Genomic DNA, 922,746 nt, shown 5'->3' on the forward strand with positions numbered 1-922,746 from the left:
ACAACAATTATGCGATCCGCCTATAAAAATATGGTTTTTGAAGCTCAGAATAGTTCTGCAGAGGCATTGAGAACACTTTTATTGGCGCGGTTATACACGGTAAAGTTTATTGAGTCCAATAATCAAGATGATATGGAGCGTGTTCAGGCTGAATTTGCTAAGTTGACAAACCAACTTGACCTATTGATGTCCGACATTTCATCCCCAAATGGTTTAAGTGCGCTGGGAAAATTGAAAGATGTTATTTCAGTTTATACTCAAGCAGTAGACAACCTATATGCAACAGTTAATCAAAGCAATGCAATAGAGAATAATTTACATATTTTGGGTCCTGAAATGGCCAGCGAATCGGCTGAAATTCAATCCCTTTCCAAAGCGAAGCAGGATCAGTTAGGTCCACAGATTCAATCGAACAATGAAAATATTTTGATGATGGTGCTGGTTGTTTCGGCAATCATTATTTTATTTGGTTTAATTGTGGCGATTATTATCCCTCGTTTGATTTCATCAGGAATTCAATCTATCCAAAATACTTTGCGAGAAATTGAGGAAACAGGGCGATTTGATATTAAAGCTGATGAGTCGCGTGATGATGAAATTGGCGAGATGGCACGGGTGTTAAATGAGACTCTGACAACGATTGGTCACGCATTAAATGAGGCTAATGGAGTGGTGTCAGCTTTAGCAGCCGGTGATTTCAGTAAACGAATTTCAATCAATGTGCATGGTGATTTGGATACCTTGAAACAAGGGATTAATAATTCTGTGCATTCCATTGAAGAAACGATGAAAGAAATCGAAATCGTGATGGATGCTATGAGTAATGGCTACTTTGATGTCGATACCAATGCCAATGTAAAAGGGCAATTCAAACGTATCATGGAAAATACAGCCTTTACCATGAACGGTCTTAATCTAATTATTAACGACATTACAGATTCAATGCATAAAATGCAAAATGGTGATTTTACAGCACGTGTGAACGCAGATGCTAAGGGTCAGTTGGAAGAGTTAAAAACGAATGTAAATCTATCAATGGAGGCATTGGAGCTTGCGATTGAAGATATTACCGAAATGGTTGTAGCGCAATCTAAGGGTGATTTAACAAACCAAATTACCAATGATTATCGAGGCCAGTTGGATACCCTTAAAAACGCAATTAACAGCTCTGTAAGTCGTTTGGCAAATGTGGTCTCTCAAGCGTTGAATGCAACGCAGGTGGTTGCAGGTGCGGCGGATGAGGTTTCTAAAGGTTCACTTGACTTAAGTGATCGAGTACAGCAACAAGCTTCAGCATTGGAGCAAACCTCGGCAACAATGGATGAAATGAATTCCGCTGTTCAGGGGAATAGCAAGAATGCCCAGCAAGCGAGTCAAGTAGCTCTTGAGGTGCAAAATCGTGCGAATGATGGTGCTAAGGTCATGCAAGAAACTATTGGAGCAATGAGCGCAATTCAGGAGTCAAGTCATAAGATTGCCGACATTGTTAATTTGATTGATGGTATTGCCTTCCAGACCAATTTATTAGCCTTAAATGCTGCGGTAGAGGCTGCTCGAGCTGGTGAACATGGACGAGGTTTTGCAGTGGTTGCGGGTGAAGTTCGTTCTTTAGCTCAAAAGTCTGCTGAAGCTGCAAAAGATATTAAGTCATTAATTGAGGAGAGTGTGAGTCGAATTGATCAAGGCAGTCAGCTTGCCACTCAATCAGGAGATATGCTCACTGAAATTAATCATGAGATTGAATCATTCACGAAAATGATTGGTGATATTGCACAAGCATCAGAAGAGCAAGCAGAAGGGGTGAACCAGGTTCATGCTGCTATCGGTCAAATTGATTCGGTAACTCAACAGAATGCTGCGTTAGTTGAAGAAACTTCGGCTGCGGCAGCAAGCATGACTGAGCAGTCTGAAATTCTCAAGGAAGATATGAGCTTCTTTAAGATTGATGCCAGTAGAACACAGCGTGTTGCAGAGGGACAGCGTTTAGTTGATTCTTCGTCAAAATCGAAAGGGTCTGTTCCACAAATAGAAAAACCTGCTCCAACTAAGGTGGCAGCGGTTAAGCATGAGGTTAGAAAAGTTGCATCCAAACCTGAAGTGAAGCAGTCCAAAAATGAAGGGTTGAAGACTTTTAATAAGGCCACGGAAAGTAATTCTGCTAACCAAGATGAGCAGTGGGATGAGTTTTAAATAGGATGATTCAGGAATAAGGTCGAATGACCGGCCGTATTTTTCAAAAAAACCAAGGTTGAAAACCTTGGTTTTTTTGTTTTTAACTATGAAAAGTATAGCTTTAATTAATAATAAGAATTAAGAATGAGCATTCATAAGAAAAGAATGCTTGGAAAATATGGGTAAATTGTTACAATCCAAAACCCGAGTTCGTTGATTAATAAATTTAAGAACTCCCAAATACCTAATATTTCGAACATTTTTGAGGGTCGGTTAAGTTTTTGAAACTCAAAATGAAAAACTTTTTCGTTCGTAATAAAAAGTTACAGGTGTTTATGAAATCGCTTATTTGTGATTACCACTTATAAAAAGGCTATTTAAACACAAGATAGTGTTGTTATAAGTAGATACTAATAAATGCATTCATAGAGACCTATAGAGAATATTCAATCTTGAGCATTGTTTCTTTCAATTAGTCATATATGAGAAGCATCTCTATAATCCTGATTGAATTTTTATTCAACTCCAACCATAAAGGGAGCATTTAACTATGGCACAAACATTTGATGCTGGTGTACAAGATTACCAGTTGACTTATTGGACTCCAGATTATGTACCTTTAGACACAGACCTTTTGGCTTGTTTCAAAATCGTCGGTCAAGAAGGTGTTCCTCGTGAAGAGGTTGCAGCTGCTGTTGCTGCTGAGTCATCAACTGGTACTTGGACAACTGTATGGACTGATCTTCTTACAGATATGGACTTCTACAAAGGTCGTGCATACCGTATTGAAGACGTACCTGGTGATAAAAACGCATTCTACGCGTTCATCGCTTACCCGCTAGACCTTTTCGAAGAAGGTTCAGTAGTAAACGTTCTAACTTCACTTGTTGGTAACGTATTCGGTTTCAAAGCTCTACGTTCTCTACGTCTAGAAGATATCCGTTTCCCAATCGCATACATCAAAACTTGTATGGGACCACCAAATGGTATCCAAGTTGAGCGTGATCGCATGAATAAATACGGTCGTCCTCTACTAGGTTGTACTATCAAGCCTAAGCTTGGTTTGTCTGGTAAAAACTACGGTCGTGCAGTTTATGAGTGTCTACGTGGCGGTCTAGACTTCACAAAAGATGATGAAAACATCAACTCTCAACCGTTCATGCGTTGGCAGAACCGTTTCGAATTCGTTGCTGAAGCTGTAACTAAAGCTCAAGAAGTAACGGGTGAGAAAAAAGGTCACTACCTAAACGTAACAGCTGCTACTCCTGAAGCTATGTACGAGCGTGCTGAATTTGCTAAAGACCTAGGTCAGCCAATCATCATGCACGATTTCATCACTGGTGGTTTCACAGCTAACACTGGTCTTGCGGCTTGGTGTCGTAAAAACGGTATCCTATTACACATTCACCGTGCAATGCACGCGGTAATTGACCGTAACCCACTACACGGTATTCACTTCCGTGTTCTAGCGAAATGTCTACGTCTATCTGGTGGTGACCAACTTCACACTGGTACTGTTGTAGGTAAGCTTGAAGGTGACCGTGCGTCAACTCTAGGTTTTGTTGATCAACTACGTGAAGCATTCGTTCCAGAAGATCGTTCACGCGGTGTATTCTTCGACCAAGATTGGGGTTCAATGCCTGGTGTATTCGCAGTTGCTTCTGGTGGTATCCACGTATGGCACATGCCAGCTCTTGTAACTATCTTCGGTGATGACTCAGTTCTTCAGTTCGGTGGTGGTACTCAAGGTCACCCAGGTGGTAACGCTGCTGGTGCGGCTGCTAACCGTGTTGCACTTGAAGCTTGTGTTAAAGCTCGTAACGAAGGTCGTGATGTTGAGCGTGAAGGTGCTGACATCCTACGTGACGCTGCACGTCACTCTCCTGAGCTTGCAGTTGCTCTTGAGACTTGGAAAGAAATCAAGTTCGAATTCGACACAGTTGATAAGCTAGACGCTTAATCGTCGCTTTTCATAGAATTTGAATAGATCCGTTAATAAGGAGTTTAAAAGATGTCTTTTAACACAACTGATTACCGCACTAAGTTCACTATGGAAACTTTTGGTTTTCTTCCAGAGCTTACTGCTGATGAAATTTACGACCAAATCGTATACCTAATCAACCAAGGTTGGGCACCATCTATCGAGCATGATACTGTTGCTAACATCCAGTCTACTTACTGGGATATGTGGAAACTACCATTCTTCGGGATGCGTGATCCACAAGCTGTTTTGGCGGAAATCGAAGAATGTCGTCGTGAGTATCCTGATCACTTGATCCGTGTTGTTGGTTATGACAACTACACTCAGTGTAAAGGTCATGAGTTTGTAGTTTACAAGCCACGTGGCGTGTAATTGAATCAAACTAAACTAACGAACGAATCAAGGGAGGCCAGACAATGAGTCAATCTCAAAGTGGTCGCGCAGCAGCGCAAGCCCGCCGTCAAGCACAGCTTGGCGGTGCAGCTAACTCCCCGACAGCGTCTAAAAGCCCGAGCCAACGCAAGGCGGCTCAAGCTTCTGCTCCTGCACCAATTCCAACGCGTGCACAGCAGAAAGCTACGGCTTCAGCACCTGCTCCGGTAGCACCAGCACCAGTATCGGCTCCTCGTGACCGTGCTCCAGTTGGTCGTCCGGTAGTAATTGCTGAGGGACGTGAAGCAGCGCTTAAGCGTCGCCAAGCTCAATTACGTGGTAATCGTGGTGCTCAGCACAAAACAAGCGAAAACCCGCATCCTAAAGCAAAGGCTATGCAGAAACGTGCTGAAGCTGCTCAAGCAGCTCCAGTTCAGCAAGAACAGCCAGCTCAGGTTGCAGTAGCTGCAGCGAAGCCGTTGACTACAAATCGTGGAAATGACCGTCGTAATGCTGTGAAAACAGAGGTTTCGAAGGCTAAAAATCCAGGACGCGATATGTCTCGTGCTTATCGTAAAGCTCGTACTATGGGTAAAACTGGCGAGACTGCCTACAAAACACGTGGCAGTCAATCTGGTGCAGTTGCTCGTATGAGTGATCCAGAAGCTTCAAGTCGTGATATTGCGCGTAAAGTAAGAAGCGAACGTTGTTCACGAGGTAAAACTTGTGGTACGGGTAGCTCTGCATCACGTACTCGTAAGAGTCGTGAGCGTAATGCTCCTGAAAAGGTGGGACATTCCACAACCCTTAATGGTCAAGGTATTTCAGGAACGCAAGTCGGACAAGGTAGTATGACAGGTGCTGAATTTGGTGCATGTCAAACAGTTAGCGGTACAGAGTATTTTAGTTCTGAAGAATTTAACACCCATTGTGAAAGTGCACCAACTGCGGGAAAGCCTAAGGTGACCCGTACGCAAACGACTAAAGGTGAAACCATTAGTGGTACAGCTGTAGGTAATGCACAAGCAGTTACGGGTGACCGTGCAGGTCAATGTTCAGTAATTACTGGAACAGATTATCTGCCGGCCGATCAGAGTGAACTATTTTGTGGCACCAATGCTCCAGCTCAACCTAAAAAGGTAACGGGCTTTAGTGTTGATAACAGCCAATTAAACAACAACGGTGCTTCCAATGTAACAGGTGGTGATGGCTACAAGTCTCAGTCGGTTACTATCCGTCCTTCAGCGCCAGCAGAAATTCCTGAAAAGGTTGTTTCTTCTGTGACGCCAGCGGGTAATGCTACGACTGGTACTCAAGTAGGTCGCATTGAAGATGTTACAGGTGATGAAAAGGGTTACTGTCATTCAGTAACGGGTACGAACTACCAAGGTTTAGAAGAGACAGAAACTTTCTGTGATTCTACTCCTCCTGCATTACCAGCTAAGATTACTGTTTCTAACACGACACGTGGTCAATCGATCACGGGTGATCGTGCAGGTCAAACGACAGGCATGACGGGTGCAGAAGCAGGAACTTGCAAGGCCGTAACAGGAACTCCATATATGTCATTTGAACATGTTTCAAGCTGTGGAATGGAAGCGAAAGCGGAAATTCAAAATCGTATGATGGGATCTGTTATGCCGGGAAAGCACCCACTGACCGGCGTTCAACCGGGGCCTAATGGTCTAACAGGTGCTCAAAAAGGCGCTTGTGAATTAGTATCAGGTACACCGTATCAAGGTGCAGATCAAACTGCAGCTTTCTGTGGTGGTCAATCATCAGCGTCAAATCCTGGTGAGTCAGACTTTCCACAGTTAATGAATGCGAATGTAGCTGCTGCGCCGGTCAGTACACCAAATATGATGATGCAAGCTCCAGCAGTAGGAATGCCACAAGCAATGCCTGCAGCTGCTGAAGTAGAAGTGCCTAAACAAGGTGCTGCACGTATCACTGGTGATGGTTGGGATCGTGGAACGAAAGTAACTGGTACCGAAGGGGACTGGGCAACAAGTCGTAACACATCATTGAAAAATAGTCAGGAACCTGCACACGTTATGGGTGCACATGGTTACCGACCTAATTCAATGCCAGAAGTTCCAATCAGCAAAATTACAGGTTCTTCAGGGAATGCAGATACTGGTGCGAAAGTGACTTTATCTGGTGGCGCTCGCGCTTAACTGAAAAGTTTGTAAAGAAGTAAAGAGTTATGAATGCTAGAGGTGGTACTCGCAGACAACGTAAATCGGAATTATTGAAGCCAATTCCTTATTCAAGAGATTTGGCTACAAAACGTCCTTCTACAATTGTAACCGCTGAGAAACATCCACTAGTAGATTCAGTGTCAAATAAACGTCTTCGCGATTACGAGGATGTTTCAAAAACACGTTTTGATCAAATTTGGTCAGTGTTATTGGAGCTTGAAAGTAATTACGGATGTCGAGATTTTGTTCATTGGGCAAATCGTACTCTAGAAGCAAAACTCGGATTTAAATTGCCAGTTGAATTCCTAGAACAGGCTTCGATTGGTAGCTTAAATTTGAGTGCGCTTTACTCTGAATGCGTTTTTCAACAATTCCTAGAATTTTCTAAGGAGTTTTTTGAAAAAGACCCGCTTAAAGGTCAACAAAAAACTAATTTACAAAAGATGTTTCTGGAAATGGGATATCACGCGATAGGCATTGCACCTTGTGCAGATGGTCGATTAGCACATTTTGTAAGTTATATTTTGCGACTACCTTATAGTATGGTTCGTCGAAAATCCCATGCTGGCGCCTTATTTGATGTCAGTGAAAGTGTAAGGAACTGGGTCTTTACAGAGCACTTAAGATTTAGAGAATCTAAGCCAAATCCGGCAGATGATGATACACGTTACCTTAAAATAGCGTCCTATCATTTCTCAAAATCTGATCCTCATCATCAAGGATGTGCTGCGCACGGAAGCGATGATGCTAAAGCGGCTCAAGCAGCTTTGGACAAACTTAACGAATTTAAACAAGCGATTGAAAATCGTTTTGATTGTGGGGCAACAGTAGATGTCATTCTGTTAGGTGTGAATACAGATGACGACAGTCTAAGAGTTCATGTACCGGATGAATTTGGTCGCGTGGATTTACAAAGTTATGTGGATACTCACAAGCTTTATCATCACACAATGAATTTAACAGCTGAGCAAGCACGAACTGAAATTTTAAATGCTCTGACGGTTAGCCGAAAACGCTGCCGATTAGATCAGGCCTTGAGATTAAGAAAAGTACTTGCTTGGTTGATTGAGCAGAATCTTTCACAAATTGATTATGTTCATCAGTATGAGTCAGGGTGCTATAGCGACCTTGGTCACGCTGAGAGATTTATAGGGATTGGAAGTGGGTTCGAAGAAGTTCAGCTTCGTAACCTGACTTATTACAGTTTTCTTGAGACTCTGGAAGAAGGTTTATCTGACGTAAAAGTTGGGATAAAAATATTCAAGAAGTTAAATGTCTGTAAAATGCGACCAATTCCAATCATTATTGGTTTTGAATATGATGCGAGAGTTCCAGGTTCAAAATTGAGAGTGATAAAAAAATCAAAACGAATTGAACAATTGGTTCATGAGAAGTTTTCAGAACTTTCTCAATCTGGGATGTTGCACACTATGTGTACTCTCAGAGATTACACAGGATTTCATCCGGCTTACCGGTTAGATGATTGAAAAGGGTCTTAAATGAAAATTTGGAAAGTAACTGGTACTGTTGTTTCAACCAATCGCATAGCGATGATGGATCACATGCCTCTAAAGCTGCTTGAAGACAAGAAGAATGGTAGCCCAACGGTTGCTGTTGACCCGATAGGTTGTAAGGAAGGTGATTACGTTCTTTGTTGTGGTAGCTCGGCAGCTCGTGATGCTACAGGAACCAAGGGTTATCCAAGTGATTTGACCATTGTCGGGATTCTTGATAAATGGGATGGTTGGGAGTAATTCAAAATGCAAGTCCATATAGTCGGCAAGCAGATTGTTTTAACCAGTCGTTTAAATGATTTGGGGCACTTACCCTTAAAAGTTTTACACACGCTGGGCGGGGGTGTTCTAGTTGGAATGGACCCGATTGGCACAAAAGAAGGCGATTTGGTTTTTACCATCGCAAACTCTGCTGCACGTGATGCAGCAGGTATGAAACGCTATCTTACTGATTTAACGATATCCGGCATTATTGATAATCGAACGGATATCATCAAACCAGATGACAATGATTAAACTCGAAAGGAGAAACCGATGAGTGAATATGGTATTGCTTTAGGCATGATCGAAACACGTGGTCTAGTTCCAGCTATTGAAGCTGCAGATGCGATGACTAAAGCAGCTGAAGTACGTCTAGTAAGCCGTGAATTTGTTGGTGGCGGTTACGTTACTGTTTTAGTTCGTGGTGAAACTGGTGCGGTTAACGCTGCAGTTCGTGCAGGTGCTGACGCTTGTGAACGTGTTGGTGACGGCCTTGTTGCTGCACACATCATCGCACGTCCACACAAAGAAGTTGAGCCAGTTCTATCTGCTGATAAAGCTTAATTTAACAGTTTATTAATAAAACACTTGTATTCAAGGAGAAAATCATGAGTGATTACGGTATTGCATTAGGTATGATTGAAACTCGCGGTCTTGTACCAGCGATTGAAGCTGCAGATGCTATGACAAAAGCTGCTGAAGTTCGTCTAGTTTCACGTGAATTTGTTGGTGGCGGTTACGTTACTGTTATGGTTCGTGGTGAAACTGGTGCAGTTAACGCTGCAGTTCGTGCAGGTGCGGATGCTTGTGAACGCGTTGGTGACGGTCTTGTTGCTGCTCACATCATTGCTCGCCCTCACAAAGAAGTTGAGCCAGTTCTAGCTAAAGCTGAGTAATCAGTTAGTTTAAGACTTATTTTAGGAGTCAATCCATGAGTGAATATGGTATTGCACTAGGCATGATCGAGACACGTGGTCTTGTTCCAGCAATTGAAGCTGCGGATGCGATGACAAAATCTGCGGAAGTACGCCTAGTAAGCCGCGAATTCGTTGGCGGTGGTTACGTTACGGTTATGGTACGTGGTGAGACTGGTGCGGTTAATGCAGCAGTTCGCGCTGGTGCTGATGCTTGTGAACGTGTTGGTGACGGCCTTGTTGCTGCTCACATCATTGCACGTCCTCACAAAGAAGTTGAGCCGGCTCTAGAAACAGGTAATACTGGTTCTGCGAAACGTCTATAAGTTTAAGGGCTTCGGCCCTTTTCTGAGCCAAGGAGATAATGATGCGTTATCAACCTAATATGCAAGGCAATGTTATGCCAGGTGCAGCAGCTTATCCTCAATTTGAACAACCTCAGACAGCTCCAAATACTCAAATTTTGGGCTATCTTGGTCGTGCATTGAGTTTAGAGTTCTCTGCTGGACAACATTATCTGGCTCAGGCTTCTTTATCTAAGTTCCGTAATGAAATGCAATTTGCTGAAAGTTTTGTGACTTTAGCAAATGAAGAATTTCAACATGCGAACCTCATTACAGACCGTATGGTGTCACAAGGCGCTTTACCGGCCGGTAGCATTCTTAGTCCTGCTACACCAGCAAACAATGTCATTGAAGCCTTACGAACTTGTGAAGCTCGTGAACTTGCGCTTATCCAACTTTATGGTGAAGCTAGCAATTACACAATGAATGTTGGTGCAACAGAAGACCATGCTCTGTTTTCTCGTCTTCTTGAAGAAGAACAGTCTCAATTAGTACGAGTACAAGGCTGGTTAGAAGAGTACTACCAAAACCTTGCGAATAATCCGGTACCTCAGCGGAGTTTCGTATGAGCCCTGCTTGGAAGCAAAAGGATAAACAAGGAACTCTAGAGGCCAAATTTTTATTTGACTCTTATGATGTTCTACGTGATTTTTTGGATGATGTTGCAGATGTCGCTGAAGAGGTCGGACATCACCCAAACCTTAGCTTTGGACGTGAACACGTCTCTGTAATTATTTATGCACAAGGTGAATCGCTTGGCGATACTGATTTTGCATTAGCAAATGGTATTGATGAAGCATTCGAAAAAGTGAATGAGGGGACTTCCGCATGAGTGAAAATTCATCGGCAAACGGTCAAATTCCAGATGCTTTAAAAGCAGACTCTGCTTCGGCAAAGCCTGCTGTTAAAAAAACACCTGCTCGTAAGCCGGCGGCGAAAAAGCCTCAGGTTTCGACAGTTGCTAAAAAAGCAGCTGAGAAAGAGACACACATTGCGGACAAGATTAAGGCGTTACCAAGACGTCGAGTCTGGCCAGATTAATTCAGGCTTAGTAACTGAATTTTTATAAAGGGGGATATGTTTTACATATTCCCTTTTTTTTAATCGACAGATTAACTTTATGGGTATATTTTTGTATTTATAAAATTAATCTGTGTATCAAATCAATGGCCATCTATAAATAAATAGAAACTGTCTATGGGTTTGAGTTGTTTTATCAATTTCACATTTGGTAACAAAGTGAATAGGATAGCGCGCTATTAATTTAAATCTAAAGTGACTGTCTTAAGAGCAGAGCAGCCACTTTGTTGATGTGTTTAGCCACAAGCTGGATAACAGAAACGTAATTTGCTCTCAGGTTAAGCCTATTCCTGAGTCAACATGACTAAGAAGCAATTCAAATGAATTGCCATTACGAAGGTGTAATAAAACTATGGCACAAGAAAATACAAATACATCAAACTCAGAAATGACTGATTCAGGTTCTGCTGCATTCCGCTCAGAATATGCAGTCAGAGATGTTCAGGCTGGTGTAATTACTGCAACTATGGCAATTCCTCTTTCTATTGGTATTGCTATGATGTCTGATTATCCAATTCAGGTAGGTCTTGCAACGGTTGCATTCGCCTCTTTTATTGGTTTCTTATTTGCATGGTTCCGTCCAGGAAACTTTATTGGTGCACCGGGTATAGCAGCAGGTCTTGCTCCTATTCTAGCAATGGGTGTTGCCACATTTGGTATCGAAAATATGGCGTTCATAATTTTTATGACCGCAACGTTTCAAGCCTTAATATGGAAATTTAATTGGCAAAGATATTTGCTCATGGCTGTACCTGGATACCTAGTTGAAGGTCTTTTGGCTGGTATTGGTTTAAAAATTGCACTTAAGTTCCTACCGTTTTTGTGGATGCTTCCAGTTGGTGTTGCTGCAGGGGAAGAGTTTTGGTCAGACGGACGTGTTCACGTTGTGATCTTATCGGTGATTGGTGCGGCAATGTTTTTAATACTGTTTAAAAAATTTAAAGACACAAAACCTGCACTACCGTACTTTGCATTGATTGTTTTTGGAATCATTGCTGCAATGTTTATTGATGTCAAAATGCTGAAAGTTGATGATGTGGATTTTAATATTGGTTTACCAATTCCAAGCTTTGATTCAGCATGGCTATGGATTTATGCCATCTTCTTCTCATTGATGTTAGCGGTGGTTGATGTCATTGAGCAGGTGATGTCGAATGCAGCAATTGAAAAAATTGATCCATTGAAGCGTCCGTGTAATTCGAATAATTCACTTCTTTCGATTTGGGTTTCAAACATGGGGTCATCTTTCTTTGGGGGTATGACAAACCTTGATGGACTTGCCAAGTCGTCAACGAACCGTTTGGCGGGTGCTTACACTAAGTTATCTGTGTTGGTAATCGGTCTACTGATCACATTCTTTGTGTTCAATGTTCAGTATCTGGATCATCTGCCATACTTTGCGTTGGCGATTATTATGACATTTGTTGGTATTAAGATGGTGCTTGGTGTATTACACACCGCAAAACACGGTCCTTATGCAATGTTACTGGCAACTCTTTGTGGATTGTTAGTATTTAAAGTCGGTATTTTTGAAGGGTTGATTATTACTTTAGTTATTCATGCAGTAATTTATTACGTAATCTTTAAGAATGTCGAGAGTATGCAAACAGGAACCATTGTTCGTCAATATTTCCAAAAGTTCAAAGAAGACGAAAAAGAAATCAACTGAGTGTCGTTTTCTTTTAGAATAACCGGCCGGTAAATGTGTGCATGAAACAATTTACCGGCCGGTAAACTCTGTATTTTTTAAATAGGTTTTAAATATTTCATGGATTCAATTGTTGTTGCAACAGGAAACCCGCATAAGATAAAAGAGCTTATGCCTTTGCTTTCGCCTCTGGCAAAGCAGTTTCATTTGCAAACCGATTTTTTCTGCGACGAAGCTGTTGAAGACGGTGAAACCTATTTGGAAAATGCATTAAAAAAAGCTCGATTTGCGAGTGCTAAAACAGGATTGCCTGCGATTGCGGATGACTCTGGTTTATCGATTGATTATTTAATGGGTGAACCTGGTATTTATTCTGCGCGTTTTGCAGATAAAGCTGGTAACGCGAAACCAAGTGAAGCGGAAAACCGTCAAAAAGTGTTACAAGCTTTACAGGGAGTTCCTTACTCGCATCGAAAAGCACACTATTACTGTGCAATCGTATTAGTTCGTCACCCTAAAGATCCTGCGCCGATTGTCGGTTATGGTCGATGGGATGGCGAAATCTTAATGGAAGAACGCACGACTTACGGAATTGGTTATGATTCCCTGTTTTGGGATAGAGATCGGTTCCGAGTCGCTGCGGACATTCCACTTGAAGTCAAAAATAAAATTAGTGCTCGCGCACAAGCTGCCAACGCTGTTGTTGAGCAGTGGTTAGCGGAAAAGGCAAGAAAGGCATGATTGAATTACGTACCTGGGTATTTATTGATTCCCTACAACCGCAGTTAGCATCCTATATGGGGACTGCGTCTTTAGGGTTTCTTCCTGTACCTGGTGATTCCTGTTTATGGGTCGAAGTTGCCCCAGGTATGGCTGTACATCGTCTATCGGATATTGCCCTTAAAGCATCGAATGTTCACTTGGGCCAGCAGATTGTAGAGCGTTCATATGGTTCTATTTTTGTTCATCATCGTGTTCAAAGTGATGTGCTTGAATCAGGTGATCATATGCTACGTTATATGAATACAGAACATTCAACGCGTCAGCCATGTAAATTGATGTGGCATGAAATCATTCGTTCTATTACTCCTGATCATGCAACTTTGATTAACCGTGATAACCGTCGAGGCTCAATGATGCTTCCTGGCCAATCCATGTTGATTATGGAAACTGAACCGGCCGGTTATATTATTTTGGCGGCAAACGAAGCGGAAAAAGCTGCCAACATTACTTTGATTGAAGCGCGTGCGGTAGGTGCTTATGGTCGTTTGATTATGGCAGGTAAGGAAGCGGATGTTGAAGAAGCCGCTCGTGCAGCGACTGCAGCGCTTACACGGTTGAATGGTAATGGCGGTGGTTGCCAAGACATAATGTAAATTTAGCTAAGTTTTGCCGGCCGGTAGAATCTGAGCTTAGTTTTTAATGAGTTAATTGGTTTCTCTATTTGAACTATTTCAATTAGAGATTAAAATCTATAATTCATATTGATTACAACTAAGTGATTACTTAGACAAGGAGCGACCTATGAGTCGACTACCGGATGGAAATTCTAATAGCCATTTTCTTCTGCGCCATGCCTCTTTAAGACAGATTCAAATTTTTGAAGCAGTTTCACGGCATCTGAGTTTTACCAGAGCTGCACAAGAATTGTTTCTGACACAGCCAACGGTTTCAGCTCAGGTCAAAAGTTTTGCCGAAGCGATAGATTTACCCCTATATGAGCAAGTTGGGCGTAATATTTATTTGACTGAGGTCGGTGAGAAGGTCGCTGCTAGCTGTCGTGAAATTATCGACCGTCTATCCAACCTTGAAATTATGTTGGATGATTACAAAGGTCTTAAACGGGGCCGCTTGAGAGTTGCGGTTGTGACGACTGCGAAATATTTCACGCCAAAAGCCTTAGGTGAGTTTTCGAAGCGACACGAAGATATAGACTTAAACTTGAAGATTACAAATCGTGAAAACCTGTTTAAGCGAATCGAGCAAAACTTGGATGACCTTTATATTATTGGTCAGGTTCCGCGAAATAGTTCGGATTTGGAAGTTGTCCCGTTTCTTCCTAATCCATTGGTGATTATTGCCAATCATACCCATGAGCTAGCGGGTCAAAAAGTGAGCCTTCAGCGTTTGGCAAAAGAACCTTTTATCATGCGTGAAGAAGGTTCGGGGATTCGTTCCGCGGTTGAATCGGTATTTTCTGAGCAGGGCTTAAGTATCAATGAGCGTTTGACAATGGAAACCAATGAAGCGATTAAACATTGTGTGATTGGTGATTTGGGCGTTGCATGTGTCTCGCAGTTGGCGCTGTCAAAGGAAGAACGACTAAACGGTCCGATTATAGAATTAGATGTAGAAGGTTTTCCGGTGCAAAAGCAATGGAATATCGTCTATCCAAAAGGTAAAGAGTTATCAGTCTTAGCCAATGAATTTTTAGAGTTCTTGAAAGGCTGTGGTGAAAGCTATGTTCATGGTTATTAAGATTAGTTGAGTATTCAGCTGTAGTGAACACAAAATTTAAAATTGAGAAAGAGAAGTACAATGAAAAACGGTCGTACAATCAGTGGAACAGTTGGAATTGAATGGGATGTTAACCCACGAGTAAGTGTTGGCAGCAGTCTAGGAAATCGTGGTTTAAAGGAAACACCGGTTACGGTTCGTAACCATGGAGCGCCAATCGACACTCCTACTGCAAACGAATCTTGTGCCTGTGCACCTTCTTCTGAGCGTTTAGCGCAAGAACTTTTTGAACGTTGGAACATGGCGTTGCAAACGGGTGACCAAAATGCCGTTGCCCAATTGTATTGGGAAGATGCTGTGCTGTTACCAACGGTTTCAAACGTTCCTCGTGTTAACCACGAAGAAATCGCTGATTACTTTCACCATTTCCTACAATCAAAACCTTATGGAAAGGTGGTTTCTCGTAACTTGAAACAAGGCTGCAACAAATTGACTGATGCCGGTGTTTATGAATTTAAGGTTGTAAAAGATGGCAAGCCTCAAGTGGTTCCAGCTCGTTACACCTTTGTATATGAATTCCGTAATGGCGAATGGAAAATCTCTCATCACCACTCGTCAATGATGCCTGAAAAATAATTCAAAATTATCATCATAATGAAAACGGCTTCTAAGTTTGTCTTAAGAAGCCGTTTTTGTATTCAGGATGTATTGGATAAGATTACGAGCTTTCAATCGCTCGAGAGTTTGTTCTGAGCATGTTGGATTCCGTTGCAGCATTAATCAGTGCTAGGTTATGCAAAAACTGTTCACAAGCTGAATCCCATGTGAATTGTGGAATTGTTCGTTCCAAATGAGTGCCCTTCAATAGTAAGGCTCGATGAATAGCCTTTTCTAAATCGTTATCCAGTGCACCATTTAACCCTTCGGTTATGATATCTTTCGGCCCTGTGACAGGGTAGGCGGCTACCGGTGTTCCACAGGCAATCGCTTCAATGTTTACCACGCCAAATGTGTCCGTCAGAGAAGGAAAAACCATCACGTCCGCAGATGCATAAAAACTTGCTAATTCTTTACCGGTTTTTGCTCCAACAAACTCTACTTCAGGGTAGCTCTTTTTTAGCGCTTCCAGCTCAGGGCCTTTGCCCACAATGACTTTTGAACCTTTGAGTGGTATGTCTAGAAAAGCACGTATGTTTTTTTCTGCAGCGATGCGACCAACATATAAATATATTGGTTTAGCAAATCTCATAGGCTGTGCTTGGTTTGGGTTAAAAGTTTCTCGGTTGACCCCGCGGGACATCACTGTTAATTCTTGAAAACCTTTATCCTCGAGTTCTTGTTTAATGGAAGGTGCGGGTACAAATGTTTTTGTTGCCGGCCGGTGAAATCTTTTTAGGAGGTTATAACCCCAGGATTCTGGAATCCATTTGGCTCTTTTATGGACATACTCTGGAAACTTTGTGTGATAACCAGTGGTGAACGGCCAATTAAACTTTTGAGCAAGTTGTCTGACACGCCAACCTAGAGGGCCTTCTGTTGCGATATGAATCGCATCTGGTTGGAAATTTAAGAGACGCTCTTCTAGGTGTGGCGCACGCCAGACTAACGATATTTCTTTATAAAAAGGCATGGGAATTGTCGAATAATTTTGGGGTTGAATAACATCCACTTCAATGCCTTGATGGCGTGCTAAGTCCACCAAGTGAGTAAGTGTCGTCACAACCCCGTTGACTTGCGGGTGCCAAGCATCCGTTACCAGTACTAGTCGAGAAATCTTTGCCATATCTTATACCGATAATAAGTAAAAGAACTTATTTTATTCTGTCTTTATGAAGGAGAGTTGAAAGCTATATGACTTTTCAGGGGTTAAAAGGACTTGGAAGTGTCAACAAAGTGTCATAAATCGCTCGTATTCACTTTTTAAACTTGGTAAAAAATTTATAAGTGATTACAACTATGTCGAAGACTTCTAATGTGAATGCATTACCCTCTGATTCCTCATTCTTTCCTGACTGGATGAATAATCTGACTGAAGATGAGTTTATTCTTGCTGAGAATAATCAAACGATTAATCAATATCGGACGATCTTTATTTCGGATACTCATCTTGGATCGAAAGGAGCGAAAGCAGATCATTTATCGCATTTTTTAAAGTTTAATGATTGTGAAAAGTTATATTTAGTAGGCGATATTATTGATGGTTGGCGTTTGAAAAAGCGAATGTTTTGGCCACAAGCACACACCAATGTGATTCGTCGTATTTTGACAAAATCGAAACGCGGCACGGATGTGGTTTACGTGACAGGAAATCACGATGATTTTCTTCGCCGCTATTCAGGCATTGAGTTTGGCAATATTGATTTATGTGATGAGGCTGAATTTGTTGGGCTTAATGGCCAGAAGTTGTTAGTGGTTCATGGTGATAAATATGACAGTGTGATTCAAACACAAAAATGGCTTGCGGTGTTAGGTGACTGGAGTTACGAAACCTTGGTGATTTTGAATCGTTACTATAATTGGGTGCGTAAAAAGTTGGGGATGAACTATTGGTCGTTGTCTTCTTTTCTCAAGCAGAAGGTGAAATCCGCGGTTTCCTTTATCACCGCTTATGAAGAAGCTGTGGTCAAAGACTGCCGAAAACAAGGTTATCAAGGGGTCATTTGTGGCCATATCCATCATCCTGAAATTCGTGAAATCGAAGGTGTTGATTACTTCAATTGTGGTGACTGGGTGGAGTCTTGTACCGCCATTGTTGAAACTTTGGAGGGGGAAATTAAGCTTCTGAAATGGGTAGAGATAGATCACGAAAATAATAGATAATGCTCCTGAACTGATAGGAGATGAGTTATGTGTATTTTTATTGCCGCTTTAATGTTGATTGTTTTGTATGCGTTTATGGGGCAGGTGGATAGTTTGCAATTGGTTGAAGTTGCCGGAAATGATTCTTTGGTGATTGCCCAAGGCTGGGAGATGGTTTCCCCATTATGGGCATTGCTGGCATTTGTATTTTTGGCAGGCGCTTTAACGGTTTTATTGGTAATGAAACTAATACCGGCCGGTCAAGAATCGAATTCACAGGAGTAAATGGGGGTCTCAGTCCATTTCTCTAAGTCTTTAGCAAAACCAAAGCTGTCTTGGTTGACTTGATTGACTACAATCGCGTGTAATTTTAATCCTGCACTTTCAATTGCTTCGATACTAAGTAAAGCATGATTCAAGCAGCCGAGCTTGTCAGCAACGATTAAAATCACCGGCAGGTTTAAAGCTGTTGCCAAATCTCGATTTTGACCGTCTGTACAAAGCGGTGATAAGAATCCACCGGCCCCTTCAACCAAAGCAAAGTTTTGATTAGGTGTTTGGCAGGCAGCAAACAAGTCTTTTATCGTAACCACCACATTCGCCATTTCCAAAGCACTTTGTGGTGAGAGTGCCGGTTCAAATTGGTAGGGGCAAATAACTTCTAAGCTCTCTTGTGATTGTGCACCTTTTTGCAATTGCAAAGCGTCCTCACTTAATAAGCTTCCATCGGTTTGCACGATGCAACCAGAGGCAATTGGTTTACGAGGAGAAATTTTTAAGCCATGTGCAGTGAATTGTTGTGCAATTTTGGCTGCGACAAAGGTTTTTCCCACATCCGTATCGGTTCCGGTTACAAAAAAACCGGTATGAGGACCGGCTTTTAATTCGCTAATTGGATGGTGCATTAGAGATTTTCCGTCAAGCGCGCTTGCGCTTCTTGGTATTTCTGCAGTGTATTGCTTACCACTTCTTCAGGCAGTTCAGGTGCATTGTTAGGGTTGCGATCCCAGTCTAAGCTGTCCAGATAATCACGAATATATTGTTTATCAAAACTTGGTGGATTCGCTCCAACTTCATACTGCGATGCTGGCCAAAAACGAGAGCTGTCTGGCGTTAATGCTTCGTCAATCAGATAAATTGTTCCGTTTTCATCTTCACCGAATTCAAACTTCGTGTCGGCAATAATAATGCCGCGTTTCGCTGCGAACTCAGCCGCGAACTGATAAAGTTTTAAGGCTAAATCACGAACTTTTTCAGACTTTTCTTGCCCCATAATATCAACTAACTTTTCAAAGCTGATGTTTTCGTCATGGTCGCCTTGTTCTGCTTTGGTTGACGGGGTAAATAACGGTTCAGGTAGTTTTGCGGCTTGTTCTAGACCGGCCGGTAAAGAAATTCCGCAGACGCTTTGAGATGATTGATACTCTTTCCAACCCGAACCGACTAAGTAACCGCGAACAATCGCTTCCACTGGAAGGGGGTTAAGTTTTCGAACAATCATGCCGCGACCATCAAGTTGCATTAACTCTTCAGGGGTTAAGTAATCAGCGAGTGTTTGGTCGGTCACCAATTGATTCGGCAAAATGTTTTGGGTTTTATTCATCCAGAACTGAGCAGTTTCCGTCAAAATACGACCTTTGCCAGGAATGGGGGTTGGCAATATAGCGTCATAAGCAGAGATTCGGTCTGTGGTGACAATTAACATATGTTTGTCATCAATGTCGTAGATATCTCTGACTTTTCCTTTGCCAATTAACGGCAGGCTGGTTAGGGTTGACTCATATAGTGCTTGCATACTCAGTCCTAAATCATTTGAAAGTAATTAGTCATCTTTACGACGGTTCATAATATATGGGAAGCGCATGTGTCCAAAGCGCAAAATTAACACCGCAAAAGATAGTAAGGTAATGGTGCCTGCAATCGCAATCATTTCCCACTCGGTTAGAGCTTTTAAGTCCAAAATGAGCAATCGAGCAAGCGCTACAATTGCAATATAAATTGGAAAACGGATGGGAAGTTTACCCGATTTCAAGTAAATCGCCACCATCGCGAGCACTTCGAGGTACAGGAACAGCAATAACAGGTCGCCGAGCGTGACAACGCCAGCCCCGATCATATGTAATACTTCGCGACCACCGGCAAAAACGGTTGCCACAGCAATCACGAATAGACCGATGTATTCAAAAATGTGAATCGCTTGGGCTAATAGACGGTCGTGCAGTGGACGTTGGTGTGAAGTGCGTTGGCCTTTAAAGTCAGTTGTATAGTTTTTCTCAGTTTCAGTGTTCTGAGAATCTATTTCGGGCATCGGTGAGCTCCTTGAATCGTGCACTAGGGTGCGGTTCTTTCTATTGAAAGATTTTTTGCCATTTTAATGGATACTGTTAAAATGCACGAATTATTTTTTTGACAATTTTATCGAGGATTTAACTGATGGCTAAAAAAGAAAACTGGATTGCTCCGTCGATTCTTTCTGCGGATTTCGCGACACTAGGAAACGATGTTAAGGATGTGATTGCTGCCGGTGCAGATGTGGTTCACTTTGATGTAATGGATAACCACTATGTTCCTAACCTAACTATCGGGCCATTAGTTTGTGAATCTTTGAAAAACTTTATGGATCGTGAAGGCGTTAAAGCGCCGATTGATGTTCACCTAATGGTGAAACCTGTTGACCGCATTATTCCTGATTTCATTAATGCTGGTGCGGACTATGTGACTTTTCACCCGGAAGCGTCTGAACACATTGACCGTTCATTGGCGATGATTAAAGAGATGGGTGCTAAAGCAGGATTGGTATTCAACCCTCATACACCACTTCACTACCTAGAACACGTTATGGATAAAATCGACATGATTTTGATTATGTCAGTTAACCCAGGTTTTGGTGGTCAGTCTTTTATTCCTCAGGCGCTTGAGAAGTTGAAAGCGGCTCGTAAAATGATTGATGAATCAGGTCGTGATATCCGTTTGGAAATCGATGGTGGCGTTAAGGTTGAAAACATCGCTGAAGTAGCGGCCGCTGGGTGTGATACATTCGTTTCTGGTTCGGGCATTTTCGGTAAAGCGAATGCGTCAGATGCAAACCGTTACGACACAGTTATTCAGCAAATGCGTGATGAATTAGCAAAAGCTTAATTCGTTACACAGAGCTTTTGTTGTCGCGCCAGCGTTTTCACTAGTAGTGAGCGCTGGCGTTGTTATTTCAAGATGAGAGAAAAAATGGAAAAGTTACAACCAAGTTTCGTATTGATTGATTTGGATGGCACCTTAGTCGACTCGGTTCCCGATTTAACCTATTGTGTTGATGAAATGATGAAGCAACTGGATATGCCGGTTCGTGGTGAAGCATCAGTTCGTCAATGGGTAGGAAATGGTGTTGAGCGTCTCGTTGAGCGTGCATTGATTAATTCTGTGGACGGTGAACCAGAACCAGAACTGTTTGCCAAAGCGATTCCTATTTTTAAAGAACTTTATGCGGTGAATAACTCCCAGCGTAGCTGTGTTTATGATGGCGTGGTCGAAGGCATTGAATGGATGCAAGCGCAAGGCTATCGTGTAGCTTGTGTGACGAATAAAGCGGAGGCGTTTACGATTCCTCTGTTAAAAGACAAAGGTCTATTTGATTACTTTGAAGTGATTGTATCGGGCGATACTTGCGAAAAGAAAAAGCCAGATCCCATGCCTTTACATCATGCCGCAAAACTTTTGGGTGAGTCGGCAGAAAATGCATTGATGATTGGTGACTCTAAATCGGATGTGAAAGCCGCGCGAGCAGCAGGATTTCATATTTTTGCGATGACCTACGGTTACAATCATGGAGAAGATATCCGCGATTATAATCCTGATGTTATTATGGACTCTTTTACAGAATTACCGAATTATTTGGTAGCAAAAGCTTAACAGGCAGTTGATGGAGATTTCTATGCCGAAAATTTTGTTATTTGTATGGCGATTATTGCAACAATTGACTAAGCCCTTCTGGTGTTCAGTGCTTGGTATTTGGCGTTGGTGGCAATTCCAACGTTGGCAATCGCAAGAAACTAAACTTGCCCATACAAACAGACAAATAACCGTAAAGGCAGAAGAGAAATGACCACAAAAAATACTGCAGAAAATATTGAAACGTTGATAAAGCAAGGCTATAAGCGAGTGCCAGTCATGCGCACAGTTCTTGCTGATTTTGACACACCACTTAGTGTTTACCATAAGCTTGCGAATGGCAATTATTCCTACCTTTTTGAATCGGTTCAAGGGGGCGAAAAATGGGGGCGTTACTCCATTATTGGCTTGCCTTGTGAACGACGAATTGAAGTTCATGGGCGACAGGTTCGAGAGTATCAGGGAGATGAGGTTTTACAGCATCAGGTTGCTGATGACCCTCTCGCTTGGATTGAAGCCTATCAAAATAGCTTTAAGGTTTTTGAAGATGAAAACCTGCCGGCTTTCAGTGGTGGCCTAGTCGGTTATTTCGGTTATGACACGGTTCGTTACATTGAACCGCGTTTAGTTGAATCGGTTCCAGAAAAAGATGACATCGGTGCGCCGGATATTCAACTGTTGGTTTCGGAAGAGTTAGTCGTATTTGATAACTTATCCGGTCAAGTTCATGTGATTGTACATGCGGATTTGAGCTTAGAGAATGCCTATGAACGAGCGGAGCAGCGTTTACAGGAACTGACTCAAAAATTATCAAAGGCTGTGAATTTACCGGCCGATATACAAAGCGTACGTCAAATTGATGAGCCGGATTTCGTTTCTAGCTTCGGTGAAGAGCCTTTCAAAGCTGCGGTCGCCAAAATTCAAGAGTATGTGTTGGCCGGTGATGCGATGCAAGTTGTGATTTCACAACAGATGTCTGTCGACTTTGAAGAAGACCCGATGGACTTGTATCGTGCATTACGTCATTTAAATCCATCGCCCTACATGTTTTATTTGAATTTGGGAGGTACCTACATTGTTGGTTCTTCCCCAGAAATCTTAGTGCGCTTAGAAGATGATACAGTCACCGTTCGTCCAATTGCTGGAACTCGCCGTCGTGGTGTCGACGAAACCGCAGATTTGGCATTAGAACAAGATTTGTTAAATGATCCGAAAGAAATTGCGGAACATCTTATGTTGATTGATCTTGGGCGTAATGATGTTGGACGTATTGCAAAAATTGGTGAAGTTGAACTGACCGAAAAAATGCTTGTCGAACGCTATTCACATGTAATGCATATTGTTTCGAATGTGGAAGGCAAAATTAAAGATGACATGAGTGCAATGGATGTCCTTCGAGCAACTTTCCCGGCCGGTACCTTATCTGGAGCGCCGAAAATTCGAGCCATGGAAATTATTGATGAGCTTGAACCGGTTAAGCGTGGCATTTACGGTGGTGCTGTCGGGTATTTAGGTTGGAATGGCAATATGGATACCGCGATTGCTATTCGTACAGCAGTAATTCAGGATAATAAGCTTTTTGTCCAAGCAGGAGCGGGTGTGGTTGCTGATTCTAATCCTCAAGCAGAGTGGGATGAGACGATGAATAAAGGGCGTGCGATTTTCCGAGCAGCGCAATTTGTGACCCAAGGCCTGCAAACTGAACCATCGAAATAAGACAGTAAGTTAGAGAAAAAAACTATGTTATTAATGATTGATAATTACGATTCATTTACCTACAACTTGGTGCAGTATTTCGGTGAATTAGGCCAAGAGGTTGTGGTACACCGCAATGACCAAATTGATTTAGAAACTATCCAAAGCTTAGAACCTGAATACTTAGTGATTTCACCGGGACCATGTACACCCACCGAAGCGGGTATTTCGGTTGAAGCGATTAAGCATTTCGCTGGAAAAATTCCCATTATGGGTGTGTGTCTTGGACACCAAGCGATTGGACAGGCATTTGGTGGGAAGATTGTTCGAGCGAAACAAGTGATGCATGGAAAAACTTCCCCTGTTTTCCATAAAGATTCTGGCATGTTTGCTCATTTACCGAACCCTGTAGAGGTTACTCGTTATCACTCACTGGTGATTGAACAGGATTCTTTGCCAGACTGTTTAGAGGTGACTGCTTGGACTCAGGATGAGAAGGACGGTTTAGATGAGATTATGGGTGTACGTCATAAAGAATTGCCTATTGAAGGTGTTCAGTTTCACCCAGAGTCTATATTGACCGAACAAGGTCATCAAATGTTGCGTAATTTTTTGGAACAACACACCCGCTAGTCTTAAATCTTCACCGTTTCTCTGTATGAAAAGACGCCATAAACCCATCCTTGGGAGCTCGGCTCAGGCCATCCAGGCCTTCAACGTTTTTCTTACAGAGAACCGTTGAGATTGCTAGCATCACCTTAATGTGATATCTACCGGCCGGTAAATGTTTAAAAGCCCTCATGCTTTCAAGGACACAAATAATGGAACTAAAAATCGCTTTAGAAAAACTTTTGAATCGTCAAGATTTGACCTCCGACGAGATGGAATCAGTGATGCGTCAATTGATGACAGGTGAGGCATCTGATGCACAGATTGGTGCGGTTTTGGCAGCGTTGCGCATGAAAAGTGAAACCGTTGATGAAATCGCAGCGGCGGTCAGGGTAATGCGTTCATTAGCGACGGCAGTACATGTTAATGACAAAACCCATTTAGTTGATACTTGTGGTACTGGTGGTGATGGCGCTAAAACGTTTAATATTTCTACCGCATCAGCGTTTGTTGTTTCAGCCGCAGGCGCGACGGTCGCCAAACATGGCAATCGTTCGTTTTCTAGTAACTCGGGGAGTGCGGATGTTTTAGAGGCCGCCGGTGTAAATTTGAATCTGACGGCCAATCAAGTCGCGCATTGTGTCAATGAGCTGAACCTTGGTTTTATGTTTGCTCCGGCACATCATTCCGCAATGAAGCATGTCATTAACGCACGTAAAACTATGGGGGTTCGCACCATATTTAACATTCTTGGGCCGCTTACTAACCCTGCGGCTGCGCCTGCTCAGGTAATTGGTGTGTTTAATAAGGATTTGGGACCGGTATTTGCTGAAGTGCTCAAACGTTTAGGTTCAAAGCATGTCATGGTAGTTGCCGCCGAAGATGGTTTAGATGAAATTTCTGTAGCCAGTAAGTCTTTTGTCACAGAGCTCAAAAATGGTGAGATTACTCAATGGGAAATCGATCCAAGTGATTATGATATGGATCATGTAGATTTAAGTTCATTATCGGTGGATTCGGCTCAGGAAAGTTTGAATATCATTCAGTCTGTTTTCTCAAATACCGATGGTGCTGCACACGATATTGTTTGCCTAAATGCCGGTGCTTCTATCTATGTTTCTGGTGTTGCAGAAAGCTTTGCCGAAGGTGTTCAACTCGCTCGTAAAGTGATTGCAGAAGGCTCAGCTCGTAAAAAACTGAATGATTTTATTGAAATGAGTCAGTCGTTTTAATTGTCTTAATCAACTAGGTTTTTCTACCCGTTTGGGCACAAATACCGGCCGGTAGAGAATATTTCTAAAATATTCCAACGAAATTTCAGTGATTCATATCAGAATGATTTTCGGTTTGAGGCACTGGAATAACCTTCTCCTATAAGCACGCTGGCTATATATTTTCTTTCCTCTTCTTAATCTCAACCACACAAGATTTATCTCGTGGCTAGACCATTCCGATTTGCATTTATCCTTATAAGAGCTAGTGCTGGCCTGAATTTTGTTGGTACAACGCAGATTTAGATGATTTGTCGATACGCCTGCACCGAATTGGAACATTTACGTTTTAGCTTCAGCTCAATAAGGGTGAAAGGTAAAGTTCGCACTCTCTACACTTGTATTCATGTTTTTACGTAAGTAAAGTGGTAAAAGGCTTTTAGGAAACTCTGATTCAATCATAGTTTCCTTAGCAGCAATCGTTTTGAATGGTTTGGTTTTTATTGTCTTTAAGTGGAGTTCTATGAATAAACAGCGGTGTGATATTTCTATTGCCTTAATCAGTGTCCACGGCCTTATTCGTGGGAAAGATTTGGAGTTGGGGCGAGATGCGGATACCGGTGGTCAAACACTTTACGTGGTTGAATTGGCTCAGGCTTTGGCGGAAAACCCAGAAGTTAGCCGAGTTGAGCTTTTTACTCGTTTGGTCAGAGACGATTGCGTGGATGATGATTACCGTCAGCCAATTGAAAAGATTAGCGATAAGTTATCGATTGTGCGCATTGAAGCTGGGCCAGATGAATATATTTTTAAAGAACAGCTTTGGGATCACCTTGATACTTTTTCCGATAATATGAAAGATTATTTTCGGCAACAGAACCACTTTCCGGATATTCTTCATAGCCATTATGCTGATGCAGGCTACGTTGGCAGTTTGCTGGCTAATCAAATGTCGATTCCTTTGATTCATACCGGCCACTCTCTAGGTCGAGTCAAGCGTGCACGTTTAATTGCTAGGGGCTTATCCTCTGAAGAAATTGAGTCGAAATATAATATGATTCGGCGGATTAATGCTGAAGAGTATGTACTGGCGACCGCTGAAAGGGTGATTACCAGTACTCATCAGGAGATTGAGGAGCAGTATGAGATTTACGACTTTTATCAACCTGAACAGATGCGAGTATTGCCGCCTGGAACCGATTTAAAACACTTTAAACCACCAATTGGTGGTGAGTTGGAAACACCTCTTCAACAACGATTGGTGTATTCTCTAAAAAATCCTGATAAGCCTATTATTCTCGCTCTTTCCCGTCCAGATCCTCGCAAAAATATTGCCGCTTTAATTGAAGCTTATGGATTGTCTGAAAGATTACAGGAAACCGCCAATTTGGTGATTGTGGCAGGTAATCGTGATGATGTAGAAGATTTGGAATCAGGAGCTCAGCAAGTATTTCAAGATATTTGGTCAATGATTGACCGCTACGATTTATATGGCAAGGTGGCTTTGCCGAAACACCATAGTCGGGATGAAGTTGAATTGATTTATCGGATTGCAGCTGCATCTGGAGGCGTATTTGTCAATCCGGCATTAACCGAGCCTTTTGGGTTAACGCTGATTGAAGCGGCTGCTTCTGGATTACCGCTGGTTGCAACTGAAGATGGTGGTCCTAGAGATATTATGGGCAACTGCCAAAATGGTCTTTTGATTGATCCATTGGAGCCACAAACCATTACAGATGCATTATTACAAATGTTTGATAATCCTTCGCAAACCCGTCGAATGGTCAAAAATGGCTTGAAAGGTGTAGAAGCGCACTATGCGTGGCCGGCACATGCTCAGCGTTACCTGCAATTAATTTGTCCGCTGATCGAAAAAGCAGAGCAGCTTGAGCATCGCCCAACAACACGACGTTCTGCTGTTTACAAAGATAGAGCTCTGGTAACTTGCCTCGATCAGAATTTGATGGGGAAACCTGACTCCTTAAAATCGCTTCTCTCTCTACTAAAACAGAATCGAAAATCGACATTGTTTATTGTCGCCACTGGTCGTCGATTGGATTCGGCCTTGCGTCTCCTTAAGCAATATCGGATTTCCGAACCGGATATTTTGATTACCAGTGGAGGTACTGAGATTAATTATGCACCGAAACTGACAACCGACAAGGCATGGATGAATCATATTGATTACCATTGGCCGCGACATAAAATTAAAAGTTTATTGGACACGCACCCCGGTTTGACCTGTCAGCCTAAATCTGAGCAGACGCCTTTTAAAATCAGCTATTACATGAATAATGAAGTCACTGATGTCGAACATATTAAAGGGTTATTACATCAGGAAGATTACTCGGTAAATGTACAGTTTTCTTTTGGCAAGTATCTGGATGTTTTGCCAATGCGTGCTTCTAAAGGTATGGCGTTACGTTATGTCGCTGACCGTTGGCAGATTCCGTTGAATCGTATCTTGGTAGCCGGAGGTTCGGGTGCTGACGAAGATATGATGCGAGGCAATACATTGGCTGCAGTGGTCGCAAACCGGCATGATGAAGAATTATCGCAATTGCACGAAATTGAACGAATTTATTATGCGAGAAACTCTTATGAAGAGGGGATTATAGAGGCAATCGAGCATTATGACTTCTTTGGTAAATGTCGACCGCCTGAAAGAGGTGATGTCACAGGAGAGGTTGAAGAATGAAGCTTTTGCTTTGTACAGATATGGATCGCACTGTGATTCCTAATGGACATCAACTAGAAGCCCCTGAAGCACGGCAAAATTTCAGACAGTTTTGTGCCGACCCTTCTGTAACTTTGGTGTATGTAACGGGGCGCCATCGGCAATTAGTGCAGGATGCCATCGAGGAGTTTGAATTGCCTTGGCCGGATTATGCGATTACGGATGTTGGTACGCGAATTTATCAGATTCGTGATGACCAACAATGGCAATCAATGCGAGATTGGGAAGTTGAAATTGATCAGGATTGGATAAACCTTGAGCCTCAGTCAGTTCTGGATTTGTTGAGTGGAATCCATGGAATCCGTTTGCAAGAAGAGAGTAAACAAAATCCGCATAAAATCAGCTTCTATATTGATCTTGAAAAGCTGAATGAAGCAACTTGTTTAGCGCGAGTCTCTGAACGTCTTGAAAGTCTGAAATGTGCAGTAAATAAGATTTGGAGTATCGATGAAACCAGTCAGACAGGTTTGCTGGATATTTTGCCATCCAGAGCCAATAAGTTGCATGCGATAGAGTTTTTGCAAGCGCATTTGAATTATGCCGCTGATGAAGTGATATTTGCCGGAGATAGTGGTAATGATTTGGAGGTATTAATCAGTAAAGTGCCATCGGTATTAGTTGCCAATGCGACGGATGATCTTAAGCAGCAGACTCTGAAAATCGTCCAATCTAAAGGTACTGAAAAGCAGTTTTATCTGGCCGAAAATTTGGAAGGTTACAGTGGCCATTATAGTGCTGGAGTTTTGCAGGGCGTGTTTCATTATCGACCGGAATTTGAACAACGGTATCTTAAGGGGCTTTAAAAAATAATGGATTCTCAGAATAAACCGATTACGATTTTTGGAGAAGTCTTGTTTGATTGTTTTAGTCAGGGGAGTCATCTAGAGAGAAATCAAGAGCAGGTATTGGGAGGGGCGCCTTTTAATATCTGCTGGCATTTACAGGCTTTGGGTGATAGTCCGGTGTTTATCTCCAAGGTTGGTAAGGATCGACTGGGTGAACAGATTTTGCGACAGGCACAGAACTGGGGGATTAGCGTAAACAATATTCAGGTCGATAGGAAGCATTCCACTGGGCAGGTACAGGTAACGCTTATTGACCAAGAGCCTCATTACGATATTAAGGCAGAGTGTGCTTATGATTTTATCGAACAAACTGAGCTTCAGCTGGATCATTTGAAAGGGATTCTTTATCACGGCTCGTTAGCATTGAGAAGTGACTATGCTAAACAACAGTTTCAACAGCTTTGTGAAAGTGGTCAGTGGGAAATTTTTCTGGATGTCAATTTAAGAGCGCCTTGGTGGAATAAAGAGTCTCTGTTTGAATGGATTCAGCAAGCGAAATGGGTCAAACTCAATATTGATGAGCTAAGAGAACTGGGATTTGATCATCCAGATCTTCATTTGGCTATGAAAACATTTAAAGAATACTTTGGTTGCGAGCAAGTTATTGTGACCCAAGGGGCAGAGGGCGTAACAGTGTTAAGTTCAAATGGATTTGTCAGGCAAACGCCTGAAAACATCGCAGATTTTGTCGATACCGTGGGAGCCGGAGATGCCTTTACTGCCATTTATATTCACGGACTAGTTAGAGACTGGTCGCTTGAAAAGACGATAAGTATCGCACAAAAGTTTGCTTCTAAGGTGATTGGAATACGTGGCGCGATACCGAATGATCAGAGCTTTTATCAGTCAGTTGATAATTGATTAACTGTATTAGCGCGCATACCGATGAATCACACAGATCATGACTGAGTTCAATGTTCTCCAAAACCCAATTTACTTTTTTACATTTGAGAATCACAAAACACTATGTACGAGCAAATATCCCATTCATTGTTAAATGATATCCTTAACCGGATTAAACCTGATATTTATCAAAAAGATTTGCGCCATTTTTACACGCGTCTAGGGGCGAATTTTTATGCTATCCATGGTCTTTTCGCTAAGTTGTACGGTAATCGAGAGGATTTTGACTTACAAGCACAGAGACTGGTTGAAACCATGGCCAGACAATATATTAAGCGTGAAGATGAACTAAAACAGCTGGATATTGAACGTGAGCGTGATTACAACTGGTTTTTGAATCAAAAGTGGGTTGGTATGGCGCTTTATGCCAATGGGTTTGCAGATGATCTTAAGGATATGCAATCTCATTTAAGTTATTTTCAAGAGCTTGGCGTCAATATGGTACATATTATGCCGATCATGGAATGTCCTGAAGGCCAAAGCGACGGTGGTTATGCTGTCAGTAATTTCCGCGAAATCGACAATCGAGTTGGGTCGTTGGAAGATTTACGCAGCCTCTCCAAAGAGATGCGCTCTCGCGATATGCTGTTGGCGATGGATGTTGTGCTAAATCACACATCCGATGAACATGAATGGGCTGAGAAAGCGCGAACTGGCGATTCGACTTATCTTGAGTATTACTACACTTTTGAGTCGCGCAATATTCCTGATATGTTTGAGCAAAGCATGCTTGAAGTCTTCCCTGAAACCGCTCCTGGGAATTTTACTTGGGACGAAAAAATGCAACGCTGGGTGATGACAGTATTCAATAACTATCAGTGGGATTTGAATTACAACAATCCGGCCGTTTTTATTGAAATGCTTGACGTGATTCTCTACTGGGCAAATCAGGGCGCGGATATACTGCGTCTTGATGCCGTTGCTTTTCTTTGGAAGAAGTTGGGTAGTACTTGTCAGAACGAGCATGAAGCGCATTTGATTTTACAGTTATTGAAAGACTGTTGTCAGGTAACAGCACCGGGCGTGTTGTTTATCGCTGAAGCGATTGTTGCCCCGTCGGAAGTTACCAAATATTTTGGTGAAGATGCAGTCATTGCCAAAGAATGTGAAATCGCTTACAACGCGACTTTTATGGCGCTTTTATGGGATGCGGTCGCAACCAAAAATGCAAACCTGTTGAATCAAGGGATAAAAAGTCTGCCGAATAAACTGGAGCGTGCTACTTGGCTCAACTACGTTCGTTGTCATGATGATATAGGACTGGGGTTTGACGATAAAGATATTATCCAGTCCGGATATGAACCACAATCGCATCGACGTTTCTTAATTGATTATCTTACCGGCCGGTTTGAGAACTCTTTTGCCAGAGGATTGCCTTTTGCCGAAAATATTAAAACCGGCGATTCAAGGATTTCAGGCTCACTTGCCTCGTTGGTCGGCTTGCAGTATGCAATCGAAACCGGTGATGTTGATGCGCAGAAAAACTCCGTAAAATTGATATTGTTGCTTCATAGCATGATATTGTCGTTTGGCGGTATCCCATTGTTGTATTACGGCGACGAAATTGGCACTCTTAATGACGATACCTATCTTGATGATCCCGATAAAATGGATGACAATCGCTGGGTACATCGCCCGAATATTGATTGGGTAAAAGCGGAAAAACGTCATACGCCCTGTACTGTTGAATACGATATTTTTAACGGTCTTAAAAAGATGATTACCATTCGCAAGGAGATTAATGTCTTCTCCGATTTTAATAATCGCGAACTGGTTGATGTCGGCAATCCAAATTTATTTGTTTTTAATCGTTTTAACCCACAAAAATTTCATGATAGGGTTTTGGTGGTCGCCAATTTTAATGACCAACCGCAAAAGCTTGATCTTGAAGATGTTGCTAGCTGGGGAACTTATAAGCAAGGTCAGCTGTTTGATTTGCATACACGTCAGAAGCCGGAAATTTTTAATAACACATTGGTGATTCCAAGTTTCAGTTTCTATTGGCTTAGAGAAATGTAGACTCTTGAGCATTCTATACCGGCCGGTAGAGTTAATAGCTCCGTTTTTTGTCGCTTTTTTCAGCTGTTGGATTGGTCATATTCATGGACGTCAGTCAACTTCGTGCTTAGGGTAAAAAGTGCTAAACTAATGCGCTGATTTTTACACAGGTTTTTTAAGATGAATACGCCGACAATTTTAAAGAAGATTATTCTGCGCAAACTCGAAGAGATTCAAGAGGGTTGTGACAAGATTTCATTGCGTGAAATGAAACAAAAAGCACTGATGATGGCAACCTCGCCGACTAAGGGGTTTGCTGAAGCACTTCAAGCCAAGTTGGATGATGGCAAATCAGGCGTGATTGCTGAAATCAAAAAAGCTTCGCCGTCGAAAGGTGTTTTGCGTGAGAATTTTGATCCTGTTGAAATTGCCAAGAGTTATCAGGAACATGGTGCAGCTTGCTTATCGGTTTTGACGGATAAAGATTTTTTCCAAGGCTCCAATGAGTATCTACAACAGGTGCGTGCTGCGGTCGATTTGCCAATTATCCGTAAAGACTTCATTGTCGACGATTACCAAGTTTATGAAGCGCGTGTGATTGGTGCGGATTGCATTCTATTAATCGCAGCGGCAATTGGCGATGCACAAATGTACGAGTTAACCCAAACTGCTATGCAGTTAGGCATGGATGTGTTGATTGAAGTGCATAACGAAGAAGAATTAGACCGCGCTCTTCAATTGCCTTTGCCAATGATTGGGATTAATAATCGTGATTTACATACCTTTGATGTTTCTTTGCAAACGACTTTAAATATGTTGGACAAGATTCCTGAAGATCGTATTGTTGTGACTGAATCCGGGATCCACTCCCCAGAAGATGTGGCCTTAATGCGTGAGCATCATGTAAATACTTTTTTAGTAGGCGAGGCATTTATGCGCGCGGATAATCCTGGGGAAAAGCTAGCGGAGCTTTTCCGCTAAGACATTTCTAATAAGTTTCATTGCCTCATAAAATTTCGTAATGTTTATTTTGCTAAATAAACATTACGCATTCACTAAGTATTTGAGATGATAGCCATTCTAAGTCGAGTATTGAGGCATAGTAAATGGAATTGTCGCTGCAAGAAAAAGCCAGTAATGCAAAAAATATTTTTAAGGGGCAATCCCTTCCGATGATTCCACAAGAGGTTCTGCTTCTTAAAGAAGAGTTGACAAAGAAATATCCCAATACCGTCACTATCGCTAACCTGATTAGTAAAAATCCTGAAAATCTCTCTCTTTTTTTAAAAATTGCCAACAGTAATGTGGTCAATCAAGATACGCAAATTAAAGATGCTAAGGCTGCGGTGAATTTGATTGGTCTGGGTGATCTGTTTAATCTATTTTTAAGCTCCGTTTTGAGTCGATTATTGGTCACAGAGCCGAGTGATCAAGAAATTATGAAAGAGGGAGTTCAAACTGGAATTGTCGCTGCTGAACTCAGTTATTGGGTGTATGACGTCAGTCGTTCCGAAGCCTTTATGCTGGGGCTTTTGCAAAATATAGGTTATCTATTTATGAGACGGTATGATCCAAACTATGATGATTGGATTGCGAAATTGAAAACGAATCCTTTCACCATGGCAGAGAGTGAATCGCAGTATTATCAAACCGATCATGCTGTTTTAAGTAGTGTGCTAGGACGAAAATGGGATATGCCTGATAAAATTGTGAAACCTGTTATGTTTCATCATGATAAAAAATTTGTGGCAAAACTTAAAAACCATGACGGCTATGCTCAAATGGTTGCGCTAATTATGGTCTCTAGTTACATTGTTTACAGTAGTAGCGACGAGCAATACCTCACCCAAGAGTTAAAGGACTATCGTGATTTAGGTAAAGAGTTTTTGGGTTTGCCTGATAAAGCGTTAAAAGCTGGCAGAGCCGCTTTGGAAAAATGGGGTGGATCTGGAAATTTAATTTCAGGTAGTCATTAATTAGAATCTAGTTAGTCAGGATCAAGGTTTTCGGCATAGGTGTAAATCTAAACAAACGCCTAACCGAAAACCGAAGCAAGTTTTATGAACTGGATTTGAAGCGAGTAAATGTTTCGATTAGTGAATTCAAGTGCTTCTTTTGTTCTGAATCCGGAGCATGACCCATGACAAAAATTGCTGTATCAATAACTTTTCGCCAGCGTGGATTGTTTGGAATCGTTTCTCGACTCAGGTATTTATCCAAGGTACGTGTTTTAGCGGTGCTGCCATCAATTGTTACTCGCCAAAGCTGGCTTTTTTCAGCAAGTTTTATCCTCCCTTTACCAGTGTGAGTTTGCCACATTATTAGAGATAAGTTCATGATTTCTGCTAATCGGGTTTTTTCATCAAAGTCTTGTTCTTGCTTGTTGTTAATGTTTTGTTTATCTAATGCTTGAACTGTATTTTTTTGCTTATCCTCAATAGTTTTAGCATCTTTTTTCACCTGCTCAAAGTCAACTTCATCGAGAAATTCTGTTACATCGATTGCCATGCAAATCATTTGTCCTAAGAGAGGTTCACCATAACGAGAATTGGTCCAATTACAGTTAATGAGTTCCCCTGATTTGGTCGTATTTTCATTAATGGTTTGAATACGGTTACCTGATTCTCGAATTTCCTCAAATAGCTGTGCAATTGCCTCACGGTTATTTTTGCCGACTAAAAAGTCCAAAATATTTTTGCCAATAACTTCGTTCGCTTGCCAGCCAAATGTTTTTTCGGCTTGTCGGTTCCAGTGCTGTACGTGATTGGTTTTATCGATAATCAAAATTGAAATTGGTGCTTCTTGTACTAAGGTTTGGTATTGTTTTTTCTGCTTGTGGAAACGACGGGAAATATAAATTAATGCCAGTAATAGAAGCAGAGTAAAAGAGATGACTACGACTGCCCAGATTAATTTTTGATAGATTTCGGCAACCTTTGTTTCTGATTGGTAGATGAAATTATCCAAATTAGGTACAGAATCGATAAATCCGACGGACATATAAGTTTTAGCAATACGCTCCCAGTGATATTTGGTCATATTGCCGGGGTAGATTCGATCTGTTTGCATTAGTTCTTCCATGACGTTGGCTTCGAACTGTAGCTGTTCATAGGTGCGGTCGGTCACATAAGTGCTTAATATATGACGAATGGTCTCTTCTTTGTTGGTCATAGCATATTGCCAACCACGAAAGCTTGCTTGTCTAAATGCTTCTACAACCTCTAAATGGTTTTCAACCATGTCTTGAGTTGTAAATAAATTATCTCCATAAAAATCAATGCCTGAGCTAATTGGATAAAAAGCTTGATAGTCAATATTTTTGGATTCTAGAGCCGGAATCTCAGTGGTTTTATAAATGCTTGAAACATCAACTTTTTGTGAAATTAAATCAGACAGCGATAATTTGTGCTTATGTAAAATATAATCGCTTTCCTTCAACCCTTTCGCTTCAAGAAATGCAAACAGCTCTGCCGAGTTTTCTTCGATCATTATTTTTTTACCGCGTAAATCCTCAACAGATTTAATATCTGGTCGTGTGGTCACTAAACCAATCGGTGAGTGTTGCAGAATCACGCCCAGAACAACAACAGGTTCCCCGTTCACATACTTTTTAATTAAATCTGTCGTGCCAACACCGAATTCTGCTTCTCCTCGCAGAACTCGTTTGATTGGATTAATGGATGCATCCGCTTCTAAAAAGTCAACAGCAAGCCCAGCTTGGCGATAATAACCAAGCTCTTTTGCCATGTAATAGCCTGCAAATTGGAACTGGTGTGTCCATTTCAAACTCAGTTTCACGTGAGTTAAATCACTATTTTTTGTCATTGCATAGGGTGAATTTAGTGGCAAAAACAGTAAAAATAGGGAAAACGAATAAAAAAAGATACTTTTTACGTTTAGAAATTTTAAGGAATTCATCTTACTTATACATTTTCATTGGCTGATTTAACTTTAAGGAGTGTGCATCAAATTATCTGGAAAAGCCTCTAAATTTAAGCCCGATGCCTAAAATAGTTTTTCCGAGAGATTACCGGCCGGTGGATTATGAGAGTTGGGTTTGACTATATCAAGCAATTCCCTTAATAATCACATTAGAATTCAAACAAATGTTTATTTTTTCCTTTTCAATGAACGTTTTTTCCTATTTTTTCAAATAAATTAGGTATCTTAACCAAAGATTTAAAATAGATTTATTTTGGAAATGGGTCAGAAGACAGAAAAATTACTCAATTAAATTAACTCAAAGGTTAATTCTTTTTATGAAAAATACATACGTTCGATTTGCTTGCGCTTTGTCACTTCTTGGAGTTATCGGAACATCGCAAGCGATGACACTTGAAGAGACTGTTCAGGATGCCATTATCAACAATCCTGAATTTAGAGCTGAAGTTAAGCGTTACCACTCGTTTCAATCCGATGTCAGAGGTGCGGAAAGTGGCTACTACCCGAAAATTGATTTGAATGCCGGAATTGGTTATGAGGAAGTCGATAATCAAACCATCGACAATACTGGAGATGGCCTAACCCGTAAAGAAGCTTCCATTACGGTGACGCAAAATCTATTTAATGGTTTTGGTGACAAAAACGAAATCAAGCGCCAAGAGTACCGAGCGAATGCGCAAGCGCATTCAGTGATTTCAACGGCAAATGATGTTGGTCTTGCGATGGTGCAAGCTTATATTGATATGCTAAAAGAGCAAGAGCTGTCGCAGCTTGCGAAAGACAATATGCGAACGCATCAAAAAATTCTGGATCAGATTATTCAAAGAAATAACGCTGGGATTGGTAACCAGGTTGAAGTTGACCAAGCGCGAGCTCGACTCGCATTAGCAGAATCGAATTATGCAGCGGCAGAAAACAATTTCTATGATGCTCAAGCACGTTTTCGACGTACATTAGGCCGAAATCCAGACAATATGTTAGTTAAGCCTGTTTTCAAGTTTGAGTTGCCTACAACGTTAGAAGAAGCGACCGACATTGCCTTAAAAGAGCATCCAACTGCAAAAGAAGCGAATAGTGATGTCGCTGAAACAAAATTCCAATTTAAGGCTGCTGATCGTTTTCATTTACCTAGGGTTGACCTAGAAGTCGAACGAACCTTTGATGAAAACTTGGCAGGAGTAAAAGGGAAAAACGAATACTTTCAAGCCATGTTGCGTGTGCGTTATAACCTTTACAACGGAGGGCGCGATTCAGCAGGCATTGATCGTACTCATCATGAATATCAAGCGGCAGTTGAAGTCCGCGATAATACGCGCCGTCAGATCATTGAAAATCTTCGATTTGCATGGAACGCACGAACGTATGTTGAAAAGCAGTTAGATTTTATCGAACAGCACATCAAGCTTACCTACGACACCTTAACTGGCTATCGTAAACAATTTACTCTTGGCAGAAGAACGCTTCTTGACTTGTTGAATACCGAAAATGAATATTACAGTGCGACGAAAAACTTGATAACGAGTGAATTTGAGCTATTGAATGCCGAATATCGTGTGTTAGCAGGTATGGGGCATTTATTGCCAAGCTTAAATATCAACTACGATTTCATTGAAACGAAAACTGTCGAAGCGCTAAATAAGTAACTGGTGAGAATATTCATGAAAAACAAAGTTAACCCAATTTTATTCGGCTTTATGTTGGCCAGTAGTGGTGCATTATTGACTGCTTGTAGCGGAACTAATACGAAAACTGATTCTGAAACACCAACGGCTGTTGCTCAACAATCGTCTGAAATCAGTTTGCAGGCTGCCTACGAGCAAAGTTTATTAGCACATCGAAACAGCGGTGTGATTGCTGTAGATAGTTTTGAAAGTAAAGTGCGACAAGTGGTTCGTAGTGAATTGAATTTAGACATGAGTGATTTAGAGTCTGCTGTGAATGGCTCTGAAACTCAGGGTGCTAGTCTTCTTCAAAGGCTGAATGAACTTGATCAAAAGCTTGAAGCATACAAACATGCAAGTTTTAAAGGGAGTGAGTTTGAGCAACTTTGGTCATTGATCCCTGCGCTTCCGGTGCTTGAAGAGCGTAAAGCACTGAAGTTGGCAGTCGAGGCGGATAGTCAACAACCGGTTGTGCTAAAAAATGATCGAATGGCTGAGTTAATCGATTTGCAACTGAACAGTCTGTTTAATAGTTTTGTTATCAGTGTTGATGCTTTAACTCCCGAAACGCAAGTGTTTGAGTCGCAACTTAAAACCCAGCTAAAAGCAGAAGGATTAAATGTTTCTGCACGTCGTCCATCATTAATTTTGCAATATTTTGTGGAAGCTTATGAAGTTGAAGGTGGTTTAGAAGTTATTGGTGACTTTGAATTCAAAGATCGTGATTCAAAACTTTTTAAAGCTTTTAGTACGCAAGTCAATATTGAAAATGCAGGACAAAAAGATGTCAGACAAGCTGCGTTTGAGAGAATTGCAAAGCAATTGTCAGATTTGATGTTAGAACAAGCAAACAAACGTATCACTGACGTCAATAACGCTAAACAATGATTTTTGCCCAAAAAGCAGACAAAAAAGATAAAAGGTTTTTCCATGAAATACATCTGGTTACCAATGACCGCGGCCTTAATGACAAGCTTTACCGTTTCCGCGCAAGAAACTTCCAGTCCACAGCTAAGCAGCGAACAAGTCATCGCTGATAAAGAAATGTCACATGATGATGTCACTCAGCTTTATAAAGACTTGGATTATGACCAAGTTAAAACGGCTAGCGATCAATGCCATAACTCCAACCGAAAACAAGGTGTGAACTCAATAGGGTGCGAGCTGGATACGGACAGAGATGGCGTGTTTGATCACAATGATCAATGTCCGGATACGCCAAGTAACCGGCCGGTAAACTTTCTTGGTTGTGCAGCGGATAGCGATGATGATGGTGTTATTGATCCAAATGATAAATGTCCATTAACGCCGCTTGGCACATTAGTCGATGCGCAAGGTTGTAAAATTGATAATGATTTGGATAAAGACGGTGTGATGAATTCAGATGACCAATGCCCAAACACACCGGCCGGTAGCAAAGTGAACCATAATGGCTGTATTCCTGAAGCTATTGCTCTAGCGAATATTGTTTTTGATACTGGCTCTTATGAAATCCGTGATGATCAAGTTGATTTTCTGCAACAAGATATTAAAGCTCTCAAAGATTTAGAAACTGAAGAAGTGTTACTGATTACCGGTCATACAGATGCTATTGGTAAAGAATCAGACAATATGACTTTATCTTGGAATCGAGCGTCTAGCGTTAAAAAGTATTTAGTTTCAGAGTCACCACTATTTGAAGCAAGTCGCATTTACCTTCTAGGAGCAGGAGAATCACAGCCTATCGCAAGCAACACCTCTGCGAATGGTCGACAACAAAATCGCCGAATTCATTTAGAAGTTATGCCAAGCAATCAACTTCCAGAAAACGCCCAACTTGTATTACCATAGGTGAAAGGTTTTGATTGCTGAGTAGTCTGTTAAAAGCATGAATGGGTTTGGAATTTTAAAATGGCTGGTATTCTGCGTCTTTTTGGCGTTTCCAGCCTATAGCGCAGTACCAACTCAAGTGGTTTCCGATACTGAAATTGGTAAAGCCAGAACTCAATATGGTGAGCTTGCCGCACGCAGGCTTTCTGCGTTGAAAGAGTTAATCGAGACTAACCAAAGCCGTCCAGAACGCCTCAAACTTAACTTGGTGAATGATTTTTTCAGTAAGGTGACCTTTACTGAAGACTCAGTAGCTTGGAAAAAGAAAGATTTTTGGGCAACCCCAGCGGAGTTCTTGGCAAAAGATAAAGGGGATGCGGAAGATTTCGCCATTGCCAAATATTTCAGTCTCATTGCATTAGGTGTCGATGAGAAAAAAATCTATTTCTCGTATGTTACTTCAACACGTCTTAAAAAATCACACATTGTATTAACTTACTTTCGCTCGCCCAAATCAGAACCGCTCATTCTGGATAGCCTGACAGATCGAATTTTGAAAGCCAGCGCGCGCAGTGATTTGATTCCTATCTACAGTTTCAGTGGTCGAGATTTGAATAGCGGATCGCAAAGTGCTTCCAAAAAAGACTTTGCAAGTTCAATGCATCAATGGAGTCAGATGCTTAACCGAATGCAGAAAGGCATAGTGAAATAACTGGTCTCAACCCAGTTACAAAGGATGGTTTCATGAGTTTTAAGTCAAAAATTTTAGGGTTTCTCAGTCTGATGCTGATGGTATTGCTGGTCGGAACTTTTAGCTTGAATATGTCGAATACGCAGGCCTTTCTTGAAAAGCAACTGCAATCCCATGCAAACGATACTGCGACTTCGCTCGGGTTGTCTTTGAGTTCCGTGGCCAATTTGGAAGAACCATCCAGTATTCATGCCATGATTGATGCGGTTTTTGATCGAGGTCACTTTGAGCGAATAGAATTGATTGATATGGATGGAAAGTCCATCTATCAACGCGTCAATAATGAGCTAAACGAGGATATTCCTTCCTGGTTTGTCAATGCGATTGAGCTGCATATTCCAACGGCGAGCGCGGTGGTTCAATCGGGCTGGATGCCAATCGGAAACCTTGAAGTCAAAGGGCATGAAGGTTATGCCTATATTGAACTTTGGGTGTCATTTAAAGAAATTCTGCAATATTTTTTAATCGCGGCAATTGTTTTTCTAATCAGTGCTTATCTTGCCATTAAAGTGTTACTCAGACCTTTGCAAAAAGTTGAGCAGCAGGCGAAAGCGATTGTCATCAAAGAGTACATCTTGCAAGAAGAGATTCCTGACACCACGGAGTTCAAAAACTTGGTGATTGCCATGAATGACATGGTTTCCAAATTAGAGAAAGTGTTTGAGCGTGAAGCGCAAGTCGCTGAGAAATTACGTTTGATGGCCTACCAAGATACGGTAACGGGTCTGAATAATCGCCATTACTTCGACATGATTTTTAACCGGCTGGTGGATGAGAATGAGCGCACAGCTGAAGGTTCAATGTGCTTACTCAAACTCAACGGTTTAAAAGAGCTGAATGATCGTTACGGTTATCAATTGGGTAACGATTTTATCAAACATATTGCCAAGCATTTTTCTGAACAATTGGACTCGCAGGACAGTATTTTTGTGCGCTTAAATGGTATTGAGTTACTGGCAGTGATTCCCAATCAGAAACCAAACAGCATTCGAGATAAAGCATTAGGCTTAATCGAATTGCCGCAACAAGCTGCGACGGCCCTTAATTTAGAAGAGCTACCGGTAGACATCAGTGTTGCCATGATTGAATTCAGCCCAAAACAGTCGCGGGCTGAGCTGTTTACCCAAATGGATGTCTTAATTAAACAAGCAGATGAGGATCATCACCGGCCGGTAAGAATCCAAAGCGATCAAAAACAGGCTGCGGAGTCGGACGCAAGTTGGGAAACTCGTCTGGATAAAGCGATTGAAGATGATCGTTTTCATTTATTCAAGCAATCTTCGTTTGACCATAAACAACAGATTCATGACAGTGAATTGTTGATTCGAATGCAAGATGAACAGGGGAATATGAAGTCTGCGGCTTTCTTTATGCCAGCAGTGGAGCAATTAAATCGCCAGATTGAAATAGACCAGTTGGTTTTAAAGCTTGTGATTGCCAGCCTAACTGACCGGCCGGTAGATATTACTTACTCGATCAATCTGAGTCGCGTTATTCTGGATGACCCAAAATTATTTGATTCTTTGAGACCGATCCTACAGCAGGCCAAAGGTTTAAACTTAGCGTTTGAGTTCCCTGAAAATGCCGTTCAATCACACCTGAAAGCCAGCGGAGTGATTTTCAAAGAATTAAAACAGTTAGGTTTTGAAGTGGGGATTGATCGCATCGGGATGCATGCTTCGAATATGCATTTTTTGAAAATACTTCGTCCCAATTACATTAAACTCGATGGCGCCTTTAGTGAACGTATTGAATCGGATGTTCAAACGCAGTCATATGTCGCTAGTATTTGCGAAATGGCAACAAGCTTGGATATTGAAGTTCTGGCAATGTCCATTGAAAATGCTGAACAGATGGAAGCTTTCCGTAAATCTGGAATTAAGTTTTTCCAAGGGTATTTCTTTGGAACGCCGATGCCAATATGAATGAACAGCAAATAACGGAAATATCCGATAAAGACTCTGAACATATTGAAATTCAAGATGCCTTGCTTGAATGCCTTGTTATTTACACCAAGCAGACACAGCATCCTTATTCAAAAGATGCGTTAGTCGCCGGCTTGCCGATTGAATCGGGACGTTTAACTCCGGATTTGTTTATTCGGGCGGCGCGTCGTGCACAGCTGAATGCCAGTTTTAAAAAACGAACATTGGATGAAATTCCCTCTTTGGTGTTGCCTTGTATTTTGACGCTAAAAGACCAAAAGGCATGTTTATTACAGTCCGTTGACTACGAAAGATCCGAAGCTTTGGTGATTTTTAGTGATGCTCCCGATGGCTGGAAAAAGGTCTCACTGCATAGTCTGAAAGAAGATTATCTAGGGTATGCGATTTATTTGACTCATAGCCATCAGCGAATCCACAAACAAGAAACTCTGATTGATTCAAACAATGGTCATTGGTTTTGGTCAACCGTATGGCTCAGTCGACCGATTTATCGCGACGTGCTGATTGCTTCCTTTGTCATCAATCTGTTTGTTCTCGCGAACCCTTTGTTTGTGATGAATGTCTATGACCGGATTGTCCCGAATAATGCCATGGAATCTCTCTGGGTGCTGGTCATTGGCATTAGTGTAGTCTACCTGTTTGATATTTTGCTCAAATACTTACGCAGTTATTTTTTAGAAATTGCCGCTAAAAAAAGTGATGTACTGATTTCGGCCAAGCTGTTTGAACAGACACTTGGGTTAACGTCTTCCAACCGAACAGGGACCATTGGTGCTTTTGCTAATAACCTCAAAGAATTCGACAGCATCAGAAGCTTTCTGACCTCAAGTACGATTGCGGCTTTGGTGGATTTACCCTTTGTGATTATTTTCCTGACGGTGATTTTCTATATCGCCGGTCAAATTGTTTGGGTGCCTATTCTGATTATCTTGGTGATGGTGATATACAGTCTCGCCTTAAAAGGGCCAATTCAAAAGAGTATCGAAGCGACATTTGAGGCACAAAACCAAAAAAACAGTGTACTGATTGAAACGCTCAGCGCCATGCCGACGATTAAAGCGCTCGGCGTTGAATCACGTATGCAATGGAAATGGGAACAGGCCGTTGGCGAGATTGCGCGCACCAGTCTAAAGTCCAAAATGCTGCAAAGTTCCGTCTCACGAATGACAGGGTATATGCAGCAGATGAGCACCGTACTCGTAGTGCTTGCTGGGGTCTATTTAATTCAAGATGGGGCTTTAACCATGGGCGGTTTAATTGCGGCCGTCATTTTGAGTCAAAGAGCGATTTCACCGATGGGACAAGTGGCCAGTTTATTGGGCGCTTATCAACAAACCAAAACCGCTTTTGAGTCGCTTGATGCTTTAATGGCCAAGGAAATTGAACGTCCAAACGATAAGCGGTTTATCGAGCATCCTGTTTTTGAAGGCGCGATTGAATTTGTCAATGTGACCTTTACTTACCCCGGTGAATCTAAGCCGACCCTCAATAATGTCACGTTTAAAATCAAACCGCGTGAGCGAGTGGGCATTATTGGGAGGATTGGTTCAGGGAAATCAACCATTGAAAAACTAATCCTTGGTTTCTATCCAGTCGATTCTGGAAGTATCTTAATTGACGGCATCGATATTAATCAGCTCGATCCGGCTGAGCTACGTCGTAACATGAATTATGTGCCGCAAGATGTGGTTTTGTTCCGAGGAGATATCCGAGAAAACATTGTTTATCGTGCACCTTTTGTTGAAGACGATGTGTTGCTGAAGGCCTCAAAATTAGCCGGGGTGGATGATTTCGTGCGCAGACATCCGTCTGGATATGCTTTGGCGGTCAATGAAGGAGGAAGTAATCTCTCCGGGGGACAACGACAGAGTATTGGGATTGCCAGAGCTTTATTACTTGATGCGCCATTTTTAATGATGGATGAGCCAACCAATGCCATGGATGGAAAGACCGAACAGAAGTTGATTCAGCGGTTACAAAAGGTGCAATCAGAGGCCACAACGCTGTTGGTGACGCATAAAATGAGCTTGTTGGTTTTGGTAGATCGTTTATTGGTGCTAGAAGATGGAAGACTCCTTTCTGATGGCCCGAAAGACGAAGTGCTAAAAAGCTTAAATGTGAAGATGGTTTCAAAAGGAGCGTCAAAATGAGCTCGCCGATAAAGCCACCCAAAATTGACAAGGCAGACATAGAGTATATTTCCAGTCTCAGTCAGGCGGCCTTGGAAAAACCGACACGCAAATCGGTCTGGATGGTGTGGGTGATTTTGTTGGTGGTCATCTGGCTGATTGTCTGGGCGAATATGGCGGAACTCGATAAGATTGTCCGCGGTGAAGGGAAGGTGGTGCCATCCAGTAAAGTCCAGTTAGTGCAGAACTTGGAAGGCGGGATTATTGATCAAATCCTTGTGAAGTCGGGCGACTCGGTGCAGCAAGGACAGGTTTTGATTCAGTTGGATAACACCCAGTTTGCCAGCTCATTTAGTGAAAAGCTGTTTGAGGTTCAAGCCTTGAAGGCCAAATCGGAGCGTTTGCAAGCTGAAGCCACCGGCCAGAAATTTGTGACCCCAAAATCGTTTGAATCAGACTTTGAGCGTGAGCTTTATCAACGTGAACTCAGCTTGTTTAATGAGCGTCAAAAACAGACCGATATTTCCATTCGCATAATTCAACAACAAGTCATTCAGCACCAAACCGAATTGGATAATGCCTATGATCAAGAGAAACAACTCAATAATTCCTTAACACTGCTTGATCAAGAAATTGAAATGATGAGTCCCTTAGTCCGTCAAGGCTTTGCTTCTGAAGTTGACTTGTTGAAAACCAAGCGAGAACGAAACGATACCTTTGGAAAACTGAACTCGGTTCAGCAGTCCGTCCCGAAATATCGCTCATTGATTAATGAAACCCAGCAAAAAATTGCTGAGATTAAACAAAAAAGTCGCAATGAAGCCCAAGAAGCCCTCAATGAAACTTTGGCCAAAATCTCACAATTAGAGAGTGCAAATGTGGCCTTGGAAGATAAGGTACAACGAACTCAAATTCGCTCACCTGTCAGTGGTGTAATTTCCGAGTTATTAGTTAATACGCTAAGTGAGGTGGTGCAACCAGGAAGCAATCTGGCGAAGATTGTACCGGTTGACGACTCGCTAGTATTGGAAACACGAATTCAACCTTCCGATATCGGTTTTATCTATGCCGGTTTGAAGGCTAAAGTGAAATTCACGGCTTATGATTTCGCCATTTATGGTGGTCTCGATGGTGAAGTCGAACAAGTGTCCGCCGATACCATTACCGATGAAGAGGGCAATAGTTATTACCTCGCACGCATTCGAACCAACAAAAACTTTTTGGGTTCACAAGACAAACCGCTTTATTTGATGCCCGGCATGATGGCGAGTGTCGATGTGATTGTCGGCAAGCAGACAATTCTTGATTATCTGTTAAAACCGATTTTAAAGACCAAAGATTTGGCGTTGAGAGAGTCCTAATGCTTACACAGGAGAAGTTACAGTCCATTCTGCTGTTAAGCCATCAACGAACACGCTTTGCTAGTTGGTTAACGGCGATTCCAGACCTGAAATTACAGCATCTTGATTGTGATGCATCGGTGGAGACTTTCCAGTGCCCGTCGCGCAGTGTTGTTTTTATTCATTGGCATGTGAATCATCCGATTGAGTCTTGGATTACGCTTTGTCAGGATCAACAGTCAGATGTGGTTATAGTTTCTGATCACCCCTCACCGGATGAAGGTTTAAGATTTTTTAAACTCGGTGTTAAGGGTTATATTGCCAGCGATACACATCCCAAGAATGTGTGCCAAGTGATTGATGTTGTTCAGCAAGGAAATGTCTGGTTAGGCCATTCTGTTATGTCGGCATTTATAGAAAATGTTCAACAGGAAAAGCAGGGGAGTGATGAATGGAAACAAGGACTCACGGCGCGTGAAATTGAAACTGCTGAGGCGATTTTGCAAGGCAAAACCAATAAAGAAATTGCGGAGTTGTTTTTTGTTACTGAGCGCACGGTAAAATCGCATGTTCACAATTTACTGGAGAAACTCCAAGTAAAAGATCGTTTAGCGCTGGTGCTTAAAATTCAATCGATTCGACACCCTGAATAGAATCGTTGCAGAAAAAGCTCATAAAAAACGCCTATTTCTTACCGGCCGGTAAAAAATAGGCGTTTCGCTTTTTATAAACTCAAAGGGAAGCTTATAAAAGCCTCCCCGATTCCTTTTATTAGAAGTCTGTTTGCGATTCTTCAATCACAATAGCCTCTTTCTCTTGAATTACTACTGAGTCATCTCCGCTAGTTGCATCATTGTCAGCAGGTGCAGGTGTTACCTCTTCCGTTGGTTCTTCTGCGCCTTCTGAATTAGGAAGTGGTATTTGGTCTTCACCCGTATCGAATAGTTCAGAGGTCTCAGGCATATCCGCTTCTGGCTCATCAGATTCCGAATCTGTTTCGGTTTCTTCTTCGATAGAATCTTCGATGATTAATTCCTCTTCAATTAATAGAGTACCGTCTGAATCATTATCAATGCTGGTACCGTTTTCTTCATCTGCTGTCTCTTCTGAAGATTCTGCTGCGACATCGTTTTCAGGAGTTTCTGGCGTTGAAGTTTCTGTATGGTCATCAATTGACTCATGAGCGGATTCGGTATCTAAGCTATTTTCATCAGTGGTCTCTTCAGGAACAGTTTCGTCTATGTCAGAATTTTCCTCAGTACCTTCGTTTGCGATAACTTTCTCTAGAGTTTCTTCTTCGATGACTTCATCTTGTAATTCAAACGGTACAAAGTCGTCTTCATCCAGATCAGTATTCGCAACCAACATGTCCATGACGTGATCCATGGCTGTTTCAATATCCACTGGGGTATAGCCGTGCGCAACTAACAAATCATTCATTTGCGCTAACGACATGGAACTCAAGTTCAATGACTCATCTGCAAAAGCTTGGTGAGCTGAATCGCTGATTTGAATTCCACCTGCGGTATTACCTTCGCTATCGAGAGTTTGCAGGAAGACCGCCATCACTTGCACATAATCGTCTTCCAAATCGGTACGGTCAGTATTTGCTAAATCTTGTAGGAAGACTTTACCGGCCGCTAAATCTCCAGCATCGGCAGTACCAATGACAATGCTGCCAATGCTAAAGGTTACTGTATCGCCATTATTGAACTTAAAACTACCAGTGGCATCAGTTGTTCCTGTAATACCCGATGACGTTTTGTAGGACATGCCCTCAATAATACCGTCAATAATCACCCCGTCGCTGGCCTCATCCACGCCTGCCGTATTTGGATCATCAACATCTAAGGTACTGAATTGCACTGGTGTTGTTAAACTGGATGCATCGCCGGTAATCACATAATCATCATTATCGGCGGTGATCGTGTCATTACCAGCTCCAGCAATAATTAGGTATTGCCCTGAACCTGATACATCAATGGTATCAACGCCGGTGGTACCAATTTCTAAAGTATAGATTGTGCCATTGAAGTTTAGTTTCTCAATACTGGTTAAGGTATCTGTTCCTTCTGCACCCTCAATGGTTAAGGTTGAAGTGCCGAAGTTATATGAGAATTGATAATCCGTAATCGCTCCCGAATACACAGCTGTGTCGATCCCCGCGCTACCATCTATGGAGTCATTACCCGAACCACCGGTAATGGAGTCGTTTCCAGCTCCAGAATCGACGGTTACCCCAGTATCTCCGGCCACAATGACATTATCTTCGTCTCCCGTGATAATCGATGTTGATCCCTCAAGACGTAAGTTAAAGGAGTCTTGTGAATCATTGGCATCATTTAAGGTGTCGGTTGGTAGTCCACTAGCGGTATCCACGGTTTTGACGACGACATCAATATCATCTTCGTATTGATGATAGAGCATTTCTAAGTTGCCGATTTCATCGTATGCAATCCCAGAAATTGTCCAAGTACCACTGTTAAATGTTGCTTGCGAGCCATCAAGAACGATGCCATTTAATCTGAATAGTGCTGTATCATCCAAGGCTTCAGAACCGGAGGCGGCTGTAAAGCTAGCCGTCAGGGTTTCTGAACCATCTGTATCTTTAACATTCGCATTTAGATTCATCGCCACCCAGGTGTATTCATCACCAAAAGTTTTGGTGGCGGTCATGTTTAACAGTGAATCAGCTACAGGGTTGAAATTGACATCAATGGTACCGCTGAAAAGCGTTCCCGCATTGCCTGATTCGCCGCCTGTAATGACAAGCGAAACCCCTTCAAGCGTTCCACTAAAGTTTTCAACACCTACTCGTTGAATGCCAACCGTTTCTAATTCTGCAATGGACGAGACATTCAGGCTGTAGTCATACAGATAGTTACCTTCTGCATCTTGTCCGGAAATCTGACCAGTTTGTTTGACACCGTTAATGTAAACCTCATAACCAAATGGCACGTCTTGCAAACTTGCACCGGTAATGGATTCACTACTGTCAGATAGAGTGCCACCATTTAAGCTTAATAGGGCAATTTCGTCTTCATTACCCGACATGCTTGGCGTACCAGCAAAGCCATCATTTACAGGCGTTACCGTGTGAGAAACAGTTCCTGAGGTAAGCCAAGTCATCGTCGAGTAGCTGGATGATTCAGGATCTTCCTGAGTTAACGCGTAGGAGGTAATGGAAATTTCATTACCGTATTGATCCGCAGGTGGTGTGTATTTGATTTGTAGTGCGGAGTCAAAATCAAATCCAGCCAATACATTACTATCAATTACATAATAGTTACCGGCCGGTAAACTATTGCCTTGATCGTCTTGAATGACATTGGCATTAATCGTTGTCAAATTTGGCAAACTAAAGCCAACGCCTTCAAAGGTTCCTGAATTTCCAGCACCATTTTCTGTCACGCCATTATCCGTTAACTGAATATACAGCTTCCCATCAACCAGAATATTACGGTCCTCATCAGCAAGGTTACTCAAATCAACGTTAAAGGTTGTGGCGGTATCTTCTGTAATTCCTCCACCAGTAATTGAAATAGTTGATTCATCCGTGACTGGTGCAATCGGCAAAGACACATCATTAATTGGATAGCTGTTATGCTCATTGACACCATAGGTGGTAATCACTAGGTCAAACTGAACGTCTACCGGTGTATTGATATTGTCATTACTATCTGGCGTCAGGGTAATGCTTTGCAATGAAGCAATAACAGCATTGACGTCGCCAGTGCCGGTTAAGGAGTAGAAACCACCTTCATCGTTCATGCCGGAAATGGAGGCGCCCGACAGATTGGTAATAGTAATCGCGTATTTACTCGAATCATTGATCGAACCAGCATCATCTGCGACGGAAACTAAGTTATCCAACGTTTTGTCGGTATCTTCGATAAAGTCTTCTGGTGTGAAGTTGACGACCAAATCCATTGGTTGGTCAATTGTCCCGCCAGTTCCACCGAAATTATTGCCATCAATGACTAAAGTAAAGGTTTCTGTATTGCTTAGAACGGTGGAGCCGTTATCCTGATGGAAAATCTCTAGCGTAATTTCTTGGTTAATATCCGCGTAAGAAGTTCGTCCTACTTCAAATTGAATGAGATTGGTTTCGCCATTCGCATCATCAATGATTAAATCCTCATCAATTTCAACACGCCAGCGGCCAGTTTCTGTTGTATTGCCATTGGCATCCGTAATATCACCAAGATAAGTACCGCCAACAATATCGATTCCTTTCGGGACACCGGAGACTTCAACAAACTGGTGAATTGTTTCAGAACCGTCCGTGTCTTGGCCATTTGAACCTTCTGATGTCATATCGTCCGCGGTCAAGATAATTGGGACTTCGAAAACGGTATTGTCGGTCACTGTGACAGTTTTTGTTCCGGAATCGTAACTGACATCTGCATTGCCATCGCCATCTATATCGGTAATTGTGCCTAAAGAGGATGTGGTGGTATCCGTGACGGCATTAACCGTGACGGTGTAGGTATCGGTTATCCAATTCGCATTGGTATCGTCGTAATCATTTCCTATTGATTCGACATCGGTAAACTTCGAACTATCGTTGGTGGTATCTGATGTTTGATATTGGAAGTCGAAAGTGTAATCGGTATCTAAATCGGCTGGGATGCTAGCCGTAATCACGTCACTTGTTGGATCAACGTCTACCAAGCCTGTGTCGGTAATTTCAGTGCCATTTTTAAAAAGCTTAACACCAGCTAAAGAAATTGAATTCGTATCAATTTGCAGTGCTGTGAGACTTTCGGTTGCATCACCTTTATTGTCGAAGTTAAAGGTGAGTGTTTGAACCGTATCTTCATCTTGAGAGGCAGAGTTGCTTAAAGTACCTTCGGTTTCAGGTGTGACTAAAATCGATAGATTGACTGTTTCAATGTCTGAGTCACCAATGGTATTACCGCTGGCATCATCGTCTTCGACTGTTTGAAGGGTCAAATTAAAGTCAACTTCGCCACTGTAATTCGCAGGGATATTAATTTTCGCATTGGCAAAATCATCACTGTTTAGTAGCCATGTAGTCGCATTTAATTGCGAAATTCCTGCACCACTAATAGAGAAACCATCGTCGACTTGTGTCTGAGTCAAATTGATTTTGATAAAGAAACTTTCCGAACCATCGCCGCCGGCAATATCCGCAGAACTAAAGTTTGGTGTACCGTTAACAAAGAGAGTGGCTAAAGTCACACTGTCAGTGTCTTCATGAACAATAGCATTATAAGTTTGTTGCTGATTATCGGTATCATCAATTGTGACGGAGATTGTGCCATCATTAGTCGGTGTATCAGCGACTCCTTGAATCTTGACGTTAATATCAAGATTGGTGATTTGTGCGCCGCTCTGTGCGCCATCTACCGAGTTCGCGGCCAGTTTTAAATTTACATTGGAATTGTCGTTATACACCGGAATGTAATTGAAGGTCGCATTGTTATCAAACTCGGCTATTTCTAACGACCAAGTACCGCCAGCATCATTTGTTGCTGAGATATTGGCATTGACTACACCATCATCAGGATTAATTAAAGTACCGTCATAGTAAATGCTTGCACCGTCCGGAATCTCGCTTAATACGATTGTATAAGTTTCCGAACCATCGGTGTCGTCTGTGGTGATTTTCACATTCAATGGGATGCTATTAGCACCATCGGTTGCATCTCCATTACTATCTCGTCCGGCATCTTCTTTACCGAAAGACTGTTTAATTGCAACGGTGACGTCATCGGCAACAGGATCTACCGTAAAGTATAGATAAGATGCGCCACTAATTTCTGTGTCAGTTTGTGAAACATTGTCTTCATCATGATCGACGGTTTTCGCTTCCACCAAGATTTTGAAGTCACCCGATAACTGGTCTGGTGTAATAATTTGTAAGGTATCTAAATACTGAGCAGGAATTTCGACTTGGCCGTTGGTATCGATAATGGCTGATGTGTAGGTGTTACCACCGTCTTCACTGTAACGATATTGAGAGCCTGCAATTGGGTTATCATTTGTATCCATAAACGTTAACAAAGCGAAGGTTTCTTCTGAATCCGTCTGCGTCACATTGCTTGAATCGTAATCCAAATCGGTGTTGTCTTGGTTTAACCAACCTGTTTCTAAATTAAACCCACCGTCAGTGCCAAGGTTGAACCATTCCATTGCTCCGTTATTACCATCTTCTTTAGCATTGGATGAATAGGTATGATCTGGATTAATTTCTAGGTCGGCATTCGTGTCACCATCTGTGTCCGTTGATAAATCATTGGCACCTGAATTATTAGGCGTTGTCACTTCGGCTACTGGAGTGACTTTAATGTTTAAGGTGTGGTTAAACGTATCCGTATCCGTTTGCAGAACACTGTTTACTGTTTGCACATCTTGAACCGTGACATCCACAGACAAATCAATATCCGCACTGCTGTGTGCAGGAGGAGTGACGGAATAGTTCTGGACATTTGCCAAGCCAACATTTGCCACATCAATCGTTGCGTCATCGGTTCCGTTACCGGTTATCAGAGTTACGCCATTGTGATCTTTTAAAACCCAACCGGCCGGTAAATCATTAATCACAATTTGAGTAATGCTTTCAGTCCCTGCGGTTGTATCGGTTGTATTCAAGCCAGCAAACAATTTAACAGCAGTATCTTCAGTCGTTTCAACATTTGGCAGAGTGACGTCATCCGCAATTGGGTTAACAAAAACATCCAATGTAATGACATCACTGGTTTCTGTTTCGGTGACCGTTGAATCGGTATCGTTATCTAAAGCAATTAATTTGATGGAAATCGTGCTTAAATCGCCTGAAAAGTTTTCAGGCGGGTCGAGGCGAATGTATGGATCATCGCTGCTGAAATCAAAAATTTGAGGAGTTGTTGAAATGGTTTTCGTCCCAACCCCTTCAACGGTAATTTTTACACCATCATTGGCAAGACTCGAAATTTCAAATTTAAAGTTTTCAGAACCATCAATATCCCCGTAACGTTCCAAGATGATGTCTTTTAAATTGACATAAGAGCGGCCGTCATTGGTGTCTTCGTTAATGGTCAAATTAATGTGGTCGTTATGCCCATCAGAGCCTGCTGAACCATCTGCTAATTGCTTATCTTCCAAGGTTACGCTGGTATCGACTGTATTCACAACTGCTAGATCAATTGTGACGGGATCAGTCATTGCTTGTAGATCCACCGTTACGTTTTGTGTGCTAGTTGTGGAAATGACGTCTGGCGATAGCAAAGCGCCCGCATCGGTGACTTCATGTGATTCTGTGGTAACCGTAAAGTCGACATTGTGATGCGAGTCTTCAATGGGTGAAATGGCTAGTTGAGCATACTCGGCTTGAGTTAATTGGATTGCATCGGTGTTATCTAAATCCGTTGGATGGAAGTCGCCATCGGTAATATATATGCTAAATGAATTACCGTCATTCCCAGTTCCTAAGGTGAATAAGGTGGTATCTAAAGTGCCATTCCCATCCGTATCCAAACCGACTAAATACCCATCATTGGTTCCATCGGCATTATCAAACACAAAGTCCAACAAACCTTGGCGTTCAATTGAATCATAAGTTGTGGTGCCGGTTGTTGTTTCATCGGATGCATCAACAACTGTTGATAGAGTTAAACCTAGACCTATCGCGAAGTTTGTCTGAGTGTGTGTTGGGCTATCATTCGTGTTGCTGTTGTCTTCAACCGCAACAATCGCATCGTTACCTGTTTTATCGGCTTGCATGGTAACGCCATCAGCAACCGGTAACACATTAACGGTCACAGTTGCTGAAGCTGTATCGTTATCGCGGTCAGAGACCGAATAATCAAAAGAAGCTTGACCGCTAAAATGTGTTTCGGGAGTGAAGGTCACTGTTCCATTGCCATGGTTGGTGACAGAACCGATTAAATCATTGCCATCCGCATCATAAATATCAATGCTGTTACCACTGGCAACTGTTGATGGACCATCTTTGTTGTTGTCAATTTCTATTTCACCATTGGCGAAAGGTTCAGCACTGATCACAATTAATTTGTCGTTATCTTCATTGACACTGACTGTTTGATTGCTACCGGCCGGTAGAGAATCATTGACTGTTACTGTGAAATTTTGCACGGCACTTTCGTTGGTATTGCCATTGGTACCAGTGACTTTATAACCAAAGGTCAAGCTAAGTGTGTCGTCACTGGTTGCTGGGTCATTTGCATTATCGGCAATTGGATGGTCAATATTCTGATATTGCGTATAGGTGTAGCCATCATCTGAACCATCATCATTGGTATTCTTTGAAAGAACAATATCAAAGACTTTGTCGGCATCTGTTCTGCCAGCGCCCTTATAGGCGGTAAAAGTACTGCCATTAGTCACATATTGAAGTGCAACACCGCCCGATGAAAGTTCGTTTATTCCACCGGCCGGAATCGAAAGGTTGGAATCATTTTCTGAATTGAGAACCAATGAGTCTTCAAAAGTAAATGTGTATTCATTGTTTTCAAACCCAGTGGAAATGTTGAGTAATGTTGGATTGCCACTTGAGCTATTGCCGTCTGGATCAGCGACTCCACCATTGTCATGAAGGGTTCCCGTCAAAGAACTATCTGCATCCGTGGCATCAAAATTGTCTTCATCAACATAAGCACTGTCAGGCGTTCCGATCGTCATGCCATTGGTAATGGTACCTGTGACCGACATTGGATTACCTTCATAAGGTGTGTTGCCATCTTTTGCGGTCACAATATTTTCAAAGGTGCCATTTGCCTGAGTAATGGTATCGATGGTAATCGTATACGATTCATCGTTTTCATTTAGGAAATCGATGATTGAATCATTTGTGAAGGTGACTTCAGAGTTGTTGCCATTTCCGATTAGTTGAACTGAGGTTGTCGCAGTGTAGTCTTCGTGATCCCCATTATCATTTTGATTTAAAGCACCATTATTTTGAGCTGGGGTATAAGTCAAGGTAACCGTAATCGTTTCACCGGCCGGTACATTAACAGGGGTACCGTCTTTGTCGACTAGCTGTAGTCGATGAGAGAGGCTATCACCTTCTTGCTCGGTATCATCGTCAAGAATTTTTACATATACCGTATCCTCAGGGCCGTATACCGGAGTAGGGTCTGGCGTGTCGTTTGGATCTTCTGGGTCGTCTGGAATGGTTGGTTCTTCAGGCGTATTCGGGTTCTCAGTATCTTGAGCAGGGTTGTCTGTAATCGTACCGGTGACAGAATTGTTTGCAGTATCTATAGCGAGATTTTCATAGGTGCCTTGGTCTTGTGTCGCAGCACTAATGGTAACGGTATATTGCTCATCGTTTTCAGCTAAGTAATCATCTAAAGCTTCATTATAGAAGGTGGTCTCACTCGTACCGCCCACAATCGTGACTTCGGTTGTCGCAACATAATCATTGTCTTCAGCATGGTCTGTTCCGCTACCAGCATAACTCAGTGAGACGGTAATGGTTTCACCGGCTTCAACGATGACTGGGTCGCCATTTGCATCCACCAATTGCACGGTATGAGAAAGGAAATTACTTTCAGCTTGGGTGTCGTTGTGAATGATTTTTACATAGACACTGTCTTCTGAACCATAGACTGGATTTGGTTCTTCAGAGTCATTTGGATCGTTTGGATCATCAGGGTCTGTTGGTTCAATCGGAGTGTCAGGGTTTTCGGTATCCTGTGAAGGATTATCATTAATGGTGCCTGTGACTTCTAGTAGGTCTCCATTTTCATCAACTTCAGGTTCAATATTCTCAAAGCTTCCTGCTTGCTGGATGACGGATGCAATGGTGATGGTGTAGCTTTCAGCACCTTCGGCAAAGTAGTCTTCCAGTGATTCATTGGTAAATGTTGTTTCGGAGGTTCCGCCAATAATTGTCACAATTTCGGTGGCTACATAGTCTGCATTTGTCACGCCATCGCCTTGTTTCAAAGCGCCAGCAACATCTGGCTTGTTGTATGTCAAAGCAACAGTAATGATTTCACCAGCAGGTACTTCGACTGGATTACCATTTTGATCAACAAGTTGTACTCTGTGAGATAACCACTCGCTTTCTGCAACCGAGTCATTATCTAAAATTCTGACATAGACTGTATCTTCAGGGCCAAATCTAGGTGTGTTATCGACAGAGTCTTCTTCATTTGGCGTGTCAGGATCGGTTGGCTCCGTCGGCTCTGGATTGCTCGGCTGTCCAGGTTCTTGGCCTTCTTCAGGGGGAGATAGATTATTACGAGCCTCATTGTCGGTAATCGTTCCGGTGACACTGATTGCATCGCTTTGTGCGCCATTAGCTAATGTATGTAGTGCGACATTTTCATAGGTATTATTCGCCTGAGAAACTGCATCAATGGTGACAGTGTATTGCTCGTCATTTTCGGCAAGATAATCATCCAAAGCTTCGTTATAGAAAGTGGTTTCGCTTGTCCCGCCAACGATTGTGACTTCGGTATCGGCTACATAATCATTGGCTTCGGCAGGGTCATCACCACTACCTGCGTAGCTCAAGGTAACGGTAATAGTTTCGCCATTTGCAACCGTTATTGGATTTCCTTCAGCATCGACTAATTGCAATGTATGGGATAAGAAATTGCTCTCAGCCTGAGTGTCATTATTAGTGATTTTGACAAAGACATTTTGCTCATTATCCAGAATGGTTGTGGTGACTGGCGCTTGGTCAATGACAACATCCTCATAGCCAGTAGTCGGTGTTGGTCGAGTGTAAGAACCTTGGTCAATTGTGACTTTATAAGTTTCTTCATTGTCGCGGATAATATCGGGAAAACTTGCTGTAGAAATCACGCTTCCGAGATTTATCGAGATTTGTGGAGAGTTATCATAATCTTCAGAGCCATCAGAAACAGTTTGCTCTTCTGCTCCTGTTGCAGAATCGCCATCAGCACCGAATGTAATATTAATGGTGCCCAGTTGACTATCTAGTTTAGTATCTGGGCTGAAAACGGTTTCGCCGGGGGTAAATGCCAATGCCATATACTTAGCATCACTGCCCTCATTTACTTGGTTCGCAAAGGTATATTCGCCTGTTTGCGGGTCTAAAATCGGCTCGCCATTTCCGTCTAGTGCAATCAACTTAATAACGACAGGTTCTGCATTTGTCTGTTCATTCGGATTATTTGGCTCGCCACCATCATTCAGGTCATTTGGATCATTGGGCGTTTCTGATTCGTTATCGATACTATTATCGGTTATGGTGGTTTCAACACCTTCTTCGCGCACTGTCACCGATGCATAGGCAGCTGGAGATGGAGATTGGTAGTTTGAAATGGTGACGTTGAAAAATTCACCGTTATCGGAAATATAATCATCCAGTGCATCGGCTGACACGCGAGTATTTAATTCAATACCTTCCAGTGTTGCTTGTTGCAGATAGTCATTTGAACCTTCGGCAGGCTCTTGATCTGAATTTCTGGTGGCTGAATTGTCTTTGAATGCAAAATCAACCGTACCCGCTTGAGTTTCAAGACGGGTATCGTCATTAAATAGAATGCTGTTTGGTGCGAAAGCCAAAGCGATATAATAAGCTGAATCGCCTTCTGGAGCCGAATTGACTTCAAGATAATTTCCTTCCTGATCTTTCAGAGGTTCACCTTGCACATTCGCTGCAACCACTTTGATGATGGTTCTTGGCGGAGGAGGTGGTTCAGTAGGTTCGGGCGTTGGCACTTCCGTAGGTGGCTCTGTTGGTTCAGGCGTTGGCTCTTCGGTTGGCACTTCCGTAGGTGGCTCTGTTGGTTCAGGCGTTGGCTCTTCGGTTGGCACTTCCGTAGGTGGCTCTGTTGGTTCAGGCGTTGGCTCTTCGGTTGGCGCTTCCGTAGGCGGTTCTGTTGGTTCAGGCGTTGGCTCTTCGGTTGGTGCCTCTGTAGGCGGTTCAGTCGGCTCAGGGGTTGGTTCGGGTGTAGGAATGACTAATTCTTCCGTTGCACGGTCTGCTTGTTCAACGTTTTCTTCAAAGTCAATTTCACGAGTATCGGTTACATAACCTGCTGTGACTTCACCCGTTTCAGCGTTACGTTCATCTTCAACCCCTTGTTGATTCGATGAACTTAATTCTTCGTCAGTGTTGTTGGATTGGTTAATGGCTTCGGCTTGTGTTTGGAAAGCGGCTTGTTGTTCAGAAGGTATTTGAATTTCAGTCCCGTCTACAGATTCAAAACGCCCCTCGACAATAGCACGTTGCAGTGAATCGAAATTTCCGACAAGTTGCTCAGGAAGTTCTTGGAAAGCTTCAACAGGAACCACATCATTGTCGATAACAAACTGAGAGTCACTACCGATTGATAGAGTATTTCCATCAACGGTTTCAATGGCGACTGTTGCGCCTTCTTGAGTAAGAACCACTTCATTCAAAAACAGTTCAGAGCCTTCGGATAGTACTCGAACCTCTTGTGTTTCCGTATCTAGAACGAGTACTTCACCTTTGATTCCGACTACTTTACCAACAACAATTGACATTTTGACCACTCCAGATAAATAAATTTGGAGGTTTATCATAACAACCAATGTCATTGAGGCTACTGTACTCAAGGACGGTTTTTAATACATAAAAGTTTAGGGTAAAGTGAATAGGTATGCTTTATAGGTTGTAATTAAATATTTTTAGCGGTTGAATTTTTAGCCAATTAAGAATTAATGAAGCCATCTATATTGCCGGAATATCTTCATTTGGATAGAGAAGTTTGGATTCATCTTGCATCTCTTCTTGAAACTCATCTACCTTTTCTTCCACCATGTCGCTACGTGCAAAACGAGCAATGTGATATAGGGCTTCCCCCTCATTAACCAACGGTAAACGCATTTGACCGATAATGATTCCACTATAGGGTGAATAAACTTCCACTTCACTCTCACCGAATGGATCAGAAATCACGCCAATTAAGGTTTTTTTCGCTTCCACGCGAACACCATCTTCGGCAAGAGATCGGAAAATTCCGCTATGAGGGGCTCGAATCCAGAAGCTACTGCGTGCAATGACAGGTTTACGAGTGGAAGTGTTTTGTCGACGTGAGGCCGGTAACATTTCTAAATGGCGCATAACATTGATAATGCCGTTGACCCCTGCTCGAATTGAGAACTCATCAAAGCGTAAAGCTTCACCGGCTTCGTAGAGTAAAATCGGAATGCCCATTTTAACCGCAGCGGCGCGTAAAGAACCGTCACGCAGGTCTGAGTTGAGCATCACCGGTGCACCAAAAGATTCCGCCATGGCTTTGACTTCTGGTGTGTTTAAGTCGGCACGAATTTGTGGGAGATTGGTTCGATTGATTGCACCGGTATGTAAATCGATACCATGCGTGGATTTTTTAACAATTTCATTCAAGAAAGTGTGTGCTAACCGGCCGGCAATACTTCCCGTTCTAGATCCCGGAAAGCTACGGTTTAAATCACGACGATCAGGAAGATAGCGTGAATGGTTAATAAAACCGTGTAAATTGACAATCGGTACCGTAATTAAGGTGCCTTTGAGTCGTTTCAAGGATTTTACCTTGAGCAGTCGGCGAATTATTTCAACACCGTTAAGCTCATCTCCGTGAATTGCAGCACTGATAAAGAGGGTTGGGCCTGCTTGACGTCCGCACCACACCTGAACTGGCATAGTAAGCTCACTATGGGTGTAGAGTTTACCAATTTGCACATTTATTGTTTTGCGCTCGCCGGGTTGGACAATTTTATCGGCAATAGTAATCGGTTGATTTTTGGTACGTTGCGTCATTTTTTACAGTCTTAGCCTTTACCACGAGTCCGTGATTGATTGCGTTTTTTGCCGACATTATTTTCAATGAATTCAATGATCATGCCGGCAATGTCTTTCGCCGTGGCGTTTTCAATGCCCTCTAAGCCTGGAGAGGAATTGACTTCCATTACCACAGGCCCATGGTTAGAACGAAGCAAGTCCACACCGCATACATTCAACCCCATGGCTTTAGCGGCATTTACCGCGGTGGCTCTTTCCGCAGCGGTGATTTTAATCAGGTTGGCTGTTCCACCTTGATGCAGGTTGGAACGGAACTCACCTTCTTTTCCTTGTCGCTTCATGGCAGCAATCACTTTGCCCCCCACCACGAAACAACGTATGTCTGCTCCTTTGGCTTCAGAGATGAACTCTTGCACCAAAATGTCGGCTTTTAGACCATTAAAGGCTTGGATAACTGAGGTTGCCGCGGATTGGGTTTCTGCAAGCACAACACCAACACCTTGTGTTCCTTCGAGTAATTTGATTACGACAGGAGCACCTCCAACGGTTTTTAGCAAGTCTTCGATATCGTCCGGTGAGTGGGCAATTCCTGTTACGGGCAACCCAATGCCTTTTCTTGATAATAATTGCATACTGCGCAGCTTATCACGAGAACGACTAATGGCAACCGACTCGTTCAGAGGGAAAACGTTCATCATTTCAAATTGGCGTAATACCGCTGTTCCATAAAACGTAACAGACGCACCAATACGTGGAATCACGGCATCAAATCCCTGTAAAACTTCACCTTTATAGTGAATTTCAGGGTTCACAGAGTTGATGTTCATATAGCAGCGCAGTGCATCAATTACTTTGACTTCATGGCCTCGGTTTTCGGCCGCTTCAACCAAGCGTTGTGTTGAGTAGAGTTCAGGGCCTCGAGATAAAATTGCGATTTTCATAATAGTCACTCTCCTTGAAAACGATATTATGGATTATAGTACGTAAACTTATTTAGCAGGGTTGGCAATTTGTCCGGTTGAACTATTGCAGCGAAACCAACCTGCAATGCTGGCTCTAGGAAGTTTGGTGGGTAAAACTTCGTGAGGAATCTGTTCGCTCAGAAAAACAACCAGTTTGCCAATAGAAGGCGTTACTGTCGTTTGAATGATTTCCTCGTTTTCATTGTATAGTACAAGTTCACCACCATTTTTTGCATCCCAGTCAGGATTTAAATAAAGAACCGTACTGACCATTCGATTGGCTTGCCCTTTAAAACTATCCAAGTGGGTTTTGTAAAAATCACCCGTTTTATAAAGTGCATAGTGCGCTTCGTATTCGAACAGACCCATAAATAGTGCGCGATTTAGCGCCTGTTGTAAGTTGGTCATTATCGCTAAAAACTCAATTTGAGAGGGTGTTTCACCTGTTAGCCAACGAATTTGATCGCGACGGATGTTATTATTAATTTGTCGCTCATCACTGCGTCCAATGCCTGCTTTTTTTAACCGGCCGGTCTCTTCAGCCTCCAGTAATTCATTTAATAACGCCAAGCATAAGCTTTCAGAGATGGCACTTGGCCATTCGTACCAACCTTTTTCGACCAACTGGTCAAGCATGGTTTCAATGGCAATTGGATCTAATTTCACAGGCGTAATCTCAAATATCTTTTACAAAATAGCGCCAATCGCAGCCAAATTTTTTTGGTGAGACTGGTGGTTTGTGCATCGGTAAAAGAAAAAAATAGAAGGGTATTTTCGACAGGCGAAAAAAGTTCGCGGATTATCCTGCCAAACGATGGTTTTGGCAATAAAAAAATTGCAATTTAAATCAATTATTTTTGCAGGAATATCAAGAGGATAGGGGAGGTTAAATTTTTCTTGATTTTTTTGGAAAAAACCGAATAATACCGTCTTCCTTTTTCACACAGAAACCTTCCTCCTTGAAGGCAACAGAAAGAAAAATGGTTAACACCTCACACTTTTGTTTCCGCAAAAGAATTGGGGTCACAGCAAAGCAGCAATTGAGCGATTCTATGAGCATAGTTAACTATGTGATTAGAAGAGCGATTGCCGCGAACAGACCTGTGACTTTAATTAGGAAGCGGTGTGGCTGGGGTTGTTGCTACTAGCCTTTGTAGTGATAACTAATAATTAATCATTCATCCATTTATTATTTATCAAATTAATGTTTCAAGCTTTAGGTTAAGTCTGCGGCACTTTAGGTGTTGGTGGTTGCCTCCTCGCTGAAAATGGGTGTTTAAATAAAGGTATTCTATTCATGTCTCCACATGCTGAAAATATTTTGGTCACCAGTAATGACCATTTTGAAGTCATCGAAAAAACCACGGTCATCGATGATACTTGGCCAACCCATGACCAAGCGGTTGAAGATGCCACCCTTGACCATTTTATCTGTCGCGATGGCAAACAGTTTGCCGGCACTCATTTGATTATCGATCTTTGGGGTGCGAGTCATCTAGATAATCTAGAAGTGATGGAAAATGCTCTTCGTGAAGCAGTTGAAAAGGCTAAAGCGACTTTGTTACATATTCACTTGCACCATTTTACGCCAAACGGTGGGATTTCTGGGGTAGCGGTGTTAGCGGAATCTCATATTTCGGTTCACTCATGGCCAGAGCGAAACTATGCGGCGTTTGATGTATTTATGTGCGGTGATTCTGAGCCGGAAAAAGCAATTGAAGTCCTAAAAGCAGCGTTTAGTCCCACTGATGTTAAAGTCGATACGATTCTTCGTGGTGAAGTGGCTCAGGAGCAGTAATGGCAGACAAGAAAACCTATTTAGAAACTCTTTATCCTACTTGGGGACAAAATTTCGTCATGGATGAAGTATTGTTTGAAGTTGAAACCGAGCACCAGCATTTGGTTATTTTCAATAATGCACAGTGGGGCACGGTGATGGCACTGGATGGTGTTATTCAAACGACCGAAAAAGACGAGTTTGTCTATCATGAAATGATGACTCATGTCCCGATGTTAGCGCACGGTAATCCCAAGAAGGTGTTGATTATTGGCGGTGGTGATGGTGGTATTTTGCGAGAGGTCTTAAAACATCAGAATGTTGAGTTGGTCACCCAAGTGGAAATCGATCAACAGGTGATTGATATGTGCGTGAAGTATTTGCCGAATCACTCTCAAGGAGCTTACGACAACCCGAAAGCGAATATTGTGATTGCCGATGGAGTGGATTTTGTTAATGAATGCACGGAAAAGTTTGATCTGATTATTTCCGATTCAACCGATCCAATGGGGCCGGGGGAAGTACTGTTTACTTCGCGTTTTTATCAAGGTATTCAAAATTGTTTGAATGACGGTGGCGTGTTTGTGGCGCAAAATGGCGTGAGCTTTATGCAGACGGACGAAGTCACCACGACGTATAAACGTTTGAGTCCACTGTTTGCGCAAGCGAGTTTTTATTCTGGTGCTGTACCGACTTATGTGGGAGGGATTATGACTTTCGCATGGGCAACCGATAACTTAGAGTTAAAAGAGGTTTCATTAGAAACCTTGCAAGTACGCTTTAAGCAGTCTGGAATCAAAACGCGCTTCTATACTCCAGAAGTGCACAAGGGCGCATTTGCGTTACCGCAATATGTGTTAGATGCTATCGCTTAGGCAGTTGCGTGGAAGATTAGTTTTGTTGTAGAGATTTGCTGGAGTGTCACTTTTAAAAGCCTCATTGTCTAGGATGGACAATGCGGAGTTCCCATGGATGGGTTTATAACGTCTTTTAAAAGTGACACAGCAGTGAATTGATAAGCCATTGCTAAGCTTCCAATGAAAGCCTTGTTTTGAGGTGAAAAGAGTTATGGACTCTCAAGATATAATTCAGCATTTTGCTGAACAAACTCATCCAGATGAACTGGAACAATTTGACCGTGCATCGATTAAAGAGTTAATCGAGCAACACGACACTCCGTTTATGGTGTTGGATTTGGAAGAGGTTGATTACCAGTACAAATCTTTGCAGGCGGCTTTGCCAAATGTAAAACTTTTTTATGCCATAAAATCCTTGGCGCACCCGCAATTAATAAAGCGTTTGAAATCTTTAGGCAGCTATTTTGATTTAGCAACCATCGGAGAGGTGGAGCTAGTGGAATCGCTAGGCGTAAAGGGTGAACAATGTATTCATACACACCCGATTAAAAAAGACAAAGAGATTCAACGCGCTTTGGATTTTGGTTGTACACGCTTTGTGGTGGATAACGAAGAAGAGGTCAAAAAATTCTATAAATACGCCGGTCAGGTGGAGCTGATTATTCGGGTCAGCTTTCGCTCACAACAAGCGGTGGTCGATCTTTCTCGAAAATTTGGTTGTACCTTGGAAGAATTGCCTGTTTTGGTCTCGATGGCCCAAGAAAACGGTGTCACCGTTTCGGGTTTATCATTCCATGTCGGTTCACAATCGCTTTCCCCAATGACGCAAGTCAATGCGATCCGTTCGTCGATTGCCGCGATGAAGGTGATGAACCACGTCAACTGGAAATTTTTAGATATTGGAGGAAGTTTTCCAGTGCATTACCAAGAAGCGGTGTTACCGATTGTGGATTTTTGCGCACCTTTGAATGAGGCGCTTGCAGAGTTACCGGCCGGTATTGAAGTGTTTGCCGAGCCGGGACGTTTTATCTCCGGCCCTTCAATGATTGAAGTGGTTTCGATTGTTGGAAAGGCAAAACGCGGTGCGAGGACTTGGTATTATTTGGATGATGGCGTTTATGGTGGCTTCAGTGGCCAGATTTATGATCATGCCCAGTACCCCATTGTCCCATTGAAGCCAATTGACCCAACAGGAGAGTTTTTTCCTTCGGTCTTGGCTGGACCGACGTGTGACTCGATTGATGTGGTGGCTGAAGATATTGAATTGCCAGACATGAAAGTTGGTGATATTTTAATCGGCAAACAGATGGGCGCCTATACCATTGCTTCGGCAACAGAGTTTAATTTCTATCCAAAACCGAAAGTAGTGGTGGTTGAAGATATCTTTGATCCGGAAACTGACGCCTTGAAATAATCGTTGATTCAGAAAACATTCGCGTAAAGGAAGAGACAATGACAACAGTTGTAAAATGGAATGGTTCGGGCATGGCATTTGATGCCACCGCCAGTACAGGGCATACAGTTCGTATGGATGCGGCTCCTGAAGTCGGTGGTGAAAACACTGGCCCACGTCCAATGGAAATGGTGTTAATGGGGCTAGGCGGTTGTACCGGAATTGATGTGGTGATGATGCTACAAAAGATGGGTCAAGACATCAAAGATGTTCAGATTGAAATTGAATCCGAACGTGCTGAGGATATTCCAAAGGTCTACACCAAAATCCATGTAAACTTTAAAGTCATTGGAACGGACTTGAATGAGAAAAAGGTCAAACGAGCGGTGGATTTATCTGCCGAAAAATACTGCTCGGTGTCCAAAATGCTCGAAGCCACAGTTGAAATGTCTCACGGTTTTGAAGTCTTAGACGCTTAATTCTTCTTGCGACTTTGACGTTGCAGAGAAGGTCATAAAACCCACAATGCATTCAGCATTCGTGGGTTTCTTTTTATCTGGATTTCGCCTAAATTAATTTTAAGAGAGCTTTGCACGAGATAATAATTAACCAAAATTGGCTAAAACCCTGCTGAGCTTTGTTAAAAACCTTGAGAATAGCTAGCTATTCCCTGCACTTTTTGCCTAGCTCAACAGATTTTTTTCTCAATTTATGCTTTAACTCATACTCATGCAAAGCTCTCTCTAAATGAATTTAATTTTTCTGGAGTTTCAATGCAATACACAACCTTAGGACAAAGCGATATCTCAGTTAGCCGAATTTGTTTGGGCACGATGACTTGGGGTGAGCAGAATACTCAAGCACAAGGATTTGAACAGATGGAGTATGCATTAGAACAGGGGGTGAACTTCTGGGATACCGCAGAACTCTATTCAGTACCACCAAAAGCGGAAACCTATGGCTCAACCGAGACGATTATCGGTAACTGGTTTGCAAAAACAGGGCGGCGAGAGGAAGTAGTGTTGGCTTCAAAAATTGCTGGTCCTGCTGAGTTTGTCGAACATATTCGAGGGGGCAAAACTCGGTTTAATGCAATGGTTATTCAAAAAGCATTAGATGCGTCTTTGCAGAGACTGCAAACCGATTATTTAGATCTTTACCAATTGCACTGGCCAGAACGTCAGACCAATTTCTTTGGTCAGCTTGGATTTGAATACCCCAAAAATGAGCCAACGGATTTAACACCGATGGCGGAAACCTTAGAAGCGCTTTCTGACCAAGTTAAGGCAGGGAAAATTCGCACGATTGGTTTATCAAATGAAACCGCTTGGGGAGCTATGCAGTTTTTGAACTTAGCAAAAAGTATGGGGCTAGAAAAAATCGTTTCTGTGCAAAATCCTTATAACCTGCTTAACCGAAGTTATGAAGTAGGTTTAGCGGAAGTTGCATATCAAGAAAGTGTTGGTTTACTGGCTTATTCACCATTGGCATTTGGTGTCTTGGCAGGGAAATATTTAAATAATCAATTTCCAGAACAAGCGCGTATTACCTTATTCCCAAGATTTGACCGCTATTTAAACCCTCAAGCGACGGCAGCCACTCAGGCATATGTTGATTTAGCAAAAGCATATGACTTATCGCCAGTACAAATGGCGCTTGCTTATGTCAATCAGCGCCCCTTTATCACGTCTAATATTATTGGCGCGACCACCATGCAACAACTCAAAGAAAATATTGATTCAATTCATGTGACGTTGAGTGGAGAACTGTTAACTGAAATTGAAGCTATTCATCAGCGCTACACTTATCCATCACCGTGATTATAGCAATTTGATTCTTATCAATTTTTTACGTATTCTGTTTTTTTACGGAGGGGTTTCTAAATGAATGGTTTGGTTAAATTGACGGCAGTGGGTTTATTGGTGGTGTCTCAAACGGTGTTGGCGCAAGATTGGTTTGCGCCTAAATTACCCTTTAAAAATGCGGTGGTAGAGTATCAAGTGACAGGGATGTCTGCAGGAACGAAAACTACTTATATTCGAGATTATGGCCGTGAGTCTGCGGAATATACTAACTTATCTATGAAAATGATGGGGATGGTACAAACTCAACAGGAGATTGATATTACCACCCGAGATTGGGTTTATAGCGTTGATATGAATAGTCGAACAGCGACTAAGATGATGAATCCAGAAAAAGTTTATCGACAAGAGCTTGAAAAGTACAGTTCGACAGAGCAAGACAAAATTGCAACGAATGCGGAAAAATTTGGCATGAATAGTCTTCAGGGAATGGGCGGTACTTTGACCAAAAATGCGGCAAAGTTACAGGGCTATTCATGTGACTTAACGGAGATGTCGGGAATAAAGGTCTATTCAATTTCCGAGACAGGGTTTCCGCTCAAGGTTGAGACCAATATGATGGGCATGAAATCGACAGAAGAAGCCGTTTCTATTAAAAAAGTCTCGCCACCTGCAGACAGATTTTCTTTACCGGCCGGTGTCACTGTGGAGCATGACCAAATGGCAGAAAATATGATGCGTAATCATATTCGTCAGACACTAAGCAGTTTGTTAGCTGGTGAGATGCCAAAACTTGAGTCAGAAGGTTATGAGGCGGAGGAACCTGCTCTATCACCTGAGTCAATGCAACAATTACAACAAATGATGCAACAATTTGGACAGTAAATTTCAGCACGCCTGGTAGAGCTTCCAAAAGAGTCTAATCATTCAAGTGGTTAGACTCTAATTCCAATAGTTGGGACTTTAGTCTTGTTCCGTAAGCATAACCACCTAAGTTGCCGTTTTTAGGTGTGACTCTATGGCAAGGAATAATAATTGGAATTGGGTTTTTGTTATTCGCATTTCCTACCGGCCGGTAACTTTTCGGCTTGCCGATTTGTTCGGCAATTTGTTGATAAGTCACAGTTTTACCGTAAGGAATAGTCTGCAAAGCCTGCCAAACATTCTTTTGAAATTGAGTGCCTTGTGGGTTTAGCGGCACATCAAAGCTTTCTAAATCGCCTTTGGCATAGGCAATCAACTGCTGTTGTACATTTCTAAAAAAATCAGGGTTTCTGTGCCAATGGTTTTCGGTTTTGAATGGTTCGTTTTCTTTGAGCAGTTTTAAGGCTTGAAGACCATGTTTATCACCAACTAGCGCAAGTGTTGTAAAGCCGCAGAATGGGCTTTGAAAAGTATCGAACCAGATCATAAATTTTGATTTCCAAACGTTAGTTTCTATGTCATTATCGCGTTTTTACAGGTGTTTTTCCAAGGGAGTTGCATGCAATGGACAATGGTTTGATTTTCGCTTTGCTGTTGGATGGTCAAGGAGGCGCTAAATCGCTTAATTGGCTGCAAGTGCAAGCTTGGAGCCCTGAGCAGGGCGAGTTGTGGCTGCACTTGGATTACAGTGTATTTCAAACCAAAGAGTGGTTGTTCAATGATTCCGGTTTGGATTTGGCGGTGGCGGAAACCTTAATGAGTAGCGAGTCACGACCTCGTTTTTCTCCCATGGAAACCGGCACTTTAATGGCATGGCGTGGCGTAAATTTAAATGCAAAAGAAGACCCTGAAGATATGGTGGCGCTACGTTTGTGGCGAGATGACCATCGCTTAATCACCACGATTCGCCGAGAGCTAAAATCGGTTTCTGAATTGGCATACAATTTTGAAAAAAGTCGCGGCCCGAATTCTCTGAGTGAACTGATGGTTGAATTAGGTGATCGCATGATTAGCCGAATTGGTGAAATGGTGTCGGAATTCGAAGAGCAGATGGGGGTGCTGGAAGATCAAGTCATTGAGGACAGTAGTGCCAAACTTCGTTCCGAACTGTCACAACTTCGGCGTAAGGTGATTGGGATTCGACGTTACATGGCGCCACAAAAAGAAGCTTTGATGCGTTTTTCGTTGGAACGTTTGACATGGATGCAACAAACGGACCGTTCGGAACTTCGAGAAGTGGTCGATCGCATGACTCGTGAGTTGGAAGATTTGGAAGCGTTGCGAGAACGTGCGGTGGTCGCACAAGAAGAGTTGCAAAACCGGTTGTCTGAGCAGCTGAATAGTCGCATGTATGTTCTATCGATTATTACAGCTATTTTTCTACCGCTTGGTTTTTTGACCGGAATGTTTGGAATCAACATTGGTGGTATGCCGGGTGTGGAAAACCCACAAGCATTTCGTTATTTTGCTTGGCTCATCGTGATCTTGATTGTGGTGCAAGTGGTTATTTTTAAATGGCGTAAGTGGTTTTAAACTGGTCGGGTTATGACAGTGACAAGAAGAAATCACCTTTTGGTCTCAATCGTTAATGGATTCTTGTGTGTGAAGGTGGTAGGTCTTTGCCACTGTTAATGCTCGATCGTGAGAAATGCTTATTGGTAGTAAACACCGGCGCGTTCAGGTTGATAGACTATATCGGTAATTTTGACTTTTATACAGCCACCTCCTGGCTTTGGCCATTCAATTTCATCATTGATTGCCAGCCCAAGTAATGCACTGCCAACCGGTGCAAGTATCGAAATGGTTGTACCATCCTCTTGCATATTTTTCGGATAAACTAACTTGAGTTCAAACTCTTTGTTATCCGATTCAATGACAAATTTGACAGTTGAGTTCATGGTCACAATATGTGGGGGGACGTCTTCTGGAGCAACGACATTCGCGCGCTCCAACTCGTACTCAAGCTCAGTAATTCCCACTAATCCATTGTTAGGTAATGACTCAATTAATTTATAGAGCCTATCGTAATCTAATGAAGAAATCGTGATTTCAGGTCTTGTTTTCATTTCTATACTCAATCTACTTTCCGTTGCATGCGAAGGTTGAAAAGTTCAGCTATGGCATGCGAATTTGATAGGTAAAATTTTTTAAAATCGAATAGCAGTGATTTTCTACGTGACTTTCTCGTTAATTCGATTTTATTCAGTATCTATTATCGCCTTTATTGTTTGCAATAACAGGAATTTAAAGATTGACCAAGCAACTCAGCAGAACGCCGCCTTGGTTGAAGAGACATCTTCAACCACTGAATATATGCGGCATTCCGAGGAGTCTTTGCCAAAAGCAGTGCAGACATTAAAAACGAGGTAAGATTTTTACAATCGCTTGGCAGCCTCTAGGTTTTCAACTGCTCCTAGTTTTATTAAGAGTTTGAGAAATGCAATTGTGCTGTCGATTGAAGCGGTTTCATCCATTGTGTGGTAACCAGTGGTTGGGATCTGTATGGTGGTGCCGTGAACAAGCCCGAGTGATTTATCAGTAATACGTCCAAGCTCTGTACGGCCAAGACTGAGTTTTGGCTTGTCTGAGTTAAGGCTAGACAGATTTTGCTTGGTAATATAGTGGTCTTTGAAACTGTATGAAATGCCGAGTTTTTCACAGGTTTGAGCTAGCTTTTGTGTGGTTTCAATATTAAATTCTGCAAATTCATCCCGGTTCCGCAAAACGATTTGCTGTTTGTCGGCTTCGTCACGATTTTTGTATGGGCTGGTATCGACCACATATAATTCGTTGGTTGAACCTCCAAAACGCCGGAACCATTCCAATAAATATCGCCAGCTACCACCAGATTCTTCTTCGGCAGTAAAGAATGCTGTTCCTTGATATCCCAAGCTGAATAGGTGCACTAAGGCCGCAGCTGTCAGAACGTTGTCCAGCTGTCCCGAAAGCAAACCGTTATCAATTTTCAGTTTATCCAAAAAGCCAACAGGTGTTCCTGCAACTAAGTGTTCAAGCTTCTCTACCTCAAAGATCAGGTTGTTTCGATATTCACAAATGTAAGCGTTGTTGATTAAGCCTCTGCCACGGTATGCACCTGACCAAGGCTCATAGGCAATAACTGGGGTGTTTTCAAAGCGATTCATAAGTGTCAGCATCAATTCTTCACTGACTGATTTACCGAGTAGGTCACTCATCTGTCCAGAGACAAATGCCGCAAACTGGAATTCATTGGGGCCAGTGCAGATTAAACCGTGGCGATCGATGTGACTGGAAAACATGCAACGATTTGGCTCATTGCCATGGGCGACGAGTAATCCCTCGTACCAAGTGACTTGCGCACCGCGTTCCTCAAGTTCACGTTGTAGTACGCGAAAAAATGCGTGTTCGGCACCGACAACGGAGGGTTCTCTAATTAAGGACTTCAGTAGGTCGATAAATTCCGAAAAATGAAGAAAGTTATTGTCGGTTTCAAATTCAGAAGTGCTCATGGCAGAAGCTCCACAAGAAGGCTTTGGGCGTATCGACGCTTTGGCAGGCTAAAAATTAAATTTTAGCGGTAAATTCAAAAGCCGCTGATTTTATTTTCAAAATTTTTGTTGTGAAGGATTCAATCAGAGGTTCCTTAAATAACTGTTGAGAGTTTCCGCAAAAACGTTCATAGGCTAGTTCATTACGCCAAAAGCATGTTAATAGGCTGGCTTTTATTATCATCAAACGATTGTCAAACCTGTAGAGCAAAACGAAACCTTACCGGCCGGTTATTTTTAATCGAAAAATCCACGAGTGTGTTTGCCTGAATTATCAACTACCGGTTTTAATTTGGCGATTACTCGATAAAAAAGCCCAAAAACAACGTTACTGTTTTTGGGCTTAGGAGATTAGTCAATCAGATTCTGTGAATGGATTTAAAAGTCAGACCATTCTTCAGACTCTTTTTCCTTTTTAGGCTGATGTGGCTTAGTTGTTACTGACGCTTGCGTTTTCGGTTTATTTACCTTTGGTTTTTCTGGTGTTGGTAAACTTGGTGCAGTTGATTTTTTAACAACTTGTTTGGGCGCACTATGCGTGTGGCCGCTATCACTGGTCTTAAAAAAGGACATACGGTCAGTTAGCGTGTCGGACTGTTCACGCATGCTTTCAGCCGCCGCAGTGGTTTCCTCAACCAGAGCGGCATTTTGTTGGATACCCTGGTCGAGCTGACTGATTGCGGCTTGGAGTTGTTTAACTCCTTCTGACTGTTCACTGGAGGCTTGGGAGATTTCCAATGACATTTTGGCAGCTTGCTCGATAGATTCAGTGATTTCGTTAATGACCTCACCTGATTCACTGGCGAGTTTCGTTCCTTGATCGATGCGATTAACGCTTTCGTTAATTAACCCCGTAATCTCCTTAGCAGCATCAGCGGATTTTTGGGCAAGTGCGCGGACTTCTCCGGCGACCACGGCAAAGCCTCGGCCATGCTCTCCAGCACGTGCTGCTTCCACCGCAGCATTCAATGCAAGCAGATTTGTTTGGAAAGCGATGCCATCTATCAAAGTGACAATGTCTGATATTTTATGGCTGGATTCTTGAATGGCGCTCATCGCTTCAATGGTTTGACGCATGACATCTGAGGCTTGTTTGGCTTTTTCCTCAACTTTATGTTCGACATCGGTGGCATCTGCAGCATTTTGAGCATTATTCTGTACCGCTGCACTGAATTCCTCCATGGTGGCAGAACTTTGTTCTACCGCAGCCGCTTGGTTTTGGACTCGATCACTTAAATCCAGTGATCCTTGCGCCACTTCTGCGGCGGCAAGGTTGACCGCATTCGCAGCGTTCATCGAGACGGAAACGATTTCATTCAGTGTAGTAGAGGATTTGTTAATCGCGTTTTTCAGGATTAATAATTGACCTTCATAGTTATTGGTAATGGTTTGGGTTAAATCGCCTTCCGATTGCGCGACTACCACGTTTGAAATATCGTCAATCGCCATAGCCAGAGCATCCATGGAATTGTTAATCATGGTTTTCAGAGTTTGCAGGTCACCGGCAACTTGGACTTGAACACGTTGGTTAAACTGACCTTTCTCCATGGCTTCCATGACATTGATGGCATCACCAATCGCTTTATTCAAGGCATCGACTGATTCGGCTGCGTCATGCATGATGGCACCAAAGTCACCAGGAAGATTGCTATCAATCTTGACACTGAACTCTCCTTTTTTGAGTGAGGTCATCACTTTGGAGAGTTGTTGCATGGTGACATTTATAGAGTCCGCACTGTCATTCACACCTTCTTGTAGTTCTGCCAAATCACCAACGTAATGGCCTTGAATACGCTGACTAAAATCGCCTTCTGAAAGGCCATGTACCACTTGGTTAGTGTTGTTTAGGGCTTTTTTGAGGTTAATCATCATATTGTTCAGTGCGCGAGCTGAATCCCCAACTTCATCTTTGGCATCATGGTCAACGGTGAGTGAGAAATCACCCGTCTGGTCGATTTTGCGAAGTACATCTACCATTCGGTTTAGCGGATTGGTAATCGCTCGAACCATTAAGAAACCAATGACAATGGCTAGGACAATCGCAATCGCCAAAATAATCCCCATGCCGACCCCTTTGCTTGTAGCTGTTTTTGCGGCTTCATAGGCTTGTTCACTGGAGACCTTGACATTGTGTTTGGTGTAGTCGGTGAAGGTCTTTCCCATGGTGTTTGAGATGGGAATCATTCTTTGGACGGCATTTTCATATTGCGTCATTGCCGTGCTGTAATCGGCCTGTGTATTGGCTTGAATTAATTTTTGAATCAACCCGTCCAACTCCACATAAATTGTTCGCCAATCTTGGTATTCTTTTTTAAGATTACGATAAAAGGTTTGTCCTTTTTCGGAGCGTTTTGGAATGTCTGCGAAGCGGTTCCAGCTTTCGTCAACGGCTTTCCAAGAAGCATTGCGTTCATTCACAATTGATTGCAGAGAGGCCCGGTTAGCGTTGTTGACTGAATCGTATTGTAAAACACTGACGGTTTGGGCACGAATCGCCATGCGTTCCGTATTTAGGTTTCCTAAAGCGACTGCGCCAGGCAAACGCTCTTCTGCAAATTTTGTCATCCCTTCCGACCACAATGAGAAGCCTCTGATGGCATTGAATCCGCTAATCGCTAGTGCGGCAAGCATCAGAATGATAAATAAGATGAGCTTGTTACGAATTTTTAGATTATTAAACCACGTCATTTCTGTTCCTTCATGCAACTGCATTTTCATGGTGTAAATTGGCAATATATCTCAATGCGGGTTGAATCACTGAGTCGTGTTTTATAAGAATGTCTAATTAACTCGAATAGTAAACATTTTTAGTGCCAATTGATATGCATTAGTTAATGCTAATTGATTTAAGGTAATTTGAAACCATCAAAAAGCCCGTGAGGCGCATGGCCTGACGAGCTGATTTCTAAAAAAATGATTATGTAGATGAATTAGCGCATGACATGTAAGAAATGCATGTGCTTATGGTAATGGTCAATAATGTCATTGATCATGGCATTTTTTGACCAACCCATCACATCATAATCCTGACCACCTTCCATCAAATGAACTTCTGCACGGTAGTAGTGTGCTTTTTCATCCAGTTGGTCTTCAGGGAGTTCTTCCGTGGTATAGGCCGGCTTTAGATGTGAGCGACTGCGCACTTCATAGAGGAAGTCGGTTTCATCTCCATGTTCAACTTTTAATTGCACACGATCTTTATCTGTGAGGTTTTCAACAACGACTTTGACATCCAGTTTCTCCAATTCTTTGGCGACATCTTGGAACGCCTTTAAAACAGTGTTTTGAATGTAGCGATTTACCTTGTCTTGGCTTGGGTAGTCGACGATGTTTTGTAAACGATCTTGCCAGTTTTGGTCACTATCATTACTGAGAGTTGGCGAAATATTGGTCTGTAGCGTTTCACGCTTGGTAATGTCCACGCGTAACGCTTTGATTAGCCCGTAGGTTGCAATCAACAAGACAGCAGAGAATGGTAAGGCACTGGCAATAGTCATAGTTTGTAAAGCGCCTAGACCACCGGCTAAAAGAAGGATGACCGCGATAAGTCCAATACCAATTACCCAATAAAGTCTTTGCCATAATGGCGTATTGTCTTCACCATTTGAGCAAAGCATATTGACTACCATAGCACCAGAATCAGCAGAGGTGACGAAGAAGATGATGACCATTATGATTGCTAAAAATGACAGGAACTCTCCGAGAGGGAGCTGCTCTAAAAAGGCAAATAATGCGATGGCGACATCGTTGGAGACGGCTTTGCCAAGAGATTCAACGCCTTGATTTAAAATCATGTCGATGGCTGAGTTCCCAAAGAACGTAAACCACATCATACTGAAACCCACCGGCACAAAAAGAACACCTGCAGCGAACTCTCGAATGGTTCGGCCTCTAGAGACGCGAGCGATGAATAATCCTACAAAAGGAGCCCATGCTAACCACCAAGCCCAGTAGAAAATTGTCCAACCACCAATCCAATCAGTTTTTTCGTAAGCAAAGAGGTTGAAGGTAACACGCACTATATCCGATATATAGGTTCCAGCATTTTGAATCAATGCTTGAAGTAAGAAGACGGTGGAACCTAGAGACAGAACCAATATCAGAAGAATCACCGCCAAGCTCATGTTTAGTTCTGATAAGCGACGGATTCCTTTATCCAAACCAGTTGCAACTGAGACTGCTGCTAAGGTCGTTACAGCGATAATCAAGATGATTTGTGTGACCACTCCGACTGGTACATCGAACAACACATTTAATCCGGAGTTCATTTGTAAAACGCCGTAACCTAAAGAAGTGGCTATTCCAAAAATTGTTCCGATCACGGCAAAGATATCGACTGCATGCCCAATTGGACCGTAGACTCTTTCTCCAATAATAGGATAAAGTGCAGATCGGAGCGTTAAAGGCAGTCCGTGACGATAGCTAAAAAAAGCGAGTATCAAGGCAACGATGGCATAAATTGCCCAAGCATGAAGACCCCAGTGAAAGAATGTGATTTTCATCGCTTCGCGCGCGGCTTCGACAGTTTGCGCTTCAGCAACCGGCGGCGCTAAAAAGTGCATCACAGGTTCTGCGACACCGAAAAACATTAAACCAATCCCCATTCCCGCAGAAAATAGCATCGAAAACCAAGTGAGATTAGTGTAATCAGGAGATGCATGGTCAGGCCCTAATTTAATATCGCCATATTGAGAGAGACCTAGGAATGTGACTGTAATGAGCAAAATCGCTGCAGTCAAAATATAGAACCAGCCGCCATTTTCAATGATGACAGCTTGCAGACTACTAAAAGTATTTTCAGCATGTTCGGGCATAGCTGCCGCATAAATCAGTAATAAAATGACGAGAATAGATGAGGTGAAAAATACCGGCGGGTGCAGTTTGCCTTGAATCGCAGGTTCGTCTGACATGGGCTCTCCTTAGGGTTAAAAACTTTGGGGTCGGCTCCAAGCAATTGTCTTAAAAAACAGACTTCCCACAAAATCCTCAAAAAGAAGCAGATTTTTGCGAGAAGTTTAATGAAAAAAACATCACTCGAAAAATATAGACTTTTTAAAGTAACACAGTTTTTTGCCGGCTGTAAATTAAAGACCTAGAATGTATATTTTATGTAATAAATTCATTGAATTTATGGGTCTTGGTGGCTAAGGGTGTCATTTCAAAGTGTTATAGCCAGCAAGTTTGGATGCGAATTTGATGTGCTACTTCACTGAGTTTATTTTCAAGGTGTTGGCGTAAAGTCTCTAAGTCCGTTTTTGAAATATCGACTTGAAATTCGAAGCCGGCTTGAAACCCTGAGACTTTTTCTTGCGCTGTATTAAGCGTTTGCCAATGGAGATTCAAAGGTTGAGCGGCGAATTCTAGGTTTTGGTGAGGGTAGGCTAGAAGCCATTCGGTGACACGATCATAGTGTGACTCATGAACACGAATGGATAGTGTGAAATGTTCGGTTAAATTCTGCATGGCTGATAAAGCTCCAGATCTGATACTTCCCCAAATCGTGTTACCAATTCGGGAAAGAATAAAGCGTTAATTTTGTGACTTGCTCATGAATTTTTGATAAACCATGGGCATTAATAACAAGGTCAAAATGGTGGAGGTAATTAAGCCTCCAATGACAACGATTGCCAAAGGTCGCTGAACTTCAGAGCCCGGCCCAGTAGCAAAAACTAATGGAATTAATCCAAGTGCGGCAATTGAGGCGGTCATTAGTACAGGTCTGAGTCGGCGCATTGCACCTTGTAGAACGACTTCCTTGATTTCTAACCCTTGTGATCGAAGTTGGTTGAAGTAGCTGATCAAGACCACACCATTTAGGACAGCAATCCCGAGCAGAGCGATAAACCCAACGGAGGCTGGAACAGATAGATATTCATTGGTTGCCCAGAGCGCAAATACGCCTCCGATCAATGCAAAGGGAACATTTCCCATGACCATCAGAGCTTGTTTAACTGAGCCGAAGGTGCTGAATAGAATAATGAAAATTAACCCTAATGCCACCGGAATGACTACGGATAAGCGTTCAGCAGCACGTTGTTGGTTTTCAAACTCTCCACCCCATTCAAAATAGTAACCGGCCGGTAAATTTAAATGTTTTGCAAGTTCCTTAGCCTCTTCAACGAAGCCAACTAAATCACGTCCTTCAACATTGACTGAAACCACGGCAAAGCGTTTACTTTGTTCGCGCTGAACCATAACTGGGCCAGTGACTTCGGCAATTGAAACCAATTGCTTTAAGTAGACGGTTTTTAGGCCTTTAGATGTTTGCAGTGAAACCGGCTGATCAAGCATGGCATCAATTGACGACTTTGTTTCCAGTGAGCCGCGGATCATTAAAGGAATTTGTCGAATGCCTTGGTAGAGGGTGCCAACTTCCAAACCATTGATTTGTACACGCAATAACTGTTGTACATCTTGAATCGATACGCCTAAACGTGCAGCTTGATCGCGTTTGATCTCGACTTGCAAATAGCGCAAGCCATCATTGGTTGCGGTAAAGACATCACGAGAACCTTCGATGTCTTCTGCCATTTTGGCCACAGCTTGTGCAACTTCGGAAAGTTCTAGAGGGTTATCACCAAAAATATTGATAACGACATCTCCACGTGCGCCCGAAAGCATTTCTTCTGTTCGCATCTGAATCGGTTGTGTAAAGGCGTAGCCGATCCCTGGAAAGAATTTTTCAAGCGTGCTACGGATTTCATCTACCAGTGCTTCTTTTGAGTCCATGCGCCACTGATCTTTGGGATGGAGTACCAAAAAACTGTCGGTGTCATTTAAGCTCATGGGATCAAGCCCCAGTTCATCGGAACCCAAGCGAGCCACAATACGTTTGATTTCTGGAATCTCACGCATTAGAGCAGTTTGAATACGCTGATCAAGCTGAATTGAGGTTTCTAAACTAATCGATGGCGTTTTTTCAATTTGTAAAATCAGGTCGCCTTCGTCCATTTGCGGCATAAACGTTTTACCAACTTGCGTAAATAAAACACCTGCAATGACAAAGGCTGCCAGTGCCAAGCCAATCACGATTTTTGCATGTTGCAAGCTCCAAATGAGTAGCGGTTGATACACTTTAGAAATTTGTCGAATCAGCCAAGGCTCTTCATGTTTAGGCGTTCCGAGAATGAAGGAAGACAGAGTTGGAATGACGGTCAAAGAGAGTAGCAGTGAACTGGCAAGCGCCATAATAATTGTGACAGCAACGGGGGTGAATAGTTTACCTTCAATCCCTTCTAGGGTTAGAAGTGGCAGGAATACGACAATAATAATCAGGATCCCTGAAATGACAGGAATAGCGACTTCTTTAAGGGCTCGAAAAATGACATGTAAACGAGTCATGCGAGGTTGATTGAGTGCACGTTCTTGTTGGGCAACAATGTTTTCAACCACGACTACTGCAGCATCTACCAAAATACCAATCGCTATCGCCAAGCCGCCTAATGACATGAGATTGGCCGATAAGTCAAACCAGCGCATGAGAATAAAGGTCAGCAATGCCGCCAAAGGAAGGATGACCGCGACAGCGAGAGCCGCACGAATATTGCCTAAGAATAATAATAGAACGATTAAGACCAGAGCGACGGCTTCCAGCAGTGCTTTGGAAACACTGCCTATTGCAGTATTAATCAAGTCGCTTCGGTTGTAGAACACACTGATTTCGGTACCTTTAGGAAGTGCGACCGAAAGATCATCAATACGTGTTTCAACATCCATAATTAGTTGTCGGGCATTCGCACCTTTGAGAGCGACAATAATGCCTTGTACTGCTTCGCTGTTGCCGTTCTGCGTGACAGCACCATTGCGATAAATTTCTTGGATTTTAACCCGTGCAATTTGTCCGAGTGTGACGGTAATGTCATTATGAACTTTCACGACAAGTTGTTGGATATCTTGAATCGTTTCCAAAGCCCCGATTGAGCGCACCAATAGAACTTCTTCAGCCATATTTAACCGGCCGGCACCATCATTCTGGTTGTTTTTCTCTAGAGTTGAGACCAGTTCATCCATCGTGATACCCAGACTTGCCATCTGTTCAAAATCGGGTTCCACCACAAAGGTTCTGGCTAAGCCTCCTAAGGCATTGACATCTGCAACCCCTTTGACAGAACGGAGTGCAGGGCGAATGACCCAGTCAAGGAGATCCCGTTTTTCCATGTTGTTCAGGTTGTCACTTTCGATGGTGAACATAAACACTTCACTCAAAGGTGTTGACATTGGTGCCATGCCACCTGTGACACCGGCCGGTAAATCTATACTGTTTAAGCGCTCGGCAACTTGTTGACGAGCCCAATAGATATCTGTGCCTTCACGGAAGTCGAGTGTAATATCTGCAATGCTGTATTTTGCAAGGGAGCGTAACACTTCTTGATTGGGAAGACCCAATAGCTCCATTTCCAGTGGTGCAAGCACGCGTTGCTCGACTTCAGTGGGTGTCATTCCCGGCGCTTTGAAAATCATTTTTACCTGCGTCGGAGAGACTTCTGGGAACGCATCAATAGGGAGGTTTTTAAATGCTTGCCAGCCGCCGACTGCTAAAGCAGCAATCAGCAATAAAACAAACATTCGTTGGACTAAAAAGAATTGTAAAAAACGTTCTAACACGAATTACTCCTCTTCAGCGCCAAGCGCTAATTTGAGTGCAGTCGTGCCTTGAGAAACGACTTTCTTTAGTGGCTCGGTTTTCAAGGTTTGGAAATACATACTGTTTTGTTCGATGGTCACGACATTTATATCGATCATTTCATATTTTCCCGGTTTCACTTCGGCGAATACGATGTCTTGACCATCTGCTTGCGTTAGGCTTTTTAGTGGGGCTCTATAAAGAGTCTTTGATGTTGTTTGTTCAAACTGAACTTTGACTCGTTGGTTTAAATTCAAATTTAAGTTTTCAATGTTGTCCGAAAATTGCAGTTGAACTTCTTGTGTTTGCGTTAAGACATCAAGGTGATGCGGAATAAAAAATACGAGAGCATTTAGGGTTTGATTGCCAATCTTAACGGTTGCCATGTCGCCGATTTTTAGTCCAGCTGTTTGGTTGATTGGAACAGGTACCTTAACCATTAAATTTTCATGGTTGATTAATGTCATGAGAGGTTGATATTCATCCATGTTTTGCCCAGGGATAACGGTCACATCATGAATCTCAGCTTCTACGGCTGATTTTATGGTGACCAGTGACGCTTGAAGTTTGCCTGTTTGTTTGAGCTGTTGAAGTGCAGAATTTGCAAAACCGTAATTCAAGAGGCTTTGTTCCATTTCCGATTGTGTTGCTTGCAAGCTGGCGACTTCCGCTTTTGTTGTTTGATAATCTTTGGTCGAGGCACTGCCGCTTCTGCTTAATCCTTGCAGGCGAGTTAGGTCTTTATAAGCCGCCGTTAGCTTTGCGATGGTCGTAAGCAGTTCACTTTGCAGTCCAGCGACTTTAGGACTAATCATATCGATTAAGGGTTCATTGGGCATGACATGCCCTGAATGTTTATAAATTTTGCTAATTTTTCCTGTCAGTGGAGAGCTAATGGTTTGTTCTGCTTGGTTCAACACGTCTAAATGACCAAGAAACCATTGGCTTGGAAAAGTGTTTGGGCGTTCGACTGTAGCGGTTTGGATAGAAGTCGCTTGCTGCTGTTCTTCAGTAAATTGAATGTTCTGAGCGTTCGCACTGTGAAAGCTAACTAAACAGTAAACAACGATGAATGGCGTTTGCCATGCTTGACGTAACATTTTCATGTTCAAAGACCTTATGGAATCGAATGTAGCTCAAATCTTACGAGGTGAAGCTGAAATGAACCTGAAAACTCTGAAAATTTTTTATTAATGGTGAAAAAATGATTGGGTTAATTAAAATGAACAACCACTTTAAGTCCACCCTGGTCTGAAGCGCTGAGTTGCCAATCCCAACCATAAGCTTCAATCAACCGTTTTACAATCGATAGACCGATTCCATGCCCGGGTTGAGATTCATCCAGTCGATAGCCTCTTTGGCCAAGTTTTTGTCGTTCTTCAGCAGGAGGTGCTTGTCCATTGTCTTCAATGATTAGTTGCTGCGATGACAGGGTTAAGTGAACTTCAGAACGGCACCATTTACAAGCGTTGTCGAGCAGGTTGCCAAGAAGTTCATAGGCGTCTTCTTGTTCAATTGAAAGCTTAAGATTTGGTTCGATATTTATTTTGAACTCGATGGCTTTGGCTTGATGGATTTGTTGCAAACCTTGCACAATATTTTCGACCACTGATTGCATTGGTAGCTGTTCTTTGATTGATTGCTGCTGTGCGAAGCGTTCGACTTTGAGCTCGTATTCGATCTTTTGCAGAATTTTTTCTGCTTCATCAGCAATTGATTGTTTGAGTTGTGGATGTTGTTGGAGCTCTGCTGAATTTAACAGTTGGAAAATCAGATTTAACGGGGTCTTTAAACTGTGCGATAAATCGCTATTGCGGGCACGAGTTTGCTCAAATTGTTGTTTGGATGTTTTTAAGGCTAAATTCAAACTGTTAACTAAATTGCGCACTTCTATAGGGTAATCGTGCGGATCAAACTGTACATTGTGTCCCAGTTGAAAAGCTTGAAGCTTTGTTTCTAAAGGTTTTAAACGATTGAAAGTGCGACGCAGGATTTGTGCTTGTAATAGGTAAACACTGAAAATTGCCATCAGAGTGAGTAGCGCGTATTGCGTGTCGAATTCGACAATGACTTCTTGGATGGGGTCATGATTTTCCGCAACATAGACTGTAATCGGCTGGCCAAAAATTTCACGATGTTGCACGAGCATTAATAATTTATTTTCTACTGGCCCCTTCATTTCGAACACTTGTTTGGATTCGCTTAATACAGGAAGATTTAAATCAGAGTGATTTAATGAGGCTGAGTAAATGGTTTGTTGGGGTGTTTGAATTGCATAGTAGTGGCCGCTGTATGGTGCTAGATAGATTGGCCCAAGACTGGATTGGTCTAAGGTAATCCGATCACTTGTTTGAATTAAATGGTCAACAATTAAATCAATATCGTGCTCCAATCGGGTGAGAACATATTTTTCACTTAAATTATGGAGTGCGGTTTGCGAGAGCCACCAAAATAGAGCGAATACCAGAGCAATGCCGCTGACTAACCCTACCAAAAGTTGTGATTTTAAAGATTTAAAACGACTTTTCATGTGAAATCCTAAGGTTGGGTTAATAGTTTGAATAACTCAAAACTCCGGCCGGTAAAGTTATTTTGTAGAGTGCCTATGAATCTGTATTGCAGGTCATTTTATAACCTAATCCACGATGGGTTTCGATCAAGTGACGGCCTATTTTTTTCCGCAGTTTACGAATATAAACTTCAATCACATTGCTTTCATGATTTTGGTTGTGATCGCTGATACGCTCAATTAATTGGTTTTTAGACAATATCTTATTTGGGTGGCGCATAAAGTATTCCAGTAAGCGAAATTCCGTTTTAGTTAGGCTGTGTTCTTGATTGTGAATAGTGACGCTTTTTGTTTCTAAGCTCAAAGTTAGATTGCAAAAACTTAGCTCCATGGATTGATGAGGTTGGGGGGTTGAACGACGAAATAATGCGAGAAGACGGGCATTAAGTTCCTCAAACTCAAACGGTTTTCCTAAATAGTCATCTGCACCAGCTTGCAATCCTTGAACACGTTCTTGCCAACTATTACGGGCACTCAGAATTAAAATTGGGGTGGATTGGTTGAGGCCACTTGCTCGAACTCTTTTAAGTACCTCAATGCCAGGTAGTTGTGGTAAACCTAAATCTAAAATGACCACGTCATATTTTACTTGAGTCAAGGAAATCAATGCTTGTTCGCCATTGGTTGCACAGTCGACTAAAGCGCCCAAGTCCTGAAAACTTTGATTCAGAATATCGAGCAATTTTTGTTCATCTTCGACAATCAGTAGCTTCACATTGGCCTCTTTCGTTTGGATAGCTGTGCTGACTTCCCATTATGTGGAACGCCAGCCGCCTGCAGTTGAAAACTCTTTAAATAGTCGACTAAATATCGGTAGTCACAAAAATAGTAGCTCTTTTTAAGTGTTTACGACAAATAGAAAGTCAAATATGCTTGAAAAATGTCTGAATTTTTTAGACAAAAAAAGTTTTAACAAATTCTGAAGGTCTCTTTTTTCAGTAAAGAAAATAAGAATTGTTATTGTTTACAGTTGGTTTTCGGTTTATTATTTGCCATAAATTATCATTTAGACCATTCAAAATCATATGGGGGAGTTTATGAAATTTGTAAAATGGCAATGGTTAACCACTTCTTTAATGGCGTTGGCAGTCGCAATGCCAATGCATGCAAGTGCTCAAGAAGAGTTAAATGTATACTCAGCTCGCAAAGCGCAATTAATCGCACCTTTGTTGGAAGACTTCTCAAAACAAACGGGGATTCAAGTCAACTTAATTACCAGTAAAGCCGATGCTTTGCTAAAACGTCTTGAATCGGAAGGACGTCGTTCACCGGCGGATGTATTAATTACAACCGATGCGGGTCGATTACATCGTGCGAAAGAAGCGGGAGTTTTGCAAGCGAGTATTTCTCCAGAGCTTTTGAAAAAAGTGCCTGCAAGTTTGCAGGATAAAGACGGTCTGTGGTTGGGGTTAACGACGCGTGCACGTGTCATTGTCTATGCGAAAGATCGCGTGAATCCTCAGGATTTGTCGACTTATGAATCACTCACTGATTCAAAATGGAAGAATAAAATCTGCATCCGCTCTTCTGGCAATATTTACAACCAATCTCTGGTTGCATCAATGATTTCGCACAAAGGTGAGGAAGCCACTGCTGAATGGGCGAAAGGTCTGGTTGCTAATATGGCACGTAAGCCGAAAGGGGGGGATCGCGATCAAGTGATGGCCGTTGCTGCGGGACAATGCGATTTAGCGGTCGTGAATACCTATTATCTTGGACAAATGTTGAACGGTTCTGATGAAGCGCAACAAGAAGCAGCGAATCAAGTGGCTGTGTTCTGGCCAAATCAGAAGGATCGCGGAACCCATATTAATGTGAGTGGGATTGCGATTACCAAGTCAGCCAAAAACATTGAAAGTGCCAATAAATTGATTGAGTTTATGTTGTCGAAACCTGCGCAGGAATGGTACGCGAAAACGAACAACGAATATCCGGTGATGGATGGCGTTGAACCAAGCGATACCCTCAAATCTTGGGGAGAGTTTCATAGCGATCATTTAAACTTGTCAAAGTTGGGTGAGCTGAATCCACAAGCGGTTAAAATTATGGATCGTGCGAACTGGCGTTAATTTTTAGTTTGCATTGCTGTTGCTGCTTGGACATTCGCCAAGTAAAAATTGTAGATTTATGCGTATGCCCCGTTTATTCGGGGCTTTGCTGTTTTTGAGAGCTGTATGACAAAATCACCAAAGTTTTGGTTACTAAGCACTTTGCTGTTGGCATTCGTGTTAACGATTCCAATTTGGGTGTTAGCCTCTTTTGTTTTCCAGTTTGGAAATGATAATTGGCAACACTTATTAGACACCTTGTTGCCGGAATACATTATCAACTCTTTGGTTTTGATGTTTGGCGTGGCGTTTGGCACTTTGCTTTTAGGGGTGCCGGCGGCTTGGTTGATTAGTCATTACCAATTTACTGGAAGCCGTTGGCTCCATTGGGCGTTACTTTTGCCGCTGGCAATGCCCGCATACATTAGTGCATACACCTATACCGGTTTGTTGGAATTTGAGGGGCCGGTGCAAAGCGCTTTGAGAGAAGTATTCGGTTTTGGTGTTTCTCAATGGTTCCCTGAGGTTCGGTCACTGGGTGGTGCAGTACTACTGTTTTCACTTGTTCTTTATCCGTATGTTTATTTGCTAAGCCGCAGTGCTTTTGGTTCAAGTAGCCAAAAAGCTTTGGAGGTCAGTCGGACACTTGGAGCCGGACCGGTAAAAAGTTTTTTTCAAGTCGCTTTGCCGATGGCGCGTCCAGCGATTATTGCCGGTGTAACGCTCGCCTTAATGGAGACCTTGGCGGATTTTGGCGCGGTACAACATTTTGGTGTGGATACCTTTACTACAGGGATTTACCGAACTTGGTCAGGCTTGGATGACACCAATACCGCGATGCAGTTATCCCTCGTTTTGTTGTCATTTGTCGGTATTCTAATTCTGGTTGAACGTTGGTCTCGTCAGCAGCAGCGCTATTATGTAGGGGATGTGAAAACCGATGCTTCTGATTATGTACAGCTGACAGGCAAAAAAAATGTATTCGCTTTTGCAGTGTGCTTTTTACCGATTTTGTTGGGTTTTTTGGTGCCAAGTGGACAGTTGTTGTACTGGTCATTGACCACTGCAGAGACAAACTTAAATAGTGATTTTTTTGAACTGACGTGGAATAGTTTCTCATTAGCTCTGATTACTGCAGTGGCCACGGTTGCGGTCGCCGTGTTTTTAGCCTACGCCAAGCGAATGAGTAACCTGTCTCGTGTTAAGCAGTTTGTGCAGGTGGCGCATTTGGGTTACGCGGTTCCAGGAACAGTTTTGGCGATTGCGATTATTATTCCTTTGGCATGGTTTGATAAGACCGTCGATGATTTTTTCTATGAAAACTATGAGATATCAACCGGTTTGATTTTGTCGGGCACGTTGTTTGCACTGGTATTTGCCTATATGGTACGTTTTCTATCGGTAGCATTGCAGTCTGTAGAATCTGGGCTTGCGAGAATTAAACCTTCCATGGATGACTCGGCGCGTACCTTGGGCGCTTCTTCTTGGACAATTATGGGGCGCATTCATTTGCCCTTAATGCATACCAGTCTGATTACCGCATTGATTTTAGTCTTTGTCGAGGTGCTCAAAGAGTTACCTACGACGTTGATTTTAAGACCGTTTAATTTTGATACCCTATCAATTAAAGCTTATGAGATGGCTGCTGATGAGCGTCTTGCAGATGCCGGATTGCCAGCATTGTTGATTGTACTCACCAGTCTGATTCCGGTGATTATTTTAAGTAAGTTAATGGATAAACGAAGTGGATAGTGTCTATGCCTGAGTTGTTGTTGCAAAAAATTCGAGCCAGTCATAAATCACATCTTGCGGTGGATCGGGTTGATTTGCGTTTGGCCAATGGTGAAATTGGCTGTTTGCTTGGGCCAAGTGGTTGTGGAAAAACCACCTTGTTACGAACTATTGCAGGGCTTCACCCCATTGAAGGGGGGGAGATTTCGATTGCCGGTGAATTAATGTCGACCCCAAAAAAAATGGTGTCGACCGAAGAACGTCATATTGGCATGGTGTTTCAAGATTATGCGCTGTTTCCACATATGACGATTTATGACAATATCGCGTTTGGTCTGGATGGAAAAACTCAGCAAGAAAAAAAGCAACGTATTGAGCAGTTGTTATCGCTGATTGGGTTGCCGGAGGTTGGTAAGCGTTATCCACACCAGCTTTCTGGCGGTCAGCAACAGCGAGTTGCGCTTGCCAGAGCTTTGGCTCCTAAGCCCAAAATTCTGTTAATGGATGAGCCGTTTTCAGGGTTGGATGTTGAATTGCGTGAGTCTCTGGCGCGTGAAGTTCGCGACATTTTGAAAACCGAAGGGATTAGTGCTTTGATGGTCACACACAATCAAAATGAAGCCTTTGCCATGGCGGATTCGGTTGGCGTTTTAAAAGATGGTAAATTGCTGCAATGGGACACGCCATACAACCTCTACCACCAGCCGCATCACCCGTTTATTGCCGACTTTATTGGTCAAGGCTCTTTGATTAGCGGCAGTGTTTGCGACTGTCGTGCGGTGCATACGGAATTAGGATTATTAAAAACCCATCTGCCGACCGGAACGGCCTCTGGCGAAGAGGTGATGGTTTTAGTGCGGCCTGATGATATTATCCACGATGATGAGAGTGACTGGCAGTTAGAGGTGGTGAATCGAGCCTTCCGAGGATCGCATTTTTTGTTTACGCTAAAACTACCAAGTGGTGAGAAAGTCATGTGTATGAGTCAGTCCCATCATGATCATCCCGTTGGCTCAAAAATCGGCATTCAATTGGAAATGGATCACGCAATTGTCTTTGCTAAAAATTTAGTAGAGTAGTTTTAACGAAGTCTTATAACGATTCTTCTAGCACGGTTTTGACCGCTTGCTTCACTGCGTCTGTCAGTTGTAATAATTCACCGGCCGGTATATTAAACGCCGGCATGGTGTAAATCAGTTTTCCAAACGGGCGAATCCATGCGCCGTTTTCTAGGCAGGCGGCTTGGATTTGTGGGCCTAAGTCGTTCCTTTCCAGTTCAATTACGCCAATTGCGCCTAAAACGCGCACGTCTTTTACGCCTTCCAACTCGGACAATGGTGAGAGTTCGGTTTTGAGGTGTTGTTCGATATTGGCGATATTGTCCTGCCATGGGCTGTTTATTAGCACATCAATGCTGGCAATGGCAGTGGCGCAGGCGAGTGGATTGGCCATAAAGGTTGGCCCGTGCATGAGAACTCCGGGTTCGCCTTGGCAGATGGTGTTGCTAATTTCATCGGTACAGAGCATGGCCGCCATGGTTAAGTTGCCACCGGTGAGTGCTTTACCAATCGTCATAATATCAGGCGTAATTTCTGCCCATTCGCAAGCGAAGAGTTTTCCGGTGCGGCCAAATCCGGTGGCGATTTCATCGGCAATCATCAGGACATCGTACTTTGTGCAGAGTTCACGAACGGCTTGTAAATAAGCCGGCCGGTAAAAACGCATGCCGCCTGCGCCTTGAACAATCGGCTCTAAAGTCAGAGCCGCGATTTCGTGATGATGGTCTTTTAAAATCGCCTCAAGTTCTTCAATATCAGAATTGTCGGATTGAATATCAAAACCCATCTGCGGTGCGGGGGCGAAAATGCTTTTGCGAAGCACGTCGTTAAACAGGTGGTGCATGCCGTTGACTGGATCGCATACTGCCATAGTTGCAAAGGTGTCACCGTGATAACCATTACGAATCGAAAGCATCTTATTTTTCACCGGCCGGTCTTTGCTGATCCAATATTGCAAAGCAATCTTAATGGCAACTTCCATTGAAACCGAACCCGAATCAGCAAAGAAAACTTTATCTAAACCGGCCGGTGTCAATTTGATTAATCGCTTGGCAAGTTCTATTGCTGGTTCGTGAGTCAGGCCGCCGAACATAATATGCGGCATTTGGTCGATTTGGTCTTTCATTGCTTGCATCACCGTAGGGTGATTGTAGCCATGAATTGCCGCCCACCACGAACTCATGCCATCAACCACTTCTTGATTGTCTGCTAGGGTGATGAGTGAGCCTTGGGTCTTTTTGACACCAATCGGCGGAATGGGATTGGGTGAAGAAGAATAAGGGTGCCAAATGTGCTGTTGGTCAAAGTCGATTAGGAATTGCCAGTGGTCGGAGTTGTTCATAATTAAGCTTTCGGTTGGCGCTGTGTCGGTTACTACTCCAAAAAGTCGCTGTAAAATCATCCAAGATCGCTCGGCTCAGGCCATCTTTGGCTTTATGCCCGAATGGGTACTTCGACGCTTTTTGGTAGCACGAACCAACACACCGCAATAAGGTGAAGTTAAGGGTTTTGATAATGATTCAACATCGCACAGTCTAAATTGAGTGCGGTGAGTGTTTCAACAAAATCATTTTGTAGCGGGACTTGAATGGTAATGCTTTCATTCGTTGAAGGGTGCTTAAAGGTCAATGAGGTTGCGGCTAAATATAGGCGGTGATAACCACGCCAATCATTAAATAGGTGATTGTGATGGCGGTCGCCATATTTTACATCGCCAATAATAGGGTGGGCAATGCCGTTCAGATGACGTCGGATTTGGTGCTTTCGTCCGGTTTTAGGGCGCAATTCCAATAACGAATAACGTTGTTGTTCAAATTTCCCCAAAGTTTTGTCGAGAGTGGTTTGTCCAAGACAAGTATATTCTGTTAAGGCATCTTGCGGTTCAGTTGGTTGCTGTTTGTCTTTGTCACCGTATTTGTCTTTTTTGTAAAGCAGTGGTTTGTCAATGTTACCGGCCGGTAAACTCCAGCCACGTGTTAAGGCTAGATAGGTTTTTTGTAGACTGTGGTTTTGGAATTGTTCACCTAAACATCTTGCTGAATCAGAATCTAAAGCAAACAATAATAATCCTGAAGTTGCCTTGTCTAAACGGTGTACAGGAAATACCGGCCGGTTGATTTCATCACGAGTGAGTTGCACCGCAAATTGCGTTTCGTGTTTGTCTATTGGTGAGCGGTGAACGAGTAAACCGGCTGGTTTATGTATCGCGACTAAGCAATCGTCTTGGTAAAGTATTTTGAAACTTTGTAAATAGCAATGCGTTTGCATTTGTTTTTCCTGTGCTTAAACTTTGTGCGTATTTTAAATCTTTAATTTGGGAAAGCCTGTGGAATTTACGACGATTGAGTGGGTGCTAATTGCACTGATTTTTGTTTGGACTGGATTTGTTCGTACTGGGCTAGGGTTTGGTGGGGCTGCACTGGGTTTGCCATTCATGTTAATGATTGAGGACAATCTGCTTTATTGGTTGCCAATTATTGGCGTGCATTTACTTTTTTTCTCAAGTCTGACATTGAGTAAGGCACTAAAGCAAGTCGATTGGGATTATTTGAAACGCAGTTTGGGTTGGATTTTGCCGCCAACTTTGTTGGGGGTGTTTGGTTTAGTGAGTTTGCCAACGAGTTGGTTAGTCATTTTTGTCTATAGTATTACCATTTTTTACGCCTTGATGTGGATGCTAGATAAGGCCATTCATTCGGAAAATTCGTGGGTAGATAGAACCTTGCTAGTTTTAGGTGGGTATGTCGCTGGCACGAGTCTGACAGGGGCGCCATTAATGGTTGCGGTGTTTGCACGTCATGTTGCAGCAAATTTATTGCGAAATACGTTATTTGTTTTGTGGTTTATTTTGGTGACTATCAAGATGAGTACGTTTGTTATCTTGGATGTGACGATAGAGTTTCAAACGGCATTAATGTTGATTCCGGTGGCGGCAATAGGCCATATTGTTGGACTGAAGGCGCATGAATTTATCTTGCATAACAACAGTTTATTTAAGCGTGTAATGGGTGGTATGTTGCTGGTGGTTAGCTCAATTGGCTTAATTGTGACCTTGTTAAATGGCAGTTTTTAAATTTTTTTTAAAAAAAGACTTGTCATTTGTAAAGAAAGCCCTAAAATACGCACCCAGTTGAAGAGGCCAAGTCAGACATCTGATGCACTTTGACTCGTTTCTAAGGAATTTGTTGACACTCAGTTAAAAAACTTTAGAATACGCACAACAATTTGGAGGGTTTCCCGAGCGGCCAAAGGGGGCAGACTGTAAATCTGCTGGCTATGCCTTCGATGGTTCGAATCCATCACCCTCCACCATGCGGGTATCGTATAATGGCTATTACCTCGGCCTTCCAAGCCGATGATGGGGGTTCGATTCCGCCTACCCGCTCCAGTTTTTAGAAAGCTCTCTTGTGACTTGTTGTCTAGGAGGGCTTTTTTAATAAATACCGCTTCCATAGCTCAGTCGGTAGAGCGCATCCATGGTAAGGATGAGGTCGCCAGTTCGATCCTGGCTGGAAGCTCCATTTATCTTTTGATTTTTCACAAAAGCCGACGATTTCTGCCGAAAGGTTGGGTCGCAGCTAACATGGAGTTTGCAATCATGGCAAAAGAAAAGTTTGAACGTTCCAAGCCGCACGTTAACGTAGGTACTATCGGTCACGTTGACCATGGTAAAACGACTCTAACTGCGGCACTAACTATCGTACAGGGTGCGAAATTTGGTGGTGATGTAAAAGATTACGCAAACATCGATAACGCTCCAGAAGAGCGTGAGCGTGGTATCACAATCTCAACAGCACACGTTGAGTATGAATCAGAAACACGTCACTATGCACACGTAGACTGCCCAGGGCACGCTGACTATGTTAAAAACATGATCACTGGTGCTGCACAGATGGACGGTGCGATTCTAGTATGTTCAGCAGCAGATGGCCCGATGCCACAAACTCGTGAGCACATCCTGCTTTCACGTCAGGTTGGTGTTCCTTACATCGTCGTATTCCTAAACAAAGCGGATATGGTTGACGATGAAGAGCTACTAGAACTAGTAGAAATGGAAGTTCGTGAGCTACTAGACGAGTACGAATTCCCAGGTGACGATACGCCAGTAATCATCGGTTCAGCTCTAAAAGCAATCGAAGGTGATGCAGCATACGTTGAGAAGATCGGTGAACTAGTTGAAGCTCTAGATACTTACATTCCAGAGCCAACTCGTGAAACTGACAAGCCATTCCTAATGCCTGTAGAAGATATCTTCTCAATCCAAGGTCGTGGAACGGTAGCAACAGGACGTGTTGAGACAGGTGTTGTTAAGGTTGGTGAAGAGATCGAGATCGTTGGTATCCGTGATACTCAAACAACTACAGTAACGGGTGTTGAAATGTTCCGTAAACTGCTTGATCAAGGTGAAGCAGGTGATAACGTAGGTATCCTGCTACGTGGTACGAAGCGTGAAGACATTGAGCGTGGTCAAGTACTAGCGCACAAAGGTACAGTTACTCCACACACTAAGTTTGAAGCTGAAGTATACGTACTATCAAAAGACGAAGGTGGACGTCACACTCCATTCTTCAACGGTTACCGTCCACAGTTCTACTTCCGTACAACGGATGTAACGGGTGCGTGTGAACTACCAGCAGGAACAGAAATGGTAATGCCTGGTGATAACGTACAAATGACTGTAGAGTTGATCAACCCAATCGCAATGGCAGACGGTCTACGTTTCGCTATCCGTGAAGGTGGTCGTACAGTTGGTGCGGGTGTTGTTGCGAAAATTATCGACTAATTAACATTGCACTAGTAAAAAAAGCGCTGTATAATGCGCTTTTTTTATGAAAGCCCTACAGGGGTATAGCTCCAATTGGTAGAGCACCGGATTCCAAATCCGGGTGTTGGGGGTTCGAATCCCTCTACCCCTGCCATACATATAACGACTCGTATTTCTTTGAAGAGATACGGGTCGTTTTTTTAGTTTAAGCTGAAGATTTATGAGTAAAGAAGTCGAAAGTTCGAAAGGTAATTCCCTGGATACCATTAAATTATTAGCATCTATTGGTGTTTTAGTTGCAACTTTGATTGGTTATTACACTTATGATCAAGCGCATGCTGTTGTTCGTGTTCTTGGACTGGTTGCAGGTGTATTGGTGTCACTGTTTATTCTTTATCAAACAGCAAAAGGGAAAAGCTGGTTTCAGTACTTAAATCTAGCTAAGCGAGAAGTGCGTCAAGTAGTTTGGCCAACGCGTCCTGAGACAGTGCAAATGACTTTGATTGTCTTTGTGGTAGTTATTTTGATGGGTATCTTTCTATGGTTGATTGACATGTTCTTTTTATGGGCAGTCAAGCTATTAACAGGACAGGGATAACAAATGGCACAAAGATGGTATGTAGTTCACGCTTATTCTGGTTATGAGAATAAAGTCAAAGAAGGTTTGCGCGAATATGCTGAGCGTGCTGAGCTGGACAAAATGTTCGGTGAAATTTTAGTTCCTTCGGAAGAAGTTGTTGAGATTCGCGACGGAAAGAAGCGTACTTCTGAGCGTAAATTCTTTCCGGGTTATGTTTTAGTTCAGATGGAAATGAATGAAGATACTTGGCATCTGGTGAAAAGTGTTCCAAATGTCATGGGCTTTATCGGTGGAACGTCTGATCGTCCAGCACCGATTTCACAGGCTGAAGCAGATCGAATTCTGCAGCGTGTGAATACGAAGGATGAGAAACCTCGTCCTAAGGTTATTTACGAACCAGGTGAGATGGTTCGTGTTATCGATGGTCCCTTCAAAGATTTTGAGGCGGTTGTTGAAGGTGTGGATTACGAGAAAAATAAATTACAGGTTTCTGTTTTGATTTTTGGTCGTTCTACACCAGTTGAGCTTGAGTTTACGCAAGTAGAGAAAAGCTAAAATTTTTAATCGGGAAGTGAAAAGTATCAAACGATACTGAGTAATGTTTGACCCAAAACGGAGAAAGCTAAAATGGCTAAGAAAATTGATGGTTACATCAAGCTTCAAATCGGAGCTGGTAATGCAAACCCTAGTCCACCGGTTGGTCCTGCGCTAGGTCAACACGGTGTTAACATCATGGAGTTCTGTAAGGCGTTCAATGCGCAAACTCAGAGCATGGAAAAAGGACTTCCAATTCCTGTTGTTATCACTGTATTTAGTGATAAATCATTCACGTTTGTTACCAAGACTCCTCCAGCGTCAGTTCTTTTGAAAAAAGCGGCTGGTATTAAGTCAGGTTCTGCAGTTCCTAATATGGATAAAGTTGGTACGGTAACTCGTGCGCAACTTGAAGAAATTGCAAACACTAAAATGGCTGATTTGAACGCAAACGATCTAGATACTGCGGTTAAAATTATCGCTGGTTCTGCTCGTTCTATGGGTCTAAATGTAGAGGGTTAATAGAATGGCAAAACTAACTAAAAAACAAAAGCTAATCGCTGAAAAAGTAGATGCAACTAAATCATATGATGTAGTTGAAGGTTTCGACTTGGTAAAAGAGCTTGCAACAGCAAAATTCACTGAATCTGTTGATGTTGCAATTCGTCTAGGTATCGATCCACGTAAATCTGACCAGGTTGTGCGTGGCGCAACGGTTATGCCTAACGGTACTGGTAAAGATGTTCGTGTAGCAGTTTTTACTGGTGAAGCGAATGAAGCAGCGGCTAAAGAAGCAGGTGCTGACTTTGTTGGTATGGATGAGCTAGCAGCTGAAATTAAAGGCGGCATGATGGATTTTGATGTGGTAATCGCATCTCCAGATGCTATGCGTGTTGTCGGTATGCTAGGTCAGGTTCTAGGTCCTCGTGGTCTTATGCCTAACCCTAAGACTGGTACGGTAACTCCTGATGTTGTTGGAGCAATCCAAAAAGCGAAAGCCGGTCAGGTTCGTTTCCGTGCAGATAAGTCTGGTATCGTTCACGCGTCTATCGGTACAGTTGCATTTGATGCTGATAAGCTGAAAGAAAACTTAAATGCCTTAATGGATGACCTTAACAAAGCAAAACCAGCTTCTGCTAAAGGTACATACGTTAAGAAAGTGACTGTTTCTTCAACTATGGGTCCAGGCCTAACAGTTGATCAGTCATCACTATAATGATGGTTGCGCCTAATAAATTAGGTGCAGGCATTATTTGCGAATTGGGTCTCCAATCTAATTTGATTTGTGAGTGCCCATCGCAGACCGTAGGTGAGTGTAAAGCACACTCTTAATCTTATTAAGCCTACGTAGATGGTCCGGTTTGATAGGCCACTATCAAACTTTAATGGAGGTTATATGGCACTCAATATCGAAGATAAAAAGCTTATTGTTGAAGAAGTGTCTGCAGTTGCTGCAGAAGCTGGTTCAATGGTTGCAGCTGAATATCGTGGTTTGACTGTAGAGCAATTAACCAACCTTCGTGCTGCAGCTCGTGAAGCGAATGTGCAAATTCGTGTTGTTAAAAACACGCTTGCACGTCGTGCGATTCAAGGTACGAAATTTGAAGACATGGCTGATTCTTTTACGGGTCCGCTTATCTATGCATTCTCTGGTGAAGAGCTAGGTAATGCTGCGCGTGTTTTCAAAAACTTCGCAAAAGACAATGATGCTCTTGTTGTGCGTTCACTATCGATTGGTGAAGGTTGCATGGGTCCAGAGTCACTAGCGCAAGTTGCTGCTCTACCTACTTACGATGAAGCAGTTGCGAAACTTCTATTTGTTATGAAAGAGCCTGTTGCAAAACTTGCTCGCGCACTTACTGCGATCAAAGAACAAAAAGAAGCGGCTTAATTACCCTTTTTATAGTTTTTATATTAATCAGATTTAATTTTTGGAGATTACAATGTCTGTATCAAAAGATGATATTTTAAATGCAGTAGCTGAAATGTCTGTAATGGAAGTTGTTGAACTAGTTGAAGCAATGGAAGAAAAGTTCGGCGTTTCTGCTGCAGCAATGGTTGCAGCTGGTCCTGCAGCTGGTGGTGAAGCAGCTGAAGAGAAAACAGAATTCGACGTTATCCTAACTGGCGCTGGTGACAACAAAGTTGCTGCGATCAAAGCGGTACGTGGTGCAACTGGTCTTGGTCTTAAAGAAGCGAAAGCAGCTGTTGAAGGTGCTCCATTCACGCTTAAAGAAGCAGTGTCTAAGGAAGAAGCTGAAGCTATGGCTAACGACCTTAAAGAAGCTGGTATCGAAGTCGAAATCAAGTAATTTTGGTTCGATAGCTGATAAACAGCATGAATTGGCTGGCGTTTTTGACGCCGGCCTTTTCTCGTTTTAACAGTGTGTAAAAGTGTGTTAGTAATCTGTTTATAAGTTGTGCATAACTTTCGGAGCTACTACAGTTTTATGCATTCCCAATAACAAAATGTTAATTAAGATTGTTGCGAAGAGTGCTAAACACATCCAAGACAATCTACTTCGTTGAGGTAAGTGATGACCTATTCTTTAACTGAAAAGAAACGCGTCCGTAAGAATTTTGCGGAACGCCCATCAATTCTTGAAGTTCCTTATTTGCTGTCTTTGCAAAAGGGTTCTTATCATGATTTTTTACAATTGGATAAGAAACCAGCAAACCTACAGTCAATCGGTTTGCATGCGGCATTCCAATCTGTATTTCCAATAAACGGTGTAGCCGGTACCGCAGACCTTGAGTATGTGAATTACTATATTGGTCAACCTGAATTTGATGTCAAAGAATGTAAGCAGCGTGGTGTAACTTATGCTGCACCTTTACGTGTGAAAATGCGTTTGGTGTTGTTTGATAAAGATGCACCGGCCGGTAAACGTCCTGTTAAAGATGTTAAAGAGCAAGAAGTTTATTTGGGTGATATTCCATTAATGACGGATAACGGAACGTTTGTTATCAACGGTACTGAGCGTGTTATCGTGACTCAGCTACACCGTTCTCCAGGTGTCATCTTTGACAGTGATAAAGGTAAGTCACACTCATCTGGTAAGTTGCTTTTTAATGCCCGTATTATTCCTTATCGTGGTTCTTGGTTGGATTTCGAATTTGACCATAATGATTGTCTATTTACTCGTATTGACCGTCGCCGTAAGTTGCCTGTAACTGTGTTGCTTCGCGCAATGGGTTATAACAACGAAGAAATTCTTGAGCAGTTCTTTGTTTCAAATAAAGTGGAAGTGGGAGCGTCTTCATTTATTCTGAATCTTGAATATGACCAACTTAAAGGTCAAACAGCTGGTTTTGATGTTGAACACGATGGTAAGAAGATTGTTGAGACAGGTAAGAAAATCACTGCCCGTACCATCAAACAGTTAAAAGAAGCCAATATCACTAAGGCAGATGTAACGCCTGAATTCCTATTAGGTAAAGTCTTAGCGTCTGGTGTTATGGACCAATCAACTGGTGAGCTAGTTGCCCGTACGAATGAAGTTCTAACTGCGGAAACAATTCAAAAAATTTCAGGCATTAAAGGTGCGGAAATTCGAATTCTGTTTATCGATGAGTTGGAAAATGGTTCTTATATTTCAGATACATTGAACTTGGATACAACGACTTCTCAGTTAGAAGCTCAAACTGAAATTTATCGTATGATGCGCCCAGGTGAACCACCGACAAAAGAATCATCAGAAGCATTGTTCTCTAGCTTGTTCTTTGACGAGGCTCGCTATGATCTTTCTTCTGTGGGTCGTATGAAATTAAACCGTCGTTTAGGGCGTAAAAATAATGATGGTTCATTAGTTCTTGAAAAAGATGATATTACTGATGTTGTCCGTGAGTTGATTAATATTCGTAATGGTCTAAGCACAATTGATGATATTGATACTCTTGGTAACCGCCGTATTCGTGCTGTAGGTGAAATGGCAGAAAACGCTTTCCGAGTTGGTTTGGTCCGTGTAGAGCGTGCGGTTAAAGAGCGACTGAATCAGGCAGAATCTGATGGTCTTATGCCACAAGATTTAATTAATGCTAAACCTGTTTCTGCAGCGATTAAAGAGTTTTTCGGTTCATCGCAGTTGTCACAATTTATGGACCAAGTTAACCCGCTTTCTGAGGTCACTCACAAGCGACGTGTTTCCGCACTTGGGCCAGGTGGTCTAACTCGTGAACGTGCAGGGTTTGAGGTTCGAGATGTTCATCCGACGCACTATGGTCGCGTTTGCCCAATCGAAACGCCTGAAGGGCCAAACATCGGTTTGATCAATACACTGGCTATTTATGCGAAAACTAATGAATACGGTTTCTTGGAAACTCCATACCGTAAGGTAGTCGATGGCGTTGTAACGGATGAAATTGAATACGTTTCAGCAATTGATGAAGCGCAGTTTGTTATCGCTCAGGCATCAGCAAATCTAGATGCTGATGGAAAGTTTATTGATAATCTTATTTCTGCTCGTCATCAAAATGAATTTACTTTGGCTGCGTCATCCGATATCAACTATATGGATGTTTCACCTAAGCAGATTGTTTCGGTTGCAGCGGCATTGATTCCGTTCCTTGAGCATGATGATGCTAACCGTGCCTTAATGGGTGCAAACATGCAGCGTCAAGCGGTTCCATGTCTGCGTGCAGATAAACCGCTTGTTGGTACAGGTATCGAGAAAACGGTAGCGATTGACTCGGGTGTTACGGTTGTTGCAGATCGTGGCGGTGAGGTTCTGTCCTCGGATGCTTCACGTATTGTTGTTCGTGTAAGTAATGACGAGGTTCAAGAGGGTGAGTCGGGTGTTGATATCTATAACCTTGTTAAGTATCAGCGTTCAAACCAAAACACTTGTATTAATCAGAAGCCAATTGTAAAAGCGGGCGATATGATTTCTCGCGGTGATGTACTTGCTGATGGCCCATCTACTGATCTAGGTGAATTAGCACTTGGGCAAAACATGCGTATCGCGTTTATGCCTTGGAATGGTTACAACTTCGAGGATTCAATCCTAGTTTCAGAGCGTGTCGTGCAAGAAGATCGCTACACAACGATTCATATTGAAGAATTGACGTGTTTAGCTCGTGATACCAAACTTGGGCCTGAAGAAATCACTGCAGATATTCCAAACGTTTCTGAATCAGCACTAGGCCGTCTTGATGAGTGCGGTATCGTTCAAATCGGTGCTGAAGTTAAGCAAGGCGATATTCTGGTTGGTAAGGTCACTCCAAAAGGTGAAACTCAGCTAACGCCTGAAGAAAAGTTACTACGTGCAATCTTTGGTGAAAAAGCTTCAGATGTTAAAGATACTTCTTTACGTGTAACTAAGGGGGTTGAAGGGACTGTTATCGATGTTCAGGTCTTTACTCGTGAAGGCGTAGAGAAAGATGCGCGTGCGATTGAAATTCAAGATGAAGAGCTTGCGAAAATTCGTAAAGATATCAATGAGCAGTACCATATTCTTGAAGAAGATACTTATGCACGTGTTCGCCAAGTAATCAGTGGTAAGAACTTGGTTGATGGTACGAAAATTGATGATGCATTCCTTGAAAGTGTTCCGACAAATCGTTGGTTTGGTTTAAACATTGATGATGCTGATGCAATGCAATATATAGAAGCGACTGAAGCAGCGCTTAAAGCTAAACGTAAGTCATTTGATGAAGCTTATGAAGAGAAGCGTAAGAAGCTGACTCAGGGTGATGAGCTAGCTCCTGGTGTTTCGAAAATGGTTAAGGTTTACGTCGCGATCAAGCGTCGTATCCAGCCAGGTGACAAGATGGCCGGTCGTCACGGTAACAAAGGTGTTATCTCGCGTATCGCGCCAGTAGAAGATATGCCATACGATGAAACGGGTCGTCCAGTTGATATCTGTCTAAACCCTCTAGGTGTACCGTCACGTATGAACGTTGGTCAGATTTTGGAAGTTCACTTGGGCTTGGCTGCTGAAGGCCTTGGTCAGAAAATCAATACTATGATTCAAGAGCAGAAAGATCTAGCGGAAATGCGTACTTTCCTTGGCAAGATTTATAACGAGACTCAAGGACAAAGTGTTGATCTAGATAGCTTCTCTGACGATGAAGTGATTGAGCTTGCAGGAAATTTACGTAAAGGTGTTCCGTTGGCTTCACCTGTATTTGATGGTGCTTCTGAAGGTCAGATTAAGGCGCTATTACGTCTGGCCGATCTGCCAGAGTCTGGTCAAATGACATTGTATGATGGTCTGACGGGTGAGAAATTTGACCGACCGGTAACAGTTGGGTACATGTACTACTTGAAGTTGAACCATTTGGTTGACGATAAAATGCACGCGCGTTCAACAGGTCCTTACTCGCTGGTTACTCAGCAACCGTTGGGTGGTAAAGCTCAGTTTGGTGGTCAGCGTTTCGGTGAGATGGAGGTATGGGCACTTGAAGCTTATGGTGCAGCCTTTACTCTTCAAGAGATGTTGACAGTTAAGTCAGATGACTTGAATGGTCGTACTCGTATGTATAAGAACATTGTCGATGGTAACGAATATATGGAGCCTGGTATGCCTGAATCATTCAGCGTACTTCGTAAAGAGATTCGTGCACTAGGTATTGATATTGAGTTGGAGCAAGATTAATGAAAGATTTAATTGGTTTTCTAAAGAAACAAAACGTAAGTAGTGATTTTGATGCAATTAAAGTATCACTTGCTTCACCTGAAAAAATTCGTTCTTGGTCATATGGCGAAGTTAAAAAGCCTGAGACGATTAACTATCGTACATTCAAGCCTGAGCGTGACGGTCTATTCTGTGCCAAGATTTTTGGGCCAATCCGTGACTTTGAATGTTTGTGTGGTAAATACAAGCGTCTGAAACACCGTGGTGTCATCTGTGAAAAATGTGGGGTTGAGGTCACTCAATCAAAAGTACGTCGTGAGCGTATGGGTCACATTGATCTTGCAACGTCTGTTGCACACATTTGGTTCTTGAAATCATTACCGTCTCGTATCGGCTTGATGCTAGACATGACTTTGAAAGAAATTGAAGCGGTTCTTTATTTTGAAGCGTTCATGGTGACTGATCCTGGTTTAACTCCACTTGAGCCTTGGCAGTTGCTTTCTGAAGAAGAGTATCTGGATGCATTAGATGAGCATGGTGATGAGTTTGAAGCACAAATGGGTGCAGAAGCCATCAAGAAAATGCTGCAAGGTATTGATCTTGCCTATGAAGCTGAGCAGCTTCGTACAGAGATGGAAAATACCAACTCGGAAACGAAACAGAAAAAGCTCTCTAAGCGTTTAAAGTTGATTGATGCATTCTTACAATCTGGTAACAAGCCAGAGTGGATGGTATTGGATGTACTTCCAGTATTGCCACCAGAGTTGCGTCCATTAGTGCCGCTGGATGGTGGCCGCTTTGCAACTTCTGATTTGAATGATCTATATCGTCGTGTTATCAACCGTAACAATCGTTTGAAGCGTCTATTAGACTTGATGGCGCCAGATATTATCTGTCGTAATGAAAAGCGTATGCTTCAAGAGTCTGTTGACTCATTACTAGATAATGGCCGTCGTGGTCGTGCAGTAACCGGTACCAACAAGCGTCAGTTGAAATCACTGGCTGACATGATCAAAGGTAAGCAGGGTCGATTCCGTCAAAACCTTCTTGGTAAGCGTGTTGACTATTCAGGTCGTTCGGTCATCGTTGTTGGACCAACATTGCGTCTTCACCAATGTGGTCTACCGAAGAAAATGGCATTGGAACTGTTTAAGCCATTTATCTTCTCAAAGCTACAAAAACGCGGTATGGCGCCAACTATCAAGTCAGCTAAGAAAATGGTTGAGCTTGGTTTGCCGGAAGTATGGGATGTATTAGATGAAGTTATCCGTGAGCATCCAGTTCTTCTAAACCGTGCACCAACACTTCACCGTTTGGGTATTCAAGCGTTTGAACCAGTGTTGATTGAAGGTAAGGCGATTAACTTACACCCATTGGTGTGTTCAGCATTTAACGCTGACTTCGATGGTGATCAGATGGCGGTTCACGTTCCGTTGTCATTAGAAGCGCAGCTTGAAGCGCGTACTTTGATGATGTCGACCAACAACCTACTTTCACCTGCTAATGGTGATCCAATTATCGTTCCTTCTCAGGATGTTGTATTGGGTCTTTACTATATTTCGCGTGAAGCGGTAAATATGCAGGGTGAAGGCATGGCTTTCTCCAGCTGGGCTGAAGTTGAGCGTGCATTGACAGCAAATATTGTTCATTTGCATACGCGAATCAAGTTGAAACATAAAGAAGTTTCAATTGATGATGAAGGGAATGCAACTGAGTCAACTCGTGTCGTAGACACTACTGCTGGCCGTGCAATCTTGTCACGAATCTTGCCTGAAGGATTGAGTTACGATTTAATCAATACGAATTTGACGAAGAAGAATATTTCTAAGTTGTTGAACGAGTGTTACCGTAACTTAGGCCCTAAAGAAACAGTTATTTTTGCTGATCAGCTGATGTATGCCGGTTTTAAATGGTCAACACTTGCTGGTTTATCTTTCTGTTCAGACGATATGTTGATTCCAGATGAAAAAGCGGAATTGATTGCGCAAGCAGACGAAAAAGTCGCTGAAATCCAAAATCAATTCTCACAAGGTTTGGTTACTGAAGGTGAGCGTTACAACAAGGTTGTAGATATTTGGTCGCATACTAATGAGCTGGTTACTAAGTCGATGATGGCCGAGCTTCAAACTGAAACGGTTCAGGATAAAGAGGGTAAAGATGTTGAGCAAACGTCTTTTAACTCGGTTTATATGATGGCCGATTCTGGAGCTCGTGGTAGCGTAGCTCAGATGCGTCAGTTAGGTGGTATGCGTGGGCTTATGGCAAAACCGGATGGTTCGATTATCGAAACTCCGATTACTGCAAACTTCCGTGAAGGTCTGAACGTACTTCAGTACTTCATCTCAACTCACGGTGCTCGTAAAGGTCTAGCGGATACAGCTCTGAAAACGGCAAACTCTGGTTACTTAACCCGTCGATTAGTGGATGTTGCTCAAGACGTTGTTGTGACAGAAGAAGATTGTGGAACAGATGCGGGTGTACGTATGACCGCTCATGTTGAGGGTGGTGATATCGTTGAAACCCTTAAAGATCGTGTTTTAGGTCGTGTTACAAACCGTGATGTTGTTAAGGCTGATGGTACACTTTTAATACCGGCCGGTGCATTAATTGATGAGAACTTGGCTGAAATGATTGATAACAACGGTATTGATCATGTGTTCGTTCGTTCTCCAATGACATGTGATACTCGATTTGGTATCTGTAAGAAGTGTTATGGTCGTGATCTAGCGCGTGGTCACCTTGTTAATATGGGTGAGGCAGTTGGTGTTATGGCAGCTCAGTCGATTGGTGAGCCTGGTACTCAGCTGACCATGCGTACCTTCCATATCGGTGGTACAGCTTCTGGTTCTGCGGCACAGTCACAAATTGAAGTGAAGCACGATGGTTCGGTCAAATACTACAATGTGAAAACTCTAACGAATTCTGAGGGTGGCATCGTTGTCTCGTCACGTTCGGGTGAAATTTCAGTTATGGATGCAGATGGTCGCGAACAAGAACGTTACAAAATTGGTTATGGTTCCGTTTTGAATGTTGCAGATGGTGGCTCAATTGCAGCCGGAGGTATTTTGGCATCTTGGGATCCTCATACGCATCCAATCATTACAGAAGCGGAAGGTATTGTTCGTTTCGGTAACTTTGAAGGTACGGTTGAAGAACGTACGGATGAGATGACTGGTTTGAGCAGTTATGTTGTTAAAGATGCAAAAGAACGTACTTCAACTTCTAAAGAAGTTCGTCCATATATCGAACTTGTTGATGCATCGGGTGAAGCAGTTTGTTTCCCTGGTACTCAGACGCCAGCAATGTACTACTTGCCAGAAAACTCAATTGTTGACGTTCAAGCGAATGTACAAATTGGTCGAGGTGATACCTTAGCGCGTATTCCTCAAGCTTCATCGAAGAACAAAGATATTACCGGGGGTCTACCTCGTGTTGCTGATCTATTCGAAGCTCGTCAGCCAAAAGAGCCTTCTATTATGGCTGAAGTAACAGGTGTTATCGGATTCGGTAAAGAGACTAAAGGTAAGCAGCGTCTGATGATTACTCAGGATTCAGGTGAAGTCTATGAAGCGTTGATTCCGAAATGGCGTACAGTTAGCGTTTTTGAAGGTGAGCGTGTTGAAAAGGGTGATATCGTTGTTGAAGGTAGCCCAAATCCACATGACATTTTGCGTCTACAAGGTATTGAGAAGCTTGCAGAGTACATCGTTGACGAAGTACAGGATGTATATCGTTTGCAAGGTGTTAAGATCAACGATAAGCACATTGAAACAATTGTTCGTCAAATGTTGCGCAAAGTTGAAATTAAGAATGCTGGAGATACTGGGCTTATTCGAGGTGAGCAAGCAGAATATTCAACTGTCTTAACTCTGAATGAGAAGATGGAAGAAGAAGGTAAGATGCAAGCAACTTATGAGCGCGTATTATTGGGTATCACTAAAGCATCGCTTGCAACTGAATCATTTATTTCAGCGGCTTCTTTCCAAGAAACCACTCGTGTACTTACTGAAGCTGCGGTTTCAGGTAAGCGTGATACATTAGTTGGTCTGAAAGAAAATGTTATTGTCGGTCGTTTAATACCGGCCGGTACAGGTTTTGCCTACCATAAAGCGCGTCGTGAAGCGCAGGAAAGAACGCAGGTTGAATTGCAGGCGTTCATGAATCCTGATGCGGAAATGGAGCGTGCCGAAGAAAATGCTGAAGAAGTAATTTCTGAGGAATTGGTAGAGGTGATGGAATCGGCACCTGAAGGTGATATGTAATTTTTAGGGATTTCAAGTAGTTAGTGCTTGACATACTAAATTCACATCTTTAAAATCCGATTTCCTTATGCGTAGGTCAGCTATTTTTGGCCTACAACTTCGTTTATGTGTAAGAGTTAATCTCAAATTTGGAGAAATTTAATGGCTACTATTAACCAGTTGGTGCGTAAGCCGCGTAAAGATAAGCGTAAAGTTTCTAACGTTGCAGCGCTTCAGGCATGTCCTCAGCGTCGTGGTGTTTGTACGCGTGTTTATACAACAACCCCTAAAAAGCCAAACTCTGCTCTGCGTAAAGTTGCGCGTGTACGTTTAACGAATGGTTACGAAGTGGCTTCCTACATTGGTGGTGAAGGTCACAACCTACAAGAGCACTCGGTTATTCTTATCCGTGGTGGTCGTGTTAAAGATTTACCTGGTGTGCGATATCACACAGTTCGCGGTGCACTTGACTGTGCCGGTGTTGCTGATCGTAAACAAGGTCGTTCTAAGTACGGTGCGAAGCGTCCTAAGTAATTGTTATAAACCAGTTGGTTTAACAATCCCTTAACATACGCTCGCAATTTTAGTGTTACATTTATACCGGAAGAGTTAAGAATGGCAAGAAGAAGAGAAATTCCAAAACGTCAGGTGCTACCTGATCCGAAGTTTGGAGATACAACGTTAACAAAGTTCGTTAACATGATCATGGTCAGCGGTAAGAAAGCCGTGGCTGAAAAAATTGTTTACGATGCACTAGATATTCTAGTTGACCGTAAAAAAGGTGGCGAACACGCTGCATTGCTTCGCGAAGCATTGGAAGCAGTTGGTCCAATGGTTGAGGTTAAATCTCGCCGTGTTGGTGGTGCCACTTACCAAGTACCAGTTGAAGTTCGTGCAGAGCGTAAAATTGCTCTAGCGATGCGTTGGGTTGTTGATGCAGCTCGTAAGCGTAGCGAAAAAGGCATGATGCTTCGTCTAGCGGGTGAGCTTGGTGATGCACTTGAAGGTCGCGGTGCGGCTATCAAGAAGAAAGAAGATACCCACAGAATGGCAGAAGCAAACAAAGCCTTCTCTCATTTCCGTTGGTAATCATCTACTAATGGAGGCCCTTTTACAGGGCCTTTATTTTTGGCTTAAACTTAAAGGTTATTTAAAGTGGCACGTAAAACCCCTCTAAATAGATACCGCAACATTGGGATTATGGCCCACATTGATGCGGGTAAAACAACCACCACTGAACGAATCCTGTACTACACAGGTGTTTCTCATAAGGTCGGTGAAACACATGACGGTGGCGCTACCATGGACTGGATGGAGCAAGAGCAGGAGCGTGGTATTACCATTACTTCCGCTGCGACAACCTGTTTCTGGTCTGGTATGGCTCGTCAATTCCCTGAGCACCGTATCAATATCATCGACACTCCGGGACACGTTGACTTCACAATCGAGGTAGAGCGTTCTCTACGTGTTCTTGATGGTGCTGTGACTTGTTTCTGTTCTGTATCTGGTGTTGAGCCTCAGTCTGAGACTGTATGGCGTCAAGCAGATAAGTACGGCGTACCTCGTATGGGTTACGTCAACAAAATGGACCGTGCAGGTGCAAACTTCCTAAATGTTTGTCAGATGGTTAAAGATCGCCTTGCTGCAAATGCAGTTCCTATGCAACTTCCAATCGGTGCTGAAGAGACTTTTCGTGGTGTTGTTGATCTGGTTAAGATGAAAGCGATCTACTGGGAAGAAGAAAACATGGGTATGGCTTATACCTATGAAGATATCCCAGCTGAAATGATGGATGAGTGTCAAGAATGGCGTGAAAACCTAGTTGAAACTGCTGCTGAAGCTTCTGAAGAGTTGATGGATAAGTACCTAGAAGAAGATGATTTGTCTGAAGAAGATATTAAAGCAGGTATCCGTCAGCGTTGTATCGATGTTGAAATCGTACCAATGTTCTGCGGTTCATCTTTCAAAAACAAAGGTGTTCAGACGCTTCTAGATGGTGTTATTGAGCTTATGCCAGCACCGACTGATGTTCCTGCAATCAAGGGTGAACTTGATGACGGTACGGCTGTTGAGCGTCACTCTACAGATGATGAACCATTTGCGGCTCTAGCATTTAAAGTAATGACTGACCCATATGTTGGTACTTTAACATTCTTCCGTGTTTATTCAGGTGTTCTAGAAGCTGGTTCTCCAGTTATGAATACTGTTAAGCAGAAGCGTGAGCGTGTTGGTCGTATTCTTCAAATGCACTCGAACTCTCGTGAAGAAATCAAAGAAGTTCGTGCTGGTGATATCGCTTGTGCGGTTGGACTTAAAGATACAACAACCGGTGATACTCTATGTGATATGGATAATCCAGTTATCCTTGAGCGTATGGAATTCCCAGAGCCAGTTATCTCGATTGCAATCGAACCTAAGACAAAAGCTGACCAAGAGAAAATGGGTATTGCACTAGGTAAACTAGCAGCAGAAGATCCATCTTTCCGTGTTCACACTGATGAAGAAACAAACCAAACAATCATCTCTGGTATGGGTGAGCTTCACCTTGATATCCTAGTTGATCGTATGAAGCGTGAATTCAAAGTGGAAGCGAATATTGGTGCACCTCAGGTTTCTTACCGTGAAACAATTCGTCAAGAAGTTGAGTGTCAAGGTAAGTTTGTACGTCAGTCTGGTGGTCGTGGTCAGTATGGTCACGTTGTATTCAAGATTCGTCCACTTCCTGAAGATTCAGAGAAAGATAATTTCAATTTCATCAACTCGATTGTGGGTGGTGCGGTTCCTCGCGAATACATCGGTGCAGTTGAGAAGGGTGCTAAACAACAGCTTGAAGCTGGTGTTATCGCTGGCTTCCCAATGGTTGATGTTGAAGTTGAGCTAATTGATGGTTCTTACCACGATGTTGACTCAAACGAGATGGCTTTCCAAGTTGCTGCTGGAATGGGTATCAAGAACGGTACGGCGGAAGCCGGAGCGGTTCTTCTTGAGCCAATGATGAAAGTAGAGGTTGTTACTCCAGAAGAGTACATGGGTGATATCATCGGTGACCTTAACCGTCGTCGTGGTATTGTCAACGCAATGGATGATATTCCTACTGGTAAATCTGTTAAGGCTGAAGTACCACTTTCAGAAATGTTTGGTTATTCAAACCAAATGCGTTCTTTGACTCAAGGTCGTGCTTCTTACAGTATGGAATTCTTGAAATACGCTGAAGCACCTAAGAATGTTTCTGATGAAATCATCGCTGCTTCGAAGAAAGGCGAATAATTTAATTTAACTTTTTAACTTTAATTGGGCGCCTTGCGCCCACTAGCAAAGGTATTGAAAATGGCTAAGGAAAAGTTTGAACGTTCCAAACCACACGTTAACGTAGGTACTATCGGTCACGTTGACCATGGTAAAACGACTCTAACTGCGGCACTAACTATCGTACAGGGTGCGAAATTTGGTGGTGATGTAAAAGATTACGCAAACATCGATAACGCTCCAGAAGAGCGTGAGCGTGGTATCACAATCTCAACAGCACACGTTGAGTATGAATCAGAAACACGTCACTATGCACACGTAGACTGCCCAGGGCACGCTGACTATGTTAAAAACATGATCACAGGTGCTGCACAGATGGACGGTGCGATTCTAGTATGTTCAGCAGCAGATGGCCCGATGCCACAGACTCGTGAGCACATCCTACTTTCACGTCAGGTTGGTGTTCCTTACATCGTCGTATTCCTAAACAAAGCGGATATGGTTGACGATGAAGAGCTACTAGAACTAGTAGAAATGGAAGTTCGTGAGCTACTAGACGAGTACGAATTCCCAGGTGACGATACGCCAGTAATCATCGGTTCAGCTCTAAAAGCAATCGAAGGTGACGCAGCATACGTTGAGAAGATCGGTGAACTAGTTGAAGCTCTAGATACTTACATTCCAGAGCCAACTCGTGAAACTGACAAGCCATTCCTAATGCCTGTAGAAGATATCTTCTCAATCCAAGGTCGTGGAACGGTAGCAACAGGTCGTGTTGAAACAGGTGTTGTTAAGGTTGGTGAAGAGATCGAGATCGTTGGTATCCGTGATACTCAAACAACAACAGTAACGGGTGTTGAAATGTTCCGTAAACTGCTTGATCAAGGTGAAGCAGGTGATAACGTAGGAATCCTACTACGTGGTACGAAGCGTGAAGACATTGAGCGTGGTCAAGTACTAGCGCACAAAGGTACAGTTACTCCACACACTAAGTTTGAAGCTGAAGTATACGTACTATCAAAAGATGAAGGTGGACGTCACACTCCATTCTTCAACGGTTACCGTCCACAGTTCTACTTCCGTACAACGGATGTAACTGGTGCGTGTGAACTACCAGCAGGAACAGAAATGGTAATGCCTGGTGATAACGTACAAATGACTGTAGAGTTGATCAACCCAATCGCAATGGCAGACGGTCTACGTTTCGCTATCCGTGAAGGTGGTCGTACAGTTGGTGCGGGTGTTGTTGCGAAAATTATCGACTAATCTCGAAAATTTAAACAGCTACTAGAAAAAGGGAGTCAAGCATTTAGTTTGGCTCCCTTTTTTGTTTTTACCGGCCGGTAAATAAGGTGTTGTTTTAAAAAGAAAAGGTTGGTATAATCCGCAACCTTGGTTTGTACCCCTTAATTTATCTTGTTGATTTCGGGGTGTTTTTCTTGCTTTTAACCTAAGAGAAATGATTATGGCGACTCAAAATATTCGTATTCGCTTAAAGGCGTTCGATCACCGATTGATTGATCAGTCTGCACGTGAAATTACGGAAACTGCTAAGCGTACTGGTGCACAGGTTCGTGGTCCGATCCCTATGCCAACACGCAAAGAGCGTTTCACAGTTTTGATCTCTCCACACGTCAATAAAGATGCTCGTGATCAGTATGAAATTCGTACTCACAAGCGTCTACTAGATATCGTTGATCCAACTGATAAGACAGTTGATGCATTAATGAAGCTAGATTTGGCAGCTGGTGTAGATGTTCAATTAGAATTGCGTTAAGCAATTTTGTGGCTCAATCATCAATCGTAATGATGAGCAATTTATAATAATGAGGTAATGATATGTCTATTGGTATCATTGGTAAAAAAATCGGAATGACTCGTGTTTTCAACGATGACGGTGTTTCTACTCCAGTAACAGTGGTAGAAGTCGAGCCGAATTTGATTACTCAAATCAAAACAGTTGACACTGATGGTTATTCTGCTATTCAAGTTACCACAGGTAAAGTTCACGCTGGGCGTGTAAGCAAGCCTGCAGCTGGTCACTTCGCTAAAGCGGGTGTTGAAGCAGGTCGTGGTCTTTGGGAATTCCGTGCTGAAGAAGCGGATCTTGAAGGTCTAGAAGTAGGTTCAGAAATTTCTGTGGAGCGTTTTAACGATATCACAGTGGTTGATGTAACTGGAACTACAAAAGGTAAAGGTTTCCAGGGTGGTATTAAGCGTCACAATTTCAGTATGCAAGATGCTACACACGGTAACTCTATCTCTCACCGTTCGAACGGTTCAATTGGTCAAAACCAAACTCCTGGTCGCGTTTTCAAAGGTAAGAAAATGTCCGGTCACATGGGTAACGTTCGTCAAACAACACAGAACTTAGATTTAGTAAAAGTTGATGCAGAAAACGGACTATTGTTGATCCGTGGTGCAGTTCCTGGCGCTAAAAACAGTACTGTCATTGTTCGTAAAGCTGTGAAGTAAGGTGGGCGAGATGGATTTAAAATTAATCGAATTAGCCACTGGTAAAGAATCTGGAAACGTTTCAGTTTCTGATGATTTATTTAGTGTGGAATTTAATCAGTCTTTGGTTCACCAAGTTGTGACTGCATACATGAATGCTGGTCGTGCTGGTACTAAAGGTCAAAAGAACCGTTCAGCTGTGAGCGGTGGTGGTGCTAAACCATGGCGCCAAAAAGGGACTGGCCGTGCTCGTGCCGGAACGACTCGTAGCCCAATATGGGTTGGTGGTGGTCGTGCATTCCCTGGCCATAATCGTGATTTTTCACAAAAAGTTAACAAGAAAATGTACCGTGGTGCGATGCGTTCAATTATCGCAGAACTAAACCGTTCTGGTCGTTTAGTTGTTGTTGATGACTTTAAAGTTGAAGCACCAAAGACAAAAGAATTCAAATCAAAACTAGCACAATTGAATGTTGCTGATGCACTGGTTGTAACGGAAAGTTTTGATGAGTATTTATACTTGTCAGCACGTAACCTGTACAACGCTGATGTATGTGATGTTGCATCACTAGATCCAGTTAGTTTAATTGGTTTCCAGAACGTTGTAATGACTCAAGGTGCTGTTAAGCAACTAGAGGAGCAATTAGCATGAATCAAGAAAGAGTTCTAAGTGTATTGCTTGCACCACACGTTTCTGAAAAAGCAGCAATTATGGCTGATGCATCAGAGCAGTATGTGTTCAAGGTTGTACCTACTGCTACTAAAGCAGAGGTTAAAGCTGCAGTTGAGTCTTTATTTGATGTAAAGGTTCAATCTGTAAACATGATTAACATTAAAGGTAAGCGCAAAGTATTCAAAGGCCGTCAAGGTACTCGTAACGGTGTTCGCAAAGCGATCGTTCGTCTAGTATCTGGTCAAGAAATCGATTTTGCGGCTGCTGAGTAAGGAGTTTAATAATGGCAATTATTAGAAAGTCCAAACCAACTTCTGCTGGTCGTCGCTTTGTTGTAAGCGTTGTTGAGCCTAAGCTTCATAAAGGTAAGCCACACGCTGCACTACTAGAAAAGAAATCTAAATCTGGTGGTCGTAACAACAATGGTCGTATTACAGTGCGTCATACCGGTGGTGGTCATAAACAGCATTATCGTCTAGTTGATTTCAAACGTAACAAAACTGGCGTTCCAGCAACTGTAGAACGTTTGGAATATGATCCAAACCGTACAGCACACATCGCTTTGTTGAAATATGCCGATGGTGAACGCGCTTATATCCTTGCTCCAAAGGGTATTGAAGCAGGTGCTGTTGTTGAATCAGGTGATCATGTATCGATTAAAGTGGGTAACACTTTACCGTTACGCAACATTCCGGTAGGTACTATTGTCCATAATGTAGAAATGCGTCCTGGTAAAGGTGGACAAATTGCTCGTTCTGCAGGTGCATCAGTTTCTATTGCTGGGCGTGATGGTCAATACGTACTAGTTAAGCTTCGTTCTGGTGAGATGCGTAAAATCCTTGCTGAATGTAAAGCAACTATCGGTGAAGTTGGTAACTCAGAGCATAGTCTTCGTAAGCTAGGTAAAGCTGGTGCTACACGTTGGCGTGGTATTCGTCCTACTGTTCGCGGTGTCGCTATGAACCCGGTAGATCACCCACACGGTGGTGGTGAAGGACGTACTTCTGGTGGTCGTAACCCTGTTACGCCATGGGGTGTTCCGACGAAAGGTAAGAAGACTCGCAGTAATAAGCGTACGGACAATATGATTGTTCGTCACCGTAACAAGAAATAAGGAAGGACACTGATGCCACGTTCAGTTAAAAAAGGCCCTTTTGTTGACCTTCACTTGATCAAAAAAGTGGAAGAGGCACAAGAATCTGGTAACAAACGTCCAATTAAAACATGGTCAAGACGTTCTATGATCTTGCCTGAAATGATTGGATTAACAATCGCTGTTCATAATGGTAAAGAGCATATTCCAGTTTACGTTACTGAGAATATGGTTGGCCATAAACTAGGCGAATTTTCAATGACTCGTACTTATCGCGGCCATGCCGCGGATAAGAAAGCTAAACGTTAATAGGAGTTAGATATGCAAGTTAGTGCAACTCATAAATTTGCTCGTATCTCTCCACAGAAAGCACGTTTAGTTGCTGATCTTATTCGTGGGAAAGATGTTGAGCAAGCTGTAAATATTTTGCAGTTCAGCGATAAAAAAGCTGCCGCTTTGATTAAGAAAATTCTTAACTCTGCGATTGCTAATGCTGAAAACAACAACGGTATGGACATTGATGAGCTACAGGTAACTGCAGCTTTCGTAAATGAAGGACCAATCATGAAGCGCATGCGTGCTCGTGCAAAAGGTCGCGGTAACCGTATCTTAAAACGCACCAGTCACATTACCGTGACTGTTGGCGAAAAGTAAGGAGAGTCAGGATGGGTCAAAAAGTCAATCCTATTGGGATTCGTCTAGGTATCACTAGAGACTGGAATGCTCGTTGGTATGCAGATAGCAAAAACTATTCTGATTTCCTAATCAGCGACATCCAAATTCGTGAAGAATTAAATAAAAAGTTGGCACATGCTTCTGTTTCGAATATCAAAATCGAACGTGTTGCTAACGGTATTCGTATCACCATTCATACTGCACGCCCTGGTGTTGTAATCGGTAAGAAAGGTGAAGATATTGAAAAGCTAAAAGCACAACTTTCAGCTATGACTGGTATGCCAGTTAACATCAATATTGAAGAAATTAAAAAACCTGAGCTAGATGCTAAGTTGGTTGGTGAATCAATTGCTCAACAGCTAGAGAAGCGTATCCAATTCCGTCGTGCTATGAAGCGTGCGGTAGGTAACGCAATGCGTCTTGGTGCTGAAGGTATCAAGGTTACGGTTTCTGGTCGTTTGAATGGTGCGGATATCGCACGTGCAGAATGGTATCGTGAAGGTCGTGTACCTCTACATACTTTCCGTGCTGACATTGATTATGCAACTTATGAAGCTGATACTACTTACGGTAAGATCGGTGTTAAGGTTTGGATTTTCAAAGGCGAGAAGCTAGGAAAGCTTGCACTAGAAAATAACAATGATTCTAAGGGCAAGAAAGGCCGTAAATAAAAGGATAACTAACTATGTTAATGCCTAAGCGTACAAAATTTAGAAAAGTACAAAAAGGTCGTAACCGTGGTCTAGCGCAAGTTGGAAACAAAGTTAGCTTTGGTGATTACGGTCTTAAAGCCTTAGAGCGTGGTCGTATGACTTCACGCCAAATCGAAGCTGGTCGTCGTGTTATGACTCGTCATGTAAAGCGTGGAGCTAAAATCTGGATTCGCGTATTTCCTGACAAACCAATTACTAATAAACCACTTGAAGTTCGTATGGGTAAAGGTAAAGGTTCAGTTGAGTACTGGGTTGCTCAAATCCAACCTGGCCGTATCCTATTTGAAATGCAAGGTGTTGATGAAAAGCTAGCACGAGAAGCCTTTGAGCTTGCTGCTGCTAAGCTTCCTTTCAAAACACAAGTTGTAACTAGAACGGTGATGTAAATGACAGCGAAAGAATTAAATGAAAAGTCAGTAGATGAATTGCGTGAAGAGTTAATCAATCTTCGCAAAGAGCAGTTTAATCTTAGAATGCAAAATGCGACTGGCCAGTTGTCTAACTCTGCGCAAATTAAAAAGGTACGTCGTACTATTGCGCGAGTAAAGACCATCATTCGTCAAAAGGTGAGTAAATAATCATGACGGATCAAGCAAAAAAAGCACGTACTATGCAGGGTGAAGTTGTTTCAAACAAAATGAATGACTCAATTGTTGTTCGCATCAATCGTTTCATCAAACACCCTAAATATAAAAAATTCGTTAAGAAGTCAACGAAGATCATGGCTCATGATGCGGGTAATACTGCTGGAATTGGAGATACGGTTACTATTCAAGAAACTACTCCAATGTCTAAATCAAAATCATGGACTTTGATTAATATCGACGAAAAAGCGAAGATTTAAGTTTTATAGCTTTTATTCTGTAAATTATCTGGTATAATTTGCGGAAATTTAAAAGCCACCTTTAAGATGTAAGCCACATATTAATGTGGGACTGCTCTTTCAGGTGGTTTTTGTGCTGTAAGTAATTTTTAGTTTATGGATGGAGTCCCACCATGATTCAGATGCAAACAGTGCTTGATGTTGCAGACAACAGCGGAGCACGCCGCGTCCAATGTATTAAAGTATTAGGCGGATCTCACCGTCGTTATGCTGCCATTGGCGATGTAATTAAAGTGAGTGTCAAAGAAGCGGCACCACGCGGCAAAGTGAAGAAAGGTGATGTTTACAATGCGGTAGTCGTTCGTACTGCTAAAGGTGTAAGACGTCAAGATGGTTCATTGATTAAGTTTGATGGCAATGCTGCAGTTATTCTTAACGCAAAGCATGAACCTATTGGTACACGTATCTTCGGCCCAGTAACTCGTGAGCTTCGTAACGATAAATTTATGAAAATCGTTTCACTAGCTCCTGAAGTACTATAAGGAAGAACCAATGAATCGTTTAAGAAAAGGTGACGAGGTTATCGTTATTACCGGTAAGGACAAAGGAAAGCGTGGATCGATTTCTTCTGTTCAAGCAAATGGTAAAGTTTTAGTCGATGGTATTAACCTAGTTAAGAAACACACACGCCCAAACCCTATGACAGGTGCACAAGGTGGAATCGTTTCTAAAGAAATGCCTATTGATGCCTCTAATGTGGCGCTAGTTAATCCTGAAACAAATAAAGCTGACAAAGTTGGTTTTAAAGTTGATGGTGATACTAAGATTCGCGTTTTTAAATCTACTGGTAAAGCGATTGACGCTTAATAAGGGTAGAGAGAAATGGCAAGATTACAAAAATATTATAAAGATCAAGTTATCCAAAAGCTTGTGGATCAATTTGGTTATAAGTCTTCAATGCAGGCTCCAAAGATTACCAAGATCACTGTGAATATGGGTGTTGGTGATGCAATCGCAGACAAGAAAGTTCTTGATAATGCTGTTGCAGATATGGAAGCAATTACTGGTCAAAAAGCAGTAAAAACACTTGCTCGTAAATCAGTAGCTAGCTTTAAGGTTCGAGATGGTTATCCATTGGGCTGTAAAGTAACTCTACGTGGCGAGAAAATGTATGAGTTTCTAGACCGTCTAATTAACATTGCATTACCACGTGTTCGTGACTTCCAAGGTGTAAACCCGAAGGCATTTGATGGACGTGGTAACTACAATTTGGGCCTTAAAGAGCAAATCATCTTCCCTGAGATTGAGTTTGAGAAGGTTGATAAAATCCGAGGTATGGATATCAACTTTGCTACAACTGCTCAGACGAATGATGAAGCAAAAGCTCTTTTAGAAGCCTTTAATTTCCCATTTAAGAAATAAGAGGATTTTCTAATGGCTAAGTTATCAATGATTGCACGTGATAAAAAACGTGCAAAAACAGTAGCAAAGTTTGCTGAAAAACGTAAAGCGTTAAAAGCAGCCTCAGTTGATATGAGCTTGTCTTTTGAAGAGCGCATGGAAGCGATGGAAAAGTTACAAAAACTTCCACGTAACGCTTCTCCAGTACGTCAACAACGTCGTTGTCGTGTTACTGGGCGTCCTCATGCAGTATACAGAAAGTTTGGTCTGTCACGTAACATGCTTCGTCAAGCGGCGATGAATGGTGATGTTCCAGGATTAAGAAAAGCAAGTTGGTAAGGATAAATATCTATGAGCATGTCTGATCCAATCGCTGATATGTTAACGCGTATTCGTAACGGCCAAATGGCTGGACATACGAATGTTGTAATGCCATCTTCAAAAATGAAAGCAGCAGTTGCTCAAGTTTTGAATGATGAAGGTTATATCGCTGCATACAGTGTAAATGACAATAATGGCAAGGCTGAATTATCAGTAGATCTAAAATACTTTGATGGAAAGCCTGTTATTGAAATGGTTAAACGTGTAAGTCGTCCAGGCCTACGTGTTTATAAGAATAAAGATGAACTACCGAATGTAATTGGTGGTTTAGGTATTGCAGTAATTTCAACTTCAAAAGGTGTAATGACTGATCGTCAAGCGCGTGACGCTGGCATCGGTGGTGAAGTTGTTTGTTACGTTGCATAAGGAGTTATTAAATGTCACGTATTGGTAAGGCTCCTGTGAATGTACCAGCTGGCGTTGAAGTCAGTGTTAACGGTTCAGATGTAACTGTTAAAGGTTCAAAAGCCACAATCACAAAAAGCTTCAACTCTGGAGTTGAAGTAACTGTTGCTGACAACCAAGTAACTTGTGCACCTAAAGAAGGTGTTGCAAATGGTTGGGCACAAACAGGTACTGTTCGTTCTATTATCAATAATATGGTAGTTGGCGTAACAGATGGTTTTGAAAAACGCTTACAACTAGTAGGTGTTGGTTATCGTGCGGCAGCTCAAGGTAAAGTATTGAACCTAACTTTAGGTTTCTCACACCCTGTTGAGCATGCTATTCCTGAAGGGATTACGATTGAAACACCAACACAGACTGAGATTGTTGTGAAAGGTGCTGATAAGCAAGTAGTTGGTCAAGTTGCTGCGGAAATCCGTGGTTACCGCCCTCCTGAACCTTATAAAGGTAAAGGTGTTAAGTATGCTGATGAGCGCATTTTACGTAAAGAAGCTAAGAAGAAATAAGGCTGGAAGTAAGTATGGATAAGAAATCAGCCCGTCTTCGTAGAGCTAAGAAAACTCGTTCAAAAATTGCAGAATTAAAAATGCCACGTTTGAGTGTACACCGTACTGCTCAACATATTTACGCACAATTAATTTCAGCAGAAAATGGCAGTGTTATCGCTTCTAGCTCTACTGTACAAGCGGATGTAAAAAAAGAAATTAATAACGGTTCTAATAAGTCAGCAGCAGCAGCTGTTGGTAAAGCAATTGCTGAAAAAGCAAAAGCAGCCGGTATTACTTCAGTAGCTTTCGATCGTTCAGGTTTTAAATACCACGGTCGTATTCAACAACTAGCTGAATCAGCCCGTGAAAACGGTCTTGAATTTTAAAAGAAGGATAAATTATGTCTTCACGTGAATTACAAGACGGACAAGATGGTTTAATTGAAAAGCTAGTAAACGTTCGCCGTGTTGCAAAAGTTGTAAAAGGTGGTCGTGTATTCGGTTTTTCAGCACTAGCAGTTGTTGGTGACGGTGAAGGAAAAGTTGGCTACGGTAGTGGTAAAGCTTCTGAAGTTCCTGTTGCTATCAAAAAAGCTATGGAACAAGCCCGTCGCAATATGAAAACTGTTCCTCTTACAGAGGGAACGATTCAATACCCAATTAACTTCAAGCAAGGTGCTGCTAACATCGTTATGCTACCTGCTTCTGAAGGTACGGGTGTAATCGCTGGTGGTGCAATGCGTGCAGTTTTAGAAGCTGCAGGTGTTAAAAACGTATTGTCTAAATGTATCGGTACTACTCGTCCTGTTAACGTTGTTCGTTCTACAGTAAACGCATTAACTGGTATGAATAGTCCTGAAATGATTGCTGCAAAACGTGGTAAATCAGTTGAAGAAATTTTAGGTGAATAAGATGTCAGATCAAAAACAACTTAAAGTGACTCTGGTAAAAAGCACAATTGGCCGCTTACCAGCACACAAAGCTTGTGTATCTGGTCTTGGTCTGAGAAAGATGCACCAAACAAAAACTGTTATTGATACTCCTGAAAATCGCGGGATGATCAATAAAGTTTCCTATTTGCTAAAAGTAGAGGAAGCATAAGATGCAACTAAATACTTTAAGTCCAGCAGAAGGTTCTAAATCTGCTCGTAAGCGTGTAGGGCGTGGTCAAGGTTCTGGATGGGGTAAGATGGGTGGCCGTGGTCACAAGGGTCAAAAATCTCGTTCAGGCGGTATGCCGAAAATTGGTTTTGAAGGTGGTCAAATGCCTTTGCAACGTCGTTTACCAAAAATTGGTTTTACGTCACGTATTGCAGCTTACAAAACAGAAATTCGTCTAGACACACTATGTAATATTGATGCAGATGTTATTGATCTTGCTGCTTTGAAAGCTGCTGATGTAATCGGCGAAAAAATCAAAGAAGTTAAAATCATCAACTCTGGTGAAGTTAATAAAGCGATTAAGACCTCTGGTTTGAAAGCGACTGCTGGCGCTAAATCAGCGATTGAAGCCGCTGGTGGTACAGTAGAAGCTTAATTATGAATAGTTCAATTGCATCTAGTGGTTTGGGTGACTTAAAGAATAAGATTCTTTTTGTTTTGGGTGCCATTATCGTTTATCGATTAGGGACTCATATTCCTGTGCCGTCTATTGATCCAGTTGCTTTAGCTGCGATGTTTGAGCAGCAGAAAGGTACTATCCTTGACATGTTTAACATGTTCTCGGGTGGTGCACTTGAACGTCTTTCTATATTTGCTTTAGGTATTATGCCGTATATCTCAGCTGCAATTATTATGCAGCTTTTGACGGTTGTATCACCAACATTAGAGCAACTTAAGAAAGATGGTGAAGCGGGTCGTAGAAAAATAACTCAGTACACTCGACAAGGTACAGTGCTACTAGCCACTTTCCAAGGTCTGGGTGTAGCCGTTGCACTTGAATCTCAGAATATTAATGGGATGCCTGTGGTTATTGATCCAGGTTTCCTATTTAAACTAACAGCTGTTGTCACTCTTGTGAGTGGAACCATTTTCTTAATGTGGTTAGGTGAGCAAATTACAGAACGTGGTATTGGTAATGGTATTTCGATCATTATCTTTGCAGGTATCGTTGCTGGTTTACCTTCTGCTTTGGGTGGTACTTTCGAGCAAGTCAATACTGGATCGCTTCATGCAATCACAGTATTTATACTTCTTGCTTTAGTTGCGGCAGTTATTGCATTTGTCGTTTTTGTTGAAAGAGGACAAAGACGAATCCCAGTTCATTATGCGCAACGTATGCGCGGCCGAAAGATGTATGGTGGACAAGAATCCCACTTGCCTCTAAAGCTTAATATGGCTGGTGTAATCCCTCCTATCTTTGCATCAAGTATCATTTTATTCCCAGCAACGCTTGGTGGATGGTTTGGTACTGCTGAAGGTATGGGGTGGCTTAAAGACATCGCAACGACTCTGTCTCCAGGACAGCCCTTGTATATCATGCTGTATGCAATGGCCATTATATTTTTCTGTTTCTTTTATACAGCGATTGTTTTCAATCCAAATGAAACAGCTGAAAATTTAAGAAAATCTGGTGCTTATCTTCCAGGTATTCGTCCAGGTGCGCAAACAGCTCGTCACATTGATAGTATTCTCGGTCGTTTGACTTTAGCAGGTGCTATTTACATTACTGCAGTTTGTTTGTTACCAGAGTTTTTGATTTTGTACTGGAATGTACCATTCTATTTTGGTGGAACATCTTTATTGATCATTGTCATTGTTGTTATGGATTTCATGACCTCTGTACAAGCTCAGATGATGTCGACCCAGTACGAAGGAATGATGAAAAAATCTAAATTGAAAGGTAAATAACATAAGTTATTTATTTTCCTAGAATTTATAGTGGAAGGTGTGTATAATCGCACGCTTTTCAGTAGGTGGAATTAAAGGGAGCGTCAAAATGGCTCGTATTGCCGGCGTAAACATTCCAGTAAACAAGCATATTGTTATTGGTCTGACTTCGATCTACGGGATTGGTTCAACTTCAGCAAAGCAAATTTGTGAAGCAACTAAAATTGAACCTTCTACCAAAGTTCGTGAACTAACTGAAGAACAGTTAGAAGCACTTCGTAATGAAGTAACAAATTTTAAAATTGAAGGTGATCTTCGTCGTGAAGTATCTATGAACATCAAACGTTTGATGGACATGGGTTGTTACCGAGGAATTCGTCACCGTCGTAGTCTACCATTGCGTGGACAACGTACAAAAACAAATGCACGTACTCGTAAAGGTCCTGTAAGACCTATTAAACGATAACGCATAATTGCGAGATGAGATATGGCAAAAGCAAATTCGCGTGTTAAAAAGAAAGTAAAACAGGTTGTTAATGATGGTATCGCTCACGTTCACGCGAGCTTTAACAACACAATCATTACAATTACTGATCGTCAAGGTAACGCACTATGCTGGGCAACTTCTGGTGGTAGCGGATTCCGTGGTTCTCGTAAGAGTACTCCATTCGCTGCGCAGGTTGCTGCAGAACGAGCTGGTCAAATGGCTCACGACTACGGTGTTAAGAACTTAGAAGTTATGGTTAAAGGTCCAGGGCCTGGCCGTGATTCAGCAGTTCGTGGTTTAAACAGTGCAGGTTTCAAGATTACAGCGATTAACGATGTAACTCCGATTCCTCACAACGGTTGCCGTCCACCTAAGAAACGTCGCGTTTAATATTTGAGGTAAACATGGCTAGATATATTGGTCCAAAGTGTAAACTTGCTCGTCGTGAAGGTACCGATCTATTTTTGAAAAGCGGTGTTCGTAGCATCGAATCAAAATGTAAGATTGACCAGCTACCAGGTGTACACGGTGCAGGTCGTAAGCGTGTAACCGAGTATGGTTTACAGCTTCGTGAAAAGCAAAAAGTTCGTCGTATGTACGGCGTTCTAGAAAAGAAATTCCGTCTTTATTATAAAGAAGCAGATCGTCGTAAAGGTTCTACTGGTGTAAACCTTCTTCAGATTCTTGAAAGCCGCCTAGATAACGTTGTTTATCGTATGGGCTTCGCTTCTACTCGTGCTGAAGCGCGTCAATTGGTTTCACACAAAGCTATCTTAGTAAATGGAGAAGTTGTAAACGTTCCATCTTATGAGATTGCTGCTGGTGATGTTGTTTCTATTCGTGAGAAAGCACGTAACCAAAGCCGTATCGCTACTGCTCTAGAACTTAGCGGTCAGCGTGGTGCGGTTAATTGGGTTGAAGTAAACACGTCTAACTTTGAAGGAACTTTTAAAAATGTTCCTGATCGTTCTGACTTGTCTGCGGACATTCAAGAAAACTTGATTGTAGAGCTTTATTCTAAGTAATAGAAACGGAGATCACCTCTAATGCAAGAGATGTTAGAACAGTTGTTAACACCACGTATGGTTGACATTCAACGTACTAGCGCCTTCCGCAGCCGTGTGACTTTAGAGCCACTAGAACGTGGTTTTGGTCACACGCTTGGGAATGCGTTGCGTCGTATCCTTTTGTCATCAATGCCTGGTGCTGCGATTACAGAAGCCCAAATTGATGGTGTTTTACATGAATACTCATCGATTGAAGGTGTAAGAGAAGATGTTCTTGAAATTCTTCTTAACCTTAAAGAGGTGGCGGTCAAATTAAATGCTTCAGATAAAGCTGAATTGACTCTAAACAAAAAAGGTCCTGCAGTTGTTCGTGCTTCTGATATTCAGTTAAGTCACGATGTTGAAATTGCCAACCCTGATCTTGTGATTGCACATGTTTCAGAGGGTGCGGAACTAAACATGACTCTTCGTGTTGAGAAGGGTATGGGTTACCGTGCTTCAAATACTGACAATGATTCTCACGTTGGTATTTTACGTTTAGATGCAAGTTTCAGTCCTGTTCATACAATTAGTTATGAAGTTCAGAACGCTCGTGTTGAACAGCGTACTGACCTTGATAAATTGATCATTGACATTGTCACTGATGGTACTTTGGATCCTGAAGATGCCATCAAACAAGCAGCAACTGTTCTGCACTATCAACTAAATGCGTTTGTTGATCTTAAGCATAAAGAAGTTGCCGCTCCGGAAGAAGAAGAGAATGAGTTTGATCCTATCTTCTTACAACCGGTTGATGATCTAGAACTAACGGTTCGTTCAGCAAACTGTCTGAAAGCAGAACAAATTTACTACATTGGTGATTTGGTACAGCGTGCAGAGCCACACTTATTGAAAACACCAAACTTAGGTAAAAAATCTCTACAAGAAATCAAAGATGTTCTTGCGCAAAGAGGTCTTAGCCTAGGTACCAAACTTGAAAACTGGCCACCAGCTAGTCTGGTAAGTAAAGATCCAGCTTAATATAAGGAAGCTATCATGCGTCATGGTAAATCAGGTCGTAAGTTAAATCGTAACAGTGCGCACCGTAAGGCAATGTTTAAAAACATGTCTGCTTCACTTATCGAACATGAAGTAATCCGTACTACGGTTGCTAAGGCTAAAGAACTTCGTACAGTTGCTGAGCCTTTGATTACGCTTGCTAAAAAAGACAGCGTACACAACCGCCGTACTGCCTTTGCTCGTTTAGGTGATAAAGCAGCAGTAGGTAAGTTATTCTCTGAGATTGGTCCTCGTTACGAATCTCGTCCAGGTGGTTATATCCGCATTCTAAAATGTGGTTTCCGTCCTGGTGATAACGCTCCTATGGCAATCGTTGAGTTAGTTGACCGTCCAGTTGCGGACAACGCTGACGATTCAGCTGAGTAATCAGCAAAAAGAACCGGCCAAGCGCCGGTTTTTTTATATCTAAAATTTTATGATTGATACCCACGCCCATATTTTAGATTCCCAAAAAGATTATCCTTTTTACCGGCCGGTAAATAGTTATCCAATACTCTCAATGTCAACAGGCCCTGAACAATGGCCTTCTAATCAGCGTTTATCAAGTTATTATCCTGAAGTTTATTATGCGGTTGGTGTTCATCCTTGGTTTGTTTCTCAAACAAGTTTATCTACCTTGGATTCGATGGAGCTTTTCTTTGCTGACAATAAATGTCTCGCAGTAGGCGAAATTGGTCTAGATTTTTCACCCAAATTTAAATCCAGCCAAGCATTACAACGAGAATTTTTTTATCACCAATGCTGTATTGCAGAAAAATTTAACCGGCCGGTATCAATTCATGCTGTTAAGTGTCATAACGAGATGTTTAAAATCCTAAAAGCATTTAACCTTAGTGGTGTTGTGCATGGTCTAAGTGCTTCCAAAGAAGTTTGTCATCAGTATTTGAGATTAGGTTTTAAGATTGGCATAAACGCCTCTGTATGTCGTCCTATGTCCAAGCGCATAATTGAAATGGTCACCGACTTTCCTCTTAGCTCTTTTGTTGTTGAAACAGATTTTCCGAATATTTCTGACTCTTTAGACATGAATCCTATTATCAATGAAATTTCACAACTAAGTTGCCGCTCTAAAGATGAGGTCATTGAGAAAACCACTTATAATGCAGAGCAAATTTTTAAGTTTGGGGTTAAGTGATGGATGCATTGTTTGAACGGAGTCTTTTGGTTTTTGGTGAAGCAGGAATTACCAACCTACAAAATTGTCATGTGTTAATTGCCGGTGTCGGTGGTGTGGGTGGTTTTGTTGCTGAATCACTCGCTCGAGCAGGAGTTGGCACTCTAACGTTGATCGACCATGACACAGTAAATGCATCTAATAAAAACCGCCAAATTATTGCTCTAGACTCTACTACCGGCCGGTATAAAGTCGATGTGATGCAAGAGCGTATTAGTGATATAAACCCCAATTGTAAGGTCATTACTTCGAAAGAGTTTATTCGTCCAGAAGACATGCAGGATTTGCTATCACAGCCTTTTGATTATGTTGTTGATGCCATTGATAGTTTAAACTGCAAGGTTTCCTTAGTGGCAACAGCAAAAAAACTTAACCGGCCGGTGGTTTCCAGTATGGGCGCAGGTCGTAGAATTGATCCTTCAAAAATCAAACTTGCCGATATTTCCAAAACCCATGGTTGTGCCTTGGCTCGCAATATGCGCCAACGTTTGAAAAAGCAGGGCATTTCAAAAGGTGTGATGACAGTTTTTTCTGAAGAAATCCCAATGCCGCCAGGCCCAATGGAAGAAATTGAGGGTGCGAGAGGCCGTGTCGTCAATGGGACAGCGAGCTATATGCCGGGTATTTTCGGTCTAATGCTAGCAGGTTTTGTTATTAAACAGATAGCTGCAGCAACAAAATGAAAGCGTCGTTGATTAACGTACTTTTGTTTGTAATGACTGTTTTTATTCACAATGTAGGTCATGCACAAAGTACATCTCATCATCAAATTCCCCAGTTTGAAGTCTATATTGATCAAAGCAAGTCACTAGCTATTCAAGACATTACTCAATTGAATGATGATGCCTTTAGGCCAGTTGCAAAAGCTGGCTATGTTGGCGGCTATAACAGATTTCATCACTGGTTAAAATTTACTATTCAGCCCTCAAATGATCCAAATACGCCTTTAATGATGCGGGTTAGCCCAACTTATTTAGATGCGGTGAGTTTGTATTTACCCAATGCGGAAGGCGGTTTTAGAGTTTTGCGTTCTGGCGATACGATTGAAACACAGGTAACTCAGTCTGATCGTGCACTGTTATTTGAGCTAGGTGTGATGAGCGAACCGACAACCGCCTATATTGAGTTTCATACCATTAACACTCACACCTTAGTCGCGGATATTTATTCTCCTGACAATTATCGTCATGCCTTGCTTGTCGATTATGCTTTGTCAGGGATTTTTATCGGTTTGCTCGTCGCACTGATTTTTATCAATCTTGGCTATGGACAGTGGAGATCGGATGCAAGTTTCCGTAACTATCTATTATTTATTTTTGCGTCGTTATTGGTATTCATTGCCGTACATGGTTGGGTGCAGTACTTCCTGCCCGACTCATGGCGAGGCTGGGCTAATTATCTACCACAACTGACGACCTTGATTTATCTTTGGGTATTAAATTCGGTACACCGCGCTCTTTTTGAATTTGATCGACAGGCAACCCCAATGTATTTTTGGGTTTCTAAACTTTACCAAGTCACTATTGTGATTGGCTTGCTTTCATTGATGTTTGATTTCTATATTGAGTATATGCCAATCTTTATGAAAATCACTTTGGTGTATTTGTTGTTGATTGTATTTTATGCGTTTTATCTAACACTAAGAAAAATAGAAGAAGGTGGATGGTTATTTTTAGCCTCTATTTTTGGATTAACGGGGATTTTTGGCACGGTATTATCATTGAGCGGACTCGTGTCCGGTGGTGCGATTTTAATGTATTCCTACACGGCTGGGACTTTAGGAAGTATTATCGTTTTTCAAACCATTATGAGTCGACGGATTCGTAAAATCGAACAAGATCGAGTGACCGCTGTGCTGGATAAAGAGCACGCACAAATGCTTGCAGAAAAAGAAAAGACCGATAAAGAACAAAAAGCGCAATTTCTCAGTATGCTGTCACATGAGTTAAAAACCCCGTTATCAGTGATCAGTATGGGATTACATCGCCCGACTATGTCAGATCGTTCTCGACAGCACTTACTACAAGCCGTAAGTGATATGAGCATGGTGATTGATCGCTGTGCGGTGTTAGAAAAAGTGGATGATCAAATTCATTCAGAATCAAAACCCGTTGAAATCGTGTCTTTGCTCAAGCAGGTGATGGAAAGTTTTCAATCACAGCGTATTGAATTTGTTGAGTGTGACGGTCAACTTGTCATTAATTCTGATGAAGATTGGTTAAGAGTGATTTTTATCAACCTCATCGACAATGCCTTAAAATACAGCCCGAAAGATCAAACCATTCAAGTTATGCTGTCTACAACTGATGATAAAGATAAAGTCTGTGTTCAAGTGACCAATCCAACGCAAGAAGCCTTGCCTGAAGCCGATGAGATTTTTACAAAGTACTACCGTGCGAAAACCGCCCATAAACAAACCGGTTCAGGTTTGGGGTTGTATATAGTCAAACGTTTGACTGACCAATTGCAGGCGCAGATTTCTTACCGGCCGGTCGAAAAGTACACGGCAGGTGATGACTACGACCTAGTAGAAATGCGATTATGTCTGAAAAAAGTTTAAATCTACTCTTGGTGGAAGATCATTTGGCGTTGCGCGAAGTGCTCGCAGAGTCATTGGTGGACTTTGGCTATCAGGTTAGAGCCTTTGAGTCCGCAGAAGACGCCTTGGTTGATGAGCTGGCTGAGTCTTGCCACATTGCGATTTTAGATGTGAATTTACCGGGTGAAGATGGCCTGTATCTAGCCAATCAGTTGCGTTTGAAAAACCCAAGAATCGGCATTATTTTTCTCACCGTCCGAAATCAAGTCGCCGATCGATTATCCGGCTATGAAGCCGGAGCGGACCTTTACCTACCCAAACCGATTTCGCCAGACGAACTCCATGCAGCGATAAAGGCTTTGTCTCGACGTTTGCCGATTGATGCAAACATCGATGTCTTCTTTAATCTCTTTTCATCTGAGCTGAGTAACGCGCAAAACGATTCAGTGATCTTATCCGATGAGGAAAGCCGGTTGTTGATTGCACTTTCACAAGCCGCAAAGCAACAACTGGAGTTTTGGGAGTTGGCAGAAAGTCTTGGACTTGACGTAGAGAATATTAATTTACGCACTACCCTCGAAAAACGCATCTCACGACTGCGTAAAAAATTAACTCAAATCAACCAATCTTCAACTTCGATAAAATCCATTCGTGGCGTGGGTTATCAACTCACCCTTTCAATCAAACTCCAATAACACGACATAAAAAGATTTTTCTTAAAAATCAATAAGGTAGATTGTTTTTGGTCTTGATTGAATGATTTTATAGACTTTTATATAAGTCAGCATCGGTCAGGGTTCTCAATCGCTCTTCATTATTATAGCTTCTGATAAAACTATTTCCGGCAACTTGCTAATCTATGCCGCTATCAGGAGTTTACCTATGTCCGACTTAACGACTACCAGTCTATCTTCCACCCGCCAAGAAGTGGCGTTTATTGACACATCGGTTGCCGATTACCAAACCCTAGTGGAAGGTTTACCGGCCGGTATCGAAGTAGTTCTCATCGACGCTAACCAAGACGGGATACAACAAATCGCCGATTGGGCGGCGAATAACTCTGGCTACGATGCGATTCATATCCTTTCCCACGGTAGTGATGGTCAAGTGCAACTTGGCACCGCCAATCTGAATAACGATACCCTTGCAAGCTATTCAAATGCCTTAGCCCAAATCGGCCAAAGCCTCACCGAAGACGGCGATATTTTGCTTTACGGCTGTAATGTTGCCGCAAGTGAAACCGGTGTGGAGTTTATTGGCAAACTCGCACAAGCGACTAGCGCGGATATTGCTGCTTCAGATGACTTAACAGGTTCCACAAAGAAAGGCGGGGATTGGGTGTTGGAAGTGGAGGCAGGAAGTATTGAGTCAGAAATACTGATGGCGATAAACTACAAGGGAGCTCTTCCTGAACGGGAGCTGATTACTGACTTTGAGGGATTAATAACTGAAAACAATTTTGGATATGTTGTGTCAACCAACGGATCTGTCTCGGCAAGTAATATTTTAGACACTGGCTGGAATGTTTCTGCTCAAGGAGATACAGACTCCAGTACATTAATCCAGCTTTGGAATGACTTTGATTTTGTTGGAGATGCAATATCCTTCCAAGATAACGGCACTTCGAACAAATTAAATAATATTTCTTGGTCCTTAAGCGACGGTTCAAGTTTTGCATTAGCGTCTCTTGATATTCGACAGAATGAATTATCTTCTTTTACAATCATCGGTAAGCGTGATGGGGATGCGGTTGCATCAAAAACATTCACGAATTCCTTTAGTGGCGCAACCTTAAGTTTTAATGACGACGCGGATTTTTTGGAAATTGATGAATTTGTTTTTACCGTTCCTGTCGAAACAGATTTTACTGCTTTAATGATAGGTAAGATTGATACAACGCCTTTCACTCCGCCAAATGATGTCCCTGTTCTTGGTGACACACCATTAGATGCATCTGTTACAGAAGATGTCACAACTGCCATTGATTTATCGGCTTATAATATTTCCGATGCTGATGGCGATACAATAACTTTAAGGCTGGCAGTTGATCGCGGAATTGTTACTAGCACGGATGGGAATGGAACAACGGCTGGGATAACCATTGCGAATTCAGGCTCAACCTCTATGACTTTGCAAGGCACCGCTGATGCGTTAAATACCTATCTGAATGACCCTTCAAAAATCACTTATACCACAGCCGCTAATGACACCACTGCGGCGACTTTGACTGTCACGCCAAATGACGGCACAGAAGATGGCACCTCTGATACAGTTACGATTAACGTAACCCCCGTTAATGATGCGCCAACCTATACCGCAACAGGACTGAATCCAACTTTCACTGAAGGCACTGACAGTACACCCAACTGGCCTGGCTTGCCGTTGCTATTCAGCAATAACAGCTTTGACACGATTGAAGCGGGTCAAGAAATTACACAAGTCACAGTGACCATCACCAATGTCACCGATACGCAAGAGTTTATAGGCTTGCGAACAGGAGCTGACAGCTCGATTAATATGGCGCTGGTGGACGGTACAAACGAAACCATAAATCTGCCAGGTTTGAGCTTCAATTACCAAGTCAGCATGAGCGGAACCACTGCTACCCTTATTATTACCAGCAGTGATAGCGCCGCAGTTTGGAATGGTTATGGTGCTCAGTTGTTTTATCACAATACATCTGATACCCCGACCGAAGGCGAGCGTGTGGTCACGGTCACCGCGGTTAAAGACGATGGCGGTAAGGAAAATAATGGTGAAGACACCACCACCGGTTTAACCGTGTCCTCGACGGTGACTGTGGTGTCGGCAAATGATGCGCCTATTTTGGATACTACCGCGTCTCCCTCATTGACCACTGTTTTAGAAGACAGTGCAGCGCCAACCAATGGCTCAACCACCAATGCCACTTTAGTCAGTGATTTATTGACAGGTGCGAGTGATCCTGATGGCGATACTCCACTAGGTATGGCTGTAACAGGGGTTAGTTCTGATGGAACGCTTTATTACTCAACCGATGCTGGTACAAATTGGACAGCCTTAGGCGCTGTTTCAGCAACGTCTGCATTGATCCTATCTGGTGATGCTAATACCTATGTCTACTTTAAACCGGATGCCAATTACAGCGGTACGCTTGAAGATGCCATTACCTTTAAAGCTTGGGATGGCACAGGTGGTTATACCAATGGGGAAACAGGTGTGTCACTAGGGGCAAGTATTATTGGTAGCTATGATGTCTCAGGATCGGTTTCAGATGTTGTTGTGGTTGGGGATTATGCCTATCTTGCTAACTCGACGACCGGTCTGGATGTTATTGACATCAGTAATCCAGCTAACCCTACTAAAGTTGGTAATTACGCAAATGCTATAGATTATGAATTAGGTGTCGAGATTGGTGGCAATTATGCCTATGTATTGACCGATGAATCGATTGATATTGTCAGCATTTCTGATCCAAGTTCACCCCAATATCTGACAAAAATTTCAATTACCGATGCATCTGATATTCAAGTTGTTGGCAATTACCTTTATGTAGGTGATAAAACTGGCGATACCTTTCAAATCTATGATGTTTCACAACCAGATGCACCGAGTTTAAAGAGTTCTGTCGATCTAAACAGTCAATTTACCTTTTTAGAGCGAATTTTTGTTGATGGAAATACCGCCTATATTGCGGCGGGAACTAATGGCTTAAAAATCGTTGAAATTAGTCCAGAGCAGACACTTTCCTTAGATGCTGTTAAAAATACCATTGCATTAGGCAATGCAAATGATGTAGTGGTAAGCGGAAACTATGCTTATGTTGCCGATTCAAATGGTAACGTTAAAGTGGTTGATCTTTCTTGGGGGGTAGAGGCGGCTTCTGTCGCAGGGACTCTTGCGGTTGGTGGAGCACCACAAGGCCTTGATATCGATGGTGATACTCTCTATTTAGCCAATGGTTTTGGCGACGTATTAGTTATCGATATCAGTTCACCAACTTCACCTGAAGTCGTTCAAACCATTGCAACGGCTGATTTGTCAATTAAGCCCGATAAAGCTGGAGATTTTCTCTATGTTGCCAATCGCAATGAAGGTCTTCAGATTATTGATATATCCGAAAATACGGCTTTTTCTTCTGCCAGCGATACCGTTAGCATTGAGGTAACCGCAATTAATGATGCACCTACTGCAAATATTGGTACACAAAACCGAGACTATGCAGAAAATGATGCGGCAGTAACGGTCTTTGCCTCTTATTCCAGTGTGACCTCCGGTGTTGGTGAAACTGATACGTTTGATGGATTAACCTTAACGGTTAGCAATGTTTCTGATGGTACGGCTGAAGTGGTCAATATTGATGGCACAGCTATCAGTCTTATAGACGCTACAGGGACAACCACCACTAGTGGCTTTGACTATTCTGTCGTTATGAGTGAAGGAACTGCGACAATCACCTTAACCAATGGCGATTTGTCAGCCTCGGACATGGGAACTCTGATTAAAGCGATTTCCTACGAACATACTTCAGATAATCCATCGGAAGGCGCTCGCGAAATCACTTTAACATCGATTACCGATAATGGCGGGATTGAAAATGGTGGTGTTGACACCAAAACACTTACTGCCAAATCAACCATCACTGTCAGTGCAGTCAATGATGCACCGGTTTTAGATGCGAATCAATCCCCCGTTTTAGGTGCAATCGTTGTGGGGCTTACTGCTCCAACCAATGGCTCAACCGATCATTCAACGTTAGTGAGCGATTTATTAATCGGTGCTAGTGATGCGGAAAGTGCAACTTTGGGTATGGCGATTACTGGAATCAATGAAAACGGTACGCTTTACTACACCATTGATGGCGGTACAACTTGGACAGAATTTACCGGCACGGCTTCGGAGACTTCCGCATTAGTGTTGACTGGAGATGCTAATACACGCCTGTATTTTGCGCCAGATGAAAATTACAGCGGTACGCTAAACGATGCCATTACCTTTAAGGCTTGGGATGGCACGGGTGGTTATACCAATGGACAAACGGGGGTATCTTTGGCAGGAAGCTTCGTAGAATCTGATAGTGACAATTGGAATGAAGGCGCGCTTTTTGTTGAAGTGCTGGGGGATTTTGCCTATGTGTCAAATGCAGCTAATGGTGAAATTACTGGCTACAATATTTCAGATCCGTCCAATAATATCCAATTCGATGGGTATAGTTTATCAGGTGGTTTAGGTTTGTCCATTGCTAATGATCGTGCTTATGTCACGAAAGGCAGCACTCTTAGCGTTGTCGATATTCAAAACCCAGATGAAGATATGTATCCAACACTTGGCAGCATCAATCTTGGGTTTGAGGCTGGAGATTTAACCGTTGTTGCTGATAAAGCTTATATTGTAGACCAGGTTGGAAAGGCTGTAAGAAGCGTTACGATCAGTGACCCTGAAAATATAAGTATGGATGATAGTATTAATTACCCGACTGTGGGTAACAGTTTCCCAAATAATGCCGAAATTAGTGGTACCAATTTGTTTGTTGCTTCTCCTGATTTAGGCATTTTAATATATGATATTTCTACTTTTGGTACAGTAGTCACTTCCTCTTCTGTCTATTATACATCCCAGGCCTACGCGATTAAGGTGATGGGTGATTACGCTTACGTTGCTGATGGTGTGGCAGGCTTAAAAGTTCTTGATATCTCTAACCTTGGCAATATTACCGAGGTGGGAAGTGTCGATACCGACGGTACCGCGATTATGCTCAAAGTGGTTGATAATACCGTTTATCTAGCAGATTCAGAAGCCGGTGTTCAGATTATTGATGTCTCAGACCCAACCAATCCAACGATTACTCAAACCATTCTGCCTGAGCGTGGAGAAGAAGGTTCTACACAAGATGTCGCTTATGCCAATGGCACAGTCTTTATTGCGGACTACGGCAATGCCTTCTTGTCCTACACGCAGACCGAGAACACAGCCTTCTCAACGGCCAGTGATACGGTGAGTTTGACTGTTAACGAAAATTCATTGCCAACCGGTGAAGTGCAAGTTGAAGGGACGGTTCAACAAGGCCAAACTCTTACGGCCAGCAATACTCTTGCGGATGAAGACGGCCTAGGTGACATCTCTTATCAATGGTTGCGTGATGGTCAACCAATTGCAGATGCCATGGGCGAAACCTATACCTTAACGTCAGCGGATGTAGGTGCGGAAATTTCTGTTTCCGCAAGCTACACGGATGGTCAAGGAACGGATGAGATTGTGACAAGTGCAGCCACAAGCATTGTGAGTGCCTTGCCAACTCCTCCGCCTCCTGTCCCAACCGAAGCGCCGACACCCGAGCCTACTGAGCCTCCAACGGAAGCGCCGACGGAAGCGCCAACACCAGAACCGACTGTTGATACAGTGGATGGCGTCACAGTAGAAACCCAAGAAGAAAGCGACGAAAACGGTAACCAAACCACAACCATCAATGTTGCACCGACAACGGATGAACGTGATGAAGACGAGGAAACTGAACACGGCAATCTAGCGGACATTCCAATCGCTTCAGATGAACAAGGCAACCCAGTGGTTCAAGTCTCGATACCAACCGGGGTTGGTTTTACCGCACAAGCGGTCACGCCTGCCACCAATGAGAATGGCGATTTGGCGACGACTTTACGTGAACTGTTGATCTCCGTCTCTGAGCCTCGTACAGAATCCGAAGAAGATCTCAACGAGATTATCCAGGAAGGCATTGATGCTTATGTGCCAACAGTTAATGACGAAGCGCAAGTCACTGTTCGCACGGTCACTTTAAGCACCGCTGAAGGTCGTGATGGTCCTGTTCCAAGTGAACCGATTATTGTCACTGGTGCAATGGGAACCGGTGAAGACGATTTGGACAATCCAGATCGTCAAGAAGCCTTGGTAATTGATGTCCGAGATTTACCTTCGGGCACAGTACTGCAGCTCGACAATGTTGAATTCGCCATTGTTATTGGCGCGACCTCCATTAATGGCGGTGAAGGTCGAAACATTGTCAGTGGAGACGGCTCCTCGCAATTTATTGTGCTAGGCGAAGCCGATGACATTCTCAAAGGCGGCGCAGGTAACGATACCATCGGAAGCCGAGGTGGCGACGACGAACTTTACGGCGGCAGTGGCGATGACATTCTCTTCGGTGGAACCGATGACGACCTAATCGATGGCGGTGTCGGAACGGACATTGCCGTGTTCGCCTATGACTATGCCGAATACAGCATTACACAACTGGAAAATACCGAAGACGGCACGCCACAATGGCAAGTCAGTCATGCGACAGAAGGTACGGATACGCTGGTGAATATTGAATATCTGGAATTCGCGGATGTGACCATTACCTTAACAGGCGAAAGTCAGATCAATGATTTTGCCACCTCTGGTCTGTTGTTCTTCTAACATCCAGCAACGCATAACAAACACCGGCCGGTAGAAACCTTACCGGCCGGTCAACTTTGAATGAGACAGAATTTTATGAAAACAACCTCAAATAACTCAAACAACCTAAACCGACTAAATAAACTCAACCTAGCCCTGTTACTAGCGCTAAGCACATCGTTAGTGGGCTGTGGCGGAGGCGGCGGAAGCTCGAATCCAGACACCCCAATTGAACAACCGGATCCAGATACCGATCCAGGCACAGATCCAGAACCAACCACGCCGGAAGCACTGGAACTCACCGCCAGCGATGCGCTAGATTACGGTGTCGCCTTCCAACGAGCCATGTACGTGTTCACAGAAACCCTACAACCCTATGCCAACGGGGATCAACCACAAGAAGTGGTTAAAGCACTGTTTTACTACCCACAAGCCGCCAAACTCGCGTATGACAATGTGATTCAACCCAATGCGGCCTGTGACAGCGGCTCGGCCACGCCACAAATGGTCGACCTCAACAGTGATGGACAAGTCACCCTTGAAGGTGAATCCATGAGCTACACCTTTAACCAATGTCAAATCACCACAGACAGTGGAACTATGCTCTTAGACGGAACCCTGCAATACGCTTACCAAGCCACTCAAACCGTCACAGAACACCAAGCACTGCTGACCTACACCCATTTAACGGTACAAACCCAAGCCGCAACCTTTGCACTGGATGGGAATCGATTATTAGAGATCAATACCAATGGTGGCCTTGTCTTAACCAGTACCGTACAAAATGGCTTAACGCAAACGGCCACCGCTGGCGATCAAAGCTCGGGGAATGCACTACAAGATGGCTACACTCAAAGCTATCAGCGCCAAGGCAATGAATGGCAATTATCCGTGACAGGGCAAAGTGTCCTGACCCAAGGCAATCAACAAGCTGTCTTAACCACCTCACAAAGCGAAGCCTTCCGAGGATTGGTGAATGGCAATCAAGACCATGAACCTTATCAAGGACAGTATCAGATCCTGTGGAACACCGGAGATATGGCACTGATGGATAAAGCGTTACAGTTCCAGAGTGTTGCGTCGACACAGGTCACTGAAGACTACCAAGTACAAATCAACTTCTTGGACGATGCAGGCAGTGACACAATCAGTGACAGCTTTACGATTAACTGGGCAGGAACGAACCCGAATGATTAAGTACGACTGAGAAAAGTCGCACAGTGACATAGTTGACTCTTTGAAAGTCAATCCAAGACAACGGGGCATAAAGCCTCGTTTTGTGTTCTACCGGCCGGTATTGTTTTTCCAGTCTCGGACATAAAAATAGAGCTCGCACTTTGGGCATAAAAAATGATGATAGAAAGGTTTTTACCTTCTAGAAATACATTCAAATTTACTTCTCTTATTTTTCACTGTAATCTCTACATAACCTTATGTTTTATCTTGAAATTCAAATAAAACAGAAATATACACATATACAAATAATAAAAATTTAATGCTTTAGAGGTTTTTTATGACTGCTCTCCAATCGCCACGGCAAATTGCTGTTATTGACCAAACCGTCCAAGACTATCAAACACTGGTTGAAGGTGCGAAAGCACAAGGCTTGGAAGTTATTTTAATTTCTGCTGAGGGCGATGGTTTTGAGCAACTGGCGGAAAAGCTTACCGGCCGGTCAGATATTGAAGCATTGCATATTCTTTCGCATGGCGCGGACGGTCAAGTCTTTTTAGGTGGTGAAGTCTTAAATTCCGACACGCTTGCAAACTACAGTGACGAGCTGGCAGTCATTCAACAGAGCCTGAGCGAAAACGGTGATATTTTACTTTACGGCTGTAATGTTGCCGCCACGGAAATCGGTGTGGAATTTATTGGCAAACTCGCGCAAGCCACTGGCGCGGACATTGCCGCTTCGGATGATTTAACCGGTGCCTCTGATAAAGGTGGGGATTGGATATTAGAACAGTCTACTGGCAATATAGAATCCACAAGCATAGCCAGCATAAGTTTTTCAAACGTTTTAGCATCACAATTCACTCAAGTTTCAGATCCATTGGCAGCTGCAGGCGCTCAAACTGCATATAGTGGAAATCGAATGTTTATAGACATCGATTATGACTCGGACGGTGATAGAGATTTTATCGCTTATGACGGTTCAGCTTATAAGCTCTATATCAATGATGGCAGTGGCGGATTTACACAGACAAATCCAAACGTGCCATTCAATCTAATCAATGCGACCGACTACCTTGTTGCTGATTTTGATAATGACGGTGATGAAGACGTCATGACGGCTGATACTGGCGCAAATACCTCCACCTATTATCGAAATGATGGCGGGAGCTTTACTACTGTCGCAGACCCACTTGCAGCTGCAGGCGCTCAAACTGCATACAGTGGAAATCGAATGTTTATAGACATCGATTATGACTCGGACGGTGATAGAGATTTTATCGCTTATGACGGTTCAGCTTATAAGCTCTATATCAATGATGGCAGTGGCGGATTTACACAGACAAATCCAAACGTGCCATTCAATCTAATCAATGCGACCGACTACCTTGTTGCTGATTTTGATAATGACGGTGATGAAGACGTCATGACGGCTGATACTGGCGCAAATACCTCCACCTATTATCGAAATGATGGCGGGAGCTTTACTACTGTCGCAGACCCACTTGCAGCTGCAGGCGCTCAAACTGCATACAGTGGAAATCGAATGTTTATAGACATCGATTATGACTCGGACGGTGATAGAGATTTTATCGCTTATGACGGTTCAGCTTATAAGCTCTATATCAATGATGGCAGTGGCGGATTTACACAGACAAATCCAAACGTGCCATTCAATCTAATCAATGCGACCGACTACCTTGTTGCTGATTTTGATAATGACGGTGATGAAGACGTCATGACGGCTGATACTGGCGCAAATACCTCCACCTATTATCGTCAAGATGGTACCGTTGGCGGCACCGATAATAAGCCCCCCGTTATCTCTTCTAGCACTCCGACTGATAACTCCACTGGCATTGATCCTACAGCAAACATTAGCCTAACGTTTGATGAAGTTATCTCGTCAACGGGAACCGGCACAATTAAGATTTATAAGGCTTCAGATAATTCTTTAGTTGAATCGATTCCAGGCAATGATGGTCGAGTTACCGGCTCAGGAACCACTACCATTTCAATCAACCCGACAACCGATTTAACGGCAAGCACTGAATACTACATTCTGATTGAGAAGCAAGCTTTTTTCGATGCAGACGGCATGACCTTTATGGGCATTGATGATGTAACTACTTTGAGTTTTACAACGGGATCATCCAATGCTACGCCAACGCTCGGCGGAGCACCGGCCGACGCCACAGTCAATGAAGAAGTGACCACTGCGATTGATTTATCTGCCTACAATATTGGCGACACAGATGGCGATACGGTGACTTTGACCCTAGCGGTTACTTCAGGGGCGATTGCCACAACGGATGGCGACGGAACTTCTGGCGGTGTGACCATTGCCAATTCGGTTTCAGCGTCTATGACCTTACAAGGTGCTGTTGGAGACCTAGAAACCTATCTGAATGACACCTCCAAAATAACCTATACCTCCGCAAGCATCAATGCGGATAGTAGTGCGATCTTAACCGTCACCCCAAACGATGGCACCACAGATGGTTCTGCAGATACCGTGACTCTTAACATTACCGATGTCACTTCTGCCACCTCAACTGGCGCTGGCTTTAATACCTCGAATAGTACGAATTTGACGCCCTATATCACGACAGATTCAAGTGACGAGACCATTATTATCAGCACTCAAGGTCATGAAGTTGGCTCCATTGCCGATGGGCAAGGTGGCACGGATACCCTAAGTGTGATCACAGGCGTTAATCTTAGCAACATGACCACGCTACAGAACTTTGAAAATCTGACATTAGCCAATGATGCAACAGTGACCATTGCTGCGAGTCAGCTAGCCCAATTCACCGGCACAATTACTGCAGCCGGTACTGAAACGATGAATGTAAATGGTGATGGTGACTTTACCACGCTTGCCAATATTGAAAATTTTGTTGTTGGTGATGATGTATCTACAGACAACCGAACTATCACCATAGTGTCAAACTCAAACGTGAGTGCAATCTCAGACACAGATTTCGTCACATTTGATATTGGAAGTTTAAATTACACGGGAACTCTTCAAGGTGATTCTGATCAGTATCAAGACACTTTGAAAATGGGCGATGGTGCTGATATTACAGGAGCCACCTTATCTGGTATTGACGATTTACAACTGTCATCTGGCGCCTCTGTTTCTATGACAGCAGCGCAGCATTCTGATTTTTATTTGAACGCAAATATAGTAATAGCATCAGGAGCCGAGCAAATTACAATCAGCGATGCATCAAGTGAGGTTATCGCTTTAACCCCTATTGAAAGGTACGTTTTAAACGCTGCGAATACCATTACGCTCAGCGACAGTGGACAGTCTGTAACAGGAAGCATCGGTGATGATACGGTGAATGTTGGCTCCTTAGCGGCAACGGGGACTCTTGATGCAGGCAACGGAACCGATACGATGATACTGTCCGATGGTGCAAATATTTCTGGTGCGACGGTCTCGAACTTTGAAAATTTAACGCTGGATACGGGTGCCAGTGTCACTATGACCGAAGCCCAGCATGATGCCTTTACAGGAGCCATTACCGCAGCGGGTACAGAGCAGATAACGATTAGTGCTGCGACGGATGGTTTTACAGGAAACGCTGCGATTGAAACTTATGTATTGGGTGCTGCGAATACGGTCACGCTAGGTTCAGTGATTCAAAATGTTACCGGTAGCATTGGGAATGACACGGTCATTGTCGGTTCATTTTCGACAGTAGGCGACCTAAATGGAGCTGATAATACGGATACACTTTGGCTAAAAGATGGCGCAAATGTCTCTGGTGCAACGTTATCAAATTTTGAAATGCTTCAGCTTGACAATAATGCATCAGTCACCCTTGCAGCTCATCAATTAGCGCAATTTACGGCCGGTATTATCGCTGCTGGCACTGAAACGATAAATATCCGCGGTGATAATGATTTTACCACCCTTGCTAATATTGAAAATTTTGTTGTTGGAGACGACGAATCGGACTTTAGCCGAACCATTACAGTCGCACAATCTAATACAAATGTGACAACAATAAGTTGGACAGATGCAGTTACTTTTGATGTTGGCAACCTTAATTACTCTGGCACACTGACAGGTGAAGGTACAGTCAATGACACTTTGAAAATGGCTGATGGCAGCTCTGTCTCGGGTGCAACGCTTGCAAATATTGAAAACTTAACGCTTGATACGGGTGCCAGTGTCACTATGACCGAAGACCAGCATGATGGTTTTACTGGTACGCTTACCGCAGCAGGTACAGAGCAGATAACCATTAGTGCAGCGACGGATGGTTTTACAGCAAAGGCAAGTATTGAAACCTATGTATTGGGTGCTGCAAATACGGTCACACTTGGCGCTGTCGGGCAAAATATTACGGGTAGTACAGGTAATGATACGGTGAATGTTGGTGCTTTAACGGCAACCGGCACTCTTAACGCTGACACTGGAACTGATACGCTGACATTATCCAATGCAGCAAATATTTCTGGGGCGACGGTATCGAATTTTGAAAATCTGACATTAGCCAATGATGCAACGGTGACCATTGCTGCGAGTCAGTTAGCCCAATTCACCGGCATAATTACTGCAGCCGGCACTGAAACGATAAATGTGAATGGTGATGGTAACTTTACCACGCTTGCTAATATTGAAAACTTTGTCGTTGGTGATGCATCTACAGATAACCGAACCATTACTATAGTGTCAAATTCAAATGTGAGTGCGACTTCAGTAAATGATTTTGTCATATTTGATATTGGTAGTTTAAATTACACGGGAACTCTTCAAGGTGATTCTGATTTGTATCAGGACACATTGAAAATGGGTGATGGTGCCGATATTACAGGGGCTACCTTATCCGGTATTGACGATTTACAACTGTCATCTGGTGCGTCTGTTTCAATGACAGCAGCTCAGCATTCTGATTTTTATTTGAACGCAAATATAGTAATAGCACCAGGAGCTCAACAGATTACGATCAGCGATGCGTCGAGTGAGGTTATAGCTTTAGCTCCTGTTGAGAGCTATGTCTTAAACGCGGCCAATACCATTACGCTCAGCGACAGCGGGCATTCTGTCACGGGTAGCACCGGCGGCGACACCATAGTGGTTGGCGCAGGAACCGATTTACTGACCGGAGGAACCGGCGCCGATACGTTTAAAGGTTCCGCGAGCAATTTAAATGGCGACACCATTGCCGACTTAGAGATAGGCGATAAGCTCCTCATTACCGGTATTAACGGGCTAACAACTTCTAATGTACGTTTTTCAGATGCCAACACTCTGCAAGTCGATACTAATGCGACTGATTTTGCATCCCCTGAAATTGCAATGACTTTAACTAACGCAGCGGGTGCTAATCTAGCCTATACGGTTGAAGACAGCGGTCCGGATACCCTGATTACTTTCCAATCACTCAACGATGCCCCCGTGTTTGCGGATTTAAATGGCGGCGCCACCTTTATTGAAGATGGTTCAGCCGTGGTGATTGACAGCGACGTAACCGTTTCCGATACCGAGCAGGATGCACTGAATGGTGGGAATGGTAACTTTGATGGCGCATCGATTACGATTGCACGTAATGGCGGTGCCAACGCAGAAGATGTATTCAGTCATAATGGACAGCTTGGCACTTTAACCCAAGGACAAGACTTTACTTACAACAGTGTCACCGTCGGAACCGTGACAACGAATGCTTCAGGAACATTAGTCTTAACGTTTAACAGCAGTGCAACCAGTGCCATTGTGAACAGTGTTTTGCAAAACATTGCCTACTCAAATACCTCTGATACACCGCCTGCAACCGTCACTCTGGACTATACCTTCAATGATGGCACCAGTGATTCCACTGGAACAAATCAAGCAACGGTCACGATTACCCCCACCAATGATGCGCCTACGGTGAATCTGAATGGCGTGACCGATGTGACCGTTACAGAAGACACTGCTTCGAATGTTGATTTATCCTCTGTCGAGTTTGCCGATCCAGAGAGTAATAACATCACTGTGACCTTAACCGCATCGGCCGGTAGCTTCGCAACTCCGGCGGATGGCGCAGCTACTGGCTCAGGCGTAACAGAGACGTTGGTCAATGCTCAAACCATTACCCTTGAAGGAACGGCTGCGGATATTAACACCTACTTAGACACCGCGAGCAATATTCAATATACCGGTGATTTAGATGTGTCGGGTGATGACTCAGCAACTCTCACCATAAGTGCTGTCGATGCAATCGGTGCTGCGCTTTCGCCGAATCCGACCGTCAATATTGATATTACGGCCGTCAACGATGCGCCGACCATTGCCACCAACAGTGGTCCAAATGTGCAAACGAATAACACGGTCACCATTAATAATACACACCTAAACGAAGGTGACCCAGACGATGATGGTGCCGAGCTCACCTACACATTGGATACACTCCCAACCAGTGGAACCTTACTGCTTAATAATGTCGCTTTAACACAGGGGCAAACCTTTACCCAAGCCGACATTGATAATGATTTATTAACCTTTGAAGCGGCAGGAACAACGGGGGCAGTCACCTTTGACATCACACTTGCCGATGGCGGAGAGGATGGTGCAGGAACAGCCAGTGATACCGTGACAATCAATGTCACGTCACCACCACCGCCTCCAACACCAGAACCAACGGAGCCTCCGACCGAAGCACCTACTGAGGCTCCCACAGAGGCCCCAACAAATATAATTGATGGGGTGACGGTCGAGCAAGACGAAGTCACCGAAAACGGTCAGACTGTGAATAAAATCATTATTAACCCTATACCGGCCGGCCGACAGAACACCGACGAGAGTAGTGATCTGGCCGACATCCCATTACACTTTGATGCCGATAACAATCCAGTCACCACCCTAAGGCTTCCAGAAGGAATTGGTGTGACGGCACGCAGTAATGAGACCGCGGTTGATCAAACCAGCTTCCGAGATGCATTGTATTTACTGAGAGATTCAGCGCCCGAATCTGATTGGTTTTCAATGATTAATGGACTCGACCAATGGTTGAATGGTAAGGGTGCCGGCTGGTTGAATCAAGTGACGTTTAGTTCATCAAGCGATGAAGCGCCATCACAACCGATTCAAGTCAGTGGTGTCGAAGGGAATGACAAAACCGAAGTCATGGTGATTGATGCGAGTCAACTACCGGCTGGCACAGTGCTTGATCTCGATAATATTGAATTTGCCATTATTGTCGGAGATGTCCAAGTTCGTGGAGGAGAAGGCAGTAACATCGTCTTTGCCGGCGGCAGTGGTCAGAATATTGTCCTAGGTGCCGAAGACGATGAGCTACATGCGGGTGATGGGAATGATACTGTTGGCAGTCGCGGAGGTGATGACCAGCTCTATGGCGATGCAGGTGACGATATACTCTTCGGCGGTACCGGAAACGACCTCATTGACGGCGGTGTCGGAACGGACATTGCCGTGTTCGCCTATGACTATGCCGAATACAGCATTACACAACTGGAAAATACCGAAGACGGCACGCCCCAATGGCAAGTCAGTCATGCGACAGAAGGCACCGACACGCTGGTGAATATTGAATATCTGGAATTCGCGGATGTGACCATTACCTTAACAGGCGAAAGTCAGATCAATGATTTTGCCACCTCTGGTCTGTTGTTCTTCTAACATCCAGCAACACATAACAAACACCGGCCGGTAGAAACCTTACCGGCCGGTTCAAATCTATTAATATTCTTTACTGATGTTCACAGGTTTATTCAATAAAGGTGATGACCATCGCTAAGATGTCATTTTGGTAACCATCATTCACTTTGTATTCTCGATAGCCTTCTGAAAGTTTATATCCCACAATGCATTTTTTGCCTTCATATTGCCACTCAATAGCTCCAGATTTTCCATTTGGTAACTCTTTTAAAGAGCTTGGCAATACTAATTGTTGTCCGACAGAGAATCTGTCGCTTGAAGAAGAGATAATTTCACCGGCCGGTGTGGTAAATAAGCAGTGGGTGGCTTCATTGATTTCTTTATTGAGGTACTTCGGTTCTGTCTCTTGCAACATTGCTTGGAATTCTGGTTCGCTGTCGAACACCAATGCAATCCCACCGACGTTTTTGTTTGGTTGTTCCCAGTGTTTGACAGGCGCGTGATAGACATAGGTGTGACGGTCTGAATATAAATCGGTCTGTTCAAATTTTGAAACCGTATATTTCTGTGTCGAATCTAATTTTAGACAGTCAGTGATGACACTTTGCTGTGGCAGTTGTGTGCCGACTAAATAACTTTCGTCAGGGTTCGAGACGGCAAGAATTTTACCGCGCGCATCATAAAGCATGATATTCGTATAAACCGTGTAGAGGTCATTGATGTACTTTAAGATTTTGTGCAGTTCGTCTGTTTCTTGAACCTGAAGAGTGGTTGACTCTGCATGCTTTGTTAATAACTCACGGAAAGTGCTATTTAAGGCCCACCAACGACAATCATTTGCACGTTCATAAAGATTACGATCCATGACTTCGACGGCTAAACTCGCACTGAACTCAACTTTGGTAATAATCGTTTTGACTAGGACTTGATGAATGTGATGAATAAAATCATCAAAGATTTCTTGAATATTTTGGCTAATATCCTGAAAACTGTCCAATACCGGAAGAAAGGCTTTAACGTCGCGTTTTAAAGAAGTGATTTTTCCATTCAAAATAACAATCAACAGCAGGGTGCTAACCTTAAGATTCATCTCTTCAAGGTCATGCAGGTAAATGGATGAGTCGTGATTAATTTCAACTTCTATTGAAGCTTCTTCCTTGCCTTTTTGAAATGCCGTTTGGTAGCCTGCTTTTGCATAACCATACCATTTCAAACCTTTGAAACCTTGGTAGCCATGAGTTAAGGTGCAAAACTCTAATCCTTGTGCGCTCATTTTGGGGGCTGTGTCCTGACGTGGTTCAGTGACTTGTTTCCCTAAAGAGCTTTGTGTTTCGGAGTTGGCCGCAATCACTTTTCCCGATTCATCTAGCAGCATAAGCTCGTAGCCAGGAGTCTCCTTAATCAAGGTGTTAAAAATCCCTTCCATTTCTTCCGAAAACTCAAAACTCATGCATAACACGCCGACGGCTTGACCTTGGTTTTCAATACGCTTAGCGTAAATCAGGCTTTGCGTTTTATTCGGAAAGATGTCTGAGTGTCGATAGATTTCGATGTAGGCTTCTTGAGTGCGCAGTGCTTGTTGAATAAGAGGGTCGCTTGATATTGTTACTGGATTATTTTCATTCAGCTTGGCGCGAACTTCGCCTTGAGGGTTGAGCAGAACGATATCGTCATAAACACTGTACTTCGCAACGTATTCTTGAATGCGATGTTCAATAAATGTCTGTTCTTGCTCGGTCACTTGTTCTTTGGTTAAGAATTCAACCAAATCATCATCGGTTGCAAGAAAACCGACATCCGCAGTTCGCTCAAACAGATTGCGGATAATCATGTCAATTGAAGCCTGTGCATTGAGTGTCATTTCACTACTTGCTTGATTCAGGTAGCGATTCACTAATGACTGCATCATGATGTCACGAAGATTTTGGAATTCTTTTTGAGTCTCAACCACTGAAACTAACAGCTGAGGGTCAATGTTTTCATTATTGATTTTTCCGACCATTGCGACAGTGGTCCACCAAAGATCTTGGTGTTCAAGTGCGTCTAAATAGCTTTTGACGCCAGGTAAATATTCATTAAATTGTTTGATTTGTTGATTGGAGAATTCTTTCATAATGTAGGGTAGTTTTGTTCCATAAATTGGTGTTAGTACAGAAGGCTGTGTGCCAACTTAATGATTATTTTTATAAAACAATAGCATAGAAAGTTTGATGGGTAGAATTCTGTTGGAAGGGAGGTAATACAAAAGTGGTAATTGTTTGCTTTTGGTGCAACTTTGGTTGTACTTCTTTAGTCGTACCTCTTTATGATAAAGCCTCACCATAGTAGTTATCCTTTTTGCCAAAAGGATAAACTCATTCTGTTCCATTGAATGAGAGAACAGGACGTGCCATTAAATGGAATAATGTTCACTTAAGAATAAAGATTGCTTCACTGCGTTCGCAATGACGGTCATTGCGAGGCCTTTGGGGCGTGGCAATCTTCTCTTTTAATAAAGAAATCCACTCAGCGAACCGCGTTATCTCATTGACTGGAAATTTTCAGTTGTTATGTGTTTCGTGTTTATTTTTCCAGTAGTGGTTTTAAATACCGGCCGGTATGAGATTCTGGGTGTTCAGCAATTTGTTCTGGTGTTCCTGTTGCGACAATGCTTCCACCACCTGAACCACCTTCAGGCCCTAAATCTACCACCCAGTCAGCGGTTTTTACGACATCTAGGTTGTGTTCAATAATGACAATCGTATTGCCGTGGTCACGTAATTGATTGATCACTTTTAACAGCAATTCAATGTCATGGAAATGCAGCCCAGTGGTGGGTTCATCCAAAATATACAAGGTATTGCCGGTATCGCGTTTGGCCAGTTCTTTGGCGAGTTTTACCCGTTGCGCTTCACCACCGGAAAGAGTGGTGGCGCTTTGACCGAGCTTGATGTAGCCTAACCCAACATCCATCAGCGTTTTAAGTTTTCGAGCAATGACTGGAATAGCATCAAAGAACGCCAATGCATCTTCCACGTTCATGTCTAGAATTTCGTGGATGTTTTTGCCTTTATAGTGCACTTGAAGAGTTTCACGATTGTAGCGTTGCCCTTGGCAGACATCACACGGTACATAAACGTCTGGTAAGAAGTGCATCTCTACTTTTAAAACACCATCTCCCTGACAAGCTTCGCAGCGTCCGCCTTTAACATTGAAACTAAACCGGCCGGGATTATAGCCTCGCGTTCTGGCTTCCGGTGTTGCGGCTAATAACTCTCGAATGGGCGTGAATAAGCCGGTGTAGGTCGCTGGGTTGGAGCGGGGAGTTCGGCCAATGGCGCTTTGGTCAATGTTGACCGATTTATCAAAATGCTCCATGCCAAATAATGCATTGTAAGGCGCGACTTGATGTTGGGCTTTGTTGAGTTTGTTGGCCGCCAATTTCGACAGTGTACCGTTGATGAGCGTGGATTTCCCTGAGCCGGAAACACCGGTCACGCAGGTTAATAAACCGGCCGGTATCTCTAAGGTGACGTCTTTGAGGTTATTGCCAGAAGCCCCCTCTATTTTTAACCAATTGTCACCGGCCGGTAAACGTTTCGCAGGAATTTCGATTTTGCGTGTACCGACTAAGAATTGTCCTGTTAGAGATTGTGCGTTGCCCATAATTTCTTGTGGTGTGCCTTGCGCCATAATGCGCCCGCCATGAATGCCTGCTCCCGGGCCAATATCGAGAACATAATCTGCCGCGCGAATCGCGTCTTCATCGTGTTCCACCACAATCACAGTATTCCCCAAATCACGAAGATGATTCAAAGTTGCCAGCAGGCGATCATTGTCACGTTGATGAAGACCGATTGAGGGTTCGTCCAAAACATACATGACACCTACTAAACCGGCACCAATTTGTGATGCCAGACGAATTCGTTGCGCTTCACCTCCCGATAGAGTGTCGGCGCTTCGGTTGAGCGTGAGGTAATTCAAACCGACATTGACTAGAAAGGTTAAGCGGTCTGAAATCTCTTTAACGATTTTATCGGCGATTTTTCCCTTCGCACCTTCGAGCGAGAGTGTTTGGAAAATTTCATGCAATTCGCCCACCGGCAATTCCGTCAGGCTCGGCAAGGTGTAATTTTTTACAAAAACATGACGTGCCACTTCATTTAAGCGTGCGCCACCACAAGAGGTGCAGGTTTGAGTGACCATGTATTTTTCAAGCTCTTCACGTACCGATCGGCTCTCGGTTTCCGCAAAACGGCGTTCCATATTGGGAAGAACCCCTTCAAAACGTCGGGTATCGGAATATTTGCCATGCGGTAATGGAATCTTTTTGCGGCCAGAACCATAAAGCACCACTTTTTGTTGCTCAGGTGTTAACTGATTCCATGGTGTTTCGACATCAAACTCGTAGTAGTCGGCGACGGCTTTTAATAGATCGTAATAGTATTTATGTCGGCGATCCCAGCCTCGAATCACGCCGCCGGCGAGTGATAGATCAGGGTGAGTAATAATCAAATCGGGCTCAAAACGCTCTTTTACGCCTAAACCATCACAGGTTGGACAAGCGCCATGAGGGTTATTGAAGGAGAAAATTCGAGGTTCGAGTTCCGTGATTGCGTAGCCACAATGCGGACAGGCGAATTTTTCGGAAAACAGTAACTCAAAATCATCCTCGTCACTCATTGGTACAACTTTACAAACGCCATCGGCCAGCCGAAGCGCGGTTTCAAAGGATTCTGCCAAGCGTTGTTTCATATCGTCGCGCACTTTGAAACGGTCAATCACGACTTCAATGGTGTGTTTTTTGTTTTTGTCCAATTCTTCGATTTGATCGAGTTCGACAATTTCTCCATTAATAATCGCGCGGATATAACCTTGCGCCTGTAATTCACCTAGCAAGGTTTCGTGAAGCCCTTTTTTTCCACGGACGACGGGTGAGAGCAACATGCATTTGGTGCCTTCTGGCAGTTCTAAAGTATGGTCGACCATCTGGCTAACGGTCTGTGCTTCCAAATCACAGTCATGGGTCGGACAGCGGGGGGTGCCAACACGTGCAAACAACAGACGGAGATAGTCATAGATTTCGGTGACGGTTCCAACTGTGGAGCGTGGATTGTGAGAGGTGGATTTTTGCTCAATTGAAATGGCTGGTGATAAACCTTCAATGTGGTCGACATCGGGTTTTTCCATCACCGATAAAAACTGACGGGCATAGGCAGAGAGCGATTCGACATAACGTCTTTGACCCTCTGCATAAATCGTATCAAACGCCAGTGAAGATTTACCCGAACCCGATAGTCCGGTAATCACAATTAACTTATCACGGGGTAGAGTGACATCAATGTCTTTTAGGTTGTGCGTTCGCGCACCGCGCACCACGATTTCTGTCAACATTATCAGGCTTCCCACTTTTTGAGCAAACGGCCATTATACCAATTCAGTTTGAGAATCAGAGTCGGCTTTTCTCTGGGCATTCCGTTTTACCAATGCCTTAATGGTTCGATAAACAATTCTGTCGTTACAATTTACCGGCCGGTTGATGATAATATTTGCTTAAGTAAGTAGTCGACTAAGTACTCTCCTATAGAGTAATCAACGCCATCTTAGGTGTTGTTAGAAGTCATTGGCGAACAAGGAGAACGCAAGAGTAAAAGCGTTTCTTACTTTAAAACGAATGTTGTTTGGTCAGGTGCTATTATCACAGCCAATCTTTGCTGGCCGGTGAATGAGTCGATGGAAATTAAACGTTTTGCACTAGGGTCTGTTGACAATTCATAATTAGGCTCTGCTCAAACCATTTTTCGTTCCAGCAAGGCTGAAAGAGCGCGGAATAGTTATTCTATTTGAGCGAATTTCTAACACTGCTGGGGCAAAAATGGCTTGAGCCCTACGGGTTGCGCTTAAAAATGTCGCACTCTTTGTTGCTCATCGCTTATTTGGAATAACCAAACTGCGCTCTGAGCGTCGCGATTGCTGCATTTTTAAGCAGCAACAGAGTCAAGTCTGAATTGTCAACAGACCCTAAAGAGATTTGATCAATGAACGAACGAATACATGGTTGTTGAAGAAATATTAATATGGCTTTTATCAAGTTTTCAACTCTAGACTTTCCGCTCAAAGAACGCATTGAAGCAGCACAAGATATCTACGCCGCCATTGCCAACATTGAATTGCGTACACTTGATAAATGCGTTCCCATGATTGAAACGCGACTTCGATTGCTGCCCGGTGTTTCCATTGGATGGGCGAAAACGTCTCCCATCGTTGTCAATCGCAGAGAAAAACATATCCAAGACGGCAATGACGATTTCTCTTTGTTATTAAATCCCTTAGGGCATTCTGCGTGGAACGCATCCATTGAAAAAAAGGGGGAATTCATTTGTTCACCGGGGATGGGGTGTTTTAGTTATAACGATCGTCCTGGAAGTATTACTTTCCAGGGTGCGCAAACTCATATGTTAAACATAACCTTTTCTCGTGCATTATTCGAGCCTTTGATTTCCCGTGTCGCTATGGATGGGTATGCACGTTTAGATGTAGAGATTCTTCCTCTGCTAACACAATCAGCGCTAGAGCTGATGGTTGAAAATCCAACAACTCCCATTAATCCGCTAGAACAGGTGAACCAATTGATAGACTTGGCTTCTTTGGCGGTAGGTGTTCATTCGGATTATGGAGTACATGCTCGTCAACATGGTTTGAAGCAGGCCAGAATGAAAGCTGTTAAAGCAGATATTTTGATTCACTTCTATTGTGGGGACTTGTCTCTTGATTGGTTAGCCAAACGGCATGGAGTTTCTGCTAGTTACATTCGCTCAATGTTTGAACAAGAAGAAACGAGTTTTACCGACTACTTACTGGAAATCCGATTGCAAAAAGCGTTTGATAGCCTCACTAACCCTGATTATGCCTCAATAAACATTACAGATATTGCCTACAATGTCGGGTTTAACAATCCTTCTTGGTTTTATCGTGCCTTTAAGAGACGCTTTGGCTTTGTGCCAAGTGACGTCCGCTAATAATTTTCTGCACACACTCTCAGAATCCAATTTTTGCTCAGTGTAGCGCTGAGTGGAGGCGGATAATTTTTCCATGTTTATAATTCGAATCAAAATTCATTAAAGTATTTGTTTTGTTAACTTGGCAAATATACGTATCTGGAGCGTTTAATATGATCAAATCTACGATTTATTTTTCTGTACTTGCCTCGGTAGCGTTCATAGGTAATTCTGTTTTGGCTAGTGAAGAGCCGTTGCCCTATGTCTTTAGTTCTGGGACTCCTGCGAAAGCGGAAGAAGTTAATGAGAATTTTACTCATTTAGATCAGCGTATTAAAAGTCTTGAAGCAACTGAAGACAGTGGATGGGTGAGTGGTTTCCAAGCACCTTTAACGGGCACTGTATCCATTTTTAATAATCCATTTGAATCCAATGCCGTTTATGGCACGAACACACTCTTTTTAACAGAGTTGGCTGTGGGTGATGCGATTCGCATAGAAGATAGGGTCTTTCAGGTGAAAAGCATCGAGAGTGATACACAGTTAACCTTGAACGGCTACTTTAGTGCTTCGGTTTCCGATGTGCCAGCTTATGCAACCGATACGAGGTTGTCGGTCAAACTGAATGATAGAGACAAACTTTCTGTTAATGGCGGCGGCTATCTGATTCGCCAGATTCAGCGAGTGACCGGTAATAATGATGAATGGGGTGCTTTTGATTACGTTTCCAACAGAAAACTAGACTTCTATAAAGCATATCGATCTAGCACGATTCGGATTACTTATACTGACCGAGTAGATACATCTAGCATCACTCCTTGTTATTACGAAATTCAAGTCAATCGACAATCTTGTGCAAGCCCTCGACCGATTCGCTTCTTTAAACCCTCGGATGAAGGGCAGAGCTTTAGTGATGTTTTGTATTGCAAAGGCATTGATGCAGGAATGAATACCATTGAGGTTTTTGCTTACGATGGATGTGATTCTTTTGGGCACGAGGATTTTATTGATGGTACAAGTGTAGACTCTTTTTGGTCATTAGAAGCCGAGGAAGTGTATTAAGTTCACGCGATGGCGTGTGTTGATGAAAATATTATTTAGTTACTTTAAGTGTTGAAAAGTAACGCAATGTAAATACGGTTGAACTTATGCGCTTAAAAAGAAAATTTCAATATCTCGTTCTTGCGGGAGTGCTTCCTCTGTTTACCGCCTGTGGAGGAGGTTCAGCAAGTGAAGAGACGGCTTCGGAAAAAGACACCATCACGCTCAATGGGCAAGTCGCAGATGGTTACCTTGCTTACGCAAGGGTCTGCTTAGATTTGAATTCCGATAGAGTATGTGGAGTAGATGAGCCGACAACGCAGACCGATAGTTCAGGGAGCTTTTCTCTAACAGTGATACCAGAAGAGGCTAGTGCTGTTGTTTTGGTTGAAGTGATTCAAGGACAAACAATTGACCTAGATGATGGCCGAACAGTTTCGAAGTCATATTCTTTAACCGCTCCAGCAGGCTCTACATTTGTTAGCCCTCTGACTACTTTAGTGCAGCAGCAAATGGAAGCTAATCCCAGCTTGAGCTATGAACAAGTCAAAAAACGGGTTGATGATATTTTAGGGGTTGATGCCTCAGTGGACTATATTGAGGCTAAAGCCATTGATGCTACGGGCGTTTACAATCAAGCTCATAAAATTGCACAAGTTATTGCAGAGATACTGGCTGACAATGTAGGTGAAAAAACTGAGCCGGAAACCTTGCTGGCTGTTGCAATCAAAATATTTGATAACCTGAAGCAAATTAAAGGTGATGTTGAAGCTTTGGGTGATGATTTTAACGCTGATCAATATGCCCAAGAAAACAAAAATGAATACTCAGTGTTACCTTCGGAGCCAGTTGATAGGACGGCGCCTACTATTACATTGTTAGGGAAGGCCTTCGTCACAGTAGAACTGGGTAAAGCTTATACCGATGCTGGTGCGACCGCTTCTGACAATAAAGATGGTAACATCACGGCTCAAATTGTTACGGTAAACCCTGTGAATACCGGAACGATTGGTGTTTACACCGTGACTTACAATGTAAGTGATATGGCAGGAAATAGCGCAGCTCAAGTCACTCGAACGGTTCATGTTGTTGAGCCTGCGGATACCACTGCACCAGTTATTACCTTGTTAGGAGAGCCTTCAGTGACCTTAGAATTAGGTCAAGCTTATACCGATGCTGGTGCGACTGCTTCTGACAATAAAGATGGTAATATCACGGCTCAAATTGTTACGGTAAACCCTGTGAATACCGGAACGATTGGTGTTTACACCGTGACTTACAATGTAAGTGATATGGCAGGAAATAGCGCAGCTCAAGTCACTCGAACGGTTCATGTTGTTGAGCCTGCGGATACCACTGCACCAGTTATTACCTTGTTAGGAGAGCCTTCAGTGACCTTAGAATTAGGTCAAGCTTATACCGATGCTGGTGCGACCGCTTCTGACAATAAAGATGGTAACATCACGGCTCAAATTGTTACGGTAAACCCTGTGAATACCGGAACGATTGGTGTTTACACCGTGACTTACAATGTAAGTGATATGGCAGGAAATAGCGCAGCTCAAGTCACTCGAACGGTTCATGTTGTTGAGCCTGCGGATACCACTGCACCAGTTATTACCTTGTTAGGAGAGCCTTCAGTGACCTTAGAATTAGGTCAAGCTTATACCGATGCTGGTGCGACCGCTTCTGACAACAAGGATGGCGATATTACAGGTCAGATGACAGTAGTCAATCCAGTGGATATTAATACGGTTGGACGCTATGAAGTAACATACGACGTTCGCGATGCGGCAGGTAACCTTGCGGAACAAGTATCAAGAATCGTGAATGTTATTGAGGCCACTAAGCCAGAAAATTGGGGCAGCAATTGGGATGAAATGCACTGGAGTTAATGGTAAAAGTTTATTGGTTGCGTTTTCTTTTTGAAGCGTTAAGCGTAAAAGTTTCTACCGGCCGGTAAGTTTATTGCGTTGAGAGAAGCGCTTTAAGTTTATGCCAAAAAGTAGATCAATTTTCTGTATGAAAATAAATTTTAGCCCAACTTTGCGAAGGCTGAAGGCAAGCAATAAATTGTTTAAGCGCCGAGAGTGATTGTTGGACTAAATCAAGTGAGCTTGGCTATTTTTTCTTGGCTTTTTGCCAAGCTCTGAGCTTAATGCTAAAGCCATAAATCAAAATCTAGCTTTACCCATTACATCTCTGCCCGTCCAAATTTATGGACTTAAAAGTAGGCTTCCTGTTATGCGAACACGTACGTCACTGTTACCTTGTTCTTGGTAAGGTGCCGAGCTTGAGGCGACACGTGCTTCCATGACCATTGGTGTTTTGTAACGAACAACTGGTGCGCTTGCATGTGGTTGGATGTCTGTCTTGATTAAGCGATAGTTTTGATGTCCAAACCCTTTTGCAATTACTGAAGCTTTTGCCTGATAACCCTCGATCACTGTTTTTAACAGAGTGGCTTCTGCCTTTTGGCGTTTCTCATTACTTAATGTGAAGCTCATTGATTGAAAGGCTAAAGGTTGTTGTAACTGAGTTAATACTTTGTCCAAGTTTGCATCCGTTTTAGCGGACAGTGTGAGTGTTTGTTGACCCCGCCAATGAGAGATTACCCGGTTTTTGCCATAGACCGGTGATACCTGATAATTACCCGTCTGCAAAGATTCGACATCGGCATTCTGCAAAATGGTTTTGGCTTTTTGCATCATTTTGTTGATTTTAAGGCTGACATCAGCGGAACTTTCACCTTCTGCAATGGCAGCGAATTGTAACTCCATCAAATCGTTTTCCAGTTGCATGACTTCTTCATACGAAAAATTCACTTGATGACCGGCCGGCAAACTTTCGTTAGCGATAACTGGTGTACTCAAAGTGCCAATAAGTAGTGCGACAAATAAGTGGTTTGTCACTTTGAGCTTTTGTAAATGGGGTTTGATGAATTGAAATTGCATACCCGTTCCTCATTAATCAAAATATTAATTTTCAGTATACGTTAATAGACGCATTTAAAAGTGAGTTAACGTGAATTTTATGGGGTGAATTTTTAATAGAGCGTGACTTTCTATTCGATGGCTTTTTCTCCTTTGAATTCTATTCGTTATAATAGCGGCCTTAATTTTCGAATGTTCGGATAAACCGAGCGTAAAACACCATAGGCAACTTATATGTCCATTCCTCAACCCGATTCAATGACTCCAGTCGAGCGTCGAGCTGCTTTTTCTATTGCGGGCATTTTCTCGACTCGAATGCTTGGCCTTTTTATGGTTTTTCCGGTCTTTGCACTCTTTGCAGAGAAAGAGTTTGAAAATATTACTGGTACGCAAATCGGGATTGCTATTGGGGTTTACGGCTTAACTCAGGCTTTGTTACAAGTGCCATTTGGTATGTTGTCCGATAAGTTTGGCCGCAAACCTTTGATTATGGTCGGCATGATAATTTTCATGATTGGATCTCTGATTTGTGCGGTGGCTGATTCAATCGAAATGATGATTATTGGTCGGGCGCTTCAGGGAATGGGCGCTGTTGCGGCGGTATTAATGGCCTCTGTAGCGGATTTGGTTCGCGAACAATATCGCCTTCGAGCTATGTCGATTGTTGGTATGACCATTGGTTTGTCATTTACCTTGTCATTGGTTGCTGGGCCATTGTTGGATGCGTGGATTGGTGTGCGTGGTATTTTTTGGGTGATTGCAGGCCTCTCGATTCTTGGTATGGTGCTCGTGTGGTTTGCACTGCCTAAAATCGAAAATCAGTCTTTCCAGCGTGAAGCACAAACCGATGTGACGCAGTTTTCTGATGTATTAAAACATCCGCAATTACTTCGATTGGATTTGGGAGTGTTTGTTCTACACGCAATTTTGACGGCCATGTTTGTTGTTATGCCGTTAATTTTGCGTGATTCAGCAGAGTTACCTTCAGTTGAACATTGGTATATCTATTTACCAGTCATGTTGTTGTCGTTCGTGTTAATGGTACCGTTTATTATTCAAGCAGAAAGCAAAGGTCGTATGAAACCAGTGTTTTTGGGCGCGATTGCGGCAATTATGTTGATGCAATTGGCATTTATTGGTGTTGACTTAAATTTCTGGAGCTTGTTTGTTTTATTGCTGATTTTCTTCACTGCGTTTAATTTGCTTGAGGCGAGTTTGCCTTCTTTGGTGGTGAAATTGTCACCGGCCGATAAGAAAGGTACGGCCAGTGGTGTTTATTCAACCAGTCAGTTTATTGGTGCAGCGATCGGTGGTGCGCTAGGGGGTTATCTGTACCAGCATTATGGTTATAATGGGGTGTTTGCATTAACCGCGATTTTGGGAATGGTTTGGCTGTTGGCTGCTAGTTCAATGGAAAAGCCTATGCCATTGAGTATTGCGTCTGTTCCGCTTGGTCATGTGGAGTGTGATGAGATTGAAGCGTTGGAAAAACGCTTGTTAGAGTTTGATGGAATTTATGAGGCGGTGATTTTGGTTGAGGAGAATCGAGCTTATTTCAAAATCGACCGCAAAAAATTGGATGAGGTCACTCTAATCGATTATATTGAAAAGAGTAATGAGTCTTTAGTACGGAGAGAAGGTCAGTTATGCGAGGCATAAACAAAGTAATTTTAGTAGGTACATTAGGTGCAGATCCTGATGTGAAATATGCGGCTAATGGAAATGCCATCGCCAATTTAAGCGTTGCAACTTCGGAAGAGTGGAATGACAAAAATACCGGGCAGAAACAGCAAAAGACTGAATGGCACCGTGTTTCCATGTTTGGTAAATTGGCTGAAATCGCTGGACAATATCTTCGTAAAGGGTCTCAAGTATATCTAGAAGGTAAATTGCAAACACGAAAGTGGCAAGATCAGAATGGTCAAGACCGCTACACGACCGAAGTGGTGATTTCTGGTTTTGACGGTACTATGCAGATGCTAGGTGGTGGTAACCGCGGCGGTGATGCGCCTTATGACAATAACCAAGGGTTTGGTCAGCAGCAAGGAATGAACAACCAACCGATGGGTGGTGGGATGAATCAGGCTCCTCAGCAATCAATGGGTAATCAGGGCAACCAAGGTGGTCAACAAATGCCTCCGCAGGGTGGTTTTCCTCCACAAAATCAAGGTATGGGGCAAACACAACCTATGCAGCCAAGCCCAGCGCCGGCTATCAATGATTTTGAAGATGATAATGTTCCATTTTAACCATCACAATAATTATTATTTTTGATAAAGATGCTAAGAACCCCGTAATTACGGGGTTTTTTGTGTCTGTAGAAAACCTATGCAGGAAGTAGGGTTCAGTAAAATATTTAAGAAATAACGGCAAGATAGGGCTCAGTTATGGTGTTAGGCAGCTTTAGCTTATGACAAATAAAAACTTTATATTTGTTATTCCTACAGATTTGTATAGGGTGTTTCTTAGGTTGCTGTAAAAAATTGTTTTTTAAGGATATTTAAGTATTGCATAGTTAGGGTTTGTGTACTGAAAAATAAGTTAGATAGGTTTGTTTATATTAAAAAAGTATTCGGTTTTTAGATTAGTAAAATTCAATTTATTTATCTATAGATTTAAGTAATCAATTTAGGCGGCGATTTAACTTAAACTTCTAAAAAAATATTGGAAGTATTCGATATGAAAAATAAGTCTCTTAAAACAAAAATTATCGTGATTGCATCGGCAATTGGTGGGTTAGTTGCGGTTATCATCGCAATAACGCTTTATCTTAATAACGTGGTGCCACTAAAAGAAAAAGTCTCAAAAGAGCTTATTTCAAATATGGAGTCTTTTGTAGAAACGCAAATTTTTCAAAAAGTCCAAGGTGGCATTATGGGAGCCACTGCGGTGGCGATTGACCCTCGGGTTGCTGAAGCTCTTGCTATAGAAGAAAGAGGGGATTTATTAAAGCGGTTTGCAAAGATTCGAGATCAATATAAAGGGCAAACGAATTATAAAAATATTCAAACGCAGTTAATCACCGCTGATGGACGTTCCTTAATCAAGTCGTGGGAACTTGATAGTTATGGTCAAAACCTTGCAAACAGCCCACTTGTTCAGAAGTTGATAAATGAAAAGCAAGCCTTTGGTTCCCTTGCAGTTGGCGCTTTAGGGGTATCAATTATTGCAATGTCTCCGGTGCTTGAAGGCGATGAGTTTTTAGGTGGAATTGCCATGATTCAGGGACTGGCCTCCGTTCGAAAAAACTTTACAGCACAAACCGGTGGAGAGTGGCTTCTGCTTGTTGACCGTGAATATATAAGCGACAAATATGGAGAAATGCCTGTCATTGAGAAAAACACCTCTTTTAATGAACGATTTATTGTTGCGAATGATCGGTGGTTTAAAGAAGACGTCATAAACTTGGTCAAAAGTAATTATCAACAAACAACGGGAATCAATCAAAATATCTATTTTCATCATCAAAAAATCATAATTGATTTACCTGCCATGGATGAGACAAACCAACCATTTGGTCGCCATATCTTTGTCATGGATGAAAAAGAGTACTATGGTCCAATTAATGAAGCTATGAATTCAGCTTTGATTGCCATTATAGGTATCGTGCTAGGTATTTTCCTCTTAACGACCGTGCTGGTGGTTGTTTTTAGTAAGATTGTCATCAATCCTTTGATCAATATGCAAAGTTCTATTAAAAAGATTGTTTCGACTGGAAATTTTGATATCAGAAATTCGGTTGAATCGGAAGATGAAATTGGTCAGACTTCTGAAGCTTTGAATTCATTACTCCATCAGATAAGCATCATCATTAAAGATTCAAACATAGCCGTCAAGGCAATTTCTGAAGGTGATTTTTCGAAAATAATCGATGGAACCTATGCAGGTAACTTGGCTGAACTTCAAGAAGGGATTAATTCAAGTGTAACGAATATCGATTCTGTCATACAGCAAATTTCTAAAGTCATTCATGCAATGAAAGTAGCTGATTTCAATATTTCAATTGAAAACAATACAAAAGGTCAGTTCTTCGAAATCTTGAAAGATTCGGAACAAGCGATTAATTCCACCAATAACATTATTTCTGAGATTAATCTTGTGATGGAAAGTATGCAGAAAGGTGATTTCTCATTAAGAGTATCAATTGACGCGAGCGGAGAATTAAATACGCTAAAAGAGCATATAAATCAGTCAATGGATTCACTAAACAGTGCGATTCAAGAAATTTCTTCAGTTGCCTCTTCTATGAGTCAAGGAGATTTAACTCGTACTGTCAATAATGAATATCATGGAGAACTTAGTGCTCTCAAAGAGGCGATGAATCTATCTCTTGAAAAACTGGGTGAAAGTATTGGTTTGGCAATCAGTTCGGCAAATATTGTGACCAGTGAGGCTGAAAAGGTCTCTTTGGGTGCGGATAATTTAAATACTCGTTTACAGCAGCAAGCGTCTGCTGTAGAGCAAACTTCTGCAACGATGGAACAAATGAACTCAGCGGTTCAGAATAACACCGAAACGACTGATAGCGTTGCAAAAGTCATGCAAAAAGTTCAAGGCCAAGCGAATGAAGCGGCTCAAATTATGAAGTCGACAATTGATTCGATGGATAGTATCCAAGAGTCTAGTCAGCAAATCTCTGAAATTGTCACCTTGATTGATAGCATCTCTTTCCAGACAAATTTATTGGCTTTAAATGCTGCTGTGGAAGCTGCAAGAGCAGGAGAGCATGGTAGAGGTTTTGCTGTGGTGGCGAGTGAAGTAAGAAGTTTGGCTCAAAAGTCAGCAGATGCAGCGAAAGATATCAAAAATTTAATTGATTCGAGTGTGCAGAGAGTGAGTCAAGGAAGCGTATTAGCTAGTCAGTCAGGTGATGCTATTAAGCAAATCACGGCTTCAATTGAAGAGGTGAGTAATATGATTTACCAAGTAAATACTGCCTCTCATGAGCAAGCTCAGGGTATTGGTCAGGTACACAATGCAATCAATGAAATTGATTCCGCAACACAAGAGAATGCTGCGCTTGTTGAGCAAACCTCAAGCTCAACATCTCATATGACGCAACAGGCCGTAGAACTCAAACAGAATATGGAGTTATTTAAAACCGTTTCTTCATTGCCAGACAGAACAACTACCCAAAAAGCTTTAGTGACGAACAAGGATAAAATGCTTAAGCTTGAGAAACCATCTGATTCGTGGTCAGATTTTTAAATGAACGCAAGCTAAGGCAGTTGAGTGAACGAAGTTTGCTTGAAAGTACTTTAACGACCTTGGCTGTGCTTTTCAGACCAAGCCGTTTAAGTGAACTTTTTAAAAAGTACTTAACAAGAGGCTCTTGCTTTAATGGAATTTACCGGCCGGTAGAATTTTGATTGTTTCTCAACTCACAAGACACTATTGCTAGTTTGTTTGTGAAATAGATGGATTGCTTCAATCCCAGAACTGACCCCCATTTTTTTATAGAGTCGATTGCGGTGAGTTTTAATGGTATTTTCGGCAATAAAAAGTTTTTCGGCCATTTGGTTAATAGAATAGCCGTTTACCAGATAATGCAATATCTGCTTTTCGCGGATCGTCAATTCAAACTCGCGGCTTAATTGGGTTAAATCAGCGCCTTTGCGCATTTGAGTGATAATCTCAAACTGTTCACGCGAGAACCAAAAAGAGCCTTGGTCTATTTTTTCAATCCCTTGTTGCACTAATCCATTTGACATTTCTTTGGTGAATACGCCTTTGACAATAAACCGTTTGATTAATTGGCTGATGTCTGTCTCGGGTTCTATAAACAAGGCGACGTGTGCATCATTTAATCGAATCTGCAATTCATCGATAATTTTCGTGCTGTTTTTGACTTCTCCAGCCGGTACTTCAAAAATAATTAGATCGTCATCATTAAATTTTAGGCTTCGGTCATAGGTCGAGAAGATGACCGGCGTTTCAAAGCTCAATTTGAGTGTGTTTAAAAAGTTTTGTGCCGCTGGTGTAAGGTCGGATAGAAAATAGATGCGTGAAAAACTTTGTAGAGTGGTTTGTTGAACCTGAAACATCAATCAGTTCTCGTTTTACTGTGAATTATGCGAGCAATTATAACAAAGTATCATAATATTTAATGACTTCGATAAGGGTGTTACAGTGCTTTCAAAATTCACTAAACTTTGGCTGAAATTTGCCGCTATAAGTGACAGAGGTATGAATTTATGGCAAAGAAAATCAGTAAAAAAATTGAGGTCACACCCGCACTCAAGTACTTTTTTGCAAAGTTAGAGAAAGAAAATAGTCGGTACGAAAGTGAGCTTGAGCGTATTGAAGAAGAGAGCCTCTTGCCAATTGATGAGATTGAGGCATTTGTTCGTGCGCTAAAAACTCAAAATATCTTTATTCATACTGTTGGGTTATCTGGAAAACGCGAGTCAACCATCTTAAGTAAAGCAATTTTCAGCTTAAATAAAATCATTAAAATTTATTACAGTACGAGTTTTGATGAGCATGACACCGGTTTTATTCGTGTGCGATCTGACTTGGAAGAACGAACAATTGTGGTTGAGCGTTTACACGGTTTTCGACCAAAAGCAGAAACCATGTATCAGAGTTCTGATCAATGTCATGTCATTCGCTATTTAACGAAATGGTTAATTCAACGGATTGACTGGACGAAAACGAAGCTGTCTACGCTGGAAATTTACTCGATCTATCAAGCGGTGATAGAGGAGGAACGTCAAGAAGAGTTGTTTGAAGAAGACAATTGGATGGAACACGAAAACGTGCACTAAGTTTGTAAAATGCTTTGATTTTATAAGAAGATTTACCGGCCGGTAGAGATTTACCGGCCGGTAGAGATTTAGCGGCCAGTTTTTGTTTGTAGCAAGTTGATATCGGATAGAGCTTTAGTGAGTGCGATGAACCGCGAGGTCCGCTAAGCTTTTAAGAGCTTCTTTAAGTTCTGATGCCTCTAGAGAAGCTAAAGCAGATTTGGCTTTTTCTGCTTCACTTTGTGCCAATTTCTGCGTGTAGGCAATGGCACCACTATTTTTGATGATGGCAGTGACTTCTTCTAAACGTTCAGCGCCGTCTTTTTCAATGGCTTCACGAATGATTTGTTTCTCATTGTCGTTGCCATTTTGCAACACATAAATTAGCGGTAGCGTAGGTTTGCCTTCCGCCAAATCATCGCCAACGTTTTTACCAAGTTCTTCCTCATCTGCCAAATAATCCAACGCATCATCGATTAATTGGAAAGCTGCTCCAAGATGACGACCGTATAAAACAAACGCTTCTTCTAAATCTGTCCGGCCGGTAAGGATTGGGCCCATTTGAGTTGCGGCCTCAAACAGTTTTGCGGTTTTACGGTGAATGACCTCCATGTAGCGTTCTTCGGTCGTGTCTGCATCATGAATGTTCAGTAGTTGTAGCACTTCGCCTTCAGCAATGACGTTCGTTGCCTCCGACATGACTTGCATAATACGCATAATCCCCGGTTCAACCATCATTTCAAAAGAGCGAGAGTACAGGAAGTCACCGACTAAAACGCTGGCAGCATTCCCCCATACCTCGTTGGCCGTTTGATTGCCTCGGCGCGTATCGGATTCATCGACAACATCATCGTGTAATAACGTCGAGGTGTGGATAAATTCAATGACTGCAGCCATGGTAAGATGGTCGGTGCCTTGATAACCACAGGCGCGAGCGCTGAGTAAGACCAGTAGAGGTCGCAAACGTTTGCCACCACTATTAATAATGTAGTGACCAATTTGATTAATCAGAACAACATCTGATGAAAGACGGTTTAAAATTAGTTGGTCAACCGCGTCAATATCGTCTGCAATCAGTGCGCGAATTTCTTTTAGGGTCATAAGACTTGTCATAAGACTCTTTTAGCTTGTGGCGAATTTATTCAAAATAAGGGTCACTATTTTAGACTGAAACCCTGATTCTGACCAGTTGGATATGCGATTCATTCAAAGCCGTATTTTGACCGGCCGGTAATCCTTGCCTGAAGCTCGCAAGTGTTTGAAAACTATTTGAATTTATTTTGTTTTTGGCGTTGACCTTGTATATGGAAATCTATATAATCCGGCTTTCGCTAAATTTAGCGGCTTATTAAAAAGATATAGATATCCGGGAGATAATCAATGTACGCAGTAATTAAAACCGGTGGTAAGCAGTATCGAGTTCGTGAAGGTGATGTGATTCGTGTTGAGTCATTGAATGCAGAAGCCGGTGACGCGATTGAATTCGACCAAGTATTGATGGCAGGTGAAGGCGCAGACGTTAAAGTTGGTGCACCACTTCTTGAAGGTGCTAGGGTTGCAGCCACTGTTGAAGCAAACGGTCGTGGTCAAAAAGTGACCATCATCAAGTTCCGTCGTCGTAAGAACCGCTCGAAAACGAAACAAGGCCACCGTCAAAACTTCACAGAAGTTAAAATTGGTAAAATCACTGCTTAATTCTGTTTGCCAGAAATTAGGTATGTTTGTTTAGAAAGATTAATTAAAACAGCGGCTGGCTCTGAGTAGGGGACGGCTCTGTGAACAAAAGGACATTGCTATGGCTCACAAAAAAGCAGCAGGTAGTACTAAAAACGGTCGCGATTCTAATGCCAAACGATTGGGTGTGAAAGCATTCGGTGGTCAAGCGGTTTCTGCGGGAAGCATCATTGTTCGTCAACGTGGTACTAAGTTCCACGCGGGTGATAACGTTGGTCGTGGTAAAGATGATACTCTTTTTGCAAAAGCAGACGGTCAAGTTGCTTTCGTATCAAAAGGTAAGCCTGTACGTACTTTCGTAACAGTTGTTGCTGAATAATCAAAACTGATTATTTTTGCAAATGAAAAGCGCCCTACCGATATTTTCGGTGGGGCGTTTTTGTTTGTGGAAGATGATTGGTGTTTTCAAGCTTTGCTAGCGATGAATATTCCAAAAAGTTTCACAGGGCAAGGATGTCCTGTGAGAGTCCTCAGAGATGAGCTCGAAACGTCTTTTTGAAATATTCATCGGTAGCGAAGTTTTACGCCTTTTGAAACACAATTTTCTAACATTTCTCGTGGCATGCCTCTGGTAAAATAATGTCACTTTTTATCCCCCATCACTTTTAAAGCCTAAGGAAAAAACTATGCAATTTGTTGATGAAGCCAGTATTCGAGTCTTTGCCGGCCGAGGTGGTAATGGTGTGGTCAGTTTTCGCCGTGAAAAATATATTCCGTTTGGTGGACCAAATGGTGGTGATGGCGGTGATGGCGGTAGTGTTTATTTGCAAGCCGATCGTAATCTGAATACATTAGTTGATTTCCGTTATAACCGTGATTACCGTGCACAAAACGGGCAGTCAGGAATGGGGCAGCAAAAAACAGGTTCAGCCGGTGATGACTTGGTTGTTTTGGTTCCAGTTGGGACAACCGTTGTTGACGTAGACGCTGACGAGGTCATGGGGGATTTAACCGAACATGGTCAAAAGCTCCTTGTCGCAGAAGGCGGTCGTCACGGCCTAGGAAATGTACACTTTAAAAGTTCTCGTAACCGGACACCTCGTCAATGCACACCGGGTGAACCGGGTGAAGAGCGTCAGCTTGCTTTAGAGATGAAAGTTTTGGCAGATGTCGGGTTGCTTGGCTTGCCGAATGCGGGTAAATCCAGCCTGATTTCTTCGGTCTCGGCAGCACGCCCAAAAGTAGCCAATTATCCTTTTACCACGCTTTACCCTAATTTAGGCGTGGTAGCGGTCTCTCCGGAAACCAGTTTTGTTATGGCCGATATTCCTGGTTTGATTGAAGGTGCAGCAGAAGGTGCTGGGCTAGGTATCCAATTCCTGAAGCATTTGGCGCGAACCGGTTTATTGTTGCACGTTGTGGATATTGCACCGGTTGATGACTCAGATCCTGTAGAAAATATTCGAGTGATTCAACAAGAGCTTGAAAAATACAGCGATGAATTGGTCGATAAACCTCGTTGGTTGGTGCTAAACAAAACCGATTTAATGTTGCCAGAAGAGGCGGAAGAGGTTTGTCAGCGCATTGTGGAAGAGATTGAATGGCAAGGCCCTACGTATCGCATCTCAGCAATCACGCGTGAGGGCACGCAACAGCTTGTCAATGACATTGCACAAGCCTTGGTTGAAAATCGTCGTGATGCCTTTGAACAAGAAGATTTACAAGCGGCTCAAGCACAGCAGCAAGCTGAAGAAAAGGGCTATCGACAAGTTGAAGAAGATTTTGATTTCTAGAGTCGAATTTAAATTTAGATATTAGGTTTGGATGAAACATTAGTATGCAGCGGTCTGAATTAAAAAATACCAAACGTTGGGTGATTAAAATTGGCAGTGCTTTACTGACCGATGATGGTAAGGGCTTAAATAAACAAGCGCTTGGCCAGTGGGTTGAGCAGATGGTTGAGCTTAAGCGTCAAGGCATTGAAGTGGTGATTGTTTCTTCTGGATCTGTTGCAGAAGGTATGAAACGTTTGGGATGGCAGACACGACCGAAACAGTTGAATGAGTTGCAAGCGGCGGCTTCTGTTGGCCAAATGGGGTTGATTCAGGCATATGAGTCAAAGTTCATGAGGTTTGACATTCACACTGCACAAATTCTAATGACGCACGATGATTTGTCGAACCGCAAGCGTTATCTGAATGTTAAAAACACGGTTGAAACCTTATTGGAATATGGTGTTGTTCCCATTATTAATGAAAATGACGCGGTAGTGACCGATGAAATTCGCTTTGGGGATAATGATACTTTAGGTGCTCTAACAGCAAATTTGATGGGAGCCGATGTGTTGGTCATTATGACCGATCAGCAAGGTTTGTATGATGACAATCCCCGTACCAACCCTGACGCAAAATTGATTGAAGAAGCGCAGGTTAGCCGCAAAGATATTGAAGCCATGGCTTCCCCGGAGGGCGGAGCATTAGGCAAAGGTGGTATGTATACCAAAGTCATGGCTGCCAAGCGTGCTGCTCGCTCAGGGACAGCAACCATTATTGCTGCTGGGCGCGAACCCAATATTTTGACGCGTTTACTGGCTGGTGAAAATAAAGGTACGCTGCTAATTCCTGATTTAGAGCCTTTATCTGCACGCCAACAATGGTTAGCTGGGCATTTGCAAGCCAAAGGTCGATTGATATTAGATAAGGGTGCTGTAAAGGTTCTGCGAGATTCTGGCAAGAGTTTACTTCCCATCGGTGTCAGAGCACAGCAGGGTGATTTCCAGAGAGGTGAAATGGTCGTGTGTGTGGATGAATCTGGACAAGAAGTGGCTCGTGGTTTAATTAATTACCCAGCCAATGAATCAGCAAAAATTTTGGGTCAAGCATCTCACCAAATTGAGTCCATCCTTGGTTATACCGAAGATGAATCCCTTATCCACCGAGATAATCTGGTCCTGATTGATTCATAACGATATTTGGCGAAGGATGCAGAATTAGCTAGTGGTATTAGTTCATCGTAACGCAGTTACGACCTTGTTGCTTGGAAGCATAAAGTCTTGAATCTGCTCTTTTAAACATTTCATCAAAACCTCCTTCAAAACTACAATCTGCGCCAATGGACATTCCTACTTTTATTGGTACCTCGATTTTTTCAAGATTGAAAGAGTGGCTTAACAAGTCTTCCAATAATCGTTGCAATATATTTTTAGCGCTCTCACAATCAGTATTTTGCAAAATTACGGCAAATTCATCTCCACCAATGCGTGCAAAATAATCGCTTGATTTTAGAGAGTGTTCAACGAATTTTGCAAAGGCTTTTAGTAAAGAATCACCTATGTCATGGCCGTATTTATCATTAACAGGTTTAAAACCGTCTAAATCTAGAACTGCAAGAGTCATTGGTTGCTTGGCTTTTTGATGATCGTCAAAAAATTTTTTACCACTTTCTACATAATCTCTGCGGTTAGGCAAACCTGTTAGAACATCGGTTCGAGCAGCGTCGTTCGCTTCGATATAACTGTTGTAATGGATAATATTTGCCAAGGCTAAAGAGATTTTTGAAATATAGAGATCCAGTAAGAATTTATCTTGTTCAGAGAGCTCAGGCACCCCATACAAAATTGCAACCGCAGGCTGGCTTGTTTTTGAGCCGACGTATAAAGCGGTTAGGCCGTGTTCAAAAATGGTTTCTTGTTCTATGAATGCAGCTTTTGCCAGAGTAATCGAGTTTTTAATAAGTTCAGGGTGTTGGCTGCCAGCAATATCGACTTCCAAGCGAAGTGCACCCATTGAGCCAATCACTTGGATTTCGCCATCAACCTTTACAGAATGGTCGACTTCCAGTTTCGATTGAAAATTATTATTGAGGGGTTGTAGGCACATTAACCCTGACGGTTCGGTAGAAAGAAAGCTAGCCAGTTGGTAGAGCACGCCGGTGGCAAATTTTTCAATTGAAGCAAATTCAAATAATGAATCTGTACTATCAAGAATCATTTCTAGCCCTTGTCGGCTTAATTCAAGGTTTTTCAAGCTACGATAAGCTCTGAGTGCCGAGATAACTGAGGTGACAAGCTTGCGAGCGGTGAGTTCATTCTTTGATTTATAGTCATTGATGTCATAGTTAAAGATAACTTGTGATTCTGGTGCTTGACCAGGGTGGCCCGTGCGGAGAATGATGCGGATGCTACTGTTATCTAGATCATGACGAATAAACTCGACTAAGTCTAGTCCAGCAGACTCGGTTTCCATGACAACATCAAGTAAGACTAAAGCGATATTATTGTGTTTGGTGAGCATTTCTTTTGCTTGATCACCGCTGTAAGCATTGAGCAACTCAACAGAGTGGCCTTCAAACTTTAAATCTTTCAGAATCAATCGACTAATTGTGTGGACTTCGCTCTCATCATCCACAACTAATACTTTCCATGAAGAGTTCAGACGCTCGAATTTTTCAGCGATTGGCTCTCTATGACGAAGCTTTAATGCTCTTGCTGTATTGCTGCTCATTATTGTCTCCCGCCTGATTCAAGTGGCTTTCTCGCAACTTTATTAGGATCTATTTTAGGTTGCTTAAGATCTGATAATAATGCATCTTGTGAATCGGTGTTTTGTCTTTTTTCTATTTTTTGAGGCAGTATTATAAATACATCCGTCCCGTGATCCGGTTCACTTTCAACACGAATATCTCCTTGTAGAAGCTGTGTTACTAGATTGTACACAATATTTAATCCTAAGCCACTACCTCCATTTGATCGAGCAGTGGTGTAGAAAGGTTCAAAAATATGCTTTTGAACCTCTGCCGACATGCCACAACCGTTGTCGCTGATACGGAGAATAACTTGGTTTTGAGGAAGGTCGACGAGAGTTTGTAAGGTGATAACATTTGTACTGTGGCTTTCAAATGCGTGGTTTACCGCATTCATTACTAAGTTGTTGATGATTTGAGAGAGTGCGCCAGGATAACTTAGCATGGCTGTGTCTGAGTCACAGTCAAATCGTACTTGAATTGATTTGTGTTTGAAACTAGGTTTTAAGCTCGTTAAAGTGTCATCGATATATGCACATAATTGAAATTCACGAAATTCAGTTTGAGTCTGATCAATGGCGACTTGCTTGAAGTTATTAATCAAATTAGCAGCTTGTTCGAGGTTGCGAGTGATTAATTGAGCAGTTTCGAGCTGGCCATTTAGGTGTTCTTCCAGTTGCTCAAACGTTAGATTATCGTTAACAAAATCAGATTTAGTATTCTGGAGTTGATCTGACATGTGGGTAATCGCTGTCAAGCTAACGCCTAAGGGGGTATTTATTTCATGAGAAACGCCTGCTACAAGTGTTCCTAAGGCGGCCATTTTTTCTGATTCTGCAAGGTGATGGGTAATGTGCTGAAGTTTTTGCATACTAGCGGCGAGTTCGCGGCTACTTTCTCTTAGTTTTTCCCGGTCTTCAAGTTCTTTTGAAACATCACGTATTGAGGCAATAATTAAAATATCCTCATGATCTTGCCAGCAGCTTAGTTGAACCTGAACGGAAGATGTTTGCTCATTGGCAAGCTTTATTTTAATCGGATGGCCTTCATTGATTAGCCCATCTGGAAGATCTTTAGGATCCATTGAGTTCGAGAGATTATCCAAGATCGGGCGAATGAAATTATCCCCCAGAAGATATTTGATATTCATTTGTAACAGTTGTTGTTTACTGAATCCAAAGTAATCCAACGCTTTATTGTTAATTCGAACAATATTTCCTGTTACATCAATGAAAAGTGTTGGATCGGGTGTTGTATTGAATAGTTGAGTTAATTTTGTATTCGATTGGTGGGCTTGTTCAATTAATGATTGTGATTTTTTGAACATGTATAAGATGTAAAACATCATACCTACAATTGGTAGCATCAAAATATAATTCAGTACCGATAAGGAAAGGCTTTTATCGAGTTGAGCCTGGTTATTTTCTTGAGCGGCTTTAAGGCGGCGCTTTATGCTTTCGTTCAGCATTTCTAGTGCGAGAGTTGCTGTGGGTTCATTTATTTTTACCAGCCGGTCAATGGTTTGGACGGGGGTATTCTTTGCAATCAGGCGCTCCATTTCATCGACATAGCCAACATAACGGCCAAAAATATAGTTGAGCTGATCCAATGCGACCAATTCATCAGGGTGGTTTAACAATTGTTCGAGATTTCTCAGTGCATTCTTGACATTTCGAATATCGAGGCGCAGTTGCGCAAGATCACCGGGTGTTTGCCGGATTAGATAATTTTTGTAGTGATGAATAAACCCTTCATAGCCGAGAGTCTGGTGCAGGGTATTAAGAGACTCTGTAATTTTGAGTTCATTTTCAGAGTATTGTTTCCAAGATTGAACACTTTGCTGTTGAAGCTTTAGGGAACTGTGGTTGAGCCAAATTAGAATGCATATCAAGAGAGTAGAAAGGAATAAAACAGAAAAGGCATAGAACTTTTGTTTTTTTATGAATTCCATTCTTAATTCCCTAGTAGAACCGTAAACATTACCGGCCGGTAATGTTTACGTGAATGATGCGATGCTTGCGCATGGATGTATTTCAGTCTAGCGAAAAACACACCGAAAAACTAGCATCGACCTCAACTCCGAGAGTTTCTACTCGTTTGAAGGGAGGCTTTTTTTCTCTGATTTTAAAATTCTGTTTAAACGCTGTGTCGTATATTGTGGTGTGTGGGTATGCTTCGCAATCAGAGCGTATAGTGCGGGGATTAAAAACAGGCTTAATAAGGTTGAAAAAGCGACTCCCCAAATCAATATATACCCTAAGATTTGACGCGTTTCCGCACCGGCACCTGATGAAAAGATCAACGGTACAGCGCCTGCACAAGTGGTAATAGTGGTCATTAAAATAGGGCGTAATCGCTGTTGAGTTGCCTGAATCAAAGCGTGATAGAGACTTTTGCCTTTGTCCCGTAATTGGTTGGCAAATTCGACAATCAAAATTCCGTTTTTAGTCGCTAATCCGAGCAGGAGTATCAAGGCAATTTGACTAAAGATATTGAGGCTGATTTCATGCACGAGCATTGCAATTAAACCACCTGCAAGCGCTAAAGGTACGCCAAGCATAATCACTAGTGGAGACTTGAAGCTTTCAAATTGTGCCGCCAACACCAAGAAAATCACGCTTAATGCAAACATAAAAGTAAACGTCATGTTGCTACTTGATTCCTGAAATTCTAAAGACTGGCCTTTGTAACTGATAATCGCGTGACTTGGAAGCTCTTGCTTTACGAGCATTTCTAAATGCTCTAGCGCTTGTGCTAGCGGTAAACCTTCATCGAGATTGGCTGAATAAGTAATCGAGCGCATTCGGTTGTAGCGGTTCAGTGTTGAGGGAGCCGCAAATTGTTCAAACGAAACAATCTGTCCAAGTGAAATCATATCGCCACTGTCGGATTGCAAATAAATATTATTTAAGTCATGAGGTGCTTGTAATTCTTTGTGTTCAGCCTCAAGTAAAATATCGATTTCTTCTCCTTTAAAGGGAAAGGTCGTGACGGTTTTTGAACCTAACAATACTTGAAGAGTTTCGCTCAGCGTTTTCTGGTCAATACCGAGTACATCGGCTTGATCATAATCAATATGTATTTTGAGTTGTGGTTTACTTGGGTCGTAGTCCCAATCACCGCCTAGCAAGCCTGGGTTGTTCTCGGCCAGCGCTTTATCCATAATTTGTTGCCACTGTGCAAGCTCTTCGTAACTATTGCCGCTAACGACAAATTGAACCGGTTTTGAGATTCTGCCACCGATGCCTGATCGCATGATAGGAAAGGCTTTAACACCGGTTAAGTCTTTAAGCCGTTCGCGTACGTCGGCCATCATCTTGTAGGCGTTAGGGCGTTTACTCCAGTCTTCAAGTACGATGATTGCAAAGCCTGTGTTAAAGACTTGACTGTTGCCAAACGAACGAGGGGTGCGAATCAGTAAACGTTTGACATATCCTTGTTCAATCCAAGGACTAAGACGACGTTCAATTTCTTCCATATATTGATTCATATATTCGAAACTCGCTCCTTCAGGTCCTTTCACCGATACAAAGAAGGCGCCTCGATCTTCTTTAGGTACTAGCTCTTGTGGTACTTTTGGTGCTTGCCAAACCAGAGCTGCGATTAAGGCCACTAAAATACTAAAAATAATCCAAGGATAACGAAGGTTGGTTTTCAAAAGCTTTCCAAAGATTCGTTTTAATCCACGGTTGGAGTGAGAAGAGCGTTGCTTCGTTTGATTGCTAGAGAGAATTTTTGATGCCAGCGCAGGTGAAAGTGTTAGCGCTACCCAGCTTGATAGAATTACTGCGACGGATAGCGTGACGGCAAATTCGGTAAATAAGCGTCCGATATTCCCTTCTAAAAAACCAATCGGCATAAAGACTGAAATCAATACTAAAGTGGTTGCAATAACCGCAAAGCCGACTTGGCGCGCACCTAAATAAGCAGAGCTCAGAGGGTGATGACCGTGTTCAATGTGTCGTTGAATATTTTCTAGCACGACAATTGCGTCGTCTACGACTAAACCGATCGCTAAAACCAGAGCTAACAGGGTCAGCAGGTTGATTGTGAAGCCAAACTGATAGAGCAGCCAGAAAGTGGCTAGGATGGATATGGGTAGTGTCACGAGTGGAATGATTGCGGCCTTAAGGCTTCGTAAAAACACGAGCATGACCAGTGCGACCAGTGCCAAAGCGATAAATAGAGTTTTGTAGACTTCATTGACCGCGCTAGCAACGAATATCGAAGCATCATAACTGTCTTCCAAAGACATACCGGCCGGTAACATTCGATTAACCTGTTCTTTTTTTACTTTGGCTAATTTGGCAACGGTTAAGGTATTGGCCGTGGATTGTTTAATAATCCCGACACCGACCATTGGCACACCGTTTCCACGGAATGCACGGCGAGTTTCAATTGCGCCTAATTGGACTCGAGCGATTTCTTTTAAGCGAATTTGAGAGGTGTTTTGTGAGTCAATGACAAGGTTTTCAATTTGCTCCACGGTGGAGAAAGGTTTTTGTACCTGAACGGTTAACATGGTGTTTTTGCCCTGAAGATTACCGGCCGGTAATTCAACATTGGCTTCACGCAAGCGAGATTCGACATTGGTCGTAGTGATACCGTAACTGGCCATTTTTAATGGGTCGAGCCAGATGCGTAGTGCATAGGATTGCCCCCCACCAACACGCACTCGTGCCACGCCATCCAGCACAGAAAACTGATCGACTACATAGCGCTCAGCATAGTCAGTCAGTTCAGTGACATCTAGGCGGTCGCTGGCAAGGTTAAACCACATGATGACGCTTTCATCGCCATCGGCTTTTTCCACTTCAGGTGGATCTGCTTGTTCAGGTAAGTTGTCCAATACTTTGGAAACTCGGTCGCGCAGGTCATTAGCCGCTGCATCAATATCTCGTTCCAATGAGAATTCTACGGTGATTTTAGAGCGTCCATCCTCAGAGGTTGAGGAGATGTATTTAATACCATTGACCCCTGAAATCCGGTTTTCAATCAGCTTGGTAATGCGGTTTTCCACCACCGTTGCCGAGGCTCCGAGGTATTTGGTATCAATGGTAACAATGGGAGGGTCGATATTTGGATATTCCCGCAAACTCATGCGTTCAAAAGAAATTAAACCAAAAGCGAGTAATAAGGTTGAAACCACAAACGCTAAAATAGGGCGTTTGACCGAAGTATCAGACAAGATCATATCGGCTACTCCGCAGTTTTAGAAGAATCAGGTTGTGTTTCAGTCTGAGTCAGTAATTTATCGTCGGGTGTTTGTCCCTCAATTGCTTTAATACTGACCTGACTTTTTGGCGACATACGAATCACCCCTTGACTGACCAAAATATCGCCTTCTGTAAGGCCTTGCATGATTTCGGTGAATTGATGTAAGCGCTGGCCAATTTGAACTTCGACTTTTTCCACGCCATAGGAGTGAGATGAGACCGCAAGATTTGCGTCTTTCAAACGGTACACATATTTACGTTCACCGACCATTAAAATGGCACTGTTGGGAATCCAGAGTTTGGCTTTCGGTGTGAGCTTGATTTGGCTTTTGATAATCATGCCACTTTTTAAGTCTTTTGGCTTTTTAATCAGTGCACGGACTTGTAATAATCGAGTTTGAGGGTTGAGCCGTGGGCTAATGGCGATGATTTCAGCAAAAACTTCTTTGCTTTCGGTTTGATAAGCACTATCCAGCGTTGCTGGGCTAGGACCATAGACTTTAATTGCTTGTCCAATCTTCAAGTCATTTCGATATTGGCTAGGGATATCCATATCTAAAAAAAGATTTGAACTGTCATCAAGCGTGGTTAAGGTGGTGTCACTGGAGACTAAATCCCCAACACTGACATCGATTAGACCAATTGTGCCATTAAAAGGGGCTTTGATAAGGCGTTCATCGATTTGAGTCTGAATAATATTGATTTCGGATTCTGCCGTTTTCCAGATGGCCTTTAGCTCATCAATTGTTGCTTCGGTAATGTTGCCTTGACCACGTAACTTGCGAGCGCGCTCGAATTGACGTTTTGCTTCAGCGGCGACAATTTTCGCTTTAGCCAGTGTTGCCAATTCTTCTTGATCACTGAGTTCAAATAGCAGTTGCCCTTTTGTGACAGTTTGACCATCTCGAATAAAAATCTTATCAAGGCGTTCGCTAACATTCGCCCTAAGCTCAATGGATTGTTTTGCTCTGAGAGTGCCCAAAACTTCTAATGGCTGAGTCTTACTTTCAAAGATTACAGGGGCGACAACAACAGGAAAAGTTTTGGTGTTATTTGCAAGTGTCGGTGATGGTACGCTTGTAAATAAAACCATAACGACGAATAACGTGTGAAAAAAAGATGTGTGATGCCCCAAAAAAAACGACCGAATCATGCGATTTGCCTCTAAAAAGATTTCTTATATTTTTGTGAAGATAAACTATGCGCGAAGTGTCGCACAGATGCAATCAGATACGTTCGGGATACATATTTTTTTCATATTTGTAGAGAGAAGGGAACCTCACTGAAATAACTCGGATTACTTCAGTGAGGTTTTGAACGTGCGTCGCGGAGCAATAGGGGGTGAACGCAGTCGTTGAAAATGAATTCTAATCGACTCAAAGCGCCTAAACAGAGAGTCACAACAATGGATTGTCGGAATTCATTTTTTGATTTACCGTTATTCCCTGGAGAATATAACGAATGAGGGAATTTAATCATCTATGTTTTTTGAATGCAAGCGATTCTCAATAAATTCACCATAAAATTTTCTTGGGAAATTTAAGTCTTGGGTCTTGAGGACTTTAAAAACACAAAATGTGGATAAAGCAGAAAACGGTTGGATGGTATTTGGGCAAACAAGCTGTTTTAACAGAACAATAAATTATGATTGTCGCAAAAAAGTTTTTTTTAACATACTTAAATGCAGTTAAATCGATTGGTTACCGGTGTGTGACTCGTGAATTGACCATCTGGTTGATGAAACAAGATAGGGTGTAAAAGTTGTGGATAAGTTTGTGGGTTATGTACTGTTTTGGTGTTGAATGAAGTTAGTAAAGGTTACCGGCCGGTAACGTTTTGAAGAAGTTTACCGGCCGGTTAGAAATGCTAAAGGAAGAACCTTCGTTTATTTCAAGGCGTTTATGATTTCTTTTTCTACAGAATCAATGGACTGTGTTCCATCAACTTTAATGTATTTTAGGTTGTCGTCGTCTTTTGACGCGGCAGTATAGTAGTTAACCAGAGGCGCTGTTTGGTCATGATACACTTTCAAACGATCGAGCACGACGTCTGGCTTATCATCGTCACGTTGAACAAGGTCTTCACCAGTGACATCGTCTTTCCCTTCGTTTTTCGGTGGGTTGTAAACAATGTGATAAGTTCGACCAGACGCCAAATGCGCACGGCGGCCTGACATACGCTCAACAATGACTTCATCCGGTACGTCGATTTCAATAATCGCATCAATCGCAACACCTGCGTCTTTTAGCGCATCTGCTTGAGGAACCGTGCGAGGGAAGCCGTCAAGCAAAAAGCCGTTTTTGCAATCATCCAGTGCAATACGTTCTTTTACCATGCCGATAATAATTTCATCAGTGACCAGTTTTCCTTCGTCGATAAACGCTTTTGCTTGTTTACCCAAATCTGTACCGGCTTTGATTGCTGCGCGTAACATGTCGCCTGTTGAGATTTGCGGAATATCAAACTCTTTGGTTAAGAATTGAGCTTGTGTACCTTTACCAGCGCCTGGTGCGCCCAGAAGAATAAATTTCATGGTCGGAGTCCTTGAAAGGGTCATTAAAAAATTAGCCGTTATTATACGGTCTTTGCCAATGAGGGCAAATTTACTACTCTAAATTCTGCTCAGTAAAAACGAATAAAAGAAAAAGATGTTTGATTAGGGTCTGTTGACAATTCAGACTTGACTCTGTTGCTGCTTAAAAATGCAGCAATCACGACGCTCAAAGCGCAGTTTGGTTATTCCAAATAAGCGATGAGCAACAAAGAGTGCGACATTTTTAAGCGCAACCCGTAGGGCTCAAGCCATTTTTGCCCCAGCAGTGTTAGAAATTCGCTCAAATAGAATAACTATTCCACGCTCTTTCTGCCTTGCTGGAACGAAAAATGGTTTGAGCAGAGCCTAATTATGAATTTTCAACAGACCCTAGGCGTTGGCTTGGCGAATTAAATTTTCAATGGTGTTTGTGGCTTGATGGGCGTAATGGCCGCCAAACAGGTTGAAGTGGTTCAATATGTGATAGAGGTTGTAGAGTTCTCGTCGTTGTTGATAGCCTTTGTTGAGAGGAAACACTTCGTTATAGCCACGATAAAAATCGGATGAATAGCCACCGAATAGTTCGGTCATGGCTAGATCGGTTTCGCGATCACCGAAATAACTCGCAGGATCAAAAATAAAGGGAGAGCCATCCACGAGAAAAGCGCTGTTGCCAGCCCATAAATCACCGTGCAATAAAGACGCTACAGGTTGGTAGTCTTCAAACCAAAAATCAAGGTGTTCAATCAATTCGTTTCCGAGGTCGAACAGGCGTTGTGAACCTGCATTTAATCGGCTTAATTCTAGCTGAGGACGAAGCCGTTGCTCACCATAAAAGCGAACCCAGTTGTTCTGCCAGGTATTTTTTTGCAGAGTTTTGCCAATGAAGTTGTCGTTGAACCAGCCAAAAGGCGAGGGCTCTTTACGAATTTGTTGGTGCATTTCAGCTAAAGCACGTCCGCGTTGAGCATCATCTCCATGAGAGGTCAATTGATGAAATGGCATGACGAGCCAACACTGGTTGTTAAACTCACCCGTTGCAAGAGGCTTGGGGCAGGTCAAAGTGTTTGTGTTGGCTATCCAATCAAGGCTTACAGCCTCTGCTTGCATCATCGGCAAAAAGTGCGATTGATTAAGTTTGATAAACAAATCACCGAGGCTTGTTTGCAGTCGATAGGCTTGGTTAATGTCTCCGCCATGGACTGCCGACGCACTTTGAATGTCGATTGGTTTTCCAAGATGGGAACTTAACGTTCTTGCAAAATCTTGCCAATTCATTTTTTACCCCATTTAAAGTATACCGGCCGGTAGCTTTATATTTGTTAATCAAACAAATCCTCGACAATCGTTTCTAATTGCTGCTGGGAGATTTTGGGAACTTCCGGCGCATTTTCCTCGCGGAAAATTTCATATAAGGCATCGGCTGAATCCGCAGACACGGCTTGTCCGGTTTCTTTATTCACAGGGACGGTGACAATGCCTTCTGGCATGCTTGGTTCTTCGTTGGGGTAAGCCTGTAATGCCAACTCCATATATTCCATCCAAATAGGGAGAGCTGCTCTACCGCCAACTTCGTAGCGTCCCAAAGTAGAGGGTTCATCAAAGCCAACCCAGACGGTGGTGGTGATATAAGGGTTGAAACCTGAAAACCATGCATCTTTTTGATCGTTGGTGGTTCCGGTTTTACCGGCAATGTCTTCACGTTTTAATGCTCTGGCTTTTCGTCCAGAGCCGTAGGTTACGACATCTTTCATAATGCTTTTCATTATGTAGGCATTACGCGCTTCAATAATTCTAGGCGCGTATTGTGGATCGTTTTCAGGACAATAACCGGTTTGACAGACGGTTCGAGGTTCAGAGCGATAAATAGTGGTGCCTTCGAAGTCTCTAACTTCCTCAATAAAGTATGGGTCAATCAAATGGCCACCATTTGAAAAAGCGGCATAAGCACGAGCGACTTCAAGAGGAGAAAACTGGACGCTTCCCAAAGACAGCGAAAGGTTTTTACTCCGGTTGAGTTCTTCCGTAGGAAAGCCAAAGCGTTGGAAATAATCGATGCCGGTTTGAACGCCCAATTGCTGTAATAAACGGATTGAAACTAGGTTTCGAGAGAGGGCTAGAGCTTTTCTTAATCGGGTTGGCCCATAGAACTTCCCTGAATAGTTTTCAGGACGCCAGTGTTCTTCCAAATTACGATCATAAAAGGTCACCGGCGCGTCATTTACTGTCGTAGCAGCGGTCATACCGTTTTCTAAGGCAGCAGAATAGAGGAAAGGTTTAATGTTTGATCCCACTTGGCGCTTACCTTGAATTGCACGGTTAAATTTTGAACGGAAGTAATCAAAACCACCAACCAATGCTTGAATTTGGCCATTCGCAGAGTTTAGAGAAACCAAAGCGGATTCTGTCTTTGGATCTTGTGCCAGTTGCCACTGGTTGTTTAGCATTTGGATATAAATGACATCGCCGATTTTTAGAACGTCTTGAGGTGTTTTAGGCGATTTACCTTTTCGGTTGACGGAAATGTAAGGTGCTGCCCATTCCATTGTTTTGAAGTCTAAGCGCTGAGTTTCACCTTCTTGTGAAAAGACTATGGTTTGATTTTTCTCAAAGCCCGTGACAACTGCAACTTTTAAATCACCGAAGTTGCGAATCGATTTGAGTGTTTTAAGCAGAGTTTCTTGGTCGTTTAACTGGTCAGCGTCAAGTGTTTGAATCGGGCCACGATAGCCATGACGGCGCTCGTATTCTTGAAGACCGTGGCGAAGAGCTCGGTTGGCTTGTTGTTGCAAGTCACTTTGCAACGTAGTGACAATCGTTAAACCGTTTTGAAGGGCTTCTTCGCCAAAGTTTTCCAACGCAAAGCTTCGAGCCATTTCCGCAATATAGTCGGCTTCAACTTCAATAATAGGGCCATGTTTCTCAGCGTGTACTTCAACGGCTAATGCTTGAGCGAGTTCTTCGTCATTAATGTAGTTCAGCTCATGCATACGGCGTAGAACATAATCACGGCGTAATTTGGCGCGTTCAGGGTTGATAATCGGATTATAGGCAGAAGGGGCTTTAGGTAGCCCTGCAATCATTGCATATTCATCAAGCGATAACTCTCGAATCGGACGTCCATAGTATGTGTTCGCAGCTGCTGCGACACCATAAGAGCGATACCCTAAAAAAATCTTGTTGAGATAGAGTGCAAGGATTTCTTCTTTTGATAGTTCGTTTTCAATTTTATAGGCAAGTATGATTTCATTGAGTTTACGAAGGTAGCTTTTTTCTCGTGTTAAGAAAAAGTTACGGGCAACTTGCATGGTAATGGTTGAGCCACCTGATTTCTTTTCACCGGTTGTCACAAGTTGATAGACTGCACGAGCAAGACCTTTATAGTCCACTCCGCTATGAGCAAAGAAATTTTCATCTTCTGCGGAAATAATGGCTTGAGTCATACGTTCAGGAATTTCTGGGTATTCCAATGGAATTCGACGCTTGGTACCAATTTCAGTAATTAATTTGTTGTCTTGCGTAACAATTTTTAGAGGCACTTGATAGGTGACTTCTTTAAGCTCTTTTGGGTCAGGAAGCGTTGGATAAATGGTGAGGAAATAAAACAGTATCGCAGCGACAGGAATCATAATGAAGCTGCTGGCAAAGCTTAACCAAAATAGCACTTTCCAAATGCGACGTTTTGTTTTTTCAGGTCTGTTCGGCTTCTTGGGATGGTTCGAGTCTGCAGTGTCAGAATATTGAGTTTGCCCTGTAGAAGATAATTCTGCGTCTTTATTTGCGCGACCAAAAAGTGGTAGGGAGTCTTTTGCTGTTGATCCATTTGATGGGGTTTGCGGTGTTTCAGTCATAGAGTGCTCTTTGTTGATACGGCGGTCGCGAGTGATGAAATTTGGTAACTATTATAACGTTTCAATCTAGAAACAGTAGAGAGCAAACTTATCTAAGGAATCTCTGATTCAATTAGAGGTTTCCTAAGAGATATGTTTTAGCTGAAGATTGCCTTTAATACAAAAAAACCCCGCGTGAGCGGGGTTTATGTTCAGGCTTTAGCTCTTTTTCAAGAGTTAAATTCTAAGACTTTTTCGAGTAACGACCTGATTTGATGTCACCCCACATTAACATTAGGTTGCCCCCAACGATGAATGCGATAGCGGCAATTACACCAAATAGACCGATTGCCACTTGAAGCTCTTGTGGAAGAATGTCTGCCCAAATCCCTAGAAGGATGGCCAAAGGCACGACAACTGAAACCACAATCGTTAATAGCATTTTTGTTAAATTACTCATATTTGCCCCTCATATTTTGTAGTCGCATATAAGCAGATGATGACTATACTCGGCTTGATTGCAAAATTCAATCTCCACTCTTGATTTGACTCAAGCAATTTATGGATAACCGTTTGAAATATAAGTCATATCATAGTTTTTATAAAAAAGCACTGAAATTGATTTGGTTTCAGTGCTGTTGGGATGATTTAGTGAGGTTTTTGTAATTGTCGAGAAGCTGACATCTTAATGGCGGCAATTTCTGCTTGGGTTAAGGCCTCAATCACCGCTTCACTTAATTCATTCATTGTTGCAAACAAGGTTTCCACAACCTCGTCTTTGCCTTGTTCATGGGCTTCGATAATTTGTTTGATTATGGCATGCAGTTCGGCGTGGACTTTTTCAACATGCTGCATTTCTGGCAAATGCGCATAGTTTTGGCCGTCGCCTTCATAGTGCCATTTACCAAGAGCGCATTGAGTATGGTCTGTTGCAGCATTGTGATTGAAATCAATATTCATACCTTCAATGTAAGCATGAATTACGCCTCTCCATTGGCGGTGAGCACGTCTTGCGTGGGCAAAGTTAAAGATACCGCTCTGCATCGCATTTTGGAAACCGATTTGGTTGATGTCAATGTTGAAAGATTTTGTGACACCGATAACCTCATTTGCTAGATTTCCCATTGCCTGCGTTTGCTGAGCAGTATGCTCAACCAGCGCAGAGTTTTTCTGTGTGACCTGATCAATTTGGGTAATTGCAATATTGATTTGATCAACGCCCTTCGCTTGTTCATTTGAGGTTTCAGAAATTTCACTCATAAATTGGCTAATACGATTAATCGAGTTGTTAATCGTATCTAAAGCTTTTCCTGAGTCTTCGGCAAGTTTTGAACCTTGTTGCACTTTTTCGAGCGTATCGTCAATTAAGTCTCGAATCTCTTTCGCTGCTTCAGCAGACTTACTGGCAAGTGAACGGACTTCTCCTGCAACGACTGCAAAACCTCGTCCATGTTCGCCTGCTCGTGCAGCCTCAACAGCGGCATTTAGCGCAAGCAAGTTGGTTTGGAATGCAATGCTGTCAATAAGGGAAGTGATTTCTGAAATTTTACTACTTGCCGCACTGATTTCATTAATCGATTTAATGGTGTTGTGCACCACGACGCTGGCTTGACTCGCTTCTTGCAACGATTGATTGGCTACTTGGTTAGCCTGTTCTGCATTTTGAGCAGTTGATTTGATAGTTGAAGTGATCTCCTCCATACTCGCAGCGGTCTCTTCCAATGACGCGGCTTGTTCTTGTGTTCGAGCGGCTAAATCTTGAATGCCTATCGAAATATCTTTTGCACCATTTGCGAGTTTCAGCAGAGAGTAATTAGATTGAGAAATCAAGCTACCGGTGTTGCTAACCGAATTGTTAATCCCGTCTTTAAGAATCGCCAGTGTCCCTGCGTAGTCTGTCTCAATACGACGTGTTAAGTCGCCGCTACCTTGCGCAATCATCACTTCTGTACTTTCTGAAACCGCTCTGTTGAGTTGATCAAGTGAGTCATTAATGTTGTCAACAAGGGCTCTGACTTCACCCTGGGCCTCTACGTCCAGGCGATGGGAAAAGTAACCACGAGAGACTTCATTCATTAAATGGTTAATTTTCGTGAAAGTCTGTTTTAAGCCATCCAGAAATTGCAGAGTGTTATCCATACTAAGTTGGAAGTTACCTTGCAGTTTGTGTTGGGGTTGGTATTCAAAGATCCCTTTCTGGATGTTGTCCAGAACGTTTTCTAACTCTGAGAATGAATTACTGATACTGACGATAGTTTTGGTAATGTTTTCACGAATTGCTGCAAAATCCCCTTGCATCGGAAGGGTTGATTCGGTATCGAAGCGACCATGGGCAACATCATTAATTAACCGGCCGGCTTCTCCCATTGTAATGGCTACGCTTTGCATTTGTTCGTTGTAAGCAGTGGCTAATTGCGCAATCTCATCTTTGCCATCCGATTTTAGGCGAACGCTCAAATCACCTTTGTCTACAGCGCTTTTAATATGTTTAGCCATTCGAGTGATTGGGTTAACAATATTGATTTTGGCTAAAAGAATAAAGGCAATCATCAGTAATATCATTGCACCAACAACAATCATCATTGTTGAGAAGACATTCTCTAAAGAGGTATCGTTGAGTGCAATCAGAGAATCTGCTGGTTCAGCGATTAAGTGATAACCAATTAATTCATCTCGGGCATCATAAATAGGGTAAGTATTAAAGAAATGCCCAGACTTAAGGATGAACCCTTGATTAATGAGAGTATCTAGTTGAATTTCTTGCATCCACTTATCAAAAGTGGCATCCAACCCCTTTGAATTGGCAATGGTATAGCTTCCAGCTTTTGGATTATTGGTTGCGGAAGTTGCAATATTTAATGCTTCGGCATTTAAAAGTGTTGCGTAGTAAGAGTTTGAGTTGTTAAAGAAAGCCTCGATTTCTGATAGTTTTGTCATGACTTCTAGCGAACCAAGATAGTTGCCAGGTTGTTTCACTTCATCAAAAATAGGAACGATGCTTCGCATAGAAAGACCTGCACGGCCAAGCTCAAAGACAAAGCGAGCTTTTTTGTCTTGACTGGTTTTATTAATGGCAAAGCGAAAACTGGTTAAATCATCACCTGATTTTTCAGTCCAACTACGAACAAATGAACGCACATCAGGTGTGTGGATATGAACTGTAGGTGCAAAACCATTTATTTTTTTGTAACTTTCTAAACGCGCATTCAAAATTTTACTGGTTAGTTTTTTATTACCACTTAAGATCGTTTGATGAATTTCGGGTGAGGCGCTGAGAATTGTTGCGGTATTAATCCCTTGTCGACCAAATGCCGTCAACTGTTGGTCTAAGGTGTGTTTGATGCTGGCATGTCGACTACTTTCGTTTAATTCGACAGCATTCAAGTAAGTTTGTTGAGTAATCAAGCCGGTAAGCAAGGTACCTACAATCACTAATAACAAACCTAAAAAATTTATTTTTCCTAGAAGCCCAAGCTTTTGAAAAGGGTTAATGGCTTGCAGCGCTTTTTGTTTTGACGTAATAACATTAGCGTTTTGAACAAATAGCTTGCCGGCATTAATGGCTTTATAAGCTTCACTGGCTTTGTTAGCGAGTTCCGGCGAGATCGGTTTGCGAATTGAAATGTAGCCAATTATTTGCCCGTTCTCTTTAAGAGGAGAAACGTTCGCCAGAACCCAATAACTTCGACCATCTTTGGTGCGATTTTTGACAATTTGAGTCCATGCTTTGCCGGATTGAATGGTCTCCCACATATCTTTAAAGACCGCTTTGGGAACATCTGGGTTTCGCAAAATATTGTGCGGTTGACCAATTAATTCGTCTTCAGAATAACCGCTAATTTCGACAAACTCTGAATTCGCTTCAACAATGGTGCCGTGTTTATCGGTACGAGAAATAAGACGGTAGTGATCGGGAATGTCAACCACACTAGGGTCTTGAAAAGTAGCCATAATAGTCTCCAAAGGCAAACGTTTGATACTCACCAATGATGCCTGTTTTTACGTAGCAAATCTAAGTAATTTGCTATGGAGTTCTTATTTTTTTAAGAAAAGTTGATAGGGCGCAATGAGTATCGCAATTGGTTTCAAATTATTTCCTTAGGGTTATTCAATATTTTGTACCTGTTCGCGCATCTGTTCGATTAAAACCTTTAACTCGACACTGGCTTGGCTTGTACGAGCGTCAATCGATTTAGAACCCAGCGTATTGGCTTCTCGGTTGAGTTCTTGCATTAAAAAATCTAGTCGGCGGCCTTTCGGTTGGTCTGTTTTTAAGATGTGACGAATTTCAATCAGATGTGTTTGCAGTCGCTGTAATTCCTCATCAATATCGATTTTTTGTGCCAGAATTGCGGCTTCCTGATGCAACCTCTGATGATCTAGGTTTTCGCTCAGATGGCCTATTCTCTGTTCAAGTTTTTGTAAATGTTGTTGGCGGATTTCTGGAATCAAAGGTGTAATAATTTCCAGTTGAGTTTGAATTTGATTGCAACGGTCTAACAAAACTTGCCCTAATGCTTGGCCTTCTCGTAAACGATGAGATTTAAGTTGTTCTAGAGCGGTTTCAAGTTCGGTAAGGATTTGGTTTTCAATTGCCTCATCAAGTTGTGCTTCCTGTGTGTCGAGGATGCCCGGCCATTTTAAAACTTCCAAGGGGTCGACTGGTATTGTTGTTTCAAAGCGGTCGCAAGTTTTATCAATCGCAGATTTTAGTTGTGCGAGCATTGAATGGTTTAGGCTAAACGCTTGTGTCTGCTGTTGCAGGAATAAAGAACAATTTACGTCAATTTTTCCGCGAGAAACATGTGCTTTCATGAGTTCTCGAATGTTGGGTTCGAGATGTTTTAGCGCATCCGGTAATTTGAAATGAAGTTCTAGATAGCGTTGGTTAACCGAGCGTAGTTCCCAAGTGAATTGCCCTGAAACTTTTTGATTGGCAAAATCGGCTTGATGGCGGGCATAAGCCGTCATGCTGTAAATAGGATAGTCCATATTTTCTCTCGTTTTTAGGGCAATACAATCGTTTATAATCTGCGCATAGTTTAAAACACCCTGTAGATTGAATGGAGCTCAAAATGAAAAAAGTGGTTTTAGCAACCGGCAACGTGGGTAAATTGCAGGAAATGAATGCCATTCTTCAACCATTGGCTTGGCAGGTGGTTTCTCAGAAAGAACTGTTCTCGGAAGAAGCAGAAGAAAATGGCAAAAGTTTTATCGAAAACGCGATTTTGAAGGCGCGTTTTGCGGCAGAAAAAACCGGACTACCAGCAATTGCCGATGATTCAGGTATTGAGGTGAGCGCATTAAAAGGACTGCCGGGAATTTATTCTGCACGTTTTGCTGAGGAGTTAATGCCGGCCGGAAAATCTCCGAGTGATGAAGATAATTTACAAAAACTACTTTTAGACATGCAAACTATACCGGCCGGTCAGCGTCAGGCCAGTTATTATTGTGCAATGGTGTATGTCGAACATGAAAATGATCCAACTCCTATTATTGGTTTGGGTCGTTGGTATGGTGAAATTCTGCATGAAAAACGTGGCGATGGTGGTTTCGGCTATGATCCGATTTTTTGGATTGACGAGCTTGGAAAGTCTTCTGCTGAGTTGGATAAATCTCAGAAGAACCAAATCAGTCATCGTGCACAAGCGCTAAATGCTCTAGTCATGCAGTTACGTCGTGGGGCTTAGCTTAAGTCCAGTCCATAGAGCAGCCTATCACCGTGTTTAAAACCGTATTGACAGATCTTAAAAAATGACTCAATTGAACTTCTCACACCCGCTGCCTCTTAGTTTGTATGTGCACTATCCGTGGTGCATTCAAAAATGCCCGTACTGTGATTTTAATTCTCACAACGCCAAAGATTCCGACAACGAAAAAGCTTACGTAGATGCGATGCTACTCCAGCTTGAGAAAACCTTGCCTCTAATTTGGGGACGTCCGATTCGCAGTATATTTTTTGGGGGAGGAACGCCAAGCTTATTTTCCGAGAAAGAATTCAAACGATTTATGTCGCAAGCACGAGCTTTATTGGGTTTCTCGGGTCAAATTGAAGTCACGCTTGAAGCAAACCCTGGAACGGTGGATTATGAGAAATTTGCAATGTTTTTCGATAATGGCGTGAATCGATTGTCGATGGGAATTCAAAGTTTTGATAATGAAAAACTGGAAGCTTTGGGGCGTATTCATTCATCGCAAGACGCTAAGCGAGCCATTGACGCAGCAAGAAGTGCAGGTTTTAAAAATTTTAATTTGGATTTGATGTTTGCCTTGCCGAACCAAACGCTTGAACAGGCGGTTGCGGATGTTGAGCAAGTGCTGGAGTTTGAGTCGCCACATCTATCGCATTACCAGTTGACGCTTGAACCCAATACACCATTTTATCGCCAGCCGCCGGTTTTACCAGACGATGATTTAGCGTGGGATATGCAGCTTGCTTGCCAAGAACTTATTGCCAGTGCAGGTTATGATCATTACGAAGTTTCAGCTTATGCACAACCGGCTCAGCGTTGTTTGCACAATTTAAATTATTGGCAGTTTGGGGATTATTTGGGGATTGGAGCCGGTGCGCATGGCAAGATTACACATGCGCCCAATGGCGAGATTTTTCGCACACAAATGCCGGCTTCTCCGGGTGGTTATATTGAGACAATGCTTGCAGAAAAAAACGGTCGCTTGACAACGATTGACCATAGAGAATTACCGTTTGAGTTTATGCTGAATACGTTGCGCTTACAGCAAGGTTTTGCATTGAGTCTATTTGAAGAACGAACAGGTTTAAAACTTGAAACGATTCGGGAAAAGCTCAGCGAATTAGAAGGCCTGAAACTTATTGAGTGTGACCAAGATTACTTGAGACTGACGGATAAAGGAAAAACGTATTTAAATGATGTGATGTCAGCCTTTTTATCGATGACGGAATAAATCCACACGATTTATTACCGGCCGGTAAGTATTTGAATGTGATAAAGATAGCGAACAGTGGCGAGTCGTTCTGATAGCGATTGGGAAAGTTTTGAAATTTGTATTAAATAAAGAGTTTAGCGAATGAGGAAATTGAAAAAAAGCGTAAGAATTGGCTTGTATGTGCTCATTATTTTGCCGGTATTAGTGTTTTTAGGCTTTGCTGGAGCGGTGAGTTTTATTGATTTTAATCGTTATAAACCTCAAATAGAGGCACAAGTAAAAAACCTCACACAACGCGATTTTAAAATTGAAGGGGCTGTGGATGTTTCGGTGATTCCATTTGCGATGAGCATTGGAAAATCAACGTTAAGCAACTCTCAGGCATTTTCAGAGTCGGGGCCTCAATTAGAATTTAAAGAGCTGCGGGCTGAGTTGTCATTGTCTCAGTTGTTCTTAAATAAACGCTTAGATGTGCAAAGTTTGCAATGGATTGATCCGAAAATTGTTTTTTCGAGTGATGAGCAAGGACGAAATAATTGGCAGGATTTGCCTAATATCGAAGCCTTGATTGCAAGTTTTTTGGAATCTAATCAAGTGGCTGAAACGAGTAAGGAGGAGTCTGTTGCGCATACTTGGCAATTGAGTAGTTTGGTGATTCAAGATGGCCAGATTGCATATCAATCTGCTAATGCAGATAAGAGCTGGACAATGGAAAATATCTCAGTTGTGGCTAATCAATTGGCGATGGATGCTCAGTTTCCAGTGCACATTATGTTTGACTGGAAAAAGCCTGGCGCTCAACGTTCACTGGATGTCAGAATGAATAGTGAACTTTTGTTACCGGCCGGTTGGAAATCGATCGAAATGCGCTCATGGCAAGGTGTGATGAATTCTCAACTGTTGGAGCAGGAAATTTATCCAGTGGTGAACCTAACTCAAAAAGGAAAAGGACTGCGTTATCAGTGGGATAAAAAATTGGTGCAACTGGAATCTTGGGAAATCCAAGGTTTAAATGGAAAATTACAAGTGAGTGCCAATGGACAGTTGGACGAAGAGGTGATTGGTCAAGCAACGACGGTCAATGTCGATTATCAAACTTGGTCAAATCAGCTGAATATTGCTCTGCCAGAGCGTGAACAGAGCAAACTTCAGCAGGCAGATGCATTGATTGAGTGGCGTTATAAAAATCATGCCTTGACGTTAGAAAATATCACTTTGCAAGGCAAAGCAAAAATTCAAACGCCAACGGCAGAATAGCTTGTTGAGTTTTTACATCAACGTCGAAAAGAGGTATTTCTTAGTCGACTACTTAACTTTTTCGAAAATCAAATCCCAAACGCCATGACCGAGGCGGTGGCCTCGTTGTTCGAATTTCGTTAACGGCCGGTAGTCAGGTCGTGGCGTATATTGATTTGTACCACTGGTGTTTTGATAGTTAGGTGCGGCACTCATGACTTCCATCATATGCTCTGCGTAGTTTTCCCAGTCGGTTGCCATGTGAAAATGCCCTCCAACTTTGAGATGTTTAGCGATGGTTGCCGCAAATTCAGGTTGAACAATTCGGCGTTTGTGGTGACGTTTTTTATGCCAAGGGTCAGGAAAGAATAAATACAGACCGCTTAAGCTGTTGGGTGGAATGCAGTTGGCGAGCACTTCAATTGCGTCATCATTAAACACACGTACATTTTCCAGTTGTTCATCGGCCACTAGTTTTAACAAAGCACCCACACCAGGCTTATGAACTTCGATACCAATATAGTTGTTTTGCGGATTTGCTTTGGCCATTTCTGCCAAACTTTTTCCCATGCCAAAACCGATTTCAATGATAGTTGGTGCTTCTCGTCCAAATACCTCGTTGAAATCTAAAGCGCCTTGAGAAATTTCCAAACCGAATGTCTGCCAGTGTTCGTCTAAAGCTTTTTGTTGTGATTTGGTTAATCGACCTTGACGCAGCACAAAGCTTTTAATGCGTCTTTGACTTTCATCAATCGTTTCTTTGGTGTCTGTTTCGGTATGTTCACCGGCCGGTAAAGTTTCGGAATTGACGGTAGAATTTTCAGTTTTTGTATCGGTCATGCTGGCTATCTTTACGAATTGAATCTTTAAAAATGAGCGTTATTATAGCCCGAAAACTAAATTGCACAGAAATAGGATGACTCAATTGAGAATGCAAGCAGATCAATTTTCTCAAGCTTTATTAACTTGGTTTGATGATTATGGACGACATGATCTACCTTGGCAGCGAAATAAAACACCTTATCGGGTGTGGGTGTCAGAAATCATGTTGCAACAAACGCAGGTTAAAACGGTGATTCCCTATTATGAACGTTTTATGCAGCGCTTCCCAAATGTGAATGCTTTGGCGGCGGCTGAGCAAGATGAGGTGTTAAGTTTCTGGGCGGGGTTGGGCTATTATGCGCGAGGACGGAATTTGCATAAAGCCGCGCAAATCATTGTTCATGAGTTTGCAGGAGAGTTTCCCACAAAGTTTGAGGAAATCGTTGCGTTGCCTGGAATTGGCCGATCAACTGCTGGGGCGATTTTAGCGATTGCGATTGGCAAGCGTTATCCGATTCTTGATGGGAATGTGAAACGGGTTTTGTCGCGTGTGGATGGTGTGGCAACTTGGCCGGGCGAGAGAGAAACGGAGAAAATGCTTTGGCAAAGGGCGGATTCATTCACCCCGGCTGAAAGGTTTAGTGATTACACTCAGGCAATTATGGATTTAGGCGCCACTCTGTGTACGCGTTCCAAACCAAAGTGTGAGGATTGTCCGATGCAATCTGATTGCCAAGCCTATCTGCAAAATAAAGTGGCGGAATTGCCGGTCAAAAAACCGAAAAAAGAGAAACCTGTTCGTCAAGCCCATTTGTTGATTGTTCAAAATAATAACGGAGACGTTTGGCTGGAGCAACGACCTCAAAAAGGGATTTGGGGAGGGCTCTGGTCATTCCCTCAATTGGATTCGTGGCAGGAATGTCAAACAATGCTGGAATCGCAATTTTGTTCCGCGTCAAGTTTGTTAAAATGGGAAGAATTTAGACACACTTTTTCGCATTATCACTTGGATATTACGCCAGTTTTTGCTGAGCTGAATTCTGTCGATAGACTGGTTAAAGAACCTTCCGAAGAGTATCAAAATAACCGGCCGGTAAAGAGTGGTCTTGGAAAGTGGGTGAGTCGAGAAGCACTGATTAAGAACGAATTAGGCTTGCCAGCACCCGTTCAAAAGCTGGTTCAAAGTTTGCATAACTATTAAAGAATTAATAAAAGGGAAGCACTATGTCACGTAAAGTTCAATGTGTAAAACTAGGTGAAGAGTTGGATGGTTTGGATTTCGCACCATTCCCAGGGCCTTTGGGTGAGAAAATTTTCAATAGCGTCTCGAAAGAAGCTTGGAAACAGTGGTTGAGCCAACAAACAATTTTGATTAATGAATACCGTTTGTCGAGTTTGGATCCAAAGGCAAAGACGTTTTTGCAGGAAGAGATGCAAAAGTTTTTGTTTAATGATGAAGACATCGACATGCCGGATGAGTTTAAAGCGGTCTAACAACTATTAATATATAGACAGTCATTACCAAACAAAATGTTTTTCTGCCTAAATTTTTAGGCGATTTCTTTGCTAACTACGAATATTTTCGATAGGAAAGGGAGCTCTAGTGAGTCAATTGTTAGACATCTATGTTGCCCGTCAACCAATCTTTAAACGAGATTTAACGGTGTTTGGGTATGAGTTGTTGTTTCGAGCCAATAACCAGGAGAATCAGGCGGTTATTCTAGGGGGAGACGAAGCTTCTGCACAAGTCATGATGGGCGCTTTCGGCGATATGGGTATCTCGGACGTGGTTGGCGAAGATAAAGCCTTTGTGAATTTCACAGAAGGACTTCTGTTAAGAGAAAATCAACCCTTCTTTCCTCGCCGACAAGTGGTGATTGAGATTTTGGAAGATGTAAAAGTTACGCCAAAATTGATTCAGGCGGTACGCCAATTAAAAGAGAAAGGCTATACGATTGCCTTGGATGACTACGTTTTTAATCCTGATTTTGTCCCTCTTGAAGCGTTTGCGGATATTCTCAAAATTGATATTTTATCGGTTGGCCCTAAAAAGTTGATTGAGCATGCTACACGATTGAAAAATCATGACTTAAAGCTGTTGGCTGAAAAAGTTGAAACGCGCGAGCAATTTGAGTTCTGTGTCAAACTCGGGTTTGACTATTTTCAAGGCTATTTCTTTTCTAAGCCGAAAATTGTTGCTGGAAAGCGTCTTCCTAATAATAAATTACTGTTACTTGAACTTTTATCGAATGTTTATGATCCCGATGTAGATATGCATAAGCTGTCCGAAATCATTGGACGAGATGTTGGATTGAGCCAGAAGCTATTAAGATTCGTCGCAGAAGGGTATCCCAAATATCAACCGATGTCATCGATTCATGATGCGGTGCTGCGTTTTGGCCTTGACCGCTTAAAAAGTTGGACCAGTATGTTGGTGTTATCGGGTGTCGATGACAAGCCTTTAGAGCTGTTTCAAACCTCGTTGATTCGAGCAAAATGTTGCGAATTAATCGGGCAAAAAGTAGGTCATCACAGTAAAGACAGTTATTTTACCGTCGGACTTTTTTCGACCTTGGATGCGGTTATGGAAGCGCCATTAGAAGGGTTGCTTGAAAAGCTAAAGTTAGAATCGCATGTGGAACAAGCGCTTTTGAACTATGACGGCCTTATGGGAGAAACGTTAGAGTTGGTGGTTGGCTTAGAAAGAGGTCGCACAGATATGAAAGTTCCTCCTTCTATTTCAATTGGTGAGGCTTCCCATTGTTATTTGCAAGCGATGCAATTTGCGAAGAGTGTCAATTTAGCCTAGTCAGTTATTAGTTATTCAGAGTCGACTATATATGCAAATGTGTTCTTGATAAACGTTACCGGCCGGTAGCGTTTTTCTTTTTCTTAAATTTCTTCAACGCTGAATTCTCACGCGGTTTCAACGCGTATTCATTGCATTTTGGTTTTTTAAGCAAAAAACTCAAATTTTTTTACTTTCTTCCCTTGAATAAATTTATATCGGCACCAATAAACACAACGTTGTGAAACGTTTGAGCATTTCAGTGGAAGTGTTAGAGAAATGATCAGACGAAAAACGACCCAAATTTTTACCATTTAAATTTTAATCGTGATTATTTTTAGGAGAAACCTATGAACATTAAGCCTTTACAAGACCGCGTTGTGGTTCGCCGTGTTGAAGAGAAAAAAGAAACTGCTAGCGGTATTCTGCTGCCAGGTTCTGCGCAAGAAAAAGAAAACATGGGTGAAATCGTTGCAGTGGGTCCAGGTAAAGCCTCTGATTCAGGGACTATTATCGCTATGACGGTGAAAGTGGGCGATAAAGTGATGTTTGGTCAGTATTCAGGTCAAGAAGTCAAAGATGACAACGGTGAACCGCTAATGATTATGCGCGAAGATGACATCATCGCAATCATCGACTAATTAGATTGAACACATTTCATAGAAATTTCTGAAAAATTTACAAAAATAAGGATTTAAAAAATGGCTAAAGACGTACGTTTTGGTTTAGACGCTCGTGAAAAAATGGTTGAAGGGATCAATGTTCTAGCAGATGCAGTGAAAGTTACGCTAGGTCCTAAAGGTCGTAATGTTGTTTTAGAAAAATCGTTTGGTGCGCCAACTGTCACAAAAGATGGTGTCTCGGTTGCTCGTGAAATCGAACTTGAAGATAAGTTCATGAACATGGGTGCGCAAATGGTGAAGCAAGTTTCTTCACAAACCAATGATGTTGCGGGTGATGGTACAACGACTGCAACGGTTCTTGCTCAATCTATCGTTCGTGAAGGGATGAAATCTGTTGCTGCGGGCATGAACCCAATGGATCTAAATCGTGGTATTCACAAAGCGGTTGAAGCGGTTGTTGAAGAAATCAAAAAGATGTCTAACCCTTGCGATACAAAAGATTCTTGGGCGCAAGTTGGAACGATCTCTGCAAACTCAGATGCAAAAGTCGGTCAAATGATTGCTGATGCGATGGAGCGTGTAACAACTCAAGGTGTTATCACTGTAGAAGAAGGTTCTTCTCTGGATGACGAGCTTGTTGTGGTTGAAGGTATGGAATTTGACCGTGGTTACCTATCGCCATATTTCGTCACAAACCAAGACAAAATGGTTGCAGAATTGGAAAACCCATTCATCTTGTTGTTCGATAAGAAAATCTCGAACATGCGTGATCTACTTCCTACTTTGGAAGCGGTTGCAAAAACAAGTCGTCCACTATTAATCATTGCAGAAGATGTTGATGGTGAAGCGCTAGCAACATTAGTCATCAATAACATGCGTGGTATTGTTAAAGTTGCAGCGGTTAAGGCGCCTGGTTTTGGTGAGCGTCGTAAAGCGATGTTACAAGATATGGCTGTGCTAACTGGCGGTACGATTGTTTCTGAAGAAGTTGGACTATCGCTTGAAACGGTTGAACTTGAGCACCTTGGTCAAACTAAGTCAGTTGTGATTGGTAAGGATACGACTAAGATCATCGATGGTGCTGGTTCAAAAGCAGACATTGATGCACGTGTTGCGCAAATTAAATCAATGATTGAAAATTCAACCTCTGACTACGACAAAGAAAAACTTCAAGAGCGTCTGGCGAAATTGGCCGGTGGTGTTGCGGTCATCAAGCTTGGTGCGGCAACTGAAGTTGAAATGAAAGAGAAAAAAGATCGTGTTGACGATGCACTTCACGCAACTCGTGCAGCAGTTGAAGAAGGGATTGTTGCCGGTGGTGGTGTTGCCCTTGTTCGTGCGTTGGCAAATGTTACGGTTGAAGGTGAGAACGATGATCAAAACGTTGGTATCCAAATTGCCATGCGTGCAATGCAAGAGCCAATGCGTCAAATTGCAACCAACTGCGGTCTAGAAGGTTCAGTTATTGTGAACAAAGTAATGGAAGGTGAAGGTAACTTCGGTTTCGATGCGTCAAAAGAAGAATACGTTGACATGCTAGAAGCTGGTATTATCGATCCTGCTAAAGTAACACGTTCTGCACTGCAAAATGCAGCATCTGTTGCGGGTCTTGTTCTAACGACTGGTGCAGCAATTGCGGATCTTCCAAGCAAAGATGGTGATAACAATGCAGCGGCTGCAGCAGGAATGGGAGGTATGGGTGGCATGATGTAGTGCGACGAGAGTCGCCTGCGAGACACCTTGACATAGCAAATAGGCTTTGTTAAGGTGATTGCCGAATCAGGAGGTGTTGAGCCTTACTGATTCATCCCGCACAGGACTAAGTTATGCGGGAAAACCAATGCGTTGGTTACCAGTCCACTCAAAAACTGCGTTCATATATACGATGAACATTCATAGCATTGACTAGTTTTGTCATGCTAGGTAGCTTCCTTACCATCACCCGACGGGATGGTGGTAAGAAGCTATTCCCATCCGTCTCTTATGACACTTATAGAATTTTCCCGTTATGGCGAAATATTCTAGTCACTCGTTTACCATGTAAACACGCAAACTTTTTTTTACTTCGTTGAAGTAATAAAAGTTACCTCTTGTTTGTTAAATCGACTTTTGCGACGCAAACAAAAACGGCTTCATTGCAATCTATAATGCAAGGATGCTTTTCACTTCGGCTTGTACGGCCAACCAATAAACTCGCAGCGGCATAAGCTGTGACGATGTCTGTTCGATACGCTAGAAATAGTGTGTAGTGAACCTATTGTTCAGCCAATAGTAGCCTAGGAATAGTGCGACCTTAGTAATGAGGTGGTGCGAAGCTTTCTGACAATGCAACCCCTTTTATAGGTGAATGAATACCGTGAGGATTCATTCAGATTCTGCAAGTGGAAATGCGGATGAGGTGCTAGGCTCGAAGGTATGGTTAACGTAAGTGAACTGCTGATAAATACCGTCAACCGCGAAAAGCCAAATCCACTGATAGGCTTTAACCAAAAGGTGTGTAGTTGGTTATCTCTTTTACATCTGGGGATACGCTGATACTCAAACTACCGGTAGATAGGCAGAACCTAACCCTTCAGTGGCATCGTCACGGAACTCGACAACCCCGTATATTCGCCTTCGTGGCAGGTAATCCGTAAGGAGAGCTGTTGAATATGCGGGAGCAGGAGGATGGAAAAAGCGAATGCTTGGCTGTAATGGTCAAGATAGGGATTCAAACTTTGTCCCATGCGAAAGCAGGCAGACGTCCATCTGGTCTTTACTTGCGTGAATGCATGTAAAGCTCTCTAACTAAGTACGGTCTTACCGTTTATTTACAACAGCCCTGTGGGGAGTATTCCCCATAGGGGAGTTCTCTCTTCGGGCTATTCAATTGAGGATAGCAAGATGAGTGCTAATGATTTAACACCTGCATTCTCGCACCGTGCCACAAGTTGGCATTCGATTAACTGGGAAACCTGTCATCGAAAGGTGAGAGAGCTACAAGTACGTATCGCAAAGGCAACTGCTCACAACGATTGGCGAAGGGTCAAGAAGCTCCAGCGTATGCTGGTGCATTCTTTCTCTGCGAAAGCCATTGCTGTGAGACGGGTCACTGAAAACAGAGGTCGTAATACGGCTGGCGTTGACGGTGAAAAATGGGATACACCAATAACCAAGTGGTTTGCTATTTTTCGGCTTTCACGAAAAGGCTACAAACCACAACCTCTTCGCAGAGTTTACATACCTAAGGCCAACGGTTCCCGGAGACCTTTGGGTATTCCAACGATGCTGGACAGAGCAATGCAGGCACTTTACCTGTTAGGGCTTGAACCAGTGTCGGAAACGACTGCGGATCGGAACTCCTACGGATTTCGCCCAATGCGTTCAACAGCAGATGCGATTGAACAATTGTTTGTCAATCTCAGTCGCAAGTCCTCTGCTAAATGGGTGTTGGAAGGTGACATCAAAGGATGTTTCGATAACATCAGCCATGATTGGCTAATTAGTCGTGTTCCAATGGATTCGCGAGTGCTGCGTAAGTGGTTACAAGCTGGATTCATGGAGCAAGGCGTATTACATCCGACTGGTTCAGGTACTCCACAGGGAGGTATCATTTCGCCTGTTCTGGCTAATCTTGCGTTAGATGGATTGGAAGACGTGTTGGAATCTCATTTTGGGAAGAAAAACACAAAAGCCAGTTACAAAACCAAGGTGAACTATGTGAGATATGCTGATGATTTTGTTATCACAGGTATCTCTAAAGATCTTCTGGAAAATGAAGTTAAGCCTATTGTTGAAGACTTTATGTATCAGCGAGGGTTAGCTTTATCACCAGAAAAGACTTTAGTAACTCACATAGAGGATGGGTTTGACTTTTTGGGGCAAAATTTGAGGTCTTACAAGGGCAAGATGTTTATCAAGCCTTCGGCTAAGAATCTCAAATCAGTTCTGTTTAAAATTCGTCAAATCGTCAAGCAATATGCGGCGTTACCAGCATGGATGTTGATACAAAGACTAAACCCGATTATTCGGGGGTGGGCTAACTATCACCGCCATGTGGTGGCAAAGCAAACGTTTAATTACTTGGATTACAGGGTTTGGAAATTACTCTGGCAGTGGTCCAAGAGAAGGCATTTAGGGCGTAAAAAGCGTTGGATTAAAGATAAGTATTTTCCTGTTTTTGGGAACCGAAAATGGTGCTTTTCTGCGGTCGATGCTGATGGAAATAGACTCTATCTCCAATATGCTATGGATGTTCCAATTAAGCGTAAAGTCAAAATCAAAGCAATGGCTAATCCATACCTGCCTGATTGGGACCAATATTTTGAGAGACGTCTTGAATATATTTGGAAAGATTCAATGCAAGGTAGGAAGCGTCTATACTCGCTTTGGCGGAGACAAAAAGGTTGTTGTCCAATTTGTTCACAACCCATAACCAAAGAGACAGGATGGAATGTTCATCATATAGTCTTTAGGTCTAATGGAGGCACTGATAAATTGGGTAATTTGGTGTTATTACATCCCACCTGTCATCGGCAACTTCATTCGCGTTTAGCGAAAGAAGAAACCGATACTTTGCCGGCTTCGTCGCCATGACGTGGCTTGTAAAGGCTTGAGCCGTATGCGGGGAAACTCGCACGTACGGTTCTTAGGGGGCGGGAGGGCAGTAATGCACTCTTGCTACCCGACATTTTCTGCTAGAGCGTTTAAATTTTTGCGCTAACGGCGTTAAATTTGAACTTCCGGTGCTCACGTACTTTAATGTACGCTGCGCTCCGGTTTCAAAATTTACCTTGTTATCATCAAAGATTTATACCGCCTAGCTAGAAAATTGAGTGCTAATCAGTTCTCTGAAAAGACCGGCATTTTTAATGCCGGTTTTTTGTGGGCAGAATATCGAGCTTCTGTTGCGACTGTTCTATTTGTACATTCCACTTCGGGTCAAATTCTCGCCTTGAAGCTAGCATAAAACTGCAACCTCTAATCCCCTAAATTGGCCACTAAGCCTTTTGTTTAAAACCAGCCTTGTGCTGGTTTTTTTATGCCCAAAGTGCGAGCTCTATTTTTATGTCCGAGACTGGAAAAACAATACCGGCCGGTAGAAAGTAAAAACGAGGCTTTATGCCCCGTTGTCTTGGATTGACTTTCAAAGAGTCAACTATGTCACTGTGCGACTTTTCTCAGTCGTACTTAATCATTCGGGTTCGTTCCTGCCCAGTTAATCGTAAAGCTGTCACTGATTGTGTCACTGCCTGCATCGTCCAAGAAGTTGATTTGTACTTGGTAGTCTTCAGTGACCTGTGTCGACGCAACACTCTGGAACTGTAACGCTTTATCCATCAGTGCCATATCTCCGGTGTTCCACAGGATCTGATACTGTCCTTGATAAGGTTCATGGTCTTGATTGCCATTCACCAATCCTCGGAAGGCTTCGCTTTGTGAGGTGGTTAAGACAGCTTGTTGATTGCCTTGGGTCAGGACACTTTGCCCTGTCACGGATAATTGCCATTCATTGCCTTGGCGCTGATAGCTTTGAGTGTAGCCATCTTGTAGTGCATTCCCCGAGCTTTGATCGCCAGCGGTGGCCGTTTGCGTTAAGCCATTTTGTACGGTACTGGTTAAGACAAGGCCACCATTGGTATTGATCTCTAATAATCGATTCCCATCCAGTGCAAAGGTTGCGGCTTGGGTTTGTACCGTTAAATGGGTGTAGGTCAGCAGTGCTTGGTGTTCTGTGACGGTTTGAGTGGCTTGGTAAGCGTATTGCAGGGTTCCGTCTAAGAGCATAGTTCCACTGTCTGTGGTGATTTGACATTGGTTAAAGGTGTAGCTCATGGATTCACCTTCAAGGGTGACTTGTCCATCACTGTTGAGGTCGACCATTTGTGGCGTGGCCGAGCCGCTGTCACAGGCCGCATTGGGTTGAATCACATTGTCATACGCGAGTTTGGCGGCTTGTGGGTAGTAAAACAGTGCTTTAACCACTTCTTGTGGTTGATCCCCGTTGGCATAGGGTTGTAGGGTTTCTGTGAACACGTACATGGCTCGTTGGAAGGCGACACCGTAATCTAGCGCATCGCTGGCGGTGAGTTCCAGTGCTTCCGGCGTGGTTGGTTCTGGATCTGTGCCTGGATCGGTATCTGGATCCGGTTGTTCAATTGGGGTGTCTGGATTCGAGCTTCCGCCGCCTCCGCCACAGCCCACTAACGATGTGCTTAGCGCTAGTAACAGAGCTAGGTTGAGTTTATTTAGTCGGTTTAGGTTGTTTGAGTTATTTGAGGTTGTTTTCATAAAATTCTGTCTCATTCAAAGTTGACCGGCCGGTAAGGTTTCTACCGGCCGGTGTTTGTTATGTGTTGCTGGATGTTAGAAGAACAACAGACCAGAGGTGGCAAAATCATTGATCTGACTTTCGCCTGTTAAGGTAATGGTCACATCCGCGAATTCCAGATATTCAATATTCACCAGCGTGTCGGTGCCTTCTGTCGCATGACTGACTTGCCATTGGGGCGTGCCGTCTTCGGTATTTTCCAGTTGTGTAATGCTGTATTCGGCATAGTCATAGGCGAACACGGCAATGTCCGTTCCGACACCGCCGTCAATGAGGTCGTTTCCGGTACCGCCGAAGAGTATATCGTCACCTGCATCGCCATAGAGCTGGTCATCACCTCCGCGACTGCCAACAGTATCATTCCCATCACCCGCATGTAGCTCATCGTCTTCGGCACCTAGGACAATATTCTGACCACTGCCGCCGGCAAAGACGATGTTACTGCCTTCTCCTCCACGAACTTGGACATCTCCGACAATAATGGCAAATTCAATATTATCGAGATCAAGCACTGTGCCAGCCGGTAGTTGACTCGCATCAATCACCATGACTTCGGTTTTGTCATTCCCTTCGACACCACTGACTTGAATCGGTTGTGATGGCGCTTCATCGCTTGATGAACTAAACGTCACTTGATTCAACCAGCCGGCACCCTTACCATTCAACCATTGGTCGAGTCCATTAATCATTGAAAACCAATCAGATTCGGGCGCTGAATCTCTCAGTAAATACAATGCATCTCGGAAGCTGGTTTGATCAACCGCGGTCTCATTACTGCGTGCCGTCACACCAATTCCTTCTGGAAGCCTTAGGGTGGTGACTGGATTGTTATCGGCATCAAAGTGTAATGGGATGTCGGCCAGATCACTACTCTCGTCGGTGTTCTGTCGGCCGGCCGGTATAGGGTTAATAATGATTTTATTCACAGTCTGACCGTTTTCGGTGACTTCGTCTTGCTCGACCGTCACCCCATCAATTATATTTGTTGGGGCCTCTGTGGGAGCCTCAGTAGGTGCTTCGGTCGGAGGCTCCGTTGGTTCTGGTGTTGGAGGCGGTGGTGGTGACGTGACATTGATTGTCACGGTATCACTGGCTGTTCCTGCACCATCCTCTCCGCCATCGGCAAGTGTGATGTCAAAGGTGACTGCCCCCGTTGTTCCTGCCGCTTCAAAGGTTAATAAATCATTATCAATGTCGGCTTGGGTAAAGGTTTGCCCCTGTGTTAAAGCGACATTATTAAGCAGTAAGGTTCCACTGGTTGGGAGTGTATCCAATGTGTAGGTGAGCTCGGCACCATCATCGTCTGGGTCACCTTCGTTTAGGTGTGTATTATTAATGGTGACCGTGTTATTCGTTTGCACATTTGGACCACTGTTGGTGGCAATGGTCGGCGCATCGTTGACGGCCGTAATATCAATATTGACGGTCGGATTCGGCGAAAGCGCAGCACCGATTGCATCGACAGCACTTATGGTGAGAGTTGCTGAGTCATCACCCGACACATCTAAATCACCGGTATATTGAATATTGCTCGCGGTGTCTAAGTAGGTGTTAATATCCGCAGCCGTTCCTTCAAGGGTAATGGTTTGAGCATTGACCAACGTCTCTGTTACGCCTGAGCCAGTAGCTGCGCCATCCGCCGGAGTTGCGAAGCTACCGGCCGATGCGGTTAAGGTCACAGTGATGTTATTACTCTCTGGATCGGCAAACTCGACAGAGGATAAATCAACATTCGAAGCAGTGTCTTCTGTAACGGTCACATCGGTCACGCCATTCAGATTCACCGTAGGCGCATCATTGGTGGGGGTAATCGTGACCGTTGCTTGATTTGTTCCAGTGGAATCACTGGTGCCATCATTGAAGGTATAGTCCAGAGTGACGGTTGCAGGCGGTGTATCAGAGGTATTTGAGTAGGCAATGTTTTGCAAAACACTGTTCACAATGGCACTGGTTGCACTGCTGTTAAACGTTAAGACTAATGTTCCTGAAGCATTCGTTGTCACGGTTCCGACGGTGACACTGTTGTAAGTAAAGTCTTGTCCTTGGGTTAAAGTGCCAAGCTGTCCATTATGACTGAATACATCTTCTGCGTTGGCACCGCCATTACGTGCAATCGTAATCGATGCGCCATCAAAGTTACCATTCCCACCATTCAGTGCATCCTGCTCGGTATCGGAAACGGTTACGTCGCTGTCAATCACCACGGCTGAACCATCTTCAATAAAGGTGGCGCCGCCATTTAAATCCGCAAACACTGGTGCATCGTTGGGTGATTGGAAAGTAATCAGGGTATCCGGACCGCTGTCTTCAACCGTATAGGCTAGGTTAGCGCCAGCACCATTGGTTAAAGCCATTGACATTTCAGGGGTTGCAAATGTCGTGGCGTCGGCGTCGGTATCAATTTCTAAGACACTGGTTCCATTAAAGCGGACATTGGTGGTTGTGAGTCCAGTAATACCGGTAATGAGAAGCTTATCGCCTATCTCTAAGTCGGAAATGGTATCGCCATTTAAACTACTTACAGAACCTTTAAACGTATCGGCGCCATCGCCACCGGTTAAGGTATCTGCACTTGATCCAACGACCATTGTGTCATCGCCGGTGCTACCCGTGACAGAATGCCCACTGTCGCTGAGCGTAATGGTATTGGCCGCGTTTAAGACATAATTTTCCACATCACTGTGCGCATTGACCCCGCCGGTAGAATTACTAATAGTAATCTGATTGGTGCCGGTTGCTGTAATGGTGCCGTTAACGGAATTGTTTTGCGCTTCGGTCATGGTGACGCTGGCACCGGAGTCGAGAGTGAGGTTGGTGATTCCTGTTAACATTGCTGAGGCAATGGAGCTACCGTCGCCCATTTGTAAGGTATCATCACCATTATTACCCATTAAAGTGCCGGTGAAATTTAACGCACCAATATTAATTGTATCGGAATCACCATTACTGCCCACATTGACTATGGTAGTCGCTTCTGTCACGGTAATGGTACGACTATTCGTCGAATCATCACCTACCAGATAGTATTCAATATTTGCAAGCGTCGTAAAATCGCCATCGCCTGAAACGTGAATCAATTCATTACCTGCAGCCGAAACGCTACTAAATTGCGCTAGTTGTGTCGCTGCGAGTTCTACGTTTGCATCGTTGTCTAATGTCAGATTTTCAAAGTTCGATACGGTTGCACCTGAAATATCTGCCCCTGTTTTTAGCCACAATCTATCGGTTCCAGAACCTCCATTTAAGGTTCCTGTTGCGGTTAATGCGCCTACAATCACCGTATCACTACCAGAGCTCCCGGTAACATTTTGTCCAGCTGCACCAAGAGTGAAGGTCGTGTCTTGGTTTAAAACATAGGTTTCAATTGCAGCCTTTCCCGTCATGGTTGTGAGGGAGGAACTAATGGTAATTTGCTCATTACCTGCCGCAGTGATTGCTGAAAAATCATTATGTTGCGCAGCCGTCATAGTGACACTGGCACCCGTATCTAGCGTTAAGTTTTCAATATTTGCAAGTGTTGCACCCGAAATTGAGCTACCATCGCCCATTTTTAGGGTGTCATTGAAGGTACCTTCACCACTCAGTGTTCCGGAGTAATTAAGGTTGCCAATGTCAAACGTCACCGCATCCGTCGAACTTGTTGCGGTCACATTGGTATTCGATTGTGCGACCGTAATGGTTCGGCTATTGGTTGAATCATCGCCTGCGACAAAATTTTCAATATTAGCAAGCGTGGTAAAGTCACCATCACCATTTACATTCATCGTCTCAGTACCGGCTGCAGTGATTGTTCCAGTGAATTGCGCTAGCTGACTCGCAGCAATGGTCACTGTTGCATCATTGGCTAATGTCAGATTTTCAAAGTTCTGTAGCGTGGTCATGTTGCTAAGATTAACGCCTGTGACCACACTTAGGGTATCCGTGCCACCTTGCCCATCGGCAATGGAGCCAACTTCATGACCTTGAGTGCTGATAATAATGGTCTCGTCACTTGAATCTGTCGTGATATAGGGCGTTAAATTCGTTCCATTCGAGGTATTAAACCCAGCACCAGTTGAGGTCGCAGAAGTGACATCGGTAATGTTAAGGGTCACTGTATCCGCAGTGCCGTTAACGGTGCCGTCATTTGGCGTGACGGTTAAGGTCGCACTACTATCCGCATTGGTGCTTGCGGAGGTATAGGTGATCTTGGAAGTATCATTCAGATAGGCATTCAGATCACCAAGAGTTCCTTGTAAGGTCATCGAAGCAGAGCCTGAATTGGCAATGGTTACATTGCTAAAAGTGCCGTTGCCATCTATCGAAGCCACTGTTCCAGAGCTAACCGCTAGAGTCAGAGTGACCGTGTCACCATCTGTATCGCCAATATTATAGGCAGATAAATCAACCGCTGTCGTTACCTCTTCATTGACCGTTGTATCAACTGGTGCTCCGCCGAGCGTTGGCGTAGCATTGGATGATCCCGTTGTAAAACTCAAAGCGGTTTTATCATCAATTCCCATAAAGGTCATGCCGTCTGCATCGAAAAAGGCTTGCTTCTCAATCAGAATGTAGTATTCGGTGCTTGCCGTTAAACCGGTTGTCGGGTTGATTGAAATGGTAGTGGTTCCAGAACCTGTAACTCGACCATCATTGCCTGGAATCGATTCAACTAAAGAATTATCTGAAGCCTTATAAATCTTAATTGTACCGGTGCCCGTTGAAGAGATAACTTCATCAAACGTTAGGCTAATGTTTGCTGTAGGGTCAATACCTGTCGAGTTGTCTGTGGGAGTACTGGAAGAAATAACGGGAGGCTTATTGTCAGTTCCACCAACGGTACCATCTTGACGATAATAAGTCGAAGTATTAGCGCCAATATCAGCCGCCATGACATCTTCGTCACCGTCATTGTCAAAATCGGCAACAAGATATTCCCTCGCATTTGTCAGATTGAATGTTACGTTTGGAACTGTCTCTGTAAAACCGCCACTGCCATTATTAACATAGAGCTTATAAGCGGAACCATCATAAGCGATAAAGTCTCTATCACCATCCGAGTCATAATCTATGTCGATAACTACTCGAACACCACCTGCGGTAGTTTGCGCACCAGCCGCTTCCAATGGGTCAGCGACAGTGGTAAAGCTGCCACCATCATTTCGATAATAAGTCGAAGTATTAGCGCCAATATCAGCCGCCATGACATCTTCGTCACCGTCATTGTCAAAATCAGCAACAAGATATTCTCTCGCATTTGTCAGATTGAATGTTACGTTTGGAACTGTCTCTGTAAAACCGCCACTGCCATTATTAACATAGAGCTTATAAGCGGAACCATCATAAGCGATAAAGTCTCTATCACCATCCGAGTCATAATCTATGTCGATAACTTTTCGATCACCATTAGCGGCAGTTTGCGCACCAGCCGCTTCCAATGGGTCAGCGACAGTGGTAAAGCTGCCACCATCATTTCGATAATAAGTCGAAGTGTTAGCGCCAATATCAGCCGCCATGACATCTTCATCACCATCATTGTCAAAATCAGCAACAAGATATTCACTCGCATTTGACAGATTGAATGTTACGTTTGGAACTGTCTCTGTAAAACCGCCACTGCCATTATTAACATAGAGCTTATAAGCGGAACCATCATAAGCGATAAAGTCTCTATCACCATCCGAGTCATAATCTATGTCGATAACTTTTCGATCACCATTAGCGGTAGTTTGCGCACCAGCCGCTACCAATGGATCTGAAACTTCAGTAAATTGTGATGCTAAAACGTTTGAAAAACTTATGCTGGCTATACTTGTGGATTCTATGTTGCCAGAAGACTGTTCTAAAACCCAATCTCCCCCTTTATCAATAGCGCCTGTCAAATCATCCGAGGCCGCAATATCCGCGCTAGTGGCTTGTGCCAGTTTGCCAATAAAGTCTACGCCGGTTTCAGTGGCGGCGACATTACAGCCGTACAGCAAAATATCGCCATTTTCAGTCAGACTCTGCTGAATCACTGCCAGCTCGTCACTGTAGTTTGCAAGCGTGTCGGAATTTAAGACTTCACCACCTAAAAAGACTTGACCGTCCGCGCCATGCGAAAGAATATGCAATGCTTCAATATCTGACCGGCCGGTCAGCTTTTCCGCCAGTTGCTCAAAACCATCGCCCTCAGCAGAAATTAAAATAACTTCCAAGCCTTGTGCTTTCGCACCTTCAACCAGTGTTTGATAGTCTTGGACGGTTTGGTCAATAACAGCAATTTGCCGTGGCGATTGGAGAGCAGTCATAAAAAACCTCTAAAGCATTAAATTTTTATTATTTGTATATGTGTATATTTCTGTTTTATTTGAATTTTCAGGTAAAACATAAGGTTATGTAGAGATTACAGTGAAAAATAAGAGAAGTAAATTGAATACAATAAAATATTATGCGTATTAGATACCGAAATCATTTGAATTCAGCTCTAGAGTGGAGCGGGCGCTGTCTAGTTCTTTTTTAACTAGACAGCGCGAGTTTTATTTTCGTGGCCGAGTGAATGGAGAAACGATACCGGCCGGTGAGAAATGGGCGTTTGTGAAGGGCTTTTGTCTATTCTTTGGTTGTCTCATCAAAACTAGAGTCGTATTTTTTAAGCAAAGCAATGAACTTCGGTTCGTCTTTGATATTATCAAAATGTGGGTCACTAAGAATACTGCCTGCAACACCTTCTGCATCTTGAAGTGAGGCTTGCAAGAACTGCAGGGCTTTATCATTTGCGCCTAGCAATGAATAAGCGCTAGCTAGTTGGTAAAGTGCGTGGGAATTATTACTGTCTACTCGTAAGGCTTGCTGGCAAAGAGAGATTGCCCAGTAAGGTTCGTCCATATCCAAAACCACGTCAGCTTTATAGGTCAATGCTTCGGCGTTTTCAGGATCTAGTTCTAGTATTTGGTCGTAAATTTCTACTTTGTTGCTCAATATTTGCTCTTGTCCGGCTTTTAACCACAGGCTGTAAATGTCTTGATGTTGTGAAAGACGTTTTTGTGCGCTGGTAATCCCTCGTGATTTGCGATGGAGTTCCTCTTCTAATTTTTCAAGACGTTCTTCATACTCGCTGACCACTTCTTCAATTTTCGAGTTGGCAAGTGTGTGAACTTTGTCTTTCACGTCTCGAATCGAGTTCCAGCCGACGAGTACTAAGACCGAGCTGACACCTGCAATCAGATAAAAGAAATAGGTGATGGTGTCGGTTGCATAACTTACTGCGCGTGTTGTCGCTGCCAATTCTCGGTTGGTGATCTCTTTGGTCACTTCCACATGTAGGTCATTCATGTCAGTACGAAGTTGTTTGAGTTCGTCAATCACATAACGCTCGATGAATGGATTGTATAAAGGTTCTTCAAGAGTATTCACATCTTGCGTGCTTTTATCATGCAGTTGAGCGGCGTGAGTCATCGGACTGATAAGCATTAGAAGACTAAGAAAGGCGAAAGTTTTCAAAATTGAAAAGGACATAGAAATTTCCTGAGCAGGGTATTTAAACTGCGTTCGAATTGGGTGTGTGAATTTAGTGAATCCTATCCTAACAAAATTGGGTGGGCTTTTGACAGGGATGGTTTTTGTTGAGTGGTTTGTATTGAAGTGGTTGGCAAGGGCATGCGAACAAATTTAGCTTATCAGAATATAAGAAAGCTCTTCTGTGTTTTATTGATAAAAGCTTTTAATATCAGTGCATCCAATTTTCAATGTAACGAAATGTACTTTGAAAAAAATAGAATTCGAATGTGAAACGTAAGCCATAGGAAAAAGGAAGAAGGGTGCGACAAATTACTTCAAACAACTCAATGCGTATGTACTTGAAAGTGAGCGTGATAATGGCGTTGTTGATTGTGCCTTTGACTCTGATGCAGCAGTACATTGTTGAGAAACAACTCGAAATTAGCTTTTGGGCGATTCCAACTTTGGTGATTGTTTTGATGGTGGTGGTTGGCGGCCAATTGCTGAAAGTTTTAGAGTGGCAAAAATCTGAAAGCCAACTCTTTAAAGCTCTGACCGATTTCTCGTTGGAGTTTACTTATATCCGTTCGGTGGAAGGTGAATATCAATATGTTTCGCCAGCCGCTGAAGATATCACTGGCTACAGCGAACAGTATTTTTATGATAAGCCGAATTTTATGGACAGTTTAATTGTGGAAGAGGATCTGGAAGCTTGGCAATGCCATGTTCATCTTATGAATGAAGACAGTGCACCTGAGCGAGTTGAGTTCCGCATTCGTGATAAAAAAGGTGAGATTCGTTGGATTGAGCATTTATGCGGTCCGGTGCACGATAAACACGGAAATTTAGTCGCTGTGCGTTCGGTCAATGTCGATATTACTGAACAGAAACAGGCCATGTCAAAATTGGAGCGAATGGGCTTTTATGACCCTTTAACTAACTTGCCCAATAGACGGTATCTTAATCAACACCTTAAGAAACTTATTCATAAAATTGAACAGGAAGACTCCGACAAAAAATTTGCGGTCATTTTTATTGATCTGGTGAATTTTAAATATGTGAACGATGCTCACGGGCATTCGATTGGTGATCGCTTGTTGCAGATGGTTGCTAAGCGTTTTAACAATTCTTGCTTAGACTGCGAGCAAGCAATAATTTCACGTTTTGGAGGGGATGAGTTTGTATTGGTCAATCAAATGTCAACAACCACCGAATCGATTCAGAGCTGTGTTAAACGAATTAACCAATTACTCGAAAAGCCATTTAAGGTACACGGCTACCGTGTCAATATTGGAGCGAGTTGTGGTGTGTCCATGTATCCAGATGACGGTTTAACGCCAGAACTTCTGATTAAAAATGCGGATGCTGCAATGTTCCAAGCAAAAAGCCAGTCGCTTAATATGGCGTTTTTTAGCCCGGAAATGGCGACGCATGCCACTGAAATGGTGACGATTCAGGCTAAGCTTCGAAAAGCAATTCAGCGAGGAGAAATTCAACCGTATTATCAGCCTTTAATAGATTTGCAAAGTGGCAAGATTATGGGCGTTGAGGTTTTAGCCCGCTGGATTGATATGAATGGAGAACCTTCGCCATCGCCTGCGGTGTTTATTCCCATCTCTGAGGAAACCGGGTTAATTTGGGCGTTGAGTGAAACCATGATTGAACAAGCCGGCCAGCAAATTCTAAAGTGGCAATCGCAAGGGTTGAAATTAAGTTACTCCATCAATGTTTCGGCACGTCAATTTTCCGATGAAAACTTTTGTGATAATGCGATTGCGCAGTTTAAGCAAATGGGAATTGATCCAACTCATGTACAAATTGAATTAACTGAAAGTGTGTTGATGGATAACATTCATCGTAGTATTGATAAAATTGAATATCTTCGTTCGCAAGGTTTCAAAATTGCATTGGATGATTTTGGAACCGGTTTTGCCTCTCTGCAATACCTAACGATGTATCCATTAGATACTTTGAAAATCGATCGCACTTTTGTCATGGATATGTTGGAAGATTCCCGTAAGTTGGCGATTGCTAAATCGATTATCAATTTAGCAAAAGATTTAAATTTGAAAGTTGTGGCGGAAGGTATTGAAACAGATGAGCAAAAATCTGTATTGATGGAGTTGGGTTGCGATATTGGTCAGGGCTTTCTTTTCAGCCGGCCGGTCTGCAAAGAAAACTTGACGGAACTTATGGAGTTACAAGAGGCTGCTTAGTTTTGTTAAGTTGATGTCGTCGTTCTAAAGAGCGTTGGTTGGATTTTAATCTTCTTTGAAATCCGCCGAATCAATGACATAAAACTGATTGCCGCCCATGGCCTTTGCTCCTTTTTTCGCCTTGGTTGCCAAGGACGAAAGCTTCTGTCTGTGTGAAAACAGCCCAGGTTCCACGCATAGCACGCCCAGCGATAAGCTCATCATTGGAAAGAATTTTTGTTCACCATCGCGCCCAATCGCAGAAATACCGCCTTTGAGTTTATCTTCCTCGTGATAAAAATCATCAATTAGAATCGAGAATTCTTCCAATATTCGCTCGCAAATCGGTTGGTAGTCATCTGGAGTCAGAATCACAAAATCATCCCCTCCAATATGACCGATAAAGCTGTCACTGCCTAATGTTGCAGACTTTAAAACGCTGGCAATTGTGGTAATCACCTGATCACCTTGTTCAAAGCTATAAAAGTCGTTGTAAGGTTTAAAGTTATCGACATCGACATAAATCACATTAAAACGAAGCTGTTGGTCAAGATTGTCTTGCAATGTTGTTTGAATAGGAACATTGCCCGGCAGTCCTGAAAGAGGGTTGGCGTATTTCGCACTTTGTACTTTTAAGTCGGTAATGGTTTCCAGCAATTGGACCAGTGTGGCAACACCTACAAATTTTCCTTGTCGAGTAATCAAGAAAGCAGAGTTGAAACTGCTTTCATGTGAAGTGATTTCACGACTCACATTGACTAGAGATTCACTGAAATCAAAAACTTTCGGAGGGCGATTCATAAAGTGAGAAACCGGCTTTTTCAAATGCAAATCTCGACCATATTGACTTGCCAGTAAGCTTAGAAGTTCATCTCGCCAAACAATACCGGCCGGTATTTGATTGTCTAAAACAGGTAAGAAATTCACGTTTGAATTTTTCAGAAAAAATTCCGAGGCATCTTTCACTCGGGCTTTAACATCCAGAACTGGATGCGGCTTTGAAATGGAACCAATTGACTCATTTTGTGAGAATCGATTTTCCGTTGTTTGTGGCCATTCATAGTCTAGTTTTAAACTGGGAAGTGGGGAAGGGCGTTTGAACAAAAAACCTTGGACATAATCGATTCCAATTTTTTGGAGTGCTTTGAGTTCATTTTCGGTTTCGACGCCTTCTGCAATCACTTTGGCATTAGAACCTTTCGCTAAGGTGTTAATGGTTTCTAAAAAACGGTATTTATCTGCATTAATATCTACATTATGCACAAAATGTTTATCGATTTTGACGTAATCCGGTTTGAGTTCCGACCAAAGTTTTAAGCCGTTATAGCCTGCGCCTAAATCGTCCAATGCGACTTGAAATCCGAGAGAACGGTAATGATTAATAGCTTTTAAAAATGGCTGAATATCGTCAATTGGGTGGGATTCGGTGATTTCAATCACAATCTGGTTTAAATTCATGTCATTTTCGGTCAAAAAGTTCAGCGTTTGGCCTGATTGGTGTGCAGCACTCATTAAGGATTGTGCTGATACATTGATGAATAATTTGGCACAGTTGTTGTGGATTGAACGAGTGTTTGCAAAATTTTTAATGGCGGTTTTACGTGCTAAAACATCCATCTCCAGCAAGCACTGATGTTTTTCAGCGGTATAAAAAAGGTTTAATGGCGAGTAGAGTTTTGAGCTTTCAGGGCCTCGCGTTAATGCCTCAAATGCAAAGGTTGAGCGGCTTTTTAGTTCAACAATCGATTGGAAGTGGGTTGATAGGTTTTCAGTCGCAAAAATTGCACACAACTCCTGACCTGAAGAGGTTTGTAATAATTCGACTTTTTTTGAGTTTGAAAGCTCCTGCGAAAACATACCACTATTCCTATATTGCGTTGAAAACGACGAAATGGTAAGGGCTTGAGGAGTGTGTTTTATGACATTTTTGTTAAGGAACCTCTGATTGAAACAGAGCTTCTTTAGGTAAAAGAGTTTGAAACGGGTGCTTAAGTAGTATTGCTTAAGTTGTTTTAGTTTGTAGAGGATGGAAAGTTTACCGGCCGGTAAAAGTTGAGCGGTTTGGCGAATGTATAGTTGTCTTTAGATTGTGTAATAAAAAGAGAGCTTTCCACGAGATGATAAATAACCAAAATTGGCTAAAACAGTACTGAACGTTGTTAAAAATTTTGCGAATAGCCAGCTATTCCCTGCAATTTTCGTCTAGTTCAGCTCAGTTTTTTCTCAATTTATGCTTTATCTCTAACTCATGCAAAGCTCTCAAAATGATAATATCGGTTTTGAACTTCAGTCAATGTAACCGTTTGTCAGAATAAGGGAAGAGTAAACGTTGAAAGTGAAAAACTTATTGAACAATTTATCTCAAGGCTTGGAAAACTTTGCAAACTCCGGTGTGGATTCTCTGGAGAGCTTGTTGAGCCGACAGACTCATAATGTCATTATTACGGGGCTTAGCCGAAGCGGTAAATCAATGTTTTTTACGACCTTAATGACTTTGTTTGGTCAGAGAGCTAATTCAGCTAATGGAACCTCTGACCATTTACCTCTGCTTTCTAGCTTGCCGTTAGACTTGGTTGAATCGTTTGAATTACGTCCAATCTCTGGGGAAGAGAGCTTTCCGATCGATGATTGTCTAGCAAAATTGCAAAATCAACAATGGCCTGCTTCAACGGATCAAGTTTACGGGTTTGAGTTGGTGTTAACACTCAGGCAAACGCGAGTATTGAAGCGATTGATTAATAAAACAAACAAGGTCGTTTTTCGTTTTTATGATTATCCTGGGGAGTGGTTAACGGATTTACCGATGCTACACAAAGAATTTGTGCATTGGTCAGATTCTGCTTGGTCGCAGCAGTCCAATCCTCCACAAAAATTCTATGCCCAAGGCTGGCAAGCATTTGTTGAGCAGTTTGATTTTGATTTGTCACCTGAAAGTGCCAGAGTTGAAGAGTACATTCAAAATTTTCGGCATTATTTACAAACTGCGAAAGACAATGGCATCACTCTCTTACAACCGGGTTCTATGCTAATGGAGGCTCAGACTTTTAATTGGACAGTGAATGGATTTGCTCCATTGCCCAGTTCAGTGAGTAGTGATCCTGAACATCCGTGGACTCGACTGTTTAATGAGAATTTTGAGCTGTTTAAAAAGCTCTGGCTAAAACCGTTGCAGGAAAACTACTTTTTAAAAGCGGATAAGCAGATCATTATGCTGGATTTGCATGAAGGTTTGAGTCACAGTCGAGCGCATTTGAATCAACTCAAAGAAACAATCAGTAATCTTGCCAATAGTTTCGTTTATGGTGCGAATAAATGGTACAAACCCAAAATTTTGTTTGGCGATCAAATCTCTAAAGTGGCCTTTGTGGCAACAAAATCTGATTTGATACCACACGCTCAACAAGGCAATTTTTTAAAGTTGCTGCAAGAAATTACTAGTGGTGTGCGCGCTCATCTAAAGGATCATGATGTTGATTTCCAACACTTTCTGATCTCTGCCATTCAGGTGACAGATCCAGGTGAGTGTGAAAATTGTTTACGCTTTACGGACACTCATAACGATTATCAAGAATGGGAACTTGAACCGTTGCCATGTTCTTTGAAAGAGCTTGAACCGAATCAGACTTATCCGGTGATGCCTGCCGCAGTTCCCAAGGATGTTATGAACCGAATGTACCATGCGCAAGGCATTGATCGTTTAATAGAATATCTAATCAAAACTTAAGGAGCGCAAAATGAACGCGCCGGACTACCAAGAACGTGTAAAAAAACGAGTGCTTTCTCAAAGACAGCCTGAAATACAAGCTTATGAAGTGACTGAAGACACGGAAAATCACCGTGAACTTGAAAATATAGAATCGAGTTTGAGTAGATGGGTTTGGGTTGTTGGTATTCTGCTAATGGCAGTGATTGGCTTTTCGATGGTAGAGGCTTACTTAACGGTAGTAAATCTTTTTCAAACAAATGTTGTTTTAGGCGGTTTTTTATCGTTTTTGCTGATAGTTGCAATGTTCGCTTTTAGTTACTTGATTGGTCGGGAATGGTTGGGCATTAAACAACTGAAAAGCATCTCGTCATCTTCTTTATCGCTGGATGAATTAAAAGATAAAGGCGATCGTGAGACGACCATGAAAGCGATTAATGTTAGAGCCCGAAGCCTTGCTTCGATGACACCCGCTTATGCATTGCATCGAACATTTTTTCAAACGATTAAACCTCACCATACAAATGATGAAGTTTTACAGATTTATGGTGAGAAAGTACAAAAGCCATTGTTGGAAAAAGCGAGAAAAGTCCTCAAACAGGAATCTATCGGTGCAGGTGCAGTGGCATTTATCAGCCCGAATTCCTTACTGCAGACTTTCGGCATTCTTTGGATCAGCATGAGAACGCTTAAAAAAATCGCTTATGTTTATGGTATTCGTCCAAGCCTTATAGGGAACCTGAAACTTTTTCGTGTTGCTTTAGAAAACCTTGCCGCGAGTTCATTCACTGATTTAGTCACTGATGAGCTTGCAAATCAGTTGGGTGGAACCATTGGCGATAAGGTCATTGCAAATTCTGCGGATGCAATTACGGCGGCCAGCCTGAATCAGAGATTAGGTCGGGCACTCATAAAAGAATTAACAAATTCTTCAACTAAGGTTGAATGATCTCTGTGATGTTTACTGGTTAAAAACTTCTGGTGTAAAAAAAGTTTAGTACTGAAGGCTGGGAAAAAAGAATGGCGCACCCGAGAGGAGTCGAACCCCCGGCCTTCCCCTCCGGAGGGGGACGCTCTATCCAGCTGAGCTACGGATGCGCGATAGAAGCCGAGTATTATAAGGGTTTTGACCGGCCGGTAAAATTTTTTTAGTTGAAACTATTTCAAGTTCCTTTCATTTTCAAGATGATTGATTCCCCATTCGACTTTAGGGGTCGTTACGTTTTAAGTCATTATCAATTTTGATTAATGGCTTTTTTATCTAGTAGATGGTTTCTGCCCATCGCAATTGCTTCTTTGGCAATAAAATTCTGATTCTCTTGAACAATCTTTGGTTGCTTCCGCTTCATTGAACGTTATTCCAATCCGCTGATATACATTCCTTATTCGTTTCTGCCATTGCAGAGAGAGGCCTCTTATGAACTTAAGAAGGTGAGTCTAAGAAGGTAATTTTCTGTTCTGTTTTATGTGATGTTTTGCATGAAAGCTTCATTTTGTCTGCAAGAAATAAAAAAAGTTACCAAAAGTAAAAAAAAGTTCTTGATGTGAATTTTATTTTTCATTAGTATATGAATCAAAGTTTCTTGATAGGAATAACCAAAAGGCAAATGACATGGACAAGAACTCATATGTATTAACAATCTCGTGCCCAGATCGTGTGGGAATCGTGGCAAAGGTATCGGCTTTTCTGGCTGAAAATGACTGCATGATTTCAGAGGCTAACCACCATGCTGATGCACACAACGGCATGTTCTTCATGCGCAATGAAATTTCTAATATTCAAATTTCTGATGAGGAATTTCGTAAAGGTTTTTCAAAAATTGCTGAAGAGTTTGAAATGCAGTGGCAGTTGAATTCGACCTGCGTCAAAAAGCGTGTGCTGTTGATGTGCAGTAAACAGGATCACTGCATGACAGATTTACTTTATCGCTGGAGCAGCGGTGAATTGGAATGTGATATTCCTTGCGTGATTTCAAACCACTTGGATATGAAAGATTTGGTTGAGTGGCATGGTATTCCTTTTATCCATATTCCTGTTACACCAGATAACAAACCTCAGGCGTTTTCTGAAGTCGTTAAGTGGGTGGATCATTATCAGGCTGACACGATCGTTTTAGCTCGCTATATGCAGATTATCCCGCCGGCGCTTTGTGAGAAGTATCCAGGGCAAATTATCAATATTCACCACAGTTTCTTACCGTCATTTATCGGTGCAAAGCCTTATCACCAAGCGTATGTCCGAGGTGTCAAGCTAATTGGTGCCACTTGCCACTATGTTACGGAAGATTTGGATGCAGGTCCGATTATTGAACAGGATGTCACTCGTGTTTCGCACAGTGAATCAGCAGATCAAATGGTTGTGCTTGGAAAAGATGTTGAAAAGAACGTTTTGGCACGAGGTTTGAAGTATCACTTGGAAGATCGTGTATTGGTGCATGGCAATAAGACCGTTGTGTTTGCTTAGGAGACTGAAATGCCGCTTAGATTACTTAAATATGCATGGAAAAAGTCCGAGGACGAACCTCGATTTTTTCCCGATGAAACGCCGCTAAAAAAAGCTTATGACGTAGTAATCATTGGTGGTGGAGGTCACGGAATGGCCTGTGCTTACTACCTTGCTAAAGAGCACGGTATCACTAATGTTGCGGTACTTGAACAAGGTTATATCGGTGGGGGAAATACCGGGCGTAATACGACAATCGTACGCTCAAATTACCTGACATCTGAAGGCGTAAAGTTTTATGACGAGAGTCTGAAATTGTTTGAGGATCTGAGCGATGACTTCGATTTGAATATCTTTTATTCAACTCGTGGCCACTTCACATTGGCGCACACAGATAGTGCAATGCGCACCATGAGGTGGCGAGCTGAGGTGAATAAGCATCATGGTATAGACAGTGAAGTGGTTGATGTCGAAACCATTAAAAAAGAAGTGCCTTATATGGATATGAGCTGTAACGGACAGCATCCAGTAATGGGTGCGCTCTATCACGCTCCAGGATCGGTTGCTCGCCATGATGCTGTCGCTTGGGGTTATGCTCGAGGCGCGCAGCAACGAGGGGTTGAGATTCACCAAAAAACAAAAGTGACAGATATTAAGACCAAGAGTGGAAAAGTGGTGGGTGTTGAAACTGATCGCGGATTTGTCGAGGCGAAAAAAGTGATTTCTATGGTGGCGGGATCGACACCAAGAATTACTGAGATGCTAGAGATTGAAACTCCGATTGAGATTTTCCCATTACAAGCTTGTGTAACTGAGCCTGTGAAGCCGTTTATGGACACGATTGTAGTTTCTGGAAGTTTACATGTTTATGTGAGTCAGTCTTCACGTGGAGAGTTGGTTATGGGGGCTTCAGTTGATCCTGCAGAACTTCACTCTACCCGTTCGTCCTTGGATTTTGTTGAAGGTCTGACTGACCAGATGATGGACTTATTTCCTTTTACCAGCCGTTTGAAGATTATGCGCCAGTGGGCAGGTATGAGCGATATTACGCCGGATTTTGCTCCGATTATGGGGAAGACTGATGTGGAAGGCTTTTATCTTGATGCAGGTTGGGGAACATGGGGGTTCAAGGCGACACCTGTTAGTGGGAAAACCATGGCTTACACGGTTGCTAACGATCGCACACATGAATTGATTAAGCCCTTTAGTTTGTCGCGTTACGAAGATTTCAAGTTGGTTGGCGAAAAAGGTGCGGCTTCGGTCGGACACTAAGCAGGACACAGGAGAAGAGTTATGAAATTTGTCACTTGTCCGAGTTTAGGACGAAGAGCGCTCAGCGAATTCACCTATGGTGGCCGACTGGAAAAAGAACCTGATCAAGAAACAGTCTCGGAAAAAGAATGGACGGACTACGTTTTTTATCAAAACGGTGCCCCACAAACTTTGAAAGAGTGGTGGTACCACCGTCCGACAGGTATTTGGTTTCTGTTTGAGCGTAATACTTTGACCGACCGCATTACACAGGTCGAATTTGCGAAAAGGGGAGTCCAAAATGAAGCTTAGACTTGAACCGCAACCATTGGAATGGATTGATCGAAAATCCAGTGTTTCGTTTACTTTTGAAGGGCAAGAAATATCCGGCTTTAAAGGGGATGTAATTAGTAGTGCATTATGGGCTCAGGAGGCGAAAGTCGTTGGTAGAAGCTTTAAATACCATCGTCGCCGAGGCCTGCTTAGCATGGCCAATCATGATATTAATGCCTTATTTCAGGCTAGTGATCGACCAAATGTTCGTGGTGATGTCGTTGAAGCCGAAAATGGTATGGCTTTGAGTGCTGTTAATACCTTTGGCTCTTTAGCAAATGATAAAGGCGCATTGGTCGAGTGGATTGGAAAGTTTTTACCAGTCGGATTCTACTATCGAGCGTTCTATTCACCAAAATTTCTATTCCCTAAGTGGGAGCGACTGATTCGTGAAATGGCAGGGCTTGGAAAGGTTGATACTAACTGGACCGAAGAGCGTAAGCCTAAACGTTATCGTCATTGTGATGTTGCGGTAATTGGTGCTGGACCTTCAGGGATGGCAGCAGCGATTGCGGCAGCTAAAAAAGGTGTGGATGTCTGTCTGATTGATGAGAATCCGCATATTGGTGGTTCACTTGATTATCAGTACGTCAATGAAGATGCACAAAAACTTAACCGCCAATTTTTAAAAGAAACGATTGAATTCATGCCGAATATCGAGGTGATTACATCGGCTTATGTAGCAGGTTATTACGGAGATAATTGGTTAGGAATTAACACTTTAGACGGTTTGATTAAGCTTTCGTCACAGTCAGTTGTTGTGGCAACCGGTGTATTCGAACAGCCTGCAGTTTTCCGAAATAATGACTTGCCCGGTGTTATGAATGCCTCGGCGGCTCAAAGATTGATGTCTCGTTATGCTGTGGCTCCTTGTAAAGATGCTGTTGTACTCACTGCCAATCCAGAAGGATATCGTGCTGCATTAGATCTGCATAAAAATGGCCTAGCTGTTAAAGCGATTCTGGATACTGGAAAAACCGACTGTGAGTGGGCTGCTCAAGCAAAGAGTGCCGGTATTCCGGTGTTTGAAAACGCCAAAATTATTGAAGCCATGGGACGTAAGCAACTCGAAGGAGTGAGTTTTTCGGTTGCCGGTATGGAAAAAAATCTTACATGTGATGGTTTATTGATGAGTGTTGGTTGGGCTCCAGCAGGCGCTCCTTTATATCAAGCCGGTGCAAAATTTAGCTATAACCCTATTGTTGAACAGCTACTACCGGTTGCATTGCCTGATGGTGTTTTTGCTTGCGGTCGTATTAACGGGGTATTTGATATTGATGATCGAATTAAAGACGGGGAACAAGTCGGTGAAGCCGCAGCACAATTTATGCTAGGTGAGCCAGCTCCCGTTAATAAAGATTATATTGCTAAATATGCTCATTCTCACCCTTACCCAATCTGGCAACACCCGAAAGGTAAAGAGTTTGTCGACTTCGATGAAGATATTCAGATTAAGGACTTAAAGGGAGCAATTGCACAAGGGTTTGACAATATTGAATTAATGAAGCGTTTTTCGACCATTGGGATGGGGCCTAGTCAAGGTAAACACAGCAATATGAACGGAATCCGTATGCTGGCGAATCTTACTGGTAAAACCATTGATCAAACGGGTTCAACGACTGCTAGACCAATGTTTCATCCAACGCAGGTTTCTCATCTAGGTGGTATGCGTTTCCGTCCAGAGCGTTTGACTGCAATTCATAGTTTCCATCAGGAAAACAATGCGTGTTTTATGGAAGCTGGGAATTGGCTAAGACCCGAGTTCTACCCAACTCAAGGAAGTCGTGAAGAGTCGATTGCAGCTGAGGTGTCAGCTGTGAGGAATTCCGTTGGTTTGATTGACGTGTCTACGCTTGGAAAGTTGGAAGTGTTTGGACGCGATGCCGGTAAATTGATGGATCGCCTTTATACCATGCGCATGTCGAATATGAATATAGGCGCTAGTCGCTACGCTTTGATGGTTGATGATTCAGGGGTAGTAATTGACGATGGTGTCGCGGTTCGTTATTCGGATGAACATTTTTATGTCACTACTACGACTTCAACCTCTGATTCTGCTTATCGATTGATTCAAAAAAAGGCGATTGAATGGGGGCTCAAAGTCACCGTGCTTAACCGAACAGGGCAAATTGGGGCGATGAATTTAGCGGGGCCAAACAGTCGTCAGATTTTGTCTCAATTGACCGACTTGGATCTGTCTAACGATGGCTTTCCTTACTTAGCGATGCGTCAAACAAAAATTCTGGGCATTGAAGCAACCTTGATTCGTGTCGGCTTTGTCGGAGAGTTGGGTTATGAGATTCATACTGATTCAGGTTCTGCATTGAGAATTTGGGAAGCAATTATGGATGCCGGTAAAGGATATGACATCAGACCGTTTGGTGTTGAAGCTCAACGACTTCTTCGTCTTGAAAAAGGCCACATTATTGTTGGTCAAGACACCGACGGTTTGACGAATCCATTTGAAGCGAATATGCCTTGGGCTGTGCATTTCAAGAAGCCGTATTTCCTTGGTAAGCCAAGTTTGGCCAAGTTGAAAACCATGCAGAGTCGAACATTAGTGGGCCTTGAATTACTTTCAAGCGAGAAACGTGATATGCCTCTTGAATCGAATCTGGTAATCGAAAACGGCGAAATGATTGGTCGAATCACCAGTATCGGTCGCAGTGCAACTCTTAGCAAGGTGATAGGTCTAGCGATGATTGATCTACCTTTCTCCAAAGAAAATCAGAAGTTGAAAGTTAAATTGACTGATGGCCGTTTTGTCGATGCAAAAGTCGTAAAAACCCCATTTTACGATCCGGAGGGATTAATGCAAAAACCCGATGAGTCAGAGGAAGGAGATGCAGCATGATCAATAATCAACCTTTACAACTGATCTCGAAAGACTTGTCGAATTTAATGCACCTTCGAGGTGAAGGGATGCAAGAGGTTCTAGCTTCGCTTGGAGCAGAAAACCTAGAGATTTTTCAATATCGTTCGGTGGCGAAAGATCAGTTTGTTGCAAATTTAGGAGATGAAGAGCTGTATGTTTGCGTAGAGCAACCTGTGCAGGTCTCACTAGAAAAGAATCAATATGCATTTCCACGAGGGGATGCTGTATTTGAATTGTTGGGAAATTGGAAAGCTTTGCTGTCAGAAGTCTGTATTTACGACTTTCGTCAATGCCGGCCGGGGGATTTCCTGATGGTATCGGTTGCAGGTATATCAGCCTGGTTACTGATTCCGGAAACCGATGAACCACTTATTTTAGGTTGTGATCCCACTTTAGGGCACTACTTTCAGGAAACTTTAACAAGGCAAATAGAAGAGTCGCCTTTTCTAAAAAACGGAGTTCGAAAATGACGATTGAAGAAGCAAAGAAATTTCTCGAAGAGAATCAAATTAAATATATTCTCGCACAATTTGTAGATATTCATGGCGTGGCAAAAACCAAATCGGTGCCAGCTAGCTGTTTGGAAGCGATTGTAGAAGATGGTGCAGGGTTTGCAGGGTTTGCTGTCTGGGGTTTGGGCATGGAGCCTCATGATGGTGATTATATGGCTAAGGCTGATTTAAGCACTTTAAGCCTTGTTCCATGGCAACCGGGTTATGCGCGTATCGCCTGTACGGGTCATGTTCATGACCAACCTTATGAGTTTGATACACGTCATATCATGTTGAAACAAATTGAGCGTTTATCTGAAAAAGGCTGGACTTTGAACACAGGGATTGAACCTGAATTCAGCCTACTGCGTCGTGATGAAAAGGGTCATCTGGTGCCGTTTGATGAAAGTGATACACTGGATAAGCCATGTTATGACTATAAAGGGTTATCTCGTTCTCGTGTATTTCTTGAGAAGTTTGTAGATTCTTTACAGCAAGTCGGATTTGATGTTTACCAAATTGATCATGAGGATGCTAACGGGCAATTTGAGATTAACTATACTTATTCGGATGCAAAAACCTCTGCAGATCGCATCACTTTTGTGCGAATGGCAGGAAGCGAAATTGCAAACGAACTAGGAATGATTTGTTCGTTTATGCCAAAACCAAATGCCAATCGAACAGGGAATGGTTTCCACTATCATTTATCGATTACCGATGACCAAGGAAATAACTTATTCAAGGATGATAGTGATACCAATAACATGGGACTTTCAAAACTTGCCTACCACTTCCTTGGAGGGTTGATGCATCATGCGAAAGCACTATGTGCATTTGCTGCGCCAACCGTGAACTCTTATAAACGTCTTGTTGTTGGACGCTCGCTTTCCGGAGCAACTTGGGCACCAGCATTTATTAGCTATGGTGATAATAACCGCTCGGCAATGGTTCGTGTGCCATACGGGCGTTTAGAGTTCCGCTTACCTGATACAGGATCGAATGCTTACCTTGTAACAGCTGCGATTATTGCTGCTGGTCTGGATGGTGTAGCGAACAAGCTTGATCCGGGTGAACCTCACAACATCAATCACTATGCATTGTCACTAGAAGAAATTAAAGAGCGAGGAATTGATACCTTGCCTCAATCTTTGTCAGAAGCCTTGGATGAGTTGGAAGAAGATTCGTTATTCGTCGAACAGTTCGGAGAGGGCTTTATGAAAGAATTTATTGATATCAAACGTATGGAATGGGTTGAATACCAACGCCATGTGTCTGATTGGGAGTTAAACCGTTATGCAGAGTATTTTTAAAGGAGAAGGCTCATGTGTGGAATTGTAGGGTTGTATTTAAAAAATAGCGCGCTGGAAAGTCAGCTTGGAAAGCTATTTGAGCCAATGCTTATCGCGATGACTGGCCGTGGGCCTGACAGTGCAGGATTCGCCATTTATGGTGATGAAGTGCCTGATGACATGATTAAGTTGACGCTTCAGCATGAAGATGAACATTATCCTTGGCACAGTTTGGCAGAAAAACTTGAAGAAGTTTGTAAAACAGATGTTTCTGTCATGCACAACGCTAACGCGGCAGTACTTAAGTTGAAAGCAGATGAAAGTTCTGTGCGTGAAATAATCGCTGAGTTTGATACAAGTATTCGGATTATGAGTGTTGGACGTTCAATTGAAATTCTAAAAGAAGTGGGCTTGCCTGAACAGATTGCGGAGCGTTTTACTTTGTCAGGTATGAAAGGTTCGCACATTGTTGGACATACTCGTATGGCGACAGAGAGTGGTGTCACTATGGAAGGTTCTCATCCTTTCTCGACTGGAATGGATCTGTGTTTGGTTCATAACGGTTCACTTTCAAATCATAACCGTTTGCGTGAAGAACTAGAGAAAGAAGGTATCCAATTTGAGACTGAAAACGATTCAGAAGTCGCTGCTGGTTACCTTACTTGGCGTCTGCGTCAAGGTGCAAGTGTGAAAGAAGCTTTGGAAGGTGCGATTGAAGACCTTGATGGTTTCTTTACCTTTACTGTTGGAACAAAAGACGGTTTCGCAGTCGTTCGTGATCCGATTGCTTGTAAACCTGCTGTTATGGCTGAAACAGAGGATTATGTGGCAATGGCTTCTGAATATCATGCGTTGTCAACTCTCCCTGGTATTGAAAATGCCAAGTTATGGGAGCCGACTCCTGGAAAAGTATATTTCTGGGGTAAAGGTTAATTAGTGAAAGACACAGCAAGACAATAAGAAAGGATTTGCCATGAAATTTGATTTAAAAACACAAACGGTGCGTGAGGTAAATCAGGCTTTGCACGATTTACCAAAAGATAAAGAAGCAGAAGTTGAAGTCAGCGGTATTAGCGGTGATCACAATTTGGCTGTCGGAATGGATCAACCCGTAAAAATTACTTTAAATGGTCATGCTGGTTACTACTGTGCCGGTATGAATAAAACTGCTGAGATTGTGGTCAATGGAAATGTTGGACAAGGCGTTGCTGAAAACATGATGTCCGGTAAGGTGCATGTTAAAGGTAATGCAAGCCAATCAGCTGCTGCAACAGCTCACGGTGGACTATTGATCGTTGACGGTGATGCTGCAGCTCGTTGCGGTATCTCTATGAAAGGTGTCAATATTGTTGTTAAAGGTTCAGTCGGTCATATGAGTGCCTTTATGGGGCAGTCAGGTTGTCTGGTTGTTTGTGGCGATGCAGGTGAAGCACTTGGTGATTCGCTTTACGAGGCTCATCTTTATGTAAAAGGGAAGGTTGAATCTCTTGGTGCAGACTGTGTGAAAAAAGAGATGCGCGCAGAGCATATTGAAGAGTTATCTGCTTTGTTGAAAGAAGCAGGTTGTGATGATAACCCTGAAGACTTTACTCGTTACGGTTCTGGAAGACAGCTGTATACCTTTAAAGTTGACAACACCTCAGCTTACTAATTTAGCCGATCAAGAATAAGGAGTCTGTTATGACAATGGAGAAACCAGGATTAATCGAGTCGGCTACTTTTAGTCGTGATGTAATCAATGAAATTCAACGTGCAGCGGATACAGGGATTTATGATATCCGTGGTTTTGGTGCCAAGCGAAAAGTACCGCATTTTGATGACCTGCTCTTTTTAGGAGCGAGTATGTCACGTTATCCGCTGGAAGGGTATCGTGAAAAATGTGGAACTGATGTCACTTTGGGAACCCGTTTTGCTAAAAAGCCAATTAAATTAGATACAGTTGTCACCATTGCTGGTATGAGTTTTGGGGCGCTTTCGGCAAATGCTAAAGAAGCTTTAGGTCGCGGAGCGAACATTGCCGGCACTTCTACGACTACTGGTGACGGTGGTATGACACCAGAAGAGCGTCAGAACTCTAAAACTTTGGTGTATCAATATTTACCTTCTCGTTACGGAATGAATCCTGATGATTTGCGTAAAGCGGATGCAATTGAAGTTGTTCTAGGACAGGGCGCTAAGCCAGGCGGCGGCGGAATGCTACTTGGACAGAAAATCACTGACCGTGTTGCAAAGATGCGTACGCTACCAAAAGGCATTGACCAGCGTAGTGCTTGTCGTCACCCTGATTGGACAGGTCCTGATGATCTAGCAATTAAAATTCAAGAATTGCGTGAAATTACGGATTGGCAAGTTCCGATTTATATCAAAGTAGGTGCTACGCGTACTTATTACGATGTGAAGCTAGCTGTTAAATCAGGTGCAGATGTTATCGTAGTTGATGGTATGCAAGGTGGTACTGCGGCGACTCAAGATGTCTTTATTGAGCACGTAGGTATTCCAACTATGGCTGCTATTCCACAAGCTGTTCGCGCTCTTCAGGAAATGGGGATGCACCGTAAGGTTCAGTTAATTGTTTCCGGTGGTATCCGTAGTGGTGCTGATGTTGCAAAATGTATGGCTCTTGGTGCAGATGCGGTAGCAATTGGTACTGCTGCTTTAGTTGCTTTGGGTTGTAACCATCCGAAGTGGGATGATGAATATCAGAAGATTGGTTCTGCTGCTGGTTTCTATGATGATTATCATGAAGGAAAGTGCCCGGCCGGTATTTCGACTCAAGATCCTGATTTATCATCTCGTCTAGATCCGGTTGATGCGGGTCGTCGTTTGGCAAACTATCTGAACGTACTGACGCTTGAAGCGCAGACGTTGGCTCGAGCTTGTGGTAAGTCGCATCTACACAATCTAGAACCTGAGGATCTTGTGGCGTTAAATGTTGAAGCGGCTGCAATGGCAGGTGTTCCTTTAGCGGGAACAAGTTGGGTTCCTGGTAAGGAGTTCTAAGCTGTCATGAGTGCGCAAATCATTGATGGTAAGGCGGTCTCAAAGACCGTCCGCCAGAAGATTAAAACCAAGGTAGATGAACGCTTGTCGCAAGGCCTTCGTGCACCTGGTTTAGCGGTGATTCTAATTGGTGATGATCCGGCATCTTCTGTCTATGTCAATAACAAAAAACGTGCTTGCGAAGAAGTGGGCTTTGTATCAAAGTCTTGGCATTTACCTGAATCGACGACACAGAGTGATTTACTGGCTTTGATTAAGGAGCTGAATGAAGACCATTCAATGGATGGGATTTTAGTTCAGCTTCCTTTGCCGGATCACATTGAAGATGAAACAGTGATTGAATCGATCCATCCCGACAAGGATGTTGACGGTTTTCATCCCTATAATATCGGTCGTTTGACAGTCAGAATGCCGACTTTGCGCCCTTGTACACCATACGGTTGTATGACTTTGCTTAATCATTATGGGCTTTCGGCTAAAGGAAAACATGCAGTGATTGTCGGTGCGTCGAATATTGTCGGTCGCCCTATGTCTCTCGAGTTGCTTTTGGCCGGTGCGACGACGACTGTTTGTCATCGGTTTACCGAAGATTTACAGACCCATGTCGCAATGGCTGATATTTTGGTTGTAGCGGTCGGTAAGGCGAATTTTATTCCAGCAGATTGGTTGAAGCCGGGGTGTATCGTGATAGATGTAGGTATTAACCGTTTGGAAGATGGTTCCTTGACGGGAGATGTTGAAAACAAAGCTGATGAGATCGCTTCGTTTATCACACCTGTGCCTGGTGGCGTGGGTCCTATGACTATTGCAACGCTACTGGAAAATACACTGATTGCCTGTGAAAGGCATCAGCAAAGCCCATATTTTTCTACCTAGTATTATTTTTTAGTAGACCGTTTACTTCTTTTGCCATGTTGATCGTTAAGACGCATGGCTTTTTTGGTTCTGGAGATTTAATTTTATGAATGTTGTGGTGTTAATCCATGCGCCTTTTGAAAGGCTCGGGCAGATTCAGTTGTGGCTCGAGCAACGTGCTGCCGTAATTCATGAAGTATGTGTTTATCAACAAGACGCTGTTTATCCTCCATTGGATGAAATAGACCTAGTCATCGTACTTGGCGGTCCGATGAGTGTAAATGAGGAGGATAAGTATCCTTGGCTAGTTGGTGAGAAGGTGTATATACGAGAGATTATTGAGGCAAATATCCCATTGTTGGGTATCTGTCTAGGAGGACAATTGATTGCCACAGCTTTAGGCTCTAAAGTGACCTTGAATCCTGAAATGGAGATTGGTTGGCATCTGGTTGAGCGTACTTCGAATTCTGTTGATGTTTTCCAGTTTCCGAAAAGTTTAGAGGTTTTTAATTGGCATGGTGAAACCTTTGAATTGCCAAAGGGAGCAAAACGTTTACTGAGAAGTAAAGTTTGTGAGAATCAAGGGTTTCAGATTGGTAGGCGTGTAATCGGTCTGCAATGTCATCCAGAAGTTCGCAAACAGGAAATTTCGGAATGGATTTCTGAAATTGGTGGTCAGATGGAGCAAGGAGACTATGTGCAAAGACCCGAAGAAATGCTAAATGACGCTGACCGTAAAATGCTTGCTGTAAGGCCGGTATTGTTTGAACTTTTGGAGTACTTGACTGCTCCAACTTAAGTAGTCGATTCTGAATAACTCGTTTAATTTATGGCAAAGCCCCTTCGGGTGGGCGTTTAAGCAGATATTCTCGTTGTTGTGAACCTCAATAATGGAATAACTATTATCTTCAATCCACGCCTAGAGCCTATCTACTTAAACATCCCACATAAATCTAAACCAGTTATTCAGAGTCGACTAAGTATGTCCGGTGTGAGAAGTGGTCGTTCGGTCTGAGTCTGTCCGAATGATTACTTTGGCAAATGAATGGTTCAAACCAATTTAGAAAAAACTCCGAGTCGAGTATTTAAAAAGTCCTGACTCTGATAAAACTCTATTGCTGAATGATTGTCTAGGTCATAGACCAATTGAATTCGATTACATCCATTTTTTACACACCATTTTTGTAGTTCTGCCATCATCGATTTTCCAATTCCCTTCTTTCGAAAATCCGAGTGAATAACAACATCTTCAACCCATGCGGATTTACCACCGGTTGCTGTCGAATAAACCCATTGTGCTGTACACATTCCAATAATCTTGTCGCCGGAACATGCCACAAGTGCATATCTATTATCGTCGTTAATAATTTCTTTTAAGCCTTGAGCAGTGTTTATTGAGCTGAAGTTGAAGTCGGCTTCTATGGAAAATAGCAATTTCAGCAAATTTACCATGTCTGCAATATCGTTTGTTTCAGCGGGTCGAATCTTAATGTTCATAGGTTTATTCCGTTTTAACGTAAAACGGCCGCATAGGCGGCCGTTATCTTAACAATTAATAATAATTTATTGTTTGTGGTCAAATTCTGGATAAGCTTCCATTCCACATTCTTTCATATCCATACCTTCAAGCTCTTCCTCTTGAGAAGGACGTAGTCCCATGATCTTGTCGATAATGAATAAAACAATCAGAGATGCGATGAACATCCATGCGAAAGTTGCGACAGTACCAATTAACTGCCCCATAAATGTCGCATCGCTGTTACTGAACATAACTGCAAAGATCCCCCAGATACCCGCGGTACCATGAACTGAAATCGCACCAACAGGGTCATCAATACGGATTTTGTCCATAAACATTACTGAGAAGAAAACGACGGCACCACCAACTGCACCAACAAACACTGCCAATTCTGGTGACGGAGCTAACGGTTCTGCAGTGATGGCAACCAAACCAGCTAGAGCGCCATTAAGTACCATTGTTAAATCTGTTTTGCCAAACTTAATTTTGCTCAAAAGTGCAGCAACAATCATCCCAGCAGCGGCAGCGGCATTGGTGTTCACAAAGATTCTGGCAACAGCATTCGCTTCGTCAACGTTTGCAATTTTTAGCTCAGAACCACCGTTGAATCCGAACCAGCCCATCCAGAGAATGAACATACCTAATGTTGCCATTGGTAAATTTGCACCTGGGATGGCGCGTACTTCACCATTTGGTCCATAACGTCCCAGACGCGGACCAATCATAATTACAGCGGCTAAAGCAGCAGCTGCACCAGCCATATGAACAACGACTGAACCTGCAAAATCTTGGAATCCAAGCTGATCTAACCAGCCTCCACCCCATTTCCAATAACCTTCTACTGGATAGATTACAGCTGTCATAACCACGGCAAATACCAAGAATGGCCATAGTTTCATACGTTCTGCAATAGCGCCCGATACGATTGACATAGTCGCAGCTGCGAAAACCGCTTGGAAGATGAAATCAGACATCGCTGAATAGTAAGGTGCGCCATCACCGCCAGCAACTACAGCTTCAACACTATTATCCGCGCCTAATAAAAAGCTTAGGTTAGGCAGAAATGAGCTGATTGGATCGCCTGGATACATGACGTTGTAACCGACAAATAAGTATGTGGTACAGGCAACACTGTATAACAGCGCATTCTTCGATAAGATTTCAACGGTGTTCTTGCTACGAACAAGACCTGCTTCCAGCATTGCAAAGCCTGCAGCCATCCACATAACAAACACTGTACTGACTAGAAAATAGAAAGTATCAAGTGCATAAGATAATTGTAAAAAATTTTCCATAAATTTTTACCTCAAAGTATTTCCTCATTAATTCTGTTGTGAAGTTATAACGCTTCTTCGTCAGACTCTCCGGTACGGATCCGGAGGACTTTTTCTATTGGTGTAACAAAAATTTTCCCATCGCCAATTTTTCCAGATTTGGAACTATTCATAATTAGATTTAGAGTTTCATCAAGTACGTCATCTGAAACGACGATTTCAAGCATAATCTTGGGTACAAAGTGGATTTCGTATTCGGCTCCACGGTAAATTTCTGTTTGTCCTTTCTGACGACCATAACCCTTCACTTCCGTTACAGTAAGTCCACTGATACCTATGTTTATCAGGGCTTCACGAACATCATCAAGTTTATAAGGGTTTATAATCGCTTTGATTTGTTTCATAAGCGACCTCCATGAGGAAAATTAGTAATTCATTGATAGAAGAGGGCAAAAGATATGCCCCCTAGATAGTGGTATGGAACAAATATACCGAGGACAACATAGATAGAATCTTGCCATTGATATAAAGTTTATGTTTATCAATGAGTTACTGTATTTTTTGGCTAAATGATTCCTGGTAGGAAACATTTTTTCGCACCTGTTTGGTGCTGTGGCATTGGTTTGGTGCTAAATTTCGAGCAAGGGGCTTTTGAGGAATTCGCCCCTATGGTTTAGAGGAAGGGTAGATAATGATATTTAGAAATTTAATTGGCACTTGAATCAGTTCTTCAGGCCCATGAGAAATGGAGGCATCATAGGTCAGAGAGTCGCCAGGTTTCATGTGGTATTTTGACTTGCCATGACGGTAAATTAACTCACCCTCGAGCAAAAACATGAATACTTTACCTTCGTGTGTAAACGATGGAAATATCTCACTTTTATTGTCTAATGAAATAAGAAACGGTTCGAAAGTTTTATTGGGACCAGAATCATAGGCAAGTAAGTGATAAGTATGGCCTACTTTGGTGCCACGTCGGACAACTTCAAGTCGTTCGTCAGTGGTTACTAACTGCGCAGCTTCGCCGCCATTGTCAAACTCTTTAAAAAAAGCAGAGATGGGAACACCGAGCGCTGTAGAAATTCGTAGGAGTGAATCCAAACTTGGTGAGACTTGACCATTTTCGATTTTGCTGAGCATACCTCGACTGATGGTTGATTGCTCTGATACTTCAGCAATCGTCAACCCTTGTTTTTTTCGGAATTCATTTATGACTCGACCAATATAGGAGTCTAGAGAGTTTTGCTTATCCATTGAAATTTTTGATGTATTGAATTGTAAATGCTTTATAGCATTCTAATAGAAAGGCCTGAACAATTCTAAACAATTCACTATATTTCGTATAAAACTAGCATTAATAGGAAAGTGATGCGGTTGGATAATTGTCGGTGATAACGACTTGTCGTCGGATTTGTTACCGGCCGGTAACAAATCATGGTGACAGAATAGTTATTTTGAACGAGAGTGTAGCGTTACTTTAGTTCTGAAATTATTCTGAAAGCTTTGGTGTCATGCCGTCTGAGCATTAGGCAAGCACCCAAGTGCCTTTTCCGCGCTTTTTGGCTGAGTACATTGCGGAGTCAGCCTCTTTCAGTAATTCTTCAACTCCAATAGAACAGTTTGGTTCAAAGAGTTTTAAGCCAATTGAGCTATCGACACCGATCGTTTGGCCTTGTGTTGTTGTGATTGGCTGACGAATCGATTTCATTAACTGTTCGGTAATATGCGCAGCCTGATTTTCACTGACAATATTTTCAATCAAAATAACAAATTCATCTCCCCCAAAGCGAGCGGCTGTATCTTCTTGATGAATCATTGCTTGTATTCGCTGGGCAACCACCTTCAATATTTCATCGCCGGCATCGTGGCCGTAGGTATCATTGGCTTTTTTAAAGCCATCTAAATCGATAAACAGTAGGCCATGCAGAAAAGGTAAGTCATCAGCATGCGCTAATAGGCGTTCAATTTCGGTAAATAAGATGTTGCGCTTGGCTAAACCGGTTAATTGGTCATAGTTTGCTCGATAGGCGGCTTCATCAATAAGTCGTTGATTTTCATCTGTCAGTTGATTGAATGCACGGGTTACGTTGTTATAAAACTCTGCAATCAAAGCGGCTTCAGAATAAGGCTCGACTGAAATGCGTTGAGTAAAATCTTTTGAATTTGCTTGCAGGTTCATCATTTGCACCAAATCGTGCATGGAATTTGAGGCTTTGTGCTCGCTTATATTCATACCGATAATTTCATTTGCTTCACTGGCTCTCAAAGGCATAAAGTGATTGGCTATTTTTAAGAAAAGATAGGTGACAGTAAACGCATAAAGGCCAACGACACAAATACCGATAAGCTGAATTTGTAACTGTTCGAGAAACGGCACATTCGGTACAAAGAAGGCGACTGCTAAAGTGCCTGAAATACCGGCAAAAAGATGAACTGGAATGGCGTCAATTGCATCGTCAATTTTCCAGTGGATGAGGAGCACTCGACCGATTTCATAGGAAAAAAAGCCTAAACTGCCAATGGCGACAGCTTCAAGAGTGCTTGTTAAGTTTGCTGAAGCGGTAATGCAGACTAAGCCTGCTAAAATTCCATGCATAATGCTATCCACTTCATAAAAGCCATGTTTGTATCGGCTGTAAATTAATCCGCTAAGACCTCCCATAGAACCGGCTATTAAGGTGTTTAGTATGACCTTTCCTGTTTCGTGGTTGAGCGCTAAAACACTGCCACCATTGAATCCAATCCATCCTAACCAAATCAAGAAAATTCCCAGTGCACTCATAGCCAAATTGGATTTTTCAAAGTTTTGAGTACGGTTAAATCGTCCAAGCCTTGGGCCGATAATCATGATAGCCGCTAGAGCCGCCCAGCCGCCGACAGAGTGAACGACGGTTGAACCGGCAAAGTCGATAAATCCGAGTTGCGCCAACCAACCATCCTGATTCCATGACCAATGTGCTTGAATGGGATAAATAAACAGGGAAATGAGTACTGCGATTAGCAAATAGGTTGGGTATCGAGTTCGTTCAGCAATTGAGCCTGAAATAATAGTCACGGCCGTGGATGCAAACATTGCCTGAAACAGAATAAAGACAATCTCTGAAAAGTTATCTTCATAGAAAAAAAGACTGTCCCAGCCAACCCAACCATTGAGCGAATTTCCAAGCATTAAGCTTGCACCAATGGTGACAAAGATCATCAAGGCAATCAAAAAGTCGGAGATATTTTTTATGGCTGTGGAGATGGAGTTTTTAGCTCGAGTTTGACCTGCCTCTAATGCCGTAAATCCTGGTTGCATTAAGGCGACGAGGACTGCACTTATTAAGATCCATAACGTATCGATTAACCCCAAATCCATAACGACCCCATCAAATTTTGTTTGAGAATAAGGTGGGTTAAGCAAATATTAGACCTTAATAAGAAATAACTAATATATTGATTGAATTATGATTTTTAAAAATGTGGTGTGATAGGTTGTGTGTTTTGAGTAGCACTAAAAGTGTGCAAATTGAGAATATCTGCTCTCGACATCAGTAATGCGTTTTATCATCTTTGTTTTGCCATAACTCAAATGCAGTTTTGGCTTGCTGTTCGAGAAGCCGTTGAGTCGGAATTTTTCGGTTTTCAACCGGCCGGCAAACTTCTTGATATAGAAATTCATCATCAAAACCAATTTGAGCGGCATCCTGTCGACTATTGGCATAGTAGATTTTATCCAGTCGAGCCCAGTAAATTGCGCTCAGGCACATAGGGCAAGGTTCACAACTGCTGTAAATTTCACAGCCAGATAAATCAAAGGTGTTTAACCGATCGCAAGCTTTGCGAATCGCGACGATTTCGGCGTGAGCAGTGGGATCATGTGTGCCTGTGACTTGATTAAAGCCCTCGGCAATAATTTCTCCATTGCGAGTAATGACAGCCCCAAATGGCCCTCCACTGTCTTTGTCGAGGTGATGGCATGACAGTTCTATTGCGCGTTGCATGAAATCTTCATGGGCATGTTCACAAGATATTGAGGAGGTTTTATTTGATTGGTTCATATTGATTCAGTTATTCAGAGTCGACTACTTAAAGGTATTTTCAATCATTGGGATTTCTTTAAGCGCTTCTTCAATCGGTTTGGGTTTTGACAGCAGATACCCTTGGATTTGGTCGCAGCCAAGCTGCTTGAGAATCTCTCTTTGCTTTTCATTCTCAATGCCTTCGGCAATAATTTTTTTCTCAAGACCGTGCAGTGCACTAATCATGGCTTCAACTAGAATCACATCGCGAGGGTCGTTATCCATTTGACGGATAAATTCTTGGTCAATTTTGATGACATCAAAAGGCAGGTTCTTGAGTTCGCTGAACGATGAATATCCCGATCCAAAGTCATCCATGTGTACTTCCAATCCTGCACTTTGCAATTCTAAAATCATTTGACGTGTATGAATCATGTTGCTGATAAACACGCTTTCAGTCACTTCTAAAGCAAGCCATTGGGGTGAAATTGAAGATTTCTGAATTCGCTCCAGAACGTATTGCACAAAGTTTTGTTCATAGAGTTGTATTGGTGAAACGTTAATGGAGATTTTATACAGTGGCTGATGAGTCTTTTGCCAATGCTCTAAAAGCTCGATGACCGTATCAAATATCCAATGACCGACTTCAATGATCAGTCCTGTTTGCTCCAGAATTGGGATGAATTGGTCAGGGGGGATTAGCCCTTTTTCAGGATGTTTCCAGCGGATTAGAGCCTCAAACGAGTTGATTTTACTGGTGTGAAGGTTTTGTTGAGGTTGGAAAAAAAGGCAAAATTCCCGGTTTTCAAGAGCTTCAAAAATGCGCCCCTTTTGAGTTGCTTTTTGAGTGGTTAAATTCAACATGGAAGCATCAAAAAAGGAAAAAGGTTTATACCCACTTTTTTTCGCATGATACATTGCAATATCCGCTTGGCTTAGAAGCATGTCGGGCGTTGTCGCAGAATCGGGATAAAGTGAAATACCAATGCTGGGCTGAGTATGAATCTGGTGGTCGCCAATTTGAATGTTTTTCTTAAAGCTATTGGTGATTTTTAAACAGAGGTTTTTAATGTCTGCTAGGTTCGTAGTCCCCTCAACAATTGCGGTAAACTCATCACCGCCAATCCGTGCCACTAAATCTTCTTCTCGAAAAGCATTTCGTAAACGCTCACTGACTTGATGAAGCAATAGATCACCTGAGGCATGGCCATAAGAGTCATTGATGGATTTAAAGTCATTCAAATCCATAAACAGTAATGCAAAGCCGCCACCATGACGTTCATAACGATAAATAGTTTTTTCCAGCATTCGCATGAAAAAGGCTCGATTTGGCAGTTTAGTTAAGTCATCAAAATAAGCCATTTCTTCGATGCGTTTTTTTGCTTCGTGCAAATCGGTAATGTCATGAATAATGATGAGATTTGCCGGTTCTTCACGCCAAACCGTGGTAATCGTCGAGACCTCTGCTCGCCCTGGAGCTTGTCCAGGGCGAAGAAAATCAATTTCAAATTTTTCCGTGCTTTGCATTGGTTGAATAAAGCCAAACGGGATACCAATCAAATTATCTTTGTCGTAGTACATTAAATCCGCTGCAGCTTGATTGGCAAAAAGAATGATGCCATTGTGATCGGTGATTAAGATTCCGTTTAGGTTATGCTCAATGAGCGTTTCAAAATTGGTTTGTGCTTCATAGAGTTCTTCAATAGTGGTTAGGGTATCGCTTAAATCTTTTGCAGAACCGATATAGCTTTCATTGAATTTTGAGAGTTGGATGGCCATTTCATAATCTTGACCGGCCGGTAAAGACCAATGCATTGTGAATTGCAGATGATTGACGTCCGAATGAGCGAATTTTTGTAATCGGCTTTGGATAAACATCTGTTCATCGACATGTCGAGTGAGCAGGTTAAAAGACCTGCCTAAAAGTGTTTCACATTGCATGTTGAGTTTATCGGTTGCAAACCGGTTTAATGAGATAAGCTTAAAAGAGGCGTCGAGCGAGAACAGCACTTCCTGAGCAACATCAACGTAAGTTTGCATCAGGTATTTCAGTTCATGATGGCTATTCTGTGTTTCCTGCTCAGACATAAGCTTATGTTCACCTCTAAATTATTTTAGGGTAGATTTTTAGTCGCGTTTAAACGGTTCAAATTCGAAAAAAATGAATGTTTCATTGTAATGAAAATTACTCTCTTGCATAAATATTTGTGGACATAGTTGCTTAATTTGCATCAATTAAGCTGCTTAACAGGGGATGGTTAAAAATTAGGAAGCAAAATTTTGAAGCAATAGCCAATCATTCTTTCCCCAATGATTTAAAACCTAATTATTTTTGGGCCCAAGTCTGAAAGCTCAGTTGTTTTGAATAAAGAGATAGTGAATTTTTAATTTTCCTTCAAACCAATAATGATTTTGAATGCGTGTGTTATCCGAATGTAACGCCATTTTTGGAAACGGTTCTTGGTTCGAAACTGTTAAGAGTTGTTGATTGGCGAGGGTGCTGTTTGATCGGCCTTTATTGGTGAACAATGAAATAAACTGCTGTTTTGATTCATCTAATACACGGGTCTTTTGCCAATTGATGTTTACACCTGACCATTGGATGGTTTCTTGAACATGCATTGGGTAGTAGCCATCGAGAAACTTTCGCATGTAGGGGCCTCGTGCCAGTTGCCAGTGTTGCTGTTTCTGATCAAATGTAAGCGTTTTCGTTTTGCCGGAGATACAAATTTTCGCATCTTTTTGCACATTCCTAAGCGCAATGCTTGCGGCTTTTGTCACAGTGCTTCCTATGCCTTTACTAGAGAGAACAGTCAAGTTTTCAGTGGTTTTGGCATTGTAGACAATTTCAATTGCATGAATGGCATCCAAGTTGTTATGACATTGAGTGAAGTCAACAAAGCCAGTACTCAGAGAGTCATGGTCAATTGTAATGTCATTTTGCAGCCAATATTTGCCTTGAGTTTTGTTTGGTTCAACCCACTTAAGTGGAGAATCCTGCACATCAAGTGTTTTAAAAAAAGAATCATCTTCTAAAAATGCCCGTTCTTGAGGGCTTAAATCGGATAAGTCATTTTCGGTTGCAGCAGTCGTAGTAATAGGCAAACTCATCATATTGAAAACGACAATTAGACCAGCGATTCGTTTCGAATTAGAGTGCAATTTAGGCATATTTATTCTCACAATTAATACGATTAATGACATCGTTTTTTGGTAATCGGACGATTGTATGATTTTAGATTTTAAAACTTATGCAATTGTTATACAATTTGTTTTTATGTTGTATAGGTGTGGTCTGGTTCATTGATGTCATCTGTGATTGAAGTTGTCTGGTTTAAACGTGATTTGAGAATAGAAGATCATGCGCCACTAGTCGAAGCTTGTAAAAGAGCGGAGTATAACGGGACAGCGGTGTTAGCGCTCTATGTGATTGAACCTGAAATTTGGCTGGCGGCCGATGCATCTTGGCGTCAATGGCAATTTGTTGAAGATTGCATTCAAGAGCTAGAAGTGCTTTTGAACAAGATTGGAATTCCATTTTTAAAGGCCTTTGGTCATGCTGAAAACGTGTTGGCCTTGTTGGCTCAACGTTTTTCCATTGCCAATGTTTGGAGTCATCAAGAAACTGGCAACGCTATAACGTTTAAGCGGGATTTGAGCATAAAAAAGTTCTGTAAAGCGCATGCGATTCCATGGATTGAGAGCCTTCAACATCCTGTGCAACGTGCAGGGATTAATCGAGATCATTATCACGAATTTAGCCAAGCGTTTTTTGACCGGCCGGTAGAAAAACCTCCAGTGATATCGGGGGAATTATGGCAACGGCAAAAAGCCTTCTTTCAAGCGTGTGATGCAAGTTTAAGTGAGGCGCTTGAAGCCATCGCACCCATGCCGATGCAAGAATTTTGGCAACAGCTTCGGGCGAGAGCTTACCCGAGAGAATCAACCCAGCGTGGTGGGCGTGAGAGAGGTTTACGTTGTTTACACCGAATTTTAAACAATCATGGGAAGGGGTATTTAGCCACTTTGGCAAAACCGTTTGAAGGTGCAACAGGTTCTTCTCGTTTGAGTCCGCATTTGGCTTGGGGCAGTTTGTCGATTCGAGAGGTTATTCATGCAACTTTGACGCAGATCCAGTCAATTAGCGAGTTAAGTTCCGCGGTCGACGGGCAAAAAGCCAGCACGCGTGATTTGCGGGCATTGCTATCACGATTGTTTTGGCAAAGTCATTTCATGCAAAAACTCGAAGCGGAAGCAGATATGGAATTTCATGCACTGCATCCGTTATATAAGGATTTGCGGCCTTGGAATGCGCAAGATGAACGTCAGCAAATGGTATTGTGGGCTTGGCAAAATGCTCAAACTGGCATGCCGATGGTGGACGCATGCATGCGTTGTCTTCAGCAAACTGGTTGGTTGCCGTTTCGGATGCGAGCAATGGTTGTCAGTTATGCCGCTTATCAATTGTGGTTGCCATGGCAGAAATTTGCGCCTTTTTTAGGGGCTTTGTTCACGGATTATGAACCGGGGATTCATTATTCCCAAGTACAGATGCAATCCGGCACAACCGGCATTAACCAAATGCGAGTTTACAATCCGGTGAAGCAGGCAAAAGATCATGATTCACACGGGCGTTTTATTGCCAAATGGATTCCAGCTTTGGCCTCATTACCATTGGAATTTCGATTTGAGCCGTGGCGATTGTCGCCGGAGCAACAAGAGCGTTTTGATTGCGTGTTGGGGCGAGATTATCCATGGCCGATTGTGGATCATGAAGAAGCCGCCAAAGTAGCCAAAAAACGATTGGCAGAGGTTCGTAAAGACCCAAATGCAAAACGGCTCAGCCAAGCGGTGTTTTTGAAACATGGCAGTCGTTTGAGTAAAGAACAGCGTCGATGGACGCGAACTGGTAAGAAAACTTCGAAACCAAGCTCGCGTAAAAAGTCACCGGCCGGTACTTGTGCCCGAATGGGTACTTGTGCCCGAATGGGTACTTGTGCCCGTATGGGTAAGAATGCTGTGCCGGATGCACAAATGTCGTTGTTTTAAGACACGCAGTCGACTATGTGGTTTGCATTGGCAACTTTCAAATAATTTTTGACTGTTAAAGAGGTTTTGATGGCACACAAAAAATTGCAACTTCCTGAGAAAATTTGCGAAGTTTGTCAAAAATCGTTTGCATGGCGAAAGAAATGGGCGCGAGACTGGGAGCAGGTGAAATATTGTTCTGAACGCTGTCGTCGAAATACGAAAAAAACAACGAATGAGCGGTTTTGATGACTGATGACAATCTCTATCGAAGACAGTAAGCACTTAATGAATGCAACGATTCATGGCTTTCCAGAATCCATGGTTTTGCTCGATGTCGAGACAACTGGCGGTAAAGCAACTCGTGACCGCATTATTGAAATTGGCCTGCTGGTGGTAGAAAAGGGCGTTGTGGTGAAAACCTGGCAGACGTTTGTCAACCCTCAAACGCCTGTGCCTCCTTGGATTCAAAAGTTGACAGCTATTCGTACAGAAATGCTGCAAGATGCCCCAAGCTTTGACGAGATAGCTCCTATGATTCAGGGCGTTTGTGAGGGGCGTGTGTTGGTCGCACACAATGCTCGTTTTGATTACGGCTTTTTGAAAAATGAATTTAAGCGTTTGAATCAATCTTTTCAGGTGAAAACTTTGTGCTCGGTCAAATTGTTACGACGCTTTTATGCGCAATATGCTCGGCATGGTTTAGACCAAGTGATTCAGCGGTTAGGCGTGACTGTGGAAAATCGTCACCGAGCGCTAGACGATGCCAAGGTGATTTGGCAATTGTTTGTGCAGATATCGAAAAATTTTGAGGCGGATGATATTGCGGCGGTTTGTCAGGGGTTTCTGCAAAAGCCAGCGGTGCCGGCGAATTTGGAAGCGATACAAATCAGCCGTTTACCTAACCGGCCGGGAATTTATCGATTTTGGCAAGAGGATAAATTGCTGTACGTGGGAAAATCGGTGCGAATTCGTGATCGTGTGATGAGCCACTTTACGCAAGATCATGCCGTGGCGAAAGATTTGCAAATGAGCAGCAAAATCACTGACATTGATTTTGAAGAAACACCGAGTGATTTTGGCGCGCAATTATTGGAAAACTATTTGGTTAAAACTCAGCGCCCCATGCATAACCAACGGCTTAAAAAGCTGACCAAGCTTTATCAAGTGCGTTTGAATTTGGATGAACAGGGGTATTTGCGCTGCGAATTAAATGTTGCACAGCAGCAATTATTTGATGAAGACCGCGCTTCTATGCAAAGTGCTTGCAGTGAATCAGCGAATGAGTCTAATCAAGCTGTGTTTGGGTTGTTTCGTTCTCGTCGTCAAGCCCAGCAATGGATGGAAAAGGCGTGTAGCCGTTTTCAACTTTGTCCGCGTTTGACGGGGTTGGAAAATAAAAAATCAGGGCCTTGTTTTGCGATGCAGTTGAAGAAATGTTTGGGCGCTTGCTGCCAAAAAGAACCTACGGCTTCCTACAATTTTCGGGTTGAACAGGCATTCGACAAACTTAAACAGCAAGTCTGGCCTTGGCCGGAGCCGGTCGTGGTGGTTGAGCAAGCCACACCCATCCGAGTGATGAGTAAAGAAGCCAGGCGAGACATCCGTGTCAGTCAGGTTTCATGCGAAGAAAATCAAAATTGGTATCACTTTCATGTATTGGATCAATGGCGGTATTTACAGAGGTTTACCGATGAGCAAGCGCTACAGGATTGGTTGGTCGATTTTCAAGGTACTCAATTGGAGGAGTGGCATTCGCCGATACGTTCAGTGAATCACTTGGATAAATCAGAGCCTCTCGGAGCATCTCTTGGGGCATCGGCCAATTTGGCCAACGGAGAATGTTTTGATTTGGATGCGTATTTGATTCTGATTCGATTTTTAATGAAATCACCCCTGCCGGAAGCCTTGAAAGTGATTCCGGTGTCAGATTTTTTGGCTAAGGCTATACATAATTAAGGTTTTTAAACGATTACCATGTTTATTGTTCAATTAAACAATTCAACCGAACCGACACCACAAGCGCTTTTGCAACAGCCCATTCAGCAGAGTTTTGCTTGTCAGGGGTTTCTTGAAGTGACTCAATCAGGTGACGATTTTTCAGGTAGTAGCCGTGACAAACAAACTTTACCGGCCGGTAAAGAGTTGGTCTCAATTGAAAAGCGTTTTGCAACCATGGCTTTGCAGCTTGCGCCTAGTCGTCGAAGCGCGATTGAGCGATTGCAAGCATTGGATGTCAAAGCTTATGCCAACACTCGCAATCACCTGGATGGGGCCATCACAAAATTGTCCGCGTTTATTGAAAATGGATTAATTTCCGAGCAAGAAATTATTGGTTTTTTGCAAGATCGCTTAGGGCAAAGTTGGTCAACGGCTTATCGATTTGTACAGCAGTTGAGTTGGCGAGAATTCTTTCAGCAAAAATGGCATCGAGATTACATGTCGCCCATGCTCGCGCAACAGGCTTATAAAACCGGTTGGCAAGAAGAGGATTATCAACGGCAGATGCCGAGCTTTATTATGCAAGCAGAAACCGATTCAGCATTCATCAATCAGTTGATTCAGGAATTGCAAAGCACCGGTTTTTTACACAATCATGGACGTTTGTATTTGGCTAGCTATATTGTGCACTGGTGCCAAGTTCATTGGAAAACGGGTGCTCAGTGGATGTTGCAGTATTTGGTGGATGGGAACTTGGCCAGCAATCACTTTTCATGGCAGTGGGTGGCCAGCACCAACAGTCCAAAGCCTTACATTTTTAATTTGGAAAATGCCCAGAGGTTTTGTGGCGAGCGCTATGACACTGCAGTGGCCAGCAACCCGAGTTTGGCGGCCAGTTATGAAGAACTCCATGAGCGGCTGTTTCCTAACTTGGAGAGCAGTCAAAAATGAATAAGCAGGTGACAGTGAACAGTGAGCTTTGTTTGCAGGATTGGTTTCTAGGAAAATCCAATGTTCTTTGGTTACAACCGGATGCTTTGTACAAAGCGTTTGCGATGGTAGACAAAGATGAGGCCGGCTTGCAGAAGGTTACAAGTTTACCGGCCGGTATAGATGGGGCTATTTTTATCTGGGACGGCGCTTTTTTTAGTCAGAGCAAAATTGGCGAGAATCGGCAGTTGTTTTTGTGGCAAGCGTTAGAAGCGTTTGCACAAGAGTTAGGTGAACGATTGTTGGTGATTCAAGCGCCTATGCAAATGACGGTGACGGCGTTGATGATGCAATCGATGACTGTGCATACTCATCGTTCCGTATTAACAGAACCTTTATTTCAGATGGTTCAAAGCCTGCAACAACTGCCTTTTTATCCGGCGCAAGTGAAATGGGTAAAATCGGAACATTGGATCGATTACCCCAAAGCTTTACCGGCCGGTTTCTTTAAGTTTTGGAAAACGGCTGAAAAACAGTTATTCCCTAGCGCTGATGCTTCACCGAGCACCTCGCAGAAACAGCGTCCACATAAATAGTCGACTAAATAGGTGCTGAGAAAAATGCTGCCAAATTGGAAATTCGACTTTAAGTTTGACCGGCCGGTAAGAAAGCTGGGTTTGATTTTGGGTGATCAATTAAATCAGCAATTAGTCTCGCGGTTGAATCCTTCTCAAGACGCAATTTTGATGTTGGAAGTGTTGAGTGAATCTCGGCAACCTACGTCAAGTTGGCAAAGAACCACTCTGTTTTTGTCGGCAATGCGCCATTTTGCCGACGATTTAAAACAGACTTGGTCAGAAAGTGCCATGCATTACGTGACAATTTCACATGGTTGTCCAGATTTTGAGCAAGGTCTTCAGGCGTTTTTTCAATCGTATCAAATGGCTTTTCCCAATGAGTCTTTACCGGCATTGGAATGTGTACTTGCTGGGGATGATTCGATTAAGCAGTCAATCGACACGTTTGCGCACTCGAATGGGGTGGCGTTGCAATGGTTGGCAGATGAGCACTTTATTAGCGAACCCGGGCAATTTCAACGTTGGCTGTCTGGGCGAAAACAACCGAGAATGGAATATTACTATCGATTGCTGCGTCAGCAAACCGGTTATTTGATGCAAGGAGTTGAGGGGCAGCAATCGTCCAAATCGCAACCTGTCGGTGGCCAATGGAACTACGACAAGGATAACCGCAAAAGTTTTGGAAAATCCGGGCCTGAGAACGTGCCCGAAGTTCGTCTGTTTGAACTCGATGAAGTGACTGGTTCAGTCGTGGAGACGCTTGTCGAACTGGTGGATAAAAAGGTTTTGTCTTTGGCTGGTGAGCCTTTAAAACTTGAAAATTTGACACAAAAGGGGTGGTTTTGGCCTCTCACTCGAGCGCAGGCTTTACTGGTGTTAGAGGATTTTGTTGGCCACCGCTTAGCGCAGTTTGGTGATTTTCAAGATGCCATGTGGCAAGACCAACCGTGGTTGTTTCATTCTCGGGTTTCTTCGGCTTTGAATATGAAGTTACTTGATCCACGCGAAGTGATCGAAGCCGCGATTGAGGCCTTCGAAAAAAATGAGGCGCCCCTGAACGCGGTGGAGGGATTTGTGCGCCAGATTTTGGGGTGGCGAGAGTATATTCGTGGACTTTATTGGAGCTATCGCAAAGATTGGTTTCAGGCGAATCACTTGAATGCGCAACGCGATTTGCCCAGTTTTTTCTGGACAGGAAAAACTCAGATGAACTGTCAATCTCAGGCGGTTTCTCAGGTTTTGCAGACCGGCTATGGACACCATATTCAACGCTTAATGGTTACAGGTCTGTTTTCACTGCTTTATGGCGTTAAGCCTCAACAGATTCACGAATGGTACTTAGGCTTATTTGTCGATGCGATTGCTTGGGTGGAAATTCCAAATACCATCGGCATGAGTCAATTTGCTGATGGTGGGATTGTGGGCTCAAAACCTTATATTGCCAGTGGTGCTTACATTCAGAAAATGTCGAACTATTGCCAGAAGTGCATTTACAATCCAAAATTACCGGCCGGTGAAAAAGCCTGTCCGATTAGCACGTTATATTGGGAATTTATTGCTCGTCATCAATCTTTACTGGACGGTCATCCGCGATTGGGAATGCAGTGGCGAAATTGGCAAAACAAAAGCGATGAACAGCAATTTGCGATTCGAAATCGTGCACGATGGTTGTTTGAAAATATAGACGTTGTTTAAGGAATCTCCGGTTGAACCAGAGGTTCCTTAAGTGCTCTTTAGGGATTGAACGATCTTTAGAATATTACTCAATACTAAGCCTGTTTGAAGGAGAGAAAAATGGCATTAACAGTGAATGATTTTCGGTTGATTGAATCGGATTATGGCTATGCCAAAAAGGTACGTTACACTTTGGGACATCTTTTTGGATTGCGTACGCCCAGCTGTTTGCCTGAGTTGCTGTTACAAGGTTCTCCTGATGAGGTGGATGTGGTGATGCGATTGTTGCAGGCCTTTGCCGAAACAAAAACGCAAAATCATCGCTTGCGAGAGATTGCTGAAAAAGGGCTGAGAGAATTTGAGTTAGAACAGGCGTTTGAAGAGGGACGACAGTATGCGATTAAGCAACCGATGCAAATGTTGAAAGATCACGGTCTGAATTGGCGTTACAGTAAAAATCCTTACCAAACAGGCAAAGTCGCAACCGATCAGGAAAAGTTTGAGGCGTGGAGCAATGGATTTAAAGCGCATTTTGATGTCGCTTGCTGTGAGGCTTGGTAAGTAAACCTCACAGGTTTTCTGGGAGGTTTAGGAGAGAGGGTACTTAACTTGAATTCCGCTAAGACCACAGTAACCTTCAGGGTTTTTTTCTAAGTAGCGCTGGTGCTCTTCTTCAGCGCGATTGTAGTTTTTTAGTGGTTCGATTTCTGTGGTGATTTTGCCATATTTGTTTTCGGTTAACGCTCGCTGGTAGGTTTGCAAACTTTTCTCTGCCACTTCTCTTTGCTGTTCTGTGGTGTAGTAGATACCGCTGCGATAATTGCTACCAATATCATTCCCCTGGCGATCACCTTGTGTTGGGTTATGTCCTTCCCAAAAAACTTTCAGCAATGACTCTAAGCTGACTTTTTTCGGGTCAAACGTAACCCTGACCACTTCTGCATGGTTACGAATTTTACTTAAACCTGCGGTAATTGCGCGCTCTGTGGCAAGTACCGACTTGTAATTGGTACGCAGCATTTCACCGTTAGCATAGCCCACTTCGACCGATTCGACGCCAAAGTGACGGCGAACTCGTCTTTCGGCTCCCCAGAAACATCCCATGCCAAAGGCAATTTCTTCTAAATGATTCGCTAAATTTTGTGGATTTGCATGAGTAGGGTGTTGGTGTTTCATAATTCATCAATCCTATGAATGATCCGATTTCCAGTTCGATTGAGCCTTTTTCAAATCGTTTAAAACGTCTAAAACATGGGTGTCTGGATCCACATTTCGGTAAGTATGCGTAATTATACCCTTTGGATTGATAATAAAACTATGTCGTTTCGCTAAACGTACTATTCCTAAATTGAGCATGGCATCATAACGCGCGGCAGCAATTGCACCAGGGTCTGCGAGCAATTGAAATGGTAATCGATGCTTTTTTGCAAATTCTTGATGGCTTTCAACGTTATCGATGCTGATGCCTAAAATGGTGGCTTGCTGCTCAATCAGTTTATTAATGTTGTCGCGAAAACTACAGGCCTCGGTGGTACAACCTGGGGTGTTATTTTTAGGGTAAAAATACAGTACGATCCATTTTCCTTTCAATTCAGATAGGGTGACGGCTTGGTTGTTTTGGTCGGTGAGAGTGAAGTCGGGTGCAGCGTCTCCTGCTTTGAGTTCTGCATGCGCTTGCCAGCTTAACAGTGAAGCAATGGTAAACACTAAAATGGTGAATAGTTTTTTCATAAAAACCTCTCTTAACTAAAGGGTTACGGCGACAAGCGATGGCGGACCCAAGATGGCGCATCGTCTGTGGTCTTGTTTTGGGTATCTAGGGTATATTCCAAGCGGTCATGTAAGCGGTTTTCACCGCCTTGCCAAAATTCAAAACGCTCGGGAACGACTCGATAGCCTCCCCAGAAATCCGGTAGAGGAACGTCGCCGTGTTTGAATTTTTCTTTCATTTTTTCAAATTGCGCAAGTAGCAGGCTTTTATTGGAGATGATTTGACTCTGTTGACTGACCCAAGCGCCAATCTGACTGCCTTTTGGCCGACTTAAGAAATAGCTTAAAGATTCTTTGGTTGAAAGCTTTTCTGCCCGGCCGGTAATCATGACTTGACGTTCCAAAGGTAGCCACAAAAACTGTAGGGCAATATTGGGATTGTTTTCTAAATGTTGGGCTTTTCGGCTGTGAAAGTTGGTATAAAACACAAAACCGTTTTCATCAAACCCTTTTAACAAAACGGTTCGTGTCATTGGGCAGTTATTTTCATCAATGGTCGCCACAATCATTGCATTGGGCTCAAGCAGTTGAGCTTCCCTAGCTTGTGAGAACCATTTTTCGAATTGTGCAAACGGACTGACATCTGCTGTGGTTTCATCAAGGCTGTCAGAATTGTAGTTGCGGCGCATGGCCTGAATTTCTTCATTGGAGTGCACGGGTGGCTCCTTAACTTAACACTAATTTATTTCACTATTTTATAAGCTTTATCAAACTTTAACATTTAAGACGTGGTGAATTTAGTCATACCCATTCAGGTCTGCGAAGCTTGAAACGTTAATTTTCTAATAAGTAGTCGATTCTGAATAACTCGTTGTTGTGAACCTCAATAATGGAATAACCATTATCTTCAATCCATGCCTAGAGCCTATCTACTTAAACATCCCACATAAATCTAAACCAGTTATTCAGAGTCGACTATGTATTTGATGGCTTGCTCAAAGGCTTTTGGTTGTTCAACCCATGGAAAATGACTGCATTTGTCCAGCACAATGATTTTTCTTAAAACTTGATTATTTTCTAAAGCTTGCAAGTTTTCAGGCATGAGCGAGTCTTGTCGGCAATCTAAAAAATCAACGGGTAGGCGCCAATTGCGAATTTGCTCATAAGTGATAGGGTTTGCATCATACGCTTTCCAAGCCTGAACATTTAATTCAATATCAAAGTCCGTGTGATTAAACATTTTTGCGTAGCTTTGGCCTTGCTGGTAGTCATAAAAATATGTTGGCAAAACTTGCGTAATTTGTCGTTCGGTGATTTCTCTTGCCTGCAGTTCTGAGGCAAGTTCGGAAACTTCATTGTTCCAAGCCTTTTCATCGTCCCAAGTGATTTGTTGAGCTTGCAGGTTTTTTTGATGAACGTTTTCAGTAAGATCTCGCATGGCATGTTTTTCTGGATCCACAGGGTTGAGTAGTAGGAGCTGAGAAATATGGTCTGGATATTGTTGTGTGTAGAGCATTGCCATTAAAGCTCCCCAAGAATGACCGATCAAAATGGGTTTTTGCGATGATGTCGCAGGGAGTTGCTGGATTAAGCTGTCAATGTCTTCTACCCAAAGTTGCGTGATGGTTTTTTGAAGTCTGTGAGTCGCTAGGTTTGAGTTTTCCCCGATGCCTCGCATATCCATTAAATAAGTACTGTGCCCAAAACTATGTAAAAGCGTTTGGATCGGTTCTAGATTCCAGCTACTAAATCCAGGCCCTCCTCCTAACAGAATGATGGCTGGTTTTGGTTTGTCTAGTTGGTTAGCGGCTTTCAATTCGTGATAGACAAGAGTTTCATTATGAGCCGTGGTAAGTGTTTGTGATGGTGATGTAAAAGCGGCATTCGCAATAGACGAAACGCTATACAGGCACGCCGCCGCCAATAAGCAAGCGCTTTGAAAAAACTTGGCTATCGTGTTTTTCAAGAGGTGGTTGTACATCGTTCTTTCTCAATTGGTTTTGTATAAGTTTAAATTTATTTTGTATAGGTATTGTATATTTATTTTAAATACTTATACTAGTCCTTAGAGCTAAGGAAGTCTTGAGATTTTATTTCTTGGTTTCATTAGTTCAGTTGTGACAAAACCATAGAATTTACACCTCTATGGCGTGAAAATGCCTACAACATTTTCAACGCAACGTTGTAACGACTACTCCACTTTTCATTTTTGGGCGCCATTGGCGCCTATTTTTTTGCGTGAAATTCTAAATGTGCAAGCGTGGCTTGATTAGGTCGGAACTGACAGCTTTTGTCGAACTTTTTTGACGAGCCAGCTCAGTAGGGGGACTTTTTCATAAACGACTTCGGTCGGATCCCAATAATCAATATGGCTGGAAATTAACCCCTGTCGATTAAATGTCACTTTGCTCATTCCGTCAAAACAGTGCATTTTTTTGGAGTTTTGGGTGGAAAATTCAAATTGCCAATAAAGCATTCCTATGAATTCGGTTTGATTTATTCGGTGTGCTTTGCGTGCGCGTTGCAAACAGGCATGTGTGACCGTGAACTTGGGGGATTGGAGCGTGGAGAACATGTGCGCAAAAATATTTAATGTGGCTTCTTTCCCTGTGACTTTATTGAATGGATCTTGAAAAAACACTTGCTCGCAAAACAGAGGTTCAAGAGTGATTCGATAGTTTTCCGAAGATAGGTTTTCAAAAGCCGATGCATAGGCTTCCAAATTAATTTTAAGATTTTCTTGTTTTAAAAGGATGTTGGTAATCTGAGAGTTCATAGTGTTTTTTGAGTCGCTTGTTGCTAGTGATGTTTGAGTGTTTTGCTAGAGAGTTTGAGTGCCCATGATTTGGGTAAACGTTTTAATAGGCTCAGTATACTTGCCAAACTCCACGGAAAACGAGTTTCAAACCGGCCGGTAGCGTTTATGGCTTGTAAGATTTTGTCTGCGGCTGCGTGAGGTTCCATTAATCCTAACATTGGAAAGTCATTTTTGGCAGTGAGTCGGGTGTTAACAAAGCCATGATTCACGACTTTTAGTTGAATTTTGTGATGTTGAAGCTCAGGTTGGAGTGATTCGGCCAAATTCATTAAAGCGGCTTTGGGTGCAGAGTATGCACCGGCATAGGGTAAACCAAAATCACTCGACAGACTGATATTCCATAACCATTCCCCAGATGCTTGTTCTAAAAAGTAGGGTTTAAGAGCAATCATCATGCGTACCGCTCCCAGATAATTGGTCTGGTTCATTTGAATAAATAACTCTTCATCCCATTGATCAATGCTTAAAGGTTCATAGGAACCGGCGTTGTAAATCCAACAATCAATGCCTTCAAAGCACTCCCATGCAGAGGCACAAGCATGTGTAATCGTGTCAGGTTTCGTCACGTCAATATTGAGCAATTGAAGTGAATGTTGATAGCTTTTTTGAAGCTCTAAAAGTTGTGTGGAAGATTCTGCATTTCTTGAAGAAGCAATTACTTTATCACCTTGCTGTAGAAGTTTTTCACATAGTGCCAAACCAATGCCAGCAGATGCGCCGACTAGCCAAAATTTTCTTGAAGGATGCGTTGTCAAAGGTTGAGTTTGATTGGCATGAGTCATTACGGCCTCCGACATTTAATCTTGTGAATTTATTAATTTCGTATCGTTATTGTAAAACTTTTGTCGGAATTTATCTTGTGTTTATGTATAAGTTTTGTATAGAATGTTGGTGAAGTTATACAGAAAGTTTGTTTTGCTAGTTGAATGCATAATTTAAACCGGCTTTCGGGGCTTATTTAAGTTTTGAGAGCGTGTGACGTGTCTCTGATTGTGAGAATCGAGTGGCTGTTTGCGCAATGCGAGTTATGAAAATGGAGATAAATAAAATGTCGAAAATCTTATCGGAAGTCTCTCAAGATTGCTTAAACGGCGAGTCTGAATCTTTCAAAGTCGCGGTAATTGGCAGTGGAATCAGCGGCATGGCAGCGGCATGGTTTTTAAGCCAAAAACATCATGTGACCTTATTCGAAAAAAACGACAAATTAGGTGGGCACACGAATACTTTGGAAGTGGACTTACCCGAAGGTCGTCAAGCTGTTGATACCGGTTTTATCGTTTTCAATCGTCCAAATTACCCCAATCTTACTGCGATGTTTGAATACCTTGCTGTGGAAACTCAAGAAACCGAGATGAGTTTTGCGGTTTCGATGAATCAGGGACAGCTGGAGTATTCGGGGAGTAATTTGAATACCTTGTTCGCCCAACGAAGTAATTTGTTTTCTTGGCAACATTGGCAAATGCTCAAAGAAATTACCCATTTCAATAAACAAGCGAAGCAGGATTTAGCTGCCAACGAATCCGAAGAAGGGTTTGTTGCAGGTTTTTATACCGGCCGGTTAGCTTTGCCACTGGGTACTTATTTGAATCGGTTGGGTATCAGTGAACATATGAAAAATTCGTACTTGTTACCCATGGCGGCTGCAATTTGGTCATGTCCAGTGGACACCATGATGAAGTTCCCGGCCGGTAGCTTTTTGCGGTTTTTTGAAAATCATGGACTGTTGAATGTTTCAGATCGCCCTCAATGGGAAACGGTAAAAGGTGGGTCTCAACGTTACATTGATAAGTTGCTGGAAAAAGCTAAGTTTTTTGCTCAAACGTCTTGCGGTGTGGAGCGCGTGGAAAAAATGCCTTCTGGAAAACTACGAGTCATTAGTCAGCAACAATCAGAAGAATATGATCACGTGATTTTTGCTTCTCATGGCGATCAGACTTTTCAAATGTTAAGTCCGCAATTGCAACATGAATTTGGTTTTCTGAAAAATTTCAGTTATCAACAAAACATTGCTTACTTACATTGGGATGAGTCATTGATGCCAAGACGTAAGCTGGCTTGGTCGAGTTGGAACTATTTGCGTGATACAAGTCAAAAAGAAAGTGCGGTTGCGGTGACGTATTGGATGAATGGGTTGCAAGCTATCCAAAGTAAGCGCCCAGTTTTAGTGACCTTGAATCCAATCAAGCCGCCAAGCTCAGACAAAACTTGGCAACAGATTGTCTATGAGCACCCTGTTTTTGATTTGAAAGCGATGGCGGCGCAGGTAGAGGTACAGAAAGCTCAAGGCAGAGGTAATGTCTGGTTTTGCGGTGCATACAACGGGTACGGTTTCCATGAAGATGGCTTGAGAAGTGCCGTTGATATCGCTCGTGCATGGGGAATCGCTCTTCCTTGGGAACAAGCTGAATCCATCTCAAGTCATCAGTCTTCTGTGGCGTCCATGGCCGCGGTTACACCCGTTACAGCAAAAGATGAGTTATCTAATTCGTTTGACAAGGATATTGAGGGGGTAGCGTGAGCTCTAACCTAAATGAAGAACTTGTGTCACCCAATATCCCATCGGAGGAACAAGGATCTTGCTTTTATTTTGGTCAAGTCATGCATGAACGATTTTTTCCGATGACGTATAAATTTCGTTACAGCGTGATGAGCTTGAAAGTCGACGTTGATCGAATTGAAGAGGAAGCGCAGAGCGTTAAAGGGTTTTCAGTGAACCGTTTCAATTGGTTGTCGGTACATTTTAAAGATTACGGTGCACGCGATGGGTCTAATTGGCGGCAATGGTTAGAAAGCTTGCTAAAGCAATATGGCGTTCAGCAAAAGCCTGAAAAAATAGAACTGGTTTGTTTCCCAAGAGTATTGGGCTGGGCGTTTAACCCGCTGGCAATGTGGTACGCCTATGATGAAAAAAATCGTTTGATTGCGGTCGTGGGGGAAGTGAGTAATACCTTTGGTCACTGGCATCACTATGTGTTGACCAATAATGGGCGCCCCATAGAACAAAAGACGAATGGCAAACTCAGTGCGAAAGCGACCAAAGTTTTTCATGTGTCGCCTTTTATTGGGATGAAGTGTGAATACCGCTTTCGATTACAAAAACCGGCAGAACACTACCAGATTGGTATTTATCAATCTGAAGAGGAAAGTCCTGTTTTGGTGGCTGTTCAGTCTGGAAAGCGCCAACCTTTGACAACAAGGGATTTAGCCAAAGCGGTGTTTCAATACCCGTTTAACACTTTGAAAGTGGTTGGAATGATTCACTGGTGGGCATTGAAAATCTGGGTCAAGGGCGGCAAGTTCCGATCAACGCCAAAACCTCAGCTAGAGGAACCTTATGGAAACACGGAGATGACAAAATGTTAAAAGGTGTGAGTTCAAAAAGAGGCTTGTTATCACTTTTTGCTGAAAAGCTTATCCATCCAAATTGGATACGTTCAGCGGTCATGCGTTTGCCCTTTGACAAGATTCGACGAGGAAGTTTAAACCTAAATTATCAAGGTGAGACTTATCGATTTGTCGGCGAAGAGTCCGGCGTGCATGCAGAATTGGTGATCGTGCATCCATTTCGTGCCTACTGGTTAATGAAAACTCAGGGCGTGTTGGGTTTTGCTCAGGCTTACTATGAAGGCGCGGTTGACACCAATTCGCTCGAAAACATTCTTCGTATTGGCATGGATAACGAGAAAGAGTGGGCGGAGCTCACAGAAAATGGCTTTGGTTCTTGGAAAGACTTGATTTTGCACCGTAAACGCCATAATTCTGTGAAAAACAGCAAAGACAATATTTCTTATCATTACGATTTGGGCAATCGCTTTTACCAAAGCTGGTTAGACCCTTCAATGACATATTCCAGTGGTCTGTTTTTAAATGACTCAATGAGTCTACAACAGGCTCAGCAAGCTAAATACCAACGCATTTTGAGTGAACTGGACTTATGTGCTGGTCAAAATGTGTTGGAAATTGGCTGTGGCTGGGGTGGATTTATGGAAGAAGCTTGCAAAATTGGTGCAAGGGTCAAAGGATTGACCTTATCTTCTGAACAGCAGTGTTATGCCATTAGTCGTTTGAAGTCGACGCCTTTTTTGTCGCAAGACAGTTATGTGGTGGCGCTTCAGGATTACCGACATGAAAAGCAACAATATGACGCCATTGTCAGTATTGAAATGTTTGAAGCGGTCGGTAAATCGTATTGGGATAGCTACTTTGAAGTTTTGCAGCGCTGCTTGAGACCGGGGGGCAAAGCAGTGTTGCAAATTATTACCATTGATGATGACTACGCGGAGTCTTATCAGAACCAAGTGGATTTTATTCAAAAATATATTTTCCCAGGAGGTCTTTTACCAAGTGAGTCACAATTAAAAAGCTTAGCGAATCAGCACGGTTTTGAATGGTTAAACAAACATGATTTTGGAAAGGATTATGCGCGTACTTGCCAACTTTGGAAGAGAGATTTTAATCACAAATCTTCAGTCCTAGAAGAGATGGGGTATGACAAAGCTTTTCAAAGATTGTGGAATTATTACTTGGATTATTGCCATGTCGGATTTGATGTCGGACGTATTTCAGTGGTGCAAATCACCTTGCAAAAGCCAATCAACCTATAGAGGGCTTTACATGTGTTGCTTAGCCAAATGAGATCAAAAAACTATGAGAGGTCAAAAAAACATGCATCGTAAATCTGTTTTATTGACTATTTTGTTGATGCTGACTTTATCGGGGTGTTCCGTGCCAAAGGTTCAAGACTATACTCATTTCGAGCCTAAATTTGATTTGTTTGATTATTTTGCAGGTGAAACCTATGCTTGGGGACAGTTTCAAGATCGTTCCGGCAAAGTGATAAGACGTTTTCAGGTAAAAATTCAGGGAACAGTTTCTAATCAGTCAGGAGTACCGACTTTAGTTTTGGATGAACGCTTTTTGTATGACGATGGTGAACGTCAAACGCGCGTTTGGACGATTGAACGTTTGCCTAAATCCCATCCAAAGTTTGAAGAAGGGCTTGATGCTCTTTATCGAGGAACTGCAGAGGATGTGATTGGCGAGGCGATTGGGAAAGTCGCTGGTAATGCGTTGAATTGGAAGTATGTTTTGAATATGCCTTATAAAGATAGCACGATACAACTCAACTTTAATGATTGGATGTTTTTACAACAAGATGGCGTCTTAATGAACCGAGCAAATGTCACCAAGTGGGGATTTGATGTGGGGGAAGTGACCTTGTTTTTTACAAAATCTTTACCCGAATGGGCACAAGTACCCGTACGGGCACAAGTACCGGCCGGTAGCGATTGGCCAGACATCAAGTGAATGCGAACTTTAACATGTTCTTTAATGGGCACTAGGATTTGGATATGAAAGAGAAAACCACACTGGTTTGGTGTCAAAGAGAATTGCGACTCCAGCATTTTCCTGCGTTGCAAAGTGCACTTCAATCATCGGACAAGGTTATTGTTGCGTATTTTCATGATCCAGAGATGGCCATCGGTGAGGCTAATTCTGCTTGGCTGGCAAAAAGTTTGCTGGCTTTGCAAACCTCTTTGCGTGAGCAAGGCGGTGAATTAATCATGCTAGAGGGTAAGTTTGCAGACTGCCTTAAAGAGGCGTTGGAGTTTTATCGTCCGCAACAGGTATTTTACAGTTTTGAAGTTGGCACGCCTTTTTTTGGGCAACAAAACCAAGCATTGGATTTTTGCCAATCGCGCAAGATTGCCTTGCAACCGTTTTTTTCTGAATTCTGGTTCGATCCCGGCACAATCGTAAATCAGCAGAATAAACCCTATGTGGTGTTTACGCCATTTTATAAGGCGGCACAAAAGAAACTTTCCATGTTGCAACCCTTACAAGCCGAGCCGTCTAATCAAATTGGCGACTTAGGTAAAACCAAAGTTGCTGGCAAATTCGACTCATGGACAAAATTACCACCAAACTTGCAAGAAATTTTGGATAAGCCTTGGGCGCAAAAAATCCTTAAACACTGGAATGTCGGTGAGACGGGTGCCTGGTCACGATTGCATCATTTCATTGAAAATCATTTAAATGATTATGATGAAGATCGGGATTTTCCAGCGCTCGAAGCCACCAGTTTATTGTCACCTCATCTGCATTTTGGGGAAATTTCCAGTCGTGCAATTTACTTTGAGTTGCAAGCGTTAAAAGAACAAGACCCGAGCTTGAATATTGATCCTTGGGTCAGGCAACTGGTTTGGCGAGAATTTGCCCGATTGTTGATGTGGTATTTCCCAAATACGGAACATTCGCCATTCCAAACCAAATTTGAGCAGATGGCTTGGGATGTTGGACCTCAAGACTTGTCGGTGTGGCAAAAAGGTCAAACGGGTATTCCGATTGTGGATGCAGGAATGCGTCAACTTTGGGAAACGGGTTTTATGCATAACCGAGTGCGAATGATTGTCGCTTCATTACTGACTAAAAATTTGAACCAATGCTGGTTAGAGGGCAAGCACTGGTTTGATGACACTTTGGTTGATGCAGATCCTAGTAATAATGTCATGGGGTGGCAGTGGGTTGCTGGTTGCGGTGTGGATGCTGCGCCTTATTACCGTTTGTTCAATCCATTGCGCCAAAGCGAACGTTTTGACCCTGACGGTGAGTATATTCGCCAATGGGTGCCTGAAATTAAAGCGCTTTCAGCCAAGGCAATTCATGCCCCTTGGGAAAATTTAAAAGAGTGTCACATTAAGGGAATCGCTTTAGGCAAAGATTACCCAAGACCGATTGTTGATCTAAGCGAAAGTCGCAAGGAGCATTTGGAGAGAGTTGAATCTTTAAAGCAGGTGGTATAATTGCGCCTGCATCAGTTTTTGTCTAAGATATGCACAGTTTTTCGAATTTGCAAGATTAGGCAAAATACTCGCTTATTCTCTCTCCAGCACTCAAGGTCTAATGTCTAAGTAAAGTCTATGGATACAAATCAACCACTCTACCCCATTCGTGAAGTTTCGCGTATTACGGGTGTTAATTCGATTACTTTGCGCGCATGGGAGCGTCGTTATGGGTTGATTGAACCTGTTCGCACGCCAAGTGGTCACCGACTTTATACTGATGAGCATATTCAACAAATTCAAACGGCGGTTTCTTTAAATCAGCAAGGCATTCCGATCAGTCGTGTCAAAACGTTATTAGAAAAACCGGCTGAAATAGATTCGACAGAAACAAATGTTGATGCATCGACTACGCCACAGCTTTCTGAAGGTGGCTCTGCATTTCTCATAGAGCCATTACAGGCTCTGAATATCATGGGTCTTGAACAAGCGTTTGACCAATTGCTTGCTGATTTTCCTGATAAGAAGGCTTACCAAATTTTGGTTCAAGCAAATTTACAGTTCTCGGAATGGACTTTAGCTCAACAGTTGTTATGGCAAAGTTTGTTATCCATACGTTTAAAAACACGTTTGCGCCATCAGTTGCGGCTGTTTCCAAAACACCGTGCTAATCGTGTGTTGTTGGTCAATGCATCACAACAAATGAACAGAGTCAGTTTAGATTTGTTGCGTTTGTACTATGCCATGAACGGTTGTTTGACTATTGAAGTGCAGCGTGATGAGTTGGGTGCAGATTTGAGTGTTTTGGCGAACCTCCTGAAGACTTTTGAGGCGCAAACCTTATCGTTGTTGACAGAGCAAGCGATGCCGGATGAACCTTTATGGGTAGATTGGAGCGAGCGTTATTCAGCGCTTGAGATGCATATTTGGTGGCAGGCTAATGAACCAGTTGAGTTAGCGGCTTTTGTGCAAAATCAGAGTTATGCTTTGGATACATTATTTACCGGCCGGTAAATAATGTACTGAAATCACCGTTTAAGTCTTTTCTAACGCTTAGGGAGCGATATCGAAAACAACGAGATACAGTTTGCAAATTATCTGTGAGTCTCGTCATTTTTTTGAACGTTATTTGGAACAGTGAAAACCTGTTCTACGAGTTACTTTCCAGTTCAGCAATTCTTTTTTGTGCCGCTTCTAAAGCATTACGTAGCTCGACTTCCTCGGTTACATCTTTCTGAATGCCAATGTAGTAGGTGATTTCATCTAGTTCATCATAAAAAGGCGTCACGCTTAATTCGTTCCAAAAAACCGAACCATCTTTGCGGTAGTTTTTCAAAATAGTTCGAATTGGAGCTTGGTCGTCAATCGCACTTCGGATCAATTTAATCGATTCTTGTTGAGTGTCTTCTCCCTGCAAAAAACGACAGTCTTGGTAAAGAATTTCATCTGCACGGTAACCGGTTAGTTTCTCAAAAGCCGGGTTTACATAAATTAAAATGGTATCGCGACCTTCTTTTTCGGCCACAACAATTCCATCCTGTGCATTTTCGACCAGTTGCAAAAGCAATGCATTTCGCAGTTTGCCGTCTTTCATAATGATTCCCTAATTCGTTTAGTCACACCTTATTATGAGGCAAAACTTGTGGTCAATGGTGTGCTCAACTTAACGCGCATAAATCGACTTGTCCACAAGGTTTGGTTTGAGGTTTGATTGTAAACAACTTTCAGGTGAAAGTGGCACTCAATTTAGGCGGTAAACGTCTGTGAACTTCGATTTATGATATTCTTAAAAATCGACTAAATAATTATACTTATATGATTCTTGATTGTTGCAAGCGGCCATTGTTAAGCGTTTTGCGAAATGAAACTGTTTATAGGGCGTTTTTAACGCGCTTTGGGAGGCTTATGAGGAGTCTTACGAGTTCACCGGCAATAATAAAAAGAGTACCGGCCGGTAAGAAAATGACAGGGTTAGGCGTGCTATTTTTATTGGTGTTTTCAGCCTTCTTGGCGGGGTGTACTGAGTCTCAAGATCCCTTGCCATTAAAGGCCGCGTTTGCCAGTCAGCCCGATAATGCTCTGAATTTTATCGCGTATGAAAAAGGTTACTTTAAAAAACACGGGCTAGATATTCAAGTTGATTTTTTTCCTTCTGGGAAACGGGCTATCCATGATGGTTTTCTAAAACACGACTATGATATTGCGACAACTGCTGAAGTCCCTTTTGTATTTGCCTTAGATGAAAATCCTGATTTACGAATTTTTGCGAGTCTTTATGGCGCTGACAATGTGAACCGCATTGTGACCCGGTGGGGGGTCGGTTTTAATTCGATTGACCAGATTGCAGGGAAAGTCATCGGCACACAAAAAAGCTCGGCAGTGCATTATTTTTTCCATCGAATTTACAATGCTTTTGAGATACCCCGTTCGGATTTTACGTTGAAATTTTATCCAGCAGAAGAGCTACCGCAAGCCTTAGCAAATGGTGAAATTGATGCGTTTAGCATGCGTGAGCCTTATGTCTCTCAAGCAGAGGCCTTGCTGGATGGCGAAGTGAATATTTTTTCCATGCCGGGAATTTATCATCAGTTTGGAGTGGCCATTACCCGAGAGGAAACGTTGCAACAGAAAAATGTTCAACTCGAACGTTATCTTCAAGCTTTGTTTGAGGCGAGAAATTTTGCGATTACAAACCCTCAGGAATCCATCGAAATTTTGGCGGAATATCTTTCGATATCAATTCCTGAAGCTCGCGCGCTTTGGCGACCAAGCAATTTGCAACTGGGGTTACATCAAGGGTTAATCAATACGATTGAATCAGAGATTCAATGGCGGAATTTTTTAACGGATTTAGGGTTAGATGATCGTAAAGTCGACTTGGAGGTATTTGATTTATCAGATTATGTTCATGTAGATGTGATGTCCAAAGTGAACCCTTATGCAGTGATGGTGGTCTATGAACGGCAGAAGTCTGAATAGTATTTTTCGGTTTTGGGTGTTGTTGATTAGTTTGGTAACGGTTGCGTTAGGTTTTGTAACCATCGCACTGTATCAGCAAACTCAAAAACTTTATCAGATGAATGAGTTTAATTTGAATTTGAGTCAGGATACGACGGCGTTGATTTTACTGGCCAATGAACGCTTAGTTAACGATACAGGACGGTTTCAAAAGCAACTTGAAGATGCGGCTAGCAATCTAAAGCAAACGTTATATCAATCACGGTTTGCCATCTCTGAAGCGGACAGTGATCTTTTGCTGGTGTATTTATCGGATATTCGGTTTTTATTAAAACGCTATCACATTTTTAATAACCATCTATCGAAGCAAAACATTCAGCGTTCGTCCTATGATGGAGTGATGGCAAAGATTTATGGCATGGATGCCGAAGTGAATCGAATTACTGGACAAGCACAACAAGAGTTTAAAGATAGTGCTCAGTTATTTATGATTGTTTTAGGTTTTTTCTTATTGGTGATGTTGGTGCTGCCACTAATGACTCTCAAAAAATTACGTTGGCAACTAATTGGTGCATTGCAGCAAGTTTCAGATTCTGCTCGCAGAATGATTGATCATAAATTTAAAAAATCCATTGAAGAAACGCCTTTATTGGAAATCAATCAACTGGTCTCGACCCTGAATAATTTACGTACCCGATTATTAAAAGAGATGGCAAGCAGAGAAGACTTGGAAGTGGAAATTGAAGCTAGAATCCATGCCGAGACCGAAGCGCGAAAATTGTTGCAAGATTTACAACGAAATCAAGCACAAATGGTCCAAATGGAAAAGCTTTCTGCAATGGGAACGATGGTCGGTGGTGTGGCACATGAATTGAATAACCCTTTGATGGGAATCATGAATTACATTCAATATTCGCAAAAACGCTGCGAGGATGAGAAAGCGAAGAAAATGCTCTTAAGAGCGCAAGATGAAGTCAGCCGAGTCCAGAGTTTGGTGAAAAACATGTTGATTTTTTCGCGAAGCAAGCAAGATGTTGAAATGAGAGTCATTGAGTTATTGCCAATTATTGAGCAGGTTATTGAATTATTTGAAGGCTCTTTTAAGAAACTAGGCATTCATATCGACCTTCAGGTGCCAGACAAGCTCCGAGTTCGAGCAAATGAAGATTTACTGAAGCAAGTGCTGGTCAACTTGCTTGGGAATGCTCGAGATGCGATACAAAGTGAGGAAAAACCTGTTTTGAGTGTTGTCTGGCTTCATGAGAAGGAGCAAGAAGGATTGTGCATCATTGATAATGGTGGTGGCATTCCTAAGAAGGTTCAGGAACAAATCTTCGATCCGTTTTTTACCACCAAACCGGTTGGCCAGGGAACGGGGTTGGGGTTGAGTATTTCCAAAGAAATGGCAACTACCATGAATGCTGAGCTAAAGCTTTTATCGACCTCGGAATCTGGAACGAAATTTATATTAGGGTTACAAAAAGTTGATGAGGGGTAGCTGATGACTAAGCATGTATTTACCATTGATGATGAGCGCTCAATTCGAGATTCATTTGTTTTAGCGTTAGAAGATTTTGACCATCTTGAGGTTTATGAAGCGGAAAATGGCCTTGAGGGCGTGAAACTAGCCGAACAAATCAAACCCGATTTGGTGTTTATTGACTTAAATATGCCTGTCATGAATGGTGTTGATGCCATTAAAGCCATTCGTGAACTCCATCCAGAAGTTCCCATCTACGTGGTGACGGCGTTTGCCAAGATGTTTTTTGAGCAGTTACACGCGCTTCAAGAGGAAAACATTGCTTTTGAAGTAGCCGCTAAACCCATGTCTATGGATCAAATTCAAACGATTGTTTCGACAATTTTACCGGCCGGTTAAAAATAAAAAGACACTCGATGAGTTGTTTCGTTTAAACACCTGTTGAAAAGAGAAAGAATTATGAGTAAGAAAATAGAATTAAAATTATTTGTGGTGAACCCCAAACAGCATGAGCAATTGATTCAAGAATTCGAGAAAAGTCTGGCTGATAATTTTGAAAAAGACTATGTTTTTGAAGTGATTGATGTTTTGTCAACGCCAGAAAAAGCGATGGAAAATCAAGTGTTTGCAACACCAATGCTTATGCGTGAGTTTCCTGAGCCCGTGCAAAAAATTTTAGTGGATATTGCTAAATTACATGATGTGTTTTTGACCATTAGTAATGCGAATGGTGCTGAAATCATTTAGACGCTTGAATTGAGTGTGAATGGGATAAAAGTAAGGTTTATGGAGCAGCAAAGAGTTTCCAGTAACAAATCGTCAGTATGGCCGCTATTAACCGTTTGGTTAATGAGCCTATGGTTGCTAGCGGGCGCAGTTCAAGGGGCACCTATGCAAGTTGCTGAGTCTGATGCCACTTCGCAAATGTCTACTCCAACTGCTAAGGCTGTTCAAGTTCAGACGATTTCGGAGGCAAAAACCATGCCTTACGTCATTGGGGTGTTGGCATTGAATTCCATTGAGGAGGCACAAGAACAGTGGCAACCCTTAGCGGATTATCTGAATGTGCAGATGCCTAACTTCGGGTTTGAAGTGAAGCCGTTGGATTTTGATGAAATCTTGCCGGCTATTGAAAACGCCAAAATTGATTTTCTCATTGCAAACCCCGCTTTCTATGCTATTTCAGAACAAAAATACCAAACCTATGCGATTGCCACTTTGGTAAAGCATACCTTGCACGCCGATGTGTCAAAGTTTGGTGGAGTAGTCTTTAGCCAATTTGGTGTTGATGTTGAAGATACAATCAAACTTCATCAAGAAGAAGTGGCTGCAGTTGCTCCCTTTTCGTTAGGTGGTTACTTAGTTCAGAAAAAGTTCTTTAAAGATCGTTTTAATATTGATTTGAATGACCGAAGGATTACTTTCTATCATTCGCATCGAGATGTTGTAAATGCCGTATTGGCCGGTGAAAAAAAAGTTGGCATGGTTCGAACCGGCATTCTGGAATCAATGCAAAAAGAATCGATGGTTGAAACTTTTCGTCTCCCGGATACTCCAAATTACCAGTTATTACTGACGACGAAACTATATCCAGAATGGCCTTTTGCCGCTTTAAAACATATTCCAGTTATCGAAGCAGAAAAAGTGCTTATCGAACTTTTGGCATGGAAAAGTGGCGTTGTTGGTCGAGACAGCTTTGCAAAAGTTGACGACCGTTTTAGCTGGTCGATTTCGCAGACTTATCAGCCAATAATGACATTATTGAAACAATTTAACGTCACGCCTTACAACACCGAAACCGAGATAAGTTTCAAGGTTTGGTTAGAACAATATCAAGAATGGGCTTTATTTTTTATTGCGCTCTTACTGGGTGTGATTTTAATGGCAAGCCTTTTAAATCGAAATGCTCTAATGGGAACGACCAAGCAGCGTAAACTCCATGATGAAATTGCTAGGCGGGATGATGTGATTGCAGAGTTGGAATTGGCAAATCAAACTCTTACTTATCAACAGGAGCGCTTTCAAATATTAAGTGATGCCTCGAACGATGGTGTAGTAATTTTTTCTTTTTCAGGGCATATCGAGTATATCAACCCTCATGCCTTACGGTTTTGGGGTAAAGAGTATTCAACAGTTGATCGGTTGAATGCGTACCATTTGTTTAGCGATGTAAAGGATCGTAATCGCATTCATCAAATGATGGATACTTTGAATGAAGCGACCCAAAGTCCCATTTTTTTGGATGAGTTTTCTGCGAAATTGGTTGCTGCAGATAGCAGCATCAAAAGCGCTTCTCTTCGTCTAAGTGCTTTGCAGCGCAAAGGCAAGTGGCTGATAGCTATGAATTTCAATGATCAGTCGGAAAAAAAATTACTTGAAAAGTCTTATCATCAAGCGATATTCCTCGCGCAGACCTACATTGAACAGAGTGATCAAGCGGTATTTACGTTTGATACAGAATTTAAGTTGCAAACCGTGAATTCCAAAAGTTGCGCTTTGCTGACAAAAGGGGAGGAGTATAAAGGTCTATGTGGCGCAGAAAATGTTGAAAAATTACCGCTTGAAGACATTAGTGCGCATCAGATTGAATGGCTGAAACTCTGTTTTGCAGAAGATGAACGGACAGAATTGGTTTTGGAATTGAATGAGTTGATGCGAGAGGACCGGCCGTCACATTTTGATTATCGGGTTTCACCTATGCATCAAGGGCCTTTTGAAAATTATCATTTTCATTTTTCTTATGTCGAAAATGTGCTTTTAAATGAAGCGTTTTTTCTGTGTGTCGCACAAAATGTTTCTGTCCTTGAAGGCGCGCAACCATTCTTCAACGGAACGCGTCAATATTTGGAAAGTGTTTTGAACCAGAATCAGTCAGGGGTACTGATTTTGGATTCTCATGGTTTGGTGCAGTATTGTAACCATGCTGTTGAAAGTCTTATGAATGTGTCAAGTAAAGAACTCGTGGGCAGTGAGTTTGGCGTACCATCTAGTTTGAGTGAGACAAAGCACCATGAATTTGAAATTCTCACGGCTGATGGTTCCTCAGGGGTTGCTGAATTAATCTATACAGAAACCGTGTGGCAAGGTGAAAAAGCGTTTATGGTGCTGATGAATGATGTCAGTGACATTAAAGCCGCTCAGGCAGAAATGAGCTATCAAGCGTTGCACGACTCGTTGACAGGCCTTCCGAATCGACGCTTGTTGATACAACAATTAGACAATTTGATTGAGGCCAACCGCTTTAGTCATTCGCCGTTTACTTTGGTATTTGTCGATGTCGATCGCTTTAAGCAACTTAATGATACGTTCGGTTTCAGAATGGGGGATGAATTGTTGGTGCAAATTGCGCACAAGCTTAAAGAAACCGTGCGCAGTTCTGATTCAGTGACTCGATTAGCAGGGGATGTTTTCGCGCTGATTTTGCCGGGTGTAGAAAATCAGGAAATGCTGAATTCATTGGTTCAAAAAATCTTCCATGCATTTGAAGATAAATTACTGTTTAGCAGTGGTTCTGTGAGTGTTTTTTTAAGTATGGGAGCGGTGATTCATCCAAATTATGGGCACAGTTCTACTGATCTTCTGAAAATGGCTGACATTGCAAAACACTATGCTAAACGATCCGATAGTATTAATTGTAGGCTTTTCAATGACCGAGAAATGGGCGCTTCACTGAATACTTACAGCTTGGAAAATGAGTTAAATCGCGCGGTGTTGGATAACGAATTTTGTCTGTATTATCAGCCGCAAGTACTTGCTAAAACAGGCGAACTCATCGGAGTGGAGGCTTTGTTAAGATGGAACCATCCAACTCGAGGAGTATTGGCGCCAGAGCTGTTTTTGTCGACGTTGGAGAATAATGGGAAAATTGATGAGCTTGGAACATGGGTGATTGAGCAGTGTTTGCTTAAGCTTAAGGATTGGAAGTTTGCCGGCACCCAAAAACGCTTGGCCATTAATGTGTCTGCAAGACAGCTGTTGAGGCCGAATTTTAGTGAGTTTTTTGCCGATAAATTAGCTGAGTATGAGGTGGCAGCAGAGCAAATAGCCATCGAAATTATTGAAAATACACTGTTGAATGACCCTCACCAAGTAGCTTTAGTGCTTCAAAGTCTTCATGCAATGGGGGTTGAGATTCATCTGGATAATCTCGGTGCAGAGTTCAGTACTTTGACTCGTCTGAAAAACATGCCAATTGACTGGGTAAAAATTGAACGCCATTTGATGGCGTTACTAGTTGATGATGAAAAACCAGATTTAATGGTGAAAGCACTGATTGAATCGTTGCAGTCCTTAGGTATGCAGGTGATTGCATTGGGTGTTGAAACCCAAGCGCAAAAGCAGGCTTTATTGACTCTTGGATGCGATATTCATCAAGGGTATTTGTACTCTGAACCAATGGATGAAAAAGCATTTGAAAAACGCTATATTTAAAAATTAATCAGACTGTTCAATCCAATATTTCGGGGTGTATAAACTTTACCGGCCGGGGTCTTTTTATTGAAATTTTCTATTTGTAAATAAGTGGTATTTGTTACGGTTTTTTCATATTGGGTGATATATTTAAGAAAAAATTAATCGCTTTCTTATCGCAATCACCGCCGGTGAACAAAGGGGGGTGTATCAAGGAAACAGAATTTATGCCTTCAACACCTCAGGTAAAAAATCAGAAAACTTATTCGAAATTTAAGCGTTTTTGGTCTGATTTTTTGCCGACATCTTTAAAGTCTCCCCATTCTTTATCATCGAAGAATGACAATAGTCATCGGAATTTTTCGATTCATGAAGCGCCAAAGCTTTCAGTCAGTATTCTTGTGATTTGCGGAATTTTATTATTGGGTGTGTTGTGGAATGCCCAAAATTCGGTGACGCAAATCAAACTTCATGCACAAAAAGCTTATCAGTCAAAATTAAAATCGGAAATTGACAACCTTGTCACAGAAAAGCGCCAAATATTTATGGGTTTGGCACATGCCCTGTCTAAAACGTCTGATGTTCAAAACCTTTTATGTAAAGAATGCCCGAAACGCCGTGTTGATTTAAAACCATTGATTGCAAGCCTTAGTGTATCGATTAATTATCCAGACTTATGGGTGCAAGTTTTAGATTCGAATGGTGTAAGCCGTTATCGAAGTTGGACAGAGGTCAAAAATGATAATTTGTTAAAAGTCCGTCGAGATTTACGCGATTTTTATGAGGATTTGCAGCCAGCGAGTTCCGTATCGGTTGGAAAATTTACTCTATCGATGAAATCAACTGTGCCTATTTATGATGATCAAGGTGCATTTATCGGCGCTTTGGAAGTGATAGCGCCTTTTGACCCAATGGCCAAATTGCTACCAAATGAAAACAGTCAGGTTTATTTATTTGCGGATAAGTCTTTAAGAAGTAAACTCGTTAGGGCGGACGCAGAAGGATTTATTAACGGTTATTATTTGTTGAATCGAGATATAGAGCCACAGCAACAACGATTTCTGAGCTTGAATATAGAGTCTCTCGTAAAAGCAGAGGAGCAGTCTTTTAATGGTGAGGATCAGTGGCTGAGTCAACCGATTACTAATGACTTCAATCGTGTGCTGGGTTTCTGGCTAGTTCATTATGATCAGAGTGTTTTATTTACGGATGAGATTAATACGTTATTGAAACAAACTGTCTACAACGCAGGGGCTTTGTTGTTCATGCTGTTAATGTTTCTCATGGTGTATGGTTTTAAGTTTCGAGCTGAAAAAAGGCATTATTACTATCGTCAAATTTTTAATTCAGCTTCGGATATTTTATTCGTGACGGATGGTGAAACAGTTTTTGAAGCGAATAATCATTTTTTTGGATTTTTTAAAGATATTCGCACGCTTGATGAGTTTAACCGTTCGCATCGTTCGATTTACACTCAGTTTGTTCCAGAGCCTGATGTATTGCATTTTGAAAAAGAAGGGCAGTTTTGGTTGGACTATATTGAAAACCACCCTGATGAGCAGCACAAAGTGAAAATTATGAAGGATGATAGCGAGTGCTATTTTTCTGTCAGGGCGGTACGTATAAATCAAAAGGAGCCTTTATATGTGGTTGCCTTGCAAGATATTAGTAAGCAAATTGAATATCAGAATGAAATAATAAAAGTTGCCAATACTGACGCTTTGACAGGGATAGGAAATCGTTTGTCTTTTGATAGACAACTAAAGTCAGAGGTAAAGCGAGCACACCGTTATGAAGCGCCACTGAGTTTGATTGTATTTGATATTGATGCTTTTAAAGACGTTAACATCGAATATGGTCACGGTGCTGCAGATGACGTTTTGCGTTGGATGAGCCAATCAGTGGGAGCAATGCTTCGTGAATCCGACGTTTTGTGTCGCTGTGGAGGGGAAGAATTCGCTTTGATTATGCCAGAGACCGAATTGGATAATGCCGCAAAAAAAGCGGAGAAAATCCGTATTATGATTCGTTCTCAGTTTTCACCGGTTGAAGGTTTGCATATGACTGTAAGTTTCGGTGTGGCTGAGTTGTCGATTTGGGATAATCCTGATACCTTGCTGACACGCGCAGATAACGCTTTGTATAAAGCGAAACAAGATGGTCGAGATCAGGTTGTAAAAGGTTATCATGAGATGTTGCAAAACTCGCAGACTCTAAAAGAGAATTTTTCTCGTTATCTCAGTTCTTAATTTACCCTGCCTCTTAATTCGTTATATTTCAGAATAAAATTGAAATGTGATTTGTCCGGATGCGAGTGAATAAAAGCTACGGTTTTTCCATATCAATCATGTTATGATTTTGCAAAATTTACCGGCCGGTAAATTATGAACATTTCACCAAGCAGGCGAAAATAGTCATGACTCAGCCAACTAGAATCAGGAGACCAGTATGAGTGTATTACCAAGCCATTTAAAATATGCTGAAACGCACGAGTGGGTGTACATTGATGAAGACGGTAATGCGGTCGTTGGCATTACCGACTTTGCGCAAGAGTCGTTAGGCGAATTAATGAGTGTGACGTTTTCTGAACTGCTAGGTGATGATTTGGTTCAAGGTGATGAGGTCATGTCAGTCGAATCGGTAAAATCGGCTTCCGATATTTTTGCACCGATTAGTGGTGAATTGATTGAATTTAATGAAGCCTTAGAAGATGAGCCTGAATTGGTGAATGAAGAACCCTATGATGGCGGTTGGTTATTTAAAATTGCGCCGCACGATGTCGATGAGCTTGAAAACTTATTGAGTGATGAGGAATATCAAGCGCAAATTGACGGCTAGAGTTTAGGGTCTATTCAACAGACCAGAGCCTTATTTTTTTAAAAGATGAGTCGGTAAAGGACTGCCACTCATCTTTTTTGTTTTTAGCGAGAGAGAAAATGCTACCCAGTTTACGTTTAAAGAAAAATGAAGAGCGACGTATTAAGCAAGGGCATCTTTGGGTGTTCAGCAATGAAGTCGATAATTCAGTCACGCCGCTTAAAGAGTTTGAAGCCGGTCAAGAAGTAGTGATTGAAGCGAGTAACGGTAAACCTCTGGGAATGGGGTATGTGAACCCAAATAGTTTGATTTGTGCGCGAATTTTGTCGCGAAGTGCGAAAGTGCAGTTTAATCAAAAATTCCTGAAACGACGCATCCAAGAAGCGCAACAGTTACGTGAATTAAGCTACCAAAAACCGTACTACCGTCTGATTTTTGGCGAAGCCGATGGCTTGCCAGGGTTGGTTGTTGACCGTTTTGGTGATGTGTTTTCAGTTCAAATCAGTACGGCAGGTATGGAAGTTAAAAAAGCCGATATTCTACAGGTGCTGGAAAATCTTTATCATCCACAAGCGATTGTCATGAAAAACGATCTGTCGAGCCGACAACTTGAAGGTTTAGAGCTGTATGAAGAAGTGGCCACAGGCGAATTACCAGAGCAAATTCTGATTGAAGAAAACCAAACTAAATTTGTCATTCCTGTGGTTGAAGGGCAAAAAACTGGTTGGTTTTACGATCACCGAGATTCTCGTGGTTACTTGCAAAACTTGGTCAAAGGCAAGCGAGTTTTGGATGTTTTCAGTTATCTTGGTGGCTGGGGGGTTGCTGCCTTAACCGCAGGCGCTGAGGAAGTTACCTGTGTGGATGCATCCGAAACAGCGTTGGATGGTGTGGATACCAATGCGCAGGCAAATGGCTTGGCAGAGAAGTGCATCACTATTCAAGGTAATGCGTTTGAAGTGTTAAAGGCTTTAAAAAACGAGGCGCATAAATATGATGTGGTTATAGTTGATCCACCGGCGTTTATTAAGCGTAAAAAAGACTTCAAAAAAGGTTTTGAAGCCTATCAGCGTATTAATCAGTTAGCGATGCGCGTTTTGGAAAAGGATGGCATTTTAGTTTCAGCATCTTGTTCACATCACTTGTCTCGCGACCAGTTAATGCAATCGGTACAGACAGCCGCGCGTCATATTGACCGTCAAGCACAGTGTTTTGCACAAGGGCATCAAGCCGCAGACCATCCGGTACACCCAGCAATCCCAGAAACTGAATACATTAAAACGTTATTTTTTAAAGTCGGTGCCAGCTGGTAACCGGCCGGTAAGGTTGATTGGTTTTCGATTCTATGGTCTTTTCAGCACATTCCACTCCACCACAGTCCGTTGAGTTTGTTATTGCGCCAACAGTGAGTGATGCCAAACAAAAAACATTGGCAAAATTCTGTTTTTGGGAAGCATACGATCAAGTTCTGTGGGTGGATGCGCGTAAGATATTCCCCGAAATTGGGGTTTTGAAATTACCTGCCTGGGATTTAATGTTGATGGATCATGAATTAATTCCTGATTATCCGGAATTTCTCAAACCATTGGATTGGCCAAGAATTGCCCAAACGAATGATTGGTTACGCCAGATTCCCAGTTGGGTAGCAGATTCTTGTCGACTATTTCCAAGCCATCAGTTGACTCTGTTGCATTATGTGGGTAAATATCCTCAACTGTTAGAGTTACTGGATCATGCTCCGTATCTGGCTTGGCGTTTGGTGACCTCTAAACTTCAAGAACCCGAAATGGTGGCTTTATTAAGCGGTAAACGTCAACAGATTGTCGAGCAACTCGGTTGGCCGGGTTTGGATGAGACGCTGAAATTCTTGAAAAACCTGCGTCTTCGACAAGTGACACCAATGATTATTGAACAGGTCGAAACCTGCGCTCTAGATCCTAAGCGGTTAAGTGCTTTACAACATTTGCCTAGAATTAACTCTATGGCTTTAACCTTAGCATCACGCTTTCCTGAACTGATTGGATGCCCGCTACATTTATCTTTGGCAAAACAACCTTGTCAGCCAATGCAGTGCCAAAGTATGGTGGCATTGTTGGAGGATGTTTTTCGCTTCATTAGTCAATTAGATTTAGGCGATTCAGCCGTCGAAAAAGTCAAGCAGTGCTTATATCTCTCTCAAGTCCATCATCTGTATTTACAATGGATGCTTCAAGCTATGCCCAATGCTCCTTTAGCTAAGACATTGGCGGAAAGCTTGAACAGTGAAAGCTCGGATTTTCAATTGCAATGGAGTGCTCAGGTGCAACGAGTTTTGCAAAAGCAAATTGATGCATGGCAATTGAGCACGCAACCTAAACCTTTAGTTGGGGTGCAGAATTGGCAGATACTAAGCCTTCTGCAAGAGCATGCTTGGTGGTTAGAAGCAAGTGAAGAGAAAGTGTTGTACGTTTGGTTGGAAGATTCAAAGTCATCTAGCTCTTCAGGCAAGCAAATAAACGATGAAGGACTGTCGTTATGGGGGGCTTTAGTGAATATTCACTCAATCTCTCCTGATGTGCCTGTAAATATTTATCGAGTGAGGGGAATGCAAAGCCGATTACCGCAATCTAGGCAATTATCGGATTTGCATATTTTTTTGGCAGGTTCATTGCCCAAGAAGGTTTAGTTTTTGGGCTTAACTCATCGAATTAAATTAAATCAATTTGATGAGCGGCGCATTTCTATCCCAAAGTTTCTTGAAAAAACGTCAACTAATTAGCTTTTCTGAACCCATAAGATCTTCATAAGTTTCTCTCGGACGAATTTCCCAAACCTTATCGTCTTGAACCATGATTTCAGCGGCTCTTGGACGAGTGTTGTAGTTAGAGGCCATAGTGAAACCGTAAGCACCCGCTGACATAACAGCTAATAAATCGCCCGCTTGTAAGTTTAATTCACGATCCTTTCCTAGAAAATCACCCGTTTCACAGACAGGGCCAACAATATCCCATTTGGCTTTGGTACCGTCACTGTGAAGTTTTACCGGCTCAATTCGCTGATAAGCTTGATACAAGGCTGGACGAATCAAGTCATTCATTGCGGCATCAATAATCGCGAAATTTTTATGATCTGTTGGTTTTAGATACTCTACTTCAGTGACTAAAATTCCAGCATTGCCTGCAATCGCACGCCCCGGTTCAATAATTACCTCAACCGATGAATCATCAAGTTTTTTCAGTAAAGCTTGAATATAAGATGCCACTTCCGGCGGTGTTTCATCTGTGTAGGTAATTCCAAGTCCACCACCTAAATCTAAGTGGTGAATCTCAATACCATTGTCTGCTAAATGTTGTTTAAGTTTAAGAACTCGCTCTAAAGCATCAACAAATGGTGCGATTTGCGTTAACTGAGAACCGATATGACAATCAATTCCAATGGGATTGATATGACTGTAATTCGCAGCTGTTTGATAAAGCTCAGGCGCTTTTTCAATATCAACACCAAACTTGTTGTCTTTGAGACCTGTCGAAATGTACGGATGTGTTTGTGCATCGACATCTGGGTTCACCCGAATTGAAACTGGGGCGACAATATCCATTTGTTTGGCCACGGTTTGAATTCGGTCTAGTTCGGCGAATGACTCGATATTAAAACAACGAATGCCAACTTCTAGTGCGCGTTGAATTTCAACGGACTGTTTGGCGACACCTGAAAAAACCACTTTTTTAGGATCGCCACCGGCACGCAGTACTCGTTCAAGTTCCCCTCTGGAAACAATGTCAAATCCTGAACCAAGTTTTGCAAGCACATTCAAAATAGCAATATTTGAATTTGTTTTGACGGCATAGCAAACTAGATGGGGTTGGTCAGCGAAGGCTTCATCAAACATTTTCCACCGTTGTTCAAATTCGGTTTTTGAATAAACATAAAGTGGTGTTCCGTATGTTTGTGCAAGTTGGCTCACGCAAACGTTTTCAGCGAATAATGTTTGATTTTGATAATTAAACTGTGACATCTGGTTTTCCTGATAATTAAGGCGTGACTTTATAGTGATAATTCACTGTTTTGCGATGCAACGAGAGAACTTTCGGGTAAGCTTAGAGGGCTTTTTTTGCCGCAACCGCTTAAACCGATGCCGGTAATTGCCACCACAATGATGGCCATAATTGTTGCTTTCCACATTTTCATCATGCCAAGCCTTAATATTTTTGAATGGGATTAGGGATTTGCTATGCGTTTTCAATTGCCCCTAAAGTTTCGGGTATTTTAGCAGAAGCTTGAATAGAATGCGGCGCATGATACTTGCTTTGAAGTCGAAGTTTTTAGAGCGATTATCAACATGAATGTTGAGTTTTTGCGATAATGTAAAACTCTTAATCAATGCCTATTCATACTTGATTTTTAAATTTGATATGCCGAATTCTTCGAAAACAACTATAGAACCTATTTTGATTGAATCACCAAGTTTACCGGCCGATGCAGCAGTCATTTGGTTGCACGGTCTTGGTGCTGATGGCCATGACTTTGAGCCAATCGTTTCCGAATTGGGTTTATCTGAGAATCATTCGATTCGTTTTATTTTCCCTCATGCGCCGATTCAGTCCGTTACGATTAATGGTGGTATGGAAATGCGATCTTGGTACGATATTCGCTCATTGGATTTATTAAATGATTTTGATGTTTCCGGTGTTGCTCGCTCAGCACAAATGGTTGCTTCGTTGATAGACCAGCAGATTCAATCAGGAATATTGCCAGATCGAATTGTCTTGGCAGGTTTTTCCCAAGGTGGGTTAATTGCTTTGCATGCTGGGCTGACTTATCCGCAACCATTGGCTGGTATTATGGCTTTGTCTACCTATTGTCCAACTGGTGAATCGTTTCAAGAGCGCAGTGAAATGCCGATTTTAATGATGCATGGTCAACAAGATTCTGTGATTCCCATAGAGGTGGCTGAATGGTCCAAACAGATGCTTTTGCAAAATGGATATTCGGTTGAATGGCATACGTATTCCATGCAGCATCAGGTAATTCCAAGTCAAATTCAACGAATAGGTCAGTGGTTGAAGGCACGGTTAATCCGTTGAATTTAAAAATCTTGTTTTGAATACTCAATAGGTCCTAGGTGAATTTTAATTTTTTAGGAGCTATTTTTTTAGGAGCTAGTGCGTGCTTAAAAATGTAAGACGTTATTTTCGTTATGATTTGCAAATGTCATGCAAGATTTTGCCGGTACAGGATTTTGTCGAGGTGAATGAGCGTTTGCAAGTTATTCTGGAACCGTCTTTTTCAACGATTCAAAATCAACGCAACCTAGAACAGCTAATCGGAAAGTTGAAGACTGCTCAGAGTAAATCCTTGCCCATCTTTACAACACTAGAGCAGAGACTTGAGTTTATCGCGTGGATGTTGAAGCATTTTGCTGAGGGCAAAAATCCAAAGTTACAGTCCGGCTTTGCACAAAAATACAAGTTGGATAAAGCACAAAAGCGTCCAAATTTATCTGAAAGCTCTCATATTGCGCCTTTGATTTTAGGGTTGTATGACCAAATTGATTGGGTGATTTCGGAGCTGTTGGATGTGATTCGAAATACGCTTCGCGATACTATTTTTTTCTTCCCTGTCTCGCAGCTAGAAAATTTTTTCTCGACAAAATATATTACCAACCTTTCAAGTTTAGCCGGCCGGGAAATTCTACCGGCTCAAATCTTGGAGTCTTTAATCGCTCACTTTAATGTTCAAATTGAGTCGATGAACTTATTGATTGAAGAGCATAAAGAGGTCTCAGATATCCGCTTGTGGCCAAACGACAAAATTAATCTGAGTGCTGGTGGTATTGCTTTCAATACTCGTAATCATTTCGAAAAGTTTAGCTTGGTGGATTGTTTACTTAACATGGATGGCAAAATATTGCTGATGCGAGGCAAGGTGCTCAATCAGATTGAGCAAAGAATGGGAACTTTCAAAACAGTGGTGGATTTTGTTTTGCCAACTGAAGTTGAGCAAAGCCAAATCCATCTTTTTATCCAAAAAGCTGAATTAATCGAAACTATGGAGTGGCAAAAGTCACAGTCAGATACATAGCGGTGCTGAGAAAGAAGGGGGGGGGCAAACAAATCATTAGCTGAGCATTGTTGATTTTGAATTCACGGGGTAAATTGTAAAATCATTACCGGCCGGTTGTTTTCTGTTTGTACAATTGATTTTGCCGTTTGACGGCATCAATTTGTGTTAACCAGTCTGCGAATACAGGGTGTTCTCTTTGAACAATTAAGGCTAAGTTCTGTGCATCAATATTTGGAAATCCCAGACAAAACCCTGCAATCTCCACCAGTCGGTCTAGATAAATGGTTGGAAACCCAAAGCGAACTTTAAAGTAGCTCAATTTGGTCAGAATGACCGCATCAAAGACCTCTGTCCATTGTTCTTTTTTTAGAGAGTAACGTCTTTCTAGGACTTCATCTGGTCCTTCAAGACGCATTTCTAGCATCTGTTTCAGGCTTGCAAAGTTGAAAATTTCCATTGCTGCATTTCGATGCGCCAAGGGTAAATTATCAAAAAAAGAAGTGGCTAGACTGTCTTGTTCACTAAACATTCCGTTCTCGTCTTTTAAACTTCATTAAAAAGGGAGTTTTATTGCAAGGGTCTCTTCGACTTCATGCTGATAAATGAGTTGTTGAAGCTCATCTTGAAGCGAAGATTCCGGTAGCTCAAAGTTGATGGCAATGCGTTCACTATCGCGTTCTTTATCCACTTTGACAACAGAACCATCAAAATTCAACACAATATCTTGGTTTTCAAAATATAGATGAACGCTTACCCTTGAAAATAACTCGAAACTTTTGGGGCTTTTTAAGGCAATTCCTCCAATGCTGACATTGACATCGCGCATTGGCCAGAGTTTTGGATAATCTTTCAGAAAATGATCATTATAGAAGTTTGTGAAAACTTCAATATATAAATCCATAAGATGGTTCAAATGGATAATGGATTGCGCTAAAGCCACACGGTGGTATTGTGGTTGGTTTAACGTCTCGCAAAGTTGGTCAATTTTGAAATCCAGTTTTGGCAAAGGTTGAGGTGCAGAAAAGTGATTAATATTCGAACGTTCAATCGAATTTACCAGAATTGCGACAAATGTACTGAATTTCTTGGTAATTTGCTTTAAATACTGGTAAGTCTTGGGTGAGTTGGTCGATAGTCCCTCAATTTCTTGAATACCTTGAGTTGTTTTGACAAGGCTATGCCAATGAATTGATTGTTGTCGTGGGTCTTTGCCTTGGGAGGCATCAATAACTGCATCCAAAAAAATCTCAAAATAGTGCTCAATCGCAGAGAAAACCTGCTGTACGATTTTTTTGTTTTCTGAAGGTAGATGAGCAAGCCGGTTTTCTAATTCGATTTTTTGTTTTTTAATTCTATGCTGTGTGGAAACAGGGTAGTAGTCGATGCCCAATGCAAAAATTTGACGTTGATAGATTGGTTCTTTGGGCGTGATAAAACATTGTACTGGCAAGTTGACGCGGTGAAAACGCCGACTGTTGCCTTTATTAAACCATGTTTGAAGATTCACGCTTGCTTACCTATTTGACTCATTTATCTGTTTAGTGATTGTAAGAGATTTGACGGTGTGCTGTCACTGCCTCAAGGGATTAAATGTACCGGCCGGTAAATTACTTAGTCGACTACTTATCATTCACTTTCCAATCAAATAAGCAAAACCTATACCTTTTTCAGAGGTGTTGCTTGCCGGCAGATAATTTTCATCTATAGCGTTAAAGAAAATTTAGTGGTGAAGCAGATTGATTTTTAATACATAGACTTTAAGCTAACAACTGTTAGTTCAAATTTATTAGGAATCGCCTATGTTTAAATATCATTTTCACCATTTATGGTTTCGAGATAAATCAGAAGACATCGTTTTTATTAATCGACATGCTGTTCAATTACGTGCCGGTTTAATGTTACTGATTCCGGTTTATATGGTGATTATCCTGTTTACCACGGTATTGGCTCCGACTTGGACGGTGTTACCGAATACGTTGGTCGAGGAAACGTTTGATATGACCCAAGAGTGGCGAACCATTTATAACGTTCAAGCCTTTAGAACGGTGTTTGAATACAGTATTCCAAGCATGGTGTTGTTTTATGGATTGTTTGAAATGTTCGCAGGGATGTTTGTGCGAACCGCGTATTTGTCGCCAACGATACATATAGCCACTTTTTTGACTCGTAACCGACGTCCGCAGTGGGAGCCCTTAAAACCCAAACGTTTTGCCTGGATGATTGGCGCAACTTTAATCATATTGTGTTTGATTTTCTTTAACCCTGACAGTTTTGCGCGTTTTGTGAATGCAGTCTTCAGCGGTGAAATTTTGCCGACGGATACTAACTATATGCCAGACTATATTCCACTATTTGTGTTTGTCTGTTTCTCTTTGATGTGGTTGGAAGCGGTTTTTGGTTTTTGTTTAGGATGTAAAATGCATTGGCTGCTCGCAAAAATCGGAATTTTCAAAGAACATTGCTACGATTGTATGAATGTTGATTTTGAACAGCGTGCTTGGATAGAAGAACGGAAAGCACAAGAGAAGGCATTGTCTGAATCTTAGTGTTATCAATTTAAACTCGGCAAGGAATATTTCTTTTGCCGAGTTTTTATGGGAAAGCAGCAATAAGTTTTACGTGCTCTTTTTTTGAATTTTATAAAGTGCGATTTCGCCTAACCAATTTGGCGCAAGACGCATTCCAATTGAGGAGCGATGATCTCGATTCACCACCGTACGTGCTACGACCTCAATGCCTTTTTGTTCACAGAGGCTTTCGAAGTCTTGGAAAGTGCACATATGGATATTAGGAGTGTCGTACCAGTGATAGGGCAGTGTTTCTGTTTCTGGCATAGTGCCTTGAAACATTAACTGAGCACGATTTCTCCAGTGACCAAAGTTCGGGAAAGTGATAATACTCTGCTTACCGATACGAAGCATTTCATCCAGCAATTCATCAGGACGACGAACGACTTGTAAAGCTTGCGTCATAATGACAAAATCAAAAGAGTCTTCATCAAAATAACGGTTCAATTCATGTTTATTCAAATCGCTTTGAATCACATTTAGACCTTTTTGAACGGATTCGACAATATGTTCAGGATTGAGTTCCATCCCGTAGCCATTCACTTGATGGCGTGAAATCAAGTGCGCAAGCAAAGTACCATCGCCACAACCTAAGTCTAGCACTCGGCTTTTAGGTGTAATCCAATCAGAAATCAATTTAAATTCTGGCGTTATTGTTTTCATTTCTTTATTCCTTAATCGCCATTCACTTGAGCATCTTGCGCAACGCGCTGCATGTAATTTCGAAAGACACCTTCGTAATGAGCATTAGGTAATAAGAAAGCGTCGTGACCATGCTCAGATTGGATTTCGGCATAGCTGACATCGGCATCATTATCAAGTAATGCTTTAACGATTTCATGTGAGCGTTCTGGAGAGAAGCGCCAGTCAGAGGTAAATGAAACCACCAAAAATTTAGCTTGGGCTTGTGCCAATGCCTTACTTAGGTCATCCTCAAACTCAGAAGCCGGGTCAAAATAATCGAGTGCTTTGGTCATGAGTAGGTATGTATTTGCATCAAAGTTCATTTTAGTGGCAAATTTTTCACCTTGATAGCGCAGGTAGCTTTCAACCTGAAACTCTACACCGAAGTTGTACTGAAGTTTGCCTTCTCGAAGTTCTCGGCCAAATTTAATGCCCATCATGTCATCGGATAAATAAGTTAAGTGCCCCAACATTCGAGCTAAAGCCAAACCACCTTTTGGTGTGGTGTTGTGCTCAATAAAACGGCCTTCGTGAAATTCTGGATCCGACATAATTGCTCGGCGAGCAACTTCGTTAAATGCGATGTTCTGTGCAGATAATTTGGGTGCGGCAGCAATCACAATCGCATGCTTTAGTTTTTCAGGGTAATCAATGGCCCACTGTAAAACTTGCATGCCACCCATTGAACCGCCAACTAATGCAACCCATTGTTCAATGCCCAGATGTTCGCGTAAAGCATTTTGGCTTTGTACCCAATCTCTGCAGGTCATGATGGGGAAGTCTGGACCATAGACTTTACCTGTTTCTGGGTTAATGCTGGTCGGGCCGGTTGAGCCGCGACAGCCTCCAAGATTGTTTGAACAGACGACAAAGAATTCATTAGTGTCAATGGCTTTACCAGGGCCAATGTAGCCATTCCACCAGCCAGGCTTGCCATCAGAATCCACACCAGACACATGGTGGTCACCACTTAAAGCATGGCAAACCAGTATTGCATTCGAGGCGTCGGCATTCAATTCGCCATAGGTTTCGTAGATTAAGTCATAGCGTGGCAATTGATTCCCGCTGGCAAGTTCCAGAGGGGTTTCGACAGAGAATATTTCTGCTTGCGTTGGTTGGATTTGTTCACTCATTGATTAACCTGCAATACCTGAAAGTGGTTGTGCAAATTGCACTATTGAACCCACAATAACAATTTGAGCCAATTTAATGGCTAGAATTGCAAATATTGGCGATAAATCCATTCCTCCGACAGGAGGAATTAAGCGACGGAATGGTGCCAGAATCGGCTCAGTGATTTGAATAAAAATCGCTGTATTAGGATTGTATTGTGGAGAAACCCAACTGAGTATAACCTGAATAATAATCAGCCAGAACATCATGTCTAGTAACTGATTGGCAACTTCGGTGAGTGAGGCAATCACAATAAAGACTGCACCAAACTCTTTGCCGGTCATCCAGCCAATAAATAATACAAATAAGGCTTGAATAATAAATGCAGTGATAAGCGCGGCAATATCCCAGCGCCCTTTGGCTGGCAAAATCTTGTTAACTGGAAAGCAGATTGGGTTAGTGACCTTTGCGGTGAAGTTAACAATTGGGTGGCGCCAATCAGCGTGCGTTGCTCGGAGTAGAAAGCGTAGCATCAGAATGAAAATCACCATGCCAATCAAAAATTGGATTAAAAATAAACCACCGTCGGTCAGTGGAGTTCCTGTTCCCATTAATCTTCTCCTAACTCTTCTGCAAGTTCAGCAGCACGTAATTGAGCTTGTTTCATTGCAGTCTCAATAGTTCCTCGCATGTCGGCAGACTCAAACGATTGAATTGCTTTTTCAGTTGTTCCATTCGGTGAGGTGACGTTTTTCCGAAGGGTTGCACAATCCTGTCGGCTTTCCATGACCATTTTGGCTGCACCTAAAGCGGTTTGCATGGTTAGCAAATGCGCACTTTTTTCATCTAAACCCATTTTGACAGCCGCTTGTTCCATAGCTTCCATAAACAAGAAATAATAAGCTGGACCACTTCCAGAAAGTGCGGTGACGACATCTAACTGCGCTTCGTCATTGACCCAGAGAGTGACCCCCGCTGCACGCATAATATGCTCAGATTGGCTTTTTTGCTCATCGTCTACTTTGTCATTCGCAAATAAACCTGTCGCCCCCGTTTGAATCAATGCAGGGGTGTTTGGCATGGTGCGAACAATGGAAAGGTCTCCTCCTAACCAACGCTCAATGGCCTCACATTTGATACCGGCCGCAACAGACAAAATTAATGGTTTTTGAGCTTGAATCGATTCGGCAATGTTCTGACAAACATTTTGAAGAATCTGAGGTTTGACGGCCAAAACGACAATGTCGGATTGTGCAATGGCTTGATGATTATCACTAATACAATCAATACCGAACTGTTCAATGATGATTTTCTGAATATCGGCATTAGGATCTGTGGCCATTAATTTGTCTTTTGGGTAATCACTGGCAATTAACCCACCGATGAGGCTTTGAGCCATGTTTCCTGCACCAATAAAACAAATTTTCGTCTGCATAAAGTCTTCTCCTCACAAATTTAGGGGTGTTCATCCGTAAAACAACCCTAACCTTAGTGTTCATAGATTTCAATGAGGAAATATTATATGCGAAATTCAGCGAATCCCCGACCTCTTGCAGCATAAAAAAACAACAGTTTTTTTATTTATGCTTTTTTAATTTAAAAATAAAATGACTTAAAAATCCTTAAGTTTATGAATTTACAGCCGTTATTAAAATTATGTTAAAGAGTCTTGGTGTTTAGGTTATCATCAGGCAATGCAGATTTTGGGAGAGAAACGATGGCAACGACAATTAATCCAAATTCAATGATTGACCGTCTTGTAGGCGGTACGAATTCCAATAAGGACAAGGCTCATGCGGCGACGGATGATAAAATTAGTTCTTTGCTTAATTCCAATGCACAATCCCCAAATTCTGTGCCCCAAGATACGTCTTCAATCAGTGCGGCCATGATTCGTCAAGCAGAGCAAGCTTATGGCTATAGTCAAACTATGAGTTTGCAACTGACCACCAAAGAAGGTGATCAGGTTTCAGTTGATTTTCGTCAGCTTTATACACAATACCAATCGTATAAAGAAGCTGTAGCTGGACAGCAGAATCCTTCGGGAGTTCGATATTTCGAGAGTCGTGAAGCGCTTGAAATGACCGCATTTGAAGAACGTTTTGCCTTCAGTGTCGAAGGGGATTTAAATGAAGATGAGTTAAAAGCAGTGTTTGATGTGTTTGAGCAGGTCGATAAACTCTCTGACCAATTCTATGGTGGAAATATTGAACAAGCACTGCAAGAAGCGATGAATATGGAAATCGATTTTGGCCAGTTGCAGGGAATGCAGCTGAGCATGACTCAAACGCAAGTTGCTATGAGTCGTCAGCAGCAAGCCGCCGCTGCGGAGTATGAAGCGACTCCTGACAAAGCGACAGTGGCTGAGCTGCCTGAATATTTACAAAAGTGGCAAGAGGCGATCGAATCGCTAGATCAGTGGTTTGAAGATGCGCAAGGTGCATGGAATGAATTGATGGCAGGCGTAACATCGCAACGCTTTCCAGAACAAGATTCTCCAAAAGGTTGGTTTGAACGTGTACAAGAGTTTCATGGAAAATTGTCAGAAATGGCAAATTTACGAAATGAAACATTGAATTCTCAAGATGAACCCGTCGTTGAAGAACCTGTTCAGACGGATGATGTGGTGAATGAAAGTGCGAATAAGCCGGTGAATGAAACCGAACAAACATCTTAAAGAAACTGAATAAATTCACCTAAAGGTTTTAACCGGCCGGTCGTTCTATTCATTAGAGAGGTGGCAAGTGATTAAGAATTAAACCTTAACAGACCACCTCCGGTATTTGAATTGTCGCGATTCAAATTCAAAAAGGAGATAAAGCCCGAGTAGTCAATTACTTGGGCTTTTTTATGTGTTGAATTTATGGCGAGCTTTTCAGGTTAAGAATAATTTCGAGCGCCAAAAATATCGGTGCCGATGCGCACGATGGTCGCACCTTCGGCAATGGCTGCTTCTAAATCGCCAGACATGCCCATAGATAAGGTGTCGAGTTGTGCGTTTGGAAATTTTTTCTGTAGGTGTTCAAGCAATTGGTGCATTTGTGCAAAAGCATGATGTTGTTTTTCGACGTTATCGGTGGCTTGTGGAATTGCCATGAGTCCTCTAAGTTCAAGATTTGGCAATGCCAAGACTTTTTCGCAAATATCTTGCGCTTCATCTGGGTGAAACCCTGATTTAGACGCTTCGTTATCAATGTTCACCTCTAATAACACATGAAGTGGGGGTAACTCTTTTGGCCTTTGGCGACTCAAACGCTCAGCGATTTTCAAACGATCAATACTGTGCACCCATGCAAAATTCTCAGCAATGGATTTGGTCTTGTTCGATTGAATCGGGCCAATGAAATGCCAAGTCAAATCAGGGCGTTCAGTGATTTTTTGTAAGGACTCTTGCAGATAGTTTTCGCCAAAATCAGTTTGCCCGAGCTTTGCAATGGCATTTACGGCATCGATAGGTTTGGTTTTACTCACCGCCAACAACTGCACACTTTCAACCGGCCGGTTAGCTTTCTCACAAGCTTGCATAATTCGCCGTTGAACGTTTTCAAAGTTTTGTGAAAGCTGTTCGACATCTGGCATAAGCGTCGTTTCCTTTTTGTTGATTATAGTTAGAGGGGAGAGAACGAATTGGAATATTCTAACGACTTAAGGGCCAGTCTGTGGAGAATTCATAATTAAGCGCTTTACTCAGTTATATTCCTTCTAACAAGGTTGCGTCGGAGTTGAATATGAATTTTCAACAGGCTCTAAACATGAAACAAACGACAGTTTAATTTTGCCTATAAAGTCTGGACAGTATGCTTATCTGTTATCAATTTTTGACGCGATTTTAATGTTTAGGTGCAAGAAACTACCGGCCGGTAACTTTTGTTCTTTTTCTAGAGGTTTATACTAAATGGAGACAATATTTTATTAGATTCCATTTATTCGTTCAGTGTTTCAAGTCGAACGAAGGTTCTTCCATTCAAGTGAGAAAGTTTTATGAAAAAAGTCATTTCCAGTGAAAATAATTACCCATACAGCGAAAAAATCCGTCGAGCAGATTATGAAGAACAAAAGCGTCTGTTACAGATTGAATTGCTAAAGTTGCAAAAATGGGTGAAAGAAAATGACGAACGAATTGTGATGTTGTTTGAAGGCCGGGATGCTGCGGGTAAAGGGGGAACCATTAAACGAATTATGGAACATCTTAACCCTCGTGGTGCTCGCGTTGTGGCTTTGGATAAACCTTCAGAAACCGAAAAAGGGCAGTGGTATTTTCAGCGTTACATCAGTCATTTGCCGACCAAAGGTGAAATTGTGCTCTTTGACCGTTCTTGGTATAACCGGGCCGGTGTTGAGCGAGTGATGGGGTTTTGTTCGCCTCCTGAGTATAATCAATTTATGCATCAAGCGCCTGAGTTTGAAAGAATGGTCACTGCAGACGGTGTGCGTCTGTTTAAGTTTTGGTTTTCAGTGGGACGTAAAGAACAGCTACGTCGTTTTAATGCGCGCAAAACCGACCCTCTAAAGCAGTGGAAGTTAAGTCCAATGGATTTGGCTTCACTTGATCGTTGGGATGACTACACCAAAGCGAAAGAAGATATGTTTTTTTACACCAATACTAACCATGCGCCTTGGACAGTGATTAAATCAAATGACAAAAAACGTGCACGATTGGAAGCCATGCGCTTTATTTTGTCGCAGATTCCTTATCACGGTAAAGATGAGAACATTGTCAACGGTTTTGATGAGTTGATTGTCAGTTCTGGTGAAGATATTTTTGAAGACGCTTAACAGAGCTGAAAATTAGGGATAAGAGGAGATTAACAATGAATGTACAAAAACGTGCTTATGATGTGGTCAACGGTTTCAAGGCGAGTCTTGAGCCTGAACAATTAGCTATATTGACCGATGAGAACTTTGAAGAGTTACAGATTCTAGTGGAAGCATCGATTGGCGCCAATGCGGCCACGATTTTGCATGATATGGCAAAACAGCTAGAAGCATTATCCAGTAAAACTCGTCACCGTGCTGCGGAAATCGAAGACGATACCTGAGACTAAAGGTTCAGTGAGCGAGGTACTGTATTTCTAAGAGCACTGTTCAAGCGTTTCTAGAAGTTTGTCAAACTCTTCACGAGTTTGAAGTCCGTCAAAGGTCAGCCATTGCTGGCCTTTTTTATTGCCATAAAATACCCAAACTTGCCAAGGCGATGAAGATGTGTGGTGGGCAAAAAACGTTTTCACCCAACTTGAGGTAAGCGCCACAATATCACCTTCCATAGCACCGACTAGTCCATTCGTTACCGCTAAACGATTCGGAATTTTCCAATCTTCCAATAAGCCACAGGCACCAATTGCCTCTGGAGCATCCAGGTCGACCATAAACCGGGCAGGCTTGATTCGAAAGCCAAAACCATTCACTGAACTCAATAAAGCAAGCTGGGCATTTGATGAATTCTTTCTCGGCTGGTTTCGTAGCTGTTTGGCTAATGCAAAAACAGGTGAGCCGGCCGGTAAAGTTTGTGAATCGATTCCAATTAACAGCTGGTTTTGCTCAGAGTCGAAGGCTAGGTGACCCTTTTCAGGTGAATCGTAATGTAAGTTTGCTGTCAAATTGGTTTGATTTTGGAGTGCCGAAAGCTGGTGTTCAAACACCAAAAATTGCAGAGAGTGGTTTGACGTGATTTGAAATAGAGCAAGGTCAATTGACCTCGGCTCCGCTGGTTGTTGGGTTGGCTGGTTAAGCTGAAGTGAATATCGTCCATGAATTGCAAATTGTTCGCTGTGTTTTTGGACAAGCTGTAACTCGAGCAATGCAACCCCATTTTCTTGGGGTTGTAATTGCCAACTGTTGATGTCAATTATCGGCATAGTTTTAACAATTGCTTAGGCTTCGCGTTTATAAACACTTCGGCCTTGGAAAATGGTTTGTTCCACTTGACCGACAAATTCCCAGCCGCTGAAAGGGGTATTTTTTCCAGCACTGTGCATCTGTTTGGATGACAGTGTCCAAATGGCTTCTGGGTCAACAATCACTAAATCTGCCGGCCGGTTACTTTGGAAGGTTCCTGTTGGGATATTTAAAATTTTCGATGGATTGTGTGTCACGCTTGCCACCGCAGTCATTAAATCGAGCCCTTGTTCTTGAACCAGTTTTAATAGTAATGCTAGCAGGCTTTCTAAACCACTGATGCCAGGCTGGCTTTCACCAAAGGGCAGTAATTTTTCATCTCGGCCTAATGGCGAATGGTCACTGACCACCGCATCAATCACCCCTGATTTTAGCCCCATCAATAGCGCTTCTTTATCTTGATGGCTACGTAGCGGAGGGTCAACATGGAAAAGGCCGTTAAAATCCAATAAATCCATTTCGGTTAAGTGGAGTTGATGAATCGCAACATCACAGCTAACCGGCAAACCTCGCTTTTTGGCATCGGCAATCAACTCAACCGAACGCGCACAAGATATCTGAGAAAAGTGTGCTCTGACGCCACTTTCTTCAACCAAAATCAAGTCGCGAGCAATCATTGAAGTTTCAGCTGAAGGAGGAATGGGAGGTAAACCAAGACGCGAGCTAACTGCGCCACTGTGTGCCACACCATTGTTCGTGAGCTTTTCATCTTTACCGCGCAACATGACCACTGTATCTAAAGTACTGCAATATTCGAACGCATTTTTCAGTGTCAGCGCATTTTGAATCGGCCGGTTTGCTTGTGCAAAGGCAACACACCCACCTTCAATCAGAGAATAAATTCCGCTGAGAAGTTCGCCATCTAAGTTTTGAGTCAGGGCGCCAATAGGCATGACGTAAGCATTTGCCGCTTGGCGTGCACGACGTTGAATGAGTTCGGTAACCGCTTGCGAATCATTCACAGGTTTTGTGTCAGGGGGGTAACAAAGGGTGGTAATACCACCGGCTACTGCCGCTCGGGTTTCCGATTCAATAGACCCAGCATACAGACTGCTGGGTTCGCCTAAGCGGGCTTGTAAATCAACGAGTCCTGGTAAGACCCATTTCCCTGTGGCATCAATTGTTTGGTCGGCAGAAAAGCCTTCAGGTGCTTGAAGACCAATGCCCGCAATACGTCCTCGGCTGAGATAAATATTTGTCACTTGGTCGAGTTGCTGACTTGGGTCAATGACGCGTGCATTTTCAATGGCTAGTCTCATTTTTGGCTCTCCAAATCTTGCAGTTCGTTTTCAGGTGTTTCTTGCGTGGACTGCTCGGTATTTTCAGTTTCAGCTCGATGTTGTGCCAATTGCGCGGCATTGCTCATAATAATCGCCATAACCGCCATACGCACGGCAATTCCGTAGGTGACTTGTTCCAAAATGACGGATTGCGGCCCATCGGCCACGGCAGAATCAATTTCAACACCGCGATTAATTGGACCGGGATGCATGACAATGGCATCCGGTTTAGCCAGTGCTAAACGTTTTTCCGTGAGGCCATAACGCTTAAAAAATTCTTTTTCACTTGGAATCAGTGCAGATTTCATGCGCTCATTTTGTAGTCGAACCATAATAATGACATCGACACCTTTCAAGCCTTCATCCATGTCGTGATAGACATGAACGCCCATAGCTTCAGGGTGAGTGGGTAGTAATGTTTTGGGGCCTATGACGCGAATTTCACGTGCTTCCAAAATACTCAGAGCTTGTATTTGAGAGCGAACCACGCGTGAGTGCAAAATGTCACCAACAATAGCGACTTTCAAATCGAAAATATCACCTTTATGTTTGCGTATGGTAAACATATCCAACATCGCTTGAGTTGGGTGTGCATGTTGGCCATCACCGGCATTTAAAACATGAACACCTTCGGCGACGTGCTTGGCAAAAAAACTTGCAGCGCCACTTTCGGCATGACGAATGACAAACATGTCGGCTTGCATCGCTTGCAGATTCCACATGGTATCGAGTAAAGATTCCCCTTTTTTGGTTGCCGAAGTTTGAATGTCGAGGTTTTCAATATCAGCTGACAAACGTTTTTCGGCAATTTCGAAGGTGGTCCGTGTTCGAGTGCTCGGCTCGAAAAACAGATTCATAATGCTTTTACCGCGCAGTAGAGGGATTTTCTTAATCTCTTTTGTCTTTGGGTTGATGAATGTTTCGGCCGTGTCCAGAATCTCAACTAAATGCTGTTGCTTGAGTCCTTCCAGAGTAATGAAATGCTTGAGCTTTCCGAGCTCGTTGAGTTGTGGATTACCTTGAGTCAGTTTATTCATGCTTATTCCTCTGGGTGATCTTCAAACGTAACTTTCAGCGGATCAGGGCCACTGAGTTTAAGGGTTTGGTGGCAGTCCATTTGCATACCGACAACATCGGCTTGAAATGGAAGTTCGCGACAACCTCTACGGTCAAACAAGCTTACTAAGGTCACGCTGGCTGGACGTCCAAAGTCGAAAATCTCATTGAGTGCGGCTCGAGTCGTGCGCCCCGTGTAAAGAACATCATCTACCAAAATAATGTGTTGGTCATTTACATCCCATGGAATATCCGAAGGTTCGACACTTGGGTTTAAACCCACTTTTGAAAAGTCGTCGCGATAAAAAGAAATGTTGAGTACGCCAAGTTCATCCGGTAATTGCAGAGATTTATGCAGAGACTGTGCCACCCAGACACCACCGGTACGAATACCAATCATTTTTGGTGATTTTTGATAAATGTCGAGTTGTTGGATTTTGCCACTCATTTCATGGAGTAGGGTTTGGACATCGATATTTAATTCTGTCATTTTGTGAGTGCCTTATTTCAATTCAGCGTTGTTTGCCTGATTGGCGATCAATTCTGGCCATTGTGTTTGCAACCAGTTTTCTAAAATAATCTGCGCTGCGTGATCATCAATTTTCTGGTTTTTTTGACGGCTTTTTTGTTGTTTTTGTCTATTTTCAGCTTCAATCGAGCTGAGTTGTTCTTCAATAAAATAAACCGGCCGGTGATAACGCCCAGACAACCGCTGTCCAAACTTTCTTGCTGGCTGAGTTAATGCTTGCTCGCTACCGTCTAGTCTCATAGGCAAACCAACAATGATTGCATTAGGTTGCCATTGTTCAAATAGTAGGGTGATGTGCTCCCAGTCTGGCACGCCATCTCGGCTGTTGACTATCGCTTCGGGGGTGGCGGTTTGCGTTAAGGTTTGGCCGATGGCAACGCCAATGCGTTTTAACCCAAAGTCAAAACCAATCATCACGCCTTCAGGAGTTATCTTAGCCATAATCAGGCATTCCCTGCATGAGTGCTGAGCATGCTTGGATGAATGCCTAAAGTCGCTAAAGCCACTTCCCAGCGTTTTTCAACCGGTGTTTCAAACAGCAGACTTTCATTGTAAGGGATGGTAATCCAACTATTTTCTTGCAGCTCTTGAGCCAATTGATCAGGCTCCCAGCCGGCAAACCCTAAACACACCAAAAAGTTATCGGGAGCTTGCTGTTCACTAACAGCTTCCAGGAAATCTTCTGATACGGTCATGGCTAACCCATCTTGCAGAGGCATTGAGCTTTTCCATTGACCTTGCGGTGTATGTAAAATAAATCCGCGTTCATTGTCTACCGGCCCACCAATGAGAACTTGGCGTGTTAACTCTTCCGATTCGTCATGGATGGGCAAATGGAAGTGTTCTAACAAGTCTTTGACAGTTAAACGATTCGGTGAATTAATCACTAACCCCATACTGCCGTATTCGTTGTCTTCCACGATATATATCACGGTTTTTTCAAACCAACCATCATCCAATGAAGGAGTGGCGATTAAAAAGCTGTGTTCTAAAGAGTGCATATGTTTCATAGGCGCAATTATAGCAGGGGGCTAGGGTCTGTTGACAATTCATATTTAATTCTGTTGCTGCTGAAAATTTCAACAGTCAAGGCTCTTAGAGTGCAATGTGGTCACTCCACATAAGCGATGAGCAACACAGAATGATGGAATTTTCAGCGCAACCCGAAGGGCGCACACCATTTTTACTTCAGCGTTGTTAGAAATTCGCTTAAATAGAGCGACTATTTGACGCTTTTTCTGCCTATCTGAAGCCAAAAATCGCGTGTGCAGTACCTAATTATGAATTGTCAGCAGACCCTAGTGTTGTCCGGTGAGGAAAATGGAGGTGAAATGCATTCAGTTTTAGGTATTTGGGTTGAGAATCCGTTCAGCAATTTTACCAAAGTGATAATGTTTGCCTTGTGCATCGATGGCTAATGCGTGTTGGATTTGCATTTGTTGGGCAACCGTTTGCCAGTCGTCAGGCCCTGCTATCAATAGTGCGCTTGCAGCGGAGTCTGCACGAGTCGCATCAGGATGAATCACTGTGACGGAAACAAAGCTATCGGTTGCGGAGACTGGCCACCCTGTATTCGGGTTAAGCAGGTGAGAGTAGGTGACGCCCTGCCATTCAAAAAAACGCTGATAGGTGCCAGAGGTGACTAAACTCTCATTGGAAAATAATTCCACTGTTGCAACGGCATCTGATGGATTGCTTGGGTTTTGAATGCCGATTTGCCAAGCTTGATTAACCGGTTTGAGTCCAAGCGCTTTCATATCGCCCCCAATACTGACCAAGGCCGAATGAATGCCGGATTCTTGCAAGCTAGAAATCGCCATATCCAAGGCTAAGCCTTTGGCATTACCTCCGAAGTCGAGTTGAACGAGACGGTTTTTGCTGAACAATTGACTGTCTTCAAAGTAAATATCAGCGATAGATGGACGTGCGTTTAACCAGTTTTGAATCTTTTGATTGTCAGGCGGGGGGCCTTGCCAATGTTCGGAATGGAACCCCCAAAGCGCTACCAATTGGCCAATTGCAGGGTCAAACAGATAATTGCTTTGTTTGCTGAGTTGTTGTGAATATTCAATAAAATTTTGAACCGATTTTGCAATTGTTACCGGCCGGTTATCTTTAATAGCATCGTTGATTTTGCTTAGAATTCCACCTTTTTCCCAAGCATGCCATTCGTGGTGAAATTGCTGGAAATCCTCGTTAATTTTTCCTATCGCACTTTGAATTGTTGCTTTATCCGGATGGTAAATCAGTATATCGACTTGTGTGCCAAACACGAAAATTTGCGAACGGTAGGGCGTTGCAGAGTTTGAGCAGGCACTGAGGAAGGTGGGGGCAAAACTCACTGCAAAACTGTTTTTTAGAAATTGGCGGCGAGATAAAGGCATGAGGCTAACAAGAAGTCATTTCGTTAGTTAAAGTCACTGCCGGTAAATGCTCTAAAAAGACGCTATAAATTCGTCCTTGAAGGCTCGGCGTAGCACGTCGTGTGCTACGCCGCTTTTTAGTAGCATTTATCGACATTGGCTAAAAGCTTGCATGAGGAAGCTGTGTTTCCAAATGGTCAAACAAAACACCGGCAATATTTAAATTAAATTGTGCGTCCAGCTCGCGAATACAGGTTGGACTGGTGACATTGATTTCGGTAATGTAATCGCCAATGACATCAAGACCGACGAAGTGTAAACCTTTGGCTTGCAAGGTCGGTTTGATTTGCTCACACAACCAACGTTCACGTTGCGTAATTTCCATGCCGACTCCTGTGCCACCTGCGGCAATGTTGCCCCGAGTTTCACCGGCCGGTGGAATTCTGGCTAAGGTAAAGTCAATCGGCTCGCCATTAATTAACAAAATACGTTTGTCGCCTTGTTTAATTTCTGGCAAATACTGCTGTGCCATAATGTGGTGCTTGCCATGATCGGTCATGGTTTCAATAATCACGCTTAGATTAGGGTCGCCTGCTTTGACGCGAAAAATCGATGCACCGCCCATTGCATCCAAAGGCTTAAAAATTGTATCTTTTTGTTCAGTAACAAAGTCTTTTAAACGTTGTGGATTTGCTGAGACCAGAGTGGTTGGAATGCACTCAGGAAACCAACTGGCAAACAATTTTTCATTAGCATCACGTAAGCTTTGCGGTTTGTTGACCACCAACACTCCTTCGGCTTCTGCCTGCTCAAGAATATGTGTGCAATACAGGTAGTCGTTGTCAAACGGCGGGTCTTGACGAATCAGGATAATATCCAGCTCTTTTAGCTCCAGAGTGCTGGTTTCCCCGAAGCCATAAAATTGCTCGTCGATTCCTCGGTCCCAAACTTTTAGCAAGGTGGTCTCGGAAAATGCGGAACCATTATCCAGATATAAGTCTTCAGGTTGCATGTAATGCAGCTCATAACCTCGACGCTGGGCTTCCAAAAGCATGGCAAAGGAGCTGTCCTTGTAAGGTTTAATGTTGGCAATCGGGTCCATTACTATTCCAAGACGAATCGGACGAATCATTTGAGCTTCCTTATTCCATTTCTAAAGTGCAAGTTTGCCTTTTGCTTCAGCGATTTCTCTAGCAGCCGCTAAGAGAGCAAGACGGGCAATGACCCCATAGGCGTAAAAACGGTTTGGGCTTGCATCAGGTTGCAGGTTTTCATCGGGTAAGACTCCAGAATCTGCAAATGAGAGCGGCTCAAAGTGCATACCGGGCGAGTTTAAGTTATCGGTAGCGTTTTTGCCGGTGTGAACGCGATAAAACCCTCCGACGACCTGGCTACCAATCATGTAAACCACTGGTTCCGCAACGGCATTTTCTATCTCTTCGTGTGTATAAACGCCTTCTTGAACCAGCATCTGTTCAACTTGAAGACCTTCTTTCACCGAAGACATTTTGTTCCGCTGTTTACGATTTAGGCTTAATACATCTTCAGCACTTTGAACGGACATGATCGCCATTCCATACGTGCCGCTATCAGATTTGATAATGGCAAAAGGTTTGCAATTAATGTCGTGGGTATCATAGTAATTTTGAGTATCTTCAAGCATTCGGTTAACCGTTTCGGCCAATTTATCTAGGCCTGAGCGCTCTTTGAAGTTTACCGGCCCACATGGCACAGAGGTTGGTGTGATTAACCAAGGATCAATGTCGATAATTTTTGAAAAGGCCTCAGTGACTTCTGAATAATGCTGGAAATGGTGCGTTTTGTATCGGCTTGCCCAGCCAAGATCCAGAGGTGGTAGCAGAGTTTGTTCGATGTTCTCAAGGATTTCCGGGCGTCCACCTGATAGATCATTATTGAGTAAAACGGCACATGGGAAAAATTCTTCGACCCCAACACGGTTTTCTTTACGTTCTAAAGGTTTCAATGTCAGCACATTCCCTGAAGGCAGTTCAATGAGCATCGGTGCGTTTAAATCGGGTAATAGAGAACCAATATGAACTTCGTAACCTGCTGTTTCTAAAATGGTTTTTAGTGTAAACAGATTTTCAAGGTAAAAGGTGTTACGTGTATGGTTTTCGGGGATGATCAGTACGCCATCAGCTTGTGGACAGACCTGGGTGACTGCAGTTTGCGCCGCATGGACAGCGAGTGAACGTAAGTCTGTGTGCAAGTTATTAAAGCCGGCCGGGAATAAATTGGTATCGACTGGAGCAAGTTTATAGCCCGCGTTACGAAGATCAACTGAGGCGTAAAATGGCGCTGGCGTCTCTTTAAATTCACGACGAAACCAAGCTTCAATTTCATTTCGGTGATTTAAAAGGTGTTCTTCGAGTTCCAGAAGAGGGCCTTTTAGAGCCGTTTGCAAATGAGGGACTGGAATGGACGCTGGCATAATTATCGGATTCCTTTTGCTGGAAAATCTAAGGAACCTCTGATCGAATCAGATTAATTTCTCGGCTCTTCGCCGAGTTCTTTGTTGTTGTGACCTTTGACCTTAGAGTGACTAAGGTCGGCCACGACTAAAATAATCGAGCCAGAAGTCTCGCAGAATTTCAATTTGATTCGATCAGAGGTTCCCTAGCGAAGGTTCTAATTGATGCCCTTAAGTTAGGGCTTAAAAATGAATTTGGCTATTATAACGGTTTCTATGAGTAGCGTCCCAAGCAAAATAAGGATTTAACTTTAAAGAGAGATGTTATTTTCAGGATTTTTTAACGTTTGAAACTTAGCGCAACTCTTGGCAGGTTAGCACGCATAAAATGACTAAGCCATGACGACACGGTTACGCCCATTTTGTTTGGCACGATATAAAGCATGGTCAACGTGTTCTAGCACTTGTTCGGCATTTTGCCCTTTTATAAATTCACTGATACCAATACTAACGGTTTGGTTTATCGATTTCGGAAAGCTTTGCAATTGCACTTCAGAACAGATTTTTTCTGCTAAATGATAGGCTTGATCATTGGTGGTGTTCGGGCAAATGATTAAAAATTCTTCTCCGCCCCAACGACCAAAGGTATCACTGGAGCGGATGACTGTATTGACCCAAGCGGAAAACGTAATTAATACTTCATCGCCAATTAAATGGCCGTGAGTGTCATTGACCTGTTTGAAGTAATCCAAGTCCATTAGAATGATTGAAAACTTTTGGCCGTAACGATGAGCTCGTTCAATTTCTTGTGTAATGACTTTATCCAGATGCTTGCGATTATAGACGCCCGTTAAATGGTCCGTAACAGAAAGACCGGACAAGGAGCGATTGGTTTCTTCAAGTTGCTGCTGGGTTTCTTTGAGATCTCTGTTAATACGTTTCAAGCGAAGATTGTAGTAACTGGTCAATAAAACAATAAAAAGAATTGGTGCGATAATCCAAGTAATGGTTTTCCAGTTAATCATGCTTGGATAGGCGATTTTTAGCCAAGGATCGGTAATGTCATTACGGACGGCATGAGGCATATTTTCAATGACTTTATTAATAATGGACTGTAGCTCGGGCCAATTTTTACGAACTGCCATGTGTATACCTGATCGAAAAGGGGTTTCTCCAGATATTTGTAAATGGGTATAGTGATGTTTATTGATGTAATAAGTGATGATGGCCGCATTATCAATATAACCAAAGGCTTCTCCACTCGAAACCAGTTTTAATCCTTCTTCGGGAGAGGAGACGAGTTTCAGAGGGATGTCAGGAAAGTGCTGCTGCATATTTGCTTGCGAGGCGTAATCTTTAACGACGGCGATGGTTTTGTTTTGCAGTTGATTTAGGTTGCTGATAAACCCCTCGTTGCGTTGCGTGGCAATGACCATGGGGAGTTCAAGATAAGGGTCTGTGTATAGACTGTATTCGCTTCTTTCATCGGTATAAAAAACGGCTGAATACATGTCAAGTTTCCCAGATTCCATTTGGGTGACTGATTCGCTCCAACTGAGTTGAGTGAAAGGGATAAATTCGATACCGGTTTTATGGCTGATGTAATCTAAAAATTTAGGGGCTATGCCAACAAATTGTCCTTGTTCATTTATGAATTCGAGAGGAGCCCAGTGTGCATCCACCGCAACTTGAACTTGCTTATGGTTTTGCATCCATTCAATTTCTTTGGAAGTGAATTGTTTTGATGCCATTCGGCTTGTTTGCTGAGAGTTTTCAATAGTTTTTGGGTTGTGAATAAAACCATGTTGACGTAATAAGTTTTGAGCGTATTGCAACCGGCCGGTATCAAAATGTCCGAGAGGGAAGTTGACCAAATCAATAGAGTTGCGAACGGCTTCAGCTTCTTTTCGAAGCCCTTCAAAAGTTAAATTAGGGTTTAGGTAACTTTGGATATAGTGGATGACTTTCGTTGGGTGTTCTAATGCATACTCCCACCCTTTTAAGCTTGCTCGTTTAAATGCTTGAACTTGTGCTGGATTGGACTGAATTTTGAGATTGCTGGTCAGTAGCATGTCGCCGTATAAATCGACACCATAATGTTGTGGTAAAAAGCGATTTAGCTGCAAGCGCTGTTTTTTGTGGCGCTGAAATTGCTGATGAATAAGAGAGCTTAAGCTTCCACCGAATGCCGGTGATTGAGTCTTATTGATTTGTGAAATATCAAGAGAATGGCGATTGCGGATCAAATTTGGTTTGATTTTTAGTTCTTTAAACATTAACAGTAAAGTCAAAGCGTTTGGCTCTTCGGAAAAAAGCGCCACTTTTTTGTAATTTAATTGGTAAATACTGTCTAGATCTTGGTGCTTTAAGGAAAACAGCGCCTGATGCGAATGTTGAAAAATCGGTGCGACAATATTGATGAGCTTTTGTCGATTCGGGTCTAAGAGCAGAGAAATGTCTGAAATCGCAAAGTCTGCCTGACCTTCAATAATTGTCTGAGTGGCGTTTTGAGATCCACTATTGGGAATGATTTCTACGTTAAGGCCTTCTTGTTCATAAAAGCCTTTAATTTGAGCTGCGTAGTAGCCGGCAAATTGAAAACGATGTTCCGCAGATAATTGTAATTTGACTCTCTCAAGAGGGGAGTCGGCTTGAGGTTCTGAAAGGCTGGGTGTACTGGCAAAGCTTGCATTGAGAGGAAATATTAATCCGAAGAAGAACGATCCGACGAACAGTAGCAGCGAGAGAGCCCCTAAGAAAAATCTTTTTTTGAGTAAGGGTTGCTGTGAAGTGATTAGCGGCATTGCGAGTTCTCTAAATTACAAAAATGATTTTAGCAAACAAAGACTTAATCACAAGGTGTTATTCAAAAACTACCGGTCAAGAAGGGGATTGGATATAGAATAAAAGCTTGTAAGGTTAATGACAGAAAATGTTAAAAATCCCCCCAAAGGGCTTGAGCAATCGTTAGCATTGCCGGGCCGGCAGTTTCAGTGCGTAAAATACGTGGGCCTAGACGCACGGTTGAAAAGCCATTTTGCTCGGCTTTCATTACTTCCTTTTCACTCAGACCGCCTTCTGGGCCGACAAGAATTGTTACCGGCCGGTCAAGGTTAGGTGGCGGCAAGCTTGCAATCGTATGCTCTGCATAAGGATCACAAACAATTCCAAACTCAACGGTGTTATTGGCCAAATATTCTTCGAGAGAAATCAAAGGAAGTATTTCCGGTACAAACGCTCGTCCAGATTGTTCACAGGCATTAATTGCAATGCTTTGCCATTGTGCTCGGCGTTTTTCAAGTTTATCGCCTTGTAATTTGACATCTACCCGTTCGGTAAACAGTGGTTGAATTGAACCGACTCCAAGCTCGACGGCTTTTTGAATCGAGTAATCCATGCGATCGCCTTTCGAAATGCCTTGTAGCAAAACGGTTTTTAGAGGGGATTCATTTACAGCGGTTTGAACTTCTTCCAGAACAACATTTGCACTGCGACGACTAGTGTGTTGAATGACGGCCGAAGCAAAATGGCCTTTACCATCAAAGACCTCTATTTGGTGTCCGTCTTTCAGGCGTAACACGGTTAAGGCGTAATGCGCTTGTTCTTTAGATAATTCAAGTGAGGAGCCAGAAACGTAGCGCTCTGGCAGATAAAAGCGGGAGATTCTCATAAGCGAATGGAAGACGTATTTACTTTAATGTTAAAGCTTTAGCAATCTCTAAAGTCGGTTCAGTTTTATTCATTGAATAGAAATGAATCCCTGGTGCACCGGCATCTAACAGTTTTTGCGAAAGCTCAGTTACGACATCTTTTCCAAACTCTATTAAGCCAGCTTGATCATCTTCAAAGGATTCCAAGCGACACCTTAACCAGCGAGGAACTTCAGCCCCGCAGCCTTGTGAAAAACGAATTAGGTTTTCGTAGTTGGTGATGGGCATAATGCCAGGAATAATCGGCAAATCAATGCCGTTTTTTTCGCAGTTATCGATAAAGTAGCGGTAGCTATCAAAGTTATAAAAATATTGCGTAATTGCTGCATCTGCACCTTGTTCGACCTTGTGTTTAAACCATTTGATGCCGATATCGCAGTTACGCGCTTGAGGATGAGTTTCTGGATAGGCTGCGACTTCAATTTTAAAAGTGTTGCCTTTTTGTTCTTTAATAAAAGCGACCAAATCGCTTGCGTATTTGAATTCACCCGGATCCATCATTCCTGAGGGTAAATCTCCACGTAGGGCAACAATGCGCTTGACTCCCATCGCTTCGTATTCGTTTAGCAACGATAAGATGCTTTCATGGGTTGCACCGATACAGGTTAGGTGTGGTGCAGAATTAAAATCGGTTTGTGTTTGGATGTAACGAACCGTTTCCATGGTTTTTTCTTGCGTAGTCCCGCCCGCGCCATAAGTGACGGACATATAGAAGGGGTCAATTGCGCCAAGCTCTTGAGCCACTGTTTTCAGGTTTTCCATGCCTTTGTCTGTGCGGGGTGGGAAAAACTCCAAGCTTAATTGTTGTCTATGTTTTTGTTGAGATTGCATAGAAAGTCGTCCTTCGCCTTAAAAATGTTCAGTGTTGAATTTTAAATGTTGAATGACATTTATCATCCAACACTTTGCATTAAAAATTTACAGTCCAGCGTCAGCGCGCAGGTCGTCTGCTTTATCGGTTTTTTCCCATGTAAACTCCGGTAATTCACGACCAAAGTGACCGTAAGAGGCGGTTTTCTGGTAGATCGGTCGATATAGGTCAAGCATGGAAATCAGGCCTTTGGGGCGTAAATCGAAGTGTTCGCGAACGAGTTCCTCAATACGTTTAATCGAGATTTTTTCAGTGCCGAACGTTTCAATACTGATTGAGGTTGGTTCAGCAACACCGATTGCGTAAGAGACTTGGATTTCGCATTTGTCAGCGAGACCGGCGGCAACAATGTTTTTTGCAACATAACGACCTGCGTAAGCGGCAGAACGATCTACTTTAGAAGGGTCTTTCCCTGAGAAAGCGCCGCCACCGTGGCGGGCCATACCGCCATAGGTGTCAACAATGATTTTACGACCAGTCAGTCCCGCGTCCCCGACTGGACCACCAATAACAAAACGGCCGGTTGGGTTAATGTGATACTGGGTCTCTGCGTGTAACCATTCTGAAGGTAAAACCGGTTTAATGATTTCTTCCATCACCGCTTCACGCAATTGCGCATTTTCAATTTCTGGATTGTGTTGAGTGGATAGAACCACTGCATCAATTGCCACAGGAATACCGTCTTCATAGCGCAAAGTGACTTGAGATTTGGCATCTGGACGCAACCAATCGAGTTGTCCAGATTTACGGATTTCCGCCTGCTTTTCCATTAAACGGTGTGCGTAGTAAATCGGTGCAGGCATCAAAACATCCGTTTCATTCGATGCATATCCAAACATTAAGCCTTGATCGCCTGCGCCTTGTTCGTGCTCTTCCGAGTCATCAACGCCCATAGCAATTTCTGGTGACTGCTTACCAATTGAAGACAATACTGCGCAAGTTTCACCATCGAAACCTAAATCTCCATGGTTATAGCCGATATCAGTGACGACTTTTCGGACCAGTTCTTCCTGGTCAACCCAAGCTTCGGTTGTGATTTCACCGCCAAGGATGACCATGCCGGTTTTGACAAAGGTTTCACAAGCCACTCGTGCACGAGGGTCTTGTTCTAGAATAGCGTCTAGCATTGCATCGGATATTTGGTCAGCGATTTTATCCGGATGACCTTCGGAAACGGATTCAGAAGTGAATACAGTAGTTTTAGACATAACAGTTCCTCGAGAACAGAAGATTTTATATTTGAAAACGAGGTACGGAAAATCGACGGGAAAACCTGAAAGATGGGTTCCTCGCTTTAGCCGTACTTATAAATGCGCCCGCAAGCTGATTATCAAATCGGCGCTTAACTTGGTGTTTGTTGAACATCCCTTCGCTTAAACGTATTTCTGTTTCGCTATTAAATTCCAACAAATCTGTACTATTTTATGAAAAAAGTCACCGGCCGGTCAAGTTTGTTTCGAATCAAACTCAATTTCATCTAGCGCTTCTGGTTTGGAGAAATGATAACCTTGTGCATAATCAATCCCTGTTTCAATCAACCAGTTTGCAATTTCTTGACTTTCAACAAACTCAGCAATGGTCTGGATTGACATGTTATCCCCGATTTCTTTAATGGCTCGAACCATTGCTGCATCAATAGGATTGGCAATTACATCGCGAATAAAGCTTCCATCTATTTTGACATAGTCGACTGGTAAGTTTTTTAGCCAACTGAAGCTTGAGAAACCTGAACCAAAATCATCCAAAGCCAGTTTGCAACCAAAGCTTTTAATTCGATTCAAAAAGTCAATGGTGTCAGCGATTTGGGTGATAGCGACGGTCTCGGTGATTTCAAAACAGATTTTATGGTTAAACGCATGATTGAGTTCAAGGCGTTGGATCAATTGTTCATTGAAAATCGGATCGGCCAGAGATTGGCCTGAAATATTGATATTCATCAAGCCGACTTTTCGGTGATTGTCTTTGAGCCATTCAAGACTTTGTTTGATGACATAAGTGTCGACTTGCGGCATTAAGTTAAAACGTTCAGCAGCCGGTAGAAATAGTCCAGGGGGGATAATTTCACCGTGTTTACTGAGCATGCGAACAAGGACTTCTAAGTGGCTAAGTTCATCTTGATTTTGCAAAGGTTCCAGTGTTTGACCAAATAGAACTAAACGTTGTTCGTTTAAAGCTTCTTTAAGTTCACTTAGACGGTCTAAGATCTGTTGCCCAGATTCATGGTTGTCATCATTTTCAATATAGGCTTGAATACGGTTTCGCCCTTTATCCTTCGCCAAATAACAGGCAATATCCGCTCTGGATAAAACAGCAGTTTTATTTAAGCTTCCATGAATTTCTGCAATACCCATGGATGCCCCGATGTCGAATGCTTTACTTTCCCAGAAAAAACGTTGAGAAGTGATATTGTTAAGCAGGGTTGTCGCTATTTTTTCTGCTTGTTGCATGCTGTGGTTTTGTAGCAGAATGGCGAACTCATCGCCACCGATGCGAGCCAAAAATGCATCTGGAGTTAACCCTTTTTTGATCACTTGAGAAATCTGGCGTAACAATTGATCACCGGCTGTATGCCCGACAGTATCATTTACGACCTTAAATTGGTCTAGGTCAATGTAGACTAAGCAATTTTTGCTTTGAGGCGTTTTACCACTTATTGCAATTAACTCATCAAGGTGAGTTTCAAAGGCTTGTCGATTGTGTAGCTGAGTTAAGCTATCGTGAGTCGCCTGCCATTCCAGTTGTTTTTGCAAAGCACGCTGCTTGGTCGCATCATGAAACACGACAACGGCTCCTACGATGTTTCCGTTTTTATCGATAATCGGTGCTGCAGAGTCTTCAATGGAGTAACTGTCTCCGTGGCGGTTAATTAAAGTGGACTGGCTAAGTAAATTAATGGGTTGGCCGTTTTGCAAAGCTAGAAAAACAGGGTTTTGAAGTGGGGTTTTGTCGATGTCGCTGAATAAATGCATGATTTCATCAATGTGCATATTATGTGCTCGATGACGAGACCAGCCTGTCAAGACTTCTGCGACAGGATTCATGTAACTGATCTTTCCATCCGGCTTGATAACAATAACTGCATCGCCAATTGATTTAAGCGTTATTTCCGCTTCTTCTTTCGCGTTGAATAACATGGTTTCAGAGGTTTCTAGAACATTGAGCATGTCTTCAAAATTGTTTGCTAAATCCTGTAATTCATCTTGTGCGCCTAAATTAATCGAAAGGTTTCGTTCTCCCAGTCGAATTTTCTTTGTGATATGAATAAGTTGGTGAATACGTTTTGTTAAGCGATGCCCCATCAACCAAGCGAAAAAACCACCGACGATAATGGCTAAACTTGCGTATAAAATCCCTTCTAAAGTAATGATCTGAATGCTTTTGTATATGTTTTCGCGGCTTATCTGGACGCGTGCCCAGCCGAGTTGATTTTGGTTAAGCATGATGGGTGTGCTGATATCAATCACATCTAAATTATCGATATTAACCGCCATTTCTGGACTGGGGCTAAAAGGGTCAGTTTGAGGCACTTCGATAAAATGACCAACTTTGTTCTTCTTTTTAGGGTTTCGATGGTAATAAGCCAGTACCTCACCAGAGGTGTTGGTTAATATCGCAAAATTTAAATAAATTTGTTGGGATTGAGATTGAATAATTTCTTCCAATCCCGCAAGGTCATTAGAAAGCACCCAAGGTGTGGCATTGATTGCGAGGGTTTCTGCAAGTGCTTGCGTACTTTGAAAAGATTCCCCTAGTAAGAATTCTTTTTGACGCTCGGTCAAGTCGATAATGAATACTGTCATTAGAATTGCATGAATCAGCGCAATACTTAAAATCAGTTTGTTTTTAATCGTCAGTAGCTTTGAAAAGGCGTGCATTAGTTATTCTTCTTTAGAAGGTCGACGAACAGATTGGCTGAATGTTTGAATGAATTTAGAAACCGGTTCGTAAGTTGAATCATTGGCCGATTCAAATTTTGAAAGCTTCATGGGCTGCAAGATTTTCTGACCTTTGCTATGAAGGTGTAAATTTACCAAAATAGTCTGTACTTGTTTAATCAATTTTTCTGGAATTTCTTGTTTGGCGATAAGGCCATTATTTGGCAAAGAATCGGTTTGCCAAATTACCTTCAGTTCGCGTTGCAATTCCGGTTTTTGTGAAGAGAGCGCTTCCCATGGCGGTGGCCAAGTGGCTGCGGCATCCGTAAGTTTGTGATACACATTCATAATAGAGGATTCTTGAGAGCCGACATAATGATTTTCCAGTTGGTCTAATTTGACGCCATTTTCATACAAGAAGTATTGCGGCAACATTGTAGCGGCTAGCGCTGTAGGTGCTGGGTAACTGATCTTGTGGCCAATTAAGTCTTTTGGGGTCTTAAAAGAGCTGTCTTTTCGCACCAGAATAATGCCTCGAAAGCGCTCATCATCCCCCATTTTGGCAAAAACCTTATAACCATGTTTGAGAGACTCAATGGTTTGATAGGGGTTTGGTAGAGCAAAATCGACGGATCGGTTAACGAGCTTGCGGTCAAAAGAAGGGTAGTCGCGCGATGCTTCAAGGACAAAATGCGCGCCACTAATGTGATGGTTTAAATGGTCAATGAGTGGCTGAAAGACTTCAAATAGACGCGTTGGGTTATGCAAAGGATGAATGGCGAAGCTGTATTCAGTTTTTTGGATAGCTTTTGGTTCAATAAAAACGGGGTCATAGTTTTGTTGAGAGTCCTCGTTTTTAGAGCAGCCTGTCATTGCAATGATTGTAACGGTTAGTAGTAAAACGCTGAAGCTTCGCCAAAATGCTTGGGGTGAATCTTGAATTTCGAATATCGAAGAGGCTGAATTTACAAGCATTTTATTGATTTTTTTGACCATTAAATTTCTGTTTAATCTTTAGGAAATCTCTGATTGAATCAGGTTAATTTCTCGGCTCTTCGCCGAGTTCTTCGCTTCTGGCTAAGCCCATAGGGCGTGGCTTCAATCCCACTTCTTTGTTGTTGAAACCCTTGGCCTTAGAATTACTAATGACGGCGTGCCACGCTTAAAATAAGCAGGTTTGAAGTCTCGCAGAATTTCAATCTGATTCAATCAGGGCTTCCTTAGCTGATTATAAATACTCGCACTGGCTTTTCCTTTGTTTTTGCCTAAAAATTTCATGTTAAGTTGTTTTTACGCAATTCTTTTTACGTTGTCATGCTTGTGAGGATTAAAAGGAAATCTACCGGCCGGTAGAAAGTGTTCTAATGTCAAAGAATTTGCAAGTGTTTGAGTTTTTTACAAAAATCATTATAATTTGCGCCTTTTTTCATTTCAGGGAATATTGAAAATGGACAGTAAACAGCCTTTAGTTGGAGTCATTATGGGGTCGAAAAGCGATTGGCCGACCATGATTCATGCGGTTGATATGTTGGAACAGTTTGGTGTGCCGCACGAAGTCAAGGTTGTTTCTGCCCATCGCACGCCTGATTTAATGTTCGAATATGCACAGACGGCGCAAGAGCGTGGTCTGCAAGTGATTATCGCTGGAGCAGGCGGTGCTGCACATTTGCCAGGAATGGTTGCGGCTAAAACGGTTGTGCCTGTTTTAGGGGTTCCGATTAAGTCTCGCGCATTGAACGGCAATGATTCATTACTTTCTATCGTACAGATGCCAGGTGGTATTCCGGTTGGAACGCTTGCGATTGGTGATGCTGGTGCAAAGAACGCTGGGATTCTAGCCGCTCAGATTGTGGGCAATCATATGCCAGAAATTCAACAAGCGGTCATAGAATTCCGTCAGCAACAGACGCATTCGGTTTTGGAAAACCCGGATCCACGCGCGGATTAATCAATCTAAAAACTCTGTAATCTGACAAAACCGTAGTGGTTGGCATTTGATAGAATGCGCACTACGGTTTTTTATTTGGAGAAAACAATGACTCCCATTTCTAAGAAAGTTGGTGTACTCGGTGCAGGTCAGCTTGGTCGCATGTTAGCTTTAGCAGGTTATCCACTGGGACAAAAATTCGGTTTTTACGGTATGAGCGATGATGAGCCATCGGCATTATTGGGGCAAATGCATCTTCACAATGATGATGCTGACACTCTGCAGGAATTAGTAAAGTTTGCAGATGTCATGACCTATGAAAGTGAAAATACAGATTTAGAGCTTATTGAAGAAATCTCCAGAACGACCCCTGTTTATCCGTCTGCGAGATCTTTAAAAGTATGTCAGCATCGCGGTTTGGAAAAAGAGACATTTAAGCGTTTGGGTATTCCTTGCGCACCTTTTGAGATTGTGACGTCTTTGGAAGAGTTACAGGCGGCGGTCGATATTCTAGGTGTACCGAGTGTCTTGAAAACCACCACAGAAGGTTATGATGGCAAAGGTCAATTTATTCTGAAAGATGAGGATGACATTGAGGAGGCCTGGAAAACACTTGGTGACCGAGAGTTGATTCTGGAACGCTTTGTCGATTTTCATCGTGAACTGTCAATTATCGCTGTACGTAATGCGAACAATGAACATGTGTTTTATCCATTGGTTCAAAATGTTCATCATAAAGGGATTCTGCGTTATACCATCGCACCTGCTCAAGAAATCCCAGAGATGGTTCAAAAAGCAGCCGAGACTTTTATGCAAGTCTTGTTAGATGAGTTAGATCATGTTGGCGTTTTGACATTGGAGCTTTTTGAAACTGATTCTGGGTTGATGGCAAATGAAATGGCACCGCGAGTTCATAACTCCGGTCACTGGACCATCGAAGGTGCACAAACCAGTCAGTTTGAAAATCATGTGCGTGCGATTTGTGGTTTGCCTTTGGGATCGACAGAGCCGAGACAGCCGATTGCTGCTATGGTGAATATTATTGGTGAAACTGGGCCGGTAGAAAAAGTTCTTAAAAAATCCAACGCATTTTTACACTTGTACGATAAAAGTCAGAGAGCAGGTCGTAAGTTAGGCCACTTTACATTGTTGAGTGATTCGCAAGATGCGCTGTTTAAAGACATCAAAGACTTAAACGATTTTTTGCCAATTTAGAACTTTAGTATGAGAACTAAAAGTATTCGTTTCTAAGTTTTAATCTATTCTTTGAGGTGTGTTTTTTCGGGTTTTCTGAAGTTTTTAAGCTATCTTTTAAAATGAAATCAACTGGTTATCGCTTGTTTTTTAAAGTGTTTTGACGGTTGATAGTACTGTGCTAGTGTTTCAACATGTTAGGTAACACCGATTGGTTTCCACCTTATTTTCCATAAGCCCCATGATGTTTTTTGAAAACGTCTTACATTAGATTTTGAATACAATATATAGATGAACCAAACATTTTTATCAGACGCTTCCGATTGGACAATGCTTTTTGAACGCCTTCCTCTTCCGGCCTTGATTCTTAGTTTTGAACAGTGCGTGCAAAAGCTCACTGTTCGAATGTCGAACAGTGCCTTTAAAAAAGAGTTGGGTTATTGTGCAGAGGCGAGTGCAAGTTGGGAAAAGCTTTTAAAGCAAGCATTTCCAGAGCAGCACTATCGACAATGGGCTCAAAAAGTTCTTCAGTCCGAATTGTTTGACATCCATCAAACCCGTATCACTTCAAATCAAGTTTTGTCATTAAGATTAATCTGTGCTGATGGGTCTGAACAATGGTTCCAGTTTTCAGCGGCCTCTTTTGACTGCAAGTGGCCGAATGCATTTCTGTGTGTGCTCACCCCCATCAAAGCAGCAGATGAAGTTGTTCAAAGCTTAGTCGAAAAAAATGCTCAGTTGGTAAAGCAACAAAGTGAGCTTCAATATAGTGAAACTCAATTGCGCCAAGCTCAGGAAATCGCCAATATTGGAAGTTGGGAGTTGGATTTGCAATCAGAGCAAATTCAGTGGTCTGAGCAGATGTATAAAATCTACCGTGAAGACCCAGATAGTTTTCAACCCAATCTAGAGTCTTTTTGGGAAAAAACACCGGCCGAAGAAAAATTAAAGCTGCAAAACCTGTTTCAACAAATGTTGGTAGACGGTCAACAAAAACGAGTGATGACTAAGCATTTACGAAGTGATGGTTCAACAGCGGTGATTGATATTGTTGGTAAGCCGCTTCTTGATGAATTGGGAAAACCACTCAAAGTTGTCGGTGCGACAATGGATGTGACGCACTTGATTGAATTGCAAAAGCAAAATGAAGAGCTTGCTCATATTGTTCAGGTGGCAAGGCAAGAAATCTATGTTGTAGATAATCAAAGTAACAAGATACTTTACGCTAACAGCAAGGCACAAGAACAACTTGGTTTGTCAGAATCAACACTTTGTTCGATGCGTATTTCACAAATTAATCTGGATTTAACTCCCAAAACTCTTCAGTCATTAAAATCTGAAATCAGAGATAAGCATAAGGCAGTTCTTATTTCGACGCATCAAAAAGCCGATGGTTCAACCTATCGAGTGAAAGCAATCTTTCAGTTTATTCAATATCAAGGCCAGCAAGCACTGGTTATATTTAGTTCAGATTTTACCGCAATCGAGAAGGCGCAAAAGGCTCAGTTACAACGCTACCGACTATTGGAAAATATTCTGGAGCATGTGCCGGTCCGTATTTTTTGGAAAGATAAAGATGGCCGATATCAAGGAGGGAACCAGTTACTGCTTGAGGATGCTGGTCTTAGTTGTGTTGAGGAGTTAATTGGTAAAACTGATTTTGATCTTTCTTGGGGGCGCGAAGATGCTAAGAAATATCGAGAGATTGATTTAGAGGTGATGAAGACTGGCCGGCCCAATCTTCAGTTTGAAGACTATGTCCGTGCAAAGGATGGTTTGCAAAGCATTTTATCTTTGTCTACTGTTCCTTTGTATGGTGAGCAAGGCGAGGTTATTGGTGTTTTAGGATCTTATGATGATATTACCGAATGGCGTGATATGGAGCATAAGATTTTACAACAACAAGAGAGTTTGTTTCATCAGGCTAATCACGATTCATTAACGCAGCTTCCCAATCGCAACCTTTTAGAAGATCGGCTTGAGCATGCGCTTGATAAAGCCCAGAGTAATGATTCTTGTTTTGGTCTATTTCTAATCGATTTAGATCAGTTTAAGAAAGTCAATGATTCCTATGGCCATGATTTTGGTGATGAGATTCTTAAGCAATTTGCATTGCGTTTGAAACGCATCTTGCAGCCTGAGGACACTTTAACTCGTTTCGGTGGCGATGAGTTTGCGATTTTGTTGGAATCGATGAATTCTGAAAATGATGCGACTGTGTTCTCGCAAGCTTTGCTGGATGCGGCAAAAGAGCCATTTAAAGTTAAAGGGTCGACTTTTTATTTGACTTCAAGTGTGGGGGTTAGCCTTTATCCAAAAGATGCTCAAAATAAACTTAACTTACTTAAGTGTGCTGATGCTGCGGTCTATCGCGCCAAGGATGAAGGACGAGATAACTTCCAATTCTATACAAATGATTTGACTCTTAAGGCTTTTGAGCACCTAGCAATGCAAACCAATTTACGTCATGCATTAATTAACAACGAGTTGGAAGTGTATTTCCAACCACAGGTGAATGCTCAAGAAAATCGTTTGATTGGTATGGAAGCCTTGGTTCGTTGGAATCACCCTCAAATGGGGGTTATTGGTCCGAATCGATTTATTCCGATTGCTGAAGAAAACGGAATGATCATTGAGTTGGACCGTCTTACGATGCGTAATGCCATACAGCAGTGGGTGAAGTGGTATAAGCAAGATTTTACTCCGGGTATTCTGTCTCTGAATTTGGCGGTAAAAAATATTCAGCAGCCGGATTTTGTTGAGTTTGTGAATGAGACGCTTCAAGAGATGGACTGTCGACCATCTTGGGTTGAGTTAGAAGTGACCGAAAGCGACATTATGAAAGACTTGGATTTAATGCAGAAGCGGCTGAATGAAATTAAGTCTTTGGGTGTGAAGGTTTCGATTGATGATTTTGGTACAGGTCACTCTTCTCTTGCCTACTTAAAAAGGCTTCCAGTGTCCAAGTTGAAAATCGATCAGTCCTTTATTCGAGACTTGCCAGATGACGAAGAAGATTCTGTGATTACTAAAACAGTTATTGCGATGGCAAAAAGTTTGGGATTAGAAGTCATTGCTGAGGGTGTTGAAACGCCTGAGCAGCGTGATTTTCTAGTTTTCCATGGTTGTAACCTTATTCAGGGGTACCTTTATAGCCGTCCGAAGGCAGCTGACGAGATTGAACAGTGGGTGCGTGAAAGTTTCTAACGTTTTAAGTTTCCAAGCTCTTTAAGCCCTTTTCCTAAGGAATTTCCAGCAGCTTTGAATAGTACTTGGGTATTTTTGACGGTATGACGGCTGTCAGGCCTTCAATTTTCGCAATATTATCGGCTGCGATAGCATGTAAGTTCACGCCAAGACAAGCCGCATCAAATAAGTCCATTCCTTGGGCGAGTAGGCTGGTAATGGTTCCTGTTAAGACGTCTCCCATCCCTCCTTTTGCCATGCCAGGGTTGCCGTATCGGCATAATTCCATTTGTTGGCCATCATAAATGAGCGTGCCATTGCCTTTTAAGACAATTACTCCGCCAAATTTCCGCTGTAGCTTTTTGATGGCTGTTAAACGATCTCTTTGGATTTCGAGAGTGCTGCAATTCAGCAAACGAGCGGCTTCTGCTGGGTGAGGGGTTAATATCCATTGAGACTGTTGATAGTGTTCAGTCACCATTGTGCCGTTATGATTGGTTGTTTTTGCAAGCAGGTTTAAAGCATCTGCATCCACAACGGATACCGGCCGGTTAAGTGTCGATAAAAATGCCTGCCACAGCTTTTCTGCCCATTTATCTTGGCCAAGACCTGGACCAATTCCAATTGCGGAGCTTTGCGTAAATAGGTTCTTCCAATTTTTATGACTGAAGCACATTATTTCAGGATGCAAGCTGCTAAGTGAGGCATGGTGAGATTTTCGAGTGATTACCTTGGTCAAACCACAACCTGTATGCAAAGCGGCCGAGGCTGAAAGTTGCAAAGCACCAGTCATTGAGTGATTGCCACCAATGAGTAAGCTTGTTCCAGTGTTACCTTTATGAAAGGTTTTTAATTGTTTCGGCTTTTTGGCAAGCCAAAATGCTAAGTTGTGGCTGTGTGCGATAGGGGTTACGGAATTTAGTGCTTGCGGAGCCTCTAAGGAGATGTTTAGGTCATTAAAGAGAATCTCTCCACATGTATCAGGGCCTTTGGCAGTGTAAAACCCAAATTTGTGTGTCAGAAAGGAAATTGTCATGTCTGCATTCAGCGCTGAGCCTAGAATCGTGCCTGTTGCGATATTTAGTCCACTAGGTGTATCCAATGCGATTTTAAACAGATTAGAATTCGTTTGATTCAAATGATGGAATATTTCTGCTAATTCACCATCAATTGAACGACTGAGTCCTGTGCCGAATAATGCATCAATGAGTAATAATTGTTTTGAGGATTTGTTACCGGCCGGTAAATAGTTGAGTGTTTCATTTGATGGTAAGAGAGCGTTTTGCAGTTTGGCTATGAAGAGATTAATGCAGAGTTTGAAGGTAGGCACTTTGAGTGCGTTTAATTCGGCATGAGCTTTTTGTGCATCGTTTTGTAAGTTGCAGGTTTCACCTAATGTCCAAACTCGCACATTTTTTCCTGCAAGCTTGGCATATTGAGCAAGCATAAAACCATCGCCACCATTATTTCCTGGGCCGCATAAAATCCAAACCTCATCAACCTCAAAGGGAAGGTTTTGAATCGTTTGCCATGCGAACCAAGCCGCGCGTTTCATTAATAAAAAACTTGGAATTTTACCTTGCTGAATGGCGAATTGATCAATGGCCTGACTTTGCTGTGCATCAAACAGAGGTAAGTTTTCGGTGGTGTCTAAAGCTGAAGACTCTAGCATAACAATGACTCCAATCATTGGGTGTTGAAGGTTATTGTATGTTGCTAAACAGTGAAGAGGAAATTAAATGAACAGATAAATCAACAGAATACCGAGTGCAAAACGATACCAGACAAATGGTTGCATACCGATACGATTAATCCATTTTAAGAATAGTGCTATGACAATGTACGCACTTACAAAAGACAACAGAAAACCGGCCAGCATTGCTTCCCACTGAACTGGAGAGGTGCTTTCTAGTAAATCTTTGGTTTTTAGCACGCCGGCTCCCAGAATAATAGGGATAGACAGTAGGAAAGAAAACTTGGCAGCGGCTGAACGTGTGAGACCTAGCATGAGTGCCGCAGTGATTGTAATTCCTGAACGAGACGTTCCAGGGATAAGAGAGAGGGCTTGCGCTAAGCCAATAATCATAATGTCTCTAAAACTAAGGCTGTATTCATCCCTTACTTGTTTGCCTGTGAAATCCGACCACCAAAGCAGTGCCCCAAAGCCAATGGTGGTTGCAGCAATTATTAATGGGTTACGGAGGCTCTCTTCAAGGCCATTGTTTATCACAAGACCAAATGCGATAGCAGGGATGGAAGCAAATATAATCCACCAAGCTAAACGGCTGTTTGATGTAGGTTGACGGGTAACTAGAGAAGCTACCCAGTCATGACTCATTAGCCAAACATCTTGTCGGAAATAAAGAATCACCGCAAGTAAGGTCCCCACATGGACTGCTACATCAAACGCGAGTCCTTGATCTGGCCAGCCAAATAGGTGTGGGGCTAAAACCAAATGACCAGAGCTGGAGATGGGTAAGAACTCTGTGATTCCTTGAATCAGAGCAAGAACAGTGATTTGTAGCCAATCTAACATAGAATCCATGAGTCTTTATCTTTTGGGAAATTGTATTGCTAAAGTTGATGTCTTAAATCTCTTACCTGAAAGCCGCTGAGTAATTGTTCATGATTTTTGCTCAAGGCAATCGCTTTAAAGCTTTCGCCCATTTCATCCGGCATGGTTAAGGTTTTTATTTGTTGGGCAATTTTGATTTGAGTACTTATGTCAGCGTTTGAGTCAACCGACATTTCCATTAAGCCCGTGCCCATTAAAAAGTTTGCTTGGGTGGTATAACCGGCAATTTTAAACCCTTCATCAAATGCGCTTTCCGCCACCGCCGTAAAATCAACATGAGCGGTAATATCTTGCAAACCGGGATAAAAAAATGGATTTTGGTGTGCTCTATGTTGGTAGTGGCAGCGCAAAGTTCCCATGACACGAGCCGGTTGATAAAACTCTTCTCGCGTGTAGCCATAGTCAATTAAAATAACAATACCTTCATTCAAGATTTGATAAAGGGATTTAAGCCAAGGACGAATATTTAGGTTGATTTCCGTCTCGTATCCCAGATCTGAAACTTTGCCAATGTGTTTGATGAGTTGATTCGCAAATTTTTGCAGGGTTGAGCTGGTAATGTTTTGGTAATCCCATTCGAATTGTTGCGTTGATTCATTAAAACTGACAAACCCTTGTAATGCCCGGTCTGGTTCAATTCGAAGTCTCTCAACTGGCATGGCATCTAAAACCTCATTAGCAAGAATGACAGCATTAATGGGGGTAGATGGAAGTTTCTCGAGCCAATGTACCCGAGCAAAAATTTCTTCGGGTAGGTTTTCTTTTAAACGTTGTTGTTGGCGCACTTGCAGATCTGCGCTGATTTCAATAATGTAGTAGCGTTCCGGTAATTGCTCAGTGGCAGCTAATTCGAGCATGATTCCTTCTGCCATGGCTCCACTACCTGCGCCAAATTCAATTATGCTTGCATTGTCGAGTGTTCTTAAAACCTGAGCTGCTTGGCGAGCCAGACAACGAGAGAAAATTGGTGAAATTTCCGGTGCTGTCACAAAATCTCCCAACCGCCCAAATTTTGGCAAGCCTGCACTGTAATAACCTTGATTGGGGGAGTAGAGTGCCATCTCCATATATTTAGAAAAAGGCAGAGACTTGTGTCGTTTTAAGTAAGTGTGAATTTTTTGAGTCAGTCGTTGACTGAAAATTTTGGCATCTTCGGGCGGTTCGGGAAGTTTTTTGTGTTGAGGCATAGTGCTAGTGTAGTGTCCTTAATCGACTCAAATTAATTTGTTAGTTATTATGCCGAAAAATGATTTGTGGTGTGGGTAATTAGTCGACTACTTAGCAGAGTACTTTGATGGCTTGTTGAGATGTTTGTCCTAAAAATTGATTTAGTCACCGTTGTATGGCTGCGATTCTTTAGGTATTTGGCAATTAATTTGCTATGCTTTTGGTCATTAAACCTAAGTTTGAGAGAAGATTATGGAAGTAGGTCTGCAAAAATTGCATGAAAACGAATGGTTGGTGCATATTGGCTGCGCCAAAATGAAGATGGATCGCTTTTCAGTCGCACTTTTACAAATTACTCTAGAGCACTTAATTGCCTCAGAAAAAGGCGAAAAACATTCCACTTTGCAAGGCTATGTGCGGCTAGGCCTGAGAATGAAAAAACTAAGTGATTTACATTTGCAGAAGCTGCTGCGTAAGTTAAAAAATGAAGATTTATTGGTGTTATTGAAAATTGCCAAAGACTCTGAGTTTGATGCGAAAATTTTAGCGAATGTTGGGGCTATTATGGCTAAACAGTTAGAAAGCGACTTGAGCAATGATCAATTGCCGTCCGAGCCTGAGGCGAAATCATCCATTCGTCGATTGGTTGAAACTATGTTTGAAATGGAAGCACAAGGCGATATTGAATTTATCGATGATACAGTGCGTTTTATATAAACAGATTGGCTAGTTTGTAACGAAAAGAACCAGGGATTTCAGAGGTTATTAGGTTGTATTATGGAAATATCAGCTCAACATTTAGACAGTGGAGAATATCAATTAGAAATTGGTCCAGTCATGTTTACTTTGAATAATGATGCGATTTTAGGTCTTCATCATGTCATGAAAAAACGACTTGAAAGTGGCGTGAAACAAGATCAGCAAGTAATTCAAAAGAAATTAAAGGCGTATCGAGCACTCGCAACGAAGATGGGATCGGTTGATGACAAGGTCGTTCAAAAAATTGTGGTTCGGATTCGCGCTGAACAATTGGTCACAATGGTACGTTTAGCCGAAGGTAAGGTGCTTTATAATAAAGTTTTGCGTAATTTATCTACCCAAAATCGCCGTCAGTTTGAAGAAGATTTTCAAGTGATGAATAAAATCACTGAACATCAAGCGATTATTTATATGGAGCAAATTGTGCCGATTTTGAAACAAGCGGCACAAGAACAAAAGAAAATTCAACAAGAGTCCGTGACGTAGTTTTCTTTAGTTGTTCGATGATTGATTTCTAAGGAACCTCTGATTGAATCAAATTGAAATTCTGCGAGAATTCTAGTCCTATTATTTTAGGCGTGGCACGCCGGCCTTAGTTATTCTAAGGTCAAGGGTCACAACAACAAAGAATCGGACTAGAAGCCTCGCCTGTAGGGGCTTAGCCAAATTTATCATTTCTGCGTTGCGAAGTTTTGCAAGGTCTAGACATTCCTGCAACTTAACGCCTTGACCTGAAAAATTTGGCGTTGCCAGAAATTAATCTGATTCAATCAGAGGTTCCCTAATTAATGCGCTGACGGTTGATAATTAGCCCGACCGTTTCCGCATTTGGCACGGCTTGAGGTTTAGAAATCGCTAAACGGATTTCGCTGACTGCTCGTTGTTTCTCAAAAATCATTGTGCAAAGCTGTTCGGCTAATGTTTCCAGCAATTCTACTCGCGACGCTTCAACAAAATTTGTCACATCTTCGGAGACTTCTGCATAGTCCACCGTATCCGCAATATCGTCGCTTTTTGCCGCTTTGATTAAATCAGTTTGCATTTCAATATCAAATACCAACGGTTGAGGTTCTTCTCGTTCCCAATCATAAATTCCAATAATTGCGTTGGTCTGTAATCCCTGAATAAATATCGTATCCATATAATTTCCTTTTGGTTTTTTACCGGCCGGTAAAGTTTTGCCGAAAGTGTAAGACTTTTCTGTAAAATCGCCAACCATAATAAACGTAAAAACATAGAGGCGTCTTGTGTTTGAAATAACCGAATTTTCTTCGATTGGGTTGACTGTAATTGTCGGTGCTTATTTATTGGGCTCTATCTCAGCAGCAATTGTGGTCTGTCAATTAATGGGGTTGGAAGATCCTCGCAAAGATGGTTCAGGAAACCCAGGGGCGACCAATGTTAAGCGTTTGTACGGCAATAAACCGGCCGCTTTGACACTCGTTGGCGATATGCTGAAAGGTGTATTGCCGGTGGTTTTAGCGCATTATTTGGGATTGAGTGCACTTGAAGTTATCCTCGTCGGTTTTGCTGCCTTTATCGGTCATCTTTATCCGGTATTTTTTGGATTTAAAGGCGGCAAAGGGGTGGCGACCATGCTGGGGGTGATGTTTGGATTATCGCTGCCCATCGGTCTGGCGGTGGCTGGAACTTGGCTGTTTGTGGCCAAGGTGTTAAAGATTTCATCACTTTCTGCTCTAGTTGCGACCGCGCTGGCACCGGTTTACATTTACTTTTTATCCGGTGAAATGAGTTGGGTATGGTTAACTTCTGTGATGACGGTGATTTTATTCTGGCGCCATAAAAGCAATATTCAGCGGATTTTGAGTGGCGAAGAGGATGCAATTAAGAAAAAATGATGACTGATAGTTTAGTTGTCTTAAGTTTGTGATTTCAGATTATGGCGTGTTATGAGCTAGCACTAAATCCCCCCATTCGAAGTAAGTTATTGACCAACTTAGAGAAGGTTTCTGAAAAAGAGATGAGCTTGTTTGAGCGTTAGTTGGATAGAACGAAATGAGAAGGTTGTTTTCTCTCGTTTATTTCTTTGTCAGGACAAAGAAATGAACGAAGAGTTGACTTCGATAAGCTTAAAAGAAATTAACGGAAAGCAAAATTTTATTAAATGGCTTCCAACTCTTCCAGTGACCATCTTGGCTTCGCTGCAAAACTCAATTCTTCCGCTTTACCTGCTAATAATCGTTGAGTTCCAGCATAGGCAATCATGGCACCATTGTCGGTGCAGAATTCGAGTCGTGGATAAAAAGCTTTACCTTTGCGTTTTGCCATTAACGCATCGAGTTTGGCGCGTACTTCACGGTTGGCGCTCACACCACCGGAGACGACAAGAGTGTTAATGCTCTCTTGTTCCAAGGCGCGTTTGCATTTAATCGTAAGTGTTTCAGCGACCGCCAGTTCAAACGCACGACAAATATCGGCTTTGGTTTGTTCGGTTGCATCATTTTCTTTAACGGCTTTTTGCCAAGTGTTTAGCGTAAAGGTTTTCAGGCCGCTAAAGCTCATATCTAAGCCTGGACGATCCGTCATTGGACGAGGGAATTTATACCGGCCGGTAACGCCTTCTAATGCCAAATTTGAAACTTTTGGTCCACCTGGGTAACCCAGATCTAGCAGTTTTGCAGTTTTATCAAATGCTTCACCAGCCGCATCATCGAGAGTGTCGCCTAGCAATTTATACTGACCAATGCCGTCTACACGAATAATCATTGAGTGACCACCGGAAATCAGCAAACAGATAAAAGGAAATTCCGGTTTTTTTTCTTCCAGCATTGGTGCGAGTAAATGACCTTCCATGTGATGTACACCAATCGCAGGAATATTTAATGCAAAAGCTAGAGAGCGAGCGACCGATGAACCCGTTAAAAGCGCGCCCATTAATCCCGGTCCTTTGGTATAGGCAATGCCATCAATTTGATTGAGTTCAATGTTTGCTTGTTTGCAGGTGGCACGAATCAGCGGAATGACGCGTTGGATATGGTCACGTGAAGCGAGCTCTGGAACGACACCGCCATAAAGAGCATGTAATTCAACTTGAGAATGCAGTTGATGGGCGAGCAACCCTTTTTCGCTGTCGTAGAGAGCAATTCCCGTTTCATCGCAAGAGCTTTCAATTCCTAAAACAAGCATAATTTCCCCAAGTTTATATGATAAGAAAAAGTGTTTTCAGGCAGCAGAGTTTGTTTTCGAATACGCCGAAAAATCATTTAAGATCAATTGATTCAAGCGACACCTTAGCCTTCGGTGTTTCGAGAACAAAGCTCTGTTGCTTTTGAATGAGTGATTTCATTTTCGCCGGTTGAAAATTAGATTTGCCTCAAAAGTGGCTGAATTTTAACAAAAATTTGGCTTTAAACGCTTGGAAAAATTTGCAATCTGCCTACGACGAATTTATAATTCTGCGTTTTCTGCTATTTCCCACTCTTGCGAGGGAAAGAAAGGGCGTCTCGAGTTGAATGTAGAGATATGCGCAAGTCCGCAGCCCTGAGCAACAGATTTAAAGAATTTTAAAAGGTAACTATTATGCCAAGCGTAAAAATCCGTGATACAGAACCATTTGACGTAGCTCTACGTCGTTTCAAGCGTGCTTGTGAAAAAGCAGGTGTTTTAACTGAAACGCGTAAGCGTGAATTCTATGAGAAGCCAACTTGGGCGCGTAAGCGTATGAAGGCAGCGGCAGTTAAGCGTCTTGCTAAGCGTCTTTCTCGTGAAAACCGTCGTACAACACGTATGTACTAAATCTGAGTCATTAGGAAACTTCCCGTGTCAGAAACTTTAAAAGAACGATTAAGCGCTGAAATGAAGCGTTGCATGAAAGCGAAAGAAAAAGAGCGTTTAGCTGTGGTTCGTTCGCTACAGGCAGCGATTAAGCAAGTTGAAATTGACAGTCAAAAAACTTTGGAAGATGAAGCTGAAGTTCTTGCGATTTTAGATAAAGCAATGAAACAGCGTAAAGACTCGCATCAACAATATATTGATGCTGATCGTCCAGATCTTGCTGAGCAAGAAGCGTTTGAAATGAGTGTCATTCAAGACTTTATGCCACAGCCGCTGAGCGAAGATGAAATCAATGCATTGATTGATCAAGCAATGGCTGACACAGGCGCCAGCTCTATGCAGGAAATGGGGAAGGTCATGGGCCTTCTTAAGCCGCAAATGCAAGGTCGCGCTGACATGGGTGAAGTGAGTAAATTAATTAAAGCTAAATTAAGCTAATTAATTTCTTTGACTTCGGTAAAAAAACCCACAAGTAGAAATGCTTGTGGGTTTTTTTGTTTGTAGAATAAGCTTTCCACCGGCCGGTGGTTAAAATTGTTCTCAAGGACAGACGAGAGTTGCTAGAAGGTTGATTTATTAGCCTCAATGTTTTCTTTAAAGGTGATTCATGGCGAAAGGTTCGATTCCAAGACCGTTTATTGATGATTTATTGAATCGCGCAGACATTGCTGAAGTGATTAATGCACGTGTGCCTTTAAAAAAAGCCGGTTCAACCTATAAAGCGTGTTGCCCGTTTCATGACGAGAAAACGCCTTCATTTAATGTCAATCCGCAACAGCAGTTTTACCATTGTTTTGGCTGCGGTGCCTCCGGTGATGCGCTTAAGTTTTTAATGGAATATGATGGCTTGAGTTTTGTTGAAGCGGTGGAAAGTTTGGCTTCGCAGTACGGCATGCAAGTGCCTTATGAAGTGAAATCTCCGCAAGCTCAAAAAGCACAGCAAGAGCGGCAACAGCAGCAAGCAAATTTGTATGATGTGATGTTGTTGACCGCGAAATTCTATCGATTCCAACTGCGTGACCACCCACAATCTGAAGTGGCGAAACAATACCTTCGAGATCGTGGTTTGAGTTCTCAAGTGGCGAAAGATTTCTATATCGGTTTTGCACCGGCCGGTTGGGATAATCTCATTAAAGGTTTGTCACAAGCCAATACTCAGATTACAAATTTAAAGCCGCTGTTGGTCGAGTCCGGAATGGTGGTTGAGAAACCGGAACAAAACAAAGCCTATGATCGTTTTCGTGAGCGAATTATGTTTCCGATTCGTGATGGTCGTGGGCGAGTGATTGCTTTTGGTGGACGTGTTCTGACCAAAGAACAGCAACCGAAATATTTAAATTCACCTGAAACGCCTATTTTTCATAAAAGTCAGACGCTTTATGGATTGTACGAAATGCGGCAAAGCCGCGAAAAATTCGAGCATATTCTAGTGGTTGAAGGCTATATGGATGTTGTCGCTCTCGCGCAATTTGGCATTCGCAACGCGGTGGCGACACTGGGAACAGCGGTAACGGCCGAACACTTGCAGATTTTGTTTAAGCAAGTCAGTGAGGTTGTTGTCTGTTTTGATGGTGATGCAGCCGGCATGAAGGCCGCCTGGAAGGCATTAGAGCTCGCTTTGCCTATGATGGAAGATAAACGCTCGGTGAAGTTTTTGTTTTTGGATCAAGGTGAAGATCCTGATTCCACAGTGCGTCAAGAAGGCGTCACCGGCTTTAATGAACGAATTGATAGAGCTATGTCTTTGTCACAATTTTTGATACAGGGTCTAGAGGCCAAATTGGGTTATGCGCCCAGCACGATTGAAGGGCGACAGCAGTTGGTTTCTTTGGCGACCCCGTTTATCAAACTGGCAACGGGGTTGTATCAATATTTGTTAATTGAAGGCTTAGCTGAAAAAGTGGATTTGCCGACTTGGCGCCTAGAAAAACAGATGCAAATATTCACTGGTTTTGCTAAATCACCTCGAGATGCTCGAAAGGCGTCCCAAGAAAATTTACAATCGGGTGGTATGTATGGCGGTAAGGTGTTTAGTGTGCCTTTAAAAATTGCACGAATCTTATTTGAAACTCCGGTTTGGTCCACTGTGTTTTATGCCGAATTGTTGACGGATTTACGCCATGCATCGGATCCTGATTGTCAAGCATTGGTGATGTTTGTTCAATCATTGCAAACAGTTGATTGGACACAAGTTGAAGAAAGCGCGCAAAAAACAATGATTCGCAATTGGCTATTGCAAAACGGCCATAAAGAATTTCTCGATTCTGTTGAAGCGTTAAATTTACCGCCAGCTGATGCTCGATATGAAGAATTCGACTCCTTGTTGCATCGCTTGATTGGATTGCTGGATGAACAAAAGTTGGGTTCTCAAGGATGGACGGATGACGAATTGAAGCGTTTAACGGAGATGAAAGGTGGAAAGTCTTCAAAGGAGACATAATCCGACTTAGAGCTGAAAGAAATCCTTGATACTGCATAAAAAATCCAAAAAAACAAGCATCTAACACAAATTTTGCCTATAATACTCTGTCCTAATTTTTATGGCTTAGGTGCAACCGAGCCAGAACGGCACTTTTTCAAACTCAACCAGCAAGATAGCACGCTTGCTGACCAAATCGGGATAAAAAATGACCAAAGTCGAAAGAAAACAGCAGTTAATTGATCTGATTGAACGCGCAAAAGAACTTGGCTACTTGACGTTTGCCGATGTTAACGATGTTTTGCCAGATGATATCGAAGAGGATCAGTTGGGTCAGGTGCTAACGATTCTGAAAGACTTTGGTATCCAGATGTTTGAAAGTGCGCCAGATGAAGATGAGCTGATGGCGCAAGAAGGTGGAGCCTTTGACGATGCCGCTGCGGAAGCCGCCTTGGCAGCACTTGCAGAAGTTGACAGTGAGTTTGGTCGTACGACTGATCCTGTGCGTATGTATATGCGTGAAATGGGGTCTGTAGAGTTGCTTGACCGAGCTGGTGAGATTGATATTGCGAAACGAATTGAATGGGGCATCCGCGACATGATGGATGCGCTAGCGAAATATCCAAATTTCGCACGCGATATTTTGGTTGCATTCGACAGAATGGAACACGGTGAAGGGAAAGTTGCCGATGTGGTTCAAGGCTTTATTCGTCCAGAAGACTTAATTGATATTCCTGTTGAGGAGTTGTCACCGGATAGTGACAACCAAGAGCCAAAAGAAGATGGTATCAACGAAGAAGAACTTAAAGCATTCTTGGATAAGTTACGCGAACTGCAAAATGCAGCGTTAGACGTTGAGAAAGAATTCGGTCATGCGGCTCCTGAAGCAGAAGAGAAGCGTGCGGAAGTCGTTAGCCATCTTCAAGGTATTAAAATCACTCCGATTTTTACCAATAAGAAAATTCGCCATATTAAAGATCGTGTGACACAAATTCGTGAGCAAGAAGGAATTGTTGTTAATCTGGTTCAACGTCGCGTAAAAGTCCCTCGTCCACTATTTTTGGAAACGTTTATTGGTTCCGAAACTGATTACGACTTGGTTGCAAAATTACAAGCTGCTTGTCCTGATTTAGCATCAAAACTCGAAACGGTTGCTGTGGATGTTAAACGCGCACAAAAACGTCTTGGAATGATTGAAAAACAAGAGCGTATGGCGATTAGCGCTTTCAAGAGTACCTATAAAGAGCTCAGTAAAGCTGAAACCAATGCGCGTGCTGCGAAGCGCGAAATGATTGAGGCTAACCTTCGATTGGTTATCTCGATTGCGAAGAAGTATACCAACCGTGGGTTGCAGTTCTTGGATTTGATTCAAGAAGGGAATATCGGTTTGATGAAAGCGGTTGAGAAATTTGAGTACCGTCGTGGTTACAAATTCTCGACCTATGCGACTTGGTGGATTCGTCAGGCAATCACGCGTTCTATTGCTGACCAAGCGCGTACGATTCGTATTCCTGTGCATATGATTGAAACGATTAACAAGTTGAATCGTATTCAGCGTCAACTTTTGCAAAAAATGGGTCGTGAACCGACACCAGAAGAGTTGGCTGAAGAGATGGAAATGCCGGAAGATAAGATTCGCAAAGTGATGAAAATTGCTAAAGAGCCTATCTCAATGGAAACGCCAATTGGTGATGATGAAGATTCGTCATTGGGTGACTTTATTGAGGATTCCAACATCTTGTCACCGCAAGATGCGGCCGATTCGGAAGGGCGCTTGGAAACCGTTCGCGAAATGTTGAATACCCTTACGCCTCGTGAAGCGAAAGTGCTTCGTATGCGTTTTGGTTTGAGCATGAATACGGACCATACTTTAGAAGAGGTTGGAAAGCAATTTGATGTCACGCGTGAGCGTATTCGTCAGATTGAAGCGAAAGCGTTGCGTAAGTTACGTCACCCAAGTCGCGCCGAGCGTTTGAAAAGCTTCTTAGATTAAGGCATTCAATTTGTTCGAGCAAAAAGAAACCGGCCGGTAAATAATTTTTACCGGCCGGTTTTTTTATGCCAATGATTTGTATCAAGAGAGTTATGAAATTAGCTTGGTATTCGTTCCCACCTTAAAATGTGAAACCGCTTGTTTTAAGTCCGAGCTTTGTTTCGTCAAAGATTCGGCCGCCGCAGTGGTTTCTTCAACCAAAGCAGCATTTTGTTGCGTACCATTGTCAATATCAGCGATGGCATGATTAATTTGCGTTACGCCTTGCTGTTGTTCTTGTGAAGCGGCAGAAATCTCTGCAACACGTTCAGCGACTTTGATGATTGAATGATTGATTTGTTCGAGCGATTGCCCTGTTGCTGTTATTTTTTGCGTTCCATGCTCTATGCTACTGACGGTGTTTTCGATGAGTGTTTTAATCTCTTTTGCTGCATCGGCAGATTTTCCAGCAAGCGTTCTAACTTCACCGGCAACGACTGCAAATCCTCGTCCATGCTCACCGGCTCTAGCGGCTTCAACTGCGGCATTGAGGGCGAGTAAATTAGTTTGGAAGGCGATAGAGTCAATCAGACCAGTAATTTCCTCAATTTGTTTACTGGAATGATGAATGTCAGTAATTGCTTGTTCAGTTTCCTGCATAATTTTTTGACCTTCTTCGGTCTGGTGCATAGCTTCTTTGGCAAGCTGATCTGCGTTGAGTGAATTACTGGTGTTATTGCTGATTGTGGATGTCAGTTCTTCCATTGCAGCGGCGGTCTCTTCCAATGAGGCGGCTTGAGATTGGGTGCGCTGATTTAAGTCGTTATTGCCTGCGCTTACCTCTAGACTTGCTTGGTTAACGGTATTCGCGGTTGAGATAACGCTGCTGACAACTTGATTTAAGTTCGATGAGCTTTCATTCAGTGCTTGTTTGAGTTTATTTAAATCACCATGCATTTCTTGGTGAATTTGTACGGTTAAATCGCCTTGGCTTTGTGCGATGACGGCATCAACGATATGGTCAAAAGCAATTTCAAGTCGATCAATCGAGTTATTGGTGTGTTGTTTGAGTTCGTGTAAATCGCCTTCAAGCTCACCGGTGACACGCTGATCTAAATTTCCTTCGCTCAGTGCATGGATGACTTCACCAACTTCCTGAATAGCTTGTTCCATCGTAGAGAGTGCCTTGTTCACACTGTCCTTGAATTCACCTTTGACTTCATTTCCAAGGCGCATAGAGAAGTCACCATGGCGAATTGCTTCCATGGCCTTTGTCAAATGTTGCATAGTGTTTTGCACACTATCAGCAGAGGCGTTGACGTTTTCTTTCAAAAGCTTTAAATCGCCTTGAAGGTCAGCAGTAATTCGATGTTCAAATTTACCTGCCGAGATTTGTTTCATGGTTGAATTTACCGATTGAAGCGCCGATTCGGTTGAGTCGAGCAAATCATTAAAGGCCTGAGCAGCTTGTCCAATTTCATCTTTGGAATGAATTTGGCAGCGTTTGCTAAAATGGAAATCTTTTTTGACTTGTGCCATTAAGTTAGCCAGTGACAATATCGGGCGGCTGATGGTGTTGGCAAGTAATTTACCAAATACTAAGATAACTATCGCCATCACAAGGACTAATATCATTGCATAGTTTTGAACTTGATTTGCAGCGGCGAGTGCTTCGCCAGTTTGCATCTCTGCAAGGAGTACCCATTTAAGACCGTTTTCCTCAATAGGCGTAAAGGCTGAAAAATAAGGGGTGCCGTTGCGTGAAATTTCAATTTCTCCAGTATTTCCCTCTGATGCTTGAATAACACTCTTGCTTTGATTTCGAGTCGTTTCAGGGTTGCGATACGAGTGAATAACTGTGTAATGGTCTGATCTGAGTATTGAGTTAGAACGCATTAGTCCATCTGTACCGACCAAATAGGTTTCCCCTGTTTCCCCAAGACCATTGCGCTGTTCCATGATGGCACTGATTCGATCTAATGGCATTTGAAAAACAAGGGTTCCAATTCGACTGATTTTTCCACGACGACTGGTTTTAAAAATAGGGGTTGCGCCGAACCCGGCCGGTGCATTGTAAGAAGGTGTATATAAAGAGAGGTCTGTGAAAGTTGACTCGCCTAGCTGTAATTCTTTAGCTTGGTTGTAGACTTCGGCTAATCCGGAATCTTTCCAAGGGCCTGTATCTAGGTTGGTTGCAAAATCTAATTCTTTGAAAACGCTATAGACAACATTGCCTGAATTGTCGATTAGGAAAATGTCATAGAACCCAAAGCGCTGTAAGTAATCATTTAGCCAAGCGTGCACAATATGGTGGTATTTGTTGTAGCCATATCGACCCTCGTCTTCCAATTCATTTAATAGGTTTTTTTGGCCTAGCGGATTTGGATTTTTTGCGATAAATGCGGCTTGAAGAGCATAGGCCGTATTGTTCATTTGACCAAGCATTGCGTCATAGTCGGGAGTATTCAAATCAGGATTCTGTTTTTTGTACTCAGGGCCGAATTGAGTTTTCCAGTACTCAGTCACAAGTTTTTTATTCTCTTCTAGAGCACCAGGATCTCCCTCATCCATACCGTCTTCTGATCCTCCAAAGGATGGAAAATCAATGGCAAAGTTATCCATGGTTTCAATAATCGTTTGGTTGGTTGCGAGATTGGTCAGCTGATTGTTAATGTCTTTAAGATAATTCGATAAGGCGGTGGCTTTGATATCTCGAACCGCTTCCAATTGGTGAAGTGTTTGCTGTTTCAGTGCTTCTTTGCTACTTGAGTTGGCTATCCAAGCGGTGATAATCATTGGGACAATTCCAACAACTAAAAGCGCTGCTAAAATTTTGGTGCTGATTTTTTGTAATGCCATAGGCGTTCCTTTAAGTAATGCAAACGTATTAGGATTAACGCTTTATCCAGAATTAAAGTTAGATGAATTATAGCAATCTGGTTTATAAGCTTTAAATCAGTAAGACTTATGAGGTTTTTGTTTGGCTATTAATAGAGGCACAAAGAAAGGGATGTGCATACAAAAAAGCCCCGCTAAAGCGAGGCTTTTAGAGAAAGAACATTGGCTAAAAATTACCCAAAAGTATCTGCTGTGATGTTTGCGAACCAAGAGTGCGCATATAGAACTTCACGTTTACGAAGCTCTGCATCATAAGCGCCTGTTAAGCCACCAGAGCCCTTAACTTTAACAATCTTACCACCTTCATAGGCATAGACCATCGCAACAGAAATACCATCAACTTTAGGTGCGATAACTGAGTAGCAAGTGTTAACCCATGAAGGTTCAACCATTTCAACACCATTCAGAAGTGAAGCAACAGCTGCGGCACAAACTTTTGCTTGTGAGTTAGCTGAGTATCCTGATTTAGGCATTGGAGATGCAATTGAAGAATCACCAATAACGTGGATGTTTTTGTGAATCTTTGACTCAAAAGTTTTGTGTTCAACAGGGCACCAATCGCCTTCTGTTAGGCCAGCATCAAAAGCAATTTTTCCAGCTTTTTGTGGTGGAATGATGTTAAGAACATCCGCTTTATAAGTGTCACCTGAGTCTGTTGTAACCGTTTTCGTTGCCGCATCAACTTTAACAACTTTACCGCCTTCATCGGCTTTCACCCATTTGATGATTGAAGCATCAGTGCCATAACCATAGTGACGTTTCCAGCCATCCATGAATAGACCAAATTTAGAGAACTTGTTTTTTGGATCAAGTGCAATGATTTTTGACTTAGGCTTGTTTTCTTTTAGATAAGCGGCAATTTGTGAAATACGCTCATAAGGTCCAGGAGGACAACGGAATGGATTTGGTGGGCAAGCAATAACTACTGTGCCGCCATCTTTCATTTCTTCTAGTTGCTTACGAAGCAATTTTGTTTGAGGACCTGCTTTCCAAGCGTGAGGTGCAGTGTTCGCTGCAACATCCGCATTGTAACCTTCAATGGCTTCCCATTTGTAATCAACACCAGGAGAAACGATACAACGATCGTAGGCAACAGATTGGCCACCTTTGGTCTGAACAGTTTGAGCTTTTGCATCAATACCTGTTACGGTGTCAAAAATTACGTTAACACCTTTAGCTTTTAGCTTTTCATAGGTGAAATGGATAGATTCGATATCACGGTTACCACCGATGACTTCGTTTGACATGAAGCACGTGTAGTAATCTTTGTTATATTCAATGATAGTAACATCAATTGAAGAATCCATTTTCTTTAGGTAGTTTGCAGCAGTTGCACCACCGATACCACCACCGACAATGACTACTTTCTTGCCAGCGGCTGAAGCGATAGAAGATTGAGAAGCGGCAGCGACACCGACGGCTGTCGCTGCAGTTGCTTTAATTAAGTTACGTCTAGATAGGTTTGTCATGCTTTCAACTCCTGCTTACTTGGTCGCGTAGAATTCAACAAGGGCATCAATCCCTTCTTGACCGTATTTGTCATAAAGCGCGTTTAGCTTTTTAGCCATTTTCTTTGGCATTTCACGGTTTCCAGAAGTGAAATCATGCAGGTTATAGTGAAGGTATGGTTTCCATTGACCTGCAAGAATACCTGACTCATCTTCAGCTAAAGAACCTGCTTCTGTGTGACATTTTTCACAGAATTTGTCATGCAGTTTCTCACCTGCTTTGGCAAGTTTATCGTTAGCAGTTTGTTCTGCAGAAATGTATTTCTGTTTTGAGAAGTATTCACCCATTGCTTGGAAATCTTCAGTTGAATAACCTTTTGCAATACGTGTCATGATGGTTGAAGGGCGGTCACCAGACTTGTAGGCTTCCATTGATTCAACAAAATATTCAACACCCATACCAGCGATAGTAGGGGTGGCAGGGCCGTGACTTACGCCCATAGGACCGTGACAACCTGCACAAGTGTTGGCAAGTAGTTCACCGCGGTCGAGTGCATAGGCACTGTTTGAAACCAGCATGGTGCTGGCAAGGATTGCTCCTGCAATCAAGCTTGAGTTAGCTTTTTTCATGTAAACTCCTCCTCAAGAGTCTAGGTTTGTTCCAGTAATAAACTGGTAAAAGTTGGCCAAGGCCTTTAGGGTGGAGTAACGAGTAATCCACCCTAAAATATGATTATTTTTTAGGCAAAATGTGATCTGCTGCGTCAGCGGAAAGATCTAAATCTAATTCTAGGTTTGGATCTTCAGGCTCTGTATGAGCAATACCTTTATGGCAATCGATACAAGTTTTGCCGTCTTCCATTGCACGAGGGTGTTTGCGAGCCGCTGATTTACCTTGCTCGTCAAAATCCATCGCTGCAAAAGAGTGGCAAGTTTTACACTCACGCGAATCTGATGCACGCATTTTGTCCCATACGGCATTTGCCATATCCCAGCGATGTTCGTTGTAGTGCTCTAAGTAAGCTTCTGGATCGTTCTTTAACTCGTCGCTCACCGCAAAATCTCCTAGAAATTCGTGGTAAACGTCTTTTGCTGCAATAATTTTAGCTTTTAGCTTAGGAAGGAACTCTTTTGGTACGTGGCAATCTGCACATTCAGCGCGGACACCAGATGCGCTTTTGTAGTGAATAGTGTCTTGGTATTCAACCAAGTTTACTTTCATGCTGTGACAAGATGTGCAGAATTCAGTGGTATTTGTGTAGGAAAAAAAGGCATTCATTGCACCGAATGATGCAAAGCCGAGAGCAAAAATTGCTAGGAATAGTCCAGTTTTTTTATTAAACATGTGGTTTTTTCTTTTGTTAATCATTCGCAATGCGGATGTTGCGAATAAAAGTTGCATAGAGTTAATTTGTTAGGGGATAAAAATCCCTCTGTTTCAATGTAGCTCGTATGGTAATAAAGAAAAAATTTAGTCACAAGAAAGTAAATTTAATGACTAATAGGGAAAACTTATTCCAGTAAATATTAATATTAAGGTTTTATGATGAATTTAGCGGCTTCTCCAGCGTTTACAGTCTGTTCCTGTTTTTGAATAACGGTGGATTGGTCAACTTTATTACTGGATGAGATACGATAGCCAAGAATCAGGCGATGAAAGGATTTTAGCTCTATTTCAGGTAGTAAAATGTCTTTTTCTGTTAAGTAAAGTGTATTTTTACCGGCCGGTAAGCTTTGTAAGGAATGCTGAATTGCGGCAATCGGCATCGGCATTCCACCCGAGTGCTGTTTGGCATACAAAAACATAATTGCAGTAGGGTATTTCTGCTTGAATGCCTCGGAAATTTCCAACGTAAATTGCGCTTCATCAAAATGTTTGATGGTTGCTTGGCTATTAAAATTCATATTTTGCGCTGGCAATTCTTGTTTTTCAGCTTCAGTAGATGTGGCACTCTTAATTGGCTTTGACGGAGTTTCTTGTTTGGAGATGGCTGAAAAGTCGTGCATACCAGGAATATAACCGACAGACGACAGAAGTCCTAAAACGGTTGTACGATCCGCATGATCTTTGGGAAGTATGTCATATAAACTTAACCAGTAATCGGTCGCCTGTTGAGGATTGTTCCGCTGTTTCTCGGCCATACCGAGTAGCCATAATGTCATGGCGTTTTTTGAATCGACTTCATAGGCGGTTTGTAATAATTGATAGGCTTGATCATTGAGTTTACCTTTTTCCTGAATTGCTAAAGCATCTGCAAGTGGCAGAAGTACCCGCAGGTCTTTAGGTGCTAGTTTTAGTGCTTTTTCGTAAGCTTGGATCGCTTTCGGGAGATTTTCTTCGACCATATAAGATCGCCCTAAAAGTAACCAACCAGTAAGGTCTTTAGGATCTTGTTGTAAACGCAATTCAAGTTTATCGACTAAAGTGACTACTTCAGGCTGAATCTGACTTTTTGAAATATCAGCAAATTGTGGTGTGCCGAGTGTGAAGTACATTGCCATGGTAAAAACTGGTACAAACAATCCGATTCCTAAGAGGACTTTTGAGTGTTTACGAGTGAGAGTGCCTTGTGTATTGTCTGCGGATTGGAGTTGATTGTTTTTAAGTAATGGCCACAAGAGCAGAGCCAAAGCAATGACCAATAAAACAGAGAACCAAATGGCGAGCGTTGTCATAACTGAATTTCCTTTTTAGCCTCGGCTTAAGTTAATTTTTAAGATTAGGGTCGAGAGGTTCATCCGGTGCGTTTTTTTGGGCGTTGATAAAACGCAATAGGGCAATTAAACCAATAACTAAAAATAGTAAAGGCCCTGCCCAGAGTAATAGCGTGTGGCTTTCAACTGGTGGTTTATAGAGCACAAACTCACCATAGCGAGCGACCATGTAATCAATCACGTCCTGTTTACTCGCCTTGTCTTCGACCAATAGTTTGTGAACTTGTTCTCGAAGATCTTTAGCTAGCCCCGCATTGGAATCAGCTAAATTTTGGTTTTGACAGACCAAGCAACGCAGTTCAAAAATCAGTTCTTTATAGTCTGCCTCTTGTTGAGGATTATCAAATTGATAAGTTTCAATTGAAGCGTGTGACAATGTCAAAAAGAAGCTTGCCAAAAGGTAGGTGATGACAAAAAAATGTTTGATTGTCGCGTGCATTATAGGGTTTGCTCTTGTTTAATTTGTTCAAGCAGGGGAACCAATGTGGTTTCGATTAATTCCTTTGTGACCGGGCCGGTAAATTTATGCCGAATCACCCCTAGATGATCAATAACAAAGGTTTCTGGTACACCGTAAACGCCCCAATCAATTCCAGATTTTCCTTCTGGATCATGCAAAACCAATTTATACGGGTTGCCGAGTTCTTTCAGCCACTGTTTTGCATAATCTTCTTGGTCTTTGAAGTTTAAGCCGACTAATGTCACGGGGTATTGTTTAGCGAGTTGATTGAATAGTTTATGCTCTTGGCGGCATGAGGTACACCAAGATGCCCAAATATTCAAAACCCAAGGCTCGCCTAATAAATCATGTGTGTTAAATGATTTGTTGAATTTAAGTTGTTGTAATTCGAGTATTGGAGCCTGTTTGCCAATTAAAGGTGATGGCACGTCTTTGGGGTTTAGGGTTAATCCTATGCCTAAGAAGGCAATGAGAATGGCAAAAATTCCCAGTGGAATCAACTGCTTTTTCATGCCGTCTCCGTCAATTTTTTACCGGCCGGTAAAGATTCTTTTCTCTTGGTTGATTGGGGGGATGTATTCGAAGTTTTCATTCGAGATTGCCAAATTGCCAGGAATGCTCCGAGAGCCATAAGAATCGCACCTAACCAAATCCATCGAATAAACGGCTTGTATTGCACACGCATTGACCAAGCGGTATCGGTCAGTTGTTCGCCTAACGCGACAAATAGATCACGGCTTAAGCCAGCATCAATCCCTGCTTCTGTCATCGGCATAGTTTGGCTTAAATACAAACGTTTTTCAGGATAGAGTGTGTTGATAAGCTGGCCGTTTTCGTACACCTTAACTTCACCCTTCGAAGTTAGGTAGTTGGCAACTTCTTGCTGTTTTACGCCCAAAAATTCAAATCGATAATCGTCTACGCTGTAACTTTCGCCGATTTCCATACGAATGTCTTTTTCAATGCTGTAAATCGAGGTCATGGTGATCCCCGTAATAGTCACGGCAAATCCTATATGCGCCAAACTCGCCCCAAAGGTTTGCATGGAGTTTGGAAGTGATTGAGGGCGAGCGCGAATCAGCCACATTAGCGCAGTACTTGCAATCCATGCAGCCATAAATAGCCCGATGATTGCCCAGCCTTCAACACTTGGTAACAGTAAAAGTGGAATCAGTAATGCGATCAGCGCACTGATCACGAGCGGTAGCCACAAACGTTGTAGCAGGCTTTGGGGTTGGTCTTCAATCCAGTTTGCCGCAAACCCTAAACCCATTGCTAGAGCAAGAGGAATCGTCAAAGGCACAATCACGGTATTGAAATAAGGTGCGCCGACCGAAAGCTTGGCAATGCCGAGAGCATCTAAGATTAACGGGTAAATTGTGCCAAGAAGCACGGTTGCCATCATGGCGACTAACACCACGTTATTCAGTAATAACAAACTTTCTTTGGAAACCATTACAAAGCGTTTACGTTGGTGAACCTCCGCTGCTTTGATGGAATAAAGCCACAGAGAAAGACCTACGGCAACCACCAGAAAAATCAGAATAAAAACTCCGCGAGATGGATCGGATGCAAATGCATGCACGGAAGTCAAAACACCTGAACGAACTAAAAAAGCGCCGAGCAAACTTAAACCAAATGCAAGAATGGCTAATAGAATCGTCCAAGATTGGAAAATCCCACGTTTCGCCGTTACACCCAAAGAGTGAATGAGGGCTGTGGCAATAATCCATGGGAGTAAGGAGGCGTTTTCAACCGGATCCCAGAACCACCAGCCACCCCAGCCAAGCTCGTAATAGGCCCACCAACTTCCAAGGGCGATTCCAAGAGTTAGAAATGCCCAAGCCACCAAGGTAAATTGTTTTGCCCAATGCGCCCAAGCCATTTTAAATTCGCCATGCAGTAATACCGCAACCGCAAAGGCAAAAGAGACTGCCATGCCCACGTAGCCCAAATATAGCATTGGTGGGTGAATTGCTAAGCCTATGTCTTGCAAAAGAGGGTTTAAGCTTCGACCTTGTTCAGGAATTTCGCTCATGCGCTCAAATGGGTTTGAGGTAATCAATAGGAAAAGAGTGAAGCCAATCGCAACCATTCCTAGCACACTGAGCATTGTGGCTCGAAGGTTCTCAGGGAGTGGTTTGCTTAAAAAGGCGGCCGCCAGCGTCCAGCCAGCCAACACCCATCCCCAAAGCAGTAGAGAGCCTTCATGTGCTCCCCACGTTGCCGAAATCTTGTAGATGATTGGGAGTTCGGTATTTGAGTTCGCCGCCACATAGCTCACCGAAAAGTCGTCCATTAAAAAGGAATAAATTAAGCAAGCAAAGGCAAGCCCCATAAAACCAAATTGACCGATTGCAGCCGTTTTAGCTATTTGCATGAAAGGTTGATGATTTTGACGCACGCCATAAAGTGGCACCGATGCCAACACAAAAGCAAAACTTAAAGAGAGAATGAGGGCGAAGTGACCGACTTCAGGGATTGCCAATGTGGCAAAAAGTCCGGTGTTTTCAGAGGGCATCATTGTATTTTCGCCTGTTCTAATTGTGTTTGTGTATTTTGAACTAACTGTTCACGATGCTGGTGTGCCTTATCAATTGAATCTTGAACTTCAGGAGGCATATAGTTTTCATCATGTTTTGCGAGGACTTCTTTAGCGACAAACACTCCGTTCTGATTCAATTGGCCTTTAGCAATAATTCCTTGTCCTTCGCGGAAAAGGTCGGGGAGAATGCCAGTATATTCAACGGTCACAGGTGTTTGGCTGTCTGTCAGTTCAAAACTGACCAGTAATGAATCTTGTGCACGTTTCACCGTGCCATTGACCACTAAGCCGCCGATACGAAAGTCGCGGTCAACCGGAGCGGTACCGTTTTTGACTTCCGTCGTTGAGTAGAAAAACATCATGTTTTGATTAAATGCTTGGATAATCAAAAAGGTCGCAATGGATACGGCTGATAGTAGCAACACAACCATGTATAAACGTTTCTTTTTTACCGGACTCATAAAGTTTTTCTCTGTTTTTATATCGTTGTCTTGAAACAATTTGGTGTAGTTTGTAAGTGTTTAGAAACCATACAAAGGTGTTAATTTTATTATTTAAAGAGACTCTTCACTATAAAAGTCATCAGCCTCACGCAGTGCTTGTCGATGTTGTAGGATTGGTTGAAGCACATTCATCACTAAAACGATTGCGGTAATGCCGAATGAGCCCCAAACATAGAAGCCATATCCGCCCATATTGAAAAACTCAGCCATTATTTTTGCTCCAATTTACCTTGTTTCTGCCAGATAATTTTTTTGACCCAGCCGTTTGCGACATCTTGCTCTAATAAGTTTGCACGCATTTTAAGCATCAATACCCACAAAAACAAAAATTGGAACGCGGCCGCCATAATCAATAGAGGAATCAGCATATCAACGTGAATGGATGGTGTATCAAATTTGCTGACGGTTGCCGCTTGGTGAAGTGTATTCCACCAAATCACTGAATAATGAATGATTGGTAAATTTACCACCCCGACGAGTGTTAACAGGCTCATAGCTCGACCAGCGGTTCGTTTGTCTTCAATCGCGTTATAGAGCGCAAAAATGCCTAAATAAATGAACAGTAAAATGAGTTCAGAGGTGAGGCGAGCGTCCCAAACCCACCAAGCTCCCCACATAGGTTTACCCCATAAAGCCCCCGTTGCTAGGGCGATGAGTGTGAAACTGGCACCAATTGGAATACTGGAAATAATCATAATCTCAGCCATTCGCACTCTCCACACCAGTGCAATGACTGCCGCAACAGCCATTGCGGCATAGACAAACATCGACATCCACGCAGCCGGCACATGGACATAAATAATGCGGAAACTATCGCCTTGCTGGTAATCGGCTGGAGCAGTGATCAACCCCATGTAGAGTCCAGGGAGCAACAACAAGAAAAACCCCGTTGCAAACCAAGGCGCTAATTTTCCGGCTAAAGGATAAAAGTAATTCGGTGCACCGAGTCGGTAATACCATTTTAAAAATGCATTCATAAGATTTTTTGTTGGTTAAAAATTATCTATTTACAAAGCCGTTGATTGATTTTTTCAAAAGACGCCATGAATCCATCCGTGGAGGCTCGGCGAAGACCGTCCTTGCTCTTCGTCGCTTTTGCAAAATCAATGAACGCTTATCAATTAATTACGCTTTGCTTATTGAGACAAACTCATTTTTAAGGCGCTGGCTACGGCAAAGGGAGCAAGTGCTATCGCAAGTACAAACAGGGCTGCTAAAACATAAAGTTGACCGGCCGGTGAAAAACCGCTGGCACTGACTTCGACCGCGCTAGCACCAAAAATCAGCACCGGAATATAAAATGGCAACACTAATAATGGTAATAGCAAACTACTTTTATTTAAGCCGGTGGTCAGAGCAACGCCAATGCCTCCGACAAATACTAAGAGTGGGGTGCCTAATAATAAACTGAGTTCCAAGACCCAAATGCTACCGGCCGGTAAGTTTAACGAAATCGCTAAAACTGGAGCTAATAGAATTAAAGGTACGGCAGAGATTATCCAGTGAGAAACCAGTCTACCCCAAGCAAAGCTGAGCAAACCTGCTTCACTTAATGCCCATTGCTCCAAAGTACCGTCCTGAAAATCTTCTTTGAACAGTGTTTCTAGCGCCAACATGGTTGATAGTAACGCAGCAATCCAGATTAATCCGGGCGCGATTTCACGCAATAAGTTTTCTGAGGCGCTAATGCCGATTGGAAACAGCAGAACGACCAAGGCAAAGAAAATGACGGCTTGAGAAAACTCTCCGCGGCGGCGAAGTGCCAAACGTAAATCTCTTTGGATTAAATGCCAAACTGCTCGGAATGACGAACTCATCCAATAGTTCCTAGGTTTAGGTTCTGGATCAATTGTTTTTCAATTCCAACCGAATGATGAGAGGTCATGATAATCATGCCATCATTCTTAAGATGCTGATGCGCCATTTTCTCAAATAGAGCAATTCCATGCTTGTCGAGTGCAGTTTGTGGCTCGTCAAGAATCCATAAAGGCGTTTGCTTTATTAATAACATTGCTAAAGCTAATCTGCGTTGCATGCCGGCAGAAAAGGTTTTGACCGCTTTATGTTTGACTTTTCCTAGGCCAACTTGGATTAGAGCTTCTTCGAGTCTAACGTCTTTTGTGTGTCCTAAACTGCTGAGTGTTTGTAAGTTTTCCATTGCAGTTTGTTCTGCTTTCAAGGGGTTTTGATGCCCCAGCCAAGAAAGGTTTTTCGCAAACCGAACCCGGTCACTGTGTATGGACTGGTTCTGCCAGAGAATGTCGCCATGATCTGCCATACGCAAACCACAAAGAATTCGCAATAAACTGGTTTTTCCTGCCCCATTCTTGCCTTCAATGAGTAAGAGATTTCCAGGCTTTAATTCAAAGCTTAAATGCTTAAATAGAGGGCGATTCGCTCGAATACAGCTTAAATTTTGGGCATTAAATGTCATGAGCGCGATGGCGGAGTTCCACTGAAAAATCAATTGGAGAAGTCTAGCAAAAAAACTTGGAAGTCCACATAACAGACAGTTGAACTTTCCCTTGTTTTTCTTATGTGGGTATAAGTTAATATGGGTGCAAATGCAGTAAACAGGAGCTTTTAGGCTTGCTTGCCAAGCCTTTTATCGTTTTAGGGAAAATGGGGTTAAACGAAAATCAATCAAACTTGAAAGATATTGGGATTAGTCTTCGTTTTCAGAGCGACTTTCTAAATCGGGTGTTTGCGTTTCTTGGAACTTTAGCATTTTTTTGTAGGCTTTCTTGCAAGCTTTCGCAACGTTTTTCTCGGTTTCCAAGTATTGCTCTGGGGTCATGAAGAATGACATATCAATGTCATAGCGAATATAACGAGGTTCAAGGCGGTTCAGAGCGATACACGCCATGTCGGCCAGTTCTTCAGAGTCCAGTAAGTCAGTGTAATTTTCACGGATTTCGTTAAATACCAAACGCTCGTAGTAATTGTGGACGCTATCTAAAGCCATGTTTCGTCTCCCGTTTCAGCCAAGGTTACCGGCCGGTTAAATAGTTTGATCAAGTCACTATAACTGTTTTTAAATGATAAAAAAAGCGCCGACTTGACCGTTAATAAAAGGCTTGGCAAGGAATTGCTGAAAACTTAAAACAAATTAAGATTTTGAAGAGGTTATTGCGCTCATTGAGTGTGTAAAACGGAGTCTTTACACAATTTCGTTTAGTAAGTATTTGCAAAATTTATCAAGGTATACTTTAGCATATACTTTTAGTTATGGAGAAGGTGACTCTATGTATCGTTTAATAATGGGTACTTTAATAAGTGTGTGTTTTTCTGCTTTTGCACAGGCTGAGAGTTTCTCGCTTGCCGTGCCTGAGTTGAATGAAGAAGTGACGGTCTCTGTGTATTCATCGACATTTGCGAATAATGAAGTATTTGACAATCAGGTTCAAAAGGAGGATTCGAATCAAGTATCCAACTCACCTATTCTGATTTGGTTTACCGAGGGCTATGCCGAGCGAAGCACATTTCGAGGCTTGATCCAGATGCTCAATGACACTGGTTTTGATGTTTGGCAGGTTGATTTACTTGAATCGTATTTTATTGAACGGACGCCAAGCAATGTCCGTCAACTAAGCGGTCACGGGGTTTCAGCCGTGTTTTCTGCGGCGCAAGAAACCGGTAGACCGTTTGTACCCATTTCTACCGGCCGTATGAATTTGATTCTATTACGCGGAGCACGACTTTGGCAATTAGCGGATAAGCCTGAAAATGGGATTGGTCACCTTTTAACGACGGTTTTATTTTTCCCGAACCTTTATGATGCGGCTAAAAAAGCGGGTGATGCCCCACAGTTTTTTCCAATTGTCTCTGCTACCAGTTTGCCGATTACCATTGTGCAACCCAGTGAAGGAACTTTTCGTTGGAAGCTTCCCGAGTTACAAGCGGCTCTAGAAAATAAAGGAAGCTTGGTATCGATTGCCGCTATTGCAGGCATGCGTGATTGGTATTTTTTAAGACGACAATTGGATGAACCGACTCGAATTGCAAGGGATGACATTCCCAATCAGCTTCAGAATTGGCTAACTTTGAGTTCGTCGATGAAACCTTTGCTTTATAAGCCTTCTAAGCAATTAGAAGAGTTTGCAGTCACGCAACGAATTAAAGGTTTGGTGGAAATTTCTGAGCGAGAAGCGCCTCGTTTTGAACTGCAGAGCGCAAAAGGGCAGTCGCTTAATCTATCGGATAAACGAGGAAAAGTTGTACTGCTTAATTTTTGGGCGAGTTGGTGTCCGCCTTGTGTGAAAGAAATTCCATCAATGAATCGTTTAGCTCAGTCGTTTGATGCCAATCAGTTTGAGATTGTCTCGATAAATTTTAAAGAGTCGCCGGAGGTCATTACAGAGTTTATGAGTCAGGTTCAGGTCGATTTTCCGGTGTTGATGGATTTAGATGGAAAGGTTTCAGCGGAATATGAAATTTTCTCGTTTCCAAGCTCCTTTTTGATCGATGCCAATGGTCAATTGCGTTATTCGGTGAATGCAGCGATTGAATGGGACGAAGAAACCGTTAAACAAATCATTCAAGAGCTGATAACTCACCCTTAGAGAGAAAAAGCGAAAACTAAAGAGAATCAAAAGAAAAAAGCGCCAAAGGGTAATTCCATTGGCGCTTTTCTCAGAGTTGTTGAAAGCGAATTTTCGTTATTCAGCTTCGCGTTTCACCGCACGATGACCAATATCGGTACGATAGTAAACTTTCTCCCAGTTGACTTTTGCTACACCTTCATAGGCACGTTTTTGTGCTGCGGTCACATTTTCGCCCAGTGCTGTCACACACAATACTCGACCACCGTTTGTCGTAACATCGCCGTTTTCATTGCTTGAAGTACCAGCATGGAACACTTTAGTATCGTCTGAGTTGGCATCTTCAATGCCGGTAATCACATCACCTTTTGGATAGGCATCTGGATAACCACCGGCCGCCATGACAACACCTAAAGCCGCGCGAGAATCCCATTTCGCTTCAGCAGTATCAAGTTTGCCCTCTAACGCATCTAGACAGTGTTGAACTAAATCAGATTGCAAACGCATCATAATAGGCTGGGTTTCAGGGTCACCAAAACGGCAGTTAAACTCCAAAACTTTTGGTGCACCGTTCGCATCAATCATTAAACCTGCATATAAAAAGCCGGTATAAGGCAGACCATCTTTTGCCATGCCTTCAATGGTTGGCATAATCACTTCTTTCATTGCACGATCATGGATCTCAGGAGTGACCACAGGAGCCGGTGTGTAAGCGCCCATGCCACCTGTATTTGGCCCTGTATCACCGTTATCACGTGCCTTATGATCTTGTGATGTTGCCATTGGCAGAACATTCACACCATCTGCCATAACAATGAAACTTGCCTCTTCACCAACCAAAAATTCTTCAACCACCACGCGCGCACCGGCATCGCCGAACTTGTTGCCTTCAAGCATATCTTCAACTGCGGCAATCGCTTCATCAATGGTATCGGCCAAAATAACGCCTTTACCAGCCGCTAGCCCATCGGCCTTGATAACAATCGGGGCGCCCATTTCTTTAATGTAATCGACAGCCGGAGCGATTTCCGTGAACACTTGATACGCAGCAGTAGGAATATTGTGTTTGGCTAAGAAATCTTTTGAGAATGCCTTTGACCCTTCAAGTTGCGCAGCGCCTTTGGTTGGACCAAAACATTTCAAACCAGCGGCCTCAAATGCATCAACCACGCCCAAAACCAATGGAACCTCAGGGCCAACAATCGCTAAGCCGATGTCGTTGTTTTTTGCAAACTCAACCAAACCGTCTAAATCTTCCACGCCAATTGCCACATTGGTTAAATTCGGCTCAAGGTCCGTTCCTGTATTACCCGGTGCAACAAAAACCTGCTCTGCCAGTGGCGACTGTGCCGCTTTCCATGCCAAAGCGTGCTCACGCCCACCACTACCGATTACCAAAATATTCATGATTCTTATCCTGTTTTGCACTTCAATAAATTTGCGCTAATTATGAAGGATTTGGGCAAACACTGCAAAAAAATGCGGCTAACTCAGCTTAAACAGTGTTTAAGTGTTTCAAATAAATAATCCAAAGTTTTATTGTTTTGAATATTTTCAATACAAAGCTTACGCATTTCAGATCGACTCAAGCCGTCTGCTGCGGCTTTCATCGCAGCAGGCATAATCACGCCATCTTTAATAATATCTGCAACATCAAACACCATTGCCCCACGCCGAGTATAGCCATGGTTAACCGCCATTTGGAAAGGAAGCCCATAAGTCCAAAGCACGACAGAAGCTAATCCATAAGCGAGGTAATTCCCATTATCTAAATAAGAATTAAATCGGTCATTTTCGTCTTTTTGACCAGGTTTGCGAGCGAATTCGCAACCGAGTAATTGGGCATTGAGTTGATAAAGTGAGGAGGCAAATTTGCCTTCGGCTTCCATGATTTGCTGATTCGTATTTGCTAAGGTTATTTTCTGCTTAAAGGTGTCACTGATTTTATTGAGTGAGTCGAAACGATAGCCAAACTTCTTCCAAGCTTGGAGTACAAAATCGGCGCGATAGATTTGGAAAACTTTCGCCATTTCAAGACGTTTTTCCTCATCTTGCCAAATTTTTAGATAGCTAAAAAAGTATTCATTGGGACGGTACTCAGACATAGAACCCATAAAAAGCGGTGAACCATCTCCGCCAGTAAATCCAATCATAACGCCAGAATCTCCGAGTTGGCGAACAGCGGCTTGAGTAATGCTAGTTCCACTGCCGAGTAAAATCACGGAAGTGTTTTTGACTGGAATGCTAAAAAATTGCACGACTTTCTTTTGTGATTTGGAATACACAATATGTTCATCCACCTGTGAAACACGGCAATGTTCCAGAAAATACAAGCCCTGACGTTTGGATGGAAGAATATCGATAGGCATAAAAAGGCTCCTAAAGAAGTTGAGAAAAGGAAGGTTAGATGTTGTGGTTTATTGTTTCGATAAAGGTTAATCACTTTTAAATTAATAGGGTATTTTGATACGTTTGACTGATTTTTACCGGCCGGTATCTTTTTAGATCACCTGTGTGGTGATGAACGTTGGTGGTCGGAACAAAAGCGAAAAGCCGCCTTTCTAAATCACCTGTGTGGTGATGAACCGATGGGACAACTTTTAATTTAGTTGATGGTTTTTCTAAATCACCTGTGTGGTGATGAACATTAACGGTGGCATGAATCTTTTCGCCAAATATTTCTAAATCACCTGTGTGGTGATGAACAATATTACGTCGAAGCATTCGGCGGCTCTGCATTTCTAAATCACCTGTGTGGTGATGAACTTGAATTTACGCCTGAAGAAGCTGAACGACTATTTCTAAATCACCTGTGTGGTGATGAACATTAACAGAGCTACAACAATTGCAGAAGTGGATTTCTAAATCACCTGTGTGGTGATGAACCAAAAGCCGCAATGATATTAATTGCTTTATGTTTTCTAAATCACCTGTGTGGTGATGAACAACACTTTGCACAAAGACTACATTGCCTTTGCTTTCTAAATCACCTGTGTGGTGATGAACGGTAGCCTGCACCACCAGCTTTGTTTATCATTTTTCTAAATCACCTGTGTGGTGATGAACTCTTCAGGATACTCTAAACCTCCAAAGTCAATTTTCTAAATCACCTGTGTGGTGATGAACCGCAACTCGAAAAAGAATGTCAGTGAGTTTTCTTTCTAAATCACCTGTGTGGTGATGAACTAGCGAACTACTTTCAAGCCGGTATGGGCGGCTTTCTAAATCACCTGTGTGGTGATGAACATTTATTTGTTTCTGAGTTGTCGGCCACGGGTTTTCTAAATCACCTGTGTGGTGATGAACTCAATCAAATTGTTGATGCGAATAAATCGGTTTTTCTAAATCACCTGTGTGGTGATGAACACGAGCTATTGGGTGCGAAACATGGCCACAAATTTCTAAATCACCTGTGTGGTGATGAACAGTAGATTCAAGTTTTGCACGATCGATATCATTTTCTAAATCACCTGTGTGGTGATGAACAAAAATCCACTTACATCCATGCTTGGATATATTTTCTAAATCACCTGTGTGGTGATGAACACAGCAGACGGCACTGCAGGGGCGATTTATACTTTCTAAATCACCTGTGTGGTGATGAACAAGACCAGATTGATTTAGCAAAAAAGCTACTTTTTCTAAATCACCTGTGTGGTGATGAACTGTGCCAGGTAAACCAAGAAATTTCAGCATAATTTCTAAATCACCTGTGTGGTGATGAACCGCAACAAAAAAGCAAAATTCAACGCGGCTCATTTCTAAATCACCTGTGTGGTGATGAACCGTTGCCGTAACCTTGTTGGGGTTGTTGCTGTTTTCTAAATCACCTGTGTGGTGATGAACTCCTCTCCCTGTTTGACCCGCAAAACGCACAATTTCTAAATCACCTGTGTGGTGATGAACCCTTAAATGACAAAACCCTTTAACATAGTCACTTTCTAAATCACCTGTGTGGTGATGAACCTTGGGGAATTCGTCAGTTTCAATTTTTGGGTTTTCTAAATCACCTGTGTGGTGATGAACGCAAACCCATCTCCAGACACTTGAACCGGAGCTTTCTAAATCACCTGTGTGGTGATGAACGAACAGATACGATTTTAGGGGCTTTGTCTTTTTTTCTAAATCACCTGTGTGGTGATGAACGGTTAATCGTCTGCAATATGGTCAAGCATTATTTTCTAAATCACCTGTGTGGTGATGAACATCCGGCCTGCGGCTTCGGCAATGGCGGCATTTTTCTAAATCACCTGTGTGGTGATGAACGTTCTGGCAACCATTGACCCAAACACTCATGCTTTCTAAATCACCTGTGTGGTGATGAACAATTGCTGAATGGTTTTCCAAGAATTTCATTATTTCTAAATCACCTGTGTGGTGATGAACGTTCTTATTTAAACTTGCCGACCATTGTAGAATTTCTAAATCACCTGTGTGGTGATGAACCGAGTACCGCATCGCCATTTTCATCAACAAGCTTTCTAAATCACCTGTGTGGTGATGAACTATTGATAAAAGTACCAACACCTGATGTTGATTTTCTAAATCACCTGTGTGGTGATGAACATCAAAGCGACATGGATAGCGCCTATCAAGACTTTCTAAATCACCTGTGTGGTGATGAACAATGCAACAATCAATGCGCAAGGCGTGCAAGTTTTCTAAATCACCTGTGTGGTGATGAACGCCACCCGATTGTCTGGCCAAAACCGACTCATTTTCTAAATCACCTGTGTGGTGATGAACTGGCAGATGCGCTCATGCGCACGCTGGATTTATTTCTAAATCACCTGTGTGGTGATGAACGTTGTAACCGCCGCCATAGTGTTTCACTAGATTTTCTAAATCACCTGTGTGGTGATGAACGTGAATCATTAGAAACGTGTTTTCCGGCATACTTTCTAAATCACCTGTGTGGTGATGAACCGCACCGGTTAAGTTACGGCCAATAAATTCTTTTTCTAAATCACCTGTGTGGTGATGAACGCTGCCATCGCTAACAGTTGGCGGCGTGCAAATTTCTAAATCACCTGTGTGGTGATGAACCAGCACCTAAAAAAAATCAAAATGCAGTCAAATTTCTAAATCACCTGTGTGGTGATGAACTATAGAAACGTCAAAGATTATCGTTTTGATTCAAACGATTATCAATTTTTTCGTTAAAAACGAATGGTTTTTCCAAATTGTTAAAGAGCTTATAAAAATCAATAGCTTAGAGTTTTTTCGATTTTTGATTGTATTTTCTGTTTTAGAGTGATGCGTATTCTTTTATAAGCATCCTAAGTATTCATTGTATTGATTGCCTTCTTTGTCGCGATATCTAAGGATGCGCATTTGCTCAAAATAATGCTCGGTTTGTCCTTGATAGTAAAAATCAATAATGTCTAACAATGGTTTGGCGATGAGTAAATAATCTGTGTGTTTCGGTTCTTGTTGGTCGAATGTGATATTAAGTGCCTCAGCAGATAAATGATTTTCAAGCGGTTGAAGGCTGAGCTGTCCCAGCGAATAGGTTAGTTGTACTTCCGCGTTTTGAGGGTCGCTTTCTCGAAACGGTAGGGCTTTTTCTTGTGTGGCTGAATAGGTGACTTCGGAATCCTGTAGAAAGCCTTTTTTAAAGCCATCGTCATGTTGAATAATTTCGTTGAAACTTTTGATTTCAATTCCCTTGGCAAGGTTTTTGGATTCATCATCGAGAATAATGCCGGCATTGATAAAGTCATCTTCGTCGAATTCAAATAATTCAGTAAATGTTTGTTCATTGTAATGAGCTGCCTTTTGTCCCAAGCCATCACAAAATCCAGGGTATTGATAGGGATTGCTTTGATTTTCAATGTCAAAACATTTCAGGCTTCTTTCAAGCACATAGCAGCCATTGTGTTTGGGGGTTTTTCGGTGGCGGTATTGGCGACCAAAGGTTTGAATAATACTTCGGTGGTCGCGTGGTTCGTTAATAATCCAATCAAAATCAAAATCTCGTCCCGTTTCAATAATCGGAGAAGCGATGACTAGCACAAAAATATGGGTTTTATTTTTCTGTTTGGCTTCTTGTTTTAATTGTTGGAAGCAGTCGGTCTCTTTTAAAAGAGGTTTTGTATCTTTACGAGTAAGTAGCTGTGCGAGTTGATGTTCTTGATAGGCTTTTTTAATTTCAAGATTTTTTGAGTGATAAATTTCAACTTTAAACAGCGCATTTTCTGGGATTAAATGGTTAAAGCTTCCGTCTAAAATCATAGCGCCCAATTCACGTATATATTGAACGTTGGCAAGTTTGATTAATCCTGTGCTAAACGATGTTTTTTCAATGGGTGTGGCAAATCTATCAAATAGTTCAAAGGTTTTTTCCAGCACATTTTCATAGACCTGTTCTAATGTGAAGTCCTGTTCAAGCGGTAATATTTTTAAGCGGCGTTTGCGGTCATTGTGTTGAATGAGTTGTTTAAACTCTTCAAAAAATGCATCGATAATTGTTGAGTTGGCAGCGTTTTCATCCAACAAGACGGTTTGATTAAGATCGGGTTCGTGAGTGTAGAAGCCTTGATAAATTCGACAAGGAATTTGTTTAATTTGGCAGTGTAGTTGGTAGCCTGTTTGATAGGCATGATTAAGTTCTTTTGCCAACCGGTTTGAAATGGTTGCAGAACTGATTAGGACTTTGCGACCATAGAAACCGCTGAGATAGATCAAACGTAAGATACTGGGGAGTTGCTGAGGTTGGTAGTTGTCGATTTCATCAATAATTAAATCTGAACTCATAATTCTTAACAGATATTTTGAGGCATTCGACTTGGTGCTGTTGATGCCTGAAATTAAGTAATCAATGGTGCAACTTAAAACCGGTGCATCGAGAATTTTTGCCAGTTTTGGTTGAAATTTATTGTCTGCAAATTGCAGAAATTTGGGCAAGTCTTCTGAGAGCTTTTGTTCGTAAATTAACTCGGTTTGTTGTTCTTCCTCTTGCGCGTCTTCTAATACACTTTGTTCAGAATTCTTTACCGGCCGGTTTAGTTTTTGATGGGTTTGGTTTTGTTCAAAAAGCTCTCGGCTATGAGTGGAACCAATAATCCCGGCGATTGCTTCAGGGTCAATTTTGAGAAACTCTTGATATTCTTGATAGGTTTGTAAGGTTAAGCTTTTTAAACCAAGTAAGCAGCTAAAACGCAAATCTTGATTTTGATTGATTGCGCTCATGATTTTTGGGGCGGCAATGGTTTTTCCAGCGCCTGTTTTCGCCATTAGGCAGCCAATAAAGCCGTAATACATTTCATTTTGGCTGTTTGGGTTGATGGTTTTTGTAATGGAATCTACAGCATTGTTTTGCCAGCCAAAGTTGTGTTGCAGTGCTAGTGGTACCCGTTTTAGCAGTTTTTTAGGCGCATAGGCTAAGTGCGAAAAGGCCGGTTCTTGCGAGCCAAAAGCGAGTTGAAACAAGTAGCGTGTGGTTTGATTGGCGGTTTTGCTGACGCCCAATAAATGTTCTTCAAGGGTTTGATTGTAGTATTGGTTGTCTTGATGAGTGTAAAGATTGGCATAAGGTGTTTGATGTTGATTCCAACGTTCTTGCTGCATGTTTTGAGAAGAAAAATGTTGGTCTGCCAAAATAAACGCTGGGCGTAGTAGGTATTGCGTCAGTTTATCTAAAGTGCTGTTCTCGGCTAAAATACTTTCTAAATAGGATTGATGTTGTGAGTCTTGATAAATTTCCAGCAATTTCTGAAAACTATTTTGTAACTTCTCTCGATAGGTTGCATCGTTGATTAAAAGTGACTGCTGTTGATAAGCTTCAATCAGTTTTGTGTGTTGTTTTGCATCATAGGCTCGACCATAGGTTTCGTTTGCACCGTAAATATTCCAAATTAGGCGATGATGGGACAAGGTGATTTGCAAAATGGCTTCAAAGAGCCCTCGGTTTGTTTGAAGTTCTTTACTGACCTTATAGCAGGCAAGAAAATCAAAGTTAGCAATTTGTTCAATAATTGTTTGAATTTGTTCTTCAAAAGGCTTTTTAGAGTGACCTTTGAACAAAGGACTGAATAAATCATACGAGAGTTTTTCATGCCGAATCGGGTCGGCATTGTGCAAGGCTTTTTTTAAGTTTGGGTCGTCTGGATTTAGTGAGAGCTTATTTTGAAAATAGTAAAAACCCTTTCCAATATCATGCACTAAGCCTGTGATGACATTCAGTTGTGTTAAGAATTTTTTTAGATCATTCAGGTGTTCGGGAATGGCGAAAGATTCAAATTTTTTGCTGGTATAACGAAATATAAATTCGCCATTTTCACTGTAATTCTCAGCACTGCCTACAATCCATTCCAATTCAATTCGAGAACGCGTTGTAATTTTATAGCACGCGACTGTCGTATTCTTGCTCGCTACAGAATTCAGCTCGGCTTTGAGCGCTTGCAACCCTTTTTCAGTGATAGCGCCCGAATAAACATTTTTGCCAATATTAGGAAGATATTGTGCAAGGATTCTGCGGCTTAGGCTCAATGCTTTCTTTTTACTTTCATTGATTAAAATGATGTTCATTTTTTCAATTCTTTTGTGTATCTATATATGATTAATTATGTATTAAATTTGTGCATATTAATAAATAGGTATGCTAGGAAATAAGTTGACTTTTGTTTTTTAAAAGCTAGTTTATTAAAAATGAATTTAATTGTATGAGGTTTTTATGCAAATAAGTATTGATGAAATATCAACAGGTGTCTTAATTGATCAGTTGAATTTTAAGCAGGAGCTAAAAGACAAAATCCTTAAAGATTTGCAAAAATCTCAACAGTGCCTGTTTAAGGCAAAAAAAATTGAGGATGTCGTTAAGCCGTTATATCGGGAAGGGGTAGAGTGTTCTCCCGATAATGTCAAAGGTTTTATCTATCTGAGTAATTTTGAAAAATTGCAGGATCCTGTTTTAACCATTTTTGAAAGTCATTGGGTGCTTGAATTTAATGAAATAAAAAATCACCAAACCGTTTTCCCTGAAAAAACTCGAGGTTGTCATAACTTTACCAATCGCGGGTTTATTAACACTGAAGATTCTAGCTTGTTTAAGCCTAATGCCAGAGCAAGTTTAAAGGGGATTAGTTCGTTTACTTTAGGAGTTAATCAACGAACTTTTGCGCCTTACGATGGTTCGCAAAGTGGTGTTTATAAGCATTTAAATTTGGTATTAAATAATCAGAGTCTTTATGTGCATTTGGCGAATCATTCGGAATTAGAAGCTGAAATTTTAATGAGTCTGCAAGCGATTTATGGCAAACCTTATGTGCAATCCTTGCAAGATTATTTAAGTCATCCAGCGCCTGAAATAACTGAGGTTGATGGATATTCAAAACAAATTACAGTGCCTTTTAATAATGGCTATGTTTTGGTATCGCCAGTGTTTAATCACCATAATTTGCAAGTGTTTAGTCGATTGCGCTATGAGAAAGGTAAGTTAATAGATTTGAACGAAAAGTTTTTGGGCGGTACTAAGCCTGGCAACGTTTCTTATACGAATTTATTGGGAGGGGGAGCTTTAAACCAATTTAAGATGCCGTTTCCAAAAGAGAGTGCTGCTAATCAACGTGCTTTATATGTGTTGGCAACTAAAGGACATTTAGTTTTATCTGAGCTACGTGGGCTTTTGAATCAAGCTGCAAAAGTTATGAGTAATTCTGAGATACCTAAATTGCAACGCGAAAAAATGGCACAACAATCCTCTTGGTTGCTTTTGCAATTTGCTGTTTCTCAAGTAGAGATGTTGTGGTTGAATCAAGAAAATTTCCCCATAAAGCCGGCATTGTTGCAGATTTTTCAGGGGATTTTTGCTCCAAAATCCAAAGGATTAGGAAAAGCCGACGTGATGGCATTTTGGCAGGAATTAATTTTGCAATCGATGCGAAATCAAGACTATGCCAAAGCGTGTTTAACCGAGCAGTTTGTTACAGCGTTAAAAGAAGAGGTGACTCGCTATGCCTAAGTTATTTTTTGTGATGAAAGACGTACAAGTTGAAGGGGCTAATGCAACTACCAGTTATTTAACGAATGCTTATCCAACTTCGTCCATTTTAGGTATGGCAGAAGCCTTTGCCTTTCAGCTAAAACAGTCTGATTTAGCGGATGAATTGCTTGAAGAACCTGTTCAGGCCTTGTCGATTATCAAGCACTTTGAGTTTCAAGCGGGTAAAAAAGCTTTTCCAGCATTTCATAAATCTGGAGGGGCTGCTCATAAAAGTATGAGTCCGAGTGAGATTACATTGAGTGAATCCTTATGTAATTTTACAGCCACTTTGGTATTTGCGATTTCGTTTCACCGAGGTGTAGACGTTGAGGATGAGTTATTGCCGAAGTGGCAGACATTTTTGCAAAGAGCGCGTGTTGCTGGTGGAAAAATCACCAATCTAGAGAAGGTGCAAATGGATTTAGTTTTTCGTTCTGTCAGTAGTTTAGAAGAGGCATTAACTTATGAAAAAGGTTGGGTGGTTGAAGATGCCAGCGATGAGTTCGAGACAGTGGTTGAAGAGTTTGATGTGACCGAAGCGGTTCGTCAGTTTACTTTTACCTACATCGCAGAAGAGACAGTTAATGGTGTAAAGCAGAAACATTACTCTAAAAAACAAAAAGGATGGTATTTCTTAGATTTACTGGGTTACCAGTTTCTTGAAGAGCCAAGAAAACGAAATGGTACGCGATTTGATCAGCCTCATGTGTTTGCAGAGCCGGTCGTGACCGCGAAAAAGTTGTCTTACTTTCGTCTAAACCGTTTAGATGAATTATTTTGGCAATGGCATAACGCAAAGGAGAGTGTCTGGTTAACACAAGTTGAATTGTAGGCAATTGAGTAAGAGGTTTCACCGTAAAGGTGGTTTGTATATGTATTTGATGATTTCGTCCTTTGTCAAACATCGCTTTGATAATGGACGCTTTAATAGGATTTATAGAAATGGCGAAAAAATTACCGACATTACTTTCTTTAACGGGCGCAATTGATCCTTCGCACGCCTTAATGTTTGGCTCATCTGGATTCGATGGGGAATTAATACCGTTGGAGATTCAACAGCGTTCGGTTTTAGGAACGCTTGGCGCACATGCTGAGTTAAAAAAAATCGAAGAAAAAACTAAAAAGGGAGACCCTGTCAGTCCAGATGGGAACCCGCAAACTGTGGATGGCTGTTTTTTGGATTACGAACAAGATACCTTGCATGTAAAAGGTACGATTCGAATCGTGAATATGATTGATGCTATTAATTGTAACGATGGAGAGGTATTGGCATTGCTTAAGAGTTATTACCTTGCTGATGAACAAACACCTTATTTTGAGGAAATTGCCAAGCGTACTTTAATTCAGTTTGTAAAAGGGGCGCCTCTTCACCGCAATGGACGAGCAAAGAATATTCAATTGAGTCTGAAGACAGAAACGCTTTCAATGGATTTGGCTGTGAATCCACGTTTAGATTTTTCAGCGGATTTAGCTGAATTACACGCTCAATTACCAGTGCTTTCTGAGACCTTAGTTCAGGCTTTGCAAGGTGGTGTGGAAGAGATCGTTTTATTGAAGTATCACTATCGAATCGAGTTAGGAGAAGGACAGGAGGTTTATCCTTCGGAAGAGTTTGTGGACGGCTCAAGCGATAAAACGTTGTTTAGAGTTCGGGGTAATCAGGCAGGAATGCACACCCAAAAAATCGGCAATGGTTTAAGAACCATTGACACTTGGTATGAAGATAATGCGATGCATGCAATTCCAGTTGATCCTTACGGACCTGACAAGCGTTTTGGCTGCCTTAGACGTGCTAAAAACCATGTATTCGATGCTTTATCAAAGCTGATCAATGAAAAACCTATGGATAGCAACGAACAACATTATTTAATTGCCTCGATGATTCGTGGCGGTGTTTACAGCGCGAAGTAATCTCACCGGAACGATTCTATTTTTTAGGGTTCAGCGAGGCTGAGCCTCTACTTTTATAGGTGTATTATGAAAAAATTAATTTTAAGCTCGGTCTTTCCCGAAGACGACGGTATGTTTTTTCACAATAAGGTGTTTCGTATTTTGCATCGTTTTTTGCGAGAAACAGAGCAGTCTATTCTCTTAGGTATGGCAAAAAATGAATTTGGTAAAGTCGATCACGGTGCTCTGTTTTTTTATGCGGACAAAAAAGTATTGGATCAGTTTTGTGCTGTACCTGACATGGTAAAGATTCTAGAGCGCAATATTTATGATCAATGTATTGAGGATGTGGCGGAGCAAGAGCCGGTATTAATGCGTGTTTCGAATTATAACCCTGTCAAAAAAGCGAAAGCTAGGCATCAGTATTGGATACAAAAATTTGGTGAAATTGATCCAGCTATTGCTAAGCAAAAAGCCAATTTACAGACTTTAATTCAATATTATCGAAACAAGCAAAGTGCGGAACGTGAGGTCTATTTTTTAGCTCACAAAAATGGCAAGCAGCTTGGAATTCACGCTCAAGCACAGTTGGCAAACCCTCGTGAATTAACCAGTAATTCCTATGGGTTATCGCAGCGGTTTTGAATCGTGAGAGGGTACGATTAGATAAATCGTACCCTACAGAGGAGTCATCGGACTATTAATTTAGTGCTTAAAGTGACGCATGCCTGTAAAGACCATGGCGATACCGTGTTCATTTGCGGCATCAATGACTTCTTGATCACGCATTGAACCACCTGGGTGAATCACTGCGGTGATGCCTGCTTCGGCTGCGGCATCAATACCGTCGCGGAATGGGAAGAAAGCATCGGATGCCATAACAGAACCTGGAACTTCTAAACCTTCGTCTGCCGCTTTAATGCCAGCAATTTTAGCTGAATATACACGGCTCATTTGACCGGCACCGACACCAATTGTCATGCCGTCTTTAACATAAACAATTGCGTTAGATTTAACGAATTTTGCTACTTTCCAAGCAAACATTAAGTCAGTCATTTCTTTATCTGTTGGGGCACGTTTAGTGACGATTTTTAAATCGTCGGCAGCAACTGTGCCTAAATCACGATCTTGAACCAATAACCCGCCGGTAACTTTTTTGTAGTCGTACGCTTTGTGCTGACCATTAAATTCACCACACTCTAATAGGCGTACATTTTTCTTTTCAGCAATGGCTGCTTTCGCCGCGTTTGAAACGGTAGGTGCAATAATGACTTCAACAAACTGACGATCCACAATCGCTTTGGCTGTTTCTTCATCGAGTTCAGTGTTGAAAGCGATAATGCCACCAAATGCGGAGGTTGGGTCGGTTTTAAAAGCACGATCATAGGCTTCAAACTGAGTTGTTCCAATTGACACACCACAAGGGTTGGCGTGCTTGACGATTACACAAGCTGTTTCGTCAAAGGTTTTTACCAGTTCAAGAGCTGCATCGGTATCAGCGATATTGTTGAAAGATAGCTCTTTTCCTTGGATTTGGGTTGCCGTTGAAATCGATGCTTCTTGTGGGTTGCGTTCAGTGTAGAAAGCCGCTTCTTGGTGAGGGTTTTCGCCGTAACGCATGGTTTGCTTTTTCACATACTGAGTATTGTAGGTACGTGAGAAGTTATCGCCTTCTTCTGCAAACATTTTGCCGAAGTAGTTTGAAATCGCGCCATCGTAACGTGAAGTTTGCTCGAATGTTTTAATCGCTAGATCAAAACGAGTGGCGTGAGATAGTTGACCGTCGTTGTCAGACATCTCTGCAAGAATACGACCATAGTCAGCAGGATCGGTGACAACAGCAACGTCATTGTGATTTTTCGCCGCGGAACGCAACATGGTTGGACCACCGATATCGATGTTTTCAATTGCATCTTCTAGTGAACAATCCGTCTTCGCGACTGTTGCTTCAAATGGGTAAAGGTTCACCACCACCATATCAATGGCATCAATTCCATGCTCAGCCATCACTGCATCGTCTTTGCCACGACGACCTAAAAGCCCACCGTGAATTTTTGGGTGCAACGTTTTTACACGACCGTCCATCATCTCTGGAAAACCTGTGTATTCAGATACTTCTGTCACCGGTAAGCCCGCTTCAGAAAGTACTTTGTAAGTACCGCCGGTTGAAAGAATGGCAACGCCCATGTCGCTAAGAGATTTGGCAAATTCAAGAATGCCGTTTTTGTCAGACACGCTGATTAAAGCACGACGAACTGGTTTCATGGTTTTTCTCCAAAAAGTTTAAAAGTAATTAGGTGTTTGATGTATTCATAAATCAGGGTTGTGATTGGCTTAAACTGCCACGCAGAATAAGGGGTGATTGCGTCGAACGACCATGACGGTGAACATTACTTTTTAATCTATCACCGGTCGGATATGATCACTTTCCATAACCTCTAAGATTCGATTAGCTGATATTTGAGCATTTTTTTACGCAAAGTATTACGGTTAATTCCAAGCATTTTTGCGGTTTGGCTTTGATTGAAGTCGTTCTGTTTCAACACGGCCTCAAGTAAAGGTTTTTCCACTTGTGCGATGACAGTTTCATATAAATCACACGTATTTTGGTCTTGTAAATTCTGAAAGTAGGTTTCCAGTGTTGCGGTTACCTGAGCACTTAAAGAAATTGAATGATGTGTTTTGCCCATAATTTTCGAATGCTTATTTCGATTGCTTTGAGCCCTCTGCGTTAGCGAGGGGCAAAAAGTTGCTTAATTAAATCAAGTTGTGTTTGTGCTTGATCAAGTTGGTTAAATTGGCGGCGAATTGCTTGATGATTTTCGATACCGGCCGGTGAGTTTTGCAGATACCAGCCGAAATGTTTTCGTGCAATTCGAGGGCCAAGAATGTCGCCATACAGAGAATGTAGTCCCTGAATATGTTTGAGTAAGGTGCTGAAAAATTCTAACTCTGTTGGGCCTGCAAGCATCTCGCCTGTCGTTAGGTAATGATTTGTTTCACGAAACAACCACGGATTGCCTTGGGTTGCTCGTCCAATCATCAGGCCGTCAGCACCGGTGTATTTTAATACAAATTCTGCTTGCTCGGGGCTGCAAATATCACCATTTGCAATCACAGGAATCGATACGGTTTGTTTTACTTTTTTTATGGTGTCGTATTCAGCATTTCCTTGAAATTTTTCTGCTCGGGTTCTGCCATGAATTGTGATGGCATCAAGCTCACATGCTTCAGCAATTTGTGCAATATCAACGGCATTTTTGTGTTCAGAGTCCAAGCCTGTTCGGATTTTGACGGTAACAGGAACATCGACCATGTTTTTAACTTGCGTGAAAATTTCTTGTACTTTATCTGGATGACCCATTAAGACTGAACCTGCGGCAACGGAGCAGACCTTTTTGGCCGGACAGCCCATATTGAGATCAATAATTTGCGCACCATTTTCAACTTGCCAAGCAGCGGCCTCAGCGAGTTCTTCAGGATTTGTCCCTAAAAGTTGAATCGCACGCGGTTCTGGATCATTGAGATTGACATGGCGAGTCGAGGATTTTTTCGATTCCCAAAGTTCTTTTTTTGACGCAACCATTTCGGCAAGGGTATAAGCTGCGCCATTTTGCCGACAAATTTCTCGAAAAACGGCATCGGTAATCCCAGCCATTGGCGCGAGTACAAGAGGATTGTCAAATTGATAAGGGCCGATTTTTAGCATATTTACCGATGTTGAATATTAGAAAGTCTTGTAAAGTTTTCTGGAAAAGGGATGCAGTACAAAGAGAATTTTCCCGCACAGATTCGGGTATAAAAGCGATCTTAGGTGAGCTTGTGATGTCTTTTCCAAAAAACCTTTCAGGTCTAAACCAAATTAGGGTTAAACCTTATGTCCACTTAGTCTAGCCCATTCGTCCGTTGTGGCAAGTTCACTAAGTTCAAAGCCAAATTTTTTATAGTGTTCAATCAATTCATCTGCCTGAGTGGTCAATAAGCCTGAAAGCACTAACTCACCACCGGATTTTACTAAGCGTTCAAATTCGCTTGCCAGCTCTTTTAATGGGCCAGAAAGAATGTTCGCGATGAGTAGATCGACCGGCTCGGAATTAAAATTTTGAACCAATGCAAAATCAATGGAGGCATGGTTTCGTTCAGCGTTTTGTTCTGACGCTTGAATGGCTTGCGGATCAATATCTGTTCCTGAGACCTTGGTGGCTCCAAGCTTTTGAGCGGCTAATGCTAAAATTCCAGAGCCACAACCGTAATCAATCACGGTTTTACCGGCCGGGGGATTTGTGTCTAACCATTCTAAACACATCGCGGTGGTTGGGTGAGTGCCTGTGCCGAACGCCATGCCGGGATCCAACATGAGGTTAATAGCTTGGGCGTTGGGTGCTTTGTGCCAGCTTGGCACAATCCAGAGATTTTGACCAAATTGCATCGGTTGAAATTGATCCATCCACTCCCTAACCCAGTCTTTGTCTTCAATTGCTTCAACTTTAAAGTAATGGTCTTTAAGGTCTGGCATATTCGCTTGAATGGTTTCAACAATAAGTTTGGCATTGGTCTCAGCATCAAACAGTGACATAACTTTTGTGAGTGACCAGATGGGGGTTGTGCCAAGTTCTGGTTCGTAAATCGGTTCGTCTTGTGCATCCATAAATGTGACAGATACCGCTCCGATTTCCGTCATCATATCGGATAAAGGTTCTGCAACGGGTTCAGCTACGTCTGTGGTGATTTGAATCCATGCCATGATTTTGCCTCCAACAAGGAAATATAGTTACCGGCCGGTAATGTTTAAGGTCGTTTTGAATGAATGAGAGATAGAGTGCTTTTAAGAAAAAACCACAAGGTTTGACGCCTGTGGTTTTTTGTAAAAATCTAGTTTTTACAGTCTAGACTAGGTGTTCAAGACGGTTTTCAAGGTAGTGGATGTTTTGACCACCTTCGACAAAACCTCCATCATTCATGATTTCACGCTGCATGTTAATGTTGGTCTCAATCCCTTGAATAATCATTTCTGAAAGAGCGGTGTTCATTCGAGCTATCGCTGTTGAACGGTCGCTACCAAAACTAATTAATTTGCCAATCATTGAGTCATAAGTGGATGGAACCGTATATCCGGTGTAAATGTGAGAATCCCAGCGAACCCCTAAACCACCGGCTAAATGCAAACGTTCGATTTTACCCGGTGAAGGCATAAAGTTTTTTGAAGGGTTTTCAGCATTCACTCGACATTCAATTGCATGGCCGGTGAGTTTAATGTCTTCTTGTTTTAGAGTCAGAGGTTTGCCCATTGCAATTTCAATTTGCGCTTTAACCAAGTCAATGCCGGTGACCATTTCTGTAACACAGTGTTCGACTTGCAGACGGGTGTTCATCTCAATGAAATAGAACTCACCATTTTCATATAGGAATTCAAAGGTTCCAGCTCCGCGGTAATTAATATCTAAACAGGCTTTAACGCATGCAGAACCGATTCTTTCACGTTGTTCTGGTGTTACACCCGGTGCAGGGGCTTCTTCAACGACCTTTTGGTGGCGGCGCTGCATTGAACAATCACGTTCACCAAGATGAATTGCATTGCCTTGACCATCCGCCAAGATTTGGATTTCTACGTGACGTGGGTTCTCTAAGAACTTTTCCATGTAAACTTCTGGGTTTCCGAAAAAGTTATTGGCTTCGGTACTGGTTAAAACCACGGATTTCAATAAGTTGGCTTCTGTATGAACGACGCGCATGCCGCGGCCACCACCACCACCGGCTGCTTTAATGATGACTGGATAACCAATTTCTTTGGCAATTCTTAGATTTTCTGCATCATTTTTGGGGTCTAGTGGGCCGCCAGAACCTGGAACTGTCGGTACGCCAGCGGCTTTCATTGCTTTGATTGCTGCAACTTTGTCGCCCATCATGCGAATGGTGTCTGCTTTAGGGCCGATAAAAGCAAAACCTGATTCTTCAACTCGTTCGGCAAAGTCGGCATTTTCTGACAAAAAGCCATAGCCAGGGTGAATAGCTTCTGCATCGGTCACTTCTGCCGCAGCAATTAAGGCTGGAACATTTAAGTAACTTTGAGCGGAAGGGCCGGGGCCAATGCAAACGGTTTCGTCGGCCAGTAAAACATGTTTTAGGTTGGCATCTTCAGTGGAGTGGACAGCAACTGTTTTAATGCCAAGTTCTTTACAGGCACGCAATACACGCAAGGCGATCTCACCGCGGTTAGCAATTAGAATTTTTTCAATCATTTGGAACCTCTTAAATGGCAATATGTGGCTTATTCAATAACAAACAGCACTTGGCCATATTCAACTGGTTCACCATTGACTCCCAAGATTTGTTTAATGGTTCCAGCTGTATCTGCTTCAATTGGGTTCATGATTTTCATTGCTTCAAGAATACATAGAGTGTCACCGACAGAAACCGTATCACCTACTTTTACAAATGGGTCGGAATCTGGAGACGGTGCTTCATAGAAAGTTCCAACCATTGGTGAGGTGATTTTGTGTCCTGATATTTCCGCAGGTGCTGCGTCAGTTGAAGCCGGAGATGCTGGCGTCGGATCCATTGCCGGTGTTTGTGGCGCAGCGGCTGCCATAGGAGCGGCCATTGGGGCTTGGATGTAGGTTGGTTCTTGAGAGCGTGTAATACGGATATTGTGTTCGCCTTCTTTAATTTCGATTTCAGCAATATCTGATTGTTCGACAATTTCAATCAATTTGCGAATAGAGCGAATGTCCATATGAGTATCCTTTCTTGGTTTTGTTATCTGACCGATACCGGCCGGTAAATAATTTTTACTTATCGTTTTTGTAACGTTTTACAGTGTCTTTTCGACCGCATATTGCAAAGCTAGTTCATAGCCTTTTGTGCCTAATCCGGCAATCACGCCTTGGGCTAAATCCGAAAAATACGAATGTGCGCGGAAAGCTTCGCGTTGATGGATATTACTAATGTGAACTTCAATAAACGGAATAGCAACCGTTGCCAGTGCATCTCGAATCGCGATGCTTGTATGCGTGAAAGCGGCTGGATTAATGATAATAAAATCCGTGCCGTCATCCATTGCGAGATGGATACGTTCAATGAGTTCAAACTCGGCATTACTTTGGAAGTGTGAGAGGTCCACGTCAAATTCGTCGGCGAGAACTTCCAAGTTTTCGATGATATCTTCCAGCGTGTCGGAACCATAAATTCCAGGTTCACGTCTGCCAAGCATATTCAGATTTGGGCCATTTAAGACAAGAATAGAAGCCATAGGCGGTGGCAATTCCTTTAGTGAGGCGTTGAAAACAGTCGAAAGAGTGAATTGTTAATCCCTTATTTTCATGAGGATTAAACAAAATGTGACGAAATTATAAACGATAGGGACAGTTAAAACTATTTATAAAATCGGTAAATTTCATGAAAAGTATTGAATTGCGGTAAAAGTCCGTGAAAACTCATAAAATCGTGGTGAGTAGATGTTTAATCTGTTTATGAGGACAAGTAGTGAGTACACCCCATGAATTTGATCATCATGAGGTGTTTGAGAAGTTTTTTACTTTTGGAATGCGTTTGTAATGATTTGTGTAAAGTCTTCGGCATTTTTAAAGCCAACAACACGTTGCGCTTTTTGTTCCGAACCATTCTCGAAAAACAGGATGGCTGGAGGCCCAACGATTCCAAAACGTTTCATCAATTCCTTGTCGATCTCATCATTTGCGGTCACGTCGGCTTTTAGCAAGGTTACGCCTGAAAGTGCAGCTTGAACTTGTGCGTCTGAAAAGGTGAATTGTTCCATCTCTTTACAACTGATACACCAATCTGCATAGAAATCGAGCATGATTGGTTGTCCGGTTGCAACGATTTTGTCTAAATCTTCAGAACTCTTAATTTTTTGGAAAGCGAGTTTTTGCTCAGTCGCAGCAGCGTTTCCACCACCTTGAAGAACTTTTAATGGTTGCAAGGTGTCTTTAGAACCGGCCAGCATACCAATGAATAATGCTAAACCGTAAATAAACATAACGAGTCCAAAACCTTTGAAGAGTTTGAACCAGCCTGATTTATCAGCAACTGAGTTGAAGGCTCCGATATAGACAGCAGAGGTAATCAGCAGCAATGCCCAAAGTGTCATGGTAATTTCAGCTGGCATAATGCGGCTTGCCATCCAGATGGCGACACCAATTAGCATGACGCCGAATACTGCTTTCACATTGTCCATCCATGCACCGGCTCGTGGGAGAAGTTTGCCGGCCGATGTTCCCAAGAGTAATAAAGGAACGCCCATACCAATACTCATTGCAAATAGAGCGGTTCCGCCCAGAAGCGCATCACCGGTTTGCCCTATATAAATCAGTGCACCAGCCAAAGGAGGCGCGACGCAAGGTCCGACAATTAAGGCAGATAAGAAGCCCATAATAGCAACGCCAGTGAGTTTTCCGCCTTCTTGTTTGTTGGAGATATTGGTTAGTTTAGATTGAACTGAGCTAGGTAGTTGTAACTCATAGAAACCAAACATGGACAGTGCTAGCAGAACAAAGATCACACTGAATGAGCCAATGATCCAAGGATTTTGGAAAGCCGCTTGTAGGTTTTCACCGAATAGACCGGCTAAAACACCGGCAACGGTGTAAGTAATGGACATGGCCAAAACGTAAACCAGTGACATGGTAAAGGCACGGCGAGTGGTGATTTGGTCACCTTGCCCAGCAATAATGCTCGACAGGATTGGAATCATTGGGAATACGCAAGGCGTCAGTGACAGTAATAAACCGAACACAAAGAAGGTCAGGATCACAATCCATACACTGCTGTTTTTGAGTGTGTCGGCAATTTGATCTGTTTCAGAAAGTTCACCGGCCGGTTGCGTTTGTGCCGTTGCGAGAACCGGTGTTGCAGATGTGTTTTCTGTGATTTGATCTGCACTGACAGTAAATGTTTTTCTCTCGGGTGGATAACAAACCCCTGCGTCTGCAGAACAACCTTGATATTCAACTTCAACATTCACTGTGCCGGTTAGGCTTGAAAAAGGCAGAGTGGCTTGTAACTGATTATGGAAAACGTTCGTTCTGCCGAAAACGGGATCATCTATTTCGATCGCTTCTGGAAGCTGTAAGGCACCGAGTTGTGCGTCACCTTCGATAATTTTGGTTTTAATTTTATCTCTGTAAAGGTGATAGCCTTGTGCAATGTTCCAGCTAAGGACGACTTGGCCGTTTTCGATGGTTTGCAAGAATTGGAAAGCCTTATCGGCCGGTAAAAGTTCGTTCGAAGCGTTACCACTTTGTAATAGATTGTTTAGTTCACCCAGTGAAGAAAAGCTTGAAGGGTTACCGGCCGGTGATGTTTGTGCAGTTTTTTCGGGTAAATCGACAAAGAATTTACGAGTTTGCGGAGGGTAACATACGCCTAATTTATCCGCACAACCTTGGTATTTAATGGTGAGTTCAGTACGTGTTACATCACCGTCATAGGCTATTTTGGCAATGGCTTTTTGATTGAATACTTCGGTTTTACCAAAAATTGGATCATCGACGCTTTTAGTTTTTGAAAAACTTGCCGGTTGTAGAGTGATATTGGTGGCCGTAAAAGACATTTTGTCTTTATAGAGTTTATAGTCATCGGCAATTTTCCATTCAACCTTGATTTTACCGTCTTCAACGGAAGGCTCAAGCAGTTCAAAAGCTTCATCTACTTGCAGCAAGTCAGCTTGAGATGTGGCCGGTAAAAAAATGATCAGAGCCATCATTAAGCCAGCAAACCACATATTTATTGCAGTATATAAGTTAGAACGAACAGCAGAATCTGCCATAGTCGTTTTGTGTTGTAAATAAGAATTTGCTTCAGCCATAAGAGTACCCGTTAAATAAGGATTTAATTTTTTTGTGTAGCGCATTTTATACCACTAACAAGCGTTCGAAAAAGTGAATCATTTTGGATTAATACATAAAATTTATTAACATGCTCTAAAAGAAATTTATGGTTTGTGGAATAATAATCTGTCAAATTGAATTGCAAAGTTCAAAAGAGGCAAGTAAGCACAAAAGGTGAGTCCTATGAAATTTTTATTGTTTTTTATTGTCATTCCTCTGATTGAGTTATATGTATTGATTCAGGTCGGTTCAGAGTGGGGTGCCTTAAATGTGGTTTTATGGACGGTTGTCGGTGCGATTCTGGGGTTGGTTTTAATGCGTCAGCAAGGTTTGGCGACTATGCAAGAGGCGCAATTGGCAATGGTCAAAGGAGAGCCAGTGCAAGGTGCACTCATGAATGGTGTCTTTGTATTTTTAGGAGGATTACTGCTGTTTTTGCCAGGCTTGATTTCGGATGTGATTGGATTGATTCTGTTAGTACCGTTTATTCGAAGTGCAATGATTTCTCAAGCTGTCAAAGGTATGAATCAGCGTGGAAAAAATCGCGCTCATAGAGGTCAAAGTAATGTCTATGATGGTGATTGGCAAGAGAAGCAGCCTGAGTCACCAAAGGTTTTGGAAGGTGAAGTGGTTTCTAATTCAAAGGATTCTAAAAAAGACTAGAGCCGTAGTTTGTCGAAAATTGACCAGAGGGTCGAATGTCTGTTCGACTCTCTGGGAAGTATTAGAAACCAAGAGGTTATTCAAAGGTTTCGTTTTCTATTAAATCTGTATATCCCAACCGATAGTTCGGAAATTTAAATTCATAACCACTTTCTAAAAGACGTGCGTTAGAAATTTTCTTATTACTACGCATTAGACGAGAATTCTCGGTGGGTTCCATATGTTCGATTTCTGGAACTGACAATTGCTCTGCCAACCAGCTATAAACTTCGCATGATAAGCTAGGTTCACAGTCCACACCTAAGTAAATATTTTCCAGTTTAGCGCCAGAAACGTCTAGGTTCAGCAGGTGTGCTAAAACCCCAACACAATCATCTGAGTGGATACGATTGCTCCATACATCTTCCATGCAGTGAGCTTTGCCTTCTCTTACCAAATCAATTAAATGTGTTCGTCCAGGACCATAGATGCCACCTAAACGAATAATTGTGGTTGGAGTAGAGCTACTAAGTGCTAGTTCTTCACCTTCAAGAATGCGTTTGGTAGAAAAACTGTGTGGATCTGTCGGACTTTCTTCATTCACGACTTCTCCGTCATTTTGTGAAAAAACCGATGTGCTGGAGATAAAGAACAAACGCTTGATGTTTTTATCTTGCAAACCATTTAAGAGATTTTTCAGGTTTAGAACATACGCATTGTAGTAGGCGCTGTCTTTGTATTTCCCAGCGGTAGGCATAAAAAATGCGTAATCGATTTCATCTGGTAATTGTTCGATTTTGTGATTTAAGTCAGCTTCAATCGCATGCAAATTGTCGGGCACATATTCGGTAGTGCGGCGCAAACCGTAAACGGTGTGCTCTTGAGCGAGCTGTTGTCCTAATTGACAGCCTATACTGCCACATCCTGCGATTAGAATGGATGCCATAATCAAATCCTTTTAATTGAGAGACGGTCGATGAAACAGTCTCTATTTAAAGCGACAATTTTTGAAGATTCAAGGGATTTCTCGGTTGAATTATATAGTCAGTGTTTTGCTTAAGGATTAGGTATTCGTAACTCATTGGTTTTGAGGTTGCAATTTAAGAGCCGCTTGACGAATGCGCATTAACACTGCTTGTCTGACTTCATTGGGTACAGTAAAAATATCATTAAAAGTGCCCATTTGTTCGTTGATTTTCTTTTGTTGGTAGTTTTGGATTGCGCTGTCGGGAACTTTGAAGCTTGAATCGCAATATCCATCGGTAATTTCCGCTAATATTTCTGGGCGTTTTTGCATCATGCGTTCGATGTCACCTATGAACGCCTCGGTGTTAAAAATTATCCGACTTTTGGTGGCTAGGGTAACGGATGCATATTCGTTGGCTTTGAAATCTTTATGGTTGATGATTCTGGCGACAATAGATTTTTGGTCATCAGGCACAAAAGGTTCAATGGCACGCATGAATTCACGCTTTTCCAAGCGCATCATTTGTTGTATGGCTTTGTGCTTGGCTTCTTTGATTTGGTTTTGAAAAATAAGTGCATAAACAATGCCGGCTAAAATGGTGCAAGAAAAGGTAATTGCGAGTAAAACTAAGGCTGATGCCTCTAATACGATTAACCAGATGACAGCTAGAATAGCGAGAAGAACAAGCCAAGAGAGTCCGTTGATTAAAATTCCTTTTGTGTGCATATACCAAGGATAGTAGCGTTCTGGATTCAGAATGTTAGTGTCCATCTCCATTAAATAATTGATGGCTTCAAGATAATCAAACTTTTTCATAGGCAGGCTTTTTAAAATTTTTATTGATTTTAAGCGATTTTCACGGGGAATGTATTCTTTAACGGCTAGGCAGAATAGATGCAAATTTTATGCCGGCCGGTAAGAAAGTAAGTGACTTCTGGATGAAAATTTAAATTTTATATCGTTTTGGGGTTAGAAAAAGAACGCTGAAAAACTTCTAAGTTATTGATAAAATGGAAGTATAGAGAGGAAAGTCTAGCTTGGGTTCCTAATTTTTGACAGCTCCTCTAGAGGGGGAAAGATGTTAGACATCGGTGGTTTATCAAATTTTGCAACGATTAGTCGTCAGCAACCTGCTGGAATGGTTGAGGCTGAAAGAATTGTTCGTGAGCAAGAAAAAGCCAGCATTGTCTCTAATAACTCTCAATCAAGTAGCTCTATTCCGGTTAAAGATAATCAAGACCTTAATACCTCACCAAGTCAGCGCATTAATGATACAAGTGGAGTCAATGCGCAATCTCGGATGAATGCCCAAGATGACGAGCAATCCTCCCAAGAGCAACAAATGAAAATTGACCAAGTGGTTTCACAGCTGAAAGCACGTGATCGGGAAGTTCGTGCGCATGAACAAGCGCATTTAGCGGTCGCTGGTCAATATGCAACAGGTTTGAGCTACACTTATCAATCTGGACCCGATGGAAAACGTTATGCCATTGGTGGAGAGGTGGGGATTGATACTTCTGCCGTATCAGGAGACCCAGAAGCGACCATTCAGAAAATGATGGTGGTACAAAGTGCAGCAATGGCGCCTGCCCAGCCCTCTGCGCAAGATTATCGAGTGGCTTCATCTGCTAGACAAGCGATGGCTGAGGCTCGTGCAGAGCTCTCTGCACAGCAAATGGAAGCCTCCCAAAGCAGTAGCAATGTCAGTAATTCAGAGAAAGAGGTTGTTGACAATGAAGAGACTCAGCAACCAGGGATGATTGCTGATAGAGCCGCATTTGAGACGAGATTACAAATGCCGACTGGACATGAAATGGTGGCAGATTTAGTTAATCCAAGTTAATCACAGGTCATTGATTTGACAGAACGTTTGTTGCATAGTGTCCATCAGGTTTAAAATTTTCGGGTCTCGGATTTTGCACAAAATTTTGCTTCCTTCTCGACGTGACGTAATGATTTCCTTTTCTCGCAAGATGTCGATGTGTTGAGAAATATTACTTTGTGTTGTGCCGACTTGTTTCACAATATCCATTACAGGTAATTCCTGACCGCCGATGACGCAAAGAATTTTTAGTCTCAATGGATGTCCCATCGCTTTGAGCGCCTTCGATGCTTTGCTAATGTTTTCTTCTTTCATTTCAAATGGCGATTCTGATTGAGTGCTCATAAATCCTATCACTATATAACTGTATTATTGTTTAAGTATATTCTTACTTAGTTATTCAGCATCTATTCTAGAAAAAGCCTGGCAAACTGTCACTTAAACTTAATTTATACTGCACAAGAAATTTTTTGCTTTAATAAATCAAATCGCCAAGTCACGTGATAAGAATTGAACTTTGGAAAGTAACAATCATTTCGTGCATAATGACTTTTCATTGTCAAAATAATAAAAGCAAATACGCAAAAAACCAAAAAAATGTCCTAGGAGAAACTGTGGCAACTTCCAAATTTACAAAAACCTTGTTAGTCGGCTCTGGTGTGGTGCTCGGAGCCTTGATTGCGGTGGGCACAAATGTCATGGCAAATAAGCAGGTGGATTCTGAGGCGCAGAGCCCTGGTATTCCTCTGGAGGATCTTCAGGCATTTGCGGAAGTCTATGAACGTATTTCAACCGACTATGTGGACGTAATTGATGATAAAAGTCTGATTGAAGGCGCGATTAGCGGCATGTTGTCCAGTTTGGATCCGCATTCTGCTTATTTGCCACCTGTTGATGCGAAAGAGATGGAAGAGCATACCAGGGGTGAGTTTGGCGGCTTAGGTATGGAAGTCGGTATGGAAGATGGCTTTGTCAAAGTTGTTTCGCCTATTGATGACACACCAGCTCAGAGAGCCGGAATCATGGCGGGTGATTTAATTGTCAAATTAGGCAATGAACCGGTTAAAGGAAAAAGTCTAAGCGAAGCGGTTGATATTATGCGTGGCAAGCCAGGCACCCAGCTAGAGTTGACCATTGTCCGAAAAGGGGAAGATAAGCCTTTAAAAATTGAGCTGACACGGGCTATTATTAAGGTACGAAGTGTTCGTCAGCGTATGTTACCTGAAGGGATTGGCTATGTTCGAATCTCTCAGTTTCAAATGCGAACAGGGCCGGATTTAATCAAAGCCATTGATACGTTGGAAGAAGAGAATAAAGGTGAATTAAGTGGCCTGGTTTTGGATTTGCGTAATAATCCAGGGGGCGTTTTAAATGCTGCGATTCAAGTATCGGATGCATTTTTGAATGATGGTTTAATTGTCTATACTGAAGGTCGCATCCGTAATTCACAAATGCGCTTTGAAGCCGAAGAAGGGGATGTCATGGATGGCAAACCTGTCGTTATTATTGTGAATGAAGGTTCTGCCTCAGCGTCTGAAATCGTTTCAGGAGCACTTCAAGATCAGAAGCGTGCAATTGTTGTGGGTCGTGATACCTTTGGTAAGGGGTCTGTGCAAACCTTGTTACAGTTAAATAATAATGCTGCGATTAAGCTGACGACTGCGAGATATTTTACGCCCAATGGACGTTCTATCCAGGCTGAAGGTATTAAACCAGATGTTGAAATTGAACGAGTTAAGGTAGAAAAGGTCGAAGAATCTGCGATTGGAAATATAAAAGAAAAAGATTTAGCTGGTCACCTTGAAAGTGAACAAGAGGCGACTGAAGAGAAAAGTGAAGAATCAGCAGAAAACAAAGCGATGAAAGAGACTCAAGAGCTTTTGGATAAAGATTTTGAATTAAATGAAGCGCTTCGTGTTGCTAAGACAATGATTCTTGCGCAGAAAATGCAAAAATAAGATCGCAATAAATCAATATGGCCCGCTTATGCGGGCTTTTTTGACTGTGTAGAATATTTAGAATCTGTATTTTTCTTATGGAGAAAGTGATGCCTAAAGTTTTAGTTCCCTTGGCGCAAGGGTGTGAAGAGTTAGAAGCGGTTACTATTACCGATATTTTAGTGCGAGCAGATATTGAGGTGGTGACCGCTAGCTTGGACAATGAAAAAGTGATTCAGGCGAGTCGAGGAATGCAGTTGATTGCTAAGACGACGCTGGCTGACGTAGAAAATGAAGTGTTTGATTTGATTGTGTTGCCAGGTGGTTTGCCAGGGGCTGACCATTTGCAGAATGATGTGCGATTGCAAAAAATGCTCCAAAAAAATATCCAGCAACAACGTTATGTGGCTGCGATTTGTGCAGCGCCTAAGGCGCTTGTTGCGGCTGGATTGTTGGATGGAAAACAAGCCACCAGTTTTCCAGGCGTGATTGATGAAAACCCGGCACCGAATATGCAATACCTCGAACAAGCTGTGGTTCAAGATGGTCAAGTGATTACGTCTCGTGGCCCCGGCACTGCTATGGATTTTGCATTGCACTTAGTTGAGTTATTGCAAGGAAAGGCTGTGAGAGATTCAGTTGAATCCGTTTTGCAAAGAGTTTAAGTATGCAAAAAATCTTTATTTCTGTTGCTTCATTTGTGGATCCTTATTTGCCGTTTACGGTTCAAAATGCGTGTGAGTCGGCAAAGCATCCTGAAAACTTGGTGTTTGGAGTGGTAGATCAAGCGCCAGATAATCGTAGAAAAACATTGCAAGCATTGGAGTTGTCAGCTGAGATTCGATATATCCATATTGATCCGGTGGAAAGTCGCGGAGTTTGTTGGGCTCGTTCATTGGTCCAGTCGCTTTATCAGAATGAAGCCTATTATCTGCAAATCGATTCTCATACCTATTTCGAAAAAGATTGGGACATTCGGCTGATTGAGCAATTGAACTCATTAAATGATATGCACGCAAAGCCGATTTTGTCGATCTATCCATATGGATTTGAGTTTGAAGAAGACCGGCCGGTGGTAAAGGTTCGAGTAGGTGGCCTGACAACTTTGGTGTTAAGAGTGAAGCCTAATGAAGCTCTTGAGGAAAAAAATCCTGTTTTGCATTTTAGGGCTGAACATCAGAAAATCAGGGAACCTGTGTTGGGATTCCATTTAGCTGGCGGGTTTATTTTTACCTTTGGTCAGTTTGTTAATGAGGTGCCTTATGATCCAAGGCTGTATTTTCATGGTGAAGAACAGAGTTTGGCCGTTAGAGCTTATACACACGGTTGGGATATTTTTCATCCGCCAGAAATTCCGCTTTATCATCTTTATAAGCAACCTGAAAACGCTTACATAACGCATCATTGGCATAAGGATTGGGATCAACAACGGGATTATGCTTGGCATGAATTGCGTGCCAGCGCAGTGGAGCGTTTAATTAAATTACTCTATCAGCAGCAAGATCTTGGCGCGTATGGGGTCGGCTCTGAGCGAACTTTGCAACAGTTTGCTGAATTTTCAGGCATTGATTATTTACGGCAAACGATGAATTTTGAGCATTTACCGAAAACTTTATAAGTAATAGTCATTCGCTTGTTGGTAAAAACGGTTGGCTAGCTCGGATAAGTTGCGAAAATTTTTTGTTTCTTAAACCAACCGTCCCAAAGCACATTATTCTGTGTCAGCGCTGCCAAATCCACCACCACCGGGTGTTTGCATAATTAAAGTGTCGCCAGCTTCAAAGCTTTCGCTGAATGTGCTTGGCAGCCATTTGATTGAAGTCTTACCGGCCGGTAGCTTTCCATGTTTGCTGGTTTTACCAGATTCTCCCCCTTGCATTCCATAGGGAGGAATTTGCCGGTGATTACTCAATACGGATACCATCATGGGTTGTAAAAATTCGATATGACGTTCGCAGCCGTTTCCACCTGAGTATTTTCCTTTTCCGCCACTATTTTTACGAATCGCAAATTTTTTTAAACGAACTGGGTAGCGTTGTTCAAATATTTCTGGGTCGGTAAGTCGAGAATTGGTCATGTGGCTATGCACTGCATCTTCCCCCTTGTAATTTTTTCCAGCGCCTGTGCCTCCGCACAATGTTTCATAGTATTGCCAAGTCTTATCACCAAAGGTGAGATTGTTCATGGTGCCTTGTGAGGCCGCCTGAATTTGCAAGGCACCATAAAGGGCATCAGTGACCACTTGTGATGTTTCAACGTTTCCAGCCACGACAGCGGCAGGATAGTTAGGATGTAAAATGCTTCCGGTCGGTACAATTAATTCGATAGGACGTAAGAAACCATCATTGAGTGAAATATCCTGATTGATTAATGTTCGCAAGACATACAGTGTCGCTGCGCGAGTGATGGCAAAAGGGGCGTTGAAGTTGTTATTTTGCTGTTCACTGCTGCCAGAGAAATCAATGGTGGCGGTCTGAGAGGTTTGATTTATTCTGACCTCGACACATACTTGTGAACCTTGATCTGTCTGATAACAAAATTCACCTGATGAGAGTTGTGGCAAGAGTGCTTTGACCTGTGCTTCAGAGTGTTCTAAAACAAAGTTCATGTAGGCTTTTACTTCTTGCAGACTGGTTTGGCGACAAAGTTGTTGGAGTCCATTGATCCCTGCTTGATTTGCGGCAATTTGAGCCTGTAAATCATTCCAATTTTGTTGCCAGTTTCTGGCTGGGTATTGGGCTTGTAAAAATCTGGTTTTCAGAGTGCTAGATTGTTCTTTTCCAGCCAATAGGACAGGAACGCAATCCAGTAATACTCCTTCGTGTTCAATATGTGTGCTGTCAGCTGGCATGGAGCCAGGTGTGAGCCCTCCTACATCCGCATGATGCCCGCGTGAGGCGACATAAAACGCGCACTTGTCATCAATAAAAACGGGTGAAATCACCGTAATATCTGGCAGATGCGTTCCTCCGGCGTAAGGATTGTTGAGCGCGTAGGCATCACCGGATTGTAATTGATTGCCATGTCGCTGAATCAGTGTTTTGACGGATTCGCCCATTGAGCCAAGGTGCACGGGAACGTGTGGGGCATTGGCAATTAATTGACCTGACTGATCGAAGAGTGCACAACTAAAATCGAGGCGTTCTTTGATATTTACCGAATGCGCGGTTTTAGCGAGAATTGCACCCATTTGCTCGGCAATTGACATAAAACGATGATTATAAAGTCCAAGTTTAATCGGATCAGGTTTAAATATTTTTTTGTTATTTTGCGAAATTTGAGCACTTTTTGTAGAATTTAACTCTGGTTTTACAGCATTTTGTGTCAGCTGTAGTTGTCCGTCAGCAAGCAGTTTTGTATTCCAACCGGCCGGTAAATAAATGGTTCCTGTCGTTTCTAGGATTAATGCGGGACCTCTAAGCGTTTGTGACTGTGTGATTGCGTTGCGTTGATACACAAGAGTGTCCTGCCAAGCACCGTTCGCATAAGTTTGAACAGTTTCAATTGGCTTGGCGCTGTGGGGGCTAGTGTTTGGCAAACTGTCGGCTTGGTGCGCTTGATTAAGTACTTCAATAGTAATGCTGTGAACCACAATATCTGCATCGAGTTGAAAGCCAAAGCGTTGCTGGTGTTGTTCTGAAAACAACATGGCGTAGTCCGTTTGCCAGTCAATAAATTGGATGTCCAGACTGGTATCGTTGCCTTGATAGTGCAGATGCAAAGTCATTTTTTCTTCAGCGACTTCTGAGTTTTGCGCTTGCAGTTCTTTGATAGCCGTTTGGCGTTGTGTTTGGATCAGTGGTTTAAGTTGAGGTAGTTCGGTGATATGAATCGAATAGGATTGAGTATTCATAACCGAGTTTTGTGCCAACCCCATACCATAGGCTGAAAGTACGCCTGAGTAGGGGTGCAATAACACGGATTGAATTCCCAGTTTTTCTGCGACTAAGCAGGCATGTTGACCGCCAGCACCGCCAAAACTTACAAGTGTGTAGTCGTGCAAATCATAACCACGTTGTGTGGAAATTGTTTTGACCGCATTGGCCATATTTTCAATCGCAATATCCAGTGCGCCTTGCGCCAAATTTTCAGGTTCCATTGATAAGGCGTTGGCCATTTCCGCAAACTTGTTACGCACAGCAATCATATCCAGTGCTTGATCGGCGTTTTCACCGAATACACTAGGAAAGTGACTTGGTTGAATTCTGCCGAGCAAGACATTGGCATCGGTGACCGTTAAAGGGCCACCTCGACGATAGGCTGTTGGGCCGGGATTCGCTCCGGCGGATTCTGGTCCAACTCGCACTTCACCTTGTTGTAAAGTGATAATGGATCCGCCACCAGCGGCAACAGTGTGAATGTCCAGCATTGGCACGCGCATTTGTACACCTGCGACTTCGTTGTCAAAGTTGCGTTGCAATTGACCGGCATAATGAGAGACATCGGTTGATGTTCCACCCATATCAAATCCGATGATTTTGTCGATTCCTGCATGTTGTGAGGTTTTGACTGCGCCGATAATGCCACCGGCTGGTCCTGAAAGAATGGCATCTTTTCCTTGAAAAGTCTTGGCTTGACATAAGCCACCGTGTGATTGCATAAATTGCAAATCAACATTTGGGAGTTGTTTGGCCACTTGTTGCACATAACGATGAAGTACGGGGCTTAAATACGCATCAACCACCGTGGTTCGACCACGAGATACATATTTAACGAGCGCGGACGTTGCAGAGGAAGTGGAAATTTGAGAAAAGCCGATTTCTTTGGCCCAAATTGCAATCTGTTTTTCGTGTTCTGGATTCAAATAACTGTGCAGTAAAACTATGGCAAGGGCGTTGAAGCCTTGCTGCTTTAAGCTCTTGAGGCCTTGTTTGATTGCTGCTTCAGCTAGGGGCTGAATTTCTTCCCCTTCTGCATTTAACCGGCCGGTTACTTCTAAGATTTGTTGATAAAGCGGTTTTGGGGTTCTGACATTCAGCGCAAAAATGTCTGGACGGTTTTGGTAGCCAATTTTAAGTGCATCCGCAAAACCCTGATTTGTGATTAGGGCAACTGGTTCGCCTTTTCTTTCCAATAGTGCATTGGTGGCCACTGTGGTTCCCATTTTGACCGATTTAATGTTTTCAACCGGAATGGAATGGTCTGTGGGCACTTTTAGAAAATGGCGGATCCCTGCGATGGCAGCATCTTGATAGTGCTCGGGGTTTTCTGACAAAAGTTTGTGGGTCAACAAATTCCCTTCGGGCGTTTTGGCAACAACGTCGGTAAAGGTGCCGCCACGATCAATCCAAAATTGCCATTGTTTTTTGTTCATTGCATTCCCACTTTCAAATCTTGTCTGATGTTTGCGGTATTATAGGCAGTTGAATGAAAAACTTAAAACTGACCGGCTTGCAAACCTTTCTTATCTTTAGTGAGATTGGTAATGACCTAAAAACCTTAAACATCCACCTTAAACATCAAATGTTGCTTTGACTATGACTGATTCCCCAAACTTACCAAGCACTTCTGCTTTAAAAATTATTGGCCATTGGCGTTTTTGGTTACGTTGCGCAGTGCGTTTTAAAAATCAAAAAGGCACGGACGCCGTTGCGATTTTAGCCTACACCTCTCTGGTTGGTATTGTGCCTATGCTCGCTGTGATGTTAGCGTTGTTTTCGGTGTCGAGTTATTTTGAAGCCTTTGAGAGTTTGGTGATGGATCAAGTGGTTACCAACTTAATGCCGAGTTCTCAGCCTGTGATTCAGGAATATCTCTTGGCGTTTTCGGTGCAGGCAACCAACTTAAAAGGCCCTGGTTTAGTGGTGATGTTCTTAACAACTCTAATGCTTCTATGGAAAGTGGATCAAAAGCTGAATGATTTATGGCCTCAAAGTCGAAAGCGTCGCTGGTGGGTGAGTATCCTGCATTACATGGGTGTCAGTCTTTTAGGTCCAATTTTATTGGGGTTGAGCTTGGTGGTGAGTTCAGCAATTTTGGCTTTGCCTATGGTGAGTGATACGACGCCGTTAATTGAAAAACTTCTCTTTGGTTTGAAAATCTTACCTGTGTTATTGGCTTGGCTGGGTTTTAGCCTGCTATTTAAGTTTGTGCCAGCTTGTAAAGTTTCGACCAAAGCGGCATTTGTCGGTGGCTTTTTGGCTATGGTGCAGATGGAAATTTTGAAAATAGGGTTTGCAACTTACGTAAAACTTTTCCCAACCTATGATTTGATTTATGGGGCTTTTGCTGCAGTGCCATTATTTCTTCTTTGGCTCTATTCGGTTTGGTTTATTGTCATTTGGAATGGAGCCGTCGTTGCCACCTTAAGTGATCATCTGACTTTAGGAAAACAGACAAAACAACGCAAAGAGAAGGTCGAAGTAAAAGACGCGAATGGTTCTGAATTTGAAAGTTCAAGAAGCTCAAAACTTGATACTGAAGTGAAGGAGCATTTTTCGGCTGAACATAAATCTCGCACAGAACTCGATAAACTCTAATGCATTCGGCCGATTCTAATACAAAGTCATTGCAGTTAAGTACTTCAAGCAATTTCCCTAAGCGTCATTTTGGTGTTTTGCTGTTGCTTTGCATTCCAGCAGTGTTTATTCATCTGGTAGTGGGGTATGAAGGGTTTGGATACCAAGCATTTAGTCTAGGGTTGCAACAGGGGTTTTCTGAATCTCAGTTATTTGTTTTGTATGAATTACGTCTGCCACGAACGGTGATTGCCATGATTGTGGGCGCAGGGTTAGCGGTGGCAGGTGTTGCGCTTCAAGCGTTGTTTCGAAACCCACTTGCCGAACCGGGATTGATTGGCGTTTCAAGCAGTGCTGCATTTGGCGCGGTGATGATAATGGTCATTGGTGGTGCGCTTTGGAGTCAGGTCTCGCACTGGCAAGTCGCAATGTCAGCGTTTGTGTTTGGGATTGCTTCAACACTGTTAATTTATCGTTTAGCGGAGCGTTCTGGGCAGACAGATGTCGCCTTAATGCTGTTAGCCGGCGTCGCTGTGAATGCTTTAATGGGTGCTGGCACTCAAATGATGATGAGTATTGCGGATTTAATTGAACTGCGAAATGTCACTTTTTGGTTAATGGGGTCTTTAGCCAACTTATCTTGGTCTTCTGTTGCTTGGGTTTCTGTTGTGGTAGCCGTTTCGACTATTTTTCTATGGCGAATGGTACGAGATATGAATGCTTTTGTGCTGGGTGAAAGTAGCGCACGTTTTATGGGGTATAACACTCAAAGGTTTAAATGGCAGGTGATTTTTTTCAGTGCTTTGATGGTGAGTTCAGCAGTCGCTTTTGTCGGAGTGATTGGCTTTGTCGGTTTAGTTGTGCCTCATATCGTTCGCTTGTGGGTGGGTGCAGATCATCGTTGGGTTTTGCCTTTAAGCGCTCTGGCGGGTGCGTTGTTGTTGGTACTAGCTGATTGGTTTGCAAGGGTTTTGATTTATCCTTTGGAGTTGCCTATTGGTCTACTTATGGCTTTTTTAGGGGCTCCTTTCTTTTTATGGATGCTATTAAAACGTCGTCATGGTAGGTTTTCAGCATGAGCATTCGTTGTGAAAATTTAAGTTACGTGGTGAGTGATAAAAACGCGCAACGGATGCTTTTAGCGCAAATAGATTCTGAATTTCAGGGAGGCAAAATTCATGTCATTCTTGGTCAGAATGGGGCCGGTAAATCAACATTATTGAAAGTGTTATCCAGAGAAATTGAAGGTTTCCAAGGAAATGTTTTATGGAATGGAAAGCCTTTGGAACAAAAGAGTCTTCAATCTTTGGCTATTGAACGAGCGGTTGTTGAACAGAAGTCTTCTCTGGCATTTGATTTCACTGTGTGCCAGTTTGTCAGTTTAGGGCTTGAAGTTCAGTTTAGTAGTGAGTTATTGGATACGTATCACCGGCCGGTAGACTTTGAACAACGTTTGCGGCAAATTTTACGAACCTGCGACTTACTGTCGTTTGCAGAGCGTTCGGTGTTAAGTCTGTCGGGTGGTGAATTCCAACGTGTGCAAATCGCCCGAGCAATTGCTCAGATTTGGCCGCTTGAGTTCGATGAGCAGTCAACTCCTGATTTTTCAGGGCGCTGGTTGTTTTTGGATGAATGGAATTCGGGTTTAGATATTGCCCATCAGCAGTGCTTTGCATCGCTTTTGCGTACATGGGCTGAAGCAGGGCTGGGTGTCATTATGGTTGTGCATGAACTCCCTTTAGCAATGCAGTTGGCGGATGAGGTGATGTTATTAAAAAACGGAGAGGTTTTTGCTCAGGGTAGACCTGATGATGTTTTCACTGACTCGGTCCTGGGAGAGGGATTGCAAATGCAACTGCAGCAACTGACCACTGAAACTGGGCAAAAGGTTTTTTTGCCCAAGTATATTTGAAAAGTTATTTAGAGTGTTTCAATGGCTTGCAAAACTAATTGCTTGGCTTTTGAAAAATCAACCTTACCATTGAGCTCCAACACCGGAACTTTGGAAAGATACTTTAGATAATCGCTTTCCGTTGGAATAACGCCGTTTTTTAGGAAGTTGCCATGTGCATCACTGTAAAACGGCCCCGGACTTTTCATTAGCGCCGGTAATAAGTAAGGTGATTCCGTCAGTGACGTTATTTTTAACTGGGTAGGTTCCTTAGTAACGGGTTTCCAATTCAAGATAATCATTGCATCTAAAGTCGTTTCCGGCTGGTAGCAATTTTCCCAAAAAATTTCATCAACAGGGGCATCAAATTTGTGTTCAAGTGCACGCAGCTCTTCAGTAGGAAGTGCTAAAAACACTTGGCGTTGTGCATCACTCATTAACGAATGAAGTCTTGGATTATGAACAATGGTTCCTGGATTGATACGGGGTTGTTTGGGAATCCCTCGCAAAGTTAACCGGCCGGTTATATTGGGACTAATCAAAACCCGGTCGTTACTAATAAAGTGCTGCCCAGATTCCAGTAGATGTAACATTAAGGTTGACTTGCCACCACCAGATAGCCCTGCGACTGCAATTCCTTTGTTATTGATTTGAAGTGCGGCCGCGTGTCCTAACAACCAATTTTGACGTAAGTGCTGATTTAGGTACTGGGTCAAAATAAAGTTGATGATTTGATTTGGATGCGACTCGGCTGGGCCAAAGGCCATTGCAGGTGGTTGATGATCGTTTGTTTTGCCAATTGCAGGTTGCACAAAGAGCATGTCGGTTTTGACTTTGTGTAACAGACGAACAGTTTGTCCTTGGTAGTCCAAATCAAAAATTGCATCTTTGCGACCACTCTTTCCCGCTTCTCGAGTCCAGTCTACCCAAGGTATTTGTTCAATTAATTCTAATTGCTGTTGGGTTTCATTCAGTTCAAATGTCTGATGAACTCTGTTTGTAGGTGTTTGTGTGACAAGCTTGCCAAAATAGCGGGCAAGTTCAGCCATCAGTGCTTCACTGTTAGTTTTTAGATGATAACAAGCATTTGGTAACTCAAAATAAAGGCTCTGAGTTGCAGAGCCTTTTGTTTCACAGATAAGTTTGGTCAGTTTTTTTTGTATGTTTGGGTTTGAGGTCATCCAGTCGTTATTCCACAATGTTTTTAGTCGTTTGAAGATCTTGGATAACATGGTCTACGTAGGCCTTGGCCATGTCAATGCCAAGACCTTCTTTTGCACCTTTAAAACCACCAAATGCCGACACTTCAAAACAGACAGGCCCTAGTTCTGTTTCGGCAATATCAACAGTCGTGTAGGTCAAATCAAATTGAGCTTGGGCTCTGTGCGCCATTTGAATGATTTCATCACTGGGTTCAACTTTAGCGTATTTTCCACCCGAATTAATGGTGGTGTTCCAACTTTCACCATTGCCAACACGGGCATAAGTTCCCTGGTATTCGCCATTTAAAAATACGACACCCATATCGTGACCAGGAAGTTTTAGTTTTTGCTGAATATAGAAGAACTGATGGGTGTCGTAGAATTCTTGTAAAGCTTGACGAATTTTTTTATCGTTTTGATCCGAACTTATCACCTGCATGCCTCGTGCTTTGGTGGAGAAGAGTGGTTTTAAAACCACTTCGCCAAAGGCTTTCACTGCTGAAATAGCGGCATCCATATCTTCTGTAATCAGAGTTTTAGGCATTGGGATTTTGGCTTTTGCCAAAGATACGGTACAACTCATGCGGTCAACTAGCCGAATGATTTCAGAGGGTTTGGAATAGATTTTGACACCGCAAGATTCTACAAAACGTAGAATTTCCAAACGGTCGATTACCATGGGACTGTAAGTTTGAGAAATTTTTTTAATGATAATAGCATCGAGTTTGCAGAGACATTCGTCTTCAAAGGTGACTGCCGGAGTTGATAAATCGGCAACAACCTTTTCAATGTCTATGACGCATCGAAAACCGGTTTTCGCCTCGATTTCATCGGCTAATACTTCGGTTGACCATTTTCCAGGTATACCGACAACGCCTATTTTTAAACTAGTCACTTAAAAGTTCCTTTGGTAGCTGATAGTGTTTTTGTTGCTCTTCTGTAAGATTAATCAGTTGTTCCAGCAAATATCGCCCTTTAAAAAGCATCGACTTGGCGTGTTTTTTATCTAGTACAAAGCGTGTTGAGCTTATGAAGGAGCGTGAAAGTCCGAGTGCCATGCGTTTGGCATAGTCATGGTCTTGATGTTGTTCTGCGTAATGTGCCCCAAAGTCATAGATGGCTTCCATGGAAAGTTGAATGCTTTTACGGATTTTCGGGTCGTAGATTTTCAAACGATAGAAAGAAACCATTAATACTGATAAATCTTGGGTGAAATCGTGATATTCCGAGCGGTGTAAATCAATAAAGCTGATGTCGTTTTTTTCAATGTCATACAAAATGTTGTCGACATTAAAATCGCCATGTATGTAAACGGCATTTGCAGGTTTGATCTTTTTCTCTAGCTGAGCCGCTTTTTTTATGAGTGTTTCAAGCGAAGCTTGTTGAGCTGATCCAATTCGAAGACCTTTGCCAGAAAGGTTAAATTCAGGATGTACCGCATAAACGCTTTTCAAGCGTTTTTGAAGCTGCGGCATAAAACTGGTGGGAATTCCTTGAGTCTGTTCTGTTGTTTGCCAAATATCAGTTAAGGTCTCAAATAGTCGATTAAGACCATTTTTGAGGGTTTTTCGGTCTTCGAGCAGCAGTTTTTCAAATGTTTTTCCTGTTAAATATTCGAATAATAGCGCCGCTTTATCGCCTTGTTTTTGGTATGAATACACCTCGGGTGCAATGCCAGGAAATTTCTCATGCCAGCTTTCAATACCGATTTTTTCTTCTAGAAGCTTGTCCTTTTGACCCTCTTTGAAAATTGCCAAGATTTCTTCTTGAGCTTCGCTGGCTGAAGTGACTCCAGAAATTGTACAGCCGGATTTGGTCTCGCCCATGGAGTGAATGGTAATGGCGGGGTCTTCGAGGTCATAATCGATTTTTGACAGGCTTTCGCTCAGAGTGTGGTAACGATCAATTTGGATAAATTGACCGAGTTTGCCCGATAAAATGCCTTCGCCGACTTTCAGGAGTGTTTCGGCCATGGCCTCAATATCTTTTACAATAAAACTACTCTGCATTAGGGCTTGGCTATTTTGTCCTGTTTTTAAGCGATCTTGATAACGTTTAATTTGTTGATCGCAAAGTTTTTCAATGCGGCTTTGGAATTTGCATAAATCAATCGATAAAGATAATTCATCACTTTCAATGGCTGGTTCAATCAAGGATAAACCATTATTTAGCAGCTCCAATGCTGTCAAGATTCGTTTTTTTTGAATGAGTTTAATTGAACGACATTTTTTTAAGCCATAGCTCAATCCTTCCAATTGGCTGGAAAGGTTCTTCAAACTGTAGGAAATGTGTTCATAGCCTTGAATTTGCGGCTGAAAGCTTGGCTCTAACTCTCGACCAGCACTAAAACAGCGGTTGAGTATATTGACGTGAGCATTCTCAATATAGTCAATTCTCTGTTGGCTTTTTTCAAATAATGAAAGGTCTGATTCTTGGATGCCGTCCGTAATCGCCTGCAACTGTTTTTGCAGATCGATGAGTAAGAAGCGCAAGCTTTCATAGATGGCAGAAATTTGGTGCATGAATGTGACCTGTGAATGAAAGAGTAACGATCAAATAAAACGTTGCAAATTTTGACGTTATTTTTTGGTTTTTTTCTTGGAAGTATTTTTGGCTTTCTTCGCTTTAATAAACAGAGGTGCATTATCAGCGTCCTCGTCATTTTTTTGTTTCCATTCAAGCTTTAAACGAAGTGATTGCTCATTTTTGCCTTTTTTGGCACGAATACTCATTAACGTTAGGTTTTGAGGGTTTAAAATTTGCGTGTCTTCTTCATCAGAGATTAAAATTTCACCCTTTACAATACCTTCGGATAAAGCGTTCAAATAATTCACAACGGATTCTTTATCCTGCAAGGATTCGTGCTCAAAATATTCTGTTTTCTTGGCCATATTACTCTCCCAGAACCCTATTCAGGCAGACTGAACACTCGGGCGAAATTGCTTAGGGGCCGGCAAGTCGTTACAAAGGGCGTTTACCGAGCCATCAAGAGAAAATATAGTAACAGATTCGCCAAAAGTGTTAAGTCCTCTTTTTGCTCGACAGTTTTGGTTGAGTTCGGTGTCACATTCGAAGTTCAAAATGCCTTCTCGAAGATACAGTTTTTGGCCATCAGTATGACTTCGATGTCCATTTACAATGGCATAAATCCCTTGTTCTTTGAGTGCTTTGGCACCTTTGCGAGTAAAGGCAAAATTTTTGTCACGGTATTTAGTGCGGACAACGTTGCCATAAGAGCTATAGTAAATTTCAAAAATCTTACCTGCCATTAAGGTTTGCTGAAAAACATTATTTAATTCATCGCATGGATCACGTAATTCGCTGAATAATTCTGCGATTTCATCATCCAATCCTGCATGACAGAAAAGATAGTTTCCGCTTCGATGGAGTAGTTTCAGTTCTTGAAAAAACCAAGCAAATTCACCGGCCGGTTCAATAAACAGTTGTTGTGCGAATTTAATTGCTTGATATAGGTGTTTAGGCTCCATATCAAGCTCGAAGCAGGCATCAAAAATATCACGTTGTTTTTTGCGAATCTGTTTGAATTCTTTTGCTAATTGTTTCTCATTCAAAGTGTTTTTTGAGAACTCTGCAAATGAATCAAACCACTGTTGTGGTGGCGTTAGTTTTTCAATCGCTTGAGCATTTGTAACAGGGCAGGGGTGTAGGTTCAGTTGGTAATAATCAAAGACTTCTTTAAAGAAAGCGACGGTTTTGCGACCCATGCGCACAATAAAATGCACTTGGCGCATATCATCTGTATGTTCCAGTGCAATCATCCCTGCTAATACTCGGATATCATGATTCCCTGCTAATAGCACCAAATCGATTCCTGTTTCACGCAATTTGGCTAACAATTGGAATAGTTTAAGATTGCTTGGGCCTTTGTCAAAGCAGTCACCACCAATAATAATTTGCGATTTCTTAGCGTTTTCGGTGAGTGTAATGTTCTGCAAATCACTTTGCGCATGGATTAACTGGCTCAATTTCAGGGAGCGTAAAAACGCGTTTGCATCAGCATGTAAGTCGCAAAAAAAATAGGCTTTTTTATTGGGCTTGATTAGATGTTCAAGTTCAAAATCTTGAGTCGATTCAGGAATCCAGTTTTGGAAATTTTCAATGTTTGCATCGTTTTGTAATGTGTGAGTTGTCATGAAAAACTCCTTAATCTAACCATTGCATGATTTCTGAGGTCAGCTGTGTTTCACTGATACTGCGGTGGACGGTGAAGTCTGCCGTTTCGGGGGTGAAATGAGGGCGGATTTTCCAATTGCCGGCCATATGCAGAAACTTCTGTTGCGCTGCATCCCATTTAAAAAACATCGGTGAGGCATAATGCATTGAGTATTGCTTGATTTGCTCAAATTCTAAAATGCCCATTAAATGTGCTGCATGGCGAAAACTTGCGCCATGACCGATAAAAATTTGAAGTTGGCTGTGGTTAGCGGGCTTGCTGAGCTGCTGTTGGATGAAGTTAGCAACTCTTTCTCCTGCGTCCATGAGCGACTCAGCACCATCAAAAGGCAGTCGATAATATGAGTCGGATTTCCAAGTAAAACCTGGGTGTTCAAATCGTGGGTCCGAATGTAGGATTTCATCGATTTCTTTCACACTTAGGTTTGCCAATGCTCCAACTGAGCGTTCGTTAAGTGCTGAGTCCGATTCAATATTTGGGGGTGTCGAGAAGTTTTCGGCTAAGACTCGAGCGGTTTCCCATGCGCGTAGTAGATTTGAGCAGAAGATTTTTTCAGGTAAATTGAGTGCATGATTGTTTGCAAATTCAATAATCTTTTGAGCTGCTAACTGACTTTGTTCAATGCCATGAATATCTAATGCATAAGGTTGCCATGCACTAGGTACATTCGGTTTTTGATGGTAACTGCCGTGACGCAGAAAGGCGAAAATGTAATCTTGGTTCATTTGTCCATTTTAAAAACTACCGGCCGGTAGGAAATGAACGTTTTTTAATGCTTTAATGACAGTAATATGAAAATGGATCGAGTGGTAGCTTAGCCCGATCTTAGGCTAAGCAAGTAAAACGTGTTTGCTAGGACTTGGTCTTTAAGCCTAATGGATTTGATTATAAATCAAAGTCGCTAAAGTCTGAGCTATCGACTTTGGAGTCGACTTGACCAACCAAATAAGATGAGATTTCTGATTCTTGTGGTGCGACTTGAACATTATCTGAAACCAACCAGTTATTCATCCAAGGCAATGGATTACTTCTATTTTCGAAAATAGGGTCAAGGCGAACCGCTTTCATGCGTACATTGGTGATGTACTCAACATAGTCTTTCAAAATTGAAGCATTTAGGCCAATCATTGAACCGTCTTTAAACAGATAATCTGCCCACTGCTTTTCTTGTTCCGCTGCTTGGCGGAAAATTTCAATGGTCGCTTCTTTTTGTTCTTTGACAATAATCGCCATTTCTGGATCATCTTTGCCGTCCGCCATAAGATTCATCATGTTTTGTGTGCCTGACAGGTGAAGCGCTTCATCGCGAGCAATCAATTTAATGACTTTTGCGTTACCTTCCATCAGAGAGCGTTCGGCAAAACTAAATGAGCAAGCAAATGAGACATAGAATCGAATGGCTTCTAATACATTGACCGAAACCAGTGTGAGATAGAGCTGAGTTTTGATTTGTTTACGGAACGCATCATTTTTTTGCAAATCAATTGCTTCAGCATACATTTTATTGGTCAATGCAATCAATTCGTCATAGTGCGAGGTTACCGCCAATGCGCGTTTGGTAATTTCTTCGTTATCGACGATATCATCAAATACTTCAGAAGGGTTGGTGAAGATATTGCGGATAATATGTGTGTATGAACGCGAGTGAATTGTCTCGGAAAATGCCCAAGTCTCAATCCAGGTTTCAAGCTCTGGCAGAGAAACTAACGGCAATAGAGCGACGTTAGGAGAACGGCCTTGAACCGAATCCAAGAGGGTTTGGTATTTTAGGTTTGAGACAAACACGTGTTGTTCGTTGTCAGGAAGTTGTTGGTATTGGGCACGATCGGTTGAAATATCAACTTCTTCAGGGCGCCAAAAAAATGAAAGCTGTTTCTCGATTAATTTTTCAAAGAATGGAAATTTCTGCTGATCATAGCGAGCAACATTGACGTTTTGACCAAAAAACATTGGTTCTTTCATTGCATCGTTATGCCCTTGGCAAAAAGTTGAGTAGGTATTTTTTTCTTGGCAACTCATATCCGTTTTCCTTGAATCTGTTCCATCGAAATGACCCGCTATTTTACTCACAAATGAGAGGCATTGTCATTTAAATTCATCTTGTCAGTTCGGAGTCATTTTTTACTCAGGATTTACCGGCCGGTATTTTCTGTTCTGGCATTTGTCTGAGTCGTGTCATGAGAGTCAAGGTTTTCTTGTTCTTGCGCGGTGATTTCTGCCTCATCAAGATTGGAAAAAAGTTTGAAATTATCCTCAAAGTTATCAAGACCGTATCTTGCTAACGTTTTGAGGGGTTGGAATTGCAGTTCACTTAAATAGATAGCCTTGTTATGTTGATTCGCTAAACTTGCGAAGCGACGCAGAGCTGCGAGCCCTCCGGAGTCGAGAATAGTAACGGAGTCCATTTGCAAAATAATCCCTTTTTTGTCGGTTAGATCACCAGCTAGCTCGTCGAAAATCCGTTCCGCAGCGGCAAAGAATAAAGGTCCTTGAATGCGATACATTCCCCAATCTTCAGGCAGCAACTCGCTGTGATAACGTTTGCTGAGATGGATGTCTTGTACTTTGGTCATTTCAGCGATTTCTTTGACGAATAAAATTGAGGCTAATACCATTCCGGCAATTACAGCAGTCACCACATCAAACAGTAAAATCATCGCGAAACAGCTTAGATAAACCCAGGTGTCGCTGTCGATGTTTTTCATTAATCCTAGCGCTCGGGAGAAGTTGCTCATTTTCCATGCAACTAATATCAAAAGTGCCGACATAGCTGGCATAGGTAAATGCACCAGTAAATCCGCTAAGAAGAAAATGGCAAATAGGACAACCACCGAGTGAAACATGGAGGCAATAGGTGAAACTGCGCCGGCCTTGAGGTTGGTGATAGAGCGAGCGATTCCTCCTGTAGAACCGAAACCTCCAAACAGAGAGGAAAATATATTGCCTAATCCTTGCCCGAAAAGCTCACTGTTCGGTGAGTGACGATTACCAGATTCGTTGTCAAGTACAACTGCGCTAAAGAGAGATTCCATTGCACCCAGTAGAGCTAATACAAAGGCCATAGGTAAGAGTATTTTGAGCATTTCCCAAAGTTCTGGGTAGCTCATGATTAATAGGTTTTCTGTAAGCCAGTCGCCTTTAAAGTTTGGTAAAACATGTGGAATTTCACCAAACAAATCGCCAACTGTCAGAATTTGCGCCCCTTGCTGATTCCAGTAATAGGTAAGGATACTGGCTAAGATTAATCCTGGAAGGTGTCCAGGGAAACGCCATTTCATCTGTGCCCAAACAATCATGAAGATGGCGGTTCCAAAACCGATCGTAGCGGTTTGCCAGTGAGCATCCGTAAGGTTTTGTGCCATTATTAAAAGTCGTTCCCAAAAATTACTGGGGAGTTGGTCAAGTGGAAGGCCAAAAAAGTCTTTCATCTGTAACAGAATAATTAATGTGGCAATGCCGGTGGTAAAACCCAAGGTAATGGGTTGCGGTATGTATTCAATCCAGCGTCCAAAACGGAAATAGGCAATGAGCAATAATAATAGGCCTCCGATGAATGAGACAAAGACCACGCCAAACAGACCGTAAGCCTCGGCAGCAGGAATCAGTAAAATGACAAAAGAGGATGTCGGCCCAGCAACACTGTAGCGAGAACCGCCAAACAGGGCGGTAAAAAAACCTGCAACAATTGCGGTGTATAGTCCGTAAATTGGAGAAATACCAATACCCGTGGCTAAGGCCATAGAAATCGGAATCGCCATAATCCCGACTGTAAAGCCGGCTATTAAGTCTTTGCTTAACGCTTGTCGGTCATACCCCTCTTTTTGCAAATAGTCGCGAAGAGCATAGCCGATTTTTAAATTTGTCGATTGAGTGGACTGTGGCATAACATTACATTTAGGTGGCGGCGTTTATAAATTTTGAAAAATAAGTTTTGGGAAGAATTGTTTTTAAGTAATGCTTGAAATTATGCCAGAGTTAACGGGTTATTTGCTTGCCTTAAAACAATTACCGGCCGGTAACCATTGATGAATTTGCTGTTGAGTTTCTGGAAGTACAAAATATTCTCCAAAGCAAGGGGGACAGTTGACGGAAATTTCTTGATGGTTCCAATCAAATTCCAATGCAAAAGCGTGTAGATAGCCACGATCAAACTCACTAGCCTGTTTGGCTTCTTGATAGCGCTTATCCCCTAGAATAGGTGAGCCTAAACTTTTCAATGCTACTCGCAATTGATGGGTTCTTCCAGTGTGCGGTTTAAGAAGAAATAACCGTAGTTTTGGGCGAATTGAGGTAGAAATAAATTGTGTCACTGCAGGGTTATGCTTGGTTGGCAATAATTTATAGTTTCCACGACGCGCAGCCTCCATGTCTCCTTTTATCCATCCCTGTTTTTTTTTCGGTTTTTGGTTGGCAAGTGCTAAATAATATTTCTGGATTTGGTGGTTTTGAAATAGTTCACTGAATTTCGCAGCCGCTTCAGAACTTTTTGCAAAAATTAACAAACCAGAGGTCATTTTGTCGAGTCGATGCACCGACCATAGTTTTTCAATATTGAGAGCTTTTGCTGCCCAATCAGCGACGCCTAAAATATAACCGTTTTGGGTTTGCTTGCCATGAAAATTCATACCGGCCGGTTTATTGATAATTACAAAATCCGGATGATCATAAACTAAGTTGTTTGGTTCAAAATGAGGGAGTTGCATTGTCATGCTCCAAAAGAAGAAAAAGCGACTTGGAAAAGCCCAAGTCGCTTTTTTAAGCGTCGATAAAAATCATTTTATCTTAGGGTCTGTTAAAGGTAACTGAGCCTAATGTTTGGCAATTGCGTTGCCATGATTATGCACTTCAATTAAAGTTTCATGCAGGGCTTTGACAGCGGTGGGGTAGCAATCGGCATCAACAAAAATCTGCATTTCAACCTGACGCGTATTTTGGTGCATCGCTTCAATATTGATACCTTTATCTGCCAAGCTGCTTGTTGCTTGAGCCAATAATCCTTGAACACGCATATTTGAACCCATTGCGGATACCATGCAGAGTTTGCTAGTAGTAATTTGTGCTGATGGAAAAGCTTCTTTTAGTTGGCTAGTTGCACGACTTACTTTTTTCAAAGAACCATCAATGTATAAAGTGATGGTATTGGCATTGAAGTCTTTGGAAACCACTTGGCACTGAAGGCGTTTGGTAATTTTTAGAATATGCATTTCATAGTCATTGACCTGATTCACCATTTCTTGGTCAAAAATCTCGACGGCGATCAAGCGCTCCATGCCGGCGATGATTTCAACCATTGGCTGTTCTGATTTATAGTCTGCGGTAATCAGTGTTCCGTGGTGGTCAGGCTCGAATGTATTCATAATGCGCAGTGGAATATTTGCTTGACGCAAGCCTTTACCAGCACGAGGGTGAATAGCTTCCATGCCTAAGTTTGCCAGTTGGTCGGCAATGTCATAGCTCGTTTTCCCAATTGGCACTGCGCTATCTTCACCGACTAGACGAGGGTCTGCTGATGATAGGTGAAATTCTTTGTGAATTACGGCTTCGGCTGCCTTTAACATCACGGCAATACGGCTAAAGGTCATTTCAGAATAACCGCGATCAAAAGTCGAGATTAAGTTTTCTGAACAGTGGGCATAACCGGTGACAATTGGCAAAGTCGTTGTGAAATCAATATCTGCAAAGGCTTTTAAAATGTGTTCATCGAGTGGCATTTTTTCGTTATTATCCCAGCCCGATAGGTCGATAAAGGCGGTATCAACCCCATGATTTTTAAGTAGTTCGGCTAAATTGTAGGCTGAATGAGCCTCTCCTATTGACGCTAAAAGTTCACGTACAGTGAGCAAGTGTTCACTCAGTTCAAAGTGGCCGTGGCTACAAATATCATGCAGATTGATTAGTACTTCGCGGGTATCAGTGATACGCTCGTCAATAAATGCATTGGCGTGCTTAAGTTGCTCGGAGTTTGAGAATAACTCTGAGTTAATTTTAAGTAGTTCCGCTCGAAGAGTTTCAAGTGACTCTTGCCAGGCGCTGTTATTGTCACCACGCGCAAATAAACCGTAAACACCTGGTTCGCCAGTTTTTTTGTGTTCAAGTAAAAGGTTGGTGACGCCGCCATAAGCCGATACAACAAATGCTCGGTTATATGGAGTTTCTGGGTACAAAATAATATTGTCACGCACCGCTTCATAGGCACTCATTGAGGTACCACCGATTTTTTCAACACTTAAGTTAGCTGGTGCGGAGTTTTCTGAATTTGACATGATTTGTACAGTCTCGTAAATAATTGTTTAAAAAGGGAATCTCATTGAATGAGCACCCATTAAAAAATGGGCGCTATTTTACCGATTGTCAGCAATCTTGTGAATGCTTAGTTTCATTAATTTTCACAAAACCTATTGTTGTGATGGCGTGCAAAATCAATTAAAAAGAAGCTATGCCCAAAAGAGTTTTGAGCTTAATACAGCTATACAAACATCGGTTCAGTGCAATCTGTCATGAATGGTTTATCAGTCATTTTGAGATTTAAGGTGAGGGGCGTGTCTGCTTAAATGCGTAGCGAGTCTTTCAAACTAAGGACAGAGTGAATAGCCTTAGTTCAAAAGCAACGGTGAAAATATTGTCGGGAGTATTACGACTCGGCTGGCAGATTGTAAGAGCCATCTTTGTCATGCGTCTCACGACCTGTTACCGGTGGATTGAAAACACAAACCATCCGCATTTGCACACCTTTGTTGGCACTTAGAATGTGTTGGTCATGTTGATCCAGTGCGTAAACCGTACCTTCTTTAATTTCGTGGGTAATGCCGGTGGCTTTGTCGTAAATCTGACCTTCACCCTCAATGCAGTACACTGCTTCTAAGTGGTTTTTATACCAAAGATGTAAATCTTCACCGGCTTTGATCAGGGTATCGTGTAGAGAAAATCCCATACCGTCTTTGGCTAGTAATAAGCGGCGGCTAGTCCACTGTTTTGAATCTACGTCTGAGTCTGTGCCAATAATGTCGTCGTATAAATTTCTTACAATCATTTTTCGTCCTAAAGTTTTTAAATCATCTTCTTAAACGGGTAAATTGGATAAAACAATTTCATACTGTGATTCATAAAGGCTTTATGGCAAGCCTTTATGAGGTTGTGTATCGATTTGTTTGTTCAGTGTTTTTTGTGAGACTGCTTAGTAGTCTGCTTTATTACTGCAAGTTTCAATGGCATTTTTCAAAATATCAAAACCTTCGTGAATCAGCTCTTCGGTGATGACGAGAGGGCCTAAGAATTTAATGACATTACTTTCCGAACCTGCGGTTTCAATAACAAGACCGTTTTCAAAGCACTCAGAGCAGATATTTCCACAAAGCTCAGCATCGCGGAATTCTATTCCCCAGATAAAACCAAGACCGCGCACATCCTTAGTAAGATGTGGGAACGTTAAAGCCAAATCTTGCATACGCTCTTCGATAATTTTCGATTTTGCTTTGACTTCATTTGAGAAACTATCATCAGACCAATATTCATTGATGGCTGTCGTTGATGCCACAAAGGCAAGGTTATTTCCACGGAAAGTCCCAGAGTGTTCACCCGGAGACCATTTATCCAACTCTGGTTTCATAAGCACTAAAGACATCGGGTGACCACCGCCAATCGATTTAGATAGCGTTACGATATCTGGTTGAATGCCTGCACGTTCAAAGCTAAAGAAGTCACCTGAACGGCCATTACCAACCTGAATGTCATCGGCAATCATTAAGATGTCAAAGTCATCACAGATTTTGCGTAGTTTTTTCAACCATTCAGCATCCGCTACGTTAATGCCACCTTCTGCTTGGATGGTCTCTAATACGATTGCTGCTGGCAATTCTGTTCCCGAAGAGTTGTCTTCTAGAATTTTGCGAAGATACGCAATTGTATCGACTTTATCGCCAAGGTAATTATGGAAAGGCACTTGATAGGTGTAGCCAGGAACGCCATAGCTGTCATCATGGTAATACTGGTTCCCAGTAATACTCAGAGACCCCATAGACATGCCATGGAAACCATTGGTGAAACTCATTACCTGTTTACGACCTTTGACTTTACGCGCAATTTTTAAAGCGGTTTCAATGGCATTGGTTCCCGTTGGGCCAACAAACTGCAGCTTGTAGTTTAAGTGACGAGGCTGCAAAATTTTGGTGACAAAGCTTTCAATAAAGTCTTTTTTCGCCACTGTTCCCATGTCTAAAGCGTGACCGATACCATCGTTTTGCAGATAATTAATTACGGCTGAGTTAATGTGTTCGTTGTTGTGGCCATAGTTTAGCGCTCCAGCACCAGCGAAAAAGTCGATATAGCGTTTTCCTTCGGTGTCCCAAATTTCCGCATTTTTCGATTTTTCAAAGACGGTTGGAAAAGAGCGAATGTAACCACGAACTTCGGATTCATAAGTGTTAAATATTTCTAAAGGCATAGTGTCCTCGTTTGTAAATGTAGTGTTTTTATTATTGTTAAACGTAATAAAAATAGTTGTAATTCTTATTACGATTTTATGAATTTAGTTGTGTGACTTGTCTTAAATTAAGTCATAAGTTTGTCGTGTAAAAAGTCGTTTAAAGTTTCACCGGCCGGTGCAAAAAGCTTGTATTCATCTTCCGCTTCGTGGTCGCTGCCAACAAAGTGTTCTTCGGTCAGGAATTTTGAGACTTCAAGCTGTAAACCAAAATATTTGCCCAAACTTTTAAAGACGCCTTGAGATGCAAGGTTGCTTGGACTAATGGTGCAACTTATGGTTAATAGCTTTGACTGACGTTGCCTTTGTAGCTCTATTGCTTGTGTAATCTGTTGGCGAACCAGTGCCTTAGCAACGCCTTGCCCACGACCGTTTTCGCCGACCACTAGCTGCCAAACAAACAGTTCGGTTGGTGCGTCGGGGCGCATGTACCCTGAGACAAAGCCTAGAATTTCTCCATCTCTTTCTGCGACTACACACGTGTCTGCAAAGTGTGAGCTTTGCAAGAAATAGAGGTAGCTGGAATTCAAATCCAGTGGAGGAGAATTCTTGATCAATTGGTGAATGTGAATGCCATCTGCAAGTGTGGGACGGCGATAAATAATCGTTAAGTTATCGGTATCAGACTCCATAATAATCACAATCTAAGGTTAAAGATGAATCTTTGACCAATCGCATTTGGGTCGTAAACTGACCTCGAACAAAATAAGTTTTGAAAAATACAAAAGACGTATAGAACTCATTGGTATCCATGAAATCGATCATGGCATGAGTCTTTCGATTGATCCTGAGCAATGCCCTAGGGAATAGACTTGACCGATTTTGACGGTCTAAAAATGTGCGTCTAAACGCAGAAGACAGCAATGTAATTGCAGTTGAATAAAAGATAATAAATCTTTGGGGTAGTTAAAAACGTCCCTTATGTTAACAAACTCAGAGATTATGTCAACTGTCAATAGTTTTAGGTGGTGTGTCTTGGCATTGATAAAATTTATTGAGTGGACATTATTTTTTGTTGTCGTAATATCCTTAAAAAATTTACCGGTTTATAAAAAACTGTTACTTTCAGTAGGGTGAAGGTATTGGGTTGATGAGTAACTATTCAATTCTGGAAAAACCATCGTTAAAAATGAGAAGTGTTAGGGGTCGTTGAAAACTAATTTGACAGACTTCTAGGGGGTGGGGTGTGAATGATCTGATTAGTACGAATTTTGTTAAGTCTTTTTTGTTATCAAGTTTTTTCGTCTTGTTTTTGTCTATCAGCACTGTGCAAGCTGAGACTGTGACTAATGTGATTCCTTCTCTAGGTTTGATGGCACAAGCGGAGTATAAAAAAGGCGATTCGCGCAAGCCGGTTGCTTTGATTGTCCATGGTTTTTTGACTACAAATCAATTCCATACGGTGAAAGCAATGAGTCAAGCCTTAAATGATGTGGGCGTGGCCACGCTAAGCCCTACTTTGACTTTGGGAATTGAGCAGCGAAAAGAGTCGGTAAAATGCCAGGCAATCCACACTCATACTCTAGAGGAGGACGTTGCTGAACTTGATGCGTGGGTGCAATGGTTGAAGAAACAAGGTCATGAAAAGATTATCTTGGTTGGGCATTCAAGTGGTAGCTTAGACGTTCTAGAATATTTTAATCGTTACTCTGATAAATCTGTGGTGTCTGGTATATTCACAAGTATGTTTTATTTGAGTGGTCCTGAATTGGGAACATCAAGTGATGAGATGACATTTGCTAAAAATGCAGTTGCTTCGAACCAAAAAAAATTACGCAAATATCATCTGAAATTTTGCCAAGGGGATTATTTGTCGACACCTGAATCGTATTTGTCTTATGTGCGTTTGACACGTGATTATGTCATTGAGTCAATGAAGAATCTTGGCATTCCGACGACGACAATAATGGGTGGTAAAGATAAGCGTTATCAAAGTGTTGGCCAAAATTGGCTCGATGACTTGAGAAGTACACCAACCCAGTTGGTAATCGTAGCAGGCGCTAATCATTTTTTTTCAAGTGAATATGAATTTGATCTTCAAGATCGACTGGTTGAGTCAATTCATAAACTCATTGATCAATGATCCATTAAGTAATTTCTGAAGTGAAGGAACTACGTTGAAAATTCCAGAAGGACTCATTCGACCGATTCGATTTTATTTTGCTGTTTTTTTAACCTTGTCAATTTTGGGACTCTTGATTATTAATTTTAAACTCTATAATCAAGGTGAGCAAATTCGAAAGGCTGTGGTGGAAAAAAACCAGGAGCAGGCGGCTCTTGAAATGCAGCGAGTTTTAACCTTTTCATTGAATGACTTGCAGAGTAAGCTTCGCAAAATTTCTGAATGGGATGAGGTTTTCCAGCAGTTGCGAGACCCAAGTTATTATTTTTTCTGGCATGACGAACGAATGCAAGAGAGTCGTTATTTTCATCCGTCTTTTTCTAATCTTGAACTTTATAACGCTGAAAAAACTTTGTTAATGCCAGCATCACCTTCCAAAGGTTATGACAGCTCACTTCCCCAGACAATTGACAATTTGCAATCCATGGTTGTCTTTCGGGATTACAACCCTCCGCATTTGAATATTTATGAACCTATTTATCAACGTGGAAGCCGAAACGTGATTGGTTATGTCGGTGTGTCGGTTGATATTGTCGACTATCTCCTCCGAGAGAACACGTTCTATCATATTGAAAAGACTTCGATACGTCTTCATGGTTCTGGATCGGTTTCAAGTCGCGAAATTCAGGAACTTATCCAATTTAAGCCTGTACAAAACCCTGTAAGTGATGAGCTTTGGGAGCTAATTAAAAGTTTTATGATGGACATGTTTGTGTTTTTATCCATGGCCACGATTTTGATGTACTTTATTTTCAATTTGGCGTTTTACTCTCCTATTCAAATGTTGTCGCTCTATATTGAACGTCTGCAAAAACGAAGTGGAGAGATCAAGCCTCCAGAAGAGCGATTCCTTTTAAAAGAATTTGAACAGCTCAAGCAATCAATCTATTTGTATCATCAAAACTTAAATAGAGCTCAAGCTAAGCTTGATGAGCAAAATCAAATCGTCTGGGATCAGGCACGTCGTGATGTCTTAACAAACATATATAATCGCCGCGCATTTGATGAAGCTTGGAATGGGGTTCTTTATCAGTATGCAAAAGATCCGATTTCTACGACATTTATTTTGTTCGACTGCGATTTCTTTAAAGCATTAAATGATACATATGGTCATGAAGTTGGGGATGAAGTCATTCGATTGACGGCCAAAACGATTCAAGATCATCTGCCACTGGAGTCGCCAGCCTATCGTATTGGTGGGGATGAATTTGCAGTGATTATTCAGAATAAATCAGCGCAAGAAATTCAGCAGATTGCGCAGGTTTGCTTAACCGCTTTGGCAAATGCAAATTTCGCCCAGCTAGGGGTTAAAGAGATGGTGACTTTTAGTGTGGGTATCAGCCAAGCGGTTCCCGAGGAAAATAATGATGTCGCTAGTTTGCCAAGACAAGCTGATATTGCGATGTATAAGGCAAAGCAGTCGCCACAAAATAAGATTCAGGTTTACCATCAACTGCTTGATCGAGAAGCTCAAAGTTTAGTGTCAAATCAAGTCGTTACCACCGTAATGAAGGCGGTAGAATCAGGTGTTGGAATTGCGATGCATTATCAACCAATTGTTAATATGCAGACGTCTGGTATGTATTATGAAAGCTTGGTACGTTTGCAGGATGAAGATGGCAGCATGGTTTTTCCAAACGATATTTTTAGTGTCGTTAACCGCCGCCGTTTAGAGGTGGACTTTGACCAACAGGTTATTAAAAAGGTCGTCGAAGATTTGCAAAATGGTGTGATTCCCAAAAACACAGGGGTTTCTGTCAATGTATCCGCAAAGACTTTGTTACAGCCCGCGTTCGTCTCACTGTTTGATTCTATGGAGGCTTATTTAAACGACTATAAACTGGTGATTGAGGTGACCGAAAATTCGCTTGTTGATCATATGGAGTATGCAAAAGATGTGTTGAATGAGTTACGAGAAAAAGGCTTTAAAATCGCTTTAGATGACTTTGGTAGTGGCTATTCATCTATTCGTTATTTAGCACACATGCCGGTTGATATTATCAAGTTCGATAGAAGTTTGGTGTTGGCGTTATGTGAAGGAGATTCAAAAACTCGTAAGATTGTACAATCGACGGCGAGCATGATTCTTGAGGCAAATTACCAACTGGTTATGGAAGGGATTGAAGATGAAGCGATGCAAGCCACTTCGCTTGAAGCGGGCGCGACGCATATCCAGGGGTATCTGCTTGGTAAGCCTTCAAGAGAGCCACAGTCGGTATCGTTGTAGCGTTTCTTGCTACTTAGCAACTTCTTGTTGCGTGTTTTGGTTTGCTTGGGAAATCGCCACCTCAATGGCTAAGACTTGGATCTTAATTAAGTCTTTTTTACGAGATTCAAAAACTTGTTTAATGATTTGAAAACGGCTCATGATTACTTTCCTATTGAATTTTTCATATTTGGTTTATTCAGGATTTAGCATAAGCCGTGCCAAATTTAAGTGTCGTATTTTTGGCAGATTCTAACTGACGAATTTTACTCGTCAAATTCTCTGTTTTAGCTTTATTCAAGCATTGATTCCAGTTCTTCCCAACGTTCAAATGCGGCTTCTAACTCATTCTCTTTGGCTTGCAATTCTGCCAACTTTGCTTGCACAGTTTCTTGATCTTTTGAATAGAAGTCCGGTTGAGTCATTTCTTCATTGAGAGTTTCAATTTCGGCCTCCAAATCTTCCAATAACTTAGGCAAAGCATCATATTCGCGTTGGTCTTTGTAGCTGAGTTTTTTCTTTGGCTTGTGAGTGCTGGTTGCTGGTTTTTGTGCCGTAGACGGTTTACCTCCGGCCGGTGAAGGTTTACTGTTGGATGAATTAGCGGGTTTATCCGCTTTTGCGGTTTCAAGATAACGGACTGGGCGTTGACGAAGCCAGTCGTCATAGCCTCCGACGTATTCATTGACATCACCTGGCGCATCAAACACTAGGGAGCTTGTACACACATTGTTCAGAAACTCACGGTCGTGACTGACAATTAACACGGTACCAGGGTAGTTCATGAGCAACTCTTCTAAGAGTTCAAGTGTTTCGACATCCAAGTCGTTGGTCGGTTCATCGAGAATTAACAGGTTGGAGGGTTTGGCAAATACCCGAGCCAATAATAGGCGATTTCTTTCTCCTCCTGAAAGGGCTTTTACCGGCTGGCGAGCGCGATCAGGTGAAAATAAGAAATCTCCTAAATAGCCCATAACGTGTTTACGTTGGCCATTGATTTCAACATGGTCGCTTTCTTCCAAGACACTTTCAACCACTGGCAAGTTTTCATCAAGTTGTGCGCGGTGTTGGTCAAAATAGGCAATTTTTAGATTGGTGCCCAATTTGATTTTGCCAGCTTGCGGCTCAAGTTTGCCAAGTAGTAGGTTTAAGAGAGTTGATTTACCGCAGCCGTTTTGGCCAATGATTCCAACTTTATCACCGCGCATAATCACGCTTGTAAGGTCGCTCACAATTGGCTTGTTCGGGAAGTTAAATGTCAATCCGGTAATTTCAATGACTTGTTTTCCAGAGGTTGCAGCGGTGTTAGTTTGTAAGTTGGCTTTACCTTGTTGACTGCGACGGGCTTTATGTTCCTCACGCAGTTTTTCTAATGCCCGAACACGACCTTCATTACGCGTTCTGCGGGCTTTGATTCCTTGGCGAATCCAAGTCTCTTCTTGCGCCAGTTTTTTGTCAAACTCGGCATTTTGCTTTGCCTCAGCCTCGAGCCATTCTGTTTTTCGTTGCAGATAAGTTTGGTAGTCACATTCCCAGTTAGAAAGATTGCCTCGATCCAATTCGACAATGCGGTTTGCTATGGCTTGTAAAAATGAACGGTCATGCGTGATAAATACCAAAGCGCATCGAATTGAAGTTAAGAAACCTTCCATCCATTGAATTGATGGAATATCCAAGTGGTTTGTTGGCTCATCCAGCAGTAAGATATCCGGTTCTTGGACAAGCGCTTTTGCAAGTAACACTCGACGTTTCATACCGCCGGAAAGGGTTGAAAATTCGACATCAGCCGCTAATCCGAGTTTGGAGATGACTGTGTCGACTTTTTGATTCAACTCCCAGCCATTTTTTGCCTCGACTTCTTGCTGAATTTGTGTGAAGTGGTTGAGCGTCTCTTCGGAGGTGTCGGATTGAAGCTTCAGGCTTAATTTGTGGAATTTATCCAGCAAGGGTGCAATCTCTCCCAAGCCTTGCGCAATAATGTGGAACACTGACCCGTGAGTGTCATGTGGCACTTCCTGTTGTAGTTTTGCAATGCGCAAGCCATCTTGCAAAATGCGGCTGCCATCATCGGCTTGAATGGCTCCTTCGATGACTTTGAGAAGGGTTGATTTGCCTTCACCATTTCGCCCGACAATACAGACTCGATCATTGGGTTCAATTTGCAAACTGATTTTGTTGAGCAGTGGAGCTGCACCAAAACTGAGTTGAATGTCGCGAAGGTGAAGCAATGCCATAAATTAAGTCCTTAAATTATTTAGTCGACTATATACCGGCCGGTAAAAATAAATTTTTGCAGATTATAAACGATAGGATTTATAAAGGGTTAAAACGGGTCAAAACAGCTCGAAGCAACGTAAAAACGTATCGGCATTGCATAATCTTTGCAACTTTACCGGCCGGTAATCATTTATGATGAAATTGGTCGTTTGAGTGGGTGAGTTGAGCTTGGTGCATTATGGGTATTCGAACAAAAGTTATTCTGTTTTTATTGGGGTTTGGATTTGTCATTTTGGCAACATTGCTCTGGAGTAATCAATTTGTTTTGCACAAAACCATGTTGCACTATGTTGATCAGAGGGACCAGCAACGTTTAGAACGTTTGCAAACTAACTTCCAGATTTTTCTTCAATATGAACCTTTCAGTAAAGCCATTGAGGTACCAGAGCCGCAGTGGCGAAAAATCCTACATCTTTCGCACCGTATTGATTTAAAGCAGATGCCGAGCATGATTCCTTTAGTGCTTCGTGAACCCCGTAGACGTTCGCCGCCTCCGGACGAGTTTGAGCGTCGAGTGAGCTTGTTGACGCCAGAGGGGCAAGTTGTTTATGGGCCACAAATCGATAAAGCTTGTCATAAGTTACCGGTCTATCTCGGCGATCAACCGATTGCTTTGATTGCTTATGCTCCATTACAAGAACTTATTCAGCAGGCAGACATTGAATATGCTCAATCACAATTGCGAGTTTTGACGATTGGTGCGATTTTGATTACTGGGTTGGCATTGATTTTACTGTGGCCTTTAGCCAACCACTTTTTAACGCCAATCCGCCAATTGAATAAAGCCATGCATCGCTTAGCCAGTGGAGATTTGACCGGCCGGTTAAATGTTCAGCGTAAAGATGAGTTTGGAACTTTGCAAAGGGATTTCAATTACTTAGCTAAAACGTTGGAAGCTGCACAACAGAGTCGAAACCAATGGGTGGCAGATATTTCGCATGAATTGCGTACGCCTTTAACCGTTTTAAATGGCTCGATTGAAGCTATGAGTGATGGTATCCGGCCAATGAATGCCGAAAATCTCCAAAAATTGAAGCAAGAAGTTTCGGTGTTGCAACGACTTATTGAGGATCTTTATCACTTAAGCTTAAGTGATGTTGGTGCTTTGCAGTATTCTATGGAGAAGCTCGACTGGAATGGTTTGATTGCTCAAGTTGTGACCTCTATGCAAGATAAAGCGCGGCATAAAGGTTTGAAAATTCAAACGAATATAGCATCGAATGCGTGGGTCTTTGGTGACCGCAATCGTTTAAATCAGATGCTAAGTAATCTTCTGAAAAACTCTATGGATTACACAGACTCCTTGCAGCAAAACGGGAAGCCAGGTGTCATTGAAGTGAAGCTTATGGAAAACCCTGAGGAATCGGAATGGATTTTAGAAATTAACGATAGTGCTCCAAGCGTCGATGAGGCAGAATTAAAGAATTTAACACAGCGGTTTTATCGCACAGAGCCTTCTCGAAATCGTCGCACAGGTGGCGCGGGGCTTGGCTTGGCGATGGTGAGCCAAATTGTCCAAGCACATTCAGGAAGCATGCATTTAAGTCAATCAAAATTGGGTGGCTTAAGTGTGAAAATTCAATTTCCAAATTTAATTGATTAGAAGGTGTAAGTTTAATGGCGGATCTGAGTCATTCCTCCGCAGTCTCTCCAGTACTGCGTGAGAAAATTTTATTGGTAGAAGATGAACCTGAAATTGCACAGCTTCTGATTGATTATTTGGAGTCTTATGGCTACCAAACGCAGCATTTTTTGTCTGGTGAAGGTGTTCATGATTGGTTAGCTGAAAACCAAGCTGATTGTGTGTTGTTAGATATTATGTTGCCAAATGCGGATAAATTTGGCGATGGTTTGCAGTTATGTCGTGAAATTCGTCAAACAAGTCAAGTGCCGATTATGATGTTAACCGCTAAAGTGGAGGAGATTGATCGAATTCTTGGGTTGGAATTAGGCGCGGATGATTATGTGTGTAAGCCGTTTAGCCCCCGTGAGGTCATTGCCAGAGTGAAAGCCTTGCTTCGCCGCAGTCACTTGTCTAAAACGAAAAGTGGTCCCCCAAGTGAATGGCATTTGGATGAGGCAACTTATCAAGTTCATTATCATCAAAACCACGTTGAATTATCAGCCGTTGAATTTGCAATTATGCGAACCCTCTCGTCGGCAGAAGGAACGATTTTTTCGCGCTCTCAGTTGATTGATTCCATTTATAACGATCATCGAGTGGTATCTGACCGAACGATTGACAGCCATATTAAAAAGTTACGTCAAAAATTAGCGGCAACCTTTGGCGAAAATGAATGGATACAGTCGGTATATGGTGTGGGTTATAAGTTTGTTATGGTGGATTAGTGCTTGAATATTTCTCTATAGTCAGGCTTTTTGAGCATGAAAATAAAACTCAATCATTGACCTAATAGGTTGCACAAATAAACAATTTCCTTGCATAAAGTTTGCACTTTGTTTTTTCACAATAGAAATCAAGCGGAAAGGCATGTTGGCCTATCGCGGGTGTTGAAACAAGGAGAAGTAAAATGAATAAATTTACAAAAGTTGCAGGAATTATCGCTCTAGCCTCTGTGACAGGTTTAGCGGTTGCAGGTGGTTATGGCTGTGGCATGAAAGGTGAGCAATTTAGTCAAAAAGCAGAATATTGCCAAATGATGAAAGGTGAGCGACAAGGGTTTCACCATAAAATGCATCATGGTAAATCATGTGATGCCAAATTTGGCCATCAAAAAAATATGACGGCTGAAAAACGAGAAGCGTTAATGCAGTTAAAAGTCGAAAACAAGTTAGAGCGAATGACTCGACATCTTGATTTGACGGAGGAACAGCAATCGGAGATTCGTTCGATTATGCAAACTACGCAACAGAAAAAGTTTGAGTTAAAACAGCAAGTGCGTGAACAAATTGATAAAGTGTTAACCGACGAACAAAAACAACAACGTGAAGCGTTTCGTCAATCTCATAGAAAATCATAAGATAGAACAAAATTAAAAAATCACCGCCGTTTGGTTTCGCTGGCCATTCGGCGGTTTGTTATGGAACCTCTGATTGAATCAGATTAATTTCTGGCAACGCCAAATTTTTCAGGTCAAGGCGTGAAGTTGCAGGAATGTCTAGACCTTGCAAAACTTCGCAATGCAGAAATGATAAATTTGGCTAAGCCCCTATGGGCGAGGACTTCTAGTCCGATTCTTTGTTGTTGTGACCCTTGATCTTAGAATAACTAAGGTCGGCGTGCCACGCCTAAAATAATCGGACTAGAAGTCTCGCAGAATTTCAATTTGATTCAATCAGAGATTCCTTATGGAGGAGAGAAACATGGATACACCAACAGCATTGAGCAAACAAACTATTGTTTTGCACTGGATTGTCGCGATAGGGATGATTGTTATGTTAGCGGTCGGAGTTTACATGGAAGAAAATAAAGCGTATGAGCTTTATCCATTGCATAAATCGTTTGGCGTGTTAATTGTGGTGTTTGTTTTATGGCGAATCTATTGGCGTGCCAAAAATGGTTGGCCTACGCCTGTTCGTCAATACCGGCCGGTAGAAATTAAACTCTCCAAAATCGTTCATTGGTTATTGATTATCGGAACGATTCTAATGCCAATTTCGGGCATGATGATGTCTGGTTTAGGTGGGCATGGGATTCCGTTATTTGGGTTGGAATTGGTAGCAAGAAATCCTGATCCAGCTGATCCATCAAAAGTTATTGCATTGAATGAGACGCTGGCTCAAGCAGGTAAAGCGATGCATGGTTTAGGTGGCAATGTTTTGATTGCCGCAGTGCTGTTGCATATTGCTGGCGCGCTTAAACATCACATGATTGATAAAGATAATACGCTTAAGCGAATGATTGGGAAATAGAAACTATTAGAGAGCTTTGCACGAGATAATAATTAACCAAAATTGGCTAAAATCCTGCCGAGCTTTGTTAAAAATCTTGCGAATAGCTAGCTATTCCCTGCACTTTTTGCCTAGCTCAACAGAATCTTTTCTCAATTTATGCTTTAACTCTTACTCGTGCAAAGCTCTCTATTAGCATGATTGAATTATCAGTATGCGTTTTTAAAAGACGCTGCAAGTTCGTCCAAGAACGCTCTTGTTCGCCATCCATGGCTTACAAAGCTTTTAAAAACGCATTCTGATAATTTTGAACGGTTTCAATTTTGGCTCTGTAAATTTTCTGATGGTTATGTGACTTTGTTCACACTCTAAAAACCGACAATAATCAGATTTCTCTAATAGTTTTTCCGTCGCTGATTCAAGTTATAACAGGAATTAAAGAAAAGGGCGGTTAAATGCTGAGCGTTTTCCCTTTCGCAGAGATTGGTTAAATTCACTTAGCGTACGCATGCCGCTTTATGACAAACTTGTTCGATGCTTGCTTGCAAGCAAGTTGTGAGGCATAGGCGTGCCAGCTTAGTGAATTACCAAGAACGAAGAGGTGTGCCCTTTCTTTCGCCTATTTCTTTGGGCACGCAAAGAAATAGGCAATGTAAAAAATTTATAGAACTTATTTCTTGTTAATGAACTTAAGTTAATTTTTATCGTCTTCAGTGATTTATTTCTGTCTGCGATCTAGACAATAAATCAAATTGGCCGTTGAGCGCATGAGATAGGCGTTTTGTTTTTTAGCAAAACGTTTTTGGTTTTCCCAGTAATTTCGAATTTGTGCGGTTTCTTCGGTGGGCTCCATTATTCGATTTTGATCAAACCGATTCCACAAGTTAAAAATCAACCGGCCGGTAGGTTTTAAACACGGTTGTAGGTTTTGATGGAAATCAACATTGCATAGCTCAGAAGGAATCCCTTGGCTATCAAATAGGTCAACCATAATACAATCATAGGCAAACTCTACATTGTCTTCACATTGCTGAGCCAGTTCATCGATAAAAGCTATGGCATCGGCTTGAACGGATTCGATTTCTGGTACATCTGGAAGTTGAAAATATTTGTAAGCCGCATCAATCACAATCTGGCGAAGTTCAACAATGGTCATCTGTAAATTTGGCAAACTGTGATAAAGATGATGTGCCATTGTGCCGCCGCCCATGCCAAGCATTAATACTCGATAGTTTTTGGGATGTTTTAAATCAAGATAGTGGTCATTGACAAGCGCCACCATTTTTTGCTGATATTCAAAGTTTAGCGTCATTGGCGCGTTGCGATAGATGCAGCTTTGCTCAACAGGGGAGTCGAAATGCATCTTTCGAACTGTGCGAGTCTCAATCACACTGAGCTCTCCAAATTCATCACGTGCTTTATGAATGACTGTTCCACCATATTTCACGGTGTCACCTCTTGGGTTGTTGGAGCTGAATTAGTGAGGCTAGACCACCAAAGTCGTAGACGTAGCCCAAGCTCGGAACTAAAACCGACTTCAATGAATTCAATTTCACCTTTTGCATTGACAATGAAATCTGCTGGGACGGCTCTTGCACCAAAAGCTTGCATCCATTTGCCATCAAAGTCATTGACGATGAAGTTGGGTGTGAGTTGGTTTTGTTCTGCATAATCTAGTATGGCTTGATTGTCGCCTGATTGTGTCGCGATACTAATCACCGTGTAGTCATTTGCAATGGATTCAACATTGTCACTGGTGAATTTACAGATGGGACACCAAGTCGCCCAAATATGAATCAAAACCGGTTCTCCTTGTGCGTTGATTGCTTGTAAGTCAATACTTTCGCCAGTGATGCTTTCTAAACGCATCTCAGGTGCTTTGCCTTCGATCACATCTCCCTGAAAAAATGGGCGCAAAGCTAAATAAATGGCAAAAAACACCATGACGGTCAGCAGGTTTTTGCCCCAACTCTTTTGCCAAAAGGAGGGAGGCGAAGGTTTTGATTCCGGTGTGTTTTGCGAATCGGACATAGGTGTTCACCACTTGGTAGAAATTTAATAAACGGGAAGCTATTATAAGGCCCAAACTATATTTAGGAGCAGACAATGCAAGCAGATTTTTGGCATGAGATGTGGGAAAGCGGCGTGGTCGGTTTTCATCAGAAAGAGATTAATCAGTTTCTTCAAGATTTTTGGCCAAAGCTTGAATTGCAAGGCAACGAAGAAATTTTAGTTCCTCTTTGCGGTAAGTCGTTAGATATGCTTTGGCTTAAACAACAAGGGCATAAAGTACTCGGTGTGGAGTTGTCGCAAAAGGCTTTGGATGAATTTTTAGAAGAAAATAATTTGCCAGAACAGCCAACCAATCATCCGGCATTTTGTGGGTATGAGTTGCCGGAAATGCGTTTATTGTGTGGAGACTTTTTCCATTTGTCGGCTGAAGATTGTCAAGATGTGAAAGCAATCTATGACCGAGCTGCGATTGTGGCTTTGCCACCTAAAATGCGCAAGGATTATGCAGCGCACCTTCAAGAAATCCTACCGGCCGGTACAAAAATTTTAATGGTGATTATGGAGTATGATCAAAGCCAAATGGCTGGCCCGCCGTTTTCAGTCAAAGAGACTGAGATTGCAGCCTTATTTGCGGATTATCAAATTGAGCATTTGACAGAAATTGAGTTCCAGCGCAAAGGATGTCCGGTGAATGAAAAAGTGTTGCTTTTATCGCCCAAAATTTAAATCAATAGGGCTTTAATTGCTGACGGTTTGGTTTCGGCCGCCTTGTTTGGCTTTGTAAAGACGCTCATCTACACGTTTGTAAAGCGATTCTTCGGTATCTCCAGATCGAGCCATACCGACACCGAGGCTGATTGTGAGTGACTGTTGGTTTTCGATTTTAATGTTGTCTTCCACATAGATGCGTATTTTCTCGGCAAAATGAATAGCAGATTCTAGGTTGGTGTTACAGAGTAAAATAGCGAATTCTTCTCCCCCCATCCGGTAACAAAGATCGGTTTGGCGCATCATTTTTTGCAGAGAACTGCCCAGCTTAATTAAAACCTGATCACCGGCATAGTGACCAAATTGGTCATTAATAGATTTGAAACGGTCGATATCGAACATAACTAAGGCAAATGGTGTGTCATAACGATTAAAGAGTGCGAACAGTTCTTGAACTTTCTCATAATACGCTTTTCGATTCTGTAACTGCGTTAATGGGTCGGTGATACTTTGATGATTGAGTTTCTGTATCAACTCATAGTACTCGCTGACATCTTGTGAAGTTAATAGCAGTTGTTTTCCATTCGGCATCAGTGAAATTGACGAGCGAACTCTGACCCAGTGACCATCTTTATGGTGACAGAAGCGTTCAAAGTTTTCATAGTGACCGGTTTCTTTTACTTGTTTCTTTACCTCTAATAAGGTCTGATGAGCATCTTCTCTGGTCAAATCTGAGCAGCTAAGCGTTTTAAACTCCTCTTCAGTGTAACCAAGCATGCGCGAATATTGGGGGTTGGTGTAGGTAAATTTGGTGTCTAAATCCGTTAGAGCAATGCTTTCTAATGAGTTTTGCAGAATAGCTTCTAGCTCTTGTTTCTGTTCGGTAATTAAACGTTGGATGTGTTTTTGTTCACTGATGTCGCGTTGCGAGGCAAATAAGTAGGCTTTACCATCCATTTCAATTCGACTAGTCGAAAGTTGTACATCGATAATTTCGCCGTTTTTGCGTGTATGTTGCGTTTCAAAAACACCAGGGTTACGAATGAAATTAGCAATGACTTCGGGTATTTTTGAGTTGGGCAAGAATTTATCCCAAAGAGAAATGTGTTGGTGTGCCAATTCTTTTTTGGTGTAGCCTAAATTTTCGGCAAAGGATTGATTAAATAAAACTAAATTGCCGTTTGCATCGACCAAGTGAATTCCATCAGAAATATTTTCTAAAAGGTATTCAAACTTTTGACGTTCAGCTTTCAGGCTATTTTCATGGGCTTTTTGTTCTGATAAATCACGAGCTGAAGCATAGAAAAACGTTTGATTATCAATTTCAATTGTTTTGACACTGACATGAACAGGAAAGGTCGAACCATCTTTACGCTTGAATTTGCTTTCAAATTGGTAGGTTTGATCTTTGGATGTGATTAATTTATCCATGCGAGGCTGGGTGGGTTGCAAATCCCAATCGCTAATTGTTAATTTCTCTAGTTCTTCTCTTGAATAACCAATCATCTTCACAAAAGCATCGCTGACATTAACGATTTTGCCTTGATCGTCGACAACATGAAGTCCATCAGTCGCCGAATTAAGTAAAAGTTCATAGTGGTTTTTTTGACCGCGTAATTTAGTCGTCAAGGATTCTAGGCTTTGGTTTTGAGCAAGCAGTTTTTTGTGGATTTTATTGAGTTTCAAGTTTTGCAGCCATGCGATAAGGATAACTAAACTAAGCGGGATAAAAATGCTTAGAAAGCCTTTCCAATCTAGCTGAGTAGAGTAGTCGACCTGAAAATGTTTGCGTTGCATAGTTTGCAGGGTTGCATTTGGAATGGTTTCAATGGTCTTTTTTAGAATACTTTGTAGGATTGGCAAATCAGGGTGAACCGCCATGGCAATATTTTGTGTATAAGGAAGTTTCGCGCCAATGACAAGATTGACATAACCTTGTTCTCGAATGGTGTGACCAATGACGGCTAAGTTATCGATATAGCCATCGGCTTGCCCTTCGGCAACTAATTTCAGTCCTTCAACAGGTGTGTTGACGAAAAACAATTCTGAGTCTGGATAGGCATTCGAAATATAATCGTGTGATGCGTAGGATTTAACGACAGCAATGCGTTTGTGGTTTAACTGATCTAGTCTTCGAATTTCATGACCTTTGCGAGTCGCTACTACGCCTGGAAGCGTTAAGTAACCATCCGTAAACAGAAACTTTTTTTCACGTTCGGTCGTAATAGTCATTGCTGAAAGCACATCGATTTTTCCGGCTGAAAATTCTTCGAGTGTTTCTGCCCAACTTTTTTCAGGGTCATACAAAAATTTTACGCCTAGGCGTTTTTCCAAATAGTGAATGAGTTCTCCCGAAACACCATCTAGTTTAGATTGCGAATTGACGAATTCAACAGGAAGCCAGTATGGGTCAATTCCTAGCTTGAGAACTGGGTTGGCATCCAACCAACGCCTTTCTTGTAGGCTTAAATGCAAATCATGGCGATCATAGTTATAAAGCGCGTGTTCAATATTTGGGGTTTTTTCAAGAAGTCCTTGGTTGGCAAGAAGTTTTTGAATGTATTCAAATCGTCCAGCATCTAAGGTACCAATAGGCGTTTGCTCTGGGTCAATCATCTTTTCGATGGTATGAGCTTCAAGTAACAGCTGGTTTAAAGTTTTACCGGCCGGTTGATAAGTGTCTAGAATCCATTGTGCAACTTCTTCTTTATGGTTTAAGGCATATTCCCAACCTTTAAGGACTGCTGTGCGCATCGCCTGAAGCCGTTTGGGATGGTTTTGTTTTTCGGAGAGCGTTGTAAATAACATGTCACCGTAAAGGTCTATGCCATACTGAGCGGGGTTAATAACGTGTGTCTCGATACTTTTAGACTGGTAGTAATAACCTTCATTGGTCAGGTAGCCTGCATAGGCATCGATATCGTCTCTTAGAATCAAATTGGGATTGTTTTTGGGTTTGATACGAACTAGTTCTGCTTGAATATTAAAATGATTAAGCAATGCTAGGATGGATATCCCATCGGTATCTTTTTGATAAAAACCAATGCGTTTGTTTTCTAAGTCTCGCGCCGTACGAATATTGGAATCTTTAAGAGTGAATAGTACTTGGGGAGAGTTCTGGAAAATGGGTGCAACGATATAGATCGGGCTTTGATTCGCAAGATATTGCAACAAAACCGTATCGGCAATTCCATATTCGGCTTCGCCATCTAATACTTGTTGAATGTTGTTTTTAAATAAATCACGTGGTTTTAGAGTGACATCGAGTCCCTGTTCAGTAAAAAAACCTTTGTACAGCGCGGCGTAGTAACCGGCAAATTGAAATTGATGTTGCCATTTGAGCTGAATCGAGACTTTTTCTGTATGGGGTAATGAAGGGTTCGTTTGATCGTTTGCTTGGACGATTCCCGACAGACAGATGAAGAGAGAAATTAACGTTGTAGTGATAGTTCTGAAATAAGCGAGTTGGATATTGGACAAGGCTTTCAGCAAGATTCAATCACCAGATTTTGTAAACAAAAAATACATTTTTAAGAGTAAGCGAATACTTAAGAAATTATATGCCAATAAATCTCGTAGGTGTATTTTTATTGATTGGTTCTTTGTTTAGAGTCTGGTTTTTTAACTGAGTGTAAGCTTTTCCTACTGTGCTCGACTTCTATAGTTCTGAACTCTTTCTGTCACGGCATAATTTCAGAGTATTTATGAAATGCTGGAAAACCTTGCGGATCGATTTTACTGAGCTTTGGACTCACGTAGGTCGCGCACATGGGAATAGCAATTCCATATTGCTGAGCAGTTTGCAGGGCTTTGATATTGTCGTCAATTAGCATGGTTCTTGCAGGGTTGTAAGAGTGAATATGTTGAATCTCAGACCAAATGCGAATGTCTTCCTTAGGAATACCTATGTCATGTGCCGAGATCATAGTATCAAAGTAACGTCCGATAGCTGTCATTTCTAGTTTTAGAGCCAAACTATCTCGGTGAGCATTCGTCACCATGACGACATCTTTTCGATGGGCGCGTAATGCCGCTAGGAATTCTAAAACTTCTGGATGGACTTTGATTTGGTGTTTAAACTCTTTTTTAAGTTCGGCAATATTGATGCCTAACTTTTCTGTCCAAAAGTCCAAGCAATACCAGTTTAGCGTGCCTGAATGGGAATTAATCTCTTTATGAATTTTGGCTTTTGCTGAACGAATTGAAATATGTTTTTTATAAGCGTAAGCCTCGGGAAGGGCTTCCATCCAAAAATGGTAATCAAAATGGAGGTCAAGCAAAGTACCATCCATATCAAGCAAAACCGTGTCGATTTGATTCCAGTCTAACTGAGCGTCCATTGGCAAGCCTTAATCCTTCGCGTATGATATTTTTTCAAAAGTGTGCTGAGTGTATCGAATTGAGGGGATATGAGTCAAAAATTACCGAGTATTTTGGCGGAAAAAATCGCGGCAAAGTCGAAAGTTTTTACCGTACAGGCGCAACACATTGAGTTTTCAAACGGAACATCAGTGCATTATGAGCGCTTATTGGGTTCGGCGAATGGTGCGGTTTTGATTGTCCCCATCACAGAAAATGATGAATTTATGCTTATCCGTGAATACGGTGCAGGTGTTGGACGCTATGAGTTAGGGTTTCCAAAAGGCAAGATAGATCCTGGCGAAACTTGGAAAGAGGCAACGATTCGTGAAAGCCAAGAAGAAATTGGTTACCGGCCGGTAAACATTGAACTGTTAGAAAGTGTGAGTTTAGCCTCTGGGTACATGACTCACTTTACACATATTGTTTTGGCTAAAGGGTTAAGTCCTGCTTTCGCAGAAGGTGACGAACCAGAGCCGCTGGAAGTGCTTACGTGGCCAATAGATGACTGGCAAAATCTGATTGTCGAACCGGAGTTTTCAGAAGGGCGAGCCTATGCCGCGATTTTATTAGTTCTTAAACGTTTAGGAAAAATTTAATGCAAGAATCTATTCCTCATTCTCAATTACAGCTTTGGCTACCACAGGTTGCCCAGATTGCTTTACAGGCCGGTCGTTTGATTTCGCAAATGTATCGAGAGAATCAGCAGCAAGCATTTCTAGATGTTGAAAAGAAAAAAGACGGCACACCTGTGACCGAGGCCGACCTGCAGGCTGACCGGTTAATTTCTCAGGCACTTAAGGTTTTGACGCCAAACATCCCTTTGGTGACCGAAGAAAGTGTCGCTAAGGTGCCTTATGAACAACGCCAAAACTGGTCAACGTTTTGGTTGGTTGATCCTATGGATGGCACCAAAGAGTTTATTGAAGGCACTGGTGAGTTCAGTGTGAATATTGCACTTGTGGTTAATCACCGGCCGGTATTAGGCGTGGTGTATGGTCCAGAAGTGGGGCGCTTGTACTGTGCGATTGAAGGTGCGCAGTCCATTGCCACTGATGCCGATGTGTATCAATTGGATATAGACAATTTGGATATGTTGCGGTTTTTGCAGGCAGCTGAAATGATTCAAACAGCACCACTGAACCCCAAACACCCAACTAAAGTGGCCGTTAGTCGCCGACACGGCGGGCGAACGGAATTGTTTATGTCGGAGTTAAATAAACCACAAACGGTCAAGATGGGGTCGGCTTTAAAGAGTTGTTTGGTAGCGGAGGGAAAAGCGCATGTGTATCCTCGTTTCGGTCCAACCTCTCTTTGGGATACCGCTGCGTCGCAAGTGATTGTACAGCAAGCAGGAGGCGCAATTATTAACGCCGCAGGACACGCTTTGGAATATGTGCAAACACCAAACCTACTCAACCCGTTCTTTCTGGTTATTTGCGACCCTCAAGCGCAATGGCCGAAAATCCCGGAAATTATGTAAAATCAGAGGTTGTAGAGTTGTTTTTGGAAAAACAGGAGTTGAATTAGTTATTATTTTGTGTGTGCTTGTGTTTTATAAAACTGCCTGAAACCAAGTTCAGAAAGAATTATCCTTTCAATTAACAACTCCCAATCTTGACTCAATTTAAACAACTTTGAATTATCCATGTCATCTCCATGGGCAATTTCATTTCGTAGATTAATTAACTCTTTGATTGGTTTTAAATCAGAAATTGGAATACCAAGTTTTTGAATCCCTTTTGCTTTTTCTGCATCTTTTTTTATTAAATTTTGATGTTTTAAAACTTTCTCTAGCAATGAGTTCCATAAAATAATATTTGTATTTACTGAGTACTCAAGGCCAGAAATATAAGCTAAGCAAAGTTCAGATTTATATTGAATATCATCAACAGTTGCGTTTCGAAGAATTACTTCAAAAGCTTCGGGGAAAACATAAGGCTCGACAAGAGGGAAATCGTTTTTGGCAGAATAGAGTACTTGGCGAGTATTAAAAATTTCATAATAGTTTTCATTGCTAATAAAATTGGCTTGGTGCCAATTTATTTTTTTCCGCTCTAAGAATGAAACGACCGAAAATATGAATCGTGCGATAGGTTTTATTTGCCTATTGAAACCTAACACAGTATTCACTTTTTTTTTGGTGGTAAGCTCTAGGACAAATGTTTCATCACTGTTAGTGTATTTATCTGTCCTAATCGACTCAATCCCCAAATTACTCAGAGTTTTGACTTCGATATCATGAGAATACAACCTCTTTAGTTCACCATTGTAATGAGCCATTGTTGAAATATGAGAGTTTAGCAATTTACTAGGAGTGTAAAACAGTGTGAAAGCTTGTTCTTCTAGATACTGTTCGGGGTCAGTTTTTTGTTTAGATATAGCATGGGATGGCCAACGATATTTAAAAAATCCTTCTTCCCAGTTTTCTGCGTAAATTTTCACTCTGCTATGTGAAAATTGAAGCTTCTTGAACAAGTAGAAACCATAAGGGATGGGATCTTCAAGAGTTGTTCTGGGAATTGTTAAATTGATTGATTTATCATTTTGGGGGACTAGGTAATGTTCAAGCCTTTTATATTCAGCAAGTTCTCTGGCCAAAATAAAAACGTGCGGCTCCTCTTGCTCAAAGCTTTTTGGAAACCAAACTAAACAGCGAATAGTAAATTTCGGATTACCGTCTAGATAACCATTAAAATGCTTGTATTCTTCTATTGGTTTTTCAAGAAAATTCACTAAACATCTACTTTTTAAAATATTTCAGCTTTTGTAGCACTTCCGAAAATGCATTAATCAAAATATCTGATACTTAATTTTGCAATTGTTCTATTTTTGAGCATTCTTTATAGTTATGCACGAGTACATGGAGTTGAGGATTTCTGGAACATCGCCAAACGGCATTTATAGAAATTAATGGGCTGCTGCTACTTATCTAGAACAGCCTAATAGTCTTTCCTACAGCTTACAAGCCCCACCAGCACAACCATCGTCTTCTTGGTTGTCGTCCGCACCGTCTCTCGTGTTGTGATAATACAGTGTTTTTAGTCCCATTTTGTAAGCATAAAGCAAGTCTTGTAGAATCAGTTTGATTGGAACTTTATCTTCATTAAAGCGGGCAGGATCGTAATTCGTGTTGGACGAAATTGCTTGATCGACAAATTTCTGCATAATCCCAACCAATTGCAAATATCCCTGGTTATTCGGAATATGCCATAGCAATTCATAATCATCACGATGCTCTTTAAAGCCTGGAACCACTTGTTTCAGAATCCCGTCTTTTGATGCTTTAACCGATACATAACCGCGAGGAGGTTCAATTCCATTGGTTGAATTAGTGATTTGCGAAGACGTTTCACACGGCATTAATGCGGTTAATGTTGAATTACGAAGCCCGTGAGACTTAATTTCTTCTCGTAAAGTCTCCCAGTCTAAGTGCAGCGGTTCATTGCAAATCGTATCGACATCTTTCTTATAGGTATCAATCGGTAATACGCCTTGCGCATAAGTTGTCTCTGCAAAGTAATCGCAAGGTTTCGTCTCTTTTGCAAGGTTATTTGACGCTTTCAATAGATAGTATTGAATCGCTTCAAAAGTTCGGTGAACTAAACCATTAGCGGAGCCGTCAGAATATTTGGTTTGGTTTTTGGCCAAATAATACGCCAAATTGGTTACGCCCACACCCAACGTTCGACGTCCCATACTGGCGTGTTTGGCAGCAGGTACAGGGTAGTCTTGGTAATCCAATAGACTATCCAACGCTCGAACAATTAAATCGGATAGTTTTTCCAATTCATTTAGATTTTCCAGTGCTCCCAAGTTGAAGGCGGAAAGCGTACAAAGTGCGATTTCACCATTAGGATCTTCCACGGAATTCAATGGCTTGGTCGGTAGAGCGATTTCCAGACATAGATTCGATTGATGAACTGGCGCGACTTTCGCATCAAACGGACTGTGTGTGTTGCAGTGATCAACGTTTTGAATGTAAATACGACCCGTTTGCGCACGCTCTTGTGCCACTTGAGTAAATAACTCAATCGCTTTAATTTGTTTCTTGCGAATATTCGGATCGGCTTCGTAAAGTACATAAAGGCGTTCAAACTCTTCTTGATCTGCAAAGAAAGCTTCATAAAGACCGGGGACATCCGATGGGCTGAACAGAGTGATCATGCCGCCTTGTAACATGCGTTGGTACATAAGCTTGTTGATTTGCACACCGTAGTCTAAATGGCGCGCGCGGTTTTCTTCAACCCCGCGGTTATTTTTCAGCACTACTAAAGATTCGACTTCTAAGTGCCAAATAGGGTAGAACAAGGTCGCGGCACCGCCACGAACACCACCTTGAGAACAGGACTTTACGGCAGTTTGGAAGTGTTTAATAAACGGAATCATACCCGTGTGGTAGGCTTCACCACCACGGATTTCAGAGCCGAGCGCACGAATACGACCAACGTTCACACCAATCCCTGCGCGTTGTGACACATATTTCACAATCGACGATGACGTAGCATTAATGGAATCCAGTGAGTCACCACATTCAATTAATACACAAGAGCTGAACTGACGTGTTGGCGTACGCACCCCAGACATAATTGGTGTTGGTAAAGAAAGTTTAAACAGCGACGCAGCATCGTAGAAATCTTTCACATATTGCATACGAGCATCTTTTGGATAGTGACCAAATAGACACATCGGAATCAGCATATAAATAAACTGCGGGCTTTCGTAGATTTGCTTGGTGACACGGTTTTGCACCAGGTATTTCCCTTCAAGCTGTTTCACAGCCGCGTAACTGAAGTTCATGTCGCGGCTATGGTCCATATAGTCGTTCAGTTCTGTAAATTCGTCATCACTGTAATCGGCTAAAATCTGTTTGTCGTAAACACCTTTATCGGTCATTGTTTTGACGTGGTCTTGTAGGTGCGGCGGTTCAAAACGGCCAAACGCTTTTTTGCGCAAATGGAAAATGGCAAGGCGTGCGGCTAAGTGCTGATAGTCTGGTGCGGTTTCAGAGATCAAGTCGGCTGCTGACTTAATAATTGTCTCGTGAATGTCTGCAGTTTTAATGCCTTCGTAGAACTGAATGTGAGAGCGAAGTTCTACCTCTGACACGGATACATCTTCAAGGTCTTTTGCTGCCCAAGAAATAACTCGGTGGATTTTCTCAAGATCGATGGGTTCTTGACTGCCGTTGCGCTTGGTTACAAGTATGTTTGATTGGCTCATAATTTACCTGTGTATAAAAAATATCCGTGTGGAAAAGGCCGAATGATAAAAAATTAAAAATATCAGTCGCTTAGCGTCGTAAAACAAACTGGAAGCTAAGTTTAAACAGTAACTTCTGGTGTTTTACTACCTTGGAAATTACTAGATATAGTTTTCAATTGCTTTGAGTCCACAGAATATAGTGGAATTTCCAAACTCTTGCAACTAGGATTTTTTCACAGATTATTCACAGCCCAGAAAGGAAAAATTTGTGGAAATGGTCGCTAAGTCTTTTATTTCCAAGGAAAGCACCTTCGAAAAACCTGTGGATAACTTTGTTAATAGTTATTTTTTTGTGAGATAAAATTTTTTACTGAATTCTTAAAAAAAATTGTTGAAATCTCAATGGGTTTAGGGTTGATTTTGGCGTGAAATTTGAACAGCTGTAAACTGGTTGTAAAAAGAGTCTTACAGCTTCGAACTGTCTCAAACTACATGATTTGTCCGTTATGGCTTTTTCGGTCGGTTTAAAATGAGTGGATACATGATTTAACTACGCCCCAAATGACCATTTCACTATTTTCTGTTACAGGGATTGGAGGGTAATTTGGATTTTCTGGGGCTAAAAATGTCCCTTTATCATTCACGACAAGGCGTTTTACAGTGAGTTCACCATCGAGTGCTGCAATGACAATTTTGCCTGGCGTAGGATTTTCACTGCGATCAACAATCAAAATGTCACCTTCGTAAATGCCTATATCTTGCATAGAGTCGCCTTGAACACGAAGCAAAAAAGTAGCTTCTTTGTTGCGAACTAGCTTTTCATTTAAATCGAGATAGGTTTCGATGTAATCGTCTGCCGGAGAGGGAAAGCCTGCGACCACTTTATGAGAATAAAGCGGTAGCTGATAAGATTCATATTCTCCGTCGTTTGAAGGCTCTTCGATTTGCGGCACAATCAGTTGCAAGTGTTGCGAAAGTTTGCCGTCTTTCAAAGCACTCTTAAACGATTTTAGATAATGTTCGATGGTAGTAACTTGTGACTGAGGAATACGCATGACTTTCGTTGCTTCCCCAAACGCACCGCTTCCTTGTTTTCTACCGGCACCTTGGCGTTTGCCACCATGTTGTGGGTTTGTTTTTGTGTTGGATATCGAGGCTTTGCTGGTTTTATTGGTCATTGAATCCCGCCTATTCTTAATTTTGAAAATTGTAACAAAATTTATCGATGTATGATTTAATTTAAAAATAAATGTTACAAAAATCAAGTCTGATTGAAAGAAATGAGTAAAGGTGGTTTAGCAAGCTTGCTAACTATCTTTACCGGCCGGTATTTGGAGGGTGTGGTGGATAAAATTGCGTTAGTAGATGGAAATTCATTTTATGCTTCTTGTCAGATAGCGTTTGATCCCAGTTTGCAAAACCGGCCGGTGGTCGTTTTATCGAATAATGATGGGTGTGTGGTTGCAGCGAATGCTGAGGCGAAGTCTTTGAATCAATTACTGTTGAAAAAGCAACAAGGTAGTTTTGGTAAAGGTGGCTACTCTTCCGCTGTGCCTGAAAGTATGATGTTTCAGCCCTTCTTTAAGGTTCGTTCGGTATTGGAGGCGCATAACACAGCAGTTTTTAGTTCGAATTATGAGCTGTACGGTGATATGTCGAAACGGATGCATACGATTATTGGGCGCTTTGCCGATGAGCAGGAAATTTATTCCATTGATGAGTCATTTTTGCGACTCAAAACGCCTCTTGAGATGGATTGTCGGCTTTGGGGTGAGCAGCTCAAAAAAACGGTTCAACAGGAGATTGGGGTTCCGGTTGCTGTGGGAATTGCTATGAATAAGACCTTGGCAAAGCTGGCGAATCATTTGGCCAAAATGGAGACAGAGTTTGGCAATGTTTTTGAAATAGCCTCACCGAGTTCGCATGAGGTTCAGGTCTATTTTAAAAAGCTATCCATTGATAAGGTCTGGGGGTTAGGTAAGCGATTGTCGCACCATCTGCGTTCTCAAGGTTATGATACAGTTGCGAAATTTCAAAAAGCACCGGCCGGTGAGATTCGTAAACGATATGGGGTAATGGTGGAAAGAATCTTGCGAGAACTTAATGGAGAGGTCTGTTTTGATTTGCAAGAAACGCCGGAGCCAAAAAAGCAGATTATTGCATCCCGTTCGTTTGGTGGCGTTGTGTATGATTTACCTACCTTGGAGAGGGCGCTGATTTCCCATTTATCGCGTGCTCTGGAAAAGTTACGCGCTCAGCAGAGCCTTTGTCAGAATGTGTCGATTTTTATTCGCAATAATCGTTTTTCGCCAAACGAGCCGTTTATGAATCGGCAGAAAAGTCTTGTGCTGGTTGAACCGACCGATAATCTGATGTTTTTATCAAAATTGGTGAGAAAAATATTGGCGAGCTTATATCAAGAGCAAATCGCATGGCATAAAGCAGGTGTGGTTTTGAGTGCGATTGTTCCAAGACAGGGGTATCAACCTGATCTGTTTTTGCAAGAGAAATTTGTAAAGGATGAAGAGCAAGGGGCGTTGCAGGTGAGTCACGAGCAACAAGCTTTAATGACTGTGGTTGATCAACTGAACCGGCGCTTTGGAAGACATTCATTATTTGTGGCTTCGGCGGGTTCTAATAAACACAACGATTGGCAGATGTTGCGTAATTCGATGTCGCCACGTTATACCACTCAGTGGCATGAATTACCGATTGCTTATGCAAAGTAAAATAAAGAGTCGACTCAATACGCTGTCATCTTATCGTCAAATAAAGGGCTTATAGTCGCACAAGAAACGAAGGGAATCTGTTTGCTTCAGAAGCATGGAGCTTCCTTTAAACTTGCTGGAGTGTGATGTGAAGAACTTGATTGAAAAACTGCTCAAAAAAATCGATAAATACGAACGTTTGGAGCAATCCAAGTCTCAGGTTGAACTGCTACATAAAATTCGAGTGAACTCTCGAAAATTGGTCGCGTTGAGCCCGCCGGAAAGTTACAGTGCGCAAGTTTTGAAACGTTTGATTCAGTCGAGCAATGCGTTGCGTGACTTGGATGTTTTGCAGAACGAAACCCTTAAAGATTTACCGGAAAAATGGCAGAAAGAGCTAAGGCCGATTTATCAATATTTAGCTGAACGTCGTCACGAAATGGATGCGCAGTTTAAGTTGTTATTGCAGATGGAATTGCGAGATGAAATTCAAGGGTTGGTGGACGATTTTGACCAGCTACAGAAAAAGAGCAGTAGTTCCGCCGAGCGCCATAAACTTTCATTGTCGGAAATTGAAAGACGCTTAAAACTCCAGTTGAAAATCTTGCGAGCCGTGGATATTGAGGATAAACAGGTTCATAAGGTGCGTTTAAAAATAAAACGACTGCGTTATCAGCTGGAGCATTTTTATGTGAACCAAGAGCAAGCATTGGAGTTAACGACCTATCTGCAAGATGAGTTGGGTAAATTTCAAGATTTGTGTCAAGGAATGAAATGGCTGAAGAAATACTTGGACTCGGATAAAACGCGATTAAAGTCTATTCAGGAATTGCTGCAAAGCCGTAAAGATAGCATTCTGCAATCAGTGCGCAAAACGTTGCACAAAGACTATCGAAGAGTTTCTTTACGTTAAGGCTGTGTCGTCTTTGAAAGTTTTTTGAAAGGTTACCGGCCGGTAAAGAATTGTAAGTTATACTGGCCGGTGCAAAATGATTAATCTGAGATTAAATTTGTGCAGTTCATAGCTTAAATGAATCAACCATTTTGTCTAGGGAGGCACTGGCTTGCGAGATATCGCGAATTTTTTGAACGGTGTTTTCAATATGTTGACCGTTTTGTGAGCTGATGGATTTGGCATCATTCACAGAGTGCGAAATATCTTGCGAAGCTTGGCTTTGCGCATGGCTTGCCTGAACAATTTCGCTGACAGAGCTTTCGAGATCGGTGACTTTGGTTTGAATGTCTTCTAGTGAAGTTTTTACCGAATCGACCAAGTCCACACCGGCTTGCACTTTTTCATTTGAGGTGGAAATTAGTTCTGAAATTTCCTTGGCTGCATCCGCAGATTTTCCAGCAAGCGTGCGAACTTCGCCAGCCACGACGGCAAAACCTCGACCTTGCTCACCTGCTCGAGCTGCTTCAACAGCGGCATTCAATGCCAAAAGGTTGGTTTGGAATGCAATTGAATCAATCAAATTGATAATGTCGTCAATTTGTGAAGAGGATTGTTTGATTTCATCCATTGCTACGACCATCTGTTGCATCACTTCAAGACCTGTCGATAAACTTTGGGCTTGTTGGCGCGTAATTTCATTTGCATGTTGCGTGCTTTGAGTTGTGGTTTGAATCATTTCTACGGTATTGGATACCGTAGAAATGGTAGCGTCCAAGGTTGATAATTGCTGACTAGAACCTTTTGCCATATGGTTGGAAATATCCATAACCGATGAAATTTCTTGTTCAATGATGTCTGATGCAGAAGCAACTTGGCGAATCAGATTTGAAAGGTTGCTCAAAGAAGCGTTCAAAGCATTTTGAACTTGAGCCAATTCACCTTCATAGTGTCCTTTCATCTGCGTAGATAAGTCACCTTGAGCCAAGCTTTCTGAAACATAGCTCATTTCTTGGATATAGGCTTGGAGTTTGTCGAGCGTGCTGTGAACCGAGTCTTTCAAGGTTGCCAATTCGCCTTGGAAATCTTGGTCGTTCAAACGATGACCAAATTCACCGTGTGCAACGGCTTCCATTAAAACTTCCATACTGTGAATCGCAGTTTGCAGTTTTTGGGTGTTTTCGGCAGATTGTTTTTGTTGAGCGGCAATTTCTTGTTGTGCAATTTCTGCTTCTGTGACTTTTTCGTCCGCAATGCGTTTTTGTTCATCCAGCTCAGAAAGCTTGACTTCTAAATCCTGGTTGGCCAAAGCGGTAGCTTTGGTTGAGCGGCGAACTTGAATCATGAGAGTAATAACTAGCCCTAACATTAATAGTACAAGCGCAATCAGGGTGTTGGTGAGTGTCAGAATCAGTTCGTTTGTAGTTGTGTAAATATCGTTATAGGTTTGTTTTGATGCTTTAATGCTTTGTTCAATCGCGGATTGACTAATTTGATCAAGAATCTGGTTGACCTGTTGATGATATTCCAAAATTAAATTGACATGAGTTTCAAGAATGTTGAAATCGGCTTGACTGACATGTTGCTTAAGTTTATTGAGCGTTGAAAGGACTAGCAAAATGTCTTTCGGCTTAGTTTTGGTGTTACCAATTAAAAAAGACTGCATTTGCGTTTCAAGGTAATTGAAGAGCTGTTTCATCTGCATGGTTTTTTCGGCAATTTTGTATTCGCGAACCAATTCAGGGAAGTAGCTTTTCGAGTTGTTTAGCAGAGAGTTTACACGCGTGAACTCAATGACTTGGCTGTCTAGCATTTGTGTGTCTAAAGTTAATTGTTCAAGTTTTGTGTGAAGGGCCGTTTGCTGTTCTTCATCCAAGTAGCTTGGCATGTATTGCATGGCTTCAACTTGACGATTCAGTTGCACTAAATTCGATTGAACAAAGTCGTAGTGGCCAACACCTCCTTGACCGGCTTTATAGGCATTTTCAGCGGTTCGTAGGAAGAGGATCTCAATTTTAGAAAAACCGTTAATGTATTTGTCGTGGTGCACCGCATTAATGTTTGGTTTGACGAAGATAATTGTCAATACCGCTGCAATCACTAACGTAATCAAGCCAACAAGAATATTATTGAATGTATTTTTCATTGAATGATTACTCCGCTGGTGGGGCTAAAGGGGTCACATCCAGTTGACCGGATAGACTGGTTAAAAACTCTTTAATATACAAACGATCTTTGTCAGGGATTTGTCGACCTAACTGATTGAGCCCCATGATATTGATGGCTTGATCGAGTGTTTGTGCACTGGCATCGTGAAAGTAGGGTGCAGTATGTTCAACATTGCGTAATGTTGGCACTTTAAATACATTGCGATGATTCTCATTTTGTGTGCGGTTGAATAAACCTCTATCAACGTTGCGTTCGTTATTTTGTTCATCGTAGTAGGATTTGAGTGCTCCGAATTTTTGCATCATGTTCGATCCGAAGTTCACTCCTTGATGGCAAGCGACACAACCGTAGCTTTGAAATAGCTCATAGCCTCTTTTCTGGTTTGCGGTGATTGCATTGTCATCTCCTTTGAGATAAGCATCAAAAGGAGCTGGAGTAATTAGGCTACGTTCAAATTCGGCAATTGCATCGGTGACTGTAAACTTGGTAATGCCTTGTCCTGGATAAATTTCAGAAAACATTTTTTGGTAGCTATTTACTTCTTGAAGGCGAGCCAAAACGTTTTCCCACTTAGCGCCCATTTCAATTGGGTTTTCTACCGGCCCCTCTGCCTGTTCGCGAAGGTGTTTAGCGCGACCATCCCAAAATTGTTTGAAGTTAAATCCGCTGTTTAGTGTTGTTGGAGCGTTGATCTCACCTTTTTGCGCATCAATCCCAATTGATACGGGCATATTGTCATCACCGCCAATGGCTAGGACATGACATGAAGCACAGGTCAGTTGGCCATTTCCTGATAGTCGGGTGTCATGATATAGGTGATTGCCTAAATTAACCTTGGCTTCATCTAGATTTAACTTAGAGGCATCCGGCAAAGGTTGGTTGTATTTTGTTCGAGATGTATTGTCGGCAAACGATAGTATTGTTGGTTCATCGGCAATATTGTTGTATTGGGTAAGTTGAGTATCACTATTTTGACAGGCGCTGAGCGTTAAAATAGTGATAAATAGTGCGGTGAGTCGAATCATGAATGAGCCTCTTCAAACGTATTATTGTTATGTGCTAAGTACCAGTCACTTTGTTTCAAAGTATTTCCTGACTGATGACTATCAGTTTCTTCAAATTGAACAAAAGCAATTCAAAGGCCAACAGGCCCAGATGAAAAGTTTGCATAATCTTCTCAATTCGTGGCGCTGGGAGAGGTGATTTAAATCAAGCACTTGCTCATTTGTGGTAAAAACCTCTTTTTACCGAGTATTTGAATCTGAGCTAATAGAGGAAAGCTTCTTGAAGCAGGAGAGTTTATCTGGTGTAAGTGAGTTTACACTGATCATTGTTTTGAGAGTGCCGAGTCTATAATGGCTTGGTTTAGCGAGTTTTGGATTGTGTCTAAAGCTGCGTTGCAAAGGTGTTATTTCTAATGTACTTCGAGTTTTAGAAGTTTTAGGTTGGATTTAGAATACTATATGTATCTATTGTATTTAGATATGTATAAGAAAAATATAGGTGCTAATGATTATTAAGCAATAAAAATTGGTACGACCGAGTGGATTCGAACCACCGACCCCCACCATGTCAAGGTGGTGCTCTAACCAACTGAGCTACGGTCGTACAATATGCAAATAACTGAGTTATTTGTAGGAAATGGTACCAGAGGTCGGACTCGAACCGACACGCCATTGCTGGCAAGGGATTTTGAATCCCTCATGTCTACCAATTTCATCACTCTGGCAAAGTTGTGAAAACCATGACATTTTCACAGATATTAAAGTTTAACAACTTTAAGGAATAAAAAAGCTAAGCAAAATGCTTAGCTTTTAAATATGGCTCCCCAACCTGGACTCGAACCAGGGACATACGGATTAACAGTCCGGTGTTCTACCAACTGAACTATTGGGGAATAGTTTTTCTCTAAGTTGAGAAAGGTAAAGTCATAAATAAACTTTACCTGAAATATGGCTCCCCAACCTGGACTCGAACCAGGGACATACGGATTAACAGTCCGGTGTTCTACCAACTGAACTATTGGGGAAAAATAATTCAAAACATCTGTCTCAAATCATTGGTGCGTATTATATTGAGGCATATCTTCAATGCAAGTATTTTTTTGAAAAAGTTTGTGTTTATCAGTTTATGACTGTTTTGTCTGTTGTTCTAGAGGCTGAAGACTTCATTTATCAATAATCTTTGAGATTGGTTTAAAGAGGATCCAGAAAAACGTTTTACTTTTATGCTTATGCTAAACTCGTTGGATAGGGGGCTTTTTTCAAAGATTGAGTTATGTTTCTAACTAAGAATATTGGTTATGCAATTACAAAGCACACTGCAACAGCAGGTTAAGTCTGCATTGAAGGCTTTTCATAGCCAAAATTACGATTTAGCGGAGCAACGCTTTAAGGCTATTGAGAAAGAACATCCACATCTTGTCATATTGCCAATTTATTTAGCGCAAATTTCGTTGGTTCGAGGCAATGCCACAACATGGATTACTCCGCTTGAAGGTCTTCTGCAAACTAACCCCTATCTTACTGATGCTTATTTTGTTTTAGCACAGTGTTATCAAAAGGATAAGCAATTACTGAAAGCTAGTCAGCTTTATCATCAAGCACTGAGCTATTTGTCGTTATCCACTCTTGCAGATAAACCACAACTCGATCCTCAGTTTAATATGGCTGGAAGTAGTGAGTGGAATTTAGAAAAGGCAACGCAAACCCTTTGGCAAACCTTAGCCTTGTTGGCGCAAGCAAATATCCCGGCTTTTCCTACCTCAGGAACGCTACTGGGGTTAGAGAGAGAAGGGCAGTTGCTTCAGAATGATAAAGACCTTGATATTGGCCTTGACTGGTTGCTTATGGAACAAGCGATTTCAGAGCTTCGGCGACATGGTTGGAGAGAGGTTCAAGGTTCTTATGGTTTAATGAATCCGCGGTGTATGCAAAGCTCCAACGGTATTGTTGTTGATCTATGTGGCTTTGCGACTGAGGAGGCTACCGGTCAAACCGTGTCAGGTTTATGGATTAAAGAGGTTCCTTTTGAGTGGAATCGAATTACTTATTATCCAAAAATTGAACTTCAGCCCAAAAGTCTACCGGCCGGTGAGGTTTGGTACTTAAAAAATGCGCACGATTTTTTAACTGCGCTCTATGGTAAAGATTGGCAGACACCTGACCCCGATTTTGACACGATTATTTGTGCAAAAAACTTAAAAGATTTTTCGCCTTTAATGCAATGCTATGCCTATTCTAGATTGTATAAACATCTAGAGCAAAATCGTCCTCACAAAGCGCAGAGGTTGATACAAGAAATCCTCAATCATCACCCACAAGACGGTTTAATGAATAAATTATCGGATCAGCTAAAAAACAATGATCAAAACCCAACTATTACTTCTATTAGAGTGCTGGCAATGGGCTGTTTTGATTTGCTGCACGTAGGACACTTAAACTATTTGAATTTTGCAAAGCAACAAGGCGATGAATTAATTGTTGGACTTGCTTCGGATAATTTCTGTCAAGAGAGCAAAGGTCAACGCCCATATATTGATCAAAAGCAGCGACAAGCGCTCGTTAATTCTTTGAAAATGGTGGACGAAACGCATATTCTGCCAATGCCTATGGCGAATACTATAAAAGCCGGCGAATGGATGCAGCAGTTGGGTATTCAAAAAGTCATCTGTGGACAAGAGTGGCAAGGGTCTGAAAAATGGCAGGCGTTGCAAACCTCTTTGGCAGACAAAGGTGTTGAGGTTATTTACGCGCCGCATACTCAAGGGATCTCCAGTACGCTGATCAAACAGCAGGCTATTAAACCATAGACCCTCTAACGCCTATTTAACGGACCCAAATCTCCAATAAGGTTGCCAAATAAATAAGTTATAAAAGGAGGCATAAAGCCTTATTTTTAAGCAATTTAACTTGTTAATGAAGCTTATGTTTTTTTATTTGTTTCTTTGTTTCTTTATTTTGTAAAGTGACCGTAAACATTGCACCGCCTTTAATATTTTTTGCCAAGATCTTGCCATGAAGCTTAGGAAGTAAAAACTCTTTTGCCAAATACAAGCCAATCCCTGTTGATGAAGATGCAGAATGGCTTTTTTCAAAAATAGCATCCACATTTTCTTCAGCAATTCCTCCTGCATTGTCCATGATTTGAATATAAAACTTCGTTCCGGAGGCAAAGATTGAAAGCGTTAATTCAGGATTTTTTACCTGTCTTAACTTAAAGACATCAATTGCGTTTTCAAAAAGAATCATCATTAAATTCGTAAAATGGTTTTTCTGTAATCGGAGCTCTATGTCCTTTGGCCCTTCAATCGTAATTTTTAGGTTAATCTTTTCAAGTTCTAATTTAAGCAATTGCGCAACGGATAGGATTTCATCATGAATATTGACGTGGGTGGCGGGTTTGTCGATCTCTTTATAATGCGCTAGGTAATTTGAGGCGGTCTCTTTCAAGTACTGAGTATTGTTTTTAATTTGTAGTAAATTTTCATCAATGATTTTGTCTAGATTCTGGTCACGAAACTCTTTGGCCACTTCAATATGGTTGATTGAGTTGTAGATATTATTCACCGGTGCTTTCCACTGGTGGTAGATATTGATCACTGTTTGACCTAAAAATGACAATTTTGAGTAGTCTTCTAACATGCTTTTTTGTTTTGCATTTTCTTGCATAACCAAGCGCGTCTTATAAGCCAAGGCAAATGAAAAAAGAATGATTTCAGCAAACGAACCGGCAAGATTAAGGTATCTTGTGAAATAGTTGTACTCAATCACTCCGCTATACAGCAACCCAAAGATGATGATTCCTGATGCAAAAAAACTTTGCGCGATGATATAAAAAATCGCTATTTTATTTTTTCTTCGGTACAGCATGATCGCAATGAGCAAGGTTACAAATGGCAAGAGAATCATGAGGATCGACACGATAGCGATAGGGATTGCCAACTCATACAGTCCGATAAATCCGAGTAGTAATAAGAACCCTCCCATGATTACTAGGAAAGTCCCTGCTTTCGGGTAGTATTGTTTAATGTTTAATAGCTTGACGCTGAACAGGGTATGAAAAGCAAGCCATAAAATATGACTGATGGCAAAGTTACGAGATTCTTCAACCGAAGCAAAACTGTCTAAGGGATAAAGGGCATTATGCTCAAGTTGGGCTATGGCATAAAAAAAGACGAAGCCGATATAGAGCAAATAATGACTGTCTCGTATCGAGAAGTACAGAAACAAATTGTAAAGAAGTAATGCAGCAATCGCACCGAAATAGAGATGAAGCAAGCTGGTTTTAATACTTTTATATTTCTCTAATTTTTTTTCAGTAAAAAACACCGCTTTAAATACATGTTGATAGGGCGTGTGGACTTTTATATAAATGTCCTGAGTTTGATTAGCGGCTAAGGTAATGTCGAGTTCAGGATGGTCTCTTGTGGTTGAACCATTTTTGATAACTGACAAGCCATTGTGAAGGTTGTTCACCAATTTATTATTTTCGACAACAAAAACTTCAACCTCCCAAAGATTGGGTTCGGTGATAAAAAAGGTTCGAGTTTGTGTTTCTTGACTGTTGTTTTGAATGGATGTGCGATACCAGATATTGCCGATTTTGGCTCCTAAAGCCACGCTATTGGTTATTGGGATGAACGCTTTAATATCTTGTATCTGCTCAAGGCTGAGCTTACCGGTTTTATCTTGGAAATACCCCATTTCAAAATTTTCATAAGAGCTGTTGCTGTCATGAATCACCACTGTCGCCTTTGAGACGGATGTGAACAGCAAAAGAGCAAAGAGAATAATCAGTTTCATGACGTAAAACACTACCTGTGAGTGGTGAGGAGCTACCCAAAAAACTAGAAAGTCGCGTTTAGAAAATTTCACACACCGTCTTTGCGTCACGGACTCTAGAGGAGTGAGCATTTAGTTTTGAGTGATCTAAGGTGCTTTTTGGCTGTATAGATAGCCAAAATCTTTCACATTTTGAATAATGTCGATACCGAGTTTCTTTTTCAGTTTATGTACTTGGTTCACCAAAGATTTATGGGTGCAATCATCGCCAATCAAATCCATTAAGTTCTCATAGCAAACCAGTCTATTTTCATTATTGAGCAACATTTCTAATATTTTAAACTCACTGGGCGCCAAAGTGATGATAGCACCTTTATTGATTAGTTTTTTAGTGCTGTAGCTATAAACCAACTCATCACTCAACCGCTTTTCTAAGCCGCCTTTATCTTCAATCCAGTCCAACACTTTATGAAACAATGATTTTAATTGGTCTAGAGAGTAAGGTTTCACTAAATAATTAACCAGTTGCAGTTCAATCGCATTAAACAGTTTTTCTTTATCGTCGTAAGAACTAATGATGACCGCAGGAATTTGTGAGTTCACCTTCCTAACTTCCTTCAAAAAATCGGCTCCATTCATAATGGGCATATCGTAATCCACCAACAATACATGACATTTGCCTTGTTGAAAAATATCCATGGCATCACTCGCACTGGTTGCGGTATAAACTGCGCCGAAATAATACCTTAGAATCTTGCCAAGCTTTTCACAGGCCTGAGGATCGTCGTCCACATAAAGTACGTTCAAGTTTTTCAATTGAGTTAAATCTTTCATTACTTCTTTGTATCACATCAAAACCACTAAAAAACCACCAAGCCTGGTTATTTTTAAAGTTGTTTTTAATAAAAGCATTTTTTTCAATTATTTTGCCCATGGTGGTTTGTTGGTGGTTTTAGTTTTTTATGATTCTCAATAGAAAACCTTTAAGGGGTATTTTCGGTATTATCAGAGGAACGATGAAATGACTCAAGCTCACCAATTAAGCCAACCAAGTAAATCAAGCCAAGTCGCCATTATTGATCAATCCATTAAGGACTATCAAACCCTTGTTGCCAGTGCAACTGCCCAAGGCCTAGAAGTGAAGCTTATCACCCCACAGAGGGATGGCTTTGAACAGTTGGCTGAAACCTTAACCGGCCGGTCAGATATTGACGCACTGCATATTATCTGCCACGGCCGCCCCGGCCAACTGCTTCTGGGCGAGACGGGGATCGATACCGATGACTTGATTCATCATGCCGACAGCTTGCGCCAGATCGCCAGCACACTCGCGGACAATGCCGACTGTCTGATTTATGCCTGTGAGCTGGGGCAAGGTGTGGAAGGTGCGGTGTTTCTGAATACCCTGCAGGACTATATCGGTTGTTCGGTCGCCGCCGCCAGCCACAAGGTCGGCCATGCTGATTTGGGCGGTGCTTGGGCGCTGGATATGACTTTGGGAGCGGTGCAAACCCCGATGATCAAGAGCACCGAGTGGCGAGGGGTGTTGGTCGGTGCGCCCACCTTATTGACGGCTGAGTCAACACCGGCTGACGGCGGCACTATGAGCGATGGCTCGGCTAATATTGTGCTTAAATTTAGTGAGGCGATGACTTTTCCCTCAGACTTTAGTATCAAACCTTTCACTATATTTTTATATAAAGGTGGTCAGCAGCTTTATTGGTTTCTACCTAAACACAACGATGATTTAAATCTAGAAGTTTACGATCCAAATGAAGATATGAGTGAATTTTTGGACGGTGGCTACATAGATTCCACTGATCAAAGCTTGATGGTTCTAAATCCGCCTGCAAATCTGGAACCGGGAGAATACTACATCAGAATAGATAACCAAGATGCTCCAAATGCCTTAGTCGGTCAGACCAGTGGTCTAGCACTGGCGGATATCAATATTACCGACCCAAACCCCTTTAACTTCACCGTCGGCACCGCGAACGACGCACCAACCATCACCGGCGCACCCACCGATGTCACCGTCACCGAAGACACCCTATCAGACATCGATTTATCGGCGATTGAATTTGCCGATACCGATGGCGATCAACTCACCGTCACCATTACCGCATCGGACGGAACCTTTGCAGCACCGGCGGATGGAGCCAATATTGGTTCGGGAGTGACCGAAAGCTTGAATGACGGCTCCGGCAGCAATGTGATTACGCTGGTAGGATCAGCAGCGGATATTAACACCTATCTGGATACCGCTTCTAATATCCAATACACCGGCGCAGAAAATGCCAGCGGCGACAATGCGGCTACGATCACGATTGCCGCCGATGACGGCAATGGCGGAAATTTAGCATCCAACCCAACGGTGAATATTGATATTACCGAAGTCAATGATGCACCGACTTTAACGGCGACGGCAAGCAATCCAACCTTTACCGAAGAAGGTAGTTCAGCAAGTCTATTCAGTGCCGCGGCGGCGGATTCTATTGAAACCGGACAAACCTTTACTGAGCTGACCCTGACAGTCACCAATGTGTCCGACACCACCGAAAGCCTCACTCTGGATGGCAGTACGGTCAACCTGACCAATGGTGCGACCGGCAACACAGAAACTAACAATCTGAGCTATAACGTGTCAATCAGCGAAGGCACTGCGACGGTTTCACTGACTAACGGCAGTTTAACCGCCGAACAACTGCAAACCCTAATCAACGCCATCGCGTACAGTAACAGTGATCAAAACCCGACCACCGATCAAAATCGTGTGGTGACCATTACCCAGCTCAAAGACAACGGCGGCACCGAAAATGAGGGGGTTGATACCGCCAGCTTAAGCCTTGCCAGTACCGTCACTGTGGAAGCAGTCAATGATGCACCGGTTTTGGATGCGAATGAATCACCCGCGTTTTCTGATCTGCTTGAAAATGCCGCCGCTCCTGTGAATGGCTCAACCTCCAAAGCCGTGCTGGTCAGTGATCTGCTGACAGGAGCCAGTGATGCCGATGGTAATTCACTGGGCATGGCGATTACCGGTGTTAACGAAAACGGCAGCTTGTATTACACCACCGATGGCGGCGCAACCTGGACAGAACTCACCGCAAGTGTTTCAGAAACATCTGCACTGGTTTTGGCAGGCGATGCCAATAGCTATCTCTATTTCCAACCTAATGCCGATTACAGCGGCGAGCTCAACGATGCTATCAGCTTTAAAGCTTGGGATGGCACAGATGGCTCCACCGCTGGCCAGCTCGTGAATACTCAGGGTGGCGCATTTGAGGCAAAGGATTTTAGCGAAGATTCGCAGGCACTTTTTGTTGAGACACTGGGCAACTTTGCGTATATCTCTGTTGAATATAACGGTGGCGCGATTGTTGGCTACGATGTCAGTAATCCAAATCTTTTTCAGTTTGACGGGTTTGAAATACTCGGTGGTGCAGGCTTGGCGATTGCGAATAATCTAGCTTATGTCACCTCAGGAACAAAGCTTAGTGTGGTTGATATCAACCGAAAGATAGATGGTAATGCCTATTTCCCTTTGGGTGATAGTCTAGATCTTGGCTTTACCGCAAGCAGTTTGGTGATTGGCGATGTCGAGTCGATGCCGGCTGATCCCACCGGTGATCCCAATGCTCAGAATGAGATTATTACTAAAGCATTTGTAGTCGATCCAACTGGCAAAAAAGTCACGGCGATTCAGGTAACCAGCGACAAAGATAACCCTGTCACTATGACAACGACGGGCGCAGTTAACTACACTGTCAGCGGTACGCCAAATCATGCCGATCTATCCGCTACACATTTGTTTGTGGCTGATGGCAATGGCATTGCCGTGTTTGTTACAACTCCCAGTGGTTTTGAAGTTTCACCTTTACAAACCTTTACCACCACAGGAATAGCCCATGCCGTCAAAGTGGTGGGTAACTATGCTTATGTGGCAGATGGTGCGGAAGGTCTGAAAATTCTGAATATTGCTGACCTTGATAATATTTCCGAAGTCGGCAGTGTCGATACCAACGGCACCGCAGTGATGCTTAAAGTGGTTGAAAACACCGTCTATCTGGCGGATGCCGATGCCGGAGTACAAATTATTGATGTCTCCGATCCGACTAACCCAACCATCAGCCACACGATTGACACGACAGGAAGCGTTAAAGATGTGGCATTTGCCAACGGTACTCTTTTTGTTGCCGACTACGGCAATGCCTTCCTGTCCTATACCCAAGGGGAAAATACCGCTTTTTCAAGCGACAGTGATATGGTCAGCTTAACGGTGTTTGAAAATAGCCTTCCAACTGGTGAAGTGCAAGTTGAAGGGACGGTTCAACAAGGCCAAACGCTTACGGCCAGCAATACTCTTGCGGATGAAGACGGCCTAGGTGACATCTCTTATCAATGGTTGCGTGATGGTCAACCAATTGCAGATGCCATGGGCGAAACCTATGCCTTAACGTCAGCGGATGTAGGTGCGGAAATTTCTGTTTCCGCAAGCTACACGGATGGTCAAGGAACGGATGAGATTGTGACAAGTGCAGCCACAAGCATTGTGAGTGCCTTGCCAACTCCTCCGCCTCCTGTCCCAACCGAAGCGCCGACACCCGAGCCTACTGAGCCTCCAACGGAAGCGCCGACGGAAGCGCCAACACCAGAACCGACTGTTGATACAGTGGATGGCGTCACAGTAGAAACCCAAGAAGAAAGCGACGAAAACGGTAACCAAACCACAACCATCAATGTTGCACCGACAACGGATGAACGTGATGAAGACGAGGAAACTGAACACGGCAATCTAGCGGACATTCCAATCGCTTCAGATGAACAAGGCAACCCAGTGGTTCAAGTCTCGATACCAACCGGGGTTGGTTTTACCGCACAAGCGGTCACGCCTGCCACCAATGAGAATGGCGATTTGGCGACGACTTTACGTGAACTGTTGATCTCCGTCTCTGAGCCTCGTACAGAATCCGAAGAAGATCTCAACGAGATTATCCAGGAAGGCATTGATGCTTATGTGCCAACAGTTAATGACGAAGCGCAAGTCACTGTTCGCACGGTCACTTTAAGCACCGCTGAAGGTCGTGATGGTCCTGTTCCAAGTGAACCGATTATTGTCACTGGTGCAATGGGAACCGGTGAAGACGATTTGGACAATCCAGATCGTCAAGAAGCCTTGGTAATTGATGTCCGAGATTTACCTTCGGGCACAGTACTGCAGCTCGACAATGTTGAATTCGCCATTGTTATTGGCGCGACCTCCATTAATGGCGGTGAAGGTCGAAACATTGTCAGTGGAGACGGCTCCTCGCAATTTATTGTGCTAGGCGAAGCCGATGACATTCTCAAAGGCGGCGCAGGTAACGATACCATCGGAAGCCGAGGTGGCGACGACGAACTTTACGGCGGCAGTGGCGATGACATTCTCTTCGGTGGAACCGATGACGACCTAATCGATGGCGGTGTCGGAACGGACATTGCCGTGTTCGCCTATGACTATGCCGAATACAGCATTACACAACTGGAAAATACCGAAGACGGCACGCCACAATGGCAAGTCAGTCATGCGACAGAAGGTACGGATACGCTGGTGAATATTGAATATCTGGAATTCGCGGATGTGACCATTACCTTAACAGGCGAAAGTCAGATCAATGATTTTGCCACCTCTGGTCTGTTGTTCTTCTAACATCCAGCAACGCATAACAAACACCGGCCGGTAGAAACCTTACCGGCCGGTCAACTTTGAATGAGACAGAATTTTATGAAAACAACCTCAAATAACTCAAACAACCTAAACCGACTAAATAAACTCAACCTAGCCCTGTTACTAGCGCTAAGCACATCGTTAGTGGGCTGTGGCGGAGGCGGCGGAAGCTCGAATCCAGACACCCCAATTGAACAACCGGATCCAGATACCGATCCAGGCACAGATCCAGAACCAACCACGCCGGAAGCACTGGAACTCACCGCCAGCGATGCGCTAGATTACGGTGTCGCCTTCCAACGAGCCATGTACGTGTTCACAGAAACCCTACAACCCTATGCCAACGGGGATCAACCACAAGAAGTGGTTAAAGCACTGTTTTACTACCCACAAGCCGCCAAACTCGCGTATGACAATGTGATTCAACCCAATGCGGCCTGTGACAGCGGCTCGGCCACGCCACAAATGGTCGACCTCAACAGTGATGGACAAGTCACCCTTGAAGGTGAATCCATGAGCTACACCTTTAACCAATGTCAAATCACCACAGACAGTGGAACTATGCTCTTAGACGGAACCCTGCAATACGCTTACCAAGCCACTCAAACCGTCACAGAACACCAAGCACTGCTGACCTACACCCATTTAACGGTACAAACCCAAGCCGCAACCTTTGCACTGGATGGGAATCGATTATTAGAGATCAATACCAATGGTGGCCTTGTCTTAACCAGTACCGTACAAAATGGCTTAACGCAAACGGCCACCGCTGGCGATCAAAGCTCGGGGAATGCACTACAAGATGGCTACACTCAAAGCTATCAGCGCCAAGGCAATGAATGGCAATTATCCGTGACAGGGCAAAGTGTCCTGACCCAAGGCAATCAACAAGCTGTCTTAACCACCTCACAAAGCGAAGCCTTCCGAGGATTGGTGAATGGCAACCAAGACCATGAACCTTATCAAGGACAGTATCAGATCCTGTGGAACACCGGAGATATGGCACTGATGGATAAAGCGTTACAGTTCCAGAGTGTTGCGTCGACACAAGTCACCGAAGACTACCAAGTACAAATCAACTTCTTGGACGATGCAGGCAGTGACACAATCAGTGACAGCTTTACGATTAACTGGGCAGGCACCGATCCGAATGACTAAGTACGATTGAGAAAAGTCACACAGTGACATAGTTGACTCTTTGAAAGTCAATCCAAGACAACGGGGCATAAAGCCTCGTTTTGTGTTCTACCGGCCGGTAGATTATATCTAAGTGCTTGAATTGATTGTACGATTCAGCGAGAATAGCCGGTTTTGTGATTCGAGCAGAGATAAGTGAAACGCCAAGATTTCTTTTTTGATTTACCTGAGAGTTTAATTGCTCAGCAACCGGCCAAGCAGCGTCGCGATAGCCGTTTGTTGGTCATGAACCCGGATGGAACAACGTCTGATCAGTCTTTTCCTAATATCTTAGACTATATTCAACCGAACGATTTATTGGTGTTCAATAACACGCGCGTTATTCCAGCGCGTTTGTTTGGCAAAAAAGCCAGCGGTGGAAAACTCGAGTTTTTGATTGAGCGTGTTTTGGATGATAAAACACTTTTAACGCATATTAAATCAAGTCGTTCACCAAAAGAAGGCGCCAGACTTACTGTCGAGAATAGCTTTGATGTTGAGGTGGTTGGACGTCAAGATGCGCTATATGTCGTGAAAGTGGTTGATAATGATTTAAGTGCTTTGGCTTTAGTTGAAAAATTTGGTCATATGCCATTGCCACCCTATATTGAACGCGATCAAGAAGGAAAAGACGATAGAGCGGAAGATAAGGAACGCTATCAAACTGTCTATAGTGAAAAACCGGGGGCGGTCGCTGCACCTACCGCTGGTTTGCACTTTGATGAAGCGTTATTAAAAGGGATTCAAGATAAGGGCGCTCAAATTGGTTTTGTGACTTTGCATGTTGGGGCTGGAACTTTTAAGCCTGTTCAGGTTGATGATATTAAAGAGCATGTAATGCACTCTGAATATTTAGAAGTGGATGAGAAGGTTATTGAGCAAATTCATCAGACTAAAGTGAAAGGTGGCCGTGTTTTTGCCATTGGCACGACTTCGGTTCGTTCTTTAGAGAGTGCTGCGAAATATTCACCGGCCGGTGAATTAAAACCGTATCGAGGTGAAACGGACATTTTCATTACACCTGGTTATGAGTTTCAAGTTGTGGATGTTTTGCAAACCAATTTTCACTTGCCGGAATCAACATTGATTATGTTAGTGTCCGCTCTCGCTGGTTACGAGAGAACCATGCATGCTTATAAACATGCAGTGGAGCAAGCGTACCGATTTTTTAGTTATGGAGATGCGATGCTGGTGTTTCCACAGGAACAGAAGAAATAATTATGGAATTTGAATTAGATAATACCGATGGTCGTGCACGTCGCGGACGTTTAAAATTTTCTCGTGGAATTGTGGAAACGCCTGCGTTTATGCCGGTTGGAACTTATGGTTCAGTGAAAGGAATGACGCCTGAAGAGATTGAAACCACCGGTGCGCAGATTATTCTGGGTAATACCTTTCATTTAGCGTTACGGCCTGGGACTGATATTATTGAAATGCATGGTGATTTGCATGATTTCACGCATTGGGAAGGGCCAATTTTGACCGATTCTGGTGGGTTTCAGGTATTTAGTCTAGGAAAAATGCGCAAAATCAAAGAAGAGGGTGTAACGTTTAATAGCCCCGTGAATGGTGCCAAAATTTTTATGGGACCTGAAGAGTCAATGGAAGTTCAACGCAAGTTGGGTTCTGATATTGTGATGATTTTTGATGAATGTACGCCTTATCCTGCAAGTCATGAGGTGGCAAAAGAGTCAATGGAGCTTTCTTTGCGTTGGGCAAAGCGCTCAAAAGATGCGCATGGAGATAATCCTTCAGCACTGTTTGGGATTGTGCAAGGTGGCATGTATGAAGATTTACGAGTGGTTTCGGCAGAAGGTCTGAAAGAGATTGGGTTTGATGGTTACGCGATTGGCGGTTTGTCTGTGGGTGAGCCAAAAGATGAAATGATGGCAACGTTGGATTACACGGAGCCTCATCTACCAAAAGACAAGCCACGCTATCTGATGGGAGTAGGTAAACCGGAGGATATCGTTGAAGCGGTTCGACGTGGTATTGATATGTTTGATTGTGTGATGCCAACTCGAAATGCCCGTAATGGCTTTTTGTTTACTCGCGAAGGTGTGGTGAAGATTCGTAATGCGAAACATAAGACGAGTCTTGAGCCTTTGGATAAAGAATGCTCGTGTTACACCTGCCAAAATTATTCGCGCGCGTATCTACACCATTTGGATAAGTGTAAAGAAATTCAAGGTGCACGATTGAATACTATTCATAATTTGACTTACTATCAGGATTTGATGAAAGGGCTGCGAGAGGCAATTAGTGAAAATCGACTGGATGCCTTCGTACAGGAGTTTTATGAAGGGATTGGTCAGCCTATACCGCCTTTGGATTGATAATTAACAAACCTGTGAAAACCTCTTCAATTAATTCATGGATTCGCTTTCAATTCAGTTGTTCACGAATTATTAGGAAAATTTATCAAGCTGTGCCAAAATACAGCGGTTAAAAATTTAGCGATATTGTTAGGAGAAAACTATGAGCTTTTTTATTAGTGATGCAATGGCAGAAGGAACGGCAGCGGCACAAGGAAGCGGCTGGGAAGGTCTCATCCCATTAGTACTACTTTTTGTGGTGTTTTATTTCTTGTTGATTCGTCCTCAACAAAAGAAAGTAAAAGAACATAAAGCATTAGTTGAAGCGATTAAAAAAGGTGATGAAGTCGCTACTTATGGTGGTCTTCTTGGAAAAATTCGTGATTTGAATGACAGTTTTTGTGATTTGGAAATCGCGGATAATGTCATTGTGAAAATCGAACGCTCTAATATTGCTCGCCTGTTACCTAAAGGTACTTTAAAAGGCGAATAAGTTGGAATTCACGAAGAAAGGGGCATTTGCCCCTTTTGTCTTTTACAGACCTAATTATTAGGCCTGAGTCACAGTCTCTTTGAGAGCTTGCTCTCATTGTTCTTGGAATTGAAAGTTTATGTTTCAAAACCCTCAAAAAGTCATTAGTAATCAATACCCAGCTTGGAAATATTTGCTATTGGTTGTGATAACTGTCGTAGGTTTACTTTATGCCATGCCGAATATTTTTGGTGATGACCCTGCAGTGCAAGTTTCTCCTGTAAAGTCTGTTCAATTTGATGAGACAACGGTTTCACAGGTGAACAGAGTTCTTGAAGATGCAGGTTTAGCTGTGAAATCCAGTGTTTTTGAAAACGGAAAGTTTCTGATTCGTTTTAAAAACACGGATGATCAACTAAAAGCTAAATCGTTGTTGAAAGAATCAATGGGGCGTACCGCCGTTGTTGCTTTAAACTTAGCACCAGCGACACCTGAATGGTTGAGTGCAATGGGCGGTCAGCCAATGTATCTTGGTTTGGATTTGCGTGGTGGGGTCCACTTTTTGATGGATGTTGATATGGATGCGGCCATTGCCAAAGGCTATGAACGTTCCATTGATGAAGTGAAATCGACATTGCGAGATGTGAAAATTCGCTACCGAAAAGTGGAGGTTGAGAATAATCAACTGGAAGCGACTTTTCGTTCGATTGACGATTTGACTGCAGCGCAAACTGCGCTGCAAGAAGCTTACGGTGAGCGTTATTCATTGACTGAAAACACCGAATCAGCCGCTCCGAAAATTGTCATGGTCATGACCGAAAAAGCGCAAGCGGAAACGAAAAAATATGCGTTGCAGCAAAATATCACAACACTTCGTAATCGTATTAATGAGTTAGGTGTTGCAGAACCGGTGATTCAGCAACAGGGTGACCGCCGTATTGTGGTGCAGTTACCAGGGGTTCAGGATACCGCTCGAGCAAAAGAGATTTTGGGTGCGACGGCAACGTTAGAATTCCGCTTAGTGGACGAAAAAGGCGATCCAGAACGTGCTGAGAAGTTAGGGTTTTCACCGAGTGGCTCACAGCTTTATCATTTTCGTGATGGACGACCAATTCTTTTAAAACGTCAAATTATTGTTTCCGGTGAAAGTGTCATTAATGCTCAGTCGAGTATTGATCCTCAGCAAGGCTCTCCGATGGTGAGCGTGAATTTGGATGGTGCAGGTGGTCGTAAAATGTTGGCGACCACCAAGGAAAACATCAACAAACGTATGGCGGTTCTGTTTATTGAAAATCGCGTGGAATCCGTTGAAGTTGATGGTAAGAAAATTAAAAAACGCATTAAAACACACGATGTTATCAATGCTGCGGTAATTCGAGGGCAGTTTGCAGATCGTTTCCAAATTACGGGGTTAGATTCTTCTCAAGAAGCACAAGATTTAGCGCTATTGCTTCGTGCCGGTGCGTTGGCAGCACCTATGGAAATTGTCGAGGAGCGTACTGTTGGGCCAAGTTTGGGTCAAGACAATATCAACCAAGGTTTTATGTCGGTGGTTGTCGGCTTTGTTTTGGTTCTGATTTTCATGGTTTGGCGTTATAAGATTTTCGGGTTGGTGGCAAATGTCGCTTTGACGTTGAATTTGGTGATAATTTTTGCTGTGCTGTCAATGCTTCAAGCAACGTTGACCTTGCCAGGAATTGCAGGGATTGTCTTAACCGTTGGTATGGCCGTGGATGCCAATGTTTTGATATTTGAACGTATTCGTGAAGAACTGCGAAACGGTTCCATTCAAAATGCGATCTATTCTGGTTATGAAAAAGCCTTTGTGACGATTGCGGATGCCAATATTACAACCTTATTGGCAGCGATTGTTCTGTTTAGTTTTGGTACAGGGCCGATTAAAGGATTTGCGATTACATTATCAATCGGAATTATCACTTCAATGTTTACCGCCATTTTAGGCACGCGCGCAATCATCAATTTGATGTATGGCAATAAGCGTGTTGAGAAGTTGTCAATCTAGGAGCGGTCATGGCACAAGAATATAAAACACCCAATATTAATTTTATGGGGCAGCGTTATTTAGCGTTGCTATTGTCTGCGGCTTTGATGTTGGCATCGTTTGCAGGGCTTTGGATGAAAGGGCTCAACTTCGGTATAGACTTTACCGGCGGAACCTTAATTGAAGTTTCTTATCAAGGTCCGGTGGAATTGCCGAAAATGCGCCAAGACCTAGCAAACGCAGGTTTTGGTGACGCAGTTGCACAACACTTTGGATCGGCAGAAGATGTATTGATTCGCATTGCGCCTCGTGAAGGTATGAACTCGGCCCAATTGAGTAATCAGGTGATGGATGCACTGCGTGCAACTGCTGATGAAACCATTGATTTACGCCGTGTTGAATTTGTCGGGCCTCAAGTGGGAGATGAGTTGACTGAAGATGGTGCGCTTGCCGTGCTTTATGCATTGTTTGGTGTATTGATTTATGTCGCACTTCGCTTTGAATGGCGTTTTTCTGTCGGTTCGGTAGCAGCTTTGATACACGATGTGGTTTTGACACTTGGGGTATTTGCATGGACACAAATGCAGTTCGATTTAACCGTCGTTGCTGCGATCTTGGCAGTCATCGGTTATTCCTTGAACGATACCATTGTTGTGTTTGACCGAGTGCGTGAAAATTTCCGCACTATGCGAGAAGGCTCTCCAGTTGAAGTGACCAATACGGCTGTGAACCAAATGTTAGCGCGTACTATCGTGACCTCTTTGACAACATTGCTTGTGTTGTTGGCGCTGTTCTTCCTTGGTGGAGAGGTGATTCATGGCTTTGCAGCGGCATTATTGGTCGGTGTCATTGTGGGGACTTACTCTTCGACTTACATTGCAGCCGCAGTTGCCTTAGCATTAGGTGTTTCGAAAGAAGACCTAATGAAGGCACCAAAAGAAGAAGTCGACAAAGAAGCCGAAGAAGCCGAATTACAGCGTATCTTCTTAGAGCAAGAAGCGGCTCGTGAAGCCAGAGAGGCTGCGAAGAATTCATAATCCACGCTATGTTTGTTGTTGTGAGTGTTTGTTATAAAAAGAAAACCCTTTTTGGAGGCGTTCGTTAACTTCCTGCCTAGGTTACTCTTTAATTAGAGTTTTATATTTGTAACAAACACGCAGAGTTATTCAACTTTTGAATGAAAAGCTTTTGAATTAAAAGGCTTTGCATGTTTTTTCTAAATACCTTCCTATTTTCTTACCGGCCGGTAAATATTGCATTTAGGCACGCCATAAAATCTGTTATACGTTGTAATCTCTTGGAATTGAGGCTTATAAGTTTATTTTTATAAATAAAACCTCCTGAACGTTGAAACCAAAGTTCTAGACTTGCTGGAGCTTGGTTTTGCGTTAAATTCCAACCACTTGTATAATACCGCCTTTATTTTTCCAGCCTCAAGGCGATTGCTTCATGTCTTTACATTTAGAAACCACAAAACGTCGCACTTTTGCGATTATTTCTCACCCGGACGCCGGTAAAACGACTGTGACGGAAAAACTACTTTTATACGGTGGTGCGATTCAGATGGCCGGTGCGGTTAAAAGTCGTAAAACTGACCGTGGGGCAACGTCAGACTGGATGAAAATGGAGCAGGAACGTGGGATTTCTGTCGCTTCGTCGGTGATGCAGTTCCCTTATAAGTCAGCCGTCATGAACCTGTTGGATACTCCAGGGCACGAGGATTTCTCTGAAGATACTTATCGTGTTCTGACTGCGGTGGATTCCGCTTTGATGGTTATTGATGTGGCCAAAGGGGTTGAGGATCGAACCATCAAATTGATGGAAGTCTGTCGCTTGCGTACCACGCCAATTCTGACCTTTATCAACAAGCTTGACCGCGAAGGGAAAGAGCCAATTGATTTGTTAGACGAAGTCGAAGATGTTCTCAATATTGCTTGTGCTCCTATGACGTGGCCAATTGGAATGGGGAAACGTTTCAAAGGGATTTACCACCTTTATAACGATACGGTTCGAATTTTTGCACAAGCAGATGGTCAAAGTGCTTCCGAAGGCGAATTGATTGAAGGATTAGATAATCCTCGTTTAGATGAGTTGTTGGGTCTGCAAGCTGAAGAGTTGCGTGATGAAGTTGAGCTGGTTCGAGGTGCAAGTCATGAGTTTGATTTAGAGTTGTTCTTAGCCGGTGAAATCACGCCAGTTTTCTTTGGTTCGGCGGTGAATAACTTTGGGTTGCAGGAGCTTTTGGATGGTTTTGAAAAGTATGCTCCAGCACCAAAAGGCCGTGAAACTGAAGATCGTTTTGTCGAAGCTGAAGAAGAAAAACTCAGTGGTTTTGTATTTAAGATTCAGGCGAATATGGATCCTAAACACCGTGACCGTGTGGCTTTTATGCGTATTGTTTCGGGGAAATACGAAGCCGGTATGTCAATGAAACATGTGCGCATTGGCAAGAATGTGAAGGTTTCTAAAGCGATTACTTTCTTGGCTAATCGTCGAGACCATGCTGAGGTGGCTTATCCAGGTGATATTATTGGTTTGCATAATCACGGAACCATCAAGATTGGTGATACCTTTTCTCAAGGGGAAGACTTGAAATTTACCGGCATTCCAAACTTTGCTCCGGAACTTTTCCGTCGTGCTCAGCTAAAAGATCCGATGAAAATGAAGGCATTGCAAAAAGGTCTTCAGCAATTGTCGGAAGAAGGGGCGACGCAATTATTCCGGCCGGTAAATAATAATGATTTGATTCTGGGCGCGGTGGGTGTTCTTCAGTTTGAAGTGGTGGCTCAACGTTTGAAAGATGAATACAACGTGACTTGTATCTTTGAGCCAGTGAATGTGAATACCGCTCGTTGGGTGATTGGGTCAAAAGCCGAAATTGAGAAGTTCACTAAAAAGGTTACGGACAATGTCGCGTATGATGCAGCGGACCAGTTGGTCTATATTGCACCGACTCGTGTCAACTTGAGTTTGATTGAGGAGCGCTGGCCAGAGTTGCAGTTTGTGGCAACACGTGAACACTGATTTGATTTAAGTGCAAAAACTCGAAAGCCAGTGATGGAAAATCCATCACTGGCTTTTTTCTTTAAGCTGACCCGTCCTAAATAAGATTGACACTTTTTCTGAACCGAAAAGGAAAAAGTAATGTCTTCAAACACTAAGCGCACACAGCGCGATTATTCCCTCGCTTTTAAATTGTCCGTTGTAGACCAAGTCGAAAAAGGCGAAATGACTTATAAACAAGCGCAAGCACATTATGGTATCCAAGGACGATCTACCGTTTTAGTTTGGCTTAGAAAGCATGGTAAGTTAAATTGGTCTGACGCCAACGCCATTAACCGACATCTTCGAGGAATCATTATGCCGACGACTAAAGCTGAAAAGACGCCAGAGCAGCGCATTAAAGAGCTTGAACAAGAACTCGCCGAAGAAAAACTCAAAGCCCAATTCTTTGAAGGCGTCGTCAAAGTCATGAAAGAGGACTTTGGAGTTAGCTTGACAAAAAAGCGGTTAGCCGAGTTATCGATCAAAAACAGATCCAAGGGCTCAACATAAGCAATGCTTGTCGATTCTTACAGATAAGCCGTCAGGCTTACTACCAAGGATTACAAAGGCAGCGGCTCAAAGAAAAGCAATACCGGATGATTCTGGATTTTGTACAAGCGATACGTATCAGCCAGCCGCGGATTGGTACCCGAAAGCTACACAACTTGCTATTAGCTAAAGCCCAAGAAGGATTGAAGATTGGACGAGACAAGTTGTTTGACTTGTTACGTTGGCAGCGTTTATTAGTGCCTAATAAGCGAGCCTATCATAAAACCACGCACAGTCATCATCGGTTTTATAAGCACCCCAATCTCATCAAAGAGCAGGGGCAAAGGCGTTTAGCCAAAGCGCCAGAGAAACTCTGGGTTGCAGACATTACCTATTTACCAGTACAACACGGCCAGGCCTATCTCAGCTTAGTCACCGATGCCTGTTCTCGTAAGATCGTTGGCTACCATGTGCACGACACTTTGCATGCTCAACCAGTCCTTCAGGCATTAAAGAACGCAGTGAAAAATAGATTAGGAAAAGGGGCACTCATTCATCACTCGGATAGAGGGATTCAGTACTGTTCAAAACCTTATCAAGTGTTCCATGAAAAACATGGCATTATCTGTTCGATGACGGATGGTTATGATTGCTATCAAAACGCTTTGGCGGAGAGAGTGAACGGGATTCTGAAGAATGAGTTTTTATTAACCAAGCCAAAGGATGTTGATCAGGCTCGACAAATGGTGAAAGAGTCGATTGAAATCTACAATACTCAACGTCCACACTTGGCGTTAAAATACAAAACGCCCGATGAAGTTCATCGAGCGTTTTTTACCTGAAAAAAGTGTCAACTTATTTCAGGACGGGACAGTGATAGGTAAACTTTTCATTATGACTAATCTATGAATAATTCACCGGCCGGTAGATTTAATCATTTAAATCTCACTAATTAAAAAAGTCACTCTACGGTTGAGGCGTTTACCTTCTGCCGTGTTGTTACTGGCAATTGGGCGTTCTTCACCATAGCCATAAGTAATGATTCGATCGCGACTAATGCCATTGTCCATTAGATAGAATGCAACGGTTTTGGCTCGGTTTTCGGAGAGTTGTTGGTTGTATTGATGAGTGCCATCTGAGTCAGTGTGACCTTCGACATACACTCGAGTGTTTGGGTAACGGCTCAATGCATTTAGGACAGGTTGTAAGCGCTGAAGTTCATAAGGGTCTAGCTGTGCTGAACCAGAATGAAAGTTAACGTCTTTTACTTGAACTCGAATAAATTCTTGCTCGCCTATTTCTACTGGGTGAACATCTGTATTTGGGTCATCTGCGGTTTCTCGATTGACTTCATCATAAATATGTCTTGCAGTAACACCAGAGATGGCACCGACTAAGATTTTTCCGCCAGTACTGTCCATTCCCATCGCGTTGGCTAATAAAGCGCCACCGATTGCAGCAACTCCTGTGACGACATTTTTTTCAGTCTCACGCTCATCTTTAGTCATTTGACGGTTTTGGCTACAACCTGAAAGTGCAATGGCGCTAATTAATAATGAACCGAGTAATATTTTTGGTTGCGTCTTCATAGGCGTCTCCTTGGGGCTTATGCTTATAAAGTAAATTTAATGATTCCGCTTGTGGTATGCAATCTAAGCTGGAGTGATTTCATAAAGTTTCCATAATGAGTTTTAAGTCTTACAAAAGTACGACGGTAGCTAAACCTAGGAAAACGAAAAAACCAACCGAGTCGGTAACGGTTGTTAGCATGAGACCTGATGCCAGAGCAGGATCGATTTTCATTCGTTGTAAAATCAGCGGAATCATTGCGCCTGCAAAAGCTGCCGCGAGCAGATTGATGAGAATGGCAGTTGAGAAAATCGCACTTAATTGCCAGTCATGGAAGATTGCAAATACCGCAGCACCAGTGAGTGTTGCCCAAATGAGCCCGTTGAGTAGTCCAACAGTGGTTTCTTTAATTAATAGCGAACGACTGTTACTTTTCGCGAGTTTTCCCGTCGCAAGGGCTCGAATGACTATTGTGGCGGTTTGTGTGCCGGCAATACCGCCCATACTGGCGATGATGGGCATCAGAATGGCAAGTGCGACGACTTTTTCAATGGCAGCGTCAAATAAACCAATGACCATTGAAGCGAAAATAGCGGTTAATAAATTAATCCCTAGCCAAAAGGTTCGTCGTTTAGCGGATTTTTGTGCGGGTGCAAAGATATCGTCATCTTCATCTAGACCGGCACTGGCCATTTGAGCGTGTTCTGCCTCATCTCGGATGATATCGACTACATCATCGATGGTAATTCGGCCAATTATTTGATTTTGGTCATTAACCACCGGTGCGGAAATCAAATCGTTTTTCTCGAATGTATGCGCAACTTCTTTGGCAGAAGTGTAGACATTAATACCTTGGATGTCGGTTTTAATCAGTTCCTCAACTAGAACGTCTTCATCATGAGTCAGTAAAGCGGTTAAGGACAGAGTTCCAATCAAGTGCTCTTCACGATCCCAAATAAAAAGCGAAGAGGTTGAGTGAGGTAAGTTTCCTCTTTGCCGTAAATAACGAAGTACAACACCTAAACTTAAATCTGCACGAACCGCAATAAAGTTCGAGCTCATAAGTCCGCCAGCAGTATCTTCGTCATAGGCTAGCGCGACTTCAACAGCGGTTCGATTTTCTTCTGGAAGTGCTTCAATAAATTCCTGTTGGTCTTGATCAGGAAGCGCTTGAGCGATATCGACAATATCATCGGTTTCAAGTTCTTCGGTAATCTCGATAATTTCATGGGTTTCGAGTTTATCAAGGAGCTCTGAGCGAACAGAATCATTGGTATGTGTTAGGACTTCACCCTGTTTATCGGTATCGATCGCATCCCAGAGTAGTCCACGTTGAAGTGGAGGGGTCGCTTCTAAAAGTTCTGCAAGTTCTTCAGGAACTAGGTAGTTGGCAAGCTCTGAGGCTTTCTCAAACTGCTCATTTTGTAAGGCATTTAATAACTGTTCGGAGACAGCACCTTTATCAATGGTTGAACTATTCTGACTCATACGGCGATTCCATTCACAATTTCATCAATAAGAGCTAATGGCGGGTTAAGCAAAGACTAAAATTCATTTTAGCATTAAGGTGGCGTGAGTAGCTGTTTTAGCTGGTATTTGACATAAAATTGTCAAATTTAATTGAGTAGATTGTTTGGTAGGGAATAAATGGCTAGATACAAAAACACCCCTGTTAAGGGGTGTTTTCCGAAAACCGATTTAGGCTGTCTAAGCTTATGCTTGTTCTACATTCATGCTTTTGACGCCACCAGATTTTTTATTGTGGCTACCTAGCTTTTCTTTGTACTTGATAATTTGACGATCTAATTTATCAACAAGCCCGTCAATTGACGCGTACATATCTTCACTTTCGTGTTGAGCAAATAAGTCAGAGCCTGATACATGTACCGTTGCTTCAGCTTTTTGAGCTTGTTTTTCAACAGTTAGAATCACATGAACATTTGTTACATGATCAAAATGACGTTCAAGTTTAGCAAGTTTTTCAGTGACTTTAGTACGGAGGGCATCGGTTACATCGATATGGTGACCAGTAATGTTGATTTGCATAGTATCGCTCCTTTAGTTTTTGGTTTTTATTGCGATCTGTCGATAAGGATTAAAGCGACTTGGGAGGCTTTAGCTTGTGTTCTTATCTTCTTCAATTTCAGTATACCACTGTCTTTTGGAATTCATAGCGTGTGAATTTCTTGCGACGATGGATAAGGAAAACGAATTCTGAACAAGAGCGTTATTTGAACATATTTTTGAAAACTTTTCTTGTTAAAAATCATCGGTTTGTTTGAAAACTCAAAAAGTTTATTGGGAAAGTGTGTTGTTAAAAAAAATTTAAATTTTTTTTACATTGTATTCAGCGATTATTATTTGAAATCGTCGCCTAAGTAAACGCGGCGAACATCTTGATGTTGCAGAATGGCCTCTGGCGGTCCCCAAGCTAGGATCGTCCCTGCATGAAGAATATAAGCTTTATCACAAACTCCTAGGGTTTCCCGAACGTTGTGGTCGGTAATTAAGACGCCGATATTTCGCTCTTTAAGATGTAGGATAATGGATTGAATATCTTTGACCGAGATTGGATCTACACCTGCGAAAGGTTCATCAAGTAGAATAAACTTAGGTTCCATGGCTAGAGCGCGTGCAATTTCGACACGACGTCTTTCACCACCAGATAGGGCTTGTCCAAATTGCTCAAGGATATGGCCAATTTGTAAATCATCAATGAGTTGCTCAAAAATGGCGTGTCTTCGGTCTCGTGTGAGTTCGGTACGCATTTCTAAGATGGCTTTAATATTATCTTGGACAGTGAGTTTTCGAAATACAGAGGCTTCTTGAGGAAGGTAGCCTAAACCAAGCTTAGCGCGTTCATGAATAGCTAGATGAGTGATTTCTTTGTCATCTAAATAAATTCTTCCGTGGTCATTGCTTACTAACCCAGTCATCATGTAAAAAGTTGTGGTTTTCCCTGCTCCGTTTGGGCCAAGTAAGCCAATGACTTGGCCGCTTTCAACATCAATGTCGACATTGGTCACAACGTGTCGTTTTTTGTAGCTTTTAGCAAGATTGCGTGCGTAAAAACGGGCCATTATTAGTTACTCTTTGAGCCGCTGTTGGTAGTTTGGTTCGGTTGCAAAATGACTTCAATTCGTTGTTTTTCAGAGCCTGATCCTTGCAGTGTTTGTAAGGTCATATCGTAAATTAAACTATTCCCTTTAATTTGATGTTTGTTTTCTTGTTGAACAGCCGCGTTACCGGTTAATTTAACGGTTTTTTTTGCGGCGTTATAAAAAATCTCATCTGCTTGACCATTAATCCATGCGTTTTCTTGGGCATTGAATTGCTTAAAGGTTGCCGGTTTGCCTGTGGCAAAGATGTTTTCGAGTTGATTGTCTGGGTGAGATATTTTGACTTTATTTCCAGTGAGTTTAAAGCTCCCTTGGGTAATTTGAACGTCACCTTGATATTCGCTGACTCCCAGTTTTTCATTGGAGACTAATTTGTTTGCGGTAATTTCAACCGGCTGTTGAGTATCGTTGGTATTGGCAAGGGTGCTGGATGACGAAAAGCAGAAAAATAGGCTGATGGCATAGAGTGAAAAAACGCTACGACGTAATTTGAGACTTGGGAATAAAAGTTGGATAGGCTTAATCACAATAATTTTACAATGAATCAATGAAATTTAAATTGAGCATCAATGCTAACGTTAATCGTTTTTTTTGCAAGTAAAAATCTTGATCAATTGTGATTGAAAGTGTCGCGAGTAGAAACTACCGGCCGGTAAAGCTTAAGGTTTGCTTTTTGTGATTTGTTCAGAGGGGGTGTAGATTGAATGAACAGCGTTTTGAAGTTCAAGGATTCCTGTTTCAGAGTTAAGTTGCATACCTGTTGCTGTTGTTGTGATTTCTGATTGCAGTATTTTTACCACTAAGTCAGTTTGGGCTGAGCCATTATTTAAGTCTATATCAAGTTTTTGGGTGTTTATTTTTAGAGGTTGTGGCTGTTTTTGTTCAAGGGTAACGTCGCCAACAAGAGAGAGGAGTTGGGAGTCAATTAATATACCTTGGTCCGCATTGCCATAGCTGATTTGACTGTTGTGAAAATGGGTGACGGAAAGTTTAGTTAATTCAATGAGAGAGGATTTTTGCTCAGATTGTATATTGGTGGCATTAAGCAGAGTTTGTTTGCCACCTGTTTGAATTGACCAAAGCGTTGTCTTTTCTGCTTTCCACTCCAACCCTTGTAAATTGGACTCTTGATTGTTTGTTTCTGAATCATTGTCTGTTGTGAGCCAAGTACTTGCCCATAGGGCAATACTCGCAAAGAGTAATGGTAATAAAATACCTTTGAATGAACGATTGGAGATAGACAGGTGCATAACGATGAATGCTATTTCAAAATTTCTATGGATTATAAATCACGTAGATAAAAATCCATATGTTGTTGCCATGTATCCTGTGATTTCATAATCATTTCACAGATTTCACGAACAACGCCATTGCCGCCTTTATGGGGTGATACATAATCGACTCGCGATTTTACCTCTTCTTCACCATCAGCAGGTGTAATGCTAAGACCCACACGCATTAAAATTGGTAAATCCAAAATATCATCGCCAATATAGGCGACTTCATCAGAAGAGATCGCTAGTTTGGCCATTAGTTTTTGAAAGCTTGGTAATTTGTCGGGAACTCCTTGATAGAGATGTGCAATTTTCAAGTCTTGTGCCCGTTTGGCAACTAATTCAGACTTTCGGCCAGTAATGATTGCCATATCTACACCACTTTTACGAAGCATTACCATCCCATGGCCATCACGAGTGTAAAAGGTCTTTTGCTCATTTCCATCGTTGCTGTAGTAAAGACGATTATCGGTTAATACGCCATCAACATCGAGGATTAATAACTTAATTTTTGATGCTTTTTGTATGAGTTTTTCCGAATAGACCATTGCCAAACCTTTTGCATGATTGAACCAGCGGTCAATTATTGCACACTTCTAAAATAGAGTAGAACCAAATAGCTGATGAAACCCACTGTTAAAATAAAACCTTTAGGACGGTTGATTACAGCTTTACCAAACAGAGGCAAGGCAAGTAGAAGCATCGCAATCGTAAACCCGAGCATGATAGGGTAGTCGAATGGCATTACGTCGACATCAAGAACACTTGGCGCCAATAGTGCAGGAACAGCTAAAACGGCTAAAATATTGAATAAATTTGAGCCCACAATATTACCGATCATCAGGTCGGCTTCATTTTTTCGTGCTGCGGAAATAGCTGCTGCTAGTTCTGGTAAGCTGGTGCCAATTGCAATAATTGTCAAACCAATCACAACCTCTGGAACTTCAAAAAAATGAGCGATTTCAACCGCACCATTGACCATCATTTTTGCACTAATCATGAGCACAATTAGGCCGCCAATAAGATAAAAATAAGATTTTTGTAGGCTTAGCGCTTGAATTTCTTCGATTTCGTGTTCGGTTTCGGTTGCAATTGGGTCTGTTGGATCAATGCTTTTGTTGGCTTTAATCATCCAGTACATGGTGGCAAAGAGAAGAGTGACTAAAATTCCCCCATCTATTCGGGAGAGTTCGTTATCTAAAATTAAAAGGTAAACACCGAAGGAAATAGCAAGTAGAAGTGAAAGTTCGCGTTTGAGAATGGATGATTTAACGAGAATTGGAGTGATTAGTGCGGTGACGCCTAAGACCAAGCCGATATTGGCAATATTGGAACCTATGGCATTTCCAACGGCAAGTCCTGGGCTATTGTCGAGTGAGGCAAGGGCTGCGACTACGACTTCCGGCATTGAGGTTCCAAAACCAAGCACAACTACTCCTATGACTAAGGGTGATATGCTTAAATGTTTCGCGACACTGGCGGCACCGTCAATGAAGATATCTGAACTCCAGACGAGAAGTGCCAATCCGATTATAAGCAATAGACTGGGTAACAGTAGTGTGGTCATATTGATAAGTCTTTCAATAAAGTTTCATAAATTCGCGTGGATTATAACTTAAAGGGTTGGTATAAATAAAATTTATTAAACTTGGGTAAGTTCAAATGATGAAATGTCATGATCGATGTTCGCTATTAGTTTAGATTGTGCGTAAAATACGAGCTCCAAAAAATTTAATTCTTTTGACGTTTTCAAGAAATCTTTTAAGGGCTAGGGTAATTGCCCTTAGCGCTCATTTGGTTGGAAGCGTGTTAACGGTATTTTTATACATCTGGTTCAGGTCTTTATGTCAAAACCAATTTTTGAAAATTTAGTTGTGGGGACTGCCGGCTGGCAAACGCCTGAGGTTAGCCAAAGCTTTTACCCTGAAGATTTACCTTGCGAATGGCAACTGGATTATTACAGTAATTTCTCGAATTTAGTCGTGGTTCCGCAGAGTTTTTGGTTGTCCCAGTTATCACTTGAAGATGAGGGCGCGCAAGAGTCTCGAGAAGAGTTTGTTGATGCATTGCTTGATGAAAGTCAGGTGTTTTTGGTGTTGGATTGTACTGAAAACTTGGATGTTTTCCAGAAGACCTATGCAAAATTATGCCAAATGCTAGACTCGTTTGCGGATGAGTTATCGATTGCCGGCGTTATTTTTAAGTTTGAACAGCGTTTGAGCGAACAAAGTTTTGCTGAAATATTGAGTGTGTTTGATGGCTTGTATAAAAACTACACAAATAGTTATCTTTCGCTTATTTTACCGGCCGGTATTGATTTGACTCTTTATCAAGATCAGTTGGAGAAAATGGGGTTAGATTACCTGCAAGAGTCTGAAAGTGTCTGTGTAGGAGATCCCCTGTTATGGATTAACGCGCTTTCAGCGGATGGGAAGCAGCAGGCACAGGTGTTGAAAACATTTGTAGAAAATCTACCGGCCGGTAAAGAAGGTGCACCGGTTGTGGTGGCAGGTTCAGAAAATCATAAAAGTATTCAAATGAGTGCTGTACAAAACGTGAAAGTCGTGTCTGAATTGATGGGGTATTAACCCATCGCTTACGCGAGTTTTTGCACAAAGAACTCCGAGGAATTAGGAACTAATATGTCCGAAGATAATGGCTATATTGAACTCAAAAATGTCCACTTTGCTCGTGGTGATCGAGAGATTTTTTCCGGAATTGATATGCAAATTCCAAAGGGAAAAATAACAGCCATTATGGGCCCGAGCGGAACAGGGAAAACGACCTTGTTGAAGTTGATTGCCGGCCAAATTCGTCCCGAGCAAGGTGAAATTGTTGTTGATGGGCAAAATGTTGGAAAGCTTTCTCGCAGAGCGCTATACCAAATGCGTCAGAAAATGGGAATGCTGTTTCAAAGCGGTGCTCTGCTCAATGATTTGAATGTTTTTGATAATGTGGCTTTTCCATTACGTGAACACACCGAGCTTCCAGAGTCGATGGTTTCTACGTTGGTTTTGATGAAGTTGCAGGCAGTTGGTTTGCAAGGAGCAAAAGATTTAATGCCTTCAGAACTTTCGGGAGGTATGGCACGACGAGTTGCTCTGGCTCGAGCCATTGCGATGGAGCCAGAAATGATTTTTTATGACGAGCCGTTTGTTGGGCAAGACCCGATTACGATGGGTGTGCTCATTGAGTTAATTAAAAAACTAAACCAGAGTTTGGGTTTGACAAGTGTTGTGGTTTCTCATGATGTGGACGAGGTTCTGTCGATTGCGGATTACGTTTGCGTGATTTCGGGTGGAAAAATTATTGCGCAGGGAGATAAGCAGCAAATTTTGGAGAGCGAAAATGCCTTTGTTCACCAATTTGTAAAAGGTTTGGCTGATGGCCCTGTGCCGTTTCATTATGGTGAAACCGACTATCAAGTAAGCCTTGCGTCCATGACAGTTTCCAATAGGGTCTAAATTGATGACAAACTTTCTCTCTTTTTTACAGAAACTCGGGCATTCAAGTCTGAATTACTTTGCTTCTGTTGGACGAAGTGCTTTATTTGTTTTATCCATTTTGCCAGCGATTCCTTATGTACTTCGTCGTTTTGATTTATGGGTAAAACAACTATATATTGCTGGCGTTTTATCGTTGCCGATTATTTTGACGGCCGGTCTATTTGTTGGAATGGTACTGAGCTTGCAAGGTTACAATGTTTTGGTGGATTACAACTCCGAAGAAGCTGTTGGAACTATGACCGCGCTCTCATTGCTTCGTGAGTTGGGGCCTGTGGTAGCAGCGTTGTTGTTTGCAGGTAGAGCAGGGTCAGCCTTGACGGCTGAAATTGGCTTGATGCGCTCAACAGAACAAACATCCGCATTGGAAATGATGGCGGTTGACCCGATTCGTTACGTTTATGCACCACGTTTTTTTGCTGCGATTTTAGCGCTTCCTATGCTAGCGCTGCTATTTATAGCGATGGGGATTGCAGGTGGTTATCTGGTTGCTGTGGGTTGGTTAGGTGTTGATGAAGGTTCTTTTTGGGGACAGATGACTGCCTCGGTAGATTGGCGAGATGATGTTATGAACGGTGTGATTAAATCCGTTGCATTTGCAGTATTGATTGCCATTATTTCGCTTTATCAAGGCGTGAATGCAAGACCGACTTCAGAGGGTGTGAGCGGTGCGACTACTAGAACGGTTGTTCACTCATCTTTAGGGGTATTAGGATTAGATTTTGTTTTAACAGCTTTGATGTTTGATTAGGTTTTGTTTAGAAAAATCCTCTTCAGAAATATTGAAATGTAATCGTTTTGGGAGAAGGCATGAATCGCCAAAAGAAATTTGAAATCGGAGTGGGTGTTTTAGTTTTAATGACAATCGTCGCACTCTTTTTTATTGCATTGAAAGTCAGTAATTTTACGGCGCTTCAAGATCGGCCGACTTATCAAATTACGGCATTATTTGAGAATATTGGTGGTCTAAAAAAACGCGCGCCGGTGAAAATGAGCGGTGTTGTCATTGGACGCGTGTCGCACATTGTGATTGATCCGGTGACTTATAAAGCTAAAGTGTTTATGGAAATCGATCAAGAATTCGATAATCTTCCGCTTGATACCTCGGGTGCCATTTTGACATCGGGCTTACTGGGTGATCAATATATTGGTGTTACGCCAGGAGCCGATATGGAGTTCCTTCAGTCAGGCGACCAATTGGAATTTACTCAATCAGCGTTGGTGCTTGAAGAGTTGATTGGTCAGTTTTTAGTTAAAATGAGTGAAAGTTAAAGGGAAGAGGGTGAGAAGATGAAGCTAAGCTTTTCAAAGTTTTTATGGGTTTTGTGTGCTTTGATGGTGCCGTTTATGGCAAATGCTGTTGAACAAAAAAACATTTCGCAAGATAACCCAACTCTGCTTGTCACTGAGCTGTCCGATTTTGTGGTCAAGACCTTAAACGACCACCGTTCGCAGTTTGAACAAGATAATCAACAAGTGGTTGATTTTGCTTATGCGAATGTGTTGCCTTATGTTGATACAGACCGTATGGCGCGTTATGCGCTTGGCAAAAATTGGCGTTCAGCGACTGAACAACAGCAAAAAGCGTTTACGAAAGCTTTTACTGAGAATTTAATCCGTTCGTATTCTCAAAGCTTCTTAAACTTGAAAATTGAGAGTGTAACTGTGAGCCCGGCGGTGATTGAAAAACCTGGTAGGGCTTCTGTGAGTTCGACTGTTGTTCAGCAAGAAGGTAAGCCGGCCGAAGTGCTTTATCGTGTTTATCAGGATAAGCAGAGTAAAAAATGGTTTTTGTATGATGTCGTCATTGAGAATGTCAGTATGTTGTTGAGTTATCGCAGCGTCTATAGCAATGCTGTGGCAACTCAAGGACTTGATGCGGTGATTAAAGAGCTGCAAGATAAAAACCAGCAAGTTTTGGCGAACTAAAGCGTTTTGCATATGTCACAAGATTCTTTGCAAGATGTATTGGTCATTCCAGCCGAAGCAACTCTGTTGGAACTTTCGGCTTGGTTAAAGAAAGAGCAGGTTTTGGTGAAAAACAGTAATGTGCTCGATTTTAGCCAAATGCGTAAAGGCGATAGCAGTATTTTAGCTCTAATGTTGTATTTACAAAGTCAGTTACCGGCCGGTCAAAAACTCCTTGCACGCCATTTTCCTGAGCAGCTAAAGACTCTGCTAGAGCTCTATGACCTCGAAAACACGTTTGAACTTGAATAGTTCATTCATTCTCTCATGTTTTACACACGAATCTAAGTTGGACCGATTTTTATGAAGGCAGTTGAATTTCAAGCCGTAGAGAAATATTACGACTCATTTCAGGCATTAAAAGGTGTTAGCTTTGATGTTGAAGAAGGTGAGTTCTTTGGTCTGTTAGGCCCAAACGGTGCAGGTAAATCGACGCTAATCAATTCGATGTCGGGTTTGGTTACTCCTTCGTCAGGTTCGATTTCTGTTTTAGGGAATGATGTGATTGCCGATTACAGAAAAACTCGCCGAGCATTGGGTTTGGTTCCGCAAGAGCTGATTGCTGATCCATTTTTTAATATTCGAGAGTTGCTTGAACTGCAGTCCGGCTATTTCGGAATTAAAGGGCCTCAGCAACAAAAATGGATTGATGAGTTGCTCGAACGATTAGCTCTTAGTGAAAAAGCGAAATCCTTGACGCATCAGTTGTCTGGTGGAATGAAGCGCCGAGCTTTGATTGCGATGGCTTTGGTTCATAAGCCAAAAGTATTGGTGTTAGATGAACCGACTGCGGGTGTCGATGTTGATTTGCGTCGGACGCTTTGGGAATTTACCAAGGAGCTTCATGCTCAGGGCCATACGATTATTTTGACAACCCATTATCTTGAAGAGGCAGAAGCTTTGTGCAATCGTGTCGCGATTATGCAAGAAGGACAAATTAAGGCTTTAGATAAGACGTCGGCTTTACTGAGTCGTCATGCCTATCGCTATCTAAGAGTGGTTACTCCGCATTCCAAAAAGGATTTGGTTCCCGAGTTGCAAAGCCGCTTAGAGGAAAGTGATGGTAATGGGATTTTGCTCAAGGTGAAAAAAGAGGAGTGCATGTCATCGGTTTTAGGTTGGTTGCATCAAAGTGGGATTGCTATCGAGGATATTAGTTCAAGAGATGCTTCCCTTGAGGAAGTGTTTCTGGATTTAACGTCAGGCAAAGCGCAGGAGACAAAAAATGTTTAATTTTGCGGGTTGTTGGGCGCTTTTTATCAAAGAAGTTCGTCGTTTTTATTCCGTTGTTGTACAAACGGTTTTTGCACCTGTGGTTGCAACTTTGCTCTATCTATTGGTTTTTGGGCAAATTATTGATTCGCAAACCGAAGTGTTTAATGGGGTTGGCTACAGTGAGTTTCTTATTCCAGGGTTGGTCATGATGTCCATTTTGCAAAATGCTTTTGCAAATACCTCGTCGAGTCTCATTCAATCAAAAATGCATGGCAACTTAACGTTTGTATTGCTGAGCCCAATTTCGTCTTTGGAAATGTATATTGCGTTTATTGCGGCTTCTGTGGTTCGCGGCTTAGCGGTTGGGGTTGGAATTTTACTCGTTGGCTGGATTGGCTTTGATATTCGTTTTGATTCACCATTGTGGATTCTTGTGTTTGCTGTATTGAGTGCGGCAATGATGGGTGGGCTAGGCATGCTGGCTGGAATTGTTTCGGATAAATATGACCATTTAGCCGCTTTCCAGAATTTCATTATTATGCCGTTGACTTTTTTAAGTGGGGTGTTTTATTCAATACATGCGCTGCCTGGTTTCTGGCAACAGTTGTCCCATTTCAATCCATTTTTCTATATGGTTGATGGTTTTCGTTACGGGTTTTACTCGCAGTCTGATGTATCGATTTATTTGAGCTTGGGAGTGACGATTATTTTCCTTTTGGCCGTTTCGACGATAAATCTGATTTTATTGGCTAAAGGCGTTAAAATACGCCATTAAAATTTTTTTCGACGAATTGAGTTTGTCCGAAAAGTCCATAAAAGACAGTGAGAGAACTTAGAGAGAGAGTCAAATGTCACCAGAAACCATTCGATCAATGATCCAAGATAAAATTGCCGATAGCCAAGTAGAAACAAGTGGTGCGGATTGTAACTTTGCTGTAGTGGTGACCAGTCCTGAATTTGAAGGTAAATCACCAATTCAGCGTCATCGAATGGTGAATGAGGTCTTTAAAGAGCAGTTGGCAAATGGTGAGTTACATGCTCTATCAATTAAGACTCAAACGCCATAACAGAATCACTTTCTGTTTCGATGAATTTATAGAATAAGCGACCTTCAATGGATAAATTGCTCATTAAGGGACAGAATCAGCTTTCTGGCTCTGTCGATATTTCTGGTTCCAAAAATGCGGCTTTACCGATTCTTGCTGCATGCTTGCTAGCAGATTCAACGGTAAAAGTTTCCAATATTCCGCATTTACGAGATGTAACCACTACTATTCGCTTGTTAGCAGCGATGGGTGCTGAGGTTTTGATTGATGAACAGCGCACGGTTGAAATCAATAGCTCAACGTTGAAGTCTTGCGAAGCCCCTTATGAATTGGTTAAAACCATGCGTGCATCGATTTTGGTTTTAGGGCCTTTGTTGGCAAAGTATGGAGAAGCCAAAGTCTCGTTGCCCGGTGGTTGCGCAATCGGTTCCCGGCCGGTGAATATTCATATTCACGGTATGGAAAAAATGGGAGCCAAAATCTTGGTCGAAGATGGATATATTCATGCCACCGTTGATGGACGCTTGAAAGGTGCCCAGATTGACATGGAGCCGGTGACGGTGACTGGGACTGAGAATTTATTGATGGCTGCTGTTTTAGCTGAAGGTACAACGGTGTTGCGTAATGCGGCCCGTGAACCAGAGGTAACAGATTTAGCTCAATTCTTGGTCAAGATGGGTGCAAAAATTACCGGTATTGGAACGGATGTTCTAACGATTCAGGGCGTAAAATCCTTAAAGGGCGTATCTTATGATGTGATTCCTGATCGAATTGAAGCGGGTACTTATCTCGCAGCAGCAGCGGTTACTCAAAGTAAAGTGACTGTTAAGAATGTGACTCCTGAGCATTTATTTGCGGTACTTGAGAAGTTTAAAGAGGCGGGTGCGGAAGTTACCACCACTGCAAATTCGATTACGTTGGATATGATTGGTAGAACGCTTAAACCAGTGAATATCAAAACAGAGCCATTTCCTGATTTTCCAACGGATATGCAGGCACAATTTGTCGTTATGAACGCGATCGCAGAAGGCGATTCAATTGTTGAAGAAACAATCTTTGAAAATCGGTTTATGCATGTAAGTGAGCTGACACGTATGGGTGCCAGTATTCAGGTGCACGGAAACATTGCACATATTACAGGTGTTGAATCCTTAACGGGGGCAGAGGTAATGGCAACCGATTTACGTGCTTCGGCGTGTTTGATTCTAGCCGCGCTGGTTGCAAAAGGGCAGACAGTGGTTGATCGAGTGTATCACCTTGACCGAGGTTACGAGATCGTTGAAGAGAAATTCCATAAATTAGGCGCCGATATTATTCGACTTTCTGAATAAGAAATCGTTTATTACCGGCCGGTACAGTTTTTAAAATTTAAATATTTGATGTGTTATGAGTGAACAACTAACAATTGCCCTATCGAAAGGGCGTATATATAAAGATACTTTACCGCTTTTAGAAGCGGCAAATATCATTCCCCAAGAAGATCCGAGCAAAAGTCGAAAACTGATTATTCCAACGAATCATGATAATGTTCGTTTGTTGATCGTTCGTGCAACGGATGCTCCGACATATGTTGCTCATGGTGCGGCAGATATCGGGGTTGCCGGAAAAGATGTATTGATGGAAGCTCCAACGGACAATATCTATGAGTTATTGGATTTACATATCGCAAAATGTAAATTAATGGTTGCTGGCCCTGAAGTGGAAAAGCCTCACGGACATCGATTAAAGATTGCAACCAAGTACATCAAGTCTGCTCGTGAATATTATGCTCAGAAAGGGCAACAGGTTGATTTGATTAAGCTTTATGGTTCTATGGAAATAGCTCCGTTAATCGACTTGGCAGATCGTATTGTAGATTTGGTAGACACTGGAAACACTTTAAAGGCAAATGGCTTGGTGCCTATGGAGCATATTGCAGACATCAGCTCACGCATGATTGTCAATCAGCATGCTTATAAAACCAAGTTCAATCAGATTAATGAAATTGTTCAACAATTTAAATCGGTGATCGAGAAGTAAGATGTTAAATATTCGACGTTTATCTGCTAACAAAGCAGGCTTTAGAGAAGAGTTAGACCAACTATTAGCGTGGGAAACGGTATCGAACCAATCGGTCAATGATATCGTTAACGAAGTGTGTGCTCGTGTTCGTTCGGAAGGGGATGCGGCCTTGCTTGAATATACGGCTAAATTTGACCGTATGAGTTTGGAGAAAGGTGCAGATCTAGAAATCCCTAAGGCTCGTCTTCAGAAGGCACTTGAAAACATTCCTGCAGATCAGCGTGAAGCTCTGGAGATTTCTGCTAAGCGTGTTCGTGACTATCACGAGCGTCAAGTTCAGGAGTCTTGGAGTTATGAAGAAGCTGATGGAACTATGTTGGGTCAGCAGGTTACGCCGCTTGATTCAGTCGGCCTTTATGTGCCTGGTGGTAAAGCGGCTTATCCTTCATCAGTTATTATGAATGCGATTCCTGCCAAAGTTGCAGGGGTTGAAAAATTGATTATGGTTGTGCCAACTCCTGATGGCGAAGTCAATGAAATGGTATTGGCCGCGGCAGCAATCTGTGACGTTGATTCGGTATTCACTTTAGGCGGTGCGCAAGCCGTTGCAGCTTTGGCTTATGGAACGGAGACCGTTCCGGCAGTGGATAAAATCGTCGGACCAGGGAATATTTTTGTTGCGACTGCTAAACGTTTGGTATTCGGAACGGTTGGTATCGATATGATTGCTGGTCCTTCTGAGATTTTGGTGTACTGCGATGGAAAAACTGACCCAGATTGGATTGCGGTAGATTTGTTTTCGCAAGCGGAACATGATGAAGATGCGCAATCGATTTTGGTGACTCAGGATGCAGACTTCGCTGACAAGGTGTATGAGAGCATGAATAAGCTATTGCCAACTATGCCTCGTAAAGAAATTATCCAAAAAGCGTTAGATGATCGCGGAGCAATCATTGTGGTTGACAATGAAGAACAAGCGATTGAAATGATTAATGTTATTGCGCCTGAACACTTGGAGTTGTCTGTTGATGATCCTAAAGCGTTATTGCCAAAAATCCGCCATGCGGGTGCGATTTTCATGGGTCGTTATACGGCAGAGGCTTTAGGTGACTACTGTGCGGGACCTAACCATGTTCTTCCAACGTCACGCACAGCCCGTTTCTCTTCACCTCTAGGTGTTTATGACTTTCAGAAACGTTCAAGCTTGATTATGTGTTCTGCAGAGGGCGCAAATACGTTAGGAAAAGTTGCTGGAGTTTTAGCAGATGGTGAAGGGCTTCAAGCTCACGCAGCCTCTGCTCGTTACCGTGTAAAAGGTTAATTTAATCTTTACCGGCCGGTATCTATACCTTCGGGTGAACTTTAAGAAAGCCACTAGAGAAATCAGTGGCTTTTTTTATGGTGTTTTAAAAGATAATCTTGAAGATATTTCTACTGCCTTTAGGCTTAAATAGTCGACTCTGAATAACTGGGTGATGGGCTCCAAGGTAAGTGAAAAACGTTTTTAATTAATAGCGTTTACGATTGTTTATGTTTAGGAATATACAATTTCAAGTGAGTTTGAGTTATTAGGAATAAGCTTATGCAAAGAGATGAATTAATTGCTTATATTGATACTTTATTGGAAGTGGATGCCTATAAAGACTATGCACCGAATGGTTTGCAAGTTGAGGGTCGCGCTGAGATAAAAAAAATAGTTACCGGTGTGACTGCGTGTCAGGCATTGATTGACGCTGCTATAGAAAAACAGGCAGATGCGATTCTAGTTCATCATGGGTATTTTTGGAAAAGTGAGCCGCAACAAATCATTGGCTTTAAACAGAAACGCATCAAAAGCTTACTGCAAAATGACATTAATTTATTAGGATACCACTTACCTCTCGATGGTCATCCTGAGTTAGGTAATAATGCTCAGCTTGGAAAGCTCTGGGAAATCGAGGTGATTGAGCAAGATGGCCTGTTATTTACTGGCAAGTTTAAAGTTCCCGTTGCTGTTGAAGAATTCTACGCAAAGGTAGCATCCACTTTGAAGCGTGAGCCTTTATGGTTAAAGGGTGGGGCTGAAATGATTTCACAGATTTCGTGGTGTTCCGGTGGAGCTCAAGGTTATATCGATAGGGCAATTGATAAAGGATCTGACCTGTATATCAGTGGTGAAGTTTCTGAGCAGACTACACACTTGGCAAGAGAGTGCAGAATCCATTATTTCGCCGCAGGACACCATGCAACCGAGACACATGGAGTTTATGTCTTAGGAGAGCACCTAAAAGAAAAGTTTGCTCTAGATGTGGAATTTATTGATATTCCAAATCCTGTTTAAAGGGATGTAACTTATTTATTTTATTTATGAAATTAAATAGATAAAATTGATTTAATGAGACTATAAGTAAATACTTATTTCAGTTTTTTGGGGGCTTATGTAGAATAAGTCCCCGATTTTGCTTGTGTACAACTAGGGAAAAGCCTATGTCTAAAGAAGAAAATAACAAGACGAGTGTAAACCTTCAGCGTCGCCGGCTGTTGACTGGGGCGACTGGAGTGGTTGGTGCCGCTGGTGCAACCTTTTTGGCTGTGCCCTTTGTTAGCTCTTGGCAACCTAGTGAAAAAGCTAAGGCAGCTGGAGCGCCAGTGGATGCGGATATTACCAAACTGCAGCCCGGTCAAATGTTAACGGTTGCATGGCGTGGTAAGCCTGTTTGGGTGGTTAGACGCACGCCAGATATGTTGGAAAACCTTCCAAAAATGGATGGTGATTTAAGTGACCCTGAATCAAACGAATCCATTCAGCCTGACTATTGTAAAAATGAGAGTCGTGCGATTAAAGATGAATTTTTGGTCGTGGTAGGGGTTTGTACTCATTTAGGGTGTGCGCCACTTTATCGTCCAGCAATTGGTTCTCCGGATATGGATGAAGGCTGGCAAGGTGGTTTCTTCTGTCCATGTCACGGTTCTAAGTTTGATTTGGCAGGGCGTGTTTATAGATCGGTTCCTGCACCTACGAACCTTGAAATTCCACCTTATCACTTCAAAGCTGACAATGTTATTCGCATTGGGGAAAGCGAAGGGGAGACGGCTTAATGTCAGATATGAATCATGAAAAATTGCAAGCAAAGCGTGGGACGGTTCTAGGTTGGTTTGATCGCCGTTACCCATTAGTAAGTACTTGGAATGAGCATGTTGGTGAATACTATGCGCCAAAGAATTTTAACTTCTGGTATTTCTTTGGCTCACTTGCACTGCTCGTATTAGTTAATCAGTTTGTGACTGGTATTTGGTTAACGATGAGTTATAAGCCATCGGCAGCAGAAGCGTTTAATTCCGTTGAATACATTATGCGTGATGTTGAATGGGGTTGGTTGATTCGCTATATGCACTCCACAGGTGCTTCAGCATTTTTTATTGTTGTTTACCTGCATATGATGCGTGGGCTGATGTATGGTTCCTATAAAGAGCCACGTGAGCTGGTTTGGATTATCGGTATGTTGATATTCCTTGTGCTTATGGCTGAGGCCTTTATGGGATATTTATTGCCTTGGGGGCAAATGTCTTATTGGGGAGCTCAGGTAATTATTTCACTATTTGGTGCAATCCCAGTTATTGGGCCTGATTTAGCGACTTGGGTGCGTGGTGATTTCATCATCTCGGATGCAACTTTGAACCGTTTCTTTGCATTGCACGTGATTGCATTGCCGCTGGTATTAATTATTCTGGTGTTTATGCATATTGTCGCTCTTCACCGTGTGGGTTCAAATAACCCTGACGGTATTGAAATTAAAAAGTATAAAAATGCACAAGGACTTCCACGTGATGGAATTCCATTCCACCCTTATTATTCGGTTAAGGATTCCATGGGGGCTGTGTTCTTTGCCATCTTGTTTGCTGTCGTCGTATTCTATATGCCAGAAGGTGGTGGATACTTTATTGAGCCACCTAACTTTGAACCTGCGAATCCGTTGAAAACGCCTGAGCACATTGCACCTGTTTGGTATTTCACACCGTTCTATGCAATTTTGCGTGCAGTTCCTGATAAGTTTTTAGGGGTTGTTGCGATGGGTGCTGCGATTATGTTCTTATTTGCAATGCCTTGGTTGGATCGTTGTAAGGTGAAATCAATTCGTTATCGTGGAATGTCATTCAAGTTATTGTTAGCAATGTTTGTGATTTCATTCCTAATTTTGGGTTGGTTGGGAACACAGCCTGCGACAGCAACATTGACGCTATTGGCACAAATTTTCACAGCAACCTATTTCTTGTTTTTCTTGATATTGCCCTATACTTCGGCGAGAGAGAAAACGAAGCCGGTTCCTGAGGAGGTCAGATAAATGAAAAAGTTATTTTTATTGATTAGTTTATCTGTGATGGCTGTTTTGCCTCAAGCGAACGCAGCAGGCCCTTCAATTGAATTGGATAAAGCAGAAAATAATCTGCGTGATCAAGATTCCTTACAGCGTGGTGCACAGTTGTTTACCAACTATTGCATGGCATGTCACTCAATTAAATATATGCGTTATAACCGAATTGCTCGTGATATCGGTTGGACGGATGAAGAAGTGATTGCCAAAATGTCTTTCAACCAAGCAAAAGTGGTGGATGATGTTCTAACACGGATGGAGCCAGGTGTGGGTACTGAAGTTCTTGGTACCGAGCCGCCTGATTTGTCTTTGATGGCTCGCTTGAAAGGAACGGATTACATTTATACCTTCTTACGCTCTTATCAGATGGATGAAGAAGGTAATTGGGATAATAGCGTGCTAAAAGGTACTTCAATGCCGCACGTACTTGAAGGCGTTCAGCGCTATTCTTCACAAGAGGAATATGATCAAGCCGCTCGTGATATTTCTAACTTCTTAGAGTATGTTGGAGAGCCTGCGAAGCTTGAACGTCATGATTTAGGTTGGAAAGTCATTGCTTTCTTGTTATTCCTATTGCTACTGACTTGGTTGTTGAAAAAAGAGTACTGGCGCGATATTAAACACTAATCGTTTGTTACCGGCCGGTATCTTTACAAGCCCTGTAATGGTTTTCCGTTACAGGGTTTTTTATTGGGTTAAAATCTAGCAAATCTAATTACTTAAATACAAGGTTGTTGAATGGCAAAAAGTAAGGTCGCCTATGTCTGCACGGAATGCGGAGCCGAATATGCACAATGGCAAGGGCAGTGCACGGCTTGTAAAGCTTGGAACACGCTGAAAGAGATTAAGCTTGGGAGCGCTAAATCCTCTGCGGCAAAAAAAGCGGCAAAAGGTTATGCCGGTGAAGCGGACAATCAAGTCAAATCGATTCATGATGTCGATTTAAGTGAAACACCTAGAGTTTCATCAGGCATGACAGAGTTGGATCGTGTTTTGGGCGGCGGCGTTGTTCCAGGGTCGGTGGTATTAATCGGTGGCGATCCAGGTGTTGGTAAATCCTCTATTTTGTTACAAGTCATGTGTTATTTGAGTACACAAATGAATGCGCTTTATGTGACCGGTGAAGAATCTTTACAACAGGTTGCGGCGCGAGCAAAGCGTATGGGCTTGCCTGATGAAAAGCTTCGGCTGTTGACAGAAACCGATGTAGAAGCGATTACCATTGCTGCGCAAAAAGAGCAGCCAAAAGTCATGGTGGTGGATTCTATTCAAACCATGCAGCTTGCTGAGGTAAACACTGCCGCTGGTGGCGTATCGCAGGTTAGAGAAAGTGCAGCTTTCTTAACCCGATTTGCAAAACAACATAATATTGCTGTGTTTTTAGTGGGTCATGTCACGAAATCCGGTGAAGTTGCCGGGCCGCGAGTGTTAGAGCATATTGTTGATTCGGTTCTATTTTTAGAAGGCCAGTCGGATAGTCGTTTTAGGACATTGCGCGCGATGAAAAACCGTTTCGGCGCGGTGAATGAGTTAGGTGTCTTTGCTATGACTGAAAAAGGCATGAAGCAGATTAAAAATCCGTCTGCGATTTTTTTGAGTCGAGGAGATGAACCTGCACCTGGATCGGTTGTGATGGTGATTTGGGAGGGATCTCGACCTTTACTCGTTGAGATCCAAGCGTTGGTTGATGACTCCCCATATGGGGCGCCCAAGCGTGTTGCAGTCGGGTTGGATCAAACTCGAATTGCGATGCTATTGGCTGTCATGCATCGTCATGGAGGCATTCAAGCTGGCGACCAAGATGTTTATGCGAATGTTGTTGGCGGTGTCAAGGTTTCTGAAACCAGTGCCGATTTAGCTTTACTGTGTGCCATTCTCTCAAGTATGCGTAATCAAGCAATTGATAGCTCTACGATTATATTTGGAGAAGTCGGACTTGCAGGAGAAATTCGCCCAGTGCCGAGTGGTCAAGAAAGATTGTTTGAAGCAGTGAAACATGGATTTACACGAGCAATTGTTCCGATTGCGAATGTACCCAAAGGTGGGATTCCAAATGTACAAATTACTGGCGTTAAAACTTTGCAACAAGCTTTAGATGCAATCTGATTTGCATGTTTTTGTGGTGTAATCAATTTTTCGCGATTTATAAAAAGTAGTAAAAGTTTATCTATTAGAATGAATTTGGGGTCAAAATGCATCTTAAACAGATCCTAACCAATATCAAAAGTAATGCTAAGAAAATAGCAAGGTTCGCTCATGAAATTAAAAAATCAATGGTTTGAGGCTCTCCTTGGAGGGTGTTTTGTATTAAGTTTTCTACCGACGGCATTGCAAGCGTCAGGGTTTGCATTGATTGAGCAGAGCGCTAGCGCTCAAGGGTTATCTTACGCAGGGGCGGCAGCAAACCCTGAAGATGTGAGTATTATGTGGTTTAACCCAGCTGGGTTAACACAGTTTGAAAATAATCAAATGATTCTTGCAGGACATATTGTTAAGCCGGTGGCGGATTTCACAAATCAAGATTCAAGAATTGATGGGATTGGAGAACTTTACGGTAAAGGTGGGAATGGTGCTAAAACCAGTTTTGTTCCTAATTTCTATTGGAAAACTCGGTACCAAAATCTTGACTTTGGACTGGGAGTGAACGTGCCTTTTGGTTCAACCGTTGAATATGATGATGATTGGGTTGGACGCTATCATGCAGTTTATACTTCCACGAAAACCATCAATATTAACCCTGCGGTAGCCTTTAAATTAAATGATGCAGTGTCTTTTGGTGTTGGTTTGAATGTTCAATACATTGATGTCAATCTTACTCAAAAGGTGGACTTTGGATTGGCTGTTGGTCAGGCGCAACAATTTGATGGTTATGCTGATTTACAAGCAGATGGCATTGGTTATGGTGTGAATTTAGGTTTTTTATATGAGCTTGAAAATGATGGTTTTATTGGTTTGAGTTACCGGTCTCAAGTCTCTCATACTGCAAAAGGTAAGGCTGATTTTATGACTCCGGCTTTTGTGGCGAGCACTGAATATGCTGACCAAAACATTTCTGCCAAGGTTTCATTGCCTGCGTCAGTTTCACTAAGTGGTCTTTATCCAATTAATCAAAAAATCAATTTGCTTGCTGATATTACCTGGACCGGCTGGTCAAGTTTTGATGAGTTAAGGATTTCCTTTGATAACAAGCCCGATTCTGTTCAACCTGAAGAGTGGGAGGATGTAATACGCTACTCTTTAGGAGTGACCTATCAGTATTCTCCAAAATGGATTGTACGTTCAGGTATTGCATTGGATTCAACACCGATACCCAGTGATGAATTGAGAACTCCGAGAATTCCTGATAGTAATCGAAAGTGGCTATCGTTTGGTGCTAGTTATCAAATGAAAGAAAATATGCGTATTGATATGGCTTATAGTCATTTGAGGGGAGGGACAGAGACGATTTATGCTCGACATGCTGACACGCCTACGCATATTTTACATGGAGAGGTTGAAACTAAAGTTGATATTCTCAGTGCTCAGCTGGTTTGGAATTATTAAGGAGGTTATTGATGAACGCTACTTTTAAAGGTACCCATAGGTTTGCCCTTGGAGGTTTACTTGTGGCCGCGGTGTTCGGTTTAACCGGGTGTGGCAGTGACTCTCCGGATGTATCGCTTGAAACAGTCGGACCCCCTGCGGAAAATGGCTGGGTTGTCATGGATTTTGAAAATGGGGATATTCCATTTCCGCATGATGCTTTATTTTCCGGTTCAGCAGATGGGACATTAAATATTCCCGTCGTAGATCCTACAGATTATTCTGATCCGAAAGTTGCGATGAACGCCGTTGATGGTTTTTCTACATCCGCACCAATCAGTTTTTCCGTGACTAAACAATTAGATTTAACGGATCTTAATGCAAATACGATTGCGGATACCTTAGAGCGTGGCATTAGTCTTTATAAGGTCAGTGTCGACCCCTTGACGAGAGCGGTAACGAAAATTGTCTCTCGATTAACGCTTGGAGTTGATTTTGCCCTTGCTGTCAGTGATTCTGAATCAACAGCTAAACAGGTTGCTATTATTCCTTTAAAGCCTCTATCTCCAAAAACAACCTATATTGTCGTGATAGATTCTGATCTTCGAGATAGTTCAGAAGTCGCTTTTAATAAAGGGGCTATTTACGCAGCTTTATCTCAAGATGATCGAACCTTGAAAGAAACCGCTTTTGATGCCTTAGAGCCGCTTCGTCAATTAACCTTAGCTCAGCTTTCAGCACTTCAACGTTTTGGTGTCAGTACTGATGAAGTGATTGCCTCTTGGGCATTTACAACTCAGTCGACTTCAGATGTATTAGAGAATATGCTTGTGAATGTTTCAAATCAAAGTTTGTTGATTTCAGGGACAACTTTAGACACATCTACATTTGGTGGGCAAGGGCTTGCAGATGTGTATTCTGGTACTTTGACGGTACCGTATTATGGAGGGAGGCCTTCAGTTGAAAACCCTACTGCACCGTTGAATACAATTTGGTCCGGTGCTCAGGATTCTATGCTCAGTCAGTTTAATCCGACCCCTGTACAGCGTCATGCAGCAACTATTCCCGTTTTGATGACTCTACCCAAAGGAGATACTCCGGCGTCTGGTTGGCCAATTGTGATTTTCCAGCATGGGATTACACAAAACCGCTCAAGTGTATTAGCTGTTGCGGATTCTTTGGCTCATGCTGGTTTTGCTGCAATTGCAATTGATATGCCTTTACATGGGATTACTGAGAACAGTGCATTAGCGAGTTTACGAATAGCAGGCGTTTCGGAGCGGACTTTTGATGTAGACTATGTTACCCAAGATGCGCAAGGTACGGTTCTTATTCCTCAGTCAGATGGGGTTCAAGATAGCTCTGGAAGACATTTTATTAACCTTTCTCACTTGGTAGTCACTCGAGATAATTTGCGGCAGGCAGTTTCAGACTTAATGCATTTACAAGCAAGCCTGACAAGTTCGAGTGTTGCTAACTTACTTGATGCAAGTAAGGTTAGTTTTGTGGGGCATTCATTGGGCGCAATGGTAGGTGGCGTTTTTCAAGCGCTTTCCCCGGCGGATTCTGCTGTTTTTGCTATGCCAGGCCAACAAGCGGCTTATCTTTTAGCAGGTTCAGCCTCTTTCGGTCCAGAAATTGTTGCAGGTCTTGCGGCTCAGGGTATTTCTGCCGATAGCGCAGAATTTCAACAGTTTCTGCTAGCTGCTCAAACGGTTGTGGATTCTGCAGATCCAGTTAATTATTCAAGTACGATTCAAGCACCTAGCTTAATGTTTGAAGTTGTCGGGATTGACGCTCAAAGCCAAGATCAAGTGATTCCAAATAGTGTCTCTAATGCACCCTTGGCAGGTACAGAGCCTTGGATTTGGTCTCAAGGTTTAAGTCGTGTTTCAGCCTCTGGTGCGTTGAAAGATGGAAAAGGCGTAATTAGGTTTACTCAAGGGAATCATGCTTCTTTACTTTCAACGCAGTCCTCTGCGTTGGTTACGCAAACCATGCAAGAAGCCATGGTTAGCTTTATTGCTTCGAAAGGGAATGCTATTCTGATTTCTGACGAATCGACCGTTCAATAAAATCAACGAATGTTAAGCCTCTGTGGAGAATTAGAACTTGTATCAATCTACCCAATATCTTCAAAGCTTAGAAACCCTTTATGGGCAATCGTCCATGGGGGTTTTACTGTTTCAGTTGGATGAGCAAGTTCACTGGACCCTAGTTTGGAGTAATCAGACTGCTTCAACTCAGTTAAATATTGAGTCGCTTACTTCTGATCCTCAAATTCTCTTGGAACTTTTTAGTGCGTCCAAAGAGGATCAGCCAACGAAATATATTTATAGCGACTATGAGCTGAATTTAATTCCTCTTCAGGATTCCCTTTCTTCAAGTATCTTGGTTCATATTAATGAGAAAAGTGAGCAACTTAAATCTATTTCGTCATCGCACACTGATAGCTGGGTATTTCCAGACGAAGCACATTTGCAATTAAAGCCATCTGACTCAATTCCTGAACAGAGTGCAGCTTCTATGGCAAATCCTGAGCGTTTGTTTTCTATTGAACAAATGGATAAACAAAGCTTCTATCAAAATATTGTCAATAAAGCTGGACTCGCAAGCTTTTTAGCACCTTTTAATGAAAAATATCTGTTTTGGGATAGGCAGGCTCTTGGCTTTTTGGATTTGCCGAAAAACCTTTTTAAAAAAGAGACTCATGATTTTTATAGTGGAAGTTTTGAACTATTTTTATCGTTTGTGCATGACAGTGATAAAGAAAAAGTCATTGAGGCATTTGAAGAGTTATGGGAACACCAATGGTCAATTAAATCTCAATTTAGAATTAAATCTAAAGATTCTAGCTATCAGTGGTTTCAGCTTTCGGTCCAAGTTCAAACAGAGTTTTTTGTTGGTTATCTAGAAAATATTAATGAGCAGATTGGTTTCCAGCGTCAATTGGGTGCTCGAGAAAAGCTTATTGAGCAGTTAATTGATGGTTTGCCGATTGGCATAGTAGTGAAAGACGCCCAGTCTTGTTACCGATTTGTGAATCATCAAATTGAAAAAGATTTTCAATTAAGTCGTGCCGAAATTATTGGTAAAACCGATTATGAATTATTCCAGTCTCCTGCGATATTACAACAAGTGCTTGCAGCGAAAAATGATGGTGTAGTCGGTCAGCTGCAAATAGAAGAAAAGTCCATTACGTTATTGAATCATACTGAATGGTTTATGGTTGGACACTTATTAATGCAGGTGGAAAATTTAAAAGGATCGATTGAAGTTTGGTCAATGGGCTTCTATTTGAATATTACGGAACGTAAACTGATTGAAGAAGAATTAAAAGAAGCAAACCAAGCTGCGCTTTTAGCTGCTCAAGCAAAAAGTGATTTTCTTTCAATTATGAGTCATGAAATTCGAACGCCGCTCAATTCAGTGATTGGGAATGCCACTTTGTTGCACGATTATCATTTGGAATCAGATGTTAAAACTCATATCACCATGATTCAACAGTCCGCGGAGCATTTACTCTATTTGATTAATGATATTCTCGACTTTAATAAACTAGAAGCTGGCAAAGTTGAGTTGGAGCATAAGCCTTTGGATTTAGCCGAGCAGCTTAATGCATGTATGCAAATGTCTGAAAGTCCTGCTAAGCATAAGAATGTGACTTTAAAGACTGACTTGCGAAATAGTATTCCTCAGTGGGTTAAAGGAGATGCAGGGCGTCTGCGTCAGATTGTCTTGAACCTTGTCGGGAATGCAATTAAATTTTCGGAAAATGGTGAGGTCTATCTGATTGCTTCTTCAATTATTGATGATTTAAATCTGGATGAAGATTTGGTTTACAAATTGACGAATAATCTGAGCGCGAATTCAAAATGCGAACGAGTCTATTTTGTCGTACGTGATACAGGTATTGGAATCGATAAAGAGTCGATCCCTAAGTTATTTCAGGAATTTAGTCAGGCCAATGCGGGAACTTCCCGAAAATTTGGTGGAACAGGCTTGGGCCTAGCAATCTGTAAGAAGTTAGTTGAAGCGATGGATGGCGCAATTGGAATTGCAAGCCAAGTGAATAAAGGCAGTGATTTTGCTTTTGCCATTCCTTTTGAGCCAACTACTTCATCTAGCGTAGAATACTCCGCTAACTCAGGGGGGCTGTCTGTGGAAGAGCTGGCCTCTCAAAGACCGTTGAATATCCTAGTGGCTGAAGATAATCAGCCAAACCAATTCCTTATTCGTGCAATTCTTAAAAAGTTTGGTCATGAAGTGAACATTGTTAATAATGGTCAAGAAGCGGTTGATGCGGTCGTTTCTTCGAATAATGCTCAGCAAGCGTTTGATGTGGTATTAATGGATCTTTCAATGCCTGAAATGGATGGCTTTACAGCGAGTAAGACCATTCGCCTGCTACAGACTCAAGGGGACTTGCCTGTCTATAAAAATGGATTACCAATCGTGGCGTTGACTGCCAATGCGTTGGATGAGCAAAAAGAAGATGTTGAAGCCGCACAGATGGATGGCTTTCTTACAAAGCCGATTAATATTGACCGGCTCAAAGAAGTGTTGTTCGAACTGACAAAGTAAATACTGTTTGCAGGGTTAATGCGTCATTTACTCTACCGGCCGGTAAAGAATTATAGGGCACGTAGAGTTTGCCCTATTGTGCAGCTGTGATTCTTTAAATCTCTAAGAAATCAATCCACTGTTTGAATAAAGTGGGCGTTGTTGCACAAACTGCAGAACGCTTGACGACTTCTGCAACCATGACTTCTTCCCCTTCTAAGGTACAAGACTGGCCTCCTGCTTCATCTAATATTAGATAACCTGCAGCATAATCCCAAAGATTTTGAGAGCCATGTAAATAGATATGTCCTCTTCCAGCAGCAATCCAGCACCAGTCTAAAGCAACCGATCCAAAGCTGCGTTGCGAAGCATAGGGGGTCTTCTCAATGATGTGCATCGCCATTTTGGGAGAAAGGCGTTTAAAGTCAATAATGCCACTGGTTTGCTTGAGCTGAGTTTTAGCGGTTTGTGCCACCAGTTTTTCTCCATTCAACTCTGCTCCCATTCCTAAACGAGCGGCAAACATTTCATCGCGGTCAGGATCATAGACCAATCCCGCAACAATTTGACCTTCAATTGCTAACGCCAATGAAACCGAGTAAAAAGGGATGCCACTGGCAAAGTTACTGGTGCCGTCAACTGGATCTAAAATCCAGCATCCTTTTGAACTTTCCAATGCTTGAACCTGCTCATCATGGCTGGCTTCTTCGCCTAAAAATGCAAACTCTGGCCACTGTTTCTGTAAAAAAGCTTTGGTATGTTTCTGCATTTGAGTATCTGCTTCAGTGAGCAGGGAGCCATCTTGTTTCTCTTCAAAAGAAACTTGACGAAAGCGTTGCAGAATTTCTGTCTGTGCCAAAGAGCGAATGCCGCTTAAAAGCGTTTGCCATTCTTCTTGGTTATGAAAAGGGTGGTTGTTGTGTGAGCTAATCATGAAAAAAGTTTTCTTTTCGGTTTTTTAATAATGTGAAGTTTAACTTTGTCGACGGCACTATCGGTTGTCGCAACTACTTCGATTGCGTATTCATTGATGCGAATACAGGTTTGTGCATTTGGAAGTGTTTCAAGCTCTTCTTGAATCAAGCCATTAAAGGTTTTTGGCCCATCGGTTGGAAGGTCAAGACTATACTCTTTATTCACATCTCGAATAAATTCTTGTGCGTCAATCGTCATAGAGCCATCTTTATGGACGATCACCGAATTGTTATCCGGTTTCGACTTGGCATCTGTTGAGAGCTTACCGACGATTTCTTCAAGTAAATCTTCCATTGTTAACAAACCTTGCAGATCGCCATATTCATCCACAATTAAAGCCATTCGACGTTTGTTCTCATTGAATTTGCTTAATTGAGTACTTAGGGAAGTTGTTTCCGGAACAAAGTAAGCAGGGCGTGTAATTCGAATAATATCTTTAAGACTGACATCTTCGCGCATCAAAATTGGTAACGCGCGTCTAAGGTTTAAAATGCCGACTAAATCATCATCAAGTGAACCTCGGTAGAGTGGAATGCGCGTGTATGGCGACTTTTGAATGGTTTTAAGAATTTGTTCAATCGGCTGTTCAACATCCACCGCGTATATATCTTGTTTGGGAATCATAACGTCTTCCACGGTAACGCTTTCTAGCTGAAGAACGCTGCTTAACATGGAGCGATAGTTTTCAGGCAGGCGACTGGTCGCTTCATTAATCAATGTTTGCAACTCTTCATGACTTAGTGAATGTTGGTCGTCTTTGTCGTGAACCTTTACGCCTAAAACACGCAAAAAACCATTGGCAAAGAAATTAACCATCCAGACTAGCGGCGACATGACTTTTAATAGCGGCGTCAAAATGTAGGCCGCAGGGTAAGCGATTTTTTCAGGGCTTAATGCCGCTAGCGTTTTTGGGGCAACCTCTGCAAAGACTAGAATAACTAATGTAAGCAACCCTGCTGCAATCGCTATTCCTGCTTCTCCCATTAGTTTCATGGCGATAATGGTGGCAATGGACGATGCGAAGATATTAACGAAGTTGTTACCTAGGAGAATAACGCCTAACAATCGGTCAGGTGAATCCAGTAGTTTTGAAGCGAGCTTAGCTCCTTTATGACCGGATTTAACTTGGTGTTTTAAGCGGTAACGGTTGAGTGCCATCATACTCGTTTCAGAGCTAGAGAATAGCGCAGAAAGTATGATGAGAAAAATAAGTATCCCGAAAAGGATGGAAACGTCTAGAGAGTTCAAGGCAGTTTAACGGGTAGTGAATGAATTTGTAATTATACGTGCTTGAGTTGGACAGACCAAATAGTATCTGCCCAATTTGTTAAGAATTTTGGCTGGTTTTATGGTGTTTAAAAGTTTGATTCTCGATAAAGAGGTTTTATCGATTCAGAGCTTTATGGCATATCCAATAAGCACTGCAAGACAAGTTCTGTACCGACAAAACTCACTACAAGCAACCCATAAGCCCAAATGGTATATTTAACCGCCTTTTGGCCTCGCCAACCATATTGGAACCGGCCGGTTAATAATACTCCGTACAAAATCCAAGCGATGACCGCAAAAAACGTTTTGTGGACAAGGTGTTGGGCAAAAATGTCCTCGACAAAGAATGCACCACTTAATAAAGAAAAGCTTAAGAACACAAAACCGATAATTAACAGTTTAAACATTAGCTCTTCCATAATTTGTAGTGGCGGTAGAGCACGCATTAAATTGGAAAGTTGGCGGTTGTGGAAGCGTTTTTCTTGAATGGAATAAAGTATCGCCTGAGCTGTCGCAAGTCCAAGCAGACTGTAAGCTGCAATGGAAATGAATACATGGCTACCAATTTCTAGTGGCAAAGGTGTGTATTCAGGGAAACCAATAGGGAGCATGGTCGTTAAGGCGGCGACTGGAAAAATAAAAATTCCAAGTGTTTCTGCTTGGTACTGGCGATTCAAGCCTAATAAAATAATTGCAGCTAACAGTGTGATTAGCGACAAAGTATTGCTTAAGTTAAATGCAAAATACTGGTCGGGGTGCCAGATAGTCGAGCTCAAGGTAACCACGTGCAAGATCGCTGCTATAACAGCAAATACAATGATTTTTTTACGTTGTGCACGAAGGTTGACTCGGTCGAATAGTTTGATTTTCTGCCAAATCAATAAGCTGGCGAAGACGTAAAGTAAACTTGCGCTTAAGGCAAAGAAGCCACTGAAAACCATGCAATATCCTTAATTTAATTTGCGTCTATTCTGACCGGCCGGTAAGCAGTCGACTCGAAATAACGGTTCGAAATTGTTACCAACTCGAGTCTAAGACTCAAATAACAAGTGAATTCGTTATAATAGCCGAATTATTTTTTGATTAGAAGTATGCCGCGTAGTCCGTATCGTGATTAAACGTGTTAACCGCAGGGTTTTTCCTTGTGCTGCGACGGCTGGAGAGAGAAATGTTTGATAATTTATCCGAACGCTTAAACAAAACCCTCAAAACACTCAAAGGGCAAGGGCGTCTAACCGAATCGAATATTAAGGATGCATTACGCGATGTGCGCCGTGCATTGCTTGAAGCAGATGTTGCCCTGCCGGTTGTCAAATCATTTATCACCAAGGTGCAAGAACGTGCGATTGGTCAAGAGGTCTCGGCGAGTTTGAACCCCGGCCAGGCATTTATCAAGATCGTTAAGGATGAATTAACCGCGATCATGGGGGAAGAAGCTACCCCTCTGAATTTTAATGTGGAGCCGCCAGCGGTCATTATGATGGCCGGTCTGCAAGGTGCAGGTAAGACCACTTCGGTGGGTAAGTTGGCAAAGTGGTTGACCGAGCGCGAAAAGAAAAAAGTCATGGTCGTATCTGCCGATATTTACCGGCCGGCAGCAATCAAACAGTTAGAAACATTGGCAGGACAGGTTGGTGTTGAGTTTTTCCCATCAACTGCAGATCAAGATCCGGTAGAAATTGCACGTGCAGCGCATGCCGAAGCAAAGCGTAAATTTGTCGATGTGCTGATTCTGGATACAGCCGGTCGCCTTCATATTGACTCAGATATGATGGATGAAATCAAACATTTACATGACAATGTAAAGCCTGCTGAAACCCTGTTTGTCGTCGACGCTATGACAGGGCAAGACGCAGCGAATACTGCCAAAGCCTTTAATGATGCCCTCACACTTACTGGTGTGATCTTGACCAAAATAGATGGTGATGCGCGTGGTGGTGCGGCTCTTTCTATTCGAGAAATTACCGGCAAGCCAATTAAGTTTTTAGGGGCAGGTGAAAAAACCGATGCGCTTGAGCCTTTCCATCCAGAGCGTATGGCGGGTCGTATTTTAGGAATGGGCGATGTTCTCAGTTTGATTGAGGAAGCCGAAGCCAAAATCGATAAGAAAAAAGCCGAGAAATTTGCTAAGAAGCTCCAAAAATCGGGTCAGTTTGATTTAGAGGATTTTCTTGAACAGCTTCAGCAAATTAAAAACATGGGCGGAGTGGGTGGCTTGCTTGGAAAATTGCCGGGAATGGGTCAGCTGAAAGATCAAGTCAGTGGCGATTTTGCGGAAAAAGAATTCAAGCGATTAGAGGCGATCATTCAATCGATGACGGCTCAAGAGCGAGCTTTCCCTGCAGTGATTAAAGGTTCTCGCAAGCGACGTATTGCAGCTGGTTCGGGAACTTCGGTGCAAGACGTGAATAAGTTGCTTAAACAATTCACGCAAATGCAAAAAATGATGAAAAAAGCTTCCAAAGGCGGCATGAAAAATATGATGCGTGGCTTGGCTGGTAAACTTCCGCCGGGAATGGGTGGCGGTCCAGGTGGCGGTTTACCTCCTGGAATGCGATAAAGCGGAAAAGTAGCAAGGGATAAAAGTTATATCGAATTGCTGGTATTTCTTTTAAATAAGGCGCTATTTTATTTACTTAGTCGATTGATTCAATCGGAGGGAATTTAGTGTTTTTTCTTTATGTGGAAATATTCCTAACATACTGAAAAGCATAAGGTTTTATTGGTTTAAAAGTGTTTCTTTTAATTGCTTGTAAAAAGGCGTGATTATGGGTATAATCGCGCCTTCTTTATTTTCCCCAGTCGAATAAGAATTTATAACTTATCTAACTGTATGAAATTAAAGAGTTTTAATGAAAAGAATTTGTTGGGAGGGTTTCCTCTCATCGCCTGATTAAAGACAAAGGAATAAATTATGGTAGTTATTCGTATGGCCCGTGGTGGTTCTAAAAAGCGTCCTTTTTACAAGCTAGTGGTTGCTGATCAACGTTTCAGCGCAACTGGCCGTTTCATTGAGCAGGTAGGTTTCTATAACCCTATCGCACGTGGTCAAGAAGAAAAACTTCGTGTTGATCAGGCGCGTGTTGATCACTGGGTTTCTGAAGGTGCTCAAATGAGCGCTCGCGTTAAGAGCGTTTTAAAACAAGGTTAATCTTAAGATTAGCTGCCATTTAACCGGCCGGTAAATAAAGAGGTTTTTTCAATGGAAAATAATCGTTTAGTTGTCGGTCAGATTAATGGCATCTTTGGGGTTCAAGGTTGGGTGAAAATTTTTTCCCATACGGACCCTAGAGAAAATATATTTCGCTATTCGCCTTGGCTAATTGAAGTCGGTGGGGAGTGGCAAAGCATTAAAGTCGAAGACTTTAAGGTTCAGCAGGGCGGTAAGTCCCTGGTGGCTAAACTTAAAGGATTAGATGACCGCGATCTCGCCCGAGAATATATGGGTTCGACGATTGCGATTGATAAGTCTCAACTTCAACGTGACCAAAGCGACTACTTGTGGATTGATTTGATTGATTGCGAGGTTCGCAATCAAGAAGGTGTTGTCTTTGGTAAGGTTGTGAACTTAGTGGAAACCGGAGCTCATGATGTTTTGCGCGTTGAAGGGGAACACTCAACATTGATTCCGTTTGTGTTGGACACGTTTATCAAACAGGTCGATGTTGCACAAAAAACGATTTTAGTGGATTGGCAGATTGATGAGGAGAGTGAATAGACATGCAATTTCATGTCATCACGCTCTTCCCGGAAATGTTCTCTGCTTTGACTGAATCTGGCGTAAGTCGTAGAGCATTGCAGAACGCGCTTTATGATTTAAAAACCTGGAATCCGCGCGAGTTTACGCATGACCGCCACAAAACGGTAGACGATCGGCCTTATGGTGGTGGACCAGGAATGGTGATGATGTACCAGCCGTTGAAAGATACGATTGATGCTATTCAAAGCCAAAGCCAAAGCCAAAGCCAGGATGTTGGTGATAAGAAATCTAAAGTGATTTATCTGTCCCCTCAGGGAAGACCTCTGACCCAAGCAAAAGCCAAACAACTATCAAAGCTGGATAATATTACTTTGCTTTGTGGTCGTTACGAAGGTATTGATGAGCGACTTTTGGAAACGGAAGTTGACGAAGAAATTTCGATTGGTGACTTTGTGGTTAGTGGTGGTGAATTGCCTGCGATGATGTTGATGGATGCAGTGATTCGTTTGTTGCCTGGGGCTTTAGGTCATAATCAGTCCGCTGAGCAAGACTCGTTTTCAGATGGGTTATTGGATTGTCCGCATTACACTCGGCCAGAAGAAGTCGCAGGTATGAAAGTCCCAACGGTGTTGTTAGAGGGTAATCATGCAAAGATTGATGCATGGCGACAAATTCAAAAAGAACAACGTACTCAAGAACGTCGTCCTGATTTGTGGCAGGCGGTTCAAGTGCAAGAAAGGTAGTTTTAAAGATTTTTTTGTTGAATAGCCTTGGCGATTCAGCCCTGAGTGAGCGAGGTATAGCTACAACAATTCGGATTCAACCTCTGGCGTCACCAAATTTTTGGTAATGGCGTTATTAAAGTTGGATAAAGTTAACAGAGGCAAAACCTCTGAGGTTCAAATAAAATGAACCGCTAATGGAGAAGCTTAAAATGAGCGATATCATTAAAAAGATTGAAGCTGAACAAATGACAAAAGAAATCCCTGCGTTTAACCCAGGGGATACAGTTGTTGTTCAGGTTAAGGTTGTTGAAGGTAAAAACGAGCGTCTACAGGCGTACGAAGGTGTGGTAATCGCGAAGAAAAACCGTGGTTTAAACTCTAACTTCATCGTTCGCAAAATCTCTCACGGTGTGGGTGTTGAGCGTACTTTCCAAACTTACAGCCCATTGGTTGACAGCATCACTGTTAAGCGTCGTGGTGCGGTACGTCGTGCGAAGTTGTACTATCTTCGTGACCTATCTGGTAAAGCGGCACGTATCAAAGAAAAAGTATAATTTTACTTTTTGCTTTGCAAAGAAAACTCCCTTGGTTTTGGCCTTGGGAGTTTTTTTATGTCTAAATTTTACGCTTATCAAAAAGCCTCGGACTATACTGTTCACTTTATGATTTTAAAGAATGATTATGTTTGCGTCCTTTCAAAAAGATTTTCTTCAAGATTTAGCCTTTGTGGAAGGTTTAAGTCCAAATACCATTAGTGCCTACCGCCAGGATTTGAAGTTATTGGCCAAGTGGATGGAAAGACAAGATATTTCGGATGTATTCACTGTTAATACACAGCAGCTTGAAGATTTTTTATGGGAACTGACAAAGGCTGGACGTAAACCTAAATCTATTGCGCGTTTAATCTCGTCTTTAAAACGGTTTTATTTGTGGGCGATTGAGCAACAACATACCGATTTAGACCCGGCCGGTGTTTTAAAGTCGCCAAAGCTCGATGCAAAGTTGCCTGTAGTGTTAACCGAAGAACAAGTGGAGCGGTTATTAAATGCACCAGATTTAACTACGGCGTTAGGTATTCGTGATCGGGCGATTTTAGAGTTGATGTATGCAAGTGGTTTGCGTGTTTCTGAAGTTGTGAATTTGCCCTTTGAACAAATCAACTTGTCAGTTGGAATGGTTCAAGTCGTTGGGAAAGGCTCAAAAGAGCGTGTGGTTCCTATTGGAGAGCAGGCCATTGAAGCTGTTGAGCAGTATTTAACGGCGAGTCGTCCCATTTTAGTGGGGAATAAAATGGTCTCCACTTTATTTGTGTCGCGTTTAGCTCGTCCAATGACTCGTCAAACCCTTTGGCACCGTGTTAAAAATCTGGCAGCATCGGTTGATATACAAGGAGATTTATCCCCGCATGGATTACGCCATGCGTTTGCGACTCATTTATTGAATCATGGTGCCGATTTGCGAAGTGTGCAGTTACTTTTAGGGCATAGTGATTTGTCGACGACGCAGATTTATACACATGTGGCTAAAGCAAGACTACAGTCGATTCATCAACAACATCATCCTCGTGGTTAAGTTTTGGCAAGACCGATTCAGATATTTAATGAGTGTTTTTTAAAGGGTGCAGGTGTTGATTTAAAATTTTAGTCAACTCTCCCATGTTGACCGGTTTGCTTAGATAATCATCCATTCCAGCATTAATGAATCGCTCTCTATCACCGCTCATGCTATTTGCTGTTAATGCAACAATTGGAATATGCACGCCACTCGATTTTTCAGATTCTCGGATTTGTTTGGTGGCTTCTATGCCATTCAGGTTTGGCATATTTTCGTCCATTAAAACGAGGTCGTATGTTTTTTGTTGAATGGCTTCAATTGCTTCAAGGCCATCATTCGCAACGTCAAATTCAATTTGTAATTTTTTGAAAATAGCACTCATGAGAAGTTGATTGGTTTTGTTGTCTTCAACAAGTAATAGGCTGCCATCAAATTTCGTTGAAGAAAGTGACAGAGTTTGCGTATTTTTCTTTTCTTGAAGGGCGACTTCTTTTACAGGAATGGTAAAGAAGAATTCGCTACCTTTTCCTAGTTCGGAAATGACTTCAATTTTTCCACCCATCATAGCAATGAGCTTGGAGCTAATTGTTAGACCAAGGCCAGTTCCTCCGTATTTACGAGTGGTTGAGCCTTCTGCTTGGGAGAAAGCTTCAAAGATTTTTTTCTGAGCAGATTTGCTCATGCCAATACCTTCGTCAATTACTCGGATTGTTAGGTTGCCCTTTGTATAGCTGACTTTAAATTCAATCTGGTGGCCTGGTTCTGTGAATTTGATGGCGTTTGATAACAGATTAGCAATGACTTGTTTTAAACGTAACATATCCGTATTGATACCGGCCGGTAACTTCTCATCTAAATCAATAATCAAGTTTAGATGTTTCTCACTGCAACGAGCTTTGAAAAGGTCGCTGATATTGGTTAATTCTCTTCGGGGGTTAAAATCCACTAAGTCTAGATCAAGTTTTCCACTTTCGATTTTACTTAAATCGAGGATGTCATTAATGATGCCTAAAAGAGAGTGGCTGGAACTATCGATTGTTTCCAGGTAATTCATGGTTTCTGAATCATGTGGTTTCTCTTTGAGTAGGCTAATGAATCCCAAAATTGCATTCAGTGGCGTGCGGATTTCATGAGACATATTCGCCAAGAATTCACCTTTTGAGCGAGTCGCCTCAATGGCAATATTGCGTTCGCTTTCTAAGTCCTGACGAACTTTCTCAAGAGCTGTGATGTCGAACATACTGATAATGAATCGACGATACTGTTTGGATTGATTAATACGTAGTTGGAATATTGTTGTTTTACCTTTATAGGAAATTTTGACGCGGTGGGCGATTTCTGGATGTTCCAGAACATATTCAATCCAGTTTTTATCTTCAAACTTGCAGACATAGCCTTCTTCTTTGACGAATAAATCGCAGATGCATTGAAAGTCTTTCTGGAAGGCTTCGATAGAGGGATAATCGGGGAAAAACTCAAAGAAACCACCACTGGCATCAATAATTTCTTTTCCGTTGTTTACAATAATAATATTGCTTTGTGAATCAAGAATATCTTGAGTGTAGCTTTTTGACTCTTCAATTTCTTCAGTCGACTTATTGATGTTATGACTGAGGCGCCAGAATGCCGTCATACCAATGATTAGTAGCGCTAGCGTAAAGGCGAGTTGCAATTGGTAATAATGATTTTTTTGCTGTTCAACTTCACTACGAATCTTTTGAAAATTCAGCTTGTTGTGATAAAAAATTCGGTTGGCATTTTCTTTCACTCTATGGAAGATGGGTTTAAGAAGTTTTAACTCCAATTTTAAAGATTCAATGGTACTGAATAACCTTGGATCAAGGTCTTTACGGTATCGTTCAAGTGTTTCAAAACCAGAATTCAAAGTGGCGAATTTCTCATTTAGAATCGAAATTTTTGGCAGAATATCTGCACGAGCAAAGCTGAATGTATTGTTAATAAAAGGCTCATAAAACAAAATTTCATACTGTTCTTCGGTATTCGGCAGATTTAAATCAATTCGATGTTTGTATGTGCCACCCTGATTTAAAATGTCGAGCACATGAACGAGCTCTTCTTCACTTTCTTCAATGGATGCCTTGATAATCTTTCGTAAATGCTGGTTCGGAAAAGTTGAGAGTTCGTAAAAAGCCGTTTCAATTTTGTATATTTCTAAAATTACCTGTTGGCCTAATAAGTTCTCAACTTCGGCATTACGCACTTTGTTATCTAAAACTGAAATATAACTTTCGACTTTTAGATTGATGCTGGCTTGAATTCCTAGTCCTGAGACAAAAATAACCAGTAGTAAAAATAAATTTCTCGGAGTGGCATTTCGTGCGGTTTTAGAAATAAAATTGGATCGAATCATAATGGCTGGTCTACTCAGTGGTTTTGATGAGTGTTGCTAATTCATCAGGTAATAAAAAACCATAATCTGCGAAGGTTTTAAGGCCATGTTTTGAAGACGCATAGGCCATAAACTTTTTTGCCAATTCAGGATTTTTTGAAAACCTTAACAGGTTCAGTTCCAATCGACGTTTTTGTTGGAGGTGGTCGTGAAGTATAATTGCGTCTACCTTGTTAGCGTTTTCTTTCCAGACAGTTGATGCATACCAGTTCATGGTGATATCTGCATGGCCATTCTCAAGACTTTTAAATAGACGGTGAGAGTCGGTTGTGAAGTAAGTGACGTTTTCAAAAACTTTCATGCAAATATTGGCGTCTTCTAAAGCAGTTTTGGTTGCTTTGCCGACAGCACTTGAATCGGGCGAAGCGAGTACCACTGAAATGTTTGGATTTAGTAACTGTCGAATATCTGAATTGAGGCTCTTAGGGTTTCCTTGCTGAACCACAAAAGACAAACGATTAAAACCCACTAGAACTCGGTCTAAAAGAATGTTGTCTTCAGCGTGTTCAATTCGATAGGTTTCTGTTCCTGGAAAATAGATATCACCAGTTTTTTGAGAGCGAAGGGTGTGATACAGATAACCTGAAGCGCCTTGCACAATATGAATCTTGATTTGGTGGAGTCTTTCAAATTCATCTGCTAATACTTTCAAGGGTTTGACCATCGTGATACCTGAATAGATAACAAGATCCGCTTGAGTTTGGGTTTTCTCTGGTTGCTTGGCCTTCTCGCAGCCGGTTAATGCGAAAAAGCTACAAATAAATGCTAACGAAGAAAGGAGAGAAATTATGCTTTTCATTTTTTTATTATCTCTAAAACATAGGGGCTTGTCATAGATTTTTTGGTGTTTAAGCCCTGAAGGAATTAATGATTTATCGATAAGCATTCAGTCTCTGTTTGGCTTCTATTATTTTCAAATTACCTTTAAGAGGGATTGCAAGGATTAATCCAAGAATTCGTCCCGAGAGTCGTGGTATAGTCCTTAGCGAAAATTTTATAGGTGAAGACTTGAGAGAAAAACTTCAAGGTTTTCACTGTCATTAAATGAGGAGAGAAACGTGTCTCGCAATTTATTTAATCGATTCTCTATGCGTCTTAAGTCTATGACTTTAGGGGGTGTAATGGTTTTTGCTGTCATCAGCACTCCTGTTGTTGTGCAGGCGGAAACTCAAGTGCCTGCTTCAGTTTCAACGGCCATTCAAAATCAGTTGTCCAAAGTTATTCCTGGTGCCCCAACAGCTGACATAGCGAAAACACCTGTTGATGGACTTTATCAAGTCACTGTCGGCTTAGGTATTATTTATATGAGTGCTGATGGCCAGTTTTTGTTGAATGGTTCTATGATTAATTTGAAAACAGATGAGAACCTGACAAAGTCAGCCATGAGTGAGCTTCGCCAAACAGCGATGGCGAACATTCCTGTTGATAGCATGGTCGTTTATCCAGGAAAAAATAGTGATAATGGGAAAAAAGGGCGCTTCATGACGGTATTTACCGATATTGATTGTCCTTATTGTGCAAAGCTTCATAATGAAATTCCCGCGTTGAATGAAGCAGGTGTTACCGTTCGATATTTGGCTTACCCACGCTCTGGTGTGAATACCAAATCTTACAATAAAGCGGTTTCTGTTTGGTGTTCGGATGATCGTACGAAAACCATGGATTTGGCTATGAGCAAGAAAAAAATCGAGACGAAATCTTGTGAAAACCCTGTAAAAGGTCACATGATGCAGGCACAGCGTTTTGGTGTGAACGGCACGCCGAATATTGTGTTAGATAGTGGTGAATTACTGCCTGGTTATGTCCCTGCAGATGAATTATTGAAAATCTTCAATAATCCATCTTAATTCATAGAAATTCACTACTCGTAAAAAAACAAGACCGGCCGGTAAGTTATATAGCTACCGGCCGGTTTTTGTGTGCATTGATTGGGTTTAAATTATTGAGTTATGGATTCAGGTTTATAACTCACCCCAGCGTCGTTTTTTTGAAGTTGGTCTAAAGAAGCGACCGACAAGTAAGCCAAGAAGTAATACGCCTGCTCCTGTTAAAAACCACTGTCGTTTTATGACATCTTCCGATTGGTCAATCTGTTCGCGCATAATGGCATTTTGATTTTCCAATTCATTCAAACGTGCTGACATTTTTTGATTTTGTTCATCTAGTGCAACCGCATTGCTGGATACATCTTTCAGATGATTTAATTCTTGGGTAAGTTCGTATTTGTCTTGTTTGAAAGTTGCAAGCTCAGTGCTGGCAATTTCAAAGCGTTCTTTGATGGTGTCCAGTTCTTGCTTGATTGCCAAATATTGTTCTTCAACATTATTGGTTTTATCAATCTGAGTTTGCAAGCGTTCTGCTGCAATTGGCTGGTTTTGCAGTACGCTGGTCGGCATCCAGCCTGTACGAGTCTTGCCGCCGCGTGTGTATTCAATGTTTGCCCAACCTTCTTCGTCAACTTTTAGAATTTTGACGGGTGTGCCAGATTTGAGCATATTTTGAATTTTAAACTTGTAACCAGCGCCACGGCGAACTGGAACATCCACCGAGTCGGTAACATAATTGGTGTAACCGGCTTGTGCTGCTTGAACGTTCGGAGTGCTAAGCGCCGCACCGCTTAAACCAGTAATAAGCGCGACGCTTAATGCTGTGTGTTTAAAGTTGTGAAATTTTTTCATACTGAGCCTTAAGGTTGTTTAGGGCAGTTTCATAATCGGCAAGTTTTTCACGCTCTTTGGCAACGACGGCTTCTGGCGCTTTAGCAACAAAACTTTCGTTGCTTAGCTTACCAGATAGGCGTTTGATTTCACCCTCAAGTTTACTAATTTCTTTATTTAAACGTGCTAACTCTGCATCCTTATCAATCAGTCCTGCCATTGGGATTAAAACCTTCATCTCACCCACGAGTGCAACAGCTGATTCAGGAGCATCATCTTCATTTTCTAGCACATCAATGGATTCAATTTTTGCAAGCGTTTGCAAGAATAGGCGATTGTTTTCAAGATAGTTTGTATCTTGTTTATTCAGGCCGGATAGCAATACAGGTAACGGTTTGCTCGGTGCAATATCCATTTCAGAACGAATTTTACGCACGCCAACGATAAAGGCTTTTACCCATTCTAGTTCGGCAATCGCAGCTTCATCGATTTTATCTTCATCTGCGAGAGGGTAGGGTTGCAACATAATGGTGTTACCCTCTTTCCCTGCTAAGGGTGCAACCGCCTGCCATGCTTCTTCGGTAATGAATGGCATAATTGGATGCATCAATCGAAGTAAGGTTTCTAGAACGCGAACCAATGTTTTTCGAGTGCCACGTTTTGCTTCGTCACTTGAGTCTTTGTTGAGAATTGGTTTAGCCAATTCAAGATACCAGTCACAGTACTCATTCCATGTAAATTCATACAGTGCATTTGCGGCTAAATCGAAACGGTAATTGTCAAAGTGCTTGGCGACTTCCGCTTCAACTTGTTGTAGGCGAGAGGTGATCCAACGATCGGCAAGTGATAATTCACACGGTTGTGATTCATCGACGCCTGTATCAAAGCCTTCTGTATTCATTAATACATAGCGAGTAGCATTCCACAGCTTGTTGCAGAAGTTTCGGTAACCTTCAGCACGTTGCAGGTCAAAACGAATATCGCGACCGGTTGAGGCCAGAGAGGCAAAAGTAAAGCGGATTGCGTCGGTTCCGTATGGATCAATCCCATCAGGAAATTGACGACGTGTTGATTTTTCGATTTTCGCTGCTTTTTCAGGTTGCATCATGCCGTAAGTACGTTTTGCAACGAGGTCTTCAAGTTCAATACCGTCAATCAAGTCAATCGGGTCTAAAACATTCCCTTTTGACTTCGACATTTTTTGACCTTCGCCATCGCGGACTAGGCCGTGAACATAGACCTGTTTGAAAGGGACTTCGCCAGTGAATTTCAGAGTCATCATTATCATGCGAGCGACCCAGAAAAAGATAATATCAAAGCCTGTTACCAGAACTGAACTTGGGTGGAAAGTTTCCAGTTCAGGTGTTTTTTCTGGCCAGCCAAGGGTTGAGAAGGTCCATAATGCTGAGCTGAACCAAGTGTCCAAAACATCATCGTCTTGTTTTAATTCGGTACCGGCCGGTAAATTATGTTGTTCGCGCACTTCGTTTTCGGTACGACCAACATAGACATTACCATCGTTATCGTACCAAGCTGGAATACGATGTCCCCACCAGATTTGACGTGAAATACACCAGTCTTGGATATTGTTCATCCATTCAAAATAGGTGTTTTCCCAATTTTTCGGTACAAATTCGATATCGCCATTTTTGACGGCATCAATCGCCGGTTTCGCGAGTTCTTCAACGGCAACATACCATTGGTCGGTTAGGAAGGGTTCAATCACTGAGTGCGAACGGTCGCCACGTGGCACCATTAACGTGTGTGGCTTAATACTGTCGAGTAATCCCAGTTCTTCAAAGTCAGCAACAATTGCCTTACGCGCTTCGAAACGATCCATGCCACGGTATTTTTCAGGGGCTTCGTCGTTAATCGCTGCATCCACCGTTAAGATGTTTAGCATTGGCAGGTTGTGGCGTTTACCCATTTCATAGTCGTTGAAGTCGTGAGCCGGCGTGATTTTCACACAACCCGTTCCAAATTCCATGTCGACATAGTCATCAGCGATAATTGGAATTTCACGACCAACCAACGGTAAGGTAATGGTTTTGCCCACTAAATCAGCATAGCGTTCATCGTCTGGGTGCACGGCAACGGCTTGGTCTCCAAGCATCGTTTCTGGGCGCGTGGTTGCAACCGTTAGATGGCCTGAGCCGTCAGTTAAAGGGTAGTTGAAGTGCCACAGATTGCCTTGCTCTTCTTCCGAAATAACTTCAAGGTCGGAGACGGCAGTATGAAGAACAGGATCCCAGTTGACCAAACGCTTGCCACGGTAAATTAATTCTTCTTCATACAGGCGAACAAATACTTCTTTTACGGCATCAGATAGGCCGTCATCCATTGTGAAACGCTCTCGCGACCAGTCAGGAGAAGCGCCCATTCGGCGAAGTTGCTTGGTAATTGTGCCACCAGATTCTTCTTTCCACTCCCAAACTTTTTCAATGAACTTTTCACGGCCAACATCGTGGCGAGAAAGTCCTTGTGACGCTAATTGACGTTCAACAACCATTTGAGTCGCAATCCCGGCATGGTCGGTTCCTGGCTGCCAAAGTGTGTTCTTGCCGCGCATACGGTTAAAGCGAATCAACGTATCCATAATCGTGTCTTGGAAAGCGTGACCCATATGCAATGAACCTGTAACATTTGGCGGAGGAATCATAATGCTGTAAGGGTCAGCGGAAGTGTCGTAGCTTGGTTTAAAGTAGCCTTGGTTTTCCCAAGTTTGGTACCACTTAGTTTCAATTGCGTTAGAGTCGAAATGCTTATCCATAGAATTGTGTAATCTGCGTTTGTAATTTGAAAAAAATAATCGCAAGATTATAGCAATCAAGACGTTCAATGTCTCAAGGAATTAGGGGGGACGAAAATTCCAAAATATAAAACTGCACTATCCCAATTTCTATAAAAAAATATGCTACGAGTTTATTGACTGGATGTGCTGAATTAGACGTTGCTTGGTCAGGAATGCTTTTTTGATGACTTAACGCTGCCTGTTTGGTATTTTTAGTTTGCTTTAAAATGTCTACCGGCCGGTAAAAATAGAAAGATTTGAACGTCACGAGAGAGTGCTTTTTATTGGATGTTAAAAGACGTTTTTTAGATTTCTTGGTGATTTGTAGCGTATTTATGCGCTACGCAAATATTAAAGAAGCACTAAAACAGCAAAATGTTTTACGCTGAGAGCTTTGCACGAGTAAGAGTTAAATCATAAATTGTGAAAAAATTCTGTTGAGCTAGGCAAAAAGTGCAGGGAATAGCTAGATATTTGCAAGGTTTTTAACAAAGCTCGGTAGGATTTTAGCCAATTTTGGTTATTTATTATCTCGTGCAAAGCTCTCACATTTTGGCGTTTGATTAGCCATTCAACAATTGCAGAACACTGGCTTTTTGTTGGTTGCCTTGAGCTTGCATTGCAATTTGCGCTTGGCTCAAGATGTTTAGACGGTTTTGTTCGGTGATTGCTTGAGCAAAATCAGTGTCTTCAATTTGACTTCGGCTGGCTTGAATATTGATGTTTTGGCTTTGAAGGTTGTCGTACGCACTCATTAAGCCGTTTTGCTGTGCGCCATATTCAGCACGGGTGCTAGCCAAGGTTTCCATTGCTTGATCAATTGCGTCAAGTGCGGTTGTCGCGCCTGAAGCGCTATTGATTGATAAGCTATCAATGGCTAAATTAGCGCCACTTAAGTTGGGCAAGGCTAATTCACTAGCCGATTCACCTACTTGGATATTCATCGAGGTTACATCCCCATTCATAAGGGCTTGACCATTAAATTTCGTGTTTTGAGATATGTCTTGCATGCCTTGATAAAGTTGCTGGAACTCTTGGTTTAACATGCCACGTTGGGCGTCATTCAAGGTACCGTTTTGAGCTTGCAAACTTAATTCGCGCATGCGTTGAAGATTTTCCGTTAGGCCGGAAGCAGCTCCGTCGGCTGTCTGCAATAAAGAAATGCCCATTAACGCATTTTGACTGCCAACATCCATTGTTTGAGATTGGGTGTTCATGGCGTTTATAATCGCCAGTCCTGCTGCATTATCCGCCGCTCTGTTTACTTGACGACCGCTGGTCATGGACTCATTGACACGGTTTGATTCGTATTGAGTAGTATAATTAGATGCGATATTTGAGCTGTAAGGGGTGATTGCCATGGTGTGCTCCCAGGTTGATACCGGCCGGTGAAATTGTTTCGTTAGCGGTATGCGATTGTTTGCTTTGATAAGTTCATTGTAAAAAATATTTTGATTTACGCCAAGTAAAAACTGTGACGATTGTCGTTTTAAGAGAAGAAAAAATGTCTTGTTGTTCAAAGGGTTATTGTGATTTTAAGTTTCCAGAAGGGCCGCCTCTCGTCGATAATTCGATTCAGAACCTTAATGCTACCTACCAATTTTTGCCTTATGGCTCACTTTTACAAGAAGGTGAGGTGGTTCGTATTTGGATGGAATCGGGAAAAACTAAAACGGTGATTTTGGAACAAAAGCTGTCCTTGGAAGTTTTGGCTTATGGTTTTCGAGTCTTGGATGATACTTTTGAAAAAGACTTGCCTTGGCAACTTATCGCGTTTGACAGTGGTTTGGATTATGAAGATATGATGCATTGGGGTACCCATCCACTTTTTAATGCGCAAATGTTACCTGTGGTTATGGTTTATCAACACCCAATTGAGCCGAAACCAATCTTAAAAGATCATTGGTTAAGTTTTCTCTACAAAATGCGCAATCTGGGGCGTTCATAACCTCCATTTCACAAGAATCAGTTTTTAAAATATTTCTTATCTACGATTAGCAAAGGATCAAGATTTTTGTGGATAATAGTTATTATCTAGCAGAATAATTTTTGGTAACTTTTACTTTAAATCTCGCCCGAACGGGCTTAATCAAGTTCATCATGTTTGCGTCGCAGAATGACACAAACCCAAAACTTGCGTAGAACTTTGACGCTTTGAGGTGAAGTAGGGAGTTGCCAGAAATCCAACTGATGACTTTATCAAAGGTTCCCTAATGGAAGAGCTCAGAATACCAGCGCATTCAAGTCTAAAGGTCTCCAGAGCTAAGTTGTTTTGGAAGTACTTTTTAGTGATTTTTCTGAGTTTTAGTGTGTTGTTTTTAATAGGGTTTTCGAACTGGTATCAATTCAATGTCGCACAAGTTAAACAGACCAAAATCAGTCAATCTAGCGCCATGCTTAAATCTCATGCCGATCTCATTCATAAAGAAATTGCTACGATTGTTGCGGATCTAAAAATCCTGTCATCACTGCCGCTGCTTGATGAATCTATGAGTCAAAAAGAGCAGAAGGAAGTGATTGAAGAGTTGGGTAGTACTTATCTTGTTTTTATGCGTTCTCGTGTTCTCTATGATCAATTACGTTTTATCGACTTGAATGGAAATGAGCGTGTTCGAGTCAATCGAGAGCCAAAAGGTGCTTTTGTTACTCCACCTCAGAATTTGCAAAACAAATCCAATCGTTACTATTTTCAAGAAATTCGGGAGTTGATGCCTGGAGAGGTTTATATTTCTCGACTTGATTTAAATATTGAAAGTGGTTTGGTTGAAATTCCGTTTAAGCCGATGATGCGCCTTGGGCTTATGTTGTATCGGTTGGATGATGATGGAATTAATCAGCCAAAAGGTATGATTGTGGTGAATTATCTAGCAGAAAAAATTTTGCGCTTGCTTGAACACAAAAATGCACATGCTGTAGCAATGGAAGATCAAAATGATTTGATGATGGCGGATAGTTTTGGCTATTGGTTGCAAGGGCGGACTGTAGAACAAGAATGGGGGTTTATGTTTAATCGTCCGAATCAAAATATTCAAGTTGAAACCCCAATGCTTTGGTCAGCAATGCAAAAGAGCAATCAAGGCTCGGTTGAAAACCATGAGGGGGTTTACATTTTTCAATTTGTTCCGGCAACATTATTGACGTTAAATGTTGGCAAACAGCTTTTTGAGACATTTAGCCTGGTACCTAGCAAACAAGTTGGCAAAGAGTATGGGTGGTATTTGATCGACTTTTATTCGCATGACGTTTTCAGTAATGAGGCCAATAAAAATCTACTGCAAAACCAGATTGATTGGTTGCTGGCGTTTGTGATGGGGCTCTTATTGTCAGTGTTTATCGCTTTTTATGTATCAAACCGTCAATTGGTGGATCAAAGAATTCGATTTCTTGCCTATCACGACGGTTTAACTGGAGTATATAGTCGGTCTGCGTGGAATCAGAAGCTTGTGCCCCAACTGAATGATTGGATAAAAAACTCTAAACCGTTTTCCGTTGCGTATTTGGATGTCAATGACTTTAAGTCGATCAATGATGAGCTCGGTCATGAGATAGGTGATGAGTTATTGAAAATCACCTCGCAGCGCTTACAGGGGGCGATTCGTTCTGATGATAGTGTTGTGCGTTTGGGCGGTGATGAGTTTTTAGTGGTTTTTGCGAGTGATGATACTGTTCAAGATAGTCATTTTCTAATGATGAAATTGAAGTCGGTTTTTTCCAAGCCGATGAAAGTCAAGCAGCATACATTGCATGTAACGATGAGTGTTGGTATTGCCAGTGCGTCGGAAGAGGCTCTTAGTATTGATGCTTTGGTATCGAAAGCCGATGAACGAATGTATCACGATAAAATAGCTATGAAACAGGTGAATGAATAGTTCTTAGAGAGAGTTTTGAAGAAGGATATGATTCATGTAATCGGTTTTCGGTCGAGATAAAAATGACAAGCCCATTTTGAAGCCAGAGTCAAAATGGGCTTTTTTGTGCTAACCAAAGATGGTTTATTGCATGACGAATCTTTCTAGGTAGACATCTTCCAATAGGTCAGGGAATAAGCGGTGTTCTTCTAAAATCGCTTTTGCTTCTTTGAGGATCTCCTTACGAAGCTCATCTGGACCATCAGGCGTGTTGAGTTTGCTGAATGATTGATTTCTCAGTACACGGTCGATATTGTTTTTCAAAATAGGGCGAAGATGTTCCATCTCAACTTCAACCAGCTGTGGATAGTAAGACATAAACTTGAAATCCACTGCTAAAAACTTTGCCTGGCCCTCGCCATTAAAATTAACCACATTTTTGTCCATCGCAAAATACTTCGGTACTTTTTCTGCTGGCGGCTCAAATTGCTTATATTTGGGGGAATAACTCATAGGTTCGCTGTCTTCAGCTAATGCAGCGGTTGAATGTCCCATCAAGGCAATTGGTGTCATTAGGCTAGTGGCAATAATGGCGCGATGAAGCGCACGTCGAGCAGTTTGTTTCATAAAAGTAAAACCTTTTTATTGTGTAGATTCTATTCTACTCAAAGGCTGGAGAATGCCTAGTCTTATCTTTACCGGCCGGTAAGGTTTTGTCGAATTGAATACGGATATTTTAGGAAAACTTGCGTTCGAACAATCTTAAAAATAAATAGCTATTTGTGGTCATGTCTTTTAGCTTTCTGAGAAAAATAACGCTAAATTCAGGATGACAAAATGAAAAGGCAGGCGGTAAAGAATCTGTACACATAAAAAAGCCCCGCGAGGGCGGGGCAAGATTTGAGAGTCAAATCAGAGTTTGGAAGTTATTTTTGAGGAGCATTACTTCTTGAATTCTGGGTAAGCTTCCATTCCACATTCAGATTGGTCAGCACCTTCGTATTCTTGCTCTTCAGTGATTCGAATTCCCATCACTGCTTTAATGATTGCCCATAGGATCAAGCTGGTTACGAATACCCATGCAAAGATCACTGCGATACCTGTTAACTGTGCGATCAATGACGCATCAGGGTTTGTGAAAGTTACCGCAATTAGACCGAAGATACCAACAACACCGTGAACAGAGATTGCACCGACTGGATCATCAATTTTGAATGTTTTGTCGATGATTAGGATTGCTAGCACAACAATCACACCACCTGCAAGACCAATAAATGTTGCTGCTAGAGGGCTTGGAGTTAATGGTTCCGCAGTAATCGCTACAAGACCAGCAAGTGCACCGTTCAACATCATTGTTAAATCTGCCTTACCGAATTTGATTTTTGACATGATAAGCGCACCGATGACACCACCCGCTGCTGCAAGTAGGGTGTTCACAAAGATTGCTGCAACCGCGTTTGCTTCATCGACGTTCGAGATTTTAAGTTCAGAACCACCATTGAATCCGAACCAGCCTAACCATAGGATAAATGTACCAAGTGTCGCTAGTGGTAAGTTTGCACCAGGGATTGCGCGAGATTCACCATTTGGACCGTATTTGCCTTTACGAGCGCCTAGAAGAATAACACCTGCTAAAGCTGCTGCTGCACCGGCCATGTGAACGATACCTGAACCAGCAAAGTCAAGGAAACCAAGCTCATCTAGGAAGCCACCACCCCATTTCCAATAACCTTGCATTGGATAAATGAATGCAGTGAATACAATTGCGAAGGCAAAGAATGACATTAACTTCATACGTTCAGCAACGGCACCTGAAACAACTGACATAGCGGTCGCAACAAATACAACTTGGAAGAAGAAGTCAGACATACCTGAATAGTAAGGCGCGTCATCACCACCAGCAATTACTGAGGCGACATCATTGTCAGCACCTAATAGGAAAGAAATACCAGGGAAGAAGCTTGAGACTGCTTCACCTGGGTACATGATGTTATAACCTACAAGCATGTACATAATACATGCGATTGCGAAAAGACCAACGTTCTTAGCGAGAATTTCGGTCGTATTTTTAGCGCGGACCATACCGGCTTCTAGCATGGCAAAACCTGCTGCCATCCACATGACCAGAGCACCTGACATCAAGAAGTAGAAGGTGTCCAGCGCGTAACTGAGTTGTAATACTTGTTCCATAGTGACTATCCTCTCCTTATAGTGCGACGTCGCCGGTTTCTTCAGTTCGAATACGAATGGCTTGTTCTAAAGGCATGACGAAAATTTTTCCGTCGCCAATTTTTCCTGTTTTCGCCGCAGAGCTAACGGTTTCAATAACGCTTTCGACTTGTTCGTCGGCAATCGCGATTTCAACACGAAGTTTTGGCAAAAATTCGATGGCGTATTCCGCACCACGATAGATTTCTGTGTGACCTTTTTGGCGGCCAAAGCCTTTTGACTCAGTGACAGTCATTCCATGAACATCAATGTTATGAAGTGCCTCACGTACGTCATCAAGCTTGAAAGGTTTGATAATTGCAACAACCAGTTTCATACTAACCTCTTTGATGATTGAGTGAATAAAGTTTCGCTCTCCATTTAACATTTAACGTGCCTGTTTTTATAAATCACATTAAAAAACAATAAGATAGTTTTTGTTGGTGGTTTGTGTTTAAGGTGTTTTAAGAATGTCTTAAAGATATTTGTTTTTTTGTGGTGCACTTTTGATTATATTTGGTGCTTTTGTTGAAAAGGGTGAAAATGCCTAAAATATTTCTCGCTTTATTCTTGCAGATGTTGAGTTTGTTAGGCTTGGCTGGGCTGGTTATGGTTGCTCCACAGTGGATTGAGCCGCCTTATAGTGCATTCTGGTTGGTTTTGGTGCATTCGGCTTTGGTGTTGAGTTTAACGATTGTGGTGCGAATGAATCGGTGGTGGTGGTTGATTCAAGTGTTATTACCGTGGATGTGGTACTGGGCTTTAATGTTAAAGGTTGATCCTTGGATTAGTTTGGGGGTGTTTATTTTGGTGGTTTTGGTTTTTGCCAATGCGTTCTCCAATCGAGTGCCGCTTTACTTGTCGAATCATGTCACTCGCAAGGCATTAAAAAAAATGGTGGCTGAGAAGTTTGATTTATACCGGCCGGTCAGGTTTTTGGATATTGGCTCAGGTTTTGGTGGAAATGTATTTTATATGCATCAATTGCCGCAAGTATCTGAAAGTCATGGGGTTGAGACCGCGCCAATTCCTTACTTGGTTTCACGGGTGAGACAGTGGTTTCTGCAAACCTTTACCGGCCGGTTAAAACTAGATGTGAATGCCGCTTTAACAAAAGGTTCTCCTGAACAAGATGATTTGACGCAAGCTTATGAAGAGAATAGGGTTTCTAGCCCAAAAATCTTGGCAAGAGACCTATGGAAATATCCGTTAATTGAGTATGATTTCGTCTACGCGTTTTTGTCGACGGAGCCGATGCCACGGCTCTGGGAGAAAGTGGTTGAAGAGATGCCTGTAGGAAGCTGGTTTGTCAGTAATAGTTTTCCGGTTCCTGGTGTTGAGCCAACAGAAATCTGGCAGCTAAGTGATCGGCGAGAAACTATTTTATATCTATATCAAATCGCCCCTAGTCATCTTTAAGCGCTTTATTTTGAGTTTCGGCAAAAATCAGTGCACAAACAAACTTAAAAATTATATAATTCGCAAAAATTTTATTCGCTTGCTTTTTTCTGTAGGTGCCAGTTAGTACGTATTTTCACATATTTATAGTCTTTCAGGCTGTTCTGCTTGATGATCTATAAGTGATGATGGTGTGAAAATGGGAAGTGAATAGTTTTTTAAATTACTTGTTATCAAGCACAAACAGGCCAGCTATGACCCACTCTCTAGAAACGCTTCAGCAATGGAGCTTGTACCTTCGCAAAAACCTCTCTAAGTTTGAAGAGTTAAATTCGCCTGAAAATTGGCAAGCTCCATTGTCTGATGGTGAGCTTTACCGAAGTGTTTATGAGTCGGTGAAAGTGGCACAAAGTGATGAAGAGTTGCGAAAACTGCAAAGATATAACCGCAATTATCAAATGTGTCGAATTGCATTACGTGATTTATCTGGTTTGGCTGAGCTTGAAGAAACCATGCGAGATTGTTCTGAGCTGGCGGATGCGCTGGTGGCAGCATCTCTTGATTGGCAGTATCAAAAACTGAATGAGCGTTTTGGTGTTCCTATCGGGGAGCATTCTGGAAAACCCCAGAAAATGCTGGTAATCGGCATGGGAAAACTGGGTGGTCAGGAATTGAATTTTTCATCAGACATTGATTTGATTTTTGCGTATGACGAGCCTGGACGAACAGAAGGTGGGCGAAAGTCGGTTTCCAATGAAGAGTTTTTTACTCGGCTTGGTCAAGCGTTGAATAAATCGTTGGTCGATTTTACTGAAGATGGTTTTGTTTATCGTGTAGATATGCGTTTACGTCCGTTTGGGGATAGCGGACCATTGGTATCGAGTTTTTCTGCGCTTGAACATTATTATGAAATTCATGGTCGTGCTTGGGAGCGATATGCCCTGGTGAAAGCGCGAATGATGGCTGGGGATTTTGAGCTGGCCAATGATCTGTTTGATGTGCTAAGACCCTTTGTTTATCGCAGATATGTCGATTTTACCGCAATGGATTCTTTACGTGATTTGAAGCAGATGATTTCTGCTCAAGTGGTCAAGAAGGGGATGCAAAATAACTTGAAACTTGGACCTGGTGGAATTCGTGAAATTGAATTTATTGTTCAAGCGTTTCAGCTGGTTCATGGTGGCCGGGATAAGCAATTGCAAGGTCGTCAATTATTGCCGACATTGCATTATCTGTTGGAAAAAGGATTTATAGAACTACCTCAATATGAAGGATTGAAAGCGGCTTATTATTTTCTGCGCCGTTGTGAAAATCGAGTGCAAGAGTGGAATGATCAACAGGTTCATGATTTGCCACAAGACCCCGATCAGCAACTTTTCCTTGCGCAATCTATGGGGTTCGAAAGTTATGGGTCATTTTTAGAGTCGTTGAATGTTCACAGGGATTTGGTTCAAAAAGAGTTTTCGGCACTGTTTGCTGAGGATGAAATTAGTGAACAAGCCAGTGCAATGTCAAAGGTTTGGATGTCGAATTTTGATGATGAAGAAGCGCTTGATGATGCATTGAGTGAAGAAATTCTAGAAAAAATTCCTGCCGATCAGCGCGATTTCTTTACGAAATTGATTCGCGATTTTAAACAGAGTCGATCAGTGATTCATTTGAGTGCAAATGGTGTCGAGCGTTTGAATGCTTTGATGCCATTGTTGCTTGAAGCAATGTTTGAAAATGGTTATTCACAAATTGCGTTAACGCGTATTTTAAGTGTGCTGGAAAATATAGTGCAACGCAGCGTTTATCTTGTGTTGCTAAAGGAAAATCCTCAATCTTTAAAGCATTTGGTGAAGCTGGCTCAGGTCAGTCCGTGGTTGACGGATATGTTGGCAAAATACCCAGCATTATTAGATCAGTTGTTGGATGAGCGAAGCTTGTATGCGCCGCTTAAGCTAAATGCGTTAATTGACGAAGTGGAGCATTTATTGCAACAAGTTGGTGATGATGAAGAGATGTTTATGCAGGAAATTCGTCACTGGCGTCATGCTCAGGTGTTTCGAGTGGCCGCAACCGATGTGACTGGAAATGTGCACGTCATGCATGTTAGTGATTATTTGACGTGGATTGCGGAAGCGGTACTGCACGCAGTTGTGAAGTTTGCATGGCAATTAATGTTGAAAAAAAATGGCGTGCCAGGTGGATTGGATATCGAAAACCCGCGTAATCCGTTTTTGATTTTGGGTTATGGAAAACTTGGAGGTATTGAGCTTGGCTATGGTTCGGATTTGGATATTGTCATGCTTTATCAAGGTGTCAGTCCAAGTGATGTCGCCACGCTACCGGCCGGTAAAAATGGACGACAATTAGAGAACTCTCTGTTTTTTGTGCGTATGGGGCAGAAAATCATTTCTTTGATGACCACAATGATGCCGGCCGGTATTGTTTACGAAGTTGATACGCGGTTGCGTCCAAATGGTGCGTCTGGTTTGATGGTCACCGATTTTGAAGCCTATAGAAACTACATTGAAAATAAAGCTTGGAATTGGGAGCATCAAGCGATGACTCGTGCTCGTGCAGTCGTTGGTGATAATCAAGCGCGCTCGGCATTTGAAGAGTTTAGAAAGTCCTATCTACAGCGACCTCGAGATATTGAAACGGTACGTCTGGAAGTGGTTGAAATGCGTCAAAAAATGAAAGATTCCTTGGATAAAAGTGACGAGCACTTGTTTGATTTAAAGCAGGGGAGTGGTGGCATTGTGGATATTGAATTCATGATGCAGTTTTTGGTTTTAGCTTACGCAAACCGAGTTCCAGAGCTCGTCATGTTTAGTGACAATATGCGAATTTTAGAATCGGTATCTAAAGCCGGGTTGTTAACCGAGCAACAGGTAGAGCAATTACAGTCTGCTTACCAAGTTTACCGCTCAAAATATCATCGGGTTGCTTTGCAAAATGAGAAACCTTTGGTTGAGCAAACCTGTTATCAACAGGAGCGTGAATCTGTAAAAATGGTTTGGGAGCAGTTAATGCAGCCGGGGCAAGTGGGATGAGAAAGCCTTTAAAACCTTGTCTTTGGTCAAATAGCCAACGTTTTCTAAATTGTGTTCAAAGTGTGTGTTTGTGTTTCCCAAAATTACCGGCCGGTAACTTTTTCAATGTTCTGGTCTTAACGATATTTACCGTTATTGGAATATTCAATCCTGCTCAGGCAGTGCAAATTGATAGAGAGCCTATTGAGCCCGAATTGGTGCTTGGTGTTTATGAAAACCAAGATAAACCACAAATCTTGGTTCGTTATCAAGGGTTAGCAGATTTTTTGTCGGAACAAATCGATGGCGCGAATGTTCGTCTAGAGGTGCTGAATGCAAGTGAAATCCGTGAAGCAATGCGGCTGCATCGTCTCGATATGGTATTGCTCAACCCAAGTCTTTATGAAATTCTTCGCAATGAAAACAAGTTGGGTGGTGTTTTAGCGACCGTTGAGACCATAAGTGAACAGGGGCATCAAAGCTCGGAGTTGGGCGGTGTGATTTTTACCCAGGCGACCAATACAGAGGTTCTTAATCTAGAGGATATTGCGCATAAAAAAATTGCCATCCCAAATTTCGATTTTACGGGTGCTTATCGAGTGCCTTTATTTGAAGCGATGGAGTCAGGAATTAAACGCAATGATTTAAAATTCGTTACCTTGGGTACTCAAGATGCGGTCGTTAATGCTGTTTTGAATCGTGAAGCGGAAGTAGGATTTGTTAGAACAGGGGTTTTGGAAAATTGGTTTGAAACACGAGGGTTGAATCCTAAATCGATTCGAATTATCAATGCAAAAAAAGACCCTAAGTTTCCCTATCTTTTATCAACTCGTCTCTATCCTGAGTGGCCTTTTATTGTAACCGATCGATTGGATTCAGATTTAGTGCGACAAGTTTCTGCCGCTTTATTTTCGCTTCATAAGGCGCATCCAGCCGCGATTCAAGCAGGAATTGCAGGGTTTGTTCCCCCTAAAGATTATATTTCCTTGGAAACGTTGCTTCGGAAATTGCGCTTATCTCCTTATGATGAAGTGCCCGAGTTTTCATTTGTGGAAGCCGTTAAAGAACACCCAGCCGCTTTTATGATGGGGTTGGGGATGATTATTGTTTTGAGCATTGCCTTCACTGTATCCATGGTTTTGCGTGCAAGGGTTAAAGAAAAAACAAAACGTTTTGATGAGTTATTGGCTGCGACCGATGCTATGACTTGGGAATGGAATTTGATCACGGGTGTTGTCGAAATCAATGATGGTTGGGCAGAGATTCTAGGTTTTTCTCTCGAGGAGTTATCGCCGTTCAACTCAAAAAAATGGTGGAATTTAATGCACCCTGATGATCGTGCACATGTCGATAAAATGTTGAATGCTTATTTGCAAGGCGAAGTGGATTTTTATGAAGCAGAGTTTCGTTTGCGCCATAAATACAACTATTGGGTTTGGGTGATGGGTCGAGGTCAAGTTGTAGCGAGGGGAAAAGATGGCCGGCCACTTCGGATGTCTGGGTTTCATATAGACATTAATGACTTGAAGCTGAAAGAGCTGAAGCTTGAGTTCAGGACAAAGCGCGATAAGGTTCTGCTCGACTTGCCGGCTTATGCAGATGAAATGAATGAAAAAGATTTCATGCAGCATGCGCAAGCCTTGACGGAAGAATTAACTGACAGTCAAGTGTCATTTGTTCATGTTATGAATGACGATCAAGAGACAATCGAGTTGGTCGCTTGGTCAAAACGCACTATGGAAGACTACTGCAACGTGCCTGGGAGAGAGGCGCATTATCCGTTAAAAGATGCTGGAATTTGGGCGGACGCAGCCCGCAATATGGAACCCGTTGTGGTTAATGATTATGCTTTGTTCCCAGATAAAAAAGGTTTACCGGACGGGCATGCGCCTTTAGAGCGTTTGGTTTCGGTGCCAGTGGTTGAAAATGGGCTTGTGGTCATGATCGCTGGGGTTGGGAATAAGTCTCAGGATTATACGGAGCAGGATGTTCAAACGGTGCAGTTAATCTCTAGTGAGATTTGGCGTTTGGTACAGCGCAAGAGGATTCAGCAAACAATTATTGAGCAAACTACCCAATATCAGCGTTTGGTCAACGATCTTGGACCTGATCATGTCGTGTTCTCTTTTACGGGCAAAATGGGTGAATTGTTGTATGTCAGCGAAACTGTTGAGGGTGTTTTTGGTGTAAAGGCGCAAGACATTATTGGAAAAACTTGGGGGCAAGCCATTCAGTGGTTACCGGAGTCTTTGGAGTTGGCGTTAGGGTGTTTGAATAAGATTTTGTCAGGCCTTGAGGGGTATAACCAATTTGACATGCGTTTTATTCACCCTAAAACTCAAAATGAGTGCATTGTAAAAATTACCCAACATGCGGTATTTGATGAATTTGGCACTATTGTGAGCATTGATGGATTGGCAGTAAACGTGACGAGTCAAAAAGCTTCTGAGCGAAAGCTCGAAGAAGCGGCTCGAGTCTTTGAATATGCTCAAGAGGGAATTTTGATTGCCAGTCCTGAAGGAGCGATTGTCAATGTGAATGCCGCTTTTACCCGAATTACTGGATTTAAAAAATCGGATGTTTTAGGTAAAAACCCTAACATTCTCAGTTCGGGGAAGCAGTCAGCAAGTTTTTATAGTGCAATGTGGGAGCAGATTAATCAAACAGGGCATTGGTATGGTGAAATTTGGAATCGCCGTAAAAATGGAGAAATCTATCCGCAAAAAATTAATATCACGACAATTCGTTCTGAAGATGGAGAGATTCAGCAATATATCGCACTTTTTGCAGATATTTCGATTGAGAAACAGCAGCAGGCTGAATTGGAGTTTATCGCTCACTTTGATCCATTAACTGGATTGCCTAATCGCGTGTTGTTGACGGATCGACTAAATCAGGCTGTTGCATACAGCGAGCGACATAAAACTGAACTTGCCGTAGCTTTTATTGATTTGGATGGCTTTAAGGAAGTGAATGATACTCATGGACATAGTGCAGGTGATAAGTTATTGGAAACGCTTGCAAAGCGTTTTGATAAGGTTGTTCGAAAAGGTGATACTGTTTCGCGAATGGGGGGCGATGAATTTGTGGTGATTTTCCCTGAGTTGACATCGCGAGAGTCCTTGGCTCCAGTGTTGAATCGGATGTTGGACGAAGCTAAAAAGCCATTTGAGTTCCAAGGCTTATCTTTGAATGTTTCGGCTAGCATCGGTGTGGCGTTATACGATGGGATGGAAGAAAGTGTCTCTGCGGACTTGCTTCTCCGGTACGCGGACCAAGCAATGTATCAGGCTAAGATTGCTGGAAAAAATCAAATTGCATTCTTTGAGAACTTTTCTTCTTTATCTGCATCGGATGTATCCATTCTTCGTCAAAAACTTGAGGAGATCGAGGCTGGGATGAATGCAAATGAGTTCGAGCTGTTTTATCAACCAAAGCTGCATGTTTATCACCAAGAAATTATCGAGCTGGAGGCCTTGATTCGTTGGCGCAAGTCTGATGGTTTGATTCCGCCTTATCAATTTTTACCCTATCTGGATGGCCAATCTCTTGGGTTGCGGTTGGGTTACTGGGTGATTGAAGAGGCAATTAAGTGTATTGCGCACTGTAAGCATGAGGGCGTGACGTGTTCGATTAGTGTTAATGTAGATGGTTTTCAATTTCAGCAGCCGGATTTTGTTGAGCAAGTTCAAGAAATTTTTAGCCGCTACCCAGAAGTTCAGCCCTCACAAATGACCATGGAGCTTTTAGAGAGTTCAGCCCTTGATGATATTGCTAGTGTGACTTCCATTATCAATCAATTGCGAGAGCTGGGGCTGCGTTTTGCAATTGATGATTTTGGAACAGGTTATGCCTCGCTAAACTATTTGAAGCGTTTGCCAGTTGATGAATTAAAGATTGACCAATCATTCATTAAAGATATTTTTGAAGAGCCACAGGGAATGGTGATTCTAGAAAGTGTGGTAGCAATGGCTAAGGCATTTGATATGCAAGTGGTTGCAGAAGGTGTTGAAACCAAGGAGCATATAGATTTGCTATTGAAGCTTGGGCTTGAGGTTCTGCAGGGATATGCAATCAGCTACCCAATGGAAGCTTCAAAATTAATGGATTGGGTTGAGCAGCATCAGGACTCTAAGTCTTGGGATAGAGTCGATTCATTGAATCGCTCAGGTGTGATGAAAACTATCGCGTTGTTTGAGTTAAAAAAATGGATGGCGCATGCACGCAATTGCATCAATGGTGAAGAGAGTTGTGAGCATTTGACGTTTCAATCGCCAGTAACCTGTGGGTTTGGAAGTTGGTTGTATGCGGATGGACGTGATTTGTTGAATTATAAGTTGTTCTCCAAGATAGAGAGTTATCATGACGAATTACATGACCTAGTTGAGACGGCAATTGCTTTAAAGACTGATGGTAAAACTGCTGAAGCAAAAAAAGTTCTGAGCCAAGTGGCTCCGATTGAAAAGAAAGTACTTGAATTGGTTGAGTCGGATTAAGCTCAGGGTTAATAAGTCTTTCTGAGAGTGGGAGAGTTGTCTAAGAGGGTGTGTAAGTTTATTTTGATTTAAGTTGGATGTTGAAATTTTATTGGTAATAAAAAACCCGCTTTGTAAGCGGGTTTTTTGTTTCGAAGGACTACAGTTCTAATTATAGAGAGTAGTACATGTCGAATTCAATTGGGTGAGTTGTTGCACGCATGCGTGTAACATCTTCCATCTTAAGCGCGATGTAAGAATCAATCGCTTCGTCAGAGAATACACCACCTGTTTTCAGGAAGTCGCGGTCTTTATCAAGTGCATCCAGTGCTTCTTCTAGAGAGGCACATACCGTGTTATAAGTCGCTTCTTCTTCTGGAGGAAGGTCATATAGATCTTTCTCTGAAGGCTCGCCTGGATCAATCTTGTTAAGGATACCGTCAAGGCCTGCCATCATTGATGCTGCAAATGTTAGGTATGGGTTAGCCGTTGGATCAGGGAAGCGTAGCTCAACACGACGTGAACGTTCAGAAGGTGCGTATGGAATACGGATCGATGCAGAACGGTTTGAACCAGAGTAAGCCAGTAGAATTGGTGCCTCAAAACCAGGGACTAGGCGTTTGTACGAGTTTGTACCAGGGTTTGTGAAAGCGTTCAATGCACGAGCATGCTTCATCAAACCACCAATGTACCAAATAGCTTCTTGAGAAAGGCCTGAGTAAACATCACCAGCAAAGATGTTTTTACCATCTTTAGAAAGAGACATGTTGATGTGCATACCAGAACCATTATCACCTACGATTGGCTTAGGCATGAAAGTCGCTGTTTTGCCTAGGGCATGACATGTGTTATGTACAGCGTATTTAAGAATTTGGACTTCATCCGCTTTAGCAGTAAGCGTGTTCCCACCGACTGCTAGCTCACATTGACCACCGGCAGCAACTTCGTGGTGGTGAGCTTCAAGTTTTAGTCCCATCTCTTCTGCCATTGCACAGATGTCAGCACGAACTTCGTGAAGTTGGTCAACAGGAGGAACTGGGAAGTAGCCACCTTTTACCTTAGGGCGGTGACCAGTGTTACCGTCTGTGTATACTTTTTCAGTGTTCCATGCTGCTTCGTTACCGTCAATTTTAACAAAAGAGCCTGACATGTCTGCACCCCAGCGAACATCATCAAAGATGAAGAATTCAGGTTCAGGGCCAAAGAATGCTGAGTCTGCAACGCCTGTAGATTTTAAATAGGCTTCAGCTTTTTGCGCGATACCACGAGGGTCTTTTTCATAAGATTCCATTGTTGATGGCTCAACAATCATACAACGAATGATAAGGGTTGGGTCGTTGGTGAACGGGTCCATGACATAGCCATCTGTTTGCGGCATAAGAATCATGTCAGAGTTGTTAATGCCTTTCCAGCCAGCGATAGAAGAACCGTCGAACGTTTCACCATCTTCGAAAAAGTCTTCATCTACATTGGCAGCAGGAATGGTGACGTGTTGTTCTTTACCGATTGTGTCGGTAAAACGAAGGTCAACCCATTTGACGTCGTTTTCTTTAATGAAATCAAGAATTGCTTGTGGCATAGCTGTATGTCCTTTTAAGCGTAGTAAAAAATATCGATTGTAAAATTAGCAAAACCTGTGCCAATTTTTAAAACTTGCCTTAAATATTTCTAAGTAAATGATTTTAGGGGGAATTCTGCATTGTTTCGTTTTTGTGTTCGAGGCGCGGAAATCCAAGTTGATTCTTCAAGGTGGTGCATTGGATTTAATTTGGTGCATCCGAATTTGAAGGTATCAATTGATTGTGTGGAAACTCTGTTGGACTGTCAAGTGTAAGCAGTAAAAAATCTAATGTTACAGTTTTATTACAACTATGCCAGTAGTACGTATTTTTTTATGTTTCAAATGAAATTTGATTGTCACATTGCATTGCTATCCTAGCCAAGGTTTTAAATTTACAAGGTCGAGCCATGAGTAGTTCATCAGATAATACCGTTTCAAGTACGGTTGAAAGTCGGTTGGAGAATGCCTTGAGCGGACCCGCTTTTGAAAAGCGGATTCGTCGACGTAATCTTCGAGATAGTATTTCAAAATATGGAATTTCGGTAGGTGGTTTGAGCGTGATTGCGTCTGTACTGCTGATCATGTTTTTCCTGTTTTATGTGGTTGTTCCGCTGTTTATGTCAGCGAGCATTGAACGAGATAAGGCTTACAATTTACCGGGCGGTAACAGTGAAACTTCGGTTTATTATGGTATTGATGAATATCAGGAATCGGCGATTCGTTTTACTGAATCAGGTAAAGGGATCGGGTTTGATGTGTTCACAGGCCAAATTTCAAATGAGATTCAATTGCCATTAAATGGCCAGAAAGTCACCGCTTTTACCGTTATTAACGAGATGAAGAACGTCTTTGCTTATGGTTTAGAAGACGGGTCCATTCTAATTGCTCAGTATGGTTACGATGTGACTTATCCGAATGATAAGCGAGTGATTGTTCCCAAAGTGACTTACCCCTTTGGAGAGGAGCCAATGATACTTGGTTCTCAAGCGATTTCGCACTTAGCCATTCGTGAGTCAGATTCTGAAGTGCGTATTGCATGGATGGAAAAGGGAACTCAGCAGGTTCAGATTCGCCAGTACTCGAAAGTTGAGTCGATGTTAACCGATGGTATTTCACTAGAAGAGGATTCTCAGGCTTCTATGGTGGCACAGTTTGCACCAAAGTGGTTGCTGTTGGATGCCAGTGGTCGTAACTTGTATACCGTAAACGAGCTTGGGAAAACTGAATATTTTAATATCAGTGACTACAACAATCCTTTCTCGATTGAAACTGTGGATTTAATACCGGCCGGTCAAGAAGTGACAGCGCTTCGTTTCTTGTTGGGTGAATATTCAATTATGGCTGGAACCGATAAAGGTCAGGTTTTCCAATGGTTTCCTGTTCGACAGGCCGATAATACTTTCCGTTTACAGGAAATTCGTTCATTTGAGATTTCTTCGTCTCCAATTACCAATATTGCCGTTGAGAAAGGTCGAAAAGGTTTTGCAGCAGGGGATGCTCAAGGAGAATTTCACTTGTTGCATTCGACGGCACACCGCTACTTAGGTTCTGACCGGCCGGTAGAAAATCCATTAACGATGGTTGCTATGGCTCCACGTTCAAATGGTGCATTAGTCGAAACTTCAGACGGTCAATTAGTTCATTATGTGATAGAAAACGAACACCCTGATGTCTCGGTTGAGAGTTTATGGGGCAAAGTTTGGTATGAAGGTTATGAAGAGCCAAGTTTTACTTGGCAGTCATCTTCTGCGAGTAATGATTTTGAGCCTAAATTTTCTTTGATGCCGCTAACTTGGGGGACGATCAAAGCAGCGTTTTATGCCATGTTGTTTGCTGTGCCAATTGCTGTTTTAGCCGCTATTTTTACAGCGTTCTTTATGGATAAACAAACCCGTCAATGGGTAAAGCCTTCAGTTGAAATGATTGAAGCGCTGCCGACGGTAATCCTTGGTTTTCTGGCAGGTCTTTGGTTAGCACCATTCATGGAAGCAAATCTACCCGGCTTCTTTGCCATATTTATAGTCGTGCCACTAGGGATTCTAGCGTTTGGTTACGGTTGGACTCGTCTTCCGAAGAAAATTCGCCAGAAAGTGCTGACGGGCCGTCGCGCAGTCTTAATGATTCCAGTGGTAATTTTCCTAGGTTGGTTGTCTTTGCAGCTAAGTTCGCCTCTTGAAAATGCATTCTTTGGTGGTGATATGCGTAACTGGCTTACCAATGAAGCCGGCATTGATTTTGACCAACGTAACGCGATGGTTATCGGCTTTGCTATGGGGTTTGCCTTGATTCCTACGATTTTCTCTGTGGCTGAAGATGCGATATATAACGTCCCAAGCTACCTTGTTAATGGTTCTCTAGCATTAGGTGCTTCTGGTTGGCAAACCTTAGTGGGTGTTGTTCTTCCAACCGCTTCACCAGGTATTTTCTCAGCCATTATGCTCGGTTTTGGTCGTGGTGTGGGTGAGACGATGATTGTCTTGATGGCATCGGGTAACACACCATTGATGGAGGCAAATATCTTTGAAGGAATGCGTACGCTATCTGCCAACTTGGCGGTTGAAATGCCAGAGGCCGAGGTGGATAGTTCGCATTACCGAGTTCTGTTCTTAGCGGGGCTGGTTCTGTTTATTTTCACTTTCCTATTCAATACCCTTGCGGAAGTGGTTCGTCAACGTATGCGTCGTAAATACGGTTCATTGTAGGAGTGAGAGAAATGAAAGAATGGTTTAATAAAGGCGAACACTGGATTTGGATGAGTTCAGCAACCGTTGCGATTAGTGTCGTGCTGGTATTTGGTCTATTTTTTATGATTGCTTACAAAGGTTTGGTTCACTTCTGGCCGCACACGGTCTATGAATATCAGATTAAGCAAGGTGATCAAATTGCACCAATTGTCGGTGAGTTACGCGATACCAAAATAAAAGAGGTATTTAGCGATGATGGTCAGAAGTTAGAGATTCCTCAACATTTGATTAAAGTCGGGAACCGAGATATTTATGGTATTGACTTCCGTTGGATTAGTGAGGAAAACCTAGTATCAGTTGAACCAAAAGTGGTTCAAGGTGTGACTGTCGTTGAACGATATGAATATGGAAATGTTTATGGTTGGTATGAGTCTTTCAAACTAGCTGGCAAAGTATTCACTGGTGAAGCGGTTCATGAAACGCTCTTGGCGCAAGTTGCAGAAGGTAAGCGTTTACATGATGAAATTAAAACGATTGAAAAGCTCGACATCGGCGCGATTAACTACAAGCTTGAACAACTTCGTTTAGAAGAAAAACGTTTAAAAGCAGATGATGAGTGGAATGATCAAGAATCTGCTCGTTTAGAGGCTGAGCGTGCAGAGCTTCAAACTGAATTTAAGGAGCTGCAAGCGCAAACTAATGTGCTTTATGCGCAACAAAAAGAGTTGGGTGAGCTGACCATGAGTGTCAGCGGTGGCCAGCAGTTAAATATTCCTGTTAAGAATATTGTGGACTTCTGGCAGCCAAATGATATGTCCGCAAGTGAAAAGACAGGGTTCTTCTTTCACGGAATCGGACGTTTCCTAACGGAAGACCCTCGTGAAGCAAATACTGAAGGGGGTATTTTCCCTGCAATGATCGGTACCATCACCATGGTATTGATTATGACGATCTTAGTGACCCCAATGGGGGTGATTGCAGCGATTTACATGCGCGAATATGCGAAAGATGGTCCTGTATTACGTATGGTTCGCATTTCAATCAATAACTTGGCAGGGGTTCCATCGATTGTTTTCGGGATTTTCGGTCTTGGTTTCTTTGTTTACATTATAGGGGGCTCAATCGATGAGCTGTTCTATAGTTATGCTTTACCAAGTCCAACTTTCGGTTCTCCCGGTCTGTTGTGGGCATCACTGACAATGGCATTGTTAACTCTGCCAGTGGTGATTGTGTCAACTGAGGAAGGTTTGTCTCGTATTCCACGTTCATTGCGTGAGGGTGGATTGGCGCTAGGTGCAACGAAAATCGAAGTGATTTCAAAAATAGTCTTACCGATGGCATTGCCTGCAATCATGACAGGTTTGATTCTAGCAATTGCTCGTGCAGCGGGTGAGGTTGCACCATTGATGTTAGTGGGTGTAGTGAAGTTAGCTCCAGAGCTTCCTGTGGATTTAATTGCTCCATTTGTGCATTTGGATCGTAAGTTCATGCACCTTGGTTTCCATATCTATGATGTTGGTTTCCAAAGTCCAAACGTTGAGGCTTCTCAGCCATTGGTTTACGCCACATCATTGCTGTTAGTCCTGATTATCGTCGGTTTGAACTTAGGGGCTATCAGTATTCGTAACCGACTACGTGAAAAATATAAAGCTTTAGAGCATTAAGCCTTAGGCGTTTTAACTGCGAAAAAAGAATTTACATAGGTATTTAAAAATGAATGAACAAACTATTAGTATTTCAGCGGCCAAAGGCGTACCTCAAGGCTTAGAAAAACTTTCATTGGAAAATGAAAAAATTGCGATTCAGGTAAAAGACTGGAACCTCTATTATGGTTCTAAGCAAGCCCTTAATGGCGTAACAATGGATCTTCCTGAAAACCGTGTCACAGCGTTTATTGGTCCATCGGGTTGTGGTAAATCGACTTTGCTGCGCTGCTTTAACCGAATGAATGATTTGATCGATATTGTAAGCGTTGAAGGTGAAATGACACTTCATGGTGATGATATGTATGCCAAAGATATGGATGTGGCAGCATTACGGCGTCGAGTGGGAATGGTTTTCCAAAAACCGAATCCATTCCCAAAATCGATCTATGAAAATGTTTGTTACGGGTTACGTTTACAAGGAATCACTGATAAAACCGTTTTGGATGAGTCGGTTGAATGGGCCTTAAAAGGCGCAGGCCTTTGGGAAGAGGTTAAGGACCGTCTTAACGAGAATGCACTTGGTATGTCGGGTGGTCAACAACAGCGTTTATGTATCGCTCGTGCGATTGCGATAAAACCAGAAGTTCTGTTGCTGGATGAACCAACTTCAGCCTTGGATCCAATCTCAACACTTGCAATTGAAGAGCTGATTTTTGAGTTGAAAAAAGATTTTACGATTTTGATTGTAACGCACAATATGCAACAGGCTGCGCGTGTTTCAGACTATACGGCCTTTATGTATATGGGGGATTTGATTGAATATACCGATACGGATTCATTATTCACCAACCCACAAGTTAAACGTACTGAAGATTATATTACTGGCCGTTACGGTTAATGAAATAAAGAGGATTAAAGCATGGAACGTGAAGAATTTAGCACGCATATCTCAGAGCAATTGAACCGTAACATTGAAGCTTTATTCAATGAAGTGGCCAGAATGGGAGGGCTAGTTGAGAGCCAATTGACAAATTTGCGTCAAGCCTTGGAAACAGGAAACATTGATTTAGCCAAAGAGGCTTTAGCGACTGATGAGTTAATTAATCAGGAAGAGATGGAAATTGATCGCCTGAGTGCTGCGGTACTTGCTCGACAGCAACCTACGGCATCGGATTTGCGCTTGATTGTTATGGCAATTCGTGTGGCGGTAGATTTAGAGCGCATGGGTGATGAAGCGGTTAAAATTGCTAAGCTAGCGATTCATCAATGTGAAGAGGAAGTCGGCTGTACTCGTTTACCTTGTTATAACGAGCTTTGTACATTGATGCAGTCTGGAGAAAAAATGATTCAGAAAACACTGAACGGTTTTTCACGTTTAGATATTTCAGACGTTCTTTGGGTTTATCAGGAAGAAGAACGTATGGACATGGTTTTAGCGGATGCATTAGTAACCGTACGTTCAAAATTGGCATCGGAGACGGATTTATCTCAAATTGATGTGTTAACAGATATGTTTATGTCTATTCGTGCAGCTGAGCGTGTGACGGATCATGCTTTGAATGTTGCTGAAAGTGTCGTATATTTAGTCAAAGGTATCGATATTCGTAAGATGGGTGAAGAAGAAATTGCCAAGCTTATTGAAGATGACAAGAACTCCTAGAGATAATCATTCGTTCCAAAAGGAAAAATTTTGAGTCAACAAACGACCAAGCCTCTAATATTAGTGGTCGAAGATGAGGCGGCTATTCGGGATATGCTGAAATTTACTCTGGATTCGTCAGGGTATAAGGTAATTGAAGCATCCAATGCTGAAGAAGGTATGCGTTTGGCTGAAGAGTCACAACCGGACTTAATTCTGCTTGATTGGATGTTGCCTGGAATTTCAGGTGTGACTATGGCGAAGACCTTGCGCCAGAAGTCTTTTGGTAAAACGATTCCTATAATTATGTTGACGGCTCGTGGTGAAGAGGAAGCTCAGGTTCAAGGCTTTGAATCAGGCGCAGACGACTATGTCGTCAAGCCTTTCTCACCTCGAGCCTTGACGGCTCGAATCAAAGCGTTGTTACGTCGTCAAACGGATGATAGTTCGCAAAGCAGTGATCAAATTATTGCGGGTCGAATGCGTTTGGATACCGTCAGCCATCGTTTTTATATTGATGATGCGGAAGTCAAAGTTGGGCCAACGGAGTTTAAGTTAATTCTGTTTTTTCTATCGCATTCAAACCGAGTTTTTACGCGTTCGCAACTGCTTGACCAGGTTTGGGGTGTCAATGTCGTCGTGGAAGAACGTACCGTTGATGTGCATATTCGACGACTTCGAAAAATCTTAGAGCCTTTAGGAGTTTCTAACTATATTCAGACGATTCGTGGCTCTGGTTACCGTTTTTCGGTAGTGGAGGGTTGATCGAATTTGTTAAGTGCTGGTGTTAAACGTGAACTCACTTGGATAATCACCTTTATATGGGCCTTATTGTTTATAGGGTGGTTAATCGAGTGTTTTATTGGTCCTGCGATAGTATTCGTCGTGTTTTATATCGGTCGTCAACTATGGTCGACTTACAAATTTGAACAATGGATGAAAGGTGAGGGTGAAGTTAATCACCCCCCGGTTTCTGGTTTTTGGAGCGAGGTGTCCTACCAAGTTTCCAAAAAACAACGTGCTCTAGAAAAGCATGCCGATTTATATCTTTACAAATCTGAGCAGTTTAAAGCTGCTTCTATGTTGATTCCAAGTGCGATTGTTTCACTGGATAGTGAAAATCATATTGAGTGGTTCAATGATCCTTCAAAAAAAATTCTTGGGCTGAGACGTTTAGATGTTGGAAGGCGGATTGAAGGCATTCTTCGTCAACCTGAATTTTTAAGGTATCTTCAAACAGAATTATTTGAAAACACGATTAAGTTGAGTTTGCAGCATGGCCGCATTTATGAAATTCGTGTCATTGAATATTTTGAAGATCATAAACTTATTATTGCGCAAGACATCACTGAACTTTACCAGTTGGCGCAGATTCGTCGAGATTTTGTGGCAAATGCTTCTCATGAATTACGCACGCCGCTTACGGTTTTACACGGTTACCTTGAGTTGATGCAAGAGATGGCTGATGAGCCAACTTGGCAACAACCGCTGGAGCATATGCATAATCAAACTGTACGCATGAGAACCATTATTGAAGATTTGTTGACCTTATCCACAATGGAAGCGGACTCCATTACCGCTGAAATTCAGTCGGTGGATGTGCCGGCCATTTTAAAAAGGCTTCAGCCTGAGGTTGCGCAATTAACGGATGGTCGTCATCACTTTGAATTTGAGATTGATGAAGGTTTGAAAATTCAAGGTTACCAAGAACCTTTAAAAAGTCTGTTTATGAATTTGCTTTCCAATGCGGTGCGCTATTCACCGGATGGCGGTAAGATTGTTGTTAAATGGCAACGTACTCGCAAAGGTGCAAGTTTTAGTGTCAAGGACCAAGGTATCGGTGTAAGTGCTGAACATATTCCTCGTTTAACTGAACGTTTTTATCGCGTTGATAAAGATCGATCTCGGGTAACAGGTGGCACAGGGCTTGGGCTTGCAATTGTGAAGCATGTGTTAGAAAAACATGATTCCCGATTACAGATTAAGAGTAACTATGGCAGAGGCAGTACTTTTAGTTGTACCTTTCCGTTAAATCGAATTTCCGAATAAGATTTTCGTACTTAATCCTATTTTGAATTTTGTACCGGCCGGTAAGGTTTGTTCGGTTTTATATTTTGAAACACTGGCGAACCGGATAACCAAACAAAAACGGCCGGTTAAGAAAACTTAACCGGCCGGTAAATAACTTTGGTTTTGTAGCTAGAAATACTTTACGGAAGCATCATGCCGCGAATGGCAAAGAAGATAATCGCCGCCAAAATGGCCGAGGCTGGAACCGTAATCACCCAGGCTGCCACAATCTTTAAAAATGCAGAACGCTTGACCAATTCTTTTTGGTAAACCTTGTTCAATGATTTACGCTCTTTCTTCGACAGTTCAATTTCGGCTTTTTTCTCTTTCAATTGCGCCAACATGTATTTCTTTTCATCTAAAGAGGCTTTTGAGAAGCGGTTAATAAACTCGTTCACTTCGTGTTCATCTGCACCCTGATGATGTTCTTTGATTTCCTCTATGGCTTTTGCATAGTTACGTTTTAGGTATTCACGTAAGAAGCCGACCCCAAAAATCCCACCAACGGCAATATGGGTAGAGCTTACTGGCAGCCCTAGTTGAGAAGCGACGATGACGGTAATCGCTGCGGCCATAGCAATGGAAAATGCTCGCATTTGGTCAAGTTCGGTAATTTCTGAACCTACTGTACGAATCAGTTTTGGTCCAAAAAGAAGAAGCCCAAGTGAAATACCTATGGCACCAATTACCATAATCCAGATTGGAATTTCGGCTTTGCCGTGAATTTCATTACTTTGTAATGCATCATGAATTGCTGCTAAAGGTCCAACGGCGTTGGCGACATCGTTTGCGCCGTGTGCAAAGCTTAATAATGCCGCAGCAAAGATTAACGGAATGGTAAACAAGGTGTTGATATTGGCTTTGGTACTTTGCATTTTCGCCGCTTGACGAGCAATCATCGGTTTGACACTTAAATAAACGATTGTGGCTATGGCTAAACCGACCAAAAGAGCTGTCATGAAATCGGGTTTCCAAACTTTCTTCAAACCTTTTAAAATTAGGTAGGTTGAGAAGGCCCAAGCCATAATGGCAATCAATAGTGGCACAGTTTTTTTAGCGGCTTCGACCATGTCCTCTTTATAGGTGATGGATCGCTTAATCCACATGAGGAAACCGGCGGCAATCATCCCTCCAATGACAGGCGATATAATCCAACTAGCGGCAATTGCCCCCATTTTGTCCCAGTTAGCAATACTCCAACCAGCGGCTGCGATGCCCGCTCCCAAAACCCCTCCAACAATTGAGTGCGTTGTTGAGACAGGAGCACCTAGCGCCGTGGCTAAGTTTAGCCAGAGAGCCCCAGCGAGCAAGGCGGCCATCATTAGCCAAATAAAGGTTTGTGGATCGCCAACCATTGCTGGATCAATGATGCCTTTTTTGATGGTGCTCACAACTTCACCACCGGCAATCAAGGCACCTGCCGATTCAAAAATAGCAGCCAGTATGATTGCGCCAGTTAGAGTCAGTGCCTTTGAGCCAACTGCAGGACCTACATTGTTGGCAACGTCATTTGCACCAATGTTAAGAGCCATATAGCCGCCAATCATGGCTGCTACAACAAGTTCAACGCTAACCGTGCCGGTTCCAATATTAATATTCGACGTGAATAGTAAGATTAAGACGATAAACAACATCGCCGTGCCAAACCGGAACATCTCTTTTCGACCTCTGGATGTGGCGTTTTCAAGCTCATTAATGTCTTTTAATTCCATTTTGATACTCTCATTTTCACTGACTCTGTCTTACCAAGTCGAATCCTTTCCGGACTAAGTTGCTTGGCCTATTTTTACCGGCATTTTATAGAAATCCATTGGGTTTTGAGCCAAATGTTGCAGTTTTTTTACTCTGGCGCAAGTTACAAAGAGTTTTTGGTGTTTAGTCTATTGAAATATAAAGAAAAAAATTTAGTGATAAGTATAACTAAGCACATTGCTTGTCATAATTTTGTCATCTAGATGTCAAGCCGTATTTATAGTTCATCCTTAATATAACCACCGTCATTTTTGTTTTCACTTTTATTTTTACGGGGAAATCCATGAAAAAGTCGAACATCCTAGCTGCAATGGGCTTTGCTGCCGTTGCGACACTTGTAACTCCTGCTTATGCAGTTGAAGACCTTCCAGAATACAAAAAAGTTTCTGGTATCTCGGGTAACCTTTCTTCAGTTGGTTCTGATACTTTGGCTAACCTAATGACGCTATGGGCTGAAGAGTTTAAGCGCATGTACCCGAATGTAAACATTCAAATCCAAGCAGCGGGTTCTTCTACTGCGCCTCCAGCTCTAACTGAGTCTACATCTAACATCGGTCCTATGAGCCGCATGATGAAAGACAAAGAAATTGCGATGTTTGAAAAAGAGCACGGTTATAAGCCAACGCCTGTTGCGGTTGCAATCGATGCGCTAGCGGTTTATGTGCATAAAGATAACCCAATCAAAGGTTTAACCATTCCTCAAGTTGATGCGATTTTCTCTTCAACTCGTAAATGTGGTGCGAAAGACGATATCGCTAACTGGGGTCAAGCAGGTGTTGATGGTCAACTAGCGAACCAAACAGTTCAGCTATATGGTCGAAACTCAGTTTCTGGTACTTACGGTTACTACAAGAAAAAAGCACTTTGTAAAGGTGACTACAAGTCTTCTGTAAACGAGCAACCAGGTTCTGCCTCTGTAGTTCAGTCGGTTTCTCAGTCTCTAAACGGTATTGGTTACTCTGGTATTGGTTATAAAACTGCCGGTGTTAAAGCGGTTCCACTAGCTAAGAAAGATGGTAAGCCATTTGTTGAAGCAAACCCTGAGAATGCTGTAAACGGTACTTACCCACTTTCTCGTCTACTTTACGTTTACGTAAACAAAGCACCTAACAAAGCAATTGAGCCAGTAGTTGGTGAGTTCTTGAAGCTGGTACTTTCTAAGAAAGGTCAATCTGACGTAGAAAAAGATGGTTACATCGCTCTACCTAAGAAAGTTGTTGAGAAGCAACTAGCGAAAATCAACTAATTCGAAACGATTATTTGATACAAAAAGAAACCGGCCGGTAGAGTTTTCTACCGGCCGGTTTTTTTGTTTTATGGAAAGTTCAACATTGCAATGGTGTTTTTAACAGTGCACTGATGACTTTTGATACTTTTAAAAAGCTTATTTTTCTTTTTAATATCGTTTTATACTTAAAAATCTATTGAAAAATGGATAGAATACCTTCCCGTCTTTGCTTGCCTAGCTAGAAAGTCTGTAAAAGCAATATCACGTTTTCATTATTTGATCGCTTAGCTTTTTTGAAGCGAGAGCCTGCAACAATTGTTTTAAGTTAAAAGCCTATCGATTTTCAACGATTTTTCTTGAAGCGTATAATTAAAAAAACTACTATCAAAAGAATGTATAAACAAGCTGTCATGCTTGAATCGCTCAATCTGGAGGCCTAATGGAACAGGTAACATTTAATAAACGGTCGGCAGGACAGAATCTATTGATTCTCTTATTTGTCTTTTTCATTATTAATTCTGTAGGCTTGGCTACGATTATTTTTTATCAAAATAAAGGCGAAGTGGAGCAAAATAGACTGCAAGCGCAGTTCGCTGAAAAAATGCGTACCTTTTCCGAAATTCAAGCGCACTTAGGTTATGGTCAAATGATCCATAACTTCAAAAACTTTGTTATTCGCGGCGATCAGGACTACCGTTCTTCAAGCTATATCCAAGCTTTCGAAAATAACATCAATACATTGAAGGCAGCAAAATCTCATTATCTGCAATTGGAAGGCATTGTAGATATCGAGAAAAACAGCTTGCAAACAATTGAAGCGGTTTATCAAGAATATGCCAAGAAATTTGAGCTGGCTAAACAGCTCAAGTCGCAGGGACTTACTCCAAATGAGATTGATAAACAGGTGCTCGTGGATGATCGCCCTGCTATGAAAGCATTACAAGAATTAGCAATACATATTGAAACGGCCTGTTCAAACGAGCTGACAGCGAAACAAGCAGAGGTAGCGCAAACCATTGTTTGGGTTACGGCTTTGGAGTTTGTGGCGGTCTTTTTATTAGTATTGCTCTCTTTTGAATTGTTGGTTCGACGTCAGATTATTGCACCGGTCAAAAGAATGCGTGATGAAATTAAAAACATCTGCGATTCTGCAAGCATATTGAATGCCGAAAAACATATCCGTATCGAAGGGGTTAAAGAAACTCAGCAGCTGGCGTGCTATATGCAAGGCATGTTGAGCAGAATCGGTAGCACCATGAATGAAATGACCACGATTAAAACCACCGTCGACCAAAGTACGGCCAATATTATGATTGCGGACAATGATTTGAATATTGTTTATATGAATAGAGCCATCATTCAAACGCTCGAGTCGGTAGAGAAAGAAATCCAGAAAATGCTGCCACACTTTTCAACTGAAAAACTCATTGGTGAGAATATTGATATATTTCATGTCAATCCTGCTCACCAAAGAAAATTGTTGGAGAATTTGCAGGATACTTATGTTGCCAAACTAACTTTAGGTGAATTGCATCTACAGATTATCGTTAACCCAATCACTAATGATCATGGTGAAAAAACCGGTTTTGTGACTGAGTGGAAAGATGTGACGGAGTCAGTCAAGTTAGAAAAGATGCAGTCTGCTGTTGAACAAAATCTTAAAGTAATGGTTAACCGAGCAGCCAAGGGCCATATTGGTGAAGAAATCGATACTTCTTTATTGGATGGTTTTATCCGAGACTTAGGTGATCAAATTAACTTTATGTCTCGTTCAATCCATCAGGCGAATGAGTCGATTGCAACAGTCATTGACTCCATGTCAAGTGGTGATTTGACGGTAAGGGTTAATGGTGACTATGAAGGTGATTTAGGACATATGCAGTCCGCCATCAATAGCTCTCTGGATAGCCTGTCGAAAACAATGGCGCAAGTCAAAGAAGGTGCAAACCGTATCGGCGACGATATGAAAAGGCTTTCAGAAGGCAATCAACAGATTACAGGGCGAATCCGTCATCAAGCAAGTTCACTGGAACAAACCGCGGCAACGATGGAAGAGATTACCGCGGCTGTTCGTAATAATGCTGAAAATGCGAAACATGCAAATGAGCTAACGATTGATGCAAGTCGCACCACGGAAGAGGGGGCGAAAGTGATGCGTCTAACGATCGAGTCCATGCAACAGATTAAAGAGTCGAGCGGTCAAATTGAGCAAATTATTGGTTTAATCGACTCCATTGCTTTCCAAACAAACTTATTAGCGTTGAATGCTGCGGTTGAGGCTGCGAGGGCAGGAGAACATGGACGAGGTTTTGCAGTTGTTGCCGGGGAAGTGCGCAATCTTGCTGGGAAATCTGCAGACGCTGCAAAAGAGATTAAAACGTTGATTGAACGCTCTGTGGAACAAGTGACAGAGGGTACTCGATTGGCTGAAGAGTCTGGTAATGCTCTACAGCAGATTAGCGATTCTATTACTCAAGTCACTGGAATGGTCGGCGAGATAGCGAGCAGTTCATTTGAGCAATCTCAAGGCATTGATCAGTTGAATCAAGCTATCATCGACTTGGACAAAAACACTCAAGAAAATGCGCATTTAGTCGAGGCTTCGGCTGAAACGGCTCAAAGTACCGCTGATGCATCTACTCACCTTGTAGAGAGTGTGAACCAGTTCAAGGTAAGAGAGCAAGGGACTGGGACTCCTCGTGCAGAGAACCGTGGATTAGGTCTGCCAAAAAAATAGTGGGAGAGGGTGCCTCAAATTTTGAGGCTTTCCTGACTTTTTAGAGGATCTTGATTTTGGAGCTTAAACTAATTCAATAGTGATGTCTGTCAAAGGGATAACGCTGCAAGTCAAGATGTGACCTTTATCCGCTTCATAAACCGGTGATTGGATTTCTTCCACATCGCCGGCAACCAACTTCACCAGACAGGCACCACAATTACCGCCACGGCAGCTGTAAGGCATATCAAATCCATTCTCATCAAGAGCTTCAAGCAATGAAAATTGGCCATCAAAATCACACTCTCCTTGGCCGATTACGGTTATCTTCGCCATAGTGTTTCTCCTTTTATCGTATGCATTAAAAAATTTTATTTTAACAACTTAGTGTAAAATTTTTTGCAGTAAAATACCGCCGAAATTTCCACCGGCCGGTGGATATTGAAAACTTCTCAATATTTGCGTTTTTAAAGAGTGCTATGAGTATGACCTGGAATGATTTTCAAACCCGTTTTCAAATGATTCGCGATAACAAAATTTTTGAAGTATTTGTTATTACCATCATTATTTTATCTTCATTGATGATAGGTATTCGTACCTACAACCTGCATCCGACATTTGAATCGATTTTGATTATTTTGGATTATGGCGTTACTTTGTTTTTCTTAATGGAAATCATGATTCGCATGGCGGCAGAAGATCGTTTGCGAGACTTCTTTAAAAAAGGTTGGAATGTTTTTGACTTCACCATTGTGGTCATCAGTCTGATTCCATTGGACGATTCACAGTATGCATTGATTGCACGAATGTTACGTTTATTCCGTGTGATGCGTTTGATTTCTTTTATTCCGGAACTGCGCGTTTTGGTGACTGCGTTAATTACTGCTTTGCCAAGAATGGGGTATGTAGCGCTGTTAATGTTTATTATTTTCTATTTGTATGCAGTCATCGGTAACTTGTTGTTTGCACACATCAACCCAGTTTTATGGGGAGATTTAGGGATTTCATTATTGACTCTGTTCCGTGTTGCGACGTTTGAGGACTGGACAGATGTTATGTATGAAACGATGGCGGTCTACAAACTGAGTTGGATGTATTACATCACGTTTATTTTCTTCTCTGCATTTGTGTTTTTAAATATGATGATTGGTATTGTGGTCGATGTTTTGGCTGAGGAGCATAAAAAAATGGAGGCTGAAAAAATGGGCGTCAGTTTAGAGGAGCATGAATCTTTTGAAACGCATATCAATGATGAAATTAAAGCGCTCCATACAAAGTTAGATCAGTTATTGGCTATGCAACAACAGCAAAATAAACCATAAAGCGCTTGCTATTAAACAGTGTCACTACGACCACACGTCGTTATGGGTAGTCGTCGATAGATTGTGATGTAAAGCCCAGTGCCGACTTGAGCACTGGGTTTTTAGTTTGTCATTACCAGACCAGTAATTTGTAACCTTCTTCTTGCAGTTCCATCAACGCTGCGGCACCCACTTCCGAGTATTCTGCAAAAGGGCGCATGTCTGAATCTGTCCAATGAATAGTATTCATAGTGTTACCACAAGCAATCCAACGAACATTGTAATCTTTAGCAAAACTGCCCACGCGTTCATAGGTTAATGGATCGACTTTTCTCTGTGGTTCCTTGGCCAGCACATGTAAGCCAGGACCAATGGCAACCACAGCAATTTCTACATTGTCGCCATATTTTTTAATCATTGCTTGAATCGAGTTTAAAATTCCTAGCTGATAATCTGGATCGGCTTTGTTCCACATATAGACCGCTTTATGTTCCGCTGGATCACCAGGAAAACGATCGCTTGGAGGATCTTGCAACTCTGGAACCGGTTTAAGTTTGAATCCATCGGATGTTTTGCTTGCATCAGCTGCATTTGCATTGAGGCTTAAGCCAAGTACTAATCCGGCGATAGCAAATTTTTTCCAAGTTTTCATAAAGTATCCTTTGTTTAGAGAGCGATTCTTTCGATTACATTTCCATATTATTCTGACCCATTATACTGATCTAAACTCTGACTTTGCAGTGACTGTTTTGTACCGGCCGGTATAAATTTTCTCAGCAGTCTTTATAATTACAGAAAAATTAATCTTGTTATTGGAGAATTTTATGAGTATTAAAGGTCAGATTGAATCTGTTATTCAGGCGGAGTTTTCACCACTGGAAATGCAGGTTATAAATGAAAGCCACATGCATTCAGGGCCTGCAACTGACTCACATTTTAAGTTGGTTTTAGTTTCTGAAACGTTTGACGGCTTAAATAAGGTTAAACGTCAGCAAGCGGTATATCGTGCCTTAGCCGAAATTATGCCGCAGATTCATGCGCTGGGGCTGCATACTTACACACAGGATGAATGGCAATCGATTCACCAACAAGCGCCGGCTTCCCCAAAGTGTGGTGGAGGCCATTGATTCGTTATTTGTGATTAGCGCTCTTCATTTCTAGTCTAATGTTGAGTCCTAATGTTTTTTCGATTTATGAGGTTTGTTGGGTTTATTGGGTTTATGTGAAGTTTGGGGCTCTTCTTGTTCTGTTTCCTCTGGTAACGTTTCTGTCGCTGCAAATTGCGGATATTTCAATTGCCAAATATGTATAAATTTTTCATCTACTAATTTAGTTTGTAGCAGGTGAACCGCTTGAATGTACTGTTCAATGTACTGATAGTTACCCTTTTTAAGGGATTGCCAGAGATGTCGATAACGCTGAGGAAGAAAGTGTTTGAAGTGGGGTATCAACCCAAAATCGCCTTCGGTATTTTTAATGCGTTCAATCACTACATTGTGTGCTTCAAATCGAAGGTTTTGGTCTTTTGCATCAATCATCCGGCTAATCCAAAACAGTAAGAGTGCACCAATGATAAACCCTATTATGGGTTGATCAAATATTAGGCCGCCCAAGGTGAAAAGTGCCAAGGTAATGACTGTAATAGGAATGGTCATAGCCGAAATCCAAATATACTTGCCTTTCAGTTCTTGGAAAATAGCTTCAGAGTCATATTGTTGCAAATCAACCGAGTGCAAGCGGGCTAACATCTCTTCAGGGCTTGGAATCGAAGAATCAAAATCTTGCGGCATCAAGTCCGCAGGGATGTTCGGTGACTGGTTTTCGGGTAAAGTTTGGTCTGACATGTAATGGTCTCTATAAAAACGGTGTCGTTTTTAGTATTTTAAAAAATACTTATACTTAGTCTTATCATAAAGCTTTCAATGATTAGTTCATTCAGACTCGACTATTTACATATTTTTAGGTTTCGGTTTTTTTACCTTTGGTTTGCGTTGCTGAGGGCAATCAATGCAATGGCGTTTTTTGCTTTCCAGCTCATATGCAGTCAATTGTCCGCCCCATAAACATCCGGTATCGGTTGCATGAATGCCATAGCCGTCGATGGCGCCCAGCGTTGACCAATGGCCAAAGAAAATCTGCGTGTCTCGATTTTTTCGGGTATTCCACAAAAACCAAGGTTGCATAGTGTCTGAAATTTTTAAATCTGCTGCTGTGACCGCTTGGTGCTTACGCATTTTTTTCAAATACTTCTCTGGACTACTCTTTTGCTGAAAGTCGAGTTTACCTTCGGCGTCACAATAACGCATGCGTACAAATGCGTTGACGATGTAGCGAATTCTTTGCCAACCTTGCAAACTTTCGCACCAACGATCCGCTTGATTACCAAATAGGTGCTCTCGTAGGAAGGTTTGCCAGTCGTCATTTTGTAAATGATACTCTGCTTCTTTTGCATAAGCTTTTGCTTGATCAATGCTCCATTGTGGCGGGATACCAGCATGTACCATCACAGCATCATACACTTCATGACTCACTAATAAAGGTTGCATTCGGAGCCAATTTACTAGCTCGTCAACATCATCGGACTCTAGAATCGGCATGATGGTATCGGATTTAGATAGATATTTTTCAAGTCCAGCGTATGCGGCTAAAAGATGGAAGTCATGGTTACCCAACACCATTTGAGCATGGTCATTTTCACACGCGTGTTTGACGAAACGAAGACATTCTAGAGATTTCGGGCCGCGATTAATGACATCGCCAACAAACCATAATTGATCTTGCCCTGGTCGGTAATCAATGTGATTCAGTAATCGTTCAAGTTCATCAAAACAACCTTGTAGGTCACCAATAATGTAGGTAGCCATTTCGATTTTCCTTAGCGATTTTTTATTTCATAAAGTTTATTTGCCAGTGCGACAAACGCGCTGACTGGCAGTTGTTCTGCACGAACCGATGGATTAATGCCACAACTTTCAATTTGATTGGCATCTAGCCAGCCTTTTAGATTGTTGCGTAAGGTTTTACGTTTCAGGCTAAAGGATTGGCGAACCAAGTCTGCAAATAGTGCTTCATCGTATGCCACAATAGGTTTTTGTTTGTAAGGGATTAGTCGAACGATAGCGGAATCCACTTTGGGTGGTGGTGTGAAGTTTTCGGGTCCGACATCAAACAGGTGTTCGGTTTGACAAAAATACTGCATCATGACGCTTAACCGCCCGAAGGTTTTTGAACCTGGTTCGGCGCAAATGCGTTCAACGACTTCTTTTTGCAGCATAAAATGCATGTCGTGAATGTTTGCAGCGTGTTCAATCAGTTTAAACATCAGTGGGCTGGATATATTGTAAGGAAGGTTACCAACTACCCGGAGTTGCTCATCGGCTGAGTCCAATAAGGTGTTGTAATCAAACTTTAATGCGTCGGTGTGATGCAAATTAAATGCAGGCAGACTGGCAAATTTAATTTTCAAAGGTGCAATTAAATCATTATCTATTTCTATGATTTCGAGTTTCTTCACCACGTGAATAATTGGGTCAGTCAGAGCTGCTTCACCGGGGCCAATTTCAACCATGTGATCCTCAGCTTGAGGACGAATGCTCATGACAATTTGGTCAATGACTCTCTGATTATTCAGAAAGTTCTGTCCAAATTGTTTTTTGTGTTGGTGTCCGCTATTGCCTCGGTGTTTATTGGCAGGGTTTGCGTTTCGGCCGGCCGGTGAACGTTTTTCTCTCATGATTGTGTCTCTTTTATTTTTGGTTTTGGCCAGCTAACATTTCTTGAGCGACTTCTAGTGCATAGAGAAAACTGCCGACATTGGCTTTACCGGTTCCTGCCAAGTCTAAGGCTGTACCGTGGTCGACAGATGTGCGAATAAATGGTAAACCCAGTGTAATATTGACGGCATTGCCAAAACCCATGTGCTTGAGAACAGGCAGGCCTTGGTCATGATACATGGCAACCACAGCATCCGCTCTTTGCAGATACTTCGGTGTAAATAAGGTGTCCGCTGGTAAGGGGCCTTCGAGTTGCATGGAGCTACGTAGTTTCTCTAGTGTTGGCTCTATGACTTCAATTTCTTCACGCCCCATATACCCGCCTTCACCTGCATGAGGATTTAAGCCTGTGACTAAAATATTTGGGTTTTGAATTCCAAACTGATTTTCGAGAGAGTTATGGGTAATTGTCAGAATTTCCGTGAGCAATTTGGGTGTGATGGCTTTAGGAACTTCAAGTAAGGGTAAATGCGTGGTGACTAGAGCGACTCGTAACCCTGGCGTTGCCAGCATCATAACCACTCGTTCAGTTCCCGAGTGTTCCGCTAAAAGTTCAGTGTGGCCACTGAATGGAATGCCAGCTTCGTTAATTACGCCTTTATGAATTGGGCCGGTAATCATGGCGTCAAATTCATTATTCATGCAGCCATCAATGGCTCGCTTGAGCATTTCAACAATGTATCCGCCATTTTTTGGGTTCAAGATGCCGGCCTCAACTTTAGCAGGGGTTGGCATGTGCAATAAGGTGAGTTCTCCTGAGCGACTTGCAGACGTAGTGTGTTCTGTTTTGTAGGGTTTTAAGGAGACTTTGATGCCAAGTTGCGCGGCGCGATTTTCTAACACGGTTTTATCTGCAATGACAACCAGTTCGTGATCCCAATCTTGTTGGGCAAGCATTAAAACTAAATCTGGTCCGATACCGGCCGGTTCACCGGAAGTGATGACTAATCGTTTTGTCATGAAGTCTCTCAAAAAATATCAAAATTGATGCGAATGAAATGAAGTTAGGATTGAGTTGACTCATCCAGTTGAATTCGGATATAAGCCTCGTCTTTCAAACGTCTGAGCCAAACATCAAACATTTCATTGGCTTTGCGCATGCGAACGGCTTGTATTGCTTGTTGTGATTGCAGTTGTTTATTTTGTGTTTGCAGACGTGTATCTTCCAAGAAGACAATTAACCATCCTTGTTCATTGGCAAAAGGTCCAATTGCTTGACCAGGTTGTAGTCCTGTAACGATTTCAGCCAGTGCAGGTGGTAGTTGCCCAGCATTTAGCCAGCCTAAGTCGGAGTTGCGGTTAATTTCTTCTGGAATGTCTGCAAAGCGGTTGTTCAACGCTTTGAAGTCAGTAAGATTTTTAATAGATTGCGTGAGCGTTATTAGGCTTTGAGGCGGTTCATTGCTGGTAATGTTGTCACTTAACACCACAAACTGATGTAAATGATATTCCGTGACTTTTTGATTGGAACCATCACTCTCACCGGCCAGTTGAATCAAGTGAAAACCACTAGGTGATTCAATGATTTGACTCGTTTCACCCACGTTTAATGTATTGGCTGCTTCACTAAAGAAAGTTGGGATTTCGCTGGGTTGCATCCAGCCTAAGTCTCCGCCTTGTAAAGCTTTGCTACCGTTTGAAAAGCGCACGGCTAATTGACTGAAGTCTTCCCCAGCGATAATACGTCTGCGCAGCGTTTGAGCTTCATCTAAAGCTGCTTGACGTTGGCTTGGGGTCGCTGATTCTGGAATAGAAATCAGAATGTGTTTTAGGTTTAATTTGGTTTGTGACAAGCTTTGTCGTGTCAGGTAATTGTTAATTTCACTTTCCGTGACTTGCGTGCGGCTAATCACTTCAGTTTCGCGAAGTTTTTGGATTGTTAGCTGTTTTTCAATCTCCGAGCGCAGCATTTTGAAGCCATTTGGTTTTTGTGCATCCATTTGTTGTTGCAGTTGTAATAGGTTTAAACCATTTTTTTGCGCAATTTTTTGCAACTGCTGGTTGATGGCTTCTTCTGTGACGCTGATGCCGGTTAGTTTGGCACGATTCAATTGCACTTTTTCTAGGATTAAATTGTCTAGAACTTGTTGCGCTAATTCTTGAGTTGGCGGAAGTTGGATGTTCTGCGCTTGCAGTTTCATTGCCTGTTCTTGCATCTTAGCTTGCAGCTGACTTTGTAAGATAATGTCATCGTCAACCACGGCAACGACACGGTCAATAAGATTCGTTTCAGCCAATGCTTGGGTGCTGATTAGAGTGGCGCCGGAAAATGCCAACCAGCCAGTGAGAAGGGAGGCTGCAATAGGAGAATTAAATTGTTTCATTCACTCTGTCTCTTTTTTAATAGGAACGATGGAAATCCTTGCATGTCACAAATCATAAAGTCGTAATTAGTGTTGACGATTTCCTTAGTAATAAATGCGTTCCATAATTTCATTCTGGAATTTATTTGAGCTATTTTGGCTACTGAGTCCGTTGAATTCAAATAATAATTGTAATTTGGTGTCTGATAGGCCATTTTCAAACTCGCTGCGCTCAACCCCCATTTGCAGATTCCAACAACAACTTTGGTAACGAAGCAGAAGTTGGTTGCTTTCATAAAGGTTGGTGAGCAGGTTGTATCGACTGTAAATACCTAACTGCGTACGTTCAGTAACCGGTGTATAACCGCCAACACTCAAGTTTTCGTATTGATAGTCATCCTCACTTAAGCTGTACTGCACAAATAACGCTTGATTGGTTTGCGGTTGCCATTGCAAACGGCTGTTGGAAGCTAAGAAGCTGAAGTCATCTTTATCCAGTTTGGCGGTGTTGATCCAGTTGATGTGACCAAGATTAAAATTCGCTTTTGCAAAATATTCAGAAAAACGTTCATTTTGAATGGTGTCCGTACCAAGTGTGACTTTACGATCTGAAAAATAACGGGTTTGTCCCAAACCGATATTTATAAGTTCTAGACCATCCTGTGCATAGAGTTTACTGCTTAAGGCGTAACTCAAATGATGCGTGTCGCCAATTCGGTCAACACCGTAAAAACGGTTGGTCATAAATAGATTATTGAAGTCTAAGCTTCGTCGGCTAGTGTCAAATAATGGGATCGCCTGCTGATTTCGATAGGGAATATAAACGTATTGCAGTTCAGGTTCTAAAGTTTGGGTATACCAATTCGTGTGATTTGATAGAACAAGGTTTTCAGATGTAGATCCAAAAAAATCGCTGAAATGACGTTCAAACTTTAGGCTTCCATAAGCGCTGAATTCAGGAATACCAATATTTTTATCCAACTCTGAAGTGTTTTGTGTGTGTTCAAGCTGATAAGAACGCTGATGGAATTTCGTATTCAGTTTCAAACGGCTAAAAATCGTATTGTGTTGATAGCTCAGGGAGGGCGCAATATAACCACGGGCGCCTTCATAAGAGAGAGGCGTTATTTTTGCAAAGTCATTTTTAGCCACAAAATCGGTCGCCTTCAGATCAATAGATGCCTTCCATTGAATGTTTTGCCAAGCTATCCAGTTCGCCCCAAGTTCAGGTCTTTTTTGGTAAAGGTTACGCTCTGTTCTCAATGGGGTGTAACTGAGTGTTTGTAAATAAGCATTAAAATTACTGGAGTTGTAGCGAAGCATTGCATTCTGACGGATTTCTGAAGCATCATCGTAGCGATCATCGAGTGGTAAATCACTATAAAAGCTTCCATCTGAAACGTCGTGCCATTGCAATTGTGATGACCAGCCTTGTCCCCAGTTTTGCGAGCTGTCTAAGTTAATTCTCCAGCGAGTGCCGTGAGGAGAGGCGTAGTCCAAAGAGCCATCGGAGGCAATCGTTGCTACTCCGTCTTTTTCGGCGAGAGAATCTCGCAAATATCCTGCCTGTAGATTGATTCGGTGCGTTTGACCATTCAGGCGAGTCAAGGCTCTAAATTCTCCATCCAGTAAAACACCTCGTTCAGTCATTGCGAGGGCTGTAAGGGTTGCATCGTAGTTGGGTGCGAGGTTGAAGAAATAAGGCTGTTTGTAATAGGCCACCGACTGATTATTGGTAAGAGCTGAGTGAGTACCCAAACTCGGAAATAAGAGCCCAGATGCCCGATCATTCAGAGGGTAGTTAAAATATGGGGTGTAAAAAACAGGAATATCGCGGATTTTCAGCAGTGCATGTTTTCCTATGACTCGTTGTGCTTTTCGGTCAATTTTGAGCTCATCAAATTCTAAATGCCAGTCTTTATCCCCTTCACCATTAGGCAGTTCCGCAGGGCAAGTGCTTAGATCGGCATCGGTTAGAGTCAGTTGTTCTTTGCGCTGCTTAAAACGCATATTTTGTGCTTTACCGTAGGCTCGACTCGGAAAGAGTTGATATTTCGCAAAGTCAATTTCAAGCGTTTTATCGTTTTCTTGTTCGGAGTTTTGCTTTATTCGAAGTTGTTTGGCTTGAATACTTAACGATTTTTCAAACAGTGTGACGTTTCGCTTAGGATTTGTTACCGGCCGGTCCGAGTTATTAACTATTTTGTTGGAACTCTGGTTAGGATTTTGTTCAGATAAGTCGCCCAAAAAAGCACTTTGTGCTGTTTGATCAATTCGAACATAGGGGCTAAAAATTAATAAACCCTCTTGCCAAAAACTGGTATTGCCTTGAAATTCATAAATATGCCCACCTGTTTGAGTAAATTGATTCGCTTGAATATTTAAATTCTGAGGAGATACTTGACCCAATGTCGGTGATGGTTGTCTGCCTGCAACGAATTCATTATCAGGGCTGTGCGTCAAAAAGAAATCAAGCGGTCTTGGGGTAATCGTGTCAGGAAGGCATTCAGGCGTTGTCATCTGATTACCAAAAAAAACTTGGTACGCAGGCTGTTCGTTTAAGGGTGCTTGGTTTGCCAACACCAAATTCGGTGCTAAGCTGAGGAAAATTCCTTTGAGCAGTGCGGTTTTAGGAATTGGAATGATTGGCTGAGAGTTTATTTGCATGAAACGTGAATGGCCGGTATCAGGTTGTATGAGCGAGTTTAATTTTAAATTAGAGCGTTATTTTAACTGAGCACTAACAAGAGTCGAGATTAATTTCTAAAATTCGCCAGAGTACGCTTGGTTTCATCTGAAACTTTGGGGTGACTAATCCTGCAGCTGGAACAAATTTCGATTAAGATTGACGCCACTGTTCGCCTTGATGAACAGCTTGATTTGTTCGCAAGGCGGAAACTATTATTGATTGATTTCACAAAACTCCGAGTTCATCGTAAAGGCATATTCATGGATGCACGTTTTGAGCAAATGCAGGCTTGGTTAAATGGCACATCGCAAACCTCAGGCATTTTACACACTTCCCGATATTTAAAAGATTCTTCGTTTACAACACCTGTTCCTGCGTCCAGTGACGCTAGCTTTCGTCGATATTTTAGAATTCATTCTAATAGTGATTCCAGCGCTGTTTCGAAATCATTTGTGGTTATGGATGCACCACCTGAGCATGAAGATTGCCGTCCTTTTATCGAAGTGTCGAATTCGCTCAATCAGATGGGGTTGTGGGTGCCGGAAGTGCTCGAACAAGATTTAGATCAGGGATTTTTGCTGTTGGGTGATTTGGGAACAGTGACCTATTTTTCTAAATTGCTGGAATTACGTGAGCAGGGTGGCAGTGAGTCCGAAGCACAAATTGATGAGATGTATATCCAAGCGCTTAAAGCCTTAGTGAATCTGCAGAAAAATGCCAAGGCGAGCCAAGCTGCTGAAAAACTGCCTCCCTACGACGCTCGTTTGCTCGATACAGAAATGAACCTGTTCACCGATTGGTTGTGTCAGGAGTATTTAGAGTTGCCACAAATGTCTTCATTACTTTGGGGTGAAACGAAATCTTTATTGAGCCACTCTGCGTTAACTCAGCCAAAAACCTATGTACATCGAGACTATCACAGTCGGAATATTATGTTTAACTCTGGCAAACCGCCAGGAATTTTAGACTTTCAAGACGCTGTGCATGGCGCTTTAACATACGATGCGGTGTCTTTACTGCGTGATTGTTATTTAGCTTGGCCGAAAGAGCAGGTTAGTGAATGGCAACAACGCTATTTTTACGATTTGTGTGAGGTTGGAATTTGCCAAAAAAATGAATGGGCAGAATTTGCAAAATCAATGGATTTAATGGGCATTCAGCGTCACCTAAAAGCATCAGGAATCTTTGCTCGTCTATTTCTGCGAGATGGAAAAGATGGGTATTTGCCTGACGTGCCGCAAACATTGCAATACATCGTGGATGTTGGCCAAAACTATTCAGAGTTGAATGCGTTAACAAGCTGGGTTGAAGACAAGGTTCAACCGGCATTTGCATCGTTGAAGCACTCTTGAAAAGACATTGAAAAGTTGAATTGATGAGTATAAAAAAAGCAATGATATTGGCCGCTGGGCGAGGCAATCGTCTTCGTCCTTTGACAGACAAAACCCCAAAGCCTTTAATTGAATTGGCTGGCAAACCGCTGATTGAATATCACTTGGAAAAATTAGCTGAAGCCGGTGTGAATGAGGTGGTCATTAACACCGCTTGGCTGGGAGAGCAGTTCTCGAAAAAATTAGGTTCGGGTGCGCGATTCGGCCTGAAAATTGAGTACAGTCCTGAGCCAGAGGGGGGATTGGAAACCGCTGGAGGTATTATCAATGCTTTGCCATTGTTGGGGGAACAGCCGTTTTTAGTGGTAAATGGGGATGTCTATTCGTCAATGGATTATCAACATTTTACGAATCTTCAGCTTAAGGAGGATTTAGCGCATTTGTGTTTAGTGAAGACACCGAGTTTTAAAGCTCACGGCGACTTTGGTTTGTCACCGGCCGGTAAGGTTCTGGAAAAAGGGGAATGGACTTTTTCTGGTATCAGCGTTTTGTCGCCAAAGTTGTTTGCGGGATTATCGGTGGATTTTTTGCCTTTAGCCCCAATCTTGCGTGAAGCGATGCAGCAACAAAAAGTTTCGGGTGAAATTTATGAAGGTGCGTGGTCGGATATTGGCACTCTAGAGCGCCTGCAACAGGCTGAACACAAAATTCTAAATTCGCAGTAAATGAACCGGCCGGTATAAAATTGTCTTATCGAATTAACCATTTTTTGAGTAAATCTGGTGTTTGTTCACGTCGTGCGGCTGATCGATTGGTTCGTCAAGGCAGAGTACGGGTGAACCAACAACCTGCTCAGCTTGGTATGAAAGTCGCCGCTGAAGATGACGTTCGATTGGATGGTCACCCCGTTGTTTTAGTTGAAAACCAATATTTTTATCGACTTTATTACAAGCCCAGAGGTGTGGTCTGCACACAGAATTTAGCGGTTGATGGAAATTTGCTGACGGCAATCAAACCAATGCAAACCAGTACTTGGCCAAATTATTTTTTTGCAGTGGGGCGTTTGGATAAAGATTCTGAAGGCGCTTTGTTGCTGACCAATAACGGGACTCTTACGAATTGTTTGTTAAACGAAAATAAAACACTACCCAAACGTTATTTAGTGACAGTCACGCCTCAAGTGACGGATGAATTTTTAGAAAAAATGTCGGCAGGTGTGGAAATTCTTGATCAAGTCACTGAGCCTTGTCGTGTTTTTCGTTTGTCAGAGCAAATTATTCAAATTGAATTAACGCAAGGGTTGAATCGACAAATTCGACGCATGTGCCAAGCATTGGGTTATCAGGTTCAGCGATTGATTCGAATTGAGTTTGCAGGTTTGGGAATTAATCATTTACCGGCCGGTAACATTCGTTCACTGTGTGCGAATGAAATCGCTAAAATTGAATCATTATCGAAAAATAAATCCTAAACTCGTATTTTGTAATGAACAGTTGAACGATTTTTGAGGAGTCACTATGAGCCAAAAGCATAAAGTCATTATTCAAAAACTGTTTTCACATCCCATGCCGACTAATATTCAATGGAAAAAGTTGATGACGGCTTTGGAGCATTTCGGGATTCAGGTCGAAATTACCGCGGCCAACAAGGCGAAGTTAATCAAGGATGGACATGAAACCTTGCTGACACTTCCGCATCGCGGGCATGAATTCAATGATAAAACCGAAATCAGTCATCTAAAAACGTTTTTGGAAATGGTTTCCATAACACCTGAGACGATTTAATTTAATTGATTCAGGTTTGAATTTTCAACGGTTTCTAGAGAGCTTTGCATGAGTTAGAGATAAGGCATAAATTGAGAAAAAACTGAACTGAACTAGACGAAAATTGCAGGGAATAGCTGGCTATTTGCAAAATTTTTAACAACGTTCAGTACTGTTTTAGCCAATTTTGGTTATTTATCATCTCGTGCAAAGCTCTCTTCTAGTATTTTTTTCGAAAACTGCTTACAATTTCGGTTCATTTAAATCCTCAATAAATAAAGCATTCAATGTCTCAAAAAATCATCGAACTTAAAGGTTCTATCCTCACTCTTTCCGTCTTAAAATTCTTTTCTGACGATTTTGCTCAAACGCAACAGGCTTTACGCGAAAAAGTAGATCAAGCACCGAGTTTTTTTGTTGGGATTCCGGTAGTTTTGGAGCCGCAAGTTGAACTGCAAGATCCAACTTTTTTGGCATTGATGGTTGAGTTTCTGCATCAGTTACAGATGATTCCGATTGGTGTACGAACCAAAGACGAAACCATTATTAATCAAGCGCAATATGCTGGATTGGCGGTGTTTCCACCGGAAGAAAAACGTGCTAAAGCAAAAAAAGAAGATCGTCAGCCGGAATCTTTACCGGCCGGTGACAAAGTGGTTGATATTGAAACGCAAGCGGTTGGTCATTCTGAAGTGGAATCGCAAAATTCAGAAGTGGCGAGTGCTGAAGTGGTTGAGGCTATTACGCCACCAGAACAGGTTGTGCAATCTGCCATGGTAATTAATCGTTCGATTCGTTCGGGTCAGCAGATTCACGCCCCTAATCAGGATGTCGTTATTACGGGGTCGGTAAATCCGGGGGCGGAAGTCATCGCAGATGGCAATATCACGGTATTTGGTAAGGTATTAGGAAAGGTGATTGCTGGCGCGTCTGGCAATATGCAGGCGAAGGTATTTGCAACAGAGTTGAATCCAGAAATTGTCTGTATCGCTGGGGTTTATCAGTTGTCAGATGATATTGATGAAAAATATAAAAAAGGTTTGGTGCAAGTAGAATTGCGACAAGAAAAGTTGGTTTTGTCTCCATTGACGAAATAACGCTAACGTATTGTCAATTGATCGTTTCTTGCTTAAGCGGTGAGTGAGAATTAAAAACGAAATACAAAAGACGATAATGCGGAATAATCCGCTAAAATTATCGAATAGAAATAATTGAAATTAGGAGAAGTAAAACGTGTCTAGAGTGATTGTTGTCACCTCCGGGAAAGGTGGTGTTGGAAAGACGACAACCAGTGCAAGTATTGCAGCAGGGTTGGCGCAAAAAGGATTTAAAACAGCAGTCATCGACTTTGATGTGGGTCTGCGTAATCTGGATTTGATTATGGGCTGTGAGCGACGTGTTGTGTATGACTTTGTGAACGTGGTTCAGGGTGAAGCAGCACTAAAGCAAGCGTTAATCAAAGACAAGCGTATTGAAAATCTTTACATCTTGGCGGCATCGCAAACTCGTGATAAAGATGCGTTAACCATTGAAGGTGTCGGTGCGGTTATCGAAGGCTTGAAAGAAGATGGTTTTGATTACATTATTTGTGATTCACCGGCCGGTATTGAAAAAGGTGCGCAGTTAGCACTTTACTATGCAGATGAAGCGATTGTTGTTACCAATCCAGAAGTTTCTTCTGTGCGTGACTCAGACCGTATTTTGGGTATTTTACAAGCTAAGTCGAAAAAGTCTGAAGAGGGCGAAGCGATTGATGAATACTTAGTCTTGACTCGCTACAATCCTGATCGTGTTGAAACGGGTGAAATGATGTCGGTTGAAGACGTGGTGGATTTGCTCAACATCAAACTTTTAGGGGTAGTCCCAGAATCGGAAGCGGTATTGAATGCTTCGAACTCGGGTGAGCCGGTGATTATGAATACGGATGCGGATGCAGCGCAAGCTTATTCAGATATTATTGAGCGTTTCTTGGGTGAAGAACGCGAGCACCGTTTTATCACGCGTGAAAAGAAGAGTTTTTTGAAAAAATTGTTTGGGAAGTAAGTCATGGCATTAATGGATTACTTGCTTGGCCAACGCAAGAAAAAAACGGCCACCGCGGCACGCGATCGTTTGCATATTTTGCTCGCTCAAGAGCGCTCTGAGCGCAATGCACCGGATTATCTACCGCAGATGCGTAACGAGATTTTGGAAGTGATTTCAAAGTATGTCAATATCGACCAAGATCAACTGAAAATCTCAATTGATGAAGACAATGGAATGGAAGTATTGGAGTTGAATTTAGTGCTTCCTGATGGCGATAAAAAGTAAATTGCTTCCTGTCTGATTGATTCCAAACCCGACGATTTAGTCGGGTTTTGTGTCTCTCACTATACTCGAAAAGGAGTTTGTTCATGTTAATGGTTGTTTCCCCTGCAAAGTCTCTGGATGAAACCTCTCAAGTTCCAACGTCGGTGCAGACTGAATGTGCTTTTTTAAACCAAGCACAAACATTGATTAATCAGTTGCAGTCGCTTGAGCCAAATGCGATTGGAGACTTGATGTCGATTAGCGATAAGTTATCGCAACTTAATTATCAGCGTTTCCAAGATTGGCAATTGCCATTCGGTGACTCCGCCAAGCAGGCAGCTTGGCTGTTTAAAGGGGATGTGTACACAGGGTTGGATGCCTATTCACTAAATGATGAGCAAGTGAATTATTTGCAAAATCATTTCCGAATTCTGTCTGGACTTTATGGGTTGCTGAAGCCGTGTGATTTAATTTTGCCGTATCGTTTGGAAATGGGCACAAAGTTCGCCAATGAAAAAGGCAAAAATTTATATGAATTTTGGGGCGATCAAATTACCGAATTATTGAACCAACAGTTTGCAGAATCAGGCAGTGCGACGTTGGTGAACTTGGCTTCCAATGAATATTTCAAAGCCGTAAAGCCGAAAAACTTAAAAGGTCAGGTGATTACACCGATCTTTAAAGATTGGAAAAATGGCCAATATAAAATCATCAGTTTTTACGCAAAGAAAGCGCGTGGTTTGATGGCGCGTTATGCAGCAGACAATCTTTTGGAAGAGGTTGAAGGTCTTAAGTATTTTGACTATGACGGCTATCAATTTGCCCCTGAACTTTCAAGTGAAAAGGATTGGGTCTTTACGCGTAAGTTAGAGGATTGATTTTTTTAATTACTTTTTTAATGGCATTTCAGAGTGGAATAGGTTTATGACAGCATAGGGACTTGACAAGCCATGTATAATAAACCTCTTGTTCATCATTTAGGGAAACGTTCTGTGTTCCCGAGACTTTAGGAGAATAGTTGATGTCATCTGATGTACCCGTCACAAAGCGTTCCGTTATGGTTCTTTTTACGGATTCAACCAACCCACTGGGGCACCGAATTCGTCTTGTTGCTAAAGAGAAAGATATTCCTATGGACGTCATTATGACTGATCCTAATGATTTGCCTGAAGATCTATTGGAACTGAACCCTTACGGTACTTTGCCAACTTTGGTCGATCGCGATTTAACGCTTTATGATCCACAGGTTATCTTGGAATATTTAGACGAGCGTTTTCCACATCCACCGCTTATGTCGGTTGACCCAATTTCAAAAGCACGTTCTCGTCAAATGCTTCGTCAAATTGAAACGGAGTGGTACCCGTTGGTCGATGTGATTATGGCAAACGAAAATGAAGGCGAAGTTCAGCAGGCGCGCCGTGAGTTACAAGAACGTTTGATTCAGTTAATTCCTGTCTTTGAACATAAAGATTTCTTTATGAGTGATGATTATTCGTTAGTTGATGTCAGCATGTCTGTGTTGCTTTGGCGTCTTCCTGTTTTAGGTATTGAGTTACCTAAGAGCGCGAAACCAATTTTCGATTACTGCGATAAGGTACTTGAGCGTGAATTATTCGCAGAAAGCCTGACGGATGACGAATTGGATATGAGAGATTAATCGATGATTTCAAATCGTCCTTATTTAATTCGTGCTATTTATGACTGGATTGTGGATAACGAGTGGACACCGCATATGCAGGTGGATGCTAATTATCCAGGGGTGGACGTTCCGGTGGAGCACATTCAAGAAGGTATCATCGTTTTGAATGTCAGTCCAACGGCGGTTGGGCATCTCAATTTAGAGAATGAGTTATTTTCATTCCGTGCGCGTTTTTCAGGTATTGAACGGAATTTACGTTTTCCGCCTGAAGCAGTCTTGGCTGTGTTTGCTCGCGAAAATGGGCATGGTATGCCGTTTCCGCCAGAACCGTACGAATCTGATGAGTCTCAAGAATCGTCGTCTGCACCGAAGTTAAGTGCCGTTGACGATACTGAGTCAAATTTGCACGATCTACCGGCCGGTGACAAATCTAAAGCACCTGTTAAGAAAAAGTCAAAGAAAGCGAAGAAACCAACGTTGTCTGTTGTGAAATAGATAGCTCCTGTCTGGTTCAGTTCATGAAAGGCGCCAATCGGCGCCTTTTTGGTTTTTGGCGTTTAACCTTTGAAAGGCTGGATGAATTCAATCGGCCTATTTATTTCCTTAAATGCGTTTAAGACAGCTTGCTTATCTGTGTCGAGTAAAATCAATTTCAAGTTTGGGCCAGCATCCATTGTGAAATAGACTTCCACGCCATTTTCTCGTAATTGCCAAACCACATGCATTGCGGCCACAGATTCAGGTTGCCAGTAGACAATTGGAGGCCAAGTGGCAATCATGGTTGCGTGCATGGATAACGCATTGTGTTCAGCGGTTTTTCCCAGTGTGGTGAAGTCTTTATTTAGAATGGCTTGATGGATATTGTGAATGTCTCGTTCTGCTTGTTGCGGCCAGCTTTGATACAAGTCACAGGTTTCCACTGTTTGTTGCATACCCAACGTTGAGCCTATTGATTTTTCTTGGGTATCAACTTTGACTAAGCCAATCGTAAATTCTGGCCAGGTAACGTTGATTTCTTCTGCAAAGCTATCCAAGCCGTTATCCGAATCGCCTTTGTGCCAAATCGCAAATCCATCGTAGACTGAACGGCTAGCACTGCCACTGCCAAAGCGAGCCAGTAATGAGAGCTGTGATTTGCTCAATTGCCAACCAAATAAGTCGTCTAAGGCAAATACTAACGCAGCGTAGCCAGAGGCAGATGATGCAAGTCCCGCCGCAGTCGGGACTGAGTTTGTGGTATCAACTTTAAAAGCCGTGGTGCTACTTTTGCGAAACCAGCCTAAAAAAGCAGATAAGCGTTTGGCAAATTTATCACCGGCCGGTAAAGTTTTGCCATTCAGAGAAATCCAATCTTCATTGCCTTCAAAAACCGAGATTTGTGTTGTCGTCCCTAAGCCTGGCAAACTGATCGAAACAGAGCCATTAATCGGTAAATTTAATTCAGCATCACGTTTTCCCCAGTATTTACTCAAAGCAATATTGACGGGTGCTTGGCCATGCCCATTGGGTTTCACTATTGAAAGGGGGGCTGGGTTTGCACTGTTTTGTAAAACAGTGTGGATAAAGCTTTGTGCTCGGCTGCTTGACATTAGTGTATGTCCTTTTTCATGGTGTGTATGAGGTGAGCGCCCTGATTTGAAATCGGCAGTTGTAGTTGAAGGTATTCGCTGAGTTCCGTTTTAATTGGGCAGTGAGTTAGCAGGTTATTGTCGTCTCGCTCTGGGAAAAACTCACCAATCCCCAGTGCGCAGTCTCCCAATCCTGAGCCAGAAATTTTAGCCGCTTGAATATTTGGACAGTGGTTAAGTAAGTCAATGATTTTCTCAAGAGTGGCATCACTTACGCCAAGTTCACGCATACACGCTTGATATTGTTCAATGCAAAGAAAAAACACACTCAGTCGATTTTGCAGAAGGGCTTGGTAGGCATGTTGAGTAATGCTGCCCATCTTTTGGTAAATTTTCGTCAGCTCTTGCGGTTTGCTTTGCCAATTTTGCGCAACTTGGGCGAGTACTTCTGCCGTAGCAGTCTTGTAACCGCAGTAAACCAAAATAAGGTTCAAGTTAGCTGAAATGGATTGTATTTTTAACCGCTGGTTTTTTGCGGGCGGTTGAAAAAAAACCAAACCACCAAAGAGACTTGCCGCCAAGTCTGTTGCTGAGCCTCGGCCTTGAATGTCGACAATAATCTTTTTGCCAATGTGCCAAAGTTCAGAAAAGTCTTGGTTTGTTCGGCACACATGATTTAAGCCAGCTAAACAAGCTGCCAGAACAGCGGCAGAGCTACCCAAACCGATAGTCGATGAAAATTCGCTATGCACCTTCAGCTGCCAGCCTTGCTGTTGAGAGGAAAGTTGTTTTTGAAATGCCTTAAGTGCATGACCAATAAATTTAAGTTTCGAATCAATTTGAATGTTATCGAGGTCGGTTTGAAATGAACCTAGTTCTGATTCGATTTCAATGGTCGGTGTATGAATCGGTGTCCATTGAATTTCAATCCATTGTTCAAGACCGCAAGCAATAGCAGGTTGTCCGTACACAACGCTATGTTCGCCCAAAATCATACTATTTGCGGGGGCGCGACTGACAAAATGGTTGGCTGTCATTTATAAATCCAATGCAAAAAAGGTAAGTTGATGTTTTTGGCAAAATTCTGCAGGAGAGTTTTCAGATAAAAATAACACGATTCCGGCGGAATCGCCTTCAATCGCTCCAGCACCGCAAACCTTTCCAACACCAGCAGTTTGTTGTTCAAGTTCTGTTAACCAAGTCTGAAGTGTTTTTGGAACCACGCCGATTTGACAAAGTAATTGTTGATTCGAATGAATGCATTTTAAAAGACTTTGAGCATTATTTGTTTGCCATGCAGTCAGTAACTGTTGTGTTGTATTGGAGAATTGTTGCCAAATGTCATGATGGGTTTTAAAGTGGTTGCGAACATGAGATACCGTATCGCCGGTTGAGCTTTTGGATTTACCAGAATCAATCAACCAAGCATTGAGCGGTTGGGGAAGCTTTCCAAGATTGAGTTCGGAAAATTTTTGATTTTGATAGATGAGCGGACGGTTTTGATAAATCGTTGTTGGATCTAAGCCGCTAGAGTTGCCGTGTTGATAGTTTTCTATGGCTTGTGCAAGGGAGAAAAAATTGTCGAGCAGTTTTGATTGGCTGACTTTTTCCAATGTTTTTAACAGGCTGACAATAATTGAGGCGGAAGAGCCGAGACCGCGTTCCAGAGGAATTTCTGAAGAAATTATTATTTGCCACCGGCCGGTAGGGATTTTGCAAAAATCGGAAAACTTTTTAAGAGTGATCAGGATTAAATCAAAGTCTGTCTTTAGTACTTGATCAATGGTTAAGGTATTGTCTTGGAAGTGTTTATAACGCATTTCAATGTTTGAAGTCAGTTGTTCAACATCTGCGAGTGAAAACTCTTGGCTTTGTGCCAAATCCGATAAAGCTATTTCAAAATGGGTTTTATCTGCTGCTGAGATGTTTATCTGACAGTGACTTAACAATGGGATAGGAATGCTAAGCGCGGGTTGGCCGTAAACGACAGCATGTTCACCTGAGACAATCAATTTTGCAGGGGATTGGCTATGTGCGGTAATCGTTTGAGAGGTCGTTTGAAAATTCATGTTTAACAACTTATCCCTAGCAACGGATTTATTCAGTGCTAGGAGTTATTTGCAGTATAAATGCGTTTGTAATTTTCAATCGCCGATAGGCGGAACTTGCCTTTATTGATTTTCGGTAGCTCTAAGTTTTCTAAACTGTAATCAGTCTGATGATAAAACTTAAGATAGGTTGGGTAATCCAACTCTTGACGTTGTTCAATTTGTTGTTTGTGGCTTTGCGTCATTAAAACTTTTTCATAGCCTTTTTGAATGATTCCGGTGAAAAATTCTGCAACACAACCCGAGCCGTAGCTAAAAAAACTGACTCGCTTATTTTCAAGACTAGGTTGAACATGATCTAGTAATGAAATAAACCCAACAAATAGTGATGCGCTGTAGCTATTGCCAACAATTCTGTTGTATAGCTGGCTAGGTAAGGTTTGAGTATCATGCTGTTCTTCTGAGAATTTTTTACCCACTTTTTTTACCAAGGTTTTGTGCGCTTTTTCGGCCATTTTGGTAAAAGGGATGTGGTAGCAAAAGTAATCAATATCTTCAAAGACTTTGCCTGTTTGTTGTTGGAAATGGCTCCAAGCTTCTTTCAGGCTGTTCAAATATACTTTGGTTGAGTATTTGCCATCAACCAGCGCGGTTGAGCGATGATTCGGACGCCAGAAATCCATGACATCGTCGGTGAAATAGCCGGAACCCGGTTCGATTTCAATCACGCGAGGGGATTCTGTAATCAGCATGGCAACAGCGCCACAGCCTTGTGTGGCTTCACCAGAAGTATCGACATCATAGCGTGCAATATCTGCAGCAATTACTAGGATCTTTTCTTTTGGATTCGCTCTAACCATGCTGGTCGCCATTTGAAGGCCAGCAGCGCCAGCGTAGCATGCGTGTTTGAGTTCGATTACGCGACAATGTTTGGAAAGGCCGAGTAAGCCGTGCAAAAATACGCCGGCTGATTTTGATTGGTCTACGGCTGTTTCTGTGGCAAACAGGATGGCTGTGATTTCATTTTTATCAATTTGTTCAAGGATTGGAGCGGTTGCTTTAGCCGATAAAGTCACTACATCTTCATCTGGCGGAGCAATGGACATTTTTTCTTGGCCGATTCCCACAAAGTACTTATTTACATCTGTGCCTTTTTCCTTGGCAAAAGTATCCAAGCCTAGGAAGTAGTCAGAGGTCGCAAAATGTAATAAATCAATGCCAACTTTCATAAATGTCATTATCTGCGTATATGTTAATTACCGGCCGGTAAGAAGTCCGTTAAAATCAAATCTTGATTGCGTCTCAAACCTTGTAAATTTGCTTGACCAAGTAAGAATTGGGCAGTGGTAAACTCTTGTTTTAACTGCAAAATTTTATCAATAGTCGCTTGCGTAGAGTCGCTAGCAGGCCCCAATAATGGCGCTGCGACCCCACAAAATTGGGCGCCCATTATAACAGCTTTCGCCATTTCTATACCATTTCTGATGCCACCGCTGGCAATGAAGTTAGCACGGGACTGGTAGGCTTGTGAAATTCTTAGCGCTTGGACGGTTGTCAGCCCCCAGTCTTGAAATAAGATTCCCAGATCATTTTCAGAACGGTGTGCTTCAATTCTGCTCCAAGAGGTGCCTCCTCGCCCGGCTAAATCAAACCATTCAACGCCAGCTTGAATCCCTCGCTCAATATCCTGAGCACTCATACCACTGCCGACCTCTTTTAGGATAACAGGGACATCGAGTGCTTTAACAAGCTGTGCGATTTTGTCAAAAAGTTGGCTGAAATTTCGGTCACCTTCAGGTTGAATGATTTCTTGAAGTGGGTTTAGGTGCAGATAAAGTGCGTCAGCTTGAAGTGTATCAACGGCTTTTTGAATCAGCTCGTGGGTGACACCGTAATTTAATTGCACAGCGCCAATATTGGCAATCAGTGGTACATTGGGTGCATATTGTCTTAGCTTGAAACTTTTGGCCGCCTTTGGGTTTTCCAGCATGGCTCTTTGAGAACCTACAGCCATAGGAATACGAGTCGCCTCTGCTGCTTCAGCTAAATGAATATTGATTTTTTCTAGATTGGTAGCGCCACCGCCTGTCATGGAAGAAATGAGCAGTGGAAAGCTCATTGAATAACCAAGCCACTCGCAAGAGGTGTCTATTTTGTCATAGTCAAGTTCTGGCAGTGCGCGGTGCATCAGTTGAATTTGATCGAAGCCAGATTGTTGGCGCTCGACTTTTGGATCTTCTTGCACGGCTTGAATATGATCTTGCTTGCGCTGAGTAATCAATTCTCTTTCGGTTGAGTGGGTAGGCGTTCGACTCATTCTGCTTGTTCTGCCTGTTGCATTTGCTCCGAGGCTGCGCGTTCGAGTTTAATGTGCGCCTGCATCAATTCACCAGGATTGGTTTGCGCCGCCAGCAACGATAGCTCGCCACAAAATGCGGTAGCTCCGGCAATACAGGCTAGTCGCTGAGCGTTGACACCCGGTTCAACATTGGGATTACGACAGCCTAATAATTCCAAGTTTTCAAGTACAAAATCTAAGCCTTTACCATTTCCAATCGTTCCTACAATTAGGTTGGGTAAAGTGGTTGAAAAATATAAGTCACCATCTGGGGTAACTTCTGCATGGTTAATCGCTTGAGAGCCTTCGACAATATTTGCAGCATCTTGACCTGTTGCAAGGTAAAACCCAAGGAGCATATTGGCTACATGTGCATTTGCTGTTCTTAATCCGCCTGACACAATACTGCCAATCAAATCTTTTTTAATATGCAAATCAACTAAGGCTTGAGGAGTGGTTTTCAGAAAACGTTTGCAAAACTTGGCCGGAATCGTGCATTCACACACTACATATTTTCCTCGTCCAAGAATTCCATTCACGGCAGAAACTTTTTTATCGGTGCAATAATTAGCGGAAATAGAGACATAGTCTAAGTCAGGGTAATTTTGCAAAATCCAAGGGATTAAGTTATCTGCGGCATTTGTCGCCATATTGTGACCGGAGGCATCGCCAGTTTTGAACTCTAAGCGAAGATAAATCAAGTTGCCGACAATTTGAAAGTGGGTGTCAATAAGCTTTGCAAAACGGCTGGATTGCGCGACAACTGCCTGCAAGTCGTCTTGTGAAGCTTGCAATTGAGCAATGCACTTGGCAGCAATGCCAGCATTTGGCGCTTGTAACAGAATAGATCGAGTCATACGTTCATCAACAAGGGTGACACGAATCCCTCCTGAATGAGCAGCAACGCGAGCTCCGCGAGCGACTGAAGGCCAAAGTGGTGTTTCGTAAGTCGCCATCGGTACCATTAAGTCATCGACTTCGACATCGCCGATGAGTTTAAAAGGGCCAACGGCCTGCATAGGGATTTGCGCAAACGCTTGCGTGAAATTAGTCTCATTTTTCATAGGCGGTATTATAAAAGTTGACCTATTAAATGTGTATGAAAAGTGTAAATTTTTGAGTTGTGTTAATCGCTTCAAGTCGAAGAGAGTCGCTGTGGGGAGACTTTGTTAAGTTTACTTTGATCAATAAGTGTTCAAGTTTGATAGACTAGCTGTTTTTTAAATTAATGCGTTTTAACGCAGTTTAACTCGTCTATTCTGAACAATATAAATAGTCGACTAAATAGGAGAAGTTCATGGCACTTGCAACAGCACGTCACATTTTGGTTGAAACAGAAGAGCAGTGTTTGGCTCTTAAGCAGCAAATCTCGGAGGGTGCTGATTTTGCAGAATTGGCAAAAGCACATTCTCAATGTCCGTCTGGTCAACAGGGTGGAGATTTAGGCCAATTTGGTCCAGGAATGATGGTTCCAGAGTTTGATAAAGTAGTTTTTAGCGCTGAAGTTGGCTCGGTTGAGGGGCCTGTGAAAACGATGTTTGGTTATCACTTATTGCAAGTGACTGATCGAAGTTAGTCGATGATTTAAAGATTTAAAACCTGTTGGGTGTTTTGGATCTTTACCGGCCGGTGAAAACTGTTTACTGTCAATTTTCACCGGCCGGTATATTTAATGTATTGTAAAACCTGATTAAAGTTAGACGTTAATAGCCAGGTTTAAAGTTATATTTAGCCCCACTTAAGCTTGCTTCGTACATAAGTCCCGCTTTGGCTAAATTGAAAACAGCCATCCCTTTGTAATATTGCCCATCTGCTGCCACATAGCTCTGCCCAGCGTTTGCTGTTGCCGAAGTTCCTTTGGTGGATGCTTCACCAGAAACCCCAGCGGTAATTACAATCGCTGACGCTTGAGCGCCAAATTCAAAACTCCCGCTGGTGAATTCGTCATAAGCTCGTTGGTCTTGGAAAAAGATAATTTGACTGAAGGCTTGACCACCAAACTGAAAACCAATCGAACCTTGGAACATTTCCGTCATACCGGTGTATTGTCCTTGTTCATAAACACGGCCTTGTCCATAAGCTCCGCCAATCACAAAACCGGCTTTACCAATGGTTGGAAATATTGCATAACCGTAGGCATGATCAAAAAACGCTGCAGATTGTGCTGAGTTTTTGAAGCTGCGAATGGTGTTATCGTAGTCAATATCGGTGGTAGCTTCCGTCATTTGTGGTTCAGAATCGATTGAAATCATTTCGTCAGCAAAGCTTTGAGACGAAAATCCAGATATCAGCAAGGCACCTAATAGTGGGATAATGGATTTTTTAATCGATGTTCTTTTCAAAGCGTTCATTGCATTTTCCTTTGTTAATCCGTGTTACTCGCAAGCATAAGCAAAGTTTTATAAACTTTTGCTTGAAAATCTTTACCTGAGCAATTTGTTTCCGTTATTGTAATCAGATTCAAATGACATTTGCAGTCGTTTTCACTGCAGATCATTGAGACATATTTAGTCTAAATCTATTAAACATAGGTGTTCTTCTATGACTTGGCGAGTCGACAAGTATCTTCAACCTTCGATAAATTATCGTGCATTCTCTCTCAAGACATTCAGAAATTTGTATACCACTGACAAGTTGAGACTGATAACCAAGAAAACGTTCTGTTTGATGATGTGGGTGATGACGGCAAGTTTAGTTTTTGCGCCGCATCAAACCTTTGCTCAAGATTTGGCAACAGTGCCACAAACAAGTGTTTCTAACACCCAAAAGAGTGTTCAGAGTCAGTCCGAATTGAGTCAATCGCTTGTCACCGCGCAATCAGATTCAGTCAAGATTGATTCAAGGCTTAAGCAATCTATGGCGGCTGTGGCTATGCCGGATAAATACAGTGCAAATGCGGCAAAACAAGTTTTGCAATCGGGCGGTAATGCCGTTGATGCAGCGATTGCCGCTGCGTTTGTGTTGGCGGTGACTTATCCTGAGGCTGGTAATATTGGCGGTGGCGGTTTTATGACACTTGTTTTGCCAAGTCTTTCTCCAAAAAATTTGAAACAGGACAACGAGAAAATACAGACTGCGCAACTGACTCAACAAGCTGGCAATCGCTATTTTTTGGATTATCGAGAAATGGCGCCTCAAGCGGCATTTAAAGATTTGTATTTAGATAGACAGGGGGAAGTGGTCGCTTATCAGTCATTGATTGGTTACCAAGCATCGGGTGTTCCGGGAACCGTTATGGGAATGTGGCAGGTGCATCAGCAATTTGCTTCTCTGCCATGGGAAACGTTATTGCAGCCTGCAATCCGTTTGGCAGAGCAAGGGTTTGCAATGCCAGAATCGATGTTTAAAACCGCGCAATGGTTTGAGAACTGGATTCAGCAAAATGCACCGGCCGGTGAAAAATCGAAGTTAAACTTTCAGCGCTTTTTGCAGAACCGTAAGGCAGGTGAGCTGTTTATTCAACCGGAATTAGCGGAAACTCTGCAACGGATTGCAAAGAATGGCGCAAAAGAATTTTATTTCGGTGAAACGGCCAAACAACTGGTTGAGCAGGTTCAGAAGCATAAGGGATTAATTACTTCAAAAGATTTAGCCGGCTACCGAGCGAAATGGCGACAACCGATTGTGGGAGAGTGGTTTGGTAAAACCATTGTGTCGGCACCTCCTCCAAGTTCTGGTGGTATTGCTCTGGTACAGTTGCTCAAGTTGTATGAGATTTTAAAACCAAAGTATATTGAGCAGTTGGAGCAGGCCAAAAAAGAGGGCGTTCCTGAGTCGGTTGTCAGGGCGCATTTTTATGCTGAACTCAGCAAACGCGTCTATGCCGATCGTGCGCACTATTTAGGTGACCCTGATTTTGTCGAGGTGCCTAGTCAAAAACTGATGGGCTTAGACTATTTACAAACGCGTGCAAAGAGTGTGCGGTTGGATGAAATTTCTGACACTGAATCCATTAAGCCGGGTATTGTCGAGTCGCCCGAAACAACGCATTTCTCTATTATTGATGCGCAGGGCAATGCCGTTTCTAATACTTATACCTTGAACATGCCATTTGGAAATGGTGTATTCATTGAGAAAGCTGGCTTTTTAATGAATAACGAAATGGATGATTTCTCAATAAAACCTGGCGTTGCCAATGTGTTTGGCGTGGTAGGCGCAAGTGCGAATGCGATAGCGCCGGAAAAACGGATGCTGTCATCCATGACTCCGACGGTTGTTACTCAAGGAGAATCTGTAGAAATGGTTTTGGGAACACCAGGTGGCTCGACTATTATTACCTCTATTTTCCAAACGCTTATCAATGTGTATGAACGTCAAATGACGTCAAAGCAGGCGATTGATGCGCCTCGTGTCCATCATCAACTGCTGCCTAAAAATCAAATTGCTTTTCACCCTGAGCTTTCTGTTGAAACCCAAGAGGGGTTAGAACTGATGGGGTATCATTTGAAGCGCAATAATTATTTGGGAGATGTTCAGGTGATTACAAAATTTTCAGAGAAAATTGAAGCGGCCGCTGATATGCGGGGACGGGGTGTTGCAGACGTGTTTACCATTTCTAAATAAAGCAGAGAGTTGTATTCAATGAAATCGCCCCATACTGGATTTAAACGAGTAATTTATGCCGCCAGATATTCATGGAAAGGCTTTAAGTCGACTTGGAAACATGAAGCCGCGTTTCGTCAAGAGGTTTGGTTATTTGCCCTGTTATTGCCTGTGGCTTTTTGGCTGAGTGAGACTTTATTGGAGTGGATTGCGCTGATCGCAGTTTTGCTCTTGGTCATGGTGGTAGAGTTACTAAACTCGGCTGTGGAAAGTGTAGTGGATCGAGTGGGTTCGGATTTCCATAAGCTTTCCGGGCGAGCCAAAGATCAAGGCTCTGCTGCGGTTCTTATCTCATTTGTGATTGCGTTTATGGTTTGGGGTGGTATGTTGTTCAATAAACTGTTTGCGTGACAAAAAGGTTTTGAATAAAGGCGTTTTATCGGTGTTTTTATTGATATAAATTGATATAGATTAATTTTTATATGGCAAACTGCTGACTTTTATCCTTACCGAGCTGTCTATAATAGTTGAGTTGGATTGTTGCAAATCCATCGATTTCCAATGAGATTAATCATTGTGTTTGAAAGATAGAAAAATATATATTTTTGGAGTTTACTCATGTCGGAACCTATTTCAGAACAAACTACACCCCCCTCACAAAATTCAACGCCTTCAGTTGCTGAAAAGCCGCAAGCGAATAACTTAGTCGAAGCGAATGTGTCGTCAGCAAAGATTAATTACATTCTCTATTTGGTCGGTTTAGTGATTGGGCTGACGGCGCTTGTGGGGGTTATCTTTGCCTATGTTAAACGAAGTGAGGAAAATCCTGATTGGTTAAACGCGCATTATAGTTTTCAAATCAGAACCTTCTGGTATGGTTTGGCCTATTTAATTGTCGGTTCTTTGCTATCAGTGATTATTGTCGGTTGGTTGGTGATTCTTTTCTGGATTATTTGGCTGGTTGTCCGTTGTGTGAAAGGGATGTCTGCACTGGATGCTCAGCGTCCGATTGAAGGTGGCTTTTTCTCTTTTGGGAATTAAGTTAGAGACTTTTTTTCTAAGGTGAATCCATTAGAGGTTCCCTAAATAACCGGCCGGTAAAGATCATTAATTTACCGGCCGGTTGTGTTTTGGCTCTTTGATCACACGTTTGGTTATTGAGCTCGTACTGAAAAGCTGTCGTTGGCATTGAGTTTAACGACTGTTGGATTAGGCGTTGAATTTGCTGCTAACCAAACCGTTTCTTCTTCCAAGCGTTGCTCATCCATCATTTTTTGCCAAACTCTGGCGTCCGCATTCCAGCGATAACCGCGTTTACGTAGCTCGTCTTTGACATCAAATGGCGCGCCTGTGGCTTTGACAATGATTTTACTTTGACGAACTGCTTGTAATAAAAAGTTTAAGGCTGGTTGTTGATTAGAACCAATTTCTAGTGAAAGCAATTGTGAAAGCGCCTGAACATCATCGAGCGCTCGGTGAGCATCATAAAAGAATTGTCCAATTTTCCAGCACAAGAACTCTTGACTGCGAGAACCCACATCGGTCAGTGCTTGCCAGTCAATTTGTTGCACCGAACAACCCCATATTTTGTCCACAAATAGCGGTTCATAACGTTCCAATACCGGCCGGTCAAATCCAGCATTATGGGCCACACAAAGTGTGACATCCGCTAAATCTGTTTGCACTTCGTGCCAAGGAATTTGGTGTCCTTCGACATCTGTAAATGTTAATCCTGTCACTTGGGTCACTTCCGCTGTAATTTCACCCTCAGGTTCATTTAAAAAGTTCTTGGCGGCTAGAACCTTATAAAGCTTTCCTTGTGAGTCAAATTCGATGATTTGGTAGCCTAGTTCAATGATTTCACAATTTTGTGTGTCTAAACCAGTGGTCTCGGTATCGATAATACAAACTTTATGGACTTTTCCTGTCGCCGGAGCGGTTTGATAGGCTTTGGTCGGTTTAAGGCGACGTAAAACTTGAAAGTCATTGGATTGGTCTAGTGCTTCTAGACAGCTTGAGAGTTCATTCGGTTGCAGTTCAGCGGTTGACATAAGCGTTTCCCGTTTGAGTTGAGGACACAAAAATTATGGGCGCAGTGTATCAAAATTGGTTCATCTTGAAATGACTAATCTTGTTCGTCAATAAAGCCTGCAGAATTGAATGCATCTACAATTTCTTGGGATTGCAGGGCTTTACGCAAAATGCCCATGTTGTGCTCGGTTGCATTGATAAATTGGCAGGAAATTTGATAAGCCCCTAAATCTTGTCGTGCATTGATACGGATGACTTTACTGCGTTGATGCAATATTTCATAAACCGGTTTTTCCGGATCGCTGGAAATATTGACTTGCAAAAATAGCTCTAGGATATCGTTAACTTCGACTAAAAACTGGCTGTACAGTGAAAAACCTCCCGGAGAGGCATCATGGTAATCGGACGACCAATATTCTGGAAAGATAATAATGTAGTTGCTTGCGGAGATGTTGTTGTAGATTTTCTCTAAAAGCAGGGCGTAATGATACAGATCGATAAAGGACATCAATAAACTGGAGTTATTGCTTTTTTTCTTCTCTTTGTAGGCTTTGATGTCTCGGTCAATTTTCAATTTTTCCAGCACAGGGCCTTCATAAAGTCGATGGGGCGTAGAGTTTTCAATCAATATCAACGTATTGCGACTGATTTGTTGGATTTTCTCATCAAAATCTCGAAGAATGCTCTCGGTGCGGATGTTGCCATGAAGCGAGCTGCAATCAATTTCGTTGTCTAAGGTTTCACGCAAAGCCGTTTTGGCATCTTCAAGTGGCAGGTGTCCGACGGAAACCCCGTTTAATACATGACGCAAGTATTCGACACGTTCCATAACCACCAAAAAAAGTTGATAAGCACTTGGAAAGCTATTTGCCAACGCATCATGAATGTTTTTTTGGTAATTTCGCATCAGCAAATCGAGTTTTTCATTCACGATCTCAGTGAAATGCTGAATACCACTTGAGTAGATGTCGCCTTGTAACTCTTCAATGCCTTCATGTGAACCGATACGGATGAAATGATATTTCAAATCTGCCTTATAACGAAAATAACGACGATTATTGTCTCGGCGTTTGTGAATTGCCAGTTTACGTTTGCTTTCTTCGTCCGTTCGATGAATCCATTCATAGGTGCGAGGGTGTGAGATTTTAATATAGCGAAGAATGTTCTCTTCTGTCAGTGGACGATCATCGAAATAACGTTGTAGTAGAGCTCTGAGTGATGAATAGAGAGTCTCTATTAAAAACTGCTGATGGTCAGAAATTAAATACAGCGTTTTATCGAAAGAGGTGATTTTGGCAATAATACAGGCGTGAATAACTCGTTCTTTGTCAGCTTGTGTGATGCCTTCAATATAAAAGCTTTCGAACGCTTTTCCGTGCAAGCTTCTGAGGTTTAGAAGCAACATTTCAAGTGAGTCGTCGCGAATCATGCGATTTGCAACAACTTTCAAATCGAATGAAAGGTCTTCTATGAATGAATGGTCATTATCGTAGTGCGTGCCGGGCATAAATATTTTATCTCAAGCAGTGGCAAGGCATGCCGCTGAATGGGTTTGTCATGTGGGTAAATCTTTGCTTAATAGTGGTTATCTTAATCCTATTTATTCTCTTGAAGTTAAAAATTTCACAGATTTACAGGGGATATTGTCGATATTGAGTTTTAAAGAGTTCGGGTTTTATAGATTGGTTTTAGAGAATGTCTGGTGCTTTATCTTTTCCGAAGTTTGAGTTTCCAGAAAAATTCATTGTGATGTTTAACTCTAATGAGCTGAATTCCGAGCTTTATCATTTGGAAAAAAGAGGAATGCAGTTCAAGTTTTGCGAATATTTTACCGGCCGATTCAATCTGAATGATTCTAAGTCTGGTTTTGGATGAAGCTGATAATTCTAGCGTATTGAATGGGGTTACAAGTTTTGCCAGGCGTCTAGGCAGATAACCGATTAACCACTGGTGAGGCATAAAATGCCAGTGTAAATTTTTAAAGTTTATTTGGATGGGGCTTAAATTAACGGATGAATTTGTTTCTGGCGTGAGATGGCTTGTGGATAACTTTCTGGATAACTTGGTAGGTAAACGGTATAAGTATTGATAGTTCAATATTTGCAGCTGCCATTTTTCATGTTCAAGTGTTTGATTGTTTTGTAAGGAGATCGGCAGATTTTGCAAAGGGAGCCAAAGTGTGACTGCGTTGGTGTCAAATGGGTTGTTCGGTTCAGGAACTAACTTAAGTTCTTGATTGTTAGAGAGTATTTTCTCCAAGATTAAGTGGTGTGCACTGTAAAAATAGGTGCCTTTAATACGAAATTTGAATTCAAAAAAGAACATATTATGAAGCGACATCTGTTGCATTTTGGCAGGACAGCAAGTCAAGTTGGTGTTCGCTAAGTGTTATCTCTTTCAGTTGGTTGTCCAGTGGACAAGTCCAGCTAAGTGAATACGCAGTGAGCTGTAAATCATGTGCATCAAGACTTATGCTCTGAGGTTCACTCAGAACGATATTTCCATATAGTCGATCTCCAATAATTGGGCTATTCAGAAATGCTAAATGTTTACGAATTTGATGTTTACGCCCTGTATGCAAGGTGATTTTTAAGCGACTTATGTCGTTTTCTGCACAGTAATGCAACATAGAGATTTCGGATAAGGCATCTTTACCATCAACCTTATCTGTGACCAAAATATGTGATATTTGCTGAGATTGATTTTCGTAGACGATTTGAAATCCACCGGCCGGTATAGGTGAATCTATCGTTGTAATGGTTTTCAAAAAGTTTCCTCGGACATTCGCTTGGTAGATTTTGTGAATCTTTCCTTGTTCAAACTGCTGGCTGAAATCTCGCGCCATTGATTTACTGTGCGCGATGATCATTAACCCCCGAGTGGCTCGGTCTAGTCGATGAACGATCCAGCTTTGTCTGGGTTCACCTAAATTCTGAAAATAGAGCTCAACCCATCGATAAAGCGCGCTAAAATCGCCCCACTTAGAACCTTGTGAAAACATGCCGCGAGGTTTCAGCCAAACAGAATATTCTTTGCCATCGAACAAGCACTGTGCCTTGGGTGTGACAGATTCAAGCACGTCGGGGTTGTAGTAGAAATCAACCTGCTCGTGCGACTTTAATGGGCGTTTTAAGCGGCGGATTCGTTCAGCTTTTTTCGTTTTGGTTGTTTTATCGATGCTTTGGGCAGAGTTTGGGTATTCGGTTTTTTGCTCTGGTTTGTTGGCGAGTTTACTTAACCAGACAGCGCCTTTTTGCGCGGCCGTTTTAATAGTGGATTTTGTTAGACTACTGGAGAGTGCTAATAGTTCCAGAATGGATGTTTGGTCGTCGCCAGTGATTTGAATGTGTTTTGCTCGATTTTCTGAATCGGCTTTAGGCGCAATGGCTGTATTGGTTGAGGTGCAAGTTTTCATACGGATTTGAAACCTTTCAAGCAAAGCATTCGAATAATTATGAGTTGGATTTTACATGGATAGAGGAGACGCTTTTGCATTTTTCACTGTTGCTTGAAGATGAGAAAACTTCTGTTGAGTTGCCAGTAAGACAAGGTCGTCGTAGAAAAACTATCGCGCTTAAGTTCGAATCTAACCGGCCGGTGATTGAAGTACCAAAGCATTTGCGAGGCACTCAAATTGAAAGGTTATTATCTGAAAATCTTGTTTGGCTTCGTCGTGCTTACCGTAAATGGCTGATGTCTAATTCGCCAAATTCTGATTCAAGTACTTCTGACTGTTTAAGTGAACGTGAGTATTTAGATTTTGGGCATCATGCTGGGGAAGTTTTTTGTCAGCAACGGAATGAGAAGCACCCTTGTACCGCAAGGAATGGCTATTTAAGCGATATTGAGTTTGCTGGAAAAAAGCTTCCGGTAGAACTGGCTGTTAAAAAGGTTCAGTCAGAAATGATGGAAAATGGTTTTGAATGCTCACTTGATTCCAAGCAGTGGCGGAGTTTTAAAACCGCTTTTGCAAAACGTTGGGACTCCGCTAAAAGCACACGATCGAAGTCGCAGGAAATTGAAAATACACAAAATGTTAAGCCTTCCGAGGTTATTGATCTAGAGCGTTTTCTGCTTGGATGTAAACAGACTCTTTGGCCAGCGGTTTGGAAGATTAAACTCGAATGTAATCGTTCAGTTACGCCTATTGTAGATTTGCCCAAAAGTGATGAGTGGCTAATTTTTGTGAATAATAGCCTTATGGAAGTGAAATTTTCTGTCTATGCTGAATTACAAAACTTTTCGGACTCTGAAAGGTTTCTTCAGCAGGTGCAGACTCAGGAGACTTTGAAAGCTTGCCTGAATTGGGCGCTTAATTGGATACTCAGCTGTGTGTTTGGAGAGCTGTATAAGCGTTGTTTAACCGGCTATTTGCAATTAAATTTACCGCGATTTGCCAGCGCAATGAATTTGGACTATTGCCGTTTTGAAGTGCGCAGTTATAAGTCACGATGGGGTAGCTGCAAGTCGGATGCCTCTTTACAATTTAATTGGCGTATTTGTCAGGCTGAGGTATCGGTGATTGATTCATTAATTATTCATGAGCTAGCCCATTTACAGCACCCGAATCATTCTGCAAGTTTTTGGAGTTTGGTGAAACGCTATGATGCCAACTTTTTTGCCAGCGAACAGCTATTTAAAACGGCTGGAAAACGTTGGATTCAATTTTTAAATACTGCCTATCGCTGAAAAGTCCTTAGGTATTCGAGGAGGAGAAGTATGGAGCAGATGGAACAAAACGGGCATTTGCATGCAAGAGGTCAACAAATATTACGTCATCATGGTGGTGATGCGGAACATGCTCGAAAAATGATTACGCAGTCTTATGAACGGCGTCATGATGTGGATTTTTGGGAGTTTTGGAATGCGCAAATGGCACCAGCTATTTCTGCTGGCGATTTGTTATTAGATTTAGGTGCGGGGATTGGCCAGTTTGTCAATGATTTAGCATTACGCTACCCAGACAATAAGGCGATTGGTGTGGAAGCTGCAAATTATATGTATGCCGCTAAATTGACGTTGCCAGAAAATGCCACCCTGTTACAAGCCGATTTAACCGACGGCATTTTGCCTATTGAAGAGGGATCGGTTGCCGTGATTATGGCAAACATGTTGATTCATGAGTTGCCACAACCGGTAAGTTTGTTTCGTGGGATTTACCACTGGTTAAAACCCGGCGGACGATTTTGTATCATTGACTTAGTACGTCAGCCGCTTGAGTCATATTTGAATCACAAGTTCCCTGAAGGTGAAATTTGGCAAGCTGAAAATGCCAATAATAAAAATGACAAAGAAAAGCTAGAAGAAGTTTTTGAGCATTTTTTAGAGCATAATCGTTACCATGCGACGGATTTGATCTTTATGCTTGCAAAGATTGGATTCAAAATCATTGAAAATACCCCAAACGGACGCTTTGTTCGATTGGTAGTAGAGAAGCCGGCCGGTTAATTTTGACAGATTATGCCCACTATAAAGGCATAATTTTCTTGGTTTTAATAAAGACTATTTTTTGAGAAATTTAGCACTGTTGGGCTTAGAACTTCTCGGAGGTTTTTTCTTATGGTGTTTTCCAAATGAGGATAGCCACTCACAAATTTATCTTTTTATTACGGACTATTTTCTTTCCGTCCGAATTTCTAATAAAAGCTTAATGCTAAGTAATTTTTTGTAGATTACTACGCAATTTATTGTGAAATATGGCATTGTAGTTTACAAAATTTAACTGACTGTTTAACAGCACTTAAATTTACCTTTTGTTTAAGGCACATAATAAAGCACATATAAACACATATAAATTTGTCAGAAATTAATTGGGAGTTTGGCTATGTCTCAGTCTGCATCAAAATCAAGTTATCAATTTATCCGTTTTTTTAATGAGCTTACCATTGATGACATCCCCGTTGTCGGTGGGAAGAATGCATCACTCGGTGAGATGTATCAAGAACTTGTTCCAAAAGGTATTCCTGTTCCAAATGGTTTTGCGGTCACTGCGGATGCATACCGTGCAGTACTTGAAGAAAATAACTTATTGGATGAAATGCATCATTTGTTGGATAACCTTGACCCAGATGATCCACGAGATTTGCAGCGACGAGGCAATCAAATTCGTGAAATGATTTACTCTGCACATTTGCCGGACGCTCTGTATGAAGAAATGGTTGCGGCCTATGAAGAGTTGATGGGGCAAATGAATGGAGAAGGCTCTTTAGCGATTCGAAGTTCAGCAACGGCTGAGGATTTACCTACTGCAAGTTTTGCAGGTCAGCAAGACACTTATCTGAATATTGCTGGTCTTCCAAGTTACATTGATGCTTGTCGTCGCTGCTTTGCGAGTTTATTTACCGATCGTGCTATTCACTACCGTATTGACCAAGGGTTTGACCATTTTGATGTGGCGCTCTCGATTGGTGTGCAGATTATGGTTCGTTCGGATTTATCTGCATCTGGAGTGATGTTTACTATTGATACGGAAACAGGATTTCGTGATTCGGTGCTGATTACCGGAGCCTATGGGTTAGGAGAGAACGTGGTGCAAGGTGCCGTGGATCCTGATGAGTTTTATGTGCATAAGCCAACCTATAAAAAAGGTTTTCGTTCTGTCTTGAAACGACATTTAGGTGCGAAAAAAATCAAAATGATTTACTCGACGGACCAGACGCATCGTTTTCCGGTTCGCAATGTGCCCACCCCAAATTCTGATCGAAAAAAATTCTGTATCAATGACAAAGAAGTTTTGCAATTGGCTGAATATGCAATGACGATTGAAGACCATTATTCTGCTCGTGCGAACACCGATCGACCAATGGATATCGAATGGGCGAAAGATGGGGTGACCGGTGAGCTATTTATTGTTCAAGCACGCCCAGAAACAGTGGCATCGCAACAACAAGCAAATGTGTTGCGTCAATTTAATTTAAATAATGTGGATGAAAAAACTCCCATTATTATTGGTCGTTCAGTGGGGGCCAAAATTGCAGTCGGTCGAGCGAGAGTGATTGAATCAGTTGATCATCTGCATGAATTCAAAGCCGGTGAGATTTTGGTTTCGGATATTACGACGCCAGACTGGGAACCGATTATGAAAATGGCCACAGCGCTGGTGACTAACCGCGGTGGGCGTACTTGTCATGCTGCGATTATTGCCCGTGAGTTGGGGATTCCAGCGGTCGTCGGAAGTGCGAAAGGCACGGATACGATTAAAACCGGCCAGTTGATTACGGTTTCTTGTGCCGAAGGGGATGAAGGTCGAATCTACGATGGCGAAGTGCCATTCGAGGTGGTGGAAACCGAGTTGGATAATTTAGTGATGCCAAAAACCGAGATGCTAATGAATCTTGGGAATCCGGACATGGCGTTTGCCTCGAACTTTATTCCCAATGCTGGAGTCGGCTTGGCGCGTATGGAGTTTATTATTAACACTCAAATCCAAGCACATCCGCTTGCCCTGTTGAATCCTGATTTAATAAAATCCGATAAAGCGCGTTCTAAGGTAGAGGCGTTAGTTGAGCCCTACAACGGTGACGGCGCTACATTCTTTATCGATAAGCTGTCCGAAGGAATTGGAACCTTAGCGGCCGGTTTTTATCCTAAACCGGTGGTGGTTCGCTTATCAGATTTCAAAACCAATGAGTACGCTAACTTAATTGGGGGAAGGGCTTTTGAGCAGGATGAAGAAAATCCTATGATTGGTTTCCGAGGCGCATCCCGTTACAACGATGAACAATTTGCGCCGGCCTTTGCATTGGAATGTCGTGCATTGAAAAAAGTTCGTGAAGAAATGGGCTTGGATAATATTGTCATCATGGTGCCTTTCTGTCGCAGAGTGAACGAAGCGAGAGAGGTGATTGATACGCTTGCCAAGAACGGCTTAGTGCGTGGCGCGAATGGTTTGAAAATTTACATGATGTGTGAAATTCCAAACAATGTATTAATGATTGATGAATTTTCGGAGTTTTTTGACGGTTTTTCAATTGGAACCAATGATTTGACACAGTTGGTCTTGGGTGTTGATCGTGATTCTGAAAAGGTCGCTTATGATTATGACGAGCGTGATCCTGGCGTGAAGAAAATGGTGACTTGGGCAATTCAAGGTGCAAAACGCAATGGCAAGCACATTAGTCTTTGTGGTCAAGCACCGTCAGATTATCCTGAGTTTGCAGAATTCTTGGTTGAAGAGGGCATTGATGCCATGAGCTTGAATCCCGATTCAATCATGAGTACTTTGCCAAAAGTCTTAGAGCTTGAAGAAAAATTGGGTCGTTAAGACTTAATTCCTCCAAATCTAGCCCTCCGGCTTCGGTAAGTTGCCTAACAAGGCGTTTCTTTACCGAAGTATCTATCCGATTCAATCTTGAGTCACTTGTCGCAGGAATTTCATCTCCTGCGGCAATTTTTCATTGAATTTTATTGAACTTCTCTCGGTTATATTTTGTGTAGAAGTTTTATAAAACGTTTCTTGTCACCGTTTTAAAATAGCTTTGGAATTCCTTGCTAAATCAGTGATTCAGTTACCTAAGGATCTTCTGATTTGATTAGAGGTTCCCTAAGTGGTTTAGTTCATTGGTTTTTATAGCGATCACTCCAATAATCCAGCTACCTAAAACGACAGTTGATACGTCGACATTTTTACATGCAAGCGATTCAGTATAGGCTGCTTATGATAAATTGTGAAATCAGTTCAGGCGTGATTGAGTATATCAGGGTGAGTACCCATAACTGGAAAGTGGTGCACAATAATGATCTACTTGTTTGCATAATACCGGTTTTATTTTTTAACACAGTGGGGAAAGCAAATGAATAAGAAAAACACATTGTACGGATTTGGTGATGCGACTTATCAGTCGGTTGGCGAGTATGAAGGATTAGTAAAACTGGTTGATGATTTTTATGATGCGATGGATGCTCTGCCGGAAGCTCAAAAAATTCGCAGTATGCATCGAGATGATTTAAGTGAGTCACGAAGCAAACTCGTGTATTTCTTATCTGGTTGGATGAATGGTCCTGATATTTATCAGGACAAGTATGGTTCAATAAATATCCCAAAAGCCCATGCTCATTTGAAAGTAGGCGAAGAAGAACGTGACGCTTGGCTGCTCTGCATGAAAGTAGCACTAGAAAAACAGCCTTACCCCGAAGAATTAAAAAACTACTTGCTTGACCAGCTTGCAAAACCGGCTGAAATGATTAGGCGAGTGAGTCAAAGTGAACAACAGAAGACGGCAGAAAAATAATAAAGGCAATATAAATTGAAAGCCAATATGCGTTTAAGTTGATTTCATTTTAAGGTCATTGATTATTTAATTTTAAACAGGTTGCTTTTATGCAAAGATGGATGAAATGGCTTGGTATTGAAGAAAATCTGACAAGCCATAAAGAAAAATGGATTTCTAGCTTGGGTGGAGGGCTGTCCATTGCACTGATCTATTTGCTTTCACAATTTACTTTACCTCAAGATAGTGACTTGTTGGTTGCCTCTATGGGGGCTTCAGCAGTGTTATTATTTGCCGTCCCACATGGACCACTGTCACAACCTTGGCCGTTAATTGTTGGTCATTTAAGTTCAGCTTTTATTGGGGTAAGTTGTGCTTTGTTGATTGATAGCGTATGGGCAGCTGCCGCAATAGCGGTGGGGGTATCTATTCTAGCAATGACGTATTTACGTGCTATTCATCCGCCTGGTGGTGCTACGGCTCTAACCGCGGTAATTGGATCAGAAACTTTGCATCAATTGGGCTACACATTCGTGTTGTTTCCAGTGTTATTGAATGTTGGAATAATCTTAATCGTAGCGGTTCTTTTTAATTTATTCTTTCACTGGCGACGTTATCCTAGTTTTTTAATGAAAAAAACGTTCAAAGCAGCAGAGCCTGAAGCGTTATCTCACGAGGACTTTTTGAGTGCTTTAAAAGGTATAGATTCTTTTGTAGATGTTAATGAAGCCGATTTAAAACGTATTTTTGACTTGGCAATGCATCATTCACAAAGCAGCGAATTATCGAGTGAAAAAATCCTTCTAGGCCACTATTATGCAAATGGACAGTTAGGAAAAGATTGGGCTTTACGTCAGGTCATTGATTTAGAAATTGATTTACAAGGAAATGCAGGGATTATTTACAAGCAAATTACGGGATCAGACCGTTCAACGGGTTATATGACAATGAACAGTTTTTTAGACTGGGCAAAATACGAAGTGATTTGTAAAGATGGAAGATGGACGAGGGTTGATTCGTAGTTGAGGAACCTCTGATTCAATTAGAGGTTCCCTAGGGTCTGTTGACAATTCATAATTAGGCTCTGCTCAAACCATTTTTCGTTCCAGCAAGGCAGAAAGAGCGTGGAATAGTTATTCTATTTGAGCGAATTTCTAACACTGCTGGGGCAAAAATGGCTTGAGCCCTACGGGTTGCGCTTAAAAATGTCGCACTCTTTGTTGCTCATCGCTTATTTGGAATAACCAAACTGCGCTCTGAGCGTCGTGATTGCTGCATTTTTAAGCAGCAACAGAGTCAAGTCTGAATTGTCAACAGACCCTAGTAAATACAGCATAAAGTACAACGTTGTCTATTATGGTTAGAGCTTTTAAAACGCATTTTGAATCCATTGCGGTGGTTCGTCAGCCGTCATGGCAATCACATCGAATCGCATAGGGTGATTTTGATAGTCTGGGTATTTCATTAAAAATCGTTGCGCGCATTTGTGAATGCGTTGTTGTTTGCCCAAGTTGACAAATTCAGCGGGATGTCCAAACTCTGCCGTTTGCCGAAATTTTACTTCGATAAAAACTAAACGTTCATGTTTTTTACCGGCCGGGGTGGTTTCCGACTGCAAAGCAATCAGATCGATTTCCCCACCTTTGCAATGGAAGTTTTCTTCAATGATTTTTAATGATTGCCTTTCTAGCCATGCCTTCGCATCAGATTCTTTCTGACGACCAATTTTACGGCTGAGGTGTGGCCAAAGGCGCATTGGTTAATTCCTGCTTGTTGACCTTTTCAGAAGGTGTGTCAGATGTTGATGTCGTTAATCTATTCAAAGTTTGTGGGATAACTTCTGATTCTTCACCGGCCGGTAAGATTTGCTCAACAGGGAATTGGAAAGGTTTTAACTCACCATTCTTTGAATAGGTTGTCCAGATTAATTGCTGGTCAACTAAAGCATTATCAATCGACAAAATACCTGTCTTAGCTGCGGTTAAGCACCCTCCGTTTTTCAATGCATGCATTTGCGTGCTGAGTAAAAAACTGTCCCAACCAAAGGCTTCAAATAGATTGGTTAAGCCACTTGGTTCAAGGGCATAAGGAGGATTCAGAATCCGAATGCCATTTAAGTCTGGGTTTGCAGCAGCTTGCTTCAATGTTTTCACTCGCAGGGCTTCTTCCCCATAAATTGGTACAGGCAGTTGAAAGAAATCGAATTGAGGGTTGAATACCGCCAAGCGGTTTGCTTTATCGAGCATTAAAATTGCATCTAAATCTTGTCGAACCCGAGGGAAATAGTCAAGAGGCTTGCCTACAATCCAGCGTAAGGTGTTTTTGCGCTCCACACTTTGCGATTCATTTAAAAGTTTTCCTAGTGCTTCTCGGTACTTCAATTCATCTTCACGGTAGGTGATTTTTACTAAGTTGTGGGTATCATCTTGCAGCCATTGTGAGGCAAAGGCTTTAGCAAAGGCTTGTTGTTTTGGGTGGTCACTGGCCAAGATTGCAAGGTTTTTATATTGCTGGCTTTCCAGTGCTGCCAATAGATGCATTTCTGCCGAATGATTTCGCAGGTTAAATTGGTTAAATACGGTGGCTTGCTCAATGGTATTTAATGCTAGCAAGTTTGGATCATCTAACCCACTGAGCAATTCAATCGCTTCTTTTTGGACGGGGCCAATAATGTACTCTGCGCCATCCAGTTTGGCTTGATAGTATAGTTGCATGACATTGGTTAAGTCCGAACTGTCATAAAAGCGCAGATGAATCGGGGATTTTTCCGCTGGATAGGCAAAGTAGCTTTTTAAAATCCCGTTTTTAATGAATTCCGCAATAACTTTATACTTTCCTGACTCCGGTAACATGACTGCAATGACTGTTGGGGGTTGTGCCTTTGGTAGCTGGGAGACAAGGTGGTCAAACAGATACTGATGAAAAGGGGCATCGGAGTGAAAACTGCTCAAGTTGAGACGAGTTTCCTGCTGGCTAAATCCTTGGCTTTGCATCATGAAAGCGAGTTCAGCCCAAGCGGCAATGTCTTCTTGTTCTTGAGAAAGGGCTTGAAGGCTGGCGTTATCTAGCAGACGAATGTGTTTCCAAACGTCTTTCTCAATTTCGATTTTTCGCTCACTTGTGGCTTCTTGCCATAACTCATTACTGTAACGTAAATATTCCGTCCAATCTCCACGCTCTAGGGCGTTTTGGCGTTCTAGTTCAGGGTTTAAGCTGACGATTTCAGCAGGTGCTTCAATCGGTGTGACTTCCACTGCTTCAACTTCTGGCGCTGTTTTTTCAGGTTTTGTGGGGGTCGAACAAGCACTTAACGCTAGAATGCTTGCCACAATCGTAGCGTGTAAAAGTGGTTTGCTTCGATTCGGAAAAGCTTGATATTTGTGCAAAGGTTGCTTTGAGACAGTTGGAAGGGTTTGGCAGAATTTTTTCATTTGAACAGTCATTTACGTAAATTCTAAGATGAGGTCATTATAATAACTTCTCGTTGTATTGAGTCCATTTTTGATAAAGACTCAAACTCTTTAAGTTTTAAGGAAATTTTTATGACTCGTCCCACAGTGCATTCCTCTGAATTAGAAAATGGTTGTTTATATGTGGTTGCAACACCCATTGGAAACTTGGGTGATATTACGTATCGTGCGGTTGATGTACTGACTAAAGTGGATTGGATTGCCGCGGAAGACACTCGCCATAGTCAAAAACTCTTGCAAGCGCTTGGTATTGCTAACAAAAAGCTGATTAGTTTACACGAGCACAATGAAGAAGCCCGTGCTCAGCAGTTGCTAAAGGCGTTACAAACTGGCGAAAAAGGCGCTCTGATTTCTGATGCCGGCACCCCTCTGATTAATGATCCTGGATATCAATTAGTTAAGGTTTTGAGGCAATCAGATATTTCCGTGGTGCCAATTCCTGGAGCGAGTGCTGTGATAACGGCTTTGTCTGCAGCGGGTGTTGCTACAGACCGTTTTGCCTATGAGGGATTTTTACCTGCACGTTCAACTAAGCGTGTCGCAAGTCTTGAAGCCTTGTTGGATGAAACACGAACGATGGTCTTTTATGAATCACCTCATCGGCTTATGGATTCTTTGCAGGATTTCTCTGAAGTTTTTACCGGCCGGAAGATGGTGGTTGCCAAAGAGTTGACGAAACAATTTGAGCAGTTTGTTTCAGGGAGTGTCGAAGAGGTGATTGAGTACTTTCAGCAAAACCCTGATCGGGTCAGAGGGGAGTTTGTGGTGATTTTGTCAGGAAAAGTGTTAGAAAAAAACGATTCGACGATGAATGATCATTTAATTAAAACGTTATTAGCGCAAAGTTTACCGGTAAAACAAATTTCTGAAATAGTTGCGAGTTATGAAGGGCAGAAGAAGAAAGCCGTTTATCAAAGGGTTTTGGAATTAAAAGAGGTTTGAAGTTTTGGTTTGTACTTTGGTGTTAAATGGCTGAAGCGTTAGTTTGACTTTGAAATCGGGAGATGACTTTGGGAATTAAGGATAAAATTGAGTCTGGTGTAAAAGGTTTTCGCATCCAAGCTTGAATATCCAGTGTTTTTGCTTCTGCCTTATGTGAATGGCTTTGTTCCGCGGAAAGCATAATGACAGGTGGAGTTTCTGTGTCGGTTGAGCGAATGCGATGAATGAAATCAAAGCCGGTGGTCTCAATGTCTAACATGTAGTCTAAGATGAGCAAGTCATAATGACTCTCTTTATAAAATGCTTCCGCTTCATCAATCGTTTCAGCACTATCGACAATATAACCTGCCTTTTGCAAGGTGATGGAAAGTAGACTTCGGATGACGCTTGAGTCATCTAAAATCAAAATTCTTGAAGAGGTTGTGGACGTTCGGCTTTCCAATTGAGCATTCTTTGAAATTGATTAAGTTTTCAGTATAGGTGCTTGCCTGATAATTGCAATTTTTAATTAATCACATTAAAAGTCTGATTAATGTTTTTTTAGGGCTTTTATCACATAGATATCATAACGAGTATTCGGGCTTTTTATGGCAGTCGTTGGTTGATAAGTCGGGTGCTCAATAATAGGGGCATTTTTAGGTCGCTTGACCACGACTCGATAACGTGCGACTTTAAGCGCAACATCCAACAGCTTGTGGCTGTCTAAGTCGGGGCCGACTTTTTGTTGTAACAGTGCCATCTCTTTTTTGGTGGCTGCATTTTTCTTTTTTTCTGGGTACATTGGATCAAGGTAGATAGTGTCAATGATCTTGTTCTGAGTGTCTGATTCGCGCGACTGCGCTATTTGGGTCAAATAGTGAATGCTATCTGATGCTATAAAAGATAACCGGCCGGTAACTTCTTTGAGATCTGTGTGTGAGGTTTCGGTATCAAAGTCTTCGATGAATTTTGCTCGAGTGAGCGCATCTTGTAACAGGCAGGCGACGAAAGGGTCTCGTTCGAGCATTGCCACCTGAAAGCCGCAGCTAGCTAAGACAAAACTATCTCCTCCAAGACCAGCTGTCGCATCCAAAACGGTTGGCAGGCCATCCTCGAGTTTGCCCATTGCACGAGCGAGCGGTTGATTGGCTCCCCCGCCAAATTGGCGGCGGTGCGCTTTTTTTCCAGTCAGAAAATCGATTCGCACGGGCGATTGATTTTGATGAATAAGACTCAAGGGTAACCATTGGTGAAGCTGAATCGCCAAGTCTGATTCCGACAGCGCGTTTTCGGTATTATTTTGCAAAAACCTTTGGAGTGTTTTTTCCCATTTGTCGATTTCCAGCCAGCGCAGTTGATAGGTTTCATGTTTTTTTTCACGATTTATTAGGTCAGCGTCCAAATCATCAGTCTGCTCAATGTTTTCAGTGCTGGATTGTTGTACTGCCACATTATGTATGCGCAGCAGTTCTAAAACTTGGTTGGTGCGTTGCGTGAATAATGTCTGGAAAGTTTTTTGAAATTGATCGGTTGATAAATTGAGTGTCGCTACGGTTTCAACCATTTTCTGATAAAGAAGTTGGTTTTGAGCGTCTTCTAAACGGTCATAGAAATCAATGGTGAATTGTCTTGAAGAATTTGTATCTGAGCGCTGAGTCATAAGAGTGTAAGAGACCGATTAAAGGTGGGCTAAGTTTTTCATGCTGATAATAATGGTAAACCCTAAAGCGGCATTGATAAATCCATAGACACCAAATGCAAAATAAAGCCAACCGGTTTGTTGTAAGCTAGAACGATAGTACCAGTAAGGCATTAGTAAAACGAGGGCATTCAAGGTAGCAGCAATCAAAGTGCTTGTCACCGTTTGAATATTGAACCAATCCCATAGAAGCGTGCTTGGAACGGAGCCAATCAAAAAACTGTAGTACCACAGTTGCATTTTATCGAAGGGTAATAACAGTGCAAAACCAATGGTCCATATAAAACTCCAAAATAGAGTTTTGTGTAAAGGGTTTTGATACCATTTGAATTGGGGTTGCGTAGGATTTGAGGATGTATCTTGATTGAGGTTGTTTTCCATAATCTGGCTGCATTTATGTTTGTTGGTTTTTAATTTGGGTTAAAAGGTGTTGAAATTGACGTTCATTAAACAGATCTTTCGTTTTTTTGGATTGTTAGGCGCGGCAATATTGGTAAGCATGTGGTCATCTGTAGTCTATTCCCAAGGAGCGAATGTTACGGAAGTGGCTTTGAAGACAAATTTGCCAACTTCTGCAGCCCATGTTTTACCTAACGCACGCTTGAATTTACAACGCCTTAAAGCGTCCAAAGAATTTCAAAAGCTCTTATCAATTGAGCAAGCAAGCTTTGCGCTCTACCGTTCCAATTGGGCACCATTATATGTGAATAATCAAAATTTACCGTTAATTCCGGCCTCGACCACCAAAATCCTCACGGCCTATTTAGCGCTTCAACATTGGGGAAGCGATCATCATTTTTACACAGATTTTGTTATTGAGGTCTTACCTTCGAAGGCGCAAGAGCCGGCCGGTAAAAGAGTGAATTCTCGTCAAGCAAATTTATGGATTAAAGGCTACGGTGATCCATTTTTAACCTCTGAAGAAATTGCTTTAATGGCTAAACATCTTCATCAGCAACTCGAACGGCTTGGCGTGAATCAAATTGTCAGTGTAAATTTAGATAGCCGTTTTTATGATGCTGAAATTGACATTCCAGGAGCGTCCAAAAGCGACAATCCTTATGATGCGATTCCGACGGCGATTGCCGCCAACTTCAATACGGCTTTTCTGGAATGGAATGGCACGAGTTGGCAGAGTGCTGAGCCGCAAACGCCGATTACTCAAGTGGCGATTGATGCGGCAAATAAGCGATTCTTACCGGCCGGTAAGAAGGCTAAATCCCATATCCCCCTAAAAAAGGGCTTTAAAACACGAATTAACTTGGGCTTTAATCCTAAAAACAACGAAAAACACTTTGTTCAGCTATTACTCGCTCTTTTGAATAAAGAGTTGGCGCGAGACCAAAGCCCATATCCAGTGAAATTAAATAGTGTTGAAGTAAACTGGCAGGCTTTAGAACCTTCATGGGTGTCCAACTTGCAAAGTATTTCTCAATCAAAAAGCATTACTAGATGGCGCTACCGAAATTCTAAAAACCTTCAGCAGGTTTTAGTCCCCATGTTGAAATATTCGACGAATTTTATTGCTAATCAATTAGCGTTGAATTTGGCGGCAGAGCACTATTCTTTGCCGGCTGGTGAACGTTTGGTGACTCGTTATTATCAGGATGCTATAGGGAATTGGTTAGTAGGAGCCAATTTCGAAGAAGGGGCGGGATTATCTCGTCAAAATCAAATAACAGCTGAAAAATTATCATTTTTATTGAAAGCTTTTTTTCCTTACCGAGAGCTATTGCCCAGAGTTTCCAAAGGGGTGTATGCAAAATCTGGTACCTTACATGGCGTGACCACCTTGGCAGGCTTTATTGACAAAAATGGAAGAAGTTTTCCTTTTGTGTTGATGGTGAATGAACCGGTTGCTTATAAATTTCGAAATCGATTTATCCAGGCTGTCCGAGATGCTCTAGAGATTTAGTTAGTCGATTTATTAAATTATTGAAGACCCATAAAGTTTTTGGTTGAGGTTTACTTTAGTGAATTGTCATAATGCCTGTCGACTATTCACTGGGCTAATTAAAGATTTCTCCCTTTTTATTATTAAATCCTTTAGAATCTGCGCACCAAGTGAAACGGGCAATCGCGTGAAGGTTTCTTCCCGAGGAAAGTCCGGGCACCATAGAGCAGAATGCCAGCTAACGGCTGGGCGGTGAAAGCCGACGGACAGTGCAGCAGAGAGTAGACCGCCGATGACGCGCAAGCGAACAGGTAAGGGTGAAAGGGTGCGGTAAGAGCGCACCGGGCCACTGGCAACAGTTGGTCGCTGGGTAAACCCCATTCGGTGCAAGACCAAATAGGAAAACAAGTGGGGCTCGACCTCCGCCTTGTGGCTCGCAGGGGTTTTCGGGTAGGTTGCTTGAGGGTTGTAGCAATGTAACCCCTAGATGAATGGTTGCCGCTCGCAAGAGTACAGAACCCGGCTTATAGTTTCTCTTGGTATTTTTCTTTAATGACAGTGTTTTCTTATCTTACATTCTCTAGTGTTTAGATTTTGTTTGGGAATTCAATTTGCCTCAAACTCCTCCAAAATGAATTTTTAGGTTAAATTTTAGGGATTTCACCCCACCTTAATAATTTTTAGGGAATATTCCCCACTTTTTCAAAAAACCTTTCTTTTCCCAATCGATTTTCTTGTCTATTAGTTGGTTTTTCTGTGTTTTATTTCTTGGTTATTGCCTACAAAGGTATTGGCAACCCGTCTATTAATAGTGAAAAGCTAAGAGTAGAAAAAAAACAATTAAAATATTTTTTAATTATTTTAGTCGGTCGTTTGGCTCTTGATTTTATTGTGAAGAAATAAAATGTTGGAAACTACATCTAGTGTTAGCTGAGTTTTTACTTAACTATATCTGCCTCTTGTTGCATCGGTTTTAAGCTTGAGACTCAAATGCTTGTCTTAAAAACCTGTTCTTAACTTGATCTAAAGAAAGGCTCAATAACTCGATGAAAATAAAAGAAAATCATTGGTTTTTAAGTGTGGTTTTAGGGTTTGAAAAGCGCAACTAAGTCATTGTCTTTTCTATAAAAAACGGCCTGTCCGCAAGTTGACACCCCTAAGCAAACTGAATATAGTGGTGCCAAGTGGTAATAAGTGGTGGATTGTGGCGAGTTTGATGTCATTTCGCGGAAATTACGCCCTTTCAGTTGATGCAAAGGGACGCATGGCGATCCCGAAAAAGTTTCGGGATGTGGTAGCAGTCGAAAGTAATAATGCGATTGTGTTGACCATTGACGTCTCCAAGAAATGCTTAAGTCTCTACTTAGAACCCGAGTTCAGCGAAAAAGAAGAACAAATTATGAACTTAAAAGGGGCGGTGCAAAACCCCATTGTTCGTGATTTGCAACGTGTTTTTGTTGGTTTGGCTCACACACTGGAACTAGATGGACAAGGCCGTTTTTTGGTACCTAAGTCGATTCAGAAGTTTTTTCCGCTTGAGAAATCGATGGTTCTGGTTGGTCAAATGTCTCGATTCGAGATTTGGCGTGAAACTGACTGGGATGCATTTTTGGCGGAAGCTTTTGCAGAAGAAAGTGGTAATGAAACGACCGAAGCGCTTGACGATTTGGTGCTATAACTTTTTCACAATGCAATTAGATTTAGGGGTTTGATTTGTCTCAAAGTATCCATTACTCAGTGTTACTTAAAGAGTCCGTGGAGGCTTTGGCCATTCGACCTGATGGAATTTACATTGACTGTACCTTCGGTCGGGGTGGTCACAGTCGTGAGATCCTGTCGAAGCTGGGTGATTCTGGGCGCTTAATGGCGATTGATCAAGACCCCCAAGCGGTGGAATATGCAAATCAGCAAATAAATGATGCGCGTTTTGAAATTCAGCAAGGCTCTTTTGAAAATTTGAAAGATTACTGCCAGTCACGTGATTGGATTGGCAAAGTTGATGGAGTTTTACTCGATTTGGGGGTTTCCTCACCACAGCTTGACCAAGCAGAGCGAGGGTTTAGTTTTATGCGAGAAGGTCCTTTGGATATGCGCATGGATACGAGTCAAGGTTTAACCGCTAGAGAGTGGTTGGCAGAAGTTGAAGAGAGTGAACTCAAACGGGTTTTAAAAACTTATGGCGAAGAACGTTTTTCTGGTCGAATCGCAAGGCATATTAAAGAAGCGATTGGAGACGGCAAACTTCATACAACAAAAGAATTAGCGGATTTAGTGACACAAGTGTCGCCAAAAACTGAAAAAAATAAACATCCAGCCACTCGAACATTTCAGGCAATTCGTATTGCTGTGAATCGTGAATTAGATGTGCTGGAAAATGTTTTAACCTCGGCTGTAGAAGTCTTGGCTCCGAAAGGACGGTTGTCAGTGATTAGTTTTCACTCTCTAGAGGATCGGATCGTTAAAACATTTATTCGAGATAAATCTCGTGTTCAAGATTTATATCCGGAGTCGCCGATTCCAATGGGTGTCATTGAACCGATTATTAAACGCATTGGAAAGCCAGTTTTTCCAAGCAAGCAAGAATGTGCAGAGAATGGTCGTTCGCGAAGTTCGGTGCTCAGAATTGCAGAAAAACTATAACTGTAAAGCATTGCTGAAGCAGTACCGGTCAGAAAAGGCCAATAAACATCATCCAATACAACGCTATATCAGATTGAGGTAGGACAAATGAGTAGTATTAAATTTACCGAAACCGAAGACTCCGGCTACAAAGTGCCTGGACTTCCAGTTATCAAAGTTGTCGGTCTTGGCGGCGGCGGCGGTAACGCTGTAAACTTTATGAAAAACTCCAATATTCCTGGAGTGAATTTTATTTGTGCTAACACGGATGCTCAAGCGTTGGATCAGTCGCCAGTTGAAGTTCGTATTCAATTAGGTGAAGGTGGTCTGGGCGCTGGTGCAATGCCAGATCGTGGTCGAAAGTTCGCAGAAGCCCATATTGATGAGATTCGTGAACAGCTTCAAGGCGTTGATATGGTGTTTATTACGGCCGGAATGGGTGGTGGAACAGGAACCGGTTCTGCACCAGTTTTTGCTCGTGTTGCTCGTGAGATGGGAATTCTAACCGTGGGTGTTGTGAGTATGCCATTCTCATTCGAGCGTCGCATGAAAGCCGCAAAAGCCGGTGTGAACGATTTGGCTGAACATGTGGATTCTCTGATTACCGTACCAAACGATAAGTTATTAAAAGTATTGGGTGAAAGTTTTGATTTCGGACAAGCCTTTAACTATGCAAATGAAGTCTTGTCGGATGCTGTTTTAGGAATTACTGAACTGGTTACGCGCCCTGGTATTATCAATGTCGACTTTGAAGATTTACGAACGGTTATGAGTGAGCGTGGTGTCGCAATGATGGGGGCAGGGATTGCCGAAGGTGAAAACCGAGCTGTTAAAGCAACGCAAAAAGCGATTGCAAATCCGCTGTTAGAAGATATAGCTGTTGATGGCGCTCGAGGTTTGTTGGTTAATATTACGACGGCAAATAACTTAACTTTAGGTGAGTTCAATCAGGTTGGTGACATCATTGAAGATGTGACGGATGATGAAGCGGTCGTTATTATTGGTACTTCGGTTGACCCTGAAATGAACCCTGAAGATATTCGTGTGACAGTTGTTGCAACCGGCCTTACGGAAGTTAACCAAGATAGAAATGTAGATAAGTTACCAAAAGCAACAATTAATCAACGACCAACTGAGCAAGAACAGGTTGTTGAGCCTCAAGCAGCTGTGCATCAAGCGCAACCGGCTGTTCACGCTCAGCAGGCACAGTCACCTCATGTACAAGCTCCACAAACGGTTGCTCCGAATTATACTCAGCCAGCGGTCGATTCAAACTATCAGACTCAGGCAGCTCCAGTTCAAACGCCTAGCTATCAAACACAGTCTGCTCCTACTGCTCAACAATCGGTAGCACAGCCAGAAGTGGTCACACCTCAATTCCAGCAGGCAGCGGCACAATCTCACGCTATGCCAAATGAGTCTATGCAGCCACAGGCGGTTCCGACAGAATCAATGTCGATTCAAAATGATGGCTTTGCTCAGAATCAACAGCAAGTGAACGGTGCACCTCAACAAAGTACGATGGAAATGCTTGATATTCCAGCTTTTATTCGCCGACAACTTGACTGATTAGATAAGGCAAAGTAATTGATGATGTTGGACACTCAAATATCAATTTTGGTATTTGAGTGTTGTTTTTTTAACGTTTAAATTTATTTATTGAGTGCTTTATTAACTGCATGGAAGCGAAATAGAGTTTTCAATCAATGGATTTAGAACTTCTAGGGCATATTGTGAGTTTTCAACAGACCTTAGTGTTCAACTTTCTTTTTCTGGTGAGTCTTTCGGACTTTTCATTCAGGCCATAAAAATGTCACAGCAAGCTTCGAAAAAACTATTCAAGCACCTATCAAGTTTTCAATTAGGCTTGTTGTTCGCATTGCTCGGAATTTTATTTTTTTTAGCCATCTCCGTTGTCAATATGAAAGAGAAAGTTCGAGTGGTCCAGACTCAGCTCTTTCAAATAAACACTGAAATTCAGCAGCAAAGAGAAAAATGGGGAGAGTTGATGCTGCAGAAAACACATCTGGAATCGCCAGCAAAAGTCGAGGTGCTTGCTAAACAAAAACTACGAATGCAGAGTGCCCCTAAAGCCTTTCTGACTATCAAAATTCTTCCAGACTCCAATACGCTAAAACCAATGCTCTCTGCAGAGTCAGAAGAGAGGCAAGACTGAATGATTAGTCGGAATTTACGCTCATGGCTGATATTTTTTGTCATCTTGTTGGCATTTACTGTAGTTGCTTCTCGTGCGATTTATTTGCAAGGTTCAGCAGCCTACAAGAATAAGCTAACCACAGAAGCCGAAAACCGTCACCTTAGAACGGTGAAACTTCAACCGCCACGCGGTTCGATTTATGATCGACATGGAAATTTGTTGGCATTAAGTACGCGTGTCTATGATGTTATTGTTGATCCGAAATATTTGTCCCATCTGCTGGTTAATTATCGAACTTTTTTAAAGCTGGTTCGAGTCAAAGACTCAGAGTTAAAAAATCTGGCAATTGAACAGCGTCATAAACGCAAAAGTTTTATTCGTGTTTTGCCAGACAACCCAGAGCTATTGAATCAAATTCGTGAACTCTCTTTGCCAGGAGTTTTTATTAATCGAGTCGATTTAGAGTGGAAATCACCGGCCGGTAAATCCTTGAGAGTCAGTAAAACGTCACCTTCTTTATGGGTTGACTGGATGGCGATTGAACACTATCGAGCTGCGCCTTACAAAATTGCAAAAATTCTTGATCTGAATGGTGAGCAACTTTCCCAAAAAATTCATAAACGAGCAAAGTCTCGTTATTTGGTTGTTAAGCGAGGCGTTCAGCCAAATTTAAGCTTGGCGATTAAAGACTTATCGCTTCGAGGTGTTTACTTAGAATCAACTTATCGCCGCTACTACCCTCAAGGTGAAAGTATTGCCAACTTAGTAGGTTTTACCAATATTGATGACAAGGGTGCCGATGGCATCGAGCGATCCTACAATCAGCATTTAACAGGGGTTAATGGCAAGCAACAAGTTGTCCGCGATGCTCTGGGAAATGTGATTGATGTGGTGAATATTTCACAATCAGCTCAAGCAGGTAAAGATATTCAGCTCGCAATTGATCAGAATATTCAATATTTTGCTTATAAAACCCTTAAAGAGCAGGTGAATCGGCATGATGCGCAATCGGCATCGGCCGTCATTTTGGATGCAAAAACGGGTGAGATTTTATCCATGGTCAGCTTGCCGAGCTATAACCCAAATGATCGTTCACAACGTATCGGAAAAGGGGTTCGTAATCGAGCCATTAGTGACTACATAGAACCGGGCTCAACGTTGAAGCCGTTTGCAATTGCAAAAGGGTTGGAGTATGGCGTGGTGGAGCCTGATTCTGAAATTGATACCGGCCGGGGTGCTTTCTATATTCAAGGTCAACGAATTACAGATACCTCCGCGCATGGCAAAATCGATGTGGCGACCATTGTGCAAAAGTCGAGCAATATAGGCACAGCAAAAATTGCATTAAAAATAGATCCAGAAGTTTATTATCAGGATTTATTGGATTTTGGGTTTACTTCGGCAAGCAATACTTATCTGCCAGGAGAAGTTACCGGTCAAATTAATGGTGCTTTGAATTGGCAACCGATTAATCAAGTGACCACATCTTACGGTTATGGAATTAACATGACCACCTTGACACTTGCCAGAGCTTATACAGTTTTCAGCAATCAAGGTCGTTTATTGCCGGTGAGTTTGTTTAAACTGGCCCAACCTCCGGAAGGAGAACAGGTGTTGGGCGCACAGGCTGCAGAGACTACGCTTGGAATGATGGAATCGGTTGCTAAACGTGGAGGCACAGCTCCAAAAGCCGCTATCAAAGGTTATCGTGTTGCGGGTAAAACAGGCACTGTTCACTTAACAGCCTCATCAGGCGGCTATGAAGGTAATGAATATCTCTCAGTATTTGCAGGTCTGGTCCCTGCTTCAAATCCAGACATGATTATGGTGGTTGCTGTGAAAAAACCGTCACGAGGAATTTATTATGGAGGTGCAATCGCTGCACCAGTCTTTCAGAAAGTCATGCAACAAGCGTTACGTATTCGCAAAGTGGCACCGGATGATGAGGCTTGGTTGCCAAAGTTGACACCGGTAGCGCTACCTTTGACGGAAAACGTCACTTCGAAAAAGTCTGACTCAATGCAAGCTTCTGGAGACTAGATGAAAACTCTTGAAGCGATTATTCACTTTTTTCAGAAGTTGTCAGAGAGTGCTGAGCAAGCCGTTGTTCCCAGTGGTCATAATCCTAAGCTAAAGTGGTTAATTAATGACAGTCGTGAATGTTCTGAGAAAAGTGTGTTCGTTGCACAGCAAGGTTTGCATCATCACGGTTTAGATTTTTTAACTCAGGTACTTGAGTCGGGTTGTCGCGTGATTATTTCTGACCGGCCGGTAAAGATGCATGAACAAGCTCTGCTAGACCAAATACTTGATAATGCTAGTCCGGTTCAGTTGATTGTGATTGATAACCTTAACCAAATATTGCCGAAATTTTGCCACTGGTTTTATGATTTTCCTACGCAAAAACTTAAAGTGATTGGGATTACCGGCACGAATGGAAAAACTTCCACTGCGTTTTATTGTGCGCAGTTGTTGGAAGCGAAAGGTGACAAGGTAGCTGTGATTGGCACCTTGGGAAATGGCTCAATTCATCAGTTAAAAGCGACTCAGAATACAACACCGGATATTATTCGCTTGACCACTTTGTTGGCAGGTTTTGTGGAAGCGAACTATGAATGGGTTGTCATGGAAGTCAGTTCTCACGCGATTGCACTGGGGCGAATTACAGGATTTGAATTCTATACGGCCGCGATTACTCAGATTGGCAGCGACCATTTAGACTTCCATCAAACTCAAATTGACTATGAGCAGACAAAGTTACGATTGTTTACCGACTATAGTGCTAAACATCATGTCTTTAATTTGTCAGATAAGACCGTGTTGAAATTTGTTGAAGACCAGAATCAAAGTGTGTTTAAGAAACTTCGCTCTGAAAAGATCCTTGGTTATTGTTTGCCTGATGATTGCTACACGGATAACAATTGTGAAAAACTGTTGCCCGATTCGATAAGCCTGTTGCAGGCGAAGGCTGCTGAGTTTTATTCGGATGGCCTTGGTTTTAAATTGCTGAATAACGAATCAATATCTCCAGAACACCAAAAAACAGAATGTCATTATCAGAGCGCTCTTTTGGGGCGGTTTAATATTGAAAACCTAATGTGTGCCATTTCAGTCGTAAATACGTGCGGTGTCGATTTAAAAACTCTTCAAGCCGATGTGGCAAAATTGAGTGCTGTTCCGGGAAGAATGCAGATTGTGCATCATCATCCGACTGTCATCATTGATTTTGCGCATACTGCTGATGCATTGCAGAATCTATTAGAGGCAGTCAAAGTGCATCTCAACCCAGAAGAACAGCAGCATTCGTTAGGATTGGTGTTTGGTTGTGGTGGGGATCGAGACCGGCAAAAGCGTCCAGAAATGGCAAAAGTCGCACAAGAGTATGCTGACAGAATTATGGTGACCAGTGATAATCCAAGAAAGGAATCGCCGCAGAAAATTATTGATGAGATCTTACAAGGATTTTCAGAAAATACCGTGGTCATGGTTGAAGCGGATCGAATGGCTGCGATTGAGCAGATGTTGGCTCAAGCTGCTTCTGAAGATCTGATTGTGGTTGCAGGAAAAGGCCATGAAGATTATCAAGAAATTCAAGGTGTGAAATATCCTTTTAGTGATCATGCAGTGATTGAACAGTATTTTGAACGCAGACAAATAAACGGCTGACTGGAGAGCGATTTGGCATTTTATTGGACGTTACAACAATTAGTGCAGGCAACGAATGCCGAGCTGATTTTACCGGCCGGTAAGGTTTTGACGGAAGAATTCGCGTTGCAAATTCCTTTTGCAAAAGCAGTGACGGATAGCCGTGCAGTCTCGGAAGAGTTTGAAAGAATTCAAGCAAATACTGGTAAGGACGAAAAGACGTCTGGAGTGCTATATATTGCGATTGTTGGTGAGCGATTTGATGGACATCAGTTTGTAGAGAGCGCGATTGAACAGGGGGCGGTTGCTGTGTTGGTTTCTAGTCTTGTTGATTCGTGTCCAGTTCCGCAGGTTTTGGTGGATGATACTCGCATTGCTTTAGGTGAGTTTGCAAAATGGCACCGATTACAAATGCCTGTCAAAGCGGTGGTTGGAATTACGGGTAGCAATGGAAAAACTACGACCAAAACCATGATTGCAGACCTATTGCAAACTCAGGGAGCGACCTTGATGACACAAGGTAATCTTAATAATGATTTTGGTGTCCCCAGAACCTTGTTGGAATTGCGTCCTGAGCATGAGTTTGCTGTGGTTGAAATGGGAGCGAATCATGTTGGTGAAATTCGTTATTTAACTAACCTTGTAACCCCTGATATTGCCTTGTTGAATAATGCAGCTGGTGCGCACCTCGAAGGGTTTGGTTCTTTGAATGGTGTGATTGAAGGTAAGGGAGAAATTTTCGAAGGAATTCGAAAAGACAGTGATTTTTCTGTGGCCATTCTTAATGCCGATTCTCCCGGAATTGAAGTTTGGCGAAAGAAAGTTAAGCAGCTGAAGATTTCACAAGCGATTGAGTTTTCTCAGTGTGATGAAAATTCTGTGAGAAGTAGCGAATGGCAAAACGTGTGTTGGCAAGACTCAAAGAAACAGACGAGCACTTCTTTAAATTGTTTTGATTTAAATTTTTCTAGTGGTAAAACTTTGGAAATTGCTATGCCGCTCATCGGGCAACATAACGCTTATAATGCAGCGGCGTGTGCCGCGGTGGGACAAGCTTTGTCCATCCCTATGGATGCGATTCAGACTGTTTTGAATCGGTTTTCAGGAGTTTCTGGCCGTTTACAAACCGAGATATTGCAGTTTGGCCAGTTAATTGACGATTCGTATAACGCCAATCCCGCTTCAGTAAAAGCTGGGATTGATGTACTTGCCCAAATGGATGGTCTTGGAATAATGTGTTTGGGAGCTATGGCTGAACTAGGTGAAGGGGCCGAGCAAGCGCATTTGGAAATTGCTCGTTATGCAGCCCAAAAAGGAATTCATAGCCTGTTTTTCAAGCAGTCAGGCCTCTCTGATTATCCTGTTGCGGAGACATTTCTTGGAAGTACGATTTACTCTGAGGAGCAATCAATGATTGCGCAAGAGTTTAGTGAACATGATGCTTTAATTGCTCGTCTGAAGGTATTCATTGACTCTCAAATTAAGTCAGTTGGACAGAATTTTAGGCAACAGGAAAAAACGCTGGCAAACTCGGTTCTCGAATCTCAAGAATTTACAAGCCTGAATATTTTAGTTAAGGGCTCTCGAAGTGCTCAAATGGAGCGCGTTGCACAAGCCCTGAGATTAAGTTATGCACTCTCGAGCGAATGATTGATTGCATGTTTAGATATTTAAAAGAATTTCAATTTTAGGAAGCAAATTATGCTCGTTTATTTAACCGAATACCTTCAGCAATACATCTCTGGTTTTGGGGTGTTTAGTTATATTACTATGCGAGCAATTATGGCGATTTTAACCGCCTTGTTGCTTTCGTTTGTGATTGGACCATCAACCATTCGCTGGCTTCGTCGTTTAAAAATGGGACAGGCGATTCGTGATGATGGGCCACAAACGCATTTGAAAAAAGTCGGAACGCCTACCATGGGCGGTACGATGATTCTTTTTTCAGTCGCGATGGCCGTGTTAATGTGGGGAGACCTGAGCAACCATTACTTGTTAATCGTGACGCTTTCAATGCTTGGCTTTGGAGTGATTGGCTTTGTTGATGACTATAAGAAGGTTGTCCATAAAGATCCTAAAGGAATGTCTGCCAAAGGAAAATACTTCTGGCAGTCGGTGATTGGGTTGGCGACTGCTTATGGCTTATTTGCATTCGCGACGGTTCCAGCAGAAACCCAGCTTTTGATTCCTTATGTAAAAGATACTGTGATTGAAATGGGAATTTTTACGGTTGTCTTTAGTTATTTTGTCATAGTGGGGACTTCAAACGCAGTCAACCTGACCGATGGTTTGGATGGATTGGCCATTATGCCAACGGTCATGATTGCCGGTGCTTTAGGTGTCTTCGCCTATTTAAGTGGCCATGCGGTATTTTCGGATTATTTAAATATTCCTTATATTCCGGGTGTGGGTGAGCTTACGATTTTTGCTGCTGCTTTGATGGGGGCGGGACTTGGTTTCTTGTGGTTTAACGCGCATCCAGCACAAGTTTTTATGGGGGATGTTGGGTCATTGGCGATTGGTGCGGCTTTGGGAGCCGTTGCTGTTGCAGTCAAGCAAGAGTTAGTTTTGGTTATTATGGGTGGAATTTTTGTTGCAGAAACCTTATCGGTTATTTTACAGGTGGGCTCTTACAAACTACGTGGTAAGCGCATTTTTTTAATGGCACCATTGCATCACCATTTTGAACAAAAAGGCTGGCCGGAATCTCAGGTGATTGTGCGTTTTTGGGTCATTACCATTATGTTAGTTTTGATTGGCTTGGCGAGCTTGAAAATTCGTTAGGGTCTTTCCCTATCAATATCCAAAGAGTAGTCATTTTAGTATCAGGGAATAAATATGTATTTAGTCGCAGGATTAGGCGTCACAGGGCATTCAGTTTTGCAGTATTTGCAATTGAATAAAGAAAAAGCTCTGGCATTTGACACGCGAGAAGGGTTTGATTTTTCAGGGTTAAAAGCCCAATTTCCTGATGTTGATTTTGCGACTGGGCAGATACCTAAAAAATGGTTGTCTAAAATTACGACAGTAGTGTTAAGTCCGGGTATTTGTGTCCGAGAGCCTTGGGTTCAGTCGTTCATGGCAAAAGGTATTCAAATCGTAGGTGATATTGAGCTATTTGCACGAGCTGTTGGTGTGCCTGTGGTTGCGATTACCGGTTCCAATGGAAAAAGTACGGTGACAACATTGGTTGGCATGGCATTGGAAGAGGCAGGCTATTCTGTAGGCGTTGGTGGCAACATAGGTGTTCCGGCGTTGGATCTATTAAGTGATGATAATGAATACGAAGTCTATGTGCTGGAGTTGTCGAGTTTTCAATTAGAGACAACCTATTCGCTTCACACTATAAGTTCAGCTTTGCTGAATTTAAGTGAAGATCATATGGATCGTTATGATGATATGAATGCCTATCTTCAAGCGAAACTCAATGTATACAATGATACTGCGTTAGCGGTTTGTCCATTTGACTTGGAGTGTGATGCCTTGCGATTGAAACATCATCGTAAGTTCGCATTGTGTCGTTCTAAGCATTTTGATGAATACGGTGTGGTTGAAACTCGTAAAGGTAATTATCTTGCTCGAGGCGGTACTCCATTAGTGTCGATTGAATGCATGTTTTTGCAAGGCAAGCATCATCAGTTAAATGCTTTGTCGATGATGGCTTTGTGTGAACCGTTTCGTATTCCTCCCAAAGTTTTTGAATCCGTGTTAAGACGCTTTAAAGGGTTGCCACACCGAACTCAGGAAGTTGCGCATCAAAATTCCATTCGCTGGATTAATGATTCCAAAGGTACCAATGTTGGAGCAACCTTAACAGCTATGGAGTCGATTGGTTCGCAAATGGACGGGAAGCTACTTTTAATTTCCGGTGGGGTTGGAAAAGAGGCAGAATTTGAAGCGCTTGCTCCGGCTGTGGAGGCGTTTTGCTCTCAGGTCGTTTTATTTGGAGCAGATCGAGGCGTGATTGCTAAAACCCTGCTTGAAAAACAGCCTTCGGCACCGGTTACTGAGTTTGAAACTCTAAAAGAAGCCATTGATTTTGCCCATGACCATGCCCAATCAGGGGATGTGGTCTTGTTCTCACCCGCTTGCGCCAGTTTTGACCAGTTCAAAAATTATGAGCATCGAGGGGAGTGCTTTACCCGTTGGGTAAATGATTTGTATGCAAAAAAGGGTGAGAGTCAACATGAAGGTTGAAAACTCTCAGCAGCTCAATTTATCCTTTGAGGAAAAATTAAACCAAACTGTAAAACCTCAAATGACCATGGATTATTGGTTGTTGGCGGCCTTGGCTTGTCTTTTGGCTTTAGGCAGTATGATGGTGTTTTCCAGTTCAATTGCTCTGGCTGAAAATAATTTTGGAGATTCATTTGCCTATTTGAAGCGCCAATTGATTGCGATGGCGTTAGGCTTAATGGTCGCCTATGTCACTTTCTATATTCCCATGCATTTTTGGAAAAAGAATCGTGGGTATTTGCTGTTGCTAGGTTATGTGTTGTTAATAGCTGTGTTAATTATTGGGACAGAAATAAACGGCAGTAAACGCTGGCTTCCTTTACCATTCTTCAATTTTCAGCCGTCAGAATTAATGAAACTTATCGCCATTATTTTCATGGCCGGCTTTTTAATTAAGCATCATAGTGAGGTGAGTGCCCGAGTGACGGCTGTTTTGCGGTTAGCAATTCCGTTCGCTTTAATGGGCATTTTGTTACTGCTTGAACCTGATTTTGGGGCAACCTTTGTCATTATTGCCGTCCTAGCCATTATGCTATTTATTGCCGGTGCGCCTTTAAAACACTTCCTTATTATTCTTTTACCGAGTACTGCTCTGGCAGTGGTGTTAATAAATAATGCTCAGTATCGTTTAACGCGAGTGCAGAGTTTTATGAATCCTTGGGATGACCCGTTCGGGAGCGATTATCAATTAATTCAATCCTTATTAGCGCACGGTCAAGGTGGTTGGACTGGCGTTGGTTTAGGGGAGTCTGTACAAAAACTGTCTTATTTGCCAGAAGCTCACACCGATTATATCTTTTCAATCTTTGGCGAAGAGTTTGGTGTAGTGGGAGTGATTGCGTTAATTGCACTCTACGCATTTATTATTCTACGAATTTTTTTAATTGCCGCACAAGCTATGAAAAAAGGGCATTCTTTCGGTGGCTTGATTGCTTACGGCATTGGATCTTGGATAGCCGTTCAGGCTGTTATTAATATGTCAGTCACGCTTGGATTGGCGCCATCGAAAGGTTTGACCTTACCACTGTTTAGTTATGGTGGTTCAAGCATGTTGATATTTTTGTCCGCTTTGGCCATCGTATTCCGAATTGATTATGAAGCTCGGCATTACCCGCCGGCAAGGCTTACAAAACAATCGGGTGACAATGCCGATGAAGATTCTGATAAGACTTCACATAAGCCATCTGAATTAGCGAATGTAAATGCTAAAGATCAAAAATCAGCGTCTATGGAGTCAAAACGGAATAATCATGCTGATCAATCATCGAGCACAAAATCACCGGCCGGTAAACATTCAACTGACTCCAAACAGTTGGATTCAGAAGGTGTAACTCCTAAAAAACGGCGGCGAATTTTTTCCAATCGCAAAAACGTTCAATCTGAGGCGGCAGAAAAGTCCGGTTCGAAGCCAGAAAGTTCTGTTCGAGAACCTATCCGCAAACGCAGTAAGCGCGATTTTCGTTGAGAATTTTAAACGCTTGAAAGATTGATTTGAAGGAATTCAGAGCATGCATAACACCTCAAAAAAACTAAAAATTGTCATTATGGCGGGGGGAACAGGAGGACATGTTTTTCCCGGAATTGCGATTGCTCATGAGTTGCAGAAAGCAAATGTAGAGATTCATTGGCTTGGGACACAGGGCGGTTTAGAGAAAAATTGGGTTGAAAAGGCTGGTTTAGACATTTCAGAAATCAGTATTCGTGGTTTACGTGGAAACGGAGCTTTAGGTTGGTTAAAGGCACCGTTCAATATCACGCGAGCGTGGTGGCAAGCCAGAAAAATTCTTAAGCAACAGCAGGCAGATTTAGTCTTAGGCATGGGCGGTTTCGTTTGCGGGCCAGGCGGATTGGCGGCAAAGAGTTTAGGTATTCCTTTAATGATTCATGAGCAAAATGCCATTCCAGGATTGACGAATAAATTGTTAGCCCCTTTTTGTGAATCGATTATCACGGCGTTTGAACAAGAAAAACTGACGGGTGATAAGGTTCATTTAATGGGGAATCCTGTTCGTCAAGGGTTGGAGTCAATTCCCGTTGTGGAATGGAATTCTGACCGGCCGGTAAATTTGTTGGTTTTGGGTGGAAGTCGCGGAGCTTTGGCATTGAATCAAAATTTACCGAAAGCTTTGGCCTTGTTGCCTGCATCACTCCGGCCAGTTGTGCAACATCAAACCGGAACAAAAACACTCGAACAAACCCTAGGTTTTTATCAACAAGTTGGGATTGATGCGAATATCACCGCGTTTATTGAAGATATGCAGAGCGCTTATGAGAAAGCAGATTTAGTGTTGTGTCGGTCTGGTGCATTGACTGTTAGTGAACTGATGGCGGTGGCGCGTCCTGCCATTATGGTTCCTTACCCTTACGCAGTGGACGATCATCAAACACAAAATGCGCAGGCATTGGTTGATTTGCAAGGTGGTGAGATTTTGCAAGAGCGTGATATGAATGAAAAAGTCTTAGCAGAACACCTGAATGCTTGGTTGGCACACCCGGAACGATTGATGCAGGCTTCCAAAATGATACGACAGAATGCCCCTCAACAAGCGTTGGAAAATATTTGTCAGCACTTATTGGATTTCTGTCAAAGTCGCCAATCCTCTTTGTCTCACTCACAGAAAAATAGCGAGGAAAAATAATGAAAGGCTTACAGGGACGCAGAGTTTTCATTACTGGAGCTTCTAGCGGTATTGGTGCTGGTATGGCAAAGGTACTAGCAGGTTATGGATGCAAATTGGTGTTGCATTACAATCGCAACGAAAAAGGCATTGTTCAAACTCTTGCGACGGTAAAAGAGATGGGGGGCGAGGCTGAAATTATTCGTGGTGATTTTGAACAGTTAGATCAATTAGACAAACTTTTTGAGCAAGCCTGGCAATTTTTTGGCGGCTTAGATGCGTTGGTCAATAATGCCGGCTTAATTACCAAAACTTTATCCTTAAAAGACCCGGCCGGTGAAAAGTTTTCGCGCACCTTAGCAGTCAATCTTCATGCGCCTTATCAATTAAGCTGTGCTTTTGCAAAAGCCTGTATTGAGGCCAAGCAAGCGGGTGCGATTGTCAATAACTCAAGTATTCATGGACAAGCGACGTGTGAATGGTTTGCTGCTTATGCGGCATCTAAGGCGGCTTTGGATGCAGTTACAAAAGTTCAGGCGATTGAATGGGGGAAGTACGGCATTCGTGTCAATGTGTTGGCGCCTGGCGTGGTTCCTGTGGAGCGCACATTTGATATTTTAAACAAGCCTGAAATGGAACAAAAGTGGACGAATGCCATGCCTGCTGGTCGTTATGGAACCGTTGAAGAAATGGGTGAAGCGACCGCTTATCTATTATCGGAACATTCAAGCTGGATGAGTGGCTCAATTCTTACTTTGGATGGAGGTCTGATTGCGAGAGGGAATTATCCTCAACGTTAGGTTGTAGTGATGGACTTTCAAAACTTGCCAATTGTGTTCATGTTTTCTGGTGTTTTTCCTGTTTAAGTGTCAGGCTGTTCTCTGGCCGGCACCCTTCATTTTATTATTCAAATACATTTCTTTTTTTATGCACGTCAAATCAGTTTTTTAGCACTTAATGTTTTTAAGCCATTGTTTTTGTTGTGTTTATTTAGTTTATGGTCTTTTGTTTGCTTGAGTCTTTTCAATAACGACGTATAAGGTTAAATTGATAATAATTTAGCCTTAATAGATTTGAAAATGAAGGCAGTTACAATGACGCAGTTTTTATCAGGCTTAAGTATTGAGAAAAAAATTCGTTACGGTTTTGGTGTAATTTGGATTGCACTAGCGGTGATTACGCTTCAAGCTGTGGTGAACCTTTCAATGGTGCGCTTCAACATTACCGAGGTGATTACGGAGAAGCAACCGATTGTTCTGAAAGTTCTAGAGATGAAAGCATCTTTGGAGCAAACTCGAAATTCACTGAGTATTGCGTTACTTCTCAAACAGCCCGAACTACTGAATGCCTATGAGCAAAAGTTAAAAGCATTCGAACTCACCGTTTCAGAGCTGGATGCTTCAAGTCAAAATTCGACCGATTCAAAACTCACGGAAAACTTTGCAAATCTGTCGTTAGCGATGAAAACGTTGCACTCGGAATTGGAAGAAATTGAAAGCCTTCAATCCAAATACAGCAATAATTACCCTGCTTTTGAATACAGTAATGAAAAACTTCTTCCTTTAGCAGTACGCTTACAACAGCTATTGACTGAAATTGTAAATTCAGAGCTTGAGGAAGTTGGAACTGAGCGGGAAGAAATTCTTTCTCTGACCATTGATTTGCAAAAAACATGGTTAAACGTCATGAATGCGTTACGAGGTTATATGGCATTTCGTACCGATGAAATGTCGGAAATGACGGAAAATTATTTGGATCAAATGGAGCAGTCACTGATTCAGTTGAAACAGTATTCTCAAAATGATCCTAATGTCGATTTAACCTTGGTTGAAGAAGAATCAATTGATCGTGCGATTGAGATCTATCAAGAGTATCGTGAAGTTTACATGGTCATGAAAAGCATTCATTCTGGCGAGAAATGGCGGATGGATACATGGCTAATGAAAAATAAAATCCAACCTGTTTTTGAGAAAATGGAGCAGGAATTACAAGTGATTGCTGACCAGTTCCTGTTGGGGGTAGAACAACAAAGTGAGTCTGTAGTGGACAGTAGTTTTTGGAATATTATTCTTTTACTGTTGTTCTCTGGAATAGGGCAATTATTTGCCATGCGCGTTTCAAGCCGAATCACGAAAGAAGTTGTCGAACCTATTTCTACCGTTTCCCAAGCAATGGCAAATATTGCCGAGGGTCAAGGGGATTTAACGAGTCGTCTGCCTGTTAAAAGTCATGATGAAATTGGCAAAATGGCAGAACACTTTAATCAGTTTATTGGTCGAATTCAGGCAATGTTGACCAAAATTCAACAAACGATTGTCAAACTTGAAGGAGCCTCTTCGCATTTGAACGATATTACTCAAACCATGAGTGATGGTGCTCAGCAGCAACTTGAATCCAGTTCTGTATTGAGCAATTCCATGTCACAAATGGCAGGACAGTCTAAAGAGGTTGAAGCGCATTCGCAAAATACTTCTCGTGCAACGCATCAAGCAACTGAGAGAGTGAAAGAGAGTAGTGAGCAAGTGGTGGACGCGGTGAATGAGATTCAGCGTTTGTCAGAAAATATGCAGCAAATGACGCAATCGGTGATGGAGTTACGTGCGGATAGTCAGATGATTGGCAGTGTGATTTCGGTGATCCGTGAAATTGCAGAACAGACGAATTTGTTGTCCTTGAATGCGGCTATTGAGGCAGCTCGAGCGGGAGAGCATGGTCGTGGGTTTGCCGTGGTAGCAGATGAAGTTCGTGCTTTGGCAAACAGAACTCAAGAATCTACAGGTGAAATTCAAGCCATTATCGATAAGATTTGCAAAACAACCCAAAAAACCGTTGCAGTGGTTGAGCAAGGTCGAGAAGTCACGCAAACCAGTGCTCAAATTATTCAAGAGAGTAAAACCAAAATCGGTCCAGTGACGATCCTAATGGAAGATATCAATAAAATGTCTGAGAAAGTGTTGGCGGTTGCGCACTCGCAGACATTGTTATCTCAGCAGGTAAATCAAAATATTCAACAGATTCATGGCGTTGCAGAAACCGCAGCTTCAGGGGTTGAAAAAACGGATGCAGCCGCGTCCGATTTACAAAAGCTTGCACAAGAACTGGATGGATTGGTTAGACAGTTCAAAATTTAAGCAAATAGTTCTCAGTTTCCACATTTTTAAGAAAGCAATACCGGCCGGTTTGACTCAATTTAACCGGCCGGTATTCTTTTTAGCCCTCCAATAAACCCACAGTTTGTTATTATTTCGCTTCAGATAATTTCTTTACTATTCTATTTGAGAACAAACTTTATGTGGTCTTATCCCGAAATTGATCCAGTTGCTGTAGCGATTGGTCCTTTGAGTATTCACTGGTATGGGCTGATGTACTTGATCGGTTTTACAGGCGCTTTCTTGATTGGTGTTTATCGAGCAAAACGTATTGAACCTTGGAATTCCGACTTTGTTGGGGATTTACTGTTTTATGGTGCAGTGGGGGTCATTCTTGGTGGAAGGCTTGGCTACATTCTCTTCTATGATCTTGCCCATTATCTTGAAGCGCCCTTGGATGTTTTTAAAGTATGGCAGGGAGGAATGTCTTTCCACGGCGGTCTGTTAGGTGTTGCGATCGCCACATGGTTGTTTGCAAAGAAAACAAATCAAACATTATTCTCTGTTTGGGATTTCGTTGCAGTCATGGCGCCAATTGGGCTTTTAACCGGCCGGGTAGGGAATTTTATCAACGGTGAGTTATGGGGGAAAGTCACTGATTCACCATTTGGCATGCTTGTTTATGATTCAAGTTTGAACGCGGTGGTTGCCAAATATCCGACGCAGCTTTTAGAGGCCTTTCTGGAAGGATTGGTCTTGCTAGTACTTCTATTGTGGTATTCCCGAAAACCAAGGCCGTTTGGTTCGGTGGCAGGTTTGTTTTTAGTTGGCTACGGTTTTTTCCGGTTCTTTGTCGAATTTTATCGGGTGCCAGATGTTCAAATTGGCTACTTGTATGGCGAGTGGCTCACTATGGGGCAGGTTTTATCTACACCAATGATATTGGCTGGTTTGGGCTTAATGATTTATGCACACAAAAAGCAATCATCCCCACATTATCGTAGTCCTGAAGAAATTCAGGCGCTAAAATCTGTTGAAAAAGAAACAAAGGATTGATGAGCAATGCGCCAATATTTAGATTTACTGAAACATATTTTAGAAAACGGTACTCAAAAAGGTGATCGAACAGGCACAGGGACGATTTCGGTATTCGGTTATCAAATGCGTTTTGATTTGCAGGAAGGTTTTCCGTTAGTCACCACCAAAAAACTGCATATTCGTTCGATCTTGCATGAGCTGTTGTGGTTTTTAAAAGGTGATACCAATATTAAATATCTCAAAGAAAATGGTGTGCGAATTTGGGATGAATGGGCGACCGAAGAGGGGGAGCTTGGACCTCTTTATGGCAAACAGTGGACTGCTTGGGAAAAGCCAGATGGGCAAACGATTAATCAAATTGCTGAAGTGGTTGAAACCTTAAAAAATAACCCTAACAGCCGTCGGATGATTGTATCGGCATGGAATCCAGCCGATTTGCCGGATGAGACGATTTCACCGCAAGAAAACGTTAAGCAAGGGCGAATGGCGCTGGCAACCTGTCACGCTTTTTTCCAGTTCTATGTCGCCAATGGTAAATTGTCGTGCCAGCTTTATCAACGCAGTGCCGATACCTTTCTTGGCGTGCCGTTTAACATTGCCAGCTATGCATTACTGGTGCATATGATTGCCCAACAGTGCGACTTAGAAGTGGGTGATTTTATCTGGACTGGGGGGGATGTACATTTGTACAACAACACGATTGATCAGGCAAAAACTCAAATTCAGCGTGAGCCTTTTTCTTTGCCCAAATTAGTGATTAAGCGTAAACCGAATTCGATTTTTGAGTATGAATTTGATGATTTTGAGATTTTAGATTACGAGGCGCATGCACACATTAAAGCCACCGTTTCAGTCTAAGATAAGTGCCGTTCACTCTTTTTTAGAAGAGAATATAAATAAGTTGTCTAATAGTTTGATTTATCTCAATTCATCGAATGAATAATATTTTAATATGAAGAGACAATTTTGTCGGTGAATGATAGAAGAAGGTGTCTTCGAATGCGTAAATCTTACTTTTTTGTAATCGTGTTGGTTGCACTGACAATCTTTGCTGGGTATGGAAAACAATGGTTTTTTCTAGATTCTGATCCAGTTTCCTCTGAATTTCAGCTCGATAACCAGCAGAAAATTACGCTTCGATTTGGTCACAATACCCCCGAAGATAGCGCGCTTCATCAAGCCGCTCTACGCTTTGCAGCCATTGTCCAAGAGAAAACAAATAACCAAGTTCAGGTTGATGTTTTTCCGTCTCAGATATTAGGTAATGACCATAAAATGGTTGAAATGGCTCGAGAGGGAAAGCTTGATATTCTCCTGACACCGACTGCAAAAATGAGTGTACCTCTTCCGGCTATGCAATATGCCGATCTGCCATTTTTCTTTCCCTCTCGTGAAGATACCTACGCTTTGTTAGATGGTGAACCCGGAAGACTGTTACTTGATAAGCTAGATAAAATCGATTTAGTCGGTGTGACGTTTTGGGAAAACGGATTTAAGCACTTTACTGGAAATACCCCATTTCTTGAGCCATCCGACTTTGCGGGTAAGAAAATACGAGTCATGAAAAGTGACATTATTATGGATCAGTTTCGTTCCCTTGAAGCGGAGCCTGTGCCAATTGATTTTCACGCTACTCGTCAAGCGCTCTTAGATAAAGCTGTCGACGGTCAGGAAAATCCACTGGTTGCAATTGTTAGTATGGGGTTTCATGAAGTTCAGTCTGATTTTGTTCTTAGTGAGCATGCATATTTAGGTTATGTCTTTTCCATCAGTAAAAAAGTATTCAATCAGTTACCACAAGACGTGCAAATTGTTTTGATTGAGACGGCTAAAGAGGTGACACCATGGGAACGAGAAGAAACTCAAAGAAGGGAACAAGGTTTACTAGCCAAAATTCGTGAGGCCGGTGTAAGAATTCATACTTTAACGGCAGATCAGCGACAGGCATTTGTTGATAAAGTCTCTTGGATTGCTAAGGCTGCTGAAGGGGTTATAGGCGTTGACATCATGTCTAAGACTGATGAGTATTTGCAGGATAAATATGGACCGACTCCCGAGTCTAAACAGCAAGTGGTAATTGGATTGAATGCTGATTTGTCTATGGATGGCAAAGGTCTTGTTGGTTTGGCATTTAAAAGAGGAATTGAGTTAGCTTTGGATGAAATTAACAGCCAAGGTGGCGCTCTCGGAAAGCCAATGAAGTTAATCGCTCGAGATCACCGAATTACTTCGAGTATGGGGATTAATAATTTACAGTATTTTTCTGCTCGTGAAGATGTGCTTGCGGTGATTGGTGGGAAACAAAGCGCGGTGATTGTCGAGGAACTTCCCTATATTCAAGAAAGTAAGATGCCGTACTTAATCCCTTGGGCAACCCTGCCTGAACTGACAGAAAATGGTTATCAAGACAGTTATGTTTTCCGTTTATCTGTGAATGACCGTTATGTTTCACCTTTTTTTGCGAAATATGTAACCAAGCGCTTCAAGCAAACGGCAATAATTGTGGAGAACACTGTATGGGGGCGTAGCAATTTAGAGAGTATTGCCAAACATATGACAGATAATGGCGTAGCGCCAGAAGTACTCATTACGCTGAATCGAGGGCAAAAGGATTTGACTAGGGAGTTTAATCAGGTTTTGGAAGCTAAGTGCGACTCGATTATGTTAGTGGTTGACAGTAATGATGGTGCCAATTTTATTGAGAGACTGGCACAACTTGATTCTTCACCGGTTGTGATTTCTCATTGGGGGGTTATGGGAGGAAATTTTTATGAAAAGGTTGGGCATTTGCTGCCAAATTTAGACTTTCGGTTTTTTCAAACGGATTTAGCCATCACTAAACGTTCTAGGTTTAATGATTTAATGGCACGTTATCGTCAGAGCTATCATCTTGAGAAAGATGAAACTATTCTTTCATCAATTGCGGTTGCCCGTGCGTATGATTTAACCCACTTGATTGCGTTAGCAGTTGAACAGGCGGGAAGTTATGATAGGTCTGCAGTGAAGCATGCATTGGAAAACTTACCGGCTTATGAGGGCGCGCTAAAAAATTATTCCAAACCATTCAGTAAAGGCAATCATGACGCTCTAAAAGATGAAGGTTTTTTTATGGCGCGTTTTAATCATACTGGGACGATTGTTCCTGTGAGCAAGTAGGTTCCCCTAATGAGTCATATCTTTAAACATGCCAGCCTTCGTCGAAAGGTGAGTTTCCAAATTATCGCTCTTTTGACTTCGTTCCTGATTGTTTACTTATTAGTAATGCTGTCACTGGTAAGAGAGCAGGTTCACAGTTCAATGCAGTCGCTTTTAGAACAGAGAGCGGTTGTCCTTCAAGAAAAAATAGAACAGCAATTTGAGTATTTGTTAGAGAACACGACATTATTGGCAAGTCATCAGCTAATGATTAATGCGTTGACGGATACTGCAGGGCGTAAAAAATATTTGCCGCCTTTAGTGAGTAACTTTCAACAAGGAAAAGATGTGCTTTCCTTGAATGTTGTGGATTATGCAGGACATGCGATTTATCAAACTCAAACCTCGCTTCCCGAATATAACGACTCTTCAGGTTTGCGTCATGCTCTGGCTTACCGTAAAACAGTGTTTCAGTTATATAAAGACCAGAACAACATTCAGATTATTAGCCCGATTGAATACTATTCAACAACTCAGGGAGCTTTGTTGGTAGTTTTTGACTTGAAGGCGATTGTTGATCATCAGCTTGCCGATAATGAAGAAGGTTACATTCGAATCAGAAGTCATGATCAAGTCATTTATCAGACAGGATTTGAGGAGAAGTTGAAGTATGTCTCCCATATTCATAACCGCCTTGATGCCAATTCGCTTTTTAAACAACTAAATATACAGCTTGAAATTGGAGAGCCTGAATCGCTGTTTAATGCTCAGGTTTGGGCGTCAATTTATCCGTTAATCGCTTTAGGTATTTTACTGATTATTATCAGTACTTTTTTCGCTTCACATTTAGGAACTCGAATTGTCAGCCCGATTTTAGAGTTGAATCGTAGGGTTAAATCTTCCAGTAAAAATAGAGAGGTTTTTTGTAGTCCAATTGGTACAGAAGACGAATTAGAAGACCTTGCCAAAGCATTTGATGAAAGGACATTGGAGCTTCAGCATCAGGCTGAACATGACTCTTTGACAAGCCTGCCTAATCGTGTGTTGTTTTTGGATCGTTTGCAGCAAGCGATTAAACTTACGCAAGGTTCCAATCAAAAGTTAGCGATATTATTCATTGACCTCGACCGATTCAAAGAGGTGAATGATTCCTTTGGTCATGATATGGGAGATGAGTTACTTCAGGTTGTCAGTGACAGTATTCAAGAGGTTCTCAGAGCAAGTGATTCAATCGCTCGATTAGGCGGCGACGAATTTGCTGTTTTAATCAATCAAGTGAATGATCAAAATGTCATCGTATCGGTCTTGGAAAAAATACTGACCCTTTTTAAAGAACCATTCACGTTAAATTATCGTCAAATTTTCACCACCTGTAGTATTGGGGTGGCAGTCTGTCCTGAAAATGGTGTGACGGCAGAAAATTTGTTGCGCAATGCCGATGCGGCTATGTATAAAGCAAAAGAAGAGGGTCGCAACAATTATCAATTTTATACACAAGATATGACAAAGTTGGCTTATGACCGATTGATGATGGAAAATGATTTGCGTGTTGCTATTCGTAATAACGCATTTGAGCTTTTTTATCATGTGCAAACGGATATGAGAACTCAACAATTGATCGGTGTTGAATGCTTAATTCGTTGGTTTCATTCAGAGAAAGGCTTTATTCCACCGGATAAATTTATTGGATTAGCAGAAGAGACAGGATTGATTGTACCTATTGACCGTTGGGTTTTGACTGAAGCGATGGCGCAATACCAGCGTTGGCAAAAACAAGGGTTAGATATTGGGGTCATGTCCGTTAATTTATCTGCCGTGCAATTAGCGCAAAGGGATTTTATTAGTTTTGTTGAACACAACCTCTATTACTATGAAATCAACCCAACAAAATTCATGTTCGAAGTGACTGAAACTGCGATCATGCGCTCACCAGAGCAGAGTGTGGAAGTTTTAAATAAGCTGAAAGGGTTAGGCGTTGGACTTGCATTGGATGATTTTGGTACAGGATTGTCTTCGTTGTCGTATTTGAAAAAACTTCCTATCGATAAAATCAAGATCGATCGCGCTTTTATTAAAGACATTCCTGAAGATGAAGAAGATATGAGTTTAACGAAAACCATTATTGCCATGGCTGAAAATTTGAACTTGCAGTTGATTGCGGAAGGGGTTGAAACCGAGCCTCAAATTGAATTTTTGATTAAGAGTGGTTGTCATCATGCTCAGGGATATTTTTATCATAAGCCTTGTAATTCAAAGGATATGAGTGAGATTCTAAAAGGTAAAGAATCAAAAGTCATACCAATTAAAATGAGCCCATTAACGGATTCAATTCATTGATTTTGGATATGGCTTTTTAAGAAGTGAAATTCAGCCTACAGAGGCTATAAAAGACATTTTAAAATGACAAAAACATTGAGCAGACAGAAGAATGAACGAAAATGAAATTAAATTGTCTATGATTGCGGCAATGACAAAAAACCGTGTGATTGGCAAAGACAATGATATGCCGTGGCACTTGCCGGACGATTTGCAGTTTTTTAAAAAGAACACGTTGGGTAAACCGGTGGTTATGGGACGTAAAACGTTTGAATCGATTGGTTGCCGCCCTTTACCTGGTCGACCAAACCTGGTGATTAGCCGCCAGACTGATTTGGATTATTCAGTGCCGGTGTATGACTCGGTGGAAAAGGCGTTAAAAGCGCTTAAAGACGATAACCCGCAAGAAGTGGTCATTATGGGCGGCGGGCAACTTTACAGCCAAATGGTCGATCGAGTTGAACGTCTGTATTTAACGTTGATCGATGCTGAAATTGATGGTGATACGCATTTTCCCGATTGGACGCAAGCGGGGGACTGGTTTGAGTTATCTCGCGAACACCATCCTGCTGACGAACGCCACGCCTATGCATTCGATTTTGTGGTGTTGGAAAAGGCTTGATTTGTCACCAAATTAACCGGCCGGTAAAGATGAGCCTCGCCAGTAGAGCGACATTTTCTGTGACAAGCTTTTGTCTTAACCCTGCTGTTTTTTCAGCAGTAGTGCTAAGAAAAAGCCCGTAGCGGCAATCACAATGGCAGGGCCAGTTGGAATATCGTATTGATAAGAAATCCATAGCCCTGAAATGACAGAACTCACTCCTAAAACCAAGCACCAGCCAAGCATTTGCTCTGGGGTTTTTGACAATCTTCTTGCGGCCGCAGCAGGAATAATCAACAGCGATGTCACCAATAAAACGCCCACCATTTTCATCGACAACGCAATCATAAAGGCCAAAAGTAGTACAAATTGTAATTGTACTTTTTTGACATTCGTCCCTTCTACTTGCGCTAATTCTGGGTTAAGTGTTAGGTTTAGCATTGCTTGCCAGTTTTTTAAAAAAAACAAAACTATGAGCAAACCGGTCAAAGCGATTAGCCAAAGGTCTGTTTCATTAATGCTTAAAATATCGCCAAACAGATAACCCGTGATGTCGATTTGTACCGAGTTTTGTAGGCTAATCATGGCAAGGCCAATCGCTAAAGAACTGTGCGCGAGTATGCCAAGCAAAGTGTCTGAAGAGAGTTGACGAGTATGGCTTAGCGCATAAATTCCCCAGGCAATGAGTAAAGAAATTACAACCACGGTTATGGTTAGATGTGTTTGTAATAGTAAAGCGATACTGACACCGAGTAACGCCGAATGTGCAAGAGTTGCGCCAAAATAGGATTGGCGTTGCCAGACCATAAATACCCCCAATGGCGAGGCAATTAAGGCCAGACCAATGCCGCCTAAAATGGCAAACAGCATTAAATCGAAAATTTCAAAGATTGCTGACATTACAGGTCCTTTTTCGCAGACGGTTTTGCAATGAACTGGAAGCCAGAAAGCTTACCGGCCGGTAGTTTAAGCAATTTTTTTGGTGCCAATTTATTGAATGAGTGAGGCATTTGAATATGCCCATTTGAATGGTCGCAAGAGTCTGAGTGATGATGTTCATAAATTGCGATTGCGCCACTAAAGTCACCAAACAGGTGTTTAAATTCTGGAGCTTGACTCACATTGTAAGGGTGTCCTGAGCAACAGATATGTTGATTGAGACAAATCACCTGGTCAGTATGATTCATCACCAAATGCAAATCATGACTGACCATTAAAATTGAAATGTTGTACTGATTTCTCAGTTCTTGAATGTATTGGTAGAGTTCAGCTTGACCTTGCAAATCCACTCCTTGAACAGGTTCGTCCAAAACCAGTAAGTCTGGCTGACGTAAAAGCGCTCGTGCAAGTAAAATGCGTTGCATTTCACCTCCCGATACTTTCTGAACTGGCTTGTTGAGAAGTTTACTGATATTGAGTTGTTCAATAATTTGTGCCCAACAAAGGTCTTCTATGGGGCGTTTGAGTTTTTTTGTGGGGGATGCTTTGTTAAAAAAATTCGAAAAGAGATTTTTTTTGATTTGTGCTTCACCTAGTTGCAAGAAACGTTCTACTGTCAAAGGGAGTGTGGGGTCGACTTGAATTTTTTGTGGCATAAATCCAATTTTTAAATCCTTTTGACGCTGGAGTTTGCCTTCAGATGGCTGAGTGAGTCCAAGTAAAATCGACAGCAGAGTTGATTTGCCGGCACCGTTTGGGCCAATCAACGTAATAATTTCTCTAGGGTGGATGGTGAGGCTAATGTTGTTAAGCACCCAAGGGGAATTTTTTCCATAACGGTGACGGATTTTCTCAGCATGGATGAGAAAATCATTAGTTTGTGCGTGATTCAATGGGAAAGCTCATTTGCGTGGGTTAAATTCGTTAGAATTATAGCTCTAAATTTGTTGAAAATTAAAGGTGAAAACCCAGTGAAAACCTTATTATCTCCTCTCATGCAAACTTTTAGTGTCTTGCTAGTGTTTATGGTCAGTAGTTTACCGGCCGGTGCTTCACCTCAAGCAAAGCCTCTTCCATTAAGCGTTGTGGTAACGATTCCGCCCCTAGCAGGGATGATTGCCCCTTTATTGGAGCCTGAAGACCGAATCGAAGTATTATTAAAAGAGGGTGAGAGTCCACATGGTTTTGCGCTACGGCCGTCACATTTGAAAACTTTAAAGAATGCTGATGCATTATTGATGGTTGGCTCGCCTGTGGACGCTTGGGTCCACAAAAGTGTTGAGCGTATGCAAAATAAGACTATAAATATGGCCGAGCTTGCTAATCTACAGAAGTTACCAATTCGCAAAGGTGGCTTATGGGAGAAAAAACTTCCAAAGAGGGAGGGGCACGAACATGACGGGCACAAGCATTCAGCAATGTCTTATGACGGTCATTTGTGGATGTCCATTCATAACGCAAAACAAATGATTGGTGCTTTTTCAGAAAAGTTAATGGAATTGCGACCTGATCAAGCACAAAGTATCCAGCACAACACTCAAAATTGGTTAGCGAAAATTGCGCAGACTGAAAACCTTGTTAATCAGCAGTTAAAACCAAATCGTCATACGCCTTTTATGGTCTTGCATGATGCTTTCCAGTATTTTGAGCAGCACTTTGAGTTGAATGGAGTAGGATCGATTCGTTTAAATCCTGAGTTACAACCCAGCGTAAAAAGACTATTAACGTTGCGTAAAAAACTTAAGTCTGAAAATGTGCAGTGTATTTTTAAGGAGCCTCAATTTCCTGATAAACAAATTTTAAAGTTAGCAGAAAATACATCTGTAACGGTTGGTGAACTTGACCCTATGGGCTATGTTTACGCGCAAAAAAGTCAAGCAGGATTTGTCAATTTCGATGTTTTTATTTCGTCGTTAGGGGAAAGTTTTCTTCAATGTTTTCAGGAAAAAGCAAGTGGCCGTTGATTTCTCAGTCATTCAGGTTGAATTAAACGGATTGCCAGGAGCTGGGACTTCACGATTAATTAACGGGTTGATTTCAGACGGTGCTGAAAAATTAAAGTTTCAAAAAAGTGATGAGCAGCATAAACAGCTCCAAGATAAAGCCGGTTTAAGGTTTTGGGTGTTGGATGTTCGGCAGGATTTAAATGTTTTGCAATCACAATTTTCTTGGTTACTTGAGCTTTTAAGAGACGGTTTGCAATCATCCGATGCTGTGATTTTAAATTTTGTAGAAGCAGCAGATTTGACACAACAATCTCAATGGCAGGCGTTTGTGCGTGAAAACTTTTCAAAATTACCCGTTTTTCGAAGTTTTTATCATTCTATGCCTGAGGGTCTGATAGAGTTTGCGCAAAATTTGAATTTAGCAACCAAAACGACCGGCCGTTTAAATGTAAATGCTTCAACAATCCCGTCAAATTGGCAAAGTTTTGAATTTGAAATGCCGAGAGTTTCTTTGGAGGCATTAATGATGGCATTGGCCAATTCTCAACAAAGTATGAAGATGAAAATCGCCCGAATTCAAGCAACTTTGCAAACGATAGAATATGAAAACCGTGTTGCGCTGGAAGTAAGTGGCCCTCTGTGGAAGACCTTTGCAGCAGAGGATGCGCTACATAGTATGAATAATACGTTAGGATTGCCAAATTCTATGTGTATTCAAGGCATTGACTTAGATAAAGACTGGCTTGTGGAATTAATTCATGCTTCAAGATGTTAAAGCTAGAAGGGAAGAATACTTCGAAAAATCAATGTTTTAAAACCTTGGAAACTCTATGGAAGAGTTCGGTCTGAAGACTATAAGCACAGCTTATAACATAGACTTTCAAATAATAACCTACTAAAATACTCAGAAATTAAATAATTAGGCAAAAGTTAATATGAATCAAGTTGCTGATATTACCGATTTAACTTCCACAGAGTCAGAATACGAGGACATCGATTCGATTCTGAAGAAGAAGTTGAACTACCGTGAAGGCTTTGAAACTAAAACCAATGTTGAAACCTTTGATAAAGGAATCAATGAAGAGGTTGTGCGAGCGATTTCTGCGAAAAAGAATGAGCCGGACTGGATGCTTGAGTTTCGTTTAAAAGCGTTCCGTCACTGGGAAAAGATGAGCGAACCGCATTGGGCGAAAATGACTTATGAGCCTTTGGATTATCAAGACTACTCCTATTACTCTGCACCTGAATGCAGTGCTTGTGGAGATGCGTGTGGGACCGAAGGAGATCAGGCGACAGATATTGATCCAGAAGTTGCTAAGGCATTTGCGGAACTCGGTGTACCGATTGCCGGTGATGATGCTAATGTTGCTGTCGATGCGATTTTTGATTCGGTATCCATTTCGACCACTAAACGCGAAGATTTGGCAGAATTGGGTATTATTTTCTGTTCCTTTTCAGAAGCGGTTCACGACTACCCTGAGTTGGTGCAAAAATACCTAGGAACTGTGGTTCCATATCACGATAACTATTTTGCAGCGCTAAACTCAGCGGTGGCTTCCGATGGAACCTTTGTCTACATTCCTGAAAATGTTCGCTGTCCAATTGATTTGTCGACCTATTTCCGAATCAATGAAGCGAAAACCGGTCAGTTTGAACGTACAATTTTGATTGCCGATAAAGGTTCTTATGTCTCTTATTTAGAAGGGTGTTCAGCACCGGCACGTGATACCTATCAGTTGCATGCGGCAGTAGTTGAAGTCATTGTTCATGATGATGCCGAAGTAAAATACTCAACTGTTCAAAACTGGTATCCGGGGGATGAAGATTGCGAAGGTGGAATTTTGAACTTTGTAACCAAACGTGGGATTTGCGAGGGGAAAAACTCAAAACTTTCTTGGACGCAAGCTGAAACCGGTTCAGCGATTACTTGGAAGTATCCAAGTTGTGTTTTGAAAGGTGATAACTCGATTGGTGAGTTTTATTCAGTGGCATTGACCAATCGCCGTCAGCAAGCTGACACCGGAACTAAAATGATCCATATTGGTAAAAATACCAAAAGCACGATTATCTCGAAAGGTTTGTCAGCTGGGCATTCTGATAACACTTATCGTGGTCAAGTTAAAATTTTGCCGAGTGCGGAGGGTGCACGAAATTTTACACAGTGTGATTCGATGCTGATTGGTGATAAATGTGGTGCGCATACTTTCCCGTACATCGAAGTGGAAAATCCAACTGCACAGATTGAACATGAAGCAACGACATCTCGAATTGGTGAAGACCAGCTTTTCTATTGTCAACAGAGAGGCATTTCAGAGCAAGATGCGATTTCAATGATCGTAAATGGTTTCTGTAAAGAGGTTTTCTCAGAGTTACCGTTAGAGTTTGCACAAGAGGCCGAAGAATTATTAGCGATCAGCCTAGAAGGTTCCGTCGGCTAAGATGCTTTTCAAAGCGTCGTTTCAGGGAAATAGGGCTAGCTTGATGAAATGAAAAGTAGTGGTCTAACTTCTCAGTAAATGCCAACCATTACTGGCAAATAGAATGTAAAAGAATTTTAAAGACAGGTTTTAACAAATGTTATTGAATATCCAAAATGTACAAGCGCAGGTCGAAGAGACTGAAAAACAAATTTTGAAAGGCTTAAATCTGCAAATTAATCCAGGTGAAGTTCACGCAATTATGGGGCCAAATGGTGCAGGGAAAAGTACTTTAGCGAGTGTTTTAGCTGGTCGTGATGATTATGAAGTTACTGGTGGTTCAGTTGAGTTTGATGGTGAAGATTTACTGGAGCTTGACCCCGAAGAGCGCGCGCGAAAAGGTATGTTTTTGGCGTTCCAATATCCTGTTGAGATTCCCGGTGTTTCAAACAAGCTGTTTATGCAAACGGCGGTAAATGCTAAACGTGAAGAAGCGGGGCTTGAGCCTTTCGATATGTTCGAGTTTGATGAATATGCACAAGAAAAAATTGATTTATTGCAAATGCGGTCAGATTTAATGGAGCGCTCCGTAAATGTTGGCTTTTCCGGTGGTGAGAAAAAGCGTAATGATATTTTCCAAATGGCATTGTTAGAGCCAAAGCTTTGCATTATGGATGAAACAGATTCAGGGTTGGATATTGATGCTTTACGTTTGGTCGCAAACGGTGTAAACACGCTTCGTTCAGAGGAGCGCAGCTTTATTGTAGTGACTCACTACCAGCGTCTCTTGGACTATATTAAGCCTGACTTCGTTCACGTTTTATACGATGGTCGTATTGTTGAGTCTGGAACTTATGATTTGGCGCTTGAACTGGAAAAAACCGGTTATGACGCAATTATTCAAAAACACCAAAACAATTAATTGAGGTGTTAAGAATGGCGATAAAAAAACTATCTCCCGTCGCGCTGGCTACGCGTGACTTTTACCTGCGACAAGCGGATGAATTGATTGCTAAAGAGTCAAGTGATACCTTAAAAACGATTCGAAATGCAGCAAAACTGATGTTTAAGGAACAGGCATTTCCAACGCAAAAAGACGAACATTGGCAGTACACGCGACTTGCACAATTTGTACAAAAATCATTTGATTCTTTGCAGACCGCGCATGTACCAAATATAGATTTGCATGCATATATGCCTGATTTTGCGGTTGTGAAAGTGGTATTTGTAGATGGCTGGTTTAGTGAGACCTTGTCAGATGACCTTTCTGTTTTACCGGCCGGTGTCTCTTTGGAACCGATGACAGACACTTTAAGTGATAGCACTGGCGTTGCACACGTGTTCAATAATGAAGAAACGATTTTGCAAGAGCCAATGGCTACCATGAACTCAATGTTGATGACTGATGGTTACTATCTGCAAGTTTCTCAAAATAAGGCGGTTGAAACACCATTACTGGTATTGCATTTGCAAACGCAAAGCGGCCACATGAGTGCGTTACGCAATAAAGTGGTGGTGGGCGAAAACGCTGAAGTGACATTGCTTGAGCGTTATGTTTCTTTGGTTGATGATGACAGTGCCTGTACTAATGTGGTAACCGAAATTGATGTGGCGAAAAATGCCCTCGTTAAGCAGGTGATTTTGCAGCAGCAATTCCATGATGCCTACTACTTTAATAACCAGTTTATTACCCAAGCGGAAAACTCAAATTTCCAAACACTGTTCGCCTCAAGTGGAAGTTGGATTGCGCGTCACCAAAACCATCTGAAAATGGATGGCGAGCACATTGAAAATTCGCAAAACAGTGCCTGTGTTGCTAAAGGAAAACAAACGGTTGATTCTCGTAGCTTTACTGAACACAACCAAGAATGGGGTGTGTCACGCCAGTTGCATAAATATGTTTTGGATGATCAATCGATTGGTGTCTTTGATGGCATGATCCGCGTTGATCGTAAAGCACAAAAAACCGATGGACAAATGGATAACAAGAATTTGGTTTTGTCGCATCAGGCGAAAATGAATACCAAGCCTCAGCTAGAAATTTATGCTGATGATGTAGCGTGTTCACATGGTTCTGCAACCGGTCAGATTGATGAGAAACAGGTGTTTTATCTCCAAGCACGAGGGATTTCACGAACGGATGCAGTTCAGATGATTACCAAGGCGTTTTTACTGGAACCTGTGGAAGATATTGCTAGCAATGAGATTCGTCAATGGATTACCAAAGAGATGACCACCGCATTAAACGCTACTCATATTGCGCAAGCGCATCTAGGGTAACTTTTTATTTCCAGATACTTTATCTTAAAGGAACCTCCTATGCCGGATTTTGATCAAATTCGTCAACAATTCCCGATTTTGCAACAGACTGAAAATGGCCAGCCATTGGTCTATCTGGATAATGGTGCGACTTCTCAAAAACCATTAAAGGTGATTGAGACCATCGAGCGTTATTATCGGGTGCAAAACGCGAATGTACATCGTGGCGTTTATGGTTTAAGCGAGCGTGCGACTGAGTTGTATGAAGGGGCTCGTGAAAAAGTTCGTGGTTTCTTAAATGCCAAATCGACCAAAGAAATTGTCTTTGTTCGAGGCGTGACCGAAGCCGTTAATTTAGTGGCGCAGTCGTGGGCAAGAACCTTTTTAAAAGCAGGCGATGAGGTTCTAATCACGGAAATGGAACACCATTCCAATATTGTGCCTTGGCAGTTATTGCGTGAGCAGATCGGTATTCGTTTACGTGTTTTGCCGATGAACGATAAGGGTGAAGTCTGTTTGGGTGCGATGGCCGATATGGTCAATGAACATACAAAACTAGTCTCTGTTACCCATATGTCGAATGCGCTTGGTACGATTAATGACGTCAAAAGAATGTGTGAAATTGCCCATTCGGTGGGTGCTAAGTTTATGGCCGACGGTGCGCAAGCTACGGCGCATTTAAAGGTTGATGTGCAAGATATTGATTGTGATTTCTATGCACTGTCTGGACACAAAATGTATGGGCCAACTGGTATTGGGGTTCTGTATGCCAAGGAAGAGTTGCTTGAAGCCATGCCGCCTTATCAGGGTGGAGGCGATATGATTTATTCGGTAACCTTTGATTCCACCGAGTTTAATGTTCTGCCTTATAAATTTGAAGCGGGCACACCAAATATTGCCGGCGGCATTGGTTTAGGTGCGGCAGTGGATTTCTTGCAGGAGCTTGGTATGGATAAAGTTGCTGCGTATGAAGATGAATTGTTGCATTATGCTACCAACCAGCTTAAACAAATTGAGGGGTTGCGCATTATTGGCGAGGCGGAGAGAAAAGGTGGGGTAATCTCCTTTATTATCGATGATATTCATCCGCATGATATGGCGACTTTAATGGATCAAGATGGCATTTGCGTTCGTGCTTCCCATCATTGCGCTATGCCTGTTATGCAGCACTTCAAAGTCCCTTCAACGGTTCGAGCTTCTTTCGGTGTCTACAATAATTTTGATGACATTGATCGTTTAATTGCTTCTATTGAAGAGTCTAAAGAGATGTTACTTTAAATCGCCATTAACGGTGTTGAAGCGTTATTAGAATCGTATGCACCATTTGTGACTTAACGCGTACTTATGTGAAAACTATGCCATGGAGGTCATAATTTCATCGAAAATTCGAGTATGATAATTTCTACTTAGAATGATGGGTACTTTATGACTATGGTTGATCAAAATCTTACAAAAAAACCTTCCTCCTCTCAGGATTTAGACAACAAACCATTTGATTGGATTCAGTTAGAGCTAGTCCCCTTACCACATTGCCAAAATGAATTTGAAACTTTACTGGTTTGGTGGAATCCGGATCAGCGTCAAATTGTTGGTGAAAAAGCTGAGTTGGTAAAAAGCTTTATCCACCAGGCAATGGAAAAAGGTGCGAGTGGTCCAAATGAATCGGTTGAATTAAATGATCCTCTCTCAAAGCCAACCGAATTAGCAGCGATTTTAGGGCAATATTTTTGGGTCATTCCTCAGCCGGTTAGGGAGCCGGGGAATGATTTAGATTCTTCTCTCGAAACAGCAATGACAGAACCACACAGTGTTCAGTAAATAATAGACATGTTCATATGCTATTTCCAAAGTTTTCTTTAGAAGGTTTGTGCTAGTTTAAGCAAATAAATCGGTTCTTTTAAGGTCTTTAGCAGAGAAATCTCTTCACTCGATTATCTGTATTCGATTATCATTATGCCCTTTAAAGTTTCGTAAAGATTGGTTTGAATGAAAGATCAAGTTAAGCAAATTCACTTTGTCGGTATTGGTGGTGTCGGTATGGCCGGTATTGCTGAAGTTTGTCTCAATTTAGGTTTTGGCGTCAGCGGATCTGATATTCGAACTAATCCTACCGTTACCCATCTCCAGTCGCAGGGGGCGGAAGTTCAGTTAGGGCATGATGCAAATCTTGTTAAAACGGCTGATGTTGTTGTGGTTTCTACTGCTATTTCCAAAGATAACAATGAAGTGGTTTGGGCAAAAGAACAACGAATTCCCGTCATTCCTAGAGCCGAAATGCTAGCAGAGCTGATGAGGATGCGTTTTGGTGTTGCAATTGCTGGCACGCATGGAAAAACGACGACGACAAGTTTGAGTGCAGCTGTATTGACACAAGGTGGGTTAGATCCAACGTTTGTTATAGGTGGCAAGCTCAATCAGTTTGGTTCAAATGCAAGATTGGGATCTGGTAAATTTCTCCTAGCAGAAGCGGATGAATCGGATGCCTCTTTTTTGCATCTTTCGCCGATGATTTCTGTGGTCACCAACATCGATGAAGATCATATGGAAACTTATCAGGGTGACTATGCCAATCTGGAGAAAACATTTGTTGAATTCATTCATCGTTTGCCATTTTATGGCATGGCAATTTTGTGTTTAGATGATGAAAACGTTCGAAATTTAATTCCTAAATTGAGCCGTAAAGTGACAACTTATGGAACTCATGACGAAGCGGATATTCGTGCAATAAATATTGAACCTCAAGGTTTATCGATGCATTTTAGAGTTGAATCTGAAGAATATGAAGACTTTGATGTTGAGTTGAATATTCCTGGGAAACATAATGTATTGAATGCTCTGGCCTCTATCACGATAGCTTTGCAACAAGGTGTTGCCATTTCCTCCATTCAAACAGCATTGAAAGAGTTTGGTGGTGTCGGTAGACGTTTTGAAGTGTATCCTCATCGACAAATTGGTTCTCAAAATGTAACTTTAGTCGATGATTATGGCCATCATCCCACAGAACTTTTAGCGACAATTGAGACTGCTCGTAATGCCTTTCCCGAAAAACGACTTGTATTAGTGTTCCAGCCTCATCGCTACAGTCGAACTAGAGATCTATTTGATGAATTTGTCGCCGCTTTGCTTAAAGCCGATTTGATCATTTTGACAGAGGTGTATGCAGCGGGAGAAACTCCGTTACCAGCTTTTGATTCAAAATCTCTACTTCAAGCGTTACGTATGCGTGGTGGTCAAGGGATTTATAGTGAAAACTTTGAATCACTCGAGCAGATTATGACAGAAAGTCTTCACCTGGATGATGTTGTGCTCGTTATGGGGGCCGGTGATATAGGTCAGGTCTCCAAGAAATGGATTCAACAAATGCTCCCACAATCGCCATTGGATTTGGCTTAAGTGCCGTTATTGAAGTTACTTGTGTATTGAGTTATTTAATTCAATAAAGTGTTTACAGTATTAACAAAAGGTCTTCACCCTAATGCAAGAAAAACCCTCTGAAACCCAGATAATCAAACAATATGGGCATGTTGCCGTTTTGATGGGAGGAAAAGCGGCAGAGCGAGAAATTTCATTAAAAAGTGGGCGCGCAGTTTGCCAAGCATTGATCTCTAAAGGGGTTGATGCAAAAGCGGTTGATGTAAAATCCCTCAAGGATTTGCAAGCGTTAAGTGGTAAATATGATCGAGTGTTTGTCGCGCTTCATGGGCGTTGGGGAGAAGACGGCGTTGTTCAGGCGATCTTGCAGGATATTGGGCTCCCTTTTACGGGAAGTGAAATGGCTGCATGTGCTCTTGGAATGGATAAGCTTCGCTGTAAATGGTTATGGATGGGAGCAGGTCTCCCAACCCCCAAATTCCAGTGGATTACGCCGAATCATCCAATTGACTACGATAATTTTGATATCCCGTTTCCGGTCATGGTAAAACCTTCTCATGAAGGCTCTAGTATTGGAATTAGCAAAGCAAATGATATCGCACAGCTCAAGCAATCCGTAATCGATGCACAGAAATATGATTCTGAAGTGTTAATCGAGCAATGGATTTCAGGGGAAGAGTATACCTGTGGCATTTTAGATGGCATGCCGTTACCGATGATAAAGCTACAAACAAGTCACGACTTTTATGATTATGAAGCAAAATATCAATCAAATGACACACAATATCTGTGTCCATGTGGTTTGAATGAAGAAACTGAAAAATCGATTCAGGCGATTGCCCTGAAAGCATTTAATACTGTTGGCTTAAAGGATTGGGGGCGAGTGGATTTTATGATTGATGAACAAGGTCAAGCTTGGTTAATTGAAATTAACACCATTCCTGGCATGACCGACCACAGTTTGGTTCCGATGGCAGCACAACAGCATGGAATTGAATTTTCTGACTTGGTATTACGTATTTTAAAAACCACTTTGTAGAAGTTATTCAAATCAGTAGGTACTTAAGACTTTTTAGTCACTTTCAATAAACCTTACCGGCCGGTGAATTTATGACAAACGTTTTTTACAAAAACGCGGCACTTTTTCGAAAAATATTTTGGGGCGTAGTTATTTTGCTGCTGTTGAGTGGTTTAGTGGCTTGGCAACTTTCAGAAAAGCGTTTAACGGACTCTTCGGGGGAACAAAGTTGGTTTTCTTACCCTCTTGCTGACTATGAAATCTTGACGCAAACTAAGCAAGTCAACCGTGAACAAATTGACGAAGTTCTTAAACCTTATATTGGGCAATCCTTTTGGGACTTACCGTTACCAGAAATTCAATCAAAGTTAATGCGTTTGGATTGGGTTGTCAGTGCAAAAGTCTCCAGAAATTGGCCTGATTTATTAGGCGTGGTAATTACTGAACAAGAGGCCATTGCACGGTGGGGAGAAAATGGACTGGTGAATCAGTCTGGAGAAGTGTTTTATCCAACAAGTATGGACGGTTATGATGATTATGTTTTGCTTGATGGAGACTTGCAGTTTGCGGTTTTGGTCTCACAGCGTTTTTCTGAAATTGCACCGCTTTTCTCCCAACATGATTTATGGATTGAATCGTTGGTGTTACTTGATGAACAGGTTTGGGAATTACAAATTTTTCAAGGTCCATTAATTCGTTTTTCCGAAGGTGTTTGGCGAGAAGAAATTGAACGTTTTTTACTCGCTTATCCAGAGCTTAAATCGGATTTTAGAAATTCAGCAGTCTATTATGATTTGCGCTATAGTAATGGTTTTGTAATGAAGCCAAACAAAACAAATTAAAAACAAAATCTCTCAGAAAAAGTGCTTTGAACTGAACCAGTCATAGACTCGAAAGAAAAGATAGGGAAGGGTATGAACATTAGGCATGATCAAAATGCGTCAGACGTGGTAGTGGGGCTTGATATTGGAACCTCAAAGATTGCTGCTATTGTTGGAAAATTAACGAATAATGGTCAGGTTGAAGTGTTGGGAATTGGGACCTATCCTTCTGTTGGGATGAAAAAAGGCGTTGTAGTCAATATCGAGGCAACGGTTGACTCGATTCGTGAAGCTGTCACTCGCGCGGAAAATACTTCAGGGATCAGTAACATTAAACGTGTGCTAGTTGGGGTGTCAGGTAGCCATATTCAGAGTATTAATTCGCACGGTACTGTGGCCATTCCTAATAAAGAAGTTTCCCATGAAGATATTGATCGAGTCATGCAAAACGCTCAAACGATCAAGCTTCCCTCGAGTGACCAAATCTTGCATGTCATGCCGCAATCGTACACCATTGATGGTCAAGAAGGGATTCGCGAGCCTTTAGGCATGTCGGGGGTTCGTCTTGAAGCTAATGCGCATATTGTGACGGGATCAGCCAGTGCTTTATCCAATATTACTAAATGCGTTGAACGATGTGGTTTGGAAGTCGATGGGTTAGTGCTTGAGCAATTGGCTTCCAGCGATGCGGTTCTTTCTGAAGATGAAAAAGAACTTGGGGTTTGTTTGGTTGACATTGGTGCAGGGACAACAGATATTGCCATCTATCATGAGGGCGCTATTTGTCACACGCATGTTTTCCCAGTCGGGGGTGACCAAGTGACCGGAGACATTGCTTATGCTCTTCGAACGCCGACCCAGGCGGCTAATGACATTAAAGTTAAATATGCTTGTGCACATCCACAAGCGATGCATGAAGATGAAGATATTGAAGTGCCAAGTGTTGGTGACCGTGTTGCTCGTTGCTTGTCTCGTAAAAGTTTAGTAGGGGTCGTCGGACCTCGTTATGCTGAAATTTTTGAGATGGTAGAAGAAGAAATAAGTAAGGCGGGTTATGCCAATAAACTTGCAGCCGGTGTTGTTTTGACAGGCGGTTCTTCTCAAGTTCAAGGCTTAGTTGAGCTTGCAGAGGAAACAATGTCTATGCAAGTTAGAATGGGGTTTCCAATGGGCATAACAGGGATGCTACAAGACGTGTGCCATCCAGAATATGCAACAACAGTCGGTTTGCTTTTATATGCACGTGATAATTTAGAAAATATTGAAACAATTCAACCACATCAAGAGATTCAGGTTTTTGAGCCTGAACAGCCTAAATCTTCAGCTGCAAGTCGTTTCTTTAATTACTTGAAAGATAAATTCTAAACTTTTGTGTTCAAAGCTTAGAGTATTGTTTAACTAAAACCCGCAAATTCAATTGCGGGTTTTTTTGTTTCCGATAAAGCTGTTTAAAGATTTATGCTAGAATTCACCGATTAAAAAATGCAGTATGAATATTTTTTGAGGGGTAGGGAGTTTATAGCGGTTTGAAATTCATAAATCTGTGCAAGAAATGAATGTTCAGCAAGCTTTACCTATTGAATCAAAAAGCAGTTTGGCAGAACAAAGGGTTAAAAACTTGAACCAAAGAACCATCGCAAATCAGATAAAAGCCCGTGGTATTGGCTTGCATACTGGTCACGAATCCGTCATGACACTTAAGCCAGCACCTGAGAATTCAGGAATTGTGTTTCGTCGAGTTGACTTGGAGTGCCCTATTGATTTTAAAGTGACACCAGAGATTGTTGGTGAAACAACTTTGTGTACGACAATTGTCAATCCAGACTTTCAAGGCGATACGGGCGATGGTGTGAATGCAAAAATTGCGACGATTGAGCATTTGATGTCTGCTTTGGCGGGTATTGGAATTGATAATTTACTGATTGAATTGACGTCAGATGAAGTGCCAATTATGGATGGAAGTTCTTCAGATTTTATCTTTTTATTGCAATCGGCAGGGATTGAGATTCAATCGAAGCCAAAGCGCTTTGTAAAAATTATCGATACCGTCCGCGTTGAAAATGAAAAAGGTGGCTGGGCAGAATTTAAACCGTTTGATGGTTATCGTTTAAATTTTTCAATTGAATTCGATCACCCTGCTTTTCAGCAAACTGCTGAAAGTATGACACTAGAGTTTTCATCGACTGCATATTTCAAAGAAGTCAGTCGTGCCCGTACATTTGGTTTCATGAAAGATATGGAAATGCTCCGTGCTCGTAATCTTGGACTTGGTGCGAGTCTTAAGAATGCGATTGGTCTTGATGATCAAGGCGTGATGAATGATGAAGGTTTACGTAACAAGGATGAATTTGTCCGTCATAAGATTCTGGATGCCGTCGGCGATTTGTATATGTTAGGTCATCCAATTGTTGGCGAGTTTACTGCGCATAAATCTGGACATGCATTGAATAATCAATTGTTGCGTGCATTGCTTGCAAATCCTTCAGCCTATGAATTAGTTGAGTATTCGGATCAAAGTGCTCCAATTAATTACGGAAGCAGTAAAGTTCTCTAGAAAATATTATCTATTTCATTTTAAAAGCGCTCATCAAGGCGCTTTTTTTATGCACCAAACTTAACCGGCCGGTTAAGTTTTTCTTTTTCTACAATTACTCAATTTTTGTAGCGCATGTTTTAAGTTATCCGATTCAATATGTTCACTCAGTTCGCGCATTTGTAATGCATTCTCTGTCGATAAGGGTTCCATCTGGCAGCCTTTTTTCTCAGGCTCTTTAGTTTGAGGGATTACTTTGACTTTTACTCGCTGGAGATTTAAGTGCGGCAAGTTATGTTGAAAAACCCCCAGAATATTGGGCTCATAAAACCGCAGTTGCGTGGCCCAGACTGAGTGATCAATCTGCAAAATCAAAACATTTTCTTCGAAAAAAACGCCAATTAAATGCGCATTTAAAGGAGCGGGTAAGCCATCTCGTCCAAGCTCTAAAAGGGCTTGAAACATGTGAGCATTTTCCAGTAACTCATTCAGTGCACCGCCTTTTTGATTCAAGGCAGTTTGATAAAATTGTTTCTTCGTTTTGCGAACCATCGCTTTTTGATTTCCTGTGCTAGAATAAGCGACAATTTTAGCTCAACATTAACCGGAATATAGAGTAAACATGGCCTTTAACATCTTTCAGAAAATCTTCGGTAGCCGTAACGATCGCATTCTAAAACAGTACAGAAAAACGGTTGATCAAATCAACGCACTGGAATCGAGCTTTGAAGGGCTAGATGACACGGCTTTACAAAATAAAACGCAAGAGTTTAAACAACGTATTGCTAATGGTGAAAGTTTAGAAGCGATTCTGCCGGAAGCTTTTGCGGTGGTTCGTGAAGCTGGTAAGCGTGTGTTTGGAATGCGTCATTATGATGTGCAGTTGATTGGTGGGATGGCACTAAATGATGGTCGAATTGCCGAAATGCGGACTGGTGAAGGGAAAACCTTAGTGGCAACATTGCCAGCTTATCTGAATGCGTTAAATGGTGAAGGCGTTCACGTCATTACAGTGAACGATTATTTAGCCAAGCGTGATGCAGAATGGATGGGACAGTTGTATGGTTTTCTTGGTCTTGAAACCGGTGTCATAGTAAGTGGCCAATCGCAGCAAGAAAAGCAAATGGCGTATGCGATGGATATCACTTATGGAACTAACAATGAGTTTGGGTTCGATTACCTGCGTGACAACATGGCGATTTTCTCTGGTGAACGTGTTATGCGTGACCAGCATTTTGCGATTGTCGATGAGGTTGACTCGATTCTGATCGATGAGGCGCGAACGCCTCTGATTATTTCTGGACCAGCAGAAGATAAATCGGAAATTTATGAAAAAATTAACCCTTTGATTTCGCATCTTGAACAAGGTGAAGAAGATAAAGAGACCAAAGAAACCACCGGTGATTTCACCATTGATGAAAAAGCCAAACAAATTTACTTAACGGATGATGGTCACGCAAAAGTCGAAGATTTACTCACTGAAATTGGTTTGCTGGAAGAAGGCGATAGTCTTTATGATGCCGCTCACATTGGCCTAATGATTCATGTCAATGCGGCGCTACGTGCGAACCTGTTGTTTGAAAAAGATAAAGATTACATTGTTGAAGATGGTCAAGTGGTGATTATTGATGAATTCACTGGCCGGAAAATGGCTGGGCGACGATGGTCGGAAGGGCTTCACCAAGCGATGGAAGCCAAAGAAGGCGTCAAGATTCAGCAAGAAAGTCAAACCTTTGCGTCGATCACATTCCAGAATTACTTCCGTCAGTATGACAAGCTTTCTGGTATGACTGGGACAGCCGATACAGAAGCGGGAGAGTTCTTATCGACTTACAAACTGGAAGTTGTGGTGATTCCACCAAATAAATTACCACAACGTATTGATCAGCCTGATTTGGTTTATCTGGATATGGAAGGGAAATTTGCCGCCATTGTTGAAGATGTTCGTCAGACCTTTGAGTCTCAACAACCCGTTTTGGTCGGTACAGCTTCGATTGAAATGTCTGAGTTGCTGTCGCGTTTATTTACTCAGGCCAAAATTCCACATAATGTTTTGAATGCGAAGCATCACGAACAAGAAGCACAAATTATTGCCAATGCTGGCCTTCCAGGAGCAGTGACAATTGCAACGAATATGGCTGGTCGTGGTACGGATATTGTATTGGGTGGTAATCTTGAGGCTGAGCTAGAGTCCTTAGGAGAGGGTGTGAGCGAGGATAAAATTGCTCAAGCCAAAGTGGATTGGCAAAAGCGACATGACCATGTGCTAGAACTCGGTGGTTTAAAGGTTATTGGTTCTGAACGTCATGAGTCACGCCGAATTGACAATCAGCTACGTGGTCGTTCTGGTCGACAAGGGGATGTGGGCTTAACGCGGTTCTATTTATCCTTGGATGACGATTTAATGCGTCGCTTTGCATCCGATAAGGTGAAAAATATGATGCGACGCTTGGGAATGACTTCCGATGAAGCGATTGAGCACAAAATGGTCACTAAATCGATTGAGCGAGCGCAAAAACAAGTTGAGCGTATGCACCAAGACGAGCGTGCTAATCTTCTAAAATTTGATGATATTGCCAATGAACAACGTAAGGTGGTTTATAACCAGCGTAACGAATTGATGTCATCAACGGCAGAAGAGGTCACAGATGTGATTGACGGTCTTCGCGAACAAGTTGTTGAGCAAATCGTTGGCGTTTATATACCGCCAGGTTCTTTGCACGAGCAGTGGGATATTCCTGGCGTTGAAAAAGCGCTTCATGAGGAGTTAGGTGTTGAACTTCATATTCAATCTTGGTTGGATGAAGATCCAAATCTTTACGAAGAGACATTGATTGAGAAAATTGTTGCAGAGTTGAAGACCGCCTACACCCAAAAAATGTCGGTCATTGACGAAGATACCAGACACCACTTTGAAAAAGAAGTCTTGCTACGTACGATTGATTCTCAATGGCGTACGCATTTGGCAGAGATGGATTATTTGCGTCGAGGGATTCATTTGCGTGGTTACGCGCAAAAAGATCCATTCCAAGAGTATCGTCGTGAGTCGGGTGACATGTTCAATGCATTCCTGAATGAAGTGATGATGGAAACGGTGAAAATGCTGTCTCTAGTTCGCATAGGGAATGACCAAGATGTTGCAGAATATGAACAACAAGCGCATCAGCCTGAAAAGCTTGAAGCGAATCACCCAGCCGCAGCAGGTATTGCAGATGCCATGAATAATGCGATGCAAAATCCAGAAGAATCGGATTCTGAAGGACATACTTCACCGGCCGGTCAAACAGGGACTGTTCGACGTGAAACCCCCAAGGTGGGGCGAAATGATCCTTGTCCTTGTGGTTCGGGCAAAAAATATAAACAGTGTTGTGGTAAGTTAAGCTAAAATCTACAACAAAGCTGAATCCAAAACCCATCGTGTGTCATGAACCTCGATGGGTTTTTTCGTTAGGAGAGAACAAGTGAGTGAAATGAATTTACATCCCGTGGCAGGTATTTATTTAGGCACGACTGCTGCGAAAATTAAAAAAAATGGTAACCCAGATTTAGTCATCATCGAGTTAAAGGAAGGGTCAAAAACTGCTGCAACTTTTACGACTAACGCCTTTTGTGCTGCACCAGTAAGCTTGGCAAAAGCCAATCTGGTTTCGACAATGCCACGTGCGTTAGTGATTAATGCAGGGAACGCCAATGCCGGTACGGGTGAGCAAGGGATGATGGATGCCAAAGCGACTTGTGAACTAGTCGCTAAAGAATTGGGGTGTTCTGGTGAACAAGTGTTGCCGTTTTCAACAGGGGTCATTGGTGAAAATTTGCCAATGGAAAAGTTTGAAATTGGTATTCCTGATGCTTTGGCGAACTTGAAAATTGATGGTTGGAAGGCCGCATCTACAGCAATTATGACTACAGACTTAGTCGCAAAAACCTTTAGTAAGGTCATTGATATCAATGGATCAAAAGTCACTTTAACAGGCATGTCAAAAGGCTCAGGCATGATTCATCCGAATATGGCAACCATGCTGGGATTTGCTGCGACGGATGCGAAAATTTCTCAGGCGTGTTTAGAAAAAGCCCTTAAAGATGCAGTGAATGTCAGCTTTAACCGTATTACTGTAGACGGGGATACCTCTACCAATGATGCTTGCACCTTAACGGCAACAGGTGAAGCGGATATGCCTGAAATTTCTGATAGCAATAGCCTTGATTACCAAGTATTTTCTGAAGCTGTGACAGAAATGATGACTGATTTAGCGCAAAAAATTGTGAGAGATGGTGAAGGTGCGACGAAATTTGTGTCAGTGATTGTCGAAGAAGCGAAAACGGAAGAAGAGGCATTGAAAGTTGCTCATACCGTGGCTTTATCACCTTTGGTTAAAACTGCTTTGTTTGCCTCCGATCCCAATTGGGGACGTATTTTGGCAGCAGTCGGTCGTGCGGGGGTTGAGGATTTAGATATCAATGCACTTGAGATTTACTTAGGGGATGTCTGTATTGTTCGAAATGGCGGGCGTGCTGAAGAATATACCGAAGCACAAGGTCAGAAAGTAATGGATCAAACCGATATTGATATTACAATTTGGCTAAATCGTGGACCGGTGAATGAAACCGTTTGGACCACGGATTTCTCGTACGACTATGTCAAAATCAATGCAGAATATCGGTCTTAATTGTTCCTAGAAATAAAACTGCATTGAATGACTTTTAAAAAGCACTCAAAGGATGAATTCTTATCAGGCTGGTATTGTTTTGAAAAAGACGTAGCAAGATCTCCCAAGATTACTCTGGTTCGCCATCCGTGGCTTTCCAAACTTTTTCAAAATAATACCGGCCTTCACTATCACTCCAGTCTTCAACGTTAATTTAACCGGCCGGTAAAGTTTACTTTCCTAAAATCTCTTTCAATGCTGCTATCAACGCATTGTTTTCCTCATCGGTGCCAATGGTAATACGCAAATACTGATCAATGCGCGGTTTATTAAAATAACGCACAATAATTTTGCGTTCACGCAAAGCCATGGCTAATTTTTCGGCATCTTCAGTTGTATGTTTGGCAAACACAAAATTTGCCGCCGATGGAATCACTTCAAAGCCTATTTCTTTCATGGCATTTGTCAGTGTCTCACGGGTGGAGATAATTTTTTGACAACAGTCTTGAAAATACTCTTCATCTTTAAAGGATGCACTAGCGCCATATAAAGCTAATCGATCAATGGGATAGGAATTAAAACTATTTTTGACACGTTCAAGAGCCTCAATCAAGTGTGCTTGACCCACGGCAAATCCTACTCGCATTCCGGCCAGTGAACGAGATTTAGACAAAGTTTGCGCGACTAAAAGATTCGGATAATCGTTCACAAGCGAAATTGCTGATTTTCCACCAAAGTCGATATAGGCCTCGTCCACTAGAACCACACGATTAGGATGCATTTCTAATATTTCTTTAATCGCGTCTAATTTCAGCAAGCGTCCTGTTGGTGCGTTTGGATTGGGGAAAATAATTGCCCCACAGTTTTGCTGATAATCGGCAGGTTGAATTTCAAACTGGTCGTTTAAAGGGATGGTTTCATAGTCAATACCATATAGACCGCAGTAAACAGGATAAAAGCTGTAAGTAATATCTGGGAACAGCAGAGGTGCGTCTTGTTTAAGAAGGGCTTGAAATGCATGCGCCAAAACTTCATCGGAGCCATTTCCCACAAATACCTGATTTGTCTCAAGCGAATGGTAGTCGGCAATCGCCTGTTTTAGCAGGTCTGAATTTGGATCAGGATAAAGCTTGAGTTTTTCATTGTTCTGCTCAGCAATTGCTGCCAAAACTTTTGGAGACGGTGGGTAAGGGTTTTCATTGGTATTGAGTTTAATTAAATTATCGACTTTTGGTTGTTCGCCCGGTACATAGGGGGTCAAGGTGTGAACAAGCTGGCTCCAAAATTGGCTCATGGCATGATTTCCTGAAGTAATCAAAAAAATTGACTGCTATTTTAGCGCAATCAGTTGGCATACAATAGCAACCAATTTCAAACTTTTGAGGTTTTAAGACATGAGCAAGGGTTCAAGCGAGTTTGTGGAAATTGCTGTTGGGGTTTTGCGCTGCGAAGATGAGGTTTGTCTTAGTCTTCGCCAAAAGCATCAATCGCATTCTGACAAATGGGAGTTTCCTGGTGGCAAAGTTGAAGCAGGTGAAACAGTTGAACAAGCGCTAAAGCGTGAGTTTATTGAAGAGCTAGGAATTGATACCGATAATTGGCAAGCATTGATTGTAATCCCTTGGCATTATGAAAATGTCAGCGTTCGCCTTCATGTCTATCAAACCTATGAATTTACCGGCCGGCCAATAGGCGTAGAAGGACAAGTTGTTCGTTGGTTTGATAAATCTGAATTAAGAGCGTTGAGTTTTCCAGAAGCCAACCAAGGTATCTTAACTGCTCTGGAGTTGCCTGATCAAATGGCTATCACAGGACGATTTGATAACCAAGACGATTTGCGTGAAAAAGTGTCAAATGTGTTTTCAAAAGGGGTTAAATGTTTGCAACTGCGAGAAAAAAGTTTTACCGATAGTGAGTTTTTATATTACGCTCAAGCGGTTTTGCCTTTGATTCATCAGCATCAAGCGAAACTTTTGTTAAACACTCGTAAAATCCAAATTTTGAATGAAGTTGATGTAGATGGTATTCAATTATCTTCCAAAGCACTGTTTGATTTTGAAAGCCGTCCCATTCCAAAAGATAAGTTGTTGGGTGCTTCGGTGCATGATTGTGAAGAAATCCAGCAAGCTCTGAAAATTGATGCGGATTTTTTGCTTTTATCTCCAGTGCTTTTTACTCAGACACATCCAGATATGAAGGGGTTGGGATGGCAAGCTTTTAAAGAATTGGTGAATGCTTGTCCAGTGCCTGTTTATGCGCTAGGAGGAATGCAAGAGCAACATTTAAGAGTCGCTAAACAGAACGGTGCACAAGGGATTGCAGCAATTGGCACTTTTTGGACGGAGTAACGTTAGGTGGAAAACGGTTGAGTTAGCGTTTACCGGCCGGTAGAGTATTTTGGGTTTAGTCAGCTTTAATTCGGAGTTTCGCAGAATTCAAACCATTCTGATAATACTTGAATCAAAGCGTCTCGCTCTATTGGCTTACTAAGATGATTCTTCATGCCTGAATCGAGTGTTTTTTGGCGTTCTGCATCGGTGACAGATGCGCTTAGGGCAACAATTGGTAGTTCAGGTTTGTTTTCCAGAATCTGTTTTGCTGCTTCATGTCCATCCATAATTGGCATCTGGATATCCATTAGCACTAATTCAAATTCAGTATTTTGGCAGGTGTGAACGGCTTCTTCTCCATTGCTTGCAATGCTGACGTCAAATCCAAGCTGAGATAGCAGTGTTTGAGCAACTAACTGGTTTATTTCATTGTCCTCTACCAACAGTAACTTGGGGTGATTAAGGACGGTAACGGTTTGAATGGTTTTGGCGACTGGTGTCGATTTATCTGTTTGCTCTTTGTGCTGTCTCGTTTGCGTGGTTTCTTCTAAAGGTAGAGTCAATGAGAAACGGGTTCCTTTTTGGGGTTTGCTTTCAAATTCAATTTGCCCTTCCATTAACTTAATCAACTTTCGACAAATAACCAGTCCAAGACCTGTACCACCATAGGTTTTGGCTGTTGAACTGTCGCCTTGCTCAAATGGTTGGAAGAGTTTTTTTTGCAAATTTTCTGCAATCCCAATTCCTGTGTCTTCAACATCAATCGCTAACCAAATAATTGGGTTTTTCACAGTTGATTTGCGAGATAGCGCTTTAAGGTTTTTTTCAACAGAAATCCGAAGAGTGATAAAACCTTCTTCAGTAAACTTTAGTGAATTACTCACTAAATTATTTAAGATTTGTGTAATTCGGTGCGCATCTCCCATTAAGTAGTCAGGCGTTTCAGGGGAAATATCTATTTTAAGTTGTAAACCTTTTGAATGGATTTGTTTGTGGTATAGGTTTGCAACATTTTTAATAATTTGGCGAATTGAAAACTTTTCTTTTTCAATGGTTAATTTACCGGCCTCTATTTTTGAATAATCAAGAATATCATTAATAATATGTAATAGACTCTTTGATGCGAGCAGACTGTTTTCAAGATAGTTTTGTTGTGTGCTGTCTAGTGGCGTATCCAGAGCAAGTTCAGTCAAACCAATAACGCCATTGAGAGGTGTACGAATTTCATGACTCATATTAGCTAGAAATTCAGATTTTACTGAATTGGCTTTTTGCGCATCCTGCTTAGCAACCGTTAGCGCTTGCATTAAATTTTTCTGCTTGGAAATGTCGGTGAAGATGCCTGCAATGACAACCGTTTCACCTAAAGTGTTTTTTTGAAGTGAGACCGCTTTAATATGAAGCCAGTTGTAAGGGGTCTTATTTGACTGGCGATAACGAAGCTCGATATCGAGTTGCGATTGTTCCCCTTGAGTCAGTTGAGTTATTTCACTTTCAAATTTGAGTCTGTCCGCTCGGTGAATTCCGTTTTTCCATTGCGATATGTTTATTCCTTCTTCTGAAGTATCTGAATCCATTAAAACATTCTGTGAAGAGGGTTTTTCCTCAAGATCTAAAATGGCATAACCCATTTCCGAAAGCCGCAAATTGTTGTTTGATGTATTCAGCTCCCAATAGGCGATTTGATTTTTATCCAAGGCAAGGTCGAGCTTCTTTTTAAAACTGTGAATTGCTGATAAGTTACTTACCGAGATGAAAAGGTGTTCTTGCTCATTAAGTAAAATTTTATGGGCTTCAATTTGCGTTTCGAGAGCCAGTGAATCTGCAGTTTTCAGAGTAAGCGTTTTTGGGATGCTAGGAGTTTGCCAGTTGAGTAGGTGGCGAATAAGGTGGTGAATGTTCTCGACCACAAACCAGTCGGTTAAATGAGTATTTACAATGTGTTCATGCGTTGTCTGAAACAGTTTACATAGCGATTGATTGGTTTCAATAATCAGACCTTGCTGATTACAAATTAAAATGCCGTCTTTGGTGCTGTGAAACAGTTGACTGAAATGCTCTTTCTCTTGAATAAGTTGTTTTTCGGCCTGTTTGGTGCGACGAATAGCAGGTAAAAATATCAAGAGCATTTCAATCAATAAAGTTAACACCGTGGCAGCAAAAATCCATGTTTCAATGTTTTTGATTTGCTGGATAGCACGATTGCTATCCATCTCAAACGTTTTTACCGCTGAATCCAGTTTGGGAAGTAATTCTTTCGACTGGAAAATGATTTCATCTAATAATTCTGCGGATGGTTCATCCGAAAAGTTTTTGAGCAGTTTCAAATAGTGACGAGTTTGAGGGTCGAGGTATGTGGGAGAGTCTAAGTAGAGTGTTTTTAAATCATCAGAGTTAAGGTTTTTTAACAGCAATTGGTGGCTTTTTGACATTTGCAAACGCAGAGAAAGCAGTTCGAGTTTAAGAGATGAGTCTTGTTCATGCCAAATTTGATATGAAAATAAGCTTGTCTGTTGCAGCAACATTCGCTGTTTGCCACTGATATTAATTAGTTTTGCGTAACTTTTTTGTGTGTCAATTGTTTTGATCAGGGTGAGGAATGCCAATAGAGACCACAAAAATAGCGTCACAAAAAATATGAAATAGGCATTTTTTAGATTCAATGAACGGTGCATAGAAAAAAATGACATAGCCCACCCTGATGTAATTAATTTAATTAAGATACTAAAAAGGTAGTTTTTAGTATGATTTTTCTATTCTATATCTAATACGTTTAGTGCGCGCTAATTTGTATTAATAATCTCTGCCACTTGCTGTTCCAAATGTTCGAGGTTTTGGTTATTGTCAATCACGAGATTGGCAAACGATAGTCGTTGCAAAGGAGTTGCTTGGCTAGCAATAATGTTTTTGATTTGCTCAATCGTCGTTCCATCTCTTTGACTTGCTCGTTCAATCTGTTTGCTCTCTAAACAGTCGATGACCCAAATTTCATCTAAATAGTCTGGAATTTCACGTTTTTTGACAATTCCTTCAATCAGTAGTGGGATTGCCACTAATAAAAAGGGAGCTCGGTAGTTCTTATCTTGTTTAAATTGTTGAATTTGTGTAAGGGTTTTGTCTTGAATTAATGGATGCAGAATCGATTCAAGTTTTAACCGGCCGGTGGAATCTTGAGGATCCCTAAAAATAATATTACGGAGTACGGTTCTATTTAAGCTTCCATCCTCATTGAGCACTTTTTTACCAAATTCTTTAACGACTCTCTTCAAGCCTTCTGTGCCAGGCTTGACAACTTCTCGAGCGATTTGATCTGTGTCAATGGTCTCAATGCCATGGACGAACATAAGTTTACAAAAAGAGCTCTTGCCTGAGCCAATTCCGCCGGTGAGTCCAATAATTTTCATATAGTCGGTGTTCTTTGAATACAATATTGACATTAATTTTATAGGAGCCTGAGCATATGTGCGGCATTTGTGGAGAAATTTATTTTAATGGTCAACAGGCCAGCGAGCAGAGTTTGCAGCCAATGTTGGATGAAATGCAACAACGAGGGCCGGATGATGTTGGAGCTTGGATCGATGGGCACATAGGTCTTGGTCACAAACGTTTATCGATTATTGATTTGTCATCCGCAGGGCATCAGCCGATGCTAGACGACGAGTTATCACTGGTGTTTAATGGTTGTATTTACAACTATGTTGAACTGCGTGATGAGTTAATCGAGCATGGTCACAGCTTTGCCTCGCATTCTGATACGGAAGTGATTTTAAAGGCCTATCGTCAATGGGGGATGGAGTGTGTTAATCGCTTTGAGGGCATGTTTGCCATTGCGATCTGGGATGATCATCATCAGCAACTGTTGTTGGCGCGTGATCGTATTGGAATCAAGCCGCTTTATTATGCATTGGTCGACGGCGGAATTCGTTTTGCTTCCAATACCCAAGCGCTGTTGGCAACTGATGGTATTGACACTGAAATCGATCCGGTCGGTTTGCATTTTCAGCTGACCCTACATGCGGTGATTCCTGCACCATATACGATTCTAAAAGGGATTCGCAAGTTAGAACCGGGACATTGGATGATCATTAATCCTGATGGACAGGTGTTTAAAAAGCGTTATTGGCACTTGGAAGCGAAACGACCGGCCGGTGACGTTTTTAAAGGTAAAGCGGTTCCGCAAACTGAAAGCGAATGGGTGGATGCGATTCATGATTCATTAAAGCAGGCGGTTCATAAGCGTTTAACCGCGTCGGATGTGCCGGTTGGGGTTCTGTTATCAGGTGGTTTGGATTCGAGTTTGTTGGTGGCCATGTTGGCGGAAGCTGGCGTGGAAAATATCAAAACCTATTCAATCGGGTTTGAAGATGCTCCGGAAGAGAAAGGCAATGAGTTTGAATTCTCGGATATGGTCGCTGAGCGTTATCAGACCGACCATAAAAAATTCCATATTGCCAATGAAACGGTTTTACCTCGACTGCATGAAGCGGTAGAAGCGATGTCTGAGCCAATGGTGGGGCAAGATGCAGTGGCATTTTATCTATTGTCGGAACAGGTCGCCAAAGAGGTTAAAGTTGTGCTTTCAGGACAAGGCGCGGATGAAGTCTTTGGTGGCTACTTTTGGTATCCACTAATGGCGCAGGCGGGTAAAAAAATTGATTTACAAAACCCAGAACAGGCATTGAATGCCTTTGCACCCTATTACTTTGATCGTTCTCATGACGAGTGGATAAGTGTGATTAATGAAAAGTACCACGTGCATAATGTTACCGGTGATTATATTGCCGACCGTTTAACGGAGACCGGCGCAGATGAGTTTTTAGATCAAGTGTTACGCTTAGATACGACAACCTTGATTGTCGATGATCCTGTCAAGCGAGTGGATAATATGACGATGGCTTGGAGTCTTGAGGCGCGTGTGCCATTTTTGGATCACGATCTCGTTGAATGGGCAATGGCCGCTCCACCGGAGATGAAAACCGGTGGCAAACATATTCTCAAAGCGATTGGCCGAGGCATTGTGCCGGACGAAATTATTGATCGTCCAAAAGTAGCGTTTCCAATGCCAGCACTGAAATATGTTCGTGGTGAGTTTTATGAATTTATGAAAGGGTTGTTAACCTCGGAAGCGGCTCAAAAACGCGGGATTTTTAATCAGGAGAAATTAGCCGAACTGCTTGAAAACCCTGAGGCAGAGAATGCCTTTACGGCGATTCAGGGCTCTAAGCTTTGGCATGCCGCGCTACTCGAGTTCTGGTTGCAAAAACATGTTGATAAAACCTTATAAGAATCGTGTGAAAAATACACCGGCCGGTAGAATATTGTGAATTCCTGAGTAAAATGGTCGGGAATTAAAGTTGGTATGCTATCAATTTACTTATATTATTAGTAGAATATTGGTCAGATTAATAATTTTTATGATTAAAGTCTTAAGGGAAGCATTATGGAAAACCAAGAACAAATTGTTAAAGAAACACTTGACCGAATTCATGATCAAGTTTCAAACAACCCTGTAGTGATTTATATGAAGGGAACGCCGCAAATGCCATCGTGTGGCTTTTCAAGTCGAGCTGCGCAAGCTTTGGTTGAAACTGGTGAGAAGTTTGCGTTTGTAAATGTTCTTGCGGATGCCATGATTTTTGAACATCTGCCGAAATACCAAGACTGGCCAACTTTCCCTCAGTTATACATCGATGGTGAGTTGCAAGGTGGGTGTGACATAACCCTAGAACTTGCAGAATCGGGCGAGTTGAAAAACATGATGGCCGCTGCAAATGCGAAGGTGGCCGACGCAGAATAAATTACAGTTTATTCAAGTCACAAAAACGCCATACTGGATTTTCAGTGTGGCGTTTTTTTTGGCCTGAATGGTCGAACAGACTCCTAGGTTTAATAGTCTTCGCTATCTGTTTCCAGTGGCCATTGATTAACAATTTTGCAGAACAAATCAGCCGTCTTTTCTGTGTCATAGACCGCAGAATGCGCAAGTGAATTGTCCCATTCTATATTCGCTTTTTCCATTGCTTTGGCTAGAACCGTTTGACCATAAGCAAGGCCGGAAAGCGAAACCGTATCAAAGGTACTGAATTGATGGAAAGGGCTTTTGAGGTTGTTGCGTTCTGCTGCCGCCAGCACAAAGTTCAAGTCAAAAAAAGCATTGTGGCCAACGAGAATGGCACGTGTGCAGCCGGTGGCTTTGATTTCTTTATTGATGACTTCAAATAATTCTTTAAGTGCTTGTTTCTCGGGCATAGCATTACGAAACGGATGATAGGGGTTTTCCATGCCAATAAACTTTAAAGCGCTTTGCTCGATATTTGCGCCTTCAAATGGCAGGATGTTGCGGTCGTAGGTCTGTTTCGGTTTTAACCGGCCGGTGGAATCCATTTCTAAAGTCACAACAGCTACTTCCAGAAGTGCATCCGTTTGAGCGTTAAAGCCAGCCGTTTCAACATCGACAACAATTGGAAGAAATCCTCGGAAACGATCTTTGATTTGAAAGGTCATGAAATATCTTTAGCTGGTTTTCAGCGGTTTAATTAATACTTTTGATTGGCGTTGATAGTTGTACAACTCTTGTTTACCGGCTGGTAAATCTTCGGGGGATTTTAATTCAAACCCATGCTCGATAAACCAGTGATAGGTTTGAGTTGTCAGTAAAAAAAGTTGCGTTAAATTTTTTGATTGCGCTTTTTGGGTAATGGCATGCAAAAGCTGCTCACCCAGTTGCTGCCCTTGATAATCTTGGTGTACCGCGAGACATGCAAGTTCACCACTTGTTTTATTGTGGCTATCGGAGTATTCGTAAAGCGCGGCACAACCAATAATACAATGATCGCGTTCAATGACGGTAAATTTATCAATTTCCAATTCTAGTCGCTCGCGCGAGCGTTTTACTAAAATGCCTTTTGATTCCAATGGCGTAATTAGTTCGATAATTGCAGAAATATCTTCATGTCTAGCGGAGCGAATCTGATGATAGTGATCACTGAAAATTAGCAACCCAGAACCATCACGTGTAAAGAGTTCGGTGAGTAAAGACGAAGGTTCATTCTGATGCAGAATGTGGATGCGTTTTACATCTTGATAAATCGTGCGCAATTGATTGATTTTAGGTTGTAAGCTTTCGGGAAGCGCTTTTGCATTTTGTTCAAATTCCCATTGTGAAATTTGCCGGCCGGTGGATTTTAATGGTTCAAGCCATGCTTGAAGGTCTTCAAAAACCATTAATTTATCGGCTTTAAGCTGCTTAGCAATTTCGCAAGCTTGTTCAAAGGTGTTGAGATTAAACACCTCTCCCGTTAATGAATACGCAAGTGGCGTAAGCAAAACAATTTGCTTGGCGTTAAGAGAGTCTTGAATACCGGCAATGTTTACTTTTCTTAAGATTCCTGTATGGCCAAAGTCAATGCCGTCAATGACGCCTTTGGGTTGTGCAATGACCCAGTTGCCAGACACAATCGTTAGGGGTTGAGTCTGTTGGTGACTGGTGGCACAAAAAATGGCTTCGAGTTGACTTCTAACTTGACCAATTGTTTTTTGGAAAATGGGAAGAATTTCAGTCGGAGTAATGCGACAACCGAGGTGTTGTTGCCATGCATGTCGCTGTTGTTCAAGCGCTTGGTCAATTTGTGTGGTTGCTCCCATCGCCAAGACAAGATTAATATTCAAGTTATGCAATAAGGTGATGTCTTGAGATAACTGGAGTAAAGCATCAGATTCATCTAATAATTCACCAGGTAAATAAAGGACAAAGGTCTTGCCACGATGTTGCTCAATATAATGTGAGGATTGGCGTAGGCTTTGGATAAAATCTAATTCAGATTGCTTCATGAATATGCGAAAATAGTTGGATTAATTTTTCAAAGTATATACTACTCAATCTTGAATAATCTAATCTCTTTGCAAATTGCAGGGCGTTAAATGATTCACTCAGGTTGAATTCGTCATTATCAAGGAGTTTTTCATGCCTCAATATCGTTCAAAAACCAGTACTCATGGCCGTAATATGGCCGGCGCTCGAGCGCTTTGGCGTGCAACCGGAATGCAGACTGAAGATTTCGGTAAGCCAATTATTGCGGTTGCGAACTCGTTTACTCAGTTTGTTCCAGGTCATGTTCACTTGAAAGACATGGGTCAGTTGGTTGCCAGAGTGATTGAAGAGGCCGGTGGTGTTGCCAAAGAATTCAATACGATTGCGGTCGATGACGGGATTGCAATGGGGCATGACGGTATGTTGTACTCTCTGCCATCGCGTGATTTGATTGCGGATTCAGTAGAGTATATGTGTAATGCTCACTGCGCGGATGCGTTGGTGTGTATTTCCAACTGTGACAAAATTACTCCAGGGATGATGATGGCCGCTATGCGCCTGAATATTCCAACCATTTTTGTGACCGGTGGGCCAATGGAGTCAGGGAAAACCGTTCTTGGTGGCGAAGCAATCAAATTAGATTTAGTGGATGCGATGGTCATGGCGGCTGACAGCAATTGTTCTGACGCGGATGTTGAAGAAGTTGAGGTGTCTGCGTGCCCAACGTGTGGTTCATGTTCAGGGATGTTCACTGCAAACTCGATGAACTGTTTAGCAGAGGCTCTTGGTATGGCATTACCGGGTAATGGTTCGACATTGGCCACTCATGCAGATCGTAAGCATTTATTTGAAGAAGCAGGCCGTCGAATTGTTGAAATTGCTAAAGAATATTATGAAAAAGACAATGCAGATGTCTTGCCACGTGCGATTGCAACCTATGAAGCTTTTGAAAATGCTATGGCATTAGATGTCGCAATGGGTGGTTCAACCAATACAGTTCTTCATTTATTAGCAATTGCTAAAGAAGCGGGTGTGAATTTCACGATGGCAGATATGGATCGTATTTCTCGTCAAATTCCTTGTTTAGTTAAAGTTGCACCAAATTCGAAGATTTTCCATATGGAGGATGTTCATCGTGCCGGTGGGATTATGCGTATTTTGGGTGAGCTAGATCGTGGGGGCTTAATTAATCGTGATGTGCCAACGGTTCACGCATCGTCTATGGGTGCTGCAATGGATTTATGGGATGTTCGTCGAACGGATGATGAGGCAGTGCATAAATTTTTCCGTGCTGCTCCAGGTGGTGTTCGCACTACAGAAGCGTTTAGTCAGGACAAACGTTGGAAAACGACGGATACCGATCCAGCTGAGGGGTGTGTGCGCGATTTAGAGCACGCTTACACAGTTGAAGGTGGACTTGCTGTTCTGTATGGAAACATTGCTCTGGACGGCTGTATTGTTAAAACAGCTGGAGTGGATGAGGAAATCTTTAAGTTCTCTGGGCCTGCTCGTATTTATGAATCGCAAGATGCTGCTGTGGCTGGTATTTTAGGTGATGAAGTGAAGTCTGGTGAAGTTGTAATTATTCGCTATGAAGGGCCAAAAGGTGGTCCGGGAATGCAAGAGATGCTTTATCCAACCTCTTATCTCAAGTCGAAAGGGTTAGGTAAAGAATGTGCGTTGCTAACAGATGGTCGTTTCTCGGGTGGTACTTCTGGTCTGTCAATTGGCCACGCTTCACCAGAAGCCGCTGAAGGTGGAAACATCGGCTTGGTGGAAACGGGCGATATGATTGAAATCGATATTCCAAACCGTACGATTAATGTTCAATTGACAGATGAGCAATTGGCAGAACGACGTCAAGCAATGGTCGCTAAAGGTAAAGATGCGTGGAAGCCGGTAGAAGATCGTCCTCGTCGAATTACACCAGCATTGCGAGCTTATGCTGCCATGACAACGAGTGCAGCGTTTGGTGCAGTTCGAGACGTTGACCAAATTGAACACAAGAAATTTTAGTTTTTAACGCCAATAGTGTTACTCTGTTGGCGTTTTATCAAAACTCAATCAGGGGAGTTTTATGTTTGCAGATCAGTTAACCCAAGAACAGCGACAAGTTGTTTTTGATTTGGCAGCGAATTTAGCAGCGGCCGATAATGAAGTGTCTCCAGAAGAGGAGCAGTATCTTAAAGATTTCAGCGAAGCCTATGCGATTGATTATGACTTGGATAAATCTGAGTTAGACATTAACGTTGCTTTATCGAAATTGGATACCAAGAAATCCAGAATTATTACCTTGCAAGAGTTGATTAAGCTGTCATATAAAGATGGCCACTTTGGCAAGGAAGAGCAAGATAAGGTTTTCTTACTCGCTCAAAAAATGGGTTTGAATAACACTGATTTCTTAATGCGTGTTGAAGCATGGGTTCGTCAAGGGTTTGATTGGATCTATGAAGGTGAGCAGATGCTTGACGGTGAATGATTAAGTTTTAGAGCTGAGTCACTTATCTTATAAAGACCCAGATTATTCTGGGTTTTTTTATGTCTGCCTTAAGGTGGTTTTATTTACCGGCCGGTAAACGTTTCTAAAAATTAGACAATAAAAAACCCAGCATAGGCTGGGTTTTGAAAAGTTTTAAGTTAGAACTTAAACTTATTGACGGTAACCAGGACCGTTGATTTCCAAGTGGTTTGACATGTAAGCTTGGAAGAATTCTAGGTTACGGTATTCCTCACTCTGTGCTTTAAATGGTTTAGCACGCATGTTTTTATGACAACCACCGTAACGACGGTGCAATGTCCCTAATTCCTGCCATTTAGCGCGGAATACTGGGAAGTGAGTTGTGTGACCTAGGTTAGGTGATAACAAATCTGCACGTGCATAACGCCCAGAATTGTAGGTATGACATTTCGCACAAGATAGGCCTAACTGACCTGTTGGACGTAGGTAAATATCACGACCTTTGTTGAAAGCAGCTTTAGCGCCTTCAGAATCGATTTTGACGTTAACTTTTTCACCGCGAGCTTGGTAAGCAAGGTACGCGCTTACTTTTGCCATGTCACCTTTTTTATATTTGTAAGGTTTCAGGCCTGCGTTTTCACGACAAATATTGATTGCCCATTCAAGTGTCACCACTTGCTGAGTCTTTTCATCGAAGTATGGATAATGTTGGCGAACATTTGCAGGATCATCTCCAAAGCATTTTTCATAAACTGCTTTGTCTGCATTATAAAGTTCTTCACCGGCATCAACCGAATCTAAATATGGAGGGAATTCTTCAACGGCTTCCCATTGAGCGCGTTTATCTTCACTGTAGATATAACCACCGTCTTTGTAATCGTCAAATGCGATTTTAGGACTTTTGGCTTTAAAGAAGTCAACAAGTTGTTGACGATCTGTTTCAGGATCTACATTCGAGTTCGCCATTGCAGTATTGGCGCCTACAGATACACCCAAAAGTGCAATTAGTAGTGTTTTTTTCATTGTAATCCTCCGACCGAGAGCTAGAAATGTATTGTTTTTATATTTTAGAGGGGATGGGCGCCTAAACAGAGTTAGGCGCCAAGAAACAAATCAGGTACTAATTACTTGATTTTGATTGTTTCTTCACCAGTTTCACCAGTGTTGTCTTTCAGAGTAACTTTAACTTCATCACCTGAGTTAGCGCTAACTTTAACAGCCATGTATGGGTTTGCAGAAACCGCACCAGACCATTGAGAGTTAATTGCTGCAGTACCGTTTACAGATACTTCAACCATGTCGATGTATTTTGCTGGATATGGCTTACCAGTTTTTTTGTTCATACGAACACCAGATTCCATTGGGTGCTTGATTAGAGCTTTGATCTCTGCAACGCCACCTTTTGATTTGCCACGCATACGGATTTTAATAGACATATTATTTCCTTCTAAAAATTATTGAATCGTAAAGTAATACTGGGGTAGTGGATTAACCACCACATCCACCGATTGTTACTTTAACTTCTTGCTCAGCTTTAAGAAGCTTGCCGCCAGCGTTAACAATAGCGATAACGTTCATTGTTTCACCCATTTTGATACGAGTAGAAGCGTAACCTACTGCACCAGCACCGAATGTGTATTCACAAACCATTGGCATTGGGTTTTTAGAAGCAAGGATAGAGATAGATTCAACACCAGAGATACCAGAAGCATCTACAGTAACAGGAGTTACTGCACCGTTCTCAGCAATCGCAGGAGCTTTAAGCTTTACATCACCAGATGCAGTTGCAGCAGAAGAACCGTAAACAGCTGAGATAGCGTCGTCAGTTGATTTTGCTGCGAAAGCTTTTGAGTTCCAATCAGCAGCTAGAACTGTGCTTGGTGTTAGAAGACCAGCGTTAACAGCAACTGCTGCTGCACCAGTGGCTAGGGTACCTTTAAGGAAAGATCTACGTTTCATAAGGTTTTAAACTCCCGGTTAAGGTTTATGAAAAAATTAAATTACAGCGTATAGATATAATCAACAATTTTGCTGATTTCATCATCAGATAAAATACCGTGTGATCCAAACTCCGGCATCATGCTGTTAGGAACTTTTGGTGAATCATCCGTTCCCCAAACTTTGTCGAACAGCTTTTGCTTGTCAGGATAACGTAATTTCATTGCAATTAGCGCTGGACCAATATTGCCCGGTTGAGCACCATCACCTGCCATATGGCAAGCAAGACAGTTCCCTTTAGCACGAGAGAAAGCTAACTTCTTACCTTCTTCAATAGTAGAAGCACCTTTTTCTGCAGCCTGCGCAGTTACTGGAGACAATGCTACTGCAGATGAAATAGCTACAGCTGTCAACAGTTGTTTCACTTTAGAATTAATCATTCTTCTCCTCCTAAAAATGTCTTTCGACTATCCCTTATCTAATTAGTTGGGATTTATATTTTGAGCTAAGGATTGCTCTTGGTTGGTTAGCTTACTGGCTAAAAAAACAAACGCAAGCCTTTTGAATGCGTTTATCTATAGCAATATTTAATCTGCTCTAAATATTTTTTTATGAACTAGGGTATATCTAAACTAATCAGAAAGTTTTTTAAAGGTATCTTCATATTTTGTAAGGAATTTTTGGATTTCTTCATTGTGGGTGCCATTGTTTTTGTCATTGATTCTCTTGGCCTCATCAATAAAATGTTTTGATCGTTCAAAGTTAAAAATACTCTGTTGAGCTGTTGCTTGGTGCAGGTATGCCAAAGCCTGAACCCCCATTAGGTCATAAATTTCCGCTAATTTATTCTCTAATGCAAAACTGTATTTCTCTCTTTTATGGTTTGAGAGCCATTTGATTGCTTGAGTTGGTCGTTGATTTTGAATAAATAAATCTGCAACAAAAACAGAGGTTGCTATGCGCTGTGTGTAAATAGAGTCATGCAGTTTGGCCATTTTTATTGCTGCGTCTTCATATATTGTTAAGTCTGGCAGGTTTTTATTTTCAATTTTTAAGTCGGTGATTCTTTCTAGTAATAAATTTGTGTAAAGCGGATGGGTAAATTCTTCATTACTTGCTTTTAGTAAACAATTCAGGTGTTTAATTGATGAATTGTTTTTGGTTAGTTCTATCGTATTCAGCTGATAGCAATGCTCGGCTTTCGATAATTCGCCTTTAGTTCGGTTAAGGTGCCAATTTCGTTGTGAATTTAGTTGGTTAAGTCGAATTTTAATGAGTGAAAGTTGTTCACTGGGAGGATTGATTTTGAGTGGAAGCAAGTTATTGGCTCGGTTTTCTGCTTGGATTAGTCTGTTGGTCGACATCGGGTGTGTACGTAGAATTTCAGGAATTTGAAATTCATTATTACGACTTTCATCAGCAAGACGACCAAAGAAATCTGCCATTGCATGAGCATTGAAGCCTGCATCGTATAAAATCTTGATGCCAACATAGTCAGCTTCGTTTTCATGTTGGCGAGAGTTTTTGAGTTGTTTTTCAATGTTTAGGCTTTGTCCACCCATTAATGCAGCCATTCCTGCATTGGGATCAACCATGCCAATTAAAATTGCAGCAAGCAACGTTGCAACAGAGGTGGTTGTTCCTTGTGTCGAATTATAAAGATAGCGGCGAGATAGATGTTGTTGTGTAATGTGGGCAATTTCATGTGCAATGACAGAAGCAAGTTCTGCTTCTGTTTTGACCGCTTTAATCAGGCCTGTATGAATGCCAATTACTCCATTAGGTCCTGCAAATGCGTTGATTGAATCATTTTCAATGACGTAAAAGCTGAATTCACGGTTTTGTCCACTGTGCATGGCGACCTTGTGTCCAATTTGACGAATATAGTCGTTAATTTCTGGGTCTTGGTTCAATTTGAATTCAGTGTGTAGACTTCTCGTAAAAGCTTGTCCGAATTTTTTTTCGGCTTCGGGTGTGTACAAGCTGAGGTCGGGCGCACCCAAATCAGGAAGGTGAATGGCGTCGGAGAGTACTTTTGATGGCGTTAATATGAGCAATGCACTAAAAAAAATGGCTGGCAGTTTTTGAGAAAGCAGAAAATTAAGAGTTTTATGCATGATCACCAACGGTTGCTTTTTGTGTGTTTTAAAAAATGGATTGTAACTTGGAATCGTAATCTATTTAAGGCTCCATGCTTGAGGCATCGTTGCGATAAAATATCAAAAATGCTGTAAGGAATTCAAATATGACAAATAATGTGCAAGTGCTCGATGTTGTTGGAGTTGCATGTCCAATGCCGATTATCAAGTTAAAAAAGACATTGTCTCAACTTAGGGCTCAAGCGGATAGGCCTTCTTTGCAAGTATTTTTTTCTGATAAAGGAGGACTCAAAGATATTCCAGCGTTTTGCCAACAAGCACAGTTGAAATGTCGAACGCCTCAAAAAGATGAAAAGCTCCTATTGAGCAACTTGGATGAAATTGCAAAAGGTACAGAGGTGTATTGTTTTGTTATCACTTTTTGATGGAATTGGGATCAAATAGGTTTTAAATATGACAGATGTGTTATCAGAATCTGCTTTAAACAGCACCGGCCGGTTAAGTATTATTCAATCGCAGGGAACGTTGGACTGGGCGTACGCCAATTTCATTTTGGCTTCAACTGCAGTGGCTATGGATAAAGAGGTTGAGGTGTTTTGTACCTTTTATGGGTTAGAAGTTCTGAAAAAAGACTTATCTGGATTGAAAATCAATCCACTTGGTAACCCGGCTATGCGCCTCCAGAGTCCCGTTGGGCCGGATTGGTTTAAGGCAGTAGATTGGAATCGTGTTATGCCTGGCTTGGCTTGGAGTTTGCCTGGAATGAGTAAGTTAGCGACAGCCGCGTTTAAAAAGACACTGCAAAAAAATGGTCAGCTGCCTATTCATGAACTGCGTGAACTTTGCGTTGAGTTGGGGGTCAAGATGACGGCTTGTCAGATGACTGTGGATTTGCTTGGCTATCAAGCCGAGGAGTTAATTGAAACTGCAGAGTTTGCTGGCGCAGCCAGTTATTTTGCGGCTTCACCGAATAATCAAAGTTTATTTATCTAATGACTGAGGTAATTCGTTGAGTAAATTATCTGTTCGGTCTGATATGATTTGCCATTAGCAATGTATTTTAATGTACATTGCTGCTCTTTAGATGGATTAGGAAAGAAATAACAGATGAAATCCTTTAATCGTGGAATTTATTTATTGCCCAATTTAATGACAACAGCTGCATTGTTTGCAGGGTTTTACGCTGTCATTGCTGGTATTCAAGGCGCTTTTCTTGAAGGTGCAATTGCTATTTTTGTGGCAATGATTTTCGATGGCCTCGATGGTCGAGTGGCTCGTATGACCAATTCCAGCAGTGCTTTTGGGGCAGAGTATGACAGCTTAGCGGATATGGTGTCGTTTGGTTTGGCGCCAGCCTTACTTATGTTTCAGTGGGCGATGCAAGATTTTGGCAAAATTGGTTGGTTGGCTGCATTTATTTACACTGCAGGAGCGGCGTTACGTTTGGCGAGGTTTAACACGCAAGTTGGGGTTGCAGATAAACGCTACTTTCAAGGTCTACCTAGTCCCGCAGCAGCGGCTTTGTTAGCCGGCTTAATCTGGATGGTGGAATCTAATCAAATGCAAGACGCTTATGTACCAATGGTCGGTCTTTTCTTAACAGTTTTTGCCGGCTTAATGATGGTTAGTAATATCCGCTTTCATTCCTTTAAAGAGCTTAATTTAAAAGGTAAGGTGCCTTTTGTAACCTTGCTGGTTGTGGTGATGATATTTGTCATTATTACGATTAAGCCTGCCATGATTCTGTTCTCGATCATGTTTTTGTATGCATTTTCTGGTCCTGTAATTACTTTAGTGACTTTACGTAAAACTCGGGAATTGCGTCGTCAACAACACCGTCAAGCGGAAAAAAACAAAAATCAAGATGAAGGCAATGAGCGAGATCTTGGTTCAGAAAGCCAATCCGATACGAATTCTAAATAGTTGATTGAAAACCAAATGAAATGTTACCGGCCGGTGGAGTTTAAGGCGGTTAACAACGTTTAAAAATATAAGGGATTTAACATGAATGATTCATTAATTATTTTCGATACTACTTTGCGTGACGGTGAGCAAAGCCCTGGTGCCTCAATGACGAAAGAGGAAAAGATTCGCATTGCCAAACAGTTGGAAAAAATGCGAGTGAATGTCATTGAAGCAGGGTTTCCGGCAGCATCTATTGGTGATTTTGAGGCGGTACAAGCGGTTGCCTCTACGGTCAAGGATAGTACCATTTGTGGTTTGGCGCGTGCGGTTGAAAATGATATTCGTCGTGCAGGTGAAGCTATTAAACCCGCAAACTCCGGTCGTATTCATACTTTTATTGCGACGTCGCCAATTCATATGGAAAAGAAACTGCGTATGAGTCCTGATGAGGTGGTTGAGCGAGCAGTCTGGGCGGTGAAGTTGGCTCGTCAGTACACTGATAATGTTGAATTTTCCCCTGAAGATGCTGGACGTTCTAATCCTGACTTTTTGTGTCGCGTGATTGAAGCGGTCATTGAAGCCGGTGCCGGTACGATTAATATTCCAGATACGGTAGGTTATAACGTGCCTGAGCAATTCGGTGCTTTGTTTAAACACCTGATTTCAAATATCCCAAATTCTGATAAGGCGATTTTCTCGGCGCATTGCCACAATGATTTGGGTCTGGCAGTGGCTAACTCGCTTTCCGCTGTTCAAAACGGTGCTCGTCAGATTGAATGTACGATCAATGGTTTGGGTGAGCGTGCTGGAAATACCGCTTTGGAAGAAGTGGTAATGGCGGTGAAGACCCGTCAGGATGTATTTGGTATTGATACACAAATCAACACGCAGGAAATTGTGCCAGCTTCCAAGTTGGTCGCAAATATTACTGGGTTTGCCGTGCAACCGAACAAAGCGATTGTGGGAGCAAACGCCTTTGCTCATGAGTCAGGGATTCACCAAGATGGTGTTCTCAAGCATCGTGAAACCTATGAAATCATGCGAGCGGAAGACGTGGGCTGGACAGCCAATAAAATGGTTCTGGGCAAACATTCTGGTCGCAATGCATTTAAAACCCGTTTGGAAGAGTTGGGGATCGTGATTGAAACCGAGCAGGAACTGAATGAATTGTTTGTTCGTTTTAAAGATTTGGCGGATCGTAAACATGAAATTTACGATGAAGATATTCAGGCTTTGGTCACTGATAATAATACGGTCATGACCGAAAATGAGAGTTATAAATTGGTTTCATTAAAAGTCTCGACAGAAACCGGCGAGCAACCTCAAGCGCAAGTCACATTGTGGGTGGAGGGTGATGAAGTACAAGCGACGGCGCAAGGTGGTGGTGTTGTGGATGCGACCTTTAAAGCGATTGAGTCAATGGTGAATTCTGGCGCATCGCTTGAATTATATTCGGTAAGTAATGTGACCAACGGAACGGATTCATTAGGTGAAACAACGGTTCGCATGGAAAAGGCTGGGCGAATTGTGAATGGTCAAGGTTCGGACACGGATATTGTGACGGCTTCTGCAAAAGCGTATATCAATGCATTGAATAAGTTGAAAGCCGATCCGCAAAAAGCACATCCTCAATCGGTTTAATGAGTTTTATTGGTAGAATTAAGTAGCAAAGTTAAGTGTCTAATTCAAAGCAGAAAGCAAAACTACAACCTCAATTTTCGACAGAATTTCTCAGTCAACTCGGTGTTCCTGCTTGGAGTGAAAATCCAGAGTTTTTTCACCGGCCGGTTGAGAATCAAGTTCAAGATAATGCGTTGTTAGAGACGCAAGTTCGAAGTAGTGAGCCTGAGTCACAAGCAAAGGTTCCTGTAGCTTCTTCCGAGCCAGTCCAAAATTCATCTAATGATGTTTCAACAGTCCAACAAGTTGCTCGTGTCTTTATTGCTAGTGGCGTGGATGAAATTTGGCAGAACGAAACATCACTTGCTTGGCAGTTGTGGGAAAATATTTTATTGGCGTTTGGCTGGCAGGAATCGGAGGTTGAGTTTTTCGATGCGGCTACAATGGTCACAGAAGAGAGTCTTTTTGATTGTATGGAAGCTTTAATGGAGTTGCCAATTGATCAAGTCTTTGTGATGTTGGATGATCACCCAATTGTTGAAATGTTGCAAGAGGGATTAGAGGTGGTGCATTTGCCGAGTTTTGAAGAAATGCTCGATGACCCTTATGCTAAGCAACGTTTTTATCAAAGCGTCATTCAGTACGCTTAATTCTTTACGGAACCTCTGATCGAATCAGATTAATTTCTCAGCTCTTCGCCGAGTTCTTCGTTTCTGGCAACGCCAAATTTTTCAGGTCAAGGCGTGAAGTTACAGGAATGTCTAGACTTTGCAAAACTTCGCAATGCAGAGATGATAAATTTCTCGGCTCTTCGCCAAGTTCTAGGTTTGGCTAAGCCCCTGCGGGCGTAGCTTCAACCCCGTTTCTTTGTTGTTGTGACCCTTGACCTTAGAGTAACTAAGGTCGGCGTGCCACGCCTAAAATAACCGGGCTTGAAGTCACGCAGAATTTCAATTTGATTCAATCAGAGGTTCCTTACATTTTCATGTCTGATTTTTTTGTTCGTGCCATGTCTGAAACGGATTTGCCAGATGTTTTGGCAATTGAGCGTAAAGCCTATGCATTTCCTTGGTCGCAAAAGGGATTTGAAAATGCCTTGGATCAGGGACTCAATTTTGTCTTTGAAAATCTTCAAAAACAAATTATAGGCTATGGCTGTTTTTTAACGGTTTTGGATGAAGCGACGCTCATGAATCTTTGTATTTCGCCAGATTATCAGGGGCAAGGTATCGCAAAATCCGCTTTAAAACAGTTGCTGGAAAAACTGCAAGATAACTTTCAGTTTATCTATTTAGAAGTTCGAGAATCTAACCGGCCGGCAAGAAACCTCTATACTAAATTTGGATTTAGTGAAGATGGTATTCGCAAAAACTATTATCCGGCTTGGATTAAGAAAGACGGTGTTCAAACTGAAGGTCGTGAGGACGCGATTTTAATGTCAAAGCGGTTGAGAAATATCTAACAGTAGATCGCTAAGGTTTTTTAGGGTTGCGTAGGTTAAGGATGATCTGGAGAGAGCATCCTTTGAAAGTGAGTTCCTATCACCCTAAAATTTCTTACAGATCAAGGTGCTGCTTAGTTCTTACGGTTTTTAGGTGCCGTTTGCCCAATAATTTGTGCCATATGTTTATAAAGTTTTGGATTGGTTGCCAGAATGTTTCCACTCGCTAAGTAATTTTCTCCGCCACCAAAATCTGTGACCAATCCACCGGCTTCTTGAACGATTAACGCTCCAGCAGCAATATCCCAAGGTTTTAGATTATATTCCCAGTAACCATCAACTCGTCCGCAAGCGACATAAGCTAAATCCAAGGCAGCAGAACCTGCACGACGAATGCCGGCTGTTTCTGTCATAAAACGTTTGAAGCCTGCAAGATATTCATCCGCATAGTCAAATTGATAGTAAGGGAAGCCGGTCGCCATTAAAGAGTTTTCCAACTCTTTTTGCTCTGAAACACGTATTCGAGTTTGGTTTAACCACGCTCCTTCACCTCGGCTAGCGGAAAACATCTCATCTTTGACAGGGTCATAAATGGCTGCATGTTGCAGTTTGCCATTTTCAGTTACTGCAATTGAAACAGCGAAGTGCGGAAACTGGTGTAAAAAGTTGGTTGTGCCATCTAAAGGATCAATAATCCATTCAAATTTACTATTGGTTTTATGCCGGCCGGTTTCTTCTGCCAAAATGGCATGGTCTGGATGGTATTTGCGAATGGTTTGAATGATTCTCTGTTCCGCTTCAAAATCGACTTGGCTGACAAAGTCGTTCCGGCCTTTTTGCTGAATTTCAACCGCATCAAATCGCTCAAGATGATAACGGATGGATTTTCCAGCAGCTTTTGCGGCTTCTTGAGCAATATTCAATAATGGATGCATAAGGGTCTCCTGATTAGAATTTTCGGACTTGTGCCGATTTAGCGTGTTTGAGGCATTAATTGATGCTTGGTCACTACGGGTGCGAAGCCCGATATGAAAGAGTACAATGTTGGCACATAAAAAATTTAGATGATTATAAACGGAATAATAAACGATGATTGAAGATTACTGTCTTGACCCTAACTTACAAAAAATTCGAGTGGTTTTGGTGGAGACATCTCATCCAGGAAATATTGGCGCTATCGCTCGCGCTATGAAAAACATGGGGTTGAGTGAACTGGTGTTGGTTAAACCAAAAGAGTTTCCTTCACAAGTCGCCTCTGCTCGGGCGTCGAGTGCCAGCGATATTCTTGACAGAGCTCGAGTCGTACAGTCATTGGATGAGGCTTTGGTCGGATGTAAGCTTGCATTCGGTGCGAGTGCACGTTTAAGAAAAGTGTCTTGGCCACAATTGGATGTCCGCGAAACGGCTGAATTAGCAATTAAAACAGTGGTAGAGGATCAAGCAACCGTTGCTATGGTGTTTGGTCGTGAAGATTCTGGTTTAAGTAATGCTGAGATGGATAAGTGTCACTATTTGTCGCATATTCCATCAAATCCAACTTATAGCTCGCTTAATATTAGTCAGGCAGTACAGGTTTTTGCGTATGAATGCTTAATGGCGACAAATGTAAAGTCGGTGCATCAAAAAGAAGGGTATCGCCATAAATTAGCTTCCAGTGATCAATTGGAAGGGTTTTATGACCATTTATATCAAGCCCTTCAGGATATTGGTTTTTTAGATCCAAACAAAAATGCTCGATTTATGCGTCGAATGCGTCGATTATTTAATCGTTCGCAGTTGGATATTAAAGAAGTCGATATCCTGCGTGGAATTTTACGGGCGACCCAGCGCAAGTTGGGTGCAAAAGATTCGCAGAAAATAGATTAAATAGCACAAGAAAAGAATCTATATAAAAACAAAAATTCTAAGGATAATCCAATGTTTAAACGGCTACGTTCTGATATAAATTGTGTGTTTGATCGAGATCCTGCGGCACGAAATACGTTTGAGGTTTTGACAACCTATCCCGGATTGCATGCGATTTTATTCTATCGGCTTGCGCATGTATTGTGGGGGTGGAAATTGAAATGGCTGTCGCGTTGGTTATCTGGCTTTGCGCGATGGTTTACAGGTATAGAGATTCACCCTGCGGCAAAAATTGGTGATCGTCTGTTTATTGATCATGGTATGGGTGTCGTGGTTGGTGAAACTGCCGAAATTGGTGATGATTGCACGCTCTATCATGGTGTAACGCTTGGAGGGACTTCATGGCAAAAAGGAAAACGTCATCCAACGTTGGGAAATGGTGTGGTTGTTGGGGCAGGAGCTAAAGTATTAGGCCCAATTGAAGTGGGTGATAATTGCCGAATAGGTTCTAATGCAGTCGTTCTGAAGCCAATTGAGTCAGGTAAAACCGTAGTTGGGATCCCAGGGCGCGTAGTTAAAAAATCTTCTGCGAATGAAAAGCGCCGTGCGCAGATGGCAGAAAAAATTGGTTTTGATGCCTATGGGGTTTCTCAGGAAACGCCGGATCCGGTTGAAAAGGCGATTTATAGTTTGCTTGATCATATTCAGGTTCAAGACGAAAAGTTGCAGAAACTTTCCGAAGCTTTAGTAAAAGTTGGGGGAGAAACGATTGATATGCATTTTCCTGATTTAAGAGATGCGGTTTTAGAGCCTGATGACCCTGAGCAAGCTGCACATTTAAAACCTGAAGATGAAAAAGAAAATTCTTCAAAGCCTCACAATAGGGCTGATTACGAAAAGTAGCCATAATTGATATGGATTAAAGTAACTTGAGGGCTTATTTATAAACGAACGATAGATGTATTTAAGTATAGAAAGGTTTTTATTTTAAAAATAGCGTTCTGATTCAGGCAAATACTTGAGTAGTTTAGAAGGTTATTGTAATCTTAGCTCAATCATTGCATCCCCAAAAAAAATTAATATTAGAGAATATTTATATCGATTTGCTCTGTGATTGTTAGTAGTGCAAATTTTACGTCGTTTACAAATTTAAAAGGCCGAATCAAATGAAACTTACTTCAAAAGGGCGTTACGCTGTCACAGCGATGCTTGATATTGCTTTGAACCAAGAGAAAGGTGCGATTACTTTGTCTTTGATTTCTGAGCGTCAGGGGATTTCGTTATCGTATTTAGAACAAATTTTTGCAAAATTAAAGCGCGCGCAACTGGTTTCAAGTGCTCGTGGTCCAGGAGGTGGGTATCGTCTAAGCCGTAACCCAAAGGAAATTTCTGTTGGGCAAATTATTCATGCAGTGGATGAAAACTTGGATGCCAGTCAATGTTCAGGTCAGCAGAACTGTAAGGGCGGAGAGGAGTGCTTATCTCATCAGCTTTGGTGTGAAGTTAGTTCAAAGATTGATGATTTTCTTCAAGGGATTGCGCTTCAAGATGTGATGGATAAACAGCAGGTTGAACAGAAGGAAGTTCGGTTTGGCTAAACTTCTGACAGTCTGTTTTTGATGCAATTGATTCTCATTTGTTGAGAATTTTTTTTTAAATTCGCTACAATGAAGCTTTAGAAAATTTACGGAGATTTCCCATGGCAGTTACTCTTACAGAATCAGCGTCACAAAGAGTTCAAGATATGATTGCTAAACGTGGGGCTGGTATCGGTTTGCGCGTCTCTACTAAAGTGAGTGGTTGTGCAGGATTTGCTTATGTTGTCGATTATGCGGATTCTATCGACGAAGGTGATCAAGTTTTTGAGAGCTTTGGGACTAAGGTTGTAGTGGATGCTAAAAGTCTAGCAAATATTGATGGGATGGAAATTGATTACGTGCGCGAGAGCCTTTTGAATGAGGGGTTTGAGTTCAATAATCCAAATGTGAAGGACAGCTGCGGTTGTGGTGAGTCCTTTACTGTCTAAAGACCAATTCCATCAGCTGAAAGCTTGTTGAGAACGTTAGAAACCTCAGAAACTTCTGGGGTTTTTGTTTTTCTGCAGTCAAAAATAATAATTGATAGAATACTTTTCATAAATTTTTTAGCGTGTTCAAAGGATCTAGCGTGCAAAAGACATTTTCAATCATTAAGCCAGATGCCGTTAAACGAAATCTTATTGGAAAAATTCTCCAAAGGTTTGAGGACAATGGCCTTCAGGTTACCGCTTCTAAGATGATTCAGTTGACAGCAGAACAGGCTGAAGGGTTTTATGCGGAACACAAAGGGCGTGATTTTTACGAGCCTTTAGTGGCTTACATGCTTTCTGGGCCAATTATTGTCCAAGTGCTTCAAGGTGAGAATGCGATTGCAAAGAATCGGGAGATTATGGGGGTGACAGATCCTTCGAAAGCGGCAGAGGGAACGATTCGCAAAGATTTCGCCTTATCTGTCCGTGAAAACTCAGTGCATGGTTCCGATTCTCCAGAAAGTGCAGCAAGAGAGATTTCTTTCTTTTTTAATGAATCTGAAATTTGTGAGCGCTAAGCTAATGTCGCAAAGCGTTACAGAAATAAAAGCAATGACACCGGCCGGTGACATGCAAAATCAGCTGTTTGAAAGTGAACTGCATAAAAAAACCGATTTGCTTGGCATGGATCGCCAAGCAATGGAAGCTTTTTTCAAGGAGATTGGTGAAAAGCCTTTCCGTGCTGGCCAAATTATGAAATGGATTCATCAGTTTGGGATTTCAGAGTTTGATGAAATGACCAATCTGAGCAAAGCACTGCGTGAAAAGTTAAAAAAAATTGCAGTGGTACGAACGCCTAAAATTGTTGCGGAACAGGTTTCGGAAGATGGCACCATCAAGTGGTTGTTAGAAGTGGATAATAGCAATTCCGTTGAGACGGTGTTCATTCCGGAAAAAAATCGTGGCACTTTGTGCATCTCTTCTCAAGTCGGGTGTGCTCTGGATTGTAAATTCTGTGCAACGGGTAAGCAGGGGTTTAATCGTAATCTTGAAAACTGGGAAATTATCGCTCAAATGTGGGTTGCGAATAAGGCATTAGGTTGTTTGCCAAAAGAAGAACGTCGCATTTCCAATGTTGTTTTTATGGGAATGGGTGAGCCGCTTTTGAATGTGAAGCATACTTTTCCAGCGGCTCGTATTTTGATGGATGACTTTGCTTATGGTTTGTCGAAACGTCGAGTGACTATTTCGACGGCTGGTGTGGTGCCAGCAATTGACATGATTAAGGCGGAGCTTGATGTTTCTCTAGCGATTTCATTGCATGCACCGAACAACCCTTTACGGGATGTATTGGTTCCGATTAATGAAAAATACCCACTTGAAGTCTTAATGCCTAGTCTTTATCGGTATGTAGAAGGTGGGCACAGTAAGAAGCATGTGACGGTTGAATATGTCATGATTGATCATGTTAATGATCGAGTAGAGCATGCACAAGAACTTGTGGCTTTACTTGGAGAGTTGCCATGCAAGGTTAACTTGATTCCATTTAATCCGTTCCCTGATACGGATTATAAACGCTCATCCAATAATGCCATTCATCGTTTTCGTGAAGTTTTGGAAAAAGGTGGTTTGAATGTCACGGTACGTAAAACACGTGGTGATGACATTGATGCGGCTTGTGGGCAATTAGCAGGTAAGGTTAAAGACCGTACTAAACGAACACTACATAAAATTGAATTTAATCGTTAGGTTCATTGGAAAATCTTATGCGAGAGACCAACTCTGTTTCGATTTCTGGATTACTTGCTCATGCAAGAGATGATAAAGAAATGAGTCTGGAACAGGCTGCCGAGAAGCTAAATTTATCAGCAGAACAGTTAAGTGTTTTTGAAAAGCCCAATTTAGATGTTTCAGAGTTGACGGCATTTGAACGTGGATATTTACGAAACTATGCCGTTTTGCTTGAAGTAGATCTTCAACAGTTTCCAGAGCTTTTACCGGCCGGTAATAATTTGACAAGTGAGTTACATCCAACCGCTGAATATAATGATTATTCACAAAAACCACCTTTTTTTGGTGCTTCGTTATTTAAAAAGATTTTTTGGTCATTATTGCTATTCTTGATTGGGTATGGAGTTTATTCAGTTTGGCCCGGAGGGGCTGAGCTTTCGGAAATTGCTGAAGATTCTTTTGAGTTGCGGCTTGAAATCCCTGATTTAATTGAGTCCGAAAACGAACCCTCAACAGTAATAAATGGTGACAGTAGTAAGTAACATTACACAGGCCTTTGACAGGCAATGTGGAAGCACTGAAGATAACGTCTTTTCAATAAAATAAGAATGAATAAAAAGTAAAAATCTATGTCTAAACAAATTTCAGCTATTCGCGGCATGAATGATCTTTATGGTGAACAAGCAGCAGCTTTTGAGTATTTAGTTGAGTCTGCACAAGCGGTTTTACAGCAGTACGGATATGAATCGATTCGTTTGCCGATTGTTGAAAAGACGCAACTGTTTGCTCGCTCAATTGGTGAAGTTACCGACATTGTTGAAAAAGAAATGTATACGTTTGATGACCGTAACGGTGATAGCTTGACCCTTCGTCCAGAAGGTACTGCTGGTTGTGTTCGAGCAGTTATTCAAAATGGGCTTGCATATAACCAGATTCAAAAGTTGTTTTATACAGGGCCAATGTTTCGCTATGAACGTCCTCAGAAAGGTCGTTATCGCCAATTTCACCAGTTTGGGGTTGAGGTCTTTGGTTTAGCCACGCCAGATATTGATGCTGAGTTGATTGTTTTATCTGCCCGTTTGTGGGAGAAGCTTTGTTTGGAAAACCTTGAATTACAAATCAATTCTCTAGGCTCTGCGCAAGCACGTGCGGATTATCGGGATATATTGGTGGTTTATTTTAATGAGCATAAAGACCGATTGGACGAAGACAGCTTACGGAGATTGGATTCAAACCCATTGCGAATTTTGGATACTAAAAATCCCGATATGAAAGAGTTGGTTGAAAATGCACCTAAGCTCATTGATCACTTGGATGATGAATCGATTCAGCATTTTGAGAATGTTAAAGGCTATCTGGATGATGCAGGAATTGATTATGTAGTGAACCCAAACCTTGTGCGTGGTCTCGATTATTACAATCGCACAGTGTTTGAGTGGGTGACCACAGAGTTAGGTGCGCAAGGAACGGTTTGCGCAGGTGGACGATACGACGGCTTGGTTGAACAAATCGGTGGTAAAGCAACGCCAGCGGTTGGTTTTGCCATGGGTATTGAGCGTTTAATGGCATTGCTGATGGATAAAGATTTAGTACCGGCCGGTCACAATTCGCCCGATATTTATGTGGTCTTGGTTGGAGATAAGGTTCAACGTCCAGGTATGGTGCTTGCTGAAATGTTACGGGATTCAACAAGTCGATTCAAAGTCCAGATGAATTGCGGTGGAGGTAGCTTTAAAAGTCAATTTAAAAAAGCGGACAAGTCAGGTGCGCAGTTTGCAATTATTTTGGGAGATGAAGAAGTTGAACAAAAATCTGTCTCTGTTAAGTTTTTACGCCAAGCGCAAGAACAGCAAACGGTGTCTTGGGACAATCTGGTTGAATTTATCGAACAACATGCCGGTTAAAGTTTGAGGTTGATTTTTATCTTTTGAAAAAGCCCTCACAATTTGAGCAAACTCAGTAAAATAACCAAACTTTTACATTCCTGTGATAACACAGGTGCTTAACTGAACAAATATCGAAATACATAGAGAGAAAAGGTTGACTTCATGAGCCGATTTGAAACCGAAGATGAACAAGTCGAAGCCATTAAATCTTGGTGGAAGAAAAACGGTACGGCATTACTTACAGTGATTTTAGTGGTCGTTGTAGCTATTTCCGGTTGGCGTTATTGGCAAAACTCAGAGTTTGTCGAATCTGCAAATGCATCGGCAACCTTTGAGGTGTTGCAAAGTCGTTCTCTGCAAGGCAGTTTTGGCGATGTCGCGCGTGATGCATTGAAGTTGATGAATGAAAACCCTGAAAGTCCGTATGCAGCCGCGGCGGCATTATTGCACGCTAAGTATGACTTTGAAAAAGGTGAGATTGAGCAAGCGCAAACGAATTTACAGTGGGTAATTGATCATGCGACTTCCGAAGAGCTGAAAGCTATTGCTCAAATTCGAATGGCACGCTTACTTGCTCAGCAATCCAAGTTGGATGATGCGCAGGCAATTTTGGCAAAAATTCCACGTGATGCAGAGGACTCAGCACTTTCAGCAGATATTGATTATTTGCAGGGGTTGATTGCGTTGTCTAAGCAGGAGTTAACGCAAGCACAGACGGCTTTTCAGTCCGTGATTGATAATCCAAACACTGACGACAATTTACGTGGCTTGGCTGAAATTCAGTTAGCTGATATTGCTCAATAACTACCGCCTCATATATTTTTTAGAGTGAATTTCCAATGATGCAACCGCTTTTTACCAAACAGAGTAAGCTAACACTAACCTTATTGATTGCAATGGGGTTAGGCGCTTGTTCTTCAACGATTGAGCTCAAAGAACCGCCTATGACGCCAATTGAATCTGAATTGAAAATGGTCAAAAAGTGGCAGGTATTTCAAGGAAGCTTGGACAAGCATGATACAGAAGGTTTGGTATTTACGATTAAGGATGAGCAGTTATTTGTCGCTAATAATAATGGGCGATTGAGTGCTCTGAAGGTTGCAGATACAAGTCGTTGGCAGGATCAGGTGGTATGGCAGGGTACTTTTTCAGAAAAAGTGATTTCCGGTCCTGTGATGGATGACGACCAATTAATTGTTGGAACGGCTAAGGGGCGTGTCAAAGCACTAGATCCAGCGACTGGAAGTGTTAAGTGGCAATCTCAGCTTTCAAGTGAAGTGTTAAGTGCTGCAACGGTTTCCCAAGGGAAAATTTACACACGTACCGCTGATGGAAAAATTTACGCACTAAACCGTGCAAATGGTGAAGTCGTCTGGGTATCTGAGCATCAGATGCCCAAACTATCTTTACGAGGCGCACCGAAAGTCTTGGCAAGTGATGATAAGGTCTACGTCGCTTGGGAAACTGGAATTTTACAAGCACTTGAAGCGCAGTCTGGAAATTTAGCTTGGGAGACTCGAGTTGCAATCCCTTCAGGGAGAACTGATTTAGAGCGTATAGTAGATATTCAGTCTAACTTGGCTTTACTAGATGGTACGCTTTACGCACTTGGTTTTCATGGAAAATTTGTCGCAATTAATGTCGAAACGGGTAACTTTCGTTACGTTAAAGAGCTTTCTGGCTATCGTGATTTCGTGGTAGCTGACCAAGCCATTTATCTAGTTGATGAGAATGACGTTATTCAAGCATTGGATCGTTTTACAGGTACTACACTTTGGAAACAAAAAAGCATGGCGGGCCGTATGATTAACGACCTCAATGTATATGGTGGCGATTTAGTGGCTGCAGATGCTTGGGGCTACGTGCACTGGTTTAATGCTGTGCAAGGTAATGAGTATGCACGAGTCAAACATAGTAATGAATATGGTGACGGTAATCGTATTACCAACATGAAAGTCAGTGATAATCAGCTGTATTTGATGGATGAAACGGGCACAATTAGCAAGTATCAAGTTGAAAAATCAAATTTACTGCAATTTAGAGAACAGATTGCAGAACAGACGGGTGAGCCAATTGAGCCACTGAATTCATCAGAAAGTGAGCCAGAAGAAACAACAGATCACGAGAAAATTGAGAAGTCTGAGTCAGGGTTCTTCTCAAAACTCTGGCCATTTTAATAGCGCGTTTTTACTCAACGCATGATAGTGAAAATTATCAAACCTGAAATTTATTTACGCTGAAAAGCACCTTTAAGAAGTCTAGCTACGAATGTCAAAACCAGTAATCGCTTTAGTCGGACGCCCTAATGTGGGCAAGTCGACCTTATTTAATCGTCTGACGAGAAGTCGAGATGCCATTGTCGCCGACTATCCTGGACTGACTCGTGATCGTCAATATGGCACTGGTCGTATTGGAAATTCACCTTATGTTGTCGTCGACACGGGTGGTTTAAGCGGTGAATCTGAAGGTGTTGATCCACTGATGGCTGGTCAGGTTCGAGCGGCATTGGATGAAGCGGACGCGGTATTATTTTTAGTCGATGGTCGTCAAGGTTTAGTGCCGGGAGATGAGCAAATTGCCAACTATGTTCGCTTGTTTGAAAAACCCGTTCAGGTCTTAGTGAACAAGGCAGAAGGTTACGACCATACATTAGCAATTGCCGAATTCTTTGAGCTTGGGCTGGGCGAGCCGATGGCGATTTCTTCCGCGCATGGAGATAATGTTGCTGTAGCTGTAGACTCTGTATTGTCAGAGCTTCCGGAAAAAGATGAAACCGATGAGATGGATCCTGATGATCATCCAGGAATTCGTGTTGCGGTCATTGGACGGCCAAATGTAGGTAAATCGACCTTAATCAATCGTATGATTGGTGAAGAACGGGTGGTTGCTTTTGATATGCCGGGTACAACGCGTGACAGTATTTTTGTGCCGTTTATGCGAGATGACAAAGAGTACACTTTGATTGATACAGCGGGTGTTCGTCGTCGTAAAAACATTAAAGAAAAAATTGAAAAGTTTTCGATTGTCAAAGCAATGGAAGCGATGGAACAGTCCCATGTGGTAATCTTGGTAATTGATGGTTCAGAAGGGCTGACAGATCAAGATTTGACCTTGCTTGGTTTGGCGATTGAATCTGGACGAGGTTTGGTTCTGGCTGTAAACAAGTGGGATAATCTAACCTCATATCAGCGTGAGCAAGTCAAGCATGAGTTAAGCTTCCGTTTGCAGTTTGTGGATTATGCGAAACAACATTTGATTTCAGCATTGCATGGTTCTGGTGTCGGCGACCTCTTTAAAACCGTGAATGCGGTTCACATGGCAGCTTTCAAAAAAGTATCAACTTCTGACTTGAACCGCGTATTAGAGCAAGCTGTGCATGAACATCAACCGCCGTTGATTTCAGGTCGTCGCGTGAAACTTCGTTATGCGCATTTGGGCGGTCTTAATCCTCCAAGAGTCATTATTCACGGAAATCAAGTCGATCGCTTGCCACAGGCGTATACCAAGTATTTGATTGGGGTTTTTCGTAAAGCCTTTAAGTGGGTAGGAACGCCGGTCACAATTGAATATAAAGCATCACAAAACCCGTTTGAAGGGCGTAAGCAAAAACAGAAGTTTGCATCCGATAAAGAAGCTCTAGATGCAAAAATGCGTCAGCGTAAACGCAAAAAGAAAATGCAGAAAAAACGCATACAGTAAATAGTAATAATCTTACCGGCCGGTAAAGATTATACTTATCGGGCAATTAATTATTTTATGGCCTTTGTTGTGAAACTGACAAAGGCTTTTTTCGTTTTCTCTCTTCTGAAAATGGAAAGCATTATCATCTTAACTAAATAAGAGTATTGAATAGCATGAGTCCAAATCCGACCAAACGTATTCGCGAAATTCCTTATAACTACACTTCTTTTTCAGATAAAGAGATTGTTACAAGATTTTTGTGCGATGAAGGTTGGCGCACGATTGAAATCTTGCGAGACCAACGAAATACTGGCCGGTCAGCTCGTATGTTATTTGAAGTGCTGGGTGATATGTGGGTAGTGACTCGTAATCCGTATATCCAAAATGATCTATTGGATAACCCAAAGCGTCGAAATGCTCTATTGGCTGCACTTTACCATCGATTAAATGAAGTGGAAAAGCGTTTAGGCAACAACCCAAAAGCGACTAAGTTACACCAAGATATCACGCAAGCGGTTTCCGATTTTGAAGCTTGGTTCCCTGAGCAGGTAAAGCTTCGTGCTCGTGTGTTACGAAAACTCAAAAAAGTGACACGTGAAGACAATGTTGATTTTGACGGTTTAGCACGCGTTTCTCATGCGACCGATGCGACGGATTGGCGTGTTGAATTGCCATTGGTGGTCATTAGTCCCGATACCGAGGAAGAAACTGCCAAGATTGTCGGCGCTTGTATTGAGCTGGGATTAACGTTGATTCCTCGCGGTGGTGGAACAGGATATACCGGTGGTGCAATTCCGCTTCATGCCAACACTGCGGTCATCAATACCGAAAAACTCGAGTTTATGAGTTTGGTCGAGCAGGTTGAATTGCCAAAGATTGGCAAGGTTCCTACCATTCGGACGGGAGCAGGGGTTGTTACGCGTCGTGTGTCTGAACAGGCGGAACGATTTGGTTACACCTTTGCAGTGGATCCAACGTCACAAGATGCCTCAACCATTGGTGGAAATATTTCCATGAATGCGGGGGGGAAAAAAGCGGTTCTATGGGGAACCACTCTCGATAATCTGGCGTCATGGAAGATGGTGACACCGGATGCTAAATGGTTGGAAGTTGAGCGTATCAATCACAACCTTGGCAAGCTACAAGATCAAGCGACGGTCATTTTTGATATCAAGCGCTTTGAACAAGATGGTCAAACGCAAATTGGTGAAACAGAACGTCTAGAGATTCCTGGTTCGGCATTCCGTCAAGCAGGTCTAGGTAAAGATGTTACTGATAAATTCTTGAGTGGTTTGCCGGGTGTGCAAAAAGAAGGCTGTGATGGCTTGATAACCTCGGCTCGCTTTATTGTGCATCGTATGCCGAGCCATACTCGAACCGTCTGCTTGGAGTTTTTTGGCACAGATTTAAGCAATGCCGTTCCGGCCATTGTTGAAATTATCGATTATGTTGAGTCAAAAAAGGCGCAAGGTATCTTGCTAGCGGGTCTTGAGCATTTAGATGATCGTTATATTCGTGCGGTGAAATACAACACCAAAGCGGATCGCAAAGAGTTGCCCAAAATGCTGCTGCTTGCAGATATTTGTGGTGAAAACGGTTTTGAAGTTGCAAAAACCTGTACCGAAATTGTCGAACTCGCCAATAAACGTGATGCTGAAGGTTTTGTCGCGGTTTCTGAAGAGGCTCGTAAGCGTTTCTGGCTTGATCGTTCTCGTACTGCAGCGATTTCTGCACATACTAATGCGTTTAAAATCAATGAAGATGTGGTGATTCCATTAGAGCGATTGAATGAGTATAACTCTGAAATCGAGCAATTGAATATTGAAATGTCGATTAAAAATAAGCTGGAAATTTTGGAAGCTTATGAGAATTATTTTGATAACCCAATTGCAGAATTTACTTATGAAGATGATTTTGAAAATGCATCGGGTGACAACGCCGATTACTTTAAAAAACGTCTTGAGAACACTAAAGAGCACCTTGCTGCGGTGAAAGCTGAATGGTCGGAAATCTTACAAAAGTTAAATAAACCGGCCGGTGACAATCTGCATTTGTTGTCGGAAGAAACGCAGGCAAATATTCAAGAGGATGATCGAATCTTTGATTTGTTCTTGCGTCGTGATATTCGTATTAGTTTGCGTAAGAGAGTCAAGCAGTTCTTTGACCAGACCTTTATGGGGCATGATTTCGAAGCCATGCACAAGGCCTTAGATGAAATTCATGCAGGGATTCGAACCAACCGTCTGTTTGTCGCGTTGCATATGCATGCCGGTGATGGGAATATTCACACAAATATTCCCGTGCACTCTGGCAATTACCAAATGGTGCATCAAGCCGAAGAGTTGGTTGACCGTATTATGGAAATCGCCCACCGTTTGGATGGGGTGATATCAGGTGAGCATGGTATCGGTTTGACTAAGTTCCAATACCTTGAGCAAGAAAAAATCGAAGCCTTTGTTAAATACAAAAACAAGGTTGACCCAAACGGCCACTTTAACAAAGACAAACTGATGCCTGGTTCTGGATTGCAGAATGCTTACACACCGGCGTTGAGTTTAGTGAAGCAGGAAGCGATTATTCTGGAGGCCAATGAGTTGGACGAATTGAATAATGATATTAAAGATTGCTTGCGCTGTGGTAAGTGTAAGCCGGTCTGTCAAACGCACATTCCTCGCGCAAATTTGTTGTATTCGCCACGTAATAAGATTTTGGCAACCGGTCAGGTAATTGAAGCGTTCTTGTATGAAGAGCAAACGCGTCGTGGGATTTCTCTACAACATTTTGATGCGATGAATGATGTCGCTGATCATTGTACAACGTGTCACAAATGTGAAACGCCTTGTCCAGTGGATATCGACTTTGGTGATGTGTCCATTCGAATGCGTAATATTTTGACCAATATGGGTAAAAAACGCTTCTCATTGACCACTAAAGCGGCTCTGTTCTTCTTGAATGCGAAGAATCCTGCGACCATTAATATTATGCGTAAGGCGATGATCGGTTGGAGTGCGAACTTTATTACCCTTGGAAACAAATTGTTCCGTGCAATGGGCTTAGTGAAGAAGTCTTCAACAGAAGAGATTCCCGGGAAAACCTCCAAGATTGCCCCTGTTCAGCAGCAAGTGATTAACTTTGTTCGTAAGCCTCTGAATACAGGGCCTAATAACCCTACCATGAGAAGTGTGTTGGGCTTGGAAGATAGTACTATTGTGCCGATTGTTTCCAATCCTGAAAAGGCAACAGAGGATTCGGATGCCGTTTTCTATTTCCCAGGGTGTGGTTCTGAGCGTCTGTTTAGCGATATTGGAATGGCGACGATTGCCATGCTTTCCGAAACTGGGGCGCAAACAGTATTGCCACCGGGTTATCTCTGTTGTGGTTATCCACAAACTGCAGCAGGTCAAGCGACCAAAGGAGAGCAAATTACCGCTGAAAACCGTGCTTTGTTCCACCGTGTAGCGAATACCTTGAACTACATGGATATTAAAACGGTGATTGTGTCTTGTGGAACCTGCTATGACCAATTGCTCAAATATGAGTTTGGACGTATTTTCCCAGGATGTCGTTTAATGGATATTCATGAATATCTTCAGGAAAAAGGTATTTCTTTGGAGAGTGCGACCGGAACAAAATATTTGTATCATGCGCCTTGTCACGATCCAATGAAAATCAAAGATGGAACTTCAGTGGCTCAAGACCTTCTAAAAACCGAAGAGGTTCAGTTGAATGATCGTTGCTGCTCAGAGGCGGGAACTTTGGCAACCGCTCGCCCAGATATTTCAACGCAATTGCGTTATCGTAAAGCGATCGAGTTGAAAAAAGGCATTAAAGAGCTAACGGGTGAAGAAACTGCACGTGACGGTAATGTGAAAGTTTTGACTTCTTGTCCTGCATGCCAACAGGGTCTGAATCGTTATGAAGAAGAAACCGGCTTAAAAACCGATTACATCGTAGTTGAGTTGATTAAAAACTATCACGGTGAGCACTGGAAAGAGCAGTTTGTTGAACAGCTCAAAGAAGGTGGGGTTGAAAAGGTTCTATTGTAATCTTGTTAACTAAACATTAAAGCGCAATAAAAAACGCCAGCACTTTTTATAAGTCTGGCGTTTTTTTATCGAAAATTTAACCTATTGTCGGTTTTTCGAACTTGAATATTACTTTTGAGTTTGAGATGCGTAGTAAGCGGCTAATTCTTTGATTTCTTCATCCGTTAGACCCGCTGCGAATGGCCCCATTGTTGCATCTTTACGGAAACCATCACGGAAATCTTTTAGAGTTTTTTCTAGGTAAGCGGCATGTTGTCCAGCCAATTTTGGAAAGTTAGGGACCATAGAATTACCATCTGCACCGTGACAACCAACACATGTGGCCGCTTTAGCCGGTGCTTGTGCGAAAGAAGCACTTGAGAATAGGGCAGTCGTTGCGACAGCAGCAATCATTAACTTTTTCATATCTCTCTCCAATTAATCAAGTTTATGAGTTTGATAAAACAAAATTTATTATAAGGGAATTTTTTTAAGTTTGTATGCTTTCAAAAAAATTGCCTTATAAGCCGGTTTTGTTTTATTGAGTTATAAAAAAAGCCGCAGCAGACGAGCTGCGCGGCTTCTTGCTTCTTAAGTTGCAGTCTAAATTATAGACCAGCAACGTATGCAGCGATGTTTTCCATGTCTGCATCAGAAAGACCAGCAGCCATTGGAGCCATCATAGAAGTCATAGGACCTACTTGCTCACCAGCTTTGTATTTGTGTAGTAGTTCAACAACTTTTGCAGGATCTTGACCAGCTAGTTTAGGGCCAACACCACCTTCACCAGCACCACCGTGACAACCTGCACAAGTAGCGTAAGCTGCTTGACCTGCTGCTGCGTCACCCGCTTGCGCTGCTGCACCAAAAGAAACTAAACCTGCTGCTGCTAGAGCGATCATTGTTTTTTTCATTTTGTACTCTCCTAAGCACTATAAAAATAAAAGTTCGGGTTTCCCCTGGGTGCATATTACAAACGCATTGCCATTTTTAGTCAAGCGACGAGACTTGAGCAAAGGTTGAATTAGCCTAAAATATTGAAGGAATTTACTATAGCAGCTATAGAGTCTGTCTAAATATTGTTAAAACTTTTGTCAGAAGTGGTAATTCAGGTGAGGAATTTAGCCATACAAATGCTTAATTCGTTAAAATTTACATCATCAATATTACTTAGCTAAGGAAGGGATATGATTCGATTATGGATTGTGGTGTTTGCACTCACGCTGGCGAGTTGGTTGGTTCTTAAAGTCATTCGCAAACCAATGAATTTGTTTTTGGTGTTTGGTTTCTGGGTTGTGGCTATTTGGGGAACTATGGGGCTGATTTACGGTATTTCGGTGCTACTTGCTCAAAATAGCCCGATATAAAAGATACCGGCCGGTAAAGAGTTCTCTGTAGAGTTTGTGGTTTGAGTATGTTTCTTTATGAAGATTCGTTTTCAAATTCTTCTAATAGACGCCGAAAACTTTCATAGCGGCTCAGTGCAATTTCATCATCTTCCACAGCTTGTTTAATTGCGCAATGAGGTTCAATCGAGTGCGTGCAGTTGTTGTATTTGCATTGACCTAAAAAGGATGCGAAATCTGGATAATGTGTTTCCAGTTCAGTGAGTGAACAAGGATTTGGACTGAATTGACGGACACCTGGTGAGTCAATTAAGTTTCCACCATGAGTTGTTTCATTGTCTAAACTTGGAAGATGGTACAAAATACTGTTTGTCGTAGTGTGCTTGCCAAGCCCTGTGGCTTCAGATAACTCTCCGACTCGAATGTCTAAATCGGGAATCAATGCATTAATCAGTGAAGATTTACCGGCACCAGAGGCACCGACTAAGACAGAGTTTTTCTGGTCCATAAATTCACGTAATTCTCGAAGGCCTTCTTCTGACACGCTTGATGCCGGCAAAATCTCAATTCCCATTTCTGCATAAGGGTGTAACAGTTCTGCAACCATTTCCCACTCTTCATCAGAGCTTAATAGGTCAACTTTGTTGATGATAATAATGACAGGGATATCCAGCTGTGAGGCGGCAACTAAGTAGCGGTCAATCATATCTGGGTGAATGCCGGGCACAACAGGCATGACGATACCAATAAAATCAATATTGGAGGCAATCATTCGTTTTTGCCCACGAAACCCAGGGCGACTAAGCTCATGGTGGCGTGCTAGCAGTTGAGTAACGACACCTTCATTCGTGTTTGGCACTTCTTGCCAAACCACTTCATCACCAGCGACCAACTTGCCAAGTCCTTGACGAATTGCGCAGCTAAATTGCTCACCGGATTGATTTTCTAGCAAAACGCGCTTACCAAAACTGGTAATAATCAGACCTTTTTGCTGTTCATCACTCAATTGAGATTCATCAATCAGTGTTTGTGTTGCTTGGCGCTTCTCTTGAATCCGAGCAATCTGCTTTTTATTTAAACGTCGTTTTGCCATTGAAAAAATATGCCTTGGAGATAAATGTTCTGCAAGTAATTCCGAAAGATGTCACTTGTACCCTTGCGGTATGAACTCATTCATGAAGTTTCCAGATTCGCTTGCTGAATCATTTCGATTTAAATTAACTTTCAATCAGCGCATTGATTTTAGCGGCCATAATCATATCGTTCATGGTCAAGCCTTTCACAACATGGGTTGTCAGTGTGATTTTGCATTCATTGTAGCCAAAGCAGATCTCAGGATGATGATCTTCTTTATGTGCCAGCCAAGTGACAGCATTCACAAACGCAGTTGTTTGGTAGTAATTTTTGAACTTAAAGGTTTTGCGAATGTCTGCATAGTTGAGAGGCGCTTCCCAACCTTCAAGTTCTGAAACATTGCTTTCGATAGAGGGAATAATCAGAGACTTATCTTTGGCAGACTTTGGTTCACATTTGCTGTTCAAAAGTTCGTTTAAAATTGTGTTTTCCATAATATTTCCATAAGTTTTTTATTTTTAGAAACCGATAAATACTTTATAAAGACGCCACTTGTACCCTTGCGGTGCAAACCCATCCATGTGGGATACTCGAATGGGTGCGACTCAGACCATCCAAGCCTTCGGCGCTTTACAAAGCATTATTATTTCTCTTGTAAACTTTTTAAATGATCAATCCGAATTTTTGCCGGCGGGTGGCTGTCGTGATAGGCCGAATAACTTGGATCGGGTGTCAAGGTGCTGGCATTATCCCTATACAGTTTTAGCAAGGCCGAGATCAAATGTTCTGACCCAACATGTTCTGCCGCAAAAGCATCTGCTTCAAATTCATGTTTGCGACTTTTAATGGCACTAATAGGCCCCATAAAAAAGAACATCACCGGCACTGCGGTCATAAACAGCAAAAGCGCAATGGCAGGTGTTTGGTCAACCATCCCTAGACCTGAATAGAAAACTGGTTGTTCTGCGAGCCAGCCCAATAATGCTAAACCTGCCAAGGTCATTAAAGTCGCTTCAATGAGACGTTTTTTGATGTGACCATGTTTAAAGTGGCCCAGTTCATGCGCCAAAACGGCTTCAACCTCTTCTGGTGAGAGTTTTTCAAGAAGAGTGTCAAAAAACACAATTCGTTTGTTTTTACCAAAGCCAGTGAAGTAAGCATTGCCGTGACCGGAACGTGAAGAACCGTCCATTACAAAAACACCATTGGATTCAAACCCCGTTCGATCAAGTAAGGCTTCAATGCGTTGTTTCATTTCCCCATCTTCGAGAGGGGTGAATTTATTGAAGATTGGTGCAATCCATTTTGGGTAAGCCCACATCAAGACTAATTGAAAGCCCATCCATAGTGCCCAAGTATAAAGCCACCATAAGTCGTCAATATAGGCATTCATTATCGAAACGACTGCCCAAACCAATGGTAATCCAAGTACAAGACCAAGCGCCCAAGATTTTAGAAGGTCGGTGGCAAATTTGGTTGGAGTTGTTTTATTAAAGCCAAACTGCTCTTCAATTTTAAAGGTACTCATTATCGAAAATGGCAAATGTAAAATTGATAAGAACCAAATCGTTGACAGTAAAAAGGCGACATTACGCCAAATAGGTTCTAGGGTGGTTTGCAACCAGAGATTGTAGATGTCTTGGAAACCACCACCAAGAGTCATAAAAAGAATGATCGCCGCATCGTAAAACAGCCCTAAACGACCCAGTTGCAGTTTGGCACGACTGTAATCTGCGGCTTTTTGGTGAGCGTCAAGGCTGACGACATCTGAGAAATCATCCGGCACTTTTTCTCGATGAGCGCCAATATGGAATTGGTTTTTGATATTGAGCCACAATTCTAAAATTAGATTAAGAATCAGAGCAAACAGAAAAATAGAGGTAATCCAGTTCATAGAAATTTACAGGTATCGTTGATTAATCTTAGTTTAAGATAATGGCAATTTTTGAAATTTAAAGAGTAGCCACACAAATGAAGTCGGATAATAACCTAATTTGGATTGACTTGGAAATGACAGGACTTGAGCCCAAGACCCATAAGATTATTGAAATCGCAACTGTCGTTACCGATGCCCAACTCAAGATTTTGGCGCAGGGACCTATTATTGCGATTGCAACTGAGCAGGAAGAACTGGATAAGATGGACAATTGGTGCGTTACACACCACGGAAATTCAGGGCTAACCCAGCGTGTCCAGACATCTACAATTTCGATGAGTGAGGCGGAAGCCCAAACGATTGAATTTTTACGTGAATGGGTTCCGGCCGGTAAATCGCCTATGTGCGGTAACTCCATCTGCCAAGATCGACGTTTTATGGTTGAGCAGATGCCAAAACTTGAACAGTTTTTTCATTATCGAAACTTAGATGTGAGCACATTAAAAGAGCTGGCTCGACGTTGGGCACCGGAAGTGTATTCCTCTCACGAAAAACAAGGATCACATTTGGCGATGGACGATATTTTAGAATCGATTAATGAGCTCAAGCATTATCGTAATAATTTGTTGGCAGAAAAGTTTCGTGATCACGCCTGAGAAAATCGGTTGAATTTTTAACAGATCAATTTAAATAACCTTTGGTTAGAAGGGGCTTAAATCCCTTGTACTTTCTAAGCGTTTCCTTTCAAAACAGAATTCCGCTAAAAAGCGGTTTTTATGGTTCTATTCAGTACCGCTTTCCGTTATAATTTCGCGCTTAACTTTTTATTTTGAAAAGTTTTTTTATTTTTAATGAATTTTACCGGCCGGTGGTTTGCAAGACCTGCACAAAAACTTTCGTTCGGTGAACTTAACCAAGAGGACCATTGTTGTGGAAATGACTGGTGCCCAGACTCTTGTCCATTTTTTGGAAGATGAGGGCGTAGAGCATATATGGGGGTATCCTGGTGGAGCGGTTTTGCCAATCTACGATGCCCTAGATACTGACGCTAAGAAATTAAATCATATTCTTGTCCGTCATGAACAAGCGGCTGTCCATGCGGCAGACGGCTATGCACGCTCTACAGGTAAGCCAGGAGTGGTCTTAGTCACATCCGGACCGGGTGCGACGAATGCGGTAACTGGTATTGCAACCGCCTATATGGATTCAATTCCTATGGTGTGCATTACTGGACAAGTACCAACAGGATTGATTGGTTTGGATGCGTTCCAAGAGATCGATACTGTTGGGATTACCCGACCAATCGTAAAACACAACTTCTTGGTCAAGGATGTTAATGATCTGGCAGATACGCTCAAAAAAGCGTTTTTCCTGGCTACAACGGGTCGACCTGGCCCTGTTGTCGTTGATATTCCGAAAGATGTTCAAAACGCCAAAAGCAACTATGTCTTCCCACAAGAAGTTGATATACGCTCCTATTTGCCTGTAACGAAAGGCCATAGCGGACAGATCAAGAAAGCGGTGGAAATGATGCTTTCTGCGAAGCGTCCTATTTTGTATACCGGTGGCGGTGTCATTTTAGGTGATGCTTCTGAAGAGTTGACAACGCTGACTCACAAGTTAGGCTTCCCAATTAACCAAACGCTGATGGGCTTGGGGGCATTTCCTGCTTCTGATAAGCAAGCGTTAGGCATGTTGGGAATGCACGGAACTTACGAAGCAAACTTGGCAATGCATCACTCGGATGTGATTATTGCGATTGGTGCGCGTTTTGATGACCGTGTCACTGGGAATCTTGAGAAATTCTGTCCCGACGCAAAAATCATTCACATCGATATTGATCCAGCATCGATTTCGAAAAACGTGATTGTCGATATTCCAATCGTTGGACCTGTTAAGCAAGTCTTAACGGAAATGATTCAAGTATTGGATAATACCAAGCAGAAAAAAGACGAAGAAGCACTTGCGACGTGGTGGCAACAGATCGAAGAATGGCGTGCAACGAACTGTTTGCGCTATGACACGACTGGCAAAAAAATCAAGCCGCAAGCAGCAATGGAAGCAGTCTGGAAATCAACAAACGGTGATGCCTATGTTTCATCGGATGTTGGTCAACACCAAATGTATGCGGCGCAATACTACCCATTTGATAAACCTCGTCGCTGGATTAATTCCGGTGGTTTGGGAACGATGGGCTTTGGTTTGCCTGCGGCGATGGGTGTGCAAATGGCGCATCCTGAAGCGATTAGCATTTGTGTGACAGGTGAAGGTTCGATTCAGATGAACATTCAAGAACTTTCGACTTGTTTGCAATACGGCTTGCCGGTAAAAATTATCTGCTTGAATAACGGTTTCCTAGGAATGGTTCGTCAGTGGCAGGAATTCTTCTATGAGCGTCGTTATTCGATGTCGTATATGGATTCATTGCCAGATTTTGTTAAGTTAGCAGAATCTTACGGCCACGTCGGTGTTCGTATTGACGATCCAAAAACCATGCAGGCGCAACTGGATGAAGTCTTCTCTGAGAAATACAAAGACCGTTTGGTGTTTGTCGACATCCTAACCGATCAGCAAGAGAACGTTTACCCAATGATTCCAGCGGGTGCGGGCTTAAACGAAATGATTTTGGTCTAGGGGAGCGAAGATGAAACATATTATTTCAATGTTAGTTGAAAATGAATCGGGTGCGCTGTCTCGAGTTTCAGGTCTGTTCTCTGCACGTGGTTACAATATCCAAGCACTGAATGTGGCACCAACTGAAGACGATACTCTGTCGCGTTTGACGTTGGTAACAGAAGGCACGGATCAGCAAATCGAACAAATCGTTAAGCATTTGAATCGTTTGATTGATGTGGTCAAGGTTTTGGATTTAACCGAAGGTCAGCACATTGAACGAGAATTGATGTTGATTAAGGTTTCGGCAACCGGCGATATGCGCGAAGAGTATATGCGTTTAGCGGACATCTTCCGTGCGGATATTATCGATGTCACACCGACGACTTACACCATTCAAATGGTGGGCGACAGCAAAAAATTAGACGCGTTTATCGATATTATCGATTCGGGACTGATTTTAGAAACAGTTCGCTCAGGAACGGTTGGTGTCTTGCGTGGCGAGAAGTGTTTAACGCTATAAAACGCTATAAAAAGACAAAACCGACCGGCCGGTAAACTTTATATCTGTACCGGCCGGTAAATACCCAGATGAATTCAAATGGGTAAATAACGAATTTTGAAAATTTATTTTGATTAACCTAGCGCCGCAGCTATGCGGGCGTTTTTAGAAAGGATAAAACATGCAAGCTTATTACGATAAAGACTGCGATCTATCAATCATCCAAGGCAAAAAAGTTGCTGTAATCGGTTTCGGTTCTCAAGGTCACGCACACGCGGCAAACCTAAAAGATTCTGGTGTTGACGTTGTTGTTGGTCTACGTCCAGGTTCTTCTTCTGTGAAAAAAGCAGAAGGTTACGGCCTAAAAACAGCTGACGTTCCAACTGCGGTTGCGGGTGCTGATGTTGTTATGATCCTGACTCCGGATGAGTTCCAAGCAGATCTTTACAAAAACGAAATCGAACCAAACATCAAACAAGGTGCAGCGCTTGCATTCGCTCACGGTTTCGCAATCATCTATAACCAAGTTAAGCCACGCGCTGACCTAGACGTTATCATGATCGCTCCAAAAGCACCGGGTCACACAGTACGTTCTGAGTTTGTTGCCGGTCGTGGTATTCCTGACCTAATCGCAATCGAACAAGACGCTTCTGGTACTGCGAAAGACATCGCGCTATCTTACGCTTCTGCTGTTGGTGGTGGTCGTACGGGTATCCTAGAAACCACTTTCCGTGAAGAGTGTGAAACTGACCTATTCGGTGAGCAAGCAGTACTTTGTGGTGGTGCAGTTGACCTAGTTAAAATGGGCTTCGAAACTTTGGTTGAAGCAGGCTACGAGCCAGAAATGGCCTACTTCGAGTGTCTACACGAATTGAAACTCATCGTTGACCTAATGTTCGAAGGTGGTATTGCCAACATGAACTACTCAATCTCAAACAACGCTGAGTACGGTGAGTATGTGACTGGTCCACGCGTTATCAACGAAGAATCTCGCGAAGCAATGCGTCAAGCGCTAGCAGACATCCAGTCTGGTGAGTACGCGAAAAACTTCATCCTAGAAGGTCAAGCGGGTTACCCATCAATGACTGCAATGCGTCGTCTAAATGCTGAGCACCCAATTGAGCAAGTAGGTGAAAAACTACGCGCTATGATGCCTTGGATTGCGGCGAATAAAATCATCGACCAAGACAAAAACTAATTTTTAGGGGCTTGTTTTCCTGATTTCTTTGTTGGAAGTTAGCTCGTTTACTAAATGTAAACGTCGCCAACTCAGAAAAAACGCCACCTAAAAATGAATGTTTGAAAAACCGGCTATATGCCGGTTTTTTTGTTTTAGGTATATAGAAAAAAGACTGTCATTACGAGGGCTCTTATGCCCGTGGCAATCTAATTTACCGGCCGGTTAGTTTTGTTATCTCGTTCTCACGCTCCTGCGTGGGAATGAATATTTTTCCCCGAAAAGCGCTCGCTAAAATTGAATGTTTGAAAATCCAGCTATTTGTATGGAAAACTACAATTTTTTACATTAATATCTTTATTAAATAAGCCTTGTCAATGACAAGTTTAAATAGGTAATACAAGGTAACTTGCCAAATTGACAGGAAATACATGATAAACAAGCATAATTGCCTGAAAATATTGCCAATATATTAAATAATCGGGCAAATATGCCTGATACTAAATGTTACGAGTGACCGCAAGCGGTCACTCGTAACGGGGTGGCGATAATAGATTTCATTGTTCGACTCGCTTGCGCTCCTCATAACAATGCAATCAACCTGACGTGTTTCACCCACAAAAAATTTTCAATTTTTCGTGCGCGAAGCCACGCAGGTTATCGCCACCCCGTTATGCCCCCGTATAGATAAGGAGTACTTGAAGAGTGCAGTTCATTCATACCGACCTTGGTCAAAGGAAGCGCGGGGAAATTGTAGAGATTACCCTGACAAGTGGTGCTAACGTCCGATTGATGGATAGCTCGAATTTTAATAGCTACAAAAATGGTAAGCGTCATCGCTACACCGGCGGACTCGCCAAGAAATCACCAGTTCGGCTGCAAATCCCTTCCTCTGGACATTGGCATGTTGCAGTAGATATGCAAGGGCTCAGAGGTAGTACAAGGGCTTCCGTTCGGGTTCTTCCCGGCGTATTGCCAGATATACAAGAACGTCCGTTAAGTGAAGTTCCAAGCCTTGTTCGAGATAACATTCCACCGTCAACAGAGACTGGCGCGGAGGTTCACGACGTTTTTATCTCTCATGCATCCGAAGACAAAGATGATTTCGTTCGCCCACTTGCAAACGCTCTTATTAGTGAGGGACTAAATGTATGGTTCGACGAAATGACCCTACGCATAGGCGATAGTCTTCGCCAAAAAATAGATAAAGGTCTAGCGAGTAGTCGAGTAGGCCTTGTTGTTTTGTCCCCAGCCTTTATCAGCAAGGGCTGGACCAACTATGAGCTAGACGGAATTGTTAGCCGAACCGTTTCTGGCGAGCAAATTCTTCTACCGATATGGCACAACATTACAAAACAGCAGGTAATGGATTTTAGCCCGTCCATAGCAGATAAAGTGGCGCGCAGTACTGCAACACACACAATTGAAGAAATCGCTACCGAAATAGCGGAATTAATAAGGTCCAAGGCATAACAAAGTGCTGCTAGGGACAAAATACGCTGCGCTCCGTTTTGCCCCTGAGTACGGCGTTATACGGCATCGCTCGAGTGTGCGTTTTCTACCGTAAGCGGGCATCGGTCGAAAAGTAGCAGAAAGAAATAATATTAAATGTAAGTCCCCTTGTCTTTGGTCCGTTTTTTAAGGTCTTGATACATGAAAATTACTTCCTTCGCTTTAAAGAATTACCGGCGGCTAGCCGATGTAACCTTAGTGCTTGATGATAAAACAGCGGTTCTTGTAGGTGCTAACAATAGTGGAAAAACGTCTTGCATTGGTGCTCTACATACATTTCTAAAAAGTCCGGAAAATCTCAAGGTTAGAGATATATCTAAGAAGAATTGGAGGAACATCCAAAATCTGGGTAAAGAAGTCGAAGTAGAGTTTCCCTCCATCGAGAAAATGCAGGAACTATCCGATGCTCTTATCAGGTTATTGCCTAGTTTAGATATCGAGATAACAGCGGAAGCGAGTGAGGCATATAAGGTTCGTGACATCCTACCAGACCTAGAGTGGAAAGGTGGTGCTCTATCCGTTCGCATAAATTATGAAGTAATTGATGTCTCCAAATTATTTAGTGAGTTTGTTGATACGAGAGTGGTAGTATCCAAGCATCAAGGTGAGGTAAGCCTATGGCCTAAAGATCTCTGTGATTTTTTAGAGAAAGGCCGGAACTTCAGTAAGTTCATAAAGCAAAAGCACTACGTTTTGAGCAAAGAGGCTGAGCCTAGTTCGAACGAAATTTTACAGCCGCTAAAATCTGAAGCTTTGAAAAAGTTAATTCGAGTAGACGTTATATCCGAGCAGCGGGGGCTAGGTGCTGAAGATAACGCAGATCAAAAAGGGCCATATTCAGAAAAGCAGCGGCTCAACAAGTTACTTCGAGACTATTATGAGCGTATTTTGAACCCAGAAGATTACCCAGAGGCTGACGACCTCAAAGTTTTGGGGCAACAGCAAAAATTAGAAAATGACTTCACCAAAAGATTAAACGATCAGTTTGAGGCTCCTTTCGAAGAGTTGAAAAGTATGGGTTATCCTGGTATTGGTGGTAATCCAACTGTTGAGATTTCCGCGCAAATTAGCGGGACGGATGCGTTGCAAAAATCGTCATCGGTACGATACCGTTTTGATAAAAAAGATGAAGAGTTTCTTCCCGAAAGCTACCTGGGGCTTGGCTACCAGAATCTCATCTATCTGACTTTTAGGCTTCTAGAATTCCGCGACAAATGGATGCGTGTTGGTAAATCGGCTTCTTCAGGGGACAATGTCGAAGAGCAGATTGAGCCAATTCACCTGGTCTTACTTGAAGAACCGGAAGTTAATCTTCACGCGCAAGTTCAGCGTGTTTTTGTATCGAAAGCTTACGATACTTTGCGGAATCATCCCGATTTGCGCGACAAGAATACCAAAAAAGATAAGTCTGAATACCAGACACAGCTCGTGATTAGCACCCACTCCAGTCATATTATTAATGATATTGACTTCAAAAATTTACGTTACTTTCGACGGAATGATGCAAACACGTCGTCCATCGCAATGGACCATACAACAATTGCAAACATGTCAGAGCTTTTTGCGAATGCGAAAGATGAGCTTTTGTTTGTAAGTAAACACTTGAAGCTCACTCATTGTGATATCTTCTTTGCCGACGGCGTTATATTCGTCGAGGGGCAAGCAGAGCGTCTTTTGGTACCAGAGTTCATTTCCAATAGCTTCCCGGATTTATCTAATCGGTACATCTCGATGCTCGAGGTGAACGGTGCTCACACGCACAAGTACAAAGCGTTAGTCGAGAAGCTTGGGGTCACGACTCTAGTGCTGACGGATCTTGACTCTGTTGATAACAACGGGAAGTCTTGTTTTCCGCAAAGAAACTCTGATCAAAAGAGCAACAATGATACTTTGAAGATCTGGCATCCACAGAAAGAAACGTTGGATGAGTTAGTAGATTTGCCCAAAACGGAACATATGACAACAAGTGAAGGTGCACCGCTTTACGTTGCTTTTCAGAAGCCGACCCAGATTTCTGAGAAGGAGGTCTTAGCCCGAACATTTGAAGATGCTTTGATATTGGCTAATTTTGACCAAGAGTATTTTCAGAAGAAACCCAAACTCAAAACTGCAAAATCGGCCCATGAAGATGATAGTAAGTCGTTGTCAGAGTCACTTTATGAATATGTGCAAGGTTTAAAAAAAGGCGACTTTGCCTTCGATTGCCTATTCCATCTCGCGGATAAAGAGTCGAATAGCTTCAACCCCCCTGAATACATGAGCGATGGCCTTAAATGGCTGGCAGCTCAGCTTTCACCAAAAGAATAGGGGGGGAAGTTATGTCAGAAGAATTCTACTTGGCTGAAACCAAACCCATAGATCATGACAGTGATGTTGATGAAGCTATTAAGGGGTGCCTGCGCATAGGGTCAGGAAAAAGCTTTATTACCTTCGCTGGGGCGGGATCAGGCAAAACCTACTCTCTAAAAAATGCTCTGGATTTCCTGAAAAATCAACACTCTGACGACTTTTCTCGGCGAGGAAAGCAAATTGCCGTTGTAACCTTTACTAACAACGCTGCAGATGAAATCAAGGACCGAATCGAGCAAAACCCGATCTTCGCGGTTTCCACGATTCATAGCTTTTGCTGGGATGCAATTGGCGGATTCAATGAGGACATTCGCAAGTGGTACTTGGAAAAAATTCCCACCGATTTAGAAGATCTCAAGGAAAAAGAAGATAAAGGCCGTGCAGGCAAGGCATCCGATGCCCGAAAAAGGGATATCACCCGCCTGACTAAGAAAATGGAATGGTTAGCGAAACCTCGCTCATTCGATTACGATCCAAACGGCATAAACTCCTCTCCAAATGCCCTTTCGCACGCGGATGTTTTGAAGATTTTCTCTAATTTATTGACCACCAAACCGATGATGGCGGAAGTCATAATAAATAAATTCCCGTTCATATTCATCGACGAAAGCCAAGATACTAATAAAGACGTTATTAGTGCATTCTTTGAGCTGCAAAAAGCCAAATCGGATAGAGTTGTTATCGGCCTGTTTGGGGATACGATGCAGCGTATCTTTGGCGGGGGAGAACCTGAGCTGGGTAAGACTAAGCCCAGTGGTTGGACTACTTTCGACAAGAAAATGAATCATCGATCAGCACGGCGCATCGTTGGTTTGGGGAATCAAATTCGTAGTGAGGATGATGAACGTAGCCAGTTTGCCCGAGATGGAGCCGCGGAAGGTTATGTTCGGTATTTTTTATTGTCGTACGGTGTTTCAGAAAAAGACCAAGTCGAAGAGAAAATTCGTGAGACTATGGCGGAAATTACGGGTGACGCAGACTGGAAAGATACTCAATCCAAAGAAACCGCTATCTTACTTTTGGAACATAAAATGGCTGGACGTCGACTTGGCTTTGGTGAGCTTTGGGACACGCTTTCAAGATCAGACAAAATTAAAGATCGGATTGCTGAAGGTGAAAATACCGAACTTAACTTCTTCTCTAGCATTGTTTTTCCTTTGGCTGAGGCGAGCCGGAAGGAAAGACGAGCCGAATTGATGTATATCTTGAGAGAAAGCAGGTCTCCGCTGTTGGAAGCCATTGCGCTTGATGCAAACAAGGGCGATCCGCTCGCGCTTGCCCGAGCCGCGGAACATGCATTTAGAGATGTGGTTTCAAATGATAAGGTCAGCTTTCGTGAAGTTTTAGAAGTACTTGCTAAGCACAAGCTACTTAGAATCCCAGAAAAATTGCAGTCGTTTGTGGCGGATTTAGAAGAAGCAGAGACTGAATCAGAGTCAGTCCAAACGGGAGCTGGCCCGGAGGGTGACCCAGAACCTAAGGAGCGGGATGATAGCGAAATTGCTGCTTGGGCTGAAGCCTTGGAGACTGGTTTCTTCCAGATTAAAAACTATAAAAACTACATCGATGAGAACTCAATTTTTCGAACCCATCAAGGCGTGAAGGGTAACGAATTCGAGCGTGTAATGGTTGTCATGGATGATGATGAAGCTGGTGGGTTCTTATTTTCCTACGAGCAGTATTTTGGCGCGAAGGAGCTTTCGCAAGCAAGCAAAAAAAAACGGGATGCAGGTGAAGAAACTGGTTTGGATCGAACCCGACGATTATTTTATGTCACATCTACTCGTGCGAAGAATAGCCTAGCTCATGTGATTTATACTTCAGATGTGACTAAAGTAAAGGAAAGTCTTATCAAAAAAAAATTAGCGCGAGAATGTGAAATTATTGAGTTATAAAATTATCGTTGAAACTGTATTTAATATTGAGTTTCACACTAAAGAGTCAATAGGAATGAACGTGATCCGAAGAATTATGTTGTTCAGGGGTGTTTTGTGGATGACCGCTTCCGGCCATGAGGGCAGTGAGAGGCTAGTTCAAGTTCCGTATAACAAAGCGCTGCTGTCGGACAAGTTTTCCGCTACGCTACAAATTTGCCGCAGAGCGCGGCGTTAGGCTTTATTCTTTCCCTATTAACTAATCTCATAAGTGAACAACATGACTCAATTCGTGAATTACTTGAATTTAAAAGACAGCGAGCTAGATCAATATATTTATAGAATCATTTCGCTAGACAGATTAAATCAATTGTTTAATGAAAAAGTAAATGTGCTTGTTAGTCCTGAGCTTTGGGATGACCCTTTTGAAAACTTCATTATGAAATCAAATGTAAGGTTTGACGATGGAACTATCGCGAATATTGATTTTAGTGATGATTACTATGGGCAGTGTTGGACTTTACATAAAGCATCTGATGCGATGTGGAGAATATATTCAAACGATAAAAAAAGTGTAAGAATTCGCACAACTGTCCGTAAGCTCGCTGAAAGTTTAAGCTCTACTCTCGGAGAATTGAAAAACGTCCAGTCTTACATAGGTAAAGTTGAGTATCTTCCAAATAAAGGACTGATGGCGTTTGCAAACACCGTATTAACAGGTCTACCACAGCCAACCAGTTTTGCCAAAACACTTCTTGTAAAAAGGCCAGCGTTTAGACATGAAAAAGAAGTTAGATTAATTTACATGGATAAAGATAAAAAAATAGATTCTAAGCTATTCAGTTATTCCATCGATCCTCACGAGTTAGTTGATCAAATTATGATTGATCCAAGGCTGACTAAAAGTGAAGCTAATGAAGTCAAAAAACAGATTATTTCTTCAACCAAATTTCAAGGCACAATAAAGAGGTCTCTTCTTTATGATCTTCCAGAAGGGATGGTATTCAATTTTAGATAAGCCTAACAATTCACTCAACCCGACCGCGCTAACGCGTGGCTGGTTAGCTTAAACGTTAAGGCACTCAAGGAGTATTGATGTCACTACTAAGAGAGATACAAGATGCGGCAATCGATTCCAAAACGGATCTTGCTAGCTTATTGCGTAAATGCAAGGTTTTAGCAGCTCGGCTCGGAAGCGAAGAGTTCAAGTCCTGGGTAGACTCTGAACTAAGTGGCTACAAGAATGTTGAGGACTTACCGGAATATAGAGTTTTGCATGTAACATCAAAAGGTCATTTTTCTGGTGCATTTGGCTCTGGTATGAATAACGCGGACATCCCCATGTTTTGTTTGCCAGAAAAATTTCGTGAAACCATGTCACGATCTAACATGATGGAGCCAGTTGCTTCTATTGAAGCCCTGGTAAGTAAATCAGACGGTGGAACTGCTCAAGAACCTTGGAACCCTGATTTTGTTGCAATGGTAGGTCAGAAAATCTATCAAGGCATGAACTGCATGCAAGCTTGGAAAGTAATTCCCATTACTGCGTTAATCGCCGCGCTAGATGAAATTAGAAATAGAATTTTGAATTTTGTCTTGGAAATAGAAGCGCAAGATCCTGATGCTGGCGAGGCTGCTCTGAATTCTTCTCCAGTACCTCCAGAAAAAGTAAATCAAATATTTAATACCTATATATCAGGCAGCGTTCAGAATGTTGCGACTGGTAGTCATAGCTTTGAGCAGCATGCTACAAACAACGATATAAATGCGGAATTATTCTCTCAGCTATTGGAGGCATTGCAGTCCGTTAACCAGCCAGAGATTACAGTGCCTCTATGTAACAATGTCGAAGAAATGCGCTCTAGTCAGGGCACTCAAAGCTTTAAAGAACACTATCAGCATTTTATGTCTTTGCTATCAAATCACATGACAGTGTTGGGTCCCGTCGTGGCCCCATTTCTTCCGGCTTTAGCGGCAATCGTGCCTTAACAAAGAGCTGCAGCGGATCAATTTTCGCTGCGCTCAAATTGCCCGCTGAGCTGGGCGTTACGAGCGACCGCAAGCGGTCGCCCGTAACGGGGTGGCGCTAATAGATTTCATTGTTCGACTCGCTTGCGCTCCTCGTAACAATGCAATCAACTTGACGCCTTTCAATCCCCAAAAATTAAAGTTTTTAGGTCGCGAAACCACGCAGGTTATCGCTACCCCGTTATAGCATTGGTAAATTATGACAAATGAAGAGCTAGATATTTTTTTAAGAACCTTTTACGAAATAAAAGAACAATCAGTTTCTGGAAGTTATGGTTTTGATGATAATTGGAATATTTTTATAAAAAAGATATTAGCTTTATCTCCAAAATCTTACGGAACAAAAATTCAAAATAGAGTCATTTTTCAAAATGATTTGAAACATGTGAAAGCAAATGAAGATAAAGGTGATTTCAGAAAAAACAGCAAATATTATGAAATCAAAACATCTATATTGACGGTAACAAATAAAGCAGCAAACATAACTGGCGTACGCCCCTGGCAACCCATTGATGGGTATTACATTCTTATTATAGATGCTAGAGATTTCGAAAATATTTGCACATATAATTTTCATTTAACTAAAGAGCAGATGAGTGAGGAATTAAAATGTCTAAAAGCTTTACCTCTTAATGGGACTAAAAGGGCAAACGAAGGCAACATAAACTTGCCTCAGAGATTTCAACTATCTTTAAATGATGGGAATTTCAAAAGATGGGTTCAACGTTACTCATTCGATACAGATGAAGTTATTAAAAAGTTATAACAATTCACTCAACCCGACCGCGCTGCCGGTTAGCTTAAACGTTATGAATATCGAGATCGTAGAAAAAACAGATCACCTTAAGCTGATAGAGATATGGGAGGCATCGGTCAGGGCAACCCACGACTTTTTAGCTGAAGCTGATCTACAGGAGTTAAAGACGTTAATTCTAGAACAGTATTTTGACGCTGTTGATTTAAGGTGCGTTAAAAATGGCAACGGTGAAATACAGGGATTTTGCGGCGTACATGACGGTAGTATTGAAATGCTGTTCATCTCACCTGATACGCGCGGAAAAGGCATCGGTGTCATGTTAGTGTCAAATGCTATCAATGAGCAGGGAGCATCAAAGGTCGACGTTAATGAACAGAATGAGCAGGCGCTAGGTTTTTATCAGCATATTGGTTTTAAGGTTACAGGACGCTCTCCAGTCGATGGGCAGGGTAAAGCCTATCCGTTGCTGCACATGGCGTTATAAAAATTTAACAAGCCAGCCACGGCGACGTTTTTTTCGTTGCGGCTTCTCCTTCACTACAAAGCCGCTGAGTGAAACCTATCTACGGGATAAATCATGAACCACAAAATTCTCGATAAAAAAGCTAAGAAGAGGTGACGAGTCTTTTCACGCCTGTTTTCCCCTCATCTGAGGAGAAGGAAAAAAGAAGGCTAATTAGTAACCTTGCCTCAGAGCTATCTTCAAGAGCCGATAGAAGTACTACTTCATGGAGATGATCCTCATTATTTTTCTGCTCCTCTTGCTGACCGGCATACTCGTTCTTGCCATTAGGTTAGTCAAGTGGATTTTAGTAAATAAAATAAGATCATGGATATGTTTAGGCATTGTGCTTGTCGGTTCGGTAGGATTGGGTATTCATCATTTCTTTTTCAAACAGATGATGCTCATCCAATCTGAAGTCTATCCTAATCTTTACTTAGTCAAGTATTATGAAAATGATGAAAATCAATTCCATTCATTAATCAGAGAAAAAATAAAAAATCACCTGAGTCATCAGATTCCCGATGGTAAAAAACTGAGCTACCAAAAAGACAACGTCATTTTCTTTTATGCGTATTACAAGGCATTTCCTATCAGTGTGTTTCAAGATGAAGGGACCGCATATTTCTTAGAAAATGAAGAAGACCTCGGTGGATTAGTGACTGAAGAGTTGGGGATGTATTTCAGATACAAGTTAGCAGAGTTTTATTATGCTCCCTGCGAATCTGAGCCAACACTTTATTGTGGTGAAATCAGTTATTTCAACGACGGTAACTTGGTTAAGTTTGAGCGTCTTACTAATCTTCACGTATATCAAAGCGTTGAAAAACCAATAGATACTGAGACTCTCATAGATCAACTTCAGTTGGCTTATTCAACAAAAAATGAAGAGCAGTTTCTAAATCAATTTCCGTCAGACTTTCAGCAGTTTGTCACTCTTTTTGGCTGGGATGAGCAAGCTGATCGTCCTAATAAACTATATAACGTGAGTGATGCGTATATTACTTATTTCTTCACGTTAATCGATAATGAAAGGTATCGAGAATTTGACGATAAGATAATTAGCATTGCTAAAGGTGGCAGATGGCAAGCGGACGCCGTCAATTATTTTCAAAATAAAGCATTAGTTTATATCAGGGATAAGCGTCGATATTACCTTATCAATGATCTGGACTACAGCGATGCAAAATCGGTTCTGTTTTTCCTTTTTGATGGACCTCATCCTAAGTTTGACAAAGTATTTACTCACAGTCTCAACAACGACAAAATGCATATCGTTTACGATTTGTTTGCGAATGAGTTTGCAGGATGGGAAGAGCGTTTGAACCCAATCAATAAAGATTTTTCCTATTACGTGGATAACGAAAACTACTTCATTAGAGATATTGATGTTAACAACGACTATGCAATGGATAAGGTTGTCAGTGCCAAGCCTTACCAATCAGATGACTTGTTGGTGTTTATCAATTCAGACGGGGTATATCGATTTGCTTTTAAAACGACCAATTTTTCACAAGATGGTGGCCAGCAAATTGTCGATGTGATTGCGGAGAAAAACGGATTTTACGTTCACACAAGGTTTCCAGATCGTGGCCTAAATGAGGCTTATCATCATATTGCTTTTATCGATCGAAAATTCATTTTCACCCATTCCGTAGTCAAGTTCAAAAAAAGTAATGAAGAAGGAGCGCCTACTTATACCTGTAATATCAAGCAGGGTATAGACTATAGTCATCCCAACTTATTGAACAAAATGGAATCGTTGCCAAATGAAGGGGAAGGCCAATCGCCTTGTTAATGAGAGCCGCCATGTTAAAACGGATTTTTGAATATGTACTTTGGGCCATAGCCGCTTTCTTGCTTGGCATGGGGTATATTTTCCTGCTCTTTACCTTTATTCTTGGAGAGATACCCGAAGAAACTAGCCTTATATCATTCGTTACTTTGAAACTATTTATTTTTGGTGTGATTTATGTTGGCTCCACCTTCGGTGTGATTTTGGCCGCGTTATTTATCTTGCTTGATGTTTTTTATTTAAAAAGAAAATGGCAGCAATCTAAACATTTTTTCCTAAAACGTGTGATTTCGCTGTTGCTTCTGTTAATCGTTGTGGCTGTGTTGCACTATCTTCTTGAAAAAACTTTTGATGTGATATGACTATGAACTCTTTGAGAACTGTCTTTTTGATGTCAGTCCTACTGCCTTTTTATGTTTTTGGGGGTGAGCAGCCTGATGTGGAGGATGCCGCATCAGAAGTTGAAATGGCGGTTGAAGTTGATACAAACCAGAGTACGAAAATTTCAGATTTTCAAAATGCACTTAAGTCGATACCAGAGAGAAAAGTGCCATTCATTGATAACACCAACTTTGATATTTTCATTGAACCAGAAGATTTTAAACCCATTGATGATGGTGCTTTAAATATTGAAGCGGTGTATCCGGATTTTTATCAAGAGACATCTAAGTACCGATCAGTGATGTCGTATAAAGTCAGCTTGTCACAACACTTTTATACGGTAGTTGTGACGTATTGGGTAGGTAAGTACGAAATGGAGTCTACCCTCATTAACTATGATATGCAGGGTAATGTCATTGACCATCAATTAGTTGCTTATGACGAGATTGGTAAAGGTCAAACGATAACAACGTCAAGAATCAGCGAACATGCGATAACCAGCCAGCACAGTTCTTGGGGATTGACTAAGGCGATTATTGAGGAGGAGTTTGTTATCAATCAAGATGGCACTATAGACAAGCTAGAGTCAAAAAATCTGAACGATACCATTGATAATGATGCATTGGTTTTATACGTTTTAAAAGAGATGGATCTTGCTCCGCTCTCGGTCAAAACAGATTTAGTTGTCTCCAAAACTAATCCAGAAACATCGCATGAAGTGATCGTGGTTATCCCTGAGATTGTCGATGAAGGAGAGGGCTATTTTGAGTTGAATAGCCATATCGTTATAGCTGATGATCGGTCTGGAAAAGTCACGCATCAGTATTTTGAAACTAGTCAAACAAATGGCTGGTATTCGGATGCTATCCGGCTTAGAGAAATTAACTTAGACACGGCGCCATACCGAGTAACACATGATATTCGGGCTTTTGGTGTTCGGGTACGACATGCTGGTACGTCTAGGGTGACTCAGTATCAAAGTGAAACGTTGAGCCTGTTTATCAAGACCGGCGATAAGCTAGAAAAAATTCTTGATAAATACCCGGTTAAAACCTTGAATGGTCAATGGGATGGTGAGTGTTCTGGTGAATTTACCGAAACTGACAGCATCTTGATGATGTCAGAACAACAATCCAATGGTTTTAATAACATCATCCTCAAAACCAAAGTTAAAACCATTACAGATAACGTGAGTGATGACGGGGAATGTAACTCTAACGAAAAGACTGCAACAAAAACAACGGTACTAAAATACAACGGCAAAGAGTACAAGTGAACTTGATGAGATAAAAGATTAGTGGCGATTCAAGCTTTCCCAACAGCTGAAGTGTCTAGAGCGATTAGATTATCTGAAGAAAGGTCAAGAAGTGATGTAATGCCAATGAATCATGCTCTTGCTACTAATTTCTCGCAAGATATGAAGTATAAAGGTGTCAGAGTAAAATTAAATTTCCCCGTGGGAATGCATATCTAACGAGGCGCACGATAATATCGACAAGCGGGTAATTAAAGGTTTTTGGATAGGAGTTGCAGAATTTTAATAAAAATATGTACTTTTTGAAATTTTTTCCTTGTAATTCCTGAGGTTGTTCCGTATACTCAACGAGCTAGAAAATTCTTTACGATTTACATCCTTCATTTCGCTGTTTTATTTTGTGTAACACCTCGTCCTGCAGTATCTAAGTTTCATCAGGTTTATCTCTAAGCAAGTCAGGCCTCTTGCAGGCGTCAATTTATTCAAAATTTAGGATGGTATTATGTCTAATACAGTAAAAGGAACCGTTAAGTGGTTCAATGAAACAAAAGGTTTCGGATTTATCGAGCAACAGTCTGGGCCGGATGTTTTCGCCCATTTCAGCTCAATTGTTAGCGATGGTTTTAAAACGCTAATGGAAGGACAAGCGGTTGAGTTTGTCGTTAAGTCGGGGTTAAAAGGCCCGCAAGCTGAAAATATCGTAGTGCTGTAAAGTCTGCACTTTCCTGCGCGCTTGTGTAGGAATACGAATTTGTTAAAAAGAGGCCTAGATTCGTTCTAGGCCTCTTTTTTTATTTATATCTTTTTATTTATCTCGTCAATTTTAGGTCGCCAGTGTTTGAAATCTGTGTTCTTTGATTGTGATTTCCTTATTGCTTTTGTAAAGCACAGAGCGGAAATTTGTTTGTGTTCGTTGGCAAATGAAATATAAGAAAAAACGCTACCGGCCGGTAATCATTTGAATAAATCTTGCCTGTGTAAAATACAAATATCTTAAAGCCAGCATTATGCTGGTTTTTTTGTTTTTGGAATTTAGTGGGGGGTTTAAAGGGCGTAAAATAAAAGTGTAAGGTTAATCCATTTGAGGAGGATGTTATGAAGTCTCATGGAATTTCAGTTGGTTTACATCGTTATGAGGGTGAGTTTTTTATTGTGCTTAAAGCATTTGGTGTTTTAACGCATGATGATTACAAAGTATTAACACCAATGCTGGAAAGTTTTTTAGCGCAATCAGATGCGCCAAATATTCGGATGTTGTTTGACGCACGAGAATTTGAAGGTTGGGAGTTACATGCTGCTTGGGATGATTTTAAAATCGGTTTAAAGCATGGTTCTCAGTTTGAAAGAATTGCGTTGTTGGGCAGTAAAGCGTGGCAAAAATGGGCGTCAAAAATCGGTAGTTGGTTTATTTCTGGTGAGATGCGTTATTTTGAATCCGAATCTGAAGCCATCGCATGGTTGAAATCCGATTAATGGTAGTTATTTGCAAGAGTGAAAATCTGTAAATAAAAAACAAACGTGTCAGCTAGGTTCTATTGCATCTTATTCCTACCGTCTGTTTGGAAGCGTACGCGTCTAAATTGAACGGTTTACTCGATGTCAGCATGATTAAAAATAATTTTATTTGCTATTGAAACTTTTTATTGTATTTGTGTCTACAAGGTTATTTTTCGTTCTATTCTTTACGGTCTGGAATTTGAAAACACATAATAAGATGGAGTCGTGAATGTCGTACTTAAAAAACAGTCCGAATGCAGAAGGATATTTTGGTGAGTTTGGTGGGGCATTTTTGCCGCCTGAGTTGGAGCCGCATTTTGCGGAGATCAACAAGGCCTATCAAGAGTTGGGGCGTTCAGCAGATTTTTTAAATGAACTGAAATATATCCGTAAGCACTACCAAGGTCGCCCGACACCGGTTTATTATGCGCATAATTTGAGTAAAGAAGTTGGAGCGCATATTTATTTAAAACGTGAAGATCTTAACCACTCGGGCGCGCATAAGTTAAACCACTGTATGGCTGAAGCACTTTTGGCGAAGCATATGGGAAAAACCAAATTAATTGCTGAAACCGGTGCAGGACAACATGGTGTTGCTTTGGCGACAGCTGCGGCTTATTTTGGTATGGAATGTGAAATCCATATGGGTGAGATTGATATTGCGAAAGAAGCTCCGAATGTCACGCGCATGAAATTATTGGGTGCAACGGTTGTTCCGGTTTCGTTTGGTGGTCGCAGTTTAAAAGAAGCCGTGGATTCCGCATTCCAATCCTATGTCACGCAAGCAGACAGTGCAATTTTTGCCATTGGTTCGGTTGTGGGTCCGCACCCATTTCCATTAATGGTGCGTAACTTCCAGTCGGTGATTGGTCATGAGGCGCGTGAACAATATCTTGAGATGACGAATGAGCTGCCGGATCAAGTGGGGGCTTGTGTTGGCGGCGGTTCTAATGCGATGGGCTTGTTTGCCGGCTTTATCGAAGATCAAAATGTTGGACTAAATGGTGTTGAACCATTAGGGCGCGGCACTAAATTAGGTGAGCATTCTGCGACCATGACTTATGGAAAACCGGGCATGATTCACGGTTTTAAATGTATGTTGTTGTCTGATGAAGAGGGCAATCCTGCACCAGTCCACTCCATTGCATCCGGCTTGGATTATCCAGGTATCGGCCCAGAACATTCTCACCTTAAAACGACGGGGCGGGTTGATTATCATGCGGTCACAGATGAAGAAACACTGGATGCTTTTTATAAACTTTCCCGAATGGAAGGAATTATCCCTGCGTTGGAAAGTTCGCATGCCGTAGCATGGGCCATGAAGCATGGACGAGATAACCCAGGTTCGACCATGCTAATTAATCTTTCTGGACGTGGTGATAAAGATATTGATTATGTGGCGGATAATTTTGGAACGGAAGGTTAAGTACAAGAAGAGTGAGTTGAAAATTTAACTTTTTATAAAACCGGTGCAATGCCGGTTTTTGTATCGAAATATTTACCGGCCGGTAGATTAAGTCCATGAGTGCTTTTAGTGTGTTGGTAAATGTTTTTGTTACGTTCATTATTCATTGAGCTTTTACAGAGAAAAGTACGCCACAATAGAGGAAGTCAGTTTGGGGTGTGTATGTTTTCTCGCTTAAGAGTATTTGTCTTTGTTTTCATCATAACGTTGTTGTCGGGTTGTACCTTAAAGTTCGCCTATAACCAGTTAGAGTGGTTAATTCCTTGGTATCTTGAGGATTTTATTGAGTTTGAAGGTGGGCAGATTGAGTTATTCGATTCCCAGTTGGACGATTATTTGTCTTGGCATCGACATCAAGCGTTACCCGAGTATGCGAATTTCTTAGAGCGTTTATCTGAATTATCTTCTCAAAGCTGGAATCCACAGAATCAGGTATTTGAACCGTATAGTCGAGCAAAACTTTTAGACTTGGAACGTCAGCTTAACGTTTTATTGAGTCAAACGGTTTCGCCGCTTGTTCAGCCGAGTGTGGTGTTGATTCGCCAGCTCTCTGCTGACCAAATTGAACAAATTCGCCAAGGTTTTACCAAATCGAATAAAAAGTTTTCCGGCCGGTTTGAAGGCAAGTCGGAAGTAGAAATTAGAGAAGAACGCGCTCAGAAAGTGACTGACTTATTTGAGAGTTTTCTGGGTGAGCTGAATGAACAACAACAGCAATTGATTGCTAAATGGCAAAAAGACTATATCCCTATGGAAGATGTACTTTTAAGCACACGTCAAAGGTGGCAAACGAAATTTTTGGAAGTTCTTACCTTCGCACCGCAAATGACTGACGAAGTTTTGTCCAACAAACTTACTCATCTTTACACGCAAGGGGAGTCTTACCGTTTACCAGAGCATCAGTTGATTTATGATGCAAATAAACAAGAATTTTTTAAGCTTGTTCAAGTGATTCAATCCAACAGCTCACATATTCAATATGAATATTTACAGGAAGAGTTGTCTGAATATCAGCAAGATTTAACGGAGTTGGCTCAACGAGTTGAACCAGAGCCGATGTTTGAATTTTAGTGACGTGTTAATTCAATGCGATTGACTGCCAATAATGGGTCTATATCTTTGGTCTCAATGACTTTAATGTTGTCGCTTTCCAAACGTGCCTGCAATCCATCACCTAATCCTTGAGTTATAAACACATTAATCCCTGCCAAAGGATGATCGGGATAGCCGGAAATCGGGTAGCTGAATTCTCGAAGTAGTTGGTCTCGACTTAGTTTGATATGCGTTTGGCGAATGGTTTGATTTTTGTTGATTTCATAAATCAAATATCCAGGACATTTGCCAGCATGCCCGCAAATAGTTTTCCCATTCGCGCTTGTAACCGCAATTTTCATGCATTTTCCTTTATGTCAAATTTATTTTTCTCTATTCATTAAGGTTTTAACCGGCCGGTATAAAGTCTGTGATTTAAAAAAATGTTATGAATAGATAATTGAAATTTATGGTTATTCTACGGCAAGCTAATGGAATTCACTCATGAATAAATCAATCGTTTCTCAAAAAAAAAATTTATAAGAGTACCTGCTTTTTAAAGGGTTATCACACAACGATGTTTTAATTGGAGATAGCTAAGTGTTTGATTTGTTTGTCTATAAAAGCGCATTAAATTTTTTAAGGGTATTTACAATCAATCAAAATAGATGGTTAAGGGTGCAACCAGTAAAGTGACATAGTTATAGAGTGGTTCGTATCAAAGCCGCAGAGGAAGGGAGTGTGGTCTTTTTTGTTTTATTTACGAGAGTTGTTAATCAATAAAATATGTGTATCGATTTTCCGGCCGGTAAATTCAGTCGGCATAAAAAAGCCAGCAAATTGCTGGCTTTGTGAGTCTGTTGACGTGTTTGTAACGTTCTACTGACTCTTTTTTATAAATCTGTCGAAATTATGCAGATTTTTTAACCGCTTTTTTGGTTGCAGCTTTCATTTTCTTTTGGCTTGAAAGACCTTTCTTCGCCACTTTTTTAGTCGCTTTTTTAATTACAGAGGCAGCTTTTTTCTTTTTAAGGTCGTTTTTTTTAACCATTTTCATTGCTACTTTGGTCGCTGTTTTTTTGATTGCTTTTTTCTTAATTGCTTTTGCCATTTTAACTATTCCTAATGATTATTACTGAGTTGGTTTTATATATTTATTACGTTTAGTAATAAATTATTACTAACTATACGCATGAGGATTTTAGAAATCAAATTTTTTAACAAATTAATTTAGGCGGACTTTTTGCAGTTTTTTGACCTTGCTATGCGATAATTAACGCGCAAAATTGTCGCAATCTTAGGGGGAGACGGTGACGTTTATCGAATTTAAAAAATACTTATTAGACGCGGAGATTAGTCTGCCTAAATTCAGCAAACTGATCAAGGTGAGTGAAAAAAACCTACAGTCCTATAAAAAGAAGGGTGAAGTACCAAACCCAATTGCTGTGGTGGCCGTTTGTTTTGTGGAGATGCATCGTCAGGGAATGGATTATAGACAAATTGTGGAAGCTTTGAACCTTCAGGCGAAAACTAAGAAAGGCGCAGGGTTTGCCAAGAAAAACAAGGAATTAAAAAGTGAGTTGGCTGATGTTAAGGTTTAAACAGATTGTTTGGATTGTTTCCATCTATGTTGTCGGTTTGAATGCTGTTTTTGCACAAGCTTTACCGGCCGGTCATCATTGTGCAAAGCCGGAGAAACCAAAAGTATTCCAGTCACTTGAAGAGGTCGCCGAGTTTAATGAAGCACATGAGAAATATAAAACCTGCATTTTGGACTATATAGAAAGACATAAAGCGGCTTCACAACAACATTATCAGGCGGCGAGTTCTGCGATTGGTGAATGGAATCGATATGTCAGGGAGCAAACAAACCCCAGTGGGAGTTGAGGCTAATCAGTTCGATTTTTACAAAACAATTTTAATAAGTGAATAAAAAATTCTTTTATTAGAAGCTAATACACTGTAAAAACGCTCGTTATAATAACCCACCGAAAACGCCCTTTTGGGCGACAATCAAAATAAAGCTATAAAATATATTACTTTTTGAAGGGTTATAGTATGGAAAGAGTTATTATTCCAGGCGCATTGGTTTTTGCTAGCGTCCTTGTTTTCTCATTAATGAACGTTTAATTTCGTTATTTGAAGAGTGAAAACCGGCTTAGATGCCGGTTTTTTCGTTTCTTAATACTACCTTTTTTACCGGCCGGTATTTCCTCAAGATCATTTCCATACTCATTTTCAATTCTCTTCACAACGATAAACACGATAAACGCTTTGGATTGCTCTCATGACAAGAGGTTTAATTTCTCAAATAAAATGGCACGCCTGAGGTTGTGTCGTTTAATATTGAGACAAAGAATCTGGGAGCTTGATTATGCATCAAAAAACCGATCGATTTGCCAAACAACCGATTGAATCGACCATTCAAACATTACAGACCAATATTGATTCTGGGTTATCCAGTGACGATGTGCAATCTCGTCAAAAAAAATATGGTCTCAATGAAATTCTGGCACCAGAAGAAGGCGTGCTAAAGCGCTTCTTTAAACGTTTCTGGGGGCCGATTCCTTGGATGATTGAAATCGCAGCCATTTTGTCAGCGTTGGCCGATAAATGGGAAGATTTCACAATTATTTTAGTGATGTTACTCGTGAATGCGCTGTTAGACTTTCTGCAAGAACATCGAGCTCTAAATGCATTGAAGGTTTTAAAAAATACGCTTGAAGCGCAATCCATGGTATTACGCGATGGCGTTTATCAACAAGTTGCCAGTAAATATCTGGTGCCAGGCGATATTATTGAGTTGAAGATGGGAGATCTTATCCCTGCTGATGTTCAGTTGATTTCAGGGGATTATTTACTGATTGATGAGTCTGCATTAACGGGAGAATCCTTACCTGTTAGCAAACAAGCGACTGATGTTGCCTACGCCAATACACTTGTTCGGCAAGGCCAAATGCTTGCAGTTGTGCTTAATACCGGGGCGCAAACCCGTTTTCAATCAGTCGTTGCCTTGATTACTCGTGCTCAACATAAAGAAACCAGTCACTTCCAAAAGATGGTCATTCATATTGGCCACTTTCTAATTGCCCTGACATTGATTATGGCCAGTATTATTGTACTGGTCTCCTTGAATCGCGGTGATCCATTAACTGAAATCTTACAATTTGTCTTAGTTCTTTCTGTTGCTTCGATACCGGTTGCGCTTCCTGCTGTTCTGTCCGTCACCATGGCCGTCGGAGCCATGAATTTGGCAAAACGCCAAGCCATCGTCTCTAAACTTACAGCCATTGAGGAGTTGGCTGGAGTAGATGTTTTTTGTTCAGATAAAACAGGGACTTTAACGCAAAATCGTATGCAAATATCAGAACCGATTGTGGCTGAGGGGTTCGATTTATTTTCATTAATGCAAAATGCCTTGGCCGCCTCTAAGCGCGAAAATAACGACCCGATTGAACTGCCATTATTTGAGTATGCGCAGCAAAATTTAGAGTCAACGGCATTTGAATTCAAGCAAACGCATTTCACACCTTTTAATCCCAACGAAAAGTTTTCAACAGGCACTTATCACGTTGATGGTAACGGTGAGGCGCAAACTTTTACCGCTTTTAAAGGGGCGCCACAGGTTATTTTTAAAATGTGCAATTTGACGCCAGAGGGTTATGCGCAAATGACGCAAAAAGTGAGCACTCTGGCTGCACAAGGTTATCGAACCTTAGCGGTGGCTCGTAAAGGCGAGTTGCAGATGGAGTTACTTGGATTATTGCCTTTTTATGATCCTCCACGAGAGGATTCGCAGCAAACGATTGAACAGATGATAGGACATGGTGTTCAAGTCAAAATGATAACTGGCGACAATCTGGCAATAGCAGAAGAAATCGGCCGTTTATTAGGGTTGGAAGGCAAGGGATTACAAGCCTCTAAGCTAACGGGGGGAGGAGGTCAAACCTTACTTGAACTTGCGCAAGTATTAACTCAGGCGATTTATCAAAACCTTGATCAAGAGGTAACTCGCGTTGAAGCGAGCCGATTTGCGCAGAAGGTAATGGAACAAGTTACCCATCTTTATGATACTTCGGTCTTAGATCGTGAATTCATTTATCAACATGAATCAGCAATTGTACAGCTAATAGAAGAAACCGAAATTTTTGCCGAGGTGATTCCTGAGGATAAATATAAAATTGTCTCGACCTTGCAGCAGGGCGGACACATGGTCGGTATGACCGGCGATGGTGTCAATGATGCGCCAGCATTGAAAAAAGCCGATTGTGGAATCGCGGTGTCCGGCGCAACGGATGTTGCCAGAGCCTCCGCAGATATTATTCTGACTCAACCGGGATTGTCGGTGATCAATGAGGCAATCGTACAATCTCGAGAAACCTTTAAACGAATGCAGACCTATGCGACGTTTCGAATTACAGAAACCATTCGTTTGATTTTGTTTATTACCCTAGCAGTGGTGATTTTTAATTTTTATCCCATTTCGGCGATTATGGTGATTTTATTGGCGTTGCTCAATGATTTGCCGATTTTAGCAATCGCTTATGACAATGTACGCAGCAACGGCACACCGGTTCGTTGGAATATGAGGCGACTGTTGACTCTCTCCACCATCATTGGGATTTCTGGAGTGGTTTCTTCTTTCTTATTGTTCTATATTTTAGAGATACAAGGTCTGCCTCAAGAAACGATTCAGAGTTTGATTTTTTTGAAGTTGCTTATAGCGGGACATTTTACTCTCTGGATTCTGCGAAGTGATGGGTGGTTTTGGGAGCGCCCATTTCCATCGAAGTATCTGTTTTGGAGCATTGTGGGGACGCAGATAGCCGGCACCCTTTTTGCCGTTTATGGCATCTTTATTGCACCTATTGGCTGGGAAATGGCCGGTTGGATTTGGTTGTATGCGACGGTTTGGATGTTCATCAATGATGCCGTCAAAATAACCGCGGTAAAAGTTTTGAACCGCTATCAAAGAACTGATCTTAAAGGAATTCGCTTGTGAAAATTTGCTTAATGAATCATTTTTCGGACAAGATGCACCCTCAGTTGCAATCTCAGGGTTATGAGGTTGTTTCCGAGAATCAATGTGACTTGGCCAGTTCTGAGATTGAGGCGATTTTACTCCGTTCAAAAAATCTTCACAATTTATCCTTGCCCAAAGGATTGTTGGCTGTAGCACGTGCTGGAGCTGGGGTAAATAATATCCCTGTCGAGCGGATGAGTGAACAAGGGATTGCGGTTTTTAATGCACCTGGAGCGAATGCCAATGCGGTAGCAGAGATGGTTTTGACTGCAATTCTAATGCAAGTTAGACATGTTGAACCAGCGTTAGAGTTTACCGGCCGGTTAGATTCCCATTCGGAAAATTTAGCGCAACAGGTTGAGTCTGAAAAATCCCAGTTCCAAGGGCGAGAGTTACAAGGTTTAAAACTTGGGATTATTGGTTTAGGTGCGATTGGAGTTTTGCTTGCTAATAAAGCCGTCGCATTGGGAATGAAGGTTTTTGGTTTTGATCCACATATTTCGGTTGAAAATGCATGGCGACTGTCTTCTGAAGTGATTCATAAATCCAGTTTGACGGCTTTGTTAAATGATTGTGAAGCGCTATCGATTCATGTGCCTTATATGGAAGCAACTCATCATCTATTGAATCAGGAAAAACTCGCTCTGTTACCGGCCGGTAGTTTTGTGTTGAATTTTTCCAGAGATGAAGTAGTCGACCGGCAAGCTGTTTTATCGGCTTTGGAAAAGGAACAATTAAGTGCTTATATTACAGATTTTCCTGAAAGTGCACTTTTGCAACATGACAAAGTTATGTGCTTCCCTCATATAGGTGCATCGACCAAAGAGGCGCAAGAAAATGCTTCCACACAAGTGATTCATTCATTGGATGCATTTTTAAAACGAGGTGAGATTCGTTATTCAGTTAATTTACCAGAGTTACCGGCCGGTGAGATTCCAAACGGTTGCAGTCGACTGCTCGTAATTCACCAAAATAGGGTGGGGATGATTGCGCAAATTACCGATTGTATCGAAGAGGCAGAAGAAAATATTATAGAAATGAATAACCGTTCAAGAGAAGCGCTTGCAGTGACTTTGATTGATTTACAGTCGGATAAAAACCAAGAGTTGCTCTCGGAGGTTGAACGTTTAGAGGCGGTTTTATCGGTGCGCTACTGTTAAGTTCTTGAAGCCGTTTTAGAAACGCTTTAAGTGTTTTTTATAACGAAATGACTGACAAATTTTACCCACAAAAAAACCCAGCTTGTGCTGGGTTTTTTTATGACCGTTCTTAAAAACTTAGTTTACAACGGTAATCGTACTTAGCCACCACATGAGTGCGATGGAACCGAAAGTGAGGATGAGTCCCCAAACAATTGCTGTTTTTCCGTTCATTATTCCACTCCTCTAGGTTTGAGCTGTGCGTAGTAGTCAGCCAGCTGTTGGATCTCTTCATCGGTAAGATCCCTAGCAAACTGAGCCATACCTGACATCACATCATTGTGACGAGTACCGTCGCGATAAGCTTCCATATGTCGAATAAACATACGTGGACTCAGGTTGGTGAGCGCAGGGGTTTCATTCATGCCGCCTTCACCATGAGCACCGTGACAAGAAGCGCAAGGCACAATCATACGTGAAGTATCACCCTTAGCCACTAAACGAACAATCTCAGGTGCGACATCGACTTCTTTTTCGATGTATTGCGCATAAGGTCGTTCTTGTGCTGCAAAATAAGCGGCCATGTCAGCAAGATCTTGGTCATTGTAAATTTTGACCAGGTTGACCATGACATCGGATTTGTGATCCACAATAAAGCGTCCAGACTGATAGTCTTTTAACATTTTGTAGGTGTAAGTCGCATTTTGTCCAGCCAGACTCGGCGTGGCTTGGGTTGGATTATTGCCACCGACACCGTGACAGCTATAGCAATAACCGTCATTGGCTAGTTTTTCACCGCGAATAATATCGCCTTCTGGCATGTTGTTTTTCGCCTCAAGCCATTCAGACATTGTCCAAGGCTCAGAGTGCGGCATATTTGGGCTTGCCATGGCTGAACTCATTCCTAGAACACTTAAGCCAGTGGCGATTAATAAAGCCTTAATTTTCATAAATCGACTCCTGTCCTAATTATTCAAACATATCGCGACGGAAAGCACGTTGCCAGTTCATAGCAAGTGAAGCGCGAATATGGTGAAGTCCGTCATTGTCTAATTCAGTCGACTGATGACCGTACTGTTTAACGATTTTTCCATTTTGAACGCGGAAAGTATCCGTGATGGTCATACCGTAGTCTTCACCCGTTAGTGCCACACAGTTATTGGTGTATAGCGGTTGAACCGGCGGTTTACCTGCAAATTCGTTGACAATCGATTGTGCAACGGCCTTTGAATGGTTAGATGCCAAATAGCCGGTTTTAACCATTGGGCTAGACTCTGTAGTATCACCGACAACATAAACGTCTTTATCAACGACTGAGCGATAGTCAATTGGGTCAATCGGTACAAATGTTTGACCTTGGGTTAGGCCTGTGTCTTTCGTGAACTGAGCCGCTGAATGGTTTGGAATAATGTTGATGACATCTGCTTTAATTCGTTCACCATCAGCGGTCACCAATGCGTGGTTTCCAACATCAAGCTGAGTAACTTTTCCACCTTGTTCCATTGGAATCCATTCAACCATGGCGTCTTTGGTTCCGAAGCCACGACGCTTGGTCCAGTAGTCAATGTAATGCTTACGGAAAGTGAAACTGTTTTTAGAATCCAGAATCAATACTTTCGCTGTCGGGTTGTGGTGAGACAACCATTCGGCAATAAAACTGGCACGCTCATAAGGTGCCGGTGGGCAACGATATGGCATAGGAGGTGATGAAATCGCAACCACACCACCTTGCTTCATTGAGTGAATTTGCTCACGAAGTTTTAGAGTTTGTGGCCCCGCCTTCCAAGCGTGAGGAAAATCGCCATCTGCTAATTCTTTTGAATAACCTTCAACCGCCTCACAGTCATAAGAAGGGCCTGGAGAGACGATTAACTTGTCATATTTGATATAACCGTTTTGTGCCGTTTTGACTCGTTTACCTGTGTAATCGATATCCGTCGCTTTATCTTCAATCAGATTGACCGCATAACGCTTTTTGAAAGCGTCATAAGTCATTGTCAGCTCATCAATTGAAACAAAGTCATTCAAGACTTCGTTTGAACCCGGACAGAAAACATATTCTTTATTCGGTTCGATAATGGTGATTTTGACATTCTTATCTAAGATTCGAAGATACTTAGCAGCGGAAACACCACCAACACCACCACCAACAATAACAATATGCGGCGCAGTTTTTGCAAAAGCCGCTTTTGATGCACCAAATAGCCCAGTTGTTAGGCCGGCTGCACCCATGTATTTAATTAATTCGCGGCGTGTAAAATTACTCATACTGGCCTCCTTTCAACACATTCTCTTCTTTCCAAGGACGGTCTGTTTGAGCTGCAAAGTAATCTGCCATGCGCTCAATTTCATCGTCTGTAAATACTTTGGCAACATGATTCATAACAATCGATGGGCGGACTTCATTTTTAAAGTCTTGCATCAATTGGATAAAAACATCACGTGGAATGCCCGCCAAAGGTGGCATTGATTCATCGTAAAAGCGTCCGAGTGTTCCATGGCAAGCTGAGCAGTTATCGCCTAACATCTTACCTGGGATTTGTGGATCATTTGCAAAGTCCTCTGGTGGCATTAAGGCACCCGAAGCTTGAGCCTGCGACATTCCCACTAGGGCGGAAGCAGAAAGTAATCCGATCATTAATGATTTTTTCATTCCAAACTCCTTATTGAACCCAAGTGTAGATACCGATTGCGAAGAACTGAATCATCCATAAAACTAGAATCCAGATTGCAACTGTACCCATTTTGTTGACGGTCGCACTTGGTGTATAAACACCTTCGGTTTGACCTGCTTTCCAAGCAATGGTTAGGTAGTAAGCGAGTACTGCTCCACCTACGATGGCAAAGGTTAAGAAGAATAGCCCAGTAGAGTACCAGTCCATCACCACTTTGTAGTCAAAGAAGTTGTAACTAAAGAAACCGTTTAGGATGTCATAGCGAAGAATCTCACGAGAGATGGCAACCACTAATCCGATGACCAGTGCCATTGGCAATGCCATGTAACTACACATATCTTCAGATTTGCCATTTAGGCGAACTTTTGCCCAACCAGCATAAGCCAGTACCGCAACACCACCTAAGATTCCCCAGAATGAGGTGCCGAAGTTTCCTGCCGTTTCTGGAAGCGTCATCATCCAAGCAAAATACAAAACAGTTGAGATAACAGAACCAACTAAAATCCATTTTTTACCGACTTCAGCAGCGAAGCGTAGGTAGTCTTGGTCATAATCACTACGTACCATTTTAAAACGACGGTAGGTTACAAGCATTGCACCAGTGACAGGGATTGCCATTGAAATAAAGAATGCATAGCGCCAAACATTATAGGCATGCAAAGTATCACCACTGTAATCCATTTTGCCATTTTGCATGTACCACTCTTTCCAAAGCTCAGGGTGAAGGATCTGTGAAGTTAGGCTGTGCATAATGAAACCAACCAGCAACATTAAACCTAAGCTTAGAATCAAAGACCAACGGGATTTTGGCTCGGCAGTCTTGTCTTCTCGCTTATAGTTTTGGAAATAGAAGTAGTACATAGCCCAGTATGCAAAGATCAAAATAATGATGAATGCAATAACCCAGTCGGCTGACAGTACGTTAGAAGTGTACCAGTGCGGATCGTAGACTACTTGTACAAACAGTAACGGAGCCACGCCGATAACAATGGCCACCGAAACGGAGACCTTGGCAATATCAATCATGGCCGCACCCAGTTTGCGCCAATAAGCGTTGTTGGTATAGGCGGCATAAAGTGCGACAGCAGAAGTTCCTAGCATTAACTGCACAAATAAAATGTGCATGGCAAAGGTTAGAACTCCAAGTGCAATAAAGATAACCGGATAGGTTGGTACCCCTGCTGGGTTGCGCAGGGCGTACATCATTTCGGTAATTTCAGCGATATTTTGCGCGTCCATTATTTCGTCTCCTGTACATCAAGAGCGGCGATTTTGTCTTCAGCATCTTTTTCAGCTAAAGCACGGTTACGTTGCTCAATTTCAATGTCAATCGCTGCCGATACGGCGGCCTGACCACCATCGTTATTCATTACTAAGAAGGCAGCAAGCGCTTCTGCTTCAGAATCAAGCATTGGCATTTTAGGCATATAAGCAATGTTACCAGTGGTAAGAACACCTTTTACATATTGCTCCATGCGTGCTTGTGAAGTCCCTTCAGGGAAGTAACGATGCAGTGGACGAATTCCTGTTTCAGAAGGTGAGTGACAGTTCGAACAGTAAGTCATCGCAATGAATTCACCGGCTTGAATTTTATTGCCAGCATTTACTTCTTTTAGATGATCCGGTGTGAAAGGGTGTGCTTTCAAAATACCGACTTTTTCAATAATCGGTAGTTGAGATTGAATATCCATACCAGGGACATCTTTACCGATGACTTGGTTAGAGTAGACATACTGACCAGCAACCCAAGGCTTACGCATTGACTCACGTGCGGTCTCTTCTGGCCATAGGCCGGCAACCAAAATAATGATCGTCATTGCACCGGCAAAACCTTGCACAATCATTTGTGGACGAAGCATAGTGATAATGAAATAGGCAAGCGTACCAGCAAGTACAATCATAATGCTTGGACCAAAGTAGTCAGGCAGACGGTTTTCCATAACCAATAGCGCTTGGTCGGGAACAGAAGCCAAATACATTTGGAAGAAAGAAGCACCGGCAATCGTTGCGATAATCCCTAGCCAGCCTAATTTGCGAGCCATCTCTTTTTTGAATGCTGGATCTTTAATGCCAGCAATCACGATTCCACCTACAACAGCAGTCATAGTGAACATGAAGGCAATACGCATACCCATTTGAATAAAGGTGTTAGTGCCGTAGAAACCATTTAGGTATCCACCTTCAGCAAACCATTGTTCTTTACCTGGCATCATCATAAACGACAAGATACCGATGATAATTACCATAGTGGCAAGAGAAGAGATACCGAAAATAACCGCGATTTTCATGTGAGTGCGCTTGTCCACTTTCCCGACAAGATAGACCAACATATAAACACCGACGACTTCGATGACGAAGAAGACCCACTCAGTTGCCCATTTCCAAACGAATGAATGAATCAGCGCACCAATCCCGTTCGGGCTAGCAACTGTTGTCGAGTACCAAATACCAGGACCTGTGATGGAACCGGCAACATAGGTAAAGACCATTAAGAAAAGACCGTATTTCTTAACAAAGTCAAGAAGGTCGTCGCGATCCTCGCGATAGGCCTTGTGTGAGAGATAAGCGAAAAGCATTGCTGCACCAACCGAGGTGTGCGATGCCAACACATGGAACGTTGCAATGAGTGCAACGACCCAACCAGAACCGACAGTCGGTTCGTACCACGTTGGATAAAGGCTAATCAAATCCATGATAACGTCCTTCTATTATAAAAGTTAATAGGGGTATTAATTTGTACCACTAGGGCACGCATTCTAAGTGGGTTGGTGAAATAGTTCCAAACAAAAAGTTAAATTAATAGGTATAAAAAATTTTTCTATCAATAAACTCTGATGGATTATCAGCAGTGCAACCTTTAACCTATGGGATAAATGCCGTGCACCTAAATTGAATTTCAATTTTGAAGTTTAAGGAAAATTGCTTATTGACTCAATTATGATGAGGGGGAATTGAGGTCAAAATCTAAGAAATGAATTCAAAAATGATTTGGCTCAATAGAATTTTCGCATTCAGATTGAATTTACGTATTTATGGCAAGGATATTAAATAAAAAATAGCTAAAAAAGGACTAATCTGTAGGGATTTACTTAACTTTTATGGTTTAAGGTCAGTTCTACAAACATGAAGCTATGCCGTTTTTTGTGGGAATTTTGTATAGGCTAGGGAGATTGGTATGGCGAGAATCTTTGTATCGATTGTTTCCTACCGGCCGGTAGGAAACAAAATTAAGCTTAATTAGAATTCAAAGCTTGAATTTTCATTGGCATTAACTAGTCGTTCCAATACGGTTTCGAAGAGTGTTTCTTCTGACCATTCTGTGTCTGAAACACGAGTGATAAGTTTTGCTGTCATTGCTGGTGCATCTCCGGTCACTACCGCTAGTCGCCCACCTAAAGATAATTTTTCTTTATAGGTTTCTGGAACGTCTTGAATAGACCCAGTCAATAGAATAGCATCGTAGTATTGGTTGTCATCCCAACCCTGGCTGGCATCACCTGTTTTAAAGTTGATATTGTTGTAGTCGGTTAAACGCTGAATCGCTTGCTGTTGGATTTCTGGTGCAATTTCAACGGTAGTAACTTCTTTTGCTAGCTGCGCAATTAATGCGGTGACATAACCACTTCCAGTACCAATTTCCAATGTTTTTTCATTGTCTTGAATCGCCAAAGCTTGCAACATTTTTGCAGCGACTTTCGGTGCGAGCATTTTATTCGAATCAGAAATAGGGAGCTCAATGTCACTATAGGCAAGTGATGTGTATTCTTTATCAACAAAATTGTGGCGAGGCGTTTTCATTAAGATATCTAAAATTTTTGGGTCAAGAACGTCCCAAGGACGAATCTGCTGTTCAACCATGAAATAACGCGCTTGCTCTAGATTCATTTAATCTTCCTCATTCACTGATTTAGACTTTTTTGAAAAAGCCATAAAAATTGGATGCGTGATTATAGCTAAATTTTTCTTTTAGTAAAAACTTTCCATAAAAATGCTTTATTATCCGTTGGCAAAAAGATAAACAGACAGACAGAAAATAATTGTGAATTGGGGTTCGGTCATGGCGACAGAAGTTTTCGGAGATGTGGAGAGTTTTGAGCAGATTTTTGAAGCGTTAACTGTAGAAGAGTTAGACCGTCTACGCCGTCGTTTCGGTCGTTTGCAGGCCTATGAAGTGGTGCCAAAGTTGTTTGAGGACAGTACGCATCACATTTTTAAGTTATTTTTTTCTGATACCCCCGTTCCCTTGATTTGCAAGCTGTGTGTTCCAATGGCTCTTCAAGAAAACTTTTCGGATGAGCCTGAAAATTCTCTGTCGCCAAGTATCATTTTTTGGTCTCGTATTCGCCAGCTATTTGATTTTAATGCTTGTCAAAGTTTAAAAAACGCGCAGATTCATTATCAATGGATGCAAAAACATACAACATTTCATATTGCCAAGCTTTATGGAGTAGCCACATCTACTGAGCCTTTCGAGTGTGGTTTTTTATTGCAAGAGTTTATTGAAGGGATTAATTGTCACCGTTCATATTACACTCAAGAGCGTGCTAGAAAATTAGCCGATCATTTAATGGCTATGCATCAACATCATTTTCAACGTTTTGGCGTTCTAGCAGAGGTCTTTCAGCAAACAACTGATTCACAGGATTCTGAAAGACTTAAGGCAGAATCCACAGAGTTGTGGTGGACAAACATTGCAAAAGTGATCGAAACCATACCGGCCGGTAAAGTTCTTGCGACGGAGAAAACAGAAGCGTTGGTGACGATAGAAGCTCTTAAAACCAAAAGAGTGGATTTTGTTCCACAGCTTGTGGATTTTCGTTGGGATCAGATTCGTTCAGGTTTGCCGTCCACTGAAATATCTAAAAGTGATGTTGGACAGTGTTATTTGTTAGATTTAGATGCTTTGGTGATTGCGCCACTTGAATTTGAATGGGTGATGTTGGAGTTGGTTTTAACTCAAGAGGATATGGAATATCTCATTTATCACTATCACCAAGGGATTAAAATACCGTTAATTCATGACCACCGGCTTGTTTATCGAATGGTGTTTTTCGCTATGAACCTATTAGGGGAAATGTCTTGGGAAGAGTTTAAACAGCAACCCAAGTTGTTAAATTAATGTTTCGAATGCGCTTTCGCGTAAGTCTTTTTCCATGCTATATAACCATAGGCTGCAAGTACCAAATAAAGCATAAACATAATCATTGTTGGATAGTAGCCATTTTGCCAATAAAGAATAATTGACGCGCTTTCAACGAACAGCCAGTAAAGCCAGTTTTCCAGAATTTTTTTAACCATCAAATAGGTGGTCATGACTGAGAAAACCATTACGCCGGCATCTAAAAAAGGTGCCACACTCCATTTTTCAATATGCATCCAAGTTCCCAACATAAAACTTAAAATGGCACCTGTTGCAGTAAAGCCTAAATGAAATTTTAAGGGTTTTTTAGAAATTTCAAGCGGTTCTTCGAAGTCTTGAGCGCCATGCCGGCCTTTTTTCCATTGTTGCCAACCATAGAGAGCCATGATGAGGTAATAGAGGTTGAGTAGTGATTGCAATGGAAGTTGCCCATGCCAAAAGAGAAGTGTGTAAATTAATGTGCTAATAAATGCAGAGGGCCATGCCCAAGGGTTTTCTCTCGCAGCAAGCACGACATAACCAATTCCGAAAAGGGCGGCCAGCCATTCCCAAGGTGATTGAGCTGCAAAGCCGGCTAAACCCTCGTTAATTATGGTTTCAATCACAGTGATCAACCTTAGCTTTATTGCGATCGATTCCAATCAGCTTAATCACAAACACTGTTTCGGGGATTAGTTCTAATACGTTGTGTATCTCTTGGTTTAAGCAAGTCATGACATCGGCATAATCACCATAAATATGTGTGCTCATGGAGTTCTCTTGAACACTGACTGATGGATGTGTTTTTAAGGTATTAATAAAATCAATAATCGGTTGGCAATACTCTTCATTGAGAGGATACATACTGATGTCAACTGAGACTTTCATCGTTAAATTTTCTCCGCATATATGACGACAAATAAGCCTTGGTCATGGCCGTCTAATATATTATTTGGTTGTTGGGAATGGGTTTCTGGAAGGACGGTTTGCACACTTTTAAAATTGCCAAATCCGGCTTGAGTCAAAAAGTCGGTGATTTCAGCGTAAGTGTAGAAGGTGGCATCACAATAAAATGGACTTTCGTTTTTGTGTGTTTGGTAAATTTGACCCAGTTCTGATTCGCGTTCTAAATAGGCGACTAAAATTTTACCCGTGGCGTGAGTCACTCTGTGTGCTTCTTGGTATGCCTTGACAGGGTTGTCCAAAAAGCAAGTTGAAGTGACAAAGATTGCAAAATCAAATTGGTCATCTTTGAGAGGCAAATTTTCTGCTGTGCCTTCAATAATGTTTAAACCTTGCGCCAGTGATTTTTCACGCATGGCTTTGGCAGGCTCAATACCTGTATGGATATTGAGAGGTTTGGTAAAACGGCCACTGCCGGCACCGATTTCCACACCTTTGCCGGCCGGCAAAAGTTTTTTAATCGCGGCGATTTCGGCAGCATAGAGTTCTGCATTTTCTTCAAACCACTGGTCATACATATCCGCATGTGACTCATAGCCTTGAGTTTTAGGCATGATCGTTCCTCACTATTTTTACTTTATTTTTGGCATTCATATTAGTTCTCTGTATGGCAACCGCCTGAGATTTTGAGCACAAACACGCTTTCTGGTATGTTTTCCAAATGGTTTTCAAAGGCTGTTTCTAGTAAAGGCATGATGACAGAGTATTCTCCAAAAAGAGTCGTACTCATTGAGTTGTAGGTCAGCTCGATTTCTGACCGGCCGGTTAAATGATCAATAAATTCAAAAATTGGCTGCCGGTAGGCTTTTTTTAATGGGTATAAGCTTATATCTACTGTGACGTTCATCAGAGCTCCAAAATAAAAGAGGCTCTTCGGAGCCTCTTTCTGTTGATCGTGCAAATTAGAAATAGATGCGAGCGGTTACGCCGATTTGACGAGGGTCACCTAAACGAACGTACTGTTGTTCGCCATCACCATCGAAGTGGTCAAATTGGAAACCGCGGGTTGCGTAAGTCTCATCGGTGATGTTTTTCCCCCATAGATAGACTTCGTAGTTTTCTTGTTCATAACCAATTCTTGCGTTGACTAAAGTGTAAGAATCAGACTTAAAGTCATGAACATTGTCGAAATAAAAAGCATCCATGCCGGTGATGTCGGCCATCAAATAAAGTCCGGATGCACTACGATATTTTGCGCCAAAGTTGTATTGGTAAGAGGGGGCGTGAGCATATTCTCTGTCATCCAATGTAAAGTTTGCAAAAGTCGGCGTTCCTGAAATGTCGGTTTTCATGACCGATACGGCACCAAATAGATTCCAAGTGGTATTTACGCGCCAATCAAATTCAGCTTCTAAACCATAGGCGTTTGCGGATTCAAAGTTTTCTGTGAAGTACACCCAGTGTGCATAGCTTGATTCATATCCGTAGCCATCAAATTGTGGGTTTTTACGGTCCATGTAAAACAGGTTTGTAGAGGTTTTTAAGTTACCGTCTAAGTAGTTGGATTTCAAACCGATTTCATAGTTATAGAGTGTTTCAGAGTCATAGGCTCCGCTCTCAATGCTTGATTCTGTCAGGTTGGTATTGAAACCGCCCATTTTATAGCCGCGCGTTACCCCTGTAAAAGCCGTATGTTTTTGATTGTATTTATATGAGTAGATGATTGAACCCCCCCAGAGGTTTTCAGTGGGGGAACTCGATTCAGGGTTTGAGTAATCGTAAGCACCTCCGCCATAAGAGGTATCAAAACCACTTAGCTGAGTATTTAAGTCGAAATCTTTCCAATTTCGTTCTAAGCGTGCAGAAAGCGCAACGGTTGCTTTTTCACTAAATGCCAAGTCGTATTGCCCGTAAATAGAGGCTTTTTTCAGCACGTAATCACTATTTGCATCGGTTTGATAGTTATCTCCCCAGCTTGGGTAGTCATACCGTTCATACCGTGTATTTTTCTCATCCATTTTTGAGAAATAAGCACCAATCAGCCAGTTTTTGTCAATGACTCGAATGTCTTGGCTAAAGTTTTGGCGGTCTTGTTGATTATCAAATAAACCTCGGTAAGTTGTATCATCCGCTTTCCAATCCGTGTCGTAGGCATACCGAAGTTCATTGTCAGAAAAAGAGGTAATACTTTGTAAAGTTCGATTGCTATTGAGTTGATGTGTCACTTTTGCAGAAAAAGCGTTTGAAAGTAATGTGTCTTGACCAGGCTCATTAGATAGGTTGGTAAAAGAGTTATCTCTTGACCATGCATCATAACCATTGTCTAAATCGGCATGCAAAAGTGTGACATCAACCGTTGTGTCATCACTAGGAAAGAAGCGCAGCTTTGCTCTTGCGGTTAATTCATCGCGACCATTTGTATCTGAACGGTTGAGTGTTTTATTGTCTCGGAAGCCGTCGCTGTCGTGTTTAAATATTGCAATGCGGTACTGTGGCGATTTTTCAGCTGACGAAAAGGGACCTGAAGTCATAATTCCGAGTTCTGTCAGGCTATCTTGCCCAGCCGTCGCCTCAATCATGGATTCGCGATATTCGGTAGGCTCATTGCTTTTGACATTAATGAGCCCAGCAATGGCACTTTGACCATAACGAGTGTTTTGAGGGCCGCGTAATACTTCAATTTGTTGAATGTCAAATGTGCTGGCCGCCATTCCAATGCCGCTATAGTCAATGTCGTCAATGGCAAATCCAACGCTCGAATTGGGTGCTCCTGTATATTCATCTCGCTCCCCTATGCCTCGAATTTGAATATGACGAGCTCGAGACGATTGACCTGAATAATTCACATTTGGGGTTTTTAAAAGCACATCGTCAAAGTGACTAGCACCTTCGTCTTGAAGTTCTTTCTGCGTTTTTACCGATATGCTTGTCGGCATTTCTTGTTCATTGGTTCCTCGAAGATCCGCGTTAATGTTAATGGTTTTTAATTCAGTCGCGAATGCTGGTTGGCTCATTAAAATAATGGCCAAAGAAAGCGGCTTTAGTTGAGTTTTCATAGTCAATTTTCCCCATTGGAAATAGGGCAAGAGAGAGGAGTTCATTGTTTATTTACCGGCCGGTAAATAAACATATTGTGTTTTTTTCCTTCCCTACGCCAGTATTATCTGGATCAGGTAATAAGGGTTTTTCGAAACATTTCGAATTCTCAGGCTCAAAACACATGGTTTTGATGGCCTCCCCTAGGTTAGCTGAAATATGTTTGTGATCAGTTTTTATTTAAGTTTCGGGATTTTAACGAAAAACGTCATAAAAATCAGCTTAAAATATAACTCATTTATTTTTAGTAAAACTTAATTCATTAACGACTAGAGAATCTATATGTCAGAGAATACAAGTCATTCCGCTTCATCCACTTCCCAAGTGAGTAAGGAGATGGTTGAACACCTAGCAGAACTTGGTGATCTTCCAAGGATGCCTCAAGCGTTAATGAAACTTGAAAAAATGTTGGCTGATGATACGAGTCACGATGTTTCTGAAATTGTCAAAGTGATTACGCTTGATGCACGGCTTACGGCCGGTATTATCTTTATGTCGAACACCGCTAAATATTCTCTGGGTGAGGCGGTAACTGATTTATCGGAAGCAGTGGTTCGCATCGGATTAGACGATGTACGACTGCTTGCACATACCATTTCTTATAGAGAAACCTTTCACCGTAAACCTCCATTTAGTGTCGACTTGTTTATGAAACATGCCGTGATGGCGGCGTTTATTGCTCAACTTTTGTCTAAAAAATTGAACCTTAATCCAAGTGATGCGTTTTTGTGTGGATTAATGCGTGATTTAGGTATTTATCTGTTGGCTTTAGAAAGTCGCGAAAAATATCAAGAAGTCCTAAAAGCAATTGATTATGACATCACGGTACTGCCTGTTGTCGAAAATAAAACCTATGGCACCTATCATGCCTTGATGAGTGCTCGACTGCTACAATTGTGGAAGTTTTCAAATGAAGTTGTTATGGGGGTGGCTTATCACCATATTCCTGAAAAAGCGCGTGAAGAATTTCAGCCTTATGCCAACCTAACCTATCTCGCTGAGATGGGGGTGTTCCGATTGGGGCATGATAATGGGATTGGTGAGGTGCCAAGCACTTACTGGGATTTAGAGGATTCAAAGTTTCAAAAAGCACTTGATTTCTTTGGTATGTCTATAGAGGTCTTTGATGCCGAAATTCAAGCTGCTGAAGCAGAATATGAAAAAGCGTATCCAGCCAATCCACAGGACTAATCGTATTAAGTTCTATTTTCTTTGAATTTTCATTGATAAAACTTTTCTTAATTGTCTAGCCGACAAGTCTGAATGCTGTTAAAATTTCGCGTTCTTAAAAATTTACACGAGAGAAGTTTCATGCCTATTGTCACGTTACCTGATGGGTCGAAGAAAGAGTTCGACCAAGCTGTATCTGTCATGCAAGTTGCCGAAAGTATCGGTAGTGGACTTGCTAAAGCGACGATTGCCGGCCGAGTGAATGGTCAGTTAAAAGACGCTTGCGATTTAATCACTGAAGATGCGACGTTAGAAATTGTGACAATGAAAGATGAAGACGGCGTTCATATCATGCGCCATTCTTGCGCTCACCTTTTAGGCCATGCGCTTAAGCAGCTTTATCCAGATGTTAAAATGGCGATTGGACCGGTGATTGATAACGGTTTTTATTATGACATTGATATGGATTACAAAATCACGCCGGAAGATTTGAAGAAAATCGAAAAGCGTATGCAAGAGCTTGCGAAGACCAAATATCCAGTTGTTAAGAAAATGCTACCACGTTTTGAAGCGATCAAAACATTCCAAGAACGTGGTGAAGAGTACAAGCTTGAATTAATCCGTGATTTGCCAAACGAAACCGAGTTTGGTTTCTACTTTCACGAAGAATATGTGGATATGTGTGTTGGGCCACACGTGCCAAATATGTCATTCACCAAAGCGTTTAAATTAACGCATGTGGCAGGGGCATACTGGCGTGGCAATTCAGATAATAAAATGTTGCAACGTATTTATGGTGTGGCTTTCCCTGATAAAGGTGCGCTAAAAGACTATTTGAAAATGATGGAAGAGGCGGAAAAGCGTGACCATCGTAAACTGGGTAAAACTTTGGATTTATTCCATGTTGATGAACTTGCTCCTGGTATGGCGTTCTGGCATCCGAAAGGAACCACTTTGTATCGTGTTGTGGAAGAATATATGCGCGGACAGCTGGTTGCTAATGACTACGATGAGATTCGTACGCCATTCATTATGGATCGCTCTCTTTGGGAAAAATCCGGCCACTGGGATAAGTTCAAAGATAATATGTTCACCACAGAAACGGATAACCGTGATTATGCGGTGAAGCCAATGAACTGTCCGGGTCATATTCAGGTTTACAATCAGCATTTGCATTCTTACCGAGATTTGCCAGTTCGTATTGCAGAATTTGGAACGGTTCACCGTAATGAGCCTTCTGGAACGCTACATGGTTTAATGCGTGTTCGTTCCTTTACTCAGGATGATGCACATATTTTCTGTACCCCAGAACAAATCAAGGCTGAAGTTCAAGGGTGTATCGATTTGGTTTATGAAACCTATGCGGATTTTGGTTTCGATAATATCGCGGTTAAGTTCTCAACCCGTCCAGAAAAACGTGTTGGCTCTGATGATGTTTGGGACTTGGCAGAAGCGGCGCTTGAGGAAACATTAAAAGATGCTGGTCTTGAATATGCGCTTCAGCCTGGAGAAGGTGCGTTTTATGGTCCGAAGATTGAGTTCCAATTAAAAGATTGTATTGGTCGTGTTTGGCAGTGTGGAACCATTCAGTTGGATTTCTCAATGACCCAGGCTGAACGCTTAGATGCGGTTTATGTTGATTCCAATAACGAGAAACAACACCCTGTTATGATTCACCGTGCAATCTTAGGATCTCTTGAACGTTTTGTTGGGATTTTGGTCGAACATTACGAAGGGAAATTCCCAACATGGTTAGCGCCAACACAAGTGGTTATTGCGTCAATTTCTGACGTTCACAATGAATATGTGCAAGATTTTGCGAAAAATCTGAAAAAACAGGGCTTTAGAGTCGAAACAGACTTGAGAAATGAGAAGGTTGGGTTTAAAATTCGCGAGCACACTATGCAGCGCGTGCCATATATTTTTGTGGTCGGAGACCAAGAGATGGAAAATGGCGCAGTAAATGTTCGCGCTCGTGGCGGTAAGAATTTAGGATCATTCGATATTGAGCAGGTAACAAAACTGCTGTTGGATGATGTATCGAATCTAGGTCGTGTACTAGATTCTACCGATGCACAAAATTAATTTGAAATAAACTGGAGGATATTGCTATCGCAATTCGAAGAGGTCGAGGCAGACCACAACAACCTGAAGCACCAAAAGACAGAATTAATAAGGCAATTACGTCACCTGAAGTACGCCTGATTGCTGCAGATGGTGAGCAGCTAGGGATTGTTTCTATTAAGGAAGCTATGGCAGCCGCGCAAGATGCCGGTTTAGATCTTGTTGAAATCACCGCCAAGGCAAACCCTCCGGTTTGTAAAGTCATGGACTATGGTAAGTATTTGTATCAGCAGCAGAAAAAAGCGCATGAAGCAAAGAAAAAGCAGAAACAAGTCCAGCTGAAAGAAGTTAAGTTTCGCCCAGGAACTGAGGAGGGAGATTATCAGGTCAAACTACGCAACCTGGTGAAATTCCTAGAGAAAGGGGATCGAGTCAAGGTAACCATTTGGTTCCGTGGTCGTGAAATTACCCATAAGGAACTGGGATTGAAGATGTTGGAGCGCGTTCGCGACGATATTACGGAAATCGGTACTGTTGAGCAGATGCCGAAGATGGAAGGTCGTCAAATGCAAATGATGGTCGCTCCAATCAAAAAAGGCTAATTTATTAGTCTAACTACAACAATCGGGGTCTATTGTATATAGATTTCTGGTGCAGCTCCCTCAGTGCTGTTTGTTGTCCCTAAGAGATAGTGTTTTACACTATTAAAACTGAAATCAAGTCGTTCAATGGGCGTAATCTCAAAGAACAGGCTTAAATGCGGAGTTTATTTCATGCCTAAGATGAAATCTAACAGCAGCGCTCGTAAGCGTTTCAAAAAAACAGGCTCAGGCCGTTTTAAGTGCAAACAGTCTCACCTTCGTCATATTTTGACGAAGAAATCGACTAAGCGTAAGCGCCAGTTACGTTCTGGTTCTATGATTCACGACAATGATGTAGCAATGGTTCGCCGTATGCTACCTTACGCTTAATTGAGGAGATAAAGCATGGCAAGAGTTAAAAGAGGCGTAATCGCACGTCGTCGTCATAACAAAGTATTGAAACAAGCAAAAGGTTATTACGGCGCGCGTCGTAAAGTCTTCCGTGTTGCTCGTCAAGCGGTGATTAAAGCAGGTCAATATGCTTACCGTGACCGTCGTCAGCGTAAGCGTCAATTCCGTCGTTTATGGATTGCACGTATCAATGCGGCAGCTCGTATGAATGGAATGACTTATAGCCGTTTCATCAACGGTGTTTCAAAAGCAGGTATTGAAGTTGATCGTAAAGTACTAGCAGATATTGCTGTACATGATATGCCAGCATTCAGTGCAATTGCTGAGAAAGCAAAAGCAGCTTTAGCTTAATTTATTAAGTTTTAGTCAAAAAAAGATAGGGAGTCTACCTTGAGTGGTCTCCCTATTTTTTTGTCTAGAATAAATCGAAAGAATAAAGTCAGAATTTACTTGGAAAAAGTTCCCAAAAAACTGGCTAATTCTGTAAAATCTACAACCCTTTCAAAGACTTAGTCTTTTAGTTATTCATGCAAGAAATAAGAAAACTTTACTGGCCGGTGAACAAATCATTAGGCATAGAGTTTTGTTGTTTACTGTATTTATAAAAAATAGTGGGATTCAAAAAATCATGCAAGAACAGCTGCAAACCATTATTTCTGATGCAAAATCGGCGTTGGAAAACGTCAATGATCTTCAGAAATTGGATGAAATTCGTGTGCAATTTTTCGGTAAGAAGGGTGCTTTTACTGACATGATGAAAACGCTTGGTAAGCTTTCGAAAGAAGAGCGGCCAAAAGCGGGGCAAGTTATTAATGAGGCGAAGCAACTTGTTCAAGGTTTGATGAATGAAAAAAAACGCGAATTAGATAATGCTAAATTACAGCAAAAGCTTGCAGAGGAAACTATTGATGTCACGCTTCCGGGACGAGATGTTGATTTGGGTTCCTTACATCCTGTAACGCGCACGCTCAATCGTATTGAAACGCTTTTCTCTAAAGCGGGATTTGATGTTGAGCAAGGTCCTGAAATCGAAGATGATTGGCACAACTTTGAAGCTCTGAATATTCCTGAAACACATCCAGCCCGTGCGATGCATGATACGTTTTACATTAACGAAAAAACGGTTTTGCGTACGCATACCTCTGGTGTGCAAATTCGTACGATGGAAAATAAAGAGGCACCTATGCGGATTATCGCTCCAGGGCGTGTTTACCGTTGTGATTCTGATCAAACCCATACACCAATGTTTCATCAGGTTGAAGGTTTGATTGTTGAAAAAGGTGCATCTTTTGCACAGCTACGTGCGTTGATTATTGAATTCTTACGTCAATTCTTTGAAGACGAAAACCTGAAAGTCCGTTTCCGTCCGTCTTATTTCCCATTTACAGAACCTTCTGCAGAAGTGGATATTGCGACGGATTTATTTGGTGATGGCCGTTGGATTGAAGTACTTGGTTGTGGAATGGTGCATCCAAATGTTTTGAAAAACGTCGGTATTGATCCTGATGAATACACTGGATTGGCATTTGGTTTGGGTGTTGAACGTTTGGCAATGCTTCGTTACAACGTTAAAGACTTACGTCAATTCTTTGAAAACGATCTTCGTTTCCTTCAACAATTCAAATAATCAGACTGCGCAATAGGGATTTAGAAAATGAAATTTAGTGAAAATTGGTTACGTGAGTGGACAAGCCCAGAATGGGATACCAATACGCTTTCTGAAGAATTGAGCCTCGCTGGTCTTGAAGTGGACGGGGTTGAGCCGGTGGCTGGCACTTTTAACAATGTGGTTGTAGGTCATGTTGTGTCAATGGAAAAACATCCTGATGCCGATAAGTTGAATGTCACGCAGGTGGATGTAGGTGAAGAAGAAAATCTACAAATCGTTTGTGGTGCGAAGAATGTTCGTCCAGGCCAAAAAGTTTGCTGTGCCAAAGTTGGCGCAAAACTGCCCGGTGATTTTAAAATAAAAAAAGCAAAGCTTCGTGGAGTGCCATCTCACGGTATGTTATGTGGTGCGACAGAAATCGGCTTGCCAGATGATGGCGTGGATGGGTTATACATTCTTCCGGCTGATGCGCCAATTGGGATGGATGTCCGTGATTATTTGGATTTGGATGATTCTTCGATTGATGTAGATTTAACTCCAAACCGTGCGGATTGTTTTTCGGTAATGGGAATTGCTCGAGATGTGCATGCTATTTCCAATGCGCCATTTGCAGTGCCGTTTACTGAAACTTCACCGGCCGGTGACAAACCGTGTTCGGTGGATATCCAGATTGCGGATTCGACTGCTTGTCCAAAATATTTGGGTTGCGTCGTTACTGGTTTTGATGCTCAAGCGACAACGCCATTGTGGATGAAACAACGTCTAGAGCGTTCTGGTTTGCGTCCATTGAGTTTAGTCGTTGATATTACCAATTACGTTTTGTTGGAAATGGGTCAACCGATGCATGCCTTTGATTTAGCAAAATTGCAAGGTGCCGTGCAAATTCGTTATGCGAATGAAGGTCAAAAACTGACCACGTTGGATGAAAAAGAAATCGTCCTAGCATCTGATACCTTAGTGGTTGCGGATGATTCCGGTGCGATTGCGCTGGCTGGAGTTATGGGTGGTTTATCGACGTCTGTTACTGATGAAACCTCAGAGATTTTCTTTGAGTGTGCGCACTTTTCACGTCTATCGATTGTTGGTAAAGCTCGAAAATATGGTCTTCATACCGACTCCTCAATGCGTTTTGAGCGAGGTGTAGATCCACAGTTGCCTGAGCGTGCATTGAATCGTGCATTAGCATTATTTACGGAAATTGCTGGTGGTGAAGTATCTAGCGTGAAATCGATCATCGATGAAGCGTCTCTGCCTAAAGCTCAAACCATTGAATTGCGCAAAGCGACGATTTCCGATCGTTTGGGTGTTGAGATTGACGATTCTGTTGTTGAAGAAATTTTTGAGCGCCTACAGTTCGGTATTGAGAAAACGGGGGCAGGTTGGATGATGTCTGCGCCGAGTTTCCGTTTTGATATGGCGATTGAAATGGATTTGATTGAAGAAATTGGTCGTGTTTATGGTTACAACAACTTGCCTGAAACACCTGTGCATGCCCCAATGACTCTCAATGAACTGCCTGAGTCTGAACAAGAATTAATGGCTCTGAAAAATGCGTTAGTTCAACGAGGCTACAATGAAGTGGTTACATACAGTTTCGTTGAAGAGAAAAAACAGAAATTGATTGCACCAGATTTACCTTATGTTTTGGTACAAAACCCGATTTCAGATGATATGAAAGCGATGCGAACAACTTTGTTTCCAGGATTGTTACAAAGCATTGCTTACAACCAAAATCGTCAGCAACCTCGTGTACGTATTTTTGAAAGTGGCTTAGTTTTTTATAAAAATGATCAAGATTCAACCGGTGCCACGCAAATTCCAATGGTGGGTGGAGCGATTGTCGGCAAAATGGCTGCTTCAGGTTGGGATGAAGCTGACCGTGCAGTGGATTTCTTTGACTTAAAAGGGGATGTTGAAACATTGCTGAGAATGAGTCATCAATTAGGAAAGATCCGTTTTGAACGATGCAATAACCCAGCATTGCATCCCGGGCAATCTGCTGCGTTAGTGAAAGAGGGAAAAGAAATTGGAATAATGGGTCAACTACATCCTTCTTTAGTGAAAGAAATGGGGGTGTCTGGCAATGTATTTATGTTCCAAATTCGTCAAGATTCAATCTTGACCATGGATGTTCCAGCTGCATCTGCTATTTCTAAATTCCCAGAAACCCAACGAGATTTAGCATTTGTGATTGATGAATCGGTTGAAGTACAAAAACTCCTAGATGCTGTGCATGTGGAATCACAAATTTTGAAAACAGTGGAAATTTTTGATATTTACCGAGGGCAAGGGATTGAGGCGCATCAAAAGAGTGTTGCATTGACCTTGAAAATCCAACACCAAGATCGCACGTTAGAAGATGCAGAAGTCGATGAATTAGTTGAAGTTATTTTGAAATCAGCAGAAGAGAATGTCGATGCAAAACTACGATAAAAAAACCTCTAATATTCAGCCTGAAACAGAATTAACCTTGTTGCAGGGCGGCAAAACAGACCAAAATCAAACTCGGGAAAAAGCTATGACAGAATCGAAAGGGCAAACGCTAACCAAAGCGAATATTGCACAGGAACTTGCCGATACGTTTGGTTTTAATAAACGTGAATCGAAAGAATTAGTCGAACAGTTTTATGAGGAAATCAGTAGTGTATTGATTTCTGGAGAGCAGATTAAACTTTCTGGTTTCGGTAATTTTGAACTGCGTGATAAGGCATCTCGTCCAGGTCGTAATCCTCGTACAGGAGAAGATGTTCCCATTTCTGCACGAAGAGTGGTAACATTTAAACCAGGTCAAAAATTACGCTCGAAGATAGACGCTTTTGATGGTAACGAATAATTTAGAAAATTCTCAATCTGCAGCGCAAGACGTTGAAATCCCAAATAAAAAATATTTTATGATTGGGGAGGTCGCTAAGATGTGCGGTGTTAAAACCCATGTCTTGCGCTATTGGGAAGGGCAATTCCCCCAACTGAAACCGAGTAAACGCCGTGGTCGTCGTTATTATCAGCGCAATGATGTTTTGTTGATTCTACAAATTAATGATCTATTGAATGCTCAAAGGTTTACGGTTGAGGGAGCTATCGCTCAGCTAAGTGACAAAAACGCCAAATCAACCTCTTCAGAAACTTCATTAGTTCCATCAGACAATCAAACTGAATTACCATGTGCGCCCGTTGAAAATGCGGCAAGCAACATTGATTTGTTAGGTTTAGTTGGTTCTCTTAAATCTTTGCTCAAAGAATGCCAAAGTTTCCAATCCCGTGTAAAAGAGCACTTGTAATATTTCTTTGATTCATTCATTGCTTTTTCTGTTACCACTTATATAATAGCCAACCTCAAAAATCGGAATGTAGCGCAGTCTGGTAGCGCATCACACTGGGGGTGTGGGGGTCGCAGGTTCAAGTCCTGTCATTCCGACCATTTCATTTTCTGTATAAACGTTTCTATTTATCTTTCCGAGATTTTTATTAAATTTACGCATGCTCACTTTCTGTATTATCATGGTACGTATAGTTATTTAAGTAATTTTACTTCCTTGGTAGCTCGTTGAGAATTTTATGGAAAGTCATTCTGTCGATTTAAAAAGTGTAGATATTGCCATCGTGAAGTTTTCACAACTGGCTAAAGACGCGCGTCAAAATCTCATTGAGCTTCAAGCAAATCGTGATGCTTATGAACCAGAGTTTTATAAGCTTGCTGTAGAAAACAACGAAGACATCATTAAATTTTGTCAGCGAAAAATTAAGAAGTTACAAAAATATCAGTATGAGATGTATTATCCAATGAGGTAATAAGTCGTTAGATGGGCAGATATTTTAATTTTAGCCGGTAATTGTTTACCGGCCGGTAGGGAATTTTCTATATCACTTAGAGCTCTGCTTGAAAGAAATTTCCAGTTTGTTGGCATTTTACGACGAGCTTTTCACTTGCACGAAAATTGAGTTTTTCAATTGGCTTCAAGGTGACTGATCCGCCTAGTTTTTCGAGCTTATGTTGCAATTTTTGACCATTTTTTAGCTCAATATAGCCAGCGTTGATTTCATCAATCATTCGGAATTGCGTTAGGTTTCCAGCGTTTAACGTCTGCATATTTTTACCTTGTTCAATTATTATCAAAATTTGATTTTGGTCAATAATTATAATGATATTCCACTTAGTGAGTATCCGTTAATTTACGTAAAAATTTGAAGGCTCTTTCGTTAAGTATCTGATTTATGCTAATTTTGAATAATTTGTTTGAGTTGTGAGGCTGACAGTTTTAAAAAGTGTCTTTGTGTGAGCCAAGCAATCAATAAGAGAACGCTGACTCCCAAAGTTAAGCTAGTCATCCACAGTTCAAATGAGAATGGTGCCGCTTTTTGCAGCCAAAAGGTGCTGATTAACCAACTGGTTATTTGAGCCAGTGTCGCAGCAATCGCCCCCGCAAGAATTCCTGTCAACACAAACTCGGTCAGGCCTATCTTGGTGATGATTTTTTGGGTTGCTCCAAGGCTACGAAGCAAAAACCAGTTTTGTAGGCGATTTTGTTGACTCGCGAGTGTTGCTGTAAATAGCACGAGAATACTTGCAATTAATGTAAAGAAATATAGACCCGTTACTGCCCAAGTTGCTTGATTCATGATGTCTTTAATTTGAACCATAATGGCACTCACATCGATCAGCAAAACGCCCGGCGTTTGTTGCGCTAAATTCTGAGTAATTTGGGTGGAAGTTGACGATTTTGTATTGGTTGATTCTGGTAAGTAGAAATTACTGATATAACTAATAGGTAAATACGCTTGTGTTGAGTCATTTTTCTCATAGCTAAATGGTTCAATAATAAAGAAGAAGTTGAGTTGAAAACTTTGCCATTCGACCTGTCGAAAGGAGGTGACTTGGTAACTGAATTTTTGACCTTGAAAGTCAAATTGAAGAGTGTCACCTAGCTTAATACCGAATAATTCCGCAATACTTTGCTCAACTGATACTGAAGGTAGTGCGCCATTTCTTTGAGAAGATTCAATCTCTGCCAAGATTAAGTTGTGTTCAGGTAATTGTTGCATTATGCCTATGTTGGCCTCGCGTTGCAGTAAGCGTTGGCCTCGAGGGGAGGCTTGTTCGCTGACTTTCATAGTCATACCATTTTTCTCAATTAAACGACCTTTGACCATTGCGGTTAATGTAGGGTGAAGATCAAATCCCGCTAGAATTTTTTCAACCTCATTTTTTTGGTCGGGTTGAATATTCATCATAAAAACATTTGGCGCATTTTCGGGAAGTGAGTTTTGCCAAGTTTGCAAAATGTCTTGCCGAACAAATGTCATGAGTAATAGTACGAATAAAACAATGCCAACTGAAATCAATTGGATTTTAAGGAGACCTTTCTCTTTCAATACATTCGAAATGGCGATTTTCTTCCAGCCGTTTATTCGATGATTTAGCTTTTCTAAAGCATAAATCAGCAGAGTAGCGGATAACCAAAAAACTAGACTGAGCACTAAAAGTCCGAGCATCACCCACATTAACAAGTCCCAACCAACCATTAGGCTTATCAAGAGCGTAATCAGTAACAGACTAAAACCCCAATGAATAAGACTTTGTTGTCTGGGGACAGATTTTAGAAGTCGCATAGGGCTAGTGTTAATTGCTTCGGTTAATGCTTGCCAAGCAAAACTCCACAGAACCAACATACCACTCATAGCTCCGACCCAAAATGCTTGCCAAGGTGAGCTGAGTATAAAAGGATCAAAAAATTCTGTCAGGGTTGGCGCCAATAGCCATGAGGCTAGTAGCCCAAGTAGTGCACCAATGATACTGCTGAAAAAAGATAACCAGAAAAGTTGTCCAGCAAAGAGACGCATCATTTTTGCATTATTGGCCCCAGTGGCTCTGAGCAATGCCATGGTATTTTGCCATCGTCTTAAGTAAAAGCGACTGGCTATTAAAATGCTCATTCCCGCAATTAGCACAGCTGATAAACTTGATAAATCCAAGAAAAACCAAGCTCGATCTAAGGTTTTCCCTAAGTCTTCAGAAGGCGCTTGTGCTGAAATGAGTGTCCAGGGAAGCGGGCTGTCTGCTTGGCTGTTTTGTATTCTCTGTTCGACCTGTTTTTTAAAATCTAAAACAGCGCTATTTTGCCCAGAGATTTGAAGTTCATAGGTGGCACGGCTACCAGGGCCAAGTAGTTGGGTTTGTTCAAAGTTTTCCAATGACAGTAACGCTTGAGGAGCAAATTGTGCCATTGGATTAATTAAACTATTGGGAGTTAATTGACCAATGATTTTAAATGTTTTTTCACCTAGTGTGATGTCATCACCCTGTTTTAGGTTTAACAACTCAAATAATTTTGGTTCAAGCCAAACACCTGAATTAAAATCATCTGAAATTGGGTGTTGACCGGCCGGTAAACGAATAGGGTTGAGTTTTGAGACGCCTTTCAAAGAGATTAATTGAAATTGATCATTGGCAAAGGCCATTGTGACGACTGAAGTTGTTTGACGAGTATTTAGATTAAACGATTCAGCTAATCGGAGAATCGGACTCTCAATAGGGCGAGAACTGCGAATCACTAAATCTGCTCCTAAGCTATTCGCCGCTTTAGCTAACATGCTTTGTTGAACAGAATCCCCAACTTGTTTAATCAGGGTAACGCTCAGACTGGCAATCATGATTGCAAACACCAACCAGAGCCAGTCACCATGTTTTAAGCCGCGAAAAAACCAGATGGATGCGGTGCGTAAATCCTTAAGAGCCGATTGCATAATGGATGCCTTTTAAGAGTGTTGGTCGGGTTTAAATGGCTGCAGTTGACCTTTAACCAATTGCAAAGTCGTTTGACATTTTTTAGCGTAATCCATGTCATGGGTTACCAAAACCAACGCACTATTTTGTTCTTTTTGTAAATCAAATAACAGAGTTTGAATGTGTTCAGCGGTTTCTTCGTCCAAGTTTCCTGTCGGCTCATCGGCAAATAAAATTTTGGGTTGAGTGACAAATGCACGAGCAATGGCAACACGTTGTTGCTCGCCGCCTGATAATTCTGCCGGCCGGTGATGGGCTCGGTCAGAGAGGCCGACTTTGTCTAGTGCCTCAAGCGCTTGTTTTTGGGCGTGAGGAAGTTGGAAAAGCTCTAAAGGCATTAAAATATTTTCCAGAGCTGTCATACTCGGCATGAGCTGAAAGTTTTGAAAAATAAACCCCACATCCTGTGCTCGAACCAATGCACGTTGATCTTCATTTAAGTTATGAATTGGCTGGCCTAGAAGGTGAACTTCACCGTCTGTTGGTTTTTCTAAACCTGCGACAATCGACAACAATGTGGATTTACCGGAACCTGATCGACCAATAATCGCCAACGATTCTTGGGGCTGGACGCATAGATCACAGGAATTTAAGATGTGCAGTAATTGATCTTCTGAAGGAACTTGATAATGAACCGATTTAAGTTGAATCACAGGGGCGTTCACACTGGCTATAGAAGTCATAATTTTGTCGTCTTTGTAAGTTTCGTTAGCATTGTATTCATGCTTTTGATGAGTCTTCATCCTAGGCTAAGTCATGCTCAGTCGCAAGGGCAAAACGTTGGCGAAATCATGGATACTCAAACCTCAAGAGGGGAAAAGAACGTTTTGTTGGTTTTAGGGGATAGTCTGAGTGCGGCTTATGGTATTGAAGTCGAAAAAGGCTGGGTTAATTTGTTGCAGCAAGAGCTAAAAGAAAATACAAACTATGCGGACGTTGAGGTTGTCAATGCAAGTATTAGTGGTGAAACAACTTCTGGTGGAAAACAGCGATTTAATCATTTAGTCAAACAGCACGAGCCTAGCTGGGTGATTTTGGAGCTTGGAGCCAATGATGCTTTGAGAGGGCAAAACTTACAGACGACTCAACGTAATTTAGAATCCATTATTCAAGTGTGTGCAAATGTCACACCACAATGTCACGTTATGTTGCTAGGCATCCGTTTACCAACAAATTATGGACCGGCGTACGATAAATTTTTGCAGAAGGTCTATCGTGATTTAGCACAAAAGTACAATTTATTATTTGATCCTTTTTTCTTGGAACCTGTTGCGCTTGATTCGGATTACATGCAATCCGATGGATTGCATCCCAATGCATTAGCTCAACCGATTATCTTGCAAAGATTACTCCCTAAAGTGCTGGATTTACTTAAGAAGTAGAGTGATTCGAGTTCCTAAAATTTAATTCTTATCAATTTTTGTCAGAAATTCTCTAGGATTTAGCTTTTTTAACCTAAAACAACCTAAAAGTACTTGGTAAAACGTTTATGAGGAGATTATAGTAACCCTATTTTTAATGACAAGAAATTTTAGTTAAGAGGGATCAGAATGGGGTTGCAACAAGACCGATTAAGAGATGCACTTGAAGCCATTCGAGGAATTAAAATTCCAGAGTTTCCGCAAGAAGTGATTGAACTTGATGCAGAAATTCAAAGCAAATTTGCCAATGCGCAAAACATTACAAAAATCATTGAGCGAAATACGACTCTCTCTGGAGAAGTGGTTAAATTAGCGAACATGCCGGTCATGAAAGCAAAAAACCCAGTGAATACCATTCGAGATGCAGTGACTACCATGGGATTTAAAAATATCTACAATCTTGTCGTTATTGCTGCGTTCAAACGCATGTTTGGTTCGAGAGGCTTACATCGAGATATTTCAGATAACAGTGTAGACGTTGCTTTTTGTATGGCATTCTTAACTGAAGAAGTTCATGGTATTCCAAGAGATGAGGCTTATTTAGTAGGACTTTTTCATAATGTTGGTTGTTTAATGCTAGCCTCCAAAGATGAAGAGGTCTATCAAAAAATCTTCCGTTCAGGAATGAGCAACCCGATAGGTATTCTTCAAAAAGAACAGGAAGCATTCAATACCAATCACACTTTAGTGGGACTATTGGTCGCAAAAAAATGGCAACTACCCACTGACTTACTGAATGTCATTATGTTGCATCACACACCTGACGTGTCCAAAATTAATGATGACAAAGTCCGCACTTATGTGGCTATGCTAAAAATTGCCAACGCTATTGTTGCTGAAATCTCCCTAGGCTCGTACATTGGCGACGAAATGAAAGCCTTCCTAAAGGATGGCAAACAAGAATTAATGTTGGACACCGATTTTATTAATGATCTACGTCAGCAGTTGCTGACGGGTGGAACGAAATAACCTATCTTTTACTCCAAATTGGAAAATCATTGCCAATTTGTAAGGTTTTTTGCAAAATTAATTCTTTAAGTTATCGACCGAGACAAAAGTTAATCAATGGCAGAAAACCTAACTCAGCAAGAAAAAGTTCAGGAATCGGTTTATATTTTATCCACCGTTAAGTTCCCTGCTGTCCCCACGGGAGTTATTTGGTTAGAAGAAAAGCTCCGCAATGATAACGTTAATTTTTTTGATGTTATCAGGGAGCTCGAAAACCATTCTGGGATTGTTGAAGAAATTATTAAAACGGCTAATCAAGTTCTGCATAATCTCAATAACCCTGTGTCTAATATTAGTCAGGCAATCAATTTTCTCGGCACTCAGTCACTCTATCACCTCGTCATCTCGGCGCATTTTAAAGAACTTTTTTCACAGAATGAGGTTTACGCGGCTGTCTTGGAACACTCGATCTGGACGGCTAAGGCAATGGTATTGATTGAGCGTCGCTGTGGGGATTATGAGCCGGATTTTGCTTATAGCATGGGGTTGTTCCATAATCTTGGGGCAATGGCTATGAGTATTTATGATCCAGCAAAGTACGAGGAGCTTTTCCAAAAAAGTCGAGCTTTTCCAGTAAGTGCTCTTGAAAAAGAAGAGAAACGTTATGGAACCAATCATTGTTTGCTGGGTGTCATCATTGGAAAAAAATGGAAACTGCCAAGACTCGTACTTGAGGGAATTTACCGTCATCACCAGTTGGATATTGAAGCGATTACCGATAAAGAAATCCGTAAGTGGGTTTCTCGGTTACGATTAGCGAATGAGCTTGTGGATCAAGTGTGTTATGAGATTTATCAAACGACTGAGATGAAGCAAGCTCAACAGATAGCACTTGAAGAGCTAAAACTAAATAACCAACATTTTCAAAGTTTTAAAAACGATCTCGCACAGAACTTTTTAAAGAGTCAATATTGAGAGGTTTAGTCAAACTGTTCAGGATTGTTTGGCTTGATTTTCACCGGCCGGTGACTTTATAAAAGTTACCGGCCGGTAAAGATTATGGCGCGATTGAGATTAGTTTTTATGCGATTGCTTTAAAGCGAGTGAAGGTTTCTGAATCTCAAAGGTCAGTTTTGCTACATCATTGAAATGTTTTGCAAAATGCACCGTTAAACCTTCTTGTAAATAGTCTGGTAGCTCCTGATAGTCTTTTTTATTATCGTTTGGCAAAATCAGGGTTTGTAATCCAAGACGACGTGCAGCAATCACTTTTTCACGAATGCCACCAACCGGTAGCACTTGCCCTGTTAAGCTAAGCTCTCCAGTCATGGCTAAAGGCGTTTTAATCGCTTCTCCTCGAGCGAGCGACAGTAAAGCGGTTGCCATTGTAATTCCGGCGCTTGGACCATCTTTAGGCGTTGCACCGTCCGGCACATGCAAATGGACAAATGCTTTATCGAAAAACTCTGGATCTGCTTTGTAGGTTTCAAGGTTTGAACTGATATAGCTATAGGCAATACCAGCAGATTCTTGCATCACTTCACCAAGTTGACCTGAAAGTTTAAATCCACGGTTCAAAGTATGAACGCGGCTTGCTTCAATGCTTAGAGTCGCTCCGCCAAGTGATGTCCATGCAAGACCTGTCACTGTCCCGATTTGATGCGTTTGTTTTTCCGGCATAAAACGAGGTTGGCCGAGCATTTGTTCAAGTTCGCGAACATGGATTTTAACGGTTTCGATTTCTTTGTTGACTAAACGCATGGCCACTTTACGAACCACTTTCGCCAACTGCTTCTTCAAATTACGAACACCGGCTTCACGTGCGTAGCCTTCAATAATGTGGCGAATCGCGGGTGTGGTAATCTGAACTTGCTGTTTTTTGAGACCAGAATCTTTTAAAAGGCTTGGCCACAAGTGGTGTTTGGCAATCTGAATTTTCTCTTCGGTAATGTAACCTGATAGACGAATCACTTCCATGCGATCTAAAAGTGGTGCAGGAATCGTGTCGAGTGTATTGGCAGTACATACAAACAACGCTTTGGAAAGGTCAAAACGCACGTCCATAAAGTGATCCATAAAGTCTTGATTCTGTTCTGGATCAAGCACTTCAAGAAGTGCTGCAGCTGGGTCGCCATGATAACTCGAACCAATCTTGTCAATTTCGTCGAGCATAATGACGGGATTTGCCGTTTGACAATCTTTTAACGCTTGGACAAATTTTCCTGGCATGGCTCCAATATAGGTACGACGATGGCCTTTAATCTCGGCCTCATCCCGCATGCCACCGACCGAGAAACGATAAAATTTTCGACCGAGTGCTTCCGCAATCGATTTACCAATTGAGGTTTTCCCGACACCAGGAGGACCCACTAAACAGATGATGGAACCGGAGACTTCGCCTTTGAGTGCGCCAACTGCAATGAACTCCAAAATACGGTTTTTGACATCTTCTAGGCCATCATGCTTTTGGTCAAGAATCTTTTTTGCACGTTTGAGTTTGAGTTTATCTTCCGAAATTTGACCCCAAGGTAATTGGGTTAACCAATCTAACCAGTTTCGCGTGACATTATATTCAGGCGATTGCGGGTCTAAAATTGTCAACTTGTGTAACTCTTCTTCCGCTTTGACCATTGCTTCATCGGTTAAGGCGAGCTTTTCCAAGCGTTCTTCAAAACGATCTTTGTCGAGTGTCTGGTCATCTTTAACAATGCCCAACTCTTTTTGAATTTCCTTAAGTTGTTGACGCAAAAAGAACTCGCGCTGATGTTCGGTTAGGTTCTCTTCAACGCGCTCACGGATATTAAATTGCAATTGCGTGACTTCGATTTCATGTTTGAAAAGCGCTAACACTTTCTCTAAACGATGCACTAAATCAAATGTTTCCAGAACATCTTGTAATTTTTCGTTGTCGGCTGTGGTAAGGCCAGCGGCAAAATCTGCTAAGTGTGCCGGTTCATTCGCGCTGTAACGGCTTAGGAAGTATTTGAGTTCTTCGCTGTAAAGCGGATTGAGGGGTAGCAACTCTCGGAAGGCATTCATAATCGCCATGCCGTAAGCTTTCAATTCATTTTCTGAGCCATTGATGTCATCTTTTGGATAAGAAACAACGGCTTTGTATGGCGCTTCGCCATGCAACCAATTTTCGATTCTAAAACGACAAATCCCTTCACCGACCATCTGAATGTAGTCGTCGCGCTTTTTCAGGTTGCTAATTTTAACCAAGGTTCCGATAGGACGAAAATCTTCTTGTGGAGTCGTTTCGTGCTCTTCTCGATCGACATAGACAAAACCAATATATTTACTATTGGAGTTTTCTAGGCTATCGAAGGTGCTTTCCCAAGCACTTTTGCTGATTAAAACAGGCAGTTGCTGGCCTGGGAAAAATGGACGCTCTTTGACTGGCAATAATAGTAGGTTTTGTGGATAAGTGAGTTCCGGTTTGGCAAGTGCTTTAGAAACGTTACCGGCCGGTGAAGATGTATTTTCTTCTTCTGATTCACTGTGATGAATGTGTTCACCTTCCAAAACTTTGTTGGCTTGTTCGATAATATGTGCTTTGAGTTCTTCAGAAATTTCAGCCTCCATCGCCTCTTGAAGTGTCATCTCTTCAAATTCTTCAAGATGTTGAACCTTTGAGGAATCCGCTGTCTCTGACGTCTTGTCAGAGTCTAATTCTAAAGAGTCTTTGTGTTCAACAGCATCGTCTGTTTGCTCGGTGGTTTCAGCCGTCTCTGTATTGTTCACTACGTCTAACTCATCGGGTTTATCACTGAAGTTACTCATCGTTATCCGGTTTCCTAGTCATTATCGGCTTTATTCGTTTTGTCTTAGGACAGAACCATATTGTGCCACTGATTAAAAGTCATAGCCTAGAAGGTCTCGTCTCTTTTGACGTTTACGGTATGATATAGGGCTGAAAAATTAAGATTCAAGGGTAAGTTTGGCGTTGCCTTTGAAATTCTTGTCTAAAGTCGCATTACAAGGAAAGCAATATTATGTCGCAATCGGCAATCAAAATTGGGTTTATTACAGTTTCAGATCGCGCCTCTCGTGGAGAATACGAAGATTTAGGGGGGCCTGCGATGCAAGAGTGGATTGGTAAAGCTTTGACGAATGATTGGCAGCCGGTAGCAAAAGTCATTGCTGACGAACAAGGACTGATTGAGCAGACCATTAAACAGTTAGCTGATGATGAACATTGTTGTTTGATTTTGACAACTGGTGGCACTGGGCCGGCAAAAAGGGATGTGACGCCTGAAGCCACAGAAGCGGTCTGCGATAAAATTTTAGATGGTTTTGCAGAGCAGATGCGTGCAGTGTCCTTGCAGTATGTCCCAACGGCGATTTTGTCACGTCAGATTGCCGGCATTCGCGGTGAAAGTCTAATTATTAATTTGCCAGGAAAACCATCTGCCATTGGCGAATGTTTGGAAGCGGTTTTCCCTGCAGTGCCATATTGTGTGGATTTGATTGATGGGCCTTATCTGGAAACAGATGAAAACTTTGTGAAGGCGTTTCGACCAAAGCACGCGAAGAAGCCTGCATAAAAATTCTCTTAAATGTTATTTGCCAGAACAGACCAAATTAATAAAAGGAATCTCCGTGGTACCGATGAATTATCAATATGAAGGATTGGAAACGCTCATTGACTTTGTTCGTTGGGGGGGATCGCTTTTTCGAAAAAATGAACTGTTTTTTGGACATGGCACCGATAATGCTTTTGATGAAGCTCGCGTGTTAGTTTTTCATGCATTGTCATTGCCACAAGAAGTTCCAGATATGTATTGGCAGGTGCGTTTAACGCAAACTGAACGTACTGCGGTAACCGAGCTTTTTCGTCTGCGGATTGAAACACGTAAACCAGCGGCGTATTTAATTGGAGAGGCGTGGTTTGCCGGCATTCGATTTAAGGTAAATGAAAATACCTTGGTGCCGCGCTCTCCAATTGCAGAGCTGATTCAGCAGCGTTTTGAACAATGGGTCGAAGCCGATTCGGTGACGCGCGTTCTGGATATGTGTACTGGTAGTGGCTGCATTGGTTTGGCAAGTTTACAAGCTTTTCCGAATGCCACTGTGGATTTGGTGGATATTTCGCCAGAGGCTTTGGAAGTCGCTCAGCAAAATATCGATATGTATGATTTGAATGATGTGGCTCGTGCCATTCAATCGGATCTATTTTCAAATCTTCAGGGTGAAAAATATGATTTGATTGTTTCGAATCCGCCTTACGTGGATGAAATCGAAATGGATCATTTGCCACCGGAATTTCAACAAGAACCGAGTTTGGGCTTAGCTGCCGGTAAAGATGGATTGGACTTGGTGCGTAAAATTTTGGTTGAAGCCGCGGATCACTTGAATGATGACGGAGTCTTAGTTGTTGAAGTCGGTGTAAGCCAATATTATTTGGAACAAGAATACCCAGAGTTGCCATTTTATTGGTTTGAATTTGAGCATGGCGGGGAAGGTGTTTTTGCCATTCAGAAACAAGAGTTAGAAGTGTTTGCCGAATTACTGCAACAGCGAGTGTAGAAGAATTTGGCTCTGAAAGAGGATTGATTGAAATGTTGGATACAAAAACTGTTCAAAAAGCTTACCGGCCGGTAAAGTTTCCACACTGTTCTCAAATTGCTCATCAATTTATTCGTCAATCCAAAAGCTGGCTGGTTGCTTCGATACTCGCATTTTCGGCGTTGGTGTTTCTGCAAGCTAATTCGGTTTATGCACAAGAACCTTTAGTTGATTTAGCGTCTGAGTTGGCCAAAATCAAAAAAGAAAACAATTCGTTAACTGTGCCTGAAGATGAAGTGCAGCTTGGCGAAGAGTCAAAAGATTTGCCGGCCGGTAAAGAAAAAGAAGTGTCCGATCATCATGGCGCGAACGGCGTTCATTGGAGCTATTCAGGTGATACAGGCCCAAGGCATTGGGGAAAGTTATCGTCCGATTATACTCAGTGTGATGTGGGCAAAAGTCAGTCGCCAATCGATTTACGTGAAAAATCCGCTGTCGGTGCTCAAGGGTTGCCTGAGCTGGATATTCGTTACCGAGATGTTCCCTTAAAAATTAAAAATAATGGTCACAGCATCCAAGTAGATTACCCGTTGGGGAGCTACATTAAAGTTGGTGGTAAGCGTTATGAATTGATGCAATATCATTTTCATACGCCAAGCGAACACCAAAAAGAAGGCTTTAATTACCCAATGGAAGTGCATTTGGTGCACAAGGATGGCGATGGCAATTATGCGGTGATTGGCATTCTTTTCCAAGAAGGAGAAGATAATGCGGCCTTGAATACCTTGTTGCAACACCTGCCAAAAGAAATGCACAAGTTGGAATTGCATGAAAATGTTAGTTTGAATCCGGTGAAGTTTCTGCCCGTTAATACCGAGTTCTTTAAATATTCTGGGTCTTTAACGACGCCTCCTTGTACGGAAGGCGTTTATTGGATGGTCTTTAAACAGCCGATTCAAGCCTCTGCTAAGCAAATTATGCAAATGAATGAAGTTCTAGGTGAAAATGCTCGGCCGGTGCAATCGTTGAATTCGCGAGCTGTATTAAAATCTTGGTTAGAAGTGGAACAAGACACTCAATTTTATGAGTTTTACTAGAGTTTAACTTTTACACGTTTTAATCCTTACCGGCCGGTGAAGTTTGCGTTAGTTGAAATATGGCGCAATAAACTCTTTCGGGATTCGTTTGGGTTTGTGCGAGTCTAAGGTAATGCAAACGTACACACTGTTCGCCTTAAAAACGGTTTTGTTATCTTTGATTCGTACAAATTCAAAAAAGCGCTCGCGTTGGCAGCAGCCAAGTTGCTTGCCAATCCAAGTCCTCAATTCGAGTTCGTCGCCAGCATAACAACTTCCCAAATAATGCATGTGATGTTCGTAAACTGCCAAAATTCGGTTAAGTTGTTGTTGCAGCGGTTTATCAATGCCGACCGATTGCGCATGATGCCAAGCGACTTTTTCCATCCAATCTAAATAACTTTTGTTATTCACATGACCTAAAAAGTCTAAGTCAGGGGCGTTAACGGTATAGTTTTCACTGTAAATGGGATTCATAGGCTAAAAATCTTGGCACTCACAACGGTCTTAAGTGCCTCAGCGTTTCAAATAAAGTAGAATATTGCGAATTAAATTTCAGAAAAAGAAGTGTAACGTATGTCAGGAAATACTTTAGGACAAAATTTTCGCGTCACCACCTTTGGTGAAAGTCATGGTTTAGCATTGGGTTGTATTGTGGATGGATGTCCTCCAGGTTTAGAACTTTGTGAAGCGGATATCCAAGCAGAGTTAGATCGTCGTAAACCGGGAACCTCTAAGCATTCAACCGCGCGTCGTGAAGATGATGAAGTACAAATTTTGTCGGGTGTATTTGAAGGCAAAACCACCGGTACGCCAATCGGTATGATTATTCACAACAAAGATCAACGTTCAAAAGACTATTCAAAAGTGGCGGAAACTTTTCGTCCAGCGCATGCGGATTACACCTACACACAAAAATACGGTTTCCGTGATTATCGTGGTGGTGGACGTTCTTCAGCGCGTGAAACTGCCATGCGTGTGGCAGCAGGTGCAATTGCGAAGAAATATTTGAAAGAACGTTTAGGCGTTGAGGTGAAAGGTTATCTATCGCAGCTTGGGCCAATCAAAGTTGAAAATGTCGCTTGGCCGTTCGATAACGACAATATTTATTTTTGTCCAGACGAACAAAAACGTGAAGAAATCCGCGTTTACATGGATGAGTTGTTGAAAAAGAAAGATTCTGTTGGCGCAAAAATTACTGTAATAGCCAAAAATGTTCCGGTTGGATTAGGCGAGCCGATTTTTGACCGTCTGGACGCCGATTTGGCACACGCTCTTATGAGCATTAATGCGGTAAAAGGTGTGGAAATTGGTGATGGTTTTGAAGTGGCAGGGCAGTTGGGCACGGAACACCGTGATGAAATGACCTCTGAAGGCTTTGAGTCCAATCATGCCGGTGGCATTTTAGGCGGAATTTCAACCGGACAAGAAATCACTGCACACATTGCACTCAAGCCAACCTCGTCCATTATGACTCCTGGACGTTCAATTAATACCTCGGGTGAAGAAATTGAAATGGTGACAAAGGGTCGCCATGATCCTTGTGTCGGCATTCGTGCCACACCGATTGCTGAAGCACAAATGGCGATTGTCTTGTTAGACCACTTTATGCGTAATCGAGCGCAAAACGGTGATGTTGTACCGCCAATCATGGATTTGGCTTCTAAAAACGTCTAAATAAAAACGTTTAAACACTCAGTTAGTCACGAACGAGTGACTGCATTTCCCCATCATTAATTACATGGAATCGCTCAACTTCCATTCAAGAGTGATTCCATTTTCCTATTCTCGTAACGATAATCGACTATTCAAACGGCTGATCTCACTCTGCCAGAATGCTGAATTAACACATTCTTATTGTCAATTTATAAAATATAACTCGCCATATTCAATTATTTATGTAAATGATTGTTTTCTCTTACTCTCGATTTCAGTCTTGTTTGATTTAAAATAAGCCTTAATTTGCTATCAAAACAATGCGTATAAGTATTGTTTTGTGTCTTTAAGCCGTATTAATGGCATCTCGTATGCTTATCTGAAGGTGAAGTTATCATGGAGACGATTTTATGGATATTTCAGCAGTAAATGTGGCAACTTCTGCCTATGGTGTGAATAATAAGAATTCTACGGTGGCAGCGACAAATCAAAGCGGCAATGGGATGCAAACAACTCAATCGGATACACTGACACTGTCAAATCAAGCACAATCTACTGTGTATTCAAGGCCAATTAAAGAGCAAGTTGATGAAATGGCTCAGAGAATACAGTCAATTTATGAGAAGACTGGCTGGTTCGTACTCGAATTTGGGAAAAAGTCTTTATCTGAAAACTTACCTGAAAATCAGCCTCTTATTGATCAACTGAAAGCTGAGTACCCAGAATCGAATACAGAACGGCAAGAAGAGATTGCTTATCGTTTACGAACGTTACAGGAGTTCGGTCATCAATATTATTTTCCAGATGAGGAGTCTTTGGTAAAAGTGCGTGATATTCAGATGACGGCAATTAATCAATTCCTGTCAAGTCTCAGTAAAGAGGAGGTTCAAGCCCAAATGAATAATTCTAGGATTTTACGAGAGAGGATTTTATCTGGTGATGTTCAAGCCGAGCAGGAACTAAAAGCAATGCTACGCCAAGCTCAACCTGAAGAGATACGAAATATGACGGAACAAGAAGCGAATGCCCATGGAAATATGCTTCAGGAAGAGCGTTTTGGTCATAAGTAAATGTCTTTAGTTTTATTCATATTTGCTGATTCACATCTGTCTTTTCTATGAATCAGCAAATAATCTTTTTTAAAGAGCGCTTATTCTAGCCACTCCGATGGAAAATGTTCCATTCCAAGGTCTATCCCAGCTTTTAAAATTCTTGTACCAATCTGCGTAAACAGTATTGTTTGGTTCATCATAGAAACCATAAAGAGTATGTTCTTCAATAGTTTGATAAGTGCTTCTTGGTGCGCTTTGGCCATCATAGGTCACCAAGTAAGCTTCGCCAATTAATGCAATATCTGATCCAGAAGAGATGCGTTTACCGCCTGTCCAAGTGCCGCCTCCTTTGTAAATGTAAGAACGATAATCACTTTTAGCACCGTAAAAGTTCCAGACGTATTCAAACTCAGTGTAAGTGAAGTTGCTAGGTAATGGCCCAGCCCCACGCACTTCATCTAGTTGTTGCTCATCCATCACTTGAATGCTTGAATCTAATCCTGCTAAAACATTTGGCATAGCATTGTCAGCCTGAGAGGCTGTAAATGGTGCAGCTGAGATAGTTAGTATTACAAATAGTTTTTTCAACATAAGTATTTCCTTATTTAAGTTATTTAATGCGTTATACAAACGCATTAGTGATATTGCTATATATTCTGTTTCAATTCGCACCTAAAATAAGATTGATAATGAGTTGTTATATGAATAGATTTTTTCTTTTTATTATGTTTTTTCTATGTCGGCTTTAGCTGATCAAGTGACATTGAAAAATGGCGATAAAATAAGTGGTCAAGTTTTAACTTATGCTAAAGGAATTTGTCTTTTTAATTCACAGTATAGCGGTTTGATGAAATTGCCTTATGAGCAAATGGTTGGTTTGAGTATCGATAAACCTGCGCAAGTTATTTTTGGTGAAGATGAACGATTGTCAGGTATTCTGAAATTTGATGAAACTTCCCAAGTTCTTACCTCAAAAACGGTCGGAGAAGTACGTTTACCTATTACGGATATTTCTCAGATTCGTCGCGATTTTGCTGAAGAAAAAGCTGAATTGAAAAAGGAGTCGAAAACTCAGAACGTTAAAGATAGCTACGGCGAAGAGGCTTCTGAACCAACACTGGATTTTTTACGCGGATCAACGGTTTTGCTTAAAGATGGACAGCAAGAGTTCAGTCTTGGATTTCGCTATAATCGGAACCGGTATAACTACCCGACTATGTTTAACTCTAATGATATTATCAACACGACAAGTCGTCGTGTTGATACAGTCCTTGGTTATAGTATTGGGTTGAAAAACAATCTTGAACTTTGGGCTCGCGCACCCTTGGTTTACACGCATCTTAAAGATGTTTCCAGTAATGAGTTTGTTCGTAACCATGAAGAGTTGGCTTTTGGAGATATTCAACTGGGTGCTCAATACCTAATTGAACCACAGTCTTTTGATTGGCCGTCAATTAGTTGGTCAGTTCAATTGAGCGCACCGACCGGTAAAAAACTCGATTATGCTTATCCTGAAGATTGGAAAAATTTAGGTTCAACGGGTGGTGGTTCTTGGGCGATTTCTACAGGTTTAGATTTCACTAAGATGGTTGATCCCATTGTTCTGTTTGGTGGTATTAGTCTAACCCATATGAATGATTTCACAGTCAATGGACAAGAGGTTGAACCGGGAAAAGGATTCGGTGCTTATTACGGGTTAGGGTTTGCGGTGAATAACAAGTTGTCACTTAGCAGCCGATTAAGTTGGAATTATTATGGTAATACGCGTTTAGATGGTATTGAAATGCAAGGTTCTGATTCTGAGCAAATTGACCTTGGTCTAGGGCTGTCTTACAGAATGAATCCATCTTTGACCGTTACACCCAATCTTATGTTTGGTCTTGGCAGCGAAGCGAGCACACCAGCACTATCTATGAACTTTGCATGGAAGATTTAAGCAATGAGAGTATTGTTTGTTGGTTTTCTTTTCATAACACATAGTCAATTTGTTTTTTCTGATGAAGGTACAAAGCACTCTTTTCAATCTTGGCAAACTCTCAAATTTGAACAGGTTGTGAAACAGGGGCTGGATTATTCATGTGGCTCCGCATCGATGGCAACAATTTTAAATCATTACTTTGGTGATTCAATTTCCGAATCATCACTAACGCTGGATATGACTGCACGCCTTTCCAAAGAAGAGCTAGCAGGTAGGATAAAAGATGGTTTTTCGATGCTCGATATGCGAGATACGTTGGTTCGATTTGGGTATCAAGCCGTGGGTGTTCAATTAAGTTTTGAGCAAGCTGAACAGTTGAAAGGGCCGATTGTTGTGCTTTTGAGAAAAGAAGAGATTAATCACTTTGTGGTGCTGAAAGGCATTGTCAATGACTTAGTTCAAATTGCTGACCCAACCTCTGGCAACCTTAAACTAACGAAAAGTGAGTTTTTGCATTATTGGCAAGGGGAAGCACTTGCAATTGGGAAAGCGGGATTTGAATTATCGGATGCAGTTTCTCTAAAAGCCAATCAAGAGAGTTACTCTCCTGCTCAAGAATCAGCTCGATATTGGATAAAATACCGCTGATTGAGACAAACTGTTTTGCAAGTATAGATTAAAAATCATCAACTTTGAATTTTTAGACTTGCCGTTCGAGTTTATTGGTTCGCTCTTTTCAGCGTTAAACCGTTCTTAAAGGTTTTAACAAAGCTTTTACAACACACTTTACCGGCCGGTAGAAAAACGCCCAACAGAAAAAATCCTATTGGGCGTTTTTTATTTTAGGTATTTTTAATATTCTTTAAGTGTTTCCTTAGGGAGGCAGTTTTATACCTTAAACTGATTTACCAAACCAGAGAGTTCATCAGCCGCTTCTTTCATGTTTCCAGATGAGTTGGTCGTTTCACTGACTAATGCCATATTTTGTTGAGTGGCATTATCTACCTCATTTAATGAGTGACTGACTTGACTAATTGATTGAGTCTGTTCGCTTGAAGCTTGGTTAATCTGGCTAATAATCGCCGAGACTTGGTTAATCGACTCTTTAATGTGTTCTAGAGCTTGATCGGAGTTTTGAGCGTGTTCTGTTCCTTGTTCGACAGTCTCCACCGTATTTTCAATCAATACTTTAATATCTTTTGCCGCTTCAGCAGATTTGGCTGCAAGACTCCGTACTTCGCCTGCAACCACCGCAAACCCACGTCCATGCTCACCGGCGCGTGCCGCTTCAACAGCCGCATTTAAAGCCAGTAAGTTGGTTTGGAAAGCAATCCCGTCAATTAGTGAAATGATTTCGACAATCTTAGCCGAAGCTTCTTTAATGTCATTCATTGATTCAACGGTGTTTTTCATAATTTCAGACCCTTTTTCGGCCTGAATCTGTGCTCCGTGAGCCAGTTTGGTTGCTTCTTCTGATTGATTTGAAGTCTGTTCAACATTCTGGGCAATTTTCTCCATCATTTGGCTTGTGGAATCGAGGGATTGAGTTTGTGTTTGCGTTCGTTGATTTAAGTCTTGTGCGCCTTGATAAATATGTGTGACGTTTTGTTGTAAGGATTGAACACTGTGAGTGGTTTGACCAATTAACTGAGATAGGCTTTGATTGGTTTGCGCCAATAACGTTGCAACATCTTTGAATTTACCAAGATAATTGCCGGCCACTTGTCGTGTCAGATCACCCGAGGCCATGGCTTCAATAACAGCGGAAATATCATCCAAGGCGTTAGAAGTTTGGCTAACACGATGATTCAAGGCGTCGACCAATTTTCCTAAATCTCCATGTGCAGTCAGTTGAATTTGTTGAGTGAAGTCGCCTTTTGCCATACTCTCCAGCATGTGATTAATCTCATTGAAAATCGTATCCAGTTCATGCATGGTCTCATCCATTTTTGAACGAATCGACCCTGCGACCCTGTCATTCATTCGAGCAGAGAAATCGCCATCTCTCAAAGCTTTTGCCATGCGTTCGAGCTCTTTCATGGTAAAAGAAGTACTTTGTACAGATTGATTGACGGCGGTTTGCAGAGTTTCAAAGTCGCCATGTGCACCAGAGGCTGAAATTTGTTGACTAAAATCGCCTTTTGCGACGGCTTGCATGACTCGGTTACTTTCTTTAAAGCTGTTATCGACCAGTTGTAAAAGCTGGTTAATACTGTTGGCGGCTTGTCCGATTTCATCTTGGCTTTTGACAGGAATGCGTAGACTCAAGTCGCCTTGTTGTTCGACTTTGGTCACAAGGTCTTTCATTTCATCCAGCGGTCTGAAAGCTTTAGTCAAAATCGCTTTGACCATTAAGAACGCTAATATTGCCCAGACGATGATTGCAATGGTTCCCCAAATCAACGTAGCGTCTTCGGTGGCTTGAATGTCTGTTTTATCAGAGATTGAAACCATGTATCCAAATGGTTGACCGGTAGAATCGAGAACTTGTTTTGATTCAACGTCGAAGCTCTTCGTACCATTTTCGTTTGAAAGTATTAGGGTTTCTAGGCTTTCGTCTTGAATCGAAATTTGCGCTTTTTGTAATTCTGCTTCTAAGGTTTCGTTGGAGCTGGCGAGAACTTTTTCGGCATTCAAGTCATACAACATCAAATCAAATTGCCCAACCTTAGCAGAATCAGCAATTAATGCGGAAAAGTCGAGGGCAATATCAACTAAAGCCAAAAGTTGGCCGCGTGGAGCAATCGGAAGGATAAAGTGGACTTGTGGCTGACCTGCTCCAATGGTTTCAATTCCTCGAATCAGGTTCAATTCTTCTTTTGCTTGTGTGAGAAGTTTAGAATTAATCTTGCCAGATTCTTTTGGATTGCGAGTGAACAGTAAGTTGAAATTCGGGTCTAAAATTCGGATGTTGTTGGCAACGTTTGTGGCCTCAAGCAAGTTTGCCGTTGTGTTGGCACGCGCAATAATGCCTTCCAAATCCTTATCTTGAATTGCTTTGAGCATTTTGTCATCTCGGGTGAACGAGAAAACTTCTTTTTCCATGAGTTCCTGAGCTCGCGACACCATTATATTAGAGATGGCAAGGCGTTTACTTTCAATGGAATGTTGCAGTTGTTGTTTCATTTGTCCATGATTGACGACAAATAAACCTAACAAAATGGTAATGGTAATGAATAGGACACTTAGGGTGAAAAGCTCTAATTTTTGGCGAAGTGAATTGAATTTCATGATAGTCTCAATGTATTCTCAGTCTGTTTAGATGGCATTTGCTGAGAGGGGTCTGGGTTTACTTTTGACAAGAGGTTTCAGCAAATATTTTGAGTAGTAAATCTTCTTTTTAAATGTACTAAGCAGATTTTTTAGCTACTCGTATGGGTAGCCTGCATTTTTCCATGAAGGGAATCCAAGACGGTAGTAATAGACTTTTTGATAACCGTAGTCGACCAGTTTTTTTGCGGCATTCGCAGCACGTTTGCATTTAATGGCATTGCAGTAAGTAACAACCGGTTCGTTGACATCCACCTGTTTAAGTAAATTTTCTTTATCAAATTCAGTTTTAATATTAATATGCAGTGCCCCTGGGATGCGGCCTGCTTCCCAGTCACTGCTTTTTCGAGTGTCGATAAATTTAACGCCTTGTCGCCAGAGTTTTTTGGCTTCGTCTGGCGCAATTGTTGTGGCACCGGAGACGGTTTCTGGTGAGACGCCTTTGGCAGAAACAATTTGACTGAAAGCCATTAAAATGGCTAGAACGCTAACAGCTATAAAGGTTTTCGCAGCTATTGAGTTTTGAGATGAACTGGGGGGATTCAGTAGAATTTGAGCATCGAATTCTCGAATTGTTCTCATGAGGTATGACTCCGTCTAAAAGATTTCATTATTTTTATAATTTTTTCACGCTCAAATTTAACATCGGTAAGTGTTAAAAAACTTGCTTTGTGTCAAGAAGCTTCAAAGTTGGAAGTACGCCATAACTGAAGAGAAACTAATTTAAGTAGTTATGTTTATGTTGTTAATTTTTATACGTAATTTGTTGTGCTGTTAAATGTTCAAACTCTCCGCGTTTTATTTTTTCTATTTCACCTTATTAGGGGCTTTTTTACCTTATTTAGGGGTGTATCTCAGTTCCCTGAGTTTTTCGCCTGCTGAGATTGGGCAGTTAATGGCGGTGTTGATGATTACTAAAGTGATTGCGCCGAATATTTGGGGGATTTTTTCAGACTCTACCGGCCGGCCAGTTTTTTGGGTGCGTTTGGCACTGCTGTTTGCAACTTTAGGGGCAACAGGACTTGTGATATCTCAAAGCTATTGGGGCATTTTTGTCACTTTACTGCTATTAAGTTTTTTCTGGCATGCCTCTTTACCGCAATTTGAGTCTTATACCTTTAAAACCTTGGGGTCTCAAAAACACCGTTATGGTCAAATTCGCCTTTGGGGATCAATTGGTTTTATTGCTGCTGTTTTGCTGTTAGGTCAGTGGTTTGATAATGCTGGACTTGAGAATTTTCCTTGGGTGATTGTTGGAATGTTTGTTGTGGTTTTGTTGAGCAGCTTTTTAAGTAGAGATCAACAATTTGAAACCCATACCTCAGGTTTTGAAGAAAACTTTCTAAGTATTGTCAAACGGCCAGAAGTTTTAGCTTTGCTATCTGTGAGTTTTTTGGTGCAGGTTTCACATGGTGTTTATTACAGCTTTTTCACTATTCAGATGACAGAACTCGGTGTGAGTAAAACTGTCACCGCATGGTTATGGGCATTGGGTGTTATTGCCGAAATTGCGGTATTTTGGTGGATGGCTAAACTGTTTCAACGTTTTTCTGTTCGAGGGTTGATTTTACTGGCGATTGCTTTGACTGTTTTGCGCTGGGGAATTACAGGTTGGCTGGAAACTTCTTTTGCTTGGATTGTTTTTGCACAAGTACTGCATGCAGCGAGTTTTGGTTTGTTTCATGCCTGTGCGATTTACCTGATTGATCAATACTTTACCGGCCGGCATCATGGTAAAGGGCAGGCTTTATTTGCGGCATCGAGTCACGGTTTGGGAGGTGCACTTGGCATGCTGATTGCCGGTTATGCTTGGCAAGCCGGCGGTGCAAGTTTGAGCTATAGCTTGATGGCTTTTTCCGCGATGTTAGCCGGCTTTATTGCTTGGCGTTGGGTGAAATAATTTATTTTTTCACCCATTGACCATTGATTTGAATGTATTGGCCTGGCGCGGTTTTTTGCAAAGCTTTTTTACCGGCCAGTATTTCAACTTGCTGTAAATCAAGCTGATTATCGGCCGCTAACTTTTGGTATTGCTGTTTACGAGCCTGATTAATGAGTGTCACAATTGATTGCGCATTTGCTTGGTTTTTGACGACTCCCAGATAGCCATCTGGTTTTTCACCCACTAAACCTTGAGATTTTACCGTGCCAAGTTGAGACATTGCTTGCGATAAATTCATCGCAAAGCTGTTTTGACTGATTGCGAACAAAAAGCTGCTGAGCAAGACTGTTAATAATGTCATTTTTTTCATAAGTTCTCTCCCTAACTTTTGCCTATATCGTTTTTTTAAAATAGCCCGCTGGATTCACTAAACATGTTGTCGAGTTCTTTGTCGATTTTGATTAAGATTTCATGTTGAATTTTGACATTCAAATTGATGTTGATTGGTTCTTTGGGCAGTTCAACTTGAACCGCTGGGGTGCAAGCGGTTAGCAACATAAAACCTAACGCCATACTCAAGATAGAAAATAATGGAAATGATTTTTGGGTTTTCATCTTATAGATTCTCTCAATATTCAGATGATTGTTTTCACAATCGTTTGAAAAGTTTAGCAGAATTGACAGCAGCCGAGAGGGTTACGAAAAATTTTTCCTCCTCGTTTATTGAAGAGGCTTTAAACCACGCTCTTTTTGTAGTTTTTCTTGGATGCGCTGTTGAATAGTGCTATTGATTTGGTTGGTGATTTGCATACTGGTAATGAGTGCAGGTAAATCTTCTTCAATTTGTATATTGAGGTTCACCTGTCGCCCGTTTTCTACCTTAGGATTATTCCCTTCTAAACGCAGTTTCAGGCGTAGTTTTTGTTGTTCATCCAATGAAACTTGCGAGTCAAGAATTGTGTAATGAAAGTCTTCTAAAACTGTTAAAAGCGTTTCCATGCTTTTGTGAATTTGTTTAAGCCCCGCAGAGTTCGCTTGATATTGCAAAATACCTCCTGATTTCGAGGCAGAAATTTCGCCATTGGCAATTCGTAAAACCGATGTTTTTTGCGCTTGGTTTGTAAGGTTGAGTGAAAAAGGTAATTCGCCTTGTAAGCGTCCGGTTCCATAGAGTTCAGCCGTTGGGTATTGCAACAATAATGCTTGGAGGTTTACATTGTCTAAGTGAAGGTTGCCATGAATTTCTTTATCTAAATGAATGATTTTAGAGCCTAAATGGGCTTTGCCTTCAAATATTCCGACTTCGGCTTTTTGTAAAATGATTTTAGTCGCTCGCCAGTTTTCTATAGGTGTTTGGGTTTGTGCAATAACATCGATTGGGCCGACAATTAAGCCGTGATTGAGTTGTTGAACTCGCAATGCTGTTACGTCCGTATGAAGCTGAGCTTTTTCAAGTTGTAATTTGGCCGTCAAATCCAATTGCGAAAACGAAGTTTCATTATAAATCCCGTCTAAGCCGCTGAATTCGAGATGACTTTGTGCCTTGATTGCATCCAGTAAAGAAAAAGGCTTATCGGTTAACAAAACTTGAGGATTGAGGGTTAAGTTACCATTTGCGGATAGCTTTCCAGAAGACAAGTTGAACAGCTTTGGCCAATTAACTAACGTTTTTTTGATTGGGTTGCCCGCCAAGAGATATTGGTCAGCCAAATTCCAATCAATCGTGATTTCTTTTGGAGTCAGGTTGGCAAGATAGTCAGCACGAACGCCTGACGTATTTTGTAACTCACCTTTTAGTTTTATGAATTGAATTGCGTTAATCGAGTCAGGCAAACCTTTGAAGGTAGACGATAACGTTCCTGTCGTCTGCCAACTTTGAGGTTTCAACTGTTGATGTGTAAGGGTACCAACATTGGTTTGGTATTGAACAGACAGTTTTTTTTCATGCTGATGATCGTTTTGTACTTGCAGTTGCTTCAAAGTGGTTGTGAGTTGTTGAAGTTTTAAATCTGCATTAATGTAATCTCCATCTAGGGTTAATGTTTGGGCGTTAAGGGATAAGCTGTCGGTAAGGTTTTTAAATTCTGGGATGTGTATATTTAGGTGGTTAATTTGTAACTGGTTAATCGCCAGAGAGTGCTGTTTTTGAATCAGCTTGGTGGAGGCAATGGCTTGATTTATTTGAATATCTCCACCCGTTAAATTAAGTTGGGCAGTTAGATCGACATTGGCTCGAAGGTTTTTAAAGGCTATTTGAGGATTAAGTTTTAGTTTTGTATTGCTCAGCTTTATGTGTGCTTTCTCAACTGAAAGGCTTGGTGACTCTTCCAGTGAAATCAGGCCTTTGCCTTCTATACTCATGGATGAAGTGGACGTTTTTGTTTGCGGAAGCGAGTATAGATTCAGCTTAAAGGACAGTTGTTTTGAAGACTTTTGTTCAAACGATTGTTTACTATGAAGGGTGAGTCCGATAGTGTCAAATGTCCAGTTTTGCTCGACAAACCATTGTGGTTTGTTGAAATCGGTTGCCACAGCATTTGCTTGAATGGAATAACTGGACACTTGATTATTATGAACCGTAACATTGCCTTTCAAACTTCCGCTTACAGAGGCAGCATTCGGCAGAGTCACGGGGCGATTTATTTGTGCTGAAAATTCTGTGGAAAGTTCACGCTGTGTTAAATCCTTAATGGACGCATTCAATAAGCTTGATAATGGAATCTGGGTTTGCGTAGATAACTTAAATTCAGGTTTCTCAAGTGAAAAAGAACCGGCCGGTAAAAAAGGGGAAATTTGGGAGGCAAGTTGTTGAAGGTTTATCTGGAATGGGCTCCATCGATGATACATATCAAATAATTTTTGCCAATCGTCCGAGAATGCATGCCGCAATTTATTCGCCGGATTGATTTCTGTGACTTGAGGAAAATCACTTAGAGTTTCCGTATCCACTTTTAGAGTCGTGAAGGTTGCATCGGACTGTGTTTGTGCTGAGACTTTAAGATTGATGGTTTTGGGATCGACAAACTGACTATTGATTGAAAACTGTGAAGTATTCACAGGTTGTTTCAAAGGCAAGCGGAAGTCAGCCTCACTCCTTACCTGAAGGGTTGGATACTCAGTGTCATGTGCTTGCAACTTGATTGTTCCTGATAAAGTTTCGAGATTCAGTTTCGGCTGTATAGATAGTTTGGAAGAGATTTTGCACTGTTCGAGAGTGGATGAAGGGCATGGCAGAAGGAAGGTAAGTTCTTGAATATCAATGTTTTTGGGAATCAGGTTGTACGTAGAGTTGTTTGAGAGCTCCATCAATTGCTGCTGTATTGATTTGATGAGGGAGTTAATTGGAACGGGTTGCGCGTTGTTTGATGGAGTGAGCGGTTCCAATAGTTGAATCTGTAAGTGTTCGATATTGAGCTTTGAGATACCGGCATCCGATGTACGGTTTGGATGAACAAGGTTTTGAGCGGTTTTAAGCAGTGCTTCTGAGCTGGTAATTTTTAGACCATTAACGCGAATCTGATAGTTTTTCTGGTAGCGCAATTTTAGCTGTTCCAGATAAATCTGATGCGGCTCAAATTTTGGAAACTGCCAATCTAAAATCTCTATTTCGAGGGCTTTGCTCTGTTGCTGAATGAGAGTATTTGACCAATAGATTGCTAATACCAGACTCAACATCACGAGTAGCAAAAGATAGACAGTGGTAAGGAGACAAAGCTTTAGAATCTTTCTCATGGTCAAACATCTGTTTAAAATGACTCCTGAAGCTTTCGGAGTCTATTTGTAATGAACTGGCATAAAAATTTTAGTTAGACCTGAGTATAATGCCTAGTACCAATAGATTAGAAGCGTTTATTTGAGAGGAAACTTATGCGTTTATTACATACGATGTTACGAGTTGGCAATCTAGACCGTTCAATTGAGTTTTATACCAAAGTTCTTGGAATGGAGTTGCTTCGTAAAAAAGATTACCCGAAAGGTGAATTTACCTTAGCGTTTTTAGGCTATGGAAATGAAGAAGAAAACACGGTTTTGGAGTTAACCTATAACTGGGGCGTTGACTCTTATGATTTAGGCGCAGGTTATGGACACATTGCGATTGAAGTGGATGATGTCTATAAAGCAGCGGATGATGTCAAAGCGATGGGTGGAAAGATTCTGCGTGAAGCAGGACCTATGAACGCCGGTTCGACCATTATTGCCTTTGTGGAAGACCCAGATGGGTATCAAATTGAATTTATCGGTGCGGATCACGTCCGTACTTAATTTTTAGGTTTTTAGACGAAAGGAATAAAGATGTCTGAATTTAATAATGTCACAGTGGTTCGTGAAGCCAATATTTATTTTGATGGGAAGGTGACGAGCCGTAAAGTGATTTTTGAAGATGGTTCTTACAAAACTCTTGGATTGATGATGCCGGGTGAATACGAGTTTGGTACCGAAGCGGCTGAAATTATGGAGTTTCTTGCAGGACATGTTGAGGTTTTGCTGCCTGGTCAAACTGATTGGCAAACAATCAAAGCAGGGGATAGCTTTGAAGTTCCAGCAAACTCTAAATTCGGCATTAAAGTGCTTGAAGTGTCTGATTACTGCTGTACCTATATTACAGAGTAATTCTTCAGTGAAATTGTAGAGAACCTCTGATTCGATCAGAGGTTCTCTAAAAAAGCGCCGAGTCAGGTTGTCTGATTCGGCGTTTTGCGTTTTAGCCGATGCTTATGGCATTGGTCGATCTTGTTCTTTAATCTGTTTGTTTTGACGTTTTTTCTTCCACTTGAAATAAAAGTGAATGCCAAAGTGTGAAGCGACTAAAACGACAACTGCCACCATGCCAATGGTTCCAATGTGCTCAATCCACATAATACTCCTCCGTAAGTTTTTGATAGTTCGGTAATTCTAACGGCTTTTTGTTAGAATCAGCGCCAAAATTTTGATTGAATTAGGAGTTGTTATGGAAACCACCCCCCCAAGCCAAGGATTTAATTGGCGAACCTATAAAAACGATACGCTGTCTGGTATTACAGTCGCTTTAGCGCTCGTGCCAGAAGCGGTCGCTTTTGCCTTTGTTGCTGGCGTTCATCCGTTGGTAGGGCTTTATGCCGCCGCTATTGTTGGAATGATTACGGCAATTTTCGGTGGTCGTCCGGGAATGATTACCGCAGCGGCAGGTTCCTTGGCTGTTGTCATGATGCACTTAGTTATGGAGCATAGTGCTGCGTATCTGTTCTTGGCGGTGATTATGATGGGGGTGTTCCAGATAATTATCGGCATAATGAAATGGGGGCGGTTTATCCGAATGGTGCCCAGTTCAGTGATGCTTGGCTTTGTGAATGGTCTTGCGCTGATTATTTTGGTCGCTCAGTTTACGCAGTTTAAGGACGTTGATGGTAATTGGTTGAATGGCGATGCTATGACCATGATGGTGGCGATTATTGCAGCAACACTGGCGATTATTTACCTATTACCGAAAATCACTACCGCGGTTCCCTCTGCGTTGGCGGCAATCGTACTGGTTGCATTGGCGGTTGTGATGTTTGACATTAATGCGGTCACTGTTGGCGACCGAGCGGCGGTTTCTGGAACACTTGAATCATTGGTATACGGCGATGGGACTGAAGGTGGCTTCCAAGGGTTGAGCTGGTTTACAACCTTGCCAGAAGGTTTTTGGTCATTGGAAACGCTTTGGATTGTATTGCCTTATGCCATTATCTTAACGATTATTGGTTCAACCGAATCTTTATTGACCATGACATTGATTGATGACATCACAGAAACGCGTGGTAAAGCGAACAAAGAGTGTATTGCACTGGGTTCTGCAAACTGTGTTGCCGGTTCTTTTGGAACCATGGGGGGATGTGCGTTGATTGGTCAGTCGATGATTAACGTCAAATCCGGTGGGACTGGACGTTGGTCAGGAATTTCTGCTGCATTGGGGTTATTTGTCATTATTTTGGCGGCCGCACCTTTAATCGAAATGGTGCCAATCGGTGCCTTAGTTGGTTTGATGTTCTTTGTGGTCATTGCGACTTTTAACTGGTCGAGTTTGCAAATCATGCGTGGTATGACCAAAGCCGATGCCTTTGTTGTGGTTGTGGTAACAGTGCTGACTGTCATGTTTGACCTTGCTGTGGCGGTTATTGCTGGGGTGATTATCGCCGCATTGGTGTTTGCTTGGCAGCACGCACAGCGTATTTTTATTACTTCATCCACTGAAACCATTGATGGTAAAGAGAGCAAAACCTACAACATTCAAGGTCCATTGTTCTTTGCTTCTGCCAAAAACTTTATTGATGCGTTTGATCCGAAAAACGACCCAGAATGTGTGCACATTGATTTTATGTATTCGCGAGTTTATGACCATTCGGGAGTGGAAGCGATTGAGAACCTGACGCAAAAATACAAATCGGCCGGTAAAAAATTGACCTTGAAACACTTGAGCCCTGAGTGTCGAACGCTATTGCACAATGCTAGAGATTTAATTGAGGTGAATGTGTCGGAAGATCCGCACTACCACGTTTCCATGAGCGGCAAAAAATCCTGACATCCTTATTCACTCGCCAGCGTTGTTAGTAAAGAGCTTGTGTAGTATACCTACACGTCGCACTTCACTGTCTAGCTGGACAAGCAAATAAGTTTGTCAGGTCATTAGATGTTTTGTTGGTTTGATTGATAGAATACACACGTCGCTTTTGCTGCCTCGCTGGATAAGCAAATCGCTGTGTCAGATTGTTTTTGAATCACTTGAACTTCACTGCCTAGTCTGGCAAGAAATCGCTCCGTTGATTTTCTAAATCAATGGGGCTTTTTTATAGGCTTATGATGCTTACGCATTGCCAAATTAAGGATAACTGCTTATTCTTGGTGAATACGTTTTTATATAACGTTTTGCTATTACGGAATCACCTATGAAACACTCCTTTGCCATTTCAATTGGCCTTTTGCTTCTACTAATCGTCTGGATGTTATTAGGCGACTCTCCCAAACCTGAACAAGAAAATACTTTAAAGGGCTCGAATGGACTGGTTTCTGTTGAAGTTCGCGACTCTAAAGCGCAATGGGTGACCAGTAGCATTAAAGCTTATGGCGATCTTTTGCCTTTGCGTGAAACCAAAGTGCTGGCTCAAACGTACGGTAAGGTTGAATCTTTACACACGCTCGAGGGTGATGCTGTCGATCAGGGACAATTATTGTTGACCTTGTCGATAGAAGATCGAGAGGCGAAACTTAAACGTGCCGAGGCGAAAACGCTGGAGGCGAAAAACCGTTATCAAGCGACTCGGAAACTTCAAAATAAAGGCTTTAGTGCTCAACAACAAATTGATGAACTGTTTGCAGCCTTTGAAGCGGCCAAAGCCGAAGAGGCCATTCTTCGTCAGGAAGTGGATCAGCTTCGAGTTTATGCGCCTTTTAAAGGGGTTATTGCAAAACAGTTGGTGGAATTGGGTGACTACATTTTTAAAGGTAACCCTTTATTTGAATTGATTGATACGCAATCTATGATTGCAGAGGTTGCGGTTGCCCAAAGCGATTTTCCTTTTTTGAAAATCGGTCATGCTGTTCAAGTTTCTTTGGCAACAGGGGAAAAACTTTCCGGAAAAATTCGTTTTATTGCACCGAAGGCGGATGAAAACACTAAAACTTTCAAGGTTGAGATTTTATTAGAAAATACAGCACATCTACCGAGTGGAATTTCAGTGACCGCAATCATACCTAAAGCTCGGGAACGAGCACATTTAATTTCTTCGGCACTGCTTAGCTTAAATGAGCAAGGGATTGTGGGGGTAAAAATCGTGAATGCACAAGAAAAAGTAGCCTTCTATCCAGTGAAACTTGTTCACGCAGAAAAAAACGGCATTTTTGTCACTGGGTTACCGGAACAAGTCCATTTGATTGTTACCGGGCAGGGGTTTGTTCTAGCTGGACAGAAAGTTCATGCGGTTTTTACCGAGGAAACAAGAAACCCCAATGATGTCATGCAACCGCTTGAAGTGAGAGATTAATTGAAATGGGTGTGATTGATGCGGCTTTTAGCCGAAGTCGAGTAGTCGTGTTGGCTCTGGTGATGATGATTGTCGCCGGTGCCATGGCCTATGTTTCGATTGCCAAAGAATCTTCGCCCGATGTGCCGATTCCGATGTTTTATGTGTCAATGATACATGATGGAATTTCACCCGAAGATGCAGAACGGCTACTGCTAAAACCGGTGGAAAAAGAGCTGCAATCTTTGGATGGTCTCAAAGAGATGAAGTCCGTTGCCGCTGAAAATTATGCATCCATTCTACTGGAGTTTTCTGCTGGAGCCGATATTGATCAAGCATTGTTAGATGTTCGAGAAAAGGTGGATTTGGCGAAAAATAACTTGCCGCCAGATACTCTGGAACCCACGGTGAATGAAATTAATATTGCACTTTTTCCAGTTATCTCTATATCTTTGTCTGGGTCAATACCAGAAAGAGAGCTTGTTCAGATTTCACAAGGGCTAAAAGATGAACTTGAATCGTTAAGTGGCGTGCTAGAGGTTGATATTGGCGGTGATCGAGAGGAGATGATGGAAGTGATTATCGAGCCTCGAACATTGGAAACATATCGTCTCTCCTTTGATGATGTGGTTGCTTTTCTAAATCGCAATAATCAATTGGTACCGGCCGGTGCCATGGATAACGGTGCAGGTCGTATGGTGTTTAAAGTCCCTGGGGTGATTGAAGACATTGAAGATGTATTGGAATTACCGATTAAAACCCATCAAGGCACGGTGGTTACTTTTCAAGACTTAGCGCAGGTACGTCGAACCTATAAAGATCCGGAGGGTTTCGCACGGGTTGGCGGTGAACCGGCGTTGGTTCTGGAGGTGACCAAACGTGTTGGTGCGAATATTATTGCGACCATTGATGAGGTCAAACAGGTGGTGATACAACAACAGAAAAATTGGCCAGAAGTGGTGAGTGTGCATTTTATGCAGGATCAGTCGAAAAGCATTAAAACCATGCTAGGAGAATTGGAAAATAATGTGATTACTGCCATATTTTTGGTGATGTTAGTGGTGATTGCCGCTCTGGGGGTTAAGCCTGCGCTATTGGTTGGCTTGGCGATTCCCGGGGCGTTTTTAACTGGTATTCTCGCGTTGCAATGGATGGACTATACGCTGAATATTATTGTGCTATTCAGCTTGATTCTGTCGGTCGGAATGTTGGTGGATGGCGCGATTGTCACGATTGAATTGGCGCAACGTAAAATGGCAGAAGGCATGGAGCCAAAAGCGGCTTACGCCTTTGGTGCGAAGCGAATGGCATGGCCAATTATTGCCTCAACGGCCACCACATTGAGTGTGTTTTTGCCGTTGATTTTTTGGCCTGGCGTGGTTGGTGAATTTATGAAGTTTTTGCCGATTACCGTGATTCTTACCCTGCTTGCATCACTATTTATGGCGTTGGTTTTTATTCCTGTATTAGGTGCTGCGGTCTCAAAAGGTTACCGGCCGGTAGAAATGCCACAAAACTCTGAGGTCAGCAATGGCATTTGGACGAAACGTTATATCCGTCTATTGACCCCTCTGTTAGCTCATCCTGGAAAGGTACTGTTGGTGACAAGTTTGTTAATGGTCACTGCCTATATTTCTTATGCCAAATTTGGCAAGGGAGTGGAGTTTTTTCCAGAAGTTGAACCGGATTTTATCCAGATTCAAGTGCAGGCCAGAGGCGATTTATCTGTTTTTGAAAAAGACGCTTTGATAAAAAAGGTCGAAGCTGAGATTCTCGATATGCCGGTCTATGAAACTCTCTATGCAAAAACCTATAATGACGCCAGTAATTTACAAGACGCGCCGATTGATTTAGTCGGTACGATTCAATTGGAGCTCGAAGATTGGCAACGGCGACCTCCCGCAGAGGTTGTTATTCAGTCGATTCGTGAGCGTGTTGAATTCATTCCTGGTATTCAGGTTCAAGTTCGCAAACAAGATAATGGACCTTCAACAGGCAAGCCTATTCAGGTTGAAATCGCTGGAGAAGAGTATGACGAAATTTCAGCAGGTGTGAATGAGGTTCGCCAACGTATGAATAAGATTGGTGGGTTTGTGGATATTGAAGATTCTCGGCCGATTCCTGGGATTGAATGGAGCCTTAAGGTTAATCGTGAGATGGCTGCACGCTATCTGGTGGATATAACGACTTTGGGCAATACGGTACAGATGTTCACTGGCGGTGTGAAAATCGCTACCTATCAGCCGAATGACTCTGAGGAAGAGCTTGATATCCGCCTGCGTTTTCCTGAAGAGGAACGCAATCTGGAACAATTGATGAATCTTAAGGTGCCCACTGTCTATGGGCCGGTACCGCTTGCAAATTTTGCGGAGTTTCGACCTCAGCAGAAGACCTCTAAACTTGATCGTGTGAATGGCCAAAGGGTGATGATAGTGCAATCAGATGTTGAGTCGGGATTGCAGGTGGATCAACAGTTAAATTTATTAAAACACTCTTTGCAACAAACGCCACTCAATGCCGCGGTCAAAGTTCGTTTTAAAGGTCAAGATGAAGATCAACGTGAGGCCGGAACTTTTTTGACCAAGGCTTTTGTGGCGGCAATTGTTTTAATGGTGCTTATACTGGTCACGCAGTTCAACAGCTTCTATCAGGCAGGTGTGATTCTGACAGCGATTGTGTTCTCAACAGCCGGTGTTCTACTGGGGCTTCTCGTGACACAAAACCCGTTTGGTATTGTGATGGTGGGGATTGGCATTATCGCTTTGGCAGGTATCGTGGTGAACAATAATATTGTGTTGATTGATACCTATAACCAGCTAAGAGACGAAGGCGTTGAAAAAATTGAGGCCATTCAGACGACATTGGCACAGCGTTTAAGACCCGTATTATTGACAACGATCACCACGATTCTAGGGTTAATGCCGATGGTGTTAGCAATGAATATCGATATTCTCGGACAGAACATCAGTTTTGGTGCGCCATCTTCGCTGTGGTGGGTGCAACTTTCCAGCGCAATCGTCGGTGGTTTAACCTTCTCTACATTACTCACCTTGATTGTAACGCCGTGTCTTTTAGCGTGGAAAAAATAGTGAATCGATGAATTTACACCTATGTCAAAAAGCCTATGTGCACATGCTGATGGATGAAAATCCATTGATTTGCAGTTGCCACAATATCACGCTGAATCAAATCTTAGAGGTGTTTCCTGAGTCGAAAGATAAAGATTTCGAGTTGACTGAAATGATTTCGAAAATCAAGCAACAAACGGGTGCATCAACCGGCTGTGGAAGTTGTTTGTCCAAAGTCGAAGGTATTACCCAGTGTTATGCGTTAAAACCTGAAATTTTCACCGGCCGGTAATTTATTGCAAAGAGACTTTAAGCGCCATTGCCAAACGATAGTCAATGGCATTCAGGTGTTTTTCATCGACTTCAATCAATAGTGGACCATTGAGTGGCGCTTGGTTTTTAATGACGATTTTGGAACCAATATGCAGGTGAATTGACGTTAAGTAACGCAATTCTTCTGGGCTACGGTTTTTAATACGTTCTAAAGTTACCGGCCGGTTAAGTTCAATTTCTGAGAGTGGCTGTAAGTTGGCGGTTTCGATTGAACCGTCAATGTCAGGAATGGGTGAGCCGTGTGGATCATGGCTTGGTTCACCTAAGTCTTCCCACATGCGTTGTACCAGTTTGTCGGACAAATAGTGTTCTAAGGTTTCTGCCTCTTCATCAACTTCATCCCATAAATAGCCTAGGCGTTCGACCAGGTAGGTTTCTAGAATTCTGTGGTTACGAATCATTTTCATCGCAATTTGCCGCCCTGAGTCGGTCAGACTCACACCGTAGTAGGGAGCATATTCAATGTAGTTTTCTTCTGCTAGCTTTTTGAGCATGTTGGTCACAGATGCTTGCGAAACAGATAAACGTTCGGCAACATCTTTGGTTTGCACGCCTTTGTCACTTAACTCGGGCTTTTCAAGTTTATAGATGATTTTTAGATAATCTTCCCAAGCTCGTGAAGGGGTTTGTTGCACAGTGTTTTTTTTCTTACTCATGAGTTGGTCTGCCCAGAATTTAGTCGATGCGCATAGTAACGCTTTTGCTGCCATTTTTGAATTTGTAAAATCATTAAGGTGGTAATCATTAACAATCCTGCACTGACGGCAATTGACGCTGAAATCGAGCTGTTCAGCCAAGCAGCAATCGCGTAGCCCAGCCAAACCGAGGCCTGTGAATAGGCAAGAGCAACCCAAAGCATCCCTTTAAGTGATTTGGCGAGTAAGTATGCGGTGGCTGCCGGAATTATGAGTAACGCGACTACCAAAATTGCTCCTACTGCGTCAAAGGAGGCCACCGTTGTCATGGAAACCAGTGTCATTAAAAAATAGTGCCAGAAAGTGACGCTAATTCCGAGTGATATGGCTAAGCTTGGATGGAAGGTGACCGTTTTAAAGCGTTCAAATCCTAAGATAATACTGCTTACCACAATGGTGAAGACAAACAAAATTAACCAAAAAGCTCGTGGCCCGAGCTCTGTACCGGTTTCCATATCGCCCCAAATAATTGTGTCAAAAGGCACAAAAGCAATTTCTCCATAGAGCACGCACTCTTGGTCAAGGTCAACTTGCCCGGTATAAAGTGAAACGAGAATGACGCCGATTGAGAAAAACAGCGTAAAGACAATTCCAATACTGGCATCACTTTGCAGGCGGCTTACTTTATGAAGTGTCTCAGATAACCAAGCGGTGACCAAACCAATGATGACTGCGCCTAGAAGCATGACCCAAAGTGAATTGGTGCCTGAAATAAGATAAGCAAGGACAATCCCAAGTAGTACGGAGTGTGAAATTGCATCACCCATTAATGCTTGGCGACGTAAAATCAAAAATACCCCCACCAAAGCACAACTTGCTGCGACCAGCGATGCTGTTGCGAGAATCCATAAATCTAGACTATAAGTTTCTAACGATTCCATTATTTATTACCACCTTGTTGAGAGGCGCTTTTGGCAATGCCTTCAATACTTGGTATCTCAGGAATTGGTTGGCCATGTGGATCCGATAAGTGCTGCATGAGTTCAGAGGCAATTTCTGCTTCTTGCTCTTGGTTCAATATATGTTCCATCCGTTCGGCTTGTTGGTGAACTTGTTCCGAAGTTAAGTCGGCATGTTCGCTAAGATAGCTTTCCCATAAACGATGTCGTCGTGTCAGTTTGATTGCTTTTCTCAAACCAGATTCAGTCAGTGCGAAATGGCATTGTTGTTCGCTGATCCAGCTGAATTTTTGTAGTTGTTTGAGTATTTTTTTTAGTTGGACGTTATCTAGAGAGCGCATCGTGGCTATTTCTGCCAAGGTGAAATCATTGCGTTGAAAGTGAGTACGTTCTAGAAGTTTATAGAGCGTACGCAAGACATTTTCTCGCATGACGCGTTGACGTAATTTTCGGTAATCTAATGAACGTTTTACTAAGCCGTTTTTCGGGGCAAATAAAAAGCTGATAAAGAATAATATCGAGAGACTAACGACTATCCAAGGACCTGTTGGCATAGCCGGCGCAATATATGAAATTTGTGTGCCCATAGCTGCACTTGTTGCACCAAAAATTGAGGCGAGAATGAGAAGGGTGCTCAGTTGGTGACTCCAAAAGCGAGCCGCTGCGATAGGGGTGAGTAAAATGGCAGCCATGAGTACGACACCGACCAGCTGTAGACCAACGACGACTGAAAGCACGATGAGTACGGCAAGAAGCATTTCGTAAAATTTAACGTGAATTCCAAGGGTTTTCGCGTAATTTAAGTTGAAAGCAATCAAACGGAACTTTTCAAAAAACAGGAAAACGGTGATTAAGATGGCTATCGTGACGATGGTAAGAAGGTGAATATCTTCTGCTGTCATCGCTGCGGCTTGACCGAAGAGCAGTTTATCCAAACCACTTTTATTTGCCATTTCCGAGCTTTGTATAAATGACAGCAACATTAGTCCGAGTGCAAAGAAAAATGAGAGGGTAATGGCTAATGCCGCATCGGGTTTGATTTTGGTGTTTTTGGGTAACCAATCAATAATCCAAAACCCTACAAGACTGGAAAAAAGAGCGCCTAGGAAAATAATCTCAGCTTCTCTAGAGCCGCTGAGTAAAAATGCCATCATGACTCCCGGCAAAGCTGCGTGAGCCAAAGCGTCACCGAGTAATGAGCGTTTGCGTAAAAAAGCGAAGGCACCAATCACCGAAGCACTCATACCCAGCAATAAACTGCCAAAAAGAACCCATGTTGCATTAATGTCTTCAAATGACCAGAAAAGTGCCAATTGCGACAGGATTTGTTGCCATTGGCTTTCAGGTTGTAAGAGTTCAAATCCATTCATATTGGCGAGCCTTAATCATCATGCGCTTGGTTTAAGCGGCTGCGATACATTTGTTCAGTGAGATCATTCAACAAAGACAGTCGACCACCATAGGTTTTATTGAGGTTATCTTTTGTTAGAACTTCTTCACTTGATCCGGCAGCGATCAGCCGAGCATTGATTAAAATGACGTAATCAAAATATTCATGAACGGTGTTAAGGTCGTGGTGGACACAAACGACTGTGTTGCCCTTAGCTTTAAGCTCTTTAAAGAGTTCAATAATGGCTTTTTCCGTGGCGACATCGACACCCGCAAATGGTTCATCCATTAAGTATAAGCTTGCTTGTTGTGCCAATGCTCGTGCTAAAAAGACCCGTTGTTGCTGACCACCGGAAAGTTGTGAAATTTGTCGATCACGAAAGTCCCACATTTTTAGGTTTTTTAATGCTTGTTCTGCGATTTCTTTATCACTAGCTTTCGGTCTTTGCCAGAATTTTAGCTGACCATGACGCCCCATCAAAACGACATCCATGACATCAATCGGGAAATCCCAATCGATTTCTTCTCGTTGCGGAACATAGGCCGTTGTTAAGCGCTTCTGTTCAAGTGGTTCTCCAAAAAATAGTGTTGTGCCACCAATCGTTGGCGTTAAGCCCATAATACCTTTTAAAAGTGAAGATTTACCGGCACCATTTGGACCAATAATCGCCACAGTTTTACCGGCCGGTATTTCAAAACTGACATCCGTTAAAACCGGTTTGTGATGGTAGCGGATTGAGAGTTGTTCGACTTTTAGTGGGGTATGACTCATTTGAATAACCTGTTTGTGAGAGCTACGTAAATCATTTTTAGTGTCTTTTTCCTAAAAGTCCATCACGAATGGTTTTTACATTGTGTTCGACCATTCCAATATAGTTGTCAGCACCGGAACCTTTTGCCCCCATTGCATCAGAATAGAGCTCACCGCCAATAACAAGGTTTTTGCCTTCAGCTTGGATACCTTTTACCAAAGACTCAATGAATTTTGGTGAAACACTGGATTCCACAAAAACCGCTTTAATGTCTCTTTGCACAATAATGTCCTTGAGTTGTTTGATATCTTGCAAACCAAATTCACCGGCGGTTGAAATTCCTTGAAGACCCATGACTTCTAGACCGTAAGCTTTGCCAAAATAGCCAAAGGCATCGTGCGCTGTAATTAAAACGCGATTGGCTTTTGGTATTGAGTTGATTTCAGATGAGACCCATTGATTAAGTTCGTGAAGTTTTTGCTGATATTTTTCAAGGTTTTTTTGATAGAAGATGGCATTTTGAGCATCTTTTTTGACAAGAATTTCGGTGACTTTATCTGCCGCACTTTGCCAAAGTGTAATATCAAACCAAACGTGAGGGTCATGCAGTGAATCATATTTGATCAAGTTGGATTTCGGTAGAGATTCTGTCACAGCAACCACGGTCTTTTTACGAGACATTTTGTCAAAGATGTCCTGCATTTTGCCCTCTAGGTGTAAACCGTTATAAAAGATAATATCTGCGCGGCTCAATTTGCGCATATCGCCTTGGGTGGCTTTGTATAAGTGCGGATCAACACCGACGCCCATCAATGATTGAACGGTGACATGTTCTTGACCAATATTTTCAACTAAGTCGGCAATCATGCCTGTTGTTGTCGTTATGTTGAGTTGTGCTTTCGCAGGAGTGCTTAGTAACACTGTGCAACTTAACCCTATGAGAAGTGAGCGAAATAAGTTCATAATCTTTTATTTCCTTAAACTAATTGTTAGTCATGACTAAATTTTTAATTAATCTAACAATGCTCTAGCTTATTTGCAAGCAAATTTTAATAAAAATAATCGTTGTAAAGTCCGTTTGATTAAATTAGTCTAATAAAAATATTAGACAAGACTAAATTTATTATTTAATGGGATTATTTGGAGCGTTTTATGAAATATAAGCTTAGGCTTTTTAGTTTGGGGATGTTGTTCTTTGTTTCAGCAGCTCAAGCGGATCTGCGTCCATTGGCGGCCGATCGCCCTGATGCAACGGAAAGTCCGCAGACGGTGGATAAAGGACATTGGCAAATCGAAACGACCATTTTGGGCTTTGCACAAGACAAGCAGAGTGGTGTGACTTTTCGTTCGTTTGAAGCATTTAATACCAATTTAAAGTATGGTTTGACGGATTCAGTCGATATTCATTTTGTGATGACGCCTTATGTCAAAGAAGAAGTCGAACAAAACGGTGTTATGACTTCGCAAAGTTCTTATAGTGATCTAGAGGTGCGTTCGAAAATTAACCTTTGGGGGAATGATGGTGGAGATAGTGCAATGGCGTTATTACCTTATCTAAAGTTACCGGCCGGTAAACTTTCTAATGACAAGGTCAAAGGCGGTTTGATTATAACCTTCGGCACAGACCTAGCTGGTTTTGGTGTGGGTATTCAAGCTCAGCTTGATTCTGTTTATAACAAGACGAAAGATGAAATGGATTTTTCAGGCAGTTACACGGCTGTTTTAGGGTATGACCTTGCAGAAAAGGTTGGTGGCTATATGGAGTATGTGGGGGAGTTCGATGTCGAAGGGGATTATTTTCCCTATGCAAGCTTTGGCGCCACGTATCAAATGAATGCAAACCAGCAATGGGATATTGGTTCAAAAGCGGCATTGAACGATGAAGGTCAAGATTTTGAGGTCTTCTTTGGACTGACTCAACGTTATTAATTTGAAGATATTTAATCAGTATTTAGGTTGTGCTCACTTGATTGCGCCCTGTAACTTTAGAAAGATAAAGGGCGGCATCGGCTTGAGTATAGAGATCGGTCTTATCCAAGCCGTCCTTCATTTCGGTAATGCCAAAACTGGCGGTGACTCGCCCACAATCAAATTCAGTCGCTTCAATGTTTTGGCGGTGACGTTCTGCCACCTCTTTGGCATTTTTCGCATGGGTATTTGGCAGAATAATGGTAAATTCTTCGCCACCAATCCGTGACAGGGTATCGACTTCACGTAAATTACTTTGCAGTAGTTGGGCAAATTGTTTGAGTACGGCGTCGCCTGTATCGTGGCCGTGTTGATCATTGATTTTTTTAAAGAAGTCGATGTCGAGCAAAACCAAGCAAAAGGGTTCTTGTTGGCGTTCGTAACGCGCGATTTGCTTGTCGAGTTCTTGATCATAGACGCGACGATTGAATAATCCTGTGAGAGCATCTGTGGTTGAGAGGGCTTTGAGCTCTTGATTTAATGCCATGAGCGATTGCTGTTTTTCAAGAAGTTGCGCTTGAGCTAACTGCAGCTCCAAATTAATCGCTGCTTTTTCTTCGGTCGCCATTTCAGCACGGCGGCGTTCTTGAATCAGTTGCTTTTCAATTAGGTGACGGCGGTGCATTTTCATCAGTGCATAGCTGTAATATGGCTTTCCATCATGATTAATGCGTTGAGCGTTTACCATCAGTGGCAGATTTTCATCGTCTCGCACTTTAAATTTCAGGTAGTTTTCTTCGACGGTTTTATTCAGTTGCAAGCTGGGCAGGATATTGCCAAGAAACAGCAATTGACTGGACATGGGTAGCAATACTTTAATGTGCTGACCGATGAGTTCCTGTTGGTTTAGCTTTAGCCAGTCGCATAAGATGCTGTTCATCGCTGTGATTTCACTGGCTAAATTAGTGGCAAGGTAACCGCAAGGAATTTTTTCGATGTTAATCTTATTCTTCGATTGCAAAGTTTTCGCTCTCTCAGTTCAATGGGTTAATGCGTTATGCTGTGTTCGATGCCGGCAATCACCGCTTTAGGGTTGGTGATTTGTGGATAGTGACCTGTAGCCTCCAGTTTTAGCGTTTGGCAATTAGGAATTTGTTGAGCCAAATAGTCAATGACTTCGAGCGGCACAATAATATCCTCTGTGCAGTAAAGCACAGAAACGGGCACTGAAATGTTCGGCAACTGATTGCGAATGTCACACAGGAAAGTCACTTTTGCAAAGTTTTCTGAAATAACGGGGTCTGAGCGTAAAAAACTTAGCTTAATATCTTCACTAAACTCGGGATGTTCACTGTTCCCAACGGCAGCGGGCGCTAAATAGCTAGCCCATTCAAAGTAGTTGAGATGCATCATAGTGAGCAATTCCATGACATCCTCTTTTTCAAAGCCACCGTGATAGTTTGTTTCATTTAGATAGTGCGGAGAGGGACCGATGGTAATAAGCTTTTTGAACAATTCTGGGCGTTGAATGGAGGCGAGCATTCCAATCGCACCACTCACAGAGTGACCAATAAAATAGACTGATTCAAGGTTTAACGCATCACACAGCGCGATTAAATCATTGGCATAAGCGTGCAGGTCATCGTATTTATCATTGTTGTACTCGCTCAAATCTGAGCGCCCGCAGCCAATATAATCAAAGCTAATCACACGAAATTGATCCGTAAACTCTGGAATGACTTTGTTCCAAACGGTCTTGTCACAACCAAAACCGTGACCAAAAACCAGAGTATTTGAGCCTGAGCCTTGTATCTCCACATTGTGTTTGGCAATGATGTTATCAGCAGTCATTGGCATTCCTTATCAATACGAGTGATCATTTTTAGACTATGCGAGAGTTATAAATTGCTAGTGAAACATTTTAACGTCTATATAAGTGAAATGAATGGTACTTGAAATCAATCTTAATGTGGTTGGAGTTTTTTTATAAAGAAGTACTTTTAACCGGCCGGTGGCTTTTAGGGTAAGAAATTAGAGCAATGAATGAGGAATTGTCGGTACTTTTGTCTCGCTCGATTTATAATTTGCGCAAAACTAATTTGTGGAGAGATGTTTGAACGCTGAATCTGTGCCTCTGTCTTTATCAGTCAAATCTTTGAATCACACGCCAATTGGTATTTTTGATTCTGGAATTGGTGGTCTACCAATCGCTCAGAAAGTAAGAGAGTTATTGCCTTCTGAGGATATTATCTATGTCGCAGACACAGCTTTTGCACCCTACGGTGAAAAGTCGGAAGCTGAGATTTTGCAAAGGGCGATTCAGGTCGTAGAGTTTTTGCTCTCAAAAAATGTCAAAGCGATTGTGGTTGCCTGCAATACGGCAACGATGGTGGCGATTAAAACGCTACGTGAACGTTATGATGTACCCTTTATCGGGGTAGAGCCAGGGGTAAAACCCGCAGCTATTCACACCAAAACTGGAGTAATTGGTGTTTTGGCGACGGAAAAGACTCTTAGTAGTCATGCCTTTGATGCTTTGGCAAAGCGAGTCGCTGGCAATGTGCAAATGGAAATTCAACCTAGTCCTAAACTCGTGCATTTGGTTGAAAATCTGCAATTGGATTTTGATCAGGCTCATAAAGCCGTGCGAGAGTATGTAGAGCCTTTGATGATTAAAGGGGCAGATACGATTATTTTAGGCTGTACGCATTTTGCTCATTTGACTCCCGTCATTGAGCAGGTGGCAGGTTCGCCAGTGACGGTAATCAGTACCGAATTGGCGGTTGCCAAAGAGGTGCAGCGCCGTCTTGATTTAGAAAAACTGCTTTGCGTGGCAACATTGCCGGCAATGAATCGTTTTTATACCAGTGGCGATTTAGACTTGTATCGCAAGCAAATTGCTCACCTATGGCAGGATGTGGAGACTGTTGGAATCTATCAGTTTTGAGCGATTAGAGTTTTTACCGGCCGGTAAAGAAAACCTTTCGGCTATTAGGGGCTGAATTGTCAACAGACCCTAGCAATAATTTTAAATTTAAGTGTCTCTTCATAAGCCTGCAATTAATCTGATTAATCTAGCATTACGTGGTGTAGATTTTTTTGAGGTGCGTTTCAATCGAGTAGCGTTGTAAAAATTCAATAAATGCTAAGCAGGTTAATGAGAGTTCTTTTTTGTTGCTATAAGCATAATACCAGTGTTTGTGAATAGGAAAGTCGGCAACGTTTAGACGGATTAAATGCCCAGTATATTCTTCTAGCCGAAATGCATCCGCAGGTAATATTCCAATGCCTAAGTCTGCGATAACGCACTGTTTGATTAATTCATAGCTGCCTAGTTCCATATAAGGTTTCAGCTTGATTCCTTCTTCAGCAAATACTCGATCGATTGTTTGACGAATGCTGGTTTCCGGCAAAGGTAATATAAGGTTTTGTTTTTCCAAGCTTTTCAGACTGAGCTTTGCATGATTATGTAATCGATTACCAGGGGCTGCAACCACCGCTAAGGTTTGATCAGTAAATGCCTCAAAATGTGCTTCAAGGCCATCTAAGATTCGTCCGGTAATGACCAGTTCGTGTTGTTGTGTCTTTAAGCTTTCCTGCGTTTCGGCTTTACTCAGAATTGAGAGTTTTGGCACCACCTTTGGATTTTCTTTTAAAAACTCGGAAAGAATAAATGGTAAAAAGTATTTGCTGGCAGAAACTCCTGCGATATTGAGTTCTCCTTCGATACCATCTGTTTGGACGGCCCTTAAACGTGTATGGAAGTCATCAAAGTCATCTAGAAGGGTTTGAAATTGCTGGTAGGTGGTTTCACCGGTTGGGGTTAAATAGACTTTGCGACCTACAATTTCAATCAGCGGATCGCCTATAGAGTCAGCGAGTTTCTTTAGTTGGCTGGATACAGCGGGTTGTGAAATATTAAGTTCTTTTGCCGCTTTAGTGAAGCTTTTGAGCCGTGCGACTGATTCAAAGAGGCGAATTTGATTGAAGGTAATATTGAGCATGGAAAATGGTTCTTTTCGATGTTAAGTTCTTTTGCGGAATTTCTCAGCAGTAGAACCAAATATGAATTTTCAACAGATCCTAGTCTGTAAGGTTTTATTTTACTTGCTCAATAATTCCCGTAAAGGAAATCTTAGCTAAAACCTCGATTCAACCAAGGATTCACGGGATGTTTGCGTTCGCTTAATCGTTGTTCTTTTCCTAAGGTGTAGGCAGCCTTTAGCGCCTTGGCTAGTTTAGGGTTTTGCTCCAAGTCGATTTCATAGGTTTCGGCAATTTTCTGTAAATAGGCTTCGGGTCCGATTGCTTGATAAATCTCCAGAAATTCCCTTATCATCATGGGGAGTTTTGGGAGAGAGAATTCGATTTGAGATTGGAAGGCAGTGACTTCAAAATCACTATGTTCCATCATTTCAAATTGATAAGAGATTAAATCAAGATGATGTTCTTTAGCAATTCGGTGTGGCAGTTTTTCCAAAAAAAGGTCGATATCGTCAATATAGAGGGGTAAGACAATATCGGATTCGTAGCGAAAGGTTTCACCGCGAAAATCGAATACGACACGAACAGTCATAGTTGAATTCATACAGGCCTCGCAAGCTAATATTTATAATAATTGGCGCAATGACAAGAGTCGAGAAAGCCGCTTTGGAGTTTTTTCGACTCTAATCGATTAGTGAGTCAGTTTCATAAATACTTGTGGAAGTTGTTCTGGCAGTTTTTCCACATGGTCGATAACGGTGTAATGATTATCAAAAATGGCTTCCACGTAGTCATCTGCATTTGGATCTAGTGTAATACAGTAGGAGTAGATCCCTTTGTGTTTTAGCTCTTCCACTGCTTTATGAGTATCTTGAATCAGTATTTGCGGGTCTTTGCTGTCAATATCCGCCGGTTCACCATCGGTGAGAATCAACATCAATTTTTTCTCAGCTTGCTGAGCTTCCAGATAATGGGCTGCATGACGCATGGCAGCCCCCATTCGTGTTGAATAAGAAGCTTCCATTGCTGAAATGCGAGCTTTAACTTCGTCAGTATAGCGTTCTGAATAACCTTTGATATGCTGATAGCGCACTTCGTGACGCGTATCGGAACTAAAGCCGGCAATGGCAAATTTATCGCCGAGTTGATCGACTGTCCAAGCGGTGATTGCGAGTGCTTCTTCGGCCAGTTCTAACAGTGTTTGTGAACTGTCTTGTAGACGTTCATTGAGTGACTGTGAGGTGTCGACTAACAGCATGACTGCAATATTTCGACTATCGGAGGTATGACTATAATTAATTCGAGGGTCCGGAGCTTGCCCACTTTTGAAGTCAATGATTGAACGCAATGCGATATCTAAATCCAGCTCTTCGCCTTCTTCTTGGAAGCGAATGCGCTTTTTGTTCTGCGGTTTGAGCATCTCGATCATTTTTTTCAGTCGTTTTGCTAAGCCATCGTGCTTATCCATCAAACGGTCAATTTTCCCAGCATCACCACTTGGATGAAGGCGTTCATAAACGGTTGTCCAATCCGGCCGGTAACTTTCCGATAGATAATCCCATTCGTGATAATGGCGTGGCGGTAAACCGCCATCATTTTCAACGAGCATCTCTTCATTTTCATACTCATTAGGCATGATTTCATCCGGTTCATCGTACTCTTCGTAGTGAAACCAGATATAGCGGTTATCATCGCGGTATGAGACTTCGGTGTTATCGAAGAATACATCCGGCAGACTGTCTGAAGATTGTTTACGAGATTTAACGTAGAAATCAGAACCTAAGCGTGCCATATCTTGTGTGGTCGAGTCCTCGCCTTTTTCTTGCATAATTTGATGGAATCGTTCACGAAATTCTTCCAGCAATGGGTTTTGCGGATCGAAACTTTCATCTAATAGCGCACGTGACATACGTGTCGCACGGTAACGAAGGCATGACTGTTTGGAATCGTCACATGCGCCTTTTTCCGGATATGGGTGTAAGGCCATAAATAACGGTTTTAACCCCGGATATCTCCGTATTGCCAAATATTCAATACGGCTGTCTTCAAATAGTGAGATGAATAACTGCATATGGGGAGCAAAATTATCGGCCATCAGTTTGGTTGACCATTTTTTGTGCGCCATCATGTGAGCTATCATGGCTCGGTAACGATTTAATCCTGTTACTCCGTTGTCATCCTGGTAAACATCCGGTACTGCAATCAAAGTTTCATCTAGATAGGGCACTGGTTTTCGTAACTGGTCAAAAGCGGTTGAGAAGGTTTGCATAGGTAAGTCGCAGTCCCACATACAGTCTTTTAGCATTACAAGATGACGTTCGACATCCTTGAATGTCGTTCCTTTGCGTTCTCGAATGATGATGCTTTTGGCGTCATGTGATTCTAGTTTGAAATAGGCAATCTGTTCTTCAGGAGCGTTAAGGTAGTTACGTGCGCCATAGTCAATAAAGTTGCGGATGCCTTCCAGACATAATTTGGAAATCAACTGCGGTATGGAGTTTAGTAACGGAACCATCCCTGGACTTTCATGAATCGAGTGGTGACCATGAATGACGGTTTGGGTTTTATTGATGTACTCTTCAAGAATATCAAAATATCGCTGAAGTTCTTCAATGCTATCAATACGACGGCAAATGCTGCTCAAAGAGTTCAAAAACGGAATTAAGGCTTTTTTATTGGGACTACGGGCCAGCTTGTAGGAGTAATCAGAAACCATCTTCATAGTACCTCGGCCGATATGGCGAGCGATTTCCGGCATGATTTCTAGATAGATCAATACCGGCTCAACTCCCATGCCGATTTTACAGAGAAAGTTGGCACCTTCCATATAAGCTTTCACACCCTCGGCTGATAAGGTGCTGTGTGCTTCTTCAATACAGGCAGGAAAGACTTCTTTCGCTTGCACAAACCCACAGGTAAATTTCTGCTGATATTCTGCTAATAATTCTTCATTCATGTTTTAAACGGTCTCATTCGTTTAACTTCAAAATTTTTCTATTCTTAAAAATAGAAATCATTAAGTTTAGATGGGTAGATTTGGGAGGCTGTGTTAAGCCGATTGAGGGAGTGTATATTTTCATACACGACCGAAATCAATAACACACAGCGCCCAAGGATGCCCAAATAAAATAATGATTTAGGCGAAGATCATTGAGATGGCGTTATCCAATGTTTCTCGGATGTCTACATCATCTGTAATTGGACGAACCAATGCCATTTTGCAAGCTTCAACCGGTGAAATTCCTTTGTTAATCAGCATAGCCGCATAAACCATTAAGCGAGTCGAGATACCTTCATCTAGGCCGTGACCTTTTAAGTTACGTGCAGTTTCACCAATTTGAACCAGTTTTTTAGCTGTTGTTTCGTCAACGCCACCTTCTTGTTGGAGAATGTGTGCTTCGGTTGCTGCATCCGCATAATCAAAATCTAGCCCACAGAAGCGCTGTTTAGTCGATTGTTTAAGGTCTTTCATTAACGACTGATAACCAGGGTTATAAGAGATAACCAGTTGGAAATCTGGGTGGGCTTTAATGAGTTCGCCTTTTTTATCTAGGGATAGTTCACGACGGTGGTCCGTCAGGGCGTGGATAACCACCATAGTGTCTTGACGAGCTTCAACTATTTCATCTAGATAACAGATGGCACCGTAACGAGCGGCCATGGTCAAAGGCCCATCTACCCAACGGGTCCCATTGGCATCCAGTAAGTAACGACCAACAAGGTCAGAAGCAGTAATATCTTCGTTACAAGAAACGGTAATGATGGGTTTGCCCAGCTTCCAAGCCATGTGCTCAACAAAGCGTGATTTACCGCAACCAGTCGGCCCTTTTACCATGACAGGTAGGCGAGCATCATATGCGGCTGTATAAAGTTCTACTTCGTTTGATTGTGCATCGTAAAAAGGCTCGTTGTCGATTTTATATTGTGAAATGTCCATTTGAAGAATTCCCAGAAACCATTGAAAACAGAAAGTTATTTTGGGTTAGAGACTTCGTTCGAAGTAAAGGTGATGAGTGATTATCTATGTAAGGGAACTACGGCACAAGAAACCCTTACAGAACACAAAATTGAAGTGATGAATGGTATTGCTTTCAATTTATTCACATCAACAAGGAGAAAATTCACCTTTAATCTTTTAAAAGTCCCTAAATCAAAATAACTTGAAGAAAAACCCCAGCCTAAAGACTGGGGTTGGGTTCAGATAATTGCTAGATATAAAGCGCGTGATTTTCGATGAGAGCAAGGCGGCAAAATTATCCGTAGCGTAGTGTATTTGCGATACATGAACAACGGAATGGGGTTACCAACGTAGCTATTGCGTAAATCAAACGTTTTTAGCAGCAATTATTTATGTACGCCTAGCTTCTCACGCCATTCTGGGAAAATTTTATCCGCATCGTGAGGGAAAGATTCAAATGCGCGAGCAAATTCTTTATGATTTTTCGCGTATTCGATTGGATCTTGGCCAGACTTCCAGCACTCGTAAGCTTGACCTAGAGAGATACCACCGTCAGCAGGAGAGTCAATGTGACCGAATGAACCACCACCACAAGTGTTGATAACGTTACCGTGACCTAGGTTTTCGAAGAAACCTGGAAGACGCAGCGCATTCATACCACCAGAGATAATTGGCGTAGTAGGCTTCATACCGTACCACTTCTGATAGAAGTATGGACCTTGACACTCATCACGCTCCAGCATGTAAGCAAGAACCGTTTCACCAGCGTGACCTTCCATTTTTCCGTAACCCATCGTACCAGTGTGGATACCAGAAGCACCCATTAGGCGAGCAAGCTTCATGTAACATAGTGGATCCATACCCATAGGTGACTTATAAGAAGTCAAAGCACCGTGACCTGCGCGGTGGAAGTGTAGGTAAGTATCAGGGAAGTTACGACGACAAGTTGTGACACCAGCAGGGCCTGTTACGAAGCCATCAACTAGGAATGCAACGTGTTTTTCGTTACCGTATTTGGCGAATTGTTCAAGAATGTATTCACCACGTTTAACCATTTCACCGTGGAAATCAGCTGTTACGTTAGCTGAGAACAATTTTGCCTGCCCCGTTTCTTGTTGCGCGCGATCCATTGTTTCTGCAACTAGAGGAATAACTGTTTCCATTGGGCAGAAGTCTTGGTTTGCTTGAGGTTCATCGTTTTTGATGAAATCGCCACCCAACCAGAAGTCATAACAGGCTTGAGCGAAAGGTTCTGGACGAAGGCCTAGTTTTGGTTTGATGATCGTACCTGCAATGTAACCACCGTCAACTTCTGGACGACCAAGTACTTTCCAAAGGTCAGAAATATCGGTTGCTGGACCATCGAAACGTTTCACCATTTTCTCAGGAACAAAGAAATCTAGCATACGTAGACCAACGTGGTCACCCATACCTTGGTTGTTACCTAAAATTAGAGACCACATATGAGAAACGTTGTAGTGACCATCAATTAAGTTCGGATCGAAAAGCGCTACAGGGTATGCAATCTTCATTAGACCACCGTCTTCACCGAATGCCGCCTCGTCGATTTCATAAACAAGCGCATCAACACCACGCGTGAAGTCATCAGTGGTAGAAACTTCAACGTTGGTTCCGGTTGAAGATTCAGCAGCAACGTGAGCCGCTACTTCTAGAAAACCGTAACCTTCAGCAGGTTTTAGACGGTAAGCAACTAGCAGGTGATTATCATCAGCAACTAGCGTGTCTTCAGATAGAGTTAAGTCAGCGTAACGATTTGACTGATCCATTCTAATAGTCCTCTTTAGTCAAGGAAGTGGTTTAGACGGTTTTGATAACCCCAAGCTTCCTTAAAAAGTTAAATAAAAAAGTGAAATAAAATTTTTTTAGCTGGTAAATCTTTCAAAAGTAAAAAAATTGATGGCGCTAGTTTATTTGTTGGTTAATTATAAGTAAAATTTTATTTATAAATGATTTTAATAACCAAAAGGTTATGTATGAGAATTTCACTGCGGCAATTGAAGGTCTTTTTGATGGTGGCTAAATGTCTGAATTACACCCGTGCTTCAGAACAACTTTTTATGAGCCAACCTGCGGTATCCAAGCAAATTAAGCAGTTGGAAGAAGAGGTTGGCGTCTGCTTGTTTGAAAAAGTTGGAAAAAAGATTTTTTTGACAGAAGCAGGTCATGACATGCAGTCTTATGCGAACTCTATTCTTGGTCTGGTTTCTGAAGCAAAAGATCATTTTTCTCAGGTGAAAGGGGGGCAGAAAGGACGGTTAAAAGTGGCCGTAGCGACTACGGCTAGTAGTTTTGCGATTGATATGTTGGGGCAGTTTCGAAAGACTTATTCGGAGGTGGACTTTGATATTGAGGTGACTAATCGTCAGACATTGCTAAGTCATCTTGATCGCAATTTAGTCGATTTAGTGATTATGGGACAGCCTCCAGAAAATAATCAGTATAGCGTTGAGCCTTTTATGAAGAACCCGTTGGTATTTATTGCGCCTATCGATCATCCACTAGTAGGCGAGAGAGTGACTGTAGGTGATTTAATTAAAGAGTCTTTTGTTGCAAGGGAGGAGGGGTCGGGAACCCGGCAGGCGATGGATGCGTTTTTTGAGGCTCAGGCAGGCGAGTTGCAAGTTGGAATGTTATTTAATTCGAATGAGTCCATTAAAAGTGCTGTGGCTTCAGGTTTTGGTTTGGCTTTGGTATCAGTCCATACCATTCAAGCGGAGTTGGAGCACGCCAGTCTGGCGATTTTGGATGTAGAGAATACACCGATTCAACGTTTTTGGTATTTGGTTCACCTAAAGGAAAAGCGTTTATCGGCTGTCGCTGAAACCTTTCGGAATTTTATTTTAGATAAAGCTGTTTAGGTTGATTGGTCAATCTTAGGTGGACTCAGTCTAAAATCTAAATGTTTAATGGATTTTAGACTGAGGTTTTTCAGTACTGCTACTGAGTTAACGGCTTTATTTTAATTAAGCATTTTAATAAGACGTTTTCAGTTCTAGCTACGTTTTAAGAGACGAAGAACAGGGTAGACAAGGAATGTACCAATCGCCGCATAACCAAATGACATAAATAGCAACATAAACCAGTCGGTGCTATAGGTCACTTGAGCCAGTGAAGACATGGTCATTGCCGGCAGCGTGAAAATAAAAAACAGCCACAAAGCAACGCCAAACATCACTGCAGTTTTAATGCATTTGCCGTTAATAAGCGGGAGTCTTTTGCCAATGAGTGCACCATAGAGCACTACCGTAGCGATTAATATAGCGAGCACAACACCAGAGTTTTGTAGCAAATAACCATAGGCGATTTGAAAAGTTAAATTTAATTCATTCATGATTCTCTCCTAAGCCTTACCAGCCAACATGCGCATGTAGGTCGGTTTGAGTAATTGTTCTTTCATAACCCAAGCAAACCATGACTCTTGTTGTGGGTCGATAAAGGAATAAGTTGGAATCAAGTCTTTGTTGTAATCAAATTCAATCAGCATTGCAGAACCGATTTCAGTAATCAGAGGACAAGAGGTATAGCCGTTAAATTTAGCGGTCGGTTCTTGGCCGTTAATGACCGATAACAAGTTGTTTAAAACGATTGGCACTGACATTTTCACGGTTGCTGCGGTTTTTCCTAGTGGTGTTCCATTGACATCACCACAACCGAAGACTTCTGGATAGCGACGGTGTTGTAAAGTTTCTTGGTCTACTTCTAGCCAGCCACCAGTTGAGAAACCACCATCTTGCCATGCAAGAGCTGATTCTCGGATTACTCTTGGTGCACGCATTGGCGGTACAACGTGAAGCAGATCATAGTCGACTGTTTCATCACCTAGATCCGTGGTAAAAGTTGCTTTTTGCGCATCAATGTCTACCGCTTTTAATCGCGTTTGTAGTTCAACGCTCATGCCGTGTTCTTTAAAGCGGTTGATGACAAAATCATTAAACCAAGGTAGACCGAAAACGCCACTTGTTGATGAATAGAAGTTTAGGTTAGAGCCTTCAAAGCCGCCATTGCGCTTCATTTGGTCAATGGTTAGGAAGGTTGTCTTTAATGGCGCACCGGCGCAACGAATAGGGGTGTGTGAAAGCGTGAAATAGCCATTACCACCTTCTTTGGAGAACTTTTCAATTGCTTTCCAAGTGTCAGCCGCTTTGTCAGGGCTATGGTAAACGCTTCCAAGACCTTTTTCACCGATACGATTAACGTCCATTCCTTCAATGTACTCATAGTCGTATTCAATTCCGGCAGTCACCACCATGTAGTCGTAAGAGATGACTTGTCCTTCGTCAGTCGTTACCTGTTTGTTTTCTGGATCAAAACTCTCCACCATCTGTTGCACAAATTGAATGCGATCGCCTTTTGGCAATAAGGATGCATTTGAGCCTGGAATCACTTTATCTTTTGGCCAAACACCAGTGGCAACCAACGTTAATCCTGGCCAGTAAACATGAGGCTCTTTGCGGTCAATAATAGTGATTTTTCCATTGGGTAGCGCGTCTGCTAGACGGTTCGCCATACTGATTCCAGCTGAGCCACTGCCGACAATTACAATGTGAGTAGGTGAATCGTTGCCCTGATCAGCGATGGCGGCTTCTAAACCGGTAAAGTAGGCAAATGCCGCTGCGGTTCCTTTTAAAAAGTTACGGCGTGACATACCTGCTTTTTCAGCTGATTGCATCGCATCATTGAAGATTTTCTTATTATTTTTCATCTTTCGACTTCCAGAGTTGGAGTGAAAATTTGACCGGCCGGTATCTTTTTGAATCGCGTCCAGTCGTGAGTTTTGCCCAAGTGGCGCAAAATATGCTTAATCTACCCCAAGATTTTTTTATATTCAAGCCTGCAAATGCTATGGAAATTATTGAACCCTTTGAGCTTGTATCTAAGTCAATAATCTAAATGCTGAGTCTAAAATCGTTCTTGGTGAATCAAGGCAGAACAACTAGGTATGTCATGAGAATGAATCCTTATGTATTAAAAAGGCAAGGTTTGTATTCTTTTTACGGCATTAAATTGATAGTATTTGATTGTTTAAACTCATTGCTATTGATGGCCTAATATGAATGAAATCAACACCAAACTCACCCAAGCCCAACAACAAACCATCCTCGCTTCGGCGTTTAGAGGTAATTTAATTAAGAGGTAAGCTGTGATGGAAAATGTTGTTTTTTTAGTCAATGAAGAGCCTTATTGTCTTTGGGATATAGACTTAAATACTAAAAATAGAATGTTTATTGAGGGAGTTGATGTTGAGTATTTTGATTATTTATTGAAGTTATATCTCGAATCCGCTGATTCAAAAAGAGCCTCAATTGCGATAAAAGCATTACAGCATCATGCTATGGAAACATTTTTTTCCTTATTGGGGTGTTTGCTTCAAGCTCCAAGTTGTGGGTATGCTTGGATTGCCAAGTGTAAGAATAGTGATCTTCGTGAAATGGCTAAAAACATCAATTCTGGGGCCTTAAAACTCCATCCATTCTTTAAAACTGACAAATTGTCTTGGAGGGTTGTCGCAGATTTTGTTTTTCAAGAGTTAGTCATTGGCTCCGTAGAAAATGACAAGCTTAAAGACAATTTTGCTGAGTTATGGAGTCGCCTTTCGGATGAGTTTATAGACAAAAATCAAATAGATGAATATAACAGTATTAAGCATGGCTTTAGAGTTAATGGAGGTGGTTTCATGTTGTCTTTTGGTTTGGAAGAAAAATATGGTGTGCCAGTACCAAAAGATAATATGACAACAATTGGAAGCTCGGAACATGGTTTAAGTTTTTTGAAAATTGAATCTCTTGGCCCCTCGAAAGGAAATCGTAGCTTAAAAGTGAAGCAGGTTGCTTTAAACTGGAGTTTTGATAAAAACGCCATAATTGTTCAGTTGATTACATTATCAATTAAAAATATTGTTTCTCGTTTAAAGATCATAAACGGTTTGGATAGTCAAAAATGTCAATTTTTCTATCCAGAAGATGAGTCTTTTTTTGATAAGCCATGGAGTATTGGTGTGGGCGTTAATAATTTTGAGATGAGTGCTGTCTATGACGAGAATAGTCTTGAGACAAGAACTACTAGAAAATCATTATTAAAAATTCTTAATGATTTTTCTTAGCTCGTGAGGATTGTTTTTATTGGGTGCGATTAAGTTGGCATTAAGTGAAGCTCATTGTTGATGCGACTACCCAAGAAAAACTGATTGCACTGATTACCGCTCATCCAAAATGGACGCAAAAACAGTTTGCGAACGCCTTAGGTATGACGTCGGATGGTGTGAAATATCACCTCAATAAACTCAAGCAAGCGGGTCTCATCGAGCGCGTTGGCTCAACCAAAGCCGGTTCTTGGCATCTTTTATAGTTTATACGGATTAGCGTATAATTTGAATTTTATACGGATTAGCGTATAATTTGAATTTTATACGGTAAAGCGTATAATTTGATTTTTATACGGACTGGCGTATAGAAATTCAAAGGGTGCGGTATGAGAGTCAATTCAGCAAAAGAGCTTGCGGTCTATCTTCAAGATCAGCGTCTCACAAACAAGTTGTCGCAGAATTTGGTGGCAGACTTAGCAAGTGTTAGGCAGGCAACGGTGTCTTCATTTGAGTCTAAGCCAGAGAATGCCAAGCTTGAAACCTTGTTTAAATTGTTGTCAGCGTTGGATTTAGAGTTGGAAGTTCGCCGTAAAGGTAATCGTTTTTCTTCCGAAGTAAACCATGAAAGTTTAGAGTGGTAGGTGAATCATGCCTAAGCCGAATAGTCATTTGTTTGTCTCTATGAATGGTTTATTGGTGGGGGAGTTGTGGAAGTTGGAAAATGGGGCTTTGCAGTTTCAATACGCTGAGGCATGGTTACAGTCGCCTTACGCACGTTCTCTGTCTTTATCGCTGCCTTTGTCTAAGAAGGTTTATTCTGGCGATTTAATCTATAACTTTCTTGATAATTTGTTGCCGGATAATGATGCAATTCGAGCCAAAATGCAGGCACGGTTTCATACCCGAACCACCCAGCCTTTCGATCTTTTAGCGGCTGTTGGCAGTGATTGTGTCGGTGCAATTCAGCTCTCTAGTGACCTTACACCAGTAGATTTGAAAATTCATGCAAAACCTTTGAAAGAAAAGGATGTCGCGCATTTACTGAGAAATTATGGTGTGAATCCTTTAGGGATGCAGGATGCTGAGGATGACTTTCGAATTTCTATTGCCGGTGCTCAAGAAAAAACGGCGCTTTTAAAGATAGGTAGTGACTGGTATTTGCCGAAAGGGACAACGCCGACTACGCATATTCTTAAACTGCCGATTGGGATGCTTGCCTACAATAATTTAGATTTAACCCAGAGTTGTGAAAATGAATGGCTGTGTATGCAAATATCTAAAGCGTTCGACCTGCCGACGGCAAATGCTGAAGTCGTCACGTTTGAAGGCCAAAAAGTTCTGGCTGTTGAACGCTTTGATCGTAAATGGCAGTCGGATTCTAAGCTGGTAAGGCTTCCGCAAGAGGATATGTGTCAAGCATTGGGTGTTGCGCCTGCAATTAAATACGAAGCGGATGGTGGGCCGAGCATTAAAGCGATTATGGATATTTTGCGTGGCTCGCAAACGGCAAACCAAGATCGTGAAATATTCTTTAAATCTCAAGTTCTGTTTTGGATGCTCGCAGCACCGGATGGGCATGGTAAGAACTTCAGTCTGTCTATAGAGGCCAATAATAGTTATCGACTCACTAAATTGTATGACATTTTATCGGCTTATCCGTTGATGGGCGGCATAGGCCTACAAAAGCAGAAAATTAAAATGGCCATGGCAGTACAAGGGAAAAAACGTCATTACAAATGGGATTCGATTATGCCAAGGCATTTTTTGAGTACCGCTAAAGCGGTCGGTTATTCTGAAAAATTGGCTTGGCAGAATATGGAAGAGATGTTTCTGAAAACAGAGAGTGTGATTGAGTCGGTATCAAAACAATTACTCAGTGACTTCCCAAAAGGCTTTCCGCACGACATTGCGGAACCCATTTTTTCAGGGCTTAGGCAAAAATCCAAAGTTGGTTTACAGCATTTAGCTGTTTTGACCAAAGAAAAATAAATGGACTGACTAAGTTAATTAGGCACTATAGTTTTAACAGTAAAATAAACTGTGCTAATTAAAAAATAAACTCTCATTTATTAAGCGTCGCTAGAATTTAAAAATTCGTTTTTTGTTTTCTAGACGTTTGGCTTTTTTCTGCTTCTGTTTTTTGATTTTTTCAAGCAATACCATGGTTTCGCCATGTGTTGTGTGAGCAAACATGTCCATAAAGCAGGCTTTTTTAAGAACATATCCCTGCTTTTGTAGGAGCTTGCAATCGCGAATAAGGGTTGAAGCGTCGCATGAAACGTAGACGATTTTTTGAGCCTCTAATTTCCCAAGTTGCTCGCAGAGTTCCTGTGCACCAAGACGACCTGGGTCGAGTAAAACTCTATCGTATTTGGCTTCGCGGAACCATTCAAAGTGTTCTAAGCTTTTAAATAAATCCGCTTTGTAAAATTCACAATTATCGAGTTGGTTAAGTTGTGCGTTTCGATTGGCCGATTCGACTAATGCATCAAGACCTTCTATCCCGATTGCTTTTTTTGAAACCTGTGCCAGTGGAAGTGTGAAGTTGCCAACGCCACTGAAGAAATCAATCACAGAATCTTTTGCAGAAACATCTAGCCACTCGATCGATTGCGTAATCATTTGTTGGTTGATATCTGCGTTCACTTGAATAAAACCGTTGCTTGGAAATTCAATGGTCAGCGCTTTCTGACCGGCCGGTTGAATTTGATAATTCGGCGTTTGCTGCGATTCAGAGAAACCGAAAACACCGTTGTCGGCTTCAACAATCGTGAATTCACGGTTTTTCCGGGAAGCGGTTTTTAAAAGTTCTGGACGTGATTTTTTAATTTCAGAGTTAAGTGCATTGCTTAAAATTGGGCAATGTTCAATATCGACCAAACGATTGTCTTGCGCTTTGCGAAAACCTAATCGTGCCTGTTTGTCTTTTTTATCGATTTCTAGCGCTAAGCGCGCTCTGCGGCGATAGGCTTGGTCATGAGAGGTCAGCGTGTCAGTGAATTGACAGTTTTCGGTATTTAGCTGCTGTTTGAGCTGGGTGAAAAAGTTTTGTGCTTTCCAGTGACGTTGCGCCGAAACACTCAGGTGTTGCAGTTGGCAACCGCCGCATTCAGAGTATTTATCACAAAACGGTTCTGTCCGGTTTTCAGAAGGCGTTTGAACTTTGATCAAATTGGCTTCTGCAAAGTTGCGTTCGTCATTGATGATTTTTGCACTGACAATATCGCCTGGTACGGCATCCGTTACAAAGCAGGTTTTGCCGTCAATATGCGCAATTCCACGACCATCGTGCGAAAGTCCGGTGATTTCTAAATGTTCAATAATTTGATTCATAAGTTTATTGTCTTCTGATGGCTTTCGTTAAATGTGCAGCTTGTCTTAGTAGGGTTTTCAGTCAATCCCGAGAAATTTATGGGTTTGCAGACTTAAATTCCATTTTGGATGCTTTAAGCAATAGTCCAAAGCCATTTTTGTATGATTTTGGTTTAAGTCGGTATTGGTATTTGCCATGGGTTGCAAATAAAAATACTCAAACGCCATTTGCTCAACAATATTTGGCATGAGTTCCGGTTGAGGGTAAACAAGTTTGAGTTCATTGCCTTGAGTTAATACGATTTCAGTATTGGCTTTGGGGCTCATACAAATCCAATCGATACCGGCCGGTGGCGATTTGGTGCCATTGGTTTCAACAGCAATTTCAAAATTCGCCTTGTGAAGCGCATCAACAAGTTCTTTATCCACTTGCATAAGTGGTTCGCCGCCGGTTAAAACGGTAAAAGGCTTGATGTTTTTATCTGGCCAAAACTGCAATAGGTGATTGGCTAAATCTTCTGCGGTTTTAAACCGCCCACCATTTTGACCATCTGTGCCGACGAAATCGGTGTCACAAAATTTGCAAATTGCTTTTTCTCGATCTTCTTCCCGGCCGGTCCATAAGTTACAGTTGCTGAAGCGGCAGAAAATCGCTGGACGTCCGGCATGAAAGCCTTCGCCTTGAAGTGAGTAAAAAACTTCTTTTATCGAATAACTCATTGGCCTGATTCACCTAGTGATTAATTTTTGCTCGCATTTTACCTTTTTCCAACTTATTTGAGAGGGATTTGATGGGTTTTTGTTGTAAGGAGAGGGTTTGAGCGGCTATAATTTTCGGCTATTTTTTGAATTTCTTAATAGGAACAGGGTGCGAGCGCAATGGCTGGAAAAACCTTATATGACAAATTGTGGGACGACCATGTGGTTCGTCAAGAAGAAGATGGTACGGCGTTAATTTATATTGATCGTCAACTGCTGCATGAAGTAACTTCTCCACAGGCGTTTGAAGGCCTGCGTCTTGCTGGTCGTAAACCATGGCGTGTGGACGCGAACTTGGCAACTTGTGACCACAATGTTCCAACCACTGAGTTAACGGGTGGTGCTGAAACGATTGAGGATCCCGTGTCACGTATTCAGGTGCAAACGCTAAACATGAATGCCAAAGAGTTCGGTATTACAGAATTTGGAATGGGCGATCCGCGACAAGGGATTGTGCATGTTGTTGGGCCTGAAGAAGGTAAGACTTTGCCAGGAACAACGCTAGTGTGTGGTGATTCGCATACGGCAACGCATGGTGCGCTTGCATCTTTGGCGCATGGGGTCGGAACTTCAGAAGTTGAGCATGTATTGGCAACTCAGTGTTTGATTCAGAAAAAAATGAAAAATATGCTGATAAAAGTCAACGGTAAACTTGGCGCTGGTGTGACACCGAAAGATGTGATTTTGGCGATTATCGGCAAAATCGGTACCGCTGGTGGAACGGGATTCGCCATTGAATTTGGTGGGCAGGTCTTCCGCGATATGTCGATTGAAGGGCGTATGACAGTCTGTAATATGGCGATTGAAGCTGGCGCGCGAGTTGGTTTGGTTGCGGTGGATGAAAAAACTATTGAATATGTAAAAGGACGCCCTTTTGCGCCAACAGGTAAAAACTGGGAGTTAGCAGTTGAGGCGTGGAAAGAACTGGTTTCTGACGAAGATGCTGAATTTGACACTGTCGTAGAAATAGAAGGCGCTGACATTGAGCCGCAAGTTTCTTGGGGAACCTCTCCTGAAATGGTGTTGGGTGTTGATGGCGTGGTTCCAGATCCTGATAAAGAAGCGGATGCTGTGAAAGCGACATCCATTCGTAATGCGTTGAAGTACATGGGGCTTGAGGCGGGTATGTCAATTAAAGATATTCCGGCTGAATATGTCTTTATTGGTTCTTGTACCAACTCGCGTATTGAAGACTTCCGAGCTGCGGCAGAAGTGTTAAAAGGTCGTAAGGTATCAGACAAGGTTGAATTGGCAATTGCAGTACCGGGTTCTGGATTGGTGAAGCAGCAAGCCGAAGCCGAGGGCTTGGATAAAGTCTTTATCGAAGCTGGTTTTGAATGGCGTAATCCTGGATGTTCAATGTGTTTGGCCATGAATGCGGATCGTTTACCGGCCGGTAAACATTGTGCATCAACTTCAAATCGTAACTTTGAAGGTCGCCAAGGTGCTGGCGGTCGCACACATTTGGTCAGTCCGGAAATGGCAGCTGCGGCTGCGGTTGCAGGTCATTTTGTTGATGTTCGTGAAATGTTGAACGCTTAATCGAGGCTAGGAGAGAAAAATGGAAAAATTTACAACTTTTAGCGCGATTGTTGCCCCAATGGATCGTGCGAATGTCGATACGGATGCAATTATCCCCAAGCAATTTTTGAAGTCAATTAAGCGTTCTGGTTTTGGCCCGAACTTGTTTGATGAGTGGCGTTATGAAGATGTGGGGCAGCCTGATTCAGACAACTCTAAACGTCCATTACGTAAAGACTTTGTTTTGAATCAACCTCGTTATCAAGGTGCGAAGATTTTATTGGCGCGTGAGAATTTTGGTTGCGGTTCTTCACGTGAACACGCTCCTTGGGCACTGAAAGACTATGGCTTTGACGTGATTATTGCGCCAAGTTTTGCGGATATTTTCTTTAATAACTCGTTCAAAAACGGCATTTTACCGATTGTTCTGGATGAGCAAAAAGTTGATGAGTTGTTTAATGAAACCTTTGATACAGAAGGATATGAGCTAACAATCGATCTAGAAAATCAGCAGATTGTGACGCCGTCTGGAGATGCAATTGCGTTTGATGTGGACTCTTTCCGCAAGCATTGCCTGTTGAATGGTTTGGATGATATCGGTTTGACTTTGCAGCATGCTGAGCAGATCAAAACCTATGAAGAAAGTCGTAAGCAAACAAAGCCTTGGCTGTACTGATTTTGGTTGTATAAGCTTAAGCATAAATAGAATTCAAATTTAAGAAATAGAGAAATTAACAATGACAAAAAATGTATTGATTCTTCCTGGTGATGGTATTGGTCCGGAGATTACTGCTGAAGCGGTAAAGGTATTGAATAAATTAGTTGAGACAGATGGTCTTGATATTTCAATGGAAGAAGATTTAGTCGGCGGTGCTGCTTACGATGTTCACGGTGTGCCATTAGCCGATGACACCATGCAAAAAGCACATGATGCGGATGCCGTGCTTTTAGGTGCTGTGGGTGGTTACAAGTGGGAATCACTGGATATTTCTGTACGCCCTGAAAAAGGACTATTGCGCTTACGAAAGGAAATGGAGCTGTTTGCCAACCTTCGTCCAGCGATGCTTTTCCCTCAGCTTGCTTCAGCATCGACTTTAAAGCCAGAAGTTGTTGCTGGTTTAGATATTTTGATTGTGCGTGAGCTAACCGGTGGTATCTATTTCGGTCAGCCTCGAGGTATCCGCACTTTGGAAAATGGTGAGCGTCAAGGTTACAACACTTATGTTTATTCTGAATCTGAAGTTAAGCGTATCGCGCATGTTGCTTTCCAAGCGGCAATGAAACGTGGCAAAAAACTAACTTCTGTGGATAAAGCTAACGTTTTGGAAGTGACTGAAATGTGGCGTGAGATTATTGATGAAATCGCTCCTGAGTATCCAGAAGTTGAAGTAAATCACATGTATGTGGATAACGCGGCGATGCAGTTGGTTTTGAATCCTAAGCAATTTGACGTTATGGTAACAGGTAACATGTTTGGTGATATTTTGTCGGATGAAGCGTCGATGCTAACAGGTTCTATTGGTATGCTAGCCTCTGCATCATTGGATAAAAACAATAAAGGTATGTATGAGCCTTCACACGGTTCTGCACCAGATATTGCCGGTCAAAACAAAGCAAATCCTCTGGCAACGATTATGTCTGCGGCCATGATGTTGCGTTATACGCTAGGTCGTGAAGATTTGGCTGTGAAAATTGAAGAAGCAATTTCAAAGGTATTGGATCAAGGTTTACGTACTGGCGATATTATGGATGAAGGTTGTACACAAGTGACTTGCTCAGAAATGGGTGATGCAGTTGTTGCGGCATTGTAATCGCGTTTAAAGTTTACCGGCCGGTCAGAAATGCGCAATCGTTTTACCATTACAATCAGTGATGTCTATGGTGCGAAACAGTATTCGTTTCGACAGGTTGTAAAACGATTTGCGGTTTACTTGATTTTGTTGATTGCCGGGTTATGGCTTCTGATTGCAGGAAGTCTGTTTTGGGCGTTAGAGACTAAAGACGAAATTGAATCGAAGCATCAGCATTCCGTTGAGCTTTATGGTGAACGTCTGTTTGAATTGCAGGAAAGTTTTAATGAGACTTTGCTGGAAAAACAGGCGGTTGAGTCTTCTGTAGAAACGCTCGGCAAGCAGATTCAAGGCCTTGAAGAGTTAGTAATGGGAGGCAGCGACTTGCCTCCGGTTGAAAATGTTGACCTTGAAGAACGGTTACGAAATCTGCAATCTTCCGCTATTGGTCAGCAGTATCTTTTGATGATGCTACCAAATGGGTCGGCAGTTGAGGACTATCGAGGTATTTCCAGTTCATATGGTATGCGCATTCACCCGGTGACGGGTAAGCGAAAAATGCACTATGGGATTGATTACAAAAGTCGTCAGGGAGATGCGGTGATTGCAACCGCGGAAGGTGTTGTCATGTTTGCAGGTTACACTGATTCTGGGTTTGGCAAAATGGTGACCATTGCGCATGCGAATGGCTTTAAAACTCGATATGGTCATTTGAGTAAAATCAATGTTAAGCTAGGTCAATTTATAGAAAAAGGTCAAAAACTGGGTGAGGTTGGTACTACAGGTTTATCTACGGGAGCCCACCTGCATTATGAGGTGTTGTTTTTGAGTAAACGTCTCAATCCAAGGCCTTTTAACGATTGGTCTTTGACAAACTTTAAGCAGATTTTTACAGAGGTAAAACAGGTTCCATGGGCATCTTTCGTGCAAGCGGTCAACTTCAAAGTCCGTCAGGTGGAAAAACTATTATTACCCGAGGTACCAAAATCAGTGGAGAGCTCGAGCATTTAGAGGGTGACTTGCATTTGGATGGTGCCTTGGAAGGGGTTGTGAAAGTTGAATCTGATGTTTCTGTCGGGCGCACTGGACAGCTGACAGGGTTGGTAAAGTGTCAAAATCTGTTTGTGAGTGGGCACGTTGATGCAAAAGTGGCTTGCCAAACGCTCGAAATCTTGCCAGGCGGCCAGTTTAGTGGTGAGGTGATTTGTCATGATTTCATTGTTGACGAAGGTGGTGAGTTTAATGGTCAGCGTTACCAGTTAACGGATGAAGGTGAAGTTGTTGCTTTGGAGAAGTGTTTGGAAATGCTCAAAAATGATCAGCTTTTTTCGTTTGCAGGGGTTGAATTAGCGGTGGACAAGTAGTCAGACTAGCAAACAGTTTTAAGAATTTAAGTTTTTAGAAAAATTAAAGTTTTAAGGAATAAGGATTTACAAGATGTCAAAGTTATACGATATCGCAGTAGTTGGTGCGACAGGTGCAGTTGGGGAAACCATTTTAAAAGTGCTAGAAGAGCGTAACTTTCCAGTTGGTAACTTGTATCCTCTGGCTTCATCAAGATCGGCCGGTAAGAAAGTAGAATTTAATGGTAAATGGGTTGAAATCCAAGATCTTGCTGAATTTGATTTTTCAAAGGTACAGATCGGACTATTCTCACCGGGAGCAAGTATTTCGGCTGAATACGCTCCAAAAGCCGCTGCTGCCGGATGTGTAGTGGTTGATAATACTTCACAATTTCGCTATGACGACGATATTCCGTTGGTTGTTCCAGAGGTGAATCCAGAGGCGGTAGCAGGTTATAAAAACCGTGGGATTATTGCGAACCCAAATTGTTCAACCATTCAAATGCTGGTCGCGTTAAAACCGATTTATGATGCAGTTGGCATTAAGCGTATCAATGTGTCCACTTATCAAGCTGTTTCTGGGTCGGGTAAGGAAGCGATTGAAGAATTGGCAACTCAAACGGCGAACCTTTTGAATATGAAGCCTGTTGAAACAAAAGTTTATCCTAAACAGATTGCATTTAACTGTATTCCGCAAATTGATGTGTTTATGGAAAATGGCTACACCAAAGAAGAGATGAAGATGGTGTGGGAAACCAAAAAAATCATGGGTGACGAGTCAATTACTGTAAACCCAACGGCGGTTCGTGTCCCTGTTTTCTTTGGTCATAGTGAAGCGATTCATATTGAGACTGAAAAGAAAATCACGGCAAATGAAGCCATGGAGCTTTTCAAAAAAGCAGATGGTATTGTGTTGATGGATGAGCGTGTAGATGGCGGTTATCCAACGGCAGTTACGGATGCAGCAGAAACAAATCCTGTCTATGTTGGTCGAGTCCGTGAAGACATTTCTCATGAGAATGGCCTGAATTTGTGGGTTGTTGCAGATAATGTTCGTAAAGGTGCTGCAACCAATACGGTTCAGATTGCAGAAGTACTTATTCGAGACTATATCTAAACAGCTTTTTTGACGTGTTTTTTTAGGTGTAATAAGTGTTTGCTTAGGAGTATAAGCAAATAATTTTCGCCTTGAGTTTAGTTAAAAAATTCGGTTAGAGATTAGTAATTTTATGAGAATAGCTCTAGGAATTGAATACTTGGGTGGCGCTTATTGTGGCTATCAGCGACAAAAGCACTGTCCATCGATTCAACAACATCTTGAGAGCGCTTTAAGCTCTATTGCGAATCACGCAGTAGAGCTTTTTTGTGCAGGTCGAACTGACACAGGTGTACATGCGGTTGGTCAGGTGGTGCATTTTGATACAGATGCTATTCGTCCTGAGCGTGCATGGATTCAAGGTACAAACACGCAGTTGCCAGCGGATATTCGGGTTGCTTGGATGCAGGAGGTGTCTGCGAGTGATTTGGAAGAGGGCGGCTTTCATGCACGTTTTTCTGCTGTTGCTCGTCAATATCGTTATGTGATTTTTAACCGGCCGGTAAACTCTGCAGTTTTGGCTGGGCGGGTGACACACGAATCTTATCTTTTGGATGAGAAAAGTATGCATGCGGCTGCCCAGGCATTGCTTGGTGAACAGGATTTTAGTTCCTTCAGAGCTGCGTCTTGTCAGGCATCTCATGCTCGCCGGAATGTACAGAGTGTTGCTGTGACTCGTTTCGGTGATTTTGTCTTTATCGATATACAGGCCAATGCATTTTTACACCACATGGTTCGCAACATTGCAGGTGCCCTGATTGAGGTGGGTAAAGGGCATCAGTCGGTACAATGGATTACGGAACTATTGAAAGTTCAAGATAGAACGAAAGCTGCCCCCACAGCCCCGGCTTCTGGGCTATATTTTGTTAATGCCATTTATCCTGAGGTTTTACAAATCCCCAGAATGCAGCTTAATGAAGTGTTATGGCAGTTTTAGTTAGGAATCAATAAGGAATTTGAATGCGAACTCGTGTTAAAATTTGCGGCCTGACAAATGTAGCAGATGCACTGGTTGCCGCGAATGCTGGGGCTGATGCAATTGGTTTGGTGTTTTATCCGCCTAGCCCAAGGAATGTAACTATTGCAGATGCGAAAAAAATTGCTCAGTCTATCCCGGCGTTTGTGACTAAAACGGCCTTGTTTGTAAACCCTGAACCTGAATTTGTGGAAGATGTTTTGGCAAATGTCGAAATCGATCTGATTCAGTTTCATGGTGATGAAACGGGGGAGTTTTGTCAGCAGTTTAATCGCAGTTATATTAAAGCGATTGCAATGAAACCAGGTGTTGACTTGCAAAATGTTGCGAAAGCATACCAATCAAGTGCGGGTATTTTGCTGGATACCTATAAAAAAGGCGTACCGGGTGGAACCGGTGAGTCGTTTAATTGGGAGCTTGTCCCAAAAGAATATGAGAAGCCAATTATTTTGGCCGGAGGCTTAAGCCCAGAAAATGTTGCACAGGCGATTGCCCAAACGAATGTTTGGGCTGTTGATGTCAGTGGTGGAGTCGAGGCAGAAAAGGGCATAAAAAGCCCTGAGAAAATTCAACAATTTATTAAATATTCAATGAGTGAAGCCGAATGACAACCGAAAATTCATCGATTAATTTCTCACAGTTTCCAGATAAAGATGGTCACTTTGGTCCATATGGTGGGATTTTTGCCCCTGAAACTCTGATGGCGGCTCTTGAGCAACTAAATCAAGAGTATGAAAGTGTTAAAAATGATCCCGAGTTTTTAAATGAAATCGCTAAAGACTTGAAGGATTATGTTGGGCGACCAACGCCTTTGTATTATGCGCAGCGCTGGTCAGAGGAACTAGGGGGCGCTAAGATTTATCTAAAGCGTGAAGACTTGAATCATACAGGTGCTCATAAAGTTAATAACACGATTGGTCAGGCATTGTTGGCAAAACGTTTAGGTAAAAAACGCATTATTGCTGAGACTGGTGCTGGTCAGCACGGAGTCGCTTCGGCAACCGTTGCAGCCCGTTTGGGACTTGAATGTATTGTTTACATGGGAGCCGATGATGTAGTTCGCCAAGCACCAAATGTTGCTCGAATGCGAATGTTGGGCGCAACTGTTGTGCCTGTTACCTCCGGCTCTCGTACCTTGAAAGATGCACTGAATGAAGCGATGCGTGATTGGGTAACCAATGTAGATGATACTTTCTATATTATTGGGACCGTTGCCGGTCCTCACCCTTATCCAGCTATGGTTCGAGACTTTCAAGCCGTGATTGGTGAAGAGGCTCGTGCTCAGTGTTTAGAGAAGGAAGGAAAGTTACCTGAAGCATTGATTGCTTGTGTGGGTGGTGGCTCTAATGCGATAGGCCTTTTCCATAAGTTTTTGGCAGATGACTCCGTCAAAATTTACGGTGTAGAACCGGCCGGCCACGGATTGGAAACTGATCAGCATGCTGCACCTTTGTGTAAAGGTACACCAGGAGTTCTTCATGGAAACCGCACTTATTTGATGCAAGATGAAAATGGACAAATTCAAGGAACCCATTCTATTTCTGCTGGTTTGGATTATCCAGGTGTTGGGCCTGAGCATGCGTGGCTAAAAGATATTGGTCGTGTGAATTATGTCGCAATAACGGATGAAGAAGCTTTACAGGGTTTTCGCGATTTAACCCGTTTTGAAGGCATTATCCCTGCATTAGAATCTTCTCATGCCATTGCTTATGCAACAAAGTTAGCACCGAGTATGGGGAAAGATGAAGTGATTATTGTCAATCTTTCTGGGCGTGGTGATAAAGATATGAACACGATTTGCCAAATTGAAGGCATCGATTTTTAGCAACTGCGATTTGAAAATACTTCGTTAGAAGCAGGATTCAAAAATGCTCATGTACAAGAATACGCCGCGTTTTTTATGCCCACTTTAGCCTTGTCTTTTCAAGTTTCGTAACACTAAAACTGACTGTGATAAAGAATTGAAAGAACTTTTGGAATTATGAATAGAATTTCTCAAACATTTGACACTTTGAAATCTCAAGGTAAAACGGCTCTAATCCCTTATATTACCGCAGGAGATCCACGCCCAAATGCCACGGTTAGTTTGATGCACCTTTTGGTTGAAAAAGGTGCGGATATGATTGAATTAGGTGTGCCGTTTTCGGACCCTATGGCGGATGGACCTGTCATTCAAAAAGCCGTTGAGCGTGCATTAGCGCATAATGTTTCCATGAACGATGTTTTTGAAATGGTTCGTGAATTTCGCGAAAAAAATACAGAAACACCTGTCATTTTAATGGGGTATTTAAACCCCGTAGAGCGAATGGGGTTTGAAAATTTTGCTAATGCAGCAAGTTCTGTAGGGATTGATGGAATTTTAACGGTTGATATGCCTCCACAAGAGTCGATGGGATATTTTGAGGCGATGCAGTCTCACAACCTTGAAAGAATCTTTTTGGTGTCTCCAACTACGCCGTTAACTCGTTTAGAAGCCGTGAATGAAAAAGGTAGTGGCTTTGCTTATTATGTGTCGCTAAAAGGTGTCACTGGAACCAAAGAAGTGGATGCGGATGATGTTGCGATACAAATGAAGCGTCTTAGCAATCATATTGATTTACCGGTTGGAATTGGTTTTGGAATTCGCGATGGAGAAGCCGCGGCAAAAATGGCTAAGCTAGGAGATGCGGTTATTGTTGGTTCTGTACTGGTAAGCCTAATTGAAGCTCGTGCAGAGCAAGATTTATATGAAATTGAATTGGCATTGGGTGAAAAAATGTCAGAACTTCGCCACGCGATTGATCGCGCGGATGCAGAATAAGAAAATTTAGGAGTTGTTATGAACTGGTTCGATAAAATTTTGCCGAGCATTAAATCGGTCACAGATCGTAAAAAATCTGTCCCAGAAGGGCTTTGGACCAAATGCCCCAAATGTGAGGCAACACTTTATCGTGCTGAAGTTCACCGTAATCAAGAGGTGTGTCCAAAGTGTGATCACCATATGCGTCTAGGAGGTCGTGACCGATTGGAGGCGTTTTTTGATGAAGGAACCTTTGAAGAATTTGCTCAAAATTTAAAGCCGGTTGATCGATTAAAATTTCGTGATTTGAAAAAATACAAAGACCGAATTTCTCAGGCGCAGAAGGCAACGGGTGAAAACGATTCTTTTATTACTGCAAAAGGTGACATCTGCGGTTTGGGTGTGGTTGCAGCTGCATTTGAATTTAAATTTATGGGTGGCTCAATGGGCTCCGTTGTCGGTGAAAAATTTGTTCGTGCAGTGGATTTAGCCATTGAAGAAAATAAACCATTTATCTGTTTTTCAGCATCAGGCGGCGCTCGAATGCAAGAAGCACTCTTTTCGCTTATGCAAATGGCAAAAACTTCAGCCGCACTTGGACGTTTGCGTGAAAAAGGGCTTCCCTTTATTTCTGTTTTAACTGACCCTACTATGGGGGGCGTTTCTGCTTCATTTGCAATGCTAGGGGATTTGAATGTGGCTGAGCCGAAAGCTTTAATTGGTTTTGCGGGCCCTCGTGTTATCGAGCAAACCGTTCGTGAAAAACTGCCCGAAGGATTCCAACGTAGTGAGTTTCTATTAGAGCACGGTGCCATTGATGCGATTATTCATCGCCATGATTTAGCGCCAGAACTGTCTTCAATTTGCAAGATGCTGTTAAAGCAACCTGCGTAAACAGAAAAAATAATTCTTCATGCAATTGCAACCCAACAAACACTCTTCCCTTGATTATTGGATTGCTTGGCTACTAAATTTGCATGCGCAAGAGATTGATCTAGGTCTAGAGCGTGTCAAGTCAGTTGCGGAGCGAATGGAGCTTCTTGAACCTGCGCCGTTAGTTTTAACGGTGGCAGGCACTAATGGCAAGGGCTCAAGTGTTGCAATGCTTGTCTCCGTCCTGTCTGAGGCGGGTTTTCAAGTTGGTAGTTACACCTCACCCCATATTCAACACTTCAATGAACGGATTCAAATCAATCAACAACCGGTAACCGACTATTCGATTATTCATGCCTTTGACTCGATTGAGAAAGCCCGTGGTGATACCAAGTTGACCTATTTTGAGTTTTCAACTTTGGCAGCTTTGTCGATTTTCAAATCTGCAAACTTGGATGTTGTTGTTTTGGAGGTTGGTCTAGGTGGTCGTTTAGATGCGGTCAACATAGTGGATGCGGATGCTGCATTGATTACTGCAATTGATATTGATCATATTGACTGGCTTGGTGATGACAGAGAAAAAATTGCCATTGAAAAAGCTGGTGTCATGCGTTCAAAACGTTTTGCGGTCTGTTCCGATTCCAACCCTCCAAAATCACTTGAGAAATATTCAGCCGCTAATGATGTTGAATTGTTTCAACTTGGAGATGCGTTTTCCTATGGTAATACATCCTCTTTGAAGGTTTCTATTTTTAAAGGCCACCAAAACTGGGTTTGGAATAATCATTCAATGGATTTAAGCCGTTTGACTAATGATCAAATCGATTTAGTTTTTCCAAATCTTAAAGGGGCGTTTCAGCTGCAAAATGCCTCTGGTGTTGTAGCGTTAATTTTGGCTTTGTGGTCGAAAAAACTATTGCCTTATGAGCTTTCACCGGCCGGGATGATTGATGCGATTAATCATGGGCTTCACAAATCTCATCATCCTGGGCGTTTGCAAGAGAAATGGGTTAACGATCAATATTGGTTAATTGATGTAGCTCACAACCCACAATCAGCTGGCGTTTTAGTGGAATTTCTACAGCAAACTCAGCAATCAGCCTTTACTGCAATATTTTCTGTCCTGAAAGATAAAGATTCCATACCAATGGTTAAAGCCTTAAAGCCTTTTGTAAACCGCTGGTTGATTGCCGACTTGAACAATCCACGTTCAATGAATTTACAAGAACTAACTGCTGTTCTTGAGAGTGCTGGGGTCGATGAAATTGATGAGGTTGTTCAACAATGTGATTCGATTGAGGCTTGTGCTGAGTTAGCTTTTGAAATGCCATCCAAAGTGCTCGTATTTGGTTCGTTTTTTACTGTTGCTAAAGTTTTTGATGCGCTTGATCAGCATGAAGAAAGCTTACCGGCCGGTAAGCTTTCTATTACCGATATACCTCAGGAAAATGAATCTGACACTTTCGTGACTCATGATCATATATTAGGACAGTCTTAATGATTGTTTTCGAAGATGATAAAGCACGCTACCGTTTTTTAGGTGTTGTAGTTTGGTTTTTTTTGTTAATGCTGTTTGTACCAAGTTGGTATGCAAACCCCGTAAATTTTGTACCTCATCAAGTTCAATTGGATTCTGGTTATGGTGAAGCTGATAAGAGGGTATTGTTTCCACAAGCGTATCGATTGCCTTCCAAAGACAACTCAGAAGAGGTGATGAGTCAGGCAAAAAAAGATGCAGAGCAAATTGCCATTGAGGATCTTGCTTTAAAAAAACAATCTGCACTCAGTGATGCGCAAACCCCTGCTCAAAATTTATCAAATTCTCAGCAAGCAACTGAATTGAAGGTAAATCGCTCCCAGTTTGAAAAGTCTGCGGAGCAAGCCGTTGCTGAGAAGCAAGAAGCGATTAAAAAAGCTTCGGTTGGAGCCGAGGGTAAAGTGGAAGCTTTGCCACCTGTAAATGATGCTGGCGATTGGTTGTTATTGTTAGCTTCTTACCCGAATAAAAAAGAGGCGCAAAATTTTATGCGCTCAGTGGAGCAGGCGGGTTATTCCACCGCAATGAAATTTTATTCCAAGCAGCAGATTTACTCGGTTCGGGTGATTGGCATAGAATCGAGAGCGAAAGCTCAAATTGTAAAAAAGAAATTAGATAAAATGTTCAACCTAAACGACTCAATTATTCGTCAAAACAGATAATGGATTTTTGAGTCAAAGAATTTAATTAAAAGAGAGTTCAAAACATGTGCGGTATTGTAGGCATCGTTACGGTCGGAAATAATTCAGTCAACCAAGAGATTTATGATGCTCTGACCATTTTGCAACATCGTGGGCAAGATGCGGCTGGAATTGTGACCTGTGAAACAGGGCGTTTTTATCAACGTAAAGATAATGGTTTGGTAAAAGATGTTTTTCGCACACGTCACATGCGCGATTTGGTTGGAAGCATGGGGATTGGTCATGTTCGATACCCAACCGCAGGATCGTCATCCAGTGCAGAAGCTCAACCGTTTTATGTGAACTCTCCATACGGTATCGCAATGGGGCATAACGGTAATTTAACGAATGCCTCAGAGTTGGCGGATGAAATTTATCGAACAGATTTGCGCCATTTAAATACGGATTCTGATTCGGAAGTCTTATTAAATATTTTTGCACATGAGTTAATGAGCTGCGGAAAATTAGAAATCAATCAAGACGATATCTTTAGAGCAATTAAAGCAGTCAATAAACGTATTCGCGGTGGTTATGCGGCTGTTGGTGTCATCTCTAGTTTGGGTGTGGTTGGTTTTCGTGATCCGCACGGTTTGCGTCCTTGTGTAGTTGGTAAACGTGAAACAGCGTCTGGGACGGATTACATGCTAGCGTCTGAATCTGTTGCTTTGGACGGTCTTGGTTTTGAGTTAATGAAGGACTTGGCACCAGGTGAAGCGGTCGTTATTACTGAGAAGGGTGAAATTTTCTTTGAACAGTGCGCTGAAAACCCAGTTTATTCACCCTGTATTTTTGAATTCGTATACTTCGCACGCCCAGACTCAATGATTGATGATATTTCAGTCTATAAATCACGTTTGCGTATGGGTGAAAAATTAGCGGATAAAATTTTAAATGAGTGGCCAGATCACGATATTGATGTGGTGATGCCGATTCCTGACACCAGCCGAACATCAGCGATTGAATTGGCAAACCGTTTAGGTAAACCTTACCGTGAAGGCTTTATTAAAAACCGATATATTGGTCGTACCTTTATTATGCCGGGTCAACAGTTACGTAAAAAGTCGGTGCGTCAAAAGCTGAATCCAATTGATTTAGAGTTCGAAGGAAAGAATGTCCTACTTGTCGATGATTCGATTGTTCGTGGTACGACCTCAGGTCAAATTGTGCAAATGGCTCGAGAAGCCGGTGCAAAAAAAGTTTATTTCGCCTCAGCAGCACCTGCTGTTCGTTACCCTTACGTTTACGGTATTGATATGCCATCTCCATCTGAGTTGGTTGCAAATAACCGAACAACGGAAGAAGTGGCTGAGTACATCGGTTGTGACAGATTGGTTTATCAAGATCTTGATGATTTGATTGAGGCTGTGAGTGCAGGTTCGGAAAATATTACCCAATTTGATACCTCTTGTTTCAGTGGTGTTTATGCAACGGGAGATATTACGCCTGAATATTTGGCGTCGCTTGATACAAGTCGTAACGACGATGCACAAACAGCAAAGAAGGCAGCGGCACAAGAGACTGTTGGTTTGCATAACGCTGGAAAATAACTATTTTTTAGCAAAATATAAAAATATCCAGGCCGGCAAAGCCGGCGGTTTATTTTTGGAAAAATAAGAATTATTTGGGAAAAATTAAATGAGTTTTGATTCTTGGGATGATTTTGATATGCAAACCATTGCTGTTCGTGCAGGCTATGAACAGACACCTGAGCAAGAAAATTCTGAAGCGATTTTTCCCACATCAAGTTTTCGTTATGCTTCTGCTCAGCAAGCAGCTGATCGCTTTAGTGGTGCTGAGGCTGGCAATGTTTATTCGCGCTATACGAATCCTACCGTTCGAACTTTTGAGCAAAGACTTGCGTTAATGGAGGGTGGTGAAGAATGTGTTGGAACTGCTTCAGGCATGTCGGCGATCTTGTCTACCTTTATGGCTCTTTGTAAATCGGGTGATCACGTTATTTCTTCACAAAGTATTTTTGGCACAACTAAAATGTTGTTCAGTAAATATTTGTCGAAGTTTGGGGTAGAGGTAACTTTTGTATCGCAAACTGACATTTCGGAATGGGAGTTTGCGGTTAAAGAGAATACCAAGGCGTTTTTTTTGGAGACGCCCTCAAATCCTTTGACTGAGGTTGCCGATTTACGAGCGCTTAGTGCGCTTGCTAAACAGAGTGACGCCCTGTTGATTGTTGATAACTGTTTTTGTACTCCCGTTTTGCAACGTCCTTTGGAACTCGGAGCAGATATTGTTATTCACTCGGCAACGAAGTTTTTAGATGGTCAAGGGCGAGTGATTGGTGGCGCGGTTGTTGGAAATGAGCAGGTCGTCGGTGAAGAGGTGCGTGGTTTTATGCGTACTTGCGGCCCGAGCATGAGTCCATTTAATGCCTGGATTTTTTTGAAAGGGTTGGAGACCTTGTCAGTTAGAATGAAAGCGCATTGTGAAAATGCGTTGGATTTGGCGAATTGGTTAGAGTCTCACCCGAAAGTCGAGAAAGTATTTTACCCAGGGCTTGAATCTCATCCACAGTATGAATTGGCGCAAACTCAGCAGTCTGCTGGTGGAGGTTTGGTGAGCTTTCGTGTTAAAGGTGGCAAAAAAGAAGCCTGGAAGGTCATTGATAATACAAAGATGTTATCAATCACAGCGAATCTTGGGGATGTTAAAACGATTATTACGCATTCAGCGAGTACAACGCATAGCCGTGTTCCTTTGGAAGATCGATTAAAGACTGGAATTACAGATAATCTCATTCGAATCTCCGTTGGGTTGGAGTCTGTTGAAGATATTAAAAAAGATTTGGCACGTGGGCTGGATTTGATTTGATTTTGAGCTTGTTTTGAAAATAAAAAAGCCTTGTTTTATAACAAGGCTTTTTTGTGTTGAAACTTTACCGGCCGGTAAAACCTTCAGTTAAATGATTCATTAGTTAAGTGAAAACTCGCTGTCTTTTTCACGTTGACGAAAAATCACGCAGGTTTTACCAATGGTTTGAACCAGTAATGCACCGGTATTTTCAATAATATGTTCAACAATTTTTTTTCGGTCATCACGCTCGCCAATAGCGATTTTGATTTTCAAGAGTTCGTGATGCTCAAGAGTTGTTTCCAATTCTGCCATCAAAGAATCTGTGACGCCGTTACTCCCGATAATAATCATTGGGTTAAGATTGTGCGCAATTCCTTTCAAGAATTTTTTCTGAGGGTTGCTTAGAGAGGTCAGCTTTTTGTTTGATTTGCTCATTGAAAAATCCAAATTCATTCATAGAAAATAAAAACGTATTGTAGTAGAAATCCGATTATGGCGAGAAGTAAATCCAGTGACTCCTGGTTAAAAGAGCATTTTGATGATTACTATGTTGAGCTGGCGAAGAAAGAAGGTTGGCGATCTCGTGCGGTTTATAAGTTGCAAGAGATTGACGATAAGGATCAACTGTTTAAAAAAGGAATGTGCGTTGTTGATTTAGGCGCAGCGCCTGGAGGTTGGTCGCAATGGACGGTCCATAAAGTGGGAGATCAAGGGGAAGTCTTTGCCTTGGATATTTTGCCTGTTGAACCTTTTGCCGGTGTTACCTTTATTCAAGGGGACTTTCGGGAAGATGAGGTGTATAACCAATTGCTTGAATCTCTAGCAGGCCGTGACGTAGATGTGGTGATGTCAGATATGGCGCCTAATATGAGTGGCAATAAGTCAGTTGATATTCCGCGTTCAATGTATCTGGTCGAGTTATGTGTAGACTTGGCTGATCAAGTGTTGAAGCCGAATGGTGATTTGTTGATGAAAGTTTTTCAAGGTGAAGGCTATAACGAATTGATTCAAACACTTCGTGGTAAATATCAAAAAGTAATTACTCGAAAGCCGAAGGCTTCAAGGCCTAGAAGTAAAGAAATCTACTTATTAGCACGTGGTAAAAAATAACCTTTTTATGGAAAAACGATTAACGTGATTAATGAAAACGATTGCGTATAAAATAAATTTATAAAAAATTGTGATAAGCTATCAAGTTCGAAATAGTCTAGTCATTATTCACTGTTTCAGAAGTGGTAAAACTAGAATAAATAAAATAAAACAAGGTTAATCAATGAAAAATAATGATTTGCTGAAAAACGTCTTAATCTGGGCAGTTGTTGCCATGATTTTGATGTCGGTTTTTAATCACTTTGGTTCTCAAGGGCAGGGAACGTCTGGACGATTGGATTATTCAGACTTTATTGATCAGGTTCATCAAGGCCAAGTAAGCAAAGTGAGCATTGAAGGCGCTACGATTCGCGGTGTATATGGCAATGGTGATTCGTTCACAACCTATAATCCGGGTGATCCTGGATTAATGGGTGATTTGCTTGATAATCGTGTTCAAGTGAGTGCAAAACCGCCTGAACAGCAAAGCGTGTTAATGCAGATCTTTATCTCATGGTTCCCAATGCTGCTTTTAATCGCGGTTTGGATTTTCTTTATGCGCTCAATGGGTGGTGGCGTTGGCGGCAAAGGCGGTCCAATGTCATTTGGTAAATCAAAAGCGCGCATGATGACTGAAGATCAAAATAAGGTGACACTGGATGATGTGGCCGGAGCTGATGAAGCCAAGCAAGAGGTTGGCGAAATTGTAGACTTCTTAAGAGACCCTTCTAAGTATCAGAACTTAGGGGGGAATATTCCTCGTGGTGTTTTGATGGTTGGTCCTCCTGGAACAGGTAAAACTCTTTTGGCAAAAGCGATTGCCGGTGAAGCAAAAGTTCCTTTCTTTACAATTTCAGGTTCGGACTTTGTCGAAATGTTTGTGGGGGTCGGTGCTTCTCGTGTTCGCGATATGTTTGAACAAGCAAAAGCTCATGCACCTTGTATTATTTTTATTGATGAAATAGATGCAGTTGGTCGAAGTCGTGGCGCAGGAATGGGCGGTGGAAACGATGAGCGTGAGCAAACTTTGAACCAAATGTTGGTTGAAATGGATGGTTTTGAAGGCAATGAGGGAATTATCGTAATTGCTGCCACCAACCGTGCTGATGTGCTTGACCCTGCGTTATTGCGACCTGGTCGTTTCGACCGACAAGTGACAGTGGGTCTGCCGGATATTCGTGGGCGTGAGCAAATTCTACGTGTTCACATGCGCAAGGTTCCACTTGCTGAAAATGTTAAACCTTCTTATATTGCTCGGGGTACGCCTGGTTTCTCAGGTGCAGATTTAGCGAACCTGGTCAATGAGGCTGCACTTTTTGCAGCTCGAGAAAATGAAAAAATGGTTACGCAACAGCATTTTGAGAAGGCAAAAGATAAGATCTTGATGGGAGTGGAGCGCAAATCAATGGTCATGAAAGAAGATGAGCGTAAGATGACGGCTTATCATGAATCTGGTCATGCTATTGTGGGATACTTAGTTCCTGAACACGATCCTGTTTATAAGGTCTCAATTATGCCGCGAGGACGTGCTTTGGGTGTGACCATGTATCTTCCTGAAGAAGATAGCTACAGTTATTCAAAACGAAAACTGGAGTCACAGCTGTCTAGCTTGTACGGTGGCCGTATCGCGGAAGAGATTATCTATGGTGAAGACGCTGTCACCACGGGTGCTTCTAATGACATTGAGCGTGCGACAGCAATCGCCCGTAATATGGTCACTAAGTGGGGTCTTTCTGATAATTTAGGGCCATTGCTTTATGAAGAGGAAGATAAAGGCGGTTTTATGGGAACCTCTAGAAATGCAAATGTTTCTGGTGAAGTTTCTAAAAAAATTGATGAAGAAATTCGTAATATTATTGATCGGAACTATCAGCGTGCAACTCAAATTTTGACGGATAATCGTGACAAGCTTGAGGTGATGACTGAGTGTCTGATGAGGTATGAAACGATTGATAAAGATCAGGTTGATCGAATTATGGCTGGTGAAGAACCAGGTGCTCCTAAGGACTGGATAGAGCCAGATGATCAACCTCCGGTTCAAAAGAATGAATCACCTACTTTGGAAGAAATGTCAGAGAAGAAAGCAGATGACAAGGTTTCGGATGATATGTCTGGTGAATCGAACTCAGGTGGTTCTGAAGAGCCTAAATTGCATTAAAATTTAGGTGTGTTCAGAAGATGAAAACCTCGCTTTTGCGGGGTTTTTTTATGAATGATTTAAGGTGAAAAAATGGAATTGCATGCATGGTTGGAAAGGGTTGTTGAATCTCGAAAGCGGGCGGCTGTCATGGGTATTTTAAATGTTACGCCAGACTCGTTTTCTGATGGGGGTGATCATGTCGATACTGAACGGTTAAGGCGCTCTGTCGAGCGTATGGTCATGGATGGTGTGGACGTTTTTGATATCGGTGGAGAGTCAACTCGTCCGGGTTCAGAACCAGTGTCATTGCAGCAAGAACTTGATCGAGTTATTCCAGCGATTGAATTAGTTAAAGAATTAAGTGGGTTGCCAATTTCAATTGATACATACAAGCCACAAGTAATGAAAGAAGCGATTGAATGCGGCGCGAGTATTATTAATGATGTGAATGCTTTGCAAGAAGATAACGCTTTAGAGATAGCAGCCAGTTTGGATGTGCCGGTTTGTCTAATGCATAAAAAAGGTCTGCCAAAAACCATGCAGCAACAGGTAGAATATGATTCCGTTTTGGATGATGTGGAATCATTTTTGATGAATAGGGTAAACGCTTGTATTGATGCAGGTATTCGCCAAGAACAAATTATGCTTGATCCAGGCTTTGGTTTTGGCAAGTTGTTAACACACAATCAGAATATTTTTCAGAACTTAGATCGATTATTTGATTCCAGTTATCCATTATTGGTCGGTGTTTCGCGCAAAAAAATGATTGGTGAACTATTGGAATTCTCGGATCAAAAAACAGCAAAAGAGCGTGTTTATGGAAGTGTTGGTGCAGCCGTTGTCGCAGCGATTAAGGGTGCCAAAATTCTGCGTGTACATGACGTAAAACAAACTGTAGAAGCATTAAAAGTTGCGCAAGCATTGTGGTGATAAGTTTTTACCGGCCGGGTAGTAATCAGAGTCTAGGAATAAAAATGCAAAAAAGAAAATACTTTGGAACTGATGGAATTCGTAATCGAGTGGGTCAAGGTATGATTTCCCCTGATCAGGTTTTAAAGCTTGGATGGGCTACTGGTCAAGTAATGCAAAAACGTGGCTTAAAGTCTGTTTTGATTGGGAAAGATACTCGTATTTCTGGTTACATGTTTGAATCGGCCTTAGAAGCTGGATTTATTGCTGCAGGTATTGATGTTTATCTGGTTGGTCCTGTGCCGACGCCAGCAGTTTCTTATCTAACCCAAACTTTTAATAATGACTTAGGTGTTGTGATTAGTGCTTCCCATAATCCACATGAGGATAATGGTATTAAATTTTTTTCCTCGGAAGGTCAAAAAATCTCCGATGAACTTGAGCTTGAAATTGAAGCGATGTTTGAGCGGAAAATGAAAGTGGTTGATTCAGAGGTTCTGGGTAAAGCCCAGAGGATTGATGATGCTGCTGGTCGATATATAGAGTTTTGTAAAGGAACCTATCGCGCCAAACAAAAGTTAAAAGGTCTTCGTATTGTTTTGGATTGTGCGAATGGTGCAACATATCATATTGCTCCGAGTGTTTTTAAAGAACTCGGGGCAGAGGTTTTTGCCATTGGTGTTAAGCCAGATGGTGTGAATATTAATAAATCATGTGGTGCAACCGATTTAAATGCATTGGTTCAAGCTGTCGATGCGCATCGTGCAGATTTAGGAATTGCATTTGATGGCGATGGTGATCGAGTCATGATGGTAGATGAATCCGGTCAGATTGCAGATGGCGATGCGATTCTTTATATTTTAGCTACGATGACTGGAAAACCGGTTCATGGAGTTGTTGGGACTTTGATGAGTAATCTAGGCTTTGAAAATACATTAAAAGCAAAAGGTATCGATTTTGTAAGAAGTAATGTTGGAGATCGTTTTGTCAAAGAGTTGTTGCTTCAAAAGGGCTGGATTTATGGTTCGGAACCATCAGGGCATGTGCTGTGTTTGAATAAAATTTCAACGGGCGATGGTATTGTTGCGGCACTGCAAGTTTTAGCTGCATTGGTTAGTCAAAACAAAAAATTGAAATCTGTTCTTGCCGAGATTCAGGTTTACCCTCAAGAGCTACGTAATATTACGGTTGCAAATAATCGTGGAGTTGAAGAAAATACCCGGCTGCAAAAAGCTATTCAACAAGCTGAAAAAGAATTTGCGGGTAAAGGTCGAGTGCTGATTCGTGCTTCGGGCACTGAACCAAAGATCCGAGTAATGGTTGAAGGTCAAGACCTTACACAAGTTACTAAATTAGCAGATGAACTTCAAGCAGTTGTAGAATCAGAGTTTTCATAAAAATGCAATATTGTTTTTAAGGAAAGAAAACGCTAATATTGCGCAAATTTTGTGTCGGAGATAAGGAAATGAGAAAGCCATTTGTTGCTGGAAACTGGAAAATGCACGGTTCTAAGGCATTTGTAACAGAATTGAATCAAGGCCTTAAACAGCAAACAAATTCAATGACAGAGATTGATATTGCAGTTTGTCCACCAGCTTTATATATCTCCCAAACAATTGCTGAGCTTGAAGGCTCAACTGTTAAAGTTGGGGCACAAAATATTGCTGAAGAAGCGTCTCAAGGTGCTTTCACCGGAGAAATTTCAATTGCCATGTTAAAAGACATGCAGTGTGATTATGTTATTTTGGGTCACTCTGAACGTCGAGCAATTTATGGTGAAACTGATGAGCAAATTGCAAACAAAGTCGCTGTAGCGCTTGAAGCTGGTATTACGCCGATTTTTTGTGTTGGTGAAACATTGGAAGAACGTGAGTCCGGTACTATGGAATCAGTTATTGCAACGCAATTAGATGCAGTAATCTCTAAAGTGGGTGTTGAGGAATTTGAAAAAATTGTCATTGCCTATGAGCCTGTTTGGGCAATTGGTACAGGTGTAACTGCCAGCCCTGAGCAAGCACAAGAAGTCCATGCCTTTATTCGTGATAAATTAGCTCGACTAAATCGTGCAGTGGCAGAGAAAGTAATTATTCAATACGGTGGTAGCGTCAAACCAAATAATGCAGCAGAATTGTTTGCCCAAGCGGACATTGATGGTGGTTTAATTGGTGGTGCTTCACTTAATGCAGATGATTTTGCGGCAATTTGTCAAGCCGCTCAAGATGTAGCGAGTGCCTAATGTTTAGCATTGTTTTAACAGTTCATATTATTATTGCGTTCTTATTGATTGTGTTAGTTTTAATGCAACACGGTAAGGGTGCGGATGCAGGTGCCAATTTTGGTGGGGGAAGTTCATCTTCTCAATCGGTATTTGGAAGTGGTGGTTCGGCAACATTCTTGTCTCGAGTCACTGCGGTGCTTGCAACAATTTTCTTTATCACAAGTTTGACACTTGCCTATATCGCCAGCCAACAAGCTAAGGGGTATCAAAGTGTCACGACAGAAACTCAAAAGGTTTCTGAAGAAGCTGAAAAGCAGTCGGAAAACCCGGTTGTTCCAAATTAAAAATTCTTTGCCGATGTGGTGAAATTGGTAGACACGCCATCTTGAGGGGGTGGTGACGCAAGTCGTGGCGGTTCGAGTCCGCCCATCGGCACCAAATTCGTACTGCTGTTTGCTCGTTCAGACAGCAGTTTATTTTTGCTAGATGAGGTCATACAACCAATGCTAGAAAATTATCTACCCGTTCTAGTTTTTATAGTGCTAGGCATTCTTTTTGGCGTAGGACCAATTTTAATTGGTTACTTACTGGGGCCGCAAAAACCTGATTCGGAGAAGAATTCTCCATATGAGTGTGGTTTTGAAGCCTTTGAGGATGCGCGTATGAAGTTCGATGTACGCTTTTACCTAGTTGCAATTTTGTTCATTATTTTTGACTTGGAAATTGCTTTCCTTTTCCCTTGGGCAATCGTTCTGGATGAGGTTGGTACATTTGGCCTCTTGGCAATGGGTGTATTTTTATCATTGCTAGTGATTGGCTTTATTTATGAGTGGAAGAAAGGAGCGCTGGAATGGGAGTAGAAGGCGTTTTGAAAGAGGGGGTTGTAACCACCTCAGCCGATAAGCTAATTAACTGGGCTCGTACAGGTTCATTATGGCCAATGACGTTTGGTCTTGCATGTTGTGCGGTAGAAATGATGCACGCAGGTGCATCTCGATATGATCTAGACCGGTTCGGGATTATATTTCGACCTTCTCCACGTCAATCTGATGTCATGGTTGTAGCCGGAACTCTTGTAAATAAAATGGCTCCTGCTTTACGCAAAGTCTACGATCAAATGGCTGAACCGCGTTGGGTAATCTCTATGGGTTCTTGTGCAAATGGTGGTGGTTATTATCACTATTCTTATTCAGTTGTACGTGGTTGTGATCGTATTGTGCCTGTTGATGTATATGTTCCAGGTTGCCCTCCAACCGCTGAGGCGTTGCTGTATGGAATTGTACAATTACAGAATAAAATTAAACGTACGAATACCATTGCACGTTAACGGGAGTTTGAAGGAATGAAACAGTCTATTTTAGATTTGCAAACTCGTGTAAATGATGTGCTTAAAGCAGAGTTGGTTTCAAGCGAAATTGCGCTGGATGAATTGACAATTGAACTTGCAGCTGAAAATGCATTTGAAGGTTTGATGAAGTGTCGTGATGAGCTTGGTTTTGAGCAGCTGATAGATTTATGTGGTGTTGACTATTTAGATTACGGTAAAGCTAATTGGGAAACCATGAAAGCGGCAAACACTGGTTTTAACCGTGGTGTATTTGATTTTGCAGAAGATGAGCAGCAAGATGAATCTCTGGATATGCCTCGTCGTTTTGCGGCGGTATATCATTTGTTATCAATTGAGCACAATATTCGTTTACGTGTAAAGGTTTTTGCACCGAATACGCAATTACCTGTTATTCCAAGTGTGATTGACGTTTGGTCAGTTGCAAATTGGTTTGAACGTGAGGCATTTGATCTTTATGGGATTCTCTTTGAAGGTCATCCTGATTTGCGTCGTATTTTGACTGATTATGGTTTTGTCGGTCATCCTCTTCGTAAAGACTTTCCCCTAACTGGGCATGTAGAAATGCGTTATGACAATGATAAAGGTCGTGTGGTCTATGAACCTGTGACGATTGAAAATCGTGTAAATGTTCCGCGTGTTATTCGTAAATCTTCGCCAGAAAAAGCTGAGTAAGGGTCTCCAATGTCAGAAATTCGTAACTATACTCTTAACTTCGGTCCACAGCATCCATCTGCGCACGGTGTGTTGCGCTTAGTTTTGGAGCTTGATGGTGAAACGGTTGTCCGCTCTGATCCTCATATCGGCCTTCTTCATCGTGGAACTGAAAAATTAGCAGAATTCAAACCTTATAACCAATCAATTGGTTACATGGATCGTTTAGACTACGTTTCAATGATGTCAAACGAACATGCTTACGTAATGTCAATTGAGAAAATGTTGGGTGTTGAGGTTCCTGAACGTGCACAGTACATCCGAGTCATGTTTGATGAAATCACGCGTATCTTAAATCACTTGATGTGGTTAGGTGCTCATGCACTAGATATTGGAGCTATGACGGTTTTCTTATATGCGTTCCGTGAGCGTGAAGATTTAATGGATTGCTATGAGGCTGTCTCTGGTGCTCGTATGCATGCAACTTATTACCGGCCGGGTGGTGTTTATCGTGATTTGCCTGATACGATGGCAAAATATGAAGAATCAAAATGGACGTCTGGTAAAAAGCTTAATGACTTAAATGAAACTCGGGAAGGTTCACTGCTTGACTTTATTGAAGCCTTTACGGAGCGTTTTCCAGGTTATGTTGATGAGTATGAAACACTTCTAACGGATAATCGTATTTGGAAGCAACGTACGGTTGATATCGGAGTTGTTTCCCCAGAGCGTGCGCTTCAGCTTGGGTTTACAGGCCCAATGCTTAGAGGTTCAGGCATCGCATGGGATTTGCGTAAGAAGCAACCATATGAAGTTTACGACAAAATGGATTTTGATATTCCTGTTGGTAAAACAGGCGACTGCTATGACCGCTATTTAGTGCGTGTTGCAGAAATGCGTGAGTCTAACAAAATCATTAAACAATGCGTTAAATGGCTAAAAGAAAATGATGGGCCAGTCATGAGCAGTGATAATAAAGTTGCTCCGCCTTCTCGTGAAGACGCTAAGTCAAATATGGAAGCGTTGATTCACCACTTTAAACTTTACACTGAAGGTTATACCGTTCCAGCTTCTGAAGCTTATGCAGCAGTCGAACATCCTAAGGGTGAATTTGGTATTTATATGGTGTCGGATGGAGCAAATAAACCATACCGTATGAAAGTACGTGCACCTGGTTTCCCTCACCTTGCTTCGCTTGATGAGATGGTAAAAGGTCACATGATTGCGGATGTTGTATCAATTATTGGTACCCAAGATATTGTATTTGGAGAAATCGATCGATGAGCTCGACAACGGAAAAATTTATCCAGGGTGAAGTAAAAGAACGCATTGATCGCTGGATTGCAGAATATCCAGCAGAGCAGCGTCAATCAGCATGCATGCCAGCTCTACGTATTGTTCAAGAATCAAATGGTGGTCATCTAACCAATGATTTAATGGATCAAGTTGCTGAGTATTTAGAGATGCCGCCTATTGCCGTTTATGAAGTGGCAACTTTCTATGGAAATTACAATCATCAACCAGTTGGCAAGCATCAGATTAATTGGTGCAATTCTATTTCCTGTTATCTTCGTGGTGGAGAAGAACTACGTGAAAAATTAGAAGCCAAGCTTGGTGTTAAGCCAGGTGAGATAACTACGGATGGAAAATTTTCAATCAAGAAAGTTGAATGCCTAGGTGCTTGTGGTGGTGCTCCAATGTGTAAGATTGGTAAGGATTACCATGAAAACTTGGATGAAGACAAATTATTTAAAATCTTAGACGAATTGGAGTAAAGCAATGGTTCATCAAAGTGAAAACTGTTTTCGTCTAAATCAACTAGAACGTTCCTACGACATTGATGTCTATATGGAAAATGGTGGCTACGAAGTTTGGAAAAAAGTTGTTTCAGGCGAATTAACACCTCCGGAAATTATTGAAGAAGTTAAAGCGTCTAACATTCGTGGCCGAGGTGGAGCAGGGTTCCCAACTGGTCTCAAGTGGAGCTTCATGAATCGCGAGGCACCAGGTCAAAAATATATCGTCTGTAATTCGGATGAAGGGGAACCAGGTACCTTTAAAGACCGTGATATTCATCGTTATAACCCTCATGCTTTAGTTGAAGGTATGATGATTGCTGGTTATGTAATCGGTGCTTCACAGGGCTATAACTATATACGTGGCGAGTTTTGGGAACCATATCAGATTTTTAAAAACGCGATTAATCAAGCTCGTGAGGCTGGGTTACTTGGAAAAGATATTTTAGGTTCTGGCTGGGATTTTGATTTGCATGTGCACTTAGGTGCTGGTGCCTATATCTGTGGTGAAGAGACGGCTTTATTAGAGTCGATTGAAGGTAAGAAAGGTCAACCTCGTTTTAAACCACCGTTCCCTGCTAGTTATGGTCTTTATGGTCGTCCAACAACGATTAATAACACTGAAACACTTGCGTCAATTCCAATGATTTTGTCTAAAGGTGGTAAATGGTTTAACGATCTTGGTGTGAAAAATGCCGGTGGTACTAAGCTTTATTCAGTTTCTGGCCACGTTAATAATCCGGGTAACTTTGAAGTTCGGATGGGAACACCATTTAAAGAATTGTTAAAGCTAGCCGGTGGTATCTGGAAGGGACGTGAATTGAAATGCGTTATTCCGGGTGGTGCTTCAACAGCGATTATTCCTGCTGATAAAGCGCTTGAAATGAACATGGATTATGACTCTATTGCGAATGCCGGTTCATTTTTAGGAGCTGGATCAATGATTGTGATGGATGACCAAACGGATATTGTTAAAGTTTGCCAAAATTTGTCGCATTTCTATTGGGATGAGTCTTGTGGTCAATGTACTCCTTGTAGAGAAGGTACAGGTTGGCTGATGCGAGTTTTAAACCGAATAGTAGAAGGCAAAGGGCGTCCTGAAGACATTGCCGCATTAAAAGATGTTTCTGGCAAAATCATGGGGAATGTAATTTGTGGTTTGGGTGATGCTGCGACAATTGCATTAACAAGTGCGGTTGATCAGTATGAACACGAATTTCAGCATTATATAGAACACGGATGCAGTATATACGATCGCGTATAAACGTGATCGGAACCGATAAAGCGCAATTTTTATTGCGCTTTTTCGTGCTTATCGGGGTGAAATTTTAGAACTATTTTTACCCTAACCAAATTTAATTTAGGTTGAAGAACTATGGTAAAAGTTGAAATAAACGGACAAGTTATTGAGGCCCATGAAGGTGACATGCTGATCGATGTTGCTGATGGGGCACAGATTCCGATTCCCCGTTTTTGTTACCACAAAAAACTATCGATTGCCGCTAACTGTCGTATGTGTTTAGTAGAAGTAGAAGGTGCTTGGAAGCCTCTTCCTGCTTGTGCAACGCCTGTGACAGACGGCATGAAGGTGCACACGAAATCGCCAAAAGCGATTGCATCTCAGAAATCTGTGATGGAATTTTTATTGATTAACCACCCACTAGATTGCCCAATCTGCGATCAAGGTGGCGAGTGCGAGTTACAAGATGTTGCTATGGATTATGGTGATGATGTTTCTCGTTATGTTGAAGCGAAACGTGTCGTTGGTGATAAAAACGCAGGTCCGTTGATCAGCACTGATATGACTCGTTGTATCCACTGTACTCGTTGTGTTCGTTTTGGTCAGGAAGTGGCTGGAATGATGGAGTTGGGTGCGACAGGTCGTTCAGAATGGATGGAAATTGGCACTTATGTTGAGAAATCAATTACTTCTGAAATGTCAGGAAATATGATTGATTTATGTCCTGTTGGTGCTTTGACTTCTAAGCCGTTCCGCTATAAAGCTCGTCCATGGGAACTTAAAGCACACAATTCTGTAGCAGCTCATGACTCTATTGGATCAAACATTATCGTCCATACAAAAGATGATCGAGTAATGCGTGTTGTGCCTGCTGAAAACGAATCAATTAATGAGGTATGGTTATCTGACCGTGATCGTTTTTCTTACGAAGCGATTGAGTCAGAAGATCGATTAACTCAGCCAATGGTTAAAGAAAATGGTCAATGGAAAGTTGTTGACTGGGAAACAGCACTTCAAGTTGCCGTTGAAGGTATTCAAAATCTTAACGATTACAGTAATATTGGTGTTTTGGCTTCAGCGAATTCAACACTTGAAGAATTGCAGTTATTGCAAAAGCTAGCTCGTGGTTTAGGAATCAAAAATATTGACTTCCGTACTCGTCAGCAGGATTTTTCATTGGATGCTAAAGGCTTCCATACGCCTTCACTTGCTCATTCTATTGAAGCAACGGACAAATTAGATGCCGCCTTGCTAGTTGGTACATATTTGCGTAAAGAATTGCCGATTTTAAATACGCGTTTACGTAAAGCAGTCACTGTGAAAAATGCAAAAGTATTTACAGTTAACCCTGAAAACTTTTCATTCAACTATCAAACGACAGGTTTTTATGAATCTGGTTTGGTTGCAGAATTAGCTGGAATCGCGAAAGCGGCTGCGGAATTAAAAGGGGAATCAGAAGAACTGACATCCTCTGCTAATATGGCAGATGGGCATAAGCAAGCAGCTCAAATTTTAATGGATGCGAATGATGCTTCTATTATGGTTGGACAGGTTTCGCAGTTGCATCCTGACTATTCAGTGATTCTTAAGTTAGCAAATAGCATCGCGAATAATACCGGTGCTAAATTAAGTGTTCTTCCCATTCAAGCAAATGAAGTTGGGGCTCATCTAGTGAATTTCTTACCGGCCGGTGGTAAAAATGCACAAAAGATGCTTGATGGTATGAGTGCTTTTATTAACCTCGGTCTAGAACCTGAAAAAGACTTTGTTGATGGAAGTAAGGCTTTGAATGCAATGCAGAGTGCTGGATTCGTTGTGAATTTAACGGCCTTCGATAGCGAATATCAACGTGAATACGCTGATGTAATGCTACCGATTGCCACTTTTGCCGAAACTGCAGGGACATTTGTTAATGCTAACGGTTTAAAGCAATCGTTCAAAATGGCGGCTGAACCAAAAGGTGATGCGAAAGCTGCTTGGAAAATATTGCGTGTCATGGGCAATATGTTCAATCTTTCTGGTTTTGATCACACGCATACCAATGAAGTTTTACGAGAAGTTCTCGATAATAAGCATTCACAAATTGCATTTGCAACTTTTGATTGCAGTTTACCTTCATCTAATAACGACACTCAGTGTCAGTTGGTATCTCCATATCAAATGGATGCCTTGGTTCGCCGAAGCCCATCCTTACAAGCAACACCAGATGCAGATACCGCAACGATGGGTCGTGTTGGTCTAGATACAGCAAAAGGGGATAATTAATGTTTGATGCAATTCAAGCCTTTTTAGCTGGCTTCTTATTTGATTGGCTAGCGACACTTATTACCCTTGTGCTTCAAGCGGTGGCCGTCATTCTGCCAATTATGCTGGTAGTTGCATGGTTGACCTATGCAGAGCGTAAAGTGATTGGTTTTATGCAAGTGCGCATGGGACCTAACCGTGTTGGTCCAATTGGGCTTCTGCAACCAATTGCTGATGCGTTAAAGTTAATGACCAAAGAGGTTATTTTTCCGGCTCAGTCCAACAAATACCTATTTATCATTGCACCCATTCTAGCAATTGCACCTGCAGTGGCTGCCTATGCAGTTATTCCATTCTCCGAAGGGGTGGTGGTCACCGACATTAATGCCGGTGTGCTTTATGTCCTAGCAGTCTCGTCGATTCTCGTGTATGGAACAATTGTCGCAGGTTGGGCATCCAACTCTAAGTATGCATTCTTGGGTGCATTGCGTGGTTCAGCTCAAAAGATTTCGTATGAAATAGCGATGGGTTTCGCGTTGGTAACCGTTTTAATGATTGCCGGTTCGATGAACTTGACTGAAATTGTTCAAGGTCAGCAAGGTGGCGTATGGAATTGGTATTTATTGCCATTATTACCAATGTTTTTTGTTTACTTCATTTCTGGCCTTGCTGAAACCAACCGTACACCGTTTGACGTGATTGAAGGTGAGGCAGAAATCGTTGCTGGGTTCCATGTTGATTATTCTGGAATGACATTTGGTGTTTTCATGTTGGCAGAATACGCCATGATGATTCTGATTTCATTTATGACTTCAATCATGTTCCTAGGTGGCTGGCTGTCACCGTTTGAAGGTATTCCAGGTCTTGAGGCAATGTTCTCATGGGTTCCGCAACTAGCGTGGTTGTCAATTAAGGTTGCTTTCCTACTGTTTGTATTCTTGTGGTTACGTGCGACTTATCCACGTTACCGTTATGACCAACTAATGCGTTTGGGTTGGAAAGTGTTAATTCCATTAACCATTGTTTGGGTATTTGTTGTTGGTGCAATGAAATACTTCAGCTTTGGCCCTTGGTTTAACTAATAGAGGCAGACATGAGTAATTTAAATCATCTAATTAAAACTTGGGGTCTAACCGAACTGATTAAAGGTTCAATGGTTACTTTGAAGTATTTATTCAAGCGTAAGATTACCGTTCGTTACCCTGAAGAGAAAACCCCTTTGTCGCCACGTTTTCGTGGGCATCATGCATTGCGCCGTTATGAAAACGGTGAAGAGCGTTGTATTGCTTGTAAGTTGTGTGAAGCGGTCTGTCCAGCAAATGCGATTACGATTGAATCAGAAGAGCGTGAAGACGGTACCCGTCGTACCACGCAATATGACATTGATATGTTTAAGTGTATCTACTGCGGTTTCTGCGAAGAAGCTTGCCCAGTTGATGCGATTGTTGAAACCCGTGTGTTTGAATATGAGTTCCACGAAAGAGGGCCTCATATCCGTACCAAAGAAGATCTTTTAGCCTTTGGTGACAAGCATGAAACGCAAATTGCTGCGGATCGTGCGGCAGACGCGAAATACCGTTAATCTCGAGAGACGTTGCTATGAGCTTTGAACAATTTGTATTTTATTTGTTAGCAGCAATCGCCACGATCTCTGGATTGATGATGATTACTGTTAAAAACCCGGTAAAGGCTGCACTTTGGTTAGTGTTAGCTTTTATTTCTACGGCCGGTCTTTGGATTATGGCGCAAGCTGAATTCTTAGGACTGGTACTGATTCTTGTTTACGTCGGTGCTGTGATGGTTCTTTTCCTGTTCGTCGTTATGATGCTTGACATCAACATGGCGATTTTAAAAGAAGGATTTACGCGCTATTTACCAATTGGTGCTTTGGCAGCTGTTGCGATTTTTGCCTTGATGTACATGGTGATTGGTCCAGATCATTTTGGCTTAGATAAGGTGGCAGCTCCTGCACCAAAACCTGCAGACTTCAGTAACACTGAAGCCATTGCTGTTCCACTTTATACGGAGCATGCATATGCTTTTATTTTGGCTGCTGTTCTATTGTTGGTTGGGATTGTTGCAGCAATAGCGCTAACTTTACGTCGACGTCCGACCGGCACCGTGTTGTACCAAGACATTGATAAACAAAACCGTACGTTGGCGAAAGACCGCTTCGAGATGGTGAAAATGGATGCAGTGGTTGAAAAGCCAGTGGTTCAAAACGAGGAGGAAGATAAAAAATGATTGCGCTTTCTGACTATCTTTTATTTGGCGCAGTGCTGTTTATGATCAGCATGGCCGGTATCTTCCTAAACCGTAAAAACGTTATTGTTCTATTGATGTCAATTGAGCTGTTGCTGTTAGCGGTGAATACTAACTTAGTGGCGTTTTCACATTATCTAAATGATGTGACTGGGCAGATTTTCGTATTTTTTATTTTGACGGTTGCTGCAGCGGAAGCGGCAATTGGTTTAGCGATTATCGTATTGGTATTCCGAAATCGTAAGAGCATCAATGTTGATGATCTTGGTTCACTGAAGGGGTAAGACTGAATGTTACATGAAATTTTAACAGTCCTTCTGCTTGCACCTTTAGTGGGTGCGATGATTGCAGGTCTGTTCGGTCGTCAAGTCGGCCGAGCAGGGGCTCATTATTCGACAATTGCAGGGGTGGCGATTTCCACTCTAGCCGCTATTTATGTATTTTGGTTGTTCGTTTTCCAGGGGCACGCAGAATACAATGCATCGCTATATACCTGGATGGTGGTTGACGGCGTGAAGTTTGAAATCGGCTTTATGATTGACAAATTGTCTGCCACGATGATGTTGGTAGTAACGTTCGTCTCTTTGATGGTCCATATCTATACCATTGGTTATATGGATCATGACGAAGATTACGCCCATGATGACCCGTATTATCAACGTTTCTTTTCATATATCTCTTTGTTTACCTTTTCAATGCTTTCATTGGTTATGGCAAACAACTTCCTACAACTGTTCTTTGGTTGGGAAGCGGTAGGACTAGTTTCTTACCTTTTGATCGGTTTTTACATGAAGCGTGAGTCGGCGATTCAAGCAAACTTAAAAGCGTTTTTAGTGAATCGTGTGGGTGATTTTGGTTTCATTTTGGGTATTGCAGTCGTTTATGTGTATTTCAATACCATGGACTACAAAGAGTTCTTTAACCAGCTTGCAACCCAAAAAGACGTGATGATTGAAATCATTCCTGGTGTGGAATGGTCAATGATCACCCTGATGTTGATCTTACTATTCGTTGGTGCTATGGGTAAATCGGCTCAGATGCCACTTCACGTTTGGCTACCAGAGTCAATGGAAGGTCCGACGCCAATTTCAGCGTTGATCCATGCGGCAACGATGGTAACCGCCGGTATATTTATGGTAGCTCGACTTTCACCAGCTTATGAATTATCTGAAGTTGCACTTTCGGTTGTATTGATTATTGGGGCGCTTACCGCATTCATGATGGGGCTTTTGGGGCTTATCCAGCAAGATATCAAACGTGTAGTTGCATACTCAACGCTTTCTCAGTTAGGTTATATGACTGCAGCGTTAGGTGCATCTGCTTATGCAGGTGCGATGTTCCATGTATTAACTCACGCATTCTTTAAAGCTTTGTTGTTCCTTGCTGCAGGTTCAGTCATTATTGCAATGCACCATATTCAAGACATTCGACAAATGGGTGGTTTGAAGAAATATATGCCGGTAACTTACTGGGCGATGTTGATAGGTTCTTTGGCCTTGATTGGTTTCCCTGGCTTCTCAGGATTCTTCTCAAAAGACTCAATTTTATTGAGTTTGGGCTATTCAGATCGCTTCGGTGCTGACTTTGCTTATGTGTTATTGCTAGCGGGGGTCTTTATCACTGCGTTCTACAGCTTCCGTATGTTCTTTATTGTATTCCACGGAGAAGAGTCAGAATATGTTCGTACGCACAAAATTAAAGAGTCGCCACTAGTTGTGACGATTCCTCTAATTTTGTTGGCGATTCCTGCTGTATTGATGGGAATTCCAATGTTCGAGCCTATGCTGAATGGTCAGTACTTCGCTGAAGCTATTCAGATTAAGCCTGAAAACGACACAATGATGATGGTCTATACTCAGTATTTTGAAGGTACCTTTAATCTGATCTGGACATCGTTTGCTTCTCTACCAGTTATCTTAGCACTGTCAGGTGTAGCACTGGCTTGGTTCATGTATATCAAAAAACCTGATATGCCTGCAAAGCTTCAAAAGATGTGCCCACGAGGTTACTACATGCTAGATAACGCTTATGGCTTTGATCGCTTGAATGAGATTGTATTTGTGAATGGAACGCGCAAGTTAGGTGCTTTCCTCACTAAATGGGTGGACGTTAAGTTGATTGATACTGGTATGGTGACTAATGCCTTTATGGCGGTAGCGCATTCTGCACAGGGATTGCGTCGTACGCAAACTGGTTTCATGTATCACTATGCATTTGTCATGATCTTCGGCCTACTAGGCATGCTGATCTGGGTCTTGTGGTAATTAGAAGAATAATAAGAAAAGGAAATAGAGTTTATGCTTGATAGCTATATTCTTAGCACGCTGATTTGGCTACCTATTATCGGTGGTTTGATCGTGTTGTTTGCTGGGCGTAACAATGACACTGTTGCAAAATGGTTGTCCTTGTTCGTTGCGGTGCTGACATTTATTCTTTCAATTCCACTAGTGACTGGATTTGATTACAACACAGCACAAATGCAATTTGTAGAACGTGTTCAATGGGTGCCAATGTTCAATGTTGAATACTTCCTCGGGGTAGATGGTTTATCTATGCCGTTAGTATTGTTGACCACTTTTACCCAAGTTTTAGTAATCGCTTCGGCTTGGGAGTGCATTAAGGAACGTGTTGAACAGTATCTAGGAGCCTTCCTTATTATGGGCGGGATTATGGTTGGTGTTTTCACAGCATTAGACTCAATCTTGTTCTATATCTTCTGGGAAGCGTTGTTGATTCCGATGTTTATCGTCATCGGTAAATGGGGTGGACCACGTCGTGTTTATGCGACCATGAAGTTCTTCCTATATACCTTCTTTGGTTCGGTATTCATGCTGGTGTCATTCCTGTATATGTACTGGCAGATTGGCAGTTTCTCGATTTTGGATTTCCATGAAATGCCTCTAGGCATGACTGCGCAAATCCTAATCTTCTTAGCGTTCTTGATTGCTTTTGCCGTAAAAATTCCAATGTTCCCTGTGCACACTTGGCTTCCGGACGCTCACGTTGAGGCTCCGACAGCAGGTTCGGTTGTGCTAGCAGCCATCATGTTGAAAATGGGGGGGTATGGATTCGTCCGTTTCTCACTACCGATTACACCGGATGCCTCAATGCAGCTTGATTGGTTAGTTATTGCCCTATCACTGATTGCGATTGTTTATATTGGTGTCGTGGCATTGGTTCAGTCAGATATGAAAAAGCTGGTTGCTTATTCATCGATTTCACACATGGGCTTCGTAACACTTGGTATGTTCTTGGTGTATGACATTATGCAGAACCACGGAACTATGGAGGGTGCGACCATGGGTATGGAAGGTGCGATGGTACAAATGATCTCGCATGGTTTCATCTCAGGAGCGATGTTCCTTGCGATTGGTGTTTTATATGATCGTATGCATACTCGTGACATTACTGCTTATGGTGGTGTGGTTAATAAGATGCCATGGTTTGTCATGTTTGCTGTTCTATTTGCAATGGCCAACTCGGGTCTTCCAGGAACTTCAGGTTTCGTCGGTGAGTTCATGGTAATCATTGCCTCGTTTAAAGCGAATATCTGGTATGGAACGCTTGCAGCACTTACGCTAATTATTGGTGCGGCTTATACCTTATGGATGGTGAAACGTGTCTTCTTCGGTGCAGTGACCAACGAAAATGTTGAAAAACTGCAAGATTTGAATTCACGCGAATTTGCGATTATGGCAACACTTGCGATTGCAGTGATTGCATTAGGTGTGTACCCAGGTCCATTAATGGAAGTGATGCATACCTCTGTTGAAAACTTATTGGTGCAAGCCACCACGTCAAAACTTTAATAGGATGGGTGAGTTAATAGTATGAATTTTGAAATTCCAGCATTTGCTCCTGCAGTCCCAGAAATGGTGCTTCTGGCGTTAGCATCGTTTATTCTGGTTGCAGATACCTTTTGGTCAAAGCGTTATCAATTCGCCACCTATTATGCAACCCAAGCATCACTGCTTGTGGTTGGCTACTTAGTGATCAGCTCATTCAGCGTTGAAACGATTTACACCTTTAATGACAGCTTTGTTCGCGATGCATTTGCGGATGTCATGAAGCTATTCACTGTATTGGTTTCAATTGGTGTGTTCTTCTTTTCACGTGAATATTTGCTACAGCATAAGTTCTATAGTGGTGAATTCTTTGTTCTAGGGCTGTTCGGTGTACTAGGTATGTTTGTCATGATTTCGGCAAACAACTTCATCACTATGTATCTAGGTTTGGAAATCATGTCATTGGCGATGTATGCCATGATTGCACTGCGTAAATACGATGGCCAAGCGGTTGAAGCCGGTATGAAATATTTTGTACTGGGTGCGCTTGCAACGGGTATGTTGTTGTATGGTTTCTCAATGATTTATGGTGCAACTGGTACGATTACCTTCACTGAAATGAAACAAGTGATTGCTTCCGGTTCTGCAGATGGAATCGTTTTAGCGTTTGGTGTGGTATTTGTCGTGATTGGTCTGGCATTCAAACTGGGTGCGGTTCCATTCCACATGTGGATGCCTGATGTTTATCACGGTTCGCCTTCTGCGGTAACGCTGTATCTTGCAACCGCACCTAAGATTGCCGGATTTGCGATGGTTTACCGTCTATTATTCGAAGGAATGCCGGGACTTGTTGATGATTGGCAGCAATTGATTATTATGCTGGCGATCTTGTCTCTAGCGGTGGGTGCGATTGTTGCGATTGCGCAAGACAACCTAAAACGTATGTTGGCTTACTCGGGTATCGGTCATATTGGTTTCTTGTTGTTAGGTGTTTTAGCGGCTACAGCGGATGGTTTCTCAGCCTCAATGTTCTATGTCATTATTTATGCTATTACTGGTGTGGCTGGTTTTGGAATGATTGTTGCGCTGTCAAAAACAGGTAATGAGTTTGACCGTGTTGCGGACTTTAAAGGTTTAAATGCGAAAAATCCATGGTTGGCGTTGATGATGTTAATCATCATGTTTTCTATGGCTGGTATTCCTCCATTCATCGGTTTTTGGGCGAAAATTTTAGTCATTGAAGAGGTAGTTAAAGCAGGCTTTACTTGGATTGCTGTGATTGCAGTCATAACGGCTGTTATCTCTGCCTTCTATTATCTACGTGTCGTTAAGGCCATGTACTTCGATAAGTCGGAATACAAAGAGGCGATTGAAATTTCAAGCCCAGTGGTGCATTGGGGGTTGAGTTTGGTTGCGATTTCACTGTTAGTTTTAGGTTTGATGCCAGCGGGTTTAATTGACTTGGCTTACAACAGTATTTCGTAATGCTGACCTTTTGTTTACCGGCCGGTAACATTCCACCGGCCGGTAAAAAATGAGGTATTATAAAGCCCGCACAAAAAATCGATGTGCGGGCTTTTTTATGAATTAAAGATATAGCAAGGACACGAGGGTTGATTATGGATCAAAACAGCGCTGTATGGTTATTGTTAGTAACCGCACTCGTTTTAGCAAATTTACCTTTTATTATGGTAAATCGTCTGTTTTTGATGATTAAAGTTGAAAGTAAATCCTTTATCGTCAATATGATTGAATTTCTGACGTACTTTGGAATAACGGGAATTTTTGCCTATCTTCTTGAAAAAAAGGTGATGGGGCATGTTGCACCGCAAGGCTGGGAGTTTTACACCATTGTGTTCTTCATGTTTATGATTTTCGCTTTTCCTGGTTTTATTTATCGTTACAACCTTAGAAACTATCTTCATAAAGCTTAATTTGACTTAAGCTTAGCCTATTACATACTTTACCGGCCGGTACAGGTTATTAAGGAACCTCTGATTAAATCAAATTGAAATTCTGCGAGACTTCTACCCCGATTGTTTTAGGCGTGGCACGCCGGCCATAGTCACTCTAAGGCCAAGGGACACAACAACAAAGAATCGGGGTAGAAGCCTCGCCCATAGTCACTCTAAGGCCAAGGGACACAACAACAAAGAATCGGGGTAGAAGCCTCGCCCATAGGGGCTTAGCCAAATTTTTCATCTCTGCGTTGCGAAGTCTTGCAAGGTCTAGACATTCCTGCAACTTCACGCCTTGACCTGATAAATTTGGCGTTGCCAGAAACGAAGAACTCTGCGAAGAGCCGAGAAATTAATCTGATTCGATCAGAGGTTCCTTAACCTTGGGTTATGAATGACATTTATACCCAAGGTTTTTTATTTTAAAAATTTATGCGTTTTTTTCAATCTCCATCTCTATTTCTAGACTTCTTTGACGAAGGTTTTTCGATTCAAAGCCAGTCACAATCCAGTACAGCTGAGCAAACAACGGTTTTGTTCTGTGAACTGCAAGATGTCAATTTGCAGCAAGGTTTACTGTTTGATGATTTTGTTATCAATACCCAAACTTTTCAAACTCGTATTCAAGGCATTCGTCATACGCAAGCGTTAGAGTTTTTTGAGGCTATTCGTGGGGCATGTCATCAATGGCTTATTGGTAAAGCGGTTAAGGTTTCTATGGGTGGAGAAACCCTAGAAGATGTAATTGAAAAGCTTTTTAGTCAGAACATTTATCTGTCACAGTCCGCCATTCGAGATTTTTTGCAAAAATATTCTGAATTGGGGCAAGTTTTATCCCATATCTTTTTTGATGACACTTTGATTGAGAATTCCGAATTTACGAGTAAAACAGGAATTGATTCAAAAAGCTTAGATGTGTTTTTAAGCTTGTATGATCCGAATTCCGAAAAGGTAAAACAACATAATGATGCGTTTGTGCAAGCTGAAATTGAGCGAGTTAAACCTTGGTTGGCGCATCTTGAAGCATATCCGCTAACGGATGAGCAGCTGACTGCAGTGGTAACGGAAGAAGACCGCAACTTATTAATTGCATCGGCTGGTTCCGGTAAGTCTTCCACGTTAGTTGCGAAAGTGGTTTATCTGCTTAAAAATGAATTAGCACAGCCGAACGAAATTGCTTTATTGGCTTATAACGATGAAGCCAGCCAAAGTATTCGTAACCGATTAATGAATGTTCTAGGTGACGCAATCGCACAACAAATTCAAATTTCTACGTTTCATGCGTTTGGTTTGAATGTCATTTTTGAGAAGCAGGGATTCAAACCTCGGATTGTTGATTTTGCACAAGGCGGAAACCGTGCCTTAATCGAGTTTTTTGATGCGACCATTCGGCAGAAACTTGCCGAAGATGATGTGTTCAAACAAGACTGGTTCGAGTATTTGGCTCTATACAAAAAGCCTCGTCCACCATTGTTTAGCATTGATTCCATGCATAAATATTATGATTATTTACTGCAAATAGGTGCGACTTATCACCAGAGCAAAGTGGGTCGAAAGACTGTCCGGCGACCTGTATTCGAATGTTTGAATGGTCTATTGGTTACGTCTCTTGAAGCTCAGATGATTGCCAATTGGTTAATTCTTCACCAAATCGAGTTCCAATACCTTAAACCGGTTGAATTGCCTGGAGATCAAAAGGCGCTCCCGGCAGACTTCTATTATCCTACGATTGGTGTCTATCATGATCATTTTGCGATAAATACGGAAGGGTACCGGCCAGTATTTCTTGAAAACTATGATGACTTTTTAACACGAAAACAAAATATCGTTAAAACTTATGATATTGCCCATTTTGTCACCACGAGTGCTGACTTTGAAAGTGGTGAAATCTTTAATAAGTTAGACAATTTTTTTATTGATAAAGGTCTTGAACCCAAATGGATGCCATTAGAGGCAATCGAGCCTAAACTTTATGCAAATTATTCGCCGTTTGACGATTTGACGATTTTTTGCAGTTTTTTGCAGCATTTCAAAGCCAATGGTGCCAGTTTAGCCGATTTAGATGCCAAGATAGAGTGGGTGGCCAGCTCCATTCATTCAGGGTTGTTTCCTGCAGAATCTTCTGCTGCCGAAATGGATAAAGAGCCGTTAGAACAAACGGAGTTTAACCCTGTCGCAGATTTTGATTTGTTGCGTACCAATGCTTTTTTAAAAATGTTCAAGCCCTTGTATGCCGCTTATCAAGAAAATCTAAATCAACAGAACGCAATTGATTTTAACGACCAGATCAATCAAGCCTGTTTAGTTTTGGAGTCGAGAGAATGGCGTCATCAGTTTAAATACCTTTTAGTCGATGAATTTCAAGATATCTCTCAAGATCGGAAACGTTTATTAAAAGCATTATTGGATCAAAAACCTGAGTGTAGACTTTTTGCAGTCGGTGACGATTGGCAATCGATTTATCGCTTTTCGGGTGCAGATATTGACATTATGACGCATTTTGAACGTCATTTTGGTGTGACAAAAACGAATTATTTAACCCGAACATTTCGTTGTTATCAGGGAATTGCTGATGTCGCAGCTAACTTTGTTCAACGAAACCCTGAACAATTGACAAAAACAGTTCAGGCACATGCGAACATTCAAGCCGATCAAGTTCATATTGAAGCTTATAGCAGTCAGTCTGAACACAATGAAAAATTATTAGCACTTTTAGACAAACTCAATGCACTTGCTTATAAGCATCAGCAGGTTTTGAGTGTCTATTTATTAGCGCGATATCATCGTCTGAAGCCAAATAATTTGTCGTACTTGCAACAGCGGTGTTTGGGGTTAAAGATTGACTTCAAAACCATTCATGCATCAAAAGGCTTGGAAGCGGATTATGTCATTATGTTGAACTTGGAGTCAGGCACTTATGGCTTCCCGAGCACCTTATCCGATGACGCGATTTTGAATTTGGTCATTCCGAAAATTGAGCATTTTGAGCATGCTGAGGAGCGTCGCCTGTTTTATGTCGCCTTGACCCGTGCAAAACGCGGCGTATTTTTGCTTTCCAGTTCGGTGGATACGTCGAGTTTTGTGGCTGATATTATAGAAATGGAGGGGGTAAAATCCAGTGATTCTTTGCGCAAACTGGATCAATGCCCCAAATGTGGTGAAGGGAAAATGTTAGAGCGATATGGTCAATATGGTATTTTCTGGGGATGTAATCTTTATCCGGCGTGTGATCATACCGAGAAATGCTTTTGTCCAGAGTGTGATGTGGGTACTTTGGTGGCAAAGGAATCTGAGCATGGAAAGTTTTATGGGTGTTCCACCTATCCCGAATGTGACTATATTCATGAAAGGGGAAAGCAAAAGCTTAAATATTATTCAGCTGCAACATCACCGGCCGGTCGTCAATTTAAACGGATAAAATAGTCTTAGCGAAATCTTCGTCAAACAAGACTTTTTCAGGCTTTTCGCGTATGATTCTCTGACAAAATTTTAATCTACGAAACGCTATGAACTTACAAAACTTTTACAACAGCGCTGTGAATAAAGATGCTGCTCCAAACCAACTTGATGCACTTCACGGTATTCCAAACAAAATTTCAATTACTGCTAACCAAGGCAGCCGGTTTGCTAAAGAAATTGCTCAAGATTTTAATCCGTTGCATAACTCCGATTCAAAACGTTTTTGTGTACCGGGTGACTTGTTATTTTCGCTCGTATTAATGCGATTTGGAATTAGCCAATCCATGGAGTTTGATTACCAAGGAATGGTTCCAGATGGTGCTGTCTTAACATTTAGTGAGCAAGCGAATAAATTTAGTGTTATCGATGATGCAGGAAAAGCGTTTCTGTGCGGACAAAAATCAGGACAGAGCCTTCAAAATGAGAAGGTTATTGCAGGATTTTGTGAGGCTTATGTCGCTTTTTCTGGTATGAGTTTTCCACATATTTTGGTGCCGTTGATGAAGCAGCATGGGGTCATGATTAATCCGGCTCGTCCGATGGTAATTTACGAAAAAATGGCATTTGAATTCGAGCGACCAATTATTAATTTGACGCAAATTCCAGAGTTGGTTTTAGAGGATGCACTGCTAACGGTAGAAGGCAAGCGTGGCAAGGTTAAGATTCCATTTTCTATTCAACTTAATGAACGTAAAATTGGTCAAGGTTTTAAGACAATGACGCTCAGTGGGTTAAAGCCTTATGATGAGGATGCTGTTGAAAAATTGATTGCAGATTACGAAGCGTCCAAACAACACTACAGAACATAAAAAAGATTCCCGTAAAACACGGGTGGTAACTTCCAAAATTCAGTGAGCATAGGCTCAAATAATTATTTAAATTTCACAGGTTAGGTTTGATGAGTGATTCTATCAAAAAGGATGCGGTTGAGCGTCCAGTAAACTTTATTCGAAATATCATTAACGAAGATTTAGAAGCTCAAAAACATCAGATTATTCGCACCCGTTTCCCTCCTGAGCCAAATGGGTATTTGCATATTGGTCATGCCAAGTCGATTTGTTTAAACTTCGGTCTCGCTGTCGATTATCAAGGCGAATGTAACCTGCGTTTTGATGACACAAATCCGGCCAAAGAGGATATGGAATTTGTCGAGTCGATTAAACAGGATGTCGAATGGTTAGGTTTTCATTGGGCAGGGGATGTCTGTTATTCATCTAATTACTTCGAACGATTTTATCAAGCAGCCGTTGAATTGATTCAAAAAGGTTTAGCTTATGTCTGTTTCTTGAGTAGTGAAGAAACTCGTGAGTATCGCGGGAGTTTGAAGGAACCGGGCAAAGATAGTCCATACCGCAATACTTCACCGGAAGAGAATCTAGCCTTATTTGAAAAAATGCGAGCAGGTGGTTTCAAAGAAGGCGAGTGCGTTCTTCGTGCCAAAATCGATATGGCTTCTAGTTTTATGTGTATGCGTGATCCGACGTTGTTCAGAGTGCGTTTTGAACATCACCACCAAACCGGTGATGAATGGTGTATATATCCAATGTACGATTTCGCGCACTGTATTTCTGATGCGGTTGAAGGCGTGACACATTCGCTGTGTACACTTGAATTCCAAGACAACCGTCGTTTGTATGATTGGGTACTGGATAATTTAGATGAATTCAATAAACCAGACCGACCACGTCAATATGAATTTTCACGTTTAAATTTAGAATACACGGTCATGTCAAAGCGAAAGTTGCATCAACTGGTTGCAGACAAGTTGGTTGAAGGTTGGGATGATCCGCGTATGCCAACCATTTCAGGTATGCGTCGTCGAGGTTACACACCTGCATCTTTACGCGATTTTGCTGAACGTATCGGGATTTCGAAAGTCGATTCTATGACGGAAATGGGGATTCTAGAGGCTGCAATTCGTGATGATTTGAATGTGGTAGCACCGCGTACCATGGCTGTTATTGACCCTATTAAGGTCATCATTGAAAACTATCCAGAAGGACAAGTTGAATCAATTCAGGCTCCGGTTCATCCGCAAAATGAAACAATGGGTAAACGTGAGATCTTCTTTGGAAAAGAAATCTATATTGACCGCGCAGACTTTCAACCCGAAGCGCCAAACCGTAAATTTATGCGTCTAGCGTTAGATAAAGAAGTTCGATTGAGAAATAGCTATATTATTAAAGGTGAACGTTTTGAAACGGATGCGGACGGTAATGTCACAACTGTTTATGCAACTTACGATCCTGAAACGCTGGGAAAAAATCCTGCGGATGGTCGTAAGGTAAAAGGCGTGATTCACTTTGTTGAGGCCAGTAAAGCCGTTCCTGCTGAAATTCGTATTTATGACCGACTTTTTACAGTGGCGAACCCAGCTAAAGAAGACGATTTTGAATCGGTGATTAACCCTGAATCTTTGGTTATTAAGCAAGGTTTGGTTGAGCCATCAATGGTTAATGCTAAACCAGAACTAGCATATCAATTTGAGCGAGAAGGCTATTTCTGCCGAGATAATAAAATTACTGATAAGTTAGTCTTTAACAAAACGGTAGGCTTACGCGATGTTTGGGCAAAGAAGTAGGGACAAGAAATGAGAATTTTAGGAATTGAATTAACAGGAAATGATGCAGTTGTTGCGCTTTTGGAACAAGACAACGGTATGTTTTACATCCCAGATTTTCGGGCAAGAAAAGTCAATTGTCGTAATCCGGATGATCAGGAGCAATTACAGTATTTTCAAAAAAGCTTTGCGCAATTAGTTCAAGATTACAAAGTCGATGAAATTGTCATTCGTGGTCGCATGAAAAAAGGAAGATTTGCCGGCGGAGCGAACGGCTTTAAATTAGAAGGTGCGCTTCAGGTTTTACCCGGTGTTAAAGTGACGGTTATGATTCCAGCAACCCAGTCTGCGATTTTAAAGCGTTTTCCAATGAGTATCCCGTTTGCGGAAACAGGCATGAAAAAGTTTCAGCAACAAGCATTTGAAGTGGCTTATGCTCAGTTGTCCGATCCAAAAGGGTTAGCTGAAGCCGCACGCCAAAAAGAGATTGCCAACCGTAAACAAAAGCGTGACGAGCGTGTGGAGCTTGAAGAACAAGAAGATTAGACAGTTTTTATCTTCTCAAATCTTAAGTGATACCGGCCGGTTGAAAGTTTTCACCGGCCGGTTTTCTTTTAATTACCCCATCTAACGTTCTAAAATTTAATCCCAATCATTAATACTGAATGAAGCTTGACTAAGCATAAGACAATTCTCTTACTGTGCGTATAATAAGAAATTACTCGTATAAACACCTTTCAGCTCTCTCTGGACTTGAGTATTCGACAGACCTTTGAGGTTTCAGATTAATTTTTATAGGTAAGACTGAGTTTATGTGGTCATTCTTTATCAAGAAACTTTCTGATTTCTTTCTCTTTATTGTCTCGCTGTTGTTACTGCTTGGAATTACTTATATATTTTGGCAGAACTACAATGCCAATAAAGCCATTGCCGAACAAGTTGCAATAGACGATGCAGGTCAGTTTGCAGAAGTTGCGATCAAGTTTCGTGATTTCTACACCTCGGAGCTTTTACCAAAACTGAATGAATCTGGTGTTCAAATCACCCATGAATTCAATGAGATTCCTGGTGCGATGCCATTGCCTGCCACTTTTGCTAAAGAGCTTGGAGATTACCTAAGCACCCAACAAGAGCACTATAAAGTTAAGCTATACAGTGACTTACCTTTTCCATGGCGGAAGCAAACTCTTGATTCGTTTGAGCTAGATGCAATGGAAGCTTTGCGTAAAAACCCGGAACAAAAGTTTTGGAGAATAGAGAAAGAAAATGGCGAAATGTTGTTGCGTTATGCCATTGCGGATCGACTGAAACCTGCCTGTGTTGCCTGCCATAACTCTTATCCTGGAACGCCAAAAACTAATTGGAAAGTGGGAGATGTTCGGGGTGTATTCTCCGTGTCACGACCGATTAGTCAAAGTGTTATTGATATCGAAAAAAATGCGTTGAGTTCATTTTTTTGGATTATTTCGTTGGTGTTAGCGTCTGTGATTTTTTTGAGTTTAATTTTTGGACGTCTTAAGAAGACTCTTAGCGAATCGAATCGTTTGATCGATCAGATGTCTGAAATGAATCAGGCGTTATCAATTGAAAAAAATAAAGCGGAAGACAGTGCCAAATTAAAATCCGAGTTTCTTGCGAATATGAGTCACGAAATTCGTACACCGATGAATGGCATTATTGGTATGACGGATTTGTTGAAAGACACGCAATTGAATACTGAACAGCAAGAAGTTTTATCTATGGTTTCCGGTAGTGCGAATTCTCTGCTTGGAATTATTAATGATATTTTAGACTTCTCAAAAATTGAGGCGGGAAAGCTCGAAATCACCCCAGATACGATGAATTTTATTCATATGTTAGAAAACTGTTTGGAGTTGGTTTCGGATAATGTCTACAAAAAACAGCTGAAACTAGTTTATTTCGTTGAACCGAGTATTCCCAAATATATCTGGGCGGACGAAACACGAATTCGACAGGTCGTATTAAATCTTTTAAGTAATGCGATTAAATTTACGTCAAACGGTTTGATTCGAGTGGTGGTGAATTGGACTGATGATTCCAAAACTATGATTAAAGTTGAGGTGAAAGACACGGGGATTGGCATTGCAGCCGATGCTCAAGCCAAACTGTTTGATTCGTTTTCACAAGCAGATGGCTCCACGACTCGTAAATATGGTGGGACTGGACTTGGGTTAAGCATCTCTAAACAGCTTGTTATTCTGATGGGTGGGGATATCAATTTCGATAGTACTCTGGGTAAAGGAAGTCGTTTCTGGTTTACCCTACCTATTAAAGTACCGGTTAATAAACAGACTCAAGAAGGGTGTTTGCAAGTTTTTGAAGAGACTCACTTTTTAAATGTATTGAACAGAAATAGTGAAGTCATGCCGCTTATTACCCATCAATACATGAAATTGAATATTCAGTTGTTAGCTAGTGAGACGATTGCAGATTGGATTGAAACACAAAAGAAAAACCCTCAAGCCGTTATGATTTTGGATCTCAATTCCTTGCTTGGTTTTGGGTTTGATTTGGATGATGTGAATGAAATTTTTGAAAAAGAATTTCATGGTCACTTCCCTAATGTCATTTTATTGTTGACGCCTCCTCAACAACACTCTGTAGAAGTGGTGCAAAAAGCAAAATTAATCGGAATGCTGACGGTTACTAAACCGATGGCACATTCGCGACTTTATGACTACTTTGCTGCTTTCGAATATCAACTCGACAAACAGTTAAATTTTGATGGAATTTCGAAGGAACTGAATTCTGTAAAGCCGCCCGAAAATATATCGACGCCGGAGACAGAAGCACAAGAAAAAACTGAAACATTCCAACTTGGAAGAGAGGGCGACGTAGAAAATAAAGTTAAAGTTTTATTGGTAGAAGATAATTTCGTTAATCAACGCTTGGCGATAGCGTTATTGGCAAAGCTTGGGATTGAAGTTGATTTAGCTCAAAATGGCGAAGAAGCGCTGGAAGCACTTCAATCCAATACCTATCCTTTAGTGTTAATGGACTGCCAAATGCCTGTCATGGATGGCTATGAGGCCACGGGTAAAATTCGTCAATTGCCTGGTGAAATAGCGAAAGTTCCAGTTCTTGCAATGACAGCAAATGCGATGATGGGCGATAAAGAACGTTGTATGGCTGCTGGGATGGATGACTATATTTCCAAGCCGATTAACCCTAAGGTTTTAGAAGAAAAAATTCATTCTTGGTTGAATCACTCTAATGATGAAATTTAATGCAAAGAATCGGGATTTCTTTTGAGGATGAAATGAGCTTAAACTCATTAATCATGGGTTTTTAAAATACTTTCCCTGGCAAGTTGATCAGCGAGTTGATTGCCAGAGTTTTTGAAGTGAGCTTTCACCCAATAAAAGTTTACCGGCCGGTGAAAGCTTAATTCGTGAAGCTTTTGCCAAAGTTCAGCATAGGCGACATCGTTTCCGTTTTTACTTTGCCAGTTATTTCCTTCCCACAAAGTATATTTATCAAATAGCCCTTCAAGCAGGATTTGTGCATCGGTAAACAGCTTGACCGCTTGTTTAGGATGATTTTTTTGAAACCATCTTAAAGCGTTAATAGCCGCAATAAGTTCCATTTCAAGGCTGGATTGCGACATTTGCACTCCATTTAAGGTTTTAACCAGTTTTTCTTTTTCGTAAACCGCCACACCCCAGCCACCTAAATGATGCTGTTTAAAATAGGCGCCATCTGTATAGATTTCAAAATTTGACTGTAGGTCGAATACAGGCTGGTGAAAAGAGTAGGCTAAGTGCTGTTTGACATTCACAATTACTCATTACCAATAGTCAGGGTTTTGAAATGGGACGACGCATTTAGGTTTTGTATGAAGAGATTTTATGGGTGCAGTGGAATCCTTAAGAGACTGTGCAAGCCAACCTGGAGGCATGGAAAGTGGCATAGGGGCTTGAAGTGTTGCTTCTGTAATCGGTGAGAATCCAACTTTGCTGTAAAAGTTTGGATCTCCATAGGTTACCGCGATCTCAACCTTGAGATTTTTTAGGGCACTCAGTCCATATTTGATCAGAGCTTGCCCAATGCCTTGTGCTTGAAAATCTGGATGCACAGCGACTGGAGCAAGCATAAAAACGCTTTCTTCTGTTTGATAGTCGAGTTGGCTGAAGAAGATAATTCCTTGAATACTTTGTGCAGTAACCGCAGCAAAACAGTAAACTTCTTTTTGGTCGATTAAGTGTGCCAACTCCTTTGCAAGGTGGCCAATCAATTCACCTTCTTCTTGTCCTTCTGAATGGGTAAAAGTTTCAGTAAAAAGTCGCGTGATTTGAGGTTCATCGTCACGGATTAATAGTTTGAAATTCATATATTATCCGTATTTTAAAAGCAGTGTTTTTAAACAGGCTAAATAGGCTTGTTCATCGGGTTCAGCCTGATTTTTTTGTGCTTGCCACATCATTTCACCTAGGCAGTCCATCATGGCGTGTTCGGTTGCCATGACATCGCCGATTTTTTCACCCAGTTGTTGATAAATTAATTTGATACCGGCCGGTCGATCCATCACCACTTGTTCTTGAAGCCCTAAATGCATTCCCATATGTAAAAACGGATTAGTCTCGCCGTCTTCTGGTTTGTATTCATTTCCAAGCTTTTCGTTCTCAAGCATTTTGTGGTATTCGGGATGCATTTCAATGACGCGAGCCACCATTTGTTCCATCGGATCCATTGGCATATTCATTCGGGCTTTTTGCCAACAATCGACATAAAACTGACGTAATTTATCTCTTTCAGAAGTATAAAGCATAGTGTTTAATTCTCAGTTTTTTATATTTTCAGGGGCAAGACATTTTTAGATTTATGCAAAACTTGCAGCCTGTCCTAGTAGGGTTTTTACTCGGATTTGTCTTTATATTCGCAAAGATCATAAATACAACAGGCACCACATCGAGGTTTGCGTGCGGTACAAGTATAACGACCATGCAAAATGAGTAAATGATGTGCAGGAATTTGATACTCTTTAGGTACATGTTTGAGGAGTGCTTTTTCAACTTCTAAAACATTTTTTCCCGGAGCCAGCTTGGTACGGTTAGAAACGCGAAAAATATGAGTATCTACGGCCATGGTCGGATGACCAAACGCAGTATTGAGCACGACATTTGCGGTTTTTCTTCCAACACCCGGAAGAGCCTCGAGTGCTTTACGATTTTCTGGCACTTCTGAGTTGTGTAAGTCGACAAGCATTTTGCAGGCTTTGATAATGTTTTCTGCTTTGGTGTTAAACAGCCCAATGGTTTTGATATATTCTTTCAGTCCGTCTACACCTAAATCATAAATTGCTTGTGGTGTATTAGCCACAGGAAACAGCTTGCGAGTCGCTATATTTACGCCTTTGTCTGTCGCTTGTGCTGAGAGAATGACCGCAATGAGTAATTCAAATGTGCTGGAATATTCTAACTCTGTTTCTGGATTAGGAATCGCTTCACTTAAGCGTTGAAAGATTTCTAAACGTTTTTGCTTATTCATGGAAGGAAATACCTATTTCACTGCGACTTTTATGCCCAATTGATTTTGTTGCTTCGATGCTTTTTTCTGGTCAATGGCGTTTTTCAAGGCAATGAGTAGCCCCAAACCAATAAATGCACCAGGAGGCAGAATCGCCAATAAGACACCTTGATAGTCGCCACTAAAGACGATTTTCCAGTCGCGAGCCATGTCGCCAAACATTAGGTGAGCTTGGTCAAACAAAGTGCCGGCACCAATGATTTCTCGCAAAGCACCCAAAAGAACCAGAACAAATAAAAACCCCAGCCCCATAAAAAAACCATCCATTAAGGCTTTGTCCACGGTATTTTTGGAGGCATAGGCTTCTGCACGGCCTAGGATTGCACAGTTGGTGACAATCAATGGAATAAAAATCCCCAAAATTCCGTGTAAAGTGTGAAAGTATGCATTCATCAATAAATCAATAGCGGTCACTGCAGTCGCAATAATGGCAATGTAGACGGGAATACGGATTTCGCGTGAGACGTGGTTGCGAATCAGCGATACCAGCACGTTGGAAATCATTAATACTGCCAAAGTGGCTAACCCAAGCCCTAGACCGTTGATCGTATTATTGGAAACTGCCAAAAGGGGACATAACCCCAGAAGCGCTACCAATGCTTGGTTATTAGTCCATAGACCATTTTTGAATATTGATTTATAGTCAGCTAGTTTCTGCTGCCAAACATTTTTTTCTGATGTCTCTAAGGCATCAGATGAAATGGTATTTTGACTGGCTTCACTCATATAAGGTGTCTCCTAATTCATTGACCACTTCAAGAGTGTTTTTTACGGCACTCACGACGGCTCTAGGTGTAATAGTTGCGCCTGTGAATTGGTCAAAATCACCACCATCTTTTTTGACTGCCCATGATTGTAGATTTTGCGAGGTTAAATCTCGACCATTAAAATTTAGTATCCAATCATGTTTGGCAATTTCAATTTTGTCTCCCAAACCTGGGGTTTCAAGATGGTTAAGGGTGCGAACTCCTGAAATTTTGCCATTTGGCAAGACCGCAACAAGTAGATAAATATTTCCGCTATAGCCGTTTGGGGCTACGACTTGCAAAATAATACCGGCCGGTAAATTGTCTTGGCGGGCGCGGTAAACAGTGACAGGCGTTTTACTACCAAGTTTTTGCAATTGCTTTTTGTCACTAATTTGAATTGTATCTTCTAGAGGTTGATTGTTATAACGATCAGCTGGTAAAACTTCATTAAATGTCGCAATCAACGTCTCTTTTTGTGCTTGCGCGATTTTACCCTCTGTCAAGAACTTAACTGTTAGCAGTACTACAATGCAAATTACGACAAATGCCGTTAATTTTGCAGCAGATCGGCTCATGGCCTTAAATAAGGTGTTGTTAAAAACAGGTTGGCTCATATTGAGTCTCTTTAAGTCGTTTTTTAGGACAGGTTTTTAATTGGTTACTTATGCCCAAATACTCGTGGTTGTGTGTACTGGTCAATTAATGGGACCGCCATGTTTAGTAATAAAATGGCAAAGGCAATTCCATCTGGGAAAGCACCCCAAGCGCGAATTACGTAGACCAAAATACCAATGCCGATAGCATAGATTAACCTGCCATTCGGGGTGGTGCTTGCTGATACTGGATCTGTAATAATAAAAAAAGCGGCTAGCATAACCCCTCCACTGAGCAATACAAACTCCACCGGTGGGTAAATATCTGGATTAATGCTGTGAAAAATCCAAGCCATCAATGCAAGGCTGCCTAGAAAACCGATTGGAAATTGCCAGCGAATGGTTCGTTTCCAGAGTAAATAGATTCCGCCAATTAAAAAGGAAAGATTAATCCAAGCCCAAGCGTTTAATCCGAGCCATAAGGTGTGAGTTTGCGTTGGTAAGGTTTGCAATACATCGGTTGTGGTGATTCCTTGAGAGATTGCGAGTCGGACTCCGTCAAGAGGTGTAGCACCAGTGAGCATATCGTAGCTGGCGGCTGCATAAGTTCCCGTGATAATAAGCTGTATCGCTTCCATGAAACCAAGGTAATGACCGCTAATATCCGCTGACATAATCCATTGGGTCATTGGGATTGGAAAAGAGATTAATAAAAATGCATAACCAAGCATTGCTGGGTTGAATGGGTTGTAACCTAAGCCGCCGTATAGGTGCTTGCCGAAGATTAGTGCAAAGGCCGAACCGGAAACTATGACCCACCAAGGCGCGGTAGGTGGAATACAAAAAACCAAGCCTGTGACGGTGATCATACCGCTTAAATCGGTAATAAAAGGCATGATTGGACGGCCACGAAGCTTAAGCATGGTGTACTCGACAATCAGTAGGGTGGCAATTGCCAGCAGCCATTGGACAACAATTCCAAAACCGAATAGGTAGATGTGCATTGCCAGTGCTGGCATAGCCGCAATTTGTACCTGCAACATGACTTTGCGCACAGTCTGGTCGTTGTGCGCATGAGGTGAAGAGTTTGCCAGAGGGTTCATTGGTGATGAGCTCATTCGTTATTCTCTTTTTTAGCCGCAGCACGCTTCGCGGCAGCTCGTTTTGCGGCTTGCATAGCGGCTTTTTTTGCGGCGGCCTTTTTATCAAGCGGCGAATCTAGTGGTATTGCTTCTGCGGTTTCAGAAGATTCCGATGTTTTTGTAGGGGGAGAATCTTGATCGGTTTTAACCGGTGTGTTGTTCTGTTTTTGGTGTGTTTTTTTTCTGGCTAAGGCCGCTTCACGCGCTTTTTGCATTGCAGCTTTACGCGCCAATTCTTTTTCTAAAGCAGGCGAGGTCTCAGAACCATTCGCGGATAAATCAGTCGTTAGTTCCGCGGTTTGTTGTGAAGCGTTTAGCGTTGGACTTTTATTCTCATCATTCCCCTTTTTATTATTATTTTCCTCAAGATCGGATGAACTTTTCACGGCCGGATCTTCCGTTTTTGAGCTTTGTGCTGCTTTTTTACGCGCTGCGGCAATCGCCTTTTCACGTGCAGAGTTTTCAGGTTGGGCTTTTTGCTTGGCAGCTGAAGTTGCTTTGGCTTTGGCGGCAGCCATAGCTGCACGTTTTTTTGCCGCTTCTGTCGCTGCTTGGCGATCACTTTTTGACCCGAGACTTTGACCTTTGGTTTTAAAGTCCTTATCTGATTGGCCCTGTTTATTGGCAGCGGCTTTTTGAGCGGCCAAAATTGCTTTTTCTCTGGCGCTTAGCGGTTTGTCGGTTTGTGTTTGTTCACTTGAAGTGTCACTGTTGGCTTTTTTACGCGCAGCGGCTTTGGCTGCCGCCGCTCGAGCCGCTGCTGCACTCGCGACTGATTTAGAGGCGCCAGACGTGGCTGATTTTTCTGACTCTTGAGGTGTATTGGTGTTCTGAGCCGCTTGTTTTTTAACGGCTTCTTTTTTGGCTTTCAGTCTGGCTTCGCGCTCAGCTTTTTCACGCTCAATTCGTGCTAATTTGAATTCATGACGCTGCTTGGCCAATTCAGTAGCTTGTTTTTCAGCGTTCAGCACTTTGATTTCGGATTTTGCATGGCGGTAATATTGCACTAAAGGAATGTGGCTTGGACAGACATAACTGCAGCAACCACATTCAATACAATCTTTGATATTGAGCTTTTCCACTTTTTCATATTCATGCCCTTGTGCATGCCAATACATTTGTTGCGGTAAGAGGTTTACCGGGCAGGCATCCATGCATTCACCACAACGAATACAGGGCATTTGCATCTGTCTTGGCTCTGGAGGATTCGCTAAAACACAATTCGTGGTTTTCAAAATCGGCACATGATTTTGGGGCATTTGTACACCCATCATTGGGCCACCCATAATCAATGGATAATCAATGTCACCTTTAGGCTTGGCAAGCTCCGCTAGTTCATTGAAGGGAGTACCAATAAAGGCTTCAATGTTAAAGCCTTCAGTCACACCTTCACCACTGACTGTCACCAGTCGAGAAGTCAGTGGTTCTCCTAATGTGACTGCGCGATAAATCGCTTTCAGCGTGGCGACATTCATCATCAAAATGCCTTGATCGATGGCATGATGACCGGATTGAAGTTCTACGCCTGTCATTTCATAAACCAACTGCTTTTGTCCACCCATTGGGTAAACTGTTGCAACTTCCTGAATTTTCATTGCAGCAAGGTGGATAACTGATGCATTTGATGGCATTTGTAGATTTTTCGCTGCGCTTTGCATTTTTTCAATGGCTTGGGGTTTATTGGTTTCAATGCCACAAAGAATTTCTTGGCAATTGAGTGCATGCGCTACGATTTGTGCCCCCAGCCAGATTTGCTCGGCATCTGTCTGCATTAGAAGGTCGTCACAACTGATAAAAGGTTCACACTCTGCGCCGTTAATGATGAGATGTTTGACTTTGCCTTGTTTACTTGGCAATTTGGCATAGGTTGGAAAACCTGCACCCCCCATGCCGATAATGCCAGATTGTGCAATGAGGTCTTTTAATGGTTGAGCATCTTCTGGCCAAGTGCCGGTTGTCTGCAAAACATTTTCAATGGCTTTGTTTTTTCCATCCGGCTTTAAGATGATGCACAGTTCTTGTAATCCTGAAGCATGAGGAAGGGCGCGCGCTTCAATAGCGATAATCTCACCAGAAGTCGGCGCATGGATTGGAACCACAAGTTTTTGATTTGCATCCGCTTGAGATTGTGCGATTAATTGGTTTTTCAGAACATGATCGCCTACTTTGACCAGTGATTTAGCCATTTCACCAACGGTTTGCGGCAATGGCAAAATGAGTTCGGTTGGATAATAGAGTGCTCTAATTGGGTTTCGCGCACTCAATGACTTGTTGTATTGCGGAAATACGCCACCGTGAAATTTATATAACAATCGTTTGGCCAATGGATAAATAGGCGCGAGTGTGGAAGCAAAAGCTTGTAGCAAACGCATTAGGCACGCTCCGCGAGTTCAGCGAGTGGCTTTTGAGTTGAATTTTGACCGGCCGGTTGAAAACTATCGAGTTGTGGTTCTGGCCACTGCCAATTTTTGAGTGTGGTTTGTTCGGGTTTCATTTCAATGCAATCAACAGGGCAAACAGGGACGCACTTTTCGCAGCCTGTACACTCTTTTTGAATGACTGTGTGCATCATTTTGGTCGCACCTAGAATCGCATCCACAGGGCATTCTTTAATGCACAGTACACAACCAATGCAGAGGTCTTCATCGATGAAAGCAGTAATTTTTTGGGTTTCTTCATTTCCTGTTTCTTCCATCGGTTTTTGTTCCCGGCCGGTAATTTCGGAAATTTTTATCATGACTTCTGTTCCGCCGGGGACGCACAAATTTACCTCGGATTCGCCATTTGCTAAGGCTTCAGCATAAGGTTTGCATCCCGCAAAGCCACACTGACCACATTGTGTTTGTGGAAGTTCACGGTCGATTTGCTCGGCCATAGGGTTACCTTCAACCTTAAAGCGAACAGCAGCGTAACCTAAGGCTAATCCAAAGGCTAAAGCTAAGCCGATAAAAATGATAACGGCTTCAAATGATTGCAACCAATCCCATCCGTTTGTCATTAAGCCAAACCTCCAAAGCCCATAAAGGCCATTGACATTAAGCCTGCAGTAATTAGAGCAATTGGTGCGCCTTTGAATGGACTAGGAACATCCGCCACTTCCAAGCGTTCGCGAATCGAGGCAAACATCACCATAACCAGAGTAAAGCCGATTGCTGCTCCAAGTCCATAAAATGCCGACTCTATAAAAGTGTTTTGTTCAGTGATATTCAGTAGTGCCACACCTAAAACAGCACAGTTAGTTGTAATTAAAGGTAGGTAAATTCCAAGCACTTGATACAACACGGGAGATGTTTTATGAATTGCCATCTCGGTAAAGCCGACGACAGCTGCTATGGCGAGGATAAAGGCAATGGTTTGCAGGAATTCCAGCCCAAAAGGGGCTAGAAGATAGGTGTAAATCAGATAGCTAAGTACCGAAGACAAGGTAAGTACAAACGCGGTTGCCAAGCCCATGCCTAGTGCAGCATCGGTTTTTTTGGAAACCCCCATAAATGGACACAAGCCAAGGAACTTCACCAAAACGAAGTTATTGACTAAGACAGTGCTAATTAAGATTAGTACGTAATTTTCCATTTTAGCCGCTGTGAACCTCAATCTATGCGTTGCTTCTTCGCCCATTTATAACTAAATTATAAACTTTGCTCAAAGCGTCTTGATCTTGAGGTTTTCGAAGGCTAAAAATATGTAGCTTTAGAATTCCTCAAGAGAAATTTTTATCTATATTATTTAACGCGCATTCCTGGTTGTGCGCCATCGTCTGGGTTGAGGATATACAAATCCGAACCACCTGGACCTGCAGCCAATACCATTCCCTCTGACATCCCAAATCGCATTTTACGTGGGGCAAGATTGGCAACCATGACGGTAAGTTTACCAACTAAGTCTTCAGGGTTGTATGCGGCTTTGATTCCTGCAAACACTTGACGCTGTTCAGTTCCGATATCGAGTGTGAGTTTGATTAACTTATCTGCTTCAGCTACATGTTCAGCATTAATGATTTTTGCGATTCGCAAATCGATTTTCATAAAGTCTTCGATGCCAATGGTGTCAGCAATTTGATTGTTATCACTCATTTTTTTCTCTTTCTTCACTTTTTTCGGCTTGCTATCTTCTTTTTTGCCGTCTGGTGCAGATTTATTGCCCAAGGACTTGGCAGATGCTTCCACCATTTTTTCAATCTGTGGCATTTCAAGGCGGGTCATTAAAGCCTTGAATTTATTGATTTCGTGTCCAAGAAGTGGCGTTTTGATATCATTCCAACCACAGTTTTCTAAGTTCAAAAATGCCCACGAATCTTCTGCCGTTTTTGGGATGACGGGCGCTAAATAGCTCATTAGTACACGGAATAAATTAATTCCCATGGTTGCCACTTCATGGAGTTCGGCTTCCTTGCCTTCTTCTTTGGCAAGAACCCAAGGGGCGGTTTCTGCGATGTATTCATTCGCTTTATCAGCCAATGCCATGATTTCTCGCATGGCATGGCCGTATTCACGTTGTTCATAAAGTTTCGCAATGTCTTCGGATTTCTCGCTAAACTCGGAGTAGAGTGCTTGAGCGTCCGCGGATAAGTCTGTAGCCAGCTTGCCATCGAATTTCTTTTTGATAAAGCCGGCGGTTCGACTGGCGATATTGACCACTTTCCCCACCAAATCAGAATTAACACGTTGTGCGAAGTCTTCTAAATTCAAGTCGATGTCATCAATTCGGCTCGTCAGTTTTGCCGCAAAGTAATAACGCAGGTACTCAGGGTTTAAGTGCTCAAGGTAGGTTTTGGCCATAATAAAAGTACCGCGAGACTTAGACATTTTCTGTCCATCGACTGTCAAGAAGCCATGGGCATAAACGGCATCAGGTGTTCGGAAATCTGCGCCTGATAGCATTGCCGGCCAAAACAAGGCGTGGAAGTTGATAATGTCTTTACCGATAAAGTGATAAAGCTCAGCTTTTGAATCTTTTTGCCAATACGCATCGAAATCCAAGCCTGATTTTTCGCAATAGGCTTTGAAACTCGACATATAGCCAATCGGTGCGTCCAACCAGACATAAAAGAATTTGTCTTTTTCACCTGGAATTTCGAAACCAAAATAAGGAGCATCACGAGAAATATCCCATCCTCGTAAACCGGATTCTAACCATTCATCAATTTTGTTAGCAATTTGAGTTTGCAGGTGACCGCCTCGGGTCCACTCTTTAAGCATGTCGGCAAATTGACTTAGCTCAAAGAATAGATGATCGGAGTCTTTCTCAATTGGCGTTGCACCTGAAACCGCTGATTTTGGATTAATCAACTCAGTTGGTGAGTAGGTAGCACCGCATGATTCGCAGTTATCACCGTATTGGTCTTCAGCACCGCACTTAGGACAAGTCCCCTTGACAAAACGGTCAGGTAAGAACATCTCTTTTTCAGGGTCGTAGTATTGTGAAATCGACTTGCGTGAAATATAACCTTTGTCTTTCAGTCGGTTATAGATGAGTTCAGCAAAATATCTATTTTCATCAGAATGCGTGCTGTGATAATGGTCAAAGGCAATATTAAAACCGGCAAAATCCGCCTGATGTTCTGCAGATGATTTGGCAATAAGCTGTTCTGGCGTAATACCTTCGGCTTCGGCACGCAACATGATTGGCGTGCCGTGTGCGTCGTCTGCGCAAACGTAAGTACATTCATTGCCTCGCATTTTTTGAAAACGCGACCAGATATCGGTTTGGATATATTCCACCAGATGTCCCAAATGGATTGGGCCATTGGCATAAGGTAGGGCGCTAGTTATCAAAATTTTGCGTGGCGAATTTGACATTGAATGTAATCCTTCGTTCTTCAGGCATCGGCATAAAAAGAGCCCGCTATTATAGACCTTTTTGTCCGAAGTTTTAACCCAAAGTCGTATTGTCTGAGAGGCAGGAAAAATACAGTGGAAATCAAGCTGTTAAAGTCAGTCGGAAAGGTCAACTAGCCTTTCCAAAAAAGCTAGTGAATTTGGATATGCGCTTTGTTGTTTTTTAATTCTACAACGGTCACGTGCATTCCTTCTTCAAAAGAGTAGTCTTGCGGATTGGCGATTGCCCATGTTGTGCCTTTGTAGGCTACTCGAAAGTCTCCGTCTGGCGTCAGAATTACTTCCCCATTTTCTCCTGTTGTCAATGTTTCCATTTCGAGTTCTTTGGAATGGTAAATGCGTTGTTGAAGAGTTTTTCGAAGCAGTAATGTCAGGAGGATGCCTGCTGTAAATGCGGTGATTAATTGGGTTTCACCCGATGAAAAATCAACAAAAAAACCTGTAATGCCTGTCAGTATGAATGCTGCACCAAACAGTGCTAAAACAAAGCTCATGGTGAGCATTTCAGCGGCCATGAGTAAAATGCCAATGGTCATCATAATCCAAAAAGGAATAACGGGAATCATTTGCTCCATGGTCTAATCCTTTTTGTTGATGGGGGATGAGGAGGAGTTTAATACTGAGGCAATTGCTGAGAGTGAACCGATCAGTTCACCGGTTTCGATAGGGACGACCACTTTATTTGCAGAATCACTGGCGGCAATTCCTGAAAAGGCTGCAATTCGATCCTTGGAGAGGAGGAATTCGGCTGCATTCGGGTTCTTATTCATCGCTTCATTAATCAAATCAATCGCCTTTTGATCCCCCGTTGCTAGTTGTTCTTTTTCAAAACGTTTGGCTTCTGCGGTACGCTCCAAGGCTTCAGCCTCCAAAAAGGCTTTTTGTCGTTCACCTTCTGCCACTCGAATGGTGGCATTTTTCTGACCCTGTGCTTCGGTTTCGACGGCACGACGTTTACGCTCAGCTTCAAGCATAAGCTCCATTGAATCTTGCACCTTTTGCGGAACAATAATGTCGGCGACCTCGACGCGGCTGACTTTGGCTCCCCAAGTGCCGGAAGCCTCATCCAAAGCCTTCAAGAGTGCGGCATTTAAATCGGTTCGTGAGCTCAGAGTTTCGTCCAACTCAAGACGACCGATTTCAGAGCGCAGTGTGGTTTGTGCTAGCTGGCTGACGGAATCCTTCAAATCAAGGATTTCGTAAGTAGCTTTTTGCGCATCATAGATGCGCATGAAAACCACTGCATCTATACCAATGGACACATTGTCTTTGGTAATGACTTGTTGTTCTGGAATGTCGATGATTTGTTCTTGGGTATTGAATTGTGAGCGCTTTTGGTCAACAAAAGGAATAATGAAATTAATTCCGCCTTTTAAAGTTTTGTGATATCGCCCCAGACGTTCAATGACCCACTGTTCCGCTTGTGGAACAATCTTGACCGAGAGTGAGAGAAAAATGATTATTAAAAGAATAATCGAGCCGGTAAATCCAAGAAACTCCATGAGATACTCCTGTCCAGGTTAATGCTTCATCCAATCTGTATTGGGCATAGTAGCACCAAACCGACAGGCGTTAGATGACTTAAGTTAAGGAACCTCTGATTCAGTCAGAGGTTCCTTGAGTCACCGTCTTGATAGATTTAGTTGTTGACGATTTCGATTTTGGGGAAGAGGTTTGCATAGCTGCGCTTTTTGTTAGCGATGTCAGCGCTGATCTGCAGAGCAATTGCACGATACTTATTGGCTAACTCACTGGTTGGTTCGGCGGTGACCGTTGGCATGCCTTTGTCAGCCTCTTCACGAATACGTTTTTCAAGCGGCATGGCTCCAAGGAATTTAACGCCATATTGTTCGGCCATAGTTTGTCCGCCATTTGCACCGAATATTGCCTCTTCATGTCCGCAGTTGGAGCAGATATGGGTGCTCATGTTTTCAATAATTCCTAAAATCGGGATTTCGACTTTTTCAAACATTTTCAATCCTTTACGTGCATCAATTAATGATACTTCCTGTGGAGTGGTGACAATGACGGCACCGGTGACAGGAATGTTTTGCGCAAGGGTTAGTTGAACATCACCTGTTCCTGGGGGAAGGTCAATGAGTAAATAATCCAATTCATCCCAGTTGGTTTCATTCAATAACTGTTGCAAAGTCTGAGTCACAATTGGACCTCGCCAAATCATTGGAGAGTCTGGGTCGATGAGTGCTCCAATCGACATGGCTTGCAGGCCATAGGCATGCAAGGGTTGCATGGATTTTCCGTCCACAGTTTGTGGCTTGTCGGTAATATTTAACATGGTCGGAATACTTGGGCCATAAATGTCGGCATCCAAAATTCCAACGCGAGCACCTTCTTGTTGAAGAGCTAAGGCTAAATTGACAGTGGTGGTCGATTTTCCAACGCCACCTTTACCTGAAGCCACTGCAATAATGTTTTTCACATTTTCTAGAGGTTTTACCCCTTTTTGCACATCATGGGCAACAACCGTAGTTGAGAAGTCACATTCGACTTTATTGATTTCTTCAAGGTCTTGCATGACGTGGGTGATTTGTTGTTCAAGTGCCGGCCATAGACTTTTGCAAGGGTAAGGCAGTTGTATAGACAACTTAAGTGTGCTTTTTTTGAGTTCCGCAGCTTGCAAAGCATTCAAAGACATCAAGTCATTTTGGGTTTGACTCTCAATCACCGTTTTTAATTGGTTTTCAATTTGGGTTTGTAATGGTGCAGAAATTCCATTGCCAAATAACTTGTTCAAAAATCCCATTGCAGGCGTCCTTAAGAATTGAAATATGCCGCGTAGTTTAGCAGAAAACTCCTGTTGATAGCACTCGCCAAAATGATTAATGCAAGCCTCAAGAGTCCTTCGAAGCTATGAGAATTGGGTGTTATAATCCGTTACTTATTTTAACCGGCCGGTAGAGAAACTCGTGAGCGAACAAACCCAAATGTCTCTTGGAAATTCTAAAGCGTTGCAACGAACCAAAATTGAAGTGTTACCCGCACATTTGGCGGACCAAATTGCCGCAGGGGAAGTAGTGGAACGCCCAGCCTCTGTGGTTAAAGAGTTATTGGAGAATGCCATCGATTCGGGGGCGACAGAAATATTGGTCGAAGTCGAACAAGGGGGGATTGAATTAATCAAAGTGACTGATAATGGTTCTGGAATCCCCAAAGAAGAGTTGGTTTTAGCGGTCAGCCGGCATGCTACCAGTAAAATCAAATCGCGAGAAGACTTAACGGCTGTAGCGACTTTGGGGTTTCGTGGAGAGGCTTTAGCGAGTATTAGTTCGGTGTCGCGTTTTTCCATTGTTTCGCGTCAGCAAAATGAGCGTGCCGGATGGAAATTGTTTTCTAATGGTGATGGACGTTGGAATGAACCTGAACCATCAGCCGCTCCTGCCGGCACGATGGTTGAAGTGCGTGAACTGTTTTTCAACACACCCGCGCGAAAAAAGTTTTTGAAAACTCAGCGTACCGAGTTTATGCAGATTGAGCAGTTAGTCAAACGTTTGATGCTCAGCCGCTCAGAACTAGCGATTAAGCTTATTCACAATGGCAAGGTGGTGCGAAATGTCTTACCAGTTATTGATACCAAAACTCAATTACAACGTTTAACGCATTTGTTGGGTGCTGAGTTTGTGGAACATTCTCTGAAAATTGAATTTGAAGGGCAGGATGTCAAGGTGTTTGGTTGGTGTGGTTTGCCTACCTTCAATCGTGCGCATACCGATATGCAGTATCTGTTCGTGAATGGTCGTATGGTTAAGGATCGTCTACTCAGTTATGCCGTTAAGCAAGGTTATGCTGATGTACTTTATGGTGGACGACATCCTGCTTACTTGCTGTTTATCGAAGTGACACCGAACTTGGTGGATGTGAATGTGCATCCTGCCAAACATGAAGTCCGCTTTGCAAATGGTCGATGGGTCTATGATTTTCTTCGTCGTTCTGTCAGGGATTCTGTGGCAACGCCACTTGCAAAATCACAGGTTGACTCCGAGACGGGTGAGATTTTAGAGAATATTTCTGATCTTGTTGGGTCTGGTCATGTTGGGGAAAATTCTGTTCGGAATTCACCGGCCGGTAAACTATCTGAGGCTTCAATTACGAGAGGGACTGAGTACCCATTCGGGTTGCAATCCAATCAGTCGCAAGTGGATTTTCAAAAAGCTCTTGAGTTTCAGCAGCCTATTTCTTCAAAGTCAGGCGATTCGTTGAATTCAAACTCTGAATTAGGGAAGTGGGTTGAATCACGTAGACGTGGCGAAGTTCAGGAATCGCCCAGTGATTATCTAAGTCAAAAGGACTCAAAAGATGAGCACCTATCCGCAGAGTTTCCTAAGCTTGGTTTTGCTAAAGCACAAATTCATGGTGTATTTATTTTGGCAGAAAACCAACATGGTTTGGTTTTGGTGGATATGCATGCGGCTCATGAGCGAGTGACTTATGAGCGCTTTAAGCAACAATGGAAAACTCAAAAGTTAATCGCTCAGCCTTTATTGGTGCCAATTGCGATGACCCTAGATGTTTCAGAAATGTTAGTCTGGGAAGCCTATCAAGAACAATTCGAGAACCTTGGTTTTCAAATGTCGCAGATTGGCCCTGAGCAGTTAAAAGTTACCGAAGTTCCAAGTTTGGTGGCTAAGAAAAATGTGGTGGCTTTAATTCGAGAAATGTTGTCAGATTTTTCGGAAATGGGGGAAACCACTCGTCTTGAAGATAAGATTAATCATATTCTCTCGACGATGGCATGTCATGGTTCGGTGCGTGCCAATCGCCAGTTGACGATCGATGAGATGAATGCGCTTTTGCGTGATATGGAGCGGACAGATCGGATAGATCAGTGCAATCATGGACGTCCAACCTGGGTGCAGTTGAGTATGGAGCAGCTTGATAAACTCTTTATGCGTGGCCAATAGGTTTTGTTACATTTCTCGAGAAAAAACTCTCGCAATTGCCTAAAGAGTTTTAGAGTTGAGCAACAAAGTTAGAAGTGTTGGGGCAAGATATGCCTATAGCCTGAGATAAAAAATGAAATATATAGAATTAGTACAAAAATTAATTGTCCAGAAAAAAGTTTTAGCGATTATGGGCCCGACCGCTTCTGGGAAAAGTGCTTTGTCGATGGCATTGGCGGAAGTTTTGCCAATGGAAATTGTTAGTGTCGATTCAGCTTTAATTTATCGTCAATTGGATATTGGTTCAGCCAAGCCAACCGAAGATGAAATTGTAAAAGTGCCACACCATTTAATTAATACACATAACCCCGATGAGAGTTATTCTGCCAGTGAATTTGTCGAAGACGTGCATCGCCTGGTTAAAGAAATTTTTGCGCGAGGAAATTTACCGGTATTAGTTGGTGGCACGATGATGTATTTCAATGCGTTACAGCAGGGGTTGAATGACTTACCGGCTGCTGACGAAAGGGTTCGCGAAAGATTGCAACTTCAGTGGAAAGATAACCCTCAAGCTCTACATGAACGGCTTTCTGAAGTGGATCCAGAATCGGCTGCAAGAATTCATCCGAATGATCCACAGCGCGTAATGCGTGCTTTGGAGGTGTATGAAATTTCAGGAAAAACCTTAACTGAGCATCGTGCAGAACAAAAAAATACCTTAAGTGAATTTAGCTTAGTCAAAATTGGTTTACTGACAGAGGATCGTAAAGCATTGCATGAACAAATTGGTAAGCGGTTTGATCAAATGTTAGCGGAAGGTTTTTTGGAGGAAGTGAAAGCTTTGTATGCTCAACCGAATTTACACGGTGAAATGAATGCAATGCGCTCAGTCGGTTACAGGCAAGCGTGGGAATATTTGGATGGTGTGTGGGATTATGAAACGTTTGTTGAGAAAGGTAAGACGGCCACTCGACAATTAGCGAAGCGCCAGTTTACTTGGCTTAGAAAAGAGCCTGATTTAATTAAAATTGACCCTTTTAACACGAGTTTGCAGCAGCGTCTTAGGCAGACGATTTCAGCTTTGGAAACCTCGGTTGATACTTCGCTCTGAAGGAAAACTCCCCATATAATTTAATGGGGTGAGGACGAAAAAAGTCTTATTTCATTCGATATTTTCTCACTGACAATCTGGCCTATAGACATTACGAGTGACTGTGGTATGCTTTTGCAATCTTACACATTGAGTTTTGTCAGCGGAATTTTGTTTTGTAGCGATTTGCTTGAAATTCTGAGGGTCAGACTTTTGAAAGTTTGAAAATATGAGTGGCATAAAGTTCAAATAAAAACACTCGATAATAAAAAGCATTTAATTGCTTATCCGATAAAAAAATACACAAAAATAAAAATCATTAGGATTCAGTATGGAGAATAATAAAGTGGCAAAAGCATTACCAATCCAAGACCCTTATCTAAATGCGCTACGTAAAGAGCGTATTAGCGTGTCGATTTATTTGGTAAACGGTGTCAAATTGCAAGGTAAGGTTGATTCTTTTGACCAGTTTGTAGTGTTGTTGCGGTCCAATGTAACGCAGATGGTTTATAAGCATGCAATTTCGACGATTGTCCCAATGCGAGATCCTAAACCGTACGAATTTGGTCAAGACAATACTGCTTCTGATAGCGAATAGAAGTCGTTCGTCTTTTTGACTGCCTATGCAAGATACAGCAACCGTTTTCTGTTTAATGCCTTCCCAATCTAAACTATCTTTTTAACAGCGGTTGCTATGGAATTATTTGATCGTCTCGAACGACAAGAGTTAGAACGTGCAGTTCTGGTTCATGTTGATTTTCACAATGAATCTGACCGTGAAGAGTTAGATGAATTCTACGAACTTGTTGACTCTGCCGGTGCTCAAATTTGTGAGCTTCTCACAACGAAGCGCCAAAAGGCAGACCCCAAATACTTTATCGGTAAAGGGAAAGCAGAAGAGGTGCAGTTGGCCGTTGAAATGCACGAAGCCAACGTAGTGATTGTGAATCATGCACTTTCTCCTGCTCAAGAACGTAACCTTTCCGAATTATTGGATTGCCAGGTCTTAGACCGTGTTGGTTTGATTTTGGATATCTTTGCCCAACGTGCACGATCGCATGAAGGGAAGTTACAGGTTGAGCTTGCTCAACTCAAGCGAATGTCAACGCGTTTGGTAAAAGGTTGGTCACACTTGGACCGTCAGGGTGGAATTGGAGCCCGTGGTCCGGGTGAGACTCAGCTAGAGACGGACCGGCGTCTTGTACAGGGACGTATTAAGCAACTTGAAACCAAAATCGAAAAGGTTCGCAAACAGCGTGATTTAGGGCGACGTTCACGTAAGCGTTCTGAGCTTCCCACAATCACAATTGTAGGGTACACCAATGCTGGGAAATCGACCTTATTTAATACCATGACTTCAGCGGGAGTCTATGCCGAAGACCGCTTGTTTGCGACACTGGATTCAACGCTTCGTCGTGTACACTTGCCAGGGGCAGGGCCGGTAATTTTTGCTGATACAGTCGGTTTTATTCGACATATTCCACACGATTTAGTGACAGCGTTTCGTTCAACGCTTGAGGAAACTTCTGAAGCGAGCCTGTTGATTCATCTAGTGGATGCGTCGGATGCTTTACGCGAGGAAAAAATTCAAGATGTGCTTGACGTTATTTCTGAGGTGGGTGCGGACGAAGTGCCACAGTTGTTGGTAATGAATAAAATTGATGCTATTCAACCGGCCGGTGATAAAAAGATTGAACCTAAAATCGATTTAAATGAAGAAGGTGTTCCCGAACGAGTTTGGATTTCTGCTAAGAAGAACTTGGGTATCGATTTGTTAATGGATGCTGTGGGCTCGTTTTTTAAAGGGCAGTATTACAAAGTTCAGCTTACGCTGCATGTGTCTGCCGGTAAGAAACGGGCTCAACTCTACCAGCTAGGTACGATTTTAGAAGAAGGATTTGATGAGCAGGGCAACAGCCTGTTTACGATGTTGCTGACTGAGCAGGAGTGGCAACATATTGAACAATGGTCGGAGTTATTATCTAAAACCGTGATTGAAGGGAAATAAAATCGTTACCGGCCGGTAAGGTTTTAAATTTACGATATTTGGATTTGACGAGCCGAAACCTTGAATAAAGTTCGAACACTGCAATATAAAAAATCTTAATGGGATGACATTTTTCGATGAAGTCTCTACAATACGGAACTCTTGTCTCAAAAAACGTTTTGTAAACGTTGAGACACTAAATAGACAAACACATGGAGATGGTTTGAATGGCTTGGAATGAACCGGGTAAACCAGGGCAAGACCCTTGGGGGAATTCTGGAAATTCAGGAAACAACGGTGGAGATAAACGACCACCAAATAAAAATGGCAATGGCGACCTTGATGAGCTTCTAAAAAAAGTTCAAGGTGTGTTTGGAAATGGTGGCGGCTCTTCCTCAGGTGGAGGAATTGGCGGTATTCTGATTTTCAGTGTCATTGTAATTGTTTGGTTGCTTTCTGGTATTTACATCGTTGATCCTGCGGAACGTGGTGTTGTCACGCGTTTTGGTGCTTTTGTTGATGAAACCAAAGCCGGTCCTCATTGGCATATGCCTTATCCGATTGAGAATGTCCGCATTGTTAACGTTGACCAAATCCGTACTGCAGAAATTGGTTATCGTTCTGATGCTCGTAACCGTGCAGGAAATGTACCAATGGAATCGCTCATGCTGACGCGAGATGAAAACATTGTCGACATCAAAATTGCCGTTCAATACCAAATCCAAAGTGCGAACGAATATCTATTCTCTACATCAGATCCTGATCAAACGCTGCGTGCAGTTACTGAATCAGCGCTTCGTGAAGTGGTCGGTCAAAGCCGAATGGACTTTGTGTTAACAGAAGGCCGTAACGAAGTGGTTGAACGTGTTAAAGAGCTTGCCCAAGAACGTTTGAGTGGTTACGTCACCGGTCTAATGATTACTTCTGTGAACTTACAGGATGCTCAGCCACCGGAACAAGTTCAAGCAGCATTTGCGGATGTGGTGAAGGCACGTGAGGACCGTGAACGTCTAATCAATGAAGCCGAAGCTTACGCAAATGAAATTCTTCCTATTGCACGAGGTAAGGCGGCGCGTGAATTAGAAGAGGCCAGCGCATACCATGATCAAGTTATCGCCCGTGCAGAAGGTGAGGCGGCGCGTTTTGATAGTATCGTTACCGAATATCAAAAAGCGCCGGAAGTGACTCGTAATCGTCTATACATTGATGCGGTTGCTAATGTGTTAGGCAAAACGAGTAAAGTGTTTGTCGGCTCTGAGAGCTCAAATAATTTACTCTACCTTCCATTGGATAAAATGGTTGGAAGTCAAACACAGGTGCCTTTTAAGTTGAATGATCCAACAGCAACTAATGTTGCCGTTCCGAGCGATGCACCTAAAAATAATCAAGCGGTAAAAAATACCCAAAATATTCGTGATTACTTGAAGAATAGGGAGTTACGTTAAATGAAAACAGTTTTATCGATTCTTATTGGTGCCATTCTGTTTATCGGTAGTAACTCCGTTTATACAGTGAACGAGTGGGAAACCGGTGTTGTGCTTCGTCTAGGGGAAATCGTCGAATCGGATGTTCAACCTGGTTTGCATTTCAAAACGCCATTTGTAAACAACGTACGTAAGTTTGATTCACGTTTGCAAACGCTTGATTCAGCGCCTGAGCGTTTCCTGACGAGCGAAAAGAAAAATCTTATGGTGGATACGTTTGTTAAGTGGCGTATTCAAGATGTGGATAAATTCTACACAACGATGAACGGTGACAATCGTTTGGCAGGGATGCGTCTTGGTCAAATTGTAAAAGATGGTCTTCGTGCAGAGTTCGGTAATCGTACTGTAAAAGAGGTTATCTCTGCTGAACGTGTCGAAATTGCGCAAAAAATTACGGAAGCGACAGCGTTGGCTGCATCTTCATTCGGTATTAAAATTGAAGATGTTCGCATTAAACGTATAGACCTTGCTCAAGATATTTCCGATTCGGTTTATCGCCGTATGGAAGCAGAGCGTACTCGTGTTGCCAAAGACCTTCGTTCAAAAGGGGCGGAAGCTGCGGAAAAAATTCGCGCGGATGCTGATCGCCAGCGAGTGGTTATCTTAGCTGATGCGTATTCACAAGCAGAAATGATTCGCGGTCGAGGTGATGCGAAAGCGACTGAGATTTACGCAAATGCTTATCAGAAAGATTCAGAGTTTTATTCTTTCTATCACAGTTTGAATGCTTACCAGAGTTCATTTAAAGATAAGTCAGATGTGATGGTGGTTGACCCGAATTCTGATTTCTTTAAATACTTCAATCAAAGAAGTCAACAACAATAGTTGAATAAAAAAGGTGGGGTAACCCACCTTTTTTATGCGTTTAAGAGAGCTTTGGGTGCAAAGCTCTCTTCTAATAGGTATTTATGACAGAAGTTCTGATCGCAGCCATTGCGTTGTTATTTATTTTTGAAGGCTTATTGCCTTTTGTGGCACCTAGTCTATGGCAAAAAGTCATGCGGGAAGCTTCAGAAATGCCCGAAAATAGTTTACGAATAATGGGGTTTGCCTCAATAGTGATTGGTTTGGTTTTGCTACTATTTTTTAGTGAATCTAACTGATTTCGATTACAATACCTCACCTGAAAAATTTAACGATTACAAAGAAGTTTAAAGATGCAGCAATCCACTTGGTTCACTCCGGAAGGTTTAGAAGATCTTTTGCCAGAAGAAGCGCAAAAGTTAGAATTTTATCGTCGTAAGTTAGTCGATGGTTTTCATCTTTCAGGTTATAGCCTAGTTCTCCCGCCCATTGCGGAATTTACCGATTCACTCCTAACGGGTACGGCTCGCCATATGGCGGTAGATACTTGCCGTTTTACTGACCAAGAGAGCGGAAAAATGATGGGAGTTCGTGCAGATATGACCCCTCAAGTTGCGCGTATCGTCAGTAATCGTCTAAAGGCTTCAGATAGAATTTCACGACTTTGTTATGTCGGTGAAGTGTTAAAAACACGAAACAACAAAGCGAAAGGGTCTCGCAGCCCTATTCAAGTCGGTGCTGAGATATTTGGTCACAAGGGTGTGCAAAGTGATATTGAGATTGTTGAGTTAATGCTTGATAGCATGAAGAACTTAAATCTTGACGTCAAACTTAGTCTTGGGCATGTTGGAATTGTTGATGAATTGATGTCTAAAGCTGGTTTAACAAGCCAACAAAGTTCTCTGCTTATCGATATTCTCGAACGAAAAGCAATTCCTGAATATGAAGTCTTTGTCAGTGGATTGAACCTTGATAGTGCACTTCAAGATGTTTTTACGGTTCTACCCCATCTTTGTGGTGATGCTAAATCAGTCATTGAGAAAGCAAAAACGTTAATCAGTCCTTTATCTGAAACTTGTTCTTCTGATGTTAATCAGTTGGAAGACATGATTAAGCATCTCTCTGAGCTTTATCCTGTACACATCCATTTGGACTTGTCTGACATTCGTGGTTATCAGTATCACACAGGTTTGATCTTTGCTGTTTATAGCACATGTGGTTACCTGCTTCCTATTGCCAAAGGTGGGCGTTATGACAACATCGGTTCGGACTTTGGGCTGGCGATTCCTGCAACTGGGTTTAGTTTGGATTTGCGTGCAACATTGGATTTGTTACCGAATGTCACCAATAGTAATGCTCAAACGGTTTATGCACCAGCGAAAACCTCAAAAGCGTTACAGGATAAAGTGGAGCAATTGAAGTCAAAGCGCATTCAAGTGATTAAAGTCTACAGTGACCAAGAGATACCGGCCGGTAGCCAAAGACTGATTGAAGACTCAGGTCATTGGAAGCTTGTTTAATTCGGTGAAAACCGTTAAACAGATACAGAATTTATAAGTAAAAGTTTAAGAAGTACAAAATATGACAAAACGCAATATTGTTGTCGTCGGTACCCAATGGGGTGATGAAGGAAAAGGTAAGATCGTTGATCTTCTTACGGATCGCGTTGCTGCGGTAGTTCGATTCCAAGGTGGTCATAATGCTGGACACACATTGGTAATTGATGGCCATAAAACCGTACTGCATTTGATTCCTTCAGGGATTCTTCGAGAAGACGTGGAATGCTTCATTGGAAACGGTGTGGTATTAGCCCCGGATGCTTTGGAAAAAGAAGTCGCTCAACTTGAAGAAGGTGGCTTAAACGTTAAAAGTCGTTTGAAAATCAGTGATGCATGTCCGTTAATTTTGGATTATCACGTTGCACTTGATCAAGCTCGAGAATCAGCTCGTGGTAAAAAAGCGATTGGTACAACAGGGCGAGGAATTGGTCCAGCCTACGAAGATAAAGTCGCTCGTCGTGGTTTGCGTGCTGGTGATTTTCGTAATATGGAATCAATGAAAGTAAAACTTGCAGAAACGCTAGAGTTCCATAATTTTGCGTTGGAAAACTACTACAAGGCAGAAAAAGTTGATTTTGATGTCGTTTGGGAAAAGTGTCAGCGTTATGCTAAGTTGATTGTTCCAATGCTTGCGGATATTCCAGACTTGATTGCTCAGTACAACAAGCAAGGCAAAAACCTAATGTTTGAGGGCGCTCAAGGAACCTTGCTGGATATTGACCAAGGAACATACCCTTATGTGACATCATCGAATACGACAGCTGGTGGTGCAGCGTCCGGAGCAGGGATTGGGCCAACTGAATTAGACTACGTGTTAGGAATTACAAAAGCTTATGCAACACGTGTTGGTGGTGGGCCATTCCCAACGGAATTACAGTACAACTGCGATACCGATGAAGGCGATGCCATTGGTAAAATTCTTGGAACACGTGGGCATGAGTTTGGGGCAACCACTGGTCGTCAACGCCGTTGCGGCTGGTTTGATGCAGTTGCTCTACGACGTTCAGCTCAAATTAATGGTCTTACAGGCATCTGTTTAACCAAGCTAGACGTTATGGACACTTTGGAAGAAGTTAAAATATGTGTCTCTTATGAAAAAGAGGGGCAGAAAGTCAACTTACCGCCTACAAGCGCTGAGGAATATGAAGTTTGTCAGCCAGTTTATGTGACTATGCCAGGTTGGAAAACTTCAACGGTTGGTATTGAGTCTTGGGAAGCTTTACCTCAAGCTGCAAAAGATTACATTCAATTTGTTGAAGAACAGGTTGGTGTCAAAGTTTCGATTCTTTCAACGGGTCCAGACCGTTCAGAGACTCTCGTGCTTGATGACCCATTTGCGTAAAATTTAGACGCTACTTGGTTTGATAAACAAAAAAGGCTGAGAATTTAATTCTCAGCCTTTTTTGTTTTAATGGTAGATGTTTGTTCTACCGGCCGGTAACAAATAGCTAAACGCTAAGAACAGGCTCGTTCAATTAAACCACTAAGTTTTTCAGGATCAAATGGTTTAACAATCCAACCTGTTGCTCCAAGATCTCGGCCTTGTTGTTTCATTTCTGGACTGGCTTCGGTTGTCATCATTAGAATCGGCGTGAACTGATTTTCAGGCATAGCACGAAATTTTTCTAGAAACTCTAAGCCATTCATTACAGGCATATTGATGTCAGAAATAACGGCATCAAACTTTTGTTGAGTTGCTTCTTGTAAAGCTTCTGCTCCATTCTCAACAATGGTTAAATCGTAAGTTTTTCCCAATACCAACCCCACTAATTTGCGCATTGACGCAGCATCATCCACATAAAGGATTTTTTTCATAGTATCTATCCAGTTTTCAATCGTTCAGCGTTGCTTATTTACTGAAATCGTTTATAAATTTTGACTTTATTATAAATAAAATCGTTGAAGTAATTTGTTTTTAAACGTTTGATGAAATTGCGATAAAAAGCGGTAAAGTTGGTGAAACCCGTGTCGAGGCTTGGTATCATAAGTCCCATTTTGTTATTCACGGGATTAAAGGGAAAACCATGTTGCAATCAATACGTGATCATGCTCAAGGATGGATCGCTTGGGTGATCGTCGGGTTAATTATTTTGACATTTGCTCTATTTGGAATTGAGCAATATGCGCAAGGTGATAAAAACGTTGCGGTCGCAGAAGTAAACGGTGAGGAAGTCGGGGCGAATGAGTTTATGAGCCTTTATAACCGTCAGAAACTTCGACTTCAGCAACAGTTTGGCGATATGTATGATTCTGTTGTCAAAGATGAGCAGCTTCGTGAACAAGTTTTGGATGCGTTGATTGAAAGTGAACTCATTCGTCAGTGGTCTGAAGAAAACAAAATGTTAATTTCTGATCCTCAGTTAGCAGCCTCTATACAGTCAGCACAAATTTTTCAAAAAGATGGAAAGTTTGATGAAGCGACTTACAACGAAGTTTTGTCAAGAAATGGATTAAATGTTGCGCGTTTTGAATATGAACAGCGTCAATTTTTGATTGAATCTCAATTTTCAAATCTCACACAAGCGTCAGCTTTCACAACTGATTGGGAAGTCGAACAATTAGCAAAGTTACAAGGTCAAGAACGCCAAGTAAATTATTTACGAATTGATCAACGCCCATTTTTGAAAACGGCAGTTGTATCGGATGATGAAATTAAAGCTTTCTATGAAGAGAATTCGACTGCTTATATTATTCCAGAAAAAGTCAAAATTGATTATGTTGAACTGTCTCAAGCAGAGTTAGCGAAGAAAATTGCCTATACGGATGATGATTTACAATCTTTTTACGATAAGAATAAAGGTTTGTTTTCAACTCCTGAAAAGCGTCAAGCACGTCACATTTTGATTCGTGTGGATGCTGCAGCCGGTGAAACACTAGAGCAGGCTGAGAAAACGATTAAAGAAATTCAAGATAAGTTAGCAGCGGGTGAAGAGTTTGCAGAGTTAGCAAAAGCTTATTCGCAAGACCCAGGCTCAGCAGCTACTGGTGGTGATTTAGGAAGTTTTGAACAAGGGATGATGGTCACAGAATTTGACGATGCTGTTTTCTCTATGAAAGAAGGTCAAACCAGTGAGCCGGTAAAGACAGACTTTGGTCTTCACCTAATCAAGCTTGAAAAAATTATCCCACTTAGTGTTAAGCCTTTAGCTGAGGTTAAGGCTGATGTCATAACCCAGTTCCAAAATCAAGAAGCTGAAAAAGAGTATTTTGAACTGTTAGAACAGATGAATACTTTAGTATATGAACAAGGTGACTCGTTGGCTCCAGTGGCTGAGGCCTTAGGTCTAAAAGTTTCAACGACTGAATTCTTTGGAAGAGAAGGTGGTTTAGGTTCATCAGATAAAGTCACGTCGAATGGCAAAGTTATTAAAGCGGCATTCTCAGATTTAGTTCTCAAAGATGGTCTGAATAGTGAAGCGATTGAAATGAGTCCAAAAGATTCTGTTGCAATTCGTTTAAATGAGTATCAACCAGAACGTCAGCAAGCATTGTCGGAAGTTTCAGAAGATATTAAAGCTGAACTGACACGTGAAAAAGCAGTGAATGAAGCTAAAGCTTTGGCGGAATCGATTTTGGTTAAACTCCAAGAAGGTGAGTTGCCAGAGTCCGTTGCGCAAGATGGTATTGAGTGGCACCAAGTAGGATGGATTGATCGCAATTCTCAGCAGTTATTACCTCAAATGGTTCAAGCCTTCTTCAGCGTGAAGAAACCGGTTGAAGGTCAGGCAGAGTGGAAGTTATTTCAGCTTTCAACAGGCGATACAACCTTGTTACAAGTCACTGGTGTGAAGAGTAATGAAATGGCTGAAGAGGCAAAAGCGCCATTAATGGAAGCGTTCAATGAGCTTAATGCTAACTCAGAATTAAATGCGCGTTTGCAGATGATGAAAGCGAATGCTGAAATTCGTAAACTGGATAATTATTTAACGATTAAATAATCTGAAATCTATGTCCCGTCCTGAAATAAGTTGACACTTTTTTCAGGTAAAAAACGCTCGATGAACTTCATCGGGCGTTTTGTATTTTAACGCCAAGTGTGGACGTTGAGTATTGTAGATTTCAATCGACTCTTTCACCATTTGTCGAGCCTGATCAACATCCTTTGGCTTGGTTAATAAAAACTCATTCTTCAGAATCCCGTTCACTCTCTCCGCCAAAGCGTTTTGATAGCAATCATAACCATCCGTCATCGAACAGATAATGCCATGTTTTTCATGGAACACTTGATAAGGTTTTGAACAGTACTGAATCCCTCTATCCGAGTGATGAATGAGTGCCCCTTTTCCTAATCTATTTTTCACTGCGTTCTTTAATGCCTGAAGGACTGGTTGAGCATGCAAAGTGTCGTGCACATGGTAGCCAACGATCTTACGAGAACAGGCATCGGTGACTAAGCTGAGATAGGCCTGGCCGTGTTGTACTGGTAAATAGGTAATGTCTGCAACCCAGAGTTTCTCTGGCGCTTTGGCTAAACGCCTTTGCCCCTGCTCTTTGATGAGATTGGGGTGCTTATAAAACCGATGATGACTGTGCGTGGTTTTATGATAGGCTCGCTTATTAGGCACTAATAAACGCTGCCAACGTAACAAGTCAAACAACTTGTCTCGTCCAATCTTCAATCCTTCTTGGGCTTTAGCTAATAGCAAGTTGTGTAGCTTTCGGGTACCAATCCGCGGCTGGCTGATACGTATCGCTTGTACAAAATCCAGAATCATCCGGTATTGCTTTTCTTTGAGCCGCTGCCTTTGTAATCCTTGGTAGTAAGCCTGACGGCTTATCTGTAAGAATCGACAAGCATTGCTTATGTTGAGCCCTTGGATCTGTTTTTGATCGATAACTCGGCTAACCGCTTTTTTGTCAAGCTAACTCCAAAGTCCTCTTTCATGACTTTGACGACGCCTTCAAAGAATTGGGCTTTGAGTTTTTCTTCGGCGAGTTCTTGTTCAAGCTCTTTAATGCGCTGCTCTGGCGTCTTTTCAGCTTTAGTCGTCGGCATAATGATTCCTCGAAGATGTCGGTTAATGGCGTTGGCGTCAGACCAATTTAACTTACCATGCTTTCTAAGCCAAACTAAAACGGTAGATCGTCCTTGGATACCATAATGTGCTTGCGCTTGTTTATAAGTCATTTCGCCTTTTTCGACTTGGTCTACAACGGACAATTTAAAAGCGAGGGAATAATCGCGCTGTGTGCGCTTAGTGTTTGAAGACATTACTTTTTCCTTTTCGGTTCAGAAAAAGTGTCAATCTTATTTAGGACGGGTCACTAATCTGCAAAAAGGCCTTAAAGTTTTAAACTTTAAGGCCTTTTTTATTTTAAGAGTTAAGAACGTGAATGAGCTATAAGTCGGTGACTTTTAGTGTGTTTTAAATTGGCTGATTAATTTGTGCAGCTCTTCTGCATGAGCACTGACATTTTGACAGGCATGAGCCGTGTGATCAGCCCCTTGGGTCACATTTCCTCCAACCTCATGAATATCTTGCATATTATGTAGGACAACTTCATTATGGGATTTTTGAGATTGTGCAGCTTGCTCAATTTGAAGATTCATCTCGGTGATGGTTTTCACGGCTTGAGCAATAGACAACAATGCTTCGCCTGCTTGGTTTGCATGATCAACACCTTCGTAGGCTTTATCTTGCCCATTTTTCATCACTTTTACGGCTTTACCTGCAACCGATTGAAATTGACTCACCATCGATTCGATTTGAATCGCGGACTCCTGCGTTTTGGCGGCAAGTCCGCGAACTTCATCTGCAACGACAGCAAACCCTCGTCCATGTTCTCCGGCCCGTGCCGCTTCAATTGCTGCATTCAATGCCAATAAATTTGTCTGTTCGGAAATATCTTTAATGACTGAAAGTACTGTTGAAATGTTTTGAGTATCTTGTTTGAGGTTTTGGATGACACCAGCGGTTTTTTCAACTTCTTCAGCAAGCGAATGAATGGTATGAATTGTCGACTGAACAATTTCGGTTCCATTAGCCGTGGCATTTTCTGCCTCTTTTGCGGCATTGCTTGCCGATAGGGTACTTTCTGACATAGCAATAGCATTGGCATTCATGGTGTTAATTGATTCAGTAATTTTTTCAGTGCGTGATTTTTGGGTGGTAACACTTTGGTGGGTATTCTGTGAAACATCGAGCATCCCTGAGGAGGCGGTTTTAAGCTCTTCAGTCATGTGGGCAATACGATTGACCATAAACCGAAGGTTCTCCCCCATTCGGTTAAAGCTTTGTGCCATTTCCCCAATAAAGTCATGACTTTCCATTGTGCAGGTATGCGAGATATCGTTTTTACTGATGGCATTGGCAACTTCACCAATTCTCATGAGACGGGTTAGTAACATTTTTTTGAGTAGCCAATAGTTAAAGAAGCCAATAGAAATACCCGCAAGAATACATGCAATGACAAACCATAAAAGCATGCCGGGTTTGTAAGTCACAAAAATACTTGCGAAAACTGGGAAAACCACTCCCATTGCAAGTCCTGCTCCAACAAATGTTAAGAGCATATTTCGTAAAATACTTGGTTTTTTGTAATCTAATAACACCACTACACCCCTCAAAAATTATTCTATTTTGAGGTGAAAAGCATGGCTTGTGCCAAAATAGAATATACAGGTTTGGTGGTGTTGTGCGTAACTGAATGTAACGTCAAATACTTGTAGACTAAGTCAGGTGACTTTTGATAACTTGAATTGTTAAGAAGTCCCAATTCAAGCTTTATTGAAAGAGTGAATGTTCAAAAAAATTGATAGTGTTTTTTTACGTCTTTATGAATATGCCAATGGCAGTTCATACCGGCCGGAAAAGTTACTAAATCACCTTTGCCAAATGTCACTGGATCACCATTTTCAGGGGTGAAGGTTACTTGGCCTTCTAATAAATAACAGACTTCTTTTTGATCGTAATGCCACGGAAATTCTGAGGCTTCTTTTTCCCAAATGGACCAATCTAAAACACCAAGTTGTTTGAGTTGCTCCGGTTGTTTTGGATTATCAGCATGAATGATTTCAATGGTCATTTTTTTCATCCTTATTTTTATCTTTGGTAGAACCGCTTTCTAATGGAATAACATTCGAATCATTTGTAGGTGATTTTGAAGTTTCTGGTTTTTTGTCGACTTCAGCCGTCTTGTCGGCATCTTTAAAAATCGATTGATAGCTTGAGTTTTCGGATTCAGAATCCGGTTTGTTCTCTATTTCTTTAGTATTTTCTGGCTGAGAGGTTTCACTTTCACCTTCACCTTTATACCACCCACCCACATTCGATTGACTCTCTTGCTTGGTTTGGTCCTCTTGCAACCGGTTTTGTAAATAGTTGTAATTCGGACGATAAAAAGCCTGAGCAGTTTGTAAATATTTTTTGCGAGACCAAATTAAACCCCAGCGTGAACCGCCAACTTGATACCACAAAACAGCGGAACGTAATCCCGCTAGAAGAAGGGCACGAATCTTATTGGCAATGCGTTGGTTATTTAAATGTCCATGATGACCGTTAACCATAATTCTTGGGTGAAGTGTGCTGACATTCTCACTGTAGGCACGAGCAACGGTTGCGATGACATTTTCATGTAAATCCCCAAAGTGTTCTTGTTGCGCTTTGGCTGTTTCAAGCACATTAGAGATTTTTTGTAATCCGTCGGTCTGTTTTAGTTTTTTCTGCAAAATCATTAAGCTTAAAACATATCGAGTGATTTCAATATTGCGAGTTTGCTTTGCTTGGTCCGATTTCATTTGCGCCGTCAGTGTGTGAATTCCAAGCTGAATGTCATTGACTGAATCACCATAAACTTCGAGTGTGCTGCTTGGATTTTCTACAAACAGGCTGTGCAGTGAAGCTTTAAAGGCTTGTTCATCTGTTTTGCCGGTTGTTGCAAGTTCATAAACCATTTGAGCGGCTTGATAAATACCAGCTAAAGCTAGGGTTTTATCGTTTTGTGTATAGTCAGTCATAGTTCAAAACGTCTCTTTTAGAAGTTTTCAGGCATTTGGTGAAGGCGTTGGGTGATGACACCACCGCCAAGACATTTTTCACCGTCATAAAATACGACCGATTGTCCAGGGGCAATTGCGGTTTGATTATCATTAAATTTCACAATAATTTTTCCGTCTTTTTGTTGCACGATTTGGCACAACTCTTCTGCTTGACGATAACGAATTTTCGCTTTAAGTGATGTGTTTAATGTTGGCATTTCGCCGGAAACCCAGTCAAGAGTATCAGCAATTAAAAACTGATGCTGTAATAAAGGGTGTTGCTTGCCTTGTACCGCGATTAATTGGTTGTTTTCAAGGTCTTTGTCTGCAGCATACCAAGGTTCATTGCCTGTGCCGTGACCTCCACCGATGCCAAGACCTTTACGCTGACCCAGTGTGTGATACATGAGGCCATCATGTTTTCCAATGACATTTCCTTGATCATCCACAATCTCACCGGGTTTTGCCGGTAGGAATCTTTGCAAGAAATCTTTGAATTTACGCTCACCAATAAAGCAAATACCCGTGCTGTCTTTTTTATCGTGCGTAATCAGCTCAGCCATTTCTGCGAGTTGTCGCACAACAGGTTTTTCCAGTTCTCCCACCGGGAACATCGATTTTTGCAATTGATGTTGTTGGAGAGTGTATAGGAAATAAGTCTGATCTTTGTTGTTATCTAAACCTTTGAGCAGAAAGCATTCGTTATTCTCATTACGTGCAATGCGAGCATAATGGCCGGTGGCAATGAAGTCAGCCCCTAATTCAAGAGCATGCTGTAGAAATGCTTTAAATTTAACTTCTTTATTGCATAAAATATCTGGGTTTGGCGTGCGTCCAGCGCCGTATTCAGCCAGAAAGTGCTCAAAGACCCGATCCCAGTAATCACCGGAAAAATTTTCGATATGAACCGGAATGTCGAGAACTTCTGCAACCGCCATGACATCTTTAAGGTCTTCGGCAGCGGGGCAGTAGTCTTCAGTGTCATCGCCTTCCCAGTTTTTCATAAACAGTCCTTCAACTTCGTAACCTTGGTGTTTTAAGACCAAGGCAGAGACTGAAGAGTCAACTCCGCCTGAGAGTCCAACGATAACTTTCGTTGTCGAGTTTTGAGCACGAGTTTCGGCTGTGACGCTAGGGAAAAGCGTTTGTAATAATTCAGTGACGTTTGACATGAAATTCCGTTTGTTCGCAAAAAATTGAATGTTGCGTATTTTATCAGTTTTATTGTTTTTTTGGCATTTGCCGTGATTTTCCAGATTTGACCGGCCGGTTATTTTTTGGGCGTTTCTTTGTAGGTGGATTACGTGTTTTAGCGCCTTTTTTTGGAGTTTTGAAAATTTGACCGGCCGGTAAATTTTCTAGATTAACCTCAAGTAAAAGACTTTCACCTTGAGAGAGTTTTCCAAGCTTCCAATCACCGATTTGAATACGAATTAATCGTAAAGTCGGGAAGCCGACTGCGGCTGTCATTCTACGAACTTGTCGGTTCTTTCCTTCGGAAATTGTTAGCTCTAACCAAGACGTTGGAATATTTTTGCGCTCGCGAACGGGAGGATTCCTCGGCCATAGCCATTTGGGTTCATTGACGGTTTTTGCTTTGGCAGGACGTGTCAGACCGTCTTTGAGTTGAACTCCTTGAGTGAGCTTTTGCAAAGCTTTTGAATCAATTTCGCCTTCAACTTGAACTAAATAGGTCTTTGGTAGTTTAAAGTTGGGATCACTGATTTTTTGTTGTAATTTACCGTCATTGGTCAGCAACAATAAACCTTCAGAATCGCGATCCAATCGGCCGGCAGCATAAAACTCTGGTAAATCAATAAAATCTGCAAGCGTCTGCCTCTGGTCTTTAAATTCAGGATCGTCGGTAAATTGGCAAAGGACATTAAAAGGTTTATTGAATAACAGTAGATTTGACATTAACCACCAACTATTTGAATTTTAAGATAAAAAATCTATTTCTCATTCAGAGAGAATGACGTTTTTACTGCGTATTCTAACGAAATTAAGAGTCGAGTTTGTTGCGGATTTGGTATGCTTTAACGGCTTAACGACTCCGTGCTATTGATTTCATGCAGTTGAGACGCAGGGTTTGTTGACAATTCATAATTAGGCTCTGCTCAAACCATTTTTCGTTCCAGCAAGGCAGAAAGAGCGTGGAATAGTTATTCTATTTGAGCGAATTTCTAACACTGCTGGGGTAAAAATGGCTTGAGCCCTACGGGTTGCGCTTAAAAATGTAGTACTCTTTGTTGCCCATCGCTTATTTGGAATAACCAAACTGCGCTCTGAGCGTCGCGATTGCTGCATTTTTAAGCAGCAATAGAGTCAAGTCTGAAATGTCAACAGACCCTAGTAAAAATTGACAATGGCACGCCATTCTAACGATTTGAAGGGTGGTATTCTGTTGACAGGAACTTTAAAACTTATGCAAAAAATGACACTACTTTTTCCTCTTTGGGCGTTACTGGCAAGTTTGTTGGCTTGGTATTATCCAGCTCCTTTTGTAAACATGCAGGGCATTATTGTTCCTTTGTTAATGATCGTTATGCTTGCCATGGGAATGACTTTAAATGTGAGAGACTTTCAGCAAGTTTGGGGAATTCGAAAAGTGGTGATTATTGGGGTGAGTTTGCAATTCATTCTCATGCCGTTGGCGGCATTTGTCATTTCAAGACTGTTGCAACTGTCTCTGGAGCTGACCGTTGGCATGATGTTGGTTGGAGTGACGGCTGGCGGAACAGCCTCGAATGTGATGACGTATTTAGCCAAGGGCAATTTAGCGCTTTCCGTCTCGATGACATTGGTTTCAACCCTATTTGCCATTGTTTTAATGCCCTTGTTAACTGAACTTTATTTAGGGCAGAGTATTCATGTGCCGACCACCGAAATGCTGGCATCATTGGTCAAAATTGTATTACTGCCTATTTTGATTGGCTTGGTTTTGAATCATTTTTTAAGTAAATCCATTGAACAACTACAGAATTTTTTAACGCAATTTGCCTCATTTTCGATTGTGCTAATCATTGCAATTGTCGTCGCATTAAATAATGAGCAATTACATTTGGTCTCAGTTGCGCTTTTGGCAGCGGTGGTTCTGCATAATCTGACGGGACTTTTTGCAGGCTATCAATTAACTCGTTGGCTGGGCTATGATTCTGTGACCGCACGAACGGTTGCGATAGAAGTGTCGATGCAAAATTCTGGACTAAGTGTTGCTATGGCAATGAGTTACTTTTCGGCGCTTTCAGCGTTACCCGCAGCACTATTTAGTATTTGGCATAACCTTGCCGGGGCCTTGTTTGCCAGTTTTTGGCGAAACAAATCTCAACAGTCACTTCAGGATGAAGACACGACAAAATAAATAACCTTTATCGTGCAAAAGGATAGAGTATGAAACGAATAAACCTTTCTAAAACATTTACCGGCCGGTTGATGTTTTCTCAGCAAGAAAAATCATTGAATCATCGCATTGTGTTTGCGTGGGTTTTTCTGGTTGTTTTGTGTTTGCCTTTTACGGTTCAATCTGCCGATGACTATCAAAAACTTGAAGATGAAGCCTTGCATAGTCGATTGGTGAATGTTGCATTGGAATTGGATTGGTTGAATCAAAAATGTCGAGGTTTGAGTATTCAGCGAAATTTTAAACAAGTGAATCGTTTGTTTATTAATAAATATAGCTTGAGTGCCAATAATTACATTGAGGGCTTTTTCGCTAGAGAAATTCGAGATTATAAAGCTGATAAATCACGGGAAATGATTCGTTTACTTGCTCAGAAAAAGGGCTGTAAACAGGCTTTGAAAGAAGATTGGGATAGAGATTTAAAAAAAGAATTTAATACGCTGCTGCGGAAAGTTGAAGAGTCGAGTTGGTTTCCGGTTGTTGATCGTTTAATTCCTGCGGACTTGGAGTGATTAGTCTTGGCAAATCCGAATAATTTGATTACACCTGAAGGTCGTCAAGCAATGGAAAAAGAGCTTGATTATTTATGGCGAGTGGAGCGAAGACAAACCACTCAAGCGGTAACAGAAGCCGCCGCACACGGCGATCGCAGTGAAAATGCGGAATACAAAGAAGGGAAACGGCGCTTACGAGAAATCGACCGTCGTTTACGATTTTTGCGCAAGCGGTTGGAGCAGTTGCAAGTGGTGCATTATTCGCCACAACAAGAAGGTAAGGTCTTTTTTGGTGCTTGGGTGGAAATAGAAAATGAAACCGGTGAAACCAAGCAACTTCGCATTGTGGGTGGCGATGAATTTGACCCTTCCAAAGGTTATATTTCTGTGCGTTCCCCAATGGCGAGAGCCTTGATTGGCCATGAAGTGGATGATGAAATTACCGTACAAACCCCAGAAGGAAAGGGCGTTTGGTTTATTAATAGCATTCAATATAAGAGTTTTGAAAGTAATTAGCTGAATTAGCTGAATTAGCTGATCCAGCTAGAAATGGTGGGCAGGATATTACTCCGGCGCACCATCAATAAAGGTCTTGATATAGCCAAGCACCTTGTCTAAAACTCGTTGTGAAACGGCTTTACGTTTGAGCAATTTCGGTTTTTCATTCATTGCATTCACCACATCATCACGGAATGGCAGGCGTTCGGTAAACAGATAGCTGGAGATCATTTTGGTGACTTTATCGGCATCCAAATTTTCTTCACTGCAAATCTTTTCAATCTCGGCTTTGCCTTGTGCATCCCAGAACTTTTTAAACTCGGCTTCTACGTCATTCCCTGATTGCACTTTAGGCAGATGTTCTTCAATAAATTTCTCGATAAGCTGTTTCTTGGAGCGCAGTTTCGGGTCGTTTGAAATCGTATTAAAGATGCTTTCTTTTTTAGCCTTGTGGTCTTCTTCGGTTTCCGTGTCTTTGAGTTGTCCAAGCAGTTTAAGAATGTAGGCGACATTGATTTCATCACGGTGAATCAGTTCCAGTTCAAAATCCACGTCGTTCAAAATCGAGACTTTTTCTGTGGCTTGATTACTGCGTACTTTGTCATGTAAGTCTTGGTATTTACTGCTGTAATCCACATATTCTTGTTCTTCGATATTCAGATCGGCAAACTCAAAATCGGTAAAGGTGTTGAGCACATTAAAAGTTCGCATCAATTCACGATAAGCCTTAATGAAGGCAAACTCTTCCTCTTCGCCCTGAAGCTGGTTCACGCTATCAACGGTTGGCGCAATCGCTTTAAGTTTTTCTAGGGCTTCATTAAAGCGCTGAACATACACCTCGTAGGGCTCAAGGAGAATAGTGTCTTTGGCGTTTTTATTCGAGAACAGACTGATCGCATCATCGGTGGCTTGTTTCAAATTACGGAAACTGACAATATTACCTTGTGACTTTTTCTCGCCCATGGTTCGGTTAGTACGAGAGAAGGCTTGAATCAGTCCGTGATATTTGAGGTTCTTATCAACATAGAACGTGTTCAACGGCTTGGAATCAAACCCTGTCAGGAACATATTCACCACCAGCAGAATATCGACTTCGCGCTCGCGCACTCGTCTGGCCAGTTCATTGTAGTAGTTGTAGAAAGATTGGCTGTCTTTGGTGGTGTATTTGGTGCCAAACATTGCATTGTAATCACCAATGTAAGATTCCAACTTATCACGGCTATGCTGATTGACCTTTTTGCCCGTCATATCGGTGGTTTCTTCAGCAATCAGATCATTCGCATCTTTATCTTCTTTATTCGCGGCATAGCTAAAAATGGTGGCGACTTTAAGATTATGATCGCCATTGTCTTTTTTCTGCTTAAACAAATCGTAGTAAGCCGTCAGCACTTCCACCGAACTCACGCAAAACATAGCGGTAAACTCTTTGGCGTGAGTTTTCCGGTCATGGTTAGCAATGATGTAATCAACAATCGCTTCAAGGCGCTGTGGAGCTTCTAACACTTCTTTGGTGTTAATCGCTTCCACTTCAAGGTCTTTAATTTGCTCTTGCTGTTTAAAAGTCTGGATATACTCAACCGCAAACTTCAAAACATTCTCGTCACGAATCGCATCGGTAATCACATATTTGTGCAGACACTCGCCAAACAGGTCTTTGGTGGTGCGTTTACCGTGTTGATTACCAGAGACGTTTTCGGCAAAGATCGGTGTACCCGTAAAGCCAAACATTTGATAGCGGTTGAAATACTCGGTAATGCGCTTGTGGGTGTCTCCAAACTGGCTGCGGTGACATTCATCAAAAATAAAGATGATGTGCTTGTCTTTCAGTGGTTCCATCGCCGACTGATAACGCTCTTTCATAATCGCGGTATTCAGCTTTTGCAGTGTGGTGACAATCAACTTGGTGTCATCGCCTAACTGTTTCACCAGTTTTTGGGTGTTGTCGGTACTATCGACACTGCTTTCACTAAACGCATTAAACTCTTTAGAAGTCTGATAATCGAGGTCTTTACGATCCACACAGAACACGACCTTATCGACTTTGGGTAAGTTGGTGAGAATTTGCGCGGCTTTGAAAGAGGTCAGTGTTTTCCCCGAACCCGTGGTGTGCCAAATATAACCGTTATGTACTGAATTCATGACCTTGTCGATAATCGACTCTACCGCGTAATATTGATAGGGTCTAAGCACCATTAGAATCTTATCGGTCTGATTTAAGACAATATATTTGGTAATCATCTTCGAGAGGTGACACTTCTCTAAAAAGGTCTTGGTGAACTGCTCAAGCTGAGTAATTTGATTATTCTCTCTGTCCGACCAGAAGAACGTCTGTTTAAACGACTGTTTGCGGTTATTGGCGTAATACTTAGTGTTCACACCGTTACTGATGACAAACAACTGAATGTATTGGAATAGCCCCGAACCTGCACCGTAAGAATGGCGCTGATAGCGATTGGTTTGATTAAAGGCTTCTTTAAGCTCCAAACCACGGCGTTTTAACTCAATTTGAACCAACGGCAAACCATTAATCAAAATTGTCACGTCATAGCGGTTTTTGTAGCTTCCTTCCATCGTAACTTGATGGGTCACTTGGTATTGGTTTTGACACCACTCGATTTGGTCAATGAACTCAATGTAAAAGGTGGTTTCATCATCCCGTTGCAGATTGAACTTATCGCGCAAAGTCTCCGCACGCTCAAACACACTGCCTTTATTCAGGTGGTTCACAATCTTGGCAAACTCATTCTCTGAAAAAGTCGTCTTATTGTGCTTTTCCAACTGAATTTTTAGGTTCGCCAACAACGCGGTTTCGTCATTAATCCGGACAGGCGCAAAGCCTTGATCAATAAGCTGTTGGATTAGATTGTTTTCTAATTGCGCTTCGGACTGTAATTTAGGGACAGCATAGACACCGCTTTGATCTTCAACTTGGCTCATAAAGGTTTATTTTTTGTAAATTGAATTTTGAAATTTTGGCAAAGAAAAAGCACCTGAATCGGTGCTTTGATTATGATTCGACTTGTTCTAAAAACCTGCCAATCGTTTGGGTGTCTTGGCTGTTTGCAACGGTGACATTCAATCTTTCAAATTGATCCAGTGCAAAATTCAGTGCTGTTTTTAGTTCTGGCTTTGCACTCTCTTCATAAACAATTAGGTGTTTTTGTGGTTCAAGCAATTGAGCACTCATCAAACCATTTAAATGTGCTATCCAATTCAACGCGTGCTCTGTCACTTTATTAGCCTGATCATAACCGGCAAAACTCAATGGTTTGATACTGGTTAAATGTTCATTTTCATAAAACGGCAAGGTCGCTTTTACGCCGAATTCTTTCTGCTCTAAACGTTTTTCTTTGTAAATTTTATCTAGGTGACGAGCAGCAAGTACCGTTGTCTTAAAATTTCTCGCTAGTTCTGCATCATGATTTTGGCTTTTGTACTTTTCACTTTCGAAGTTCACCAAGTCTTGATTAAGCGTTTCTAATGCCTGTTGTATGGTTTGCCCGTCAGCTAAAAATTTCACTCGTACTGTTGAATACTGCAACAAACCATCTTTAGGCTTTACCACCTCATTAAACAAGGCTTGTTTATTGTTTGATTGCGGCATAAATTCTTGAACACGCAACAATTCATCTTCAGCCAATCTCAGCACATCTTTAAACAGTTCTTTGCCTTTCAGAGTTGGGAAAAAAGCATGAACTCTTTTTGTTTTTCGCACATCATTTAACACAAACGCCAACTCACCGGTTTGCACGCACTGACCTACCACCCCGATATTGACAAACTCTTCACGGCGAGCATAAGGAATAAAGCGAATTAAACTGTATTTAAGCGTTTTTTTCATGACATTTGACTCCACAAAGCACCATTCGCTCTGTCTAACAAGCCGCGACGAATTTGATCCAAGTTTAACGAAAACGTTTCTGCTTCTAACCACTCATTTGGGATAGAAGACACAATATCATCCCACTTTTGCATCACATTTAAAAGCCGAGATTGATAGCCATCTCTCAGCAAGCCATCCTGATAAACAACTTCACCGGCCGGTCGAAAAACATGATGATCAGCAAAACCGAACTCTGGCTGACAAATAAGGTTATGGTCAATCACATATAAACCTTGTGACAAGGACCAAAGCAAGTTCACATTGCCACCTTGCTCAGTCAAATTGCGGTCATGATTCTGCACCCACAAATCAAAAACAAACAGATCACGTTTAACCTCTTCATCCACAAGACTTTCATTCGTCAAAGAATATTCCGAGCAATCAGCCACCAAACGCGATGCAAAGGCAAACTCTTCTTTTGGCTTAGACTATGCAAATGGATAAGGTGAACTTAACGCTTGATCCAAAAAAGCAACATCAAAAGCAGGCACATTTAAACCAAATTCTTTTGCCAAGCAAGCGCCCAGCAACTCTTTAACCAACTCGTCAAACGTCATGCCACCATCAAACTTCACCACATACTCAACACCATTACCATCCAGACAACGCAGCGGCTTAGTGGCTCCTTGGTGCATTTGAGAAACGATTTCTTCAATAAAAATCAATAGTGACCTCTGTTATTTCAATTGAATGGTGAAAGATTAATTTTACTCTGACACTTTTATTCACTTTTATTCGAAACCTAATATTATTCACCGTAATGTGTTTTCGCTCGAACGACTAACACAACACATCTATCATTTTCTATTCGATAGACAATGCGGTCTTGGAAGCTGAGGCGAACAGAATAATAGCCTTTTAAATCTCCAATTAAGGGTTTACCTGTTTCCGGTGAAACCGAAATTTTATTTCGTAAAATGTCTTTGAGTTTGTTTTTTAACTTAGGTGTCAGCTTGGCGACATCTTTCTGTGCTTGTTTTGTGAACTCAATCCGGTAGTAATCGCAGTTCACAAAGGCTCTCCAAACACCTCTTCAAAACTCGCCACATCCCCAGAATCCGCTTCAATAACAGACTGATTAAATTTTTGTTTAAAATCAGGTTGCGATAAAAGATGTAACGTCTCTTGCAGACTTTCATAATCAGCCTCAGACATAATGACGGCATTGCCAGATTTATGCTGTACCTGAAAAATTTCATGTTGTTGATTGGTTTGCTTAATGATTTCAAAAAATGACTTTCTTGCTTCTGTTGCTGTCATCGTAGCCATAATTCTAATTCCATTCTTTATTGTGTACCGAATAGTGTACCACTATTTTGCAAAGGACCCAATTAACATAAAGCCAATTCACCGGTTTGCACGCACTGGCCTACCACCGATATTGACAACTCTTCACGGCGAACATGAGGAATAAAGCGAATTAAGCTGTATTTAAGCGTTTTTTCATGACATTTTCTCGCTCCTACATCTTGTTTAAGAGCGGAACTTGTCACACTGCAAGTTTGCATTCCCAGGTAGAACGTGGGAACGAGTTAAATAAATTGTTAACTCATTTATCTAAACAAACATCTTCTGCAATAAGCCTTTTTTAAAGGCTTGGGTTTGGTTTAGAGTGGTTTGGGTTTGTTGGATTTTTTGGTCAATTGCGGTTAGGAAATCGGCGATTTTTTGTTGTTCTTCTATACAAGGTAGTTTTATTTTAATCTCACCAACTTGTTGAAGGTTTAAGTTGGGCTGTGCTCCAACAGATAAAACTTGGCGAATATATTTTGATATTTCAGATAAATTTAATGATAGATGAATGAAAGGAACATGGCGTTTATCGGCAAGTCGAATTATCGCGATAGCTTGATTAGTGTTAGCTGGTAAGTCATTAGAAGTAATAATCGCAGTTCGACCTAAAGTCCCTGCAATCGAAAACACAATATCATTTTCCATCAACCTTGAACGCTTCATAGCGTCATCACATTTGGCTGAAATCTTTGCTGTTTTACTATTATCAACTCTGTGATTAGCCAAACTTTCAGCTTTAATAAAATTAATTCCCTCAACTTGAAAGATATGCCCAATACTTGTCGGTGTTGTTCCTTTGGTAATTAAAGACGTCACTGAATTTAGCTTTACAAAACCCCACTCAGGGTAGTCGTTGCCTTGGTCGTCTTTGAAGCGGGTTTGCTGGGTGAAGAGTTGTTGCATGACGCCTTTTTTGTAGTCGGTGAGCAGACGGTGTTTTTCGGTGAGCTGTTCGATTTTTTGATCGACCGAAGAAAGGAAGTCCGCGATTTTTTGTTGTTCTTCAATTTTTGGTATAAAGACGGGCAAGGACTTTACTGTATACAGCGATAAGTTTTTAATAGTTGAACCAGTTAGTTGTCCATTAAAAAACTTTCTTACATGAGTAGTTTGAATGTAGTTTGAAACAAATCTTTTTTCTGATTTTTCAGGGTCAACATTTATATAACAAGCACTTTTGCCGAGGACAATTTTTTCACCTCTAAAAAACGCCATATTTCCAATAGTGCCGTTTATTGACAGCAATATCGTATTGTTATGTAACTCTCTTTGATGCTTTTGGAACTCGGCCTCGTTTACCCTTTTAGTTTTTTCATCAATTGCAATTCTGCCATTAATTAGATTATTTCCATTCACAAAAAAATAATCACCCTGTTCATCATAAATGGGGGTACTGTGAATACCATCGCTGATCTTAGTCGTTAACAAACCTAGCTTAACTCTTTGCAAAGAGTCATTAAACTCAGGAAATCTCAGTTCTGGCTCCGCTACGCTACGCGCAGTCTTCGATTCAGGCACACATTTCAAATCACTCATTAAAACGGCTCCTGAATGCCTAATTGTTGGCAGAAGTCAGCAATAACGGCATCGGTTTGTTTCATTTCTAAATCAATGGTTTTGATTTGCTCGGTGACGGCTTGCAGGTCAATCGGTTCTTCTTCCTCAAAGGTATCGACATAGCGCGGAATATTCAGGTTCCAGTCGTTTTCTTTGACTTCGCTTAGTGGTGCGACATGACTGTATTTTTCGATTTCCTCGCGCTTGGAGTAGGTGTTGATAATCTTGTCGATATGCTCTGGCAAAAGGCGGTTTTGGTTTTTGCCTTTTTCAAAGTCATTCGAGGCATCAATAAACAGTATGTCATCAGGATTCGTACGGCATTTTTTAAACACCAATACGCAGGTTGGAATAGAGGTGCCATAAAAGATATTGGCAGGCAAACCAATGACTGCATCGAGATAGTTGCGGTCTTCAATCAGGTATTGGCGAATATGGCCTTCTGCGGCACCACGGAATAAGACGCCGTGCGGCAGTACAACAGCCATGACGCCGTTATCGTCCAAGTGGTGAACCATGTGCTGTACAAACGCAAAATCCGCTTTGGTTTTTGGTGCCAGTTTGCCGTATTGCGAAAAACGGTCATCGCTTAAAAACAGTGGATTGGCTGACCAGTGAGCAGAAAATGGTGGATTGGCGACGATGGCTTCAAAACGTTTATCGGAGTGTTGTGGATGCTCCAAGGTATCGTCTTGCTTAATGTCGAACTGTTTGTAGTTCACATTATGCAGAATCATATTCATACGAGCCAAGTTGTAGGTGGTACGGTTCAGCTCTTGACCATAGAAATGCCCGACTTCTTTGACTTCTTTCGCCACGCGCAACAGCAAGGAACCCGAACCACAGGTTGGATCGTAAACGGATTTTAGGTGCGTTTTGCCTTCGGTAACAATACGGCTCAAGATGGTCGCGGCTTGAGCGGGGGTATAAAATTCGCCGGCTTTTTTACCGGCCCCTGATGCAAATTGTGCAATCAGATATTCGTAAGAATCGCCCAATACATCGGCATCACGGTCCTCTAACATGAAATCAATTTTATTCAAACGCGATAGGATTTTGGCAACCAGTTCATTCTTTTGCTTTTCGGTTTTACCCAGCTTGGTCGAGTTGAGATCAAGGTCTTCAAACAGGTGATCAAAATCGTCTTCGGATTCCGTGCCCATGGTGGAGTGTTCAATATTACGCAGAATGGTTTGCAGATCACCCAAGATAAAGTTATCGGCGGTTTCGCCTTCTTTGGATGAACCTTTTCTGGCAATGGTCGAAAAGAGTTCTGACGGTTTAAGCATATAACCGAGTTTTTCAATCGCTTCTTCAGCCACCGCTTCAACCACTTCTTGGCCTTCTTCAGTGGTTTCATCCACCGATGCATAATCCAAATCTTCATCCAGACTATTCGCGTAGAGGCAGAGCTTCTCAGAAAGGTATTTGTAGAAGATAAACCCAAGAATGTAATCACGGAACTCATCGGCATTCATTTTGCCGCGTAGATCGTTGGCAATTCCCCATAGCTGCTGTTCTAACAGCTTCTTCATTTCTTCTGACATTCTTGAAAACTTTCTCTAGCATAGATAATTAAGCGCGAAATATTAGCATAATAAAGCGTTTGAGAGGCGGTTTTGACGATCTTAAGCCGGTGGTTAGCAGGTGGAGATTGAATGGATATTGGATGGATATTGGATGGATAGCGAATAGACAAAATATAGAATTCTGTATTGATTTTTTAGGTTTTTGGTTCTGGTTTTGTGTGCGAACTTGCATCAGTCGTAGTCGTGCAAATTACTTGAATTAATAAAAGTGAGTTGCTGTTCGCGACTGTTGTTTGTCAGTGTGACTCTAATTCAATTTAATCACTTTAATCAATCGCTCCAAAGTCTTTCATTTTTTCTGCAAGTGTTTGTGCGAGCAGTCTGTAGCCGTTTTCGTTAAAGTGCACATAGTCGGATTTCATGGATGGGCGTAGAAGGAGGCTTGGAATAATTTCATCTTCCAGTGGAATTTTGAATTCGTCGGCAAGTGTGTCGAAAATTTCATGTGAACCGGCAAAGAGTTTTTTGGGTGGCACACCAACCAAGAGCACGTCAATATTTCTGCTTTTGGCTTCTAATATCATTAATCTGAGGTTTTCAAGAGTTTTACCGGCCGGTATATTTCGTAAAAAGTCGTTACCACCTTCCATGAGGATGACTAATTTGGGCGAGTGTTCATTTAATACTTCTGCAAATCGTTGTAAGCCTTCAGCGGTTGTTTCTCCTGAAATGCCTGCATTGATGACCGGCCGGTTAAGTATTTGACTTAAAACTGCAGGATAGCTGTGTGTTTTCTTAACACCGTAACCAGCGGTTAGACTGTCACCAAAGGCAAGAATTTTGTCGTCAGCTTCCAAAGGTTGGAGTTCAGGGTTGCTACAGGCGCTCAGTAATAAACCCAGCACTAAAACTAAGACTAGATAGCTTTTGTGCTGCAAACTTTTTATGTTTTGAAAATATGACATAAATTCTCCTTAAGTTTCAGAAGTCTAGCCGATAAATGTATTGTTGAATAGAGTTAATAGGTGTGTAAAGCACTGATACAAATTGACCGTCAACCGACTCCACAAGGGAAACGTTTAAGTGATCAATGCTTGAACATGTGGTGGAGAAGGCAAGCAATAAGCATTAGCCTGTAAAATATAATACCCATCACTCCCGTTTTTCTAAGGAGTGAATTATGAAAATTTTAGACCAGAATTTACAATTGAGCTCTCAAACTCAATTTCATCAACGCAGTGAGCTTTCCCAAGGTTCTGAAAAATATTTGGGAGGTCAGCTTGTATCCCGACAAGGCGAACACGCTTTAACGCAAACGTCAAACGTGCAAACCCATTCTGTTGGTGCCAATGGTTCAAGAGACTTTCAATCCAGTCATCAATCCAAACTTGCCGATAAGTTTGCCGAATCCTATTCACCCACTCAAAATTCAAACCGAGTTGTTTGGTTTTCAAATTCATTAGAGGGGGCTTGGAATCGGTTTGTTGCGCCAAATTTACAAACCCAAAATGTTGATCAGCAAACCACGCCAATGCCAGAACATTTACTGAAAATGGTCGAAGTGATTGAGAATATGATGGAACGTTTGACAGGACAGTCTTATCGTTTGCAAATTTATGGATATGAGCGTGGAGAACCGGAACAATCAAGAGGAGAGTCTTCTTTTCGGACTTTTGATGGTAGGAGTTTGTTTGTTCAAACAGGAAAGGTTGGGCAAGCGAATTTTGAAGGTGTCGACGGCGAACGCATTTATCGGAATAGCCAGTATTTAGAACAAGAAAAGATGAATTTTGCTGCCAGCGGCCAAGTTTCCACAGAAGATGGACGGCAGATTTCATTTGATTTTTCTTCCAGCGTGAGCCGAGAGTTTCAGACTCAAGCAAGCTTTGAAATGTCAAAAGGGTTGGTTGTGACAGATCCGCTTGTGGTGAATTTTGGTGGTCAGAATGCACAACTGACTTTAGATAAAATCGATTTTGATTTGGACTCTGATGGTGAGAAAGATTCGATTAACTTTGTTAAAGAAGGTTCGGGTTTTCTTGCGCTAGACAAAAATGGCAATGGAATAATTGATAATGGGTCTGAATTGTTTGGCCCAGAATCAGGCAATGGTTTTCAGGACTTAGCCGCTTATGATGAAGACGGTAACGGTTGGATTGATGAAAATGATTCGGTCTTTGCGCAATTAAAGTTATGGCACCAAGATAGTAATGGCTTGCAACATTTAGACGGGTTGTTGGAATTAAATGTTGGGGCAATAGCGTTACAGAATGTTGAGAGTGAGTTTACTTATAAAGATGATCAAAATAACGCGCAGGCTCAGATACGAGCGTCTTCGGTATTTTTGAAAGAGGATGGCGGAGTGGGTTCTGTTCAACAAATTGACTTGGTGATTTAAGGTAATTGTCAGAAAGTTTCATTCGAACATTAATCTAGATCAGATTTCTAGATTAGGTTGAGAGGTGAAAAAGGGTTTGCTTTAAGGTTGCAAACCCTTTTTGATTTGAAACTTCCTGCTATAAATTAGTAGCTTAGGTTTTGGAAGTTTTTATTCAGAAGTCCTGCGGCGACATTTGCAGGTTTAGCAACCTGAATACCATCAATTAGATCTTCAGGTGTTTTCCCCGCGTTTGGCAGATAAAGTGGACAAACTTCCACTTTTGCGCCCATTCCCATGATTTTTTTCAACATCATGCTTGGAGAGACATTTTTTGGCTTCAATTTTGGTGTTTCAGTTGTTTTTAGCGCTAAATCACCGGCCGGTCCACATAGAGTCATGTGAACTTTCTTACCATGCTTTTTCAGTGTTTGTGTTGAAAGTACCATTGCCATTAGCTGTGTTTGGTGGCTGTCAGAAGTCACCACAACGTTTAATCCTTCAGCCATATTGTCTGCATAAGCTTGATTCATTCCCAATGCACCAACCAACATAGAACCCAAAACTGCTTTTTTCAAAATTGCTTTCATTTTAATTCCTTACAAATAATATTGTATTAAAGTGTTTATTTAAGTGACGAATAATACTCTATAAGAAAAAGTTATGAATGTAGAGGGTAATTTTATTATGAGAATGGATAAATAAAATTTATACCCTGTGGTGAAGGTATGTTTGGGATGATTTTAATAAGATGAAAATGTTGGTGTGTTGCACAATGCCGATGACTTAAGAATAAAGATTGCCACTAAGTGAATCGCATTGTGCAATGGCTGGCTTTGACTGTTTTGGGAGGGTGCTAGCGATATTGACGAAGATACCAGCCTTCAAAAAAACGTTTTGCATAATGCAATAAACGACAAGGAGGCAAGAGGGTGGTACTTTTTTCTGTTCGTTTAATTAGAATTCCATGCTTAAGCGTGTCCACAATACAAATTAATTCATGGAAAATTTCTTCTAATTCAGAGTCCTGCGCACTTGGATTTTTTAACAATCGAACCGCATTAATGGCAGCGACTTTGGCTTGAATATCTGCGGCATGTGCTTGTTTTGCTTGCCAGTCAGGGCCAGGAAATGAGCCTGCATCGCCTGCAACATAGACGTGTTCAAATCCTTCGACTCTACCTTGTAAATCGGCTTTAATCATGCCGCCTTCAGAAATCGGGAACTCTGTATTTGGCAACCATGCTGGCCCTGTCATTCCCGGCATAAATAGCGTTAGGTCGGATTGAAATTCTTCGCCTTCGGTTATTACTGAGTTTTCAGTAAATCCTTTCATTTTATGGCCGAGTTTGGTTTGGATTCCCTTTTTAGTCATCATTTCAGTTAGTTTTTCAGGAACTTTTGCTCCCAAACGTTTTCCCGGTTCTGGTGCAGGGTTGAAGAATACTAAATCGAATTTATTACGACGGCCTTGTTTACGTAGCAAGTTATCGATACCAAACAGAAATTCAAACATAGGGCCACCACGCATGGCAGAAGGCTCTTTTGGATTACCGCCAAAGCCGATGGCAATGGTTCCACCGTCCATGGATTGCAATTTTTCTCGAATTTTTTCACCGGCGGCAATCCCTTCACAAGGCGTGATGATGTGCTCAATACCTGGTAATTTTTTAATAAAACGGCCTCCACTGGCAATGATTAAGGCATCATTTTCAACCATACCGGAGGAGGTTTGAACTTTACGACCTCCATCGCTGACGCCTTCAACTTGTCCAGCAATGAAATTGACTTTCATTTTTTTAAAGAAATTCTTCAGGTCGACGCGTAAATCATCTGCTTTACGGAGACCCGAAGGGAGCCAAATCAAACTCGGTAGATAGACAAGCTCATCTTTGGGCGCAATCACAGTGATTTCAACACTATGCGATTCTTTACGAAGGTTTTTTATGGCGGTCAACGCTGCAAACCCAGCGCCTAGAACAGTGACTTTCATGATGAATCCTTTTATAAAAGTTAGTGATGCAAGTATAAGTGTTATCTATTTAAAAGCCAGCTTAGCACCCACAAACTTGCAATGAAGTTTTTTATTGCGGCAGATAAAATTGTCTTTAGTTTAGGGAACCTATTATTGAATCAGAGGTTTCTTACAGAGGTTTTTTAGGTTTTGAATGACCTTGAAGCTTTGGACTCTCAAAATTCATGCGTGACATTGTCAGCAATTTTTCGGATGCATGTCTTAACTGTAATTAACTTCCTAGGCCTTTTTATTGAGCTTTCAATTGTTTATTGGTTTTTTAGTGGCATTGCTGCAAATTGCCTATGAAGCCGTCTAGAATAATGCAGATTCTGCTTTTCTAGTTATTCAGAATCGACTAGTTAGGCGATGAAGAGTAATTTTGCCAAAAAGTTATGATTAAGAGGGCGCGTTGGTCAAAGTGGTTACACAAATAAGAGATATTCAATTGCAGGCTGAGATGAAACACTTAGTTCTAGGCGGTGCTCGTTCTGGAAAAAGTGCATTTGCAGAGTCAATGTTGTTAGATTGGCAAAAAATTTCAGGTGGTCGTGTTGTTTATATTGCGACCTCCAATCATAGAAATGATGCTGAGATGTTAAAGCGTGTCGAGCATCATAAATCTTACCGGCCGGTGGATTGGGAAACGATTGAAGAGCCTATTTATTTGGCGGAAGCGTTAAAAAGTGTCTGCGTAGACCTCTCGCAAGAACAAATGATACATAACGAATCTATTTTGGATGCTCCTGTTGCGGTCATTGTCGATTGTTTAACCTTATGGATGCTCAATATCATTGAAGCCGATTGTCGAAAACAGCAAACAGAGCAGTTGTTGCAAACATTAAAACACTTGAGATGCCCTGTGGTTTTGGTGAGTAATGAAGTGGGATTGGGCGTTGTGCCAATGGGAAAACTCAGTCGTGAATTTGTCGATGAGATTGGACGGCTTCATCAAGCGATTGCAGCGCAAGTGGAGGCTGTAACTTTCGTGACAGCGGGTTTACCGATGTCTTTAAAATCCCCTTTGAAGTAAAAAAAGGAATTTGAGTGAATAGTTCATTGAAGATAGAAGCATTATTTTGCGCGAATCAGGCGTTAGATGAAGAGGCGTTAAGCGCGGCCTATTTGCATCAACAGCAACTGACGAAACCAGAAAGGGCATTAGGTCGGCTGGAAGAGATGGCATTGCGACTGGCGAGTTGCCAAAAAACTGCGCACCCAGACATAAAAAAACCTTGGGTCTCGGTGTTTGCCGCTGATCATGGCATTGCTGTTGAAGGCGTGTCAGCGTATCCACAAGTTGTGACTCAGGAAATGGTGAAAAATTTCAGTCGAGGTGGTGCGGCGGTGAGTGTGTTAGCGAATTTTTCTCATGCAAAATTCGAAGTGATTGATGTAGGGGTGCTCGAAGATTTAGCGCCACTTGAGCATATGGTGTCTGCTCGAGTTGCTTCAGGTACGCAAAACTTTTTACACCATCCTGCTATGACATCTGAGCAATGTTTGGAGGCGATTCAGGTTGGAATGCAAACCGCCCAAAGGGCTTTTGATGCCAAAGCAGATTTGTTTATAGCCGGTGAAATGGGGATTGGTAACACGACTTCTGCTGCTGCTTTAACAGCAGTTTTGAGTGGTAAGCCTGTTCATGAAGTGGTTGGTGAAGGTACGGGCATCAGTTTTCGTCAGAAGAAGCAAAAAACGGAAATTATTGAACAGGCAATTGCTTTGCATGAACCAAATTTAACGTCACCTCTGAAAGCTTTGCAATATCTTGGAGGGCTTGAAATCGCTTCGATGACGGGCGCTTATATTCGTTGTGCGCAACTTGGATTGCCTATGGTGATTGACGGTGTTATCTCCTCAGTTGCGGCTTGGATTGGGGACTTTGTGAGTCGTAATGATCAGTTGTTCAATTGTATGTCTGTTGAAAAGCTTTGGGATTTAGGAAAATATTCTATGCCGGAGACATTGTTCTGTACCTGTGGGTCTTGCCCTCGTTTGGTCGATTGGTGTTTTTTCTCGCATAAATCAGTTGAACCGGCGCATGAAGTTATACTAGAAGCCTTAGGGGTTGAGCCGATGCTTAACTTTGAGATGCGTTTGGGCGAGGCATCGGGTGCTGCGTTGACGATTCCTCTATTGCAACAAGCCTGTGCTTTGCATAATCAAATGGCAACATTTGAACAAGCTGGCGTTTCTCAAATTTCGTAACTCGTCTTTGATGCAAATTTGTTTTTGAGAAGACAACGACTTTGCTGACAAGTTTTTATTTATAGGGACTTAATTATGATGGTTCGACTTCATTTTTTTCGGCATGGTCAGTGTGAAGATAACGCATTTCTCAGAGGGCGCTGCAATTCTGATTTGAGCGAAAGAGGCTTGCAAGGAGGGTTACATAACGCTTTGAAGGTTATGTCGAATGGCGATAATTTTCAGGAGGCAAGCTACATTTTAAGTTCTCCTGCTAACCGTTGTCAGCAGCTTAAAAATGCGTTGCAATCCCTTTACCCACATTTGAAATCATTACCCGATGCAAAAAAAATTGCATCTTATTGGCAGGAAAGAGATTTCGGTGTGCTCGATGGTTTGAGTTATCCGCTTGCACAAGCTGAGTTTCCTTCAGATTTGGAAGCTTATTTGGAATCCCCATTTGAATATACACCTTTACAAGCAGAGAGCTTTGCTCAATTTAAAGAGCGAATGTTTAAAGCTTGGAACTTGTTGCTACAACAAGTGTTAAAGGAGGGAATTGAGCATTCCAATCGGTTTATTGAAGTGGTTGTGGTGACTCATGGTGGTCCGATACGTTGGATATTTTCAAAAGTGACCGGAGCGCCAATTGAACAAACTTTTCATCTTCAATTAGGGTACAACTCGATTATGACTCTGGAGGTTATGGCAGATCAGAAACTAGATGATTATGGTGAACCTATTGGTGTGATAGAACCGTTTGTTAGGCTGGTTTCTTTAACTCCTGGACAGATAGAAAATGACGATACCAATTTGTCAGGTGAGTTGTAAGCGGATTGTATGATTTTTAAGACATCCTCCAAAAAAACATTTTGGCTAAGCTTGCAATTTTTTAGCCAACTTCCTACGCCCAATTTTCAATCGGTTACAGTTCGTGAAATGGCAGCGTCTATGGTTTGGTCTCCAGTGATTGGATTAATTTTAGGCGGTGGTCTTGCTGTCAGTTTTTCCATTGCTTTATGGCTCGCAATGCAAGGTGTACCGGCCGGTGTTCTAGCGGTCTTTATTTTAGTGATTTGGATCGCTTTTTCCAAAGGGCTTCATTTGGATGGTCTCGCTGATGTTGGAGACGCATGGATGGGCAGCTTGGGTTCAACAGAACGAGCGTTAAACATCATGAAGGATAGCCGTCTGGGCACGGGTGGTGTGACCACATTGGTTTTGATGATTCTGATTAAATGGCAATTAATTACCCATCTTTTGACTGAGTTTTCCAGAATTGACACTGGACTAACACCGACAGTTTTTGCGGGTGTTTTTATTTTAATTCTTCTTATTCCAGCATTTGCGCGTTTTACTGCATGGCGCTTGATGGCGTTGAGTCGATATGCCGGGCAAACAGCGTACCACCGAAAATTATTTCATTATTGGTCGAGCGGTAATCTAAGTAAAACCAGTAATCGCATGTATCGATTGAGTGCGGCTTTACTTACCTTTGTAATGTTGATTGCTTTGTATGGCTTGGTAGCAGAATTATTTTGTCCGCAAATTTCACAAATGAACTGTTCCAGTTCAATAATTTTATTGGTGACGATTTTTCTGACAGTCGGAGCATTGTTGATTTTTGGTATGCAAATGCTTTGGTTAAGAAAACAGAGTGAAAATTTAATTGGTGGTATTAATGGCGATATGGTTGGTGCGCAAATTGAAGTGTCAGAAACTGTTGGATTAATATTGCTACTTTTATTGTTAATTTTTATTTAAGATTTGTGTTTTAACTATTTGAATAATTTGATTTTTATTTTTATTTTTCATTTCCTTGCAGTCCACCTGTGTGTAAAACAAGCACTTTGCTACCGGCCGGTAACTTTTTTTGAACGATTTGTTTGTAGATCCCATGAAACAGTTTGGCGGTGTAGATTGGGTCAAGTGGAAGGTTAAAAGTTTGTTCAAAACGTTTTTGAAAGCTTTTTAAATAGTTCGGGGTTTTGCCGTAACCGCCGCCTGCGGCATCGGTAATAAGTTGCCAATCAATTTTTATTTTTTTGTTATTTTCAATTTTATTTTCTCTTTTGTTTTCAAATGTTTCTATCCATGATTGAATGTCTTTTCTAAGGTAGTCTGCTTCGTTTAAAACCGCAATTCCGATGATATTTTTGAGCACTGTTGGTAATCGTTTTTGACCGGCCGGTGAAATTTGTATGTTTTTCGGGTGTCGGCAGTTTGCGATTAAACCGGCTAGGGTTCCGCCAGTTCCAACGGGGCAATAAAGGTGTGTCCAGTCTGGCATTTGTTGAGTGATTTGCGCGCACATTTCGTCAAACCCTTTGATCGCTAAATCATTTGATCCTCCTTCAGGAATGACAAAACTTTTGGGGTGTTGTTTTAACCACTGGATGACTTGCGGTGCTTGCTTTTTTAAGCGGTAGTTTTTTCTGTTAATAAACAAAAACTGCATACCATTTTGTTGGGCATGTTTTAGTGTGTGACTCCATTTTTCAGGATGCTGTTCTAATTCTTGTCCTCGAATGACTCCCGTTACTGGTAAACCAATTTCATTGGCTGCGGCAGCGGTGGCAGCAATATGATTTGAGTAAGCACCACCAAAGGTGATTAATTGTTCAGCACCTCGCTCAACTGCATCTAAAAGGTTGTATTTCAATTTGTGGAGTTTGTTGCCTTGAATTTCTGGATGATTCAGATAATCGAGTTTGACCCAAACTTGTACCTTGTACTTGTCGAAGAGAGGGTGGGTCAATTGAACGCAGGGTGTTATTTTTGGCGTAAGCAAGTTGTCAGACGGATCAAGTGGAGTTGGTTGTTTTTTCATAAATAAAAATTTTGACATTGCATAAAGCAATTTTGGGTCTTCAGCTCGGTTTCTAGCGGCCAGAATGGCGTATTTTGCTAAAATACCCACGAAAATTACAATGATAAGGGAGTGTTCAAATGGAACAACTAACCACTAGCTTAGATGTGCTCTTTATTCTGTTGGGAGCTATTCTAGTGCTATTTATGCACGCTGGGTTTGCTTTTTTGGAAGTGGGAACGGTGCAACATAAAAACCAAGTCAATGCACTTGTCAAAATTATGAGCGATTTAGGGGTTTCAACCGTTGCTTATTTCTTTGTGGGATATGGTGTGGCTTATGGTGTTTTTCTTGGTTTTAATCTGGATGGCCAACTAACGCAGGCGATGACCGAAAAATCTGGTTATGAGCTGGTGAAATTCTTTTTCTTAATGACTTTTGCGGCAGCGATCCCAGCGATTGTTTCTGGTGGGATTGCTGAACGTGCTCGTTTTTACCCCATTCTGGCGGCAACATTTTTGACTGTCGCGTTTGTATACCCTTTGTTTGAAGGGATTGCTTGGAATGGTAACTTTGGTATTCAAGGTTGGTTGGAAGAGCGTTTTGGTGCCGGTTTTCATGATTTTGCCGGCTCAGTCGTTGTGCATGGGGTCGGTGGTTGGATTGCCTTGGCAGCGATTCTTGTTTTAGGCGCACGCCATAATCGTTACGGAGCTGATGGTCGAATTCGTTCTATTTATCCTCCTTCAAGTATTCCATTTTTAGCGTTAGGTGCTTGGATTCTATCTGTCGGCTGGTTTGGGTTTAATGTGATGTCTGCGCAAGCGGTTGAAGGCATTCAAGGTCTTGTTGCTATGAACTCCCTAATGGCAATGGTCGGGGGCATTTTAGCAGCAACGTTTATTTCGGATAAAGATCCCGGTTTTGTTCACAATGGACCTTTAGCTGGGTTGGTTGCAATTTGTGCCGGTTCGGATGTGGTGAGTCCATTGGGCGCATTGGTGATTGGATTGGTCGCTGGAGCTTTGTTTGTTAAAGCTTTCACTTGGACGCAAGTCAAACTGAAACTGGATGATGTTTTGGGTGTTTGGCCGCTTCACGGACTGTGTGGTTTATGGGGAGCATTGGCTGTCGGTATTTTTGGTTCGACAGCATTAGGTGGATTGGGTGGCGTATCTATGATGCCACAAATTATTGGCACATTACTCGGAGTAATTGTCGCTTTCGTTGGTGGTTTCTTGGTGTATAAACTGGTAAATATCTTTGCCAAGATTCGCATGGATGATGAAGAGCAGTTTGAAGGGGCGGATTTGGTATTTCATAAGACTCATGCCAATCCACCTCGAGAAGAGTTCAATCGTTAAATCAAAAAAGTATTGCGGGTTTTATGGCTTTGGCCTGAAATTTTGTGATAAATAGTGTTTAATTAGACGGCTTTTTATCTTGCAAGCGGGTTATTCCGGTTGAAAGGTGAAAAGCTGTTTTTTTATGAGAAACTTTTTTAGGTTTGTTAAGCTCTCTTAATTTGACACTATTGCCAACTAAAACTGAGCAATTACAGTATTCTTGGCGCTGTTTAGGCACAAACGCCTGATTATGAATTTCAACAGTCCCTAATCCTTCTCTTTGAGTTTATTAAAGGTCATATAAAGGTCATATACCTCCTATGCAAAAGCTATCCGCTGATCAACTTTATCGTTATACCCGTTTTTCCGATGCATCTTTTGATGCGCAATTGCAAAATCCCGAAGTCAGTGAAAAAGATGAGGCGGTTTTAGGGTTTATGCGGCATTTTCATCCGCGCGCTTACCAGTCTCTGAATTTTGGTTTACATTTGAAGCGTAATCAAAACCATATTTTTATTATGGGAGAACCCGGTGTCGGTCGTATTGGCATGACCAAAGCGATGTTGCGACAAGCAGCAAAGCAAAAACCAATGGTTCAAGATGTGGTGTTGGTATCGGATTTTAAAGAGAGTAATAAAACGCAATACCTTTATTTCCCGGCCGGTGATGGTTATGAGTTTAAAAAAGCGATTGAGGAATTTGTTGCTCAGTTGAAAACCCAGTTGCCGGTGTTGTTTGATGGGCATGTGTATCAGCAGCAAACTCAGGCGTTGGAAAATGCATTGGCAGAGAAGCAGCAAGAAATTCTAAAGCCTGCTTTTGATCTGGCCGAGGCGAATAGCATTGACATTGCTCAAGCAGAAAACAGTTTTGTTCTTTCTGCTTTGATTGAGGGAAAAACTTATCGTACGGCTGAGTTGAAAAGCTTTGATAAAGAGGTTCAAGATCATTTTACCAAGGCATTTGATGAAGTCGAAGAAGCACTGAATAAAGCCTTGAGTCATTTTCCATTTTTACAGCATGAATTTTTAGATGCGGGTAAAAAAATGAATACTGAAGTGGCCAATGAGTATTTGGAGCCATTGGTTAAAACGCTCAAAATGGAGTTTGGCAAAACGGATGCGGTTTGTGACTATTTGAATGAGTTGCAAGAAGCAGTGGTTAATAAGTTACACCTTTTCTGGGATCAGACGGCTGAACAAGTGACTTCATCCGGTTCTCAACCGAGCTTAGAAGAGCTTCTTAATGAGCAGCAAGGATTGTCGATTTTTGAAGTTAATTTGTTGGTTGATCATCGTGGTTTACAACATGCACCGGTGATCTACGAGCAAAATGCGACCATGCCTAAATTGTTCGGTTATACGATTAATTCAGCTACGGTTTCTGCAACCGATCAAACTGCGTTAGCGATGAATCATCAAGCAGGTTTGTTGCAAAAAGCCAACGGCGGTTTTTTGATTTTAAATATTCAATCTGTACTCAAAGAGCCGGAGCTTTGGTCTCATTTAAAAGCGGCTTTGATGAGCAAGCGAATTAGTTTTGAGATTCCGTCATCCAGTTCAGTTGTGCCTTATCACTTACCTGATTTCCCGCTTAATTTGACATTGGTGTTGGTTGGACAGGCGACGCATTTTTATGCCTTGCAAGAAATTGATGCGCAATTCAGTCGTATTTTTAAAGTTCAGGTTGAGTTTGAGGTGGAATTGGCGAGAACAGCGGAACATGAATTAACCTTAGCAAAACAGTTGGCTGCGGAAGTCGCGGATTGGGAAGATTTACCGGTTGCAGTCAGTGCTTATGAACGTTTGATTGAATATGCGTCGCGTATGGCAGAGGATGAGAATCGAATTTACACCAATAAAGCTATTTTGCGAGATGTTTTGGCCGAGGCAAATGCTTATGCAAGAGCGAAAGATGTCCATGAAGTGAATCGCGAAATTATTGAAGAGGCGATTATTCAGCGTGATTTCCATACAGGCTTAATGGAAGAGTATTACCATCGTGCAATTACCGAACAGCAAGTTCTGATTTCAACCGAAGGCGAGCATGTGGGAATGGTGAATGGTTTGACGGTTTTAACCGTTGGTCGTTTGTCATTTGGTCAGCCGGTTCGTATTACTGCCATCGCAAGCCCAGGTGACGAAGGAGTTGTGGATATTGAACGCGAAGTGGATATGGCTGGGCCAATCCATTCCAAAGGTATGCTGATTTTGTCGGGTTATATGCGTGGCCGTTACATGAAAGACAAAGCGATGGGCTTTAGTGGTTCCATTGTGATGGAGCAAAACTACAATGGTGTGGAGGGTGATTCGGCTTCGTCGGCTGAATTATTAGCGCTTTTATCATCGTTGGGGAATTTACCTATCCGACAAGATTTGGCGATTACTGGCTCGATTAACCAGTTTGGTGAAATACAACCGATTGGTGGTGTAAACGAGAAAATTGAAGGGTTTTACAAAATTTGTCAAACACGAGGTTTAACTGGGCAACAAGGTGTGATTATTCCTCAAGCGAATGCGAGTCACTTAATGTTGAATACAGAAGTGCGCCAAGCGATTGCGGATGAAAAGTTCCATATTTACACGATTAACCATATTGATGAAGCTCTAAGTTTAATGACTGGTGTGACCATTAAAAAAGCCAATAAAAAGATTATGCGTGAAATTGAACGTATGAATCCAAAAGAGGAAAATACCTAAACTCAGGTAATCTTTTATTGCAATAATAAAAACTAACAAATTGAAGTTAGGTTATCAAAAACCACCGACTGGGAAACCGGCCGGTGGTTTTTTTATGCTTGGTGGATACTTGTTTGAAAGTAATTTTCGATTGATTAGGTTTAGGCTGATAACATAGAGTGATTGGATTAAGGTATTTTGTGCTATTGAAATGGTTTTTTTGAATGAAGAACTTGGCTTTTGAGTGGGATACTCACAATGTCTATTTGGGTTTTTTGCGAAGTATTTTTCGCTTGTTCCAGCGGTCAATGACGTGGAGTCGCCAAACAAGATGGATCAACACATAACTTACCGCACCAAGAATTGTTCCGACAACGATACTGCCAAGATAAAGCGGCATCCATAAATCACCAAGGGTTGTGCTAATCCATTGCCAGCTTATTTCAAAATGAGGGATTTCTTCTGCTGGATGGCCAAGAATGAGTGTCCCTACTTTGTAGTTGAAATAGAAGATAGGGCCCATGGTGATGGGGTTGCTAATCCATACAAGCGCTACACTCAATGCTAGGTTGGCGCGTATGGCAATCGCTGTAAACGCTGCGGCAACCATTTGAGATGGCATTGGGATGGACATCCAAAACAGGCCAATTAAGAAGGCTTTGGCAACGGAGTGGCGATGCAAATGCCAAATATTTGGGTCATGCAACCAAGCTCCCATCCATTGGATGCCTTTTGTCTGTTTTATTTTTTCGGCATTGGGTAAATAACGCTTTATGAGTTTTTTAGGCATAGCTTATGTTATTTAGAGTTTTTGTTATTGCTTGGCTATTGGCAACCTGTGGGTTTTATGAACTTTCAGAATTGCCAGACAGTCGTCTCATGATTGCAATAAGTGCCATCATGATTTTTTTAATCGTTATTGCTTGGAAAACTTCCAGAAAATCTCAAACCGGTAGAGGGTCGATTTACTTATCCGGTTCTTTGACAGGCATTATGATTAGTTTTTCCCTTGGGTTCATTATAGGCATCTGTTATCTCTATTGGCACGCTTTTTTTTCAATCAAATTACCCAATGACGTATTTGACCGGCCGGTAATTATTCAAGCGCAAATTTCTGAACTGCCTATTTGGCAAGAAATGTCTTCATTGAAGCAGAAAAATACTCGCACATCTCGCCAAAAGCTTCGTTTACAAATGAAGCTAAAACAGATGGTGTTATTTGAAAATTCTACAGATGAAACCAAGTGGATTCATGTGGATCAAGGACTGAGAGTTCCAGAGATTCAAGTTAACTGGTATTTGAGTCAACACATGCAAGCTGAAGATTTTGGTTTGCAGCATTGGCCTAGATTAGGCGAGACAGTGTGGTTAAGCGTGAAGCTGAAAGCGCCGAGAGGACAATCGAATCCTGGTGCTTTTGATTATGATCGTTATCTTTTTGCCAAAGGCATTCAAGCAAAAGGTTATGTAAAAGGCTTAACTTTGAATCATTGGCATCGCTTTCAAAGAGATGTGGCTGACAGAGGCGAGCTCATAGCTTTCAATCCTGTGAACATGAATTCGAGTAAGAACTCTGTTTTGGCGATTGCCGATTCCAACCTTTTCACGGGATTTTACAACTCTAGAACACAGTTACAAACACATTTGCAAAATCTGTTTGCAGGTTCAATGTTTTTTCCAGTAATCGAAGCGTTGACTTTGGGTGAACGTGCAACGGTTTCACAAGAGGATTGGGAGTTATTTCGCAAAACAGGCACTATTCATTTGATGGCAATTTCAGGATTGCACATTGGTCTAGCAGCATTATTTGGCTGGTTGTTTTTCTGGGTTTTTTGGAAGTTAATTTTCTACCGTTTTCGGGTTGTTGATCTTTGGTTGTTTGCAAAGATTGGTGCGCTTCTCAGCGCCACTCTGTACGCGTTTTTATCAGGTTTTTCAATTTCGACAGAGCGTGCTTGGATAATGGTCATTATTGGGCTGTTATTTCTGGTTTGGCAGCGGCCATTTTCGGTTTGGAACGCATTTTTTGTTGCCTTATGGTTCGTGATCTTTTTTCAGCCATCTGCGGTGTTAATGCAAGGTTTCTGGTTGTCTTTTTTAGCGGTTGCATGGATATTTATCTTTTTACCCGTGTTAGTCAATAAATCGAAATGGCAACAATTTCTTTGGATTCAGCTTGTATTAAGTTTGGCTCTAGTACCTGCATTAGCCCATTTTTTTGGTGCAATTCCAAGTTTTGGATTTGTTGCTAATCTGATAGCACTTCCGGTTATTTCTTTTATCGTGATGCCTTTATTATTTATTGTTTTAATTGGCTTGCTTGTGTTTCCAGAACATTTGCATGAATCTTTTAGGCCTGTGGTGACTTTGTTGGATTGGGTGTTGAAGTGGCTTTGGCAATGGTTGGAGTGGGTCTCTGAGTGGCCAAATAGTCTGTTCGAAGTTCCTTCGATTGATGGCTTGTGGGTGTTACTTATTTATGGAGTGGCGTTTTATATTGTGCAGAATTGGGTTCAAAGTAAACAAACAATTGCGCAACGGTTTAGTCACTTATCGACCAAACAACGCAATAGTTGGCGACATTATCTAACACGATTGAAACATATTGAGGATATTGAGCACATTAAAAAACGTTGTTTTGTACAGAACGCTGTTTTATGGCTAGTCGTATTTGTTGGATGTGTTGTTGTAATCATTCATTATTTCATGCCCAATGAAAAGCCAAAGAAGCAAGAAGCTTTGCTGACGGTATTGGATGTTGGCCAAGGGTTAAGTGTGGTGGTTGAAACTAACAACAAAGTACTTGTGTATGATTTAGGGGCTTATTGGGGCGAAAAAATGGACGGTGCTAAGCTTGCTGTGCTTCCCTATTTAAACTCTAGAAACATTGATTCAATTGATCAGCTTGTCATTAGTCATTCTGATAATGATCATGCAGGAGGTTTGCAAACCTTATTAACCCAAATTGCTATCGGTAATGCTTTAAGTGGTCAGCCTGAAAAGTTGGGTGTGAACCTTCCAAATACTGTTTTATCTCAATGCGTTGCAGGACAAAATTGGGTTTGGGAAAGTATTCAATTTGAAATAGTAGCCCCTTTACCTGAATGGCTTAAACGGCCCAATTTAAGCGATAACGATTTTTCATGCGTATTAAAAATCTCGACCGGCCGGTCGCAAGTTTGGTTGATGGGAGATTTAAGCACTCGTTATGAAAACCAGCTTTTGAAAGCATTGAGTGAAGAAGATACGGCTTTCCAAACAACCGAAATGCATTCAGAGATGAGAAGACAAGCATTGCTGGTTGCAGGGCATCATGGCAGTCGTTATTCAAGTGGCGAGGATTGGCTAAGTGCTGTAAAGCCAACCTTTGCAATCATTTCAGCCGGATATAAAAATCGTTATGACTTTCCTCATGAAGACGTTCTACATAGATTTGAATCGCATTCAACGCGAGTTTTGAATACCGCACATAGTGGTGCAATACAGTTTGGTATAAAACCTGAAGGCATTGAGTTGTTGAATCGAAATCGAATCGAACAAACAAAATGGTATTATCACTCCAGTTTTTCTCACACAAAGATTGAATAAATGAGTTGGCCGGATTTTTGGACACAAACCAATTGGAAAACGCTTTGTCTGCAACCACTCTCAAAGTTGGTCTGTCGAATTGCAAGCAGGCGGAGGTTAGCATTTCAGGAAGCTTCAGGGCTTAAGGTTGCAGAGGACTGTCTTCCGGTTTGTGTGATTGGCAATATTGTGGTCGGGGGCAGTGGAAAAACACCATTCATTCTCGCGTTGGTTAAGGCGGCACAGATGCAAGGGTTGAAACTCGGTATTGTCAGTCGCGGCTACGGAGGGAAATCAAAACAGTGGCCGCAGCGAGTTTACGCTGATAGTGATCCAAACCTTGTTGGCGATGAACCGGTGATGCTTGCCAGAGCGTTGCAGCAATTTCATATACCCATTGCGGTTGCTCCAAAGCGCCAACAAGCGGTTGAGCTTTTAAGTCAACAAACAGATTGCGATTGGATCATCAGTGATGATGGGTTGCAGCATTATCAAATGTCTCGTGTTTGTGAGATTGTTTTGGTCGATGGCGCGAGAGGTTTTGGCAATGGTCATTGTTTACCGGCCGGTCCATTACGTGAACCGGTAGAAAAACTTAAGCAGGTTGATGCGTTGGTGGTAAATGGTGAGGATCAACAGAAGATTTTAACGAATTTAGAAACGAGTTCTGATGGACAAGCTTTGTTGCCAAAGTTGATAGGGACGATGCAACTGACTCCTATCCGTTTGGTGAATGTGGTGGATGAAACACAAACTTTACCCATTGATGAATTGGCAAATCACTCTGTAAATGCAATGGCAGGAATTGGCAACCCTGAACGCTTTTTTGAAACCTTGGTTCAACTCGGTGCGCAGGTTTCACCACATCCCTTTGCAGATCATCATGCGTATTCGTTTTCGGATTTAAAACCCTTTGCAGGTTTAAGACAAGACAAAGAGAAGGTTACAAATTTAGATTCAATCAATAATGCGTTAATAATGACCGAGAAAGATGCGGTAAAATGCCGCTCAATTGCGCAACAATTGTCAGTCAAGCACTGGTGGTATTTGCAGGTCGAGTCAGAGGTTGATTCGGCAATCTTGACGCATATTTTCAACAAAATGGCACAAGCACCTAGATAGCTTTAAAAAAATGGCACAAGCACCTCGGTGGCAACGGAGAGAAATATAAATGGATGCAGATTTACTAGAAATTTTGGTTTGTCCAGTGAGTAAAACTAAATTGTATTTTGATAAAAATACGCAGGAGCTTATTTCTACAGCGGCAAACCTTGCTTATCCAGTGCGAGATGGCATTCCGATTTTATTGGAAGATGAAGCGCGTGAACTCAGTTCGGAAGAAGCAGAAGGTTATCGAGCGAAAAAAGGGCAGGGAGCATAAATGTCCTTTGCCGTCATTATTCCTGCACGTCTTGAATCAAGTCGATTGCCTGGCAAGCCTTTGGCAATTATTCATGGCAAACCTATGGTTTATTGGACTTGGCAGCAAGCCCGTAAATCGGGGGCGCATCGAGTGCTAATTGCCACAGAATCGCAAAAAGTTGCGGATATCTGTCATGAGTTTGGTGCAGAAGTCTGCTTAACCGGAGATCATCATCAATCTGGTACGGAACGCATTGCTGAGGTAATTGAGAAAAGCGTATTTTCACCTGAAGAAATCATTGTAAATTTGCAAGGCGACGAACCCATGATGCCAGCAGAATTGATTCATCAAGTGGCGCAAGGCTTGGAAGAAAATCCAAACATTCCAATGGCAACATTGTGTGAGCCGATTGATTCTGTGAAAGATTTGTTTAATCCAAATGTGGTAAAAGTTAGCCGAGATGTGAATGATTGCGCGATCACATTTAGCCGTGCGCCGATGCCTTGGGCGCGAGATACGTTTATGGATTATCAAAGTGCATTGCCTGATACTTTACCTGAATCCTTTTCCTATTATCGCCACATTGGACTGTATGCTTATCGTGCAGGGTTTGTACAACGATACATCGAGTGGCCAGAATGTCAGTTAGAGCAAGTTGAAAAGCTCGAACAACTTCGAGTTTTGTGGCACGACGAAAAAATCCTCGTTAAACAGGCGTTGATGGAAGCCGGTGTCGGTGTGGACACACATGCAGATTTGGAAAAAGTTCGTGAGCTGTTTGCTGCAAAGACGCACTAGAAGCATTTATTAGATTTAAAAAGGCGATACATTGCTTAAATACATCACTCTGCTGATTTTAATTTATTTCTTTTTTTGGCTTATTAAGAATAAATTTCGAGAAAGAAAACTTGAAGCGCAAGGTATTAAGGTCGAGCAAAAAGGGCTGCGGCCAATTACGATTATGAGCATTGTCATGGTGGTGATGTATGGCGGCTATTTGGTGTATTACCTGATTTTTGAAGCAGCATAATTTCTGTATAACTAGGGTCTGTTGAAAATTCATAATTAGGCTCTGCTCAAACCATTTTTCGTTCCAGCAAGGCAGAAAGAGCGTGGAATAGTTATTCTATTTGAGCGAATTTCTAACACTGCTGGGGCAAAAATGGCTTGAGTCCTACGGGTTGCGCTTAAAAATGTCGCACTCTTTGTTGCTCATCGCTTATTTGGAATAACCAAACTGCGCTCTGAGCGTCGTGATTGCTGCATTTTTATGCAGCAACAGAGTCAAGTCTGAATTGTCAACAGACCCTAAGCTGATTTGTTGTTTGAATACTTGTGGTAGTAGCGATTGCGCTTTTCTCAAAATATACCGGCCGGTCGCAGTGTTATAAAGAGTGAAAATCCTGTCTAAGCATTGTTGATCAAAATTATTAATGATTATTTAAGATAAATTTATTATCTTCACTTTTTGTTAAGAATTAAATCTAGTCTTTTACCGGCCGGTAATTGATAATACTTCTCGTTTTTAATGAATAGTTGAGTATTACAAATGAAATTTGGTTTTTTACGTTTTATGGCAATGCTGGAAGGGACATCACTGCTGTTGCTGTTGTTTGTCGCAGTTCCAATGAAACGAATGATGGATATGCCGGAAGCGGTATCGATTATTGGCCCAATTCACGGTGCTTTATTTATCCTTTTTAATCTGATTTTGCTGTTCCATGTCATTAAGGGTAATTTGAGTGCGGTCCGCGGATTTGTCGGCTTTGTTGCTTCATTGATTCCTTTCGGAACCTTTGTGTATAAAGCAAAAGTGCTCAAATAAGATACATTCTAAACAACCAAGCCAAGTCGAAACTCTCCTAATCACTCAAGCTTTCACTTGATCTCGACTTGGCTTTTTTCGTCTAAACATTCAATTAGTAATCAATGCCTTTTTGTGCCTTGATGCCACTTTTATAAGCATGCTTTTCATCTTTAATTTCGGACACGGTATCCGCTAATTCTCTCAATTCAGCAATAGCTGAGCGGCCCGTCACTACGACATGTTGCATTTCTGGTTTTTCAGATAAGGTATTTAGAACGGTATCTTTATCTAAATAATCGTAGCTGAGTAGATAAGTGAGCTCATCTAAAATCACTAGATCATAACTTGGGTCGGTGAGCATTTTTGTCGCTACTTCCCAACCACGCTCTGAAGTGGCTATGTCACCGCTGCGATCTTGCGTATCCCAAGTAAATCCATCGCCGAGCACATGCCATTCGCAATTTTCTTGCTGACCAAAAAACGCTTCTTCACCCGTATCGGTTCGGCTTTTGATGAATTGGCAGACACCGACTTTTTTCCCATGACCGAGTGCACGTCCGACCATACCAAATGCAGAGGTCGATTTTCCTTTTCCATTTCCGGTAATGACCAACAATAGTCCTTTCTCGGTATCAGCCCGTTCAATCGCCGCATCAATTTGCGCTTTTTTGCGTGTCATTCGAACCTTATGATAGTGTTCACGCTTTTGTTCAGCACTCATGTTTGCGGTATCAGGTTCATGTTCATGTTCCATTTTTGTCATTAGAAGGCCTTTAATCATCTTTTTGGGGGAATGGTCTGTAGCCATGAAGGTTTTCCAGATTCCAACAATTCATTATTTTGCTACTGGAGGCTGCGGAGTGTTAATTCCGAGACCTGCAATCTTTGCGATTTCTTCAGGTGTTAGTTCTACGTTTTCAGGTAAAGACTTGATATAAACATCGTGTTGGCTGAATGGGATTTCAATATTTTCTTGTGCAAAGCGTTTGTATATTGCGAAGTTTAAACTATGCTTTACTCGGCCACGAATCTCTGGATCATTAATCCAAATCAATAGTTCAAAATCTAAGCTGGATGCGCCAAATTGGCGGAATCGAGTACGAGGCTCAGGATCTTTACAGACTTCTGGTTCTTGTTGTGCAACTTCAACCAGAACTTTTGATACCAAATCAATGTCTGAACCATAAGCGACTCCAACCGGTACACGGATTCGTGATTTAACATCCCGCCCACCGCTTTCATTCACAATTTTACCGTTGGCAATAATCGCGTTAGGGATGTTTACTTCCAAGTCATCACGCGTCAGGATTCGAGTTGAGCGTAAACCAATATGAGTGACTTTTCCGCGTTCACCGGAATCAATCACAATGTAATCACCAATCTTATAAGGCGAGTCTGCAAGAATAAAGACGCCGGAAAGTAGGTTGGCGACTGTATCTTTGGCGGCAAAACCGACGGCAATACCAATAATTCCTGCTGATGCCAACCAAGCTGTCATATCGATTTCCCAAGTGATAAACAGTAAGTAGACAATGAATAGAATAATGATGACGGCGGAGATATTTTCTAGCAAAGGCAGGGTTTGCGGTTTGATGATCGAGCCTTGGGCATTAATCTCACTTAAACGTTTTAGGTAGAAGCGTGAACTTCGGTAGAAAAACTGTCCCCATACCAAAATATCGATGCTTCGAAACACATCATGTGTCAGTAAAAGTTGACTGTCACTGAAGTTTGTTAGGGTAAAAATGTGCGCGAGCGTAAATAGAACAATAGAGACCGAAATCGGTAAGCGAATTTGTTCCACAATAAAGTGGCCACTAGGGGATTTATCTTGAGAAAATCGGTGGCTACTTAAATAGCTGATGATAAGACGCGCGGTTAGAAGCGCAATAAACATAATCCCAATAATAATGCTGATCTCAACCCACAGAGAGTCACTATGAAAAAGCTCTTGTAGTTTTTGCCAAAGATGATTGGATGAAGATTGCATGGGTTCCCTTTATGTTATTTAACATTTAATGTCATTCAAGCAGAAGACGCTTATTGTAACGATTGTCATCAATTCACTGAAAAATTCTTAATCAAGACCCAGAAAACTGCGGTTGAATTTTCTTGATTTTGACATGTCATAAAAGTTTCACAGAGCTTGTGGTATTTAATTGATTAATATTTTACATTTGTTACTTAACTCGTTGAATAAATATATTATTTTTTTAATTTTATGAAGAGATTGATTGAATGAATTCATTCACAAATGCTGTGGATAACTTAAGGATAATCCTGTGGTAAAAAAACCTAAGTGAATGATATTAAAAAATTTATTGTGTATCGAACCGATGGTGCTTAAATTTTAAGCACATGAGGCCGTGGGATTTCTGACCGGCCGGTAAAATTCTTGAACGTCTCATTTCAAATGAATTTATCGGAAATGCGACTTAATGTTTTAAATGTATGATTTTTAAAGTGTAAAAAAGTTCGTTTATGCCTCGTATAGAATTTTTCAATAGAACCTATTTTGTATGATAAATGTCTGTATTGATATTTATCTATAGGTTCTGTAGAAAGCTTCAATAAGCTTGAAACATCCTGCATGGTTATAATGAAAAACACTTGATTTTTGAGTGATGGATTAAGTTCAAAGACAAAGAGCTCTGCCTTGGAGAGTTCAGTCAAATTAAATTAATGGCGTTCGCCTGCCATAACAATTCAAAGTTTCAAAGATAAGGTTTTATCAATGCTTAAACCGAAATCCGTTGAACACAATGAAAAGGAGAAGAAGGCGTTATGACTAGTGCATGGATTGGGTCGTTGTTGCTGTTAGCAATTCCGGCTATGTTTTTTATCAGTGCTTGGGCGCATGAGAGACGTGCGAATTGGCAACTGACAATGGGGGTTGCAGTTACCGCATTGGTTATTAGCATTTCATCGGGTGTTTTAGCCATTGCTGGATGGGTGGAGTTTGGCCACGGTTTTGATTGGGTGACACATGAGCCTGTCAGTTTGGTGATGTTGAGTTTAATCAGCTTTATTTCCTATATTAACGTTCGCTACTCGCGATCTTATATGGCTGGCAACGGAGAAGAGGAACGACGCTACATTCGTTGGCTATCCATTACACTTGGATTTGTGACGTTGGTGGTCGTTTCAAATCACATGTTGATGATGGTAGTCGCTTGGATAGGTATTTCTGTCGCGTTGCATCAGTTATTGATTTTTTACCCAGAACGTCAACGAGCGGTTTTAGCCGCACATAAGAAATATATTTTCGCGCGAATTGCAGAGGGCTTTTTATTGGCTGGCGTAGTGATTTTGTATTTCCAACATGATTCTTGGCTAATTTCTGACATCTATGACAATTTAAGTCAAGCACAAGGGCTGTCTTATGCTGACCAGTTTGCAGCATTGTTTTTAGCGGTTGCGGCGCTGGTTAAGTGTGCCCAATTACCGCTTCATGGTTGGTTAATCCAAGTGGTGGAAGCGCCTACACCGGTTTCAGCTTTGTTACACGCAGGGATTATTAACCTAGGTGGATTCTTGATGATAGTGTTTGCACCATTGTTGATTCTTTCCAGCGCTGCTCAATGGTTGTTGTTAATCATTGGTGGACTCACCACTGTGTTAGCGGCTTTAGTCATGATGACCCGTGCTACGGTGAAAGTGCGTTTAGCCTGGTCGACCATGTCGCAAATGGGGTTGATGTTGGTTGAGTGTGCTTTGGGACTTTTTGAACTCGCGTTACTGCATTTGATTGCTCACTCGTGTTACAAAGCCTATGCGTTTTTGAATTCCGGTTCGGAAGTAGAAGCAACTATGAAAAAACGCCTAGCGAAGTCGACTCCTCCAAGTCGTTTTGACTGGTGGATGGCGGCAATTTTAGCGTCCGGTTTGGTGATAGCTTTGATTATGGCCTTTGCATTGCCGGCACCTTATAGCCCTTGGATTTTATTAGCGATTGCTTTGACTTTATTAATTGCTGAACGTCGTGGTCGTTTAACTTCCGCTTCGGTGTTATCAATGGTTGCGCTTGCAGCGGTATTGTTGGTGGCTTATAGCTTACAAAAGATGGGCGTTCACTTTATTGTTGAGCCTCAAGCAACGTCAGTTGGTTTGGCAGGGGATGTGTGGATGGCATTTTTATTTGTGATGTTCTTTATTGGTTATATTTTATTGCGTTATCACAGAGATCATCCTGCTATGGCGGCAACTTGGCGTGCCTTCTATGCTGGTTTCTATTTGGATGAATATGTCACGCGATTGAATTTACGTTTGTACCCAACAAGACTACCCGTTCGATTTAAACCGAAACATCTGAAAATTCCAAAAGAGGAGCTATTCAAGTGATCAGTGCAAAAGAGAATTCGAAAAATGATTTGTCTCAATTGGCACAGCCATTGGCTCCGGTGTTAAATGAGGCGCATCTCGAAAAATTAACTGAAGCCAGTGAACGTATTGCTCCGACTTGGCCATTAGATGAATTGATTGCGGTAAACCCTTGGTGGGAAATGCGTCAACAGTCTTTTGCTGACGTCTCAGCAAAATTGGAGGCGTTGAGTCAGGCGCATTGCCTGATGCCAAAAACCTATTTTCAAAATGTTTGGCTAGAGACCATTCAACCTCACCACTTGGAACAGGCAAAAGCAGAATTGGGCCATGATGAGCTTACGGTTGCTCAGTTAGAGCGTTATCTGATTGAAGATGATGATTACACGCACTGGCATAATGTCAGTGATTTTGTTGACTCAGGGCGTGACCGAAAATACAAAATGGCTTGGCGTGATGAAATCACTCATCAAATCTCACAATTTTGTGCCGATTATTTTCGTGATCGACCTCAGAATGTCTGTTACGACAAACATTATGAAGGTTTATATTCTGCTTGGTTAGATACTACCCGTCACGATATGGGGATTGAAATCCTTATGGCGGAAGATGGCCTAACCGAGCAATTTGAAGGTTTGCCGGAGTCCTCTGAAGATTTAATTGCACAGGCAATTACAGAATTGGGGATTCAGGAAAACCAACTGGCAGATTATGCACATGCACTTTTGTTAGATGTGAATGGTTGGGCCTCTTGGGTTGCGTATTTACGCTGGCAGGATCGATTAAATGACTGTGAAAACCATTTAATGATGGATTTCTTAGCGATGCGTTTTGCTTGGGAATTAGTGTTGTGGCGTCATCAAAAAGAAACCGGCCGGTCGGTGTTTAATGAGTTGAAAGTTATGTGGCGCTCCCAATTGGCAATGTTGCCGAAATTGATTGAAGCACACAAAGAGACTCAACAAAAAGCTTGGATTTGGCAACGTGCAGCGGAGATGGCCTATCAATCGCATTTGCATGAACGTCTTCGTTTTGCGAGCATTAATTTACACCCGGGCAGTGATGAAGTCGACGGAGAGATTCCAACGCAAAAATTCCCGTTGGAAAAACATGTGAAAAATCCACTGACAGAAACCCCGTTAATTCAAGCGGCCTTCTGTATTGATGTGCGCTCGGAGGTTTATCGTCGTGCTTTAGAAGCTCAGCATCCTCGTATTCAAACGCTTGGTTTTGCCGGATTTTTTGGGTTACCCATTGAGTTTCAGCCAATGGGGTCGGATGTTTCTCGTCCTCAGTTGCCAGGGCTATTGCGTTCAGCCATTAAGGTGACTCCATTAACGGGGAAGGAGAAACTGACCAAAACCAAAGATAAGTTGAATAAAAAAGCGCGTTGGTCTGAGTGGGGTTATGCGCCTCCTGCAACCTTTAGCATGGTGGAAGCAACGGGTGTATTGTATGCCTTTAAGTTGTTGAAAAACAGTATGTTTCCAGCAAGTCATAAGCATCCAGTTAATGATTTACCTTTGACGAATGACTTTGAAATTACTGAAAATGGCAAACCGTTAGGTTTAGAGAAAAAAGTCGAACTGGCTGGAAAAATCTTGCATGCGATGGGGTTGGATAAAAATCTTGCGCCGAAAGTTTTGCTTGTTGGGCATGGTTCGAGTTCTTGCAACAATCCACATGCAGCTGGTCTGGATTGCGGTGCCTGTGGAGGCCAAACTGGTGAAGTGAATGTTCGCGTTTTGGCGTTATTACTGAATGAGCTTGATGTTCGAGATGGTTTAGCGAAACAAGGTGTTGTGATTCCAAAAGAGACGCGTTTTATAGCTGCGATGCATAATACAACCACTGATGATGTCAGTTTTTACTCTGATGCGGTGGATGAGCAAATGAGCGTTTGGTTTGAACAGGCCTCTGATTTATGTCGTCAAGAGCGTTCAACACGTTTAGGTTTAACGCACTTAGACGGTCAGGCCTTGCATTCAGCGATTAAATATCGCGCACGAGATTGGTCACAAGTTCGTCCTGAATGGGGTTTGTCGGCAAATGCGGCTTTTATTGTGGCTCCGCGCTGGAGAACGCGAGGGGTTGATTTTGACGGTCGAGTTTTCTTGCATGATTACGACCATTTTGAAGATGAAGATAGAAGCTTGTTAACTTTGATTATGACTGCTCCAATGGTCGTGGCAAATTGGATTAACCTGCAATATTATGCGTCTTCATGTGATAACCATATTTACGGAAGCGGTAATAAGGTGCTGCACAATGTGGTCGAAGGTGGCATTGGTGTTTTTGAAGGAAATGGTGGAGATTTGCGAATTGGTTTAGCCATGCAATCACTTCACAATGGCGAAGACTGGATTCATGAGCCTCTGCGATTAAATGTGTATATTGATGCACCGCGTGATGCTATTGAATCGGTTATTGAACAGCATGATGCAGTTCGTGAGCTCATAGATAACGATTGGTTGTATCTGTACCGTTGGGGTCGTAAAGGTACGATTGAGCGCTGTTATCAAGGACAGTGGTTGCCTGCGAAAAAGCCTGTTCAATAAGCAGCATTGAAATTCGATTTAAATGTTTGAATAAAGCTACCGGCCGGTAAAAGAATACCGGCCGGTATTTTTTTGTTTTTTATTTATGATGATCGCAATCACATCCAAGTAATAAATGTGCTTCATCATGAGAGGTATTTGATTGCTTTGAATCAATCGCAATCACTTGGTTAATCGTCGCTTTTGTTTGTTCAGGTTTTTCTTCAAAATCGTGTTTAATGGGGCGCAGTTCAGTCTCTTGATGTGAGATCAACGCGTGTTCCAAGTTATCGATTAATCCCACTACTTGAGCACTCATTTTTTCTAAATTGAGCATTTCACGATTCGCTTCAGCGATTTTACCTTGATCTTTAAGTTTAATGACTTGGCCAATAAATTGATGCATTTTGGCGTGCTCTACTTCTAGCTTTTGGTAAGCCGGTAAATGTTCAAATTCGCGGCCAATGCCATAAATCCATTTACCCAATGCACATACTTGACCATTGTCAGCAGAGTTTTTGTCAAAATTGACAGGGATATCATTGATGTAAGCACGAACATTGACACGCCATTGGCGATGCGCGCGTCTTGCAGCAGCAAAATCGACCTGATTTGAAACAGGCAGGTGAGTGGCTTTTAATATTTCAGGTGCGATTTTAAATTGGTTGACGGTATTACTCATTTGTACGGACATGTTGTTGAGCGAACTGGCAAGCTTGGTAGAGTTATCCAGACGAAGAGTGGTATTGTGCACTTCACGATCAATGCCTTGGATCACCTGCGTCATGGAATGGATTTGTTGGCTTTGTTCAAAACTAAAATGCGACAATTCTTCAATGGTCACTTTCACTTGTTCGACGGATTCGGCAATTTCATTCAGAGCATCGCCTGAACCTTTGACATTTTGAGTGCCTTCGCCGATTTTTTGCACCGTATCTTCTATTAAAACGCGAATTTGTTGCGAGGCTTCAGCAGATTTCTGAGCTAATGATCGAACTTCACTCGCGACGACTGCAAACCCTTTTCCTTGCTCACCCGCACGAGCGGCTTCGACGGATGCATTTAGAGCCAAGAGATTTGTTTGGAAAGCGATAGAGTCAATTAGACCAATAATGTCGTGTATTTTCTGGCTTGAATCATGGATTTGTTCCATTGACGAAATGGCATTTTGCATAATATTCATGCCGGATTTAGCAATGTTGGCTGTATTGGTTGTTAAGTCTGCGGCTTGAGAGGCCTTGTTTGCATTTTGTTCAATCTCTTGTGTCATGGAACGCATGTTTTCAGACGCAGAATTAAGTGCGTTAGACTGTTGCTGACTGGTTTTAACAAGGTCTTGATTGGTCTCGTAAATGGTTTGAGCTCCTTTTGCTATTTCATCCGAAGAGAGCTTGGTTTGTGAAAGCATGGAGCTGAGATTTTCAACGGCGACATTCAAGCTATCTTTCAGCAAGAGAAAGCGCCCCATAAAGTTTGATTGGATTTTGTCATCAAGCTTACCGGCCGATAGGCTGACGGCAATATCAATGGTTTCGTTGATTGGGCGTTCAATGTTGTCGAGTAGGTCATTAATTGTATGACCGAGTTGCATGGCAATTCCAGACGTTTTACTCAAATCAATACGGTTTTCTAATAAGCCTTCTCGTGCCAGTGTTACTGTGTGGTTGACGTTTTCTAGAAGTTGTCTTTCTGCAGTTAAGTCTTGCCATTCGACAACAAGATTTTGAACTTGATTGTTACGATTTTTGATTGGAATGATATTGATGCTTAGGGAAAGTGAACCTAATTGAATCTCAGCGTGCGTGGGTTCGGTCATTTTTTCAATTCGAGCACGTGTTTGTTTGGGGTGCTGGTGGAAAATATCGATATTGGTTCCGATCAAAGAATCAAATTTAAACTCAGGAAGTTCATGCTTAATATGCTCGATACGTTCATGTAAAAAGTTCTGCATTTGCTGGTTCAGATAGGTTATTTCCAGTTTTTCATTGGCGATCATAATGTTTGAACTGACTTGATCTAAAGCACTTTGAGCTTGATTCGCTTGGTCTAGGCGGTATTCTGATTCTTCTTGACGGGCATCTAGAATCAATTGCGCCGATTTCATTGCTCCTTGGACTTGACCTTCAAGTGATTTAGGATGCGCCCAATCAAATTTAATAGGTTCATTGGATGCAATCTTTTTTAGATTCTGGCAGCGCTGAAGGATTCGTTTGGTTTGATAATGCCCAAACAGCCAAGCAGTACCTAGCGCGAACACCGAAGCTGAGAGCATCTCTGAAAGAGAATGTTGATGGTAATAGGCAATGATTAAATATGGGAAAAGGTAGAAGAGTGCGACTAATAGGGTAATTTTATATTTGGGTTCCAGCCGGTTCATTGGATTGATATTCTGCCAATGTATTCCACTATGAATTTCTCCATGAGAAATTTGTACTTGTTGCGACTCAATCGATCGGTAAGCTTGCTCAGTTGTGGTTATTTCCTCATCAGTCACAGCGGTTCGAACTGACATAAATCCTGAGATTTCCCCGTTTTTAAATAGAGGTGTGGCATTTGCTCTCACCCAATAATAACCGCCATCTGCTCGCCGGTTTTTAACGACTTGGCTCCAAGGTTGGCCTGATTGTAGGGTTTGCCACATATCTTTGAAGATGGCTTTCGGAACGTCGGCGTGACGAACAATATTATGTGCTGAACCGATAAGTTGTTCCCGAGTAAAACCACTCGCGAGTTCAAATGCATCATTGCAATCAATAATGGTTCCAAAAGTATCGGTTTTTGAAATTAAATTTACACCTTGAGGAACTTTATACTCTTGCTGGTTAACAGTTTGCTTTGATGTCATGGATTCACCCAATGTAGTTTAGTTATTGCCGGTATTAATAGAGGTGTTTTTGTGCATAAGTAAATGTTATTGTTTATTAAAATACTTAATAACAAAAACTTTTTTATTCGGCTGATTGCTAGATTTAGTACTCTAAAACAAAGATATTTGATAACTATTTGTTATAAAAGGGTTTATTGAATCAATTGAAAGTTTCTTAATCATAAATAAGAAAGAATTATTTAGCACTTAAAATATCTTGAAAAATTGACCGTCAATGGTTACCAGAAATGTATTGTTGGCAATTATTTGTGAAAGAAATAAGGTGAATTACTAATCAACTGGTTCGTTTTAGTAGTTGTGTGTTAGGATTTACTGACTAATTGTGACTTAAGTTTTTGCGAGTCAGGTTTTATGATGGAGTTTTAAGTACATGCCAGATTTGCGTCAAGTTGAATCACAAATTGAGCACTTTCAAATATTGCTTGATAAGTCCGAGGATGATTATCAAGATATGCTTCGTAATTCTCATGAGTTTGAAGAGTCTTTCCTTTTGATTGCCAAAGATCACTACATCAAACTCAATAATTTTTTAAGGCAAAAAATTACTGGTCTACATGATCGACTGGAAGCTATTCGTAATGCTCCCAATCCTGAATTTGTTGATTTACTCTGCTTTCATATTTTGTTTCGTATGGATTCGCCGGAAGTTTTTGAAGATACGATTTCTGCTTTAACTCAGCAGAAGGCGATTGACCTTCTTGAATATCGGTATGGAAGTGTTGAAGTCGTTGATATTAAAGTTATCTGACGGTAACAAGAGAAAGGTGACAAGAGTTTGCTAACTTTTATCCTGCAATTGTCTAAAATCTGCGAACGAGCTTTTTCTTTTAAATGGTTTTTTAGGGTATTATATGTCCATGTTAGTAAACTTAATTTACTGTGAAGAACTTTTTTTAATTGTTATCGGGAGAATAGGTAATGAGTGCTCAAATTTTAGATGGTAAAGCGATTGCAGCAGAACTGCGAGATTCGATCCGCCAAGAAGTGGATAATCAAGTCAGCCAAGGAAATGCTCGTCCAGGTTTAGCAGTGATTTTGGTTGGAGAGGATCCTGCTTCTCAGGTTTATGTACGCAACAAAAAAATTGCTTGTGAAAAAGCGGGCTTTAATGATGTTTCTGAAGTTTTACCGGCAGACACTTCAGAAGAAGATGTCTTAGCGTTGATTGATAAGCTGAATGCTGATGAGACAGTGCATGGCATTATTGTCCAGCTGCCTGCACCTGATCATATTGATCCAGAAAAGATTATTGAACGCATTGACCCTAAAAAGGATGTGGATGGTTTTCATCCTTATAATGTCGGGCGTTTAGCTACACGGATGCCTACTATGGCGCCTTGTACTCCGCATGGAGTTATGACGATGTTGGCAAAAACAGGTATTCCCATTCGTGGTCTTGATGCAGTAGTTGTAGGGGCTTCTAATATTGTCGGAGTACCACAATTGTTGGAACTGTTAAATGAACGTGCGACCGTAACTGTTTGTCACAGCGCGACAAAAAATCTTGCAGAAAAAGTCGGGCAAGCAGACTTAGTGGTTGTCGGAGTTGGAATTCCTGAAATGGTGAAGGGTGATTGGATTAAGCCGGGTGCGATTGTGATTGATGTGGGAATTAACCGTATGGATGACGGTCGATTGGTCGGTGACGTGGAATATGACGTAGCAAAAGAACGTGCAAGTTGGATTACACCTGTTCCAGGAGGCGTTGGTCCTATGACTATTGCAACACTTCTAGAGAATACGATGAAAGCGGCTTATAGAAAATAATTTTCAACTTCACTTTCTTGAATAAATATAAAAAACCACTTCACTTGTGAAGTGGTTTTTTTTTATGGATGTCATTTACATCGTTTATCTAAAATAGGAGAGCTTTGCACGAGATAATAAATAATCAAAATTGGCTAAAATTCTGCCTAGCTTTGTTAAAACCCTTGCGAATAGCTGGCTATTCACTGCACTTTTTGCCTAGCTAGACAGAGTTTTTTTCTCAATTTATGCTTTATCTCTTACTCGTGCAAAGCTCTCAATAGATATGTTTAACGGAACGACTTTTTAAATAAAAAAGAACCAGAATTGTTGATAGAAGAACCATACCTTGAAGCCGATGGTCTACTAGGTTTTCATGAGAGTTTAAGCCCACAAAGATTGTAACGATGATAAATATTGGGATTGCTAGACTATAACTCCAAGTCGCTAATGCCCAGCCCCAAGGTTTAATGCTAATTAAGCCAATGGCTGAAATAATCCAAGCCAACCCTAAAAATAACAGGCTTAAACCAATAAAAGACACAATCAACAGGTTAATTGAACTGCTATAGATATGGGTCTGGATGTTAAAAACCTGGCCAATTATTTGCGATGAGGTGAAAATGCTGAAAGCAGCAATAAAAAAACTGATAAATACGGTTGCGAGAATCCCCTTGGGCACTTTTGAATCAAAGTAAAAATGACACACAAGAGTTTCTCCAAAAATATATCTAATTACGAATTATTACGTATAAAAATAAGTTTGGCAATATTACGTATTGAAATAAGTGTTTTATTTTATGCGCTAGTGTGAAGATGTTGCGTATTAAATGCAGTTTTACCCGTTTAAAATGACTGTCTTTTGATAGGGAGTGAGTAGTATCGCGACAACTATTGTGTAGATTGGAAAAAAATTATTCAGTTAGAGATCTTTGTGAAGGGTAAATGAAAAGAAGCGCGCTGAGGCAATTTTTATAAGGTGGCCTCAACGCTAAGTTTTAAGAAAAGTTGTTTGGTTAGCTGTTTAGAGTGATTTTGAGACCAACATAATTTGAGGGTCTTCTTCGCATGTTTGGATAACAAAGCCGTGTAGCTTCGCCAAACTCAACATCCCTTTATTTTGTTTGAGTACTTCACCATTCATAGTTTTGAGTCCTTTTTGTCGAGCATGATCAATCAGGCTTTCTAAAAGATGGCTGCCAATCCCTTGATGCTGAAAGTCATCTCGAACAACTAACGCAAATTCACAGGAAACGCCATCCGGGTTTGTGCTGTAACGGGTTACCCCAATTTCTACCGGCCGGTGATGATCACAACTATAGGCGATAAACGCCATTTCTTGGTCGTAATCAATCTGAGTAAACTTCACCAGCATTTCCTCGCTCAGTTTCTGGACGTTCTGCATAAAACGCAGGTATTTGGTTTGTTCAGATAAGCTGTTAACGAATTCGGTTTCCATTTGAGCATCTTCGGCTTTAATCGGACGGATGTTTACATTCAACCCACTATTTGTCGTGATGGTTTTTTCTAAATAGGAAGGGAAGGGGTGAATTGCCATATGAGAATAAGCTGGCGCACCCGGTGCGGTTTTTTGAATTCGAATTCTGGCATCAACTGCAATTGAAACTTTATCGTTTGCGAGCACTGGGTTTAAATCTAATTCAATGATTTCTGGGATTTCGCACACCATTTCAGAGATACGAAGCAAAATATTGACGAGCTTATTTCGATCAACCGCTGTGCGCCCTCGGAAAGCCCCAAGTAATTTATTGATTTTGGTTTTTGAAATCATTCGTTCAGCAATAAACTGGTTAAGAGGTGGCAGTGCGGTACTGCTATCCTTCAAAACTTCTACGCTAGTTCCTCCGCTCCCAAATGAAATAGCAGGGCCAAATACTGGGTCGCGACTGACACCAATAATCAATTCTCTTGATTCCTCTAATGACATCATTTTTTCAATGGTGACACTATGGACGTTTGCATCTGGCACAGCTTGATTGACGGACTCGACTAATTGTTCATAGGCTTCCATTAATCGGTTGGAGTCAGCGATATTTAAAATTACGCCACCACTGTCGCTTTTGTGAGTGATTTTGTCGGATAGCACTTTCATTGCCACAGGGAAGCCAACGCTTTCTGCTGCGACAATCGCTTCATTCACATTATTCGCTTGGATAGCTTGGGTGACCGGAATCTCAAAGGCTCTTAATACTGCACGGGTTTCCAAAGTGTTCAGTAATTCACGTTTTTCTTTAAGCGCGTTGTGAATAATCAAACGAGCCCCGTGTGGGTCGATTGAATTCAGCTCGGATGGTTCAGGAAGCTGTTTTAAAAGTTTTTGATTACTGTGGTACTGCCCAATGAAATAAAAAGCCTCAACCGCTGCTTCGGGTGTTGAGAATGTGGGTATGTGGGCGCTTTTGAAAATTTCACGCGCTTCACTGACTAAACTGTGCCCAAGCCAAGTGGTTAGAATCGGTTTATGTTTTGGGTTATTTTTATCGTTCAGTTCTACAATACTTTTTGCAATTTCAGTTGGGTTAGTCATTGCTTGCGGCGTGAGTAGTACCAGAACGGCATCATATTCAGGGTCTTCCAAACAGACTTTAATGGCTTTTTGATACCGCTCAGGGTTAGCGTCACCCAAAATATCAATGGGGTTATGATGCGACCAATGTTTTGGAAGTGTTTCGTCTAAAGCGAGTTTGGTTTTATCACTGACATCAGGCATTGAGATGCCAAGTTCTGCAGCCAAATCGGTAGCCATTACGCCGGGTCCTCCGCCATTGGTGACAATAGCTAAACGTTTCTGGCGAATATTTAAATCATAAGAAAGGGTTTTTGCTGCCGAGAAAAGCTGGTTGATGGTCAGCGCGCGAACGACACCGGCGCGTTCAATCGCCGCATTGAAAATATCATCTTTACCGACCAAGGCACCGGTATGGGAAATAGCTGCTTGTGTTCCTTCAGGCATTCTTCCTGATTTAAGAAGTATGACCGGCTTCATTCGAGCGGCTTTTCGTAACCCACTTAAGAAGCGACGGGCATCTTTGATACCTTCAATATAAAGCAAAATACTGTGGGTTTTTGAATCGGTTGCTAAATAGTCTAGAATTTCACCGAAGTCTAGGTCTAGTGCATCACCACTTGATGCAACCAGCGAAAAACCAATGTCATGAGTTTCTGCCCAATCTAATATTCCAGTGCAAAGCGCACCACTTTGAGAAACCAAGGCGAGATGGCCAGCTCGTGCTTGGTTTTTACTGAAGGTAGCATTCATATTGATTGAAGGGCGGATAATACCCAAGCAATTAGGTCCTAAAATCCGAATTTTATGTTTGTGAGCAGTGTTTAATAGGCGTTGACGTAAGTTTGCCTGATCATCACTTTCAAATCCGGCAGAAAGAATAATGACATTTGGAATTTTTAACTGCCCGCATTCTTCGATTAATTTGAGTGCGGTTGTTGCTGGGGTTGCAATGACTACTAACTCGACTTTTGTGTTTTGTTGCTCGTAGAGTTCCGATAAGCTTGGAAAGCATGGCTTGCTCTGCACTTCAGAGTGTTTTGGATTGATAGCAAATAGATCACCTTGATAACCCGCTGTGAGTAAATTCGCAAAAGCTGTGGCTCCTACTGAGTCTTCTCGGTTACTGGCTCCAACGACCGCAATCGATTTCGGGTTAAAGAACTGGCTTAGATAATGGGGTCCCATACTGATCTCCAAAACATTTAGGGGCGAAAACTTTTCAGATTGACTGCCGAATTACTGGCGAAATGCGCTTGAATTGAGGTGGCGCATTTACATCTGGCTATTATGCGTCTATCTTAAGTAAATACTCGTATTAATTAAACCTAAAATGGTATTTTATGATTATGATCTATTTTAGCCATCCAATATGTCAAAAACATAACAATGGTGGCAACCATCCCGAGAGTGCTCAAAGAGTTGCTCGAATTGAAGATGCACTGATTTTTAATCGTTTGTTAGATTTTGTTTTAATGCCTGAACCCAGAAAAGCAAACGATGAAGATGTATTGCGTGTTCACAGCTCGCAGTTATGGGAATCACTCAAAGCGGCGCAAAATCCTGATGAAATCGTCATGCTTGACTCAGAAACGGCTATTGCGCCTGATTCAATTGAGGCTGCATTAACGGCCAGTGGCGCAGTTCTGGACTCTGTTGATGCTTTAATGAACCAAAAAGCTACGACTGCATTTTGTAATATTCGTCCCCCAGGTCATCATGCAGAAGTTGACCGTTCCATGGGGTTTTGCTTGATTAATCATGTGGCTATTGGTGCTGCTTATGCAATTGAAAAATACGATTTACAACGTGTAGCGATACTGGATTTTGATGTGCATCATGGTAATGGTACAGAAACTTATGCTGAAATAGAGCCGAAAGTACTGTTTTGTTCTAGTTTTGAAAATGATATTTATCCTTTTTCAGAGCTTGGAAGCCCTTTTGAAAACATTATTAAAATGCCTCTAGCCAGAGGAGCGCATGATGAAGAATTCTTATCTTCTTGGCGCGAACACGTTTGGCCAAAGTTGCGAGATTATCAGCCAGAATTAATTTTTCTTTCTGCCGGTTTTGATGCTCATCGTTGGGACTTGATGGCAAATTTAGATGTTAGTACACAAGCGTTTGAACAATGGACGCATGAGTTACGGGAAATTGCGGATGAGGTTTGCCAAGGGCGAGTTATCTCTGTTTTAGAAGGAGGGTACGATCTTCGGGCTTTAACCGATAGTGTGGTCGCGCACTTTAAAGCTTTAGCTAACTTATAAGTAGTCGATTCTGAATAACTCGTTTAATTTATGGCAAAGCCAGTTTTTTACTCAACAAGGCAGAATGCAGAAATGCTATCTACTTAAACATCCCACATAAATCTAAACCAGTTATTCAGAGTCGACTAAGTATGTCTGAAATAAAAGATACCGGCCGGTGAATAATGTCTGTGCTTTAAAATCGATTTAGGTTAACTGAATGGTTAAGTGTTAAGATTATTACTGGTTATTTATACGTAGTCATTGCTAAATTGAAATTAGAGCGTATGGCTTTGTTGTTTCTCCATTTTTCAAGAAGAAAAAATTTATGCCTGACAAGTTGGACCGATTATGAGCATTTCATCTCAAACTATTTTTTCCTGCTTGAAAGCCCAGCAGATGCGTGAATTGCAAACAGCAATTGTCATAGGCGTTTTACTGGTTTTGTCGATTATGTTTATAAATATTGGTTTTTGGGCTTTTGATAAAAATCAAAATTTAGCAGAAATTGAAATTAAATCAGCTAAAAAAATTGTTACTCACGAAGCTGAGCTTCTGAATCAACGTATTGAAGGGCTGGTGATTCTTGCTGAAACGCTAGCAAAATCCCCATTTTTAATTGAAAAAGTACAAGCAAGCAATCAAAAATACATTGGTCTCTCTTCTGAAAAAATCAACCAAAGTATTCAAAAACTCGACATTCGGTGGCGTGAATCGAACGAGGCCACAGAATTTGTAAAATCTTATCTGCAAAATCACACATCAACTTTTTTGAAACAGATGCAGACAGTTTTTTCAGAGGGTTATGGAGAGATTTTTGCAACGAACCTGCATGGTGAAATGATTGGGACAACAGGGAAGTTGACAACGCTTGCCCATAGATCGAAATATTGGTGGCAAGGCGCATTTAATCAAGGCTCACCGAGAGTTTTTATTGATGATAGAGGCTTTGATTTTAGTGTTAGAGACTTTGTCATAGGTGTGGTGGTTCCCATATGGAATGACGATAAGTTTCTGGGGATTTTAAAAGCTAATTTTCGTATGAATACGGTTCACTCTTCCAACTTAATCAAGCTCCCTGATTACAAGCAGCAGCGTATACGTTTGGTTCGCGCTTCAGGTGAAGTGATGCCTGTCCAAAAACAAGGGCTGGAATTCAGTCAGCCTAATGAGCATTTATCAGAAAAAGAACGTCAGGCGCTGAGCTCTAAAAATTTCTATAGTAGTTATTATAAAAATAACGGTGTAACGCATTTAGCTGTAGCGGCGCCCGTTGAAATTTCTTGGCGTGACGATGAGAACTTGGTCTTTGGCGGCAAAAAATCAGGAATTGACCAATATAAAGGCAATGATTCGGAAGGGTGGTTTTTAGTTGTAGATTTGGTACCGTCCCAAACATTTGGCAGCCTTTTGTTACAACCTCAAGTTGCTATGTTATTGGCGAGTTTCATTCTTGTTCTTTTAATGGGTGCTTGGCTGTTATTGAAATACCGTTCGAACCTTCTCGCGATTCGCCAACAAATTTCAACGGTTATGGCGTTGGATGATAGCGAGTTTTTGAAGTGGGCAAAAACTCAATCATTCCCTCAATCATCAAGATTGAAGAAGGATTATTCAAAAGGCTGTTTAGTAAAATCTTCAGAACTGGAAATCGTATTAGAGCAGTTTTTTGAACGACTTCACCGGTGTTTAACGCATGCAAAAGTTCAGAGTGAGAATTTGAATTATGTAGACGCACAGCTAAAAAATATGCGAGACAGCATGCAAAAAGATTTACTCACTGATTTAATGAATCGCTCTGAGTTTGAGTTGTGGGTAACACACAACATTGCGCATGTTGTTCGGCACGGTTATCCGTTGTCATTAATCCTGTTAGAAATGGATCATTATGAGATTTTGAAGGCACAATATAGACAAGAGTTTGCTGATAAATGGCTACGAAAAGTTGCTGATCTTTTGAAAACACAGAGTCGACAAGATGATATTTTGGCTCGTGTAAATGAAGCACAGTTTGCTTTACTTTTACCTTCCGCTACCAAAGAGACTGCGTTGAGTCAGGCGAAACGAATTTTAGAGCAAATTCATGAGATTCAATTGGTTGATTGTTTGTCAGAAGATCACAGTGAAAAAGACTTTAAACACCTTAGAGAAATGGGAAATACTACCGCTTGTATTGGAATCACAGAGTTCATTAAAGAGGATTCTTTAGAGCAGTTCTTTGGTCGTGTTGAAAGTGCGCTTTATCGAGCAAAAGATAATGGAAGAGACCAAATCTCAGAATTCTAGATAGAAGATAGACTAGATAGAGTTAGATAATTAAATAAGGGGCTGTCCTAGATAACTAGTTCAGTTCCTTTTTAACCCATTGATTCAATTGCTTTAATTGTTTTTTTGGGTCACTGTTGTTAAATCGCCATTCACACTCTTTCAAAAACAAATGAAATGACTCTTTTGGAATGCCATTAAATTTACGCATATGCCGTTTTGCTTGGTTCCAAAAATTCTCAATACCATTGATGTGGTTTGCTTTATTAGCAAACAATTCACTGTGGTTAATTCTGTAATGCTTAAATTCCGATACATCTAGCGCGTTATAACTTCGCCAAGTATCTGTATAAACAATGCTGTCGGGTTTGACTTTTTCGCGAATTATTGGAATTAATGTGTCTGTTTTGGCATCAGGTATAACAACCGTATAAACCTTGTCATTTCGCTTTAAAAGGCCAAATACAGGGACTTTTCCTGCCGCACCCCGACCACGTTTACCTTTACGCCTTCCACCAAAGTAACTTTCATCCGCTTCAACTTCACCTTCAAGTAACTCATGGTGTTCACTATTGTCATAAATCAACTGACGTAGACGTTGAAAATAATAACTTGCAGTCGTTTTATTTACACCGACAAGCGATGCAGCAGTTCGAGCAGTTGTCCCTGCGACAAACAGTTCTATCAACTTACTTTGTTTGTACCAACTGATTCTACTTTTTCTCATAGTGCCATCTTAGATAATTTTGGTTATCTAGGACAGCCCCTTAAATAAAATCATTCTTATAAAGATTTGGAGATTGGACTAAGTTGGAAGTTTGCCGGCCGGTAGAGCATTACGGGCCGGTAAAGTTTCATTTTTCACTTAAACGCTTGTCAAGTTCTTTTGCTGTTTTGGCAATGAACGGGTCAATATTTAATGCATAGGCAATCATTTCAGGCCAGACTTTATTTAATTTTTCAATATTGCTTGATTTCATTGAGCTAGTGCCATTTAAAAATCGAAAAAAAGCACTCGGTGTAATACCCGCCACTTCTGCGACTCGGTGTTTAATAATTCCTTCATTTTCAATAAAACGTTTCACTCTCTCGTTGAACGTATCGCTCATTGTCTTGCTCCAGTGTTTTAATAATCAATTTTTATTTGTTATAGACAATTGCCTAAGTGGGCTCTCATCGAATCAATTTAAAGTTCTGCGAGGCTTACTATCCGCTTTATAGCAGAGTTATCTTCGTTTTTACGTTGCCAACGTTTGCGAAGTCTAGATACTGCAACTTAACAACTTAACAACTTAATCTGAAAAAATTATTGTTATTTAGAATCCATATGGATTCCGCTTTAGGCTCCTTAGCTGATTTGTTCCGTTATTAAAGTTACTTTAAATACCAATTGAAAGTTACGTAAACAATAGTCAATATTGTTTCTATGTTGCACAAAAATTATGCAAAGTGCAATGGTTTAAAATAGTTTTTCTTTTTTAAATGAATGATTTAACGCTTTCATCCGTTTATAAAATTTTGTGTCGGTTGTTTCAGTTTTGTGCAAATAAGGATTTGATTGGATATGAATATTTTGTGTTGTGGGAAATGGGTAAGTCAGCAAATTTCAATTCGTTTTTGAAACGATCAGTTGTGTGAGGAGAGGTCTGACCAGACCTTCCTCATTCCTATACTGTGATTATTTAATCGCTTGAAAAGGTGTAAGCTTTGGTTCGACTGTTTCAAGATTTAAGGGGGAAATATTTGGCAAGCCATTAATAAATTTTGGAGAGCGTTCACCTTGAATCAGTGGGCGTAAGTAATCTAGCCCGTCAGATGTAACGCTCATACCATCCTTTGTTAAAAACTCATCGGGCACTTTAAGTTCTAAGTTTGCCACTTTTTCTAGCTCAACGCTCTGGTAGCACCACTGGATAGAATGACCGGTTTTTTCTGAGCATTGAATGACGGGTAAAGTTCCGTGTTCACCTCTTAAAGCAGCTTCAACAGCTGCTTTCCCTGCGCCATAGGCCATTTGCCAATCAACTTCAGACACACAGTGGCTGGCCGAGCGCTGTAAATAGTCAGGAATTGCACAGTGGGTTTTACATCCAAGGTGGCTAGCAACCAACTGAGCAATGGTTTTGCCTACACCACCTAGTTGTGTGTAATCCCGTTCGTGAGTATGCTCAATTCCGGCAATACTTAGGTATTCGCCTGTTTCGTTTTTTAGGCCTTCTGACACCATGCAAACACAATACCCTTTTTGAGCGATGAGTTGGTCAATTTTTTCTAAAAAACGTTTTTTATCAAAACGACGTTCGGCGGGCAACACAATTAAAGGTAAGTCAGGAATAATATCTGTTACTAAAGCGGCTGATAGGCTTAGCCATCCAACATCGCGCCCCATCGCTTCCATAACAAAAAACTTTGTAGAAGTTTCATGCATAGAGTAAATATCCAAACAGGCTTCGGCAAAACTTGTGGCTAAGTACTTAGCTGCACTGCCAAATCCAGGGCTACAGTGTGATAAGTCCAAGTCATTATCTATTGTTTTAGCAACTCCTATACATTGAACTTCGTGGCCCTTTGAACGACAGTAATCTGAGACTTTCTGGGCTGTGACCATAGAGCCATTTCCGCCATTGTAGAAAAAATAGCCAATTTCATAGGTTCGAAAAACTTCCAATACTCTCTCATATTGAGCAGGATTATGATCAAGAGGATCAAGATCGAATCGACACGCTTTAAAGACCGCGCCTGGCTGGTGTTTCATTTTTTCCAAGTCAACCCATTGAAGTTGAGAAAGGTCGACTAATTCCTCTTCCAAAACACCTTTAATACCGTTTATAGCTGCGTAACTTTTTCCAAAAATATCTGGGTGTTGGCGAACCGCTTCAATTACCGCAGCTGCACTTGCATTGATGACAGCAGTAACGCCACCGGCTTGAGCATAAAGAACATTTCGATTTTTATTTGATTGAGTTGTAATGGACATGAAAAGGGCCTTTTTCCGGAAGCTTGAAATACAGACAATTTAACTTTGAATATTGTACAAAACCTAATTCTGCTGAAAACGCATTTAATGTGACAAATTTTTAAATTCGAGTCAGTTTTAGAGAGTGTTTGTCACAGCTTAATGAAATCTCATTGTTTAGAAATTGTTCTGCTAAATCAAAGAATAAATACTTGCGCCAGCCACGATTAATCAATGCAAGCTTTGAATCTTTTTGTTCAGTCAATGCTGGACTTTTTTCTCTTATAAAACTTAGTAGATGCGTTTTCTGTACCAAATTGGTTGGTGTGATATTGGCATCAATTGAAATTTGTTGTGCCATTGCCAACAAAACTTGTAGCAGAATTTCTTCTTGCGCTGTAGGGGATTTATCTTTGGGAGTTGGGTTAGGGTAGTTTTCTGGCGATGCTGTAAAAACCTCGTCAATTAAGCTTACCCACTTTTCTCCAAATTCTTTGACGCTGGAAGCTTTGATGTTTGGCACTTTATATAAAGCTTGAGCTGTTTTAGGAGGCCGTTTAGCGATGTGCAAAATTACTTCGTCGCTTATGGTCCATTTTTTGGGTTGATTGTGTTCGATCGCAAAGTGTTCGCGCCATTCGGCCAAAGTTCTTACAATTGCTAACTGTTTGGGCTTCAGGTTTTTCCCACCCTTGATTTTTAGCCAGGCTTCATTAGGCTTAGTTTGGTAAAGTTTTGAATCGAGTAGTAATTCACAGTCTTCATTTATGGCTTGTTTTTGTTGTGAACTTAATTTTGTTTGATAGCTTTTAAAGAGTTGGGCTAAATAATAAACATCATCCAGCGCATAGGAAATTTGATTTTCGGTCAATGGACGAGTATGCCAATTAGTACGGGTTTGACTTTTGGGTAAAGTAAGGCCGAGCTCTGATTGGATGACGCGAGCAAAGCCTACTAGGTCACCCTGACCAAAGAAAATTGCAGCCAGTTGCGTATCAAAAATATTCTGAGGCAAGATGCCTGCAATAAGATACAGCACTTCCAAATCTTGGCGTGCGCTATGGAAAACTTTGCAGATCGTTGGATTGACTAATATCTCTAGTAATGGATTTAACCCATGATGATTTTTATTCTGCTCCAAGTCAAAGTTCTTTTCAGAGAATGAGGGCAACTGTTTTTTTTGTAAAACATCTTGTTTAATAGCTAGTGGGTCTATTATCGCTAAGTTTAGATTCGAATCGGCGATTTGCACCAAACTAAGCTCTGGATAATAGGTATCGACTCGAACAAACTCTGTATCAATTGCGATCCATTCATTATTTTCTTGCAATGCTGAACAATAGGCATCAAGTGTTTGGGGGTCTTCTATATAGAGTGCATTTTGATAGGTTTGGGATTTTGATATGTCTGCCAATTCTATAAAATTAGGTAGTTGAGCAGTATCTTTGTGGTCGAGTGTTTTCTGTGTCATAGTGCAAGTTTAGCTTGAAGTGTGGCATAAGAAAAGATTTAAAGATGTTGTTCAGAGGTGTCAATAGATGACTTAAAAGCCATGAACTATCGCAGTGGCTATTTCTGTATTGGATAAAATATTATGAATATTCGTTTTTTGGGGTTGCGTGCTTGATGACCTTAACAGCATAATGAACTTTTTGGCATCTAGGATTTAGAACAGATTCATGACACAGGCGAATTCATCGACCTTAGGCATTCAGTCCAATACGACTAATGCGCAAACTCAAACACATTCCTCTTCTCAATCCAACACTCTTCATATATTGGGAATTGCCGGCACCTTTATGGGGGGAATTGCTCAACTGGCCAAAGCGAAAGGTTTTCAAGTCACAGGATCTGATAAAGCAATTTATCCGCCAATGAGCACTCAACTTGAGCAGGCTGGCATTGATGTCAGTGATGAAGAAAACTGTGAGTTTGTAAACTCAGAACCGGACTGTGTCGTCATTGGTAATGCTAAGAGTCGTGGGCACCTCCAAGTGGAAGCAACCCTAAATGCTCATCAAGCCTATCAGTCGGGACCGCAATGGTTGGCTGAAAATATTCTGCAAGAGCGCTGGGTCATTGCAGTAGCAGGAACACATGGAAAAACTTCAACAAGTTCAATGATTGCCTGGATTTTAGACTATGCTGACTTGAATCCAGGCTTTTTGATTGGAGGCGTTCCTGAGAATTTTGGTGTATCTGCACGTCTGGGTGACTCCCCATTTTTTGTCGTTGAAGCAGATGAATATGACACGGCTTTTTTTGATAAACGCTCCAAATTTGTTCATTACCACCCAAGAACTTGCGTATTAAATAATCTTGAATTTGATCATGCGGATATTTTTGATTCCATTGAAGATATAAAAAAACAGTTTCATCATTTAGTTCGAACGGTTCCTGGAAATGGCCTGATTATCTTTCCTAAAGATGATGATAATTTGCAGTCGGTTTTAGAAATGGGCTGCTGGACGCCAACTGAATGCCAAGGCGAGTCTGACTGTAATGATTGGAGTTATGAACTAATTGATGCGGATGGATCACAGTTTGAAGTAATTTATAAAGGCAGCTCGCTCGGTGTTGTTCAATGGCCTATGACAGGGTTACACAATATCCATAATGCCCTCAGTGCGATTGCAGCTTCAGTGCATTGCGGAGTACCAGCGTTTACCGCTGTTGAAGCTTTGTCAGGGTTTAAAGGTATTCGTCGGCGCATGACACTGGTTGGTGAACAGAAAGGTGTGAAGGTCTTTGATGATTTTGCACACCATCCTACAGCGATTGCCACCACATTAGCTGGAGCAAAAGCTGCTCTTAGGCAGACCGACGAGGCACAGCAAGGCCGGTTAATTGCAGTGTTTGAACCTCGTTCAAATACCATGCGAATGGGAATTCATGCTAAAACTTTACCGGCCGCTTTTGAACAGGCTGATGCGGTATTTGCCTTTATTGATCCTGCTTGGCATTGGCTCCTCCCCGAAGATGAATTTTCGGCACCGGTTCAAGTTGCCAGTACTTATGAATCGTTATTGATTTTACTGACAGGTTTTTTGCAACCAAATGACCGCGTTGTAATAATGAGTAACGGAGGATTTGGAGGAATTCATCAGAAACTGTTAGTGGCACTTGCAGAATGATAAGAAATCTAGCCTGAATCCCACATTTGTTGCCAAGAGAATCCCCTTATTTTGGTAGAAAATATTAGAAAGCAACCCTAACCTTTAGAAAAATGAATTTATTAGATTCATCTTATATAGATTCCAATCCCAACTCATAAAAAAAAACAGTGCTGTCTATAAATTTGGCCGACTATGTTTGTGCGAAAATGAAATTGTTCTTGTACGAATCTCATCTGCGGCCGGCAAGAGTTTGCATGCATGTTTTGACCGGCTCTCAGTAAAATAAAAATATGGGGGAGAGCTTGCGTCATGAATTATTTCCTAAATTTAAAATTAAAAACAAAACTGCTTGCTGTGATGGCAACAGTACTTTCGTCTTATGTCTTAATAGGCGGGTTAAATCTCTATTCGCAATATCAGCAGATGTATGTTGACAGAGCTTTATTGGTTGAATCTGTAATCAGTGGTTTAACTAAGCAGATTGGTGCTTTAGAGCAGAAAGTCAGTCAAGGCGAAATTTCCAAAGAAATGGCTCAGATGATGGCTAAATCACTAGTCAGTGCTTATCGTTATGATAATGGCAATTATGTCTGGATCAACGATCACGAGCCCAAAATGATCATGCATCCTATTAAATCTGAAATGGATGGTAAAAGCCTAAAAACATCGAAAGACCGGTTAGGTGTTTATCTGTTTAACGAAATGGTGAAAACTGTTCAACAGTCGGGTTCAGGGTATGTAACGTACCATTGGAGTAAGCCGGGAAGTGAAAAACCGGTTCCCAAATTAAGTTACGTTCAAGGAGTAAAAGATTGGGGCTGGATTCTTGGAACTGGCATCTATATTGATGATATCAAAGCCATATTGTTTCAAGAGTTTATGAAAATGCTTGGCATAATTGTTGTTGTGGTCTTGGTTATTACCATGCTTTTCTATGCATTGAACCGTTCGGTCGTTTCACCGGTATTGCAAATGTCTCAAGCGTTACGCAAAGTTCGTGATGAAGGTGATCTATCTGCACAAATTGAGTTGAAGCAGGATGATGAAATCGGAGATATTGTCAGACAGTTTAACGAGCATGTGCTTTTCTTAAAAGATACCTTTTCAGATGTTTCCCATGTAGTTGGTTTCATTGCCAAAGGGGAGTTTCACGAACGTATTGAGTTGCCGATGGTCGGTGATTTTCAGACTCTAAAAGATGGCGTCAATCAATCTGCTGAGCAGATTGACAAAATTATGCAGGAAGTCGAAAGAGTCATGAGTGCCTTGTCCGAAGGTGATTTTTCTGTTGAGATTGAATCGAATGCTAAAGGTGGTTATCAAAAAATTCTCGATCAAATTCAGATGACCACACATGTTTTGAACGCTTCGATTAATGGAATTATTGAGGTAATGAATGAAATGCAGGCCGGTCATTTTGAAAACAGAGTTGGCGTAGAGGTCAAAGGCGATTTGGTGAAACTCAAAGATGCCATTAACCGGTCTATGGAAAATTTGGATAATGCCGTTACAGATTTGACTTGCGTCATTGTCGCTCAATCCAAAGGGGATTTAACCCAATCCATTACCAATCAGTATTCTGGAGAGCTGCAAACACTAAAAGATGCGGTTAACAAAAGTGTGCAGAGTCTGAATTATACCGTCACAGATATTCTAGATGTGTCTTTGAAGGTATCTGAAACCTCAAATGAAGTTTCTGAAGGCTCGCAACGCTTAAATGATCGAACCCAGCAGATGGCGGCTTCTTTGGAGGAGACGGCTGCTTCTATGGAAGAAATCACAGCGACCATTAATAAAAATATGGAAACATCTGGTCAGGCTAGCCAGTATGCTGCAAAAGCTGCCGATGATGCGAAGGCTAGCGGTGAAGTAGTGAAAAAAGCTGTTGAGTCAATGCAAATTATTACAGAGTCCTCAGAACGAATTGCTGAGATTATGACTTTGATTGACAGTATTGCTTTTCAAACCAATCTGTTGGCGTTAAATGCCGCGGTGGAAGCCGCAAGAGCCGGTGAACACGGGCGTGGTTTTGCGGTGGTGGCCGGAGAAGTCCGTTCTCTGGCTCAAAAATCGGCAGAGGCTTCTAAGGAGATTAAAACACTGATTGAGGCATCGGTGGAAAATGTTGAAAATGGTTCGAAATATGTCTCACAAACAGGTGAGGCATTCGAAAGTATTAATCTAGGTATTCAGAAAGTTGCTGAAATGGTTTCGGAAATTACTGTTGCCTCCAAAGAACAAGCTCAGGGGATTTCTCAAATCAATCAGGCGGTTTCAAATTTGGATACAGTGACTCAGCAAAACGCTGCTTTGGTTGAAGAAACCTCGGCTTCTGCTGAGAATTTGAATCATCAGGCAATTAGTTTGGAAAAACAGATGGAATTTTTTGAAATTTCAAGTGCAAGTGCTTCCGGAAATGTCGTGAGCCTTGAGCATAAGAAAACTAAAAGTTCATAGTTTTGTAGAGTAGACAGGTGAATGTGAACTCTCTGGAGTTTCATTTACCTAATGGGTCGCCCACAGTTGAGAGTTGAGTGTGAAAACGTTAATCTTGGAAAAAATTTTTTAAGTTTAGGAAGTCAGAACGTGTGGGCATTACTGGAGATTGTGTTATTGGGATTACTTGTTGGTTGGATTGTCTGGATGGTGATGCCGCCTAAAACGAAGAAATAATCTGAATGGGTTACGTTAGCTTGAAATTTTCAAAATCACTCCAGAATGACCTTTAATGATTTGACAGTTTTTTAGGTTTTCTAACAGAACCTTTTATACTATTTTCTTTTTGCAACAACACTCAAAAATCCGAAACTATTCAAATGTTGGAGAAGAAACCAGATTGTTTTAGAATCCTGTTTATTAAACTCTTTTCTACCTTGGCCAAGTATTTTGACTCCCTTCTGCAAGTGATCGAAAATAAGCAAGTCCACCTTAAAAGTTACAGTTAGCCCAAAATCACACAAATTATTTAAACTCGTTCCTGCAAGTAGTTTTAAATTGGCAGATGTAAATTTGTTAAGTAAAGAATAACTTTTGTGAAGGTTTTGTGAGGACTGGTACTCCTTAAGTGTCGATAATCTTAGTGAAACCAACACAAAGAGGTATCGACAAATGTATAAGATAATCAGTAAATCTGCCTTAATTTCTTTAGGGTTAGTATCCGTATTGAGTTCTTCGGTTTTAGCCGAAGAAAACAAAGTGCCTGAGCCAACAGCAAATGGCATTGCTTTTCCAGTAAACTATCAAGATTGGGATATTGTTTCTGTTTCTCATCGAGAAGATCATAAGAGTGTTCGAGCGATTATTGGGAATAAGGTTGCTGTGGAAGCCGTTGAAAAAGGTCAGACAAACCCTTGGCCTGATGGTACGGCTTTAGGCAAACTGGTTTGGAAACAACGGAATGATGAACACTGGAAACCTGCAATTGTACCGGGTGAATTTATTCATGCTGAATTCATGTTTAAAGATGCCGAGAAATGGAAGGACACTGCCGGTTGGGGGTGGGCTCGCTGGTTAGGAACTGAACAAAAGCCATTCGGAAAAGATGCAGTTTCTGCGAGTTCTTCCTGCGTAGCCTGCCACACTCCAGTGAAAAACCAGGATTGGGTCTTTACTAAACCAGCCATTTTACCTAAACGTATCCGTTAAGGGCGTGCTATTCGTTTTATCAGCCCTCTTTTTTGAGGGCTTTTAGGCTTAGAAATGAACGTTTTAATCGTTGAAGATGATATTGATATTGCTCGCTTAGTTGCTATTCAAGTAGAAGAGCTTCAAGGACATTCCTATAACGCCAACACCTTGAAAAAGGCGAGTCTGATCAGGCAACAGCATGATTTTGACCTGATTGTCTTGGACTTGTCGCTTCCAGACGGCGACGGCATTGATTTTTGTAGAGAGTTACGCAAAGAAGATGAAAACACGCCGGTTTTAATGTTGACCGCTCGCGGTAATGAATTAGATCGGGTGGTAGGCTTGGAGATTGGAGCAGACGACTATTTAAGTAAGCCCTTTGGGTTGGCAGAACTTAAAGCCAGAATGAAAGCACTTTTAAGACGTGTTAAACGGTCACAAAAACCTGTTGAAAAGGATGTCGTTGAGATTGGCTCTTTAAAAATTGAACCGAATTCCCATCAGGCTTGGCTAAAGGGGGAAGCTCTGATCCTGACGGCAAAAGAGTTTGCTATTTTAGTGATCTTTGCTCAGCACCCAATGCAAGTTTTCAGTCGTTCGGATTTGTTGAATCAAGTTTGGGGGATTCAGCATGAAGGCTACGAACATACCGTCAATAGTCATCTTAATCGTTTACGCAAGAAAATCGAAGACAATCCTAATCAGCCGCAAATTATTGAAACCGTTTGGGGCGTTGGCTACAAATTAAACCCAGATTCTTTGTAATCAACACGCAAACGAGACAGCAGAATATGACAACGGCTTTGCAATCAAAATTATTTCGCCAATATAGCTTGATGCTGGCAAGCGTTTTTTTTATTTCCAGTGTGATTTATTTGTTTGTCAGTTACGGCATGGCGCACTATTATTTGCAACAAGTACAAACCCGCGTCCATATAAATATGGCTGACACTCTGATTAAAGATCATCAACTCGTTGAGCATGGCAAACTTGATGAAAATGCCGTCTCCAACACTTTTGAACGCTATATGTTACTCAATCCCAATTTGCAGATTTATTTATTAGATCAACAGGGCAATATTCTGCGTTATGCGGCAGATAAGAAGAAAGTTTTACTCACGCAAGTCAGTTTGCAACCGATTGAGGCGATGCTGAATCAGCCGGTTGTCGGCCAATGGCCTTTAGGGGATGATCCGCGCAGCCTGCATGAAAAAAAACCATTTTCCGTCGCGCATTTACCCAGCACAAATGGTGAAGAAAACTATTATCTCTATGTGATTATTCAGGATAGTATCGAATCGGATGTTAATCGTCAGCTCCAAGAGAGCCTTATGCTCAAGCTTGGTGTTTATGCTTTGGGCTTTAGCCTGTTAATTGGATTGCTTTTAGGAGTATTACTATTTTCTCGTTTGATTCGCAGAATCGCTTTTTTATCTGACAAAATTCAGTGTTTTCGACAAGATCGAACTCAAAGCGTCCCCCCAGCGAAAGAAAATCAGAGTGAGTTGGATCAATTGCAAAACGATATGAGCGCCTTGAGCCGGCAGATACAAACTCAAGTGCTTCAGCTGGAGCAGTCAGACGAACAGCGACGCTTTCTTCTTTCTAGGCTGTCGCATGATCTTCGGACTCCCTTAACCAACTTACTGGGTTATATGGAGCAGGCAGAAAAGAAGGGGAGTGATCCTTATCTAAGCACGGCCTATCAAAATGGTTTGAAACTTAAGCATTATCTTGATCAATTATTTGATTTTGCAAAAGTTGACCTCCAGAGTTTTATGCTCAAAAAAGAAGAGTTATCCCTAAGCGAGTTCTGCTTTGATCTTTTTTCCGATTACTTAGCGCGTAACCCCAGTCCTGACTGGAGAATTGACGTCTCAGATAATTATCTTTATGAATTTGATCCTGTTTATATGGAAAGCGCTCTGATTAATCTGTTCGATAACGCCTTGAAATACGGACAAGGCGAAGTACACTTTACTCTGAAACCTGTAGATGAAGGCATTGTCTTAAGCGTTTGTAGCAAAGGTGAACCGCTTGAAACTTCCATAGAGAAGCAATTAACCTCACCTTCATTTCAAATAGATTCCGGTCTTGGGCTGTCGATTGTTCGCGTGATTACCGAAAAACACGGCGGGCAATTTCGATATATTCGTGAAAAAGAACAGAACTGTTTCGAGATTAATCTTCCTAAAATAATCGTGAACGAGGATGTCTAGTGCTTAGATAGTGAATGGACATTAAATCTCTGCTTGCTGTTTATTTTACAGAGTCACTAACTGCATTAAATGAGCATGAGATTGCGTTGTTGGAAATATCTATGACGTACTAAGTGATCATAAAGTCAGTTGGCTTGACTGGAATATTTGGTCGATATTTTTGAGTAAGTGCTTGTTTCCATATTTCTGCATCTTTTGGCAGGCCGTTATTCAGATAGGTGTGCACTTGAATTAGCACTTTTTCCATAAACTCTTTGGAGGGTTTCGCATCGCCTTCCAAATTGTCGGCGCTAAAGTGAAATTGATGGTTACTAGCAACAGAGAAAATCCATTCAAGTGCTTGAGGTTTTACTTCGACTCTTTCAAATTCAGCCTGACGGTCTTCAGAGCGGCCATCCGGTTCATACCAATAACCGAAATCCTCTAGTTTTCTACGTTCCTTTCCAGCAACACACCAGTGGGCAATTTCATGCAATGCACTTGAAAAGAAGCCATGGGCAAAAACAATACGGTTAAAAGAACACTCATTATCTACCGGCCGGTAAATAGGCTCAGGTTCACAGCAAACTAAACGTGTATTGTGTGTTTGCGAAAACGTTCGGTTAAACAGTTCGATGATGTCTGAGATTTCATGAGACTGGGTGTTTTGTATATTCTCAAGCATGGGAAAAATTGAATTTTAATCGAAGCAAGCAATCATAAAACGGACATCGTTTTTGTGCAAGTCATGCTATATTCTGCTGGATTTTTAAAAAACGATACAAATTTATTGTCTATGACTCTTCATGCGAAATTACCCATCTTTTCAGTTCTTCCTGAAATTGTCCAAGCTCTCAAAGAGCGAAACCAAATTATTTTACAGGCTGAACCCGGGGCTGGTAAGTCTACGCAAGTTCCCTTGGCGGTTTTGCCAATGTCGGAGTTTTCTCAGCAAAAAGTTTTGATGTTAGAGTCTAGACGTTTGGCAGCTAAACGTTTAGCTGAGTTTCTGGCAGGGCAGCTAGGTGAAAAGGTTGGGCAAACGGTTGGGTACCGTGTACGCAATGAAACCCAAGTGACAAAAAATACTCGGTTAGAGATTATCACTGAAGGAGTCTTAACGCGGATGATTCAATCTGATCCTGAATTAGATGGGGTTGGTTTGGTGATTTTTGATGAATTTCATGAGAGAAACTTGCAGGCCGACTTGAGTCTGACCTTGTTGTTAGAAATTCAAGAAAATTTGCGAGAGGATTTGAAATGTTTGGTAATGTCGGCAACATTAGATGAAATGTCGTTAAAAGATTTTTTACCGGCCGGTAAGTTTTTGTTTTGTGAAGGGAGAGGTTACCCAGTAGAGGTGTCTTATCATCCTGCACCTTCGCAAACACCCATTTGGAAATTCCCTCAGCTCCCAAAAATTCTGTTGCAAGCTATTAGTGAGACTTCAGGAGATGTTTTGTTATTTTTTGCAGGGCAGGGTGAGGTGATGCAGGCAATTCAGAACTGTAAGTCGGTGTGCGCGTCACAAGATGTGGTTGCTTTGCCTTTATATGGTGCTTTGAACGTAAACGATCAAAATAAGGTTTTTGAGAAAGGTCATCAGCGTAAAGTTATTTTTAGTACCAATATTGCTGAAACATCAATTACATTGGAAGGTATCACCGCGGTGATCGATTCTGGTTTGGAAAAATTATTGGTATTTGATCCAAATGTGGGGATGTCCAAATTACAGTTGCAACGTATTGCTAAAGCTTCTGCAACGCAAAGAATGGGTCGAGCAGGGCGTTTACAAGCAGGTCGCTGTTATCGATTGTGGAGTGAAACTCAACAATTTAACTTGTTGTCTCATCAACCGCCAGAAATTGAGCGGGTCGATTTGACGGGTTTGCAGATGGAGCTCGCACTATGGGGGGTAAAACCGGAAGAATTAAAGTGGTTAACGCTTCCCCCAAAAACACATTTGCAACGTGCGCAAACAGTTTTGCAAGCATTGAAGTTCATGGATGAAAATGGTCGTTTCTTACCGGCCGGTGAAAAAGCAATGAAGCTTCATCCTGAGCCTAGGTTTGCAAAAATTTTACAAATAGCTCAACAAAATCAGGTGTTAGCTTTGGCATGCGATTTGGTGGCTTTGCTGCAAGAAGGGGAAGTGATTGCTGATCGCAATGAGGTCAATTCAATTGATGTTGAACTGCGTTTGCATTGGGTTTGGCAGGCGCTCGACAACCAAGATAAAGCAGTAGTAAAACGTTTACACCGCAGTCGTTTGCAAAGTTTTAAACAGTCTCGAATGGCGTTGTATAAAAAATTCTCCTTACCAATGAATCATGCTGCGCAACAGCAGCTAAAAGAGATTTCGTTAGGAGAATTATTAGCGCCAGCCTATGCGGATCGAATTGGCAAGCAAAGAGGTCAGGTAGGTCATTATAAATTGGCAAATGGTCGTGGGGTACAAGTGCCTGACAACACTTTTCAGTCTGAATATATGGTTGCGATTGAACTGAATGCTCAGGTGACTCACTCTCAACAAAATGCTCGAGTTTATTTGGCTGCTGAACTGGACTTTGAAAAGGTTCAGGCGCAGCTGAATTTGCAAGAAAAACGGTCGGCCGGTTTTAATGTGCAAAAGCAAAAGGTTGAAGCGCAACAGCAAATCTTCTTACAAGAATTGATGATTTCAAGCCGGCCGGTGGAAATTGAAGACTTGCAAATGGCTCAGCAGTGCTTATTGCAAGTGGTACAAAAAGATTTCAGTTTGCTTCCTTGGACAAAGAAAGTACAACACTTCATTGAACGGGCGCGTTGGTTGTCACAATTTCGTGGTTTTGAAACATTTGGTCTTTTGAATGATGAGACTCTAGCTGCCAATATGGATTGGTTGGAGCCATATACATTAAACATGTCCAGTATCTCAGAGTTAAAAACAGTGAATCTCGTGCAGGTTTTTGAGGGTGTCTTGGGCTATCAAAATTTATCCATTCTAGAAAAAGAAGCGCCAAAACAGTATTTGTCACCGTCCGGTAGGCTTTTTTCGATTGATTATTCTGGGCAAAATGCCAAGGTATCGCTTCAACTTCAACAGGTATTTGGTGAACTAAGTTCGCCAAAATTGGCAGGTGGTCAGGTGAATTTAACCTTTGAGTTATTATCACCGGCACAAAGACCTATTCAAACGACTTCCGATTTAGCCAACTTTTGGCAAACCTCTTATTTTGACGTGGCAAAAGAAATGCGTGGACGTTATCCGAAACATCGATGGCCGGAAAAGCCACTGGAAGAGAAAGCTGGCAAATCCATTAAATATTCATAAAGAGGTCATAAGCGCTATAGGGAACCTCTGATTGAATCAGATTAATTTCTGGCAACGCCAAATTTTTCAGGTCAAGGCGTGAAGTTGCAGGAATGTCCAGACCTTGCAAAACTTCGCAACGCAGAGATGATAAATTTGGCTAAGCCCCTACAGGTGAGGCTTCTAGTCCGATTCTTTGTTGTTGTGACCCTTGACCTTAGTGTGACTAAGGCCTGCGTGCCACGCCTAAAATAATCGGACTAGAAGTCTCGCAGAATTTCAATTTGATTCAATCAGAGGTTCCTTAGAGAAGGAGCTGTTTTGTAAAAAGGTAACTCGAATTTTCAGTATTCAGCGAAAAATCGGTTTATAAGGTTTATAATTTTAGTAAAATTACGTAAATATAAACTCTTATGCTTGATTAAAATTGGAAAAAGCGAATGCAGACGCAGGCGTCGATTGTATTGATGAAAAGCTTTCCTCTGCAAAATTTGGGTAGAACAATTTGATACAGATTTATTATTTAGTCCTGGTGACCTCATGCATTTAGCATGGTTAATCATTGCAGGGTTGCTGCTGTTTCAGTCAAGTACGCAGGCCAGTGAATCGCTTGAAAATGTAACGATGCAACTTCGTTGGCAACATCAATTTCAGTTTGCTGGGTATTATGCTGCCCAGAAAAAGGGTTTTTATCACGATCAAGGGTTGGACGTTAAGATTTTAGAAGGTTCACCTACTCGTAAGCCGGTTAATGAAGTTTTAGCAGGCAGAGCAAATTATGGTGAAGCCAACACTGAACTTTTGAACCATTTTTTAAATGGTGAACCCTTGGTTGCAATGGCGGCAATTTTACAACACTCTCCATCCGTCTTGCTCACTCGAAAAGACTCTGGTATTCGCACCCCACAAGATTTATCTGGCAAGCGAATTATGATGATGGGTAGCACGGAAGATTTGGAGTTTTTATCGATGTTTGCTCATGAAGGAATTGATCTTCAAACTCTGGAGATTGTTTCGAGCAGCCATGATGTCAATGATTTAATTTTGGGAAATATTGATGCTTTTAATGCTTATAGTACCAATGAACCTTTTGCTTTGATGCAACAGGGTATTGAACCTTTTTTAATTGAACCTTTGAATTACGGCATAGATTTTTACAGTGATATATTGTTCACCACCCAACAGGAGTTGCGAGAAAATCCTGAAAGGGTTAAAGCGTTTTATACCGCGACGATTCAAGGTTGGGAATATGCTTTAGAGCATCCAGAAGAAGTGATTGATTGGTTGATTAATGATTACGGAGTTACTAAAAGTCGAGCGCATTTGCGTTTTGAAGCGGAAAAACTTACAGAATTAATTTTGCCAAAATTAATTCCGATTGGAAACATTAATTCAGGACGGTTTCAAAAAATGGCAGAGGCCTTAGAGCGTGCCAATTTCGTTGAGGGGCCGTTAGATTTAAATGGGTTTGTTTATGAACCCAACCCAAAAATTGACTCTAAATTGTTTTGGCAAACATTACTTTTGGCTATGACTGGCCTTATTGCATTTATGTTGTTAGCACTTTGGTTTTGGCGAAACGCTCAGTCGCTTAAAAATGAAATTGCTTTGCGTGAAGCGACTGAAAAAACGCTCAAGCAGTCGCATGAGCATTTCAAAAGCATTATTGATAATTTGCAGGTAGTCTATTATCGGGCGGATTTAGAAGGTCTAATTGTTGAGGCATCGCCCTCGGTTGAAGAGTTTTTTCATAAACCTATGCAGGAGATTATAGGCAAAAAAATATCTGATTATTATGTTTATCCATTCAGTCGAGAGGGATTTTTATCGGCATTAGATGAAGCTAATGGCAAAATCACTAACTACGAAATTCAAGTATATGATGCTTTAAGAAATCCTCATTGGATCTCAGTTAACAGCCAGTATGTGTATGAACATGGACAGGTTATTGGGGTGGAAGGTACCTTTGAAGATATTACCGAACAAAAAAAATATGAACAGATGATGCAAAGTATTGCATTCCAAGATCCGCTTACAAGTCTAGGCAATCGACGTGCATTGATTGGAGATTTGCAAAAAGCGATTGCTACGGCAAAACGTCATGGCTTTCAAGGTGCTGTATTGTTTGTTGATTTAGATAATTTCAAACCGGTCAATGATACTTATGGGCATCAAGTGGGAGATACTTTGCTGATTGAAGTGGCGAACACTTTGAAATCACACCTAAGGGCGGAAGATTCGGTTTATCGTATTGGTGGTGATGAGTTTATTTTATTGCTTCCCCACCTTGCTGAGATTGGTGACAATAAGAGTGAAAATCACGCATTGACCGTGGCAAATAAAATTATTGAAGCCTTATCGACGCCATTTGTTTTGAATGAGGTTGTTGTTCAGGTATCAAGTAGTATGGGAATTTGCTATTTTCCTTCAAATAAGCAAGATGCTGATTATGTGATTCGTTGCGCCGATCTTGCGATGTACGAAGCCAAACGTCAGGGTAAAAATCAATGGCACCTTTATAAAGAAGGGAATTTTAATCTTCAATAGCGAGTGTAATGAACGGCAATGAGGTGGGAGCTTGGTGATGATTTTAAAGACAGGTGACATCTCTGATGTTTTTATTATTTTTGATGTGACAGATGATTTTCTAAGCGCTTACTTGCTTGCTGGATGTTGTTAAATCGTTCACTACAGCCACCTTTATCAGGGTGGTATTTTTGCAACAGTGTTCTTCGTTGTTGTTGTAAATTATGATGGTTGAAATCATCAATGCTGAGTTCCATTGTATTTAAATCCTCGACGATGTTTTCTGGTGAAAGCCATTGTTCAAAGGTATTCCAAAAGTTATCCAGTAATTGGTTCACGTCGTCTTGTGTTGTTTCTGTGAGATTATCAAGGTTTAAATAGTATTCACGTAGTGAATCCTTACCGGCCGGTAAAGTTTGCTCTGAGGTTTTTTGAAAAGAATTTAGTTTAATTTCTAGCGTATGTATTTCTAAAAAACCGCTTTTTTCATTTAGCCATTTTTGCTGGAGACGGTACAAAAAATGAAAAAGTAAAAAATGGGTTTGGAATAATTTCAGTGTATCAAGGCTGGGAGAGAATTGTTCAAACCCCGATTTGACCAGCTCCTGCATTAATTCATGTTCTTTGAATTTGTTTCCTTCTTTTAAAAGCTCTAATAGTATCTTTTCAAATTCAGGTGGGATGGTTTGCATGACTTGTATCGCTAGAGTTGAACTGGAATAGAGTTAAATCATAAGTTTCAGGGCAAGATAAGGTGTCACGTTAAATACGATAATGAGAAGTTTATATTGCGCTAGAAAGCGAAAATAGATTGGCATGAGTTCAGTGGCACTTAGTTTGAACAGTTTCGACTGGATTTGGGTAATAAAGTCTTTAAAGGCCAAAATCATAATTGCTGAAAAACTGAGAAGCACTATGTTGATAATACTTAACCAGCCAAAAAGTGTGGTGAGTTGTTCGATACTCATCATCGTTCTCCAGAATGTTGTGGATATTCCAAGCTTACGCCTAAAAAAATACCGGAGCAAGTCCGGTATTAAAAATGGATTCAAATTTGGCTGAGGTTGAGCAAAAAGTCTTTTAGACAGCTTTAGTTGAATGCTACAAAGTTTTCATCACTCGTGCTGCGGCATCAATAGTCGCTTGGATATCCTTATCGGAGTGCATACAAGAAACAAAACCTGCTTCAAATGCGGAAGGTGCCAAGTAAATACCTTCGTCCAGCATGCCGTGATAGAACGCTTTAAAACGCTCCATATCACCTTGGCAAACTTGTGCAAAACGAGAAATCTCTTTTTGTTCAGTGAAGAAGTAGCCAAACATGCCGCCAACTTGGTTCGTGGTAAATGGAATACCAGCATCATCTGCTGCTTTTTGTAGGCCACTACACAATTTAGCTGTTTGTTCAGTCAGCTTTTCAAAGAAACCTTTTTCAGAAATTAACTCTAGAGTTTTCAGACCAGCCGCCATGGCCAGAGGGTTTCCAGAAAGTGTTCCAGCTTGGTAGACAGGGCCAAGTGGTGCAATGTATGACATGATTTCTTTTTTGCCGCCAAAAGCGCCAACAGGCATACCGCCGCCAATAACTTTACCGTAGGTCGTTAAGTCCGGTTGAACACCATAATAACCTTGCGCACCTTCTAGATGAACACGGAAACCACACATGACTTCATCAAAAATCAAAACGGTGCCGTTTTCATCACAGACTTCGCGAAGGGTTTGCAAGAATCCTTCTTCCGGTGGAATGCAGTTCATATTCCCCGCTACAGGTTCAACGATAATACAGGCGATTTCTTTTCCAATTTCGGCGAATACTTTACGTACTTCGTCAGAATCATTATGAGTCAGAGTAATCGTCGATTCAGCTAGGGCTTCTGGAACACCGGGTGACGAAGGTACACCTAACGTTAGAGCACCAGAACCTGCTTTAACCAATAATGAATCAGAGTGCCCATGGTAACATCCTTCAAATTTGACGATTTTATCTCGACCGGTATAACCGCGAGCTAAACGAATAGCAGTCATGGTCGCTTCGGTTCCAGAGCTGACCATTCGCACCATATCAATCGATGGAATCAGATTACAAACTTTGTCAGCCATGGTTGTTTCGATTTGCGTTGGCGCACCAAAGCTTAAACCATGAACCGCTTTTTCTTGAACGGTTTTAATCACTTCAGGATGCGCGTGACCTAAGATTGCAGGCCCCCAAGAACCGACATAATCAATATACTGTTTGTCGTCTTCATCAATGAGGTAGGCGCCTTTGGCTTCTTTGAAAAACACCGGTGTTCCACCCACACTTTTGAAAGCGCGAACCGGTGAGTTTACGCCACCAGGAATGTGTTTTTGGGCGGCTTCAAATAGCATTTGTGACTTGCTCATTGGGTTTCCTTTTGAATTTATTTGGGTCAATTTTTACGCTAAGCATTATAACGATTTGATTAGGATTTGTGCGAGGGAAACAAATTACTCAAAGCGTTTGCGGCTGCTTGAATATCATTTTGAGCAAAAACACCTTGGATGACTGCAATCGAGTTAGCTCCTGCTGAAATGAGTTCGGGAGCATTGTCCTGTGTAATTCCCCCAATCACAATCACGGGTATGTGCAAGGCTTGTTTTGCTGCGATCACCGTTTCAGTTTCGGCTTGGGGCGCCTTAGGTTTGGTTTTTGAGGCAAAGAATCGGCCAAAGGCGACGTAATTTGCACCACGGCTTTGCATTTCAAAGGCGCGTTCTAATGAGTTGTAACATGAGATTCCAATAATGGCATTTCCCCCCAGTTCACTTCGTGCTTTTTCTAATGCATCATCTTCTTTACCTAAATGAATACCATCGGCATGACATTGTTTCGCCAGTTCAATATCATCGTTAATAATAAAGATAGCGTTGTAATCGTGGCAAAGTTGACGGAGTTGTTTTGCAAGTGAGAGTTGCGTGTTCCAATCTGTGGTTTTATCTCGAAACTGTAAAATGTTTGCGCCGCCTTTTAAGGCTAATTCGGCATCTTGTAACACTTTACCGGCCGGTGACAGTATTGGATCGGTAATGACGTAAAGTCCATAAATTGGTGATTTATTCATTGTAATTTCAAATTTCAGAGATAAAAAAACCACCTGTCATTAACATGACGAGGTGGTTTTTGGAGAGGTCAAGAATGACGATTAAAGTTGCGGACTCAATTGTTTGATGCGCTCCGTAACCGGTTCAAAATCAATAATGCCAACTTTTTGGTAAACAATATTGCCGTTTGGTGCAATTAAAAAACTTGTAGGTGTGAGCAAGATATCACCAAATGCTTTGGCAATTGCACCGTCTGTATCCATGGTAAAAATAAATGGATAAGGGTTGGCAGCAATAAATTTCTCGACTTGTTCTTTTGGATCGTAGTTCATTGAAACCGCTACGATTTCAAAACGGTCACCTAAAGTCTGCTTCATTTTGGCCATATCGGGCATTTCAGAAATACACCCAGGACAAGAAGTTGCCCAGAAATTCACCAAAATTGGCTTGAGAGGTTTTTCCAAATTAATGGTAGAACCATCAGGAGCGGTAATGGTGACGGCGGGTGCTTTACCTAATCCGTCTGAAAAGACGGTAAAGTACAATAAAGAGCCTAAGAGAACGACAACTAGGCCGCCAAATAGTTTGCTTGACAGATTTTTCATCTTAACCTCAGCAAAAATTAGTCACAGGTAATGGTTTCAACGCCGTTTGCTGTCCCACATAGAAAGACGTCTGCATTTCGAGCAGCGAATAAACCGTTTGTGACAACACCTACGATTGAGTTCAGTTCGCTTTCCATAGCGACAGGATCGGTAATTTGTAGGCCGTGAATGTCCAAAATTACGTTACCGTTATCCGTTGTGAAGCCTTCACGAAGAACAGGTTCTCCACCTAGTCGTTTAACGATTTCGCGTGCTACATAGCTGCGAGCCATTGGAATAACTTCAACAGGAAGAGGGAACTTACCAAGGACATCAACTTTCTTGGAATCGTCGGCGATACAAATAAATTTCTTTGCAACGGCTAGAACGATTTTTTCACGTGTTAGTGCACCGCCGCCGCCTTTAACAAGGTTTAGCCCCGGATCTGCTTCATCAGCACCATCAATATAAACTGACATTTCATCAACACTGTTTAGGTCAAAAACTGGAATTCCGTGACCCTTCAAGCGCTCTGCAGTGGCTTCAGAAGAGGCGACCGTACCTTTAATCTTACCTTTGATTTTTGCCAATTCATCAATGAAAAAATTCGCTGTAGAACCCGTACCCACGCCGATAATTGTACCGGCCTCAACATATTCAATGGCTGCTTTGGCAACTTCTAGCTTTAATTCATCTTGCGTCATGGGTGACTCCTTTATTGTTATTATTAGCGAATGTTCAACATAAAGAAAAAACGCTGTTTATTTTATGCGATAAAAAATTTTGTGGGGATTCTACTGAAAAACTCGTATTTTGTATAGTCGTACAATTGCTACTGGCCGGTATTTTGATCAGCCGGTTCCTCACTGTAGAGTATTGTTTTTCAATATAAAAATACCAGCGTGTAGCTGGTATTTTAGACGTTTTTATCACATTAATGATGCAGCACTGGCGGAGGCATAATATCTGGTTTTTCGGCTGCAAGAGAAGGGGGCATTTCGCCTTCCTTACGCTCATGGACAGCCATAACCATTCCAGACTGGGTCACAATGTAATTATCTTCATAAACATGGACGGTTTTAAATGTCATTGGACGAATTTGACGAGTTTGTGCTGCTTTAGGAGAGCCTTTCGCCATGTACATTCCGCATTTCGTCATGCCATTGACAACGTGTTTGTTATCGACATGCTCAAGGTCAAGATCTGCCAATAAGTTACGAAGTTGCAATTGCTTGATGATTTCTTGCTTTTCATCCGCCTCGGTTTTTTTGGCGTAATCAACGCACATTTGCAAAATGTCGTTTAACGTCAAATTACTTTTTAGAACTTCGTCCGCATTTGCAGAAGCGTTTGTCGATAAAAGCCCAGAAATCAAAACTGTAGCAAAAAGTGTTTTTATTTTCATTGTGTTAGCCCGCTCTTGTGAATTCAGTCACAGCATTATACTGAAATATCAGTAAATGCTGAAATGTTTAGGAACGATTGTCAGTGCATACCATGGCCGTGTTGCATGCCTTGATGATTCATCATCATTTTTTTGAAAGATTTTACGGGCATATCTACTGTTTTGCGACTGCCATCTTTGAATTCAAGTTCAACTGTCACAGTTTGTCCAACCTTGATAGGGTTGTGTGGCCCAATCAACATAATGTGCAAGCCACCCGGTTTTAATTCGGTGGTGCCATTTGCAGGGATTTCGATTTGTGGAATTTTACGCATACGCATGACACCATTGTCGTTGGTGTGTGTGTGAAGTTCTATCACTTTTGCAACATCAGAATGCGCCGCAACAATGTCAATTTGTTCATCCGAATTATTTTTCAAGGTCATAAAACTTGCTGAGGCTGGCGCACCTGGCGGTACTTCACGCGCAAAAGGGTTTTCGATATTAATGTGGTCAGCTTGAGCAGCCATAAGGTTCATACTTGCTAGAGTGCTGGTTGCTGCGAGAGAAAGTGCGATAAGTGTTTTTTTCATGAGTATTCCTGTTTAATTTCAGTAATTTTTAAGTTGATTGACAGGTCGTAATCTAAAGCTAATATAAAAGTCTAACCTTTATTTTGATAGCGCTTAATGACCTCAATAAAGTTTTCAGGCGATGTGGCATGGGGTAGTTGCTCTTGCAGTACGCCGTTTTGATCTACTACATAGGTAAAAGCACTATGATCCACTGCATAATTGGTGCCATTATTTGGATCATCTACTCTGGCATAGACTACTCCATAGCGTTGTGAAATCTCTGAAATGGTTTGCGGATTTCCTGTTAGTCCAATAATTCCTGCTTCAAAATAATCAGCGTATTGTTTCAATCGTTCAGGCGTGTCGCGTTCAGGGTCCACAGATACAAATAAAATCTGTAAATTATCCTTTTGTGATTGCGATAGACCTCGGTAAGCAACTGAGAGGTTACCAAGATTGGTCGGACAAATGTCTGGACAATAAGTGTAACCGAAATACACCAAAGTCAACTTTCCCTTGTAGTCACTTAAATTCACCGGCCCATCCACACTATTGAGTGTAAAGTTACCTCCGGTTGGCTTTTCATTACTAATTAAAGTTGCTTCAGATTGAGGTTGAGTTGAGGAATTCAACAGATAATAGCCTCCGACAGCGATACCAGTTAAAACGGTTGCAAGAAGAGTCTGTTTGAAATTCATAGTATTCCCTCTCTATGAGGTAGATAAATGTGGGGCATATAAAAAAACCAGCGAATTGGATTATAGACGCTGGTTAAACCGAGAGTTTTAAGAAAGATTAGAAATTTGCATTCACACGTGCCCAGATAATACGACCTGGTTCGTAGAGGTTATAAAGGTTACCGTTTTGACTATCTATACGGTTGAAGCTGTTTTGGTAAGCTTTATCAAACACGTTATCAACACCTGCAAGTATCGCAATGGTTTTATTGATTTGGTAGCTACCATACAGATCGACTGTGCTCCAACCAGCAGTTGGTTTTTCACCAATGTTAGTATTAACATCATCTTGTTTTTGAGCAAAGTTCATTCGAGCGCCAGCGGTTAAGTCAGTCGTTTGATATTGCGCAAATACTTTACCTGAAAATGGTGACATATTAGCAAGGTCAGTATTGGTATCTTCGTTACTTCCTTTGGTGATGGTGCTATCAAAACCGACGATGACTGATGGTGAAACCTGAGCGGATGCGGCCAACTCTAGACCATAGATTTTCGCATCAATATTTCCATAGCGCAGCCCACCTTGTTTGTAACTCAAGATATAGTTGTCAACTTTGTCATAAAACGCATTGGCAGACCAATTAAGGCTGTTAAAGCTTTGAGAGAGACCTAAATCAATCTGGTTGTGTTCTTCTGGGTTTAGATTTGGATTTCCAACCCAGTCAGTTCCCTTAACAATATACAGTTCGGTTGCATTTGGGTAGCGGAAGGTGCGAGACACACCCGCAAACATTTCAGTGTTTGCATTCAGTTGCTTTTCGTATCGCGCTAAAACATTCAAGTCATTTGAATCATTATCGGTATCGGTAACACCATAAACACTTTGATAGACGTTAGAGGCAATGTTGCCCATGTCAGTTGCTTTATTTACGCCGTCAGCTTGTGCATCAAACATGTCATAACGAAGACCTAGAATCACTTTTTGATTGTCTTTAAAGAAAGATGTGGATTCTGCAAATACGCTATTGGTTGTTGATTGCGTTTCTGGCCACATAAACCAAGCACTTTTACCCATCGCATTTTTCAAAGTTGAAATTTTTTCCAGTTTTTCAGTTTGAACACCGTAATCTAGTTGAGTGTGACCAATCATTGATGTTAACTTCAGTTTAGCGCCATCTGTTGTTACATTCGTTTGGTTAACCATTTTCATGTCACCGGCCGGACGTAATGTGTAGTTGTCCATAATGTGATCAACTTCAGATTGATAAACATCAATTTCAACGTAGTCAATAAAACCGGTAGCACCACGTAGGTCATTACCCTTGTATTGAAGTCTTAAAGTCGTACCGTCCGATTCAGGCGCGTCCATTCCTGCGCCTTGAAACAGGGCATCGTCAACCACAGTATTTTCATAAGAAAGTTTCACTTCATGGTGTTTGTTTGGTGTCCAACCTAAATCTATATGACCTTGGCGACTTTCATAGCTTGAGCGGACTTCGTTGCCATTGCCATCTTCATAATTGTCTGCCGACTTGGTATTGCCTTGAACCACGAGATAACCTTTTTCACCAACCGCTTCAACTTCAGCGGTGATGTCGTGCTTAACACTATTGGTTGAGGAGGCTGCAGAAACAGAACCTGAAACCATTTTGTTTGGATCGTAGGTTGGGGTTTCGCGAACAAATTCAACTGTTCCGCCCGTTCCGCCAGAGCCTTTTGTGACGGTCGCAACGCCTTTGGTCACAATAATCTCATCATAACTGTTTAATTCAGCATAGGCGGTTGGTGGGTCCATCCGGTTCGGGCAGCCACCTTCTATTTTGGCACCATCAAGGAGGATATTTAGCTGAGATTGGCCTTGTCCACGAATAAACAAGTCAACACCATGTCCACCCAGTCGTGAACCTTCCACACCACTAATATTGCGAAGAGCTGACCCCGTTTCTGAATTACCGTTGGCAACGAGTTCTGACGTTTCCGTGGTTGAAACTTGAGAAGCTGGCGCAGGTGCTTCAACATCAACAGTCGGCAGTTCAACAGCTTGTGCCATAGTCGGTGCTGTGACTAAAGCGGAAAGAATGGCAAGACTAAGTCTTTTACGAGTGAACATTGGTTATGATTCCTTGTATTTAATAAACTTATTGTGTTTTGTAACTGCGCATATTGTACGTAATAGAATGTGCAAGAAATTTGAGTAATCTCTAAGGTTTCCTACAAAAACAAGGGAAGTTTTTCGATAGGTTTGCATAATAGTGTCAATAGTGTGGAGCTATTAAAAAAAGTGTTAAATAAATTAAGATTTTCTCCTTGGGATATTCTCTTAGGCTCTGAGTGTTATACTAAGCGGCTTAATTTTAAGTGAGAAAACACTATGCCTGCTGAAATCTTAAAACGCGTTTTACGAGCCCCTGTTTATGATGTTGCAGTTGAAACACCATTAGAACGTGCCCCCCAGCTTTCAACGAGATTTCAAAACCATATTTGGCTAAAACGTGAAGATTTGCAACCGGTGTTCTCGTTCAAATTACGCGGCGCTTATAATCGTATGGCGCAACTTACGGATGACGAAAAACAGGCAGGAGTAATCGCTGCATCGGCCGGTAATCATGCACAGGGGGTTGCGCTTGCTGCACAGCAGATGGGGATTGCTGCCACGATTGTTATGCCTAAGACGACACCACCTATCAAATATCGTGCTGTGGAGCGAATGGGGGGTAAAGTCGTTTTGCATGGCGATGCATTTGATGAAGCGAAATTGCATGCAGAAATCTTGCGTAAAGAAAAAAATCTTACGTTTATTCACCCCTATGACGATTTGGATGTGATTGCCGGACAGGGCACAATAGCTTTGGAGATGCTTCGTCAGCATTCTAAACCGCTAGATGTGGTTTTTGTTTGTGTCGGAGGCGGTGGATTAATCTCTGGAATTGCTGCGGTGTTTAAACAGGTCTCGCCTAAAACACGTATTATCGGCATTGAACCTGAAGAAGCGGCTTGCTTGACGAAGGCTTTAGAAGCTGGAGAACGCGTGGTTTTAGAGCAAGTAGGGTTGTTTGCAGATGGTGTTGCGGTTGCTCAAGTAGGTGAAATTCCTTTTCGAATTGCACAAACGTGTGTGGATGAAATGTTGACGGTGTCAACCGATGAAATCTGTGCCGCGATTAAAGATGTTTTTGAAGATACGCGAGCTATTTCTGAACCGGCCGGTGCTTTAGCCGTAGCTGGAATGAAGAAATTTGTCGAAAAATACCAAGTTTCTGGCTTAAATATGGCGTGTATTGTTAGTGGGGCGAATATTAATTTTGATCGACTTCGTCACATTTCAGAAAGAACAGAGCTTGGTGAAAAGCGGGAAGCGATTTTTGCCGTGACGATTCCTGAGCGGCCGGGAAGTTTCAAACAATTCTGTGAGATTTTAGGTGGGCATCGGGCGATTACAGAGTTCAATTATCGATTTGCGAATCCAAAAAATGCAGTTGTGTTTGTTGGTGTGCGAACTGAAAGTGGGACTGCGGAGCGTCAAGCAATTCTAACGAGCTTGCAACAGCAAGGTTATGATGTTGTAGATATGACTGATAATGAAATGGCAAAGTTGCATTTACGCCATATGGTCGGAGGTCATGCGAATGTTTCTGATTGTGAGCCAGAAACATTTACCGAGCAGTTGTATCGTTTTGAATTTCCTGAACGACCGGGTGCATTACTGAAGTTTTTGTCTCATATGAGTGAGGAATGGAATATTAGTTTATTCCATTACCGAAATCATGGTGCCGCCTATGGCAGAGTTTTGGTGGGGGTTCAGGTTCCCGATAATCAGCAAAATGATTTTGAGCATTATTTGCAAACTTTGGGTTATCCGTATTTCAATGAGAGTGATAATCTAGGGTATCAGTTGTTTTTGCAGTCACGTTAAATTTATTACCGGCCGGTATCTTTTGAATTTTCACCGGCCGGTAAGGAATTTTATTTGTTCCGCCTTACATTTAAAGATTGTTGTTTTAATTCCCAGATTATTCGCTAGTTTGACTATTTTTAATAGTCATCACTTCTTAGATCGTTTAGGCGTTTCAGCAAAAATTCTAGCTCAGCGCGCTTTTCGTGTTTTTCATTGACTTTTTCTTCTATAAAATCAACCACATTTAAATGAAGTTTGACCTTGTCGAGTTTGTTGATATTGCTAATTCCGCCCGGGTTTAAGACATTCACTTCCAAGATTTTGTCACCAATCATATCGACGCCCACAAAATACAAACCATCAGCGGCCAAACGGGGACCAATTTTTCGACAGACTGCCATTTGTGAATCGGTCATTTTATATTTGTGTGCGGTGCCGCCAATTTGGATGTTGGCGCGAATATCACCTTCAGGTGGTTTACGGTTGTAAGCGCCCAGAAACTTCCCATTCAGCATGAGTACACGAACATCTCCTTGCTCAGCACCTTCGATGTATTCTTGAATGATGACATAGTTCTCGTTGCCAGTTCCGCTAATGTAGAAATCCAAAATAGAGCTAATATTCGACTGTGCATTTTTTTCGAGAACGATGACTCCATGGCCACCTGAGCCAACCAAAGGTTTGAGAATAACTTTATCGCCAGGCATCTCTTTAATGGCTTTTCGAATAAACTCTTTGTCTTTTGAAACGTGGGTAATCGGTAAGTAACTATTGCTTGGATCGTTGAAAGTCGAAGTGAATAGTTTGTTGTTCGCTTTTCGTATGCCATCAACATCATTCATAATCACGCATTCGTTTTTAATGGAATCCAAGAAGTTAAAAATCACTGGATCAATCGGCGGATCTTTTCGAATCATTAAGCTGTCGAGTGAGTGCAGAGGTGTTAGCACGGGTTTAAAAGTGACTTTTTTATGGAACTGAACAATGTTTTCAGGAATTTTTTCCATCTCTTCAATTCGCATTAAACCTCCATAAGCAACATTGTTGCGTACTGTCAGATTTTCTGGATAGAGAATTGAGACCTTATGGCCGCGTTTTAGGCATTCACGGATAACAAGAATCGTAGAATTTTTGGTAGGAGTTAGAGACTCCCATGGCGCAATCATAAAACCAATATGCATATCACAAACCTTTACACAGTGTTGCTAAGTGAGGGGAATCATCGCTTTCCAGCATCTTAAATTTGTTGCGAGATTAAAACGATAATTTGTTCGCAATTATCAGTAATTTTTAAAGGAGTGTAAACAAAAAAAGCTGTAATTCATGATGAAAAACAGCTTTGTGTAGTGACGAGTGAATTTAAGCGTGGAGCGGTTTAGTCAGGTAATAAATCTAGCTGTTCCTGATTTTCAGCTTCTTGTTTGCTATCTTGATTGATACGGCTGGCTGTTGGGCCTTGCTGATTGCGGTATTTCGCATCCAAACGTTTGTTGTAGGGTTTTTCCGAAGCGCTCGAAAGTGTTTCAAAATTAATGGCACAAATGTCCATTCCTGGGCGAAGGGCAAGTGGAAGCTTTCCGCTGTTAAAAATTTCCAACACAATTTGACCATGCCAGCCGGGGTCGATTCGATGTGCAGTCACGTGCACCATCAAACCCAAACGCGCTAGGCTAGAACGTCCATCTAGCCAACCTACTAAGTTGTCGGGAATCGTAACGGATTCGTAAGTTGCAGCAAGTGCCAATTCACCCGGATGCAAGAAAAATGCTTGGTCTTCCTCTATTGTGATTTCTTCACCCATCACCCGATCCATAATTTTTTGAACTTCATCTTTGGGGCCGCTTAAATCAATATAGGGTGCGGTGTGGTCAGCGAAAACTCGAAAACGGTTATCAAGTCGCAAGTCAACACTGATGCCTTTAATTTTGTCTGTGCTTGGCATAGGTTCAATGTTAATGTGTCCAGCCTTAAGATGTTGAATAATGTCGCGATCGCTTAGTTTCATAGTCGTTTCTGTCTCGTGGTAGATCTTGTGTATAGAGTATTTAATACTCTAAACGAGGCGCCTTAGCAAGTTCTAAGGTAATGGTTCGGTCTTTATCTTTATTATAAATTTTGATTTTGGCAGGAAACCAGTCGTACTCGGCTAAGCACCATAATTCAACATTTATCTTGTCGGTTTGTAGAACGAACTTCTCCGCTTTAAGAGTTGAGTTGGCAAAAGCTAAGCCAAGAGTTGTCGCTTGACCAAACTCAGTAAAATTAATTGGGAATTGACCTTTTTCTGTTTGAAGAATAAGTTTGTTGAATTTGTCTCTGGGTGCGTTGTTTAGGCGTAACCATTGAATTACATAAGCAATGCTCATTTGGTCAAATGCTGAATGATTGAGTGGGAAGCTTTGCTGTTTTTCAGTATAGATAATAGCTTGATCGGTTTTTTCTAAGGTTTTGACTCGCTCAGATACTTTGCTGCCTTTGTAACGTACATCTTTTCTTTGGTAGCTTTGCCAAAGCAATTGTGAATCCGTTTGTGTCAGTTCAGTCGTTTCGTAAAGCTCATCCTTAAAAAAATTTCGAATAAACCCACTGGGTTTTGCGTAGCTTTTTAAAGTACAGTTTTGTTCAACACATTTAAAGGTATGTGTGCCTTGTCCAATATTAAAACTGGCCACTTGAACCGTAAAGTGTGCTGTGAAATCGTTTAGCGTGAATGCATAGGTATTTGGACTGGCTAATTGAACGCCGATAAACAGAGTCGATGCCACAAAGTAATGCCTGAGTCTTTCAAAGCCAGAAAGCTTACAAGATAAAGACTTAAGCATTGGAATTATCACTCGTTAAAATAATTGGCGAATTCAGTTCTTTGGCATCGAAATAGACTTTTGACTGTTTGAAAAGCAGGCGGCCTTGTGCAAACCATTCGACAACCGTTGGATAAGCGGTGTGTTCAAGCGTGTGAATTCGTTGTTGCAATGATTCAGCCGTATCGTCATTTTGAATGTTCGTTTTAGATTGAACAATGACTGGGCCGCCATCAAGTTCTGGTGTTACAAAGTGAACACTCAATCCATGTTCCTTATCACCTGAATCCAGTGCTCGTTGATGTGTGTTTAGGCCTTGATATTTCGGCAAAAGTGATGGATGGATGTTCAGCATTCTTCCAAGAAAGTGCTCGGTAAATTCGGCGCTTAAAATTCGCATGAACCCAGCTAAAACAACAAGTTCTACTTCTGCCTTATCTAATGCAATTTTCATTTGTTCATCAAAAGCTTCCCGGCCGGTAAAGTTTGTATGGTCAATGACCTTGGTCGCAATGCCAGCTTTTTGAGCTCTTTTGAGGCCAAATGCTTCAGGGCGATTACTAATCACCAAAACAATTTCGTAAAGGTTTTTAGATTGTTGTTGGTGGTCAATAATGGCTTGCAGGTTAGAGCCATTTCCTGAAATGAGCACAGCGATTTTCATGGGGGATTTTTCAGCGTCAGACATAGTAAAAAAAGATGAGTGTTTAAAAATACCGAATGGGCTTACTGTTTTTCCTAAAAGAAAAACGCCTTGGTTAATCAACTGTTTAACCAAGGCGAAAGTCTTTAAAACCAAAGCAAGTTGAATGATTAACCTTGTGTTAATGTCACGCTTGGTTCTTTCGTATCACTGGCTTCGATCTGACCAATGATATAGGCTTTTTCACCGGCTGCCTCAAGAGCTGCCAGTGCCTTATCTTGTTCACTTTCATCCACTACGATAACCATACCAATACCGCAGTTTAATGTACGATGAAGTTCTTCGTACTCAACATTACCTGCATTTTGCAACCAATCGAAAACAGCAGGGCGTTTCCAGCTATTCGTATTTACGGTTGCTTTGGTGTTGTCGGGCATGACACGCGGTAGGTTTTCAAGAAGGCCGCCACCAGTAATGTGAGAAATTGCGTGGATGTCGACCACTTTCATTAGTTCAAGCAATTGCTTTACATAAATACGAGTTGGTGCCATCAGCGCATCAATCAATGGTTGACCATCAATATCTGTATTCAGGTCAGCGCCTTTCACATCAATAATTTTACGGATCAATGAGTAACCATTTGAATGAGGTCCGCTCGAAGCTAGACCAATCATAACGTCACCGGCTTTTACTTTCGTGCCATCAATCAAGTCAGATTTTTCGACAATCCCTACACAGAAACCGGCTAAATCGTAATCACCTTGAGGGTACATTCCCGGCATTTCAGCGGTTTCACCGCCAATTAGAGCGCAGCCGGCTTGCAAACAACCCTCACCAATACCTTTGACGACATCGGTTGCAACGTCAAGATCAAGCTTTCCAGTGGCATAGTAGTCAAGGAAGAATAGAGGCTCTGCGCCTTGAACAATTAGGTCGTTCACACACATTGCGACTAAGTCGATACCGACTTGATCGTGTTTGCCAGAATCAATTGCTAGACGCAATTTGGTTCCAACACCATCCGTTCCAGACACCAATAGTGGATTTTTATATTTGGTCATGTCCAATTCGAACAAAGCCCCGAAACCGCCGAGTGAAGCAGGAACTTCAGGTCGGGTGGTTGCTTTGGCAATCGGTTTAATTGCTTGAACGAGGGCATTTCCAGCATCAATATCTACGCCGGCGTCTTTATAGCTAATGGATTGTGTTGTGTCAGTCATAGTCGGTTAAATCTACTCTTGTCAATCGAAGGGCCATCTGAGCGCGATAACAGAACCCCTATGTTGGATTCGTAATTTACGCCCAGAAGACAAAAAAAATATTATGATATTGTAACGAAAATTTTAGGTTGAGATATGAGAAGTTTTCAAAGGTTAGTCGATTCTGTGAAATATTTTTTGAATGATAAAAGTACACCGGCCGGTAAAGAATTTGGTTTGTGCAATGTAAACCAAGTAGAGCATTGTGATGCTCCTGAACAAGATATGGGACAATTCAATCGAAATGCTGAGAAAGTGGAAAGTAGCGTGAATTCATCTCTTCACAGATTGCAGCCGATTATGATTTCGGCAATTTGTCTCTTTTCGTTCGGCTTTACTTCAACACTCGCTTCTGCTGAGCAAAGTCAGGTTGTTGAGAATGCAAGTCCAGCCTCGCAAAGTGGGGTTGATGAAAATCCGCAATTAAAGCAAGCGAATCCTGTACTCACTAAATTAGTACGTGATTATGATTTTACCCAATCATTGTATTCTTTGGTGCTATCACAAAAGCTTTCTCAATCTCTATCGAAAGATTCGCCTTTGAACTCTCAGATGATTTCTCAATCTAATCAGAATCTACTTTTGCGGTTAACTGGTCGACCATCGTATGAAATTACCGAAGAAGGCCGGCAATTTATCGCTCAGAATAAAAAATGGTTGAAGTCATTTGACTGGGTTCCAGTGATGCAAGAAGGGGTTAGCGTCGGAGAGCAGCTTCGATTAAATTATGATCCATCTGCGGTGAATGCTGCTTTTGAGATGAATAATATTAAAGTCTGGCCATCGGTTTTACGCCCTTCGATTTTGGTTATGGGCACTTACGTTCAAAATGGTAGTCTGATAAAACTCAACCAATCACAAGTCGAATCTCAGGCTGTGGCTCCACTGTTAGAAAAGTCGAAACAGATGGGGTTGAAATTGGCGATTCCAGAATCAATTGATGATTGGGTATTTCCTGTTGAGCCAGAGCAGAGTCTCAATAAAATCCAAGAATGGTTACTTGCCAGTGAAAAAGACTATTTGTTGAGTTATAAAATCTCTACACGAAACATCAACTCCAATTTGAACGCGCATCGAATGCCTTCTGAAAATCAGCAGTATGAGCTTAGTTGGCGAGTGTTTACGAGTAGTGGCAAAGAGATTATTAAAGGGCGCGCATTTAGTGATAACCAAGCTGTGCTGATTGAAAAAATGTTACCAATGGTGACGGCGCGTTTAGTTGATTTTACGGAAACTAAATTACAGAAAAAAGCACAACTGTATTTAAACCTGTTACAGGTCACTGATGCAGAAGTACTGATTCATGCGCGAGAATATTTAAACCAAGAGCTCCCGACCATTGAAAAGTTACAGTTATCGGAGCTAGAAGGGGAATTGGCACAATTTACTCTGAATTTAAAAGGTTCTTATCAAGATTTCCTTGGATGGATTATGCAAAACCCGAGTTTTAACGTTGTGAATGAATCGGAAATCTTGCGCCAAATTGATGTTGTCTATAGTATGCCGGTTGAAGTGGATGAATCGCAATTAGAAGCGTTGCTGGAATCGGGTATGTCAGAGCAAGCCAAAGATACGACAGAAAATACTCAAACGCAAAACTCACAAATAGCCCCCGTCGGTGAAACAATTATGCAAGATAACCGGCGTGAAGTGGTTCAATAGTTAGGCTTTAAGTTGGATTCAGACACCTAAAAATTAATGAATAGGAGTACAGCAATTTATGCTGGTACAGATGCCACTAAAAATTGGGCTTCGGGATGAAGCAAGTTTTGACACTTTTGTGGCAGAACAGGAATCGGTTGCCTTAGCGCTCAATGCGCTTCAATCCTCGGTTGAGAAACCGGTCGGTGAGGCATTTTATTTGTGTGGGCACAATGGTGTGGGAAAAACACACCTTCTTCAAGCGGCATGTCGTTTGGTGACGGAAAAAAATCGAAATAGTGTTTATCTGCCGCTTGCAGACAAAAGCCTGCCATTTATCCCAGACGTTTTGTCGGGGCTTGAGCAGGTATCACTGGTCTGTTTGGATGATATTGATCGAATTATTGGCAAGAAAGAGTGGGAAATTGCGCTGGCAAACCTTATCACCAAGTGCAGCGTGCAAGGTAATACTTTATTAATCGCCGGAACGCTAAAATTATCAGATTGGAAGTTGGCTTATTCAGAATTGGCAAAGTCATTAATTTCGGTAGTACCTCTCGTTATCGAGCCGGTCAGTGAAAAAGACGAGCTGATTAATGCATTGCAACGTCACGCCAAATGTATGGGGTTTGAGTTGCCGGAAAAAGTTGGGGAGTTATTACTGAAACACTGCTCAAATGATTTATCTGAATTGATGAAGGTTTTAAAAATGCTTGAAGAAGCGAGTTTAGTCCAGAAACGTCGGTTAACATTACAGTTTGTAAAAGCCATTCTGGGTGTAGAACCGGCCGGTAAATTAAATCAGAAGTAAGCGAAACTCTCTAGAACACGGGAAAATTATGAAATCTTTGAATATAACCAAATCCATTTTCATGACATTGATTGCATTTTGGATGACATTTGCTATCACATTGAGTGTAGCGCAGGCGAATGAGTTCGCTGATGTCAAATTCGTTGATATGGACGGTAATGAGTCTACTTTGGCGGATTATAAAGGCAAATGGGTGATTGTGAATCTTTGGGCAACCTGGTGTCCACCCTGTTTGGTGGAAATTCCAGATTTGATTATGTTTCACGAAAAGCACAGCAAGGTTGATGCGATTGTTTTAGGTGTGAACTACGAAGATATTGAACCTGAAAAGGTAAAAACATTCGCTGAGTCACAAATGATCAACTATCCCGTGGTACGTTTCGAAGGTAAACCGGACGGGCGCACCACGCCTTTCGGCCCACTAAAAGGTCTCCCTACAACTTATATGGTGACTCCCGAAGGTAAAGTGGTCGCAGCTAGAACAGGTTTGATTGATGACAAGATGTTGGAAGAGTTTATTCGCAATTATAATTCAATCAATTAAAGCCTGTTAAAAGTGTATATTTGACTTATGTTGAATAGAACTTTGGTATGAATTAACAACATGTCTTAATGTGTTCATCTCATTCTATTTCGCAAAAAGCCCAGCCAATTAGGTTGGGCTTTTTGCGTTTCGGGCTACATGGAATTAATTATTTTTTTCAACTATAAGAAATATCAATCAACAAGTTTCCAAAACGTTTATGAGTTTCGCTAAATTAGCAGAGACGTTTGTATTCAGAGTAGAAAGGAGTCTGAAGTTTATGCAAGTAGTGCAATCAGTATCACATTTCTTACCGGCCGGTAAGAATTTCAAATGGTCTTTAAAAGCCTTGGCTTTAGTTATTATCACGGGCTTTTTACTTATGATCAACTCGGCCAAAGCGGCAGATCCTTTCTTCGATGAGAGTTTTGGAAATTATCAAGAAGACCTAGAAACGGCAAAAGACGATGGTAAAAAAGGCATTTTTGTATTTTTTCATATGGAAGAATGTCCTTTTTGTCACAGAATGCGTACAACCATTATGCAAGAGCCGGACGTTATTCAGTTTTATCGTGAAAATTTTCTAACGTACATGCATGACATCGAGGGCAGTAATGAAGTCGTAACCTTTGATGGAAAATCCATGACTGCGCAAGATATGGCGGAAAAGGTATTTCGTGTACGCGCAACACCCGTGATGATTATTTTTGATACCGAAGGTAAGCCTGTTGTGCGTTACACGGGGCCGACTCGAACCAAGCAAGAATTCATGTGGATTGGTGAGTATGTCATGGATGGCAGTTACCAAATACAATCGTTTACTGCCTACAAGCGAGCTAAAAAGCGCGCGCTAAGAGAACAGTAAACAAATAAGAGTCGTATGAGGGTTTGTTGAAAACCTGTAGTGAGACTGTGAAAAATCGATGAATTCGCTCGAGAAAAAGGAGCTTATGTTGAGTCATAATTTTGAAAATACTGTCTTAAAATCTTTCGTAAAAACGGGGAAGGGTGGCAAAAACAATGTGAGAACTGAACCTCAGTTTTTTCGAAAAAATACGATGAAAAAAACTTTATTGTCGGTTTTACCTTTCGTGATGTTACCGATGACGCCTACTTTGAGTTTCGCCTCGGATGTAGGCGTTGTTCAAAGTGAAGATGTCAAACAACAAAGTGCTACAGTTAATCCTGAGTCAGTTTCGCAAAACAATCTAGACTCTCAAACCGTTATAGAGCAGGGAGCGGACAAGAGTATTCGTCTTTATCCAAAAAGTCCGACCAGCGACTTCCCTAACCCTGTCAGTTTGGACTATCTTTTAAATGAACTTCCTGTGCAGTCTCCTGCGGTATTTTTGCAAAATGCAAAATTGGCTCAAAAACAAGCGACAGGATTGGGCATAGAATCGATTCAATCATGGAAATTAGATTTAGAAGGACGATTAAGTCGAAGGGAATATTCTGAAGAAGCACAGGATTTTCATAGAGGCGCATTACACATTGGAAAGCAGCTCTATGATTTCGGCGTGTCTGATGGATTAACAGAAGCTCAGCAACAAGAAATACAATCTGAAGCCAGTTTTCAAAATTTTGTTTTGCAAACGCATAAGCTAAATGTGATGCAGGCGTTTTTCAATGTTATTTTGGCCGATTTTCAATACCGCATTGATAATGAGCAGATGGCGATTGAGTATATCGCCTATGATAAATCCAAAGACCGTCATGATGTCGGTCAAATTTCAGATGTGGCGATGATTGAAGCGGAAAGTAATTACCAGCAAGCATTGCTAAAACGCTCGCAAGCAGAACAGCGGCAATTAAGTTCGCGAGTGAGTTTAGCGAATTCCATCGGCTTTGCCAAAGTGCGTCCAGATGAAATGAAAATGCCAAGTTTAAAAGCCTTTTCAAAGCGTGATTCAAAAGCGCTAAATCTGGATGACCTTTACCAACAGCTTGAAGAAAACAATCCGCAACTTAAGCGTTTAAAAGGTCTTTGGCAAGCGCAACAACAACGGGTAGAGGCGTTACGCCATTTAAACTATCCGACCATACGAGCTGATGCATGGGCCGGTAAATTATCGAGTCATCCAGAGCTTAGAGAAGGTAATTGGCGTGCAGACTTAAGTATTCATGTTCCGTTGTACGATGGTCAACAGAACAAATCTGAATTGATGAGTGCCCAGGCAAAAGCTATTAAATTGTCGGCAGAATATGAGCAACAAGCACAATTGCTCCGCCAACAAATCGCAGATATTTATTTTCAGTTAAAGCTACTTAAAGCAGAACAAGAGGCGAATCTGGTATTTGGTGACTATGCGGATCTGTATTTAGATTTTAGTCGAGCAGTTTATGAAAATGAACGCGCAACCGATTTAGGTACTTCAATGGTGCGCCTATCTGAAGCAAATTACCGAGTGGTTGAATGGCGTTTTAAACAAGCACTATTATGGTCGAAGTTGGATGTGCTATTGGGAAAAACGGTTAACTTAAGTAAAGATGAGTAGTGTTAAAGCGTTTTAAAATGGACTTTTCTCAGACAGAAAAGCTAAAAAATTTGAGAGGAAAAAATAGTGTTAACGATTCAATCAATCAAAGATTCAAACTTCAATCAATTTAAAAAAACGTCTGTGGCAAGCTCTTTAACAAAGGCGGTACAGATAACGGCTCTGAGTTTGATCGGTTCAGCGGCTTTTGCGCAAAACATTATGATTGGTGCACTGGTTTCCGGTCAGGTAAGCGAAGTGCATGTGGAAGAAGGACAATCAGTTAAGGCCGGGCAAAAACTTGTTAATTTGGATGCTCAACGCTATCAAGCCAAGTTAGCAATGCTTCAATCACAGGTGAAATTGCAAGAAGCGCGCTTTGCTGATGCGCAGATTGATTTAGATACGGAACTGGATTTATTTGATCGAACTGTCACGTCTCGCCGTACGCTGGATGCGGCTAAACTAGCATTTAAGGTGGTTGAAGCGGAACTAGAAACTGCAAAAGCAGCCTTGAATGCGCATAGAGCATGGCAAAAATACGTTTATATCAAAGCGCCGGTAAATGGTAAGGTTGTCAAAATTCACGCTCCCAAAGGTGCGACCGTATTTGAAGAGAATCAGCCGATTTTGGAAATGGAAGTTTCAAAATAGACTGACTGATGTCAAATGTGTGATTTGCGACTATGCTTCTGGCATTCGGGCTATTGAGTGCTAGAATACCTACATTAAGTTTCTGATTAGGAAAAGAACGATGTCAGTGTTGAACAATCGCATTAAATTTGGTTTGAAGTATTGGAAATTAGCCGTTCACCTTATTTTTAAAACCAAACACTTTGGTGTAAATAATCTTTGGTGGTCAAAACAACCCTCTTCAATCGGTTGGCACTGGTATCAAATTATTTGGGGTGTGCTGACAGTTATGCCAATCTGGCGTAATTATCAATCATTAAAAGTGCGCAGTTGTTTAGGGTGGATTCCTGAAGCTGATTGCATCGCACTTGGTTTTAAAAAGCTGTAACAAGGCTTTAGTGGCTTTCAATTACCAAAAGTGAATACCGCATTTGATGAGTTTTAAAACAGAAGAACAACGCCAGTCAGTCCGTTTTGGTCGACAGTTTATGGTCACAGACCACGAAGATGAAGGATTTCAAGAACCGTTTGTTGGCTTTGATGTGAACCTAACAGGTTTAAGTTTTTGGGTCGATAATGCCGATTGGTTTTTGCCTAGCCAGTTGTTGAGTCTGCGAGTCAAAAATCTCGACAATGAAGAAGAGTATTGCTTGGATGGTGTTGAATTAATTCATATTCAAACCCACGATCAAAAAATTCTTTGTGGATGTCATATCACTCAAGTGACGAGTTCGCAGTTGCTTGCACATCACCGAATGGTGGTGACGGATGAGCGATCTGCACAACAGATGAATGGCACTACTGAGCTTGAAGATTTTGATTTTGATGAAGAGGGCGCCCCTAGTTCCGAAAATCTAAGTGATTTTCAAGAATTAGTCATGGCGTCTTTATTGCAATATGAACAGCTAAAAAAAGATTCTATTGCTTGTAAGCGAAGGGTTTCCGAACTTCAAGCATTCGTTGCTAGCTACGGAGAAAATGAATTAAAACCTGAAGCCTTGTTGAATGAACTGAATAAAATGGATTTTGAGCAAGATAAGGTCTTCCGTCAGCACCTAGCTTGGAGTCTGTTTGCAAAATTGTTAGCGTTTACACCTTCAGATAAAGCAGACCGACAGAACTGGCAAACGATGATTTCCGACTTCGAAGCACTCTATTTAACTGATCAGCAGCAAGTCGCATTTGATTTTATTCACCAAGGTATCAGTGCCAGAAAATCACTGGCAATGGCACGAGATTATGTTCTAGCACAAGAAAGTCCACAATTAGAGCTTGATGAGTTGAGTGAATCTTCATAATAGGTTCTAGATGTAAATCAAATCATTGTGCAAATTGGTAATCTGCAAGCTCTTCTCAAGAGCAGCTTTAAAAACATCGATCGTCACGCTTTTCTTTTTTTGCCCTATAAATATTTTGGTAAGGCCTGCTTGATACCCGTCGTTTGGCTCCAGTTTTGCACTTAGCGTTTATTCTTCTTGTGACGCGCACGACGTTGTTTTTTACGATCCTCTCTTTCCTGTTTTTTCGCGGCCTTTTTCGCTCGAATTTCTTCGACGAGTTGCCATTCAGATTGCATCATTTCAGGGGTTTCCAGTGTTAAATCACCAAGCTTCTGATCGCGATATTCCATAATAAATAGTCTCGAAACTTTCTCCAAATCGACCATTCCGCCTGAACGTAGACAACCGCGTTTTCGACCGATTTCGTCGAGCAATTCAATATCACTGTGTGGCAATTCATGTAAACCAAAGCGTGTTTTTAAACTTTCTGGGTAGGCTTGCAATAAATATTCTGCTGCGTAAGAGGCGATGTCTGGCAGCTCAAATGCGGTTTCTTTAATGCCTCCGGTAATTGCTAAACGATAGCCACTGTTAGGGTTTTCAATATTTGGCCAAAGCATTCCGGGAGTGTCGATCAGAACAATATTGTCGTCAAGTTTAATTCGTTGTTGACGTTTTGTGACTGCTGGTTCATTTCCTGTTTTGGCTATGGTTCGACCGCTGATATTGTTAATCAATGTCGATTTCCCAACATTGGGAATGCCAATAATTAAAGCTTGTATAGTTTTGATGGTATCGGCTTTCTCAGGCACCATTTTTTTAATCAGAGACACCATTTGTTCACGTTTATCGCCTGTCTGAGAGTTGAAAGCAAGCGTTTGAATGCTACCATCTGTTTCAAAATAACTTTGCCAGATCTCCGTTTTTAATGGGTCTGCCAAATCACTTTTGTTAAGGATTTTAATGGTTGGTTTATCCTGACGAATTTCTTCAATCATGGGGTTCTGGCTACTAAAAGGAATTCGAGCATCGAGAACTTCAATGAACACATCTACTTGGTTGAAAATTTCTTTGACCTCTTTTTGGGCTTTGTGCATGTGTCCTGGGAACCATTGAATATTCATAAATTGCTCTCATTTGAATCGATTGTTATCTTGTGAAAAGTTTTATGGCAATTATACTGGTTTTGATTGGATAGATATTGGATGCGGAGGCGTTATGCAAAAAATACCGGCCGGTTGGAAAACAACCTTGTCAAAAACTATGCAAATCAAGCAAGCAAATATTTTGGTTGCGTCAGCATTTTTTAGTGCTGGAGTTTTTTATCAAGCAAATGCTTTGGCTCAAAATCCAAATGCATCGCATCCCATGATTTGGGATGCGCATTCGCATTATGCAAAAGCTGATACTGAAGCAGTTTCTCATGATGAAGTGATCCAAATCTTGGATAGAAATAATGTGCAGAAGATTCTTATTACCAGTACACCGAATTCGGGCACTTTAAAACTGGCTAAATTTGCGCCAAACCGAATTATTCCGTTTTTAAGCGTCTATCGAACCAAAGCGGACAAACGAGACTGGATGCATCGAATTGAAGTGCTTGATGAAGCGAAAAAAGCGATTGCTACCGGCCGGTATGTGGGTATCGGTGAACTGCATATTTTTGCAAAAGATAAAAAAAGTCCGGTGTTAAAAGGCTTAGTTGAGTTGGCCAAAGAGCATCAAATGCCAATGTTGATTCATGGTGATGCGGAAATTATTGATGAGATTTTTAGTATTGATCCGAAGGCTAGGATTCTTTGGGCGCATTTAGGGACGCAGCCGAAGATTTCGCTTTTAAAAACGATGCTGGATAAATATCCGGATAATCTCTGGATTGATACCTCTGTTCGAGATAAACAACTACTTGCTACCGGCCGGTTAGATTCGCAGTGGCGTGAGTTTTTCATGGATTATGAGACACGATTTTTAGTGGCGATTGACACCTTTAGCGTGAATCGCTGGAAAACTTATGATTCAGTGGTAAAAGACATTCATCATTGGTTAGGAGATCTACCAGCCGGTGTTGCTCAAAAGTTAGCGCATGAAAATGCGAAGACGTTTTTTGCATTGGAGAAATAAGAGTTAAGTAAAAACTACTTTTTGCGAATAGTGAAATAAAAAGACGCTACAAGATCTTCCATGATCGCTCGATCTCGGTTCATCCATGAACCTCGACGCATTTTATTTTACTATTCAAAAACGTTTTAAGCTCAGTCGATGAAGTTAAACGCTTTTAGCCAAAAACAAAGCACTTTCTTTGCTTAGTGTGACCGCCATAAAACCAGATTTATGGCAAAAAACAGTATCTTCCGAACCACTGACTTTACTTAGTTCTCCTTCGCGTAAGCCACGAAAACGTTCGGGTAAATGATTTTCTTTGCCGTTACAGTAAACTCCAAATTGTTCTTCATTTCTTGGATAAACAACACGTTGAATTTCTGGACGGTTTTGAATGAAATCTTTGAATGGTGCTTTGGAATCTAATACCCAGATGCCATTCTCAAGTGTATCGAGTTTCGCTTCTAATTCAGTGACAACTTGTGCTTGATTGATTGCGGCTTGAATAAAATTTTTCAAAACATCGCTGGCAAAATTGACCGCTTTATCAAAGGCCGCTTGCTGTTTTTCAGGTTCGCCAGAAGATTCATTCATCATGGCCACTAGTAGAGAAACGGAAGGACGAGGATCATCACTGTAAACGCCATTATCCACGGCATCTAAATCTTCAATGAGTTTAGCATCGAGCCATTCAACCGCGAATTGAATTTCATTGTCAGCTTCCAACCCCATTTGTTTGAAAATCGATTCGGCGTAATGACGCCAAATAATTCCGGCTGTTGCGAAGGGAATTCCGTTGGCACGTTGTTCGGTAAAACTGTTTTGATGGTGGTCGTAGCGTTTTTTCTCATGATTGTAATCGCCTCCAACATCCAAGACAATTTCAGCTTGTTCAATATCATCTGCCTCGCGAGTTCGCAAAACTTCCTGATCCTTAAATTCAGGTAAAAATTTCAACATGGCGAGTGCAAATACTTCATCGGCATGAAAACGTCCAGAATGGGTAACAATCATAAAACCTCCAAATGTGACCGGCCGGTAGAAACTGTCATTTTAAGAAACAATTTGCGTTGGCTATTATATTGACTCTAACGGCTAAAAACTCGCTTGAGAAAACGAAACAGTAAAAAAGCACCTACGGCTAACCAAGGGTAAATAAAAAATTGAAGCAGATTGTAAAGCGAAGTGAACTGAGGTTCCAGTTGTTCCAGATTTTCAACCGTCAAAACCCCGTTTTCAGCGGTTGACAAGGCAAACAGTGCGGCAATTAACATGATTGCACCGAGGAGAGCGCCTCCAAATAAAAAAATTCGAGTAAAAATATCCATAAATTGTAAGCCTATCTAAAATTTTTGCGTGCCAGAGCCTAATGTTTAATCAGTTGTAATCTATCACAATCAAATGTCTACAGACGTGTTAAAAAGCAAATGGTGGAATAAGCGATAAAGCTGTTATGAGTGTTTGGTTGCTGATTTTAATGTGTTTGGGACAGAATGTTGACTCAATTCTTAGGGAAAGTGCCAACTTTTTGTACTAAAATATTAGATAATTTACGTATCTATAAAACTCTACTTCTTGCAACCAGAGTGTAAATTTGTCAAGAATTGTATGTATTCTCCAACTATAGGATGTTGTCATGTCTCCCACTTTTATTAGTGAAAAACTTTTTGATAAGGGGCCGGTTGTAGTCTTTGTTTGGCAAAATCAACCTGATTGGCCTGTTGAGTTTGTGTCTCAAAATATTCAGGTCATCTATGGTTATCACCCTGATGCCTACCTTTCAGGTGAGCGACGATATGCAGATCAAATTCATCCGGATGATATTGAGAAAACGGGCCAAGAAGTTGCGCTTGCAAGCAAAAACTTAGAGTGTGAGTCTTTCACTCATGAACCTTATCGTTATAAGCATCAAGACGGACACTATTGCTGGGTTAAAGACTTTACGCAGATCATTCGAAACCAAGAGGGTGACATTACCCATTATGTGGGTTACCTGATTGACATCACTCAAGAAGTTAACCTGCAACAAGAATCTAAAAAGCTTCAAGAACGTTTGGATTTGGCTTGGTCAGCGACCAATGATGGTTTATGGGATTGGAAGCCAATTTCAGATTCAGTGTATTTCTCTCCGCAATGGAAAAAAATCATAGGTTACCGGCCGGATGAGTTTGAAAACAAGGTTCAAGGTTTTTTTGATGCTATTCATCCTGATGATCAAGCGGTGGTGGATGCCTGTTTGAAGCGTCATTTTAGTGATCCTGACAATATTCCTTATGAAGTAGATTTTCGTATGCGTTGTAAAGATGCGTCCTACAAATGGATTCGTGCGCTCGGTAAAGCTACTTTAGATGAGAGTGGACAGGTTATTCGCATGACTGGCGCGCATACAGATATTACTGAAACGCATATCGCTCAGACAAAATTGAAAGAGAGTGAAAAACGATGGCGTTTTGCAGTGGATGGTTCGGGTGATGGTCTTTGGGATTGGAACTTGCAGACAAATGAAGTTTATTTCTCCGACCGTTGGAAAGGTATGCTTGGCTTCGAACCGGAAGAGATTACAGCCAGTTTGGAAGAGTGGGAAAGACGAGTTCACCCGGATGATTTGAGCAAAACCTATGAGGATATTAACGCTTGCTTAAACCAAGAAGTAGATGTCTATCGAAATGAACACCGTGTGCTTTGTAAAAACGGTGACTACAAATGGGTTTTGGATCGCGGAGTAGTGATGGAATGGAGTGAGGACAATCACCCCTTAAGAATGATTGGTACTCACACTGATATTGATTTAGAAAAAAAACAGTCACAATCCATTTTGCAAATGGAACGTCGTTACAAATCGATGTTTAAGGATCATCACGCAATTATGCTGTTGATAGAGCCTGAAACAGGTCAAATTATAGATGCGAATAAAAGTGCCGAAACATTTTATGGCTACTCCCATGAAGAGTTCCAAAGCCTAACGATTCATAAAATCAATCAACTGTCGTCACACGAAATTGCTGAAAATCGCCAAAAGGCGATGCTCCAGGCACAGCACAAATTTGTATTTCCTCATCGTTTAAAAAATGGTGAAATCCGTGATGTAGAGGTCTCTGCTTCACCGATTGATATGGATCAGGGAAAATTGATTTTCGCTATTATTCGAGATATGACTGAAGAAAAGGCAAATGAAAAGCGCATTACTAAACTTGCGAAACAAGTTGAAGAGGAAAGGTTACGTTACAAAGCTCTGATGGAATATTCTCCTGATGGAATCTTTGTCATGGATTTTGATGGTTATATACATGAATGTAACCCATCCGCCGCTGAAATGCTGGGTTACTCCATGGATGAAATGTTGGCACTAAATGTTTGCGATTGGGAGGTGATGGTTAAAAAAGAAGATATTCTCCCAATGATTAGAGAGATTGGTCGAACTCCAGTAAGTTTTGAATCGCAGCATCGACGAAAAGATGGATCAATTTATGACACATCAATTATCGCAGTAAGAATTAAGATTGAAGGCCATGATTATTTATACGCATCAGTTCGTGATATTAGCGAACAAAAAACACTCCAACATTTATTGTTAGAAAGCAACAAAAAACTCTCTAATCTAGCTGACAATGTTCCTGGTGTTATCTACACCTTTCTTTACCGGCCGGATGGTTCTAGCTGTTTCCCTTATGCTTCTGATCATATCTATGACATTTATGGCGTTAGGCCATTGGATGTTAAAGAGGACGCGGCAAAAGTTTTTGCAGTCATTCATCCTGAAGATTTAAATACTATCTCAAAAACCATTGCAGATTCGGCTGAAAACTTAACGATGTGGGAAGTTGAATATCGAGTCAATCATCCGACAAAAGGTGAGATTTGGGTAAAAGAATTGTCTAAACCTGAAAAACAAGCCGATGGTGGGACACTTTGGTATGGATATATTGTTGACATTACGCAAAGCAAAAATGCCCAAATTGAGATTGAAAACGCAAAACAATATTTTGAAACTCTACTGGAAAGTGCGTCGGATGGTATTCATATTCTGGATTCTGAGGGGAAATTAATCGCTTGTAGTCAATCTTTTGCAGAACAGATTGGTTATGAAAAAAATGAACTGAAAGGGATGAGTTTTGCGAAGTGGGATTCTGGAGTTATTTCAGAGGATTCAGAAGTAATTGCACATGCGATGAGTGGTTTACCCAAAACCTTTGAAACGGTTTTTGAACGCAAAGATGGCTCTGTACTGGATGTGGAAATTAACGCGAAATGGGTTGAGCTAGACGGTGAAGAATATGTCTATGCATCCTCTAGAGACATTACTGAAGCGAAACAATTGAAGAATGAAATTATTCGCGAGCGAAATTTCATTTCTACAATTGTGGATAATGCCAATGCGGTAATTGCCGTTATTCAGCCGAATGGCACTATGTCAAAACTGAATTATTTTGGTCAGCAGTTTACCGGTTATAGTGAGAAGGAAATTTCTTGTGAACCTTATTTTTGGCTAAGATTTTTGCCTACTGAACTCCTCTCTAAAGTTAAACAAGTTATTGAAAATGCAAGTAATGGCGGATTGTTTAAGACCGCGCAAAATGCTTGGATTTCCAAAACGGGTGAAGAGCATATATTTGACTGGTCGAATGCGGTGGTAAAAAAACAAGACGGTTCTGTAGATTACATCTTCACAATTGGTATTGACATCACTGAAAATGAACGTCAAAAACAAGAAGCGCAAACAATCTTTAATACGACCAATGACGGATTGATTATTTTGGACTCAGAAGGGCGCTTGATTCATTCAAATGTGGCGTACCTCAATATGTTAAATCTCACTGTTGATGAGCTAATTGGACAGCAGTTTTTAGAAAATGTTGCTGAGAGTGACCGGGCTCATGTTGAGACAATATTCGTTGAAGTTTATAAAACGGAACATGTTAAAAACGTTGAGTTTACAAGTCTAGTCAATGGTAGCGATTGTGGCGTTAAACTCGGAGCATCGGTGACTTTGATGCCTGACAAGTCACATTTATTGGTGAGCATGAAAGATATTTCGGAAGAAATTGAGCTGCGAGAAGCTTTAATCCAAGCAAAAGTGAATGCAGAAAATGCAGCGCGTTCAAAAAGTGAATTTTTGGCGAATATGAGTCATGAAATTCGTACGCCATTAAATGGAATTATTGGTTTAAATAATCTGATTCTTGAAACGCATTTGACTGAGCGCCAAAAAGATTATTTGCAAAAATCGCTTCAATCGTCAAAGGCACTACTAGGCGTTATTAATGATGTGTTGGATTACTCTAAAATTGAAGCTGGAAAAATGGAGTTGTCAACACACGAATTATCGATTGAACATATGTTGCGTTCGGTGACGGATTTATTTGAATACGCCGTGCTTGAAAAAAATCTCGAGTTGCATCTATCAATTGATTCAAAACTCCCTAGAAAAGTTATAGGTGACGGGCTTCGTTTGACACAAATATTGAATAATTTGGTCGGTAATGCTGTGAAGTTTACTGAATCAGGTGATGTGACGATTTATGCAAAATTGATGTCGGAAAACGATGATCAAATTGAATTGTGTTTTTCGGTTGAGGATACCGGAATAGGAATGGATGAAGAAGAGTGTCGTAAGTTATTTCAAGCATTTTCTCAGACAGATACTTCTAATACACGAAAATATGGTGGTACCGGTCTAGGTTTGGTCATTACTAAGCAGTTGGTCGAACTGATGGGGGGAGTTATTCAAGTCGACAGTCAAAAAGGGAAGGGAAGCCATTTTTGGTTCACTGTCATGCTTGAAAAAACGGATTCAACAGAGCTCAAGCCAAGGAATCTTGACGATTATTATCGGGGAAGTTTTTTAGTTGTTGACGATAATGAGATTGAGCGTCAAATGATCGGTGATATTCTTAAGTCATGGAAAATACGCCCAATTCTCTGCTCAAACGGTTTTGAAGCCTTGGAGTATGCGAGAAAGCACCCTGTTGACTATTTATTAGTTGATTGGCAGATGCCGGAAATTGATGGCTTAGATGTAATTCAACAAATGCATTTGGAACATCAAGGAGGCTTCCCAAAGGTCATTATGATCTCAGCGATGTTGAAAGAAGATTTAACTAAAAAAGCCATTGAACGTGATATTCAACCGGATCAAATTTTACACAAACCGGTCTCCCCCTCGACTCTTATGGAAGCTTTGTTTAATGACATTCAACCTAATTTGGTGTCTGATGCTTTAGGCGAAGACAAACTTAAATTCAAGGGTAATATTCTGGTTGCTGAAGACAATGAGATTAACCAAATTGTGATTCGTGATTTACTTAATTCAATGGGCTTAGAGGTTACGGTGGTCGAAAATGGTGAGCTTGCCACTCAACGAGTTCAGTCTGAGAACTTTGACCTTGTTTTAATGGATTTGCAAATGCCGGTGATGGATGGCTTTAAGGCAACTAAAATTATTCGTCAAATTAATAGCAGTATACCGGTTGTTGCGCTGAGTGCAGCGGTCATGGAGCAAGATCGTTTGCAAACGCAGAGCGCAGGTATGAATGCACATATCGCCAAACCGATTGATTTGCAAGAGCTACAAACCGTTTTAGCAGACTATTTGCCTTATGAAACTCAAAAAGTCGTCCAAAACCAGCACTCAGATTTTTCGGTTTATGGTATTGATTTAGACCGGCTCCAGAAAATTTACCCGGATGATCAATCAGTTAAACGAATTCTTAAAATGTTTGAGAAAAACTTGGAGGAATTTGAGCAAAAGGTTCGCTTGGTGAATGACGATTTTTCGTTGTTAAAATCGTTGGTTCACTCATTAAAAGGGGTGAGTGGTAATGTTTCTGCAACGGAAATACACCTTTTATCTAAGCAAATCGATTTGGCGTTAAAAGAGCTTAAAGTTAGTCAAGTTCAGGGTGGCAACTTGCAAATTAAAACCTTGATGGATAGGTTAATGATTGAGATTAAGCAGTGCAAACTTGCACTGGGTAGGTTAGAGTTTGAAGAGAAGGTTCTGGACAATGCAAGAACGTCCAGTTCGGAGCTGAAGGCTGTCATTGATGCCGTATATGTCAAACTGGTGGCTAATGAATTTATTGAAGATGAGATAAGAGAACCGCTTTATCAAGGAATAGAGCCTATTGCATCAGAGGTTGAAGTTGCTTCGCTTCGCGAAGCGATTGAATTGTTTGACTTCTCGAAAGCAGTTGAAACCCTAGATGATATAAAAAAACGTTTATAGGAAAGTTTTTGAACGACATGAATCAACAAAATAGCCGGCCATCGATTTTGATAGTGGATGATGAACCTATCAATTTACAACGAGCGGCACAAACTTTACACAAACAATATCAATTGCATTTGGCTAAAAGTGGTTTGGAAGCCTTGGAGTTTTTGGAATTTGGTCAAGTTGACTTAATTCTTCTGGATATCGACATGCCTGAAATGGATGGTTTTGAAGTCGCAACGCGTTTAAAGGAAAAGAATGCGACGGCCAGTATTCCACTGATTTTTTTAACCGGCGATGATAGCGAAGAGACGATTGAAAAAGCATTTGGTTTAGGGGTTGTCGATTATGTAACCAAGCCCTTTCGTGACAAAGAACTAAATGCTCGTATTAAAAATCGAATTGAAACTGAGCTTCTTAAGCAAAAGCTTCATGCAATGAACACTTCTCAGCAACATCTGCTGGAAATCATTAATGACTATGTTTTTTATTTGAAGACCGATTTAACTGGAATTATCACAAAGGTCAGTTCTGCTTTTGTTGAAACTTTGGGATGTGATGAAAAGGCATTACTCAATCAGAGTATTCAAATTTTGAAATCAGGCCATACCCCAAGTTCAGTTTATTCAAAATTATGGGAGACACTTAAGAAAAACCAGGTTTTTAGTGATGAAATAGAAAACCGAAATTTTAAAGGTGGCACGAACTGGTATCGAGTTTTGATTAAGCCAGATATTGAAGATAATCAATTGGTAGGATATGTAGCTTTTTATACCAACATTGATAGTGAGGTTGGCTATCAACAGCAAGCCATATCTGATTACTTAACTGGGTTAGTAAATCGTGCGAAATTTGAGCAGGAAATTACTCAAGAGATTTATCGAGCGAATCGATACGATACGCCATTATCATTATTAATGATTGACATTGATCATTTTAAACGTGTGAATGACACTTATGGTCATGATGTCGGTGATAGTGTATTGGTCGAGTTTAGTCAACTTCTCAAAAAACATACTCGCCAATCGGATATTTGCGCTCGTTGGGGTGGGGAAGAGTTTGTGATTATGTGCCCGAACACAAATCTGGAATCGGCAATTAGCCTTGCAGAGTTGTTAAGAAAGACTATTTCAACGAATGTGTTTAAAACTGTCGGTCACTGTACGGCGAGTTTTGGTGTTGTACAACTATTAAAGGATTCCGATTTGAAGACGTTATTCAGTGATGTTGATCAATCTTTGTACAAAGCTAAAAATCATGGTCGCGATTGCGTGAGATCCATTCAGACCGACGAGTGTTTGTGAAGCAGTTCTTCTAGCAACCACTCGACTAAGTTTTTGCTTTAAAACTTTTTAGGTTCCATGTCGTTTCATTTGCTTATTTTAATCAAATGACTGGTGGTGGCTGCATTTGAATAAAGCACTTTTTCCAAAGTCGTCATTCCATTGGCTTCATGAATGTGTCCAAATAAATGTACTTGAAGTTGATGTAATTTTTCAATGCGAGCTAATAGGTAAGGGCAGCCGACAGAAACTTTCCCCGCAGCATTTTGAATAGTATCTAAAATACCGTAAGCTGGACCATGAGTAATTAAAACATCAATATTATCGGGCACCTTGCGCCACTTTTCTATAGAGTCTTCAGCACCATATAACTGAAAAGCCCAGTTACAAAATTCCGGCGTATAAGGACTTCCATAAAATCGATAACCTTCAAGTGTAATTGATTCATCGACTAATAAATGAACATTATCTGGAATTTGGTGTCGGCCGGTATTTTTCTCTTCAAACACTTCAAAAGCTCGATCATGATTACCTGGAACGAGAATCTTGTGTTTGACAGGTAAGTTTGAAAACCAATTCAAAAAATCATGTATTTCTTCCCAATTATCTGACTTAGCGGTGAAATCCCCACTGTGAATAATCACGTCAGAATTAGCCAACTTTTCAGGTTCATTGAACTTAGGGTGATGATAATTGCCATGCGTGTCAGAAAGGTGTAAAAGATTCAGTGGTTTTGATGACATTTGAAAAGGCCTTTAACGCAATCCAGAAAAGTTTTAAATATCAAATTAAGGTGGTATTTGAAGTTATAGGTATTCCTTGTAACCCATTGATTACTATTGAAATGTAAGCACGGATCATGAATGTTACCGGCCGGTATTTTATCAAACATTCCGCATATCTAATCTTGATCTGCTAGGGTTTTTACATCGATGCTCCAATTTATTTGTTCCCTTCATTTTTGTTGCTATAAATAGCCAGTTAAGTTCAATTATTTATTGACATAAGAGATTGGTTATATTTTAATTCACCCAAATTCGTTATTACTTAAAAGATATATCGAAATTATTATTATCTAATTAATAAAAAATATCAGTGAATTTTAGATTGATTTGTTTCTTTACGAATCAATTATTAATAATTTTCGATATGTATATAAATAGATAAAGAGATGCTTATGAAAAATGTTTACCACCGTAAAAAAACTTTACCGGCCGCTATTCAGACAGCTTTTTTGTCATGGGCTGTTCTACAAACGGCATCGGCAGACACGAATGTGTTTACGCTTGGGCAGATTCAAGTCATTGAAGAAAAGCAAGCACCTTACAGCGCAATTGAAGTGATGGAAGTTCAAACTCAAGGCCGCAGTAATGTCGGGGAAGCCATTGCCAAAGTACCCGGAGTGACGCTGCAGATCGGTGGAAGACGTGCTGAAACTCGTGCAAATATCCGCGGTTTTGATTCTCGACAAATTACTCTCAACCTTGATGGGATTCCAATTTATGTACCTTATGATGGCAATATTGATTTAAGTCGTTTTCAGTTAGCGGATTTAAGTCAAATTGAAGTCAGCAAGTCGCTTGGTTCACTTCTTGAAGGCCCAAATAATATGGGTGGGTCAATCAATTTAGTCACTCGCAAGCCATCGAAGTCGTTTGAAGGTCAAGTCGATTTAAGTTTTGAGGGGGGGGATAGCGGTCTTTTTAAACATTCTCAAAATGTGCAAGTGGGTTCTGTTTTAAATGAACACTTTTATTTCCAAGCCGGAGTTTCAGCATTTGAATCCGATGATTTTCCAATGTCTGATGATTTTACCGCTACCGAAAACAATGGCAAGGTTTACCAAACAAAGGGAAATCGCCTGCGCTCTGGAAGCGAAAACCAAAGTGCGAATCTTAAATTGGGTTTTACACCCAATAGCACGGATGAGTACAGTTTGAGTTATTACCGAATCAACGGATCAAAAGAGTCAAGTCCTTACGCTGGAGATGCGGATACCGTGCGTTACTGGGATTGGCCACAGTGGGATAAACAGAGTGTTTATTATGTTGGTTTCACTCAATTGGGCAGTGGTGAATCCGCAGGCTATCTAAAATCTCGTTTGTATTACGATACTTTTGATAACGCGCTTAACTCTTATGACGATGACAGATATTCATCCGTGACACGAGGGTATGCCTTTCGTTCTCAATACAATGATTTCAGTACTGGAGGTTCAGTCGAAGCAGGCATGCCGTTTGCCAACCATTTTGTGAAGGCGGCCGCTTTTGTGAAAAAAGATCAGCATAAAGAACGTGACAATGATACTGACATTCAATCTGTTGATAATCGGTGGCGTACGTTTGAAGGCGAGACATTTGCTCTGGGTCTAGAAGATAAAATTACACTCTCCGATACCACAAACCTCACGCTTGGTTATCGCTATGACCGTTATGAACTGACCAAAACAGATGATAATGATGTGGCAACAGCGCCACAAGGGTCTCAAAATGAGCACAACTGGCAGGCTAAAGTTCAACACAAAATAGGTGAACAACAACTGCTAGCCGGTGTCTCGCTAAAATCTCGCTTCCCAAATATGAAAGATCAAGTGTCTTATCGATTAGGGCGTGCTATTCCAAACCTTGAGCTTCAAGCCGAAAAAGCTTTGCACTATGAAGTCGGTTTAAAAGGCAAAATCTCGCAGGTTCATTACCAAGCGAATTTATTCTACTCTGACATTAAAGATGCGATAGAAACCATTGCCGTTTCTAGTAATCAATGTGGTGGCACGACATGTGACCAGAACCAAAATGTTGGTTCAGCCACATCTAAAGGGCTTGAAATTGAGGCTCATACTTCCCTAACGAACACCCTAGACTTAGGCATGAGTTATGCACACCTGATTCGTGATTTGGCTGATGACGAGATTGTTGCCACCTATGCACCTAAACAGATTGTGAACCTTAATCTTGACTGGTATCCAAACAAAGCATGGCAGTTAGGTGTTGATGGTCATTATCAATCGGATAGTCAAACGCGTTTTGATGGTTCTCGACCAACCGATGGGTTTAGTCTTTGGGATTTAAGAGCACACTATCAAGTGACTAAATCTTTGCAAACTAACTTTATGGTTAAAAATCTGTTCGACAAAAACTATGAAATTGCCGAAGGTGATCCAATGCCAGGTCGAACTTTGTGGGCCAACCTAAATTATCAATTCTAAGCTTCAATTTAAAAGAATCCTAAATGAAAACACTGCAAACTTCTTTATTTCTCGCTTTTATTGCACCAGTGACATTGCCTGTTTATGCAGATCAACTGTTGGATCAAGTGAGTGTAACGACCGGTCAAGGTATTCAGGCAGAAAATGTTTATTCTCAACCTAAAAGCTTTACAAATAACAGTCAGACGTTTAAACGTGAGGATTTCCAAAAGCTGCCAATTACGAATGCCTATGAAATGCTGGATTATGCAACCGGCGCTTTTATTCAAACCCAAGGACGCAAGTCTCCTTACTTTGCTAGCATTCGTGCAGGGTCCAATTTGGGAATTATTATTGATGGGGCTTTTTTGCCACCGCCTGCAGTTTCGAAAGTTTTAATGCAACTGCCTGTCAGTGCGATTGAGTCGATGAAAATCGTCCGTGATGCGAGTGCCCTGAACTTGGGGCCTTTAACTTCCATTATTGGCCCAATGACCAGCTCACGAACAGAGGGGTTTATTGTCATTAAAACGTTGAGTGCTTTTAAGCAGCCTAAAAGCGAACTGCATGCAAAAGTTGGAACTTATGATCAATTGGAAGTTGATGGCACAACCGCTTATCAATTCAATGACAAAGTTGCCGGCCGGTTAGTTTTAGCTCATCAACAAAAGCAAGGACCGGATGATTACTACAACGACTATCAACGCAATGTCGGACTTTGGAAATTAGAAGGCTTTCACGATCAATTTGATTGGCAAATTAATTTCTTTCACAGTGATGGTGAGCAGTCATTACAACGTGGTTTAGCGACCTCCGGAGTATCGGACGCCAAATGGAATTATGATTCAATGGTGGTTCGAATGATTAATGGGCAAGCGGGTTATTACTGGGACAGCAACAACACTACCGCAGTGCGATTTGCACACTCTCAGAGTGATGCTGATTTAAATCAATACAGCCACTCTAACCCGATGGCTTACAAGCTTGAAGTTACGGAAGAAAACTTTAGTAATTTTGACTTAAGTCATGCGATTCAAAGTGAATGGTTTGAGGGGGAAAATCTTCTACGTTTTGGCTATAACTGGATGCATTATGACAATCCTACTGGAATGCTTTATTACCCAGGTTTTGCGCGAGAAGAGCAAATTCATTCTCTATATCTACAAAATGAATTTCAACGCGATGTGTGGAGTATGGATTTTGGCTTGCGTAGCGATACACGACAGATTGATAAAGGCTATGAGCAAATTGGTAAGCAACGTCGCATTATTGAAAACGTTGAGCTTGACTCGTTGATAACAGCCGCGTTTGGAGGATCTTATCAATTTTCACAAAATGATTTGCTCAGTTTACGCACGCTTTACACCGAGCAACAGCCTGTCAGTGTTTACACCAGCAACAACGAGCAGCTTCAGCAGGAACAGCGCATTCGTTCTGAACTGGGTTGGAACCATCAATGGTTTCAAAACTCTACCGGCCGGTTAGAAACCACCATTACGGCGTTTCATGAAAAACTTAAAAATGGGGCTTATGTCGCCAGTCAAATTCCCGATCCTGAAGAGGCCGATAGTTTCATTAATGTTTATGACAATGCAAGTTGGCGCAATCGCGGAGTGGAGCTTGAAATCAAAGGGCGAATGGCTGAGTTTGGCTATGAGTTAGCTTTGAGTAAAGTCAAGCCTGGCGACACCCCAAGTGGTGTGATGAATGTCCCCGAACGCTTAATCAAAGCTCGACTGTATTACAACACACCAAGTTGGCAGTTTGATCTCGGTGCACGTTCTATGAGTGATTATCTGTCTGCCAATAAAGCTGGTTCTGGTATTGCGGGTGATTTTGTCACCTATGATGCTGCGATTGGCTACAAAACCAAGTCGGATGACTTAAATCATCATTGGTTATTTTCAATAAAAAACCTGACTGATAAAAAGTACGAGACCATTTACGGTTTTCCAAGTGAAGGTATTAACTATGGGGTCGATTATCGTGTCCAATTTTAAGACTTACCGTATGCGAATTTTGCCAAAAAACTGGATGAAAAGTGTTGGGTTAACTGTTTTATTGATGGTTCCAAACTTGAGCTATGCACAGTCTTGCATGACGAATCATGACCCAGAGAGAGTTTATGGAGCCAATCCGATTGTTACTTATATGTTGGTGGCAATGGCTCCTGAAAAAATGATTGGTTGGAACTTTCCTGTCTCACCTCAAGCAAAAGAAATTTTCCCGGCCGGTGTTTTTGAGAAACCGGTGATTGGTG

782 protein-coding genes, 11 tRNA genes, 1 other RNA gene, 1 pseudogene, 1 CRISPR repeat array and 1 riboswitch (2 of these 797 running past the window's edge) are annotated in these 922,746 nt (G+C 41.9%); of the genes and pseudogenes, 482 read left to right on the plus strand and 313 right to left on the minus strand.

The window, feature by feature from the left end; genetic code table 11:
- The 18 genes from D9T12_RS01395 to D9T12_RS01480 all read left to right on the plus strand — a co-directional run.
- A protein-coding gene (locus D9T12_RS01395) for a methyl-accepting chemotaxis protein (RefSeq protein ID WP_130536496.1) crosses the window boundary here: on the plus strand, positions 1-2,190 show its 3' portion. The gene continues 450 nt to the left of window position 1, outside the view; the window shows 2,190 of its 2,640 coding nt (coding positions 451-2,640); its start codon lies beyond the left edge, outside the window; the stop codon is at positions 2,188-2,190.
- A gap of 532 nt (positions 2,191-2,722) precedes the next feature.
- A complete protein-coding gene (locus D9T12_RS01400; protein WP_130536497.1) occupies positions 2,723-4,132 on the plus strand; it encodes a form I ribulose bisphosphate carboxylase large subunit in 1,410 nt (469 codons plus the stop codon).
- Positions 4,133-4,183: 51 nt separating this feature from the next.
- The gene (locus D9T12_RS01405) at positions 4,184-4,525 is read left to right on the plus strand and encodes a ribulose bisphosphate carboxylase small subunit (RefSeq protein ID WP_130536498.1); all 342 of its coding nucleotides are present in this window, start codon (positions 4,184-4,186) and stop codon (positions 4,523-4,525) included.
- A 44-nt stretch (positions 4,526-4,569) separates the two neighbouring features.
- Complete coding sequence (gene csoS2, locus D9T12_RS01410; protein ID WP_130536499.1) at positions 4,570-6,702, plus strand: alpha-carboxysome scaffolding protein CsoS2; 2,133 nt, start codon at positions 4,570-4,572, stop codon at positions 6,700-6,702.
- Positions 6,703-6,731: 29 nt separating this feature from the next.
- Entirely contained in the window at positions 6,732-8,213 is a 1,482-nt protein-coding gene (locus D9T12_RS01415; protein ID WP_130536500.1) for a carboxysome shell carbonic anhydrase, read from the plus strand.
- Positions 8,214-8,225: 12 nt separating this feature from the next.
- A complete protein-coding gene (locus D9T12_RS01420) occupies positions 8,226-8,480 on the plus strand; it encodes an alpha-carboxysome shell vertex protein CsoS4 (protein WP_130536501.1) in 255 nt (84 codons plus the stop codon).
- A gap of 6 nt (positions 8,481-8,486) precedes the next feature.
- Positions 8,487-8,756, plus strand: coding sequence for a EutN/CcmL family microcompartment protein (locus tag D9T12_RS01425; protein ID WP_130536502.1), 270 nt, complete (start codon positions 8,487-8,489; stop codon positions 8,754-8,756).
- A gap of 18 nt (positions 8,757-8,774) precedes the next feature.
- Complete coding sequence (locus D9T12_RS01430; protein WP_130536503.1) at positions 8,775-9,065, plus strand: alpha-carboxysome major shell protein CsoS1; 291 nt, start codon at positions 8,775-8,777, stop codon at positions 9,063-9,065.
- Positions 9,066-9,109: 44 nt separating this feature from the next.
- Positions 9,110-9,397 carry an alpha-carboxysome major shell protein CsoS1 gene (locus tag D9T12_RS01435; RefSeq protein WP_206199118.1) on the plus strand — a complete coding sequence of 96 codons (288 nt, stop codon included), beginning with the start codon at positions 9,110-9,112 and terminating at the stop codon, positions 9,395-9,397.
- A gap of 35 nt (positions 9,398-9,432) precedes the next feature.
- Complete coding sequence (locus D9T12_RS01440) at positions 9,433-9,741, plus strand: alpha-carboxysome major shell protein CsoS1 (RefSeq protein WP_130536505.1); 309 nt, start codon at positions 9,433-9,435, stop codon at positions 9,739-9,741.
- Between the two features lie 41 nt (positions 9,742-9,782).
- Positions 9,783-10,328, plus strand: coding sequence for a ferritin-like domain-containing protein (locus tag D9T12_RS01445; RefSeq protein WP_130536506.1), 546 nt, complete (start codon positions 9,783-9,785; stop codon positions 10,326-10,328).
- On the plus strand, positions 10,325-10,591 hold the full coding sequence (locus D9T12_RS01450; protein WP_130536507.1) for a 4a-hydroxytetrahydrobiopterin dehydratase: 267 nt from the start codon (positions 10,325-10,327) through the stop codon (positions 10,589-10,591). Before D9T12_RS01445 ends, D9T12_RS01450 begins: the two co-directional genes overlap by 4 nt.
- A complete protein-coding gene (locus D9T12_RS01455) occupies positions 10,588-10,800 on the plus strand; it encodes a hypothetical protein (protein ID WP_130536508.1) in 213 nt (70 codons plus the stop codon). Before D9T12_RS01450 ends, D9T12_RS01455 begins: the two co-directional genes overlap by 4 nt.
- 391 nt (positions 10,801-11,191) lie before the next feature.
- The gene (locus D9T12_RS01460) at positions 11,192-12,508 is read left to right on the plus strand and encodes a SulP family inorganic anion transporter (protein WP_206199119.1); all 1,317 of its coding nucleotides are present in this window, start codon (positions 11,192-11,194) and stop codon (positions 12,506-12,508) included.
- 99 nt (positions 12,509-12,607) lie between these two features.
- Positions 12,608-13,228, plus strand: coding sequence for an RdgB/HAM1 family non-canonical purine NTP pyrophosphatase (gene rdgB / locus D9T12_RS01465; RefSeq protein ID WP_130536509.1), 621 nt, complete (start codon positions 12,608-12,610; stop codon positions 13,226-13,228).
- A complete protein-coding gene (locus D9T12_RS01470) occupies positions 13,225-13,863 on the plus strand; it encodes a BMC domain-containing protein (RefSeq protein ID WP_130536510.1) in 639 nt (212 codons plus the stop codon). The genes rdgB (D9T12_RS01465) and D9T12_RS01470 overlap by 4 nt, the downstream gene beginning before the upstream one ends.
- 148 nt (positions 13,864-14,011) lie before the next feature.
- A complete protein-coding gene (locus D9T12_RS01475; RefSeq protein WP_130536511.1) occupies positions 14,012-14,965 on the plus strand; it encodes a LysR family transcriptional regulator in 954 nt (317 codons plus the stop codon).
- Between the two features lie 60 nt (positions 14,966-15,025).
- Positions 15,026-15,580, plus strand: a complete 555-nt coding sequence (locus tag D9T12_RS01480) for an SgcJ/EcaC family oxidoreductase (protein WP_130536512.1) — start codon at positions 15,026-15,028, stop codon at positions 15,578-15,580.
- 82 nt (positions 15,581-15,662) lie between these two features.
- Here D9T12_RS01480 and D9T12_RS01485 read toward each other — a convergent pair whose 3' ends face one another.
- Positions 15,663-16,727, minus strand: coding sequence for a glycosyltransferase family 4 protein (locus D9T12_RS01485; RefSeq protein ID WP_130536513.1), 1,065 nt, complete (start codon positions 16,725-16,727; stop codon positions 15,663-15,665).
- Positions 16,728-16,900: 173 nt separating this feature from the next.
- On the opposite strand from D9T12_RS01485, the gene D9T12_RS01490 reads away from it, so the two are divergent.
- Both D9T12_RS01490 and D9T12_RS01495 read left to right on the plus strand, forming a co-directional pair.
- Positions 16,901-17,764, plus strand: a complete 864-nt coding sequence (locus tag D9T12_RS01490) for a UDP-2,3-diacylglucosamine diphosphatase (protein WP_130536514.1) — start codon at positions 16,901-16,903, stop codon at positions 17,762-17,764.
- Between the two features lie 27 nt (positions 17,765-17,791).
- Positions 17,792-18,028: a hypothetical protein gene (locus tag D9T12_RS01495; protein WP_130536515.1), complete on the plus strand. Its 237-nt coding sequence runs from the start codon at positions 17,792-17,794 to the stop codon at positions 18,026-18,028.
- On the opposite strand, the gene bioD is transcribed toward D9T12_RS01495, so the two are convergent.
- Genes bioD through D9T12_RS01510 form a run of 3 tightly spaced genes read right to left on the minus strand, consistent with a single transcriptional unit; the run spans position 18,004 to position 20,051 of the window.
- Positions 18,004-18,648 (minus strand): dethiobiotin synthase, encoded by a 645-nt coding sequence (bioD, locus tag D9T12_RS01500; protein ID WP_130536516.1) that lies wholly within the window; start codon positions 18,646-18,648, stop codon positions 18,004-18,006. The two genes, D9T12_RS01495 and bioD, sit on opposite strands and share 25 nt — an antisense overlap.
- Positions 18,648-19,538: a phosphoribosylaminoimidazolesuccinocarboxamide synthase gene (locus tag D9T12_RS01505; RefSeq protein WP_130536517.1), complete on the minus strand. Its 891-nt coding sequence runs from the start codon at positions 19,536-19,538 to the stop codon at positions 18,648-18,650. The genes bioD and D9T12_RS01505 overlap by 1 nt, the downstream gene beginning before the upstream one ends.
- A gap of 27 nt (positions 19,539-19,565) precedes the next feature.
- Positions 19,566-20,051 (minus strand): phosphate-starvation-inducible protein PsiE, encoded by a 486-nt coding sequence (locus tag D9T12_RS01510; protein ID WP_130536518.1) that lies wholly within the window; start codon positions 20,049-20,051, stop codon positions 19,566-19,568.
- A 125-nt stretch (positions 20,052-20,176) separates the two neighbouring features.
- Here D9T12_RS01510 and rpe point away from each other — a divergent pair, with 125 nt between their 5' ends.
- The 12 genes from rpe (at position 20,177) to D9T12_RS01565 (ending at position 33,599) form a co-directional block, all read left to right on the plus strand.
- A complete protein-coding gene (gene rpe, locus D9T12_RS01515; protein WP_130536519.1) occupies positions 20,177-20,881 on the plus strand; it encodes a ribulose-phosphate 3-epimerase in 705 nt (234 codons plus the stop codon).
- 84 nt (positions 20,882-20,965) lie between these two features.
- Positions 20,966-21,646 (plus strand): phosphoglycolate phosphatase, encoded by a 681-nt coding sequence (locus D9T12_RS01520; RefSeq protein ID WP_130536520.1) that lies wholly within the window; start codon positions 20,966-20,968, stop codon positions 21,644-21,646.
- A gap of 22 nt (positions 21,647-21,668) precedes the next feature.
- Positions 21,669-21,839: a hypothetical protein gene (locus tag D9T12_RS12390; protein WP_165395018.1), complete on the plus strand. Its 171-nt coding sequence runs from the start codon at positions 21,669-21,671 to the stop codon at positions 21,837-21,839.
- Complete coding sequence (trpE, locus tag D9T12_RS01525; protein ID WP_130536521.1) at positions 21,836-23,341, plus strand: anthranilate synthase component I; 1,506 nt, start codon at positions 21,836-21,838, stop codon at positions 23,339-23,341. The genes D9T12_RS12390 and trpE overlap by 4 nt, the downstream gene beginning before the upstream one ends.
- A gap of 24 nt (positions 23,342-23,365) precedes the next feature.
- Complete coding sequence (locus D9T12_RS01530) at positions 23,366-23,953, plus strand: anthranilate synthase component II (RefSeq protein WP_130536522.1); 588 nt, start codon at positions 23,366-23,368, stop codon at positions 23,951-23,953.
- A gap of 188 nt (positions 23,954-24,141) precedes the next feature.
- Entirely contained in the window at positions 24,142-25,161 is a 1,020-nt protein-coding gene (trpD, locus tag D9T12_RS01535) for an anthranilate phosphoribosyltransferase (protein WP_130536523.1), read from the plus strand.
- 502 nt (positions 25,162-25,663) lie between these two features.
- Entirely contained in the window at positions 25,664-27,838 is a 2,175-nt protein-coding gene (locus D9T12_RS01540; RefSeq protein WP_130536524.1) for an HAD-IIB family hydrolase, read from the plus strand.
- Complete coding sequence (locus tag D9T12_RS01545) at positions 27,835-28,680, plus strand: HAD-IIB family hydrolase (RefSeq protein WP_130536525.1); 846 nt, start codon at positions 27,835-27,837, stop codon at positions 28,678-28,680. The genes D9T12_RS01540 and D9T12_RS01545 overlap by 4 nt, the downstream gene beginning before the upstream one ends.
- Positions 28,681-28,686: 6 nt before the next feature.
- Positions 28,687-29,583, plus strand: a complete 897-nt coding sequence (locus D9T12_RS01550; RefSeq protein WP_130536526.1) for a PfkB family carbohydrate kinase — start codon at positions 28,687-28,689, stop codon at positions 29,581-29,583.
- A gap of 105 nt (positions 29,584-29,688) precedes the next feature.
- Positions 29,689-31,644, plus strand: a complete 1,956-nt coding sequence (locus tag D9T12_RS01555; RefSeq protein WP_130536527.1) for an alpha-amylase family glycosyl hydrolase — start codon at positions 29,689-29,691, stop codon at positions 31,642-31,644.
- A gap of 159 nt (positions 31,645-31,803) precedes the next feature.
- On the plus strand, positions 31,804-32,604 hold the full coding sequence (gene trpC, locus D9T12_RS01560; protein WP_130536528.1) for an indole-3-glycerol phosphate synthase TrpC: 801 nt from the start codon (positions 31,804-31,806) through the stop codon (positions 32,602-32,604).
- A gap of 125 nt (positions 32,605-32,729) precedes the next feature.
- Positions 32,730-33,599, plus strand: coding sequence for an HDOD domain-containing protein (locus tag D9T12_RS01565; RefSeq protein WP_130536529.1), 870 nt, complete (start codon positions 32,730-32,732; stop codon positions 33,597-33,599).
- An 82-nt stretch (positions 33,600-33,681) separates the two neighbouring features.
- Here the strand turns inward: D9T12_RS01565 and D9T12_RS01570 are convergent, their stop codons facing one another.
- The gene (locus D9T12_RS01570) at positions 33,682-35,409 is read right to left on the minus strand and encodes an ABC transporter substrate-binding protein (protein ID WP_165395019.1); all 1,728 of its coding nucleotides are present in this window, start codon (positions 35,407-35,409) and stop codon (positions 33,682-33,684) included.
- A gap of 473 nt (positions 35,410-35,882) precedes the next feature.
- Between D9T12_RS01570 and D9T12_RS01575 the strand changes: the two genes are divergently transcribed.
- The 8 genes from D9T12_RS01575 to D9T12_RS01610 are packed head-to-tail and all read left to right on the plus strand — an operon-like array spanning position 35,883 to position 45,854.
- The gene (locus D9T12_RS01575; protein WP_130536531.1) at positions 35,883-37,208 is read left to right on the plus strand and encodes a TolC family outer membrane protein; all 1,326 of its coding nucleotides are present in this window, start codon (positions 35,883-35,885) and stop codon (positions 37,206-37,208) included.
- Between the two features lie 15 nt (positions 37,209-37,223).
- Positions 37,224-38,114, plus strand: coding sequence for a hypothetical protein (locus D9T12_RS01580; RefSeq protein WP_130536532.1), 891 nt, complete (start codon positions 37,224-37,226; stop codon positions 38,112-38,114).
- A 42-nt stretch (positions 38,115-38,156) separates the two neighbouring features.
- Positions 38,157-39,056, plus strand: a complete 900-nt coding sequence (locus D9T12_RS01585) for an OmpA family protein (RefSeq protein ID WP_130536533.1) — start codon at positions 38,157-38,159, stop codon at positions 39,054-39,056.
- A gap of 37 nt (positions 39,057-39,093) precedes the next feature.
- Entirely contained in the window at positions 39,094-39,747 is a 654-nt protein-coding gene (locus D9T12_RS01590) for a transglutaminase-like cysteine peptidase (protein ID WP_130536534.1), read from the plus strand.
- A gap of 32 nt (positions 39,748-39,779) precedes the next feature.
- Positions 39,780-41,711, plus strand: a complete 1,932-nt coding sequence (locus D9T12_RS01595; RefSeq protein ID WP_130536535.1) for a bifunctional diguanylate cyclase/phosphodiesterase — start codon at positions 39,780-39,782, stop codon at positions 41,709-41,711.
- Positions 41,708-43,882 carry a type I secretion system permease/ATPase gene (locus D9T12_RS01600; protein ID WP_130536536.1) on the plus strand — a complete coding sequence of 725 codons (2,175 nt, stop codon included), beginning with the start codon at positions 41,708-41,710 and terminating at the stop codon, positions 43,880-43,882. The genes D9T12_RS01595 and D9T12_RS01600 overlap by 4 nt, the downstream gene beginning before the upstream one ends.
- Entirely contained in the window at positions 43,879-45,222 is a 1,344-nt protein-coding gene (locus tag D9T12_RS01605; RefSeq protein WP_240693209.1) for an HlyD family type I secretion periplasmic adaptor subunit, read from the plus strand. Before D9T12_RS01600 ends, D9T12_RS01605 begins: the two co-directional genes overlap by 4 nt.
- Positions 45,222-45,854, plus strand: coding sequence for a response regulator transcription factor (locus D9T12_RS01610; protein ID WP_130536537.1), 633 nt, complete (start codon positions 45,222-45,224; stop codon positions 45,852-45,854). The genes D9T12_RS01605 and D9T12_RS01610 overlap by 1 nt, the downstream gene beginning before the upstream one ends.
- Positions 45,855-45,972: 118 nt before the next feature.
- On the opposite strand, the gene D9T12_RS01615 is transcribed toward D9T12_RS01610, so the two are convergent.
- The 4 genes from D9T12_RS01615 to D9T12_RS01630 all read right to left on the minus strand — a co-directional run bounded on the left by D9T12_RS01615 (position 45,973) and on the right by D9T12_RS01630 (position 60,522).
- Positions 45,973-57,654, minus strand: coding sequence for an Ig-like domain-containing protein (locus D9T12_RS01615; protein WP_130536538.1), 11,682 nt, complete (start codon positions 57,652-57,654; stop codon positions 45,973-45,975).
- Between the two features lie 187 nt (positions 57,655-57,841).
- Positions 57,842-58,912 (minus strand): succinylglutamate desuccinylase/aspartoacylase family protein, encoded by a 1,071-nt coding sequence (locus tag D9T12_RS01620; RefSeq protein WP_130536539.1) that lies wholly within the window; start codon positions 58,910-58,912, stop codon positions 57,842-57,844.
- Positions 58,913-58,923: 11 nt separating this feature from the next.
- Positions 58,924-59,835: a 30S ribosomal protein S6--L-glutamate ligase gene (gene rimK, locus D9T12_RS01625; RefSeq protein WP_130536540.1), complete on the minus strand. Its 912-nt coding sequence runs from the start codon at positions 59,833-59,835 to the stop codon at positions 58,924-58,926.
- Positions 59,836-59,883: 48 nt separating this feature from the next.
- Positions 59,884-60,522 carry a 2OG-Fe(II) oxygenase gene (locus D9T12_RS01630; protein WP_240693210.1) on the minus strand — a complete coding sequence of 213 codons (639 nt, stop codon included), beginning with the start codon at positions 60,520-60,522 and terminating at the stop codon, positions 59,884-59,886.
- A gap of 631 nt (positions 60,523-61,153) precedes the next feature.
- Here D9T12_RS01630 and speD point away from each other — a divergent pair.
- The 6 genes from speD (at position 61,154) to D9T12_RS01660 (ending at position 66,570) form a co-directional block, all read left to right on the plus strand.
- A complete protein-coding gene (gene speD / locus D9T12_RS01635) occupies positions 61,154-61,654 on the plus strand; it encodes an adenosylmethionine decarboxylase (RefSeq protein WP_130536541.1) in 501 nt (166 codons plus the stop codon).
- Complete coding sequence (speE, locus tag D9T12_RS01640; RefSeq protein WP_130536542.1) at positions 61,654-62,508, plus strand: polyamine aminopropyltransferase; 855 nt, start codon at positions 61,654-61,656, stop codon at positions 62,506-62,508. Before speD ends, speE begins: the two co-directional genes overlap by 1 nt.
- A gap of 193 nt (positions 62,509-62,701) precedes the next feature.
- Positions 62,702-63,904 (plus strand): type III PLP-dependent enzyme, encoded by a 1,203-nt coding sequence (locus D9T12_RS01645; RefSeq protein WP_130536543.1) that lies wholly within the window; start codon positions 62,702-62,704, stop codon positions 63,902-63,904.
- A gap of 38 nt (positions 63,905-63,942) precedes the next feature.
- Positions 63,943-64,362, plus strand: a complete 420-nt coding sequence (locus D9T12_RS01650) for an OsmC family protein (protein ID WP_130536544.1) — start codon at positions 63,943-63,945, stop codon at positions 64,360-64,362.
- 294 nt (positions 64,363-64,656) lie between these two features.
- Positions 64,657-65,703: an NADP(H)-dependent aldo-keto reductase gene (locus D9T12_RS01655; RefSeq protein WP_130536545.1), complete on the plus strand. Its 1,047-nt coding sequence runs from the start codon at positions 64,657-64,659 to the stop codon at positions 65,701-65,703.
- 63 nt (positions 65,704-65,766) lie between these two features.
- Positions 65,767-66,570 carry a hypothetical protein gene (locus tag D9T12_RS01660; protein WP_130536546.1) on the plus strand — a complete coding sequence of 268 codons (804 nt, stop codon included), beginning with the start codon at positions 65,767-65,769 and terminating at the stop codon, positions 66,568-66,570.
- Between the two features lie 34 nt (positions 66,571-66,604).
- Here D9T12_RS01660 and D9T12_RS01665 read toward each other — a convergent pair whose 3' ends face one another.
- Positions 66,605-67,096: a methylated-DNA--[protein]-cysteine S-methyltransferase gene (locus D9T12_RS01665; RefSeq protein ID WP_130536547.1), complete on the minus strand. Its 492-nt coding sequence runs from the start codon at positions 67,094-67,096 to the stop codon at positions 66,605-66,607.
- Between the two features lie 77 nt (positions 67,097-67,173).
- Here D9T12_RS01665 and D9T12_RS01670 point away from each other — a divergent pair, with 77 nt between their 5' ends.
- A complete protein-coding gene (locus tag D9T12_RS01670; protein ID WP_130536548.1) occupies positions 67,174-68,142 on the plus strand; it encodes a zinc transporter ZntB in 969 nt (322 codons plus the stop codon).
- Between the two features lie 119 nt (positions 68,143-68,261).
- Here D9T12_RS01670 and rnk read toward each other — a convergent pair whose 3' ends face one another.
- The 9 genes from rnk to D9T12_RS01715 all read right to left on the minus strand — a co-directional run bounded on the left by rnk (position 68,262) and on the right by D9T12_RS01715 (position 82,043).
- Positions 68,262-68,675 carry a nucleoside diphosphate kinase regulator gene (gene rnk, locus D9T12_RS01675; RefSeq protein WP_130536549.1) on the minus strand — a complete coding sequence of 138 codons (414 nt, stop codon included), beginning with the start codon at positions 68,673-68,675 and terminating at the stop codon, positions 68,262-68,264.
- A gap of 309 nt (positions 68,676-68,984) precedes the next feature.
- On the minus strand, positions 68,985-70,097 hold the full coding sequence (locus D9T12_RS01680; RefSeq protein ID WP_130536550.1) for a peptidase M42: 1,113 nt from the start codon (positions 70,095-70,097) through the stop codon (positions 68,985-68,987).
- A 417-nt stretch (positions 70,098-70,514) separates the two neighbouring features.
- Complete coding sequence (locus tag D9T12_RS01685; protein ID WP_240693211.1) at positions 70,515-72,824, minus strand: HAMP domain-containing methyl-accepting chemotaxis protein; 2,310 nt, start codon at positions 72,822-72,824, stop codon at positions 70,515-70,517.
- Positions 72,825-73,066: 242 nt separating this feature from the next.
- Positions 73,067-75,046, minus strand: coding sequence for a BCCT family transporter (locus tag D9T12_RS01690; protein ID WP_130536551.1), 1,980 nt, complete (start codon positions 75,044-75,046; stop codon positions 73,067-73,069).
- 256 nt (positions 75,047-75,302) lie between these two features.
- A complete protein-coding gene (locus D9T12_RS01695; protein WP_130536552.1) occupies positions 75,303-75,599 on the minus strand; it encodes a hypothetical protein in 297 nt (98 codons plus the stop codon).
- Positions 75,600-75,665: 66 nt separating this feature from the next.
- Complete coding sequence (locus D9T12_RS01700) at positions 75,666-78,740, minus strand: efflux RND transporter permease subunit (RefSeq protein ID WP_130536553.1); 3,075 nt, start codon at positions 78,738-78,740, stop codon at positions 75,666-75,668.
- Between the two features lie 3 nt (positions 78,741-78,743).
- The gene (locus D9T12_RS01705) at positions 78,744-79,865 is read right to left on the minus strand and encodes an efflux RND transporter periplasmic adaptor subunit (protein ID WP_130536554.1); all 1,122 of its coding nucleotides are present in this window, start codon (positions 79,863-79,865) and stop codon (positions 78,744-78,746) included.
- Between the two features lie 107 nt (positions 79,866-79,972).
- Positions 79,973-81,289 (minus strand): sensor histidine kinase, encoded by a 1,317-nt coding sequence (locus D9T12_RS01710; RefSeq protein ID WP_130536555.1) that lies wholly within the window; start codon positions 81,287-81,289, stop codon positions 79,973-79,975.
- A gap of 73 nt (positions 81,290-81,362) precedes the next feature.
- Complete coding sequence (locus D9T12_RS01715; protein WP_130536556.1) at positions 81,363-82,043, minus strand: response regulator transcription factor; 681 nt, start codon at positions 82,041-82,043, stop codon at positions 81,363-81,365.
- 322 nt (positions 82,044-82,365) lie between these two features.
- Here D9T12_RS01715 and D9T12_RS01720 point away from each other — a divergent pair, with 322 nt between their 5' ends.
- The 3 genes from D9T12_RS01720 to D9T12_RS01730 all read left to right on the plus strand — a co-directional run bounded on the left by D9T12_RS01720 (position 82,366) and on the right by D9T12_RS01730 (position 86,186).
- Positions 82,366-83,397 (plus strand): Fe(3+) ABC transporter substrate-binding protein, encoded by a 1,032-nt coding sequence (locus tag D9T12_RS01720; RefSeq protein ID WP_130536557.1) that lies wholly within the window; start codon positions 82,366-82,368, stop codon positions 83,395-83,397.
- A gap of 105 nt (positions 83,398-83,502) precedes the next feature.
- Entirely contained in the window at positions 83,503-85,128 is a 1,626-nt protein-coding gene (locus D9T12_RS01725) for an ABC transporter permease (RefSeq protein ID WP_130536558.1), read from the plus strand.
- Between the two features lie 5 nt (positions 85,129-85,133).
- Positions 85,134-86,186, plus strand: coding sequence for an ABC transporter ATP-binding protein (locus tag D9T12_RS01730; RefSeq protein WP_130536559.1), 1,053 nt, complete (start codon positions 85,134-85,136; stop codon positions 86,184-86,186).
- A gap of 13 nt (positions 86,187-86,199) precedes the next feature.
- Here D9T12_RS01730 and D9T12_RS01735 read toward each other — a convergent pair whose 3' ends face one another.
- Together D9T12_RS01735 and D9T12_RS01740 are read right to left on the minus strand one after the other, a co-directional pair.
- The gene (locus D9T12_RS01735) at positions 86,200-87,507 is read right to left on the minus strand and encodes an adenosylmethionine--8-amino-7-oxononanoate transaminase (protein ID WP_130538485.1); all 1,308 of its coding nucleotides are present in this window, start codon (positions 87,505-87,507) and stop codon (positions 86,200-86,202) included.
- Positions 87,508-87,665: 158 nt separating this feature from the next.
- Positions 87,666-88,433 carry a pseudouridine synthase gene (locus D9T12_RS01740; RefSeq protein WP_130536560.1) on the minus strand — a complete coding sequence of 256 codons (768 nt, stop codon included), beginning with the start codon at positions 88,431-88,433 and terminating at the stop codon, positions 87,666-87,668.
- Positions 88,434-88,491: 58 nt separating this feature from the next.
- On the opposite strand from D9T12_RS01740, the gene D9T12_RS01745 reads away from it, so the two are divergent.
- From D9T12_RS01745 to D9T12_RS02000, 52 genes are all read left to right on the plus strand, one after another.
- Positions 88,492-89,238 carry a TSUP family transporter gene (locus D9T12_RS01745; RefSeq protein ID WP_130536561.1) on the plus strand — a complete coding sequence of 249 codons (747 nt, stop codon included), beginning with the start codon at positions 88,492-88,494 and terminating at the stop codon, positions 89,236-89,238.
- Between the two features lie 154 nt (positions 89,239-89,392).
- Positions 89,393-89,477 (plus strand) — tRNA-Tyr (locus tag D9T12_RS01750).
- Between the two features lies 1 nt (position 89,478).
- Positions 89,479-89,553 (plus strand) — tRNA-Gly (locus tag D9T12_RS01755).
- 57 nt (positions 89,554-89,610) lie between these two features.
- A tRNA-Thr gene (locus D9T12_RS01760) sits at positions 89,611-89,686 on the plus strand.
- A gap of 77 nt (positions 89,687-89,763) precedes the next feature.
- Entirely contained in the window at positions 89,764-90,948 is a 1,185-nt protein-coding gene (gene tuf, locus D9T12_RS01765; protein WP_130536562.1) for an elongation factor Tu, read from the plus strand.
- 59 nt (positions 90,949-91,007) lie between these two features.
- Positions 91,008-91,084: transfer RNA gene (locus D9T12_RS01770), tRNA-Trp, on the plus strand.
- 66 nt (positions 91,085-91,150) lie between these two features.
- Complete coding sequence (gene secE, locus D9T12_RS01775; RefSeq protein ID WP_130536563.1) at positions 91,151-91,528, plus strand: preprotein translocase subunit SecE; 378 nt, start codon at positions 91,151-91,153, stop codon at positions 91,526-91,528.
- Between the two features lie 3 nt (positions 91,529-91,531).
- Positions 91,532-92,065, plus strand: coding sequence for a transcription termination/antitermination protein NusG (nusG, locus tag D9T12_RS01780; protein ID WP_130536564.1), 534 nt, complete (start codon positions 91,532-91,534; stop codon positions 92,063-92,065).
- A gap of 72 nt (positions 92,066-92,137) precedes the next feature.
- Positions 92,138-92,566, plus strand: a complete 429-nt coding sequence (gene rplK / locus D9T12_RS01785) for a 50S ribosomal protein L11 (RefSeq protein ID WP_130536565.1) — start codon at positions 92,138-92,140, stop codon at positions 92,564-92,566.
- Positions 92,567-92,570: 4 nt separating this feature from the next.
- Positions 92,571-93,260, plus strand: coding sequence for a 50S ribosomal protein L1 (rplA, locus tag D9T12_RS01790; RefSeq protein ID WP_130536566.1), 690 nt, complete (start codon positions 92,571-92,573; stop codon positions 93,258-93,260).
- Positions 93,261-93,440: 180 nt separating this feature from the next.
- A complete protein-coding gene (gene rplJ, locus D9T12_RS01795; protein ID WP_130536567.1) occupies positions 93,441-93,935 on the plus strand; it encodes a 50S ribosomal protein L10 in 495 nt (164 codons plus the stop codon).
- A 52-nt stretch (positions 93,936-93,987) separates the two neighbouring features.
- A complete protein-coding gene (gene rplL / locus D9T12_RS01800; RefSeq protein WP_130536568.1) occupies positions 93,988-94,356 on the plus strand; it encodes a 50S ribosomal protein L7/L12 in 369 nt (122 codons plus the stop codon).
- Positions 94,357-94,581: 225 nt separating this feature from the next.
- Positions 94,582-98,640, plus strand: coding sequence for a DNA-directed RNA polymerase subunit beta (gene rpoB / locus D9T12_RS01805; RefSeq protein WP_130536569.1), 4,059 nt, complete (start codon positions 94,582-94,584; stop codon positions 98,638-98,640).
- Complete coding sequence (rpoC, locus tag D9T12_RS01810) at positions 98,640-102,881, plus strand: DNA-directed RNA polymerase subunit beta' (RefSeq protein WP_130536570.1); 4,242 nt, start codon at positions 98,640-98,642, stop codon at positions 102,879-102,881. The genes rpoB and rpoC overlap by 1 nt, the downstream gene beginning before the upstream one ends.
- A 141-nt stretch (positions 102,882-103,022) precedes the next feature.
- Positions 103,023-103,394: a 30S ribosomal protein S12 gene (rpsL, locus tag D9T12_RS01815; protein WP_130536571.1), complete on the plus strand. Its 372-nt coding sequence runs from the start codon at positions 103,023-103,025 to the stop codon at positions 103,392-103,394.
- A gap of 81 nt (positions 103,395-103,475) precedes the next feature.
- Positions 103,476-103,949, plus strand: a complete 474-nt coding sequence (rpsG, locus tag D9T12_RS01820; RefSeq protein WP_130536572.1) for a 30S ribosomal protein S7 — start codon at positions 103,476-103,478, stop codon at positions 103,947-103,949.
- Between the two features lie 66 nt (positions 103,950-104,015).
- Positions 104,016-106,127, plus strand: a complete 2,112-nt coding sequence (gene fusA / locus D9T12_RS01825; RefSeq protein WP_130536573.1) for an elongation factor G — start codon at positions 104,016-104,018, stop codon at positions 106,125-106,127.
- A gap of 60 nt (positions 106,128-106,187) precedes the next feature.
- A complete protein-coding gene (tuf, locus tag D9T12_RS01830) occupies positions 106,188-107,372 on the plus strand; it encodes an elongation factor Tu (RefSeq protein WP_130536562.1) in 1,185 nt (394 codons plus the stop codon).
- Between the two features lie 199 nt (positions 107,373-107,571).
- Positions 107,572-107,883 (plus strand): 30S ribosomal protein S10, encoded by a 312-nt coding sequence (gene rpsJ / locus D9T12_RS01835; RefSeq protein ID WP_029910554.1) that lies wholly within the window; start codon positions 107,572-107,574, stop codon positions 107,881-107,883.
- Between the two features lie 62 nt (positions 107,884-107,945).
- Complete coding sequence (gene rplC, locus D9T12_RS01840; RefSeq protein WP_130536574.1) at positions 107,946-108,581, plus strand: 50S ribosomal protein L3; 636 nt, start codon at positions 107,946-107,948, stop codon at positions 108,579-108,581.
- Positions 108,582-108,591: 10 nt separating this feature from the next.
- Positions 108,592-109,212, plus strand: coding sequence for a 50S ribosomal protein L4 (rplD, locus tag D9T12_RS01845; RefSeq protein ID WP_130536575.1), 621 nt, complete (start codon positions 108,592-108,594; stop codon positions 109,210-109,212).
- The gene (gene rplW / locus D9T12_RS01850) at positions 109,209-109,505 is read left to right on the plus strand and encodes a 50S ribosomal protein L23 (RefSeq protein ID WP_130536576.1); all 297 of its coding nucleotides are present in this window, start codon (positions 109,209-109,211) and stop codon (positions 109,503-109,505) included. Before rplD ends, rplW begins: the two co-directional genes overlap by 4 nt.
- 11 nt (positions 109,506-109,516) lie before the next feature.
- Positions 109,517-110,347, plus strand: a complete 831-nt coding sequence (gene rplB, locus D9T12_RS01855; RefSeq protein ID WP_130536577.1) for a 50S ribosomal protein L2 — start codon at positions 109,517-109,519, stop codon at positions 110,345-110,347.
- A 12-nt stretch (positions 110,348-110,359) separates the two neighbouring features.
- Positions 110,360-110,635, plus strand: a complete 276-nt coding sequence (gene rpsS / locus D9T12_RS01860) for a 30S ribosomal protein S19 (RefSeq protein ID WP_130536578.1) — start codon at positions 110,360-110,362, stop codon at positions 110,633-110,635.
- 12 nt (positions 110,636-110,647) lie between these two features.
- On the plus strand, positions 110,648-110,980 hold the full coding sequence (gene rplV, locus D9T12_RS01865; protein WP_130536579.1) for a 50S ribosomal protein L22: 333 nt from the start codon (positions 110,648-110,650) through the stop codon (positions 110,978-110,980).
- A gap of 11 nt (positions 110,981-110,991) precedes the next feature.
- Positions 110,992-111,672, plus strand: coding sequence for a 30S ribosomal protein S3 (rpsC, locus tag D9T12_RS01870; RefSeq protein WP_130536580.1), 681 nt, complete (start codon positions 110,992-110,994; stop codon positions 111,670-111,672).
- Between the two features lie 14 nt (positions 111,673-111,686).
- Positions 111,687-112,100: a 50S ribosomal protein L16 gene (gene rplP, locus D9T12_RS01875; protein ID WP_130536581.1), complete on the plus strand. Its 414-nt coding sequence runs from the start codon at positions 111,687-111,689 to the stop codon at positions 112,098-112,100.
- Positions 112,101-112,292, plus strand: coding sequence for a 50S ribosomal protein L29 (gene rpmC, locus D9T12_RS01880; RefSeq protein WP_130536582.1), 192 nt, complete (start codon positions 112,101-112,103; stop codon positions 112,290-112,292).
- Between the two features lie 2 nt (positions 112,293-112,294).
- Positions 112,295-112,558, plus strand: a complete 264-nt coding sequence (gene rpsQ, locus D9T12_RS01885; protein ID WP_130536583.1) for a 30S ribosomal protein S17 — start codon at positions 112,295-112,297, stop codon at positions 112,556-112,558.
- 152 nt (positions 112,559-112,710) lie between these two features.
- Positions 112,711-113,079, plus strand: coding sequence for a 50S ribosomal protein L14 (rplN, locus tag D9T12_RS01890; RefSeq protein WP_130536584.1), 369 nt, complete (start codon positions 112,711-112,713; stop codon positions 113,077-113,079).
- Positions 113,080-113,089: 10 nt separating this feature from the next.
- Positions 113,090-113,404 carry a 50S ribosomal protein L24 gene (gene rplX, locus D9T12_RS01895; RefSeq protein ID WP_130536585.1) on the plus strand — a complete coding sequence of 105 codons (315 nt, stop codon included), beginning with the start codon at positions 113,090-113,092 and terminating at the stop codon, positions 113,402-113,404.
- A gap of 15 nt (positions 113,405-113,419) precedes the next feature.
- Positions 113,420-113,959 (plus strand): 50S ribosomal protein L5, encoded by a 540-nt coding sequence (gene rplE / locus D9T12_RS01900; protein ID WP_130536586.1) that lies wholly within the window; start codon positions 113,420-113,422, stop codon positions 113,957-113,959.
- 12 nt (positions 113,960-113,971) lie between these two features.
- Positions 113,972-114,277 (plus strand): 30S ribosomal protein S14, encoded by a 306-nt coding sequence (gene rpsN / locus D9T12_RS01905; protein WP_130536587.1) that lies wholly within the window; start codon positions 113,972-113,974, stop codon positions 114,275-114,277.
- A gap of 12 nt (positions 114,278-114,289) precedes the next feature.
- Entirely contained in the window at positions 114,290-114,685 is a 396-nt protein-coding gene (gene rpsH, locus D9T12_RS01910; RefSeq protein WP_130536588.1) for a 30S ribosomal protein S8, read from the plus strand.
- A gap of 11 nt (positions 114,686-114,696) precedes the next feature.
- Positions 114,697-115,230, plus strand: a complete 534-nt coding sequence (rplF, locus tag D9T12_RS01915; protein ID WP_130536589.1) for a 50S ribosomal protein L6 — start codon at positions 114,697-114,699, stop codon at positions 115,228-115,230.
- Positions 115,231-115,244: 14 nt separating this feature from the next.
- Positions 115,245-115,598 (plus strand): 50S ribosomal protein L18, encoded by a 354-nt coding sequence (gene rplR / locus D9T12_RS01920; RefSeq protein ID WP_130536590.1) that lies wholly within the window; start codon positions 115,245-115,247, stop codon positions 115,596-115,598.
- Between the two features lie 14 nt (positions 115,599-115,612).
- On the plus strand, positions 115,613-116,122 hold the full coding sequence (gene rpsE, locus D9T12_RS01925; protein ID WP_130536591.1) for a 30S ribosomal protein S5: 510 nt from the start codon (positions 115,613-115,615) through the stop codon (positions 116,120-116,122).
- A 1-nt stretch (position 116,123) separates the two neighbouring features.
- Positions 116,124-116,312 (plus strand): 50S ribosomal protein L30, encoded by a 189-nt coding sequence (gene rpmD / locus D9T12_RS01930; protein ID WP_130536592.1) that lies wholly within the window; start codon positions 116,124-116,126, stop codon positions 116,310-116,312.
- A 1-nt stretch (position 116,313) separates the two neighbouring features.
- Positions 116,314-116,748, plus strand: a complete 435-nt coding sequence (gene rplO, locus D9T12_RS01935) for a 50S ribosomal protein L15 (RefSeq protein ID WP_130536593.1) — start codon at positions 116,314-116,316, stop codon at positions 116,746-116,748.
- Positions 116,749-116,750: 2 nt separating this feature from the next.
- Positions 116,751-118,061, plus strand: coding sequence for a preprotein translocase subunit SecY (gene secY, locus D9T12_RS01940; RefSeq protein WP_130536594.1), 1,311 nt, complete (start codon positions 116,751-116,753; stop codon positions 118,059-118,061).
- A gap of 88 nt (positions 118,062-118,149) precedes the next feature.
- Positions 118,150-118,506: a 30S ribosomal protein S13 gene (rpsM, locus tag D9T12_RS01945; RefSeq protein WP_130536595.1), complete on the plus strand. Its 357-nt coding sequence runs from the start codon at positions 118,150-118,152 to the stop codon at positions 118,504-118,506.
- A 21-nt stretch (positions 118,507-118,527) separates the two neighbouring features.
- Positions 118,528-118,917, plus strand: coding sequence for a 30S ribosomal protein S11 (gene rpsK / locus D9T12_RS01950; protein ID WP_130536596.1), 390 nt, complete (start codon positions 118,528-118,530; stop codon positions 118,915-118,917).
- Between the two features lie 14 nt (positions 118,918-118,931).
- The gene (gene rpsD / locus D9T12_RS01955; RefSeq protein WP_130536597.1) at positions 118,932-119,552 is read left to right on the plus strand and encodes a 30S ribosomal protein S4; all 621 of its coding nucleotides are present in this window, start codon (positions 118,932-118,934) and stop codon (positions 119,550-119,552) included.
- Between the two features lie 21 nt (positions 119,553-119,573).
- Positions 119,574-120,554, plus strand: coding sequence for a DNA-directed RNA polymerase subunit alpha (locus D9T12_RS01960; RefSeq protein WP_130536598.1), 981 nt, complete (start codon positions 119,574-119,576; stop codon positions 120,552-120,554).
- A gap of 15 nt (positions 120,555-120,569) precedes the next feature.
- Positions 120,570-120,959, plus strand: a complete 390-nt coding sequence (gene rplQ, locus D9T12_RS01965; protein WP_130536599.1) for a 50S ribosomal protein L17 — start codon at positions 120,570-120,572, stop codon at positions 120,957-120,959.
- Between the two features lie 49 nt (positions 120,960-121,008).
- Entirely contained in the window at positions 121,009-121,728 is a 720-nt protein-coding gene (locus D9T12_RS01970) for a TatD family hydrolase (protein WP_130536600.1), read from the plus strand.
- On the plus strand, positions 121,728-122,450 hold the full coding sequence (locus D9T12_RS01975; protein ID WP_130536601.1) for a tRNA threonylcarbamoyladenosine dehydratase: 723 nt from the start codon (positions 121,728-121,730) through the stop codon (positions 122,448-122,450). The genes D9T12_RS01970 and D9T12_RS01975 overlap by 1 nt, the downstream gene beginning before the upstream one ends.
- Positions 122,447-124,327 (plus strand): sensor histidine kinase, encoded by a 1,881-nt coding sequence (locus D9T12_RS01980; RefSeq protein WP_130536602.1) that lies wholly within the window; start codon positions 122,447-122,449, stop codon positions 124,325-124,327. Before D9T12_RS01975 ends, D9T12_RS01980 begins: the two co-directional genes overlap by 4 nt.
- Positions 124,309-125,001 carry a response regulator transcription factor gene (locus D9T12_RS01985; RefSeq protein ID WP_130536603.1) on the plus strand — a complete coding sequence of 231 codons (693 nt, stop codon included), beginning with the start codon at positions 124,309-124,311 and terminating at the stop codon, positions 124,999-125,001. Before D9T12_RS01980 ends, D9T12_RS01985 begins: the two co-directional genes overlap by 19 nt.
- A 187-nt stretch (positions 125,002-125,188) precedes the next feature.
- Positions 125,189-131,701: a DUF4347 domain-containing protein gene (locus tag D9T12_RS01990; RefSeq protein WP_130536604.1), complete on the plus strand. Its 6,513-nt coding sequence runs from the start codon at positions 125,189-125,191 to the stop codon at positions 131,699-131,701.
- A 75-nt stretch (positions 131,702-131,776) separates the two neighbouring features.
- Positions 131,777-132,877 (plus strand): hypothetical protein, encoded by a 1,101-nt coding sequence (locus tag D9T12_RS01995; protein ID WP_130536605.1) that lies wholly within the window; start codon positions 131,777-131,779, stop codon positions 132,875-132,877.
- A gap of 316 nt (positions 132,878-133,193) precedes the next feature.
- On the plus strand, positions 133,194-140,489 hold the full coding sequence (locus D9T12_RS02000; RefSeq protein ID WP_130536606.1) for a DUF4347 domain-containing protein: 7,296 nt from the start codon (positions 133,194-133,196) through the stop codon (positions 140,487-140,489).
- 88 nt (positions 140,490-140,577) lie between these two features.
- Here D9T12_RS02000 and D9T12_RS02005 read toward each other — a convergent pair whose 3' ends face one another.
- Positions 140,578-142,581, minus strand: coding sequence for a cache domain-containing protein (locus tag D9T12_RS02005; RefSeq protein ID WP_130536607.1), 2,004 nt, complete (start codon positions 142,579-142,581; stop codon positions 140,578-140,580).
- A gap of 449 nt (positions 142,582-143,030) precedes the next feature.
- Positions 143,031-145,841 (minus strand): excinuclease ABC subunit UvrA, encoded by a 2,811-nt coding sequence (gene uvrA, locus D9T12_RS02010; RefSeq protein WP_130536608.1) that lies wholly within the window; start codon positions 145,839-145,841, stop codon positions 143,031-143,033.
- A 683-nt stretch (positions 145,842-146,524) separates the two neighbouring features.
- On the opposite strand from uvrA, the gene D9T12_RS02015 reads away from it, so the two are divergent.
- The 3 genes from D9T12_RS02015 (at position 146,525) to D9T12_RS02025 (ending at position 150,380) form a co-directional block, all read left to right on the plus strand.
- Positions 146,525-147,466 (plus strand): helix-turn-helix transcriptional regulator, encoded by a 942-nt coding sequence (locus D9T12_RS02015; protein ID WP_130536609.1) that lies wholly within the window; start codon positions 146,525-146,527, stop codon positions 147,464-147,466.
- Between the two features lie 152 nt (positions 147,467-147,618).
- Complete coding sequence (locus D9T12_RS02020) at positions 147,619-148,506, plus strand: hypothetical protein (RefSeq protein ID WP_130536610.1); 888 nt, start codon at positions 147,619-147,621, stop codon at positions 148,504-148,506.
- An 86-nt stretch (positions 148,507-148,592) separates the two neighbouring features.
- A complete protein-coding gene (locus D9T12_RS02025; protein WP_130536611.1) occupies positions 148,593-150,380 on the plus strand; it encodes a DUF5011 domain-containing protein in 1,788 nt (595 codons plus the stop codon).
- A gap of 321 nt (positions 150,381-150,701) precedes the next feature.
- On the opposite strand, the gene D9T12_RS02030 is transcribed toward D9T12_RS02025, so the two are convergent.
- On the minus strand, positions 150,702-151,439 hold the full coding sequence (locus tag D9T12_RS02030; RefSeq protein WP_130536612.1) for an SIMPL domain-containing protein: 738 nt from the start codon (positions 151,437-151,439) through the stop codon (positions 150,702-150,704).
- 213 nt (positions 151,440-151,652) lie between these two features.
- Here D9T12_RS02030 and D9T12_RS02035 point away from each other — a divergent pair, with 213 nt between their 5' ends.
- From D9T12_RS02035 to D9T12_RS02045, 3 genes are all read left to right on the plus strand, one after another.
- Complete coding sequence (locus D9T12_RS02035; RefSeq protein ID WP_130536613.1) at positions 151,653-153,077, plus strand: MFS transporter; 1,425 nt, start codon at positions 151,653-151,655, stop codon at positions 153,075-153,077.
- The gene (gene ssb, locus D9T12_RS02040) at positions 153,065-153,667 is read left to right on the plus strand and encodes a single-stranded DNA-binding protein (protein ID WP_130536614.1); all 603 of its coding nucleotides are present in this window, start codon (positions 153,065-153,067) and stop codon (positions 153,665-153,667) included. The genes D9T12_RS02035 and ssb overlap by 13 nt, the downstream gene beginning before the upstream one ends.
- 430 nt (positions 153,668-154,097) lie before the next feature.
- The gene (locus D9T12_RS02045) at positions 154,098-156,626 is read left to right on the plus strand and encodes a methyl-accepting chemotaxis protein (RefSeq protein ID WP_130536615.1); all 2,529 of its coding nucleotides are present in this window, start codon (positions 154,098-154,100) and stop codon (positions 156,624-156,626) included.
- Positions 156,627-156,799: 173 nt separating this feature from the next.
- Here the strand turns inward: D9T12_RS02045 and D9T12_RS02050 are convergent, their stop codons facing one another.
- Entirely contained in the window at positions 156,800-157,462 is a 663-nt protein-coding gene (locus tag D9T12_RS02050) for a helix-turn-helix transcriptional regulator (protein WP_130536616.1), read from the minus strand.
- Positions 157,463-157,612: 150 nt separating this feature from the next.
- Here D9T12_RS02050 and D9T12_RS02055 point away from each other — a divergent pair, with 150 nt between their 5' ends.
- Complete coding sequence (locus D9T12_RS02055) at positions 157,613-158,185, plus strand: hypothetical protein (protein WP_130536617.1); 573 nt, start codon at positions 157,613-157,615, stop codon at positions 158,183-158,185.
- A gap of 114 nt (positions 158,186-158,299) precedes the next feature.
- On the opposite strand, the gene ispB is transcribed toward D9T12_RS02055, so the two are convergent.
- Positions 158,300-159,265 carry an octaprenyl diphosphate synthase gene (ispB, locus tag D9T12_RS02060; RefSeq protein ID WP_130538486.1) on the minus strand — a complete coding sequence of 322 codons (966 nt, stop codon included), beginning with the start codon at positions 159,263-159,265 and terminating at the stop codon, positions 158,300-158,302.
- 279 nt (positions 159,266-159,544) lie between these two features.
- Between ispB and rplU the strand changes: the two genes are divergently transcribed.
- The 4 genes from rplU to proB all read left to right on the plus strand — a co-directional run bounded on the left by rplU (position 159,545) and on the right by proB (position 162,803).
- Positions 159,545-159,859, plus strand: a complete 315-nt coding sequence (gene rplU, locus D9T12_RS02065; RefSeq protein WP_130536618.1) for a 50S ribosomal protein L21 — start codon at positions 159,545-159,547, stop codon at positions 159,857-159,859.
- Positions 159,860-159,959: 100 nt separating this feature from the next.
- The gene (gene rpmA, locus D9T12_RS02070; protein WP_130536619.1) at positions 159,960-160,217 is read left to right on the plus strand and encodes a 50S ribosomal protein L27; all 258 of its coding nucleotides are present in this window, start codon (positions 159,960-159,962) and stop codon (positions 160,215-160,217) included.
- Between the two features lie 307 nt (positions 160,218-160,524).
- Positions 160,525-161,631 (plus strand): Obg family GTPase CgtA, encoded by a 1,107-nt coding sequence (gene cgtA / locus D9T12_RS02075; protein WP_130536620.1) that lies wholly within the window; start codon positions 160,525-160,527, stop codon positions 161,629-161,631.
- Between the two features lie 44 nt (positions 161,632-161,675).
- Positions 161,676-162,803 carry a glutamate 5-kinase gene (gene proB / locus D9T12_RS02080; RefSeq protein WP_130536621.1) on the plus strand — a complete coding sequence of 376 codons (1,128 nt, stop codon included), beginning with the start codon at positions 161,676-161,678 and terminating at the stop codon, positions 162,801-162,803.
- Positions 162,804-162,840: 37 nt separating this feature from the next.
- Here the strand turns inward: proB and D9T12_RS02085 are convergent, their stop codons facing one another.
- The 10 genes from D9T12_RS02085 to D9T12_RS02130 form a co-directional block, all read right to left on the minus strand.
- On the minus strand, positions 162,841-164,340 hold the full coding sequence (locus tag D9T12_RS02085) for a diguanylate cyclase (protein WP_130536622.1): 1,500 nt from the start codon (positions 164,338-164,340) through the stop codon (positions 162,841-162,843).
- Positions 164,340-166,310: a PAS domain-containing sensor histidine kinase gene (locus D9T12_RS02090; RefSeq protein ID WP_130536623.1), complete on the minus strand. Its 1,971-nt coding sequence runs from the start codon at positions 166,308-166,310 to the stop codon at positions 164,340-164,342. Before D9T12_RS02090 ends, D9T12_RS02085 begins: the two co-directional genes overlap by 1 nt.
- Positions 166,311-166,448: 138 nt before the next feature.
- Positions 166,449-169,553 carry an efflux RND transporter permease subunit gene (locus tag D9T12_RS02095; protein WP_130536624.1) on the minus strand — a complete coding sequence of 1,035 codons (3,105 nt, stop codon included), beginning with the start codon at positions 169,551-169,553 and terminating at the stop codon, positions 166,449-166,451.
- 5 nt (positions 169,554-169,558) lie between these two features.
- Positions 169,559-170,728 carry an efflux RND transporter periplasmic adaptor subunit gene (locus D9T12_RS02100; protein ID WP_130536625.1) on the minus strand — a complete coding sequence of 390 codons (1,170 nt, stop codon included), beginning with the start codon at positions 170,726-170,728 and terminating at the stop codon, positions 169,559-169,561.
- 732 nt (positions 170,729-171,460) lie between these two features.
- Complete coding sequence (gene adk / locus D9T12_RS02105) at positions 171,461-172,108, minus strand: adenylate kinase (RefSeq protein WP_130536626.1); 648 nt, start codon at positions 172,106-172,108, stop codon at positions 171,461-171,463.
- Positions 172,109-172,498: 390 nt separating this feature from the next.
- Positions 172,499-173,386: a fructosamine kinase family protein gene (locus tag D9T12_RS02110; protein ID WP_130536627.1), complete on the minus strand. Its 888-nt coding sequence runs from the start codon at positions 173,384-173,386 to the stop codon at positions 172,499-172,501.
- Between the two features lie 44 nt (positions 173,387-173,430).
- On the minus strand, positions 173,431-175,959 hold the full coding sequence (locus tag D9T12_RS02115) for a penicillin-binding protein 1A (RefSeq protein WP_130536628.1): 2,529 nt from the start codon (positions 175,957-175,959) through the stop codon (positions 173,431-173,433).
- Between the two features lie 223 nt (positions 175,960-176,182).
- The gene (locus D9T12_RS02120; protein ID WP_130536629.1) at positions 176,183-176,398 is read right to left on the minus strand and encodes a hypothetical protein; all 216 of its coding nucleotides are present in this window, start codon (positions 176,396-176,398) and stop codon (positions 176,183-176,185) included.
- A 188-nt stretch (positions 176,399-176,586) separates the two neighbouring features.
- Positions 176,587-179,889: a methyl-accepting chemotaxis protein gene (locus D9T12_RS02125; protein WP_130536630.1), complete on the minus strand. Its 3,303-nt coding sequence runs from the start codon at positions 179,887-179,889 to the stop codon at positions 176,587-176,589.
- Between the two features lie 153 nt (positions 179,890-180,042).
- On the minus strand, positions 180,043-180,930 hold the full coding sequence (locus D9T12_RS02130; RefSeq protein ID WP_130536631.1) for a YicC/YloC family endoribonuclease: 888 nt from the start codon (positions 180,928-180,930) through the stop codon (positions 180,043-180,045).
- Between the two features lie 83 nt (positions 180,931-181,013).
- Here D9T12_RS02130 and rdgB (D9T12_RS02135) point away from each other — a divergent pair, with 83 nt between their 5' ends.
- From rdgB (D9T12_RS02135) to D9T12_RS02145, 3 genes are all read left to right on the plus strand, one after another.
- Positions 181,014-181,628: an RdgB/HAM1 family non-canonical purine NTP pyrophosphatase gene (rdgB, locus tag D9T12_RS02135; protein ID WP_130536632.1), complete on the plus strand. Its 615-nt coding sequence runs from the start codon at positions 181,014-181,016 to the stop codon at positions 181,626-181,628.
- A 64-nt stretch (positions 181,629-181,692) separates the two neighbouring features.
- Complete coding sequence (gene hemW, locus D9T12_RS02140) at positions 181,693-182,862, plus strand: radical SAM family heme chaperone HemW (protein ID WP_130536633.1); 1,170 nt, start codon at positions 181,693-181,695, stop codon at positions 182,860-182,862.
- Positions 182,863-182,985: 123 nt separating this feature from the next.
- On the plus strand, positions 182,986-184,101 hold the full coding sequence (locus tag D9T12_RS02145; RefSeq protein ID WP_130536634.1) for an AsmA family protein: 1,116 nt from the start codon (positions 182,986-182,988) through the stop codon (positions 184,099-184,101).
- 48 nt (positions 184,102-184,149) lie between these two features.
- On the opposite strand, the gene trmB is transcribed toward D9T12_RS02145, so the two are convergent.
- On the minus strand, positions 184,150-184,920 hold the full coding sequence (trmB, locus tag D9T12_RS02150) for a tRNA (guanosine(46)-N7)-methyltransferase TrmB (protein ID WP_130536635.1): 771 nt from the start codon (positions 184,918-184,920) through the stop codon (positions 184,150-184,152).
- A gap of 91 nt (positions 184,921-185,011) precedes the next feature.
- Between trmB and mutY the strand changes: the two genes are divergently transcribed.
- The 6 genes from mutY (at position 185,012) to ltrA (ending at position 192,888) form a co-directional block, all read left to right on the plus strand.
- On the plus strand, positions 185,012-186,103 hold the full coding sequence (gene mutY / locus D9T12_RS02155) for an A/G-specific adenine glycosylase (RefSeq protein ID WP_130536636.1): 1,092 nt from the start codon (positions 185,012-185,014) through the stop codon (positions 186,101-186,103).
- A gap of 23 nt (positions 186,104-186,126) precedes the next feature.
- Positions 186,127-186,396, plus strand: coding sequence for an oxidative damage protection protein (locus D9T12_RS02160; RefSeq protein ID WP_130536637.1), 270 nt, complete (start codon positions 186,127-186,129; stop codon positions 186,394-186,396).
- 109 nt (positions 186,397-186,505) lie between these two features.
- Entirely contained in the window at positions 186,506-187,711 is a 1,206-nt protein-coding gene (locus tag D9T12_RS02165; protein ID WP_130536638.1) for an EAL and HDOD domain-containing protein, read from the plus strand.
- Positions 187,712-188,040: 329 nt separating this feature from the next.
- On the plus strand, positions 188,041-188,331 hold the full coding sequence (locus D9T12_RS02170; RefSeq protein ID WP_130536639.1) for a co-chaperone GroES: 291 nt from the start codon (positions 188,041-188,043) through the stop codon (positions 188,329-188,331).
- Positions 188,332-188,391: 60 nt separating this feature from the next.
- Positions 188,392-190,026: a chaperonin GroEL gene (gene groL, locus D9T12_RS02175; protein ID WP_130536640.1), complete on the plus strand. Its 1,635-nt coding sequence runs from the start codon at positions 188,392-188,394 to the stop codon at positions 190,024-190,026.
- Positions 190,027-191,196: 1,170 nt separating this feature from the next.
- Positions 191,197-192,888, plus strand: a complete 1,692-nt coding sequence (ltrA, locus tag D9T12_RS02180) for a group II intron reverse transcriptase/maturase (RefSeq protein WP_130536641.1) — start codon at positions 191,197-191,199, stop codon at positions 192,886-192,888.
- 594 nt (positions 192,889-193,482) lie between these two features.
- Here ltrA and D9T12_RS02185 read toward each other — a convergent pair.
- The 3 genes from D9T12_RS02185 to D9T12_RS02195 all read right to left on the minus strand — a co-directional run bounded on the left by D9T12_RS02185 (position 193,483) and on the right by D9T12_RS02195 (position 202,099).
- A complete protein-coding gene (locus D9T12_RS02185) occupies positions 193,483-194,583 on the minus strand; it encodes a hypothetical protein (RefSeq protein WP_130536605.1) in 1,101 nt (366 codons plus the stop codon).
- A 75-nt stretch (positions 194,584-194,658) separates the two neighbouring features.
- On the minus strand, positions 194,659-200,892 hold the full coding sequence (locus D9T12_RS02190; protein ID WP_130536642.1) for a DUF4347 domain-containing protein: 6,234 nt from the start codon (positions 200,890-200,892) through the stop codon (positions 194,659-194,661).
- A 301-nt stretch (positions 200,893-201,193) separates the two neighbouring features.
- Positions 201,194-202,099 (minus strand): tetratricopeptide repeat protein, encoded by a 906-nt coding sequence (locus tag D9T12_RS02195; protein ID WP_240693212.1) that lies wholly within the window; start codon positions 202,097-202,099, stop codon positions 201,194-201,196.
- A gap of 302 nt (positions 202,100-202,401) precedes the next feature.
- Between D9T12_RS02195 and D9T12_RS02200 the strand changes: the two genes are divergently transcribed.
- Positions 202,402-204,297: a putative bifunctional diguanylate cyclase/phosphodiesterase gene (locus D9T12_RS02200; protein ID WP_130536643.1), complete on the plus strand. Its 1,896-nt coding sequence runs from the start codon at positions 202,402-202,404 to the stop codon at positions 204,295-204,297.
- 45 nt (positions 204,298-204,342) lie between these two features.
- Here the strand turns inward: D9T12_RS02200 and D9T12_RS02205 are convergent, their stop codons facing one another.
- Positions 204,343-206,133, minus strand: a complete 1,791-nt coding sequence (locus D9T12_RS02205; RefSeq protein ID WP_130536644.1) for a GGDEF domain-containing protein — start codon at positions 206,131-206,133, stop codon at positions 204,343-204,345.
- Between the two features lie 478 nt (positions 206,134-206,611).
- On the opposite strand from D9T12_RS02205, the gene D9T12_RS02210 reads away from it, so the two are divergent.
- Positions 206,612-208,000 (plus strand): YcjX family protein, encoded by a 1,389-nt coding sequence (locus D9T12_RS02210; protein WP_130536645.1) that lies wholly within the window; start codon positions 206,612-206,614, stop codon positions 207,998-208,000.
- 10 nt (positions 208,001-208,010) lie between these two features.
- Positions 208,011-208,928 carry a DUF697 domain-containing protein gene (locus D9T12_RS02215; protein WP_130536646.1) on the plus strand — a complete coding sequence of 306 codons (918 nt, stop codon included), beginning with the start codon at positions 208,011-208,013 and terminating at the stop codon, positions 208,926-208,928.
- Between the two features lie 72 nt (positions 208,929-209,000).
- Here D9T12_RS02215 and D9T12_RS02220 read toward each other — a convergent pair.
- Positions 209,001-209,077: transfer RNA gene (locus D9T12_RS02220), tRNA-Arg, on the minus strand.
- Positions 209,078-209,591: 514 nt separating this feature from the next.
- On the opposite strand from D9T12_RS02220, the gene purU reads away from it, so the two are divergent.
- From purU to D9T12_RS02275, 11 genes are all read left to right on the plus strand, one after another.
- Entirely contained in the window at positions 209,592-210,443 is an 852-nt protein-coding gene (gene purU / locus D9T12_RS02225) for a formyltetrahydrofolate deformylase (protein WP_130536647.1), read from the plus strand.
- A 9-nt stretch (positions 210,444-210,452) separates the two neighbouring features.
- A complete protein-coding gene (locus tag D9T12_RS02230) occupies positions 210,453-211,694 on the plus strand; it encodes an FAD-dependent oxidoreductase (RefSeq protein ID WP_130536648.1) in 1,242 nt (413 codons plus the stop codon).
- A 21-nt stretch (positions 211,695-211,715) separates the two neighbouring features.
- Positions 211,716-211,985 carry a sarcosine oxidase subunit delta gene (locus tag D9T12_RS02235; protein ID WP_130536649.1) on the plus strand — a complete coding sequence of 90 codons (270 nt, stop codon included), beginning with the start codon at positions 211,716-211,718 and terminating at the stop codon, positions 211,983-211,985.
- Positions 211,975-214,860: a glycine cleavage T C-terminal barrel domain-containing protein gene (locus D9T12_RS02240; protein WP_130536650.1), complete on the plus strand. Its 2,886-nt coding sequence runs from the start codon at positions 211,975-211,977 to the stop codon at positions 214,858-214,860. Before D9T12_RS02235 ends, D9T12_RS02240 begins: the two co-directional genes overlap by 11 nt.
- Positions 214,857-215,351: a hypothetical protein gene (locus D9T12_RS02245; protein WP_130536651.1), complete on the plus strand. Its 495-nt coding sequence runs from the start codon at positions 214,857-214,859 to the stop codon at positions 215,349-215,351. The genes D9T12_RS02240 and D9T12_RS02245 overlap by 4 nt, the downstream gene beginning before the upstream one ends.
- Positions 215,348-216,682: a type III glutamate--ammonia ligase gene (gene glnT / locus D9T12_RS02250; protein ID WP_130536652.1), complete on the plus strand. Its 1,335-nt coding sequence runs from the start codon at positions 215,348-215,350 to the stop codon at positions 216,680-216,682. Before D9T12_RS02245 ends, glnT begins: the two co-directional genes overlap by 4 nt.
- A 12-nt stretch (positions 216,683-216,694) precedes the next feature.
- Complete coding sequence (locus D9T12_RS02255; protein ID WP_130536653.1) at positions 216,695-217,594, plus strand: class II glutamine amidotransferase; 900 nt, start codon at positions 216,695-216,697, stop codon at positions 217,592-217,594.
- Between the two features lie 40 nt (positions 217,595-217,634).
- Entirely contained in the window at positions 217,635-218,312 is a 678-nt protein-coding gene (locus D9T12_RS02260; protein WP_130536654.1) for a GltB/FmdC/FwdC-like GXGXG domain-containing protein, read from the plus strand.
- A gap of 29 nt (positions 218,313-218,341) precedes the next feature.
- The gene (locus D9T12_RS02265) at positions 218,342-219,661 is read left to right on the plus strand and encodes an FMN-binding glutamate synthase family protein (protein ID WP_130536655.1); all 1,320 of its coding nucleotides are present in this window, start codon (positions 218,342-218,344) and stop codon (positions 219,659-219,661) included.
- A gap of 6 nt (positions 219,662-219,667) precedes the next feature.
- On the plus strand, positions 219,668-220,537 hold the full coding sequence (gene folD, locus D9T12_RS02270; protein ID WP_130536656.1) for a bifunctional methylenetetrahydrofolate dehydrogenase/methenyltetrahydrofolate cyclohydrolase FolD: 870 nt from the start codon (positions 219,668-219,670) through the stop codon (positions 220,535-220,537).
- Positions 220,538-220,622: 85 nt separating this feature from the next.
- Positions 220,623-221,315 carry a type 1 glutamine amidotransferase gene (locus D9T12_RS02275; protein ID WP_130536657.1) on the plus strand — a complete coding sequence of 231 codons (693 nt, stop codon included), beginning with the start codon at positions 220,623-220,625 and terminating at the stop codon, positions 221,313-221,315.
- 251 nt (positions 221,316-221,566) lie between these two features.
- On the opposite strand, the gene D9T12_RS02280 is transcribed toward D9T12_RS02275, so the two are convergent.
- The 8 genes from D9T12_RS02280 to D9T12_RS02315 form a co-directional block, all read right to left on the minus strand.
- On the minus strand, positions 221,567-222,013 hold the full coding sequence (locus D9T12_RS02280; RefSeq protein WP_130536658.1) for a GNAT family N-acetyltransferase: 447 nt from the start codon (positions 222,011-222,013) through the stop codon (positions 221,567-221,569).
- Between the two features lie 66 nt (positions 222,014-222,079).
- The gene (locus tag D9T12_RS02285; protein WP_130536659.1) at positions 222,080-223,330 is read right to left on the minus strand and encodes an ammonium transporter; all 1,251 of its coding nucleotides are present in this window, start codon (positions 223,328-223,330) and stop codon (positions 222,080-222,082) included.
- 44 nt (positions 223,331-223,374) lie between these two features.
- Positions 223,375-223,713 carry a P-II family nitrogen regulator gene (locus tag D9T12_RS02290; protein WP_130536660.1) on the minus strand — a complete coding sequence of 113 codons (339 nt, stop codon included), beginning with the start codon at positions 223,711-223,713 and terminating at the stop codon, positions 223,375-223,377.
- 262 nt (positions 223,714-223,975) lie between these two features.
- Positions 223,976-224,563 carry a helix-turn-helix domain-containing protein gene (locus D9T12_RS02295; RefSeq protein ID WP_130536661.1) on the minus strand — a complete coding sequence of 196 codons (588 nt, stop codon included), beginning with the start codon at positions 224,561-224,563 and terminating at the stop codon, positions 223,976-223,978.
- A gap of 271 nt (positions 224,564-224,834) precedes the next feature.
- Positions 224,835-226,667: an ammonium transporter gene (locus D9T12_RS02300; RefSeq protein WP_130536662.1), complete on the minus strand. Its 1,833-nt coding sequence runs from the start codon at positions 226,665-226,667 to the stop codon at positions 224,835-224,837.
- A gap of 172 nt (positions 226,668-226,839) precedes the next feature.
- Positions 226,840-227,349: a nucleoside deaminase gene (locus tag D9T12_RS02305; RefSeq protein ID WP_206199120.1), complete on the minus strand. Its 510-nt coding sequence runs from the start codon at positions 227,347-227,349 to the stop codon at positions 226,840-226,842.
- 24 nt (positions 227,350-227,373) lie between these two features.
- A complete protein-coding gene (locus D9T12_RS02310) occupies positions 227,374-229,398 on the minus strand; it encodes a sensor domain-containing protein (protein WP_130536663.1) in 2,025 nt (674 codons plus the stop codon).
- Positions 229,399-229,662: 264 nt separating this feature from the next.
- Positions 229,663-230,481 (minus strand): hypothetical protein, encoded by an 819-nt coding sequence (locus D9T12_RS02315; RefSeq protein ID WP_130536664.1) that lies wholly within the window; start codon positions 230,479-230,481, stop codon positions 229,663-229,665.
- A gap of 135 nt (positions 230,482-230,616) precedes the next feature.
- On the opposite strand from D9T12_RS02315, the gene D9T12_RS02320 reads away from it, so the two are divergent.
- The 7 genes from D9T12_RS02320 (at position 230,617) to D9T12_RS02350 (ending at position 238,022) form a co-directional block, all read left to right on the plus strand.
- Complete coding sequence (locus D9T12_RS02320) at positions 230,617-232,359, plus strand: cryptochrome/deoxyribodipyrimidine photo-lyase family protein (protein ID WP_130536665.1); 1,743 nt, start codon at positions 230,617-230,619, stop codon at positions 232,357-232,359.
- 69 nt (positions 232,360-232,428) lie between these two features.
- Positions 232,429-232,587: a DUF2256 domain-containing protein gene (locus D9T12_RS02325; protein ID WP_130536666.1), complete on the plus strand. Its 159-nt coding sequence runs from the start codon at positions 232,429-232,431 to the stop codon at positions 232,585-232,587.
- 6 nt (positions 232,588-232,593) lie between these two features.
- Entirely contained in the window at positions 232,594-234,297 is a 1,704-nt protein-coding gene (locus D9T12_RS02330) for an exonuclease domain-containing protein (protein WP_130536667.1), read from the plus strand.
- An 18-nt stretch (positions 234,298-234,315) separates the two neighbouring features.
- Positions 234,316-235,230, plus strand: a complete 915-nt coding sequence (locus D9T12_RS02335; RefSeq protein WP_130536668.1) for an FAD-binding domain-containing protein — start codon at positions 234,316-234,318, stop codon at positions 235,228-235,230.
- The gene (locus tag D9T12_RS02340) at positions 235,227-235,805 is read left to right on the plus strand and encodes a hypothetical protein (protein WP_130536669.1); all 579 of its coding nucleotides are present in this window, start codon (positions 235,227-235,229) and stop codon (positions 235,803-235,805) included. The genes D9T12_RS02335 and D9T12_RS02340 overlap by 4 nt, the downstream gene beginning before the upstream one ends.
- Positions 235,806-235,829: 24 nt before the next feature.
- Positions 235,830-237,482 (plus strand): cryptochrome/photolyase family protein, encoded by a 1,653-nt coding sequence (locus D9T12_RS02345; RefSeq protein ID WP_130536670.1) that lies wholly within the window; start codon positions 235,830-235,832, stop codon positions 237,480-237,482.
- Positions 237,483-237,581: 99 nt separating this feature from the next.
- Positions 237,582-238,022 carry a hypothetical protein gene (locus D9T12_RS02350; protein ID WP_130536671.1) on the plus strand — a complete coding sequence of 147 codons (441 nt, stop codon included), beginning with the start codon at positions 237,582-237,584 and terminating at the stop codon, positions 238,020-238,022.
- Between the two features lie 27 nt (positions 238,023-238,049).
- Here D9T12_RS02350 and msrA read toward each other — a convergent pair whose 3' ends face one another.
- The 6 genes from msrA to D9T12_RS02380 form a co-directional block, all read right to left on the minus strand.
- On the minus strand, positions 238,050-238,637 hold the full coding sequence (gene msrA / locus D9T12_RS02355) for a peptide-methionine (S)-S-oxide reductase MsrA (protein ID WP_130536672.1): 588 nt from the start codon (positions 238,635-238,637) through the stop codon (positions 238,050-238,052).
- Between the two features lie 12 nt (positions 238,638-238,649).
- Entirely contained in the window at positions 238,650-239,192 is a 543-nt protein-coding gene (locus D9T12_RS02360) for a peroxiredoxin (protein WP_130536673.1), read from the minus strand.
- 23 nt (positions 239,193-239,215) lie between these two features.
- Positions 239,216-239,887 (minus strand): pyridoxamine 5'-phosphate oxidase, encoded by a 672-nt coding sequence (gene pdxH / locus D9T12_RS02365; protein WP_276318993.1) that lies wholly within the window; start codon positions 239,885-239,887, stop codon positions 239,216-239,218.
- Positions 239,888-240,132: 245 nt separating this feature from the next.
- A complete protein-coding gene (locus D9T12_RS02370; protein ID WP_130536674.1) occupies positions 240,133-241,152 on the minus strand; it encodes an alpha/beta fold hydrolase in 1,020 nt (339 codons plus the stop codon).
- A gap of 288 nt (positions 241,153-241,440) precedes the next feature.
- Positions 241,441-241,947: a nuclear transport factor 2 family protein gene (locus D9T12_RS02375; RefSeq protein ID WP_130536675.1), complete on the minus strand. Its 507-nt coding sequence runs from the start codon at positions 241,945-241,947 to the stop codon at positions 241,441-241,443.
- A gap of 23 nt (positions 241,948-241,970) precedes the next feature.
- Positions 241,971-242,771: an SDR family NAD(P)-dependent oxidoreductase gene (locus D9T12_RS02380; protein ID WP_130536676.1), complete on the minus strand. Its 801-nt coding sequence runs from the start codon at positions 242,769-242,771 to the stop codon at positions 241,971-241,973.
- Positions 242,772-243,037: 266 nt separating this feature from the next.
- Between D9T12_RS02380 and D9T12_RS02385 the strand changes: the two genes are divergently transcribed.
- The 6 genes from D9T12_RS02385 to D9T12_RS02410 all read left to right on the plus strand — a co-directional run bounded on the left by D9T12_RS02385 (position 243,038) and on the right by D9T12_RS02410 (position 249,785).
- Positions 243,038-244,507, plus strand: coding sequence for an NAD(P)/FAD-dependent oxidoreductase (locus D9T12_RS02385; protein ID WP_130536677.1), 1,470 nt, complete (start codon positions 243,038-243,040; stop codon positions 244,505-244,507).
- Positions 244,504-245,352, plus strand: coding sequence for a DUF1365 domain-containing protein (locus tag D9T12_RS02390; protein WP_240693213.1), 849 nt, complete (start codon positions 244,504-244,506; stop codon positions 245,350-245,352). Before D9T12_RS02385 ends, D9T12_RS02390 begins: the two co-directional genes overlap by 4 nt.
- Positions 245,346-246,593: an SAM-dependent methyltransferase gene (locus D9T12_RS02395; protein WP_130536678.1), complete on the plus strand. Its 1,248-nt coding sequence runs from the start codon at positions 245,346-245,348 to the stop codon at positions 246,591-246,593. Before D9T12_RS02390 ends, D9T12_RS02395 begins: the two co-directional genes overlap by 7 nt.
- Before the next feature lie 61 nt (positions 246,594-246,654).
- Positions 246,655-247,296, plus strand: coding sequence for a DUF3833 domain-containing protein (locus tag D9T12_RS02400; protein ID WP_130536679.1), 642 nt, complete (start codon positions 246,655-246,657; stop codon positions 247,294-247,296).
- A 44-nt stretch (positions 247,297-247,340) separates the two neighbouring features.
- The gene (locus D9T12_RS02405) at positions 247,341-248,792 is read left to right on the plus strand and encodes a cryptochrome/photolyase family protein (RefSeq protein ID WP_130536680.1); all 1,452 of its coding nucleotides are present in this window, start codon (positions 247,341-247,343) and stop codon (positions 248,790-248,792) included.
- A 117-nt stretch (positions 248,793-248,909) separates the two neighbouring features.
- Entirely contained in the window at positions 248,910-249,785 is an 876-nt protein-coding gene (locus D9T12_RS02410; RefSeq protein ID WP_130536681.1) for a MerR family transcriptional regulator, read from the plus strand.
- Positions 249,786-249,921: 136 nt separating this feature from the next.
- Here D9T12_RS02410 and D9T12_RS02415 read toward each other — a convergent pair whose 3' ends face one another.
- On the minus strand, positions 249,922-250,365 hold the full coding sequence (locus D9T12_RS02415; protein ID WP_206199121.1) for a PAS domain S-box protein: 444 nt from the start codon (positions 250,363-250,365) through the stop codon (positions 249,922-249,924).
- A gap of 311 nt (positions 250,366-250,676) precedes the next feature.
- Between D9T12_RS02415 and D9T12_RS02420 the strand changes: the two genes are divergently transcribed.
- The 9 genes from D9T12_RS02420 to D9T12_RS02460 all read left to right on the plus strand — a co-directional run bounded on the left by D9T12_RS02420 (position 250,677) and on the right by D9T12_RS02460 (position 263,101).
- Positions 250,677-251,750 (plus strand): ABC transporter substrate-binding protein, encoded by a 1,074-nt coding sequence (locus D9T12_RS02420; protein ID WP_165395020.1) that lies wholly within the window; start codon positions 250,677-250,679, stop codon positions 251,748-251,750.
- Positions 251,728-253,227: a sensor histidine kinase gene (locus D9T12_RS02425; RefSeq protein ID WP_130536683.1), complete on the plus strand. Its 1,500-nt coding sequence runs from the start codon at positions 251,728-251,730 to the stop codon at positions 253,225-253,227. Before D9T12_RS02420 ends, D9T12_RS02425 begins: the two co-directional genes overlap by 23 nt.
- A gap of 3 nt (positions 253,228-253,230) precedes the next feature.
- The gene (locus D9T12_RS02430; protein WP_130536684.1) at positions 253,231-253,608 is read left to right on the plus strand and encodes a response regulator transcription factor; all 378 of its coding nucleotides are present in this window, start codon (positions 253,231-253,233) and stop codon (positions 253,606-253,608) included.
- A gap of 60 nt (positions 253,609-253,668) precedes the next feature.
- Positions 253,669-253,956: a circadian clock KaiB family protein gene (locus D9T12_RS02435; RefSeq protein ID WP_130536685.1), complete on the plus strand. Its 288-nt coding sequence runs from the start codon at positions 253,669-253,671 to the stop codon at positions 253,954-253,956.
- Positions 253,957-253,995: 39 nt separating this feature from the next.
- A complete protein-coding gene (locus tag D9T12_RS02440) occupies positions 253,996-257,640 on the plus strand; it encodes an EAL domain-containing protein (RefSeq protein WP_130536686.1) in 3,645 nt (1,214 codons plus the stop codon).
- Positions 257,641-257,846: 206 nt separating this feature from the next.
- The gene (locus tag D9T12_RS02445; protein WP_130536687.1) at positions 257,847-259,868 is read left to right on the plus strand and encodes a sensor domain-containing diguanylate cyclase; all 2,022 of its coding nucleotides are present in this window, start codon (positions 257,847-257,849) and stop codon (positions 259,866-259,868) included.
- A gap of 199 nt (positions 259,869-260,067) precedes the next feature.
- On the plus strand, positions 260,068-260,457 hold the full coding sequence (gcvH, locus tag D9T12_RS02450; protein ID WP_130536688.1) for a glycine cleavage system protein GcvH: 390 nt from the start codon (positions 260,068-260,070) through the stop codon (positions 260,455-260,457).
- 98 nt (positions 260,458-260,555) lie between these two features.
- The gene (locus D9T12_RS02455) at positions 260,556-261,749 is read left to right on the plus strand and encodes a class I SAM-dependent rRNA methyltransferase (RefSeq protein ID WP_130536689.1); all 1,194 of its coding nucleotides are present in this window, start codon (positions 260,556-260,558) and stop codon (positions 261,747-261,749) included.
- A gap of 32 nt (positions 261,750-261,781) precedes the next feature.
- The gene (locus D9T12_RS02460; RefSeq protein WP_240693214.1) at positions 261,782-263,101 is read left to right on the plus strand and encodes a hypothetical protein; all 1,320 of its coding nucleotides are present in this window, start codon (positions 261,782-261,784) and stop codon (positions 263,099-263,101) included.
- An 81-nt stretch (positions 263,102-263,182) separates the two neighbouring features.
- On the opposite strand, the gene lysA is transcribed toward D9T12_RS02460, so the two are convergent.
- Complete coding sequence (gene lysA, locus D9T12_RS02465) at positions 263,183-264,430, minus strand: diaminopimelate decarboxylase (RefSeq protein ID WP_130536690.1); 1,248 nt, start codon at positions 264,428-264,430, stop codon at positions 263,183-263,185.
- A gap of 29 nt (positions 264,431-264,459) precedes the next feature.
- The gene (locus tag D9T12_RS02470; protein ID WP_165395021.1) at positions 264,460-264,597 is read right to left on the minus strand and encodes a lipoprotein; all 138 of its coding nucleotides are present in this window, start codon (positions 264,595-264,597) and stop codon (positions 264,460-264,462) included.
- A gap of 266 nt (positions 264,598-264,863) precedes the next feature.
- Between D9T12_RS02470 and D9T12_RS02475 the strand changes: the two genes are divergently transcribed.
- Positions 264,864-265,499, plus strand: coding sequence for an alpha/beta hydrolase (locus D9T12_RS02475; protein WP_240693215.1), 636 nt, complete (start codon positions 264,864-264,866; stop codon positions 265,497-265,499).
- An 82-nt stretch (positions 265,500-265,581) separates the two neighbouring features.
- Positions 265,582-266,496, plus strand: a complete 915-nt coding sequence (locus D9T12_RS02480; protein WP_130536693.1) for a hypothetical protein — start codon at positions 265,582-265,584, stop codon at positions 266,494-266,496.
- A gap of 85 nt (positions 266,497-266,581) precedes the next feature.
- On the opposite strand, the gene D9T12_RS02485 is transcribed toward D9T12_RS02480, so the two are convergent.
- Complete coding sequence (locus D9T12_RS02485) at positions 266,582-267,007, minus strand: hypothetical protein (RefSeq protein WP_130536694.1); 426 nt, start codon at positions 267,005-267,007, stop codon at positions 266,582-266,584.
- 24 nt (positions 267,008-267,031) lie between these two features.
- Entirely contained in the window at positions 267,032-267,985 is a 954-nt protein-coding gene (locus D9T12_RS02490) for a PilZ domain-containing protein (RefSeq protein WP_130536695.1), read from the minus strand.
- 292 nt (positions 267,986-268,277) lie between these two features.
- Between D9T12_RS02490 and D9T12_RS02495 the strand changes: the two genes are divergently transcribed.
- Positions 268,278-269,024, plus strand: coding sequence for a DUF4395 domain-containing protein (locus D9T12_RS02495; RefSeq protein ID WP_130536696.1), 747 nt, complete (start codon positions 268,278-268,280; stop codon positions 269,022-269,024).
- A 69-nt stretch (positions 269,025-269,093) separates the two neighbouring features.
- Here the strand turns inward: D9T12_RS02495 and metW are convergent, their stop codons facing one another.
- The 4 genes from metW to proC are packed head-to-tail and all read right to left on the minus strand — an operon-like array spanning position 269,094 to position 272,277.
- Positions 269,094-269,708 (minus strand): methionine biosynthesis protein MetW, encoded by a 615-nt coding sequence (gene metW / locus D9T12_RS02500; RefSeq protein WP_130536697.1) that lies wholly within the window; start codon positions 269,706-269,708, stop codon positions 269,094-269,096.
- Positions 269,709-269,719: 11 nt separating this feature from the next.
- On the minus strand, positions 269,720-270,862 hold the full coding sequence (gene metX / locus D9T12_RS02505) for a homoserine O-succinyltransferase MetX (protein ID WP_130536698.1): 1,143 nt from the start codon (positions 270,860-270,862) through the stop codon (positions 269,720-269,722).
- Positions 270,863-270,865: 3 nt separating this feature from the next.
- Positions 270,866-271,453, minus strand: coding sequence for a YggT family protein (locus D9T12_RS02510; protein ID WP_130536699.1), 588 nt, complete (start codon positions 271,451-271,453; stop codon positions 270,866-270,868).
- Positions 271,453-272,277, minus strand: a complete 825-nt coding sequence (proC, locus tag D9T12_RS02515; RefSeq protein ID WP_130536700.1) for a pyrroline-5-carboxylate reductase — start codon at positions 272,275-272,277, stop codon at positions 271,453-271,455. The genes D9T12_RS02510 and proC overlap by 1 nt, the downstream gene beginning before the upstream one ends.
- Before the next feature lie 282 nt (positions 272,278-272,559).
- Here proC and D9T12_RS02520 point away from each other — a divergent pair, with 282 nt between their 5' ends.
- Positions 272,560-273,519: a hypothetical protein gene (locus D9T12_RS02520; protein WP_130536701.1), complete on the plus strand. Its 960-nt coding sequence runs from the start codon at positions 272,560-272,562 to the stop codon at positions 273,517-273,519.
- Between the two features lie 203 nt (positions 273,520-273,722).
- On the opposite strand, the gene D9T12_RS02525 is transcribed toward D9T12_RS02520, so the two are convergent.
- Positions 273,723-274,421: a YggS family pyridoxal phosphate-dependent enzyme gene (locus D9T12_RS02525; protein WP_130536702.1), complete on the minus strand. Its 699-nt coding sequence runs from the start codon at positions 274,419-274,421 to the stop codon at positions 273,723-273,725.
- Between the two features lie 402 nt (positions 274,422-274,823).
- On the opposite strand from D9T12_RS02525, the gene ppk2 reads away from it, so the two are divergent.
- The gene (gene ppk2 / locus D9T12_RS02530) at positions 274,824-275,618 is read left to right on the plus strand and encodes a polyphosphate kinase 2 (protein ID WP_130536703.1); all 795 of its coding nucleotides are present in this window, start codon (positions 274,824-274,826) and stop codon (positions 275,616-275,618) included.
- Between the two features lie 35 nt (positions 275,619-275,653).
- Positions 275,654-275,881 (plus strand): hypothetical protein, encoded by a 228-nt coding sequence (locus D9T12_RS02535; RefSeq protein WP_130536704.1) that lies wholly within the window; start codon positions 275,654-275,656, stop codon positions 275,879-275,881.
- Positions 275,882-275,914: 33 nt separating this feature from the next.
- Here D9T12_RS02535 and D9T12_RS02540 read toward each other — a convergent pair whose 3' ends face one another.
- From D9T12_RS02540 to D9T12_RS02610, 15 genes are all read right to left on the minus strand, one after another.
- A complete protein-coding gene (locus D9T12_RS02540; RefSeq protein WP_130536705.1) occupies positions 275,915-276,697 on the minus strand; it encodes a hypothetical protein in 783 nt (260 codons plus the stop codon).
- Positions 276,698-276,712: 15 nt separating this feature from the next.
- Entirely contained in the window at positions 276,713-277,996 is a 1,284-nt protein-coding gene (locus tag D9T12_RS02545) for a dihydroorotase (protein ID WP_130536706.1), read from the minus strand.
- A complete protein-coding gene (locus D9T12_RS02550; protein WP_130536707.1) occupies positions 277,993-279,054 on the minus strand; it encodes an aspartate carbamoyltransferase catalytic subunit in 1,062 nt (353 codons plus the stop codon). Before D9T12_RS02550 ends, D9T12_RS02545 begins: the two co-directional genes overlap by 4 nt.
- A 2-nt stretch (positions 279,055-279,056) precedes the next feature.
- Positions 279,057-279,563 (minus strand): bifunctional pyr operon transcriptional regulator/uracil phosphoribosyltransferase PyrR, encoded by a 507-nt coding sequence (gene pyrR / locus D9T12_RS02555; protein ID WP_130536708.1) that lies wholly within the window; start codon positions 279,561-279,563, stop codon positions 279,057-279,059.
- Positions 279,564-279,575: 12 nt separating this feature from the next.
- A complete protein-coding gene (gene ruvX, locus D9T12_RS02560) occupies positions 279,576-280,043 on the minus strand; it encodes a Holliday junction resolvase RuvX (RefSeq protein WP_130536709.1) in 468 nt (155 codons plus the stop codon).
- 2 nt (positions 280,044-280,045) lie between these two features.
- The gene (locus D9T12_RS02565) at positions 280,046-280,603 is read right to left on the minus strand and encodes a YqgE/AlgH family protein (protein WP_240693216.1); all 558 of its coding nucleotides are present in this window, start codon (positions 280,601-280,603) and stop codon (positions 280,046-280,048) included.
- A 342-nt stretch (positions 280,604-280,945) separates the two neighbouring features.
- Positions 280,946-281,944 carry an FAD:protein FMN transferase gene (locus D9T12_RS02570; RefSeq protein WP_240693217.1) on the minus strand — a complete coding sequence of 333 codons (999 nt, stop codon included), beginning with the start codon at positions 281,942-281,944 and terminating at the stop codon, positions 280,946-280,948.
- 181 nt (positions 281,945-282,125) lie between these two features.
- Positions 282,126-283,097, minus strand: coding sequence for a glutathione synthase (gene gshB, locus D9T12_RS02575; RefSeq protein ID WP_206199122.1), 972 nt, complete (start codon positions 283,095-283,097; stop codon positions 282,126-282,128).
- Between the two features lie 21 nt (positions 283,098-283,118).
- On the minus strand, positions 283,119-284,417 hold the full coding sequence (gshA, locus tag D9T12_RS02580) for a glutamate--cysteine ligase (protein WP_130536712.1): 1,299 nt from the start codon (positions 284,415-284,417) through the stop codon (positions 283,119-283,121).
- A gap of 371 nt (positions 284,418-284,788) precedes the next feature.
- Positions 284,789-287,200, minus strand: a complete 2,412-nt coding sequence (locus tag D9T12_RS02585) for a transporter substrate-binding domain-containing diguanylate cyclase (protein ID WP_130536713.1) — start codon at positions 287,198-287,200, stop codon at positions 284,789-284,791.
- A gap of 131 nt (positions 287,201-287,331) precedes the next feature.
- Positions 287,332-288,066: a 16S rRNA (uracil(1498)-N(3))-methyltransferase gene (locus D9T12_RS02590; protein WP_130536714.1), complete on the minus strand. Its 735-nt coding sequence runs from the start codon at positions 288,064-288,066 to the stop codon at positions 287,332-287,334.
- Positions 288,067-288,085: 19 nt separating this feature from the next.
- Positions 288,086-288,937: a methylenetetrahydrofolate reductase [NAD(P)H] gene (gene metF / locus D9T12_RS02595; protein ID WP_130536715.1), complete on the minus strand. Its 852-nt coding sequence runs from the start codon at positions 288,935-288,937 to the stop codon at positions 288,086-288,088.
- Positions 288,938-289,024: 87 nt separating this feature from the next.
- Positions 289,025-290,185, minus strand: a complete 1,161-nt coding sequence (gene metK, locus D9T12_RS02600; protein WP_130536716.1) for a methionine adenosyltransferase — start codon at positions 290,183-290,185, stop codon at positions 289,025-289,027.
- A gap of 237 nt (positions 290,186-290,422) precedes the next feature.
- Positions 290,423-292,852 carry an EAL domain-containing protein gene (locus tag D9T12_RS02605; protein ID WP_130536717.1) on the minus strand — a complete coding sequence of 810 codons (2,430 nt, stop codon included), beginning with the start codon at positions 292,850-292,852 and terminating at the stop codon, positions 290,423-290,425.
- Positions 292,853-292,855: 3 nt separating this feature from the next.
- Entirely contained in the window at positions 292,856-293,827 is a 972-nt protein-coding gene (locus tag D9T12_RS02610) for a phosphate/phosphite/phosphonate ABC transporter substrate-binding protein (RefSeq protein ID WP_206199123.1), read from the minus strand.
- A 472-nt stretch (positions 293,828-294,299) separates the two neighbouring features.
- Between D9T12_RS02610 and purE the strand changes: the two genes are divergently transcribed.
- The 3 genes from purE (at position 294,300) to D9T12_RS02625 (ending at position 299,180) form a co-directional block, all read left to right on the plus strand.
- Positions 294,300-294,800, plus strand: a complete 501-nt coding sequence (gene purE, locus D9T12_RS02615) for a 5-(carboxyamino)imidazole ribonucleotide mutase (RefSeq protein ID WP_206199124.1) — start codon at positions 294,300-294,302, stop codon at positions 294,798-294,800.
- 87 nt (positions 294,801-294,887) lie between these two features.
- On the plus strand, positions 294,888-295,994 hold the full coding sequence (locus D9T12_RS02620; RefSeq protein WP_130536718.1) for a 5-(carboxyamino)imidazole ribonucleotide synthase: 1,107 nt from the start codon (positions 294,888-294,890) through the stop codon (positions 295,992-295,994).
- Positions 295,995-296,264: 270 nt separating this feature from the next.
- Entirely contained in the window at positions 296,265-299,180 is a 2,916-nt protein-coding gene (locus D9T12_RS02625; protein ID WP_130536719.1) for a sensor domain-containing protein, read from the plus strand.
- 34 nt (positions 299,181-299,214) lie between these two features.
- Here D9T12_RS02625 and D9T12_RS02630 read toward each other — a convergent pair whose 3' ends face one another.
- The 3 genes from D9T12_RS02630 to D9T12_RS02640 all read right to left on the minus strand — a co-directional run bounded on the left by D9T12_RS02630 (position 299,215) and on the right by D9T12_RS02640 (position 302,921).
- Positions 299,215-300,831, minus strand: a complete 1,617-nt coding sequence (locus D9T12_RS02630; protein ID WP_130536720.1) for an NAD(P)H-hydrate dehydratase — start codon at positions 300,829-300,831, stop codon at positions 299,215-299,217.
- Between the two features lie 63 nt (positions 300,832-300,894).
- A complete protein-coding gene (locus D9T12_RS02635; RefSeq protein WP_130536721.1) occupies positions 300,895-301,704 on the minus strand; it encodes an undecaprenyl-diphosphate phosphatase in 810 nt (269 codons plus the stop codon).
- A 29-nt stretch (positions 301,705-301,733) separates the two neighbouring features.
- On the minus strand, positions 301,734-302,921 hold the full coding sequence (locus D9T12_RS02640; RefSeq protein WP_130536722.1) for a class I SAM-dependent methyltransferase: 1,188 nt from the start codon (positions 302,919-302,921) through the stop codon (positions 301,734-301,736).
- Between the two features lie 232 nt (positions 302,922-303,153).
- Between D9T12_RS02640 and D9T12_RS02645 the strand changes: the two genes are divergently transcribed.
- Together D9T12_RS02645 and D9T12_RS02650 are read left to right on the plus strand one after the other, a co-directional pair.
- On the plus strand, positions 303,154-303,618 hold the full coding sequence (locus D9T12_RS02645) for a FliG C-terminal domain-containing protein (RefSeq protein ID WP_130536723.1): 465 nt from the start codon (positions 303,154-303,156) through the stop codon (positions 303,616-303,618).
- Positions 303,619-303,678: 60 nt separating this feature from the next.
- Positions 303,679-304,146 carry a FliG C-terminal domain-containing protein gene (locus D9T12_RS02650; RefSeq protein WP_130536724.1) on the plus strand — a complete coding sequence of 156 codons (468 nt, stop codon included), beginning with the start codon at positions 303,679-303,681 and terminating at the stop codon, positions 304,144-304,146.
- A gap of 295 nt (positions 304,147-304,441) precedes the next feature.
- Here D9T12_RS02650 and folB read toward each other — a convergent pair whose 3' ends face one another.
- Positions 304,442-304,801: a dihydroneopterin aldolase gene (gene folB, locus D9T12_RS02655; RefSeq protein WP_130536725.1), complete on the minus strand. Its 360-nt coding sequence runs from the start codon at positions 304,799-304,801 to the stop codon at positions 304,442-304,444.
- A 106-nt stretch (positions 304,802-304,907) separates the two neighbouring features.
- Between folB and plsY the strand changes: the two genes are divergently transcribed.
- Positions 304,908-305,519 (plus strand): glycerol-3-phosphate 1-O-acyltransferase PlsY, encoded by a 612-nt coding sequence (gene plsY, locus D9T12_RS02660; RefSeq protein WP_240693218.1) that lies wholly within the window; start codon positions 304,908-304,910, stop codon positions 305,517-305,519.
- A gap of 262 nt (positions 305,520-305,781) precedes the next feature.
- On the opposite strand, the gene tsaD is transcribed toward plsY, so the two are convergent.
- A complete protein-coding gene (tsaD, locus tag D9T12_RS02665) occupies positions 305,782-306,807 on the minus strand; it encodes a tRNA (adenosine(37)-N6)-threonylcarbamoyltransferase complex transferase subunit TsaD (RefSeq protein WP_130536726.1) in 1,026 nt (341 codons plus the stop codon).
- Between the two features lie 393 nt (positions 306,808-307,200).
- Here tsaD and rpsU point away from each other — a divergent pair, with 393 nt between their 5' ends.
- From rpsU to rpoD, 4 genes are all read left to right on the plus strand, one after another.
- Positions 307,201-307,416 carry a 30S ribosomal protein S21 gene (gene rpsU / locus D9T12_RS02670; RefSeq protein ID WP_130536727.1) on the plus strand — a complete coding sequence of 72 codons (216 nt, stop codon included), beginning with the start codon at positions 307,201-307,203 and terminating at the stop codon, positions 307,414-307,416.
- Between the two features lie 24 nt (positions 307,417-307,440).
- Entirely contained in the window at positions 307,441-307,893 is a 453-nt protein-coding gene (locus tag D9T12_RS02675) for a GatB/YqeY domain-containing protein (protein ID WP_130536728.1), read from the plus strand.
- Between the two features lie 169 nt (positions 307,894-308,062).
- Complete coding sequence (gene dnaG, locus D9T12_RS02680) at positions 308,063-309,895, plus strand: DNA primase (RefSeq protein ID WP_130536729.1); 1,833 nt, start codon at positions 308,063-308,065, stop codon at positions 309,893-309,895.
- Between the two features lie 187 nt (positions 309,896-310,082).
- The gene (gene rpoD / locus D9T12_RS02685; RefSeq protein WP_130536730.1) at positions 310,083-311,867 is read left to right on the plus strand and encodes an RNA polymerase sigma factor RpoD; all 1,785 of its coding nucleotides are present in this window, start codon (positions 310,083-310,085) and stop codon (positions 311,865-311,867) included.
- A 90-nt stretch (positions 311,868-311,957) separates the two neighbouring features.
- Here rpoD and D9T12_RS02690 read toward each other — a convergent pair whose 3' ends face one another.
- From D9T12_RS02690 to D9T12_RS02755, 14 genes are all read right to left on the minus strand, one after another.
- The gene (locus D9T12_RS02690) at positions 311,958-314,705 is read right to left on the minus strand and encodes a methyl-accepting chemotaxis protein (RefSeq protein ID WP_130536731.1); all 2,748 of its coding nucleotides are present in this window, start codon (positions 314,703-314,705) and stop codon (positions 311,958-311,960) included.
- A 212-nt stretch (positions 314,706-314,917) separates the two neighbouring features.
- Complete coding sequence (locus tag D9T12_RS02695; RefSeq protein WP_130536732.1) at positions 314,918-316,213, minus strand: NAD(P)/FAD-dependent oxidoreductase; 1,296 nt, start codon at positions 316,211-316,213, stop codon at positions 314,918-314,920.
- Positions 316,214-316,228: 15 nt separating this feature from the next.
- On the minus strand, positions 316,229-316,822 hold the full coding sequence (locus tag D9T12_RS02700) for a c-type cytochrome (protein ID WP_130536733.1): 594 nt from the start codon (positions 316,820-316,822) through the stop codon (positions 316,229-316,231).
- A gap of 103 nt (positions 316,823-316,925) precedes the next feature.
- The gene (locus D9T12_RS02705; protein ID WP_165395022.1) at positions 316,926-317,537 is read right to left on the minus strand and encodes a NapC/NirT family cytochrome c; all 612 of its coding nucleotides are present in this window, start codon (positions 317,535-317,537) and stop codon (positions 316,926-316,928) included.
- Between the two features lie 188 nt (positions 317,538-317,725).
- Positions 317,726-318,868 carry a tetratricopeptide repeat protein gene (locus D9T12_RS02710; RefSeq protein WP_130536734.1) on the minus strand — a complete coding sequence of 381 codons (1,143 nt, stop codon included), beginning with the start codon at positions 318,866-318,868 and terminating at the stop codon, positions 317,726-317,728.
- A 31-nt stretch (positions 318,869-318,899) separates the two neighbouring features.
- Positions 318,900-319,346 carry a cytochrome c-type biogenesis protein gene (locus D9T12_RS02715; RefSeq protein ID WP_130536735.1) on the minus strand — a complete coding sequence of 149 codons (447 nt, stop codon included), beginning with the start codon at positions 319,344-319,346 and terminating at the stop codon, positions 318,900-318,902.
- Positions 319,346-319,879 carry a DsbE family thiol:disulfide interchange protein gene (locus D9T12_RS02720; protein ID WP_130536736.1) on the minus strand — a complete coding sequence of 178 codons (534 nt, stop codon included), beginning with the start codon at positions 319,877-319,879 and terminating at the stop codon, positions 319,346-319,348. The genes D9T12_RS02715 and D9T12_RS02720 overlap by 1 nt, the downstream gene beginning before the upstream one ends.
- Positions 319,876-321,891, minus strand: a complete 2,016-nt coding sequence (locus tag D9T12_RS02725; RefSeq protein WP_240693219.1) for a heme lyase CcmF/NrfE family subunit — start codon at positions 321,889-321,891, stop codon at positions 319,876-319,878. The genes D9T12_RS02720 and D9T12_RS02725 overlap by 4 nt, the downstream gene beginning before the upstream one ends.
- Complete coding sequence (ccmE, locus tag D9T12_RS02730) at positions 321,888-322,373, minus strand: cytochrome c maturation protein CcmE (protein WP_130536737.1); 486 nt, start codon at positions 322,371-322,373, stop codon at positions 321,888-321,890. Before ccmE ends, D9T12_RS02725 begins: the two co-directional genes overlap by 4 nt.
- A 93-nt stretch (positions 322,374-322,466) precedes the next feature.
- Positions 322,467-322,625 carry a heme exporter protein CcmD gene (gene ccmD, locus D9T12_RS02735; protein WP_130536738.1) on the minus strand — a complete coding sequence of 53 codons (159 nt, stop codon included), beginning with the start codon at positions 322,623-322,625 and terminating at the stop codon, positions 322,467-322,469.
- Positions 322,625-323,392 (minus strand): heme ABC transporter permease, encoded by a 768-nt coding sequence (locus D9T12_RS02740; RefSeq protein WP_130536739.1) that lies wholly within the window; start codon positions 323,390-323,392, stop codon positions 322,625-322,627. The genes ccmD and D9T12_RS02740 overlap by 1 nt, the downstream gene beginning before the upstream one ends.
- A 159-nt stretch (positions 323,393-323,551) precedes the next feature.
- Entirely contained in the window at positions 323,552-324,232 is a 681-nt protein-coding gene (gene ccmB, locus D9T12_RS02745; RefSeq protein WP_130536740.1) for a heme exporter protein CcmB, read from the minus strand.
- Positions 324,229-324,849, minus strand: coding sequence for a cytochrome c biogenesis heme-transporting ATPase CcmA (gene ccmA / locus D9T12_RS02750; protein WP_130536741.1), 621 nt, complete (start codon positions 324,847-324,849; stop codon positions 324,229-324,231). The genes ccmB and ccmA overlap by 4 nt, the downstream gene beginning before the upstream one ends.
- Positions 324,850-325,080: 231 nt before the next feature.
- Positions 325,081-325,380 carry a late competence development ComFB family protein gene (locus D9T12_RS02755; protein WP_130536742.1) on the minus strand — a complete coding sequence of 100 codons (300 nt, stop codon included), beginning with the start codon at positions 325,378-325,380 and terminating at the stop codon, positions 325,081-325,083.
- A 280-nt stretch (positions 325,381-325,660) separates the two neighbouring features.
- Between D9T12_RS02755 and D9T12_RS02760 the strand changes: the two genes are divergently transcribed.
- Positions 325,661-326,977: a TlpA family protein disulfide reductase gene (locus D9T12_RS02760; protein ID WP_130536743.1), complete on the plus strand. Its 1,317-nt coding sequence runs from the start codon at positions 325,661-325,663 to the stop codon at positions 326,975-326,977.
- Positions 326,978-327,073: 96 nt separating this feature from the next.
- On the opposite strand, the gene purD is transcribed toward D9T12_RS02760, so the two are convergent.
- The 3 genes from purD to D9T12_RS02775 form a co-directional block, all read right to left on the minus strand.
- Positions 327,074-328,363 carry a phosphoribosylamine--glycine ligase gene (gene purD, locus D9T12_RS02765; protein WP_130536744.1) on the minus strand — a complete coding sequence of 430 codons (1,290 nt, stop codon included), beginning with the start codon at positions 328,361-328,363 and terminating at the stop codon, positions 327,074-327,076.
- Between the two features lie 83 nt (positions 328,364-328,446).
- Complete coding sequence (gene cas1f / locus D9T12_RS02770; RefSeq protein ID WP_206199125.1) at positions 328,447-329,325, minus strand: type I-F CRISPR-associated endonuclease Cas1f; 879 nt, start codon at positions 329,323-329,325, stop codon at positions 328,447-328,449.
- Positions 329,326-329,454: 129 nt separating this feature from the next.
- A CRISPR array of direct repeats spans positions 329,455-332,062; the repeat unit is 28 nt; unit sequence TTTCTAAATCACCTGTGTGGTGATGAAC.
- A gap of 162 nt (positions 332,063-332,224) precedes the next feature.
- The gene (locus D9T12_RS02775; RefSeq protein WP_130536745.1) at positions 332,225-335,485 is read right to left on the minus strand and encodes a DEAD/DEAH box helicase family protein; all 3,261 of its coding nucleotides are present in this window, start codon (positions 335,483-335,485) and stop codon (positions 332,225-332,227) included.
- Between the two features lie 145 nt (positions 335,486-335,630).
- Here D9T12_RS02775 and D9T12_RS02780 point away from each other — a divergent pair, with 145 nt between their 5' ends.
- From D9T12_RS02780 to D9T12_RS02795, 4 genes are all read left to right on the plus strand, one after another.
- Positions 335,631-336,917: a hypothetical protein gene (locus D9T12_RS02780; RefSeq protein ID WP_130536746.1), complete on the plus strand. Its 1,287-nt coding sequence runs from the start codon at positions 335,631-335,633 to the stop codon at positions 336,915-336,917.
- On the plus strand, positions 336,910-337,770 hold the full coding sequence (locus D9T12_RS02785) for a type I-F CRISPR-associated protein Csy2 (protein ID WP_130536747.1): 861 nt from the start codon (positions 336,910-336,912) through the stop codon (positions 337,768-337,770). The genes D9T12_RS02780 and D9T12_RS02785 overlap by 8 nt, the downstream gene beginning before the upstream one ends.
- A gap of 110 nt (positions 337,771-337,880) precedes the next feature.
- Positions 337,881-338,849 carry a type I-F CRISPR-associated protein Cas7f/Csy3 gene (locus tag D9T12_RS02790; protein WP_165395023.1) on the plus strand — a complete coding sequence of 323 codons (969 nt, stop codon included), beginning with the start codon at positions 337,881-337,883 and terminating at the stop codon, positions 338,847-338,849.
- 66 nt (positions 338,850-338,915) lie between these two features.
- On the plus strand, positions 338,916-339,473 hold the full coding sequence (locus D9T12_RS02795) for a hypothetical protein (RefSeq protein ID WP_130536749.1): 558 nt from the start codon (positions 338,916-338,918) through the stop codon (positions 339,471-339,473).
- 60 nt (positions 339,474-339,533) lie between these two features.
- On the opposite strand, the gene purH is transcribed toward D9T12_RS02795, so the two are convergent.
- From purH to dsbD, 8 genes are all read right to left on the minus strand, one after another.
- A complete protein-coding gene (gene purH / locus D9T12_RS02800; protein ID WP_130536750.1) occupies positions 339,534-341,093 on the minus strand; it encodes a bifunctional phosphoribosylaminoimidazolecarboxamide formyltransferase/IMP cyclohydrolase in 1,560 nt (519 codons plus the stop codon).
- A gap of 173 nt (positions 341,094-341,266) precedes the next feature.
- Positions 341,267-341,518, minus strand: coding sequence for a helix-turn-helix domain-containing protein (locus D9T12_RS02805; protein ID WP_130536751.1), 252 nt, complete (start codon positions 341,516-341,518; stop codon positions 341,267-341,269).
- A gap of 41 nt (positions 341,519-341,559) precedes the next feature.
- Complete coding sequence (dusB, locus tag D9T12_RS02810) at positions 341,560-342,537, minus strand: tRNA dihydrouridine synthase DusB (protein WP_130536752.1); 978 nt, start codon at positions 342,535-342,537, stop codon at positions 341,560-341,562.
- 159 nt (positions 342,538-342,696) lie between these two features.
- Positions 342,697-343,572, minus strand: coding sequence for a 50S ribosomal protein L11 methyltransferase (gene prmA / locus D9T12_RS02815; protein ID WP_130536753.1), 876 nt, complete (start codon positions 343,570-343,572; stop codon positions 342,697-342,699).
- A gap of 142 nt (positions 343,573-343,714) precedes the next feature.
- Positions 343,715-345,067 carry an acetyl-CoA carboxylase biotin carboxylase subunit gene (gene accC / locus D9T12_RS02820; protein ID WP_130536754.1) on the minus strand — a complete coding sequence of 451 codons (1,353 nt, stop codon included), beginning with the start codon at positions 345,065-345,067 and terminating at the stop codon, positions 343,715-343,717.
- A gap of 29 nt (positions 345,068-345,096) precedes the next feature.
- Positions 345,097-345,561, minus strand: coding sequence for an acetyl-CoA carboxylase biotin carboxyl carrier protein (gene accB / locus D9T12_RS02825; protein ID WP_130536755.1), 465 nt, complete (start codon positions 345,559-345,561; stop codon positions 345,097-345,099).
- A 78-nt stretch (positions 345,562-345,639) separates the two neighbouring features.
- On the minus strand, positions 345,640-346,077 hold the full coding sequence (gene aroQ / locus D9T12_RS02830) for a type II 3-dehydroquinate dehydratase (RefSeq protein WP_130536756.1): 438 nt from the start codon (positions 346,075-346,077) through the stop codon (positions 345,640-345,642).
- A gap of 282 nt (positions 346,078-346,359) precedes the next feature.
- Positions 346,360-348,651: a protein-disulfide reductase DsbD gene (dsbD, locus tag D9T12_RS02835; RefSeq protein WP_240693220.1), complete on the minus strand. Its 2,292-nt coding sequence runs from the start codon at positions 348,649-348,651 to the stop codon at positions 346,360-346,362.
- Positions 348,652-348,856: 205 nt separating this feature from the next.
- Between dsbD and D9T12_RS02840 the strand changes: the two genes are divergently transcribed.
- Positions 348,857-349,336, plus strand: a complete 480-nt coding sequence (locus D9T12_RS02840) for an FxsA family protein (protein WP_130536757.1) — start codon at positions 348,857-348,859, stop codon at positions 349,334-349,336.
- Positions 349,337-349,412: 76 nt separating this feature from the next.
- On the opposite strand, the gene D9T12_RS02845 is transcribed toward D9T12_RS02840, so the two are convergent.
- Both D9T12_RS02845 and D9T12_RS02850 read right to left on the minus strand, forming a co-directional pair.
- Entirely contained in the window at positions 349,413-350,261 is an 849-nt protein-coding gene (locus tag D9T12_RS02845) for an NAD-dependent epimerase/dehydratase family protein (RefSeq protein WP_130536758.1), read from the minus strand.
- A gap of 132 nt (positions 350,262-350,393) precedes the next feature.
- A complete protein-coding gene (locus D9T12_RS02850) occupies positions 350,394-351,098 on the minus strand; it encodes an SLC41A family transporter (RefSeq protein ID WP_130536759.1) in 705 nt (234 codons plus the stop codon).
- A gap of 262 nt (positions 351,099-351,360) precedes the next feature.
- Here D9T12_RS02850 and D9T12_RS02855 point away from each other — a divergent pair, with 262 nt between their 5' ends.
- Entirely contained in the window at positions 351,361-352,125 is a 765-nt protein-coding gene (locus tag D9T12_RS02855; RefSeq protein ID WP_206199126.1) for a putative metalloprotease CJM1_0395 family protein, read from the plus strand.
- Here the strand turns inward: D9T12_RS02855 and D9T12_RS02860 are convergent, their stop codons facing one another.
- The gene (locus tag D9T12_RS02860) at positions 352,126-352,449 is read right to left on the minus strand and encodes an ArsR/SmtB family transcription factor (RefSeq protein WP_206199127.1); all 324 of its coding nucleotides are present in this window, start codon (positions 352,447-352,449) and stop codon (positions 352,126-352,128) included.
- A 269-nt stretch (positions 352,450-352,718) separates the two neighbouring features.
- On the opposite strand from D9T12_RS02860, the gene D9T12_RS02865 reads away from it, so the two are divergent.
- From D9T12_RS02865 to D9T12_RS02875, 3 genes are all read left to right on the plus strand, one after another.
- Entirely contained in the window at positions 352,719-354,062 is a 1,344-nt protein-coding gene (locus tag D9T12_RS02865) for a S41 family peptidase (protein ID WP_240693221.1), read from the plus strand.
- 89 nt (positions 354,063-354,151) lie between these two features.
- Positions 354,152-354,706: a DJ-1 family glyoxalase III gene (locus D9T12_RS02870; protein ID WP_130536761.1), complete on the plus strand. Its 555-nt coding sequence runs from the start codon at positions 354,152-354,154 to the stop codon at positions 354,704-354,706.
- Between the two features lie 2 nt (positions 354,707-354,708).
- On the plus strand, positions 354,709-355,659 hold the full coding sequence (locus D9T12_RS02875) for a GlcNAc-transferase family protein (RefSeq protein ID WP_130536762.1): 951 nt from the start codon (positions 354,709-354,711) through the stop codon (positions 355,657-355,659).
- Between the two features lie 93 nt (positions 355,660-355,752).
- Here D9T12_RS02875 and D9T12_RS02880 read toward each other — a convergent pair whose 3' ends face one another.
- On the minus strand, positions 355,753-359,355 hold the full coding sequence (locus tag D9T12_RS02880) for a hydantoinase B/oxoprolinase family protein (protein WP_130536763.1): 3,603 nt from the start codon (positions 359,353-359,355) through the stop codon (positions 355,753-355,755).
- Between the two features lie 163 nt (positions 359,356-359,518).
- Between D9T12_RS02880 and D9T12_RS02885 the strand changes: the two genes are divergently transcribed.
- From D9T12_RS02885 to D9T12_RS02895, 3 genes are read left to right on the plus strand one after another with little or no spacing between them, the layout of a single operon-like run.
- A complete protein-coding gene (locus D9T12_RS02885; RefSeq protein ID WP_130536764.1) occupies positions 359,519-360,520 on the plus strand; it encodes a YihY family inner membrane protein in 1,002 nt (333 codons plus the stop codon).
- Positions 360,520-361,578, plus strand: coding sequence for a FecCD family ABC transporter permease (locus D9T12_RS02890; RefSeq protein ID WP_130536765.1), 1,059 nt, complete (start codon positions 360,520-360,522; stop codon positions 361,576-361,578). Before D9T12_RS02885 ends, D9T12_RS02890 begins: the two co-directional genes overlap by 1 nt.
- The gene (locus D9T12_RS02895; protein WP_130536766.1) at positions 361,575-362,411 is read left to right on the plus strand and encodes a heme ABC transporter ATP-binding protein; all 837 of its coding nucleotides are present in this window, start codon (positions 361,575-361,577) and stop codon (positions 362,409-362,411) included. Before D9T12_RS02890 ends, D9T12_RS02895 begins: the two co-directional genes overlap by 4 nt.
- Positions 362,412-362,419: 8 nt before the next feature.
- On the opposite strand, the gene D9T12_RS02900 is transcribed toward D9T12_RS02895, so the two are convergent.
- The 13 genes from D9T12_RS02900 to ectA all read right to left on the minus strand — a co-directional run bounded on the left by D9T12_RS02900 (position 362,420) and on the right by ectA (position 376,898).
- Positions 362,420-363,622: an HprK-related kinase B gene (locus tag D9T12_RS02900; RefSeq protein ID WP_130536767.1), complete on the minus strand. Its 1,203-nt coding sequence runs from the start codon at positions 363,620-363,622 to the stop codon at positions 362,420-362,422.
- The gene (locus D9T12_RS02905; protein ID WP_130536768.1) at positions 363,579-364,487 is read right to left on the minus strand and encodes a GAK system ATP-grasp enzyme; all 909 of its coding nucleotides are present in this window, start codon (positions 364,485-364,487) and stop codon (positions 363,579-363,581) included. The genes D9T12_RS02900 and D9T12_RS02905 overlap by 44 nt, the downstream gene beginning before the upstream one ends.
- A complete protein-coding gene (locus D9T12_RS02910; protein ID WP_130536769.1) occupies positions 364,480-366,114 on the minus strand; it encodes a phosphotransferase in 1,635 nt (544 codons plus the stop codon). Before D9T12_RS02910 ends, D9T12_RS02905 begins: the two co-directional genes overlap by 8 nt.
- Before the next feature lie 57 nt (positions 366,115-366,171).
- Complete coding sequence (locus D9T12_RS02915) at positions 366,172-366,483, minus strand: amphi-Trp domain-containing protein (RefSeq protein WP_130536770.1); 312 nt, start codon at positions 366,481-366,483, stop codon at positions 366,172-366,174.
- 21 nt (positions 366,484-366,504) lie between these two features.
- On the minus strand, positions 366,505-367,746 hold the full coding sequence (locus tag D9T12_RS02920) for a metallophosphoesterase (RefSeq protein ID WP_130536771.1): 1,242 nt from the start codon (positions 367,744-367,746) through the stop codon (positions 366,505-366,507).
- Between the two features lie 10 nt (positions 367,747-367,756).
- Positions 367,757-368,512, minus strand: coding sequence for a histidine phosphatase family protein (locus tag D9T12_RS02925; RefSeq protein ID WP_130536772.1), 756 nt, complete (start codon positions 368,510-368,512; stop codon positions 367,757-367,759).
- 160 nt (positions 368,513-368,672) lie between these two features.
- Complete coding sequence (gene nrdB / locus D9T12_RS02930) at positions 368,673-369,806, minus strand: class Ia ribonucleoside-diphosphate reductase subunit beta (RefSeq protein WP_130536773.1); 1,134 nt, start codon at positions 369,804-369,806, stop codon at positions 368,673-368,675.
- A 113-nt stretch (positions 369,807-369,919) separates the two neighbouring features.
- The gene (gene dauA / locus D9T12_RS02935; RefSeq protein WP_130536774.1) at positions 369,920-371,671 is read right to left on the minus strand and encodes a C4-dicarboxylic acid transporter DauA; all 1,752 of its coding nucleotides are present in this window, start codon (positions 371,669-371,671) and stop codon (positions 369,920-369,922) included.
- 99 nt (positions 371,672-371,770) lie between these two features.
- Positions 371,771-372,490, minus strand: a complete 720-nt coding sequence (locus D9T12_RS02940) for a TIGR01621 family pseudouridine synthase (RefSeq protein ID WP_130536775.1) — start codon at positions 372,488-372,490, stop codon at positions 371,771-371,773.
- A 105-nt stretch (positions 372,491-372,595) separates the two neighbouring features.
- A complete protein-coding gene (locus D9T12_RS02945; protein WP_130536776.1) occupies positions 372,596-374,050 on the minus strand; it encodes an aspartate kinase in 1,455 nt (484 codons plus the stop codon).
- 368 nt (positions 374,051-374,418) lie between these two features.
- On the minus strand, positions 374,419-374,817 hold the full coding sequence (locus D9T12_RS02950; protein ID WP_130536777.1) for an ectoine synthase: 399 nt from the start codon (positions 374,815-374,817) through the stop codon (positions 374,419-374,421).
- A gap of 144 nt (positions 374,818-374,961) precedes the next feature.
- Positions 374,962-376,227 carry a diaminobutyrate--2-oxoglutarate transaminase gene (ectB, locus tag D9T12_RS02955; RefSeq protein WP_130536778.1) on the minus strand — a complete coding sequence of 422 codons (1,266 nt, stop codon included), beginning with the start codon at positions 376,225-376,227 and terminating at the stop codon, positions 374,962-374,964.
- Between the two features lie 107 nt (positions 376,228-376,334).
- On the minus strand, positions 376,335-376,898 hold the full coding sequence (gene ectA / locus D9T12_RS02960) for a diaminobutyrate acetyltransferase (protein ID WP_130536779.1): 564 nt from the start codon (positions 376,896-376,898) through the stop codon (positions 376,335-376,337).
- Between the two features lie 554 nt (positions 376,899-377,452).
- On the opposite strand from ectA, the gene D9T12_RS02965 reads away from it, so the two are divergent.
- Both D9T12_RS02965 and D9T12_RS02970 read left to right on the plus strand, forming a co-directional pair.
- On the plus strand, positions 377,453-378,349 hold the full coding sequence (locus D9T12_RS02965) for an alpha/beta hydrolase (RefSeq protein ID WP_130536780.1): 897 nt from the start codon (positions 377,453-377,455) through the stop codon (positions 378,347-378,349).
- Positions 378,350-378,383: 34 nt separating this feature from the next.
- Positions 378,384-380,615: a putative bifunctional diguanylate cyclase/phosphodiesterase gene (locus tag D9T12_RS02970; RefSeq protein ID WP_130536781.1), complete on the plus strand. Its 2,232-nt coding sequence runs from the start codon at positions 378,384-378,386 to the stop codon at positions 380,613-380,615.
- 9 nt (positions 380,616-380,624) lie between these two features.
- Here the strand turns inward: D9T12_RS02970 and D9T12_RS12530 are convergent, their stop codons facing one another.
- Together D9T12_RS12530 and D9T12_RS02975 are read right to left on the minus strand one after the other, a co-directional pair.
- Positions 380,625-380,756 carry a hypothetical protein gene (locus D9T12_RS12530; protein WP_276318994.1) on the minus strand — a complete coding sequence of 44 codons (132 nt, stop codon included), beginning with the start codon at positions 380,754-380,756 and terminating at the stop codon, positions 380,625-380,627.
- Between the two features lie 131 nt (positions 380,757-380,887).
- Positions 380,888-382,828, minus strand: coding sequence for an ATP-binding cassette domain-containing protein (locus tag D9T12_RS02975; protein WP_130536782.1), 1,941 nt, complete (start codon positions 382,826-382,828; stop codon positions 380,888-380,890).
- Positions 382,829-383,049: 221 nt separating this feature from the next.
- Here D9T12_RS02975 and D9T12_RS02980 point away from each other — a divergent pair, with 221 nt between their 5' ends.
- From D9T12_RS02980 to D9T12_RS02995, 4 genes are all read left to right on the plus strand, one after another.
- A complete protein-coding gene (locus D9T12_RS02980; RefSeq protein WP_130536783.1) occupies positions 383,050-384,474 on the plus strand; it encodes an ATP-binding protein in 1,425 nt (474 codons plus the stop codon).
- 14 nt (positions 384,475-384,488) lie between these two features.
- On the plus strand, positions 384,489-385,220 hold the full coding sequence (locus D9T12_RS02985; RefSeq protein ID WP_130536784.1) for a response regulator: 732 nt from the start codon (positions 384,489-384,491) through the stop codon (positions 385,218-385,220).
- 182 nt (positions 385,221-385,402) lie between these two features.
- Positions 385,403-385,852, plus strand: a complete 450-nt coding sequence (locus D9T12_RS02990) for a hypothetical protein (RefSeq protein WP_130536785.1) — start codon at positions 385,403-385,405, stop codon at positions 385,850-385,852.
- A 343-nt stretch (positions 385,853-386,195) separates the two neighbouring features.
- Positions 386,196-386,744, plus strand: a complete 549-nt coding sequence (locus tag D9T12_RS02995) for a cytochrome b (RefSeq protein ID WP_130536786.1) — start codon at positions 386,196-386,198, stop codon at positions 386,742-386,744.
- Positions 386,745-387,441: 697 nt separating this feature from the next.
- Here the strand turns inward: D9T12_RS02995 and D9T12_RS03000 are convergent.
- Positions 387,442-388,170: a spermidine synthase gene (locus D9T12_RS03000; RefSeq protein ID WP_130536787.1), complete on the minus strand. Its 729-nt coding sequence runs from the start codon at positions 388,168-388,170 to the stop codon at positions 387,442-387,444.
- Positions 388,167-388,754, minus strand: a complete 588-nt coding sequence (locus tag D9T12_RS03005) for a redoxin domain-containing protein (RefSeq protein ID WP_130536788.1) — start codon at positions 388,752-388,754, stop codon at positions 388,167-388,169. The genes D9T12_RS03000 and D9T12_RS03005 overlap by 4 nt, the downstream gene beginning before the upstream one ends.
- 75 nt (positions 388,755-388,829) lie before the next feature.
- Between D9T12_RS03005 and D9T12_RS03010 the strand changes: the two genes are divergently transcribed.
- Positions 388,830-389,462 carry a thiopurine S-methyltransferase gene (locus D9T12_RS03010; RefSeq protein WP_130536789.1) on the plus strand — a complete coding sequence of 211 codons (633 nt, stop codon included), beginning with the start codon at positions 388,830-388,832 and terminating at the stop codon, positions 389,460-389,462.
- 12 nt (positions 389,463-389,474) lie between these two features.
- Here the strand turns inward: D9T12_RS03010 and D9T12_RS03015 are convergent, their stop codons facing one another.
- Positions 389,475-392,936, minus strand: coding sequence for a PAS domain S-box protein (locus tag D9T12_RS03015; protein WP_130536790.1), 3,462 nt, complete (start codon positions 392,934-392,936; stop codon positions 389,475-389,477).
- 188 nt (positions 392,937-393,124) lie between these two features.
- Entirely contained in the window at positions 393,125-393,784 is a 660-nt protein-coding gene (gene yrfG / locus D9T12_RS03020; RefSeq protein ID WP_130536791.1) for a GMP/IMP nucleotidase, read from the minus strand.
- 69 nt (positions 393,785-393,853) lie between these two features.
- On the opposite strand from yrfG, the gene nudE reads away from it, so the two are divergent.
- Positions 393,854-394,402, plus strand: a complete 549-nt coding sequence (nudE, locus tag D9T12_RS03025; RefSeq protein ID WP_130536792.1) for an ADP compounds hydrolase NudE — start codon at positions 393,854-393,856, stop codon at positions 394,400-394,402.
- Positions 394,402-395,286, plus strand: coding sequence for a 3'(2'),5'-bisphosphate nucleotidase CysQ (cysQ, locus tag D9T12_RS03030; protein ID WP_130536793.1), 885 nt, complete (start codon positions 394,402-394,404; stop codon positions 395,284-395,286). The genes nudE and cysQ overlap by 1 nt, the downstream gene beginning before the upstream one ends.
- A gap of 50 nt (positions 395,287-395,336) precedes the next feature.
- On the opposite strand, the gene D9T12_RS03035 is transcribed toward cysQ, so the two are convergent.
- From D9T12_RS03035 to D9T12_RS03045, 3 genes are all read right to left on the minus strand, one after another.
- Entirely contained in the window at positions 395,337-396,539 is a 1,203-nt protein-coding gene (locus tag D9T12_RS03035; RefSeq protein WP_130536794.1) for a hypothetical protein, read from the minus strand.
- Positions 396,540-396,758: 219 nt separating this feature from the next.
- Positions 396,759-399,026: a class 1a ribonucleoside-diphosphate reductase subunit alpha gene (nrdA, locus tag D9T12_RS03040; protein WP_130536795.1), complete on the minus strand. Its 2,268-nt coding sequence runs from the start codon at positions 399,024-399,026 to the stop codon at positions 396,759-396,761.
- A 506-nt stretch (positions 399,027-399,532) separates the two neighbouring features.
- The gene (locus tag D9T12_RS03045; RefSeq protein WP_130536796.1) at positions 399,533-400,186 is read right to left on the minus strand and encodes a LexA family protein; all 654 of its coding nucleotides are present in this window, start codon (positions 400,184-400,186) and stop codon (positions 399,533-399,535) included.
- Between the two features lie 102 nt (positions 400,187-400,288).
- On the opposite strand from D9T12_RS03045, the gene D9T12_RS03050 reads away from it, so the two are divergent.
- Together D9T12_RS03050 and D9T12_RS03055 are read left to right on the plus strand one after the other, a co-directional pair.
- Positions 400,289-401,737 carry a Y-family DNA polymerase gene (locus tag D9T12_RS03050; protein WP_130536797.1) on the plus strand — a complete coding sequence of 483 codons (1,449 nt, stop codon included), beginning with the start codon at positions 400,289-400,291 and terminating at the stop codon, positions 401,735-401,737.
- A gap of 127 nt (positions 401,738-401,864) precedes the next feature.
- The gene (locus D9T12_RS03055) at positions 401,865-402,629 is read left to right on the plus strand and encodes a CHAD domain-containing protein (RefSeq protein ID WP_165395024.1); all 765 of its coding nucleotides are present in this window, start codon (positions 401,865-401,867) and stop codon (positions 402,627-402,629) included.
- A 106-nt stretch (positions 402,630-402,735) separates the two neighbouring features.
- Here the strand turns inward: D9T12_RS03055 and D9T12_RS03060 are convergent, their stop codons facing one another.
- From D9T12_RS03060 to D9T12_RS03085, 6 genes are all read right to left on the minus strand, one after another.
- Positions 402,736-404,754: a methyl-accepting chemotaxis protein gene (locus D9T12_RS03060; protein ID WP_130536799.1), complete on the minus strand. Its 2,019-nt coding sequence runs from the start codon at positions 404,752-404,754 to the stop codon at positions 402,736-402,738.
- A gap of 7 nt (positions 404,755-404,761) precedes the next feature.
- Positions 404,762-405,802, minus strand: a complete 1,041-nt coding sequence (locus D9T12_RS03065; RefSeq protein ID WP_130536800.1) for a cytochrome-c peroxidase — start codon at positions 405,800-405,802, stop codon at positions 404,762-404,764.
- Between the two features lie 506 nt (positions 405,803-406,308).
- Positions 406,309-406,385 (minus strand) — tRNA-Val (locus D9T12_RS03070).
- Positions 406,386-406,419: 34 nt separating this feature from the next.
- A tRNA-Leu gene (locus D9T12_RS03075) sits at positions 406,420-406,506 on the minus strand.
- 92 nt (positions 406,507-406,598) lie between these two features.
- A tRNA-Asn gene (locus tag D9T12_RS03080) sits at positions 406,599-406,674 on the minus strand.
- A 56-nt stretch (positions 406,675-406,730) separates the two neighbouring features.
- Positions 406,731-406,806: transfer RNA gene (locus D9T12_RS03085), tRNA-Asn, on the minus strand.
- Between the two features lie 273 nt (positions 406,807-407,079).
- On the opposite strand from D9T12_RS03085, the gene D9T12_RS03090 reads away from it, so the two are divergent.
- Positions 407,080-408,588: an adenylyltransferase/cytidyltransferase family protein gene (locus D9T12_RS03090; protein ID WP_130536801.1), complete on the plus strand. Its 1,509-nt coding sequence runs from the start codon at positions 407,080-407,082 to the stop codon at positions 408,586-408,588.
- A 103-nt stretch (positions 408,589-408,691) separates the two neighbouring features.
- Here the strand turns inward: D9T12_RS03090 and D9T12_RS03095 are convergent, their stop codons facing one another.
- Positions 408,692-410,581, minus strand: a complete 1,890-nt coding sequence (locus D9T12_RS03095; protein WP_165395025.1) for a sensor histidine kinase — start codon at positions 410,579-410,581, stop codon at positions 408,692-408,694.
- 126 nt (positions 410,582-410,707) lie between these two features.
- Positions 410,708-411,394 carry a response regulator transcription factor gene (locus D9T12_RS03100; protein ID WP_130536803.1) on the minus strand — a complete coding sequence of 229 codons (687 nt, stop codon included), beginning with the start codon at positions 411,392-411,394 and terminating at the stop codon, positions 410,708-410,710.
- A 187-nt stretch (positions 411,395-411,581) separates the two neighbouring features.
- Between D9T12_RS03100 and D9T12_RS03105 the strand changes: the two genes are divergently transcribed.
- From D9T12_RS03105 to D9T12_RS03145, 9 genes are all read left to right on the plus strand, one after another.
- A complete protein-coding gene (locus D9T12_RS03105) occupies positions 411,582-416,249 on the plus strand; it encodes a DUF4347 domain-containing protein (protein WP_130536804.1) in 4,668 nt (1,555 codons plus the stop codon).
- Positions 416,250-416,324: 75 nt separating this feature from the next.
- Positions 416,325-417,425 carry a hypothetical protein gene (locus tag D9T12_RS03110; protein WP_130536805.1) on the plus strand — a complete coding sequence of 367 codons (1,101 nt, stop codon included), beginning with the start codon at positions 416,325-416,327 and terminating at the stop codon, positions 417,423-417,425.
- A 174-nt stretch (positions 417,426-417,599) separates the two neighbouring features.
- Positions 417,600-418,661 carry a tRNA preQ1(34) S-adenosylmethionine ribosyltransferase-isomerase QueA gene (gene queA / locus D9T12_RS03115; protein WP_130536806.1) on the plus strand — a complete coding sequence of 354 codons (1,062 nt, stop codon included), beginning with the start codon at positions 417,600-417,602 and terminating at the stop codon, positions 418,659-418,661.
- Between the two features lie 2 nt (positions 418,662-418,663).
- Positions 418,664-419,779: a tRNA guanosine(34) transglycosylase Tgt gene (tgt, locus tag D9T12_RS03120; protein ID WP_130536807.1), complete on the plus strand. Its 1,116-nt coding sequence runs from the start codon at positions 418,664-418,666 to the stop codon at positions 419,777-419,779.
- Between the two features lie 142 nt (positions 419,780-419,921).
- The gene (gene yajC / locus D9T12_RS03125) at positions 419,922-420,251 is read left to right on the plus strand and encodes a preprotein translocase subunit YajC (RefSeq protein WP_130536808.1); all 330 of its coding nucleotides are present in this window, start codon (positions 419,922-419,924) and stop codon (positions 420,249-420,251) included.
- A 118-nt stretch (positions 420,252-420,369) separates the two neighbouring features.
- Positions 420,370-422,253, plus strand: a complete 1,884-nt coding sequence (gene secD, locus D9T12_RS03130) for a protein translocase subunit SecD (protein ID WP_130536809.1) — start codon at positions 420,370-420,372, stop codon at positions 422,251-422,253.
- An 8-nt stretch (positions 422,254-422,261) separates the two neighbouring features.
- Positions 422,262-423,269 (plus strand): protein translocase subunit SecF, encoded by a 1,008-nt coding sequence (secF, locus tag D9T12_RS03135; protein WP_130536810.1) that lies wholly within the window; start codon positions 422,262-422,264, stop codon positions 423,267-423,269.
- Positions 423,270-423,681: 412 nt separating this feature from the next.
- Positions 423,682-425,256 carry a peptide chain release factor 3 gene (locus D9T12_RS03140; protein WP_130536811.1) on the plus strand — a complete coding sequence of 525 codons (1,575 nt, stop codon included), beginning with the start codon at positions 423,682-423,684 and terminating at the stop codon, positions 425,254-425,256.
- Positions 425,257-425,376: 120 nt separating this feature from the next.
- Positions 425,377-426,608, plus strand: a protein-coding gene (locus tag D9T12_RS03145; protein ID WP_130536334.1) for an IS3 family transposase whose coding sequence is annotated in 2 segments (ribosomal slippage) — positions 425,377-425,731 and positions 425,731-426,608 — 1,233 coding nt in all. Because the reading frame shifts where the segments join, the coding sequence is not laid out codon by codon here.
- Positions 426,609-426,704: 96 nt separating this feature from the next.
- Here the strand turns inward: D9T12_RS03145 and D9T12_RS03150 are convergent.
- From D9T12_RS03150 to D9T12_RS03185, 8 genes are all read right to left on the minus strand, one after another.
- Positions 426,705-427,355 (minus strand): OmpA family protein, encoded by a 651-nt coding sequence (locus tag D9T12_RS03150; RefSeq protein WP_130536812.1) that lies wholly within the window; start codon positions 427,353-427,355, stop codon positions 426,705-426,707.
- Between the two features lie 109 nt (positions 427,356-427,464).
- Entirely contained in the window at positions 427,465-428,823 is a 1,359-nt protein-coding gene (gene mgtE / locus D9T12_RS03155; protein ID WP_130536813.1) for a magnesium transporter, read from the minus strand.
- A gap of 225 nt (positions 428,824-429,048) precedes the next feature.
- Positions 429,049-429,381, minus strand: a complete 333-nt coding sequence (hpf, locus tag D9T12_RS03160; RefSeq protein WP_130536814.1) for a ribosome hibernation-promoting factor, HPF/YfiA family — start codon at positions 429,379-429,381, stop codon at positions 429,049-429,051.
- Positions 429,382-429,692: 311 nt separating this feature from the next.
- Positions 429,693-430,415 (minus strand): LPS export ABC transporter ATP-binding protein, encoded by a 723-nt coding sequence (lptB, locus tag D9T12_RS03165; RefSeq protein ID WP_130536815.1) that lies wholly within the window; start codon positions 430,413-430,415, stop codon positions 429,693-429,695.
- Between the two features lie 2 nt (positions 430,416-430,417).
- Positions 430,418-430,981, minus strand: coding sequence for a lipopolysaccharide transport periplasmic protein LptA (lptA, locus tag D9T12_RS03170; RefSeq protein WP_165395026.1), 564 nt, complete (start codon positions 430,979-430,981; stop codon positions 430,418-430,420).
- Between the two features lie 132 nt (positions 430,982-431,113).
- Positions 431,114-431,704 carry an LPS export ABC transporter periplasmic protein LptC gene (lptC, locus tag D9T12_RS03175; protein WP_130536817.1) on the minus strand — a complete coding sequence of 197 codons (591 nt, stop codon included), beginning with the start codon at positions 431,702-431,704 and terminating at the stop codon, positions 431,114-431,116.
- A gap of 32 nt (positions 431,705-431,736) precedes the next feature.
- Complete coding sequence (kdsC, locus tag D9T12_RS03180; RefSeq protein ID WP_130536818.1) at positions 431,737-432,276, minus strand: 3-deoxy-manno-octulosonate-8-phosphatase KdsC; 540 nt, start codon at positions 432,274-432,276, stop codon at positions 431,737-431,739.
- Positions 432,277-432,311: 35 nt separating this feature from the next.
- The gene (locus D9T12_RS03185; protein WP_130536819.1) at positions 432,312-433,295 is read right to left on the minus strand and encodes a calcium/sodium antiporter; all 984 of its coding nucleotides are present in this window, start codon (positions 433,293-433,295) and stop codon (positions 432,312-432,314) included.
- A 277-nt stretch (positions 433,296-433,572) separates the two neighbouring features.
- Here D9T12_RS03185 and D9T12_RS03190 point away from each other — a divergent pair, with 277 nt between their 5' ends.
- The 20 genes from D9T12_RS03190 to D9T12_RS03285 all read left to right on the plus strand — a co-directional run bounded on the left by D9T12_RS03190 (position 433,573) and on the right by D9T12_RS03285 (position 453,919).
- Complete coding sequence (locus D9T12_RS03190) at positions 433,573-434,316, plus strand: hypothetical protein (RefSeq protein ID WP_130536820.1); 744 nt, start codon at positions 433,573-433,575, stop codon at positions 434,314-434,316.
- A gap of 54 nt (positions 434,317-434,370) precedes the next feature.
- Entirely contained in the window at positions 434,371-435,192 is an 822-nt protein-coding gene (locus D9T12_RS03195) for an ABC transporter ATP-binding protein (RefSeq protein WP_130536821.1), read from the plus strand.
- 4 nt (positions 435,193-435,196) lie between these two features.
- Positions 435,197-435,982, plus strand: coding sequence for a lipid asymmetry maintenance ABC transporter permease subunit MlaE (mlaE, locus tag D9T12_RS03200; protein ID WP_130536822.1), 786 nt, complete (start codon positions 435,197-435,199; stop codon positions 435,980-435,982).
- Between the two features lie 59 nt (positions 435,983-436,041).
- Positions 436,042-436,503, plus strand: coding sequence for an outer membrane lipid asymmetry maintenance protein MlaD (gene mlaD / locus D9T12_RS03205; protein WP_130536823.1), 462 nt, complete (start codon positions 436,042-436,044; stop codon positions 436,501-436,503).
- 18 nt (positions 436,504-436,521) lie between these two features.
- Positions 436,522-437,160: an MlaC/ttg2D family ABC transporter substrate-binding protein gene (locus D9T12_RS03210; RefSeq protein WP_130536824.1), complete on the plus strand. Its 639-nt coding sequence runs from the start codon at positions 436,522-436,524 to the stop codon at positions 437,158-437,160.
- 12 nt (positions 437,161-437,172) lie between these two features.
- Entirely contained in the window at positions 437,173-437,451 is a 279-nt protein-coding gene (locus D9T12_RS03215) for an STAS domain-containing protein (RefSeq protein ID WP_130536825.1), read from the plus strand.
- Between the two features lie 51 nt (positions 437,452-437,502).
- On the plus strand, positions 437,503-438,432 hold the full coding sequence (locus tag D9T12_RS03220) for an ABC transporter ATP-binding protein (protein ID WP_130536826.1): 930 nt from the start codon (positions 437,503-437,505) through the stop codon (positions 438,430-438,432).
- Complete coding sequence (locus D9T12_RS03225) at positions 438,425-439,189, plus strand: ABC transporter permease (RefSeq protein ID WP_130536827.1); 765 nt, start codon at positions 438,425-438,427, stop codon at positions 439,187-439,189. Before D9T12_RS03220 ends, D9T12_RS03225 begins: the two co-directional genes overlap by 8 nt.
- A 73-nt stretch (positions 439,190-439,262) precedes the next feature.
- Positions 439,263-439,481, plus strand: coding sequence for a BolA family protein (locus tag D9T12_RS03230; protein ID WP_130536828.1), 219 nt, complete (start codon positions 439,263-439,265; stop codon positions 439,479-439,481).
- A gap of 47 nt (positions 439,482-439,528) precedes the next feature.
- Positions 439,529-440,791 (plus strand): UDP-N-acetylglucosamine 1-carboxyvinyltransferase, encoded by a 1,263-nt coding sequence (gene murA, locus D9T12_RS03235; RefSeq protein ID WP_130536829.1) that lies wholly within the window; start codon positions 439,529-439,531, stop codon positions 440,789-440,791.
- A gap of 55 nt (positions 440,792-440,846) precedes the next feature.
- Positions 440,847-441,479: an ATP phosphoribosyltransferase gene (hisG, locus tag D9T12_RS03240; RefSeq protein WP_130536830.1), complete on the plus strand. Its 633-nt coding sequence runs from the start codon at positions 440,847-440,849 to the stop codon at positions 441,477-441,479.
- A gap of 1 nt (position 441,480) precedes the next feature.
- Positions 441,481-442,782 carry a histidinol dehydrogenase gene (hisD, locus tag D9T12_RS03245; RefSeq protein ID WP_130536831.1) on the plus strand — a complete coding sequence of 434 codons (1,302 nt, stop codon included), beginning with the start codon at positions 441,481-441,483 and terminating at the stop codon, positions 442,780-442,782.
- A gap of 261 nt (positions 442,783-443,043) precedes the next feature.
- Positions 443,044-443,781 (plus strand): Nif3-like dinuclear metal center hexameric protein, encoded by a 738-nt coding sequence (locus D9T12_RS03250; RefSeq protein WP_130536832.1) that lies wholly within the window; start codon positions 443,044-443,046, stop codon positions 443,779-443,781.
- Between the two features lie 146 nt (positions 443,782-443,927).
- Positions 443,928-444,539: a ubiquinol-cytochrome c reductase iron-sulfur subunit gene (gene petA, locus D9T12_RS03255; protein ID WP_130536833.1), complete on the plus strand. Its 612-nt coding sequence runs from the start codon at positions 443,928-443,930 to the stop codon at positions 444,537-444,539.
- Positions 444,539-445,783: a cytochrome b gene (locus D9T12_RS03260; RefSeq protein WP_130536834.1), complete on the plus strand. Its 1,245-nt coding sequence runs from the start codon at positions 444,539-444,541 to the stop codon at positions 445,781-445,783. Before petA ends, D9T12_RS03260 begins: the two co-directional genes overlap by 1 nt.
- On the plus strand, positions 445,784-446,440 hold the full coding sequence (locus D9T12_RS03265; RefSeq protein WP_130536835.1) for a cytochrome c1: 657 nt from the start codon (positions 445,784-445,786) through the stop codon (positions 446,438-446,440).
- A 111-nt stretch (positions 446,441-446,551) separates the two neighbouring features.
- Positions 446,552-447,919, plus strand: a complete 1,368-nt coding sequence (gene radA / locus D9T12_RS03270; protein WP_130536836.1) for a DNA repair protein RadA — start codon at positions 446,552-446,554, stop codon at positions 447,917-447,919.
- Positions 447,920-448,069: 150 nt separating this feature from the next.
- Positions 448,070-449,356 carry an OmpP1/FadL family transporter gene (locus D9T12_RS03275; protein ID WP_130536837.1) on the plus strand — a complete coding sequence of 429 codons (1,287 nt, stop codon included), beginning with the start codon at positions 448,070-448,072 and terminating at the stop codon, positions 449,354-449,356.
- A gap of 11 nt (positions 449,357-449,367) precedes the next feature.
- Positions 449,368-451,410 (plus strand): lipase, encoded by a 2,043-nt coding sequence (locus D9T12_RS03280; RefSeq protein WP_130536838.1) that lies wholly within the window; start codon positions 449,368-449,370, stop codon positions 451,408-451,410.
- Between the two features lie 37 nt (positions 451,411-451,447).
- Positions 451,448-453,919, plus strand: coding sequence for an ATP-binding protein (locus D9T12_RS03285; RefSeq protein ID WP_130536839.1), 2,472 nt, complete (start codon positions 451,448-451,450; stop codon positions 453,917-453,919).
- A gap of 94 nt (positions 453,920-454,013) precedes the next feature.
- On the opposite strand, the gene D9T12_RS03290 is transcribed toward D9T12_RS03285, so the two are convergent.
- The 3 genes from D9T12_RS03290 to D9T12_RS03300 form a co-directional block, all read right to left on the minus strand.
- A complete protein-coding gene (locus D9T12_RS03290; RefSeq protein ID WP_130536840.1) occupies positions 454,014-454,832 on the minus strand; it encodes an inositol monophosphatase family protein in 819 nt (272 codons plus the stop codon).
- Positions 454,829-456,121 (minus strand): HlyC/CorC family transporter, encoded by a 1,293-nt coding sequence (locus tag D9T12_RS03295; RefSeq protein WP_130536841.1) that lies wholly within the window; start codon positions 456,119-456,121, stop codon positions 454,829-454,831. The genes D9T12_RS03290 and D9T12_RS03295 overlap by 4 nt, the downstream gene beginning before the upstream one ends.
- A 152-nt stretch (positions 456,122-456,273) precedes the next feature.
- Positions 456,274-457,083 (minus strand): cytochrome C assembly family protein, encoded by an 810-nt coding sequence (locus D9T12_RS03300; RefSeq protein ID WP_130536842.1) that lies wholly within the window; start codon positions 457,081-457,083, stop codon positions 456,274-456,276.
- Between the two features lie 227 nt (positions 457,084-457,310).
- On the opposite strand from D9T12_RS03300, the gene ffh reads away from it, so the two are divergent.
- From ffh to xerD, 6 genes are all read left to right on the plus strand, one after another.
- A complete protein-coding gene (gene ffh, locus D9T12_RS03305; RefSeq protein ID WP_130536843.1) occupies positions 457,311-458,702 on the plus strand; it encodes a signal recognition particle protein in 1,392 nt (463 codons plus the stop codon).
- Positions 458,703-459,056: 354 nt separating this feature from the next.
- Positions 459,057-459,293, plus strand: coding sequence for a 30S ribosomal protein S16 (gene rpsP / locus D9T12_RS03310; RefSeq protein ID WP_130536844.1), 237 nt, complete (start codon positions 459,057-459,059; stop codon positions 459,291-459,293).
- Positions 459,294-459,344: 51 nt separating this feature from the next.
- A complete protein-coding gene (rimM, locus tag D9T12_RS03315; RefSeq protein ID WP_130536845.1) occupies positions 459,345-459,860 on the plus strand; it encodes a ribosome maturation factor RimM in 516 nt (171 codons plus the stop codon).
- Positions 459,861-459,862: 2 nt separating this feature from the next.
- Positions 459,863-460,585: a tRNA (guanosine(37)-N1)-methyltransferase TrmD gene (gene trmD / locus D9T12_RS03320; protein ID WP_130536846.1), complete on the plus strand. Its 723-nt coding sequence runs from the start codon at positions 459,863-459,865 to the stop codon at positions 460,583-460,585.
- 191 nt (positions 460,586-460,776) lie between these two features.
- Entirely contained in the window at positions 460,777-461,121 is a 345-nt protein-coding gene (gene rplS, locus D9T12_RS03325; RefSeq protein ID WP_130536847.1) for a 50S ribosomal protein L19, read from the plus strand.
- A 127-nt stretch (positions 461,122-461,248) separates the two neighbouring features.
- Positions 461,249-462,139, plus strand: coding sequence for a site-specific tyrosine recombinase XerD (xerD, locus tag D9T12_RS03330; protein WP_165395027.1), 891 nt, complete (start codon positions 461,249-461,251; stop codon positions 462,137-462,139).
- A 25-nt stretch (positions 462,140-462,164) separates the two neighbouring features.
- Here the strand turns inward: xerD and D9T12_RS03335 are convergent, their stop codons facing one another.
- Positions 462,165-464,492: an ATP-binding protein gene (locus D9T12_RS03335; protein ID WP_130536849.1), complete on the minus strand. Its 2,328-nt coding sequence runs from the start codon at positions 464,490-464,492 to the stop codon at positions 462,165-462,167.
- A 10-nt stretch (positions 464,493-464,502) separates the two neighbouring features.
- A complete protein-coding gene (locus tag D9T12_RS03340; RefSeq protein ID WP_165395028.1) occupies positions 464,503-465,330 on the minus strand; it encodes a substrate-binding domain-containing protein in 828 nt (275 codons plus the stop codon).
- Positions 465,331-465,589: 259 nt separating this feature from the next.
- Here D9T12_RS03340 and D9T12_RS03345 point away from each other — a divergent pair, with 259 nt between their 5' ends.
- A complete protein-coding gene (locus D9T12_RS03345; RefSeq protein WP_240693223.1) occupies positions 465,590-466,378 on the plus strand; it encodes a DsbC family protein in 789 nt (262 codons plus the stop codon).
- A gap of 114 nt (positions 466,379-466,492) precedes the next feature.
- On the opposite strand, the gene D9T12_RS03350 is transcribed toward D9T12_RS03345, so the two are convergent.
- From D9T12_RS03350 to D9T12_RS03360, 3 genes are all read right to left on the minus strand, one after another.
- A complete protein-coding gene (locus tag D9T12_RS03350) occupies positions 466,493-467,209 on the minus strand; it encodes a TIGR04211 family SH3 domain-containing protein (protein ID WP_130536851.1) in 717 nt (238 codons plus the stop codon).
- Entirely contained in the window at positions 467,187-469,958 is a 2,772-nt protein-coding gene (locus D9T12_RS03355) for a valine--tRNA ligase (protein WP_130536852.1), read from the minus strand. Before D9T12_RS03355 ends, D9T12_RS03350 begins: the two co-directional genes overlap by 23 nt.
- A gap of 584 nt (positions 469,959-470,542) precedes the next feature.
- Positions 470,543-471,340, minus strand: a complete 798-nt coding sequence (locus tag D9T12_RS03360; RefSeq protein ID WP_130536853.1) for a flagellin — start codon at positions 471,338-471,340, stop codon at positions 470,543-470,545.
- A gap of 143 nt (positions 471,341-471,483) precedes the next feature.
- Here D9T12_RS03360 and D9T12_RS03365 point away from each other — a divergent pair, with 143 nt between their 5' ends.
- Together D9T12_RS03365 and D9T12_RS03370 are read left to right on the plus strand one after the other, a co-directional pair.
- Positions 471,484-471,927 carry a hypothetical protein gene (locus D9T12_RS03365; protein WP_130536854.1) on the plus strand — a complete coding sequence of 148 codons (444 nt, stop codon included), beginning with the start codon at positions 471,484-471,486 and terminating at the stop codon, positions 471,925-471,927.
- 265 nt (positions 471,928-472,192) lie between these two features.
- Positions 472,193-473,848 carry a GGDEF domain-containing protein gene (locus tag D9T12_RS03370; protein WP_130536855.1) on the plus strand — a complete coding sequence of 552 codons (1,656 nt, stop codon included), beginning with the start codon at positions 472,193-472,195 and terminating at the stop codon, positions 473,846-473,848.
- Positions 473,849-473,971: 123 nt separating this feature from the next.
- Here D9T12_RS03370 and D9T12_RS03375 read toward each other — a convergent pair whose 3' ends face one another.
- The 3 genes from D9T12_RS03375 to D9T12_RS03385 all read right to left on the minus strand — a co-directional run bounded on the left by D9T12_RS03375 (position 473,972) and on the right by D9T12_RS03385 (position 476,372).
- On the minus strand, positions 473,972-474,454 hold the full coding sequence (locus D9T12_RS03375) for a flagellar basal body-associated FliL family protein (RefSeq protein ID WP_130536856.1): 483 nt from the start codon (positions 474,452-474,454) through the stop codon (positions 473,972-473,974).
- 315 nt (positions 474,455-474,769) lie between these two features.
- A complete protein-coding gene (locus D9T12_RS03380; protein WP_130536857.1) occupies positions 474,770-476,017 on the minus strand; it encodes an ammonium transporter in 1,248 nt (415 codons plus the stop codon).
- Positions 476,018-476,033: 16 nt separating this feature from the next.
- Positions 476,034-476,372, minus strand: coding sequence for a P-II family nitrogen regulator (locus tag D9T12_RS03385; protein WP_130536858.1), 339 nt, complete (start codon positions 476,370-476,372; stop codon positions 476,034-476,036).
- 206 nt (positions 476,373-476,578) lie between these two features.
- On the opposite strand from D9T12_RS03385, the gene D9T12_RS03390 reads away from it, so the two are divergent.
- From D9T12_RS03390 to D9T12_RS03400, 3 genes are all read left to right on the plus strand, one after another.
- Positions 476,579-477,454, plus strand: coding sequence for a hypothetical protein (locus D9T12_RS03390; RefSeq protein ID WP_130536859.1), 876 nt, complete (start codon positions 476,579-476,581; stop codon positions 477,452-477,454).
- Positions 477,455-477,687: 233 nt separating this feature from the next.
- Positions 477,688-480,474, plus strand: a complete 2,787-nt coding sequence (glnE, locus tag D9T12_RS03395) for a bifunctional [glutamate--ammonia ligase]-adenylyl-L-tyrosine phosphorylase/[glutamate--ammonia-ligase] adenylyltransferase (RefSeq protein ID WP_130536860.1) — start codon at positions 477,688-477,690, stop codon at positions 480,472-480,474.
- Positions 480,471-484,949 (plus strand): EAL domain-containing protein, encoded by a 4,479-nt coding sequence (locus D9T12_RS03400; RefSeq protein WP_130536861.1) that lies wholly within the window; start codon positions 480,471-480,473, stop codon positions 484,947-484,949. The genes glnE and D9T12_RS03400 overlap by 4 nt, the downstream gene beginning before the upstream one ends.
- Positions 484,950-485,100: 151 nt before the next feature.
- Here D9T12_RS03400 and glnA read toward each other — a convergent pair whose 3' ends face one another.
- The gene (gene glnA, locus D9T12_RS03405; protein ID WP_130536862.1) at positions 485,101-486,507 is read right to left on the minus strand and encodes a type I glutamate--ammonia ligase; all 1,407 of its coding nucleotides are present in this window, start codon (positions 486,505-486,507) and stop codon (positions 485,101-485,103) included.
- Between the two features lie 389 nt (positions 486,508-486,896).
- Here glnA and D9T12_RS03410 point away from each other — a divergent pair, with 389 nt between their 5' ends.
- The 6 genes from D9T12_RS03410 to phoR are packed head-to-tail and all read left to right on the plus strand — an operon-like array spanning position 486,897 to position 494,507.
- Positions 486,897-489,191: an ABC transporter permease subunit gene (locus tag D9T12_RS03410; RefSeq protein ID WP_130536863.1), complete on the plus strand. Its 2,295-nt coding sequence runs from the start codon at positions 486,897-486,899 to the stop codon at positions 489,189-489,191.
- 11 nt (positions 489,192-489,202) lie between these two features.
- On the plus strand, positions 489,203-490,837 hold the full coding sequence (pstA, locus tag D9T12_RS03415) for a phosphate ABC transporter permease PstA (RefSeq protein ID WP_130536864.1): 1,635 nt from the start codon (positions 489,203-489,205) through the stop codon (positions 490,835-490,837).
- Between the two features lie 49 nt (positions 490,838-490,886).
- Positions 490,887-491,717, plus strand: a complete 831-nt coding sequence (gene pstB / locus D9T12_RS03420; protein ID WP_130536865.1) for a phosphate ABC transporter ATP-binding protein PstB — start codon at positions 490,887-490,889, stop codon at positions 491,715-491,717.
- Between the two features lie 21 nt (positions 491,718-491,738).
- Entirely contained in the window at positions 491,739-492,479 is a 741-nt protein-coding gene (gene phoU / locus D9T12_RS03425; protein WP_130536866.1) for a phosphate signaling complex protein PhoU, read from the plus strand.
- Between the two features lie 30 nt (positions 492,480-492,509).
- Positions 492,510-493,223, plus strand: coding sequence for a phosphate regulon transcriptional regulator PhoB (phoB, locus tag D9T12_RS03430; RefSeq protein ID WP_130536867.1), 714 nt, complete (start codon positions 492,510-492,512; stop codon positions 493,221-493,223).
- A gap of 6 nt (positions 493,224-493,229) precedes the next feature.
- A complete protein-coding gene (gene phoR, locus D9T12_RS03435; protein ID WP_130536868.1) occupies positions 493,230-494,507 on the plus strand; it encodes a phosphate regulon sensor histidine kinase PhoR in 1,278 nt (425 codons plus the stop codon).
- A 161-nt stretch (positions 494,508-494,668) separates the two neighbouring features.
- Here phoR and D9T12_RS03440 read toward each other — a convergent pair whose 3' ends face one another.
- Entirely contained in the window at positions 494,669-496,240 is a 1,572-nt protein-coding gene (locus D9T12_RS03440) for an inorganic phosphate transporter (RefSeq protein ID WP_130536869.1), read from the minus strand.
- A gap of 323 nt (positions 496,241-496,563) precedes the next feature.
- Here D9T12_RS03440 and D9T12_RS03445 point away from each other — a divergent pair, with 323 nt between their 5' ends.
- Both D9T12_RS03445 and D9T12_RS03450 read left to right on the plus strand, forming a co-directional pair.
- Positions 496,564-497,526: a PstS family phosphate ABC transporter substrate-binding protein gene (locus D9T12_RS03445; RefSeq protein WP_130536870.1), complete on the plus strand. Its 963-nt coding sequence runs from the start codon at positions 496,564-496,566 to the stop codon at positions 497,524-497,526.
- 421 nt (positions 497,527-497,947) lie between these two features.
- Positions 497,948-500,245 carry a methyl-accepting chemotaxis protein gene (locus tag D9T12_RS03450; protein ID WP_130536871.1) on the plus strand — a complete coding sequence of 766 codons (2,298 nt, stop codon included), beginning with the start codon at positions 497,948-497,950 and terminating at the stop codon, positions 500,243-500,245.
- A gap of 63 nt (positions 500,246-500,308) precedes the next feature.
- On the opposite strand, the gene D9T12_RS03455 is transcribed toward D9T12_RS03450, so the two are convergent.
- A complete protein-coding gene (locus tag D9T12_RS03455; protein WP_130536872.1) occupies positions 500,309-500,560 on the minus strand; it encodes a 2Fe-2S iron-sulfur cluster-binding protein in 252 nt (83 codons plus the stop codon).
- A gap of 143 nt (positions 500,561-500,703) precedes the next feature.
- Here D9T12_RS03455 and D9T12_RS03460 point away from each other — a divergent pair, with 143 nt between their 5' ends.
- Positions 500,704-501,546 carry an ion transporter gene (locus D9T12_RS03460; protein WP_240693224.1) on the plus strand — a complete coding sequence of 281 codons (843 nt, stop codon included), beginning with the start codon at positions 500,704-500,706 and terminating at the stop codon, positions 501,544-501,546.
- Between the two features lie 112 nt (positions 501,547-501,658).
- On the opposite strand, the gene D9T12_RS03465 is transcribed toward D9T12_RS03460, so the two are convergent.
- On the minus strand, positions 501,659-502,177 hold the full coding sequence (locus D9T12_RS03465) for a DsrE family protein (RefSeq protein ID WP_130536873.1): 519 nt from the start codon (positions 502,175-502,177) through the stop codon (positions 501,659-501,661).
- Between the two features lie 172 nt (positions 502,178-502,349).
- On the opposite strand from D9T12_RS03465, the gene D9T12_RS03470 reads away from it, so the two are divergent.
- Positions 502,350-502,652, plus strand: coding sequence for a BolA family protein (locus tag D9T12_RS03470; RefSeq protein ID WP_130536874.1), 303 nt, complete (start codon positions 502,350-502,352; stop codon positions 502,650-502,652).
- 48 nt (positions 502,653-502,700) lie between these two features.
- Here the strand turns inward: D9T12_RS03470 and D9T12_RS03475 are convergent, their stop codons facing one another.
- From D9T12_RS03475 to D9T12_RS03500, 6 genes are all read right to left on the minus strand, one after another.
- A complete protein-coding gene (locus D9T12_RS03475; protein ID WP_206199128.1) occupies positions 502,701-503,369 on the minus strand; it encodes a hypothetical protein in 669 nt (222 codons plus the stop codon).
- Positions 503,370-503,474: 105 nt separating this feature from the next.
- On the minus strand, positions 503,475-504,389 hold the full coding sequence (locus D9T12_RS03480) for a symmetrical bis(5'-nucleosyl)-tetraphosphatase (RefSeq protein WP_130536875.1): 915 nt from the start codon (positions 504,387-504,389) through the stop codon (positions 503,475-503,477).
- A gap of 11 nt (positions 504,390-504,400) precedes the next feature.
- The gene (rsmA, locus tag D9T12_RS03485; protein WP_130536876.1) at positions 504,401-505,258 is read right to left on the minus strand and encodes a 16S rRNA (adenine(1518)-N(6)/adenine(1519)-N(6))-dimethyltransferase RsmA; all 858 of its coding nucleotides are present in this window, start codon (positions 505,256-505,258) and stop codon (positions 504,401-504,403) included.
- Positions 505,259-505,271: 13 nt separating this feature from the next.
- A complete protein-coding gene (gene pdxA / locus D9T12_RS03490; protein WP_130536877.1) occupies positions 505,272-506,258 on the minus strand; it encodes a 4-hydroxythreonine-4-phosphate dehydrogenase PdxA in 987 nt (328 codons plus the stop codon).
- Positions 506,259-506,302: 44 nt separating this feature from the next.
- A complete protein-coding gene (locus D9T12_RS03495; RefSeq protein ID WP_130536878.1) occupies positions 506,303-507,622 on the minus strand; it encodes a peptidylprolyl isomerase in 1,320 nt (439 codons plus the stop codon).
- Between the two features lie 84 nt (positions 507,623-507,706).
- Positions 507,707-510,268, minus strand: coding sequence for an LPS-assembly protein LptD (locus tag D9T12_RS03500; RefSeq protein WP_130536879.1), 2,562 nt, complete (start codon positions 510,266-510,268; stop codon positions 507,707-507,709).
- A gap of 282 nt (positions 510,269-510,550) precedes the next feature.
- Between D9T12_RS03500 and D9T12_RS03505 the strand changes: the two genes are divergently transcribed.
- The 10 genes from D9T12_RS03505 (at position 510,551) to D9T12_RS03550 (ending at position 517,807) form a co-directional block, all read left to right on the plus strand.
- Complete coding sequence (locus D9T12_RS03505) at positions 510,551-511,642, plus strand: aminoglycoside phosphotransferase family protein (RefSeq protein WP_130536880.1); 1,092 nt, start codon at positions 510,551-510,553, stop codon at positions 511,640-511,642.
- Between the two features lie 23 nt (positions 511,643-511,665).
- A complete protein-coding gene (gene murU / locus D9T12_RS03510; protein ID WP_130536881.1) occupies positions 511,666-512,346 on the plus strand; it encodes an N-acetylmuramate alpha-1-phosphate uridylyltransferase MurU in 681 nt (226 codons plus the stop codon).
- Between the two features lie 20 nt (positions 512,347-512,366).
- Positions 512,367-513,092, plus strand: a complete 726-nt coding sequence (locus tag D9T12_RS03515; RefSeq protein WP_130536882.1) for a pseudouridine synthase — start codon at positions 512,367-512,369, stop codon at positions 513,090-513,092.
- A gap of 46 nt (positions 513,093-513,138) precedes the next feature.
- Positions 513,139-513,405, plus strand: a complete 267-nt coding sequence (locus D9T12_RS03520) for a hypothetical protein (RefSeq protein WP_130536883.1) — start codon at positions 513,139-513,141, stop codon at positions 513,403-513,405.
- 266 nt (positions 513,406-513,671) lie between these two features.
- A complete protein-coding gene (minC, locus tag D9T12_RS03525) occupies positions 513,672-514,481 on the plus strand; it encodes a septum site-determining protein MinC (protein WP_130536884.1) in 810 nt (269 codons plus the stop codon).
- 136 nt (positions 514,482-514,617) lie between these two features.
- Positions 514,618-515,427 (plus strand): septum site-determining protein MinD, encoded by an 810-nt coding sequence (gene minD / locus D9T12_RS03530; RefSeq protein WP_130536885.1) that lies wholly within the window; start codon positions 514,618-514,620, stop codon positions 515,425-515,427.
- Positions 515,428-515,430: 3 nt separating this feature from the next.
- Positions 515,431-515,694: a cell division topological specificity factor MinE gene (minE, locus tag D9T12_RS03535; RefSeq protein ID WP_130536886.1), complete on the plus strand. Its 264-nt coding sequence runs from the start codon at positions 515,431-515,433 to the stop codon at positions 515,692-515,694.
- An 83-nt stretch (positions 515,695-515,777) separates the two neighbouring features.
- A complete protein-coding gene (gene yaaA, locus D9T12_RS03540; RefSeq protein WP_130536887.1) occupies positions 515,778-516,551 on the plus strand; it encodes a peroxide stress protein YaaA in 774 nt (257 codons plus the stop codon).
- A 143-nt stretch (positions 516,552-516,694) separates the two neighbouring features.
- Positions 516,695-517,330, plus strand: a complete 636-nt coding sequence (locus D9T12_RS03545) for a glutathione S-transferase N-terminal domain-containing protein (protein ID WP_130536888.1) — start codon at positions 516,695-516,697, stop codon at positions 517,328-517,330.
- 3 nt (positions 517,331-517,333) lie between these two features.
- Entirely contained in the window at positions 517,334-517,807 is a 474-nt protein-coding gene (locus tag D9T12_RS03550; protein ID WP_130536889.1) for a ClpXP protease specificity-enhancing factor, read from the plus strand.
- A gap of 62 nt (positions 517,808-517,869) precedes the next feature.
- Here D9T12_RS03550 and mvaD read toward each other — a convergent pair whose 3' ends face one another.
- The 6 genes from mvaD to D9T12_RS03580 are packed head-to-tail and all read right to left on the minus strand — an operon-like array spanning position 517,870 to position 524,330.
- Positions 517,870-518,901, minus strand: a complete 1,032-nt coding sequence (gene mvaD, locus D9T12_RS03555; protein WP_130536890.1) for a diphosphomevalonate decarboxylase — start codon at positions 518,899-518,901, stop codon at positions 517,870-517,872.
- Positions 518,901-519,917, minus strand: a complete 1,017-nt coding sequence (locus D9T12_RS03560; RefSeq protein WP_130536891.1) for a mevalonate kinase family protein — start codon at positions 519,915-519,917, stop codon at positions 518,901-518,903. The genes mvaD and D9T12_RS03560 overlap by 1 nt, the downstream gene beginning before the upstream one ends.
- Positions 519,918-520,949, minus strand: coding sequence for a mevalonate kinase family protein (locus tag D9T12_RS03565; protein WP_130536892.1), 1,032 nt, complete (start codon positions 520,947-520,949; stop codon positions 519,918-519,920).
- A gap of 38 nt (positions 520,950-520,987) precedes the next feature.
- A complete protein-coding gene (locus D9T12_RS03570) occupies positions 520,988-522,166 on the minus strand; it encodes a hydroxymethylglutaryl-CoA synthase (RefSeq protein WP_240693225.1) in 1,179 nt (392 codons plus the stop codon).
- Between the two features lie 14 nt (positions 522,167-522,180).
- The gene (fni, locus tag D9T12_RS03575) at positions 522,181-523,245 is read right to left on the minus strand and encodes a type 2 isopentenyl-diphosphate Delta-isomerase (RefSeq protein ID WP_130536893.1); all 1,065 of its coding nucleotides are present in this window, start codon (positions 523,243-523,245) and stop codon (positions 522,181-522,183) included.
- Entirely contained in the window at positions 523,242-524,330 is a 1,089-nt protein-coding gene (locus D9T12_RS03580) for a hydroxymethylglutaryl-CoA reductase (protein ID WP_206199129.1), read from the minus strand. Before D9T12_RS03580 ends, fni begins: the two co-directional genes overlap by 4 nt.
- A gap of 233 nt (positions 524,331-524,563) precedes the next feature.
- Between D9T12_RS03580 and D9T12_RS03585 the strand changes: the two genes are divergently transcribed.
- Complete coding sequence (locus D9T12_RS03585; protein ID WP_130536894.1) at positions 524,564-524,842, plus strand: peptidylprolyl isomerase; 279 nt, start codon at positions 524,564-524,566, stop codon at positions 524,840-524,842.
- Between the two features lie 127 nt (positions 524,843-524,969).
- Here D9T12_RS03585 and D9T12_RS03590 read toward each other — a convergent pair whose 3' ends face one another.
- Positions 524,970-525,617, minus strand: coding sequence for a lipid-binding SYLF domain-containing protein (locus D9T12_RS03590; protein WP_206199130.1), 648 nt, complete (start codon positions 525,615-525,617; stop codon positions 524,970-524,972).
- 328 nt (positions 525,618-525,945) lie between these two features.
- Here D9T12_RS03590 and ggt point away from each other — a divergent pair, with 328 nt between their 5' ends.
- The 3 genes from ggt to D9T12_RS03605 all read left to right on the plus strand — a co-directional run bounded on the left by ggt (position 525,946) and on the right by D9T12_RS03605 (position 528,849).
- Positions 525,946-527,829: a gamma-glutamyltransferase gene (gene ggt, locus D9T12_RS03595; protein WP_130536895.1), complete on the plus strand. Its 1,884-nt coding sequence runs from the start codon at positions 525,946-525,948 to the stop codon at positions 527,827-527,829.
- Positions 527,830-527,847: 18 nt separating this feature from the next.
- Complete coding sequence (locus tag D9T12_RS03600; RefSeq protein WP_130536896.1) at positions 527,848-528,219, plus strand: diacylglycerol kinase; 372 nt, start codon at positions 527,848-527,850, stop codon at positions 528,217-528,219.
- Positions 528,220-528,426: 207 nt separating this feature from the next.
- Entirely contained in the window at positions 528,427-528,849 is a 423-nt protein-coding gene (locus D9T12_RS03605) for a DUF4870 family protein (protein ID WP_240693226.1), read from the plus strand.
- 113 nt (positions 528,850-528,962) lie between these two features.
- On the opposite strand, the gene D9T12_RS03610 is transcribed toward D9T12_RS03605, so the two are convergent.
- From D9T12_RS03610 to D9T12_RS03620, 3 genes are all read right to left on the minus strand, one after another.
- Positions 528,963-529,859, minus strand: a complete 897-nt coding sequence (locus D9T12_RS03610; protein WP_130536897.1) for a 3'-5' exonuclease — start codon at positions 529,857-529,859, stop codon at positions 528,963-528,965.
- Positions 529,860-529,933: 74 nt separating this feature from the next.
- Positions 529,934-531,346, minus strand: a complete 1,413-nt coding sequence (locus D9T12_RS03615; protein WP_130536898.1) for a protein kinase family protein — start codon at positions 531,344-531,346, stop codon at positions 529,934-529,936.
- Positions 531,347-532,165: 819 nt separating this feature from the next.
- Entirely contained in the window at positions 532,166-533,254 is a 1,089-nt protein-coding gene (locus D9T12_RS03620) for an RluA family pseudouridine synthase (protein ID WP_130536899.1), read from the minus strand.
- 74 nt (positions 533,255-533,328) lie between these two features.
- Between D9T12_RS03620 and D9T12_RS03625 the strand changes: the two genes are divergently transcribed.
- The 5 genes from D9T12_RS03625 (at position 533,329) to D9T12_RS03645 (ending at position 540,070) form a co-directional block, all read left to right on the plus strand.
- A complete protein-coding gene (locus tag D9T12_RS03625) occupies positions 533,329-534,528 on the plus strand; it encodes a M48 metallopeptidase family protein (RefSeq protein ID WP_130536900.1) in 1,200 nt (399 codons plus the stop codon).
- A 30-nt stretch (positions 534,529-534,558) separates the two neighbouring features.
- On the plus strand, positions 534,559-535,287 hold the full coding sequence (locus tag D9T12_RS03630; protein WP_240693227.1) for a class I SAM-dependent methyltransferase: 729 nt from the start codon (positions 534,559-534,561) through the stop codon (positions 535,285-535,287).
- Between the two features lie 376 nt (positions 535,288-535,663).
- The gene (gene ppsA, locus D9T12_RS03635; RefSeq protein WP_130536901.1) at positions 535,664-538,102 is read left to right on the plus strand and encodes a phosphoenolpyruvate synthase; all 2,439 of its coding nucleotides are present in this window, start codon (positions 535,664-535,666) and stop codon (positions 538,100-538,102) included.
- A gap of 529 nt (positions 538,103-538,631) precedes the next feature.
- On the plus strand, positions 538,632-539,069 hold the full coding sequence (locus D9T12_RS03640; protein ID WP_130536902.1) for a group II truncated hemoglobin: 438 nt from the start codon (positions 538,632-538,634) through the stop codon (positions 539,067-539,069).
- Positions 539,070-539,158: 89 nt separating this feature from the next.
- Entirely contained in the window at positions 539,159-540,070 is a 912-nt protein-coding gene (locus D9T12_RS03645) for an HPP family protein (RefSeq protein ID WP_130536903.1), read from the plus strand.
- 347 nt (positions 540,071-540,417) lie between these two features.
- On the opposite strand, the gene D9T12_RS03650 is transcribed toward D9T12_RS03645, so the two are convergent.
- Positions 540,418-540,804: a YraN family protein gene (locus D9T12_RS03650; protein WP_130536904.1), complete on the minus strand. Its 387-nt coding sequence runs from the start codon at positions 540,802-540,804 to the stop codon at positions 540,418-540,420.
- Positions 540,776-542,479, minus strand: a complete 1,704-nt coding sequence (locus tag D9T12_RS03655) for a penicillin-binding protein activator (RefSeq protein ID WP_165395029.1) — start codon at positions 542,477-542,479, stop codon at positions 540,776-540,778. The genes D9T12_RS03650 and D9T12_RS03655 overlap by 29 nt, the downstream gene beginning before the upstream one ends.
- A gap of 111 nt (positions 542,480-542,590) precedes the next feature.
- Here D9T12_RS03655 and rsmI point away from each other — a divergent pair, with 111 nt between their 5' ends.
- Entirely contained in the window at positions 542,591-543,460 is an 870-nt protein-coding gene (gene rsmI / locus D9T12_RS03660; RefSeq protein ID WP_130536906.1) for a 16S rRNA (cytidine(1402)-2'-O)-methyltransferase, read from the plus strand.
- Positions 543,461-543,482: 22 nt separating this feature from the next.
- On the opposite strand, the gene D9T12_RS03665 is transcribed toward rsmI, so the two are convergent.
- From D9T12_RS03665 to D9T12_RS03675, 3 genes are all read right to left on the minus strand, one after another.
- Positions 543,483-543,902: a response regulator gene (locus tag D9T12_RS03665; RefSeq protein ID WP_165395030.1), complete on the minus strand. Its 420-nt coding sequence runs from the start codon at positions 543,900-543,902 to the stop codon at positions 543,483-543,485.
- Between the two features lie 87 nt (positions 543,903-543,989).
- Positions 543,990-545,099, minus strand: coding sequence for a class I SAM-dependent methyltransferase (locus D9T12_RS03670; protein ID WP_240693228.1), 1,110 nt, complete (start codon positions 545,097-545,099; stop codon positions 543,990-543,992).
- 18 nt (positions 545,100-545,117) lie between these two features.
- On the minus strand, positions 545,118-545,519 hold the full coding sequence (locus D9T12_RS03675; RefSeq protein WP_130536908.1) for a hypothetical protein: 402 nt from the start codon (positions 545,517-545,519) through the stop codon (positions 545,118-545,120).
- A 118-nt stretch (positions 545,520-545,637) separates the two neighbouring features.
- On the opposite strand from D9T12_RS03675, the gene D9T12_RS03680 reads away from it, so the two are divergent.
- From D9T12_RS03680 to folA, 20 genes are all read left to right on the plus strand, one after another.
- Positions 545,638-547,053: a D-alanyl-D-alanine carboxypeptidase gene (locus D9T12_RS03680; protein ID WP_130536909.1), complete on the plus strand. Its 1,416-nt coding sequence runs from the start codon at positions 545,638-545,640 to the stop codon at positions 547,051-547,053.
- A gap of 146 nt (positions 547,054-547,199) precedes the next feature.
- An RNA gene (gene rnpB / locus D9T12_RS03685) (RNase P RNA component class A) lies at positions 547,200-547,575 on the plus strand.
- 673 nt (positions 547,576-548,248) lie between these two features.
- Positions 548,249-548,710, plus strand: coding sequence for a division/cell wall cluster transcriptional repressor MraZ (mraZ, locus tag D9T12_RS03690; protein WP_130536910.1), 462 nt, complete (start codon positions 548,249-548,251; stop codon positions 548,708-548,710).
- Positions 548,711-548,745: 35 nt separating this feature from the next.
- The gene (gene rsmH, locus D9T12_RS03695; protein ID WP_130536911.1) at positions 548,746-549,672 is read left to right on the plus strand and encodes a 16S rRNA (cytosine(1402)-N(4))-methyltransferase RsmH; all 927 of its coding nucleotides are present in this window, start codon (positions 548,746-548,748) and stop codon (positions 549,670-549,672) included.
- Positions 549,673-549,759: 87 nt separating this feature from the next.
- The gene (gene ftsZ, locus D9T12_RS03700; RefSeq protein ID WP_130536912.1) at positions 549,760-551,220 is read left to right on the plus strand and encodes a cell division protein FtsZ; all 1,461 of its coding nucleotides are present in this window, start codon (positions 549,760-549,762) and stop codon (positions 551,218-551,220) included.
- Between the two features lie 241 nt (positions 551,221-551,461).
- The gene (gene ftsL, locus D9T12_RS03705) at positions 551,462-551,827 is read left to right on the plus strand and encodes a cell division protein FtsL (RefSeq protein WP_130536913.1); all 366 of its coding nucleotides are present in this window, start codon (positions 551,462-551,464) and stop codon (positions 551,825-551,827) included.
- On the plus strand, positions 551,828-553,849 hold the full coding sequence (locus D9T12_RS03710) for a peptidoglycan D,D-transpeptidase FtsI family protein (protein ID WP_130536914.1): 2,022 nt from the start codon (positions 551,828-551,830) through the stop codon (positions 553,847-553,849).
- Positions 553,850-555,475 (plus strand): UDP-N-acetylmuramoyl-L-alanyl-D-glutamate--2,6-diaminopimelate ligase, encoded by a 1,626-nt coding sequence (locus D9T12_RS03715; protein WP_130536915.1) that lies wholly within the window; start codon positions 553,850-553,852, stop codon positions 555,473-555,475.
- Between the two features lie 12 nt (positions 555,476-555,487).
- Positions 555,488-557,104, plus strand: coding sequence for a UDP-N-acetylmuramoyl-tripeptide--D-alanyl-D-alanine ligase (locus tag D9T12_RS03720; protein WP_165395031.1), 1,617 nt, complete (start codon positions 555,488-555,490; stop codon positions 557,102-557,104).
- A gap of 51 nt (positions 557,105-557,155) precedes the next feature.
- Positions 557,156-558,238 carry a phospho-N-acetylmuramoyl-pentapeptide-transferase gene (gene mraY / locus D9T12_RS03725; protein ID WP_130536917.1) on the plus strand — a complete coding sequence of 361 codons (1,083 nt, stop codon included), beginning with the start codon at positions 557,156-557,158 and terminating at the stop codon, positions 558,236-558,238.
- Between the two features lie 54 nt (positions 558,239-558,292).
- Entirely contained in the window at positions 558,293-559,651 is a 1,359-nt protein-coding gene (murD, locus tag D9T12_RS03730) for a UDP-N-acetylmuramoyl-L-alanine--D-glutamate ligase (RefSeq protein WP_130536918.1), read from the plus strand.
- Positions 559,641-561,155 (plus strand): putative lipid II flippase FtsW, encoded by a 1,515-nt coding sequence (gene ftsW / locus D9T12_RS03735; RefSeq protein ID WP_240693229.1) that lies wholly within the window; start codon positions 559,641-559,643, stop codon positions 561,153-561,155. Before murD ends, ftsW begins: the two co-directional genes overlap by 11 nt.
- A 43-nt stretch (positions 561,156-561,198) precedes the next feature.
- The gene (gene murG, locus D9T12_RS03740; RefSeq protein WP_130536919.1) at positions 561,199-562,329 is read left to right on the plus strand and encodes an undecaprenyldiphospho-muramoylpentapeptide beta-N-acetylglucosaminyltransferase; all 1,131 of its coding nucleotides are present in this window, start codon (positions 561,199-561,201) and stop codon (positions 562,327-562,329) included.
- Positions 562,329-563,108, plus strand: a complete 780-nt coding sequence (locus D9T12_RS03745) for an SDR family NAD(P)-dependent oxidoreductase (protein ID WP_130536920.1) — start codon at positions 562,329-562,331, stop codon at positions 563,106-563,108. The genes murG and D9T12_RS03745 overlap by 1 nt, the downstream gene beginning before the upstream one ends.
- Before the next feature lie 294 nt (positions 563,109-563,402).
- Positions 563,403-565,439 carry a methyl-accepting chemotaxis protein gene (locus tag D9T12_RS03750; protein WP_130536921.1) on the plus strand — a complete coding sequence of 679 codons (2,037 nt, stop codon included), beginning with the start codon at positions 563,403-563,405 and terminating at the stop codon, positions 565,437-565,439.
- A 159-nt stretch (positions 565,440-565,598) separates the two neighbouring features.
- Positions 565,599-566,453 carry a prolipoprotein diacylglyceryl transferase gene (gene lgt / locus D9T12_RS03755; RefSeq protein WP_130536922.1) on the plus strand — a complete coding sequence of 285 codons (855 nt, stop codon included), beginning with the start codon at positions 565,599-565,601 and terminating at the stop codon, positions 566,451-566,453.
- 6 nt (positions 566,454-566,459) lie between these two features.
- Complete coding sequence (gene thyA / locus D9T12_RS03760) at positions 566,460-567,293, plus strand: thymidylate synthase (protein WP_130536923.1); 834 nt, start codon at positions 566,460-566,462, stop codon at positions 567,291-567,293.
- Positions 567,294-567,434: 141 nt separating this feature from the next.
- Positions 567,435-569,591 carry a DctP family TRAP transporter solute-binding subunit gene (locus D9T12_RS03765; protein ID WP_130536924.1) on the plus strand — a complete coding sequence of 719 codons (2,157 nt, stop codon included), beginning with the start codon at positions 567,435-567,437 and terminating at the stop codon, positions 569,589-569,591.
- Positions 569,592-569,600: 9 nt separating this feature from the next.
- Complete coding sequence (locus tag D9T12_RS03770; RefSeq protein ID WP_130536925.1) at positions 569,601-571,907, plus strand: bifunctional diguanylate cyclase/phosphodiesterase; 2,307 nt, start codon at positions 569,601-569,603, stop codon at positions 571,905-571,907.
- Positions 571,908-571,998: 91 nt separating this feature from the next.
- Complete coding sequence (gene folA / locus D9T12_RS03775) at positions 571,999-572,508, plus strand: type 3 dihydrofolate reductase (protein ID WP_206199131.1); 510 nt, start codon at positions 571,999-572,001, stop codon at positions 572,506-572,508.
- A gap of 75 nt (positions 572,509-572,583) precedes the next feature.
- On the opposite strand, the gene D9T12_RS03780 is transcribed toward folA, so the two are convergent.
- Positions 572,584-573,387 (minus strand): iron chelate uptake ABC transporter family permease subunit, encoded by an 804-nt coding sequence (locus tag D9T12_RS03780; protein ID WP_130536926.1) that lies wholly within the window; start codon positions 573,385-573,387, stop codon positions 572,584-572,586.
- The gene (locus D9T12_RS03785) at positions 573,387-574,319 is read right to left on the minus strand and encodes an ATP-binding cassette domain-containing protein (RefSeq protein ID WP_130536927.1); all 933 of its coding nucleotides are present in this window, start codon (positions 574,317-574,319) and stop codon (positions 573,387-573,389) included. Before D9T12_RS03785 ends, D9T12_RS03780 begins: the two co-directional genes overlap by 1 nt.
- A gap of 78 nt (positions 574,320-574,397) precedes the next feature.
- On the opposite strand from D9T12_RS03785, the gene D9T12_RS03790 reads away from it, so the two are divergent.
- From D9T12_RS03790 to lpxC, 12 genes are all read left to right on the plus strand, one after another.
- The gene (locus D9T12_RS03790) at positions 574,398-575,390 is read left to right on the plus strand and encodes a zinc ABC transporter substrate-binding protein (protein ID WP_165395032.1); all 993 of its coding nucleotides are present in this window, start codon (positions 574,398-574,400) and stop codon (positions 575,388-575,390) included.
- The gene (locus D9T12_RS03795; protein ID WP_130536929.1) at positions 575,380-576,147 is read left to right on the plus strand and encodes a hypothetical protein; all 768 of its coding nucleotides are present in this window, start codon (positions 575,380-575,382) and stop codon (positions 576,145-576,147) included. The genes D9T12_RS03790 and D9T12_RS03795 overlap by 11 nt, the downstream gene beginning before the upstream one ends.
- A gap of 160 nt (positions 576,148-576,307) precedes the next feature.
- The gene (gene sufB, locus D9T12_RS03800; RefSeq protein ID WP_130536930.1) at positions 576,308-577,810 is read left to right on the plus strand and encodes a Fe-S cluster assembly protein SufB; all 1,503 of its coding nucleotides are present in this window, start codon (positions 576,308-576,310) and stop codon (positions 577,808-577,810) included.
- 136 nt (positions 577,811-577,946) lie between these two features.
- The gene (gene sufC / locus D9T12_RS03805) at positions 577,947-578,711 is read left to right on the plus strand and encodes a Fe-S cluster assembly ATPase SufC (RefSeq protein ID WP_130536931.1); all 765 of its coding nucleotides are present in this window, start codon (positions 577,947-577,949) and stop codon (positions 578,709-578,711) included.
- Between the two features lie 14 nt (positions 578,712-578,725).
- Positions 578,726-580,069, plus strand: coding sequence for a Fe-S cluster assembly protein SufD (gene sufD, locus D9T12_RS03810; protein WP_130536932.1), 1,344 nt, complete (start codon positions 578,726-578,728; stop codon positions 580,067-580,069).
- Between the two features lie 39 nt (positions 580,070-580,108).
- Positions 580,109-581,326 carry an aminotransferase class V-fold PLP-dependent enzyme gene (locus tag D9T12_RS03815; RefSeq protein WP_130536933.1) on the plus strand — a complete coding sequence of 406 codons (1,218 nt, stop codon included), beginning with the start codon at positions 580,109-580,111 and terminating at the stop codon, positions 581,324-581,326.
- A 147-nt stretch (positions 581,327-581,473) separates the two neighbouring features.
- Positions 581,474-581,866: a hypothetical protein gene (locus D9T12_RS03820; RefSeq protein WP_130536934.1), complete on the plus strand. Its 393-nt coding sequence runs from the start codon at positions 581,474-581,476 to the stop codon at positions 581,864-581,866.
- Between the two features lie 168 nt (positions 581,867-582,034).
- Complete coding sequence (gene murC / locus D9T12_RS03825) at positions 582,035-583,441, plus strand: UDP-N-acetylmuramate--L-alanine ligase (RefSeq protein ID WP_130536935.1); 1,407 nt, start codon at positions 582,035-582,037, stop codon at positions 583,439-583,441.
- Between the two features lie 82 nt (positions 583,442-583,523).
- On the plus strand, positions 583,524-584,459 hold the full coding sequence (locus D9T12_RS03830) for a D-alanine--D-alanine ligase (RefSeq protein ID WP_130536936.1): 936 nt from the start codon (positions 583,524-583,526) through the stop codon (positions 584,457-584,459).
- A gap of 71 nt (positions 584,460-584,530) precedes the next feature.
- Positions 584,531-585,280, plus strand: a complete 750-nt coding sequence (locus tag D9T12_RS03835; RefSeq protein WP_130536937.1) for a cell division protein FtsQ/DivIB — start codon at positions 584,531-584,533, stop codon at positions 585,278-585,280.
- Between the two features lie 72 nt (positions 585,281-585,352).
- Positions 585,353-586,624 carry a cell division protein FtsA gene (ftsA, locus tag D9T12_RS03840; RefSeq protein ID WP_206199132.1) on the plus strand — a complete coding sequence of 424 codons (1,272 nt, stop codon included), beginning with the start codon at positions 585,353-585,355 and terminating at the stop codon, positions 586,622-586,624.
- A 253-nt stretch (positions 586,625-586,877) separates the two neighbouring features.
- Positions 586,878-587,813, plus strand: a complete 936-nt coding sequence (lpxC, locus tag D9T12_RS03845; RefSeq protein ID WP_130538514.1) for a UDP-3-O-acyl-N-acetylglucosamine deacetylase — start codon at positions 586,878-586,880, stop codon at positions 587,811-587,813.
- 72 nt (positions 587,814-587,885) lie between these two features.
- Here lpxC and D9T12_RS03850 read toward each other — a convergent pair whose 3' ends face one another.
- Positions 587,886-588,344, minus strand: a complete 459-nt coding sequence (locus D9T12_RS03850; protein WP_130536938.1) for a DciA family protein — start codon at positions 588,342-588,344, stop codon at positions 587,886-587,888.
- Between the two features lie 70 nt (positions 588,345-588,414).
- Between D9T12_RS03850 and secA the strand changes: the two genes are divergently transcribed.
- Positions 588,415-591,177, plus strand: coding sequence for a preprotein translocase subunit SecA (secA, locus tag D9T12_RS03855; protein WP_130536939.1), 2,763 nt, complete (start codon positions 588,415-588,417; stop codon positions 591,175-591,177).
- Between the two features lie 85 nt (positions 591,178-591,262).
- On the plus strand, positions 591,263-592,459 hold the full coding sequence (gene argJ / locus D9T12_RS03860; RefSeq protein WP_130538515.1) for a bifunctional glutamate N-acetyltransferase/amino-acid acetyltransferase ArgJ: 1,197 nt from the start codon (positions 591,263-591,265) through the stop codon (positions 592,457-592,459).
- A gap of 211 nt (positions 592,460-592,670) precedes the next feature.
- Here the strand turns inward: argJ and hisC are convergent, their stop codons facing one another.
- Complete coding sequence (gene hisC / locus D9T12_RS03865) at positions 592,671-593,732, minus strand: histidinol-phosphate transaminase (protein WP_130536940.1); 1,062 nt, start codon at positions 593,730-593,732, stop codon at positions 592,671-592,673.
- Positions 593,733-593,832: 100 nt separating this feature from the next.
- On the opposite strand from hisC, the gene D9T12_RS03870 reads away from it, so the two are divergent.
- Positions 593,833-594,786, plus strand: coding sequence for a Nudix family hydrolase (locus D9T12_RS03870; protein WP_130536941.1), 954 nt, complete (start codon positions 593,833-593,835; stop codon positions 594,784-594,786).
- Positions 594,787-594,851: 65 nt separating this feature from the next.
- On the opposite strand, the gene D9T12_RS03875 is transcribed toward D9T12_RS03870, so the two are convergent.
- A complete protein-coding gene (locus D9T12_RS03875; protein WP_130536942.1) occupies positions 594,852-597,458 on the minus strand; it encodes an ATP-binding protein in 2,607 nt (868 codons plus the stop codon).
- 93 nt (positions 597,459-597,551) lie between these two features.
- The gene (coaE, locus tag D9T12_RS03880; RefSeq protein WP_165395033.1) at positions 597,552-598,172 is read right to left on the minus strand and encodes a dephospho-CoA kinase; all 621 of its coding nucleotides are present in this window, start codon (positions 598,170-598,172) and stop codon (positions 597,552-597,554) included.
- Positions 598,173-598,228: 56 nt separating this feature from the next.
- Between coaE and D9T12_RS03885 the strand changes: the two genes are divergently transcribed.
- Both D9T12_RS03885 and grxD read left to right on the plus strand, forming a co-directional pair.
- On the plus strand, positions 598,229-600,052 hold the full coding sequence (locus D9T12_RS03885) for an N-acetylglutaminylglutamine amidotransferase (RefSeq protein WP_130536944.1): 1,824 nt from the start codon (positions 598,229-598,231) through the stop codon (positions 600,050-600,052).
- A gap of 156 nt (positions 600,053-600,208) precedes the next feature.
- Positions 600,209-600,565: a Grx4 family monothiol glutaredoxin gene (gene grxD / locus D9T12_RS03890; protein WP_130536945.1), complete on the plus strand. Its 357-nt coding sequence runs from the start codon at positions 600,209-600,211 to the stop codon at positions 600,563-600,565.
- Positions 600,566-600,654: 89 nt separating this feature from the next.
- On the opposite strand, the gene rnt is transcribed toward grxD, so the two are convergent.
- Both rnt and argA read right to left on the minus strand, forming a co-directional pair.
- The gene (gene rnt, locus D9T12_RS03895; RefSeq protein ID WP_130536946.1) at positions 600,655-601,272 is read right to left on the minus strand and encodes a ribonuclease T; all 618 of its coding nucleotides are present in this window, start codon (positions 601,270-601,272) and stop codon (positions 600,655-600,657) included.
- A 9-nt stretch (positions 601,273-601,281) separates the two neighbouring features.
- On the minus strand, positions 601,282-602,598 hold the full coding sequence (gene argA / locus D9T12_RS03900; protein WP_130536947.1) for an amino-acid N-acetyltransferase: 1,317 nt from the start codon (positions 602,596-602,598) through the stop codon (positions 601,282-601,284).
- Between the two features lie 133 nt (positions 602,599-602,731).
- On the opposite strand from argA, the gene ilvD reads away from it, so the two are divergent.
- Both ilvD and D9T12_RS03910 read left to right on the plus strand, forming a co-directional pair.
- The gene (gene ilvD, locus D9T12_RS03905) at positions 602,732-604,594 is read left to right on the plus strand and encodes a dihydroxy-acid dehydratase (RefSeq protein WP_130536948.1); all 1,863 of its coding nucleotides are present in this window, start codon (positions 602,732-602,734) and stop codon (positions 604,592-604,594) included.
- Between the two features lie 61 nt (positions 604,595-604,655).
- Complete coding sequence (locus tag D9T12_RS03910; protein WP_130536949.1) at positions 604,656-605,057, plus strand: TerB family tellurite resistance protein; 402 nt, start codon at positions 604,656-604,658, stop codon at positions 605,055-605,057.
- A 171-nt stretch (positions 605,058-605,228) separates the two neighbouring features.
- Here D9T12_RS03910 and soxA read toward each other — a convergent pair whose 3' ends face one another.
- From soxA to D9T12_RS03935, 5 genes are all read right to left on the minus strand, one after another.
- Positions 605,229-606,059, minus strand: a complete 831-nt coding sequence (soxA, locus tag D9T12_RS03915; RefSeq protein ID WP_130536950.1) for a sulfur oxidation c-type cytochrome SoxA — start codon at positions 606,057-606,059, stop codon at positions 605,229-605,231.
- A gap of 101 nt (positions 606,060-606,160) precedes the next feature.
- On the minus strand, positions 606,161-606,472 hold the full coding sequence (soxZ, locus tag D9T12_RS03920; protein ID WP_130536951.1) for a thiosulfate oxidation carrier complex protein SoxZ: 312 nt from the start codon (positions 606,470-606,472) through the stop codon (positions 606,161-606,163).
- A 52-nt stretch (positions 606,473-606,524) separates the two neighbouring features.
- Positions 606,525-606,995 (minus strand): thiosulfate oxidation carrier protein SoxY, encoded by a 471-nt coding sequence (gene soxY / locus D9T12_RS03925; protein WP_130536952.1) that lies wholly within the window; start codon positions 606,993-606,995, stop codon positions 606,525-606,527.
- Between the two features lie 41 nt (positions 606,996-607,036).
- Positions 607,037-607,414: a sulfur oxidation c-type cytochrome SoxX gene (gene soxX / locus D9T12_RS03930; RefSeq protein ID WP_130536953.1), complete on the minus strand. Its 378-nt coding sequence runs from the start codon at positions 607,412-607,414 to the stop codon at positions 607,037-607,039.
- A 192-nt stretch (positions 607,415-607,606) separates the two neighbouring features.
- A complete protein-coding gene (locus D9T12_RS03935; RefSeq protein WP_130536954.1) occupies positions 607,607-609,091 on the minus strand; it encodes a M48 family metallopeptidase in 1,485 nt (494 codons plus the stop codon).
- Positions 609,092-609,219: 128 nt separating this feature from the next.
- Here D9T12_RS03935 and D9T12_RS03940 point away from each other — a divergent pair, with 128 nt between their 5' ends.
- The 6 genes from D9T12_RS03940 to rimI all read left to right on the plus strand — a co-directional run bounded on the left by D9T12_RS03940 (position 609,220) and on the right by rimI (position 614,060).
- A complete protein-coding gene (locus D9T12_RS03940) occupies positions 609,220-609,498 on the plus strand; it encodes a sulfurtransferase TusA family protein (protein WP_130536955.1) in 279 nt (92 codons plus the stop codon).
- A 28-nt stretch (positions 609,499-609,526) separates the two neighbouring features.
- Positions 609,527-610,066 (plus strand): DsrE/DsrF/DrsH-like family protein, encoded by a 540-nt coding sequence (locus D9T12_RS03945; RefSeq protein ID WP_130536956.1) that lies wholly within the window; start codon positions 609,527-609,529, stop codon positions 610,064-610,066.
- A gap of 114 nt (positions 610,067-610,180) precedes the next feature.
- Entirely contained in the window at positions 610,181-610,996 is an 816-nt protein-coding gene (gene pssA / locus D9T12_RS03950; protein WP_130536957.1) for a CDP-diacylglycerol--serine O-phosphatidyltransferase, read from the plus strand.
- Between the two features lie 81 nt (positions 610,997-611,077).
- Positions 611,078-612,619 carry a 2-isopropylmalate synthase gene (locus D9T12_RS03955; protein WP_130536958.1) on the plus strand — a complete coding sequence of 514 codons (1,542 nt, stop codon included), beginning with the start codon at positions 611,078-611,080 and terminating at the stop codon, positions 612,617-612,619.
- A 35-nt stretch (positions 612,620-612,654) separates the two neighbouring features.
- Entirely contained in the window at positions 612,655-613,248 is a 594-nt protein-coding gene (locus D9T12_RS03960) for a hypothetical protein (RefSeq protein WP_130536959.1), read from the plus strand.
- Between the two features lie 335 nt (positions 613,249-613,583).
- Positions 613,584-614,060: a ribosomal protein S18-alanine N-acetyltransferase gene (gene rimI, locus D9T12_RS03965; protein ID WP_130536960.1), complete on the plus strand. Its 477-nt coding sequence runs from the start codon at positions 613,584-613,586 to the stop codon at positions 614,058-614,060.
- 113 nt (positions 614,061-614,173) lie between these two features.
- Here rimI and D9T12_RS03970 read toward each other — a convergent pair whose 3' ends face one another.
- Positions 614,174-614,974, minus strand: coding sequence for an inositol monophosphatase family protein (locus D9T12_RS03970; protein ID WP_130536961.1), 801 nt, complete (start codon positions 614,972-614,974; stop codon positions 614,174-614,176).
- A gap of 154 nt (positions 614,975-615,128) precedes the next feature.
- On the opposite strand from D9T12_RS03970, the gene D9T12_RS03975 reads away from it, so the two are divergent.
- From D9T12_RS03975 to D9T12_RS04030, 12 genes are all read left to right on the plus strand, one after another.
- Complete coding sequence (locus D9T12_RS03975; RefSeq protein ID WP_130536962.1) at positions 615,129-615,905, plus strand: RNA methyltransferase; 777 nt, start codon at positions 615,129-615,131, stop codon at positions 615,903-615,905.
- Positions 615,906-616,787 (plus strand): serine O-acetyltransferase, encoded by an 882-nt coding sequence (gene cysE, locus D9T12_RS03980; RefSeq protein WP_338064811.1) that lies wholly within the window; start codon positions 615,906-615,908, stop codon positions 616,785-616,787.
- A gap of 263 nt (positions 616,788-617,050) precedes the next feature.
- A complete protein-coding gene (locus D9T12_RS03985) occupies positions 617,051-617,482 on the plus strand; it encodes an Rrf2 family transcriptional regulator (protein ID WP_130536964.1) in 432 nt (143 codons plus the stop codon).
- A 101-nt stretch (positions 617,483-617,583) separates the two neighbouring features.
- The gene (locus tag D9T12_RS03990) at positions 617,584-617,910 is read left to right on the plus strand and encodes a HesB/IscA family protein (protein ID WP_130536965.1); all 327 of its coding nucleotides are present in this window, start codon (positions 617,584-617,586) and stop codon (positions 617,908-617,910) included.
- 140 nt (positions 617,911-618,050) lie between these two features.
- Complete coding sequence (ndk, locus tag D9T12_RS03995; protein WP_130536966.1) at positions 618,051-618,470, plus strand: nucleoside-diphosphate kinase; 420 nt, start codon at positions 618,051-618,053, stop codon at positions 618,468-618,470.
- Positions 618,471-618,522: 52 nt separating this feature from the next.
- The gene (gene rlmN, locus D9T12_RS04000; protein WP_130538516.1) at positions 618,523-619,641 is read left to right on the plus strand and encodes a dual-specificity RNA methyltransferase RlmN; all 1,119 of its coding nucleotides are present in this window, start codon (positions 618,523-618,525) and stop codon (positions 619,639-619,641) included.
- Positions 619,642-619,658: 17 nt separating this feature from the next.
- Positions 619,659-620,165: a helix-turn-helix domain-containing protein gene (locus D9T12_RS04005; RefSeq protein ID WP_130536967.1), complete on the plus strand. Its 507-nt coding sequence runs from the start codon at positions 619,659-619,661 to the stop codon at positions 620,163-620,165.
- Positions 620,166-620,252: 87 nt separating this feature from the next.
- Positions 620,253-621,527: a histidine--tRNA ligase gene (gene hisS, locus D9T12_RS04010; RefSeq protein ID WP_130536968.1), complete on the plus strand. Its 1,275-nt coding sequence runs from the start codon at positions 620,253-620,255 to the stop codon at positions 621,525-621,527.
- 144 nt (positions 621,528-621,671) lie between these two features.
- On the plus strand, positions 621,672-622,313 hold the full coding sequence (locus D9T12_RS04015) for a YfgM family protein (protein WP_130536969.1): 642 nt from the start codon (positions 621,672-621,674) through the stop codon (positions 622,311-622,313).
- 35 nt (positions 622,314-622,348) lie between these two features.
- Positions 622,349-623,686 carry an outer membrane protein assembly factor BamB gene (gene bamB / locus D9T12_RS04020; protein ID WP_240693231.1) on the plus strand — a complete coding sequence of 446 codons (1,338 nt, stop codon included), beginning with the start codon at positions 622,349-622,351 and terminating at the stop codon, positions 623,684-623,686.
- A gap of 91 nt (positions 623,687-623,777) precedes the next feature.
- Positions 623,778-625,208, plus strand: a complete 1,431-nt coding sequence (der, locus tag D9T12_RS04025) for a ribosome biogenesis GTPase Der (protein ID WP_130536970.1) — start codon at positions 623,778-623,780, stop codon at positions 625,206-625,208.
- A gap of 155 nt (positions 625,209-625,363) precedes the next feature.
- Positions 625,364-629,236, plus strand: coding sequence for a DUF3683 domain-containing protein (locus D9T12_RS04030; protein ID WP_130536971.1), 3,873 nt, complete (start codon positions 625,364-625,366; stop codon positions 629,234-629,236).
- 108 nt (positions 629,237-629,344) lie between these two features.
- Here D9T12_RS04030 and D9T12_RS04035 read toward each other — a convergent pair whose 3' ends face one another.
- Together D9T12_RS04035 and D9T12_RS04040 are read right to left on the minus strand one after the other, a co-directional pair.
- Positions 629,345-629,641, minus strand: a complete 297-nt coding sequence (locus D9T12_RS04035; protein WP_130536972.1) for a c-type cytochrome — start codon at positions 629,639-629,641, stop codon at positions 629,345-629,347.
- Between the two features lie 182 nt (positions 629,642-629,823).
- A complete protein-coding gene (locus D9T12_RS04040; protein ID WP_130536973.1) occupies positions 629,824-630,129 on the minus strand; it encodes a c-type cytochrome in 306 nt (101 codons plus the stop codon).
- 273 nt (positions 630,130-630,402) lie between these two features.
- Between D9T12_RS04040 and D9T12_RS04045 the strand changes: the two genes are divergently transcribed.
- A complete protein-coding gene (locus D9T12_RS04045; protein ID WP_130536974.1) occupies positions 630,403-630,582 on the plus strand; it encodes a hypothetical protein in 180 nt (59 codons plus the stop codon).
- A 55-nt stretch (positions 630,583-630,637) separates the two neighbouring features.
- Here the strand turns inward: D9T12_RS04045 and rsgA are convergent, their stop codons facing one another.
- The 3 genes from rsgA to D9T12_RS04060 all read right to left on the minus strand — a co-directional run bounded on the left by rsgA (position 630,638) and on the right by D9T12_RS04060 (position 633,529).
- On the minus strand, positions 630,638-631,654 hold the full coding sequence (gene rsgA, locus D9T12_RS04050; RefSeq protein WP_130536975.1) for a ribosome small subunit-dependent GTPase A: 1,017 nt from the start codon (positions 631,652-631,654) through the stop codon (positions 630,638-630,640).
- Positions 631,655-631,778: 124 nt separating this feature from the next.
- The gene (locus tag D9T12_RS04055; protein WP_130536976.1) at positions 631,779-632,129 is read right to left on the minus strand and encodes a 4a-hydroxytetrahydrobiopterin dehydratase; all 351 of its coding nucleotides are present in this window, start codon (positions 632,127-632,129) and stop codon (positions 631,779-631,781) included.
- A 149-nt stretch (positions 632,130-632,278) separates the two neighbouring features.
- Positions 632,279-633,529, minus strand: a complete 1,251-nt coding sequence (locus tag D9T12_RS04060; protein ID WP_130536977.1) for a M48 family metallopeptidase — start codon at positions 633,527-633,529, stop codon at positions 632,279-632,281.
- A 77-nt stretch (positions 633,530-633,606) separates the two neighbouring features.
- On the opposite strand from D9T12_RS04060, the gene orn reads away from it, so the two are divergent.
- The 18 genes from orn to D9T12_RS04150 all read left to right on the plus strand — a co-directional run bounded on the left by orn (position 633,607) and on the right by D9T12_RS04150 (position 654,289).
- Positions 633,607-634,167 (plus strand): oligoribonuclease, encoded by a 561-nt coding sequence (gene orn, locus D9T12_RS04065; RefSeq protein WP_130536978.1) that lies wholly within the window; start codon positions 633,607-633,609, stop codon positions 634,165-634,167.
- 274 nt (positions 634,168-634,441) lie between these two features.
- Positions 634,442-636,145, plus strand: a complete 1,704-nt coding sequence (locus D9T12_RS04070; RefSeq protein WP_206199133.1) for an acetolactate synthase 3 large subunit — start codon at positions 634,442-634,444, stop codon at positions 636,143-636,145.
- Between the two features lie 10 nt (positions 636,146-636,155).
- The gene (ilvN, locus tag D9T12_RS04075) at positions 636,156-636,647 is read left to right on the plus strand and encodes an acetolactate synthase small subunit (RefSeq protein WP_130536979.1); all 492 of its coding nucleotides are present in this window, start codon (positions 636,156-636,158) and stop codon (positions 636,645-636,647) included.
- A 160-nt stretch (positions 636,648-636,807) separates the two neighbouring features.
- Positions 636,808-637,824, plus strand: coding sequence for a ketol-acid reductoisomerase (ilvC, locus tag D9T12_RS04080; protein ID WP_130536980.1), 1,017 nt, complete (start codon positions 636,808-636,810; stop codon positions 637,822-637,824).
- Between the two features lie 684 nt (positions 637,825-638,508).
- The gene (locus D9T12_RS04085) at positions 638,509-639,276 is read left to right on the plus strand and encodes a DUF1883 domain-containing protein (RefSeq protein ID WP_130536981.1); all 768 of its coding nucleotides are present in this window, start codon (positions 638,509-638,511) and stop codon (positions 639,274-639,276) included.
- Between the two features lie 180 nt (positions 639,277-639,456).
- Positions 639,457-641,622 (plus strand): ATP-dependent nuclease, encoded by a 2,166-nt coding sequence (locus D9T12_RS04090; RefSeq protein ID WP_130536982.1) that lies wholly within the window; start codon positions 639,457-639,459, stop codon positions 641,620-641,622.
- Between the two features lie 11 nt (positions 641,623-641,633).
- The gene (locus tag D9T12_RS04095; protein ID WP_130536983.1) at positions 641,634-643,559 is read left to right on the plus strand and encodes a UvrD-helicase domain-containing protein; all 1,926 of its coding nucleotides are present in this window, start codon (positions 641,634-641,636) and stop codon (positions 643,557-643,559) included.
- 259 nt (positions 643,560-643,818) lie between these two features.
- A complete protein-coding gene (locus tag D9T12_RS04100; protein WP_130536984.1) occupies positions 643,819-644,556 on the plus strand; it encodes a DUF2971 domain-containing protein in 738 nt (245 codons plus the stop codon).
- A 77-nt stretch (positions 644,557-644,633) separates the two neighbouring features.
- On the plus strand, positions 644,634-645,527 hold the full coding sequence (locus D9T12_RS04105; RefSeq protein WP_130536985.1) for an AbiTii domain-containing protein: 894 nt from the start codon (positions 644,634-644,636) through the stop codon (positions 645,525-645,527).
- Between the two features lie 238 nt (positions 645,528-645,765).
- Entirely contained in the window at positions 645,766-646,332 is a 567-nt protein-coding gene (locus D9T12_RS04110) for a hypothetical protein (protein WP_130536986.1), read from the plus strand.
- Between the two features lie 43 nt (positions 646,333-646,375).
- The gene (locus D9T12_RS04115) at positions 646,376-646,807 is read left to right on the plus strand and encodes an acetyltransferase (protein ID WP_130536987.1); all 432 of its coding nucleotides are present in this window, start codon (positions 646,376-646,378) and stop codon (positions 646,805-646,807) included.
- A gap of 244 nt (positions 646,808-647,051) precedes the next feature.
- Positions 647,052-648,623 carry a hypothetical protein gene (locus tag D9T12_RS04120; RefSeq protein ID WP_130536988.1) on the plus strand — a complete coding sequence of 524 codons (1,572 nt, stop codon included), beginning with the start codon at positions 647,052-647,054 and terminating at the stop codon, positions 648,621-648,623.
- Positions 648,624-648,634: 11 nt separating this feature from the next.
- Complete coding sequence (locus D9T12_RS04125; RefSeq protein ID WP_130536989.1) at positions 648,635-648,982, plus strand: hypothetical protein; 348 nt, start codon at positions 648,635-648,637, stop codon at positions 648,980-648,982.
- Between the two features lie 29 nt (positions 648,983-649,011).
- Complete coding sequence (locus tag D9T12_RS04130; RefSeq protein ID WP_130536990.1) at positions 649,012-650,277, plus strand: PA3715 family protein; 1,266 nt, start codon at positions 649,012-649,014, stop codon at positions 650,275-650,277.
- Positions 650,278-650,758: 481 nt separating this feature from the next.
- On the plus strand, positions 650,759-650,968 hold the full coding sequence (locus D9T12_RS04135) for a cold-shock protein (protein ID WP_130536991.1): 210 nt from the start codon (positions 650,759-650,761) through the stop codon (positions 650,966-650,968).
- Positions 650,969-651,351: 383 nt separating this feature from the next.
- Positions 651,352-651,729 (plus strand): SpoIIAA family protein, encoded by a 378-nt coding sequence (locus tag D9T12_RS04140; protein ID WP_130536992.1) that lies wholly within the window; start codon positions 651,352-651,354, stop codon positions 651,727-651,729.
- 253 nt (positions 651,730-651,982) lie between these two features.
- Positions 651,983-653,179 carry a tryptophan synthase subunit beta gene (trpB, locus tag D9T12_RS04145; protein WP_130536993.1) on the plus strand — a complete coding sequence of 399 codons (1,197 nt, stop codon included), beginning with the start codon at positions 651,983-651,985 and terminating at the stop codon, positions 653,177-653,179.
- A gap of 201 nt (positions 653,180-653,380) precedes the next feature.
- Positions 653,381-654,289: a DUF6279 family lipoprotein gene (locus tag D9T12_RS04150; protein WP_130536994.1), complete on the plus strand. Its 909-nt coding sequence runs from the start codon at positions 653,381-653,383 to the stop codon at positions 654,287-654,289.
- Here the strand turns inward: D9T12_RS04150 and D9T12_RS04155 are convergent.
- Positions 654,286-654,612 carry a NifB/NifX family molybdenum-iron cluster-binding protein gene (locus D9T12_RS04155; protein ID WP_130536995.1) on the minus strand — a complete coding sequence of 109 codons (327 nt, stop codon included), beginning with the start codon at positions 654,610-654,612 and terminating at the stop codon, positions 654,286-654,288. The two genes, D9T12_RS04150 and D9T12_RS04155, sit on opposite strands and share 4 nt — an antisense overlap.
- Positions 654,613-655,160: 548 nt before the next feature.
- Complete coding sequence (locus D9T12_RS04160) at positions 655,161-655,361, minus strand: hypothetical protein (RefSeq protein WP_130536996.1); 201 nt, start codon at positions 655,359-655,361, stop codon at positions 655,161-655,163.
- A 199-nt stretch (positions 655,362-655,560) separates the two neighbouring features.
- Between D9T12_RS04160 and D9T12_RS04165 the strand changes: the two genes are divergently transcribed.
- From D9T12_RS04165 to D9T12_RS04180, 4 genes are all read left to right on the plus strand, one after another.
- A complete protein-coding gene (locus tag D9T12_RS04165; RefSeq protein ID WP_130536997.1) occupies positions 655,561-655,851 on the plus strand; it encodes a hypothetical protein in 291 nt (96 codons plus the stop codon).
- Entirely contained in the window at positions 655,826-656,137 is a 312-nt protein-coding gene (locus D9T12_RS04170; protein WP_130536998.1) for a hypothetical protein, read from the plus strand. The genes D9T12_RS04165 and D9T12_RS04170 overlap by 26 nt, the downstream gene beginning before the upstream one ends.
- 487 nt (positions 656,138-656,624) lie before the next feature.
- Positions 656,625-659,252, plus strand: a complete 2,628-nt coding sequence (locus tag D9T12_RS04175) for a plasma-membrane proton-efflux P-type ATPase (RefSeq protein ID WP_130536999.1) — start codon at positions 656,625-656,627, stop codon at positions 659,250-659,252.
- Positions 659,249-660,433 (plus strand): 3-phosphoglycerate dehydrogenase family protein, encoded by a 1,185-nt coding sequence (locus D9T12_RS04180; RefSeq protein WP_130537000.1) that lies wholly within the window; start codon positions 659,249-659,251, stop codon positions 660,431-660,433. The genes D9T12_RS04175 and D9T12_RS04180 overlap by 4 nt, the downstream gene beginning before the upstream one ends.
- Before the next feature lie 212 nt (positions 660,434-660,645).
- Here D9T12_RS04180 and D9T12_RS04185 read toward each other — a convergent pair whose 3' ends face one another.
- From D9T12_RS04185 to D9T12_RS04210, 6 genes are all read right to left on the minus strand, one after another.
- The gene (locus D9T12_RS04185) at positions 660,646-661,362 is read right to left on the minus strand and encodes a c-type cytochrome (protein WP_130537001.1); all 717 of its coding nucleotides are present in this window, start codon (positions 661,360-661,362) and stop codon (positions 660,646-660,648) included.
- A gap of 19 nt (positions 661,363-661,381) precedes the next feature.
- Entirely contained in the window at positions 661,382-662,680 is a 1,299-nt protein-coding gene (locus D9T12_RS04190) for an FAD-dependent oxidoreductase (protein ID WP_130537002.1), read from the minus strand.
- Positions 662,673-663,065 carry a c-type cytochrome gene (locus D9T12_RS04195; RefSeq protein ID WP_130537003.1) on the minus strand — a complete coding sequence of 131 codons (393 nt, stop codon included), beginning with the start codon at positions 663,063-663,065 and terminating at the stop codon, positions 662,673-662,675. Before D9T12_RS04195 ends, D9T12_RS04190 begins: the two co-directional genes overlap by 8 nt.
- 10 nt (positions 663,066-663,075) lie before the next feature.
- Positions 663,076-664,326, minus strand: coding sequence for a hypothetical protein (locus tag D9T12_RS04200; RefSeq protein ID WP_130537004.1), 1,251 nt, complete (start codon positions 664,324-664,326; stop codon positions 663,076-663,078).
- Positions 664,326-665,780 carry a cytochrome c gene (locus tag D9T12_RS04205; protein WP_130537005.1) on the minus strand — a complete coding sequence of 485 codons (1,455 nt, stop codon included), beginning with the start codon at positions 665,778-665,780 and terminating at the stop codon, positions 664,326-664,328. Before D9T12_RS04205 ends, D9T12_RS04200 begins: the two co-directional genes overlap by 1 nt.
- Positions 665,781-666,324: 544 nt before the next feature.
- Complete coding sequence (locus D9T12_RS04210; protein ID WP_130537006.1) at positions 666,325-666,972, minus strand: protein-L-isoaspartate O-methyltransferase family protein; 648 nt, start codon at positions 666,970-666,972, stop codon at positions 666,325-666,327.
- A 172-nt stretch (positions 666,973-667,144) separates the two neighbouring features.
- Here D9T12_RS04210 and D9T12_RS04215 point away from each other — a divergent pair, with 172 nt between their 5' ends.
- Positions 667,145-668,206, plus strand: a complete 1,062-nt coding sequence (locus D9T12_RS04215) for a hypothetical protein (RefSeq protein ID WP_130537007.1) — start codon at positions 667,145-667,147, stop codon at positions 668,204-668,206.
- Here the strand turns inward: D9T12_RS04215 and pnuC are convergent.
- The 5 genes from pnuC to D9T12_RS04240 are packed head-to-tail and all read right to left on the minus strand — an operon-like array spanning position 668,203 to position 672,165.
- On the minus strand, positions 668,203-668,832 hold the full coding sequence (gene pnuC / locus D9T12_RS04220) for a nicotinamide riboside transporter PnuC (RefSeq protein ID WP_130537008.1): 630 nt from the start codon (positions 668,830-668,832) through the stop codon (positions 668,203-668,205). The genes D9T12_RS04215 and pnuC overlap by 4 nt on opposite strands.
- Positions 668,825-669,094 carry a YkoF family thiamine/hydroxymethylpyrimidine-binding protein gene (locus D9T12_RS04225; RefSeq protein ID WP_130537009.1) on the minus strand — a complete coding sequence of 90 codons (270 nt, stop codon included), beginning with the start codon at positions 669,092-669,094 and terminating at the stop codon, positions 668,825-668,827. The genes pnuC and D9T12_RS04225 overlap by 8 nt, the downstream gene beginning before the upstream one ends.
- A gap of 2 nt (positions 669,095-669,096) precedes the next feature.
- Positions 669,097-669,723 (minus strand): class I SAM-dependent methyltransferase, encoded by a 627-nt coding sequence (locus D9T12_RS04230; RefSeq protein ID WP_130537010.1) that lies wholly within the window; start codon positions 669,721-669,723, stop codon positions 669,097-669,099.
- Between the two features lie 41 nt (positions 669,724-669,764).
- Complete coding sequence (locus D9T12_RS04235) at positions 669,765-670,016, minus strand: hypothetical protein (protein WP_130537011.1); 252 nt, start codon at positions 670,014-670,016, stop codon at positions 669,765-669,767.
- Positions 670,017-670,071: 55 nt separating this feature from the next.
- Positions 670,072-672,165, minus strand: coding sequence for a TonB-dependent receptor (locus D9T12_RS04240; RefSeq protein ID WP_240693232.1), 2,094 nt, complete (start codon positions 672,163-672,165; stop codon positions 670,072-670,074).
- 73 nt (positions 672,166-672,238) lie between these two features.
- Positions 672,239-672,360: riboswitch (TPP riboswitch) on the minus strand.
- A gap of 127 nt (positions 672,361-672,487) precedes the next feature.
- Between D9T12_RS04240 and D9T12_RS04245 the strand changes: the two genes are divergently transcribed.
- From D9T12_RS04245 to D9T12_RS04295, 11 genes are all read left to right on the plus strand, one after another.
- Positions 672,488-673,396: an HDOD domain-containing protein gene (locus D9T12_RS04245; protein ID WP_130537013.1), complete on the plus strand. Its 909-nt coding sequence runs from the start codon at positions 672,488-672,490 to the stop codon at positions 673,394-673,396.
- A gap of 120 nt (positions 673,397-673,516) precedes the next feature.
- Positions 673,517-675,460 carry a threonine--tRNA ligase gene (gene thrS / locus D9T12_RS04250; RefSeq protein ID WP_130537014.1) on the plus strand — a complete coding sequence of 648 codons (1,944 nt, stop codon included), beginning with the start codon at positions 673,517-673,519 and terminating at the stop codon, positions 675,458-675,460.
- A gap of 32 nt (positions 675,461-675,492) precedes the next feature.
- Positions 675,493-676,041, plus strand: coding sequence for a translation initiation factor IF-3 (infC, locus tag D9T12_RS04255; RefSeq protein WP_130537015.1), 549 nt, complete (start codon positions 675,493-675,495; stop codon positions 676,039-676,041).
- Between the two features lie 171 nt (positions 676,042-676,212).
- Positions 676,213-676,410 (plus strand): 50S ribosomal protein L35, encoded by a 198-nt coding sequence (rpmI, locus tag D9T12_RS04260; protein WP_130537016.1) that lies wholly within the window; start codon positions 676,213-676,215, stop codon positions 676,408-676,410.
- A 15-nt stretch (positions 676,411-676,425) separates the two neighbouring features.
- Entirely contained in the window at positions 676,426-676,782 is a 357-nt protein-coding gene (gene rplT, locus D9T12_RS04265; RefSeq protein ID WP_130537017.1) for a 50S ribosomal protein L20, read from the plus strand.
- Positions 676,783-677,059: 277 nt separating this feature from the next.
- Positions 677,060-678,058, plus strand: a complete 999-nt coding sequence (gene pheS / locus D9T12_RS04270; protein WP_130537018.1) for a phenylalanine--tRNA ligase subunit alpha — start codon at positions 677,060-677,062, stop codon at positions 678,056-678,058.
- A gap of 27 nt (positions 678,059-678,085) precedes the next feature.
- On the plus strand, positions 678,086-680,473 hold the full coding sequence (pheT, locus tag D9T12_RS04275; RefSeq protein ID WP_130537019.1) for a phenylalanine--tRNA ligase subunit beta: 2,388 nt from the start codon (positions 678,086-678,088) through the stop codon (positions 680,471-680,473).
- An 85-nt stretch (positions 680,474-680,558) separates the two neighbouring features.
- Positions 680,559-680,873, plus strand: coding sequence for an integration host factor subunit alpha (locus D9T12_RS04280; RefSeq protein WP_130538519.1), 315 nt, complete (start codon positions 680,559-680,561; stop codon positions 680,871-680,873).
- Complete coding sequence (locus D9T12_RS04285; RefSeq protein WP_130537020.1) at positions 680,860-681,318, plus strand: MerR family transcriptional regulator; 459 nt, start codon at positions 680,860-680,862, stop codon at positions 681,316-681,318. The genes D9T12_RS04280 and D9T12_RS04285 overlap by 14 nt, the downstream gene beginning before the upstream one ends.
- A gap of 63 nt (positions 681,319-681,381) precedes the next feature.
- Positions 681,382-681,458 (plus strand) — tRNA-Pro (locus D9T12_RS04290).
- Between the two features lie 137 nt (positions 681,459-681,595).
- The gene (locus D9T12_RS04295; RefSeq protein WP_130537021.1) at positions 681,596-681,829 is read left to right on the plus strand and encodes a hypothetical protein; all 234 of its coding nucleotides are present in this window, start codon (positions 681,596-681,598) and stop codon (positions 681,827-681,829) included.
- A 76-nt stretch (positions 681,830-681,905) separates the two neighbouring features.
- On the opposite strand, the gene D9T12_RS04300 is transcribed toward D9T12_RS04295, so the two are convergent.
- From D9T12_RS04300 to D9T12_RS04310, 3 genes are all read right to left on the minus strand, one after another.
- On the minus strand, positions 681,906-682,127 hold the full coding sequence (locus tag D9T12_RS04300) for a hypothetical protein (protein WP_130537022.1): 222 nt from the start codon (positions 682,125-682,127) through the stop codon (positions 681,906-681,908).
- A gap of 128 nt (positions 682,128-682,255) precedes the next feature.
- Entirely contained in the window at positions 682,256-684,781 is a 2,526-nt protein-coding gene (locus tag D9T12_RS04305; RefSeq protein WP_130537023.1) for an ABC transporter permease, read from the minus strand.
- 12 nt (positions 684,782-684,793) lie between these two features.
- Complete coding sequence (locus D9T12_RS04310; RefSeq protein ID WP_130538520.1) at positions 684,794-685,504, minus strand: ABC transporter ATP-binding protein; 711 nt, start codon at positions 685,502-685,504, stop codon at positions 684,794-684,796.
- 108 nt (positions 685,505-685,612) lie between these two features.
- On the opposite strand from D9T12_RS04310, the gene D9T12_RS04315 reads away from it, so the two are divergent.
- From D9T12_RS04315 to D9T12_RS04325, 3 genes are all read left to right on the plus strand, one after another.
- Entirely contained in the window at positions 685,613-686,203 is a 591-nt protein-coding gene (locus tag D9T12_RS04315) for an arylesterase (RefSeq protein ID WP_240693233.1), read from the plus strand.
- 168 nt (positions 686,204-686,371) lie between these two features.
- The gene (locus D9T12_RS04320) at positions 686,372-687,211 is read left to right on the plus strand and encodes an HDOD domain-containing protein (RefSeq protein ID WP_130537024.1); all 840 of its coding nucleotides are present in this window, start codon (positions 686,372-686,374) and stop codon (positions 687,209-687,211) included.
- Between the two features lie 96 nt (positions 687,212-687,307).
- Positions 687,308-688,165, plus strand: a complete 858-nt coding sequence (locus tag D9T12_RS04325; protein WP_130537025.1) for an HDOD domain-containing protein — start codon at positions 687,308-687,310, stop codon at positions 688,163-688,165.
- Between the two features lie 99 nt (positions 688,166-688,264).
- On the opposite strand, the gene lon is transcribed toward D9T12_RS04325, so the two are convergent.
- Complete coding sequence (gene lon / locus D9T12_RS04330; protein WP_130537026.1) at positions 688,265-690,973, minus strand: endopeptidase La; 2,709 nt, start codon at positions 690,971-690,973, stop codon at positions 688,265-688,267.
- A 212-nt stretch (positions 690,974-691,185) separates the two neighbouring features.
- On the opposite strand from lon, the gene mog reads away from it, so the two are divergent.
- The 3 genes from mog (at position 691,186) to D9T12_RS04345 (ending at position 693,795) form a co-directional block, all read left to right on the plus strand.
- Positions 691,186-691,737 (plus strand): molybdopterin adenylyltransferase, encoded by a 552-nt coding sequence (mog, locus tag D9T12_RS04335; protein ID WP_130537027.1) that lies wholly within the window; start codon positions 691,186-691,188, stop codon positions 691,735-691,737.
- Positions 691,738-691,801: 64 nt separating this feature from the next.
- The gene (gene prmB / locus D9T12_RS04340; RefSeq protein WP_130538522.1) at positions 691,802-692,719 is read left to right on the plus strand and encodes a 50S ribosomal protein L3 N(5)-glutamine methyltransferase; all 918 of its coding nucleotides are present in this window, start codon (positions 691,802-691,804) and stop codon (positions 692,717-692,719) included.
- Positions 692,720-692,751: 32 nt separating this feature from the next.
- Positions 692,752-693,795, plus strand: a complete 1,044-nt coding sequence (locus D9T12_RS04345; protein ID WP_130537028.1) for a carbonic anhydrase — start codon at positions 692,752-692,754, stop codon at positions 693,793-693,795.
- Between the two features lie 48 nt (positions 693,796-693,843).
- On the opposite strand, the gene D9T12_RS04350 is transcribed toward D9T12_RS04345, so the two are convergent.
- On the minus strand, positions 693,844-694,251 hold the full coding sequence (locus D9T12_RS04350; RefSeq protein WP_130537029.1) for an acyl-CoA thioesterase: 408 nt from the start codon (positions 694,249-694,251) through the stop codon (positions 693,844-693,846).
- A gap of 99 nt (positions 694,252-694,350) precedes the next feature.
- Between D9T12_RS04350 and aroC the strand changes: the two genes are divergently transcribed.
- Both aroC and D9T12_RS04360 read left to right on the plus strand, forming a co-directional pair.
- Positions 694,351-695,451 carry a chorismate synthase gene (gene aroC / locus D9T12_RS04355; protein ID WP_130537030.1) on the plus strand — a complete coding sequence of 367 codons (1,101 nt, stop codon included), beginning with the start codon at positions 694,351-694,353 and terminating at the stop codon, positions 695,449-695,451.
- Between the two features lie 389 nt (positions 695,452-695,840).
- A complete protein-coding gene (locus D9T12_RS04360) occupies positions 695,841-696,500 on the plus strand; it encodes a hypothetical protein (RefSeq protein WP_130537031.1) in 660 nt (219 codons plus the stop codon).
- A 69-nt stretch (positions 696,501-696,569) separates the two neighbouring features.
- Here D9T12_RS04360 and D9T12_RS04365 read toward each other — a convergent pair whose 3' ends face one another.
- Positions 696,570-697,073 (minus strand): hypothetical protein, encoded by a 504-nt coding sequence (locus D9T12_RS04365; protein ID WP_130537032.1) that lies wholly within the window; start codon positions 697,071-697,073, stop codon positions 696,570-696,572.
- 145 nt (positions 697,074-697,218) lie between these two features.
- On the opposite strand from D9T12_RS04365, the gene D9T12_RS04370 reads away from it, so the two are divergent.
- Positions 697,219-698,418 (plus strand): transporter, encoded by a 1,200-nt coding sequence (locus tag D9T12_RS04370; protein WP_130537033.1) that lies wholly within the window; start codon positions 697,219-697,221, stop codon positions 698,416-698,418.
- 3 nt (positions 698,419-698,421) lie between these two features.
- A complete protein-coding gene (locus tag D9T12_RS04375) occupies positions 698,422-699,048 on the plus strand; it encodes a C39 family peptidase (protein ID WP_130537034.1) in 627 nt (208 codons plus the stop codon).
- Positions 699,049-699,288: 240 nt separating this feature from the next.
- Here the strand turns inward: D9T12_RS04375 and D9T12_RS04380 are convergent, their stop codons facing one another.
- Together D9T12_RS04380 and D9T12_RS04385 are read right to left on the minus strand one after the other, a co-directional pair.
- Complete coding sequence (locus D9T12_RS04380) at positions 699,289-701,631, minus strand: methyl-accepting chemotaxis protein (RefSeq protein ID WP_130537035.1); 2,343 nt, start codon at positions 701,629-701,631, stop codon at positions 699,289-699,291.
- A 135-nt stretch (positions 701,632-701,766) separates the two neighbouring features.
- Entirely contained in the window at positions 701,767-702,252 is a 486-nt protein-coding gene (locus D9T12_RS04385; protein WP_130537036.1) for a rhodanese-like domain-containing protein, read from the minus strand.
- Positions 702,253-702,448: 196 nt separating this feature from the next.
- Between D9T12_RS04385 and D9T12_RS04390 the strand changes: the two genes are divergently transcribed.
- Entirely contained in the window at positions 702,449-703,570 is a 1,122-nt protein-coding gene (locus D9T12_RS04390) for an MFS transporter (protein ID WP_130537037.1), read from the plus strand.
- A gap of 1 nt (position 703,571) precedes the next feature.
- Here D9T12_RS04390 and D9T12_RS04395 read toward each other — a convergent pair whose 3' ends face one another.
- The 3 genes from D9T12_RS04395 to D9T12_RS04405 all read right to left on the minus strand — a co-directional run bounded on the left by D9T12_RS04395 (position 703,572) and on the right by D9T12_RS04405 (position 707,284).
- Positions 703,572-703,922: a YdbL family probable chaperone protein gene (locus tag D9T12_RS04395; protein WP_206199134.1), complete on the minus strand. Its 351-nt coding sequence runs from the start codon at positions 703,920-703,922 to the stop codon at positions 703,572-703,574.
- Positions 703,923-703,957: 35 nt separating this feature from the next.
- Positions 703,958-704,167, minus strand: a complete 210-nt coding sequence (locus D9T12_RS04400; protein WP_130537038.1) for a YnbE family lipoprotein — start codon at positions 704,165-704,167, stop codon at positions 703,958-703,960.
- A gap of 105 nt (positions 704,168-704,272) precedes the next feature.
- Positions 704,273-707,284, minus strand: coding sequence for an intermembrane phospholipid transport protein YdbH family protein (locus D9T12_RS04405; RefSeq protein WP_130537039.1), 3,012 nt, complete (start codon positions 707,282-707,284; stop codon positions 704,273-704,275).
- 135 nt (positions 707,285-707,419) lie between these two features.
- Between D9T12_RS04405 and gloA the strand changes: the two genes are divergently transcribed.
- Together gloA and ppnP are read left to right on the plus strand one after the other, a co-directional pair.
- On the plus strand, positions 707,420-707,815 hold the full coding sequence (gene gloA / locus D9T12_RS04410; protein WP_130537040.1) for a lactoylglutathione lyase: 396 nt from the start codon (positions 707,420-707,422) through the stop codon (positions 707,813-707,815).
- 30 nt (positions 707,816-707,845) lie between these two features.
- Complete coding sequence (gene ppnP, locus D9T12_RS04415) at positions 707,846-708,163, plus strand: pyrimidine/purine nucleoside phosphorylase (RefSeq protein WP_130537041.1); 318 nt, start codon at positions 707,846-707,848, stop codon at positions 708,161-708,163.
- A 102-nt stretch (positions 708,164-708,265) separates the two neighbouring features.
- Here the strand turns inward: ppnP and D9T12_RS12395 are convergent, their stop codons facing one another.
- Entirely contained in the window at positions 708,266-708,409 is a 144-nt protein-coding gene (locus D9T12_RS12395; protein ID WP_165395034.1) for a hypothetical protein, read from the minus strand.
- A gap of 91 nt (positions 708,410-708,500) precedes the next feature.
- On the opposite strand from D9T12_RS12395, the gene D9T12_RS04420 reads away from it, so the two are divergent.
- The 4 genes from D9T12_RS04420 to D9T12_RS04435 all read left to right on the plus strand — a co-directional run bounded on the left by D9T12_RS04420 (position 708,501) and on the right by D9T12_RS04435 (position 714,888).
- The gene (locus tag D9T12_RS04420) at positions 708,501-710,090 is read left to right on the plus strand and encodes a SulP family inorganic anion transporter (RefSeq protein ID WP_130537042.1); all 1,590 of its coding nucleotides are present in this window, start codon (positions 708,501-708,503) and stop codon (positions 710,088-710,090) included.
- Positions 710,091-710,454: 364 nt separating this feature from the next.
- Positions 710,455-711,549, plus strand: a complete 1,095-nt coding sequence (locus D9T12_RS04425; RefSeq protein ID WP_130537043.1) for an efflux RND transporter periplasmic adaptor subunit — start codon at positions 710,455-710,457, stop codon at positions 711,547-711,549.
- 5 nt (positions 711,550-711,554) lie between these two features.
- Complete coding sequence (locus tag D9T12_RS04430; RefSeq protein WP_130537044.1) at positions 711,555-714,617, plus strand: efflux RND transporter permease subunit; 3,063 nt, start codon at positions 711,555-711,557, stop codon at positions 714,615-714,617.
- A 7-nt stretch (positions 714,618-714,624) separates the two neighbouring features.
- On the plus strand, positions 714,625-714,888 hold the full coding sequence (locus tag D9T12_RS04435; protein WP_130537045.1) for a (2Fe-2S)-binding protein: 264 nt from the start codon (positions 714,625-714,627) through the stop codon (positions 714,886-714,888).
- A 1-nt stretch (position 714,889) separates the two neighbouring features.
- Here the strand turns inward: D9T12_RS04435 and D9T12_RS04440 are convergent, their stop codons facing one another.
- Genes D9T12_RS04440 through D9T12_RS04460 form a run of 5 tightly spaced genes read right to left on the minus strand, consistent with a single transcriptional unit; the run spans position 714,890 to position 719,627 of the window.
- Positions 714,890-715,585: a metal-dependent transcriptional regulator gene (locus D9T12_RS04440; protein WP_130537046.1), complete on the minus strand. Its 696-nt coding sequence runs from the start codon at positions 715,583-715,585 to the stop codon at positions 714,890-714,892.
- Positions 715,582-716,505: a metal ABC transporter permease gene (locus D9T12_RS04445; protein ID WP_130537047.1), complete on the minus strand. Its 924-nt coding sequence runs from the start codon at positions 716,503-716,505 to the stop codon at positions 715,582-715,584. Before D9T12_RS04445 ends, D9T12_RS04440 begins: the two co-directional genes overlap by 4 nt.
- Positions 716,505-717,893, minus strand: coding sequence for a metal ABC transporter permease (locus D9T12_RS04450; protein ID WP_130537048.1), 1,389 nt, complete (start codon positions 717,891-717,893; stop codon positions 716,505-716,507). Before D9T12_RS04450 ends, D9T12_RS04445 begins: the two co-directional genes overlap by 1 nt.
- Positions 717,894-717,904: 11 nt before the next feature.
- Positions 717,905-718,684, minus strand: coding sequence for a metal ABC transporter ATP-binding protein (locus D9T12_RS04455; RefSeq protein ID WP_130537049.1), 780 nt, complete (start codon positions 718,682-718,684; stop codon positions 717,905-717,907).
- Between the two features lie 37 nt (positions 718,685-718,721).
- Positions 718,722-719,627 (minus strand): metal ABC transporter solute-binding protein, Zn/Mn family, encoded by a 906-nt coding sequence (locus D9T12_RS04460; protein WP_130537050.1) that lies wholly within the window; start codon positions 719,625-719,627, stop codon positions 718,722-718,724.
- Between the two features lie 189 nt (positions 719,628-719,816).
- Here D9T12_RS04460 and D9T12_RS04465 point away from each other — a divergent pair, with 189 nt between their 5' ends.
- Positions 719,817-720,593: a transporter gene (locus D9T12_RS04465; RefSeq protein WP_130537051.1), complete on the plus strand. Its 777-nt coding sequence runs from the start codon at positions 719,817-719,819 to the stop codon at positions 720,591-720,593.
- A gap of 22 nt (positions 720,594-720,615) precedes the next feature.
- Here D9T12_RS04465 and D9T12_RS04470 read toward each other — a convergent pair whose 3' ends face one another.
- Both D9T12_RS04470 and D9T12_RS04475 read right to left on the minus strand, forming a co-directional pair.
- Entirely contained in the window at positions 720,616-721,593 is a 978-nt protein-coding gene (locus tag D9T12_RS04470) for a GGDEF domain-containing protein (protein WP_130537052.1), read from the minus strand.
- Between the two features lie 26 nt (positions 721,594-721,619).
- Positions 721,620-722,423 (minus strand): alpha/beta fold hydrolase, encoded by an 804-nt coding sequence (locus tag D9T12_RS04475; protein WP_130537053.1) that lies wholly within the window; start codon positions 722,421-722,423, stop codon positions 721,620-721,622.
- Between the two features lie 262 nt (positions 722,424-722,685).
- On the opposite strand from D9T12_RS04475, the gene murI reads away from it, so the two are divergent.
- Positions 722,686-723,519, plus strand: coding sequence for a glutamate racemase (gene murI, locus D9T12_RS04480; protein WP_240693234.1), 834 nt, complete (start codon positions 722,686-722,688; stop codon positions 723,517-723,519).
- Positions 723,520-723,652: 133 nt separating this feature from the next.
- Here murI and D9T12_RS04485 read toward each other — a convergent pair whose 3' ends face one another.
- From D9T12_RS04485 to D9T12_RS04505, 5 genes are all read right to left on the minus strand, one after another.
- A complete protein-coding gene (locus D9T12_RS04485) occupies positions 723,653-724,576 on the minus strand; it encodes a LysR family transcriptional regulator (protein WP_130537054.1) in 924 nt (307 codons plus the stop codon).
- A 131-nt stretch (positions 724,577-724,707) separates the two neighbouring features.
- Positions 724,708-725,160 carry a hypothetical protein gene (locus D9T12_RS04490; RefSeq protein WP_130537055.1) on the minus strand — a complete coding sequence of 151 codons (453 nt, stop codon included), beginning with the start codon at positions 725,158-725,160 and terminating at the stop codon, positions 724,708-724,710.
- A gap of 87 nt (positions 725,161-725,247) precedes the next feature.
- The gene (locus D9T12_RS04495; RefSeq protein WP_130537056.1) at positions 725,248-727,512 is read right to left on the minus strand and encodes a nitric oxide reductase activation protein NorD; all 2,265 of its coding nucleotides are present in this window, start codon (positions 727,510-727,512) and stop codon (positions 725,248-725,250) included.
- A gap of 180 nt (positions 727,513-727,692) precedes the next feature.
- Positions 727,693-728,493, minus strand: coding sequence for a CbbQ/NirQ/NorQ/GpvN family protein (locus D9T12_RS04500; protein ID WP_130537057.1), 801 nt, complete (start codon positions 728,491-728,493; stop codon positions 727,693-727,695).
- 407 nt (positions 728,494-728,900) lie between these two features.
- Positions 728,901-730,301: a ribulose-bisphosphate carboxylase gene (locus D9T12_RS04505; RefSeq protein WP_130537058.1), complete on the minus strand. Its 1,401-nt coding sequence runs from the start codon at positions 730,299-730,301 to the stop codon at positions 728,901-728,903.
- Positions 730,302-730,508: 207 nt separating this feature from the next.
- Here D9T12_RS04505 and D9T12_RS04510 point away from each other — a divergent pair, with 207 nt between their 5' ends.
- On the plus strand, positions 730,509-731,393 hold the full coding sequence (locus D9T12_RS04510) for a LysR family transcriptional regulator (protein ID WP_130537059.1): 885 nt from the start codon (positions 730,509-730,511) through the stop codon (positions 731,391-731,393).
- Between the two features lie 134 nt (positions 731,394-731,527).
- Here the strand turns inward: D9T12_RS04510 and D9T12_RS04515 are convergent, their stop codons facing one another.
- Positions 731,528-731,866 (minus strand): hypothetical protein, encoded by a 339-nt coding sequence (locus tag D9T12_RS04515; RefSeq protein WP_130537060.1) that lies wholly within the window; start codon positions 731,864-731,866, stop codon positions 731,528-731,530.
- Between the two features lie 9 nt (positions 731,867-731,875).
- The gene (locus tag D9T12_RS04520) at positions 731,876-733,237 is read right to left on the minus strand and encodes an FAD-dependent oxidoreductase (RefSeq protein WP_240693235.1); all 1,362 of its coding nucleotides are present in this window, start codon (positions 733,235-733,237) and stop codon (positions 731,876-731,878) included.
- A 441-nt stretch (positions 733,238-733,678) separates the two neighbouring features.
- Here D9T12_RS04520 and D9T12_RS04525 point away from each other — a divergent pair, with 441 nt between their 5' ends.
- The 4 genes from D9T12_RS04525 to D9T12_RS04540 all read left to right on the plus strand — a co-directional run bounded on the left by D9T12_RS04525 (position 733,679) and on the right by D9T12_RS04540 (position 736,606).
- A complete protein-coding gene (locus tag D9T12_RS04525; RefSeq protein WP_206199135.1) occupies positions 733,679-734,635 on the plus strand; it encodes a hypothetical protein in 957 nt (318 codons plus the stop codon).
- 44 nt (positions 734,636-734,679) lie between these two features.
- Complete coding sequence (locus tag D9T12_RS04530; RefSeq protein ID WP_130537062.1) at positions 734,680-734,880, plus strand: MarR family transcriptional regulator; 201 nt, start codon at positions 734,680-734,682, stop codon at positions 734,878-734,880.
- A gap of 123 nt (positions 734,881-735,003) precedes the next feature.
- Complete coding sequence (locus D9T12_RS04535; protein ID WP_130537063.1) at positions 735,004-735,258, plus strand: helix-turn-helix domain-containing protein; 255 nt, start codon at positions 735,004-735,006, stop codon at positions 735,256-735,258.
- Positions 735,259-735,265: 7 nt separating this feature from the next.
- Positions 735,266-736,606, plus strand: a complete 1,341-nt coding sequence (locus tag D9T12_RS04540; protein ID WP_240693236.1) for a type II toxin-antitoxin system HipA family toxin — start codon at positions 735,266-735,268, stop codon at positions 736,604-736,606.
- Between the two features lie 90 nt (positions 736,607-736,696).
- Here the strand turns inward: D9T12_RS04540 and rlmD are convergent, their stop codons facing one another.
- Complete coding sequence (gene rlmD / locus D9T12_RS04545; protein ID WP_130537064.1) at positions 736,697-737,950, minus strand: 23S rRNA (uracil(1939)-C(5))-methyltransferase RlmD; 1,254 nt, start codon at positions 737,948-737,950, stop codon at positions 736,697-736,699.
- 57 nt (positions 737,951-738,007) lie between these two features.
- A complete protein-coding gene (gene queE, locus D9T12_RS04550; RefSeq protein ID WP_130537065.1) occupies positions 738,008-738,649 on the minus strand; it encodes a 7-carboxy-7-deazaguanine synthase in 642 nt (213 codons plus the stop codon).
- 159 nt (positions 738,650-738,808) lie between these two features.
- Between queE and leuC the strand changes: the two genes are divergently transcribed.
- The 15 genes from leuC (at position 738,809) to D9T12_RS04625 (ending at position 754,109) form a co-directional block, all read left to right on the plus strand.
- Complete coding sequence (leuC, locus tag D9T12_RS04555) at positions 738,809-740,230, plus strand: 3-isopropylmalate dehydratase large subunit (RefSeq protein WP_130537066.1); 1,422 nt, start codon at positions 738,809-738,811, stop codon at positions 740,228-740,230.
- Between the two features lie 19 nt (positions 740,231-740,249).
- The gene (gene leuD, locus D9T12_RS04560) at positions 740,250-740,885 is read left to right on the plus strand and encodes a 3-isopropylmalate dehydratase small subunit (RefSeq protein WP_130537067.1); all 636 of its coding nucleotides are present in this window, start codon (positions 740,250-740,252) and stop codon (positions 740,883-740,885) included.
- Positions 740,886-740,946: 61 nt separating this feature from the next.
- The gene (leuB, locus tag D9T12_RS04565; protein ID WP_130537068.1) at positions 740,947-742,020 is read left to right on the plus strand and encodes a 3-isopropylmalate dehydrogenase; all 1,074 of its coding nucleotides are present in this window, start codon (positions 740,947-740,949) and stop codon (positions 742,018-742,020) included.
- Positions 742,021-742,050: 30 nt separating this feature from the next.
- Positions 742,051-743,010 (plus strand): M23 family metallopeptidase, encoded by a 960-nt coding sequence (locus D9T12_RS04570; RefSeq protein ID WP_130537069.1) that lies wholly within the window; start codon positions 742,051-742,053, stop codon positions 743,008-743,010.
- 8 nt (positions 743,011-743,018) lie between these two features.
- Complete coding sequence (locus tag D9T12_RS04575; RefSeq protein WP_240693237.1) at positions 743,019-743,363, plus strand: bactofilin family protein; 345 nt, start codon at positions 743,019-743,021, stop codon at positions 743,361-743,363.
- A gap of 73 nt (positions 743,364-743,436) precedes the next feature.
- Positions 743,437-744,459, plus strand: a complete 1,023-nt coding sequence (locus D9T12_RS04580; protein ID WP_130537071.1) for an aspartate-semialdehyde dehydrogenase — start codon at positions 743,437-743,439, stop codon at positions 744,457-744,459.
- Positions 744,460-744,571: 112 nt separating this feature from the next.
- Entirely contained in the window at positions 744,572-745,375 is an 804-nt protein-coding gene (gene truA / locus D9T12_RS04585) for a tRNA pseudouridine(38-40) synthase TruA (RefSeq protein ID WP_130537072.1), read from the plus strand.
- A gap of 23 nt (positions 745,376-745,398) precedes the next feature.
- The gene (locus D9T12_RS04590) at positions 745,399-746,022 is read left to right on the plus strand and encodes a phosphoribosylanthranilate isomerase (protein ID WP_130537073.1); all 624 of its coding nucleotides are present in this window, start codon (positions 745,399-745,401) and stop codon (positions 746,020-746,022) included.
- Positions 746,019-747,239 (plus strand): tryptophan synthase subunit beta, encoded by a 1,221-nt coding sequence (gene trpB / locus D9T12_RS04595; protein ID WP_130537074.1) that lies wholly within the window; start codon positions 746,019-746,021, stop codon positions 747,237-747,239. Before D9T12_RS04590 ends, trpB (D9T12_RS04595) begins: the two co-directional genes overlap by 4 nt.
- A gap of 156 nt (positions 747,240-747,395) precedes the next feature.
- Positions 747,396-748,214 carry a tryptophan synthase subunit alpha gene (gene trpA, locus D9T12_RS04600; RefSeq protein ID WP_130537075.1) on the plus strand — a complete coding sequence of 273 codons (819 nt, stop codon included), beginning with the start codon at positions 747,396-747,398 and terminating at the stop codon, positions 748,212-748,214.
- 18 nt (positions 748,215-748,232) lie between these two features.
- Positions 748,233-749,087 carry an acetyl-CoA carboxylase, carboxyltransferase subunit beta gene (gene accD, locus D9T12_RS04605; protein WP_130537076.1) on the plus strand — a complete coding sequence of 285 codons (855 nt, stop codon included), beginning with the start codon at positions 748,233-748,235 and terminating at the stop codon, positions 749,085-749,087.
- A gap of 19 nt (positions 749,088-749,106) precedes the next feature.
- Positions 749,107-750,564 (plus strand): bifunctional tetrahydrofolate synthase/dihydrofolate synthase, encoded by a 1,458-nt coding sequence (folC, locus tag D9T12_RS04610; RefSeq protein WP_130537077.1) that lies wholly within the window; start codon positions 749,107-749,109, stop codon positions 750,562-750,564.
- Positions 750,564-751,265, plus strand: a complete 702-nt coding sequence (locus tag D9T12_RS04615) for an SPOR domain-containing protein (RefSeq protein ID WP_130537078.1) — start codon at positions 750,564-750,566, stop codon at positions 751,263-751,265. Before folC ends, D9T12_RS04615 begins: the two co-directional genes overlap by 1 nt.
- Positions 751,266-751,309: 44 nt before the next feature.
- Complete coding sequence (gene purF / locus D9T12_RS04620; RefSeq protein WP_130537079.1) at positions 751,310-752,830, plus strand: amidophosphoribosyltransferase; 1,521 nt, start codon at positions 751,310-751,312, stop codon at positions 752,828-752,830.
- An 88-nt stretch (positions 752,831-752,918) separates the two neighbouring features.
- Complete coding sequence (locus D9T12_RS04625) at positions 752,919-754,109, plus strand: O-succinylhomoserine sulfhydrylase (RefSeq protein ID WP_130537080.1); 1,191 nt, start codon at positions 752,919-752,921, stop codon at positions 754,107-754,109.
- A gap of 99 nt (positions 754,110-754,208) precedes the next feature.
- Here D9T12_RS04625 and yhbY read toward each other — a convergent pair whose 3' ends face one another.
- Entirely contained in the window at positions 754,209-754,526 is a 318-nt protein-coding gene (gene yhbY, locus D9T12_RS04630; RefSeq protein WP_130537081.1) for a ribosome assembly RNA-binding protein YhbY, read from the minus strand.
- A gap of 57 nt (positions 754,527-754,583) precedes the next feature.
- Between yhbY and rlmE the strand changes: the two genes are divergently transcribed.
- The 27 genes from rlmE to D9T12_RS04765 all read left to right on the plus strand — a co-directional run bounded on the left by rlmE (position 754,584) and on the right by D9T12_RS04765 (position 784,998).
- A complete protein-coding gene (gene rlmE, locus D9T12_RS04635) occupies positions 754,584-755,201 on the plus strand; it encodes a 23S rRNA (uridine(2552)-2'-O)-methyltransferase RlmE (protein ID WP_130537082.1) in 618 nt (205 codons plus the stop codon).
- Between the two features lie 163 nt (positions 755,202-755,364).
- Positions 755,365-757,338: an ATP-dependent zinc metalloprotease FtsH gene (gene ftsH / locus D9T12_RS04640; protein WP_130537083.1), complete on the plus strand. Its 1,974-nt coding sequence runs from the start codon at positions 755,365-755,367 to the stop codon at positions 757,336-757,338.
- A 72-nt stretch (positions 757,339-757,410) separates the two neighbouring features.
- Positions 757,411-758,250, plus strand: a complete 840-nt coding sequence (folP, locus tag D9T12_RS04645; protein ID WP_240693238.1) for a dihydropteroate synthase — start codon at positions 757,411-757,413, stop codon at positions 758,248-758,250.
- 44 nt (positions 758,251-758,294) lie between these two features.
- A complete protein-coding gene (gene glmM, locus D9T12_RS04650; protein ID WP_130537084.1) occupies positions 758,295-759,626 on the plus strand; it encodes a phosphoglucosamine mutase in 1,332 nt (443 codons plus the stop codon).
- Positions 759,627-759,694: 68 nt separating this feature from the next.
- Positions 759,695-760,465 (plus strand): triose-phosphate isomerase, encoded by a 771-nt coding sequence (gene tpiA / locus D9T12_RS04655; RefSeq protein ID WP_130537085.1) that lies wholly within the window; start codon positions 759,695-759,697, stop codon positions 760,463-760,465.
- On the plus strand, positions 760,465-760,791 hold the full coding sequence (secG, locus tag D9T12_RS04660; protein WP_130537086.1) for a preprotein translocase subunit SecG: 327 nt from the start codon (positions 760,465-760,467) through the stop codon (positions 760,789-760,791). Before tpiA ends, secG begins: the two co-directional genes overlap by 1 nt.
- A gap of 9 nt (positions 760,792-760,800) precedes the next feature.
- Positions 760,801-760,885 (plus strand) — tRNA-Leu (locus D9T12_RS04665).
- A 65-nt stretch (positions 760,886-760,950) separates the two neighbouring features.
- Entirely contained in the window at positions 760,951-761,307 is a 357-nt protein-coding gene (locus D9T12_RS04670) for an NADH-quinone oxidoreductase subunit A (protein ID WP_130537087.1), read from the plus strand.
- The gene (locus D9T12_RS04675) at positions 761,298-761,774 is read left to right on the plus strand and encodes a NuoB/complex I 20 kDa subunit family protein (RefSeq protein ID WP_029407874.1); all 477 of its coding nucleotides are present in this window, start codon (positions 761,298-761,300) and stop codon (positions 761,772-761,774) included. Before D9T12_RS04670 ends, D9T12_RS04675 begins: the two co-directional genes overlap by 10 nt.
- Positions 761,775-761,789: 15 nt before the next feature.
- Positions 761,790-762,467, plus strand: coding sequence for an NADH-quinone oxidoreductase subunit C (locus D9T12_RS04680; RefSeq protein ID WP_130537088.1), 678 nt, complete (start codon positions 761,790-761,792; stop codon positions 762,465-762,467).
- Between the two features lie 9 nt (positions 762,468-762,476).
- Positions 762,477-763,730: an NADH-quinone oxidoreductase subunit D gene (locus D9T12_RS04685; RefSeq protein WP_130537089.1), complete on the plus strand. Its 1,254-nt coding sequence runs from the start codon at positions 762,477-762,479 to the stop codon at positions 763,728-763,730.
- A complete protein-coding gene (gene nuoE, locus D9T12_RS04690) occupies positions 763,727-764,221 on the plus strand; it encodes an NADH-quinone oxidoreductase subunit NuoE (RefSeq protein WP_130537090.1) in 495 nt (164 codons plus the stop codon). The genes D9T12_RS04685 and nuoE overlap by 4 nt, the downstream gene beginning before the upstream one ends.
- Before the next feature lie 4 nt (positions 764,222-764,225).
- On the plus strand, positions 764,226-765,506 hold the full coding sequence (gene nuoF, locus D9T12_RS04695) for an NADH-quinone oxidoreductase subunit NuoF (protein ID WP_130537091.1): 1,281 nt from the start codon (positions 764,226-764,228) through the stop codon (positions 765,504-765,506).
- Positions 765,507-765,617: 111 nt separating this feature from the next.
- Positions 765,618-767,747, plus strand: coding sequence for an NADH-quinone oxidoreductase subunit NuoG (gene nuoG, locus D9T12_RS04700; protein ID WP_130537092.1), 2,130 nt, complete (start codon positions 765,618-765,620; stop codon positions 767,745-767,747).
- Entirely contained in the window at positions 767,747-768,808 is a 1,062-nt protein-coding gene (gene nuoH / locus D9T12_RS04705) for an NADH-quinone oxidoreductase subunit NuoH (protein ID WP_130537093.1), read from the plus strand. Before nuoG ends, nuoH begins: the two co-directional genes overlap by 1 nt.
- An 11-nt stretch (positions 768,809-768,819) precedes the next feature.
- Positions 768,820-769,308, plus strand: a complete 489-nt coding sequence (gene nuoI / locus D9T12_RS04710) for an NADH-quinone oxidoreductase subunit NuoI (RefSeq protein ID WP_130537094.1) — start codon at positions 768,820-768,822, stop codon at positions 769,306-769,308.
- A 17-nt stretch (positions 769,309-769,325) separates the two neighbouring features.
- Complete coding sequence (locus D9T12_RS04715) at positions 769,326-769,970, plus strand: NADH-quinone oxidoreductase subunit J (RefSeq protein ID WP_130537095.1); 645 nt, start codon at positions 769,326-769,328, stop codon at positions 769,968-769,970.
- Positions 769,967-770,272 carry an NADH-quinone oxidoreductase subunit NuoK gene (nuoK, locus tag D9T12_RS04720; RefSeq protein ID WP_130537096.1) on the plus strand — a complete coding sequence of 102 codons (306 nt, stop codon included), beginning with the start codon at positions 769,967-769,969 and terminating at the stop codon, positions 770,270-770,272. The genes D9T12_RS04715 and nuoK overlap by 4 nt, the downstream gene beginning before the upstream one ends.
- A gap of 6 nt (positions 770,273-770,278) precedes the next feature.
- Positions 770,279-772,252 (plus strand): NADH-quinone oxidoreductase subunit L, encoded by a 1,974-nt coding sequence (gene nuoL / locus D9T12_RS04725; protein ID WP_130537097.1) that lies wholly within the window; start codon positions 770,279-770,281, stop codon positions 772,250-772,252.
- A 33-nt stretch (positions 772,253-772,285) separates the two neighbouring features.
- Complete coding sequence (locus tag D9T12_RS04730) at positions 772,286-773,797, plus strand: NADH-quinone oxidoreductase subunit M (protein ID WP_130537098.1); 1,512 nt, start codon at positions 772,286-772,288, stop codon at positions 773,795-773,797.
- A gap of 21 nt (positions 773,798-773,818) precedes the next feature.
- Positions 773,819-775,258 carry an NADH-quinone oxidoreductase subunit NuoN gene (nuoN, locus tag D9T12_RS04735; protein ID WP_130537099.1) on the plus strand — a complete coding sequence of 480 codons (1,440 nt, stop codon included), beginning with the start codon at positions 773,819-773,821 and terminating at the stop codon, positions 775,256-775,258.
- Positions 775,259-775,392: 134 nt separating this feature from the next.
- Positions 775,393-775,707: a DUF2818 family protein gene (locus D9T12_RS04740; RefSeq protein ID WP_130537100.1), complete on the plus strand. Its 315-nt coding sequence runs from the start codon at positions 775,393-775,395 to the stop codon at positions 775,705-775,707.
- Between the two features lie 456 nt (positions 775,708-776,163).
- Positions 776,164-779,154 (plus strand): UvrD-helicase domain-containing protein, encoded by a 2,991-nt coding sequence (locus D9T12_RS04745; protein ID WP_130537101.1) that lies wholly within the window; start codon positions 776,164-776,166, stop codon positions 779,152-779,154.
- Positions 779,155-779,237: 83 nt separating this feature from the next.
- On the plus strand, positions 779,238-779,999 hold the full coding sequence (locus D9T12_RS04750; RefSeq protein WP_130537102.1) for a DUF3581 family protein: 762 nt from the start codon (positions 779,238-779,240) through the stop codon (positions 779,997-779,999).
- A gap of 89 nt (positions 780,000-780,088) precedes the next feature.
- Complete coding sequence (locus tag D9T12_RS04755; protein WP_130537103.1) at positions 780,089-781,771, plus strand: glutamine--tRNA ligase/YqeY domain fusion protein; 1,683 nt, start codon at positions 780,089-780,091, stop codon at positions 781,769-781,771.
- 9 nt (positions 781,772-781,780) lie between these two features.
- A complete protein-coding gene (locus D9T12_RS04760; protein WP_130537104.1) occupies positions 781,781-782,296 on the plus strand; it encodes a DUF3010 family protein in 516 nt (171 codons plus the stop codon).
- 266 nt (positions 782,297-782,562) lie between these two features.
- Entirely contained in the window at positions 782,563-784,998 is a 2,436-nt protein-coding gene (locus D9T12_RS04765) for an ATP-binding protein (protein WP_130537105.1), read from the plus strand.
- 47 nt (positions 784,999-785,045) lie between these two features.
- Here D9T12_RS04765 and D9T12_RS04770 read toward each other — a convergent pair whose 3' ends face one another.
- From D9T12_RS04770 to apbC, 14 genes are all read right to left on the minus strand, one after another.
- Positions 785,046-785,549 (minus strand): ribonuclease HI, encoded by a 504-nt coding sequence (locus D9T12_RS04770; protein ID WP_165395035.1) that lies wholly within the window; start codon positions 785,547-785,549, stop codon positions 785,046-785,048.
- Between the two features lie 9 nt (positions 785,550-785,558).
- Positions 785,559-786,101 carry a GNAT family N-acetyltransferase gene (locus D9T12_RS04775; RefSeq protein WP_130537107.1) on the minus strand — a complete coding sequence of 181 codons (543 nt, stop codon included), beginning with the start codon at positions 786,099-786,101 and terminating at the stop codon, positions 785,559-785,561.
- A 3-nt stretch (positions 786,102-786,104) separates the two neighbouring features.
- Positions 786,105-786,539 (minus strand): DUF1841 family protein, encoded by a 435-nt coding sequence (locus D9T12_RS04780; RefSeq protein WP_130537108.1) that lies wholly within the window; start codon positions 786,537-786,539, stop codon positions 786,105-786,107.
- 86 nt (positions 786,540-786,625) lie between these two features.
- A complete protein-coding gene (gene nth, locus D9T12_RS04785; protein WP_130537109.1) occupies positions 786,626-787,258 on the minus strand; it encodes an endonuclease III in 633 nt (210 codons plus the stop codon).
- Between the two features lie 12 nt (positions 787,259-787,270).
- Positions 787,271-788,023, minus strand: a complete 753-nt coding sequence (locus D9T12_RS04790; protein WP_130537110.1) for an electron transport complex subunit E — start codon at positions 788,021-788,023, stop codon at positions 787,271-787,273.
- Positions 788,016-788,660, minus strand: coding sequence for an electron transport complex subunit RsxG (gene rsxG, locus D9T12_RS04795; protein ID WP_130537111.1), 645 nt, complete (start codon positions 788,658-788,660; stop codon positions 788,016-788,018). The genes D9T12_RS04790 and rsxG overlap by 8 nt, the downstream gene beginning before the upstream one ends.
- A 44-nt stretch (positions 788,661-788,704) precedes the next feature.
- Positions 788,705-789,757, minus strand: a complete 1,053-nt coding sequence (locus tag D9T12_RS04800) for an RnfABCDGE type electron transport complex subunit D (protein WP_240693239.1) — start codon at positions 789,755-789,757, stop codon at positions 788,705-788,707.
- Positions 789,754-792,153, minus strand: coding sequence for an electron transport complex subunit RsxC (rsxC, locus tag D9T12_RS04805; RefSeq protein ID WP_130537112.1), 2,400 nt, complete (start codon positions 792,151-792,153; stop codon positions 789,754-789,756). The genes D9T12_RS04800 and rsxC overlap by 4 nt, the downstream gene beginning before the upstream one ends.
- A complete protein-coding gene (gene rsxB, locus D9T12_RS04810) occupies positions 792,153-792,779 on the minus strand; it encodes an electron transport complex subunit RsxB (RefSeq protein WP_130537113.1) in 627 nt (208 codons plus the stop codon). The genes rsxC and rsxB overlap by 1 nt, the downstream gene beginning before the upstream one ends.
- Positions 792,779-793,354, minus strand: coding sequence for an electron transport complex subunit RsxA (rsxA, locus tag D9T12_RS04815; RefSeq protein WP_130537114.1), 576 nt, complete (start codon positions 793,352-793,354; stop codon positions 792,779-792,781). The genes rsxB and rsxA overlap by 1 nt, the downstream gene beginning before the upstream one ends.
- Before the next feature lie 149 nt (positions 793,355-793,503).
- Positions 793,504-795,579 carry a methionine--tRNA ligase gene (gene metG / locus D9T12_RS04820; protein ID WP_130537115.1) on the minus strand — a complete coding sequence of 692 codons (2,076 nt, stop codon included), beginning with the start codon at positions 795,577-795,579 and terminating at the stop codon, positions 793,504-793,506.
- Positions 795,580-795,749: 170 nt separating this feature from the next.
- Complete coding sequence (locus tag D9T12_RS04825) at positions 795,750-796,193, minus strand: NfeD family protein (protein ID WP_130537116.1); 444 nt, start codon at positions 796,191-796,193, stop codon at positions 795,750-795,752.
- 3 nt (positions 796,194-796,196) lie between these two features.
- Positions 796,197-797,120 (minus strand): SPFH domain-containing protein, encoded by a 924-nt coding sequence (locus tag D9T12_RS04830; RefSeq protein WP_130537117.1) that lies wholly within the window; start codon positions 797,118-797,120, stop codon positions 796,197-796,199.
- A gap of 137 nt (positions 797,121-797,257) precedes the next feature.
- Positions 797,258-798,382, minus strand: coding sequence for an iron-sulfur cluster carrier protein ApbC (gene apbC / locus D9T12_RS04835; protein ID WP_130537118.1), 1,125 nt, complete (start codon positions 798,380-798,382; stop codon positions 797,258-797,260).
- A gap of 163 nt (positions 798,383-798,545) precedes the next feature.
- Here apbC and mutL point away from each other — a divergent pair, with 163 nt between their 5' ends.
- The 9 genes from mutL (at position 798,546) to D9T12_RS04880 (ending at position 808,782) form a co-directional block, all read left to right on the plus strand.
- Complete coding sequence (gene mutL, locus D9T12_RS04840; protein WP_338064810.1) at positions 798,546-800,537, plus strand: DNA mismatch repair endonuclease MutL; 1,992 nt, start codon at positions 798,546-798,548, stop codon at positions 800,535-800,537.
- 112 nt (positions 800,538-800,649) lie between these two features.
- Positions 800,650-801,627 carry a tRNA (adenosine(37)-N6)-dimethylallyltransferase MiaA gene (gene miaA / locus D9T12_RS04845; protein WP_130537119.1) on the plus strand — a complete coding sequence of 326 codons (978 nt, stop codon included), beginning with the start codon at positions 800,650-800,652 and terminating at the stop codon, positions 801,625-801,627.
- 310 nt (positions 801,628-801,937) lie between these two features.
- Complete coding sequence (hfq, locus tag D9T12_RS04850; protein ID WP_411354456.1) at positions 801,938-802,204, plus strand: RNA chaperone Hfq; 267 nt, start codon at positions 801,938-801,940, stop codon at positions 802,202-802,204.
- 96 nt (positions 802,205-802,300) lie between these two features.
- Positions 802,301-803,614, plus strand: a complete 1,314-nt coding sequence (hflX, locus tag D9T12_RS04855) for a ribosome rescue GTPase HflX (RefSeq protein WP_130537120.1) — start codon at positions 802,301-802,303, stop codon at positions 803,612-803,614.
- Between the two features lie 206 nt (positions 803,615-803,820).
- Positions 803,821-805,038: an FtsH protease activity modulator HflK gene (gene hflK / locus D9T12_RS04860; protein ID WP_130537121.1), complete on the plus strand. Its 1,218-nt coding sequence runs from the start codon at positions 803,821-803,823 to the stop codon at positions 805,036-805,038.
- Complete coding sequence (hflC, locus tag D9T12_RS04865) at positions 805,039-805,902, plus strand: protease modulator HflC (RefSeq protein WP_130537122.1); 864 nt, start codon at positions 805,039-805,041, stop codon at positions 805,900-805,902.
- 83 nt (positions 805,903-805,985) lie between these two features.
- Complete coding sequence (locus tag D9T12_RS04870; protein ID WP_130537123.1) at positions 805,986-806,180, plus strand: DUF2065 domain-containing protein; 195 nt, start codon at positions 805,986-805,988, stop codon at positions 806,178-806,180.
- 54 nt (positions 806,181-806,234) lie between these two features.
- A complete protein-coding gene (locus tag D9T12_RS04875) occupies positions 806,235-807,401 on the plus strand; it encodes an ATP phosphoribosyltransferase regulatory subunit (protein ID WP_130537124.1) in 1,167 nt (388 codons plus the stop codon).
- 61 nt (positions 807,402-807,462) lie between these two features.
- The gene (locus D9T12_RS04880) at positions 807,463-808,782 is read left to right on the plus strand and encodes an adenylosuccinate synthase (RefSeq protein WP_130537125.1); all 1,320 of its coding nucleotides are present in this window, start codon (positions 807,463-807,465) and stop codon (positions 808,780-808,782) included.
- A 113-nt stretch (positions 808,783-808,895) separates the two neighbouring features.
- Here D9T12_RS04880 and D9T12_RS04885 read toward each other — a convergent pair whose 3' ends face one another.
- A complete protein-coding gene (locus D9T12_RS04885) occupies positions 808,896-809,255 on the minus strand; it encodes a response regulator (RefSeq protein WP_130537126.1) in 360 nt (119 codons plus the stop codon).
- Between the two features lie 209 nt (positions 809,256-809,464).
- On the opposite strand from D9T12_RS04885, the gene D9T12_RS04890 reads away from it, so the two are divergent.
- The gene (locus D9T12_RS04890) at positions 809,465-811,378 is read left to right on the plus strand and encodes a SurA N-terminal domain-containing protein (protein ID WP_130537127.1); all 1,914 of its coding nucleotides are present in this window, start codon (positions 809,465-809,467) and stop codon (positions 811,376-811,378) included.
- Positions 811,379-811,420: 42 nt separating this feature from the next.
- Here the strand turns inward: D9T12_RS04890 and D9T12_RS04895 are convergent.
- The 6 genes from D9T12_RS04895 to D9T12_RS04920 form a co-directional block, all read right to left on the minus strand.
- Positions 811,421-812,652, minus strand: a protein-coding gene (locus tag D9T12_RS04895) for an IS3 family transposase (protein ID WP_130536334.1) whose coding sequence is annotated in 2 segments (ribosomal slippage) — positions 811,421-812,298 and positions 812,298-812,652 — 1,233 coding nt in all. Because the reading frame shifts where the segments join, the coding sequence is not laid out codon by codon here.
- 144 nt (positions 812,653-812,796) lie between these two features.
- Entirely contained in the window at positions 812,797-813,993 is a 1,197-nt protein-coding gene (locus D9T12_RS04900; RefSeq protein ID WP_240693240.1) for a methyl-accepting chemotaxis protein, read from the minus strand.
- A gap of 191 nt (positions 813,994-814,184) precedes the next feature.
- Positions 814,185-814,466: a cupin domain-containing protein gene (locus D9T12_RS04905; protein WP_130537128.1), complete on the minus strand. Its 282-nt coding sequence runs from the start codon at positions 814,464-814,466 to the stop codon at positions 814,185-814,187.
- Positions 814,456-815,397, minus strand: coding sequence for a high frequency lysogenization protein HflD (gene hflD, locus D9T12_RS04910; protein ID WP_130537129.1), 942 nt, complete (start codon positions 815,395-815,397; stop codon positions 814,456-814,458). Before hflD ends, D9T12_RS04905 begins: the two co-directional genes overlap by 11 nt.
- A gap of 17 nt (positions 815,398-815,414) precedes the next feature.
- On the minus strand, positions 815,415-816,590 hold the full coding sequence (gene mnmA, locus D9T12_RS04915; protein WP_130537130.1) for a tRNA 2-thiouridine(34) synthase MnmA: 1,176 nt from the start codon (positions 816,588-816,590) through the stop codon (positions 815,415-815,417).
- Positions 816,591-816,639: 49 nt separating this feature from the next.
- Positions 816,640-817,335, minus strand: a complete 696-nt coding sequence (locus D9T12_RS04920; protein WP_130537131.1) for an rRNA large subunit pseudouridine synthase E — start codon at positions 817,333-817,335, stop codon at positions 816,640-816,642.
- Positions 817,336-817,783: 448 nt separating this feature from the next.
- On the opposite strand from D9T12_RS04920, the gene D9T12_RS04925 reads away from it, so the two are divergent.
- From D9T12_RS04925 to greB, 3 genes are read left to right on the plus strand one after another with little or no spacing between them, the layout of a single operon-like run.
- Positions 817,784-818,779: a bile acid:sodium symporter family protein gene (locus D9T12_RS04925; RefSeq protein WP_240693241.1), complete on the plus strand. Its 996-nt coding sequence runs from the start codon at positions 817,784-817,786 to the stop codon at positions 818,777-818,779.
- A gap of 29 nt (positions 818,780-818,808) precedes the next feature.
- Positions 818,809-819,330, plus strand: a complete 522-nt coding sequence (locus tag D9T12_RS04930; RefSeq protein WP_130537132.1) for a hypothetical protein — start codon at positions 818,809-818,811, stop codon at positions 819,328-819,330.
- 6 nt (positions 819,331-819,336) lie between these two features.
- Positions 819,337-819,828 (plus strand): transcription elongation factor GreB, encoded by a 492-nt coding sequence (gene greB / locus D9T12_RS04935; protein WP_130537133.1) that lies wholly within the window; start codon positions 819,337-819,339, stop codon positions 819,826-819,828.
- 48 nt (positions 819,829-819,876) lie between these two features.
- Here greB and D9T12_RS04940 read toward each other — a convergent pair whose 3' ends face one another.
- The 9 genes and pseudogenes from D9T12_RS04940 to D9T12_RS04980 all read right to left on the minus strand — a co-directional run bounded on the left by D9T12_RS04940 (position 819,877) and on the right by D9T12_RS04980 (position 829,037).
- Complete coding sequence (locus D9T12_RS04940; RefSeq protein WP_130537134.1) at positions 819,877-822,747, minus strand: type I restriction endonuclease subunit R; 2,871 nt, start codon at positions 822,745-822,747, stop codon at positions 819,877-819,879.
- Between the two features lie 70 nt (positions 822,748-822,817).
- The gene (locus D9T12_RS04945; RefSeq protein WP_130537135.1) at positions 822,818-823,651 is read right to left on the minus strand and encodes a DUF3037 domain-containing protein; all 834 of its coding nucleotides are present in this window, start codon (positions 823,649-823,651) and stop codon (positions 822,818-822,820) included.
- Positions 823,648-824,358: pseudogene (locus D9T12_RS12545) on the minus strand (HipA family kinase). Before D9T12_RS12545 ends, D9T12_RS04945 begins: the two are co-directional and overlap by 4 nt.
- Before the next feature lie 83 nt (positions 824,359-824,441).
- Positions 824,442-824,705 (minus strand): type II toxin-antitoxin system mRNA interferase toxin, RelE/StbE family, encoded by a 264-nt coding sequence (locus D9T12_RS04960; protein WP_130537138.1) that lies wholly within the window; start codon positions 824,703-824,705, stop codon positions 824,442-824,444.
- Positions 824,702-824,962: a type II toxin-antitoxin system Phd/YefM family antitoxin gene (locus D9T12_RS04965; RefSeq protein WP_130537139.1), complete on the minus strand. Its 261-nt coding sequence runs from the start codon at positions 824,960-824,962 to the stop codon at positions 824,702-824,704. The genes D9T12_RS04960 and D9T12_RS04965 overlap by 4 nt, the downstream gene beginning before the upstream one ends.
- A gap of 62 nt (positions 824,963-825,024) precedes the next feature.
- On the minus strand, positions 825,025-825,186 hold the full coding sequence (locus tag D9T12_RS12400) for a hypothetical protein (RefSeq protein ID WP_165395036.1): 162 nt from the start codon (positions 825,184-825,186) through the stop codon (positions 825,025-825,027).
- A gap of 64 nt (positions 825,187-825,250) precedes the next feature.
- On the minus strand, positions 825,251-826,522 hold the full coding sequence (locus D9T12_RS04970) for a restriction endonuclease subunit S (RefSeq protein WP_130537140.1): 1,272 nt from the start codon (positions 826,520-826,522) through the stop codon (positions 825,251-825,253).
- On the minus strand, positions 826,522-828,090 hold the full coding sequence (locus D9T12_RS04975; protein WP_130537141.1) for a type I restriction-modification system subunit M: 1,569 nt from the start codon (positions 828,088-828,090) through the stop codon (positions 826,522-826,524). The genes D9T12_RS04970 and D9T12_RS04975 overlap by 1 nt, the downstream gene beginning before the upstream one ends.
- A 308-nt stretch (positions 828,091-828,398) precedes the next feature.
- On the minus strand, positions 828,399-829,037 hold the full coding sequence (locus D9T12_RS04980; protein WP_130537142.1) for an arylesterase: 639 nt from the start codon (positions 829,035-829,037) through the stop codon (positions 828,399-828,401).
- A 215-nt stretch (positions 829,038-829,252) separates the two neighbouring features.
- Here D9T12_RS04980 and D9T12_RS04985 point away from each other — a divergent pair, with 215 nt between their 5' ends.
- On the plus strand, positions 829,253-830,470 hold the full coding sequence (locus tag D9T12_RS04985; RefSeq protein WP_130537143.1) for a hypothetical protein: 1,218 nt from the start codon (positions 829,253-829,255) through the stop codon (positions 830,468-830,470).
- Between the two features lie 125 nt (positions 830,471-830,595).
- On the opposite strand, the gene D9T12_RS04990 is transcribed toward D9T12_RS04985, so the two are convergent.
- Together D9T12_RS04990 and D9T12_RS04995 are read right to left on the minus strand one after the other, a co-directional pair.
- Positions 830,596-831,039: a DsrE family protein gene (locus D9T12_RS04990; RefSeq protein WP_206199137.1), complete on the minus strand. Its 444-nt coding sequence runs from the start codon at positions 831,037-831,039 to the stop codon at positions 830,596-830,598.
- A gap of 266 nt (positions 831,040-831,305) precedes the next feature.
- The gene (locus D9T12_RS04995) at positions 831,306-832,442 is read right to left on the minus strand and encodes an NAD(P)/FAD-dependent oxidoreductase (protein WP_130537144.1); all 1,137 of its coding nucleotides are present in this window, start codon (positions 832,440-832,442) and stop codon (positions 831,306-831,308) included.
- 481 nt (positions 832,443-832,923) lie between these two features.
- Between D9T12_RS04995 and cobU the strand changes: the two genes are divergently transcribed.
- The 4 genes from cobU (at position 832,924) to D9T12_RS05015 (ending at position 836,417) form a co-directional block, all read left to right on the plus strand.
- Positions 832,924-833,496, plus strand: a complete 573-nt coding sequence (gene cobU / locus D9T12_RS05000; protein ID WP_130537145.1) for a bifunctional adenosylcobinamide kinase/adenosylcobinamide-phosphate guanylyltransferase — start codon at positions 832,924-832,926, stop codon at positions 833,494-833,496.
- A gap of 14 nt (positions 833,497-833,510) precedes the next feature.
- Positions 833,511-834,674 carry a nicotinate-nucleotide--dimethylbenzimidazole phosphoribosyltransferase gene (locus D9T12_RS12490; protein WP_130537146.1) on the plus strand — a complete coding sequence of 388 codons (1,164 nt, stop codon included), beginning with the start codon at positions 833,511-833,513 and terminating at the stop codon, positions 834,672-834,674.
- A 75-nt stretch (positions 834,675-834,749) separates the two neighbouring features.
- Positions 834,750-835,484 (plus strand): histidine phosphatase family protein, encoded by a 735-nt coding sequence (locus tag D9T12_RS05010; RefSeq protein WP_130537147.1) that lies wholly within the window; start codon positions 834,750-834,752, stop codon positions 835,482-835,484.
- Positions 835,485-835,493: 9 nt separating this feature from the next.
- Entirely contained in the window at positions 835,494-836,417 is a 924-nt protein-coding gene (locus tag D9T12_RS05015; protein WP_130537148.1) for an adenosylcobinamide-GDP ribazoletransferase, read from the plus strand.
- Positions 836,418-836,457: 40 nt separating this feature from the next.
- On the opposite strand, the gene D9T12_RS05020 is transcribed toward D9T12_RS05015, so the two are convergent.
- A complete protein-coding gene (locus D9T12_RS05020) occupies positions 836,458-837,483 on the minus strand; it encodes a 1-aminocyclopropane-1-carboxylate deaminase/D-cysteine desulfhydrase (RefSeq protein WP_130537149.1) in 1,026 nt (341 codons plus the stop codon).
- Between the two features lie 119 nt (positions 837,484-837,602).
- On the opposite strand from D9T12_RS05020, the gene D9T12_RS05025 reads away from it, so the two are divergent.
- Positions 837,603-838,826, plus strand: a complete 1,224-nt coding sequence (locus D9T12_RS05025) for an ammonium transporter (protein ID WP_130537150.1) — start codon at positions 837,603-837,605, stop codon at positions 838,824-838,826.
- Positions 838,827-839,128: 302 nt separating this feature from the next.
- Positions 839,129-841,507 (plus strand): Lon protease family protein, encoded by a 2,379-nt coding sequence (locus D9T12_RS05030; RefSeq protein WP_130537151.1) that lies wholly within the window; start codon positions 839,129-839,131, stop codon positions 841,505-841,507.
- A gap of 241 nt (positions 841,508-841,748) precedes the next feature.
- Here D9T12_RS05030 and D9T12_RS05035 read toward each other — a convergent pair whose 3' ends face one another.
- Positions 841,749-842,276: a DUF2062 domain-containing protein gene (locus D9T12_RS05035; protein ID WP_130537152.1), complete on the minus strand. Its 528-nt coding sequence runs from the start codon at positions 842,274-842,276 to the stop codon at positions 841,749-841,751.
- Positions 842,277-842,281: 5 nt separating this feature from the next.
- Between D9T12_RS05035 and D9T12_RS05040 the strand changes: the two genes are divergently transcribed.
- From D9T12_RS05040 to D9T12_RS05065, 6 genes are all read left to right on the plus strand, one after another.
- Positions 842,282-845,074, plus strand: a complete 2,793-nt coding sequence (locus D9T12_RS05040) for a DNA internalization-related competence protein ComEC/Rec2 (protein ID WP_130537153.1) — start codon at positions 842,282-842,284, stop codon at positions 845,072-845,074.
- Complete coding sequence (gene lpxK / locus D9T12_RS05045) at positions 845,075-846,175, plus strand: tetraacyldisaccharide 4'-kinase (protein ID WP_130537154.1); 1,101 nt, start codon at positions 845,075-845,077, stop codon at positions 846,173-846,175.
- 49 nt (positions 846,176-846,224) lie between these two features.
- Positions 846,225-846,434 (plus strand): Trm112 family protein, encoded by a 210-nt coding sequence (locus D9T12_RS05050; protein ID WP_130537155.1) that lies wholly within the window; start codon positions 846,225-846,227, stop codon positions 846,432-846,434.
- Entirely contained in the window at positions 846,435-847,214 is a 780-nt protein-coding gene (gene kdsB, locus D9T12_RS05055) for a 3-deoxy-manno-octulosonate cytidylyltransferase (protein ID WP_130537156.1), read from the plus strand.
- 31 nt (positions 847,215-847,245) lie between these two features.
- Entirely contained in the window at positions 847,246-847,446 is a 201-nt protein-coding gene (locus D9T12_RS05060; protein ID WP_130537157.1) for a hypothetical protein, read from the plus strand.
- Positions 847,447-847,965: 519 nt separating this feature from the next.
- Positions 847,966-848,241: a DUF3817 domain-containing protein gene (locus tag D9T12_RS05065; protein WP_130537158.1), complete on the plus strand. Its 276-nt coding sequence runs from the start codon at positions 847,966-847,968 to the stop codon at positions 848,239-848,241.
- Positions 848,242-848,335: 94 nt separating this feature from the next.
- On the opposite strand, the gene cobO is transcribed toward D9T12_RS05065, so the two are convergent.
- Positions 848,336-848,944, minus strand: coding sequence for a cob(I)yrinic acid a,c-diamide adenosyltransferase (gene cobO, locus D9T12_RS05070; protein WP_130538534.1), 609 nt, complete (start codon positions 848,942-848,944; stop codon positions 848,336-848,338).
- A gap of 114 nt (positions 848,945-849,058) precedes the next feature.
- Entirely contained in the window at positions 849,059-850,213 is a 1,155-nt protein-coding gene (locus D9T12_RS05075; RefSeq protein ID WP_240693242.1) for a mechanosensitive ion channel family protein, read from the minus strand.
- 794 nt (positions 850,214-851,007) lie between these two features.
- Between D9T12_RS05075 and D9T12_RS05080 the strand changes: the two genes are divergently transcribed.
- Positions 851,008-852,564: an NADH-quinone oxidoreductase subunit L gene (locus D9T12_RS05080; RefSeq protein ID WP_130537159.1), complete on the plus strand. Its 1,557-nt coding sequence runs from the start codon at positions 851,008-851,010 to the stop codon at positions 852,562-852,564.
- Complete coding sequence (locus D9T12_RS05085) at positions 852,561-855,101, plus strand: YbcC family protein (protein WP_240693243.1); 2,541 nt, start codon at positions 852,561-852,563, stop codon at positions 855,099-855,101. Before D9T12_RS05080 ends, D9T12_RS05085 begins: the two co-directional genes overlap by 4 nt.
- Before the next feature lie 79 nt (positions 855,102-855,180).
- Here D9T12_RS05085 and D9T12_RS05090 read toward each other — a convergent pair whose 3' ends face one another.
- A complete protein-coding gene (locus D9T12_RS05090) occupies positions 855,181-857,925 on the minus strand; it encodes a methyl-accepting chemotaxis protein (protein WP_130537161.1) in 2,745 nt (914 codons plus the stop codon).
- Between the two features lie 412 nt (positions 857,926-858,337).
- Between D9T12_RS05090 and D9T12_RS05095 the strand changes: the two genes are divergently transcribed.
- Both D9T12_RS05095 and folD (D9T12_RS05100) read left to right on the plus strand, forming a co-directional pair.
- Positions 858,338-858,715, plus strand: coding sequence for a hypothetical protein (locus tag D9T12_RS05095; RefSeq protein ID WP_130537162.1), 378 nt, complete (start codon positions 858,338-858,340; stop codon positions 858,713-858,715).
- 170 nt (positions 858,716-858,885) lie between these two features.
- Positions 858,886-859,734, plus strand: coding sequence for a bifunctional methylenetetrahydrofolate dehydrogenase/methenyltetrahydrofolate cyclohydrolase FolD (gene folD / locus D9T12_RS05100; protein ID WP_130537163.1), 849 nt, complete (start codon positions 858,886-858,888; stop codon positions 859,732-859,734).
- A gap of 256 nt (positions 859,735-859,990) precedes the next feature.
- Here the strand turns inward: folD (D9T12_RS05100) and D9T12_RS05105 are convergent, their stop codons facing one another.
- Together D9T12_RS05105 and D9T12_RS05110 are read right to left on the minus strand one after the other, a co-directional pair.
- A complete protein-coding gene (locus D9T12_RS05105; RefSeq protein WP_130537164.1) occupies positions 859,991-860,422 on the minus strand; it encodes a hypothetical protein in 432 nt (143 codons plus the stop codon).
- A 315-nt stretch (positions 860,423-860,737) separates the two neighbouring features.
- Complete coding sequence (locus D9T12_RS05110) at positions 860,738-863,428, minus strand: bifunctional acetate--CoA ligase family protein/GNAT family N-acetyltransferase (protein ID WP_130537165.1); 2,691 nt, start codon at positions 863,426-863,428, stop codon at positions 860,738-860,740.
- 155 nt (positions 863,429-863,583) lie between these two features.
- Between D9T12_RS05110 and D9T12_RS05115 the strand changes: the two genes are divergently transcribed.
- Positions 863,584-864,507, plus strand: a complete 924-nt coding sequence (locus D9T12_RS05115) for a histone deacetylase family protein (RefSeq protein WP_130537166.1) — start codon at positions 863,584-863,586, stop codon at positions 864,505-864,507.
- 330 nt (positions 864,508-864,837) lie between these two features.
- Positions 864,838-866,772: a GGDEF domain-containing protein gene (locus D9T12_RS05120; RefSeq protein WP_130537167.1), complete on the plus strand. Its 1,935-nt coding sequence runs from the start codon at positions 864,838-864,840 to the stop codon at positions 866,770-866,772.
- A gap of 55 nt (positions 866,773-866,827) precedes the next feature.
- On the opposite strand, the gene D9T12_RS05125 is transcribed toward D9T12_RS05120, so the two are convergent.
- The 4 genes from D9T12_RS05125 to D9T12_RS05140 all read right to left on the minus strand — a co-directional run bounded on the left by D9T12_RS05125 (position 866,828) and on the right by D9T12_RS05140 (position 871,178).
- Entirely contained in the window at positions 866,828-867,478 is a 651-nt protein-coding gene (locus tag D9T12_RS05125) for an IS1595 family transposase (RefSeq protein WP_130537168.1), read from the minus strand.
- A 127-nt stretch (positions 867,479-867,605) separates the two neighbouring features.
- Positions 867,606-867,860 carry a hypothetical protein gene (locus tag D9T12_RS05130; RefSeq protein ID WP_130537169.1) on the minus strand — a complete coding sequence of 85 codons (255 nt, stop codon included), beginning with the start codon at positions 867,858-867,860 and terminating at the stop codon, positions 867,606-867,608.
- A gap of 569 nt (positions 867,861-868,429) precedes the next feature.
- Positions 868,430-869,728 carry a 6-phosphofructokinase gene (locus D9T12_RS05135; protein ID WP_130537170.1) on the minus strand — a complete coding sequence of 433 codons (1,299 nt, stop codon included), beginning with the start codon at positions 869,726-869,728 and terminating at the stop codon, positions 868,430-868,432.
- 100 nt (positions 869,729-869,828) lie between these two features.
- A complete protein-coding gene (locus tag D9T12_RS05140; protein WP_130537171.1) occupies positions 869,829-871,178 on the minus strand; it encodes a ribonuclease D in 1,350 nt (449 codons plus the stop codon).
- A gap of 208 nt (positions 871,179-871,386) precedes the next feature.
- Between D9T12_RS05140 and mpl the strand changes: the two genes are divergently transcribed.
- From mpl to D9T12_RS05165, 5 genes are all read left to right on the plus strand, one after another.
- Positions 871,387-872,841, plus strand: coding sequence for a UDP-N-acetylmuramate:L-alanyl-gamma-D-glutamyl-meso-diaminopimelate ligase (gene mpl / locus D9T12_RS05145; protein WP_130537172.1), 1,455 nt, complete (start codon positions 871,387-871,389; stop codon positions 872,839-872,841).
- A 291-nt stretch (positions 872,842-873,132) separates the two neighbouring features.
- Positions 873,133-875,280, plus strand: coding sequence for a methyl-accepting chemotaxis protein (locus D9T12_RS05150; RefSeq protein ID WP_130537173.1), 2,148 nt, complete (start codon positions 873,133-873,135; stop codon positions 875,278-875,280).
- Between the two features lie 651 nt (positions 875,281-875,931).
- On the plus strand, positions 875,932-876,468 hold the full coding sequence (locus tag D9T12_RS05155) for a cytochrome P460 family protein (RefSeq protein WP_130537174.1): 537 nt from the start codon (positions 875,932-875,934) through the stop codon (positions 876,466-876,468).
- 54 nt (positions 876,469-876,522) lie between these two features.
- Entirely contained in the window at positions 876,523-877,215 is a 693-nt protein-coding gene (locus D9T12_RS05160; protein WP_130537175.1) for a response regulator transcription factor, read from the plus strand.
- Positions 877,216-877,241: 26 nt separating this feature from the next.
- Complete coding sequence (locus D9T12_RS05165; RefSeq protein WP_130537176.1) at positions 877,242-878,669, plus strand: sensor histidine kinase; 1,428 nt, start codon at positions 877,242-877,244, stop codon at positions 878,667-878,669.
- A 109-nt stretch (positions 878,670-878,778) separates the two neighbouring features.
- Here D9T12_RS05165 and D9T12_RS05170 read toward each other — a convergent pair whose 3' ends face one another.
- On the minus strand, positions 878,779-879,333 hold the full coding sequence (locus tag D9T12_RS05170) for an elongation factor P hydroxylase (protein WP_130537177.1): 555 nt from the start codon (positions 879,331-879,333) through the stop codon (positions 878,779-878,781).
- Positions 879,334-879,396: 63 nt separating this feature from the next.
- Here D9T12_RS05170 and hrpB point away from each other — a divergent pair, with 63 nt between their 5' ends.
- Positions 879,397-881,961 carry an ATP-dependent helicase HrpB gene (gene hrpB, locus D9T12_RS05175; RefSeq protein ID WP_240693252.1) on the plus strand — a complete coding sequence of 855 codons (2,565 nt, stop codon included), beginning with the start codon at positions 879,397-879,399 and terminating at the stop codon, positions 881,959-881,961.
- 519 nt (positions 881,962-882,480) lie between these two features.
- Complete coding sequence (locus D9T12_RS05180; RefSeq protein WP_130537179.1) at positions 882,481-884,487, plus strand: ABC transporter substrate-binding protein; 2,007 nt, start codon at positions 882,481-882,483, stop codon at positions 884,485-884,487.
- A 74-nt stretch (positions 884,488-884,561) separates the two neighbouring features.
- On the opposite strand, the gene D9T12_RS05185 is transcribed toward D9T12_RS05180, so the two are convergent.
- From D9T12_RS05185 to D9T12_RS05230, 10 genes are all read right to left on the minus strand, one after another.
- The gene (locus D9T12_RS05185) at positions 884,562-885,158 is read right to left on the minus strand and encodes a DNA-J related domain-containing protein (RefSeq protein ID WP_130537180.1); all 597 of its coding nucleotides are present in this window, start codon (positions 885,156-885,158) and stop codon (positions 884,562-884,564) included.
- 33 nt (positions 885,159-885,191) lie between these two features.
- On the minus strand, positions 885,192-885,434 hold the full coding sequence (locus D9T12_RS05190; RefSeq protein WP_130537181.1) for a DUF6868 family protein: 243 nt from the start codon (positions 885,432-885,434) through the stop codon (positions 885,192-885,194).
- Between the two features lie 133 nt (positions 885,435-885,567).
- Complete coding sequence (gene hemL / locus D9T12_RS05195; RefSeq protein WP_130537182.1) at positions 885,568-886,848, minus strand: glutamate-1-semialdehyde 2,1-aminomutase; 1,281 nt, start codon at positions 886,846-886,848, stop codon at positions 885,568-885,570.
- Between the two features lie 59 nt (positions 886,849-886,907).
- Entirely contained in the window at positions 886,908-887,546 is a 639-nt protein-coding gene (gene thiE, locus D9T12_RS05200; RefSeq protein WP_130537183.1) for a thiamine phosphate synthase, read from the minus strand.
- Between the two features lie 81 nt (positions 887,547-887,627).
- A complete protein-coding gene (locus tag D9T12_RS05205; protein ID WP_130537184.1) occupies positions 887,628-888,131 on the minus strand; it encodes a peroxiredoxin family protein in 504 nt (167 codons plus the stop codon).
- A 17-nt stretch (positions 888,132-888,148) separates the two neighbouring features.
- A complete protein-coding gene (gene rpiA / locus D9T12_RS05210) occupies positions 888,149-888,814 on the minus strand; it encodes a ribose-5-phosphate isomerase RpiA (protein WP_130537185.1) in 666 nt (221 codons plus the stop codon).
- A 230-nt stretch (positions 888,815-889,044) separates the two neighbouring features.
- The gene (locus D9T12_RS05215) at positions 889,045-889,515 is read right to left on the minus strand and encodes a hypothetical protein (protein WP_130537186.1); all 471 of its coding nucleotides are present in this window, start codon (positions 889,513-889,515) and stop codon (positions 889,045-889,047) included.
- 80 nt (positions 889,516-889,595) lie between these two features.
- The gene (locus D9T12_RS05220; RefSeq protein WP_130537187.1) at positions 889,596-890,087 is read right to left on the minus strand and encodes a copper chaperone PCu(A)C; all 492 of its coding nucleotides are present in this window, start codon (positions 890,085-890,087) and stop codon (positions 889,596-889,598) included.
- A 71-nt stretch (positions 890,088-890,158) separates the two neighbouring features.
- Positions 890,159-890,767 carry an SCO family protein gene (locus tag D9T12_RS05225; protein ID WP_130537188.1) on the minus strand — a complete coding sequence of 203 codons (609 nt, stop codon included), beginning with the start codon at positions 890,765-890,767 and terminating at the stop codon, positions 890,159-890,161.
- A gap of 97 nt (positions 890,768-890,864) precedes the next feature.
- Entirely contained in the window at positions 890,865-892,856 is a 1,992-nt protein-coding gene (locus D9T12_RS05230) for a TonB-dependent receptor domain-containing protein (protein ID WP_130537189.1), read from the minus strand.
- Between the two features lie 261 nt (positions 892,857-893,117).
- Between D9T12_RS05230 and ilvA the strand changes: the two genes are divergently transcribed.
- Positions 893,118-894,659, plus strand: coding sequence for a threonine ammonia-lyase, biosynthetic (gene ilvA / locus D9T12_RS05235; RefSeq protein WP_130537190.1), 1,542 nt, complete (start codon positions 893,118-893,120; stop codon positions 894,657-894,659).
- A 119-nt stretch (positions 894,660-894,778) separates the two neighbouring features.
- Here the strand turns inward: ilvA and gshB (D9T12_RS05240) are convergent, their stop codons facing one another.
- The 5 genes from gshB (D9T12_RS05240) to purM all read right to left on the minus strand — a co-directional run bounded on the left by gshB (D9T12_RS05240) (position 894,779) and on the right by purM (position 899,305).
- Positions 894,779-895,822, minus strand: coding sequence for a glutathione synthase (gene gshB / locus D9T12_RS05240; RefSeq protein ID WP_130537191.1), 1,044 nt, complete (start codon positions 895,820-895,822; stop codon positions 894,779-894,781).
- Positions 895,823-896,016: 194 nt separating this feature from the next.
- Positions 896,017-896,646 (minus strand): dCTP deaminase, encoded by a 630-nt coding sequence (gene dcd, locus D9T12_RS05245; RefSeq protein ID WP_130537192.1) that lies wholly within the window; start codon positions 896,644-896,646, stop codon positions 896,017-896,019.
- 40 nt (positions 896,647-896,686) lie between these two features.
- Positions 896,687-897,463: a DUF3108 domain-containing protein gene (locus tag D9T12_RS05250; RefSeq protein ID WP_130537193.1), complete on the minus strand. Its 777-nt coding sequence runs from the start codon at positions 897,461-897,463 to the stop codon at positions 896,687-896,689.
- Positions 897,456-898,106: a phosphoribosylglycinamide formyltransferase gene (gene purN / locus D9T12_RS05255; RefSeq protein ID WP_206199138.1), complete on the minus strand. Its 651-nt coding sequence runs from the start codon at positions 898,104-898,106 to the stop codon at positions 897,456-897,458. The genes D9T12_RS05250 and purN overlap by 8 nt, the downstream gene beginning before the upstream one ends.
- Positions 898,107-898,255: 149 nt before the next feature.
- Positions 898,256-899,305: a phosphoribosylformylglycinamidine cyclo-ligase gene (gene purM, locus D9T12_RS05260; RefSeq protein ID WP_130537194.1), complete on the minus strand. Its 1,050-nt coding sequence runs from the start codon at positions 899,303-899,305 to the stop codon at positions 898,256-898,258.
- 135 nt (positions 899,306-899,440) lie between these two features.
- Between purM and D9T12_RS05265 the strand changes: the two genes are divergently transcribed.
- From D9T12_RS05265 to D9T12_RS05300, 8 genes are all read left to right on the plus strand, one after another.
- Positions 899,441-901,006, plus strand: a complete 1,566-nt coding sequence (locus D9T12_RS05265) for a DUF2066 domain-containing protein (RefSeq protein WP_130537195.1) — start codon at positions 899,441-899,443, stop codon at positions 901,004-901,006.
- A gap of 58 nt (positions 901,007-901,064) precedes the next feature.
- Positions 901,065-901,796, plus strand: coding sequence for a DnaA regulatory inactivator Hda (gene hda, locus D9T12_RS05270; RefSeq protein WP_130537196.1), 732 nt, complete (start codon positions 901,065-901,067; stop codon positions 901,794-901,796).
- Between the two features lie 28 nt (positions 901,797-901,824).
- Positions 901,825-902,340: a TlpA family protein disulfide reductase gene (locus D9T12_RS05275; RefSeq protein ID WP_240693244.1), complete on the plus strand. Its 516-nt coding sequence runs from the start codon at positions 901,825-901,827 to the stop codon at positions 902,338-902,340.
- Between the two features lie 259 nt (positions 902,341-902,599).
- Positions 902,600-903,184, plus strand: a complete 585-nt coding sequence (locus tag D9T12_RS05280; protein WP_130537197.1) for a thioredoxin family protein — start codon at positions 902,600-902,602, stop codon at positions 903,182-903,184.
- 193 nt (positions 903,185-903,377) lie between these two features.
- Positions 903,378-904,817 (plus strand): TolC family protein, encoded by a 1,440-nt coding sequence (locus D9T12_RS05285; RefSeq protein ID WP_165395038.1) that lies wholly within the window; start codon positions 903,378-903,380, stop codon positions 904,815-904,817.
- Positions 904,818-904,883: 66 nt separating this feature from the next.
- The gene (locus D9T12_RS05290; protein WP_240693245.1) at positions 904,884-905,450 is read left to right on the plus strand and encodes an efflux RND transporter periplasmic adaptor subunit; all 567 of its coding nucleotides are present in this window, start codon (positions 904,884-904,886) and stop codon (positions 905,448-905,450) included.
- Between the two features lie 100 nt (positions 905,451-905,550).
- Positions 905,551-905,817, plus strand: a complete 267-nt coding sequence (locus D9T12_RS05295; protein WP_130537199.1) for a hypothetical protein — start codon at positions 905,551-905,553, stop codon at positions 905,815-905,817.
- A gap of 46 nt (positions 905,818-905,863) precedes the next feature.
- Positions 905,864-906,727 (plus strand): PilZ domain-containing protein, encoded by an 864-nt coding sequence (locus tag D9T12_RS05300; RefSeq protein ID WP_130537200.1) that lies wholly within the window; start codon positions 905,864-905,866, stop codon positions 906,725-906,727.
- Between the two features lie 161 nt (positions 906,728-906,888).
- Here the strand turns inward: D9T12_RS05300 and ylqF are convergent, their stop codons facing one another.
- Positions 906,889-907,833 (minus strand): ribosome biogenesis GTPase YlqF, encoded by a 945-nt coding sequence (gene ylqF, locus D9T12_RS05305; protein WP_130537201.1) that lies wholly within the window; start codon positions 907,831-907,833, stop codon positions 906,889-906,891.
- A gap of 94 nt (positions 907,834-907,927) precedes the next feature.
- On the opposite strand from ylqF, the gene D9T12_RS05310 reads away from it, so the two are divergent.
- Positions 907,928-908,830: an amidohydrolase family protein gene (locus D9T12_RS05310; RefSeq protein ID WP_130537202.1), complete on the plus strand. Its 903-nt coding sequence runs from the start codon at positions 907,928-907,930 to the stop codon at positions 908,828-908,830.
- 144 nt (positions 908,831-908,974) lie between these two features.
- Here D9T12_RS05310 and D9T12_RS05315 read toward each other — a convergent pair whose 3' ends face one another.
- Together D9T12_RS05315 and D9T12_RS05320 are read right to left on the minus strand one after the other, a co-directional pair.
- A complete protein-coding gene (locus D9T12_RS05315; protein WP_130537203.1) occupies positions 908,975-909,823 on the minus strand; it encodes an MYG1 family protein in 849 nt (282 codons plus the stop codon).
- 74 nt (positions 909,824-909,897) lie between these two features.
- Positions 909,898-910,137, minus strand: a complete 240-nt coding sequence (locus D9T12_RS05320) for a hypothetical protein (protein WP_130537204.1) — start codon at positions 910,135-910,137, stop codon at positions 909,898-909,900.
- A 308-nt stretch (positions 910,138-910,445) separates the two neighbouring features.
- On the opposite strand from D9T12_RS05320, the gene D9T12_RS05325 reads away from it, so the two are divergent.
- Positions 910,446-916,034, plus strand: coding sequence for a PAS domain S-box protein (locus D9T12_RS05325; protein WP_130537205.1), 5,589 nt, complete (start codon positions 910,446-910,448; stop codon positions 916,032-916,034).
- 17 nt (positions 916,035-916,051) lie between these two features.
- The gene (locus D9T12_RS05330; RefSeq protein WP_240693253.1) at positions 916,052-917,323 is read left to right on the plus strand and encodes a diguanylate cyclase; all 1,272 of its coding nucleotides are present in this window, start codon (positions 916,052-916,054) and stop codon (positions 917,321-917,323) included.
- A gap of 65 nt (positions 917,324-917,388) precedes the next feature.
- Here D9T12_RS05330 and D9T12_RS05335 read toward each other — a convergent pair whose 3' ends face one another.
- Positions 917,389-918,045, minus strand: a complete 657-nt coding sequence (locus D9T12_RS05335; RefSeq protein WP_130537207.1) for a metallophosphoesterase family protein — start codon at positions 918,043-918,045, stop codon at positions 917,389-917,391.
- Between the two features lie 434 nt (positions 918,046-918,479).
- On the opposite strand from D9T12_RS05335, the gene D9T12_RS05340 reads away from it, so the two are divergent.
- The 3 genes in view from D9T12_RS05340 to D9T12_RS05350 are tightly spaced (at most 23 nt apart) and all read left to right on the plus strand, a layout consistent with a single transcriptional unit that may run on beyond the window.
- A complete protein-coding gene (locus D9T12_RS05340) occupies positions 918,480-920,507 on the plus strand; it encodes a TonB-dependent receptor plug domain-containing protein (protein ID WP_165395039.1) in 2,028 nt (675 codons plus the stop codon).
- Positions 920,508-920,530: 23 nt separating this feature from the next.
- Positions 920,531-922,486, plus strand: a complete 1,956-nt coding sequence (locus tag D9T12_RS05345) for a TonB-dependent receptor (protein WP_130537209.1) — start codon at positions 920,531-920,533, stop codon at positions 922,484-922,486.
- A protein-coding gene (locus D9T12_RS05350; protein ID WP_130537210.1) for an ABC transporter substrate-binding protein crosses the window boundary here: on the plus strand, positions 922,458-922,746 show its start. 794 nt of this gene lie beyond the right edge of the window; the window shows 289 of its 1,083 coding nt (coding positions 1-289); it begins with the start codon at positions 922,458-922,460; its stop codon lies off the right edge, out of view. Before D9T12_RS05345 ends, D9T12_RS05350 begins: the two co-directional genes overlap by 29 nt.

The sequence above is a fragment of the Thiomicrorhabdus indica genome, from assembly GCF_004293625.1.
Classification (GTDB): domain Bacteria; phylum Pseudomonadota; class Gammaproteobacteria; order Thiomicrospirales; family Thiomicrospiraceae; genus Thiomicrorhabdus; species Thiomicrorhabdus indica.

Coding starts and splice junctions, on each gene's coding strand:
- D9T12_RS04325 (WP_130537025.1), top strand. CDS start 687,308: ATGGCAGAAAACCTAACTCAGCAAGAAAAAGTTCAGGAATCGGTTTAT.
- nuoI (WP_130537094.1), top strand. CDS start 768,820: ATGAGTAATTTAAATCATCTAATTAAAACTTGGGGTCTAACCGAACTG.
- D9T12_RS02375 (WP_130536675.1), bottom strand. CDS start 241,947: ATGAACTCTCAGATTACCAACATCCTTTTAAAACAAGAAAATCTTAAA.
- D9T12_RS03260 (WP_130536834.1), top strand. CDS start 444,539: ATGTCAGATATGAATCATGAAAAATTGCAAGCAAAGCGTGGGACGGTT.
- D9T12_RS04040 (WP_130536973.1), bottom strand. CDS start 630,129: ATGAAAAAAACAATGATCGCTCTAGCAGCAGCAGGTTTAGTTTCTTTT.
- purN (WP_206199138.1), bottom strand. CDS start 898,106: ATGAAAATCGCTGTGCTCATTTCAGGAAATGGCTCTAACCTGCAAGCC.
- D9T12_RS02245 (WP_130536651.1), top strand. CDS start 214,857: ATGATCAATAATCAACCTTTACAACTGATCTCGAAAGACTTGTCGAAT.
- D9T12_RS02590 (WP_130536714.1), bottom strand. CDS start 288,066: ATGAGAATCTCCCGCTTTTATCTGCCAGAGCGCTACGTTTCTGGCTCC.
- D9T12_RS01540 (WP_130536524.1), top strand. CDS start 25,664: ATGAATAAACAGCGGTGTGATATTTCTATTGCCTTAATCAGTGTCCAC.
- D9T12_RS02985 (WP_130536784.1), top strand. CDS start 384,489: ATGGCGGATCTGAGTCATTCCTCCGCAGTCTCTCCAGTACTGCGTGAG.
- sufD (WP_130536932.1), top strand. CDS start 578,726: ATGGCGATAAAAAAACTATCTCCCGTCGCGCTGGCTACGCGTGACTTT.
- rplO (WP_130536593.1), top strand. CDS start 116,314: ATGCAACTAAATACTTTAAGTCCAGCAGAAGGTTCTAAATCTGCTCGT.
- rpsK (WP_130536596.1), top strand. CDS start 118,528: ATGGCAAAAGCAAATTCGCGTGTTAAAAAGAAAGTAAAACAGGTTGTT.
- D9T12_RS04045 (WP_130536974.1), top strand. CDS start 630,403: ATGATTCGATTATGGATTGTGGTGTTTGCACTCACGCTGGCGAGTTGG.
- D9T12_RS03065 (WP_130536800.1), bottom strand. CDS start 405,802: ATGATTCGACTCACCGCACTATTTATCACTATTTTAACGCTCAGCGCC.
- D9T12_RS02305 (WP_206199120.1), bottom strand. CDS start 227,349: ATGAACCAATCAAATAAAACCTCCTCAATATCTTGTGAACATGCCCAT.
- D9T12_RS03470 (WP_130536874.1), top strand. CDS start 502,350: ATGAGTATTAAAGGTCAGATTGAATCTGTTATTCAGGCGGAGTTTTCA.
- D9T12_RS03610 (WP_130536897.1), bottom strand. CDS start 529,859: ATGTCAACCGCTGAACTGCAACCGAATGAACTCTCAAGCTGTCTAGAA.
- purH (WP_130536750.1), bottom strand. CDS start 341,093: ATGAAACCAGTTCGTCGTGCTTTAATCAGCGTGTCTGACAAAAACGGC.
- folB (WP_130536725.1), bottom strand. CDS start 304,801: ATGGATACGATATTTATTCAGGGATTACAGACCAACGCAATTATTGGA.
- secE (WP_130536563.1), top strand. CDS start 91,151: ATGAGTAAAGAAGTCGAAAGTTCGAAAGGTAATTCCCTGGATACCATT.
- D9T12_RS04305 (WP_130537023.1), bottom strand. CDS start 684,781: ATGCAATCGGCTCTTAAGGATTTACGCACCGCATCCATCTGGTTTTTT.
- kdsC (WP_130536818.1), bottom strand. CDS start 432,276: ATGGTCTATTCGGAAAAACTCATACAAAAAGCATCAAAAATTAAGTTA.
- D9T12_RS04295 (WP_130537021.1), top strand. CDS start 681,596: ATGGAAAGTCATTCTGTCGATTTAAAAAGTGTAGATATTGCCATCGTG.
- D9T12_RS02890 (WP_130536765.1), top strand. CDS start 360,520: ATGCATTCGGCCGATTCTAATACAAAGTCATTGCAGTTAAGTACTTCA.
- folC (WP_130537077.1), top strand. CDS start 749,107: ATGCAATTGCAACCCAACAAACACTCTTCCCTTGATTATTGGATTGCT.
- soxA (WP_130536950.1), bottom strand. CDS start 606,059: ATGAAAAAAACACTACTAATTGCACTTTTGGGTGTATCTGTAGGCGCC.
- D9T12_RS05050 (WP_130537155.1), top strand. CDS start 846,225: ATGGATGCAGATTTACTAGAAATTTTGGTTTGTCCAGTGAGTAAAACT.
- D9T12_RS02740 (WP_130536739.1), bottom strand. CDS start 323,392: ATGAATGCATTTTTAAAATGGTATTACCGACTCGGTGCACCGAATTAC.
- D9T12_RS04140 (WP_130536992.1), top strand. CDS start 651,352: ATGAAGTCTCATGGAATTTCAGTTGGTTTACATCGTTATGAGGGTGAG.
- D9T12_RS01605 (WP_240693209.1), top strand. CDS start 43,879: ATGAGCTCGCCGATAAAGCCACCCAAAATTGACAAGGCAGACATAGAG.
- D9T12_RS05205 (WP_130537184.1), bottom strand. CDS start 888,131: ATGAAAAATCTGTCAAGCAAACTATTTGGCGGCCTAGTTGTCGTTCTC.
- D9T12_RS02885 (WP_130536764.1), top strand. CDS start 359,519: ATGACTGATTCCCCAAACTTACCAAGCACTTCTGCTTTAAAAATTATT.
- D9T12_RS04060 (WP_130536977.1), bottom strand. CDS start 633,529: ATGAACTGGATTACCTCTATTTTTCTGTTTGCTCTGATTCTTAATCTA.
- D9T12_RS04945 (WP_130537135.1), bottom strand. CDS start 823,651: ATGAAAAAAACGCTTAAATACAGTTTAATTCGCTTTATTCCTTATGCT.
- D9T12_RS02275 (WP_130536657.1), top strand. CDS start 220,623: ATGAATGTTGTGGTGTTAATCCATGCGCCTTTTGAAAGGCTCGGGCAG.
- rplN (WP_130536584.1), top strand. CDS start 112,711: ATGATTCAGATGCAAACAGTGCTTGATGTTGCAGACAACAGCGGAGCA.
- pstA (WP_130536864.1), top strand. CDS start 489,203: ATGAAAGAATGGTTTAATAAAGGCGAACACTGGATTTGGATGAGTTCA.
- D9T12_RS03045 (WP_130536796.1), bottom strand. CDS start 400,186: ATGACCAATAAAACCAGCAAAGCCTCGATATCCAACACAAAAACAAAC.
- D9T12_RS03945 (WP_130536956.1), top strand. CDS start 609,527: ATGACAGATGTGTTATCAGAATCTGCTTTAAACAGCACCGGCCGGTTA.
- D9T12_RS01435 (WP_206199118.1), top strand. CDS start 9,110: ATGAGTGATTACGGTATTGCATTAGGTATGATTGAAACTCGCGGTCTT.
- D9T12_RS04930 (WP_130537132.1), top strand. CDS start 818,809: ATGAAACGAATAAACCTTTCTAAAACATTTACCGGCCGGTTGATGTTT.
- D9T12_RS02940 (WP_130536775.1), bottom strand. CDS start 372,490: ATGCAACTCCCTCATTTTGAACCAAACAACTTAGTTTATGATCATCCG.
- D9T12_RS04185 (WP_130537001.1), bottom strand. CDS start 661,362: ATGAAAATTAAGGCTTTATTAATCGCCACTGGCTTAAGTGTTCTAGGA.
- D9T12_RS04975 (WP_130537141.1), bottom strand. CDS start 828,090: ATGTCAGAAGAAATGAAGAAGCTGTTAGAACAGCAGCTATGGGGAATT.
- D9T12_RS01670 (WP_130536548.1), top strand. CDS start 67,174: ATGGACAATGGTTTGATTTTCGCTTTGCTGTTGGATGGTCAAGGAGGC.
- soxX (WP_130536953.1), bottom strand. CDS start 607,414: ATGATTAATTCTAAAGTGAAACAACTGTTGACAGCTGTAGCTATTTCA.
- D9T12_RS01440 (WP_130536505.1), top strand. CDS start 9,433: ATGAGTGAATATGGTATTGCACTAGGCATGATCGAGACACGTGGTCTT.
- D9T12_RS01430 (WP_130536503.1), top strand. CDS start 8,775: ATGAGTGAATATGGTATTGCTTTAGGCATGATCGAAACACGTGGTCTA.
- D9T12_RS04495 (WP_130537056.1), bottom strand. CDS start 727,512: ATGAATGAAGAATTATTAGCAGAATATCAGCAGAAATTTACCTGTGGG.
- D9T12_RS01510 (WP_130536518.1), bottom strand. CDS start 20,051: ATGCCCGAAATAGATTCTCAGAACACTGAAACTGAGAAAAACTATACA.
- D9T12_RS01505 (WP_130536517.1), bottom strand. CDS start 19,538: ATGCAAGCACTATATGAGTCAACCCTAACCAGCCTGCCGTTAATTGGC.
- D9T12_RS05335 (WP_130537207.1), bottom strand. CDS start 918,045: ATGTCATCAAAACCACTGAATCTTTTACACCTTTCTGACACGCATGGC.
- D9T12_RS02950 (WP_130536777.1), bottom strand. CDS start 374,817: ATGATTGTAAGAAATTTATACGACGACATTATTGGCACAGACTCAGAC.
- D9T12_RS04110 (WP_130536986.1), top strand. CDS start 645,766: ATGACAAATGAAGAGCTAGATATTTTTTTAAGAACCTTTTACGAAATA.
- rplX (WP_130536585.1), top strand. CDS start 113,090: ATGAATCGTTTAAGAAAAGGTGACGAGGTTATCGTTATTACCGGTAAG.
- D9T12_RS02120 (WP_130536629.1), bottom strand. CDS start 176,398: ATGAGTAATTTAACAAAAATGCTATTAACGATTGTGGTTTCAGTTGTC.
- hrpB (WP_240693252.1), top strand. CDS start 879,397: ATGCTATATTCTGCTGGATTTTTAAAAAACGATACAAATTTATTGTCT.
- D9T12_RS05160 (WP_130537175.1), top strand. CDS start 876,523: ATGAACGTTTTAATCGTTGAAGATGATATTGATATTGCTCGCTTAGTT.
- D9T12_RS04005 (WP_130536967.1), top strand. CDS start 619,659: ATGCGAGAGACCAACTCTGTTTCGATTTCTGGATTACTTGCTCATGCA.
- D9T12_RS01995 (WP_130536605.1), top strand. CDS start 131,777: ATGAAAACAACCTCAAATAACTCAAACAACCTAAACCGACTAAATAAA.
- radA (WP_130536836.1), top strand. CDS start 446,552: ATGGCAAAAAGTAAGGTCGCCTATGTCTGCACGGAATGCGGAGCCGAA.
- minE (WP_130536886.1), top strand. CDS start 515,431: ATGGCATTAATGGATTACTTGCTTGGCCAACGCAAGAAAAAAACGGCC.
- rplK (WP_130536565.1), top strand. CDS start 92,138: ATGGCTAAGAAAATTGATGGTTACATCAAGCTTCAAATCGGAGCTGGT.
- D9T12_RS04210 (WP_130537006.1), bottom strand. CDS start 666,972: ATGAATCTAGAGCAAGCGCGTTATTTCATGGTTGAACAGCAGATTCGT.
- D9T12_RS03290 (WP_130536840.1), bottom strand. CDS start 454,832: ATGATTAGCTCACACAACAACCACCCTTTTCATAACCAAGAAGAATGG.
- rpsH (WP_130536588.1), top strand. CDS start 114,290: ATGAGCATGTCTGATCCAATCGCTGATATGTTAACGCGTATTCGTAAC.
- D9T12_RS04800 (WP_240693239.1), bottom strand. CDS start 789,757: ATGAGCTCATCACCAATGAACCCTCTGGCAAACTCTTCACCTCATGCG.
- D9T12_RS01980 (WP_130536602.1), top strand. CDS start 122,447: ATGAAAGCGTCGTTGATTAACGTACTTTTGTTTGTAATGACTGTTTTT.
- D9T12_RS02610 (WP_206199123.1), bottom strand. CDS start 293,827: ATGCTTGTAAATTCAGCCTCTTCGATATTCGAAATTCAAGATTCACCC.
- D9T12_RS01450 (WP_130536507.1), top strand. CDS start 10,325: ATGAGCCCTGCTTGGAAGCAAAAGGATAAACAAGGAACTCTAGAGGCC.
- D9T12_RS02170 (WP_130536639.1), top strand. CDS start 188,041: ATGAACATTAAGCCTTTACAAGACCGCGTTGTGGTTCGCCGTGTTGAA.
- D9T12_RS05165 (WP_130537176.1), top strand. CDS start 877,242: ATGACAACGGCTTTGCAATCAAAATTATTTCGCCAATATAGCTTGATG.
- D9T12_RS02195 (WP_240693212.1), bottom strand. CDS start 202,099: ATGTCCTTTTCAATTTTGAAAACTTTCGCCTTTCTTAGTCTTCTAATG.
- D9T12_RS02980 (WP_130536783.1), top strand. CDS start 383,050: ATGGGTATTCGAACAAAAGTTATTCTGTTTTTATTGGGGTTTGGATTT.
- D9T12_RS01475 (WP_130536511.1), top strand. CDS start 14,012: ATGAGTCGACTACCGGATGGAAATTCTAATAGCCATTTTCTTCTGCGC.
- D9T12_RS04425 (WP_130537043.1), top strand. CDS start 710,455: ATGAAACACTCCTTTGCCATTTCAATTGGCCTTTTGCTTCTACTAATC.
- D9T12_RS03640 (WP_130536902.1), top strand. CDS start 538,632: ATGAATAAGAAAAACACATTGTACGGATTTGGTGATGCGACTTATCAG.
- D9T12_RS01730 (WP_130536559.1), top strand. CDS start 85,134: ATGCCTGAGTTGTTGTTGCAAAAAATTCGAGCCAGTCATAAATCACAT.
- murG (WP_130536919.1), top strand. CDS start 561,199: ATGCATAACACCTCAAAAAAACTAAAAATTGTCATTATGGCGGGGGGA.
- D9T12_RS04015 (WP_130536969.1), top strand. CDS start 621,672: ATGAGCCGATTTGAAACCGAAGATGAACAAGTCGAAGCCATTAAATCT.
- D9T12_RS03380 (WP_130536857.1), bottom strand. CDS start 476,017: ATGGAACAAGTATTACAACTCAGTTACGCGCTGGACACCTTCTACTTC.
- yhbY (WP_130537081.1), bottom strand. CDS start 754,526: ATGAGCAAATCAAACAAAAAGCTGACCTCTCTAAGCAACCCTCAGAAA.
- D9T12_RS02410 (WP_130536681.1), top strand. CDS start 248,910: ATGGATACAAATCAACCACTCTACCCCATTCGTGAAGTTTCGCGTATT.
- rplU (WP_130536618.1), top strand. CDS start 159,545: ATGTACGCAGTAATTAAAACCGGTGGTAAGCAGTATCGAGTTCGTGAA.
- D9T12_RS03620 (WP_130536899.1), bottom strand. CDS start 533,254: ATGAAAACTTGCACCTCAACCAATACAGCCATTGCGCCTAAAGCCGAT.
- nuoK (WP_130537096.1), top strand. CDS start 769,967: ATGATTGCGCTTTCTGACTATCTTTTATTTGGCGCAGTGCTGTTTATG.
- gcvH (WP_130536688.1), top strand. CDS start 260,068: ATGAGTGTATTACCAAGCCATTTAAAATATGCTGAAACGCACGAGTGG.
- D9T12_RS03460 (WP_240693224.1), top strand. CDS start 500,704: ATGAGTATGACCTGGAATGATTTTCAAACCCGTTTTCAAATGATTCGC.
- mnmA (WP_130537130.1), bottom strand. CDS start 816,590: ATGTCAAACGTCACTGAATTATTACAAACGCTTTTCCCTAGCGTCACA.
- D9T12_RS05230 (WP_130537189.1), bottom strand. CDS start 892,856: ATGTTCACTCGTAAAAGACTTAGTCTTGCCATTCTTTCCGCTTTAGTC.
- D9T12_RS04090 (WP_130536982.1), top strand. CDS start 639,457: ATGAAAATTACTTCCTTCGCTTTAAAGAATTACCGGCGGCTAGCCGAT.
- D9T12_RS02090 (WP_130536623.1), bottom strand. CDS start 166,310: ATGGAATTCATAAAAAAACAAAAGTTCTATGCCTTTTCTGTTTTATTC.
- trpE (WP_130536521.1), top strand. CDS start 21,836: ATGACCACAAAAAATACTGCAGAAAATATTGAAACGTTGATAAAGCAA.
- D9T12_RS01720 (WP_130536557.1), top strand. CDS start 82,366: ATGAAATTTGTAAAATGGCAATGGTTAACCACTTCTTTAATGGCGTTG.
- D9T12_RS02850 (WP_130536759.1), bottom strand. CDS start 351,098: ATGAAAAAGTTTGATTATCTTGAAGCCATCAATTATTTAATGGAGATG.
- D9T12_RS02485 (WP_130536694.1), bottom strand. CDS start 267,007: ATGTTTAGTGAACAAGACAGTCTAGCCACTTCTTTTTTTGATAATTTA.
- hisC (WP_130536940.1), bottom strand. CDS start 593,732: ATGAGCCAATTTTGGAGCCAGCTTGTTCACACCTTGACCCCCTATGTA.
- mlaD (WP_130536823.1), top strand. CDS start 436,042: ATGAATCGCCAAAAGAAATTTGAAATCGGAGTGGGTGTTTTAGTTTTA.
- D9T12_RS02720 (WP_130536736.1), bottom strand. CDS start 319,879: ATGAAAAAGCAGTTGATTCCACTGGGAATTTTTGCCATTCTCATTGCC.
- D9T12_RS01660 (WP_130536546.1), top strand. CDS start 65,767: ATGAATGGTTTGGTTAAATTGACGGCAGTGGGTTTATTGGTGGTGTCT.
- mpl (WP_130537172.1), top strand. CDS start 871,387: ATGACACAGGCGAATTCATCGACCTTAGGCATTCAGTCCAATACGACT.
- rpsC (WP_130536580.1), top strand. CDS start 110,992: ATGGGTCAAAAAGTCAATCCTATTGGGATTCGTCTAGGTATCACTAGA.
- D9T12_RS04360 (WP_130537031.1), top strand. CDS start 695,841: ATGGATATTTCAGCAGTAAATGTGGCAACTTCTGCCTATGGTGTGAAT.
- D9T12_RS04445 (WP_130537047.1), bottom strand. CDS start 716,505: ATGGAATCGTTAGAAACTTATAGTCTAGATTTATGGATTCTCGCAACA.
- orn (WP_130536978.1), top strand. CDS start 633,607: ATGAAGTCGGATAATAACCTAATTTGGATTGACTTGGAAATGACAGGA.
- pdxA (WP_130536877.1), bottom strand. CDS start 506,258: ATGACAAAACGATTAGTCATCACTTCCGGTGAACCGGCCGGTATCGGA.
- D9T12_RS03850 (WP_130536938.1), bottom strand. CDS start 588,344: ATGGTTCGCAAAACGAAGAAACAATTTTATCAAACTGCCTTGAATCAA.
- D9T12_RS04535 (WP_130537063.1), top strand. CDS start 735,004: ATGAGAGTCAATTCAGCAAAAGAGCTTGCGGTCTATCTTCAAGATCAG.
- D9T12_RS04830 (WP_130537117.1), bottom strand. CDS start 797,120: ATGGAGTTTCTTGGATTTACCGGCTCGATTATTCTTTTAATAATCATT.
- rplE (WP_130536586.1), top strand. CDS start 113,420: ATGGCAAGATTACAAAAATATTATAAAGATCAAGTTATCCAAAAGCTT.
- D9T12_RS04435 (WP_130537045.1), top strand. CDS start 714,625: ATGAATTTACACCTATGTCAAAAAGCCTATGTGCACATGCTGATGGAT.
- D9T12_RS03820 (WP_130536934.1), top strand. CDS start 581,474: ATGACTATGGTTGATCAAAATCTTACAAAAAAACCTTCCTCCTCTCAG.
- D9T12_RS05090 (WP_130537161.1), bottom strand. CDS start 857,925: ATGACATCAAAGCAAACTGTTAACCAGCAAGAGTATAAAGTTCCTCAA.
- purD (WP_130536744.1), bottom strand. CDS start 328,363: ATGAATATTTTGGTAATCGGTAGTGGTGGGCGTGAGCACGCTTTGGCA.
- D9T12_RS03580 (WP_206199129.1), bottom strand. CDS start 524,330: ATGAAAAATGAGACTAATTTCACGCAAGCGTTTGCGCAAATCCCTATG.
- phoU (WP_130536866.1), top strand. CDS start 491,739: ATGGAACGTGAAGAATTTAGCACGCATATCTCAGAGCAATTGAACCGT.
- ftsL (WP_130536913.1), top strand. CDS start 551,462: ATGTCACAGCAAGCTTCGAAAAAACTATTCAAGCACCTATCAAGTTTT.
- ilvA (WP_130537190.1), top strand. CDS start 893,118: ATGCCTGCTGAAATCTTAAAACGCGTTTTACGAGCCCCTGTTTATGAT.
- secA (WP_130536939.1), top strand. CDS start 588,415: ATGGCCTTTAACATCTTTCAGAAAATCTTCGGTAGCCGTAACGATCGC.
- D9T12_RS04675 (WP_029407874.1), top strand. CDS start 761,298: ATGGGAGTAGAAGGCGTTTTGAAAGAGGGGGTTGTAACCACCTCAGCC.
- D9T12_RS04370 (WP_130537033.1), top strand. CDS start 697,219: ATGTCGGCTTTAGCTGATCAAGTGACATTGAAAAATGGCGATAAAATA.
- D9T12_RS02545 (WP_130536706.1), bottom strand. CDS start 277,996: ATGAGACTAGCCATTGAAAATGCACGCGTCATTGACCCAAGTCAGCAA.
- D9T12_RS03370 (WP_130536855.1), top strand. CDS start 472,193: ATGGAAGAGCTCAGAATACCAGCGCATTCAAGTCTAAAGGTCTCCAGA.
- D9T12_RS03335 (WP_130536849.1), bottom strand. CDS start 464,492: ATGATTCGATCCAATTTTATTTCTAAAACCGCACGAAATGCCACTCCG.
- pheT (WP_130537019.1), top strand. CDS start 678,086: ATGAAATTTAGTGAAAATTGGTTACGTGAGTGGACAAGCCCAGAATGG.
- rplP (WP_130536581.1), top strand. CDS start 111,687: ATGTTAATGCCTAAGCGTACAAAATTTAGAAAAGTACAAAAAGGTCGT.
- yaaA (WP_130536887.1), top strand. CDS start 515,778: ATGTTAATGGTTGTTTCCCCTGCAAAGTCTCTGGATGAAACCTCTCAA.
- D9T12_RS04685 (WP_130537089.1), top strand. CDS start 762,477: ATGTCAGAAATTCGTAACTATACTCTTAACTTCGGTCCACAGCATCCA.
- D9T12_RS03095 (WP_165395025.1), bottom strand. CDS start 410,581: ATGAAACTGATTATTCTCTTTGCTCTTTTGCTGTTCACATCCGTCTCA.
- D9T12_RS04970 (WP_130537140.1), bottom strand. CDS start 826,522: ATGAGTGATTTGAAATGTGTGCCTGAATCGAAGACTGCGCGTAGCGTA.
- D9T12_RS04870 (WP_130537123.1), top strand. CDS start 805,986: ATGACAGAAGTTCTGATCGCAGCCATTGCGTTGTTATTTATTTTTGAA.
- D9T12_RS01705 (WP_130536554.1), bottom strand. CDS start 79,865: ATGAAAATGTTACGTCAAGCATGGCAAACGCCATTCATCGTTGTTTAC.
- ispB (WP_130538486.1), bottom strand. CDS start 159,265: ATGACCCTAAAAGAAATTCGCGCACTGATTGCAGACGATATTGACGCG.
- nrdA (WP_130536795.1), bottom strand. CDS start 399,026: ATGAGCCAATCAAACATACTTGTAACCAAGCGCAACGGCAGTCAAGAA.
- D9T12_RS02370 (WP_130536674.1), bottom strand. CDS start 241,152: ATGTACAACCACCTCTTGAAAAACACGATAGCCAAGTTTTTTCAAAGC.
- D9T12_RS01615 (WP_130536538.1), bottom strand. CDS start 57,654: ATGTCAATTGTTGTTGGTAAAGTAGTCGGAATCAAAGGTGAAGTACTC.
- ppk2 (WP_130536703.1), top strand. CDS start 274,824: ATGAAAAAAGTCATTTCCAGTGAAAATAATTACCCATACAGCGAAAAA.
- D9T12_RS01725 (WP_130536558.1), top strand. CDS start 83,503: ATGACAAAATCACCAAAGTTTTGGTTACTAAGCACTTTGCTGTTGGCA.
- D9T12_RS03655 (WP_165395029.1), bottom strand. CDS start 542,479: ATGAAAAAATTCTGCCAAACCCTTCCAACTGTCTCAAAGCAACCTTTG.
- rpsM (WP_130536595.1), top strand. CDS start 118,150: ATGGCTCGTATTGCCGGCGTAAACATTCCAGTAAACAAGCATATTGTT.
- tuf (WP_130536562.1), top strand. CDS start 89,764: ATGGCAAAAGAAAAGTTTGAACGTTCCAAGCCGCACGTTAACGTAGGT.
- D9T12_RS03770 (WP_130536925.1), top strand. CDS start 569,601: ATGAGTCATATCTTTAAACATGCCAGCCTTCGTCGAAAGGTGAGTTTC.
- D9T12_RS03870 (WP_130536941.1), top strand. CDS start 593,833: ATGAGCAAGGGTTCAAGCGAGTTTGTGGAAATTGCTGTTGGGGTTTTG.
- D9T12_RS01695 (WP_130536552.1), bottom strand. CDS start 75,599: ATGCAGAATTTAACCGAACATTTCACACTATCCATTCGTGTTCATGAG.
- D9T12_RS01650 (WP_130536544.1), top strand. CDS start 63,943: ATGACAACAGTTGTAAAATGGAATGGTTCGGGCATGGCATTTGATGCC.
- D9T12_RS02755 (WP_130536742.1), bottom strand. CDS start 325,380: ATGGCTTTAGATAGCGTCCACAATTACTACGAGCGTTTGGTATTTAAC.
- D9T12_RS02495 (WP_130536696.1), top strand. CDS start 268,278: ATGTTTAAATATCATTTTCACCATTTATGGTTTCGAGATAAATCAGAA.
- D9T12_RS02845 (WP_130536758.1), bottom strand. CDS start 350,261: ATGGCATCCATTCTAATCGCAGGATGTGGCAGTATAGGCTGTCAATTA.
- D9T12_RS04205 (WP_130537005.1), bottom strand. CDS start 665,780: ATGGATTTGATTAGCCTTTATCCAACGTGGTACGAACCGACTGTCGGT.
- D9T12_RS01595 (WP_130536535.1), top strand. CDS start 39,780: ATGAGTTTTAAGTCAAAAATTTTAGGGTTTCTCAGTCTGATGCTGATG.
- D9T12_RS02285 (WP_130536659.1), bottom strand. CDS start 223,330: ATGGAAAATTTTTTACAATTATCTTATGCACTTGATACTTTCTATTTT.
- D9T12_RS02840 (WP_130536757.1), top strand. CDS start 348,857: ATGAAATTTTTATTGTTTTTTATTGTCATTCCTCTGATTGAGTTATAT.
- D9T12_RS03350 (WP_130536851.1), bottom strand. CDS start 467,209: ATGAAAAAATTTCACAACTTTAAACACACAGCATTAAGCGTCGCGCTT.
- D9T12_RS03195 (WP_130536821.1), top strand. CDS start 434,371: ATGTCCGAAGATAATGGCTATATTGAACTCAAAAATGTCCACTTTGCT.
- D9T12_RS03450 (WP_130536871.1), top strand. CDS start 497,948: ATGGAACAGGTAACATTTAATAAACGGTCGGCAGGACAGAATCTATTG.
- D9T12_RS03680 (WP_130536909.1), top strand. CDS start 545,638: ATGTGGTCATCTGTAGTCTATTCCCAAGGAGCGAATGTTACGGAAGTG.
- D9T12_RS02455 (WP_130536689.1), top strand. CDS start 260,556: ATGCTACCCAGTTTACGTTTAAAGAAAAATGAAGAGCGACGTATTAAG.
- tsaD (WP_130536726.1), bottom strand. CDS start 306,807: ATGCTTGTTTTAGGAATTGAAAGCTCTTGCGATGAAACGGGAATTGCT.
- D9T12_RS04885 (WP_130537126.1), bottom strand. CDS start 809,255: ATGAAAAAAATCCTTTATGTGGATGATGCTGCGTCAATGCGCAAATTA.
- D9T12_RS02125 (WP_130536630.1), bottom strand. CDS start 179,889: ATGGCTACTTTTCAAGACCCTAGTGTGGTTGACATTCCCGATCACTAC.
- murC (WP_130536935.1), top strand. CDS start 582,035: ATGAAAGATCAAGTTAAGCAAATTCACTTTGTCGGTATTGGTGGTGTC.
- D9T12_RS01485 (WP_130536513.1), bottom strand. CDS start 16,727: ATGGCAAAGATTTCTCGACTAGTACTGGTAACGGATGCTTGGCACCCG.
- D9T12_RS04580 (WP_130537071.1), top strand. CDS start 743,437: ATGTCAAAGTTATACGATATCGCAGTAGTTGGTGCGACAGGTGCAGTT.
- D9T12_RS01575 (WP_130536531.1), top strand. CDS start 35,883: ATGAAAAATACATACGTTCGATTTGCTTGCGCTTTGTCACTTCTTGGA.
- D9T12_RS01610 (WP_130536537.1), top strand. CDS start 45,222: ATGCTTACACAGGAGAAGTTACAGTCCATTCTGCTGTTAAGCCATCAA.
- soxY (WP_130536952.1), bottom strand. CDS start 606,995: ATGAAACGTAGATCTTTCCTTAAAGGTACCCTAGCCACTGGTGCAGCA.
- D9T12_RS03300 (WP_130536842.1), bottom strand. CDS start 457,083: ATGGTTTTCAGTGGCTTCTTTGCCTTAAGCGCAAGTTTACTTTACGTC.
- D9T12_RS03480 (WP_130536875.1), bottom strand. CDS start 504,389: ATGGCTACCTACATTATTGGTGACCTACAAGGTTGTTTTGATGAACTT.
- D9T12_RS03445 (WP_130536870.1), top strand. CDS start 496,564: ATGAAAAAGTCGAACATCCTAGCTGCAATGGGCTTTGCTGCCGTTGCG.
- D9T12_RS01565 (WP_130536529.1), top strand. CDS start 32,730: ATGGAATTGTCGCTGCAAGAAAAAGCCAGTAATGCAAAAAATATTTTT.
- D9T12_RS04485 (WP_130537054.1), bottom strand. CDS start 724,576: ATGCTCAATATTACCTTCAATCAAATTCGCCTCTTTGAATCAGTCGCA.
- kdsB (WP_130537156.1), top strand. CDS start 846,435: ATGTCCTTTGCCGTCATTATTCCTGCACGTCTTGAATCAAGTCGATTG.
- D9T12_RS03185 (WP_130536819.1), bottom strand. CDS start 433,295: ATGACCACACTACTGTTACCCAGTCTATTGCTTATAATCGGATTGGCA.
- D9T12_RS04590 (WP_130537073.1), top strand. CDS start 745,399: ATGCGAACTCGTGTTAAAATTTGCGGCCTGACAAATGTAGCAGATGCA.
- metW (WP_130536697.1), bottom strand. CDS start 269,708: ATGAAAACAATAACGCCAGAATTTAAATTGATTTCTGATTGGATTACA.
- D9T12_RS03570 (WP_240693225.1), bottom strand. CDS start 522,166: ATGACATTTATGAAAGTTGGCATTGATTTATTACATTTTGCGACCTCT.
- sufC (WP_130536931.1), top strand. CDS start 577,947: ATGTTATTGAATATCCAAAATGTACAAGCGCAGGTCGAAGAGACTGAA.
- D9T12_RS04430 (WP_130537044.1), top strand. CDS start 711,555: ATGGGTGTGATTGATGCGGCTTTTAGCCGAAGTCGAGTAGTCGTGTTG.
- D9T12_RS02350 (WP_130536671.1), top strand. CDS start 237,582: ATGGCATTAACAGTGAATGATTTTCGGTTGATTGAATCGGATTATGGC.
- D9T12_RS04285 (WP_130537020.1), top strand. CDS start 680,860: ATGGTAACGAATAATTTAGAAAATTCTCAATCTGCAGCGCAAGACGTT.
- purE (WP_206199124.1), top strand. CDS start 294,300: ATGGACAGTAAACAGCCTTTAGTTGGAGTCATTATGGGGTCGAAAAGC.
- D9T12_RS05315 (WP_130537203.1), bottom strand. CDS start 909,823: ATGATTGTTACCCATTCTGGACGTTTTCATGCCGATGAAGTATTTGCA.
- D9T12_RS02400 (WP_130536679.1), top strand. CDS start 246,655: ATGCATCGTAAATCTGTTTTATTGACTATTTTGTTGATGCTGACTTTA.
- ccmB (WP_130536740.1), bottom strand. CDS start 324,232: ATGAGTTCGTCATTCCGAGCAGTTTGGCATTTAATCCAAAGAGATTTA.
- mgtE (WP_130536813.1), bottom strand. CDS start 428,823: ATGAGTCAGAATAGTTCAACCATTGATAAAGGTGCTGTCTCCGAACAG.
- ruvX (WP_130536709.1), bottom strand. CDS start 280,043: ATGGCTAAGATAACTCCTGAAGGCGTGATGATTGGTTTTGACTTTGGG.
- rlmN (WP_130538516.1), top strand. CDS start 618,523: ATGCAAAATCAGCTGTTTGAAAGTGAACTGCATAAAAAAACCGATTTG.
- D9T12_RS04780 (WP_130537108.1), bottom strand. CDS start 786,539: ATGCTTTATACTTCTGAAAGAGATAAATTACGTCAGTTTTATGTCGAT.
- D9T12_RS02565 (WP_240693216.1), bottom strand. CDS start 280,603: ATGCACTCTTTAGAACACAGCTTTTTAATCGCCACTCCTTCATTGGAT.
- D9T12_RS03280 (WP_130536838.1), top strand. CDS start 449,368: ATGAACGCTACTTTTAAAGGTACCCATAGGTTTGCCCTTGGAGGTTTA.
- D9T12_RS04155 (WP_130536995.1), bottom strand. CDS start 654,612: ATGAAAATTGCGGTTACAAGCGCGAATGGGAAAACTATTTGCGGGCAT.
- glnE (WP_130536860.1), top strand. CDS start 477,688: ATGACCCACTCTCTAGAAACGCTTCAGCAATGGAGCTTGTACCTTCGC.
- D9T12_RS05275 (WP_240693244.1), top strand. CDS start 901,825: ATGAAATCTTTGAATATAACCAAATCCATTTTCATGACATTGATTGCA.
- D9T12_RS01530 (WP_130536522.1), top strand. CDS start 23,366: ATGTTATTAATGATTGATAATTACGATTCATTTACCTACAACTTGGTG.
- D9T12_RS03505 (WP_130536880.1), top strand. CDS start 510,551: ATGGATGCACGTTTTGAGCAAATGCAGGCTTGGTTAAATGGCACATCG.
- D9T12_RS02045 (WP_130536615.1), top strand. CDS start 154,098: ATGAAAAATAAGTCTCTTAAAACAAAAATTATCGTGATTGCATCGGCA.
- D9T12_RS05095 (WP_130537162.1), top strand. CDS start 858,338: ATGCCAGATTTGCGTCAAGTTGAATCACAAATTGAGCACTTTCAAATA.
- dusB (WP_130536752.1), bottom strand. CDS start 342,537: ATGCTAAAAATCGGCCCTTATCAATTTGACAATCCTCTTGTACTCGCG.
- D9T12_RS02715 (WP_130536735.1), bottom strand. CDS start 319,346: ATGCACGCGACAATCAAACATTTTTTTGTCATCACCTACCTTTTGGCA.
- D9T12_RS03605 (WP_240693226.1), top strand. CDS start 528,427: ATGTCGGAACCTATTTCAGAACAAACTACACCCCCCTCACAAAATTCA.
- folD (WP_130537163.1), top strand. CDS start 858,886: ATGAGTGCTCAAATTTTAGATGGTAAAGCGATTGCAGCAGAACTGCGA.
- D9T12_RS05015 (WP_130537148.1), top strand. CDS start 835,494: ATGATTTTTAAGACATCCTCCAAAAAAACATTTTGGCTAAGCTTGCAA.
- D9T12_RS02525 (WP_130536702.1), bottom strand. CDS start 274,421: ATGCCAGATGTCGAACAGCTTTCACAAAACTTTGAAAACGTTCAACGG.
- D9T12_RS03355 (WP_130536852.1), bottom strand. CDS start 469,958: ATGGATAAGCATTTCGACTCTAACGCAATTGAAACTAAGTGGTACCAA.
- rimK (WP_130536540.1), bottom strand. CDS start 59,835: ATGAAAATCGCAATTTTATCTCGAGGCCCTGAACTCTACTCAACACAA.
- D9T12_RS03955 (WP_130536958.1), top strand. CDS start 611,078: ATGAATGATTCATTAATTATTTTCGATACTACTTTGCGTGACGGTGAG.
- der (WP_130536970.1), top strand. CDS start 623,778: ATGTCAAAACCAGTAATCGCTTTAGTCGGACGCCCTAATGTGGGCAAG.
- D9T12_RS05345 (WP_130537209.1), top strand. CDS start 920,531: ATGAAAACACTGCAAACTTCTTTATTTCTCGCTTTTATTGCACCAGTG.
- D9T12_RS04465 (WP_130537051.1), top strand. CDS start 719,817: ATGAAATATAAGCTTAGGCTTTTTAGTTTGGGGATGTTGTTCTTTGTT.
- hflD (WP_130537129.1), bottom strand. CDS start 815,397: ATGACTGACTATACACAAAACGATAAAACCCTAGCTTTAGCTGGTATT.
- speE (WP_130536542.1), top strand. CDS start 61,654: ATGGCAGACAAGAAAACCTATTTAGAAACTCTTTATCCTACTTGGGGA.
- folD (WP_130536656.1), top strand. CDS start 219,668: ATGAGTGCGCAAATCATTGATGGTAAGGCGGTCTCAAAGACCGTCCGC.
- nuoL (WP_130537097.1), top strand. CDS start 770,279: ATGTTACATGAAATTTTAACAGTCCTTCTGCTTGCACCTTTAGTGGGT.
- D9T12_RS04510 (WP_130537059.1), top strand. CDS start 730,509: ATGAGAATTTCACTGCGGCAATTGAAGGTCTTTTTGATGGTGGCTAAA.
- D9T12_RS01555 (WP_130536527.1), top strand. CDS start 29,689: ATGTACGAGCAAATATCCCATTCATTGTTAAATGATATCCTTAACCGG.
- dsbD (WP_240693220.1), bottom strand. CDS start 348,651: ATGGCTGAAGCAAATTCTTATTTACAACACAAAACGACTATGGCAGAT.
- D9T12_RS04715 (WP_130537095.1), top strand. CDS start 769,326: ATGAGCTTTGAACAATTTGTATTTTATTTGTTAGCAGCAATCGCCACG.
- D9T12_RS03410 (WP_130536863.1), top strand. CDS start 486,897: ATGAGTAGTTCATCAGATAATACCGTTTCAAGTACGGTTGAAAGTCGG.
- D9T12_RS03710 (WP_130536914.1), top strand. CDS start 551,828: ATGATTAGTCGGAATTTACGCTCATGGCTGATATTTTTTGTCATCTTG.
- hpf (WP_130536814.1), bottom strand. CDS start 429,381: ATGCAAATCAACATTACTGGTCACCATATCGATGTAACCGATGCCCTC.
- rpmI (WP_130537016.1), top strand. CDS start 676,213: ATGCCTAAGATGAAATCTAACAGCAGCGCTCGTAAGCGTTTCAAAAAA.
- rplQ (WP_130536599.1), top strand. CDS start 120,570: ATGCGTCATGGTAAATCAGGTCGTAAGTTAAATCGTAACAGTGCGCAC.
- D9T12_RS02550 (WP_130536707.1), bottom strand. CDS start 279,054: ATGAATAAACTGACTCAAGGTAATCCACAACTCAACGAGCTCGGAAAG.
- D9T12_RS04985 (WP_130537143.1), top strand. CDS start 829,253: ATGAAAATTTTAGACCAGAATTTACAATTGAGCTCTCAAACTCAATTT.
- D9T12_RS03715 (WP_130536915.1), top strand. CDS start 553,850: ATGAAAACTCTTGAAGCGATTATTCACTTTTTTCAGAAGTTGTCAGAG.
- ectA (WP_130536779.1), bottom strand. CDS start 376,898: ATGGAGTCTGATACCGATAACTTAACGATTATTTATCGCCGTCCCACA.
- D9T12_RS03585 (WP_130536894.1), top strand. CDS start 524,564: ATGGCACTTGCAACAGCACGTCACATTTTGGTTGAAACAGAAGAGCAG.
- D9T12_RS02320 (WP_130536665.1), top strand. CDS start 230,617: ATGTCATCTGTGATTGAAGTTGTCTGGTTTAAACGTGATTTGAGAATA.
- D9T12_RS01550 (WP_130536526.1), top strand. CDS start 28,687: ATGGATTCTCAGAATAAACCGATTACGATTTTTGGAGAAGTCTTGTTT.
- D9T12_RS01520 (WP_130536520.1), top strand. CDS start 20,966: ATGGAAAAGTTACAACCAAGTTTCGTATTGATTGATTTGGATGGCACC.
- rsxG (WP_130537111.1), bottom strand. CDS start 788,660: ATGAGCCAACCTGTTTTTAACAACACCTTATTTAAGGCCATGAGCCGA.
- rsxA (WP_130537114.1), bottom strand. CDS start 793,354: ATGGAAAATTACGTACTAATCTTAATTAGCACTGTCTTAGTCAATAAC.
- D9T12_RS01590 (WP_130536534.1), top strand. CDS start 39,094: ATGAATGGGTTTGGAATTTTAAAATGGCTGGTATTCTGCGTCTTTTTG.
- pssA (WP_130536957.1), top strand. CDS start 610,181: ATGAAATCCTTTAATCGTGGAATTTATTTATTGCCCAATTTAATGACA.
- D9T12_RS03005 (WP_130536788.1), bottom strand. CDS start 388,754: ATGTCCGATTCGCAAAACACACCGGAATCAAAACCTTCGCCTCCCTCC.
- rpsG (WP_130536572.1), top strand. CDS start 103,476: ATGGCAAGAAGAAGAGAAATTCCAAAACGTCAGGTGCTACCTGATCCG.
- D9T12_RS02925 (WP_130536772.1), bottom strand. CDS start 368,512: ATGAACCAAGATTACATTTTCGCCTTTCTGCGTCACGGCAGTTACCAT.
- rpsP (WP_130536844.1), top strand. CDS start 459,057: ATGGTAGTTATTCGTATGGCCCGTGGTGGTTCTAAAAAGCGTCCTTTT.
- glmM (WP_130537084.1), top strand. CDS start 758,295: ATGCAAAAAAGAAAATACTTTGGAACTGATGGAATTCGTAATCGAGTG.
- D9T12_RS02440 (WP_130536686.1), top strand. CDS start 253,996: ATGGAGCAGCAAAGAGTTTCCAGTAACAAATCGTCAGTATGGCCGCTA.
- D9T12_RS05080 (WP_130537159.1), top strand. CDS start 851,008: ATGACTAGTGCATGGATTGGGTCGTTGTTGCTGTTAGCAATTCCGGCT.
- ftsZ (WP_130536912.1), top strand. CDS start 549,760: ATGAGTAGTATTAAATTTACCGAAACCGAAGACTCCGGCTACAAAGTG.
- D9T12_RS05120 (WP_130537167.1), top strand. CDS start 864,838: ATGAGCATTTCATCTCAAACTATTTTTTCCTGCTTGAAAGCCCAGCAG.
- D9T12_RS03600 (WP_130536896.1), top strand. CDS start 527,848: ATGAAATCGCCCCATACTGGATTTAAACGAGTAATTTATGCCGCCAGA.
- D9T12_RS02460 (WP_240693214.1), top strand. CDS start 261,782: ATGGTCTTTTCAGCACATTCCACTCCACCACAGTCCGTTGAGTTTGTT.
- pstB (WP_130536865.1), top strand. CDS start 490,887: ATGAATGAACAAACTATTAGTATTTCAGCGGCCAAAGGCGTACCTCAA.
- speD (WP_130536541.1), top strand. CDS start 61,154: ATGTCTCCACATGCTGAAAATATTTTGGTCACCAGTAATGACCATTTT.
- D9T12_RS02230 (WP_130536648.1), top strand. CDS start 210,453: ATGCCGCTTAGATTACTTAAATATGCATGGAAAAAGTCCGAGGACGAA.
- D9T12_RS02130 (WP_130536631.1), bottom strand. CDS start 180,930: ATGGACTATCCTATTTACAGCATGACGGCTTATGCCCGCCATCAAGCC.
- D9T12_RS03885 (WP_130536944.1), top strand. CDS start 598,229: ATGTGCGGCATTTGTGGAGAAATTTATTTTAATGGTCAACAGGCCAGC.
- D9T12_RS02300 (WP_130536662.1), bottom strand. CDS start 226,667: ATGGATTTGGGGTTAATCGATACGTTATGGATCTTAATAAGTGCAGTC.
- D9T12_RS05115 (WP_130537166.1), top strand. CDS start 863,584: ATGATTATGATCTATTTTAGCCATCCAATATGTCAAAAACATAACAAT.
- D9T12_RS05325 (WP_130537205.1), top strand. CDS start 910,446: ATGTCTCCCACTTTTATTAGTGAAAAACTTTTTGATAAGGGGCCGGTT.
- D9T12_RS04925 (WP_240693241.1), top strand. CDS start 817,784: ATGGCACGCCATTCTAACGATTTGAAGGGTGGTATTCTGTTGACAGGA.
- D9T12_RS01690 (WP_130536551.1), bottom strand. CDS start 75,046: ATGTCAGACGAACCTGCGATTCAAGGCAAACTGCACCCGCCGGTATTT.
- D9T12_RS04940 (WP_130537134.1), bottom strand. CDS start 822,747: ATGAGCCAAGTTGAAGATCAAAGCGGTGTCTATGCTGTCCCTAAATTA.
- D9T12_RS02695 (WP_130536732.1), bottom strand. CDS start 316,213: ATGACAAACCTATCTAGACGTAACTTAATTAAAGCAACTGCAGCGACA.
- hflK (WP_130537121.1), top strand. CDS start 803,821: ATGGCTTGGAATGAACCGGGTAAACCAGGGCAAGACCCTTGGGGGAAT.
- D9T12_RS04995 (WP_130537144.1), bottom strand. CDS start 832,442: ATGAAAGTCACTGTTCTAGGCGCTGGGTTTGCAGCGTTGACCGCCATA.
- D9T12_RS04160 (WP_130536996.1), bottom strand. CDS start 655,361: ATGGCAAAAGCAATTAAGAAAAAAGCAATCAAAAAAACAGCGACCAAA.
- D9T12_RS05110 (WP_130537165.1), bottom strand. CDS start 863,428: ATGGGACCCCATTATCTAAGCCAGTTCTTTAACCCGAAATCGATTGCG.
- ilvD (WP_130536948.1), top strand. CDS start 602,732: ATGCCTCAATATCGTTCAAAAACCAGTACTCATGGCCGTAATATGGCC.
- D9T12_RS03550 (WP_130536889.1), top strand. CDS start 517,334: ATGATTTCAAATCGTCCTTATTTAATTCGTGCTATTTATGACTGGATT.
- rplR (WP_130536590.1), top strand. CDS start 115,245: ATGGATAAGAAATCAGCCCGTCTTCGTAGAGCTAAGAAAACTCGTTCA.
- ssb (WP_130536614.1), top strand. CDS start 153,065: ATGCGAGGCATAAACAAAGTAATTTTAGTAGGTACATTAGGTGCAGAT.
- tgt (WP_130536807.1), top strand. CDS start 418,664: ATGGAATTTGAATTAGATAATACCGATGGTCGTGCACGTCGCGGACGT.
- D9T12_RS02115 (WP_130536628.1), bottom strand. CDS start 175,959: ATGACTGAAACACCGCAAACCCCATCAAATGGATCAACAGCAAAAGAC.
- D9T12_RS04245 (WP_130537013.1), top strand. CDS start 672,488: ATGTCAGAGAATACAAGTCATTCCGCTTCATCCACTTCCCAAGTGAGT.
- rplV (WP_130536579.1), top strand. CDS start 110,648: ATGCAAGTTAGTGCAACTCATAAATTTGCTCGTATCTCTCCACAGAAA.
- msrA (WP_130536672.1), bottom strand. CDS start 238,637: ATGAAACACCAACACCCTACTCATGCAAATCCACAAAATTTAGCGAAT.
- rsmI (WP_130536906.1), top strand. CDS start 542,591: ATGACTCGTCCCACAGTGCATTCCTCTGAATTAGAAAATGGTTGTTTA.
- D9T12_RS04105 (WP_130536985.1), top strand. CDS start 644,634: ATGTCACTACTAAGAGAGATACAAGATGCGGCAATCGATTCCAAAACG.
- rimM (WP_130536845.1), top strand. CDS start 459,345: ATGGAAAATAATCGTTTAGTTGTCGGTCAGATTAATGGCATCTTTGGG.
- D9T12_RS03545 (WP_130536888.1), top strand. CDS start 516,695: ATGTCATCTGATGTACCCGTCACAAAGCGTTCCGTTATGGTTCTTTTT.
- metG (WP_130537115.1), bottom strand. CDS start 795,579: ATGTCAAATTCGCCACGCAAAATTTTGATAACTAGCGCCCTACCTTAT.
- D9T12_RS05340 (WP_165395039.1), top strand. CDS start 918,480: ATGAAAAATGTTTACCACCGTAAAAAAACTTTACCGGCCGCTATTCAG.
- D9T12_RS04175 (WP_130536999.1), top strand. CDS start 656,625: ATGCATCAAAAAACCGATCGATTTGCCAAACAACCGATTGAATCGACC.
- lysA (WP_130536690.1), bottom strand. CDS start 264,430: ATGTCACAGTTTAATTATCAAAATCAAACATTATTCGCTGAAAACGTT.
- secD (WP_130536809.1), top strand. CDS start 420,370: ATGTTTCAAAACCCTCAAAAAGTCATTAGTAATCAATACCCAGCTTGG.
- D9T12_RS02415 (WP_206199121.1), bottom strand. CDS start 250,365: ATGAAAGACGGCAAACTGCGAAATGCATTGCTTTTGCAACTGGTCGAA.
- rpmC (WP_130536582.1), top strand. CDS start 112,101: ATGACAGCGAAAGAATTAAATGAAAAGTCAGTAGATGAATTGCGTGAA.
- D9T12_RS01985 (WP_130536603.1), top strand. CDS start 124,309: ATGTCTGAAAAAAGTTTAAATCTACTCTTGGTGGAAGATCATTTGGCG.
- D9T12_RS01455 (WP_130536508.1), top strand. CDS start 10,588: ATGAGTGAAAATTCATCGGCAAACGGTCAAATTCCAGATGCTTTAAAA.
- D9T12_RS02860 (WP_206199127.1), bottom strand. CDS start 352,449: ATGAGCACTCAATCAGAATCGCCATTTGAAATGAAAGAAGAAAACATT.
- metF (WP_130536715.1), bottom strand. CDS start 288,937: ATGCAATCTCAACAAAAACATAGACAACAATTAAGCTTGGAGTTTTTC.
- cgtA (WP_130536620.1), top strand. CDS start 160,525: ATGCAATTTGTTGATGAAGCCAGTATTCGAGTCTTTGCCGGCCGAGGT.
- D9T12_RS04420 (WP_130537042.1), top strand. CDS start 708,501: ATGGAAACCACCCCCCCAAGCCAAGGATTTAATTGGCGAACCTATAAA.
- D9T12_RS02265 (WP_130536655.1), top strand. CDS start 218,342: ATGACAATGGAGAAACCAGGATTAATCGAGTCGGCTACTTTTAGTCGT.
- D9T12_RS05170 (WP_130537177.1), bottom strand. CDS start 879,333: ATGCTTGAGAATATACAAAACACCCAGTCTCATGAAATCTCAGACATC.
- D9T12_RS02235 (WP_130536649.1), top strand. CDS start 211,716: ATGAAATTTGTCACTTGTCCGAGTTTAGGACGAAGAGCGCTCAGCGAA.
- D9T12_RS01740 (WP_130536560.1), bottom strand. CDS start 88,433: ATGCAAACGCATTGCTATTTACAAAGTTTCAAAATACTTTACCAAGAC.
- D9T12_RS03970 (WP_130536961.1), bottom strand. CDS start 614,974: ATGCATCCATTATTGAATATTGCTCAAGAAGCCGCAAAAGCTGCTGGA.
- D9T12_RS04375 (WP_130537034.1), top strand. CDS start 698,422: ATGAGAGTATTGTTTGTTGGTTTTCTTTTCATAACACATAGTCAATTT.
- hemW (WP_130536633.1), top strand. CDS start 181,693: ATGACTCAATTGAACTTCTCACACCCGCTGCCTCTTAGTTTGTATGTG.
- rsxC (WP_130537112.1), bottom strand. CDS start 792,153: ATGCGTTTGCTACAAGCTTTTGCTTCCACACTCGCGCCTATTTATCCA.
- murD (WP_130536918.1), top strand. CDS start 558,293: ATGTATTTAGTCGCAGGATTAGGCGTCACAGGGCATTCAGTTTTGCAG.
- D9T12_RS04670 (WP_130537087.1), top strand. CDS start 760,951: ATGCTAGAAAATTATCTACCCGTTCTAGTTTTTATAGTGCTAGGCATT.
- fni (WP_130536893.1), bottom strand. CDS start 523,245: ATGAGTCGAACGCCTACCCACTCAACCGAAAGAGAATTGATTACTCAG.
- ccmE (WP_130536737.1), bottom strand. CDS start 322,373: ATGAGTCCGGTAAAAAAGAAACGTTTATACATGGTTGTGTTGCTACTA.
- mog (WP_130537027.1), top strand. CDS start 691,186: ATGTCGCAATCGGCAATCAAAATTGGGTTTATTACAGTTTCAGATCGC.
- D9T12_RS03560 (WP_130536891.1), bottom strand. CDS start 519,917: ATGACAGCCAACCATTTTGTCAGTCGCGCCCCCGCAAATAGTATGATT.
- hemL (WP_130537182.1), bottom strand. CDS start 886,848: ATGAGCAAGTCACAAATGCTATTTGAAGCCGCCCAAAAACACATTCCT.
- D9T12_RS04055 (WP_130536976.1), bottom strand. CDS start 632,129: ATGGAAAACACAATTTTAAACGAACTTTTGAACAGCAAATGTGAACCA.
- D9T12_RS12395 (WP_165395034.1), bottom strand. CDS start 708,409: ATGTGGATTGAGCACATTGGAACCATTGGCATGGTGGCAGTTGTCGTT.
- D9T12_RS01480 (WP_130536512.1), top strand. CDS start 15,026: ATGAAAAACGGTCGTACAATCAGTGGAACAGTTGGAATTGAATGGGAT.
- D9T12_RS05295 (WP_130537199.1), top strand. CDS start 905,551: ATGTCAGTGTTGAACAATCGCATTAAATTTGGTTTGAAGTATTGGAAA.
- D9T12_RS02330 (WP_130536667.1), top strand. CDS start 232,594: ATGACAATCTCTATCGAAGACAGTAAGCACTTAATGAATGCAACGATT.
- D9T12_RS04540 (WP_240693236.1), top strand. CDS start 735,266: ATGCCTAAGCCGAATAGTCATTTGTTTGTCTCTATGAATGGTTTATTG.
- D9T12_RS05150 (WP_130537173.1), top strand. CDS start 873,133: ATGAATTATTTCCTAAATTTAAAATTAAAAACAAAACTGCTTGCTGTG.
- D9T12_RS01495 (WP_130536515.1), top strand. CDS start 17,792: ATGTGTATTTTTATTGCCGCTTTAATGTTGATTGTTTTGTATGCGTTT.
- rimI (WP_130536960.1), top strand. CDS start 613,584: ATGTCTGATTTTTTTGTTCGTGCCATGTCTGAAACGGATTTGCCAGAT.
- D9T12_RS02725 (WP_240693219.1), bottom strand. CDS start 321,891: ATGATGCCCTCTGAAAACACCGGACTTTTTGCCACATTGGCAATCCCT.
- D9T12_RS02405 (WP_130536680.1), top strand. CDS start 247,341: ATGAAAGAGAAAACCACACTGGTTTGGTGTCAAAGAGAATTGCGACTC.
- D9T12_RS03475 (WP_206199128.1), bottom strand. CDS start 503,369: ATGTCAGACCAAACTTTACCCGAAAACCAGTCACCGAACATCCCTGCG.
- D9T12_RS04570 (WP_130537069.1), top strand. CDS start 742,051: ATGCGCAATCGTTTTACCATTACAATCAGTGATGTCTATGGTGCGAAA.
- secY (WP_130536594.1), top strand. CDS start 116,751: ATGAATAGTTCAATTGCATCTAGTGGTTTGGGTGACTTAAAGAATAAG.
- rpiA (WP_130537185.1), bottom strand. CDS start 888,814: ATGACGCAAGATGAATTAAAGCTAGAAGTTGCCAAAGCAGCCATTGAA.
- D9T12_RS04775 (WP_130537107.1), bottom strand. CDS start 786,101: ATGAATTTCAAACTATTAATCCGTGACGATGAACCTCAAATCACGCGA.
- rsmA (WP_130536876.1), bottom strand. CDS start 505,258: ATGAGAGAAAAACGTTCACCGGCCGGCCGAAACGCAAACCCTGCCAAT.
- D9T12_RS01580 (WP_130536532.1), top strand. CDS start 37,224: ATGAAAAACAAAGTTAACCCAATTTTATTCGGCTTTATGTTGGCCAGT.
- prmA (WP_130536753.1), bottom strand. CDS start 343,572: ATGGCATGGATTCAAATCACCACAGACGTAGCTGAACCCGTTGCAGAA.
- D9T12_RS02900 (WP_130536767.1), bottom strand. CDS start 363,622: ATGTTATCCAAGATCTTCAAACGACTAAAAACATTGTGGAATAACGAC.
- rpoB (WP_130536569.1), top strand. CDS start 94,582: ATGACCTATTCTTTAACTGAAAAGAAACGCGTCCGTAAGAATTTTGCG.
- ggt (WP_130536895.1), top strand. CDS start 525,946: ATGACGGCAAGTTTAGTTTTTGCGCCGCATCAAACCTTTGCTCAAGAT.
- D9T12_RS05180 (WP_130537179.1), top strand. CDS start 882,481: ATGCATTTAGCATGGTTAATCATTGCAGGGTTGCTGCTGTTTCAGTCA.
- rplT (WP_130537017.1), top strand. CDS start 676,426: ATGGCAAGAGTTAAAAGAGGCGTAATCGCACGTCGTCGTCATAACAAA.
- D9T12_RS04890 (WP_130537127.1), top strand. CDS start 809,465: ATGTTGCAATCAATACGTGATCATGCTCAAGGATGGATCGCTTGGGTG.
- D9T12_RS02280 (WP_130536658.1), bottom strand. CDS start 222,013: ATGAACATTAAGATTCGACCCGCTGAAACAAACGATATTGCAGACATG.
- D9T12_RS02760 (WP_130536743.1), top strand. CDS start 325,661: ATGTATCGTTTAATAATGGGTACTTTAATAAGTGTGTGTTTTTCTGCT.
- accB (WP_130536755.1), bottom strand. CDS start 345,561: ATGGACATTCGCTCTATTCGCAAATTGATTGAAATTGTCGAACAATCA.
- D9T12_RS02290 (WP_130536660.1), bottom strand. CDS start 223,713: ATGAAACAAATCAAAGCGATTATAAACCCTTATAAACTTGATGATGTT.
- D9T12_RS05285 (WP_165395038.1), top strand. CDS start 903,378: ATGAAAAAAACTTTATTGTCGGTTTTACCTTTCGTGATGTTACCGATG.
- D9T12_RS04475 (WP_130537053.1), bottom strand. CDS start 722,423: ATGACTGCTGATAACATCATTGCCAAACACAATGTGGAGATACAAGGC.
- D9T12_RS02910 (WP_130536769.1), bottom strand. CDS start 366,114: ATGCACCAAATTTCTGCCATCTATGAAAGCTTGCGCTTCTTACTCATC.
- D9T12_RS05035 (WP_130537152.1), bottom strand. CDS start 842,276: ATGCCTAAAAAACTCATAAAGCGTTATTTACCCAATGCCGAAAAAATA.
- truA (WP_130537072.1), top strand. CDS start 744,572: ATGAGAATAGCTCTAGGAATTGAATACTTGGGTGGCGCTTATTGTGGC.
- D9T12_RS03935 (WP_130536954.1), bottom strand. CDS start 609,091: ATGCATAAAACTCTTAATTTTCTGCTTTCTCAAAAACTGCCAGCCATT.
- rpsN (WP_130536587.1), top strand. CDS start 113,972: ATGGCTAAGTTATCAATGATTGCACGTGATAAAAAACGTGCAAAAACA.
- uvrA (WP_130536608.1), bottom strand. CDS start 145,841: ATGTTGACAGAAATCGTGGTGCGCGGTGCGCGAACGCACAACCTAAAA.
- cysQ (WP_130536793.1), top strand. CDS start 394,402: ATGCAAGAATCTATTCCTCATTCTCAATTACAGCTTTGGCTACCACAG.
- D9T12_RS02625 (WP_130536719.1), top strand. CDS start 296,265: ATGAACCAAACATTTTTATCAGACGCTTCCGATTGGACAATGCTTTTT.
- D9T12_RS03100 (WP_130536803.1), bottom strand. CDS start 411,394: ATGAAAGATTTAACTCAATTGAAAAACTTGAACGTACTTTATGTGGAC.
- queE (WP_130537065.1), bottom strand. CDS start 738,649: ATGAGTTATTCGATAAAAGAAGTTTTTTACTCACTTCAAGGCGAAGGC.
- hisS (WP_130536968.1), top strand. CDS start 620,253: ATGTCTAAACAAATTTCAGCTATTCGCGGCATGAATGATCTTTATGGT.
- D9T12_RS01460 (WP_206199119.1), top strand. CDS start 11,192: ATGGCACAAGAAAATACAAATACATCAAACTCAGAAATGACTGATTCA.
- D9T12_RS03975 (WP_130536962.1), top strand. CDS start 615,129: ATGATTGAAGATTACTGTCTTGACCCTAACTTACAAAAAATTCGAGTG.
- D9T12_RS03455 (WP_130536872.1), bottom strand. CDS start 500,560: ATGGCGAAGATAACCGTAATCGGCCAAGGAGAGTGTGATTTTGATGGC.
- groL (WP_130536640.1), top strand. CDS start 188,392: ATGGCTAAAGACGTACGTTTTGGTTTAGACGCTCGTGAAAAAATGGTT.
- D9T12_RS05010 (WP_130537147.1), top strand. CDS start 834,750: ATGATGGTTCGACTTCATTTTTTTCGGCATGGTCAGTGTGAAGATAAC.
- D9T12_RS01400 (WP_130536497.1), top strand. CDS start 2,723: ATGGCACAAACATTTGATGCTGGTGTACAAGATTACCAGTTGACTTAT.
- D9T12_RS04440 (WP_130537046.1), bottom strand. CDS start 715,585: ATGAGTAAGAAAAAAAACACTGTGCAACAAACCCCTTCACGAGCTTGG.
- D9T12_RS04240 (WP_240693232.1), bottom strand. CDS start 672,165: ATGAAAACTCAACTAAAGCCGCTTTCTTTGGCCATTATTTTAATGAGC.
- D9T12_RS05185 (WP_130537180.1), bottom strand. CDS start 885,158: ATGCAAACCATCCCACCTGAATTTGAAAAGATACTATTAGAGCTTTTA.
- argA (WP_130536947.1), bottom strand. CDS start 602,598: ATGAAGCAATCTGAATTAGATTTTATCCAAAGCCTACGCCAATCCTCA.
- ftsH (WP_130537083.1), top strand. CDS start 755,365: ATGAAAAATAATGATTTGCTGAAAAACGTCTTAATCTGGGCAGTTGTT.
- D9T12_RS03500 (WP_130536879.1), bottom strand. CDS start 510,268: ATGCAAATAAACTCTCAGCCAATCATTCCAATTCCTAAAACCGCACTG.
- D9T12_RS02470 (WP_165395021.1), bottom strand. CDS start 264,597: ATGTGGAAAGCAACAATTATGGCCATCATTGTGGTGGCAATTACCGGC.
- rplD (WP_130536575.1), top strand. CDS start 108,592: ATGGATTTAAAATTAATCGAATTAGCCACTGGTAAAGAATCTGGAAAC.
- rdgB (WP_130536632.1), top strand. CDS start 181,014: ATGAAAAAAGTGGTTTTAGCAACCGGCAACGTGGGTAAATTGCAGGAA.
- D9T12_RS03745 (WP_130536920.1), top strand. CDS start 562,329: ATGAAAGGCTTACAGGGACGCAGAGTTTTCATTACTGGAGCTTCTAGC.
- ectB (WP_130536778.1), bottom strand. CDS start 376,227: ATGCCTTTAGAAATATTTAACACTTATGAATCCGAAGTTCGTGGTTAC.
- D9T12_RS02945 (WP_130536776.1), bottom strand. CDS start 374,050: ATGTCAAATTCAGAAAACTCCGCACCAGCTAACTTAAGTGTTGAAAAA.
- D9T12_RS04790 (WP_130537110.1), bottom strand. CDS start 788,023: ATGAGTGAAGCCAGTCAAAATACCATTTCATCTGATGCCTTAGAGACA.
- leuD (WP_130537067.1), top strand. CDS start 740,250: ATGGAAAAATTTACAACTTTTAGCGCGATTGTTGCCCCAATGGATCGT.
- rplA (WP_130536566.1), top strand. CDS start 92,571: ATGGCAAAACTAACTAAAAAACAAAAGCTAATCGCTGAAAAAGTAGAT.
- mutY (WP_130536636.1), top strand. CDS start 185,012: ATGCAAGCAGATCAATTTTCTCAAGCTTTATTAACTTGGTTTGATGAT.
- yrfG (WP_130536791.1), bottom strand. CDS start 393,784: ATGGACGCTCAGTTAGACTGGAATCAAATCGACACGGTTTTGCTTGAT.
- D9T12_RS04115 (WP_130536987.1), top strand. CDS start 646,376: ATGAATATCGAGATCGTAGAAAAAACAGATCACCTTAAGCTGATAGAG.
- D9T12_RS04755 (WP_130537103.1), top strand. CDS start 780,089: ATGAGTGATTCTATCAAAAAGGATGCGGTTGAGCGTCCAGTAAACTTT.
- petA (WP_130536833.1), top strand. CDS start 443,928: ATGTCTAAAGAAGAAAATAACAAGACGAGTGTAAACCTTCAGCGTCGC.
- D9T12_RS04920 (WP_130537131.1), bottom strand. CDS start 817,335: ATGTCAAATCTACTGTTATTCAATAAACCTTTTAATGTCCTTTGCCAA.
- D9T12_RS04315 (WP_240693233.1), top strand. CDS start 685,613: ATGGATACTCAAACCTCAAGAGGGGAAAAGAACGTTTTGTTGGTTTTA.
- D9T12_RS03765 (WP_130536924.1), top strand. CDS start 567,435: ATGCGTAAATCTTACTTTTTTGTAATCGTGTTGGTTGCACTGACAATC.
- ppnP (WP_130537041.1), top strand. CDS start 707,846: ATGTCTGAATTTAATAATGTCACAGTGGTTCGTGAAGCCAATATTTAT.
- D9T12_RS04980 (WP_130537142.1), bottom strand. CDS start 829,037: ATGTCATATTTTCAAAACATAAAAAGTTTGCAGCACAAAAGCTATCTA.
- D9T12_RS02425 (WP_130536683.1), top strand. CDS start 251,728: ATGAACGGCAGAAGTCTGAATAGTATTTTTCGGTTTTGGGTGTTGTTG.
- D9T12_RS04200 (WP_130537004.1), bottom strand. CDS start 664,326: ATGGACGCGCAAAATATCGCTGAAATTACCGAAATGATGTACGCCCTG.
- nuoG (WP_130537092.1), top strand. CDS start 765,618: ATGGTAAAAGTTGAAATAAACGGACAAGTTATTGAGGCCCATGAAGGT.
- D9T12_RS02360 (WP_130536673.1), bottom strand. CDS start 239,192: ATGAAAAAACTATTCACCATTTTAGTGTTTACCATTGCTTCACTGTTA.
- mlaE (WP_130536822.1), top strand. CDS start 435,197: ATGACAAACTTTCTCTCTTTTTTACAGAAACTCGGGCATTCAAGTCTG.
- D9T12_RS03390 (WP_130536859.1), top strand. CDS start 476,579: ATGCCTAAAATATTTCTCGCTTTATTCTTGCAGATGTTGAGTTTGTTA.
- D9T12_RS02420 (WP_165395020.1), top strand. CDS start 250,677: ATGAGGAGTCTTACGAGTTCACCGGCAATAATAAAAAGAGTACCGGCC.
- gshB (WP_206199122.1), bottom strand. CDS start 283,097: ATGATTCGTCCGATTCGTCTTGGAATAGTAATGGACCCGATTGCCAAC.
- ftsW (WP_240693229.1), top strand. CDS start 559,641: ATGAAGGTTGAAAACTCTCAGCAGCTCAATTTATCCTTTGAGGAAAAA.
- D9T12_RS03215 (WP_130536825.1), top strand. CDS start 437,173: ATGTCACAAGATTCTTTGCAAGATGTATTGGTCATTCCAGCCGAAGCA.
- D9T12_RS04365 (WP_130537032.1), bottom strand. CDS start 697,073: ATGTTGAAAAAACTATTTGTAATACTAACTATCTCAGCTGCACCATTT.
- D9T12_RS03940 (WP_130536955.1), top strand. CDS start 609,220: ATGACAAATAATGTGCAAGTGCTCGATGTTGTTGGAGTTGCATGTCCA.
- D9T12_RS05320 (WP_130537204.1), bottom strand. CDS start 910,137: ATGGATATTTTTACTCGAATTTTTTTATTTGGAGGCGCTCTCCTCGGT.
- metX (WP_130536698.1), bottom strand. CDS start 270,862: ATGAGTGAACAAATCCAACCAACGCAAGCAGAAATATTCTCTGTCGAA.
- minC (WP_130536884.1), top strand. CDS start 513,672: ATGTCTCAAAAAATCATCGAACTTAAAGGTTCTATCCTCACTCTTTCC.
- secF (WP_130536810.1), top strand. CDS start 422,262: ATGGCACAAGAATATAAAACACCCAATATTAATTTTATGGGGCAGCGT.
- lptC (WP_130536817.1), bottom strand. CDS start 431,704: ATGCACCTGTCTATCTCCAATCGTTCATTCAAAGGTATTTTATTACCA.
- gshA (WP_130536712.1), bottom strand. CDS start 284,417: ATGCCAGCGTCCATTCCAGTCCCTCATTTGCAAACGGCTCTAAAAGGC.
- D9T12_RS02030 (WP_130536612.1), bottom strand. CDS start 151,439: ATGCAATTTCAATTCATCAAACCCCATTTACAAAAGCTCAAAGTGACA.
- D9T12_RS04990 (WP_206199137.1), bottom strand. CDS start 831,039: ATGAAAGCAATTTTGAAAAAAGCAGTTTTGGGTTCTATGTTGGTTGGT.
- D9T12_RS05065 (WP_130537158.1), top strand. CDS start 847,966: ATGAAATTTGGTTTTTTACGTTTTATGGCAATGCTGGAAGGGACATCA.
- D9T12_RS02295 (WP_130536661.1), bottom strand. CDS start 224,563: ATGGATAAGCAAAACTCTCTAGACTCCTATATTGGTCGAGTCATAAAT.
- D9T12_RS02095 (WP_130536624.1), bottom strand. CDS start 169,553: ATGATCTTGTCTGATACTTCGGTCAAACGCCCTATTTTAGCGTTTGTG.
- D9T12_RS02310 (WP_130536663.1), bottom strand. CDS start 229,398: ATGTCTGAGCAGGAAACACAGAATAGCCATCATGAACTGAAATACCTG.
- D9T12_RS02640 (WP_130536722.1), bottom strand. CDS start 302,921: ATGCCTCAACACAAAAAACTTCCCGAACCGCCCGAAGATGCCAAAATT.
- D9T12_RS02240 (WP_130536650.1), top strand. CDS start 211,975: ATGAAGCTTAGACTTGAACCGCAACCATTGGAATGGATTGATCGAAAA.
- nuoN (WP_130537099.1), top strand. CDS start 773,819: ATGAATTTTGAAATTCCAGCATTTGCTCCTGCAGTCCCAGAAATGGTG.
- D9T12_RS01735 (WP_130538485.1), bottom strand. CDS start 87,507: ATGAACAACTCCGACCACTGGCAATTCCTAATCGACTTTGACCAACAG.
- D9T12_RS04875 (WP_130537124.1), top strand. CDS start 806,235: ATGCAGCAATCCACTTGGTTCACTCCGGAAGGTTTAGAAGATCTTTTG.
- D9T12_RS02880 (WP_130536763.1), bottom strand. CDS start 359,355: ATGAACAAAAAACAATGGCAATTTTGGATTGATCGTGGCGGCACCTTT.
- prmB (WP_130538522.1), top strand. CDS start 691,802: ATGAATTATCAATATGAAGGATTGGAAACGCTCATTGACTTTGTTCGT.
- D9T12_RS05030 (WP_130537151.1), top strand. CDS start 839,129: ATGCAAAAGCTATCCGCTGATCAACTTTATCGTTATACCCGTTTTTCC.
- D9T12_RS04730 (WP_130537098.1), top strand. CDS start 772,286: ATGCTTGATAGCTATATTCTTAGCACGCTGATTTGGCTACCTATTATC.
- D9T12_RS04520 (WP_240693235.1), bottom strand. CDS start 733,237: ATGAAAAATAATAAGAAAATCTTCAATGATGCGATGCAATCAGCTGAA.
- nudE (WP_130536792.1), top strand. CDS start 393,854: ATGAGTCAAAAATTACCGAGTATTTTGGCGGAAAAAATCGCGGCAAAG.
- D9T12_RS02015 (WP_130536609.1), top strand. CDS start 146,525: ATGGCTTTTATCAAGTTTTCAACTCTAGACTTTCCGCTCAAAGAACGC.
- D9T12_RS04745 (WP_130537101.1), top strand. CDS start 776,164: ATGCGTTTTTTTCAATCTCCATCTCTATTTCTAGACTTCTTTGACGAA.
- ilvN (WP_130536979.1), top strand. CDS start 636,156: ATGAAACATATTATTTCAATGTTAGTTGAAAATGAATCGGGTGCGCTG.
- D9T12_RS02255 (WP_130536653.1), top strand. CDS start 216,695: ATGTGTGGAATTGTAGGGTTGTATTTAAAAAATAGCGCGCTGGAAAGT.
- cas1f (WP_206199125.1), bottom strand. CDS start 329,325: ATGCCTATCGATATTCTTCCATCCAAACGTCAGGGCTTGTATTTTCTG.
- D9T12_RS05155 (WP_130537174.1), top strand. CDS start 875,932: ATGTATAAGATAATCAGTAAATCTGCCTTAATTTCTTTAGGGTTAGTA.
- D9T12_RS03225 (WP_130536827.1), top strand. CDS start 438,425: ATGTTTAATTTTGCGGGTTGTTGGGCGCTTTTTATCAAAGAAGTTCGT.
- miaA (WP_130537119.1), top strand. CDS start 800,650: ATGAAATATATAGAATTAGTACAAAAATTAATTGTCCAGAAAAAAGTT.
- D9T12_RS02205 (WP_130536644.1), bottom strand. CDS start 206,133: ATGTTTTCGCAGGAGCTTTCAAACTCAAAAAAAGTCGAATTATTACAA.
- D9T12_RS04380 (WP_130537035.1), bottom strand. CDS start 701,631: ATGAAATTCAATTCACTTCGCCAAAAATTAGAGCTTTTCACCCTAAGT.
- D9T12_RS04030 (WP_130536971.1), top strand. CDS start 625,364: ATGAGTCCAAATCCGACCAAACGTATTCGCGAAATTCCTTATAACTAC.
- D9T12_RS04760 (WP_130537104.1), top strand. CDS start 781,781: ATGAGAATTTTAGGAATTGAATTAACAGGAAATGATGCAGTTGTTGCG.
- D9T12_RS01680 (WP_130536550.1), bottom strand. CDS start 70,097: ATGAGCACTTCTGAATTTGAAACCGACAATAACTTTCTTCATTTTTCG.
- D9T12_RS02510 (WP_130536699.1), bottom strand. CDS start 271,453: ATGGGAACAGGAACTCCACTGACCGACGGTGGTTTATTTTTAATCCAA.
- nuoH (WP_130537093.1), top strand. CDS start 767,747: ATGTTTGATGCAATTCAAGCCTTTTTAGCTGGCTTCTTATTTGATTGG.
- dnaG (WP_130536729.1), top strand. CDS start 308,063: ATGGCGAAAGGTTCGATTCCAAGACCGTTTATTGATGATTTATTGAAT.
- trpB (WP_130536993.1), top strand. CDS start 651,983: ATGTCGTACTTAAAAAACAGTCCGAATGCAGAAGGATATTTTGGTGAG.
- D9T12_RS01685 (WP_240693211.1), bottom strand. CDS start 72,824: ATGACGTGGTTTAATAATCTAAAAATTCGTAACAAGCTCATCTTATTT.
- tuf (WP_130536562.1), top strand. CDS start 106,188: ATGGCTAAGGAAAAGTTTGAACGTTCCAAACCACACGTTAACGTAGGT.
- aroQ (WP_130536756.1), bottom strand. CDS start 346,077: ATGGCTTCTATTCTTGTCTTAAATGGCCCAAATCTGAATATGCTTGGC.
- D9T12_RS02145 (WP_130536634.1), top strand. CDS start 182,986: ATGAGGAAATTGAAAAAAAGCGTAAGAATTGGCTTGTATGTGCTCATT.
- D9T12_RS05280 (WP_130537197.1), top strand. CDS start 902,600: ATGCAAGTAGTGCAATCAGTATCACATTTCTTACCGGCCGGTAAGAAT.
- D9T12_RS02395 (WP_130536678.1), top strand. CDS start 245,346: ATGTTAAAAGGTGTGAGTTCAAAAAGAGGCTTGTTATCACTTTTTGCT.
- thiE (WP_130537183.1), bottom strand. CDS start 887,546: ATGAATAAATCACCAATTTATGGACTTTACGTCATTACCGATCCAATA.
- cobU (WP_130537145.1), top strand. CDS start 832,924: ATGAAACACTTAGTTCTAGGCGGTGCTCGTTCTGGAAAAAGTGCATTT.
- hisD (WP_130536831.1), top strand. CDS start 441,481: ATGTTAAATATTCGACGTTTATCTGCTAACAAAGCAGGCTTTAGAGAA.
- D9T12_RS02790 (WP_165395023.1), top strand. CDS start 337,881: ATGGCGAAAAAATTACCGACATTACTTTCTTTAACGGGCGCAATTGAT.
- nuoF (WP_130537091.1), top strand. CDS start 764,226: ATGGTTCATCAAAGTGAAAACTGTTTTCGTCTAAATCAACTAGAACGT.
- D9T12_RS02700 (WP_130536733.1), bottom strand. CDS start 316,822: ATGAAAAAAGCTAACTCAAGCTTGATTGCAGGAGCAATCCTTGCCAGC.
- D9T12_RS04455 (WP_130537049.1), bottom strand. CDS start 718,684: ATGAGTCATACCCCACTAAAAGTCGAACAACTCTCAATCCGCTACCAT.
- D9T12_RS03590 (WP_206199130.1), bottom strand. CDS start 525,617: ATGAACGCTTTGAAAAGAACATCGATTAAAAAATCCATTATCCCACTA.
- D9T12_RS04215 (WP_130537007.1), top strand. CDS start 667,145: ATGGCGACAGAAGTTTTCGGAGATGTGGAGAGTTTTGAGCAGATTTTT.
- D9T12_RS04135 (WP_130536991.1), top strand. CDS start 650,759: ATGTCTAATACAGTAAAAGGAACCGTTAAGTGGTTCAATGAAACAAAA.
- D9T12_RS04345 (WP_130537028.1), top strand. CDS start 692,752: ATGTTGGATACAAAAACTGTTCAAAAAGCTTACCGGCCGGTAAAGTTT.
- D9T12_RS01415 (WP_130536500.1), top strand. CDS start 6,732: ATGAATGCTAGAGGTGGTACTCGCAGACAACGTAAATCGGAATTATTG.
- D9T12_RS02975 (WP_130536782.1), bottom strand. CDS start 382,828: ATGGCATTGCTTCACCTTCGCGACATTCAACTCAGTTTTGGTGCAGCT.
- D9T12_RS02650 (WP_130536724.1), top strand. CDS start 303,679: ATGGAAATATCAGCTCAACATTTAGACAGTGGAGAATATCAATTAGAA.
- D9T12_RS01425 (WP_130536502.1), top strand. CDS start 8,487: ATGCAAGTCCATATAGTCGGCAAGCAGATTGTTTTAACCAGTCGTTTA.
- lptB (WP_130536815.1), bottom strand. CDS start 430,415: ATGGCCCGTTTTTACGCACGCAATCTTGCTAAAAGCTACAAAAAACGA.
- D9T12_RS03400 (WP_130536861.1), top strand. CDS start 480,471: ATGAGAAAGCCTTTAAAACCTTGTCTTTGGTCAAATAGCCAACGTTTT.
- D9T12_RS03650 (WP_130536904.1), bottom strand. CDS start 540,804: ATGCGCCTTTGGCCACACCTCAGCCGTAAAATTGGTCGTCAGAAAGAA.
- D9T12_RS04035 (WP_130536972.1), bottom strand. CDS start 629,641: ATGAAAAAGTTAATGATTGCTGCTGTCGCAACGACTGCCCTATTCTCA.
- D9T12_RS03210 (WP_130536824.1), top strand. CDS start 436,522: ATGAAGCTAAGCTTTTCAAAGTTTTTATGGGTTTTGTGTGCTTTGATG.
- D9T12_RS02710 (WP_130536734.1), bottom strand. CDS start 318,868: ATGACAACGCTCGCCATTTGGTTCTCTGTTTTATTGGTCATTGCTTTG.
- rsgA (WP_130536975.1), bottom strand. CDS start 631,654: ATGGCAAAACGACGTTTAAATAAAAAGCAGATTGCTCGGATTCAAGAG.
- bamB (WP_240693231.1), top strand. CDS start 622,349: ATGATGCAACCGCTTTTTACCAAACAGAGTAAGCTAACACTAACCTTA.
- rlmE (WP_130537082.1), top strand. CDS start 754,584: ATGGCGAGAAGTAAATCCAGTGACTCCTGGTTAAAAGAGCATTTTGAT.
- hda (WP_130537196.1), top strand. CDS start 901,065: ATGCTGGTACAGATGCCACTAAAAATTGGGCTTCGGGATGAAGCAAGT.
- D9T12_RS02705 (WP_165395022.1), bottom strand. CDS start 317,537: ATGTTTAATAAAAAAACTGGACTATTCCTAGCAATTTTTGCTCTCGGC.
- D9T12_RS03875 (WP_130536942.1), bottom strand. CDS start 597,458: ATGTCATTTTTTTCTATGCACCGTTCATTGAATCTAAAAAATGCCTAT.
- D9T12_RS03010 (WP_130536789.1), top strand. CDS start 388,830: ATGCAAGCAGATTTTTGGCATGAGATGTGGGAAAGCGGCGTGGTCGGT.
- rpe (WP_130536519.1), top strand. CDS start 20,177: ATGGCTAAAAAAGAAAACTGGATTGCTCCGTCGATTCTTTCTGCGGAT.
- D9T12_RS01620 (WP_130536539.1), bottom strand. CDS start 58,912: ATGACGCAACGTACCAAAAATCAACCGATTACTATTGCCGATAAAATT.
- ccmA (WP_130536741.1), bottom strand. CDS start 324,849: ATGACATTTAATGCCCAAAATTTAAGCTGTATTCGAGCGAATCGCCCT.
- D9T12_RS02785 (WP_130536747.1), top strand. CDS start 336,910: ATGCCTAAGTTATTTTTTGTGATGAAAGACGTACAAGTTGAAGGGGCT.
- D9T12_RS03615 (WP_130536898.1), bottom strand. CDS start 531,346: ATGCCCGGCACGCACTACGATAATGACCATTCATTCATAGAAGACCTT.
- D9T12_RS04740 (WP_130537100.1), top strand. CDS start 775,393: ATGGATCAAAACAGCGCTGTATGGTTATTGTTAGTAACCGCACTCGTT.
- grxD (WP_130536945.1), top strand. CDS start 600,209: ATGGAAAACCAAGAACAAATTGTTAAAGAAACACTTGACCGAATTCAT.
- D9T12_RS03985 (WP_130536964.1), top strand. CDS start 617,051: ATGAAACTTACTTCAAAAGGGCGTTACGCTGTCACAGCGATGCTTGAT.
- D9T12_RS05300 (WP_130537200.1), top strand. CDS start 905,864: ATGAGTTTTAAAACAGAAGAACAACGCCAGTCAGTCCGTTTTGGTCGA.
- D9T12_RS01665 (WP_130536547.1), bottom strand. CDS start 67,096: ATGATCTGGTTCGATACTTTTCAAAGCCCATTCTGCGGCTTTACAACA.
- ltrA (WP_130536641.1), top strand. CDS start 191,197: ATGAGTGCTAATGATTTAACACCTGCATTCTCGCACCGTGCCACAAGT.
- D9T12_RS12530 (WP_276318994.1), bottom strand. CDS start 380,756: ATGAGCCGTTTTCAAATCATTAAACAAGTTTTTGAATCTCGTAAAAAA.
- nusG (WP_130536564.1), top strand. CDS start 91,532: ATGGCACAAAGATGGTATGTAGTTCACGCTTATTCTGGTTATGAGAAT.
- D9T12_RS03190 (WP_130536820.1), top strand. CDS start 433,573: ATGTCAAAACCAATTTTTGAAAATTTAGTTGTGGGGACTGCCGGCTGG.
- D9T12_RS03220 (WP_130536826.1), top strand. CDS start 437,503: ATGAAGGCAGTTGAATTTCAAGCCGTAGAGAAATATTACGACTCATTT.
- D9T12_RS03910 (WP_130536949.1), top strand. CDS start 604,656: ATGTTTGCAGATCAGTTAACCCAAGAACAGCGACAAGTTGTTTTTGAT.
- D9T12_RS02585 (WP_130536713.1), bottom strand. CDS start 287,200: ATGCCGCTAATCACTTCACAGCAACCCTTACTCAAAAAAAGATTTTTC.
- D9T12_RS02630 (WP_130536720.1), bottom strand. CDS start 300,831: ATGCTAGAGTCTTCAGCTTTAGACACCACCGAAAACTTACCTCTGTTT.
- D9T12_RS01970 (WP_130536600.1), top strand. CDS start 121,009: ATGATTGATACCCACGCCCATATTTTAGATTCCCAAAAAGATTATCCT.
- rpmD (WP_130536592.1), top strand. CDS start 116,124: ATGTCAGATCAAAAACAACTTAAAGTGACTCTGGTAAAAAGCACAATT.
- rplW (WP_130536576.1), top strand. CDS start 109,209: ATGAATCAAGAAAGAGTTCTAAGTGTATTGCTTGCACCACACGTTTCT.
- D9T12_RS04880 (WP_130537125.1), top strand. CDS start 807,463: ATGACAAAACGCAATATTGTTGTCGTCGGTACCCAATGGGGTGATGAA.
- csoS2 (WP_130536499.1), top strand. CDS start 4,570: ATGAGTCAATCTCAAAGTGGTCGCGCAGCAGCGCAAGCCCGCCGTCAA.
- rpmA (WP_130536619.1), top strand. CDS start 159,960: ATGGCTCACAAAAAAGCAGCAGGTAGTACTAAAAACGGTCGCGATTCT.
- rpsL (WP_130536571.1), top strand. CDS start 103,023: ATGGCTACTATTAACCAGTTGGTGCGTAAGCCGCGTAAAGATAAGCGT.
- D9T12_RS01545 (WP_130536525.1), top strand. CDS start 27,835: ATGAAGCTTTTGCTTTGTACAGATATGGATCGCACTGTGATTCCTAAT.
- adk (WP_130536626.1), bottom strand. CDS start 172,108: ATGAAATTTATTCTTCTGGGCGCACCAGGCGCTGGTAAAGGTACACAA.
- D9T12_RS03675 (WP_130536908.1), bottom strand. CDS start 545,519: ATGGAAAACAACCTCAATCAAGATACATCCTCAAATCCTACGCAACCC.
- D9T12_RS05250 (WP_130537193.1), bottom strand. CDS start 897,463: ATGCTTAAGTCTTTATCTTGTAAGCTTTCTGGCTTTGAAAGACTCAGG.
- D9T12_RS02160 (WP_130536637.1), top strand. CDS start 186,127: ATGTCACGTAAAGTTCAATGTGTAAAACTAGGTGAAGAGTTGGATGGT.
- accC (WP_130536754.1), bottom strand. CDS start 345,067: ATGATTGAAAAAATTCTAATTGCTAACCGCGGTGAGATCGCCTTGCGT.
- D9T12_RS04120 (WP_130536988.1), top strand. CDS start 647,052: ATGGAGATGATCCTCATTATTTTTCTGCTCCTCTTGCTGACCGGCATA.
- D9T12_RS02315 (WP_130536664.1), bottom strand. CDS start 230,481: ATGCCTAAATTGCACTCTAATTCGAAACGAATCGCTGGTCTAATTGTC.
- D9T12_RS03465 (WP_130536873.1), bottom strand. CDS start 502,177: ATGAAAACTTGGAAAAAATTTGCTATCGCCGGATTAGTACTTGGCTTA.
- mraY (WP_130536917.1), top strand. CDS start 557,156: ATGCTCGTTTATTTAACCGAATACCTTCAGCAATACATCTCTGGTTTT.
- D9T12_RS04395 (WP_206199134.1), bottom strand. CDS start 703,922: ATGAAAAAAATGACATTATTAACAGTCTTGCTCAGCAGCTTTTTGTTC.
- D9T12_RS03105 (WP_130536804.1), top strand. CDS start 411,582: ATGACTCAAGCTCACCAATTAAGCCAACCAAGTAAATCAAGCCAAGTC.
- D9T12_RS01710 (WP_130536555.1), bottom strand. CDS start 81,289: ATGAAAAGTCGTTTTAAATCTTTAAAATCACAACTTTTGGTAGGGTTA.
- D9T12_RS03060 (WP_130536799.1), bottom strand. CDS start 404,754: ATGAAAAATACATTCAATAATATTCTTGTTGGCTTGATTACGTTAGTG.
- D9T12_RS04400 (WP_130537038.1), bottom strand. CDS start 704,167: ATGAAAACCCAAAAATCATTTCCATTATTTTCTATCTTGAGTATGGCG.
- rnk (WP_130536549.1), bottom strand. CDS start 68,675: ATGAAAACAAGACCTGAAATCACGATTTCTTCATTAGATTACGATAGG.
- D9T12_RS04615 (WP_130537078.1), top strand. CDS start 750,564: ATGATTGTTTTCGAAGATGATAAAGCACGCTACCGTTTTTTAGGTGTT.
- D9T12_RS02085 (WP_130536622.1), bottom strand. CDS start 164,340: ATGAGCAGCAATACAGCAAGAGCATTAAAGCTTCGTCATAGAGAGCCA.
- rplJ (WP_130536567.1), top strand. CDS start 93,441: ATGGCACTCAATATCGAAGATAAAAAGCTTATTGTTGAAGAAGTGTCT.
- argJ (WP_130538515.1), top strand. CDS start 591,263: ATGAATTTACATCCCGTGGCAGGTATTTATTTAGGCACGACTGCTGCG.
- D9T12_RS03265 (WP_130536835.1), top strand. CDS start 445,784: ATGAAAAAGTTATTTTTATTGATTAGTTTATCTGTGATGGCTGTTTTG.
- D9T12_RS02345 (WP_130536670.1), top strand. CDS start 235,830: ATGCTGCCAAATTGGAAATTCGACTTTAAGTTTGACCGGCCGGTAAGA.
- D9T12_RS02380 (WP_130536676.1), bottom strand. CDS start 242,771: ATGACTCATGCCAATCAAACTCAACCTTTGACAACGCATCCTTCAAGA.
- D9T12_RS03565 (WP_130536892.1), bottom strand. CDS start 520,949: ATGAATTTTCAAACGACCTCTCAAACGATTACCGCACATAGCCAATCC.
- rpsJ (WP_029910554.1), top strand. CDS start 107,572: ATGGCGACTCAAAATATTCGTATTCGCTTAAAGGCGTTCGATCACCGA.
- D9T12_RS02005 (WP_130536607.1), bottom strand. CDS start 142,581: ATGAAAGAATTCTCCAATCAACAAATCAAACAATTTAATGAATATTTA.
- mraZ (WP_130536910.1), top strand. CDS start 548,249: ATGTCATTTCGCGGAAATTACGCCCTTTCAGTTGATGCAAAGGGACGC.
- trpA (WP_130537075.1), top strand. CDS start 747,396: ATGAATAGAATTTCTCAAACATTTGACACTTTGAAATCTCAAGGTAAA.
- D9T12_RS03050 (WP_130536797.1), top strand. CDS start 400,289: ATGAGTAAAGGTGGTTTAGCAAGCTTGCTAACTATCTTTACCGGCCGG.
- rpoC (WP_130536570.1), top strand. CDS start 98,640: ATGAAAGATTTAATTGGTTTTCTAAAGAAACAAAACGTAAGTAGTGAT.
- rplB (WP_130536577.1), top strand. CDS start 109,517: ATGGCAATTATTAGAAAGTCCAAACCAACTTCTGCTGGTCGTCGCTTT.
- D9T12_RS05330 (WP_240693253.1), top strand. CDS start 916,052: ATGAATCAACAAAATAGCCGGCCATCGATTTTGATAGTGGATGATGAA.
- D9T12_RS02540 (WP_130536705.1), bottom strand. CDS start 276,697: ATGCCGATAATTGACATCAACAGTTGGCAATTACAACCCCAAGAAAAT.
- D9T12_RS02535 (WP_130536704.1), top strand. CDS start 275,654: ATGAATGTACAAAAACGTGCTTATGATGTGGTCAACGGTTTCAAGGCG.
- D9T12_RS03520 (WP_130536883.1), top strand. CDS start 513,139: ATGAGCCAAAAGCATAAAGTCATTATTCAAAAACTGTTTTCACATCCC.
- leuC (WP_130537066.1), top strand. CDS start 738,809: ATGGCTGGAAAAACCTTATATGACAAATTGTGGGACGACCATGTGGTT.
- D9T12_RS02635 (WP_130536721.1), bottom strand. CDS start 301,704: ATGGATTCTATGTTAGATTGGCTACAAATCACTGTTCTTGCTCTGATT.
- D9T12_RS04750 (WP_130537102.1), top strand. CDS start 779,238: ATGAACTTACAAAACTTTTACAACAGCGCTGTGAATAAAGATGCTGCT.
- D9T12_RS02430 (WP_130536684.1), top strand. CDS start 253,231: ATGACTAAGCATGTATTTACCATTGATGATGAGCGCTCAATTCGAGAT.
- D9T12_RS04500 (WP_130537057.1), bottom strand. CDS start 728,493: ATGGACATTTCACAATATAAAATCGACAACGAGCCTTTTTACGATGCA.
- D9T12_RS04280 (WP_130538519.1), top strand. CDS start 680,559: ATGACAGAATCGAAAGGGCAAACGCTAACCAAAGCGAATATTGCACAG.
- glnA (WP_130536862.1), bottom strand. CDS start 486,507: ATGCCACAAGCAATTCTTGATTTCATTAAAGAAAACGACGTCAAATGG.
- D9T12_RS04390 (WP_130537037.1), top strand. CDS start 702,449: ATGTTCAAACTCTCCGCGTTTTATTTTTTCTATTTCACCTTATTAGGG.
- D9T12_RS03360 (WP_130536853.1), bottom strand. CDS start 471,340: ATGGCAATCACCCCTTACAGCTCAAATATCGCATCTAATTATACTACT.
- D9T12_RS05190 (WP_130537181.1), bottom strand. CDS start 885,434: ATGAGTATCGAACAACTCACCACACTTTTTGGCTGGTTAAGTATTATC.
- murU (WP_130536881.1), top strand. CDS start 511,666: ATGAGTATAAAAAAAGCAATGATATTGGCCGCTGGGCGAGGCAATCGT.
- D9T12_RS01600 (WP_130536536.1), top strand. CDS start 41,708: ATGAATGAACAGCAAATAACGGAAATATCCGATAAAGACTCTGAACAT.
- D9T12_RS02185 (WP_130536605.1), bottom strand. CDS start 194,583: ATGAAAACAACCTCAAATAACTCAAACAACCTAAACCGACTAAATAAA.
- trpC (WP_130536528.1), top strand. CDS start 31,804: ATGAATACGCCGACAATTTTAAAGAAGATTATTCTGCGCAAACTCGAA.
- rpsD (WP_130536597.1), top strand. CDS start 118,932: ATGGCTAGATATATTGGTCCAAAGTGTAAACTTGCTCGTCGTGAAGGT.
- D9T12_RS05225 (WP_130537188.1), bottom strand. CDS start 890,767: ATGAATTTCAAACAGACTCTTCTTGCAACCGTTTTAACTGGTATCGCT.
- secG (WP_130537086.1), top strand. CDS start 760,465: ATGTTTAGCATTGTTTTAACAGTTCATATTATTATTGCGTTCTTATTG.
- D9T12_RS04405 (WP_130537039.1), bottom strand. CDS start 707,284: ATGAGAAAGATTCTAAAGCTTTGTCTCCTTACCACTGTCTATCTTTTG.
- D9T12_RS12390 (WP_165395018.1), top strand. CDS start 21,669: ATGCCGAAAATTTTGTTATTTGTATGGCGATTATTGCAACAATTGACT.
- trmB (WP_130536635.1), bottom strand. CDS start 184,920: ATGACCGATACAAAAACTGAAAATTCTACCGTCAATTCCGAAACTTTA.
- D9T12_RS03670 (WP_240693228.1), bottom strand. CDS start 545,099: ATGACTCAGCGCTCAGATACAAATTCTTCAAGACAATTCACCATTGAT.
- D9T12_RS02995 (WP_130536786.1), top strand. CDS start 386,196: ATGGATACACCAACAGCATTGAGCAAACAAACTATTGTTTTGCACTGG.
- D9T12_RS02190 (WP_130536642.1), bottom strand. CDS start 200,892: ATGACTGCTCTCCAATCGCCACGGCAAATTGCTGTTATTGACCAAACC.
- D9T12_RS03830 (WP_130536936.1), top strand. CDS start 583,524: ATGCAAGAAAAACCCTCTGAAACCCAGATAATCAAACAATATGGGCAT.
- D9T12_RS04490 (WP_130537055.1), bottom strand. CDS start 725,160: ATGAATTCAACTATGACTGTTCGTGTCGTATTCGATTTTCGCGGTGAA.
- D9T12_RS04460 (WP_130537050.1), bottom strand. CDS start 719,627: ATGAACTTATTTCGCTCACTTCTCATAGGGTTAAGTTGCACAGTGTTA.
- D9T12_RS02620 (WP_130536718.1), top strand. CDS start 294,888: ATGACTCCCATTTCTAAGAAAGTTGGTGTACTCGGTGCAGGTCAGCTT.
- D9T12_RS05140 (WP_130537171.1), bottom strand. CDS start 871,178: ATGACACAGAAAACACTCGACCACAAAGATACTGCTCAACTACCTAAT.
- D9T12_RS03835 (WP_130536937.1), top strand. CDS start 584,531: ATGACAAACGTTTTTTACAAAAACGCGGCACTTTTTCGAAAAATATTT.
- rplC (WP_130536574.1), top strand. CDS start 107,946: ATGTCTATTGGTATCATTGGTAAAAAAATCGGAATGACTCGTGTTTTC.
- D9T12_RS05075 (WP_240693242.1), bottom strand. CDS start 850,213: ATGCAATCTTCATCCAATCATCTTTGGCAAAAACTACAAGAGCTTTTT.
- ylqF (WP_130537201.1), bottom strand. CDS start 907,833: ATGAATATTCAATGGTTCCCAGGACACATGCACAAAGCCCAAAAAGAG.
- D9T12_RS01990 (WP_130536604.1), top strand. CDS start 125,189: ATGTCCGACTTAACGACTACCAGTCTATCTTCCACCCGCCAAGAAGTG.
- D9T12_RS04350 (WP_130537029.1), bottom strand. CDS start 694,251: ATGAATCCCATTTACAGTGAAAACTATACCGTTAACGCCCCTGACTTA.
- nth (WP_130537109.1), bottom strand. CDS start 787,258: ATGAATAAGCAAAAACGTTTAGAAATCTTTCAACGCTTAAGTGAAGCG.
- D9T12_RS04680 (WP_130537088.1), top strand. CDS start 761,790: ATGAAACAGTCTATTTTAGATTTGCAAACTCGTGTAAATGATGTGCTT.
- thrS (WP_130537014.1), top strand. CDS start 673,517: ATGCCTATTGTCACGTTACCTGATGGGTCGAAGAAAGAGTTCGACCAA.
- D9T12_RS04190 (WP_130537002.1), bottom strand. CDS start 662,680: ATGAGTAATTTTACACGCCGCGAATTAATTAAATACATGGGTGCAGCC.
- lgt (WP_130536922.1), top strand. CDS start 565,599: ATGTGGTCTTATCCCGAAATTGATCCAGTTGCTGTAGCGATTGGTCCT.
- D9T12_RS02035 (WP_130536613.1), top strand. CDS start 151,653: ATGTCCATTCCTCAACCCGATTCAATGACTCCAGTCGAGCGTCGAGCT.
- D9T12_RS04095 (WP_130536983.1), top strand. CDS start 641,634: ATGTCAGAAGAATTCTACTTGGCTGAAACCAAACCCATAGATCATGAC.
- accD (WP_130537076.1), top strand. CDS start 748,233: ATGAACTGGTTCGATAAAATTTTGCCGAGCATTAAATCGGTCACAGAT.
- D9T12_RS02795 (WP_130536749.1), top strand. CDS start 338,916: ATGAAAAAATTAATTTTAAGCTCGGTCTTTCCCGAAGACGACGGTATG.
- D9T12_RS04235 (WP_130537011.1), bottom strand. CDS start 670,016: ATGAACGTCACAGTAGATATAAGCTTATACCCATTAAAAAAAGCCTAC.
- D9T12_RS02780 (WP_130536746.1), top strand. CDS start 335,631: ATGCAAATAAGTATTGATGAAATATCAACAGGTGTCTTAATTGATCAG.
- D9T12_RS03495 (WP_130536878.1), bottom strand. CDS start 507,622: ATGAAACAATTTAATTCTCCTATTGCAGCCTCCCTTCTCACTGGCTGG.
- D9T12_RS04965 (WP_130537139.1), bottom strand. CDS start 824,962: ATGGCTACGATGACAGCAACAGAAGCAAGAAAGTCATTTTTTGAAATC.
- D9T12_RS04505 (WP_130537058.1), bottom strand. CDS start 730,301: ATGGATCAGTCAAATCGTTACGCTGACTTAACTCTATCTGAAGACACG.
- hisG (WP_130536830.1), top strand. CDS start 440,847: ATGAGTGAACAACTAACAATTGCCCTATCGAAAGGGCGTATATATAAA.
- D9T12_RS02605 (WP_130536717.1), bottom strand. CDS start 292,852: ATGCACGCCTTTTCAAAGCTACTGACGATTAAAAACAAACTGATTTTA.
- D9T12_RS05130 (WP_130537169.1), bottom strand. CDS start 867,860: ATGAGCGATACGTTCAACGAGAGAGTGAAACGTTTTATTGAAAATGAA.
- D9T12_RS03630 (WP_240693227.1), top strand. CDS start 534,559: ATGGAGCAGATGGAACAAAACGGGCATTTGCATGCAAGAGGTCAACAA.
- D9T12_RS03140 (WP_130536811.1), top strand. CDS start 423,682: ATGTCTTTACATTTAGAAACCACAAAACGTCGCACTTTTGCGATTATT.
- metK (WP_130536716.1), bottom strand. CDS start 290,185: ATGTCTAAAACTACTGTATTCACTTCTGAATCCGTTTCCGAAGGTCAT.
- D9T12_RS02690 (WP_130536731.1), bottom strand. CDS start 314,705: ATGGCATTACAAAAAATCAGCACCAAAATTTTAGCAGCGCTTTTAGTT.
- D9T12_RS04320 (WP_130537024.1), top strand. CDS start 686,372: ATGGGGTTGCAACAAGACCGATTAAGAGATGCACTTGAAGCCATTCGA.
- mvaD (WP_130536890.1), bottom strand. CDS start 518,901: ATGTCAAGCAGCCGAGCACAAAGCTTTATCCACACTGTTTTACAAAAC.
- sufB (WP_130536930.1), top strand. CDS start 576,308: ATGAATCAAGTTGCTGATATTACCGATTTAACTTCCACAGAGTCAGAA.
- D9T12_RS03645 (WP_130536903.1), top strand. CDS start 539,159: ATGCAAAGATGGATGAAATGGCTTGGTATTGAAGAAAATCTGACAAGC.
- dauA (WP_130536774.1), bottom strand. CDS start 371,671: ATGCCACAGTCCACTCAATCGACAAATTTAAAAATCGGCTATGCTCTT.
- rplS (WP_130536847.1), top strand. CDS start 460,777: ATGAGCGATATCATTAAAAAGATTGAAGCTGAACAAATGACAAAAGAA.
- rnt (WP_130536946.1), bottom strand. CDS start 601,272: ATGACCTTTCAAATCAAAGATCGTTTCCGAGGATTTCTTCCAATTGTT.
- D9T12_RS02260 (WP_130536654.1), top strand. CDS start 217,635: ATGAAATTTGATTTAAAAACACAAACGGTGCGTGAGGTAAATCAGGCT.
- D9T12_RS02335 (WP_130536668.1), top strand. CDS start 234,316: ATGTTTATTGTTCAATTAAACAATTCAACCGAACCGACACCACAAGCG.
- aroC (WP_130537030.1), top strand. CDS start 694,351: ATGTCAGGAAATACTTTAGGACAAAATTTTCGCGTCACCACCTTTGGT.
- pheS (WP_130537018.1), top strand. CDS start 677,060: ATGCAAGAACAGCTGCAAACCATTATTTCTGATGCAAAATCGGCGTTG.
- D9T12_RS02435 (WP_130536685.1), top strand. CDS start 253,669: ATGAGTAAGAAAATAGAATTAAAATTATTTGTGGTGAACCCCAAACAG.
- D9T12_RS02215 (WP_130536646.1), top strand. CDS start 208,011: ATGAACGCGCCGGACTACCAAGAACGTGTAAAAAAACGAGTGCTTTCT.
- rsxB (WP_130537113.1), bottom strand. CDS start 792,779: ATGACAAACGGATGGGATTGGTTGCAATCATTTGAAGCCGTTATCATT.
- D9T12_RS02895 (WP_130536766.1), top strand. CDS start 361,575: ATGAGCATTCGTTGTGAAAATTTAAGTTACGTGGTGAGTGATAAAAAC.
- D9T12_RS02340 (WP_130536669.1), top strand. CDS start 235,227: ATGAATAAGCAGGTGACAGTGAACAGTGAGCTTTGTTTGCAGGATTGG.
- D9T12_RS03375 (WP_130536856.1), bottom strand. CDS start 474,454: ATGAAACAAACTGCTCGACGTGCGCTTCATCGCGCCATTATTGCCACT.
- D9T12_RS01470 (WP_130536510.1), top strand. CDS start 13,225: ATGATTGAATTACGTACCTGGGTATTTATTGATTCCCTACAACCGCAG.
- D9T12_RS03750 (WP_130536921.1), top strand. CDS start 563,403: ATGACGCAGTTTTTATCAGGCTTAAGTATTGAGAAAAAAATTCGTTAC.
- thyA (WP_130536923.1), top strand. CDS start 566,460: ATGCGCCAATATTTAGATTTACTGAAACATATTTTAGAAAACGGTACT.
- D9T12_RS03275 (WP_130536837.1), top strand. CDS start 448,070: ATGAAATTAAAAAATCAATGGTTTGAGGCTCTCCTTGGAGGGTGTTTT.
- D9T12_RS03150 (WP_130536812.1), bottom strand. CDS start 427,355: ATGAAGACGCAACCAAAAATATTACTCGGTTCATTATTAATTAGCGCC.
- D9T12_RS04300 (WP_130537022.1), bottom strand. CDS start 682,127: ATGCAGACGTTAAACGCTGGAAACCTAACGCAATTCCGAATGATTGAT.
- D9T12_RS01490 (WP_130536514.1), top strand. CDS start 16,901: ATGTCGAAGACTTCTAATGTGAATGCATTACCCTCTGATTCCTCATTC.
- purM (WP_130537194.1), bottom strand. CDS start 899,305: ATGACTGACACAACACAATCCATTAGCTATAAAGACGCCGGCGTAGAT.
- D9T12_RS02915 (WP_130536770.1), bottom strand. CDS start 366,483: ATGGCCAAGAAAACAGAATATTTTGAGCACGAATCCTTGCAGGATAAA.
- nrdB (WP_130536773.1), bottom strand. CDS start 369,806: ATGAGTTGCCAAGAAAAAAATACCTACTCAACTTTTTGCCAAGGGCAT.
- coaE (WP_165395033.1), bottom strand. CDS start 598,172: ATGAAAATTATTGGACTCACCGGCGGAATTGGCTCAGGCAAGAGCTCT.
- soxZ (WP_130536951.1), bottom strand. CDS start 606,472: ATGTCTATTAAAATCCGTATGCGTGGCAAATCAAAAGGTGGCGTTGCA.
- D9T12_RS02385 (WP_130536677.1), top strand. CDS start 243,038: ATGTCGAAAATCTTATCGGAAGTCTCTCAAGATTGCTTAAACGGCGAG.
- pyrR (WP_130536708.1), bottom strand. CDS start 279,563: ATGACAGAATTAAATATCGATGTCCAAACCCTACTCCATGAAATGAGT.
- D9T12_RS03780 (WP_130536926.1), bottom strand. CDS start 573,387: ATGTCAGCAATCTTTGAAATTTTCGATTTAATGCTGTTTGCCATTTTA.
- D9T12_RS03340 (WP_165395028.1), bottom strand. CDS start 465,330: ATGAAAAGCATAATTTCTCTCCTTTCTTCGTTAGCATTTATTTGTAGC.
- folA (WP_206199131.1), top strand. CDS start 571,999: ATGAACGAAAATGAAATTAAATTGTCTATGATTGCGGCAATGACAAAA.
- D9T12_RS02325 (WP_130536666.1), top strand. CDS start 232,429: ATGGCACACAAAAAATTGCAACTTCCTGAGAAAATTTGCGAAGTTTGT.
- D9T12_RS01585 (WP_130536533.1), top strand. CDS start 38,157: ATGAAATACATCTGGTTACCAATGACCGCGGCCTTAATGACAAGCTTT.
- gloA (WP_130537040.1), top strand. CDS start 707,420: ATGCGTTTATTACATACGATGTTACGAGTTGGCAATCTAGACCGTTCA.
- D9T12_RS05025 (WP_130537150.1), top strand. CDS start 837,603: ATGGAACAACTAACCACTAGCTTAGATGTGCTCTTTATTCTGTTGGGA.
- cobO (WP_130538534.1), bottom strand. CDS start 848,944: ATGAGTGCTGAACAAAAGCGTGAACACTATCATAAGGTTCGAATGACA.
- ftsA (WP_206199132.1), top strand. CDS start 585,353: ATGAACATTAGGCATGATCAAAATGCGTCAGACGTGGTAGTGGGGCTT.
- D9T12_RS02520 (WP_130536701.1), top strand. CDS start 272,560: ATGGCAACGACAATTAATCCAAATTCAATGATTGACCGTCTTGTAGGC.
- folP (WP_240693238.1), top strand. CDS start 757,411: ATGGAATTGCATGCATGGTTGGAAAGGGTTGTTGAATCTCGAAAGCGG.
- hfq (WP_411354456.1), top strand. CDS start 801,938: ATGGAGAATAATAAAGTGGCAAAAGCATTACCAATCCAAGACCCTTAT.
- hflX (WP_130537120.1), top strand. CDS start 802,301: ATGGAATTATTTGATCGTCTCGAACGACAAGAGTTAGAACGTGCAGTT.
- rdgB (WP_130536509.1), top strand. CDS start 12,608: ATGGATTCAATTGTTGTTGCAACAGGAAACCCGCATAAGATAAAAGAG.
- D9T12_RS03365 (WP_130536854.1), top strand. CDS start 471,484: ATGTCTTGTTGTTCAAAGGGTTATTGTGATTTTAAGTTTCCAGAAGGG.
- D9T12_RS01445 (WP_130536506.1), top strand. CDS start 9,783: ATGCGTTATCAACCTAATATGCAAGGCAATGTTATGCCAGGTGCAGCA.
- D9T12_RS02100 (WP_130536625.1), bottom strand. CDS start 170,728: ATGATTCGGTCGTTTTTTTTGGGGCATCACACATCTTTTTTTCACACG.
- D9T12_RS04230 (WP_130537010.1), bottom strand. CDS start 669,723: ATGCCTAAAACTCAAGGCTATGAGTCACATGCGGATATGTATGACCAG.
- gshB (WP_130537191.1), bottom strand. CDS start 895,822: ATGCATATTGGTTTTATGATTGCGCCATGGGAGTCTCTAACTCCTACC.
- trpD (WP_130536523.1), top strand. CDS start 24,142: ATGGAACTAAAAATCGCTTTAGAAAAACTTTTGAATCGTCAAGATTTG.
- D9T12_RS04225 (WP_130537009.1), bottom strand. CDS start 669,094: ATGAAAGTCTCAGTTGACATCAGTATGTATCCTCTCAATGAAGAGTAT.
- D9T12_RS02050 (WP_130536616.1), bottom strand. CDS start 157,462: ATGTTTCAGGTTCAACAAACCACTCTACAAAGTTTTTCACGCATCTAT.
- proB (WP_130536621.1), top strand. CDS start 161,676: ATGCAGCGGTCTGAATTAAAAAATACCAAACGTTGGGTGATTAAAATT.
- D9T12_RS04765 (WP_130537105.1), top strand. CDS start 782,563: ATGTGGTCATTCTTTATCAAGAAACTTTCTGATTTCTTTCTCTTTATT.
- D9T12_RS03385 (WP_130536858.1), bottom strand. CDS start 476,372: ATGAAACTGGTTGTTGCAATTATCAAACCTTTCAAGCTTGATGACGTA.
- D9T12_RS04385 (WP_130537036.1), bottom strand. CDS start 702,252: ATGAGAACAATTCGAGAATTCGATGCTCAAATTCTACTGAATCCCCCC.
- D9T12_RS04125 (WP_130536989.1), top strand. CDS start 648,635: ATGTTAAAACGGATTTTTGAATATGTACTTTGGGCCATAGCCGCTTTC.
- ilvC (WP_130536980.1), top strand. CDS start 636,808: ATGCAAGCTTATTACGATAAAGACTGCGATCTATCAATCATCCAAGGC.
- D9T12_RS02855 (WP_206199126.1), top strand. CDS start 351,361: ATGTTAGACATCGGTGGTTTATCAAATTTTGCAACGATTAGTCGTCAG.
- ppsA (WP_130536901.1), top strand. CDS start 535,664: ATGTCTCAGTCTGCATCAAAATCAAGTTATCAATTTATCCGTTTTTTT.
- D9T12_RS03230 (WP_130536828.1), top strand. CDS start 439,263: ATGTCACCAGAAACCATTCGATCAATGATCCAAGATAAAATTGCCGAT.
- D9T12_RS04625 (WP_130537080.1), top strand. CDS start 752,919: ATGAGTTTTGATTCTTGGGATGATTTTGATATGCAAACCATTGCTGTT.
- rplF (WP_130536589.1), top strand. CDS start 114,697: ATGTCACGTATTGGTAAGGCTCCTGTGAATGTACCAGCTGGCGTTGAA.
- glnT (WP_130536652.1), top strand. CDS start 215,348: ATGACGATTGAAGAAGCAAAGAAATTTCTCGAAGAGAATCAAATTAAA.
- D9T12_RS02870 (WP_130536761.1), top strand. CDS start 354,152: ATGCCTAAAGTTTTAGTTCCCTTGGCGCAAGGGTGTGAAGAGTTAGAA.
- D9T12_RS01420 (WP_130536501.1), top strand. CDS start 8,226: ATGAAAATTTGGAAAGTAACTGGTACTGTTGTTTCAACCAATCGCATA.
- D9T12_RS05220 (WP_130537187.1), bottom strand. CDS start 890,087: ATGAAAAAAACACTTATCGCACTTTCTCTCGCAGCAACCAGCACTCTA.
- rpsQ (WP_130536583.1), top strand. CDS start 112,295: ATGACGGATCAAGCAAAAAAAGCACGTACTATGCAGGGTGAAGTTGTT.
- D9T12_RS01655 (WP_130536545.1), top strand. CDS start 64,657: ATGCAATACACAACCTTAGGACAAAGCGATATCTCAGTTAGCCGAATT.
- D9T12_RS02805 (WP_130536751.1), bottom strand. CDS start 341,518: ATGGGCAAAACACATCATTCAATTTCTTTAAGTGCTCAGGTAACCGCA.
- D9T12_RS03110 (WP_130536805.1), top strand. CDS start 416,325: ATGAAAACAACCTCAAATAACTCAAACAACCTAAACCGACTAAATAAA.
- nuoE (WP_130537090.1), top strand. CDS start 763,727: ATGAGCTCGACAACGGAAAAATTTATCCAGGGTGAAGTAAAAGAACGC.
- D9T12_RS01960 (WP_130536598.1), top strand. CDS start 119,574: ATGCAAGAGATGTTAGAACAGTTGTTAACACCACGTATGGTTGACATT.
- D9T12_RS02920 (WP_130536771.1), bottom strand. CDS start 367,746: ATGACAACTCACACATTACAAAACGATGCAAACATTGAAAATTTCCAA.
- D9T12_RS02110 (WP_130536627.1), bottom strand. CDS start 173,386: ATGAATTGGCAAGATTTTGCAAGAACGTTAAGTTCCCATCTTGGAAAA.
- ffh (WP_130536843.1), top strand. CDS start 457,311: ATGTTTGATAATTTATCCGAACGCTTAAACAAAACCCTCAAAACACTC.
- D9T12_RS02025 (WP_130536611.1), top strand. CDS start 148,593: ATGCGCTTAAAAAGAAAATTTCAATATCTCGTTCTTGCGGGAGTGCTT.
- D9T12_RS04450 (WP_130537048.1), bottom strand. CDS start 717,893: ATGAATGGATTTGAACTCTTACAACCTGAAAGCCAATGGCAACAAATC.
- D9T12_RS02000 (WP_130536606.1), top strand. CDS start 133,194: ATGACTGCTCTCCAATCGCCACGGCAAATTGCTGTTATTGACCAAACC.
- D9T12_RS05040 (WP_130537153.1), top strand. CDS start 842,282: ATGTTATTTAGAGTTTTTGTTATTGCTTGGCTATTGGCAACCTGTGGG.
- purU (WP_130536647.1), top strand. CDS start 209,592: ATGGACAAGAACTCATATGTATTAACAATCTCGTGCCCAGATCGTGTG.
- D9T12_RS05125 (WP_130537168.1), bottom strand. CDS start 867,478: ATGAGAAAAAGTAGAATCAGTTGGTACAAACAAAGTAAGTTGATAGAA.
- hflC (WP_130537122.1), top strand. CDS start 805,039: ATGAAAACAGTTTTATCGATTCTTATTGGTGCCATTCTGTTTATCGGT.
- D9T12_RS04130 (WP_130536990.1), top strand. CDS start 649,012: ATGTCAGTCCTACTGCCTTTTTATGTTTTTGGGGGTGAGCAGCCTGAT.
- xerD (WP_165395027.1), top strand. CDS start 461,249: ATGTTTGCGTCCTTTCAAAAAGATTTTCTTCAAGATTTAGCCTTTGTG.
- apbC (WP_130537118.1), bottom strand. CDS start 798,382: ATGGGATTTTTGAACAAGTTATTTGGCAATGGAATTTCTGCACCATTA.
- lon (WP_130537026.1), bottom strand. CDS start 690,973: ATGAGTAACTTCAGTGATAAACCCGATGAGTTAGACGTAGTGAACAAT.
- yajC (WP_130536808.1), top strand. CDS start 419,922: ATGAGCTTTTTTATTAGTGATGCAATGGCAGAAGGAACGGCAGCGGCA.
- D9T12_RS05135 (WP_130537170.1), bottom strand. CDS start 869,728: ATGTCCATTACAACTCAATCAAATAAAAATCGAAATGTTCTTTATGCT.
- D9T12_RS05310 (WP_130537202.1), top strand. CDS start 907,928: ATGCAAAAAATACCGGCCGGTTGGAAAACAACCTTGTCAAAAACTATG.
- dcd (WP_130537192.1), bottom strand. CDS start 896,646: ATGAAACTAAGCGATCGCGACATTATTCAACATCTTAAGGCTGGACAC.
- D9T12_RS03990 (WP_130536965.1), top strand. CDS start 617,584: ATGGCAGTTACTCTTACAGAATCAGCGTCACAAAGAGTTCAAGATATG.
- D9T12_RS05265 (WP_130537195.1), top strand. CDS start 899,441: ATGAGAAGTTTTCAAAGGTTAGTCGATTCTGTGAAATATTTTTTGAAT.
- leuB (WP_130537068.1), top strand. CDS start 740,947: ATGACAAAAAATGTATTGATTCTTCCTGGTGATGGTATTGGTCCGGAG.
- D9T12_RS04905 (WP_130537128.1), bottom strand. CDS start 814,466: ATGACCATTGAAATCATTCATGCTGATAATCCAAAACAACCGGAGCAA.
- D9T12_RS04515 (WP_130537060.1), bottom strand. CDS start 731,866: ATGAATGAATTAAATTTAACTTTTCAAATCGCCTATGGTTATTTGCTA.
- D9T12_RS03815 (WP_130536933.1), top strand. CDS start 580,109: ATGCCGGATTTTGATCAAATTCGTCAACAATTCCCGATTTTGCAACAG.
- D9T12_RS04825 (WP_130537116.1), bottom strand. CDS start 796,193: ATGGAGCAAATGATTCCCGTTATTCCTTTTTGGATTATGATGACCATT.
- D9T12_RS02645 (WP_130536723.1), top strand. CDS start 303,154: ATGGAAGTAGGTCTGCAAAAATTGCATGAAAACGAATGGTTGGTGCAT.
- ccmD (WP_130536738.1), bottom strand. CDS start 322,625: ATGGCTGAGTTTTTCAATATGGGCGGATATGGCTTCTATGTTTGGGGC.
- D9T12_RS04310 (WP_130538520.1), bottom strand. CDS start 685,504: ATGACTTCTATAGCCAGTGTGAACGCCCCTGTGATTCAACTTAAATCG.
- rpsS (WP_130536578.1), top strand. CDS start 110,360: ATGCCACGTTCAGTTAAAAAAGGCCCTTTTGTTGACCTTCACTTGATC.
- D9T12_RS02990 (WP_130536785.1), top strand. CDS start 385,403: ATGAATAAATTTACAAAAGTTGCAGGAATTATCGCTCTAGCCTCTGTG.
- D9T12_RS01405 (WP_130536498.1), top strand. CDS start 4,184: ATGTCTTTTAACACAACTGATTACCGCACTAAGTTCACTATGGAAACT.
- D9T12_RS02020 (WP_130536610.1), top strand. CDS start 147,619: ATGATCAAATCTACGATTTATTTTTCTGTACTTGCCTCGGTAGCGTTC.
- rlmD (WP_130537064.1), bottom strand. CDS start 737,950: ATGAATCAAATTATTGAACATTTAGAAATCACCGGACTTTCGCACGAT.
- purF (WP_130537079.1), top strand. CDS start 751,310: ATGTGCGGTATTGTAGGCATCGTTACGGTCGGAAATAATTCAGTCAAC.
- D9T12_RS05215 (WP_130537186.1), bottom strand. CDS start 889,515: ATGAAAATAAAAACACTTTTTGCTACAGTTTTGATTTCTGGGCTTTTA.
- rplL (WP_130536568.1), top strand. CDS start 93,988: ATGTCTGTATCAAAAGATGATATTTTAAATGCAGTAGCTGAAATGTCT.
- D9T12_RS04195 (WP_130537003.1), bottom strand. CDS start 663,065: ATGAAAAAATCATTAATGATCGGATTACTTTCTGCTTCCGCCCTAGTG.
- D9T12_RS02055 (WP_130536617.1), top strand. CDS start 157,613: ATGGCAAAGAAAATCAGTAAAAAAATTGAGGTCACACCCGCACTCAAG.
- trpB (WP_130537074.1), top strand. CDS start 746,019: ATGACAACCGAAAATTCATCGATTAATTTCTCACAGTTTCCAGATAAA.
- D9T12_RS04525 (WP_206199135.1), top strand. CDS start 733,679: ATGGAAAATGTTGTTTTTTTAGTCAATGAAGAGCCTTATTGTCTTTGG.
- D9T12_RS02445 (WP_130536687.1), top strand. CDS start 257,847: ATGCCTTCAACACCTCAGGTAAAAAATCAGAAAACTTATTCGAAATTT.
- proC (WP_130536700.1), bottom strand. CDS start 272,277: ATGCAGACGAAAATTTGTTTTATTGGTGCAGGAAACATGGCTCAAAGC.
- lpxK (WP_130537154.1), top strand. CDS start 845,075: ATGAGTTGGCCGGATTTTTGGACACAAACCAATTGGAAAACGCTTTGT.
- murA (WP_130536829.1), top strand. CDS start 439,529: ATGGATAAATTGCTCATTAAGGGACAGAATCAGCTTTCTGGCTCTGTC.
- tpiA (WP_130537085.1), top strand. CDS start 759,695: ATGAGAAAGCCATTTGTTGCTGGAAACTGGAAAATGCACGGTTCTAAG.
- rpoD (WP_130536730.1), top strand. CDS start 310,083: ATGACCAAAGTCGAAAGAAAACAGCAGTTAATTGATCTGATTGAACGC.
- trmD (WP_130536846.1), top strand. CDS start 459,863: ATGCAATTTCATGTCATCACGCTCTTCCCGGAAATGTTCTCTGCTTTG.
- D9T12_RS03250 (WP_130536832.1), top strand. CDS start 443,044: ATGCAAAGAGATGAATTAATTGCTTATATTGATACTTTATTGGAAGTG.
- D9T12_RS03090 (WP_130536801.1), top strand. CDS start 407,080: ATGCAATTACAAAGCACACTGCAACAGCAGGTTAAGTCTGCATTGAAG.
- D9T12_RS04150 (WP_130536994.1), top strand. CDS start 653,381: ATGTTTTCTCGCTTAAGAGTATTTGTCTTTGTTTTCATCATAACGTTG.
- D9T12_RS05020 (WP_130537149.1), bottom strand. CDS start 837,483: ATGAAAAAACAACCAACTCCACTTGATCCGTCTGACAACTTGCTTACG.
- D9T12_RS01645 (WP_130536543.1), top strand. CDS start 62,702: ATGGACTCTCAAGATATAATTCAGCATTTTGCTGAACAAACTCATCCA.
- rpsU (WP_130536727.1), top strand. CDS start 307,201: ATGCCAAGCGTAAAAATCCGTGATACAGAACCATTTGACGTAGCTCTA.
- D9T12_RS04100 (WP_130536984.1), top strand. CDS start 643,819: ATGACTCAATTCGTGAATTACTTGAATTTAAAAGACAGCGAGCTAGAT.
- rpsE (WP_130536591.1), top strand. CDS start 115,613: ATGTCTTCACGTGAATTACAAGACGGACAAGATGGTTTAATTGAAAAG.
- D9T12_RS03440 (WP_130536869.1), bottom strand. CDS start 496,240: ATGGAATTAAAAGACATTAATGAGCTTGAAAACGCCACATCCAGAGGT.
- bioD (WP_130536516.1), bottom strand. CDS start 18,648: ATGCACCATCCAATTAGCGAATTAAAAGCCGGTCCTCATACCGGTTTT.
- D9T12_RS02775 (WP_130536745.1), bottom strand. CDS start 335,485: ATGAACATCATTTTAATCAATGAAAGTAAAAAGAAAGCATTGAGCCTA.
- D9T12_RS02875 (WP_130536762.1), top strand. CDS start 354,709: ATGCAAAAAATCTTTATTTCTGTTGCTTCATTTGTGGATCCTTATTTG.
- D9T12_RS01975 (WP_130536601.1), top strand. CDS start 121,728: ATGGATGCATTGTTTGAACGGAGTCTTTTGGTTTTTGGTGAAGCAGGA.